The following is a 919,978-nucleotide window of genomic DNA, read 5'->3' on the forward strand; positions in this document are numbered from 1 at the left end:
AAAGGCCCAGCATCGCCTGACTTCGCTACGACCGTGGCCTGGATTCTTGGTCTCGTGCGTCGAACTCGGTGTCAGCGGTCCGTTCGGACCGATACCGGCAAACATGATCGAGTCGAGCAGCTTCGGATGGTTGTCCTTCACGCACAGCACGTAATGGGCGCCACGCTCGCGGATCGTGCGCGCGATCTTCGTCTGCGTGCCCATCGCGTCGATCGTCACCACGCAGCCCTCGAGCGCCAACTTGGCGAGCAATTCCGGGATCGCCGTGATCTCGTTGGATTTCTCGGCGGTCGCCGTCTGGCCCAACACAACACCCATACCGGCCACGAATGCGCTGACCAAGTGCAGCGGACTCGCCTGCGTCTTGGTCTTGCTGGCGGTTCGTCGGCTGGTCTTGCCATCGATTGCCACGACCGTGTCCTCGGCCAACGCGGGCACCACCATGCCAACCCAGCGCCGGAATGCAGATTCGAACTCATCGGGCGTGATCATGCCGAACACGCGACCGATCGTGTCATGGGACGGGATGCCATGCTCAAGCTTCATGAAGCCCCGCAGCCAGTCGATCTTGGCCTCGGCCCACAATTCGATGTCGACGAAGTCGTCCACGCCCGACAGCACCGCGCAAACCGCCACCGTGAGCAGTTCGGCAAGATCGTGGCGCTTGTGGCGCGCGCTGCGCGGATCGGAAATCGAGACGAACACCTGCGTCAGCGGCATGATGTTTCCTGCCTTCATGGGCGGCCCAAAAAGGTAGGAAACTACACAAATTATGCCGCTGTGAACAGGGGCTCGGTAAGGTCATGAAAGTTAACAATCTTTGGCATTCGCATATGCCAAGTCGGTGCGATTGCCCTGGGATGGAGGGGCCTTTCCCTGCTGACCGTTACGAAGTCGTCAGCTTCGACGAGAAGGGCGTGATCACCACATTCGCAAGGCACTGAACCGGGGGCAGACTCGGCGCTATCCCACACAGAGGTGCAAAGTGCCGGCCTGCCTGCCAGAGTGCCTTGCCCCCTCCTCGGCAGACCCACGAGCCAGACTGCTGCATCGCGCGTGAACACGGTTGGTGCAGGCGTTCTACATTCGCCGACAGGAGGAACCCATCGCCATCAACGGCGACGCGCGATCTTTGGCCGCCGGCATATGCTTTATGCCCATGCTCCGGACCTTTGCATTCTCGATGACAACTCAGGACGGCGTGGGCGGCGATGTGTCCGGGGGCCGGATGTGGGCAGCGCGCGCCCCAGATGGGCAGGATTGACCACCTCAATTTACGCTGTTAGAAACGATGCTTACGTTAATGAGGGGTCGTTATGCATGATGCTCTGTTGCCGATTGCGCAAGCTTACAAGGCCGATCCAGAATCGGTCTATAGCACTTGGTTCATCAGCAGCGAAGACCGGATCAAGGCGTTTCGCAGCATTCGCCGTGGTGTTGCAGCGGTCGTCGACGATATCAAGCATCAACGCTTCCCGAATGACTTCAAGGGATCGTCCTTGGAGTTCGTACTGGCGTGCATTTCAGAACAAAAACAGGTATTCGAAGGGGCCGCACATCCGTTCTACTGGAAGCCAAAATTGCGTATCCCCGACATCTACGAGAACGATCTCAACAAACAGGCATTTGGCGAGTTCCTCTATGCCTGTCTCGGAACTACCGATGTACGGGCGCTCGAAAGGGAGGTTCTGAAACTCGCCGTTAAGCGCATCAAAGGCTTGGGCCCAGCCGTCGCGAATATTCTGTACTTCCTGCATCCGACGCATTTCCCACCGTTCAACACGGCAATGCTGAACGGATTCAACGCGCTGTTTAGGACAAAGAAGAGACTCGGCTCGTGGGACAGCTATCTGGAAATGCGGGAGACAATCATCGTTGCCAACGCTGCACTGGGCATGCTCTCACGAGATCTGGGAGCATTCAGCGGCATGCTTTTCGAGATTGGCGTCGGACGGCTCGGAACGGCCGATGATGATTCGAGTGCCCTGACCATCGAACGTGAAAAAATCGAGCAGGTGCGTCGCAAGCGCCACGCCCAGGTCGAACAAGACATGGCGGAGGAGCGCCTGCATACGAAGGTCCAATATCAACTGATCGAACTGGGCCGCGCACTGGGCTATGACGTGCTGGTCGCCCGCAATGACCGCAGCGCCCTCTACAGCGGCCGCGCGCTGGGCTACAGTTGCCTGGAGTGTCTGCCAGACCTTGGGCTCCCACCAGAAGTGCACGCAACCGCAGAACTCATCGATGTCTTGTGGCTATACCCTGGCGAGCCGAGAATCGCGAGTGCCTTTGAAGTGGAGAAGAGTACGTCGATTTATTCGGGAATCCTACGCCTTGCCGACATGGCATTGTCGATTCCGGGCCGGCATGAGCATCTATATTTGGTTGCTCCGGCTGCACGCGAGAAGGAGATCGTCGTGCAACTCAAGCGCCCGATGTTCCAGCGTCACGAGGACTTCTCATTGAGTTATATCCTGTTCGAGGACCTTGACCAGCATTTCGAATCGCTGTGCAAGCTCGGCGAAGATCGGCGGATTCTCGAGCGCCTTGCGTGTCGCTGTGTCGCATGATGGATAATATTTGGAGGGACTTGCCGCTTGGCAGGAGCGCCCGTAGATTGAATTTCACAGCCACAACCACGCGGTTGACATTACCCCCGAACTTCTATTTCAGCAGCACCCGTTACGGTTTTTCGATGAACACGCTTCGATGACCGCTTCGCTTCAGGCACTTAAAGAGGCCGCCGGTCATTGTCCGCAGCGGCTCAACCGACTTCAAGCAAATCAACGCATCCCAGTGGCAATTCGCGGCTGACCACAGCGAGTGCCAGGTTGGCCTTCGCGACCAGCTCCAATGGCCTCAGGTTCTGGACATAGTACCCGTGCGTGATGCGGTCCATCCCGGCTCCAGCAAGCTTGGCTACAGTGCGCAGGCTGGCCGTGAGCGCTACGCTGTCGAGCCGGGCCCCGTGAAGAATAAGGTTACGCTGCCGGTAAAGCCGGTGAAACGACTCGCCGATCGCCTCCCGAATGGTCTGCAACTCGGGGCCGGGGTTGGCGAGCAGCTTCTTCAATCGAGCGGCAGCCGCTTGGTCCGTCACGCCGGGCATCTCCGGCATGCGTCCGTCGACGATCATCTTGGCCAGAATTCGAGAGCGCTCGCGATTGGTCTGTACTGCTGCAAGCTCCCGGCATTGGTCGGGATGCGTGCGCTGAACGCTATAGGACAATGCCGTAAGCTCAGCACGTGGAAAGGAGCAGGTGACTAACGTGGCGAGATTATCCGCGGCAGTCGCGCGGTCGTTTGGGTCCGCGAGCAAGCCCTCGATGGCACCCCAACCACCTGCAACCGCCGCCGGTGGAGAACTTCCCTCCAAGTGGGCCAGCAGTTCCAGTGCGGCGTCTACGCTCTGGCTCGCATCGGTGGAAAAAACGCGGTCCTCACGAAACAGTTCCTTCACGCCCACACCACGGGATGCCCCTTTCAAGGGTGCAGGCGTGGCGCTGCCTTTTACCCAGAGCATCGGAAAACAGTGCAGAGGCTCACCGGTGGCGATCAGGGCGCGAGCAGCGTAGCGATCAGACTCATTTCGTGCCGCCTGCGCCGCACCAAAGGCATCTCTGGCTTGCACCTTGAGTACCAACGCCACGGGGCAGCGCACCCCCGCCGTATCGAAGCCGTGATCCTTCAGCCACGTGGTGATGGCCGCACCCTGCAGCCACGAAGGGGGGGCACCATTGAGTAGTGCCGGGGTGGAAGTAAACGCCAGCAACACCTCAAACTCCCGTCGAGGGCTTGCCAACATCTCTGCCTGCAGGGCGTCGCAGAGCTGCGGCAGGGAGATGGGCTCCGGTGCCTTGAGCCGAGCCTTGATGAAGTCGTGTAGGTATTGACCGGCGAAGCCCGCATCCAGCAGGTATGCAGCAACACTGCGGGCGAAGTGTTCGACAGTGAACTTACCGGAAGCGACGGCCCTTCCCCATCGTGTCAGGTAGTCGGTCGAGACGCGAGCGGAGAGTTCCCGAATCCCGAAATGGGCCGCCCCATCGGCGCGCGGCACTTGCTGCACCTGCAGACGAAGAAACTGTTTCTCGGCTTCAGTAAAGGCAGGATGCACACCTACTCGCTTCTGAAGCGCGGACGCCATTCGTTTGATCGCAGCTTCGCTCAAATGCCCTTGCCGCATGGCCGCACAGGCCTCATACAGTTCTTCCATGGCCAACACGACGCCAATGCCCCACAGGGATCGGTACCAAGGCTTCTGCTCCGAGAGAAACTCCAGGAGTCTTACGGCAGCGGTTTTCTCGAGCGGATTGACAAATGTGAGCATGCGGCTTATTGTGCCTCATCTGCCAGCAAAACGATGGCTCACCGTCTACGCGGGGCGCGACCCAAGCGGAAGCGGCAGTTCAACTGCTTAATCCAAACGGCTCAAGCCCCCATTTCTTAAAGGCCCTGCAGCGCAGGGCCTTTTCCTTTGGTGGGCCCAGCATGGGCGCCCTCCTGCGGGGGCAAGGCCGGCCGTAAGTTGATCCCCAAGGGATGATGGCGAACTTCACCTGCTCGCCTGGTTAAATGCATAAGGCTTACAGCCTCATGTCCGCGTGCTGGGGTTGACTGCCGACAAGGCAGCTATCGTGGCGACAGGACGGCTGGGCAGTCTCGACTCCCTGGTCTCGCTGGAGCACCTCGCACAAACTTCGGGGGGCGCCCGGCAGCAAGTCAGCCGCCTGAAGGATCACTATCGCAACGGCTGGCTCGACGAAATCAAGGTTAAGGTCGGATTTTGGATGATTCCCTAGCCGGCAACACACTCACGAAAGTGAAGTCCTCTCCCCCTTCGGTCAGTTCCTGCGCACCCGCCTTTCTTGACATTATCCCGCGAACGTCCGCAGCCCCCAACTAGCCGACACTCCCCAATCGGCTTTGATTGACCGAGCGCGACCATCGCAGACATTGGATATCCTGGCTCGGTCGATCCAAAGCTGATGCTCGCGGATCTTGAACTCGGCCGCGGTGTCGTGCCTTGCTCAGAGGCTTTGAGACCGATGGGCGCGTAGTCGGTGTATCGACGTCGCTTATGCATCTGGCGAAAGAGAGGCCGCTAATCGCCCTTGTTTGAGTGTTCACCGTCGCCGTAAAGGCTGCAGCCCGTCGATCATTGCCACCCAGTCCTCGAACGCCTGCGATAGCGCGATGAAATCCTGCGCCGCTTGCGAAGCCTTGCGATCGCCCAGCAGATTTGCGTAAGCCTCGACGGCTCCGTGAAGACTGGCCGCCTCATCGGCTAACGACAGGATGGCGCGGCCGTCAGCTTTCTGCTTTGCCTTACGTGCCCGCTCGCCGCTGCCGACGTATCTTTCGATCGTTGACCACCAACCGATGCGCGTGGGGACATCGCCGTCAAATGCTCGGGTGAGGGCGTTGCCCAAGGGTTCAAGCCAGTCCGGATGCTTGCATGCCAGAACGCGGAGCGCTTGGTCGGCCGAGTGAGGGGGGCCAGACAATAGGCAACCGCGAACGACGGCGGCAATCTCGCGTGTGATCTCGACATCGGCGATGACGAAGTCGCCCCTAAATTGGAGAAGCCGCTCTTTGAGCTTGTTGCCGCGCGCCATGATGTCGCGGTAATCCTTGGGAGCGGCCGCCTGCGAAGTGGCCTGGAGCCCCCGCCGCTTGTTCGACTGGTCGGTGAATAAGTCGAAGAAGGCGTCCGCCTCACGACGACTGAAGGTGGCGAAGTGATTGTCGAGATCGACGCGCTTCAGTATGGGTCGGTCGGACGCCGTCTCGAAGAACGAGAGGATACGTAGCGCATCGCTACCCGCTGCCGCGTCGGGCAGGCGCGTGCCGCTGCGCGCGAAGTCGCTCGCGCGCTCCATCACCGGCTGCAAGTTCACCACGAACTTGCGCCGTTCACCACATGCCATGAGCGTCGCGAAGTCCCACGCGATCTCCGGGATGTCCATGACGGCCGCAGGCGAGAGGCCCATCCGGGAAAAGCGTTCGATCGGTTCGGCGAGCAGTTTGTCAGCCTTCGAGTCTCGTGTCGCCCAGCGCAACACGAAGCGAAGGGAGCGTAGCGTCGGTGGGTCCAGACGCGCAACGTCATCGAGCCTGACTTGCGCCAGCATCTCGATGGCGGCCTCGATCTCCTTGTTCCGCGCCGCTCGACCAGACCCCGCATCCCGCAGTCGACTCCATCGGCCCGTGCGATAGACCGCTTCTAGGCGAAGCCCGCGCGAATCCGACGACTCTTCCACGGTCGGATTGGTATCAAGCAGCCTCAGGAAAGCTTCGGCGCCGAGACGCCGCAGCAAGCTCGGGCCCGATGTCATCAGCAGCGAAGTGAGAATCGAGAAAGAGAAGGCAGCGAGCGTGGCAAAGGGAACGCTGCGGCCGAGCTTCGCCTTGAGGTAGCTCTGCGCGGGCTCCGACAGGTCATCGACCGCACTCGCCAAGGGACGCGCCATCGAGGGCGTCCACAGCGCGTCTACTTCCTCGAGTGAGGCACGTGCCCCGAGCAGCATGTGGTAGATAGTCTCCGCGCGTGCGGTTTCGTCCTGCTCAGCGCGCGCGCGGAACCTTTCCAGCGCGCGCTCGTTGGCAATATCGAACCTCCGCCTGTCCTTGCCGCGCATGAGCTCAAGCATCGCGCGCCGCACTTCCGGCCGATGCCTCAGTACGGAGCCTTGCCGTGTGACGAGCCATCGCTCGTTCTGGAGTCGGCGGAAGAGCTCGTACTCGGCGCCCTCCGCCAGCGGATTCTCATCATCGCAAAGGCCGCTGACCGGCGCCATGACTTCGCGAATGATTTCCGGTGTGATCGTGCGCACGACGAGCCCTGGTTCGGCGAGCTTTCGCACGTCCTTGTCGTTGATGTGCCCGATCATGCGCCGGGTCAGGATGCCGGTAATACGCAGCGCAACGAGCTCGGCGCCGTTATCGTCTTCACTTTGCGTGGCGGCGTCGATCTCCCGGTCAATGCCTTCGGTGAGGCTAGCCAGCAGTGACGCACGTTGCTCCGGCTTCCGCCCCTTCAACCAATTCGTAACGACGATGACGTCCAGCGGGCTGTTGCGCAGCGCAGGCGCGAGTGCCGCGATGTGCGCTGGCGTGAGATCCAGCGCTTCGGTCTTGCTGCGGCGGCGCAAGAGCTCACCTGTTTCTTTCAGTGACAGTTGCCTGAGATCGACGGGTTTCTGCGGCGTGTCGATATCCGCGAGGTCACCGCGTCCGGCGATCACCAGGCGCAAATTGCTCCACTCGCGCATCGCCGGCATGCGCAGCGCGTTGATCAGCGCGTTCACGCCTGCTACCGCCTCTTCGTCGTATTGCACGATCTCGTACGTATCGAAGACGATCAGCACAGGTGCTCTGCCACCGTTGACCTTCTCGACGATGGAACGCAGGCTTTCGCAGTAGCTGGAGAGCTCCGAGCCAGTGGCGGACTCTCGCTGGCGCCGGGTGAAGTTCCTGGCCTGGTTGTCGATGGTCTGACGAAGATCGCCTCGGAACCTGCTGAGGTCAGGCTCTGCCAAGGGCAAGCACAGGCCCAGCTGCACCGCAATCTCGATCAGGAGCTGCAGCGGCTGCCGGGGCGCCAGCGCCGCGCGGTCGAAGTCGAGATAGGCGAATGGCAGGTCGACGCCAGCGAACAGGGCATGGTCGAGCACGAACTTGCCAATCAGTGTCGACTTGCCCATGCCTCCGATGCCGCGCACGAGCAGCGGCTGATTGGCATCCGTGAAGGTGACCGTCGACCACAGCGAATCGAATGTCCGCGTCACGTAGTGCTTGAGCTCCTCCGGCTCGCGCAGCCCGACGTAGGCACGCAGCCGCTCGGTCTGCGCCCCGCGTCCTACGACGCGGTCCTCGCTGCCGTCCGGGCCGGCCTTTACCTTGCGGCCGACCAGCAGGCGGAACGGGTCCAGGATCCCGCGTTGAGCGAGAAGGCGCCGCACGTCGAGCGCGCGTGGAAGCTCCGCGAGGCCCGAGCCCTCCAGCCACTCCGCGACGGTGGCCAGCTGCTCCAGTTCCTCGAGCTCCATGAGGTCGAGGTCCAGGCGCTCGCCCGCGAGCACGCGGCGAAGCAGCGGGCCCTCGCGGTCGCGCGAGTCCGGCGTATCCACGGCCCCGCTGACTGGGGATAGCAGGTTGCTGATGCGCGCCTGCATGAGGATGTCGCGCCGCGCTTCCGGCCGCAATTGCCAGACCCGCTGCGATCCGGTGCTTAACACGTCGGAAACCGCGATGATCTCGGCGATCGACGATTTGTGGGCGTCGACGTCGGGCGTCAGGTCGGACGGCAGGAAACAGCCTCGCATCGCCGCGGCCACTGCCAGCGGCGTCACGGGCGGGGCTGCCTCCATCGTTTTGGGCTGCGTGTTCACCAAGGACGCGCTTTGTGCATCGATTGCGCTGATGAAGCCCTCGGTGTCGAAGCCGGCCTTGCGCAGCCTGGCGGTCACCTCCTCCACTGATGATTCAGGCTTGGCCGTCATGCTATGCCTGCCGTTTTGAAGAGCTTTCGCATGGCATCGATGATTGCCCCACCGAGGACGCGGATGCGTGTCGCCGGATCGCGGACGGCCGCCCCCTGCCTGAGCTCGACCAGGTCGTAAAAATCCTTGGCCACAGATTCGTCGAACTTGTCGGCTGCGCCTTCGCCCTCGAACGCGGTCTTGACGCATTCGATCCAGGCTTCGTCGTCGATTTCTTCCTGGGAAACGGTGTCGCGCCAGTACTCGATCGACCTCTCGCGCACGAAGTCCGGCACGTGGCCGATGACTAGCCACCGTAAGGACCGAAGACCCGGTCCCAGCGTCTGGTCGGTGTCGGTGATCGCCATCATACCTGCGAGCAACTCCTTCATCGCGCCTTCCGGCGGATATCGGTGAACGTTGTCGATCACGATCCAGAGCAGTTCGCGCAGCACGATCTTCTGCCCGGTGGCCGTCGCGGCCTCCCGCTCGTCCTCGCTGGCCGTCTCGGTGCGCGCCGTGCCGGCAGCCGCGGCCCGCTGCTCGAGCAGGTCGCCGAACCAATGCGGAAGGTCGTTCGCCCACCAGCGCGTACACTGCCGCTCGTCGTTCGGCCTAGGGGGCGCCGTGTCGAGCTTTGGCAGGTCGATGCCGATGCGCCGGCCGATCTCGCGCAGGAACGCATCGGGCGCCATCGAGCGCAGTTCCTTGGCCTCGAACTCGACGATGGAAACCGAGCGTCCTCGCGCCAATGCCTTCAACAACTCGGCGGAGAAGCTCTTTCCCGACTTGCCGACGGCCTTGACGTTCTCGGCGTCGTCCACAACGATCAGGCGTCGCTCGACGTCGGGCTGCATCAGGTCGAGGACCAGTTTCTTGAAGTCCCCGCGCCCGAGCACGGGGCGCGGCGCTGCAAGATCTGGCGACAGCGACCAGAGCTTGACGTCCGCGGGCGGCGGGTTGCGCGATGCGCTCGTCACGTCGGGTGGCAATGCGCTGATCACGTGGTCGATACGAACGCCCTGGTTGCACAGCTCGGTGTCGCCCTGGAAGTCCAGGGGCCTACCCGCGTTGTGAAAGGCGATGAGATCGAGGTTGCGGCCGAAGCAGGGTGAGCCGGACGAACCGTGATCGGCATTGGTGTCGTACCAGATACGCGTGGTGGTCGGGTCCTGTGCGCGAAACGTGTTCATCGCGAAGTTCTGCGGCAAGCCCTGCGGGTGCTGGAGTATCGTGATGAGTTCATCCCTCCTGAGCGACGGCACGGAGCCGTAGAGCTGCAGCCAGCCGCGCATCTTGCCGCCCCGTCGCGGGTCGGCCTTGATGCCGATGGGCGTGGCGAGGCGAATGACGGCGCAGTCCAGGTGCTTAGCGATGCTGGGTTCTCCGGCAAAGTCGTGCGTGCGCCCGTCCCGTCCGTCGGTGAAGCTCGACCACACGAGCCAGTCCGCGGCAGCGTCTACGACGGTGAATTCGGGCGGCGGCGCCTCGCGCACGAAGTTGCTGACGAGCGTCCGGTAGTCGAAGACGCAGCAAACATTCGGCGCGGAGCCCGCCTTCTGCTGGTCGCGCGTCTCGACGATGCCGCCCGTGACGACACCGGTCGGAATCTCGTCGATCAACCCGCGAACCACGTGCCGGGCGGTGAGCACGAGGTTGGGCGCGATGAGAAAACCTGTGCCGCGAATGCCCTTGTCGGCGAGTCCATCGTCGACCCAGATCGCGCAAACGCATGGCATGTTCGCCTTGAGCCACGTCGAGAAGTCCTCGGCATTGAAATAAGGCTTCACCTTGCTGTTGATCGTGTGCAGCTCGGCTTCGTTGACGTTGCCATCCGCATCCACGCCGACTGCGCCGTTCAGGATGTGTACCAGGTCGGAACTCGCACTGCTGCCCTGGTACAGCGCCGAGACGAACGCGTCGAGCTTGTCGCGATTGACGAGATCCGCAACCAGCGCCTCCCACAGCTTCAGCGAATCGTTGATGGCGTCCGGCGCGAGCTCTTCCACGTACCTGCGACGCCGCGCGGGCTCCATGTCCGACGGCAGCGTGGATTCGGCCGCGTCCATCACCGCGGTCCACGATGCATACCTGACGAGCAGCTTCGGAAACGCCTTGGGGGAAATGCTCGCAACCATTTTTGACGGGGTTAGATGCCCCACTCCTGCGCCAGATTCTTGACGATAACGGCATGCGCCTTGATCGCAGGGAAGAGCACGGCCTCATTACGCTCGCCGGGGTTTCCAAAGTAGTGAAGCCCCACGGCCAGGTAGCTGCCAAAGTCGATAACCGGGCTTCCGGACGAGCCGTTCGTTGTCGAGCAGTCGTGGGCGAGCGTGTTGCCCCCAAGGATCTGCCTGACCTTGCCAGGGCTCAGGCGCTTCGTTCCATCCAGGGGGCCGAACACGGTCGCCACGTTCGGATCGCTCTGGAGGTCGACGACAGGGTGCCCGACGGTGAACACGTTCGCCTTCTCCCAGACGGGCCGCTCGGCAAGGTCGATGTCGATCTTCGGGCGCCCTCCGAGCACAGACACGTCGTCGGCGATCCTGAACACGGCGATGTCCGGTACTTGCGAAGGCTCTACGTAGAGCACTTGCTCGATCGCGACCTCACTTGGGGGCTTGGTGGCATGCTCGAAGGAGAAATCCACGAAGCCTTTGACGTCCGACCGCAGCCTGTATCCCCTGCGCGAGTCATCAGCTGGTGCGTCCGGCTTCAGGCGCGCAAGCAGCACCCCGACGTGAGCGTTGGTGACAAGCGTGCGCGGTCCGATTAGCCATCCGGTACCGATAGGCTGGCGTTTGCCGTCGACCTCCAGCACGATGCAGCCGACCGCGCGACATACGGCCATCAATTTCGACTCGGCGGCCGTCGCCAGCCCTATCCACAAGCCGCTCGCCTCGAACGATGCCGTGTCGGGCAGGTTGTCCTCGACGAACCACGCGGGCCGGTCGGTCACGGAAATGACCGCCTCAAGGCCGGAAACCTCTTTGTCCGAGAGGTCGTCGACGTGCAACTCCGCGCGCGCGAGCTTGAGTGCAGTGTCGTGTCCGGCTTGCGCCAGTGCAACTGCTGTACCTGCCACGACGTCGGTCGCCATCTTCGGCGCCGCGGCGCCTATGCGTGCGGCCATGCGCGACGCGAGTTCGTCCGTGGACGGGAGTGCCGGCTGCGTTGCCGACTCGAGCGATGCTTCGCTGGCGCGTGCCAAGCACTTGGCAAAGTCCGCTGCTCGCTGCGCGCGCTCTTCGCGCGATTCCGGGTATCTGGCCTTCACTGCTCCTCCGTCCCTTTTGCGTCGAGGATCACTGCGTAGGTTGCATCCACTTCATCGCGCACTCTCACTTCCACGACTTGGCTCCCGCCATCGGGCAGGAAGAAGCGCAGCGACGTCTCACCTGGCGGCAGCCCAGCGCGCGCCGCGCCGTCCGGCCCGGTGACGTAGCCGATCTCCGGCATGGGCTCGGACGCGCGCTCAACGACGAACCGCGTTCCAGGAAGCTGCTCGCCGCTGGGGCCTCGCACAACGAGGGTGCACGCAAGTCGCGCCACGAACGGTCCGATGCCTCAGCTACCATCCGCCGCGAGCCATTCCTTGATCATCTGCACCATCTCCGGAATGAGCCGCGGTCCCGAATTCGCCCTGATCCCCCATGCGCCAGGCGTTCCTCCCACACCGTACGCATGAATGCCGATTGCAACCGGCTCGGCTTCCGGCGACGCTTGATGCCAGACGGGAGAACCGCTCTGTCCGCCATAGGTGTCGATGTCGTAGAAGACACGGTGCGCCGACGTTCGCAACACGCGATTGGCATGGAAGAACTGCTGCTCGCCGTCGCCACGGTCGCCGGGGTAGCCCGAGATGTTGAGCAATGCGCCTTCGAGATCCTGATCGGTCAGGGATGCGATCTTGAAATACCCTACCTCGTCACCGACCGGCTCGTCGAGGTGGATGCACCCGATGTCGTAGTCGGGGTCCGGCCGGCTCTGCCACACCGTGGTTGTCGAGAAGCGGGTTGCCGTTACCGTGCCATACGGTAATTTGGCGCCGTTGCGGCCCGGTGACACCTCGATGGATTCGATCCAGCCTCCGAAATCGCTTTCGCTGAACACGCAGTGGCCTGCGGTAAGCAGCGTCTTCGGGCCGATGAACCACCCGGTGCCGATGAATGACGAGGTCAATGGCAGCTTGGGCTTGAGACTGAGCGCCGCGATCATGCGCCAGGGCGGCTTGTCCGTGTCGCTGATTCGAACGCGTTCGTCAACTCCGATCACTGTTTCGGTGCCGGCGCGCATGAAGGGAGGGCGCATTCGCGAGCTGCTCTTGCCGATAACGATTAGATCGTCGGCGGCATTCGATTCGGAACTCGGCATACTGCCTTTGTGGCCGGTCGTCTCAGTCACGATGAATTTCGGTGCCGCTTCAGTCGGGGGCGGCGACGACGACCACTGGATCTGGGTTGACATAGGAGTGCTCCTTTGGTGAGGACAGCAGTTCGAGGCGTTTTCCTCGCAACCGCTTCAAACGTAACGATTCGCAGTTCACAGAACTATGCATCGGGAAGATGCCGACTTATTGAATGGGAACGGATGCGACTCGCGGAAGGCCACCATCATATAAACCTGATCTGTTCTGGAAAGAGCAGCGGTCCCGTGGGCACCCCGACACCTTCGCTCGACAGCGGATCAAAGGCGGCGAGAACGTCGAATGACAGCCCGGTTCGGGCTTCGATCATCGCGACCGGGACCTGGGTCGAGATGTTGAATTGCGGTGAGACAAAGTCGCCGAAGACGAACTCCGGAGGCTCTAGGTTGTTCTCCTGCGACATCTCATAGCCGGTGGCGCACAGCTCGCCGGTCTCGTCGTGCACGAAGGCGATCACCTTCCAGAACTTCACCGGGATCCGCACGCCGTACATTGTCGGATCGTTCTTCGTAAAGTAGGGCCCGGTGAACACTGAGATCTTCTGGTCGTCTTTACGCGCGTGCTGGAGGGCATAGTCCTCGAGCCCCAGCCAGATCGGCGCATTGAACGACTGCATCTGAGGCGTCACGTTGGTCACGTGCATCGAGTCGTCGGCACCGCGCTGAATCTCCGCGGCCGTGTCGCCCCAGGCCGGGTCCTCGCGACGGGTCATGTGCCCTCGGCTGAACTTGGGCGTGCTGCCGTAGCATTCCTTCATAATCTGCATCTCCTTCGGGATTCGCGGGTCGAAACGCCACGCGGCCCGTTTGCTCGACTTGGAACGCGCACCATTTATGTTGCAGGCACTGAAGAAGCACTGTCGGCGCTTTGCGTTCATGACGACCGAGAAGTGCTCGTAGGGGAGCACCGTCTTGCCGTTGCCCCACGTCAGAATTTCCGACTTGCCCTTGACCACCTTCGGGAGTTCGACGGCAAACTCGTTGCCGAGAAAAGAAGCGACGTAGCCCTTGCGATCCTCGTAGTCCTCGGGCCTGGCCGGCACCTCGATCTCGACCGGATCATCGATATCGTCTGCATCGTCCTGCCGCGCGGACACCGGGGGCGTGCGCGGTCGCGCCGACACGATTGCCATGGATTCGGCGCCGCCGATAGATACCGTCACCGTCAGCGGGATCGTGATGCTAGCGGCATGGGCGCGCGGCTCATTGTCGGGCGACGGAGTTGGCGCTGCTGTAATCGCCGCTGGAGCCGGACGGCGGGGCGGCCTGGGCGCCTCGCGCCCGCTCCCGAGCGAACCCGCGAGCAATGCATCCAGCCGCTCCTTGACGCGATCCGCTCGAACGGCGAAGTTGGTGCGCAGAAAGCTGCCGCTGAAGTGCAGCCCGAGCGCGTCGCCGCTCTTCAGGTCCACGACGACCGATCCCGAATTCCCACCGAGCGTCGTGCAGTTGTGCAGCACACGGTCCTGATCGACGTCGGTGATCGCGCCAGGCGCAAGGCGCTTCTTGTCAAAGACGTCGCCATAGATCCGCCTCATGAGGTCCGGCTCGGGGATACGGCTGTCGAACGCCGGGTAGCCGATGGTAGCGACACGAGGGTTCTTCGTCGGCGCCGACGCGGACAAAATTATCGGTTTGGCGACCGTGCCGGCGATCTGCTCCACCTCGAAGAAGGCGAGATCGAGCCCCGGACGCGACTCAATGTAGCTGATTCCTTTCACCTTGAACACATGCGTGTCGTCCCGCCCGATCTCCTGCAGTAGGTCGATCGAGGCGACGATGTCGCCGTCCGGTCCCGACTGCATGACGAAGCGGTCACCCTTGCCACGGGCAAACACTTCGGCGACATGGCGGTTAGTGACGAAATATCGCGGATGGACGAGCCAACCCGTTCCCACCCAGGAGAAGTCGGGATGTCCCGCCAACTCGATGCGCCCCACAGAGGGGATGACGCGTCCTAGGGCGCTCGCTGCGCCCTCAAGTCGCGATTTCCATAGCGGCACGTCCTGCGCGTCTTCGAACTCGAGCACTGCAGCGCATTTCTGGATGGCCAGGACCGGCCGTCTGCGACGCATGACGATTGATTCTCTTTCAATCGTCTGCTCGGGTGGGAGATTGACCTCGAACGCCTCGGTCGTGGCGCTTTCTGCATCCGCCATCTCCGGGTCGTCATCCAGCAAACTGGCATTGAATGCGCGCAGTTTCGAAGCTTGCTCGGGTGGTGTGGCCATGTCGTGTTCCCCCTTCTTGTGGACTTTCCCCTACACCGTCAGCTCTAAGTCGATGATCGCGCCCGGGGCGATCGTCTCCGGCCCCCAGACCCGACTCTCCACCGGTTGACCGTTCGCGTCGATTCCTCTCAGCTGCACTTGGCAGAGGCCGCCGGCCGGAACGGGATAACCTCCGGACGTCGGAAACCGGCTGGCGTCGCGGAGGAAGAGGCGGACGAACTTCGTGAGCCGAGTGCCGCCGGTGACGGTGCCGGCGATCGGCGATCGTGTCTCGGGAGCCGCCGGCGGAACGCCGATCAGCACATCCACCGGCCCTGTCGCTTGCTTGCGCAGCATCGTCACCGAGATCCAGCCTTCCGTCCGCGGCGGCTTAGGCGCGATATCCGCGTACGTGACAACCGAACGGAACCCCAGTGCCACAAAGATGTTGTTCACTGCGGCACTGCCACCGGCCATGATCAATGCCGTGATCAGGTAACCCTCGAAACCATGCTGAAACGGCGTCGCACGTGACGAGTAACAGTTCACCAAGTCGGTGACGATGTCCACGTCGAAGGACCAGACCAACAACAGTGCGAACACAGAACTGACCACTGTCTTGACGCCCCGGCCGTCGAAGTACACGAGAAATGGACGCCACCGAAAAAGTACCGCGAGCCCCGATTCCAGCAGCAGTGCCAACACGAACAACACGAATAGCAACTTGAACACCTGCTGATAGATGGCCCCGTCCCCTGGGATAACCGTGACCTCAACCGAATGTGACGTCGGATTGGTGAAGATAACCGACTCGGTGAAGGCCGCGTTGGTTTGGGGTGCGGTGTAGAGCAGCGTGAACTGCTTGGGCGTGGTCGCCGTTTCGGAGATGCTGGTCTTGCCACGCTTGGCATCGGTCGTGACCGCGATGGGAGCCGTCGATCCGGCCACCAATGCCGCCGACTGTCCCGCGCGGACCGTGTGTGCCTCCACCGGAGCCTGTGCCATTGCCGGTCGGGCAAGGGCGACAATGAATGCGGCGACAAGAATCACCAGTCGGCCAGGAAGGATCGTCATGTTCGGGTCCCTTCAATGCTACTTCCACCCCAAGAGCAGCACAGCACTCCCGCGGAGGAGTCAGGCTTCTCAGCCACGAACGGACAGCGCAGTTCTCGGGCAACTTTGGCTGCATCCTCAGCTTTCTGGATGTACGGTAGAACGGATGAGATGAAGCGAAGCTGCAAATCGCCACTGACTGCTCTTCGTCGATTGCACCGATAGCGCATAACAAATGCGAACCGTTTGCGGCACGTTCGTTACAACGCACGAACGACCGCTACGCGACGACTACTCCCAAAGGCAGGCACCGGCCCAGACTGAATACGAACCCCGGTTGGTAAGGGTAGATAGCGCGGGCGTTCGGCAGTGACGAACGGCTTAGTCAGCAGCTACCAAGCTTTATAAACATTGGCTTTTCGAACATCCACGGCGAGAACCGCGTATGGAATATCCTTGTAGGGGTAATTTCCTCCTGCGGCGTCATCCAAGTAGCGTGCTAGCGCTGCTTGATCGCCGGCAGGAACGGAATCGCCCGGAACCAAGTAGCCATAGCCAGCATGATACCGAGGTTTACTCGACATAATTTTGTTCAATTGGCCTGTTGGTACAAAAACGTAGAACCCTCGGTTCATGACGGGGAAGTCGACCAAATCTCCGGCCCCCAGCTTCAACTTTTCAAGCGCCGTTTTATTGAAAGCCCAACGCATTTCCTTTCCCTCAATGACCGCATCAGTATCGCCGTCTGCTCGAACTCTGTCGATTAACTGGTCAATGAACGCAACAGCAGGCAAGCCAATCGCGGGAAATCCGACCGTTGCGGTAAGCGCCAGTCCCTCTGGTGACTTGAACAGCGAAACGATTGATTTCCATACATTCTCAACAATCGAGAGCTTTCGATCTTGCAACACGTCAATCCTTAAATATCCCGCTCCACCAGGAAGTGATATGGCACGCCCCGCAAACGGTCTCGTTAAGTCGGCCTGAAGCTCTCCCGGTTTCAATGGTTTAGATTGCTCGCCATCCTTTGATTTTTTGTAGAGATCGAGACCTGCAGCGACAATCCAATGCAACGTATCCCTGCCTTCAAGAAATTTTCCATCTTGGCTAACTTGAATTCTGACTGTTCCACTTTGAACCCCAGTACCTGGAAGGTGTAGCGCTTCTAACTCAATTCGCATCTCCACATCTGGATTCTCCGAATCGCCTTCGATAGAAGGCTCGATCTTTTCACTTAGCGGAATCAAAAGTTGTTTGCTTTTCGGATCAAAATACAGGGCAAAAAACTGACGATCGTATGCGACACTTTCTCTAGAAATGCCGCCAACTGGAGTGGAAAGCCATTGTTCGTCTATGTAGTCGGATTCAATTTGTATTTCATGGTGTTCAGAGATTGATTGCTGCCCTCGAATAGTCGGCGCAGCGTGCACTTCACGCGAAGGCGCATCCTCTCGAATTGCTAGACCGTCAATTCGGTCGTTTCTACGAACAAAAGTCACTTTCATACGCCCTCCTTGAGATATATATTCTCAGCGAGAAAGTTGCGACAAGTTATATATTCAACAATGTAACACTCCGCAGCTTTCTGAGAAGTCACATATCTAACCATCCCCGCAATCCTCGAATTGCGGAATCGCAATCAGTTGAGCTTCTTGCGTGACCGAGAGGTTTAAGTTCCCCAAAGTGGACGATTGGTGGCTTGCTAACGACGTTTTTTGCACAACCTCAACACTCTAAGCGGCAATTGCCAGATCGGTGAAGCGGACGCTCAAGAACACTTCATTTCACCGGACACTGAAGGCAGACCGCTGGGAAGACAGGTTGGCCATTGCTATATTAGGCATAGACAGGTTGTCCAATATCCTTTCGAGAACGCAGTTCCGCCAGCATCTGCCTCTCCGTGAGATCCGACGCCCAGGTCGGCCGTAATTGAAAGTGGGGCTGATCAACAATGGTTTTCCACTTTCCGCCCCACTCAAGACCCAAATCCATTCCCAATGCGCCAACAGCTTTGTACTTCGGGGAATCTGGCAAGTACTTATTTCCCTCGAACACTCCAACATCAAATGCAATGCCAAAGTTGTGATTGGAATATCCCCCTCGAGCGTTCGTAACGACATCCCCAAGGGCAGTCCGTCCTTGCGCATACAGTGCATCTTGTTCCGAATAAGTTCTCAGTCCGCTGATGATCTTGATGGTAATGCCAACGGCCGACGCCTTCTGAACCAGTGCACGAGCGATTGGCTGTACCTCTGGCAAAAGTCTGGCGATTACCTTCTCGCTACGGCTATCCGTGGGCGCAATAGCCTCCGCTGGCTTCTGACCATTAATGTTCTTCTTGACGATGCGCTCATAGATCGCCCCCCAGGTCTGGGGACCAGCCTTACCGTCAACATCGACGCCGAGCTCTTGCTGAACTGCTGCGATCATTTCATCAATACGCATAGCTGTCTCCAGGATAGAGTGCGATGACTAATGACGCCGAATTCAGAAGCCTCCGCTCAGCCTGATTTTGAAGCGAGCAGCAAGTAACCGGCACCATTGCCGACCGATCTGGAGCACATCCTCAACGTCAGCTTATGTCGACCATTTGACCGACGGCCAACACCGCCGAGCGACCGGTTCCCGATCGCCTCTCCGCCATTCGTGCCCGTCCAATTTTCGCGGTTGCTCGTCTCATCTGGGCCGGTGCCAGCCCTTCCCTACTCTCACTTCAATGTCTGCAATACGTCGCAAACTTGACATTACCGCGCAAAGGTTCAGTGACAGACGCGGCTGCAGAAAACCTCATCGCGAATTTTCCGCCCTCTGCCGCCGCCACAGCGCTCTGCGAGGCCTCGGGAACCGCTCGCCAGGCCGCACAACCAATCGCTCACGAAACCCGATTCCTTCACCACGGTTCGGGTGGGCCTCGAAATCCATACGATCTGCAGCGATCCGTTCCAGTGACGCCGCTTCGCTGTAGCCCAGCATCCGGAACATTGCGACGTCAGCATCGACTAGCAACGGCAACGCATACCCGCGAGGATTGCAGATCACCCGCACGCCGTCGCTGTCGAAATCCATCCCGGCGTGCAAGTGTCCATGCACCCAGAGATTCACTCGATTGCGTAACCGGCGCAGGACTTCGCCGTGATCTGACGCGTACAAACCGATTCGGGTCACCGTTTCGCGACTACTCTGTCCGAATCGGGGCCACCGTCGTTCTAAGTAGCCGGGAGCGAGCCCGAACTGCAGCAGTGACGAGTACGTTGGCGAGTGATGTGTAACGACGACCGTTGGAAGCGCCGACCGTTTGCGTAGCATTCGTTGCAACCAGGCCATCGCGCTCACGTGCTCGGCCATGTATACGAAGCTACAGAATTGACGCGACCGCTCGACGTGCTCGGCACGGTCGGCGCAGCCCGTTTCATCGCAGATCTTGCGCAACCGATCGACGTTGTTGCTCGCGCGCAACCAGCGATCAATACGGATTTTGTCGTAATCGCGGATTCTCGCGCGGCCGGCAATCAGCTTATTCCCGCCTCCGAGATCCGCCCAAAGCGTACATCCAAGAAACCGCACGCCCTGGATCTCGACTGCATTCCGCTCGAGTACATGAACCTGCGTGCCAACAGCCAGGCGCCGGGCCTCATCGTGTGCCTCACCGTAGTCGGTATCCCAGTGCTCGTGGTTCCCGAGTACGTACACAACTGGCTTACCGACCGCCGCGAGCCACGGCACTGACACGGCCGGCGGCCCGATGTCACCGGCAGCAACCAGGATGTCGAACTCCAGATCGTCGGGAATCTTGTACAGCCCTGTCTCGAGGTGCAGGTCCGACAGGATGTGCAGCCGCGGCAACGAGGTCTGGATGGGTCGTGATCTCACGTTGACTTCACACTGAAATCAGATGGAAATCAGATGGAAATCTTCCTGATCTCACCCACGCCCCAAGGCGCAGGCGAAGAAGTGCAGCAGGCATTCCCCCAGCCAAAAGCTTTGCGTTAGTTGCTCGAAAAAGCAGCAACCGCTAGAACGCGCGTCGGTCTTGGTGTTTGGCTTGGTCCGCATCGGCTTATCCCCAGTTTTTGTGGATAGGTTACTGCCCGACAGGTACGCGCGGCGCACTGAACCGCGCCCGCAGGGCCGCCGCCTCGTCCTCCCCGAACCCTTCACGGCACAAGATTAGGTTTTGGCAGTCCGCAGGAAAGAGTCGCGGATCGTCATCCAACGCGACCCACGGCCGATCGAGCTGCCGAGTAGATTTCAGATGCTGCTGAATCTCAAGAAACCGCATAGGCTCAGGCTGGTAGTCAGCAGGGTACTGCCGCCGCACCGGCCGCTTGATTTCGGGCGTGCGACCGGTGATGCGAGCCTTCAGCGACTCCGGCACTTCCGCAGCCCATCGCTCCGGCGTAATCGAGCGCCACGACGACGACACCACGACGGCAACGTGAGGGAACTCCTCGAGCACCGCCAGCAGCCGCGGCCAGGACGAAAAGTAGGCGTTCTCCGCATCCAGCAAATCCGGAAGTGGAAAGCACGGATGCAATACGCAGTCGAAGTCGAGGAAGAGGATCACTACACTCTCGCAGAGAACACTTCTACAAGCCGGAAATACGCTTCCGCACGGCCTTCGTCGTCGCCACCGTGCCAGCAGAAGGCAAGGGTTTCGGTCTCAGTCACGTCGTCAATCAACACCATCGGCATCCCGTTGCGGCGGATGTCGATGTCGAGAACCTGCTCGAGTGCAGCGGCAAGCGGGCGAAAGCGCTCGGTCCGGATTTCCGGCAGATGGAACGCTGGCTCGGGACGCGGCTGGCCGGTTACGATCAAACCGTTGTCATCGAAAACACGAACGCCTTTCGACCCGATGACGTAGCTCGCATGAGTCGGCACCCGCGGTGGCGGATGCGGGATGCCACCGTGAGCCTCACATCGCACGTTCATCCAACCATTGCCGCTCAGGTAGCCTCGAGCGCCGCATTCTTCACACACCGACTCCGAGATCCGACCGGCGATCGAAACCAGGCCGGCGATGTACTCGTCGCCGCCGCTTGTGTAAAAGCGCAAGGCGCCGAACTTCTCCTTTACCTGGATTGCGGTCACGTCGAGGCCGGTGTCGTCAGCGTGGCGCTGGATCAGGCCGGACAGACAATCGATCAACTCGAACCAGCCATCACCGCAACCGCTGAAACCCCATTCTGCGGCTTCACGCACTCGGCAATCGCGGAAGAGCGCCAGATAGCGGTTGCGCAGCAGTTCGTCGAGTTCCTTTTTCATTTCGGCTCACCCGATATTATCCCAAGCCTGCAGCCGCCGCGGCTTTCGCAGCCGCATGTGCATAGCGCAGTGCTCGAGCGTCGTGCAGCGCGTGATGCCGCATCAGCGCGTACTGCGCGAAAAAGTACTCTTGGTCGGCCTGCATCTGAGGCGTCGGCGCGATCGGACAGCAGTAATCCGCAAACTGTGCCGGCCAGCCGCCGTTTTCCAACATCAGCTTCCGCAGCAGAGTCCAGTCGTAATCGCTGTCACAGGCAATGACGCCCTCCTCCGGCAGCTTCGTCGCCCACTCGCGAATGCGCGCTGCCGCCTGTGCGGGTTCCTCACCGTAGTGCGGTGAGTTCATCCGCGGCACCACGTCGGCCAGGACAAACTCGGAGGCGTACTTGTACCAATGCGCACCGTCGATTTCGCTGTAGAGCCAGTGGTACCCATCCTCAGCGACGAGCCCGATCGAGATCAGCCGCGGCTGCTCGAAAGCGGTGAACTCGGTGTCAACGTAGATCAGCATGATCAAACCTGTACGATTAGATTTTGCCGGAAGCCAGTTGCAAGCTCGCTGGGATAACCTTTCGGGTTCGCCAGAATCCGTGTCGAACCGATGTTGTAATCACAGGCCACATGCGTATGGCCATGGATCCACAGCGCCGGCTGATGCTCCTGGATCAGCGCTTCAAGGTTCGACGCATATGCGGCAGTAACCAGGTCGTCCCGGAAGCGCTGCGCGATCGACTGCATCGATGGAGCGTGATGCGTGACGACCACCGTCGGGCCGTCGTGTGGACGCGCGAGCTCGTGCGCGAGCCAATCGCGGGCGTATGCGTGGAGCCGCCGGGTGTCGGAGGGTGCCAGCAAGACTGCCGTCGGGCCGTCTTTCAGGATGACGATCTTGAAGTAATCAGTCATCTGACCTTCGGCCGCGTCCATCGCTTCGCTGCGCCGATCGGCGCCGAAGAGCTCGAAGTCGGTCCAGAGTGTCGTGCCGAGAAAGCGCACCCCGTCGATGACGGTCGAGGATTTCTCCAGGAAGAAGCTGCCATCGCGCTCAGCTTCCGCACCCAAGCCCTGCAACTGACGCACCGTCGCGGGCATGTTCCGGCCGTAGAACTCGTGGTTACCCGCGACATAGATCATCCAACGGCCCATCCAGCCCCGAAAGAGCTTGAATCCCTTGGTGCTGCTGTGCACGTCTCCGGCTAGCACGAGCACGTCGTAGTCGAGATCGGAAGGCATCCACCTTTCGCCGAATTCGAGATGAATATCGGAAGCGATGTAGAGCCTCATTCGCCCCCCCGCTCCGGTTTGCGTAAGTCGTCAGTCATGATTCGTCACTCAGTTTTTCGTTGCCGAAATCTGGCCTCCAGTCAATCTCTTGCAACGGCGGGGCATCAGGCGTGCACTGCGAAAGCAGTTGAGCGAGCGTCGGTAGCTCTCAACGCCGCCGAGCTTCGTCGTAGTCGCCGGCCCGAATGACGTTGCCGTCCTGATCGGCGATGCCGCAGAAGCCGACGCCAAAAGCCTGAAAGCCGAGCGCGGTCCTGTGTTGCTGATAGTCGAGGTTGTCGTGTTGATGACCGTGGAACGTCTTTTTTACGGCCATCGAGCGCGCGAGCTCGTCAATTACCGCGAACCCGTTCGGATGGCAACTCGGCGCCTCGTGCGTCACCAGGATGTCGGCCTGCTGTTTAGCCAGGCGCACGTAGTCGGAGTGGAAGATCGACGTGCGATGTTTTCGCGCTTTACCGCTCAAGGGAACGGAGGCTCGTAGCCGAGTTGGTTGCTGTCTCGTCAGCCACGCAATGTATTCGTCATGGCTTTCGTGTCGGATGTTGCCCCCGGTCGGATACCAGATGTCGCCGCGGAACACGCCGCCCAGACCGCCAACGCGCAGGCCGTCGATCACAGCGACGCGCCCATGTAGATTTCGATCGGCGAACTCGCTGTCAAACAGATTCCGGGAAGCCTGATCGCGATCCGCGTCGTGATTGCCCGGAATCCACCAAACTTCACTGAGATCATGAATCGGCGCGACAATCTCGTGCAGCGGCCGCGAGCAATCGAGATCGCCGAGAAAAATAATCGCAGCAGGCATGTCACGCCGCACAATCTCGATCACGTGATCGAAGTGCCCGTGTACGTCACCAATAAAATAGATCATCCTCAAGACTTCCTACTCTCTTGAACTTACCGCGAACCTCCTTCGCGCACTCGCGAACGTCCGCCTCCGCACACGGACTCAAGTCACTTATATCTCATTTCTCGCGCTCTCAACGTGAGCATCACTGGCCACGATTAGTAGCTTAGAGCGACATTTTCGGTGTGGCAACAAGAAATAACTAAAATGGTGCCATAGATATCTAATACACCATTTGCCGCTCAAATTTCTTAATTCAGGGCGAAGTCACACTAATCTTACATAAGTTATGTGTCGCGCCGGGAGCGAGTGAAGCTCGTCTTGTCGTTCAAATGAACTGAATTGCTGCATCCAGCATTTGCCGCGTTCACGAATGAATGGCCCACGGTTCCCTGGTGGAACCCTGTGGACGAGTTGTGAAAGAACTTCCGAAAGGCCCCCGCGGAAAGTTCGAGCACATCTCTAAACTGCATTCTGAACTCAAAGCGCACCCCTGAGCGCACATGCCCGGCGTTCCGACAACCCCCGCCTTCGGTGCTCCTGTTCTAGCAGGGTGATGCAAAAACGGACGATCCCGCGACCTGACCGGTGCTGGCATTGATGATCACGACGACTTCCGCGACAGAATTGGATTTTCAATCCACTTCGAATTGCCGAAGAGGTCGTTCGTGTTCGCCGCGAGGCCCCCTTCTGCGGCAGGGCTCACGCCGTCACCTCCGCGTCGGTCAATCTCGCGATTCTCAGAAGGTTGTAGGCCGCTCCCGGTATGAAGGCCGCCATCTGCGTTTTTGCCTGCCCTACAAATCGTGTCTTGCGCATTCCCCCAACCGTCTTCAATCAACCGAAGATTTCCTCCACGCGTTTTCGTTTTCGCTGGCTGATTCGATAGCCCTCGGTACTGGTCGTGCGGCTATCGAGACCCGGCGTCTTGCGATCGTCAATTCTCGCGATATGAGGGCGAATGCGATGTTCGCGCAAGTGCGCGACGAAATCCTTCACGTGATAGCCCTTGTCGGCACCCAGCGTCTTGGGATGGATGCGACGACGGCGGGCTCGCGTGAGCAGCGATCGGGCAGCGCGGTGTTCGGCCTGCGTCGATTCGGTCACGAGAATGTCAACGCACAACCCGTTGCGGTTCTCCATGAGCACATGCCCGCCGTAGCTGAGCTTGGCGGGCTGGCCGTTGCCCTTTCTCATGAGGCGGGAGTCTGGATCGGTCGTGCTCTGATGAGTGGCATTCGAGCGCTTTTCACCCTTGAAATAGGCCATCCCGGTGCCGTCTCCCCCGTCCTTGGGCGGCTCGCCATCCTTGCGCTTGAAACTCTTGAACGATGCCCAGGCCTCGATCAGCGTCCCCTCGACAGTGCAGTGATCGGACGACAGCAATTGCTGTCGCCGCGCAAGGCTCACCACCTCATCGAAGAAGCGGCGGGCAATATCGGTATCGACCAGGCGTTCGCGCAGGCGGCTGAAATTGGATTGGTCCAGTCCGGCGCTCTCGAGGTCCATGTCGAGGAACCAGCGAAAGAGAATGTTGTAGTCGAGCTGCTCGCAGAACTGTCGATCGGAGCGGACCGAATACAGCGCGATCAGCAATTGCCCCTTCAATAACCGCTCCGGTGCAATCGATGGCCGCCCGACCTTCGAATACTGCGCATCCAGCTCGCTCGAAATCGCGCCCAGCGCCCGATCGGCCAGCTGCTTGACCTTCCGCAGCGGATGATCGGCCGGAACCCGCGACTCCGGCGAGAAGTAGTGGAACATCGAAGATTGAGGATCGAGTTGGCCGCGCATCGTGTCAGGACAAGGGTTACGGAGACCAAACTATGACAAACCGCTCGCAGAATCGTTCACTGGGTTCTGCATCACCCTGCTAGCCGGCGAAGCCGCTCACCGCATCGGCGTTGATCGCCAAAGAACCATTTGCAACACGACGTAACAGGACCAAATGTACTAAATACACGATCAGTCTCGTTCAAATCGACGTTCGGTTTCCGAGCTTTCACCTCTCCCTTCCATGAAAATGTCTGATTCTCATCCCTATCCCCCCGATCGGCACCTTGTCGGGTAGGTGGTGACTGATCTATCTGATTTACGGTTTCGTGCGAAATCAACGATTTTATCGTACCCGATACTTCGGTCGCTCTATTTGAAAAAATCCGCTTCTGAGCCATGTTGAAGCGTGGCAAATGGAGATTGCCGCTTTCGATGCTCAGGTTGGCCGTTAGTGCAGGGTACGAAATCTCTGTCAGATCCTATGCGGAGGAATTGTGGCTAATACACCAAACTCGACGTCAAGCGGAAGACTTGGCACGAAATCGCGGAATAAACTCGTCGTATCGCATTCAATAATGAATGCTGCTCAGTCCAAAATCTATTACGCGTACAGTCCTAAGAGCGACCAAGACTACGTGCTCAGGGGTGATTTGCAGTGGGCACATTTTCTGTACGTCGAGTCTGATGTCTCGATCGCGCACGCCGACTATAAACCGTGCACGCATACAATTATCGTTGCTACCGCTCCATTCAAAACAAATTTCGATGCCCTTGTGACACTCAGAAACGGTCGAACGGAATATCGAGAAGTGCGGTCATCCATGTCGTTGCAGAAACTCAGTAACGCGGCCCGCCAGGAGTGGCGGGAAAAAGTCGAGGCAGCAGAGAGGGCCGATGTAAATTATCGACGATACACAGAGCTCGAAATCTTAGATCGGCCACAAAAAATTGCAAACTGGATGCGCATAATTGCTTGGTTGGCGGCGACGCGAGGACGCTCGCTGCACGCAGAGACCCTTGCTTTGGGCTCGATCATCCACGCGCGCGGAGGTGTAACCTTCGCCGAAATTCGAGCCCTCGGGGAGGGCGCTAGTCAAGCTACCTATATTGCGGCCGCATTCAGGGGAATACAAAACGGTATTTTTAAAGCTGATCTCGAGTACTCTGCTTTGACGGCGAATACCCTCGTTGAAGAAGGAAGTCAACATGAGTCGTAAGATTTGTCACTTCACTTATGGGACCCTACCCCCGGATTACGCGGACACCAGCCGCTGGCGGGCAGTTGACGAGGACGCGCTTCAAGATGACGAGCGAGGCCGTTTCGTACGCCTTCGAGAGGCGATTAAAGACTACATTAAGACGGGGAAGCTTAGTGCGATAAGTAAGGCCTCGGGTTACTCCGAGGACGAAATTATTAGGCAGCTAAACCGGTGCACCGAAGTCAGCTCGGACGGACAACTGGTCGGGTGGCAAGCGCTCATAAAATTTTTGCGTGTTGCACCCTACGTCCGCGAGGCTCCACTTCCGGCGGGTCCTGCCGGAGCGGTGACTGGTTTTTCCGGCGCCTTTTCAAAATTTCTCCTCGATCATTGTGAAATCACCACTAAACTTAATGAAGTAATCACAAAAAATGAAAGTGAAGACAAGATCAATGAGTCGAAAAAATCCATCCGGCAACTGACCAAGGATTTTGCTGGATGGTGCAAATCGGCTGGCGTCCGAGAGGATGAGTACCCGCTGAACTCAAAATCGCTAGCCAGAAAATCAATCGAGCGGTATGTGAGGGAAATGACGCGTACTCAGCGTTCTGCGTTAGAAGCAAGGTATGGCACGCGTGCCGCACATCGATTAAATGTAGCCACAGGAGAAGCGAGCTTCCCCCAAGCGCTGGCGCCCTACGACGTGGCTGGCTTTGACGCTCATGAAGAGCACTGCATCGCGTGTGTTGTGATCGATGGGCCCGCGGGTCCGCAGGCTATTGCAATTGAACGGCTCTGGATAGACTGTATTGTCGATTATCTCAGTCGCACGATTCTCGGTTACTGCGTGGGGATACGAACTGAGGTTTCGTCTGCAGTTATTGAAGAAGCATTTCGCTTTATAGAAACTCCGTGGGCGCCAAGGCCACTAAGCATTCCTGGAATGACATATATAGAAGGCGCGGGTTTTCCCTGCGGCGTTATCCCCGAACTACTAGGATGCTTTCCTGCGCTTCTGAAGTGCGACAATGCGCAAGCGCATTTGTCGAATCGAATTTCTGAGAAAGCCAGACGGCGCATGGGCTGCGTCATTACTTACGGTAAGCTCGGCGCATGGGAACACAATCATGCGGTGGAACGTGTCTTTAAGACCCTCGAAATCTACGGTTTTCAACGATTACCGTCATCTACAGGATCAAACTCACAAGATCCTCTGAGGCCGAAGAATCCCGCGGCGGAAGCCGTTAAGCACGTGATTAGATGGGAAGAACTCATTGATCTCACGGATGTAATTTTGGCGAATTATAACGCAACCCCGAATAGAGGCTTGGGTGGTCAGTCGCCTCTGCAGGTACTTCGCAACCATCTGACTCTAATCCCGAGTTTTCTTCCGCGACCGTTACCACCACCAACAATCGGGTGTCCCGAGTTCGGCATCGTCGTCGAAACGAAGTCGGTTCGTGGGAACGTGAAGGAAGGACGACGTCCATATATCCAAATCGACAAAGTTCACTATACGAGTCCAGTGCTTTCGTCCTCATTTGGACTTGTCGGTAGGTCGCTCCGTATTCACATCAGGGAGGAGGATATGCGCGTCGTACATGCCTACCTTGAGTCGGGCGTCGAGCTGGGGTCGTTACGGGCTCAAGGGGGATGGGGCCGAACACCGCACACACGAGAAATGCGGAAGCAAATAAACCTTCTCTGCGATTCAAAGGAGATCTGCTTAGGATCGGGTGATGACCCGGTCCAAAAGCTTCTGGAGTATTACGCGAGCAAGACGTACAAGGAAGGGCTCAAGCGACCTGCCGCTGTCTCTCGCTCGGGCACTAAGCTTGCAAACGCTTCAAACGTGTCTGGTCTTCCAATCCCCACCGTCAAGGAGCCTCGGCGTACTGAAACAGCGGATCTCGAGGGAAGTCCCGCTCGTCCACTTCCTTCAAGCATGAAGATCCCGGATTGGAAAACTTTGCATTAGGAGTGCCACATTATGACGAATGATCTATCTGTGACGGGGCCGGCGGGGGAGGAGAGGCTGCCGCTTCAGGAGTCCCCCTTCCTGCTGCGAAGCGGAGCTCGCGAAACAGCTTTCGAGAGACATCCGATCGTACTTGATCGTGCCAAGTTTCCAACATTATCGATCAGAAACGTATACAAAATCATTTCTCAAGCCGTCGTACACCGCGAATCAGGAGTTGCGTTTATTGCGGATTACCGGTTTGGGAAGACATATGCGATCGATGCCCTAATAAAGCAATTTCATAGCAACTTCAAAGTTGCAGTTTGCTCGGTGGTGGCCAAACACCACGATCGTAGTAGTGAAGTAAGCTTCTATACGGACCTCCTGTCAGACTGCGGACATACCGGAGCGACTATCGGTCGAACAGCAGTCGAACGTCGTGCCCGGTTACTTCGAATGTGGATCGCAGACGTACAAGATACCGGTAGCGACTGCCTTTTACTTTTCGTAGATGAGGCGCAGAGCTGGCATGAAGAGCAATGGACGTTTCTTCGCGACCTATCGAATGATTTGCAGCGTCCTCCGTACGAAATTCGCCTAATCACTGTCTCCTTCGCGCAACCGTTGTTCCGAGCGATTCGAGAAAGTCTATTAGGGGCGGAACGCATGGATCTTGTCGCTCGCTTCATGCTAAGAGTTAATCAATTTAAGGGAATTGGATCGATTGAAGATGCTACGGCATTATTTGAGATGTACGACGATCCGAATGTGTCAGAACACCCTGCGCGTAGCGGAATTAGTTACAGCAATTTCTTTCGTCCCAAAGAGTATTTTGAGGGGTGGCGCTTACAAAATGAGGCAGCCGACTGTTGGTCAGCGTTTGTTGCAGCAGCAGGCAAGAAAGGGGGGCAGCCAGAAGTTGGAATGCTATGGATGGCGAGCGCGGTCAGAAATTATCTTTACCTGCACTGGAATATGGAACATGGAGGAAAAATCCCGGACCAAAATATTTGGACCATGGCGGTTGCAGAGTCAGATTATATTTCATCCATAGCTTAACGCGGATCCTGTGTTCTTTGAGCCAGACGATTTCAAACGTCCCACTGATGTTCGCATTGTTGAACACTTTGTATGGCGTGCCCGGTGGTCCTATCCGTACGAGGGGCCTCTCACACTATTGTGGAAGATAGCGGAAGCGAATGTTCTTAATCCGACTCAACTCTGTCAGGCCCTGTGGGGAAAACGACTCGTTCTTAACGCTGTTCCTCGTGTACATGGACGAACTTTATTGGCGCCGGAGTGGATGACTTCAGCGACGGACAATTTAGGAGAAAGGATGCGCGCGCGGGGGCTGGACGTCGTTTCTAGTCGATGGGCGACGGTACTGGCATCCGATTCACACATTAGGTATTGTCGCTCGTGTCTCTCCGAGGGCTATCAGTCGATTTTCTGCCAGATAGACGGTTTGCTTGAGTGCCCGATTCACCGCGAACCTCTTTACTCTGTGTGTCACGCATGCGGCGCACCGACAGCGCGTTATGCTCTCACTTATTTATCCATGGCAGTCCCGTTCAAGTGCCCCCTGTGCCAGTCGTTTTACGGTGATCGGCCCTTTTCAATTCTTGCCGGAAACCATTCTTCACAAGACAACAGCTACTTTGAGCCGTACGCCGCGCTGTTTCGGTGGCTCTTACAAATCGGTTCGCCCCTGGTGTCGTGGCCCACTCTTCGTGACTGGCACTGGGGCGATGATCGTGCACTATTGCAAGGCGAGCGCAGCCGCGCAATATTTTGCATCCTTACTCGTTTACACCCCATTGAGGTAAAGGGCTCATTGGCAGTCGATCACTCTCGAATCGCGCTACACGTCCATCGCGTCCCCCCTGCGGAGGTTTCCGTAATTGCCTTGCCTAACTCCGATGACTCGGGTAACGAACGGGTACGGCGTACGCATCTTTTCCGTTCTTTGCGTCGGCATCTTATGAGGAGTCTGTTGCGCAGACATCGGAGATGCGTGGCTGGTGCGCTGGAGCGCTTAACGATTAATTGGGATTCATTGGAGATGTATCCCACCAGTGAAATCTGCCCGTTGGCATTTGGCTTTCTCCTTTGGCGACACCATTTTGAGGAGCCAGACTTGCTAAGGGAACCGCATCGCGGCCTTTGCCTCCGAACGTCAGTTCTTAACTGGCCAGGACAGACCGGCGTCACCACCAAGGCCTGGGGAAGCTTTGCTTCGATGTCCTTCGCGGCTTGTTTTCAAGTCGCGATTGAATGGGCTACGGAATCTGCGGCGTTGGCGGACTTGGACGAGAAGGCTAGAGAAGTGAGATTTCGAGAGCTAGTGGGTATGTTTCGGGTAAAACTCAGCCCACGCATTCTCGCGTGGCCATCTTTAGTCACCTGTATCCGTTTGGCCGACGAGGCATGCCGAGAGCAGGTACTTGCCGTTGTCCGCATGCATAGTCGGCCCGACGGCAACGAGAACTGCTGCGCTCAGTGGACCAGCTTAGGTTTTCTAGCGAAATGACGTGATTTCATGGTCCAAATCACTCCTCTGGAGCGCCTATGCGTCCCTACGGAACTTGACGGGCGCCAGGGCACGCACCGACTCCCGCGTGAGAAGTGCCTGCTTCGTGTCGATACGGACATTGAGGCCGTACTACTTTGGTTAAATCAGTACGAGGACACCCCGGCGCACCCGATCTATCGATGGGCAGTCGAGCGATTAATTAATTGGGCGCTCGTTTCGCGAAACACCTCATTGTCATCATTAAATGCCGACGATTTTGATGCATTCAGTGCCTTTCTATGCGATCCGTGCCCGGAGGAGTACTGGGTGTCTCCATTAGTAAGGTCCCGACGCCACGATGAGTGGCGTCCAGCGCACGGCCCCCTAACAGCTCAATCTCGCTTAAGCATGTTGCGGATATTGAAACGCATGTGCAACTGGCTAGGGGACATGGGCTACTGCAATGTGGGGCGCCGTCTCTCCCAGCTTACAAAAGGTGGAACAATCAACCCTGGGTCTTTGGCGTGTGGTGTGAGCTTGGTATCAACTACGCAGAAGATTTCTCTTGAAGACTGGCTGCTATTGCGCCGCGCATTGAATTGCCGGGAAGGGGATACCGGAGAATTGGGCGAGCGTCTGGCCGTCGAGTTGCTCTATTATGGGAACCTGACAATCAAGGAGATCAATGCATTAAGGATTGGTGATCTGCTCTGGGACGAACACCCACCCTGTCTTTTTATCCGCAAACGCCAAGAGCACATTTATCTCTTTCCGCCATTACTCGCGACGTTAAGGAGCCTGCCAGATCTCTGGATTAGAAATACCTTTCCTGAGCCTGGGTTCCAGGGGGCGACGATAACGTCGACGCCTGGTGAGCGAATGGTTGCGGTGAAGGATGTCACGAAATTAATAAATCGGGCGCTCATGGGTGCTGGCGAATATGCGGGCAGTTTGGGGCTGTCGGATGCAGCGGCGCGATTCGGCAGGATGAGCCCTCGGAATTTACGTCACGCCATCGTTTTCCACGCACAACAACTGCACGCGGAGACCGCCTTATGGCTGACAACCGGATCTCGGCAAGTGGCGGTGCCCGGGATTCTAGCGTACCTTCCGGCGCGAGCGCGCCTTAGCGAGGTAGAAGTATCACACGCTTTTGAGATGCTGAAACTGTGCTGGGAGGATGCCTTCTAGGACTCGGAGGGAAATCTCACGAAGTTCCCGGTCCGGAGGCACGGGGTTCTGCTGCCGAAGCGCACCCATGCGCAAGTCACGCGCAGCAATAGCAGTTAGCCCTTTTCTGATTCACCTACTAGATTTTGTCTCGGGCGCACCTTCGTACTCCGACATGGAATATTGCGTCCTCGAGTTTTAGGCGACCCCTTTACTCGGAGGATTAGTTCCCACCTTGTTTGACTCTAATTATTGCGTCCAAAAAATGGGAATAAAGTTTCCGAGTTCTGCGGCATAAATGGTGGATTTATCTATCCCCTTCGAGTTGACACTGCTAGGAATTTCTTGTCCAGTTGCTCATATACAGACCGTACATAGGGTGACCTTGTGGGAATCGTCAAGATCTCGGAGCAGATGCATGAAGCCCTGCGCCGGACGAGCGGCGCGCTCAGCCGCTCCATCAACAGCCAGGCCGAACATTGGCTGCGCGTCGGCATGCTCGCGGAGCTCAATCCGACGCTGCGCTACAGCGAAATCTGCCAGATTCTGATCCAGGAGGAAGAGGCGCACGGCGTACCCGAAGCGCCCTCTCCGCTGACGAACCTGAGCAAGGTGGCCTGATGGCAAAGAAGCAGCAGGTCCCGATCCGCTCGCAGGCTGAGATCGACATGTCCCGCCGCGCCGGCGCGCTGGCCGCCGACGTCCTTCGCATGATCGGAGAACACGTCCGGCCCGGCGTCACCACCGACGAACTCGACCGCATCTGCCACGACTACATCGTCAACGTGCAGCAGGCCATTCCGGCGAATATCGGCTATCACGGCTACCCGAAGACGATCTGCGCCTCCGCCAACCACGTCGTCTGCCACGGTATCCCGTCCGCCAAGCGCCTGACCAGCGGCGACATCCTCAACATCGACGTCGCCGTCATCAAGGACGGCTGGTTCGGCGACAGCAGCCGCATGTACTTCGTCGGCAAGCCCGGCGTCCTTGCCAGACGCCTCGTCCGGACCACCTACGAAGCCATGCGCGCCGGCATCCTCGCCGTCCGCCCCGGGGCCACGCTCGGCGACATCGGCCACGCCATTCAGACCGTCGCCCACCGCGAAGGCTTTACCGTCGTCCGCGAGTATTGCGGCCACGGCATCGGCGACGTGTACCACGACGAACCGCAAGTCCTTCACTACGGCCGCCCCGGCGCCGGCCTGACGCTCGAACCCGGCATGGTCTTCACGATCGAGCCCATGATCAACGCCGGCCGCCCCGAAACCCGCGAACTGGGCGATGGCTGGACGGTGGTCACCAAGGACCATTCGCTGTCGGCGCAGTGGGAGCACATGGTGGCGGTGACGGCGGACGGTTTCGAGATTCTTACCCCTTGGCCGGATGGGTATGGGGAATATCTGCCTATCGAGGCGGGAGCTCTTGTGCCGGCACAAGCCCTTTGAGTGAATGGTTCTGAACGAAAGCCGCTACTGAATTCGTGCGTCAGGGACGCTGGTCAAGCGACCTGATGGCGCCATGGATGGCTCGCTCGAAGATCGGCCGGTCGAGCTTCACGATCTGCGCCGTACCGTTCTTCAGTCGCACGGCCAGCGCTTCGGGCGTGATCGATATTGCGCAGGGCGAGGCGCTGTTGCTGAACAGGAAGAGCGTGCGGCTCCGGTTGATCCACGTTAGGCGCTCACGGCGAGTTTGTGCCGCCGTGGTGAAGTCCACCCAGTCGCCTCGCACCAACTGACGCACGCGGCGGAGGTCCGCACGATCCGGTGCGTTTCCCCCGTCGAGGCCGTCGCTGGCCGGAAGCGAGATGTCCTGGACGCGGACACCGATGTCCGTCGCGTGGCTGACCTGCAGGGTCGGTCCGGCGCTGCGCGGGCGCGCCCTCACGACCTTTGCCCCCTTCGCGGCGCCGGATTTTTTCGCCCGCATGGCGGCGAGTTGCAGGTCAAGCAGCGTGTCCAGAAAGGCCTTCCGCTCGGTGGGCGCCGAACCAATCTCGTCGAAACCGACGTTGATCTCACTCAGCAGTGCCGGCAGCGAAGCGGCCTGCCGCTGCTGGTCCCCCGCCAGATGCTTTGGCGTTACCGAACACAGCAAATCGGTGGCGACCTGAAGGGCCTCGGCGGTCGGCGCACCTTCCTCGCCGGCCTGCGAGATGCGGCTCTGCACGACGTCGCGCCAGTAGCTGCGGAGGAACTCCTCGATCTCCAACGGTGCCTCCGGCACCAGCACGCGGGCGATGCAGGCATCCGCCAACTTCTGGGCCCGTGCCTGGGCTTCGCGCTTGAGGCGCATGTCCTCCTCGCGGGCGAGCACCGCGTCGGCCAGCGCGCGGTTCTGCTGTTCGTCGCGTTCCTCGCACTCGGAGAGGAAGGCGTCCAGCTCGGCGTTGGCGGATTCGAACACCGCCATGTCGCCGTCGTAGGTACTCTGCACCTTGTCGACCAGCTCGGAGAGCTTTAGATAAAACGGGTCCTCGGCGTTAACAACCTTGCCCCAGCGCACGGCGACCACCGAAAGACTGTCGAGGAAGAGCCGCGCGGGGTGGCCGCGGTCGGCGAAGAAGCGCTGGTTGAGCATGGCGGCCTGCAGCACCGTCGTCTGCAGGCGGGCCACCAGCGCCTTGATGCCGTCCGAGACGTTGGGATCGCTGAAAATCAGGTCGAACAGCTTGACGACGATGTCGAGCGTCACGGACTCAAGCGGCTTCACGTCGCGCGCGGCCCCGCTGTCGCGCACCATGCGCACGACGTTGGTGTGTGTGCCGGGCGCTACCGCCAATGGCGCCGCCTGCAGAGTCTTCAGTGAGTTGAACAGCTCCTGGCTGGCAGTCCCCGACTTGGGCATCTCCCTGGCGCCCGTCTCCTTGGTACGCGCCTCGACCAGGCGGTCCAGGGCGCTGGCCACCCTGGTGGATTCCTCCGCCACCTCGTGGGCGTCAATCGGGATCGTGTCCCGGTAACTGCGCTTGAGCGACGGCAGGATGTCGGCCTCGATCATCGCCTCGTTGACCACCCGATAGAGTTGCGGCATCTCTATGGCCATCTGGTCGCCGATCAATTGCAGCAACAGGATGAGCGGGCCCGTGTCGGTCGTGACCTCGACGCAGGCCGCCTCGATGCAGGACCACAGCGCCGACACATTGAAGGTCTTGTCACCGGGCGGCACGGCCCTGCGCAGGACGAGGTAATTGATTCGCCGCTCCAGCGGCTTGGTCTCGTCGCGGCAGGCCAGGGTCACGCGATCGAGCACCTCGCGCATTGCCAGCTGGACGGATTCCTCCGCGGCGCTCAGCAGACGCAGGTTCTCCTGGTCGGCCAGGCCATAGCCCGACTTCGCAGCTTCCACGGCGCGCGCCGCGAGATTGGCCCGGAGGGATGCGGCCACCTTTTCCCAGTGTGTCGGAAGGGCCAGCTTGAGCGACGCGGCGGCTCTGCTCTCGGCGCGGTCGCGGCTGGTATTGCCGCGCGCGGTCGCCATCTGAGTCAGCGCGGGCCCCAGTTCCTCGAACAACTCGCAGAGGTCGTTTTCCATCTGCGAGCGGCAACCCGCCACGAGCTCACCGAGGGGTGCGGCAACTTTTTCGGTCATGTCCGGCCTGATCACGAGAATCGTTTGGCCCAATTATCACATTTGCACGTTGTCATGAAGCGACCGCGCGCAGATTCCGGCCTGAACGCCGCGGCGCCCTGCCTCGTTGTGCGAGCGGCCCCTCCTCCGAATTGACGATTCCCCGTTCAAAACAGCCACGGGATGAAACGGCGCGTGCCTCGCATGTAGTCGCTATAGGCCTGGCCGAAATAGGCGATGCATTCCTTTTCGTCGGCCAGCGCGGTCAGCAGTACGCAGGCGCTGCCGAACAGGGCGAGCGCAAAGGCCGGCCAACTGGCGGCGCGGAAGAACATGCCCCAGTCGAGGGCGAGCAGCGCGCTGTACATCGGGTGGCGGATCAGGCCGAAGACGCCGCCGGTAATGAGCTCGGTGGTTTTTTCCCAGCCGTAGAGCGAGCTGTCCTCGCGGCGGGCCGCATCGCGCTTACCCTGACGGCGCAGGGCGATGAAGCCGAAGACCAGCGGCAGCAGGCTCAGCTGCAGGAGGGTTTCGGAAATCAGCTGATCGCCGGTTGATTCCCGGTTGAGAACGGTCAGCGCGAGGATCGTCTCCCAGGCGAAGAAGCGGTAGAAGCCGTGGCTGCCGGGATTGCGCAGCGGCTTGCGCGAGAACCACAGCAGGCCTGCGGTGCCGGTGAGGATCAGCGGCAGATTGGCGATCGGCAGGTTCATGGGCTCTCCGGCGAAACGGCAAATCTTCGCGGTCTTACTGGCGCACGGCGCGGAAGACGAGGACTGCGTTGCTGCCGCCGAAGGCGAAGGAATTCGACAGTGCAGCGCGCGGCGCCACGCCTGAACGGGCGACGGTTAGGTGTTCGACGCCGGTACACGCGGGATCCAGATTGTCGGCAAGGTTTACGGTGGGCGGCAGGACGTCGTCGCGCAGCGCGAGCACGGAGGCGATCGCCTCGATGGCGCCGGCGGCACCGAGCAGGTGGCCGTGCATGGACTTGGTTGCGCTGACCGGCAGCGTCTTCGCGCGCTCGCCGAACACGGATTTCAGCGCCGCAATCTCCACTGGGTCGCCTTCGGCGGTGGCGGTGCCGTGGGCGTTGATGTAGTCGATGTCGTCGGCGGCCAGCCCGGCGTCGGCGAGCGCCGCCTGCAGGGCGCGGATCTGGCCGGCAGCTTCGGGACGCACGAGGTGGCTGTGGTCGCAGCTCGCGCCATAGCCGACGATCTCGCCGTGGATGGTCGCGCCGCGGGCGAGGGCGTGATCCCAATCCTCGAGGACCAGCGCGGCCCCGCCTTCGCCGAGCACCAGGCCGCGGCGGTCGGCGGCGAAGGGGCGGCAGGCAGCGGGCGAGGTTTGGGCGTCGCCGGGGGCCATGACGCGCAGGGCTTCCCAGGCGCGCGCGACGCCGTAGGCCTGCGGCACGTCGGAGCCGCCGGTAACCATGATCGTCGCCTCGCCCGAGCGGACGCGCCGGAAGGCTTCGCCGATCGCAACGGCCGAGGAGGCGCAGGCAACGGTGTGGCTGGTGCTGACGCCGCCCAAACCCAGCTGGATCGAGATGTGGGCGTTGGCGGCGTTGTTCATGCCGAGCAGCACCGAGAGCGGCGACAGGCGTTCGCGTCCCCGCTGCCACAGTTCGCGGTAGCCCTTTTCATAGGCGAGGGTGCCGCCGAGCGCGGTGCCCCAGGACACGCCCCACTCGTCGCGCGATTCGTCGCCGGAAGTGCGCGCGAGACCGGCGGAGTCCCATGCGTCGAAGGCGGCCGCCATGCCGAGCTGGGCGAAGCGATCCATCATCGCGGCCAGCGGTTTGCCGAGCGCGGCATCGGCATCGAAGGCCGGACACGCGACGAAGGGGATCGACAAGGGCCGCGGCTGGTCGTCGGTGAGCAGGTGGCGGATCGCCGATTCGCCGGCGCACAGCCGGGTGAAGAAATCCGCGAGATCGCCGCCGTAGGGGCTGACCAGCCCGAGGCCCGTAATCGCAACCCGACGCCGGACCATGACTCAGCTCGCGTTCGCGGCGGTGATCAGGCCATCCATGGCCGCCACCATGTCGCCCACGCTGTTCGGATTTTCGAGATCGTTCGGGACCTTGATCCCGAAGCGGTCCTCGAACGCGAACAACAGTTCGAGCATCATCAGCGAGTCGACGCCGAGGTCGACCAACTGCGCATCTGAAACAACCTTTTCGGAAGCAACGCCGAGGCGCTCGTCGAGAAATTCGCGAATAAGTGCAATTGAATTCATAGGGCGCGAATTTTATATGAAATCAAATGTTTCACCATAGATTCGTCGGCCATTTCCGGTGTTTTCGCCGATGTTTGATACTATCCGGCGGCCATGCCGACACTCCCCGCCCTGCCGCTGGTCGCGGCCCCTCGCCTCGCCTGGTTCCGCCAACTGGCTGCCCGTTTCGCCATTCTCTGGCCACTGAAAGCGGCGGGAACCATGATTTTCATGGTGCTATTCTTCTGGGGCTATTTCACGGTTCTCCGCCATCCGCTGACGGCGCCGACGATGATGCCCCGCCTCGTCGTCGATGAATGGATTCCCTTCACCGCCGCTGCGTTTCCGGTCTACGCAAGCTTGTGGGTGTATGTGTCGCTGCCGCCCGCCTTCATTGGCAGCCTGCGCCCCCTGCTGTGGTTCGGCGCGTGGATCTCGGCGCTGTGCCTGTTCTGCCTTAGCATTTACTGGCTGTTTCCGACCGCGGTGCCGGCGGCGGGCATCGACTGGTCGGCTTATCCGCAGCTGGCCGCGATCAAGAATGTGGACGCGGCCGGCAACGCCTGCCCGTCGCTGCATGTCGCTTCGTCGGTTTTCACGGCGCTGTGGCTCGAGCGCATCGCCCGGGCGGTAGGGGCGCCGGCGGCGCTGCGCTGGGGAAACGCCCTACTCTGCGCGGCAATTGTGTGGTCGACGATGGCCACCCGTCAGCATGTCGTGTTCGATGTCATCGCCGGCATCGTCGTCGGCCTGGCCTTCGCGCTGCCGTCCTTGCGGCATGTGGCGCGGCTGGCGCCGAAAGAGCTCTGAGAATACGGCCTCGCGCAACACTCCAGCGCGGCGTCATCGTGCTTCAGGTGATAGGGACCGGGTGATTCCCGAGCGGCTTCTGCCAGAACAGCGCACTGCCTGCGCGTATATCGAGCGTGTAATCGCGGAAACCGAACTTCGCATAAGCGGCCCGCGCCGCTTCATTCCCGCTGAGCACCTCCAGCGTGATCTTGCAGCATCCCCGGTCTCTGGCCGCGGCTTCCACCGCCTCCAGCAGATGCTGGCTCACACCACGTCCGCGGTACGCCGCGAGAACGACGAAATCGTGGATGTTGATCAGCGGCCTTGCGGCGAAGGTGGAAAACGCTTCGAAGCAATTCGCCAGCCCAATCGCGACGCCATCCGCGTAGGCGATCAGGCTGAAGGCATGCGGCAGGCGTGCGAGCTCGCGCACGACCCTTTCCTTTACCTCGGCCGGCAACGCCTCGCCGCCCCCCATCGGGTCGCGCGCATAGGCGTCGAGTAGCTCGATAATGGCATTTGCATGAACCGGGTCGTGATAATCGGCACGAATGACTTCGATGGACACGTGTATTTTCTCGGACGTTCATTTCGGGCGAAGCACAATCATACCGCGGCGGATTGCTCCTGCTCGCGGACCTGCGCTCCGGCGGCATCCGCATCACCGTTTTCGTATACGCACTGCAGCAAAACCGGGCAGAGTTACACCATGCAGAGAACGAACGGCAGGACCGGGTCAGCGGGCAACGGGTGTCGGCCATGCGGGAACCGGCCGGAAACCCACGGCCCGCCTGCCACAACCCTCGATGGATACAACCCACACTGTAAGCATGGACTTTTTTTGACTTTCGTCAAACATGAGTGAAATTTTTGTGCAACGCACATAGCCACGCCTGAGAAGTGGGTAATATGCCCCACAATTCATTCGCGTCATGCAAGAGGAGTAGCTCATGAAAAAATCGCTCGTCATCGCCTCCCTGCTCGCCCTGGGCACTGCAAGCCCCGTTGCACACGCCTACAAGGCGGGCGACTTCGTTGTCCGCGCAGGTGCGGCGCGGGTAGCCCCGGAAATGGGCGGGTCCGATGTCTCGTCCAGCGCCACCGGCAAGATCGCAGGATCCAATGCCACGGTGAGCGACGATACCCAACTCGGCCTGACGTTCGGTTACATGCTGACCGACCACGTCGGCGTCGAACTGCTCGCCGCCACTCCGTTCAAGCACAGCGTCAGCGTCAAGGGGTTGCCCGCAGGTCTCAACGGCAAGCTCGCCACCATCGAGCAACTGCCGCCGACCGTTACGCTGCAGTACTTCCCGATGGACTCCAGCTCGAAGTGGCAGCCGTACGTCGGCGCCGGCATCAACTACACGACCTTCTTCAATGAAGACCTGACCGACGGGCGCAAGGCCCAGGGCTTTTCCCATCTCGATCGTGAGGACTCCTGGGGTCTCGCCCTGCATGCCGGCATCGACTACATGCTGACCGACAGGGTCGTGCTGAACGCGGCCGTTTGGCGGATCGGTATCGACAGTCATGCCACGGCCCGGCACCCCGTGCTCGGAAAGGTCAAGGTCAGTGTCGAGATCGATCCGTGGGTCTACATGGTTGGCGTCGGTTACAAGTTCTGATCGGAACACCGCATCCGGCATGAGAAACGGCGACCCGCGGGTCGCCGTTTTCATTCTGCGCCACGGGATGCGACGGCCTTCTGCTGGCAAGCGCGCGGCGCGATCCGATCGGGGTATACTTATCGGTTTCCCAGAATTGCCCGGAGCATCGCCATGGAAGCCGAACGCCTCAACGCCCTCGCCCTGAAACTAGACGACCTGCAGGCCCGCGGTCGCGAACTTCGGAGGTATCTTTGACTACGATGAAAAGGCGTCGAAACTCGAAGAAGTAACCCGCGCGCTGGAAGACCCGGCCGTCTGGAACAATGCCGAGAAGGCTCAGGAACTCGGCAAGGAAAAACGTCAACTCGACGATATCGTCGTCAACCTGCGCGATATCGAGCAGTCGTCCACCGACCTCAAAGACCTGTTCGAACTCGCTCAGGCCGAGGACGACGAGGACACCCTGAGCGCCGTTGAAGGCGACCTCGCCCCGCTCGAAGCGAAGGTGCACGCGCTCGAATTCCGCCGGATGTTCTCGAATCCGATGGACCCGAATTCCTGCTTCATCGAAATCCAGGCCGGCGCCGGCGGTACCGAAGCCCAGGACTGGGCGGGCATGCTCGAGCGTATGTACCTGCGCTACTGCGAGCGCAAGGGTTTCGCGGTCGAGCTCATGGAAGAGTCCGAGGGCGAAGTCGCCGGCATCAAGGGCGCCACGATCAAGGTCAGCGGTGAATACGCCTACGGTTTCCTGCGCACCGAAACGGGCATCCACCGCCTCGTGCGCAAGAGTCCGTTCGACTCCAACGCGCGCCGCCACACCAGCTTCTCGTCGGTGTTCGTGTATCCGGAAGTCGACGACTCGATCGAGATCGACATCAATCCGGCCGACCTGCGCATCGACACTTATCGCGCGTCCGGCGCTGGCGGCCAGCACATCAACAAGACGGACTCCGCGGTACGCATCACGCACGAGCCCACCGGCGTCGTCGTGCAGTGCCAGAACGACCGCTCCCAGCACAAGAACAAGGCCGAAGCGATGTCCATGCTGAAGGCCCGCCTGTACGAACTGGAACTGCGCAAGCGCCAGACCGAACAGCAGAAACTGGAAGACTCCAAGAGCGACATCGGCTGGGGGCACCAGATCCGTTCCTACGTGCTCGACCAGTCGCGCATCAAGGACCTGCGCACCAACTACGAAGTCGGCAACACCCAGGCCGTGCTCGACGGCGACCTGGACGACTTCATCGCGGCGAGCCTCAAGCAGGGTGTGTAAGCGCCCTGCCCGTGCGCGCGCATGACGCCTGAGCTTGCCGATTTCCTCGCCCCCGGCGTTGCCGCGGACGACGTGCCCGACCTCGCGCCGCTCGCCGCGGCGCGACCGCTGATCGACGCCTTCATCACGCTGTTCCGCGGCTCCGAGGCGGAGGTCATGCTGCGCCTGCTGGTGCTGCGCGAAATCGGTCAGGAAGCGGAAGCGCCGCGCTGGTCGCCCGACGCCCTGCGCGCGCGCTTCACCTACCTCGACCCGGTGAAGCTCGAAACCGTCCTGAAGCGACTGCGCGACAACCAGCTCCTCGCCTACGCGGACGACGGCAATTACCACCTCTCTGACCTCGGCCGCAATGCCGTGGCGGCGATCGCCATGCTGCTGCGCTTCTCGGCCGAAGAGGACGCAGAACTGGGGTTCCTCACCGCCCAGCTCGCCGGCCTGCAGGCGGTCGGCAGCGTCACGCCCGAAGCGCTCGGCCACCTGCTCTCCAAACTCAACGACCTCACCTGGCACTTCGAGGAGGCGATCGCCTCCGGCTCGGAGTTCCAGATCCTCGGCGCACGCCGCCGCCTTTCCGCCAACGAGCGCTGGCTCGGGCGCGGCACCGAGATTCTCAAAGGCCTGCTGGCCGACCCCGAAGTCGACTTCGAAATCGCGCGCATCGCCCAGCGCATCGGTCTCGCCCAGTCCAGGCTCGCGCGGGCCGACGCGAGTTTCCAACGCGCACTCAACAAGATCGAGGCACAGCGCGTCACCCTGGGCGCATCGGGCATCTCCTCGTCCGACGTGGTGGCCTGGCTGCGCGGACTCGACGCCGCTGCCTTCGCGGCCTTCGCCGAAGGCGCGCTCCTCGTGGTGCCCGAGCTGCCGCTGCTCGCGGGCGGCCACGAGCTCATCGACCGCGCCGAAGGCGTGCTCTCCGACGAGGTCCGCGCCCGAGAGACCGACACCTCATTGCCGCCCCCGGACGCCGCCGCGGTGAACGCCGCGCCCGAGCAGGACGATCTCGCCCTCCTCGAACACTTTGCGCGGCGGCTGGACACCCTGCCCGACTCCGCCCCGCTGCACACCGTAGTGGCCGGCGGCGGCTTCGCGCCCGCCTCCTACCGCTTGTCGCTGCTGGCTCTGCTGGCCGACGGCGAGTCCGCGGGGCCCGCCGACGGGCCGGTAGGCGAATTCATGCGCCTTCCCGTGGATGTCCACTTCGGCGATACGCTCGTACCAGTCGGCGAAGACGAGATCGCTGCCATCTCCGACGGCCGGGTGATCCCCCGCTCGGAGGCCCCCGCAACGCCGGAATCCGCGAACGCGCGCCCCCTCATGGACGCCTGATGGAACACGAACTCAAGACCCTCACCGCGCGCCTGCTCGCCCACCGCTGGCTCCCGCGCAACGACCGGTTGGTGCGCCGCGCGCTGGTCGACGAGACCTTCCGCGTGGAACTCGACCACCGCCTCGCAGCCGTCGGCCTGCAGCTTCAGGACAACCCCTACGCCGGCCACGTTGCCGCCGTGCTCACCCCGGAGATGTTCGAGCCGGTGTTCGGCGCCCGGCGCGAATACGCGGCGAGCAACGTCGGGCTCACGCGCGACGAGATCGCGCTGCTCGTCGTCATCTGGTCGTTGATCATCCTGCCCAAGCGCGAGCGCCAGGTCACCCGGCGCGAACTGGCCGACGACGGGCAGGGCGACATGTTCGGCGCCGACAAGCCGGTCGTCCACGGCGAAGCGGTTTCCGGCGGACTCGCGGAAGCCTCGCTCATCGCCGACTTCGGTTCGCTGCTGGGCGGCAAGACCAAGGTCAAGAACTTCATGCTCGGCAAACTCGCGCGCCTGGGCTTCATCGAGCGGCGCAACGGCGTGCTGTACGAAGGGCCCCTGCTCGACGTCGCACTCGACTATCGCGTGCTCGCCGACCGCATCATCCACGGCACACTCGCCGACGTGCTGAAGAACGCAGGACACGCGGTCCCCGCAGCCAACGCGTTCGAGGCGGCCGAAGTCCTGCCCGACGTCGATGACCAAGAGGAAGACGTCTGATGTTCCACATCAAGCAACTGGAACTCGTCCACTGGGACTACTGGCGCCGGTTCACGCTGCCGCTGGACGCACAGATCATCACTATCGTCGGCCCCAACGGCTCGGGCAAGACGACGCTGCTCGACGCCCTACGCACCCTGTTCGCGCTGCGCTGTTCCGGCAAGCGCGACTTCCGCCGCTATGTGCGCCGCGCCGAACGCAGCTTTGCCTGGATTCGCGCCGTCGTCGCGAACAAGCCGGGCTCGTCCGGCCGCCGCCCGTTCTTCCCCTGCCTGCACGACGAAGTCACCCTCGCCTGCCGCATCCGCCGGGCCGGCGGCGAATGGACGCGCGACTACGCCATCATCGACGGCGACCAGCCCATCGAGTTGCTGGAGCAGACCGAAGACTGGATCGGCCTGCGCGACTACCAGAACCGGCTCGCCTGGGGCGGACTCACGCCTGCGATCGCCAAAGTGCTCGCGCTCGAGCAGGGCGACACCGACAAGCTGTGCGAATACTCCCCGCGCGCGCTGCTCGAACTCGTCTTCGACGTCTTCGGCGACAAGGAAGTGCTCGACAACTACCAGGCCGCACGCGAGGAACAGAAAAGCGCCGAGCGCGAACTCGCCGACCTCGGCCTGGACCTCGACCGCCTGCGCGCCCAGGCCGAGGGGCGGCGCCTCGAAGCAGACAACTACCTGCAGTGGAAGCAGCTCGCGGACGAAACGCACGCGCTCGAGGCCGAGATCGTCCCGCGCCTGGAGGCCGCAGAGCTCGCGCGCGACGTCGCTGCCGAGCGTGGCGAGCTTGCCCGTCAGCGTGGCGAATACGCGCTCAGGCAAACCGAGCGCCGCGCTGCCCGCCAGCGCCTGGATGCGGTGCAGGGCGAAAAGACGGAAGCGGAAAGCCGGCGCACCACGCTGCGCGCCGAACTCGACGCCGCCGGTGCGACCCACCTCACAGCGCACGACACGGTGCGCGATCTCGAAAAGCTCATTACCGAGCGCGACAACCTGCGTGCCCAACTCGCCGCCGAGCACGGCGCCGATGCCGTCGCGCTCGAGGCGCAGCATGAAGCGGCCGAAGCCGCGCTGCGCGAACTAAAGGCGCGCGAGCGCACCCTCGTCGCCGAATTCGAGGACAAAACCACCTCGCTGCGCAATGCCAAGAGCCGGTCCGGGCCGCCGTCCGACCCCGAGGTCGCCCGCTTCCGCGCCGTGCTGGACGCCGAAGGCATCGCCCACTGCGGCCTTGCCGAGATCGTCGAGGTCACCGACGCCACCTGGCAGGCTGCGCTCGAGGCGGTGCTGCGCCCCTACCGCCACGTCATCCTCCTCGAGCGCGAGTCCGACCGCCATGCCGCGTGGGCGCTCGGCGAGCGCGAACGGTTCCGCCACTTCGTGGTGCCGGAGCGCGAGGAGGCCCCACCCGCGGTCGCCCGCAGCCTCGCCGAGGTCGCGCGTTTCTCGGCGCCGGCCCCGCGCTGGCTGGCAGATCTGCTCAACCGCATCCGCCGCGTCGACAGCGTCGACGCCGCCCGCGACCTGCCGCGCGAGCTCGAATGGATCACGCGTGACGCCTACCATCGCGAGCGACGCGGCGCGCGCCACCTGGGTCGCCCCGCCGAATTCCATTTCGGCGAACTCGCCCGCCAGGCGCGCATCACTCAACTCGAAGACGACATCGCCGGGCTCGATCGCCAGCTCCAGCACCTGCGCCCCCGCGTCGCCAAGGCTGCAGACGAACTCACCACGCTGCGCCAGCGCCTGCTGGGCCTGCAATCCGCACAGCTGCTTGCCGCAAAGGCCGAAACCTACGCCGAGGCCGAAGCCGCCCTGCCCGCCGCCCGCGCCGCACTCACCGCGGCTATCGCACAGCGAGCCGACGCGCAGGGCGCTCTGGACGAACTCGGCGGCCGCATCAACGGAGTCGTCATCGAGATCGACCGGCGCAACCGCGAGCTGCGCGCCATCGACAGCCGCATCACCGAGCTCGAAACCGGCGCCGCACCGCGCCGCCACGCCCAGGCGCAGCGCATCCAGCGCCTGCGCTCCCTGCGTCGCGGCATGCCCGCGCACTGGCGCGACCCGGCCGAGATCGCGCTGCTCGCCGAACGCTACGAGAACGCCGCCGCCGCAAGGCGCGAGCGCGACCGCCTGCGCGCGCGCCTCGACGAAGGCGACTGGGTCCAGGACCCGACCGTCATCACCCTGTCGGAACGCCTCAAGGCGGACGTCGTCCAGCGCGAACGCGACTCCCAGGAGCGCCTGGGCTATTGCGCGACCGCCCGCCGAATCACTGAGGAGGCGCGCTCCGCCTACATCGCCAAGCTGCGTGCCACCGTGCGCCAGTACGGCAAGAACCTCAAGGCGCTCGGCGAACTCGCCGGCGTCGGCGTGGATTGCCCCGCCCCTGCGCTGGGCGACGACGACCTCTCGCTCGGCCAGGCCGGACTCGAAGTCCGCTTCGACTTCGACCGCAAGGGCGCCGTCGGCCTCAACGACGGCGAAGCCTCCGGCGGCCAACAGGTGATGAAGTCCCTGATCCTGCTGATCGCGCTGCTGATGGACGACGCGCGCCCCGGTGGCTTCGTCTTCATCGACGAACCCTTCGCCCACCTCGACGTCGCCAACATCGACCGCGTCGGCACCTTCCTGCGCGCCACGCGCGCCCAGTACCTGATTACCACGCCCGTGACCCACAACGCCAACGTCTTCGCCCCGGCGCAGCTCACGCTGGTTACGCGCAAGAAAAAACCCGGCGAGGACTGGGCGCCGACCATCGGCGTACTGGCGCGAGCACTCGCATGACCGTGGAAATGTTCGAGCACTTCTCCTGGCTCCCCTTCCTCGTCGCCATCACCGCGCTCACCATGTCGCCGGGCGTCGATTCCCTTCTGGTGATCCGCAATGCGGCCCGCGGCGGACTGCGCGACGGGCTGCTCACCAGCCTCGGCATCTGCCTTGGACTGTTCGCGCACGCCACCGTCTCGGCCCTCGGTCTGTCGGTCATCCTGCTCGGTTCGGCAACGCTGTTTGCCGCGATGAAGATTGCCGGTGCCGCCTATCTCGCCTGGCTGGGCATCCAGAGCCTGCGCTCTGCGTGGCACGCGCGCGGAATGCAGATTGCGGTGCAAAGCCGGCGGGCGGTGCCGGCAGCGACCTCGCTCCGCGAAGGCCTGCTGTCGAACGTGCTCAACCCCAAGCCCATCATCTTCTACATGGCCTTCCTGCCGCAGTTCATCGACCCGGCCCACTCGGCGCTGCCACAGTCGCTCGCGATGGCCGCGATGCATTTCGCGATCGCGACGATCTGGCAGGGCCTGCTCGCGCTCATGGTCGAACGCGCTCGCACCCTGCTCGCCCGCCCGCGCGTCAGCCGCATCCTCGATGGGATCACCGGAGTGTTGCTGCTCGGTTTCGGTGCGCGGCTCGCTGCGACCCAAACCTGAACGGAGCTTGATGCGACCGGCACAGCCGTACAGCTAATTCCCCGCAGTCCGGCCTTCGCAAACGTCGCGCGTCGCCCGACGATCAGGCGTCACCCTCGACCGGGTTCCTCCCGAGATGCCGGAACGGACCGCGAGAAGTAAAAAAGCCTGACGTTTTCAGGCGTCAGGCTTTCTAAAACTCACTCCCACTCTATTATTTCCTACTGACTGAAACCCTCGTGAAAGCTTGGGTTTGTTCTGCCTGCCATCGAGTTTACCGTCACATCGCAAGCGCTCACCCTGACATCAAGGCACGAACACTCAGCACCCTTGATCGACGCCGGGACTGCCGCGCTCGGGCATCCAACAGGAAAGATCAGATCCATGAGGCCAGGTCGGACGAGCGCGACATTTCATACCCATTACATGACGTTCCGCAGCTTCTTGATGCACCGCCCCGACGTGGTGCGCGTGCGCATCGCAGTTCAATCCAGTATCCCCAGCAGCCGCGCGCGATCGACGGCATGCCGGCGGTTCGCAGCGTTGAGCTTGGCCAGCAGGTTCCGCATGTGCCACTTGATCGTCTCGGGGCCAACGTCGAGGATGTTCGCGATTTCCTTGTTCGTGCGGCCATGGGCAAGCGCGGCGAGGATTTCCATTTCGCGCGCAGACAGCTGCGCGGGGCGCTGATTGCCGGTGGCGGTTCTCGGTGCAGCGGACTTGGGCACCCAGCCGACGCGGCAGCGCTCGGTGACGCGTTCGATGAAGGCGGGAGATACGCCGGCGGCGTCACCACAGCCCGAGCGGTCGAGTTCCGGCAGGACATCGAGTGCCGCCGGCCAGTCGTCCGCGAGCACACGCACGAGACCGAAGGATTCCGCGAGGCTCAGCGCTTCGGCGAGCAGACGCGGTCCCTCGTCGTCGTCGCGAAGGCTGCTTGCGCGCACGATGCGCAATGCGATCTGATCGCGCCCGCGCCGCAGCCGTGCCGCGATCTCGGCAGCCTGATCGAGCGCGGCGCCTGCGACGCTGTCGTCGTGTTCGAGCAAGGCGACGCGCGCCGCCGCGGTCTCGCGGATCAGCCGCAATTCCGCCTCGAGCCCGCGATCGTCACGCCCGGGGTCGGTGACGATCGCGTCCAGCCCATTCATCAGCATCCGGCACGACATGAGCCGGTTGCGGATCGCGTGCTGGCGGACCTGTTCGCCGAGGCTCGCGGCGACGAGGCGCGGCTGGCCGCGCAGTTCGCCGATCGCGGCCAGGCTGTTGAGCGCGTCGAAGGCTTTGCCTTCGCTGCCCTTCTGGCTCTCGTAGCGCGCGAGCGTCAGGTAGGCGAGGATCACCGCGTCCGGTAGCGCAGCCTGCTCGATCAGGTCGAGGCGATTCGCGAGCAGCGCGCGCGCTTCGTCCTCGGCGCCGAGCTCCCAGTTCGCCGCGGCGAGCCCCGCCGCGTGGATCGCGGCCGGCATCGAACGCCATCCCGTCGTGGTTTCGGCGCGTTCGAGCGCCGCACCGAAGACCGCCGCCGCTTCCTTCGCCTGACCTTCGATCAGGTAGCTCAGCCCGACTGCGAACGCGCCATAGATCGAATCGTAGAAACTGCGCGCCACGCGGCCGTGGCCGTCGGAGATCTGCTGGTAGTAGCGCGCGCGCTCGGGAAAACCGCTGTGGATCGCGATAAAGGAGAGCGTGTTGCAGTAAAGGGGACCGAGCGCGGGGTCGTAGGTGTCGATGCAGCCGCGCGCGCGCTGGTAGTCGTCGCAATGGATCGCCGCGGCCGAACGCACGATGTTCGCCTGCAGTACCACCTCCGGCGTCACCCCGGGCCGCGCGAGGATCACGTCGGTGAGCCGTTCCGCGTCCTGCGGCCGGTAGCACAGCGCGCACGCCCACGCTGCGGTGAGCTGGATGCCCTCGCGCCGCGCGATCTCCTCCGGCGGAAGGCGATCCAGCCACGCGAGCACCTCGACGATGCGTCCCTGCACACCGAGGTAGCGCACGCGTTTCTCGATCCAGTCCATCGCCTCGGCGCGCAGTCCGCCGAGGAAGGCGTGCTCGGCGGCGTGCTCGAGCATGCCGTGCGCGGCGAACCATTGGGCGGCCTTCGCATGCAGCGCGGTGCGCTCGCCGGCCGGCAGCTCCGCGGCGAGACTGGCGAGGTACTCGCGGAACAGCGGATGCATGCGATAGACGTCCCCCCCATCGACGGACGTCACCAACCCGGTCTGCTGCTCGAGCCGGGCGAGAATCTCCGCCGCGTCGATGCCGCCCCCGAGCGCCGCGCACAGCCCCGGGTGCAGGGTTTCGAGCAGGGACGCGCGGACGAGCATCGCGACCGCCCGTTCGTCCAGACTTTCGAGCACGAATTGCGAGAAATAGCGCGCCACGTCCCCGGTCGCGCCGGACAGGCTCGCCACCGTACCGGCGATGTCGCTGCGCCGGGCCATCGCCGAAGTCACGATCTGCAGCGCCATCGGCCAGCCTTCGGTGCGCTCGTGCAGGCGCGCGCAGGTCTCGATGTCGACCTCGTCGCCGAGCCGCCGGCGCAGGAAGGCGACCGTATCTTCGAGCCGCAACCGCAGGTCCTCAGTGACGAACTGGGTGTAGAGCCCGTGCGCGCGGAGTTCCTCGACCGGGAACGGCGGGTCGGTGCGCGAGCTGACGACGACGTGGAAGTTCGGCGGCGCGTTCGTCACAAGGTAGTAGATGAAGTCGATCGCGTCGCGGTCGGCGAGCTGGTGCAGGTCGTCGATCAGGAGCCAGGTCGGGCGGGCGAGCTCGTGCATCTGCACGAGCAGTTCGCTCGCGGCCCACAACTCCGCACCTGCCTGCCCCACCTGGTTGTATGCGCGGGTGGGCAATTCGAGCCCGAGCGCGGTGATCAACGACGCGATGACCGCGGGCGCGACCACCGACCTGTCGTCGCTGGCCTCGATCGTCAGCCACGCGACGGCGGCGCCGGGCGCGAGGAGTTCGCGGCGCAGTTGCACGAGCAGCGACGTCTTCCCGAAGCCCGCGAGCGAAGTCACGGCCACGAGCGGCTGCTCGACCGCCTCGCGCAGCCGCGCGATCAGCCGCGGCGGGGCCACCGCCTGGCGCGCGGAATGCGGCGGCATCGTCTTGAGGGCGAGACGATACGGGACGTCGGGAGCAGTCTTCTTCATAGGCCTTCGGGACGCTTCGGGGGCGGGTTCTAGCGGACGGCCGGAGTGCCGGCAGCCCTCGGCTCGTCGGCGCATACCGCCTCGCGTGCCCGGAATTGCTCGACTGCGAGCTTGAACTCCGCGATCGATTCGTCGCTCACCTTCGTGCCGCACTCGTAGCAGGTGTCGTTGATGCGGTCGAACCAGCGGCAGCCGCATTGCTCGCACGCGAGCTCGGGCGCGCCGGCGGGATTATGGAAGATCATCGGCAGGCTCCGAGGAAGGCGAGGCCGAGCGTATCGAGGAATTCCTCGTAGCCCGCGTCCTGAAGTTCGAATTTCGTGCGCAGCACGAAGAACATGATATGCCCCTGCCGGATCAGTCGTTTGATCAGCGACAAGGTGTCGCTGGCGAGGCTCGCGCGCATCGCTTCGAGCGCGGCGTCGTCGGCGACGAAGAGCAGATCGACGCGCGCTTCCTGGAAGCCCGAATAGCGCATGATGCCGGCCGACATGCCGTTGCCGTCGTTGGTCCATTTCAACATCGGCACCTCGCCCGCGGCTTCGACCAGTCCCGCGACGTGCTTGCCCGGCTGGATGCCCGAGCCGCTCCGCGGCACGAAGCCGACCGACGAGCCTTCGACCATGTCGGTGAAGAGCACGCTGTACCGGTCGAGCATGGCCTGCCAGGGCGCGAGGTCGCCGAAGGGGGCCTCGGCGCTGGCGATTTCATCGGCTTCCATTTCAATCTGCATGTTTGCCTCCGTCAGTTTCCCGCCGGATTCCATCGGCGGGCATGGAAAGGGATTCGGGCGCGATCTCCGGCACGGGCTGGCAGTAGCGCCCGAGACGGTGACGGATGTCGGCCGGGATCGGCACCGACTTCATCGTCTCGAGGTCCATCATGACGAGCGTCTGCCTGGCCCGCAGGCGCAACTCCTCCCCGACCCGTCCCTGCACGTCGAGACCGATCGAGCGTTCGCCGATGCGCGTGACGGTGAGCCCGAGCACCAATGTGTCGCCCAGCGTGCTCGGCCGCGTGAAGGTGCAGTCCATGCGCACCGTCGGAATTCCGAGCCGCCGCCTCATGATCATGTCCGCGAATGAGGTGCCGAGTCCGTCCGTCAGCCAGTCCTCGACAAGCCCGTTGAGGAGCACGAAGTACTGCGGATAGAACACGATCCCTGCCGGATCGCAATGCGCGAAGCGCACGAGCACCTCGCGCTCGAACATCGCCGGGCGCGCCGGAGCGGATGCCTTCGCTCCGACCTCGCCGACGAACGCGATCGCGTTGCTGAGGTCTGTCATCGTCGTGTCTCCTGTGCGCGTGGTCATGGGCTCAATGTATCCACGCGCCACCGCAGGCGCCCCCCCCACCCGGTATGGCTCAGCTCCTCACGGCGTCTTCGTGAAATCCGGCTTGCGCTTCTCCTGGAAGGCGCTGATGCCCTCGCGTGCCGCGGCCGTGCAGGCGCTGTCGCCCCAGGCCAGGTAGCCTATCTCCAGCGCCTCCTCGAACGTCGGCGCGGCGGCGGCAGCCTCCACGGCCCGCTCGAGGATGTCGATGACTTCGGCACTGAGCGGCTGACCGCTGGCGGCGACCGGGGCGATGGGGTCGAGCCGGGCGATCTGAACCGCCCCGTCGGGGATGCCCCCCACCTTGCCGTCCAGCGCCTTCACCCGAGCGACGGCCGCGTGGATGAGTTCCGGATAGTCGCGGGCGAGCCCGTCGACGACACCCAGCTCGAACGCCTTCGTCGCCTTGAGGCGCTCGGCACGGCGCAGCATGCCGTGGAACTCGGCCGACGCCTGCGGCCAGCGACGGTAGGGCACGACCATCGCGCCGATCCCGTGGACGATGCCAAGCGTGATTTCGGGCATCTGCATCCAGGCGCTCGCGAGCGCGACGATGCCGTGGCAGCGCATCGCCAGTTCGAAGCCGCCGCCCAGCGCCATGCCGTTGATCGCCGCGACGACCGGCTTCTTCATGCGGTCGAGGTGCACGAGCAGGCGCGAACAGTCGCGCGCGTACTGCGCGGAGGCCGGCGCATCGCCGAGCATGTTCACGAAGCGCCCGATGTCGCCGCCGGCGCAGAAGGCGCGATTGCCGTAGCCGACGAGGACGAAGCCGGCCACGGCCGGGTCGTGTTCGAAGCGCCGGATGACGGACAGGATCTCGTCGGTCAATTGGTCGTGGAGCGCGTTCAGGGCTTCGGGGCGGCGCAGCGTGATGACCTTGACGTCGCCGATGTCGTCGACGAGCACATGGCGCAGGAAGCCCTGGTAATCCCCGAGCGGCTTCCGGGCGGCGGGCATCCCGCGCCGTTCGGAGCAGAAGCGCGCGAGCATGCGGCCGGCGTCGGTGTCGCCCAGGTCGCGCATCAGCTCCAGCGGCCCCTTCCTGAACCCGAGCGCCTGACGGCAGCCGAAATCGAGGTCGGCCGGCTCGCCGATGTCGCGGTCGAGGATGTCCACCGTCTGCGAGAACAGCACGCCGAGCAGACGCTCACGCACCGTCGCCGCGGTGTCGTCCGCGACCTTGACGGGCTTGCCGGGGGGCACCGTCAGCCAGCGGTCGACCGAGCGGAACACCGGCGCCGGCTCGTAATGCTCGCCTTCGAGTTCGGCTTGCAGCGTGTTCGTCTCGGTGATGATCGGGTTGCCGTTGGCGAGGTTCAGCACGAAGAACGGCCCCGCATGCACGAACTCGCCCGCGACGCTGTCGATCTCGGCCGCGGTCGCGCGGTCGAGCAGCAGTCCGGATTCGTTGCACCAGTTGTCGAAGATGCGATCCAGCATGAAGCACGCGACGTCGTCGGTGACGAGCGGGACCTTGCCGGTCGTGCAGAAGGCCCAGCGCAGGTATTCGACGACGGCCGGGTCGGTGCGCGCCCAGCGAACGACCTCCACGACCGGGTTGCGCCAGGCCGGCGCGAAGAAGTGCGTGACGGTCGCGCGCTGGGGGTGTTTCAAGTCGGAAAAGATCTGCGCGGCCGGCAGCGAGCTCGTGTTCGACGTGATCAGCGTGTCCGCGCGGACCACCGCCTCGACGTCGGCGAAAATGCGGCGCTTCAACGCCAGGTTCTCGGTCGCCGCCTCGAGCACCCAGTCGGCCTCCGCGAGGTCGCGATAGTCGAGCGTGCCCACGACGCCAGTCGTGACGGCCGCGGCTTCAGCCTCGCTCATCTTCCCTTTCGCGACTGCTTTCGCCGCGTACTCGGCGAAGCGCTGCAAGGCACGGTCGAGCGCCGCCTGCGCGACGTCGACGAGGATCAGCTTCAAGTCCGGCAGCGCGCTTTTCAGGTAATAGCCGATATCCGGACCGATCGTGCCGGCACCGATTATCGCGACGGTGCGCGGCAGCGGACGCTGCGGCGTGGCGAGCAGAGGATTGGCGAAACGGGTGACCATCAGGGAGCCTCCTTCGGTAGTCTCAAGCGGCGAGCCGTCGGTGCGGCGCGCATCCTTATCGGTCGGCCATGCGGCACCGGCCGGCTAACTCCTCTGGGGCACCCGTTCAGGGCGATCGGCGCAGTCCTGCCGCCGTTTGTTTTTGTATGTATACAGTATCCAGTGCATTCAGAAAAAAAAGCAACCACTTCCGGCGCCGCATGGCACGGGGGCCGTGACACGATCGAAGGCTTCGTTCAGGAAGACGACGGAGATCTCGTCCCAGCGCCGGGCGATTCCACACCGCGGCGCAGCGTGTCCACCATGGCCGCGGCGATCTCGTCGGGCGAGCGCCGGCCCTCGCGGTACCAGACGTGAATCCAGTTGAGGGAACTCAGGAGCATCAGCCGCAGCAGGCTGCGATCGGCATGCGGTGCGAGCGGCAGCTCATCGATGAGCCCGCGGTAGACGTTCTCGTAGGCTTCGCGCATCGGCCGGATCTTTGCAAAGAGTTCCGGGCTGCCCGTCATCGCGAGGCTGTGGCCGGTGACGCGGTCGATGTAGGTGCCGCTGGTGATCGCCGCGATGTGGACCTGGCAAACGCGGGTGAGTCGCTCCCATGGATCGCTCGCACTGGCCAACGCCTCGGCGACGGCGACCATCAGGCGTCGGAAGCCTTCCCCGTGCACGGCGAGATAGAGCTCATCCTTCGACGCGAAATAGTGGTAGATCGACCCGGGCAAAAGACCGACCCGGCTGGCGATGTCACGAATGGAAGTGCTGTCGTAGCCCTGCTCCGCAAAGAGCGCCGCCGCCGCGTCGAGGATCACCTGACGGCGGTCGAGCGGCTCGCCGACCGTGGCGGCGTCACCGGCCACGAGTTGCGCGGCGACAGCTCCCCGCTCCAGCAATCCGCGCTGCATATCGGTAAGCGCCCCGACGCCCTCGCGGGACGACTGCGCGATCACCCGCAATCGCTTCACGGCGGTCTCGAGGTCGTGCTTCTGCCATATGTAACGCACCCCCGACGGGGAAATGGCAAACCCCTCGCGCCGCAGGCGCGCGGAGACCGCGGCCTGGCCCAGCCCGGGCTCCTCCCGCGCGAGCCGGAGGATCGCGGCCTCGACGTCCGGGCCGCGGCGCTCTTCTTCATGGCAGGCATCCAGGTTCATGCGCGTCACCCGATTGATTGGATATCCATCATAGCCAAGCCGTCGCCGTGGCGGCAAACTGCTGCAACGGCTTCCAGCGTCGCGGACTTCGATCGCCGGATCGGAGAATTCCCGGCGGAAGCTCGTTCCCCGCCGCTGATGCAAAGAACACTTTACACCCAAAAAAATACTGTATACAGTACACATCAAATCGAAGCCGCTGCAAACAACAAAACATCAAAGGCTCCAGAAAATGGTTTCCACGCTTCAGCCCGTCGAACGCCCCCTCGCCCTCGGTGAACGGGTCTATCACACCTTGCGCGATCACCTGCGTAACGGTCAGATCGTCGCCGGCCAGCCGCTGCAGGAAGTCCAGCTCGCCGAAAAGCTCGGCGTTTCGCGCACCCCCGTACGCGAAGCGCTGCGGCGCCTCGCGAGCGAAGGCTTGCTCGTCTCCGACAACCGCAGCTTCGTCGTGCCGTCGCTGACGCTGCAGGACGTCAACGACATCTACGAGATCCGCTTCCTCATCGAACCGGCCGCAATCCGCAGCATCGCGCCGCTGACGCGTTCGCCCGAGCTCCGCCGTGGCATCGAGGACGCGCTCGCGGCAATCGTACGTGCCCACAAGGCCGGCGACGCCGCAGCCTTCCGGGAAGCGACGATCTGCTTCCGTGCGGCATGGCTCGCCCTGGTGCCGAATCCGCGGCTCGTGCGAATCGTCGAACAGTACGCCGACCACATGCAGCGCATCCGCACGCTGACGCTGGATGATCCCGAGATCCGCACGATCGTGCTGCGCGGCCTGAATCGCATCTCGTCCGCGCTGGCCGCGGGTGACGGCGACACCGCTGCCATGGCCATGCTCGACCATCTGGTCGAGGCGAAGCGGGCGTTCATCGCCGCCGTCGGCCTCAACGAAGACGACCCGGCCTGACCCGGGCAGTCGCTCGCCGCATGACTAGAAGAATAAATTCCGGAGACCGCAGACGATGACCCGTTACACCGCAGAGATCCCGTACGGTGCGTACTGGAGCACGCCGTTCGCGCGCTGGCAGGGCAGCTTCGCGTCGCTGCACAGCGTTCGTTTTGCCGCACATGTGGCGAAGAACGAGCTTGCGAAACGGAACATCGACCCGCAGGCGATCGACTACGGCGTCCTGGGATTCTCCGTGCCGCAGCAGCACGCGTTCTACGGCCTGCCGTGGCTCACGGGACTGATCGGCGCGACCCGCGCGGGCGGGCCGACGATGATGCAGGCGTGCGCGACCGGCGTGCGCACGCTGCTCGCCGCGGCGCAGGAGATCGAGGCCGGCCTGTCCGAGGTGGCACTCGTGGTGAACTGCGACCGCACATCCAACGGCCCCCACCTCTATTACCCGAATCCGCGCGGCCCAGGCGGCACGGGTTCGTCCGAGGACTGGGTGCTCGACAACTTCGGCTGCGACCCGCTCGGCGGCCACTCCATGGTGCAGACGGCCGAGAACGTCGCCGCGAGGCATGGCGTCACGACCTCGCAGCAACACGAGCTCGTGCTGCGACGCGAGGCGCAATACGCCGACGCGCTGGAGGACGACTCCGCCTTCCTGCGCCGCTTCATGACCCTGCCCTTCGACGTGCCGAGCGCCGATTTCCGCAAGATCGCCGGCACGCTCGACGGCGACGAGGGCGTGTCCCACTCGACGGCCGACGGCCTCGCGAAGCTGAAGCCCGTCATGGAAGGTGGGACGGTGACGTTCGGCGGGCAGACGCATCCCGCGGACGGCAATGCGGCCATCGTCGTGACTACGCCCGAGCAGGCGAAGGCGCTGTCGAAGGATCCGGCGATCGCCGTGCGGCTTCGCGGCTTCGGCCTCGCCCGCACCGAGCTGGCCCACATGCCCGAAGCGATGATTCCGGCCGCACGGCGTGCGCTCGATCAGGCCGGACTCGACGTCGCCGACATGAGGGCGATCAAGACCCATAACCCGTTCGCGGTCAACGACATCGTCTTTGCGCGCGAGACCGGCGCAAAGCTCGATGCGATGAACAACTTCGGCTGCTCGCTCGTCTGGGGTCATCCGCAGGCACCCATGGGCACGCGCGCGATCATCGAATTGATCGAGGAACTCGCGCTGCGCGGGGGCGGCCTCGGCCTCTTCACCGGATGCGCCGCGGGCGACACGGCGATGGCGGTCGTCATCGAGGTCGGCGACCGGTAAGCGTTGCAAGCCCCGCGCCCTTTTCAAGGGATGCGCGGCGTACGGCAGTAAAGGATCACCGCCTCCCCGCCAACGGGAGACACGAGAGGCGCAAAAGCGCCCGGATGCAGCATCCCCAACCGGATTCAAACGAGTCAGTAGAGGCGCGCAAAGCGTCCGTGACCGAACCTGGAGGAGGAATGGGGATGGACTTGTCCGAATGGATCGTCCGTCAGGCCGGGCTCGCGCCCGACAAGACGGCGATCCGCTTTCCGGAGCGCGACCTGACGTACGCGGCGCTCGCCGCCGAGATCGATCGACTCGCGTCGGCGCTCCGCGTGTGTGGCGTGGAGCGCGGCGACTGCGTCGCGTTTCTCGCCTACAACCGTCCGGAAACGCTCGCGGCGCTGTTCGCCTGCGCTCGTCTGGGCGCGCTTTTCATGCCACTGAACTGGCGGCTCGCGGGCCCCGAGCACCGGCAATTGCTTGCCGACTGTCCGCCGAAGGTGCTGCTCGTGGAACCGCGCTTCGTCGGGCAGATCGACGCCTTCCGAGACGAGCTCGGCGCGGTGACGCTCGTGGCGTTCGGCGCCCCGCCGCAGGGCTGGATCGCCTTCGACGAGCTGATTGAGCGCGGCGGCGAGCCCGTGGCGGACGACCCGCGCGTCGGACCCGACACGCCACTGCTTATCTGCTACACGTCCGGCACCACCGGCAAGGCGAAAGGCGCGCTCCTGACCCAGGACGCGCTCGCGTGGAACGCCGCCAACAGCGCCGATCTGCACGGGCTCACGAGTGACGACCGCGTCCTGACGACGCTGCCGCTGTTCCACGTCGGCGGACTCAACAACCAGACGACCCCCGCCCTGTCGCGCGGCGCCACCGTCGTCCTGCACCCGCGATTCGACGTCGATGAGACCTTCGATGCGATCGAAGGCGAGCGCATCACGCTGACCGTCCTCGTACCGGCGCAGATCGAGGCGATGGTGGCGCATCCCCGCTGGCCGAGCGCGGATCTCTCCCGCCTGCGGATGATCACGACGGGCTCGACGGTGGTGCCCGACCGGCTCTTCCGCGCAGTGCACGAACGCGGCATCCCGCTCGTGCAGATCTATGGCTCGACCGAAACCAGCCCGATCGCGGCCTATGTGAAGGCTGCCGACGCCTACACGCACGCCGGTTCGGCGGGACGTCCGGCGCGCCACTGCAGCGTTCGCGTTTCGGGCGAAGGTGGGGCGGACGCGAAGACGGGCGTCAGCGGCGAGATTCTCGTGCGCGGGCCCAACGTGATGGCGGGCTACTGGAACAACCCGCAGGCGAGCTCCGAGGCGCTGCGGGACGGCTGGTTCCACACCGGCGACATGGGCCATTTCGATGCCGACGGCTGGCTGTGGGTGGACGGCCGCAAGAAGGAAATGATCATTTCCGGCGGCGAGAACATCTATCCCGCCGAGATCGAGAACCTCCTCATGGAGTCGCCCGACATCGCCGAAGTGGCCGTCGTGGGCCGCCCCGACGAGCGCTGGGGCGAATGCGTCGTGGCGGTCATCGTCACGCACGAAGGCGCGACCCTCGATGCGGACGGCGTGCTCGGGCTCCTCGACGGCCGCATCGCCCGCTACAAGTTGCCCAAGGAAGTGTTGTTCATCGACGAACTCCCGCGCACCGCGCTGGGCAAGGTCCGCAAGGACGAAGTGCGGCGTCTGGTCGCGCGCAAAACGTTCATGGAGCACATCTGATGACATTGAAAATCGGAATCGACGTCGGCGGCACCTTCACCGATTTCGTCGTTACCCGCGACGGTGCCGAACCGGCGATCTTCAAGACGCTGTCGACGCCATCCGACCCCTCGATCGCGGTCGTCAACGGGCTTGCCGAGATCGCCGCGAGCATGCATCCGCCGATGACGCTCGAAGCCTTCGCGCCAACCATCGACACGATCGTGCACGGCACGACGGTGACGACCAACGCGACCCTGACGGGCACCGGCGCGAAGAGCGGCCTGCTGACCACCGAAGGGGTGCGCGACGCGCTGGAGATGCGCCGCGGCGTGCGCGAGGAGCAATACAACAACCGCTACACCAACGTGAAGCCGCTGGTGCCGCGCTACCTGCGGGCGGGCATACCCGGGCGCGTCGACCGTGACGGCAACGAGGCGGCGGCGCTCGACCTCGACGCGGTGCGAAGCGCGATCGAACTCTTCCGCGCCGAAGGTGTGCAGGCGGTGTCGATCTGCTTCCTGAACTCGTTCGCAAACCCGGCACACGAGCAGGCCGCGGCCGACATGGTGCGCCGCGAGCTGCCTGGCGCGTATCTGTCGGTGTCGACGGATCTGTTGCCGTCGATCCGGTTCTACGAGCGCGTCAGCACGACGGCGCTGAACTCCTATGTCGGGCCGAAGCTGAACCATTACCTGGACCAGCTCGTCGGCCGCCTGAAGGGCATCGGCTTCGACGGGCTGCTGCTGATCATGCAGTCGAACGGCGGCGTGATCTCGCCGCAGCTCGCGCGCGAAAAGGCGGCGCTGACGCTGCTATCCGGCCCTGCGGGCGGCCCGGGCGCGGGCCTGCATTACGTGCGCATCCACGGCCAGAACAAGTGCATCGTCACGGACATGGGCGGCACGAGCTTCGAGGCGTCCGTCGCCGTCGATGCGCCGATGATCAAGAACGACGGCGAGATCGCGCGCCACAAGATCGCGCTGCCGATGCTCGACATCCACACCATCGGTGCCGGCGGCGGCTCGATCGGCTGGCTCGACGAAGGCGGCCTGCTGCGCATGGGGCCGCAAAGCGCGGGCGCCGATCCCGGCCCGGCGTGCTACGGCAAGGGCGGCCGGCTGCCCGCGACGACCGATGCGAACGTCGTGCTGGGTTATCTCGACCCGGCGTTCTTCGCCGGCGGCAAGATGAAGCTCGACGTGGCCGCCGCGCGCGCTGTGATCGACGAACACATCGCGCAGCCAATGGGGCTCAGCATCGAGGAGGCCGCGGCCGGCATGTACCGAGTCGCGTGCAACAACATGGCGCAGGGCGTGCGCGAGGTGACGATCAAGCGCGGCTTCGATCCGCGCGAGTTCCCCTTCATCCCCGCGGGCGGCGCCGGCCCGATCCATTCGTGCCTGATCTGCGAGGAGCTCGAGATCCCGCTGCAGGTCGTGCCGCGCGAATCCTCGGTGCTGTGCGCGTTCGGCATGCTGATGAGCGAGCTCAAGCACGATTTCGTGCGCACTTTCGTATCGCGGCTCGACGCGGCCGACTGGACGAAGCTCGCGGGCATCATCGCCGCGATGGCCGCCGACGGGGACCGCCAGCTCGACGAGGAGCGCATCCCCGAGGGACGCCGCCGTTTCGACGTCAAGCTCGACTGCCGCTACGTGAAGCAGTACCACGAGGTCTCCTTCGTCGTGCCGCAGGCCCTGATCGCCGCCGGCGACGCGCAAGGCATCGCGCGCGCCTTCCATGCCGAGCACAACCGCCTGTACGGCTACTCGCTGGAAGCGGAGAACACGCCGGTCGAGATCATCAACGTGCGCGTGCAGGCGATCGGCGTCACCGACAAGCCGGTCGCGCGGCACGAGTCCTGGGCGGGCGAGGACGCGGCGCACGCGCTCAAGGGCCGGCGCGCCGTGTACATCCCCGAGACGCGTAAATTCCGCGAAGTGCCGGTCTATGACGGCCACCGCATGCGACACGGCAACCGCATCGAGGGGCCGGCGATGATCGAGCAGGAGACGACGGCGATCTTCGTGTCGGCGTCCTTCGACTGCGTCGTCGATGCGCTCGGCTCGTTCGCGCTGTATCAGAAAGGCCGCGCCGACCTCGTGGCGTCGTGCATCAAGGACATGAAGGAGGCGCTGGTATGAGCAACGCGAAAATCGATCCCATCCTGCTGTCCGTGTACGCCCGGACCTTCCGCTCGATCACCGACGAGATGAGCATCTCGATGGAGCAGACGACGCGCTCGCCGATCCTGTGCGAGGCGAAGGACTACGTCACGGGCCTGTACGACGGCGACGGCAACATGCTCGAGCAGACCGAGAACCTGCCGATCCTCGCGTTCTCGCTCGCGCCGGTATGCAAGTACATCAAGGAGTACTTTGGCGACGAGATCTACCCGGGCGACGTGATCTTCCACAACGACGTGTTCAGCCTGGGCAACCAGAACAACGACGTCGCGGTGTTCAAGCCGGTGTTCTTCGAGGGCCAGCTCGTCGCCTGGACCGCGGTCAAGGGTCACCAGGCCGACATCGGCGGCAATGTCGCCGGCGGCTACAACCCGAACGCGGTCGAGGTGTGGCAGGAGGCGCTGCGCATCCCGCCGGTGAAGGTCGTCGAGAAAGGAAAGCTGCGCAAGGACGTGTGGAACCTGATCTTCGCCAACGTGCGCCTCGACATCGTGCAGCACGACATGAAGGCCGAGATGGGGGCGTGCACCGTCGGCGAGCGGCGCTTCCTCGAGCTGATCTCGAAGTACGGCGTGGCGAGCTACGACGCGCACAAGCAGGCGCTCTTCGACGCCACCCGCCGGATGATGGAAGCCGAGATCGCCAAGATCCCGAACGGCCGCTACTCGGGCGAAGGCAAGGTGTTCTACGACGGCCGCCACGTCGGCTCGCAATTCACGATCCGTGTCGATATCGAGGTGAAGGACAAGGCCATCCGATTCGACTACTCGCGCACCGATCCGCAGACCAACGGCTTCGTGAACGGCACCTTCACGTCGAGCGCATCGGCCACCATCCTGACCCTGCTGCAGATGGTGAACCCCGACATCCCGCACAACGAGGGCATGGTGCAGCCGATCGAGATCGTGATCCCGGAGGGCACGATCCTCAACGCGGCCTACCCGAAGGCGACGACCTTCGGCAACCACCTGTGCCCGCCCAACGCCGACGCCATCCAGCGCGCACTCGCCCCGGTGATGCCCGAGCGCGTGACCGCGGGCTGGAACAATCTGCTCGCGAGCCTCACCACCGGCATCGACCCGAAGACCAACGAGAAATACGTCGACATCGGCTTCATGGGCCTGAAGGGCGGCTCGGGCGCGATGCTGGGCACCGACGGCTACGACCACATCGGCATGATCGACGCGTCCGGCGGCGTGCTCGACCAGGACTACGAGATGTTCGAGCAGCAGACCCCGCATCGGCTCATCCGCCACGAGCTGCTCGCCGACTCGGCCGGCGCCGGCGAATGGCGCGGCGGGCTGGGCGTCGAGACGATCTTCGAGATCGGTTCCAACGACACGCAGCTCGTGACTTTCGGCGACGGCGACTTCGAGCCGGCGTTCGGACTCTTCGGCGGCGGCGATGGCGGCCTGAACTTCATCCGCCTGCACTATCCCGACGGGCAGACCGTCGTGCCGAAGAACAAGGACCTGATCACCGGCGTCCCGAAAGGCACGATCTATCACCAGGTCGCGAGCGGCGGCGGCGGCTACGGCGATCCGAAGCGGCGCGACCGCAAGCTCCTCGCGGAGGAGATCCGCAACGGCGTGATCTCCGAGCAGGCGGCGCGCGAGCTGTACGGGTTCGAGCCCGGGCAGGTGACCGGATGAACTTCGATCTCACCGACGAACAGCGCGCGATCCGGGACACCTTCGCGCGCTTCTGCGACGAGCGCATCGCGCCGCAAGCGGCCGCGCTCGACGAGGCGCGCGCGTTCCCGCGGGCGCTGTTCCGCGAGCTCGCCGAGCTCGGCTTCTTCGGCATGCGCTATCCCGAATCGGTCGGCGGCACCGGGCTCGCGCTCACCGAGTTCTGTCTCGCGCTGACCGAGGTCGCGCGCGGCTCGATGTCGCTCGCCGGCGCGGTCGCGATGCAGTCGCTGATGGGCACGAAGTTCCTGCAGCTCCTCGGCAACGCCGACATCGTCGAGCGCCTCTTCAAGCCGGCGCTTCGCGGCGACCGGATAGGCGCGATCTGCATGACCGAGCCGAACGCGGGCTCCGACCTCGAATCGATCGCGACCACCGCGACCCGGGTCGACGGCGGCTACGTCCTCAATGGTCAGAAGACCTGGATCACATCCGCCCCGGTCGCGGACTTCTTCACGGTCTTTGCGCGCGCGGGTGAAGAGAAGAAGCTGACGATCTTCCTCGTCGAGAAGGAGTTCAAGGGCCTCGTCGTCGGCCGCGAGATCCACAAGATGGGCGTGTGGGCGCTGCCGACCTCCGAAGTCGCCTTCAACGACTGCTTCGTGCCGGACAGCCACCGCCTGTCGAAAGAGGAAGGCGACGGCGAGGGGCACCTGAGGAAGACGCTCGCCGAGATCCGCATCATCACCGGCGCGATGGCGCTCGGCGTCGCGCGCGCGGCGCTCGACGAGGCGGTGCGCTACGCCGGCGAGCGCCAGCAGTTCGGCAAGCCGATCAACCGCTTCCAGGCGATCCAGCTGAAGCTCGCCGAGATGGCGACCGGGCTGGAGGCCGCCACCGCCCTCGTCCACCGCGCCGCGTGGCTGTGCGACGCAAAGCGTCCGCACCACAAGGAGGCCGCGATGGCGAAGCTCTTCGCGACCGAAACCGCCGCATCGATCTGCGACCAGGCCGCACGCGTGCTCGCGTCCTATGGCTACGCGATGGAGTACCCCGTGCAGCGCTACCTGCGTGACGTGCGCTTCACGCTGATCGGCGGCGGCACCAGCGAAATCCTCAAACTCGTCATTGCGAAGGAGGTGAGCGCATGAACGACACCGCACAACGCCGCATCCGCGTGCTGCTCGCGAAGCCCGGCCTCGACGGCCACGACCAGGGCGCGAAAGTCGTCGCCCGCGCGATGATGGACGCGGGCTTCGAGGTCATCTACACCGGCCTGCGGCAGACGCCCGAACAGGTGAGCCGCATCGCCCTCGACGAGGACGTCGACGTCATCGCGCTCTCGAGCATGGCGGGGTCCCACCTGCCCTTCTGCCGCAAGTTGAAGCCGCTGCTCGAAGCGAACGGCCTCGGCGACAAGCTGTGGATGATCGGCGGCAACCTGCCGGCGCAAGACCACGACGCATTGCGCGAGCTCGGCTTCAAGGGGATCTTCCCGACCGGCTCGAAGCTCGACGCGATCGCCGCATACATCCGTGAAAGCATCCGCGAGAGCATCCGGGAGAACGCCGCATGAACGACCGCGCCCAACCGACGCTGAAGCGCGTCACCAACGAATCCGGGCTCGAAGTCCAGCCGTTTTATACCGCGGCCGATGTCGCGGCGAGCGGCGGCGACGCGATGATCGGCCAGCCCGGCGAATTTCCCTTCACCCGCGGCATCCACCGCGAGATGTACCGCAAGCAGCCGTGGACGATGCGCCAGTACGCGGGCTTCGGCAATCCGGCCGACACCAACCAGCGCTTCAAGTACCTGATCGCGAACGGGCAGACGGGGCTCAACGTCGCCTTCGACCTGCCGACGCAGATCGGCCTCGACTCGGACGACCCGCTCGCCCAGGGCGAGATCGGCCGCGTCGGCATGTCGGTCGACACCCTGCGCGATTTCGAGATCGCATTCGACGGCATCGATCTCGACAAGATCACCGTGTCGATGACGATCAACGGTGCCGCGGCCATCGCGATCGCGATGTATCTCGCGATGGCCGAGAAGCGTGGCTACGATGTCAAGAAGCTGCGCGGCACCGCGCAGAACGACATCCTGAAGGAGTTCATCGGCCGCGGCACCTGGATCTTCCCGGTCGAGCCGTCGATCAAGCTCGTCGGCGACACGATCGAGTACTGCGCCGAGCACGCGCCCAAGTACAGCCCGGTGTCGGTGTGCGGCTACCACATCCGCGAATCGGGCGCGACGCCGGCGGAGGAAATGGCCTACGCCTTCTGCATCGCCCGCGCCTATGCCGACGAGGTGATCGCGCGGGGGCTCCACGTCGACGAGTTCGCCGGGCGGCTGTCGTACAACTTCAACATCTTCGGCAACCTCTTCGAGCAGGTCTGCAAGTTCCGCGCGGGGCGCAGCCTGTGGGCCAAGATCATGAAGGAGGAGTACAAGGCCGAAAAACCGGGCTCGATGTGGCTGCGCATGATCGCCGCGGGCGGCGGCGGCGGGCTGACCTTCGAGCAGCCCGAGCTCAACATCGTGCGCGGCGCCTACTACGCGCTGATCAGCGCGCTCTCGGGCACGCAGACGATGGCGCTGTGCTCGTACGACGAGGCCTACACCATCCCGACAGAGTATTCGGCCCGCATCTCGCTGCGCACCATGCAGATCCTCATCGCGGAGATGGGCCTCACCGAGACGGTCGATCCGCTCGGCGGCTCGTACTACGTCGAGACGATGACGAACCAGATGCGCGACAAGATGGAAGAGATCATCGCCGAGACCGACGCGCAGGGCGGCATCGTCAAGCTGGTGTCCGAAGGCGCGATCCAGGCGAAGGTCTCCGCGCAGGCGTACAAGATGCAGCGCGACATCGAGAGCGGCGCGTTTCCCAAGGTCGGCGTCAATTGCTACCGCAACGACCAGGAGGACGAGCACAAGGTCGATTTCCACCCCTACGACGAGGACGACGCGCGCGTGCAGATCGAGTCGCTGAATCGGGTGCGCGCCGAGCGCGACGCCGACCGCGTCGCCCACACGCTCGCGGGCGTCGGCGAGGCCGCGCGCGCGGGTGCCAACGTCATGCCGGCGATCGTCGAGGCGGTGAAGGCCTACGCGAGCGTCGGCGAGATCACGCAGGAACTGGTGAAAGTGTTCGGACGGTACCAGGAACCGATCCGCTTCTGAGGGACATTCAATGACCGCAATTGAAAGATACGCCGCGCCGCAGAGCCTCGACGAGGCGCTCGGCATCCTGCAGCAGGGCGAGGTGACCATCCTCGCAGGCGGCACCGACCTGATGCCGCAGACGAAAGCCGGCCGCATCGCGTTCAAGCCGACGCTGCTGAACATCGGCCGCGTCGCGGGACTGAAAGGGGTCAGCCTCGACGGCGCGTACCTGCGCATCGGGGCGCTCACCACGATCAGCGAGCTCCTCCGCGATCCGCTCGTCGTGCAGCACGCGCCGGTGCTCGCCGAGGCCTGCGATCAGTTCGCGAGCGACCAGATCCGCAACGCAGGCACGCTCGGGGGCAACATCAACAACGCTTCGCCCGCGGGCGACACGCTGGTGCCGCTGATCGTGCTCGACGCGGAGGTCGAGCTCGCGTCGAAGCCCAATGGCAGCGTCACCACGCGGCGCCTGCCGCTCGCCGAGTTCTTCACCGGCCCCGGCAGGACAAAGCGCGCCGCGAACGAGCTGCTCACCGCGGTGCGCATCCCACTGCCTCGGCCCGGCCACGTCGCGCGCTTCTACAAGTTCGGCACGCGCCCCGCGCTGGATATCTCGACGATCTCCATCGGCATCGCCGGCATCAAGCGCGACGGTGCGCTCACCGACATCCGCGTCGCCTTCGGCGCGGTTGCCCCGACGCCGGTCCGCGCGCCGCGCACCGAAGCCGCACTCGAAGGCCGTCCCCTCGACGCCGAGGCCATCGAAGCCGCCGCCGACGCCGCCCGCGACGAGGTGAACCCCATCGACGACGTGCGCGCCAGCGCGTGGTACCGCAAGGAACTGATCCACAACATGACCAGAAGGATGCTCGACCATGTTGCTCACGCATGACATCGAATTCACGCTGAACGGCGTCAAAAAAAGGCTCACCATCGACGTCACGATGAACGCGCTCGACTTGCTGCGAGACGTCGTCGGGCTGACCGGCACGAAATACGGCTGTGGCGAGGGCGAATGCGGCGCGTGCACGATTCGCGTCGACGGCGAGACGCGCAACTCCTGCCTGATGTTCGCCGTGGACTTCGACGGGCGCGACATCGTAACGATCGAGGGACTCGCCGCCGACCCCAAGGCCGATGCACTGCGCGAGTCCTTCGTCGAGCACGGCGCGGTCCAATGCGGCTTCTGCACGCCGGGCATGGTCATGCAGGCCTCCCACATCCTCGAGACGCATCCGGACGCCGATGCCGAGACGATCAAGCGCGGCCTCGAAGGGAACCTGTGCCGCTGCACCGGCTACAAGAAGATCGTCGACGCGGTCGAGTCCGCGTGCTGCGGCGCGAAGTGAGGGGCCCACGATGAACGTCGCAGAAAAACCCGTCATCACGGCCGAATCGCTGATCGGCCAGCGCATCCAGAAGAAGGACGCGCCCGAGAAGGCCGCCGGCAAGACGCGCTACATCCAGGACATGATCGTGCCGGGCATGCTGCACGCGAAGATCCTGCGTTCGGCCCGCGTGCACGCACGAATCAAGAGCATCGACACTTCCGCGGCGAAGGCCCTGCCCGGCGTGCATGTCGTCCTCACCGCGGCGGACGTGCCCGACCAGCAGCCGATCGGCGTCGCGCGCGACCACCTGCCGCTGAAGGGCGAGCGTGTCCGCAGCCTGCGCGACGAGATCGCCGCGGTGGCCGCCGACAGCGACGAGATCGCCGAAGCCGCGCTAAAGCTGATCCGCGTCGAATACGAGGACTTGCCGGTCATCGCGACGCCCGAGGACGCGATCAAGCCGGGCGCGCCGCTGATCCACCCCGCCCCGCTCGACGCCCACGGCCGCCCGAAGTCGCTGCCGCCCAAAACGCCGATCGCGTTCGCCGGCAAGCCCGACAACATCGCGATGCGCTTCGACTACACGCACGGCGACATCGCGCAGGCCGAGGCCGAGTCCGACGTCGTCGTCGAGGACAGCTTCCAGCTGCACTACGTGACGCACTGCTGCATGGGCGTGTCGGGTGTCATCGCCGAGTTCGACGCGTCGGGCAACCTGCTGATGTACTCCAACACGCAGGTGCCCTTCCTGCACAAGCGCGAGTTCGCCGAATACCTGAACATCGATCCGAGCCGCGTGCGCATCATCCAGCCGCCCATCGGCGGCGGCTTCGGCTCGAAGCTCGACATCTATCCGTTCGAGGTCATCTGCATCTTCCTCGCGCGCGCCGCGAAGCGCCCCGTGAAGATGGTTTTTACGCGCGAAGAAGAGTTTCTGGCCTCGCCGACGCGCCAGCCGGTGCTGCTGACGCTGCGTTCGGGCTGCAAGAAGGACGGCACGCTGACCTTCCGCCAGGTGCACACGCTGCACGACAACGGCGCCTACACGTCGTGGGGCGCGACGACGCCGTTCGTCATGATGCAGACCTTCTCGTCGCTGTACCGGGTGCCGGCCTGCGACTACCACACGACCGTCGTGTACACGAACAACCCCTACGCCGGCTCCTTCCGCGGCTACGGCAACCTGCAGGCGACCTTCGCGATCGAGCAGCACATGGACATGCTGGCCGAGAAGATCGGCATGGATGCGCTCGACTTCCGGCTGAAGAACGCGCAGGACGCGGGCGAAGTAACCGGCCAGGGCATGACGTTCAAGAGCTGCGGCTTCAAGGAATGCCTGACTACGGCGGCCGAGCGCAGCGATTACCGGAAGAAGCACGCCGACAATATCGCGAACCGCAACGCGCGCGGCCCGGTCAAGCGCGGCATCGGCATCGCGTCGATGCTGCACGTCGGCGGCGGCGCGAAAATCTATCCGTCGGACGGCTGCGGCACGATCCTGAAGCTCGACGATTTTGCGAACATCACCCTCATCACCGGCGCGTCCGAGATCGGCCAGGGCTCGGAAACGGTCCTGTCGCAGCTGGTCTGCGAGGAGCTGGGGCTGCCGATCTCGGCGGTCACCGTGGTCAATAACGACACCGCGATCACGCCGTGGGACGTCGGCGTGCATGCGAGCCGCACGACCTTCATCGCCGGCAACTCCGCAATCGGCGCGGCGCGCAAGGCGAAGGCGAAGATCCTGGCGGCGGCAGCGAAGAAGCACGGCTGCGACGAAGGTGCGCTCGACCTGCGCGGCGGTTTCGTCGTCGTCGCCGAGACCGGCGAGCCCGTGGTCGAGCTGGCGCGCCTGATGCGGAACCTGCACTTCTCCGACAAGGCCGAGCTCGTCATGACGACCTTCTACTACGAGCCGCCGAGCGTGCATCAGGACAAGGCCTTCAAGGGCGACGTGTCGGCCGCCTACGCGTGGGCCGCCCAGGTCGTCGAGGTCGAGGTCGATACCGACACCGGCATCGTGAAGATGACGAAAGTCACCGGCACGCACGACGTCGGCCGCGTGCTCAACCGCCTCGGCCTCGAAGGGCAGATCGAAGGCGGCGTCGTCATGGGCCAGGGCTACGCGCTGACCGAGAACCTGATCGTCGAGAACGGCGTCACGCGCAACCCGAACTTCCGCGACTACAAGCTCGTGACCGCGCCCGAGATCCCGGAGATGGACATCACCTTCGTCGAGTCGATGGACGGCGAAGGGCCGCAGGGCGCCAAGGGCGTCGGCGAGGCGCCGGCGATCTGCATCGCCGCGGCCGCCGCGAACGCGATCTACAACGCGACCGGCGTGAGGATGTTCGCCCTGCCCTTCACGCCGGAAGCGGTGTACCGGGCCTTACGCGGCGCGGCGCCGAAACCCCACTGGCCCGCGTGGAAACCGGAATGAAGCCGCGCACCGTACTCTCGATGGAGCAGGCGCTGTCGATGCCCTACGCGACGCTGCGCTTCGCGCAGCTCGGCTGGCGCGTGATCCGCCTCGAATCGACGCCATCGGGGGATGGCCTGCCCGGCGATCCCAACCGCTACATCGGCGGCAAGGTCGCCGACGACGACCGGCGCACCTACTTCATTGCGCCCAACGTCGGCAAGGAGGCGATCGCGCTCAACCTCAAGGAGCCCGACGGCCAGGCGCTGCTCAGGCGTCTGCTGGTCGAGCTCGACGTCGACGTGTTCTGCTGCAACACCGTGCCGCGCCGCTACAAACAGCTCGGCATCGACTACGACACGCTCGCCGCGGCGAAGCCGGACCTGATCTGGGCGGGGATTTCGGCGATGGGCCCGGACTACCCGGATGCCCCCGGCTACGATCCGGTGATCCAGGCGATGGCCGGCTACATGGAACTCACCGGTGCGGCCGACGGGCCGCCGACGCTCGCCGGCGTGCCGATCATCGACCTCAAGGCGGGCGACGAGGTCTATGCAAATGTGATGATGGCGCTGCTCGAGCGCGCCGAGAGCGGCAAGGGCACGCGCATCGACGTCTCCATGCTGCAGGCCGCCGCGTCGTGGCTCATCACGACGCTGCCGCTGCTCGATTTCGACTGCCAGCCGTCGGAGATCACGCGCTGCGGCAACGAGCACCGCAAGTTCATCCCGACGAACGTCTATCCGACGGCCGACGGATTCATCTACATGGCGATCGGCAGCGACGTGCAGTGGAAGCGCCTGTGCGAGATCGCGAAGTTCGCATCGATCGGCAACGCCGCGCGCACGACCAACGAAGGTCGCAATCGAGAGCGCGACACAATCCACCGTGACGTCGCGGCCGTCACGCAGCGTTATCCGACCGCCGAGATCGTCGCCGACTTCCGCGATGCGACGATCCCGCACGCGCCGATCCACGACATCCCGGCCGTGCGCGAGATGGAAGCCATCCGACGGCGATTGACGACCACGCGCATGCCCGGCGGCATGCTCGTGCATATGCAGCCGATGGCGGTCGACGTCGCCGCTACCCATGGCGGAGAGCTGCCGTTCGCGCCGCGCTACGGCCAGCACACCGATGCGGTGCTGCGCGAGGCCGGATGCAGCGAGGACGAAATCGCGCTGCTTCATGCGCGAGGAATCGTCGCCGGCTGAGCCCGGGCACCGCATCGTCATGCGGCGCCCCACGGGGAGGGGCGCCGCTCCCGACTCACGAACCCCGGAAACCATCGACGGCGAGAGGAGCGCGCGGACCCGATCCGCACGCGCGACAAGAGGTCCTTGTGGTGCACACCGTAGGAGACATCAGAACATGAAGATGCTTGGCATTCGATTGGCGCTGTCCGGACTCGTTCTGGCGGCGTCGTTGTCGGCGCACGCGCAGGTGAAGATCGGCGTCGTGTCCTCGGCGACCGGGCCGACCGCGCTGGTCGGCATTCCGCAAAAGAACACGGTGGCGCTGCTGCCGGCGAAGATCGGCGATCTCAGCGTCGAGTACATCGCGCTCGACGACGCGAGCGATCCCACCGCGTCGGTCACCGCCGTAAAGAAACTGATCTCGGAGCAGAACGTCGATGCGATCATCGGGCCCTCGGGCTCGCCCAACGCGATGGGCGTGATCCAGTTCATCGCCGACGCGGGCGTGCCGCTGCTCGCGCCGGTGGGCACCGCCGCCGTCGTGACCCCGATGGACGACAAGAAGAAGTGGGTGTTCAAGACCACCCAGAACGACGACATCATCGCGACGGCGCTGGTCGAGCACATGGTCAGGAAGGGCGTGAAGACGGTCGGCTTCATCGGCGTCGGCGACCCCTACGGCGAGAACTGGTACAAGGTGTTCTCGGCGCTCGCGGACAAGAACGGCATGAAGATCGTCGCCAACGAGCGCTTCCAGCGCCAGGATGCGTCGGTCACCGGCCAGAGCCTGAAGATCCTCGGCGCCGCGCCGGACGCGGTGCTCGTCGCCGCCGCCGGCGGCCCCGCCGTGCTGCCGCAGACCACGCTCGTCGAGCAGGGCTACAAGGGACAGATCTACCAGACGCACGGCGCCGCGCTGCCCGACTTCCTCAAGCTCGGCGGCAAGAAGGTCGAGGGCACGGTCCTCGCCGCGAGCCTGATGCTGGTGCTGCCCGAGATCGCCGACAACCACCCCTCGAAGAAGATCGCCGCCGACTACATCGCCGCCTACGAGAAGGCGCACGGCACGAAACCGGCGACCTTCGGCGCGAACGTCTTCGATGCCGGCCTGCTGCTGCAGCAGGCGATCCCGGCCGCGGCGAAGGTGGCCAAACCCGGCACAAAGGAGTTCCGCGCGGCGCTGCGCGACAGCCTCGAGCAGACCCGCGAGCTCGTCGGCACCCAGGGCATCTACAACATGAGCGCCACCGACCACAGCGGCTTCGACGAGCGTGGCCGCGTCCTCATCGCCGTCAGGGACGGCGGCTGGACGCTCGCAAAGTAAGCGGCCGACCCGGCCTCCCCCGCGAAGCCGCCCTACAAACGGGCCCGCGCCACGGAAGGACCGTGCGCGGGCCCGTCGTCGTCCAGCCCGTATAAACCTCCCGCTCCCGCAAGCGAACGCGTGCGCAGCAAGGATCATCCGTAGCGGAAGAAACTTTCGCCGCGACCGTCGCGTCCTTTGACGCCGGACAGAAACTCCGACCCGTATCGCCCCTAGACTGAAGCGGTTCAAACAATTTCACGGCCAACTAAATGTTCGCGACCGCGTCCCGATTGTTTCCGGCAGCGCTATGGGTGAGCGCGTTCCGCCCCTTCTTCCTGCTCGGCACGCTGTATGCGCCGCTCCTCATCGGCGCCTGGCTGGGGGCGGGGTTCGGATGGTGGAGCGGGCCGGTCGGCGACATGCCGGGCGCGCTGTGGCACGGCCACGAAATGATCTTTGGCTTCTCGTCCGCGATCATCCTCGGTATCGTGCTCACCGCGTTGCCCAGCTGGGCCGGCACCGAGGAAATCCACGGCGCCCGTCTCGCGCTCCTCGTCGCCGCCTGGCTCGCGGGCCGGCTCGCGTTCTGGGCGCTGCCGCTGTTGCCGGCCACCGTTGCGGCGGTGACCGACTGCCTGCTCTTTCCGCTGGTGTTCGCCACCGTCGCACCGCAATTGCTGCAGGTGAAGAACCGGTTGTACCTGCTGCTGCTGCCGGTTCTCGCGGCCTTCTTCGCGGCCAACCTCGCCTTTCATCTGGGCATCGGCGCGGGCAACCCCGCTTTCGCCACGATCGCCCTGCACGGCGGGGTCTATACGATCCTCACCCTGTACGTGCTCAAGGGGGGCGTGCTGACACCCGTCTTCACGGGAAACGCCCTGCGGGAGAAGGGGCGCGGGGAACAGGCACCGTTCCGGATATGGCTCGACGTCACCGCGGTGGGCCTCGTAGTCGCCCTCGCCGCGCTCGACCTCGCCGGCGCCCCGGCCCGCTGGGTCGGTCTCACCGCCCTCGCCTGCACGCTCGTCCATGCCTGGCGCGTCGGACGCTGGCAAGGCTGGCGCGTGGCCGACGTCCCCCTCCTCCTCGTCATGCATCTCGGCTTCGCCTGGCTGATCCTCGCCTTCGCACTCAAGGCGCTCGCAGGCCTAACCGGCCTCGTTTCGCACACGATGTGGCTGCACGCCTTCACGGTCGGAAGCCTCGGCATGATGATGCTCGGCCTGATGACCCGCGTGACCCTTCGCCACACCGGCCGTCCCCTGAAGCTGCCGGCCGCGATGCGCTTAGCCTGCGCCCTCGTGTTCACCGCGGCGATCGCGCGGCTCGCGCTGTCGATGCCCGACCTGCGCCCGGCCGCGATCACCGTCGCCGCGGTGCTTTGGGCGGCAGCTTTCGCGATCTACGTGTCCAGGTTCGGCCCGCTGCTCGCCGTGCCGAGCCTCCCGCGCAAAGCCGGTGTTCTTAACAAATAACGGCGAAAACTCGCAATCGGATTGAGTTGGGCGGAGCTGTGGTCCTTCTTATCTGCGCCAAACGATCGCGTTAGCCGCCAGCGAGTGCGATCGTCAGGGCTTCGAAGGGAATCATCACGCACCCATGCCGGCTACGATAGCCATGCACCGCCGCGAACAGAGCGATCTCGTCGGCCCCTTCGGGCATACCGGACACCTCCCCGGCGGCCAGCATCGCCGCCATGCGCGCGCGCAACCGTTCGACCTCGCCCGGCGTGCGGCCGAGAGCATGCAGGCCGAGCAGCGACGCCGATGCCCGACACAGGAGGCAACCCTTGACCTCGTGCGCGATCGCCGCGATGCGGCCGTCGACGAGTTCGACATCGATCCGCACGCGATCGCCGCACATGGGGCTGTCGCGAAGCGCCGAACCCGTCGGGGCGGTCAGGCGGCCGGCGCCGTGGGCGGCGTCGGCAAGTTCGCGGATGCCTTTGTTGTAGAGGACTTCGATCATCGGACTGGAGTCGCCATGCTTACGGTCGCGGCGTGGGCGGGAACTCGTGCAGAGTGGCCGGCCCCGTCGTTGTCGGGGTTCGCATCGTCGCCCTCGTCCGGTGCGCTGCGAATCAGGCCGCCGACGCCCATGCGCATGATGTCTTCGCGCGTCGGGGGGATGCCGGCCATCAGGCGCGGCAGCACGAGGTCGAGGCCGTTGCTCTTTCGGGAGCGGCCACAGCCGGGCAGGATCACGACCGGCACGGCGCCGATGCGTCCGAGCACGAGCATGTTGCCGGGCTCGACGGGCATGCCGAAATGCTCGATCGTGCCGCCGACCGCCGTCACGGCGGCGGGGGCGATGTCCTTGCGGTCCTTGGCGACGGTGGCGCCGCACACCATCACGAGTTCGCAACCGGCCGCGAGCGCCTGGTGCAGCATGGATTCGAGGGCGTCGCGGCGTGGGGCCGCGCAGCGCGAGCGCGAGCCGGCCGCCGAGGGCCTCGACCCGCTCGCGCGTGACCTTCGCGGTCGCCCCGAAAATCGAGTCTTTCATGCCGGGCAGTTCGGTCTGGATCAGCGCCGCGCGGCAGGGCTTCAATTCGGCGACGGCGATCGGCGGGGCGCCGGCGGCGATCGCGCGGCACCCATCGAGCAGGCGCCGCGGCACGGCGAACGGGATGATCTTCACGGTGGCGACGACCTGGCCGGGACGGACGACCGCATGCGGCGGCAGCGTCCCGATGGCGATGGCCTCGTCGAGCAGGTTCATCCGGTGGATGCCTTCGGCGTCGATGCGCAGCACGCCGGCTGCCAACGCGTGGAGGTTCCCGCGGCCGGCGCGCGGAGGGCGTGTCTCCATGTTCGCGCCGACGAGGAGCGCGGCCAGTTCGGCTGCGGCGACGTCCTCGGCGACGTCGTCCGGCCCCAGCCGGGCGCCGGCGACGGTCGAGAAACCCTCGTCGTCGAGCAGATCGAGGTCGCGCGCCGACAGCACGCGGCCCTTCTTCAGCGTCCGTCCGCCGAGCTTCAGCGTGTGGGCGAGCATCACGCCTTCGGCGGCGGTCAGGGGAAATTCGTCGAAGATCATCGGACACTCCTCCGGGCGCGTCGCGGCCCATTCAGGCGCGACGCTTCAGGCAGCAAGGCGGCTTCGGCGCTCAACAGCGCGGCTTCGCCGAGCAGGGTTCGAGCCGGTACGGGTCGAGCCGGAGTCGGGGCCAGCAGTCCCGCAACAGGTCGATCGCTCATCATTTCGTCCTCGTGATGAAGCCCATTTCCGGCGACGTCGATCATCGGCCGTGCCTCGCCTGGATCACCTCGGCGAGGATCGCGACCGCGATCTCGGCGGGCGCGCGGCCGCCCAGATCGAGGCCGACGGGCGCGCGGATGCGCGGAATCGCGTCGGCCAGTCCTGCCTCGGTGAGCCGTGCGACGCGCTTCGCGTGCGTGCGCGTGCTGCCGAGCGAGCCGATGTAGAAGGCGGGGCTCGTGAGCGCGATCGTCAGCGCCGGATCGTCGAGCTTGGGGTCGTGCGTCAGCGTGATGACAGCAGTCTGAGCGTCTAGCTTCAGGCGTTCGAGAGCCTCGTCCGGCCACTCCGTCGACACCTCGACGTTCGGCAGCCGTTCAGCCGTCGCGAACGCACGGCGCGGGTCGACGACCACGACGTCGAATCCGGCAATGGCCGCCATCGGCGCGAGCGCCTGGGTGATGTGCACCGCACCGACGATGATCATGCGCGGCGCGCCGACGTGGCAGCGCACGAAGAGCGCGGCCTCATTCGCCCCCTCATTTGCCCCCTCCCCCACGGCGAGCGCACCGCTGCGGTTCGCGGCGAGCCGCGCGCGCGTCTCGGCGAGCTGGGCGTCATCGAGGGGGAGCGCGCCTGCGACGGCGTCGTCGAAGACTAGCGCGTGCGCGCCGTCGCCGAGCCGGGTTACGACCACGACCGGGCGTTTTTCGCGCCGCGCGGCCAGGAGCGGAGCGAACAAATCGTCATCGACGCGCTCGACGAGCACCTGCACGCGACCGCCGCACGCCAGCCCCACTTCCCACGCCTGCTCGTCGCTGACGCCGAATTCCAGTAGCCGCGCCTTGCCGTCGGCGATCGAATCCTGCGCCTCGCCGATCACGGCGCCCTCGATGCAGCCGCCCGAGACCGAACCGACGAAGGCGCCGCCCTGCTCGACCGCGAGGTGGCTCCCATCGGGGCGCGGGGACGATCCCCAAGTGCGCACGACGGTCGCGAGCGCGACGCCGCGGCCCTCGGCGCGCCAGCGCTCGAGCTGGGCGAAGAGCTGGTCGTCCGTCGCCGGCGCGGACGGGGTGGGCGCCGGCGCGGCGCTGCGGGTTTTGAGGCGTCGAGCGACGCCCGCTACCTGCGCATGAGAATCGATGCGGTCCGCCAGCGCCGCCACGCCCTCGCCGCGCGTCGCCACCGTGGTCAGGACGGGCACCTCCCAGCCTTCGCCGCGCGCGCCGCCGCGCGCTTCGAGGTCGCGCACGGTGGCCGCGGCGACCGGCGAATCGGCCTTGTTCACGACGAGAATATCGGCGATCTCGAGCACGCCGGCCTTGATCGCCTGCACCTCGTCGCCGAGGCCTGGCGCGCATACGACAATGCGCGTGTCGGCCAGGCGTGCGACTTCGACTTCCGACTGGCCGACGCCGACGGTCTCGACGATGACGACGTCGAAGCCGGCTGCGTCGAAAAGGTCCACCGCCCGAGCGCTTGTCCGGGACAGCCCGCCGAGCTGGCCGCGCGACGACAGCGAGCGGATGAAGACGCGCTCGTCACTGCCGTGCGTGCCCATGCGTACCCGGTCGCCAAGCAAGGCGCCGCCGCTGACCGGACTCGAAGGATCGACGGCGACGACGGCGACACGCTTGCCACGTAGCACCAGTTCGCCGAGCAAGACGTTGATCAGGGTCGACTTGCCGACGCCTGGCGCCCCGGTGATGCCAACCACGTGCGCGCGGCCCATTCGGCCGGCGAGCGACGCGAGCAAGGCGTCGGCGCCGGGCAGATCATTCTCGATCGCAGTCAATGCGCGGGCGAGCGCCGGGCGCGAACCGGCCGCGATCTCGTCGGGGAGCGGGCTTGGCGGATGCATTGGACGCCTTCAATCAGTGGGAGATCCCATTATCTTGCGCAGTTGGGTGTTCGGGGAAGTTTCCGTGTATCAGATTCATTCCTGGGCAGCCTGCCGAGTCAATGGCGCGGAAACACCAGCCCGAAATCCTCGACGAAGTCCGCGAGGCCGGCGGCCTCCAGTCCGTCGAGCGACCTGAGCATGTAGGGATGGAGCCTGCCGCGTCGCACGAGCTGCGGCACCTCCGCGAGGCCCTGCTCCAACACCGCGGCCAGCGCATCCTGATCGGCGACGAGCAGCATCGCGACGTCGGCATCGAAATCTCCGCAGAAATCGCGCAGCGCGACGCTCGCTCCGTCCGGTGTTCCCCGCCACACGAGGACCCGGCCGCGGCGCGCGGAAAACGCGTCCTTCGTCAGCACGCCGACGGAGGCGTCCGCCGCGGCGAGCCCCTCGCGATCGAGCATCGCCTTCCATGCCGCGCAATCGAGCGCCGTTCCGGCCGTTTCCATCGCCTGCCCCTACGCCGGCAACATCGCGGTCACTTCGATCTCGACCTTCGCGCCGTGCTCGACGAAGCCGGCGACCTGCAAGGCCGTCATCGCCGGGAAATGCTTGCCGATCAGCTCGCGATAGACCGCGCCGATCTCGGGGAGCCGCGCGTTGTATTCCGCCGCGTCGCCGAGATACCAGTTCATGCGCACGATGTTCGACGGGCGCGCATCGGCCTGCGCGAGGATCGCGACGATGTTGGTCAGCGCCTGGCGGACCTGGCCGACGAGGTCGTCGGTCTGGAACTTCTCGTTCTCGTCCCAGCCGACCTGGCCCGCGACGAACACCATGCGGCCGCTCGTGGCGACGCCGTTCGAATAGCCTTTCGGGCGAACCCAGCCGGGCGGTTGCAGGAATTGCATCGGTAGTTCTCCTCGTGGGTAGGAAGGGACGACCGCCGTCTCGGGCGGCCGCCTTTTCCGTGAAACGCTCAGATCCGCACGCCCAGCCGGTAGCCCTCGTGGATCGACGCGTCGAGCCCGCGCGGTATGACCGCGTCGCCGGCGCCGTGCAGCTCGTCCACCATCCACTGGAACTCGTGGAAGAGGTCGTGGTTCGCCTTGCGCGGCCCGGACACGAGCACCGTGTCGGCCTCGACGAAAGTCTCCTCGCCCTTCGCGTTGCGGATCATCGCGCCCTCGTTGGTGACGCCGGCGAGCATCGACGACGTCAGCGTGCGGATCTCGAGCTCCTCGATCCACGCCGAGTGGCGCCACTTGAAGGACGGCATGACATCGCCGGCGATGCGCTTGTCCTCTTCGACGATGACCACCTCGTGGCCCTGCTTGCACAGCGACTCGGCGAGCGTGAGGCCGATCTTGCCCGCCCCGACCATGACGATGCGCTTGCCCGGCTTCGCCTTGCCGGTCGCGACATCGAGCGCATCGACCAACTTGTCGTGGCCCGGGATGTGACGGTACGCGTTCATGTCGGTGCGCGAGCCGGCGGCGACGATGCACACGTCGAACTGGTGCAGGATGCTGCGCATGAACTTGGCGTTGGCCTCGGTGTTGAAGCGCACGTCGATCTCCATCTTGCGCGCCATCGTCTCGTAGTACTTGATCACCGAGATCAGGTCGTCGGGCCGCGCGAGGTCGTTCGACGCGTAGCCGACGAGGCTGCCGCCGATACGGTCGCCCTTCTCGAACACGGTGACGTCGTGGCCGCGGCGCTTCGCGGTGATCGCGGCCTCCATGCCGGCGGGTCCGGCGCCGATGATCATGATCTTCTTCTTCACCGCGGCGGGCGTGACGTGGTACTCGGGCTCGACCTCGTGGCCGAGCGTGGGGTTCATCGCGCAGGTGTAGGGCAGGTCGCGGAAGAGCCGCGACAGGCAGTTCAGCGAGCCGATGCAGCGGCGCACCTCGTCGAGCCGGTCCTCGGCCGCCTTGTGCAGCAGCTCGGGGTCGGCGAGCATCGGGCGGCACACCTCCCAGTAGTCGAAGACGCCGTCGGCGATGCACTGGTTCGCCATGACGGGGTCGGGCAGGCGGTTGCCGAAGGTGATCAACGTGTTCGGGAAGAGCTTCTTCGCCTTCGCCGAGAGGTAGTTCCAGTGGCCGGGGGCGACGTCACGGCCGATCGACGATTCGGGCGCTTCCTGCCAGCCGACCGTCACGGAAATCATGTCGACGCCGCAGTCGACCGCCTGCTGCATCAGCTCGAAGCACTCGTCCTCGCTGTTGCCACCCCAGCGGTCCATCAGCTCGGCGCCGTTCAGGCGCACGACGAGCGGATGCTCCGGCGTGGCCTGCTTGATCGAGTCGATGAGTTCGCGCATGAAGCGGCCGCGGTTCTCGATCGAGCCGCCGTATTCGTCGGTGCGCTGGTTGGTGAAGCGCGAGTTGAAGTTCGCGAGCAGGTAGCCCATGAAGCTCGTCACTTCGGTGCCGTCGAAACCGGCGCGGATCGCGCGCTTGGCAGCGTCGGCGTGCTGCATGACGATCGCGCGGATCTGCTCCTTCGTCAGCTCGCGCGGCGGACGGAAGTGCGGCAGCGTCTGCGGCACCACCGACGGCTGGATGCAGTAGCCCAGGTCGATGCCGCCGTAGCGGCCGGCGTGCAGGATCTGCTGGATCGCGACGGCGCCGTTGTCGTGGATGTACTGCGCGATGGTCTCGAACTGCGGCAGGAACTTGTCGTCGAAGATCGCGACCTGGCGGAAGTAGGCCTTGCCCTCGCCGAGGGGATCCGGATAGGCGCCCTGGTTCGTGATGATGCCCGCGCCGGTGCCGGCGATGACTCGGGTGCGGGCGAGCTCCCGCGGCGTGATGTAGCCGTCGCGCGTGTTGTAGTTCGAGACGCAGCAGGCCCCGTACTTGACCATGTTCTTGGTCTCGTATTTGCCGATCTTGCCGGGTTTGAACAGGTGGGGGAGCTTGAGCTCGCCGGGTCGGGTCATTGTTGTCTCCTCGTCAATTCCGTGTGGCTGGAAGGTATTGGTGGATCGTCGTTCAGCCGTCGGCCCGTTTCAGGCCGGGACGGCGTTACGCGGCGCCTGCACGGGCGGCAGCGTCGCGATGAATTCGCGCAGGCTTTCGCCCCGCAATTCGCGGATGCACCCGAGCACGTCGCCAAGCGACGAGGCGCACACGCAGGAACAGGCAGCGGGAAAGGTGAAGCCGCTTCTTCCCGGGGTTTCCCCCTTCGCGGCGCCTTCCTCTTCCTGGAGTTCCTGAACCAATGCCATCACGTTTCCCAGTGCTGTCATGTTGTTCTCCTCGAACGAATCGGCCCGGATCCCCGGAACCGTTGTACGTGGAGTCAATGTATCGGGCCCCTCGCGGCGAATCCCCCCCCACCCGGTATGGGTCGAACGAGCCGAAGTGGGGAGTTGCGAAAAGCCTCGAAATGGCGCGCACGAACGCATTCCTCCCGCCTGTGCGGGTAACTCGTATTGCAGATTCAGGCCGTCACGTCCGCCGCAAGGAGCCCGCCGCGGGGCGGCGGCGGAAGGGCGGGGTCGGCTCAGGCCACGGCCCGCTCCCGCGTGCGCGACGGCGATTCGCCGAACCTCGCCTTGTAGGCGGTTCCGAAGTGGCCGAGATGGTGGAATCCCCAGCGCGTCGCGATGCAGGTCACGGTCTTGTCGGCCGAGCTCGGGTCGCGCAGTTCGTCATGCACGCGCTGCATCCGCACCGATTTCAGGTAGGCCATCGGGGTCGTGTTGCGGAACTCGCGAAAACCGGCGAACAGCGCGCTGGTGCTGACGTTGGCGTGTGCTGCCAGATCGCCGACGGTCAGTTCCCGGTCGGCATGGGCGTCGATGTATTCCTCTACGCGGCGCACGTGGCGTGGCGCGATCGACTGCGGCGGGCTCACGAGTTCGTCGCGATAGTTGTTCGGCTGGATCATCAGCAGCGTGGTGACGAGCAGATGCTCGATCTGCGCCGCGACGAGCGAGGACGCGAGCATCGGCGATTGATGCTCCAGTTCCGACACGAGGTAGGACACCAGCGCCTGCCAGCTCACGCCGCCCTGGCTGGACATCGTGAGGCCGAGACTGAATTCGAGCGGCTTGCGCAGGGGGTGGCCGAGGTGTTGCGCGCAGATGTTCTCGAGGAGCGTGCGATCGATCTTGACCATGATCTGGTCGCACTCGTCGTAGATCGTCTCCCACAGCGGCAGCGTGGGCGTGACGACCGATGCGAGGTCCGGCGTCGAGTGGATCGTTAGCCCGCCGCAGCGTACGTCGGCATGTCCCGACAAGGGCATCATCACGAGCAGGAAATCGTTCAGGCAGCCCGCGTCGATCGCCACCGTCGCACCGTAGCCGAGGCGGTTGATCGACACGCCGCGAATCGGCGCGTGCTGCATTCGCGTGTTGACGCGACTATCGCCGCCGGCGAACTTCAGGTCGTGCGGACAGAACACCCCCGCCACGCGGTTGCGGGCCTCGTCGAGGTCCCGCGTATTGAAAAGCGTGAAACGGGAGAGCACATCGCGCCCTCCCAGCGACGTCATCAACGCCTGGGTCATGTTGCTCCTCCTCCTCCGGTGTGTATTCCGTGCCTTGTTATTGCTGCGAGGCATCGGAATCGTGCGAACGCGTGCGGTCTGCGCCGTCGTACACGTCCTGTTCAGCGTCTATCGTCGAACCTCCTGTTGCTTCAGGTGAGGTGCCGCACCGACCAGGACCTCGGCGCGAGCTAGGGGAGTCGGTCAATGTATACAGTATTCTTGTATATCCTTCTGCATAGTAGGGCCTTCCACGGGGACCGTTACTGATCCAGGTCAACTGCCATCAAATCAGATTGATGTCCAACTACTTTTCGGCCCTCGCCCGGACGCATCGCGGCCAGTTCACGCAGCACCTGCGCCTGCTCGGCGACGTGCCGCTCGATGTGGGCAATCTGCGCGGCGTCGAGGTGCCGGAACTTGCCGAGCAGCTTCAGGTAGTCGATGACCGGCAGCGGGTCGTCGATGTCGCGCGAGAGCCTGAGCCCGTGCTCGCGGCGGTACTCCCACAGCACCGCGAAGTTCGTCTCCACGGCCTTGCGCGCGACGTCGATGTTGCTCGCCGACGGAAAGCGCCAGCCGGACGTGCAGGGGGAATACAGGTGCAGGTACGCGAAGCCGCGTTCTGACGCGTCGAGTGCCGCCTCGAGCTTTGCGTAGAAGTCCTCCATGAACGCGGTGGAGGCCGTAGCAACGTATTCGCAGCCGTGCCACATCATCAGCAGCGGGAGGTTCTTGGCGTCCTGGGCCTTGCCGCGGGCGCTCCCGCCGATGGGCGTCGTCGCCGTCCACGCGCCGTAAGTGGTGCTGCCCGAGCGCTGCGCGCCGGTGTTCATGTAGCCCTCGTTGTCCACGCAGACGAAGAGGATCTGTTCACCGCGCTCGGCCGCGCCCGACAGCGACTGGAAGCCGACGTCGCCCGCGCCGCCGTCGCCCGCCAGCGCGAGCGCGGTCACGTTGCGCCCCTTGCGCTTGTGCTGGCGGCGGATGCCGGTGAGCATCGACGCGGTGTTGGTGAGCAGCGGATGGAAGACCGGGACCTTGCAGCCGAGCATGCCGTTGTAGCCGACCGAGCCCATGCCCGGTATGCAGCCGGGCGGGGTCGCGAGGACGGTGTTCGGCCCGACGCGGCGCAGCGTGTGGCGCATGATGAGCTCGGTGTTGCAACCCTGGCAGCCGCCCAGGCCCGGCACGAACAGGTCCTCGAGCTCGCCCCAGCGGTTGAAGAGCTTCGCAGCCGTGACGTAGCGCAGCGCGCCGCGCGTGCAGGCCGCCACGCATTGCGGGGCGCCCGCGTGCTGGTCGCTGCACTGGTCGCATTTGACGATATGGCCTTCGTCCGGGCTGAACGCGATGCCGCCGAAGGTGCAGCCTGCGGTGCAGATCAGGCAGTTCACGCAGCGTTCGGCATCCCACGCGACGATGCCGTCATCGCCCTTCGCGAGCGCCGCCGCCGGACAGACCGACGCGCAGCGCGGGTCGCCGCACTGGCGGCACTGGGCGACGCCCCAGTGCCCCGCCTCCTCGTCGCGCACGATGCGGATCCGCGATTGCGCGGGGTTTCCGTCGGTCGATTTCGCGCTCGCGCAGGCGCTCATGCAGTCGCCGCAGCCGTCGCAGCGCGCGGCGTCGAAGGCGATGGTAGGGGTCGCGCTCATTGATTCATCTCCACAGTCCGGACATCAACGCACGCGCGGTGTCTTGCGGGTTTTCGAGCAGCGCATCGCGCCGCGTGCCGATTTCGACGCGGCGCAGGATCAGCTCCCACATGATCCCCGGGTCGAACAGCACGTCGACGCCGAAGATGCCCTGCAGCCGTCCGTCGCGCAGCACGAGCTTCAGGTAGCCCTCGGCGCCCTCCCCGTCGCGCACGAGCACCGCCCACTCCGGCCCGGCCTGCTCGGGGGCGTCGCGTCCGACCGACAGCGCGCGCCGGCCGAAGAAGCCGTAGGTGTTGAGCGATACGCCCCCGGGGTAGGGACGCAGGGCCGGATCGCCCGCCATGCTCATGCCGGCGGTGCGACCCTGCTCGACGGCGTCCGGCAGGATGCCGCCCGCGGGCGTGCCGTCGCCGAAGAAGCTGGGGGTCTGCACGACGTCGCCCGCCGCCCAGACGTTGGACGCGGCGGTGCGCATGAACGCGTCGACGACGATGCCGCGCTCGACCGCAACTGCGGAACCCGCGAGATACGAGACTTCCGGCCGCACCCCTGCGGCGACGAGCAGCAGATCGGCTTCACGCGCCTCGCCGCCGTCGAGCAGCACCACGCAGCCCTCGCCGCGCCGCGCCAGCTGTTCGACACGGCGGCCGGTCAGCACCTCGACGCCCTTGTCGCGGAACACCGCCTCGATGCGCGCCGCGGCCGCGCGGTCGAAGTAGCCGGGCAGCACCTGGCCGCGCATCTCGACGATCGTCACGCGGGCGCCCGCACGCACCAGATTCTCGGCCGCGTGCATGCCGACCAGCCCCGCGCCGAGGACGACCGCCCGGCCCGCCGAACGGCCCGCCTCACTTGCAACATCTCGCAGCGCGAGCGCGTCGGCTAGCGTGCGCAGCACGTGAAAGCGTACGTCCGACAAACCTTCGATCGGCGGGAGCGCCGGCGCGGCTCCGGTCGCGAGCAGCAGTTTGCCGTAGCCGATCTCGCGACCGTCGGCCAGACGCAGCCTTGAGCGGGCGGCGTCGAGCGCGGCGGCGGTCGCCTGCTGCCGGTAGTCGACGCGCTGCGCGTCGAACCAGTTGCGCTCGCGCAGCGCGATGCGGTCCTCGGCGCACTTGCCTGACACCACGTAGGGCAGCACCGTCGGCGACACCGGCAGGCGCGCCTCGCGCTCGAGCACCGCGATGCTGCCATCCGCATCGTGCGCGCGGATCGCCCGCAGCGCCTCGAGACCGGCGTGGCTCGCACCGAGCACGACGTAGTCGAACTGTTCCATTCATCGATCCTCGGCGTTGAGCCACACGGGGGTGCGCGGACAGGGGCCATCGAAGAGCTTCGCGGTTTCGGCAATCGCGCGCTCGAAATGCGTCTGGGTCAGATCCGCCCCGGCGAGGCCGCCGATCAGCGACAGGCACGGGATGCGGTGGCGGCAGTACTGCAGCGCGGCCAGCGTCTCCTGATGCACCGGGCCGCTGTTCCAGCCGTAGGACACGGCGCGGTCCACGACGCCGACCGCATGCACCTTGTCGAGCGCCGCGACCATCGCGTCGACCGGGAACGGCCGCAGCGTCTTGATGCGGATGAGGCCGACGCGCTCCCCGCGGTCGCGCGCGGCATCGACCGCATCCTTGGCCGCGCCCGCCATGCTGCCGATGGTGACGAGCGCATGGTCGGCGTCGTCGAGCCGGTATTCCTCGACCAGCGGCGCGTAGCGGCGACCGAAGCGCCGCGCCCATTCATCGTGCACTTCGACGATCACGCGCAAGGCGTTCTGCATGCCTTCGCAATGCCCGCGCCGGTAGCCGACGAAGAGCGCGGGCCCCGGCCCCGTGGCGCCGCCGGTGAGCGGATCGACGCCCATCGGCCGGTCGGGGTCGAGCGCCGCATGCCAATTCACGTCCGGCGTGCCGAGGAAGTCGTCGACCTCGCCCTGGTCCGGCAGCTCGATGCGGACGATGCCGTTCGAAAGGTAGTTGCCGTCGTGATTGACGTTGACGGGTAGCATCACCGAGCGGTCCTCGGCGATGCGGTAAGCCATGACGACGGTGTCGAGCACCTCCTGCACCGTCTCGCAGAAGAGCTGCACCCAGCCGACCTCGCGCACCGTCATCGCGTCCTGCTGGCCGCCCCACACGCACTGCGGCGTGATGCCGTCGCGGTTGACGATGGACATGACGATCGGCAGGCGCAGGTTGGGCGTGCGGAAGTAGGGCTCGAACATGAACGCCAGGCCCTGACCACAGCTCGCGGTGTAGGTACGCCCGCCAGCCAGCGCCGCGCCGTGCAGCACCGACAGCACGCTGTGCTCGCCCTCCGCCTCGACGAGCTCGGCATCTAGGACGCCGTCGGCGACGAACTGCGCGACGTACTCGGCGAGCGAGGACTGCGGCGTGATCGGGTACACCGCGACCATGTCCGGCCGCGACAGCACGACGCCCCACGCCGCCGCCTCGTTGCCGTCGCAGACGAGGACCTTCGGTTCCTTCTTCACGACGGCGGCATCGCAGGCGCGAGCGTTCCGGCCACTCGCGTCGGCGACCAGCGCAGTCATTTCGGCGACCTCGTTCATGTCATTTCCTCGTTCATTCCTCTTCGGGCACCATCGCGATCGCGCGCTGCGGGCATTCGCGCGCGCAGATGCCGCAGCCCTTGCAGGTGGCGAGGTTCATGTCGAACCAGCCGGCGCGCTCGACGACGCACTGCACGGGGCAGTACAGCCAGCACACCGCGCATTTCACGCACTTGCGGCGGTCGACGACCGGCCGCATCGAGCGCCAGTCGCCCGGCAGCATGCGGTTGTACTCGGTCGCGATCGGGCACAAGGTCCTGGGGATCGCGCTCGCGTCGAAGAGCGGCTGCGCCTGTTTCTTCATGCCGCCTCCCGCCGGGGAGTGGGATAGACGACGGTGCGCGCATAACCCAGCGCCAGCGCACGCCGGTTCTGCACCAGGCCACCGTCGCGGAAGCTCGTCTCTTCCAGCGCGCTCGCCAGCGCTTCGATCGACACCAGGCCGGTCGCGCGCGCGAACGCGGCGAGCATCACGGTATTGGTGATCGGGCGCCCGAAAACCTCGCGGGCGATGCCCACCGCGTCGCACACGGCAACCGTCGCGACCGACTCCGGCACCGCGATGTCCTGCGGCGCGAGGCTGCTCGCCTGCACCAGCGTGCCGCCGGCGCGCAGCCCGGCAAAGATGTCGACGACGCGCGGCAGGGACGAGTCGATGCAGACGACGCAGTCCGGCGCGTAGATGTTCGTCATCGCCCGCATCGGCGTGTCGGACGCGCGCAGGTAGGCCGCAACGGGCGCGCCCCGGCGCTCGAAGCCGAACTGCGGCACCGCGACGACGTGCTTGCCCTCCGCGACCAGCGCTTTCGCGAGTATTCCGGCGGCGAGCACCGTGCCTTGGCCGCCGCGTCCGTGCAATCGCACCTCGAACATGCGGCCTCCGTCACGCCGGGACGAGCGCGAGCACGCGCAGGGGGCTGCCGGAGCCGCCGACGAGCTTCAGCGGCGACGCGACGACGACGGCCCCGGTCGGCGGCAGGCGGTCGAGGTTCGCGAGGCTCGCGAGCCCGAACTTGCCGTTGCCCTGCATGATGTGATGCGTCCAGAACGGCGGATCGAAGCTGTGCGCCTGGCCCGCGTCGGTGCCCACCGTCTCGACGCCGACACCCAGCACGTCACGTTCGAGCGCAAGGAGTTCGGTCGCGCCGCGGTCGAAGCCCGGCGAATGCGGCCCGTCCTCGCGGCAGTTCAGGAATTCGGCGACGCCGACCCGCTTCGACCAGTCGCTACGCAGCAGCACCCACGACTTCGGCGGGATGCGCCCGTGCTTCGCCTCCCACGCGAGCACCCCGTCGCGCGTCAGCAGGTAGTCCGGATTCGTCGCGGCCTCGCGGCTGATGTCGATGACGCACGCGGGGCCGACGAAGCGCTCCGCCGGGATCGTGTCGAGCGTGTTGTCGGGCTGGTCCTTGCCGCTGACCCAGTGCACCGGCGCGTCGAAGTGCGTGCCGGTGTGCTCGCCCATGCGGATCGTGCGCCAGTACCACGCAGGCCCCTTGTCGTCGTACTGCGAGATCGTCTCGAAGCTCACGCCCGGCGAGTTCGCGAACGGCGGGGGCAGCGCCAGCACCGGGGTGTCGGGGCCGAGCGGCTGCGTCAGGTCGACGACCCCGATCGAGCCGCGGGCGAGCTCCGCGGCGAGCTGCGTCAGGATGTGGCCGTTGGATGTCATGTTTTCTCCTCAGTCGTCGATCGTGAAAGGGACCACGGGGGCGCGCGCCGCTGGAGCGGCCTCGCGCGCCGGAACGCAGTCCCGGATGCGTTGCGGATGCGTATAGACGGTCGCCGAGTCGCCGCGCACGAAACCGCACAGCGTGATGCCGACGCGTTCGGCGAGCGCGATCGCGAGCGAGGTCGGCGCGGACACCGCGGCAACGAGCTCGAAGCCGGCGCGCGCGGCCTTCGCGACCATCTCGTAGCTCAGGCGCGACGACAGCACGACGCCGCAGCCGGCGAGCGGCAGCTCGCGCAGCAGGCATTCGCCGACCACCTTGTCCAGCGCGTTGTGACGGCCGAGATCCTCGGCAACGGCGACGATGCCGGCCTGAGCCGAGAACACGGCGGCCGCGTGCGCCCCGCCGGTCGTGCGGAAGAGGCGTTGCCGGCGCTGCATGGCCGCCATCAGCGCGGCGAGCTCCGACGCCGCGAGGCGCAGCCGCGTTGTGACCGGGGCGAAGTCGTCGAAGCCATCCTCGATCGCGTCGCGTCCGCCGCATACGCCGCAGGAGCTGGCAACGATCACATCGCGCCGCTTCACCGTGACGCGCTCGGGCGCCTGGAGGCGCATCCGCACCACGTTGCGCCGATCGGGACAGACCGCCATCGTCGCGATATCGGCGAGGCTGTCGATGATTCCTTCCGAATAGGCGAAGCCTGCCGCGAGCGCGAGCCGCTCGGGCACCCTCTCGGACACCACCTCGTCGCCCAGCACGCCCTCGCCGGTGACGAAGCCGGCCGCCCCGTCTCTCTCGTCACCGTCGGCCGGCGTCCACATCAGCGTGTAGCGTCCGACGCCTTCGACGTCGATCGTCAGCGCGTCCTCTTCGATGATGCAGCAGGTCGCTTCGCCCTGCGCGCCCCCGGCGGACAGGCGCAGCGCAGGCACCGCTCGGCTGCCGCTCGCCGGCCACGGGCGGTCCATGCTGGTATGCATCGGGCGTCTCCGTCGCGACCGATCAGTGCCGAAACCGGTACGCGAGGCTCAGCGCGGGGTCGTAGCCCCCCGCCTTGAACATGAGCACGCGAAACGCGTAATAGCCGGTGAGTTCAAGGCCGGCGACCGCGAGCATCCACGCGAAGTCCGGCGGCGCGGCCAGCATCATCAGCGCGGAGACGACAAAGCCCGCGCCGATCACGAGCGGCACGAACCAGCGCGCGAAGCCGCCCTGCAGCAGCAGCGCGACCGATTGCCGCCCTGCTTCGGAGGCGTGGCGCGCGCCGTGCAGCAGGCTCAGCACCGTGACCAGCCCGTAGAGCATCAGCGCGATCGCGAGGACCTGAAGCAGCCGCACGGAGTCGGGACGGTTCGCGAGGAAGGGCTCGTCGGCGCCCAGCACCAGGGTCAGCAGCACGCCGTTCAACAGCGCGTAGGTCAGGCTCGCGAGCGGCATCAGCCCGCCGCTCCACAGCGTTATCGCCGATGAATGCGACATCGCGAAGCCCTGGTAGATCATGATGACGAAGCACGCCGCGAGCGCGACCGCGGCCACGAGCTGCGACACCCCGGCCGGCAGCAGGCCGGCACGCAGGTCGATGAGGTGCAGCGCGCCGGCAACCACGAACAGCACGATCGCCGCGAGTCCGCGACTCACCCACGAGGTGCGCACCTTCGTCAGCGCCCGCCAGCCGCGCAAGGGCTGCCCGAGGTGCAGGATGTGTCCGCCGGCCTTGCCGAACAGGACCATCACGAGGCCGGCGAACATGCCGAGCGCAAAATCGAAGAACTGCGCGACGAAATACAGTCCGGCGCCGGCCTCGCCGAAGAAGAACGCGGTGGCCATCTGCACGCCCCACGCCTTCTGCAGGCCGACGCCGACGCGGAAGCTGCCGTCCGCAATCCGGTTGCTCGCGATCATGTGCTTCCCCTTCAGTCGATGTAAAAGACGCGTGGGTTGGTGTGCTTTTCGGGCAGTGGCTGGCGCCCGCGGCGCTCCAGGATCAGCTGCCGCGGCCGGCTCGTCGGGTCGTCGAGGTCGCCGAAGATCCGCGCCTCGGTCGGACAGGTCGCGACGCAGGCGGGCATCTGGCCGGCGTCGACGCGTTCATGGCAGAACGTGCATTTGACGACGGTCCCGACCGTGAAGCGCCCGAAGCCCTGCTCCTCGAACGGCGTCAGCCGTCCGCCGCCGAACAGCCCCTCGTTCAGCATTTCCGGCTCCAGGCGCGTGCGCTGGTCGTACGGGCACGCGACGATGCAGGTCCCGCAACCGATGCATTTGTTGCGGTCGACCATGACGATGCCGTCGGGACGCGTGTAGGTCGCGCCCGTCGGACAGGCGCGCTCGCACGGTGCGTCCTCGCAGTGATTGCAGATCGTCGGCACATAGCTGCGCGTCACGTCGGGATACTCGCCGACCTCCTCCGACAGCGTCTTCGTGAAGAACACGCCGTCGGGCAGGCTGTTCTCCTGCTTGCAGGCGACCGCGCAGGCGTTGCAGCCGATGCAGCGGCGCAGATCGAAAACCATCCCCCACTTGGCCATCAGTGCGCCCTCCCCTTGCCGCCGTTCTGCCCGCTCAGCTGCCCACTCAGCTGCCCAAACACCGAGTTGCCCGCGGCGATCTCCCCGGGCACTGCGGCGAGCTTGGTCAGCCTGACTTTCGCGACCGTCTCCGGCTGTCCGCTGCACGCGTCGGTGTTCCGCAGGTTTGCCGGCAGCAGCTGGTTGAAGTTGCCGCCTCCGTGGCGCACGCCGGTGTTCTGCGTCACCACGCGCGACAGCGCGTTCGACACGCACACCGCATCGGGATGGACGCCCTCGGACAGCCCGAGCTTCGCGACGATCGAGCCGTACGGCGACTCGATGCGCACGATGTCGCCCTCGTCCAGCCTTCGGTCACGCGCCGTCTTCGGGTTCAGCAGCACCGCCGTATGCACCGGGTCCTTGAACACGATGTCGTTGATCCACGGGTTGCCGATGCTCTCGCCGAAGTTGATCTGGATGTCCTTGAAGGTGATCGCGTACAGGTCGAAGTCGGCCGGCTCCAGGTGCACCGGGTCGGGCACCGCCGTCGGCAGCGGCTGGTAGTCGCCCCACTCCCACTCGTGACGGAAGGGCACGTCGGCCGCCTCCATCTTCTGGCGCAGCGTGTCGCGTGCGCGCACGATGTCCTCCAGGTAGAAATGCAGCCGCAACCCGTCCCACGGCCGGTACCACTTCTCCGGCCGGCGCGGCGTCACCGCGTGGCCGTGCTCGACGTACCAGTCGAGATCCTTGCCGTTCCACAACTTGCCCTTGCGCTCGGCGATCTCGCGGTCGCTGTACTTGCGGTTCGGCTCGAGCAACAGCTCGGGCTTCTGTTGGAAGCCGTTGACGAAGTTGAGGATGCCGTTCCAGGTCTCGAGGACGCCGAGCCGCTCGGAGATCTCGTAGAAGATCTCCTCCTCGCTCTTCGTGTCGTACAGCGGCGGCGTCGCGGGCTGGCGCAGGCACATGCCTTCGTGGTGCGGCGGCTCGATCATCGTCATGTTCCATGACTCGAGCAGGTCGTGCGACGGCAGGATCACGTCGGCCCACTCGTTCGATTCGTTGGGCAGGATGTCGATCGCGACGATGAAGCGCATCGAGCGCAGCAGCGCGTACCACTGCGCGCGGTCGCCGGGCAGGTTCCACAACGGATTCGAGTGGCACATCAACAGCGTGTCGGGCCGGTAGTCGAGCCCGAACTTCTCGGCGTTCGCGAGCGTGTGCTGCGTCAGGTGCCCCGGATCGACGCCGATCGGGAAGAAGCCCATCAGGTGCGTCTCGTTCGGCGGCCAGGAGAACGGCACCTCGGGATGGAGCTGGTGCGGCATCGTCTGCAGCATGCCGTTCTCGCCGGCCTGGATCGTGCCGAAGCCGCCGCGGATGTCCTGCATCTGGTCGTCGAGCGTCACGCCGACGTGCCCTCCCGGCGTGTCGATCGCGCCGACGAGGAAATTCACCAGCTTGAACGCCTGGTTCGCCATCGCGCTGTACTTGTGGCCCTGCGCGCCGCGGTAGTAGTTGTACGCGGCGGGGCGCAAGGGCAGGATGCGCCCGTCGATCTCGATGAAGGAACCGATCTGGGCCGCCTTCGCGAACTCTCGTGCGATGCGCCGCGTGGTCGCCGCGGGCACCGTCGTCAGCGTCTCCATCTGCTCGGGCGAGCAGTCGGCGAGGACGTCTTTGAACTTCTGGAACGCCGGCCGGCAGGGGATGCCATCGACCGTGTACGTCCCTTCGAGCGCGAAGTCCTTGAGCTCGGGGTCGTCCCACAGGCGGGCACGATTGTCGACGGCGTCCCACACGTAGATCCTGCCTTCGCCGTTGCGCACGAAATACCCGTCCGGCCCGACGAGGTAGGGCGCGTTCGTATCCTTCTTCAGGAATTTCGCGTCGTAGAGCTTCTCGGCGACGAGCACGTGGGCGAGGCCCAGCGCGAACTGGCGATCCGTGGCCGGCCGGATCGGCACCCATTCGTTCGCCTTCGCGGCGCCGATCGACAGGCGCGGCTCGACGACGACGACGCGCATGTTGCGCTCCACGCGCGCCTTCGCGACGTGGTTCGCCTGTGCCGCCGTGTGCAGGTGCGACGAGAAGCCGTCGCCGCCGCCGTTGTTGATCCAGTAGTTGCAGTAATTGACGTCGTTCGCCGCGGCAAAGGCCGCGTGGATGAAGCCGTTCATCGGGTGGTAGCCGCCACCGCAGAAGTTGCCCACCGACGACAGGTAGTTCGCGTTGCCGAGCGCAGCGGGCCAGGCCCACAGGAAGAGCTTCTGGAAGTCGTTGATCGCCGGCATCAGCTTGCGCGGATCCTCGTCGAGCGTTTTCTTCAGCTCGCGGGCGACGAGATCCAGCGCCTCGTCCCAGCCGATCGGCTCCCACTTCGGATCGACGCCGGGCCCCTTCTGCGGATTCGTGCGCCGCAGCGGCGTCCCGAAGCGCGCGGGATCGTAGTGGCGCAGAATTGCCGCGTTGCCCTTCGGGCACAGCCGCCCGTTGTTGCTGGGGCTCGTGGGGTTACCCTCGATCTTGTTGATGACGCCGTCCTCAGTGACGTGGATCCGCGTCGTACAGGAGTGGATGCACATCTTGCAGCTCGAATTGAGCCACTTGCCCGGTTTCATCGAGTTCTGCACCGGCTGCGTGAGAGTCTCCATTACCGCTCCTCGGTGAATTGCGCGCCTGCTTCGAGCATTGAGATTACGGGGGGCGCCCCCCTCGAACTATCCCGCGATTACGACGCCTATCCGCGGACTGTCGATGTTTGTGCGGGACGCCCGGGAAGGCGGAACACAAGAAAAAGGGGCACCCCGGGGCGCCCCTGTGCCGGTCTTGCGTCGCGCCCTCAGCTGCCGCGCATGTACTGCACCGAGAACAGCTTCGTCGGGCTCATCTCCTGATCCAGATGCACCTTGAACTTGCCCGTCGTGCAGTGTTTCGCCTGCACGTCGATGATGCTGAAACCGTCGTTGATCGCCACCCCGCGGCCGGCGTTCTTCGGCAAATGGTTCTCCGAGTCGGTGTAGGCGACCACGAAGGTCTTCCACAGCTCGCCCTTGCGGTCGTAGATCTCGTTCAGGCTCAGCGCGAAGGTCTCGGCATCGACGTAATGCACGCGCTTGCTGATGACGTGGTCGGGATTGACCGGCACCGACTCGATGACGTAGGTCTTGCGCAGCTGCCACGTCACGTTCGGGAAGCAGTTGCCTTCGCCACCGAAGTCGATGAACTTGAAGTCGGGCTCCTTCGGCTCCTCGGCGAGCTTCTGCTTGTTGTGGGCGTAGAAGGGCACCAGCAGGTCGCGCGTGCCCTTGTATTCCCACTTCATGTCGCGCATGCGGCCGTTGTAGCCCTCGAAATCCTCGACCATCAGGTCGGAGCCGAGGAAGGGGTCGGTCACCTGGTTCGACGCGAGGCGGCGCACGCGGCGCTGGAAGCCGAGGTAGAGATACACCTCATCGAGCTTCGCGTCGTCGGAGAAGCGGCTGATCAGCAGCTGCGTGTCCTTCAGGTCCTGCGGCTCGTGCACCTTCAGGTAGCCCGAGCGCAGCAGCTGGGCCGGGTTCGGCTCGACCTCCGGGCGCGGCTCCTGATCGACGCGGTGCTTCCACTGGATGATGTGGTACTCCTGCTTCAGCGTGCGCTCGACCTTGGCGCTGGCCATGTTCTTGTATTCCATGTACCACGGCCAGATCGTGTAGCTGTCGCCGATGCGGTTGTTGTGCTGGAAGTTCCAGAACACCTTCTCGCCGGAGCGCGCGTCCTTCGCGTCGGGCTCCTGCGGGAAGGGCCGGCCGGCGACGTAGCCCACCAGATCGCCGACGTTGGGCCCCAGCGACACCTTGTTGAGGTTCTTGCGCGTCGCATCGATGTAGTTCTTGCTGATGCCGAACGAGTAGGTCTCGCCCACCGCGAGGGTGGTCTGCCCGCTCTTGATGAACTGCGCCATGCTCGGGATCAGCGCGCCCTTGGCGGCGTCGACGTTGTTCTTGTCGATGACCGTGCCGGGCTTGACGCCGGGAACCGTCGGCACGCCGCTCTTGTACGGGCCGAAGCTCTTGTCGACGTCGGCCTCGGTCGCGGCATGCGCCGCCCCGAAAACGCCGGCCGCCAGCAGCATCGATGTCATTGTCCTCATCTTCATTGTCTTCCTCCTCCGGATCAGAATTTGTACTGCATTACGAATTGCAGCTCGTCTTCTTCCTGCGCCATGCCGATCGGGCCGGACCGGAAGCGGCCGAGCGGCTCGAACCCGCCCAGGCCCAGCGACCCGTCGTTCGCCCCTTGCCCCGGCGAGGCGGAGAACGGATGGAAGGGGTTGCAGGTGCGGCAGTCGTCGAACTTGCGCGCGCCGCGGCCGACCTTGAGGTTGGCGCCGATCGTGAGCTTCAGGTTGTCGTTGACGAGCCAGTCGAGCGACGGCGCGATCGTGGTCGCCTCGCCGCGGAAGTCGTGCGCCATGATCACCTGCGGGCTCAGCCGGTCGTTCATGTAGAAGCCTTTCAGGAGCAGCGTGAAGATGTTGTTGTCCTTCCAGTCGGGCATGCCGACCTTGCCCAAGGGCCGGTCCTCCAGCTCGTGGTCGAGCAGGTGCTGGCCGAACAGCTGCGCCGAGATCAGGAAGGCGCGCGACTTGTTGAGGAAGGGGATGAAGGTCGGGCGATCCCAGCCGACCACGTAGCGGAACACGCGCGACTCCGAGAACAGGCGCTTGCGCAAGCCGTTCGGGAACTCCTCGCCCTCGGTCAGCGCGGCCTCGAGCCGGAACACCGACTTGATCGCATCCACCTGCAGGTCCATCGATCCGCCGATCAGGTTCACGCGCGGGAAATGCACGTCGAAGGCGATCAGGTAGGGGTAGGGATGCGGCTGCGGCTGCGTGTCGACTGCGCCCACGGGATCGAACGGATTGCGCGCCGGAATGCCGCCGCGCAGCGAAGGCAGCTGTGAGCGGTAGGTGAGCGCGTTGAGCGAGAAGCCGACGCCGCTCTTCTGGCCTTCGAGCTTGACGCCGAGCTGCGTGTTCGCCAGCGACCAGCTTGGCAGATGCGCCTTGCGGATGCCGATCTGGTTCGGGCCAAAGTCGGTCGCCGCCAGCCCCGGCATGCCGAGGTTGGCGAAGTTCGCGACCGTGCCGCCGTTGTCCCACAGGTTCTTCATGCCGCGCATGAAGCAGCCCGCATCGAGGATCACGTTCGGGCTGCCGCACTGGCCGATGTTGTGCGGGCGGAACTTGTCGAAGTTCCACACGAGGGCGAAGTTCAGGTCGTCGAAGGTCTCGGTGGCCCCCGCGCGGTACTCCGCCTGCATGATCCACATCGGGATGCGGATGTCCTGGAGCTCGTCGTAGATGTTGTTGCGCGAGTAGTCGACGGGGTTGATGACGTCGAGCACGCGGAAAAGGTCGGTGCGCCCCCACACCACCTGCTGCTTGCCGACCTTCATGAACACGCTCGAACCGTCGTCGAAGGGCACGGAGCCGGTGACGTAGGCCTCGCGGATGAAGTCCCAGCGGTCGTTGAACTCCGGCGACTCCAGTTCCTGCCGGCTCGCATCGAGATAATCCTTGATGCAGCCGCGCGAGTCCTTGTCGCACGGGCGCACCGGCACCGCGAACGCGACGCCGCCGTCGGTGCGGTGCAGGTGTTCGCCCAGCACGACCATCCCCTCGTTGGGGTTGTAGCGCGGCGCGGACGGGTCGGTCGAGTTGAAGCCGAAGGCGCCGCCGCCGGGCAGGCCCGCGAGCCCGCCCGTGAGCGGATTGGTCGGGCTCCCGAGGCCGTCGCCGTGCGCCACGCTCGGCCCCGGGATGCCCACGGTGTTCTCGAGCCGCACCGCGCCGCCGGCCTTGTTGCCGTAGTGGTCTTCGTTGAGGCGATAGACGCCGTCGAACGTGCCGCGCAGCTTCAGGTTCACGCCCACGTCGTCGAACGCGCCGCGCCGGCCGAGCTGGCGGTCGATGTCCACCTTCAGCGTATTGCGGAACTTCGACAGCCCCACGTCGCGGCGCGCGAAGGTCGCGTTCTCATAGACCACGTCGACCCGCGCCTCCTCGTTCGGAATGTCACCGGCCACGACCGTGCCCGTGTGGGCAACGCCCACGGCGAGCGTCAGCATTCCGGCCGCAAGCGGTGCGTTGCGGCGATCCTTCTTTGCGGATTTCCTCACCTTCGTCCTCCCCTCGTTGTTGTCGGTCGCCGCATCAGGCCGCCTGCAGCACACCGTCTTCGTCGAGCCGCGCCTTCGTGATGAAGACGGGCTTGAACATCACGACCCACGCCGGCATCAGCAGCATCGCGGCGAGCGCGTTGAGCACCAGCATCAGCGTCAGCAGCAGCGCGGAATCCGCCTGGAAGCGCAGATCGGACAGGAGGACCCACATGATCACGCCCGCGATCAGCGTCACCGCCGTGAACACCACCGCAAAGCCCGTCGTGCCCGCCGCGGTGCGCACCGCCTGGCCGAGGTCGCCGCAAGCGGCCATCTCCTCGCGGATGCGGTTCATGATGTAGATCGCGTAGTCGATGCCGACGCCGATTCCCACGGCGATGACCGGTACCGTATTGACGTTGATGCCGATGCCCATGGCGCCCATGTAGGCATAGGTCATGACCGTGGCGAACAGCATGGGTAGCACCATCAGCCAGCCGGCATGAAGGGAGCCGTAGGACAGGGTCACGAAGACGAACGCCAGCGCGATCACGAGCGGCACGATGAGGCGGTTGTCGTCGTCGACAGCATCGTTGATCGCCGCGTTGACCCCAATCGCGCCGCCGCCCAGACGCAGCTCGAAGCCGTCCAACGCGCCGAGCTGGGCGATGCCCTCCTCGGCCACATGCACCGCGCGCCGGATCGTGTCCGCCTGCTTGTCCTTGTAGTAGAAGACGAGGTTCGCATCGCGCTCGTCGGCATCGAGGAACTCGGCGAGCGCGCCCGGGATGGGGCTCGCCGCCATGTAGGCGAAGAGCAGTCCGCCGACCGCCGAAGCCGACTCGGGGATCTGGTTCCAGCGCGGGTCGGTGTTGTGGATGAGGCCGTTGACCGCGCGCACCAGCCCCGGCAGCGCCTTGGTGCCGCCGAGCGCCGGGTCGAGCAGCATGTAGTGCTGGAACTGCTCGATCGCGCGCAGCACCTCGGGCCGCTTCAGGCCGCCCTTCTCCTCGGTGCGCGCGACGATGTAGAGCTCCTCGGAGCCCGGAAAGCGCGCGTTGATCGCGCGCGACGACACGTTGTAGTCGTGGTCGGGATACAGCAGCGGCGAACCGGCCTCGGCCTCGCCGATCTTGACCCGTGCGGCGAGCCCGCCGCCGCCGACGAGCAGGAGCGCGGCGACTCCCAGCACCGCTGCCGCGGCGCGTCGGCCGGCCACGGCGCCGAACACCCGCTCGACCGCGGCATGCGCCCAGCCGCGGCGGTTCTCGGTATTGCGCGGCGCGGGCAGCAGCCACAGCAGCAAGGGCACGACCAACAGCACCGTGAAGAACACCGAGAACGCCCAGAATCCGGCGTAGTAACCGAGTTTCGTGTTGATCGGCGCCGCGCCGAGCGCCAGCACAGCGATGCCGATCGCATCGACCGCGATCGCGAGCGAGCCGGGTCGGAACAGGTCCTCGAACGACGCGCGGGCAGCCATCCGCCCGTCGCGGCTCGTCGCAAGCTCCGCGTAGTAGCGCTCGACGAGCTGAATGCTGTGCGACATCGCGCGCGCGGCGATCAGGAACGGGATCACGAGCGACAGCGGATCGAGGTTCCAGCCCATCTTCGACACGAAGCCCAGGCCCCAGATCGACGACAGCGCGATGCCCACGAGCGGCAGCGCGACGCCGTAGAAGCGGCGGAAATAGGCGACCAGCAGCCCGACCATCAGCAGCAGCGTGTACAGGAAGATCTGCAGGATCTGCGGCAGGTAGGTGTAGACCCAACCGATCAGCACCGGCTGACCGGTGGCGTGGATCCGCGTGCCGGCCGTCTGCTCGTTGGCGCGCGCCGCCTGCAGCTCGGCGAAGATCTTCTCGTAGTCGATCGCGCTGGCTTCGTTCATCTGCGCCTTGACCAGCGCCGCCTTGGCATCGGGCGACACGAGCAGGCCATAGATGCGCGGATTGGCGCGGACCTCGTTGCCGAGCGCCTCGAGCTCGTCGGCCGACAGCGCCGGGCGCTGCGGATCGAAATACGGCTGCGAGCGCATCTCGCCGTCCTCGGTCAGCCAGATCTTGCGCGCGGTGCGATGCGTGAGGCTGGAGACGAGGTTGTGATTCACCCCGGACAGGCTGTCGACGGCCTGCGTGACGCGGTGGATCCGTGCGAGCGTGTCGTTGGTGAAGATCGTGCCGTCCTCGACCTCGATGGCGACGACGATCTGGTTCGCGCCGCCGAAGGTGTCGCGGATCTCGTTGTGCAGGCGGATGAACGCGTGACCCTGCGGCAGCAGGTCGGCGAAGTCGGTGTGCATCTTCAGTGCCGGGATCTGCAGCGCGAAGTACGCGGTGACCGCGAGAATCGCCGCCAGCACGAGGCGCGGGAACGCGAAGATCTTCAGTTCGAGTTCGTGCAGCGCGTGGGTGAATTGGTGTCGCACGGCCTCTCCTTACTTCGGCGTGGCAGGGGTGGGGGAAACGATGTCGAGCGTGCCGGCGCCGCCGGCGACGAGGAGCCCGCGTCCGGCGAGCGGGATGGCGCTGCGCAGGTAGGGCGCGGCGCGTCCCTCCACCGGCCGCCACTGCCCGTCGTCGAGCGCGAGCACCAGCCCGTTGGCGCCGAGCGCGAACACGCGCTCTTCGTTGCGGACGAGGCCGTACATCGGGGCACCGGTGGGATTGGGCTGCTTCTGCCAGCTCGCGCCGCCATCGGTGGTGTGCAGGATCGTGCCGGCGAGCCCGCTGACCCAGCCGGTCTGCGTATCGGTGAAGAGCGCGCCGTACGGATAGAAGTCGTTCGGGATCGGGGCGCCCACCTGCCAGTTCGCACCGCCGTCCTGTGTCGTCAGGAAGCTGCCGAACTCGCCGGTGATGATCCCGTGCTGCGCATCGACGAACTGCACCGTCGCCAGCATCCGGTCCTCGCCGAGCGAGGCATCCCGCCACGTCGCACCCCGGTCCGCGCTGGACAGGATCGCGCTCTCGCTGCCGACGACCCACACCTGCCCGTTCGGATCGCAGGCGACCGCGAGCGGGGTGGCCTCGCTCGTGATTGGGCGTGCGCTCCAGCTGCTCGCCGCGGCGTCGGCGATCCACACGCGGCGGCCAAAATCGAGGGCGACGAAGGCCCCATCCGGGCACACCGCGACGCCGATCAGCGAGGCGGCGGCATCGACGACCTGGCGCCGCCAGCTCTTGCCGCCGTCGGCCGACGACACGACGACGCCGTTCGCGCCGACTGCGACGAGCACGTCCGGGTTCGCGGCGGTCGCCTGGAACTGGTCGGAACGCAAGACCGGCGCAGACTGCGTCTCGGCCGTTGCGGGGAGGTTGGCCGACGCGCTGCAGCCGAGCAGACCGGACTGCGCGAGCGCGAACGGCAAAATCAAGGTACGAATGCGGTCAATCCCAGTCATGAAGTCCCCTTGCGATCAGCAATGACGCCCCCTTCAAGGGGCAGCGAACTCTTGGGCTGGGGCTGGATGTCCCGACGCGCACGACAGCTGCAGGCCGGCGCATCTGCGACTCGGCCGATTCCGCTTCCGGCTCTGGGATCGGGGTCACCTCCCGACGTCGCGCGACATCGGAAAGGTAAGGATTTCGGGGTGGAGGCCGCTATCCGCGGAATGCCGCGCATATCCGCCGACTACGGATCGTTTCAAATGCCTACCGGGGCGGGCTTCCGGATGCCGCACAAACGGCACGGCCGCCCGAAGGCGGCCGTGCACAAGCGAACTGCAGGCGTTCAGCTGCGGCGCAGCGCCGTGTATTCCTGCACCCCCTTCTCCAGGATGCCCTTCAACACCTTCTCCGGCGTGATCGGCGCCTCGGTGAACTGGATGCCGGTCGCATGGAAGATCGCATTCGCAACCGCGCCGATCGGACTCACGAGCCCCGACTCGCCGACGCTCTTCGCGCCGAACGGGCCGACCGGATCGCCGTCCTCGACGAGGATCGTGGTGATCTTCGGCATATCCTCAGGGCCGAACATCTTGTAGTCGGTGAAGCTGTTGTTCTGCACCCGTCCGGCGGCGTCGTAGTCGATCTCCTCGCTCAACACGAACCCGAGGCCCTGCTGGATGCCGCCTTCGAGCTGCCCTTCGACCGCGGCCGGGTTGATCGCGCGGCCTATGTCGTGCGCATTGACGAGCTCGATGACGCGCACCTCGCCGGTCTCGGTGTCGACCTCGACCTCAGCGAAGGACGCGCCGAAGGGGGGCGAGTTGTGCGGCGCGAAGAAGCTCACGTAGCCCTGGATCTGGCCCGGCACCCCCTCCGCTTCGCCGGTCACGGGATCGACGAAGTGGTACACGCCGGCGCGCGTGATCGCCTCGGCCTCGATGCCGTGCGAAGGGTCCGCCCTGACGAAGATCCGCTTGTCGCGGATGTCGAGCTCGTCGGCGGAAACGCCGAGCTGCGGCGACGCGCGCTCGAAGAGCTGGCGCTTCACCTCCTCGCAAGCCTTCTTCACCGCCGCGCCGCCCACGTAGATCGTGCGGCTCGCGTGCGCGCCGATGTCGAAGCCGGAGACGTCCGACGTGCCGCCCGACAACTGCACATGCTCGTACGGGAAGCCCAGCGTCTCGGCCGCGATCTGCTTCAAGGCCGTGTGCGAGCCCTGCCCCATGTCCGAGCAGGCGAAGAGGACCTCGGCGGTCGCGTCCTCGTTGAGCTTCACCGTGCAGGCCGTGTGCTCCAGCAGCATCGGCATCGCCCCGCTGGTGTGGTTCATCACCGCGACGCCGACGCCGCGCCGGATCGTCCCTTCCTGCTTCGCGTACTTGCGGCGCTTCTCGGTCCAGCCGATCGCCGCGGCACCGCGGTCCAGACACTCGTCCAGCGCGCACGAGGGATAGGTGACGCCTGGACACCAGCCGTCGTCGCCCACACCCTTGTGCCATTTCTTGCGCCATTCGACCGGATCGGCGCCAAGCTCCGCGCACCCGCGGTCAATCAGCTGTTCGAGCACGAAGTTCGTCTGCGGATTGCCGTAGCCGCGGAAGGCGCCGGTCAGGCCCTGGTTGGTGAAGTAGGACTCGCCGCGGTAGCGCAGCGCCGGGAAGCGGTACATGCCGCCGAGCCATGCGCCAGCCGTGAAGGCGGTGCCGGAGGCATCGAGGTAGTAGGCGCCCTTGTAGTTCTCGAAGCGAGCGTCGCACGCGACTGGCGTGCCGTCGCGCTTGAAGCCGATCCTCATCCAGTACTTGCCGGGATGGCGGCTCGGCGAGATCACCCAGTCCTCCTCGCGCAAGGTCTGCAGCTTCACCGGGTGGCCCGGCACCGCCAGCGCCATCGCGCAGGCCTGCGGCTCCGAGATCATGCCCAGGCGCGTGCCAAACCCGCCGCCGATCACCGTCGGAACGATCTTGACGAGGTTCATCGGCAGGTCGAAGAGCTTCGAGAGCTTGCGCTGCACGAGCTTGGGCATCTGCGACGAGGTCCAGCACGTGAGCCGCCCGCCGCTGTCGACTTTCGCGACGTACGCGTGCGGCTCCATCTGGCATTGCTTCTGTTTCGGCACATAGAACGAGTCTTCGACGATGACGTCGGCCTCCCCCATCGCCCCCTCGACATCGCCGCCGCCCAGCGCGTTGTTCGGGAACATCGCCTCGGGCAGCTGGAACGCCAGGTTGCCCGGTTTTTCCGGCGTGAACTGCACCGCCCCAGGCGCCCGCGAAGCCTCGGCGGTCAGGTACACCGGCAGCGGCTCGTACTCGACGACGATCTTCGCCGCGGCGCGCTCGGCCGCCTCCTCGGAACGCGCGATGATCCCGCAGATCGCATCGCCCTGGTACTTCACGTGCTCGGTGAAGATCGGCTGGTCGTCGATGTCGCCGAGCATGTCGTGCATCGACTCGGACACCATCAGGTCCATCACCGAGGAGTTGTAGCGCTTCGGCGTCACGTCCTTCGGACCGATCACGCGCACGACCCCCGGCGAAGCCGCCGCCGCCGAAAGATCCAGCCGCTTCACGCGCGCGTGGGCATGTTCCCAGCAGCGCACCACCTTGCCGTACAGCATGCCCGGCAGCTGGATGTCGCCCGCGTACTGCGCCTGCCCGGTCGCCTTCTCGCGCACATCCACGCGCGGCGCGTTCGTGCCGACGATCGTTTGCTCGCTCATTGCACGACCTCCTTGCAGGGTTCGACCGCCGCCGCTCGGCCCGGCATCGTCTGCGCCGCCTTCTTCACCGCCTTCACGATCTTTTCGTAGCCGGTGCAGCGGCAGATGTTGCCCTCCAGCGCGTGGCGGATCTCGGCCTCGCTCGGGTCGGGGTTCTTCGCGAGCAGGCTCGCCGTCTTGAGGACCATGCCCGGCGTGCAATAGCCGCACTGGATCGCGGCTTCGTCGACGAAGGCCTGCTGGATGTGGTCGAGCCGGCCGAAGTCGGCCCGCCCTGCTGCCGTCGTGATGCGCTTGCCGTCCATCGTCGCGGCGAGGGTCAGGCAGGAATTGATGGCCTTGTCCTCGATCAGCACCGTGCAGGCCCCGCATTCGCCCGTGCCGCAGCCGTATTTCGTCTCCGTCATGCCGAGCTCGTCGCGCAGCACGTCGAGCAGGGTGCGGTTGACGGCGACGTTCAGCCTGTACTCCTCGCCGTTGATGTGGAGGGTGATGTCCCGGTTCTTCATTCTCGTCTCCTTGTATTTTTCTGCCGCGTCGCTCACGCGGCGCCGCATGCTTCCTGGATTGCGCGCCTCAGCAGCACACCCGACACCTGCCTGCGGTATTCCGCGGTGGAGCGCTTGTCGTCGATGGGGCTGATCTCCCCCGGTACCGACGCGGCGGCGCGTTGCAGCACCTCCGCCGTGAGCTCCCGGCCCTTCAGCAGCGCCTCGGTTTTGGTCAGCCGCAGCGGCGTGGGTGCGACGCAGCCCATGGCGAGGCGTGCATCGATGCACGTGTTGCCCGACATCTCGAGCCGGACCGCCACGTTGAGCTTGGCCAGATCCTCGCTCACACGCGTCATGCGCTTGAACGCGGAGCGCGAGCCGGCGGCGGGCGGCGGCAGGATCAGTTCGACGGCGAGTTCGTCGGGTTGGCGCGCGGTGACGCCGTACGACAGCCAGAAGTCGTCGATGTCGACCTCGCGGCTGCCGCCCGGCCCGTGCAGCACAAGGGCGCCCCCGAGCGCGTAGATTGCGCAGCTGCAGTCACCGGCAGGCGACGCACGCAGCAGGTTGCCCAGCACCGTGGCCGTATTGCGCACCTGTCCGGTCGCGAAGGTCCGCGCGGCATTCCAGAGGGCACGGTAATGCTGTTTCACCTCGGGCTGCACAAGCAGCTCGGCCACCGTCGCCTTCGCGCCGATGCGCAGGCCCTTTTCGGGGTCGAACAGCACGTAACCGAGACCGGGGACGTTCTCGAGGCTCATCACGAACTCGGGCAACTGGGCGGGCGACCGCGCGAACTTCATCGCGACCATGACGTCGGTTCCCCCGGCCATCACGGTGATCCGGTTGCGATGCGTCGACAGCAGCTCGACCGCCTCGGCGACGCTCTGCGGCAGCAACAGGTTAAAGTCCGGCAATATTCGACTGCTCATGGAGACACTCCTTCGCGAGAGGCAGGTGGGGTGGATCGGACGGCACGGGCGGCCCCGAACTCCCGTATTGATACGGCGAGGGCACGGAAGCGGCTATCCGCGAGCTGCGGCAGCTATCCCCATAGTTCGGAAACTTCACTTCGCGGCCGAATGCGAACCGCGCGCGCCGCCCATACCCCGTGGGGGGGACGCTGCAGGCGGTGGATGGCTATAGTCACCTCACGTTCCACCGCATCGACGCTGCGTCGATTCACACGAGGAGAAACGCCATGGCTTCCCGATATGATCCGATGGTCTCGCTGATGGATTCCGACGGTGAGGACACCGATGTGGCGGGCATTCCGTTTCCCGCCCCGCACTGCGCCGCGACGCCGGACTTCCCGGCCATGCCGGACGGCGATTCCTTCCTCGGCGAAGTGCTGGCGTTCATCCGCGACACCGCCGAGCGTGCGGGCGGCGGTGCGGCGGCGGACCGCGCCTGACACCCGGCGAGCGCCGCCTGGGTGACAATGACGGCAGGGACTGCACTCAGGAGAGGGAAGGAAGATGACGAAGGTCGCGATGGACAGCAGTGAGATCGCCTCCGGCACCATGCGGTGCGATCTCGCCCAGGCGCGCGCCGATTTCCCCATCCTGCGCACGCACGTGAACGGTCACCCCTTGGCCTACCTCGACAATGCGGCGACGACGCAGAAACCCGACGCGGTCATCGATGCCGAGGCGGATTTCTACCGCAATGCCAATGCCAACGTGCACCGCGGCGTGCATGCCCTGAGCCAGCGGGCCACGGACGCCTACGAGGCCGCGCGCCACAAGGTCCGGTCATTCATCAATGCGCATGCCGATGCCGAAATCATCTTCGCGCGCGGCACGACCGAGGCCATCAACCTCGTCGCGCAAGGCTTCGCGGAGCCGCGCCTGGCTGCCGGCGACGAAGTCATCGTCAGCGCGATGGAACACCATTCCAACATCGTGCCGTGGCAGATGGCGTGCCGCCGCACTGGCGCCGTGCTGCGCGTGGTGCCCGTCGACGATGCCGGCGAATTCGACCTCGACGCGTATGCCGAACTACTCAACGCGCGCACCCGCCTCGTGGCCGTGACCCACCTGTCGAACGCGCTGGGGACGATCACCCCGGTTCGCCGCATCATCGACCTCGCCCATGCGCGGGGCGTGCCGGTGCTGGTCGACGGCGCGCAGGCGGTCTCGCATCTGCCAATCGACGTGCGCGCGCTCGACTGCGACTTCTATGCGTTCTCCGCGCACAAGCTGTACGGCCCGACCGGCATCGGCGTGCTGTACGGCAAGACGGAGCACCTGCAGGCGATGACGCCGTGCCAGGGCGGCGGCGACATGATCCGTTCGGTGAGCTTTGACGCGACCGAGTACAACGAGCTTCCCTACCGGCTCGAAGCCGGCACGCCCCACATCGCGGGCGTCGTCGGACTGGGGGCCGCGCTCGACTACGTGAGCGCGATCGGCATCGACCGCATCGCCGCCCACGAAAGCGAACTGCTGCACTACGCGACGCGACAGGTGACCGGCATTCCAGGGTTGCGCATCGTCGGGACCGCTGCGGAAAAGGCGGGCATCCTGTCCTTCACCCTCGCCGGCATCCATCCTCACGACATCGGCACGATGCTCGACGATTGCGGGATCGCAATCCGCGCCGGCCACCACTGCGCAATGCCGCTGATGCAGCGCCTCGGCGTCGACGGCACCGCACGCGCATCCTTTGCGCTGTACAACACGCACGACGATGTGGACCGGCTCGTTGCGGGCATTCGGCGGGTCTGCGCCACGCTCCGCTCATGAGTTCGATACAGATCGCGTCTACACGTCATCTGGCAGGCCGTTGAAAAACGCATGTTGAAAGCGAAGTCCGCCCTCGTTTTTCGATCCACATCGCTGTCTGCAGCGCCGGCGCGGAGGCCGAAGCACTGCTGTGCCACGTACATCCGCAGCATCCGATCCAGTCCGATCGGCGGACGGCCGTGCCCTTCAGCCCTCGGGTAGAACGGTTCGAGCTCGGCCACCATCGCCGACCACGATGTCATCGCCTCGATCTCAGTAAGAAACCTGCCGCGCCGCGTCAGCTTCTACGTCCCAGCGAACTCGCGCTCCGAAAAGCTCGATTGCATGCTGGGCCGCGATGTCCGACAGGTTCACGAATTATCTCAAACGCATCGATCCCGCAGGGCGATGGCGTCCGAATAAATCAGCGGTCCCTTTGGTTTGAAGCAGCTAAACATCGCATGCTCACCGATTTACCGTCATCAGGCTCCCTTGAGCGGACCCCGTCCATCACCTCCTCTTCGGGCGCGGGATTCGACGCCGGAGACCGTAGCGGACCATCATGATTCGTCGTTGATCACCGGTCTGGTTTACCGTCAGATCGCCTCTGCTGGCAATTTCCCGAAAACCCTTGGCGGGCTTGGGATTGCGCCGCAGTTTACCGTCAAATATGTCATAGGTATTCTGACGGTAAACGAGCAACTCCCCAACAACTCGCGGCGTATACCGTCAAAAATACCGTCAGTTCGAGCCGGTTCGCCTCGACGATTGGCGGGGTCCAGAAAGCAAGAAGCCCCAGCGTTTGCCGGGGCTTCTGCTCGTTGATAATTCGTTCCGCATCATCAACGACAATCACGTAGCTACTTGATTCTTAAAACATTTTTTTGTAACCGTCACTCCCACTCAATCGTCGCCGGCGGCTTTCCCGAAATGTCGTACACGACGCGATTGATGCCGCGTACCTCGTTGATGATGCGATTCGACACCTTCCCCAGCAGGCTGTGCGGCAGCTCGGCCCAGTGTGCGGTCATGAAGTCCTGCGTCTGCACCGCGCGCAGCGCGACGACGTACTCGTAGGTCCGGCCGTCGCCCATCACGCCGACGCTCTTCACCGGCAGGAAGACCGCGAAGGCCTGGCTGGTCTTGTCGTACCAGTCGGCGGCGCGCAGCTCGTCGATGAAGATCGCGTCCGCACGGCGCAGAAGGTCGGCAAAGTCCTTCTTCACCTCGCCGAGGATGCGCACGCCGAGGCCCGGGCCGGGGAAAGGATGGCGATACACCATGTCGTGCGGCAGACCCAGTGCGATACCCAGTTCGCGCACTTCGTCCTTGAACAGCTCGCGCAGCGGCTCGAGCAGCTTCAGGTTCAGCGTATCGGGCAGCCCGCCGACGTTGTGGTGACTCTTGATCGTGTGCGCCTTGCCGGTCTTCGAGCCGGCGGACTCGATCACGTCGGGATAGATCGTCCCCTGCGCCAGCCACTTCGCGTTCGGCAGCTTTTTCGCCTCGGCCTGGAAGACCTCGACGAACTCACGGCCGATGATTTTGCGCTTCGCCTCCGGATCCGAGACGCCCTTGAGATGGCCCATGAACTGCTCGGTCGCATCCACATGGATCACCTTGACGCCGAGATTGCGCGAGAAGGTCTCCATCACTTGCTCGGCCTCGTTCAGGCGCAGCAGTCCGTTGTCGACGAACACGCAGGTCAGCTGCTCGCCGATCGCGCGATGCAGCAGTGCCGCGACCACCGAGGAATCGACACCGCCGGACAGACCGAGTATGACCTCCTCGTCGCCGACTTGGGCGCGCACCTTCTCGATCGCCTCGTTTACGTAGTCGGGCATGTTCCAGTCATGGCCGCAACCGCAGATCTCATGCACGAAACGGGCGATCATTTCCTTGCCCTTGATCGTGTGCGTGACCTCGGGATGGAACTGAACGGCATAGAACTTGCGCACTTCGTCGGCCATCGCTGCAACCGGGCAGGATTCGTTGCTCGCGATCACCTTGAAGCCCGGCGGCAGCTCGGTCACCTTGTCGCCGTGGCTCATCCATACGTCGAGAAGCCCATGCCCATCGTCGTTCGTGCGGTCCTGGATGCCACGGAAGAGCTCGGAGTGCCCGCGGGCGCGGATCTCGGCATAGCCGAACTCGCGCTTGCCGGAGCTCTCGACCTTGCCTCCGAGCTGCTGCGCCATCGTCTGCATGCCGTAGCAGATCCCAAGCACTGGGACACCGAGTTCGAAGACGGCCTGCGGCGCCTTCCACTCCTGTGCCTCGTAAACCGAATTCGGCCCGCCCGACAGGATGACGCCGGTGGGTGCGAACCCGCGCACGAAATCATCGGATACGTCGAAGGGATGAAGTTCGCAATACACCTGTTGCTCGCGCACGCGACGGGCGATGAGCTGGGTGACCTGGGAACCGAAATCGAGGATGAGGATTTTCTGGTGAGCCATGGCAACGGTCTCGGGCTACGAAAAAGGAAAGGCGGCCCGAGCGGGCCGCCTTCTGTGTCGGGATCGGATCAATCCACGTGGTAGTTGGGCGCTTCCTTGGTGATCTGTACGTCATGCACGTGCGATTCGCGCACGCCCGCCGAAGTGATTTCGACGAACTCCGCCTTGCGATGCATCTCGTCGATCGTCGCGCATCCGAGGTAACCCATGGAAGCACGCAGACCGCCCACGAGCTGGTGGATCACCGCCGTGACCGCCCCCTTGTACGGCACGCGACCCTCGATGCCTTCGGGAACGAGCTTGTCGGCATTGCCGTCCGATTCCTGGAAATAACGGTCCGCCGCGCCCTGCTGCATCGCACCGAGCGAGCCCATGCCGCGGTATGACTTGTACGAACGGCCCTGGTACAGCACCGTTTCGCCCGGGGCTTCTTCGGTGCCGGCAAACAGGCCGCCCAGCATCACGACGTTTGCGCCGGCTGCGATCGCCTTGGAAATGTCGCCCGAGAAACGGATGCCGCCGTCGGCGATCAGCGGGACGCCCGTGCCTGCGAGGGCCGTCGCGACGTTGTCGATCGCCGTCACCTGCGGCACACCGACGCCGGCGACAATGCGCGTCGTGCAGATCGAACCCGGCCCGATACCGACCTTCACGGCATCCGCACCGGCATCGACCAGCGCGCGCGCCGCCGCACCGGTGGCGATGTTCCCGCCGATCACTTCGACATGCGGGAAGTTCTTCTTCACCCAGCTCACGCGGTCGAGCACGCCTTGCGAGTGGCCGTGCGCCGTATCGACGACGACAACATCCACACCTGCCTCGACCAGCGCCTCGGCACGTTCTTCCGTGCCGGCACCCACGCCGAGTGCCGCACCGACGCGCAGCCGGCCCAAGTCGTCCTTGGCGGCCAGCGGATGCTCGGTGGACTTCATCATGTCCTTCACGGTGATCAGCCCGCGCAGCTCGCGTGCGTCGTTCAGCACCAGCACGCGCTCCAGGCGGTGCTTGTGCATCAGGCGGCGTGCTTCCTCGAGGCTGTCGCCTTCCTTGACCGTAACCAGACGATCGAACGGCGTCATGATCGCGGAAACCGGCTGATCGAGATTCGTCTCGAAGCGAACGTCACGGTTCGTCACGATACCGACGACACGCTTGCCCTCGACAACAGGCAGGCCCGAGAACTTGTGCAGGCGCGTCAGCGCCACCACCTCGCGGACGCTCATCGTCGGCGGAATGATGATCGGGTCCTTCAGGACGCCCGATTCGAAGCGCTTCACCTTTGCGACCATGCCCGCCTGCTGCTTGACGGGAAGGTTCTTGTGGATGATGCCGATGCCGCCTTCCTGCGCCAGCGCGATCGCCAGGCGGGATTCCGTCACCGTATCCATTGCGGCGGATACCAGCGGAATATTGAGGCGGATGTTGCGAGTCAGCTGTGCCCGCAGGCTGACATCGCGAGGGAGAACTGCTGAGTGGGCGGGGATGAGAAGGACGTCATCGAACGTCAGCGCCTTCTGAATCACTCGCATGGCTTCTATCCTTTCGGCCAAATCCGTATTATACAGATGCCGCGGAATCATGGTAAGCGGCGCTTTTCAATGGAGTCCGTCCGATGCGTCGCCTTAGCCTGCTCGTCCTGAGCCTGACCCTTGCACTGCCCGCTGCAGCACAGGTGTATCAATGGCGCGACGCGCAGGGACGGATCAACTATTCGGACTCGCCCCCTCCTGCCGGAGCGGCGAAGACCGTCAAGCCCGCGAGCCGGCCCAAGGCGCCGGTGGCCGATGACGTCGCACCGGATCAATCGGCCGAGGCGGCGTCGCAGAGCCCCGCGACCGACGCTGCTGCGGGCGAAACCGGCAAGCCGGCGGGGGAAAAGGCCGATCCGTCCAAGCCGAAGACGATGGCGGAGAAGGAAACCGAATTCCGCCAGCGCAAAGTGGCCGCCGCCGAGGCCGAAGCCAAGGCCGAAAAGGAACGCCAAAAGGCGGCCGAACTCGCACGCTACTGCGACCAGGCGCGCAGCCAGATCGCAGGACTGAAGAATAGCCGCCGAATCACGCGTTTCAACAGCGAAGGGCAGCGCGAACTGATGGACGATGCCGAACGCACGGCCGAGATCGATCGCACGCAGCGCAACATCGACCAGAACTGCAAGTAAGCGCCGCTGCCGGATTCATCCGGCGCAGGCGCACGGCCCTCATTCTTCGGCCGGACCGCCACCCTTCTTCATCACCTTGCCTTCCTCGGCACGCTTCTTCCGCACCGCCTTGGGATCGGCAATGAGCGGCCGGTAAATCTCCACCCGGTCGCGGTCGCGCAGCTCGGTATCGAGACGCGTCAGCTTGGCGAAAACCCCGACCTTGTTGCGGCCGTCGATCTCGATATCGGGGTGCTTCACGAGCACTCCGGACGCTTCGATCGCATCGCGCACCGTCGCACCTTCGGCCACCCGGACCTTGATCAGCTCCTGCTTCGACGGCAATGCGTAGGAGACTTCCACGTCGATGAATGCGGCCATTGTCATCCCTTCGGGTACACCTGCTGCGCGCGTTTGATGAACGATTCCACGAAAGTGTTCGCAATGTGGCTGAACACCGGACCGAGCACCTTTTCGAGCAGCTTGCTCGAAAACTGGTAATGCAGGTTGAACTCGACCTTGCACGCGGTATCGCCGAGGGCGGTGAATCGCCACAGGCCGTCGAGATGTGTGAAGGGGCCTTCGCGGAGGCCGATCTTCATCTCGCCCGGAAATACCTTCGCGTTCTCGGTCGTGAAATTCGCCTTGATGCCGTGATAGCTGATGTGCAGCGTCGCAACCGTCTTGTTATCCGTGCGCTCCTGCACTTCCGCTCCTCCGCACCACGGGAGGAATTGCGGATAGTCCTCGCAGCGGTCGACGAGCTCGAACATCTGCGTGGGGGTGAACTCGATCAGAACCTGCTTCCTGACTTCAGCCATGTGCGTGTGGGACCGGCGCTTTGCCGACCTGCTAAAATGCGCAATTCTACCGCAACGCACCGCCAACGACCGCTTCCCGCGGACCCGCCGCGAGGCACAGGATCCAGAACCCGCATGAGCATCATCGACAACCGCAAGGCGTACCACGACTACTTCATCGAGGAGAAGTACGAAGCCGGGCTCGTGCTCGAGGGCTGGGAGGTCAAGGCGATTCGGGCCGGCCGCGCGAACATCAAGGAAGCCTACGTGGTCATCCGCAACGCGGAAATCTTCATCCTCGGCATGCACATCACGGCCCTGGCCGCGGCTTCATCGCACATCCAGCCGGACCCCGTGCGCACGCGCAAGCTCCTTCTCCATGGCAACGAGATTTCCAAGCTCATCGGCAAGGTCGAACGCGCCGGCTATGCGCTCGTGCCGCTCGACCTTCACTACACCAAGGGCCGCATCAAGGCGCTGATCGGTCTCGCGAAAGGCAAGAAGCAGTACGACAAGCGCGAAGATGCGAAGGAGCGCGACTGGGAACGCGACAAGGCGCGCTTGATGAAGACCAAGGTCTGACGCGAACCTGCCCTACGAACTGCACGACAACATCGAGCACCCTGCACGGTTGCGCGCCCAGTCGGGGCGGCGCGCTGCGAAACGTTCGCGGCCGGGCTGCTCGTCGTACGGACGGCGCATCACGTCCAGCAGTTCGATCACGAGCGAATCGTCGCCCTGCTCCGCCGCGTCGATCGCCTCCTGCGCGAGGTAGTTGCGCAGCACGTAGCGCGGATTGACCGCGTTCATGCGTGCCCGTCGCAGATCTGATGGCGATCCGTCCGCGCGAACCCGCGCGGCATAGCGCCCCAGCCACTCTGCGAATGCCGCCTCATGCGCGTGGAACTTGTCTTCCGCATAGAAGGCCCCGCGCAGCGGCGCGAGTGACGGCGCCTCCACGTCGACGCGGGAGAGTTCGCGGAACAGGATCGTCATGTCGACCTCCGCTTCGGTCATGAGCTCGTGCAAGGCTTCGACGAGTTCATCGTCCTCTTCTCGCAGCTCTTCGAGGCCGAGCTTTGCGGCAAGCATGCCGCGGCTTTCGGCCTCGTACACGGCTGCATAGCGTGACAGGCCGTCCTGCAGCGGTTCGACGTCACCGAAGGCGGGAAACAGCGCGTTCGCCAGCTGGAGCAGGTTCCACTGCGCGATATGCGGCTGGTTGCCGAAGCGATAGCGGCGCCCCTGCGCGTCGGTCGTGTTCGGCGTCCATCCGGGATCGAAGTTGTCGATCCAGCCGTAGGGACCGTAGTCGATCGTCAGCCCGAGGATCGACATGTTGTCGGTGTTCATCACGCCATGCACGAACCCCACACGCATCCAGTGGGCGACGAGCCGTGCCGTGCGTTCGCACACCGCATGGAACCAAGCGACCCGCCGCGCCGACGTGTCGCCGGTGATCTCGGGAAAATCGCGCGCGATCGTGAAGTCGATCAGCCGTTCCAGGACGTCCTGGTCGCCGCGCGCGGTGAAGATCTCGAAGTTGCCGAAACGGATGAACGACGGGGCCACGCGGCACACGACCGCGCCCGGTTCCGCCCGTGGCCGCCCGTCGTAGAACATGTCGCGGACGACCGTCTCGCCCGTGGCGACGATGCTCAGGGCGCGCGTCGTCGGGACACCGAGGTGATGCATGGCCTCGCTGCACAGGAACTCGCGGATCGACGAACGCAGCACCGCGCGGCCGTCCGCCCGGCGCGAGTACGGCGTCGGTCCGGCTCCCTTCAGCTGGAGCTCCCATCGCTCGCCGCGCGGATTGATGGCTTCGCCGAGCGTGATCGCCCGTCCGTCGCCGAGTTGCCCCGCCCAGTTGCCGAACTGGTGCCCGCCATAGCATGCGGCGTAAGGCTCCATCCCGGCCAGCAGCGCATTGCCGCCAAAGACCTGCGCGAACTCCGGCGAGCGGACATCGGCCTCGTCGAAGCCGACCAGCCGTGCGACTTCGGGAGACCAGGCGATCAGGCGAGGGGCCGCGACCGGCTTCGGCATCACGCGCGAGTAGCAGGCGCCATGCACCTGGCGGACATGCGGAGACTCTTCCGGGTCGCCCGGCAGATCGCGCACGAAGCGGTTGTCGAAATTGAGGATTTTCATTATGTAGTGATGCTTGGGGTTGGGGGCTGCCCGTATGAGACGGCAGTGGCCGCGCTTGGTTCGCGGACGCCGTCCGCTGCGCTCAGGAGCGGCGCGGATCGAAGGCGTCGCGCACGACGTCGGCGAACAGGTTCGCCGACAGCACGAGCACGAACATGAAGGCGAAGGCGGCCATCAGCGACCACCACACCGCGGGCTCGCGTGCGAGTTCGGCTCGCGCCATATTGATCATCGTGCCGAAGCTGATCGTAGTCGGATCGACGCCGATGCCCACATAGGAAAGTACCGCCTCGGCCAGCACCAGACCGGAAAAGTCCATGACCAGCGCGATCAGCACGATGTGCATCACGTTGGGCAAGACATGACGCCGCAGGATGGCGGAGGTGCCTACCCCGAAGGCGCGGGCTGCCTGCACGTATTCCAGTTCGCGCAGCTTCAGCGTCTCGCCGCGCAGCAGACGGCACAGCCCGGTCCAGCTCGTTATGCCGAGGATCAGGCACAAGGCCAGGAGCCGCGCGTCGGCACGCTCGGCTGCGGTCGAGAACCACTGCGGATGGGTGTCGATCACCACCTGCATCATCAGCACCGCCGCGGCGATCAGCAGCACACCGGGAATGGCATTGAGGACCGTATAGACGTACTGGATCACGTCGTCGACCCAGCCTCCGAGATACCCCGCCATGATGCCCAGCGCGACAGCGAACGGCAGCATCACGAGCGTCGTCAGCGTCCCGATGATCAGCGCGGTGCGCACGCTCTTGAGCGACAGGTAAAGCACGTCCTGTCCGACCTTGTCGGTACCGAAGACGTGGTAGTACGGCGCAAGCTTGATCGCCAGAATCGTCACCACGAGCACGCAGGCGAAGGTGACGAGCGCAGCCCGCCACGCCAGATCCGTCTCGCCGCGCCACAGGGCGCGAGCGGCCTCCCCCATCCCTTTCCCGCGCCTGCGCGCCAGCATGACGACGAGGATTGCCGTGACGGCGATCCAGACTTCCATCGCGCCGGCAACGCCGGTCGCGATCCGTCGCGCGACATCGTCATCGCGCTCGTCGGTCGCCTCACCCAGGTGAGCCCCGGCCCACGCGAGCCGCGGGTAGATGCGCGCCTGCCCTCCCCCGGGAAGTTCGACCGTCTCGCGTGCATACAACTCCGTCGCGAAGGGCGCCGAATAGGTCTTCTCGACACGCGTACGCAGGGGGGCGAGCAGGACATCCAGTGCGCTCAGCACCTCGGACGAGTGGGCGACCGGCGCATTCTCCGCCGCGCCGTTGGCAACTGGCAGCAGCGGCCGGAAATGGAGGCTGTCGACGATGCCGATGGCGAGGAAAGCGAGCAGGATCACCGCCGAAGCCATGCCGCTGGCGCGGCCGCCCACCCTGCCCCAGGCGGCACGCAGCGGGGCCTCCCTGCGGACATGGACGACCGTTGCGACGCCGATCGCAAGCAGCAGGAAGAACAGCACATCGGTCCACAGCAGAACGGGCAGGAATCCCATCGCCTACTCCAGCCTCACGCGCGGATCGACCAGCGTATAGGAAATGTCGGTCAGGATCAGGCCGACGATGTATAGCACCGAACCGATGAACACCATCGCCCGCACGACGGCGAAGTCCTGCGCGTTGATGGCGTCGATCGTGTAACTGCCCAGGCCGGGGATGCCGAAGAACGACTCGACCAGCAGGCTGCCCATGAAAAGCAGCGGAATGACCACGACGACACCGGTCAGGATCGGGATCATCGCGTTCTTCAGCACGTGCCGGAACAGCACGACTCGCTCGGAGAGCCCCTTCGCGCGCGCGGTTCGCACGTAATCGCGCGAGATCTCCTCGAGGAAGATCGTCCGGTACCATCGCGCATTGGAACCCACCCCGGCGATCACGCTGATCACCACCGGCAGTACGAGGAAGCGCGACGCGTCGAGACCCGGCGCATAACCCGAAATCGGCACCAGCGCCCACAGCTTGGAGACCAGCCACTGCCCGCCGATGATGTAGAAGAGGCTCGAGATCGACATCATCGCCACGCACAGCACGACGCCCCAGAAATCCAGGTAGCTCGCACGGAAGAACACCAGGATCAGCGCGAACGTGACGGATGCGAACAGGCCCAGGACGAAGGTCGGCAACGCCAGGGCAAGCGAGGGTCCCATGCGGTCGCGCATCTCCTGCGCGATGTCGCGTCCGTCATCGGCGCGCCCGAACTCAAACGTGAACATCCGCAGGGACTTCTGGAAGAAGATCGTCTCCGTGACCTGTCCACTCCCCTGCGCACCGGCATTGAAGAACAGCGGCCGATCGTAACCGCGCTCGACCTTCCAGCGCTCGATCGCTTCGGGCGTCACTCGCTTCACGCCGAGCTGCATGCGCGCCATGTCGTCGGGCGAATTGACGACAAAGAACAGCCCGAAGGTCACGAGATTGACGCCGATCAGGATGGGCAGCGCATACAGCAACCGGCGCAGCACGTACGCGAACATCAGCGGCCGCCTCCCAATGCCGTCGCGCGCTCGCGCCGCCGGTAATGGATGAACGCCGGTGCAATCGCGGCCGCCGCGAGCGCACCCAGCAGTATCAGCGGCCACACGATCGGCCGATTCCATTGCGCCCGCGCGGCGTCGCGCCGCTCGATGTCGATGCGCTGGTACTTCAGCGTGTTGCGCACCATGCTCCCGGTCTTGCGATTGAGCACCCAGCCGTGTTGCAGCGAATACGCCTTCGGATGGAAGCCGAAAATCCACGGCGCGTCGTGCTGCAGGATCGCGACCATGCGATCGATGACCGCCTGCCGCTCGGGACCATCGGGCATGCTCTTCATCTTCTCGAACAGTCGGTCGTACTCCACGTTCACGTAGTTGGCCGCGTTCTGGCCCGAATCCTTCACCTTCGCCTGGGCGCCGTGCAGCAGGAAGAGCATGTTTTCCGGATCCGGATAGTCGGCATTCCAGCCGAAGAAGAACAATTGCGCGTTGCCCTCGCGGATCTTGTCCTGGAAGCGGTTGTAGTCGGTCGCGCGCACCACGAACTGCACCCCGAGCTCGCGGAATTGCTTAGCCAGCCAGTCGGAACGCGCCTTGTCGCCCAGGCCGCCGGGCGTCGTGTCGAGGTTGAGGATCAGGGGCTCCCCGGTCTTCGCATCGCGCCCGTCCGGGTACCCCGCCTCGGCCAGCAGGCGGCGCGCCACGTCCTTGCTGCGCCGCATGGCATGGCCGTCGCGCCATTCGTACACCACCGGATTGATCCCGGCCTCACCTTCACGCGCGCCGAATATGCCCGGCGGAATCGGATGCATCGCCGTCACCCCGCGCCCGTTCAGGAATATCGACACGAACTCGTCCATGTCCAGCGCGACCGAGATCGCTTGTCGCAGTTTGCGCGCCCGCGCCTGTCCCTCGGCACCGGCTCCGCCACCGACGACGCTGTCGAGCATGTTGAAGCCGAGGTAGAAGATGGACGGTGACACCGAGGTCAGTAGCTGGATCCCCCGATCGCGCATGTCATCCGAAAGTGACACCTCGCCCTGACTCGTCATCGACACAGCCTGATCGAAGTTGTCCGACGAAACGCCGGAAGCGTCGTAATAGCCCTGCAGGAACTTGTTCCAGTACGGAATGCCCTCGCGCTCGCGCGTGAACACTATCTTGTCGATAAAGGGCATCGTCTTGCCACAGTCAACAAGCAGGCCCGCCTCCCGATCGTCCGGCTCGCCTTCGCACGGGAAGCTCTCGCCGCGGAAATTGGGATTCCGCGCGAGCACCATGCGTGCATTCGGATTGTTCTCCGACAGCATGTACGGGCCCGTCCCGATCGGCCACCAGTCCAGCGTCAGGTTGCGCTCGACCATGCCCGGCTGGCTATAGAAGCGATCGGCCTCCGGCGGGACCGGAGCGAAAAATGGCATCGACAACCAATACAGAAACTGCGGATAAGCCCCCTTCAGCGTGATCCGATACGTGTAGCGATCAACGATCTCGATGCCCGGAACGGCATGACGTTCCAGATCAAGTGCGCCGGATGTCCGGGAAGCCTCCTCGGCAAGCACTTTCTGCAAATTCTTGAGGCCTGGCAGGTACTCGGCGATCAGCTCGAAAATCGGCGAGTGCAGTCGCGGATGCGCGAGCCGCTTGATCTGATGAACGAAATCACCGGCTTCCAGCTCGCGCGTGCCCGTTTCGGCAAAATCGGTAAGGCCGCGCACGTCCTCGAGGTCGGCCGCCGACAAGGCCGCATAGCGCAGCGTGCCGTCCGCCCGCCGGGCGAGCGCCGGGTGCGGCTGGTAAAGGATTCCCGGCCGGATGCGGATCTCATAGACGCTCTTCGCAACCTGCGACGCCGGGGCGCTGTCCGGCAGTTCGCGCCCTGCTTTGTCATAGCGCCGCACCACCGGCATTGCCGCCGCGCTGCCCGGAGCCAGCGTGTACGGCCGCTTCAGGTAGTGATACTGAAGCGGCGGCTCATAGATCTGGTACAGGAAGGTGGCCTCATCCTCGCTGTACGACTGCACCGGGTCTAGGTGCTTCGGGCGATCCGTGAATGCCGAGTACATGATATTGCGCCCCTGCTCCGACGCCGGGTAGGGGTCGTTCCACACCGGCCCGCAGGCAGCGAGGAAGGCGCAAAACACCAGCAGGAGCGGGAAACGGCGCAACATGGCAGCCGATTCTACCTGCAAGCCGGCACGCTTCGCGCCCCGAAGCGATATGATCGTGGTTGCGCACGTCGACCATCGGCGCCCATCGGCTATAATCCGCCGACCATCAAGACGGAGCATTACCGAAAATGGGCTTTCTCGCCGGAAAACGCATTCTGATCACCGGACTGCTCAGCAATCGCTCGATTTCGTACGGCATCGCCAAAGCCATGCACCGTGAAGGTGCGGAACTCGCCTTCACGTACCAGAACGAACGCTTCCAGGACCGCGTAGCCAAAATGGCTGCCGAATTCGATTCGGACCTCATCTTCGCGTGCGACGTGCAGAACGACGAGGAAATCACCTCGCTGTTCGACCAGTTGTCGCAGAAATGGGATGGCCTCGACGGCCTCGTCCATTCGATCGCCTTTGCCCCGGGTGACGCCCTGGAAGGCGACTTCCTCGAAGGCTTCTCACGCGAAGCGTTCCGTATCTCCCAGGAAATCAGTGCCGGCAGCTTCCCGCTGCTCGCCAAGGCAGCACGCCCGATGATGAAGGGCCGCAGGGGCGCGCTCCTGACGATGTCCTACCTCGGCGCCGTGCGCACGATGCCCAACTACAACATCATGGGCATGGCCAAGGCAAGCCTCGAGAGCGCGGTGCGCTATCTCGCCGTCTGCCTCGGTCCGGAAGGCACCCGTGTTAACGCGGTCTCCGCCGGCCCGATCAAGACGCTGGCGGCATCGGGCATCGGCAACTTCAGCAAGCTGCTGTCGTTCAACGAGCACAACGCCCCGCTACGTCGCAACGTCACCATCGAGGAAGTCGGCAACGCCGCGGCCTTCCTCTGTTCGGATCTCGCAAGCGGCGTCACCGGCGAGATCATGTACGTTGACGGCGGCTTCAACACCACCGCGCTCGGCAACTCGGAACAGCCCTGACGCCAAGCCTCACGGTGGGCCGTGCGTTGCGCGGCCGTTAGTCAAAACAAGAACGCCCGATGCTCATGCATCGGGCGTTCTTGTTTGTACCTGAGGCAAGGGCCGCGCTTCGGCGTGCCCTTGTGGATCGCTTACTGCTGTTGCGGCCTGACGGCAGCCGTATTGATGTTCACGGCGTAACGTCCGCGGAGCGACGTCAGGAAGGCGTTGAAATCGCGCTCCGCAACCAGACGCTGGTACTGCCCTTCCAGCGCCTTGAGACGTTGATCGTCCTTCGCGATTTCGATGCGATTCACGCTCTCGATGCGGTAGACCGAATATCCGCCCCCCTGCATCGGTGACCCGACATAGGCCGGCAGCTTCGCGCCCGGTGCGCCGAACACCGCAGAAATCGCGGCCTCCGGCAGTTCCGGCTTCGCCCGCTGCACGGTGCGCACCGCGCTCCACTCGCCCGACACCGATTCGCCCTTCTGCAGCGACACGAGTGCAGCCTCCCCGCGTTCGGCTGCGAGCTTCGCCGCCTGCTCCGTCTTGAGCAGCTGTTCGATAGCGCCCTTTACCTGCTCGAACGGCGTCCGTTGTGCAGCCTGATGCTCCACGACGCGGGCGGACACCAGCGTTCCACGCGACACTTCGACGGCCTCGACGTTACGCTGTTTCGTCACCGCCTCGTCCGAGAACAAGGCATTCAGCAGTTTCTCGTTCGTGTAGTCGCCCACCGCACCGCCAACCCGCTCGATCCAGTCGGTCGTGCGAATCTGGAGCTTCAGCGTGTCCGTCACCGGTTTCAGGCTGTCCGACTGCTCATACACGGTGTTCGAGAACACCTCGGCCTGCTCCGCGAATTTCTTGCTTGCTTCCAGACGCTTGAGTTCTTCGACGATCTCGCCCTTCACCTCATCGAACGGCCGGGCGTGAGCCGGCTTGATGTCGGTGACCTCGATGATGTGGAAACCGAAATCCGAACGCACGACTTCGCTGATCTGTCCCTTGCCGAGGCCGAACACGGCATCCTCGAACGGCTTCACCATCGCACCCCGGCCGAAGAATCCGAGGTCGCCCCCACGCGACGCCGAACCTGGATCTTGCGACTCCGCCGTAGCCAGTTCCGCGAACCGCTTCGGATCGGCGCGCAGCTGCTTCAGGATCCCGGCTGCCTTTTCGTTCGCCTTCGTCACTGCATCGGCAGACGCATCAGCCGCGGCGGAGATCAGGATATGCCGTGCACCGCGTTCTTCAGGCTGGCTGAAACGTTCCGCATTGGCTTCGTAGAACTTGCGGGCAGCCTCGTCCGACACGCTCACCTGACCGAGCACCGCATCCTGGTTGAAGACCACATACTCCGCACGCAACCGGGCCGGCCGCTCGAAACGAGCTCCGTTCGCATCGTAGTACTGCTTCGCCGCGTCGTCGGCCAGCTTCACCTCCCCGACAAACCGGTTCGCGGGAAACTGCAGTTCACTGATCTTCCGTTCCTCAAGCTGCGCCGTCAGAAAGCGCCTGATTGACTCACGCGAAGCGAACGCCGAATCGCCGACTGCCTGCGCCACCTGCTGCATCCGCAGGTCCTGCGCGAGACGAGACTCGAACATGGCGGGAGTCATCCCCTGAGCGCGCACCGCCGCCTCGTAACGCTCGATCGAAAAGCGCCCATCCTGCTGGAACGCATCCACTCCCGCGATCACCTGCTGCAACTGCTGCGGCGTCACGATGAGCCGACTGTCGGCCGCATGCAGCGCCAGCAGACGCTGGTTCACCAGGTTCTCCACCACCGAACGACGGATCGGCTCCGAATCGAGCAATGCCCGATCGACCTCGCCCCCCATCGACTCCCGCAGCCGGTCCTGCTGCTCGCGCAAGGCCTGATCGAACTCTGCGGTTGAAATCTTCGACTTGCCGACCGTGGCGACGTCCGTCCCGGCGGGCCCTTCCTGGAAATACGAATCCAGCCCGAAGAAAGCGAAGGGGACGATCAGCAGCGCAAGGATGATCTGCGCCACACGTTTGTTATTGCGAACTGATTCCAGCATCGTTGAGTTCCGTGAAATCCCTAGAGGATGGCAAGGCGGCCTGCGCCGCGGACATAGGCGTAGGATTATCGCATTGCACGGCACGCGAGGCCAAACGTCACGGGCACCCCTCGATCAAAGCCGCCACACGCGTAGTCCCGCTTCGCGAAGCACATTCGGGTTGAAACTGCTCTTTACATCGACGAACACGCCCGCCTTCACCACCTTGCGTTGAATATCCTCGAGCGCAAGTCCGACGATCTCGCGGTGCGCCACTGCCGCCACGATCGCATCCGCGCGCGGCAAGTCATCCCACGTCGAGAGCGTCACGCCGTACTCGTGCATCACCTCGTCGGCATCAGCCCAGGGATCGTACGCAAAGACCTCGACCCCATAGCTCTTCAGCTCGTTGATGACGTCCGCCACCTTCGAGTTGCGAATATCGGCGCAGTTTTCCTTGAACGTCAGGCCGAGAATATTCACCCTCGCGCCTTTGACGTAGCTCCCCGCCGCGATCATGTTCTTGACGGTCTGCTCGGCAATGTACTTGCCCATCCCGTCGTTGATGCGGCGTCCCGCCAGAATGACCTCCGGGTGGTAACCCAGCATCTCGGCCTTGTGCGTCAGATAGTACGGGTCCACCCCGATGCAGTGTCCCCCCACCAGCCCCGGGGAAAACCGCAGGAAATTCCACTTTGTTCCCGCAGCTTGCAGCACCTCGGAGGTATCAATGCCGACCTTCTCGAAAATGATCGCCAACTCGTTCATCAGCGCAATGTTGAGGTCGCGTTGCGTATTCTCGATGACCTTGCTCGCCTCCGCGGCCTTGATGCTCGACGTGCGATGCACTCCCGGCTCCACGATCATTTCGTAGAGCGCCGCCACCTTGCCGAGGGTCTCCGGCGTATCACCCGATACCACCTTCACGATTTTCGACAGCGTGTGCTCGCGATCACCCGGATTGATCCGCTCCGGTGAGTACCCGACGAAGAAATCTTCCTTCCACTTAAAGCCGGACTCGCGTTCGAGAACCGGCACACACACCTCTTCCGTCGCCCCCGGATAAACCGTCGATTCGTACACCACCACCGCGCCACGCTTCAGGTTCTGCCCCACCGTGCGACTTGCACCAACGAGCGGCCCGAAGTCCGGAATATGCGCGTTGTCCACCGGCGTCGGTACCGCAACGACAACGATATCAGCCTCCTGCAAACGCGCAGGGTCGGCGGTGTACTCCGCATATTTCGCAGCAGCCAACTCGGAATCTGGTAACTCCCGCGACGGGTCAATGCCCCGATTGCACGACTCCACCTTGGGAACCGAAATATCGAAACCGATCGTCCGAACGCGCTTTCCAAATTCGATGACAAGCGGAAGACCTACGTAACCGAGACCAATGACGGCGATGGTAGTCATATTGTTAGCTCAAAGAAATAAAAACTAGATCGAAAACTCTGCGCCTGATCTACCGCTCGTGGATAAATCCACGCAACGCAGTGAGCAGCTTCGCGGAGGCAATATCAGAAATAGGCACACCAGAATCACGAACCCCAAGCGCGCGCTCGATGGCCCCTGGCAATTCACGAGCATCCATTGCTACGAAAACTCCCGGCCGATTCTTCAGCCACTTGGCTGTAGCGACCTGATGGTCGTTTCGCGTTTCCTGAAGGCTACCCAAGCGCGGCATCAATACAATCGGCTTTGCCGCCTGTAGTGCAGTCAAAACCGAACCCATTCCAGCATGCGCAACGATCAGATTCGACGCTTCGACCAGCTCACTAAAACGAGCAGGAGCAACTGCTGCTTCGTACTTCATAAATCGGGGCTTCAATGACGTAATGCCAACTTGGGCCACAATTTCGACACTCACGGCTCGCGTTTCAGCCCATTCGTCCATCGCGCCAACCAAGCGATCGAATGGCATCTGCGAGCCAACCGTCACGAATATCAAAGCACGCCCCCTTCGTAACGCGGCCCTTCATTTTTCGCCAAGTGCTCCCACTGCGTAAGCCAAAGGTCTGCGAACCCCCTGACCCTTAGGCCGGAAAGGGACACCTGTTCCACATTTGCAATACTGTCCAGCCAGACCGTCTTCGCGCCGAGCCATTTCCCGATGCGAAGAGCCACCACTCCAGGAGCTGCCCCTGTTGAAATGACCACATCCGGTCGCTCTCGGACGACGATAAGACAAACCTGAAAAACCATCTTCAGAAGATCCCAGCGGCTCCACCGCGTTGCGTCAGTGATGGAGTAGAAACGCTCATTGGGGACCTGATCGCGGTAACTTTCCTGCACTGTGACGAAAGCCACGTCGCATCCAGCGAAAGCCTCGCGCAAGCGCATTAGCTGAACCCAGTGCCCGCCGCCGCTAGCGACGGCCAGAATCCTCTTTCGGCGACTTTCCATTTTTACCTAACCGGATTAAAGAAAACGCCTTGCGACCCCAAGCGTTCGTAAGTTTGCGAGTACTGCCGCATGACGACATCTATCGAATATCGCTCTTTGACAAAGTCATAAGCTCGCTGACGCAATCGTTGGCGCAGCGATGAATCCTTTCCGAGTTGAATCAATGCACGTGCAAGGGACATAGAATCACCGGCATCAATAAGGATTCCGGTCTCCCCATCGCAAACAACATCCGGCACGCCCCCGACAGGCGTAGTAATTACGGGAACCCCGTGCGCCATAGCCTCCAGTACACCGACCGGCAGTCCTTCAAAGTACGAAGGGAGGACAAAAATGCTTGCATTGCTCAGTAACGCATCCTTATGCGCACCGTCGACCCACCCAGGCAGAACAATGGCTGCGCTGACTCCGAGGCGCTCGGACTGCGTACGGATTTTGGCTTCACCTTCATCACCCGCGAGCACAAAGCGCATTCTCGGACACTCGCCAATAACAGCGGGCACCGCATCGACCAAGTCGAATACACCCTTCTTTTCCCGAAGTCGCCCCAGAAATAGAACATCAGTGAGGTTTGGGTCGTACGCCGGCAACGTGTCAGGCACTCGCACCGGGTTACCGATCACTTCAACGCGAATGCGTGAATCCATCGCCGCAATCCGGTCGCACCAACATGGTGTCAGACACACCACGGTCGCAGCCTCCCGAAGGGTCTTTCTCACCCACCATTTAGCTGTGCTGCCGCACTCCGCCTCGAAGAAAACCGGAAATTCCCCGCTGTGAATATGAAAAACATACGGCACTGAAAACAAACGCGACAACGCGCAGAGAATTGATTTGCGCCAGAAGCTTCCGCGCGACGCGCTGTGGGCATGAACCAGCCCGACACGCCCCCGCATCAACATCCACACCAGTTGCAGAGCAATGAGCGACATCACACGCACTTGTCTCACTAACCCGCCGCCCTCATACGACGCAAGGTATCTCACTCCGTACCGCGAAAAAAAACCGGCGTCGGCAAGGCTGCGGATCACCGAAGTCATACCACCAGGTGACTGCAAGCTGGTGCCAAGCATGACAACGCGTTTATTTGGCATATCTTGGGCTATTTACTGAACGAGAAATAGTCGGGAAGCTCATCGGGCACGTTGATGCGCACAACCTTCGCTGGAATGCCAACTGCAACACCGTAATCAGGCACATCGGCGAGCACCACCGCATTCGCACCAATCGACGCAAAGCGGCCAACTTTCACGGGGCCGAGAATCTTGGCGCCGGATCCGATCATTGCCCCTTCGCCTATTACAGGCACCTCCTGGCTCCCAGCACGGCCACCAATCGTCACCCCAGTGCCAACCACTGCTCGGGCCCCGATGATCGCGCGCCGATGAATCACGGTTCCGAGCCCCTGATAGCTCAGGAGCACCCCCGGCCCGATACATGAGGACGGTGGCAACACCACCGAGAACACCACGCGATTCACGATCTTCAAGATCTGCGGCAACAGCGGAATGCGCTTTAGATGCAACCACCGCGCAATTCGATAGATTCTGATTACCATAAGCACTTCCACCCTGTCCTTGCGGCGCGCAGTTCGTTCATCTTGGAAACACAAAAGCTTCGTTTAGCAACCACCAAACGGTACGCGATCGGCGCGGCGCGCCCCCCCACTGATACCACCCCCAAAGCGGCTGATGCGGACCTGCCTGATCCGGATGCAAAGTCGGCCCCTCGTACTCAAACCAAAGCTGACCGTTGATCCATGCGCGCAGATATCCCTTGCCCCCGAGATTCTCGGGGCGGTCATCGGCGAAGAAATCGATCCCAAGGACGTTGTACTGCCCACGCTTGACCGTATAGGGCGGAAGCGCCGGCCGATCGTAGCCGTCCTTTCCCCAGACGACCCGTTCACCCCAATGCTGAGAACTCGCACTCCTCGGAAAACTGATCACGCACCGCAACTGGTCCCCATACAAACTGAACGCGATAACGGGATTGCCATATTGATCCGGCTTGGGCCTACCCTTGAGCTGCCAGAGCAGCCCCTCTTCTCCCACCGCATCGAAGTCCCAACCGTCGTCAAATCTGAAGGCCATCAACCACGCATACTGACGGTAGGGTTCGATCGGATAGCCGGCAAGCTGCGTGCGCCATGAAGATGCGGTCTGCCGGTCGGTCGGACCCAAATCAACGCGAATGGCCTGCAGCGATTCAATCCGGTCATCAGGCAGTCTTGTGACTTGTGGCGGCAGCAAGTTCTCCCCGATACTCTTCCCTGAGATCACGATCCCATCGGCCATGATCGTGGCGATATCTGCAACACCGGTCAGGGGATTGATGATTCGCCGGTCGGCACTGAAGTTGAAGTCCGCGATGGCGTTGCCTCCGGCAATTAGGGCGCGATAAGGAACCCATCCTGCATTCCGGTATTCCTGTCGCAACCGTCGGATATCGTCTTGGCGCTCCAGCGCGGCACCGCTGGAGGCATTTACGAGCAATCCGCAGAGCAAGAGAATCTGCGCAAACCTCAAATCCCAACCTAGCTGCGCAAGCCCGAACCACGCCCGTGTCACGCGGCCGCTCCAGTACGCGGCGATCCCGATCGGAGCCATCTATCGACGATGCTCAATGTGCCTGCATCCGGCTGGCAAGCCATGCGGCACCCGCATCCGCCCGTTCACGCACTACAGCGATCCGGTCGGATAGCAGCTCGCGAATTGAATCCTCTTCTGTGACAAGAATCTCCAGCGACCGCTGCAGCGATTCGGCCGACAGCTCACTCGTGGGCAGCATGTACCGCTCATGCCCAAAAAGATCCCGATTGAGTCCTTTGGCTTTCACGCTGTAAGCAACCGAAATGACCGGCACGCCAGTCGACATTGCCGCAATCGTTGCGTGTGTCCGTGCGCCGATAAAATACTTGCACTTGGAGATCAGGTACTTGAGTTGCGGGGCATTCAAACCGGTTGGCGCAATCTGAACGCGCTCTCGTTCCGCGCCAAGTGTTTCGAAGATCTCCTGATGTGTTAGCTCGTCGCCACCGAGCGCCGATCCTGCCAGAGGAGCCACGTGGGGGATCAGCATGATCGAGAACGGATACTCGGCCAGTGCTTTGCGGATGAACGAGACGACTTCTCGCCGCAGGGCTCCGGGCCGCCCCGAGCGCGCCAGGATACGCTCGATCAGCGGGCTGACGTTGAGCCCAAGCACACCATGGGGATTCGCGAAAAGCGCACCGACATCGAATGCTTGCGGCGCCATGCAGAATGCCGAATCGGTAACAGGCAACACGGAATTGGCAAGCCCGAGTTTTTTCAGATAATCGACGCTTGCGGATTCGCGCACCGTGATCAGCGACAAGCGTTTCATGTGCTCGTACAACTGGCGCTCCACTCCCGGAAGCCTCGAAAACGGCCCTACGGATGCCCCCCATAGGACTGTGTGTTTGCCGAGCCGCATCGCTGCCTCGGCTTCACCGACGAAATGGAACAGCGATGCCAGATCGTAGTCGAGCGAGTAATTATCTCCACCGATCATGAGCAAGGCATCGCACCGCCACAGATTGCGCGCGAGGTGCACATCGGGGGTCAGGCGTAGCGCCGGCAACCGCGTCAACATTGGCACACGACGACAAATCCGATCCCAATGGGACCACCAAGCCGGCGGGACCGATGCCGACACGAACTCGACACCGTCATCCGCTGCATCCGGCCATTGCGCAGCATCGCGCGGGATGTCCAGAGACGGCACGAGCACGCGAACCGCGCCAAGGTGCTTGTTCAACAAAGCGACGGTGGAGCGCACCAGGGCCTCGCAACCGCGGTTTCCAAAGTTGTTTTGGCCTGACAGGTAGATGGTCTTCATGGTTTCCGGAAGCAGTTGTCGCGCTGTATGTGGCGCGGGCTCAGTCAGATCTCGAACAACACTTCGTTCAGCGAGCGGCGCGGACTTTGTGCCACACGGAACTCCTCGGGCAGATGCCCAACAGCAACAAGCATGATGACCTCTTCACCCATGCCCAATCCGGCTGCCTCCTTCAACCGGCGGTCCTGCTGCCGTTCCACGCTCCAATTCAAGCAACAGCTTCCAAGACCGAGAGAGTGCAGCGCATAGATCAGACTCATTGCGAACAAGCCACCATCAATCCACGACTGATAGCGCTCTCCGACCGTGTGAAAGCAGTCGATCCGTGCCGTCACGACGAGGATGACGCTCGCCTGCTCGCCAAACCCCCGGTTCCCGTTCTGGAGGCGCAGAAGCGCGGACTGCCGGTTCTTGTCGCGAACGGAATAAACGCGCGCCGCCTGCCGGTTACATACCGAAGGGCTTTTTTGCGCGAGGCGAACGGCCTCGGCAATGAGTTCCGGCGCAACCTCTGCCTCCGAAAAATTTCGGATGCTGTAACGGCTGTTGAAGAAGTGCTTCAGATCCTGCCGCGCGTGACCAAGAATGTCCTCGCGCCGCACCACCTCAGTGCCACCAACCGCGCAGTCAGGTACGCCGGAATGCCGGCCGCGCAGCACGGCAAGCCTTCGCGCAAAGCAGTCGTCCACGTGGCCATTTTCCTCGTTGAACGCCTGATACTCGACAAGGGAATTGACCGCCGCTGCCGTCGTGGCATCGCAGCCAAAACGATCCAGATAGTCCGAAACGTCGGAGAGGAGCGAGGCAACAGCATCGGCGCCAAAGCCCACCCGGGGCTGTCGCAAGGCCAGGCCCTTTTCAATGCGGTGGTAGGCCTTCAGAACCTTCGATTCCAACACCCCCCTCGTCGTCTGACCCAGGACACCCGAATGGCAACGATATATGTACCAGTCGGCAAGCAGCGCTCGGACGAGTCCTACCTCTGCCTTGGCTACCCGATATCGACCACGGAGCTTTGAATACACGGAAACTGGCAACCAGCGCTTCAAAACAAGTTCAATCGTCATGGGTTTCAGATTCAGAAAAAGATTAGCCGTGGAGGGACAAACCGGGCGATGACCGAACGCTCTTCGGCCTCCAGTGGCTTAAGCCACGCCATGAGCGCGAGAAACGCGAGCGCGAATCCTGCGCCTTGCACCACTTGCATCGTCGGCTGCTTCAGATAGGCTGCACCAACGGCCAGCGTGCCCCCCCACAGAACCACTTTCAGCAGGCCCTGCCATACGACAGGGAGGCGAAACCCGGAATAGCATAGGAGGAACCAGACCGCCGCGATCCAGATGAATTCGGCTGCGATCAGGCCCGCAATCACTCCCGTCAGACCAAACGCGTGCCCTAAGACATACGCCATTGGCAAACCGGCGCAGGCCAACACGGTAGCAATCAAATTGGCGTTGGGCCGCTCCAGCGTCACGGCAATCAGACTGAGCATGAGGTGGGCCGTCTGAAACCCCACCAGCACCATCATCAGCGACAACAAAGCCCCTGCCTCGGGGTACTTCCCGCCGCTGAGCAAGGCACCGGCATTGTCACCACCAACAACGAAGAAGACGAGCAGGAAAAGTATGCCCAGAAGATTGGATTTCAGCGCCAGGACGGCCACCATGGCCAGCTGTCCCAGGTCGCGAGTGGCAACGTAACGCGAGACCATCAGCGGCCTGATCCAGCCAATCAGCAACTGTGCGGGCAAGTAATTTCGGAGCATGTCCGTCAGCGACTGCGCGAATCCCAGCACTGCGGTGTATTCGAAGCCCAGCGTTTTCGCAACGAGCAGCTTGAGCACATTGGCGCCGTACACCTGCCCGAGTACCTGTACGCCATAGAAGCGCAACGCCACCGCCCACATGCCGGGCACATGGTAGCTCTCGTCGCCCCCTGCATCGCGCTTGCGAAGATAGGCGGCAAGCACGAGCGAACCGATCAACGCCGACACGGAACACACCGCCAGTTCGACGATCAGCATCTGACCAACATCGAGATCCTGACCATTGGCCAACAATAATGCTGCCGCCAATGCTTTTCCCGCATTTCGCAACACGGCAAGTGATTGGGACCACGCCTGCAGAAGAAGGGATCCAAACAGTTCGTCCAGATACCGGTAAAGAACACCGACGATCAGGAAAAGTGCGGCTCCCGCCCCGAGGAACGCCGCATCATCGAAGAGCCGTTGGTCAAGCAATGTTTCCCAGTAGGTCGAAACGATCCATCCCGTGATTACGCTCGCAGCAGTCGCCGACCAAACACGCAGGGCATAGACGCGCTTGACGAAACGAGCGAAGCAATCGCCCGACGCCTTGATCCGGAAATCCGGCACATAGCGCTGGGCAATTGCAGACAGGCCGAATCCGGTTGCCAGATAATAGATTTCGACAAAGGCAAGTACGGAGACGTAGATGCCATAATCGCCGATCGGCATCGCGCGGACGATCAGCAGCAGTCCGAGCACGCCGGTGACGGCGGCCGCGCCGCGGCCGACCACAAAATGCACCAGTGCAATGCGCGCCCGCTCGACGCTGTAGTGAGACCGGCCCATATGCTAGCTCGCCTCCATGCCTGCAGCGAACGGCTCTCGAAGGACCGTAGATTCCAACGGTAATAACGGATCATGGCGCGGATGGAATATCCCGCGCGCTATTGCGGCAATAACGTAATGCCAGTGATACAGTGACAAAGCAACATGCCTAAGGTCACGCTTTAACGCAAGCAGCCCCATGCACATGCTGAGGCCAGCGAGCAACCAGATACCTAGCAATTTCAGGCGCAATTCGTCCGAAGCAACAGCGGCAGCGATTACAACGATAAGCCAATAAGCTGCCGTCGCACAGGGACGTGCAAATAGATTTACAGCCTGCCAACGCCACGGTCGAAATAGCGCCCCACGAACGAAGACGCCGGACGCCATTGCGCGCCCCGACCGCCACTGGTGCGCGAGCAAAGTCCACGCATCGACATCGTGTCCCGTATGCTGCACCGCAGGCACGTCAATGCGCAGCAATCGCCATCCGGCGGCACGAAGACGCATGCCCAGTTCGGCCTCCTCATAGGCAAGCAGATTCCGATCAGCAGCATAGCCGCCAGCCTCGACGATTGCTCGACGCTTATACACCCCGCCGCCGTTCAGCCAGTTCGCAAATCCGGCACGCGAGGACAGACGGTTCTTCCTGCGAATCCGATCAATCCCATTGCGCAAACGAGTATCGGTCAGTATCCCCGCAACACCCGCCAACCGCGCATCACCTCTGAGCGCTGCGAGGGCAGACGGTAGGAACCCCTTTTCGATGGTCATATCCCCATCCACGAAGAAGATGTACGCTCCCTTCGCATGCTGATAGGACAGCTGCACGCCCGCGCCGCAGCCGCGGTCTGCAGGGTTGCGCATCCGCACGACCCGGACGGGATAGCGCGACGCAATGTCCACGGTGGCATCAGAGGACAGCGAATCAGCGACGATGATCTCGTACGTAACGCCGGCTTCGTTTCCAGCCTGAATCGCTGACTCGATGCATGCGCCAATTTTCTGCTCTTCGTTATAGGTCTTTATGGCGATAGTCAGCGTGACCTCATCGCCGCAACCAGTGCGCGAGTCAGCCATCCAGTTGCCCCATTTGCGTGGAAGGCAACTGCGCAGAAACGAACATTAGATAGCCCATCATCATTATCATGATGACTTGTGATTGTGGAATGTTTGCAAAGTCAGTGTTATAAAATATCTCCGCGCCATACATTGGCAGCATTGCAGCAAAGGCTGTACCTGTAGCGCGCTCCTCTACTGAAGCGGCTGGATTCCTGCATACCCGCAAGGCCATGCGGCCTGCCGCAACAAACATGAGGAGCACAATGGTTAATCCAATAATTCCGATTTCCCAGAGAAAAACCGTCGCACTACTTGCATCCAATCGATACATATAGCGAGCCGCCGTCTCCCCGACGACAGTCCCCCCTACCCGCGATGCCCCAATTCCGTGACCGAGTAACATTCGCAGCGGATCATCGAGACTGTGCTGGGCGCTCCAGAAAACAAGTGCCGAAGTCCTGGTCATATAGCCGTCACGCGTATTTACGCTGGATGTATCAGTCGCGCGACTGATCATCGTCTCGACGTAGCCGTCGATTGACTGCCCCGCACGCGTGCGGTCGCTGGAAAATTGGGTCATGTAACCCCACGTCAGCGCCAAGGAAAGCAGAAGCACGCCTGAAACCAGCACAAGGCCCTTGAACGGGCGTCGAATCAACTCAACGCGATAGAGCAAGATTATGCTTATCGGCAAAACGATCAGGGCTACTTTGACCTCTGACATGGCGATGGACGCAATTGCGCTCGACACGACAAGAAACATGAAGCGAAGGCGAATGATCCCGGAGCGCCAATAGGAAATCGAAAGAACGATTGCAAAGACAAGAAAAAACGCCATGGCGCCGCTGGCGCCACCACCATCCGGGTTTCCGCCAAATAGTCCAACTACTGCATCCCACGCCGAAGAGCCCCGACGCTCCGAAGCAACCACTAAGCGCTGATACAGCACCATCGGGAGCTGGAGTGGCGCAAGCCACAGCAGCGCAATCCACATGCGATGGAGATATTCTCGGGTGAGAAAGCCCAGAGCCGCAACAAAAAACAGCGACCACAGACATAGGTACTCCTTGACGCTGACAAGCACCTGAAGCATTGGCGATGCATTGACGGCTGTCGAAAAAACAATTGCCGAGACGTAGGCCATCATCAAGAGAAGAAAGCCATTGATACGGATTGGCCGTTTGTCATATTTAGAACCGGAGCCCAAGTTATCGGTAATTAGCCGCATACCAATAAGCACGCCAAGCCCGTATGGCAGCCAAAACGCCTTGTTGATCAGCAGTAAATATTGCAACTGACCAACCACAAGAAACGTTACAAACAGGATGCCCGCGACCAGCAGATTGACTGGCAAGAAAATAACAAGCACTCCGGCCATTCCAGCCGCAATAGCCGCGCCGAATATTGCCCCGTTGACCGCTATTCCATAGCCGGAGATACCTGCAATCACGAGTGCAGTAAACGAAAGCGCAACTGAAAATTGTTGCTTTGTAACTCGAATGCCGGAATCCCGGACTAATGCAAATGCACGCATACGCAACCTATTTAAGTCCAAAAAGTTGCGTGCGATGTTCGGGGCGTACCGCCGAAAGCAAATCTTCCGCAAATTGCACTTGAACATCGTAAGCATGTGCGGTGCCAGCATCAATTGAAGACAATCGAAGGAGCATTCCGTCAGGAATCTCCCCGCCAAATCCGTAACTCATTTCTACGAATTTCTTATGCATTCTGCTGGATATCACTCGGTCACCAACAGTGACCCAGTAGGTAACTGGTTCCCGGCGTGCCCCTAAACTCGTCTCAAGTCTTGTGACCGGAACGTCGCCCGAACTCGTCCTCAATACAGCAGTCTGCTTCGCGTGCAAAGAGAATCCCTGCGCTGGATAACAAACTTCCGGCTTGTGCACCTGCATCGAATCGCTTTGATTGCTGCCGTATGCGACAGAAAGCATGATGCGGTAGCCTTCGGAATTGACATAGGTACGCGACAGTGTCTTGCTGTAGATCTTGTCGATCGTTTGCTGCTGCTGTGGATCGACAATCTGGGGTGTACTGCGCAGTTCTTCCCGCCAATCGCCAAACGCCGTGGGGATCATCACTTCAGGATCAACGGAGGGTGTGGTGTCCGCGATTTTCTGCGTCGGCCGCAGACCATAGGCCCCGCCCGCCGCGAGCAGCATGAGGACTAACATTACCAGCGCACTGACGCGGCTTTTCATGCCTGAAGCGCTCCGGCCAGGGCAGATTGACGCCGCCCCGTGACGACGCGCTTTAGCAGTAAATCTACCGCCATGATGATCATCAACGCACTAGCAAACAGCATCATCCCCGCAAACCCGTGCATGAACCCCTGCCCCGCCGCGTCGCCGTAATAGAAGGTGATCAGCGTGAGAACCATCACGCGGATCACGTTCGCGGCGAATGAAATCGGAACGATCAGGATGGCTAGCAGGGCGTTGCGCAGTGCCGAGTCGGAATGGGTTAATTTGAGGTACAGCAGCCCCAAGGCCTCAAGCGTGAATAGCGTGTGCAGGCCGGCGCAGGCATCGGCGACGAGGAGCTTGTATTGCCCGATCTGGAGGATGACGCCGCTGCGGGCGATGGGGTAGCCGGCCCAGTAGAGAACGTTTTCCGCGACGTTCGACACTGCGAGCTTCATCGGCATGGTGACGGCGTCGACGACCGCGCCGGGCAGCGGGATCATGAAGACCATGAAGAACAGCGCGAACCATTGCGCCTTGACCGCTTGCGCTCCGCGCAGGATGAGCGCGACCGCAGCGAGCACCCAGGTGAGGGAGCCGATTTCGAAGATGAGAATGTCTTGCGAGCGGCCCAGGATGTACAGCAGCAAACCGAAAACGAGGATGGGCCAACCAGCGGCGGCGGTCGGCCGGTCGGCGCTTCGGCGGAGCATTTCGGGCCACTGGCGGTAGAGCAGCCAGAGCGAGACGCCAATCACGATGGGGCCGTGGGCCTGTTCCGCGGTGCTCCAGATACCCTTGAACAGGTCGATGAAGCTGGGAACGTAGAGGAAGGACAGCCCTGCGAGGACGATGAGCCAGGGCGCGAGCGGTTCGGCGGCGGGTGCCGGCGCGGAGGCCGCGAGCGTCGAGATTTGCGCCGGGGGACTCATGGGACGGCGGCCTCGTTCAACCGGCGTCGTTCAGCACGCTGCCCACAACCGTGATGCCGGCCTGATGCAGCTCACCCGCGAGATTGCGCAACGCGGCCGTGCGCGTGCTGTGCGGGCGCGCGACGAGCAGGGTGCCGCCCACGCGGGCGGCGAGGGTAAAGGTGTCGGCAGTACTGCCTGCGGCCGGCGTGTCTACGAGGATGACGTCGTATTCCTCGGCGTATTGCTTGAGTAGCGCCGCAAAGGCCGGGCGGGAGATCAGCTCCTGCGGGTTGGGTGGCGTGGCGCCCGCGGGGAGGACGGAGAGGTCGACCAGTGCGGGCACACGGCGCACGATCTCTGCACTGCCGCGGCCGGACAGCGCTGCCGAGAGGCCCATGCGGTTATCGACGCCGAAGAGCAGGTGCTGGCGCGGATTGCGCATATCTGCGTCGATGATGAGGGTCCGCTCGCCGAGCTGCGAAAACACGACCGCGAGATTCGCGACGAGCCAGGAGCGCCCTTCCTCGCGCCCGGGGCTGGCGATGGCGAGGCAACGGCGGCCGGCGGCCGGGTCGAACCAGCGCAGCATGAGCTGGCTGCGCACGGCGCGCAGCGCTTCGACCTGCGGATGGAAGGGGTTGTACGCGGCGACGACTTCGTCCGCGACTCCGCTCTCCCCACGCTGCAGGTATGGGTAGTCGAACTGGCGCGAGAGTGCGAACTGGATATCCTCTTCGGTGACGAGACCCAGCTTGCACGCGGCGTCGCCGAAGCGCAGGCCGCCGTCACGCTGCAGGCGGAGGATTTTCTCGGCGTCTTCGGCCTTGAGGCGACCGGCGTCGATGAGGATGGCGCCGATTGAGCGTTCGGCGTGGCCGAGGTTCTTGGAGCTGATGGGGGCGTTCATGTGAGTCTCACGCGCGAGCGGGGATTATGCCGAGCAGGGGTGCAGCTGCGCATTGCTCGATGTCTTCGGGACCACGCACGCGCTGGTCGACGAGCTCGAGCAGCAGCGCGGAGCCGAGGCCGAGGAGCGTGCCGAGGAAGACGGCTAGCGCGAGGTTGAGCGCAGTGCGCGGGCTCGAATGCTGTATGGGCGCCGTAGCCGGCGTCAGAACCGCGATGTTGGTCTGCTGGGTACGGCTTTCCAGGCTGGCCTGGGTCAGACGCTGGGCGACGAGATCGTAGGCACGTTGGGCCGATTCGACATCGCGTTGCAGGACCGCGATCTGGTCGCGCCTTTCGCGCAAGTCGAGGACGCGCTTCTTCTGCGCTTCGAGCGCTGCGCGAAGGTCCGACTCCCGCGCCACGTTTACACGCGTGGCCGTTCCCATCGAACTGGCAATACGTTGGGACTCGGAACCCACCCGCTCACGCAACGACCGGATTTCCGCTTCGATGCGGGCGTAGTCCGGGTGGTTTTTGCCGACGCGCGAACTGAGTTGTTCGCGTGCGGCCTCCTGACGCGCGAGTTCGGCCTTGAGTCCCTGGATCAAGCCGCTCTGGAGTACTTCGGGCAAGGTTTCCGCCGAACCCGATTGACTCTGGCGGGAACGGCTGTCCATGCGCTGGGCCTCGGCGACAACGAGTTGGCTGGAAATTTCCGCCAGTCGCGCATTTTCGACATCGAGTCGCCCGTCGGCCGGAACGATGCCGTGCTGCAGCTGGTAGTCGGAGAGACGCTTTTGCGCAGCCTCGACCTTTTCACGTAGCGGACCGCTCTGCTCGTCGAACCAGCGGGCGTACTGTCGCGCGGGCTCGACCTTCAGCTCGAGATTGATCTCGATATAGGCCTGAGCGAACGCATTAGCCACCGCCGCGGCAAAGTCGGGGGCGTTGCCGGTGAAGGCGATGGTGATGACATTGCTGTCGCGCGAAGGCCGCACTACGAGCTTCTTCTGCAGCAGGTCCGCGAGCCACACGCGCAGTTCGCCGCGGCCGTCTGTATCGGCCTGCCACTGCTCGCGCACCGAGGGAGCTTCGTCCATCTTGAGCAGTCCGACGACTCGCTCGGCAACGCGACTGGAATTGATGATATCGACCTGGGTGGCCATGTAACCGGCCAGCATCTGAACCGGCAGTGCGGCACCGACGATCGGGTCTGGCGATTTGACGTCGATCACGAGTGCCGTTTCAGCCGTGTACTGGCGCGGGATGATCAGGCTCACCAGCAGCGTGGTGGCGACGACCACGCCCAGCACGCTGGCGACAACGAGCCAGCGCGCGCGCAGGATCAGGAGAAACTGGTGGAAAGTCATTCGAGGGTCTTCCGCGGGGAATCAGGGCTTGCTTGCTGCCTGGTGATGAGGGATTTCAGAAGAGGCTTTCGCGAACGTAGATCACATCGTCGGGGCGAAGCAGATCTTCGAGTGCAGGCTCGACGATTTCGAGCAGTCCTTCCGCATCGCGCCGGTGGACCTGCAGGCCGCGCAGCGTTCCGCGCTGATTGATCCCTCCCCCGGTCGCGAGCGCTTGCATCACGCTCATGTTCCGCTCCAGGCGGAAGGCGCCGGGACGCTGGACCTCGCCGTAAATGTAGAACGTGGGAGCGCGGTGGACGTAGAGGATGTCCCCGCCGGCAACAGGAACGTCGTTTTCGCCGCCCTTTAGAAACAACGCCGGAATGTCGATTTCGCGGCGCATCGTCTTGCCGTCGCGAACGCCAGTCAGCACTACGGTGTCAGCGCCGGTGGGAGCAATTCCGCCGGCTGTGGCGAGGACATCGGAAAGGCGGAGATTCGCCGTTTCAAGCGGGTAACGCCCCGGACGACCAACCAGACCGATCACGGAGACCTGATTGCCGCGCATCTGCATGGCCAGGACGCTGACTTGCGGTTGCAGGACGAACCCGCCTTCACGCAACTGTCGTTCGATCTGACGCTCGACAGATCCGGCCGACCGACCACCGACCGCGACGCTCCCGAGCAGCGGAAAGCTGATCAGACCGCCTTCCGATACGCGTGCCTCGGTCGTGAGGTCAGGATTCTGGTAGACGGTGACGCGGATTACGTCGCCCGGCCCGAGCATATAGTCGCCCGACTGCGCCGGAACATTGCGGGCAATTTCGGCCATGGCGGGCGAAACGACACCCAATGCGAACAATAGTGACAGGACGAGGAGAATGATTGCCGTAAGCGACCGATGGCTCATGCGTGTTCCTGGGTACGAAAAGAAAGTGGCAAAGTTGCTGCACACGCGCTGGTGCGCATAGCGTCACCTGAGCCCGCCGACACCCTTGTCGAGTGTCGTGGGACTGAGTGCCTGCGTCGCGGGAGTGGTTGCGGGGCTCCCCGGCGTCGGGGCGGCTTCCTCCGTGCGAGAGTCCGCCGTGCGACCTTTCGGATCGAATTCGCCGACATATTCGATTGCAGCGCGCTGTCGCAAATCACGCAGGGCTTCACGTGCGACTTTTTCCCGCGTGCGATTGGTGAGGTAGCGCTCGATCAGGGGGGCAGCCGAGGCTTCGTCGATAGGCTGTTCGCGTGCCCCAATCAACTGGACGATTAAGAGGGAGCCTAGCGAGGACAGCACGCCGAGCTGCCCCTCCCGCATCGTGGCCAATCGCTTGAGGGCGTCGAGCGGCAGGTCTTCAGCCGGCCTTACGCCGGAATCGGACTTGAACGGGATCTGCTCGCGGCGCAGCCAGGCTGCAACTTCATCCAGAGTGACCGCCTTGTCCGCTTCCGTCCTGATATCGCCTTCGCGGCCGGCAGGAACCGATACGCGCAGTTCGCGCAGCGCGTATACGCGACGCTTGCTGAAGAGTTCGGGGTTTTCGAGGTAGAAGCGCTGAACTTCCGCCGTGCTCGGCGTCGGCGTCTGGGCGGTGAGTCGTTCCACGTATGCACGCGAAAGCACTTCCCTGCGCACTGCATCCACCGCCGCCATCACCGCAGGATCTCTGTCGATTTTCTGCTCTTCGGCTTGCGCAACCATCAGCTCCTGGTCGATAAGCCGCTCGAGCGCGAGGGCTCCCGCCTGCTTGACCTGATCGCCTGCAGCGTTACCGAGCCGTGCGAGTTCGGCGCTTAGCTGATGCACGGTTATTTCGTACGAACCGACCCGTGCAGCGACCTGCGACGCGGGCGGCGACTCGTTTCGTCCTCCGCATCCCGCAAGAGCCACAAGCGCGAATGAAAGCGCCAAAGAGCGTGCAAAGTGTTTCATCGTGTCGAAGCAATGGTCAGAAGCGCATCGGCGGCAGCGTGCCGCAGGAATCGGAATGTGTGCGGCGATCGGTCTTGCCCATTTCGGAAGCCGCGACAAAAGGACGTGCCGTACGACACCGAGTGCCGACGGCTTCCACAAAAACACACCTTCAGGAGAAATTTCTGAGCAGTGCAGAACCGAATCAACGCAGACGAAACGGTGTCATGTCCGCATGCGGGACGCGGTCAGCGTTTGCTACGCCGACCCGCCATCACAACCACCATGCCGAGACCGGCCAGGAGCATTGCGTAGACATCGGGCTCTGGAACGGGTGGGATGACATTGGGGTTTCCGCCCGCCGCGATCGCGACCGGAATCCCGCCGGCGCTGGTGGCAAGTCCGCTTACCGCCGAACCGATTTCTGCCCCGAAACTTCCCGGCGCCGACAAGCTCGACACGACGCCGCCGCCCTGCCCCGTGACGGTGGAGTAAATCACTGCACTGAAGGCAGCGTTTTCGTTACCCGAGTTACCGTTCGCATCGGCGAAGGCGCCTCCTGCCAGCATGAAACCCACTACGCCAACCACTGCCTGTCTCAGCTTCATCCGCAAATCTCTCTCCACAAACCCATCTACCGACAAGGACACGCTTCTGCTACGCACTGCTCTCGGTTCACGACGAGGCGCGGACATGCTGCATTGCGAAACAACATTTTACATATTTGTATGCAATATTGTATCGGCCTACGCAAAATAGATGCAGTGACACTGATCTAGATCAAACGGCGATCGGCCGTGTCGCCCGGGATGACGGAAACAGTCCCGGGCGACGTCCCGAATTTCGAACTACCGGACGGCAGCACGCCGCCGGGCAATGACGCCAACCATGCCCAGACCGGTGAGTAGCATCAGGTAGGCCTCCGGCTCGGGAACAGGCGCAACCGGTACGACGCCGAACGAGAGCTTGGCGGCCGAAACGTTCACGGATGCGAAATTGTCGGCACTTCCACCGTTGGCTGCGAGAAACATCGACAACCCCACGTTCGCCGACTGTGCAGCCAATCCAGTAACTTCCGGGCTTTCCCCTTCACCAAGGGTCCAGCTTCCGTAACCGATACCGTTGCCGGATGCTCCCGAGCTCCCCGAAAACGCCTCAATCCCGACGCTGTCATAGGGCGTGACGAAAAGGCTCGTTCCCACGGCCGTCTTCGCGCCCGCTCCCAGCAGTGCGTAGCTCCCGCCATCGACAAAGCCTACCGAGTCGAGCTGATACCCTGACCAGGCAGACACGGTCATGTTGAATGTTCCGACCAGGGTGCTCCATGCGTTCGTAATGGACGAAACGCCAAATGCCGTGGGATTGAAGGTGAGATTGTTTCCGACGAGAGTCGGTGCACCGAAAAGGCTTGAAACGGAATCGTCCCAGCTAACGCTAAAGCCCCCCCCGTTCAGACTGATCGTCGCAGCACTCGCACTTGCCGAGATTGCAGCGCTCGTCAGCGCCACGACGAGGGATTTCATTTTTACCGCCATGCAGATTGCCTCGCTTTGCCATGAACCGGATTGATAACCAGGCACCGCACACAGCCCGAATGCAGGAGGCGAGGACGCATCTCGTCGTCGATCGCCGACTCCAGCCAGTCATGCCGTCGGTGCTTCTATACTTGCGAATGGCATTTTGGCATGCAAAAAGCAATACCGCATCAGCCGTATGACATAGTTGGGGCGGTCAGAAGCGGAGCTTGGCGCTCAGGAATGCGCTTTCAGCCCCATAACCCGGAGCAGCCGCCGAGGCGAAGCGCCGCTCACTTCGCGCTCCTAACCGGAGTACGACGACGCGAACCGGGGTCCACTCGACGGCGACGCTCACGGCACGTGATTTGTCATCCCGGTCGGCCGCCGCTGAAGCAAACGGGTCCCCGCCATAGTCGCGCGTCAACCATTCAAGCTTTCCCCGTACCTGAATCTTGCTGCTCACAGCCCATGTGGGATCGACGGAAACCGCCCGGGTGATCACGAAATTGTCAGCAACGTCCTCGCGGGCGCCGATCTCACGCCGCACCGTAACCCCCAGTCCGATCTTTCCGCTTGGCGCCCAGTCATAGGTGAGGCGGCCGGTAAAACCGCTGAAGTTCTTTTCGCTTACGTGCGGGTACTCGCGCCACGTGTACCCGACGTTGCCGCTGACCCGACTGTGGCCACTGGCCATCCAGTTCGCCCGAAGCAGGAGATCGCGTTGCTCGTAGCCGGTCACGGTCGATTCGCTGCGCAAACGTCCGGGGTAGCGGCCAGTGGCGCCTCGCGCGACGAGTGCAAGCGTGCTGTCCGCCGGCGAGCGGTAATGCGCAAGCGCCTCGAATGCGTCCTCGACGTACTCGGATCCGGAGGACCGCGGCTCGTCATAACGACTGTCCGCGCGCACCCAGCCGATGCCCACCGCCCACCGAGGATCAAGCCGATAGCGCGCGTCCGCTGCATGCCGGCGGTAGGTATTGACGCTGCGCGTGGTCGTGCCACGGTCGGCAAAGCTGCGCAGGCTCTCCGATTGTTCGGTCGTGACGGTTCCGCTCCACTGCTTACCCAGCCCCCACATCCACGTCCCCCGGCCATTCTTCGCCGTGAAGTCCAGGTGGTTGAACTCGAGATAGTCGTTGCGACTGATACCGAGTTCGCCGACGAGTCGCTGCCTGCCGTAAGTGCGGTCGAAAGTCGCCGACAGCGCCGTCACGCTAAGGGTGTCTGAACGCTGCCTGACGCGACCGTCTATCACCGGGCGGGTATCGTCTGGCATGCGGAAGAGATTGTCGTCGCGCACAAGTTCTTGCGAGATGACAAGTCCGTGCGCATCGCTGTCGGCGGCCAGGACGGGCGGAACGAACAGGGCAACGAGGGCCATTGCGGCTGACGCCGGACCCACACGCCGTGCAGCGTCAGGGATTGTCATTGAATGCGAAAAGCATATTTCGATGATTTTTATGACATTTCTTATTTTTCGCATGCTCCCCGCCTGAATGACCTTTGCATCGCTTTACAGTATGCTGTTAGAAATTGTAAGGCGCACCTTTTACCATGTTTGCATCAAGCTACAAACACGGCACGCTGTGGCGGGGGTCATTTTCCGCAGTGCGTGCGATCGAGTCGTTACTCGATCCAGCGGCGGCCACTGCACTGCTCTTCGTCGTGGCTGCCGTGTTCGGCGAGCGCTTCGGTCCGGCGTACGTGATCGTGGGCCTGGTCTCCTTTTCGCTCATTTTTCCAGGTGATTTCCACCTTCACGACACGGCCCGCCGCATGCTGCGCAAGACGCTCACGTCGTGGCTCCTCATCTCGGTTGTATTGCTCGCCTTCGGCTTCACCAGCGGTTACGTTCATTATTTCCCGCGGGAGGTCGTGATCGCGTGGCTCGCCGGCCTGCCGTTCGTGTGGCTGATTACACGGTGCGCAGCACGCATGGTGCTGTCGCAGGTGATGGCGTCCACAAAACTTCAGCGCCGGGCCGTTGTTGTCGGATGCAACGAGACCGGGTTGCGCCTCGCACGCGAGCTCGAGCACGACCCGTTCAATGGCATTGCGTTCGCGGGGTTCTTTGATGACCGAGAACGCGAGCGGCTCGACGGGATCGGGGACAGCCCCATTCTGGGTACCATGAGCCAACTGGCCCAGTTCGCCAAGGAACATTCGGTCGACCACATTTATGTCGCCTTGCCGATGGCCAGCCAGCCAAGAATTCTCAAGCTCCTGGACGATCTGAAAGACACGACCGCATCGATCTACTTTGCCCCGGACATCTTCCTCACCGATCTCATCCAGGGACGCCTCGATCATGTGGGCGGAATGCCGGTCGTGGCGGTTTGCGAAACGCCATTTACGGGCTTCGACGGCATGGTGAAGCGGCTGTCAGATATCGCCCTGTCGGTGCTGATCCTGATCCTGATCGCGCCGGTGATGCTCGCAGTAGCTCTCGCGGTGAAGCTGTCGTCACCGGGGCCCGTAATATTCAGACAGCGTCGCTACGGGCTGGACGGCAAGGAGATCACCGTCTACAAATTCCGCTCCATGAGCACTTGCGACGATGGAGGCGACGTGCGCCAGGCCACTCGCGGTGACCAGCGGGTTACACCCGTGGGGGCGGTGTTGCGCCGGACTTCACTGGACGAACTACCTCAGTTCATCAACGTGCTGCAGGGGCGCATGAGCATCGTCGGGCCACGCCCGCATGCCGTCGCGCACAACGAAACCTACAGGCGTTTGATCAAGGGTTACATGGTGCGCCACAAGGTCAAGCCGGGTATTACCGGCTGGGCACAGGTGTGCGGCTACCGCGGAGAAACAGACACGATCGAAAAGATGGTGAAGCGGATCGAGTTCGACCTTCAGTACCTTCGAACGTGGTCGCTGTCGCTCGATCTGTGGATCATCGTAAAGACGGTGCTGCTGGTCGTCCGTGACCGCAACGCGTATTGAGACACTGTGTTTTTGGGGTGCTGCGGAAGGGGGGCTGCCCCTCCCGCAGGGATGCTCCGTGACCCGGTCAGGCCTTTGCGAAAGTCATGCGCCCTCCCTTGGTCCCGACCAGGATTTTGTCCTTCGCAGCAAACTGCCCTTCCAGGATCGCTCTGGCCAGCGGGTTCTCGATCTGCTCCTGAATGGCGCGTTTTAGCGGTCGGGCACCGAAAACCGGATCGAACCCGACCGTCGCCAGCTCCTCGAGAGCCCCGTCGGTGACCTCGAGTGCCATATCCAGCCGCGCCAGGCGCTTCTCGAGATACTGCAGCTGGATGCGCGCGATGCTCGCGATATGGCGTGCATCGAGGGCATGGAACACGACCACCTCGTCGATGCGATTGACGAACTCGGGCCTGAAGAATGTCTTGACCTCGGCCATGACGGCGAGCTTGATGACCTGATAGTCGTCGCCTGACATGTGCTGGATCATCTGGCTGCCGAGGTTGGAGGTCATCACGATCACGGTGTTCTTGAAATCGACGGTGCGTCCCTGCCCGTCGGTCATCCGCCCGTCGTCGAGCACTTGCAGCAGCACGTTGAAGACGTCGGGGTGGGCCTTCTCGACCTCATCGAAGAGGATGACGCTGTAAGGCTTGCGACGTACCTGCTCCGTCAGGTAGCCACCTTCCTCGTACCCCACGTAGCCCGGAGGCGCACCGATCAGGCGGGCGACCGAGTGTTTTTCCATGAATTCGCTCATGTCGATACGGACCAGATGCTCTTCCGAGTCGAACAGGAACTCGGCAAGCGTCTTGCAGAGTTCGGTCTTGCCGACGCCGGTGGGGCCGAGGAAGAGGAAGGAGCCGTAGGGACGGTTCTCGTCGGACAGGCCCGCACGCGAACGGCGGATCGCATCCGACACGAGCCGCACTGCTTCGTCCTGCCCAACCACGCGCGAATGCAGGCGTTTTTCCATCTGCAGCAGCTTCTCGCGCTCGCCCTGCATCATCTTGCTCACCGGGATGCCGGTTGCCCGCGACACGACCTCGGCGATCTCCTCGGCTCCGACCTGCGTCCTCAGCAGCTTGAACTTGCGTTCGCCACTGCCTGCCGTCTCGGCCGCCTTGAGCTGCGCCTCCAGTTGCGGAAGCGTGCCGTACTGCAGTTCGGCAAGCTTGTCGTACTGACCTTTGCGCTGCATCTCGGCCATCTGTGCGCGCAGTTTCTCGATCTCTTCCTTGATGTGCTGGCTGCCCTGGACGGTGGCCTTTTCCGCACGCCAAATCTCGTCGAGGCTGGCGTATTCGCGCTCAAGCTTTTCGATCTCGTCGCGGATGAGAAGGAGACGTTTCTGCGAGGCCTCGTCGGTTTCCCTCTTGACGGCCTCCTGCTCGATCTTGAGCTGGATGAGCCGGCGTTCGAGCTTGTCCATCGATTCCGGCTTCGAATCGATCTCCATCTTGATCCGCGCGGCAGCTTCGTCGATGAGGTCGATCGCCTTGTCGGGCAGGAAGCGGTCGGTGATGTAGCGATGGGACAGCTCTGCTGCCGCTACGATCGCCGGGTCGGTGATGTCGACGCCGTGATGGAGTTCGTACTTTTCCTGCAATCCGCGCAGGATTGCAATCGTGGATTCGACCGAGGGTTCGTTAACGAGCACTTTCTGGAAGCGACGCTCCAGGGCGGCATCCTTCTCGATGTACTTGCGGTACTCGTCGAGTGTCGTGGCGCCGATGCAATGCAACTCGCCGCGCGCGAGTGCCGGTTTCAGCATGTTGCCCGCATCGATGGCGCCCTCGGCCTTGCCGGCACCGACCATGGTGTGGAGTTCATCGATGAAAACGATGATGCGCCCCTCTTCCTGGGCGATCTCCTTGAGTACGGCCTTGAGGCGCTCTTCGAACTCGCCGCGGTACTTCGCTCCCGCGAGCAGTGCCGCCATGTCGAGCGACAGCACGCGCTTGCCCTTGAGCGTTTCGGGTACTTCGCCGTTGACGATGCGCTGCGCAAGACCTTCGACGATCGCGGTTTTGCCCACGCCCGGCTCGCCGATCAGGACCGGGTTGTTCTTCGTGCGCCGCTGCAGGATCTGGATCGCCCGCCGGATTTCGTCGTCGCGGCCGATGACGGGATCCAGCTTGCCGGCGCGGGCGCGGTCGGTAAGGTCGAGGCAGTATTTCTTCAGCGACTCGCGCTGCCCCTCGGCATCCTGACTACCCACGGACACACCGCCACGCACCGCCTCGATTGCGGCTTCGAGCGGCTTGCGCGAGAGTCCGTGCTCCTTGAGCAGGCGTCCGGTATCGCCCTTGTCCTCGGACAAGGCGAGCAGGAACATTTCGCTCGCGATGAACTGGTCGCCGCGCTTCTGCGCCTCACGGTCGGCGACATTCAGGAGATTGGAGAGGTCGCGGCCGATCTGCACCTCACCTCCGTGACCTTCGACCTTGGGCAAGCGCGTGAGGAGCTTGTCCAGTGCAGTCTTGAGCGGCGGGACGTTTACGCCCGCACGTTGGAGCAGCGAAACCGTTCCTCCATCTTCCTGGCCCAGCATCGCGAGGAGCAGATGGACCGGCTCGATGAACTGCTGGTCGCCGCCATTGGCGATGCTCTGTGCATCGGAAAGGGCCTGCTGGAATTTTGTGGTGAGCTTTTCGAAGCGCATGTGACCGTCCGTTATCCGATTGGGGTTGATCGAGATATGGGGCCTTCGCGTGGCAATTCAACCTTCAGACCGCCGGGATATGATCCATTATGGTCCGCCATCAGGCGCTTGTACCCGATTTCGGCACCAATGGACTTGCTGCGTTGCAGCATCCGTGATCAAATGCTTGGGATAAGCTTTCAATGGCACGGCGTCTCTTGTCTAACGTGCTATGTTGAAAGAATTCAGCAGAGGCAGCAGAGGCCTCGACAATTTTTCAGCGCTCGTGGAGGAAGAACATGGCGATCAAGCAGGAACAGTTCAACGAAATTCAGAAGAAGAACTTCGAAGCGGCGATGCGCCTCGCGCAGATGTCGATCGAGAACTCGCAGCGGATCATGGAGCTTCAGGTCGCGACCGCCAAGAGCCTCTTCGAAGAGGGCGTGCAGAACGCCAAGGCGCTCTCCTCCGCCAAGGATCCGAAGGAAGTTCTGGACCTGCGTTCGCACTACACGCAGAGCGCAACCGAGAAGATGCTCGCCTGCGCCCGCGAAATGGCCGAGCTGGCCAGCCGCACCCAGGCCGAGGTCGGCAAGCTGGTCGGCGAACAGCTGTCGACCGGCAGCAAGGACGTGTTCGAATCGATGCAGAAGATGTTCACGGGCATGCCGATCACCGACCAGAACGCCATGTCCGCGATCCAGAACGCCATGGACACGACGCGCGCGGCCTTCGAGCAGATGACCCGCGCCTCGACCGAGGCCTTCCAGCTCTTCAGCCAGCAAGGCAAGGGCAAGAAGTAATCCGCCCCTGAGCAAGCACAACGGCGCCCGCGGGCGCCGTTTTCATTTCGGGCTGCGGTTCGGGCTGCGGGAATGCCTAGCGGCTGCCCTGCTCCCAGCGCGCCGCTGCAGAGTCGTCGCTGTCACGGGCATCGACCCAGCGCGCCCCTTCAGGAGTCTCTTCGAGTTTCCAGAACGGCGCACGCGTCTTCAGGTAGTCCATGATGAATTCGCATGCCGCAAAGGCTTCCCCGCGGTGCGCACCGGCGACGCCGACGAACACGATCCGGTCGCCGGGTTCCAGCCGCCCGAATCGGTGGATCACCCTGACGCCATACAGCGACCAACGCGAGCGCGCCTGTTCGGCGATGTCCTCGAGGGACTTCTCCGTCATTCCCGGATAGTGCTCGAGCGTCATTGCGGCAACGTTCGAACCGCCGCTCACGTCGCGCACCAGGCCGAGAAAGGTCGCGACCGCACCAACCTCGTTGCGTCCGGCCGACAAGGCCGCGATCTCCGCCGCGACGTCGAAGTCTTCAGCCTGCACGCTTACCGTCATGATTCAGCCTCCGGTCACCGGGGGAAAGAAGGCGATCTCGTCGCCGGGCAACACGGGGTCGGCCGGCGCAGCCATGCGCTGGTTGCGCGCTGCGCGGACGTTTCGCCCCTCGCCGAGCGCGTTCCACTTCTCGCCACGATCGGCAAGGAAGGAACGCAGTTCGCCGACGGTCGACACCCCCGACGGAAGGACAAAGCTCTCCTCGGCGCACCCGAGTGCGTCCTTGAGTGAGGCAAAGTACAGGATCTTGACGGTCATGGTGTCAGCAAAGCAGTTGGCCGTAGGGCAGGAAACGGATCATCTCACCTTTTCGGATGGGAGTTTCGGCCGGGACATCGGCCAGCCCCTCGGCCCACACGATGGAAGACAGCGCTGCGGCGCCCTGGTTGCCGTGGATCTCTACTGCGCCCGAATCGTTGATGCGCGCGCGAAGGAATTCGCGCCGCCGGTCGGGTCTCGGCCAGTCGAAATCCGCACGTAGCGTCAGCGCTTTGGGAATCACCGACGCGGCACCCTGCGTTGCGAGGATGAAGGGACGAACCATCAGCAGGAACGTGACGAAACTGGACACCGGATTGCCGGGCAGGCCGATGAAGGCTGCGGTACCCACTTGACCGTAGGCGAGCGGCTTGCCCGGCTTCATCGCAATCTTCCACAGATCCAGCGAACCCTCGGCCTGTACCGCAGGCTTGACATGATCTTCCTCGCCGACCGATACGCCGCCGCTGGTCAGGATCAGGTCGTGACCTTCCGCCACCTCGCGCAGCACCGCACGCGTCGTATCCAGCCTGTCGGGAACGATGCCGAAATCGGTAACGGCGCAGCCCAGCTGTTCGAGAAGCACGCGCAGCTGAAAGCGGTTGGAATTATAGACCCCGCCCGGCGGCAGCGATTCGCCCGGCATCACGAGCTCGTCGCCGGTGGAAAAGAGCGCAACCCGCATCCGGCGTACGACGGCAAGCTGGGCGATGCCGACCGATGCGGCAAGTCCGATTTCCTGGGCGCGCATGCGGGTCGCCGCGGGCAGGACCACGTCACCAGTGGCAATTTCACTGCCGGCGGTGCGCATCGCCTCTCCGGCGCGGGGCGCATGGTTGATGATCACCTCGTCGCCGGCATGCTCGCACAGCTCCTGCATCACCACCGCGTCCGCTCCGGGCGGCACTGGTGCACCGGTAAAGATGCGCGCCGCCGTACCGGGCTGCAGCGTCGTCCCCACGCTGCCTGCGGGTATGCGCTGCGATACCGGCAGACGCGCTCCGGCAGCGACCACGTCGCGACTTCGCACTGCGTAGCCGTCCATCATCGATGTGTCGAGCGCGGGTACCGCGAACGGGGACCGCACGTCGGCCGCGAGCACGCGCCCGTGCGCCATGAGCGTGTCGACCATCTCCATTTCGCGGATCGGCCGGGCTTTCGCAAGCAGGCTCGAAAGCGCTTCGTCAAACGGCAGCATGTCAGGATTCATGACGGGACGAGTATTCGATGATGAAGCGGACGATTTCGTCCGGTTCGTTGAGTGGCAGGAGGGGCACGGGACAGTCCAGCGGGACGTCTGCAGCGACCGCGACAACGTGAGGATTCTCTTGCCACAGGGGCGGCTTGCCGTGAGCGGGGCGATGGACTTCGATCTTCGGCACCGGCGCGGCCTTGAAGCCCTCGATCAGGACGATGTCGCATGGCGACAAGACGCGCAGCTGATCTTCCAATGTAGGCTCCGGTGCGCCCCTCAGTTCGTGCATCAACACCCACCGGTCGTTGGACAGCATCAGCACCTGGCTCGCACCCGCTTCCCTGTGGCGGTAGGAGTCCTTGCCCGGTTTGTCGAGATCGAAACCGTGATGGGCGTGCTTGATCACCGACACGGCGAGTCCCCGGGCGTTGAAGCCGGGAATCAGCTTTTCGATCAGAGTCGTCTTGCCCGAGCCGGACCAGCCGGCGATACCGAATACGATCATCGTGTTGGCGTCTTCCATTGGCGGAAATGAAGAATAACTCAAGCGCCGGGTTGCGCGCACGGCAGGGCAACGACCGTTGCAAAACCACCCCCCGGCGTACGGAAGTTGGTCGTCTGCCCGCGGTACAGGCGCGCTGCCGCCAGTTGCACCGCACCTCGATAGGCATAGACCCGCAGGTCCATCTTGAGATCCGTGGCCACGCCTTCCACGGACAGGCGCCGGGCGCTCGGGGGAACGAGCTCCTGTGCGATGTAGTCGCCTGCAAGGATGCTCGCGAACACGCTGCGGGTAAGCTTGTCGCCACGGTAGGCTGCCCGACTGCCGAAGCCCGTCGCGGGCTTGAAGAACAGCTCGCGCCGGTGCTTCCACAATGAATCGGCATCCTCCATCCGCACGCGCACCGTGTGCGGGATTCCTGTCACGAGGGCGCTTCGCGTGGCTGCGTCGATGCCCAGTGACTGCAGGAAACCGTCGTCGCACAACAGCGCCAGATTGCCCTTGTCTGCATACAGCGCATGTGCGCGCGGGTGCGGCGTGATCACGGCAGCCTGCGCATGCCACGCATCCGCAAGGGCGGCCGAGGCGGGCTCGTCGAGGCTGAAGTCGGTGAGCCGGTTATACACGAGGTCCACTTCTTCACCGTCGAGCAGGAGTCGCCCCCCGACAAAGCGCAGAGCGGCCGGATCGCAGATCCACGCCTTCAGCCCGTGACGCTCGAACAGTCGCTGGAACAGCAGAAATTCGGGCAGGAGATATTGGCTCTGCGGATCGCGATCGACGATCGCAACGGTGCGCAGCGGTGCGTCGCCTCGGACGGCGCGCCACTCGGAAGCGAACATCTCCAGGAACGCGCGCTCCGGGTCATCTTCGCCCCGGGACGCCAACGGGGCAACTTCGGCGCAGCATGCGCGCTGCGCACGCGCGAGCGCGACGTTCAGCAATCCGCCGCCGGCATTGGTGTTGATTTCGATGAGCCGTGGGCCGTCCGCCCCGAGATGGAAGTCGAAGCCGAGAAACACTCCGCTCGCCGCGCAATCGATGCGCGCGCTTGCCGGTGCGCATTCCAGCACCGCGGACTGCCAGCCGGGCAAGTTGACGACGCGCTCCACCGCCTCGACGAGTGCAGCCGCCGTGCTGAGATGCCGCTCGGCGACGAACGCCACGGAATCAGCAAAAAGGTGGGGCCGGGTCGCATTGATCGTCGCTAGCAATGCACCATCGCGCGGATCGCGTTCGAGCTCGGCCTTCAAACGGGCATGATCGAGCGAAACGCACTGGCAGCCGCGATTCATGCGTTCGACGATGTCATCGCAGTCGCCCTCTGCGATCGCCTGGATGAGGGGATCTCTTGCCAGTGCCGATGTCGCAGTCATGGGTGTTCCCGGGTCGATAGCAAATCAGGTTCCGGCGGGGGGCGGGAGTTGCTCGAGGAAGGCGACGGCCTCCGTTTCGGCGCGGGTGCGCCGCATCGGCGGCAGGCTCCGCCAGACGATCTTGCCGTACTGCTTGTCGATCATCCGCGGATCGCAGATGCATAGCACGCCGAGGTCGCGCTCGCTGCGAATCAGGCGACCTGCCCCCTGCTTCATGCTGATCACTGCGCGCGGCAACTGGTAGTGCATGAACGGATTGTGCCCGCTCTTCTGGAGATGCTCCACCCGCGCAGCGAGCACGGGGTCGTCCGGCGGCGCGAAGGGAAGCTTGTCGATCACGACCACAGACAGGGCGTCGCCGGGCACATCGACGCCCTCCCAGAAGCTCTGGCTCGCCACAAGCACCGCGTTCCCCTGCCGTCGGAACCGGTCGAGCAGCTCGGAACGCGACCCTTCGCCCTGCAGCAACAGAGGCAATTTTTCTCCCGCGCGTCCGAGGCCGTCCGATATCAACCCGTGAATGCGCTTCATCGCGCGCAGGGACGTGCATAACACGAAGGTTCGCCCGCGCGCGGCGCGAATCAGGGGCAAGGCGACGCGCGCGACGGCCTCGGCGTATTCGGGGTGGTTCGGATCGGGCATCCCGGCCGGCGCATACAGCAGTGCCTGCTTCGCATAGTCGAAGGGGCTCCCCCATACGGCTGTCACCGGCGGCGGATCGATCCAGCTCAGCCCCATCTCGTTGCAGTAATGGGTGAAATTCTGTCCGACAGCCAGCGTGGCCGACGTGAAGATCCAAGCCCGGGGATGACTCTCCAGCTGCCGCCGAAAGACGCCCGAAACATGAAGTGGGGTCGCGTTGAGTGCAGCGGACTGCGGAAACACCTCAACCCAGCGGATGAATTCGCCCGCGTCAGGCGAGCGCCACCGGACAAGGCGCTCGCCGATCTCGGCCGTGCGCCGCAGGCAGTTCGCCAGCCCCTCGCTGCGTTCGGCCTGCGTTTCGAGCACTGCGGCGAATGCATCGATTTCGCCGTTCAGCGCGTCGAGGCTCGTGGCGAACTCCGGCAGCGCCGCGACCTGTGCCGCCGAGAGCCGTGCGGGCTCGCTTCCGAAGGCCAGCCGGAAATCACGCGCCGCCTTTTCGAGCGCGCGCGTGGCGTCGATGAGATCCCGGCAGTCACGCGCACCAGCGAGCGTTTCCGATCGCGTGTCGCGCGCGAGTTCGAGGATCTGGGCCGTCGACACGCTCTCGCCGAAGAACAGGCTGGCAGTCTCGGGAAGCTGATGGGCCTCGTCGAAAATCACCGCGTTGCAGGAAGGCAGCAGCTCCCCCATTCCTTCGTCGCGCAACATCACGTCAGCGAAGAAGAGGTGGTGATTAACGACCACCACGTCCGCATCCATCGCCGCGCGCCGGGCTGCCAGCACGAAACATTCCTTCACATTGGGGCATTCCTGCCCCAGGCAGTTGTCGCGTGTAGAGGTCGCGGCAAACCACGCGGGCGAATCCTCGCGCACTTCGCTGCATTCGGCCTTGTCACCGCTCTGGGTGATCTTGGCGAAGCGCGCGATCGCGCGCAAATCAGCGGCATCCTGTGCAGTGAGGAAACGCCCGTCGCGCGCATTGCGCTCGAGGTGATAGGGGCACACGTAGTTCGCGCGCCCCTTCAGCAGCGCGATCGTGACAGGCACCTTCAGGGCGGCGCGAATGGTCGGAAGGTCGCGATTGAACAACTGGTCCTGCAGCGTCTTCGTCCCGGTGGACAGGATGACCTTTCCACCAGAAAGCAACGCCGGGACAAGATAGGCAAAGGTCTTTCCCGTGCCGGTGCCGGCCTCAGCCACCAGGACACGGTTGTCCCGCAGTGCCTCCGCGATGTGGCGAGCCATCTCGAGCTGCTGCGGTCGAGGGCGAAACGACGGAATCGCCGACTCGAGGGGGCCGTCCGGCGAAAAGGCGGTTTCCAGATCGGTCATCGTTGATCCATGGCTCCCCGATTAGCCGGTCTTGCGCTCAATCTACGCGGTGGCCTTGTGCAAGGTACTCACGGCTACGCATTTCGATGAGCCGGCTTACCGTGCGGACGAATTCATGGGCGTTGTGCCCCTGCGTGTACAGTTCCGCAGCGTCGACCTCAGCGCTGGCGATCAGTTTCACCCGGTGGTCGTACAAAACGTCTACAAGCCAGGTGAAACGCCGCGCCTCCGAGGCGTTTCCCGCGTTCATTCGCGGAATTCCCGACAGGATCAGCGTGTGGTGTTCCCGCGCGATCTCGAGATAATCGTTCTGCGAGCGGGGCCCACCGCAGAGTGTTGCGAAGTCGAACCAGATCACGCCGGTAGCGTGACCGAGAACCGGCAGCCTGCGTTCGAACAAGTCGATCTCGCCTGCCGCCGGCTCGCTTGCCGCCAGACGATAGAAATCCTCGCGCATCTTGCGCTCTGCCGCAGAGTCTGCCGGCACGAGGTAGATTTCCATCTGCTCCAGGGTTCGCAGCCGGTAATCCGTGCCGTGATCGACCTCGAAAACGTCAAAGCGCCGCTTGATCATCTGGATCGTCGGCATGAAGTTGATGCGCTGCAATCCGTTCGGATACAGGCCATCCGGCGGATAATTCGAAGTCATCACGAAGATGACCCCCCGAGCGAACAGCGCATCGAGAAGGCGCCCAAGAATCATCGCATCGGCGATGTCCGACACATGAAATTCGTCGAAGCACAACAGCCGCGTTTCCTTCGCGACACGGTCCGCAACGCGTTGCAAGGGATCCGGCTCGTTGTTGAATTCCTTCAGGTCGTTCTGCACTTCCTGCATGAACGCATGGAAGTGCACCCGCCGCTTGCGCTGATATGGCACCGAATCGTAAAAGCAATCCATCAGGAAGCTTTTTCCGCGCCCCACCCCGCCCCAGAAATACACGCTGCGCGGCATCTCGGGCCGCGCGAAAAGCTTTCGCAGGGTGCTGCGCCGCGCCGCTTTGAATCCCACAAGATCCGAATAAAGCGTCTGCAATCGCTGTGCAGCGATGCGCTGTTCGGGATCCGACTTGTAACCACGAGCAGCGAGTTGGGCCTCGTAGGCCTCGAGCATCCCGTACTGCGGGACATTCAGGACGCGATGGGGCATGGAACCTGCCTGAAACGGTAATTCGAAAAAACGAGGGTGGTCCGGGATTATCCCGCACCACCCCGCGAGCGACCAGTCGGAAAACCGATCAGAAATGCAGCGGACGCTTGTCCACCGCGAGCGCCGCCTCGTGCACCACTTCCGACAGCGTCGGGTGAGCGTGGCAGATGCGCGCCAAGTCTTCCGACGCAGCGCCGAACTCCATCGCGACGACGGCTTCCGAGATCAGTTCGGAGGCATTGGCACCGATGATATGCACACCGAGGATACGGTCGGTCGAGGCGCAGGCCAACATCTTGACGAAGCCCGTGGGGTCGCCGGAGCCGAGCGCACGGCCGTTGGCCATGAACGGAATCTTTCCGGCCCGGTAAGCGACGCCTTCGGCCTTGAGTTGCTGCTCGGTCTTGCCGACCCAGGCGATTTCGGGAGACGTGTAGATCACGCCCGGAACCATGTCCAGGTTGCAGTGGCCGGCCTGCCCCGCGATGACTTCAGCCACCATGACGGCCTCTTCCATCGCCTTGTGCGCGAGCATCGGCCCGCGGACGACGTCGCCAACCGCGTAGACGTTCGGCAGGTTGCTCTTGCAGTGTCCGTCGACGACGATCTGGCCGCGTTCATTCACGTTCAAACCGACTGCAGCAGCGTTCAGACCATCGGTATTCGGAACGCGGCCAACGGACACGATCAGGCGATCGCAATCCAGCTTCGCTTCCTTGCCGTCCTTGTCGGTGTAGGCGATCGACACGCCCTTCTTGGTGACCTTCGTGTCGCCGATGGTCACGCCGGTCTGGATCTGGAGCCCCTGCTTCGCGAAGACTTTCAGCGCTTCCTTGGCCACATCCACGTCGGCGAAGCCCATGAAGTCCGGCAGCGCTTCGAGCACGGTGACTTCCGCGCCCAGGCGACGCCACACCGAACCCATCTCCAGGCCGATCACGCCGGCGCCGATGACGCCCAGCTTCTTCGGCACTGCATCGAAGTCGAGCGCACCGACGTTGTCGCAAACGATCTTGTTATCGACCGGAATGCCGGGCAGATGTCGGGGCTTGGAGCCCGTCGCGATGATGATGTGCTTGGCCTCGACCGTCTCGTTGCCGACCTTGACCACGTAACCGCCCGCACCGGCGCTTTCGAAGCTGCCGTGCCCGGCCAGGAAGGTCACCTTGTTCTTCTTGAACAGGCCCTTGATGCCTTGGGTGAGTTGGTCCACGACCTTGTTCTTGCGGCCGATCATCGTCAGCACGTCGATACTCACGCCACCGCTCACCTTGATGCCCTGGCCTTCGAAAGCGTGTTCCGCCTCTTCGAACAGGTGCGAGGTGTGTAGCAACGCCTTGGAAGGGATGCACCCGACGTTCAGGCAGGTACCGCCAAGACGCGGCTCGCCCTTCGGATCGGCGTACGGATTTGACTCGGCGCACGCCGTCTTGAAACCCAGTTGTGCGGCACGAATCGCCGCCACATACCCGCCCGGCCCGCCGCCGATGACGAGTACGTCGAATTGCTTGTCAGCCATCATTCACTCCGGAAAAAGGAAAAGCGTGGTGCCACGCCGGACGCACCGGTCCGACGGGGCACCACGCACTATGTCGATTACACGTCGAGGATCAGGCGGGCAGGATCTTCCAGCGCTTCCTTCATCGTCACGAGGCCGAGCACAGCTTCACGACCGTCGATGATGCGGTGGTCGTACGACATGGCCAGGTAGTTGATCGGACGGATGACAATCTGGCCGTTTTCGACCACCGGACGGTCCTTGGTCGCATGGATGCCAAGGATGGCCGACTGCGGCGGGTTGATGATCGGCGTCGACAGCATCGAACCGAACACGCCGCCGTTGGAAATGGAGAACGTGCCGCCGGAGAGCTCCTCGAGCGACAGCTTGCCGTCCTTCGCCTTCTGGCCGAACTCGGCGATCTTCTTCTCGATGTCGGCGATCGACATCTGATCAGCATCACGCAGGATGGGCACGACGAGGCCGCGCGGCGAACCGACCGCGATACCGATGTCGATGTAGCCGTGGTAGATGATGTCCGTGCCGTCAACCGACGCATTCAGGACGGGGAACTTCTTCAGGGCAGCAACCGCAGCCTTGACGAAGAAGCCCATGAAGCCGAGACGCACGCCGTGCGCCTTCTCGAACTTGTCGCCGTACTGCTTGCGCAGCGCCATGACCGGAGCCATGTTCACTTCGTTGAACGTCGTCAGGATCGCGTTTTCGTTCTTCGACTGGAGCAGGCGTTCGGCGATGCGCTGGCGCAGGCGGGTCATCGGCACGCGCTCTTCCGGACGATCGCCGGTCAGGGCGAGCGAGGCGGGCGCAGCGGCCGGAACTGCAGCGCGCGGCTGAGCCGCAACCGCATCTTCCTTCGTCACGCGCCCGCCGCGGCCGGAACCCGCGACGTCGGAGCTCGGGATGCCCTTCTCTTCGAGAATTTTGCGCGCAGCCGGGCTGGCCGAAGCCGCCGCAGCGGCTGACGGTGCCGCAGCGGCCGCCGTCGGGGCAGCAGCAGGAGCCGCCGCACCGGCGGCCGCCTTGGCTTCGGTGTCGATCTGGGCGATCAGTTCGCCCGACGTCACATTTTCGCCGTTCGCCTTGACGATCCTGACGAGCACGCCATCGGCCGGAGCCGGGGTCTCGAGGACCACCTTGTCCGTCTCGATGTCGATCAGGTTCTCATCGCGCGACACCGCGTCGCCTTCCTTCTTGTGCCAGGAAACCAGCGTGGCTTCCGAAACCGATTCCGACAGTTGCGGAACTTTCACTTCAATCAGCATGTAGTCTTCTCCCGAAGTTCGAACTTTTGCTTATTAGTTGGGCGATTGTTGCGTCGTGTCCTGGATGGGACCGAATGCGTTTTCCATGATGGCCTTCTGCTGCGCGTTGTGCTTGGCGTAGTAGCCCACCGCCGGCGAGGCCGACGCGGGACGGCTAACGAGCAGCAGTTTGCGCTTGGTGCCCAGCACGTTGACCAGGTGCTGGCGCGAGGCCAACCAGTACCACGCACCCTGATTGCGCGGCTCTTCCTGAACCCAGACGACTTCCTTGGCATTCGGGAACTGGTTGATCGCGGTAGCGAACGCGTCGGTGGGGAACGGGTAGATCTGTTCGATGCGGACAAGCGCCGTATCGATGATCTTGTTTTCGCGACGATGCGCGAGCAGCTCGTAGTAGACCTTGCCCTGGCACAGCACCACGCGCTTGACCTTCTTCGGATCGAGCTTCTCGACCTCGGGGATCACGGTCTGGAAACTGCCCGTGGCCAGTTCGTCGATCGTCGAGATCGCTTCCTTGTGACGCAGCAGCGACTTCGGCGTGACGATGATGAGCGGCTTGCGCAGCTTGCGCAGCATCTGGCGACGCAGCAGGTGGAAGACCTGGGCGGGCGTCGTCGGCACGCAGATCTGCCAGTTGTTCTCGGCGGCGAGACTCATGAAGCGCTCGGGGCGGCACGACGAGTGCTCGGGACCCTGCCCTTCATAGCCGTGCGGGAGCATCATCACGAGGCCGCTCAGGCGGCCCCACTTCGCTTCGCCGGAGCTGATGAACTGGTCGATTACGACCTGCGCACCGTTCACGAAGTCACCGAACTGGGCTTCCCAGACGACCAGTTCGTTCGGCTCGGTCGTCGAGTAGCCGTATTCGAACGCCAGCACCGCCTCTTCCGAGAGCACCGAATCATGGCACTGGAAGCGGGCCTGCCCATCCTGGATCTGATCCAGCGGCTTGTAGATGCCCTCGTCCCAGCGCTCGCGCTTCTGGTCGTGCAGCACGGCGTGACGATGGAAGAAGGTACCGCGACCGACGTCTTCACCAGAGAGCCGCACGGGGAAGCCCTGGGCCAGCAGACTGGCGTAAGCGAGGTTCTCGCCCATGCCCCAATCGAGCGCCTGTTCGCCGCGGGCCATTGCCGCACGGTCGTCGATGATCTTCTTCACGCGCGAGTGCAGCGTGAAGGTCTGCGGAATCGTCGCCAGACGCTCGCCAAGGCGTTTGATTTCGCTGACCGGGATCGCGGTGTCGCATTCGTCGCTGTACGCTTTCTTGAGGAACGGCGTCCAATCCACCGAGAACTGACGATTGTGGCCAGGCAGAACCGGATTCGACAGAAGTTCGCCGCGATCGAGATGCTCGCGATACTCGGCGATCATGCGCTCGGGTTCATCCGCCTGGCACGTTCCCTCGGTCACGAGGCGGTCAGCATACAGCTTGCGGGTGCCCACATGCTTCTGGATGGTGCGATACATCAGCGGCTGCGTCACCATCGGCTCGTCTTGCTCGTTGTGGCCGAGCTTGCGGAAGCAGATGATGTCGACGACCACGTCCTTCTTGAATTCCTGGCGGAATTCGACAGCCAGCTGAGTGGCAAACGCAACAGCTTCGGGATCGTCGCCATTCACGTGGAAGATCGGCGCTTCGACCATCTTGAAGATGTCCGTGCAATACAGCGAGCTGCGGTAGTCGCGCGGGTCCGAGGTTGTGAAGCCGATCTGGTTATTGACGACGATGTGAACGGTGCCGCCGGTGCCGTAGCCGCGGGTCTGCGAGAAGTTCAGCATTTCCTGGTTCACGCCCTGCCCCGCCACGGCAGCGTCACCATGGATCAGGACGGGAATGACCTGTCCCTTCGCCTCGTCCTGGCGACGAACCTGGCGGGCGTACACGGAACCTTCGACCACCGGATTGATGATCTCGAGGTGCGACGGGTTGAACGCCAGCGTGAGGTGCATCGGACCGCCCGACGTCATGACATCGCTGGAGAAACCCATGTGGTACTTCACGTCGCCCGCGGTCAGGTCGGCAGCAGCCTTGCCCTCGAATTCCGAGAACAGCATCGACGGCGACTTGCCTAGGGTATTCACGAGTACGTTCAGACGGCCGCGGTGTGCCATGCCGATGACGACTTCCTGCGCGCCAAGGGAACCGGCAACGTTGATGAGCTCATCCATCGCGACGATCGCCGACTCGCCGCCTTCCAGCGAGAAGCGCTTCTGGCCGACGTACTTCGTGTGCAGATAACGCTCGAGGGTTTCCGCTGCGGTCGTGCGCTCGAGGATGCGTTTCTTCTTCGCAGCATCGTAACGCGGAGTCGCGCGTACGCTCTCGAGGCGCGCCTGGATCCAGCGCTTCTGCGAAATGTCGGAGATGTACATGTATTCCGAGCCCACCGAACCGCAGTAGGTCTGGCGCACCGCTTCGAGAATCTCGCGCAGGGTGGCGTGGTCGGTCGAGAACCCGTGGAACGAACCCGTATTGAAGCTGCGGGACAGGTCCGCCTCGGTGAAGCCGTAGTACGACGGCTCGAGTTCGGCGATGTGAGGCCGCTCGGTCCGACGCAGCGGGTCGAGATTCGCCCAGCGGTTACCCAGGAAACGGTAGGCATTGATGAGCTGAAGCGTGCTCACCTGGCGCTTGTCGTCGCCTTCGGAGACAACGGTGCGCACCGGTCCGCGCTTGGCCATCTCGGCGAATGCCGCGATAACCGGGCCATGCGCCACGTCGCGCAACGCAGCGCCGCTCTGCGACTGAAGGTTGTCGAAATAGGCACGCCACGATTCCGGGACCGATGCCGGATCCGCGAGGTAATTCTCGTAAAGCTCCTCGATGAACGGCGCATTGCTGCCGAACAGGTGAGAAGTCGATCTTTGCTGAATGGTCATTGTTATGCCACCTGTAGTCTTATTGGATTGCTTGGGCTACTCGACGCTCCATACCCGGCGTCTCCGAACAAAAACGGGATGGCCGCGTCGAACGACCATCCCGCGGAGATCATTGCCGGGATTCTCTCCCGCCCTTGAACATCAGTTACGGACGCTGGGTCAGGTCCGGAACGTTGCGACGCGCAGCACCGATGTACAACTGGCGCGGGCGACCGATCTTGTACTCGGGATCAGTGATCATTTCTTCCCACTGGGTGATCCAGCCGACCGTACGAGCCAGCGCGAAGATGCACGTGAACATCGACGTCGGGATGCCCAGCGCCTTCTGGACGATGCCGGAGTAGAAGTCGACGTTCGGGTACAGCTTCTTCTCGACGAAGTACTCGTCTTCCAGCGCGATCCTCTCGAGTTCCTTCGCCAGCTTGAACAGACGGTCGTTCTCGAGACCCAGTTCGCCGAGGACGTCGGCGCAGACCTTGCCCATCAGCTTCGCACGCGGATCGAAATTCTTGTACACACGGTGACCGAAGCCCATCAGCTTGAAGCTGTCGTTCTTGTCCTTGGCGCGCTTGATGTACTCGCCGACGCGCGACACGTCGCCAATCTCTTCCAGCATGTTCAGGCAGGCTTCGTTCGCGCCGCCGTGTGCCGGGCCCCACAGGCAGGCAATACCTGCCGAGATGCAGGCGAACGGGTTTGCGCCCGACGAGCCGGCCAGACGGACCGTCGAGGTGGAGGCGTTCTGCTCGTGGTCGGCGTGCAACGTGAAGATGACGTCGAGCGCACGCACCAGCACCGGGTTCGGCTCGTACTTCTCGCACGGCGTACCGAACATCATGTGCATGAAGTTCGCCGTGTAGTCGAGATCGTTGCGCGGGTACATGAACGGCTGGCCCATGTTGTACTTGTAGGCCATCGCTACGATCGTCGGCAGCTTCGCGATCAGACGGTTGATCGAGATGTTGCGGTGGGCAGCATCCGAGAAATCCATCGCCTCGTGATAGAACGCCGACAGGGCGCCGACCACGCCGACCATGACCGCCATCGGGTGCGCGTCACGACGGAAGCCCGAATAGAACTTCGTCATCTGATCGTGCAGCATCGTGTGGTTCTTGATCGTCGTCTCGAACTCGCCCTTCTGCACGGAGTTCGGCAGCTCGCCGTTCTTCAGGAGATAGGCGACTTCGAGGAAGTTGCATTTCTCGGCCAGTTGCTCGATGGGATAACCCCGATACAGCAGCTCGCCCTTGTCACCATCGATGAAGGTAATCGTGGACTTGCAGCTCGCGGTCGACAGGAACCCGGAGTCGTAGGTGAAGAGACCGGTCTTGGCGCCCAGGGTGCGGATGTCGATGACATCGTTGCCGTGGGTGCCGGTCATCACCGGGAATTCGACGGTCTTGCCATCGACGGTAAGCGTTGCGGTGCGTTCAGTGCTCATAGGTCATCCCTTATGCGTGCCCGTATTAACTACTAGCTCCCTGTGACGACCGTCCTGCTGAGTCAACGCTGACTCAGCAGTCCGATCATCTCCTTCCAGCGGTCGACCTCGCAGGGACTGCTCCCGTTGACCATGGCCCACAGATCATGGTCCTCGCAAAGGAGCAGGTCATCGAGGTCCGCCAACTGACCGTCCGTAAGACGGTCGAAGTCCCTTTCCAGAAAGCGTGCGAAGACGAGGTCGAGCTCCAGGAGAGCTCTACGACATTGCCAGCGCACGCGTCCCCGGTTGATGCTCATACTGCCCGGCTGACCATCATGTCCTTGATCTTGCCGATCGCGCGCGTCGGATTCAGACTCTTGGGACACACGTCGACGCAGTTCATGATGCTGTGGCAACGGAACAGGCGGTACGGATCCTCGAGGTTATCGAGGCGCTCGGTCGTCGCCTCGTCGCGCGTGTCGGCGAGGAAGCGGTACGCCGCGAGCAGGCCCGCCGGTCCGACGAACTTGTCCGGGTTCCACCAGAACGACGGGCAGGACGTCGAGCAGCACGCGCACAGGATGCACTCGTACAGGCCGTTGAGCTCTTCCCGTTCTTCCGGCGACTGCAGGCGCTCGCGTTCGGGCGCCGGCGAATTGTTGACCAGATAGGGCTTGATCGAGTGGTACTGCTTGAAAAACTGGGTCATGTCCACGATCAGGTCGCGGATGACCGGCAGACCCGGCAGCGGACGCAGCACGATCGGTTGGGCCAGCTTGTCGATGTCCGTCAGGCACGCCAGCCCGTTCTTGCCGTTGATGTTCATCGCGTCCGACCCGCACACGCCTTCGCGGCACGAACGGCGGAACGACATCGAATCGTCCTTGGCCTTGAGACGCACGAGCGCATCGAGGAGCTTCTTGTCGGACTCTTCGAGTTCGACGCTGATGTCCTGCATGTAGGGCTTCTCGTCACGATCGGGATCGTAACGGTACATCTTGAAGTGAACAGTACGCTTGCTCATTTAATTATCTCTCCCGCGCTTAGTAGGTGCGCTTGGCGAGCGCGATCGGCTCGACGTCGTGCGACAGCGGCTTCATGGTGACCGGCTTGTAATCGAGGCGATTGCCTTCGCGGTACCACAGTGAGTGCTTGAGCCATTCATTGTCGTTGCGGCCGTTCGGGAATTCCGCCGTGTCCGGCGCGTCGTCGCGCACGTGTGCGCCGCGCGATTCCTTGCGGGCCTCGGCCGAAATCATCGTGGCTTTTGCAACTTCGATCAGGTTGTCGAGCTCCAGCGCCTCCATGCGCGCCGTGTTCCAGACCTTGGATTTGTCCTTGATCTCCGTACGCTTCGAGCGCTCAGCGACGTCCAGAATTGCGGTCACGCCTTCCTTGAGCAGATTGTCGAAGCGGAACACGCCGGCATGCTTCTGCATGGTGCGGCGCATTGCGTTTCCGACTTCGGCGACACTCTCGCCGCCGCTCTGGTTCTCGAGACGGGAAATCCGCGCCAGCGAAGCGCCCGCGGCATCGGCCGGCAGAGGCTTCAGCGACAGGTTGCCGCTCTGGATGTCGTCGACAACGGATTCGCCGGCGGACTTGCCGAACACGAGCAGGTCGAGCAGCGAATTGGTGCCGAGGCGGTTCGCACCATGCACCGAGGCGCATGCACATTCGCCGGCTGCGTAGAAGCCGACGACCGGGGAATTCGGCTCGCCGTCCTTCGGCACGACCACCTGACCCTTGTAGTTCGTCGGGATGCCGCCCATCTGGTAGTGGCAGGTCGGGACGACGGGGATCGGGGCCTTGATCGGATCGACGCCGGCAAACTGGATCGAGATCTCGCGGATGCCGGGCAGACGCTTCATGATCGTCTCGGGCGACAGGTGCGTGATGTCAAGCAGCACGTGATCCTTGTCCGGACCGCAACCACGGCCTTCATTGATTTCGGTGACCATCGAACGGGACACGACGTCGCGCGAAGCCAGATCCTTCAGGTTGGGTGCGTAGCGCTCCATGAAGCGCTCGCCGGCGGCATTACGCAGGATACCGCCTTCGCCACGCACGCCCTCGGTGATCAGCACTCCCGCGCCCGCAACGCCGGTCGGGTGGAATTGCCAGAATTCCATATCCTCGAGCGGGATGCCCGCACGAGCGGCCATACCGACGCCGTCACCGGTATTGATGAACGCGTTGGTCGAACTATGGAAAATACGCCCGGCGCCGCCGGTCGCGAAAATAGTCGCCTTCGCATGGAAGATCGACACTTCGCCGGTTTCGAGCTCGAGCGCGGTTACACCGACGACATCGCCGTCCTGGTCGCGAATCAGATCGAGCGCGATCCACTCGACGAAGAACTGGGTGTTCGCGCGAACGTTGCGCTGGTAAAGCGCGTGCAGCATCGCGTGACCAGTACGGTCCGCCGCTGCACAGGAACGCGACACGGGCGACTGGCCGTAGTTCTGCGAATGACCACCGAACGGACGTTGGTAGATCTTGCCGTTATCGGTGCGATCGAAGGGCATGCCGTAGTGTTCGAGTTCGACGACCACCTCGTTGGCCTTGCGGCACATGAATTCGATGGCATCCTGGTCGCCCAGCCAGTCCGACCCCTTGACGGTGTCGTACATGTGCCAGTGCCAGTTGTCTTCCGTCGAGTTGCCCAGCGATGCGGCAACGCCACCCTGGGCAGCGACGGTATGCGACCGGGTAGGAAAGACCTTGGTCAGCACGGCGGTCTTCAGACCAGCCTCGGAAAGTTGCAGGGCCGCACGCAGACCGGCACCGCCGGCGCCAACGATAACTGCGTCAAAAGTACGCTTAGCGACAGTCACGCTTACAGCCTCCAAAGAATCTGCGCTGCCCACCCGGCGTAGCCGACGAGCAGGAAAACCGTTACAAGATGCAGGGCCAGACGCACGCCGACCGGCTTGATGTAGTCCATGAAGATGTCACGCACCCCGATCCAGGCGTGATAGAAGAGCGCCAGGAAAAACAGGAACGCGAAGAACCGCACGATGCCGTTGCGGAACAGGCCGGACCACGTCTGGTAGGTCATCTCGGGCAGACCGAGCGCAGCCGCTGCGAACAGAACGGTGAAGATCACCATGAACAGCGCGGTTGCGCGCTGCGCAATCCAGTCGCGCAGGCCATAGTGAGCACCGACGACGATACGATTTACCATAGCTTCACCCCAATGATCACGGTCAGCGCAATGCTGACGACCAGCACGATGCGCGAGCTGTTACGGGCAGACTGGAGGTCGATGCCCTTGTGAAGATCGAGCAGAAGGAAGCGAATGCCCGCGCAGAAGTGATGCACGTAGGCCCAGAGCAAGCCCAGCAGGAGAATCTTGACGAGAGGATTGCCGACAACGCTCTTGTACGCTGCAAAGGACTCCGGCGAAGCGAGGCTGCGATCGAGCAGGTACAAGAGGAACGGCAGCATCAGGAACAGCCCCGCACCGCTAACCCGATGAAGAATGGAAACGATACCCGGCAACGGGAGCCGGATTTCGTGCAGGGCCAAGAATTTGGGCCGCTGCTTTCGCGCTATGGCTTCTGACATATTGTTTTACCCCTAGTTTGGCGACGGTTGCCCGACGCGGTTCTCCCAACTTGCAAAGCGCGAGAATTATATACGCGGAACGTAGTCATTCCGCCGCTCCGCGCGCTCAATTCAGTTCATTCAGATAGAAATGCTCGGCGGTGGAATATAGACCGCGCCGCCATTCAACCGGCTTATCGCCATAGGTGTACGTCACCCGCTCAACCGACAGAAGAGGCGTCCCCTCCTGCACGCGCAGCGTCTCGCTCGTCGAGCGGTCGGCCGCGACAGCGCGAATCCGCTCCTGCGCACGAATCATGCGCAACCCGAAGCGAGTTTCGAACAGGCTGTAGAGCGAACCGTTCCAGCTCTGCAGCACCTCGAGGGTCAAGCCCTGGAAAATCTCGCCAGGCAGATAGATCTCGTCGATCACCACGGGCTTTTGCGCAAACCTGAGCAGGCGCCGCACGATGATGATGGGTTCGCCCTGCTCGATGCCGAGCATGCGCGAAGCCTCTTGCCCCGCCTTGGCGCGCCAGCAGTCCATCGGCACGCTCTGGGGATGGGCGAGATCGCCATCCATCGGAACGAGACGCAGGAAACGGAACAGTGCGCGCGGATCGTTATGCGACGCGACGAAGGTGCCTTTGCCCTGCTTGCGCACGAGAAGGTTCTCGGCCGCCATCTCGTCGATGGCCTTGCGAACCGTCCCTTGGGAAACGCTGAATCGCGAGGCGAGCTCCTGCTCGCTCGGAATCACCTGCCCGGGACGCCATTCGCCCGACTCAAGAGCCTGAAGAATCAGGCTTTTGATCTGCCGGTAAAGCGGACTGAAGGTTGGGGATTCCTGTGCCATGGGCGCATTTCATCACAAAATTTTTGAAGCGTCCATTATCGGTCTAGTGTCTTATATAAGACAAGTGACATTCATTGACACGCACCACACTTGCTTCTACCATCTCCCCGCCCCGGAAACCGATTTCCGGTTGTCCAAAGTCGAACGCCGAGCTGCAATCGCGGGCGCAAGATCTAGAATCAAAACCGTCTTCTCTTCAATTCGCTTTAGAGGGAGTACTCAGATGAGCAAAGCCCCCATCCGTGTCGCCGTTACCGGCGCTGCCGGCCAGATCGGATACAGCCTGCTGTTCCGCATTGCCAGCGGCGAAATGCTGGGCAAAGATCAGCCCGTGATCCTGCAACTGCTCGATCTGCCGCAGGCCCAGAAGGCGGTCAAGGGCGTGATGATGGAGCTGGAAGACTGCGCCTTCCCGCTGCTCGCCGGCATGGTTGCGACCGACGATCCGAACGTCGCATTCAAGGATGCTGACTACTGCCTGCTCGTCGGTGCCCGTCCGCGCGGCCCCGGCATGGAACGCGCCGACCTCCTCACCGCGAACGGCGCAATCTTCACCGTTCAGGGTAAGGCGATTGCCGAGAACGCCAAGGAGACCGTCAAGGTTCTCGTCGTCGGCAACCCCTGCAACACCAATGCCTACATTGCCGCTGCCGCTGCCAAGAAGGTCGGCCGCACGAATCCGAACAACTACCACGGCATGCTGCGTCTGGACCATAACCGCGCTCTGTCGCAGCTTGCTGCCAAGACCGGCCGCACGGTGTCGAGCCTGCGGAAGCTGGTCGTGTGGGGCAACCACTCGCCCTCGATGTACGCGGACTATCGCTTCTGCACGTCGAACGGCGACTCCATCAAGGCGCTCGTCAATGACCACGCCTGGAACAACGACGTCTTCCTGCCGACGGTCGGCAAGCGCGGCGCCGCAATCATCGACGCGCGCGGCTTGTCGTCCGCTGCTTCGGCGGCGAACGCAGCGATCGACCACATGCGCGACTGGGCCCTCGGCTCGGACGACTGGGTGACGATGGGCGTTCCGTCCGATGGTTCCTACGGCATTCCGGCCGGCGTCGTGTTCGGCTTCCCCTGCGAGTGCAAGAACGGCGAATTCAAGATCATCCAGGGGCTCGAGATCGACGAGTACTCGCGCGAGAAGATCAACAAGACCCTCGCCGAGCTCGAAGACGAGCGCGCTGCTGTTGCCGACATGCTGAAGTAATCGGCCTGCGCCAGGCTTGAGCAAAAAGCCGCGGCAATGCGCCGCGGCTTTTTTTTGCCCGCGAGTTTCAGCAGAATCGCTCTCTCGACACGTATATGGACAAAGTCATGCAACACCCTGCCGACGTTCTTTTCGCGGGAGAGAAACCCTTCCCGGCCCTGCCCGCCGTCGATCACTATGCCGGCTCTGAGAAACTGATGCAAAAAGCCTTGCAGCTTCAGCAGGAGCTCGGGCCGATCTTCGACGTGACGTGTGACTGCGAGGACGGAGCGCATGCCGGAGCCGAGGCGGAACATGCGGCAATGGCGGCCGGATTGATTGTGTCGGCGGACAATCGTTTCGGACGGGTCGGGGCGCGCATTCACGACATCACCCACAGCCACTGGAAGCAGGATCTAGAAATTCTTGTCGGTCAGGCGGGTCGGCGCATCGCGTTCATCACATTGCCCAAAGTACGCTCCGCGACGGACGCTGCAGAGCAGATTCAGGTGTTGCGCGCGATCGAAAATGCGCACGGAATCGACCAGCCGATCCCCGTGCACGTATTGATCGAGACACATGGCGCGCTGCGCGAAGCATGGGATATCGCCGCGCTCGACAGCGTGGAGTCGCTCGATTTCGGTCTCATGGACTTCGTATCCGGTCACCATGGAGCGATCCCGGGCCACGCGATGACCAGTCCGGGCCAGTTTACGCACCCGCTGGTCGTCCGGGCGAAAGCGGAGATTGCAGCGGCGGCGCTCGGAAACGGTGTCGTCCCGTCTCACAACGTCACCACGGAACTCAAGGATCTCGATTACATCCGCCGGGACGCCGAGCGTGCGCGACGCGAGTTCGGCTATCTGCGCATGTGGAGCATCCACCCGAACCAGGTCCGACCCATCGTCGAGGCAATGCGCCCGGATTTTTCCGAAGTCGAGGCCGCCGTCGAGATTCTCGTCGGCGCCCAAGCCGTAGGTTGGGGACCGACCCAGCACTGTGGAAAGCTCCACGACCGGGCGTCGTATCGCTATTTCTGGGAGTTGCTGTCCCGGGCCAAGGCCACGGGGATGGCAATCGGCGACGAAGCCGAGCAGCGCTTCTTTCGCTGAGGGCGCACGCCGATCGTCCTGATCGACTCAGGAAGTCGACTGGCGTGCGACGATAATAGCCACGGCCGTACGGTGTACGTCACGTACGGCGACATGATCGTCATCGCCCGCAGGAGTCCGCAGACTGGACGGGTTGTTCCCCCGCCAAGTCGCGAGAAGTCAAGAAACCTCAGCGACCGCGAAACTGGCGACGGGGGGCGGCAGGGGCATCGCTCCGTTCTTCCTTGTGGCGGAAACTGATGCGGGCCTTCGTCAGGTCGTACGGTGACAACTCGACGCTTACCTTGTCGCCGGCGAGAATCCGAATGCGATGCTTACGCATTTTGCCCGATGCGTAAGCCTGCACTTCCACGCCATTCTCGAGCGTCACGCGGAAACGCGTATCGGGAAGCACTTCGTTCACAACGCCTTCCATTTCCAGCAGTTCTTCCTTCGCCATTTCAACTCCTCGAAAACAGGCAATATCCGGCTGCACGACGGTCCATCGTGAGAATTCCGGGCGCCAAGCCGCACCGTGATCGTCAACGGCGCAGCGACCTGTGCCCCTGTTACACACGACTGTGATCAGGAGACACCGGAACGATCCAGACAGACGGAAATATGCAAGGCCTGGACGGGGATGACGTTTCGCTGCGACGTCGGGAATGACCGGCACAACCGGCAGAGAATGAGCCGGAACGATGTTCCGCCCCCAACTTGATAGTGCATTATAGCGGAACGCATCACAGTGCCCCAAATCGCCCCTTTCCGGGGGCGAATGTGCGTTGTGCGGGCCCGGCTTTCTTTATAATGAAAAAATGACGGTTCCCGAAACCTTCCCCGAAAGTTGCACGGTGTTCTTTGCCGATCTGGCCGGCAGCACTCAGCTTTACGAGCGCGCAGGGGACGCCGTTGCCTACCGTCTTGTCGAGCAATGCCTGCAGGGAATGCGACAGGAAATTCAGGCCTGTGGCGGCAGAGTGGTCAAGAACACCGGGGACGGACTGCTCGCAGTTTTTTCCGATCCGAACGGAGCGCCGGAGGCGGCGATAAGGGTCCACAACGTCGTTCAGGACCTTCCGCGCGTGTCCGGGCAGAAATCGGCGGTTCGCGTCGCGTTCCACACCGGTACGGTGATAGTCAGCGAAGACGATGTCTTCGGTGATACCGTGAATGTCGCGGCCCGCTTGCTCGAACTCGCATCGCCGGGGCGTGCGATAACGTCGGAACAATGTGCTCACGAGCTGAAAACTGAATGGCGCAGCCTCCTGCATCCGCTTCAGAGCAGAAGTCTGCGGGGCGTGTCGCGTCTGACGGCGCCGTTCGAGCTCGTATGCGAATCAGTGGGCGACCTCACGGTAGTGCAGAGCGTGACGCTCGACGCAGAAGACTCCCCCGAATTGCGACTCAGCATCGGAGGCCGCTCGCTGATCCTGAACTCCCAAAGGCCGAGCGCCCGATTGGGTCGTGGAGCCTCCTCGGAGATTCGTGTCACGGACACGCGCGCATCCCGCGAACACGCCTACATCGAGCTGCGTGGCGACAAATTCGTCCTCGTCGACCGCAGCAGTAACGGCACCTTCGTCGCCATTGACGGAGAACGCGAGTTCGTCCTTTCGCACGAGGAAGTGGTCCTGAGAAAACGCGGTTGCATCGCACTGGGCCGGTCGTCATCGGAAAGCCACGACGTCATCGAATTCGCCAGTCTGTAAAAGTCGCGGCGCACGCTGATATGCCCCGCCTGGCACCACTCAGTGCTTGGCGCAGTCGGCACGGCAAGCCGCGCAATTGCTCCTGTCCACCCGTTTTCCGAGCGCCTGCTGGAGTGCGCAGACGGACCGCCTGCAGCACACCACCGCAGCCCCTTCCTTGCTGGCTGCTTCGCGGAAGCGCTGCATGACGTTGTGCCCAAGGAAATCGGTGAAGAGGATCACCATGCCGATACCTGCCGGCAAGGTGGCCGTGCGGCGCTGGTGCGCGGTCTCCCGACCGCTGACATGCCCCGCAATGCGAATGCCGAACTCCGACAAGACGTTCGGAATGTTGCCGAGGCGATCTGCTCCCACAATCAGTGCATCCATGTCATCCCTCAATCGGTATTGCGAATCGTTCGCAACAATACTGCCTGCAATGGGAACTATTTGCAAGTAAGAATTGTTCTCGATAGTATTGCGCCATCACCCCATGACAACGCAAGGGAACCACATGAACAAGACTCTGATCGCCTCCATCCTCGCCGGTTTTGGCGTCCTCGCCACCCAGGCCAGTGCAGCGGACGCCGAACTCAACTTGTACTCGGCGCGCCACTATCAAACCGACGAGGCCTTGTATTCGAGCTTCACGAAACAGACTGGCATCAAGATCAACAGGATCGAAGCTAAGGAAGATGAGCTGCTCGAGCGCATCCGCAACGAGGGTGCGAATAGTCCTGCCGACGTCTTTATCACCGTCGATGCATCGCGTCTGGCGAAGGCGGACGAACTCGGAATCTTCGCTCCGGTGAAGTCGAAGGTACTGGAAGAGCGCATCCCTGCGCATCTGCGCACCGAGAACTGGTACTCGTATTCGACGCGCGCCCGCGTGATTATTTACAACAAGGACTCGGTCAAGGCGGACGACGTGCAGACGTACGAGAGCCTCGCGGCCCCTGCCCTCAAGGGGAAGGTCTGCTCGCGCTCGGGTAGCCATCCGTACAACATTTCGCTCGGAGCAGCCCTGGTGAAGCACAACGGAGCCGAAGCGACGGAGACCTGGGCCAGGAACGTGGTCGCGAATTTCGCTCGCGCACCCAAAGGCGGTGACACCGACCAGATCAAGGCCGTGGCCGCAGGCGAGTGCGGCGTGACGATCGCCAACACCTATTACCTTGCGCGCCTGATGAACTCGGACAAGGCCGAGGACAAGGCCGTCGTAGCGAAGATCGGGACCGTCTGGCCGAACCAGAAGACGTGGGGCGCGCACATCAATGTTTCGGGCGCAGGCATGCTGAAAAATGCCCCGAACAAGGGGGCCGCGGTGAAATTCCTCGAGTACCTCGCATCCGACGAGGCGCAAGCGTACTTTGCCAACGGCAACAATGAGTGGCCGGTCGTGGCGAGCGTCAAGGTGAATAATCCCGCGCTCGATACGCTCGGCAAATTCAAGGCTGACAGCCTTCCTGTCGGCGAACTCGCCAACACCGCGGCCGAAGCGCAAAAGATCTACGACCGCGCTGGATTCCGTTGATCGGTTGGTCTGCGACGGCGTGACCGCTCCGTCGCAGACCGACTGCAGATCAGAGGGCAGGCAAGGAAAAGAACGACGCCTTCCGATCTACCCGGAAGGCGTCGTTCTTTCATGTAAGCCCGACAGCGACCTCGGGAAGAGCTCGCAACGGACAGCGCTCCTACTCGGACTGAGGAGTGGGCGTGGTGTTCGGCTTCGGCGACCGCTTGCGGAATTTACGCGCGGGTTTCTTCGCCGGCGCATCTTCGCCCGCCGGTGCCGGTGCTGGCACAGCGGCAGCGCTCTTGGGCTGGACTACCGGCTTTTGCTGCGGGGGCGCCTTGCCTTGTCCGCCAGGCTTTTGTTGGCGTCCACCCGGTCGCGGGCCACGGGAAGGCTTGGCCCCCAATCCGGTCGAGGGCGTCGGGCGCCTCAGGTTGGGGTCGGGCGCGCCTTCACGATTTCCGGGAGCGAGACTGATCTCGAGTTCGTTGAGCTCGTCCCATTCGGCGTCGGAGCGCTGATTGTCAGGAATCGCCAGCAGTTCCTGCAGGCGACGACGCGGAGAAGTCGATTGCGGTGCATTCATGGTCGAATTATCCCATCGTTCGGGCGTGCCCGCTCCTGTTCTTGCTCAAAAAGTCGTGTCTGCGGCGAATGCCAGGGATGCAAGTCCCTTGAAGCGAATTTTTCACTTCGGAAAACGACGGGACACGCGCTCAACGATCGATCCGCGCGCTGCCACGTCGGTCGCTCCGGCCCGCTTTGCCGCCTCGAACGCCTCGGGGTCGTATTGCGGACCGAAAACGATGATATCGACCTGGGGAAAGGTCGCGCGCAACTGTGTTATGTGATCACACGCATTACGCACCGCGAGATCCACCACGATGCAGTCGGGCGTTTCCGTGCCGCGCTTCTTGAGCATGGTTGCACCGGAAGCCTTCCACTTCGACTCGAGCCGCATGCGGTTCATCAGATCATCGCACCACAGTAATATTTTGATTGTCATCCCGCATCCTCAGTAGTATTTCCCATTCGAAGCGCAATTCAGACTTCCGTCTCCTCGACCGTGCGCCGGTTCCCGCGCGCGATCTGGCGCGAGATGATGAACATCGGCAACAGGCCGACCGCGACGATCGTCACGGCAGCCGTCGATGCCTCGGTCAGCCGTTCATCCGATGCGAGCGTGTGAGCCTGCGTCGCCAAGGTATCGAAATTGAACGGCCTCATCACGAGAGTTGCCGGCAATTCCTTCATTACGTCGACAAAGACGAGCAGGCCAGCGGTGAGCAGGCTGCTTCGCAGGATCGGGACATGGACGCGCTGCAGCGTAGCCCACTTCCCGACACCCAGGCTGCGGGATGCATCGTCCATGCTCGACGTGATCTTGCCCAGACTGGTTTCGACCGTATGCAGTGCGACGGAAAGAAAACGGCCCAAATAAGCATACACGAGCGCGGCGATTCCCCCGGTCAGTACGAGGCCCGGATTTAGGCCCGTTACGCCCTGCCACCAGGCCGCGAGCACGTGGTCGAGCCTCGTCACCGGAATCAGCACCCCGACCGCGATAACCGATCCCGGTACCGCATAACCGAGCCCGACGATGCGATTCAATACATGGGGCAGGCGCGTGCGTGCCAGCCGCGCGGCATAACCGAGCAGGATAGCCAGAAGCACGGCGAGCAGCGCCGTAACGAGGGCGAGCACGAAGCTGTTGCGTGCCAGTTGCACAAAGCGCCCGCCGAACTGTGCATCGCCCTCGACGAGTGCCATGCGTACCAGCAGGAAGGCGGGCAGCAGGAATCCGAGAACGAGCGGCAGCAGGCATGCGAGCGTGGCCACGAGGCCCAGCGCGCGCGACAGCCGGACCGGGGTCGGCACCGCCTGTTGGCGCGAGGTGTTGTTGAACCGAGCCCGTCCGCGGCTGGCGTGTTCGAGAACCAGCACCAGCACGACGAAGGCCAGCAGCATGGCGGAAAGCTGTGCTGCGGCGACGCGATCGCCGAGCGAGAACCAGGCACGGTAGATGCCGGTCGTGAAGGTCTGCACGCCGAAATAGGAGACCGTTCCGAAATCCGCCAGCGTTTCCATCAGAGCCAGGGCGGAACCGGCAATCACGGCAGGTCGGGCCAACGGGAGCGAGACCCGGAAAAAGCTGCCCCAGGGGCCGAGGCCCAGCGAGCGCCCTGCTTCGAGCATTCCGGATGCACGCTCGAGAAACGCGGTGCGTGCCAGAAGGTACACATACGGGTACAGGACGAACATGAACATCGCAACCGCCCCGCCCACCGTGCGGACGTCCGGGAACCAGTAGCCGCCCGCCTTCCATCCGAAGACCTCGCGCAGCCCGCTTTGCAGAGGGCCTACGAACTGGAGAAAATCGGTGTACACATAGGCCATCACGTAGGCCGGGACTGCGAGAGGCAGAACGAGTGCCCACTGGAAGAAGCGGCGCCCCGGAAACTCGGTCATGGTGGTCAGCCAGGCTGTCGCCACTCCTATGGTCGACACGCCCAGCCCGACACCGGCACACAGGATCAGCGTGTTGCCGATGAACTCCGGCAGAACGGTGGACGACAGGTGGCCCCAGGTTTCAGCTGTTCCCCCGACGAACACGTTCGAGAATACCGATATCACCGGCATTGCGATCAACACGGAGATCAGCAGCGACCCGGCCGTCAATGACGACCAGCGCTCGCGCCACCTTCCCAGCCTTTCCAAAAATCTCATTTCGCTCCCGACGGGATCATGCCGCGAGGTCCATTCCACGCGGCAGGCTGTCGAGAATTATAATTCATCCCATTTCGGTTACCGCGATGCAATAATGGCCATCGCACTTTTCAACGCTGTATCGGATTCTCCATGTCCCATCTCGAGCTCGCTGGCATCGATCTGGCGTACGGCGGCCATCAAGTCGTCCGCAAGCTTTCATTCCGTCTCGAACAGGGCAGCATCGGCTGTCTGCTGGGCCCGTCCGGCTGCGGCAAGACCACTGTCTTGCGCTGCATCGCGGGGTTCGAACCCGTCACGGTCGGGCAGATCCGGCTCGACGGCAAGGTGGTGAGCGGGAGCGACCTGCATGTTCCGCCCGAGAGCCGGCGTATCGGAATGGTGTTTCAGGACTACGCGCTGTTCCCCCATCTTTCGGTCTCCGAGAACGTCGGATTCGGCCTGCGTCAGCTCGACGCGCAGCAGCGTCGTGACCGCGTCGCCGAGTTGCTGCGGGTCGTGGGATTGGCCAGCCAGGGGCATAAGTATCCGCACGAGATGTCCGGAGGCCAGCAGCAGCGGGTCGCTCTCGCCCGCGCACTTGCGCCGCGCCCCAGCCTGCTCCTGCTCGACGAACCGTTCTCGAATCTCGATGTGGAACTGCGCGAACGCCTGTCCTTCGAGGTGCGCGACATCATCAAGGCGACGAACACAACGGCGATTCTGGTCACCCACGACCAGCACGAGGCCTTTGCGGTCGCCGACGAGATCGGGATCATGAACGAGGGGCGCATCCAGCAATGGGATACGCCGTACAACCTGTATCACCGCCCTGCCAATCGCTTCGTCGCCGATTTCGTTGGACAGGGGGTTTTTCTCCGGGGATTGGTGCTCAACGACCATCAGGTGAAGGTCGAGCTCGGCACGCTGAACAGCGCCATTCCTGTCGAATGCGGCATCGGTTGTGGCAACTGCGACCGCGACTGCACGGTGTCCGTGCTCCTGCGGCCGGACGACATCGTGCATGACGACATGAGCACCATGCAGGCCGAGGTCGTGCATAAGGCCTTCCGGGGAGCGGACATCCTGTACACGCTGAGGCTGGCAAGCGGGGCCAAGGTGTTGTCGCTGGTGCCGAGCCATCACAACCATGCAGTCGGTGAGCGGATCGGTATCCGGCTGGATGTCGATCACGTGGTGACCTTTCACGAGGGGTCGGAAGACGCGGTGCAGGAGCGGCCACTTATCGGGCCGTTCCGGACGCAGTAATCGAAGTGATGATTCCCTGGCTCACGGGCACTCCGCGGTTTCCCCCGGTCGAGTCGGCACTCGACGATCCGCCCGGCCTGCTCGCCGCGGGCGGCGGGCTTGACCCGGAGTGGCTGTTGGCCGCATACGGGCAGGGAATTTTTCCGTGGTACAGCGCGGGCGAGCCGATACTTTGGTGGAGTCCCGATCCCCGCCTGGTGCTGGTCCCGTCGAGGATGAAAATATCCCGCTCGCTGGGCCGGACCTTGCGCCAGCACCGCTTCGAGATCCGCTTCGATACCGCATTTTCCGAAGTCGTCGCCGCCTGCGCGGCACCCAGGGAGCCCGGTGCAGGCACGTGGATTACCGAGGAGATGCAGGCCGCCTACTGTCGCATGCACGAACTCGGCTATGCACACAGTGTCGAAGCGTGGGATGAGGGCTCGCTTGCGGGGGGGCTTTACGGCATCGGACTGGGAAGGGCATTCTTCGGGGAATCGATGTTCAGCCGCCGCACCGACGCATCGAAAGTCGCCTTGGCGCATCTGGCGCGCTACCTCGAGTCACGGAATTTCGCGGTGATCGATTGCCAGATGAAGACCGCACACCTGCTCTCGCTCGGCGCCTTTGAAATCCCTCGCGCCGACTTCCGCGCCGGCCTGGATGTCTGGACGCAGCAAGGGGACGGACCGGGACGCTGGCGCGAAGACGCCGGTCAGGGACTGTTCTGAACGTAGACTCGCAGACATGCAGAAGGACTACCCGTACGCACTCATCCAGTTCTACGCGACGGCGCCTTATGCATGCTCTTACCTTCCGGATCGGGTGGCACGTTCCCAGGTTGCGACGCCTGGGCATCTCATCGACACGGCGGTGTATAGCGAGCTCGTCCGTAATGGCTTCCGGCGCAGCGGCATGTTCACCTATCGCCCCTACTGCGATCATTGCCGCGCCTGCGTGCCGGTGCGGATTCCGGTGGCTGCCTTTGTTTCCGACCGCAGCCAGCGGCGAAGCTGGGCGCGGCACTGTACGCTTGAGGCGCGCGAGCAGGATCTCGCGTTTTCGGAAGAGCACTACGCGCTATACCAGCGTTATCAGGGTTCGCGACACGCGGGCGGGGGGATGGATCAGGACAACCGCGAGCAGTACGCGCACTTCCTGCTGCAGAGCCAGGTCGACACGCGCGTAGTCGAATTCCGCGAGCAGGGAGTCCTGCGCATGGTCAGTGTGATCGACCGCCTGAGCGACGGCTTGTCCAGCGTGTATACGTTCTTCGACCCGGACGACCCCAAGGCCAGTTACGGAACCTACGGCGTGCTGTGGCAGATCGAAGTGTGCCGCCGGCTGCACTTACCCTATCTCTACCTGGGATACTGGATCAAGGACAGCCGGAAGATGACCTACAAGATCCGCTTCCGCCCACTCGAAGGGCGCATCCGGGGTGAATGGCGTCCCCTCGATCCGCTGACGGATTCGGATTCGGAATAGCGACCGGGATGCATGCCGGCCGCAGGCAGCCGCCTTCTTCGGAAATCCGGGGGGCGAGGTCCCGCGCGAAACGGTAGAATTCGCGGATGCTATACGATATCGCCCGCCCCATCCTGTTCTCGCTCGACGCGGAAACCGCCCACGAATTTTCCCTTGCCACCCTCAATCTCGCCGGCCGCTTTCTTCCCGCAGGCAAACCGGCGACTGCCGATCCGGTCGAGGTCATGGGCCTCCGATTTCCCAATCGTATCGGCCTGGCCGCCGGACTGGACAAGAACGGAGAGGCGATAGACGGTCTCGCAAGGTTCGGCTTCGGTTTCGTCGAAATCGGCACGGTCACCCCGCGCCCGCAGCCGGGCAATCCCCGCCCGCGGCTGTTTCGCCTTCCCGAGGTACGCGGCATCATCAATCGCATGGGGTTCAACAACCATGGCGTCGACGCGCTGGTCGCGAACGTCGGAGCGGCCAAGTTCAAGGGCATTCTGGGAATCAATATCGGCAAGAATTTCGACACGCCGATCGAGAATGCAGCTGACGACTACCTGGCCTGCCTCGACAAGGTGTATGCATTGGCAAGCTATGTGACGGTCAACATTTCCTCCCCGAACACCAAGAACCTGCGTCAGTTGCAGGGCGAATCGGAACTGGACGACCTGCTCGGCCGACTCAAGGAGCGGCAGGCACGACTGGCGGACAAACACGGCCGTTACGTGCCGTTGACCCTCAAGATCGCCCCCGATCTGGAGCCGGCTCAGGTGATCAACATCGCCGACGCGTTGCGGCGCCATCGCATCGACGGCGTGATCGCGACGAACACGACGATCTCGCGCGAGAAGGTCCAGGGCGTGCGTTACGGCGAGCAGCAGGGCGGCCTGTCGGGGGCGCCGGTGTTCGAAGCCTCGACCACGGTCGTCGCCCAGCTTGCGCAGGCGCTCGCCGGCGAACTCCCGATCATCGCTGCCGGCGGCGTGCTCGACGGGCGTGGCGCGCGGGCCAAGCTCGAAGCCGGGGCACAATTGGTGCAGCTGTACAGTGGCCTGATTTATCGCGGACCGGCGCTCGTGCAGGAGTGTGTGCGGGCAACCGCCGATTTTGGCGCGGACCGCTGACGCCGCAGCGTGATGGCCCCCAAAGGCATATGCCTATAACCCGTTCAGGGTTGAGCGGGAAATAACGGCGGGACATAATCCCGCGGATACCAACCGGTTCTCGAACATGACCAGCTACATCTTCATCATCATCGGCGCTGTTCTGGTGAACAACGTCGTCTTCGTCCGGATTCTCGGACTGTGCCCGTTCATGGGCGTATCCAAGAAGCTGGAGACCGCGATAGGCATGGGCGCGGCGACGACGTTCGTGCTTACCCTGGCGTGCGGAACGAGCTACCTGATCGATCACTACCTGCTCGAACCGTTCGATCTCGCATTCATGCGCACGCTTGCGTTCATCGTCGTCATCGCAGCGATCGTGCAACTTACCGAGCTGGTCATCCAGAAGACCAGTCCGGTCCTTCACCAGGTTCTCGGCATCTATCTTCCGCTGATCACGACTAACTGCGCGGTGCTGGGCATTCCGCTGCTGAACGTCGGCCTCCGGCATAATCTGCTGGAGTCCCTTCTGTTCGGCTTCGGTTCGTCGATCGGCTTTACCCTGGCCCTGATACTGTTTGCGGGAATTCGCGAACGTCTCGACGGCGCTGACGTTCCCGTGCCGTTCCGTGGCACGGCCATCGCCATGGTCACGGCGGGATTCATGAGCTTGGCCTTCATGGGATTCGCCGGACTGGACCGTTTTCACTAGGACTTGTGGCCGAAATCCCATCCCTAACTGATCCGGCGCAAGCGGAGCTCCCCGGCAGCGGGCTGTTCTCCAGCGCCTCGAACCTGGCACTCATTCCATGTTGACCGCCCTCCTCATCATGACAGGCATCGCCATCGTGCTCGGCGCAGCACTGGGCTATGCGTCGATCCGCTTCAAGGTCGAAGGCGATCCGCTGGTCGAGAAAATCGACGCCATTCTTCCCCAGACGCAGTGCGGCCAGTGCGGTTACCCGGGCTGCAAGCCGTACGCGCAAGCCATCTCGAACGGGGAAGCCGACATCAACCAGTGCCCGCCGGGCGGGGAAGAGGGCATACGCAAACTGGCCGACCTGCTGGGCCGTGAGTTCAAGTCGCTCTCGGAAGAGCACGGCACCGAGAAACCGAAATCGGTCGCGCGCATCGACGAACAGGTGTGCATCGGATGCACCCTGTGCATTCAGGCCTGCCCCGTCGATGCGATCGTCGGCGCGGCGAAGCAGATGCACACGGTGGTGGCGCCGCTGTGCACCGGGTGCGAACTGTGCGTGGCGCCCTGCCCTGTCGACTGCATCTCGATGGTGCCTGTCGCGGAGACCGTTGAAACGTGGAAATGGAAATATCCGGTGCATGAACTGAGGTCTGCGGCATGATCACCCGCCTTTTCGGCTTCAAAGGCGGGGTCAAGCCCGAATCGCACAAGAACGAGTCGTCCGGCACGCCGATCCAGAAGGTGCCGATGCCGACGCGGCTGGTCATTCCACTGCGCCAGAGCATCCGCTCGACCGCGCGCTGCCTCGTCGAGCCGGGGCAGAAGGTGCTCAAGGGGGAGCACATCGGCGAAGGCGAAGGCGGCCTCGGGACGAGCGTGCACGCCTCCACGTCCGGAACCGTCGTGGAAATCGCGCCATACCCGATGGCGCACGCCTCGGGTCTCGAAACTTTGTCGGTCGTGATCGAGCCGGACGGGGAGGACCGCTGGATCGACCATACGCCGCTCGATTTGCGCACGGTGTCGCGCGAGGAGGCGCTCGCCTGGCTGCGCGGCTGCGGCATCGTCGGCATGGGCGGCGCGGGCTTTCCGACCCACGTGAAGCTCGGGGGCGGACGCGGAATCGACACGCTGGTTATCAACGGTGCGGAATGCGAACCCTGGATCACCTGCGACGACCGCCTGATGCGCGAGCGTGCGCCCGAGGTGCTGTCGGGAGCGATGATCCTGCGCGAGCTGATCGGCGCGAAGCAGGTGCTGCTAGGCATCGAGGACAACAAACCGGAGGCGATCGCCGCGATGCAGGTTGCGGCGAGCGGCCTGGGTGACGGCATCGCAGTGGTGCCGGTTCCCACGCTCTACCCGGCGGGCGGTGAGAAGCAACTCATCCGGGTTCTGACCGGCGTCGAGATTCCGCAGGGCAAGCTCGGCACGGATTTCGGCGTCCAGTGCTTCAACGTCGGTACCGCGCAGGCCGTGCACCGCGCAATCCGCTTCGGCGAGCCGCTCGTTTCCCGCGTTGTCACGCTGACCGGCAACGTCACGCGCCCGGGAAACTACGAAGTGCTGCTCGGCACCCAGGTTGAGGAGCTGCTCGAACTAGCCGGCCCGAAAGCAGACACTGATCGCTACATCATGGGTGGCCCGATGATGGGAACCGAGCTGCAGAGCCTCTCCGTTCCGGTGATCAAGGGCACGAACTGCGTCATCGCCGCCTCGCCTGCGCTCTTTCCGCCGCCGCCGCCCGAACTGCCATGCATCCGTTGCGGCGCCTGCGCGCGCGCTTGCCCGGCCGAGTTGCAGCCGTTCGAGTTGTACTGGTTTTCGCGTGCGAAGAATTTCGGCAAGGCGCAGGAGTACCACCTCTTCGACTGTATCGAGTGCGGCTCCTGCGCATTTGTGTGCCCTTCGCGCATTCCGCTGGTCGATTACTACCGCTTTGCCAAGGGCGAGATCTGGGCCCGCGAACGCGAACTGCGGGCTTCCGACCAGGCACGAGAGCGTTTCGAGTTCCGCAATTTCCGCCAGGAACGGGAAAAGGAGGAAAAGGCCGCCAAACTCGCGGCGAAGGCCGCTGAGACTCGGGCCAAGCTCGCCGAATCGGGCGAGGCTCCTGCAACTACCGCCGCGGCCGAAGACCCCAAGAAGGCCCTGATCGCCGCCGCGCTGGCGCGCGCCAAGCAACAGCAGACGGCGGTAGCGCCCCGGAATACCGACGACCTGAGCGCCGATGTGCAGGCGGAGATCGCCGATATCGACGACCGCCGCGAGAAGCTCAACCCGCAAGACGCCGACAAGGCGCCGTGACATGATCAATTCTCCGTATATCCGCAAACCGGCCAGCGTCCAGGGGGTGATGCTGGCGGTCCTCACCGCGCTGATTCCCGCGATCATCGTCTATGCGTCGCAAATCGCCGCGGTGGTGCTGGTCAACCTCGCAATCGCAACGATCGCGGCTCTGGCCGGTGAGGCGCTGGTGCTCAAGCTGCGCGGCAGGCCCCTCGCCCCCGCGCTGTCCGATCTGTCGGCCGTGGTCACCGCGTGGCTGCTGGCGCTGTGCTTCCCGCCCATCCTGCCCTGGTGGGCGACCGTGCTCGGCGTACTGATCGCTATCGTGGTGGTCAAGCATCTCTATGGCGGGCTTGGACAAAACCCGTTCAACCCCGCGATGGTTGCGTATTGCGCGATGATCGTTGCCTTCCCCTCCCTGATGTCGCAATGGCCCGGCGCCGGCCAGCTGGACTTCGCGACGCAGTTGGGACTGGTTTTTGGCGGCGCTCGCGAAATCGACGCGATTGCGAGCGCCACCGCGCTCGACACGATCAAGACCGGCCTCCGGACTGCGGGGGCGACGGTTCAATCCATCATGAGCCAAGGCGGAAACTTCGGTCTCGTGAGCGGACGTGGGTGGGAATGGCTGGCACCGGCGTATGCGCTCGGCGGCCTTTATCTGCTTGCACGGGGAATCATAACGTGGCACATGCCCGCTGCCTTCCTCGGCGCACTCGCGGCGATCTCGGCGGTATTCTGGCTTGCCGATCCCGCGCACTACGCGTCCCCGCTATTCCACCTCGCGAGCGGTGGCGCCATGCTGGGGGCGTTCTTTATCGTCACCGACCCGGTGTCGGGAGCGACCACGCCTCGCGGCAAGCTGATCTTTGCCGCCAGCGTCGCATTGCTGGCCTATATCATCCGCGTCTTCGGCTCCTTCCCCGAAGGCGTCGCCTTCGCGGTGCTTCTGCTGAACATCTGCGTGCCGTTGATCGACATGAATACGCAACCGCGGGTATTCGGGCACAAGGGAGACAAGGCACGATGAGCGCCCGTTACACTGCTGCACGAACTTCCGTGCGCACCGCCGGCATCATGGTGCTATTCACCGTGGTGTTCACCGCACTAATGGCGGCGACTTTCGAGCTCACCCGTCCCGCGATCGAGGCCTCTGCGCTGGAAGGGAAGATGCGCCTGATCAGGGAGGTGCTGCCGCCCTCCTCCTATGACAATGCTCTCCTGGACGACTCCGTCGTGCTCGGCCCGACCCCGGAGCTCGGCCTCGAACAGAGCGGGCACGCCTATCGCGCGCGCCTCGCCGGCCAGCCCGCCGCACTAGTGTTGGAGGTGGTGGCGCCCGACGGCTACGCAGGACGGATCCAGTTGGTGATCGCCGTCGGCGTCGACGGGCGCGTGAGCGGTGTCCGTGTCACGGGACACCGGGAAACTCCGGGCTTGGGCGACTATATCGATCCGAACAAGGACCGCAACAAGTCGCAACCGTGGATCGGACAGTTTACGGGCGTGTCGTTCCCGGACCTCGGGCCCGACAAATGGAAGGTCAAACGCGACGGCGGAACCTTCACCTACCGCAGCGGCGCGACGATCAGCGCTCGCGCAGTGACGAACGCGACCGCGCGGGCTGTCGACTACGCAATCCGCCAACGCGATGCGCTGTTCGCCGCGCAGCCAGGCGGAAGACTCTGACGGAGAACGCTCAATGAACCTGCAAAGCTTTCGCGAAGCGGCCTGGAACGGCCTGTGGCGCCAGAATACCGGTCTCGTGCAGTTGCTCGGCCTGTGCCCCATTCTCGCCGTGAGCACGAGCATCGTGAATGCGGCGAGCCTGGGATTGGCCACCGTGATGGTGATGGCGGTGTCGAACCTCGCCGTTGCGTCGCTGCGGAACTTCATTCCCTACGAGATCCGCATCCCGGTCTTCATCCTGATCATCGCGGCACTGACCACGGTTGTCGACCTCGCCTTCAATGCGTATTTCCACGATCTCTATCTGGTGCTGGGCATCTTCATCCCGCTGATCGTGACGAACTGCATCGTCCTTGCGCGCGTCGAGGCCTATGCGGCGAAGAACGATCCGGTTTCATCGACCGTGGACGGCATCATGATGGGCCTGGGCCTCGTCTGCCTCCTTTCCGTGCTCGGCGGACTGCGCGAACTGGCGGGCAACGGCACCTTGTTCTCCGGCATCGAGATGCTCTTCCCGGGGCTTTCGGCGATCTCCGTGTTCGGCCCCGATTATCCGGGCTTCCTGATCGGCATCCTCCCCCCTGGCGCCTTCTTCGCGCTCGCTTGCCTGATCGCGCTGTCAAACGTGATCCGCAGTCGCACCGCGAAAAGGAAGCCAGCAGCGCAGGAGCCTGTGGCATCGGCGACCGAGCAGCCTGCGTCCGCAGCCTGATTCTGGCGGCGGGCATGAAACGGGAGTCCATCCGCGAGTTCTTTCGTCGTCTCGCGGAGGCAAATCCGCAGCCGACAACCGAACTCGAATATGGATCGCCGTTCCAGCTGCTGGTGGCCGTGGTCCTGTCCGCCCAAGCGACCGACAAGGGCGTAAATCTTGCAACGCGAGGGCTGTTTGCGGCCGCGCCGACACCGGAGGCGATCATCACCCTGGGCGAGGAAGGCGTCGCCGCACATGTCCGCACCATCGGCCTGTATCGCAACAAGGCAAGGAACGTCGTCGCGCTGTCGCACCTGCTGCTCGAACGCCACGGCGGTGAGGTGCCGCGCGACCGCGTCGCGCTGGAGGCGCTGCCCGGCGTCGGGCGGAAGACTGCCAACGTGGTGTTGAACACGGTGTTCGGCGAGCCGGTGATGGCTGTCGATACGCACATCTTCCGCCTTGCGAACCGTACCGGGCTGGCGCCCGGCAAGGATGTCCTGGCCGTCGAGCATGCGCTGATGCGACGCGTGCCCAAGGACTACCTGCGGGACGCCCACCACTGGCTCATCCTGCACGGCCGCTACATATGCACCGCGCGCAAGCCCAAATGCGGCGGATGCCTCGTGCGCGACTTGTGCGATTACCGCGACAAGACCGCCTAACCCACCACCGACCGAGACTAAATGTTCAATCCATCCCGCGATCAGGTTCGTACCTTCTTCATCGACAGCTGGCGGAAATACCGCGCGAAGGAGGTGCTGACGCCGATCGAGCACATCGCCAACGACCTCGTGCTGCTACACCCGGAATACCACGCGCTGCTCGAGGATCCCGAAGCGGTCGCCAAGGAGTTTCCGCCCGAGGGAGGACAGCTCAATCCCTTCCTGCATCTCTCGCTGCATCTCGCGATCGAGGAACAGCTCTCTATCGACCAGCCCCCCGGGTTGCGCGCCGCGTTCGAGTCCTGCCAAGCGCGCCGCGGCGATCGCCACGCTGCCCTGCACGACGTCCTCGAGTGCCTTGGCGAGACGATGTTCGACGCGCAGAGAAACAACCGGCAGCCCGACGGCCAGGCTTATGTCAGCTGCGTGCTTCGCCGCGCAGGTTGATGCGGTGTAGACTGCGCTGACGCAGCCCCGCTCGCGGGCGCCACTGGCCCCTGCCCCGCCCCTCCAGCGCCGCGGGCGCGTTCCCGAGGAGTCCTGCCGGACATGGAAGCGCTACCCGAACTGTCGATCCTGCTCGTGGAGGATGATCCGCTCCAGGGCGAACGCATGGTGATGCTGCTGCAGAGCCTCGGGCAGCGGGTCCGGGTCGCCGAATCCGGCGAAATGGCGCTCGACCTGTTCGCTGCCGCGCCCTCGGACCTCGTGCTCATGGACGTCATGCTGCCGGGCATCGACGGTTTCGAAACGACGCGGCGGGTCAAGTCGATGTGCGACGGCCGCTGGGTGCCCGTGATCTACATGACCGCACTCGGCGGTTGCGCCAATCTCGTCGAGGGGCTTCACGCCGGCGGCGACGACTACCTCGTGAAGCCCGTGGAGTTCGAGATCCTCGAGGCGAAGCTGCGGTCGGCGATGCGCACCCTGGGGCTGTACCGCGACCTGGAAAGATCGCGCGACGAACTGGCCCGTACCAACGCCGCGCTGCGCGGGGCCAACCGTGAGCTGGAATGTTTCACATACGCGGTCGCGCACGATCTCAAGTCGCCGCTCCGCGCGATCAACGGCTATGGCAGCCTGCTCGCCTCGAGCGAAGCCACCCGGCTTTCCGAGGACGGGCGATCCTCTCTGGAAAGGATCCTGGAGGGCACCGAACGCATGGGCCTCCTGATCGACGATCTGCTCGAATACTCGCGTGTCGAACGCGCGCCGACGATCTTCGAGGAAATCGACGTGCGGGAACTGACGTCACAGCTGACCGCGGACTTCAACGAGGAAATCGGGCGCAACGGCGCCACGGTGGAGCTTGCGCCTTCCTGCTCTTCGATCCTGGCAGACCGCAGCGGCCTGACACATGCGTTGCGCAACCTGCTCGGCAACGCGCTCAAATTTTCGGCGGGGGTAGCCCATCCCCGCATCGTCATCGCCTGCACCAGCAAGGCGGACCGGTGCCACATCTCCGTGCGCGACAACGGCATCGGTTTCGACATGCACCACCACGATCGCATCTTCGACATCTTTCATCGGCTGCACCGCGACGACGAGTATCCCGGCACGGGTATCGGGCTGGCGATCGTGCGCAAGGCCGCCGCGCGCATGCAGGGACGGTGCTGGGCCGAAAGCAGTCCCGGACAGGGCGCAACCTTCCATCTCGAATGGCCGATACCGCCGAACTCCTGATGTCCTGAGTTGGTGGAGCCCATATAATCGGGGTTAGCCAACGAGAGGAACTCCCATGCGCTTCGAAGGATCACGCGATTACGTTGCCACCCCCGACCTGATGCTCGCGGTGAACGCGGCTATCAAGCTGCAGCGGCCGCTCCTGATCAAGGGCGAGCCCGGCACGGGCAAGACCATGCTGGCTGAAGAGGTGGCCGCAGCGTTGGGCCTGCCGCTGCTGCAGTGGCACATCAAGTCGACCACCAAGGCCCAGCAGGGCCTGTACGAATACGATGCCGTTTCGCGCCTGCGCGATTCGCAACTGGGCGATGACCGGGTCAAGGACATCGCCAACTATATCGTCAAGGGCGTGCTGTGGCAGGCTTTCGAGTCCGACACTCCGTGCGTCGTGCTGATCGACGAGGTCGACAAGGCGGACATCGAATTCCCCAACGACCTGCTGCGCGAACTCGACCGCATGGAATTTCACGTGTACGAGACGCGCAAGACGATCCAGGCGCGCCACCGGCCCATCGTCTTCATCACGTCGAACAATGAGAAGGAGCTGCCCGACGCCTTCCTGCGCCGTTGCTTCTTCCACTACATCCGCTTCCCGGACCGCGACACGATGCAGCGGATCGTGGACGTGCACTTCCCGGACTTGAAGAAGGATCTCCTGCGCGAAGCACTCGAGGTGTTCTTCGGGCTGCGCGACGTTCCGGGGCTGAAGAAGAAGCCGACGACCTCGGAGCTGATCGACTGGCTGAAGCTGCTGGTGGCAGAGGATATTCCTCCCGAAGCCTTGCGCGCACAGGACCAGCGCGTGGTCATCCCGCCCCTTGCCGGCGCGCTCCTGAAGAACGAGCAGGACCTCCATCTGTTCGAGCGGCTCGTATTCATGGCGCGCAACAACCGATGAGCGCCTGGTCTGCTGCGAAGCTCGAGCGGTTTTCCGACGCCGTATCGCCACGGAGCGCCGCATGCTCATAGACTTTTTCCTGCATCTCAAGGCGAACAAGCTGCCCGTGTCGACGCGGGAATTCCTCACGCTGCTGGAAGGTCTGCGCGACGGCGTGTGCGGCCATGCGATCGACGATTTCTACTTCTACGCCCGAACTTGCCTGGTCAAGGATGAGTCGCGTTACGACCGTTTCGACCAGGCTTTCGCCGCGTATTTCAAGGGCGTGACGGAAATCCCGGGCCTGGAGCAGGAGCTGCCGGAAGAGTGGCTGCGGGCGATGATGAAGAAGCACCTGTCGCCCGAGGAAAAGGCGCAGCTCGAGAAGCTCGGCTGGGACAAGCTGATGGATGAGTTCCGCAAGCGCCTCGATGAACAGAAAGGCCGCCATCAGGGCGGTTCGAAGTGGATCGGTACTGGCGGCAAATCGCCGTTCGGCAACAGCGGTTATCACCCCGAGGGAATCCGGGTCGGCGGCGAGTCCGCGGGCAATCGCACCGCGATCAAGGTCTGGGAGAAGCGCGAGTACCGCAACCTGGACGATTCGCTGGAACTCGGCACGCGCAACATCAAGGTTGCGCTGCGGCGGCTGAGGCGCTTCGCACGCGAGGGCGCTGCTGAGGAACTGGATCTCGACGGCACGATTGCAGCGACCGCCCGGAATGCCGGCTGGCTGGACCTGATGATGCGGCCGGAGCGCCACAATGCGGTGAAGGTGCTGCTGTTCCTGGATGTCGGCGGGTCGATGGACGACCACGTGAAGGCGTGCGAGGAGCTGTTCTCCGCCTGCCGGTCGGAGTTTAAGCACCTCGAACACTTCTATTTCCACAACTGCGTGTATGAGTCGGTGTGGCGCGACGGTCATCGCCGTCACGCAGAGCGGATCCCGGTCCACGACCTGCTCCATAAGTACGGCCCGGATTACAAGCTGATCTTCGTCGGCGACGCGACGATGAGCCCGTACGAGATACTGCACCAGCACGGATCGATCGAACACATGAACCAGGAACCCGGCGCTGACTGGCTGCGCCGCCTGCTCGACGCCTGGCCAGCCGCGGCGTGGCTCAATCCCGAACCGGAGCGGCTGTGGCCTTATCGGCAGTCGATCGAGATCATCAACGGCATCATGGCCCAGCGCATGTACCCGATGACGCTGGAAGGGCTCGAACGCGCGATGCGGCAGCTTTCGAAGAAGACCTGACCGCCCGATTGACGTCGCCGCGAATGCGCGACTTACTCGGTGAAGGGCAAGGGCTGCATGCCGAAGCCTTCGTCGAGGTCCTTGATCTGTTGCAGCAGACCGTCCAGTTCTTCCTGGAGGCGTGTCTGGGACGCGGCATCGAGCAGCCGCAGGGCCTCCGGCAGGACTCCGCGGGCGGGCGACGGCGCCCGCTCCAGCAAATCACGCCCGGCTGCCGTCAGTGACAGTCGCACGACTCGCTGGTCCGCGCTGTTGCGTGCTTTTGCGACGAAGCCGTTGGTCTCGAGCTTGTCGATCATGTTCGAGGCGGTCGACTGATGCAGGGCCATCCGTTTGGCGAGCTCGCCGACACGCAGGCCGGGCTCTTCGAGCAATTCCTGCATCGCCCAAAGTTGCGCACCGGTCACGCCACTCTGCTTTTCGATCCACTGGGAATGGCGCTGCGCCGTGCGGATCAGCACGCGGAATCGTTGCAGCACGGAGAGCGGCGACACCTGTGCCTGCTGCTTGCGGTCTGACGACTTGCTCACGGTTGAAGCCTCCCCCTTTGCCCAACGCCGGGAAACCCGGGAAAAAATACTCGTGTAGATGTTTTGGCGGACGGCTCCAGTCCGGATACCGTCTTTTCCGGATATCGTAGCGGAAACGCCGGTCATTCCCAACAAATCCGGACTATACGGACCAACGATCGCGACCGGCACTCGCGGCCGTTGGTCGATCGGACTCGATCGGAGGTAGGTTCTGTCTCCGCAGTCCGAGTCGAAAGGAAAGTGGCGTGAACGAAAAACCGCCCGCAATGCGGGCGGCTTCGGTGATGCCGGAGTGGCGAATCAGTTGCCGCTCATCGCCATCATCAGCTGGTTGATGCGCTTGACGAAGGTGGCAGGGTCGTCGAGCGTGCCGCCTTCCGCGAGCAGCGCCTGGTCGAAGAGCACCACGGCCCAGTCGTCGAACTGCTTCTCTTCGTACTTGAGGCGCATCACGGCCGGGTGGTTCGGGTTGATCTCGAGGATCGGCTTTGACACCGGCGCCTGTTGGCCGGCGGCCTTCAGGATGCGCGCGAGGTTCATCCCCATGTCGTGCTCGTCGGCGACGAGGCAGGCGGGAGAATCGGTGAGGCGGTGCGTGACACGCACTTCCTTGACGCGCTCGCCGAGGCTCGCCGCCATCTTCTCCAACAGTTCCTTGTACTCGTCGGCTGCCTTTTCGGCTTCCTTCTTCTCGGCCTCGTCTTCAAGACTGCCGAGGTCGAGACCGCCCTTCGCGACCGAGACGAGCGGCTTGCCGTCGAACTCGGTCAGGTTGCCGATGACCCACTCGTCGACGCGATCCGACAGCAGCAGCACTTCGATACCCTTCTTGCGGAAGATCTCGAGGTGCGGGCTGTTCTTGGCGGCGTTGAAGGTTTCCGCGGTGACGAAGTAGATCTTGTCCTGGCCTTCCTTCATGCGGCCGATGTAGTCGGCGAGCGAGACGGTCTCGTCCGGCGTGTCGTTATGCGTCGAGGCGAAACGCAGCAGGCCGGCGATCTTGTCCTTGTTGGCGTGGTCCTCGCCGACGCCTTCCTTCAGCACCTTGCCGAATTCCTTCCAGAAGGTTGCGTACTTCTCCTTCTCGGCGGCGTCTTCGCTGGTCGCGAGGTCTTCGAGCAGGCCCAGCACCTTTTTCGTGCAGCCGGCGCGGATCGTATCGATGTCCTTGCTTTCCTGCAGGATCTCGCGCGAGACGTTGAGCGGCAGGTCGCTCGAATCGACCACGCCGCGCACGAAGCGCAGGTAGGTCGGCATCAGCTTCTCGGCGTCGTCCATGATGAACACGCGCTTCACGTACAGCTTGATGCCGTGGCGCGCGTTGCGGTCCCACATGTCGAACGGCGCGTGCGCCGGGACGTACAGGAGTTGGGTGTATTCGTGGCGGCCTTCGACGCGGGCGTGGCTCCACGCGAGCGGCTCGTCGAAGTCGTGGCCAACGTGCTTGTAGAAGGCTTTGTACTCGTCGTCGGTGATGTCGCTCTTCGAACGGGTCCACAGCGCGTTGGCTTGGTTGACGGTCTCGTCCTCGTCGGTCGTGACCTGCTCGTTCTTGTCCTTGTCCCATTCTTCCTTCTTCATCAGGATGGGCTGGACGATGTGGTCGGAGTACTTGCGGATCAGGCTGCGCAGCTTCCAGCCGGCGAGCAGATCTTCCTGGTCGTCGCGCAGGTGGAGCGTGATCTCGGTGCCGCGTCCCGTCTTCTCGACGGGTTCCACGGAGTATTCACCGGCGGCGTCGCCGACCATCGAGCATTCCCACTTCACGCCTTCGCTCGCCGCCAGGCCCGCACGGCGGGTGACGACGGTGACCTTGTCGGCGACGATGAACGCGGAGTAGAAGCCGACGCCGAACTGGCCGATCAGGTGCGCGTCCTTTTTCTGGTCGCCGGTGAGCTGCGAGAAGAATTCCTTGGTGCCGGACTTGGCGATCGTGCCGAGGTGCGCGATCGCATCGTCACGGCTCATGCCGATGCCGTTATCGGCGACGGTCACGGTCTTCGCGTCCTTGTCGAACGAGATGCGGATCGCGAGCTCGCCCTCGCCTTCGAACAGCTCTGCCTTGTCGAGCGCCTCGAAGCGCAGCTTGTCGCAGGCGTCCGACGCGTTCGAAATCAGCTCGCGCAGGAAGATCTCGCGGTTTGAGTACAGCGAGTGGATCATCAGGTGAAGCAGCTGCTTCACCTCGGCCTGGAAATTGAGGGTCTGGGCGCCGGCGGCGGTGGTCATCGATTGAAACTCCATTTACACAGGAACGCGCCTGCAGATGGGGCGCGTTCCGGGAATTTCAAGCACCGCCCGCAACGATCATTGGTAGCGGATTTCGACGACCTCGATCTCGCGCGGCCCCGCCGGGCTCTGGAAGCGCACGACGTCGCCCTCGCGCGCCTTCATCAGGGCGCGTGCGAGTGGCGAGATCCAGCTAATGCGGCCGGAACTGGCATCGGCCTCGTCGACGCCGACGATCTGCCAGGTCTGCTCGCCCTCGCCCTCGCCGTCCGCGTCCTCGACGTCGAGCACGGTCACGGTCGCGCCGAAGAAGACCTGTTCCATGCCCTGCTGGCGCTCGGGGTCGACGACCTCGGCCGATTCGATGCGTTTGATCAGGAAGCGGATGCGGCGGTCGATCTCGCGCAGGCGCTTCTTGCCGTAGATGTAGTCGCCGTTCTCGGAGCGGTCGCCGTTCGATGCGGCCCAGGCGACCGTCTCGACGAGCTTCGGCCGCTCGATGCGCACGATCTGGTCGAGTTCGACGCGCAGCGCGTCGTAGCCGCGCCGCGTCATGTAGTTCTTGGTCCCGGGAGGCAGGCGTACCGATACGGGGACGTCGTCATCGTCGTCCTGGCCGTCGCCTTCCTTCGTAAAAGCCTTGTTCACCTTGCGAGCCCATCCTGTTGCTGGGGTTCCGTTACCTGTCCCATTACCCGTTTTGTCACCACATGCAACCACGTCCGCTGTCGCGCCGTCGGCGCTTCATGATAACGGACAAGTACGTCGGTCGCGCACGACGCGACTGCTCGCGGCTGCACGGATTGATTCAATCCGATAAACTGGCGCGCTTTCACAAACATCTTGCAATCGCGAGACGCTACCGCGGTCGGCCGCCCCCGGGCGACACTTCGGCAGTCTCGCGACCCGCGCGCGCATCGCCCTGCGAAACGCGCGTTGCCGCGACTTCAACGCATTTTTCGCCGATTCATGACCCAAGCCGCCACTCCCTCTTCCGCCGATCTCGACGCGCTGCGTCTCGAAGTAGCGGGCCTCGTCGTCGAAGCCCTCAACCTGGACACGGCACCCGAGTCCATCCCGGCCGACGATTCGCTGTTCGGCGAAGGCCTGGGCCTCGACTCGATCGACATCCTCGAGGTCGCGCTCGTCGTCTCGAAGCGTTACGGCTTCCAGTTGCGTGCCGACAACGAGGACAACGTCAAGATCTTCCGCTCCCTGCGCAGCCTCACCGAGTACGTCGCGGCCAACCGCACGAAATGAGGCCCGCAGTCGTCCGCGTCGGGCGCGGACTGGCGATTGCCGTCGCCGTGGTTGCTTGGGCAGTGGCTGCGCACTACACGAGTGCGCTCGTCGATGAATCGTCCTGGGGCGCGCTCCTCGCGATCGCGCCCTTCGCGTTGATCGCTGCGGCTTTCGCCTGGCAATCGACGCGCCGCGGCCTGATGCTCGCGCTGCTTGCCACCGCCACGCTGGTGCTCGCACTCGCGTGGCCGACGCTCGCGCGCAACGTCGGCTGGCTGTATTTCGTCCAGCATGTCGGAACCAATGCCCTGCTGGGGCTCGGTTTCGGACGCACGCTCGGCGCAGGGCGCGAGCCGATGTGCACGCGTATCGCACGCACGATGCACGGCACCGTCAGCCCGGCGCTCGCGCGCTACACACGGCAGGTGACGGCCGCATGGGCGGTGTTTTTCGCGGGAACCGTGGCGATTTCCTGTCTGCTGTTCGCGTTCGGCACGATCGAAGCGTGGTCGACCTTCGCCAACCTTTTGACCATGCCGCTCGTCGGACTGATGTTCCTCGCGGAGTATCTCGTGCGCCTCAGGCTGCTCCCGGAAGATCGCAGCAGTATCCTCGACGCCGTCCGCGCGTATCGGCGTACCTCGCCCACGGCAAGCCCGGTCAACGAGCGATGACGCACCCCGGCCCTGCGGCGCTGCCGCTCCTCACGCACGCGAAACCCGATGCTGTCGTCGCCTGGCGGCACGATGGCCCTGTGACAATCGAACGCTTCCTGAGCGACGTACGGTGCCTCGCATCCAGCCTGCCTGCCGGAGGACACGTCCTGAACGTGTGCGCGGATCGCTACCGCTTCACCGTCGGGCTGGCCGCGAGCTTGGTGCGCGGCAAGATCAGCCTGCTGCCTTCGACGCACACTCCCGAGACCGTCCGGCAATTGCTGGCGTTTGCGCCCGATGCGTTCTGCCTGACCGACAGCCCGGTCTGTGACATCGACCTGCCGCAACATCGCCTCCTTGAAAGCGCGGAGGCATCCCCTTCGCCGGACGGTTCCGCGGTGCCGATGATCGCCGCGGACCAGACCGTGGCCTACGTATTCACGTCCGGCTCGACGGGCGTTCCGATGCCGCACCCGAAGACCTGGGGCGCGCTCGTGCGCAACATCGCGGCCGAGGCGGACAGGCTCGGGGTGGTCGGCAAGCCTTTCACGCTGATCGGCACCGTCCCTCCGCAGCACATGTACGGATTCGAATCGACCGTGCTGCTGGCGCTGTTGTCGGGCGGGGCAATCTGGTCGGGGCGGCCGTTCTACCCGGCGGACATCGTCCGGGCGCTGGACGCCGTTCCCCGCCCGCGCGTTCTGGTTTCCACCCCGTTCCACCTGCGCACCCTGCTGGCCGCCGATGCCGGGGTGCCGCCGGCCGATCTCGTCGTGTCCGCGACCGCGCCGCTGTCGGGCAATCTCGCGGTGGCCGTCGAGGCGCAGCTGCAGTGCCCGCTGATCGAGATCTACGGCTGCACCGAGACGGGCCAGACGGCCACTCGGCGCACCGCCGAGACCGTGGAATGGCAGCTCATGCGCGGCCTCAGGCTCAGCGTCGAGGATGGGAAGGTGTGGGCGCACGGAGGCCATGTCGAGACGCCGACCATGCTTAGCGACATCATCGAACCCACCTCGGGCGACCGCTTCCTGCTGCACGGACGGTCGGCCGATCTCGTGAATATCGCGGGCAAGCGCAGCTCGCTCGGGTACCTGAACCATCAGCTGAATGCGATCCCGGGTGTCGTCGATGGCAGTTTTTTCATGCCGGACGACGAACAGAGCGACGGGGTAACGCGCCTGACGGCAGTCGTCGTGGCACCGGGCCTCGACCGCTCCACGCTGCTGGCGGCGCTGCGCGAGCGCATCGACCCGCTGTTTCTCCCCCGCCCGCTGATCTTCGCGAATGCCCTTCCGCGCAACGCGACGGGCAAGCTTCCGCGCGCGGCGCTGGAAGAGCTGCGGCGCACTCTGGGCGGTGGCGAATGATCCACGAATCGAGCGTCTGGATTCCCGCCGATCATCGGTCGTTTGCGGGGCATTTTCCGGGTCGCCCGATCCTGCCGGGCGTGGTGCTGCTGGGCCTCGCGACGCGCGCGCTCGGGGACGCCCTCGGGCGCAACGTGCCGCCGTGCGGCATCGCATCGGCCAAGTTCCTGCGCCCGGTCGGCCCCGGCACGGATCTGCGTATTCGCCTTGCCGAGGCGGGCATGAACTGGCGTTTCGACATCCTTGCCGGGGAAGACTGCGTCGCGACCGGCTCCCTGCGGGTCGATCCGGCGTGAACGACGCGTCGAGCGCGAAACCCCGGCGCGGCACGGCCGAATGGGCGAGCCGGCCGGAGCGCAGCAATTACGCGACGCTGCGGCTGATGACCTGGATCTCGCTGCGGCTCGGTCGCCGCGTGGGGCGTGCGGTGCTGGTGCTGATTTCGGCCTACTTCCTGCTCTTCGCGCCGACCGCCCGGAGAGCCTCGCGTGAGTGGCTCGGACATGCCTTGGGCCGGCGTCCTACGGCCAGCGAACAGTTCCGGCATGTATTCAGCTTCGCGAGCACGATTCACGACCGCATCTATCTGGTAAATGACCGCTTCGACCTGTTCGACATCCGCGTGCATGGCGGCGAACTCGTGCGGGCGGCGGTGGCCGGCGGTCAGGGCGTGTTCCTGATGGGCGCGCACCTCGGGAGCTTCGAGGTCATGCGCGCGATCGCTCGCCAGCAACCCGGCATGCGCGTCGCGATGGTCATGTACGAGGAAAACGCGCGCAAGATCAACGACACGCTCGCGGCGATCAATCCAGCCGCACGCGCGGACATCATTCCGCTGGGACATCTGGATTCGATGCTGCACTTGAAGGAGCGGCTCGACGACGGCTCGCTCGTGGGCGTGCTTGCGGACCGCAGCCTGGGCGACGATCCGTCGCAGCCGGTCGAATTCTTCGGCGAACCCGCGGATTTCCCGGTCGGCCCGTGGCGCATCGCAGCGATGCTGAAGCGCCCGGTGATCCTGATGGTGGGCCTGTATCGCGGGGGCAACCGCTACGACGTGCACTTCGAGGAGCTCGCCGATTTCTCAGCGGCGACGCGCGAAAACCGGGCACACCTGATTCACGCGGCAGTCGAATGCTACGCCGCACGCCTCGCCCACTATGCCGGGCTGGCGCCGTACAACTGGTTCAATTTTTTCGATTTCTGGCAGAGCGCGCGCCGCCGCGCCGCGCATTGACCGCCTCCTGGAGTATCCGTGTTCAAAGTTGCTTCCACGCGTCTGCTCGTTGCCGCCCTGCTCGCTGCGGCTTCCGTGCTGCACGGCCCGCAGGCCATCGCGGCTGAGGCCTGGACGGTCGCCCAGCTGATGCAGGCCCTGGGCAAGCACCGCAACGGCCAAGCGACGTTCTCGGAGCGGAAGTATCTGGCGGTCCTCGACCAGCCCGTCGAATCGTCGGGCGAATTGCGCTTCCAGGCACCGGACCGGCTGGAGAAGATCACCCTCAAGCCACGCCCCGAATCGCTGGTCCTCGAGGGCAACAACCTGAGCGTGACGCGCGGCAAGAAGCAGTTCAACGTTCGCCTGTCAGACTACGGCGAAGTCGCCGGTTTCATCGACAGCATCCGGGCGACGCTGGCCGGCGACCGCAATACGCTGGAGCGTACCTACGCGCTGCACCTCGCCGGCAACGCCGAACGCTGGACCCTGACCCTGCTGCCGCGCGACACGCGCATGGCTGAGGTTGTCACCCGCATCAACATCGCCGGAACGCGCGGGCTGCTGCGCGAAATCGAAATCCTTCAGGCGGACGGCGACCGCTCCGTGATGGAGATCGTGGCGATGGGGCAGGCGCGGTGACACGCCGTTTCGTGCCGGCCCTGCTGCTATGGCTGGCCTTCGTCGCGGCCTGCATCGCCGTCGTGAGCCAGACGCGTTTCACGGCCGACCTCTCGGCCTTCCTGCCCGAAGCGCCCACTGCAGAGCAGCGCGTGCTTGTCGAGCAGTTGCGCGATGGCATGGTGTCCCGACTGCTGCTGGTCGGCATCGAGGGCGGCGACGCGGCGCAGCGGGCACAACTCTCGCGCGATCTCGCCGGGAAGCTGCGCGCCGATGCGGCCTTCGGCATGGTCGCGAACGGCGAACCCGTCCATCGCGAGCGCGACCACGCCCTGTTGTTCACCCACCGCTATGTCCTGAGCCCGGCCGTGAGCGCGGAACGCTTCACGACAACGGGCCTGCGGCAAGCCATCGCGGAGTCGATCGATCTCCTCGCCTCCCCCCTCGGCATGCTCACGAAGACACTGCTGCCGCGCGACCCCACCGGCGAGTTGCTGCAATTGCTGGAACGACTCGACGGCGGGGCGCGCCCTGCAATGCAGGAGGGCGTATGGGCGTCGCGGGACGGCAGGCGCGCCTTGCTGCTCGCCCAGACGCGCGCCTCGGGTTCGGACCTTGACGGCCAGCAGGCGGCCATCGCCTCCCTGCGTAACGCGTTTGCGGGCGAGGCGTCGAAGCTGCCTTCCGGAGCGGATTTGAAGCTGCTGGTTTCGGGCGCCGCCGTGTTCGCGGTCGACTCGCGCGCCACCATCGAGAGCGAAGTGACGCGGCTCGCGCTGCTCTCGACCGCGATCATCGCTGCGCTCCTGCTGTTCATCTACCGTTCGCCGACGGCCCTCGTGCTCGGCCTTCTGCCGGTCGTATCCGGGGCGCTGGCCGGCATCGTGGCGGTCAGCCTCGGGTTCGGCGTCATGCATGGCGTTACCCTCGGCTTCGGCACCACCCTGATCGGAGAGGCGGTCGATTACGCGATCTACCTCTTCGTCCAGTCCGGCCCCGCGAGGGGGAACGAAGGGCGCAACGCCTTCTGGCCAACGATACGCCTCGGCGTGATGACCTCCATCTGCGGCTTCGGTGCGCTGATGTTCTCGGGGTTTCCGGGGCTGGCACAGCTCGGCCTGTATTCGATCGCGGGCTTGATCGTCGCCGCGCTCGTGACCCGTTACATTCTGCCGCAGCTCCTGCCGGTCGGCTTCGCGATCCGCGACGTGACCCCGCTCGGCCTGCGCCTGCAGTGCGTTGTGGTCGCCGCCGGCAGGCTGCGCTGGATCCTCGCCGGAGTGGCGGCGCTTTCCGGCGCGCTCGTGTTCGCACAGCACGACCGCGTCTGGAACCACGAACTCGGAGCCCTGAGCCCGGTCCCGGCCGAGGCTCAGGCCGTCGACGCCGCATTGCGCAGCGATCTCGGGGCGCCCGACCTCCGTTACATGATTGTCGTGCGCGCGGCCGATGCGGACAGCGCCCTGCAGCGCGCAGAATCGGTGTCCGCACAACTGCAGACGCTTGTGGACGCCGGGGAGATCGGCGGCTACGAGAGTCCGTCGCTGTACCTGCCTTCGCAGACTCGGCAACTCGAGCGCCGGGCTGCGCTGCCCGATCCGCGCGAACTGGGCGAACGACTCGCCACCGCAACCGCGGGCCTGCCCCTGCCGGCCGAGCGACTCGCGCCCTTTATCGACGACATCTCCACCGCGCGCGCGCGCGCGCCGCTGACGCGCGCAGACCTCGACGGAACCAGCTTCGCGATGGCCGTGGATTCGCTGCTCCTGCGGCAGGGCGAGCAGTGGACCGCGCTGCTGCCGCTGCGCGCACCTGCGGCCGGAGCGCCTGCGAAAGAGATCGACCCGGCGGCCGTCCGCCGCGCGCTCGACGGGGCTGCGGATGCCAGCCCCATGTTCATCGACATGAAGGGCGAGTCCGGACGGCTCTACGCGAGCTACCTGCGCGAAGCGATCATGCTGTCGCTCGCGGGGGTGGCCGCAATCGTCGCGCTCCTCGCCGTCGCCCTGCGCTCGCCGCGACGCGTCGTGCGCGTCCTGTTGCCGCTCGCGGCCGCCGTGCTGACGGTCGTCGCCGGCCTCATGCTCTCCGGCGTCGCGCTGACGATCCTGCACCTCGTCGGCCTGCTGCTGATCGTCGCCGTGGGCTCCAACTACGCCCTGTTCTTCGACGGCCCGGGCGGCAGCGGCGGCCCTCCGCCCGCGACCCTGGCGTCGATGCTGTTTGCGAATCTCACGACGGTCGCCGGTTTCGGCGTCCTCGCGTTTTCCTCGGTGCCCGTGCTGCAGGCAATCGGGGGCACGGTCGGTCCCGGCGCCCTCCTCGCCCTGGTCTTCGCGGCTGCCTTCGCCCGCACGTCTTCATGCCCCGTCCCTGGCACCCCGGCGCGCTGATCGGCTTTTCGGCCGCGCTTCACGCCGCCGCGGCGGCAGGCATCGCCCTGCGCCCCGAAGCCTGGCCGTGGGCAGCGGGGGCCGTCGCCGCCAACCACGGCCTGCTCACGGCGGCCGGCCTGCTGCCGCGCTGCGCGCTGCTCGGCACGAACTGGACCCGGCTACCGACGGCCGCGGCTGCGCAGAGCGAGATCGCGCTGACGATCGACGACGGCCCCGATCCGGAGGTTACGCCGCGCGTGCTCGATCTCCTCGATACCCATCGCGCCGGGGCAACCTTCTTCGTCATCGGCCGGCTCGTGCGCGAACATCCGGCGCTCGCCCGCGAGATCGTCGCCCGCGGCCACGCCGTCGAGAACCACAGTGAACACCACCTCAAGACCTTCTCGCTGCACGGCCCGCGCTGGCTCGCCCGCGAGATCGGTGCCGCGCAGGACACCATCGCGGAAGTCTGCGGGCGGACACCGCGCTTCTTCCGTGCCCCGGCAGGCCTGCGCAATCCGTTCCTGGAGCCGGTCCTCGCCCGGCTCGACCTGCAACTCGCGTCATGGACCCGCCGGGCGTATGACACCCGCAACGGCGACGCCGATGCGGTTGCGTCGCGGCTGCTCGGCGGCCGCGACGGGAAGTTGCGCAGCGGCGACATCCTGCTGCTGCACGACGGCAACGCCGCACGCACGGCGCACGGGCGGGCGGTGATCCTCGAAGCTCTCCCAATGGTGCTCGACGGATGTCGGGCTTCAGGCCTGATACCGGTCACCCTCGAGCACGCCATCCCGTAAGCACGGCACCCGCCTGTCGCCCCGGCCAATGGCCGGAGCACCACGGCAGCATGTGAAGGGCATCCCCCGATCATCCCGGATTGCGGGGGATACCCTTTCGCTGCGCTACATTTTTCCGGCCCCCCGAATTCACGAGAATCCGCCCGACGCCAGGCATGTAACAAAGCGTATCCATCCGGATCTGCCTGGTCAGCCTATCGGGGAGTTCAATGAAAACGGGAACACGATTCACGCGGCTTTTCGCAAGTCGCGGCGTCCGCCTCATGGCGGGCCTGCTGCTCATCCATCTCGGCTTCGGCCTCGCGCAGGCGGCGCTACCGCCGGCCAGCGCGGCAAACGCCCCGCTGATCCGCTTTGCCGAGGGCGCGGAATACATCGGCGAGGAGCGTTGCCTCGCGTGCCACACCGCAGAGAACGACAAGTTCTCGCATACCACTCACGCCAAGGCTTTTCGCCTCAATCCGAAGAACGATCTTGAGCGTCGCGGCTGTGAGGCCTGCCACGGGCCCGGTTCGCGCCACGCCAACGAAAACTACATGGACAAGTCGCTCATCGTCAGCTTTACGCGCGAATCGACGAAAGCCGGCGAGCAGCAGAAGGACAAGTCCCTGATCGTCGGCTTCACCCGCGAGGCGGCGAAACCCGGCGAGGCGGCCAACAACAACGGCCCCGACCAAGGCAACGCGGTATGTCTGCAGTGCCACGACGGCAACCAGCGCATCTTCTGGCGCTCGTCCACGCACCAGACCAACGGGCTGGCCTGCACGGACTGCCACAACCCGATGGCGAAGTTCTCGGCCACCGGCCTGCAAAAGGCCAACAGCATTTCCGAGACTTGCTACAGCTGTCATCAGCAGCAGCGCATGGAGTTCCGCAAGCGCTCGCACATGCCCCTGCCCGAAGGGAAGATGTCCTGCGTCGATTGCCACAACCCGCATGGCTCGCCGACGAAGCCCCTGCTCAAGGCGGATACGGTGAACCAGCTCTGCTACAGCTGCCACCAGGAGAAGCGCGGCCCCTTCGTCTGGGAACACGCCCCGGTACGCGAAAGCTGCCTCAACTGCCACAGCCCGCACGGCTCGAATCAGGAAAAGCTGCTGACGACCCCACGCCCCTTCCTGTGCCAGCAGTGCCACACGCACACCACGCACCAGAACAACCTCCTCACGCAGGCCAACACTGCCAGCGGCACGCTGCCCGACGAACGCGTGATCGGTCGCGGCTGCTCGACGTGCCATGCGCAGATCCATGGCTCGAACCACCCGGCTGGCGCACGGATGCATCGCTAACGAGACTGAGGAACAACGATCATGAAAAACAAGGAATTCGTTCTGCTCCCGATCGTCGCGATGCTCGCGATGATGGGTACCGGTCCCGCCCGCGCCGACTCCGCAGCCGGCGTCGACACCGTGCTCGGCAACGCGGCTGCCCCCGGTGGCGGCGACACCACGCGCTACACGGACCCGCAAGGGTTCTCCGCCGTGATGGGCGGCAAGGGCCCATCGCATACGCCGAGCGCGCAGCTCTACCAATACCCGCCGGTGTCACCCGCCTACATCGAAGGCAGCGGCGGCTGGCAGTACTCGGGCAACATCGAAGCCGGCTACACCGGAGGCAAGGCCGACTCGAAGGCCGGCGGCTTCCGCGAATACGCGGACTGGAAGAACGGAGCGCTGCTCAACAGCTTCAACGTCAGCGCAGAGAAGCCGGACGCTGCGCTCTATCTGCGACTGCGGGGCGGCGGCGTCGACCGGAAGGACCAGTATTACGGCTTCGAGGCCGGACGATACAACGGCATCAAGTTCTCGCTGTTTCTCAATGACACGCCACATGTCTTCTCGACCAATGCCAGACCGCTGTGGAACGGTGTCGGCACCGATAACCTGACCCTGCCCGCCGGCCTTGCTGCAGGCACCCACACGCAATCCGACCCGGCCAGTTACGCTGCACTGCAAGCGGCAGTGGCGAATGCCCGCGAAACGACGTTGAGCGTCGACCGGCAGAAGATCGGCCTGCGCATGGATGCGCCGATCAGCGAGCGGCTCAACGGCTTTTTCAGCTACACCAACGAACGGCGCGAAGGCGAGCGCCCCTTCGGTGGCGGTTTCCTCTTCGACTTCATCCGCCGTTCCGCGGCCAATCCGGTCGGCAGCAACGTCCTGGGGGCAGTAAACGAGACGGTCGAACCAATCGATTACACGACCCACGAGTTCCTCACGGGTCTGCGCTACGTCGGCGAGAAGGACCGCCTGAACCTCACCCTGTCGAGCTCGCTGTTTCGCAACGACAACAAATCCCTGACTTGGGAAAATCCCTTCTCGATCAACTTCGGCACCGCCGGCACGACAAACTCGACCAGTTGGGAAAAGGGCCGTTTCGCCCTCAGCCCGGATAACGAGGCCTACAACATCAAGGCCGACTACGCCCGCATGCTGCCGCTGAACGGACAGTTCAGCGCGACCGTCGCCTTCGGCAGCATGCGCCAGAACGACGATCTGCTTCCGCCGACCATCAACGACGGCGTCAACGCCGCCGGCGTGGCGACGACTTACGCCAGCGCAATCGCCGGCTACGACACGACAGGCGTGCTCAGCCGCCTGAAGGCCGACGCGAGGATCGACACCCGCCTCGCCGATCTCGGCCTATCGCTGCAGCCCGCGGACGACCTCACCGTACGCGCCAAACTGCGCTACTACGACGAGGACAACCGCACGCGCTACACCGCCATCGACCCGGCTACCGGCAAGATCGGCTATCCGGCGCTGGATTACGCCCTGCCGGGGGTATTCGGGGCGGGTTTCGGCTTCTACAACGGCACCAACAACATTCACTACATGAGCATTCCGACCAGCTACACGCGCTGGACGGGAGGACTTGGCGCCGACTACCGGCTCGGTCGCCAGAGCCAGCTTGGCGCAACGTGGGAAAGGGAGGAAACCGAGCGCCCGTACCGCGAGGTCAAGAACACCACCGAGGACCGGCTCAAGCTCACTTTCAACACCCGCGCCTTCGAACAGTCGATGCTGCGCGCGTCGTGGGAGATCGGCGACCGTCGCGGTAGCGAATACCGCTACGACATCTACGAACATTTCTACACCAGCTCGCGCGACGACTACACCGGCGCCGTGCCCATCCACACCCTCGCCGAACTGCGCAAGTTCGACATCGCCGATCGCCGCCAGAACATCGTCAACCTGCGCTGGAACTTCATGCTGCGCTCGGACATGGACGCGATGCTGTCCTTGCAGCACAAGCGGAGCGACTACCTGGACGCCGACTACGGCCGTACCGGCGACGAGAAACTCAGCACCGTGAATGCAGAATGGAACTACACGCCCGCACCGGGCAGCAGTTTCTTCACGTGGTACTCGTTCCAGACCGGCGAGATGAGCCAGCGCAACATCAACCAGGGAGTGAGTGGCACACGCGCCAGCTCCCATGCCGGCGCAGACAACATGTATCCGCTGGCCGGCGCGTGGAGCGCCAGCACCGACGACCTGAACCATGCGCTCGGTGCCGGCTTCGCGCACAACTTCGGCTGGGCCCGCCTGGAAAGCCGCTACAGCTACATGTGGTCGTCGAGCAAGCAGAAGTACGGCTACGGCAATGCACAGGCGGCGACGGTGGGCAGCGGCACCAACGAGACTCAGACCGCGGCGGTCGCGGGCGACGAGTTTGCCGACATGAAGTACCGCCTGCAGGTGCTCGAAACGAGCATCGTGCATGACCTGGACAAGAACAATTCGGTGCGACTGTTCCATCGCTGGGAGAAGCGCAACGTCGAGGATTGGCACTACACCGGCCTCGACGGCAACCAGCTGATCGGCCAGAAGCTGTACCTCGGCGCCACACCGGAGGACTACAACGTCAACGTGCTGGGCGTGTTCTGGCAGTACCGGATGTAGGTACCGGAGTTCGACGTACAGAGTGCCAGGCCCCGGCGTGTCGGGGCCTGGCGCATGAGTCCCGGTTTTTGCTTACATCACCGGATCAAAGGCCGGAAACTCGTCTTCGAACACTGCCACCAGAAAATCCAGCAAGGCCCGGATGCGCGCCGAATTGCGGCCCGCCGGGAGGAACACCGCGTGGGCCAGCGTGGGGATCGTCTCGTACTCGGGCAGGACACGCACGAGGCGGCCGGCACGCAGGTCTTCACCGACGATGAACGTCGGCTCGCAGATGATGCCCCGCCCCGCGAGCGCGGCGATGCGGTTCATGTCGCCGTTGTTGGAGCGGAACGTACCATGCACCGGCACGACGAACTCCTGCTCACCCCTGCGCAGCGTCCACCCGTTGCCGGACGTGAGATTCGTGTACAAGAGACAGCTGTGGCGCACCAGGTCGTCGGGCTTCTCCGGGACTCCTGCGCGCTCCAGATATTCCGGACTGGCGCACAGGGCAGTGCGGATTACCGCGAGGCGCCGCGCGACGTACATCCCCGAAACACTGCGCGTGATGCGGACCGCCAGATCGACACCCTCCTGGGCAAGATCGACGATCCGGTCGGAAAAGCGGACCTCCGTCTTGAGCGCTGGGTGGGATTCTACGAATCGGGAGAAATGCCGCGCGAGGAAGACGTTGCTGAACGAGTACGGTACGCTGATGCGCAGGCAGCCGCTGAGTGAGGCATTGTCCGCGGATACCGCGAGTTCCGTCGCTGCGATCTCGTCCAGATGCATGCAGCAGCGCTCGTAATACATCGTACCGGGCTCGGTCAGGCTGATCTTGCGCGTGCTGCGGTGAAGCAGCGAGACACCGAGCGCCTGCTCGAGGTCCGCGACGTGGCGCGACGCGGTGGTAGTCGAAATGCCGAGCTTGGCCGACGCGCGAGCGAACGAGCCGCAATCGATGACCGTGCGGAAGACGTTCATCGCGATCAGTTTGTCCATGATTCAGTCCGTATGCATTTCCAATCGGGTCGCCGCAGTCTAGTTTGGTGCCACGAACCGAACTAGCGCGCATCGGACGAAATACTGTTTCGCTAACCGAAACAATCGCGAGCCGATACGCTGCACGTGCAATCACGACCCGAACGCAGAGCAAGCACAGCCGACATCCCGCACTTTGCTAAAATAGCCCTCCTTCGTGCAATTGCGAGTCAAAGTGCATCCGCTGCTGATTTCCGCCTACACCGCGTCGTCCTGCCTCGGGCGCGGGCTGGAGCCGCTACTCGAAGCGCTGCTCGCCGGCCGGTCCGGGCTCAAGCCCTGCGCTTTCGAGACCGTCGCGCTGCAAACATGGATCGGCGAAGTAGAAGGCGCCGACGACGAACGACTCCCCGCGGCGCTGGCACGTTTCGACTGTCGCAACAACCGGCTTGCGCAACTCGGCCTGGTGCAGGACGGCTTCGCCGACGCGGTTCGCGCGGCGATGTCACGCTATGGAGCCCATCGCATCGGCGTGTTCCTCGGCACGAGCACCTCCGGCATCCTCGAGACCGAACTCGCCTACCGCCGGCGCACACCGGATACCGGAGCGCTTCCGGCCGACTTCAACTACGCCGGCACGCACAACACCTTCTCGCTGGCCGACTTCGTGCAGCACTGGTTCGGACTGACGGGGCCCGCCGTGGTCGTCTCGTCGGCCTGCTCGTCCAGCGCCAAGGTGTTCGCCTCCGCCGCACGCATGATCGCGAGCGGTCTGATCGACGCGGCCCTCGTTGGTGGCGTCGACTCGCTGTGCCTCACGACGCTGTATGGCTTCAATTCGCTGGAGCTCACGTCGTCGCAGGCCTGCCGTCCCTTCGATCGCGCCCGCGACGGCATCTCGATCGGCGAAGGGGCCGCCTTCGCTCTGGTAGAGCGGACGCCGGATTCACTTCCGCCGGACGCGATCCTCTTGCTCGGCTACGGCGAATCGAGCGACGCCTACCACATGTCCTCGCCGCACCCGGAGGGTCGCGGCGCCCGTCAGGCGATGGACGCCGCGCTGGCGCGCGCCGGCCTGGCGCCGCGCGACATCGACTACATCAACCTCCACGGCACGGCGACGCCGAGCAACGACGACGCCGAAGGCAAGGCCGTGACAGGGCTCTTCGGCGACGCGACGCCCTGCAGCTCTACGAAGGGCGCAACCGGTCACACCCTCGGCGCCGCCGGGGGCGTCGAGGCCGTGATCGCCGCGCTCGCGATCCGCGACGGCTTCATTCCGGCAGGAGCCGGCACCTCCGATCCCGAAGCGGGGCTCGATTATGTACTCGCCACGCGTCACCAGACGGTGCGACGCGTTCTCAGCAACTCCTTCGGATTCGGCGGCACGAATTGCAGCCTGATCCTCGGCTGCCCAGCATGAGTCCGACCATGACGAACCCGCCCGCGGCCTGGATCCGCAGCATCGGCCTGATCGGGCCCGGCATGTCCGACTGGCCGGCCTGCGCCGCGATCCTCCTCGGCAAGGCTGCGTGGAACCCGGAAAAGACCGTTCTCAACGCCCCCGATCAGCTGCCGCCGGCCGAACGCCGTCGTGCGGTGCGGGTGGTGAAGCTCGCCCTGGGTATCGGCTTGCAGGCGACGACTGCAGTCGGCGTGGATCCGTCCGGGTTCGCGACCGTCTTCTCGTCCTCCGGCGGCGACGGCGTCAATTGCCACCAGATCTGCGAAACCCTCGGATCGGACGACCGCCAGATCTCGCCGACGCGTTTTCACAACTCGGTGCATAACGCCGCCGCCGGTTACTGGGGCATCGCCACCGGCGCGACCGCCGCCTCGGCGGTGCTGTGCGCTTACGACGCCAGCTTCGGCGCGGGCCTCCTCGAAGCGCTCGCGCAGGTCCAGGTCGAGCGCGCGCCCTGCCTGCTGCTCGCCTACGACGCCGACTACCCAGAACCACTGCGGGCGGCGCGCCCGATTCCCGACGCCTTCGGCGTCGCACTGCTGCTGACGCCCGAGCGGGAAGCGGAAAGCTGCGGACGCCTCGCTGCAAGCCTGACCGACGCCCCCGCCGACACCCTCGCGGATTCCGCGCTCGACGCCCTGCGCTGCGCTATCCCCGCCGCGCGCAGCCTGCCCCTGCTGACCGCGATCGCCGAGCGCCGCGCGGGCCGCATCGTCCTCGACTATCTCGACCACGCCCGCCTCGCGGTCGATTACGCGGAATGAGCGCAGCATGACCATGCAGCCCGCCACGCTCGACCGCGATGCCATCGCCGCACGCATCCCGCACCAGGGCAACATGTGCCTGCTCTCCGGCGTCGACGCGTGGGACGCCGACGCGATCCGCTGCCGCGCGACGAGCCACCGCGACGCCGACAACCCGCTGCGCGACGATAGCGGCCTGCCGGCGACGAGCGCCATCGAGTACGCCGCACAGGCGATGGCCGTGCACGGCGCCCTGCTCGCAACGCCGGGCGAGCCCCCGCGCGCGGGTTTCCTCGCGAGCGTGCGCAGCGTCGAGATTGCGGTCGAACGGCTCGACACCGTCGCCGCCGATCTCGACATCCGTGCCGAACGCATCACCGGCAACGACAACCAGATCCTCTATTCCTTCACCGTCGCCGCGGACGGGCGAGTGCTCGTTTCCGGCCGCGCCGCGGTGATCCTCGATGCGGGCGCCCTCGGCGCCGGCCTCAGCGGGAGCCAATCTTGAAGCGCGCACTCGTCACCGGCGGAAGCGGCGGCATCGGCGCGGCAATCTGCCGCCGCCTTGCCCGCGACGGCCATCATGTGTTCATCCACGCCAACCGCAACGCCGACAAGGCCGAAGCGCTTGCCGCCGAAATCCGCAGCGCGGGCGGCAGCGCCGAGGCGATCGCATTCGACGTCACCGACGCCGCGGCCACCGCGGCCGCGCTCGAGGCGATCGGCGCCGACGCTCCGCTGCAAGTCCTCGTGAACAATGCCGGCATCCACGACGACGCAGTGTTCCCCGGCATGCGCGCCGACCAGTGGCAGCGCGTCATCGACGTGTCGCTGAACGGCTTCTTCAACGTCACCCAGCCGCTCACGATGCCGATGATCCGCACCCGCTGGGGGCGCATCATCACGATATCGTCGGTGGCGGCGATCACCGGCAACCGTGGCCAAACGAACTATGCGGCGGCGAAGGGCGCCCTGCACTCGGCAAGCAAGTCGCTCGCGCAGGAACTCGCGAGCCGGGGCGTCACGGTGAATGTCGTCGCCCCCGGCATCATCGACACCGCGATGAGCGAGGACGCCTTCGACGCGGAGGCGATCGCCCGCATCGTGCCGATGAAACGCGCCGGAAAGCCCGAAGAGGTCGCCGACCTGGTGGGCTTCCTTGCATCACCCCAGGCGGCCTACATCACCGGCCAGGTAATCTCGATCAATGGCGGGATGATCTGAGGCGTCGCCCCAGCAGCATCGGCAGACGCACGAGAAAGCCGCAGAACAGCCGCGTGTGCATCCACGTCAGCAGCAGGTTGTCGCGCGCGTAGTTGAAGTGCGACACCCCCCCTTCGTCGACGCGGAAGTACTTCACCGGCGCCGGCAGGTTCACGGGGCGCACGCCGAGCCAGGCCATGCGCACCACGGCCTCGGGATCGAAATCGAAGCGGCGCATCCAGCGGTGGCCATGCATCACCTTGGCGAGCGGAGCGATCGGGTAGACGCGGAAGCCGAACAGCGAATCGCCGATCCCCATCCACAGCGTCTCGAGGTTCGCCCACCAGTTCGACAACTTGCGCCCGCGTACACGCAGCGCCGGGGCGCTGGCGTCGAAGACCGGCAAGCCCAGCACCATCGTCTCCGGTTGCGCGGCAGACGCCGCCATGAAGTCCGGAATCAGTTCCGCAGGATGCTGGCCGTCAGAGTCCATCGTCAGCACGTGCGTGAAACCCTGCTTCGCCGCCTGCTCGATGCCGTGCAGCACCGCCGCCCCCTTGCCCGAGTTCTGCGGCAGCACGATCACGCGCAGCCCCGGGTCCTCCTCCGCCATGCGGCGCAGCCCGTCGGTGGACCCGTCCGTGCTGCCGTCGACGACGACCCAGACGGGCATCCACTCGTGGCGCGCGGCGCGCACCGTCTCGAACACCTTCGGCCCCGGGTTGTAGCTCGGGATCAGCACCAGGTGCGTGGCAGTGGGAGCCTCTACCGGACTGGGCAGCGGCGCGGATTTCGGACGGGTGACCGGGTGGGACGTCATGGCAGCATGAGAGATTGGGTTCAGATCGTAGACGACATTGTGCCACCGTCCCTTTCCGGCGGTTGCGGTAGAACGGCATCGTCGAGTTCGGCAACGAAATAGCGCTCGAGTTCAGCCATGAAAGGCTGCACGCTGGCAGGCGGATCGAAGCGCCGTCCGAGGCGCACGCGATACACGACCGGCATTTCCGGCTTGCGGAACAGGGGCCAGCCCTTGCACAGGTAGGGCGAATCCGTCTCGATGAAAATCGTCTGCACCGGCACCCTGGCGCGCCGCGAAATCAGTCCGATGCTGCTCATCAGCGGATTGACTGGCATGCGTGTCGTGCGCGTGCCCTCCGGAAATATGAGCAGGAAGCTGCCCGCAGAGAGGTCGCCGGTCGCGCTGCCCACCATGCGCACTGGCGAATCGTTGCGGATGTAGCGGGCGATCCGTGCGCCGGCTCCGAGGAAGAGGTTGTCCATGAGGCCCGCCTTCATGATGCAGGCGACGTCTGGCAGGCGCGAGATCACCATCACCGCGTCCAGCAGGCTCGGGTGGTTTGGCGCGAGGATCAGCGGTCCCTGCCCGCGCAGCTTGTCCAGCGCGGATAGGTCGAAACGGCACGCGCCGATGAGGACCAGGAAACGGATGTAGCCCTTGAAGCCCCGGTTGATGACGAAGCGCCCCAGCCGCCGTCCGACACGTGCCGGCAGCACCGGATACAGCAACATCGCGAGCGGCGTCCACAGCAGGCAGATCGTGCCGAGGTAGCCCAGCCCGAGGTAGAGCAACACGTATTCGTGCAGACGCCGCAGCAGGCCCGGCAGCGTCGGCCCGCCCCGCATCGGCCCACCTCTACTCATCGGCGTCGACCCGACGCGTGGATTCGCCCAGGACCCAGGTCACCGCGAAGCCCGCGGCGACATAATCCTTGCGCTTCACCAGCGGGCTGTCCTCGAACACCGCGCCGGCGAGGCTGTCGTAGCGCACGAAACCGCCGATCCACCAGCCCGGATAGCGCTTCCACAGCGCCGCCAGCACCTGCGTTCCGCCGTAGCCGCCGCGGGCGTCGTAGGCAGGGCGCAGCGGCGTCGCCTCGTTCGCCTCGACCGTGTAGAAATAGCGGTGCTGCCGCCGGTCGCCATACACCGGCCCCGCGACGAGGCCGAGCGTCCAGCCGTTCAGCCCGGCGGGATCGCGCCAGTCGAGGTTGAGCTGCGGCGTGAACTGCCAGCCTGTCGACTCGGGGCTGCCTTCCACCGTGAAGCCCGCACGCAGCGGCAGCCGCGTACGCAGTCGCAAGCGCTCGTCCGCCGAACGCCACAGCTGCACATCGAGCGATGGGCCGATCTCGACCGTCGGCTTCAAGTCGGGCATGCCCTCGCGCGCCTTCACGCGATCGCTGCTGACCGGCGGAGAAGCACCGAGACTGAGGTTCAGCTCGACGCGGTCGCTGTCGAAGAAGGTGCCACGAATCCCCTGCCGGTCCGCCTTCAGGAACTCGCCGCGATAAACGACATAAGGCACCGGGAGCACGAACAGTCGGTCCTCATCCGATCCGCGGTATGCGGGAAACTGCAGCACGGTGAGGCCCGCACCGAGTTCCCACAGCGGTTTCTCCGCGGCCGGTGCGGCGGCCGGAACAAACGCGGGCGCCAGCAGCACGGCAAGCACTCCGCGCCGCAGCAACCCGCTCTCCGCCCCTGCATCCGCCGCCCTCATCGGCCATCCTCCATCGCGTGCCCGCCCGAGGCCTCGATCTCCACCAGCAAGTCGTTGCGGCACACGTCGGCCTGCACGTACACGACCGGCACCGCATCGCCGACGTGCGCGCGGAAGCACGCCCGCACGGCGTCGAGATCGCCCGGATTGCGCACATAGACCTTGTAGGCAAGTTCCCTCGGATCGAGTCCGCCACCCGCCGGCGCGGTTCGCCGCGCCTCGGCAAGCACCGCCGCAATGTTGCGGAAGGACTCCGCCGTCTGCGCAACGACGTCGCCCGGATGCAAGGTCTCGTGTCCGACGATGCTCGCCGTGCCCGACACGAACAGCACCGGTGGCGTCTGCGACAGCGCCAGGCTTGCGCGTGCGAAGGTCGGACTGCGCGGGCCGTACTGCTCGGGGTAATGATACGCGCAGACCTGGCGCGGATTCTCGATGGCCAGCGGCGCTTCGCGCAGTGCGATGAAATACAGCGTAAACGGACCGTGCGCCGAACCGAGTGCACATGCAGCCGGCACCCGGCCGGTCGTACTGCGACCGCCGGCGCCGAACGCCTCCTGGCGCCCGGCGTTGAACTGCCAGTAGCGCTCGCTGCCGTCCGCCACGGCGTTGATTGCGGGGAAGTAGTTCCAGGCGCGGAAGAGCGCCGGATATCCGGCCTCGTCAAGCAGCGCGAACACCTCTTGGTACGCGGCCCCGGTGGCCCTCTGCAGTGCCGAAACGCCATCCATTCCTGCGGGCATGGCGTGCTCGTCGAGTTCGATGGCACCGAACAGCATTGTCTCCGTGCAGCGATAACGGACCCGTCCGTGCACGCCCGTCGTCACCGGCCGGCCTGCGCGCCAGACCTCGCACACGGCCTTCGGGCCCTCGAGCACGGGCGTCGCCACGCGGGCGAGCGGAACGCCGGACGGCACGAAGCCCGCTTCCCCGTCACCGAGGATCGCGACACCGAGCACCTCATCCCACCACTGCTCCGGACACTCCCGGACAGACGTCGTCGGCATGTATGCCAGCGACAAACCGCGAACCAGACTCATCAGCACATCAAGCTTTCCTGCACCCGGGCAAACGATTCCCGGAACGAACGACGGCAGTCGGAAGCCCCGTGCGAAGCGGTGCTCGCGCTGCCCGCGGGACAGGAGAGGATCGCAACCTGCGAAGAAGATCTTCCTGCACGGGGAGGACGGAGATTCCGGGGCATCCCGGAAACCTTGCAATTCTGCATATTTGCATTACAAAACATGCAGTTACAAAGTCATCGAGAGATGACAAGGGGCGAATCTTCACACACCGTCGGACAAGTTGCAAGGCGCCCCCGGAGCGCCTCGCCGCCCCCTTTCGCCACGCTCACAGCCCCGCACCGACCGCGTCTGCCCCGGCGGCGCCGAAGGCTGCACGGGCCCCCCGCCGCTGGACAGCGCGGCCGTCGTCTGAACGCTCAGAACCGCTCCACCCACGGACGCAGATCCAGCTCCTGCGTCCAGGCGCTGCGCGGCTGCCGGTACAGCTGGTAATAAGCCTCGGCGATCGCGTCCGGGTCGAGCAGCGCGTCGCCGTCGTGCGCGTCGGTATGCTCGACGACGCTCGATGGCCGGATCCGGCCGTCAATCAACACGTGCGCCACGTGGATGCCCTTGGGCTGCAGTTCGCGTGCCATGCTTTGCGCCAACGCACGCAGGCCGAACTTGCCGACCGCGAGGTTGTGGAACCCGGCGCTCCCGCGCAGGCTGGCGGTGGCTCCGGTGAACAGGATGGTCCCGCCGGGTCCGCCCTGTCCGACGCGCTCCAGCATCGCCCGCGCCGCCTCGCGCCCGACGAGGAATCCGCCCAGGCAGCCTACGCGCCAGCAGCGTTCGAACTCTTCCGCGCTGGTCTCCACGATGCCGCGCGCGACGAAAGCGCCCGCGTTGTACACCACGACATCCGGGCATGCGTAGTCGCTGCGTACCGCCCGGAACAGCGCCTGGACATCCTCTTCGCGCCCGGCATCGCAGCGGTAGGCATGGGCGCCGCGACCGATACCGGCGCATTCCACGCTGAGGTTCTCCAGCCGCTCGAGGTTGCGCGCTGCGAGCGCGACATTCATCTCTGCAGCGCCGAAACGGCGCGCGAGCGAGCGGCCGAGCCCCGGCCCGGCGCCGACGATCAGTGCAAGTTTTCGCTGTTCCATCGCTGTCTCCTCGAACCGGCGTCCGTCCGCCACGAATGGACACGCCATCGGTGACTTCACTTTAGATCACGCACGGCGCTCATGCCTCGCCCCACCCGCATGGATAAGGGCTCGCCGCAGACAACGACGGCCGTTGGCGAGTGGCCTGCTCCGGGGTTATCCTCGCCTGATGGGGCTCTACGGGGTCCCCACACGATGGCGAATGCGTACCGAGGCGATCCGAGATGACAGACGACGTGACCGACGAAAGCTGGCGACAGAATCTCGAGGGACGTTTCGACGACCGCCTCGGCCTCGTGCGCCCCCCGGACTGGTGGACCGCGCTTACGCCCGAGCGCTGCCCGGGGTGGACGGCGGACGGCACGCTCACCTCGCTGCCGCTGCCGAACCTCGCGACCTGCACGCGCGACGAAGTCCGCGCCTATTTCGACAACGGCTGGACGCTCACCGAGCTGCTGTTCTCCGGCCTGATCGGTGAAGAGGCCTTCTACCGCCCCCCGTATCACCGTCTGCGACATCCGATGGTGTTCTACTACTGCCACCCCCCGGCGCTCTACATCAACAAGCTGCGCGTGGCCGGACTGATTCCCGCGCCGCTCAATCCCTACTTCGAACGCATCTTCGAAACCGGCGTCGATGAGATGCGCTGGGACGATATGTCGAAGAACGCGATGCGCTGGCCAGCGTTCGACGAGGCCCACGCCTACCGCAGGTCGGTGTACGCGCTGGTTCGGCGCGTCATCGACGAGCATCCCGGCCTCGCCGACGGCCACCCGCCGATCACGCAGGACGATCCGCTGTGGGCGCTGTTCTTGGGCTTCGAACACGAGCGCATCCATCTCGAAACCTCGTCCGTGCTGATCCACGAGCTGCCACTGCGCCTCGTGCGCCGGCCTGCGGGATGGGCGCCCCTGCATCCCTCCGCGACGCGCCCTGCCGCCTTTCCGCCGGTTCCCGGACGTGACTATCCGGAAATGGAACTCCTGCCCGTCGGTGCCGCACGGCTGCAGCTCGGCAAACCCGCCGACTGGCCCTCCTACGGCTGGGACAACGAATACGGCAGCCGCAGCGTCGACGTGCAGCCTTTCCGCGCCGCCCGCGGCCTCGTGAGCAACGGCGAGTTCTGGCAGTTCGTCGCCGACGGCGGCTACCGCGAGCGCGAATGGTGGTCCGACACGGGCTGGTCCTGGCGCACCTACCGCAACATCAAGTGGCCGACGTTCTGGGTGCCCGACGGACCCGCCGGATCCCACCGCTTCCGCCTGCGCACGCTGTTCGAGGAAATCGACATGCGCTGGGACTGGCCTGCCGAGGTCAACTGGCACGAGGCGAGGGCCTACTGCGCGTGGTTGAGCGCCCGACAGGGACTGCCCTGCCGCCTGCCGAGCGAGGCCGAGCACAATGCCCTGCGCGACCCGGTCGGCACCGTCGCCGACGATCCGGTCATGGCCGCGAGTGGTGAGGGCCTGATGCACCAACGCGGCCTCAACCTCAACCTCGGCTGCGGCTCTCCGACCCCCGTCACGGGCGGCAGGCCGACCGCGAGAGGCTTCCACGACGTCTTCGGCAATGTGTGGCAATGGCTGGGCGACCAGTTCAATCCGCTGCCCGGCGCCGAGATTCACCCCTACTACGACGATTTCAGCAGTCCGTGCTACGACGGCGAGCACCAGATGATCCTCGGTGGCTCGTGGATCTCGACCGGCGACGAGGCGAGCGTGTGGTCGCGCTTCCATTTCCGCCCGCACTTCTTCCAGCATGCGGGATTCCGCATCGTGCAGGCCGCCCACGACGGCGGCGCCGTGCGTCTCGATGCTGCCGATGCGCCGGGCAGGGCCTACGAGAGCGCCGGGATCACCAACGAGTACCTGCTGCTGCACTACGGCAGCCCGCAAGAGCAGATGCCGCACGAATCGGGACCGCGCGAGGCCTGCCAGTTCCCGCTGCGCTCGGCACGCTGGCTGATCGACGGCGCACGCGAACTCGGCATCACGACAGGTCGGGCGCTCGACGTCGGCTGCGCGGTCGGCGGCGCGAGCTTCGAGCTCGCGCGCGTGTTCGGCGAAGTGCTCGGCATTGACCTGAGCCGCTCCTTCATCGACGCGGCCACCACGCTGCGGGAGAATGGCGCCCTCGACTACGCCTGCCGCGACGAAGGCGAGCTCGGCTACCCGCTGCAGGCGCGCGTCGATCCCGCCATCGAGCGCAGCCGCGTTGCCTTCCGCCAGGCCGACGCCTGCTCGCTGCCCGCCGAGCTCATGGACTACGATGCGGTGCTGCTCGCCAACCTGCTGTGCCGCCTCCCGAGTCCGAAGTCGCTGCTCGGGCGGCTCGGCGGGCCGCGCGGACTGGTGCGCACCGGCGGCGTCGTCGCCATCCTGTCGCCCTACACCTGGCTCGAACAGTTCACGCCGCGCGGCGCCTGGCTGGGCGGCTACATGGACGGCGAACGCGCCGTGCGCAGCGCCGACACCCTGAAGGCCCTGCTCGGCGCCGACGGCTTCGAACTCCGGCGTGAAGCCGAAATGCCCCTCGTAATCCGCGAGCACGCGCGCAAGTACCAGTACATCGTGACGCACGCGATGCTCTGGCAGCGCGTGCGCTGACTGCCACCAACAGACCCGACGGCCCTCCCAGACCATGAGCTTCCGATACCTGCAGAGCCTCTTCAATCCGCAGTCGATCGCAGTGATCGGCGCCAGCGCCCGGCCCCGGCGCATCGGCAGCGTGGTCATGCGCAACCTGCTGGCCGGCGGATTCGGCGGTGCGATCATGCCGGTCAACCCCAAGCGCGACGCCGTCGCCGGGGTGCTGACCTATCCGAACGTCGCAGCCCTGCCGCGCACCCCGGATCTCGCCATCATCTGCACCCCGCCCTCTGCCATCCCGGGCATCCTCGACCAGCTCGGCGAACGCGGCACGCGCGCGGCCATTGTCATGGCAAGCCAACTCGGCACCACGCTGGGAACGGACGGACGACCGCTCGACGTGGCGATCCTCGAGATCGCCCGCCGTCACGGGATCCGCATCCTCGGGGGCAGCACGCTCGGCGTGATGGTGCCGCAAGCGGGCCTGAACGCGACCTTCTCGCAGGTCGGCGGACTGTCGGGCAACATCGGCTTCGTCTCGCAGTCCGACGCCGTCGGCACGATGGTGCTCGACTGGGCGCAGCCGAAGAAGATCGGCTTCTCGCACTTCGTGTCGCTCGGCGAGGCGCTCGACATCGGCTTTGGCGAAGTGCTCGACTTCCTCGGCAGCGATCCCGGCACGCGCGCGATCCTGATGTACATCGAATCGATCCGCGAACGCCGCAGCTTCATGGCGGCCGCACGCGCCGCGGCCCGCAACAAGCCGGTGGTGGCGATCAAGGCCGGACGCGCGCAGCGCACCATGTCGGGCATCGGCGACCCCCTGTTCCTCGACAGCCCCGGCCTGATCGGCAGCGACGACGTGGCTGACGCCGTGCTGCGCCGCGCCGGCATCCTGCGCGTCGACCACCTCAACGAGCTGTTCGGTGCGGTCGAGACGGTCGTGCGCTCGCGCCCGATCCACGGCGACCGCCTCGTCGTCATCAGCAACGGCGGCGGCGCCGGCATCATGGCCGAGGACAGCCTGCATCTCGGCGGCTACGCACTGCCGGACCTCTACCCCAACACGCTCACACGCCTGCGCCGCCTGCTGCCGCCCGACTGGAACGGCCGCAATCCGATCGCGATCCGCGTCGACGCGCCGCCCAAGCGCTACGAAGATGTGCTGAAGATCCTGTGCGAGGAGCAGGACGGCGACGCGATCCTGGTGATCCACACGCCCAACGCCCTCACGCCCAGCATGGAGATCGCCGAAGCGGCGATCAAGACCATCCGCAGCGTCGGCGGCAACCTCCTCACGTGCTGGATCGGCGACGAGACCGCCGCAGCCGAACGCAAGCTCTTTGCGGATTCGGGCATCGCCACCTTCGATACGCCGGAAAACGCCACGCGCGCCTTCCTGCACATGGTCAATCACCGGAACATCCGCGAAGTGCTGATGCAGGCGCCGCCCTCCACTTCGGAGAACTTCCGTCCCGACATCGAGGGCGCGCGCACCGTGGTGCGCAAGGCCGTCGCCGAAGGCCGCACGCGCCTGACCGAACCCGAAGCCAAGCACATCCTGGCGGCGTACGAGATCCCGGTCGTACAGACCCATCTGGCGGCCACGCCGCAGGACGTCTCCGCAATTGCCACCGAGCTCGGCACGCCCGTCTCCGTCACGGTCATGTCACGTGATATCCGTCGCAAGTGGGAAGTGGGCGGCGTCGCGCTCGATCTTGAAACCCCGGAGGCCGCCGAATCAGCTGCCCAGGCGATGCTCGTGCGCGTTGCAGCTTCGCGCCCGGACGTCAGGATCAGCGGCTTCGCCGTTCAGCCGATGGAAACGCGCGCCCATGCCCGGCAACTGATCGTCGGCGTCGTCACGGACCCGCTGTTCGGGCCGATGATCGTCTTCGGCGAGGGCGGACGGGGACTGGAGGTATACCGCAACCTCGCCATCGGCCTGCCTCCGCTCAACCTGCCGCTTGCGCACGATCTCATCAACCGCAGCCGCGCCGCGGGGCTCCTCGACGCCTACCACAATCACCCGGCAGTCAATCGCGACGGCGTCGCCCAGATGCTGACGCGGATTTCGCAGCTGATCGTCGACATCCCCGAGATCGAGGAACTCGACATCAACCCGATGTTCGTCGATGAACAGGGGATTCTCGCGGTCGATGCGCACATCCAGATTTCGACGGCTCCGCCGAATCCCCAACGACTGTCGATCCGCCCCTACCCCGAAGACCTCGCCGAACCGGCCAAGCTGCGCGACGGGCGTCAGATCGTCCTGCGCCCCATCCGTCCCGAAGACGAAGCCACGCATTACGAATTCCTCTCGCGGGTGACACCGGAAGACATCCTGTTCCGTTTCTTCCACTACATCGGGACCTTGCCGCGCAGCGAAATGGCGCGGCTGACCCAGATCGACTACGACCGCGAAATGGCTTTCATCGCCAGCGGGCGGGACGGTTCCGACCGTCCGGAGACCCTGGGTGTGGTTCGTGCCGTGGCCGACCCCGACAACCACACGGCGGAATTTTCCATCCTCGTGCGCTCCGACATGAAGGGCCACGGCATCGGCTCGACGCTGCTGAAAAAGGTAATCCGCTACGGCCGCGAACGCGGTCTGCAGGTGCTGGCAGGCGAAGTCATGGCGGAAAACGAACCGATGCTGAAGCTGCTGAAGGTGTTCGGCTTCACCGTCAAGGCTTCGGAGGAGCCCGGAATCCTCGCCGTGCGCCTGATGCTGCAGGAGCAGCCCGTCAGGACGTGAGCGTCGAGAGCGCTCGCAGCCACTGGCCGAACTCCGCCGCGGGCATCGGCCGCGCGAACAGGTAGCCCTGCCCCTCGTCGCATCCTTCCTCGCGCAGGAAGCGGCGCTGCGCCTCCGTCTCGATGCCTTCGGCGATGACCTTGAACCCGAGACTGTGCCCCAGCGCGATGACTGCGCGGCTGATCGCGATATCGGACGGATCGTCCGGCAGATCGTTCACGAAGGCCCGGTCGAGCTTGATCGTGCCGATGGGCAGCCTCTTCAGGTAAGCCAGCGACGAATAGCCCGTGCCGAAATCGTCGATCGCGGTGGTGATCCCCAGCGCCATGATGTCGTTGAGGACACGGCGGCCGTGATCGGGGTTCTCCATGATCACGGTTTCGGTGATCTCGATTTCGAACACCGAGGGCGGCAGGTGCCAGCGCTCGATCACCGCACGCAGCGTTGCCACGATGTCGCTGCGATCGATCTGCGGCCCCGCCACGTTGACCCCGAGCCGCCCGATTTCCAGCCCCTCGTCGAGCCAGCGGCGCGCTGCCGCACCGACCTGCTCGAGCACCTGCTCGCCCAGCGGAATCACGAGACCGCTGCGCTCGGCAAGGGGAATGAAGTCGCCCGGCGGAATCAGCCCGCGCTCCGGGTCGCGCCAGCGCACGAGCGCCTCCGCCCCGAGGTAGGTGCCATCCTCGAGGCTGAACTGCGGCTGGAACCACACCTCAAACTCGTTGCGGTCGATGGCACGACGCAAAGCACTCTCGGTGTGCAGGCGCTTTTGCGCCTCGGCGGTCATGTTGCGCTGGTAAAAGCGGTAGGTGTTGCGACCCGCCCCCTTCGCCTCGTACATCGCGGCGTCGGCATTGCGGATCAGTTCGGTGACGTTCGGCCCGTCGTCGGGGAACACCGCTACGCCGATGCTGGTGGTCACCATGCCGGTACCGCCGGCCATCTCGAAGGGCACCTGGATCACGGCGAGGATGCGCCGGATGACCTCGATGGCATCGGTGCCGTCGCCCAGCTCCGACAGGATCACCGCGAACTCGTCGCCGCCGAGCCGCGCGACCGTGTCCTCGACCCGCACGCAGGTGCCGAGCCGGGCCGCGACGAGTTGGAGCAACTGGTCGCCAACCGGATGCCCGAGGCTATCGTTGATCGTCTTGAAACCATCCAGATCGAGCAGCAGCACCCCGACCCGATGGCCATAGCGCTGTGCGCGATCGAGCGCATGCTGCATGCGGTCGTGGAACAGCACGCGGTTGGGCAGCGAGGTCAGCGGATCGAAATGCGCCAGCCGCTCGAGATCGGCCTGCGTGCGCTTGATCGCCGAGATGTCCGAGAACACGCCGACAAAGTTGCGGATCTCCCCGCCCGCGCCGCGCACCGCGCTGATCGTGAGCCACTCCGGATACACCTCGCCGGACTTGCGCCGGTTCCAGATCTCGCCCTGCCACTCGCCCGCGGTCACGATGGACGTCCACAGCTGGCCGTAGAAATCCTCCTCCTGGCGGTCGGATTTGAGGATGCTCGGCGTGCGCCCCCTGACCTCGTCGGCCGAATACCCGGTGATTTCGGTGAATGCCGGGTTGGTGGCGATGATGTTCCCGCGCGGGTCGGTCACGACCACGCCGTCGGCCGTGGATTCGACGATCGTCGAAGCGAGCTGCAGCGCATCCTGCGAGCGCTTGCGCTCCGTCACACGCGCGAAGAGCAGGTTCGCCAGCCATGCGAGCAGGAGCGAATTCAGAACGGCGATGACGAAGTACTGGGACTCGAACGCTGCCATCCGCGGCCAGCCCTCCATCGGCGTCGCAGCCAGAACCCAGTAGCCGCCGGGCACGCCCAGGCGCGTCTTGACCGGTTCGTCCGCGAAAACGCCCGGATCGCCGCCGACCAGGTCGCCTTCCTCGCCGCGTCCGTCCTTGCCGCGGACAGCAATGCGCAGCGCCTGCGAGCCGGTGACCCCGCCGTCGGCCAGAATGGCCTCGATGTTGCCGGCGATGGACACGGTGCCCCAGTAACCGCTTCGACCGCTGATCCCATCCTCGCTCAGGAACACCGGCGCCCGGATGATCACTGCCCGCCCACCTTGCACCAGCGACACCGGACCGGACAGCATGGGCATTCCCGACTGCATCGCCTGAATCACGGTTGCCCACTGCTCCGGGATGCTGCGGTAGTCGAGACCTAGCGCCTTCTCATTCCCCTGCAGCGGATACAGGCGTGCGATCACGTTGTCGGGGGCATAGGCGATATTGCGGATCAGCCGCTGGTCGGCGATCGTCTGCTTCGCCATTGCATCGAACAGATGGGGAGGCAGATCGCCCTGATGCTGGATCAGGTGGACGATGCCGTCGCCGCCGATAATCGCCTGCTTGAGCACCCCGTCGAGTTGCGCCTGCACCGTGGCGAGTTCGGCGATCGTGCGGCTGCGCGCCTCGCTCAGCGCCCGCGCAGCGTCGAGCGAGCCGAGCACGAGGCCGACGGCTGTGCCGACAAGCAACACCGCCGCTGCCGCCAGCCACGAAAGCCAACGAAAGAAAGCGGGAACGAGGCGATTGGCTACGGTCGTGGGCAAGATGGCGGGGCGGAAAATGATGGCTGGATGACTGCCCGAAAGCCGGGAATGTTACACGCCTCTCCAGCGCCGCGCACCCACCTCGGGACGCCCTTACCCCCCTGGCGCCTTGCGGCGGGATTCGGGCGAGTCGCACGCCCTGCGGCCACTCCGGACAGACGGAGCAAGCACGGCTTGGGCCGCGTCCTAAACGGGGTTTGCATCGGCCTGAATACTGTATATAGTTTCAGCTCGAAAGGATCACGCCATGTCTGCCCGATTCATTTGCCCCCACTGCCACGCCTCGCTTAATCCGCACGCGATGGAACGCGCCTACAGCGATCTTGCGGAATATCGGATCTGTCCGGCCTGCGACGAAGCGGTGTTCTTCGCGCTGCGCGACGCGCCCCGCATTCCCCCGTGGCTGCTGCGCGCCACCCCGACAGACCGTAAAGTCGAGGCAGCCAGCGTTCAGCCCGTCGCGTCGGCAACCGGCACTCTGCCGGAATGCCGATGAAGGCGGCGAACGCGATGGAAGTTGCGGATCCTCTCGCCTATCTGGATCACCTCAACGAAGCACAGCGTGCGGCCGTCCTTTTCGGCACGCAGCCCGACTCCCCGGACCACGATCACCCGCTTCTGGTGATCGCCGGTGCGGGTTCGGGCAAGACCAGCACGCTCGCCCACCGCGTCGCGCACCTGCTCGCCAGCGGTGCCGACCCGGGCCGCATCCTGCTGCTGACCTTTTCGCGCCGCGCGGCCGACGAGATGAACCGCCGCGTCACGCGCATCGTCGCCCAGCAGGCAAAATCCCGTCCGCGACTCGCTGGCGCGTCCCTCGAATGGTCCGGAACGTTCCACGGCATCGGCGCCCGCCTGCTGCGCGAGTTCGCCGGCCGCATCGGGCTCGAACCGGGGTTCACGATCCATGACCGCGAGGACTCCGGCGACCTGATGAACCTGGCGCGGCACGAACTGGGGCTCTCAGCAAAGTCGAAGCGATTCCCGATGAAAGGGACCTGCCTCGCGATCTACTCTGCCGCGGTCAACACCCAGGCGCCGCTCGACGAGGTGCTGCAGCAGTCCTTCCCGTGGTGCAGCGAGTGGGAGGCCGACCTCAAACGCCTCTTTCTCGCCTACGTCGAGGCCAAGCAGGCGCAGCAGGTCCTCGACTACGACGACCTGCTGCTCTACTGGGCGCAGATGATCACCGACGCCGATCTCGCGACGGAAATCGGCACCCGCTTCTCCCACGTGCTCGTCGATGAGTACCAGGACACCAACCGCCTGCAAGCCACCATCCTGCTCGCGATGAAACCCGACGGACGCGGCCTTACCGTCGTCGGTGACGACGCGCAGGCCATCTACGCCTTCCGCGGCGCGACGGTGCGCAACATCCTCGACTTCCCTGCCCATTTCGACCCGCCGGCTCACCAGATCACGCTCGACCGCAACTACCGTTCGACCCTGCCCATCCTCGGCGCCGCGAACGCCGTCATCGCGCTCGCAAGCGAACGCTTCACCAAGGACTTGTGGACCGAGCGCGCCGGGGCGCAGAAACCGCGCCTGATCTCGGTACGGGACGATGCGGACCAGGCCGCCTGCGTCTTCGAATCGGTGCTCGCGCGCCGCGAGGAAGGCGTGCGCCTCAAGTCGCAGGCCGTGCTGTTCCGCGCGTCGCATCACAGCGCCCGCCTGGAGGTCGAGCTCACCCGCCGCAACCTTCCGTTCGTGAAATTCGGCGGGCTCAAGTTCCTCGAAGCGGCACACGTCAAGGACGTGCTCGCCGTGCTGCGCTGGGCCATCAATCCGCGCGACCGCGTGTCGGGTTTTCGCGCCATCCAGCTTCACGCCGGCATCGGCCCGAAAACGGCCGGGCGGGTGCTCGACAACATCGCCAGCGCCGCGCCCGGTTGCCTCCTGCTCGCGGAGCAGCCCGTCCCGGACGCGGCACGCGGCGCGTGGACCGCCTTCGCAGGACTGCTGGAATCGGTTGCTGCCTCCAACTGGCCTGCGAGCCTCGAGCCGATCTGCCAATGGTATGCGGGCGAGATGGCGCGCCTGTTCGACGACGCAACGACCCGCGCCGGCGACATCGAACAGCTCGCGCGGATCGCCGCGACCTACCCGAACCTCGAACGCTTCCTCACCGAACTCACGCTCGACCCACCCAGCGCGACGAGCGACGAAGCGGGCATCCCGCTGCTCGACGAGGACTACCTGATCCTGTCCACGATCCACTCGGCGAAGGGGCAGGAGTGGTCCGCGGTGACACTGTTGAACGCGGTCGACGGTTGCCTGCCGTCTGACCTCGCGACCGGCAGCAGCAGCGAGATCGAGGAGGAGCGCCGCCTGTTGTACGTCGCGATGACGCGCGCGAAGGATGCGCTCGACCTGATCGTGCCGCAGCGCTTCCATGTGTCGCAGCAACCCGGTCATGGCGACCGTCATGTGTACGCCAGCCGCACGCGTTTCATCCCGAACCGGATCCTGGAGAGCTTCGAGCAGACCTCGTGGCCGCCGCCCGCGGCCGCCCCCCGCCCAACGGCGGAATCGCGCCGCATCGCGTTCGATCTAGCCGAGAAGATGCGTTCGATGTGGAAGTGACGCGAGTTGTCCCCAGCGGATGTGGATAAGTCTGTGTGCGGGTGCTGGATGACGCTCACAAGTCCTTCACCCGACAGGAAATTCGATCCGTGCTGCATGAATGGGCAACCGCATCCGTGTATCGCGGGCACTCCCGGCTGGGCCTGCCCCGCGACAGACGGGCTGCCGAATGCGTTACTCTTGCCGTCTGCATGTGCGCGCCTGCGTCACCGACAGCGCCACGCCTCCTTTCCTTGTTCCACCGGGAACTGACATGACCCCCGAGAAGACCCCCGACACGAGCCGGCACCAAGCCGGAATCATGAAGGCCGTGCCAGCGCTGGCGCGCCACCTGTTCTTCGCCCTCGACTCGGTGACCGAGCTGCCCGACGCGCTGAACCGGATCGCGCCGCTCGCCGACGGCGATGCGACTGTCATCGGCCTCGGCGAGTCGCTCGTTCGCGCCGCGGGCGGGCATATGGACGGCCTTCGCCCTTTCCCGACGCTGAGCGGCAGCCCGGTCGACATCCCCTCGACCCAGCACGGCCTGTGGTGCTGGCTGCGCGGCGACGATCGCGGCGAATTGCTGCACCGCAGCCGCCGCATCGTGGCGGCCCTCGCACCGGCCCTGCGCCTCGTGGAGGCGACGGAAGCCTTCCGCTACGGCAAAGGGCTGGATCTGACGGGCTACGAGGACGGCACCGAGAACCCCGAGGGCGACGAGGCACTCGCCGTCGCCTTCACCTCGACCGGCACGGACTCGCTGCAGGGCGGAAGCTTCGCGGCGGTTCAGCACTGGCGGCACGATCTCGATCATTTCGATCGCCTGCCCGGGAACGAGCAGGATCACATCATGGGCCGGCGCAAGAGCGATAACGAGGAGCTGGAGGACGCGCCGGAATCCGCCCATGTCAAACGCACCGCGCAGGAGAGCTTCGACCCGGAAGCCTTCGTGCTGCGGCGCTCCATGCCGTGGTCGGACAGTGCGCAGTCCGGACTCGTGTTCCTGGCCTTTGGACATTCCGTCGACGCGTTCGAAGCACAACTGCGCCGCATGGCGGGGCTCGACGACGGCATCGTCGATGCGCTGTTCCGCTTCAGCCGGCCCGTGACAGGCGGCTATTACTGGTGCCCCCCGATGCGCGACGGCCGCATCGACCTCCGCATACCGGGCCGCTGATCACAGGGGCCCGGCCCTCTCGGCCATCCTAATCGGCTGCAGGAGCGGTTCCGAGCACCTGCAGCGCGTCGGTGATCTCTGCGACGCTGCCGGGACGCACGATGCGCGCGACTTCGGCGCCGTCGCGCAGGAACACCAGCGTCGGCCAAAGCTTGACCCGGAAGGATCGCCCTAGCGGCCGGCCAGGGCCGTCCTCGATCTTCAGGTGGCGGACCTGCGGATATGCAGCGAAGGCTTCCGCGATGAGCGGCTGCGCGCCTCGGCAGAACCCGCACCATCCGGTGCCGAATTCCAGCACCGTCGGCTCCTTCAGCGCGTCGATCTCCTTGCGCTCGGGTGCAACCGTCGAATACTCCGTGTTCGATCCCATCCGTGGCTCCAATCCCCGTTGCAGACTCCGTGACTCCGCTCACGCCGGGCGCCAGCGGCCGAAGGACATCGCTTTCCTGATTCGCGCGGTCGCGAGCGCGATCGCTGCGTCGCGCGGCAAGATCGACTGCGCGGACGCCGTCTCGATCACTGCACGCGTATTCTCGCGCACCTTCTCCGCAATCGTGGCGATCGCGGCGGCCTGACTCCCGCCCGCATACTCCACGGCCCCGCAGATGACCCCGCCTGCGTTCGCGATGAAGTCCGGCACGCACAGCACCCCTTTGCGGTGCAAATACTCCTCGGCCGCGCGCGTGAAGGGAATGTTCGCCCCCTGCAGCACGAGCCGCGTGCGCAGGCGCCCCACATTGTCCTGATGCACCACGTCGGGCCGTGCCGCGGGAATCCAGATGTCGCATTCGACGTCGATCACGGAATCGGGGCTGCCCTTCTGTCCGCCCGGATAATCGATCACGGAGCGGCCTTCTGCCTTGAGCACGTCCAGCGCGGCGAGGTCTATCCCGCGCGGATCCCATAGCGTGCCCGCCGAATCGGCGGCGCCGACGATGACCGCCCCCTTCTTGGCCAGGAAATGCGCGGAGTGCCGGCCGACCGCCCCGTAGCCCTGGATCACGACGCGCGCACCCGCCAGTTCGAAGCAGCAGGCGGCCGCCGCCACTTCGCCCGCATGGGCGACGCCCCAGCCCGTCGCGCCGATCTGGTCGAGGGGGATGCCGCCGAGCTCGCGCGGCAGACCCACCGCCCGGCCGATCTCGTCGCGCACCCAGGCCATGCAGGTTTCGTCGGTCCCCATGTCGGGACCAAAGATGTAGTCGCGAATGTCGCGCAGCGCGCACGCGAGCCCGCGGACGAGTCGTTCCTTGTCGGGGCGCGGCATCTTGGGGTCGCCGTAGAGTACGACCTTGCCGCCGCCGTGGCGCAGGCCCGCAGCGGCGTTCTTGTAGGTCATCCCGCGCGCGAGCCGGAAGCATTCCTCCGTGCTGACGTCCGGCGCCATGCGCACACCGCCGATCGCGGGCCCGATGGCGACGTTGTCGACCACCAGCACGGCCTTCAGGCCGATGCCCGGTTCACGGATATGGATGATCTTCGCCGGCCCGAGATCGTCGGCAAAATCGAACGCGTCGCTCATCGCACCATCCTCCCCCATGCCGGGCGAGCGCGGGCGATCAGGTATGGAAGCGACCCACCGCCCCCTGCAGTTCCCCTGCCAGCGCGCCCATGTTGCGGGCCGCCGCAGCCGTCTGACCGGCCGCCTCGCTGTTGCCTTGGGCCGTCTGCTTGATCGTCTCGATGCCCGAGAAGACGTCGGCGCTCACCCGCTCCTGTTCCTGCGTGGCCGCGGCGATGCTGTCCAGGCCGCTCCCGACGGCGACCACGGATTCGCTGGCCGCAGCAAGCACGCCATTCACCGTCATCATAGACTCGCGGCTGGTGGCGATGTGATCCATCGCGTCGGCGATCGCGCGCGTGACCTGCTCGGACTGTTTGCCGAGCGTGTGCGTAATGGTGTCGATCTCGTTGGCCGAAGAGGCCGACTTCTCGGCAAGCTTGCGCACCTCGTCGGCCACCACGGCAAAGCCGCGGCCCTGCTCGCCCGCCCGTGCGGCCTCGATAGCCGCGTTGAGCGCGAGCAGGTTGGTCTGTTCGGCCAGTTCCTTGACCTCGCTGGTGATGTGCGTGATCGCCTTCGTGCTCGACACGAACTCGCCGACCGAATCGGCGATGCCGCGCACGGTGGTCTCGACCATGCCGACACGCTCATCCAGTGTCGTGAGGCTGGCGTTGCCTTCGTCCGAGCGACGCAGACTCTCGCGCGACAACTGGCGCACTCCCTCGGCGCTGCGGGCGACCGTGGCGATGCTCGCGACCATCTGCTCGACGGCCTGCGCCGTGGTCGCGGAGGTGGCGCTCTGGCTCTTCGACGATGCGACGACCTGATCGGCGCGCACGACGAGTTCCGCAGCGGCGGTCGACACCTGGGCGGCCGACTCGCCGACGTGGCGCACCAGTCCCGCGATCTTCGCCATCATCTCGTTGAAGACCGCCGACGCAATACCGATCTCGTCGCTGCCGCGCACCTCCAGGCGGCGCGTGAGGTCGCCCTCGCCCGAAACGATCGCGCGCAGTCCAGCGACCATGCGCTCGAGGGGCCCGGTGACGGCGCCGCGGATGAAGGACCAGATGAACAGGAGCACAACCAGGCTCGCGACCAGCGCGACCCCCAGGGATTCGAAGCGCTTGGCGGTGATCGCCTTGTCCGTCTTGTCGAGCGAGATCTTGATCCCGATCGTGCCGATCGTGGCGTTCTCGGGCGCGTCGTGGCACTCGACGCAGTTCTTGCCGAGGTATTTGGTGACGTTCTTCGTCGGACGGATCGCGAGCAGGTAAGCGCCCTTGTCGTCCTCGCGGACCTCGACGTACGGTTCGCCCGTGCGCAGCACCTGCGCCTCGAGCTCGTTGGGCTTCAGGTCGTTGCGCGGTTTGCCCTCGTCCTTGGCGCTTTCGACGCCCTCGCGCGCGAGCTCGCCCGGGACGACGCGCAGTTCGCGGATCGCCGCGAGATGGCTGATCTGGTCGAGCAGCACATGCTTCTTGTGCATCGTCTCGGTGATCATCATCGCCGTCAGCCCCGCCAGCGCCGAGTCGTGCATGCTGAGCGAAAAATCGATTGCCTGTTCGACCGCGAGCTTGCGGCTGTTGTGGCTGTCCCAGAAGATCATCCCCGCCCACACGACGATCAGCAGGGCCCAGATCGACGCAGTCAGTCGAACCCAGATCTTGATATCGGAAGTCCGCAGCATTTCGTTCCACCTTCGCCCCGCGCAGGGGCGCAAAAATTCCGGGCCACGCCCGGGGACGAACCCCGATCGCTGTGCGATCCGCGGGATGGCGCGCATCGCAGACCCTACACTCCTCACGTATCGCATTCTATCTACATCGCCACAGCGCCACGTCATGAAGAGGCGGGGAAATACTCGTCATTTCGTCCTATTGGCGATCGGCTCAGCGCCAGGAAACTGCCGCGTGCGGCGACGGTCGACGGATTGACCATCTGTTCGCCGGCGGACACCCCGCGGCGTTGCATGGTCCAGTTCGGGCCGCAGCCAATCGCGGTGTCAGCGTGACGTCTTTCCTTCGATGCGGGGTATGGGCGCCCGACCGGTGGGGGCATGCATTAGACTGGAGCTGGACAGGGTCAAGAAAAAAGAGACGAACGAGGAGACTGGCCATGGCTATCGTTGCCCGGTTCGAAGTCGAATTCACCCGGTTTCTCGATGCGGAGGGCGAGGCGACGCAGGAACTGCCCGCCTTCACACTCGATGCAGCCAACCTGATTCCCCTTTACCGTGCGATGCAGCTCACGCGCGCCTTCGACACGAAGGCGATCGCGCTGCAGCGCACCGGCAAGATCGGCACCTTCGCATCGGCGCTCGGCCAGGAGGCGATCGGCGTCGGCGTCGCCGGCGCGATGCGCAAAGAGGACGTGCTGGTGCCGTCCTATCGCGACCACGCGGCACAGTTCGTGCGCGGCGTGACGATGACCGAGAGCCTGCTGTACTGGGGCGGCGACGAGCGCGGCAGCAATTTTTCCGTGCCGCGCGAGGACTTCCCGATCTGCGTGCCGATCGGCACCCAGGTGTGCCATGCCGCAGGCGTCGCGTACGCTTTCAAGCTGCGCAAGGAGGCGCGCATCGCGGCCTGTTTCCTTGGCGACGGCGCGACTTCCAAGGGCGATTTCTACGAAGCGCTGAACTTCGCGGCGGTGTGGCGGGCCCCGCTGGTGGTCGTGATCAACAACAACCAGTGGGCGATCTCGGTGCCGCGCGAGCACCAGACCACAACGCCGACGCTCGCACAGAAGGCCATCGCGGCGGGCATCGAGGGTGTGCAGGTCGACGGCAACGACGTGATCGCCGTGCATGACGCCGCGCGCAGGGCCATCGACAAGGCGCGCGCGGGCGGCGGGCCGAGCCTGATCGAGGCGATCAGCTACCGGCTGGGCGACCACACGACGGCCGATGACGCGACCCGCTACCGCGATCCCGACGTCGTGCAGCAGCAATGGGCGAACGAGCCGATCCGGCGGCTGCGCAACTACCTCGCGCGCATCGGGGCGTGGGATCAGGAGAAGGAAGAGCGCCTGCTCAAGGAGTGCACCGAGCAGATCAATGACGCGGTCGAGGCCTATCTCGCGATCCCGCCACCCACCACGACGGCGATGTTCGATTACCTGTACGCGACACTGCCGGCAGCACTGCAGGAGCAGCGCGAGGCGGCGCAATGGTTCGCGTCGCACGACGGAGGAAGCAGCCATGGCTGAGCTGAATCTGGTCGAGGCCATCAATCGCGCCCAGGCCTGGGAGATGGCGCACGATCCGTCGGTGGTCGTGCTGGGTGAGGACGTCGGCGTGAATGGCGGCGTGTTCCGCGCGACCGTCGGACTGCAGGAGCGCTTCGGCCCCGAGCGCGTGGTCGACACGCCGCTCGCCGAGACGGCGATCGTCGGCACCGCGATCGGCATGGCGGCGCAGGGCCTGAAACCCGTCGCGGAGATCCAGTTCTCGGGCTTCATCTACCCCGCAATGGATCACATCTGGAATCACGCCGGGCGCCTGCGCAACCGCACGCGCGGACGGCTGTCCTGCCCGCTGGTCGTGCGTGCGCCCTGCGGTGCGGGCATTCATGCGCCGGAACACCATTCGGAAAGCCCCGAGGCGCTGTTCGCCCATCTGCCGGGCGTGCGCGTCGTGATCCCCTCGTCCCCCTCGCGCGCCTACGGGCTGCTGCTCGCCGCGATCCGCGACCCGGACCCGGTGATCTTCCTCGAACCGACGCGGCTCTACCGCCTGTTCAAGCAGGAAGTGGCCGATGACGGCGAGGCGCTGCCCCTCGACGTGTGCTTCACGCTGCGCGCGGGCACCGACGTCACGCTGGTGAGCTGGGGCGCGATGCTGAACGAGACCCAGGCCGCGGCCGAGGCGCTCGCGCAGGAAGGCGTGATGGCCGAGGTGATCGACGTTGCGACGCTGAAGCCGCTCGACATGACGACGATCCTCGAATCGGTCGCCCGCACCGGCCGCTGCGTGATCGTGCATGAGGCGACGCGCACCGGCGGCTTCGGCGCGGAGATCGCGGCGAATCTCGCCGAGCACGGACTGTATTCGCTGCTGGCACCGGTGCAGCGGGTCACCGCATGGGACGTCGTGGTGCCGCTGTCGCGGCTCGAATACCAGTACATGCCGAGCGTCGAGCGCATCGTCGCGGCGGTCAGGAAAACGCTGGAGGGCGCATGAAGATCTTCAAACTGCCCGACCTGGGCGAGGGATTGCAGGAAGCCGAGATCGTCGAGTGGCACGTCAAGCCGGGCGACGAGGTGCAGGCCGACCAGCCGCTGCTGTCGGTCGAGACGGCGAAGGCCATCGTCGAGATTCCCGCTCCGTGGGCCGGGCGCATCGAGAAGCTGTTCGGTGCGGCGGGCCAGATCGTGCTGGTCGGCGCGCCGCTGATCGGTTTCGAAGGCGCCGCCGGGGATGCGGATGCAGGGACGGTGGTCGGTGAAGTGAAGGTCGGCACGCAGGTGCAGCAGGAGGCGCCGGCCGCGGTCGGCCGGCCTGCGGCGGCGATCAAGGCGACCCCGGCGGTGCGCGCGCAGGCACGGCAGTTGAACGTGGATCTGTCCATGGTCACTCCCTCGGGGCCGGACGGGCTCATCACGCTCGCCGACGTGCAGCGCGTCGCGAAGATCCTCGCCGAAGTGGGGCCGCCCGAGATCCTGCGCGGCGTGCGGCGCGCGATGGCGCAGAACATGGCGCTCGCGCAGAGCGAAGTCGCCGCCGCGACCGTGATCGACGACGCCGACATCCACGCCTGGCCGGCCGGCACGGACATCACGATCCGCCTGATCCGCGCGCTGGTCGCCGGCTGCAGGGCCGAGCCGGGGCTCAACGCCTGGTACGAGAGCCACACGATGGGCCGGCGCGTGCTGGCGAAGGTCGACGTCGGGATCGCCGTCGACCTCACCGACGGGCTCTTCGTGCCGGTGCTGCGCGACGTCGCGAACCGCGACCCGGCCGACGTGCGCGCGGGACTCGACCGCATGCGCGCGGACGTCGCGGCGCGCAAGATCCCCGCCGAGGAGATGCGCGGCAACACGATCACGCTGTCGAACTTCGGCATGATCGCGGGCAAGTACGCCGCGCCCATCGTCGTGCCGCCCACGGTCGCGATCCTCGGTGCGGGGCGCGTGCATGATGCGGTCGTCGCGTTCGACGGCAAGCCGGCGGTGCACCGCGTGCTGCCGCTGAGCCTCACCTTCGACCATCGCGTCGTGACGGGCGGCGAAGCGGGCCGCTTCCTCGCCGCGGTGATCGCGGACCTCGCTAAGCCGGCGTGAGGGAGCGGCCGCTCACCCACCCGGCCCGGTGCGCCCGACCGCGCTGAAGCGGAACGGGCGCGCGAGGGCTTCGAGTACTGCGGCATCCTGGGCGTACAGGTCGGGGTGGAAATAGGTGCGCCCGTCCTCGCCCACCTCGGCCGTGTGGTACAGGATCATCACCGGCACCCGTCGCCCGATCTGCACGTTGCGCGTCTCGCCCTTCGCGATCTCCGCCTCCAGCGCCTCCGCGCTCCACTGTCCGGGATCGTCGAGCAGCAGCACCGCAAGCTCCATCGGCCGCTCGAGCCGGATGCAGCCCGAGCTGTAGGCGCGTTCGCTGCGCTGGAACAACGTCTTCGCCGGGGTGTCGTGCAGATATACCGCGTACGGATTGGGTAGCATGAACTTGACGCGTCCGAGCGGGTTGTCCGGTCCCGCGGCCTGCACGATCTGATGCGGGAAGCCGCCTCTGCCGTAGCGCGCCCAGTCGACGTCGCGGTCATCGATCTCACGCCCAGCGTTGGTCACTACGTGCATGTCGTGTTCAGCGAGATAAGCGCGGTCGCGCGCCACCTTGGGCAGAACGTCCTCCTTCAGGATCGTCGGCGGAATCACCCACTCCGGATTCAAGACGAGGTACTGCATCTCGGCGCGGAAGGCCGGCGTCTTGCGATAGGGGCGGCCGACGACGACACGCGACTGCCACGCGAGTTTTCCGTCCAGGTGCAAGCGGGCATTGAAGCCGGCGATGTTCACGAGCAGGTAATCGCCCGCGACGTCCTGCGCGATCCAGCGCAAGCGTTCCAGATTCACGCGGATCTGGTCGATGCGACGTCCCACGTCGACCTGCAGCGCAGCGACCGTCTTGCGTCCGACGGCCCCGTCCGGCTCAAGTCCGTGGCGTGCCTGAAACGCGACCACCGCGTCGCGCAAGGCATCGTCGAAGAGTTCGCGGTCGGACGGCGGCGGCTGAAGATGGTCGCCGCTCCCCCTGAGACGCTCGCGCAGGGCCGGGACGCGCAGGTCGCGATCGCCGGGCCGCAGCGTCGGGCCGGCCGGAACCGAACTCCAGCCGCCCAGCACCTCCATCGCGCGATGCGCGAGCAGGGCCGCGCGTAGCTGACGATAGGCATCCAGGCGCGGCGCATAAAATTCGATTGCCGCTCCGAGCGATTCGGCACCAATCAGCGCTTCCAGCGCCTGCACCGGCTCGACCGCCCCTAGCGAACGCGAGAAATTCCAGCCTTCGTAAAGGTCGCGCGGGTCCACCTTGCCGAAACGCAGGTGATAGACGAGCCGCACCAGCGCCTCGGTGAACAGCAGGTCGCGGTCCGCGAGCCTGCCGGCGTCCCGCACACCGTCGTTCGCGTGGCTACGCAATAGATCGAACTGGTAATCGGCCGGATCGAGGCCGTGGCTCGCGCTGTCATCCACCGCCCGCAGCAGCGCGCGCCGCTGCTGCGGGCTGCTCCAGACGGGCGCGTAGTCGCGGCTCGCGTAGAAGTCGGGGATCAGGCGGCGCGCGGCGATCTCCCCGCCCCCCGGACGCAGGTCGCCGTTGGTGCGCAGCGTGATGACGCGTTCGCGCAGCGCGAGGCGCACGGCGTCGCCGTCAGCCTCGCCAAACAGGCCCGCAGTTGCACTCCCGCCGGCCACGCACAGGGCCAGCGCGATGAGTTGTAACACCCGCCCGATCAGCCGCCCAATCCGCGCCGCCCGGTTTACGATTGCGCCCTTGTCCGGTCGCCTCGTTTTCCGTATCTCCATGTCGACACACCTCCGCCATGCCGCCGCACATCGCCGGCTCCTGCTGAAAGGCTTCGCCGCCCTGCCCTTTGGCCTGACCTTCGGCAAGGCGCAGGCCAGCGTCGCCGATCTCGACTGCGAGCTGTGCTTCCGTCACACGCATACCGACGAAAGCCTGCGAGTCGTCTACCGCAGCGGCGGGACCTACCTGCCCTCGGCGCTGGAGCGCATCGACTGGCTGATGCGCGACTTCCGCACCGGGGATGTCGCCCGCATCGATCCGCGCCTGCTGGATATTCTCCATACATTGCGGACGGTTTGCGGTGGAGAAAGTTTCGAAATCATCTCGGCTTTCCGCGCGCCGACGACCAACGAAAAACTGCACAAGGCCGACGGCAAGGGCGTCGCGACGCGCAGCCTGCACATGGACGGCCGCGCGATCGACGTGCGCATGCCCGGCTTCGACACCGCCGCGCTGCGCGATGCCGCGTTGGCTCTGAAGGCTGGCGGCGTGGGCTATTACCCGGAATCGGACTTCGTTCACCTCGATACCGGGCGCGTGCGCCACTGGGGCGCCTAAGCCGACGCGAACTGCATCCGCCGCCGCGGCTGCGGCGCATGCATGATGTGGTCGAGCGGCAGCACGCTCGTCTGCTTCACCGTCTTCAGCGCGATGTTGGTCTTCAAGTGCGCGAGCCCCGGCAGCCGCATGATGCGCTTCATCATCACGTCGGAGAACGCCACCAGGTCCGGCGCGACGATGTGCATCACGTAGTCCGCGTCCCCGCTCACCGAGAAGCACGCCACCACCTCCGGCAGCGCCGCCACGGCGCGCTCGAAGGCGTCGCTGCGCGATTCGCCGTGCCGCTCCAGCGTGACCTGCGCGAAGGCGGAGACGTCCAGCCCGACCGCGGCGGGGTCCAGCAGCGCTGCGTAGGACGCGATGATCCCGCCCTGTTCCATGCGGCTGATGCGCCGGCTGATCTGCGACGCCGAGAGGTGGATTTCCTCGCCGAGCGCGCTGTTGGTGGCGTTGCCGCGGCGCTGCAACGCATCGAGAATCTGCAGGTCGAACTTATCGACGACGATCTGTTGCATCGTTTGGCATCCTCATACGCATTTCGTGCATTAACGACCGCATTATGCGCACATAACGAACGCAATGTGCGCGATGCGCGCGCAATAATGCTCTACAACAACGTATAGGAGGAGCAACCCATGAACCTGGTCGAATCCCTGCTGCACGCGCTCAAGGACCACGGCGCCCGAGAGATCTTCGGCATCCCCGGCGACTTCGCACTGCCTTACTTCCGCGTCATCGAAGAGTCGGAGATCCTGCCGCTGTACACGCTCTCGCACGAGCCGGGTGTCGGTTTCGCGGCCGACGCGACTGCGCGCATCCGCGGCGGCCTGGGCGTCGCCGCCGTCACCTACGGCGCGGGCGCGTTCAACATGGTCAATGCCGTTGCGGCGGCCTATGCGGAGAAGTCTCCGGTGGTGGTGCTGTCGGGCGGCCCCGGCAAGGGCGAGGCGAGTTCGGGGCTGCTGCTGCACCATCAGGCCAAGACGCTCGACTCGCAGCTGCAGATCTTCAAGGAGATCACCTGCGACCAGGTCAAGCTCGACGACGCCGCGCGCGCGCCGGCCGACATCGCCCGCGTGCTGGCGAGCTGCCTGCGCAACTCCGAGCCGGTCTACATCGAGATCCCGCGCGACATGGTGCGCGAGCCGTGCGCGCCGGTCGAGCGCGAGGCACCGCGCGCGATCGACCGCGACGCACTGGCAGCCTGTGTGGACGAAATCCTTGCCCGGCTCGACGTCGCGAAGAGCCCGGTGCTGATGGCGGGCGTCGAGGTGCGCCGCTTCGGCCTCGAGGAAAAGGTCGCCGACCTCTCGCGCCGCCTCGGCCTGCCGGTCGTCACCAGCTTCATGGGACGCGGCCTGCTCACCGACTGCGACGCGCCGCTGGTCGGCACCTACATGGGCGTCGCGGGACTGCCGGACGTCACGCAGCTCGTCGAAGGCTCGGACGGCCTCTTCCTGCTCGGCGAAATCATCTCGGACACGAACTTCGCCGTGTCCGAGACCCGCATCGACCTGCGCAAGACCATCCAGGCGCACAACGGCCAGGTCACGCTCGGCTACCACCTGTACGCGAACATCCCGCTCGCCGCACTCGTCGATGAGATGCTCGCACGCGTCAAGGGCAATGCCGACAAGGCCTTCCCGGTCGCACACCATCAGTACCCGAAGGGCCTGGTCGCCGACGGCGAGACGATCGCGCCGACGGACATCGCGAAGGCGGTGAACGACCTCTTCGCCGCACACGGCAAGCTGCCGATCGCATCCGACATCGGCGACTGCCTGTTCACCGCGATGGAGATCGAGCAGACGGCGCTCATCGCCCCCGGCTACTACGCCACGATGGGCTTCGGCGTGCCCGCCGGTCTCGGTCTGCAGGCGACCAGCGGCCAGCGCCCTCTGATCCTGGTCGGCGACGGCGCCTTCCAGATGACCGGCTGGGAACTCGGCAACTGCAAGCGCTACGGCTGGGATCCGATCGTGCTCTTGTTCAACAACGAGAGTTGGGAGATGCTGCGCACCTTCCAGCCGGAATCGGGCTTCAACGACCTCGGCCACTGGGGATTCGCGGAGATGGCCGCGGGCCTCGGCGGTGACGGCGTGCGCGTGTCAACGCGCGCCGAGCTGAAGGCCGCGCTCGACAAGGCGATCGCGACGCGCGGCCGCTTCCAGCTGATCGAGGTGGCGATCCCGCGCGGCGTGCTGTCGACGACGCTGTCGCGCTTCGTCGCCGGAGTGAAACGCATGAGCACGAAATAGCGCAGGAGAGCGATGACGGCCGGAACAGACACCCCCGCGGCATTCGCCGCCCGGCCGCTCTTCGAACCGATCGCGGCAATGCTCGCGCGCTTCGCTGCGCCCGAGCTTCCCGGCACCGCGCCGCTCGACGCGCTGCTGCGCGACGTCGCGACCGGCGCCACGAGCGGGGGCGGGCAACCGATCCGCTTCATCCTGCCGCCCGCGGACGCCCTCGCCTACGAGGAGCACATCTACGTGACCGGCGAGGTGCCCACGCGCGCGGACGACTGGCACGATTTCTTCAACGCGCTCGCGTGGTGCGTCTGGCCGCGCGCGAAGGCGGCCTGCAACATCCTCCATCGGCGCGAACGCGACGCGCGCACCGCGGCGGGAATTCCCGGCCGCGGGCCGCGGCGCGACGCACTGACCCAGTTCGACGAATGCGGCATCGTCGTCGTATCGAGCGATCCGGAGATCCCCGCCCTGCTCGCTGCCCATGCGTGGGAAGAGGCCTTCTGGACGCGGCGCGCGCGACTGATCGCCAGCACCCGCTTCCTCGTCTTCGGTCACGGCACGTGGGAACAGCTGCGCGAGCCCTTCTTCGGGCTGTGCGGCAAGGCGCTCTACCGCGTCGTCGATGGGTCGTGGCTGGACCTGCCCGCGACCGAACGACAGAGGGAGACCGACGCGTGGCTGGCCGAGCAACTGGTCGATGCCGGCCTGCTCAATACCCCGCGCGAGCTTGCACCGCTGCCGCTGCTCGGGATTCCGGACGTCACGCCGGAAAACGAGTCCGCTGCGTATTACCGCGACACCCGCCAGTTCCGCCCGGAGCGTGCACTGGCGAACCAGCGGCTAGCGGCGAGGTATGCTGACAATCGCATGCATGAATCGTAGGGCGGAAAAGCGAAGCGCCTTCCGCCGCATGTCAGCCGACGGAGCAATACATTCGGCGGATAACGCCTTCGGCTCATCCGCCCTACGAATTCCCCTTCACCGCTCATGTCCGACGACGATCGAATTTGTGCGCCGCCCGGGCGAGTGACTCGAACCTCGCCGCGGCGCTACGCGAAGCGCCGTAAAATGCACGCCCGACCGCAAGCATCCCAATGTCCATGTCCCGCTTCCAGTACGTCCTCTTCGACCTCGACGGCACCCTGATCGACTCCGCCCCCGCGATCCTCGCGAGCTACCGCCAGGCGTTCGCTGCCGCGGGACGCGCGCCGGCCGTGACGATAGACGAGTCCATCGTCGGGCCGCCGCTGATCGAGACGCTGCACATCCTCGCCGGGACGAAAGATCCGCAGGTCATCGACGAGCTCGCCGGCCACTTCAAGGCGAGCTACGACACGACGGGCTATCGGGAAACTGCGGCCTATGCGGGCGTCGGCGACATGCTCGAACGCCTCGCCACCAGCGGGCGCACGCTCGCGATCGCGACCAACAAGCGCCTGCATCCGACCCGCCTGATCCTGGATCACCTCGGCTGGAGCGGCTACTTCAAGACGGTGTATGCGCTGGATCTCTTCGAGCCGCGCCTGCCGAGCAAGGCGGCGATGATCGCGCGCCTGATGGCCGACCACGACATTCCCGAGCACGTGTCGGTGTACGTCGGCGACCGTAGCGAGGACGGGGAATCGGCCGACGCGAACCGCCTGCCCTTCTTCGCCGCGACCTGGGGCTACGGCAGCCTGGTGCCCGAGGAAATGGCCACCCACTGGCGGGCCTTTGCGAGCCCGGCGACGCTGACAGAGGCGCTGCTAGACGACTGAAACGACGGCGCCCGCTTCAGGGGCGCAGGTCGGCAGGAACGTCGATATCGGCGAGGATGCCCGGATCGTCGCAGTCGATGCGGCGCAACTGCTCCTTGTATGCGCCGATCACGCGCCGTGCGCCTTCGTCGCCCTGCAGCGCGAGCAATTCGTCCTTCAGCGGCGCTGCGAATCCGACCGGATGGCCGCGCTGCCCGTCGACGAACGGTGCGGCGAGCAGAGCGCCATTGGCGATCGCCGACGCGACCGCAGCCATCGTGCCCTGACGGATATAGGGCATGTCGCCCAGCGCGATGATCCAGCCGGCGGCACCGGACGTCGCACGAATCCCGCAGGCAAGCGTCGCCGCCATGCCCTGCTCGGCGTCGGGACACAGGACGCACGGAATTCCCGCCCCGTCGAAGTGCCCGCGCAGGAGTGCATCGTCCGGGCGCACCACCGCAAGTACGTCGCCCAGCGCATCCCGCAGGTTAACTGCGCTGCGCACCGCGACAGGCGTTCCGTCGGCGATCGGATGACACAGCTTGTTGCTGCCGAAGCGCGAGCCCTGCCCCGCTGCGAGCAGGATACCGACGATGCCGCGGGACGATGTCGGACGGTCTTCCATTTCCCCACCTCCACGCGAACACGATTGCCGGGCCACAGCTTACCTGATGCGTATTGCCCACGAGTGCTGCCTGCCCTGACGGTGTCCGGGCCGTAGGGCGGGAGGAGCCGGAGGCGTATCCCGCCATACGCACGCCGGACATGATGACACGCCGTTGTGGCGGGATGCGCTGCGCTCCTCCCGCCCTACGGGATCGTGCGCGTTCGCCCCTGCCTCAGCCCGGAATGCGCTCGATCACCAGCGCGATGCCGTGGCCGACGCCGATGCACAGGCTGACCACCGCGTAGCGGCCGTTGCGCCGCTCCAGCTCGCGCGCGGCCGACAGCGCGATGCGCGCACCCGACGCACCGAGCGGGTGGCCGATCGCGATCGCGCCGCCGTTGGGGTTCACGCGCGGATCGTCGAACGCCACACCCATCAGCTTCAGGCAGCTCAGCACCTGCGGCGCGAAGGCCTCGTTGATCTCGATGACGTCCATGTCCTTGAGCGTGAGCCCGGCGCGCGCGAGCGCCTTCGGGATCGCATAGGCGGGACCGACGCCCATGATGCGCGGCTCGACGCCCGCCACTGCACCCGCGAGGATGCGCGCCATCGGCTTCGCGCCGGCCTTCTCGCCCGCTGCCTTGCTGCCGATCAGTAGCGCCGCCGCACCGTCATTGATGCCGGAGGCGTTGCCGGCGGTGACAACGCCGTTCGGGAACAGGGACTTGAGCTTCGCCAGCGACTCGTAGGTCGACTCTGCGCGCGGATGCTCGTCATCGGCGACGACCAGCGGCGGGGTCTTGCGGCCGGTCGCCACCGAGATCGGCAGGATCTCCCCTGCGTAGAAGCCCGCTTCCTTCGCGGCCGCGTACTTCGCCTGCGACGCAGCAGCGAAGCGGTCCGAATCCTCACGCGAGATGCCGAATTCCGCGGCGACGTTGTCGCCCGTCTCCGGCATGCTGTCATTGCCGTACTGCTCGACGATCTTCGGGTTCGGGAAGCGCGCGCCGATGGTCGTGTCGAACACTTTGAAGTCGCGGCTGTAGGCCGATTCGGCCTTCGCGACGACGAAGGGCGCGCGGCTCATGCTCTCGACGCCGCCGGCGACGTACAGCTCGCCCTCGCCCGCGGTGATCGCACGCGCGGTGTCCAGCACCGCGGCCAAGCCGCTGCCGCACAGGCGGTTCACCGTCTGGCCGGCGATGTTGGTCGGCAGGCCCGCGAGCAGTGCCGCGTGGCGTGCGACGTTGCGCGAATCCTCGCCGGCCTGCGCGGCGCAGCCGAGGACCACGTCCTCGATGTCCGCTGCAGCGAACGGCGAGTGCGCGACGACTTCGCGGATCACGGTGGCGACGAGGTCGTCGGGACGGACCGGGGCGAGCGAGCCGGCGTGGCGGCCGATGGGGGAACGCAGACCGGCGTAGATGTAGGCGTCGAGCATGGAATCTCCTTTGGTAACGGGTATGGTTGTCAGTTGTCGGGCGTCAGCAGCGACACGCCCAGGCGCGCGCGGCGGGTGAGCCAGGGGCTCGGGCGATAGCGCGGATCGCGGTAGAACTCGTGCATGCCGTCGAGGATCGCGAGGATCGTCGAGGCACCCAGCGAATCGCCGAGCGCGAGCGGCCCCTTCGGATAGCCGAGGCCCAGGCGCACGGCCGAATCGATGTCTTCCGGCGTCGCGATGCGCTGCTGTGCGATGTCGCAGCCGATGTTGACGATCGCCGCGACGACGCGCTGCGCGACGAGGCCCGCGCTGTCGCGCACCACCGACACGGACTTGCCGCCGGCAGCGAGCGCCGCCCACGCAGCATCGCGCGATTCGGCTGCGGTCAGCGGCGTGGTCATCAGGGTCAGGTGCTTTTCAACGAACAGCGGATCGAGCGCCAGCGTGCGCTTCGGATCCAGCCCCTCGGCCAGCGCGCAGGTGGTCGCATCGGTGCCGACCGGCAGCACGATGCACACCGAACCCTCTGCGGGACGTTCGCCGCGGTCGAGCGCGACGCCCTGCGACTCCAGCGCCGCGACGACGCGCGCGTGCAGGTCGGCGTCACGCCGGCTCACCCACAGGGGCTGCGGCGCGACGGCCGGCACGGAGGGCATGGCGACCGGCTCGGCGCTGCCGTCCTTGTACACGTAGAAGCCCTGTCCGCTCTTGCGCCCGAGCAGCCCGCCGGCGAGCCGCTGGCGCGTGATCGGGGACGGGCGGTAGCGCGGCTCCTGGTAATACTGGTCGTAGATCGACTCCATGACCGGATGCGACACGTCCAGCCCGGTGAGGTCGAGCAGCTCGCACGGCCCCATGCGGAAGCCGACCGATTCCTTGAGGATTCGGTCCAGCGTCGCGAAGTCCGTGATGCCTTCGCCAAGCACGCGCAGCGACTCGGTGAGGTAGCCGCGTCCGGCGTGGTTGACGATGAAGCCCGGGGTGTCGGCGGCGCGCACCGGGGTGTGGCCCATGCGGCGAGCCAGCGCGGTCAGCGCATCGCCCGCCGCGCGGTCGCCACGCACGCCGTCGATGACCTCGACGACCTTCATCAGCGGCACGGGGCTGAAGAAGTGGAAGCCCACGACCCGCTCGGGGCGGCGGCAGCCGGCGGCGATCGAGGTCACCGACAGCGACGACGTGTTGGTCGCCAGCACGCAGCTGTCCGCCACCACCTCTTCGAGATCGCGGAACAGGGTGCGCTTGGCGTCGAGGTTCTCGACGATCGCCTCGACGACGACGTCGCAGCCGGCAAGCTCGGCGAGGCTCGCCGCCACCGTCATTCGCTCGGTCGCCGCGCGCGCGGCAGCGACGTCCATCTTGCCCTTCTCGGCGAGCTTGGCGAGCATGCCGCCCACCGCATCGCACGCTTCCGCGGCCGCACCCGCGCGGGTGTCGAAGAGCCGCACCGCCACGCCCGCCTGCACGGCGATCTGGGCGATCCCGCGGCCCATCAGGCCCGTGCCGACGACGCCCAGCGTCAGGTCATTACGCATTGCATCGAACATCTCTCAAACCCCCTCGAAACCGGCCGGACGCTTGTCGAAGAAGGCCTGCATGCCTTCCTTCTGGTCACGGCTCGCGAACAGCAACTGGAACGCCTTGCGCTCGAGCATCAGCGCCGCGTCGAGCGAGGCGTCCTGGCCGGCGAGCAGCACTTCCTTGATCTGGGTGATCGCGAGCGGCGGCAGCGCGGCGATCTGCGTCGCCAGCTCCATCGCGCGCGACTGCACCTCGGCGTCCGGCACGACCTCGCTCGCGAGGCCCATCTCGCCCGCCTCGCGCCCGCTCACCGGCTGCCCGCTCAGCACCATCTTCATCGCCTTGAACTTGCCCACCGCACGCGCCAGGCGCTGCGTGCCGCCGGCGCCGGGCATGATCCCGACCTTCACTTCCGGTTGGCAGAACGACGAACCCTCGCCCGCGACGATGATGTCGGCGTGCATGGCGAGCTCGCAGCCGCCGCCCCATGCGAAGCCATTCACCGCGGCGATTACCGGTTTCGGGCAGCTCGCGATCGCGCCCCACAGGCGATGGGTGTTGCGCAGCATGATCTCGATCGCGCCCGCCTCGGCCATTTCGCGCAGGTCGGCGCCAGCGGCAAAGTACTTGTCACCGCCTGTCAGGACGATGGCGCGCACTTCGGGGTCGCGGCCGAGCGCGGTGAAGTGCTCGGCCAGCTGCATGCGCACCTGCTGGTTCAGCGCGTTGCGGGCCTCGGGCCGGTTGAGCCGCACCACCGCGACCTGCGGATTCGGCCGTTCGACGACTACTGCATCCATCTCGCTCTCTCCTTGGGTCCGCACTGCGAACCGCTTTTCTGTCTAATTTGGAAAATGCACGATACTGCTTTTCCGCCGAGGGATAAACCCCTAGAATCGAATAAACGGGGCAATATAATGCCTTTCAGGCCTGACCCGGCGCGTAAGGCCGGGAAGATCGCACCGGGGCTGCCCCCCACCCCACGAGCCCGCTCTGCGGGCGAACAAGGAGCTTCGATGAGCACACCCCGAGTATTCGCGATCGACGGCGTCGTGCCGGTCGTCGACCCGACCGCCTACGTCCATCCCACTGCCGTACTGATCGGCGACGTGATCGTCGGCCCCGGCTGCTACGTCGGCCCCTGTGCCAGCCTGCGCGGCGACTTCGGCCGCCTGATCCTGCAGGCCGGCGTCAACGTGCAGGACACCTGCGTGATCCACAGCTTCCCCGAGCACGATACGGTGGTTGAAGAGAACGGCCACATCGGCCACGGCGCCGTGCTGCATTGCTGCACGATCAAGCGCAATGCGCTGGTCGGCATGAACGCCGTGGTGATGGACAACGCCGTGATCGGAGAGAACACCTTCGTCGCGGCGTGCAGCTTCGTGAAGGCGGGGATGGACGTGCCGGCCAACTCGCTGGTGGCCGGCGTGCCGGCCAAGGTCGTGCGCGCGCTCACCGAGCAGGAAATGGCGTGGAAGGTGCGCGGGACGGGCATCTACCAGAACCTTGCCGTGCGCTGCCTCGCGACGATGGAAGAGACCGACGCGCTGACGGCGGTCGAGTCGGGACGCAAGCGCATCGTGATGCCCGAGATCGTGCCGCTGAGCGAGCAAAAGAAGCGTAGCTGAGGAAAAAATCCGGCTCGACGCGAAGGCGTCGAGCCGGCCAGAACTCCGGCGAGTTTGGGAGAAGGGAGCAGGACGAACTGCACCGGAGGCGGGACGCTCAGCTCGAGCGCCCCACGGAAAAACCTCAGTGTTCTGCAACGGCCGCCTCGCCGTGCATGACAACGAATTCCGACAAGGGCGCGCGCTCGGTCACGAGCGCGTTCTCGGGTGCGTCGGGATCGCCGTAACCGAGCGCCATGCCGCACACAAGCTGCTCGTGCTCGCCGAAGCCGAGTACATCGGAAATGAGCCGGTGGTACGGCGTCCAGGCCGCCTGCGCGCAGGTGGAAAGACCGCGCGCCTCGGCTGCCAGCATCACGTTCTGCAGGAACATGCCGTAGTCGATCCAGCTGCCCTGCCCCAAGCGACGGTCAATGGTGAAGATCAAGCCGACCGGCGCATCGAAGAAGCGGAAGTTGCGCCGCGTCTGCACGCGCATCCGTTCGCGGTCGCTCTTCTCGATGCCGAGCCGGGCGTAGAGTCCCCAGCCGCTGCGGCGCCGCCTGCCCAGATACGGCTCGAAGAACTCGTTCGGGTAATAGGCATACTCCGGCGCATGGCTGTCGCTGCCCTCGTCGAAGGCGGCGCAGACGGCGTTCACCAAGGACTCGAGCTTCGCGCCGGCCACGACGTGCACCCGCCACGGCTGGATATTGTTGCCAGACGGCGCGCGCGCGGCGATCCGCAGCACATCCTCGATCGTGCCCGTATCGACGGTGACCGGCAGGAAGGCGCGTATCGAACGGCGACGCGAGATCAGCCAGTCGAGCGCTGCCTCGTCGCCGCCGAAGGACACGACGGGATCCTCACGCACGCGCGCGTTCATTCGCCTGCAGCCCGGATCATGTTGCGGGCGATCACGAGCTGCTGGATCTGGCTCGTGCCCTCGAAGATGCGGAACAGACGCACGTCGCGGTAGAAGCGCTCGATGCCGTATTCCGCAAGATAACCCGCGCCGCCGAAGATCTGCACGGCACGGTCGGCGACGCGGCAGCACATTTCCGAAGCGAAGAGCTTGGCGCACGCGGCTTCCGTGCCGACGTCCAGACCGTCGTCGCGACGGCGTGCGGCATCCAGCACCATGTTGCGCCCGGCATAGATCTCGGCCTTGCTGTCGGCCAGCATCGCCTGGATCAGCTGGAATTCGGCGATCTGCTTGCCGAACTGCTTGCGCTCGAGCGCATAGCGCAGCGCGTCGTCGAGCATGCGCTCGGCCACACCCACGCACACCGCGGCAATGTTGATGCGCCCCTTGTCGAGCACCTTCATCGCGGTCTTGAAACCGACTTCCTCGCGCCCGCCGATCAGGTTCGTTGCCGGCACGCGGCAGTCCTCGAAGATCACGTCGCAGATGTGCGCGCCCTTCTGGCCCATCTTCTTGTCGATGGGGCCGAGCGACAGGCCCGGCGTGCCCTGCTCGACGATGAAGGCCGAAATTCCATGCGCCCCTTTGGCGTCCGGATTCGTGCGCGCCATCACCGTGAAGATGCCGGCTTCGGGTGCGTTGGTGATGTAACGCTTCGTGCCGTTCAGCACGTAATGGTCACCGTCGCGGCGCGCGCTGGTGCGCAGGCTGCCGGCGTCGGAACCGCTGTCGGGTTCGGTGAGCGCGAAGGCGCCGATGATCTCGCCGGTCGCGAGCTTGGGCAGGTAATAGCTTTTCTGCTCGGGCGTGCCGTCGATGACGATACCCTGCGCGCCGATGCCGTTGTTGGTGGCGAAGAGGGAGCGGAAACACGGCGAGGTGCGACCGATCTCGAAGGTCGCGAGGACCTCCTCTTCCATCGTCAGCCCCATGCCGCCGAATTCCTCGGGAATCGACAGCCCGAACAGGCCGAGTTCCTTCATCTCGTCAACCAGCTCCGCGGGGATCTGGTCGGTCTCGGCGACGTGCGCCTCCTGCGGCACGAGGCGCTCGCGCACGAAGCGCGAAATCGTGTCGAGAAGAATGTTGAGTGTCTCCTGGTCGCGGATCATGTCGTGTTCCCTCTCCGGGTGTTGATGCAATGTTGTATAGGTGCCGATCGGGCGACGGTCGGACGTAGGGCGGGAGGAGCGCAGCGCATCCCGCCAACCGATCGTCGGGATGTCGCCACGCCGCTATGGCGGGATACGCTCACGCTTCTCCCGCCCTACGGCGGGCCGTGCAATACCGGCTTACTTCTGGTGCTTGCGGAACTCGGGCTTGCGCTTCTCGCGGAAGGCATTGCCGCCTTCGGCCGACTCGGCCGTCTCGTAGTAGAGCTTGAGCGCGTGCATCGCCAGGCCGCCCATGCCGCGGATCATTTCCGTATCGACGTTGAACGACTTCTTCGCCAGCGCGATTGCGGTCGGGCTCTTCTCGACGATCTCGTCGCACCACTTCTTCACTTCGGCGTCGAGCTGGTCGTGCGGCACGACGGCATTGACGAGGCCCATCGCGAGCGCTTCCTGCGCGTTGTAGCGGCGGCACAGGTACCAGATCTCGCGCGCCTTCTTCTCGCCGACCACACGCGCCAGCAGCGCGGTGCCGAAGCCGGGGTCGACCGAGCCGACGCGCGGACCGGCCTGGCCGAGTTGGGCCTTGTCGGAGGCGATCGCGAGGTCGCAGATCGTCACGAGCACGTTGCCGCCGCCGATCGCAAAGCCGTTCACGCGAGCGATCACGGGCTTGGAGATGTCGCGGATGGCGCTCTGCACTTCCTCGATCGGCAGGCCGATCACGCCGCGGCCACCGTAGCCGCCGTCCTGCGTACCCTGGTCACCGCCGGTGCAGAAGGCCTTGTCGCCGGCGCCGGTCAGGACGACCACGCCGATGCTGCGGTCGTAATCCGCATCCTTGAGCGCGTGGATCATCTCCTCGCAGGTCTGGGCGCGGAAGGCGTTGTACTGGGCGGGGCGGTTGATCGTAACGGTCGCGATGCCGTCCTGCTTGGTGTAGAGAATGTCCTGGTATTCCATGTTCTGCTCCTTGTCGTTGTCGTGAATTGGGTGCTTAACCGGCCATCGTCAGGCCGCCCGACACGCTGATCACCTGACCGGTGATGAACGCGGCGTCGTCGCTGGCGAGGAAGGTCACGGCACCAGCCAGGTCGCCCGGCTGGCCGAGACGGCCGAAGGGCACGGCGCGGGTGAAGGCGGTACGGAGCTTCTCGCCGCGCTCGCCTTCGCCGCAGATGTCATCCAGCAGCGGGGTGTCGGTCGGGCCGGGGCACACGACGTTGATGTTGATCTGCTGACGGGCGACTTCGCGGGCCAGCGTCTTCGAGAACGAGATCAGGCCGCCCTTGCAGAACGAGTACACCGCCTCGCCGGACGAGCCGACACGGCCGGCGTCGGACGCGACGTTGATGACACGGCCGCGGCCGCGCTCGCGCATGCCCTTGACGACCGCGTGATGCATGTACAGAGCGCCGTACAGGTTGATCGCCACGATCTTGTCCCACAGCGGCTTCTCGGTATCGAGGAAGTTGCCGACCTTGTCCCAGCCGGCGTTATTCACCAGCACGTCGATCGGGCCGAGTTCAGCTTCGGCGGCCGTTACGGCCGAGATCACCGAATCCTGGCTCGTCAGATCGACCGCATAGGCACGCGCCTTGCCGCCGGCGGACTGGATTTCCGCTACAACGGCTTCGGCCGCTTCGCGGTTGATGTCGAACACCGCGACGCTCGCACGCTCCTCGCCGAAGCGGCGGCAGATTGCGGAACCGATGCCACCGGCACCACCCGTCACGATCACGACCTTGCCTTCAAGACCTCTCATTTTGCTTCCTCCTGTTGGGTAACCATCAATCAGGCCCGTTGCGTTCGGGCCATGCTTTGCGCTTCAATGGGCGCCGTTCGAAACCAACCCGGCGCCCCGATGAAAGACCTTTCCGCTGCCAAGGACCTCGCCACAATGGAGATCAGCAACCGGCTGTTCTTCCGTTTCTTCCAGGCCACTAACACGCTGCACACCAAGGGCACGCAGGCCCTCGACGAATTCGGCGTGACGACGCAGCAGTGGTCCGTGCTCGGCGCCCTGTCCCGCCCGAAGGTCAAGGAAGGCATGGGCGTCGGCGAGCTGTCGCGCTTCCTCCTCGTCAGCCGCCAGAACCTGTCCGGCATCCTCACGCGCCTTGAGCGCGACGGCCTGATCGAGCGCGTCACCAGCACCGAAGACCGCCGCTCGCGCAAGGTGAGGCTCAGCGCAAAGGGCGAGGAACTGTGGGTCAAGCTCGCCGACCCCATCCACGCGTTCTACGACGAGGCGCTGAAGGGTTTCTCGTTCGACGACCGCCTGCAGTTCATCCATTACGTGAGCCTCTTGCAGCGAAACATGGCCAGGCTTTAGATCTCGTGCGCTGCGAGCTTTTGGCGGCCGATGATCATCTTCATGATGTTCGCGGTGCCGTCGCCGATCTGCAGACCCATCACGTCGCGATACCGCTGACCGAAGTCGTAGTCGCTCGCATAGCCGCCGTGGCCATGCGTCAGCAGGCACTGGTGAATGATTTCGCACGCCAGCTTGGGCGCCCACCATTTGCACATCGCGGCTTCCGCCGTGTGCTCGAGGCCCTGATCCTTCAGCCACAGCGTCTTCAGGCATAGCGCGCGGCATGCCTCGTACATCGTCTCCGCTTCGGCGAGCGGGAAAGTCACGCCCTGGAATTCGCCGATCTTCTTGCCGAAGGCCTCGCGTTCCTGCACGTAGCGCCAGGTCTCGTCGAGCGAGGCACGCACCACGCCCATGCACTGGATGCCGATGAGCGCGCGGCTGTAGTCGAAGCCCTGCATCACCTGAACGAAACCCTTGCCCTCGTCGCCGAGCATCATTTCGGCCGGCACACGCACGTCGTCGAAGAAGATCGAGCCGCGGCCCACCGGGCGGGTGCCGATGTCGTCGAAAGCCGTGCGGGTGATGCCCGGCAGATCCATCGGCACCAGGAAGGCGCTGATGCCGCGAGCACGATCGGCTTCGCTGCCGGTGCGGGCGAACACGACCGCCACATCCGCCTGCGTCGCCATCGAGATCGAGGTCTTCTCGCCGTTGAGCACCCACGCGTCACCGTCACGCGTCGCCTTCAGCTTCAGGCGCGCTGCGTCGGAGCCGGCGCTGGGTTCGGTCAGCGCGATCGCGATCGACTTCTTGCCGGCGATGACCTGGCCCAGCCACTCCTTGGCGATGTCCGGCTGCGCGTAGTTCGCGACGATCTGGCCGCACAGCGAGGTGAGCAGATTCACGTAGGAGACGTTGAAGTCGCCATACGAGATCTGCTCCAGCAGCAGGCCGCTGGTCAGGCAGTCGACCCCCATGCCGCCATGCTCCTCGGGCAGCTCCGGTCCGAGGAAGCCCAGCTCGCCCATTTCGCGGATCACTTCGCGCTCGATGCGTTCGGCCTTTTCGCGTGCTTTGTAGCCGGGAGCGAGACGCTCGCGGGAGAAACGGCTTGCGGTGTCGACGAGCGCTTGCTGCTCGGGACTGAGACTGAAATCCATCGCTGCTCCTCCTGTGTAGGTTGAGCGCATTCTAGGGAGCATCGAACTTATCTGTCAATACATTGCTATTTCTTTTTTTAACCGGCCAAAACTGGGTTCATCACCAACCAACACCAAAAAGGCCCGCCGCCCTTTCTGCACAGATTTTTACAGCGAACCACAAGCCAGCACAGCCAGCCACGCATACCCGCCGTTGCGACAATCTATTGACTTACTTCTGCAAAGATAATAGCTTTGCGTCGCCATCGGCGAAGGCCGGGGGCCAACATCAACGAGCGAGACGTGCCCAGGTAAACCGGGCGCAACAGGCATTGCCGAACCGCATTTCCACGCCGACGCGTCGCCGTCGTCGCTGCGACCGAAGCGCTGCCGTCTCGCAAGACGACATTCAGGGTTGTGCGGGCCACGCCCCCGCCACGAGAGGAGAGATAACGATGAATTTCGACCCGGTGCTGATCGCCGACCGCATGACTTCAATGAAGGCCGCGGGCCTGTGGCGCAACGAGACGATCGACGTGCATTTCCAGCGTGCGCTGGAGAACTGCCCCGACAAGCTGGCCGTAGTGGCATACCGCGACGGCCAAGCCGAAGCGGCCCGTCTCAGCTATCGCGAACTGGATCGACGCGTCGACCTGATCGCCCGCAATCTCGTCGCACTGGGCGTGGGCCGCAGCGACGTCGTCAGCTTCCAGCTGCCCAACCGCTGGGAATTCGTCGCGCTTTCCCTCGCCTGCGCCCGAATCGGTGCCGCTGCGAACCCCGTGATGCCGATCTTCCGTCAGCATGAACTCACCTACATGCTGAACTTCGCCGAGACCAAGGTCTTCATCGTGCCGAGCGTGTTCCGCAAGTTCGACCACGCGGCGATGGCACGCGAACTACAGCCCAAACTGCCCCATCTGAAGCAGGTCGTCGTCGTGGACGGCGACGGGGAAGACAGCTTCGACCGCGTGCTGATGCGCGACGACACGCCGCCCCTTGCCGGCCTTGGCCTCGGACCCGACGACGTGTCGCTCCTCATGTACACGTCTGGCACAACGGGCGAGCCCAAGGGCGTGATGCACACGTCCAACACGCTCTTCTCGAACCTGCATGCGTACATCGCGACGATGGAGCTGGGCTCCTCGGACGTCGTCCTCGGCGCTTCGCCGATGGCTCACCTCACCGGCTACGGCTACCTCGCGATGCTGCCGCTGATCCTGAACTCGACGACCGTGCTGCAGGAGATCTGGGATCCCGCGCGCGCACTCGAGATCGTCCGTGACGAGGGCGTGACCTTCAGCATGGCCTCGACCGCCTTCATCTCCGACCTGTGCGCGGCGGTCGAAGCGGGCGCCCCGGTCTCGCCGCAATTCACCAAGTTCAACTGCGCCGGTGCACCCATCCCGCCGGTCGTCGTCCAGCGCGCCTGGGAGCTGATGGGGCTGCGCGTGTGCTCGGCCTGGGGCATGACCGAATGCGGCGCCGTCACGATCACCGAACCCGTCCGTGCGCTTGAGAAGTCTGGCGTCTCGGACGGCCGCGCCCTTCCGGGCATCGAGGTCCGCATCATTGACGCGAACGGCGACGAGGTACGCACCGGCGAGACGGGGGAACTGCTGATCCGCGGCTCGTCGCTGTTCGCCGGGTATCTCAAGCGTCCCCAGCTAAACAGCGTCGACGCGAACGGCTGGTTCGACACCGGTGACCTCGCCTTCCAGGACGGCGAGGGCTACATCCGCATCAACGGCCGCAGCAAGGACATCGTGATCCGCGGCGGCGAGAACATCCCGGTCATCGAGATCGAGAACCTGCTCTACCGGCACCCGTCCATCACCACGGTTGCGGTCGTCGGCTACCCGGATCGCCGTCTGGGCGAGCGCGTGTGTGCCTTCGTCTCGCTGAAACCCGGGTGCACGCTGACTTTCGAGGACCTCACGGCCTATCTCGACAAGCAGCAGGTCGCCAAGCAGTACTACCCGGAGCGCCTCGAGATCGTCGAAGACCTGCCCCGCACGCCGGCCGGCAAGCTGCAGAAATTCAAGCTGCGCGAGACCGCCAAGTCCTTCGGCAACGACAAGTGATGGCGACGGGAGACGACACGATGATCTCGGTGATCCTCACTGAAACGCGCGGCAAGGTCGGCCTTATCCGCATCAACCGCCCGGAAGTCTTCAACGCGCTCAACGATGACGTGATGACCGGGATCGGCCAGGCGCTCGACCGCTTCGAAGCGGATCCCGCCATCGCTTGCGTCGTGGTGACGGGCTCCGAGAAGGCCTTCGCCGCCGGTGCGGACATCGCCGCGATGCGCACGATGGACTACATGGACGCGTACAAGTCCGACTTCATCACGCGCAACTGGGAGCGTCTCAAGACCTTCCGCAAGCCGACCATCGCCGCCGTCTCGGGCGTCGCGCTGGGCGGCGGATGCGAGCTCGCGATGATGTGCGACATCGTCTTCGCCGCTGAAAATGCCCGCTTCGGGCAGCCGGAGATCAAGATCGGCACGATCCCCGGTGCAGGCGGAACGCAGCGCCTGCCGCGCGCCGTGGGCAAGACCAAGGCGATGGACCTGTGCCTGACCGGTCGCCTGATGGACGCGCAGGAAGCGGAGCGCAGCGGCCTGGTCGCGCGCATCTACCCGCCCGAGAGCGTGCTCGACGAGGCGCTCGCAGCAGCCGCGAAGATCGCCGAGTTCTCGCTGCCCGTCCTCATGATGATGAAGGAAACGGTGAATCGTGCCTTCGAAGGCCCGCTCAACGAGGGCCTGCTGTTCGAGCGCCGCACGCTGCACGCGACCTTCGGGCTGGCGGACCAGAAGGAAGGGATGAGCGCCTTCGTCGACAAGCGGCCGCCCCGCTTCGCCGATCGCTGAGCCTGTCGTTACAACCTGCGGCTGCCGTTGGTTTCCAGCGGCAGCTGCAGGTCCGGCACCGCGGCGGCGCGGTTCATGCACGTGCGATAGCGCATATTTACCCGGTCCGCGAACCACCCAGTGGTGATCTTGCTCGTGATCTTCGGACTCTTCAGGCGGATCTGCGGCATCGCCTCGCGTGGCACCGTCCGCCCGGCCGCCTCATCGGCGAGCGCGAAGACGCGCTGATACAGTTTCGTCCGCCCGAAAGACTCCGCCTTCTCCTGACGCAGCGCGGCCTCGATCTCCACCTCGTTCAGACGCAGCCTGCGCGAAACCTTCAGCGCGGCCCGCTGCGTGGAACTAGCGACCTCGCTCGGACGACCATCTTCGTAGCGCAATAGGTCACCATCGGGCACCAAGGCCTGCCCCGCCAGTTTGCCCAAGGCCAGCTGGAAGGCCGCATTGCGGCTCGCGTAGTGCCCTGCGTTGAAATCCGCGAAGCGGTAGAGCGGACTGCGGTACGGCGCCGGGTAATCGAGAAGATGCGCGATGCCGAAATAGACGCCGCCGCGGCGCGAAAACACCGCCTCGCGCACCTTGCCGTTCGTCGCACCCGAGTAGGGTTTGTCGCGCGCATGCGTCTCAGCGAACGCGACACTCACCTGCATCGGACCGCCGGTACGCACCGGGTTGTATCCGCTCAACAACAGCTTGCCGCCGGGCACCTCGTCGATGATGTCGCCGTATAGGATGCTCATCTGGCGCTCGGTCTTCAGCGCGTTGATACGCTGGCGGTAAGTTTTCCCGTCGCGCGACGGCTGCGACAGCGCGGCATCCAGCGCCATCTTCGGAATCAGGTAGCGGTTGCGGCGTGTCTCGATCTCGCGCCATACGATGCGCGACAGGCCCGGCACCACCGGATCTGCCTGGAAGCTCGATTCCTGCTCGATGACCGCGATCGACGCGCAGAAGTTTTCTGCGCTTGGCGCGAGGCGCAGCGCCATGAAGGCCGCAACGATGTCCGCCGCCCACTCGTCGCGCTCACGCATCACACCGGGAGGAAGCAGCGCATATACAAACCTGCGAGCGTCCTGTTCCTGCACCCGCGGCGGGAATCCCGGCACGAATCGCCCGTCTGCCGGCGCCGGCGGCATTGCGCCCTGCGGCGGTGGCGCGGACGGGAGGGCGTCGGCCGTTCGCGTTTCAACCGGCGCGGGCGCCTGGACGGCTGGCGATGGGGGAACGGCCGCGCAGCCGCCGAGAACTGCGGCGAGGAAGGAAAGGACGGGAACGAGTCGGAGAATGTGCTGCGTATTCATCTGGCGATACATGAGGGAAACAGGCCGCGCCATTCGGCGGATTCCGGATGCGACGGCACGCAGGGACCGCCGGCTCTCGCCGGGGCGCTCCGCGCGGAGCGCAACAGTATCAGATTGCGCACCCCGGATTCGCGCGATTTTATTCGCCTCGCACCGGTCTCCGTGGGTTGCCCCCGGCATGCGGTGGTGGGGTCGAATCTGCGCGAGCGCATCGCTGCAGCCCCATCCCGCAGCGCTGCGGCCCGCATGGGTCTAACATATCGATCTGGCCGCAGGGCGCCATCTCGATCACGCGCGGCCCTCGGTTCCTACCAACCCAACGGAGAGATGCTCATGAGGATTGCAGTGATGGGAGCCGGCGCGGTCGGCTGCTACTACGGCGGCATGCTCGCGCGCGCCGGGCACGAGGTCGCCCTGGTCGGGCGCCCGGTGCATGTGGACGCGATGACACGCGACGGACTCCTCCTCGAGACGCGCGACTTCCGGGAGCACGTACCGGTACGGGCAAGCGCCAGCGCCTCGGCCGTCCACGGGGCGCAGCTCGTGCTGTGCTGCGTGAAATCGACCGACACCGCGAACGCGGCGACCGAAATGGCGCCGCACCTCGCCCCCGAGGCGATCGTGCTGAGCCTGCAGAACGGCGTCGACAACGCCGAACGGCTGCAGGCGCTGCTGGGCCGCGAGGTGGGCGCCGCGGTGGTCTACGTGGCGACCGAAATGGCAGGCCCCGGCCATGTCAAACACCACGGCCGCGGCGAACTCGTGATCGGCCCGTCCGACGCATCCGGGCGCCTGGTTGAGCTATTTGGTGACGCTGGCGTGCCGGTGCAGGTTTCGGACAATGTCGTCGGCGCGCTGTGGGCCAAGCTGATCCTTAACTGCGCGTACAACGCGCTGTCGGCAATCACGCAACTGCCATACGGCCGCCTCGTCGCCGGGGAAAGCATCGAGGACGTCATGCGCGACGTGGTGCAGGAATGCCTGGATCTCGCGTGGGCCGAACGCATCACGGTTCCGGGCGACAGCTGGGAAGCGGTGCAGAAGATCGCGAAGACGATGCCGACGCAGTTCTCATCCACGGCGCAGGATCTCGGGCGCGGCAAGCGCAGCGAGATCGACCACCTTAACGGTTACGTGCTGCGGAGAGGGCAGGCGCTGGGGGTCGCGACCCCGGTCAACCGCGTGCTGTACAGCGTTGTGAAGCTGCTCGAAGAGCGGAACGCCGATAAAGCCTCCGCCGGCTGACGAGCCCCCGGGGCCGCGCGATCACCGGCCCTTGCCGCCTCCGGCGGACGGACGCCGGCGGCCGTCATCCCTGCGCGCCTTGCCGCGACCCCTGCCCCCCGAATCCCGTCGCCGGCCGTGCTGACGCGCGAGCATCTCGTCGACCGTCTCCGACATACTGCGTGCGAGCGCGACGGCCACCTCCGCGTCGGGGTAATAGTCCGACAGGCGATAGCCCAGCCACGCGTACGCAGAGTACTTCTTGCAGGTATCCTCGGCCGCCTGCAGCGCGTAGCGCCCGGTACCCACCGGCTCGATCGTGAGGTGCGACGTGCGCTCCTTCGACAATGCACGCGCCCATTCCTGCCACGCCTGATTGAGCGATTCGACGCGCGTCGACACCGGCACGAGCGATAGCGTGAAGCGATGTTCCAGCGACAGCGGCAGCGCGTCCAGCCAGCGCGCGCGTTCGATCTGCTCGGTCATGTCGCCCGGCAGGAAAAAATCGTCGGTGAGGTCGATGTTGCGCGAGAAGAGTTCGAGCAGGCGCGCGAGCGAGCGCTCGCCGGTCGCAGCCGAAATGCTCTTCAGGTGGTGCAGCGAGGGCGTCACGTAAAAGCCCCGGCTCGACAACGGCTCGGCAGCGGTACGCATCAGGCGGCCGACGATACTGTGCGTATGGTCGTCGAAGCCGGCGACGAGGCCCGCCTCGTGCAGCCCGAAGCGCCCTGCCCGCCCGGCGATCTGGTGTGTGAGCCAGGGCGGCAGGATGTCCTCGGAGATACCGTCGAACTTCTTCGCGGTGGAGAACACGACCCGCGCCACCGGCAGGTTGAGCCCCATGCCGATCGCGTCGGTCGCGACGACGATGTCGGCCTCGCCGTCGCGGAAGCGCTGCGCCTGCGCGCGGCGCACCTCCGGCGAGAGGTTGCCGTAGATCGTCGCGACGCGGAATCCGGCCTCTGCGATGTTGGTGGCCCAGTTCAGCACGTCGCGGCGCGAGAATGCGATCACCGCGTCGCCGCGGCGCAGTTGCCCGATATTGCCCACCGCACGCGGCGCCATCTCCAGTGGCGACTTGCGTTCGAGCGTGCGCACCTCCAGCGCGCAGCCGAGACGCTCGGCGAGCGCTTCCACCGCCGGGCGCGCCGACAGCGCGCCGAGCAGGAACACCGTCTTCGCTGCGGCTCCGCACACCGCAGCGGTCCACGCGGAGCCGCGGTCGAGATCCTCGAGCATCTGGATCTCGTCAATCACCGCGACCTCGACCGGGCGCGAAGTGTCGAGCATCTCGATGGTGCTCGCGACGTGGGTCGCGCCGGGGGTGATGCGCCGCTCCTCGCCGGTCACGAGGCTCACCGCCACGCCGCGGTCGGCGAGGCGCTCGTAGTTTTCCAGCGCCAGCAGGCGCAGCGGCGCGAGATACACACCGCTCGCCGCCTGCGCCAGCGCCTCCATCGCCTGGTGCGTCTTGCCCGAATTCGTCGGCCCGAGGATCGCGACGAAGCGGCGCCGCATCATGAACGCCGTCTCGAAGGATTCCGGATAGCGCGCCAGCTTGACCGTATCGCGCGCAGCCTCGGCCAGCGTTTCCGTCCGGCGGCGCACGGCCGCCTCGGCGAGCCGGTCCTCGACGATGCGGAAGCGCCGGCTCGCCAGCTCTTTGCCGGTTTCCAGCGCACTCAGGAAGCGCGCGCCGTCCAGCCCTTCGGCCTGTGCTCGTTTCAGCACACCGGTGACGAAGGCGCGCACGTCGGCCTCGAACTCGGCCACCGATGCCATGTGCAGGCGTTCGCGCACCAGCCCGAGGTGCTTCTCCTCGGGCAGCTTGCGCCACTTCTGCACGCGCGCCAGCACACAGCGCTCCGGCACCAGCCGGTAGGGGTAGCGCCGTCCGCCGACCTCTACCGCGCCAGCCACCTCGATCGCGACCGCCCCCTCGTTGTGCACGAGGCGCGCGTTGAAGCTCTGCAGCCAGAGATGAAGTTCGCGCGCGACGTCGAGCAGCGCGTCGTCGCTCTCGGCATCGTCCTCCGCAGGCACGACGGCCTCCGGATCGGTGAAGAAGTTCTCTTCCAATTAATGCGTTCCGAACAACAAAACGTGGAGGGTCTCATGCATCGCCCACATAGGGATACCCCGTCGATCGATCACGCGCGAATCGGCACCCGCGTCCGGCAGGAAGGCATGAAAAGCCCATTCAAAAATCCCTGCACGAGATGAATCGCATCCAATTAATTCACTTTACGTGATCTTCTCTCAGCGCTAACCTGCCGCCGATACCGATCCAACCCCGCCGGAAGCCCCAAATGCCCTACGTAAACATCAAGATCACCCGCGAAGGCGCCACACCCGACCAGAAGGCCGAACTGATCAGCGGCGTCACACGCTTGCTGCAGGACGTCCTCGGCAAGAATCCCCAGACCACCGTCGTGGTCATCGACGAGGTCGACACGGACAACTGGGGAATCGGCGGCGAGACAGTGACCGTCCGCCGCAAGCGCGGGCAATAGGACACGGTCGCCTCGCCATGTGACGCGACCGCCCGGCGCAACGACTCAGCTGCGTTCGGGAAGCGGACGCATCACCAGACCGTAGCGTCCCCGCGTCACCGGCATCGCGAAATCGAAACGATCGACCAGCGCACACAACTCCAGGTCGGCCAACGGCAGCGCCGGGTCCGTGCCAGCGACGAAGCGCCGACCGAAGTCGGAGTCGCGCACGCGCCGCGCCAGCGCTTCGCGGTCGATCGATTCATCCTGAAGGCCGGCCGCGAGGTAATCCGCGCACGCGATGTCCTCGTCGCCATCGCGATCGATCCATTCGCCGGTCGTGATCAGCGCAACCCGTTTTGGTGCAACCGCACGCAGCGCACGCAAGGTCGCGCCGGCACACACGAGGCTCGCCGCAAACAGCCGCGGTGCGCTGCGAAAGCGCAGCAACGCCTGTACGCCCGCCGCCGTCGACAGGATCACCGGCCGTCCGGCGAGCTTCAGGTCGTGCACCCGCGAGGGCGAGTTCCCGAGGTCGAAACCGGGCATCGGGCGCCCACCGGGCAAGGCTCCGACCGTCAGCGCATCCGGCAACCGAGCGAGCAGCAGCTCGGCCTCGGCGGCCGTCCCGACCGGATGGATCTCCGATGCGCCCGCCGCGAAGGCGTACGCGGCCGTCGAAAAGGAACGGAGCACGTCGATCGCGACGACGGCATCGAAGTCGTGGGATTCCTGCACGAGGCGGTTCAGGGCGACGCGAAAGATCTGCATCGGCCGATCATACGACAAGGGGGCACAGCACGCGTATCGGGGCTGCGTACGTCCGGCTGCGCCGTCGTCCCTGCGGTCGCCTGGCATCAGCCACGATATGCTTGAATCACGCAGCGCCCTGAACGATTGCCTGCGCGGCTGTCCAACAGGCCCCCCCTACAACTGCAATCCGGCAGCCTCACGCATGAGCAAACTGACGATCCGCATCTCCGACGGCGCTGCCGACATTCCTCGCGAAGCGTGGACCGCCCTATGCGCTCCGGGACACCCCTTCCTGAACGGCGACTTCCTGCGCATCGTCGAGGAACACGGTGTCGCCGTGCCCGATGCCGGCTGGCAGCCCCTGCACCTCGTGGCGAGCGAAAACGGCAAGATCGTCGGCCTGCTCCCGCTCTACCTGAAGGGTCACTCGCACGGCGACTTCATCTATGACTGGAGCTGGAAAGCGGTGTGGGAGCGCTTCGGCCACCGCTATTACCCGCGCCTGGTGTCCGGCTTGCCCTACACGCCGGTTGCCGGGCCGCGACTCCTGATCGCGCCGGTGGCCAGCGACCGTGCAGCGGTGTGCGACGCGCTGATCACGGCCGCGCAGGGCATCGTCGCCGGCAACGGGTTTTCGACGTGGCACGTCGCGCTGGCCTCTGCCGCGGACATCGAGGCCGTCGCGGCGAGAGGTCTGCTCGTGAGCCACGACGTGCAATATCAATGGTTCGACCACGGATTCGGCGATTTCGACGGCTTCCTGCAATCCTTCGCGGCCGAAAAACGGCGGAAAGTGCGCGCCGAGCGGCGACGGGCCGCCGAATCGGGGCTACGCATCACCGTGCGGCACGGCAACGAAATCGGCAGGGACGAATGGCCCGCCCTGCACGCGATCTACAAGTCGACTTTCGACCGCTTCGGCAATTACGCCGCCTTCAGCCCGGAATGCTTCGCCGAACTCGCGACGACGCTGGGTGATCGCATGGTCGTCTTCACGGCCAGCGACGGCGACGAGACGGTCGCGCTGTCGCTGTGCTTTCGCAGCGACGACACTCTATTCGGCCGCTACTGGGGCGCACGACGCCAGGTCGACAGCCTGCACTTCGAACTGTGCTTCTATCGCGGCATCGACTACTGCCTGCGCCACGGCCTGACCCGCTTCGAACCGGGCGCCGGCGGCGAACACAAGATCGCCCGCGGCTTCACGCCGCAGATCGTCCGCTCGGCGCACTGGATCCCCGATCCGGAAATACGACGCGTGATCGCACCGCATCTCGAACGCCAGAAGCTGGGCATTGCCGCCTATCATGATGACGCAAGCAGTCATCTCCCGTTTCGCAAACCGGAAACTGGCGCCGCATGACACCGCTCGCCTTACTTGCAAGAACCGCAGCCATGACGATGGACAAACCCCACGCGCCGGCCACCGAACGCAACCGCGAGCCCATCCTCGCCGTGCTGCGGCGGCACTTCGCTGATCGCCAGCGCGTTCTCGAGATCGGCAGCGGAACCGGCCAGCACGCCATCCACTTCGCCGCTGCCCTGCCCCACCTGATCTGGCAGACGTCCGAGCGGCCGCAGTATCTGCCCGGAATCCGCCTGTGGCTGGGTGAAGCGCAGCTGCCCAACACGCCCGAACCCTTGGCACTGGACGTCAACGTGCCTCTCGCGCTGCCCCTGCGCTACGACGCGATATTCAGCGCCAACACCCTGCACATCATGAGCTGGCCCGAAGTCGAACGCCTCTTCGCCCTGCTCCCCGCCCTCATGACATCCGACGCGCTGTTCTGCTGCTACGGCCCCTTCAACTACGACGGCCGTTTCACCAGCGCGAGCAACGCGCAGTTCGACGCCGCCCTGAAGCAGGACGACCCGCGACGCGGCATCCGCGACATCGAGGCCGTCGATGCCTTGGCGCACTGCGCGGGATTGACCTTGATCGAAGATGCCGAAATGCCGGCCAACAACCGCTGCATTACCTGGCGGCGTCTCGCCGACGCTTGAGGAAGATCGACCGGCCCTCACGACATCGCCCGACCGCGAATAAGCCTATACTGAATTCGTATCGACGCTTTCGTCGGTGCTTGCAAGGAGCAAAATCATGGGCAAACAAAGGCAAGGCAATAAGGAAGAGAAGAAACAACCTCTCATGTCCGCGAAAGAAAAACGGGAAGCAAAGCACGCCAAGAAGCACGTCAACGATCATGTGCCACTGATTCCCCATTGATCGGACGTGCGGGCAAGGCTTGCGCGTATTTCGCCTCAGTCAATGCCTGCAATCTCGTCAGGAGTTCGGTCCGATGCAATACTTTGAATACCGGGTCCACGGCACCTGTCCGGAATCCGCCTGAGGCTGGATGAAGGGCGACCGCCCAACACACCCGACCCCGTCACACTGAACGTCAACGCGCCCCCGCGCGGCCCCTGCGCCATGACGTCGTCTTCAGCACGATCGCCCCGCACGTCTCATGAGCGGGCCCGAAGTCGAACGCTTCTTCGCCCTGCTCCGCGCCCCATCACGCCTGGGGCGCTGTTCTGCTGCTGAGGCCCCTGCAATTACGCCGGCCGCTTCACCAACGCGCGCAATGCGCAGTTCGATACGGCCCTGAGGCAGCACGAGCCGGGACGCGCTGCTGCGTCCGCTCGCGAACGACATCCCGCCGGCGCACCCGCGGTCACGACGCGTGCCGCCACGTCGGAACACTGGCGCGTCGATGATGCGGCAGATTCGAACGCATTCCGTCGATGCATCCGTACTGCAAGTCAAAATTTCACAACATCTTTCGCATACGACGTTGGCAAACACATTTGTCATTTCCAGTCACATTGCGTAACATCCGCCGACTTGCAGCACCTCCAACAGTGACTGAATCAACAAGATAAAAAGACACCAGACGGGGGCACCTCGGGGGGAGGTTCTGTGCCGCCTCGGGACAGAATCCGATCGCTGTCAGGGTCGGAATCCTGCGGCGCACTTGGCCTTACGCCATCCGTTGCGAGCGTCCGAAGGCCCATCCCCTGAGTCTGTCCCTTAGTCCCGGCTGATCGCCGGCGCATCCGGCTGTTGCGATCGGTCGGCCCCAGTCGCGCTCACACCATTGCATCACCAACCTTCGGAAAGGACTCGAAAGCATGGCCAGCAAGAACGGCACGATCGGTAACGACATCATCAACGGCACGAACGCAGCCGATACCGTGAAGGGGCTGCAAGGCAACGACACCCTGCAGGGCGGCGGCGGCAACGACGTCCTGTACGGCGACGATGTCAATTCCACCTACATCGGCAATGACTATCTCGACGGCGGCTCCGGCAACGACAAGCTCTACGGCGGCTACGGCGACGACACCCTGGTGGGGGGCACCGGCAGCGACTCGATGTACGGCGGGAATGGTAACGACACTTACTTCGTCGACTCGTCGACCGACCTGGTGTACGAGGCGACCACGGCAAACCAAGGAACCGACACGGTCATCAGCTCGGTCAGCTACAGTCTGGCAGGCAGCGTGGATCGGAAGTTCATCGAGAACCTCACCCTGACCGGCACGGCGACGAGCGGCACCGGAAACGACATCGCGAACATCCTCAAGGGGAATGACGTCGCGAATACCCTCAATGGCGGCCTCGGCAACGACACGCTGTATGGCGGGCTCGGCAACGACACGCTGCTCGGGGGCGGCGGCGACGACGTCCTGCAAGGCGAAAGCGGGAACGACAAGTTGGACGGCGGCGCCGGCACCGACACCGCCATCCTCACCGGGAATCGCTTCGACTACACGATCACTCAGACCGGCACGGGCGCCTACACCATCGTCAATACGGCCGGCGGCACTGACGGCACGGATACGCTGACGGGCGTCGAACGCCTGGTGTTCGCCGACGTCGCGATGAACCTGGGCACGAACAACCTCGCCGACGGCGAAGTCATCATCAGCGGCGAGGCCGCGCGCGGCAGCACCCTGACTGCTACCAACACCTTGTTCGACGCAGACGGCTTGGGCACCATCAGCTACCAGTGGAGCGCGGACGGCGCCGTCATCGACGGCGCGACGAGCGACACTTTCATCATCGGCCAGGCGCAGGTCGGCAAGGTCATCACGGTCACCGCCAGCTACACCGACGGTTTCGGGACGCTCGAGCAGATCTCGAGCGAAGGGACCGCCGCGGTCATCAACGTCAACAGCACTCCGACCGGCGTCGTCACCATCGACGGGCTGGCAGCGCAGAATCAGACGCTGACCGCCAACACCACCAGCCTGGCCGACGCTGACGGAGTCGGAACCCTGGGATACCAGTGGGAAGTATCGACTGACGGCGCATCGTGGACGACCGTAACCGGCGCGACCGGGTCGAGCCTCGCCCTCACCCCCGCCAATGTCGGCCAGTACTTCCGCGTCGCGGTCAGTTACACGGACGGCTTCGGCACGCAGGAGAGCGTGACGAGCGCGACATCCGAAATCGTCGCCAACCAACGCGGCGATGCCAACGACAACTACATCGTCGGCACGGCGGCAGCCGACCTCCTCGCCGGCGGCGCCGGCAACGACACAATCGACGGCTTGGCGAGCGCCGACACGATGCTGGGCGGCACTGGCAACGACACGTTCTACGTGGACAATGCCGGCGACAAAGTCATCGAGTTCGCGAACGAAGGAACCGACAAGGTGGTCACGACGCTCTCGAGCTACACGCTCGGCGACAACGTCGAGAATCTCGAGCACAACAGCTGGTACGGCTCGCTCAGCGCCGTGGGCAATGCGCTCGACAACCAGATCACGATCAACGGCCCGTACGGCTACAACGACACCCTCGACGGTGGCGCCGGTGCCGACACCATGGCCGGCATCTACGGCGATGACATCTACGTCGTCGACAACGCCGGCGACGTCGTCGTCGAAGTGGCCGGACAGGGCAACGACACCGTCGTCTCGAGCGTGAGCTACACGCTGGGGGACAACGTCGAGAACCTGACGCTCAAGGCCAGCGGCCTCACCGGCACCGGCAACGCCCTGAACAACACCTTCACGATCTTCGATGGCAGCAACCGCATTGTCGAAGCCGTCGAGGGCGGCATCGACACGGTCGTGACCGGCGTGAGCTACACGCTCGACGCCAACGTCGAAAACGCAGTGCTGACCGCGGGCGGCATCACCGTGACCGGCAACGCCGGCGACAATACCTATACGGTCAGCAACGCCGGCAACACCATCGTCGAGGCAGCGGGCGCCGGCATCGACAAGGTGGTCACGACGCTCTCGAGCTACACGCTCGGCGACAACGTCGAGAATCTCGAGCACAACAGCTGGTACGGCTCGCTCAGCGCCGTGGGCAATGCGCTCGACAACCAGATCACGATCAACGGCCCGTACGGCTACAACGACACCCTCGACGGTGGCGCCGGTGCCGACACCATGGCCGGCATCTACGGCGATGACATCTACGTCGTCGACAACGCCGGCGACGTCGTCGTCGAAGTGGCCGGACAGGGCAACGACACCGTCGTCTCGAGCGTGAGCTACACGCTGGGGGACAACGTCGAGAACCTGACGCTCAAGGCCAGCGGCCTCACCGGCACCGGCAACGCCCTGAACAACACCTTCACGATCTTCGATGGCAGCAACCGCATTGTCGAAGCCGTCGAGGGCGGCATCGACACGGTCGTGACCGGCGTGAGCTACACGCTCGACGCCAACGTCGAAAACGCAGTGCTGACCGCGGGCGGCATCACCGTGACCGGCAACGCCGGCGACAATACCTATACGGTCAGCAACGCCGGCAACACCATCGTCGAGGCAGCGGGCGCCGGCATCGACAAGGTGGTCACGACGCTCTCGAGCTACACGCTCGGCGACAACGTCGAGAATCTCGAGCACAACAGCTGGTACGGCTCGCTCAGCGCCGTGGGCAATGCGCTCGACAACCAGATCACGATCAACGGCCCGTACGGCTACAACGACACCCTCGACGGTGGCGCCGGTGCCGACACCATGGCCGGCATCTACGGCGATGACATCTACGTCGTCGACAACGCCGGCGACGTCGTCGTCGAAGTGGCCGGACAGGGCAACGACACCGTCGTCTCGAGCGTGAGCTACACCCTCGGCGCGAACGTCGAGAACCTGACCCTGTCGGGCTCTTCCAACCTCGCCGCCACCGGCAACGAGCTCGGCAACGTGATCAACGGCAACGCGGGCAGCAACCTGCTGATGGGCGCGGCCGGGGCGGACGTGTTCCGATTCGACGACGCGCTCAATGGGGTGAGCAACGTGGACACGCTCGGCGACTTCATGTCGGGCGCGGACAAGATCCAGTTGGCCACGTCGGTCTTCGGTTCGCTCTCCGGCGCGAACCTCGGGCAGTCGTTCATCACCATCGACGGCGTCAGCACGACGGGTGCTGCCGATGCGAACGACTTCCTGATCTACAACAGCAACACGGGAGGCCTGTATTACGACCAGGACGGCAGCGGCGCAGGCGCGATGGTGCAGTTCGCCACGCTGTCGGATACCGGATCGCTGGCAGCGTCGGACTTCCTCATCAGCTAATTGAAAGCGAGGCCACTCGGGGCCGATGGCCCCGAGTGGCCTCCTGATCATCATTAACCCAAGCGCGTCGGGGCAGCTTTCCGGCGCGCTTTTTTTTACTAATGGTACCGCCAGGCATTTATTGCGGGACGCCCGGTCGCCAACCGACAACGCAAACGCGGCGATTCAGCTCTTGCGACTGAACCGTTCCGAATACGCCACCACCACCCCAGACGCCACGATGATCGCCATCCCGATGAGCGAAAGCCGATCCGGGAAATCACCGAACACCAGCCACCCCAGCAGCGTGGCCCACGCCAGCTGGGCATAGGTGAAGGGACTTAATGTCGTCGCCGGCGCCGCGCGCAGCGCCATGATCATCAGCAGATGCCCGCCGGCGGCGAGCAATCCTAGGGAACCGATCAGCAGCCAGTCGCGCAGGTTCAGCGCGCCGGGGACCCAGTACTTGGGCACCAGCACGCACATGGTCGCGGCGCCGATGAGGGCGGTCAAGGAAAGCTGGGTCACGGAGCGGTCGACAGCGCTCAGCTTGCGCGTCAGCACCTGATAAACCGCGTAGCACACTGCCCCGAGCAGGACGTACACCACCCCGACGTTGAAGGCGCTACTGGACGGGCGGGCGATCAGCAGCACACCCGAGAAGCCGACGATGACCGGAATCCAGCGCCAGGCGGGCATCTTCTCGCCGAGGAAACTCACCGCCAGGATCATCACGAGGAAGGGCGTGACGAACACGAGCGCAGTGACTTCGGCGAGCGGCATGTGCTGGAAGGCAGCAATGACCGCTCCGGTCGTGCCGACGAGCGTGAACCCGCGCACAAGCTGCAGGCCAGGACGGGCGCTCTTGAAAAGACTCGTGCCGTAACGCGGGAGGAACACCACCAGCGTGATCAGGAATTGCGCGAAGTAACGTCCCCAGACGACGACCGCGACGGGATGGCGCGAGGCGAGCGTCTTGGAGACCGTGTCGAGCAGCGCGAAGAGCGCGAGCGCGCCCATCAGGTAGAGGATGCCGCGTATCGGATGGGCGGCGGCGGGGGCGTTCATGCGGGGTGGATCCTGTCGGGAGCCGCGGGGCGGATGGAAATCGCCGAACCGTGGGATGTTGTTATGGTTGCGGCCGGATTGTAACCGCGCGGAGCCAGCCGCCGTGTCCCTGCCGTCCCGCGCACGGATGTCCTCTGTGGGAGGGCTTCAGCCGCGAATGGGCCGCGATGGGTGTGATCCCGTCGACTCCCCGCCGCCGCGCTGATGGCCGCCACCAATAGTGCGTTCTTCTCGGTGAGCGCCGTGATCTGGATGTTGCAGCCGCAACTGGGCTGAGGCTCACGCGAACACATCCCACAGCAGCTTCACGCCCGAAAGCCCCAGCATCGCTGTCGCGAACACGAAGAATGCCCGCTCCGGGATGCGCTTCAGCGCCTTGAGGCCGATCCACACACCCACGGGAGCGATCGGCGCGAGCAGCAGCGACATTTTCAGCGATTCCCACGTGAACAGCCCCAGCGCCGCATAGGGCACGATCTTCACGGCGTTGACCACAGTGAAGTAGATCACCGTGGTCGCGACGAAGGTGTCCTTCGCGAGCCCGCGGTTCAGCAGATACACGAGCAGCGGCGGCGAACCGGCGTGCGCAATCGTGCTGGTGAAGCCCGACACAGCGCCCCAAAACAGCCCCGCGCCCTTCCCCGGCGGCCCCGAAAGCTTGAGCCGCGCGCGCAGCCCGAAGATCCGGTCGAGCGCGAACAGCACGGCGATCGCGCCGACGCAGCCCTTCACCGCCTTTTCCGGCATCCAGCCGAACACCACCGCCCCGACGAGCATGCCAAGCGCGGCGGCGGGCAGCAGCAGGCGGATTTCCTCGCTCGACCACCTGCGCCAGTACGCCCGGATCCCGATCCAGTCGATGAACACGAGTAATGGCAGCATCACCGCCGCGGCCTGGGCAGGCGTGATCCACAGCGCCATGAAAGGTACGGCCAGGCCACCAAAGGCGCCGCCAAGGCCGGACTTGGAGACGCCGGTGAGCAGCACGGCAAGACCGGCGACGATCCAGCCTGCGGTATCGAAATTCATCAGGGATCCGGGGAAATGCGCAAGCCGCATCCGACCGCACACAAGCTGGCCCGATGAGGCTCGAACTGGGGAGCGGGATTTTACGCCGCCGCCCCTCGACGCGGAACTTACTTTCCGGCGAGCGAACGCTGCAGTACGTTCAGCACATCCTCAAGCCCGAGCAGCATCACTGCAAGCTTGGCGACGACCGCACCGGCCCTTTTAATCGCCACGAACTTCGCGACGATCTCCTCCGCCGCGGGCGTTTTCTGGGAGTTATGCAAGGGCGCGATCAGCTTCGTGCCAGTCTCGCGGGCGCGTTCGGCCGCGGCAGTGCACAAATTCGCTGCCGAGCTCACGCAACTACTCGGCGGCACCTGGCCCGAAGTCCGGGGCCTGCCGAAGGCCCAGACGGCCTGACCGGCCGGAACCATCACTGCCGGGAGCGCTCATCCGCCCCGGCTCCCTTCCTCCGCCGGCGCCCCGGGCATCCCCCGGCACTCGCGGAAGATCCGCACCCGGCAATGCGCGCATACCTTCGGGTCGAGCGCGGGGACGATGCGCGCCAGGGCTTCGGCCTTGCTCGCGAAGATGTGCCCCCCGCCACGCAGGCTGTCGTGCAGCCCGCTGCGTCGCCACGCGTCGAGCACCCGCGGTCGCGGCCGGTGGAAGTACAGTCCGCCGCCCGCCTCCGCCCGCGTGCGGAACTCGCGCGCCCACAGCTGCTCGCCGGCGAGATCCACGAAATTCATGCTCTTGGCCATCACTAGCAGGTGCTTCTGCCCCGGATGGCGCTCGCGGAACTCCTTCAGCACATCCCCTACGTACTGCGCCGCCCCGAAGTACACGTCACCCTCCATGCGCACCAGCTTCAGCTGCGGGCACTCCGCCGCCTCGCCTGGGACGTCCTCGACGGGCGTGAAGCGCCGCTCCGGACCATGCGGCACCAATACCCGCATCACCGGCCGGGACGTGTGATGAAGGTAAAAGATCAGCGACAGCCCCACTCCGATGAGGATCGCGAACTCGATCGGGATGAGCAGCATCGCGACCCACGTCGCACCGAGGCAGACCGCCTCCTGCCGGCTGAAACCCGCGATCTCGACGATCTTCGGCACGTTGATCAGTGACCACGCGACATACAGGAGCAATGCCGCGATCGCCGACATCGGGATGCCGGCGAGCAGATCCGCCCCGGCAAGGACCAGAAGCAGCAGGAGGAGGCTCGAAAACACCGCCGCGAGGGGCGTCCGCGCACCAGCCTCGAGGTTCGGCAGCGAGCGGTTCAACGAGCCGCAGGAGAGGTAGGACGAAAAGAAGCTGCCGGCGATGTTCGACAGCCCCTGCCCGAAGAATTCGCGATTGACGTCGATATGCTGTCCCGAGCGTTCCGCGAGCGCCTTCGCAATCGAGATCGATTGCCCCAGCGCAACGATCGTCAGCGACAGCGCAATTCCCGACAGCTGCGCGAGCGTTGCCGGCGAAAGATCCGGCATGCTCAGGGGAGGAACCGCCGACGTCAGCGCACCGAGCCGCTCGATGCGCTGACCTGTCTGCACCTGCCAGCCCTCGCCGAGCGCATAGCCGGCCGCCAGGCCCAGCAGCATCGCCGGCCAGCGCCGACGGTAGCGGACGACGACCAGCGTCGTGGCGACGGTCACGAGCGCGACGAGCGGTTCCCCTGCGGCAAGCACGCCGCCCGATCGCGCCAGCTCCCACAGATCCAGCATCGCGCGGTAGCCGATCAGGCACGCCGCGCCCGACATGAAGCCGAGCAGCACCGACGGCGAAATGAAGTTGGCGAGTGAACCGAGGCGAAAACGGGCGATCAGGAACTGCATCACGCCGACCATGAAGGTGGCCGTCAGCACGAGCCGCAGATAGTCCGGCGAGCCCGGCAGCGCCAGCGGCGACAGCATCGCGAAGAGCGCGAGCGAGTTGGCGTTTGTGGGGCCGGACATCACGTGGCGGCTCGAACCGAACAGTGCCGCCACGATGCACGGAACGATCGCCGTATAGATTCCGTACTCGGGCGGCAGACCCGCTAGGCGCGCGAAGGCCACCCCTTGCGGCAGAACCAGCAGCGCACCGAGCAGCCCGGCGACCAAGTCCGCCCGCAAGCCGGCCGCAGTCAGCGTCAGCAACCAGTCACCGCCGCCGTGCGCGACCAGCGCCGGGAAAATCCGGCTCCGCAGCCTGTGCAAATCCTTTGCCCCTAGATTGTCCGTACGTCCGCGGCACGGTTCGCTTGACGACGACGCCCCCGGGCTGCGTCGCATTGCGGACAATTATCACCCCGCGCACGTGTCCGCCGCATCCGCCGCGAGAAGCCGGCTATCTTCCCCCGCCGACGAGGCATTCCATGACCGCGTGCCACCCCGCCTCGGCCCCGGCGCCTGCCTGCGCAAACGCGGCCTCCAGCTGGACCATCTGGGCGCCGGTGAGGCGTGCTTCCAGTGCCTCGCCCGCTGCGGTGAGCCGCAACTGACGGACGCGCCGGTCGTGCGCGGCGGTGTCCGTCGCGACCAGCCCCATCTCGACCAGTTGCCGCAATGGTGCATTCAGGGCCTGCTTGCTCACGCCCAGCACGCCCAGCAAGGCATTCACCGAAACGTGCGGATTGCGGCCGACGAAATACAGGATGCGGTGATGCACCCGTCCGAGGCCGCGCTCTTCGAGGATGCGATCCGGTGGCGCGGTGAAGGCGCGATAGCCGAAGTACAGCAGCTCGATCGCAGTGCGCAGCCTGGCTTCATCGGAAGCGGGCGCGGAGTGGTCGCAGGAGAAATTTTGGTCAACCATATTGACATGCTAGAAGGCGAACCATTACCTTGTCCATAGGTCAAGCTTGTTGACATTTCACCGGACGCCACGATGACCGCCCAGCTATCCGCCCTCCCCACATTTTCCACCCGCACCCGCGACCTGCACGCATCGCCGATCCGCGAAATCCTCGCCGTCGTCGATCGGCCGGGCATGATCTCGTTCGCTGGCGGCCTGCCCTCCGGCGACAGTTTTCCGCGGCTGTCCCTCGACACCATGCCGCAGAATGCGCTGCAGTACGGTCCCAGCGAGGGGGAGCGCCCGCTGCGCGAATGGATCGCCGCTGACTTGCGCACGCGGGGCCTGGAGTGCACGGCCGATCAGGTCCTGATCGTCTCCGGGTCGCAGCAGGGCATCGACCTCGTCGCGAAACTGTTCATCGATCCGCAGACCCCGGTTGCAGTGGAGTCCCCGACCTACCTCGCGGCCCTGCAGGTGTTCCGCTTCTTCGGCGCACGTCTGCTCGCCTACGACGCCGAGGCACCCGATACGGCATCCTTCGTGCAAGAGAAGCCCGCGTTCGCCTACGTCATCCCCACCTTCCAGAATCCGAGCGGACGCTGCCTCGACGCCGCGCAACGCGCCGCGCTGGCCGCCAGCCTCGACGAAGCGCGGATCCCCGTGTTCGAGGATGACCCCTACCGCGACCTCGCCTACGATCCCTGCGAACGCACGCCGCTGTGCGCCGGGCTGCGGCACACGCCATGGATCTACCAGGGCTCCTTTTCCAAGAGCCTCGCTCCCGGACTGAGGCTGGGCTACCTCGTCGCCTCGCCCGAACTGCTCCCATTCCTGACGCGCCTCAAGCAGGCTGCCGATCTGCACAGCAACCGTGTCAGCCAGTGGGTGGTGCTGCAGCAGCTCAACGATCCCGCGCGCCAAGCGCGCATCGACGCCCTCGTCGCGAGCTATCGCGTCCGCCGCGATGCGTTCGAACAGGCCCTCCGCCGACATTTCGGCGACATCGCCACGTGGCGCACGCCCCCCGGCGGCCTCTTCTTCTGGCTGACCCTGAAGCAGCAGATCGACACCCGCACGCTCCTGCCGAAGGCCATCGCAGCGAACGTCGCCTTCATGCCGGGCGAGCCCTTCCTGCCATACGAGGTCGAGGCCTGCGGCCAGCTGCGGCTCAATTTCAGCCATGCAACCGCGGAGCAGGCCGATGTCGGGCTGGAGCGGCTGGCGGCACTTGTGCGAAGCGCGTCCTGAAGCCCGTCGCGGCCGCTCCGGACCACCGGCCGCCGACGGTCCGTTCCACCCGCCCTGTGGCATGATGGAACGGACCATGACCACACCCGCCACCATCTACTACCACGCCGACTGCCTCGACGGCTTCGGCGCGGCCTACGCCGCCTGGCGCCGCCTGGGCGATGCCGCACGCTACCTGCCGGTGCACTACGGAAACGCCTGGCAGGTCGAAGACGTCGCCGGGCGCGACGTCTTCATCCTCGATTTCTCGTTTCCCCGCGCAGAACTCGAGCGCATGGCCGCGCGGGCCCGCTCGGTCTGCCTGATCGATCACCATGCCAGCGCCCACGCGGCGTGGGCGGAGCTGCTGCACGCCGACGAAGGGAGCAGCGGCGCACGCCATCACGATCCCGCCCGCAAGCTGACGGTGATCTTCGATCTCGAACGCTCCGGCGCCCGGCTCGCATGGGCACATTTCCACCCCGATACGGCCGTCCCAGCAGCGCTCGCACACATCGAAGACCAGGACATGTGGCGCTTCCGGCTCCCCGGCACGCGCCCCTTCTGCCGCGCACTGCGCATGCGCGACTTCGCCTTCCCGACCTGGGATCCGATCGTGCGCGCAAGCGAGGATGCGACGTCCCCCGCCCACCGTGCCCTGCTCGACGAAGGCGAAGCCGTCGACCGCTTCCTCGCCATCGAGGTCGATCGGCTCGCGGCAAGTGCGCTGGTGATGCCCGTGGGCTTGCAGTCCACCATCGCGCCGGGCGCCGCGGTCTCCCCGCACGACGAGCGGGTCGGCGGCCTGGCAATCAACGCCAGCGCCGTATTCGCGTCCGAACTAGGCGGACGGCTCGCCGAACGCTCGCGCACCTTCGGCCTCGTCTGGCAGCTCGCCGGCGACGGCTTCGTGAAGGCATCGCTACGCGGCTGCAACGTCGTGAACGTCGCGCGCATCGCCGAACATTACGGCGGCGGCGGTCACCCCAACGCCGCCGGCTTTCGCATGCCCTTGCGCGATTTCCTCGATCAGGTGCTCTCGACAATACCGGACAAGCCACTCTGAACACCTACGCCCGCCAAATTTGCCTATAATTGAAGCCAGATGGCACCAATGGAGTTCCCCATGAGTCCCCCTGTCGCGGCCCTTCCGCCCACCCCCTCGCTTTCGATCGAATCCGTGCTCGGCGGCCAGGGCGTGCTGCATGCAAGGCCGCGGACGGCGCTCGACTGGGTATCCGTCATCCGCCGCGGCATTTCCTCGGCCGCCGTCGATTCGGCGACGAAGACGCTGCACGTCACGCAGGCCGAACTTGCCGAAGCCTTGGGCATTCCGGAGCGGACCTTGGCGCGGCGCAAGAAGGAAGGCACCCTCAACAGCGAGGAATCCGCCAAGCTGGTACGCCTCGCGCGAGTCGCCGAGCGCGCCCAGGAGGTCTTCGAGGATCCGGACCTTGCCATGCACTGGCTGAAGTCGCCCAACACGGCCCTCGGCACTGCGGTGCCGCTGTCGCTCATGGACACGGATATCGGTGCCGAGAGCGTGCTGGACACCCTCGGCCGTATCGAGCACGGCGTATTCGCCTGATGCTCACGGTGTGGCGTCTGGTGACAGCGCGCTTTGCGGATTCGGCATTCTCGGGCGAAGGCGCGCGCTTGTACGGCGGACGCTGGAATCGCAAAGGCGTCCCGATGGTGTATACCGCTGCGACACAGTCCTTGGCCATGCTCGAAATGCTCGTGCAGGACGAACCCTTGCGCGCCCGCTACGTGGTCATTCCGGCAAGATTCCCGAGCGGCCTGCGCATCGACCGTATCGCCGTGGACGAGTTACCCGGCGACTGGCGCAGGCTCGCGGCGCGCGAACACCTGCAGGGTCTCGGCAGCGACTGGGCGAAGGGCAATTCCGCCGCCGTGCTCGCCGTTCCCAGTGCGGTGATCCCGTCGGAAACGAACTACCTCCTCAACCCCTTGCACCCGTCCTTTGCGAAAATCGCCATCGGCGACGCGCAGGAATTCGTCACGGACCTACGTCTCATTCGAAGTCCATAATTCCGAATCGTCCGCGACGGTCGATCCAGCTCCCACCCGAAGACGATTGCCGATCGCGGACGCTCGACAAACTACCCCGCCCCCGCACTACCTGCAATGTCCACCACACCCGAAGAAGACAAGACCGGCGATGCACTGAAGGCCCAGCGTTTCCAGATGCTGGAAGACATCGCCAGCGAGATGTCGCGCAAACTGGTCTTCCCGACCTGTTTCGACGTCACCATCCGCCTGCGCGAGCTGCTCGACGACCCGGATGCTCCGATCGAGAAGATCAGCACCGCCGTAAGTCTCGACCCCATGATCAGCAGCCGCCTGCTGAGCGTTGCCAACTCCGTGCTCAACCGCCGCGACGGCGCGCCGTGCAAGGATCTGCAATCCGCGATCATGCGCATCGGCACGAAGTCGGTACGTTCCCTCGCGCTCGGCATCGCGATGAAGCAACTTCTGCTGGCGAAGGACCTCACCGACTTTGACGGCATATCCCGACGGCTGTGGACGCATTCCGTGACCACCGCTGCCGCCTGTTCCGTTCTCGCGCGCAAGTTCGGTCGCGTAACCGCCGAGCAGGCGCTGTTCGCCGGCTTGGTGCATGACCTGGGCGCCAGCTACATGCTCTATCGCGCCTCGCAGTACGACGAATTGCGTCAACGGCCGGATACCGTCAAGCACCTTGTCTACCAGTGGCACGAGAGCATTGGCGAGTCGCTCCTCTTCGCCCTCGGCATCCCCGAAGAAATCGCCATCGCCACGCGCGACCACGATCACCCCCGCCCCATGCCCGAATATCCGCGCAACCTCACCGACATCGTCTACATCGGCAACGTCATGGCCGGCGGACATTTCGAGTGGATGAAAAAGGATTTCGACGCCGCCGCGCAGGCCCGCGCCGAGCTCGGCGAACCCTATCTACCCCTCATCGAAGACATGAAGGCGGCGACAGCGGAACTTCACGCCGCGCTCGACAGCTGACGTACCCCGCAACCGGGTGCAAACGGAAACTACGGAGAGGATTCCCGCACGGATTGCCTGTAAAATTCCACTCCGACGGAAGGCAGCCGGGGCGCTGCGCGTCGCCCCTGCGACGCCATGAACGATTCGCCTGTCCGGCTAACCATCCTGTACGGACACGGAGGCGCACATGGCGCTGGCATCACTCTCGACGCAGCAGATCATCGACCAGCTCGATTCGGGCTTCCACTGGGTCGGCAGCACCATCACCTACGCCTTCCCGGTCATCGCCGCCGACCTGTTCTGGACCGACGAAGGCAGCTCCTTCCGGCCGCTGGACGCAACCCAGCAGGCGTACGCCGAAGTGGCGCTCGCCTCGTGGGACGAACTGATCGCCCCGTCGTTCGCGGAAGTATCGGGCTCCGCGTCCGACGTCGAATTCGGACTCACCCTCAACGCCGACTACGCCCACGCCTACTTCCCGTCCTACGGAAGCGTCTGGTTCAGGTCCGGCGACGCCTCCCTGGCCGACCCCGAGGTCGGCAGCTATGGCTACCTGACCTATGTCCATGAGGTCGGCCACGCCCTGGGTCTGGACCACATGGGCGACTACAACGGCTACGCGCCCGAGCCGACGAGCTACCAGGACAGCACGGTCCTGTCCGTCATGTCCTACTTCGGTCCGTCCTACGGCTCATGGTCGGCCGGAACCGGCCAGGTCGCATGGGCCGACTGGGTCGGCTCCGACGGCCGGCTCTATCAGCCCCAAACCCCCATGCTCGACGACGTACTGGCGATCCAGAGCATATATGGCGCCGACCGTACGACCCGTCCCGGCGACACCACCTACGGCTTCGGCTCAAATGTCAGCGGCGCGATGGCGGAGATCCTCGATTTCGCGCGCAACGCCCATCCTGTCCTCATCCTCTACGACGCAGGCGGAAACGACACCCTCAACCTCAGCGGCTGGTCGTCGGGCAGCACAGTCGATATCGCGCCGGGAGCCTACAGCTCCTGCAACGACATGACCAACAACATCGCCGTCGCATACTCGACGGACATCGAGAACGTCGTCTGCGGCGACGGCTCCGATTCGATCAGCGGCAACACCCTCGCGAACCGTCTCGACGGCGGCGGCGGCAACGACACCATCTACGGCCAAAGCGGCGACGACGAGCTCCTCGGCGGTGGCGGCAACGACCACCTCGACGGCGGCACGGGTATCGACTGGGCCACCTTGGGCGCGGACCTCGGCAGCTACGCGATCATCTACGACGCCGCCACCGGAATCTTCACGTTCCAAAACCAGTCGACCGGGGTCGACACCATCACCGGCACCGAATACTTCCGCTTCGCCAATGACGTCACCCGAAGCGCCAACGAACTCATCGGCGGTCAGCGTGCTGCGCCCGTTGCCGGGATCACGGTCTCGGGCACCGGCCGCGCCAACGTCCTCACCGGTACCGACGCCGACGACCAGCTGTTCGGCCTCGGCGGCGCGGATTCGCTCGACGGCGGCTTCGGCCACGACCTGCTCGACGGCGGCCGGAGTGCCGACCGCCTCGCCGGCGGCAACGGCGACGACACCTATGTCGTCGACAACCGCAATGACATCGTGATCGAATCGAACGGCCTGCTCGGCGGCATCGACACGGTGCGCAGCACCGTCTCCTTTGCCCTCGGCGCCGACCTCGAACACCTCACCCTCACCGGCCGCGCGCGCGCGAACGGCGCCGGCAACGACGGCAACAACGTCATCGTCGGCAACGCCGGACTCAACACCCTCGACGGCCGCAGCGGCGACGACACCCTGATCGGCGCGGGGGGGCGCGACATCCTCAGCGGCGGCGCCGGCCACGACGTCTTCCGCTTCGACGCCATCTCCGATACCAGTGCGACTGCCCGTAAAGCCGACATGATCTCGGACTTCGCGATCGGCGAAGACCTCCTCGACCTGTCCCTCATCGACGCGAACCTCCTTACCGCGGAAAACGACGCCTTCGACGCCACCTTCGTCGCCGCCGGGTCGGCCTTCTATGCACCAGGCCAGCTCCAGTTCGCCGGCGGCATCCTGTACGGCAACGTCGACGCCGACGCGAAGCCCGAGTTCGCAATCAACGTCGGACAGCTCGCCCTCTCCCACGGCGACCTGGTGCTCTAGGCGACCCATCGCGGCAATCCCCCCGGTCGGCTGCACTGCAGCCGCCATCGCTTTACACACAATTACAACACGTGTGCGCTGAACGCTTGCCGCTGTACGCCGTCGCGTTACACTGCGCGCCTTGATGCCTTCCGAACGGAATATGCACATACCTACGGCCCTGCAACGCTGCCTGCTGATCTTGGCGCTTCCGCTGCTCGCCTCCACGGCGAGCCACGCAACCGAACCGAAAGCGGACAGCGGGGCCACCACGGTCGAGCTGTCGGCCGACGCCCGCCGCGCGGCACCCAACGACCTCGCCATCGCAACCCTTTATTTCGAGGCGGACGACCGCAATCCCGGCGCGCTCGCGCGCAAGGTCAACAGCGCCATTGCGGCGGCACTCGAACAGGCGCGCGCCCAGGCAACGGTGAAGGCGAAGTCTGCCGGCACGGCCACCTTTCCGGTCTATGGCAAGGAAGGCCGGCGCATCGAAAGCTGGCGCATGCGCTCCGACATCCAGCTCGAAAGCCGGGACCTCCCCGCCCTCACCGAACTCGTCGGCAAGCTCCAGGGAACGCTCGCACTTTCCGGCCTGACCCTGCAGCCCTCGCCCGAAACCCGCAAGAGCACCGCCGACCTCGCCGCCACCGACGCAATCCGCGCCTTTCAGGAGCGCGCCGGCGCCATCGCCGCCACGCTGAACAAGCCGTGGCGGATTCGCCATCTCTCCGTCGCCCACGGTGGCAGCCCCCGCCCCCCCTTCCCCGCGGCGCGCGCGGCGGCGGCATTCGCCGCAGAGGCCTCGCCCATGCCCGTCGAAGCCGGCGAGACCGAAATCATCGTCACCGTCAGCGGCACCATCGAACTGACGGACTAACGCGGCACACACCCGCCGCACGCTTCTATAAGACACTAAATGCGCCTCGATCGCCAACTGGCAGCCCTTTCCGCACTACTCATTGGCGCGGGTTCCCTCGCCGGCACCGCCTGGACCCGCGACGGTTCGCGGGTCGTCAGCTACACCTGCCCCGGTGGAGAGCAATTCACCGTCGAGTACTTCGAAGGCCACGTGCGCCTGCGCACGGGCGCCGGCATCTTCGCCCTCACGGGCGAGAAGTCGGCCAGCGGCGAAAAGTATTCCGACGGTTATACGGTACTCTCGGCCAGCGGAGACCAGGCCGTACTCGAAAGACCGGGACTGCCCGAAAGTCAGGCCTGCAGCGCCATCCGCAAGGCCTCGCTCTGACCCCGGGGCGGAAACGTCCGCGCGTTCGGCCCCGCTGGACACCCGACGACTATTTCCCTATCGTTTGGGGATAATGTGCAGGGGAGCTCCATGGTCGTCCGCAAGCTGCTTCATGCCCTGACGGCATCTGCGATCGCAGCCTTGGTCGCAGCCTGCGGCAGCGTCCCGGCCCCGCGGCCCGACGTCTCCTCCGCACCAACCGTCCCTTCCGGACGCGCAAGCGCCGACTATTTCGTCCTCGACGACCCCGAGCATTCGCGCGAGATGGTCATCTTCGCGCTGGGCCTGATCGACACCGGCTACCGCTTCGGCGGCCGCAATCCCGACGCGGGCCTCGACTGCAGCGGCATGGTTTCCTATGTCGTAGAGCAGATCTCCGGCCGCCGCCTGCCGCACAATGCCGCGCAGATTGCCGACCGAACGCGGCCGGTCAGCCTCGCGGTGCTCCAGCCGGGCGACCTCGTATTCTTCAACACGATGAACCGACCTTACTCCCACATGGGCATCTACATGGGCGAAGGCAAGTTCGTGCATGCGCCATCGAGCCGCGGTCGCGTGCGCGTCGAACGGCTCGACAGCCCCTATTTCCGATCCAGATTCGACGGCGCCAGGACGCTCCTGGCGGACAGTTGAACAAGGCGGCCCGGGCGCCCACAACCCGGGGCGGCGCTGCACCCGCCGACGCTGACAGGAAGCATCTCATCAAACCTTCGGCAGGAGCAGAACCATGCATACACGTAAGATCAACGAGGTCATCGCCGGCCGCCCCATCCTCACGGGTCCCGCCCACCTCACTGTCAGCGACGCCGCGCGCCTCATGGCCGAAGCCAAGGTCGGATCGATCATGGTCACCGAAGGCGGCAATCTCATCGGCATCTTTACCGAACGCGACGCCCTCGTCAGAGTGCTGGCCGCAGGTCTGGATCCTCAGACGACGCCGATCGCCCGCGTGATAACCTCGCGCGTGATGACCGCAACGCCCGAGATGCCGCTCGGCCACGCATTGCACCTGATGTTCGAAGGCGGGTTCCGCCACGTGCCCATCGTGGACAACGGTCGCCCCGTAGGAATGGTGTCGGCGCGTGATGCGCTCGGACCCGAGCTCGTGGAATTCGAGGGCGAGCTGCTGCAGCGGGAAGCGATCGCCGAAGTGCTCTGAGCAGGCCGCACGCCCCGGAGGGAGCCGCCGTCAGGGCTTCTGCCGGGGGGTGTGAACGAAGACTTCGCCGGGCTTGGTCAGCCCGAGCTCGAAGCGTGCGCGTTCCTCGATCGCTTCGTTGCCGGACTTCAAATCGCGCACTTCGGCCTCCAGGCCCGCGTTGCGCTGTTCCAGTGCGCGGTTCTTCTCGCGCTGCTCCTGCAGCTGACGGTCCACGTCCCATACCCGCAGCCAGCCGCCCTTGCCCAGCCAGAGCGGGTACTGCAGGAGTGCCACCAGCAGGACGAGGATGACCAGAGGCCAGCGCATAAGGATGAAAATCTGCTCGTAATCAAAAGAAGGCCGGCGAATTCATCGCCGGCCTTGTGCATCGAATCAATGCGGACGGCCCTCGCGGGCCGCCGCCGACCGCGGAACGCTTAGCGCACGCGCAGGTTGTAGAAGGCGCGACGGCCCGGGTAGCTGACGGTATCGCCGAGATCTTCCTCGATGCGCAGCAGCTGGTTGTACTTCGAGATACGGTCGGAACGCGACAGCGAGCCGGTCTTGATCTGCATCGCGTTGAGGCCGACCGCGATGTCCGCGATCGTCGAGTCCTCGGTCTCGCCCGAACGGTGCGAGATCACAGCAGTGTAGCCAGCGCGCTTAGCCATCTCGACTGCGGCGAAGGTTTCCGACAGCGTGCCGATCTGGTTGATCTTGATGAGGATCGAGTTGGCGATGCCCTGGTCGATGCCCTGCTCGAGGATCTTCGTGTTGGTCACGAACAGGTCGTCGCCGACGAGCTGGATCTTGCGGCCGAGCTTGTCGGTCAGCGTCTTCCAGCCGGCCCAGTCGTTCTCCGCCATGCCGTCCTCGATCGACACGATCGGGAAACGGTCGGCCAGCGTCGCGAGATAGTCGGCGAAGCCTTCCGAGCTCAGGGTCAGGCCTTCGCCCGCGAGGACGTACTTGCCGTCCTTGTAGAACTCCGACGCCGCGCAGTCGAGTGCCAGCACCACCTCGCGGCCCGGCTCGTAACCGGCGGCCGAGATCGCGTCCTGGATCATGTTAAGGGCTTCCTCGGTGCTGCCGACGTTCGGCGCGAAACCGCCCTCGTCGCCGACGGTCGTCGGGTAGCCCTTCTTGTCGGTGAGCTTCTTCAGGTGATGGAAGATCTCGGCGCCGCAACGCAGCGCCTCACGGAAGCTGGTCGCGCCGACGGGCATGATCATGCATTCCTGGATATCCAGGCTGTTGTTGGCATGCGCGCCGCCGTTGATGACGTTCATCATTGGCACCGGCATCGCCATCGGGCCCGAACCACCGAAGTAGCGGTAGAGCGGCAGGCCGGCCTCTTCGGCGGCAGCCTTCGCGACGGCCATCGACACGGCCAGCATCGCGTTGGCGCCGAGGCGCGACTTGTTCTCGGTGCCGTCGAGCTCGATCAGGGTCCGGTCGATGAAGGACTGTTCCTCGGCGTCGAGGCCGATGATCGATTCCGAGATCTCGGTGTTGACGTTCTCGACCGCACGCAGGACGCCCTTGCCCAGGTAGCGCGCGGCGTCGCCGTCACGCAGTTCGATGGCTTCGCGCGAACCGGTCGAGGCGCCCGACGGCACCGCCGCGCGGCCCATCACGCCGGATTCGAGCAGAACGTCCGCCTCGACGGTCGGGTTGCCGCGCGAATCCAGAATTTCGCGGGCAATGACATCAACGATTGCACTCATGGGTATTCCTGTCCTTCCAGGGGTCAAAAATGGGTTGATCGAAACGCAGGCAGCCGCTTCAGACGGCCAGTTCCATGAAGCCGTGGCGCTTCACCAAGCTGTCGATGTCCTTCAGCGTCGCCAGCAGCGCCTTCATCTTCGGCAGGGGCCACGCATTCGGGCCGTCCGACAGGGCCTTCGCCGGATCGGGATGAGTTTCCATGAACAATCCCGCCACGCCCACCGCCACGGCCGCGCGCGCCAGCACCGGCACGAACTCGCGCTGTCCGCCCGAGGCCGTGCCCTGCCCGCCCGGCAGCTGCACCGAATGGGTCGCATCGAACACGACCGGGCAGCCCGTTTCGCGCATGATCGCAAGGCTGCGCATGTCCGACACGAGATTGTTGTAACCGAACGATGCACCGCGTTCGCACACCATGATGGTGTCCGCACCGCCGTTGGCCTCGCGCGCCTTGTCGACGACGTTCTTCATGTCGCCGGGGGCCAGGAACTGCCCCTTCTTGATGTTCACCGGCTTGCCGCTGGCGGCGACCGCATGGATGAAGTCGGTCTGGCGGCACAGGAAGGCCGGGGTCTGCAGCACGTCGACGACGGCCGCCACGGCCGGGATTTCCTCGATCGCGTGCACGTCGGTCAGCACCGGCACGCCGAGCTGCTTGCGCACGTCGGCGAGGATCTCGAGCCCCTTCTCCATGCCCGTACCGCGGTAGGACTTGCCCGAACTGCGGTTGGCCTTGTCGTACGACGACTTGTAGATGAAGGGGATCGCCAGCTCGGCGCAGATCTCCTTCAGCGCGCCGGCCGTTTCGAAGGCCATGTCGCGCGACTCGATCACGCACGGCCCGGCAATCAGGAAGAACGGCTTGTCGAGGCCGACCTCGAATCCGCAGAGTTTCATCGCGACTCCCTCAGGCCGCCGCAGCGGCCGCCTTGCGCGCCAGCGCCGCCTTCACGTAGGCCGTGAATAGCGGATGTCCCTTGCGCGGGTTGGAAGTGAATTCCGGGTGGAACTGGCAGCCGACGAACCACGGATGCACGTCGGCCGGCAGTTCGATCATCTCGCACAGGTCGGTGCCCGGAGCGCGGCCGGAGACGACCAGACCCTTCTCTTCGAGTTGCGAGAGCAGCTTGTTGTTCACTTCGTAGCGGTGGCGGTGACGCTCGACGACGTCGGCGGAACCGTAGACCTCGCGCGCCAGCGAGCCGTCGGCAAGGTGGCACAGCTGGGCGCCGAGGCGCATCGTGCCGCCGAGATCGGAGCTTTCGCTGCGCTTTTCGACCTTGCCGGTGCGATCCTGCCATTCGGTGATCAGGCCGATCACCGGATACTGCGTATCGCGCTCGAACTCGGTCGAATGCGCACCGGCCATGCCGGCAACGTCGCGGGCAAACTCCACGACGGCGAGCTGCATGCCCAGGCAGATGCCCAGATAGGGAACCTTGTTCTCGCGTGCGTAGCGGATCGCGGCGATCTTGCCCTCGGTGCCGCGCTTGCCGAAGCCGCCCGGCACCAGGATGGCATCCATCTTTTCCAGCGCCTTGCAGCCGTCGCGCTCGATATCCTCGGAGTCGAGGTAGTGGATCGTCACCTTGCTCTCGGTGTGCATCCCGGCGTGGTTAAGCGCTTCGATGAGCGACTTGTAGGATTCGGTCAGGTCGACGTACTTGCCCACGAAGGCGACGTCAACGGTCTGCTTCGGGTTCTCGAGCGCATGGACGAGCTTTTCCCACACGCTCAGGTCTGCCGCGCGCGCGAGGATGTTGAGCTTGTGGCAGACGATTTCGTCGAGCATCTGGTCGTGCAGCTGCCCGGGGATCTTGTAGATCGAGTTCGCGTCGAGGCACTCGATGACCGCTTCGTGCATCACGTTGCAGAACAGCGCGATCTTGCGGCGCTCGTCGGCGGGGATCGAACGGTCGGCGCGGCACAGCAGAATGTCGGGCTGGATGCCGATCTCGCGCAGCTCCTTCACCGAATGCTGCGTCGGCTTGGTCTTCAGTTCGCCCGCGGTCGGGATGTACGGAACCAGCGTCAGGTGGATGAAGCAGGTGCCATTGCGGCCCTCCTCGAACCCCATCTGGCGGATCGCCTCGAGGAAGGGCAGCGACTCGATGTCGCCCACGGTGCCACCGACCTCGACGATCGCCACGTCGGCACCTTCGGCGCCGCGCTTGATGTACTGCTTGATCTCGTCGGTGATGTGCGGGATGACCTGCACCGTCTTGCCGAGATATTCGCCGCGGCGCTCCTTCTTGATCACCGCTTCGTAGATCTGGCCGGTGGTGAAGTTGTTGCGCTTGCTCATGCGGGCGCTGGTGAAGCGCTCGTAGTGGCCCAGATCGAGGTCGGTCTCGGCGCCGTCCTCGGTCACGAAGACCTCGCCGTGCTGGAACGGGCTCATCGTGCCCGGATCGACGTTGATGTAGGGATCCAGCTTGAGGTGGGTAACCTTGATGCCGCGGGATTCGAGAATGGCCCCCAGCGAGGCCGCTGCAATGCCTTTGCCCAAAGAGGACACGACACCGCCGGTAACGAAGACGTATTTGGTCATGGGAACGTTGCTGCGGGAAAGCGCGATCATAACCGAAGAGGCCCGCGGGCCGGAAGCGATGTGCGGCACCTGCCGATTTCCCCGGCCGAAAACGGTGTGGTCGTAAATGCCGTCACGAGCGCGAAACGCGAAGCGGCGCGGGCGAACGGGCGGCGCCTGATCCTGCTCGGAGCCTTCGGCCGCCACAGCTTCTGCGACCTGCTTCTCGCCCCTTATTGCGGTGCAGATCGCAGCGACAGGGAGATGATGCGACATGCCGCGCCAATGGCGCACGCCAGACGACGAGCCGCTGTTCCCCGAAACGATCAGCGGATGAAGTCGCGGTTCACTCCGCGGAAGAGCTCGGTACCGCCTCGGCGCAGCCACTCGAAGGCGACCATTTCCCGCGACACGATCTCGATGCCGTGACCGCGCATGCGCGCGAACGCCAGGTCCCGATCGCTCGATCGCCGCGAGCCGGCGGCGTCCGCCACCACAAAGACGTCGCGGCCGGCCCAGCGCAGCCCCAACGCGGTCTGCTGGACGCACACATGAGCCTCCGTTCCGCACACGACGACCTGCCGCCGGTCGTCGATGGCCGTGCCCCTGAGGCATCCGTCCGCCTCGGCCGAGAAATGCTCCTTGGTGACGAACTGCGCCCCGGCAGCGACGGCCGCAGCCTTCACTTCGGCGACAGTGCCCCCGATCTTGTCCGGGAAGTGCTCCGTGACGACCATCGGCACCCCCATGCGCGCGGCGACGCCGGCAAGCCAAACGCAGTTGCGCACGATAGCCTCGCCCTCGTCGATCGCCGGCGCGAGGCGCTCCTGCACGTCCACGATCAGCAGTACGGACTTCTCGCAGTTCATCAGCATCATCGGATCTCCCTATGAATTCGCAGCGTTCAGGTGGCCGGCCCGGCGCGATCGCGGAACCGTACCGGCGTATCGGGGGTCGCCCGCGCTTCGACGTTCCCGATCCGCTCCGGACAGGATGAGGACATGCGCGATCGCACAAAAATGTGTCATATTCGCCCCGGACTGTACCCGATCTGACGGGCGATGATGCGTCAGAGAGAAGCGCGCAGTCCTTCCGGCAGCGGCACCGACTTGTTCGTGCCCATGTCCATCCACACCACCTTGGACGCACCTTCCGCATAGAGCCGCTCGTCGCCCTCGACGAAGAGCTCATACCAGGTCATCGCGCTGCTCCTGCCGGGTTCGCCTGCATACATCTTCACGATCACGGTCGCCGGATAATTCACCGGCAGCAGGAAGGTGCAGCTGGCGTTGATCACGACCGGCCCCGTACCGCAATTTGGATCTACTCTGAATCCGAGCTGTTCGATCCATTCAATGCGCGCCTGCTCGCAATAGCGGAAATACACGGTGTTATTGACGTGCCCGTAGTAATCCATGTCGCCCCAGCGCACCGGGATGCGGGTGGTATGGACCAACTTTCGTTCCTGTTCCATTCAATCGATTCCTCTGGTTTGGCTCGACAAGACACTCTAACATACGGTACCGTATGTTCGATATGCACCGGTGCGACAGGTGACGTGCGCGTCCAAGGGCATGCATGTATTAAACTGCATCCCCGCGATGCACAAAACCAATATGCGCGTATTCAAATGGAGAACTGAATGGAACGCGAATCGATGGAATTCGACGTCCTGATCGTCGGCGGCGGCCCCGCGGGGTTGGCTGCGGCGATCAGGCTGAAGCAACTGGCGGCCGAAAAAGGCAGCGATATATCCGTCTGCCTGATCGAGAAGGCCGCCGAAATCGGCGCGCACATTCTCTCCGGAGCCGTGATGGACCCGCGCGCGCTGAACGAGCTGATCCCCGACTGGAAGGAACAGGGCGCGCCGCTGACCACCGAGGTCACTGAAGACCGCGTGATCTTCCTCAACGAAACGGGCGGGCGCAAGGTCCCCACCGGCCTTCTGCCGGACTGTTTCCTGAACCACGGCAACTACATCGTGCGCCTGGGCAACGTCGCCAAGTGGCTCGGCGAGCAGGCCGAAGCACTGGGCGTCGAGGTCTATCCGGGTTTTGCGGGGGCCGAGATCCTGTTCGACGAGACGGGCGCTGTGAAGGGTGTGGCGACCGGCGACATGGGCGTCACGCGCGAAGGCGAACAGGGCCCCGCCTACCAGCCGGGCATGGAACTGCACGCGAAATACACGCTGTTTGCCGAAGGCTGCCGCGGGCATCTGGGCAAGCAGCTCGAAACTAAGTTCAACCTCCGGAACGGCGTCGATCCGCAGACCTACGGCATCGGCCTGAAGGAGCTGTGGGAAGTCCCCGCCGAGCGTCATGAGCCGGGCGTGGTCGTGCACACCACCGGCTGGCCCCTGCCCTCCGACACCTACGGCGGCGGCTTCGTCTATCACCTCGAGGACAACCTCGTGGCGATCGGCTACGTCGTGGGCCTCAACTACACGAATCCGCACCTCTCGCCGTTCGAGGAGTTCCAGCGCTACAAGACGCATCCGGAGATCCGCAAGTACCTCGAAGGCGGCAAGCGTCTGGCCTACGGTGCGCGCGCGATCGCCGCCGGCGGCCTGCAGAGCCAGCCCAAGCTGGTGTTCCCGGGCGGCGCGCTCATCGGTGACGACGCGGGCTTCCTCAACGCCGCACGCATCAAGGGCAGCCACGCCGCGATCAAGAGCGGCATGCTGGCCGCGGACGCCGCGTTCGAAGCCCTCGCGGCAGAACGCCAGCGCGACGAGCTCTCGGCCTTCCCGGAAGCTTTCAAGAACAGCTGGCTGTTTGATGAGCTGCACAAGACGCGCAACTTCAAGCCCTACATGAAGAAGGGCCTGTGGATGGGGTCGCTCCTCTTCGGCTTCGACCAGAAGGTGCTCAAAGGCAAGGCGCCGTGGACGCTGCACAACAGCTCGGACCACGACAAGCTGAAGCTCGCGTCGGAGTGCCCGAAAATCGACTATCCGAAGCCCGACGGCGTGCTGACCTTCGACCGACTCTCCTCGGTGTTCCTGTCGAACACCAACCACGAGGAAGATCAGCCCTGTCACCTGCAGCTGAAGGATGCTTCGGTGCCGATCGCGGTGAACCTCGCGAAGTACGACGCGCCCGAGCAGCGCTACTGCCCGGCCGGCGTATACGAGATCGTCCGCGACGAATCGGGATCGAACCCCCGCCTGCAGATCAACGCGCAGAACTGCGTGCACTGCAAGACCTGCGACATCAAGGACCCGACGCAGAACATCAACTGGGTCGTGCCGCAGGGCGGTGAAGGACCGATCTACCAGGGGATGTAAGCCCCAACCGGCTGCCGACCGGCGGCTGGGCCTGCTACAGGCAAAGGGCGGCTTCGGCCGCCCTTTTCACTGTCCGGCCAGCGGATTCATGGGTTCGTCTGCAGACCGAGGGACGACCGCACCGTCGCCTCCGTGACAACGCCCGACAAGGCGGTCTTGCCGCCCTTCCCGTCGAAAAAGATCGTTCTCGGCAGCTCGCCGCGCCACTTCGGATCGAGCGCGTACCCGAGGGCTTCGGGGGATTCCGGCCCGTAGGCGAAGCGCTGCCCGGGCACGGCAAGCAGGTCCAGCGGTTCGGCCAATCCGGCAGACTGCGGCTCCACGGCCACCGTGACCAGCCTGAACCTGGGGTCGGTCTTGGCCATCTCGGCAAAGAGCTTGAGGTTCTTCTTGCAGTGGACACATTCCGAGGACCACAGGGCGACGATCGTCGGCACCGCGTGGCTCGACGGAGTGACGATCCGGGCGGCGGCGGACCGGTCCAGGGCCTGGAATTCAGTCGCGCCGCAGGCAGCGGCAACGCACCAGGACAAGCTCGCAACGATGCGTCGGATCTTCATTCCAGCCGGTACCCCTGCATGCCTTCGTTCTCCGTCCGCCAGAATGCGAACAGCGCGTCGCCGCGACGGATCACGCGCGGCTGGTCCGATGCGCCACCGGTGGCCGCTAGTGCCCGCGCACTGAAGGTCGCGCCGCCGTCTGCCGATACCTCGGCCTGCAGGCGCGTGCGCTCACCGTCGAATTCCTTCCAGACAATGGCGACGTGCCGCCCCGCGGTCGCGATGTCCGCATGCGCCGCCCGCTCGCCGCCCAACGCGCGCTGCCCGTCCACCCGACCGTCTTTCAAGCGCCCGTAGAAGACACGCCCTTCGCCATCCTTCTCGTTGAACCACACTGCGTGACGCGTGCCGTCAGGCGCGACGGCGAGCGAGGGGCCGTGGTGCGGGCAGGCGTCGATGCGCCAGCGGTCGAAGGTGGCGCGCGCAACCTGTCCGGGCGCCCCTTCCGCGCTCAGCTTGACCACCGCATGGTCGCGCTCGTTGGGTTCGAAGACATGGCGCCACATCAGCAGCGGGAGCCCATCCGTATCCCCGATGATCCCGATGCGACAGCATTCGCAGGAATGGTCGGCGATCTTCTGCTCGGTGCGAAAACTGCGCCCACCGTCCTCCGAGATGGCCGCGTAGATTGCCGCGCCGCGGTAATCGCGATTCGCCGCCTGCGCGAGTTCGAGGTCGCGCTTGTCGATCCACGCCAGCACGACCTTGCCGGCGCCGGTCACGGCGAGCGACTCGAAGCGATGGGTGATCTCCTGGCGGTCGCGATGCACCGTGACGGGCGCCGTGAAGTGGCGCCGGTCATCGGCACGTGCGAAGCGGATCTCGCCGGTGAAGCGCTTCGCCAAGGGCCGGGTCCATGACACCAGTGCCGCACCGTCGGCATCGAAGGCAAGCTTGGGTCGATTTTCGCCGTCGGCCGCGATCTGCTCCGGTTCCGCATTGACGACGACGGGCGCCTCCCAGTTGCGCCCATCGTCCGCACTGCGATGAAGGAGCACATGCTGGCCGTCCTTCGTCACGGCGTACAGCGCGCCGTCGGGTGCGAAGGCCGTGCTTGTTCCCAACTCCGGTCGCGCCGGCTTGGCGCCGGCCGTTCCGTGCATGTGCCGAGCCGGCTGAACTTCGGCCGCGCCGGCGTTCGCGATCACGAACGCCCCCAGCACAGCCATCATCGCCCGTCGCGTTGCGCTCAAGGGCATGGCAGCGCTCACCATTTCGCCTCCACACCTGCGATCACCGTACGCGGCAATCCCGGCGAATAGACCGGGGTGCTCCGAGTCGACAGCTGCGCGCTTTCGGCGTAGCGCTTGTCGGTCAGATTCTGGACGCTGCCGAATAGCGACCAGGTCGGGTTGAGCGCGTAATTCCCGCGCAGGTTGAAGAGGTTGTGGCCACCGTATTTCACCGTGTTCGCGTCGTCGAGCCAGTAGGATCCGATCCTCGACCACTCGAGCTGCGCCCGGATCGCGGCCGTCGGCGTCCAAGTTAAGCGGGTGTTGGACATGAAGCGCGGCGCGCTGGCCTGCTCGTTGCCACCGAAATCGTCTCTTTCCGTTTCCCAATTTTCAAATTCATGCCATGCATAAGACATCGCGACATCGAGCCTGACGGCGCGATGCAGCGGCACACCGAGCCCGAGTTCGACACCACGGTGACGCGTCTTGCCGGCATTGGTCGTGATCGTCTGCGTCGTTTCCGGATCACGCTGGCTCACGATGTCGTCGCGCTTCGTCAGGTCATAGGCGACCAGATCGTAGGACACGCCGGCAACCACGCCACGAATACCAAGCTCGAACTGTTCGGCGCGGATAGCCTCCAGTTCGACCGCGGACTGCGCGAGCGCCAGCGCCGATGCACGGCTCGTCGCCCTCGACGGACGGAAGAGCTGCGACTCCGACGGCGCGCGGAACCCCTGGTTGTATGAGGCGAACAGGTGGGTATCGCGATCGAGCGCATACGTCGCTCCGAACTTCGGCGTCACGCGACGGAAACTCACCGTGCTGTCAGCCGCTTGGCCGTAAAAGCTGGTTCCCGCCTGGACGGCCCCCGCGGCGAAGTCGTTGCGGAAGGCGTAGCGCATGTCGTCGTAACGCAGTCCTACGGTCAGGCGCAGCCTGTCGGTGGGCGAAATCTCGCCGTGCAGGTAGGGCGAGATGCCGCGATATTCGACGTCGTAATCGTAGATGCGCGGCCCCACGGTGTAGTCGATGAATTCCTGGCTCGCACCGCTTCCGCGCGTCGTCGCATTGATCCGGTTCTCGCGCCGCGATCCGGGGCTCATGTCGAGATCGACGCCCGCGATCAGGCGCGCACGCATGGGCGCGAAATCCTGGCGCCACTTCGCCATCAGGCCGTAGGACTGGTTCCGCGTCTCGGCAAGACTCGGGTCGAAGCGCAGCGCGAAGCTCGCCAGCAGGTCCATGCTGTTGTCGCGCACGTAGGGCGTGATCGACAGCAGCGAATCCGCGGTCTCGTGCTCGAAACTGCTCGACAGGCGCAGCGCGCTGACCTTGCGGAAGGCGATCGGCAGGTAGTTGCGCTTCGGGTCGTGCCTGTAGTCCTCGCGCACGAGGGGTGAATTGGCGCCCGTGTCCTGATCGATCTCGGAGAAGCCGAGGACGGTCTTCAGCGAAGTGCTGTCGCCGATGAAGTGGTCCCAGCGCAGCGTGCCGCTCTTGCGGTCGTAGGCGGTATCGTCGCGCCATCCGTCGGTCGCGGAGAGATTCAGGTCGGCGCGAAAACCGCCGTTTGCGTAACCCGAGCCGCCACTCAGCAGCGCGCGCCGCCAGCCGTGTTCGCCGATCTCGACGGAGCCCCCGAGCTCGGTCTTCGGCGGGGGCACGCGCGTCAGCACGTTAACGACGCCACCGATGGCATCCGAACCGTACAACGCCGAGGACGGGCCGCGGTTCACCTCGATGCCGCCCGCCTGCGGCACGTTGATCTCGTACAGCGCGTTGTGATTGAAGAAGCCCGGCGAACGGGACGGAATGCCGTCTTCGAGGAACAGGTACACCGGGCTCGTCGTGAAGGGCTGACGAATCGAGGTCGTGTGCCCCTCGCCGTTGGTCACCGCGACCGCAGCGCCCGGAATCTGGTTCATGACCTGGGCTGGATGGGCCGGCTTGTCTGCCGCAAGTGCCTCCGCCTTCACCGCTCCGACCGAAGCCGGCGTCTCGACCAGCCGTTCCTTTTCGCGCGTGCCGGTGACGGTCACCTGTTCGAGGATGGTTTCGGCCTCGGCCGCCGAAGCCCCGCCGATCGCGCAAGCGCAGGACAGCGCGACGAGGGCGCGGATTCGTTCAGCGCCCATGGCCGGCGCCTCCGATCGTGCCGAGCGGCCGCACCGCAGCCTTGACCTCGAGCGTCTCGCGCTTGCCGTCACGCCCTTCCACCGTCAGGGTCAGCGGCACGGTATCGCCGGGCTGCAGCGGCTGGCGCAGATCCAGCAGCATCACGTGATGCGCCCCGGGCTTGAGTTCAACGGTCTGGCCGGCGGGAAGCGTCACCCCTGCGACAGGGCGCATCTTCATGACGTCCTTCTCCATCGCCATTTCATGGATCTCGACGGTACCGGCGACCGGCGAGCCCGCCGCGACCAGCTTCGCATCTTGCGATGCAGTGAGCCGCATGAAGGCTCCGGTAACCTTCTGGTGCGGCACGGTCGCGCGCACCCACGGTTCCTCGACTTTGATGTCTGCCTGCGCGGGCAGCGAGAAGGCGATCACGGACAGGGCTGCTGCAATGTAATGCTTCATGTTTCCACTCCTGCATGGCTGGCGATCCGCCCGGCAACCGCGCGACAAACCGGCGCAGGCACGGACGAATGGGAATACGGCGAAGAACCCGGTATCGGGGTCGAAGCGCCGCAAACGTAGCTGATGAAGACCGGGATTCCGCCCCGTGGACGCCGCGCCTGTCCTCTACCGGTCAGGCGGATCGGGGCGACGGACGTTCAGGCGAGGAGTGGCGGTGCGCGCGGAGGCGACTTGATCCACGCAAACAGCGGGCGCGGGGAATGGAAGTACAGCCGGGGGAATTTGTCGCTGCCGACTTCCAGCGCAAAGGGCACCACGTACGGCGCCGGCAACGCCGGTGCCCCGCCATGCGTCGCGCAAAAGGCGCAGCGTTCCGCAGGAAAAAGGTCGGAATTGTCGCCCTTGCTGTCGCCGGTGGAATCGTCGACCGCGACCAGTTTGGTGCCGGCGACGGTACAGACCTCGACCCAGCGCGTTTCGGCGCCGGCGAGCCGCGACAGCGCATGGCTCATTGCCGGCATGACGGCACCGAGCAGGATCGCGAACAACGCGATCCATGCCGTCAGGGTGCGGGTCGAGCGCTTGAGATGCATGGGCGGATGGAGGCCTCGGGTCGCTGGCATTCTAGCGACGAGGCTCCCGTTTCCCTTGACTGCAGTCAAGCGGAGGAAAAAGTCGGCTGCCAACTGCTTCACGCTTCGGCAGCCCTTGGGTCGGACCTTTCGTCGGGCCGATCAGCCGAGCCAGCGCCGCGCGTTGCGGAACATCCTCATCCACGGCGAATCTTCTCCAAGCGCCGTGGGATGCCAGCTCATCTGTACGGTACGCGCGGTGCGTTCCGGGTGCGGCATCATGATCGTGAACCGGCCGTCCGCGGTCGTCACGCCGGCCAGACCGTCGGGCGAACCGTTCGGGTTGAACGGGTAGCTCGCGGCCGGCTTGCCGTGGTTGTCGACGTAGCGCACTGCGGTGATCACGCTGCCGCGATCGGCGTCCTCCGCGAACACCGCCCTGCCCTCGCCGTGGCTGACCACGATGGGCATGCGGCTGCCCGCCATGCCGGCGAAGAGGATGGAGGGGCTCTCGGGAATCTCCGCCATCACGAAGCGCGCCTCGAACTGCTCGCTGCGGTTGCGATGGAAGGTCGGCCAATGGTCGGCACCCGGGATGATGGCAGCGAGGTTCGCCATCATCTGGCAGCCGTTGCACACCCCCAGCGCGAAGGTGTCGCTGCGGCCGAAGAAGGCCTCGAACTGCTCGCGCAGCGCGGCGTTGAACAGGATCGACTTGGCCCAGCCCTGACCGGCGCCGAGCACGTCGCCGTAGGAGAAGCCGCCGCAGGCAGCCAGGCCGTGGAAGTCGGACAGGTGCCGGCGGCCCGCCTGCAGGTCGGACATGTGCACGTCGAACGGCGCGAAGCCCGCGCGTTCGAACGCGGCGGCCATCTCGGCCTGCGAGTTCACGCCCTGCTCGCGCAGGACCGCGATCTTCGGACGGGCACCCGTCGCAATCATCGGGGCGACGATGTCCTCCGCCGGGTCGAAGCTCGTGACGACGCTCAGGCCGGGATTGGATACATCCGCAAGGGCTTCGAACTCCTCGCGCGCGCAGTCTGCGTCGTCGCGCAGGCGGGCGATGCGATAACTCGTTTCCGACCACGTCTGCAGCAGTTCGGCGCGCGGCGCGCTGAACACCAGCTTGGCGTTGCGCCAGAATCGGAGCTCGTCGCGTTCGTTCGGCTCGCCGAGGAAGTGGTAGGTGAGCCCCGCGTCGCGCAGCGGCGTCGTGATGCGCGCGCGGTCCTCGCGACGGATCTGGATCACCGCGCCGAGCTCCTCGGCGAACAGGCCGCCGAACAGGCGGTCGTTCAAGCGGCCCTTGATCGTGTCCGGCTTCTTGTCCAGGCCGTCGACGTCGTTCATGTACTGGTCGTAGCACACCGTATCGAGCACGACCGAAAGGCCGCACTTCGACGCAAAGGCCATCTCGCACAGCGTCGCGAACAGGCCGCCGTCGCTGCGGTCATGGTAGGCGAGCAACAGGCCGTCGCGGCGGAACTGCTGGATCAGCGCGAAGAACTTCGCCAGCTGTGCCGCGTCGACGTCCGGCGCGTGTTCGCCGACGGAACCGAACACCTGGGCCAGCGCCGAGCCCCCGAGGCGGTTACGGTCGTTGCCGAGGTCGATGAGCATGAGCTCGGTGTCCACACCTTCCGGGAACTGCAGCTGCGGCGTGAGCGTACGGCGGATGTCCTCGACTGGCGCGAACGCGGTCACGATGAGCGACAGCGGAGCGACCACCTGGCGATCCTGCCCCGCGTCCTGCCACGCCGTCTTCATCGACAGCGAATCCTTGCCGACCGGGATCGAAAGCCCGGCCGCCTGGCAGAACTGCGACACAGCGCTGACGGTGTCGTACAGCTTCGCGTCCTCGCCGCGATGGCCCGCAGCCGCCATCCAGTTCGCGGACAGCTTCACCTTTCCAAGGTCGGCGATATCGGCCGCGGCAATGTTGGTGATTGATTCACCGACGGCCATCCGACCCGATGCACACGCATCCAGGCAGGCGACCGGGGTGCGCTCGCCCATCGCGAAGGCCTCACCCTTGTATCCGTGGAAGCTCATCGCCGTAACGGCCACGTCCGCGACCGGAATCTGCCACGGGCCGACCATCTGATCGCGCGCCGTCATGCCGCCAACCGAGCGGTCGCCGATCGTGATCAGGAAGTTCTTGCTCGCAACGGTCGGCAGGCGCAGCACACGCAGGCACGCCTCCTTCAGGTCGACGTCGGTGACGTCGAACGGCGGCACATGCACGGCACGGCGCGACACGTTGCGCGTCATCTTCGGCGGCTTGCCGAGCAGCACCTGCATTTCCATGTCGACCGGCTTGTTGTCGAAATGGCGATCGCTCACGGTGAGGTGGCCGTCCGCAGTCGCGGCGCCGAGCACCGCGAACGGGCAGCGCTCGCGTTCGCAGATGGCACGGAACTCGTCGAGGCTTTCCGGCGCGATCGCCAGGACATAACGCTCCTGCGACTCGTTGCTCCAGATCTCGCGCGGGCTCATGCCCGGCTCCTCGATGTGCACTTCGCGCAGCTCGAAGTGCGCGCCGAGACTGGCGGAGTCGGCCAACTCCGGCATCGCATTCGACAGGCCGCCCGCGCCGACGTCGTGAATCGCGAGGATCGGGTTCGCCTCGCCGCGCTGCCAGCACGCGTCGATGACTTCCTGGCAACGGCGTTCGATTTCCGGGTTGCCCCGCTGCACCGACGCGAAGTCGAGGTCGGCCGTATTGGTTCCGGTGGTCATGCTGGAGGCAGCACCGCCGCCCAGTCCGATCAGCATGCCCGGACCGCCGAGCTGGATTAGCAACGTTCCCGGCGCAAACTGCACCTTGTGCGACTGCTCCGCCTGGATGCTGCCGAGGCCGCCGGCGATCATGATCGGCTTGTGGTATCCGCGCACCTCGCTCTGCACTTCCTGCTCGAAGGCACGGAAGTAGCCCGCAAGGTTGGGACGTCCGAACTCGTTGTTGAACGCCGCGCCGCCGATCGGACCCTCAATCATGATGTCGAGCGCCGATGCGATGCGCTCGGGCTTGCCGTAGGGCGTTTCCCACGGCTGGACGAATTCGGGAATGTTCAGGTTCGACACCGAGAAGCCGGTGAGGCCGGCCTTGGGCCGGGAGCCGCGGCCCGTCGCCCCTTCGTCGCGGATCTCGCCGCCCGCACCGGTCGCAGCCCCCGCGAAGGGCGAAATCGCGGTCGGATGGTTGTGCGTTTCGACCTTTGCGAGGATGTGGGTCTCTTCCTCACGGAAGCGCCATTGCCCGTCCGCACCTGCATAGAAGCGGTCGATCACGGCGCCTTCGATGACCGACGCGTTGTCCGAATACGCCACGACGGTCCCTTCGGGATGCGCCTTGTGCGTCTCGCGGATCATGCCGAACAGGGTCTTGTCCATCGTGCGCGCGTCGATGACCCAGTCCGCGTTGAATATCTTGTGGCGGCAGTGTTCCGAGTTGGCCTGCGCGAACATCATCAGTTCAACGTCGGTCGGGTTGCGGCCCATGCGCGTGAAGTTGTCGACGAGATAGTCGATCTCGTCTTCCGACAACGCGAGCCCCAACTCGCCGTTCGCGGCGACGAGCGCGGAACGGCCGCCGCCAATGACGTCGACGGTCGTCAGCGGCTTGGGTTCGTAGTGATGGAACAGCGCTTCGGCCGCCTCGACGTTCTGCAATACCGATTCGGTCATGCGGTCGTGCAGCAGTGGGAGCACCGCGGCGAACTGCCGGTCATCGAGGCCGCCCCGCACGTCCAGCGAGTAGGCGATGCCGCGCTCGATGCGCACAACCTTGTCGAAACCGCACTGGCTGGCGATGTCGCTGGCCTTCGACGACCACGGCGAGATCGTGCCGAGCCGCGGCATGACCACGAGCGGCGTGCCTGCCGGCGCCTGCGGCGCAGCGGGCACCGCGCCCAGCAGATCCACCAGTCGCTCGAGTTCCACGGCGCTCAACGGCTCCTTGATCTCGATGAGGTACCAATGTTCGGCTGCAAGCCCCTTCAGTTTGGGCAGCGCGTCGGCAACGGTACGCGATAGCCGCTCCAGGCGGGAGGAAGAAAGCGCCGGAGCGCCGCGCAGCTTGAGAATTTCGGCCATTTGAGTCGGTGCGAAGGATCGGGAGGGACGCGAACGGAGTTCGTCGTGCGGGAAAAATGCGAAATTATACCCGACGGTCGCGCGCCCTCCCGCTGGTAGTTTCCCGCGCCTGCCGCCCGCGCAATGGACCGCGCGACACGGCACGGCAGACCCGTTCAGGGTTTGCACGCGCGGATCGGGTAGAATTGCGCGTTTTGTCCGACGCAGCCTGATGACCACAGCCCCCCTGTCTTCGCCCAGTCGCTCGCGCGAAAGCGCCTGCTGGATCGCGGTTCCCGCCGCAATCCTCGCGGCGTGTGCGCTGGCAACGCTGGCAAGCGGACGCAACACCGAATGGTTCCTGGGCTGGAATGCCGCCGCAGCGGCGGCGCCCGCGTTCCTGTGGGCGGGCCTGACAAACCTCGGCTCGACCTCGGGCGCATTCGCGATGCTCGCCGGCTTCCTCGCCTGGCACCCGAGATGGGCGGCATCCGCCCTGCTGGCAGTTCCCGTCGGCGCGCTCTACACGCACGGAGCCAAGGAATTCTTCGATGAAGCACGGCCCGCGGCCGTCCTCGGCCCGGAGCATTTCAACGTGATCGGGGAAGTCCTGCGCACGGGTTCCTTCCCGTCGGGCCACTCCACGACCGCCTTCGGCTTTGCCGCGGTGGCGGCACTTTGCGCCGTGCAATCGGGCCGGCGGTCGATCGCGGTCGCCGCGCTCACCATTGCCACCGCCGTTGCATTTTCGCGCGTGGCCGTGGGCGCGCACTGGCCGCTCGACATCTTCGCCGGCGCAGCCGGCGGCTGGCTCTGCGGCGCGTTCGGGGTGTGGTGGTCGTCGCGCTGGCGCTTCTGGGAAAAGCGCACCGGCTGGCGTGTGCTCGCCGTCCTGATGGCCGCCTTCTCGATCTCGGTCTTCTTCGAGGAGCTCGGCTATCCGGAAGGACGCTGGATCCAGTACGCGCTGAGCGTCTGGGGGCTGGGCGGCGTCGCGCTCGCACTCGCACGCGCCCCCCTGCCGCAGGGGATGCGCACATGAAGCGGCTGCTGGCGATTGCCGCGAGCCTGGCGCTACTCGCGTGGCTGGCATGGGACGGCCGCTGGCAAGGTCTCGCCGATGCGTTCCGGCGCCTGGACCCCATCGCCCTGATGCTCGCGATCGCCGGTTTTGCGACGAGCTATGTCCTGCGCGCCGGGCGCGTTTACGACGAATTCCGTCGCGACGCGCATGGCCGTTTCGGGGCCTGCCTGCGCATCGTCCTGATCCATAACGCGATGGTCAATGTCGTGCCGTTCCGCGGCGGCGAAGCGGCCTTCCCGGTCCTGCTCGGGCGCAACTTCGGCACGCCGCTGGCACGCGCCGTCGCGTCGCTGTTCTGGTTTCGCCTGCAGGATGCACTCGTCGTCGCCGTGCTTGCCGTTGCCGTCTGGCCGGGCCTCCCGCTGCCTCTGCGACTCGCCGGCATCTTCGGGCTCGTCGCCTTCGCGTGGTACCTGCCGCGCTGGGCGCGCGCACCGCACGCCTGGGCTGCACGCGGCGGCGCCGCGGCGAAGCTCGCCAAGTTGCGCGACGCCTTCGCCGACTCGACCCGCCACGCGCGCTTCGGCTGGGCATGGACGCTCGCGAACTGGTCCGTGAAGCTCGCCACCCAGGCCTGGCTCCTGTCGTCACTGCTCCCGGCCGGCGTCGCCGTCGGCGCGGCCGGCGCGCTCGGCGCGGAACTCGCCGCGATCCTCCCGGTCCAGGGTGTCGCGGGATTCGGCACCTATGAAGCGGGCGCGGCAGCGGCGATGCTGCCGCACGGCGTCCCGTTCGAAAACGGCCTTCAGGCCGCCCTCGCCCTTCACCTTTTCGTCATCGCCTGTGCGGTAGCATCCGGCGCCGTCGCGTGGCTCATGCCGGCGCCGCCCGTTGCATCCACAAGCCCAGATCACTCGCATCTTTCCGGAAAACACTGATCCGAATGAACAAGTCGCCCTTGCCGCCGGCCGAACCGCAGATTCCCGCGGACATGCCCGAACACACGCTTTCCGTCGTCGTGCCGATGTACAACGAGGCGGAAAACGTCGAGCCGCTTCTCGAACGTATCCACCTCGCGCTGGGCCCCTATCCCTATCCGTGGGAAGTGGTGCTCGTCGACGACGGCAGCTCCGATGCAACGCCCGCGGAGCTCGCCCGCTGCGCCGCCAAGTACGGTCCGCATGTGCGCATCGTCGAGCTGATGCGCAACTTCAAGCAGACCGCCGCGATGCAGGCAGGTCTGGATGCCGCCCGCGGCAGCGTCATCGTCACGATGGACGGCGACCTGCAGAACGACCCGATCGACATCCCGCGCATGGCCAACCGCCTGCTGACCGAGGATCTCGACCTTGTCGCAGGCTGGCGCAAGGACCGCCAGGACGGCCTGCTGCTGCGCAAGATCCCCTCGCGCATCGCAAACCGCCTGATCGCACGCATGACCGGCGTACACCTCAAGGACTATGGCTGCAGCCTCAAGGTCTTCCGCGCAAGCGCGATCAAGAGCGTGCGCCTGTACGGCGAAATGCACCGCTTCATCCCCGCCTGGCTTGCGACGGTGACGACGCCGCGCCGTATCGCCCAGGAGGTGGTGACGCACCATGCGCGCGTCTTCGGACAGTCGAAGTACGGCATCTCGCGCACTTTCCGCGTGGTTCTCGATCTCGTCTTCGTGTATTTCTTCATGCGTTACCGCACCCGCCCGGGACACTTCTTCGGCGGCATCGGCATCGGCCTCGGCGCGCTGGGTGGCCTCATCCTCAGCTACCTTGTCGCCCTGAAGGTCTTCCTCGGCGAAGACGTCGGCACCCGTCCGCTGCTCTTCGGCGGGTTCTTCCTCGTCATCGCAGGCGTACAGATGGTCACCTCCGGCGTGCTCGCCGAACTGCTGACGCGCGTGTATTACGAGTCGGGCAGCTCGCGCGCATATCTCGCACGACCGGGAAATGCGCTCGAAGACGCTGACGGATGGCACCGGAAAGGCGACCGATGAACGCTCCCGCGGCTTCCCTGCCCCGGCCGCGTGCGTCGCTGGCGCTCGCGATCTTCCTGCTCCCGCTCATGGCGTTTTTCCTGCGGCTGGGCGGGGCGCCGCTGTTCGACGTCGATGAAGGGGCGTTTTCCGAAGCGACGCGCGAGATGTTCGAGCGCGGCGACTTCCTGTCGACCTACCTCAACGGCGAAAACCGCTTCGACAAGCCGATCCTCGTGTATTGGCTGCAGGCACTCGGCTACCTCCTGTTCGGCCCCACCGAATGGGGTTTCCGCCTGCCCTCGGCCGTTGCCGGCGCCCTGTGGAGCTATGCGACCTGGCATTTCGCGCGCCAGCGCTTCGGCGCGAGTACGGCACTGGCCGCACTCGCGGTCGCATCGACCGCGCTGGGGCCCTTCGCCATTGCACGCGCAGCGACGGCCGACGCGCTGCTCAATTTGCTCCTCGCCCTGGCGCTGTTCGACGCCTGGCGACACCTGGAGTCCGGCCGGCGCGCACCCCTGCTGCGGAGTTTCGTGTGGATCGCTCTGGGCGCCCTCACCAAGGGGCCGATTGCGCTGATCGTGCCGGGTACCGTCAGCCTGCTGTACTGCGCCAGCCGCGGAGAATGGAAGCGCTGGGCGCGTGCCGTGTTCGACCCGGTCGGCCTCGCCATCCTCGCCGCCATCGTCGTGCCGTGGTACGCGGCAGCGCTGGCGATACACGGGCAGGCCTTCATCGACGGCTTCATCCTGAAACACAACGTCGAGCGTTTCACCGGCACGCTGGAAGGCCACGCCGGCAGCCTCTTCTACTACGTGATTGCCGTGCCGCTGCTGCTGCTGCCGTGGACCGGCCCCCTGCTTGCCGCCGTGCGCAACGTGCGCAGCGACCTCGACACCGGCGTGCGCCGCTTCCTGTGGATATGGGCGGGTTTCGTCGTCGTCTTCTTTTCGCTCTCGGGCACCAAGCTCCCGCACTACGTCCTGTACGGATCGACACCGCTGTTCCTGCTGATCGCCGTCCACCGCAACGAGCTGCGGCGGGCGCCCTTGCATCTGCTCGCCCCGACGCTGTTCCTGGCCCTGCTGCCCTTCCTGCCGCTGATCTTCGCCGCGCTCGCGGCGAGCGAGGCGGGCAACGCGTATTACCGCGCCCAACTCGCACTCGCACTACCCGAGGCTACGCCCGAGTACTATCTGGTCGCAATCGGCGGCCTGCTCGCATGGATCTGGCTGGCCTTGCGCTGGAACGCCGCAGCATGGATGAAGGTTGGCGCTGCCGCCGTCATTCAGGTCGTCGTCCTGGCTGGCGTGGTCGTTCCCTGGGCGGGCGCAGTATTGCAGGGACCCGTCAAGGAAGCGGGACTTCTGGCTCGCAAGACGGGCGAACCCGTCGTCGCATGGCGTTACTATGCTCCGAGTTTCAGTGTCTACCGGCAGGCCGTGACGCCCGACCGCGCCCCCGCGGCGGGCGAGCTCGCGATCACGCGCACCGACCGGGTTCCGGCGAGCGGCGTCGACATCTTGTACCGCAAGGGTGGCGTCGCACTCGTCCGCAAGCTACCCGACTGAGTGCCCCACTGAGACCCATGATCGACCCGGCATCGACGAAGGAAGCCCTGCATGCATCACTCTCGCCCGCGACTGCGGCACCCGGCGACATTACCCCTGCATGGCGGGAGCCGCTGCCGATGAACCGGCTGACAATCTGGATGACCGTCACAATGGCGGTTTGCGCGCTGGTGTTCACCGTATGGCCGGAGCTCGACCTCGCGGTGTCACGGGTGTTCTACGATCCCGCGCGCGGTTTTTCCGGCGACTACAATCCGCTGGTCCAGTCGCTCTATCGCGGCATCCCGCTGATGTCGAAGGCGACGATCATCGGCCTGTTCATCGCCCTGTTCGCCTACTCGATGCAGCGCGGGGCGACCGGCCAGAAACGTCGTACCCAGGTTGCCTACCTGATCGCCGCGCTGGTCCTGGGGCCCGGCCTCGTGATCGACGTCGCGCTCAAGGACTACTGGGGGCGCGCACGCCCCTACAAGGTGGCGGAATTCGGTGGCACCAAGACCTTCACGCCCGCAACGCGACCGTCCGACCAGTGCGAAAACAACTGCTCGTTCGTCAGCGGGCACGCCTCGGCCGGCTACTATCTCGTGAGTCTCGGCTTCCTTGGCGGGCTCGCGGCGCGCCGACGCTGGACCTTGATCGGCTTGGTCGTCGGAACCGTCTTCGGACTGGGCAGGGTCGCCCAGGGTGGGCATTTCCTGAGCGACATCCTGTTCAGCTTCTATGCGACGTGGTTCGCCGCATGGGCGGCGTGGATGATATTCGTGCGCCTGGGCTGGCTGCAGGACGACGCCTTGATCGTGGGCGCGGACCAGGCTGTGCCGCAGGGCGGTCGGCGCGACACCGCCGCCTGATCGCCTGCGGCGCCTAGCGCGCTGCCGATGCCGAAGTGGTCAGCTCGATGACGTTGGCGCCCGAGGCCCCATCGTCGAGTTTTTCCAGCTTGCCGTCGACGACCGCGCCGCATTCCATCTGCAGTTGGCGGTAGACGATATTGCCGGAAATCCGGGCATTCGATTGCAGCTCGAGGAAATGCTCGACTTCGAGGTCGCCGGTGATTACACCGTTGATCACGGCGTCATAGGCGCGCACGCGCCCGCTGATCGAGCCTTTCTCGCTGAGCACGAGGAGGCTGCGCTCACCGTCCTTGTTGATGACGTTCCCCTGGATCCGGCCGTCGACCCTCAGCCCGTCGGAGAAGATCACATCCCCGACGATTTCGAGATTGTCCGCCACCAGGCTCGAAAGCTTGGTCATTTCGATCGTGCGCTTACCTTTGCGTCCGAAGAACATCTGTCCTGCCTCCCGTTTGAATTCGCACGCCTGCGCGTGCGCAGCGGATCACTTCTCCGGCCTGCGCGCCCCGGCGGACTTCAGGAATGCCAGCTCGTCGCCCACCTGCTTGAGCTGTTCGTTGAGTGTTGCGACCTGACGCTCCAGCTCGCTGCGCGTCGCCAGTTCCACCTCCAGCTCGAGACGGATCTTGGCAATCTCCTTCCTGAGTTCGAGGTTTTCCGCACGCACATCGGAAAGATAGGACGCTGGCGCGAGATGATTCTCGAAGAAGCGCATTCCGGCCACCGCGAGCAACACTACCGCAAGCACAGTCCCAAGCACGAACGCCATGCGGCCGAAACCACGACTCGCCGGGCTCAGTGCGTATTCATTGCGCGTCAGGTCGTGATTCGGCGAACGCCGCGGCTCCCTCATCAGCGCCACTTAGAAGCGCGCCAGGTAGGCAGCGGGGTCGACCACCAGGCCGTCCTTGATGACTTCGAAATGCAGGTGCGAACCCGTCGAGCGCCCGGTCGATCCGACCTCCGCGATCTTCTGCCCCGGCATCACGATCTGCCCCGGGGCGACCAGCACCCTTGACGCGTGCGCGTAGCGCGTCACAAGACCGCCGCCGTGGTCGATTTCCACGGTCTTGCCATACTCCACGCGATGCCCCGCGTACACGACGCGCCCCCCGCCGCTGGCGACGATCGTCGTGCCGCGCGGAGCCGGGTAGTCCACGCCGCTGTGAAACGCGAGCCGGTTGCGGAACGGGTCCGACCGGTTGCCGAAATTCGAGTTCACCTCGACATCCGGAACCGGAGGGCGTCCGGGAAACGCCATCTGCGCGAGGCTGAACGAGGTCGCGACGTTGTCGAGATGGGCGAAGGTCTCGCTCACGCGGTCGATATCGCGTTCCATCCGCTCGAGTTCATCCGAAAGCTTGCCGGCATCATCCGTGTCCGACCTGAGCGGCGAGCGTGTCAGGGCCGTCACCGGATCGGCGATCCGGGGAGCGAACGCCGCGGTCGGATCGAGCAGTGGACCACCGGAAGACGCCGGCGGCGTCTTGGCGACACGCCCGGACTTGCTTTCGGCGTCGGCGCTGTCGTTGAGTCGAGCCTCGAAGTCCCGCAGGACGCCGATGCGATTCGCGAGCCCTTTCGCTTCCGCCTCGAGCTGCACCATCCGGCCCGCAAGTTCGCCGAAGCGACCGATCAGCAGACGTGCTTCAGGGCTCGCGGAAGTTTCCGCTCCACCTTCCGAAGATGCCGCGGCGGAATTCGCCGGCGACTTTAAAACGTACCCGAGGGCGAACCCGCCTCCAAGCGCAGCCAGCACAGCAATGCTGACGCCTGCCAGAAACGCACGTGCGCTGATCGTGCGCACTTTCGACTGCGTTAGCGTTCCGGCGGAAAGAATGACAAAAGCCATCCGTCTCCTCCAAGCAGAGACATTGACCAAGCACCGCACAATCGAGCCCGCGCGGTGGGCGAAAACGGATCCCGGCCAAATCCATTCGTACAAATTCAAAACGCCGGAACAAAGGCGGCGAATTCTATCACCGAATCAACACGATGCGTCAAGCGACGCGCTCGCAATGGCGCGCTCGATCAGCGCCGAAACGGCCCCAGCCCCCAACCATCAGGCTTTGCGGCGCACGGCGCCGCGAGTGAGACCCTCTGGCCCGCCCCCCTTCCAGGCACTATCATCACGCGAACGGCACAATACGGAACCGTACGTTCCTGCCGCGAAAAATCGAAAACCGAGGAGACCCGAATGACCGCTGCGAACGCCTATCCGACTCTGCTCCAGCCGCTCGACCTGGGGTTCTGCACACTCAAGAACCGCGTGCTGATGGGCTCGATGCACACCGGGCTGGAAGAATCCAGCAACGGTTTCCAGAAACTCGCCGCCTTCTACGCGGCGCGCGCGCGCGGCGGCGTCGGGCTGATCGTGACCGGAGGCATCTCGCCGAATTCCGAAGGCCTGGTCTTTCCCGGTGCGAGTGCCCTGACCAACGACGAGGAAGTTGCCGAGCATCGCCTCATCGCAGACGCCGTCCACGCCGAGGGCGGGCGCATCTGCATGCAGATCCTGCACACGGGCCGATACGCCTATCACCGCGGCTCGGTTGCGCCTTCGCCCCTGAAGGCGCCGATTTCGCCGGTGACACCGCGCGAGATGACCGACGAGGACATCGAGCGCACGATCGACGAATACGCCTGTTGCGCAGCGCTGGCGCAGCGCGCCGGCTACGACGGCGTCGAGGTGATGGGCTCGGAGGGTTACCTGATCAACGAGTTCACTGTCCTGCACACCAACCACCGCGTGGACCGCTGGGGCGGCAGCATGGAGAACCGCCACCGCTTCCCGGTCGAGATCGTGCGGCGCGTGCGCGAACGCGTGGGGGCCGAATTCATCATCATCTACCGCATCTCCATGCTCGATCTGATCGAAGGCGGCGCTCCGTGGCAGGAGATCGTCGCGCTCGCAAAGGCCATCGAGGCCGCCGGTGCGACGCTGATCAACACCGGCGTGGGCTGGCATGAGGCGCGCATCCCGACGATCGCGACGATGGTGCCGCGCGCGGCCTTCAGCTGGGTCACGCGCCGGATGAAGGGCGAGGTCGGAATTCCCCTGATCACCTCGAACCGCATCAACACACCGGAGATTGCCGAGCAGGTCCTCGCCCGCGGCGACGCCGACATGGTCTCGATGGCACGCCCCTTCCTCGCCGACCCGGATTTCGTCGTCAAGGCCGCCTCCGGACGCGGCGACGAGATCAACACCTGCATCGCGTGCAATCAGGCCTGCCTTGACCATATTTTCGAGGCCAAACCCTGCACCTGCCTGGTGAACCCGGTCGCGTGCCGCGAGACGGAACTCGTGATCTCCCCGGCGCAGGACAAGAAGCGCATCGCTGTCGTCGGTGCCGGGCCCGCGGGTATGGCCGCGGCAGCAACCGCGGCAGAGCGCGGTCACGCGGTGACGCTGTTCGAGGCCTCAGCCCAGATCGGGGGCCAGTTCAACCTCGCGAAGCGGATTCCCGGCAAGGAAGAATTTGCCGAGACGCTGCGCTACTTCGGCCGACGCCTGGAAAAGGCCGGAGTGGAGATCAGATTGAACCACCGCGTCACCACCGACGAACTCGCCGGACGCTTCGACACGGTGGTGCTTGCGACCGGAATCACGCCACGCACCCCGGACATCCCCGGCATCGATCACCCCAAGGTCGCGAGCTACATCGACGTGATCACAGGGCGCAAACCGGTCGGCCGGAAGGTGGCGGTGCTCGGCGCGGGCGGCATCGGCTTCGACGTCAGCGAACTGCTCACGCACGCGGATCTCGCCGCCGATCCGGTCGAACATTACCGCCGCGAATGGGGAATCGACAGCACCTACGCAGCACCCGGCGGCCTTTGCCCGCCAATGGAGGAAGCGCGCACGCGCGAACTGTGGCTGCTGCAGCGCAAGCCAAGCAAGGTCGGCGACGGCCTCGCGAAAACCACCGGTTGGATCCGGCGCACGCTGCTCGGACGGCGCGGCGTGAAGATGCTCGCTGGCGTCAGCTACGCGAAGATCGACGACGCCGGCCTGCACCTGCGGCTGGGCGACGAGGAAAAGCTCCTGCCCGTCGACACGGTCGTCGTGTGCACGGGTCAGGATCCGCTGCGCGACCTGCATGCGCCGCTGCAGGCTGCCGGAATGGACGTGCGGCTCATCGGCGGCGCGGACGTCGCAGCCGAGCTCGACGCCAAGCGTGCGATCGATCAGGGAACACGCATCGCCGCCGCCCTCTGACACACTCGCGACCTAAACAAAACGGCGGCCACGAGGCCGCCGTTTTCGTTCCGGTAGGGCGTGGTGTTACTTGCCCGCGTGCTCGGAGAGCTTGAGCCAGGTATCGACGACCGTATCGGGGTTGAGCGAGATCGTCTGGATGCCCTCGTCCATCAGCCATTCGGCAAAATCGGCGTGATCCGACGGCCCCTGGCCGCAGATACCGACGTACTTGCCGAGACGGTTGGCGGACTTGATCGCCATCGACAACAGCTGCTTGACGGCCGGATCGCGTTCGTCGAACGCATGGGCGACGAGACCCGAGTCGCGGTCGAGGCCCAGCGTGAGCTGGGTGAGGTCGTTCGAGCCGATCGAGAAGCCGTCGAAGTGCTCCAGGAAGGCATCGGCGAGCAGCGCGTTCGACGGGATCTCGCACATCATGATGAGCTTGAGATCGTTCGTGCCACGCTTCAGGCCGTTCGCGGCGAGGAGATCGACGACGCCCTTGGCCTCCTCGACGTTGCGCACGAACGGAATCATGATCTGCACGTTGGTCAGGCCCAGCTCGTTCCTCACCTTCTTCATCGCGACGCACTCGAGCTCGAAGCAGTCGCGGAAGCTGTGCGCGATGTAGCGCGAGGCGCCGCGGAAGCCCAGCATCGGGTTCTCTTCCTCCGGCTCGTAGATGTCGCCGCCGAGGAGCTTGCGGTACTCGTTCGACTTGAAGTCGGACATCCGCACGATGACGGGCTTCGGGTAGAAGGCCGCAGCGATCGTGGCTACGCCTTCGACCAGCTTCTCGATGAAGAACTGCTTCGGCGTCGCGTAGCCGCGCGAACGGCGCAGGATCTCGTCGCGCAGGCTGGCGGGCAGCTGGCCGAGTTCGAGGATCGCCTTCGGGTGGATGCCGATCATGTTATTGATCACGAACTCGAGGCGCGCAAGGCCCACGCCGCCGTTCGGGATCTGCGCGAACTCGAAGGCGAGTTCCGGATTGCCGACGTTCATCATGATCTTGACCGGGATGTCGGGCAGGTTGCCCATGTCCGTGGTGATCACTTCGTAGTCGAGCTTGCCGCGATAGACGTAGCCGGTGTCGCCTTCAGCGCACGACACGGTCACCGAATCGCCTTCGTTCAGCACGTCGGTCGCGTTGCCGCAGCCGACGATCGCCGGGATGCCCAGCTCACGCGCAATGATCGCGGCGTGGCAGGTGCGCCCGCCGCGGTTCGTCACGATCGCGCTGGCGCGCTTCATCACCGGCTCCCAGTTCGGGTCGGTCATGTCGGTGACGAGGATATCGCCAGCCTGCACGCGGCTCATCTCGGATGCGTCGGCGACGACGCGCACGGTCCCCGAGCCGATCTTCTGGCCGATCGCGCGTCCGTGCGTCAGCGCCTTGCCGTACTGCTTGAGGCGGTACTTCTCCATCACCAGGCCGTTGGACTGGCTCTTCACGGTCTCGGGACGCGCCTGCAGGATGTAGAGTTTGCCGTCCTGGCCGTCCTTGCCCCATTCGATGTCCATCGGGCGGCCGTAGTGGTTCTCGATCACGACGGCGTAGCGCGCGAGTTCGAGCACATCCTCGTTCGTCAGCGAGAACTTGACGCGGTCGGCTTCGGGCACATCGACGGTGCGCACCGACTTGCCGGCTTCCTTCTTGTCGGCGAAGACCATCTTGATCAGCTTGGAGCCGAGGTTGCGACGGATCACCGCGGGCTTGCCCAGTTCCAGGGTGGGCTTGTGCACGTAGAACTCGTCCGGGTTCACCGCGCCCTGCACGACGGTCTCACCGAGGCCATACGACGCCGTGATGAACACGACCTTGTCGAAGCCCGATTCGGTGTCGATCGTGAACATCACGCCCGAGGCACCGGTATCCGAACGCACCATGCGCTGCACGCCGGCCGACAGCGCGACGTCGGCATGGGCGAAGCCCTTGTGCACGCGGTAGGCAATGGCGCGGTCGTTGTACAGCGACGCGAACACTTCCTTCATCGCGTGCAGGATGTTTTCGTAGCCGTGGATGTTCAGGAAGGTTTCCTGCTGGCCGGCGAACGAAGCATCCGGGAGGTCCTCGGCGGTCGCCGACGAACGAACTGCGAAACTACCCTCGCCTTCGGCGGTCAGTGCGTTGTAGGCTGCCTGAATCGCTTCTTCCAGCTTGGCCGGGAAGGGGGTCTCGACAACCCACTGGCGGATCTGTGCGCCGGTCTTCGCCAGCTTTTCGACATCATCCACATCCAGCGCATCGAGGGCCGCGCGGATCTTCTCCGCAAGCCCCTGGTGGGCGAGGAACTCGCGGAACGCGTCCGCGGTGGTGGCAAAACCGCCAGGAACCCGCACACTCGAGGGCAACTGGCTGATCATCTCGCCGAGCGAGGCGTTCTTGCCACCGACCTGCTCTACGTCCGACATGCGCAGTTCAGTGAATGGGATGACATAACGGGACATGAATGGCCTTCCGGTTTCGTTGGGGAGAAAGCAAAATGTGATTTTAGCGAAATTTGCTGCTTTGCCGCACGGCAGGTTTTCCCCTATATCACGATCTTCGGCCACAGTCATGAGCGAAAACCCCACCCGGACCGTATTCTTCATCTCCGACGGCACTGGCATCACGGCCGAAACCCTGGGCCACAGCCTGCTCGCGCAGTTTCCGGATGCGAACCTGCGCCAGGTCCGCATACCGTTCGTGGACGATCTCGACAAGGCGCTCGACGCCGCCCGCCAGATCCGCGAGGCGCGCGCGGCCGACGGCGTGCGCCCGATCGTCTTCAGCACCCTGGTCAATCCGCAGCCCGAGAGCGGCTTGCTCGACGCCGATGCACTTTTCGTAGACCTGTTCGACCAGTTCATCGTGCCGCTCGAAGCCGAACTCGGCCAGCGCTCGACCCACACGGTCGGGCGCTTTCACGGCATTGCCGAGAGTCAGGACTACAAGGCGCGCATCGAGGCGATCAATTTCGCGATGGCGCACGACGACGGCATCTCGTCGGACGGCGAACTCGCGGACGCGGACGTGATCCTTGTCGGCGTATCGCGCTCGGGGAAGACGCCGACCAGCCTCTATCTGGCGATGCAGTTCGGCGTGAAGGCCGCGAACTACCCCCTCATCCCCGAGGACTTCGAGCGCAACAAGCTGCCCGGCGAACTGCACCGTTACCGCGGCAAGCTTTTCGGGCTCACGATCGCGGCGGAACGCCTGTCGCAGATCCGCCAGGAGCGCCGCCCGAACAGCCGTTACGCGGCGATCGAGAATTGCCGCTTCGAGATCGAGGCCGCGCAGAAGTTGATGCGCCGCGAGAACATCCCGTGGCTGGACTCGACGACGAAATCGATCGAGGAGATTTCGGCTACCATCCTCCAGGCCGTGAGGCTCAACAAGCCTGCGTATTGAGTTGCGCAGGCGCTGCAACATCCCCAAACAGGAATTTCCATGAAGAGACCCCGTCAAAAACGCCGCGGTGGTTTGGGCCGCGACGCCGAAAACCTGATCTGGCTCGCAACGGGCCTGGCCGAGTCCGGCAGCCGTGCCGAGGACCGTTACTGGGATCGGCTGCTGTGCGATAGCCTGGACCGCATCCTCGAGGAAAGCGGCGAGGACACCCTGAACGCCGCGCTCGACCATCTCTACGCCGCCGATGCGCGCGCGTACGACGAACTCGCGGACTACATCGAGTCGCGCGCGGAGAGCGCGTCCGGCGTATCCCAGGAGCACGACATCCTGCTCATCGCCGCGCCGGTGCTGGCGTGGTCGCGCTACCGCATTCCGTCGACCACCATTACCGCCGCGGTACTGGCGAACCTGCGGGTGCATCTGCAGGCGCACGTGCTCGCCGACAAGGTGAAACTGGCGTTGGCCGATTTCCTCTTCAGCCCCGACCAACTGCCCCAGGGTTACTGCGCGACCGCCGCCTTCGCTGCCGAGCTCGGGCGTGCCGCCGTCGCCGGGAAGGACCTGCGCATCGACACCGAAGGCATGCCCGAAACGGCGCAATTCCTGTCCGACACCCGCTATCTGCTCGCGGCAATCGCAGTGCCGAAAGGCGAAGCGCTATTCGCTTGGCAGCAAGCCGACCGCACGCGCGAACAATGCGTGGCGCAGTGGCGCATGCAGGGCGGCGCATGCCTGACCCCGCTACTGCCGGGCTGTGCAATGGAAGTCGTGCTGCCGGAAGCGTATTTTGCCGCCAGCCGCCAGGCCGACAAGGACAGCCGCCCGTACGCGATCCGCGCATCCGTGGCCTTCCTCGGCGCAGAACTGGATACGCCCGCAGCGAACGTCCGCGCGGTCATCGCGCCCTTCTACGACCGCGAACTCGAGGAATACCGCGTCGGACTGACGATGCACGGCAAGGAAGAGGTCGTTCATGGCGTCGTCTGGCCGCTGTTGGGAGCGGAAGATGAAACGACCGACTCGCATGCCGAGATCGAGGCCGTGCTGCGCGACTGCGGCGTCACCGAAATCGTGAACCTCGAGCACCGTTTTCCGCTCGAATACTGCGACGACTGCGGTGCACCGCTCTACCCTTCGCCGGAGGGCGAAATCGTGCACGCGGAGATGCCTGACGAGCACGGCGAGCAGGCACCCCGCCACCTGCACTGAAATTTGCGCGCGTGGTTCCGACGGAGGAGAAACAAATGAGCCACAAGATCGAAAAGACCGACGCCGAGTGGCGCGCGCAACTCTCACCGACGCAATACCAGGTGGCTCGCCAGAAAGGCACCGAGCGTGCCTTCACCGGCGAATACTGGAACTTCTGGGAGAACGGCGAGTACCGCTGCATCTGCTGCGGCGCCCCGCTGTTCGACTCCGAACACAAGTTCGACGCCGGCTGTGGCTGGCCCAGCTTCTGGACCGCGGCCACACCCGACAACGTCGACAAGGCCGAAGACCGCTCCCACCTCATGGATCGCACGGAGGTGCTGTGCCGGCAGTGTGGTGCCCATCTCGGACACGTGTTCGAGGACGGACCGGCCCCTACGGGGCTGCGCTACTGCATCAACTCCGCGTCCGTCCGCTTCGATCCCCAGCGCTCGTCAGGGGACGACGACTGACGCGATCAGGCGCGGTCGCCGTCGAGTGCCACCAGCACCGATGACGCGAAGTCGCGGCGATACAGCACCACGACGACCAGTGCGGTCAGAAACAGGAAGAGCCAGGGCTGGATGAACCAGGCGACCGCGGCCAGGCCGAAATAGTAGGCGCGGATGCCGCGATTGAACTCGTCGCCGGCCAGCGAGTTCACCATCGCGACGCGCTGCACCATGCGCTCGTGCCCTTCCCCGTCCGGATTCGTGGGACTTGCGCCGATCAGGATCGACAGCATGTTGAACTGGCGCAGCGACCACGTGAATTTGAAGTACGCGACGACGAAGACGGTCAGCAATAGCAAGAGCTTCAGCTCCCCCAGCTCTCTCGATGTCGCGCGCGCGAACGGCAGGTCGGCGGTGAAGCGCATCGCCTGATCGAGTGCCCCGAGGACGGCGAGCAGGCCGGCAATGATGTAGATCGTCGTGTTCGCGTAGAAGGACACGCTCTGCATGAGGTTTCCCACCAGAGCCGCATCGCTGACGCGCATCTCGCGTGCCAGCATCTCGCGTGCCCAGTCGAGCCGGAAGCGATGACTCACCCCCATCAACCCGCGCTGCGCCCATCGGCTGTTTTCCGAGAGCCAGCCATAGCCCGCCCAGGCCGCGAGGAACCAGCCGAGTGCAATCCAGTCGAGTGTCGAGATGGCGCTCATCGGATCCCCGCCCCCTGCAGCGCGCGCCTCATCGTTCCAGCAGGAAGTCGCGCACCAGCGCGATCTGGGCGCGGTCCATCAGCACCGGCGCGTGACCGACGCCGGCGATCTCGGCAAGGAGTGCGCGCGGCCCGGTTTCGCCCATCTGACGGAAGGTTTCGGGCGGGAGCAGATCGGATTCGGCCCCGCGAATTACGAGCGTCGAGCACTGGATCGCCTTGTACACGTCCCACAGATCGACATCGACCACGACAGGGGCCTCGCGGAAGACGTCGCCCAGCCCCGGGTCGTACACCATCGCGAAGCCGCCTTCGACGGGACGCACCGAATAACGCGTGAGATGCTGCCACTGTTCGTCGGTGAGCGGGCCGAAGGGTGCGCTGACCGCACGGATCCACGCCTCGGCTTCCGCCATGCTGGCGAACTTCGGCGCCTTACCGACGTATTCGCCGATGCGTCGCAGCGAAGTCGCCGTGATCACCGGACCGACGTCATTGAGCACGAGCCGCGAGATCGGCGTGTGCGGCCTGCTGGCGAGCAGCATGCCGATGATCCCGCCCATCGAGGTGCCGACCCAATGCACCGTGTCGGCATCGAGCCGCGCCAGCAGCGTGACCATATCCGCGACGTACACGGGAAAACCGTAGTCGGACTTCACTCCGAGCCAGTCGCTGCGCCCACGTCCAACCACGTCCGGGCAGACCACGCGGTAATCGTCTGCCAGTGCCTGGGCGAGGAAATCGAAGTCGCGGCCGTTGCGCGTGAGACCGTGCGCGCACACGAGCACCTTGCGGTTCGCCGGGTTGCCCCATTCCGTATAGGCCATGCGGTGAAACCCGTGCGGACCGATGCACTGCACCGACCGTTCGCGCACGCCGTGCCACGGCCGATCGACCCTAGCCTCGGCTGCGGGCGAGGGGTACGGTTCGGGTCGCAGCAGACGGCGGAGTGAGTCGAGCAGGCTCATCGAATCGAAATCTTGGAGAATGCGGCAGAGTGGCCAAGTGTAGCAGGACAACCGCCTAACGCCCGTACCAGTAACGGCGCGCCAGATCGCGCCAGGACGTGATTTCCACCCCGTGCGCGCCGGCATCGACGAGGATCGCGCCCTGCTCGTCGGTGCGCCAGTTCGCCGCCCCTCCCTCCGACCAGCGCTGCAGCACGGTCGGATGCGGGTGATGGAACTGGTTGAGGTAGCCCGCCGAGTGGATCGCCGCACGCGGCGCCACCCCGGCGACGAAGGCATCGCCGGACGACGACCGGCTCCCGTGATGCGGCACGACGACGACCGTACTCGCCAGGGACTCACCCGCCTGCGCGATCAGGCGCTGCTCGGCACCACGTTCTATGTCGCCCGCGAGCAGCACCGAACCACCGGGCGCAGCCACCCGCAGCACACAGGACGCATCATTGTCCGACGTCTTGCCGAGTTCCCTTTCGTCGGGATGCAGGATGCGGAACTCCACCCCATCCCAGGACCAGCTGTCGCCCGCGAGGCACGGGCGCGTTGCCCTCGGCGGCAGCGCGTCCGCGGGCGCAGGAACTGCGAAGTTCGCCATGACCTCGCTCACTTCGACACCGGCGAGCACGGACGCCATGCCGCCGGAATGATCGAGATCGTCGTGCGAGACGACGAGACGGTCGACGCGCCGGACACCGGCGGCGCCCAGATAAGGGACGAGCACCCGCAACCCCGCATCGCCGCCCTGGCGGTAAGCCGGCCCGGTATCGTAGATGAGTTCGTGGCGGGAAGTACGGACGTGCACGGCGGTTCCCTGCCCGACATCCAGCACGACCATGCGGAAAGCTCCGTACGCGGGCCGGTCGGGCACCCACGCGAGCATCGGCAGCATCGCCAGCGCCCCCGCCGCTCGCGCGGGCGTTCCGCGCGGCAGCATCATCCATGCGACACCGACCACCGCCGCAGCCGCCAGCACGCCCGGCGGCGCGGCCTGCGACCACATCGCAAAGGGCAAGGCCGACAACCACTCCAGAAACACCATGAGCACGCCGAAGAACCAATGCGCCAGTTCGAGCAGCCCAGTGAAGGGAAGGACGATGGCCAACAGCGTCAGCGGCGTGATCACGAAACTCACGAGCGGTATCGCCAGCGCATTGGCGAGAGGGGAAACCAGCGAGAAGCCGTTGAACAGGACGACCAGCCCCGGGATCATCGCCAGGGTGATGCCGAGTTGGCTCGCCACCGCCGCACGCCAGCCTTTCGCCGAGGCGACGCGCCCGCCGAGCAGGAACATCAGGATCGCGACCGCACCGAAGGACAGCCAGAACCCCGCCGCCAGTACCGCCCACGGATCGAACAGCAGCACGCACAGCAAGGCGAGCGCGAGCACGATGCCGCCGGATGGCGACCGCCCGCCGAGGAGCGCCAGCGCGACCACGGCGATCATGATCAGCGAGCGCTGCGTCGGGATGCCCATGCCAGCGAGAACCGCGTAGACCGCCGCCGCCGCAAGCCCGGTTGCAGCGGCGACCTTCATCGCCGGCACCCGCAACATCCGCCTCTGCGACCGGCGCCAAGCCTTTCCGGCCAGCCAACCCACGAGCAGCCCCACCATCGACACGTGGAGTCCGGAGATGCTGATGAGATGGCTGATGCCGGTGTTGCGGAAGACCGTCCATTGCTCGTCGGGAATGGCGCGCTGGTCGCCTACGGCCAGCGCGACGAGCACCCCGGCGTATTCGGCCCCCGGCAGCGCGGCCAGAAAGCGTGCGCGGATCGCGTCGCGCAAGCGATGCACGGACGTTGCCGGGCGCAGGACGAAATCATCGAGGCGAACCGGTGCGGGCGACGCGCGCACGCTGCCAGTGGCGCGAATGCCGCGCTCGAGCAGCGCCGCCTCATAATCGTAAAGTTCCGGATTCGCGAGGCCGTGGGGCCGCTTGAGCCGGACCGTGAACTGCCAGCGCTCGCCGGGTCGTAGCGACGGCACGGCGGAGGTGCCTCCTCCCCGTTCGGCCGCATACCACGACAGAAGCACGCGTTGCGGCACCGTGGCAGAGGCCCGCTCGACCTGGAATACGAATCGCACCCCCTGCCCGCCGGGCTCGGGCAACTCCGCGACGATGCCGGTCAGTTCGACGTCCCGCGCTTCGAGCGCCTTGGGGAGTTCGTCGGCGATCCGCCATGCGGCGCGCCAGGTCGACCACGCAAACCCGGCACTCAGCGCGATCACGAGGACCAGTGCGCGAAACATATTCGCGCGCACCACGCCCGACTTGTACCATTGAAACGCGAAGGCACCGGCGACGGTCAAACCGCTCGACAGAACGGCGAGCCATGCATGCGAGGGCAGCTGCGTCTGGTATTGCCCGCCCCAGACGCCCGCCGCGAACACGAATATTGCAATTTGCATATACCGGAATCATGCCCGCGGAGCAGGCTGCGGACAAGCGCGGGAGGCGGCGCCGACCGCTGCGACGCACGACAAGAACAGGACTTCGACCCCTACAGCCCGAATGCGCAAGACGATCAAGCGTTTCCTGCCGAATCACGAATCGGTGCACAGCAACCGCTGGCTGCGCCCGTTCGCCAACACCCTGCTCCACCCGCGCCTGTGGCATCTGAACCGCCACTCGGCGGCGGGGGCAATCGCGCTGGGCCTGTTCTGCGGGCTGATTCCCGGCCCATTCCAGGCACTCGCCGCTGCGGCCGGATGCGTGCTGTTTCGCGTCAATCTGCCGCTCGCGGTGGTGACTACGCTGTATTCGAACCCGCTCACCATCGTCCCGCTCTACGTGCTCGCGTACGGTCTGGGCAGTCGCGTGATGGGCATGAGCACCAACGGTTTCGTGAAGCCGCCGGACTTGGGCGACCTGCATTTCGCAGAATGGCTCGGCGAACTGACCGGCTGGATGGTCGGACTGGGGAAGCCGTTGGCGCTGGGGCTGATCCTGCTCGCGGCGTTTTTCTCACTGGCGGGTTACATCGGCGTCAAGGCAGCTTGGCGGCTATGGCTGATCCGTGCCTGGCATGGCCGCCGCGCGCGGCGCAACTGCGGATCCTGAGCGCGCGACTCGGGAGCGCAGCGCGCGCCGTTTCAGAGCAGGCGTCCGTCCTCGAGACGCAGGGTGCGCTGCGTGCGGCGTGCGAGCCCCTCGTCGTGCGTGACGATGACGAAGCTGGTCGCGTGCCGCTCGTTGAGACTCAGCATCAGGTCGAAGATCACTTCGGCGGTCTTGCGGTCGAGGTTGCCGGTCGGCTCGTCGGCCAGCACGCAGGCCGGCTGCGTCACCAGCGCACGCGCGATCGCGGCGCGCTGGCGCTCGCCCCCGGAGAGTTCGCCCGGTGCGTGGTCGAGGCGGTGGCCGAGCCCGACCTCCTTGAGCATGGCTTCCGCGCGTGCTTCTGCTTCGGTCCGGTCGAGACGCCGGATGTAGAGCGGCATGGCGACGTTCTCCAGGGCCGAGAACTCGGGCAGCAGGTGATGGAACTGGTACACGAAGCCCAGCCGTTCATTGCGTGCCTCGCCGCGCTCGGCATCCGACATGCGCGAGAACTCGCGCCCCATCAGCTCCACGGAGCCCGCGCCCGGCACGTCCAGGCCACCCAGCAAGTGCAGCAGGGTGCTCTTGCCCGAACCGGACACCCCCACGATGGAAAGCCGCTCGCCGCGCTTCACCTCGAGCGTCACGTCGTGCAGCACCTGCACTGCATCGGCGCCCTCACGGAAGCTCTTGGACAGGCCGCGGCAGGCCAGTACGGTATCGTTCATCGGCTCACTCATAGCGCAGCGCCTCGGCGGGATTCACGCGGCTCGCGCGCCAGCTCGGATACAGGGTCGCAACCAGGGTCAGGACGAAGGACACCGACACGATGGTGACGACGTCCGACTGCAGCACCTTCGACGGCAGCTCGCTGATGTAGTAGATCTCCTTGTTCCACAGCGTCGCGCCGGTGAGCGTCTCGAGCGCGGGGATGATCACGTCGAGATTGTTCGCCAGCAGCAGGCCGCCGATCACGCCGCCCGCAAGGCCCACGAGCCCGATGATCGCGCCCTGCAGCACGAAGATCGCCATGATCGAACCGGGGCTCGCACCCAGCGTGCGCAGGATCGCGATGTCCGCATACTTTTCCTGCACTGCCATCACCAGCGTCGAGACGATGTTGAAGGCCGCGACCGCGACGATCAGGAAGAGGATGATCGTCATCATCGTCTTCTCCAGCGCCACCGCCCGGAAGAAATTGGCGTGGCTGCGCGTCCAGTCGCTGACGGCGAGGTCGGATTCCATCGATCCGACCAGTTCCCGCGCCACGCGCGGTGCGGCGAAGAGGTCGTCGAGCTTGAGACGCACGCCGCTGACGCGCTCGCCCAACCGGTACAGCACCTGTGCGTCCTGCATGTGCACCAGCGCCAGTCCCGAATCGTATTCGTACATGCCGGCCTCGAAGATGCCGACCACTTCGAACTGCTTGACCCGCGGCAGCACCGCAGCCGGCGTCACGAGCCCCTGCGGCGCGATGAGGGTCACCTTGTCGCCGACCTGGACGCGCAGGGCGAAGGCCAGGTCGCGCCCCAGGACGATGCCGAAGCGGCCGGGTTGCAGCGCGTCGAAGCGGCCCGCGCGCATGTGGCGCGCGAAGTCCGCCACCTTCTCCTCGGCGTCCGGCAGCACGCCGCGCACGAGCGTGCCGCGTACCACCTGTTCGAAGGACAGCATGGCCTGTTCCTGGACATAGGGAGCCGCCGCCCGCACATCCGGATGCCGGCTCGCCGTGTCGGCCACCTGCTGCCACGACTCGAGTTCACCGCCGGGACCGGAGATCTGGATATGCGAGGCCACCCCCAGAATGCGCGTGCGCAACTCTTCCTGGAAGCCGTTCATCACGGACAGCACGACGATCAGCGCCGCGACACCCAGACCCGTGCCAAGCATCGACACGAGGGAGATGAAGGAAATGAAGCGATTGCGACCCTGGGCGCGTTTGCGCGACCGGGTGTAACGCAGTCCAACCAGTAATTCGTATCGCATTGCTTCGGGCGGAAACCGCCAGCATTTGTCGGGAAACCCGGCATTGTGCCCTTTGCGCCGCCGAATTGGGAGTTCGCGCGTCTCGCGACCTGCGTGCCTGCCCGGATCGGGCCGGCGCAAATGGACGTTCCGTACGGGTTTCCCCGAACAGGGAATACCCCCGTAGCTTGTCTGACAACTTCTTCGTATCGTTCGCTCCGCACCGGGAATTCGGTTCACGGTCCTTCAAACAACTAAAGGGGGCACACGACGTGGTCTGGCAACAGCTTTACGATCCATTCAACAACATCTGGCTATCCAGCGCAGTCGCGGCGATCCCCGTCGTCGTGATGCTCGTCGGCCTCGGTTTCCTACACATGAAAGCCCACGTCGCCGCAGCACTGGGCCTGGGCAGCGCACTCCTGATCGCGATCTTCGTGTTCGGGATGCCGGCCGCGATGGCAGGCAATGCCACGCTCTACGGCGCCATGTTCGGCCTGCTGCCGATCGGCTGGATCGTGCTCAACATCATCTTTCTGCATCAGCTCACGACCGAGAACGGTTCGTTCAAGGTGCTGCAGCAAAGCCTCACCGGCATCACCGATGACCGCCGCCTGCAACTGCTGCTGATCGCCTTCAGCTTCGGCGCGTTCTTCGAGGGCGCGGCCGGGTTCGGCACCCCCGTTGCCGTGACCGGCGCGATCCTGATCGGCCTGGGCTTCTCGCCGCTGGCCGCTTCCGGCCTCGCCCTCATCGCGAACACTGCTCCGGTGGCCTACGGCGCGCTCGGCACGCCGGTGATCGCACTGGCCGCCGTCACGGGCCTCGACCTCCACCAGCTTTCGTCGATGATCGGCCGTCAGCTGCCATTCTTCTCGGTGCTGGTGCCGTTCTGGCTGATCTGGGCGTTTGCCGGCTTCCGCGGCATGATCCAGATCTGGCCCGCGATCCTCGTGACCGGCGTGTCGTTCGCGATCCCGCAGTTCCTTGTGTCGAACTTCCACGGCCCGTGGCTGGTGGACGTCGTTGCTGCGATCGTCTCGATGGTCACCCTGATCCTCTTCCTGAAGGTGTGGAAGCCGAAGAAAGTGTGGACCTCGACCGCGCTGCAGGGCCGCAAGGACGACTCCGCAAGCCAGGTGGCTCCGGAACCCGTCAAGGCTGCCTCGAACGTGCGCCCGGATCGCCGCGCGGTGATCGCCGCGTGGATACCCTGGGTCGTTCTCACCGTCTTCGTGTTCATCTGGGGCGTCCCGGATTTCAAGAAGTGGCTGGACACGATCTCGGTCTTCAAGATCCCCTTCAGCGGCCTGCACCAGCTGATCGAGAAGGTTCCGCCGGTCGTGGCCGCTCCCCACAAGGAAACTGCGATCTACACCTTCAACTGGCTCTCGGCGACCGGTAGCGGAATTTTCCTCGCCGCGATCGTCTCGGGCCTGTTGATGAAGTTCAGCCTGGGGCAACTCTTCGGTGTCTACTGGCGCACCATCAAGCTCGTCAAGATGTCCCTGCTGACCATCGTGATCATGCTGGGCCTCGGCTACCTGACCCGCTACTCGGGCCTCGACGCAACGCTGGGCCTCGCCTTCGCGAACACCGGCGCGCTGTACCCGCTGTTCGGCACCCTGCTCGGCTGGCTGGGCGTCGCGCTGACCGGTTCGGACACCGCCGCGAACGTGCTGTTCGGCGGCCTGCAGAAGGTCACGGCGGAACAACTCGGGCTGAACCCGATCCTAATGGCGTCGGCGAACAGCTCAGGCGGCGTGATGGGCAAGATGATCGATGCCCAGTCGATCGTCGTGGCGAGTACCGCCACCCGCTGGTTCGGCCACGAAGGCGACATCCTGCGCTACGTGTTCTTCCACTCGATCGCGCTGGCCATCCTCGTCGGCCTGCTGGTGACCCTGCAGGCGTACGTGCCGCCCTTCACCCTGCTGGTGCCGACGCCTTAACGGCCGGAGGCTGCAGTGCAGCCGGCGCCCCCTCGCGGACGGCGCCGGCCCTGCGCGAAAACCAATCATCCCGTATTCATCGGAGCATCACATGTACAAGAGGATTCTGGTCGCGGTCGATGACAGCGCGACCTCCAATGCTGCCCTGGACGAGGCGATCACGCTCGCCAAGGCGCTCGGCGCAACCCTGCGCATCGTGCACGTCGCCGACGAGGCGCCCGTCCGCGCTGCGGTGGGGCTGGAGGCGATCCTGGACGTCGCCCAGGTCGAAGATGCCATGCGCAAGGCCGGCACGGCCCTGCTCGACGCAGCAGTGAAGAAGGCCGCAGATGCCGGCGTGCAGGCCGATTCGGCGCTGCTCGAAAGCGAAGACAAGATCGAACTCGCGCACAAGCGCGTCGCCGAATGGATCGTCGAAGGCGCGAACGCCTGGCAGGCGGACGTGATCGTCGCCGGAACGCATGGGCGCCGCGGGTTCGCGCGCTTGTTCGTCGGCAACGTGGCCGAGGATCTGGTTCGCCTCGCCACCACTTCGCTGGTGCTCGTGCGCGGAAAATAAGCCGGACCGGATGCCGCAAGGGCATCCGCGATTCCACCCATGGATGGGCGCCCCAGGGCCATCAGCGATGGTCCTGCGGCGCCCATATCATTTTCGGGGCCCCTCACCCGGGCAATAGCGAGGCACCGCACACAGCCGCCGGACTGCCCGTTAAATACAATTGGAATATTAGAATTCCATATGGATAATACCAGTCGCCCGACTTGGGCTGGAAAACTGGAGAGTCCGATGAATCAGTCTCGCCGCAACATGCTGAAAATGGGTGGCATGACCCTCGCATTGATTCCGATCGTTGCCTTGGCTGCGAAAAACGATGGCATTCGCACGTCGATGAAATACAAGGACACGCCCGAAGGCGACAAGAAATGCATCGACTGCAACCTGTTCGTTCCGGGTACGTCGGCGACCGCCCCGGGCGGCTGTAAGGTCTTCCCCAACGACACCGAGATCTCGCCGAACGGCTACTGCATCGCCTGGGCGAAGAAGGCGTAAGGAGTCACGCGCCACGATTCCGTCCGTGCCCGGCGTTCCACGCTCGGGGCGGGCGGGCCGGTATGCTAGACTCCGCCGCGGAATTTCACCCGGCGCCCCATGCAGATTCATCTTGTCGTCCCCGGCCTGATCTGGCCGGCGGTCTCCGCCCTCGGCCCCGCCTCGGGCCTCGAACTGACCTCGCTCGCGTGGCTGCTCGGCCAGGGAAGACGCCGCTTCGCAACCTTCGAACCGCTCGACAAGCAGCTCGCGCGACTCATGGGCTACCCCGACGATGCGGGAGCGCTTCCGCTCGCAGCCCTGCGCAGGCTCGGCGAACCCGCCCTGCCCGCCCCTGCCGCCGGCACGGACTGGCTGTGCGCGGACCCCGTCAGCCTCTCGTTCGCGCGCGAGCACCTGCTGCTCAGCGAATTTCCTGCCGACGAACTCCGGCCGGAGGACGTTGCGGCGCTCGTCGCGGCCCTCAACGACACCTTCGGCGACCTCGGAACCTTCGAGGCCGCCACGTCGAACCGCTGGTATCTGCGCCTGGCGGCCCCGGCCCGCGCGCGCTTCTTTCCCCTGCACGACGTGGTAGGTCGCCCGGTGCGCGATTTCCTTCCGGAAGGCGAGGACGCCCGCCTGTGGCAGCGCACGATGAACGAGTTGCAGGTCATGCTGCATAACCATCCAGTCAATCAGGCACGCGAGGCCGTCGGTCACAGGCCGGCGAACAGCCTCTGGCTGTGGGGGGCCGGCATGTCGCGCCCCGGGGCGCAGTCAGCCGCTCGCGCCATCCAGACCGCCGATCCGCTGATGCGCGGCTTCGCCCTCGCGGCCGGCAGCTCCGTCGCGACGCCCGATTGCGCCAAGGCCCTGGGCGGTGACGCGCTGGTCATGCTCGACGATCTGCTGTTGCCTGCGCTCCATCTCGACATCGACAGCTGGAGAGCCCGGCTCGCGAAGCTCGAACACACCTGGTTCGCGCCGCTCGCGGCGGCCCTGCGCGGCAAGCGCCTGCGGGCGCTGAAGATCACGGCGCCGGGCGACCGCGGAACGCTCGAACTCGAGGTCCGCGCCGCCGATGCATGGAAATTCTGGCGCAAGCCCCTTTCGCTGGACATGCTGCTTAAGTCGATCGCGCCTGCAGTCGCCTCCCCGCCGGGAAGCCCTGCCGACGCCAGCCCCCCTCACCACCCAGGCACACGATGACCCGAATCCAGCCGCGGGCGATTCCGCCCCGCTCCATGCAGCGCCTGATCGACGCCGGCACCCATCCGCTGCTCGCCCGCATCTATGCCGCGCGCGGCATCTCGCGGCGCGAGGAACTCGACTACTCGCTCAAGGCCCTGATTCCGCCCGCAGCCCTGAAGGGGGCGCACGAAGCCGCTACCCTGTTGGCCGATGCGATCGAAGCCGGCGCGCGCATGGTGATCGTCGCCGACTACGACTGCGACGGGGCAACGGCTTGCGCGGTGGGCGTGCGCGCCCTGCGGGCCTTCGGTGCGGACGTCGGCTACCTGGTGCCGAACCGCTTCGAGTACGGTTACGGGCTGACGCCCGCCATCGTCGAGCTGGCCGCGCACATGGAGCCCGACGTCCTGATCACCGTCGACAACGGCATCGCCAGCGTGGAGGGCGTTGCTGCGGCGCGCAGCTACGGCATGGCCACGGTGATCACCGATCACCACCTGCCGGGCGACACGCTGCCCGATGCCGACGTGATCGTGAATCCGAACCAGCCCGGCTGCGACTTCCCGAGCAAATCGCTCGCCGGCGTCGGCGTGATGTTCTACACCATGCTCGCGCTGCGGGCAGAACTGCGCGAGCGCGGCGCGTTTGCCGGACGCCAGGAGCCGAACCTCGGCGAACTGCTGGACCTCGTAGCCCTCGGCACGGTCGCCGACGTCGTGAAGCTGGACCACAACAACCGCATTCTCGTGTCGCAAGGCCTCGCGCGGATGCGCGCCGATCGCATGCATCCCGGTATCCGCGCGCTGTTCTCCGTCGCCGGCCGCGACGCTTTGCGCGCGAGCACCTTCGACATGGGGTTCGGGCTCGGCCCGCGCCTGAACGCCGCCGGCCGCCTGTCGGACATGAGCCTCGGCATCGAATGCCTGATCACCGACGACATGGGCCGGGCGCTCAACATCGCACAGGAACTCGACCGGCTGAACCGCGAACGGCGCGGCATCGAGCAGGACATGCAGGAAGGGGCGCTCGCGCACCTGGCGGATTTCGATCCCGGCAATTGCGCCACCGTCAGCCTGTTCGAGCCGGACTGGCACCAAGGCGTAATCGGGATCGTCGCCGGCCGGATCAAGGAAAGGCTGCACCGCCCGGTGATCGCCTTCGCCCGCGGCGACGAGGGGCAGCTGAAGGGCTCCGGCCGCTCGATCCCGAATCTGCATCTGCGCGACGCGCTCGATCTGGTGAGTAAGCAATGCCCCGATCTGATCCTGCGCTTCGGCGGACATTCGATGGCGGCAGGTCTGACGATCCTCGAGACCGACTATGACCGCTTCCAGCGCGTGTTCGAGGAAACCGTCCAGTCCCTCGTGGAACCCGCGGACCTGACCCGCACGCTGGACACCGACGGACCGCTCGAGACCGGCTACATGAGCCTGGAAGCCGCGCGGCTGCTCGAGCAGGACATCTGGGGCCAGGGCTTCCCGGCCCCGCTGTTCGACGACGTGTTCCGCGTCGACAACCAGCGCCTGCTCAAGGACAAGCACCTGAAGCTGCAGCTGTCGAAGAACAACGTGCGCTTCGACGGCATCCGCTTCAACTTTGCCGAAGGCGCGCCACAGCAGATCCGGGCGGCATTCCGCCTGGCGCCGAACGAATACAACGGCATCACGAGTCTGCAGCTGATGCTGGAGCACTTCGAAGCGGCCTGAGCCGCGCCCGCCGCGGCGGACGATCCCCGCCGGCTCACCGCAAGACGACTTCGACGACTGCAACCTGCCGGTCGAGGCGGCATATTGGGTCGCACTTGCGGAATCCTTCCTGCGCAGAGGTCTGCAAATCTCGGCTTGCGCTGTTCCGGCCGGGGCAACTCCGTCATAATGGAATTGTCCTTTTTCACGCCAACGGAGCTTTCCGGGCGACATTGTGCCGGCAACGCATTGTGATGAACGACACCAACGCGCCCTACCTCACCTACAAGCTCGACCTGATCAAGACCATCTCGATCAAGGCGGGCAACACGTACTACAAGAAGGCCTTCGGCCTCGGTGTCCGCGAGCTGCGCGTGCTGCGCCTCGTGCACGATCACCCCGGCATCACGGCGAAGGATCTCGGCAACATGCTGGTCCTCGACAAGACGCTGCTGTCGAAGAACATCGCCTCTCTCGAGGAGCGCGGCCTCATCACGCGCAGCCCCAACGTCAACGACAACCGTCAGCAGCACCTCGCGCTGACCGACGTCGGCATGCGGGTCTGGCGCGAGGGCGAACTGATCGGCCGGGGGCTCGAACGCGAGATGTTCGCGGATCTAAGCAGCGAGGACTGGAACCACCTTCACACGCTGTTGGACAGGGTGCTGGTTTCGCTCGACAAGTGGCAGGAGTCGCACCGCAAGTAGGGCCCTGCCCTTCCCTGCCGCCCGGCACGGCCACCCAACCTGCGGGCGGCATCATTGCCGCGGTGGAGTCCGCCGGATTTCCTCCACTGCCCACGCTGCAAGCTCGGAGGCGAGGCGCGTCGATGCCGCACCGAAGGCATTCACTACGGCCGGAACGTCGGCACCCGCTGCACGCGCTTCGGACTCGAAGGTGCGGCTGGCGAGGATGCGCCGCCCTTCGCGCTCGACCAGGCGGACATCGAGCCGCACGACAGCCTGCGGAACGTCTCCGCGGTATTCGCTCTGGAAGGCACGCAGGTCGCTGACGATTTCATAGTCCGCCTGCAGCCGGGCCTCGTCGCTGCTCAGCGCCGCGATCCGGCCGTCGGCCCGCAAGGCGTCGATCAGGCGGTCGCGCACCAGCACCGGCGCGGGCTCGCTCCAGCTTGCGCCGTGATACACGCTCACCTGGTTGTTCTTTGGCATGACCACGATGCGCTGCCCGGCGAGATGGACGCCGCTGGCAGGTTTGGCCACGCGCAGCGATACGGGAAACGGCGTGCCGGTGACTGTCGTGCGGTCGGGCGCTCCGGGGAGGAGGTAGGTGTCGACCGGCTCCGCCTTGGGCAGCACGGAACACGCGGCAAGGAGCAGCGTCGCGGCCAGCACGACCGCGCAGCGCGCCCCGGCCACACCACGCCAGGATTTCCGGCAAACGATGGTCATGGCTTGAACTCCTTCATCGATTCATTGCCCAGCAGGTAGTCCGTTGGCCGGGTTTCGAGCTGCCGGGCAATCGTTCGCACCGACACGAGCGTGTCCTGCAGTTCGGCGAGCGCCGGCCCGATCTCGGCCGCGCCGCGCACCCCGGTGGCAAGCTGCGCGCGGTTTTCGGCGAGCAGCGTGTCGACCTTCACCATCGCGCGTTCGAAGGCGGCCATGGCGTTCTCGGCGCTCTGCAGCGTCTGCACGCCGCGCTCGTCGACGAGCCGGCTGGTGGACTTCGCCAGCTTCGCGGCTTCGGCCAGGGTCGCGTTGGCCTGCTCGCTCGCACCGGCCAGTTCCTTCAGCGCGCGAGCGAGATCCTCACGCTGGGCCGCGATCGCGCCGGTGGCCTGCTCCAGGTTGTGCAGCATACGGCCGACGCTTTCGACGTTTTCCGCGGAGAAGAGCTCACGCGCCTGCAACAGCACCTGGTTCGCGTTGAGCATGGCATCCTCGCCGTCGGCCAGCAGCTTGCTGAGCGGCGACGGCGTCGCGACGATGACCGGAACCTGTCCCGCTTCGCCTTCGAGCGGCTTGCTCGCCGGATCGTCGCCACTGCTCAGACGGATGATCGAGATGCCGGTGATCCCGGCGGGGACGAGGCGCGCCCGGGTGTCGCTGCGCACCGGTGCCTCGGCGTCGACGCGCACCCGTGCGAACACGCGGCGCGGGTCCTGCGGATCGAGGCGCAGGCTCGACACGTCGCCGATCTTGATGCCGTTGAACTCGACCGTGCTGCCCTTGGAGAGGCCGGTGACCGCCTCCTGGAAGACGACGTCGTAGGTGCGGAACTGCTTGTCGCTGTCGGTCTTGCCGAGCCACAGCGCGAACATCAGCGCTGCCCCGACCACCAGCAGGGTGAAGAATCCGATCAGCACGTGATGGGCACGTGTTTCCATTCAGGCTTGTCCCCCGTGGGAAAGATTATGCGGCGCCCGCTGCGCAGGCGGGACGGCCTGCGCAGCGGCGCGTCCGCGCGGACCGTGGAAGTATTCGCGAATCCACGCGTCGTCGAAGTCCGCGACGACATCGAGACGGTCATTCACGAGAACGCGCTTCTGCGCGAGCACGGCCACCCGGTCGGTGATGGTGTAGATCGTGTCGAGGTCGTGCGTGACCATGAAGACAGTGAGGCCGAGCGCGTCGCGCAGGGTCAGGATCAGCTCGTCGAACGCGGCGGCGCCGATCGGGTCGAGCCCCGCGGTCGGTTCGTCGAGGAACAGGATGTCGGGGTCGAGCGCAAGCGCGCGCGCCAGGGCCGCGCGCTTGATCATCCCGCCGGAGAGGTCTGACGGGTACTTTTCGCCGGCGTTGGCCTGCAAGCCGGCGAGCGCGATTTTCAGCGCGGCAAGCCGCGCCGCCTCGGCGGCCTTGAGCCCGACGTGCTCGATGAGCGGCAGCGCGACGTTCTCGGCGACGGTCAGCGACGAGAACAGCGCCCCCTTCTGGAACAGCACGCCGAAGCGCCGCTCAATGGCCGCCCGCCGCGCCGCGGGCAGGCCGAGCAGATCCTCGCCGAACACGCTGACGCTGCCCGCCGCGGGCCGGTTGAGGCCGACGATGGTGCGCAGCAGGACGGACTTGCCGGTGCCCGAGCCGCCAACCACGCTCAGGATCTCGCCGCGGCGCACGTCGAGATCGAGGCCGTCGTGCACCACCTGCCGGCCGAACTGGTTGCGCACGCCGCGCACTTCGATGACGTTCGTCACCAGCCCATCTCCATGCAGAACAGCGCCGCCACCGCATCCACGACGATCACGATGAAGATGGACTGCACGACGGACGAAGTCGTGTGCTCGCCGACGGATTGCGCACTGCCCTCCACCCTGAAACCTTCCAGGCAGCCGATGACGGCGATCAGGAAGGCGAAGATCGGCGCCTTGACGATGCCGACGATGAAATGCCGCAGCCCGACGTGGCTTTCCAGCACCGACACGAACATCGTCGGCGAGATCTCGAGCGTCAGCGCACACACCAGCATGCCGCCGACGATGCCCGAAATCATCGCGACGAAGCTCAGCATCGGCAGGGCCAGCAGCAGCGCGGCCACGCGCGGCACGACGAGCAGCTCGATGGGATTCAGTCCGCCCACACGGATCGCGTCGATCTCCTCGTTCGCGCGCATCGAACCGATCTGGGCGGTGAAGGCGCTCGCCGTGCGGCCGGCGACGATGATCGCGGTGAGCATCGGCCCGAACTCGCGCAGGAAGGAGAATGCGACGAGGTCGACCGTGAAGATGCTGGCGCCGAAGCCGGTCAGCACCGTGGCGCCGAGAAAGGCGACCACCGCGCCGACGAGGAAGGTCAGCAGCGCGACGATGGGCACGGCGTCGAGGCCCGTGCGTTCGAGGTTCGCGACAAACGAGGTGATGCGCCAGCGCCGCGGCCGCAGCATCACACGGAACGACGTCTCCAGCGTGATGCCGATGAAGCCGGCGATGTCGATCACGTGACGCCAGAACGCGAGCATGCCGATGCCCGCGCGCTCCATGATGTCGCCGAAGGCATAACCCGCAGCGCGCGGCGCGGGTGCTGCGGCGTCGATCACGCCGGCCACGGCCTGCAGCAGCGCGCGGCGTTCGGGCGGCAGCGGACTCGCGTCCGAGGCCAGCGCCGCAAGGCGGTCCTTGCCCAGCAAGTCGTGCAGCAGGCTGACACCGGCGGTGTCGAGTGCGCCGACGGCGCCGAGGTCGACATCCACGGCATCGGCGATCCGGGACCGCTGACGCGCGACATCGGGTGCAAGCGCTGCGTAGTTCGCAATCGTCCAGTCGCCCCGCAGGCGCACCTGCCCGCCATCGATGTCGATGAATGCCGGTTCTGTCATCGGCCGTGCGTTCCTCCGCCCAAGTGCTCGCGAATCACGAATTTCACCATATTCAAGTACAGGGCCATACCATCCTAATCGAGCTTGCATGCGAAAGGCGCTTTCCGCGCGCACGGAGCGTCGCCAGGCGACCAGCGATGTGCGCACGGAACCTCGGCCCGCCGGCTTCCGTCCTTGCGGACAAATCCGGGAACGGCCGCTGTTCAATACGCCACAGTCGTCCCTGCAGCCCAGAGGTGTGCGGCCACCAGTGCACGCCACGGCGCATAGCGGGCGAGCCATTCCTTCGCCTCGGCTTCGCCCACCCTGCCCTCTGCTCCCAGCAGCGCCTGCATCCCCCGACGCACGGCGACGTCGCCGTGCAGCGAGCCGTCGAGCCAGCCGAAGCCCCGCAGCAGCACGTAATCGACGGTCCACGGCCCGACACCGCGCACCGCGAGCAGGCTGGAACGCATCTCGTCGATGGATGCCGTTTCGGCCCAGGCGTCGAGCGGCAGCGCCCCGGCGGCCACCTGCCGCGCCAGCGCCAGTAGCGTGCGCGCTTTCGCGGTCGAAAAGCCGGCGGCGCGGAGATCGTCCTCGGCGAAGAGCGCGAGCCGTGCTGCGTCGGGATAGCACAGCATCCCCGACGTGTGGCGGCTCCCGGCGGCTACGATCAGCCGTCGCCGCAGCGACACGGCGGCCGCGACGCTGATCTGTTGGCCGGTCACCGCCCAGCTCAGCGCCTCGAAGGGTGTTGTGGTAACCGGCACGCGCAGTCCCTTCTGCGCCGAGATCAGCGGGCCGATACCCGGATCGTCGCGGAAGCGTTCCTCGAATGCCTCGACCGCCTGCTCCAGTCCCAACATGCGCCGGACCATCGTCCCGAAACGGGGCTCGATGCCCCGCGCCGGCTCCGCGTCGAGCGCGATTTCAGCGGTCACCAGCCCCGGCGCGAAACGCACGCGCAGGCAGGCGGGGATCCCGTCCCACAACAGGCCCTTGCACAACGAATCCGTGGTGACACGTTCGGCCAGCTCGTGCGTGTCGCGCCGATGGAACGCGAGGATGTCACCTGCGCGGAATCCGGCAGGCAGGGCGATCGAGACGGCGGCCTGCCGCGTCATTGCGCCGCTTCGCGTGCGAGCAGCAGGCGCTTGCGTTCGATGCCCCAGCGATAGCCGGACAAGCCGCCGTCGCTGCGCACGATACGGTGGCACGGAATCGCCACCGCGAGCGGGTTCGCCGCGCAGGCGCCGGCGACCGCGCGCACCGCCGCGGGTGCGCCGATGCGCCGTGCGATCTCCGTATAGCTCGCGGTCGCGCCCGCGGGAATTTCCTGCAACGCCTGCCACACGCGCATCTGGAAAGCCGTGCCGCGCACGTCCAGCGGCAGGTCCAGGCCCAGTTTCGGCACCTCGACGAAGCCGACCACGGTCGCCACGACGCGCTCGTAATCCGCGTCGCCGCCAATCAGTTCGGCTCGCGGGAAGCGGTCCTGAAGGTCGTGCGCCAGCGCGTCGGGATCGTCGCCTATGAGGATTGCACAGACGCCGCGCCCGGTACTCGCGACGAGGATCGCGCCGAGCGAGCACTGGCCGACCGCAAAACGGATTTGCTGCCGCACGCCGCCGGAACGGTAGCTGCCGGCGGTCATGCCCAGCGTCCGGTCGGCATCCGCGTAGAAGCGCCCGCTCGACCCGTATCCCGCCGCGTAGAGGGCATCGGTCACCGTTGCGCCGCCGTCGAGCTTCGCCCGCATCCGCGCCGCCCGGCACGCCTTCGCATAGGCGCCGGGCGTGGTCCCGGTGACGGCCTTGAAGATGCGGTGCAGGTGAAAGGCGCTCATATTCGCGGACTGTGCCAGTTCCTCCAGGGTCGGCGGCGTCTCCGCCCGCTCGATCTGCCGGCACAAGGCGGCCACCGCTTCCGCATGCTGCTGCGCGAGTGTAGGCCCGTCCGGCGAGCAGCGCCGGCACGCGCGATATCCGGCGCGGACCGCGTCCTCGCCCGTCGCGAAGAACTCCACGTTCTCTGGCCGCGGCGTGCGTGCCGCGCACGATGGCCGGCAATACACGCCAGTGGTCCGCACCGCGTAGCAGAACGCCCCGTCAGCCGTCGCATCGCGCGCCTGCACCGCCGCCCAGCGCGGATCGGCCGCCGTCACGGCGGCACGTGCCTCGATTTGCCTCGACATCTTCATCGCCCTGTCAGAATCCGGTGAACCACACTGTAGGTATCCGTGACCCCGAACGCACTCCGGTCCTTGCTTTCGAATTCGACAACACGGAAATCACTTCCGCAGCGGCGTCAGCAGTCCGGACAGGCCGTTGTGATCGAGTTCGTGCATCAGGGCGAGCAGCTGCCCCAGCCTGCCCGGAGGAAAGCCTTCGCGGGCGAACCAGTTCAGGTAGTTCCCCGGCAAGTCGGCGATCAGCCGCCCTTTGTACTTGCCGAAAGGCATCGCGGTGGTCACGAGCGCTTCGAGGTGTTCGGGATTCATGCTTCATCCCCGCGCCGTTCCGCGATCGCCGCGAGAATCGCACCCAGCAGATGCCACACGCGGCCCACCGATGCGATCTCGACGCGCTCGCCCGGCGCGTGGGCGCCACGTATCGTCGGGCCGAAGGACACGATCTGCATGTCGGGGTACTTCGCCGCAATGAGCCCGCATTCGAGGCCGGCATGGATGACCTGCACGCGCGATTCGGCACCGTATTCGCGCCGATACACGTCGCGGCACAGCGCCAGCAGCGGCGAATCGGCCTTCGGCGCCCAGCCCGGGTAGTGCCCCGATGCCTCGGCCGCCGTTCCCGACAGGCCGAAGAGGCTGACGATCTCGTCGCCGAGCGCGCGGGCCGCCCCGTCGAGGAGCGACCGCACCATGAAGCTGCACGAGCCGCCGTCCGGCCCCAGCGCGACGATCCCGAGGTTGTTCGACGTCTCGACGACGCCTGGCACACTCAGGCTGCGGCGATGCACCCCATGCGGCGCCGCGTGCAGCGATGCGAGCCACACCGCCTGCTCCGGCGGGGACATCAGCGCTTCCACCGCCGTGACGGGCGCCGCCCGCAGGCTCACGCCCTCGTCCACGCCGTTCAACTCCTCGCGCAGCCGCACCTGCCAATCCGCGAGGACTAGACTCAATTCATCGCCGCATCCGGCCCGCAGCGCCACCCGTGCCCGCGCGTCGCGCGGCAGCGCATTGCGCGCCGAGCCGCCTTCGAGCGAGCCGAGGCGCAGATCGAATCGGCGCTCCAGATCGCGCAGCACGCGCACCAGCAGCTTGATCGCGTTGCCCCGCTCCTCGTGGATGTCCACGCCCGAATGGCCGCCCCGTAGGCCGTGCAGCTCGATGTGCCACTGTTGCGTCCCGGGCGGGGACGGCTCCGCCTGTCCCTCGCGCCGCACGTTCACATCCAGCCCGCCGGCGCAGCCGATGAAGAATTCGCCCCATTCCTCGGTGTCGAGGTTCAGCATCAGCCGCCCCTGCAGCGCATCGGCAGTGAGCCCCTGCGCGCCGCCCATGCCGGCTTCCTCGTCGACGGTCAGCAAGGCCTCGACCGGCCCGTGTACGAGCGAATCGTCTTCCAACACCGCGAGGATCAGCGCCACGCCGATGCCGTTGTCGGCTCCGAGCGTCGTCTCCTTGGCGGCGAGCCAGTCGCCGTCCCGCTCCACGCGGATGGCATCGCGGGAAAAGTCTTGCGCCGAACCGGCCGTTTTCTGGCACACCATGTCCAGATGCGCCTGCAGCACGACACCCGGCGCACCCTCGCAGCCCGGGCTTGCGGGTTTGCCGATCAGCAGGTTTCCGGCAGCATCGACCGATACAGTGAGTCCGCGCGCCAGTGCCCGGTCACGCAGCAGATCGCGCAGTGCGCCCTCTGCCTTGGACTGGCGCGGGATGCCGCACAGCGTAGAAAAATGCGCCCACACGGGGGCAGGTTCGAGGCCGGCGAAGACAGGCGAAACGGAATCGGACATGGCAGGGAGCGGAGAAAGACGGTCAAAGCAGTCGAGTGCGCAATGGTAAGCCACGCAGGCCGCAGGACACGCTCGGCAGCATATCCTTGCAGTCTGGATAGCGCCAAAAATTCCATCGCCATCCATCTTTCCGGAGGCCATACTTCAAATATGTGGCAACAGCATCGGCGCCCCGCCGGACGCGATGCGAACAGGGGAACGCTCATGAGTCAGGACTTCGAAAGCATTGAACGTGACGTGGGTGCTGCAATCGGCGGCGATCCCGCTGCGGTCGCCGAACGCGTGCGGACGATCACACTGGGGGCGCTGTCGCACGGCAAGCTGGACACCGACGCGCTCAAACAGGTCACCGACGCCGTGCTCAAGGGGGCACAACAAGGCATCGAGCGCCCCGATCGCGAACGCACCGAAGCCATCCGCGAGGCGGTGCGCGGGCTGGACGAGGCCCTTGCGACCGCCGCGCAAGCCACGCTGCTCGCCGTGAAGGAAGCGGTCGGACGCGGTAGCGAGTACTCGCGCCAGGAACTTCGCGGCACGCTCGACCAGCTGGGGGCCATGGAGTCGAACTTCCTGCGCACGCTGGCCGACGCGGGACGCGGCGCGACCGGCCTCGCGCGCTCCACGCTGCACGAACTCGCCGACCACGCCCGCAACAGCGGCACTGCGGTCGGCGGCCGCGTCGCCAATGCGGGAGCCGACCTCGCGCGTGCCGTCGCAGACCTCACACGCGAGCAGGTGCAAAGCGGTGCCCAGACCCTGCGCAACGAGGCGGGTCTGCTCGCAGCACTGGCCTCGGGGATGCTCAGGGGCATCGCCGACCGCCTGCACCCGACGGGTGGTTCCGATAACGACAAGGGCGGACCGCGCGATCCGCTGGCCTGATGCTGTGGAAAGCGATCGGCGCGGCGCGTGAGCTGACGCGCGCCCACGACATCGCCGCCGTCCTCATCCGCTACGGCTTCGGCGATCTCGTACGCCGCATAGGCCTTGCCGACACGCTGGAGCGCGCCGGCAAGGCCCTGCACTGGAACGAGCCCGAGGAGCTTGCCCGCCTCGAACCTCCGGCGCGCGTGCGCCGCGCCTTCGAAGAGCTCGGCCCGACCTTCATCAAACTCGGCCAGATCCTCGCCACGCGCGTCGACCTGTTTTCACCCGACTGGATCGCCGAGTTCGGCCGCCTGCAGGATTCGGCCCCGGCCGTTCCCTTCGAACAGGTACGCGAACAGCTCACCGAGGATCTCGGCGAAGCGCCCGAAACCGCGTTCGCCGAACTCGACACCCAGCCGCTCGCGGCGGCCTCGCTCGCGCAGGTATACCGAGCCCGGCTGCACGACGGACGCCCGGTGATCCTGAAAGTGCGCCGGCCCGGCATCCGGCCGACCATCGAGGCGGACCTACGGCTGCTCGCCCGCCTCGCCGAGATCATCGAAGCCGAAGCGCCGGACCTGCGCCGCTACCGCCCCTGCGAGGTCGTGCGCGAATTCACGCTGTCGCTGCGCCGCGAAATCGACTTCGCCGCCGAGTGCCGCTACGCCGAACGTGTCGCCTCGAGCTTCATCGGCCACCCCGAGATCGTCATCCCGCGCGTGCACTGGCAGTGGTGCGGCGAACGCCTGAACGTGCAGGACTTCATCGACGGCATCCCCGGCCGCGATCTGGCTGCCGTCGATGCGGCGGGGCTCGAACGCAAGCTCCTCGCCCGCCGCGGCGCATCGGCAGTGCTGAAGATGATGCTGGAAGACGGCTTCTTCCACGCCGACCCGCACCCCGGCAACGTCTTCTACCTGCACGGCAACCGCATCGCCTTCATCGACTTCGGCATGGTCGGCCGGCTTTCCGAATCGCGTCGCTACGAGCTCGCCGTCCTGCTCAACGGCCTCGTCTCGAACGACGCGGCCGCCGTCGCCGACGTGCTGCTCGAATGGCGGGACGCCGAAGCCCCGGAAACCGAGCCGGAACACCTGCGCCACGAGATCGACACCTTCGTAGACCAGTACAAGGGCGTTCCCCTCAAGCAGCTCGACATCAGTGCGATGTTGTCCGATCTCGTGATGATCCTGCGCGAACACGGCATTGCCCTACCGTCGGACCTCTCCTTGCTGATCAAGGCCTTCATCACGCTGGAAGGCATGGGCCGCCAGCTCGACCCGGACTTCGACATGGGCGCCGAAGCCGCCCCCTTCCTGCGGCGCGTGCTGCTCGCCCATCTCGCGCCTGCAGCGGTCGCCAAGCGCGGCTTGCGCACGCTCGCGCAGGCCGTGGATCTGGTTACCGGCCTTCCGCGCGACCTCAGCCAGCTTCTGCGCTCGGCCCGGCGCGGCAAACTTCAAGTGCAGGTCGACATCGTCTCGCTCAAGCGCCTCGGCGAGCAGCTCGACCGCGCCGCCACGCGCATGACGATCGGCATCGTCACCGCGGCGCTGATCATCGGCTCCGCCATCGTCATGACGGTCGTGCGCGAACCGGGCTTCGCCACGCTCGATACGCTGGGTCTGCTGGGCTTCTTCGGCGCCGTCGCGGGCGGAGTGGCGTTACTCCTGTCGATCTGGCGCGGCGGCCGCGGCGAATGATCGCCGGGCACCGCTGCCGGCGCACCTAAGGCCCGCGCCCCTCCCCGGCCTCTTCGAAAGTTCGCCCGTCGCGGATGCGGTACAGGCGCCGGAAGGTCGGGATGATCTTCTCGTCGTGCGTCACGACGATGATCGCCGTGCGGTACTGCTCCGCCATCCGGTTCAGGATGCGCACCACGTTCAGCGCGCGTTCGCTGTCGAGCGGTGCGGTCGGCTCGTCGGCAAGCACCACGGGCGGCCGATTAACCAGCGCCCGCGCAATCGCCACGCGCTGCTGCTCGCCGCCGGAAAGCTCGGACGGCGCAGCCTTCGCGCGGTGGCCGACGTCGAGCGCTTCGAGCAGTTCGACGGCCTGCCGACGCGCTTCCCGGTTCGATTTCCCGGCTAGCATCGGCAACAGGGCGACGTTGTCGGTCACATCGAGAAACGGAATCAGGTAAGGCGCCTGGAACACGAAACCGATATTGTCGCGCCGCAGGCCGCTCAGGTCGCGGATCTTCCAGCCGCCGTCGTAAGCGACACGCCCGCCCAGCGCCATGTATCCACCGGTCGGTTCGATCACCGCGCCGAGGCACTTCAACAGGGTGCTCTTGCCCGAACCGCTCGGACCGATCAGGCCGACCACTTCGCCGGGCGCGATCCGCATGTCCACGCCCTTCAGCGCATCGACCGCGGCATCCCCCTCACCGTAGCGCTTGCTCAACCCCCTGACCTCGATCGCCGGCACGTCCATGTCAGTACCGCCGAGCCGTCTCAAGGTACTGACACGCCCCCTTGGGGGGCAGCGAACGTAGCGAGCATGGGGGCTGTTTCATTCTAGCCCCCGATCGCCGTCGCCGGGTCAACCTTCAGCGCGACCCGGATCGCCAGCAGGCTCGCGATCGCACACACGACCATGGTTGCGACCAGTCCGCGCACCGCATCTCCCGGCAACAACAACACGTACTTGGGAAAATACGGCGCCCACAGCGTCGCGACAGTCTTGCCGATCACGAAACCGATCAGCCCGAGCCCCAGCGACTGCTGCAGGATCATCGCCGCGATCGTGCGGTTGCGCGTCCCGATCAGCTTCAGCACCGCCAACTCGCGGACCTTGCCCAAGGTCATCGTGTAGATGATGAAGGACACGATCGCGGCACTCACGATCGCGAGGATCACCAGGAAGGTCGCGATCTGCCGCGCCGAGGTCTCGATAAGCTTCGACACGAGGATCTCCTCCATCTGCGCCCGCGTGTACGCCTCCAGGTGCTTCCAGCGACGGATATTTTCGGCCACCTGCTCCGCTTCGTGGCCGCTCGCGACCCGGACCAGCACCGCATTCACGCTGCGGCTGGCCGTCTGCGACGCCAGGATCGCATCGAGCAGCCCCGGCACACCCGGACGGTTTAGCGCGGGGTTCGCCGCCGTGCGCGCGCGCTCATTGACGATCGCGTCGTTGTCCTTGAGGAACTGCGCCTCCTGCGCATCCTTCAACGGCAGGAACACCATCGGATCGCCGCTCGACGACACCATGCGCCGCGTGAGTCCCACCACCTCGTACTCGTGGCGCCGAATGCGCACCCGCTCGCCGAGCCGGAAACCCGTGCGCACATCCGCCACCACCTCGTAATGGCTGCGCGCGATGCGCCGGCCGGCCACCAGGAACGGCGGCTCGCCCGGACGTCCCGGCTCGGACCCCACCGCCATCACGCGCACATCGCGCTCACCCTGCCGGACCTGCATCGTCAGGTAAGTGACGTTCGATGCCTCGGCGACGCCCGGCATCCCGAGGATCGCGCGGTAGGCGTCGTCGCGCAGGTTCGAAGGCTCCGCGTACGGCCCCAACGTCTCCTGCTGCACGGCCCAGATATCCGCGCCGCTGCTGCGCAGGAGCACCTGCGCGTCATCCACCATGCCGCGGTAGATCCCCGCCATCGACAGCGTCACACCGATCAGCAGGCCCAACCCGACGCCGGTGAAGACATACTTCGCCCAGTGGTGAAGGATGTCGCGCCCGGCAAGGCTGATCATCGACCCGCCTCGGCCAGCGACTCGACAGGACTCACCCGGTCGCCCGCGCCGAGCTCGCGTTCGCTATGGACGACGATGCGATCGCCCGCGTGCAGCCCCTCCAGCACCACGACCCGCCCGTCGAGCGAAGTCTCCCCCGTGCGCACCGGCACAAAGTCCGCCCTCCCGTCCGCAACGGTCCAGACACCGCGCCGGCCAGCGTACTTATGCACCGCGGCGCCCGGTACGGCCAGCACGTCCCCACCACGGGTCGTCGCGATCGTCACCTCGGCCAACTCCCCGAAGGCGAAATCCTTCGGCGCTTCGTCGAACACCACCTGCACGATGCGCTCCTCGGTCACCGCGTCGCCGTTGAGCTCGACGCGCGCAACCCTGCCCGGCAAAGTGAGCCCCGGCCGCGAGCGCAGCAGGATGGAAGCCGTCTGTCCGGCACGCACGCCACCTGCGCGCCCTTGGTCGATCCGCGTCCGCACGCGCACACTCGCGGGATCGACCATGCGCAGCACGCTCTGCCCGGCGACCAGCGTCGTTCCCGGCTCCGCATCGCGCGCCGTCACGACGCCCGCAACCGGCGCAACGAGACGCACATTCGCCCGTTGCCGTTCCGCCGCTGCGCGTTCCGCCTCCAGCCGCTCCACATCCATTCGCGCCGCATCGAGCTGAGCGCGGGACGCCTGCAACTGTGCACCGGCCGAATCCGCCTCCTGCCGCTTCGCCTCGACCGCCGCATCGCTGAAGAAAGCCTGCTCGCCGAGCGACGCATAGCGCCGCGCGTTGCGCCCCGCGAGATCCTGACGCACCGCCGCATCGCGTACCTGCGCACGGGCCGCCGCCAGAGCATGAACGGCGCGTGCCGCAGCCGCCCGCGACGCCGACAAGCGCGCGTCCAGCTCCACCGGGTCCATCTCGGCGAGCAATTGCCCCGCACTCACCTCGCTGCCGACATCCACGTGCACCGCCAGGACGCGGCCCGGAACAGTCGGCCCGATCGCGTAACTCCTCTCCGCCTCCACCGTGCCGACCCCAAACACGGCGTTCTCGAACGCCCCGCGCTCCACCACCGCCGTCGTCACCCGCACCGGGGCCAACGGTCCGCTCCGCACCATCAACAGGACGAATCCCGCCAGCAGAACCAGCCCGAGCGCGGACAAACCGACCACACGCAAGACAGGCCGTTTCATTCCCGCCTCCCGATGACGCCGGACAGATAGACCTCGAACACGCCTTCGGCCGCCCCTTCCACGCCGCGCATGCTGCCCGCGAGCATCGACTGCATCACCAACCCCTGGATGGCCCCGATGAAAAGGGTCGCAGCGTGCTCGACGTTGAGCTCGCACCCAACCACCCCGCGCTCCTTGGTGCATTTCAGGACCTGCAACAAGGTCCCGCGGTAACTCCCGAGCAGCGCCCTGATGCGCTGTTTCACCGCACTGTCGCCTGGCTGCTGCAGTTCGTGGAAGATCAGGCGCGGAGCGCCCGGATGCGCGACGGCGAAACCGATGTGTGCTCGGAACATCGCACGGAGCTGTTCCAGCGGCTCACCACTCGAGATCGAAGCCTCGTCGATCACACCGAGCAGGTTCTCCTCGATCCATTCGGCGACGGCCAACCAGATCGCCTCCTTGGTCGGAAAATGGCGAAAGACTGCGCCCTGCGTCAGATTCATCGCGCTGGCGATGCGCGCGGTCGTGATGTCTGCCGGGCTGCTTTCGGCCGCCAAGTCGAGCACGGCCTGAACGATCTCGGCCTGCCTGAGTTCGGATGAACGCCGGATGCGCGGGGATTCCATCGTGACGCCCTGCCAGTAAGTAAGTAATTAATTACTAGCTTAGTATAAGCAAATCACGACGTACACCCATCAGATCCGCCTTATCACGCCGGCGTGGGGACCGCGGCGGATCCCCCGCCCTTGGCGGCAGACCTCACGCCTCGACCTCGCGAGCCTGTTCGATCGCTTCCTCGATCCGATCCACAGCAATCACCCGCATGCCGGCAATCGCCTGCTTGGGCGCATTGGCTTTCGGAATGATCGCGACCGTAAAGCCGAGCTTGGCCGCCTCTTTCAGGCGCTCCTGCCCGCGCGGTGCCGGGCGAATCTCGCCCGCCAGCCCCACCTCGCCGAACACCACCAGCTCGCGCGGCAGCGCCCGGCTGCGCAGCGAGGACACGATCGCCAGCAGCACGGCGAGGTCCGCCGCCGGTTCGGCGATCTTCACACCGCCCACCGCATTCACGAAGACATCCTGGTCGAAGCACACCACGCCCGCATGGCGATGCAGCACCGCCAGCAGCATCGCCAGCCGGTTCTGCTCCAGCCCCACCGACAGGCGGCGCGGATTCGGGCTGTGTGCGCCGTCGACCAGCGCCTGGATCTCCACCAGCAGCGGCCGCGTGCCCTCCTGCGTCACCAGCACGCAGCTGCCCGCCACCTGCTGGCTGTGCTGCGACAGAAAGATCGCCGACGGATTGCTCACGCCGCGCAGGCCACGCTCCGTCATCGCAAACACGCCCAGCTCATTGACCGCGCCGAAGCGGTTCTTGAACGCCCGCACGAGACGGAAGCTCGAATGCGTATCGCCCTCGAAATACAGCACCGTGTCGACGATGTGCTCCAACACGCGCGGCCCCGCCAGCGTGCCATCCTTGGTCACGTGGCCGACCATGATCAGGCACGTGCCGCTCTGCTTCGCGAAGCGCGTGAGCTGCGCCGCACATTCGCGCACCTGCGCCACCGAACCGGGCGCCGACTGTAGCGCCTCCGAATACACCGTCTGGATCGAGTCGATCACCGCGATGCGCGGCTTCGCCTCCTTCAGCGTCGCGAGGATGCGTTCGAGGTTGATCTCCGGCAACAACTTCAGTCCCGCCGGATCGAGCTGCAGGCGCTGCGCACGCAGCGCCACCTGCTCGCCCGACTCCTCGCCGCTCACGTAGATCGCCGCCTGCCGCGCCGCGAGCGCCGACAGCGCCTGCAGCAGCAGTGTCGACTTGCCGATACCCGGATCGCCGCCGATCAGCACCACGCCACCGGCGACCAGACCGCCGCCGAGCACGCGGTCGAACTCCTCGATCCCCGTCGGCGTCCGCGGCTCCTCGCGCGGTTCGAGTTCCGCGAGCGACTGCAGCCTGCCGGTCGTACCGGCCAGCGCCGCAAACCGGCTATTACCCGGCGCAGTGGCCTCAATCACCGTCTCGACCAGCGTGTTCCAGCCCTTGCACTGCGGACACTGGCCCTGCCAGCGCGGCACCTGTCCGCCGCACTCGCTGCAGACGAAGCTCGTCTTCGCCTTCGCCATCACGCGCTCACGTCATCGACCGCCATGCGCTTGAACTCGGCGACCGCATACTCCGCGAAAGTCGTGATCAGACGGGAACGGAACTTGTCGCGCGGCACGATCACCTCGAGCGGCGTGTACTGGCGCGGCTCCAGCGGAATTCCGACCAGGCGCCCATCGCGGATGTCGCGCTGGATCGCGGCGCGCGACGCGATCGCGAAACCCATCCCCTCGGCGGTCAGGTATTTCACCGTCGCGAGACTGCCCAGCTCCGCGCAGATCGTCAGCTCGTCGATGCCGATGCCCGCGGCAGCAAAGAAATCCTCGGCCAGCACGCGGATCGCGTTGCCCGGATCGCGCGTGATCAGCGGGTGGTCCTTCAACACCTTGGCGCTGAGACTCTTGTGCTTCGCCAGCGCATGTTCGGGTGAGCAGATCACGAACAGCTCGTCGCGCGTCGCGGTCATGCGCTCGATCGCCGGCTGCTCCGAAACGATCTCGATCAACCCGAGGTCGAGCTCGCGCGACGCGACGCGGTCCTCGGTCAGCTGCGAGTTGCCGACCACCACGCGCGGCACCACGCGCGGATACTTGCGCTTGAATCCTTCCAGCAGCTGCGGCAACCAGTAAGCCGCGATCGTCGTGCTGGTACCGATGTTGAGCGTGCCGCCGAGCTCGTCGGTCAGTTCCGACACCCGCGACTCCAGCTCGTCGGACAGATCGAGAATCCGGTCCGCATAGGCCAGCACCACCTCCCCGGCCGGCGTCAGGCCCACGCGCCCGTGCCCGCGCTCGAGCAGACGCGTGTTGAAGTGCTCCTCCAGCTGCTTGATCTGGAAGGTCACGGCAGGCTGCGTCATGAACAGATGTTCCGCAGCGCGCGTGAACGAACCGTATTTGGCCACGGCGCTGAATACTTGAAGTCTGCGATCAGCCACGGCTACTCCATAAATCTCGTTTATACACACCATTAAAGCACAGCTCATGCACTACGCGAAACGCCTGACAACTCACTGACAGCGCGGCATCCGCACAGCCGATGAGGCAAATCACAACAAACAGACACATGTCGTGATATAAACCGCGCTTCACCTTCAGACGGCCGTCTCCCACCCGATGCCGCTCGGCTTCTACATCATCATGGCGGCGCAGTTCTTCTCTGCGCTGGCCGACAATGCGCTGCTGATCATTGCCATCGCGCTGCTGCGCGAGATGTCCGCCCCGGCCACGTACGAACCACTGCTGAAGCTGTTCTTCACCGTTTCCTACGTCGCGCTGGCCGCCTTCGTCGGCGCCTTTGCCGACTCAATGCCCAAGTGGCGCGTGATGTTCATCAGCAACACCATCAAGATCGGCGGCTGCCTGATGCTGCTGCTCGGTGCCCACCCTCTCTTCGCCTATGCCGTCATCGGGCTCGGCGCCGCAGCCTACTCCCCGGCCAAGTACGGCATCCTCACCGAATACCTGCCCCACCGCCTGCTCGTCGTCGCCAACGGCTGGATCGAAGGCCTCACGGTCGGCGCCATCATCCTCGGCACCGTCATCGGCGGCGTGCTGATTCGTCCCGACGTCGGCAACTGGATCACCGGCCTGGGCCTGCCGCTCGTGAAGGGCGATGCACTGCACGCGACCATCGCGATCGTCGGGCTGCTCTACCTTGCCGCAGCCGCCTTCAACCTGCGCATCCCCGACACCGGCGTCGATCACAAGCCACTGAAGAACAATCCGGTGTACCTCGTCCACGACTTCGTGCACTGCATGAAGCTGCTGTGGCGCGACAAGCTCGGCCAGATATCCCTCGCCGTCACGACCCTGTTCTGGGGAGCTGGCGCCACGCTCCAGTTCATCGTGATCAAATGGGCCGAGCACAACCTCGGCTTCGACCTCTCCAAGGCCTCGATGATGCAGGGCGTCGTCGCCGTCGGAATCGCGCTCGGCGCCGTGATGGCCGCGCGCATGATCAGCCTGCGCCGCTCCGTCCGGGTCATCCCGCTGGGTATCGCCATGGGCCTCGTCGTGATGGTCATGGTCGTCGTCACGCAGCCCACGCTGGCGATGATCCTGATGGTCGTGGTCGGCTGTCTCGCCGGCTTCTTCGTCGTGCCGATGAACGCCCTGCTCCAGCATCGCGGCCACATCCTCATGGGCGCGGGCCATTCGATCGCCGTTCAGAACTTCAACGAGAACCTGTCGATCCTGATCATGACAGGCCTGTACGCCCTGCTGATCATGTCCGGCATGTCGATCAGCGTGGTGATCGTCATGTTCGGCCTGTTCGTCGCCGGCATGATGTACCTCGTACTGCGCAGGCACGACCGCAACCAGCGCGAATTCGATTCCGTCGCGCAGCTCGAAGACCACACGCACTGAACCGGCACACGGGCCGCCCTCGCGGCCCGCTTTGTGCCAGTCAGGCCTTTCCGGCCAACTCTTGCATCAGGCGGCGCGCAAAGCACAGATCCTCCCACGCCTTGGCCTTGTCGGCCTGGTTCCGCAGCAGATAGGCGGGATGATAGGTCACGACCACCGGCGTATCGCCGCGATGTAACACGCGGCCGCGCGAAGCGCCGATGCTGATCTCGGCATCCAGCAGAGCAAGGGCCGCGGGACGCCCCAGCGCGACCAGCACGCGCGGCCGCACCAGCTCGATTTGGCGCGCGAGATATGGATGGCAGGTCGCGATCTCGTCGGCCTGGGGCGTACGGTTGTGCGGCGGCCGGCATTTCACCGCATTCGCGATATAGACGTTCTCGCCCCGCTTCAGGCCGATCGCGGCGAGCATTGCATCGAGCAGCTTGCCCGCAGCACCGACGAAGGGCTCGCCGCGCTGATCCTCCTCGGAACCCGGCCCCTCGCCGACGAACATCCACTCCGCGCGCCGGTCACCGACACCCGGAACGGCCTGCCGACGCTTCTCGCACAGGCGGCATTCCTTGCAGTCGCGGATGTCAGCCTCCAGCTCGTCCCAATCCATCCGTGCGATACGGCCCGCCCTGGCCGGATCGCCACCGTCACGGCGGTTCGGCGCCGCAGCCGAAGCGACCTCCCCTGCAGCGCGCGGAATCAGTTCGCGGACAGGAACCGCCGCACGCACGGAACGCACTTCGGGCACCCGTTCCGGCTGCAGGGTCTGCGCGGGCGGGGCCGATGCAACGCCGCCCCGATCCGGCCCGCCCGCGACCGGCACCGACGCCGGCAACACATCGACAGCATCCGAACTCTCCTCGCCCCCCGCGCGCAAACGCCAGACGGGAGCGAGCCCCATCTCGCGCAGCACGGCATCGCGCCGCGCGTACCTCACAGCTCGCGCCTCATCACGATCGCATCCTCGCGCCGACCGTCGGGCCCCGGGTAATAGCCCTTCCTCCGCCCGATCGCAACAAAGCCGTGGCATTCGTACAGCGCAAGGGCCGCGGTGTTCGAGGGTCGCACCTCGAGAAAGAACTGCGTCGCCCCCACCCGCAGCGCCTCGGAAGACAGATACTCAAGCAGCTTCCCGCCGATTCCGCGACGCTGAACCGTCCGCGCGACGCTGATGTTGAGCAGGTGGGCCTCGTCGACCACCGTCAGCATCACGGCATAGGCGACCGGCTCCGGCCCGTTGCGCATCACCCAGCAGTTGTAGCCGGCACGCAGGGAATCCGTGAAATTGCCTTCGCTCCAGGGAAAGACATGCAGCTCGCGCTCGTTCTCGACCACCCACGGCAGATCCTCGTCCGTCATGGGGATGAAGCCGAATCCCGCGGTCACGCCCGCCCTCCGCGCGCCAGTCGCTCGGCGGTCGTCAGCGCCACCTTGTCGCGCACATACAGCGGCGCGGCGAGTTCGGCGGCGACCAGGGCCCCGCTGTCGACGAGGCGCACCGCCAGCCTTGCGACGTCCGCCGCGCGGGGTACCGCGTCCCGCACCTGGGGTCCCAGCCGATCCAGCACCTCATCCGGAATCCGATCGCCGTACACCGCGAACGCCGATCCGATGGCGGACCATCGGCCACCGGCAGGCAATACCAGCATCTCGGGCGGGCAGCACGTCGGCGGAGCGACCGCGACGGGAAGTCCGTGGGACAGACGGTAGGCCGCGGAATACACCTCGCCCATGCGCGCATCGGTTGCAACGAAGATCGCGTCCCCGCTGCCTTGCAGCGCCAGCGCCTCGAGACTGCATACCGGCGCGACCCCCAGGTCCGCACCCATCGCCAAACCCTGCGCCACGCCGCATGCGAGGCGCAACCCCGTAAAGGCCCCCGGACCGGCGCCGAACGCCACGGCATCGAGCGTCCTGAGCGCAACGCCCGCATCGGCGAGCAGGGACATCAGGGTGGGCAGCAGGCGCTCGGAATGATTCGAATGCCCTTCCAGGGTTCGTTCGACGGTCTCGCCGTCGAGCAGCAGGGCGACGCTCGCGTGTTCGCACGAGGTCTCGATCGAGAGGATTTTCATAAGCCGCCCATTTTACCGGCAGCGGCCCATATTCGCAGCGCCCGTGCCGCGATTGTGCGCGGCGGGAACTCGGGAGGATCCCGCTCAGCGCTCCGTCACGCTGCGGGGACGGTTCGCGTCGCGCATCGCCTGCCGCAAGTCCTGATAGAGCGCTTCACGCTGCTCGCGCGACAGACGGCGCGGCTCCTGCACAGCAGGACGGGGGGTCTCAGGGCCGCTCATGAGCGCACGGCGCAGCTCGGCCCGGCGCTTGTCCCGTGCGCTCGAATGCCCCGGCGAAGTCACACTTTCCTTCCCTTGGCGCGACGACGCGCTCTCGCGTGCGAACCCGGGTGCGGCAGCGAATGTCGACGCAAGCGCGAACAGTAACAGGACGATACCCGTCGCCCGACGTCGGGACCAGCTCCCCTGCAACCTGCCGTCGGCGGGGGAGCATGCCCTACAGGAAGTTGAACAGCTGTTTGCCATGATCGCTGCGGACGGAGTTGGTATTGCAAATTCGGACGATGAAACCATACCCTTGTATTGGTATTTACGGCGTTTCTGGACGAAGATTTAAAGACCAACGTGTAAGGGCGTGTTGCGTATTTCCCAAGCCCTTACGAAACGTTACCCGTTGCTGGCGAATCTTCGAATTCGGCGCTGGCACGCAAAAATGTAACCGGATAGGATTCGCACCATGAACACCAAGATCCGATATCGAGTATTGCTGGTCGACGACGACGCGCGCCTGCGCGATCTTTTGTCGCGCTACCTTCAGGAACAGGGCTTCACGGTCAAGGCCGTCGTGGACGCAGCGTCCATGGATCGCGCCCTGCACCGCGAGCATTACGACGTGATGGTGCTGGACCTGATGCTTCCCGGCGAAGACGGCCTTGCCATCTGCCGGCGCCTGCGGGCCGACCAGAACGCCATCCCCATCATCATGCTCACCGCCAAGGGTGACGACGTCGACCGTATCATCGGCCTCGAGATGGGCGCCGACGACTACCTTGCCAAGCCGTTCAACCCCCGCGAACTCGTTGCCCGCATCCACGCCGTGATGCGCCGGCAGCCTCCGACGCTGCCCGGCGCACCGACGATCGAAGACGAGGTCGTCAAGTTCGGCAACGTGCAGGTGAATCTCGGCGTACGTTCGCTCGTGCGCGACGGGGAGGAAATCTCCCTTACGACCGGCGAATTCTCGCTACTGAAGGTCCTGCTCCAGCATCCGCGCCAGCCGCTGTCGCGCGACAAGCTTATGGAGCTGGCACGAGGCCGCGAATACGGCGTCTTCGATCGCGCCATCGACGTGCAGGTGAGCCGCCTGCGCAAGCTCGTCGAAGACGACCCTGCCAAGCCACGCTACATCCAGACCGTGTGGGGCTTCGGATACGTGTTCGTGCCGGATGAATCGAAGTCTGCCAACGAAGCCTGAACCGCCGGCAGCAGACGTCGGGGAACCCTCGCCAAGTCCCGCGAGCCAGGAACCGCGCCTTGCGCAGTTCCTGCCGCGGACGCTCCTCTGGCAGACCTTCTTCCTCATCGCCCTGCTTCTGACGCTGGCGCTGGCAACCTGGTCGCAGATCTTCAGTCATTTCGAAGAGCCGGCCCGCGCCCGCAACCTGGCCCAGATGGTCGCCAGCGTCGTGAATCTCACACGCACGGCGCTCATCAACTCGGAAGTCGAGCGGCGCACGGAGTTGCTGATCGAGCTAGCCGCGCTGGAGGGAATGCGCATCTACCCGGCCGAGCCCAGCGACGAACTCGAACCGCTGCCCGACACACGCGGGATGCAGATGCTGACGCAGGAAGTCCGCCGGCAGCTCGGAACCCACACCCGCTTCGCTTCGCGCTGGAAGGCCCTCGATGGCTTCTGGGTGAGTTTCCGTCTCGACCCCGACGACGAACAGGATTTCTGGCTGATGCTCCCGTCCGAGCGTATCGAGCGGACCGGCGCCCTGGAATGGCTCGTCTGGGGAGGCGGCGCGCTCTTGGCGGCACTGTTCGGTGCCTACATGATCGTGTCCCGCATCGGCGTCCCGCTGCGCAACCTGGCCCGCTCGGCGCGCGTCGTCGGCAGCGGCCGCACGCCGCCGCACCTCCCCGAAAGCGGGCCGCTGGAGATCGCCACGGTTGCGCGGGCGTTCAACCAGATGGCCGGCGACCTCGCTCGCACCGACGCCGACCGCGCCTTGATTCTCGCCGGCGTGTCGCATGACCTGCGCACGCCCCTCGCGCGTCTGCGTCTCGGCATCGAGATGTCCGGCGCGCCCGACACCGACGTTCGCGCAATGGTCGCCGACGTCGAGGAAATGGACCGCATCATCGGCCAGTTCCTCGATTTCGGGCGCGGCGAACCGCAGGAGCCCCTGCAGCTCGAGGACCTCGCGGGCCTGCTCGCCGACATCGCGGAACCCTATCGCCTGCGTGGCATCAAGGTGCGCCTCGACACACCGGCAAGCCTCCCGGTGCCGGTGCGCACCCTCCCGCTGCGGCGCGCGGTCCGCAACCTGATGGACAACGCGGTGCGCTACGCTGGAGAAGAAAATCCCATCAGCCTCACCCTTTCGAGCCGCGGCGACGAAGCCCTGATCGAAGTCGCCGATCGCGGCCCCGGCATTCCCGAGGCCGACATGGAGCGCATGCGACATCCCTTCACGCGGCTCGAGACCGCACGCTCGAACACCAAGGGCGCCGGCCTCGGCCTCGCCATCGTCGAACGCATCGTTGCCTCGCATGATGGCCGACTCGAGTTGCGCACCCGCAACGGCGGTGGCCTGCGCGCAATCATCCATCTGCCCCTTGAAGGACCGAAGCGCGGCCGCGGTCGCCTGCTCGCTGGCGAAAGCGAGGCAGACGGCGAGTAGTACAAACCGATTGCCACGCCGGTTCGCTATAATCCCCGCGCATGAAGATTCTTTTCGACCTGCTTCCCGTCATCCTGTTCTTTGCCGCCTACAAGTTCGCCGGACACGACCCGGCAGCGGCGCACGACCTCGCCACCCGGGTCCTCGGCGAGGGCATCCAGGCCACCCAGGCTCCCATCCTCATTGCGACGGCGGTCGCGATCCTCGCAACGGCCGGCCAGATCGCCTGGGTATGGTTCAGGCACCGCAAGGTCGACACGATGCTGTGGGTCAGCCTCGCGATCATCGTCGTATTCGGCGGCGCGACCCTGTTCTTCCACAATCCCACCTTCATCAAGTGGAAGCCGACCGCACTCTACTGGCTCTTCGGCATCACGCTCGCCGGCTCGGAGTTGCTGTTCCACCGCAACCTGATCCGCAAGATGCTCGAAGCGCAGGTGCGCCTCCCCGAGCCGGTGTGGGGGCGCCTCAGCCATGCCTGGACCGCGTTCTTCATCGGCATGGGCGTTCTCAACCTGTACGTCGCCTACAACTTTTCCGAAGAAAACTGGGTCAATTTCAAGCTCTTCGGTGGCATGGGCCTGATGCTTCTGTTCGTACTGGCCCAGGGCCTCTACCTCTCCAAACACATTCAGGAGGAAACCAGCTGATGCTTTACGTGCTGACGGGCGAAGACGCCCCGGGCAAACTCGACGCCCGCATGGCCGTGCGCCCGGCGCACCTCGCGCGCCTCGAAGCGCTGCGTGACGAGGGGCGGCTCGTGGTAGCCGGCCCCATGCCTGCAATCGACTCGCCCGACCCCGGCCCGGCCGGCTTCTTCGGCAGCCTCGTGATCGCCGAATTCCCGTCCCAGACGGACGCCGAAGCCTGGCTCGCGAGCGACCCGTACGTCACCAACGGAGTCTTCGCGCGCACCAGCGTGCGCCCGTACAAGAAGGTCCTGCCGTGACGGTGATCGACGAGATCAGGGACCGACTCGCGCTCCTCAACCCCCTCTCGATCGAAATCGAGGACGACAGCGCCCTGCACGCCGGACATGCCGGCGCCAAGGGCGGCGGCGGACACTACCGCATGACGATGGTGTCGGACGCATTTATCGGCAAAAATACGGTTGCACGTCACCGACTCATATATGGAGCGCTGGGCGAACTGATGCGAACCCGCATCCATGCACTCGCCATTCGCGCCCTGACGGCCGAAGAGGCCAACACTCAACCCAACAGGAAGGAACTTTGATGATTCGCTTTCCCAGCCGTCTCGCTCTTTGTCTCATGGCCGGCCTGATCGGCCAAGCGGCCCATGCCGCAGGCCCTGCTGCCACGGTGAACGGCACCGCGATCTCCGCTGCGCGCGCCGACGTGATGTTCAACGAGCAGCGCGCCCAGGGCGCTCCCGACAACCCGCAGCTCCGCGACGCGGTGCGCGAGGAGCTGATCCGCCGCGAAGTCCTGGCTCAGGAAGCAGCCAAAAAGGGGCTCGACAAGAAGAGCGAAGTGCAGGCCCAGATGGACCTCGCCCGCCAGGCAGTGCTGCTGCGTGCCTACATTCAGGATTACGTGAAGACCAACCCAGTCACCGACGCCGACCTGAAGAAGGAATACGACAGCGTCAAGGGCAAGATGGGCTCGAAGGAATACAAGCCGCGTCACGTCCTGGTCGAGACCGAGGACGAGGCCAAGGCGATCATCGCCAAGCTGAAGGCCGGCGAGAAGTTCGACGCCCTCGCCAAGCAGTCGAAGGATCCGGGCTCCAAGGACAACGGCGGCGACCTCGGCTGGAGCAATCCGGGCATGTTCGTGAAGCCTTTCTCCGATGCGATGGTCAAGCTCGAGAAGGGCAAGTACAGCGACGCGCCCGTGAAGTCGGACTTCGGCTACCACGTGATCCAGCTCGACGACGTGCGCGACCTGAAGGCGCCCGACTTCGACGAAGTGAAGCCGCAGCTCGAGCAGCGTCTGCAGCAGCAAAAGATCGAGAAGCACATCATGGATCTGCGCGCCAAGGCGAAGGTCCAGTAAGCGTCCCGACCTGAAACACGAAGGGCCGCCCCGAGCGATCGGGGCGGCCCTTTGCATTCCGGGGCCCGACACGCGGAGGAGAGCTGCCGCCCCCTCCGCCGCGTCGTCAGAACTGTGCTTCGTCGAGCGCCAGCGCACCCGCGGCGCCATTCACGACCGAGTACGACAGCGCCTGCGCCTGCGACAGGATGTGGTCGGCGTAGAAGCGCGCGGTGACGATCTTGGTCTTGTAGAACTCGTCGGAGGAGCCTTCCGCGATGCGCATCGACGACACCAGCGCGGCACGCGCCATGAGCCAGCCGCCGGCCACGATGCCGAGAAGCTTGAGGAAGGGCACCGAGCCCACGGAGGCGGCCTTGATGTCCTTGCCGTAGGTCGCAAGAACGTACTCGACCGCCGCTTCGAGCGCGGCGATGCCCGATTCGAGGGATCTGCGGATCGCCACGAACGCCTCGTCGCCGGCGTGCTCGCCGAGCTGAGCGACCACGCCGCGCATTTCCGCGATCAGGGCCTTGATCGTGACGCCACCTTCGCGCGCGGTCTTCCGGCCGATGAGGTCGTTCGCCTGAATCGCGGTCGTGCCTTCGTAGATCGTCGTGATGCGCGAATCGCGCAGATGTTGCGCGGCGCCGGTTTCCTCGATGAAGCCCATGCCGCCATGCACCTGCACACCGGTCGAGGCGATGTCGATCGAGTTTTCCGTCGACCAGCCCTTGACGACCGGAATCATCAGGTCGACAAAAGCCTGATTTTCCGCACGCACCGCAGCGTCGGGATCCCGATGCGCAGCGTCGTTCGCGGCAGCCACGACGTAGGCCAGCGCACGGCTGGCTTCGGTCTGCGACTTCATCGACATCAGCATGCGGCGCACATCCGGGTGATGGATGATCGAGACCTTCGGGCCGCCGCGCACGCCCATCTCGGTCCCCTGGACGCGATCCTTGGCATAGGTCAGCGCGTGCTGATAGGCACGCTCTGACAGCGCAACGCCTTCCATGCCGACCGCGAAGCGTGCTTCGTTCATCATGATGAACATGTACTCGAGGCCGCGATTCTCCTCGCCGATGAGGGTGCCGATCGCGCCGCCGTGGTCGCCGAACGCGAGCACGCAGGTCGGGCTCGCGTGGATGCCCAGCTTGTGTTCGATCGACACGCAGTGGACGTCGTTGCGCTCACCCGGGGTACCGTCGGCGTTGAGCAGGAACTTGGGCACGACGAAGAGCGAGATGCCTTTCACGCCTTCCGGTGCGTCCGGCAGGCGGGCGAGCACGAGGTGGACGATGTTGTCCGTCATGTCGTGTTCGCCGTAGGTGATGAAGATCTTCTGGCCGAAGATCTTGTAGGTACCGTCAGGCTGCGGTTCCGCGCGGGTGCGCACGGCCGCGAGGTCCGAACCGGCCTGCGGTTCGGTCAGGTTCATGGTGCCGGTCCATTCGCCGCTCACCATCTTCGGCAGGTAGGCTGCCTTCTGTTCATCGGTGCCGCGCAGCGTGACCGCTTCGATCGCGCCATTGGTCAACATCGGGCACAGGGAGAAGGCCATGTTGGCCGATTTCCACATTTCCATCACTGCGGTCGCAACAAGCTTCGGCAGGCCCTGACCGCCGAATTCGGGTTCGCACGCGAGCGCGGTCCAGCCGGCTTCGGCAAACTGCTTGTAGGCTTCCTTCCAGCCCGGCGCGGTGCGGACGTTGCCGCTGTCCCACTTGGCACCTTCCTGGTCGCCAATCCGGTTCAGCGGGGCGAGGACGCCGCTGGCGAACTTGTTCGCCTCATCGAGGATCGCATCCACCAGATCCGCGGATACTTCCTCGCATCCGGGCAATTTCGCGACTTCGTCGAGGCCAGCCAGCTCGCGCATGACGAACTGCATGTCGCGGATCGGCGCAGTGTATTGACTCATGTGTTCTTCTCCCGAGACCTGCTTATTGTGAAACTGCGCCCGGGTGGGCGCAGTCCTTGTACAGCTTTTTTATATTTCTAGAGCATTCAGCCGACAGCTTTGGCCAGCTCCGGCACAACTTCGAACAGATCGCCGACGAGGCCGTAATCCGCCACCTGGAAAATCGGCGCTTCCGGATCCTTATTGATCGCGACGATCACCTTGGAATCCTTCATGCCCGCGAGGTGCTGGATCGCGCCCGAGATGCCGACCGCGATGTAGAGCTGCGGCGCGACGATCTTGCCGGTCTGGCCGACCTGGTAGTCGTTGGGCACGTAGCCCGCGTCGACCGCGGCGCGCGAAGCACCCAGCGCGGCGCCGAGGGCGTCGGCGAGCGGCTCGAGCAGCTTGTGGTAGTTCTCGCTGTTACCGAGGCCGCGACCACCCGAAACGATGATCTTCGCCGCACCGAGTTCGGGACGTGCGCTCTTGGTCAGTTCGCGGCCCTTGACGGTCGTCAGACCCAGATCGGCACCGGCAGCGACGGCTTCCACGGCAGCGGAGCCACCCTGGCCGGCGGCTTCGAAGGCGGTCGTACGCACGGTCATCACCTTCACGGCGTCGGCCGACTTCACGGTGGCCATCGCGTTGCCGGCATAGATCGGGCGCACGAAGGTGTCGGCCGACTCGATGCCGGTGACGTCGGAAATCTGCGCCACATCGAGCAACGCGGCGACGCGCGGGGCGACGTTCTTGCCGTTGGCGGTGCTGGGGGCGAGGATGTGGGTGTAGCCTGCAGCATTGGCGACAACCATCGCGGCGACGTTCTCGGCGGTCTGCGAGTCGTAGTGGGCGGCGTCCGCAACGCGCACCTTGGCGACGCCCGCGACCTTTGCCGCCTGCTCGGCCGCCGCGCCGCAGTTGGCGCCGGCGATCAGCACGTGGACCTCAGTTGCCAACTGAGTACCGAGCTTGGCCGCGGCCGAAACGGTGTTGAGGGTCGCGGCCTTCAGGCTCGCGTTGTCGTGTTCTGCAATAACCAGGATCGCCATGTTCAGATCACCTTCGCTTCGTTCTTGAGCTTGTCGACGAGTTGCGCGACGTCCGCAACGCGCACGCCGGCGCTGCGCTTGGGCGGCTCGGCCACTTTCAGCGTCGCCAGGCGCGGCGCGACATCGACACCGAGATCGGCCGGCTTGACGATGTCCAGCGGCTTCTTCTTCGCCTTCATGATGTTCGGCAGCGTCGCGTAACGCGGCTCATTGAGGCGCAGGTCGGTGGTGATGACCGCCGGCAGCTTGATCTCGAGGGTTTCGAGACCGCCGTCGATCTCGCGCGTCACGGTGGCAGCACCGTCGCCGAGCGCGACCTTCGACGCGAAGGTGGCCTGCGGCCAGCCCATCAGCGCGGCCAGCATCTGGCCGGTCTGGTTCGAGTCGTCGTCGATCGCCTGCTTGCCGCAGATCACGACCGTCGGCTGCTCCTTGTCGCATAACGCCTTCAGCAGCTTCGCCACGGCGAGCGGCTGCAGTTCGACGTCGCTCTCGACGAGGATACCGCGGTCGGCGCCGATCGCCATCGCGGCGCGGATCGTCTCCTGGCAGGCCGCGACACCGCAACTCACCGCCACGACCTCGGTCGCGATGCCGGCTTCCTTGAGCCGCACGGCTTCCTCGACGGCGATTTCGTCGAAGGGGTTCATGGACATCTTCACGTTCGCAATATCAACGCCCGTGCCGTCAGCCTTCACTCGCACCTTGACGTTGTAATCGACTACGCGTTTGACGGGTACCAGGATCTTCAATGCCGCGCTCCTTTGCGTGTTAGGTCGGTCGAAATTGTGGAAAGGGAATTATGTTACCGCCACCAAGCGAAAAATACGCCGTTGCGATGAACACTTGACCGCCGACCAAAAAAATCGTTCCATACGCATAGGTATGGAGTGCATACGGTACCGTATGGTCATCCTTTAGTCAATACTAGGTAGTATGGAAAACAAGCCTCTAAAACCGCGCGTCCAGCTAGACCGCAATGCATGGGTAAGCGCTGCCACCGAGGTCCTCGCCGAGGAGGGCATCGCCGGACTTCGCGTCGAAGTGCTCGCAAAGCGCCTGAAGGTCACGAAAGGCAGCTTCTACTGGCACTTCCAGGATCGTCGGGACTTGCTGCTGGCCGTCCTTCAGGTGTGGAAGGATGGGCGGATCCGCGACATCGTCAAACAGACGCGCGCCCAGCCCGGCGGGGAGCTGGAGCAGATTTACCACGTCATCGATATTTATAGCACGAGCCGCAGCCGGCGCGGCGCTGCAATCGAGCTCGCCGTACGCGACTGGGCGCGCCGCGACGCCGACGCCGCCGCGATCGTCGCCGAAGTCGACGACATCCGCCTGCGCTGCGCGCGCGAACTCTTCCTCGCGTGCGGCGTGCCGATGGAGGAGGCGTCGAGCCGCTGCATGCTGCTCTACGCCTACGTGTTCGGCATTTCGCTGATGATCTATGACAAGTTCGACAGCGACGTGGCACGCCTGAAGCGCGACATCGCCGACCTCATCGCGCAGTCCGCGAGCATGAAGCGCACGACCGCTGCGACCAGCAACTGAGGCGCCGGGACGGGATTGCACGGATCAGCCGGACGCGAGCGCCGGGAAGACGGTGCAGGCATTCCGCCCCGTCGCTTCAGCGATTTCGGCAGGGGACACGGCACGCAGCACGGCGAGCACTTCGGCAAAGCGGCGCAGATCGGCAGGTTCGTTGCGCCCTCCCTGCGCCCAGGCAGGCGGGATGTCGGGTGCGTCCGTTTCGAGCACGATCGAGTCCATCGGCAGGGTCGCCGCGAGGCTGCGGATGCGGCGCGAGCCGTCGAAAGTCATCGCCCCGCCGAAGCCCAGCCTGAAACCCATCGCGATGAAGGCGTCGGCCTGCTGACGACTGCCGTTGAAGGCGTGGGCGATGCCGCCGGGCACCTCGATGCGCCGCAGGTGCTTGAGGATGTCATCGACCGCGCGCCGGACGTGCAGGATGACGGGCAACCCGAAGCGACGGGCGAGCTTCAGTTGTTCGACGAAATACAGTTCCTGGGTGACGCGGTCGAAATCCGGCGCGAAGAAATCGAGGCCGATCTCGCCAACTGCGACCGCCTGTCCGTGCGCAAGGCGCTCCTGCAGAATGTCGAGATCCTCCTTGCAGGCACCCCCGACATACAGCGGATGGATGCCGAAGGCATGGACGATATCGGCATGGGCAGCTGACAGGGCTGCAACCCTGTCGAAATTGGCGACCTCGACTGCCGGCACGACGAAGCGGGCGACGCCCGCCGCACGCGCGGCCGCCATTACCGCGACACGATCGGCGTCGAACTCCGCGGCGTCGAGGTGGATGTGCGTATCGATGAGCATTGCATCGACGCCGGGCTCGCGGGCAGGCGCGGACGGCCCTGCCCCGGCACGCTCAGCGCCCGCGCCACTCCGGCTTGCGCTTGGCGATGAAGGCGTCGATGCCCTCGGCGGCATCCTCGCTCATCATGTTGCACGCCATCGTCTCGGCCGCCATCTGGTAGGCGGCTTCCATGCCCATCTCGAGCTGGCGGTAGAACATCTGCTTGCCCATGCGGATCGCGAGAGGGGATTTGGCGCAGATCGCGGCGGCGAGCTTCGCGATCTCGGCGTCGAGCTCTTCGACCGGCACGACGCGGTTCACGAGACCGCGGCGCTGCGCTTCCGCGGCGTCGATGAAGTCGCCGGTCACCAACATTTCGAACGCTTCCTTGCGCCCCATGTTGCGTGACAGGCCCACGCTGGGGGTCGCGCAGAAGAGGCCGACGTTGATGCCCGATACGGCGAAGCGCGCGACATCGGCGGCGACGGCGAGGTCGCACATCGACACCAGCTGGCAGCCCGCCGCGGTCGCGATGCCGTGGACACGGGCGATAACGGGCTGCGGCAGCTCGGTGAGCTTGACCATGAACTTGCCGCACAGGCGGAAGAGATCCTGCTGGAACTGCAGGGTGTGGTTGCCACGCATCTCCTTCAGGTCGTGCCCGGCACAGAAGGCCTTGCCCTCGCCCGCCAGCACGACCGCGCGCACGCTCGCGTCCTTTGCGATCGCGTCGGTCTCGGCGATCAGGGCTTCGAGCATCGCGCGCGAGAGGGAGTTGAACTGGCCGGGGCGGTTCAGGGTCAGGTACGCAATCCCGCCTTCGTCGCGGCGCAGTAGCAGCGGTGCGTTGTCGGATTGCTGAGGCAGTGCACTCATCGTCATCTCTCCCGTGATATTCGTATATGTAGTGAACAGTTGATTTTGCCCGAACCCGCGACGTAGCGGACGGTGAAACCCCGGCGAGGCGGCCTAGCGGCGGCACGCCCCCACAGCGGACTCTGCCATCCAGCCCGCGATTTCGGTCGTCAGCCTTTCGCCCGCCTTGCGGAACGCGGTGACGCCACCCTTCGCGTCGGCGCTGGACGCGGGCTCGCGCAACTCGAACATCCGCCGCGCGAGCGCATTTTCACCACGCGGCGGCAGCACTTCGGCACGCGCGACGATGACCGCCGTGCTGGCCGCGGGGGCTTCGAACGCCTGGGTGAATTCGTCCACTTCGAGGCGCAGCCGGCAGCCACCGCTGGTCGCCGACGGCGCCAACAGGGCCTGAAGCAGCCGCCGCTGCAGCATTTCGGACGGCGGCGCGGCCCACCGGCTTTCGGCAAACACCTGGCGTTGCGCCGGTTGGCGGTAGTCCAGCCGGTACTGCATCGCCGACGTCGCGAGCCAGGACGGCGCCCGGACTTCGATCTGTGTCGGCAGGACGGCAGGAGCCGGGGAAACGGCCCCTGCCAAGCCTAGATCATAGATGGCGGGGACGACTGGCCGTTGCGGCAGCCCGCTGCATGCGCCCAGCGCAAAGCCCGTGCAGAGCACGCCGAGGATCCTTGCCCCCCGCTTCCAGGCTCGAAGTGTCATGAGAGTTCCGTGGTGGTTCATCGGGCCGGGAGCGCCGCGGATGTGAATCCGCTCTCGCCGGGTCCGGGCTGCGCCGGCTGCCGCCCGAGCAACAGCATTTGCGGCGACGCGTCGACTTCCTCGACGAGATGCCCAATACGTTGCGAGGTTCCTTTCAGCTCCTCGAGCAGGGCATTGAGCTGCGGCAAGGTTTCGTCAGCCACTCGCTCGCCCGTCGCTGCGGTCGCGGCATCCACGCGTTCGGCGAGCCCCTGCAGTCTCGCCATCAGGACCTTGAGTTCGCCGATGGCGGGCCCGGCATCGACACTCGCACGCTCGAGGTTCTGCAGGGTATTCGAAAGCCGGGCGAGATTCTCCTGGTTGAGGACCGCGCGGATCGATGCCAGCGTCTTCGGCGCGTCAGCCAGCGTCCGGTCGGCTCCCGCCGCCGCGGACTCGAGCCGCTGCAGCGTGTTGCCGATCCGCCGGATGTTGTCGTCGGTAACCAGTTCACCGAGCTTGTCCGCCACCAGTCTGAGCCTGCGTGCGGCGTCGAGAGTCGTATCGGTGAGCTGTTCCATCGTCCCCGGCTCCATCTTGAGCCGCGGGGGTTCGTCGCCCTCCCCGACCAGCGGCTCCGGATTCTCGCCACGGTCGTTGAGCTGGACGTAGGCGAGCCCGGTGACCCCCTGGTACGCGAGACTGGCCCGCGTTCCCCGCGTCAGCGGAATGTCGCGGCGCAGGCGGATGTAGACGAGGATCTTGCGCGGATCCTCGGGGTCGAGCGTGATGTCCGCAACCTTTCCGGCGGCCATGCCGCGATAGCGCACCCGCGCCTCGAGGTTGAGGCCGGTGACGGTGCCGGCCGACTCCAGGATGTAGGTGCGCTGCGAGTCGCCATCGTCGGAGAACCACCACAGGGACGCGAGCAGCGCAGTGCCCAGGACGATGGCGAAGAGTCCCGCCGCGAGGGCATGGGCGCGATTTTCCATCAGCGCACGCCTCCGCTCCGGATGCCGGCCCGAAGGCCGAAGGGTTTGCGGAAGAAGCTGTCGACAAAGGGGTGATCCAGTTCCATCGTTTCCTCGAGCGAGACGCAGCTCACGATGCGTCGATCGGAGAGTATGGCGATTTTTGTCGCCAGCGCGGCGAGCGTGTCGACGTCGTGGGTCACGAGCACCACGGTCAGTCCGAGCTGGCGCTGCAGGCTGAGCACGAGTTCGACGAAGGCCGCGCTGCGGTCCGGGTCGAGCCCCGCCGTCGGTTCGTCGAGCAGCAGCAGTTCGGGCTCGAGCGCGAGTGCCCGCGCCAAGGCGACGCGCTTGACCATGCCGCCGGACAGTTCTGCCGGCATCCGCAGCGCGGTTGCGGGATCGAGTTCGACCAGCGAGAGTTTCAGGGCGACGAGGTTGGCGATTTCGGCGTCAGTTGCGAGGCGCAGTTCCCGCAGCGGAAAACCGATGTTGTCGGCGACGTTCATCGCAGAGAACAGCGCGCCGTGCTGGAACAGGACGCCGAAGCGGCGCCGCCGCGTGCGCTGTTCGCGGGCACTTCCTGAAAACAGCGGCGCACCGAACACCGACACCTCGCCCGCGGCCGGTCGCGTGAGTCCGATGATGTGGCGCAGCAGGGTCGTCTTGCCGCTGCCGGAACCGCCGACCAGCGCGACGACTTCGCCGCGATGCACGGTCAGGTCGAGTCCGTCATGCACGACCGTGGGGCCGAAACGCGTGACGATGCCGCGCAATTCGATCACCGGCTTCGCGTTCATCGCGGGATCCCGATCGAGCGCGTGGCGATCGCGAACAGCGCGTCGACCAGGATAACGACGGTGATCGACGAGACGACCGACGCCGTCGTGTTGGCCGACAGGCTTTCCGTATTGGGGCTGACCCGCAGGCCGAAATGACAGGCCACAAGGGCGATCATCAGCCCGAACACCGCCCCTTTGGCGAAGCCGATGACGAGGTTCGCAAGCGGCACGACCTGCGGCAGGCGTTCGACGAAGAAGGCCATGCCGAGATCGAGCTGCAGCCACGCCGACAACATGCCCCCGAGCAGTGCGACCGACGAGGTCCACAGCACCAGCAAAGGCATGGCGAGGGTCAGCGCGATGACCTTGGGCAGGATGAGGCGGATGGTGCGCGAAACGCCCATCGCCGCGAGGGCGTCGATTTCCTCGGTCACTCGCATCACGCCCAGCTGGGCAGTCATCGCGGAACCGGAGCGGCCGGCGACGAGCACCGACACCAGCACGGGCCCGAGCTCGCGGATGATGCCGAGGCCGAGGATGTTCACGATGAAGATGTCCGCACCGAACGCGCGCAGCTGCAGCGCCGAAAGATAGGACATGACGACGCCGATCAGGAAGCCGACGAGCGCGGCCACCGGCATCGCCTTGAACCCGGCCTTGTATACGTTGGCGGAGATCTCGCGCAGCGGCCATTCCGCCGGATGGCGCATGAGATAGGCGAGATCGAGGCACAACTGGCCCAGCAGGCGAGTAAAGTCCAGCGCGTGGTCGCGAAACGAGAGCAACGCGCTGCCGAGCACGATGACAGCATCTACGATGTTGAAGCGCGGCACCCGCGGCAGGGGCGACTCCGCGCTGGCGGCCACGCGGCCGATGATCGCGCGCAGGTCGTCCGGGATTTCGATGCATTCCGGCCAGCGCTTGCCCCACGCATGCCACATCAGCGCGGCGCCGAAGCTGTCGAGACGCGAGATGCCCGTCAAGGACCACGCAACGTCGTCGCGCCTGCCCGCAAGTTGCGCGCGGAAGATATGCAACCGGTAGGACAGCGCGCGCAGCGTCCAGTCGCCCTGCAGGCGGACCAGGCCGCGTGCGCCGGGCGCCTTCGCCGCATCGGTGGCGATCTCGGGGCTGCGCATTCCGTTCTCAGGCGGCGAGCGTGCGGCCTGTATGCGTGTGCAGGACGAGGCTGCGCCCGACAGAGAACCACTGCCGCTGTTCCTCGTCGATCGCCGCCGCCGTGAGCGGCAGCTGCTTGAGCCAGCCCTCCCGCGCCGTCACGATGAAACCGCGACCGTCGCGGCGGAGCTGGATCGGCGGAACGCCGCGGCCGTCGCGCGCGCGGTGAATGACGGCCGCCAGACGCAGGCAGACGATCAACGGCCAGTCGGGGCTGTCGGGGTCGAGCGCGGCAATGCGCTCGAGCTTGCCACGATGCGCGAGCACAAGGCGCGCAAGCCGCCCCTGGTCCATGCGCGAAAAGCCGGGCATGTCCGCGTTCGCGAGGATGTAGGCGCTGTGCTTGTGGTAGCTGGAGTGCGCGACCGATATGCCGATCTCGTGCAGCGACGCGGCCCAGCGCAGGAAGCGCAGGTCGGGATGCTGGCCGTCCCCATGCACGCTCTCGGGAACGAGTCCCGCGAAAAGATGCGCTGCGGTGTCCGCGACCTCGTCGGCCTGACGGCGGTCCACCCCGTAGCGCGCGACGAAGGCCGACACGGTGGCGTCGCGCAGGTCATGGTGGTGGTAGCGCCCGAGAAGGTCGTAGAGCACCCCCAGACGCAACGCACCTTCGGAGAACACCATGCGCTCGAGGCCGAATTCCTTGAACACCGCCGACATGATCGCAAAGCCGCCGAGCAGGACCGGCAAGCGGTCCCCCCTCAGTCCGGCGAGTTGCAGGCGGTCGAGGCTGCCGGCGCGCAGCAGGATGGCCTTCAGGCGCTCCAAGCCCTCACGCGTGACGCCGCCGTCGGACAGTCCGTTCTGCTCGAGGATCTCGACGAGTGCCTTGGCCGAACCACTCGACCCCACGGCCACTTCCCAGCCGACCTCGCGGTACGCGTGGGCGATCGCCTGCAGCTCGCGGCTGGCCGCCATCTCTGCGTCCTTCAACCCGCGCTTGTCGATCTTTCCGTCGGGGAAATACTGCAGGCTGTAGCTGACGCAGCCCATGTACAGCGATTCAAGCAGGATGGGCTCGAAGCTCTTGCCGATGATGAACTCGGTGGAGCCGCCGCCGATATCGACGACGAGCTGCTGGCGGTGCGGATCGGGCAGCGTGTGCGCAACGCCGACGTAGATGAGCCTCGCTTCCTCGCGACCGGCGATGACTTCGATCGGAACGCCCAGCGCGGCCTCCGCCTGCACCAGGAACTCGGGCGAGTTCTTCGCCACGCGCAGGGTGTTGGTCGCCACCGCGCGCACGGAATCGCCGTCGAAACCGCGCAAGCGCTCGTTGAAGCGCTGCAGCGCCGCGAGACCGCGCTGCTGGGCAGCCGCATCGAGAATCTTGTTGGGAGACAGTCCCGCCGCAAGGCGCACCGCTTCCTTGAGCCCGTCCAGCGGATAGATCTGGTCGTTGACGATCCTTCCGACCTGCAGCCGGAAACTGTTGGATCCGAGATCGATCGCGGCGATCAGCTCGTGCATCATGGATAGGGGGCTAAGCCGACGGCTACAGGGCAAGGGGGCATTCTATCACCGCACGCGAGCGTCGCCCGGCACAGGCGCTCGCGGCACGCTCACCCGGCGCGCAGCCGTTCATGCCGATCGCACCGCGTCATGATTCCGCAACATAAATGTCACATAATTGTGCGACCGATTCCGCGCACAAGATCCGCAACAATGCACAGTCCAACCCGTCAGCAGCATTTCCCCACCGACCACTTCATCAACCGCGAATTGTCGCTCCTGCAGTTCCAGCGCAGGGTGCTGGCGCAGGCGGCGGACAGGACGGTGCCGCTGCTCGAGCGCTTGCGCTTCCTGTGCATCGTGTCGAGTAACCTCGACGAGTTCTTCGAGATCCGCGTGTCGGGGATCAAGGAGCAGATCAGGCTGGGCAGTCGCACCCCGGGCACCGACGGCCTGCTGCCGAGCGAGTTGCTGGACCGCGTGAGCCACGAAGTCCATACGCTGATTGCCGAGCAGTATGCGCTGCTGAACAACGACATCCTGCCGGCGCTGGAAGCCCAGGGCATCGTGTTCCTACGCCGCAGCCTGTGGAGCGACGCGCAGGGCGCCTGGGTGCGCGACTATTTCATGCGCGAAGTGATGCCGGTGCTCACGCCCATCGGGCTCGACCAGGCGCACCCGTTCCCGCGCGTATTGAACAAGAGCCTGAATTTCGCCGTCGAGCTGGAAGGCCTCGACGCCTTCGGGCGCGACTCGGGCGCGGCGATCGTGCAGGCGCCGCGTGCGCTGCCCCGCGTGATCCGCCTCCCCTCCGAGATCTGTGAGCACGAATACAGCTTCGTGTTCCTGTCCTCGGTCCTGCACCGCCACGTCGGCGAGCTGTTTTCGGGCATGCACGTGCACGGCTGCTACCAGTTCCGCGTGACGCGCAACTCGGATCTCTTCGTCGACGAGGAAGAAGTAAAGGATCTGCGGGCCTCGCTGAAGGGCGAACTGCAGCAACGCCATTTCGGCGACGCGGTGCGCCTGGAGGTGGCCGACAACTGCTCGGAGGAAATGGCCGCCTTCCTCCTTCAGCATTTCCGCCTGACCCCGAACGAGTTGTACCGCACGCCGGGCATCGTCAACCTGGTGCGGCTGATGCAGGTGCCGGACTGGGTGGACCGTCCCGACCTGAACTACCCGCCCTTCCTGCCGCGCCTGCCGAAGGGGCTGGAGCAGCGTGTCGAGATTTTCGACGCGATCCGGCGTCAGGACATCCTGCTGCACCACCCGTTCCAGAGCTTCAGCCCGGTGATCGAACTGCTGCGGGCGGCGGCCGACGACCCGCAGGTGCTTGCGGTCAAGATGACGGTGTATCGCACGGGCACCGACTCGGTGCTGATGGACCATCTCGTGCGCGCGGCACAGAAGGGCAAGGAAGTGACGGTGGTGCTGGAACTGCGCGCCCGCTTCGACGAGGAGGCCAACATCACCTGGGCGAACAAGCTCGAGGAGGTGGGCGCCCATGTGGTGTACGGCGTGTTCGGCTACAAGACCCACGCGAAACTGCTGATGCTGGTGCGGCGCGAGGACAGCGGGCTGCGCCGTTACGTGCACATGGGCACCGGCAACTACCACCCGCGCACGACGCGTTTCTACACCGATTTCGGCCTCCTCACCTGCAACGAGGAGATCGGCCAGGACGTCGCCGAGGTCTTCAAGCAGCTGACCGGCCTGGGCCAGGCATCCACCCTCAGGCATCTCTGGCAGGCGCCGTTCTCGCTGCAGCGCAACGTGATCGCTGCGATCGAAGCGGAAGCGGCGATTGCACGCCAGGGCGGACGCGCGCAGATCATGGCGAAGATGAACGCGCTGCTCGAACCGGAAACGATCGAAGCGCTGTACGCAGCGTCGCAGGCCGGCGTGGAGATCGACCTCATCGTGCGCGGCCCGTGCGCCCTGCGCCCGGGCGTTCCCGGCCTGTCGGACAACATCCGCGTGCGCTCCATCATCGGACGCTTCCTCGAACACCATCGCATCTTCTACTTCCGTGCAGGCGGCGAGGACCACGTCTATCTGTCGAGCGCGGACTGGATGGACCGCAACTTCTTCGGCCGCATCGAGATTGCCTTCCCCGTGCTCGACCAGCGCCTCAAGCGCCGCGTCATCAAGGAAGGCCTGCGCGCCTATCTCGGCGACAACTGCCAGGCGTGGGAGATGCTGGAAGATGGCCGCTACCGGCACAAGACGCCGCGCGGCGTGCATCGCTCAGCACAGACCATCCTGCTGGCGGAACTCGCGAAAGGTCACTGAGATTAGGCAAGGGCGGCGCAGGCGCCCCGCTTCGCCGCCTGCGTCAGGTGTCGGCCGACGCTTCGGCGGTCCAGCGCGCCACCCATTCGTCGGCAGGCGCCGGGCGACCGAAGAGGTAGCCCTGATGCACGACCTGGCCGCGGCTATTGAGGAACTCGGCCTGCTCGGTCGTTTCCACCCCTTCAGCGACAACCTTCAGCTGCAAGTGACGCGCAACCGCCAGGATGGTCTCCACGAGGGCGGCATCGCTGGGGTCATGCGGCGCATCCTGCACGAAGGTCTTGTCGATCTTGAGTTCGTCGATGGGCAGGCGCTTAAGGTAGGCGAGCGAGGAGTAACCGGTACCGAAGTCGTCGATCGAAAAACGGACGCCAAGGGCCGACAGTTCGTTCATCTTGGCGACGACGTCGCTCACGTTGTCGATGATCAGCCCCTCGGTGATCTCGAGCGTGAGCCGTGCCGGCTGGGCTCCGGTCCTGTCGAGCACGTCCCGCACCCAGGCATTGAACTCGGGCTTGCGGAAATGCCGCGGACTGATATTCACCGACAGCGCGAGCGGAAGACCCGCCGTGGCCGCGGCCGCGATCAGCCGGCAGGCCTCGTTCATGACCCAGATGCCCAACTCGACGATGAGATCCGACTCTTCGGCGATGGGCACGAAGGCACCCGGAGGCACCAGTCCGCGCTGCGGGTGCTGCCAGCGCACCAGCGCTTCCGCACCGACCATGTCGCCGGCGGCGCTGAACTGCGGCTGGAGGAACAGGCGCAGCTCGCCGCGTGGAATGCCGGCACGCAATTCGCGCTCGATGCGGAAACTCTCCGCGGCCGTCTCGCCCATGCTGGCTTCGAAGAATGCCGGGTGGCTTCCTCCCCCCTGTTTGGCACGATGCAGCGCCGTCGTGGCGCGGCGCAGGATTTCGCTCGCCGTGTCGCTGTCTTCTTCGGGGAACAGCGTGATGCCGATGCTGCCCGTGATGCGTACCGTCTCCCCACCCAGTTCGAACGGGGTCTCCAGAGCCGACCGGATCTTGCGGGCGACCTGCAGCGCATGCCGGCTGGCGGCCTCGGCCGTGCGGTCGACCACAGGCAACATCAGGGCAAACTCGTCGCCGGCCATGCGCGCCACGGTGTCGCCTTCGCGCACGACATCGCGCAGTCTCGCCCCCACGGCCTTCAGGAGCACGTCGCCCAGGACGCTGCCGCGCGCGTCGTTGACGACCTTGAAACGGTCGATGTTGAACAGCAGCAGGGCCTCACGGTAGCCTTGGTGCTGGCGCGAGGCCAGCACCTGCGTGAGGCGGTCGATCAGCAGGCTGCGGTTCGGCAGCCCGGTGAGCTCATCGTAGAAGGCGAGATGATGGATGCGCTCGGCGGCCACCTTGCGTTCGGTGATGTCCTGCTGGATCGCGAGGTAATGGCTGACCGTGCCGTCGGACTCCCGCACCGGCGCGATGATCGAATATTCGATGATCTCGCTGCCATCGTGCCGCCGGTTCACGATCTCGCCCTGCCAGATCTCGCCGCGCTGCAGCGCCTGCCACATCTCGCCGAAAGTCTCGGTCGAAGTCTTGCCCGATTTGAAGATGCGCGGATTGCACCCGAGCACCTCGTCGCGGGTAAAACCCGTGATGCGCACCAGTGCGTCGTTCACGTATTCGATGTTTCCGTCCGGGTCGGTGATGAAGATGCACTCCGGACTCTGCTCGACGGCGAGCGAGAGCTTGCGCAACTCCTCGTCGGCGAGCTTGCGCGCGGTGACGTCCTGGACCGTGCCGATGGCCCCCAGAAGCTTTCCGTTCGAGTCGAAGCACAGGTCCGCCCGCTCCTGCATCCATGTGATTCCGCCATTGCGCAGGATGCGGTGCTCGACGTCGTAAGGCGCACCTTGCAGGGCGACCTGCCAGGCCCGATCCACCGCGGCGCGGTCGTCGGGATGGATGAACTGCAGGAAGTCATCGTAAGTGACGGGTGTCCCCGGCCGCACGCCGAACAGCCGGTAAGTCTCGTCCGACCACACGAGCGCATTGGTTCCTACGTCGAGGTTCCAGCTGCCTATCTGCGCTACAGACTGCGCCTGCGAAAGATTCGCCGCGAGGCGCTGGCTTTCCTGTTGCGCGCGGGCAAGGCGGCGGTTGATCCATCCGAGCCGCAAAGTCGCGAACGCGGCGAGCGCAAAACCGGCCAGCAGCAGCGCGACGGCATAGGGTTTCCAGCGCCGCCAGACGTCGAAGAGCGTAAACTCCGGCGCCCGGTCGAAGGGCGGTAGCCGCAGTTCGCGCAGGAGGTCGTCCACCGGCCGGTAATCGCCAGGAATCGTGAAGCCGGAAATTCGCAGCGCGTCGGCAATTGCGCCGTCGTGGGGCAAGGCGAGCAGGGCCGCAGTCACGCGCCGGGCGAGATCGTGGGGCACCTGCGGCATCGCGACCACCGGCCATTCCGGATACAGGCGCGTGCTGACCGGAAAGGGGAAACCGGGGTAACGCCGCACGCTGATGAGTTTGAGGCTTGCAGGGTCGAGTCGCCCCTGGCGCACGAGCGATTCGATCAGGCCGGAGCGGACGAAACCGACATCGGCACTGCCTTCCAGCACTGCATCGATGGCCTTGTTCTGCGGCTGTCCGGTTTCGATGAGGAGATGCTCACGCGGCGGACGGGCGCCGGCGCGCAGCAGCTCGGCCACCTGCATCTGGTAAGCACCGAATGCGGCACGCCCCGCGGTGGCGACACGGACGCGACCGATATCGGCAAAGGAATCGATGTCGGAGCGGTCGGCGCGGGTGAAGATGACGCCGCCGAAGGCGCTGACGGGCACTCCGTCTTCCTTGTTCACCAGCGTGACGAGCGGGGACGACAGATGGTGCTGGTAGGTCAGCTGCACATACAACGCGGGATTCACAAGCACGAAATCGATGTGCCCGTTAGCCAGCGCCGCGACGAGATCATCGAGATGATGCACGCGCAGCACGAAGCGCCCGCCCTCGACCGCGCCATTCAGGTATTCGACGAGCGGCTGCCAGCGCGCGCGGGTTTCCTCCAGCGGACTGAAGGACAGGACGGCGAACTCGACGGGATCGTGTGCGACGCCCCCGGCAGGAACCTCCTCCGCGTGGAGAGCGCCCGGCTGGAGCGATACGAGGCCAGCCGTCAGGACGACCCCGAGCCCGGCGCACAACTTCGCCACGCTTGCACGCAACCTGTCGGGGCGACACCAGTCCAGTGAATTCATGATCGGGCGCTCGGCTTCAGGACTTCGTTACGCTTCCTGCTCCTCAGGAACCGGACATTACTTGCGTTGCACGTCGATCACGTCGCGCACTTCGCGGATGAGCGCGATCGCACGCTGCACCTGCGCGACGCTGTTGACCTCCATCGTGAAGCGCATGAACGCCGTACCCTTCTTCGTTATCGTATTCACGGCGATGACGTTGAGTTTCTCGCGCGACAGCACCTCGGAAATGTCGCGCAGCAGCCCCTGCCGGTCGGCTGCCTGAACGGCGACATCCACCGGAAAGACCGAATCGCGACTGTTGAAGGCCTGCTCACCCCAATCCGCCTTGATGACCCGCTCCGGATGATCGCGCACCAGGCGCTGGAAGTCGGGACAATCGATGCGGTGGATCGACACCCCGCGGCCACGGGTGACGAAGCCTTCAATGGCATCCGGAGGGGCCGGCTTGCAGCAGCGGCCGAGCGAGGTCATCAGCTTGCCGACGCCGACGACCAGTACCTTGTCGTTGGAGTCGTTCTTGTGGCTCCGGCCGATGACGATCTCGGGTTCCGGAACGGCCGCTTCGGGCGCCTCACCCTCGCGCAGCGCCATCTGCACCGAGCGGGGCCCGACCTCGCCGCGCCCGGCGGCGAGGTACATCGATTCCGCATTCTTGAAACCCAGCCTGCCGGCAAGCTCGTCGATGTTCGCACGCGACTGGCGTTCGCGCTGCAGTTCGCGCGCGACGAAGCTGCGCCCGCGCGCCAGCAGCTCTTCCTCTTCCTGCTGGCTGAAGAACTGGCGGATCTTGTTGCGCGCGCGGCTGGTCGCGACGTAGTGCTGCGTCGGGTTAAGCCAGTCGCGGGAGGGACCGCCCTCCTTGGCGACGTTGATCTCGACGGTCTGCCCGTTCTCGAGCCGCGTGTTGAGCGTCACCAGGTGGCCGTCCACCTTGGCGCCGCGGCAGCGGTGGCCGAGGTCGGTGTGCAGGCGGTAGGCGAAATCGATCGGCGTGGCGCCGCGCGGCAAGTCAACGACCTTACCCTGGGGCGTGAGCACGTAGATTGCATCGTCGAGCGAGGCACGCTTGAACTTCTCGACCCAGTCGGCCGAGTCGGTCACTTCGTCGCGCCACGACAGCAGACTGCGCAGCAGCGCGATCTTTTCGTCGTAATCGCTGCCGTGGCTCTTGCTGCCTTCCTTGTAGCGCCAGTGCGCGGCAACACCGAGTTCCGCATGGCGGTGCATGTCGTGCGTGCGGATCTGGACTTCCAGCGCGCGGCCGTCTCCGGCAAACACCGCGGTGTGCAATGACTGGTAGTTGTTGCCCTTGGGGTTCGTGATGTAGTCGTCGAACTCCTGACCGATCGGCTGCCACAACTGGTTCACGATGCCGAGCACGGTGTAGCAGTCGCGCACGTTGTCGACGAGCACGCGCAGTGCGCGGATGTCGTAGACCTGCGAGAAATCGAGCCGCTTGGCGCGCATCTTGTTGTAGATGCTGTAAATGTGCTTCGGTCGCCCGTAGACCTCGGCCTTGACGCCGACCGCGGCGATTTCCTTCTGCAGCCGCTCGATCGAGGACTGGATGAATTCCTCGCGCTCGACGCGGCGCTCGTCGAGCATCTTGGCGATACGCTTGTAGGTTTCCGGTTCGAGGAAGCGGAAGGACAGGTCTTCCAGCTCCCACTTGAGCTGCCACACCCCGAGGCGGTTCGCGAGCGGCGCGTAGATGTCGAGGCTTTCGCGCGCGACGTCGGCGCGAACGTCGACCTTGTGTTCCGTGAAGTAGCGCAGCGTCTGCGTGCGCGACGCGAGCCGCAGCAGCACGACGCGGATGTCCTCTACCATCGCGAGCAGCATCTTGCGCAGGACTTCCGTCTGGGCGCGGATCTCGGGCGCGGTCGCCGTCGCGGTCATGCGCGTGAGCAGACGCAGTCCGTTGAGGCGGCACAGCCCATCGACGAGACGGGCGGCTGGCTGTCCGAACTTCTCGGCGATCTTGTCGGTGGCGCCGTCGATATAGTCCCCGACCGCAAACAGAATCGCAGCGATCCGCGTTTCGACATCGAGGCGCAGCGAGGCCACGATCAGCGCCATGCCGATCGCGTGGGTCCAGACGGATTCACCGGTGCCGAGAAAATGTCCTTCATAGACGCCCTCGGCAAGGGCAACGGCATCGACGATGGCCGCGCGCTCCTCCGTGCTCAGCCCTTCGGCGAGCAGGTCGATGGGGGCCGCGGACTCGGACTGGGAAATTGCATGCGTGACGGAAACCATGCGCGGATTATCCCATACGGTGCTCCCAACACGGCGCGGAGCACGCCACACCCGCGCGGTGTGAGATCATCTGCGGCCCGACGGATGCGCCACACGGACGAGCCACCACTCGCGGCAGGCGCGCACGCATAATGAAAAAAACCTTCGCCAACCCCTACCTCCTGCTCACCCTCACCGTGCTGTTCTGGTCCGGCAACATGATCGTCGGCCGTGGGCTGCACGGGGCGGTCCCGCCGCTGGCGCTGGCATTTTGGCGCTGGACGATCGCGCTCATGCTGATGCTCCCGTTCGCGCTGCCGCACCTGCGCAGCCAGTGGCCGCAACTGCGGGCGCGCTGGCCGACGGTCGTGTTCCTCGGCCTGGTCGGCGTCGGGGGCTACAACACCTTCGCCTACATCGCGCTCCAGTACACAACCGCAACGAGCGCGACGCTGCTCAACTCCTTCACGCCCATCGCGACGATCGTGCTGGCCTTCCTGTTCCTCGGCAAGCGCCTCGGGCGACTGGAGACGCTGGCGATCGTGCTGTCCTTCGCCGGCGTCATGACGATCGTAAGCCACGGCAGCATTGCGACCCTGCTCGGGCTGAGCCTGAACCGCGGCGACCTGTGGATGCTGCTCGCGGTCCTGACCTGGGGCATCTACACCGTCGGGCTGCAGCGGCGCCCCGCCGGGGTGGATCCGATGCTGCTGCTCGCCGCCTTCACGCTCGTCGGCCTGCTGCCGCTGATCCCCGCCTATCTGTGGGAAATCGACCAAGGACGGACAATTGCGATCAGCGCCGCATCGGTCGCCGGCATTCTCTACACGGGAATCTTCCCCGGCTTCCTCGGCTATGTGTTCTACAACGCCGCCGTGGCCGCCGTCGGCCCGAACCGCGGCGCGCAGTTCATCCATCTGATGCCCGTGTTCACGACCTTGCTGGCGGCGATCTTCCTCGGCGAACGGCCGCTGTGGTACCACTTCGCGGGGATCGTGCTGGTGTTTTCAGGCATCGTGCTGGCCACTCGCGGACCGGCGCGCTGACGCGATGATCGGCCTCCTGGAACGCTTCCGCCGCTGGCGCAGGGCGCGCCGCGTCGATGCGGTGTCGGTTTCCGACGAAACGTGGGCGCGCGCGGAAGCGCGACTGCCCTTCCTCGACTACCTCGAACCGCAGCACCGCCCGCGGCTGCGCGAACTGGCGCGCGCCTTCATCGCCGAGAAGCAGTTCTACGGCGCCCACGGCTTCGCGCTCACCGACGAGGTCATCGTCACGATCGCGCTGCAGGCTTGTCTGCCGGCGCTGCGCATCGGGCTGCACGCCTACCGCGGCTGGGTCGGCGTGATTGTGTACCCAGGAGATTTCGTCATTCCGCGCAAGATCATGGACGAGACCGGGATCGTGCATGAATACGACGACGAGGTGCTCGGCGAAGCGTGGGAAGGCGGTCCGGTGCTGGTGTCATGGCACGACGAAGAAGATGCGCCGGAAGGTGTGAACGTCGTGGTCCACGAGTTCGCCCACAAGTTGGACATGGAAAACGGCGAGGTCGACGGCCTGCCCCTGCTGCCCGCGGGGATGTCCCGCAAGGCCTGGGCGGAGGCCTTCTCGGCGGGCTACGAGCGCTTCTGCCGGCAGGTCGACGCGCATCAGGAGACGGCGCTCGACCCCTACGGTTCCGAAAGCCCGGGGGAGTTCTTCGCCGTCGCGTCCGAGACCTTCTTCGAAGCGCCCAGCCTGCTGCAGGAGGACTTCCCGGCAATCTACGAGCAGCTCCGGCAGTTCTACGGCGCCGATCCCGCTGCCGGCGAACGGCGCCTGTACGGCGAACCGCCGCGGGACGCCGACGTCGAATCGCCATGAGCGAACGCAAGCGGCTGCTCGTCGTGTATCACACCCAGTCCGGCAATACCGGCCGTCTGGCGGAGGCGGTCGTGCGCGGCGCGCGGCGCGTGGCCGAGACGGACACCGTCGTGAAGCGGGCCTTCGATGCGGGCGTCGACGACCTGCTCGGGTGCGACGCCCTGCTGCTCGGCACGCCCGAGAATTTCGGCTACATGTCGGGCGCCCTCAAGGACTTCTTCGACCGCACCTATTACCCCTGCGAGGGCAAGCTCACAGCCCTGCCCTACGCCGTGTTCGTCAGCGCCGGGAACGACGGGACGGGCGCGGTGCGCGAGATCGAGCGCATTGCCCGCGGCTACGGCTGGAAGGCGGTGGCGGACGCGCTGATCGTGCGCAAGCTCGTCAGCGACGACGCGCTCGTGCAATGCGAGGAGCTCGGCGAGGCGATCGCTAGCGGACTGGCGCTCGGGATCTTCTGAACGCCCGACCGGCCCGCACGGGCGCGAACAAGGCCCAGCGCCGATATTCCATATGGGTTTTACAGCGTATGTTCGGCACCCGAAAAATCCTGTGAATCCAGCTCCTGCGCGCCTTTCACGAATCGCTGCAAACTCCGCAGACGAAATTCGATTGCGATCCTTTGACAGCAGGTCTAAGCTGGAATTGCTGCGTTCGCAGGCGCAGCGTGCTGTCCGTTCGACTCAAATCCCGGAGGACGATTCATGGCGATTACCTGGATTCTGGTTGCCAATGCCAGCCTGGCCAAACTGTATGCGAACCTTGGTCCCAACAAGGGCCTGACGCTGGTTAAGGAGCTGATCCACCCCGAAAGTCGACAGAAAAATTCCGAACTCGTTACCGACCGCGCGGGCGCGTCGCCCTCGGCGGGCAACGCATCGGGTTCGAAGCAGGCGCAGACCCAGCCCAAGACTCACGAGGCCAAGATATTTGCGCAGGAGATCGCACAGGAGCTATACAAAGGACGAGCCACGAACGCATTCGGCCGGGCCATCGTCTTTGCGCCACCGGCATTCATGGGAATGCTCAACTCGGTGCTCGACACCCCGACCGCACAGCTGATCACGGATCGCTTCGAAAAGGACTACACCAAGGAACCCGAACCGGTGCTGCGCGAACGCCTAGCGTCCTGCCTGTTCGTCTGATTCCGACCGATTCTTCGAGCGTCTCTCATCAGGAGACGATGGGACCGTGAAGAGCGGTCCCGAAGAGCAGCGGGGCGCTTGGCGCCCCGCTTTTTTTCGTGCGCGCCGCGCCACGTCAGTGGCGCCAGTTGCCGCCGGTGAAGTGCACGCGTTGGGCATTCTCCATGTCCATCATCGTCATGAAGTCGCTGCGGCTCATCTGGATGATCTTCTCGTGATCGCCCGACTCGAAATAGATCTCGTCCTGATCGGCAATGCTCTCATCCACGATCATGCGCATGCCGTAGGCTGCCCCTAGCGGCGGCACCGCGCCGGCTTCGCAGTCACCGAACAGCTCCGACAGCTCGGACTCGCTCGCCAGCCGCAACTCGCGATGCATCACCCGGCTCAGGATGCCCAGTTGCACGTGCTGCGTCGACGGCAGCACGGCCATCAGGTAGCCGTGGTCGTCTTCGAGCACGACCGATTTCGCGAGGCTGCTCGCCGGAATGCGCGCAAGGTGCGCGGTATCCATGCTGCTGTGGGAATGGGGATGGCTCAGCACGTCGTAGCGCAGACCGTGCTCCATCATGAATTCGTGAACTCTCGACGGAATTGCCATGGCAGTTCTCCTGATCTTCAGGTGCGGGCGACTCTTGTACGCCGCCCTTGGCGATATTGGGATCCGGAAACCCTCCCTGCGGCGCCCCTGTACGTTCGCCGACCATTCATTTTAGGACGCCGGCGGCGAGCTTGCAGGGATGCAGCGCCCCCTGCCCGCGGACTCAGGCCTGCGCGCCGGCAGCACCTGGCCAGGATTCGAGCACGGTGTAGTGCGCCCCTTCGGGCTTGGGGTCGGACTCGACCAGCACGAATTCGCCCACCGGCCATTCGATCGGAGGATCGAGCGCCGTCGCGGAAAACTCACCACGTGCGTTGCGCAGCAGCGTGACGTGGGCGGCGAACTTGCGGTGTTCGACGGGGAAGCCGCCTTCGGCGAGCGCGGCGTTGAGCTGCGTCACGAGCGATTCCAGTTCCCCTGGCAATTCGCTCGCCCCCGCCCACACGATGTGGTTGTGGCGCCAGCCGGCGATGCGGTCGAGGCGGAGCGTGAACGGCGGGAACGCGACCTTGTGCGCCGCCGCGCGCAGCTCTTCGAGGCGCTCGCGCGGAATATCGCCGATAAATGCGAGCGTCAGGTGCAGGGTGTCGCGGCGCATGCGGCGACCACCGGTAAGTCCGTGTGCGCGCTCGCCCTCCTGGTGCAGCCTGCGCGCGATTGCCGGTGCCGGCCAGATGGCGAAGAACACCCGCACGCGCTGCCGTGCGCCGGGCGCAGGGTCAGGCGGCCGAGTCATCCTGCACGAGCAGGGCCACGACCTGGGAAGCGATGCCTTCGCCGCGACCGGTGAAGCCGAGCTTCTCGGTGGTCTTGCCCTTGATGTTCACCATCGCTTCCCCGATGCCGAGATCGGCCGCGATGTTCGCGACCATCGCCGGGGCATGCGGCAAGATCCGCGGCGCGCGGCAGATCACCGTGGCGTCGACATTGACGACCGCAAAACCAGCCTTGCGCACGGCGGCGTAGGCCTCGCGCAGCAGCACGCGGCTGTCCGCGCCGGCGTGCTGCGGGTCGGTATCGGGGAACAGGCGCCCGATGTCGCCCAGCCCCGCCGCACCGAGCAGCGCATCGGTCAGCGCGTGCAACAGCACGTCGGCGTCGGAATGGCCGAGCAGCCCACGCTCGTAAGGAATCGTGACGCCGCCTACGATCAGCGGGCGTCCCGGCACCAGGGCATGCACGTCGAAGCCCTGGCCGATGCGGAAGGGTACTTTCATGTCAGCGGGAATCCCTGTTCGTGAGGATCCACTCGGCCAGGTGCAGGTCGAGCGGATAGGTGACCTTCAGGTTGGTGGCGTCGCCCTCGATCAGCCGGGGACGCAGGCCGGCGGCTTCGATCGCGCTGGCCTCGTCGGTGACGTTGTTCGCGGCCTCCAGCGCACGGCGCAGCATCACGTAGCGGAACATCTGCGGTGTCTGCGCCTGCCACAGGCTGTCGCGCGGTACGGTCTCGAGCACGTGGCGGTGCGCGTCGGCACGCTTGAGCGTATCGGCGACGGGAACGGCCAGAATGCCGCCGACCTCGTCGTGGGCGAGATCGCGGATGAGCTTCTCGATGTGCCAGCGGGCGAGACAGGGGCGCGCCGCATCATGCACGAGCACCCAGTCCGATTGCTCCGCCTCGCGCACGATCGAGCGCAAGCCGCCCAGCACGCTGTCGGCGCGCGTGGCACCGCCGCAGAACAACGGCACCAGCTTGGGACCGAGGCCGGACCAGTCGTGGCGCTTCCACTCCGCATCGCCGACCGACAGCACGACGAAGACCTTGTCGATCTCCGGCGTTGCGCACAGCACTTCGAGCGAATGGCGGATGAGCGGCTTGCCGAGGAGCTCGAGATACTGCTTCGGCTGTGATGCGCCCATGCGGCTACCGCTGCCGGCGGCCGGAACGATCGCGAAATGGCGGGGATGAAAGTTCTGCATGGCGCGGATTCTAACCGTGCCGCGCCAGACCGGGCGAAACTCCGCCCACCGCGTGCGCACCGGCGACGATTGGAATAAAGTTGCAAACGGGAATGAAAGAACGAGGCCGCCCCGCGAAACCAGTACGGAACGTGCGAAAGGAGAGCCCGCAGTGCCCTTTGCAAAACCGGTCGATTTTTCCCAGATCGAGGCTTTCCTGATCGCGATCGGCATCGGTCTGCTGATCGGTTTCGAGCGCGAGCGCGTCGCGTCGGCGCGGGCCGGCGTCCGCACCTTCGGCATCGTGGGCCTGCTGGGCGCCCTGACGGGCATGCTCGGCGAACACCTCGCCTCCATCGCGCCGGTGGTCGTCGGCATGGCGATCATCGGCGCAATGATCATCGCCGCCTACCTGCGCCATCCGGACCCGGTCGATCCGGGGACCACCTCCGTGGCCGCCCTGCTCGTGTGCTACTGCCTGGGGGTCGCCGTATGGCTGGGCCATGCGATGGTGGCGGTGATCCTATCGGTCGCGACGACGATCCTGCTCTACTTCAAGACCGAACTGCGGGGCGTCGCGACGCGGCTGGAGGCAAAGGAATGGATCTCGATCTTCCAGTTCGCCGTCCTGTCGCTGGTCATCCTGCCCTTCCTCCCGAACGAAACCCTGGACCCGTACAACGCGATCAACCCGCGCCAGGTGTGGTGGATGGTGGTCCTGATCTCGGGCCTGAGCCTTGCGGGCTACGCGACGCTGCGCCTGGTGGGGGCGCGCTACGGTGCGGCGCTCGTCGGCATTGCCGGAGGGCTCGCATCGAGCACGGCCACGACGCTGATCTATGCACGCAATGCGCGCGAGGCGCCGCCCTCCGCCCCGGTGGCCGCGCTCGTGATCGTGCTCGCGAATCTGGTGATGATGGTCCGCGTCACCGTGATCGCCGCGCTGGTGGCGCCGGGCGTCGTGAAATCGCTGGCGATTGCGGTGGCCCCCGCCCTGCTCCTCGGCGCGCTCAGCCTGTTCTGGTACTGGCGGGAGCAGACGAGCGTCCAGGCCTTCATGCCCGAGACGCGCAACCCGACCGAACTGCGCGCCGCGCTCGGCTTCGGTGCGGTGTATGCCGTGGTGCTCTTCATCTCGGCCTGGCTCTCCGACATCGCCGGCAATCAGGGGATGTACGTTCTCGCGCTGGTGTCCGGCCTCACCGACCTGGATGCCATCGCACTGTCGAGCATGCGCCTCTTCAACCTTGGGAAGCTCGCGCTCGACGTCACGGTGATCGCCATCGGCCTGGCGATGATCGCGAATCTCGTGTTCAAGACCGGCATTGCCCTCGTCGTGGGCGGACGGCCGCTGGGCATGAAGATTCTCGGCGGCATGGGCGCGGTTGCGGCCGGCCTGGGCGGCGGGATCGCCTGGCTCGCAATGTTTCCGGGAAGCCTATAATTAGCAAAAGCTGAACCACGCGTTCGGCCCAGCCATCTCACCCGAAAGGAATTCCATGGCCACTGCCTCCATTCGCCCCGCTGCGGTCGCCGGCTACTTCTATCCCGACGATCCGCAGGTGCTGCAGGCCCAGATCGGTGAAATGCTGTCGACTGCCGTGCCGCTGGAAACGGTGTCCGCGCCGAAGGCGCTCATCGTGCCGCATGCAGGCTACGTCTACTCCGGTCCGGTTGCGGCCAGCGCCTACGCCGCGGCCGCCGGGCTGCGCGACGTGGTGCGGCGTGTGGTGCTGCTGGGGCCCGCCCACCGCGTGCCGGTGGCATCCTTCGCACTGCCCGCGGCGCAGGTGTTTTCGACGCCGCTCGGGCCCGTGCCCATCAGCCGCAAGGACTGGCTCGCGCTGCAGCAGCGTGCCGATGTCGTCGTCGACGATCGGCCGCACGCACTCGAGCATTGCCTGGAGGTTCAGCTTCCCTTCCTGCAGACCATCCTCGACGCCTTCGAACTCGTCCCGCTGCTGGTGGGCGGCGCCACCGGCGATCAGGTGGCGGATATCCTCGACGCGCTGTGGGGCGGGCCGGAAACGCTGATCGTCATCAGCTCGGACCTCTCGCACTATCAACCCTATGCGCAGGCCTGCTGCACCGACCGCAGCTCGGTCGACCAGATCCTCAAGCTGCGCACCGGTCTCGACCACGACCAAGCCTGCGGCGCGACACCGATCAACGGACTGCTGCGCGTCGCGGCGCGTCACGGCCTCGAACCCCATCTCCTCGATCTGCGCAATTCCGGCGACACGGCCGGGGACCGTGCGCGGGTCGTCGGCTACACCAGCATTGCCTTCTGCGAATCGTCTCGCCATGCCGCTTCCGCCCGACACTGAACTCGGCCACATCCTGCTTGCCCGCGCACGCCACGCGATCGCGCATGAACTCGGTGCCGAGAAGGATCCGCCGGCCGGCGATCCGCGGCTCGACGAGCGCGGTGCGACTTTCGTGACGATCAAGCGCCGGGGGGAATTGCGTGGCTGCATCGGCAGCGTCCGCCCGCAACGATCGCTCGGCGAAGATGTCGTAATCAATGCGGTGGGCGCCGCAACAAGGGATCCGCGATTTCCGCCCATGTCGCGTGATGAGCTCGACAAGGTCGACATCGAGGTGTCGTTGCTCTCGTCACCCGAGTTCGTCGAGTTCTCGGGCGAGGACGACCTGATCGGCAAGCTGCGTCCCGGCGTCGATGGACTGTTGCTGTTCTCCGGCTGTCGCAGCGCGACCTTCCTGCCGCAGGTATGGGAGCAGCTCCCGGAACCACGCATGTTTCTCGCTGCGCTCAAGCAGAAGGCCGGCCTCGTACCGGATCGCCCCGCACCGGACCTGATGGCGGCGACCTACACGGTGCGGAAGTGGAAGGAGCCGTGAAATGAACTACCCCGCGCGCTACTGGCATCATCTTGACGACGGTCGCATCCAGTGCGATCTGTGTCCGCGATACTGCCGGCTGCACGCGGACCAACGCGGAGCCTGCTTCGTGCGCATGCGCGAGGGCGATACGATCGTCCTCACCACCTATGGGCGGAGTTCGGGCTTCTGCATCGATCCGATCGAGAAGAAACCGCTCAACCACTTCTACCCCGGCACCAGCGTGTTCTCGTTCGGCACGGCAGGCTGCAACCTCGCGTGCAAGTTCTGCCAGAACTGGGACATCTCCAAGTCCCGCGATATGGATCGCCTGATGGACTCCGCTGCGCCGGAGGAGATCGCACGCACCGCCGCGGACAGGGGCTGCAGCAGCGTAGCGTTCACCTACAATGACCCGGTGATCTTCGCCGAATACGCGATCGACACGGCCAAGGCATGCCATGCGCTGGGCCTGAAGACCGTGGCGGTGACGGCCGGCTACATCACCGACATCGCGCGCCCCGAGTTCTACGCCCACATGGACGCCGCCAACGTCGACCTCAAGGCGTTCACGGACGAGTTCTACATCAAGGAATGCGGCGCGCACCTGCAGCCGGTGCTCGATACGCTCAAGTGGCTGGTGCACGAGAGCGACGTATGGGTCGAGATCACGACGCTGCTGATCCCGGGGCTCAACGACTCGGAGGACGAGGTCCGCGCGCTGTCGCAATGGGTCGCGAAGGAACTGGGCACCGAAGTTCCCCTGCACTTCACCGCCTTCCATCCCGACTTCAAGCTCACCGACCTTCCGCCGACGCCGCCGGCGACGCTGACACGCTCGCGCCGCATCGCGCTCGCGGAAGGGCTGAAGCATGTCTACACCGGCAACGTGCATGACCGCGAAGGCGGCATCACGCGTTGCACGCACTGCGGCACTGCGCTCATCGAACGCGACTGGTACGAAATCCTCGACTACGCGCTCGACGACACGGGCGCCTGCCGCAAGTGCGGCACGGCACTCGCCGGCCGCTTCGGCCATTTTTCCTCGCCCTTCGGTTCGCGCCGCATCCCGGTCGCCATCCATCGGCAGCCCGCCGTGCACGCGAAGCCCTGACCCGGAACCGCGCAATCGTGAAACTGCGAACGACAGACATCAGCATTCCCTTCGAGCACATCTGGCTCAGCGGCGAGCTCGTCCACGCGCCCGACGTGAGTGGCCTTGCCGTGGTGCTGCGGCCGGCCGGCAGCCCGTTCGCACAGTCGCGCGACCTGCGCGTGGCGCGCGAACTGCAGCGTGCCGGCTTCGCGACGCTGCTGATCAACCTGCTCACCGCCTATGAGGAAGCGCGCGACCCGGACGCCCGTTTCAACGTGCCGCAGATGGCGAACCGGGTCGTGGCCGTGCTCGACTGGGTCGGCCACCAGCCGCCGCTGGCCGGGCTCGGGGTGGGCCTGGTCTCCTCCGACACCTCAAGCGGCGCCGCGATCCGTGCCGGATGGAAGGCCGGCGACCGGCTCTCCGCAATCGTCTGCCGCGCCGGCCGGCCCGACCTCGCCGGCCTGACGCCGCTCAACACGCTTGCCGTTCCGCTGCGCATGGTAGTCGGCAGCGACGACCCGCAGGCCGGAATGATCCGCCAGGCCTGCGAACACCTGCGCTGCCCGCACGACTGGCACGTGCTCGCCGGCGCTTCGGACGAATTCCGCGAACCGGGCGTCATCGAACGCTTCGGCGAACTCGCGGCGGCCTGGCTGCGTGAGAAGCTGCCCGCGCCCGGCCCCGCCGAGCAACGCATCCACGACGGCACCGCCGCCGGACCGGCACCCGGAGGAACTGCGGACCAATCGCCGCCGGCGCATCCCCTATAATTCGTTCCTCGCCTGCCTCCTGCCCCTTTCCCCCACACGTCCGTTAGCGGCCCGGCCGCAACAGCCCGATGTCCCGACCGCTCGACACCCTGATTCCGCAACTCGCCTCCCTCGCCCTCCCGAAACCCGGAGCACGCCTCGACCTCCCCGCCCTCGCCGGCTCCGCCGATGCAGTCGCGGTCGCCCAGCTCGCGTCGCGCGGGCGCTGCCTCCTGCTGGTGACGGCCAACCCGCTCGACGCCCAGCGGCTGCAGGACGAAATCGCATGGATCGCGCCGGGTCTGCGCTCCCACCTGCTGCCGGACTGGGAAACGCTGCCGTACGAGAGCTTCTCTCCGCACCAGGACCTGATCTCCGAGCGCCTGTCGACCCTGTACGCGGTGAGCCGTGGCGAGGCCGACATCGTCCTCGTGCCGGCCTCGACGGCGCTGTATCGCATGGCACCGCCCGCCTTCCTCGCGGCCTACACCTTCTTCCTGAAGCAGGGCACGAAGCTCGACGTCGACCAGCTGCGCAACCAGATGGCGGTCGCCGGTTACACCCACGTCACGCAGGTCGTCAGCCCCGGGGAGTTCTCGGTGCGCGGCGGCCTCGTCGACCTCTATCCGATGGGCGCGGCCCTGCCCTTCCGCATCGACCTCTTCGACGACGAGGTCGAAAGCATCAAGACCTTCGATCCGGACACGCAGCGCACCGTCTATCCGGTGCCGGAAATCCGCATGCTGCCGGCGCGCGAGTTCCCGATGGACGAGAAGGGCCGCACGCACTTCCGCAGCCGCTTCCGCGAGACCTTCGAGGGCGATCCCTCGCGCGTGTCGCTGTACAAGGACGTATCGAACGGCATCGCCCCAGCGGGCATCGAGTACTTCCTGCCGCTGTTCTTCGACGACACCGCAACCCTGTTCGACTACCTGCCGGCCGACGCGGCGGTCGTGCTGCACCGTGACGTTCCGACCGCGATCGACGAGTTCTGGCGCGACACGCGCTCCCGTTACGACTTCCTCAAGGGCGACCGCACGCGCCCGGTACTGCCGCCGGAAGCGCTGTTTCTCGGTCAGGAATCCTTCTACGGCGCGCTGAAGGATCGCCCGCGCATCCACATCGCGGCACCGGATGCCGGCGCCGAAGCCGCCGCGGCGGCACAGCTCCCCGATCTGTCCGTGGAGCGCAAGGCGACCAATCCGCTGCATCGTTTCAAGGATTTCCTCGAAGGCGACTGGGCCAGGGCCGGTGGGCGGGTGCTGGTGCTCGCCGACGCGCCCGGCCGACGCGAGACGATGTCGGAATTCTTCGTCGAGTACGGACTGAAACCCGCCGCGAGTGCGGACTTCGCGGGCTTTCTCGCGTCCGCCGAGCCCCTCGCGCTGGGCGTCGGCCCGCTCGCGACCGGCTTCCTGCTGCCCGACGCGAAGATCGCGATTGTCACCGAATCCGAGCTGTACGCTGCGACGACGCGCACGCGCGCCCGCCGCGACACACGCAAGGCAGCGACGATGGAGGGCTGGCTGCGCGACCTCTCCGAGCTGAAACCGGGCGATCCGGTCGTGCACGAATCGCACGGCATCGGCCGCTACCTCGGCCTGATCCACATGGACCTCGGCGAGGGGCAGACCGAGTTCCTTGACCTGGAATACGCCAACGGCGACAAGCTCTACGTGCCGGTCGCCCAGCTGCATGTGATCACGCGTTACGCCGGCGCCGACCCCGAGGCCGTCGAACTGCACCGCCTCGGCTCCGGCCAGTGGGACAAGGCGAAGCGCAAGGCCGCCATGCAGGTGCGCGACACCGCCGCCGAACTGCTGGCCCTGTACGCTCAGCGCGCGGCCCGCCCCGGCCACCGCTTCGATTTCAAGCAGCACGACCTCGACGCGTTCGCCGAAGGCTTCGGCTTCGAGACCACGCCGGACCAGCAGGGCGCGATCGACGCCGTCGTCGCCGACATGAAATCCGGCCGGCCAATGGACCGCCTCGTGTGCGGCGACGTCGGTTTCGGCAAGACCGAGGTCGCGCTGCGCGCGGCCTTCATCGCGGTCGCCGACGGCAAGCAGGTCGTCGTCCTGACGCCGACCACGCTGTTGGCCGAGCAGCACTACCAGACCTTCGCCGACCGCTTCGCCGACTTCCCGATCCGCATCGCCGAACTGTCGCGCTTCAAGAGCGCCAAGGAGCAGGCCGAGGCCCTGAAGCAGCTCGCCGAAGGCAAGGTCGACATCATCATCGGCACGCATCGCCTGCTGCAGAAGGACGTCGTCTTCAAGCGCCTGGGCCTCGTCATCATCGACGAGGAACACCGCTTCGGCGTGCGCCAGAAGGAGTCGCTGAAGGCGCTGAGGAGCGAAATCGACATCCTGACCCTCACCGCGACGCCGATCCCGCGCACGCTGGGCCTCGCGCTCGAAGGCCTGCGCGAATTCTCGGTGATCGCCACCGCGCCGCAGAAGCGCCTCGCGATCAAGACCTTCGTGCAGCGCCACAGCAAGGGCATCGTGCGCGAGGCGGTGCTGCGCGAGTTCAAGCGCGGCGGCCAGGTGTATTTCCTGCACAACGAAGTCGATACGATCGAAAACGTGCGCAACGACCTCGCCGAACTGGTGCCCGAGGCACGCATCGTCGTCGGCCACGGCCAGCTACCGGAACGCGAGCTCGAACGCGTGATGCGCGACTTCACATCGCAACGCGCGAACCTGCTGCTGTGCACGACCATCATCGAGACTGGCATCAACATCCCGACCGCCAACACCATCATCATCAACCGCGCCGACCGCTTCGGCCTCGCCCAGCTGCACCAGCTGCGCGGTCGCGTCGGCCGCAGCCACCATCAGGCCTACGCCTACCTGCTGACGGACGCCCATGCAAAGCCGACGCCACTGGCGCAGAAACGCCTTGAGGCGATCACGGCGATGGAGGAGCTGGGTTCCGGCTTCTACCTCGCGATGCACGACCTGGAGATCCGCGGCGCAGGCGAGGTGCTCGGCGAAAACCAGTCCGGCGAGATCCAGCAGGTCGGCTTCAGCCTGTACACCGAGATGCTCAAGCGCGCCGTCCGCGACCTGCAGGCGGGCAAGGAGCCCGACCTCAGCCAGCCGCTGGAAGTCGTCTCCGAGATCAACCTGCACACGCCCGCCCTGCTGCCCAATGACTACTGCCCCGACGTGCAGGAGCGTCTGACGCTCTACAAGCGCCTCGCGAACTGCGACGCGGACGACGAACTGCGCAGCCTGCAGGAAGAGCTGATCGACCGCTTCGGCGAGCTGCCGCCGCAGACCCAGGCCCTGATCGAATCGCACCGCCTGCGCCTGCTCGTGAAGCCCTACGGCGTCGCCAAGCTCGACGCCAGCGATGCGCAGATCAGCGTCCAGTTCGGCCCCAACCCGCCGATCGATCCGGTCAAGGTCATCATGCTGATCCAGAAGGACCGCAACACGAAGATGTCCGGCCCCGACCGGCTGATCCGCAAGGCCAGCCTGCCCAATCTGAAACAGCGCGTGCAGGGCGTCAGGGAGTTGCTCGACGCAGTCATGGCCTGACGGACCCGCCGCGCCGCCACGCCACGTCAGCGCTACGGCGGCACGGTCCGAGGCCCTATCGCGTCCGCCCAAGACCGTTCCGATCCTCTAACGAAACCGGCCCGTTGTTTGCGTGACAACGTGGCCCGTCCTCAAACTGATCGGAATCGACACATGACTCGACTGTTTCCCGACCGGGGGCAGCCTTCGACGGCAAGCACGGCTGGTACTGGCGTAACCGCTCGGGTGCCGAGGTCACCGTGACGCTGAAGACCAGTGGAGACTACGGGCAGATCGAGCGCGTGCTGTAAGTCCAGCGCTCCCCCTCTCCATTCGGGGGATGGGGGTAGCCGAAGCTCGCAGATTTGCAAATCTGCAACGTGCGCTACTTTATTGTAGAGTACGTTGCATGACTCATTGGCTTTTCCTTGTCATCAGCCTTGCGACGGAGAACGCCAGCGCCCGGATGCGGGCATGGCGTGCGCTCAAGGGTTCCGGCGCAGCGGTATTGCGCGACGGCGTCTACCTGATGCCCGATCGAGACGCTTGTCACGCCACGCTCGAGCGGGTCGCTACCGATGTCCGTGCCGAGAGCGGCACGGCCTACGTGCTGCGCGCGCAGGAGCCGGACAATGCGTCTTTTGCCACGTTGTTTGACCGAAGCGAGGATTACGCGACGCTCCTCGCGGACGCGGCCAATGTGCGCACCGCGCTTACAGGCGAGACCGCGCCCGATGCGCTCAAGCAAGCCCGCAAACTGCGCAAGTCGTTCGCCAATCTGGCCGAAATCGACTTCTTCCCCGGTGCGGCGCGGCAGCAGGCCGACGCCGCACTGGAGGATCTCGAACTGACCGTCGCCCGGGCGCTCGCCCCCGGTGAACCGCACGCGGTTGCAGGGGCCATTCGTCGCCTGCAAGTCGCCGACTATCAGGGCCGAACGTGGGCCACCCGCCGTCGCCCCTGGGTCGATCGGCTGGCCTGTGCGTGGCTGATCCGACGCTTCGTTGATCCGCAAGCCCGTCTGCTGTGGCTGGCATCGCCCGCCGATTGCCCGCACGCCGCGCTCGGCTTCGACTTCGACGGAGCGACGTTCAGCCATATCGGTGCTCGCGTCACATTCGAAGTGCTGTTGTCGAGTTTCCGCCTCGAGCAGGCCGCACTCCAGCGGCTGGGCGCGCTTGTGCACTATCTCGATGTCGGCGGCGTGCAGCCGCCGGAGGCAAGCGGCGTCGAGTGTGTGCTCGCCGGCCTGCGCGAGGCAATTACCGATGACGATCAGCTTGTGGCCGCAGCGAGCGGCGTGTTCGACGGTCTGCTGGCCGCCTTCGAAAAGGACCTTCGTCCCAAATGAACGCCAACGCCCCCCCCTCGACAGAAAATGCGGCGCGCGCCGACTTCCCCGTTACCTTCTGGCAAGCCTTTCGCCTCTGGTTGAAACTCGGCTTCATCGGCTTCGGCGGACCCGCCGGACAGATCGCGATCATGCACCGCGAATTGGTCGAAGAACGCCGCTGGATCAGCGAGCGGCGCTTTCTGCATGCACTCAACTACTGCATGCTGCTTCCCGGTCCGGAGGCACAGCAGCTCGCGACCTACATGGGCTGGCTCATGCACCGGACCTGGGGCGGCATCGCCGCGGGCGTCCTGTTCGTGTTGCCGTCGCTGTTCTTCCTGATCGCGCTGTCGTGGATCTACATTGCATTCGGCGACATGCCGCTCGTGGCCGGGCTGTTTTACGGCATCAAGCCTGCCGTCACGGCGGTCGTCGTGCAGGCCGTGCATCGCATCGGCTCGCGGGCACTCAGGAACGGGCTGATGTGGGCGATTGCCGCCGCGGCGTTTGTCGCGATCTTCGCGATGAACGTGCCGTTTCCGGCCATCGTCGCAGTGGCCGCGCTGACCGGTTACGTCGGGGGGCGCGTCGCCCCGGACAAATTCAAGGTCGGCGGCGGGCATCGCGCGGCCGATAAGTCCTATGGCCCGGCGCTGATCGATGACGATACACCGACGCCCGAGCACGCGCTGTTCCGCTGGTCCGGTCTGCTGCGCGTTGCCGCGGCGGGGGTCGTGCTGTGGTCGATTCCAATGGCACTTCTCCTCGGCCTTTACGGCTGGGAGCACACCCTGACGCAGATGGGCTGGTTCTTCACGAAGGCCGCGTTGCTGACCTTCGGCGGCGCCTATGCGGTATTGCCGTACATCTATCAGGGCGCGGTCGGGCATTACGGCTGGCTCACCCCCACACAGATGATCGACGGGCTGGCGCTCGGTGAGGCCAACCCGGGACCGCTGATCATGGTGGTTGCCTTCGTCGGCTTCGTCGGGGCGTATGTGCAGGCGCTGTTCGGCCCCGACATGCTGTTTGTCGCCGGCGCCGTCGCAGCCGCGCTGGTGACCTGGTTCACCTTCCTGCCGTCCTTCATTTTCATTCTCGCCGGGGGACCGTTCGTCGAGTCGACGCACGGGAATCTCCGATTCACCGCGCCGCTGACTGCGATCACGGCGGCGGTAGTTGGTGTGATCCTGAACCTGGCCGTGTTCTTCGCCTACCACGTCCTCTGGCCGGACGGACTAGGCGGGCGATTCGATTGGGTGTCGGCACTGATCGCCGCCGGCGCAGCGGTGGCCCTGTTCCGCTACAAGCGCAACGTCATTCACGTCATTGCGGCGTGCGCGGTGCTAGGCTTGATCGTGAAGACCTTGATCCTGTGAAATGAGGCGCGTGGCTGGCCGCCGAAACTGTAAGGGGCATAAGTCTGCCGATGAGATCTACCGGTTATCGAAACGATGCATAGCGCCGTCGTCTATGCGCTGCTGGCTGCAGCCCTGTTCGGCGCAAGCACGCCATTCGCCAAGTTGCTGGTCGGCGAGTTTCCGCCCATCTTGCTTGCGGGCCTGCTTTATTTGGGCAGCGGAACCGGCCTCCTGCTTATCCGCCTCGTCCGGGATAGGGGCTGGAAGCCCTCCGGCCTTGCCTCCTCGGAATGGCCCTGGCTCTTGGGTGCCATCCTCTTTGGCGGCGTGCTTGGTCCGGTGGCCCTGCTGTTTGGTCTGACCTCGACGAGCGGTTCGGCCGCTTCCCTGCTGCTGAATCTGGAAGCAGTGCTCACCGCGGTTATCGCCTGGGTCGTGTTCACGGAAAACGCCGACCGCCGCATTGTGCTGGGCATGCTCGCCATCGTTGCAGGAGGCGTCGTACTGTCGTGGCCGACTGGAGATGGAGGCATGACCGGTTGGATTGGCCCCCTCGCGATTGCGGGTGCCTGCCTGTGCTGGGCGATCGACAACAATCTGACCCGCAAGGTCTCGGCTTCGGATGCCTTGTTCATTGCGGGAAGCAAAGGGATGATTGCCGGCGCGGTGAACACTTCGCTGGCGCTGTCGCTTGGGGCCGCGGTGCCGGACGCGGCCATCGGGTTTGCGACGATGGGCGTCGGGCTCCTTGGTTATGGCGTCAGCCTCGTAATGTTTGTGCTGGCCCTGCGGGGGCTCGGCACCGCGCGGACGGGGGCCTACTTTTCCACTGCGCCATTCATTGGCGCCGCGGTGGCGCTGGTCTTTCTCGGTGAATCGACTTATCCGGCGTTCTGGTTGGCGGCCGGCCTGATGGGCTGCGGGGTGTGGCTGCACCTGACGGAACACCACGAACACGAACACGCGCACGAACCACTCGAGCACAGCCATCGTCATGTGCATGACGAACACCACCAGCATGACCACGATTTCGAGTGGAAAAGCAGCGAACCGCATGAACATTGGCACCGTCACACGGCCATGAGCCACAAGCACCCGCATTTCCCCGATATTCATCACCGACACGCGCATTGACGTGTCGCTGGCGGTGGCTGTTCCACATTGGGGCCATTTCCCGCCCGCCCCAGCCGAGTCCCCAAAACGAGCTCGATCATGCAAGAATAGGAATCGTTTACGAAATAACGGGTGCGCCGTTCCGGCGTTCGCCCGACGACTGGAATCACATCGATGAAGCACCCTCTCTTCGAGTGCCTTGGCGACAAGTATCCGATCCATCTCGAAGAAAAATTCGACCGCATCCTCACGCGCATCGAGTTCCTGTGGGACACGCCCGAGATCCACGACTACTTCAGCGATCTCCTCATCGACAAGCGCGGCGGCCGGCAGGGTTTCCCACCCCTGGTACTGGCGGACATCATCACGCTGCGCGAATTTCGCGAACTGGAGACCTTCCGCCAGGCCGAGCGGCGCGAACATGCGGTCCGCGAACTCGCGGACCGCGGCATCACGGTCGACCGCGAGGCATTCCTCGCCGCGTTGCGCGCCGGCAATCGTGAACTCGTCGATCTCTTCGTGCGTGCCCGATTCAGCATCCACGGCATCGACGTCGACGGCACGCCGCCGCTGCTCTTCGCGCTGAAGAGCGGCTTCACCGTGATCGCCAGCATCCTAGTGAACGCCGGCGCGGACGTGAACGCGCGCGACCGCCTGGGCCTCACCCCCCTCCTCGTCGCCTGCGGCAAACCGACCGAGGGCTACCGCAGCATTGCCGAGGCGCTCATCATCCGCGGCGCGCAGGTCAACGTGCGCGATCCGCTGGGCAACACGCCACTCCTGCTGTCGCTGTCGGGCGGAGTCGCGGACATCGCCCGGCTGCTGGTCGAACACGGGGCGGACGTCCTTACAAGCACCCGCAAAGGCGAAAGCGCACTCGCGCTCGCGAGCAGGCTCGACACCGCGGAAGGCAAGCACGTCGCCGAACTGATCCGCGACAAGGGCGCCACACGCTGATCCTCCGCCCGGTCGCGCCGCGAAAACAGCAGGAGGGAACAATGAAACCCAGACTCACAGTCCTGACCCTCGCAGTGGACGACCTCGAACGCGCCGTGCACTTCTACCGCGACGGGCTCGGCCTTCCGACGCAAGGCATCATCGGTGCCGAGTTCGAACACGGTGCCGTCGCGTTCTTCGACCTCCAGCACGGCCTCAAGCTGGCGCTCTGGCCACGGAACAGTCTCGCGCACGATACGGGATTGGCACGCGGCACACCCTCCTCGACGGAGTGCTCACTGGGGCACAACGTTGCGTCGAAGCAGGATGTCGATGCTGTCATGGAGCAGGCCCGGCAGGCCGGCGCGCGCATCGTCAAGCCGGCCGGCGATACCTTCTGGGGCGGTTACGCCGGCTATTTCGCCGATCCGGACGGCCACCTGTGGGAAGTGGTGTGGAATCCCCAGTTCGATCTCGCCGATTAGCAGCCGATTCCGCTATCTTGGTGCCCATGACCTGGGCACCGATTCGATGAACGACTATCTGGGCCTGCTCGCGGGCGTCGTTGCCGCGGGCATCGGCGGAGAGCTTTTCGTCCGCGGAGCCGTGGGCCTCGCGCACTGGGCGCGCATCTCGCCCGGCATCATCGGTGCGACCGTGGCGGCGTTTGCCACGTCCAGCCCGGAACTGTCGGTGTCGGTGAACTCGGCGCTCGACGGAACACCCGAGATCGCGCTCGGCGACGCACTGGGTAGCAACGTCGTGAACGTCGCGCTGGTACTCGCGCTGGCGCTGGTGATCGCCGGCATCCAGAGTCCCCGCGACAGCATCAAGCGCGACTTTCCCGTCGCGCTGCTCGTCCCCGTGATCACCGGCGTGCTATTTCTCGACGGCGTACTGTCTCGGGTCGACGGCGTGCTGCTGCTGGCGCTCTTTGCCGCCTGGCTGACTGCGGCCGTGGTGGAAGCGCGACGCCAGCGCAGCGCGGCCGAGGCGGTGCTGGGCACCCCGCGTGTCGGGGCGGCGCTCGCATTCGGCGTCGTCGGCCTGGGATTCCTGGTCCTGGCGGGGAATTTCATCGTGGTCGCCGCGAAAGGCATCGCGGCCACCTATGGCATCGACGAATTCATCATCGGGGCGACACTGGTCGCCATCGGCACGTCCACGCCGGAACTCGCGACCACCGTCATCGCCAAACTGCGCGGCCACGATGAAGTGAGCCTGGGCACGATTCTAGGCAGCAACATCTTCAACGGACTGCTCATCGTCGCGGTCGCGGCGATCATTCACCCGATCCATGCCGACTGGCGCGAGGTCGCCGTCGCGCTCGTCTGCGGCCTGATCGCCCTCGGCGTCATATGGCCGCCCCGCAACGGCTTCATCAGCCGGCGACGGGGCGTCGTGCTGCTCGCGCTGTACGCGGTATATATCGTCGCCATCGCTCAGGGGGCGACAAGCTATTAAGGCCGCAAATCGAATACAAGCGTTCGCCCTGAGCTTGTCTTCGTGAGTACCAGGCGCCAATGAGCAGGTTCCTTCCCCTTCAAGGGGAAGGACAGGATGGGGATGGGTTGCTTCCCGGCGCGTTGGCGTCCACCCATCCCCACCCCAACCCTCCCCTGCGCGGCGATCAGAACAGGAAGGGCTGCTTTCCGGCGGGTGCCGCCGCCTCGGCGGCAAACACCTTCGCCTGCCGCGGCTTGATCCACACCGTCTTGCCGACCGGCAGATCGAGGCTCGCCGCGCGCTCGCGCGTCAGCTCGACTTCGATCGTCTCGCCGTCATGCTCGAGTTCGACGCGCACCAGCGGCCCGATGCGATGCACATGGCGCACGCCCGCCGTCATGCCGCCGGCCAGAGGCGCCACGTCGAGCTCGATGTCGTGCGGGCGCACGAAGGCGATCGACCCCGCCGTACGCGCATCCCCTTCCCGCTCGACTTCCGCCCAACTGCCATGCAGGCGGCTGTGGAACACGTTCACGTTGCCGAGGAACTGGTAAACGAAGGGCGACGCGGGGCTGGAGTAGACCTCGTCGGGCGAACCGATCTGCTCGATGTGACCGCGGTTCATCACGACGACGCGGTCTGCGACTTCCAGCGCCTCTTCCTGGTCGTGCGTCACGAACACCGAGGAGATGTGCATCTCGTCGTGCAGGCGGCGCAGCCAGCGGCGCAGCTCCTTGCGCACCTTGGTGTCGAGCGCGCCGAAGGGCTCGTCGAGCAGCAGCACCTTGGGTTCGACCGCCAGCGCACGGGCGAGCGCGATGCGCTGGCGCTGGCCGCCGGAGAGCTGTGACGGGTAGCGTTGCGCGAGCCAGTCCAGCTGCACCAGCTTGAGCAGGCCCATCACGCGCTCGCGGATCTCGGCCTCGCTCGGGCGATCCTTGCGCGGGCGTACGCGCAGCCCGAAGGCGACGTTCTCGAACACCGACATGTGGCGGAACAGCGCGTAGTGCTGGAACACGAAGCCGACCTGGCGCTCGCGCGCATGCACGTGCGTCGCCTCCTCGCCGCCGAACAGCACCGAGCCGGAATCCGGCGTCTCCATCCCCGCGATGATGCGCAGCAGCGTCGTCTTGCCGCAGCCCGAGGGCCCCAGCAGCGCGACCAGTTCGCCGGTCGGGATGTCGAGGGAAAGGTCGTCGAGCGCGACGAAGTTGCCGAAGCGCTTGCTGATGTTGCGGATTTCGATGCTCATGGGCGTTCCGTGGCCACGGTCGGGGGCAGTTCGGTTTTCTCGGGCGGCAGATCGGCGGTCAGCATTTCGGTTTCCTTGCGCATGCGCCACTCGACAATGGTCTTCGCGACCAGCGTCACGAGGCCGAGGAAGGCGAGCACGGTCGCCGCGGCGAAAGCGCCGATCTGGTTGTATTCGTTGTAGAGGATCTCGACGTGCAGCGGCAGCGTGTTGGTCTCGCCGCGGATGTGGCCGGAGACGACGCTGACGGCACCGAACTCGCCCATCGCGCGCGCATTCGCGAGGATCACGCCGTACATCAGGCCCCATTTGATGTTCGGCACCGTCACGCGCCAGAACATCTGCCAGCCCGAGGCGCCGAGCGAGATCGCTGCCTCTTCCTCGTCGCGCCCCTGCGCCTGCATCAACGGGATCAGTTCGCGCGCGACGAAGGGGAAGGTCACGAACAGCGTCGCGAGCACCATGCCCGGCAGCGCGAAGATGATCTTGATGTCGTTCGCGACGAGCCAGGAGCCGAAGAAGCCTTGCGCGCCGAACAGGATGATGAAGATCAGGCCGGCGACGACCGGCGACACCGCGAACGGCAAGTCGATCAGGGTCGTGAGCAGGCTCTTGCCGCGGAACTCGAACTTCGCGATCGCCCACGCGGCAGCGACGCCGAAGGCGATGTTGAAGGGCAGCACGAACGCGGCGATGGTCAGCGTCAGCAGCATCGCCGACCGCGCCTCGGAATCCTTCAGCGCCTCCCAGTAGGCCTGCGCGCCGTGCGCGAAGGCTTCCCAGAACACCGCGATCAGCGGCAGGACGAGGAACAGGAACAGGAAGCCGAGGGCGACGCCCGTGAGCAGCAGGCGGACCCAGCGCGGCTCCGCGGTGGCACGGCGTACAGTCATGGCCGCGCCTCCACCAGCGCGCCAGGCGCGAGCGCCTCGGCCGGTTCGGCATCGCTGCCCTTCGCGTGACGGTTGGCCGCCCACCACTGCAGCAGGTTGATCACCAGCAGCATCGCGAACGAGATCACCAGCATCACGACCGCAAGCGCCGTCGCGCCGATCAGGTCGTACTGCTCGAGCTTGGAGATGATCAGCAAGGGCGTGATCTCGGAGATCAGCGGCATGTTGCCGGCGATGAAGATCACCGAACCGAACTCGCCGATCGCGCGCGAGAACGCGAGCGTGAAGCCCGTGAGCCAGGCCGGGAAGATGCCCGGCAGCAGCACCCGCACGAAAGTCTGCCAGCGCGTCGCGCCGAGTGAAGCGGCGGCCTCCTCGACCTCCGCCTCGATGTCCTCGATCACGGGTTGCAGCGTACGGACGACGAAGGGCAGCGTCACGAAGATCAGCGCGACGACGATGCCCAGCGGCGTGAAGGCGACCTTGATGCCGAACTTGGCGAGGAACTGTCCGACCCAGCCGTTCTCCGCGTACAGCGTGGCGAGCGTGATGCCGGCCACTGCGGTCGGCAGCGCGAAGGGCAGATCGACGAGCGCATCGACGAAGCGCTTGCCGGGAAACGGGTAGCGCACCAGCACCCATGCGACGATCAGCCCGAACACGGCATTCACGATCGCCGCGAAGAGCGATGCGCCGAAGGTGACCCGGTACGAGGCCAGCGCACGCTCCGTGGTCGCGATGTCCCAGAAAGCGGCCCACGTCAGCTTGCCGGTCATGAGGATCATGCCGCCGAGCGGGATCAGCACCAGCAGGGTCAGGTAGGTCAGCGTATAGCCCAGCCCCAGGCGGAAGCCGGGCAAGACGCCATCCCGTTTGGCGGGAGCGGGAAACATGTCGAAAGGAGAACCGTCTGTCGTGGAAATCGAAATGCGAAGCGGCCCGCGAGGGGCCGCTTCGCGCGAAAAGCCCGGAATTTTACTTCTGAACGTAGATCTGGTCGAAGCTGCCGCCGTCCTTGAAGTGCGCGGATGCTGCCTTGCTCCAACCGCCGAACACCTCATCTACGGTAAAGGTCTTGATCGGCGGGAACTGCGCCGCATGCTTCTTCAGCACTTCGGCATCACGCGGGCGCAGGTAGTTCGCCGCGGCGTTCTCCTGCCCTTCCTTCGACCACAGATATTCGAGGTAGGCCTGCGCGACCTTGCGCGTGCCCTTCTTGTCGACGACCTTGTCGACGATCGCGACCGGGAATTCGGCGAGGATGGACAGGCTGGGGTAGACCACCTCGAACTCACCGCGCCCGAACTCCTTCGCGATCAGCTCGGCCTCGGACTCGAAAGTGACCAGCACGTCGCCCATCTTGCGCTGCATGAAGGTGGTCGTCGCATCCCGGCCGCCCGAGCCGAACAGCGGCGCGTTCTTGAGCAACTGGCCGACGAAGTCCTGCGCGCTCTTGTCGCTGCCGCCGGGCTGCTTCAGCGCGTACCCCCAAGCGGCGAGATACGAATAACGGCCGTTACCGGTGTTCTTCGGATGCGGGATGATGAGCTGGATGCCCGGCTTGGCGATGTCGTTCCAGTCCTTGATCGCCTTCGGGTTGCCCTTGCGCACGATGAACACCATCGTCGAGGTGTAGGGCGAGGCGTTGTCGGGGAATTTCTTCGGATAATCCTTCGCGACGAGGCCCTTCTCGGCGAGGAAATCGACGTCGGTGGCCTGGTTCATCGTCACGACGTCGGCCTCGAGGCCGTCCGCCACCGCGCGCGCCTGCTTGGACGAACCGCCGTGCGACTGGCGCAACTCGACGGTTTCGCCGGTTTTCTCCTTCCAGTGCTTCTGGAACAGGGGATTGAAATCCTTGTAGACATCGCGCGCCACGTCGTAGGAGACGTTGAGCAGATTGGACTGGGCAAATGCTCCGCTTGCGAACGCGAGTCCGGCTGCGAGCAACAGGCTGGTCAGTTTTTTCATGCGGAATCCGATAGCGGGCGATAAACAGGAGAGGCCTTGACGATAGCCGATGGTCGGATGCGTGACAACGCATAAAACCTTATTTCAATATAACAAGATCCACTATGAAGCCGACACCCAACCGCGCAGTTTCACCATAAGCGCGCCTGGCGCAAGGCATCGTGCAGCGCCCGGCTGCCCGGTCACGCACGCGGTGGAAACGGAACCAAAGGCGCCCTTATGACTCGGATATAATCCGCGCCTTTCCGCCGGAAGATTCCGATCCGGCGAAGCACTGCCGCGCGGCGGCCCCTCGTTCTCCCGCTTCCAGGACACCTGATGAGACAGAAAGCCCCGGCCTACGTCATCGGCCACATCACGATCAAGGATCCCGCCAAATGGGACCAATACCGCTCCCGCGTGCCCGGCACGCTGGAGGGCTGGGGCGGAGAACTGGTGTTGCGCGGCAAGCGCGTAACCGTGCTGGGCGGCGAGCATGCGCACACGGACACCGTGGTGCTGCGCTTTCCCGACATCGATTCGCTCAACGGCTGGTTCAACTCGCCCGTCTATCAGGCCCTGATCCCGCTGCGCGAACAGGCCGCTGACGTCGTCCTGATCTCGTATGAAAGCTGAACCCGTCGCAGCCTCCCCGGCCGGCTGGACGCCGCTGTTCGGGGCGTGGCTCATCGCTGCCTCGTCCCTGCTCGGCGCACTCTTCCTCGGCGAAGTCATGGAACTGCCGCCCTGCGTGCTGTGCTGGTGGCAGCGGATCGCGATGTTCCCGCTCGTGCTGATCCTGCCCGCAGGAATGTTTCCCCTCGATCGCAGCGTGATCCGCTACGCGCTGCCGCTGACGCTAGCCGGGTGGCTGGTCGCGGTTTTCCACGTGCTGCTCGTCGCGGGCGTGATTCCCGAGCGCATCCAGCCGTGCTCGCGCGGCGTCTCGTGCAAGGAGATCCAGATCGAATGGTTCGGTTTCCTGACCATTCCGATGCTGTCGCTGTTCGCCTTCACGCTGATCGCCGGATTGCTCCTTTTTGCCCACCACAGGATGTCCAGATGAACCAGAAGTACATTTTCGGAATCGCCGTCGCGCTGATGGTCGGGGTATTCGCCACCGCGACGCTCGTCCATGATTCGGACAAGGGCGCCCGCCGCGACGAGGTCGCCGAACAGAACCGCTCCGTCCTCGTGCGCGAACATTCGCCGACCCTGGGCGAAGCCGAAGCGCGCGTGCACATCGTCGAATTCCTCGATCCGGCCTGCGAGACCTGCCGCGATTTCTACCCGTACGTGAAGCAGCTGATGGCCGCCTCGCCCGGGCGCATTCGCGTCAGCGTGCGCTACGCGCCGTTCCACGACGGCTCGGAGCAGGTCGTGAAGCTGCTGGCCGCGGCGAAGCTCCAGGGCAAGTTTTGGGAAACGCTCGAAGCGCTGTTCGCGGCGCAGCCGAACTGGGCCTCGCACCACAACCCGCAGCCCGACATGGTGTGGAACTTCATCAACGGCATCGGCCTGGACATTGCAAAACTGAAAGCAGACATGGCCAACCCGGCAATCGACGCGATCGTCAGGCAGGATCTGGCCGACGCGCGGGCGCTCAACGTGACGAAGACGCCGGAATTCTTCGTCAATGGTCGTCCGATGCCCAGCTTCGGCTACGAGCAGCTCAAACAGCTCGTCGCCGAAGAGTTGAATAGCCAGTACTGAGTATTACATCCGCGGGGCCACGGCCGTAGCCCGCAGAAAAAACTTCGGCCCTGCCGGATGGCAGGGCCGAACGTGGTGCCGAATCCAAACAGTGCGGCCTTTCGGGGCCGCACTGGCGGCGGATGCTTACTGGCGGATGCCTTCGATCGACAGCGCGATCTCGACCGTATCGCCGACGACACGCGGTAGGCCATAGGTCATGCCGAAGTCGCTACGCTTGACCGTGGTGGTGCTTTCGAATCCGGCACGCGTGTCGCCGCGCGGCCCCTTCCCCGCACCCGTCAGCTTCAGGTCGAAATCGACCGGCTTGGTGACGCCACGGATCGTCAGGTTGCCCGACAGAACGCCTTCGCCGCGGGCGTTCCAGCGCACGCGCGTCGACTCGAAGGTCATGGTCGGGAACTGGGCAACATCGAAGAAATCGGGGCTCTTAAGGTGATCTTCGAGCTTCTGGTGCTTGGTATTGACGCTGGACACCGTCACCGTCGCGCTGACGGCGCTCTCGGTCGGCTTCTGCCCGATCACGAAGGTACCCTTGATGTCGTCGAAGCGCCCCATGAAGCGGCTCACGCCGAGGTGCGAAATGAAGAAATAGACGTGCGAGTGAGCCACGTCGATCACGTAATCCCCGGCGACGAGATCGTCCGCAGCGGGCTTGGCGGCGGCGGTACGTGCGGCCGCCTTGGTCGCGACGGCGCCTGAAGCCGACTGCTGCGCGTGAGCAGGCAGCGCCAGGGCGGTTCCCAGGGTCAGGGCGAGGAGCAGCGGGCGGAGAGCGATACGCATGGGAGTTCCTTGTCTCAAGAATTACCGGATAAAACGGAGTTGTGCGGTGGGGCGTCGGTTCTCAGCGGGAACGCGCCTTGAGTCGGACGATCATGGCTTCCATCGTCACGCGCATGCGTTCGAGCGATGCGGCAAGCCGCTCGAAGTCCTTGACGCCGCCGGCCTCGAACTTCTTGCCAAGGTCACCCAGACTCATCTTGTCGGCCGATTCGATCAGCGAGTCGAGCGGCCGGGTAATCGACGCGGGGATGGTCGCCAGCAGCGCACCGGCGAGCAGCAGGCCGGCCACGGCAAAGCCGATGTTCACATAGTCGACCACCTCGAAGTTGCTGCGGATGCGCTGATAGGCCTGAGCCGATTCTTCGGCGCGCGCGCGCGCCAACTTCGTTGCGCCCTCGATCAGGACGGCGTTGAAGCGATCGACCACCGGACGCAGCTCCTCGTTGGCACGCACTGCCTTGTTGTAGGCCCGCGAACCGCCTCCCGTTTCGCCTTCGTCGAGCATCGAAACGTCGTAGCTGAAGCCTTCGACGATGCGGGCGAATTCCTTCTGGTAGTCGTCCAGCGCGCCCTTCCATTGCGTGAACGCGGAGCTGTCGGCGGGCAGGTAGATGCCTTTGCTGTTGGCGACCATCGCTTCGAGCTGACCGAGGATGCGCGCGTGCGTGGCATTCCAGTCCTTGAGCACGGCGTTGCGGCCATCGACGTTGCCGACGTAGATCAGGTATTCCTTTTCCTGGCGCCGCAGCTGCTGCGCCGAGGCGAGGAGATCGGTGACCTCCGTCGCCGCGATGAAGTTCCGGTTCACGGCCGTGTCCACGAGGCCCTGCGTGCGCGAACCGTAGAAGAAGCTGGCAGCACCCTGCACGAGGATGAACGCGAGCAGCACGGAGAAACCGAGGATCAGCTTGTTTCGGATGGTCATGGCGGTCAGGAGTTTGGAGTTGAGAGGAGTCCGGCGACCAATTCCTGGATGATCGCTTCGCGATCGAGGGTTTCGGGGAGCTCGCGCTGCAGCCGGGCAAGGAAGGTCATAAGCTGACGGGGTGGCAGCTCGCCGTCCTCGAATCCGAGATCGAACAGGACATCATCGACGATGATTTCGCCCAAGACGCCGATTTCTCGTGCCAGACGCTCGACGGTAAACTGCTTCCAGGACGGATTTGCGGACATCGGATTTTTCGCCGTATGTCGATGACAGCGGCAAACTGCCGCATCGACTGTGGAACTTGTAAGTGGATATTACCGGGATACTGCGGAATGCATCAACCATAAACACGGGCGTCCGGCCATAAAATCTTTCACGCTCCGGATGAATTTCTTTCCAAACCTAGCATTCCCGCACCGTCCGCAACGCTGACGCAAAAATGTAACAACGGAGCGGTAGCCTCCGCGGCCTCTGTCCCACTCCTCGGTCGCCCCGGATGCCCCTGCTGCACACCTTATTTCGCGGCAAATACCGCGTGCTCGTGTATACCGTCGCCGCCTTCTTCGTCGTGAGCGTCGGTGTCTATACGCTCAACTTCATACAGCTGCAGAACGTCGAGCGCGACGCAAAGAGCATCAACGAGGGCGGCAAGCTGCGCGGTTACTCGCAGCAGATTGCCAAGGCAGTGCTCACTCTAGCGCATGAATCGGCGGCGGACGAACCGTTACAGACGAGCCAGGCGCAGATCTCGGAGGCCTACCAGGCCTTCGACCTGGCGCTCGCCGAGGTGCAGGCGTTCGCGGCGGCCTCGCAGGACGGCCCCGCGCTCGAACTTGCGGACAAGCTCGATCGGCAGTGGCAGCCCCTGCGGGATGCGGCGATCACCCTGCTCGCCTCCGCCACGCCGGACCGCTCCGCAATCGAGGCTGCGGTCACGCTGAGCAACACGCGCAACGTGCGCCTGTTGCAGCTCGCCGACGACCTGACGCGCGAACAGGAACGCCTGGCGGGGGATCGTGCGCGCGCTATGCGGGTGCTGCAGTCCGGTGCGATCGCCGTCGCACTGCTGATGTTCGTCTTCATCGTGGTGCACGTCGCGCGCCGCCTGAACCGGAGCGACAGCGAAGCCGAGCAGGCGCGGCGCGAGACGACGGACATCCTGCGCACGGTGCGCGAAGGCCTGTTCCTGATCGACCGCAACGGCACGATCGGCACGCAGCGCTCGGAACACCTCGCCAGGGTGTTCCCCCGTCCGCTCGCGCCGGGCGACAACTTCCTCGTCACGCTGACCGCCCTCGTGACGCCGGACACGATGGATTCCGCCCGGCAGTACATCGGGCTGCTGCTTAACGAACGTGTGAAGCCCGCGCTGCTGGCCGACCTCAATCCGCTGCAGCGGGTGCAGCTCGCGCAACCCGGCGGGTCGCGCCCGAAATATCTCAGCTTCAGCTTCCAGCCCGTGCGCGGCGGCGCGCGGACCGGCATTACGGGGATGCTGGTCGCGGTGGCCGACGTGAGCCAGGAGGTCAGGCTCGAACGCGAACTCGCGGATGCCGAAGAACGTGCCCGCAGCGAGGTCGCCCTGTTGCTCGACGTGCTCGACAAGGATCCGGCGGACGTGCGCCGCTTCCTCGTCGACGCCCGGGCGAAACTCGACGGCCTGAACGCCGCCCTGCGCGACGTCACGCCGGACGCGCGTGCCTACCTGGCGACGGTGACGAAGGTGTTCCGCGAGGTGCACTCGATCAAGGGCGAAGCGGCGGCGCTCGCGATCGGCGCGGTCGCTGCACAGGCCCATCGCTTCGAAGACGAACTGGGCGCACTGCGCCAGCGCCGGACGCTGACAGGGGACGACCTCATCCCGGTGGCCACCGGGATCGGCCGCATGCTGCAGGAGCTGGCGAAAATCGACGCCGTGATCTCGCGCCTGACGGCCTTCGCGCCGCCTGCTGCCGACGCCGGCCCGCAGGGCAGTGAGATGCCGCCCGGCGAGGACGGCGTCCTCCAGTCGTTGCAGCGGATCCAGCGGCTCGCGCTGGCGGTGGCCGCCGACCTCGACAAGAAGCTGCGCGTGGAAACCTCGCTCCCCCACGTCGGCGCGATTCCCGAGCCGGTGCACCGCCTGCTGCGCGAAGGGCTGCCCCAACTGGTCCGCAACGCGGTCGTGCATGGCATCGAAGCTGCGGCGGAACGGCGACACGCGGGCAAGCACGAGGAAGGCCGCCTGCGCATCGAACTGGCACGTTCGGCCGACGGCGGCCTCGAACTCACCGTCGCCGACGACGGCCGCGGCATCGACGTGCACGCCCTGCGCCGCCGACTGACGGAAGACGGACACCGGCCCGCCGAACAGGTCGCCGCGATGAGCGACCGCGACGTGGTCGCGACGCTCTTCGAACCGGGCGTATCCACCGCCGCCGCGGTCAGCGAGCACGCCGGCCGCGGCATGGGCCTCGACGTCGTCGGGGCGCTGGCGCGCGAGACCGGCGCCCGCTTGAGGCTCGCGTCCGCCCCGCGCGCCTATACGCGCTTCACCCTGCAATGGAGTCCCGCATGAAGGCAAGACTTCTGATCGTCGACGACTCGATGGTCATCCGCAACCTGATCGCACGCCAGATGCTCGACGAGCGGCTGCCGGCGATCGACCTGGTCGGCCTTGCCGGCGACGGCGAACAGGCGCTGGCCATCGCGATGTCGAGGAAGCCCGACTTCATCACGATGGACCTGACCATGCCCAACATGGACGGCGAGGCCTGCATCGAACGGCTCGCCGAGGTACTGCCGGGCGCCCGCATCATGGTGGTATCGGCCCTGAGCGACAAGGCCACGGCGCTGCGCGCCATCAGCAAGGGCGCCCACGGCTTCCTGCACAAGCCCTTTTCCGAAGAACAACTGGTTGCCGCCCTGCTGGAGCTGATGAGTTGAATTACCGCGCGTTGAACCACGAAGACATCGAAGTCTTTTCCGAAGCGATCTCGGCCTTCTTCCTCAACATGACGCACGAACCGGCCGTCGTGCGCACCGCCTACCTGCTCGACGGCACGGCTTCGCCGCTGTGGGGCGATTTCAACGGGGTGATCGACGTGTCCGGGGGTTTCCGCGGAAGCATCACCTTCTCGGCAGCGCACGGCATGCTGTCGCAGGTGCTGCAGGCGATCGGCGAACGCGAGCATTCGGAGGATCGCTGCCTCGACGTCGTCGGCGAGATCGCCAACATGATGTCGGGCCGCGCACGACGCCATTTCGGCGAAGAACTGACGATCTCGCCGCCTTCCGCCCGCCTGCGCACGATGCCGCCGGCCGCCGCACGCGCCACGGGCGTGCCCTTCGCGATCCCGTTGCGCTGGCGCGCGCACGAGGCGAACCTGGTCGTGCACCTCGACATCCGCCGCTGAAGCGGAAGGACTACGGAACCGCAGCCGGCCTTGCCGGCGTGCACTCCCCCGCCCCATTTCCCGCCACATTCCCCGCCCCACTCACCGGCCATTACGCATAACATGCGCGCTTCCGGTTCGGCGTGCGGGAAGCGCGTCCCGCGCGGCCGGCCAACCCCGAGCACGAGATTGAGTCCCATGAGCCACCATTCAGCAAGATTCCCCGTCGTCGACGCCCAGGTTTCGCCCACCGGGCGCATGGAGGTGTTGTCGCGCACCGAAGCCGCCCGCCTCTCCAGCCAGGGCCAGGGCGGACTGAAGGACACCTTCCGCAATTGCGCCCTCGCGGTGCTCAATTGCGGCAACCCGCTCGACGACGGCAAGGAGCTCCTCGCGCGCTACCCCGACTTCGACATCGAGATCATCCAGCGCTCGCGCGGCATCAAGCTGGACATCCGCAACGCGCCGGCGAGCGCCTTCGTCGACGGCCAAATGATCCGCGGCATCCAGGAACACCTGTTCGCCGTGCTGCGCGACGTGGTGTATGCGAACGGCGACACCGGCGGGGCCGGCGGCGCGGCCCTTGGGCGATTCGACCTCGGCAGCTCGGAAGGCATCACCGATGCCGTGTTCCACATCCTGCGCAACGCCGGGATCGTGCAGCCGGTGATCCAGCCCAGCGTCGCGGTGTGCTGGGGCGGGCACTCGATCAGCCGCGCGGAGTACGACTACACCAAGCGCGTCGGCTACGAGATGGGTCTGCGCGGGCTGGACATCTGCACCGGCTGCGGCCCGGGTGCGATGAAGGGTCCGATGAAGGGCGCGGCGATCGGACATGCCAAGCAGCGCATCGGCAAGCCGCGCTATCTGGGCTTCACCGAGCCGGGGATCATCGCCGCCGAGTCGCCCAATCCCATCGTCAATGACCTGGTGATCCTGCCCGACGTCGAAAAGCGCCTGGAGGCCTTCGTCCGCGCGGGCCACGGCTTCGTGGTGTTCCCCGGCGGCGTCGGCACCGCCGAGGAGATCCTCTACGTGCTGGGCATCCTGCTGCATCCGGCCAATGCCGCGCAGCCTTTCCCGCTGGTTTTCACCGGGCCTAAGAGCGCCGAGGACTACTTCCGCCGCATCGACAGCTTCATCGGCGAGACGCTCGGCGACGAGGCGCGCAGCCGTTACCGCATCATCATCGACGACCCGGCCGCGGTCGCGCGCGAGATCCACGGCGGCATCATGAGGGTGCGGGCCTTCCGCAAGGAACAGCGCGACGCCTATTACTTCAACTGGCTGCTGCGCATCGAAAACGAGTTCCAGCAGCCCTTCCGGCCGACGCACGCGAACATGCGGCGGCTCAAGCTCCACCGCGGCGAGCCGAAGCACCTGCTCGCGGCCGATCTGCGGCGCGCGTTCTCCGGCGTGGTTGCAGGCAACGTCAAGAACGAGGGCATCCGCGAGATCGAGCAGCACGGTCCGTTCGAGATCCACGGCGATCCCGAGATCATGGGGCCAATGGACGCGCTGCTCGCCTCCTTCGTCGCGCAGGGGCGGATGAAACTGCCCGGGACGACCTACAACCCGTGTTATCGCGTCGTACCCCGCGCACGCGCGGCGGCGCCCTCCGCCTGAGCGGGCGACGCGCGGCCCGCGGCGGCGGGCATGTTGCGTGAATGCCATGATCGCCCGGCGGCATATGCTGCCGGGGAACACGTCTGGAAATATGTCCGTAACGTTTGATGGGTACAATTCCCCAAAAAACAAAACCAGACATATTCAAACCACCGACGATCATGAAAAGCCACACCAAAGAAAACTTCCTTCCGGCCGATCCGGGCTTCCACCGCGAGCGCGACGACGGCCTCTACGATCCCGTCCGCTTCGTCTTTGTAAACGACCGCATGCGCGAGCACATCCTGATCGAGCGCCGCGCGATTCTGGACGCGCTGCCGCCGTTCAACCGCGTGCGCCAGGAGAAGATCTTCAGCAAGTACGATCCGGACGAACGTCATCGCAGCTTCCAGAACATCCTGCGGATGTACGGCCGCCCGGCGAACGCATAGCGAAAGGCGTCGTCCGGCACGCGCCGGACAGTGCAACGAAAAACGCGGCTTGATGCCGCGTTTTTCGTTTGTAGCGCGGGCGTCGGCGACGCCCGCATGTACCCAGCCTCAGACGCCGATGCGGCCGCCGTCCGTGCGCGTGATGACGATGGTCGCCGAGCGCGGACGCGACAGCCCGCCGTCCGGCCAGTGGCTGCCGAAGGTGCCCGTGGCGAAGTCGGGACGGGTGTCTTCGCCCGGATGCTGGATGTTCACGAACAGCGCCTTGCCGTCCGGCGTTTCCGCGACCCCGGTGATCTCGCACTCCTTCGGGCCGACGAGGAAGCGCCGCAGGTTTTCCTCGCCGGGCGGCTTGCCGACGTAGGTATCGACCGCGCGCGTGCTCGTGCCGTCGCTGCTCACGATGGTCCGCGGACCGCCGTCGCCGACCTCGCCCGGCACCGCTGCGAGCAGCATGCAGTTCGTGACGTCGGCGTAGGCGCCGTCGTCGGTCTCGATCCACAGCACGCCGGTCGCCTGGCTGAACCAGAGACCGTCGGGGCTGGAGAAATCGTTGGCATCGGTCAGACCCGAGACGTTCACGTTCGCCGCGTCCGCGGTCGCACGCGCGCCGAACAGGAACACGTCCCACTTGAACGAGGTTGCGGCAACGTCGCCGCCGGCTTCGGCGAAGCGGATGATGTGGCCGTTGGGGTTGCCGCGCTGGTCCTGGCCCGTGGTTTTGCGATCGTTGTAGAAGCGCGGGTTGGCGGCGTCGAGGCGGGAAAGCGGACGGCTCGCGGCATTGGTGTTGGTGAGGGCCATGTAGACCTCGCCGTTGCGCGGATTCACGGCGCCCCATTCGGGGCGGTCCATCTTCGTCGCGCCGGCTGCGTCCGCCGCGAGGCGCGCATGCACGATGACGTCGGCCTGGTCGGCGAACGCATAGGCGGGGTTCGCAGGCGACACGTTGCCGACGCCGAAGCTCAGCTCGACCCAGCGGCCGGTGCCGTCGGCATCGAAGCGTGCGACGTAGAGCTTGCCGTCGTCGAGGTACTTGTCGCCGGCCGCCATGCCGCCGTTGGCGTCGTCCGGGTGCCACACGGCATTCGAGACGTACTTGTAGATGTACTCGTTGCGCGAGTCGCAGCCCATGTACCACACCAGCGGGTGGCCGACGCGAACGGGGCCGAGCCACGCGCCTTCGTGCGCGAAGCGGCCCAGCGCGGTGCGCTTCTTCGGCGTCGCGTGCGGGTCGAACGGGTCGATCTCGACGACCCAGCCGTAGGTGTTGGGCGCGTTGCGGTAGTCGTCGCTGCCGTCGGTCGAGCTGCCGAGTTTCATCGCGTTCCAGCGGCCGTAGAGGTCGTCCGGCGTATCGGGGGTGACGGTCGCCCACAGTTCGCGCCCGTTGCCGGCCACGCCGTAGCGGGCGAGAGCCGCCAGTTCCCTGGCGCTGCGCTTGGGGTTGTCGATCGCGGTGATGCGGCGGAAATACCCGGCCCAGTTTTCCTCGCACGTGAGATAGGTGCCCCACGGCGTGCTGCCGCTGGCACAGTTGTTGACGGTGCCGCGCGTGCGGCTGCCGTCCTGCGAGTACTTCGTGACCATGTAGGGGGTCTTGCCGGCCGGGCCGGACAGCTCCATTTCGGTCAGGGTGTGAACGCGGCGGTTGAAGTGCGAGTCGCGCTGATAGCGCCATTCGCCGCCTGCGCGCGCGGTCTCGACCACGCTCACGCCGTGCACGTAGAACTCGCGCAGTACCTCTTCCGCCACCGTGCGCACACCACCGACCACCGTAGCGCCGTTCGGATGCAGGAAGGCGGGGGTGATCGCCTCGTGGTTCAGGCACAGCAGGCCACGGTCGGACTCGTTCTTGTGGTGCTTGCCGTTGGGGCCGAGGCCGAAGTAGTGCATGCCGTCGTGATGGTCGCCGGCGCGCAGCGCGAAGCTCTCGGCCGGGTCGGTGCCGTCGTTCAGGTATTCGCCCACGCTGCCGTCGATCGGGTCGCCCAGGCGGTAGAGGACCGTGTAGCGATAGCCGTCCGGCACCGCCACCGCGTCGGCGAGGCTCTTCGCCACGGGGTTGAAGGCGAGTTTCGGCAGCTTGCGGCCAGGAGCGGCAGCGCCCTGTGCGGACGCAGCCGCAAAGGCCGGCGACACGCCGCCGGCCATCGCCAGCGTGGCGGCGCCCATGCCGCCGCCAAGGAGCTGGCGCCGTGACAGACGCGCCTGCAGGATGGTGTCGAAGCTCGGATTAGCCGAGGTATTGGTGGATTCGTCGTCGCTATCGGGGCGCAGGAATTGCAGATCGTTCATTGGGAGTTCCTCTGTGGGATTACGCGATGCCGCTTGCGTGCACGCACGGTAATCCGCACAGGTTAAGAACTCATGACAGGGCAATCGCGACGAATCCGGCGACGCGGCGGGCACCGCAAGGCGGCGTCAATCCGCCGCGGAGACTTCGACCAGGCGCTGGGTTGATCCGATCGCCACCCGGCTCAACCGGGCTCGTCCGGAAACACCGTCCGGTATAGGCATTCGGTCGCGAAAGCGGCGACGGGCAGCGTGACCATCAGTAGCAGCGGCACGATGATCGACACGATGATCGTGCTGCCGAGCACGAGGCTCCATATCAGGTTCGCCGGTAGGCTGCGAAAGATCGCACGAACGCTCGCACTGACGGCGACGACCAGGCTGGCGCGCCGCTCGATGAGCAGGGGAACGGCATAGGCGGTGATGCTGAACGCGATCAGCGCGAATAGTCCGCCCGCAACGATTGCCCCCAGGTGGAAGCGCAGGAGCTCTGCCGACAGGGGAAACAGCATCTTCCAGCCGGTGTAGCTGCGCCCCACCATGAAGCTGTAGAGGATGCCGGCGTCGGTCATCCAGATCACGAAGAGAAACAGGCAGACGAGCACGAGGCCCCAGAGCGAGGGGGGCGATCGCAGGAAGCCCCCGCCGACATCCCGCCACGTCGGTTTGCGGCCGTCGCGCCGCGCCGCCGACATGGCGAAGAAGCCCGCCAGCAAGGCCGGCGCCACGATCAGGAAACCGCCCACCAGCGGCAATGCCATCGGCGCCAGTCCGACAGTGGCGAGCAGGGTGATGAGCCCCACGCCGAACACGGCGAAACCTCCGGCATACAGCAGCGAAAGGGGCGCGGTGTCGGCGAAGACGTGCAGCCCGGAGGCTACGGCTGCGATGACCTGTGCGGGGCGGATTTGCTTCGGCTCGGGGCGATTGGCATTCATCGACATGGGGCACCTCGAAGAAGAACGCACGTTCCATCCTAGCCCGAATCCGCCAGAAGCCGCCATGTTGCCCGGCAGCGCGGGCGGTCGGTTGCCCGAGATTGCGGTGTCCGACCGGGACGCAGCCCCCCGGCCCTTCCCCCGCCCGATTACATCGCCTGAACGGATCTGTTCCGTTTGTCCGCGTACATCGCGGCGTCGGCGTGCTGCAGGATCCGCTCGACTTCCTGCCCGTGTTCGGGATAGACCGCGATGCCGATGCTTGCCTGTGTGCGCAGGACGCACGTGTCGAGGTCGATCGGGTGACTCACGGCTTCGCGGATCTTGTCCGCGACGTTGCGGGCATCCTCGGGCGTGTGCACGTCCTCGAGCAGCACGACGAATTCGTCGCCGCCGAGGCGGGCCACCGTGTCGGTCGCGCGCACGCATCGCTGCAGCCGGCGCGCAACCTCCTGCAGCAGCAGATCGCCGTTTGCGTGTCCCAGCGAGTCATTGACCTGTTTGAAATCGTCGAGGTCGATGTACAGCAGCGCCATGCGGGACTGATTGCGGACGCATCGGGCGACGACCGACTGAATGCGGTCGTTGAACAGGCGCCGGTTCGGTAGTCCGGTCAGCTCGTCATGGCGGGCCGCGCGCAGCAGGTCGGCCTTGAGCTGGGCGCGGTCGATGGCGATCGCGACCTGCTCGGAGACGAAATGCAGTAGCTCCTTGTCCTTGTCCGAGTAATGGATCCCCGGATCGTTTTTCAGCACCAGGGCACCGATCGTCTCGTGCTGCGCGATCAGCGGCATGGCGAGCCAGGATCCGTTTTCTCCGGACGGCGCTGCGTCACCGGACAGCGCTGCACCGCGCAAGTGCAGCGGACGGCCGCCGCAGATCGCCTGGGCGCAGAAGTCGCATGCGACAGGTTCGTGCAGGGCCATCGGATTGCCGTGGCAGTCCCGCTGGTAGGAGAAGCTGAGCTTCCTGGTCCGCCGGTCACAGGTCGCAAGGGCAAGGCCCGCCACCGGCACCAGGCTCGCGATGATGCGGTGGATCTCGCGCAACAGGACGTCGAGATCCTCGGCTTCGTGTGCCGCTTCCGAGATCGCGTAGGTGGCACGCTGAATGGCCTCGGCGTGCTTGAGTTCGGTGACGTCGCGCGCGACGCCTATGCGCAGCCGATCCCTTTCGGACCAGCGCGCCGACCACATGAGGTGGACGTGACTCCCGTCCTTGTGGACATAGCGGTTCTCGAAACCGATCCGCGAGCGTCCCGCGATGACTTCACCGGCCTCTTCGGCGCTCCGCACCCGATCTTCGGGGACGAGAAACTCGAAAAGCTCCCGGCCGATCAATTCCTGCTGCGTGTAACCGAGCATGCGTTCGCAGGCGGCGCTGACGTGGACGATGCGTCCGCCAGCGTCGACGAGAAAGACAGCGTCGAGCAGCAGATCGACAAAACTGGGCAGGCGGTCGTCGTGGGCAGTCGTAACCATTTGAATAGATTACTAGCATTCCGGCGGGCCGTGACAGGTCACCTGACACGAATCCTCGACCGGACTACCTGCGTTTCTTCTCGCGTTCGCCGCGGACGGCGTTCTTGCGTGGCGTGCTGTTGCGTCCGGGATTGCGGCTGCTGTCGGCCTGATCGAGCCACAGCAGGGCGTCGACGTAGGACATGAACTGCCTGAGGTATTCGGGGGAGATGTCGCGCATTTGCCCGAGTGCCTGCAGCACGAGGTGATGCGAGTTGAGCGGGCCGGCGTTTTCGGGGGCCTGGGCGAAGGCGTCAGAGAGCTGCCGGTCGAGGCTGAGGCGGGACCAGGTGCTGCGGAAATAGCTCAGGGACTTGAGTTCCGGCTGCGCGGGGAAAGCTGCCCCGCCGCCGTGGTCGCCGTAGCCGGAGCTGCCGGCCGCCCCCTCGGGCGCGTGGCGGCCGATGTGGGCGAGCAGGCCGCTCAGGGGAGATTGGCCGCCCTGCCCCGCCAGCCGCGCGAGCAGGCGCTGCAGGCCGGCGAGGTCGCCGGCTTCCCGGTACTGCAGCAAGGTGTCGACGGATTCGGGGAAGCGCGTGATCCCGTGGGCGAGCGCATCGCCCGCCGTGCGCCCGGCGGCATCGAGACGCTCGCGGCAGTCGGACACGGCTTTCGCCAGCCGGCGTTCGAGCACGCCTCGGACCGCGTCGCCGCGGGCTGCCGCGCGGCGCGCGAGAGCCTCGATGAAGCGGAAACCTACCGGATCGCAGCGCTCGGCGTTCTGCGCGCGCAGGGCTTCGATCCGTGCCGCGGTATCGGCGCCGGTCGGGCCCGCGTCAGCCATTGCCCCCCGCGCCCGCCTTGCCCGACTTCGGAACCGGCGCCATCTCGACGCGCCGGTTGCGCGAGCGTCCTTCCGCGTCGGCGTTGGACGCCACCGGCTGCTCCTGGCCGAAGGCGGCGGCGAACACCGACGAGGACGGGACGCCTTCTTCGACCAGCGCCCGCGTCACGGTCAGCGCCCGCTGCGCGGAAAGTTCGAGGTTGTCGGCGAATTTCCGGTTGCTGTCGCGCACCGGCCGGTCGTCCGTGAAACCGCTCACCATCAGCATTTCGCCGTTGACGGAAAGAAAGGCGGCCAGCGGCGGCGCGAGGCTCTTCAGCAGCTGGCGGCCATCCGGCTGCAGCTCGTCCGAATTGAGCGCGAACAGCACGCTGCCGCTGATGCCGATGCGGCCGTCGTTGAGGGTGACGCGCCCCGCGGCGAGCGGCACGGCGAGGGCCTTTTCCAGCGCCTCGCGCCGCTGCTCCTCGATGCGGCGCTTCTGCACTTCCGCTTCCAGGCTGGTCACCAGATCGAGCTGTACGCCGAGGACGCCGACGAGGATCAGCACGAAGGCTCCCAGCAGGCCCGACATCAGATCGCCGAATACCGCCCAGACCGGTGTCGAGTGATCGATGGCGCCGTCGAACTCGTCCATCGTCACACCTCGCCGGCGAGCGCTGCCTGCCGGCCGGGCAGCTGCTGCAGGTCTTCGACGATCTGCCGTTGCGACATGATCGACAAGTCGATGATCTCGCGCGCCTGCGCGACGTAGTAGGCGAGCTGCTCGTCGCTGCGCGTCAGGGACTTTTCGAGCGCACCTTCGATGCGCGCAAGCGTCGCCATCATCCGGTCGTTGGACTCGGCGAAGAGCTGCACGGCGAAACCAAAGGCCTCGCTCAGGCTGGCCACCTCGGCGGCGCCGCCGGTGATCTCGCCCGCCACGCCGGCGATCCGCGCCGATTCCGTCTCGATGCTGGCGGAGAACCGCGTCCCCGCACGCTCCAGCAGTTCGGTCGCCGAGGCCACCAGCGAGTCGATCGCCGAACGCTGCTCGGTCGAGGCGTGATTGATCGCGGACAGCAGCGTCCCCAGCGTTTCCATGATGCGGCTGCGCTCCTCGAGGAGCCCGTTGTCGCGCGCGATGCTGGCGGAGAGTTCCTGTCGCAGCTGGCCGATGACCTCGGCCGCGGCGCGCGGCGCTTCGGCTGCCGTGTGCATGAGGCGGGCCACTTCGTCGATGGTGCCGCTGGCCTGTGCCTGTGCCGAGGCGGCGATCTCGTGCGCCGTCTCGCCCAGGGTCCTGCAGATCTGCTCCTGCCGCGCGAGGGTCTGCGCGCCGGCTTCGTGCCATTCCAGCTGCAGCGAGGCTGCCATCGACTCCAGCGTCCGGGTGTGCGCGGCGAGCCGCGCCTCGTCCGTCGCGGCCTGCTGCGCCTGCTGGGCAGCCGTCGTTTCGCCGATCGTGGCGAGCAGCGTGGCGGAGCGCTGCGCGAAGGTCTCGGCGAAGGCGTCGAGCGATTTGTGCAGTTCCGCGCCGAGGTGTTCGCTCGTGCGCTCGTGGCTCGCGAGCGCTGCTGTCCAGGTATCGGCCACGGCGGTGACCGCCCCGCCGAAACGGTCGGCGACGCCGTCGAGCTGCCGTTCCACAGTGTCGGCGAGGCGCGTATGCAGCGCGGTCGTCTCCTGCGCCAGCCCGGTCGTCGTGGCGGCGAGATCCGCGCGCAGGCCTGCGTGCGCCTCTTCCACGGAAGTCAGCAGCGCACCCGAGCGCCGTTCGAAGGTTTCGGCAAAGGCGCCCAGCGCATCCTGCGTCTGCCGGCTGAGGTGCTCGCTGGTGCGCTCGTGCGTCGCGAGCGCCGCGCTCCAGGTCTCCGCGACCCGGGTGACGCTGCTGTCGAAGCGCGCTGCGATGCCGTCGAGCTGGGTCTGCACCGCGTCGGCCACGTGCGCCTGCAGCGCGCTCGTCTCGCGGGCGATGCCTTCCATCGTCGCAGCGACCACGGGCCGGATCGTTTCGCCGGCGAGCCGGGCGCTTTCGGTCAGGCTGAGCTTGAGGGAGTTGTCCACCGAGGCGGCCAGTTGCGCGTACGTCTCGCGCGCGTCGCCGTGGAAGCGTTCCTGCCCGGACACGAGGCGCTCATTCAGTTCCCTGCCCTGCCGGTCCATCTGCTCCATCATCGCCTGCAGCTTGTCGACCAGTTCGGGCAACACCCGCGCCTGCAGCTGCAGCGCCTTAAAGGTTTCCTGGCGCTGATGCGCGAGCGAGAAGCCGCGCAGCGAGGTGCCGATCCGGGTGTCGAGCACTTGCGCGACCTGCATGCGCTCGCGCCGGCAGACGGCCGAGATCAGGCCCAGCATCGCGGACGCCGCCACGCCTGCCACGGAGGTGCCGAACGCGACCCCCAGGCCGCGCACCGGGGCCGCGAGCGAAGCGCGGATCGCCTCCAGGTTGGTGGTGCTTTCCAGCGCGATGACGGCGCCATTGAGCGTCACGACCATGCCGAGGAAGGTGCCGAGCATGCCCAGCAGCACCAGCAGGCCGACGAGGTAGGGCGTCATCGCCGGGCCGGGCAGCCCGGCGCGCTCGCCTTCGATGCGCAGGCGCACCGGGTTCTGCACGGACGGCGGCAGCTGACGCAGCCATTCGCCCGGGTGCGACAGATCCTCGGGGACCCCGTCCAGCGCGCGCGCCAGGGCAGCCGTGGTGCGGTGGAAACGCAGCAATTCCACCGCGCCCGTCACATAGACCGCGCCGATGATCGCCGTCATGGCCAGCGCCAGCGCGCTGGAGCCGACATATCCGGCGCCGACCCAGAACACGGCGACCAGGCCTACGAGGAAGGCCGCCATACAGATGGTTCTATTCATTGCTTCCTTGTCATCTCGTCGTCGAGAGCTGCGATCAGCCCTGCGATCGGCTGCAGCCGAAGATCCAGCTCCGCCAGCAGCACGGACTGCAGCTCCCGGCAGAACTCCGCCAGCCACCCGCCCGGCTGCATCCACCGGACCACATCATCCGCCGTCTGCGTTTCGGCCAGCGTCGCGCAGTGCGCGTCGTAGCGTTGCTCGAAACGCCGGCCGAGGAATGCCGGCACGCTCGCCAGCAAGTCGCGCTCCCGCGCGGCCAGTGCCTGATCCATCACCGCGTCGAGCGCGGCGAGCCGCCCGAGGGAGGCCGCCCGCCCCTGCAGCGCCGCGCGTACCGTCCCCCGCAGCGGGCCGATGCGCACTGCCATGTCCCGCTGGTGCGCGAGATAGTAGCGATGGTAGGGCGCGAAGTCGGCCGCCTTTTCCACTGGCGTCTGCGGGTCGGGAGTCGGCAGTTCGATCCGCGCCGGGCCGGGCCTGAACACACCGTCGTTCGTGATCGACTCCGTCAGCGCGTCGCGCGCGCGCGCCATCGCCTGCCGCAGCGCCGCCGCGTCCTGCGACACCGCGGTAGCGGCAGCCGCCGCGCCGCCCGAGTTCCCGGCATTGAGCGCGGAATACAGCGTGAGCGCGTCCGCGAAGCCGAGCCATTGGCCGAGCCGGTCGGCAAAGGACTGCTTCGACGCCGGCACGTCGGCGGCCGTCAGCCCGCCGAGCGCGCGGACCAGCCCGGAACCGTTGATATGCGTACGCGACAAGCCTTGCGCCATCCGAAAAACCGACGCCCGAGGGGCGGAAAAATGCGCAAGGCTACTACAAAGCGGGGGGCAGGTCAGCGTTGCCCGACCGGTTTGCGACATGCGCGTCGGGATGGTCGCGGATGGCGCCAAGGACTTGCGCGCCGACGCGGGCGAGCCGCTTTTCCCTGCGGGGGCGGCTCTCCGGGCGGGATGCAGGCCGGGCCTTCATGGCCGGGCGCCCGGTGGCACGACGCACGGATCGAACATGCTGAACAATTGTTTCAATTCGGCGGTTTCTCCGCCGATTTCCGCATGTATCCGTTAATGCTAAGCAATGCAGGCTGCGGTGTATATGCAAAGCAGAAATTCTTGGTTTTTCCTTCGCGCTCCGATTCTTAGCATCTGCCATGTATTCAACGCAGACCGCGCAAGAGGAAAATCCATGAAACGCCGTTCGATCATTGCCGGCCTCGGCCTCCTGCTCCTGTTCGGGAGCGCACAAGCGGAAACCATCCGCGTCGCCATCGGCACGCAGGATCCGACCATCAACACCGCCACCGGCGGCCTGATCATCCGCGAGCTGAAGTTGCTGGAAAAGTACCTGCCCAAAGAGGGCAAGTACAAGGATGCGCAGTGGGACATCCAGTGGAAGAGCTTCACCTCCGGCCCTCCGCTGACCAACGAACAGGTCGCGGGCAAGCTCGACATCGGCTCGATGGCGGACTTCCCCGCCGTGCTGAACTACGCCGCCCACCTCAAGGCCGGCAAGAAGACGCTGTTCATCACGGCGCTGTCGGGCAGCACCACGGGCAGCGGCAACGGCATCGTCGTCCCGGCGAACTCGCCGGTGCATAGTCTCGCGGATCTCAAGGGCAAGCAGATCTCGGTGCCCTTCGGTTCGACCGCCCACAATCTGCTGCTGCGGGCGATCACCGCGCAAGGTTGGGATCCGGAAAAGGACGTCAATCTCGTGTCGCAGGCGCCGGACGTGGGCGGCAGCGCGCTGCAGGCCAACAAGATCGACGCGCACGCCGACTTCGTGCCCTTTGCCGAGCTGCTTCCATACCGCGGTTTCGCACGCAAGATCTACGACGGTGCTCAGGCGAAGAACCCGACCTTCCATGGCACGCTCGTCGATGCGGAGTACGCGGCGAAGTATCCGGAGGTCGTCGTCGCCTACCTGCGCGCTTCCATCGAGGCCGACCAGCTGGTCGCCGCCGAGCCGGAAAAATTCAGCGAGCTGATCGAGAAGATCACCGGCATCGAGGCCGAGGTGAACTACCTGTTCCACGGCCCCCTGGGCATCCAGACCCGCGACCAGACGTGGAAGCCCGAGTACCGGGCGGCGACGAAGACCGCCGCGGCGACGCTGAAGCTGCTCAAGCGCACCGACACCGATCTCGACATCGACGCGTTCATCGACGACCGCTTCATCCGCGCCGCCTACCAGCAGGCCGGGCTCGACTACGAGGCGAGGCTCAAGGACTACGGCAGGTCGCCGCTGAAGGCCAAGGACGCCAAGACCGGCGAGACCATCTCCGATCCGCAGCAGGTGGCCCAGGTGTGGATCGCCGGCGAGCCGCAGGTGCGGCACTACGCCTCGCCGCGCAACGCGCTGGAGGCGGCCAAGGCGGCGGAGGCCGCGGGCAAGAAAGTGCGCGTGCTGTATGCCCACGATCGCAACACCGGCATCAAGATCTTGGCCAACCAGGCATGGTTTGCCCGTGACACCAAGGGCAGCCTGTCGGCCTTCCTGCTGAAGGAGGACGCCGAGGCCTGGAGCAAGGCCAAGGGCGGCACCGTGCTCGACTATGCTGCCGCTTCGGCCGGCGTCGCGTCCGCGGCCGTCGCCTCGGCGAAGTGAGCGATCCGGCCATGTCCGCCAGCGCCATCGCACTTTCACCTGCAGCGGCATCAGCGACGGCACCTGCCACGCCGGAAATCTCCGCCGGGGGTTTCCTAGCGGGCTGGTGGGCGGGCTTGCGCCTCGATCGGATTGCGCTGCGCGTGCTGGCCCTGATCCTGTGCGTCGCCTTCTGGCAGGCAGCCTCGGTGCATCACCTCGACCTCGGCGTCGTCACCTTCCGCTTCGTGCCGGCACCGACCGAGGTCGCGGCCGCCGCCTGGGGCCTGTTCCAGTCGCCCAAGCTGTTCGCCCATGTCACCAACAGCCTGATCCGCGTCTTCGCCGGCTTCGGCGTGGCCGCGCTGCTGGGGATCGCGCTGGGCCTCGTCATAGGACGCTCGCGCTGGCTGGAGGACACGCTGTTGCCGCCGCTCGAGGTGATGCGGCCGATTCCGGGCGTGGCGTGGATTCCGCTCGCGATCCTGATGTTTCCGTCGTCGGAGCTGAGCATGGTCTTCATCACCTTCATGGGCGCGCTGTTTCCGGTGCTGCTCAACACCATCCACGGCGTCGAGGCCATCGACCGGCGCCTGGTCGCGTCGTCGCGCAGCCTGGGCGCCGGGCGCTGGTCGGTGTTCGCCGAAGTGGTGCTGCCGGGCGCGCTGCCCAGCATCGTCACCGGCCTTGCTATCGGCATGGGCACGTCGTGGTTCTGCCTGGTCACGGCGGAGATGATCGCCGGCCAGTACGGCATCGGCTACTACACCTGGGAGTCCTACACCTTGCAGAACTATGCGGACATCGTCGTCGGCATGCTGTTCATCGGCGCCTTCGGCATGGCCAGCAGCGGCCTGATCAAGCTGCTCGGGCGGCTGCTGATGCCGTGGTACCGCATCCAGGAGCGCCACGCATGAGCACCGCCGTTTCCACGCCGAAGGCCGGGCGCATCGAACTGGACGACATCGCCATCCACCTGCCCGGCAAGGTGCGCTTCGAGGCCGTGCGCAACATCACGACGACGATCGCCGGCGGCGAGTTCGTCAGCATCATCGGGCCGTCCGGCTGCGGCAAATCCACGCTGCTCAACGCGGTGGCCGGTTACCTGCAGCCGAGCAGCGGACACCTGCGCGTCGATGGCGAAGCGGTGTCGGGTCCGGGCTCGGATCGCGGCATGGTGTTCCAGCACCATTCGCTGCTGCCATGGCGCACGGCGCTGGACAACGTCGCCTTCGGCCTGAAGATGAGCGGCGTCGGCCGGCGCGAACGCCGCGAGCGGGCGGAGGAATTCCTGCAACTGGTGGGCCTCAGGGGGTTCTCCGATCGCTATCCGGCACAGCTCTCGGGCGGCATGCAGCAGCGGGTGGAAATTGCGCGCGTGCTGATAAACAACCCGCGCGTGGTGCTGATGGACGAGCCCTTCGGCGCGCTCGACGCGCAAACGCGCGAGCGCATGCAGCAGCTGCTGCTGGACATCTGGGGCCGCCTGCAGCCGACGGTGCTGTTCGTCACCCACGACATCGACGAAGCGCTGGTGCTTTCGGACCGCGTGCTGGTGATGACGCACCGGCCGGGGCGAATACGCGAGGAGATCGCCGTCGATCTGCCGCGCCGGCGCCCCGAGGACATCACCGTGTCGCCGGAATTCATCGCCCTGAAGAAGCGCTGTCTCGCGCTCGTGCAGGACGAAGTTCGCCGTTCGCTCGTCGGCGGCCTCGAGGCCCCGCGCATCGAGCTTCCGGTCGAAGCCTAAAAGCCGCCTCACTCTGCTTGGCGCCGATTGGCGCCGCATTTCGAACATCCAAGGAAGAAGCACCATGAGCACAAAAGAACTCACCGTCGACATCCTCGTCATCGGCGGCGGCACGGCCGGCCCCATCGCGGCGATCAAGGCGAAAGCGAAGGCGCCGCACCTGAAGGTGCTGCTGCTGGACAAGGCCAACGTCAAGCGCGCCGGCGCGATCGCCGAGGGCATGGACAGCGTGAACAACGCCGTCATCCCCGGCCACGCGACGCCCGAGCAGTACGTCAAGGAGATCACCATCGCCAACGACGGCATCGTGAACCAGGCGGCGATCAATGCCTACGCCGTGCGCAGTCACGACATGATCCGCGAGCTCGACTCCTGGGGCGTGAAGTTCGAAAAGGACGAGACGGGCGACTACGCGGTCAAGAAGGTGCATCACCTGGGCGCCTACGTGCTGCCCATGCCCGAGGGCTACAACGTCAAGAAGGTGATCTTCAAGCAGTTGCGCAAGCAGGGCGTGGCGGTCAGCAACCGGCTGACCACGACGCGCCTGCTGGTCGGCAGCGATGGCCGCATCGCGGGCGCGATGGCGCTCGATTCGCGCAGCGGCGAGTTCGTCGTCATCCGCGCCAAGGCGGTGGTGCTGTGTACCGGCGCCGCCGGCCGCCTGGGCCTGCCTTCCTCCGGCTACCTGTTCGGCACCTACGAGAACCCGACCAACGCCGGCGACGGCTACAGCATGGCCTATCACGCCGGGGCCGAACTGTCGGGCCTCGAATGCTTCCAGATCAATCCGCTGATCAAGGACTACAACGGCCCCGCCTGCGCTTACGTCACCGGCCCCTTCGGCGGCTACACCGTCAATGCCAAGGGCGAGCGCTTCATCAAGAGCGATTACTGGAGCGGCCAGATGATGCTGGAGTTCTGGCGCGAACTCGAAGGCGGCAACGGCCCGGTGTTCCTCAAGCTCGACCACCTCGCCGACGAGACGGTGACGAAGATCGAGAACGTCCTGCACATCACCGAGCGCCCGACGCGCGGCCTGTTCCACGAGGGACGCGGCACGGACTACCGCACAGACCTGGTGGAGATGCATATCTCGGAGATCGGCCTGTGCGGCGGGCACAGCGCCTCCGGCGTGTGGGTAGACGAACATGCGCGCACGACGGTGCCCGGCCTATATGCCGCCGGCGACCTGTGCAACGTGGCGCACAACTACATGCTGGGCGCGATGGTCTTCGGCCAGATCGCGGGCGAGGACGCGGTGGACTTCATCGCCGACAAGGAACTGGCGGAGATCGACGCAGCCGCCGTCGCGGCGGAGCGGGAACGCATCTTCGCCCCGCTGCTGCGCGAGGAAGGCATTCCGCCGACGCAGATCGAATACAAGCTGCGCCGCATGGTGAACGACTACCTGCAGCCGCCGAAAGTCACGCGCAAGATGCTGATCGGACTGCAGCGCTTCGCCGAGATCCGCGCCGACCTCGAGCACATCAAGGCGAACAATCCCCACGAGCTGATGCGCGCGATGGAGGTGCATGCGATCCTCGACTGCGCCGAGTTGGCCGCTGCCGCTTCGCTCTACCGCACCGAGAGCCGCTGGGGTCTGTACCACTATCGCACCGACTACCCGGAGCGCAACGACGCCGAGTGGTTCCACTTCGTCGAGGTCAGGAAGGGCGCCGACGGCCGGCCGGAATGCTTCAAGCGCCCGGTGCCGCCTTATCTCTACCCCATCGACGCCGACGAGCGCGATGCCTACGACCAGCTGCGGGTCGACGACCCCGTGGCCGCCTGAGGAAGACCCCATGCCTACCATCGAAAACCGCGCCGTCGCCTCCGTCATCGTCGACCCGGACAAGTGCATCGCCGACAAGGGCTGCCGCGTCTGTATCGACGTCTGCCCCACCGACATCCTCGTGCTCGATCCGGCGCAGGGCAAGGTCCGCATGGCCTATGACGAGTGCTGGTACTGCCTGCCGTGCGAACACGATTGCCCGACCAAGGCGATCCGGGTTGAAATCCCCTACCTGCTGCGCTGATGCCCTATGAGTGACTACGATCCCGAAATCGCCGCCGTCCTGCCGCGCCTGACGGACGGCGACCCTGCCGTGCGGCACATCGCCCTGCGCGACATCGCCGACTTTGCCGACGACTACCCGGAACTGTTCAGCCGCGCGGCCCGCGACGCCGACGCCGGCGTGCGTCTCGAAGCCGCCCTCGCCCTGGAAGGCGCGACCGACGACGACGCGATCGATGCGCTGGTTGCGCTGCTCGGGGACGCCAACGGCGAGGTCGTCGCCGCGGCAAGCACGGCCCTCGCCGAAATCCTCGACCCGACCGCCGCGCCGGCATTGCTGCGCAACCTGCCCCGGGTGCAGGGCGAGGCCCGCGCCGCGGTGCTCGCCGGCCTGCGCCAGCTGCGCCATCCCGCCGCGCTGGCGCCGGCCCTGACGGCGCTCGACGACGCCCTGCCCGCCGTACGCCGTGCGGCCGTCGGCGTGCTGGCTTATCTGAAGAACGACACCGCGCTGCCGGCGCTCGAGCGGCGCATCATCGAAGATGACGACCCGGCGGTGCGCAAGGCCGCGGTCGCCGCCCTCACCTTCGCGCCGGTGGGCAGTCCCCTGCCTTCGCTGCTGCGCGCGCTGAAGGACACCGACTGGCAGGTGCGACACGAAGCCGCGATCACCCTCGGACGGATACGCCCACCCGACGCCACCGATTCCTTGATCGCCGCACTCGCGGACTCGTCCTGGGAAGTGCGGCAGAAATCGGCCGCAGCACTCGGCGCCTATCGCGTGGCGCAGGCGATCCCCGCCCTCGGCGAGGCGCTCGACCACCCGATCAGCAACGTGCGCAAGGAAGCGGCCAGTGCCCTCGGTGCCATCGGCCATGCCGCGGCGATTCCGGCTCTGGAGCGGGCGACGGCGGACCCGGACGTCGAGGTGCGCAAGATCGCCGGACGTGCCCTCGCCCAACTGACCGCGAAGGCATGAACCGCGCGACGCCCCTGCCCCGCCGCTTCGGTGACGCCCTGCGCGACAACCGGCCGGCGATTGCCGTGGTGCAGTGGGCGTTCGTCGTGCTCTACCTCGTGCTGCTGATCGCACCGGCGCTGGTATCGGCGGATGACGCGAATGCCGACGTCCTGCACAGCCTGGGCCGCTTCGCCGAGGCGCTGTTCTGGGGCGTGTGGTGGCCGGGCGTGATCCTGTCGGTAATGCTGATCGGCCAGTTCTGGTGCGGCCTGCTGTGCCCCGACGGCACGCTGACCGAATTCGCCAGCCGCCACGGCAGGGGCGGCAAGATTCCCGGCTGGCTGCGCTGGCCGTCGCTGCCGCTCGCAGCCTTCGCCGTCATCAGCGTGTTCGAGTACGCGTTGCAGGCGCACGATACGCCGCGCGGCACCCTGCTCGCGATCGGCACGATGACCGCTCTGGCGCTCGCCTGCGGGGTTTTCGTCGGTCGTGGCAAGCGCGTCTGGTGTCGCTACGCCTGCCCGGTGGGCGGCATCTTCTCGCTGCTCGCCCGCTGTGCCGTGCTGCACTTCCGGGTGGACCGCTCGGCGTGGGATGCCGCGCCGCGGCCGATCCCGAAGCCCGTGGACTGCCCCGCGCTGCTCGACATCCGGCGTCTCCGCAGCAACGAGAAGTGCAACATGTGCGCCCGCTGCAGCGGCCACCGCAACGCCGTGGCCATGGCCTGGCGCGCGCCGGGCGAGGAGATCGCGGCGCTGCGCGAGGACGAGGCGCGGCCGTGGGAAGCGGCAGGCATCGTCTTCGTCCTCATCGGCCTGCTCTACGGCGCCCTGCACTGGCAGCACAGCCCCTGGCACCACGCACTGCTCGCCTGCGGCCTTCCCGCGATGCCCGCCGCGGTCGCCGCCGTCCTGCTGCCCGCACTCGTGCTCGGCTGCGGCACGGCCCTGCTGCTGGCCGTCGCCAGCGGCGGCCGGCGCCTCACCGCGACCCGCCTGGCCTACGCGCTGATTCCCCTCGGCGGTTTCGGACTGTTCCTCGGCGCCATGGAACATGCGCTGCACATCCTGCACGGCGAGGGCTTTGCCGTCGCCCCGCTGCTGCCCTGGCTGCGGGCCGCCGTGCTGCTGCCGGCCACGCTGTGGTCAGCCCGTGCCGGCTGCGTGATTCTCGGCAACGGCACTGCCGCACGGACGGGCTTCATTGCGGGAAGCGCCGTGCTCGCCCTCGCGTGGCAGTTCGCCCCCCACTCCTTCGCCGCCTGAAGAGCGCCAGCACACGCGGGCTCAGCGCGCCCGCGGTGCATATAGATAGCAGAAAGTCATATTTCCCAAGCTCCCGGCGCACAACCATACTGGACTCGTATGCTGCACCGCACGAACGGATCCTCAGTCCGATCGTGACGGCAAGGTTCGGCAGACGGCATACCCGCACTCAATTCAACACGCACCCGGAGCCAGTCAAATGACCTACAGCAACAAATACCTCGGCACCCTCGCCAAACACTCGCTGGACGGCGCACACGCCATTGCGAATTCGACCTTTACCGCTGTGGAGCAGGCTGCCGCACTGAACCTGCAAACCGCTCGCAGCACGCTCGAACACGGACTCTCGCGCGTCGGGGCCCTGTCCGAGGCGAAGGAACCGCAGGAAGTCTGGGCGCTGGGCGGCGCGATCTCCCAGCCCGGCATCGAGCAGGCCATTGCATGGTCGCGCGGACTGTACGACATCGTCTCCCGTACGCAGCACGAAATCGGCCAGCGGGGCGAGACGCTGATCAGCGACTTCACCAAGTCGCTCACCGAACTGCTCGACGACGTTGCGAAGAACGCGCCCAGCGGTTCGGAGCCGGGCATCGCGGCGGTGAAATCGGCCCTCTCTGTCACCCGATCCACCCTCGACAACATCAGCCACACGAGCCGCAAGGTCGCCGAACTTGCAGACGCCAACGTCGCTGCAGCCGGCGCGGCGATCAAGAGCGCCTCGTCGAAGCAATCCTCGCACGCCGCGAGCAAGGCCGCCTGAGGCGATCCGTCCTCAACCGGTTACACTAGGCCCGCTGCGCCGCGTCCTGCAGCACCAGATCCGCCGCCCGTTCGGCGATCATGATCGTCGGTGCGTTCGTGTTGCCGGACACCAGCAGCGGCATCACCGACGCATCGACCACCCGCAGGCCGTCGAGCCCATGCACGCGCAGGCGGGCATCGACGACCGCGTCGCCGCCCGTCCCCATCGCGCAGGTTCCCACGGGGTGATACAGCGTCTTGCCGGTCTCGCGCGCAAACGCGAGCCAGTCGTCGTCGCTCGCGACATGCCGTCCCGGCAGTAGTTCGCGGCGCACATAGGGCGCGATGGCGGCCTGCTCCCCGATCGTGCGCGCCTGTCGCAAGCCTGCCAGCAGCGTCTGCCGATCGCGTTCCGCGCTCAGATAGCCCGGACGGATCTTCGGCGGCGCCAGCGCATCGGCATTGTCGATGAAGATCTCGCCCCGGCTCTCGGGGCGCAACTGGCACACCCCGCAGGTCAGACCGGGCTCGCGCTCGGTCTTGCCGGTCGCGAAATCGAAGGTCGCCGGCATGACATGAAGCTGGATGTCGGGCCGGCCGACCGGAGTCCCTGTGCTCAGGAACGCGTTGACGTGGGCAGCGCTCGTCGCCAGCAGGCCGCGACGCCGCCAGCCGTAGTGCGCGATTTCGCGCAGCAGACGCCAGCCGCGCGTCGCCTCGTTGATCGTCTCCACACCCCCGACCCGGTAAGTCAGGCTCACCATGTAATGATCCTGCAGATTCGCGCCGACCCCCGGCAAATGCGCGACGACCGGGATGCCCAGTTCCTGCAGGCGCGTGCCGCTGCCGACGCCCGACCGTTGCAGCAGGGCCGGCGACTGCACCGCCCCGGCACTCAGGATCACTTCGCGCGCCGCCTTCAGTACGATGTCGCGTCCGCCGACCCGCAGGCGGACACCCGTCGCGCGGCGGCCTTCAAACAGCACGTGGGTCACCTGCGCGTTCGTCACCACGCGCAGGTTGCTGCGCTTGAGTGCCGGACGCAGATAGGCATTCGCGGTGCTGCTGCGGATCCCTTTGCGCACCGTCATCTGGAAATAGCCCACCCCCTCCTGCAAGTCGCCGTTGAAATCTTCGCGCAGCGGCAGGCCGGACGCACGCGCCGCCGCGATGTAGGCCTCCGCCAGCGGATGACGCACGGACACGTCGCTCACCCCGAGCGGCCCGCCCACGCCGTGGAACGCGTCGGCGCCGCGCACCTGGTCCTCCGAGCGGCGGAAATACGGCAGCACGTCGGACCAACCCCAGCCCGGATTGCCGAGATCGCGCCAGGCGTCGTAATCCTGTGGCTGACCGCGAACGTAGAGCAGGCCGTTGATGGCCGAGGAGCCACCCAGCACCTTGCCGCGCGGCCAGAGGATGGCCCGGTTGCCGCTGGAGGGTTCCGGCTCGCTGTGGAACAACCAGTTGCCGCGCGGATGGGCGCGATTCCACACGTAGCCGACGGGGATGTGGAAGGACGGATGACGGCCGGCCCCGCCCGCCTCGATCAGGGCGACCCGATGGCGGCCGTCGGCGCTCAGCCGGTTCGCGAGCACGCAGCCCGCACTGCCGCCACCGACGATGATGTAGTCGTGATCGGACATGGGATCGCCGCCTCAGGCCGGGTTCTTGGACTTGAAGTCCGCGATGAGCGTCTGCCAGAAGGGATCGCTGGGATTCTCGCGCGCCAGTCCGGTGAGTGCCCGTTCATACAGCCCGAGGTCCACGGCGCCATCCACGCTGCGCCCCTTGCCTTCGAGGAAGCCGCTGTCCTCCATCACCGTCCAGAACTGGCGCAGCCCTTTCAGGTACGGGTCGCTGCTGTTGTCCTTGTAGGGATCGTAGAAATCCTTCTCCAGCACGTCGCGGTCGATGCGCACGTACTTGGCGAGGATGTCGATCGTCTCCTTGCGGTGCTCCACGGCGTACTTCTCGGCGCGCAGGATGGCCCGCAGGAAAATGCTTTCGATATTCATTCGTCGGCCGACCTGCGCCATCCGACCGGCAGCAGCGAATATGCAATCCATGTTTTCTTATTTCCCCGTTTGCGCCGCCATCCATAAAGTCGGGGTTCATCCCGCATCCATTGTGAATTGGCAAACATGTCGCGCAACAAACTCATCTCGCTGTCGGAGGCGGTCCGCCGCTACACCTGGGACGGCATGCAATACGCCAGCGGCGCCGCCCTGCCGGTAGGCTCGGACGCCATCGTTTTCGGCCGCGAACTGCTGCGCCAGAAACGGCGCAATCTGCATTCGATCTTTCACTGCAACACCCAGCAGCTCAACCTGCTTGCCGCCGCCGGCGCAACGACGCACGCCGAATGCGGCTTCACCGGATTGGAGGTCTTCGGCTTTGCCAACGGCCTGCGCCGAGCCGTGGAGAGCGGCGATCTCGCGCTCGAAGACTATTCCAACCTCGCGATGGCGCTGCGCCTCCTCGGCGGTGCCCTGCGCCTGCCCTTCGTACCCGCGACGGTGAATATCGGTTCCGACCTGCAGCACCGCAGCGCCTTCGCGCCCGACGAATATCCCGCAGCGGACAAGATCCCCGCCGTCACCGATCCCTTCTCCGGCCGCACCGTCGGCGCCCTCCGGCCGCTCGAACCGGACCTCGCCGCGATTCACGTCACCCTCGCCGATCCCGCGGGCAACGCGATCATGCTCGGCACCGAGTGGAGCCGCTACGAGCTGTCGCGCGCCGCAAAGCGCGTCGTGCTGATCGCCGATGCGATCGTCGACGACGCCTGCATCCGCCAGTATCCGAACCTCGTGCGCATCCCGGACATCATCGTCGAAGCCGTCGTCTACTGGCCCTTCGGCGCCTGGCCGCAGGGCTCGCCGGGGATGTACGACGTCGACGAAGAACACATGAAGGCGATGAACACCGCCCTCGCGACCGTCGCAGGGACGGAGGCCTACATCGAGTCCTTCGTCGAGCCCTACGCCGACATCGACGCCTACCTCGACCTGATCGGGCGCGACAAGATCGCGGCCCTCTCGCAGACCTCGACCGGGTTCCTGCTCGACCCCTATCGCCAATGGATCAAGCCGCACGCCGAAGTGCTGTCCCTGATCGCCGAAAGCACGCTGGAGACCACGCAATGAGCGTCGCACAAACCCTGCCCTGCACGCGCCAGGAGATGATGGCCATCGCGACGGGGCGCGAGATCCGCGACGGCGAACTCGCGATCTTCGGCGTCGGCCTGTCGATGCTTGCCGGCTACTTCGCGCAGGCCCATCACGCGCCCAACGTCAGGGCCATGACCGAAGGCGGGATCTACGGCGCCGAACCGGTGGGCGGCCTGCCGTGGGGAATCGAGTGCAACCGCATCTCGAGCAATGCCACGAGCTTCACCAGCTGCCTCGACGCGCTCGGCTGCCTCGTCGCCTCCGGGCGCTGCGACGTCGGGATCATCGGCGCCGCGCAGGTCGACCGCTTCGGCAACGTCAACACCACCGGGATCTGGGACGGCGAGGACGGACATATCGGCGACAGCTACCGCCTGCCGAAGACGCGGCTGACCGGCGCAGGCGGCGCCAACGACATCGCCTGCGGCGCGAAGCGCTACGTGATCATGCTCAACCACGAACCCAAGCGCTTCGTGAACAAGGTCAGCTACGTCACCTCGCCCGGCTACCTCGACGGCGGCGACGCGCGCGACCGCCACGGCTTCGTCGGCGGCGGGCCGGCCGCGATCATCACCACGCTGGGCATCCTGCGTCCGGATCCGGTCACGCGCGAGTTCCGGCTGGACGCCTGGTTCCCCTTCTCCGGGGTCGACGAGATCCTCGGGAATACCGGATGGGACCTGAAGGTCTCGCCGGACGCGCACGTCGTGCCCGAACCGACCCCATCCGAACTCGCCGCCCTGCGCCGCGTCGATGCAACCGGGATGCTGCGCCGATCCTGACGCGGGCAACGCGGCAGCACAACCTGCCGGTTCAATCCTTCAATACTTCGGAGTCCTACCCACCATGGAACTGAAACTCGGCTACCAGGCCCTGCTGGCGGAAGCGAACGCCCTGGTCGAAGCCATCCCGCGCGACGAGGCCGCCCGCCTCCTCGACGACCCGGACGTGCTGTTCGTCGATATTCGCGACGTGCGCGAACTGCAGCGCGACGGGATGATCCCCGGCGCCCTCCACGCCCCGCGCGGCATGCTGGAATTCTGGGTCGATCCCGACAGCCCGTACCACAAGGAAGTGTTCGCCTCTGGCCGGCGCTTCATCCTGTATTGCGCCAGCGCCTGGCGCTCGGCCCTCGCCACCGCGCAGCTCGCGCGCATGGGCCTGCCGCGCGTGAGTCACCTCGAAGATGGGTTTTCGGCGTGGAAGAAGGCGCAGCTTCCGGTGGCATTTCCGCAGGGGAAATGAGCTGTTCCTGACGATTGCGGTCGAAAAGTCGATCGCTTCACGAAAAAGCGCCCGGCTTGCCGCGTCTGGCCGACGGCCCCTTGCATGCCCGCGCGACGTAGCCTATACGTACCTCTTGCACTACCCGCCTGCTTTGGCCTGATCGCAAGGCTCCCCGACCCACAACGCGGCGCGCACGCACGACAAGGACCCATGGATAAACTCAAGCTTACCTACTTCGACTTTTCCGGCGGACGGGCGGAGCCTGCGCGGCTGGCCCTGCACATCGGCGGAATTCCGTTCGAGGACAATCGTTTCGCGCCTGGCGATTTTCCAGAGGTCCGCAAGACCGCTCCGCTGAACCAGGTGCCGACTCTTCACATCAATGACGTGCAGGTCACCCAAAGCGACGCGATTACGCGCTATGCCGGGAAACTTGCCGGGCTTTACCCCGAAGACGACCTTCAGGCGCTGTACTGCGATGAAGTGATGGGCGCGCTGGAAGACATCAACACAAAGCTCGGGGCGACCTTTGGAATGACCGGGGATGTGCTGAAAAACGCCCGCGAGGCCCTGGTAGCGGATGCGTTGCCACGTTATTTGCGATGGCTGCAGAACCAGCTCGAAGACCACGGTGGCGAGTTTTTTGCGGACCATCGCCTGACCGTGGCCGACCTCAAGGCCTTCGTCATCCTACGCTGGCTTGGCTCCGGCAAGCTGGACCACATTCCAGCCGACCTGATCGAGACCGTGACGCCAAAACTCGTGGCCTTCATGGACCGGATCGCCGGGATGCCTGCCATCGCGCATTATTACGAGACGCACGGGTCGTAGTGATGTAAGCGACCGGGGAACGCATCTTGACGGAGCGCAAGCGCCATGAGGGGATTTCCTCGTACTTCCACCAGCACGGCTACACCCGCATTCCGGACGGTCATCTGCCGCCTCCGGGCGAGTGCCGTGTCTGGTATCCGGACAGGCCGGCAGGTATGGCAGGTGATATATCTATTTAATTCAATAATTTTCGCGCGATATATATTGCTGCGTTTGACTGTGCTGCGACTGAAATGATGATCAATTTAAAGCTTATTTGGGCCTTGCTATGAATGGTGAGATAAATTATGAAAACAACCCCTTGCATGGTGTTAGTTTAAAAAAGTTGTTAACTGAAATCGTTGATCACTATGGCTTTGAAATTTTATTTGCCTATTTAAACATCAATTGTTTTAATAGCAATCCAAGTATAGAGTCCAGTGAAAAATTCCTTAGAAAGACGGATTGGGCGCGTGAGAAAGTTGAAGCGTTTTATTTATATCAATTTATGAATTTACCTCGCGCGTCGGCCGATCAATTTGAATTACCCCCCAGAGATCGCGTTATTCCACAGGGTCAAACGCCGGGCAAGCCGGCTGAATTGAGTCTGGAAGACGCTGAGCGGTTACGCGAAAAGCGCGCCAAAAAAACGGCTATGCGAGGCCCGGATGCAGGCCGCCGTGCCAACTCGGATAAGAGTATGTCAAATTATTCAAGGGCCTCCATTTATCGTACTTCCGATCCAATGGAGAAGTATAAAAAATAAATCTGCTTTCAGAATATTCAAAGGCAAGGCGTCGAAGGTTTTTTAGAATTATTTTGTACCATTCAAAATGGATCATGGGGTCGCTCCAAATACGCACCGACCTACCACAAGAAGATCGGAGGCATCAGCGACTGCGCGATGCAGGCGCTGCTCGCGCAAGACTGGCCCGGCAACGTGCGCGAACTGGAAAACCTCATCGAACGCGGCGTGCTGCTCGCGCAACCGGGGGGTCAGATTGAACTGCAGCATTTGTTCGCGGCCGGTCCCCCGACCCGCAGAACGACGTCGAGATCGGACGGGAGAACGGCAATCTGACCCACACGGCGCGCCTTCTCGGCATCATGCGACGCCAGCTTACGTATCGGTTGAAGCAGGACGCGAACGCCACCGAATAGGCCATTCTCGCAGACCGTGGGCTGCCGTTCCTTTGGCGGTCGGCAGTTCGGCCGTAGCCGTCATTGGCGAAAGGAGATTCTAGTGGCTGGAATCGCGCGCTTACCGGTCGGCGGCCACAAACCCCGGCCCCAAAGCATTTTCTTAGATACACGAATCGTCCCTTTTGACTAACGCCATCGTAAGGAGTAAAGGCCCCTAAGCAGCGCAGAGGAAGAGCTTCGTCATGTGAAAGCTTCGTCGGCCGCTTACTAGCAATCGATATTGAATGACGGCACAATTTACATGCTATGCATGCAAGACTGAAGCTTACCTAAGTTGGTTTTACACTTGCACACCTTGTTCTTCCAGCGAAAGATAATCTTTGGACAGACCGACGCATGAGAAAAGAGCATCAAGATAAACTGCTTTACGGCGTAAGACATTGGAACCAGTGGCGCAATGGCCATCATTGGTTTACCTCCATCGATCTGTCGCAAGTAATCGTCCGAACTGATATTCCCGGCATCGACTTGAGAGACGCCAATTTGGCTGGCGCCAATTTTCGCGGCATTTCTCTAAATAACGCCGATCTCAGGGACGCATGCCTGGAAGGCGCAAACTTTGAGGGGGCGTGTCTTGTCGGTTGTGATCTAAGGGGGGCCTTATTAGATGGTGCAAATTTCAAAAAAGCAGACTTGCAAGGAGCTCGGCTCGGCCTTCCGGATTTATTGGATACAACACTAAAACGTGCAGACCGCTATTCGTCGCCTCGAACCCAAAATACCTGCCTAAGAAAAGCCAACTTTGCGGGCGCAAACCTGCAAGCTATAACAGCAGAGAAAATTCTTGCAGAGATGAGTAATTTTGCAGGAGCTGAATTTCAGCAACGCCGATTTAACATCGGCGAATTTTCGCGGCGCAAACCTAAATGGAGCGAATTGCGTTGAGAGCAACCTTCAAGGGGCTATATTGGATCATGCAACGCTGGTCAAGACGGATTTGTCACGTGCCAATATTTCTAATTGCTCAGTATATGGAATCTCGGCTTGGGATATCGTAGTTGTGGAGGCTAATCAAGACAACCTCGCCATTACGCCTCGCGGGAGCGATCCAATAGTAACTGACAATATTGAGCTTGCACAATTCATGTACCTATTGCTCAACAACAAGAAGGTACGTGGCGTCATTGACACCATTAGCACGAAGCTAGTATTGATATTGGGAAGGTTCACGGAAGAGCGTATGTCCATTCTTAATGAATTGCGGACATATATTAGATCGACCGGGTGCATACCGGTGTTGTGCGATTTTGAGAAGCCCGGCAACCGCGATCTGACTGAAACCATCGTAACGCTAGCTCATCTTTCTAGAGCTGTAATCGCAGACCTAACAGAAGCGAGAGCCGTGGCTCACGAGCTTTCCGCAACGATTCCTAATTTGCCATCTGTCCGATTCCAGCCGATCTGTGCGTCTTCTGACATCGAGTACGCAATGTTCGAGCACTTTCGAAAATATCAGTGGGTATTACCTACCCTCTGCTACGATTCGTTGTCACAATTAAAAGCACAACTCGCGGAATCCGGTCTGTTCGTTCAATTCAATGCGAAAAGCGTCACGTCATAGACAGCATGAGACGAGTTTTTACGCTGATCGGTCCCGAGATTTATAAGAAGCGGCAGGTTAATGTTGCGAGTTCGTAGAGGAATTGATCACTACCTGCTCTCGGTAGCTGCATGCCTCGGGTCGGAATCGAATCAATCAGGCCATTAACCCTACCCTGGCGGCGCCGTTACTAAGCCTTGGCCGATGTCTGTTTCGTTACTGTTGTCGGCGAACACGTCCTTACGTGCATGTGCCAGCAATCTCGCCGTCACATTCTTGGCGTTTGGTCTCGCGCCGGAGCGACGCAGGAATTCCCACCAGAGTGCTGCGACGCCCGCGACATGCGGACAGGCCATGCTGGTCCCACTAATGGTATGCAGTCCGCCGCCCAGCCATGCCGACGTGATGTCCACGCCCGGACCGGCGATGTTTGCGAGGCTATTGGAAAAATCCGCTACAGCGTACCGCTCGGCGGCGCGACCTACAGCTGCCACGGAGATTACATCATCGGCCGCAGCAGGCAGAGAAGCAGCAATCCGGTATTCGCGGTTCACTGAGCGCCGACTCTCATTGCCGGCGGCAGCGACAATCAGCGGGGAGATGCCAAATGCAGCCTGCGCTTTAACAACGCCCATGATCGCATCGAACATGCGTAGGTTCCCGCGGTATGCCTCCAGCGCATTCGACGTAGCGAGGTCAATCGGCCAGCCATCCCGAGTCAATCCAGCCACCATTCCGGGAAAATCGAAGCCCAGTGACATGGAGATGATGTCAGCGCGCTCCTGCATTGCCCAAGTTAGTGCGTTGAAAATCATATCGGACTGACCTGATCCATCGTCTCCGAGAACCTTGCCAATCAGTGCTCGATCCACACCGCGAGCAACGCCGATGCGCTTCCCCACGTCCCGTCCAAAAATGGTCCCAGCACAATGCGTCCCATGGCCTTGTCGGTCTCCATCGCCATGACCGCTGAAATCCTTTTCGACCAAGGTGACACCGTTGAATGCGGGATGAGCGCGATCAATACCGGTATCTAGTACGGCTACCGTTACCCCTGCGCCCGAGCACCGGCTTTGGTCAGCTCTGACAGCTTCGACGCCCCAGTTCGCGTCCGAATGCCCCGGGATGGGGGCCTCGCAAGATAGGGGGGCAATCAAGCGAATCGGCATCACGGGCGCAACGAGTTCCACCCGGGGATCGGCGAGCAATTCGGCGATGGCTTGATCCGGGATCCTTTCGGTGGATAAGGCGGGTATCGCCATGTGCGCGGCAACTAATGTGTCCGAGCCACGGCCTCGCGTTTGGTGCGCCGAGTTTCGTTGAAGGATGATGTAGGGTTTGATGGCCGACTCCTAAGTAGTGAATTCGTAGGCAGTACGCTGTCAGAGGCGCTTCAGTTCCGCAAGCTTGCGGTAATGTGCACCAAGCGCGGTGAGCCTGCAGCCTTTTGAATGGATCGCCGCGTAGTACATGTGCTCGGAGTCCACCGGCACCACCAGACCGTGTCTGTTGCAATTTTGAAGTTCTTTAAAGATTCGAACGTTACTTTCATTGACTGGAACAGTCTTGAACTCGTCTGGCACATTTTCGCGGTCCGGTTCGAACGACGGGTCAAGTGGAAATATATGCGCTTGGTCGGGAAAGTACGACGGAAGTCGGCGAAGTACATCGAATGGAATCTTGGGTTCGACTTGGCGAAGCGTCACAAAACTCTGAACGTTTGCCTTGTAAATCGGGCGCTGTTCCCAAGCGCCGAGCGTCTGGTCGACATGAGAATAGAGTGAGGCCGGTGTGATATTGCCGCGTATGTCCGCGCAGCCACCTTGAAGTCCGTCGAGCAGAATGTCGGTAAAGAGTCCATGGCGCTGGCCGTCTTCAGCCGCCCCGTCGCGGTGACTTGCAGTTAGGATGGTGACGCCCACGCCAATTGCCGACGGGCTGCCGGCAGGCAATCCTGCAACTTCTCCTGCATAGCCGGAATGACAGCAATCTAGGATGACGATACTCGACCGAATCTTTGGGTGCGCACTATTTGCGAGTCCAAGGATTTCAGACAGGGACATCCCCCAAGCACCACGACGACCATCGCTACCGACGATGTAACCAGCATCCGTCTCGGGATTTAGAATCCCGTGTCCGGCGAAATAAAGTAGCACGGTCTCGGCCTCGCCACCTCTGAACAGTTCGGAAACCGCTTGTTGAACAGCCGCATTTCCGACGTCGTCATCATTGCTGGTTAGCGTCCGAACGGAGAAGTTCGGTGAACCGTCCCCATTAGTTTGAAGCAGCTGTGAAACAGCAATGGCATCGTTAACGCATCCGCGCAAAGGACTGTTTGAATAGTCATCGATCCCGATGACGAGCGCTCGCTTCATCAGCGACCTCCACCGACTAGATTCTTGAGATTTTCCCAAGTCCACTTATACAGCTTGTCGGCGTCCTTGGCTGCCCTAGGCTTCTTGCACGTCTTTTCTGCATAGCCCTTGAGCAGAAAGTACGAGACGCCTTCTTCTTGCGCGATCTTAAGCTCTGCGCTTACGCCAGTAGCCGTGTCAGTGTGCTCTCCGCAGATGACACAGACAACGTCAACAGCCTTGATACGCGTCCGGGCCTTGGCTTTCCAGTTGTCGTCGATGTGTTCCTTGATCGACCAATCGGCGAGTTCGAAGGGGCTGCCTTCATTCTTTGCTTGACCGACAAGGAACGTCTTGAGCGTTTCGTCGTAATCGTAGTCGAAACTGATAAAAACCCGTATCTTGGCCATTAAGCGTTCCTTTTTCGATGATTTAAGACCTGCTTATTTTTATTTGATCAAGATATCGGATCGATATCTTCAGCGGTCATAAGCGTCGTGGTAAGCCCACGAATGGCTAATAAATAGGTTATAGGAGTTCGCCACGGCGCCACGCAGAAATTTCCGTTTTTCGTTCGCGCCTGCGGAATTTCGTGAAATCGGAATTTATCCGATTAGCGCGCTATATGCCGTTGGCGATGTATGTTGCAAGAAATGAAATGTTACCGCAAGAGGACGGCGGTGGAAATCACAACATCGCATTTGGCTAACCCTTTTAGACCATGAGCGATTAACTAACGGGTAGCGGGTCCGCCGCTTGTCGTAGTGGTTCGCTATACGCGAGGCCTGCGGCCCCTATCGGTAGGGACCGGATATAGGGAGAACTGCGAAGCAATATTCAAGGCCGGCTTGCGGCCTCCAACTGCTGACGCATACATTGCGGTCGTAGTTGGCACAGCTTTGCCGACGGCCGGTCAGGCCGAGGACTTGCCGGTCGTCAGCCCAACGGTGCTACATGATTGCCCGGGGGTGCGAGCGACGGCACAATGCCGTCGGTATTATCCGACCATCCTTTATTTCCGCACTCCCTGTTGAGCCCCTGAAGGATCCGATGCAGTTGGTACACTCTCGGCGATTCATTTCCGCCTTCCTTGCGGCCTGCTGCGGCCTGTTGGCCGCGGCGGCGGGCTTCGCTCTCGTCCGCGCCGGAGGTTCATTGCCGGCGCCGGTGAGCGGCTTCGCCTGGCTGATGGTGATACTGATGGTCGTGGGACTGCTGATCGGGCTGCGAGATACCTGGCGACCGCCGCTCATGTATCGCGCCGACGAGCGCGGCGTAACGATCTTCTACCAGGCCGACCGGCGCCGTTTCGCGGGACCGGGCGTTTTCCTGCCGTGGGACTCGGTGACGAAACTGACCTTGGAAAAGCGTATTTGCAGGGGCCACACCGCAAGGAAAGTGAATATCTGGGTGGTGGTCTGCGCCCTGGACCGCGAGGCGCCGTTCCCGGTCGCGCAGCATAGTTCGGCATGTGAAGACGAGGACCATCTGGTGTGCCTCGATGCCGTGTCGGGGACTCCCTCCGGTGAAGAGATGCTCGCGCGACTGCGAAATTTGTGGGCGCGCGGCAAGCGCCGAAGAAGGGGCGCGAAGTCTCCATGACGAACGAACGGAAAGTCCCACGCTGGCTTCCGCTGTTCTTCGTGGTGATCGGCGTCTACGTGGTGCTCCTGTCGCTCGGCGTCATCCCGGATCTTCCCCATTCGAAGAAACAGGGGCTTTTCGCGACGCCGCATCACTGGCAGATCACCAGTTTCGGTGTCGCCTTCCTTTGCGCCGGCGTCTCGGCGGCCTTCCCGGACCGGCGTCATTGGCTGCTGTTCCTCAATCACACGGTTCTTCTCGTTGCCTTCCTGGCGCCGACGACCTGGGTGCTGTTCTTCTCCGGCGCCGTTAGCCGGCCGATGCAGATTTTCGGCGGCATCCCGCTCGTCATCGGCGGACTGCTGGGTCTGTGGCGGTTTGCACGGTTCAACTCACGCGTGGATCAGATCACCCGGAAGCCGTGCGTGCCGTCGCGGGCGAGCTGCGCGACGAGGCCGAATTCCCAGTCGAGATAGCCCTGCATCGCCTCGCGGGGGTTGTCGGGGCCCTCGTAGGGGCGGCGATAACGGTCGATCGGCGGCGATGCGAGCCGGGTCTCGCCCGATTCCAGCGGCAGTGCCGCCGCTGACCATGCGCGGTTGCCACCGTCGAGCAGCCACACGCCCGCATCGACAAGGGCGTCCAGCTCCGGCGCCGCAAAGCTCGCAAGCAGGCCGTCGTCGCACGTGAGGATGTAATGCTGGTGACGCGGGAGTGCCTGCAGCGCATCGGCGAGCTGTGAGCGCAGGACGAAGTACGCGCCGGGTATGTGGCCCTGGCGGTACTGGGCGCTGGGGCTGAAGTCGAGCACGGCAACGTCCTCACCCGCGACCTGCCAGCGGGCGAGCGTTTCGGGCAGGATGCGGCGGATGCGCGGCAGGGACGGTAGCGGCGCACGCCACGCGCCCTGCTCACGAAAATCGACCGCGGGGACGTCGTCGATGACGTGGACGTCCCAGCCCATTTGCGCGAGCCACGAGGCGGTCATGTTGGCGCGTACCCGGTCGTTGTCGACCAGCACGATGCGCGCGCCGCGCACCGGGGCCACCATTTCCGTCTCCTGCACGAGCTGGCCGCCCGCCACCGGACGGAATCCCGGCAGATGGCCGGACTCGTATTCCTCGGGCGTGCGCACGTCGAAGAAATAGGTGCTGCGGCCCTGCTGCGAGCGCCAGCGATCGACGTCGGCGAGCGTGGCACGCTGCACGCCGGCGCGTTCGGCGAGCGCACGGGCTGCCTGTGCGGCGCGCGCGCGGTTGGCCTCGGAGACTTCGCTGAAACGACGCTCCTGCCCGCGTTCGAGGGCCAGCCCCGCAAGGGTCCAGCCGATCGTGCCGTTGCGCAGCGCCGCGACGGGGTTGGGGATGCCCGCGTTCACGAGCGACTGCGTGCCGATGATGCTGCGCGTGCGTCCGGCGCAATTGACGATTACCTGCGTCGCCGGATCCGGTGCGAGTTCGGCGATGCGCAGCACCAGCTCCGCGCCCGGCACGCTGGTCGCGGTCGGGATGCTCATGGTGTGGTATTCGTCGAAGCGCCGCGCGTCGACGATGACGATGTCGGCATTGCGGTCGAGCAGCGCCCTGACCTCCTCCGCCGCGAGCGACGGCGTGTGCCGTTCGGCCTCGACGAGCTCACCGAAGGCCTTGCTCGGCACGTTCACGTCACGGAACAGCTCGCCACCCGCTTCCCGCCAGCCGGCCACTCCACCCGCAAGCACGGTCACGTCGGTGTAGCCGAGGGCGGCGAGGCGCGCGGCGGCGGTTTCGGCGAGACCTTCGCCGTCATCGAGCACCACGATGGGCACGTCTCGCCGCGGGAGTTTCGCGTATGCATCGAGTTCGATGCGCCCGAGCGGGAAGTTCGCCGCGAACAGAGGATGGGCCTGTGCGTGCGGGTCTTCTTCGCGCACGTCGAGCAGCGCGATTTCGCGGTGTTCGAGCAGGGCGGCGCGAACATCGGCGTAGGTGCGTGTTGCGATCTTTCCGGGCATCGGATCAGCTCCAGAGGTTGGGACCGACGTCGCTGGCGTAGCCGGAGACGAGGGGTTTCGCGAAGCCGGTCTGCGGGTCGAACACGTCGCGCGCGCTCGTCCTCATTCGATGCGCGCCCCCGATTCGGCGATGACCTTGGCCCATTTCGCGCTGTCCTCGCGGATCACGCGCGCAAACTCGCCCGGCGTGCTGGTCTCGACGTCGAGGCCCTGCTCGGCCAGCCGCGCCCGCGTCGCCGGCAGGCTGGCGATACGCGCGAACTCGGCGTGCAGGCGCTCAACCACCGGCTTGGGTGTCGCGGCCGGAACGACGATGCCGAACCACGACGCCACCTCGAAGCCCTTCAGCCCCGCTTCGGCGGCGGTCGGCACGTCGGGCAGCACGGGCGAGCGCTTCGCGCTGCTGATCGCGAGGCCCTTGACCTTGCCGGCCTTGACCTGCGGCGCGAGGACGGCGAGCGTGTCGAAGGCGAGATTGACCTCGCCGCCGAGCAGCGCGGTGACCGCGGGCGCACTGCCCTTGTAAGGCACGTGCAGCAGATCGACGCCGGTGAGACTCTTGAAGAGTTCCCCCGAGAGGTGGCACAGGGTGCCGTTGCCGCATGACGAGTAGCTGATCTTGCCCGGCTGCGCCTTCGCGGTGCCGACGAGTTCCTGCAGGGAATTGGCGCTGACCGTGCCGTTCGCGGCGACGACGTAGGGCACGGACGCGACGATCGCGACCGGCGCGAAGTCCTTGACCGGGTCGTAGCGCAGGTCCTTGGCGAGAGTCGGCAGGATCGTCAGCTGTCCGGCCGGGGCCAGCGACAGGGTGTAGCCGTCGGGAGCCGACTTCGCCGCGGCTTCCGCCGCGATGGCGGTGCCGGCACCCGGCTTGTTCTCGACGACAACGGGCTGGCCGAGCGCTGTCGACAGCTGTTCCGCATAGAAGCGGCCGACGATGTCGGATGCGCCTCCGGGCGGGAACGCGACGATGAGCTTCAGCGGCTTGCTGGGATAGACGTCGGCATGCGCGCCGATCGACAGCAGCGAGACGACGCCGGCTGCGACGACACGGACGAGTCCGGCGCGGATATTGGTTTTCTTGTGTGCAGGCATGGATGGCTCCAAGGGATATGAATCGGGATCAGTCGAAACGGATGGCGGCCTCGCGCACGACGCGGCCGTACTTGGCGTGGTCGTTGCGGATCAGCTCGGCGAACTTCTCGGGGCTGGATGAGCGCGCCTCCAGCCCCTGGGCCGCGAGCTTTTTGCGCACGGAGGGCTGGGCGGCGGCGCGCGCAATCTCCGAACTGAGGCGGGCGACGATCTCGGGCGGGGTGGCGGCGGGGACCGCGAGGCCAAACCAGGAGGTGACTTCGAAATCCGGGTAGCCGGCTTCGGCGACGGTCGGCACCTCGGGCAGCAGGGGCGAACGCTCGCGCGACGCGATCGCGAGCCCGCGCAGCTTGCCGCCGCGGATCTGCGGGGCGAGCACCGTCAGCGTGTCGACTGCGAGGTTCACTTCGCCGCCGAGCACCGCCGTGACCGCGGGGGCGCTGCCCTTGAACGGCACGTGCAAGATGTCGGCGCCCGTTGCGAGCCCGAACGATGCGCCGGCAAGATGGGTGATCGTGCCGCTGCCGCTCGACGAATAGGACAGCTTGCCCGGCTGTGCTTTCGCCTGCGTCACGAGCTCCGTGAGGTTTTTCGCCCGCACGGAATCGTTCGCCGCGATGACGAGGCCGGTAAAGGCCAGCGTCGACACCGGAGCGAAGCTGCGCAAGGGGTCGAACTTGAGGTTCTTCGCGATGTGCGGCAGCACCGTCAGCTGCCCGGTCGGCACCAGCGACAAGGTATGGCCGTCGGCCGGGCCATTGGCCACCGCTTCGGCGGCGATCGCGGTTCCGGCGCCCGGCTTGTTCTCGACGACGACCGCCTGCTTGAGCGATTCACCGAGCGCGTCGGCATAGATGCGGGCCACCGAGTCGGCGGCGCCCCCCGGCGGGTAGGGCACGATCAGCCTCAGCGGGCGCGCGGGCCAGGTCTCGGCATGTGCCGCGAAGGGCGCACTGAGGGCGGCCAGGGCGGTCAGCGCGAGGAACGGGATGAAACGTCGTCGCGACAGCGCGCGCGGGGATTGTGATGGATTCATTCTCTCTTTCCTATGTCGGGGGATGGCTTTCAGCGCCCGGCGAACTGCGGCGCGCGCTTTTCGATGAAGGCTGCGATGCCCTCGTGGTAGTCCTCGGCGCTGTTCACCGCCTCGACGCGCGCGCGGGCGATCGCCGCCGCTTCCGAAGGCCCCTTCGGCAGCACCTGCCCGACGTAGTCCTTCAGCATTCCGACCACCAGCGGCGCATTGGCGGCGATCTGCTGCGCCAGTTCGCGCGCGACGTCAAGCTGCTGGCCGAGCGGCACGACGCGATTCACGAGGCCCGCCTCGTAAGCGCGCTGCGCTGAAATCGAACCGCCAACGAGCAGCAGCTCCATCGCGACCTTGTGCGGGATGCGGGCGGCGAGCGAACTGATCAGGCCGCCGCTGTAGCCGACCTTCGCTTCCGGGTAGGACAGCACGGTGTTGTCGGCAGCGACCGCGAGGTCCGCCATCTGCACCAGCACCAACCCGCCGCCGACCACGAGCCCGGCGGTGACGGCGATCACGGGCTTCGTCACCGGCACACCGACGCCGGGCACCGCGCGCCAGAAATCGTGCGGGATGTCGCGCAGGTCGGCGCCGGCGGTGAAGGCGCGTTCGCCGGTACCGGTGAGGATCGCGACGCGGTCGTCGCTCGCGTTGAAGCGGTGCCACGCGGCGTTGAGCTCGCGCACCACGTCGTGGTTGATGATGTTGTACTTGTCCGCGCGATCGATGGCGATTTCGGCAATGCCGTTGCGCGAGGTATACGTGACTGAGGACATGGGCTCCTTCCTGTGCTTGAGGTTCGTTTCAGTTCGTCGTGGTGGCCGCGTCTAACGGCGCCACTGCCGCACGCAGGTCGCGGGCGATCAGCCGTGCGCGCTCGTTGTCGGCGCGCAGGCGTGCCAGTTCGTCGGCCGGCAGGCGGGCGGCGTTGGCGTAATCGAGTTTCCATACGGCATCGGTCGCCCATCGCAGCGGCGACTGCACGGTGGTGCGCGCCGCGGGCGCCGCTTCCAGCAGGCGCAGCGCGAGTTCCAGCGTGTAGTCCTGGGACGCCACGTCGTCGGGGCGGCCCGCGGCGTTGCCGAGCGGAAAGTCGCTGAACAGGAAGCGCGGCACGCCTGCGTACTCGACGATGTCCTTGGCGCAGCCGAGCACGACGGTGCCGATGCCGGCCGCCTCGAGCTCGCGGGCCACCAGGCTCAGGGTCTGGTGGCAGACGGGGCAGTTGGCTACCAGCAGCGCCGCATCGACGCCATCTTCGCGGCAACGGGCGACGATTTCGGGCGCATCCACGTCGAGCGTGCGGCGCTGGCTGCGGTTGGTCGGCGCGCCGTGAAAGCGCGCTGCCACGGCCCCGACCCGACCCCGCGCCACCGCCCGGCGCAGCGCCGGCAGCGGGAACCAGCAGGCGCTATCGGCCATCGACGCGTGCTTGCGGTCGATACCGACGTGGGCGATGCGCAAGTCGTGGTCGACCGCGCTGTCGCCCGAATACACCTCGTAGAACTTCGCGGCCGCGTTGTAGGGCGCACCCGGCCCCTGCGGCCCCTTGTCGGGCTGGTACGGCGCCGCCGTCGTGACGATGGTCAGCCGGCTCGCCGACAGCGGTTTCGCGAGCGGCGCGAACGGCACCTCGGCGAAGTGTGCCCACACGTAGGGGTTGTCGTAACCCAGCGCGAGGTAATAGTCCCGCGTGCGCTCCATGTAAGCGATCGGCCGGTCGTGCGCCGGTGCGAATCCAAGGATCGCGGATTCGTCGATGTCGGCGCCCGCCATCACGCCCCCTTCCCCACGATCTCGATCAGCTTCGTCTTCGCACCACTGCGCGGGAAGCTGCCGAAGGGCACGATCTCGACCTGCGGGCGGAAAGTGAGCAACTCACGGATGCGCTGCTCGATGCGTGCGCCGAGCGCCGGCCAGTCTGCGGTCGGGGTGTCGGCCGCGGCCTCGATGGCGAGGCGCAGCGGCGGTTCGACGCGCGGGGGCGGTGCGTCGAGGCGGATGCGCAGCTCGCCCGAGACCTGCGGACGGAACTGGCCGACCACGTTCTGGATCGCCGCCGGATACACCTTCACGCCCTTGATCGCGAGCATGTCGTCGACCCGGCCGATGATCTCCATGCGCGTGCCGAAATGGCCGCAGCCCGGGCACTCGCCGACGTGGAGGCGCAGGATGTCGCCGGTCGCATTGCGGAACGCGGGCGCCGCTTCGTACTCGAGCGCGGTGTGGACCGCCTCCCCGACCGCGCCGTCCTTCAGCTCGAGCGGCGCCTTCGTGGCCGGATCGACGAGGTCGTAGCGGAAGCAGTAGTCCTCGGCGAGGTAGTGCATCCCGTGCGAATGCTCGCTGTCGCAGGTAATCGTGCCGTTGTGCCAGGCGCCGCCGGTCGCATCGAAAACCTGCGCGCCGAAGTGCTCGCGCACGCGCTGACGGAAGGTCGGCAGGCTCGCACCGGGTTCGCCGGAGCAGTAGATGATTTCGATGCCGAGTGCGCCGACCGGCTTGCCGATCTCCTGCGGTGCCCGCTCGATCAACTGGTTCACCATCGACGGCGTCGCGAACAGCACGCGCGGACGTGTCAGTTCGATGTAGCGCAGGATCTTCGGCACCCCACCCTCCGCCCCGACCGCCACCGGCCGCGCCCCGTAAGCTTCGAGCGCCTGCACGTAGGTGATGCCGGCAAGCCACAGCGACAGCCCGAACGCATGGAAGGTGGTGTCGCCCGGACGAATGCCGGCGGCGCGGAACATGCGGCCGAGCACCTTGTAGGTGATGTCGAGATCCTTGCGCGAGAACACGTAGAAGGTCGGCGTGCCGGTGGTGCCGGAGGTCGCGGCGAGATGGATCGCGTTCTCGGGGGCGGTCGTCAGGTGCAGCCCGAGCGGATGCCCGTAGCGCTGAAGGGAGGCATCCTGCGAGTCGCGATGGCGCGCCTTGTCGAGGAAGGCCGGCAGGCGGCGGAAGTCGTCGAGCGTGCGGATCGCCTCGGGCGAATCGATGCCGGCCTCGAGGAAACGCTGGCGGTAGTAGTCCTCGTTGCCCCACACGTAGCGGATCTGACGCTTGAGCTTGTCGAAGCGGCGGGTATTGAGGACGGCGAGGTATTCGGCGGGGTCGCGTGTGGGCACGTCGAAGTCGTGGAGCGCGGCATTGGCACGCGGCGGATGGATGGTCATGACGGATCGGCTCCGGAATGGAAACGGGATGGGGAAATGCGTGTTTGCGGCGAGGAACGGTGGCGTCAGCCTTCGGCGAACGCGACCTCGCGGGTCGCGCGCAGGCGCGGCAGGGCCATGACGACGATGAGGCCGAGGGCCAGGAGCAGCAGCGCCAGGCTCAGCGGACGCGTCACGAACACCGTCGGATCGCCGCGCGACAGCAGCATCGCCCGGCGCAGGTTCTCCTCCAGCATCGGCCCGAGCACGAAGCCCAGCAGCAGCGGCGCGGGCTCGCAGCGCAGCTTGATGAAGAGGTAGCCGAGCAGGCCGAAGGCGACGGTCAACAGCACGTCGAACATCTGGTTGTTCACGCTGTACACGCCGATGCAGCAGAACAGCAGGATCGCCGGATACAGCATCCGATACGGCACCGCGAGCAGCTTCACCCATACGCCGATCAGCGGCAGGTTCAACAGCAGCAGCATCGCGTTGCCCACCCACATGCTGACGATGACGCCCCAGAAGAGCTCGGGCCGCTCGCTCATCACCTGAGGGCCGGGCACGATACCGTGGATCATCATCGCGCCGATCATCAGCGCCATCACCGCATTCGCAGGCAGGCCCATGACCAGCAGCGGGATGAAGGAGGTCTGCGCGCCGGCGTTGTTCGCCGACTCCGGCCCGGCGACGCCTTCGATGGCGCCCTTGCCGAAGCGCGACGGATCCTTCGCCAGTCGCTTCTCGACCATGTAGGACGCGAACGAGCCCAGCATCGCGCCGCCGCCCGGCAGCACGCCGAGCAGCGAACCGAGCGCGGAGCCGCGCAGCACCGGCTTCCATGAGCGGCGGTAATCCTCGCGCGACGGCAGGATGCGCCCTACCCGCAGCGCCGCCACGTCGCGCCGTTCGTCGCGTTCGAGGTTCGCGATGATCTCGCCGATGCCGAAGATGCCCATCGAGATCACGACGAAGCTGATGCCGTCGGCAAGCTGCGGCAGGCCGAAGGTAAAACGCTCCTCGCCCGAATTCACGTCGACACCGACGAGACCCAGCAGCAGCCCCGCGAGCGTCATCGCCACCGCCTTGAGGATGTCGCCTTGCGCCAGCACTACCGCGGCGACGAGGCCGAGCACCATCAGCGCGAAGTATTCCGCCGGCCCGAATTTCAGCGCGAAGGCGGCGAGCGGGGTCGCGGCCACGGCGACGACCAGCGTCGCGACGGTGCCGGCGAAGAAGGAGCCGATCGCCGCGATGCCGAGCGCGGCGCCCGCGCGGCCCTGCTTCGCCATCGCATGGCCATCGAGGCAGGTGACTACCGACGACGACTCGCCTGGCATGTTCACGAGGATGGCCGCCGTCGAGCCGCCGTACTGCGCGCCGTAATAGATGCCGGACAACATGATCAGCGCGGACGTCGGCGGCAGGCCGTAGGTCACCGGCAGCAGCATCGCGATCGTCGCGACCGGCCCGAGCCCCGGCAGCACGCCGATCAGCGTGCCAAGCGTCACGCCGGCGAAGCAGTACAGCAGGTTCGTCCAGGTGAAGGCGGCGTCGACACCGATCGCAAGATGAGACAGCAGTTCCATCACAGCACCACTCAGGCAGGGCCGACCGGCAGGGGCACGCCCAGGCCGTAGGCGAACACCGCCACGCCGAAGGCCGACAGCACGGCGCTCAGCCCCAGCAGTTCGCCGAAGCGCACTTCGCGATGCGCGTGGCCGCTCACCAGCGTCAGCGCCACCGTCGCGAGCACGAGGCCCAGTTGCTGCACGACGAGTGCGAACACGATGACGCCCGCCCCGACCAGCACCGCCGGCCGCAACGCGAAGCCGTCGTCCTGGGCCGGCTCGTCATCCGTCACGTGCACGCTGCGAATCAGGACGATCGCACCGAGCACCGCGAGCACGGCACCCAGCAGCAGGGGGAAATAACCGGCCCCCATGCGCATCGCCGACCCCAGCGGATACCCGGATGCGGTATGGCTTCCGGCCAATCCGAGAAGAATGAACAGAAGGCCTGCGAACGAATCCCGACGATTGAGAATCCTGATTTTCATGGCGATCCCGGGTGAATCCTGGCAATGACGATGAAGCCAAGTTAACACCCGTAATCGAAGCCACAAATCTCGATTTCTGCATTGCAAATCATGACGGAACAAAAACTGAAACCCGCGTCAGATCAGGAAAGCAGCCGCTCCATCACTCCCACTCGAGAGCCACACAATTTGATTCGCATGCGATGAAGTCAATATCGCGCGAACTGCAATCAATAATTTCTGCATAACAAATCGGGTTTTCTTGTTTCTGTTCGCCAAGTCGGATGAATAGAGTTTTGGCATTGACGCGCCGATCGTCGAGCGACCTTCGACGATCGATTACCAATACTCAGGAGCCAATCCGATGACCGCTGCAGAAAACCCCGACAAGCCGAATAGAGCCGCACCCGATCCCGCCGATCCTCTCATCGCTGCCGCCGTCGTCGGAGCGGCGTTCTGATGCGGCTCAGTGCACTCGAACAGGCGATGCTCGCGGGCGAACACGGCGAAGCCGTCGCCGAGGCCATCGCCTACCAGATCCGCGTCGGCGAATTCTTCGGCGCAGAAGACTTCGTCCCGATCACCAACGCCCACATGATGGGCGACATCGAGGTCATGGGCGACAGCGGCCTCGCGCACCTCGGCTGCTTCCGCAGCAAGGGCGCGCGCTGCCGCGTGCCGGTGACCACCAACGCGCGCTGTGCCGACTTCGCCCATGCCGCGCGACTCGGGCAAGACGAAGAGGAAATAGCCAAGGAAAGGCGCCTGATCGCGCACCTGCAGGCGATGAACGTCGTCACCACTGATACCTGCATCAACTACCAGACGGTATATCAACCCCACCTCGGCGAGCACGTCGCATGGGGCGACACCGGCACCGTGATCTACGCCAATTCGGTGTTCGGCGCGCGCACGAACTTCGAGAGCGGCCCCGCGGCGCTTGCCGCCGGCATCACCGGCCGCACGCCGCGCTACGGCTTCCACCTCGACTGCCATCGCCGCGGCACCTTCCGCATCGTGGTCGACACCGATCTCGACGACCTCGCCGACTGGGGCGCGCTGGGCAAGCTGGCGGGCGAGTTCCGCCAGGACTACTACGCCGTCCCGGTCTTCGAAGGCCTGCGGCGCACGCCGACGGCGGACGAACTGAAGCATCTCGGCTGCGCGCTCGCGAGCTACGGATCGATGGGCATGTACCACATCGTCGGCGTCACGCCCGAAGCGCCTGACCTTGCAACGGCCTTTGGCGGCACGCCGCCGGAGCCCGCCCTGCGCATCGGCCGTGCCGAACTCGACCGCGTGTATGGCGGCTACGACGTGTCGGACCCGCACGCGACGCTGGTGGTCTTCTCCGGTCCGCAGCTCTCGCTCTTCGAACTGAAGGCGCTCGCGGAGCGCTTCGCGGGCCAGCGCGTACATCCCGGCTGCCAGGTGTTCGTCACCACCGGCCGCGGTCCGGCTCGCGACGCCGAGGCACTCGGCTACCTCGCGACGCTGCGCGAGGCCGGCGTCACGATCCTGGAAGGGGTGTGCTTCTACATCCTGCAGAACCTCTCTGAGATGCGCAGGCGCAACGGCTGGCACAACCTGATTTCAAACTCGGCCAAGCTCGTGAACATCATCGGTGCGCATCGCTTCAACACCATCCTGCGGCGCACCGACGAGTGCGTCGCCGCGGCGCTCACCGGACGTGTGACGGGCGCGCAATCGTGAGCGAGCGACAGCACATCGCCAGCCTGCGTGTCGCACGCGCGGTCGGAGAGCCGGTCGAGGGCCTGGCGCTCGTCTCCACCGAAGGCTTCTCGCCGCGCTACGACCTCGACCGCTGGACCGGCCTGATCACGAAACCGGGCCACAAGCTCGAAGGCCGCAGCATCGTCGACCGCATCTGCTTCTTCCCTACCGCCAAGGGCGGCATCGCCGCCGGCTGGGCCTTCCCCGACATTGCGGCCAAGAAGCTCGCGCCGCGCGCGCTGGTGTTCGGCGTCACCAACCCCGTCATGGTGCAAGGCGCCGCGTTTGCCGGCATCACGCTCACCGAAGGCTGGGAACCGGATGCCCTCGCGCTCGTGCGCAACGACGACCTCGTGCGCATCGACCCGGCCGAACGCCTGATCCACATCTATCGCTGAATTCCATGGAGCCCACCATGAGCCCCTCGCTGCACTTCCTCCGCCGCCTCCTGCCGGTCGCTGCCGCACTCCTCACGGCCGCCGTCCCCACGAGCGTTCCCGCCGCCGACACGCCCTACCCCGCGCAGCCGATCAAGCTCGTCGTGCCCTTCCCGCCGGGCGGTCCGACGGACATCGTCGCGCGCCCCTTCGCCGAGGCGCTAACGCGCAGCCTCGGCAAGCCGGTGGTGATCGAGAACCGCGGCGGCGCGGGGGGCAACGTCGGTGCCGACAACGTCGCGAAAGCGAATCCGGACGGCTACACGCTGCTCCTCGGCACGGTCGGGACGGCCGCAATCAACCCCGCGCTCTACGCCCGGCTCAGCTACGACCCGCGCAAGGATCTCGCGCCCGTCGCCATCCTGGCCGCCGCGCCGGTCGCGCTCGTCGCGCATCCGTCCGTCCCCGCCAACACCGTGGCTGAACTGCTCGCACTCGCCGACCGCCAATCGCTGCGCTTCGGCACTGCCGGCAACGGCACACCGGGCCACCTGACCGGCGAGATGTTCAAGCAGGCGAGCGCCGCCCCGCTCACCCACGTCCCCTACAAGGGCAGCGCCGCAGCGCTGCAGGATCTGCTCGGCGGCCACATCGAACTGGCGTTCGATCCGCTCCAGTCGGTGTTGCCGCACGTCCGCGCCGGCAAGCTCAAGGTCATCGCGGTCAGCTCGGCCGAAGCGTCGCCCGTGCTGCCGCAGGTCCCGACCTTCGCGCAGGCCGGCGTGAAGGTCGAAAGTACCGCCTGGTGGGGCCTGTTCGCCCCCGCCGGCACGCCGCGTCCGATCGTCGATCGGCTCGCCGCCGAACTGCAGGGAGCGGAACAGAGCGGCGACGTGCGCCAGCTCGAGAGCATCGGTCTCACCCTCAGGCAGATCGCCCAGCCCGCCGCCCTCGACACCTTCCTTACCGCCGAAAGCACCAAATGGGCGAAGGCCGTCAGGGACTCGGGCGCGAAGGTCGACTGACGCGAAGCAGCACATTTTCCCGCCGGTCGCGGCATGGTCCTGCCAATTCCCGGACCTCCGCACCTGGTGGCCGGCCGATCGAACACCCTGCCACTGCGGCTATGCCCGCAGCATCCCCACCCTACGCCGCCGGATCGAGACGCCGACGCTGTCTGCGGCGTCGAAGATTGCCGGCTTGCTGACGCTGATCGCAACCGACGAGAGCTCGAAGCCCGCGAGCAGCGCGTCGGCGACGTTCTGCGCGAAGGCTTCCAGGAGCACCGCGCGGTTCACCTGCGCGAGCCGGCGCACGGCCGCGAGCACCTGGCCGTAGTCGACCGCGTCGCGCAGGTCATCGCTGGCGCAGCAGCGCGCGTGCTGCAAGCCCAGTTCGAGGTCGATTACGAGCGGCTGGGGCGCGTGGCGTTCGTGCTCGTACACGCCGATCAACGCCTCGACGCGGACGCCGCGCAGGAAGATCGTGTCCTCGCAAGTCTCCGCGGGCGCCGCGGCCGGGACGGCGAGGCCCGGCCGCGCGGGCGCCGGCGCTTCGATGCGGTCGAGCCTCATCGCCTTCACCTCGCCTCGGTCGCCAGCTCGCGTGCGGCATCGCGGGCGGCCGGACGGGCCGCCTCGCCCGCCGCGACGAAGACGCCGAATTCCTCCGCCGCATCGAGGATCCAGCTATAGAGGTAGTCGGCGAAGCTGCGCCGGATGACGAGTTCCCAGCGCGCCTCGCCGACACGCCGGATCACCGCCGAGCTCTTCGCAAACACGCTCGTGACCCCCTTGCCGACCGGGAAGTTGCGCGGATGCACGTCGTAGGGCGTGCATTTCATCAGCAGCTCGCGCACGCAGGGGCCGCTGAGTTCCAGCACCGTCTGCCCGCCGCTGGTGTTCATCACCGCGTAGTGGCCGCTCAACTCCGCGCGCAGCGCCGCCTCGGCAGCGAACTCCTGCCCCGACGGCACGATGATCAGCCACTCGTCGGGGGACATCCACTGGATGCTGAGGCCGCGCGCCTCGTCGAGGGAGATCGGCCCCAGTTCGAGCGGCAGCGCCAGACCGAGCGCCCGCTCGACACCGTTGCGGAACGCTTCATCACCGGCGTTGCCGCGCAGCACGAGGTGGCCGAGGAAGGCCTTCTCGCACACGACCACCCTCGCCTCCTGCTGCGAGGCGGCCTGCGCGACGTGCGCGCGGGTCATCGCCAACGGGGATTCCGACTTCACCGCGACGCGCGGATTCAGTTCCATTTGGGCGAACTCAGGTGCGAACTCAGACATGATGACGTGCTCCTTCCGCATCGTAGAAGACCGGGCTCACGACCTCGGCCGCATGCACCCGGCCGTCGGCCATCGGCAGATAAACGGTTTGACCCATGCGCTGGCTGCCGCCCTTGAGGACGGCGAGCGCGAACGAATGACCCAGCGTGGGGCTGAAGTAGCTCGAGGTGACGTGCCCGACCATCGGCATGGGGATGCGGATTTCCTTGTCGAGCACGATCTGCGCGCCTTCGTCGAGCACGAGCTTCGAGTCGATCGGCTTGAGGCCGACGAGCTGCTTGCGGTCTTCGCGTTTCGTGTCGGGGCGCGTGAGCGCGCGTCGGCCGATCCACGAGAACGGCTTCTTGTAGCCGACGCACCACTGCATGCCCAGGTCCTCCGGTGTCACCGAGCCGTCGGTTTCCTGGCCGACGATGATGAAGCCCTTCTCGGCGCGCAGCACGTGCATGGTTTCGGTGCCGTAGGGCGTCAATCCATACTTCTCGCCCTTCTCGAACAGCGCCTTCCACACGTGCATCGCATGGTTCGCCTGCACGTTGATCTCGTACGACAGCTCGCCGGTGAAGGAGATGCGATAGACGCGGGCCGGAACGCCGGCGACCGTGCCTTCGCGCATGTCCATGAACTTGAAGTTCTCGCCCGAGAGGTCGATGTCGTCGGTGAGCTCCGCGAGGAGCTTGCGCGCGTTCGGTCCGTTGATCGCCATCGCCGCCCAATGGTCGGTCACGGAGTTGAAATACACCTCCAGCTCCGGCCACTCGGTCTGGTGCCACAGCTCCATCCAGTCGAGCACCGCCGCGGCGCCACCGGTCGTGGTGGTCATGTGGAAGTGGTTCTCGGCGAGGCAGGCGGTGACGCCGTCGTCCATCACCATGCCGTCGTCCTTGCACATGAGGCCGTAGCGTGCCTTGCCGACGTCGAGCTTGGTCCAGGCGTTGGTGTAGATGCGGTTGAGGAACTCGCGGGCGTCCTTGCCCTGGATCTCGATCTTGCCCAGCGTCGAGGCGTCGAGGATGCCGACGCCTTCGCGCACGGCGCGGCATTCGCGCTGCACCGCCTCGTGCATGGTCTCGTTGCCGCGCGGGAAGTACCACGGGCGCATCCACTGGCCCACTTCCTCGAACTTCGCGCCGTGCTCGACGTGCCACGCATGCAGCGCGGTGTAGCGACGGGGATCGAAGAACTCGCGGCAGTGGCGGCCGGCGATCGCGCCGAAGGTGATCGGCGTGTAGTTCGGGCGAAAGACCGTGGTGCCGGTCTGCGGGATCGTCTGCTTCAGGCAGCGCGCCGCGATGGCCATGCCGTTGATGTTGCCGAGCTTGCCCTGGTCGGTGCCGAAGCCCATGCCGGTGTAGCGCTTGACGTGCTCGATCGACTCGAAGCCTTCGCGCGTGGCAAGCTCGATGCCGGCGGCGGTGACGTCGTTCTGCGGGTCGACGAACTGCTTGGGCGCGCGCATCGCGGGTTTGACGTGCGGCACCTGGTAGAGCGCCACCGCCTTGCCTTCGCGCAGCTTGGCGACCTTGGGCAGCGCGGGCGCCTCGGCCTTGAAGCCGGTGCGCTGCGCGGCCGCGGCACCCGCGGCGGCACCGTCGGCCAGGGCGTCAGGAAGCGCGCCCTTGCCATGCACGCCGCCCACCGGGGTCATGCCGGGCACCTTGCCGGGCACGAAGCCGAGGATGTCGTCGCGCCACTCGGGGCGCGCGCCGGTGTGCGCCGCGAGATGCACGACCGGGCTGTAGCCGCCGGAGGTGGCGATGGTGTCGCAGGCGAGCGTCTCGACACGGCCCGCGACGCGGAAGCCGCCGATGTCGATGCGGGCGACCAACGCACCGCTGACACGCTTCTTGCCCTGCGCCTCGATCACCGCGGAGCCGGGGATGATGCGGATGTTGCGCGCACGCGCCTCATTGACGAGGTCGCCCTCGGGATGCTCGCGCGCATCGACGATCGCGACCACCTCGCGGCCGGCATCGATCCAGTCGAGCGCGGCGCGGTAGGCGTGGTCGTTCGAGGTCGATAGCACCAGGCGGCGGCCCGGCGCGACCGCGTAGCGGCGGATGTAGGTCGACACGGCGCCCGCGACGAGACTGCCCGGCACGTCGTTGTTCGAGAACACCAGCGGACGCTCGTGCGTGCCGGTCGCGAGGATGACTTCGCCGGCGCGCACGCGGTGCAGGCGCGCACGCACCTGGCGGCGGCCGTTGATGCTGGGCGCGAGGTCGGCGAGATGCTCGGTGCGACGCTCGTGCAGCGTCACGAAGTTGTGGTCGTGGTAGCCGTTGGCGGTGGTGCGCGGCAGCACCAGCACTTCGGGCAGGGTCGCCAGTTCGGCGAGCACGGCAGCCGCCCAGGCCGAGGCCGGCCGGCCGTCGATGAGTTCGCGCGAATCGAGCAGCGATCCGCCCATCTCCTCCTGCTCGTCGCACAGGATCACGCGTGCGCCGGAACGCGCCGCCGCCAGCGCCGCGGCGAGACCCGCCGGGCCCGCGCCGATCACCAGCACGTCGCAGTGGCGGTTGATGTGGTCGTAGAGGTCGGGGTCCTTCTCCTTCGGCACGCGCCCGAGACCCGCCGCCTTGCGGATGTACTTCTCGTACTTCGGCCACATCGACGCCGGCGACATGAAGGTCTTGTAGTAGAAGCCCGGCGGCATAAAGCGACCACCGATGCCGCCGATCACGCCCATCAGGTCGCGGTCGACATTGGGCCAGCCATTGGTGCTCGCGGCGACGAGCCCGCCGTAGAGCGCCTGCTGCGTTGCACGCACGTTGGGCACCTGGCCGGCTTCGGTCGCGCCAAGCTGCACGATCGCATTCGGCTCCTCGGCGCCGGCGGCGACGATGCCGCGCGGCCGCGAATACTTGAAGCTGCGGTTGACGACATCGACGCCGTTGGCGAGCAAGGCGGACGCGAGCGTGTCGCCGGCGAAGCCCTGGTAGTCGACGCCGTTGAAGGTGAAGCGCAGCGGGCGGCTGCGGTCGATGCGGCCCCCGGTTCCCAGTCGATTGCTCTGGCTCATTTTGACGCCCCCTTGTCTGCGGACTGGCCGGCGACCATGGATGGCTTCTGGCCGACCTTGTAGGTTTCGAGGATCTGGTAGCTCACGGTGTCGCGCGTGGCGTTGAAGAACTTGCGGCAGCCGGCGGCGTGGTACCACAGCTCGTGGTGCAGGCCGCGCGGGTTCTTGCGGAAGAAGAGGTAGTTGCCCCAGTCCTCGTCACTGGTCGATTCGGGCGCCACGGGGCGCGCGATGTGCGCCTCGCCCTTCGGGCGGAACTCTTCCTCTTCGCGGTATTCCGCGCAGTGCGGGCAGTAGATGTGCAGCATGATGTGCAGCTCCTGTCAGTGCGCGACGCCCGCGGCGCCGTGCTCGTCGATGAGTTTTCCGGAGATGAAGCGGTCGATCGAGAACGGCGCGGCGAGCGGGTGCGGCTTGCCGGCGGCGAGGGTCGCCGCGAACACGTTGCCCGAGCCCGGGGTCGCCTTGAAGCCGCCGGTGCCCCAACCGCAGTTGAAGAACAGGCCGCCGACCGGCGTCGCGGAGATGATCGGGCACGCGTCCGGGCAGGTATCGACGATGCCGCCCCACTGCCGGTTCATGCGCACGCGCGAGAACATCGGGAAGAGCTCGACGATGGCCTGCAGCGTGTGCTCGATGGTCGAGTAGCTGCCGCGCTGGCCGTAGCCGTTGTAGCCGTCGATGCCCGCGCCGATGACGAGGTCGCCCTTGTCGGACTGGCTCACGTAGCCGTGCACCTTGTTCGACATCACGACGGTGTCGAGGATGGGTTTCATCGGCTCGGACACCAGCGCCTGCAGCGGGTGCGATTCGATCGGCAGCTGGAAGCCGGCCATCTTCGCGAGCACGCCGGAGTTGCCGGCGGTGACCACGCCCACCGTGTCGGCGGCGATGAAGCCACGGTTGGTCTCGACGCCCAGCACCTTGTTGCCGCTCTTACGGATGCCGGTGACTTCGGTCTGCTGCAGCATGTCGACGCCCAGCGCATCGGCGCCGCGCGCGAAGCCCCAGGCCACCGCGTCGTGACGCGCGACGCCGCCGCGCGGCTGCCACGAGGCGCCCATGATCGGGTAGCGCGTGTTCTTCGAGCAGTCCATGATCGGCACGATCTCCTGGATCTGCTTCACATCCAGCACCTCGCCGTCGATGCCGTTGAGACGGTTGGCGTTCACACGCCGATGGATGTCGCGCATGTCCTGCAGCGTGTGCCCCAGGTTCATGACGCCGCGCTGGGAGTACATCACGTTGTAGTTCAGATCCTGCGACAGGCCTTCCCACAGCTTCATCGCGTGCTCGTACAGCCACGCGGCCTCGTCCCACAGGTAGTTCGAGCGCACGATGGTGGTGTTGCGCGCGGTGTTGCCCCCGCCCAGCCAGCCCTTCTCGACCACCGCGACGTTGGTGATGCCGTGTTCCTTGGCGAGGTAGTACGCGGTGGCGAGCCCGTGGCCGCCGCCGCCGACGACGATGATGTCGTACTTCTTTTTGGGCGTCGGGTTGCGCCACGCCCGCTGCCAGTTCTCGTGGTAGGTGAGCGCGTGCTTGACGAGCCCGAATCCTGAGTAATGTTGCATGACTCTGTTCTCCTGATCTTCAGCACTCGATGACATTCACGGCCAGCCCGCCGCGCGAGGTTTCCTTGTACTTGTCCTTCATGTCGCGCCCGGTGTCGCGCATGGTCTTGATCACCTTGTCGAGCGACACGAAGTGCTTGCCGTCGCCACGCAATGCCATGCGTGCGGCGTTGATCGCCTTGATCGAGCCCATCGCGTTGCGCTCGATGCACGGCACCTGCACCAGCCCGCCGACGGGGTCGCAGGTGAGCCCGAGGTTGTGCTCCATGCCGATCTCGGCGGCGTTCTCGACCTGCTCCGGCGTGCCGCCCATGACTTCGGTAAGCGCCCCGGCCGCCATCGAGCAGGCGACGCCGACTTCGCCCTGGCAGCCGACTTCGGCACCGGAGATGGAAGCGTTTTCCTTGAAGAGGATGCCGATCGCCGCGGCCGTGAGCAGGAAGCGCACGACGCCGTCCTCGGTCGCGCCGGGGATGAAGCGGTAGTAGTAATGCAGCACCGCGGGGATGATCCCGGCCGCGCCGTTGGTCGGCGCGGTGACGATGCGCCCGCCCGCCGCGTTCTCCTCGTTCACCGCCAGCGCGTAGAGGTTCACCCAGTCCATCGTCGTGAGCGGATCGCGCAGGCTGGCTTCGGGGGTGCCCGAAAGCTTGCGGTGCATCTCGGCGGCGCGGCGCTTCACCTTCATGCCACCGGGCAACGTCCCTTCGATCTCGCAGCCGCGCCGCACGCAGGCCTGCATCACCTTCCAGATGTGCAGCAAGCCGTTCCTCGTCTCGGCTTCGCTGCGCCAGGCCTTCTCGTTCTCCAGCATCAGCTGGCTGATCGAGAGCTCGTTCACCGCGCACTGGGTGAGCAGCTGGTCGGCGCTGTGGAAGGGATACGGCAACTCGGTGCGGTCCTCGACGATGCGGTCGGCGCCGGCGGCTGCCTCATTCACGACGAAGCCGCCGCCGACCGAGTAATAGACCCGGCTCACGAGCTCGACATCGCCCTCGCCGTAGGCCGTCAAGCGCATGCCGTTGGGGTGGTAGGGCAGCGTCTGGCGGCGCAGGAAGACGAGGTCGGTCTTCTCGCAATATGCAACCGGATGCAGCCCCATCACGGACAGGCGCTTGGCCTCGCGGATGCGCACGAGGCGCGCCTCGACCGTATCGGGGTCGATGAGATCCGGGGCCTCTCCTTCCAGCCCCAGCAGCACGGCCGTGTCGCTGCCGTGGCCCTTGCCCGTCGCGCCGAGCGAGCCGTAGAGCTCGGCCTTCACCCGCCGCACGCGCGCCAGCAGCCCGTCGTCCTTGAGGCCGGACGCGAAAGTCAGGGCGGCACGCATGGGTCCCACGGTGTGGGAACTGGACGGGCCGATGCCGACCTTGAACATCTCGAATACGCTGATCGCCATGGCGTGTCGCTCCTGTGGCGTCTCAGCGGCTGGCCGGATAGACCGGGAAGCGCGCGCACAAGGCCTTCGCCTTCTCGCGCACCGCGGCGATCACGGTCTGGTCGTCGATGTGATCGAGCACGTCGCAGATCCAGTTCGTGAGCTCCTTCGCTTCGGCCTCCTTGAAGCCGCGCGTGGTGATCGCCGGCGTGCCGATACGGATGCCGCTGGTGACGAAGGGCGATTGCGGATCGTTGGGCACCGCATTCTTGTTCACCGTGATGTTCGCCGCGCCCAGCGCCGCATCGGCTTGCTTGCCGGTGAGGCCCTTGTCGACCAGATCGACGAGGAAGAGGTGATCATCCGTGCCGCCGGAGACGATCTTGTAGCCGCGCTCGATGAACACGCCGGCCATCGCCCGCGCGTTCTTGACCACCTGCTGCTGGTAGGCGCGGAACTCGGGCTGCAGCGCCTCCTTGAGCGCGACGGCCTTGGCGGCGATGACGTGCATCAGCGGGCCGCCCTGGATGCCGGGGAAGACGACCGAGTTGAGCTTCTTCTCCAGCTCCGGATTGGAGCGCGCGAGGATCAGGCCGCCGCGCGGGCCGCGCAGGGTCTTGTGGGTGGTCGTCGTGACGACATCGGCGAAGGGGATGGGGTTGGGATACACGCCCGCGGCCACCAGTCCCGCGACGTGGGCCATATCGACAAAGAGCTTTGCCCCGACCTTGTCCGCGATCTCGCGGAAGCGCTTCCAGTCGACCACGCGCGAGTAGGCGGAGAAGCCCGCGACGATCATCTTCGGCTTGTGCTCGAGGGCAAGCGCCTCGACCTGGGCGTAGTCGATCTCGCCGGTCGCCTCGTCGAGGCCGTACTGCACCGCGTTGTAGATCTTGCCGGAGAAGTTCACCTTCGCGCCGTGGGTCAGGTGGCCGCCGTGCGCGAGGCTCATGCCCAGCACCGTGTCGTGCGGTTCGAGCAGCGCCATATACACCGCCGCGTTCGCCTGCGAGCCCGAGTGCGGCTGCACATTCACGTAATCCGCGCCGAAGAGCAGTTTCGCGCGATCGATTGCCAGCTGCTCCACCACATCCACATGCTCGCAGCCCCCGTAGTAGCGCTTCGCGGGGTAGCCCTCGGCGTACTTGTTGGTGAGCACGCTGCCCTGCGCCTCCAGCACGCGCGGGCTGGTGTAGTTCTCGGATGCGATCAGCTCGATGTGCGACTCCTGGCGCTCGAACTCGGCATCCATCGCCGCTTTCAGCTCGTCGTCGAAATCGGCGATGCGGTCGGTCATTGCGAACATGGGCATTTGTCTCCTCGGGTTGGGACTGTCGTCGCCGACAGCGGCCGCAACGGATGGCGGCTTCATGGGAGGAGATGTTAGGAAGTTCCCCCGCCGCACTTTTGCCTGTATCCGTCACGCGTTTGCTTGATACGGACCGACGGGGCGACGTGGTCCAGGGCATGGCGACCGGAAAAGGCGGAATTACACGCGCAGGACGGACGAAATTTCATTTTCATTGCCTTCGCACGCTTTCCATGCCAAATCCATAGGCACGAGAACGTTAACGGCCCCATTAACACTTCTACCGCCTCCATTCACAAAAGAAAGCACTGGGTTAACACCCGATCCCTATCATTCGGTCATGATTTCTTTGTCGACTCCAACTACCCTGCAAACACATGGCCCCGGGAACTGGGCGGCGACAGGACAGCAGGCAGCCATTTCAATGACGAGTAAATGCGAAATGACGGACCTGCTCTTCGGGCACATCTACGGAGATCAAGACGTGAACAATCGATCAAGTGGCAGTTCCTCCCCGCCCGGCACGGATGCTCCCGCACGAAAGAGCGAGTGGCCCGCGTTCCTGCTGCTGGCTTTCGTCGGCCTGCCGCTCGCCATGACGCTGGTGATCGCCGCGTATGGCTTCGTGGTGTGGTTCCTTCAGATCTTGTTCTTCGGCCCGCCGTCCTGATTCGTCGGCACGCGGCACGCCACCCTCACGGCGCGCCTGACACTGGATCGGACAATAAGCAGGAGCGATGGAATGAAAAGACTAATCGGGCGCATCAAGGATCTGTTCCTCAAGCCCTCCGTCAGGATCGGACTTGGGGTACTCGTCACCGGGGGGTTCATAGCCGGCGCGGGGTCGTGGCACGGGTTCAACACCGCGATGGAAGCGACCAACAAGGAAGAGTTCTGCATCGGTTGTCACACGATGCATGACAACCTGCTGCCTGAACTGCAAAAGACGGTGCACTGGAACAACCGCAGCGGTGTCCGCGCACGTTGCCCGGACTGCCACGTGCCGCACAACTTCACCGACAAGATCGCGCGCAAGATGCAGGCGAGCCGGGAGGTGTGGGGACATCTCGTCGGCACCATCGGCACCCGCGAGAAATTCAAAGAGCACCGCATCGTGCTGGCTCAGCGCGAATGGGCGCGTTTTGCCGCAAACGGCTCGAAGGAATGTCGCGCCTGCCACGACTACAAGGACATGGACTTTGACAAGATGCGGCCGACCTCCCAGGTCGCAATGCGCAACGCGGCCACGCGCAATCAGAGTTGCGTCGATTGTCACAAGGGCATCGCGCACCAGTTGCCCGAGATGAAGGGCGCACGCAATCCGGCTTTCGACACCCTGGTATCTTCGGCAGCCGGCCAGAGCATAGATGCCGGCAAATCCTATTACCTGGTCGTCCCGCAGGACCTGTATGCCGACGACATTCTGAGCAAGCGTATCGGCTCGATCGAGGTCGCCACGCAGGTCAAGGTGCTTGAAACCAAGGGCGAGGCGCAGCGCGTCGAATTGGCCCTGTGGCGCAAGAACAAAGGCTACGGCCGGGTCTGGTATGGCCAATTCGGCCTCAACATCACCAGTGCGATTCTCGACAAGGAAGTCGCGAAGGATGCGGATCTGGTCAAGGTGCTCGACACGCGGGAAGACCCGCTGACCGGCCTGGAATGGCAGCAGGTCACAGCGACCGCGTGGATGCGCAAGGGCAGCGTGCTCGACAGCGTCGAACCGATCTGGACGATCGCCCGCGCCAGCTACAGCACCAGCTGCAGCGTCTGCCACCGCCAGCCCGAGGAAGCACACTTCGACACCAACACCTGGCCGGGACTGTTCGGCGGCATGGTCGGCTTCACGAACATGGATGACGACACGGCTCGCGTGGTCCTCAAGTACCTGCAAACGCATTCTTCCGACTTCAGCAAGACGCAGCACGGTGGCGGATCGCCGGAAAGTTCGCTGCAGACGGCTCGTCCCTGATCAGGAGTGAACAACATGAATTACTCTAGGCGAGGTTTCCTCAAGGCGATGGCAGCGATGACAGGCGGCGCGCTCGTGGCGCCGGGCCTGCTCACCGCCGGCTCCGCCCTTGCAGCCGGCAACGGGGCAAGCGTCAGTGACGACATCACCACGTGGAAGATCACCGGTTCGCACTTCGGCGCGATCCGCGCCAAAGTGGTCGGCGACCGCGTGGTGGAGATCCGCCCCTTCGAGCACGACAAGCACCCGACGGAGATGATCCAGGGCATTACCGGCCTGATCTACAGCTCGTCCCGCGTCCGCTACCCGATGGTACGACTCGACTGGTACCGCAAGCGCCACCTCAGCGATACCAGCCAGCGCGGCGACAACCGGTTCGTGCGCGTGAGCTGGGATGAGGCGCTAGACCTTTTCTACGAAGAACTCGAACGCATCCAGAAGGATCACGGTCCGTGGGCCCTGCACACCGCCGGTGTGGGCTGGCGTTCGGTCGGGCAAGTCCATAGCTGCGGCAACCACATGGTGCGGGGCATCGGCATGCACGGGCGCAGTGTGGGCACGGCAGGCGACTATTCGACCGGCGCCGGCCAGACCATCCTGCCTTACGTGCTCGGTTCAACCGAGGTGTATTCCCAGGGAACATCGTGGGATGTGATCCTGCGCGAAAGCAAGCTGATCGTCTTCTGGGCCAACGACCCGATCAAAAACCTGCAGGTGGGGTGGAACACCGAGACCCACGAGGCCTACGCGTATTACGAGCAGCTCAAGCAGAAGATCGCCGACAAATCCGTGCAGGTCATCTGCATCGACCCGGTCAAGAGCAAGACGCTGAATTACCTGGGCGCCGAGCACCAGTACGTCAACCCCATGACCGACGTACCGCTGATGCTGGCAATTGCCCATACGCTGGTGAAGGAAGGCCTCCATGACAAGGCCTTCCTCGACACCTATACCCTCGGCTTCGACCGTTTCCTGCCGTATCTGGAAGGCAAGACCGAGGACCGGATCGAGAAGTCGCCGGAATGGGCGGAAAAAATCTGCGGCGTGCCGGCGAAGCGCATCCGCGAGCTTGCCCGCCTGATGGCGAAGCACCGTACGCAACTCATCTTCGGGTGGGCCGTCCAGCGCCAGCAGCACGGCGAGCAACCCTACTGGATGGCCGCCGTGCTGGCAGCAATGCTGGGCCAGATCGGCCTTCCCGGCGGCGGGGTCAGCTACGCGCACCACTACAGCTCGGTCGGGGTGTCCTCGTCCGGCGCCGCCATGCCGGGAGCATTTCCACTCAACGTCGACCCGGGCCGCAAGCCCAAGCACGACAACACCGACTTCAAGGGCTACAGCTCGGTGCTGCCGATTGCGCGTGTCATCGACGCCTTGCTCGAACCGGGGAAGGAAATCGACTTCAACGGCGGCAAGGTCAAGCTGCCGCCCTACAAGATGGCGATCTTCTCCGGCTGCAACCAGTGGCACCGCCAGCAGCAGCGCAACCGCATGAAGGAAGCCTGGCGCAAGCTTGAGACCGTGGTCGCGATCGACTACAACTGGACCGCCACCTGCCGCTTCGCCGACATCGTGCTGCCGGCCTGCACCCCCTACGAGCGCAACGACATCGACGGCTACGGCTCCTACAGCAATCGCGGCGTGATCGCGATGCAAAAGCTCATCGACCCGCTGTTCCACTCCCGTACGGATTTCGACATCTTCCGCGGGCTCACCCGTCGCTTCAACCGCGATGCCGAGTACACGCGCGGCATGGACGAAATGCAGTGGGTGGAAAAGCTCTACGAGGACTGCCGCAAGGAGAACGGCCGCAAGGACATCGCGATGCCGCCGTTCGCCGAGTTCTGGAAGAAGGGCTACGTGCTCTTTCCGGAAGGCAAACCCTGGGTTCGCCACGCGGACTTCCGCGACGACGCCGAGGTGAATGCGCTCGGCACCCCCTCGGGTTTCATCGAGATCTTCAGCCGCAAGATCGAGCGCTACGGTTACGCGGACTGCAAGGGACACCCGGTATGGATGGAAAAGACCGAGCGCTCGCATGGCGGCCCGCGCTCCGACCGCTTCCCGCTGTGGCTGCAATCGGTGCATCCGGACAAGCGCCTGCATTCCCAGTTGTGCGAGTCCGAACCCCTACGCAGCACGTATGCCATCCAGGGCCGCGAGCCGGTATTCATCGGCCCGCAGGACGCCGCGGCACGTGGCATCAAGCACGGCGACCTGGTGCGCGTATTCAACGACCGCGGCCAGTTGCTGGCGGGGGCACACGTTTCCGACAACTTCCCCCCGGGCGTCGTGCGCATCCAGGAGGGCGCGTGGTACGGCCCCACCGGACCGGAAATCGGCGCGCTCGATACCTACGGCGACCCGAACACGCTGACGCTCGACATCGGTAGTTCCAGCCTCGCCCAGGCCACCAGCGCGAACACGTGCCTCGTGCAGATCGAGAAGTTCGTGGGAACCCCACCTCGGGTAACCGCTTTCGGCGGACCGATCGAGGTCGATCTCGACGGTCGGGAGGTCAAGTCCTCATGACCGCCCCCCAACAACCGAAAATCACTCCGGCTGAGTGGGCGCTCACGAGTTCCCAGCGCCGCCGCCTGTACGGATGGTTCTCCGCGCTTTACGCGGAAGAGGTTCCTGAAACCATGTTCAAGCGCTACTTCGCGGAGGGCCCCTTCGAGCCCTTCGTGGGGCTGACGGAGCTGGGGCTGGCGGACGAAGTCGGCCGATTGGACGCGGCAGTGAAATCTCTTCGCGATATCACGCTGGCGCGCCTCGAACTGGCCGCGGATTTCGCACAACTCTTCCTGCTCGACGCGCGGGCCGGGGCGCTGCCCTATGCTTCGGCCTACGAGGGCGAAGGTTCCACTGCTACGTTCTACAGCGCCACGGAAACAAGGATGCGGGAGTTTCTCGCATCCCGCGCGCTGGCAATCCAGCCGGACTTCCGCGAACCTGCGGACCACCTTGCCGTCCTGCTGGCGGTCCTGGCGCATTTCGCAGAGCAACAATCCGGTGCGCAGGATATGGGAGCGGCCGCGCGCGATCAGGCTGCCCTCCTTCGCGCCGGCCTGCTCGACTGGTTACCCCGGTTCACTGAACGCTGCCAAGAGGTCAAGCCGCGCTTCGATTTCTACCCTGCCCTGGCAACTCTGGTCCTGGCCTTCGCGCGCGCCGACCTTCTCTTCCTCGACGACATCGCCGAAGATGCCCCTTCAATCACCTGCGCGTCAGCACCTGCCGGCGAAAGCGCAGCGTAATCAGCGCCCCCATCGTCAACAGCGCCACGGCAAGCGCCTGCCGGCGGACTCACACGGTGGTGTCGTCGAGGCCATCGCCACCGGATTGCGGTGCTCGGCCAAACGCCTGTGAACAGGTCGCGCAACCGCTAACCGGGTGATGTCGCGCCCCACCCCATTCGGACAGTCTCTGGATCCGGTCGCTCATCGTAAGGACACGCTTCTGTCTTCCCACCGGTCCGCGTGCTAGAAATGATTAGTGACGTGTGTCGTTTGCATCATGACCATAATCCTTGGAGGGGAATATGAGCCGACACCAATCAGGACTCGCCGTAGGCATCATGCGCGGGCTGGCCGCCACAGCCGTGCTGGTCGCTCCAATGTCCACCTCCGCCGATTCGGAGCAAGCACGCAGCCAGGTGTGGGACATCGCGCGCGGCGGGCAACTCTACGACGACTGGGGCAAGGTACTTGGCAAGGAACTGCCGGACACGACGCATCCGGCCTATCCCGCCAGCGGAAAGCAGAAGGGCTCGGCGACCTGGCGCTGCAAGGAGTGCCACGGCTGGGACTACAAGGGCGCGGACGGCGCCTACGGCAAGGGCTCCCACCACACCGGCATCAAGGGCCTGCGCGGGATGGTCGGCGCCGATCCGAAGGCGATCCTCAAGATCATCAGCGATGACAATCACCGCTATACGGAGGCGATGATCGGCCGCGGCGAGATGGAGAAAATTGCGCTCTTCGTGAGCCTCGGGCAGATCGACATGGACCAGCACATCGATCGGGCGACGCGAAAGTCGCGCGGCGAACCGGGCCGCGGCGCGCCGACCTACCAGACCATCTGCGCGGTGTGCCACGGCTTCGATGGCAAGACGCTGAACTTCCGGACGCCCGAGGATCCGGAGTACGTCGGCACCATCGCGCGCGAGAATCCGTGGGAGTTCATGCACAAGGCCCGCTTCGGCCAGCCCGGCATCCCGATGATCTCGCTGATCACGCTGCCCGACACGACGCTCGCCGATCTGCTTGCGGTGGCGCAGACCCTGCCGGAGAAGTAGGCACTGCACGCTTCACCACCTCCGTATCGCGTATCTCGGGCGGCAATCACATGACCAGGTCGGCGAGCGCGCGCTGTTCGATGCCCTGCCCTGCGCGCGTCGCTTGCCGGCCCGCGACGGGCGCTGGTCCGGCAGCGACGCGATTCCCGCTCAGCTTCTCGCGTCGATGAAATCCTCGCCCGAGTGTGCGCGCGTTGCGAGGATCGCGACCAGCGACACGGCCGCGGCGGCGACCAGGTACCAGGCCGGCGCGAACGGGTTGCCGGTGTTCTTGATCAGCCACGTGCAGATGAACGGGGCGGTGCCGCCGAAAAGCGTGTTCGCAAGGTTGAAGCTCAACGCGAAACCGCTGTAGCGCACCGAGGTCGGGAAGCTCTCGGCGAGGAAGCACGCGAGGGTGCCGTCGTTCATCGCGAGCAAGAGCCCGAACATGATCTGGATAGCCAGCATCATCTCGAAGCTGGCACCCGGCAGCGCCTCGAACAGCGTGACGCTCATGGCCATGAAACTCACCGACGCGAAGACCAGCATCGTCTTGCGCCCGAACATGTCGGAGAGCTTGCCCATCAGGAAGATGAACCCGATGTAGGCCATCAGCGAGATCGTTGCTGCCCGGAAGGACGCCGCCTCGCTCAGTCCCTGCTCCGTGCTCAGATAGGTCGGCATGTAGGACAGCAGCACGTAGAAACCGACCGCGTTCAGGCTGGAAACGCCGAGCGCGACGAGCACCGTCCGGCGGTAGCGGGTGAGCAACAGTCCGATCGGCGCGGCCTCCTTGTGCGCATGCTTCGATTCCATCGCGCGGAACGCCGGCGTGTCCTCGAGGTTGGTGCGGATCCAGCGGCCGATCAGGCCGAAGGGCGCGGCGAGCAGGAAGGGCAAGCGCCAGCCCCACGAGTGCATGTCCTCGGTCGTCAGCACCGTATGCATCCATGCAACGAGCAGCGAGCCGAACAGCAGCCCGGCCGCCGTGCTGGCCGGGACCAGGCTGGTGTACAAACCGCGCTTCTTTGGCGGCGCGTACTCCGCGATGAAGGCCGACGCGCCGGCGTATTCACCCGAGGCCGAAAACCCCTGCACCAGGCGGACGAGCAGCAGGAGAATCGGGGCCCAGATGCCGACCATCTCGTAACTGGGCAGGAAGGCGATCAGGAAGGTCGATCCGGACATGATCAGGATCGACAGCGAGAGCGCATCGCGACGACCGATGCGATCGCCGATGTGGCCCCAGATCACCCCGCCGATCGGGCGCACGAAGAACGAAATCGCGAACACGGCGAAGGTCGACATCAATGCCGTCGCGCGGTCCTCGCTCGGAAAGAACACCGCCGCGATGATGGTGGCGAGATAGCCATAGGCCGCGTAGTCGAACCATTCGACGAAATTGCCGATGAAGCTTCCGGCGGCGGCGCGACGTACGAGGCGCTGTTCGCTATCCACGGCGAACCCGCTCAGTACGGCTTGTTGTGTATTCATTTTGTCTCCACGAAACCAGGTGTGAATCCGTCCGACGCGCACGGCAAGCCACGGCGGGCCCGAAAGGCACGGGCGCGCGGAAGGTTGAATCCGGGTGATCAGGCAGCGTCGGCCCTGCCGCGGTTGTGCGGCACGGAAAGCGGGTCGTCAGCGACCTCTTGGGAATCGACGCGAAGGGGACTCTAGGACGAGACCCTGCGGCTTTTTTTCATGAACGTGTCTCCGGTGTGATCGCCGCCCTCTTGCGGGGCAGTCATTTGTTTTGGCGGCCTGCCGCGGGCGCGGCAGGCCGGTTTCCGTCGACTTAACGACGGATGATGTTGTGCTCCGGCCCGTACTTGAAGCCGGTAATGTTGTCGGCGCCGTTCTCGGTCACGACGAGGATGTCGTGCTCGCGATAACCGCCCGCGCCAGGCATGCCTTGCGGCAGCATGATCATCGGCTCGATCGATACGACCATGTTCGGCTCGAGCACCGTCTCGATGTCCTCGCGGAATTCGAGACCCGCCTCGCGGCCATAGTAGTGCGACAGCACGCCGAAGGAGTGGCCGTAGCCGAAGGTGCGGTACTGCAGCAGGCCGTGCTCGGCGAAAATTTCGTTCAACTGCGCGGCGACGTCGCAGCAGCGAACGCCCGGCTTCACGAGCTTGAGGCCGGCCTCATGCACCTTGACGTTCACTTCCCACGCCTTGAGCGATGCGTCGTCACAATGATCGTAGAACATCGTGCGCTCGAGCGCCGTGTAGTAACCGGAGATCATCGAGAAGCAGTTCAGCGACAGGATGTCGCCCTTCTGCACCTTGCGGGTCGTCACCGGGTTGTGCGCGCCATCGGTGTTGATGCCGGACTGGAACCAGGTCCAGGTGTCCATCAGCTCCGAGTCAGGGAAGCGCTTGGCGATCTCGCGCACCATCGCCTGCGTCGAGGCGAGTGCGACTTCATGCTCGGGCACGCCTTCATGCACCGCCGCCGCGAGCGCCGCACCGCCGACGTCGCACACCTGCGCGCCGTGGCGAATCAGCGCGATTTCCTCGGCCGACTTGACCATGCGCATGCGCATCGTCGGCGCGCCGATGTCGGTCAGCGCGACCGCCGGCAACGCCGCCTTCAGCTTCTCCAGGCGATCGACCGGGATGTGGTCGTACTCGACGCCGACGCGACCCTTGTTGGGGATCTCCTGCTGGATCGCGCGGAAGTAGTTGTCGCGGCGCCAGTCGGTGTAGACGACGTTGTAATCGCCCACGGTGCGACGCCACGGCTGGCCGCCGTCGATGTTGGCGCTGATCGAAACGACCTTCTCCTGCGTCACGACGAGGCCGTAGGGGCGACCGAAGGAGCAGTACAGGAAGTCGCTGTAGTAGTTGATGTTGTGCATCGACGTGAATAGCACCGCGTCGATGTCGTTGGCCGCCATGTAGGCGCGCAGCTTCGCCTGACGGTTGTGGAACTCCTGCTCGGAGAAGGTGTGCTTCACCTTTTCGCCGTTCTCGATACGCAGCAGGTCCTTCATCTCCTTGATCGACTGAATGCCGGTAACCATATTCGTCATGTCCATCCGCTCCTGTTTGTTGTGGGGTGTTCGGGAAACCATCGCCGCCGCCTGGAACTTCGCGCATCGGCAACGTGAGTCCATGCTAAAGAAGGGGTGGGGCCGGCAATTTCCGCACTTCGACGCTCGCTTGCGTGAAAACGACGACGGCGAAAATGCGCACGGAACGCGGCCCGCAGCGCTCAGGCGGCGCCACCGAAAAAGTGCGCCGCAGCGGCCGGCCACGACGCCACGACCGAGTCGCCCGGCTGCATGCCGAGGCAGTCGTAGGTCCTCTCGGGCAGAATGACCTTGAGGTCGTCGTCGATGCCGGGCACCTCCAGGAACAGCGTCACCATGTTGCCGATGAACTTGTGGCTCAGGAAACGCGCACGCACGTGGTTCTCGTGCCGTGGCTCGTCGCCGATCGCGATCTGGTCGGCATTGACGTAGAAATCCGCCGGCGCGCCGTGCGAACCCGCAAAATTGCCGCGCGACACGCTCATCGCGCCGGTGGCCGTGTTCAGCCGCACCGCCTGCTCCCCGACTTCCGCGACGCTGCCGCGCAGGATCGTCACGTTGCCAATGAACTCTGCGACGAAACGGTTCGCCGGGTGGCGGTAGATCGCCTGCGGTGAGCCGATCTGCTCCACCTTGCCACGACTCATGATGACGACGCGGTCTGCCATCGAGAAGGCTTCGGTCTGGCTGTGCGTGACATACACGAAGGTGATCCCCAGTTCGCGCTGCAGGGAGCGCAGCAAGGCCTGCATGCGCACGCTGAGGTGGGCGTCGAGCGCGCTCAGCGGCTCGTCGAGCAGCAGCACCTTGGGTTCCGTGACGAGCGCCCGCGCCAGCGCGACCCGCTGGCGCTGACCACCCGAGAGCTGCATCACGTTGCGGCTCGCGAATTCCCCGAGTTCGAGCTTGTGCAGCCACGCCAGCGAGCGCCGGTCGCGCTCGACCTTCGCGACGCCGCGCATCTTCAGGCCGAAGCCGACGTTGTCGAGCACGCTCAGGAAGGGGAAGAGCGCGAGGCTCTGCCACACCAGCGGCAAGTCCCGGCCCCATGCCGGCAGGCCGTTCTGCGAGCGGCCTTCGAGGCGGATTTCTCCGTCGCTCGGCTCCTCCAGCCCCGCCAGCATGCGCAGCATGGTCGTCTTGCCGCAGCCGCTCGAGCCCATGATCGCGAGGAACTCGCCCTGCCCGATGCTGAACGAGGTCTCGGTCACCGCTGTGTAGTCGCCGAACCTCTTCGATACGCGATCGATCTCTACCAGTGCTTCAGTCATGATCACTCTCACAAAGACAAACCGTTGTTGGAGACCAGCGCGCCTGCTGCCGGCTGGGCGGGGCTATCGGCGGCGGCGCGTTTCGCCTTGCCCATTCCGGAAAACGCCATTCCGATTGCGACCAGGAAGATCGAGGAGGTGAATACCGCTGTGCCGATCGCGTTGATCACCGGACTGACCTGCCCTTGCAGGAACACCAGCACGCGCACCGGAACGGTCTCGTTCAGGCCCGACACGAACCACGCGACGGCGAACTCGTCGAACGACACCGCGGCGGTGATCAGGAAGGCCGCGACCAGGCTCTGCTTGCAGAACGGGAGCACGACGTACCACAGGGTCTGCGCAGGCGAAGCCCGCAGGTTCCACGAGGCCTCCTCCAGCGCGCTGTCCATCTGCGCCAGACGCAGCCGGATCATCGCCATCGCGAAGGGCAGCGCGATCACGACATGGCTGATCAGCACGGCCCACACCTCGCCGGCGAGGCTGATGCGCGAGAGGTAGGACAGCATCCCCAGGCCCATGATGACCGCGGGGATCGTCGGCGGCAGCAGCATCAGCAGGCTGAACAGCGACTTGCCGCGGAAATCGAAGCGGAAGTCGCAGTAGGCCGCGCAGAAGCCGAGGATCGTCGACAGCAGCGCCACCGGGATCGACACCATCACGCTGCGCTGGAAGGCCTCGATGACCAGCGGATCGGTGAAGGTGCCGCCGTACCATTCCGTCGTGAATCCCTTCAGCGGCAAGGACGGGAAGCGATCCGCGTTGAACGAGAACACGAGGCTGGCGGCGATCGGCGCCAGGATGAAAAGGAAGGTGTAGCCCGTGTAGGCCCACCCGAACCAACGGCCGAGTCTCAGCATCATTTGCGCCTCCCGTAGGCGAGCCGCACCGCCGCGAGGGAGGTGACGACCAGGGTGAGGATCATCACGATCGCGACCACCGCCGCCCGCGGCCACTGCTGGCCGGACTTGGTGGTGTCGATGATCAGGTTGCTCAGCGTCGGCGGAGCGCCCCCGCCGAGATAGGTCGGCGCGACGAAATCGCCGAAGGCGAGGATGAACGCGAAGAGCGCTCCCACGACCAGCGAGGGTTTCGCCAGCGGCATGATCACCTCGAACAGCGTCCGCACCGGCCCGGCGCGCAGGTTATGCGCGGCCTCGATCAGATTGCGGTCGATCTGCGCCAGCCCCATCGTCTGCACCAGCGTCACGAGCGGCAGCGCCAGCGTCACGTAACCGACGAGCGAACCGAAGTCGGAATTGAGCATCGGCAGCCCGTCCAGGCCCACGAGCGACAGCAGCGCATTGACGATGCCGTTGTCGGACAGGAAGGCCTGCCACGAGTACACGCGCACGAGATAGCTGGTGAAGAACGGCACCACCAGGAACATCAGCGCGAGCTTGCGCGTGCGCTCCGACACTGTGAAAGCCAGGCTGCAGGCGGCGGGAAAGGAACAGCAGGTCGTGACGACCGCCGCCCCCAGGGCCAAGGCCCAGGTATGGCCGTAGGCCGACCAGAACGAACTGCGGCTCAGCATGAAGTCCCAGTTCTTGAGGGTCATGTCCGGTTCCAGCCGGAAATTGACGACACTCCAGAACGAGATGACAAAAAGGAAAAGCAGCGGCAGCAGGAAGAAGGTCAACTGCCACAGCAGGGGTGGCAGCAGCAGCGGCCACCGCCGACGGCTGGTATTGGACGACATGGTGATGGCTCCGGAATGCCGCCGGACGGGCACGAGGCCCGCCCGGCGTGGCGGGAAGGCTCAGGCTCTTTCCTTGTACTCGGACCAGAAGTCGTTCCAGTCCTCGATACTTTGCTGCACGGGCAGCTGGCGGAAGACGATCTTCCCGGAGCGGATGTCGTCCATGACGCTGTGCCCCGTCAGCACCATGCCCTGGCGGCGCGCCTCGGCCGGGTCACTCTGCCCCAGCAGCTCCCAGCCCTTGCGGTTCGGAATCAGCGCCGGATACGCGGCCATCTTCGCGGACTTCACCTGCCCTTGCGCGGAGGTGATGTACTGGATGAAGGCGTTGGCGAGATCGCGGTTGCGGGAGCCCTTGCCGATCGACAACGACTCCGTCCATTGCAGGCCGCCCTCATCGGGAACGACCGAACTCACCTTGGCCCCGGAGCGCGCCAGCGTACCGGTGATCCAGTCGCCGATGCCGCACACCAGCTGGAGCTGCCCGTTCTTCAGGCCGCTGAAGGTGCCGCCGTAGTCGAAGAAGCCGGCGACCTGCGGACGCAGCGACTTCATCACGCTCTTCAGCTTGGCGAACTGATCACCTTCCAGCTTGTAGGGCGCCTTGTGGCCGGCGTACAGGCTGAGCTCTCCCATGTTGGGCAGATACCAGTCGAAATGCCCCACCTTGCCCTTGTAGGCCGGGTCCCAGTACACCTTGAACGAGCGCGCCTTGCTCTCCGGCACCGCATCCGTGTTGTACGCGACGCCGAGGAAGCCGAAGCGGACCATCACCGCATACAGGTCGTTGCCGTCCCAATGCCCGGGGAACTTCTGGAACTCGGGGAAATAGTCGTCGAACGCGTAGTCCTTCGCGTCGAGGCGCTCGAGATACCCGGCCTTGCGCAGCTGCGGCACGTACTCCGCATCGGACAGAACCAGATCATAGGTGCCGGCCGGCGACTGCGAGATCAGCGCCAGCATGTTGTCGCCGCCCGTGTAGTACTTCGGCTTCACCTTGCAGTTGTGTTTCGCCTCGAACTCCGCGACGACGTCCGGCTCGGCGTGCCCGTACCACGCCAGCATCGTCAGCGTGCGCGGCTGGCCGCCCGACGACTGCGCCCAGCTGTTTGCGGACGTCAGCGCAAGCGGCAGCGCACTCCCCGCGGCCAGGGCGGTGCTGCCCTGAAGAAAACGACGGCGGAACGGAGACTGCAGGTTCTTGTCTTCCTCTTTCATTTCGATCTCCTTTGGCACGAACGGATCGGCAGGCCGCGGCTGCTGAGGCAGCTCTCGTGACCAGACGACGAATCTTCGGAAAACATTGGCGGTCGGCCGCGAACCTGAATGCGGTGGCGGCCGATAGCGGTCAGCGGGAAATCAGAAGTTCCAGCGCACCAGCAGCGTCGGCGTGGTGCGCGAGTAGGTGCCGCCGCCCTCGCCTGCAGTCTTGCTGTAGGTCGCGTATTCGTGGCGGTAGCCAACGTCGAAATGCTTGTTGAGTTTCAGCCACAGGTCGGGCTGAACGAAGACGGTGTTGTCGCGCTGCTTGTTGTTGAAATTCACGAGCAACAGCGGCGACCACGTGAACTTGAGCCCTGCGACCTCGAACGGCAGCATCGCGAAGGTGCGCCAGAACAGCGTGTGGATATCCTTTCCGCCGTCGCCGGTAAACCTCGCGCTGCGTGCGTAGAGGTCCGTTTCGAAGAAACTGAAACCCGGCACTTTCAGGTCGAAGGCAATGCCGAAATTGTTCGCACGGAAGTTCGCATAGGAGCCCCGTTCGAGGCGCGCTGCGAGATTCACATCCGAAATGAATCCGAACGAGAGATTCGCGCCGGTGATCTTGGAGAGGCTCAGGCGCGGATTCCACACGCCGAAGTACTGGTCCTTGGTCTGCTCGCCGAAGGAGCCTGCACCAAATCCGAAAAAGCTGCCGACTTCCTTGCCGTGATAGGTATCGAAGAAGAAATAGTTGTCGCCGTATTCATGCACGCCGAAATGTTCGAGGCGCACGGTCGTCAATTTCTTGTCGGCGGTGCCGGTACCGAAAACGGGGTCGAATTTCGATTCCGTCGTATATCCGACGGTCACGTTGGTGTTCTGCCAGCTTTCCGTCGCGAAGGCGCTCTTCCCTGCAGCCATCCCCAGCGCAACGCAGCAGCCCGCAATAAAGGCGGTCCCGGATTTCCGTCCAATGCTCTTCATTCGCTTTCCTTTGGTGTGATTTCATTGTTTTGATTTCCGTGGCACGACTGCTCTTGCAGTTCTCGATGGCCATCCGGAATTTTTTTGGCCCGACACGCGAATCGATCTGCGCACATCCCTCCTCATCAAACGAGAGTCGCCCGGCGCCTGCGGCGCACCCTGCCCGATCCGAATTATTTGTTGCTGTAATTTTCTGGATCCGGTGGAGGCAAGTATGGAAATGCGCAGCCCCGACGCATTTCCTGATATCGACAAGCCTTGTCGTGCTGACGACATCGGACTAATTGTCGAAAAGGCGCACACCAAATCGATTCAGCGACTCGTCGGTGAATCAGCGAAAGAAGAGAGAAATTGCATCGGACGTAAACGGCAATCGGCCCTGTCTGCGTCGTCGCATGACGCAGACAGGGCCGATTTCAATTCAGCGGCAACGCCGGGGCGCGCGCCGCGGCGGGATTACTCGAAGGCGGACATCAATTCCGTGCTGATGCCGTCGACGCAAACCTTCAGCAAGGTTTCTCCATGCTGCGCACTGGCGCGTTTCGCGGACGACAGACAACCCGAAGCGGGCGTCCATTCGGGTTTGATCGGGAAGTAGTCATAGGGCGGGAATTGCGCCGGCGCGTGGTCGCAGACCTTTTCCATATCCACGAGCTGCGGATGCAGATGAAGCATCAGCGAGGTTTCCAGCACGCCGCCGTGCTCGACCGCCCAGCCGGGAAACTCGCCCTGATAGATCGCGTCGATCGCGTCCTGGGTCACGAAATCCCAATACGACAGGACCACCGTGGAAAAATCGCGGATGCCGTCCCAGCGCAATTCCCGTTGCGCCAGATCGACCCCTTCGACGATGAAGGCGGAATTCTCGTAATGCCCATTGACCAGCACGGTGCGGCGCACGCCATGCCGTGCGAGTTCCTTGAGCACGTCGCGGATCGTGCACGTCACCGTCATGCCGTCGAGACTGGTCGTCCCCGGCATGTGATTGCCGCCCCCGCTCTTCTGCTGCGACTTGTAGCCGTAGGCGATGGGCGGGGCGACGAGCCCGCCGATACGATCGGCGACCCGCTCCGAGATGGCCGTGGGCAGCAGCACGTCGGGGTTCATCGACATGTGGGGGCCGTGCTGTTCGAGCGCGCCGACCGGGATCAAGACCGGAGTCCGGCCGTCGCGGACCCGGGCATCGTATTCCGGCCAGGCGAGCTCGGAAATGTGGACACTCTTCATTCATTCGTCTCCTTGTGCCGGCCCGACCACCTGCCCTGCCGGCAATCGTGTGTCGGGCCGTATCTGTCAATCAATCCCGCTCAGGCGCGCTTCATTACCCGCGACTGCGCCGGGACGCCCTTCACGGCGACCAGCAGCAGATAGGTCACCGCGGTGATCGCAATGGCGGGCAGCGAGGCCGTCGTCACGATGGCGATTTCCTTGAACCCGTAGTGCAGCAGATAGAACACCGCCAGTCCGGCGATCATTGCCACCCACCCGCAGATGTTCCAGTCACCCAGGGCACTCAGCGTACGCCCGAGACGGTCCTCGCCGGCAAAGAGATCCTCGTCGCGCACGCGCGCCCGCCGCACCACGAAATAATCGAGTACGACGAGGGTCCACAAGGGGATGAAGACGCCACCCACGATCCCGAGGAAGAACTCGAAGTAGTGGATGAAGCTGTCGAACACCAGCGGCAGGAAGCACATCACCAGCTGCAGGATCGCGATGAAGTACAGGAATTTGCGCGGATTCGACGTGCGGGCGGCGCCGACCAGCCCCATGCCTGCGCCGTAAAGAACCGTGACGTTGGTGCTCACCGTGGCGAAGAAGACCACGAGGAAGGCCACCATGCCCAGACCGAGCGAAGCGATGGTCGAGCTCGGGTCTGCGTTGTTCGGATCGAAGACGCCCGTTTCGAGGACGACGCCGATGACGCCGATCGCGCCGACGAGCATGAACCACCCCTGCCCCAGGTTCACGCCGATCCAACTGCCGACGGTGGCCGAGGTGGAACTCTTCGAGAAACGCGAGAAGTCGCAAATCTGCGCCCAGCCCCAGCAGAAACCGAACGCCAGATCGATGTAGAACGCCGGCGAATGCTGGGCCGCGGGCAGGGTGAAGTTGGCGATCTTGTCGTAGTCCCAATGCTCGAGCACGACCTTCGTTTCCCAGATGCCGAGAACGAGCAGCAGCACGACGGCGAGCCATTCCAGGTACTTGATCGCACTGTGGCCGATGCACACGATGATGCCCTGCAGCAACGCCGTGACGAGGATGCCGGCGACCAGCGGCCAGGTGGAACCCGGCGAACCATAGGCAGGCCAGTCGAACATCGCGTGAAACACGTGCGTCAGCGAGATCGCGGCGATGAAGGTGTTGATGCTGGGCCAGCCGATCAGCCCGAGGAATTCGCCGATGCCCATGAAGCGCGCGCCCTTGACCCCGAGCGCGGGAATGGTCGACGTCACCGTGGACGCGCCGTGCTTCCACCCGATCCAGGCCACCATCGCCCACGGGATCATCATCAGCGGCAGGTACACGGCGCTGTACCACCACACGAACGACATCCCGAGCGCGGCCGCCATGCCGCCGAACACCCACGATCCCGTGTTGACCCCGGATCCGAACCACGTGAATACCGTGTCGACGAACCCGTATTCCCGCTTGTCGTGCGGGATTCTTGCCGTACCGTACTCCATCGTACTGCCTCCTTTGTGTGGCCTTGCTGCCTTGTATTTGTTTTAGCGCTTCGCCCCCGAAGGGGCGCTGCGGTGATGCCGGGAGTCTTTGTGAACCCGCTCCCTGGTCATCCTGCACGGCTGGCTTGGTTCGTCACGCAAGACTGCGTTCGGTACCGCCGCCAGGCCGGCTGTATTTAACCCTATCCTAGTGATGGGCGTCCCGCTTCGATATCCAGCTGACGACAATCTGTTTCGTGAAAACGACGAAAAAAAGCCTCCGACCGAAATCGGCCGGAGGCGTGCAACCCGGTCGCGGAACGACCGTGGGAGAGGGAGAAGGACGCCGACGCGACTCAGGCCGGCTTGGCCGACCCTGCCGCGTCTGCAGTGTGACGCCTGCGCTCGGCGCTCGGCGAGATGCCGAAACCGGCGTGGTAGCGATGCGAGAAATGCGCGAAGGACACGAATCCGCAAGCCATCACGATGTCGGCGATAGGGCGGTTGGTGCGCGTGAGGAGCTGGCGCGCGCGTTCGAGGCGGATCTGCAGGTAATACTGGCGCGGCGTGCAATTCAACGTCTCGCGGAACAGGCGCTCGAGCTGGCGCGCCGAGAACTGCATGTGCGCCGCCAGCTCCTCCATCGACAGCGGCTCCTCGATGTTGCACTCCATCAGCTTGATCGCCTCGACGAGCTTGGGATGCGAAGCATTGGAGACGTCGCGCAGCGAGGTCTTCTGCTTTTCGTCCGGGCCGCGGCACTCGTAGATCAGCAGCTCGGCCACCGCCTTCGCCACCTTGCGCCCTCCTCCGCCGAGGCCGATCAGGTGGATCATCATCTCCACCGGCGCAATGCCGCCGCTGCACGAGCAACGGTTGCGGTCGACCTCATAGAGCTTGTTCGACACCACGAGACGCGGGAAACGGTCGAGCAGCGCGTCCATGTCCTCCCAATGGATCGTGCTGCGATGTCCGTCGAGCAGCCCCGCGCAGGCGAGGAAATAACTGCCCGTATCCACCCCGCCAATGGCGACGCCGCGGCCCGCGAGCGTGCGCAGCCAGCGCTGGATCGGCTCGGTACCGGTGATCGGCAGCGGATTGGGGCCAACGACGAAGACGCCGTCGAGGTCGGTCGCATCGGCCGCTGCATAGTCGGGCTGGACGCAGATACCGGCGCTCGAACGCACCGGCTCGCCGTCCATCGTGATCGTCACGAACTCATACAGCTTCCTGCGCGCCACCATGTTCGCAAGGCGCAGGGGATCGACCGCCGCACCGAAGCCGATCAGCGTGAAGTCGGGAACAAGGAGAAAGCCGAAGCGGATCGGCGCGTCGCCGCCTCGTCCGGCCCAGTGGCCCGGCCCGTGGCCGGGAGTTGCGTTGCTCATCGAGATACCCTGAAAGTCGTAGTTTCCATTCGAAGTCTATACGCACCGCCGGCGCCATCAAGACGCCGAGCAATGGAATCGACACGATCAGGGCAGGACGACCGTACGGGTACCATTCAGGAAGACGCGACGCTCGACGTGATACAGCACGGCTCGCGCGAGCGCCTGGCATTCCATGTCACGACCGACCGAGAGCAACTGCTCGGCGCTGTGCGCGTGCGTCACGCGGTCGACGACCTGCTCGATGATCGGCCCCTCGTCGAGGTCGCCGGTCACATAGTGGGCCGTGGCGCCGATCAGCTTCACGCCGCGCGCATGCGCCTGATGATAGGGCTTCGCCCCCTTGAATCCGGGCAGGAAGGAATGATGGATGTTGATCGCACGGCCGGCGAGACGCCGGCACAGGTCGTCGGTCAGGACCTGCATGTAGCGCGCCAGCACCACCAACTCGGCACCCGTCTCCTCGACGATCCTCATCAGCTTCGCTTCCTGCTGCGGCTTGGTCTCGGCGGTCACCGGCAGGTGGTGGAACGGCAGGCCGTCGGCCGCGGCGAGAAATTCGAGGTCAGGGTGATTCGACACGATGCCGACGATGTCGATGGGCAGCTCCCCGATGCGCCAGCGATATAGCAGGTCGCGCAGGCAGTGATCGAGCTTCGACACCATGATCAGGACCTTGGGCCGCTCGCACAGCGCGTGCATCGCCCAGTCCATGCCGAAACGCGCGGCCAGCGGCGCGAACTCGTGACGCAAGGTCGCGACGTCGATCGCGACGTCGCCCTCGCTCTCGCGGCTGAAGACGCAGCGCACGAAGAAGCGGTCGCTGAGGTCGTCGTCGAAGCACGAAAACTCGTTGATGTAGCAGCCCTGACCGTCAAGGAAGGCGGAAATCGCGGCAACCTGGCCTGCGGCGCTGGGGCAGGCAACGGTCAGCGTCCAGCGCTTTTGTTGTGTGTTGTGCATGTCTCTCCTCCTGTTATGCGGACTCAAGTTACGTGAGTCGCCTGGAGGGCACTTGTCTGCACACGACAACAGATTTTCGATTTTAGCCGTCGCACGCGGGGTGCTCTTCGAAGACAATACGAGCTTTGCCGTCGTCGCCCGGATGGCTTCGCATCCCGCCGACGGCGCATCACCGCATCGAATGCCGCGGACCAGACCCGGCCGGCTGATCTCCCCAGCCTGACGACACATGACGAAGGACGATCGATAAGTCGTCGACAGAATCAGACAAGTTATTGAATGAAAAAAGAAACATTACCCAAGCCGCTGAACGATGACGAGTTTGCCGGCCATACTCCGATGATGGTCCAATACCTCCGGATCAAGCAGCAGCACCCCGACACGCTGCTCTTCTACCGGATGGGCGACTTCTACGAGCTGTTCTTCGAGGATGCCGAGAAGGCCGCCCGGCTGCTCGACATCACACTGACGACGCGCGGACAGTCCGCGGGACAACCGATCAAGATGGCCGGCGTCCCCTTCCACGCGGTCGAGCAATACCTCGCGCGGCTGGTGAAACTCGGCGAATCGGTCGTCATCGCAGAGCAGGTCGGCGATCCGGGAACGACCAAGGGCCCCATGGAGCGCGCGGTCAGCCGCATCGTCACGCCCGGAACGCTCACCGACGCGGCTCTCCTCGACGACCGCTCCGATTCACTCCTGCTCGCCGCGAACCTGCACCGCGGCGTCCTCGGCCTCGCCTGGCTGAACCTCGCGAACGGCGACCTGCGCGTGATGGAATGTCCCGCCGAACACTTGCAGGCCCAATTCGAACGCCTGCGTCCGGCCGAGGTGCTGGTGCCCGACGGCCTCGCGCTGCCGCTGGTCGAGACGCTGTCGCCGGTGTTGCGCCGCCTTGCCGACTGGCAATTCGAAGGCGAAACCGGCGAACGGCTGCTCACCAACCACTTCGGCACGCGCGACCTGACCGGCTTCGGCGTCGAAGGCATGCCGGTCGCCCTGGGCGCCGCCGCCGCCCTTTTCGACTACGCGCGCAGCACGCAGCGCCAGAGTCTCGAACATGTCACCGGCCTCAAGGTCGAGCGCGAATCGGAATACCTCCGCCTCGACGCCGCGACGCGCCGCAACCTCGAACTCACCGAGACGCTGCGCGGCGAGCCCTCGCCCACCCTGATGTCGCTGCTGGACTCCTGCGTCACCAGCATGGGCTCGCGCTGGCTGCGCCACACCCTGCATCACCCGCTGCGCGACCGTCATCACGCCGCCGCGCGCCACGGCGCCGTCAGCGAGCTGATCGGCAACGACAGCGGCGACGCGCGCATGCTCGCGAACGCCCGCCAGGCGCTGCGCGGCGTCGCGGACGTCGACCGCATCACCGCGCGCATCGCGCTGCGCAGCGCCCGCCCGCGCGACCTCGCCGCGCTGCGCGACAGCCTCGCACGCCTGCCCGAGCTGCACGACGCGCTCGACCGTCCGCAATCCGCCCTGCTCGCCCAACTCGTGGGCGCCCTCGGCGTACCGGAAGCCGCCCTCGATCTCCTCGTGCGCGCGGTCACCCCCGAACCCGCCGCGGCAGTGCGCGACGGCGGCGTGATCGCTGCCGGCTTCGATGCCGAGCTCGACGAGCTGCGCGGCATCCAGACCAACTGCGGCGAATTCCTGATGGCGCTCGAGGCGCGCGAGCGCGAACGCAGCGGCATCGCGAACCTGAAGGTCGAGTTCAACAAGGTGCATGGCTTCTACATCGAAGTCAGCCACGCGAACGCCGCCAAGGTGCCCGACGACTACCGCCGCCGCCAGACGCTGAAGAACGCCGAACGCTACATCACCCCGGAGCTGAAAGCCTTCGAGGACAAGGCGCTGTCCGCGCAGGAGCGCGCGCTCGGCCGCGAGAAGATGCTCTACGAGGCCCTGCTCGAAGACCTCGCCGCCCACATCCCGACGCTGCAGCACATCGCCCGCGCGCTCGCCTGCCTCGACGGCCTTGGCGCATTCGGCGAGGCGGCCGTGCGCTACGGCTACGTCCGCCCGACGTTCTCCGACCAGCCCGGCATGGACATCGTCGGCGGCCGCCACCCGGTGGTCGAACGTCAGGTCGAGAACTTCATCGCCAACGACTGCAGCCTCGCGCCCACGCGCCGCATGCTGATGATCACCGGCCCGAACATGGGCGGTAAATCGACCTTCATGCGCCAGGTCGCGCTCATCGCGCTGCTCGCCCACGTCGGCGCCTTCGTGCCCGCGCAGGCTGCGCGCATCGGCCCGCTCGACGCGATCTTCACGCGCATCGGCGCCTCGGACGACCTCGCGTCCGGCCGTTCGACCTTCATGGTCGAGATGACCGAGGCCTCGGCGATCCTGCACGGCGCCACCGACCAGAGCCTCGTGCTGATGGACGAGATCGGCCGCGGCACCTCGACCTTCGACGGCCTCGCGCTGGCCTTCGCCATCGCCCGCCACCTGCTCGACAAGAACCGCTGCCTCACGCTCTTCTCCACCCATTACTTCGAGCTCACGCGCCTGAACGCAGACTACCCGGAATGCGCCAACGTGCACCTCGACGCGGTCGAGCACGCGCACCGCATCGTCTTCCTGCACGCTGTCGAGGAAGGCCCCGCGAGCCAGAGCTACGGAATCGAAGTCGCGGCGCTCGCCGGCATTCCCGGCTCCGTGATCCGCGACGCCAAACGCCGTTTGCGCGCGCTGGAAAACCGCGAAGTGGGCGCCGGCCCGCAGGCCGACCTGTTCGCCGCGCTGCCCGAAGCGGAAGACGAACCCCTGTCGCACCCGGCGCTCACCGCCCTGTCCGAGATCGATCCCGACAGCCTCAGCCCGCGCGAGGCGCTCGAACACCTCTATGCGCTGAAGCGGATGACCGCATGAGCACGCCGATCGACATCAGCGAAGACGGCGGCGTCCGCTACCTGCATTTCGGTTCCGAGTGGGTCCAGGGCGCGATGCGCATTCGCCGCCCCAACGCGCTCGAACTCGCCTACACACGGGAGATGATGGCGGGGCTGTTGCTGCGCGAGGCCGAAGAGTGGCCCCGGACCGCGCTCGTAATCGGCCTCGGCGCCGCATCGCTGACGCGCTTCCTGCACCATCATTGCCCGCAGACGCGCACCCAGGTCATCGAGATCGAACCGCGCGTCGTCGCCGCAGCGCGCCAGTTCTTCAAGCTCCCGGACGAGGACGAACGACTCGCGATCCACGTCGGCGACGGCGTGCGCTTCGTGATGGAGACCGAGCGCAAATTCGACCTGATCCTCGTCGACGGCTTCGATCGCAACGCCCGCGCAGGTGCGCTGGATACCGCGCCGTTCTATGCGGCTGCACGAACCCGATTATCGGAACAGGGCTTGATGTCGGTGAATCTCTTCGGCCGCTCGCGCGGCTTCCGCGCCAGCGTCGAGCGCATCGTCACGGCCTTCGACGACCGCGCGATCGCCTTTCCGTCGTGCGACAGCGGCAACGTCGTCGCCTTCGGCGCGGAGGGCGACGGGATCGACATTCCGGTGACAGAACTGCGCGACCGCGCCCGTACGCTGAAGGAAAAGACCGGCCTGGACCTCGGCCCCACCGTCACCCGGCTGGAGCAGGCCGGCAGCCTGCCAGGGGGCAGGCTGATCCTGTAGCTCGTAGGGCGGATGAGCCGTAGGCCGATGTTGCCAACTGCGCCGCCGGATGCGCCTCACCACCCACCGACATGCGGCGGAAGGCGCTTCGCTTTTCCGCCCTACGGGTTCTACGAATTCCTCGCTACCGTTCAGGCGACCGGCGCTTCCTCGGCCGGCACCGGCGGAGTCCACAGGCAGGGGCCCTTGTTGGCCTTGCTGATGTCCTGCAGCACGCGATCGTGCTCGGCCAGTTCGTCGGCCGAGGGGCGCAGCACGCGCAACAGCGGCCGCTCGATCGGGCTGCCGCTGGCGTCGAGGCCGCCCATCGCCGGCTCGTCGTCGAGCAGCATCATCAGGCTTTCCTGCCCGCGGGTCATCGCCAGATACACGTCCGCGAGCAGTTCCGCGTCGAGCAGCGCGCCGTGCAGGGTACGCGCGGCGTTGTCGATCTCGAAGCGGTCGCACAGCGCATCGAGCGAGGCCTTCTTGCCCGGATTCAGCTCCTTGGCCATCTTGAGCGTGTCGATCACGCCCGTGCACAGCGCCCCGAGCTTCGGATGCCCCAGCAGCGACAGTTCGTTGTCGAGGAAGCCGACGTCGAAGCTCGCGTTGTGGATCACGAGTTCCGAGTCGCGGACGAAATTCATGAAATCGCCCACGACGTCGCGGAATTTCGGCTTGTCGGCGAGGAAGTCCTCGGTGATGCCGTGAACCGCGATCGCTTCGGCGTCGATCCCCCGTTCCGGGTTGATATAGACGTGAAAATGCTGCCCGGTCAGGTTGCGATTGAGCAGTTCCACGCAACCGATCTCGATCACGCGGTCGCCGTTGCGCCAGTCGAGGCCGGTCGTTTCCGTATCCAGGACAATCTGTCTCAAGGGTTCATCCCCGGTAGTTCGTTCGCGCCCTTGCGGGCCGGTTCATCAGATCGCGGCGACGGAGCTGCCGCGCGCACGCACGGCATCGACACCGCGGCGCGCGAGTTCGTCCGCGCGCTCGTTCTCCGCGTGCCCCGCGTGACCGCGTACCCAGATCCACGCGACCTTGTGGCGGCTCGCCGCCTCGTCCAGCGCGCGCCACAGGTCCTCGTTCTTCACCGGCTCGCGCGAGGCGGTCTTCCACCCACGCTTCTTCCAGCCGTGGATCCACTCGGAAATGCCTTTCTGCACGTACTGGCTGTCGGTATGCACGCGCGCCGCGACCGGGCGCTTGAGCGTCTCCAGCGCGCGAATCACCGCGAGCAGTTCCATGCGGTTGTTGGTCGTCTGCGGCTCCCCGCCCCAGATTTCCTTCTCGTGCGGGCCGCTGCGCAGGATCGCGCCCCAGCCGCCGGGTCCCGGGTTGCCGCTGCAGGCCCCGTCGGTAAATATCTCGACTTCTTCCATCTATTCCACTTTCTGTACGCCGCCCGTCACCTGCCGCCCGCGCTGGGCCACCGGTGCAAGACGCTTTGCCGCGGCGCGCGCATCGCGCCAGTTCGGCGTTATCAGGCGCATTCCCTGCACCCGCTTGATGCCCTGGATGATGTAGGCACCGCCACAGATCGGCCACCAGCGGTCGCCCGCCTTGTCCATGAAGCCCCAGCGCTCCAGCCATTTCGTGCTCGCGAACGCCGGCGCGTAGCAGCCGAAGCTGCCCGCCTGCGTCTCGAAACCCAGCAGCGCCAGCCAGTCCTTCGTACGCCGCACCGACAGGTATTGCCCGCGCCACGGATAGGCCCCCGAACGCCGCGCCACCAGCCGCCGCAATCCCCACAGGCTGAAGGGATTGAATCCGGCGATGATCACGCTGCCCTCGGGCACCAGCACCCGCTCGACCTCACGCAGCACCTGGTGCGGATTGCGCGAGAACTCCAGCACGTGCGGCAACAGCACGAGATCGATACTCGCCGACGCGAACGGCAGCGCGCCGCCCTCCGCAACGACTGCGATGTCGCCGGAGCGCGCGCAGTGGAAACGGAACGGGATGCGGTTGCCGCGCAGGAAGTCGTATTCCGGCAATCCGATCTGCACGGCGTTGTAGCCGAAAATGTCGGCTACCATGAGATCGAACTTGGCCTTTTCCCAGCGCAGCAGATAGTTTCCCTGCGGGGTTTCAAGCCAGTCCGACAGACTGAGGATGGACATGGACGATCAGCACTCAAAAATCCGCAGCGCCGACATTATCCCTCTTCCGGCCTTCCGCGATAACTATATCTGGTTGCTTCGCCGCGGCCCCTGGGCGGCGGTCGTCGACCCCGGCGACGCCTCCGTCGTCGAAGCGGCCCTGCAGGAACACGGCTTGCGGCTCGTGGCGATCCTGCTGACCCACCACCACGACGACCACATCGGCGGCGTCGCCGAACTCGCCGCGCGCCATCAACCCGCCGTATTCGGCCCCGCCGGAGAGAACATTCCCGGCCTCACGCGCCGTGTCGGCGAAGGCGACGAGGTCGTCCTTCACGCGCTGGACCTCCGGCTCACCGTGTTCGCGATCCCGGGCCATACGACCACGCATATCGCCTACCACACGCCCGGCATCCTGTTCGCGGGCGACACGCTGTTCAGCGCGGGCTGCGGCCGCCTCTTCGGCGGCACGGCCGCGCAACTGCATGGATCGCTGCAACGTCTGGCACAGCTGCCGGGCGACACCGCGGTCTACTGCGCCCACGAATATACGCTGGCCAACCTCGCCTTCGCCCGCGCGGCCGAACCGGTCAACCCGGCGCGCGATGCCTGGCTCGCCGAATGCGAGGCCCTGCGCGCCGTCGGCCGCCCGACCGTGCCCACCAGCATCGAGCGCGAACGCAGCATCAATCCCTTCCTGCGCACCGATTCGCCAGGGCTGATCGACACGGTCACGGCACACAGCGGTCAGCGTCCGGCGAATTCCGCCGAATGCTTCGCTGCCCTGCGCCGCTGGAAGGACGTGTTCTGACCGACGTTACTGAACCACAGCGAGCGCGGGTGCCGCGGCAAGGTGCCAGCGGTTGCGTCCGTCGCGCTTGGCGCGGTACAGCGCTTCGTCGGCACGTGCGAGCAGGGTCGCGAAGCCGCCGTCGTCGCTGCGCTCGGGTTTCGTCACCGCGATACCGACACTCACCGTGACGACCCGCGCCGCCGTCGAGTGGCGGTGCGTGATCGCCAGCGCCTCGACCGCCCTGCGCATCGACTCGGCGACGATCGCGGCGCCCTGTGCGTCGGTGTCCGGCAGCACGACGGCGAATTCCTCGCCCCCGTAACGCGCCACCAGATCGATCGGCCGCCGGGTGTTGCCGGCCAGTGCGCGCGCGACCGCCTTCAGGCACTCGTCGCCCACCTGGTGGCCGTACGCGTCGTTGAACTGCTTGAAGCAGTCGACGTCGACCACCATCAGCGAAATCGGCGCTCCACTGCGCGCGCTGCGCCGCCATTCGCGCGAGAGCGTCACATCGAAGGTGCGGCGGTTAGCGATCCCCGTCAGCCCGTCGAAGGCCGACAGGCGCGTCAGCTCGCGATTCGCCTCGTCCAGCTTGCGCGTGAGCGCCACGAGCGAGGCACGCATGTGGGCGATGCGCTGCATGGCGCGCACCTTCGCCTTGAGCACCGCCTCGGAAACCGGCTTGACGAGATAGTCATCGCCGCCCACGGCGATGCCGCGTTCGATGTCCTCGTCACGCGTCCGCGCCGAAAGGAAGATGATCGGCGTCCATTCGCCGTCCGACTCGAGCTGGCGTATGCGCCGTGCAACCTCGAAGCCATCCATCCCGGGCATCACGACGTCGAGCATGATGAGATCGGGGCGTGACTGCCGGAAAGCATCGATGCCGGCCTCACCGTCGCGCCGGTGCACGGTTTCGAGCCCCATCCCGCCCAGCATCCGGCAGATCAGGGCGGCACTCGTCACGGTGTCTTCTATTACGAGAACCTTCATGCCTGTCGATATTCCAGCGGAACGATAAAACCTTGTTATCGTATCAACTAAGTTCCGATATGTCGCTAGAAGCAGCGCCCCCGCACAACATCGGCCGGACCCGGCCGGAGTTTCCCCCCCTTCGCCGGCACCATTCCTGAGCCGCCGGTCGTCGCCCGCGACTTCCGGTTTGACGCACCTTCGCCCCTGCCATAGAGTCCACCCTCTTTTTGTCTAACGAGGCGCCGGATTCATGGCGATTCCTCTCCTGAGAATTTTCCTGCTGGTCATCGTGCTGGCTGGGGCAGCGTCCTCCGCGACTGCAGAGGATGCCCCGGCCCCCGATACCCATGCGCCCGCCGATGCCGCGCCGGTCGAGGCCACCACGCGCTCGCTCGGGAGCTTGCGTCCGCCGTCCGCCGCACGGGCGTCGGAAGGCCTCGCCGCGTCCCCCGGCCAGGTGCTCGAACTGCGCGACCCCGTCCCCCGCGTGCTCACGCTGGACCTCACGCGCGACGCGAACGACATCTGGGACCGCATCCGGCGTGGCTTCGGCATGCCCGACCTCGACACGGATGTCGTCGCCGAACAGCAGCTTTTCTACCTCAACCGGCCCGGCTACCTGAAAAAGGTGTTCGAGCGCGGCGGACGTTACCTCTATCACATCGTCGACGAGCTCGAACGCCGCGGCATGCCGACGGAGCTCGCCCTGCTGCCGATGGTCGAGAGCAGCTACAACCCCATGGCCTATTCGCGCGCGCGCGCCTCGGGCCTGTGGCAGTTCATCCCCTCGACGGGGCGCAACTACAACCTCACCCAGGACAAGTGGGTGGACGAGCGGCGCGACGTCATCGCCTCGACCAATGCCGCGCTGGACTACCTGCAGACCATCTACGACATGCACGGCGACTGGCATCTCGCGCTCGCCTCCTACAACTGGGGCGAAGGTGCCGTCGGGCGGGCCGTCCAGCGCAATCTCGCCGGAGGCCTGCCGGCGGAATACAGCCAGCTGCGAATGCCCGAGGAAACCCGCAACTACGTCCCGAAGCTGCAGGCGCTGAAGAACATCGTCGCGCAGCCCGAGCTCTTCCATTTCGAACTGCCCTACGTCCCCAACACGCGGCACTTCGTCACCGTGACAGCGCCCGCCGGCATCGACCTCGCGACCGCCGCACGCCTCGCCGAAATGCCGCTCGACGAGTTCCTCGCGCTCAACCCCTCGTACAACCGCCCCGCCATCGCACAGGCCAACTCGCTGGTGGTCCCGGTCGACCGCGCCGAACGCTTCCGCGCGCGTCTCGCCGAGCATGAGAGCAGCGGGAAGCAGTGGCGTACCTACGAGATGCGGCGCGGCGACACCCTCGCGTCGGTCGCACGCGATTTCGGCCTGTCGCTGAACGAACTGCACCAGCTCAACGGCCTGGATGCCCGCAGCCGGGTCAGCCCCGGCTACACCCTGCTCGTGCCCGACGGCATCGAGCCCGACGGTGCCATCGCCGCGTCCCGGATGATCCCGCGCAACGCGGCGCTCGACACGAGCACGATTCCGTCCCCGTCGGCATCGATGGCGGACAAGAAGGGCGGACGCAAGGGCGCTCAGGCGAAGAACGGCGGAAAATCGCGTGCAGGCAAAGCGTCCGCCGGCAGCCGGAACCGCACGGCCGGGAAGGCTTCGTCAGGAAGCGCGAAAGCTCCCACGAAATCGGGCGCCAAGGCGGCGCCGAAATCATCCGGCAAGTCGGCCAAACCCGCGCAGAAGAACCAGAAACGCTGACGGCGGTGAACCGCCTCAGGCGGGCCAGTGGCAGCGCACGCTGCGCCCGCCGCGCAGCTCGGTGACTGCGGGGTACTGCGCGCGGCAGATGTCGGTCGCCCGCTCGCAGCGCGGGTGGAAATGGCAGCCCGCAGGCGGCGCCAGCGGCGACGGCAGGTCGCCGGCCACCACCGGGCGTGCGGCACCGGGCGTGCCGCCTGCATGCGCCGCAGTTTCGCGCTCGATGTCCGGAACCGCCGCGAGCAGCGCGCGGGTGTAGGGATGTGCGGGTGACCCGAGCACACTCCCCACCGGCCCCTGCTCGACGATGCGCCCCAGGTACATCACCGCGACTTCGTCGGCGAGCCAGCTCACCACGCCGATGTTGTGCGTGATGAAGAGGTAGGCGAGATCGAACTCCGCCTGCAGCTCGCGCATCAGGTTGAGGATCTGCGCCTGCACCGACACGTCCAGCGCGCTCGTCGGCTCGTCGCACACGATCAATTTCGGCCGTACCGCGAGCGCGCGGGCGATCGCGATGCGCTGGCGCTGGCCACCGGAGAATTCGTGCGGATAGCGCAGCTTCATTTCCGGCGTGAGTCCCACGCGCGCAAGCAGCGCGTCGATGCGCCCGGCACGCTTCAGCGGATCCGGCTCGACGCCCAGCGCGAGCATGCCCTCCTCGATGATCTCGCCGACGCGCATGCGCGGATTCAGCGACGCGAAGGGATCCTGGAACACCATCTGGAAGTCGCGCCGCAGCGCGCGCAAGGCCGGCCGGGACAGGCCCGCGAGCAGCGTGCCGTCGAGGTACACCTCGCCGCCCGTCGGCGTCACGAGCTGCAGGATCGCCTTGCCGGCGGTCGTCTTGCCGCAGCCTGACTCGCCCACCAGCGCCAGCGTGCGGCCCGGCGCAAGCGCGAGGCTCACGCCATCGACGGCGCGCACGCGCGCCACCTCGCGTCGCAGGAGGCCCTTGCGCACCGGGAAATGCACCTGCAGGTCGCGCACGTCGAGCAGCGGCACCGTCCTTGTGCCTGCGCGCGCGTCCGCCGCGACGGCCACGGGCGCCGCAGCGGCGGCAGCCGTGCGCCCATCGACGTAACCTTCCGCGCAATTTTCCGCGTACAGATGGCAACGCACCGCCTGCGCCCCCACGGCCTGCCACGCCGGGGCCTCGTGATGACACCGGTCGAACACATCGGGGCAGCGCCCGGCGAAGCGGCAGCCGGTGAAGGCCTGATCGAGCGGGGGCACATGTCCGCCCAGCGCCGCCAACGGACGGCCACGCTGGGCGTCGGTCGGGAGCGCGGCGAAGAGCTTGCGGGAATACGGGTGCAGCGGCTCGCGGAAGAAGTCCTCGCGCGCGCCGGTCTCGACCAGCTCGCCCGCGTACATCACGCCGATGCGCTGCGCCATGCGCGCGACGACGCCCAGGTCGTGGGTGATCAGCAGCATGCCCATGCCGCGCTCGGCCTGCAGGCGTGCAAGCAGATCGAGCACCTGGGCCTGGATCGTCACGTCGAGCGCGGTCGTCGGCTCGTCGGCAATCAGCAGTTCGGGCTCGCCCGCGAGCGCCATCGCGATCATCACGCGCTGCTTCATCCCGCCGGAGAACTGGAAGGGATAATCGTCCAGCCGGCGCCCGGCGTCCGGAATGCCCACCGCGTCGAGGAGGCGCTGTGCCTCGGCACGCGCCACCACGCCGCGCAGGCCGCGATGGCGCGCAAGAACCTCGCCGATCTGCGTCATCACGGTCATCACCGGGTTGAGGCTGGTCGAGGGCTCCTGGAAGATCATCGCGATCCGGCCGCCACGCACCTCGCGCATGCCCGCCTCGCTGCGCGCGAGCAGCTCGTCGCCGGCAAAGCGCACCTCGCCGCCGACGATGCGTCCGGCGTCCGGCAGCAGGCGCAGCAGGGCCAGCGCCGTCATCGACTTGCCGCAGCCCGATTCGCCCAGCAGCGCGAAAGTCTCCCCCGCCGCGATCGAGAACCCGACGCCGTCGACCGGACGCACGGGCCGTGCGGCGGCACCGATCTGCACGCGCAGATCCCTCACGTCCAGAAGCGGAGCGTCGAGCGGTCGATCCTGCTGCGCGACCTGCGGTCGGTCGGTTCCGGCGAGTACGGTCATCGGACGTGGATATCTGCGGAAGTGGATGGAAAAAGGGCCGCTTGCGCGGCCCTCTGGCGATGCTGCGACTGGTCGACCGATCAGTGGTGGTGGCCGCCCGCGCCGTGCACGTGGCCGTGCGAGAGTTCCTCGGCGGTCGCCGGACGCACTTCCGCGATGGTCACGTCGAACACCAGCGCCGTGCCGGCCAGCGGGTGATTGCCGTCGACGACGACCTTGCCGTCGGCGATGTCGGTGATGCGGTAGATCATTTCCTCCTCGCCGTCGTCGGTGACGCGCTCGAAGGACATGCCGACCTCGATGTTCTCGGGGAACTGGCTGAGATCCTCGACCAGCACGAGCTCCTCGTCGTACTCGCCGAAGGCATCTTCGGGCTGCAGCTTGATCGTCAGCTGTTCGCCGACCTTCTTGCCGTGCAGCGCCTCCTCGACGGCAGGGAAGATGCCATCGTAGCCGCCGTGCAGGTAGACCAGCGGCTGCTGACCATCATCGATCATGTTGCCGTCCGGGTCGACGACGGTGTACTTAAGCGTTACGACGCTGTTCTTGACGATTTCCATTAGCTTTCTCTGTTTCCAGTTTCCTGACCAGTTCGAAGACCCCCGCCGCATGGCCGCGGGGTGTAACGTCGCGGAGTGCGTGGCGGACGATGCCTTCCTTGTCGATCACGAAGGTCGTCCGTGCCACACCCATCTTCTTCACACCATCGACTTCCCTGGGCTGCCAGACATCGTAGAGCCGGCACACCTCGGTCTCGACGTCGGAAAGCAGACGTATCGACAGGCCGTGCTGGTCGCGGAATTCGGCGTGAGTCAGGCAATCGTCGGGACTGACGCCGACAATGATGCAGCCGTAGCGGGCGAAGTCGTCTTCATGATCGGAGAAGTCGGCCGCCTGCAGGGTGCATCCCGGCGTGTTGTCACGAGGGTAAAAGTAGAGGACCACATGGTGCCTGCCGCGTTCTGCGGCGAGGTCGAAATCCTCCATGTCCGCATCCGGCAGCGAAAACGTTGGCGCGATATCACCGATCTGCAACATGTGATCTCCCTGACGTCGTTGGATTCTAGCCGAGACACGAGGCGAACTCTACCCGCGTCTCCCCCGCTTGCGCTACACCGATTTAATGCTTGCGGATCAGCGGAAGCTGTTTAAAATTACAGTTACTCCGGAGAATCCCATGAGCAGCCGCGACCATAACCTGACCGCCCGCCAGGGCGAAATCCTCGACTTCATCCGCCAGACGCTCGAATCCGAGGGGCGCCCGCCCACGCGCGCCGAAGTGTGCACGGCGTTCGGCTTCCGCTCGCCGAACGCGGCCGAAAGCCATCTGCGCGCGCTCGCAGCGAAGGGCGCGATCCTGCTCGAGGAAGGGCGGGCGCGCGGCATCCGCCTTGCCCAGGGGCTCGGCCTGCCGCTGATCGGCCGGGTCGCGGCCGGCAGCCCGATCCTCGCGGTCGAGCACATCGAGTCGCGCCACCAGATCGACCCGGCCCTGTTCTCGCCGCGCGCCGACTACCTGCTGCGCGTACGCGGCATGAGCATGCGCGACGCGGGCATCCTCGACGGCGACCTGCTCGCCGTGCACCGCAGCCAGGAGGCGCGTTCCGGACAGGTCGTGGTCGCCCGCGTCGAGGACGAGGTGACCGTAAAAACCTTCACCAGCAAGGGCCCTATCGTCAGCCTGCTGCCGGCCAACCCCGATTTCGAGCCCATCGTCGTCGACACCCGCAGCACCCCCCTGACGATCGAGGGGATCGCCGTCGGCCTGGTGCGCAACGGTTCGCTGTGAAGCCTTCCGCCGTGATCCCCCTTTACGCCTCCCGCCCCCGATGTCCGCCCTCGCCCAGACTGCCCTCGCCGCCCTGCCGCCCGGCCTCGTGTGGCAGGCCGACCGGCTCGCGCAGTCGACCGAAGCGGGCATCGCAACCGGCTTTGCGGCGCTCGACGCCCAGCTGCCGGGGGCGGCTGGCCCCGTAATGCGCTGATCGAGCTGCTGTCCGACAGCCCCGGCATCGGCGAGATCGGACTGCTGCTGCCCGTCCTGCACGCGCTCCCGGCCGACCGCTGGATCGTCTGGGTCGCCCCGCCCCACCTGCCCTACGCCCCTGCCCTCGCCGCGGCGGGTGTGCCGCTCGAGCGCTTCCTGCTGCTCGAACCCGACGGCCACGCCGAAACCCTGTGGGCGGTCCGGCAGGCGCTGGCCTCGGGCGGCAGCAGCGCCGTGCTCGCCTGGCTGGCGCGCGCGGACACCGCCGCGTTGCGACGCCTGCAACTCGCCGCCGAAAGCTCCGCGACGCCGCTGTTCCTGTTCCGCCCCGCATCCGCCGCACGGCAACCGTCCCCCGCGGTCCTGCGCCTGCGACTGGCGGCGCGCGACGGCGAGCTCGCGGTGGACATCCTCAAGCGACGCGGCCCCGGCCTCGCCGCCCCGCTGCGCCTGTCGCTCCCTCAACGTCCCGGCCTGCGCCGCACCCCCGCCCTCAACGATGCTCTGGTTCGCCCTGATCCTGTCCGATCTGCCGCTGCAGGTATTCACGCGCGGCGTGGATGAGCCGGGCGAACTCGCGGTCGTCGAACACAGCCCCGGTGCGCGCGTGACGGCGGCGACACCGGCTGCGCTGGCGCGCGGCGTCGAGCCCGGCCAGAACGTGGCCGGCGCACTCGCCGTCGCCCCGTCACTGCAGCTGCGCGAACGCGACCCGGCGCTCGAGGCCGCGACGCTGGCGGAGTTCGCGGCGTGGGCCGCGCAATTCACGCCCTGCGTCAGCATCGACCCGCCCGATGTGCTGGTGCTGGAAACGAGCGGCAGCCTGCGCCTTTTCGGCGGCGTCACCGGGCTGGTGCGGCGCATCCGTTCGGAGCTCGTTCCGCTCGGCCTGGACGCCGCCATCGCCGCCGCCCCGACCCCGCTCGCGGCACGCTGGCTCGCCCGTACGCACCCGGGCCGGCAGATCCGGGCCGCCGCCGAATGGTGGCGCAAGCTGGACGACCTGCCCGTCGAACTGCTCGGCGACGGCGCCGAAGTGTCCCGTGCCACGCTCGACCTGCTGCACGGCATCGGCGCCCGCCGCATCGGCGACGTCGCCCGCCTGCCGCGCGACGGGCTGGCCCGCCGCCAAGCCTCCGTCGTGCTCGACACGCTCGCGCGGGCCCGCGGCAAACGCCCCGATCCGCGGCTGTGGTTCCTGCCGCCGGAGCGCTTCGAAGCGCGCCTGGTCCTGCCCGCGAGCATGCTGCACACCGAGCCGCTGCTGTTCGCCGCGGGAAGGCTGTTTTCCGGGCTTTCCGCCTGGCTTGCGGCCCGCCATGCCGCGCTCGACCGCTGCCGCCTGCACCTGGAGCACGAGGACCGCCCCGACACCGTGCTCGAGATCGTCACCGGCACACCGGGGCGCGACGACGGGCGGCTGCTGATGCTCGCCCGCGAGCACCTGGCCGCGCTGGAACTGCCCGCACCGGTCGAGGCGCTGCGCCTTTTCGCCGACAACCCGGTCGTCACCCCCGGGCGCACGCAGGATCTGTTCGGCGATCCCGACAGCGCACGCGACGCCGCCGCCCTGCTGCTCGACCGCCTGCGCGCCCGGTTGGGGCGCGAGGCGGTACGCACCGTGCATCCGGTTTCCGAGCACCGCCCCGAGCGCGCCTGGCGCCTCGCGGCCCCCGGACGCCCTGCCCCCCGCAACACCCCGCCGGCCGCCGGCCCCCGCCCCTTGTGGCTGATGAACGAACCGCGCGCGCTCGAATCGATCCGCTCGCTGACACTGTTGAACGGGCCGGAGCGCATCGAGTCGGGGTGGTGGGACGGGGCCGACACGCGCCGCGACTACTACATCGCCCGCGCCCCCGATGCGGCGCTGTGGTGGGTGTTCGAGCAGCTCGATCCGCCCGGCGGCTGGTATGTGCATGGATTTTTTGGCTAAACTCGCTTCCCCGCACCCGGCACCCGCCGGGCTCCTCCCCCCGGCCCGAACCCCATTCCTTGAGCGCCCCCGCCTCGTCGTCCGCCTTGTCATCCGCCTCCTCGTCCGTCATTGCCCGCCAGCTGCTCCACCATGCGTGGCCGGTGCTGGTCGCGCAGATCCTGTCGATGAGCATGATGATCGCCGACACCGTGATCGTCGGGCGCTACGGCACCGTCGACCTCGCCGCGGTCGCGGTCGGCAGCGGCGTGTACATTTCGATCGTGATGCTGGTGGTGGGCGTGCTGCAGGCGGTCGCACCGACCGTCGCGCATCATTTCGGCGCCGGCCGCACGGAGCGGATCGGGCCCGCGCTGCAGCAGGGTTTCTGGCTCGCGCTGATGCTCGCCGTGCCCGGCATCGCGCTGATGGTCTTCCCCGGCTTCCTGCTGGAGCTGAGCAGCGTCCCCCCCGACGTCGACGCGAAAACCCGCCAATACCTCCTCGCGACGGCCGCGGGCCTGCCCGCCGTGCTGCTGTACCGCACCTTCTATGCCTTCAACAACGCGGTCGGCAAACCGCGCGTGCTGATGGCGATCAGCTTCGTCGTCACCGCAACCCACGTCCCGCTCGCATGGGCGCTGGTGTACGGCCACCTGTGGCTGCCACCGCTGGGCGTGCTCGGCTGCGGCGTCTCGACGGCGATCGTGAACTGGCTCGCCTTCGCCTGCGGCGCCACCTATCTCGCCCGCAATCCCGGCTACCGGCCGTATCACCTCTTCTCGCACTGGCGCGGGCCGCAGGCCGCGGAAATCCTCGGCTTGCTACGCCTGGGCGTGCCGATGGGCCTGTCGACCTTCATCGAGGTGTCCTCCTTCACGCTGATCGCGCTCTTCGCCGCCCGCCTGGGCGCCGAGTCCGTCGCCGGCCACCGCGTCGTCGCGAACATCGCCGCGCTGATCTACATGCTGCCGCTGGCAATGTCGATCGCCGTGCTGGTCCAGGTCGGCCAGGCCGCCGGCGCGCGCGACTGGGCCCGCGCGCGCATGACGATACGGGTGGGCATGATCGTCACCGCAGGACTCGCGTCGCTCATCGGCATCGCGCTATGGATGGCGCGCGAGCCGCTCATCGCCCTGTTCTCGGAAGACGTCGCCGTGCGTGCGGTCGGCCTGATGCTGCTGATCTACGTCTGCCTCTACCAGCTGTTCGACTCGGTGCAGACCGTCGCCGCACACGCCCTGCGCGGCTACAAGGTGACCTTCGTGCCGATGCTGATGCACGCGGTGTGCTTCTGGGGGGTGGGCCTCGCCGGCGGCTACTGGGCGAGCTTCCACGCGCCCTGGCGCACCGCGGGCCCGCACGTCGCGGGCTTCTGGGAGGCGGGCGTGATGTCGACGACGGTTGCCGCGGTGCTGTTCGGCTGGCTGCTGCGCGCCGTGATGCGGCGCCAGCAAGAGGGAGTTGCCTGAGGTCTGCCTGAGGTCCGCGCCGGCGGACGCTCAGCTTCCCAGCCAGCCCTCGCGCAGGGTGCGCATCGGCGCCGACACCCGCTTGCCGCTCGCGAGCTTCACCGTGTCGGCCGGCGGAGCCGCGAGTTCGGCGGTAAACGTCATCAGCTCGTCGCGACGGAAGGCGTGGATCGTCACCTGCTCGCCCGGCCGGCGGCGCGCGAGCTGCCCGTCGAGCGAGGCGGCCGTCACCTTGAGCCCATCGACGGCGACGAGCACGTCCCCCGCCGAAAGCCCGCATTGCTGTCCAGGGCCGTCGTCGAACACGTTCGCGAGCTTCGCCTCGCCATTGCCGCCCGCAAGCTTCACGCCCAGCGCCCCACCCTTGGCCGCAGCCTCGGTACGGAATTCGATCCCGAACGGACGGAGGAACTCGTCCAGCGGCAGGTCTTCGGTACCCTCGACCGCGTCCTTCAGCCAGCGCGACAGACGCCGCCCCGCGCCCTTGAGGCCCGCTTCCGCGACCTCGCCGACCAGCGCGAACAGCCCGTCCTCCGCGACCCCTTCACCGGTCAGGCCGTGCCGCTGCCACAACAGGCGCATGACGTCGTCCAGACTCTTGCGTCCCGCACTCGCAGCGCGCAGTTGGAGGTCGAGCGCGAGCGCGATCAGGGCACCTTTCGCGTAATAGCTGACGATTGAGTTCGGCGCGTTCTCGTCCTGCCGGTAGTACTTGATCCACGCATCGAAGGACGATTCGGCGACGCTCTGCTTCAGGCGGCCGCTGCCGCGCAGCACGTTGGACATCGTCTTCCCGAGCAGCGCGAGGTAGTCCTCCACGCCGATCACGCCCGAGCGCACCAGCGCGAGGTCGTCGTAGTAGGACGTGAAGCCCTCGAACGCCCACAGCAGGCGCGTGTAGTTCTCGGCGGCAAGGTCATAGGGCGCGAACGCCGCCGGCTTGATGCGCTTGACGTTCCATGTGTGGAAGTACTCGTGGCTGCACAAGCCGAGGAAGGTCCGGTAGCCGTCGGTCTGCTCGCGCATGCCCGCGTACGGCAGGTCGTTGCGGCTCGTCAGCAGCGCCGTCGAGGCGCGGTGTTCGAGGCCGCCGTAACCGTCACCGACCACCATCGTGAGGAAGAGATAGCGATCCACCGGGGCGGGCGTGCCGAACAGTTCGATCTGCCACGTGCAGAGGCGCGACAGATCGGCGCACAGGCGTTCGAGGTCGCAGTCGTGGCGCCCCGTGAGGACGACGTCGTGGGGCACGCCGGCCGCCTCGAAGCGCGCGTGCGTGAAGCAGCCCATCTCGACCGGGTGATCGACCAGTTCGTCGTAGTTTTCCGCGCGGTACAGGCCGAAACCCATCGCCGGGGCCGCGAGCGGATCCCCTGCCGGACGCCGCAGCGTCGTCGCAACCTTCCACGTCTGCAGCGCCGGGCCGCCGGGTGGCAGGATATCGACATAGCAGGGCTCGTCGGTCTTGCCCTCCACGGCGAGGAACACGCTCGTGCCGTTAAAGAAGCCGTGCGTGGCATCAAGATGGGCGGCGCGCACCGAAAGATCCCACGCGTACACCTCGTAGATCAGCGTCAGTGCCCGCCCGGCATCGACCGGCGCCGCGCGCCAGCTGTGCTTGTCGAGCTTTTCCACCGCAACCGGCCGTCCGTTGCACTCCGCGCGCAGCGTGACGATGTTGCGCGCGAACTCGCGGATCATGTAGCTGCCGGGGATCCACGCGGGAAGGCGAAACACCTGCCCGGCCGGATCGGGGGCGGCGACGGTGCAGCTGACTTCGAAGACGTGGGCCTCCGGACGCGCGGGGGCGATGGAGTACGACACGCGGGGCTGGTGGGGCATCGGCAATTCCGCAGAACGAAGCAAACCGTCGATTCTAGCTGCTGCAGACCGCATCGGACGACCGACAAGTACGTTGTGTCGATGCCTCATTTTTGCGCAGACGCAACATTTCCTTTCGCGTCAGCCCTCTGCGACACATCCCCACAAGTTGTCCACAGGACTGCCCACGCCCGATGGGGATAAGGGGGGACTTTCCCACCGCGCGCGTTGCGCAAATGCCTCATTTTTGTGCATACGCAACATTTCCTTGTGCGTCAGTGCCCTGCAGCACATCCCCACAAGTTGTCCACAGGACTGCTCACGTCGCGTGGGGATAAACCCATCAGCCCCGGAAAAGCACCGCGCCGGCATCAATTCGGAGTCGCGCAAGCCTGATCGGTGAGCGGCCCGTTCGCGGGAGGCGTCTGCGCGGCAGCAAGGAAGCGTCCGATCTCGGCGAGCGTCGCATCCATCGCCTCGTTCAGGCACGCCACCGCGCCACGAGGGTCCGGACCATCCCGCGAGGCCATCTCGGCCGCACCGGCCGCACTCGCGAGGCGCAACAGGCCCATCGCACCCGCCGCACCGCGCAACTTGTGCGCGGCGCTCGCAGCGGCCGCTGCATCCCCGCTCTGCAGGAAAGTGCCGACCCTGACGGGCTCCTCGCCGTACGTATCGACGAAACGCTGCAGGTAGGTCGCATAGGTCGCCGCGTCACGCCACAGCCTGAGCCCGAGCGCGACGTCGAGCAGAACTTCGCCCGCATGGGCCGCAGCGGAAACGGACACGACCGGCACCGCAGGCGATTTCCGCTTCGCCGCGTAAGCCTGCAATGCGGATATCAGGTCCACGGCCGCGAACGGCTTGGACACGAAACCGCTCATCCCTGCCTGCAGGGCGGCCTCATGCTGGTCGTGGAAGGCACCGGCGGACACCGCGATCACGGGCAGCGCCTGCAGGGCTTCCGATGCACGAATGCGGCGCGTCGCTTCGTAGCCGTCCATGACCGGCATCTGCACGTCCATCAGCACCGCATCGAAGTCCGCGGGCTGTCGCTCGAGCAGCGCAAGGGCCGCCTCGCCATGCTCCGCCTGCGCAACCTGTGCGCCCTCGCCCTCGAGAATCCCCTGGGCGACGTCACGGTTGATGTCGCTGTCGTCCACGACGAGCACCCTGTATCCGGCAAGACGGCCCGATTGCGTCGGGGATGGTGCGCGGACCGCGCCGCCGCGCCTGCCCGCGACCAGTTCCGCCACCGCTTCGAGCAAGGTCGTGCCCGTCACTGGCTTGGTCAGGACGCGGTCGGCGAAGCGGCTGTCCGGATGTCTGTGCAGCGCTTCCCGTTCGGCCGCCGTCACCATCACGATGACCGGCTGCGCTTCGCTGCCGCACATGACGCGCATGGCTGCGGCCGTCGCCAGTCCGTCCATGCCCGGCATGCGCCAGTCGAGCAGCACGATGTCGAACGGCTGTCCGGCGTCCAGGTGCGCCCGCACAGCGTCGATCGCCGCCACGCCCGAATCGGCCAGTTCGGCCGTCCACCCCAGCGCCATCACGATCGCCCCCAGGGTCTCGCGCGCCAGCGGATGGTCATCGACGATCAGCACCCGCTGCGGGCGAAGGGTAGGCGGTGGCGGCGCGGGCGGCTCGGCAATCGCAAACGGCAGCTCGAAGAAGAACTCGCTGCCCTGTCCGGGTTCGCTGCGCAGCCCGAGCTGCCCGCCCATCAGTCCGACGAGCTGCCGGCTGATCGCCAGACCGAGGCCGGTTCCGCCGAAGCGCCGGCTCGTCGAGGTATCCGCCTGGCTGAAGGGGGAAAAGATCTCCTCCTGTTTCTCGGGCGGGATGCCGATCCCGGTATCCGACACGGTGAACCGCAGGCGCAGGCAATCGCCGTCGCGGCCCGCCAGCGCGACACGCAGCACCACCTCGCCCTGCTCCGTAAACTTGATGGCATTGCTCGCGAGGTTGGTCAGCACCTGCCGCAAGCGCAGCGCGTCGCCCATGAGGAAATCCGTGCCGGGTGGCGGCGGAAAGACCGCGACCTCCACCGGCTTGCCCTCGCACGCGTACGCCATCGTGCTCGCCAGCTCGTCGAGCACCTCTGCGAGGCGGAAGGGCTGATCCTCGATGTCGAGCCGATGGGCCTCGATCTTCGAGAAGTCCAGGATGTCGTTGAGGATGCCCAGCAGCGACCGGCCCGCCCGCTGGATCTTGCGTGCCAGCTCGCGCGCGGCGGGGGACAGTTCGGCCCTTTCGAGCAGGTATGCCAAACCGAGCACCGCATTCATCGGGGTACGGATCTCGTGGCTCATGTTCGCGAGGAACTCGCTCTTGGCGCGACTCCCCGCCTGGGCGAGTTCCGACTGGCGCGTGAGTTCCACGTTCAGCTCTTCCAGGCGGATCTGCGCTTCCTTCAGTTCGCTCACGTCCGAAACCACCGCATACACGCCGCGCACGCGCACGCCATCGTGGTCGGGAACCAGATGCCACCACAGATGCGTCACGCCCCCCGGCCGATTACCGGCCGAGCTCGCCTGGAACTTCTGCGGCTGCCCTGCGAGCGCCGCCTCGATATATGGCCGACTCGTCTCGTACAGGGCAGGTTCGAATACGAAATCGATCGGCGCATTGCCCACCGAAACGGCGGGTTTGCCGAGGAATTCCAGCAGCGCGCGGTTCGCGAAACGGCATCGCAGGCGATCGTCCCAGTACGCGATCATCGTCGGAATGTTTTCGGTAACCGCGCTCAGGAAACGCTCGCTTTGCCGCAGGGCCTCCTCGTTCTGCCGCTGCTCGGTCACATCCAGCGTGACGCTCACCACCCGCAGTGTTTCGCCCGTTACGCTCCGCTGCGCCCGCCCGAGCGAGCGGACGACGCGCTCGGCACCATCCGCTCGCACGATGCGGAAGCTGGCGTCGAAGTTTCCACCTTTCAGGGCGCGATCGAAAGCCGCGCCGACTGCCGCACGATCGTTCGCGGCCACGTGCGACAGCCAGTCCTCCGCCCGCCCCGGGAAATCGTCTGCGGATAGACCGTAGATGTCGCAGAGACGATCATCCCAGCTCAGGCGTCCGTCCTCACACCGGTATTCCGCCACCCCCATCCCCGCAGCCTCGGTTGCGAGCTGCAGCCTCTCGGCGATGCGCTGCTGGCGCGCGCCCTGCTCCACGAGCGCTGCGTGGCGAGCTTCCTCGGCGCTGGCACCGATGCGACGCTGCACGTTCTGCAGATAGATGTAGGCAAGGCTCGCGAGCAGCGCGGACAGCGCAAGGATGCCCGCTGCGAACCAGCGCGGATCGGACAGGTTCAGCACCTTGTGGAAGGGCGCCAACGCCTTGACCTCGACGAACCATTCACGGCCATACAGCTCCACCGGCAGCTGCCGCACCAGCCCCGCCGCAGCCTCCTGATCGCTCCCCGGCGATGCGTAGAAGCGGAAGGGCTGCTCGGCGTAGGCAGCGTCGTAGATCGACACCGCGAATTCACCGCCGCGAAAATCAAAGTCCGCCAGCACCTCGTCGATGATCAACGGCGTATAGACCCACCCCAGTAACGAATTCCAGCGCTCTTCGGGCGTCACAGGCTGATAGCCGCCGCGATAAACGGGCAGGAGCAGCAGGAAACCACGCTCCGGCTTGCCCGTTGCCTGCACCAGCGTGAGCGGCGAGGTCAGCACGGGCCGCCCGGTACGAACCGCGGCCAACGCGGCCATGCGGCGGTTCAGTTCGGATGCAATGTCGAGCCCGATCGATTCGCGGTTGTTCGCCTCCGGCTCGACATGCAGGATGACGAAGCGCTCACCCACATGCGGCGCAAGCTGCTTGACCCGGAAATCCGATCTGCCGTCGCGGCGCGCGGCGGCGACGAACTCCGCCTCGTCGGCAGGATCCACGCGGCGAATGAAACCGAAGCCGCGCGCACCCGGGAATTCCCTGTCGGCCTCGCGCGACTGCGTGTATTGCAGGAAGCGCTTGCGCGGAATCGATTCGCTGCCGGCACCGATGATCGCGCCGCGCGCGCCCCTCAAGCCGTACTCGAAGGTCTGGAAGCGCGCGACCAGCGCGCTGGTGGTCCGGCTGGCAAGCGCGTCGAACCGGGCGTTCGCAGTCTGCCGGTTCGTCTCGGCCGTCTGAAGGGCAACACCCAGGGCAACGGCAAATCCGATCAGGATGACCGTCAGGGGAAACACCAGGGTTCGCTTGCTCATCCGCTTACGGCTCCGTCCCTGCACTGCGCTGATCGGCGAGACCGATTCACCGGCATGGTAGGCGAAAAAAATGACGTTCGCGACCGGACCGCATTCCAGACAGGACAGGAGTCACACTGGCGCGTGCAATCGTCATCCGCATCCGGCCCGGACAGCACGTCACGGCATGCAGACGGGCAATCCGGCGCATGCGGTTTATACTGTATTTATGTACAGCCATTCAACCATTCCCGCCGCGCCCGGCGAAGCGGGATACGCAGAACTCCACTGCCTGAGCAATTTCAGCTTCCAGCGCGGCGCCTCGCACCCCGAGGAACTCGTCGCACACGCGGCCGCGCTGGGCTACACCGCGCTGGCCATCACCGACGAATGCTCGCTCGCCGGCGTCGTGCGCGCACACCAGGAGATCCGGCGCCAGGGGCTGCCGCTGCACTTCATCATCGGCACCGAAATCCGCCTCGCCGACGGACCCCGCGTCGCCCTGCTCGCCACCGACCGCACCGCCTACGGCCGGCTCTCGCGCCTCATCAGCCGCGGCCGGCGTGCCGCCGACAAGGGCGAATATCGCCTGAACCGCGCCGATCTCGAAGGCGGCCTGCCGGGCTGCCTCGCCCTGCTCGTGCCGCCCGAGGGCACGCCCGACCATGCCGCCCTCGTCGCGGACGGCCGCTGGCTCGACGGGCGCTTTCCCGACTCGGCCTGGCTCGCCGTCGAACTCGCCTGCGGACCCGACGATGCCGGACGGCTCGCGATCCTGCTGGCGGTCGCCCGTGAAGCCGGCCTCCGTCCGGTGGCGGCCACGGGCGCGCTGATGCACGAGGCCGCACGACGGCCGCTTGCCGACGTGCTCGCCGCGATCCGTCTCCATTCCACCGTCGCCGAAACCGGCTCCCGGCTCGCGGCGAACGCCGAACGCCGCCTGCACGAGCGCAGCACCCTCGCCCGCCGCTACCCGCCGGAACTGCTCGCCGAAACGCTGCGCGTCGCCGCGCGCTGCCGATTCCGGCTCGACGAACTGCGCTACGAATACCCCGCCGAGCTGGTCCCGGACGGCGAAACCCCGTCGGGCTGGCTGCGCCGCCTGGTCGAGGACGGCCTGCGCTGGCGTTATCGCCCGGACGGCGACGCCCCCCCGCGGGTACGCAAACAGATCGAATACGAACTCGTGCTGATCTCCGAACTCGGCTTCGAAGCCTATTTCCTCACCGTACACGACATCGTGCGCTTTGCCCGCAGCCGCGGAATCCTGTGCCAGGGACGCGGCTCGGCGGCCAACTCGGTCGTGTGCTGGGCGCTCGGGATCACCGAAGTCGATCCCCGGCTCGGCATCATGCTGGTCGAGCGCTTCATCTCGAAGGAGCGCAACGAACCGCCCGACATCGACGTCGATTTCGAGCACGACCGGCGCGAGGAGGTCATCCAGTACCTGTACTCCAAGTACGGCCGCGAACGGGCCGCGCTCGCGGCCACCGTCATCCGCTACCGCGCGCGCAGCGCCCTGCGCGACGTCGGCCGCGCCCTCGGCTTCCCGCTGGCGCAGATCGAGCGGCTCACGCGCGACCACTTCTGGTTCGACGGCCGCCATATCCTGCCCGAACGCCTGCGCGATGCCGGCCTCGACCCCGACAGCCCGACGGTCCGGCGGCTCGCCGCCCTCACCGAAGAACTGATCGGCTTTCCACGCCACCTTTCGCAGCATGTTGGCGGCTTCGTCATCGCCCGCGGCCGCCTCGACGAACTGGTGCCGATCGAAAACGCCGCGATGCCCGAACGCACCGTGATCCAGTGGGACAAGGACGATCTCGACACCCTCGGACTGCTCAAGGTGGACGTCCTCGCCCTCGGCATGCTCTCGGCCCTGCGCCGCGGCCTCGCGCTGATGTCCGCATGGCACGGGCGGGAGTTCACCCTCGCCGACATCCCGCGTGAAGTCGATGCCGTGTACGACATGCTGTCCGCGGCCGACTCCGTCGGCGTCTTCCAGGTCGAATCGCGCGCCCAGATGACCATGCTGCCGCGCCTCAGGCCCCGCCGCTTCTACGATCTCGTCGTCGAAGTCGCGATCGTGCGCCCCGGGCCGATCCAGGGCGGCATGGTCCATCCCTACCTCGAAGCGCGCGCCCGTCAGGAGCGCGGCGAGGAAATCCACTACCCACGCCCGGAACGCCGCGATCCCGGCGCACCGCAGGACGACGGCGTGCGCCACGTGCTCGAACGCACGCTGGGCATACCGATCTTCCAGGAACAGGTCATGCAACTCGCCGTGGTCGCGGCCGGCTTCACCCCCGGCGATGCCGACCAGCTACGCCGCGCGATGGGCGCCTGGCGCCGCCAGGGCGAGCTCGAGCGCTACCGCGCGCAACTGCTTGCCGGCATGGCCGATCGCGGCTACCGGGCGGAGTTCGCCGAGCGCCTGTGCAACCAGATCGAAGGTTTCGGCAGCTACGGCTTTCCCGAATCGCACGCCGCGAGCTTCGCCCTGCTGGTGTATTTCTCCGCCTGGATCAAGCGCTTCGAACCCGCCGTATTCCTCTGCGCGCTGCTCAACAGCCAGCCGATGGGGTTTTATTCCCCTTCACAGCTGATCCAGGACGCCCGCCGGCACGGTGTGACGATACGCGGGACCGACGTGCGCGCCAGCGACTGGGACTGCACGCTCGAGCCCGAGGACGGCACGAACCTGCCCGCGGCGCGCCTGGGGCTGCGCATGATCAAGGGGTTCAACGCCGACGCCGCGGCACGGATCGCCGCGGCACGCAGCATGCATCCCTTCGCCGATGTGGACGATCTCGCGCTGCGCGCCGCGCTCGATGCCCGCGAACTCAGGCTGCTCGCCACGGCCGGCGCGCTGACGGGGCTCGCCGGCCATCGCCGCCAGGCGCTCTGGCAGGCAGCTGGCGGCCAGCCGGAGGAAGGCGTGCTGCATGGCGCGCCGGTGCTGGAGAGCGCCGCGGAAATCGCACCACCCAGCGAAGCGCAGGAACTGGTTGCCGACTATGCCCGGCTGGGCTTCACGCTCGGCCGTCATCCCCTCGCGCTGCTGCGCGAGCGCCTCAGCGCGATGCGCTTCCTCACCGCCGCGGAAATCTCCGCCTGCCCCGACCGCAAGCTCGCCCGGGCCGCCGGTATCGTGACCTGCCGCCAGCGGCCGGGCACCGCGAAGGGAACGCTGTTCATGACCATCGAGGACGAAACGGGGCTCGCCAACGTGATCGTCCGGCCCGAACTCATCGAACGCCAGCGCCGGGAACTGCTCGGCGCGCGCCTGCTGGGGGTGTTCGGTCAGATCAGCCGCCAGGGCGATGTCACGCACCTGCTGGCGAGCCGCGTCGTCGACCATTCCGCGATGCTCGGCGCGCTCGACGCGCAAAGCCGCGACTTCCACTGAAGGCTGCGCACGATGCCGCGCACCGCCATACTCACTGCACGTCGCCTGGCGGCTCCTTGAGCAAGCAGTCCGTGACCGCCACCACGCAGTTGCGCCCCAAGCTCTTCGCCCGGTAAAGCGCCGCATCCGCCGCCGCCAGCAACTGCTCCAGCTCGTCGCCGGGTTCGAAAGCCGCGAATCCGATACTCACCGTGACACCGACGGGCGTGCCGTCCGCCCCCGCGATTTCGATGGCCGCGATCCGCTGCCGCAAACGGTCCGCAAGTTCGCGAGCCCCCTCCGGCAGCGTCCCCGGCAGCACGATCACGAACTCCTCGCCGCCATAGCGCCCGACGATGTCGATCTCGCGCACGCTCCCGGAACAGGTTTCCGCCACCATCCTGATCGCCTGATCGCCCACGGCATGTCCGTGCTCGTCGTTGATTGTCTTGAAATAATCGATGTCCACCATCAGCAGCGCCAAGGGTTGGCCGAATCGCTCGGCCCGCAGCCTCTCCTGCTCGGCACGCTCGATCAGATAGCGGCGATTCGCGATACCCGTCAGCGCGTCGACCTGCGCAAGCTGGCGCAGATCCTCCTCGCGACCCTTGCGTTCGGTGATGTCCTCGCGCACCGCGACGAAATGCGACACCCGGCCGAAGCGGTCCCGCAGCGGCGAGATCGCCATGTTCTCCCAGTATTCGTCGCCGCTCTTCCTGCGGTTGCACACCTCGCCCCGCCATACGCAACCGGACAGGATCGTCTGCCACAGGTCGGCATAGACCTCGCTGCGCGTATGCCCGGCACCGAACATCGCCGGACTGCGTCCGAGGATCTCGCTGCGCGAATACCCCGAAGTCTTCAGGAAGGCCTCGTTCACGTATTCGATCCGGCCGCGATTGTTGGTGATCATGATCGCGGCGGGTGCGTGATCGACTGCCGCCTTGTAGGTTTCCAGCGCGTACTCGCTGACCGGGATCTCCACATGGCTGAAATCCGGGATCTCGCGAGAGGAAAAGTCGACCGGCGGAGGGAAGACCCTTCCCGGCTCACCGGAGCCGATGCGCGGCGGCGCGCCGGCCGTGCGCAACAGGGGCCATACTGCCCACGCGACGACTACCGCGAGCAACACAATGGATAAACCGAAAAAAGGAACAAAGATGTTCCCTCCCGCCTCGGCATCGCCGAAACCGTCGGCAGCGAACACTCCGTCGAGCATCCAGAGCCCTACCGCCGTGAGCAACACGAATGCAACCACCAGGAAGATCGTCAATGACTTGCGGGGGAAAGCCATCAGCCCTTGAAATCCGGTAAACGAGGAGAATCCGTGCGCATACCGCAATGATAGTAGATACGCCGGCAGCAATGCCAAATAAATTATTTCCTGACATCGACCGGGGACATTGACCCGCGCCCGCGCCAAATGTGGGGCAACAACCGCCATCTGCGACCGGAAGCGCCGTTGCGCTAACATGCCCCTCCCCCTCCGCCGCTTCCCGAGTTCAGCCGCAACCCTCGCAACGATGATCGACTCCGCACACGAATTCGCCCTGTTCGACGACAACCAGCACGGCCACGGCGACCTTCTGCTGTCCGAGCCGGAGGAGACCATCCGCTGCGTGAGCACAGGAGAGCTCGACAACGCCTTCGACGCCATCGAGCGTGCTCGCCGTCGCGGGAAATGGGTGGCGATTGCTGCCCCCTACGAACTGGGGCATGCGCTCGAGCCCCGCCTGCGCGAGTTGTTGCGCGACGACGGCACCCCGCTGCTGAGGGCATGGGTGTATGGCCGGGCAGAACGGCTTTCCCCGGCCGAAACCGACGGGCGCATCGCCGCAGCGCTGGCCCGGCGCGACGAGCACGCGCGGCTTGGCGGCGTAATGGACCTCCACCGCGATATCGCGGAGGAAGACTACTGCCGCACCATCCAGCGCATCCGCGACTACATCGCCGCTGGCGACTGCTACCAGGTGAACTTCACCTTCGCGCTGCGCGGACGGCTCTACGGCTCGCCGCTGGCCCTTTACCGCGCCTTGCGCGCGGCGCAGCCGGTAAGGCACGGAGCACTGCTCTGCCACGCCGACGGCGCGATGCTGTCGCGCTCGCCCGAGCTGTTCGTGGAACGCCGCGGCGATCGCCTGAGCTGCCGTCCGATGAAGGGCACCGCGGCGCGGGACAGCGATCCCGCAGCACTCGCGTCGTCGGAGAAGAATCGCGCCGAGAACATCATGATCGTGGACCTGATCCGCAACGACCTGGGCCGTCTCGCGCCCAGCGGCGGCGTGAGGGTCGAGCGGCTGTGCGAGATCGAACCCTATCCAAGCGTGTGGCAGATGACTTCGACGGTCGTCGCCGAACCCGTCGCGGCGAGCCTCGCGGAGGTGTTCCGCGCGCTGTTTCCCTGCGGCTCGGTCACCGGCGCCCCGAAGATCCGGGCCATGCAGATCATCCACGAACTCGAGACCGCGCCACGCGGCATCTATTGCGGAGCCCTGGGATGGATCGCGCCCGATGGCGACTTCCGCTTCAGCGTGCCCATCCGCACGCTGGAGATCGGGCGTGACGGTCATACCCGGCTTGGTCTGGGCAGCGGCATCGTTGCCGATTCGGAGCCGGCCGCCGAATGGGCCGAGTCGCTGCTCAAGGGTCGCTTCCTGACCGATCTCAGGCCGTCATTCGGCCTCATCGAAACGCTACGCTGCGAACCGGGTGCGGCCGAGCCCTATCCGCTGCTGACGCGCCACTTCGGGCGACTCGCCCGATCCGCCGCCGCATTCGGCTTCGCGCTGGACGTCGACGCGATCCGGCGCGCGCTGATCGACAAGGCGAAGGAGTTGAGCGGTCCGCAGCGCGTGCGTGTCGAACTTGCTGCCGACGGCAGTTTCGCGCTATCGGCGGGCGCCCTCGAAGACGGCGCGGCGACGACACCGACCGTCGTCGTTTCGCAGCGCATGATATCGAGCAGGGATCCCCTGCTGCAGCACAAGACGACCGCGCGCGAACTCTACGATGCGGAACTGCGCAGTGCGATGGCGCGGGGGCACTTCGACGCGCTGTTCTTCAACGAGCGCGAGGAACTCGCGGAAGGCGCCCGCACCAATGTGTATCTGGACCTCGGCGAAGACTGCCTGCTCACCCCGCCGCTGCATTGCGGCGTGCTGGACGGGGTGTATCGGCGCAAGCTGCTTGATGAGGGGAAGGCACGCGAGCAATGCCTGACCCGGGCGGACCTGTCACGCGCCCGGGCAATCCTGTTGTCGAATGCGGCCCGCGGCCTGTTTCGCGTCGAGCTGGCGAACGCGCCTTAATGGGTGGCGCAGCGCCGGTTTGCGCAGTTGCACGGCAGAAGCCGCTGCGCATCGTCGGTACACATGCAGTGGTGATTCCCCGTGCCGACGGCGGGCATGCTGGTCGGCTCGCCCGGCTCGAAGTCCTCGATGCGCATCAGCTTGAGAAAGTGCAGTGCTGCGCTCAGGCCGTGGAATACCGTCAGTTCGCCCGAGCCGGCGCACAGCCAGCGCCCGTCCATTGAAATCGCATAGCAGGTGCCGTCGCGCGGTCCGACCGCGTGCACCCGGATCTTGCATCGCTCCCGACGCCAGTCGGGGGCCACCGCGAGCTCCAGCCAGGTTGCGACCTTGCCTTGAATCGCCGTTACAGCGTCCATAAGATTCTCCCTCCTTTTTTCCCTTATACCGCCGGATCATTGCAACCCGGTGAAATCGTTATATTTTTTACAACACCTTATATTAGCAATATCCAAGATAGGCATTCAACCAGGGAGTTGCAAGATATTCATACAGACTTACCCGTTTCGGGCATGGTCATAAGCATTCCAGAAATCGTTCTTCTTCAACCTCGATACGCTGGCTATACTTTTTGTCCGCAGCTGAACCTCGCCAACCATCCGGGATGAACGCATGAAACTCGAAACGCTTGCCGTACACGGCGGTTACTCGCCCGATCCGACCACCAAGGCGGTGGCGGTACCGATCTACCAGACGACATCCTACGCATTCGACGACACGCAGCACGGCGCCGACCTGTTCGACCTGAAGGTGCAGGGCAACATCTACACCCGCATCATGAATCCGACCCAGGACGTGCTGGAAAAGCGCGTCGCGGCGATGGAGGGTGGCATTGCGGCGCTGGCGATGGCCTCGGGCATGGCGGCAATCACCGCGTCGATCCAGACGATCGCCGAGGCCGGCGACAACATCGTCACCTCAAGCACCCTGTACGGCGGCACCTACAACCTGTTCGCGCACACGCTGCCGCAGTACGGCATCGAGGTGCGCTTTGCCGACTACCGCGATCCCGACGCCTTCGAGCGCCTGATCGACGCCCGCACCAAGGCGGTGTTTTGCGAGTCGGTCGGCAACCCGCTCGGCAACATCACCGACTTCGAGAAGCTCGCCGAAGTCGCGCACCGCCACGGCGTGCCGGTGATCGTCGACAACACCGTGCCCTCACCTTACCTGTGCCGTCCGTTCGAGCACGGCGCGGACATCGTCGTGCATGCGCTGACCAAATACCTGGGCGGCCACGGAAACTCGATCGGCGGCATCATCGTGGATTCGGGCAAGTTCCCCTGGGCAGAGCACAAGGAGCGCTTCAAGCGTCTGAACGAGCCCGACGTGTCGTACCACGGCGTCATCTACACCGAGGCGCTGGGGCCGGCGGCCTACATCGCGCGTGCGCGCGTGGTGCCGCTGCGCAACATGGGCGCGGCGATCTCGCCGTTCAACGCCTTCCTGATCCTGCAGGGGATCGAGACGCTGGCGCTGCGCATGGACCGCATCTGCGAGAACGCCGTGAAGATCGCACGCCATCTCACCAATCACCCGAAGGTGAGCTGGGTGAATTACGCGGGTCTGGAGGAGCACAAGGACTACCCGCTGGTGCAGCGCTACATGGGCGGCCGCGCTTCGGGCATCCTGAACTTCGGCGTCAAGGGCGGTCGCGAGGGCGGCGGTCGTTTCCAGGACGCGCTGAAGCTCGTGACGCGCCTCGTGAACATCGGCGACTGCAAGTCGCTCGCCTGCCACCCGGCGTCGACGACGCACCGCCAGCTCTCCCCCGAGGAGCTCGTGCGCGCCGGCGTGACCGAAGACATGATCCGTCTGTCGGTCGGCATCGAGCACGTCGACGACCTGATCGCGGATCTGGATCAGGCACTCGCCGCAGCCTGATCGACGAAACGGGCGAGCGCGATGTCGCGCTCGCTCAACCCGCCCGCGTCGTGCGTCGACAGGGTGATATCGACGCGGTTATAGACGTTGAACCATTCCGGGTGATGGTCCATCTTTTCCGCCTTCAGCGCGACGCGCGCCATGAAGGCGAAGGCGGCGTTGAAGTCCTTGAAGCGAATGCTGCGCGTGATCGCATCGCGTCCGGGCACAAGCACCCAGTCGGGCAGCGTCGCGAGCGCGGCGGCACGTTGGTCGTCACCAAGTTTCGGAATCATGATCGTCTCCGGTTGATGAACACGCACGGGTGCCGCAGCCCCGTCACTTCAGCGAGAACATCGCGCGCCGCGCGGCGCCCTCCTCACCCGCCTTGTCGCCGTCCGGCGCCTCGACCTTCGGGCTGAGCAGGAAGACCCGCTCGGCGGCAACCTTGCCGCCCTCGAGCAGCTTGTCCTTGACGACCTGACCGCGCTGCAGCGCGAGCTGACGCAGAGCCTCGTCGTCCACTTTGGTGTTGGCGAGGATAAGCGCTTCCATTTCCTCCACCGGCAGGTCCTTGAGCAGGCCGATCGCGTTACGCGGACGCTTGAAGTCGGCGTCGCGATAGACCTTCCTGAGCCAGGTTGCGTACTCCTCCTGCGTCAGCGTCAGCTCGTCGAGCGACGGCGCCTCCTCGCCCTTGCGCACCATTTCCTTGAGCTTCGCCGCCTTGACGCTACGCTCCATCTGCACGCGGCGGACGCCATCCGGATCGGTGGCGGGGTCGGCGTAGGCGGTGATTTCCATCTTCAGGGCCGGTCGGTCGGCCAGGGCGCGCGCGAGCGTCGCGACCTTCTCGGTGGTTGCCGTGTCGAGGCTGGCGCGACCGGGCGCGAATTCGATGTAGGACAGCTCCTCGCCGCCGCCGAACATCGAGCCGAGCAGCGCGAACGGTGCCGTCAGCGCTTTGCCGATCAGGTTGATGATGGCCTTGAAGACGATGCCGGCGACGCTGAATTCGGGGTCGTCGAGCGAACCGCCAATGGGCATGTTGAGGTCGATTTCGCCGCGGCCGTTCTTCAACAGCGACACCGCGAGCTGCACCGGCAGGTCCAGCGCCGTGGGACTGTCGACCTTGTCGCCGAAGGTGAGCTGATCGAGGAACACACGGTTGGTCGCGGTGAGCTTGCGATCCTCGATCTTGTAATGCAGATCGGCCGACAGCTTGCCCTTCTGGATGCCGTAGCCGACGTACCGGCCGGAATACGCGGAGATGGCGGTGAGTTCGAAATCCTTCACCGACGCGGTGATGTCGAGATAGCGGTCCTGCCGGAAGGGGTTGAGCTGGCCGGCGACGGTGACGGGAGCGGCATTGTCGACCTTGCCGCGCAGGTCGAGCTTGGCGATGGTCGACGGGTCCGACGACAGCCCGACGAGCTCGCCCTCCATGCCGGTGAGATTGGCATCGTAGTTCGGGCGGATGAAGCGGTCGCTGAACTCGATATTGCCCTGCTTGATCGCGATCTTGCCGATGGAAATCGGCGGAGGCGGCTCGCTGGGCGGCGCGACCGTCGCTTCGGCCTTTCCGGATGCTGCCGGCCCCTGAGCGGGCGGCGCTTCGCCTGCTGCCGGCGCGGTGGCGGATTGCCCGCCTTCGGGCGTGTCGCGATGACGGATCTCGCGCAGGTTGAGCCGGCCCTTTTCGTCGAGGATCAGGCGGGTGTAGAAGTCGTTCAGGGAGATCTCGTTGACGGCGACTGCGAGCGGCGCGAGGCGGAAGTCGATGCCGGTGACGGCGAGTTTCTTCCATCGCAGGAAATCCGCTGCATGCGCCTTGTCGATGGACGCGAAGTTGTCGACACCGACATCGCCGCGGAAGCTCGCCTTGAGGCTGCCGTCCCGCGCAGGCTCGAAGGCCAGCTTGCCGCGCGTGCTGAGGTTGCCGCGCGAGATGGCGATATTGAGCTGTTCGACGACGTAGGGCTGCAGTGGGAGGAGGTCGACGGCCTTCAGGTCGAGGCTGAGGTCGCCCTTGAGCGGTTCCATGCCGACGACGCCCTTCACACCCACGCTACCGCGCTTATTGACGCGCGCCGCGAGGTCGAGTTTCATCGTCGAGCCCTTCACCGTGCTGATGCCTTCCGCGCCGAGCTTGATCGCATCGGCGAGCAGCACGATGGGCGAGCCCTGGGTGCGGTCCTCGAAGCGCGCCGACCAGTCGTCGAGCGCGAGCTTGTTCACGGTCACGGCCCAAGGCTTGGCCGCCCCGTCGTCGGCGGACTGCGGTTTGCCGCCCTTCGGCGGCTTCGCAATCTTGGCAGGCTTTGCCGCGGCTGCGGCGTTGTCCGGCTTCTGCTCGCCGACGAGGCCGAGGACGTCGAGCTTGCCCTGTTTGTCCCTGACCGCAGCGAAGGCGGCACCGCTCGATTCGACGCTGCCGACGCTCACCGCGCGGTCGGCCGGCACGACCTTGACGTCGTTGACGGCGAAACGCGCGAGCTTCGCGACGGGCTGCTTCTGCCCCTTGAGCGCGAGTTCAAATTCGCGCAGCACGAACGCTTCGGCAAGCAGGTCGATGTGCGGCTCGTCGCCGGCCATCGTCACTTTGTATTGCACGGTCGCGTCGGCGCGGCCGCCACGGACGTCGCCACCCGGAAGCTGCGCGGCGTAGTACGGCAGGTAGCGCGAGATGAGGAAGTTCTCGGCGGCGACGCGCCCCTCCACCTCGAGCGGGCTGAGACGCACGCGGTCGCGGTGGCTGCTCTTTTCGCCGGCATCGGTGGCGAAGTCGAGCGCGAGTTCCGCAACGGCGTCCGGCGCGGTGCTGACGTTGCGAGCCTCGAACTGCAGGTCCTTGATCTCGGTGCGGAAAGGCTCACCGCCGCTATCCGGCCCGCCCGCGGCGCGGTCTTCGACGCGGATGGTCGCGCCGATGATCTTCGCGTTGTCGAGGGTGAACAGCAGCGGCTCGGGAGCAGCCGGTGCTGCCGCAGGGGGCGCGGGAGGTGTTGCGTTCGGCGGATTGCCCGCCACCTGACCGGCGCCCGCCGCAGGAGCGGGTGCGGCGGGCTTGTCCGCTGACGGCGGCGGCAGGATCTCCTGGAAATTCAGGCGTCCGTTGGCCAGGCGCACGACGTTCACGGTTGGCTGCCCGATTTCGAGGCGGTCGAAATGGAACTTGCGTGCGAGGGGCTGCACGTCGACGAGGCCGAGCGAAAGCGTGGGGATGCCGAGCAGCGGGGCGCCATTCGCGTCCTGCAGCGTGATCGAGGCGAAATCGACCGAACCTTTCAGCACAACCTTCGGCGTTTCGTCGGCGGCCTGCGAAAAGGCGAGCTCGAGATCGGTCGATACGCGACCTTCGGGCAGGCGGATTGCCGACTTGAAAGGCAGGTAGGCGGTGTAAGGCGTGAAGTCGAAGCCGTCGAGCTTGAGCTCGAGGATGGTGTCGCGGTCGTTCGCGAACGGCCGGGTGCGTCCGACGAGCTGCAGCGGACGCCCGTTGATGTGCGCAGAGACGACCGGCTCGATGAAGAGCTCGATCTTGACCGGCAGATTGGAGACGAAGGGCATGCCGATGGTGAGGTCGGTGATCTCGTTCTTGACCCCGACCAGCCGGTCCTCGACGTACACCGCACCATCGACGAGCTGGATGTTGTTGAGCGAGAACAGCGCCGGCTTGTCGTCCTCCGATTTCGGACGCGCGGCAAGCCGCTCCTGCACGTCGCTCCAGCTGTGGCGGGTTTCGTCGAGACGCACGAAATTGACGCGCGGCGCCTCGAGGCGTATCTCGCGCAGCACGGGTGCACCGCGGAAGATCGACTCGCCTTCGAGGTTCGCATACAGCGAGCGGAACGAGAACGCGCCGGGCTGCCCGTCTGCCTCGGCGATGTCGAGACCCGTTGCGGTGACGGTCAGCGCGAACGGGTTGATGTCGATGTCCTGGATGGTGATCTGGCGCCCAAGCGCGTCGGATGCGATCTTCTGCCCGAAATGGCGCACCAGCGGCGGTGCCGCCAGGAAGCCGAGCACGGCGATCGCGAGGACAGTGCCAACCGCCCACTTCGCCAGACGCTTCAGCCGGGCGGGATCGAATCGCGAACTGCGAGCCTGTGCCTCAACGGACATTCACTGCCTCCAAGAAAATTCCATATGACCGGGCCAGCCGTTCGGCCCATGACATCAATCTAGCAGGCTGCTGCACGGGTGTGAATCACGGCCGCGCCATTCCTCGATCTTGAGCCGCTTGGTTGTTGCCGGCATGGCAAAAAATGTTTCCGGATTTCATCGGCATCGCATTGGTCGCACCGGCGGCCGAACCGGCTCACCGCGGCGAATTGATTGGATACACGAACGGTTTGACACGCATCAAGGATCACCCTGCTGGAATTGGGAGAATTCATCCACCCACACAGGAGACCCGCAACCATGAGCCAGATCACTTCCCTGATGACCGACGACCACCGCCACTGCGACGAGTCCTTTGCCCGGGCCGAAACGGCCGTGGCCAAGGGCAAGTGGGACGAGGCGAGCGCGGCCCTGACGCAGTTCGCGAGCGAGCTGGAGGGGCATTTCGATGCCGAGGAATCCCTCCTGTTCCCGAAGTTCGAGGCCGCCACCGGGATGACCGAAGGCCCGACGAAGGTGATGCGCGGCGAGCATGCGGAGATGCGCAGCGCGCTCACCCGCATGCGCGACGCACTCACCAACAAGGACAAGGACGATTACGCCGGCGAGGCGGAGACGCTGCTGATCCTGATGCAGCAACACAACATGAAGGAAGAGAATATCCTTTATCCCATGTGCGACTCGCACCTGTCCGGCACGGACGTCGCGAACGGGTTGAGCGAGCGCCTGCACGCGAGGGCCTGATGAAGAAAACTGTAGACGCGCGCGGTCTGGAACCACCGCAGCCTTTCGAACTGGTGATGGATGCACTGGCGGATCTGCCGAAAGGCGAGAGCCTGTTGCTGCTGCTCGACCGCATGCCCCATCCGCTGTTCCGCATCCTGGACCGCGACGGCTACAAGCACGAAAGCCGCATCCGCGACGACGGCGTCGTCGAGATCGACATCCTGAATCCATGATTCCTGACGGACAGACCCTCAGCTACGACGCGGCGCCGGCCTTCTCGACGCCGCTGCGTTTCTTCATCACCGCCCCGCTCTTCGGCGCCGCGGCCGGAGCGGCCCTGCTGGCCGCGCCGGAACTGCTGGATTCGCGGTGGACGCCCGGTGCGCTGGCAGTGACGCACCTGGTGGCCGTCGGGTTCATGTTGACGGTGATGCTGGGGGCGCTGTTCCAGGTCTTGCCAGTGGTCGCGGGGGCGGTGATTCCGCGCTCGGGACCGGTCGCGACGGTCGTCCATCTGGCGATGACGATCGGCGCGCTGTGTCTGGCGTGGGGGCTGGGCAGCGGCTCGCATGCGTTTCTGATGCCGGCAACGGTATTGATCGGGGGAGGACTAGCGCTCTTCGTCGTAGCGGCCTTCCTCGGGCTGCGGCGGGTTCCCGTTGCGCAGGCGACGCCGCGCGACCTGCGCATCGCGCTGCTCGGCTTCTCGGTTGCCGTCGCGCTGGGTATCACACTGGCGCTGGCGCTCGGCGGCCGACTCGATCTGCCGCTGCTGACGGTGCTGAAGCTGCATATCGGCTGGGCCCTGCTGGGCGGGGCCGGCGTCCTGCTCGCGGCGGCGAGCTGGGTCGTCGTGCCGATGTTCCAGATCACGCCGAACTACCCGACGGCCCTCACGCGCTTCTGGGCGATGGGGACGGGTGCGGTACTGCTGGTGTGGAGCGCGGCCGTGTATGGCGAACTGGGCTCCGCGGAATTCGCGCTGTCGGCCGTGCTCGCGGCGCTATGCGCGCTGTTCGCGGTGCACACGCTGAAGCTGCAGCGGCAATCGCGGCGCTCGGTGCCGGACATGACGACGCGGGCCTTCCAGATCGGGATGGGGAGTTTCATCGCGGGACTCGCCTGCGTGCTCGTCGCACAGCAGTCGGAACACCAGGCCTGGCCCCTTCTCGCCGGGATACTGATCCTGCACGGTGGCTTTGTAAGTGTGATCGTCGGCATGCTGTACAAGATCATCCCGTTCCTGGCGTGGCTGCACCTCACCCAGGATGTCGGCAAGGCGCCGAACATGAAGAAGCTGCAACCGGACGCGCCGATTCGGCGTCATCTGGCCCTGCACGCCGTCGCGCTCGCAGTCCTGCTGGTGGCGGCGTCCGTCGGCAATGCGTGGCTGATCCGGCTCGCCGGACTGCTCGTCGTCGCCGAGTTCGCCTTCCTCTTCGCGAACATCGTCAAGGTGCTCGGCAACTATCGCCGGGCGCACGCGGGCTGAGCTTTGCTCCCTCCCCTTCAAGGGGCGGGTTGGGGTGGGGATGGGTTAATCAGCCGTCGCAGAAACCCATCCCCCTCCTAGCCTCCCCCTTGAAGGGGGAGGAACAAGGTGCCCCAGCGGACTACATAGATTTATTTTGATTGCCACGGACTAGTTCCGAAGAACTAGTCCCGCCGACGCGCGACTAGTACTTCAACCCCTGCTTTCGGCGAATGTTCGCCGGCAGTTGCGGGGCATAACCTTGCTTCCAGCATGGAGCGCAGTGCGCTCCGCCCTGGAGGATGAGGAAGATGGCCTCGCAACGCCGCAAGCAGTTCTCCGTTTTGGTGATGAGCACGACCGCATTCACGATGTGTTTTGCGGCATGGATGCTCTTCGCCGTGATCGGGATTCCGATCAAGGCCCAGCTGGGCCTGAATGAAACCCAGTTCGGCCTGCTCGCGGCGACGCCCGTGCTGACCGGCGCGCTGGTGCGCCTGCCGCTGGGCATGCTGACCGACAAGCTGGGCGGCCGCTTGGTGTTCTTCGCGCTGATGGTGGCGACGGTCGTGCCGATCTGGCTGATCAGCCAGGCGACGGCGTACTGGCATTTCCTGCTCGCGGGGCTCTTCGTCGGCCTCGCAGGCGGCTCGTTCTCGGTCGGCATCGCCTACTGCGCGCGCTGGTTCGAGCGCAAGAACCAGGGCTTCGCGATGGGCGTGTTCGGCGCCGGCAACTCGGGCGCGGCGGTGACCAAGCTGGTCGCGCCGGTGCTGGTGGTGGCCTTTGGCTGGGAATTCGTTCCCAAGGTTTTCGCGGTGGCGATGCTGGCGATCGCCATCGCGTTCTGGCTGTTCACCTACGAAGACCCCGAGCACCGCGTGTCGTCGAACGTGAAGTTCGCCGACCAGCTGCGCGTGCTGAAGAATCCGCGCGTGTGGAAGTACTGCCAGTACTACTCGATCGTCTTCGGCGGCTACGTGGCGCTGGCGCTGTGGATGACCAAGTACTACGTCACCGAGTTCGGCCTGGGCCTCGAGACGGCGGCCCTGCTCGCGGCCTGTTTCTCGCTGCCGGGCGGCGTGCTGCGTGCGGTGGGCGGCTGGTTCTCGGACCGCTTCGGCGCGCACAAGGTGACCTGGTGGGTGATGTGGGTGTCGTGGGTGTGCCTGTTCCTGCTGTCCTATCCGCACACCGAATTCACGGTGATGACCGTGGCCGGCCCGAAGACCTTCGCGATCCACCACAACGTCTGGTTCTTCACGGCGCTGATGTTCACCGTCGGCGTCGCCTGGGCCTTCGGCAAGGCCTCGGTGTTCAAGTACATCTCGGACGAATTCCCGCACGAGATCGGGGCGGTGTCCGGGATCGTCGGCCTCGTCGGCGGCCTCGGCGGCTTCCTGCTGCCGATCATGTTCGGCGCCCTGCTCGACCTGACCGGCGTGCGCTCCAGCGCCTTCATGCTGCTCTACGGCGTGACCTGGGTGTCGCTGATCTGGATGTACTGGACCGAGGTGCGGCGCACCGACGTGATGCACGGCGGCGCGGCGGCTACCGCGAAGTGATTCCGATAACGACACGAAATCCTGAAACAGGAGGAACCATGGCCACTGAAAAACTCCGCCCGATACCGCCGGTCCCGGGCCCCGTTCCCGCCGGCGTGGGCGCAGGCGACCGGGCACGCGGCGTCGATATCGCCGACTGGCGTCCCGAGGACGAGACCTTCTGGGCGCGCGAAGGCAAGCGCGTCGCCAACCGCAACCTGTGGATCTCCATCCCCAGCCTGCTGTGCGGCTTCGCCGTGTGGCTGATGTGGGGAATCATCACGGTGCAAATGGCGAACGCGGGCTTCCCGTTCACGCCTGACCAGCTGTTCTCGATCGCCGCGATCTCGGGCCTCTCGGGTGCCACGCTGCGCATCCCGGCGTCCTTCTTCATCCGCATCTGCGGGGGGCGCAACACGGTGTGGCTGACCACCGCGCTGCTGATGATTCCGGCCATCGGCACCGGCCTCGCGCTGCAGGACAAGGGCACGCCGCTGTGGGTGTTCCAGCTGATGGCGCTGCTGTCGGGCATCGGCGGCGGCAACTTCGCCTGTTCGATGGCAAACATCAGCACCTTCTTCCCGAAGCGCCTGCAGGGCACGGCGCTCGGCCTGAACGCGGGCCTGGGCAACTTCGGCGTCACGACCTCGCAGTTGCTGATTCCGGCCGTGATGACGCTGGGGCTGTTCGGCGCGCTGGGCGGCGATGCGATACCGCTGACGAAGGATTCCGCGACGCTGATCGGCAAGATCGCGGCGGGCACCCCGACCTACGTGCAGAACGCGGGCTTCATCTGGTTGCTGCTGCTGGTGCCGCTCGCCGTGATCGGCTGGTTCGGCCTCAACAACCTGCGCACCGTGTCGCCCAATATCGGTTCCACCGGCGCGGCGATGGGCAAGGTGCTGACGCTCTACGCCGTGGCGCTGGTGGTGTCGGGCATCGGTCTCTATCTCTACCTGCCGGCGCCGAGCGGCCTCGGCCTGCTGTCGGGCAACGGCATGTGGGCGGTGCCGCCGCTGGTGACGATCGGCACGCTGTTCGGGATGAAGGCGATCGCGACGAGTGACGTGAAAGCGAATCTCGACAAGCAGTTCGCGATCTTCCGCAACAAGCACACATGGTCGATGACGGCGCTGTACCTCGTGACCTTCGGCTCCTTCATCGGCTTCTCGATGGCGCTGCCGCTGTCGATCACGGTGATCTTCGGCAACACGCACGTGTTCGATCCGGCGACCAGCGCCTGGGTGCATGCGAAGAACCCCAACGCGCCCTCGGCGCTGATGTTCGCGTGGATCGGTCCCTTCGTCGGCGCGCTGATCCGCCCGGTCGGCGGCTGGATCTCCGACAAGCTCGGCGGCTCGATCGTCACGCAGTGGATCTCCTTCGTGCTCGTCGCCACCTCCGCGGTGACCGGCTACGTGATGCACCTCGCCTACCAGTCGGCGACGCCGGAGCAGTACTTCCTGGTGTTCATGCTGCTCTTCATCGTGCTGTTCGCCGCCTCCGGCATCGGCAACGGCTCGACCTTCCGCACCGTGGGCTTCGTCTTCGACCAGGACCAGCGCGGCCCGGTGCTGGGCTGGACCTCGGCGATCGGCGGCTATGGCTCGTTCATCGCCCCGGTCGTCATCGGCCAGCAGATCAAGGCCGGCACGCCCGAAAACGCCATGTACGGCTTCGCGGTGTTCTACGGGCTGTGCGTGCTCATCAACTGGTGGTTCTACCTGCGCAAGAACGCATACATCCGCAACCCCTAACCCCATCCCTTCCAGAAAAACGACCGAAACGCAAAGCAGGATTCACAGGAGCAAGCAATGAGTCATTTTCTCGACCGCCTGAAATTCTTCGACAAGGTGAAGGACACCTTCGCCGGCGGCCACGGCATCGTCACCAACGAGGACCGTAGCTGGGAAGACGCCTACCGCAACCGCTGGCGCCACGACAAGGTCGTGCGCTCGACGCACGGCGTCAATTGCACGGGCGGCTGTTCGTGGAAGATCTTCGTCAAGAACGGCCTGGTGTCGTTCGAGATGCAGCAGACCGACTATCCGCGCACCCGCGAGGACCTGCCGAACCATGAACCGCGCGGCTGCCAGCGCGGCGCGTCGTTCTCGTGGTACCTGTACTCGCCGCACCGCATCAAGCACCCGATGATCCGCGGGCGCCTGCTCGAGCTGTACCGCGCCGAGCGCAAGACCGGCAAGGATCCGGTCGAGGCGTGGGCGGCGATCCAGGCCGACAGCACCAAGCGCGACAAGTACGTGACGGTGCGCGGCCTCGGCGGCTTCGTGCGCACGGACTGGCAGGAAGTGAACGAGATCATCGCCGCGGCGAACATCTACACGATCAAGAAGTGGGGTCCGGACCGCATCTACGGCTTCTCGCCGATCCCGGCGATGTCGATGATCTCGTACGCGGCCGGCGCGCGCTACCTGTCCCTGATTGGCGCGGCCTGCGGTTCCTTCTACGACTGGTACTGCGACCTGCCCGCGGCGAGCCCGCAGACCTGGGGCGAGCAGACCGACGTGCCGGAGGCGGCCGACTGGTACAACTCGACCTACCTCATCATCACCGGCGCGAACCTGCCGATGACGCGCACGCCGGATGCGCACTTCGCGACCGAAGTCCGCTACAAGGGCGCGAAGATCGTGTCGATGGCGCCGGACTACGCGGAATACGTGAAGTTCGCCGACCTGTGGATGCCGGTCAAGCAGGGCACGGACGCGGCGGCCTTCCTCGCGATGGGCCACGTGGCGCTGAAGGAATACTTCATCGACCGTCAGGAGCCCTACTTCCAGGAGTACGCGCGCAAGTACACCGACCTGCCGATGCAGGTGATCCTGCGTTCGCACGACGGCGCCTTCGTGCCCGACCGCAATCTGCGCGCATCGGACTTCGACGACCTGCTGGGCGAGACGAACAACCCCGACTGGAAGACCATCGTCGTCGACGCACGCACGAACGCCTACGTCGCCCCGAACGGCTCGGTGGGATTCCGCTGGGGCGAGGAGGGCAAGTGGAACCTGCTGCCGAAGAACGCCGCGAACCAGGAGGAGATCGAGGCCGAACTGTCGTGCATCGACCGGCGCGACGACGTCGCATCGGTCGGCTTCCCGCACTTCCAGCCGGGCGAGCCGGGCCTGCTGTACCGCAACGTGCCGGTGAGGAAGCTGACGCTGGCCTCCGGCGAGACCGTCTTCGTCACCTCGGTGTTCGACCTGCAGGTCGCGCAATACGGCATCGACCGTGGTCTCGGCGGCGAGAACGTCGCCAAGTCCTATGACGACGCCAGCGTCGCCTACACCCCGGCGTGGGCGGCCAAGGTCACCGGCGTGAAGGCCGCCGACATCGAGCGCACCGGCCGCGAGTTCGCCGACAACGCGTCGAAGACGCGCGGCAAGTCGATGATCATCATGGGCGCGGCGATCAACCACTGGTACCACAACGACATGCAGTACCGGTCGATCATGAACCTGCTGCACATGTGCGGCTGCGTCGGCCAGAGCGGCGGCGGCTGGGCGCACTACGTGGGCCAGGAAAAGCTGCGTCCGCAAGCCGGCTGGGCGCCGATCGCGTTCGCGACCGACTGGCAGCGCCCGCCGCGCCACCAGAATTCGACCTCGTACTGGTACTTCCACACCGACCAGTGGCGCTACGAGACCATCGACGCCGACGAACTGCTGCAGCCGGCCGCGAAGGGCAAGTACAAGGGCTACAAGCTCGCCGACTACAACGTCGCCGCGACGCGCATGGGCTGGCTGCCGTCGGCGCCGCACTTCAACCGCAACCCGCTGGAACTGGTCGCCGAGGCCGAGAAGGCCGGCGCGACCGATGAAGCCGGCATCGCGAAGTACATCGTCGACGAGCTGAAGTCGGGCAAGCTCGACGTCGCCTTCGCCGACCCGGACGCCGAGGAGAACTGGCCGCGCAACCTGTTCGTGTGGCGCGCGAACCTGATCGGCACGTCCGCCAAGGGTCACGAGTACTTCCTCAAGCACCTGCTGGGCGCGCAGAACGGCGTGCTGCAGGAAGGCGGCGACGGCCGCGGCACGAAGGAAGTGAAGTGGCACGAGGAAGCGCCCGTCGGCAAGCTGGATCTGATGGTGGACATCAACTTCCGCCTGAACTCGACCGGCGCCTACTCCGACATCATCCTGCCGACGGCGACGTGGTACGAGAAGAACGACCTCAACACCACCGACATGCACCCCTTCATCCACCCGCTGTCGGAAGCCGTGACGCCGGGCTGGGAATCGAAGTCGGACTGGCAGATCTTCCGCACGATCGCGAAGACCTTCTCGGATCTCGCCGAGAAGCATCTCGGCGTCGCCAAGGACGTCGTCGCGCTGCCGATGCAGCACGACTCGCCGTTCGAGCTCGCGCAGCCGCTCGGCCAGGTGCGCGACTGGAAGAAGGGCGAGTGCGAGCCGGTGCCGGGCAAGACCATGCCGCTGCTGAAGGTCGTCGAGCGCAACTTCGCCGACACCTACAAGAAGTACATCGCGCTCGGCCCGCTGATGACCAAGCTCGGCAACAACGTCAAGGGCCTGGACTGGAACACCGAGCAGGAGTACGACGAGCTCAAGAAGTGCAACTACACGGTGCAGATCCCCGGCGTCTCCTTCGGCATGCCCTCACTGGAAGAGGACATCTCGGTGTGCGACGCGGTGATGCGCATGGCGCCCGAGACCAACGGTGAAGTCGCGCACAAGTCGTGGTCGGCCCTGTCGAAGAAGACCGGCATCGACCACCACCACCTGTACGCCGGCCGTCACGAGGACAAGATCACCTTCCGCGACATCCAGGCCCAGCCGCGCAAGATCATCACCGCGCCCACCTGGTCCGGGATCGAGTCGGAGACGGTGAGCTACACCGCGGGCTACACCAACATCCACGAGCACATCCCGTTCCGCACGCTCACGGGCCGGGCCCACTTCTACCAGGATCACGAGTGGTTCCTCGACTTCGGCGAGGGTTTCTGCGCCTACCGTCCGCCGATCGACATGAAGGCACAGAACCTGATCCCGGACTCGGTACGCAGGAAGCCGCACCTGACGCTGTCGTGGATCACGCCGCACTCCAAGTGGGGCATCCACTCCAGCTACCAGGACAACCTGCGCATGCTGTCGCTGTTCCGTGGCGGCCCCTACGTGTGGGTGTCCGAGGACGATGCGAAAGAGATCGGCCTCAAGGACAACGACTGGATCGAGGCGATCAACGCCAACGGCGCGACGATGGCCCGCGCGGTGGTGTCGCAGCGTGTGCCGCGCGGCGTCGCGCTGATGTACCACGCCCAGGAGAAGACGGTGAACGTCCCGGGCTCGCCTTCCACGGGCAAGCGCGGCGGCATCCTGAACTCCGTGACGCGCGTGATCGTGAAGCCGACGAACATGGTCGGCGGCTATGCGCAGCTCGCGTACAGCTTCAACTACTACGGCACGGTGGGTTGCCAGCGTGACGAGATGGTGGTGCTGCACAAGATCGAGGATCAGGACATCGACTGGCTGGAGCGGCCACTGACGGCCGAGCGCGAGCAGCAGAGGAATCCAGTGGGTATTGGAGCGAAGTAAGGGATCGCTCTCCCTCCCCTTCAAGGGGAGGGCCGGGGTGGGGATGGGTGGACTCCGAAGCGCCAATTGGAAACCCATCCCCATCCTGTCCTTCCCCTTGAAGGGGAAGGGACCTGCTAACAAATGCCATCTCTTCCTCTACGGAAGGGGAATCGAGATTTAGGAGAAACACATGAAAATCCGCGCGCAATTCGCGATGGTGTTCAACCTCGACAAATGCATCGGTTGCCACACCTGCTCGGTGACCTGCAAGAACGTCTGGTCGAACCGCAAGGGCATCGAGTACGCCTGGTTCAACAACGTCGAGTCCAAACCCGGCGTCGGCTATCCGAAGAACTGGGAAAACCAGGAGAAGTGGAAAGGCGGCTGGGAAAAGGTCAACGGCAAGCTGGAGCTGAAGGCCGGCGGCAAGCTGAAGAAGATCGTGCAGATCTTCGCCAACCCCAACATGCCCGAAATCGACGACTACTACGAGCCCTTCACCTACGACTACGCCCGCCTGCACAACGCGCCGCTGTCGGAAGCCGCGCCGACCGCGCGTCCGGTGTCGCAGATCACCGGCGAGAAGATGGACAAGATCACCTGGGGCCCGAACTGGGAGGACGACCTCGCCGGCGAATTCGCCGCGCGCTCGCAGGACCCCAACTTCGCGAACATGCAGAAGGAGATGTACAAGCAGTTCGAGAACACCTTCCACCTCTACCTGCCGCGCATCTGCAACCACTGCATCAACCCCGCCTGCGTCGCCTCCTGCCCGTCGGGCGCGATGTACAAGCGCGAGGAAGACGGCATCGTGCTCGCCGACCAGGACCGCTGCCGCGGCTGGCGCATGTGCATCTCGGGCTGCCCGTACAAGAAGGTGTTCTTCAACTGGGAGTCGTCCAAGGCCGAGAAGTGCATCGGCTGCTACCCGCGCGTCGAATCCGGCCTGCCGACCGTCTGTTCCGAGTCCTGCGTCGGCCGCATCCGCTACAACGGCATCATTCTCTATGACGCCGACAAGCTGCTGGACGCTGCCTCGACCGACAACGAGCAGGACCTCTACAAGGCCCATCTGGACCTCTTCGTCGATCCCTACGACCCCGCGATCATCGCCCAGGCGCTGAAGGACGGCGTGCCGCAGAGCTGGATCGACGCCGCGCAGAAGTCGCCGATCTACAAGATGGCCGTCGAGTGGAAGATCGCCTTCCCGCTGCACCCCGAGTTCCGCACCCTGCCGATGATCTGGTACGTGCCGCCGCTCTCCCCGGTGCAGTCGCAGATCGACCAGAAGAAGCTGCCGACCGAATCCGACGGCGTGATCCCGAAGGCCGAAGCGATGCGCCTGCCGGTGCAGTACCTCGCGAACCTGCTCACCGCGGGCAAGACCGAGTACATCACCAGCGCGCTCAACCGCCTGCTCGCGATGCGCTCGTACATGCGCTCGATCCATGTCGAGGGCACGCCGGACCTCGGACCGCTCAACCGCGCCGGCATCACCGAGCAGATCGCCAAGGACATGTACCGCTACCTCGCGATTGCCAACTACGAGGACCGCTTCGTCGTGCCGACCGCGCACGAAGAGATCCGCCTCGACGACTACCACGGCTTCCAGGGCCAGAACGGCTTCACCTTCGGCGCGGACAACTCCAAGGGCTACGGCACCTTCGCCCTCTTCCCCGAGCGCCGCACGGAATCGGCCGAACCCCGCGAACCGGCCCCCCTCGCCGGCCCGCGCGATTGAAGGAGAACACGATGAAAATCTTCCGTTTGTTGTCCGCCCTGCTCGACTACCCGAGCGACGGCTTCCTCGACGCCCTGCGCGAACTTGCCGCCAAGGACCCGTACGCCTTCGTCGAGTCGCTCGACGAGGAAGTCGCCCTCAGCGCCGAGGAATACCGCAGCGTCGCCGACTTCATCACGATGCTGCTCGCGTCGGATCCGCTCGAACTGCAGGGCGCCTACGTGCAGTGCTTCGACCTCACCGCCGAGCACAGCCTGCACCTGACGCACCACATCTTCGGCGAAGAGAAGACGCGCGGCCCCGCGCTGATCGACCTCGGCGAGTTCTACCGCAGCTACGGCCTGCAGGCCGACGAGAAGGAACTGCCGGACTACCTGCCGGTGATGCTGGAGTTCTGCTCGACGCTGAGCATCGGCGAAGCCTGGATCTTCCTCGGCGACGTCGCGAAGGTGCTCAAAGTGCTCGCCGACAACCTGGAAAAGTCCGCCAGCCCGTACGCGCCGCTGGTCCGGATCGTGGAAAAACAGGGCAGCCTGACGCGCCTGGCTGCCTGAGGAGACGACATGAACGCAATCAACTTCTTCTTCGGGGTCTATCCCTACATCGCGCTGTCTGTGTTCGTGATCGGCAGCTGGATCCGCTACGACAACGAGCAGTACACGTGGAAGACCGACTCGTCGCAGCTGCTATCGAAGAGCAACATGTGGATCGCGAGCAACCTGTTCCACGTCGGCATCCTGTCGATTTTCGCCGGCCACTTCGCCGGTCTCGTGCTGCCGCATGCGCTGTGGATCGGGCTGGGCGTGTCCGACCTGCAGCACCAGTGGATCGCGATCGTCGCCGGCAGCGTGTTCGGCACCATGTGCCTGATCGGCGGCGCCATCCTGTGGCTGCGCCGCATGTTCAACCCGCGCGTGCGCGCCGCCGGTCGCCGCATGGATGCCTTCATCCTGGGCTGGCTGATGCTGACGCTGGTTGCGGGCCTGTCGACGCTGCCGGTGTCGATCGGCCATGCGAACCACGGCGACCCCGGCGTGATGCTGGCGCTGTCGGGCTGGGTGCAGAGCGTACTGACGCTGCAACCGAAACCCGAGCTGCTCGCCGCCGTGGAGCCGGTGTTCCGCTTCCACATGGTACTGGGGATGACGGTGTTCCTGCTGTTTCCCTTCACGCGTCTCGTGCACATTCTCACTGCGCCGCTGAGCTACGTCGGCCGCGCCTACCAGATCGTGCGATCGAAGCGGCGCGTCAAGGCCACCGCATCGGCCTGAGACCATCCCGGGGGCGGCAGCCCCCGGCTTGCGGGGTGTCGGCAGGCGACGTAGTCTGCACGCCACCCTGCTTCATCGAGCGTTCATGCTCCCTCTCGGCAACAGTCTCAGCACCAAGATCACCGGCATCCTGCTGGTGTTCTTCCTCGTCGCCCTGACAGCGATCGGCATCACGCTGTTCATGTCCTGGCAGCTCGAGGGGGCCGCCGCGGCCATCAACGACGCCGGCAGCCTGCGCATGCGCACGCACCGCATCGGCCACCTTCTCGCTCATGCCCCGCAGGCGTCGCCCCCCGAGGCGACGCGCATTCGGGAAGCGCTCAGGACGGAACTGGACGAGTTCGACCACGTCTTTGCCGAGCTGCGCCGCGGAAACCCGCAGCGCCCCCTGTTCGTCCCCCGCGACAACGACATTCCCGCAGACATGCAGCGGATGGCGGACTTCTGGTCCGCGCAGGTTCGACCGATACTGGATGGCCTGCTCGCCACATCGAATGAGGCCGGCATCCCCACGGATCCCCCCGCGTTCGACGACACGATCCGGACGTTCGTGGCCGGCATCAACGACGTCGTGCTCAAGATGGAACAGAGCTATGCGCGCAACACCGACATCCTGCGCGCGTCGCAGGTGTCCCTGATCGCACTGGCCGTGATCGGCACCCTGTTCCTGATCCGCTTCTTCTTCGTGCTCGTGATCCGCCCCGTCTCGGAACTGCAGACCGGCATCAAGCGGATGGAGCAGGAGGATTTCAGCGCCCGCGTCCCGGTCCTCGCCAAGGACGAATTCGGCGAGCTGTCCGACGGTTTCAACCGCATGGCCGTCCACTTGCAGGGCCTGTACGGAACGCTCGAAGAGCGCGTCGACGTCAAGACGCGCAGCCTCGAGGAGAAGAACCGCCAGCTCGAGATCCTTTACGACATGGCCGCCTTCCTGCGCCAGCCGCAGGACGTGGACGCCCTGTGCCGCGGCTTCCTGCAGCGCGTACAGAAGATGTTTGGTGCGGCGGCGAGCTCCGCCCGGCTGCTCGACAGGGATTCGCTCCAACTGTGCATGACCGTGCATGCCGGACTGGACGATGAATTCATCGACCGCGAGGCGACGCTCGAATGCGGCGAATGCGTGTGCGGGCAGGCGGCGCGCGGCGGCACCTCCCTCATGTGGGAACCGGACTTGCCCGATCCCCCCCCGGACCTCGGCGCTTGCCGCCGCGCCGGCTTCAAACTCGTTTCCGCCACACCGATCGGCGCAAACCAGCAGACATTGGGCATCTACAACCTGTATTTCCGCGAGGCCCGCCTCCTCGGCGATTCCGACCGCCAGCTCCTCGAGACGCTGGGCCAACAGCTCGGCATCGCGATCGAGAACCAGCGCCTGCACGCGAGCGACCGCGAGCTCGCCGTATCGGAGGAACGCAACCTCCTCGCACGCGAATTGCACGATTCGATCGCGCAGGGGCTCGCCTTCATGAACCTGCAAGTACAGATGCTCGATGACGCCCTGCGGCACAGCGACCTGCGTCAGGCGCAGAGCACGCTCGCCATGCTGCGCCAGGGCGTTCAGGAGAGCTACGACGACGTGCGCGAGCTGCTGGTGCATTTCCGTACGCGCGTCGCGAAGCAGGATCTCGGCGGCGCGATCGGCGCCGCACTCCGCCGGCTCGCCGACCAGAGCGGGATTGCGACGGAGCTGGAACTCGAAGGCGGCGGTGCCCCGCTCGACGCAGAGGTCGAGACGCAGGCGCTGTACATCCTGCAGGAAGCCCTTTCCAACGTGCGCAAGCACGCCCAGGCCAAGTCCGTGCACGTCGCCCTGCGCCGCGGGGTACATGGGCTGACGCTCGTCGTGCGCGACGACGGCGTGGGCTTCGACGAAGGCGCCCGCACCGCCCGCGAAACGGAAAACCACATCGGCCTGCAGGTCATGCGCGAGCGTGCGCTACGCATCGGCGGAAAATTCTTGCTCAGCTCCACGCCCGGCCGCGGCACGGAAGTGCGCCTCGAGCTCCCCCGAATCAACCAGGAATCGAACTGATGCCCGCCCCGATCCGAGTGCTCCTCGTCGACGACCACGCCCTCTTCCGCAGCGGCATCAAGTCCCTGCTGCAACGCCACCCGGAGTTCGAAATCGTCGGCGAGGCGGGCGATGGCATGGAAGGCGTCAAGCGCGCTGCGCAACTGCGGCCCGACGTCGTGCTGCTCGACCTGCACATGCCCGGCCTCTCCGGCCGCGACGCCGCCGCGATGATGGCAGAGGAAGCGCCGGAGTCGCACGTGCTGATGCTGACCGTGTCGGAAGACGCCGAGGACCTCATCGAAACCCTGCGCGCCGGCGCCTGCGGCTACCTGCTGAAGAACATCGAGGCCGAGACGCTCACGGCCGCGATCACGAAGGCGGCGGCCGGCGAGTCGGTGATCTCGCCGCAGATGATGGGCAAGCTCGTGCAGGGCGTGCGCGGCGCCCCGCCCAAGGTCAGCACCGAAGCGGCGGCGCCGGCCGTGGTCGCTTCCGAACTCAACAAGCTCTCGCCGCGCGAGCGGGAAACCCTCGTACTCGTCGCGCGCGGCCAGAGCAACAAGGAAATCGCGCGCACGCTGGATCTCGCCGAGAGCACGGTCAAGATCCACGTCCAGAACGTCCTGCGCAAGCTCGGCCTGACGAGCCGCGTCCAGGCGGCCGTGTTTGCGGTGGAACAGGGAATCGTGCAGGATCCCCGGATCTGAAGGGCGGCCGACGGAGGCCCGCTTGACCCCACCGACCCGCAGCGGCGTCTTCAGCCGCATGGTCCTGCCATTCGCGCTGGTGCCGCCGCTCATGATCCCGCTGGCGATGCACGACCACGCCGCCGTCTATCGCCTCGACCCCGCGGGCGCAAACTGGGAATGGATCGCGCTGCTGGTGTTCGTCGCCGAACTGGTCTCGGTGACGGTTGTCGCCGGCATGCTGCGGCTGACGACGCCCGCCGACGCCATGCGCCCCACCCGCGCGCGCGCCCTCGCGATCGCCGCTCGCGCCGCGGCGCCGCTGTGGGCCTCCGCCGTGGTGCTCGCCGTGCCCAGCCTCGGCGCCCTCGTCGTTGCCCACCTCCTCGCCCACGCGGTCGCGCTGCGCAGGCTCTACCTCGACATCCGCGACGAATTGCGGCTGGACAATGAGATCCAGGCGCTGCACGTCACCTACATGGCCTACAGCGTCGCCGCAGTACTGTGGGCGCCGATCTTCGTCATGATCTTCGTCTCGCTGTCGCCCGCCTGAGCACCAGCCGCTCGGCACGTGCTGCCGACATACCCGCCACGCGTTTTTCCTTATCCAAGATCAAGGAGTCCGCGCGCTTGGGTACATAGAGTTACGTTACCGCCCACTTCGGGCTGCGCTGCATGGGTGTACCGTCATCTCGGCCCTCCCGCAACGGCAGAACACAGGCAGATCACTCGACGCTTGAACAACGGAGCCCATTACATGAGCCAGGACCAGAACAAGGATCACAACCTCGACGGCCAGCCCGACCCGAGCCGCCGCAAGTTCCTCAACACCGCAGCCTTCGCCGGTCTCGCCGGCGCCGGCCTGTCGGTCGGACTTTCGGCCTGCAAGCAGGAACAGGCACCCGCTCCGGCCGCGCCGGCAGCTCCCGCTGCGCCCGCGGCTGCACCGGTGGCCCACGCCGCCCCGGCCGGCATCCACCTGAAACCCGGCGAGCTCGATACCTATTACGGGCTGTGGAGCGGCGGTCACACCGGCGACTTCCGAGTGCTGGGTCTTCCCTCGGGCCGCGAAATCCACCGCGTCCCCTGCTTCGTACCTGACGCCCTGACCGGCTGGGGCATCACGAACGAATCGAAGAAGATCATGGGCACCAAGCCCGACGGCAGCCTGCGCTACACCGTCGCCGACACGCACCACACCCACGCCTCATACAAGGACGGCAACTACGACGGCCGCTACGCGTGGATCAACGACAAGATCAACAGCCGTCTGGCCCGTATCCGCCTCGACTACTTCATCTGCGACAAGATCACCGAACTGCCGAACGTCCAGGGCTTCCATGGCATCTTCCCGGACAAGCGCGACCCGGTCGATCCCGCGATCAACTACACGACGCGCGTGTTCTGCGGCTCTGAATTCCAGATCCCCCTGCCGAACGCCGGCAAGGACGTGAACGACCCGTCGAAGTACCGCTCGATGTTCTCCTGCGTCGATGCCGAAACGATGGAAGTACGCTGGCAGGTGCTGATCGACGGCAACTGCGACCTCGCCGCCACGTCCTTCGACGGCAAGCTCGCTGCGACCAACCAGTACAACACCGAAAGCGGCGTGCTCTACCCCGAGATGATGTCGGCCGAGCGTGACGCGTGCCTGTTCTTCAACGTCGCCCGCATCGAACAGGCGGTGAAGGACGGCAAGTTCAAGACCTATGGCGACTCCAAGGTGCCGGTGGTCGACGGTACGCGCGAATCCAACAAGGATCCGAAGACCGCCTTGACCTGCACCGTCTCGGTGCCGAAGAACCCGCACGGCGTGAACGCCAGCCCGGACGGCAAGTACTTCATCTGCTCCGGCAAGCTCTCGCCCACCGCAACGGTCATCGAACTCGCCAAGGTGCTGGAGTGGTTCGAAGGCAATCTCGAGAGCGCGGACAAGGCCATCGTCGCCGAAGTCGAGATCGGCCTCGGCCCCCTGCACACCGCCTTCGACGGCCGCGGCAACGCCTACACGACGCTGTTCCTCGACAGCCAGGTCGTGAAGTGGAACGTCGACAAGGCGATCAAGTTCTCCGCCGGCGACAACAGCCAGCAGTATGTCGTCGACCGCCTCGACGTGCAGTACCAGCCGGGCCACATCAACGCCTCGCAGTCGGAAACCACGGCTGCCGACGGCAAGTGGCTGTGCGTCGGCTGCAAGTTCTCGAAGGACCGCTACCTGCCGGTCGGCCCGCTGCACCCGGAAAACGAGCAGCTCGTCGACATCTCGGGCGAGAAGATGGTCCTGGTGGCAGACCACCCGGTCCGCCCCGAGCCGCACGACTTCATCATCATGAAGCGCGAGCTGATCAATCCGAAGCAGATCTACAACATCGACGAATTCCCGCTCGCGATCAAGGATCCGAAGGACTCCGGCGTGTTCCGCGACGGCAAGAAGGTCACGGTGAAGATGTATTCGATGGCCCCTGCGTTCAGCCTCACCGAGTTCAAGCTCAAGGTGGGCGACGAGGTCACGCTCATCCTCACCAACCTCGACAAGGTGGAGGACCTGACGCACGGCTTCGCGATCCCGAAGTACAACGTCAACTTCATCGTGAACCCGCAGGAAACCGCTTCGGTCACCTTCAAGGCCGACAAGCCGGGCGTGTTCTGGTGCTACTGCACGCACTTCTGCCACGCGCTGCACCTGGAGATGCGCAGCCGCATGATCGTCGAGGCCTGACCGGTCCTCGACAAGGACTGCGCCGGAACCGGGACGGTTTCGGCGCGGTTATCCCGCCCCTGCAAAGGGGCAACGATGGGTGATATTCGAGGGGCCGTGCGCCCCTCCTTTTTTTCATTTTGCGTGCGGCGCAGCAGATGCGTTTGCACCAATTGATCGGAAACAATTACGTCACGAGGTTTGGTTCGTAGACTGTGCCCAGTCCCGCCGAATCGGAAAGTGTCATGAACATCCTGGCTGCACTCCGCAATATCCTGTTGTCCGTCGTGCTGTCGTCGACCGCATCGCTCGCGCTCGCCGATACCTACGAGGCGAAGCTGCCCGACGAGATCAACACCGCCCCCGAGTTGTGCAAGTACGCCCCGTGCGCCGAGGTCCTGCCCGGCGCCACGTCCTTTTCGGAGCGCAAGGGCCAGCCCCGCTACGTCGAGGGCTATGCGGAGGAAGCCGGCAAGAAGAAGCTCGTCGGCTACGTGATGCTCTCCACCGACATCACCGACACCCCAGCCTATTCCGGCAAACCGGTGATCACGCTGATCGGCATGGACACCGGCGGCCGTTTCGTCGGCGTAAAGATCCTGAAGCACTCCGAGCCCATCCTGCTGCTGGGCATCCCCGAGTCGGCGCTGATCCGCTTCAACCAGCAATACCTCGGCCAGTTCGTCGGCAACAACATCGAGATCGGCCAGTCCCGCCCCGAGGAGAACATCATCGGGCTCGACGCGATCTCGGGCGCGACCGTGACGGTCATCGCCCAGAACCAGGTGATGATGACCTCCGGCACGGCGGTCGCCCGTCAGGTCGGCATCCTAAAGCCCACGATTCGCGAGCAGGCGAAATTCCGCGAGACCGGGGCGAAACCCGACTGGGCAGCCCTGGTGAAGGAAGGCGCCGTCCGGCGCCTCGTCGTAGCACCCGAACAGGTTGGCCTCGAACGCGGCGGGGAGCCCTTCATCGAGCTGTGGTTCGGCTACCTTAATCACCCCGACCTCGGCCGCGCCATCCTCGGCGAGGGTGCCTGGCGCAACCTGATGGCGCGCCTGCATGAAGGCGAACACGCCCTCTTCGTGATCCGCAGCGGCGGGAAAGAGTCCTTCAAGGGCTCGGGCTTCGTGCGTGGCGGCATCTACGACCGCGTACAGGTGCGCCAGGGCGCGGATTCCTTCACGTTCCGCGACCTCGACGCCGTCAACCTCTATGGCATCGAGGCTGCCGGCGTGCCTGCCTACAGCGAATCTTCGATTTTCTTCATCCGCTCAAAGGCCTTCTCGGGCGCCTATCCGTGGAAGTTCGTGTTCCTGGGCAACCGCGTTGATCGCGCCACCGGCACGCGCAGTTTTGCGAACTTCGACGTCGAGTACTGGCTCCCGGATCAGTACCTGGAAGGCGGTCGTCCGGAAGTCGTGAAACCCGACGCACCGTGGGTGCGGGTGTGGAAGACGCGCGCGGTCGAGATCGCGCTCTTCGCCGCGCTGCTGGTTTCCGTCGCCACGGTTTACGCCTTCCGCGAAAAGCTCACGCGCCGCGCGACGCGCAAGAACAAGTGGCCCGTGAACGCCTTCAAGTACAGCGCCTGGGTCATCAGCATCGGCTTCGTCGGCTTCGGCATGCTCGCCCAGCCCTCCATCACGCAGGTGCTGACGTGGTTCCACGCCCTGCTGTTCCAGTGGAAGTGGGAGCTGTTCCTGTCCGACCCCTTCATCTTCCTGTTCTGGATCTTCATCATCGTCACGGTGTTCGTCTGGGGACGGGGACTGTTCTGCGGCTGGCTGTGCCCGTTCGGCTCGCTGTCGGAGCTGCTGTACAAGGTCGGCGGCGCCGTCGGCCTCAAGCGCTTCCAGTTCCAGCTGCCGCGCCGCTGGCACGACCGACTGAAGTGGGTCAAGTACGGCGTGTTCTTCGGGCTGCTGGCCGTGTCGATGTTCTCCCTGGGTCTGGCCGAGAAGCTTGCCGAGGTCGAACCGTTCAAGACCACCTTCCTCGTCGGCCTGTTCAACCGCAGCTGGCCCTACACGCTGTTCGCCGCCGGCCTGCTGGGCCTGTCGATCTTCACCGAACGCCCGTTCTGCAAGTACCTGTGTCCGCTCGGCGCGTCGCTCGCGATGCCTTCGACCTTCCGCTGGTTCGGCCTCAAGCGCAAGCAGGAATGCAACAGCTGCAAGGCCTGCGCGGTCGGCTGCGGCTCGCAGGCGATCGACGAGGACGGCCGCATCGACCACCGCGAGTGCCTGCATTGCCTCGACTGCATGGTCCTGTATACCGACGATCACGCCTGCCCGCCGCTCGCGCAGGAACGCAAGCGCCGCACCAAGGCCGGCCTGCCGATCACGCCGATCGGTGCCGACGGCTACTACATCCCGATCAAGCTGGTGCCCGCCCGCGCGGACGCCGCGGCGAAGAACTGATTTCGGAGCAGAAAGACATGGTCAATCCGACGATGCCGACCGATCCCGCCAACCCGCCCTATGCGCAGACGACGAGCCTCGTGCGCCTCGTTGCGGCAGAAGCGTGGGACCATTTGTGGCCGTGGAGCCATCACGGCTTCCAGCGCCAACGCGCCCTGCAGGCCGCCGGCATGGCCCTGGGCCTCGCGGCCACCGTCGCGTGGGTGCTGGCGGCGATGGGCCAGATGCAGGCCGGCGCCCTGATCGGCTGGTGGTTCGGCTGGAGCGTGTTCGAGGTCATCGTGCGTCTCGGCTCCAAACCCTACGTCAAGGACGGCCCGTGGTGGGGTCGCCGCTACCGCGTCGCGAACACGATGGACATGGTGTGCTACGTCGGCTTCAAGAACCTGCTGATCGGCGCAACGCTCTTCATCGCATTGAAATCGCTGGGCTTCCTTATCGTCCAGGGGTGACATGCCGGTATTCGAGGCAGGGCGCACACTGACGTTCCGGCACGCCTTTCTGGCCGTGGCGGCGCTGCTGTGCGCGTTGCCGAGCCTCGCCGCGACGCTGAACGTCGCTCCGGGCGAATCGATCCAGGCCGCCATCGAGCGCGCCGCCCCGGGGGACGTCATCGAGGTGGCGCGCGGCAAATACACGGAAAACCTGCTGATCGCAAAGCCGCTCACGCTGCGCGGACTCGAGCGCCCCACGCTCAGCGGCGGCCTGAAGGACGACACGATCCGCGTCACCGCCCCCGACGTCGTCATCGAGGGCCTGATCGTGCGCGACTCCGGCGACAGTCTCCTCAGGCAGAACGCCGGCATCTACCTGTGGCCCGGCGCGCACCGCGCGGTCGTGCGCAATTGTGAGCTCACCTACAACCTCTTCGGCCTGTGGATCGAGAAGGCCAAAGACGTCCGCATCGAACACAACATCATCACCGGCAAGCGCGAGTACCGCTCGTCGCAGCGCGGCAACGGCATCCAGCTGTACAACACCACCGGCGCCCGAATCATCGGCAACCACATCAGCTTCGTGCGCGACGCCCTCTACGTCGACGTCTCGCATGATGCCGTGTTCCGCGGCAACCGCCTGCACCATGCCCGCTACGGCACCCACTACATGAACTCCTACCGCAATGTGTGGGAAGACAACGACGTCTACATGAACCGTGGCGGACTCGCGCTGATGGAAGTGCGCGACCAGCTGGTGCGCAACAACCGCGTGTGGGCGAACTCCGACCACGGCATCATGCTGCGCACGATCCAGGACGCCATCGTCGAGAACAACGTGATCGCCGGCAACAACCGCGGCTTCTTCATCTATGACGCGGAGTACAACACGCTGCGCGGCAACCTCGTCGTCGACAACGTTGTCGGCACCCACCTCTGGGCCGGCTCCAAGAACAACAAAGTCGAGAACAACGACTTCATCGCCAACCGCGAACAGGTCCGCTACGTCGGCGCCAAGGACGAATTGTGGGGCGTCAAGGACGGCAACCACTGGAGCAACTATCTTGGCTGGGACCGAAACGGCGACGCCGTCGGAGACGTGCCCTACCAAGCCAACGATCTCGTCGACCGGCTGTCCTGGCAACACCCGATGCTGAAACTGCTGCTCGCGAGTCCGGCAATACAGACGCTGCGCCTCGTCGGCCAGCAGTTCCCGCTCCTGCGCGCGCCCAGCGTGGTCGACCCGAAACCGCGCATGCAGGCGAAGAACGAAAACTGGAGAGAATGGCTTGGCAGATACTTCCCAGGCTCCCGCTGAACGCACCGCACCGGTGATCGCGGTGCGCGGCGCGACCAAACATTACGGCGCCGTGCGCGCCGTCGATGGCGTCGACCTCGAGGTCGCGCCGGGTGAGCTGTTCGGCCTCATCGGGCACAACGGCGCCGGCAAGAGCACCCTGTTCAAGATGATGCTGGGCCTGATCCCGGCAACCGCCGGCGACATCCGCATCGACGGCTCGCCCGTCACCGGCAGCGGCTTCCGCGCAGTGCGCCGCAAGATCGGCTACCTGCCCGAGAACGTCGTCCTCTACGACAACCTCACCGGCCTCGAGACGCTCGAATTCTTCGCCCGCCTCAAGGGTGCCTCGGCAAGCGAGTGCAGCCCCGCGCTCGAACGCGTCGGCCTCTCCAGCGCCGCACGCCGGCGCGTGCGCGAATACTCCAAGGGCATGCGCCAGCGCCTCGGCTTCGCGCAGGCGCTGCTCGGCCGCCCGCGCATCCTGTTCCTCGACGAGCCCACCACCGGTCTCGACCCCGAGGCGATCCGCGAGTTCTACGTGATCCTGCGCGTCCTCAAGGCCGACGGCGTGACGATGATCCTCACCTCGCACATCCTCGCCGAGATCCAGGAGCGCGTCGATCGGCTCGCGATCATGGCCGCCGGCAAGATCCAGGCCGTCGGCACCGTGCAGGATCTGCGCGAGCAGATGGATCTGCCGCTGTGGTTCCGCGTTCGCCTCGCGCACGAGGACTTCCATCACGTCCGCGCGGTACTCGGCGGCCTGCCGGTCCTCGCGATCGAAGCGCGCGAGGACCACGTCGCGGTCGAATGCCGGCGCGAATCGAAGATGGTCGTGATGCAGGCGCTCGCCTCGCTCGGCGACAAGGTGCTCGACCTGCACGTGCACGAACCCTCGCTCGAAGACGTGTTCTTCGGCTTCTCCGACTAAGGGCGACGCACATGGAAATCCGCCAGATCGCCACCCTCGCCGGCAAGGAATTCTGGGACCGCATCCGCAACCGCTGGGTGCTCGCGGTGGCCCTCGTGTTCACCGTCTTCGCGCTGGTGATCGCCTACTTCGGCGGCGCGCAGCAGGGCACGGTGGGCTTCCGCTCGATCGAATTCACGATCGCCAGCCTCGTCTCGCTGGTCATCTACCTCGTCCCCCTGATCGCGCTCGTGCTCGGCTTCGACGCCATCGTCGGCGAGCGCGAACGCGGCTCGCTCGACCTGCTGCTGTCGATGCCGATCACGCGCTTCGAACTGCTGCTCGGCAAGTACCTCGGCCTCGCCGCGGCGCTCGCGTTTTCGACCATCGCCGGCTTTGGCCTCGTCGCGGTCGTGCTCTCCGCACAGCTCGACCTCGTCGCGCTGATGCACTTCGTCGGCTTCATGATCAGTTCGGTGCTGCTGGGCCTCGCCTTCCTCAGCCTCGCGGTGATGGTGTCGGTGTTCGCCAGTGACCGCACGCGCGCCTCCGGCATGGCCATCGCGTTGTGGTTCTTCTTCGTGCTGGTGTTCGACCTGCTGCTGCTCGGCGGCCTGGTCGTCACCGGCGGCAAGTACGGCGGCGAGATTTTCCCCTACCTGCTGCTCCTCAACCCCGCCGACGTCTTCCGCATCCTCAACATCTTCACCCTCGACGACGTCCGCACGCTATACGGACTCGCCACCGTATTCCCTCGCGCGCTGGCCGAACCCTGGCTCCTCGGCCTCGTGATGGCCGCGTGGATCGCAGCCCCCCTGGGCGTTGCCGCATGGAGATTCCGTAAATGATGTCCCCCATCCTTCCCTTCCGAACGACCCTGCTGGCGGCCCTTGCGGCCGGCCTCCTCGCCGCCTGCGGGCCGAGCGGCAGCGACGGCGGCAACAAGCTCGCCGCGGTCGAGATCGACCAGAGCACCGCCTGCTCCCTCGACGGCATGCTGCTCGCCGACTACCCCGGCCCGAAGGCGCAGATCTTCTACGCCGACCGCCCCGAGCCCGAGTTCTTCTGCGACACGGTCGAAATGTTCGGCATCTACCTGAAACCCGAGCAAATTCGCCCGGTGAAGGCGATCTTCGTGCAGGACATGGGCAAGGCCGAGTGGGACCAGCCACGCGGCGCGTGGATCGACGCGAAGACAGCCTGGTACGTCATCGGCAGCTCACGCCACGGCTCGATGGGACCGACGATCGGCTCCTTCGCGCAGCAGGCGGATGCCCAGAAATTCGCCCAGACACACGGCGGCAAGGTCCTCGCCTTCGACGCGATCACCCCCGACATGGCGGTGCTCGACGGCGGAGCCCTCCACGACAGCAAGATGTGAGCGACAACCATGGCCAACTTCTTCCAGAACGTAGAACCGACCGACGCCGAACAGCTCGAGCAGCTGTCGCGCCTGGTCTTCGAACTGCGCGAGAACCGCGACGCGATCCTCAAGGCGAACGGTGCGTCCGACGAGATCGAACTGCTGGAGCAGATCTACACCGGAACGGTCGCCGAACATCCCTCCTATGAGCATTACCTGAGTGCCCGCATCCTCGCCGACACGCGCGAGACCGTGCGCGCGATGCTGACCGATTGCCTGAAGGAGGCAAGAAGGACATGAGCCTGCACATCGAACTCGCCGACCACATCGACCGCAGCTTCGGCACCCGCCTGCCGCACCCGGTCGAGCACAAGCAGGACGCCCTCCTTGTGCGCCTCGAAAACGGCGTGACCTTGACGGTGCGCTACGCCGCCAACGACGCCTACTCGCTACGATGGAATTTCGGCGACGCCGAACTAGGCATCGACACCGCACCGCTGCACCGCGAGTTGGCGACCTTTCCCAACCACCTGCACGATCTCGACGGACAGGTGCGTCCCGACCCGCTCACCCACCCCGACGACACGCCGGCTGACAATGTGTCGCGCGTGATCGAGGCGCTGCTGGTCGATCCCACCCTGGGTCTGTAGCCCACCCGCACAAGGGGCGCAGCCGCGCCCTGGCCCACCCCGGGGCCGATGGCGTCAGTTCGACTTCGCAAGCAGGCAGTCGACGACGCCGCTCACCTCCTCGTCCTTCCGCGCCGCCCTCCCCCGCGGCCGCCGCATCGCTGTCGAGCTGGCGAAACCACTTACCGGATCCCGGAGGCACCTCGACAGCCGCACAGAATAGTCGTGCGCTATCTATAACATCATGACATTCAATTTTTACAATCCTGCGCCGCTGCGTAACATTCACTCAACGCAACATCAACGACGCAAGGAGAGAAACGATGGCCAGCCCCTTCCACAACCCCGAATCGCTCACGATCAAGAACCTCGAATCCGCCTTCGCCGGCGAATCGATGGCGCACATCAAGTACCGCTACTTCGCCAAGCTGTGCCGCGAAATGGGCGACGAAGAAACCGCGAAGGCCTTCGAGGCGACCGCCGACCAGGAAGTGATGCACGCCTTCGGCCACCTCGACCTGCTCTTCCCGAAGGACAAGATGACCCCGGCGCGCGCCTTGCAATTCGCGATCGAGGGGGAAACATACGAATACACCGAGATGTACCCGAACTTCCGCCACGTCGCGGTTGCCGAAGGCAACGAGGCCGCAGTGAAGGAAATCGACGAACAGATCACCGAATCGAAGGAACACGCCGAACAGTTCAAGGCCCTGCTGGAGAAGGCCGCCAAGCGCTTCGCCGCGCTGGCCAAGGTGGAAGAGCGCCACGCCAACCACTACAAGCAGGTCCTGGACCGGATTTCGGGCTGACCCGGCCCGGCAGCATCCCCCGACAACTCGCAAAGAACGGAAAGAACATCATGAAGACCTATCAGTGCATCGTGTGCGGTTTCATCTACGACGAAGTGGCCGGCCTCCCCGACGAAGGCATCCCCCCGGGCACGCGCTGGGAAGACATCCCCGCCGACTGGGCCTGTCCGGACTGCGGCGTCGCCAAGGCCGACTTCGAGATGGTCGCGATCTGACCCACCCCGAGACCGCGCTGCGGTCTACGCATGAAGCCCCCTCAAGCCTGCCCCGCCCCGATCCACCCCCGACCCCAATGTCGTACGGGGCGGAGGCAGGCCCCTCCCGCGATCCGCGCTCGCAAACAACCACAATATCCAGGATGAGATCGCCTTCATGACCCACCCCATCGTCATCGCCGGCAGCGGCCTCGCCGGATACAACCTCGCGCGCGAATTCCGCAAGCTCGACCGCGACACCCCCCTGATGATCCTGAGCCGCGACGCCGCCGGCTTCTACTCCAAGCCGATGATGTCGAACGCGCTGTCGGCCAACAGGACGGCCGAAAGCCTGGTCATGAAATCCGCCGACAAGATGGCCGGCGAAGTCCTGGCGACGATCCGTCCGCAGGTCGAGATCGCGTCCATCGAGCCAGAAAACCGCATCGCGGTGCTGACGAGCGGCGAACGCATCGCCTACCGCGACCTCGTCCTCGCCATCGGTGCGGATCCCATCCGCCTGCCCATCGCCGGCGACGGGGCGGCCGACATCCTCTCCGTGAACGACCTCGACGACTTCGCCCGCTTCGCCGCGCGGCTCGACGGTGCGACGCGCGTCGTCGTGCTCGGTGCGGGGCTCATCGGCTGCGAATTCGCCAACGACATGCTCGCCCGCGGCATCGCCCCGACCGTCATCGACATCGCCGCCTGGCCGTTGGGTCGCCTGCTGCCCGAAGCCGCGGCCACGTGGTTCCGCCAGCAGCTGGAAGCGGCCGGCGTCGGCTTCCGCATGAAGGTCTCGGCCACCACCGTCGAACGCAATGGCAACGCCTACCGCGTCACGCTCGACGACGGCAGCGTCCTCGATACCGATCTTGTGCTCTCCGCGGTCGGCCTGCGTCCGCGCACCGCGCTCGCCAGTACCGCCGGCTTGACGGTGAATCGCGGCATCCGCGTCGACCGACAACTCGCCACATCCGACGCACACATCCACGCACTCGGCGACTGCGCCGAAGTCGAAGGCCTGGTGCTGCCCTTCGTGATGCCCATCATGCACCAGGCCCGCGCGCTGGCCGCGACATTGGCCGGCAAGCCGACGCCGGTCGCCTACCCCGCGATGCCCGTGGTCGTGAAGACGCCCGCGTGCCCGACCGTCGTCTGCCCGCCGGCCGCGAATGCCGAAGGCGGCTGGCACATCCTGCCCGCACCGGACGGCGAGGGGGGCCTCGAAGCGCAGTTCCTCGCGGCCGATGGCACCCTGCTCGGCTTCGCCCTGCTCGGCGCCGCAACCGCGCGCAAACAGGCACTCACGACACAGGCCCCCGCCGCACTTGGCTGACACGGCGGGCGCGCTCCCCCACCCCGGACCCTCCGTGCTTCGGGTTACAATCCTCTTCTTTGCTGCACTGCGGAGCGCGCCATGCCTGTCGCCAACACCGAAAACCTAAACATCGTCGCCCTCGATCACATGCCCTCGCCCGAGGAGATCAAGGCGCGCGTCCCGTTGACCGAAAAAGCCGCCGAGACGGTGCTGGCTGGTCGCCGGGCGCTCAACAAGATCCTCGACCGCAAGGACAACCGGATCTTCGTCGTCGTCGGCCCGTGCTCGATCCACGACCCCGTCGCCGGCGTCGATTACGCCCGCCGCCTGAAGGCGCTGGCCGACGAAGTCTCCGACACCATGCTGCTCGTGATGCGCGTGTATTTCGAGAAACCGCGCACCTCCACCGGCTGGAAGGGCTACATCAACGATCCGTACATGGACGACTCCTTCCGCATCGACGAAGGCATGGCGAAGGCACGCCGTTTCCTCATGGACGTGAACGAAATCGGACTGCCCGCCGGCACCGAGGCGCTCGACCCCATCGCCCCGCAGTACTACGGCGACCTCATCTCGTGGACCGCGATCGGCGCCCGCACCTCGGAGTCGCAGACCCACCGCGAGATGTCCTCCGGCCTGTCGACTCCGGTCGGCTTCAAGAACGCCACGGACGGCGACCTCGACGTCGCGATCAACGCCATCGTCTCCGCCTCGCACCCGCACAGCTTCCTCGGCATCAACGGCCAGGGCCAGTCGGCGATTCTGCGCACGCGTGGCAACCGCTACGGCCACGTCGTGCTGCGCGGCGGCGCCGGCCGCCCGAACTACGACACCGTGTCGATCTCGCTCGCCGAACAAGCGCTCGCGAAGGCCAAGCTGCCGCAGAACATCGTGGTCGACTGCTCGCACGCCAACTCGTGGAAGAAGCCGGACCTGCAGCCGCTGGTCATGAAGGACGTCATCCACCAGATCCGCGAAGGCAACCAGTCGGTCGTCGGCCTGATGATCGAGAGCTTCATCGAGCCGGGCAACCAGCCGATTCCGGCCGACCTGTCGCAGCTCAAGTACGGCTGCTCGGTCACCGACGCCTGCGTCAGCTGGGACGACACCGCCGATATGATCCGTAAGTCGCATGCAGTCCTGAGCGAGGCACTGCAACGCCGGAGCCGCGCCGAATGAATCTAGTCGTGCAGGGCGAGGACGTCGATTCGGTCGCCCTGAAAACCGTTGCCAAGCTCACCGGCGCCAGCGCCATCGAACAGATCACCCCGCAGGCCTTCCGCCTCGTCGGCGCGCATGAAAACGGCGAGATCGACGCGGTGTGCGGCACCGCCGCGCTCGACTGGACCTGGGTCGCCCCCGGGCGCCGGCTCGCCGATTTCGGCCTCTTCGTCACCGACATGGACTCGACGCTGATCAACATCGAGTGCATCGACGAGATCGCCGACATGCAGGGTCTCAAGGCCGAAGTGGCGGCGATCACCGAGGCCGCGATGCGCGGCGAGATCGATTTCACCGAATCGCTCACCCGCCGCGTCAGTCTGCTCGCCGGCCTGCCGGAATCGGCGCTGACGGAAGTGTACGAACAGCGCCTGCAGCTCAACCCTGGCGCCGAACGGCTGATGCGCGGCCTCAAATCGGCCGGCATCCATACCGTGCTGGTGTCGGGCGGCTTCACCTACTTCACCGAACGCCTGAAAGCCCGCCTCGGCTTCGACGAAGCCCACGCCAACCAGCTCGAAGTCGTCGACGGCAAACTGACGGGGCGCGTCAGCGGCTCCGTCGTGGATGGCGCCGCCAAAGCCGCCCATCTGCGCGCCGCCCGCGAACGCCTCGGCCTGCGCCCGGATCAGGTCATCGCCGCCGGCGACGGCGCGAACGACCTACCCATGCTCACCGAAGCCGGCTTCGGCGTCGCCTTCCGTGCGAAGCCGGTGCTGCGCCAGATTGCCGACTGCCGCCTCGACCACGTCGGTCTCGACGGCCTGCTGAACCTCTTCGCATAGCAGGCAAGCAACGTAGGGCGGGAGGAGCGCAGCGCATCCCGCCGCATGGCCTTTGAATCCGTTCAATTAGCCGCAGCGATGAGACCTTCGCGCCGCCCATGCGGCGGATAACGCCGCTACGCGGCTCATCCGCCCTACCGACTTCACGCACTTTCCAGGTGCGCGAGGATCGCATTCAGCATCGCCGCGCCCAGCCGCTTGCTGCGCGCACTGCTCCAGCCCGCGTGCCCATCGGGCATGTTCGCGTTGTCCTTGAACGGCATCTCCAGCGTCAGCGACACGCAGCCGAAGCGGTGCGCCACCCATTTGCTCGCCAGCGTCAGCAACTCCTCGCCGAAACGCCCCGGCTTGTAGCCGTGCTCGGTCTGGAAGTCCGGACTCGCCGCCGAAAGCGCCGCGACCAGGCGGGCCTGCCGCGCTGCCGCCTCGGCCGTAAAGCCCGGCACCTCCTCCGCGGTCGAGAAGAACACGTAAGGCAGCGACTCGTCGCCGTGGATGTCCAGGAACAGCTCGCAGCCTGTCGCCTCCATCGCATTCCGCACATGGAAGACCTCCGGGCTCGCCTGCTCGTCGGGCGTGCGCCATTCGCGGTTCAGGTTGCGCCCCGCCGCGTTCGTGCGCAGGTTGCCGTGAATCGCCCCGTCCGGATTCATGTTCGGCACGATGTAGAGCACGGCCCGCTCGCGGATGCGGCGCGCAACCGGGTCTGCCGCATCCAGCAGGCGCTCGAGCAGGCCTTCGATGAACCACTCGGCCATCGTCTCGCCCGGATGCTGGCGCGCGAGGATCCACACCGGCCGGTGTGCCGGCCCCTCCCGCCCGACTACGATGCGGTCGAGTCCGCGCCCTTCGACCGTCGATCCGACGCTATCCACATGCGCAAAGGGCGAGGTCTCCGCCCACCCGACGAGGTCGAGGTGACGCTCGTAGGAATACGGTTCGAAATACGCGTAATAGATGCTGTCGTGCTCGGGCGTGTGTTCGACGATCAGCTGGCCGTCCTCATAGCGTGTCGCCCCGACGCGGAACCAGTTGCGCCGGTCGTAGGACGCGACGCAGCGGTACTCCGGCCATCCGTCCGGGTACGCCGCCTCCGCAGCATTCTCGAACACCATGCGCAGGCTACGCCCCACCGCCCCCTGCACGCGGAAGTGGAACCACTGGCGAAATTCCGCCGCATTGTCCGCACGCAAGCGCAGGCGGATGTCCTCCGGGTTGTCGAGACTCAGGACCTCGATCGCACCCGAGTCGAAACCATGGCTGATCTTCATATCCGCCCCCTCACTCGACGCGCCGGCGGAATACCAGCGTGTCCTTGTCGGACGCATCGGGCGCGAACGCGTATCCGTCCAGATCGAACCCCTTCAGCCCCTCGACGTCCTCGACGCCATTGCGGATCGCGTAGCGGCACATCAGACCGCGCGCGCGCTTCGCGTAGAAGCTGATGATCTTGTAGCGCCCGTTCTTCCAGTCCTCGAACACCGGCGTCACGACCGGCGCCGTCAACTTTGCCGGCACCACCGACTTGAAGTATTCCTCGGAGGCCAGATTGACCAGCACCGGCACCGCACCCGCCTCGAGTTCCTGCGCGAGCAAGCCGTTGAGCGCCACGGTCAGCTTGTCGCCCCAGAAGGCGTAAAGATTCTTCCCGCGCGGATTCGCCAGTCGCGTCCCCATCTCCAGGCGATACGCCTGCATCAGGTCCAGCGGCCGCAGCAGGCCGTACAGGCCCGACAGGATGCGCAGATGCGCCTGCGCCCATTCGAGCTCCGCCGGCGACAGGGTCTGCGCGTCCAGACCTTCATATACGTCGCCGTTGAACGCCAGCACCGCTTGCTTCGCGTTCGCGAGCGAGAACGGCGACGCCCAGGTCTCGTAACGCGCCACGTTCAGCGTCGCCAGCTGGTCGGAAATATCCATCAGCGCAGAAACCTCGGCGGGCGACTTCTCGCGCATCACCGCGATCAGTTCGGCCGCATCGTCGAGGTAGTCGGGCTGCGTATGCACATCGGTCACCGGCGGCGTTTCGTAGTCGAGCGCCTTGGCCGGGGAAATAACGAAAATCATGGGGATCGGTTCTTCGGGTTGGGGACGCCGCATGTTAGCAAATCGCGCCGTCGGCGCCCTGCTTGGCTTCCCTCCCGGGTTTGACAGGAACCCCCGCTTGCGCGACATTTATCGGTTGCACCCCGCCGGAACCCTTGATGCACGCCCCCTCCGACCGCTCCCTGCTCGACCGATCCCTCAAGTCCGTCTGGCACCCCTGCACGCAGATGAAGCAACACGAGCATCTGCCGCTGGTGCCCATCGTGCGCGCCGAGGGCCCGTGGCTGATCGACGCGGACGGGCGGCGCCTGCTCGATGGCATCAGCTCCTGGTGGGTGAACCTGTTCGGCCACTGCAACCCGCGCATCAACGCCGCACTGCGCGACCAGCTCGAGCGTCTCGAACACGTGATGCTCGCCGGCTTCACGCACGAACCGGTCGTCCAGCTCTCCGAGCGCCTCGCCGCCCTCACCGGCCACCGCCTCGGTCACGCCTTCTATGCCTCCGACGGCGCCTCCGCGACCGAAATCGCGCTGAAGATGAGCGCCCACTACTGGCGCAACCTCGGACGCCCGGAAAAATCGCGCTTCGTCAGCCTTGCCGGCAGCTACCACGGCGAGACCGTCGGCGCGCTCGCCGTTACCGACGTCGCGATCTTCCGCGATGCCTATGCCCCGCTCGTGCGCCCCGGCAGCATCGTGCCGACCCCGGATGCCCGCCTCGCCGAACCCGGCGAATCGGCGGCCGACGTCGCGCGTCGCGCCGCGGCAGCGCTCGAAGCGCACCTCGCCGAACACCACGCCGAAACTGCCGCGCTGATCGTCGAACCGCTGGTGCAGGGCGCCTCCGGCATGGTCATGTACGACCCCGAATACCTGCGCCTCGCCCGCGCGCTGTGCGACCGCTACGAAGTGCACCTCGTCGCCGACGAGATCGCGGTCGGCTGCGGGCGCACCGGCACCTTCTTCGCGTGCGAACAGGCCGGCATCTGGCCCGACTTCATCTGCCTGTCGAAGGGCATCTCCGGCGGCTACCTGCCGTTGTCGCTGGTGCTCACGACCGACACGATCTACGCCGCCTTCTACGACGACGCGACGACGCGCGGCTTCCTGCACTCGCACTCCTACACCGGCAACCCGCTCGCCTGCCGCGCGGCCCTCGCGACGCTCGACATCTTCGAGCAGGACGGCGTCCTCGCCGCCAACCGCGGCCTCGCCCAACGCCTCGGCGACGCCGTCCGCGCCCGCTTCGGCGACCACCCCGCGGTCAGCCACCTGCGCCAGCGCGGCATGATCCTCGCGTTCGACGTCGCGTGCGAACGCCCCGACTTCTCGCGCCGCTTCTTCTCCGCGGCGCTCGAACACGGCGTGCTCCTGCGCCCGATCGGCAACACCGTGTACTTCATGCCCCCCTACGTGCTCGACGACGGCCACGTCGCCCACCTCGTCGCCGGCGCCGCCGCGGCGCTCGCCGCAGCGCTCGCCTGACCGTTCATGCTGCTCGATTCACTGCAGGCCGACCTGGCCGAACTCGACGCCCAATCCCTGCGCCGCGTGCGCCGCAGCCTCGACACGCCCTGCGGCCCGCACGCACGCGTCGACGGCCGCGACATGCTCGCCTTCTGCAGCAACGACTACCTCGGCCTCGCCGCCGAGCCCGAGCTCGCCGCAGCGCTCAAGGCCGGCGCCGACCGCTGGGGCAGCGGCTCGGGCGCCTCGCATCTGGTCAGCGGCCACTACACCGTGCATGACGAACTCGAACGCCGGCTCGCCGCCTTCGTCGGCTGCGAACGCGCGCTCTACCTGTCGACCGGCTTCATGGCCAATTCCGGCGTGATCCCCGCCCTCGTCGGCCGCGGCGACGCGATCTTCGCCGACCGACTCAACCACGCCTCCCTCGTCGACGGTGCCCTGCTGTCGCGCGCCGACCTGCACCGCTACCCGCACGCCGACCTCGCCGCACTCGAACGCGCGCTGGCCGCGAGCACCGCGAAGCGCAAACTGATCGTCACCGACTCGGTATTCAGCATGGACGGCGACGTCGCCCCGCTCGCCGAACTGCTCGCGCTGGCCGACCGCTTCGACGCGTGGCTGATGGTCGACGACGCCCACGGCTTCGGCGTACTCGGCCCGGACGGCCGCGGCGCCCTACGCGAAGCCGGCCTCGCGTCGTGGCGCCTCGTCTACATCGGCACGCTGGGCAAAGCCGCCGGCGTCTCCGGCGCCTTCATCGCCGGTCACGCCGACGTCGTCGAATGGCTGATGCAGAAGGCCCGCACCTACATCTTCACGACCGGCGCCCCACCCGCCCTCGCAACGGCCCTGCTGAAAAGCCTCGATCTCATCGAGCATGGCGCCGATCGCCGCCGCCACCTCGCCGCCCTGATCGAGCAGCTCCATGCAGAACTGAAACTGCTGCGCTGGCAGCTGATGCCCTCGCGCACCCCGATCCAGCCGGTCGTGATCGGCGACAACGCCGAGACGGTCGCCGCCGCGCGCGCCCTGTGGGACGCCGGCCTGTGGGTCCCGGCGATCCGCCCGCCCACGGTCCCGCAAGGCAGCGCCCGCCTGCGCATCTCGCTGACGGCCGCGCACACCCATCAGGACGTCGAGCGCCTCGTCACTGCACTGATGCAGCTGGAGCGCGCCGCTTGAGCGCCCTGCCGCTGGTCCTGCTGCACGGCTGGGGCCTCGATCCGCGCGTCTGGTCCGGCCTGCGCGAAGCCCTGCCTGCAGGCGTTACCACCCTCGCCCCGGCGCTGCCCGCCCACGGCGACGCGCTCCCGCCCCCCTCCGCCGATCTCGCGGCGTGGAGCGACGCGCTGCTTCCCGCCCTGCCCGAACGCGCCGTGCTGTGCGGCTGGTCGCTCGGCAGCCTGATCGCACTCGACCTTGCCCGGCGCCATCCCGAACGGGTGGACCCGCCTGATCCTCATCGGTGCCACACCCTGCTTCGTCGCCCGCGACGGCGACACACCGTGGCCCTACGGACTCGACGCAGCGACAGTCGCCGCCTTCAACGCAAGCTTCGCAACGGATCCTGCTGGCACGCAGAAGAAGTTCATCGCCCTGCAGTCGCTCGGCGACGCACGCCGGCGCGCCGTCGCGGCAGACCTCGCCGCGGCCCTCGCCGATGCCGGGCCTGCCCACGCGCCGGGCCTCTCCTGCGGGCTGGAGCTCCTCGCGAACACCGACCTCCGCGCCTGCGTGCCGGAGATCCTCCAGCCCACGCAGCTGATCCACGGCGCGGGCGACGCGCTGATGCCACTCGCCGCAGCGCAGTGGCTCGCGCGCCAACTCCCGAACGCCCGGCTCACGCGCTTCGACGACTGCGGCCACGCGCCCTTCCTGTCCCGTCCGCTGGAATGCGCCTCGCTCATCGCGGAAAGTCTCGATGACTGAGCGCCGCCGTCACAAACAGGAGGTGCGCCGGGCCTTCGACAGCGCCGCGGACAGCTACGACCGTGCCGCCGCCGTCCAGCGCGAAGTCTGTCATCGCCTGGCGGCCCTCGCGGCGGCAACGCCCCCATCCGGATCCGTTTCCCGCGTCCTCGACGCCGGCTGCGGCACCGGCTTCGGGCTGGATCTGATTGCGCGAGCCCATCCGGCCGCGCACGTCGTCGCGCTCGATTTCGCGCCGGCCATGCTTGCGCGCCTGCGCCAGAACAGCCCCGCCGCCGCGGTCTCGCCGCTGTGCGCCGACCTCGAAGCCCTGCCGCTGGCAGCCGATAGCGTGGATGCAGTCTGGTCCAGCCTCGCGCTGCAATGGTGCGACCCGGCCATCGCGCTCGCTGAGATCGCCCGTAGCCTACGCCCCGGCGGCGTCGCCTGGATCGCGACCCTCGGCCCCGCGACCCTGTGGGAACTGCGCGACGCCTTCGCACGCGTCGACGAAGCAAGCCACGTGATCCGCTTCCACCCCCCAGCCGAATGGATCGCTGCCGCCCGGAAGGCGGGCCTCTCGCCCGTCGCCCAAGACCTGAATCCTGCCTACGCGCTCGGCTCCGACCTGCGCGGCCTGCTGCGCGACATCAAGGCCATCGGCGCGCACAGCGTCGGCGAACAACGGCGCCGCAAGCCCCTCGGACGCGCCGCATGGCGCACGCTGGAAGCCGCCTACGAGCCGCACCGCCGGCCCGACGGACTGCTGCCCGCGACCTACGACCTCATCCTGCTCGCTCTCAAGAAATCGGAGAAAAGTCATGACTGAGCGCCGCGCCTGGTTCCTCACCGGCACCGACACCGAGATCGGCAAGACCTTCGTCACCTGCGCCCTGCTCCATGCCGCGCGCGCCGCCGGCCACAGCGCGGTGGGGATGAAGCCCATTGCCGCCGGCGCCGACCTCATCAATGGCGAGCGCGTCAATGAAGACGCCGCGCGGATCCGCGCCGCCGGCAGCTTCGATCCCGGCCTGCGCCTACTGAACCCGTACTGCCTCGCGAGCCCGATCGCCCCCCACATTGCCGCCGCCGAGGAAGGCATCCGCATCGAACCCGCACGCATCCTGCGCGCCTTCGAGGAACTCGCCGTACGCGCCGACGTGGTCATCGTCGAAGGCGTCGGCGGCTTCCGCGTCCCGCTCGACGAGCGCTACGACACCGCAGACCTCGCCGTGGACTTCGCGCTGCCCGTGATCCTCGTCGTCGGCATGCGCCTGGGCTGCATCAATCACGCGCTCCTCACGGTCGAGGCGCTCGCGGCGCGCGGCCTGCACCTCGCCGGCTGGATCGCGAACCGCGTCGATCCCGCGATGCTGCGTTTCGATGAAAACCTCGCGGCCCTGCTGGCAAGGATTCCGGCCCCCTTGCTGGGAGTCGTCCCGCACGTCCCGGACGGCAATCCGGCGAGCGCCGCCGACGCGCTGCGCTTGCCGGACTGACTAGTCGAACCCGGCTAGCCTGTTGCGCCAGCGCGCCGTTGGCGCACCTGCTCGAACAGACAGATTGCCGCGGCCGCCCCGACATTGAGCGACTCGACGGCGCCCGGCATCGGAATCACCACCAGCCCGCTCGCCAGCCCAGCAACCTCGGCCGACAGCCCCTGCCCTTCCGCCCCAAACAGCCACGCCACCGGTCCCCGCAGGTCGCAGTCATACAGCGGCCGCGCCCCCGCACCGAGGCCCGTTGCGAGGATCTGCCCCGGATAGCCGCGCAGCACCTCGACGACCTGCACGTGCTCATGAATCCGCAGGCAGAAATGTCCGCCCATCCCCGCGCGCAGCACCCGCGGCGACCACGCCTGCGCACATCCGGGCGTGAGCAGGACCTCTTTCAGCCCCGCAGCCGCAGCTGTGCGCAGAATAGTCCCGAGATTTCCCGCATCCTGCACGCCATCCAGCACAAGTAGGGAATCGCACATCCCCTTCGGCTTCGGCGACGGAGGGATATCGATCAGCGCCAGGACGCCCGACGGAGTATCGACCGGGCTCACGTGGGCGAACAACGGATCGGTCAGCTGCAGCACCGGCAGCGCACCGCAGCGCTCGACGATCCCCTGGATCTCCGGCCGCTCCAGCCCCTGCGCGCTCACCACGATCTCGCGCAACGGCCAACCCGCGTCCAGCGCCGCCCGCACGAGGTGCGCCCCATCAAGCAAGGTCAGCCCGCTACTGCGCCGCTCGCGCGATGAGGTCGCGAGCGCATGGAGACGCTTCACGCTGTGATTGTCGCGGGAAGTAATCGCTTTCAAGCCAGCCTCAGACGCCCAGCCCCAACGTCGCGATCGCGACCGTCACGGCGCCGAGCACGATGTTGAAGCCGACACGCTGCCGGATCTGGTTCAGCGCCACTGCGCCCGCCGCCCATTCCTCGCGCGCCACGGCAGCCCGCAGGCGCCGCCACGGCCCGAACCAGATCGACAGGAACACGGCAATCATCACCAGGCCGGTCAGCATCATCAGGTGCCACGCGCGCGGCGCGTTACCGAAGCCGACCTCGACCAGTCGGCCGATGCCGGTCACCGGGAGCAAAACGACCGCCCCCCACACCATCGGAAAGAAGCGCTCGAACACCCCCACCCACAGGGGCAGGCGCTGCGATGGCGGAAGTGCCGTCGCCGCCGGACGCAGGCACAGGTAAGCGAAGGCCATGCCGCCCACCCACACGATCACGCTTGCCAGATGAAGGAAGAGCACCAGATGCCGGAGTGTCACAGCAGCGTCCCCGCAGGCCAGAGTTCGGGATTGTCGATCAGGGCACGCACCGGGCCGAAACTGCGCCGATAGCAGTCGATCACCCCGTGCCGGCGCAAGGCGGCGAGGTGTGCCGCGGTCGGATAGCCCTTGTGCGCGGCGAAGCCATACTGCGGGAAAGCCGCATCCAGTTCCAGCATCTGCGCGTCGCGCACGGTCTTGGCGAGGATGGATGCCGCGGCGATCGCCGGCACCGTCGCGTCCCCCTTCACGACCGCCTCGCACGGAACGTCCAGCTTCGGGCAGCGGTTGCCGTCCACGCGCACGAGATCGGGCAACCGCCCCAGCGCAACGACTGCCCGCTGCATCGCCAGCATCGTCGCATGCAGGATGTTCAGCCGGTCGATCTCCTCGACCGTCGCCTCCGCGACGGCCCAGGCCAGCGCCCGCTCGCGGATCAGCGGCGCGAGCCGATCGCGCGCACGTTCGCTGAGCTTCTTCGAGTCGTTGAGCCCTTCGATCGGCCGCGCCGGATCGAGGATCACCGCCGCGGCCACCACCGAACCGGCGAGCGGCCCGCGCCCGGCCTCGTCGACGCCGCAGATCAGGCCGGTTGCCGGGATGGATTCCATTCGGGCGTCCTGTTGAGGTAAGGAAGGATCGCCGCCGCCGCCTTCTCCGCGGTGTCCTGACGGAGTTGCCGGTGCAGCGCGTCAAAGCGTTGCGCGAGCTGCGCACAGCCGTCGGGGTCGCTGAGCCAGCGGTCGAGCGCGTCGGCAAGCGCCGCTGGCGTCGCCTCGTCCTGCAACAGCTCGGGCACCACGGTCTCGTTGCACAGGATGTTCGGCAGACCCACCCACGGCAGATACGCCATGCGTTTCATCAACCGGTACTGCCACTTGCCGATGCGGTAGCTGATCACCATCGGCCGCTTCAGCAGCGCCGCTTCCAGGCTCGCCGTGCCGCTCGCGACGAGCACCACGTCCGCCGCAGTCATCGCCTCCACGGCATGCCCGAACAGCATGCGGATCGGCAGCTCATCGGCCTGAGCGGTGCACAGCGCCTCGGCGAACAGCTGGCGCGTCTCCCGCGTCGCCAGCGGCACAACGAAGGACACCCCGGGGTGGCGTTCGAGCAGGACCTTGGCCGTTTCGATATAGGTCGGCGCCAGATTGCGCACCTCTGACTGCCGGCTTCCCGGCAGCAAGGCAACCACCCGCCCCTCGGTCGGTAGTCCGAGCAGCTCGCGCGCGCGCTCACGGTCGGGATGCAGCGGAAACGTGTCCGCCAGGGGATGACCGACATAGGTAACCGGGATTCCCGCCTGCTCGTACAGCGCCGGCTCGAACGGGAAAAGGCACAGCATGTGAGACACCGATCGCGCGATGCCCTTGATTCGCCCGCCACGCCAGGCCCATATCGACGGACTGACGAAATGGATCGCCGGCATGCCCGCACCGCGGATCTTGCGCTCCAGCCAGAGGTTGAAGTCGGGCGCATCGACACCGATGAAGGCGTCGGGCCGCTCGGCCTTCACCTGCTTGAGCAGCGTCCTGCGTATCCCGGACAGCTCGCGATAGCGCTTCAGCGCATCGACGTAGCCATGCACCGCGAGCAGCTCGCACGGCCAGCGCACATCGAAGCCTTCGGCCTGCATCTTCGGCCCGCCGATGCCGAAGAATTCCGCATCGGGGATCTTGTGCCGGATCGCCCGGATCAGGTGACTCGCGAGCAGGTCTCCCGAGGCCTCGCCCGCCACCATCGCAATGCGGATTGCCATGGCATCAGCGGACGATACCGCGCTCCGACGAAGCGATGAAGTCGGCGAAGGGCGCAACCTCCGCATGTTCGGCAGCGATCTCGCCGACGCGCGCGCGCGCCTCGTCGAGGCTCAGGCCCGCGCGGTACAGCGCACGGTACGCGCGCTTGATCGCCGCGATGCCGTCCGCCGAATAACCGCGCCGACGCAGTCCTTCGCTGTTGATGCCATGCGGTTTGGCCGGGTTGCCCGCTACGGTCACGTAGGGCGGCAGGTCTTGCAGCAGCACGGTGCCGACACCGCAAAAGCTGTGCGCACCCACGCGCACGAACTGATGCACGCCCGTAAAGCCACCCAGGATCGCCCAGTCGCCGACATGCACGTGCCCCGCGAGCGTCGCATTGTTCGCGAAGATCGTGTGGTCGCCGACGTGGCAGTCATGCGCAACGTGGACGTAGGCCATGATCCAGTTGTCGCTGCCGATCCTCGTGACGCCCGCATCCTGGCTGGTGCCGACGTTGAACGAACAGAACTCGCGAATCGTGTTGCGATCGCCGATCTCGAGCAGCGTGGGCTCCTCGTCGTACTTCTTGTCCTGCGGCGCGGCCCCGATCGAGCAGAACTGGAAGATCTCGTTGTCGCGACCGATCTTCGTGCGGCCCTCGACCACGACGTGCGGACCGATGCGCGTGTTGTCGCCGATCTCGACGTGCTCGCCGATGATCGAGTACGGGCCGATCGAAACGTTCTCCCCGAGCTTCGCACCGGAGTGGACAATGGCGCTCGCGTGAATCATGACAGGGTCTTGAGGGCGCACATCAGTTCGGCTTCGGCCGCGATCTCGCCGGCCACGCGCGCGACCCCCTTGTACTTGTAGATGTTGCGCTTGCTCTGGGTGATCGCGACGTCGAACTGAAGCTGGTCGCCCGGCACGACGGGGCGCTTGAAGCGCACGTTGTCGATGCCCGCGAAATACACCACCGAATTCTCGTCCGGCTTGATGCCCATCGTCTTGAACGACAGCAGCGCCGCTGCCTGCGCCATCGCCTCGACGATCAGCACGCCCGGCATCACCGGATGGTGCGGGAAGTGCCCCGGGAAGAAGGGCTCGTTCATCGTGACGTTCTTCAGCGCCAGGATGCGCTTGCCTTCCTCGAGCTCCAGCACCCGATCCACGAGCAGGAACGGGTAGCGATGCGGCAGGTATTGGAGAATTTCGTTGATGTCCATGGAGCTCACTCAGGCTTGTGTTCGTCGAGGCGTTGTTCGAGGGCGCGTATTCTATCCACGAGCGCGTCGAGATGGCGCAGATGCGCGAAGTTTTTGACCCAGTCGGCGTGACCCTGCACCGGGAGATTGGCGGTATACACGCCAGGCTTCATGATCGACTTCGTGACCAGCGTGCCCGCAGACACGACCACATCGTCGGCGATGCTCAGGTGGCCGATGATCCCCGCCTGACCGCCGATCATGCAGCGCGCGCCGATCGTCGTGCTGCCCGCGACGCCTACGCAACCGGCGATCGCGGTGTAGTCGCCAACGCGCACGTTGTGGCCGATCTGGATCTGGTTGTCGAGCTTCACGCCCTTGCCGATCACGGTGTCGTCGAGCGCGCCGCGGTCTATCGTCGTGTTCGCGCCGATCTCCACGTCGTCACCAACCACGACGCGTCCGACCTGCGGGATCTTGATCCAGCTGCCGTCGCGCTCACGCGCGAAACCGAAGCCGTCGGAGCCGATCACCGCACCCGAATGCACGATGCAGTCCGCGCCAAGCACGCAGCCCGCATAAATGGAGACATTGGCGTGCAGCCGCGTGCGCGCTCCGATGGCTGCGCCCCGCGCGACGCGGCAGCCCGGGCCGATCACGACGCCTTCGCCCAGCGTCACGCCGGCCTCGATCGACGCACCGGGCCCGACCGACACCGAATGCGGGACCGGACTTGCGACGCTCGCCGTCGGATGCACGCCCGGCGCAAATGCCTCGGGCGGATTGAACAGCTGTGCGACGCGCGCGAAATAGGCATACGGATCATGCGTGACGATCAGCGGGCGGTCACTGAGCGCCCGCGCCGCAGGAGCGACGATGACGGCAGAGGCCCTGCAGTCGCGCAAGCGCGACTGGTATTTAGGATTCGCGAGGAAAGCGAGATCGCCCTCACCCGCCTGATCCAGCGTCGCCACACGCCGCACGACCGTGGCCGGATCCCCTACCAGTTCGCCGCCCAGACGGGCGACCAGTTCTTCCAGCCTGAACATGTGGCGCGATACCCGCCTTATTTCGTGTCGGCGAGGGCCTTGATCACCTTCTCGGTGACGTCGATCCGCGGGCTGGCGTAAACGGCTTCCTGCAGGATCACGTCGAACTTCTCGGCTTCGGCGATCTGCTTCACGGCGCGGTTGGCACGATCGAGGACCGATGCGAGCTCCTCGTTGCGGCGCTGGTTGAGATCCTCGCGGAACTCGCGCTGCTTGCGCTGGAAGTCACGGTTCAGGTCGTTGAAGTTGCGCTCCTTGGTGCGACGGTCGGCTTCCGCCATCGTGACACCATTGCGCTCGAGGTCCTCCTGCGTCGTCTGCAGTTCCTTGCCGAGACGCTGGATCTCCTGGTCGCGCTTCTCGAACTCCTTCTCCAGGCGCTGTTGCGCGCGCACGGCCGGCGCTGCCTCGCGCATCACGCGATCCGAATTCACGAATCCGATCTTCGATTCGGCGGATGCCGCCGGAGCCGCAATACTCAGAACCGACGCGGCGAGAACGGACAATGTCGTTGCTTTCACTTATCTCTCCAACAGATATCAGGGTGGCCCTGTCGATCAGAAGACCGAGCCAAGCTGGAACTGGAACTTCTGCAGGTCGTCGTCCTTTTCCTTCTTGAGCGGGATGCCGAGACTGAACTTCAGCGGACCGATCGGCGAACTCCACGAGAAGGCCAGACCGGTACTGTAGCGCAGGTCGCCGAATTTCGCCTTGTCGCCCGACGCCCACACGGTACCCGCGTCGATGAAGGCCGACATGCGGAACGAACGGTCCATACCCGAACCCGGCAGCGGGAAATAGAATTCGGCGTTGGCAATCAGGCGACGATTCCCGCCGAGGGGGTCTCCAGTAGCCGAGCGCCGCACAGTGCCGTCGGAATTCCTGATAACTTCATCATCCTTCGGACCAATGGAAGACTGCTCGAAGCCGCGAACGGAGCCGATACCCCCGGCATAGAAGTTCTTGTAGAACGGCAGCGTCTCGCCGCCGTAGCCCTTGGCCCAGCCGAGATCGGTGTTGAGCATCAGCGCGTAGTCGCGGCCGAACGGGAACCACTGCTGGTACTGGTAGTTGAGCTTGGTGTATTTCAGCTCGCCCGGCGGCACGGCGACTTCGCCGAACACGCGCTGGAAGTTGCCCTTGCGCGGATAGATCACGCTATCGCGCGTGTCGCGCGCCCACCCGGCCGACGCGAGCAGGCTATTGACAGTGACGTTGCCGATGCCGTCATCATTGCTGCAACCCTGCTCCTTGCAGAAGTTGATGTACTGGACGGGGCTCTCGTCAAAAGTCGTGATCCGGGTGCGATCGACCGCAAGACCGAAGTTGATCGAATCGTCCTCGCCGATCGGATAGCCGACGCGCATGCCGGCACCGGTCGACACGGTCTTGTAGGGCGCCACGGACAGCGTGTTCGACGGGTCGTAGGTCCGGTGGTAGAGATCCCAACCCAGGCTCACGCCGTCGATCGTGTAGTACGGATCGGTAAAGGACAGCGCGTAGGTACGGCTCGACTTGCTCGTATTGAGCGCGAGCGTCAGCGCGTTGCCCGAACCGAACAGGTTCTGCTGCGAAACCGACGCCGACAGAACCACCTTCTCCGAACTCGAGAAGCCGGCACCCAGCGAGAGGTTGCCGGTCGCGCGTTCCTTGACGTTGAAGTTCACATCGACCTGGTCCGTCGTGCCCGTCACGGCAGGCGTCTCGACGTTGACTTCCTCGAAGTGCCCCAGGCGATCGACGCGCGTGCGCGAGCGGTTGATCTGTGCGGCGTCGTACCATGCGCCTTCCATCTGGCGCATCTCGCGGCGGATGACCTCGTCGCGCGTCTTCGTGTTGCCGCCGACGTTGATGCGGCGCACATACACGCGACGACCGGGATCGACGAAGATCGTGAACGCGACCTCGCGCCTCTCCTTGTCGACTTCCGGCGCGGCATTCACGTTCGCGAAGGCATAGCCTTCATTGCCCAGCCGGTCGGCCACGGCCTTGGTCGTCTCGGTCAGCTTCTCGCGCGAGAAGATCTCGCCCGGCTTGATCGCGACGAGCTTCTTGTACTCTTCCTCGGGCAGCACCAGATCGCCGGCGAAGCGCACGGCAGAAACCGAATAACGCTCACCCTCGGTGATGCTCAGGGTGATGTAGATGTCCTTCTTGTCCGGCGTGATCGAGACCTGCGTGGAGTCGATGTTGAAATCGAGATAACCGCGGTTCAGGTAGTACGAGCGCAGCGTTTCGAGGTCTGCCGAGAGCTTCTGGCGCGAATACTGGTCGTTCTTCGTATACCAGGTCAGCCAGCCCGGCGTCGTGAGCTGGAAGAGGTCCCGCAGCTCCGACTCCTTGAACGCCCTGTTGCCGACGATGCTGATCTGGCGGATCTTCGCGACATCGCCCTCATCGACCTTGAAATTGATGCCGACCCGATTGCGCTCGAGCGGCGTCACGGTCGTCTCGATCACCGCGGCGTACTTGCCGCGGCTCAGGTATTGCCGCTTGAGTTCCTGTTCGGCACGCTCCAGCAACGCGCGGTCGAAGATCCGCGACTCCGCCAGGCCAACGTCCTTCAGACCCTTCTTGAGCGCATCCTTGTCGAACTCCTTCACACCGACGAAGTCGATCTGCGCGATCGCGGGACGCTCCTCGACGAGCACCACCAGGACGTTGTCCTCGGCTTCGATGCGCACGTCCTTGAAGAAACCCGTGGCGAACAGGCCCCGAATGGCCTCTGCCGCCTGCGCCTCGGTGAATGTTTCGCCCACGCGGACCGGCAGGTAATTGAAGACGGTGCCGGCCTCGGTACGCTGGATGCCTTCGACGCGGATGTCCTTGACGACGAACGGTTCAAATGCAAACACCGGGGCAGCGGCAAAAAGGGCCGCTACGAGCCCGGACAGGAGCTTCAGTTTCATCGGGGAGTCAACCGGAAATGAGACGGGTTATGTCGTTGTAGAAGGCAAACGCCATCAGCATCGCAAGCGCGACCAGACCGATCTGCTGACCGATCTCCATGATGCGCTCGGGGATGGGACCGCCCTTGATAATCTCTATCACATAATACAGTAAATGCCCCCCATCCAGCACCGGGATGGGCAGCAGGTTCAGCACGCCCAGGCTGATGCTGATGAGCGCGATGAACTTCAGGTAATGGTCGAGACCGAGCTTTGCCGACTGCCCGGCGTAATCGGCGATCGTGACGGGTCCCGACAGGTTCTTCCACGAAATCTCGCCGGTGATCATGCGCCCGATCATCTTGAGACTCAGCACGCTGGTCTCCCAGGTCTGCGTGAGCGCCTTGCCAAGCGCGTCGACCGGACCGTAGCGGACGACGGCAAACAGGGCCTCCCTGCTTGCGCCGGCGTCCGCCACCGCCACGCCGATCTTGCCGATCTGGGTGCCGCGATCATCGACGGCATCCGGTACCAGCTTCAGCTCGATGCGCTGCTCGCCGCGCTGCACGACGGCAGCAATCGGCTGCCCCGGACGCTGGCGCACGCGCTCGACCAGTTCGCTCCACGATGCGAGCTTCGCCCCGTCGATCTCGACGAAGCGGTCCCCAGGCAGCAAACCGCTGCGCGCCCCCGCCCCGCCTTCGATGACCTTTCCGACGACCGGCGCGATCAGCGGACGCCAGGCGCGCAGCCCCATGTTCGCGATCAGATCCTGCTCGCCGTCCTCGATTTTCACCGTGGAGAGATCGAGCGAACGATAGGTCTCAACGCCTTCCGCGGTGCGGACGTGGAGCGAAACCGGGGCCGAATCAAGCGCATGGCGCAACAGCACCCAGCGCAGTTCGGGCCAGCTCCGCACGGCCTCGTCATTCACCGCCAGCACCAGATCGCGCTCGCGGATCCCGGCGACGGCAGCCGGCGTAGCCGGGCCGGTCACCGCGAGCTGCGGCTTGAGTTCCTCGGTTCCGGTCGCGAAGAGGCCCCAATAAAGCACCACGGCGAGCAGGAAATTCGCGAGGGGACCGGCCGCGACGATCGCGAAACGCTTCCCCACCTTCTGCCGATTGAAGGCGCGATGCAGCTCCTCGGGTGCGACCTCCCCTTCGCGCTCGTCAAGCATCTTCACGTAGCCGCCGAGTGGAAAGAGTGCAAGCGCCCACACCGTGCGATCGGCACCGGCGGTCCAGCTCAGCAGCGGACGCCCGAAGCCGATGGAAAAGCGCAGGACCTTGACGCCGCACCAGCGGGCAACGAGGTAATGGCCCAGCTCATGGACAAGGATCAGGAGCCCGAGGGCCAGAATGAAGGGGATCAGGTATTCGAAAAGATTCATCGGCTCGTGCCGCGGGCGAGGATAACGGTGCACGCGATGTCACGCGCCCTCGCATCCGCATCGATAATTGCATCGAGCGAGTCGACCGACAAGCCGTGCGCGCGTTCCAATGTCGCTGAAATTACATCCGCAATCCCGCGGAAACCGAGACGCCCGTCGAGGAAGGCCGCCACAGCCTCCTCGTTCGCCGCATTGAGGACCGCGGCTGCAGCGCCACCCTCGCGCAGCGCCTGATAGGCCAGCGCCAGGCAGGGGAAACGCTCGAAGTCGGGGCGCTCGAATGTCAGGCGCGCGATCTCGAACAGGTCGAGCGAGCGCACCCCCGCGTCGATGCGATCGGGGTAAGCCATGGCGTGCGCGATGGGCGTGCGCATGTCGGGGTTGCCGAGCTGAGCAAGGACGGAGCCGTCGGCGTACTCGACCATCGAGTGGATCACGCTCTGCGGATGGACGACGACCTCGATGCGTTCCGCCGGCAGACCGAACAGCCAGTGCGCCTCGATGACTTCGAGCCCCTTGTTCATCATCGTCGCCGAATCGACGGAGATCTTCCGCCCCATGACCCAGTTCGGATGTGCACACGCCTCGTCCGGCGTGACGTTGGCGAGGCTTTCGGCCGAACGCTCGCGGAACGGACCACCCGACGCGGTGAGCAGGATTCGCCGGATCCCGCGTTCGTCCGCGTTGCGACGGAAGTCGTGCGGCAGAGCCTGGAACACCGCGTTGTGCTCACTGTCGATCGGCAGAAGCTGCGCCCCGCTGTCCGCGACCGCCTCCATGAACAGCGCGCCGGAAAGAACCAGCGCCTCCTTGTTCGCGAGGAGCACGCGCTTGCCGGCTCGCGCAGCGGCCAGCGTCGGAGCAAGGCCCGCGGCGCCGACGATCGCGGCCATGACCGCATCCGCCTCTTCGTGGCATGCAACGTCGATCAGCGCGCCAGCGCCGTCGAGCACGCAGGTCTTCACCCCCGCGCCCTGCAGCCGTTCGCGCAGACGCGCTGCGGCGGCGGGATTCACCATCACCGCGAAGCGCGGCGAAAACCGCACGCAGAGTTCGACCATCCGGTCGACGCTGTCTTGCGCCGTGAGCGCGAAGGCTTCGAAACGGTCGGGGTGGCGGGCGATGACGTCGAGCGTGCTCATGCCGATCGAGCCCGTGGCCCCGAGCACCGTCACACGTTGAATTGTCGTATCAGGCATCGATCAGATTGCGAGCCAGAGGGACACGAGGCCCACCAGCGGGAGGGTTGAGGTGAGGCTGTCGATGCGGTCGAGGATACCGCCGTGCCCAGGCAACAAGGTGCCGCTATCCTTCAGGCCGGCCTGCCGCTTGAGGAGCGACTCGAACAGGTCACCCAGGATGCTCACGGCAGTGAATCCGGCCAGCAGCGGAATCAGCACAACGACGAGCGGAGAGCGCGCGAATTCCAGCGAGGAGCCCAGCGCCAGCAGCACACCGAAGATCACGACCCCTACGAGGGCGCCGCCAGCCCCCTCCCAGGTCTTTCCCGGGCTGATTTCGGGCGCAAGCTTCCGCCGCCCGAATGCGCGACCGGTGAAGTAGGCCGAAATATCCGCTACCGACACAGCCGCAATGACCGCAAGGAGCAGAAGCGGACTGACCGACCTCAGGTGGGCCATCGCGAGCGCAGGGGGAAGCAGGACGATCAGGCCGACGAGCACCGTGCTCGCACTTCCCTGCAGCCGCCATTTCCGCTTCAGCCAGAACGGCACCACGGCAAGCCAGAATGCCGCGCTGAGGGCATAGAACCCGACAAACCCGACCGGCGGCTGCCGCGCATCGCCCGCGAGTCCCGAAACGACCCCCAGCAGCAGGCATGCGGCCCCCATCAGCACCGCGTACACCGCACGCTGAACGCCGGCAAATCGGCCCAGCCCGCCCCACTCCCACGCCGCCCCGCCGCAGATCAGGCTGGCGAACGCCAGCCACCCGAGGGACGGCAGGAAGAAAAGCGCGCCAAGCAGGACGCCCAGCAGCACAAATGCGGTAATGACCCGGGTCTTAAGCATGATCCGCCGAATCCCGGCTCGCCTCTTCCTGTTTCGCGGATTTTTCGGATTCGCACAGCTGCTCGCTGGTACGGCCGAACCTGCGTTCGCGCGACCTGTAAGACGCAATCGCCAGCTCGAGCGCCTTCTCGTCGAAATCAGGCCAGAGCGTGTCGGTGAAGTAGAGCTCGGAATAGGCGAGCTGCCACAGCAGGAAATTGCTGATCCGCTGCTCGCCTCCGGTACGGATGAACAGGTCCGGCTCGGGACCGTAGTTGAGCGACAGCTCCGCGTTCAGATCGTCTTCGGTGAATCCCGAACGGCGCTCGGGATTCGTCGCGAGCATGCGCTCGACGGCCTGCAGGATGTCCCAGCGCCCACCGTAGTTGGCGGCGATCGTGAGCGTGAGCCGGCCGTTGCGCGCAGTCAGCTCCTCAGCGCGACGGATCATGTCGACGAGCGCGGGCTCGAATCGGGACAGATCGCCGATCACGCGAAAGCGGATGCCATTTTCATGCAGGCGATCGATTTCCTTCTGCAGCGAGCGCATGAAGAGCTGCATCAGGAACGAGACTTCGTCGGCAGGACGGCGCCAGTTCTCGGAACTGAAGGCGAACAGCGTCAGGTGGGACACGCCCTTCGCCATGCAGGCCCGGATCACAGCGCGGACCGATTCGACGCCCTTGCCGTGACCGGCCACGCGCGGCATGAAGCGCTTGCGCGCCCAGCGCCCGTTGCCGTCCATGATGATGGCGATGTGCTGCGGAACGCCGGAGACCTCCGGGATTTCGCGCGTGGAGCTGGTAAAAGGTTTACGCGCCATCATGCGTCTCCCGCGTTGTATCCCGCCGCCAGATCCGATCCTGAACGGATCAGATCTGCATCAGTTCCTGCTCTTTTTGTGCGAGCAGCTTATCGATCTCGGCGATGTGCTTGTCGGTGAGCTTCTGGATGTCGTCCTGGGTGCGACGTTCGTCGTCTTCCGAGATCGTCTTGTCCTTGACCGCATCCTTGAGCTGCTGGTTGCCGTCGCGACGCAGGTTGCGCACGGCCACCTTGGCGTTCTCGCCTTCGTGGCGCACGACCTTCGTCAGGTCGCGACGGCGCTCTTCCGTCAGGGCCGGCATCGGCACCCGCAGCATTTCGCCCATGTTGGCCGGATTGAGGCCCAGGTCGCTGTCGCGGATCGCTCTCTCGATCTTCCCCAGCATGGGTTTTTCCCATGCCTGGACGCCGATCGTGCGTGCGTCGATCAGGGTGATGTTGGCGACCTGGTTGATCGGAACCGGGCTGCCATAGTATTCGACCATCACATGATCGAGCAGACCGGTATGGGCGCGACCGGTGCGCACCTTGCTCAGGTCGGCCTTCAGCACCTCGATCGACTTCTGCATCTTCTGCTCGGTCGATTTCTTGAGTTCGGCAATCATTCTCGAATCCTCAGGAATGAACCAGCGTGCCTTCGTCTTCGCCCATCACGACGCGCTTGAGCGCGCCCGGCTTGAAGATCGAGAACACGTTGATCGGCAGTTTCTGGTCGCGGCACAGCGCGAACGCGGTAGTGTCCATCACGGCGAGATTGCGACCGATCGCCTCGTCGAAGCTGATGCGGTGGTAGCGCATGGCCAGCGGATCCTTGTGCGGATCGGCGGTATATACGCCATCGACCTTGGTCGCCTTCAGCACGATCTGCGCGGCCATTTCCGACCCGCGCAGCGCGGCGGCCGTATCGGTCGTGAAGAACGGGTTGCCGGTACCGGCCGCAAAAATGACGACGCGACCTTCCTCCATGTGGCGGATGGCGCGCCCGCGGATATATGGCTCGACGACCTGGTCGATGCGCAACGCCGACTGCACGCGCGCCTCGACGCCGGCGCGGCGGAATGCGTCGGCCAGCGCCATCGCATTCATCACCGTTGCGAGCATGCCCATGTAGTCCGCGGTGGCGCGATCCATGCCGGACGCAGCGCCTTTCATTCCGCGGAAGATGTTGCCGCCGCCGATCACCACGCCAACCTGCACGCCGAGGTGCGTCACCTCGGCGATCTCGGCGACGATGCGGCTGACCACCTCTTCGTTGATGCCGTACGCGTCGTCACCCATCAGGGCTTCGCCGGACAGTTTCAACATGATGCGCTTGTAGGCGGCGACACTCATCATGGACCTCTTACTTCTTGGCTGCAGCAGCCTGGGCGGCGACTTCGGCGGCGAAGTCGGTCACCTTCTTCTCGATGCCCTCACCCACGACGTAGAGCGTGAAGCTCGCGATCGAGGCATTGCGCGACTTGAGCAGCGCTTCGACGGTGAGTTTGTCGTCCTTGACGAAGGGCTGGCCGAGCAGCGTGACTTCCTTCATGAACTTCTGCACCGAACCTTCGACGCGCTTGGCGAGGATGTCTTCGGGGATCGCCTTGCCGGACTTGGCGGCGTCTTCGGCAGCCTTCTCGCGCGCAACGCGGCGCTCGGACTCGATCAGCTCGACCGCAACGCCCGAAGCGTCGAGGGCCTTCGGCTTCGACGCGGCGATGTGCATGGCCAGATCCTTCGCCAGCTGCTCGTCGCCACCGACGAGGTCGATCAGCACACCGATCTTGGAACCGCCGTGGATGTACGACGCCAGACGACCCTTGGCCTCGACGCGCACGAAACGGCGCAGCGTCATGTTCTCGCCGATCTTGCCCACCAGACCGGAACGCACGGAATCCACCGTACCGTCAGCCAGCGGCAGTGCCGACAGCGCAGCGACGTCGGCCGGATTGCGCTCGGCAACCAGGGCGGCACAATCGGCGGCCAGCTTCAGGAACTCGTCGTTCTTGGCAACGAAGTCGGTTTCCGAGTTGATCTCGAGGATGCTGCCGAGCTTGCCGTCGGCGCTGATATCGATCGCAACGACGCCTTCGGCGGCAACGCGCGACGCAGCCTTGGTCGCCTTGCTGCCGAGCTTCACGCGCAGAATCTCTTCGGCCTTGCCCATGTCGCCGGCGGCCTCGGTCAGAGCTTTCTTGCATTCCATCATGGGCGCGTCGGTCTTCTCGCGCAGTTCCTTGACCATGCTTGCGGTGATTTCCGCCATGCTAACTCCTCAAATTCGTATGCATATCGGCCCTGCGTACAGGGCCGAGGAAACTCAGGCCTGCTCGCCCGACGACGATTCGTCGACTTCGACGAATTCGTCCGAACCGGCAGCGACGATGTCCTGCAGGGCCTGGCTGCGGCCTTCCAGCACGGCGTCGGCGACACCGCGGGCATAGAGGCGGATCGCGCGCGACGAGTCGTCGTTACCCGGGATCACGTAGTTGATGCCTTCGGGCGAGTGGTTGGTATCGACCACTGCGACAACGGGAATGCCGAGCTTCTTGGCTTCGGTGATGGCGATCTTGTGGTAGCCGACGTCGATGACGAACAGCGCGTCCGGCAGGCCGCCCATGTCCTTGATGCCGCCGATCGACTTTTGCAGCTTTTCCATTTCGCGCGAGGCCATCAGCGCTTCCTTCTTGGACAGACGCTCGATCGAGCCGTCCTCGACCATCACTTCCATGTCTTTCAGGCGCTTGATCGACTGCTTGACGGTCTTGAAGTTGGTGAGCATGCCGCCGAGCCAGCGCTCGTCAACGAAGGGCATGCCGGCGCGACCAGCTTCCTCGGCGATGATCTCGCGAGCCTGGCGCTTGGTGCCGACCAACATGATGGTGCCGCGATTGGCGGACAGCTTGCGCACGAAGTCCATCGCTTCGTTGTACTTGACCATCGTCTTTTCGAGGTTGACGATGTGGATCTTGTTGCGCTGGCCGAAGATGTAGGGGGCCATGCGCGGATTCCAGAAGCGGGTCTGGTGACCAAAGTGGATGCCGGCTTCCAGCATCTGACGCATCGTGACGGACATTTGTACTACTCCGAACTATAAGGGTTGAGCCTCCGCCCGACATGGTCATTCCAGGATGACCCGAACCGTCCCAAGCACATGGCTTTTCGACGGACCCTCACGGCATTCTGCCGGGCGTGTGGATTTTGCCTGCCACCATTGGCAGACAAGCCCAAGATGATAGCAGGTTCGCCCTGCCCCACTCAAGAACGTGATGCCCGCAGGCGTGGGGAGGCATGGCCGCTGCGCATCCGATTTGCCGCGGCTTCCGCCATGCGCTAGCCTTTCTCATTTACGCGCCAACCCCTGCAAAAATGAGCATCACCATAAAAACACCCGACGAAATCGAGAAAATGCGCGTTGCCGGCCGTCTCGCGGCCGAAGTGCTCGACTACATCGAACCCTTCGTCAAGCCGGGAGTCACCACGGGCGAACTCGACCGGCTGTGCCATGACTACATGGTCAACGTGCAGCAGGCGATTCCCGCACCGTTGAACTACGCACCGCCCGGATACGCGCCCTACCCCAGATCCATCTGCACGTCGATCAATCACCAGGTGTGCCACGGCATCCCCGGCGAAAAGGCGCTGAAGAAGGGTGACATCGTCAACCTCGACATCACCGTGATCAAGGACGGCTACCACGGCGACACGAGCAGGATGTTCATCGTCGGCGGGGACGGATCCATTCTCGCAAAACGCCTGTGCCAGGTGACGCTGGAATGCCTGTGGCTGGGCATCTCGGTCGTGAAGCCCGGAGCCCGGCTCGGCGATATCGGGCAGATCATCCAGAAACACGCGGAAGGCAACGGCTTCTCGGTCGTCCGCGAATTCTGCGGTCACGGCATCGGCGCCAAGTTCCACGAGGAGCCGCAGGTCCTGCACTACGGCAAGGCGGGCACGGGGCCGGAGCTGCAGGTCGGCATGACCTTCACGATCGAGCCGATGATCAACGCCGGCAAGGCTGCGATCTCGGAACTTCCCGACGGCTGGACCATTGTCACCAAGGACCGGAGCCTGTCCGCGCAGTGGGAACACACAGTGCTCGTCACGGAAACCGGCGTCGAAGTGCTGACGGTGTCACCGGGCTGCCCTCCCGCCCCCGCGATTGCCGCCCCATCGATCGGGTAAAAGCAAACCACCGGAGGCAGCCATGAGCGCCATGTCGATCGATGACTTCCAGGCGGCGCTCGCGCATGCCCGCGAACACCTGTCGAACGGAACTGCGTGCATACGTGCCGCCTACGAGGCCCATCCGGCGACATCGACCGTTCTCAAGGGGCGCGCCCAGCTGGTCGACGAGGCGATCCTCCACCTGTGGCGGGCGTGCGCCATGCCCGGCGAGGTCGCGTTGCTTGCTGTGGGCGGCTACGGACGCGGAGAACTTTTTCCGCATTCGGACGTGGACTTGCTGGTGCTGCTGCCGGCTGCGGCCGACGGCCCGCTGCAGGCGCGCATCAGCACGCTGATCGGAGCGCTGTGGGACGTCGGCCTCGAGATCGGGCAGAGTGTGCGCACCCTCGACGAGTGCCTCGAAGCGGCCGAGGAAGACATCACCGTCCAGACCAATCTGCTGGAAGCCAGGCTGCTCGACGGCAACGCGGACCTGTTCGAGGAGTTCGTGCAACGCTACCGGGCTCAGCTCGACGTGCGCACGTTCTACAAGGCAAAGCAGCTCGAACAGGAGAACCGCTACGCGCGCTTCAACGACACCCCGTTCGCGCTCGAACCGAACTGCAAGGAGAGCCCGGGCGGGCTGCGCGACCTGCAGATGCTGGGTTGGATCGCACGCGCAGCGGGGCTCGGGCGAAGCTGGCGCGACCTCGCGCGGCGGCGCCTGATCACCGGCGCGGAGGCGAGCGAACTGCGCAGCATCGAGCGCTTCCTGCAGCACGTGCGCATCCGCCTGCACTATCTGACGGGGCGCGCGGAGGATCGCCTGCTGTTCGATCATCAGGAGAAGCTGGCGCGCGCGTTCGGCATCGAGGCGACCGCGGCCAAGCGCGCCTCCGAAGTGTTCATGCAGCGGTACTACGTGAACGCGAAAAAGATCACGCAGACCAACACCATCCTGCTGCAGAACTACGGCGCCGAGATCTTTCCCAACCGGGGCGGCGCCGCCTTCGTGATCAACGAGCGCTTCCAGGCGGTTCGCGAACTGCTCGACATCCGCGACGAGGACACTTTCGAGCGGCACCCCAAGGCGCTCCTCGAATGCTTCCTGCTGCTGCAGCAACGCTCGGAGCTGAAGGGCATGACGGCGCGGACGCTGCGCGCGCTGTGGCTGAACCGCACCCGCATCAACGCGGCGTTCCGCGCCGATCCGGCCAACCGCGCGCTGTTCCTGGATCTGCTGAAGCAGAAGCGCGGCATCGTGCACGAGTTCCGGCGGATGAATCAGTACGGCATCCTGAGCCACTACCTGCCCGCATGGCGACGCATCGTCGGCCAGATGCAACACGACCTGTTCCACGTCTACACGGTGGACCAGCATATCCTGATGGTCCTGCGCAACATGCGCCGCTTCACGATGGGCGAGCACGCGCACGAATACCCGCTGATGACCCGGCTGATCCTGGGATTCGAGCGCCACTGGCTGCTGTACATCGCCGCCCTGTTCCACGACATCGCGAAGGGGCGCGGTGGGGACCACTCCAAGCTAGGCATGGGCGACGCCCGCGAATTCTGCGAGCACCACGACTTGCCGCCGGAAGACGCGGAGCTCGTGGTGTGGCTGGTCGCACACCACCTCACGATGTCGCAGGTCGCACAGAAGGAGGACACGACGGATCCAGAGGTCATCCGCCGCTTCGCCGACACGGTGCAGACCGAACGGCGCCTGACCGCCCTCTACCTGCTGACCCATGCGGACATTCGCGGCACGAGCCCGAAGGTCTGGAACGGCTGGAAGGGCAAGCTGCTCGAAGACCTGTTCTTCGCCACCCAGCGCCTGCTGCGCGGTGCCACGCCGCAGCAGGCGCTGGGACTCGACGACCGCCAGGAGGACGCCCGCGAGCTGCTGCGCTACCACGGCCTGCGCCCGGGCATCGAGGAAGCGCTATGGACGCAGCTCGACGCGGTCTACTTCATGCGCCATTCCGCGGAAGAGATCGCATGGCACACGCGCATCCTCTATTTCCGTCCGCAGAGCGAAGAGCCGGTGATCAAGGCCCGGGTACTCGACGGCGACGAGGGTGTGCAGGTGATGGTGTTCACCCCGGACCAGAAAGACCTGTTCGTGCGCATGACCGGCTTCTTCGGCCGGCTGGGCTTCTCGATCCTGGACGCCAAGGTGCACACGACGCGTCATGGCTACGCGCTCGACAGCTTCATCCTGCAGGATCCGGGGAATACCGCGCACTATCGCGACGTCATCCAGCTGATCGAACACGAACTGACCGAAAAGCTGAAACATCCCGGCGCTGCGGACCGCCCGACGCAAGGCAGGCTTTCGCGCCAGATGAGGCACTTCCCGATCACCCCGCAGATCAGCATCCAGCCGGACGAGCCGGGCAAGCACTTCATCCTTTCCCTTGTCGCAGCCGACCGCCCCGGCCTGCTGTTCTCGGTCGCCGAGGTACTCGCGCGTCACGAGATCCGCCTGCACACGGCGAAGATTGCAACGCTGGGGGAACGCGTCGAGGATACCTTCCTGATCAGCGGAGGACGCCTCGCGCTCGACGGCCAGATCCTGCAGGTGGAACGCGAGCTGCTCGAACGCCTGCAGGTCTAGCCGCCCTTTTCAGACGTTCAACGCCGCAACAACCCTCCACACAGGCACAGGCGCGGGGCGTCAGTGCCCCTTGCCCTGCAGGCGATCCATCAAGGCATAGAGAACGCCGGACACCAGGAACGTCATGTGGATCCCTACCATCCACGCGAGGTGACGGTCCGTCACGTTGTCGACGTTCAGGAAGGCCTTCAGCAACTCGATACCCGAAATTGCCACGATCGAGCCGATCAGCTTGATCTTCTGGTCGGAGAAACCGATATGCCCCATCCATTCGGGGCGGTCGGTATGCGAGTGCAGATCCTCCATCTTCGACACGAAGTTCTCGTAGCCGCTGAACATGATGATGATGAGCAGGCTCATGATCAGTGCAATGTCGACCAGCGACAGCACCCCGATGATCATCTCCGACCCGGTGGCGCTCATGATGTGGCTGAAGAGGAACCAGACCTCCTTGCCGAACTTCACGAGAAGCACAATCAGCGCAAGGATCAGCCCGAAGTAGACGGGCGCCATCAGCCAGCGACTGGCGAAGAGCAAGTGTTCGAAGGCCGACTCGGTTTTTTTCATTTCTTGGGCGGGATGCATTCAATGGAGCAGGGAGGGGAAAATTCTAGCAGTTGTCGCACGCGTCCCCGGCTTCAGCCTCGGCCGGCCAGACGCCCGCGCAGCACGCTCCCCGCCATGGTCAGGATGAAGGCAAGGAGGGCGAGCGCATTGACCAGCCCACCCGCCAGCAGCAGGGGCGCCGCGTCACCGCCCACGAGAACTCCCGCAATCCTCGCCGCAAGCGAGACGTGAAGCAGCGCGAGCGGCAGATAGAAGACCGGATGATAGGGAATCCGGACCCGCGCGATGGCCGGGAAGATGATCGGGGCATGGCCGAACACCATCGCGAACACGAAACCGAGCGCGATCGCATGCAAGGCGGCATCGCGCAGCAGATGGCCGGGCGCGAAGCCGCCCGCGAGTCCGATTGCAGCCCCCACGGCCAGCCACGCGTAGCCGGACAGCAGGCAGAGTGCGATGTAGCGCACAAGCGCGCGTTGCCGCGCGTTGTGCCGTGCAATGTCGTAGCGCAGCAGCCACAGCGACAGTGCGAAAAGGCCAGCCGCGAACAACACGAGCCCGAAGGGCGAAAACCAGGCCGCCACGGCGCCGCCGAGCGTGGTCGCGACGGCGACGCGGAAGAGTGGTGCTGCCTCGCGCCGCGCAGGCAGAAAGCGGGTGAGTTCGAGCCTCTCGCCAGCGATCGTGACCACAAGAAATGAGAGCCACCACGGAATCGCTGGCTGGATCATGCCGCTCGCGACCCAGGCAAGGTTCCCTGCAAGCCAGCACCCTGCCCCGACAGCCAGGGTCCGCGTAAACAGGGCCGACTGCCGGCGCACGACCGCGATCGCACCACCGACGAGCACCAATGAGGCGAGGACGAACAGCAGTTGCGCCCACGGCAGGGGCATGCCGGCGAGCAATGCGATACCCCCGAGCCCCGAGGCCAGAGGCCCCGCATAGGCGATGGGGTGTCCGAGCGCTACGGCACGCTCGAGTCCAATCACCGTCCCGAAGAATGCGCAGACCATCAGGGCGGCATGCCACCCGGCCAGCGACGCTGCGAGAGCGGGGACGTCTGCGCCCAGGCGCGCCAGGCCGGCGCCGACACCGGCCACCAGCGACAGCATCCCCAGCACCAGCAACAGCACGCGCGGCACAAGCCGCGGATCAGAACTCACGATACCCCACCTCCGTATTCCCTGCCCCGTCGAGCTCGCGGCACGTTCTCACCAGCCGAAATGACCGCGTGCATCCTTGTTCATCATTTCGGGGGTCCACGGCGGTTCCCACACCAGATTGACCACCACGCCGATCTCGGGCGGCAGCGCCGCGTCGAGCGCGGCGTCGATGTCGCTCATGATCATGTCACCCATGGGGCAGGCCGGCGAGGTCATCGTCATGCGGATGGAGACCTGCTCGGGTGTGATGTCGATACCGTATATCAGTCCGAGATCGACGATATTGACGCCCACCTCGGGATCGATCACCTGCCGCAGCACTGCCTTGACGGATTCCACATCGGGCATTGCAGGCATCGCGAACCTCCTCGACCGTCGTATTGGAAGTGCGATTATGACCGTGAAGCCCCGGAAAATTCCAACCCGAGCGGTTCGACTCTCAGCACCGGCCAGTAAAAAGCGGGCGCCGGGTTACCTGCCGTTTGCCTCAGGCAGCAGGCGATCGAACTCCCTCTTGACCACCGCATAACACTCACAGGCCCTCGCCTCCAGCCCCGGCCGGTCGAGGATGGTGATGTGGCCACGCCGGTATTCGATCACGCCGGCCTTTTGCAGCTTGCCGGCGGCCTCTGTGACCCCTTCGCGGCGCACGCCTAGCATGTTGGCGATCAGCTCCTGGGTCATGATCAGTTCGTTCACCAGCAAACGGTCGAGACTGAGCAGCAGCCAGCGGCAGAGTTGCTGGTCCAGCGAGTGATGACGGTTGCACACCGCCGTCTGCGCCATTTGGGTGAGCAGCGCCTGGGCATAGCGCAGCAGCAGGTTATGCAATGCGCCGGAACGGCGCCCCCCGACCCGATCGAATTCATCTTTCAGAGCCTGGCTCGTCAGCCGGTAGGCGTGCCCTGCGCTTTGCACGACGGCCCGGCTTGGCGTCGTTTCACCGCCCATGAACAAGGAGATACCGACGACACCTTCGTTGCCGACCATGGCGATCTCGACCGTCGCTCCATCTTCCATGACGTACAGCAGGGACACGATCGAATCGGTGGGGAAATAAACGTGATACATCTGGATCCCGGATTCGTACAGCACGTCGCCGAGCGCCAGCGGGATCAGCTCCAGCTGTGGAGCGAGGCGCGCGTAGTCGTCGGCCGGGAGCGCTGCGAGAAGGTGATTCTGGCGCGGGTCATGAGAGTCAGCCATACACAATCCTCCACTCGCCAAATAACCGTTTTCGTTATAGGACCTTTGCTCCCGATATGCGCGACAGCGAACAGACGCAGCAAGGGATTCGGCGCAATTCTTGTCCGCCCACGGCAGAAAGTGAGGAACGGCAATGCACCTCGAGCGAGCAAAGACCAGCATCGCCCGGATGGCGATGGGCGCGCGCCGCATCTCGATCTCACGTATCGCGTCATTGTCGAGCCGGCGGCGCACAAGCAGTTACGCACTGCAGCGCGCGGTGCAGCACGCGAAATGATCGCATGGAGAGGATGATGAGGCGTTATCTGAAATACATTCTTGCAGTCCCGTCATTGGCAGCCCTGGCGCTGGCAGGTCAGACGATCGCCATCTCGGACGACGTCGCGCAGTCAGGCAAAAAGCTCGACCAGCAGATCGACCGACAAGCGCAGCAGACATTGGCCGAAGGAAGGGAGACCTTCCGCTTCGATACCTTCGGCGATGAGGCCTTCTGGGGCGATACGCTGAAGCTGCACGAAGCGATCAAGGGCGCCGCGCTTGGTGGCGTCGGCCCGGGCGTGAGCCCGAAGACTGCGCTCGCCGTGGGGCTGAAGGTCGATGTCGATGCCTTGCCGGGGAAGCTCGTGGACGACCTGAAGGCCGGGCGTGTGAATCTTGACGATCCGGCGGTGACTGTCGAGTTGCTGCGCCTGAATGCGGTAATCGGCGTGACCGGGTTCTTTGACGGAGGGCGCGACCTGCGCTCCATCGGTATCCAATGCGCGCTCTGCCACACCGCGGTGGACAACTCGCTCGCTCCGGGGATCGGTCATCGGCTGGACGGCTGGGCGAACCGCGACCTCAATGTCGGCGCGATCATCAATCTGTCGCCGGACCTGAGCGCCGTGGCCGCGCTGCTCCAGGTCGACGAGGCGACCGTGCGCCAGGTGGTCACAGCCTGGGGACCGGGGAAGTTCGACGCCGAGCTGTTCCTGGACGGCAAGGGCTTCCGACCCGACGGCAAAACGGCCGCAACGCTGATCCCACCGGTGTTCGGACTGGCCGGCGTCAACCTCCACACCTGGACCGGATGGGGCTCGGTGCCGCACTGGAATGCCTTCGTCGCCAATCTGGAGATGCATGGCAAGGGCACGTTCTTCGATCCGCGCCTGAACGACCCGGTGCAGTTTCCCGTTGCAGCCCGCGCGGGCTTTGGCAATGTGCGCAGCAACCCCGACCTGATCAGCCCGAAACTGCCGGCGCTGCATTTCTACCAGCTCGCGATTCCCGCCCCCGCCGCACCGGCAGGCAGTTTCGATGCCGCCGCCGCGGCGCGCGGGAAGCAGATTTTCGAGAACAAGGCAGGCTGCGCGAACTGCCACGTCCCCCCGACGTATACCGAGCCGGGTTGGAACATGCATACGCCGGCCGAAATCGGTATCGACGATTTCCAGGCGAGCCGGGCGCCGGACAGGCGCTACCGCACCGCACCGCTGAAGGGACTGTGGACCCACACGACCGGCGGCTTCTACCACGACGGGCGCTTCGCGACTCTGGGGGCAGTGGTCGACCACTATGACGCCCACCTCGTATTAGGCCTGTCCGGACAGGAGAAGAGCGAATTGGTGGAGTACCTGAAGTCGCTTTAGTCTGCGCCGCAACGAACGCTCGCCACATGGGCCGGGGGTGGCTAATCGTCTTTCCGCCTCCCCTGGCGCCTCGCTTTGTGCCGCGCATAGTGAGTCATCAGGGGCGTCACGGATACGCCGTGAAACACGATGGAGACGGCCACCACGGTGAGCGTGAGGGCGATGATTTCCTCCGCCAGGGGGCGCGGCAGGCCATGGTTGATTGCGTACATCAGGTAGTAGATCGAACCGATACCGCGGATGCCGAACCAGGAAATCAGGATGCGCTGATCGCGTGACACGGGCGCGCCGAGCAATCCAAGCCACACCGACACGGGACGCACGACCAGGAACAGGAGCAGGACAAACCAACTGGCGCTGGCGGGGAGGTAGGTGTAGGAGAGCATCGCGCCGACCACCAGAACGACCGCCACCTCCGCGATCCGCTCCAGTTGTTCGTTGAAGCCCTGCACCGCCTGCATCATGTAGGCGCCGGCATAGTCCGCATGGGTGGCAAGCGCTTCCTCGGCCACCCTGTCCTGGAGACCTGTTTCCAGGGGGACGGAATCAGAGATTCGCCTGGGCTGTTCGCTCACTCGCTGCAGAGCGAGGCCCGCGGCAAACACGGCCAGGAAACCCGACGTGTAGCTGAGCACCGCAATCCCGTAGGCCAGCGAGATGAGTCCCAGCGCGAGGAATTCGTCGAAACCGACCGACTCCTTGTGCCGGCTGCGCAGATAGACCACCAGTCGCCCGATCAACGCGCCCAGCCCGCCTCCGATCAGCGGACCACCGACCATTGCCCACAGCACATCGACGGCGAGCCAGCGCCAGCCGCCAGTGCCGAGGTCGTGAAGACCGAGCAGGCCGAGACCCAGCATCACGAAGGGAAAGGCGGCGCCATCGTTCAAGCCCCCCTCGCCCGTCAGGCTGAAACGCAAGCGGTCGCGATCGCCCGCCTCGAGCACCTGCACGTCGGAGGCCAGCACCGGGTCGGTAGGCGCGAGGATCGCCCCGAGCAGGACCGCTGCGCCGAGCGAAAGGCCGAGCCCCAGCACGCCGATCGCTGCGATGAGCGCCACCGTAATGGTCATCGAAACGATCGCGAGACGCACAGGCAAACGCCAGCCTTTGTCCGACAAGGGAAGGCCGAGCTTGAGACCGACGGCGAACAAGGAGATGAGTACCGCCAGTTCGGTCACTCGTTCCAGGATGACAGCGTAGGTCAGCGGATCGGGCGACAGGAGCGCCCATCCGGCGGGGCCGAGCCCGAAACCGGCGGCCAGGTAGAGCATGGCGGTGCTCAGGGGGAGCCGCTTGAGCGACGTGCCCGACAGGGCCATCGTGGTCAGCAGCACGCCGATGATGAGCGCCCAGATTGCGAAGGACATGGGGGAAAGATACGCGAGTTGCCCGGCCTCCTTCGTACGTTGCCGCACATTGGACAGGTCATCCGGCCGCGAAACGGCTTCCCGGTGTCCGAGCCGGCAAATACGGCCCCAAGCACGGTATGAGCGCGACCGTACAGAGAGAATCGTGGCGGAGGGGGAAGATCAGCATGAAGATCGACGGGTTGACCCGAACCGGCCACGCAGTGAAATTTGCAGTCACGTGCACGGCGAAAGGGGGAGGCAGAACGTCGGCAATCTGGTGAGCATCAGGACTCGGGTGGGGTCGCTCATCGTAACGATCGCGGGGGCCAGCCCGGCTGGCGCGCGACCCTAATTCAAAACGGGCAGGAGATTAATCATGAAGACGATCAATGAATTCGGATCGGTGCTCGGCGTCGTTGCGGCGCTGACGCTTGGTGCATGCGCGACCCCCTACAGTGAACCCTATGGGGCCAGCCCCGGAGTGAGCAACCGGGAAGAGGCCTACTCCGGCTACGGCGTGGTGTCGGCGATTGAACGCATGAGCCCCGACAACACGGGCCGTGCCGGGGGCATCGGTCTGGGCGCAATCGCCGGCGCCGTCGTCGGGGGTGTGGTCGGCAACCAGGTGGGGTCCGGAAGCGGCAACACGGCGGCAACCGTCCTCGGCGCCGCGGGCGGTGCGTATGTCGGCCACGAGCTGGAAAAACGCCAACAGGTGCAGCGGGACGATGCGTACAAGGTCACGATCAGCATGGATGACGGGTCGTATCAATCGATGATCCTGGACAGCAGCACCAACACCAACTTCCGCGTCGGCGACCGGGTGCGGATCAGGAATGGCGTGCTGCAGCGGTACTGATCGCGGCATGGGGGCCCTGAACAAGAAATGCCCTGCGGTGCAGGGCATTTCTCCGTTGGTGTATCAGTTGCGCCGCTCGTCCCTGCGCCTTTGTTCTTCGCGCCGTTCCTCTTCCAGCTTCTGTTCTTCACTGTCCGTATTCTTGTCTCGCCCCCTGCCCGCGGCAGGCCTGGGCTCCTGACCACGTGGCTCGGCTTGCCTCGCGTCGGGCGCAGGCTCGGGCTTCGCCCGTTGTGCGGGTTGTTGTGCGGCGGGCGGAGGGGGCGGGGGAACGACGGCTCTCTCGCGTTCGCGCTGAGCACCATTCCCGCGCTGTTCCGATCTGTCGCGGGGCTCGCGCGACTGCACTGCGGGTCGCTCGGGCGCTGCTCGCTGCGGGGCCACCTCCTCGGGCGGCGCTACACGTCGGGCTGGCGCCGGGGCCGGCGTCACCGCTTGTTCGCGCTGTTCCCGCTGTTCCCGCTGTTCCCGTGGCACCCTCTCGTCACGCTGTTCGGACTTTCCGCGTGGTTCCCGTGCTTGTGCAGCCGGCTCGGCCGGCACTGCGGGCACCGCCGGCGTCGCGCTGGTCGCGGGAGTGGCCGGTGTCGCTGGCACGGGTGGCGTCGCACGCGGCGGAGCACGCTCTGGCTCGGCGGGACGTTGCGGTGAGGCGGGCCGCGGGGCGGCGGTTTGTCCGCGCTGCTCGGCGTTTCCGCGCTGCTCCATTCTGCCGCTGCTCATCGTCACCGCGCTGATCCGCCCTGCCACGTGGTTCGCGCGACTGCACTGCGGGTGCGGCTGGCGTTGCTTGCGGCGGCGTGATCTGGGGCTGCGTCGCGCGTTGCGGCGGTTCCGCCTGCGGTGCTACGGGTTCGTCACGTTGAACCGCCCTCTCCCGCTGTTCGGACCTTTCACCGACATCGGTCGCCTTGGCACGGGCCGCTGCCTGCGGCGGACGCGAACGCGGCATCCCGTCCTGCTTCCGGGTAATGACTTTGACGGCGGGGGCCGGCGCGGTCGCTGCGGACCGCAATTCCTTGCGCACGGACTCATCGAGCGGTCTGCCCGGCTCGGCGCTCAGTCGCTGCTGTTGTGCCACGAATCCGACAGGCGCCGGCGGCGGGGCAGTCCGCGCGACGACACGCCGTTCGAGTGCACGCGAAGGCGGCTTGCCCCCTTGGGCAGCAGCGCCGCGCAAGCTTTTTTCGGTCGGCGCAAGCGGCGCAACAAGCGCCAGCGGTGCACTGCCGATCGTTTCCCGCGATACCCGCAGTGCCTCCCTGGATACCGGCTGCGACTGCACGAACGCGGTCGTCGGCACGGCGACAACCGCCCCCTCGACGCTCCGGTTCATGTAGACCACATTGGTCACATTCGAATTGTTGTAGTAATTGTTGATGACCGTGTTATTGACGATGGTATTGCTGCGATTGATATTCTCGAAATAGTCGCGGCTGACCCGATATGCAGGTCGATAGATCTCCCGCGGCCCCAGCGGGAACCAGGCGACCGCTCCGACAAGGCCGCTCGATATCGTGAGCTGGAAGTTGCCACCGCCGACGAACACGACCAGCGCCGGGGCGTAGTAGGCCCTGCTACGCACGGGACCGGGCACCCAACCCCACGTTCCGCCGACATGGGCCCAGCGGCCGTAGTGCGATACGGCGAAACCCCACGGCGCGTCATCCACCCAGGTCCAGCCCCACGGGTCGATCCACGCCCAATGCCCGTCCCGATACGGCGCCCAGCCGGTGGCCACGCGATCCGGGTACCACACATTGCCGTAGGTCGCGTCGGCGCGCCAACTGCCGTGATCATCGAGATCCTGGTAACCGACCACATCTTGCGAGACATAGCGGGCGGAACGCGAGTCGTCGTAGCGGCGGTCACGGCTGTTCGACCAGCGGTCGAAGTCGTCCGGGCGCGGCGTATCGACATACTCGTACTCGCGCAGGTTGGTACCGGTGAATCGATAGGCTTGCCGCGAATCGATGACGTAGGCGGCTTCGTCGCCGTACGCCTCGCCCTGCCCCCTGCGTACATAGATCGTGGTCACATCGTCGTCGGCGTCCACCTCGATCCGGTAAGCACCCGGTTCGCGCAAGGTAAAGGCCAGATTCGGCGTATCGACCTCGAAAACCTGGTTTGGCGCGATACGACGGACGCGCACGTTCAATGCGCCCTGGGTCAATTGCAGCTGGGTGATGCGGTCATCGAGATTCAGGACGGAGACGCTGGTACCGGCGTGCATGCGAACCAGGGCTCCGCCCGTTTCGAGCTCGGCGCGCGCACCGTCATCGACCCAGAGGCGATCCCCGGTGGTCAGGGGGCGATTGCCCGTGGCCTGAACCCATTCGCTATCGCCCGCGGGCGACATACTTACCGAACCGGTAGTGTAGGCAAGCCGCGCGACGCGCGACGACGGGTCCGCGCCGGCCCAGCCGCTGAAGGCCAGCATTGCGACGCCAGCCAGGAAGGCGACTATCCGTAATCGGAGAGATTGCGTTTTCATGGTGATTCCTTAAGCGGGAATGCGCCGTCAGGATTGACAGAACCCCGCCGACGTCATCACCGACGCTCCGTCAAGAAGACGTAAAAAAAGCATACGAAGCGCGGAGCGCACCGTCTGTTCGGTAGCGCACCAAAACCGTCCACCACTCGTGACGTGAAGCGGCGCCATCGTGGAATTGATCGGTTCCATCGCGCATCGCTTACGAGCGAGGGCAAACGCACTCGCTATGTATGCTCCCGAACAGACCGTGGTCCTGTCTTGGGTGACATTGACACTGATTACGTTGTTGCCCGGCGCACCCATGTGCGAGCGCGGACAAGGCGAGGATCAATTACAGGAGACATCAATGACCAGGATATTGAAAACTGCGCTGGCAGTGGCCGGCGTGCTTATGGCCACGCAAGCGGCCGCACAGGTCACCTTTTACGAACGTGAACGCTTCAGGGGCAGTTCGTTCACCACGACGGAAAGGGTGCGCAACTTCGAGCGCCGTGGCTTCAACGACCGGGCCTCGTCGGTCGTGGTCGCGCGCGACCGGTGGGAGGTTTGCGAGGACGCCGGCTTCAGAGGCCAGTGCGTCGTCCTGCGTCGCGGCAGGTATCCGTCGCTGGCCGCCATGGGCTTGAACGACAGCATTTCATCGGCGCGGATGGTGGACAGGAATGCGCGCATCGATGAGGACCGTTACACGCCGGACCCCAACGCGAACCGCAATGACCGTGACGACGCACAGGTCACCTTCTACGAACGTGAAGGCTTCCAGGGCCGGTCCTTCAGCACCGAGCAACAGATCGGCAACTTCGAGCGCAATGGTTTCAATGACCGCTCCTCGTCGGTCATCGTTACCAGCGGCCGCTGGGAAGTGTGCGAGGACGTCCGCTTCAGCGGCCGCTGCGTCGTCCTGCGTCCGGGCAGGTATCCGTCCCTGGCGGCGATGGGCCTGGACAACAGCGTGTCATCCGTGCGAACGGTAAGCCGCGACGCGCGCATCGATGACCATCGGTATGCGCCGGCGCCCGTCGTCTCCCACGATTACCGCCGGCGCAATGACGAACGCCTGTACGAAGCGGAGGTAACGGCCGTGCGCGCGGTGGTTGGACCACCCGAGCAACGCTGCTGGGTCGAGCGCGAAGCGGTCGATCAGGACCGCAGCAATGCCAACGTTCCCGGCGCCATTGCCGGCGCCGTCATTGGCGGCATCCTCGGCCACCAGATCGGCGACGGACGCGGCAGGGATCTCGCTACAGCCGGTGGTGCCGTCGCGGGAGCCGTAGTGGGCGCCAACGTCGGACGTAACGACGGCGGACAGCAGGCGTACGCCCAGGATGTGCGGCGGTGCGAGAACGTACCCAGCCAGGCCCGACCCGAATACTGGGATGTGACCTATGCCTTCAGGGGACAGGCGTATCGCGTACAGATGACCGCGCCCCCCGGACGCAGCGTGACCGTCAACGAGCGCGGCGAGCCGCGCGAGTGAGCGTTCGACGCAGCGGACCCGAGCGAGGCGGCCCAGTCGGGCCGCTTTGCCTAGGGTGCACGACCTTGGGCCACCTATGTGCGACAGCAGACAGACGGTAACGGGCGATCTGCATAACCTCAAGTCATCGGAGCCAGCAGCATGCAGTGTCAACACCGCGGCAATGTCCAGTGGTTGAAAGCAGCGCGGTCCTGGCAAAGAGAAGGGTGTGCAAGGCATCGCACACCAATGCATCACTCCCAAGCTCACCAGATGAAGGAACGAAAATGAACACACTCAGCATTAACGTGATCGCGATTGCGCTCGGACTGGCGTTCAGCGGCGCTTCGATGGCCGAAGGCATGTCAAAAACCGATTACCAGGCCGGCAAGGACAAGATCACGGCCCAGTACAAGAGCGACAAGGCTGCTTGCGACTCGATGTCCGGCAACAAGAAGGATATCTGCGTGGAAGAGGCCAAGGGCAAGGAAAAGGTCGCCAAGGCGGAACTCGAGGCGAGCTACAAGCCGAGCCGGGAAACCCGCTACGACGTGAGCGTCGCCAAGGCCGAGGCCGCCTATGCAGTAGCGAAGGAACGCTGCGATGACATGGCCGGCAACACGAAGGATGTGTGCGTGAAGGAAGCGAAGGCTGCCGAAGTCGCCGCCAAGGCCGACGCCAAGGCGCAGATGAAGACCTCGGACGCCAACGCCGAGGCGGCCAAGAAGACCTCGGAGGCCAATGCTACGGCCGACGAGAAATCCGCCGCGGCACGAAGCAAGGCGAGCGAACAGGCTACCGATGCCCGCAAGGACGCCACCGAGGACAAGCGTGAGGCCGAGTACAAGGTGGCAAAGGAAAAGTGCGATGCATTAGCGGGTGGCGCCAAGGATGACTGCCTGATGAAAGCGAAAACGCAGTTCGGCAAGTAACTGGTCGCACTCGACGATGTACGAAGCACAGGAAACACAATGTTGGGAAAGAGGTAGTTCCATGAAAACGATTCAGAAATTCGCGCTCAGTGCAGTTGCCGCGGCAGCAATGCTCGGTCTGGGCGGTTGTGCCGGCATGTCGGCACAGGACAAGAACACCGCCATCGGCGCCGGAGTCGGTGCCATCGGTGGCTCGGTTCTTACAGGTGGCAGCGCGGTCGGAACGGTCGGCGGTGCTGCAGTCGGCGGCGTCATCGGCCACGAAGTCGGCAAATGACGATCGACGCGCGTAGCGGCAGCCCTGCCCGGCTGGCGCCGCGCGGTCGCCTTTCACCCTGATCCCGCAGGGGGCGTGACCAAGATGGTCTCGCTCGCTGCCGGGCAAGTGGCCCACCAGGAGGTACGAATGATGAAACACGCAAGAAAGCTCGGCACAGCCTTGGTCATGGCTACGTTGCTTGCAGCGCTTCCCGGCTGTCAGAAGGAAGCAGGGCCGGCAGAGCGGGCTGGCAAGGAAGTCGACAAGGCGGCCGAGAAGGTTGGAGAGTCGATCGAAAAGGCCGGCGACAGCATCCAGGACGCCGCAAAGGGCGACAAGAAGTAGCCGTCGCGCCGCTCGCGCCAGATTCTCGACTTTTCATCGTCTGCGAATTGGCGCGGCACTCGGCGCGGCACTCGGCGCGGCACTCGGCGCGGCACTCGGATCGTTACGCGCAGATCGCTATGCGCACCACCGTACAGACCGTCTCGAGTCACATCTCTAACCTGATTAATGACGATCCGCGGATGCCGGATGCACCGCTTGGGTATCGTCAATCACCCCAATAACAGGAGTGCACCATGAACAAGGATCAAGTCAAAGGTCGCATCGAAGAAGCGAAAGGAAAAATGAAAGAAGTGGCCGGCAAAGTGAGCGGCGACAAGAAGCTGGAGCAGGAAGGCAAGATTCAGAATATCAGCGGCAAAGTCCAGGCGGGGATTGGCGATCTCAAGGAAAACATCAAGGACGCCATCTGAATCGAATGAGCACTGCCCCTGATTGGCCAGCCAGACAGACACGGCCAGACAATCGCATGGGGCAATCGGTATTTGCTGAACATTTTCGACAGGAGCATCAAATGACGTATACATCTATCGATCCCACTAGTCCCGCACCGAAGCTGCTGAGTGCCACCTCCCTCATGAGCGATGACGTTTACAATCAAAATGAAGAAAAACTCGGCAGCATCAAGGACATGATGCTGAATATTCACAGCGGCACGGTGTCTTACGCCGTATTGTCCTTCGGGGGCTTCCTCGGTATGGGCGAAAAGCTGTTTGCGGTGCCGTGGAGTGCAATGACACTCGACACGGTAAACAAACGCTTCGTGCTCAACGTGGCCTCGGATCGCCTCGAGAATGCACCGGGATTCGATAAGGATCACTGGCCCGACATGGCTGATGCCACGTGGGCGCAGAGCATCCACACGTATTACGGGACTCAGGCGGATTCCACAAAATCGACTTTCCCGCCTGCGTAGCTGAGTTGCAGTTGCCCCCACAACCGCGCCAGCCCTTGCCGTGGATGAGGCCCTCACTACGGTGAGGGCCGCTTGGCAATTGCCAAGTGAAACACCAGGAGAATTCATGACCTACTGCGTAGGCGTCATGCTCGACAGCGGACTGATCTTTGCGTCGGACTCGCGCACGCACGCCGGGGTCGACAATTTTGCGAGCTTCTGCAAGATGAGCCTCTTCGAACGCGCAGGAGACCGGGTCATCGTTCTCCTGAGTTCCGGAAACCTGGCCGGGACGCAGGCCGTCATCAGCCTGCTGAAGCAACGCGGCGCGAAGGATTGCACACCCAACCTGTGGAGTGCGGAGTCCATGTTCGACGCCGCCCTGCTGGTGTCGGACGCCATGCGGGACGTCGATCGCCGCGATGGACAGCATCTGGCGGACAGCGATGTCGGCTTCAACGCCTCGTTCATACTCGGCGGCCAGATCACGGGCGAGCCGCCACGCCTTTTCCGGATCTATGCGGAGGGGAACTTCATCGAGGCAGGCCAGGAGACACCGTATCTTCAGACGGGTGAAACCAAGTACGGCAAACCGATCATAGACTGGGTGATTACCCGCTCGACCTCCCTGAACGACGCGGCGAAATGCGTTCTCGTTTCGTTCGATTCAACGATGCGCAGCAATTTGTCCGTCGGCATGCCGATCGATCTGCTGTGCTACAAACGGGACAGTTTCGAGGTGGGCATGCAGCGCCGCTTCGACGTGGGGAATGCGTATTTCGCCGACCTTGGCCGGCAATGGAGTGAAGGCACCCGTGAAGTCTTCCGCCAGCTCCCCAGCCTGGACTGGGCGGTCCCCTGAGCATGATGCCGGAAACCGCGGGGCGGAACGGAAGTGCGGCGGACCGTGGCTGTCAGGCAAGCGATCGTCTGGTCATTACCTGCGAACACGGTGGCAACCGGATTCCCGCGCAATACCACGATCTGTTCCGCACCCGGCAGGCGGCGCTGGACTCCCACTGGGGCTTCGACCCGGGCGCGCTCACCATGGCAAGAGTGCTGGCAAGGACATTTGCTGCGCCGCTGGTGGCCTCCACCGTAAGCCGTCTGCTGGTTGATCTGAATCGATCGCCGAGCAATCCGCGACTGCATTCCGATGTGATCCGCAAAGCGCCGGCCGAGGTGCGAGGGCATGTCCTGGAGTGCTATTACCAGCCATTTCGCGTGCAAGCCGAGCACCTTGTCGGCCAGGCGATCGCCGACCGCGGCCGGGTGATCCACATCTCGTCCCACAGCTTTACGCCCGAGCTGGACGGCAAGGTACGAACGGCCGATATCGGGCTGCTCTACGACCCGGCCCGAGCGGGCGAAGTGGAGCTGTGTGCGCGCTGGAAGGCATCCCTCGAAGCGTGTGCGCCCGAATTCACCGTCCGGCGCAATTACCCGTATGCAGGCAAGGGCGACGGCCTGACCGCCTGGTTTCGCAAACGCCTTCCTCCTGACACCTACGTGGGGATCGAGCTGGAGCTGAACCAGAAGCATGTCGCCCCAGCGGCCCGACAGTGGGCCGCCTTGCGCCGGGCGGTCGTCGAATCGCTGCGGGCTGCGCTCGCAAGCCGCCGCGCGAGCCTGTCTGCGTAGCCGTCCGATCCGGAAACCGACCCGTGCAAGCGACCACCGCTGCCGCAGGAGACCCAGATGAAAATCCGCATTGGTTACGAACTGATCTACGACTGCCCGCAACCGACGCCGATGATCCTGACCTTGAGCGTGCATTACTCGCGCGTGTCCGACTTCATCATCCCCGACTACCTGATCGCCGACCCGCCCGTCCCACTCACCGCCTACCGTGACAGCTTCGGCAACTGGTGCTCGCGCATCGTCGCCCCCAAGGGCCAGCTCCGGCTGACCACCGATGCGCTCGTCAGGGACACGGGACTGCCGGATGTGGTCGTCCCGCAGGCGCGGCAGACGCCGGTGGAAGAACTGCCCGACGAGACGCTGTTGTTCCTGCTGGGGAGCCGGTATTGCGAGACCGACCGCCTGTCGGAGACCGCCTGGGAACTGTTCCACAAGGCACCGACCGGATGGGCGCGCGTCCAGGCGATCTGCGACCATGTGCATCGGCATATCACATTCGGCTATGAGCACGCACGCTCGAGCAAGACCGCCTGGGAAGCGTTCCACGAGCGCACCGGCGTATGCCGCGACTACGCGCACCTGGCCATCGCGTTCTGTCGCTGCATGAATATCCCCGCCCGTTACTGCACCGGCTACCTCGGCGACATCGGCATGCCGCCGCCCTACGGCCCGATGGATTTCGCCGGCTGGTTCGAGGCCTATCTCGACGGCCACTGGCACACCTTCGACGCGCGCAACAACATGCCGCGCATCGGACGCGTATTGATCGCCCGCGGCCGCGACGCCGCCGACGTCGCCATCAGCAACAGCTTCGGCCCGAACACCCTGAAAAGTTTCCAGGTCCGGACCGACGAGGTGATCGAGGAGTGAAGCACTGCTGCCAAGCGCTACCGCGGCGCCCCCGGACTTCCACACATCCTGCCGAAGACCCGCGCTGAACCGAAGACAAGAAAAGGAGGCACCATCATGTTGATCACCTTCAAGTCCGCCGCCAGCGGCGATGTCATGATGTTCGAGGAAAACGGCAAGGAGCTGCTGAGCGTGCTGGGCAAGGATCCGGACGCGGACAAGGGCATCGTCACCGTCGAACAGTTGCCCCGCGCGATCGCCGCCCTCCGGGCCGCGGTCGAGGCTGACAGGTCTACGAACCGGGAGCAGCCCGACGCCGACGAGGATGGCGACCGCCAGCCCGATGACAGTATTCAGCTCGCCCAACGGGCGCTTCCGCTCCTTGAGCTGCTGGAGCGCTCCCTGGTGGATAAGGTGCCGGTCACCTGGGGCGTTTGATCCCGCGTGGACGGAATGCCCGTCCACGGCAGGATTACCCAAAGGGTGTCACAGCATGCCGCACACGCCGTAACCGCCATCGGTCACGAACTTCGTGTGCGCCAGCGTACCGACTGCGCCTGATCACGCGCATAACCTTGATCCTGCATCGGCAGCATCGATGCATGCCCGGCTGGTCATTCCGCCAGTCGGCCCCCAATCGCAAGGAGTTGATATGAACTGGGATATCGTCGAAGGCAACTGGAAACAGTTCAAGGGCAAAGTGAAAGCGCAGTGGGGAAAACTCACCGACGATCACCTCGACGTGATTGCCGGCAAGCGCGACCAATTGGCGGGCAAGATCCAGGAAGCCTACGGCATCACGAAGGACGAAGCCGAAGAGCAGATCAAACGCTTCGAAGAGAGCAACAAGGACTAAGGTCCGACGGCTGCTCGCTGCCCCGCCACGGTGCGCTCCGCGCACCTCATTGAAAGGACTCCAATCATGACAAGCTATAAACATTTCATCCTGCCGGCGGTGCTGGTCGGGAACGCTGCGGTCGCACCCGTGTTCGCCAAGTTCATGGCCGACCGTCTTCGCCACACACGCAAGAGCCGCCAGAAGGCTGTCCTGGCCGACTGGGAGGACGAAGGTGGAAGTGTGGTGGCGCCCGTGGTCTCTACACCATGAACGTGACGACGGCGGATGACGACTCGAAGGGCGCCGTCATCGATCAAAAGCCTGGTCGGGGTGCGGTGTCGCCATTGCGCTTCGCGCGGGATCGGGATGTGACGGCGATGAGCGCGCCCTCCACAATCGACACACATCACCCGGACGACCTTTACCGCTCGGCACACCGACACGCATGCCCGCGCTGCAAGGGCTCTGTTTACCGCGTCCCGCGACGGTTCGTGGACCTGCTCCTGAGCACCTTGATGCCGGTCCACCGCTACCGTTGCGATGAGATGGGCTGTACTTGGGAAGGCAATCTGCGCACGACGCCGCGTTCCCTGCCGGACCAGGCTCGTGGCGAACCGCACGACGGAGGAAACGGCGCAAGTGCGCCGTCGACCTGAAATGAATGAATCGAGGACCACAGTACTGCTCGTCGAGGACGACCCCGCCGATGCCAAACTGATCCAGGACGCGCTCGCCGGCACGGGCGGGCATGCGTTTCGTGTCGAATGGGTCACACGACTGTCCGACGCGCTCGAACGACTCGGCCGGGACAGCATCGAGGTGATCCTGCTCGACCTGACGCTGCCCGACGGCCAGGGTATCGACGCGTTCGATCGGGTGCACCAGGCCGCACCGAATGCCTTGATCCTGGTCCTGAGCGGATCGACGGATGAAGAAGCCCCTCGCCTCGCCCTGCAGCGCGGTGCCTACGACTATCTCGCCAAAGGCCATATCGACGCCCACTGGCTGCCGCGTGCGCTACGTTACGTGACCGACCGCAAGTCGACGGAGTTGGCGATGCGGGCCGCGGAAGAAGCCTTGTTCGAGGAAAAGGAACGTGCCCAAGTCACGCTCAACTCCATCGGTGACGCCGTGCTGACGACTGATCTCCTGGGGAACGTGACCTATCTGAATCTGGTGGCGGAGACGATGACCGGCTGGTCTCGCAATGACGCGTTGGGCCGGCCCCTTTCAGAGGTGTTCAGGATCATCGACGGCACGACACGCCAGGCTGCTGCGAGCCCGGCGTATCGCGCCATCGAAGAGGACAAGACGGTAGGACTGGCCACGGACTGCGTGCTGGTCCGCCGCGACGGCTTCGAGTCCGCGATTGAAGACTCCTCCGCGCCGATCCACGACCGCCACGGCCACGTAACGGGTGCGGTGATCGTGTTCCACGACGTCAGTGAAGCGCGGGCCATGGCGAAGAAGATGTCCCATCAGGCCCATCATGACTTCCTCACGGGCTTGCCCAATCGAATGCTGCTGACCGAACGGCTCTCGCAGGCGATCGGTCAGGCCCATCGACACCACAAGCAGGTCGCGCTGCTGTTCCTGGACCTGGATTATTTCAAGCACATCAACGACTCGCTCGGGCATGCGATCGGCGACGAACTGCTACAGTCGGTCGCGGGTCGCCTGGTCGCGTGTGTGCGCGCCACCGATACGGTATGCCGCCAGGGCGGTGACGAGTTCGTGATCCTGCTGAGCGAAATCGAGTCCCCACAGGATGCCGCGCACGTCGCGGACAAAGTGCTGGCCGCACTCACAGCGCCGCAGCAAATCGGTGGGCATGAACTTCATGTCACCCTGAGCATCGGCATCAGCGTCTATCCCGAGGACGGCACCACTACGGAAACCTTGACGCAGAGCGCGGATACCGCGATGTATCACGCGAAGGCGAACGGCCGTAACAACTTCCAGTTTTTCAAGGCCGAGATGAACATCCGCGCGGTGCGCCGGCAGTTCGTCGAAGGCAGCCTGCGCCGCGCGCTGAAGGAGGATGAGTTCCTGCTGCATTACCAGCCGCAGATAGATCTTGCCTCGGGAGCGATGACCGGTGCCGAGGCGCTGATACGCTGGCAGGACCCGGATCTCGGGCTCATCTACCCGGCCGATTTCGTGCCGATCGCGGAAGAATGCGGCCTCATCGTGCCGATCGGCCGATGGGTGCTGCGCGAAGCCTGCAGGCAAGCCCGCGCCTGGCTGGATTCGGGCCTGATCGCCGTGCCCGTGGCAGTCAATATCTCCGCGCTGGAATTACGCCACGACGGCTTTCTCGCCGGCGTTGCACTGATCCTGAAGGAAACCGGCCTGCCGGCGCGTTATCTCGAACTCGAATTGACGGAAAGCATCATCATGGACGATGCCGACTCGTCGGCAGCGGCGCTCTGCGCCCTCCGGAACATGGGAGTGCAGCTCGCGATCGACGACTTCGGTACCGGCTACTCAAGCCTGAGCTATCTGAAGCGCCTGCCGTTCAATACCTTGAAGATCGACCAGTCTTTCGTGCGAGACATCGCCACCAATGCAGACGGCGCAACCATTGTCGCGGCGGTGATCGGAATGGGCAAAAACCTCAATCAGCGGGTCATCGCCGAAGGCGTTGAAACGCATGCCCAACTCGCGTTTCTGCGGACCCAGCGATGCGAAGTGGGACAAGGGTATCAGTTTAGTCACCCCCTGCCCGCAGAAGCTTTCGAGCTGTTGCTCGTGTCCGGAAATCATGTGCTGGTACCACGGCAGCTGTGCTGAGTCGCTGCGCGCCAGCTCGCCGCGCAGGCTGATCAAGGCGCAGTTTTCGGTTTTTTCGAGTCCGACAAAGTCCTGGCGTCCCGCACCAGCTGGGCGCAATCGCTGTCCTGTCCCGGGCCGGCGTCGATCAGCGGAATGAGGGCGAGCAAGGGGTTCACCATGCCGAGCAATGTTGCGCCGAGCGCGCGTGCCGCGACGCGCCCCTTGTCGACGCCGGCTTCGGGCCTGGCGAAGCTGCCGCGCACGTGGATCGGGCTGCGCAAGGCCACGGGGCTGGTGTCCTTGGTTCTCTGATTGAGCGTCAGATCGAGCTTCTCCTCCCCCAGATCGATGCTACCTGTGCCGATGATGGTGGTGATCTCAGTGTCGAAGATCAGCGCCCGGCTGTTCATGACCCCTTCCTTGACGTCGAAGTCGGCCACCGCACACCGCAGTTTGACGAGCTCGTCGCCCCTCACCTGCAGTTCGAGTATCTCCCACAGATGCAGGCCGATTTGCTCCATCATCAGCCTGCTGATCTCACCCCCGGCGACGACCAGGCCCAGCGTGCCGTTGGAACTCGCAAGCATGCGCCTGACCGAGTCGCCGTTGCCCTTGAGGTCGAATTCGCCGTTGATCTGGCCGATGCTGGCCTTGGTCAGCTTGACCGTCGGAAACAGCTTCGCGATCAGGATCTTGCGCGCCTTCACCTTGGCGTGCGCCGCGATCGGGTCCTTGCGCCCATCGAGCGTGATCACGGTGTTGAGTTGGCCGCCGGCGATGCCGAAGTCGAGCGGATCGAGCCGCAGGACCGAATCGCGCAAGCTCAGATGGGTCACGAGGTCTTCCAGGGGCAGCTCCTCGGCGCGGCGGATCGTTTTCGCCTTGAGCGTCACCTCGGCGTCGACGGTATCCCAGCGCTCGGTCTTGAAAAGCATATCCGGCAACACGCGTGCTCGCGCAGGCGTAGGCGCGGTCGTCTCGGAAGGCGCCGGCGCGGCCTCCCGGGCTGCCTCCAGGCGACCGGGCCTGGCGCCGATCAAGGGGCCCAGATCGGCGAGATCGAGCACCTTGGAAACCACATCTGCTTCCAACGCCGGGCGTTTGCCGCCCGTGATCACCTGCACTGTGCCGGCAATGTCGCTCGCCCCGATGCGGCCGGAGAATTTCTCGTAGCGCCACGTTTGCCCGCTGCGCACGATATGCCCGGACGTCGCGTAGGCGCCCGTTTCCGGAACGGCGATGCCGAGCAGGGGATAAAGCTGCGCCATGTTCTGCCCGCTCACGGCGAGTTGCATGTCCACCGCGGAAAACTTCAGCAGGCTGGTAATGGTCCCCTCGCCCTTCACGACGGTACGGCCCACGCTGAGTTCGCCCTTGAGCGGATACGGCGTGCGCTCGTCGCGCAGTCCAAGCACCGGCCCGCCGCTGCCGCTCGCCTTGAGCGGCAGACCCTTGAACTGCCCTTGGGCGGAAAAGCGCAGTCCGCCCTCCGACGGCCCAGCGTCCGACGTCGATAGCTCCGCCCGGATACTGGTCTTTTGCGCGGCATCGTCATAGCCGAGCGTTCCTTCATCGAGCATCAGGCGGTCGATCTGGATGCTCGCCCCTTCGTCCCGCTGCTCAAGGTCGAGCAGCCAGTTCTTCCGCCCCTCGGTCCCCTGTTCGAGATGGATGACGGGACGCCTGAGGCGGACTTCGGGAAGCACGATGTTTCGCAGCATGAGTTGCGGCAGATCGATCGAGACTTCGAAGGCCTCGGCGGCGACCATCTGCTTTTCCTTGGCCCAGGCCGGGTTTGCGAATGTCACCGTACCGGCATGCAGACGCGGGTGCGGCCAGCCGAAGTCGATGACGAGATCGCCGCCGATCACCAGTTCGCGGCCCGTCTTCTCCAGCGCCGCGCGCTCGATCGATCCGCGCAACCAGTTCCAGCCGAAAATCGCGAAAAACAGAACCACCAGCGCGATCAGCGCAAGCGCGACTCCGGCGATCCACTTGAGAGAAGAACGTAGCGTCATGGCGTTGTGCGAGGCGATGCAGGCATCTTCTCCGGAATACGAAGCTTGGATGCCGGCAATTATCGGCCTCCGACAGGTAGTTCTCCGTTCGACAGCGCACGTACGGACAATTCCCGGCAGTTGCTAATTTATCCGACCAGCAGATCGTGCTCCGCGATGCGCGGCATATGTGCGCTGTCGAACAAACGCGGCAAAATGTTTCAACTATCCTCGGATGCATCAAGTATCGAGTGCATCCATGCAATCCATGTCGGCGGCCCCCGCCGCCATCGCCCATTCGTCGTCGCAGGAACTCGTGCTTTCGGGCGCCTGGACCGCACGCGGGATCGGCGCAATCGCACCGGAAATCGACGCGATATCCGCCCCCGCCGGCCAGGAACTGCTCGTCGACGGTGCGCGGATCGAGGCGCTCGATACCGCAGGCGCCTGGGTCCTGCAAAAGCTCCTGCAGCGACTGCGCGGCGACGGCAACGCCTTGCGGCTGCATGGCCTGCGCCCGGAATTCGCCCGGCTGCTCGAGGCGATCGAGCAGCAGATGGCCGATCAGGCACACCCCCTCGCCGCGCCTGCCCTTGCGACCCCATCGGGGCTTGAAAGTGTGGGCCGGAGCACGCAAGCCGCCCTCGAACAGGGCTTTGCGCTGCTGAGTTTCGTCGGCGAATGTGCGCTCGCGCTCGGCGGATGCATCGCGCACCCGGCGCGAATCCGCTGGCGGCCGATCCTGTACAACATCCGCAGCGCCGGATTCGACGCCCTGCCGATCGTCGGGCTGCTGTCCTTCCTGCTCGGCGTCGTTGTCGCCTATCAGGGCGCCGACCAGCTCCGGCAGTACGGCGCCAACATCTTCGTCGCCGACCTCGTCGGCCTGTCCATGCTGCGCGAGTTCGCGCCCCTGATCACCGCCATCATCGTCGCCGGGCGCTCCGGCTCCGCCTACGCGGCGCAGATCGGCACGATGGCGGTGACCGAGGAGATCGACGCCATGCGCACGCTCGGCATCGCGCCGCTGGATCTGCTGGTGCTGCCGAAGATTCTCGCGCTCCTGATCGCGCTGCCACTGCTGACCGTGTTCGCCGACGTGCTCGGCGTAGTCGGCGGCATGATCATGGCGCGCGCGCAACTGGGTGTGGGCTACGGCGATTTTCTCGATCGCCTCGTCAAGGCCGTCAGCGTCACGGCCTATCTCATCGGTATCTGCAAGGCGCCGGTATTCGCGGCCATCATCGCCGTGGTGGGCTGCTTCCAGGGCTTTCGCACCCACGGCGGCGCCGACAGCGTCGGCCGCCAGACGACGCGCGCAGTGGTGCAGTCGATCTTCCTCGTGATCGTTGCCGACGCCCTGTTCTCGGTCGCCTTCAGTGCGCTGGACCTCTGACATGCCAAACCCGACGCCTTCCAACGAAGCGGTCATCGAGATCAGCAAGCTGTCGACGAGCTTCGGCGACCACGTCGTGCATTCCGGCATCGACCTCGAAGTGCGCCGCGGCGAGATCTTCGCGGTGATCGGCGGCAGCGGCTCCGGCAAGTCGACCTTGCTGCGCGAGATGATCCTGCTGCATCGGCCCGACACGGGCTCGATCCGGGTCCTCGGCGTCGATCTGCAGGCGCTCGATGGTGGCGATGCGAACGGTGAAACCCTTGCGCTGCGCCAGCGCTGGGGCGTGATGTTCCAGCATGGCGGCCTGTTCGGATCGCTGACGGTGCAGGAAAACGTCGGCTTGCCACTGCGCGAGCACACCGGCCTGGATGACGCCCTGATCGACGAGATCGCGGCCGCGAAGCTCGCCATGACCGGGCTCGAACCAAAGGTCGGCGCGCAATATCCCTCCGAACTCAGCGGCGGCATGATGAAGCGCGCGTCACTCGCCCGCGCGCTGGCGCTCGACCCGGAGTTGCTGTTTCTCGACGAACCGACCGCCGGCCTCGACCCCGAAAGCGCCGGCGAGGTCGACCAGCTCGTGCGCAAGCTGCGCGAGCTGTTCGGCCTGACCATCGTGATGATCACGCACGATCTCGACCTCTTGTGGCAGCTCGCCGATCGCGTCGCCGTACTCGCCGAAGGCACGGTGCAAGGCGTCGGTTCGATGTCCGAGCTCGCGCAGATGGACAACCCCGCCATCCGGAAATTCTTCGACGGCCCGCGCGGGAGAGCGGCGCACGAGCAGGACAGGCAGCAGGCCGACGTGCACACCAGCGGGGAAACCGGATAGCCATCATGGAAAACAAAGTCAATTATGCGGTCGTCGGCGGGTTCGTCCTCGTCCTCGGCGCCGTGCTGGTGGCGGGCATACTGTGGCTCGCCTCGGGCGGCGCGTTCCAGAAGAAATACGACCTCTATCTGGCGATCATGGACGAATCGGTCGCCGGCCTCAATCTGAACGCGCCGGTCAAATACAACGGCGTCGATGTCGGCAAGGTGCGGCAGATTCAGCTCGACCCGACCAACCCGGAACGGGTGAACTTGCTGTTCGCCATCGAGCGTGGCACGCCCATCAAGGAGGACACCGTCGCGGTGCTCAAGACGCAGGGCCTGACGGGCATTGCCTACGTCGAACTCAGCGGTGGCACGCAGGATGCGCCCCTCCTTCGCGCCTCCGCGGGCAGTCCCTACCCGGTGATCCGCACCAAGCCCTCGCTCGCCGCGCGACTGGAGAATGTGCTCACGAGCGTGCTGGCGAAGCTGGACAGCACCTCGACCAGCATCAACGCCATTCTCAGTGACGAAAACCGTGCGGCATTCACCAGTGCGCTCAACGACATCGCCGCCGTCGCGCGCACGATCGCCGCGCGCAAGGAGGAACTCGACGCGGGCATCACCCACGCGGCCCGCACGTTCGAGAACAGTTCGCGTGCCAGCGCGCAGGCCGGTCCGGTGATCGATCGCATCGGGCGCAGCGCCGCGGCGATCGAGAAGATGGGCCACGAGGTCGCCCGGACGAGTGTCAGCGCCGGGAAGACCGTCGACTCGGCCGGGGCCGACCTGAAGCGCCTGGGCGAGGAAACACTGCCTGAACTGGAGCGGCTGCTCGGGGAACTCAGTGTCCTGTCGACTTCGCTGCGGCGCCTCACCGAGCAAACCGAACGCAACCCCGCCGGGCTCCTGTTCGGACGCAGGCCGGTGCCGGACGGGCCGGGAGAGTCGGAAACCGGAAACCCCTCAGGACAACAACGGCCATGATGAATCCATTGCTCGCACGATTTTCCGGGCTATGCGCCACGGGCTTGCTGCTGACGCTCGCCGCCGGTTGCGGCACACTGCGCCAGACGGCGACGCCGCAGCCCGCTTTTTATTCGCTCGACGACGCACGGGTGGAGGCCCGGGCGGCAACGCGTCATCCGGCGACCTTGTCGACCCGAGGCCCCACGCTGATCGTCAATCCACCGCATGCGGTATCGGGTTACGACAGCCAGCGCATCATCTACGTGCGCGAGGCCCACAAACTCGAATATTTTGCGCGCAACGAATGGGTCGATACGCCGGCGCGCATGGTCGCGCCGCTCATCGTCGCTGCGGTGGAAACCAGCGGGGCATTCCGCGCGGTCGTGCTGACGCCGAGTTCCGCGACCGGCGATCTGCGCCTCGACACCGAGATCACCCGCTTGCACCACGATTTCACCAGCCAGCCGAGTCGCGTGCGTTTCACGCTGCGCGCCTATCTCGTCGATAACCGGTCGCGCCGGATTCTGGGGTCACGCGAATTCGATGAAAGCGTTGATGCCGCAAACGAGTCGCCCTACGGCGGCGTCGTTGCGGCCAACCGCGCAGTGCAAACCGTGCTCGGGCAGCTCGCGGAGTTCTGCGCCGACACGGCAGCGAACTGGCACCCACCCGGTGCCGAAGCCCCGAAGCTGACGGAGGAAGGCCTGCCGGGGCGATGACACCGCCCGCGGCAGGCCGAAAAAAAATTACGCGGACTTCCGGGCCGAGCGGGCGCTCGTGCGGGATGCATCGGCGGACGTCTGCAGCGCCTGCGTCGCCACCGTCATGGTGGATTCGGCGACCTCGCGCGAAGTGTTGATGATGTTTTCGCAGGCGGCGCCGGCGTTGCTCAACGTCGACTTCAATATGTCGGCAATCCCCGCCGTCTTGAGGGGCGATCCCTGGAACACGTTATCGACTTGCGCAACCAGCGCCTGCGTGACTTCGGCCGCACGCTGCGCGCTCACGGTGGCGATTTCGGCTTGCGTCTTCACGCAGAGCTCATTCACGTTGCGGAAGTACTCGCTCGCACGCTCGAAACCCTGCATGTACACGCTCATCCGCTCTTGCACGTCGTGCGCCGAGGGAGTGGCGCCGGCTGTGATGAAGGTACGGACGAAGTCACCGTTGAGCGCCAGCATTTGCTGGGTCGCGTTCAGCGAGACGTCGAAGATGGCCTTGAAGACTTCACCGTTGTCGCTGGCAGCCTCGGTAACTTTCTGCAGATAGCTGATCGAGTTCATGTAACAGTTTCCTCTTGAATAAGACGTTCGGATTGCGTGCAGCGAAGCCACCGACTCGAACCTTCGGGTCGGTAGCGGGGTGTTATTCGGGTAGTGAAGCGTCGCCGGTCATCGGCAGGCACCATGGCGCCGCGCGCCCGGACCGTTCAGCACGTGACAGACAGATGTAAATGGGATGCACTCGTCGACACGCCAACGGAACGTGTCCGTACCGGATGGCGACGCGCCTTGCGCTGCATGTTCCGGGCCTGACTCGGCTCCAGGAAAGCGACGGGTTGGATGGCTGTATCCAGGTCACGCAGCCCCAGGGCGCACGCGCTGGTAGCTATGAAGCGCGCGAGGACCGGGTTGTCGAAAGGCCCGAACGCACGCAGGTTGCCGGCGTCGACGGCTTTCCGGCCGTGCTTCGTGCGTATCCTCGGCATCACGAAGTAATAGCCGAGACTCGTACGTTCACAAGCGCCATCCCGGTAGTCACAGGTTGGCGGCGATCCCGAGTCACCTTCTGTCATCTTTCTGATGATCTCGCTGCGCACAGCATGCACGTTTGTCTCCTCCACACGCAGGCATGAGGGGCGGTCGATATTCTTGGCATCGACTCAACCCGGGCGACGGCATCCCTGCCACGTCGCCGATATTCGATCTATCGTTTGTTCAGTTGCGCACGCCAGTCCCGAGGTGGCTTGCTTCAAGCAATCTGTGATAGTGAGGAATTGAATTCATTCTTGAAGTCGCGGTTAACTCAACGCAGCTGTCTACGGCGGACCACGGGAAACGCATTGCAATTCAAGGAATGCATTATTCCATCTCCGCCGCCGGCATTCTGTCAGCCGCCCACCCGATCGACGTCGGAATTCGGCCCATGCGATGTAGGTGTTTTCCTACATGCGTCGCTGCGAAAATGGTGTAGATATCGGCTTCGGGCTGTTCCGCGGGATTTCCTGGAGCGCCCCAGGTCTGCAGGGCGGATGAGGCACCGGGGGGGGGGAGACATGCGGTTTGAAGGGAATGGCATATGAGCGCGTTGCAGGACGACGGAGTGCAATCGGTCCGCCAGGCCGGGACGCAGCCTGACGGCACATCCGCCGCAGAGGCGCCACACCCCATGCCGGACGAACTCCTGCACGAACTCAGGGTTCATCAGGTCGATCTGGAGAGGCAGAACGCGGCATTACGCAACGTCCAGCTTTCGCTCGAGGATGCGCGGGATCGCTACGTCGATCTGTTCGAGTTCGCGCCGGTGGGCTATCTGACCCTGACCCGCCAAGGGACGATCGACGAAATCAATCTGACCGCAACAAAGCTGCTCGGGGCCGAACGCAAGCAGATCCTGGGCCGTCGCTTCGCGCACTTCGTGCAGCCCGAGGACCGTGACCGCTGGCATGTCTATCTTGTTGACGTGGCCAGGCATTCCGACAGCCGGGATTGCGAACTGCGCCTTTTGCGCGGAGAAACAACCCCCTTTCATGGCCGGGTGAACGGCATCGGGGTGACCTCGACCGCTGGCGGGGTCGCGGTGCGCATCACCTTGACGGATATTTCCGAACAGAAGCGCATGGAGGCGCTGAACGAGAGCGAGTTGCGCCTGCGCATGGCCATGCAGGCGATGTCGGGGGGGATCTACGACTGGGATCGGCGCACCGGCTCGCTCTACTGGAGCAGCGATCTCCCGCAGGTCTGCGGCATCGCTTCGGGGGACTTCGGGCCTGACCGTCGCTGGTGGCGGCAGCGCGTGCATCCGGAGGACCTGCGCCGGATCCGGCCGGCGATCGTGAGCGCGCTGAAAACGCGCACGAACCAGTTTCAGGTCGAATACCGCATCCGCCATGAGGATGGTCACTGGGGGTATGTCGCGGATCGTGGCCAGATCGTGCGCGACGCCGCCGGCCGCGTCGTACGGCTGGTGGGCGCCATGACCGATGTCACGGCACGCAAGCATGCCGAGGCCGCCCTGCTGCGCTTGAACGACATGCTGGAGGAGAAGGTTGTCGAGCGCACGGCCGAGGTCGAAGCCCGCTCGCAGGCGCTTGCCGAAGCCGAGCGCTTCGCGCGCGCGACGATCGACTCGCTGTCGTCCAGCCTATGCGTGCTCGACGAGCACGGGCGGATCATCGCCACGAACAGGACGTGGCGCGAACGGACGATTGACGCCGGTGATTGCGAGACTCGGCCCGGCGGATGTCCGGACTGCCTCGCAATCCCTTTCCGAATGCCCTGCTGGTCCTCCGAAACAGCCACCGGTGTACACCATGCGATCCAGGCTCTGCTGGCGGGAAAACGCCAGACCTTTTCGCTCGAATACGAATGCCGCGCACCCGCGACCACGCGCTGGTTCGAAATGCATGTCACGCGTTTTCCCGGCGATGGTCCGGTGCGGCTGGTGGTGACGCACGATGAGATCAGCGAGCGCAAGCGTGCGGCGGAAGACCAGAAAAGGACCGCCGAGCGCATCAAGCAACTGGGCTTGCACCTGGAAACGCTGCGGGAACAGCAGAGCGCGATGATCGCGCGTGAATTGCACGATGAACTCGGCGCAACGCTGACGATGCTCAAACTCGGCCTCGCGATCGCCGCGGAAGAGGTGGCGAGCCCCGAACCGCTGCGCACGAAGCTCGCTGGCCTGCTCGAGCAGGCGGACGCAGCCTTGCGCGTGGTCAAACGCGTTTCCAGCAGCCTGCGCCCGGCGACGCTGGACACGCTGGGCCTCATTGCGACGATCAGGTGGTACGTCACGCAGTTCTCGCGCAACACGGGCATCGCCACGGTGCTTCGCTTACCGGAATACGTGCGTCTGTCGCAGCTCGGCAATACCGCGGTGTTTCGCATCATTCAGGAAGGACTGACCAACGTGGCAAAGCACTCGGGCGCGAGCAAGGTGACGATCAACGTCCGCAAGCATGATGGCGAATTGATCGTGAAACTGGTCGACAACGGCTCGGGTATCGCGGAAAGCGACCTCCAGCGCCCGGACTCCTTCGGCCTCATGGGCATGCGCGAACGTGCCGAGCACCTGGGGGGGACGCTTTCAATAGGACGCCGACCGGATAAGGGGACACAGCTCATGCTGCGGATTCCCCTCGACAGCTAAGGGAAAGCGATGAAACAGGTCAACCTGCTGATTGCAGACGATCATGCGGTCGTTCGCAGCGGCCTGAGGCAGTTTCTTGCCTCCACCGAGGATCTCAAGGTCGCCGCGGAGGCTGCCACGGGCGAGGAGGTGCTCGCGCTCGTGCGCCAAGGGGTGTGCGACGTCGTGTTGCTGGATATCAGCCTGCCGGACCTGGACGGGCTGGAAGTGCTCAAGCGGGTGAAGCGGGAGTGGCCGGATCTGCCGGTCCTGATCTTCAGCATGTACTCCGAAGACGAGTTCGCCGTCCCCGCACTGAATGCCGGTGCGTCGGGATATCTGAACAAGGACAGCCCGCCGGGCCAGATCCTGACCGCGATTCGCGCGGTCGCCACGGGCGCCCGTTACGTGAGTCCCGCCCTGGCGGAGAAGCTCCTTGCCGGCACGGTGAGCCGGGGCAAGCGGCTTCCCCACGAAGCCCTCTCCGCGCGCGAGATGGAGGTGCTGCTGCTCTTGAGCAAGGGCATTCCACTCACGAAGATCGGCGAGACGCTGCATGTGAGCGTCAAGACCGTCAGTACCTACCGCTCCCGCGTGCTCGAAAAGCTCGCGATGCAGTCCAATGCCGAGGTCACCCGTTACGTCATGGAGCACAAGCTCGGTTAATGAGTATGGAATGATGGCTTATCCGGTTGGAGTAAGATTCCGGTTCGGTCATGCCGCGCGGTGCGGATAGGAAACCTGGTGCCAAACAGCAAGGTAGCTGAACCGTCCGATAGCGGGACTCCCGTGATTGCCGCCACGACGGGCGCCCTCCCCGACCTGCGTGCAGATGGATTGCGCCCCGGGGATTTTTCCATCGTCGGCATGGGCGCTTCTGCAGGCGGCCTGGAAGCCTTCGAGCAGTTCTTCCGGCGAATGCCTGCGGACAGTGGCATGGCCTTCGTGCTGGTTCAGCATCTCGATCCGGACCACGCCAGCCTGCTCACGGAAATCCTGCAACGCGCCACCACCATGCCGGTGGTCGAAGCCACGGATCACCTGATCGTGGCCCCCGACCGCGTGCACGTCATACCGCCCAACCGCGACATGGCGATCTTTCACGGTACGCTGCAGCTGAGCGTTCCGGATCAGCCGCGCGGCCTGCGCATGCCCATCGACGCCTTTCTGCGTTCCCTCGCCGAAGACCGCGGCGAGAAGGCGGTCGGCATCATCCTGTCCGGTACGGGCACCGACGGCACCCAGGGGCTGCGTGCCATCCTGGGTGCCGGCGGCATCTCGCTGGTGCAGGATCCTGCCGGCGCCCGATACGACGGTATGCCTGCCAGTGCGATCCGCGCGGGCTACGCGACCGCCGTGCTGGCCGCAGATGCCATGCCGCACGCGCTGCTGGCAGGCATCCGCCGCACTGCCCGGCGTCGGGAAGATCGTCTGGCGCCGGCGGCCGTGGGCGCCATGAGCCGCATCCTGATGCGGTTGCGCACCGCGACCGGCCATGACTTCTCGCACTACAAGAAGAGCACCATCGGCCGCCGCATCGAGCGGCGCATGGCGCAGCACGACATCGAGGACATCGACGTCTATGCCCGCTACGTCAAGGAAAATCCCGCCGAGATACAAACGCTGTTCAAGGAACTGCTGATCAACGTCACCAGCTTCTTTCGCGACGCCGAGGCCTTTGTCACCCTGAAGCGCGAGATCCTGCCGCTCTTGCTGCGTGACAAACCGGAGGCCTATGTGCTGCGCATCTGGGTGGCAGGGTGCGCCACCGGCGAAGAGGCCTATTCGATCGCGATCCTGCTGCGCGAGTTGATGGACGAGCGCGAGCAGGCATTCACGGTTCAAATCTATGCGACGGATCTTGATGAAGATGCCATCAGCGCTGCACGGACGGGCGTGTACCCGCCGAATATCGTCCAGGACGTGCAGCCTGACCGGCTGCACCGCTTTTTTCTCAAGGACGATGCGGGGTATCGCGTAAGGAAGGAAATTCGCGAAATGGTGGTGTTCGCCGTCCAGAACGTCATCAAGGATCCACCCTTCACCCGACTCGACCTGCTGTGTTGTCGCAACCTGATGATCTACCTGGAGCCGGAACTGCAAAACCGCCTCATCCCGGCGTTCCACTACGCGCTCAAACCAGGCGGAATACTGTTTCTCTCGCCCTCGGAAAGCATCGGCAACCACACCGGACTGTTCACGGCGCAAGACCGCAAATGGAAGTTCTATCGTGCGACCCACTCCGTCGCCTCTGCCCGCACGGTGCTGGCCAATGGCTTGTCCCGGGCCGCGGATAGAAGAGGCAAAGCGCCCGAGGAAGTCATGAAAAGAGCCAAGGAAACCAACTTCGACGAACTGACCCGACGCGTGTTGCTTCAATCCTACGCGCCGGCTTCGGTCCTCACGGACCTGAAGGGCAACATCCTCTATGTTCACGGCGACACCGGGAACTTCCTGCGCCCTGCCCCCGGCCAGGCCACGCTCAATGTGGTCGAGATGGCGCGCGAGCCACTGCCGCCTGAACTGCGTGCGGCAATCCTCCACGCCACCAGCCGGGGGGGGGGGGGAGCCACCTTGGGCCGCGAAGTCGCGGTCACCACCAATGGCAAGGTACAGACGGTGAGTTTCAGTCTGCGCCCCGTGCAGGACACGGACACCGGCGAGACCGTGCTGGTGATCAGTTTCGAGGAAATGTCGGGCGCCGCACCCGGCACACGGAAGCGCAGCAAACGCGAGTCGACGTCGCTCACGAACGAGAGGATCGAGGCCCTCGAACGTGAACTGGCCTACACGCGGGAGAGCCTGCAGGCCACCATCGAGGAACAGCAGGCGTCCAACGAGGAGATGCAGTCCACCAATGAGGAACTCCAGTCGAGCAACGAAGAACTGGAGACATCCAGGGAGGAACTGCAGTCGGTCAATGAAGAGCTGGTGACGGTGAATGCAGAGCTGCACGCCAAGATCCAGCAGCTGACGGGCATGCAGAACGACATGAAGAACCTGCTCGACAACGTGAACGTCGGCACGATCTTCCTGGATGAGCAATTGCTCATCCGCCGCTTTACGCGTGAGGCGGCGCGAGTCTATCGCCTGATCGGCTCGGATGTGGGGCGGCCGCTGGGTGACATCAAGTCCGAACTGGAAGGTGACGACCTGCTCGCACGCGCACAGACCGTCCTCGACAGCCTGATCCCCTATGAGTGCGAGCTTCGCACGGATAGGGGCGCCTGGTATCTGGCGCGCATCATGCCCTATCGGACGGTGGACAACGTCATCGAGGGGGTAGTGCTGACCTTCACGGACATCAGCAGGCGCGTCGAAACGGAGGCGGCGGTGCAGACGGCGCGGGATCTGGCCGAAGGCATCGTCGATACGGTGCGCGAACCGCTGCTGGTGCTGGACGGGGATTTGAAAATCGTCTCCGCCAGCCGTTCGTTCTACCGGAACTTCCGCGTCACGCCGAAAGACACCCTGGGCCGCCCGCTCTACGACGTCGGCGACGGCCAGTGGGACATCCCCAAACTACGGGAACTGCTGGAAACGATTTTGCCGCGCGACCGCAGTTTTGAAGATTATGTGGTCGAACACGTGTTCCCCACCATCGGGCGACGCAGGATATCGCTCAATGCCCGCCGCATAGCGGGCAGAAGCGGGGACACGCAGCTGATCCTGCTGGCGATGCAGGACGATGGGCAAGAGCGCGGGCAGTAGCGCTCAAGTGTCCGAATCCTGATCGTGCGCCTGCGAAAAAAGGGAACACTACGCCACCGTGGGTGGCGCAGTCCGACGGACTGCTAGCGCAGTTTGTAAGTCGCCCTGCACGTTTCGTGCAGGTAGGCCAGCACGTCATGCTCATCCGCGTCATTGAGCTGCATGCGGGCATCGGGCCCCAGGTCTTCGGACCAAAGATGCCTGACGTCGGCCTGATACTGAAACGGCACTACCTGCTGGATGAATCGCGACACCGCCGCCTCGTCAAAGCCCGAGCTGCGGAAATTTTCCCAGACGCTGATCGCATCCTTCTTGCGCAGCGCCGGACAGGGCTCCAGGCCGGTCGCGACCATCAACAGGACGGTGCACATCACATCCGGGTGTTCGCCCTTGCCGCCGGTGATTTTCCGCCAGGTGTCTTCGGTCTCTTTGTCGTGGTGCGTCAGCTCGTCGAGACCGCAGGTGTTGAAGAAAAAATATCCCGTCAGCGGCCCGACCTCCTCCTTCGGAACGAAATCCGCGGCGGGGTGCAGCTTGAGCGTCGGCAAGAGCCTGCCGAGGAAGTTCTCACGCGCATCATCCAGGATGCCCCGGATCGGGGCCGGAGCCTCTTCGATCCATTCGTCCAGAGCGGGGAAGTCACGCTTCTTTTTCTTGCAGGCCAATGCATGAAGTTCCATGAACTGGCCGGTGGAAAACAGTTTCGTGGGCTTCTTCTCGACGAAGAGCACCAGCAAGGCGCTGTTGATGACCGCCTCGCAGGACTCGTTCATCTGCAGGTCCTTGCGCGACACGCCCAGCTTGCCGGCCAGCCAGTAGCTCAGTTCGTGCTGCGCCAGGATGCTCTCGCGCCGACGCATTTCCTCCCGATACCGGGCATGCGTCATCGGCTCGTCGAGCGTCCATAAGGACAACATCTGCTTCTCGATCTGACTAACGGCGGCGGGCGGTTCCAGAATCAGGTCTTCCGGTAGCTTCAGCAAGGCACGCAACGCGTCGGCCCCGGCCTTCGACAGGGCAAGGAGCGTTTTCTGGCGCAGCTGGTCGGCGGCCGCCGCAAGCTTTCCGCCGGATGCCGACTCGAGCGCCAGGCTGACCAGGGTCACCAGGCGAGTGCGCGCTGCTTCGAGCTCAGGGCGAAGGTTGGCGGTACCGAAGAAGCCGGCCAGCTGAACGATCCCTTTCGCGCCCTCGCGTCCGATGGCAGCCAGGCGCTCATCGTCGATCACACGCTGGTTCACGGCATAACAGAGCACCTGCTCGAAATACGGGCGGGCATCGACGGTTGCGACAGTGGTATTTCGGGACATCGTGTGTGGCGCGCGAAGCGCAGCGACTTCGCGCTTCCCTATCAAATGGCGGACTCTTCTTCGTCTTCCTGAATCTTCGGCACCCCCGGCTCGCCGGTTTCGACCGGCGGCGGCACATGCGCGGCTTCCATTTCGCGACGCATGCGATCCTGGACTTCGATGATCAGCAGTTCGAAGCTGTCCTGGAATTCGTGGCGAAGCACCCACGCCGTTTCCATCCAGTCGCCGTCAGCCACTTCGGAGCGCGACATGCTCGGACGTGCCAGTTCCATCGAGTCACCGGCTTCGAGCCCTTGCTCCATCTCGTCGAACTGCTCCGCATCGAAGGAGTGCGTCCGTTTGGGCGCCATGGCCTTCTCGAGATCGAAGTCGTCTTCGAAGCGCCCGTGGAAGGCGAAGTTCTGCAGCAGATCGTAGTAGTCGGTGAAGTAGTCCGCCAGCAGACGGATGCCTTCATCGCGTTCGGTCAGGCATTCAAGGATCTCGACGCAGGCGCCTGCCCCCCGGTGCATGACGGCATTCATGGTGTTGCGCAGGCGCGGCACGTACTTCTCGAGCGGCTCGCCATACTTGCGTTCGAGCAGGATCGCGTCGACAAACTGTTCGGGACTGACGACCAGGTTGACCACGGACTCCTTACTGGAGTCGAACTCGCGCATGATGGCCAGCAGATCCTTCGGCTCCATTTCGTCGAGGATGTTCACCAGCGCCTGGTCGCCCTGCGTTTCGGCGATGGCGACCAGTTGCGATTCCGCCTCGGCGATTTCGCCGGCGAGGATCAGGGCTTGGGTCTGGATGACGGCAGGATGGGTCATGGACTTGGTGCTTAACGGTCAGGGGTATCGAAACCTTGTTCGGTCATCCAGCTTTCGCCGGCTTCGCCAAGGTCTTCCGTATCGTCTTCATTTTCTTCATCGGCCTGGGATGCGGCGTCAGGCCTGCGGATGTCTTCGGTCAGCATCCACTCGAGCACGGCCGTGGAGGTCAGGAAAGCATCGCCATCCGCAGCCCCCAGGCACATCTCGATAAGCGGACGCGCCCACGGCTGGATGTCCAGGGTTCTTTCCATCTCCGCCCAGCGCGGAAAACGACCGAGCCCCGGGGTGCTGTTGGCCGCCCGATCGAGAATCTTGCGGTCGTTGAACGCATACGCCCCATGCAGCGCGGGCGCGACCATTTCCGGCGCCTCCTCGATCATGGGCATCAGATCCTCGAAGCACTGACGCTTTTCCTGCAGACGTTTGTTGAGGACGTTCTTGTTTTCCGAATCGGTGCGCAAGTCATCCAGCTCACTATTGTAACGCTCGGAAAGATCTTCAAAATAAAACGACGTCATGTAATCACTTTTTCAATGTACGCATTCCACAGCGAGGTCGCTTCCTGCAGTGGATCGTCGATCAGGTTGCGACGGCGCAGCGCATCGTATTCGCCGCGCTTCGCAACGTCCCCCAGCAATTCGTAAGCCGTCTGGGCTTCCCGAAAACGGGCCGAAGCGTCGGCCGAGGGGTTTCTGTCGGGGTGGTAAAGACGGGCCGCCTTGCGGTAGGCCGATTTGATGTCATCAAGAGATGCGACTGGCGAAACACCTAGAACTTCGTACGGGTCTCTCATTTCAGTCATTATGAATAAACGGGGCTTATCTTCACTAGTATAACAAGGAACTATTAGCCCCTTCGCAAAGAGTCGGCTCGGCCGAGCCGCGTCGCCCATGCCACGAGCATGCCTGCATCCCGATCACGACACGCTGGCGTCCCACCAGGGGAAGTTAGCCGCCCGCGCAAAGCAGGAAGCCTAAACGGACTACGCCACCCGTGGGTGGCGTAGTCCGACGGAACGCCAGGGGGATCTCAACGCGCGGGAGCCGGAGGCGGAACGACGATCACGGTGTCGCCACCGGTCTTGCCGCGCTCACCTTGGGCTCCGGTATCTCCGGTGGAACCGGTTGCGCCAGTGCCCCCGGTTGATCCTTGTGCTCCGGTGTAACCGGTCGATCCGGTATCCCCGGTAGACCCCGTAGATCCGGTAGCCCCCATCTGTCCGGTCATTCCAGTGGCGCCAGGAGCACCTGCGGGGCCGGCGGGCCCCGGAACGGGCGCTGGAGCCGGGGCCGGAGCAGGCGTAACAACCGTCGACTTTTCACACGCGCTCAAGGCTAGCCCCATCACAACCGCTGAAAAAATTATCGCATATTTCATCTGAATTCCTCTTGAGTGTTGGTCTACAACCGCTCTCTTGGGGAGATTCGCGGTCAGCTGGACGTGCGATTTGAAAATACGCGATTTCCGCGCCCCGCTCCGTTCGCTGGCGAACACAACCCCACGTGTGGGCCTCCCGGCACCGCCACGTACGGTTCGGTTCCGGCACAAGGACCGTCCGAATCCGTGAATCGTGGGGTCTGACTCTGGCAACGGTGATGTTGTGTGCGGAACCGTACAGAGCCGCCGCCGTTTTCGGCGTAAATATCATTTGCCGGACGGCAACATTCTCATCAACGGGGCGCAAGTCCAGGGATCGACGCACAATGAAAGCCCTACTCATTACCGGAGTCGCACTCATTGTCATGGGCGCAGCCGTTCTGGGCTACGACCATTACAGCTACACGACGACCGAGAACATTCTCCAGATCGGGCCGATCACGGCGACCGCCGAACGCACGCATACGGTCGCGATACCGCCGCTCGTCGGCTGGTTGCTCATCGGTGGCGGCGCGTGCGTGATCGCTTTCGCCGTACTGTCGAAAAAATGACTGAAAGGGAAAGGTGCCTGTATGACCATCAACCTGGGTCTTGCTCCGCTGGTCGCGCTGATCGCCGGGATTCTCATCCTCGTCGTACCGCGGCTGCTGAACTATATCGTCGCCATTTATCTGATCCTCATCGGACTGATCGGGCTCTTCGGGGGCGGCAACTTCAACCTTCGCTGAAGTCCGCCGCTCCTCAGCGCTCGCGGCCAATTGTCCGCATCAAACCCGGATCCGGCCCAGGCGCCCCTGCTGGCCGTTTTATGGGAAGGTCTGGCGATGGCCGGAGCGCAAAAGTGTTTCGCCGCTGAAACACCTCGATTCTCTCGCACGAATGGTGTCCAACCCATTATGAATCAATGGTTTGATGCCTACCTCCCGGACGGCAACGGGGTTCGGTCGGGGTTTGCCTGTACAGAGTCAGTACAGAGTTACCGTCACACGATCACCCGAAATGCATCATCAAGATTGCCATATCGCTTTTAATCAATAAGTTGCGAACAGGAAACGCATGCGGCACGGGTCTTGCGCATTCGGAGCCACCGGGCTTGGCATGGTGCCGGCTTTGGCTCTCGAAGGGGAATTGCGATGAGGAAGACTCTGATTTCAGCCGCGATCGGGCTGGCCTTTAGTGTCGCCGGACAGGTGTGGGCCAATCCCGTGAATACCGTAAGCGATGTCACGGACACCAATACGCAAACCGCCACAGCAACCGCGACACAGGCGGGCGACACCAGCCCGCAGGCGAATGAGTTCTCGACGGCGACGCAGGACAACTCGACGAGCAGTACCGACAATTCGAACCAAGGCAACAACAGCTCCACCAACAGTGCCGACAGTTCAAACCAGGGTAACGATAATTCGACGAGCAGTACCGACAATTCGAACCAGGGCAACAACAGTTCCACGAACAGCGCCGACAGTTCGAATCAGGGCAACAACAACTCCACGAACAGCGCCGACAGCTCGAACCAGGGCAATAACAGCTCCACCAACAGTGCCGACAGCTCGAATCAAGGCAACGACAATTCGACACACACCAACACCAGCAGCGCCGATGGCGACAACCGCGACAACGACGGCACGGCGGCGGCTGAGGGCCTCGGCAGCACGGCGGCCAACAATGGTTCGAGCTCGACGGCCAATTTCAATAACGCGTTCAACACGACGCACGTAATGGCCCTGTCGACACTGACCGGTACTGTCAGCGGTGTGTCGGTGAGCGGTCTTGGCAACGTCGCGATGAACCATGGCAATGCGAACGGCGGAGCCGGTGCGGCCGGAGGGGCTGGCAGCGGCGGCGACGCGACGGGCGGCGCGGCTGCGGGTACGGGTGGTGCCGGTGGTGCGGCATCCGGCGCGCGGGGTGGCGCAGGCAGCAATGGCGGCGACGGTTCAGTGGGCACTGCGTCGACCGGCGAGGCAAACGGCGCAACCGGCGCAACCGGCGGCAATGCGGGTCCGGCGCGAGCCAATGGTGGTGACGGCAGCGGATCGGTTGGCGATACGACGGCCAGCAACGGTTCGTCCGGCGGGACGGCTACGGTTACGCCGTCCGTTGATCCGGGTACCGCGACGGCAACCGGTGGGGCCGGTACCGCGGGCGACTCGACGGCGGGCGCCAGCAGCAGCACGGCAACGGGCGGGAATGGCGGCACGGCCAGCAATACCGCCGGAGCCGGCGGGAACGGCGGTACGGCGACCAGCGGCAATGCCTCGACCGGTAGCGCGACAGGCGGCAATGGCGGCAGTGGCGGCAACGGCGGCACCAACACCGCAGGTACCGGCGGCGACGGCGGCACGAACACCGGCGGAATGGCGACGGGCGGCACCGGCACGGGTGGCGAGGGCGGCATGGGCGGAGCCGGCGGCACCGCGACGGTCGATGCGGGGACCTTCAACATGTTCAATACCATCAACAGCAGTTTCACCAACGGCGCCGGCATCATCGTCAATGCCCAGAACAGCGGCATCGGTGCACTCGTGCAGCAAAGCGTGAATGTGCAGGCAAACCTGACAGTCAGGTAATTCGCACGTGCAGAGCCGGGGGAACCGAACCTTCCCCCGGTTTCATTGGCAGTCGAGGAGTCAAGCCATGAAACAGGTACTGCACTTGCTCGCCCTGGGCATCGCGCTGGCCCTCATGTACGGCACGATCGTGCCTGCGCGGGCCGATGACTTGGTGATGCTGGGTGATGCGGAGGAGCTCGCGGTGCAGGGGCCGACATCAAGGCTGCTGGCTGCGCCGGTACTTGATGAGGCGGAGCTTTCCGGTCTACGGGGCGGCGCCGATACGCATAGCAGCGAAATACGCGCGATCGGCGCGGTGAGTGAAATTTCGGTTTCGGATGCTGCAACCGGGCACAACCTCATTACCGGCGGTGCGCTTGCCGGTGCGAGCGGGGTGCCGATGTTCATCCAGAACAGCGGAAACGGGGTCCTGATCCAGAACGCGGTGATCCTGAACGTCGAAGTGAATTGACGAGGCGGCGATGAACGTCCGCGCGTGGTTCTCCGTCCTCATGTTGCCCTGCTGCCTGCTCGAGCCCGCCCTCGCAGATTCGTCAAGGATACTGGGCCCCGCGGGGAACAGTTACGCGGTACCGGTGACGAGCCTCAAGGGCGCGCGCTTTGTCTCGACGCTTCGCCAGCAATATGATTTCAGTTGCGGTTCGGCCGCGGTCGCGACCTTGCTGACGCATCATTACGACCTGAAAGTCGACGAAGTCGAGGTCTTCAAATACATGTTCGAACGCGGAGACCAGGCGAAGATTCAGCGCGAGGGCTTTTCCATGCTCGACATGAAGCTCTTTCTCGACGGCAAGGGCTTCCGCGCCGAAGGTGTGCGCGTATCGCTCGACCAACTGGCCGAGGCCGGTGTGCCGGCGATCGCGCTGGTCAAGGAGAACGGATATTCGCATTTTGTCGTCGTGAAGGGCGTGCGGCCGAACGGGGTGGTTATCGGCGACCCTGCCTTGGGCACGCGTGTGCTTCGCCGCCACGACTTCGAGAAGTTCTGGACAAACGGCATCCTGCTCGTGATCAACAACAGGGTCGATCTCGCGCACTTCAATCGCGAGCGGGACTGGCAGGTACGACCGGCAGCGCCACTCGGCAGCGGGGTTCGGGGGGCGAACAGCATGGACGTTCAGATGCTCCGTCCCGGTCCGATGGACCATTGAGAGAACGACCATGATCGCGTTGCGGCCGGGACGAGTTGCCAGACTGATCGCCTGCGCCGCAGTGGCGGCAGGAGTTCCTCGGCTCGCCATGCCGGTTCAGCAGGACGCACTCCAATCCGGGCGCTTCGAACAAGTGGCCGAACAGGTTCCGCAGCCTGCAGCGGCGTTGCAACACCCGGGATTGATCCCGGCACCGCAGGGTGCGGATCGGATCGAGCGCGCATCACCCGGCGCGCGAGCCCCCGATCAGGCCGCATCCGGTGGCCTAGCCGGGATCAATTCCCCGGGTGCAGGAGATTCGCTCCTGTTTCCCAGCGTGACCGTGCTCGATGACGAGGTGATGGATGGCCTGAGGGGGGGATTCGAGACACCCGGCGGCCTGATGCTGTCCTTCGGCATCGAGCGTCTCGTTTATATCAACGGCGAGTTGCTGAGCACGACCAGCCTGAACGTTGCGGATCTCGGCACGCTGGTCGGCGGAAGCGCGGAAGCCGCGAAGGCGCTGACGGTGGGCAGCACTGTCGGCCTGATCCAGAACGGGCCGAACAACACCTTCGATGCGAGCATGATCTCGTCCGGTGCCTTCGCGACGGTGATCCAGAACACCCTGAACGACCAGACGATACTGTCCGTCACGACCATCAACGCCACGGTGAACAGCATGGACATGCTGCAGGCCAACCGTATCGGCGACTCGCTCAGAAGCACGGTTAACAGCGCGCTTTTCAGATAGGCCTGCTCCGGACATTCCGGCAGCCCGCCCGAGGGCAAGCTGCCGAAGGCCTTGCCTCAGAGCTGGAGCGGCATGCGCAGGGTCAACTGGAGGTCGGGCGCGTCCTCGGTGAGCCCTGCGCCGATCGTCAGATTTAGCGTATTGCCCGAATTGAGCCGGTAGGAGTAGCCGAGCAGCAAGGTTCCCAATTGCGCGCGGATCGAAGTCGTCGGCCGCCGCCCGCCTACCCTGACCTTGCCTACGGACAGGTGATCGTAGCCGATGCTGAACGACGATCGGTCGTTCAGCGCGAGGCCCATGCCGAAGTTGAAGCCAACCGCCCCGCCCGGCTCCACTTTCCCCAGATCGAGATCCCCGTCGTTGGTCTTCTGCTTGACGTTGTCGCGCGCAAAGCTGTGCTGATAGCTCACGCCGCCAAAAAACACCACCGGGTCGGACGGCAGGAGCACGGTGAGTCCTGGCTGGACCGTATAGAAGCCGGACCCGGTCGGCATCTCGGTCTGCAGGCCGGTGCCGGTGGTGCCGCGCAGCGTGCGGTCGACCTTGACCTCGAAGGGGTCCTTGCCGGTGCGCGTCTTGAACCGCAGCGAGGCGATGTAGTACGGATCCTCCGCGCCCCCATCGTTGAGCTGATAGCGGCCGGTGAATTCGATGTCTCCAAGGCCGTGGCCATCAACGTCGAACGAGGTATCGGCGGCGGCGCCGGCGCCGACCGGCCGGCTGACGCTGGTATCGGTTCGGTATACATAGGGAATCTTGGCTTCGAGCTCGAAGCGGTTGGTGATGCCGCGGCGCACGGTCAGTGCGCCGATGAAGGTGTCGCTCTTCACCTCGCGCACGTCGATCAGGCCGATCACGATCGCCGGGATAATCGTGTATCCGACCAGCGCGACGCGATTGCTGGATGAGTGGGCGTACTGCAGCGAAGGTTCGACCAACCACTTGCCCGGCGGCGTCAGGACACCGGGTTGCTCGAAGATCGGTGCGACTGCGGGCGGCCTGTTTTCCTTGGGGCGTTCGGGCGCCTGCCCGACCGGTTTCGGCGCCTGCGCCAACTGCTGTGGGGGACGCGGTGCGGAAACCGGATCGGGCGGCGTCGCTGATGGCGCGGCTACCGCGCCCGCCGATACCGTTCCGCGCCCCCTGACCTCGCCGATATCGCGGGTGCGCTGCATGCCGTCGATCAGCATCTGCTGCTGCGCAAGATCACGTTTGAGCGCTTCGATCTGACGGGTCTGCTCATCGATTCTCTCCTTGAGGGCGGCCATCGATGCCTTGAAGCTACCCTCATCGGCATGGGCGGCGGAACCGCAGGTGGCGATCACAAGGCCGGCAAGACTGCATCCCAGCATCCGTCCTTGGCGATGTGCCAGTGCTTTCATGATTCCCCCACATTTCTCGTACTCGACCAAGGCCAGGCTCCGGCCCGCTACGGCTACAGGACAATCTTCAGGCGATCGATCATGCGGTACAGCGTGACGCGCGAAACGCCCAGATGGCGTGCCACTGCCGACACATTGTTCTGGTACCTGCTCAAGCTGCTCTCGATGACTTCCCTTTCCACCGTCGAGCGGACTTCATCCAGTGTCTGACTGGTTGCATCGAGGTCCGACGTGGGAAGACCCAGATCCGCAACACTGATCAGCTTGCTTTCCGACATGACCATCGCGTGCTGCACGCGGTTGATCAGTTCGCGAACGTTCCCCGGCCACGGGTAGCCGCACATCGCGTGGAACGCTTCCGAACTGAAGCCCTTTACCTGGGGACTTTTCTGATGCTGGTTGGCCTTGAAGATGGCGGTTGCCAGCAGCGCAATATCCTGTTCGCGCTCGCGCAGCGGTGGCACGCTGAGATGCAGCACGTTGAGCCGGTAGAAGAGATCCTCGCGGAACTGTCCTTCGGCGACTGCGCGGCTCAGATCCCTGTGGGTCGCCGCGATCACCCGCACGTTCACCCGCACCCGCTCGGTCGAGCCGACCCGCACGATGGTCTTTTCCTGCACAAAGCGCAGCAGGTTCGCCTGCAGATCAAGCGGCAGGTCGCCGATTTCATCAAGGAACAGCACCCCCTCGTTGGCCGCCTCGACGTTGCCGATCTTGCGCTGGTGGGCGCCGGTGAAGGCACCGCGCTCATGCCCGAAAAGCTCGGATTGAATGAGATTGGGCGCGATCGCGCCACAATTCATCGCGATGAACGGCCCGTTGGCGCGCTCCGAGTGATGATGGATGGCACGTGCAACCAGTTCCTTGCCAGTGCCTGACTCGCCGCCGATCAGCACCGGCGCATCCACCGTCACGATCTTGTCGAGCTGGCGGTATAGCTGGAGCATTTTCGGGCTGCGTCCGGTCATCCCGTACCGCCCGATGTCATCATCCTGTTCAACGAAGCTCTTGCAGATCAACGCTTTGCCGTGAGCGTGGCCCAAGGTCATGATCAAACGATCGCGGTCCAGCGGCAAGGTGTGGAAATCATGAAAACTGCGCAATGCCATTGGCGCCAGAGTCTGGTTGTGCAGCAGCTCGCGGCCCAAAATTGCGATCCATTCGATGTCGTGCCTGGCGACCAGGGACTCCAGCGCGCGGGCCGACCACGATTGCGGTGTGGTAAAGGCCACCAGGCCGACCAGCGGGTGACTTCCTGCCAAGACCCTGTTTGCGGCCTCAACGGTCGAAACGACCTCGAAATCCCAATCGGGGAGGTCCAGATCATTCAATCCGGAGCGGACCGTGCCGTTGCTGTCGAGTAATACGCCCTTCCGTTTTTCCATCACCAACCTCGAAGTCCGGGCCGTACCTGCGCATTCCGGGCATCGGAGACCGTGGCGCACGCCCTGCCTCCTGCTCGGGTACGTCCCGCATGCCAGCTCGGGTTCCCGGACTGCAACCACTGATTGGGTTCGCCAAGGAAATGCCTGGCCAACCCATTTGCATCAGTCCGCTTTTCGCCCGAGCATTTTTACGCACGAAGAGGACGCATGAATGATGCCAATCGTCAGGTGTATTCGTATTGATGTGTCTCTGGATGTAACGTTATGCGCCTGGCATACGTACGCACTTTCTGACAATGCATATGTATTTTTCAAACGACATCAACATAGACTGCATTCTCGAAAACTCTTGAGTACCCTTGTCATCGGAGTCACGTTTATCGCTTTCGATGCAACTTGGTGACGGAAAAGTCAGCCATGAAGTACCGGGAGGCGTGTAGGAAATCGCCGCATGTGACGATTATTGGACGACATGAGCGCATGGAGGCGAAGGTTTGGGTCAATTGGCCCATTCGCAGCAAAGCGTGCCACCGGCTGAACGCGGATGTTCGTGTGCATCGCGTGGAACTCCTAAATCGACCTCAAGCGCTTCCCATCGCGCGCCCGGATAATGCTGTTCGCATTCTTTTCAGCTGGATGATCTAAGCCGCGTTGAAGACTCAACCGCACATGTCAAATTATTCGACACTCGCCTTCCGGCCACGCATCACACTGCGAGTCGCGCAAAATCCCCAGCGGGGGTCGTGCCTGGGGCGGAAAAGGTGACGAGGTGTGTCATGGGCATTTTGCGCGAGCGCGCCGATCAGAGGCAGAATTAGCAACAAGCGTCGAGAAGCCCGGACGGACCCAAGGAGCACGCGTGGACGACTATCGCAAGGCCTTCGTAATTGTCGTGGCGACGCTCTTCGCCCTCGCCCTTTACTGGATGCTCGCTCCCTTCTGGGGCGCCCTTGCGTGGGGCATTTGCCTCGCCTATCTGCTGGCACCGGTGCATCGCAGACTGACCCGCAAGCTCAAGGGACGCGCTGACCTCTCTGCCGGGATCATCACCGTGCTTGTTCCCGTCATCCTTGCAGGCCCGCTGGTCAGCCTTGGCATCGCATTCGCAAATCAGGTGACGGAGCTGATCACCCGTCTCCAGGCGGAGGAATTGCGGTTCGATATCCATCTGCTCGCGCAACTGGAGCAATACCCGATCATCGGAAGTCTGGTCGAATGGCTGCGCCAGAACATCACTGCGACCACCGAACAGCTCCAACGCTGGCTGGCGAGCGGCACCCAGATGCTGCTGAAGTCGCTGGCAGCGACGGGCGGAAATTTTGTTCTCAGTGCCCTGGGTACGGTCGTGCACTTTTTCATGATGCTGTTCCTGCTCTTCTTCCTGCTGCGCGACGGCCCGAAGCTGCTTGCCCGCGTCGTGCGCCTGGTCCCGATGGAAGCGCAGCGCAAGGGAGAGTTGCTCCATTTGATCGGCGACACGACACGCGCCGTCGTCTACGGCACCGGGCTGACGGCTCTTGCCCAAGGGGCACTGGTGGGCATCGGCTTCGCGATGGCGGGCTTGCCTTCTGCGGTCGTGTTCGGTGTGCTGGCCGCGGTTCTTGCGCTGCTGCCGATCGGCGGTGCTGCAGTCGTCTGGGTGCCGGGGGTCCTTGTCCTGGCCGCCAACGCCGATTGGGGCTGGGCGATCTTCATGTTGATCTGGGGGCTGGTCGTGTCGGTTTCCGACAACCTGCTGCGGCCATTGCTGATTTCGAGCCAGGCACCGGTGTCGATGCTCGCGGTTTTCGTCGGCGTCATCGGCGGCATCTCGGCCTTTGGCCTCATCGGCCTCATTATCGGCCCGGTACTGCTCACGGTCCTTGTCGCCCTCCTGCGCTTCCTCGCCGATCACTTGTCGGACCAGGCGTGAGCGCCGGCGCAGAATTGAAAAAGCCCCGACTCGCGGGGCTTCTTCCTTACCTACTTACGATTGCCTGAGGGCTTACGCAGCCTTCTTCGGGTGAGACGTCACCGGGGCCATCATTTTCGTCGTCGCTTCGCCGACCGCTTTGGCGTTGGCTTCGAACATGCTGTTTGTGTCCTTCACAAATTTGGAGAACATGTCGAACCCCGCATTCGAGCCGGCTTTGGCGCTCGCGTCGAAGCCGAGTGTCGCGAAGTACGAAGTCACGAGTTGGGCGATCTGTTGCTGCGAATCGGCGGCAATCTCCTGCACGCTGCGAAAGTAGGCCGCGCAGTGCTCGGTTGCCGGGGTGTTGATAGCGGTCTGCAGGTTCTTGAGGTCGCTGACATCCTTGGCCTGCAGCAGACTGTTCGACGCAGCGAAGGTGTCTTCCAGTGCGACGCGAGCCACATTCAGGTTCAGGGCAGCCAGTCGCTCGACGCCGGAAAAGGCGACCTGCGACAGCGCCATCAAAGCGTTGGTATAGGTCTTGGCAGCGCGGATTTGTTCGGGTGTGGTGGTTTGCATTATGTCTTTCCTTGTGGGAATTGCCGCGTAAAGTGGTCTGGAATGAAATCAGCGCCAGATTGCTCGCTGTCTTCGGGTACCAGTTTTTATGTTGCGACGCAGCACGCACTTACAGTGTGGCCCCATTGGGCTGAGAGTCAAGCCTTATATTTCGAGCCGGCAATGCGGGGCGAAATCGCCGATCTATAGTTAATGGAGAGCCGTATTTGGGAGGGGTTGGATATGCTCCGGAAATTGATGCTCATCGTCCCGTTCATGCTCTACGGGCATCTCGCTGATGCCGGCGAAACCATGCGCGACGCGTCCCGCGGCGAGTTGTTGTACGCGACGCATTGCGAGGCCTGCCACAACCGTGATGTCCATTGGCGGGACAAGCGGGTCGTCACCGACTGGACAAGCCTCAGGCTGGAAGTGCGCCGCTGGCAGGATGTCGCCGGGGCGGGCTGGGGCAACGAGGACATCGAGGAGGTTGCGCGCTACCTGAATGCGCTGCTCTACCGCTTCCCCGCCCGGGACTGAGCGGGGACCTTGCAACGCCAATCGATTCAGGAGCTGTGAGCGTGGAATTCAGGGATTACTACCAGATCCTCGGTGTGGCGAAGACTGCGACCGCCGATGAGGTTAAGAAGGCCTACCGCAGGTTGGCGCGCAAATATCATCCGGATGTCAGCAAGGAGCCGGAGGCGGACAAGCACATGAAGGAGGTCAACGAGGCCAACGCCGTGCTTTCCGATCCGGAAAAGCGCGCGGCCTACGACCAGCTGGGCAGCCGTTATCGCGCCGGTCAGGAGTTTCAGCCGCCACCGGATTGGGACGCGGGATTCGAGTTTTCGGGGCGCGGTCCGTCGCCCGCGGACGATGCGGACTTCAGCGACTTTTTCGCCAACCTGTTCGGCCACACGGGCCGCGCCCGGCACGGCACCGACGATTTCCGGATGCGCGGCCAGGACCGCCACGCCAAGATACTGATCGATCTGGCCGACACCTATCACGGGGCAACCCGGACGATCGCCCTGCATGTTCCCCAGGCGGATGAACACGGCCGCGTCGGGGTCAGGGAGCACACCCTGCACGTGCAGATTCCCAAAGGCGTGAAGGAAGGCCAGCATATCCGCCTGAGCGGCCAGGGCAGCCCCGGTCTGGGCGGCAGCCCGGCGGGCGACCTGTTTCTGGAAGTGCAATTCACGCCCGACGCACGCTATCGCATCGAGGGGCGGGATGTCTTTCAGACGCTCCCGGTGACGCCGTGGGAAGCCGCGCTGGGGGCGTCCATCGAAGCTCCCACGCCCTCGGGTCCGGTGCAGGTGAAAGTGCCGGGGGGCTCGCAAAGCGGCCGCAAACTGCGCCTGAAAGGACGCGGGATACCGGGAACGCCGCCGGGCGATCTGTATCTGGTGCTGGACGTCGTGCTGCCGCCTGCAGACAGCGACAAGGCCCGCGAGATCTATGCAACCATGGCGCGGGAACTGGACTTCGATCCCCGTGGATAAGTGAGGGAGTGAGCCGTGACGCAAAATGAGGTCGTGACGGGCGTCCTGGTGGACGAAGTCACCCTGACCCTGGAAGAGGCGGCGCAAGCCTGCGGGGTCGAGCCGCAGTGGATTGTCGAGCGGGTCGAGGCCGGATTTCTCGGCGACGGTTCAGTACAGATGACGTACTGGCGCTTCGCCAGCCACGACCTGACGCGGGCTCGGCGCATGCGGCAGCTCGAATCCGCCTTCGATGCCGTGCCGGAATTGGCCGCCCTGGTGGTCGATTTGCAGGAGGAAGTCGCGCGTTTGAGGCGACGGATCGGGGCCACCTGATTCCTCGATGCCGGCCACTAGCCGGCGCCCTTGGCGAACTGTTTGGCCATGAAGGTCCAGATCATGCGTGACGCGTCCGGGCCTTTCGGGTCACTGTAGCGCTGTCCCGCGGCGCCGCCACTCCACGCATGGCCAAGCCCGGTGACCTCGCACAGGGTCGCGATCAGTTGGCCGCGCGTTCGGTAGTCGGTAATCGTTGCGGCGTAGCGCGTGCCGCGCTGCACGGTGCGCGGCGTGCCCGCCTTTGCACCCGCCCGGGCGGCCCACAGCCGTGCCGCCTCGGCGCCATTGCCGGGCGCGACGACGTAATCGGCGGTGCCATGGATGACCAGTAGCGCTGGCGACCGTGTTCCGGCAGCGATTGGCGCGAGTGCGGTGCCTGCGACCCGGCGCCCGCGCATGGCCCGCAAGGCGGTGGCCGATGAATGCGCGACGCCCGTTCCGACACCCGAATGCATCGCGATCGCCCGAAAACGCTGCGGGTGACGGACCGCCATCAGCGCGGCCATCCCCGCACCCGCTGATAGCCCGGCCAGCGCGATGCGCTCCGGGTCGACCGCTTGCAGCAGGCAAACCTGATCTATCGCCGCGTCGATGGCGCCTGCCTCGGCCTGCGCCCGGCCGGAGCGCGTGTCATACCAATTCCAGCAACCTTGCGCATTCGAAAGGCGGTCCTGCTCGGGGTACAGCACGAAGAAGCGTTCGCGCGCGGCGATCCGGTTCATCTTGCTGCTGGTGGCCAGGGCTTCCGCGCCCTGCCAGCAGCCGTGCAGCATCACCACGAGCGGCAGGCGCTCTTCGCGCCGCACGCCGGGAGGCTTGTAGAGCCAGTAACGCCGGGCGCCCGCGGTGCCGATGGCGAGCCCCGCGCTCCAGTCGCCGACGATTTGCGCGCTGCGCTTTTCCGCGACACGCTTCGCCGGCGCGCGTTTTTTCGCCGCTGCGGGTTTGCGCGCGGGCTTTGCCTTCAGCGCCTGGGTGATCGCCTTCGAACCGGCGCGAATCGCCGTCCGCGTCATCGCCGTCAGTGCCCGCTGGAAGGATCGACTCAAGAGGGCATTTCGCCTGCGTCGTGCCATGCCTTCAGCGCTCGATCATCAATGTAGCAACAGCAGCGGCGCCTGCCTGGCCGTTATTTCGCATGCACGCGCACCTCGACCAGGTGTTCCTGCCGGTCATCGACCAGCGGAATCGCCTTGTCGGGGCGCTCGACACCGTCCACCGTCACGCTCGTCACGCCGCTTTCACGGTCGTCGCCGACACGCATTTGCGCGACGGCGATGTGATAGACGGTATCCCGATAGCGGTAGTGGATCTTGTACGCGTGCCAGTCCGCGGGCAGGCAGGGTGCGAGATGCAGGATGTCGCCCGCCAGCCTCAGGCCCAGCAGCGACTCCACGATCAGCCGGTACATCCACCCCGCCGAGCCGGTGTACCAGCTCCAGCCGCCGCGGCCGATGTGCGGCGCGAGCGCGTAGACGTCGGCCGCGACCACGTAGGGTTCGGTCTTGTAGGTGGCGACGCCCTGCGCCGATAGCGCGTGATTGACCGGGTTGATCAGGGTCAGCAGCTCCCAGGCGCGCGCGCCGTCACCCAGCGCGGCAAACGCCATGGCCGCCCAGATCGCGCCGTGGGTGTACTGCCCGCCGTTCTCGCGCACGCCCGGCACGTAGCCGCGGATGTAGCCGGGGTCTAGGTTCGACTTGTCGAAGGGCGGATCGAGTAGCTGCACGAGCGCGTAGTCGCGGCGCACGAGGTGTTCGTCGACCGCCTTCATGGCCCTGCGCGAGCGCTCCTCGTCGCCGGCCCCGGACAGCACCGACCAGCTCTGCGAGATCGAATCGATGCGGCATTCGACGTTGCCCGCGGAGCCGAGCGGCGTGCCATCGTCGAACCAGGCGCGGCGGTACCATTGGCCGTCCCAGGCGTGCTGCTCGATGTTCCGGCGCAGCTGCGCGCCCTCCTCCACGCACTGCTCGGCGAAGGGCGCATCACCGTGCGCCCTCGCCACCACGACGAACTGCCTGAGCACTTCGCACAGGAAGAAGCCCAGCCAGACGCTCTCGCCCTTGCCCTTGATCCCCACCAGATTCATGCCGTCGTTCCAGTCGCCGGCACCGATCAGCGGGAGACCGCGTTCGCCGAAGCGCAGACCGTGGCGGATGGCTCGCACGCAGTGCTGGTACAGGCTGTCCACGTCGACCGAGCGGCCGGGCAGATCGTAGTAGGAGTCATCTTCCGGATTGACCGGGCGGCCTTCGAGGAAGTGCACGGCCTCATCCAGCACCGCGACGTCGCCGGTGCCCGTTACGTAGCGGCACACCGCCAGCGGCAGCCACAGGTAGTCGTCCGAACAACGCGTGCGCACCCCCCGGCCTGCCGGCGGATGCCACCAGTGCTGGACGTCGCCCTCCCGGAACTGACGGCTCGCGCATAGCAACAGGTGCGCGCGCACCAGCGCAGGCTCGGCGTGGATCAGCGCCATCACATCCTGCAACTGGTCGCGGAAACCGAAGGCGCCACCCGACTGGTAATAGCCGCTGCGGGCCCAGATGCGACACGCCAGCGTCTGGTACACCAACCAGCCGTTGGTCAGCACATTCACGGACGGATCGGGCGTTTCCACCTGCACCGCGCCGAGCGTGTGCGTCCAGTGCTGCTGCACCGCTTCCAGCGCACCGCGCGCGGCCAGGCTGCCGCGGAAGCGCTGCACGAGCTTGCCGGCATCTTCGACGTTGCGCCCTGCGCCGAGGCGGAAGACGATGTCGCGCTCCTGCCCGTCGCCCAGCTCGAAATTCACCTGGATCGCACCGCACGGGTCGAGGGCGGCGCCCACCTTGCCGGACAGGCGCGAACGGCTCATCGCCGCCGGATTGCGCAGGGTGCCGTTGCGCCCGAGGAATTCCGTGCGGTCGCCGCTCAGGTTGCGCGTGGGGTCATCCACGTCGAAGAAGGCCACCCGATCGGCAAACTCCATGCTGTAAGGGTTGCGCGCGTACAGCGCACCGCTGCGGGGGTCGATCTCGGTGCTGACATGCATGGCCGACTTCGCACCGAGATCTCCCAGCACCCACTCGACGTAGCCGGTCACCGAGAGCCGGCGCGGACGCCCCGATTCGTTTCGGACTTTCAACACCGAGAACTTGACCGCGGCATCCAGCGCCACAAACACCCGCAGTTCCGACCAGATGCCCGCGAATCGCGTTTCGAAGACGCTGTAGCCGAATCCGTGCCGGACGACGTAGGACGCATCGGCACGGGCAGGCAGCGGTGTGGGCGACCAGAACTGGCCGCTCTCTTCGTCGCGCAGGTACAGGGCTTCACCGCCCAGGTCGCTCACCGGGTCGTTGTGCCAGGGTGTGACGCGGTATTCGTGCGCGTTCTCGCTCCACGTGTAGGCGGCGCCGCTCTCCGAGACGATCGTCCCGAAGTGGGGGTTTGCGAGGACGTTCACCCACGGCGCCGGCGTCACCTCACCGGGCGCGAGCGCCATGACGTACTCACGCCCGTCGGGCGTGAATCCGCCGAGCCCGTTGAACAGGATCAGATCGCGGCGCGGCGGCTCGGCGACGGCCGACCCTTCGGTGCGTTGCGCGCGACTCGGCACAAAACGCGGTGGCCGTGGTTCCGCAAGGGGGCGACGGTCGAGTTGTTCCACCAGCGTACCGCGGCCGTCGGTGATGATGGCGCGCGCCACCGACTGCAGCAGGATGCGGTCTTCGCCCGACATCTGCTCCGCCGGCCGCACGAAGATGCCCCCCGGCCGGTCGATCACGCTCGCCTCGGTTCCGGAGGCAATCAGCCCCATGATCTGTTCCTGCAGGCGTTGCCGGTAACCGGAGTGCTCCTCGTTCCAGATCACCAGGTCCACCGCGAGTCCCTTGAGCCGCCAATAGGCGTGGGCCTGCACGAGTTGGCGGACGAGATCGATATTGGCCGAATCCCCGATCTGCAGCAGCACGATCGGCAGGTCGCCGGAGATGGCGTAACCCCATAGCCCTGACTGCCCGCGGCGATTCTTGATGAGCACCGCCGGATCGGCGCGCAGGGAGGCGTTGGCATGGATGACCGAGCTGGCCAGACGTGCATGCAGTTGCGAGTCGGCCTCGCTGGCATTGAGCTGGCGCAGCACCACCTGGCTGTGGGTCCAGGTCAGGTCGAAGACGCGGTCCGCAAGGTGCCGGTCGAAGTATTTCTGGATCAGGCTCACGGCCGCGTCGCGGGTGTCACTGATGCCCGACACGATGTCGATCGTGACGGACTGCTCCGGATCGAGGGCGATGCGATGACGGATGGCGACGATCGGATCCAGCACCGAACCGTCGGTGCCCGAGAGCGGGCCAGGGTCGCTCATCGCCAGCGGATCGACGGCGCTTCTCGTACGGCCGATGAAACGCAGGCGATCGGTCTCGTAGGACGCTTCGCCGACGTCCGCACCATGCACCGCCATCAGGTGCAGCATCCACGGCGCCTGTTCGCCCGCGGAGCGGGGCCGGCGCGTGCACAGGATCGCGCAACGCTCGCGCAGGATCTCTGTCTGCACGAAAAGATTGCTGAAGGCCGGATGCAGCGCATCCGCAGCCGGCGGCGCAATCACGACCTCTGCATAGCTCGTAACCTCGATCTCCCGGCGCAGGCCCGATCGATTGGTGATACGGATCCGGCGCAGCTCGATATCGTCCTCGGGCGACACGACGATCTCGGTGTAGGTCTCGAAATCGCCATCGCCGCCATCAACCGCGTCGCGGCGGCGAAACTCGGCGCGTCCTTCGGAGAAGATGGCCTCGTACGTCGTGGGGCGCTTGAGCGTCGGCTGATAGGCGGCCGACCAGAACTCACCGCCTGCCCCGCCGGTCACTTCGCGGACATAGCAGAACGTTCCGCGGTTGTCGCAGGTACCGTCTTCACGCCAGCGCGTGACGGCGAGATCCTTCCAGCGGCTGTAGCCACCCCCCGCGTTCGTAACCATCACGTGGTAACGGCCGTTCGACAGCAGCTGCACCTCGGGTATCGGCGTATGCGGGGTGTTGAACACCCGGATCTGTGTTTCCGCCGTGACCGACGTCGCGCGCACTTCCGAGAGTTGCGCCGTATGCGCAAACAAGGCCGTGGCCTTCGGGATGCGCTCCTGCAGCAGCAGCATGATCGCCTGGAACAGACGGTCCGACTCGAAGCGGCGCTGCATCGGGCGGTCGAGCAGCAGATAGGCCAGCGCCAGCAGGCTCATGCCCTGGTGGTGGGCCATGAATGAGCGCACCACCACGTGCGATTGCCCGCGACGCTGGCGTGCCGGCGTGTAGTCGATCGCCTCGAAGAAGCCGAACTTGCCGAGGAAGCCCGCGGCCGCGAGTCGCTGCAGGTTCAGGCACGCCTCTTCGGGCGCCACCATAAGCGCGAGCACCGAGGCATAGGGCGCGATCACCAGATCGTCGGCCAACCCGCGCTTGAGTCCCAGCCCCGGCACGCCGAAGGCGCGGTACTGGTAATTGAGGTGCATGTCGACGGTGTTGTAGCCGGATTCCGAGATGCCCCACGGCACACCGCGCTGGGCTCCGTACTCGATCTGCCGCGCCACCGCCGCCTTGCAGGTCTGGTCGAGCAGCGTATTGTCGTAGTTCGGCATCACCAGCAGCGGCATGAGGTACTCGAACATCGATCCGCTCCACGACAGCAGCACCGGCTCGCCACCGGTGGCGGTGAGCAGGCGTCCGAGCGTGAACCAGCTTTCCTGCGGCAACTGCCCCTGGGCAATGGCCACGAAACTGCACAAGCGCGCTTCGGAGGCCAGCAGGTCGTAGTAACTCGCATCCAGCCGGCGCTCCTGGACGTTGTAGCCGATGGTCAGCAGGTGCCGCGTCTTGTCGAACAGGAAGTCATAGTCCATCTGCGCCAGTTCGCCGCATTGCAGCGCCAGGCGCTCGATGGCCGCCATCCTGTCCTGGGCAGGGCTGCTCCCTGCCGTCGCCAGCGCGCGCAGGGTCGGGATTCCGCTCAGGTCGACACATTCGGCGACACCTTCGGGGACACGTTCGGCGACTTGCGCCTCCAAGCCATCCGATGCGGCCGGCAGCGCCAGCCACGGCGCGAGGAAGCCCAGTTCATCCAGCGCGTCCTGGCATTGCCGGGCAAGCGCCTGCGCCCACCCTTGCGCATCCGCGCCCTTCGCGGCGCGCTCGGGCGCCGAGCCATCCCCGGCATCGAGGCTGACGACAACCTGCGCGGCGAGTTCGCTGGCGCCGGTCGCGAGCCGCATCAGGGTCGAATGCGCCGCTGCGAGGGTATCCGGGGGGGAGGCGGAAACGGCTTCCAGTGCGCTCCTGAACTCCGCCAACGGGCCCGCAGCCGCCTTGTCCGTCGTATCGGCGACCTCCGCGAAAACCCTGAGCGTGTCGCTCAGGCCGTCGAACAGTTGCCCTGCCAGGATCCTTTCATCGGCCAACGCGAGCAGACCGGCACGCAAGGTCAGCAGGTGGCCGGCGAGGTTGCCGCTGTCCACGGTCGACACATACAGCGGCGGCAAAGGTTGCAGCGTCTGCGTGTCGTACCAGTTGTAGAAATGCCCGCGGTGCCGCTCCAGCGCGTCCATCGTGCGCAGGGTATTGGTCGTGCGCTCGATGAACCGTCCGGCGGTGATGTAGCCGAAGTCGTACGCGGACAGATTCGCCAGCAAGGCCATCCCGATATTCGTCGGCGACGTGCGATGCGCGATCGCGGCAACGCGATACTCCTGATAATTGTCAGGCGGCAACCAGTGGTCGTCCGCGCCGACGAAGGTGTCGAAGAACGCCCAGGTGCGGCGCGCCAGCGCACGCAGGAAGAAGGACTGGTCGACCGTCAGGGCCGCGGTGCGGCGCGCCAGCGGGCGACTGATCCACCACGCGATGCCGGGCGACGCGAACCACAACAGCAGGATCGGCCCCGCCACCACCAGCACCATCGGCGCCGCAACCACCAGCCAGGCCGCCGTCACCGCGGCAAGTACGGGGCCCGCCCACATCGACCGCCAGCACGCGGCAGCCTCGCTGCGGCGACGCTCGGCCAACTCGCGATCGACTTCGCTCGACGGTTTCCATTCGAGCAGCCGTCTGCGCCCGACGAGCATCCGCCAGGCCGTGCGCACGATCGCATCGAGGCTGAAAAACGCCTCATACGGCAGGCAGGCCAGCTCGAACCCCATCTGCATCAAGCGCCGTGCTGCCGAGTTTGCAACCGCTGCGAGGTGCTGGCGCAACAGCACCTCATCCGGCTTGCGCAGCAGATCGAGGATGGCGGCGCACACGGAGGGAATCAGCAGGACGCCGATCACCGCCAGCGTCCACAACCACGCCGGCGCCAGGAGCGTCCATCCGCACAGCAACAGCAGCGTCAGCGCCGCCGGGACGAGACTGCGGCGCAAGTTGTCGACCAGCTTCCACTGCGACAGCATCGACAGCGGGTTCGGCCGGCGGCAGCGATCCTCCCCCGGGACGCGCCGCAGCAACCATCCCGCTAGCTGCCAGTCGCCCCGGATCCAGCGATGACGGCGGCTCACGTCCGCGCTGTAGCGGGCGGGATAGTCCTCGTACACCTGCACGTCGCTCAACAGCCCGGCGCGCGCATAACAGCCTTCGAGAAGGTCGTGACTGAGGATGCGATTTTCCGGAAAGCACCCGTCGAGCGCCTGCTCGAACGCATCGACGTCGTAGATCCCCTTGCCGATGAACGAGCCTTCGCCGAACACGTCCTGATAGACGTCCGACACCGCGCGCGTGTACGGGTCGATGCCCGGTTCCCCGCCGTACAGGCGCGCATAGCGCGAACGGTTCGTCCCCGGCAGGCTGACCGACACGCGCGGCTGCAGGATCGCATAGCCTTCGCACACGCGACATTTGTCCTTGTCGTAGCGTGCGCGATTCAGCGGGTGCGCCAGGGCGGCGACCAGCTGCCTCGCCGTATCGCGCGGCAATTGCGTATCGGTGTCCAGGGTGATGACGTACCTCACGCCGGACAGGATCGCCGTATCCCCGACGACGAGCGAGAAGTGGTCCCCGGCGTCATCGCGCACGCGCCCCCGCAGCAGTGCGTTCAGGTCCGCGAGCTTGCCGCGCTTGCGCTCATGTCCCATCCACACCCGTTCCTGCGGGTTCCAGCGCCGCGGGCGGTGGAAGAGGAAGAAAATGTCGCCCCGGATCCAGCCCTCGCCGCTGCCGTACTTCTCGTTCAGCTCTTCAATCCGCGTCCGCGCCAACGCCATCAGCGGGCCGTCCTCGGGGAGCGATTCCTGCTGCGCGTCCAGAAAATCGGTCAGCAGACCGAAGTGCAGGCTTGCATCGCGATTGGCCAGAAACCGGACTTCCAGCGCCTCGACCAGATCCTCGACGTTTTGCGCACTGGTGAGCATGGTCGGGACCACCACCAGCGTGCGCGATTGCGCCGGAATCCCGTCCGAGAAGTCCATCCTGGGCAGCGGATGCGGCGCCACCAGCAGCGTTGCCAGCCAGTTCACCAGCGCCACGGCCAACTGGCTCACCGCCAGCAACGCGACGAAGGCAATCGGCAGCAGCGCCCAGACGGAGGTGCCGGCGCCGAGCGCCTGCGTCAGCAGCCACCCGGTAAGGATCAAGGTGATCAGCGCGATCGCGCCCAGATACGTGACCAGCGGAATCCGGCCTGCCTTCCGGCGCAAGGCCTCGGCGCTGGAATGACGGACTTCCGCCGCCTGCTCGAGCGCGGGCAGGCCCCGGTCGATGAGGTAGTAACCGACGTGCCCTGCCCGATCAACGCCCCCGCCGCCGAGATCGACCGCCGCGCCGGCGCGCGCCAGTTCGACCGCCTTGCGGGCCACTTCGCCCTCGGTCAGGCGGCCCTTTCGCGCGATGGCTTCCGTTGCATGGCGGTAACGGTCGCGGGTGGCAAAATCCATGCGAGCGTAGACGTTGGCCGGGTCCTGCAGCAATGCCTGCTCGACGACGCTCATGCTTTCGACGAAGTCGCGCCAGTCCATCGCGCCCAGAACGCGGAGACTGCCGATGCTGTTGCTGATGGACACCTGATCGGCGGCCTGTTGCTGGTTCTCCGACTGCACCATCTGCTCGATGGTCAGGCCCGACTCGGAGAGGCGCTGCTCGATCCAGGTCAGCGGCAGGGCCAGTGCAGGCCCCCGCCCCTGCAGGCGGCGCGCGAGTTCGGCGACAAACGCGCTGACCATCGGCGGGTCCGAACGCGCCATATCCGCAATCACCAGGATCAGGCTCTTCGGATCATTCTCGGCGGTCTCGGTCATCTGGTCCGCCCACGAATCGGCCTGCTCCCGCTCAGCCCACCCGGCGGCGATACGCACCCCGACGCGACGCAGATTCTCGATCAATGCCAGCCGCAGCATGATCGGTACCGCCCACAATTCACCCAGCTTGAGGGCCGTCACGCTCTGGTAGGCGGCGACGAAGCGGCTGAGACTTTCGGTATCCACGCGACCGTCGCCATGCGCCACCGCCTCCAGCGCAATGTCATAGACCCGCGGCCGTCCGGCGGACTCCCCCGCTGCGCCCTCATCCAGGCGCGGCAGCTCGCGACTGTAGCCTTTGGGCAGGTGCCGCTTGGCCGTGCTGATCTGCTCTTCGATGAGATAAAAATTGTCGAGCAGCCAGTCCCCGGCCGGCGTAATGCGGCGGTTCTCCGTCACCGCAACGGTCAGCAGCCTGCACACGCCGACCAGGGCGCTCTCATTTGCCGCCAATCGCCCCAGAAGCTGGTCCGGGCCTCGCTCCGGGGCCAATCGGTGCGCCGCCGCGAGCGCCTTGCCATGCTGCTCCATCTGATCGGCGCTGAACAATTCCGATCGCAGCGGCGGCTCCTCGTCGGGCGAGGTCCGTGGCCAGCCGCCGGCGCGAAGCTGCGTCTCCAACTGCTGCAAATATGCGATGAGCTTCGTGCCGGCTTTCAATTCAGGGGCCTTTTTCCAGAAGATGAAACCTCAACAAGGGCAGCGCATCACGCGCGCGGAACCGCCTACTCTCCAAGCAACTCCGCCACCGACTCGAGTTCCTCCACATGCTGCGTCACCACCTTCGCGATGACGGTGATCGGAATGCTCAGCAACAAGCCCCAGACCCCCCACAGCCATGCCCAGAACAGCAGCGAGACGAATACGGCGGCCGTGTTCATCTTGGCGATCCGGCCAGTCATCCAGGTGGTGACGAAGGTGCCGACGAAGGTCGCGATCGCCACTGTCGCCCCCGCGACCAGCAAGGCCGTCGACAGGACGTCGAACTGCATGAAGGCCGCCATGCCGATGCCGACAGCCGCCACGGCCGGACCGAAGTACGGGATGATGTGCAGCAGCCCTGCCGCCACGGCCCAGGCACCGGCGTTATCGAGCCCCACCCAGCGCAACGCGATCCAGGTGAGCACGCCCACCAGCACATTGGTCGCCAGCAACATGAACATGTAGCGCTGGATCGATTCGTTGATGTCGTCGAGGATGTGTACGGTGATCTTCTTGCTCGAGATCGAGGGACCCGTAAGGCGCACCAGCTTCCTCTTGTAGGTATCGCCGGAAAGCAGCAGGAAGAAGGTCAGGAACAGCACCATGGCTGCCTGGCCGATCATCCCCACGGCCCCCATGGAGCCCACCAAAAGGAAGTTGCCGAGCTTGAAGCCGGGTGAATCGACGACGACGCGCGTCGCCGGCTGCCGCGGCGTGGTGCCCATGCCTGCAGCCTGGCTCGTGACCTTCTCGATCTCGCTCGCCGCGGTCTGCACCTTCTGCATCGTGCTCGCCTCGCCTTTGCGCAGACTGTTGAGGCCGGCCGACAATTTGCTGACCGCGTCGGGCACCTGATCGAGGATCGTCTGCATCTGCCCGCGCAAGGAGAATGTCCCCAGGCCGAGCGCACACACGACCCCCACCATCACCACGACGGAACCCGCCACGCGCGGAACCCTGATCCGCTCAAGCCACACCACGAGCGGGTTCAGCGTGTAGGCGAACAGAATCCCGAGCAGCATCGAGATGAAGAAGCCCTGCGCCCACTCCAACGCGAACACCACCGCCACGGTGGCGAGGATGCCCAGCGCCAGGCCTCGCGCATCCGTTCCCATATCGACCGTGGGCGCGGTCGCATCGTCGGCAACCGCAGCCGGGACAATGACCGACTCCGTAGCGACCGACTCCGCGACATCGTTTCCTGCGCCGGCCCGGGGTTCCGGCTTCACGGGCGCTGCAGCCGGAATGTCGCCGGAGTGTGTCATCGTCCTCGCACCTCAGCGTACGGCTCGCGCTTGAGCGCGAAGCGTTACGGGGAATTCACAAGAGGTGTCGTGCCATTCGTTCAGCAGTTTCGTCGCGAAAAAACTCCGATGAACAGCAGCAAACCGTCGCGCGCCACTCCCGAACCCAGGGTCCGACAGTGGCGCGCGCCGGTCAGTCCTCACTTGAGCCGCAGGTCGTTCTTGACCGATTTCACGCCGCCCACGCCGCGTGCCACCTGGGCCGCCTTGGCGATGTCGCCCTGCTCGGCCACAAAGCCGCTCAGTTGCACGACGCCCTTGAATGTCTCGACGTTGATTTCTGCAACTTTCAGCGAGGGCTCCTTGAGGATCGCCGCCTTCACCTTCGTCGTGATGACACTGTCGTCGATGTACTCAGCGGTCCCCTCCTGCTTCGGGCTGGATGAACAACCCACTGCCGTCACCAACGTAAGGGCCAGGAAAAATGCGGAAATATATTTGCCGAACTGTTTCATGATTAATTCTCCAGAGATGCATAAGAAAGGACTTCTTGCTTCTTGCTTCTTGCTTCCGACGCCCTGCCGACACGCTGTTACCTGAAACGACTACCTCGACCAGCCCATGAATCAACGGCGGCTCATCAGGATTCCGACGATGATTCCCGCCGCCGCGGCAAGTCCGAGGACTTTCCAGGGGTTCTCGACTACATACTCATGAGTGGCGTCTGCGGAACGCTTGGCCTTTTCCGCAACCGCATGTCGCGAACTGTCGAGTCTGGATTTCGCCTCGACGAGCTTGCCTTCGATCTTCGTGCGAACCGCCGCGAATTCCTCTGCGGTGGAACTGGCGACCTCCTTCAGCAGGCCGTCGGCATCGGCGCCTACGCTTTTCAGATCCCTCACCAGTTTGTCCTTCATCTCTTCGACATTGCCATGGCCGTGGGTCAGATCGTTCATCGTCATTTCTCCCGAAGTGAATGGAATGAATGGGCGGGACGACAGTCGCGGCCGGACTTGCCACCGCAGCATCGCCATCGACGAGGAACCGATTTGCCGCGCTCGCTTTTGACATTTACACGCATGTCCTTGCAGGCGGATGGCCATACCTCCAAGCCCAGGCGCTCCTCTCGCATGCATCCTGTTCCTCACCGGGAATGCCGTCTGTGCGTTGGCGTACAGACGGGCGCAATCCAGTGAGTAGGATTGCAGTCAAGCATGTGGCGATAACTGCCGGAATCGCCGGCTGGTGCGTGCGCGCCGAGAAGAGCGGCATTGGCGCGCTTCGGGAGTTTTCCCGAACGCTGCGCTGCTCCGGCTCACTGTCGGGAGAAATGAAATGTCAATCGGAACAATTCTGCTGATCATTCTGGTGTTGATGCTGATCGGCGCGATTCCAGCCTGGCCGCATAGCCGGGGTTGGGGATACGGTCCCAGCGGTGGTCTCGGGCTGGTAGTGTTGATCCTGCTCATCCTGCTGCTGTTGGGCAAGATATAGCGCGCGTTGTGCCGTCCGGACGTGAAGGCGCTCAGGCAGACCATGTGGTGTACAGCTCAGGTCGCAGTTCAGGCCTGTGATGTTCGCCGCGTGGGCTTCAATTAACGGGGAGCAACGAAAATGCTGTATTACGCCGCGGTGTTCCTGATCATCGCACTGATCGCTGGGCTGCTCGGCTTTACCGGCATCGCTGCCGGTGCCGTCGAGATCGCCAAGATCCTGTTCTTCATTTTCCTCATCCTCTTTATCGTCTCGCTTGTGATGGGATTCAGAGGTCGAAAGTGACCGTCCTACCGCGATGGCCCCACCACGGAGATCAGACGATCGCGTGCGACTGCGTGCGGATCGTTTGTTCGCGCAACTTCACCATTCATTCAGAGAGCCGGCCATGAGAAATCCCCTGTCAGCGCCCGCCAATCCGGCAGCCCGGCACCCTGCCCGCCTGTCCATGCTGAGCGGGCTGCCGGCCTTGGTGGTGGCCCTCGCGATAGCCCTGCAATGTGCCCCGCTGTCGGCCCAGGACGGCGATGCGGCGGCGCGAATCAACGCCACCAGCGCCCCGCAGGCGGAAGTTCCCTGGATGAGCGGCGGTATCGGCGATGAAGCACGCGAAGAAATGCGCAAGTCGGCGTCGGCTTACAACGTGCATATCGTGTTCAGCGCCCGTAATGGCGACTACCTCGCCACCATTCCCGTCACCGTGACCCGGCGCAACGGCCAGAAAATCTATTCCGGCTCCAGCGAAGGCCCCCTGCTTTACCTCAAGCTGCCGCCCGGGTCCTACCAGCTTGCGGCCGAAATTGACGGCGTGTGGCAAAACAGGCGTATCGAGGCCGGCACATCCGGACGCGCCACAAAGGTGATGTTCGTCTCCAGAGGCGAGTGACTCGGAAGCCCGCCTTGGGGAGCCAGCCTTCGCCAGCTCAGGCCGCCATTCCGACATCTCCCCGCGCAGCGCGCAGCTTGACGTCAAGGTCACGCAGCGCCGTGCGCAATCCTTCTTCGATCACCGGGTGATAGAGCGGCATCTCGAGCATCTGCGCAACCTTCATCCCGTTCTGCAGCGCCCAGGCAAGCAGGTGTGCCAGATGCTCGGCCGCGGGGGCCAGCATTTCCGCGCCCAGGAAACGGCCGCTCGCGACCTCGCCATAGAGGTTCAATAGGCCCTTGTTCCTGAGCAGGATGCGCGAACGGCCCTGATCTTCGAAACTCACCTGTCCGGTGGCAAAGGTCCCCGGTTTCAGCGCACGCAGGCCGCCCCCCACGATGCCGATCTGCGGATCGGTGAACACCACGCCGATGCGCGCGCGGCGCAGTCCTGGCTGCACCGCGCTGCCAAGCGCGAGCCGTGCGGCATTCTGGCCGGAAATACGCCCCTCGTCGGTCGCCTCGTGCAGCAGCGGGATGAAATTGCCCGCATCGCCCGCAATGAAGATCGGGCTTGCCCCGTCTGCGCTCACCGTCCGGGTGGTGAATGGATCGAACACCGGTACGCCTTTCGCGTCGAGTGCCAGCGTGGTCTTGTCGAGCCCGATGTCCGTCACATTGGGCGTACGACCGGTCGCCGCCAGAACATAATCGAAATACTCCATCAGCTCGGCGCCAGTCGACCCCGCGCGTCGAATGGCGACACGATCGCCATAACGGTGCATGTCGGCGATGTGCGCATCGGGCGCCAGCGTGAATTCCTCGTTGAGGGTCGCGCAGGCGTATGCGCGGATCTCCGGATCGCTGATCGGGCCGACGCGGCCACCACGACCGAGCACCGCAACACGCACGCCCAGCCTGTGCAAAGCCTGCCCCAGTTCCAGCCCGACGATCCCCGGGCCGATCACGGCCACGGCCTTGGGCAGATCGTACCAGTCGAACACGTCATCGCTGGTGATCAGGCAGTCGCCCAGGGACTCGAACGAATCCGGATACACGGCACGCGAACCCGTTGCGATAACGATGGCCTTGCTCGTGACCCGGGTATGGTCGGCGACCACGAGCGTATGGTCGTCGACGAAACACGCCTGCCCGCGAATGCGCTCTGCATCGGGAATGTCCTCGACGTCGCGCAGCACGAAGCCGACAAAGCGGTCGCGCTCGCGTCTCACCCGGTCCATCACCGCGTGGCCATCGATGCGGATACCGCCGTTGGCATGGACGCCAAACCCCGCGGCCCGCCCGACTGCGTGGGCGGCCTCGGCGGCGGCGATCAGGAGCTTGCTCGGCATGCAACCGACGCGTGCGCAGGTGGTGCCATATTCGCCGCCTTCGATGATCACGGCGGCAGCCCCGGCCTTCCTGGCAGCATGGAATGCGGCAAGACCTGCGGTGCCGGCACCGACCACTGCAACATCAACTTGCACGGTCTTCATGTCTCATCCTCGTTTCGCCACCGTGAGGATGAGACTAGCTCCACATCACCATCGAGTCAGTGCGGAAGCCCTCATAGCGGACTTCGAACCGGATCAGATTCCGCTGACGAACGCCTCGAAGGCTTCGACGGGCATGGGACGACCGAACAGATGCCCCTGATAGGCATCGCACCTCTGCCTATCGAGAAACGCCCGTTGCGCCTCGGTTTCCACCCCTTCGGCGATGATGTTCAGGCCGAGGCTCCGCGCCATCGTGATGATGGCCGTGACAATGGCCGCGTCAGCGCCATTATCCGGAAGGTTGAGGACAAACGACTTGTCGATCTTGAGCTGATCGAGCGACAGGCGCGTGAGGCAGGAAAAGGATGAAAACCCGGTGCCGAAATCATCGAGCGAAAAATGGATACCCAATTGCTTGAGCGTCGAGATTTTCCGGATCGTATCGGGGACGTCGTCCAGCACCATGCTTTCGGTCAGTTCGAACGTCAAGCGCTGCGGATTCGCATGGCTGGACTCGAGCACATTGCGCACCTGATCGACGAATTCGGGCTGGCGGAACTGGCGCGCACTGACGTTGACCCCCAGCATCAGTCCGCGGGTGCGCTCGCCATGGGACCATGCAGCGAGCTGTGCGCAGGCCGTCTCGAGCACCCAGCGGCCAATCGGCAGAATGATCGACGTCTGCTCCGAGATCGGGATGAACTCCTCGGGTGCGATCAATCCGTGTCTCGGGTGCTGCCAGCGCAGCAAGGCTTCGGCGCCGATGAGCCGTTGCGAGCAGTCGAACTGCGGCTGGTAATGCAGCATGAACTCGCCGCGTTTGATCGCGTGGCGCAATTCGTTCTCGAGCGTGCTGCGCCGGTCGAGCGCCGCCTGCATCGACGGGTCGTAGAAGCGCACCGTGTTGCGGCCCGCCGTCTTGGCCTGATAGAGCGCGAGGTCGGCATGTTTCAGCAGATCCTCGACGGTATCGTGCGCGCTCATCAGGCGCACGCCGATACTGGTCGTGCAGTGGAATTCGGCGCCGCCGAGCTCGAACGGTTGTGCGATGGTCTCGGTCAGCTTCTCGCCGACCTGTTGGGCCAGCAGGGCGGCCTCCTCCGCTTCCGCACTCAAGCCTTCCAGAATCATGATGAACTCGTCGCCACCGAGGCGTGCCACCGTGTCGCCTTCACGCAAGCCGGCGCGCACGCGCTGCGCCACCTCGACCAGCAAGAGATCGCCGACGTCGTGGCCACGGGTGTCGTTGAGCGTCTTGAAGTTGTCCAGATCCAGAAACAGGATCGCGCCATACAGACCATTGCGGGAGCTCGCAGCCAGCGCATGCCCCAGCCGGTCCTGCAGCAGGCGCCGGTTGGGAAGGTGGGTGAGCGGATCGAAAAAGGCCAGGCGGTGGATCTCCGCCGCCGCCTGGCTCTTCTCGGTGGTATCGGAAAATGCGCCGACGTATTGGGAGACGCAGCCTTCGGGCGTCGTAACGGCGGAGATGGTCAGCCATGCGACGTAGAGTTGTCCGTTCTTGCGTCGATTCCAGACTTCGCCCTGCCAGTAGCGCGTCGCCTTGAGCGTCTGCCACATGTTCCGGTAGAACGCCTTGTCGTGGCGTCCCGAGCGCAGCAAAGCCGGCGTCTTCCCCACTGCCTCGGCCGCGCTGTAGCCGCTCAGCTCCGTAAAGGCGCGGTTGACCCGGATGATGACGCCATTGGCGTCGGTAACGATCATCCCCTCCTGCGACTCGAATGCAATGGCGGCGATGCGTCGATCTTCCTCGGCTTGGCGGCGCTCGGTGATGTCGGTAAACGCGATGCGCATCACCGGTGTCCGCCCCGCCATATCCATCACCACGCACTGCAACTGGGCCGGAAAAAGCGAGCCGTCGCTCCGCCGCAGCCGCAGTTCGCAATTCAGCGTCACGTTGGTCTGGCCCTTCCACGCGGCGGCGATGTGCCGCCGCCAATCGTCCTGAGCTTCCGGGGCAATGAACTGGTCGAACCTGCGCTGATTCAGTTTTGATCGCGGTACACGCATGAGCGCCGCCGCGACGAGATTGGCTTCGGTGATGACCTCATCCCGGGACAGCGTGAGATAGCCCATCGGGGCGAAATCGAAGAGATTCGCATAGCGATCGCGCGACTCCTCCGCCTCGATGCGGGCCTGGCGCAACGCCTCGTTCTGCATCTCCAGTTCGATCTGATGCACCTGGAGTTCGTGCAGCAGCGCATCGTCCGATCGTTGCGGCACCGCCCGGGCACTGCCGAGTTGCGCCTCGGCGGCTATCCGCAGAGGATCTTTGCTACCCGCGCTCTTGCCCATCGTCCCTGATCCTCACGTACACATTTCGGCTTTCCGCATCCTCAGCAAAGCCCCGAGGCCGTTGGCGGGAGCGTCAATACCGACGATGCAAATCTTCCGGGGTGGAGGCACCCTTGTCGGTGAGTCAGAGGGGGATGCCGAGGCGGCCGTTGCAACCCGGACGCCCGGAACGTTCTTCCTGTTACCTTGCTGCGTGCTACAGGGTCTCCCTGAGTGTACCGGACTGCATACCCGCAACTGGTATGCTACTCCAATCCCGGCTCGGTCCTCGTCACGCCTGACGTTAATCCAATTGGAATCACCCAGATCGGGCAATGCGAGCTGCCGCTTTACCCAAAAAAGGTTTTCCGGGATGGCCGCTATAGGCGGGACTGCTCCACAGCGACTTTACGCCGCAGCAGCCCCGCCGCTCTGTTCGACAGCGCACAGATCAATGCATGGCCTACACTTAGGCTGTGCTGCGGGTCGTGCCCCTGCCTGCTGGCAGACGTGTCGTGGCCAGCACTGCTGCGCTTTTGCCTGTCCAGAGGATTCCGGAGGACGGTTCGATGCCGAAATCGATCGCCCCGCTGATTAGTGTATTGGGTGTGCTGATTCTGGCGCTCGCCAGTTGCATGAGCCTGCCTACCATCGTGCCCGACCTCGCCCCGCGCCGCGGCCCTGCGGTGCAACTGCAAGGCGCACGCGGTCCGCTGTCGGCCGAGCAGAGCAAGGCCATCCTCGACCGGCTCGCGAGCGGCGGCCGCGACACCGACATCTTCGCCCGTCACCTGGCACTCGAAGAGGCCATCGTCGGCAGTCCCCTGACGACCGGCAACCAGGTGCTGCTCCTCCAGGACGGCCCCGCCACCTACCGGGCAATGCTGTCGGCCATCCAGGGCGCCCGCGACCACATCAATATGGAGACCTACATCCTCGACGACGACGAGGTCGGCCAGCACTTCGCGCAGGCGCTGATCGACAAGCAGCAGCAAGGCGTCCAGGTCAATCTCATCCGTGACAGCGTAGGCACCATCGGCACGCCGGCGGCTTTCTTCCAGCGGCTGAGCGACAGCGGAATCCGCGTACTCGAATTCAATCCCCTCAACCCGCTGGTGACCCGCAAGGAATGGGAGCTGAACCAGCGCGACCACCGCAAGCTGCTGATCGTCGACGGACGCACCGCATTCCTGGGCGGCATCAACATCAGCAGCGTCTACTCCGGCAGCTCCACTGGCAAGCGTTCGCGCCCCCGCCCCGACGGCAGCGTGGCGTGGCGCGATACCGACCTGCAGCTGCAGGGACCGGTGGTTGCCGAGTTCCAGAAGCTGTTCCTCGCGACGTGGGAAGCGCAGAAGGGCGACCCGCTGACCGGGAAAGACTATTTCCCGCGCCTCGAGAACGCCGGCCGGCAGGTGGTGCGCGCGATCGGCAGCTCGCCCGACGAACCCTACAGCCTGATCTACGCCACGCTGCTTTCGGCCATCGGCAGCGCCGAGACCAGCGTGCACCTGACCAACGCGTATTTCGTCCCCGACCCGCAGCTGCTCGCCGCACTCGAAGCCGCGGCCGGACGCGGCGTCGATGTGAAGCTGATCCTGCCCAGCCAGACCGACTCGTGGCTGGTGTTCCATGCCGGGCGCCGCTACTACGGGCAGCTACTGCGAGCCGGGGTCAAGATCTACGAGCGGCGCGGGGCGATCCTGCATTCCAAGACCGCGCTGATCGACGGCGTGTGGTCCACGGTGGGATCGACCAACCTCGACTGGCGCAGCTTCCTGCACAACTACGAGTTGAACGCGGTTGTGTTGGGCGCGGAGTTTGGCAGCCAGGTGCAGGCGATGTTCAAGAAGGACCTGGCGGAGTCCGACGCGATCGTGCTGGAGGCATGGGAGCGCCGCGCGCTACACCTGCGCCTGCAGGAATGGTTTGCACGGGTTTGGGAGTACTGGCTCTGAGCCGGGCGTCTCCAGACATCCCGCCAGGTCCGGTGCGATCACGCCCCCTGTACGCGCGTTTTTCCTGCACCACCCGCCACCGCTGCGCGCAGCTCCGCTTCCAGACGCTTGGCGACGCTGATGTCGAGGAAGGTGATGACGACGCCCTCGATCACGTTGTCCATGGTGCGATACGGCATGATGCGCACGGTAAACCAGCGGCCGTCGCGCGTGGCGATCTGCTTTTCCGAGAACATCAGGGTGCGCAGAACCTCGCGGGCGTCGTCTTCCAGTGCGGGGTAGTCCAGATCGGTCACGAGGTCCGACAACGGTCGCCCGGCATCGGCGGCAATCAGCTTGATGACGCGCGTCGCAAGCGGGGTGAAGCGCCGCACATGGAGCCGGTTGTCGAGGAAGACGGTGGCGATTTCCGTGCTGTTGAGCAGGTTCTGCATGTCGTTGTTGGCGCTCGACAAGTCATCGACTTTCGATTGCAGCTCGATGTTCACCGTCTGCAGCTCCTCATTCAGCGACTGCATCTCCTCCTTCGACGTGGTGAGCTCCTCGTTGGTCGACTGCAGCTCCTCGTTGGTCGATTGCAATTCCTCGTTGGCCGACTTGAGTTCTTCCTGCGAGGTCTGCATCTCCTCGCGCAGGGAGCGGACTTCGTCGCGCGCCTGCTGCAGCTCGCGCTCCAGTTCGGTCTGCCGCGCACTGCGTGATGTCCCACGACCGCCCTTTTGGGTTTCGGGCAGCGGCGGCAGTTCCGCAAACACGATCATCACCATGCCGCGCAGCGGCTCCGGCTCCTCGATCATCTGCACGACAAGGCCAACCCTGCGCGTTATTGCGTCGTCGCTCACGCGTATGTCGGTGCGCTCGACGCGGCCGCGATTGCGCGTGACCTGGTACAGCGCGCTGCCGATTTCCGCGCGCAGCCCCTCGCGTGCCATCGCGTAAATGTTCCAGTTGGCCTTGCCGGCGGCCGGCTCCAGGTAGCGTCCGGTGCGGCCGTTGATGTAGACGATGTCGCCGCGGTCATTGACCAGCACCGCCGCCGGTGCGAACTGCCGCAACAGCAATTGGTCTGCAAGGCCTTGCAGGTTGACGGGCGGTGGCGACACCCTGGCCTCGCCCTCCCAGACGGGAAGACTACGGCCACGTGCAGGGAAGTCGATGTCGACGGCCTGCGCCGGAATGTCGATGCGGCGAAAGATACGCGCCTTGGCGTCGATCGGGGCGAACAGGTCGGTCGCCGGTCCAAGCGCCTCGGAGTTGCCCAGGAACAGCACGCCGCCGGGCGTGAGGCTGTAATGGAACAGCGGCAGCAGCTTCCTTTGCAGCTCGGCGCTGAAGTAGATCAGCAGGTTGCGGCAGAGCAGCAGATCGAGCTTGGTGAAGGGCGGGTCCTGGATCAGGTTCTGCGGCGCGAACACGACCATCTCGCGGATTTCCTTGCTGACCTGATAGCCGTCGTCGGTGGCGACAAAGAAACGCGCCAGCCGCTCGGGCGAAACGTCGGTGACGATGTTGGCCGGATAACGTCCCTGACGCGCCCGGTCGATCGCGTCGGTGTCGAGATCCGTGGCGAAGATATGCAGTGAAAAACGGCTGGCAGGTTTGAACTTCTCCATCGACTCCTTGAAGACGATCGCCAGCGAGTAGGCCTCTTCGCCGGTCGAACAGCCGGGCACCCAGGCACGCAGTACACGGCTCGCGGATCCGCGCGCGAACAATGGCGGCAATGCCTCATCGCGCAGGCTGTCCCAGGCTGCGGGGTCGCGGAAGAAGCTGGTCACGCCGATCAGGAATTCCCTGAACAGCAGTTCGAGCTCCTGCGGATTCTCCTGCAGGAAGCGCACGTAGGTGGCGATGCGGTCGATCTGGTGAATGCCCATGCGCCGCTCGATGCGGCGGTAAAGCGTGGACTTCTTGTAGAGCGAGAAGTCCTGGCCGTTATGCGCGCGCAGGAGAATCAGCACCTTCTCCAGCCCGCTTTGCAGCTGGCTATCGACGACGGGTTCGGCGGTGGCAGCGCGCGCGGCGTGCCGGAGGCTGGCGAGGATGCGTGCGGGCAGTTCGGCGGCGGGGGCGACGATGTCGACCACGCCGGCATCGATCGCGCTGCGCGGCATCGCGGAAAAGGCCGCCGAGGCCGGATCCTGCGCCAGGGCGAGACCGGCGTTTTCCTTGATGGCGCGCATGCCGGCGCTGCCATCCGAACCCATGCCGGAGAGGATCACGCCGACCGCCAGCTGGTGACGGTCCTCCGCCAGCGATTTCAGGAAGAAGTCGATGGGCAGGCGCAAGCCGCGCGGCGCGGCAGGCTCGAACAGGTAGAGCGCACCGCGCAGCATCGACATGTCGCGGTTCGGCGGGATCACATAGACGTGGTCCGGTTTGACCTTGAGGCGATTCCTGGCCTGCACTACCGGCATCGCCGTGGCGCGCTGCAGCAAGTCGGGCATCATCCCCTTGTGGGTCGGATCGAGGTGCTGAACGATGACGTAGGCCATGCCGCTGCCTGCCGGCACCTTGGCCAGGAACTGCTCCAGCGCCTCGAGACCGCCGGCCGAGGCGCCGATGCCGACGACCGGAAACGCTTCGCCGCCGGCCGCCTTCGGCGACGCGGTGTACGCGGAGGGATCGGATTCCTGCTTGGCCATGACCACACTTCCTTTTAGCACCGGTCAACGCCCGGCCACGATGCCTCGACGGCACTACCCTGCCGGAACACCCGCAGGTGTTGCAAATTCGGCGGCCGACACTGTAACAGTCTTCCCCGACGTGCCGTAACGAAGGTCGCCCGGCGCGCTAATGCTGATCACCGCCGGACCCTGCGTCTGTACGGCACCGTACCGACACGGCCGGCCCGGGCGACCAGACTTTTCCATATCTTCCGGACGCGCGGGCGCATCTGCACCGCGCCGACGGATCGAGGAGATGGATCCCATGAAAAAGAACAAGATGAACCTGCTCATGCTGCCGGGGCTGCTCAATGACGCGAGCCTGTTCGAGCATCAGGCGGAGGCACTGGCGGATCTGGTCGGCATCACGATCGCCGACCTGACCGGCTCGGACTCGATCACCACGCTTGCCGCGGACGCCCTGGCGCAAGCCCCTGCGGGGCCCTTCATGCTCGCCGGGATGTCGATGGGGGGGTATGTCGCGTTCGAGATCATGCGCCAGGCGGGGGAACGCGTGCAGGCGCTGGTACTCCTGAGCACGAGTGCACGCCCCGATACGACGGACGCCACCAAGGCCCGTGAGGAACTCATCGCACTCGCCGAAACCGACTTCCCCGCGGTCATCGAAAAGCTGCTGGCACGCATGGCGCATCCCGACCATGCGAATACACCCGAGGTCGGTGGCGTTTTCCAGTCGATGGCGAACGGCCTGGGACGCGACGTGTTCGTGCGCCAGCAGCGCGCCATCATCGGACGCGCGGATAGCCGCCCTACCCTCGCCAGCATCCGCTGCCCGACGCTCGTGATGTGCGGGCGGGATGATCAGGTCACGCCGCCGGAAGTCCACGAAGAGCTTGTCGCCGGGATTGCCGAGGCGCAGCTCGTGATCATCGAGGAATGCGGCCATCTCTTGCCGCTGGAGCAGCCGGACCAGGCTACCGCGATCCTGCACGACTGGCTGTCGGAACTCCTCGGCTCACCACGTTCGAACCCGAACTGACCCCGCTGACTGGACGATAAGCATCGACGAGCATTGTCGGAACCGGCTCAAACCGCCGCCCCGAACAACGACCCCACGCCCGCGGTAATCGCCATCGCGAGCGCACCCCAGAAGGTGACCCGCCACGCGCCCGTTAGCATGGCCGCCCCGCCCACCCGTGCCGCAACGCCGCCCAACAGGGCGAGGAACGCGAGCGAGGTTCCCGAAACCCACGGGATCAGCGCCTGCGCTGGCGCCACGGCCGCTACCACGAGCGGCAGCGCCGCACCGACCGCGAAGCTCGCGGCCGACGACAGCGCGGCCTGGACCGGCCGGGCGCTCAGTTCTGCGGAGATTCCGAGTTCGTCGCGCGCATGGGCTCCGAGGGCGTCGCGCGCCATCAGCTGCTCGGCAACCTGTTGCGCAAGACCCGGCTCGACTCCCCGGGCGACATAGATCGCCGCCAGCTCGCGGTGTTCCGCGACCGGGTGCATTTCGATTTCGGTGCGCTCGCGCAACAGGTCGGCCTTTTCGGTGTCGGCCTGCGATTGGACGGAGACGTATTCCCCTGCGGCCATCGACATCGCGCCGGGCACCAGCCCGGCAACGCCAGCAACCAGGGCTTCCCCCTGCGCCGCACCGGCAGCCGCGACGCCGATCACGAGACTGGCGGTCGAAACGATGCCGTCGTTGGCGCCGAGTACGGCAGCACGCATCCAGCCGATACGGTCGGTGCGGTGGCGTTCGGCGTGACGTCGGGCAAACTTCACGTTGGGCAGTCCATGTAGGTCAATCCGGACGACACGATCGCCGCACAGGCAGCATCAAGCCCGGGGCAAATCCTCGAGCCGCGTTCGCCACGACGGATCACGCTCTTGCAGGACCTTTTCGGCCAACCTTTCGGCGGTGACGTCAATCACCACCATGCGGCATTCACGACCGGTTTCGTCTGCGACGGCCTCGATCCTGACGATCGCTTCGGGACGCTGGCTGCTGGCCATCAGGACGACCTCGCATTTCTTCTTGCATTTTGCGTCAAGCACCTCGTCGAAGAAGCAGGTGAAAATCGGCAGGAATTCCGGCTTGAGCGACGCGGCAAAGCGATACCGTCCATGTTGTGAGCGCTTGATACCGAGCAAGATGGCACCCGCGAGATTCACATCGAGAATGACCCCGAGCGCGTCCAGCGTAAAGTAGCCGACCGGTGCAAAGTCATACACATCGGCGTACCGCCTGCGCAACGAATCCGCTTCGTCATACGCCTCGCGAAGTTCCTCGTTATGCAGTTCCAGTTCGATCTCGTGCACCCGCAGTTCGTGCAGCAAGCGCTCGGCGTCCCAAGGCGTGGTCGGCACGCTGGGTTGCGTTTGCCTTAATCGGGCCTCGGCACGCTTGCGCAGGGTTGCCGGATTCGGCCGCACGCGATACTTGGTCAGGTTGGCCGGCATCAAACCGAACAGACGGTCGTATTCCGACTTCACCACGGCGTAGCATTCGCACGCCCGCGCTTCCAGCCCTGCACGATCGGTCAGCTTGATATGCCCGCGGTGGTAATGAATCAGTCCGGCCGCCTGCAGCTTTCCGGCGGCCTCGGTAACGGCTTCGCGGCGCACCCCCAGCATGCGGGCAATCAGTTCCTGGGTCACATCGAGCTGATTGCCCGGCAGCAGGTCAAAGCTGAGGAGCAGCCAGCGACACAGCCGCTGGTCCACCGCGTGGTGTCGATTGCACACGACGCTCTGCGCCATCTGCGTCATCAAGGCCTGGGCGTACGAGAGCGACAGGCGCTGCAGACTGGCACCCTGGTCGATCTCCCAGCGCATCACTTCCGCCCGCAGGCGATAGGCACTGCCACCGTTCTGAACCGTCACCGTGTGCATCGTGGTTTCGCCACCCAGCACCAGCGGAATGCCGACCAGGCCATCATTGCCGGTCATCGCCAGTTCGGTCGATGAGCCATCCCGGGTCGAAAAGGTCATCGAGACGATGCATGTCGTCGGGAAATAGACGAACGCCAGTTGGTCACCCGACTCGTAGAGCACCTCGCCAGGCGTAAAGGTGACGAGGTCCAGGTCGTCGACCAGCCGGGCGTACTCCTTCACGGGCAAGGCCGCCAGAACACGGTTCTGCCTCGGATTGTGCATCACCGAATGCGGCATTGCGCCTTCCTCATGCCGTCAGCCCGCGGTTCAATGGCGGCGACACCCGAGTTCGCCAACCGGGCCGCAACACGCGCAGCGGAGGCTATGCACGACGTGGCGCGTGAGCAGTCGCATGGCTACACACCACGTCCGCTGATCAGCCGGATCAATACAACCACGATCGCAATCACCAGCAGGATGTGGATGAAGCCGCCCAGGGTGGTCGAGCTCACCAGGCCGAGCAGCCACAGGACCAGCAGCACGACTGCAATGGTATAGAGCATGGAATCCTCCTCGCTTGTCAGGCCGGATCCACGCCATCGCGCATCATCCGGGACCGCGCCGGCGGCTCGCGATCCGCCAGGATCGCGGACGCGCCGCCCGCCATGTCGCTATCAATATTCGATTTGATCGGGGGCGTCTGTCTGGCAGCGCACACAAGGGTCCCTGACATCCACGCGGAGGACCAAGACCGGGCGTGACACGACCGACATAGGGGGAGTATGCGCTCGCCCTGTCGGGGAGGCGCTGGACCGCATACCGTGACGGAGGACCAACGGCAGCGCGTTAGTGATTTCTTCGGCGTCTCCCTGACCGTGTTCTCCCGGAGTGACTAACCTACAGGGAGATCACAGCAGTCCACCACGCGCACCACCACTCGAGAACGCGAAGATTCTTGGTCAGTCTCGTCGCGGGTTGGGTTGCCACTCGTTGGGAGCAGCACATGAACTCGTTCAACAAGCGAACCGCGGCACGGATTGCGGTCGTCAGCGCGCTGCTCGCCGCGCTGGCCAGTCCTGTCGCGTGGTTCGTCACGTATAAACGTGCCGAGGATGGAACGGTATGGCTTGCAATCGACGAGTCACGCCGTCTTCTGCATCATTTCGGCGCTATTGACCTCACCGGCCTGGATGCAGGGGACAACGCCCGCAAGGCGGCGGATGTCCTTGCAGGGGGACTCTTCGACATTGCTGAAATCTACGATCAGGAGGGAGTCAAGCTCGCACACGCAATGACCGAAGAGGGCAAGGTGGTTGAGGAACAACTCCCCTCGCACGCTCGTCCCACTTACCGTGCCGGCTTTCACGAGAGCTTCAAACTTGAAGACAAGCGTTGGGCGTTGCGGGTTTTTGTGCCACTGCGAGGGGCCGCCGACGCGGATCGGATCACTGGATACTTCGAAGGTGTCCGCGTCGTCCCCCCGTGGCAGCGCGAGCAGTTGCGTGCGGACGCGCTCAGCGCTGCCCTGATGGTCGGGCTCGCCGCGGTGCTGTGCGGCAGCGCAATCTATCCCGTCGTCGTGCGCCTGTCCGCCGACAATGAGCGCAAGGCCCGCGAAATCCTCGATTCGCACCTCTCGATGATGGAAGCGCTCGGGCGTGCCGTCGCGATGCGGGATTCCGACACCGGGGCCCACAATTTCCGGGTTGCCTGGATTGCTGCGCGCATCGGCGAACGCCTCGACCTGGCCGGCAGGGCGATGCAGTCCCTGATCGTCGGCAGTTTTCTGCACGACGTCGGCAAGATCAGCATTCCCGATGCGATTCTGCTCAAACCGGGCAAGCTCGACGCCGAAGAGAGCAAGATCATGCACACGCACGTGGCGCATGGCGAGGAGATTGTTTCCGGCATCGGATGGCTGGAGGACGCGAATGCGATCGTCGCGGCCCATCATGAAAAGTGGGACGGCTCGGGTTACCCGCGCAAACTGTCGGGTGACGAAATCCCGCTTTCCGCCCGCATATTCTCCGTGGCGGACGTCTTCGATGCGCTCAGCTCAAAACGCCCCTACAAAGAGCCGATGAGCTTCGAGGCAACGATGTCGATCCTGGAGGCGGACACCGGAAGCCATTTCGACCCGCGCGTGATGACTGCCTTCCGCCCCATTGCCCGCGAGGTATTCAATTGCCTTGGCCGGTGTAACGAGGAGGATGTCCGGCGCCTGCTCGAAGAGCGGGTTCGCTTTCATTTCGGCGTTTAATGCCTGAAGCGAGAAGAACCAAGCGCCCTCCGGAATTGCGACTGCGTTCTTTCGATTGGCAATCTTGTCCCGTGCGCAGGGTCCGCACGGCGCTCAGCGTCAGGCCGGCGACGGCAAGCAATCTCAGCTCGCGCGCCGTTCAGAATCGATTCACATCTGCGTACGCACAATGTGTTGTGTTCCATGCGATCGCGGCAGGCAAGGAAGCAATCTTGACTTGGCCTGACGCTTGCCTCGGGCGGAGTAGGCCATCGTCCGAGCTGATTGCTCCCATCGCTGGACATCCCCCACCCGCCGGAGAACGCGCATGATTCCCGCACTGACTGCATTGATCGCCATTGTTGCCGGCACCTGGGGCTGGGGCCTTGTCGTGAACGGTGCGGGTCCGGGATCACTGCCGTGGGTCGTCTACGACCAGGGGCTCTACCTGAGCGGCCTGCTCGCGATTGCATTGATGTCGCTCGCGATGGTGATGGCGGCGCGACCGCTCTGGGCCGAGCGCCTGCTCGGGGGCATGGACCGCACCTACCGACTGCACAAGTGGGCGGGCATTCTGGCCGCCGGCTTCGCAGCATTGCATTGGCTGCTCGAGATGGCCGATGACGTGATCGAGACACTGTACGGTGAAGCCGGCCGCGCGGGTGACGAGGACGTCTCAGGCGTGCTGGATACGCTCCGGGATGCCGGGGAGGAACTCGGCGAGTTCGCCATCTACCTCGTCCTCGCGATGATCGTCCTGGCGCTGTGGAAGCGCTTTCCGTACAAATTCTGGCGCCACATTCACCGCGCGATGCCGGTCCTGTACCTGATGCTCGCCTTTCATGCCGCCGTGCTGGCGCCGACGACTTACTGGAGCGAGCCGACCGGGTTGCTGCTTGCAATGGCGTTGGCCGCCGGCACGCTCGCCGCCGTCTGGTCCCTGACCGGGCGCATTGGCCGCGGCCGGCAAGCCCGGGGTATCGTGACCGCAGTGGCCTCGCCGGCGGCGAACGTGACCGAAGTGGTTTGTCGCCTCGACGGGAACTGGCGCGGACACCAGGCGGGGCAGTTCGCGTTCGTGACCTTCAATCGGTTGGAGGGCGCGCATCCATTCACGATTGCCAGCGCGGACCAGGGAGACCGCAGCGTGGGGTTCCAGATCAAGGCGCTCGGCGACTACACTCGTGAGCTTTCGCGCCGCATCGCTGTCGGCCAACCCGTCACCGTCGAAGGCCCATACGGACGCTTCGAACTGGCGCGTCAGGACCGCAAGGCGAGGCAAATCTGGGTCGCTGGCGGAATCGGCATCACGCCCTTCCTCGCCTGGCTCGACGCGCTTCGGGGAAATCCCTCCGCAGCGCCGGTTGCCGACCTGCACTACTGCACCCGCGCCGGCGCGGACGACCCGTTCGTGGGCCGACTGGAAACGCTATGCCAAGACCTGCCGTCTGTCACGCTGCATGTTCATGACACCGCTCGAGATGGCGCCCTGAGCGCCGAAAGGCTGGCGAGCTTGCATGACCGCAGTCAGCGGGTGGAGGTGTGGTTCTGCGGCCCGCGTGCCTTTGCAGAGCAGCTGCGAAGCGGTTTTGCACGGGCCTGGCTCGGCCGCTTCCGCTTCCATCAGGAAGCCTTCGACATGCGGTGAAGAATGCGCGAAGCGCTCGCCGAACGCGGGCTGCTTCGCGCTTTGATCCGGGCGAAGTGATGCTGCGGACGCCCGGATTCAACCGCGGCGAGCCGCCTCGATCGCAGCGATATCGATTTTTGTCATCCCCATCATCGCCTCGAACGCCCGCTTGGCCGCCGCCCGATCAGGATCGGTGATCGCGTCCATCAGCGCGCGAGGGGTGATCTGCCAGGACAGCCCCCACTTGTCCCTGCACCAGCCGCATGCGCTTTCCTCGCCGCCATTTCCGACGATCGCGCTCCACAGACGGTCGGTTTCGGCCTGGTCATCGGTCGCGACCTGGAACGAGAAAGCCTCGCTGTGTTTGAACTCCGGGCCTCCGTTCAGCCCGAGACAAGGGATCCCCATCACGGTGAACTCGACCGTCAAGACATCGCCCTGCTTGCCCGCCGGATAGTCGCCGGGGGCACGATGGACAGCGCCCACCGCGCTGTCCGGGAAGGTCTCGGCGTAGAACTTCGCTGCGTCCAGCGCGGTGCCGTCGTACCACAGGCAAATCGTGTTCTTGCTGGCCATCTTCGCTCTCCTGAGGCACCTGATAGGTGCACAGACACCGCGCAGACGACAGGTTCCGCCGCAGCCAAAAAACCTGCTGGCGAACGCCTCCGCGCAGAAGCGAAGCCTTTCCACCGTTCTAGTATCGTCGGCGGCTGCAGGCAATGCCCACGATCCCTATCCCAACGAGCCAGCCACTTTGCCCTTCGCCGCGACTTCAGCCACGCACCCCCGATCCGGGCAGCCTAGCCACGCTCCACTTCCACCCGCGGCGCCCGAAAGCCTTCAACAAATTCCTCGATCTGCTCGGCTGCGATGGGCTTGCTGAAAAAATACCCTTGAATCCTCTGGCACCCGATGCTCCCCAGAAAATTGAGCTGACCCTCCGTCTCTACCCCTTCGGCCACCACCTGCAGGCCGAGCTTTCGCGCCAGCAGCATCGTCATTTCGCAGATCGCTGCGTCGTTCTCGTCTGTCTCGAGATCCGTCACGAATGAGCGATCGATCTTGATAATGTCGATGGGAAAGAGCTTCAGATAGGCGAGCGATGAGTAGCCGGTACCGAAATCGTCGAGGACCACCTTGACGCCTAGATCGGTCAGCGCATTCAGCATCACGATGTTCTGCTGCGGATTCCGCATCGCCATCGATTCGGTGATCTCCAGATGAATGCAACTGGCAGGCACTCCGGCACGCTCCACGGCTTGCTTGACCAGGTCCGGCAAGTCCTTTTCCTGGAATTGGACCGCGCTCAAGTTCACCGACATCTTTAGCTCGTTCAGTCCCGCGTCGTGCCAGCGCTTGAGCTGCTGGCAGGCTTCTTCGAGGATCCATTTCCCGAGCGGCAGAATCAGTCGGGTTTCTTCGGCTAGAGGTATGAAGTCGCCCGGGAGAATGATTCCTCGCTCCGGATGACGCCAGCGCACCAGGGCTTCGACGCCGACGAGCTGGCCGCTGTCGAGCTCGATCTGCGGCTGGTAATGCAGGACGAACTGTCCTTCGGTCAGCGCGACCTCCAGCGCCTTCTCCGCCCTTACACGCTCAGCGACGGCCGTCCGCATCTCCTCGGTGTAGAACTGAAAATTGCACCGGCCGGCCGCCTTGGCGCGGTACATCGCGATATCGGCATTCCTGACGAGCTCGTTGATTTCCATCGCATCGTCGGGATAGAAGCAGATGCCGATGCTCGGCGAGGTGCGCAACTCATGGTCGACGATCGGATAAGGCGCGGCGACCTGATCGATGATCTTGCCGGCGACCTCGGCCGCATCCGACATGTCTTCGATCGTGCTCAGGACGACGACGAATTCATCCCCGCCCAGCCGGGCGACGATATCGCTGTGCCGCACGGCGTGCTCGAGGCGTTTTCCGACCTCGATCAGCAGTCGATCGCCGACGTGGTGGCCGAGCGTGTCGTTGATCGACTTGAAGCCGTCGAGGTCGATCAGCATGACGGCCATCGCCTTGCCGCATCGCTGAGCCATGGCGATGCTCTGCTCCATGCGCTCGTAAAGGCTGCTGCGGTTGGGCAGGCCGGTCAGTCCGTCGTGGTGGGCGAGAAAACGGATCCGGTCCTCGGCCCGTTTACGCTCGGTGATGTCGCGCGCGATCCCGATGACGCCGGCCGGCGCCCCATCCGCGCCGGGCAATGGCGCCTTTACGGTCTCCAGCAGGATCGCCGGCCTGCCGTCGGCCGCCGGAACCAGCTCCTCGTTGCGGCGCGGTTCGCCGGCGGCGATGGCTTCCCTATCCTTGCCGCGGAAAAATTCGGCCAGTTCGGCCGGGAAGAAGTCGTCGTCGCGGCGACCGACGACATTACCGACGGTACTGCCTACCAGGCGCTCGAACGCCCTGTTGCAGGACAGGTACACGCCGTTCGTATCCTTGAGCCAGACCGGGTCGGGCAAGGCATTGATGAGCGCTTCCATGCGCCCCTGGCTTTCTTGCAGTCGCAGATTGGTCAGCGACAGATGCGACAGGTAGGCAGCCAGGTTGACGACCAGGCCCATCACGCTGCGCACCTTTTCGCGGCTGAAGCGCGGGATGCCGGCGATGGCCGCCAGATACGCGGTCTTGTCGTAGTTGAAACGCTCGGCCTGGGACGCAAAGAAACTTTCGTCGACGACGTCGTCTTCGTAGAAGAATTGGCCGCAGTACAGATTGCCCAGGTGCTGCTCACCGACGAATACGGGCGTAACGACGTCCCATAATCCGTTCTTGCACTTGTAATCGACGAACTCGCCCTTTCGCAGATGGCTGGCGAGAAAGAGGTCGCTCTCGGTGCAATTGACGCCCGAACCCGAAACCGCGCGATGGAAGGCCGTGCAGGCCGTTTGCCAGCCGGCGCTCTGCAGGATGTTGCCGTCGAGGTCGAGCAACGCCGTGGCGATGCCGACCAGATCGGACAGCCCGTCGAGAAACGTACGCAGCGATTCGACGTCGATCAGCGCGGCGACGTCGACTTGCGACACCGGATTCCGAGGCCGTGTCTGAACCGAATCGGCCGTGAATTCGTTCCGTGGTACCGCCTTGTGCCATTGCACAGGTACGGCCTCAGGTGGCGCTAATCTGCCCATGATCTTCCTGCCTCTTGTCCGGATAGGATGCGCGGTCACTGGCGGCGCCGTCGGGCGATTGCGAAGATAACAGTATAGGACTTTCCGCCGGGCCCCATTCCTGATCCGCAGCTTGACAGGACGCCTCCCTCGCCTACACTACCATCCATACAGATGGTAAGGAGATGGTGATGAGCGTCCACGAGTTGCGCCAGAAAGCCGGTGAGGTTAGCGAAAAGATCACGATCAACCTCGGTGTCGTCGACCTCGGGCAGATCGATCTGTTGGTGCAGGAAGGGTTCTATTCCAACCGCACCGACCTGATCCGTACGGCAATCCGCAATCAGTTGACCACCCACGCAGAGGTGGTCAGGGAAACGGTGGCGCGCAAGACATTTGTCCTCGGGCTCCAGCGCTACACGCGCGCCGATCTCGAGGCCCTGCAAGCGGCCGGGCAGAAACTGCAGATCCAGGTGCTGGGCCTGGCCACCATCGCAACCGACGTGTCTCCCGAACTTGCCCTCGCCACGATCGATTCGATCGTCGTGCTGGGGGCCTTTCATGCCAGCGCCGCGGTCAAGGCCGCCTTGGCTGATCGCATCCATTGACCCACAGCGTGTCACGCGCGGCCCCGGTCGATCCCGATCGAGCGCCAGCGCACAGGAGAGATTCCGTAATGAACGCACCGATGAATTCCGCAATGCTGGAGGCGCTGCGTCTGACTCGCGCCGGGCAGTTGTTCGAGGCGACCACGCTCATCCAGCGCGCCCTCCACGGCGGGCACGGGAACGAGCCCGCCAGCAGATCGACCTCGAACGAGACGGTGATCGACGGTGACGTCGTCCTGATGGACGCGGAGCCCGCCCCCCATCGCGCTGAACGCAGGCCGCGCGCCGCCGAGGCGACGGACGCCGACTTCATCATCGTCGACGTCCAGCCCGATCCCGCCCCGCAGTCGCAGCACGCGCCGCAGGGTGGCCCGGTCTGGTCACGATTCGACGCCGCCAGGCTGCGTGAGCACCTGCAATCCCTGCAGGGATCACTCCGGCAGCCGATGGCGAAGGGCGTGCCGCAACCCTTGCCCGAAGGCGCGCAGTTCGTCACCGCGTCCTATTCCAATCCTGCCGGGGCGCGCAGCTACAAGCTGTATGTGCCGAGCGCTTATCGCGGCCAGCCGCTGCCGCTCGTCGTGATGCTGCACGGCTGCACGCAGGACCCCGACGATTTCGCCGCCGGCACGAAAATGAACGAGCTCGCCGAAAAGCAGCAGTTCCTCGTTCTCTACCCGGCCCAGAACTCGGGCGCGAACGGGTCGAAATGCTGGAACTGGTTCAAGGCAAGCGACCAGCAGCGCGACCAGGGCGAGCCTTCGATCATCGCCGGCATGACACGTCAGGTAAGCGGCACCCATGCGGTCGATGCGCGCCGCATCTACGTCGCCGGACTTTCGGCGGGCGGCGCGATGGCGATGACGATGGCGGTCCGCTACCCGGAGCTTTACGCGGCAGTCGGGATCCATTCCGGGTTACCGCACGCCGTGGCGCGCGATCTCCCGTCCGCGCTGGCGGCCATGCAACAAGGCCGTGCCTCGTCACCAGGTGGCGCAGCCCAGGCGATTTCCGGTGCGCCCCCGGTGGCGGCGATCGTGTTTCACGGCGACCGTGACACCACGGTCCATCCGGGCAACGGCGACGGGGTGATCGCGCAGTGCATGCCGCCCAGCGCGGCGCAGCGAGCGAAAGCCGCGCCCGACGCGCGCGTCACGGTGGAACACGGACAGGTGCCGCAGGGGCATGCGTATACCCGCACCCTCTATCATCAGTTCGACGGCCCATCTATCGCCGAACATTGGCTGATTCACGGTGCCGGCCATGCCTGGTCCGGCGGCAGTGCGCGCGGCTCTTATACGGATCCCAAAGGGCCGGACGCGGCCGAGCACATGTTGCGCTTCTTCCTCGAACACCCGCTGGCTGAAACGGCTGGCTGACGAGTTGCCCCTGCCCTGCCCACGGGCGAACCCTGCCAGGGCAGCGAAGTGACGCCAGACGCATGCCGGAGCTCTACCCCTCCGGGAACTCAGCGCCCACGATGCAATCGGAGATATGCCACCGCACTCTCGGAAAGCGATGACCTCTAACCTCATTCGACTATTCACGGCCGCCATCGCTCTGGCGGCACCCGGTTTCGACGACGGGGCAGCCGCCCGCGAAATCCCCACCGCGACGGCCGCCTCCGCCTGTCTCGCGCCTGCCGCCTGGAACAGCCTTGACGGGGAGCGGCCGCGCGTCACGGGCGCTTTGCCGCTGCTGACGGAAATGGCGAAGCGCGACGTTGTGCTGCTCGGGGAGCTCCACGACGAGCACGACCATCACCGCTGGCAGTTGCAGGCGCTCGCCGCGCTCCATGTCCAGCGGCCGAACATGGTGATGGGATTCGAGATGTTCCCGCGCCGCGTACAGCCGGCGCTGGACCGTTGGGTAGCCGGGGAGCTCACGGTGAAGGAGTTTCTGGAGCAGTCCCAGTGGGGCAAGGTCTGGAACCTGCCGGCGGAGTTGTATCTGCCGCTGTTCGAGTTCGCCCGCATCAACCGCATCCGCATGGTCGCGCTGAACGTCGACCAGCAGCTCACCCGCACCATCGCCGATAAGGGCTGGGAGGCGATCACGGCGGCAGAGCGGGAAGGCGTGGGCCGCCCCGCGGCACCGGCCGAAGACTATCGCGACGTTCTGTTCCAGGTGTATCGCGAACACCCGGCCCGGAAGGGCAAGGCGGATGACAAGCCGGCGCGCAGCGATGCGGCATTCGCCCACTTCGTCGAGGCGCAGACCACCTGGGACCGGGCGATGGCCGAGGCCCTGGCGCGGCCACTGTCCGCGGGACCGGCGGGGGAAAAGCCCTTGGTGGTGGGCGTCATGGGCAGCGGCCATATCCGCTACGGCCATGGCGTGCCCCATCAGTTGCGCGACCTCGGCGTGACCCGCATCGGCACCCTGCTCCCCGTGCCGGCGGACTTCAACTGCGAGGATGTTCGTACCGGCTTGGCGGACGCCGTGTTCGCGCTGCCGAGGTACGCGGCGGCCACGCCGGAGCCCCCGCGGCTCGGTGTGCGGCTGGATGAGGACGGCGGCACCGTAAGCATCGCCAGCGTCACCGTCGGAAGCCTGGCCGACAAGACAGGCCTGAAGAACGGCGACCGTCTGCTGGAAGTGGCGGGGCAGCCCGCGAAGCAGCTGCGGGCGGTGATCGCGTCGGTGCGCGCGCAGCCGCCGGGAACCTGGCTGCCGATGCGCGTGAAGCGCGGCGACGAGACGCTCGATCTCGTCGTCAAATTCCCCCCCGCGCCGTGAGGACGGGTTCCCTGGCGCGGGTGGGGTCAGCCCTCGCGTCTGTCCTGCTCGCTGCCCTGCTCCCTGTCCTGTTCCTTTTCCCCTCCGCGGCGCGGGCGGCGACCCGGACCCTGGATCTCGCGATCGAGCTCGATCCCGCCACGCGCCGTCTCGCAGTGCAGGCCGACCTGTCCCCAGCCTCCCGCGATTTCCGTTTCGAGCTGCATGAGGCGCTGGAAGTGACCACTGCCACGGCGGGCGGCAAGCCCGTGGCAGTCCGCCCGGCGGGACGCCACGGTTTCATCCGCACCTGGCAAGTGGCACTGCCTCCCGCCGCCGAGCGGCTGCATCTCGAATATGCCGGCACCCTGCCCGCCCTGGACCGCACGCTCGATCATCGCGACGTGGTCCAAGGGCTGTCGCCGGTGGCCTCGGCGGAAGGGAGCTTCCTGCCCTCGGGCGGCGGGTGGTATCCGCGGCCGGCGGCGCTGTTCGCATACAACGTGACACTGACCGTACCGGGGAACCAGCGGGCGCTGGTGGCCGGGCGGCTGAAGTCCGAAGAACTTCCTGGCGACGGGTCGGACCGCTACCGGGCTCGCTTCGAATTCGCGCAGCCCGCCGACGGCATCGACCTCATGGCGGGCCCCTGGGTCGTCCGCGAGAAGGTGATGCCGCGAGCCTCAGCGGAGCCGGTGCGCCTGCGCACCTACTTCTTCCCGGATCTGGACGCCATCCCCGGCCTTGCCGAGGGCTATCTGGACGACAGCCAGCGCTACCTCGAACGCTACGGCGAGGAGATCGGGACCTATCCCTTCACCGAGTTCTCGGTGGTGGCGAGCCCGCTGCCGACCGGGTTCGGCATGCCGACGCTGACCTACCTCGGCGCCGACGTGCTGAAGCTGCCGTTCATCCGCGCGACCTCGCTCGGCCACGAGGTGCTGCACAACTGGTGGGGGAACGGCGTCTACGTCGATTATGCTCACGGCAACTGGTCGGAGGGGCTGACCACCTTCATGGCGGACTACGCCTACAAGGCATCGGAGTCCGCCGAGGCGGCCGGCGCGATGCGGCTGGGATGGCTGCGCGATTTCGCCGCCGTACCCGCGGGTGACCACCAGTCGCTGGCCGATTTCCGCTCCCGCACCCACGGCGCTGCTGCCGCGGTGGGCTACGGCAAGGCGGCGATGCTGTTTGTGATGCTCCGCGACACCATCGGCGCGGAGGCCTTCCGGAGCGGCATCCGTGCATTCTGGCAGTCGCAGAAGTTCCGCACCGCCTCATGGAGCGACCTGCAGGCGGCCTTCGAGCGCGCCTCGGGTCGGTCTCTGGATGCCTTCTTCAAGCAGTGGATCAACCGTGCTGGCGGCCCGGCGGTCAGGATCACCGCAGCCGATGTACGCCACACGGCGGCGAGCGCGCGACTGACACTCGCGGTGGAGCAGAACGCGCCGGCCTATGCCCTGCACCTTCCCGTGCAGCTTGTCTTTCCCGACCGCGCGGAGATGCGCTGGATCGACGTCGACAGGGAACGGCAGGCGGTCACGCTAGATGTAGGGGCGATGCCCACAGGCGTGCGTCTGGACCCCGAGCTGCAGGTCTGGCGCCTGCTCGGGCAGGAACAGTTGCCGCCCATCCTGCGGCAGTGGGTCATTGCCCGGAGTCCTTATCTGGCACACGCCTCCGCGGCGGCGGACGTGCGTGAGGCGAGCGTCGCGCTGGCCCAGCGCCTGTTCGAAGTTAGCCCACACGCAATCGCGCCGGGCGAGATGACCAAGGGAAGCGGGCCGGTGCTGCTGGCCGGTCTGCACGCGGACGTGGATGCTGCGCTGGAACGCGCGGGCCTGCCGCCCCGGCCCGAGCGCCTGGCCGGTCGCGGCAGCGCCCAGGTGTGGACCGTCGCGGCTCCGGCCGGCGCACCGGTGGCGGTCGTCTCGGCTCGGGACGCGGAATCGCTGCGGGCGTTGCTGCGCCCTCTGCCTCACTACGGCGCGCAGAGTTGGCTGGTGTTCGAGGGCGCGCGGCTTGTCGAGCGCGGCGTATGGCCCGCCCCCGCCCCACTCATCCCGGTACGCGGCCCGCCGTGACGCTGTTCATTCCCCGACTGCTGCAATCGCCAGCGTCGGCCCTTCCGCCGTCGCTGGCGCTGCAGTTCACGAGAGCGGTTTCGACAAGCGCCTCGCGCTAGCCGACGGTATAGCCGCCATCGACCACAATCTCTTGTCCGTAAATGTTTTTGGCGGCGTCAGAGGCCAGAAAAACGGACGTCTCGGCAATGTCTTCCGGTTGGCCGAAGGCACCCGGCAAGAGCCGCGAAGTGATCTTTTCGGCAACCGCACCGAGTACGTCAGGCGGCAGCCCGACCGTTCCCCAGAGCGGTGTCCCGATCGGCCCCGGCGCGATCGAATTGACCCTGATGCCTTGTGGCGCGAGCTCTGCGGCCAGGGTCTGGGACAGGGATTTCAGCGCCGCCTTGCTCGCACTGTAAATAGCCAGGCCGGGGAAGCCGACCTGGGTAAGGAAAGTGGTGATGAACTGAATCGATCCGCCCTTGCGGATATGGGGGATGAACAGGCGGGCGGTTTCCGCGGCCGCAAAGAAATTGACCGAAAACTGCGTATTGAAGGCTTCGGCGGTGCTGGCCTCGAACGAGACGACTCGCGCGATTCCTGCATTCGGAATGACGATATCCACGGCGCCAAATGCCTGGACGGCTTCGTCAACGAGGCGCTTCAGGTCTTCGGATCTGGTCACGTCGCCAGCCACGACTTTGACCTGCCCGGGATAGGCCGCTTCCAGTTCCTGCAAGGCAGCACGATTGCGGGCGAACGCGACGACCTTGGCACCTTCTCCGGCAAATTTCTCGACAATCGACTTCCCGATTCCGCTACTGGCGCCAGTGACCACGGCAACCTTGCCATCCAGCTTCTTCACCATGCTTTGCTCCCAAGATCGTCCCGGGGCCCGGGAATATGGACAAGAATGGTGGAGACGCAAACTATTCTCATTGATTGCCATCAAGAAGAAAGGCGCCGACACGGTGGAGTGATGTGGTCCTGCAGGTTAAGGGAATCAACAACCCGGAGCGATTCAGTCGCAAACTTGCCTTCTTTGCGGCCGCGGCTCGCATTCTCTCCAATCCGCAGACCTCATCGAGCGCTGCATCTTCCGGAGAACGTCCTATGCCCAACACCCGAAACCCAAACGCCGTTCGTATGGAGTTCGCTCCCGGCTCCTTGGTTCAAAACAACTTGTCGGGCGCGGCCTTCACCGGCGACTGGCTCTGGGTGGCAGGCGACGAAGCCTGTGGCCTGGACCGCCTGCGCCGGCTCGACGCGGTAGGCCGCGAGGCCTTGCGTTTTGGCGAAGCCCGCGACTTCCCGCTGGCCGACCTGCTGGACCTGCCCGGTGCGGCCGACGAAGAGGCCGACCTGGAAGGCATGGCGGTGGCCGATGGTTACCTGTGGGTGGTCGGTTCGCATGGCCTCAAGCGCAAGAACGCCAAGCCGGACCGGGACCACGCCGACAACGCCAAGCGGCTGGGGAAGGTGGCGCTCGACAGTAACCGCCGCCTGCTGGCGTGTCTGCCCATCGAAGCCGACGCCCAGGGCGAGCCCTGCCTGGTGCGCAAGGCTCAGGACGGCCGGCGGGCATTGCGGCTGAAGGGCGATTCGCAGGCGAACGTGCTCACCCGCGCGCTAGCCGACGACCCTCACTTCGGCCCCTACATGGCGATCCCGGGCAAGGACAACGGCTTCGACATCGAAGGCCTGGCGGTGGACGGACGCCGGCTGCTGCTCGGCCTGCGCGGCCCGGTGCTGCGCGGCTGGTCGGCGCTGCTCGAGATCGCGGTCGAGGCGCGCGGCGATCAACTGCACCTGGCACCGCTGGACGACAGCGGCACGCTGCTGCGCAAGCACTTCCTGCAGCTCGACGGCCTGGGCGTCCGCGACCTGCACTTCTCTGGCGATGATCTCTATATCCTCGCCGGTCCGACGATGGTGCTCAACGGCGATATCCGTGTTTTCAAGTGGCCGCTCGCCAGACCCACGATGAAAGCCAACCGGGAACCGGTGCGTTTCGAAACGGCGCTGACGGAGTCGGTTTCGCTGCCCCACGGGCGCGGCACGAACCGCGCCGAGGCGATCTGTGACCTGCCGCCCGCGATCGCCGGTGGCAAGCCCAGCTGGCTGGTGCTCTACGACGCGCCTGGCGCCGATCGCCGGGACGGCGAGCACGTTGTCTTCGGCGATCTGTTGCGGCATGAATGAGGGTTCGCAGCCTGAGTCGTCGGGGGCCGACAGCGCGCAGCGCTCCGCGATGTCGATCCCGCGCCTCGATCCTGCGTCGCCCCTGCTGTTCGTGATCAACGACGCTGCGGGAGCCCTCGACGTTGATGCCAAGCGTGCCTGATCCAATCGGCCCTCGCGGCGCCTCATCGAACAGTCTTCATGGCGACACCTCTTGGTCGAGTTGGTTAGCCAGATTGTTGGCCCCTTTTTTAGGACAGCGTTTCCGCCCCCCGCTTGATCGACCGACTCTTCAGTGACGAGATAGATGCCGGCCCGGTAAAGCATCCTTCACCGAGCCGGCGCAAACCGATGAAGATCAGAACGGAGAGCGACACATCGTCATCGGAGGGGAAATGTGGGCCGCAACGAGCCCGTTTGGATTCAGCGCAGGGCGCTCGCCAACTCCGGCACGACCTCGAACAGGTCGCCGATCAGGCCGTAATCCGCCACCTGGAAGATCGGTGCTTCCGGATCCTTGTTGATCGCGACGATCACCTTGGAATCCTTCATGCCCGCGAGGTGCTGGATCGCGCCCGAGATGCCGACCGCGATGTAGAGCTGCGGCGCGACGATCTTGCCGGTCTGCCCGACCTGGTAGTCGTTGGGCACGTAGCCCGCGTCGACCGCGGCGCGCGAAGCACCCAGCGCGGCGCCGAGGGCGTCGGCGAGCGGCTCGAGCAGCTTGTGGTAGTTCTCGCTGTTACCGAGGCCGCGACCACCCGAAACGATGATCTTCGCCGCACCGAGTTCGGGACGTGCGCTCTTGGTCAGTTCGCGGCCCTTGACGGTCGTCAGACCCAGATCGGCACCGGCAGCGACGGCTTCCACGGCAGCGGAGCCACCCTGGCCGGCGGCTTCGAAGGCGGTCGTACGCACGGTCATCACCTTCACGGCGTCGGCCGACTTCACGGTGGCCATCGCGTTGCCGGCATAGATCGGGCGCACGAAGGTGTCGGCCGACTCGATGCCGGTGACGTCGGAAATCTGCGCCACATCGAGCAACGCGGCGACGCGCGGGGCGACGTTCTTGCCGTTGGCGGTGCTGGGGGCGAGGATGTGGGTGTAGCCTGCAGCATTGGCGACAACCATCGCGGCGACGTTCTCGGCGGTCTGCGAGTCGTAGTGGGCGGCGTCCGCAACGCGCACCTTGGCGACGCCCGCGACCTTTGCCGCCTGCTCGGCCGCCGCGCCGCAGTTGGCGCCGGCGATCAGCACGTGGACCTCAGTTGCCAACTGAGTACCGAGCTTGGCCGCGGCCGAAACGGTGTTGAGGGTCGCGGCCTTCAGGCTCGCGTTGTCGTGTTCTGCAATAACCAGGATCGCCATGTTCAGATCACCTTCGCTTCGTTCTTGAGCTTGTCGACGAGTTGCGCGACGTCCGCAACGCGCACGCCGGCGCTGCGCTTGGGCGGCTCGGCCACTTTCAGCGTCGCCAGGCGCGGCGCGACATCGACACCGAGATCGGCCGGCTTGACGATGTCCAGCGGCTTCTTCTTCGCCTTCATGATGTTCGGCAGCGTCGCGTAACGCGGCTCATTGAGGCGCAGGTCGGTGGTGATGACCGCCGGCAGCTTGATCTCGAGGGTTTCGAGACCGCCGTCGATCTCGCGCGTCACGGTGGCAGCACCGTCGCCGAGCGCGACCTTCGACGCGAAGGTGGCCTGCGGCCAGCCCATCAGCGCGGCCAGCATCTGGCCGGTCTGGTTCGAGTCGTCGTCGATCGCCTGCTTGCCGCAGATCACGACCGTCGGCTGTTCCTTGTCGCACAGTGCCTTCAGCAGCTTCGCCACGGCGAGCGGCTGCAGCTCGGTGTCGCTCAGTTCACCACACTCGACGAGGATGCCGCGGTCGGCGCCGATCGCCATCGCGGCGCGGATCGTCTCCTGGCAGGCCGCGACACCGCAGCTCACCGCCACGACCTCGGTCGCGATGCCGGCTTCCTTCAGCCGCACGGCTTCCTCGACGGCGATCTCGTCGAAGGGGTTCATGGACATTTTCACGTTCGCGATATCGACGCCCGTGCCGTCCGCCTTCACTCGCACCTTGACGTTGTAATCGACTACGCGTTTGACGGGTACCAGGATCTTCACAAATAATCCTCCGGAAGTTCTCACAGTTCAGTTGGCAGTCCGAAAATCCTGGTTCGCAGTGGAGCCGCCAAGGCCGATCGGCGCAGGCGCAAGACTGACGATCTTTTCGAACAAGGCCGCATACTCGTCCTCGACCCCGCGCCAGGGGTTGTGGTTGGTCAGAAAGGCGGCATCGATGACTGCCCAGTCGTCCGCAAGCAACCGCTCCTGCGCCAGGGGAAGCAATTCGCGCTCTTCTTTCAGGATGTGTTGCCACTGAAAGTCGACATACTCATTCACCCTTTGGTGGAAGGCGTCGAGTCCTGCCTTTTCGGCATTGCGATAATGAATCAGCGCCCGCTCCAGCTCGGCGGTCAATTTCGGGCCACGCGCGTGCTGCTGCATCAATTCGTCAATAAGCGGCCCGGCATCCGGGGCGCGCAGACGCAGCCGGGCGAACAGGTATTCGTCTTCCTTGTGATGATGTACCTGCTCCGGAACCTCGGTGACATATTCGATCATCGCCGCAAGGAGTCCGAAGTCGGCCGTGTAGCGGCCTGCGGCGATACCGTCCACAAATTCACGCAGCGCCGTCAGAACGGCCTCGAAGGCCCGATGCTCGTTCAGAATCAGATCAATCGAAGTCTTTTTCATGGCATTCCTCGTTTGCAATCGCATCCGCAGCCGGGGCTGCGGACATCGGGGCTTTCAATGGGTCGTCAGTCCGCGAGCAGTTCGGCAGCATCGAGCGCGAAATAGGTCAGGATCCCGTTCGCCCCGGCGCGCTTGAAGGCCAGCAGGCTTTCGAGCATGACCGCCTGTTCGTCCAGCCATCCGTTACGGGCGGCGGCCTTGAGCATCGCGTACTCGCCGCTCACCTGATAGACATATAGGGGAACACGACACTCGTCCTTCACGCGCCGCACGATGTCCAGATAGGGCATTCCCGGCTTCACCATCACCATGTCCGCGCCTTCGGCGAGATCCAGCATGACCTCGCGCAACGCCTCGTCGCTATTTGCCGGATCGATCTGGTAGGTCGCCTTGTTGCCTTTGCCGAGGTTCGCAGCCGACCCCACCGCATCCCGGAACGGGCCATAGAAGGCCGAGGCGAACTTGGCCGAGTAGGCCATGATCCGGGTATGGATCTGGTTCGCGCCGTCAAGCTCGGCGCGGATTCTCGCCACCCTGCCGTCCATCATGTCCGACGGCGCGACGATGTCCGCACCGGCTAGCGCATGGCTCAGTGCCTGTTTCGCCAGCACCTCGAGCGTTTCGTCATTGAGGACATATTGTCTCGGGTCGGACGGCTCGATCAGCCCATCCTGGCCATGGCTGGTGTACGGATCGAGTGCGACGTCCGTGATCACACCGAGTTCGGGAAACGCCTGCTTGATTGCCCGCACCGCGCGCTGCACGAGGCCTTCCGGGTTGTAGGCTTCTTCGCCCCGGGGTGATTTCAGTGCAGGGTCGATCACCGGAAACAGCGCGAGCGCCGGCACACCCAGTGTCACGGCACGCTCGGCGGTTTTGAGCAAGCCATCAATGCTTTGCCGCTCGACCCCCGGCATCGACACGATCGGTTCGCGGCGCTGCTGCCCGTCGAGCACGAACACCGGGTAGATGAGGTCATCCGCACATAGTCTGGATTCGCGCATCATGCGCCGGGAAAAGGCGTCCCTACGCATGCGGCGCATCCGCACGCGGGGAAAACCGGTTTGATTGGCCATGAGTATCTCCTGCCTCAGGTCATCAGCCAGCCGCCAGCGACATCGATCACCTGGCCGGTGACGAAGCTCGCCTGGGGGGACGTAAGGTAGCAACACACGTCCGCAACTTCCGACGGTTCGCCGAGGCGACGCAGCGGAGTGATCTCGACGACACCGCGATTTGCGGCGTCCGACACGGTGCGCACCATCGGGGTCGCAATCCTGCCGGGCGCCAGCGCATTGACCGTGATGCCATGCGGTCCGAGTTCGCCGGCCAGATGCCGCGTAAAGCCGATCAGCGCGGCCTTGGTGGTGCTGTAGTGCGCGGCGACGATGTCGCCGAGGTACGCCTTGCCGGCGACCGAGGACATCGAGACGATGCGGCCATAACCGCGCTCGATCATTCCCGCCGTCAGCAGGCGGGAGAAATTGAAGGCGCCATGCAGGTTCACGCCCACGACCTGGCGCCATTCGGTGGGATCCATACGATGGATCGGCATCGGCTGACCATCGTGCTTGGGAGAGATGCCGGCGTTGTTGACGAGGATATCAACCGGCCCCAACGCTGCCTCGACCGATGCACAGGCGCGTTCGCACGCTGCAAAATCGGATACGTCGGCGGCCACAAAATGCACTTTGTGCCCACGATCCGCGAGCTCCGCAACGTAACGCTCACCGACTTCCGCATTGAAATCGACGATTGCCACGGCCGCGCCTTCATCAAGGTAGCGCTCGACAATGGCGGCGCCGATGCCCCCCCCTCCACCGGTTACCAGTACGGTCCTGTCAGCGTGTCTCATTGGGGTGTTCCTTTACTGAAAGCATGATTTTTCCGATATGCCGGCTGCTCTCCATCAGCGCATGCGCGGCTCCCGCATTCTCCAGCGGGAAAACGGAATGAATGACCGGCAGGCACCTGCCCTGCTCGATCAGCGGCCATACCGTGGCTTCAAGCCGGCGTGCGATATCCGCTTTCTGGTCGTCGCTGCGTGCCCGGAGCGTCGAACCGGTCAGCGTCAGGCGCCGCAACATGATGGGTGTCGCATCGAAATCGAAATGACTGCCCTCGAGGAACGCAATCTGGAGCAGGCACCCCTCCAGCGCGAGACAGCGGAGATTCCTTTCCACGTAGGGGGCGCCGACCATGTCGAGGACGACATCGACGCCGCGGCCGGAGGTTTCACGCGCGATGACCTCGGCGAAATCCTCGCTGCGGTAATTGATCGCCCGCGTCGCGCCTGCCGCGACGCAGGCCTGCAGTTTTTCCCCGCTCCCGGCGGTGGCATACACCGTTGCACCGAAGGCATTCCCCAGCTGGATCGCCGTCAGGCCGATGCCGCTCGATCCGCCATGGACCAGCAAGGACATGCCCGCAGCCAGACCGGCGCGGTCGAACACGTTCGCCCACACGGTGAAGTAGTTTTCGGGCAGCGCCGCGGCCTGCAACATCGTCACGCCCGCCGGAATCGGCAGGCAGTGGCGCGCATCGGTGACACAGAATTCGGCGTAGCCGCCGCCCGGCGTGAGCGCACATACGGCATCGCCCGGCTTCCACCGTGTGACGCCCTCGCCGACGGCGACGATGACTCCCGACACCTCGAGCCCAAGCCACGGTGACGCGCCGGTCGGCGGCGGATACGATCCGGATCGCTGCAACACGTCGGGGCGATTGACGCCGGCGTAATGCACCTCGATCAACACCTGGCCAGCAGCCGGTGACGGACACACATCATCGACGACGCGGAGCACGTCCGCAGCGCCGCCCGAACCATGATCGATTCGTTTCAAGGCAACATCTCCTGAATTGATTGGGCAAGCGACGCCGGCAGGAACGCCGGCGGCCCGGGATCGCTTACATGCCGAGGTAGGCTCGTCTGACGTGGTCGCTGTCGAGCAACTCCTGACCGGTGCCACTCAGCGAGATTTCTCCGTTCTCGAGAACGTAGCCGCGGTCGGCGAGCTTCAGCGTGTGGAACACGTTCTGTTCGACGATCAACACGGTGATGCCCTGCGCCGTGATCTTCTCGATGATCTCGAACATCATCTCGACCAGCAGCGGCGACAGGCCCAGCGACGGTTCGTCGAAGATCAACAGTTTTGGGGAAGCCATCATGCCGCGCGCGATGGCAACCATCTGCTGCTCGCCCCCCGACAAGGAGCCGGCGTGTTGCGCCAGGCGTTCGGCAACGCGCGGAAACATCTCGAGCACTTCATCGAACCGCTTTGCGACCGTCGAGCGGGCTGCCTTCTTGTAGGCGCCCATCAGCAGGTTGTCCTTGACCGTCAGGAACGGGAACAGTTGCCGGCCTTCGGGGATCATCGTCAGCCCCCGCTCGACGATCTCGTTGGCGGGGCGGTTCGCGATGTCGCCACCATCGAAGGTGATGCTGCCGCTTTGTGCCCGCACGACGCCGCACAGCGTCTTCAGCGTCGTGCTCTTGCCCGCACCATTCACGCCGACGATGGTGACGACCTCGCCTCGATTCACTTCGAACGAGATGCCGCGAAGCACTTCGCTCTTGCCGTAGCCGGCCCTCAGATCATGCACTTTGAGCACTTTGATACCCCTTGCCGTCTTGCACCCGGATGGCGTCGGTCTTCGTCGCCCGATGCTGCCGTTCGCTACCGCCCGTCCCGGGCTTTGCGCTTTCATAGCCCTTGCCGAGATACGCCTGGATGACTTCGGTATTGGTCACGACCTCTTGCGGACTGCCGCTCGTCAGCACCTGGCCGGTATGGATCACCAGGATGCGATCGGACAATGCCATCGTCGCCTGCATCAGGTGCTCGATGAGGAGCACCGACACCCCCGCGTCGCGAATCCTGCGCACCATCGCGATGGCCTTCTCGACGTCGGACGGATTAAGCCCGGCCATGACTTCGTCAAGGAGCAGCACCTTCGGCCGGGTCGCGAGCGCCCGTGCCACCTCGAGGCGCTTCAGGCCGCCGACGGTCATGCTCTTCGCTTCGGTACCGAGCAACGCGCTCAGGTCCGTCAGATCGGCCACCTCGCGAGCAACCTGCTCGGCCTCGGCACGGCTCTTTGTGTGCATGAAGGCGCCGAGCATGATGTTCTCCAGCACGCTGAGGCCGGAGAACGGCTGCGCGATCTGGAACGTGCGGCCCACTCCTGCTCGGGCAAACGCATTCGGTGAGGCCGGACTAATCCAACCGCCGCCATCGCCAGCAATCGTCACCGAACCGCTGTCGGGCCGGATGAAACCTGACAGCTGATTGAACACCGTCGTTTTGCCCGCACCGTTGGGCCCGATGACGCCGAGGATTTCGCCCGAATGCAGCGTCAGCGACACGTCGTCGGTCGCCTTCAGTCCGCCGAAATTCTTCTTGAGATGTTCGGCCTTCAGGATCGGCTCGCCCTGCGGCGGACGCGCAACGTGGTGCTGCAGCGACGTCACTTTAGGCTCGGTGATCGTCCCCAACTGAGGCAGGCGGTCGACGAGTTCCCGGACACGGTTGCCGAACTGGCCGACGATACCTCTCGGCATGGTCAGCACGACCACCACCAGGATGACGCCATAAATGAAGCCGTGCGTCCCGCTACCGAGGCTGCTCAACCAACCGCGCGCCAGTTCCGCGACCGGCAGCACCAGCACGGTCCCGGCCAGCGGGCCCGCCACGCTGCCAAGTCCGCCAATCAGCGCGAACATTGCAACCTGGATGGAGAGTTCCAGCGAAAAGGCGGCCGACGGTTCGATGAAGGTGAGATACATCGCGTGGAAACTGCCCACCATGCTGGTGAGGATTGCGGAGATCACGGCGGCGATGATCTTCACCCGTGTCGTATTGACGCCCACGGCTTGGGCTGCATCCTCGCGCTCGCGCACGGCAACGAGGTAGAAGCCGAGGCGCGACTGGCGCACATACCATGCAACCCACAATGTGGCGAGCAGGAAGCCGAACGCGATCAGCAGGTAGGGCAGCTTCTCGCGAAAGATCATCCACGGCAGGCCGATGTTCAGCGGCACGCTGAGTCCCGCCGAGCCGCCGGTCCAGTTGCCTTGGTGGACCACCAGCAGCTTGACCACCTCGAGCATCGCAATCGTCACCAGTGCGAAGAACGGTCCGCGCAGCCGGAGGGTCGGATAGCTGATGGCAACAGCAAGCACGGCCGACACGGCAGCGCCCATGAACATGCCGATCCACGGCGTCACGCCGAAATTGATGGTCATCAGCACGGCCGTGTAGCTGCCTACGCCGTAAAACACGGCATGGCCCAGCGACATCTGTCCGGCATAGCCGCCGACCAGGTTCCATGCCGTCGCCAGCGCGCCGTAGACGCAGATCAGGACGAACAGGTGATAGACGAACGGGGAGTTGAACGCGAGCGGCACGAGCACCAGCAACGACAACACCAGCAGGCTCACGTACGTTCGTGGGTGACGCAGATTCGGAATCATTGTGCGCACTCCTGTTATTCCGATCCGCGCCCCAGGCCAAGCAGGCCGGTCGGGCGAACCACGAGAATGAGGATGAAGATGACGAAATAGACGACCTCTTTCAGGTCGGGGGAGATGTAGTAACCCGCAAGGCTGTCGACCAGTCCGATCAGCAGCGCACCGATCAGCGCGCCGTAAAGGCTCCCCATGCCGCCGAGCACGACGACGACGAATGCCGTCAGCGTGAAATAGCTGCCAACGGTCGGGAACACCGGGTACTGCGTCGACAACAGGGCCGCGGCGAGCCCAACGCATGCGGCCCCGAGGCCGAATGCGTAGACGTACATCCGGTCGACATTCACGCCCATCAGGCTGGCTGCATAGCGGTGCTGCGACACGGCGCGGAAGGCCCGCCCGACGTAGGTGCGCTGCAGGAACACGTGCAGGCCGCCCACCAGTGCGATGGACATCAGGAAGGTCACCAGCTGGCCGCTGACGATACTCAGCTCTCCCAACTGAAAACTCTCCGCACCGAACCCCGGCGAGATCTGCCTGACGTCCGCACCGAAGATCAGCAGACCCAGATTAAGCAGGGCCGTCGAGACGCCAACGGTCGCAAAGATCTGAATGTGCGGATCCGCCTTGAGCAGCGGCTGAATGACGAAACGCTGAATCGCCGCGCCGGTCACGAACAGCATCAGGGCAACCGGAATTGCGGAAACATACGGATGCCACCCGAGTTGCTGCGAGGCCAGGAACACCGCGTACATCCCGATCATCAACAGCTCGCCGTGCGCAAAATTGACGACACGTACCACGCCGAAAATCAGGGTCAGGCCGATGCTGATGATCGCGTAGGCGCCACCGAGCAACAGGCCGTTTACGATCAATTGAAGGAAGATATCCATTTCGGCTCCTTGTCCCGACGTATCGACCGGAAGCCCGTCGATACGTCGAAACCTGGGTTTATCCGGTCAGCGTCCGACCACCGGCTCGCTGACAGCCACTTCCTTCGGGAATACCGTGACCAGCTTGCCGTTCTGCCACTGCATCAGGTTGGCCTTGGCCTGGCGATTCTGTCCGTCCTCGCCGAACTCGAACCCCCAGCCGCTTGCCGTTGAGCCAGCGGGTTTCTTGTAGGCCATGACGGCCCCGCGGATCTTGTCCTTGTCGGTCGAGCCTGCGGTAGCCAGCACATCCAGGAAGGCCTTCGCGCCAACGTAGTTCGTCAGGCTATGGCCCGAGCGCGGCGCGGCGCCGTAGCGCTTGGTGTACAAGGCGACGAAACTCTTCAGTCCGGGCGCCCCTTCCTCACGCGTTTCATACTGCGTGAAGTCGACGTTGAACGCACCGTTGAGGGTTTCGCCCAAGGCGGTCGCGGTATCCGCCATCGAGTAGCCGCCACCGGCGCCGATCATGGCCTTCGGCTTGAAGCCGGCCGCCTTGGCCTGATTGAAGAACAGGATCGTGTCGTTCTGGTAGGAGGTCTGCATGACAACGTCGGCCTTCGCCCCCTTCAAGCGCAGGATCAGGGAAGACAGATCGACGGTCTTCGCCGAATACGGCAGGATCTCGACGACGTTCAGCCCGTCGCGCGCCGCCTTCTCCTTCTGGAATCCGGAAATGGTCGTGCCGTAGAGGCTGTCCTCATGGATGATCGCGATCTTCAGCGATTTCGGATCGACCTTCAGGGCGGGCGCAATGACGTGCGTCACCGCATCCACCATCCCCTCCGCGAAGTTCTTCGCGGTCGGGTTGCTGCGGAACACGTACTTGTAACCGCGTCCGGTCACGGAGTCGGAGACCGCACCGAGTTCAAAGTAGGGCACGCCGGCGAGTTCGGTGACCTGTGTGGCGGCAAAAGCGAGCGCCGAAGAATAGCTGCCGAAGATCGCCGCGACGCCTTCGACCGAAGTCAGCCGGCGCGCCTCCCCGACCGCCTGGTTCGCATCCACGGCATCCGCCTTCACCAGCGCGATCTTCTGCCCGTTGATGCCGCCTGCGGCGTTACGCTCCTCGACCGCCAGTTCAAGACCGCGGTAGCTCTCATTGCCGAGGAGCGCCAGGCCGCCACTGAACGGGTATAACGCGCCGACCTTGAGATCGGCGGCAGCAACCGAACCGGCCGCAATCAGCGACATGCCGAACCCGGCACACAGCGACAGACACTTCCGTGCAAATGTTCTCATCAACGTCTCCTCCTTAAGATTTCCCGATGTTCGCGGCACTCAATAATTGAAGCGCTTTATAGTGTGAACTTGCATGTGCTTCAACGTATGAAGAGATTAGCACACCTTTTTTTGAAGCGCTTCATTTTTTTAATTTGATGCCTGGAACGAATTTTCCGGGATATCATCACAGCGTAGATGAAGGCATCTTCGCGGCAAAGTAACAGCCGTTACTTAGCCACGGTGGACCTCCACAAAACCAGCTGAACAAGGCAATGCCAAAACAGACCAGACCCGCCACCCTAGAAGATGTTGCACGTCTCGCAGGCGTATCGTTGGGCAGTGCGTCGCGCGCGCTGTCGATACCTGAAGCAGTGAAGGCGAAGACGCTGACCAAGGTCATGACCGCCGTGTCGCAGCTTGGCTACGTGCGGAATGGCGCCGCCAGGGCCCTCGCATCGCGCAAAACGCACACGATTGCTGCGATCTATCCGACGCTGAAGAATCCGATGTACGCCAACTCGGTCGACTCGCTGCAGCAGACCTTGTCCAGCGTGGGCTACCAACTGGTAATCGGCAGCCATGAATACAGCGTCGAGCGCGAGATCAATGTGGTGCGAGCCATTGTCGAGAACAGCATCGACGGCATCATCCTGGTCGGTGCGGACCACGATGAAGAAGTGTTCCGGCTGATCCGCCAACGCAATCTCCCCTACGTCCTGACGTGGTCGGTCGATGAGAGCGACTATCAGCACAAGGTCGGCTTCTCGAATCACGTTGCCGCGTACGAGATGGCGAAACGCGTCCTCGCGAAAGGCCACACGCGCATCGCGCTGTGTGGCGGGCCGACCATCCACAACGAGCGCGCCCGCGCTCGAATCGCGGGCGCACTCGCGGCGATCCGCGAAGCAGGACTGGAGGTGCCACCCCATTGGATCATCGAAGCCCCGTTCTCGCTCGAAGGCGGGAGTGAGGTAATTGCCAAGCTGTGGCAGATGGCTGACCGGCCAACGGCGCTGATGTGCGGCACCGACCTGCACGCCATTGGCGCACTTCACGAATGCAGGCTGCGGGGCATCGAGGTTCCGCAAACCCTGTCCGTGACCGGCTTCGACGACATCGAATTCGCCCGCATCGCGACGCCTCCCCTCACGACGGTGCGCGTCCCGATCACCGAGATCGGGGTGCACACTGCCTACAAGATCGTCGCGCTGATCGAGGATCGGCCGCTGGGTGACGAACCCCTGCTGTTAACGCAGATCGTCGAGCGCGAGAGCCTCGCCGCACCTCCCCCGCTACAGTAACGCGGCGAGGGTGCGGCCAGGTGCGGCGCGCGAGTCAGCCGCGGCCGGCATCCTCCAGAATCAGGTCCGCCGCCTTCTCCGCCACCATCATCACGGCCGCCTGGGTGTTCCCGGATACCATTTTGGGCATCACCGAGGCATCGACGACGCGTAGTCCGGCGAGCCCGCGCACACGGAGCCGCAGGTCGACCACTGCGTCGTCGTCCTCTCCCATGCGGCAGGTGCCGATCGGGTGATAGATCGTCTGGCCGTTCGCACGCGCAAACTCGAGCCAGTCGGCATCGGTGACGACGTCGCTGCCGGGACTCATCTCATGCTCGATGTACTTTCGCAGCGCCGGCTGACCGACGATCCGTCGTGCGATCTGCATGCCGCGCACCATGCACTGCTGGTCGAGCTCGGACGCGAGGAAGTTCGGGCGGATCACCGGGCCAGCGTGAGGGTCGGCCGAGCGGGCGTGAATGCTGCCGACGGACTCAGGGCGCAATTGGGTCACGCCGATCGTCATGCCGGGCGCCCGGTCGAGGATCCGTTCCGCCGCGTTGGCGTAACTCGCATGCACGAAGAAGTACTGCACGTCGGGCGTCGGCAGCTCGGGCCGAGTCCGCACGAAACCGTGCACGAGGCCGGTCCCCAGCGTCAGGATGCCCGTACGGCGTGTGAAATACTCGGCCACCGCCAGCGCAAGGCGCCATCCGCGCGCCATCTCGTTCAGCGTCACGGTATTCCTGACGCGCCAGTTCATTCGCGTCGCGAAATGGTCGATGTAGTTCTCGCCAACGCCAGCGAGCGGGTGCAGCACCGGAATCCCCAGTGATTGCAGCAACGCAGGCCTGCCGATACCGGAGAGTTCGAGAATTTGCGGCGTCTGCACCGCACCGGCAGCCATGATCACCTCGACCTTCGCCTGCGCCGTGACTTCCCGCTCACCCACACGATAGGTCACACCGACACAACGCCGACCGTCAAGATTCAAGCGAAGCACATGGGCATTGGTCACGATGCACAGATTGCCACGCCGGCGTGCCGGCTTCAGGTAGCCATCGACGACACTCCAGCGACGGCCACGGTGCTGGGCGACCTGATAGTAGCCAAAACCGTCCTGCCGGCCGGCGTTGTAATCCTCATTCAGGGCATGCCCGTCTTCACGCGCAGCCTGCAGGAAGGCATCGGCGATCGGAAAGCGCTCATCCACGCGTGACAGATTCATCGGGCCGTCATGGCCTCGCCGCTCGTCGCCGTCCTGGTAGCTTTCGAGCTTCCTGAAATACGGCTCGACGTCACGCGCTCCCCACCCACGGGCCCCGGCTTGCTCCCATGCATCATAGTCCTCGGGCTGACCACGGGCGTAGATCATCCCGTTGATCAGGGTCGATCCGCCGAGGCCCTTGCCACGTGGCACGGCGATCTTGCGGCGCAGCGTGTTGTCCTCGGGTTCGGTCTCGAAACACCAGTTGAATTTGCGATTGGTCAGCAGCTTGCTGAAGCCGGCCGGGATGGGAATCCACATGCTGCGTGCCTCGCCACCGGCTTCGAGCATCAAGACGCGGAAGCGCCCCGATGCGGTCAAACGGTTGGCCAGAATGCAGCCGGCAGTCCCGCCGCCGACGATGATGTAGTCAAATTGGTCCATGGCATCATCACCCGGTGACAATTGTTTGAGGAAGCACCTTGCCCGGATTCATCAACCCGGCCGGGTCGAGGGCAAGCTTGATGCGCCGGGCCAGCTCGAGCTCCGGAGCCGACCGACAGCGGTGTAACTCATCGACCCGGTACTGGCCGATTCCGTGTTCGGCTGAGATGCTTCCGCCATGGGCGACGACAAGGTCATGGACGAGGCAATTCAGGGCCTGACTGTCGGCGTCAGGCGGAATGATCACGTTGTAGTGGATATTGCCGTCACCGGCGTGGCCGAATGCGTTGATGCGCGCCTGCGGAAACGCTTTCATCACGGCCTCGTCGGCAACTCGCAGAAAGGCCGGAATGAGGGCGATCGGAACCGACACGTCGTGCTTGATCGAACGCCCCTCGCGCGCTTCCGCCTCGGTGATCGATTCGCGAAGGTGCCATAGCTCACGCTCTTGTTTTTCGGACTCGGCGATCACTCCGTCGCTCGCCGCGCCTCGCTCAAGCACGTCAGCCAACATCTCCTCCACTGCATCTCGGAGCGACGGCAGCGAGGAACTGGCCTCCAGCAACACATACCACGGGGCCGGGGCCAGGGGCGTCGTCAGTCCGACGTGGCGTGCAACGAGCTCGAGTGCGGGACCTGACATCAGCTCGAACGCATTCAGCGTCTCGCCGATCGCCTGACGTGCCAGACGCAGGACCGCCAGCGCATCGTCCGCGGACGGCACGGCCAGCAGCGCCGTCACCCGCTGCCGCGACTTCGGCGCAAGCTGCAGCACCGCCGCGGTAATGATGCCCAGCGTGCCTTCGGTACCAATGAACAGCTGCTTCCAGTCGTACCCCGCATTGTCCTTGCGCAACTGTCGCAAGCCGCTGACGATCGAGCCGTCGGCCGTCACCACCTCCAGCCCGAGCACCCGCCCGCGCGCCATGCCATAGCGCAACACATTGGTGCCCCCGGCATTGGTCGACAGGATGCCGCCGACGCGTGCCGAACCCTCGGCCGCAAGGGTAATCGGTAACAGCAGACCCGCGTCGGCAGCCGCCTCCTGGGCGACCTGCAGGATGCAACCGGCTTCGACTTCCATCGTCTCGCCGATGACGTCAAGGCTGCGAATCGCCGACATGCGTGACAGTGACAGGATCACCTGCTCACCGCTGGCGTCAGGCGTCGCCCCGCCCGAAAGACCGGTGTTACCGCCATGCGGAACGATCGGCACACCGGCCGCCACGCACAGTCGCACCACCGCCGCAACCTCCGCCGTGCAGCGCGGCAACACCGCACACCGTGCCCTGCCCTTGAACATGCCTCGCCAATCAGTGCAGAACGGCGCCAGATCGGCCTCGTCGGTGATGACGCCACGCTCGCCGACGATGCGGCGCAATGCTTCAATCGAGAAGTCTTCCATCATGCCCCCACCGCCTCGGCTATCCCCATGAATGCAGCCATCAGCTCGATCTGGCACGCGAGCATTGGCGCACCGTAGTGAATGCGGCAGCCCTGCCGTTTGGCGGCCAGCAGCAATGGCGTGTCGGCCGGCTGCATGATGATTTCCGCGACGATCTGATTCGCTTCCAGGCGTTGCGCGTCGCACGGCAACGCATCCCCCGGGCGCAGCCCCAGCGAGGTTCCATTGACGACGATGTCATGACCTGACGGATCGTCCGTCCCGACGGCAAGGGGCAGGAGCGGGTAGGCCGCAGCGAGACGGTCGACGAGGTCGATGGCCTTTGCAGTCGTGCGGTTGGCGACGGTCAGCCGTGCCACACCGGCCTTCGCCAGCGCAAACGCGATCGCGTTGGCCGCCCCGCCGGCGCCGGCGAGATACGCGCTGCGTCCCTCGGGGTCGATTCCCTCCCGCCGCAACCCGGCGATGAAGCCTTCACCGTCGAGCATTTCGCCAATCAGGTGACCGTCCGGACTTCTCCGTACCACGTTGACCGCGCCAATTCGCGCCGCAGCCGGTGACACCTCGTCGCACAGCGCCACCATCGCGGTCTTGTGCGGCACGGTCACAACGAAGCCGTCCAGGTTGTTCATGCCCCGCAGGCCGGCCACCACCGACGCAAGCTCCCCGGCGGTAACATGAATCGGCACCATCACGCTATCGACCCCGCGCGCCTGCAGCAGACGGTTGATCCCCTGAGGGGTTTTCACGTGATGGATCGGGTCGGCAAGAATGGCGCAGATTCGCGTCGTTCCAGTAATCTCGTTCATGGATTCACGCCAGCGTGTAGGTTGTTTTCACCGAGGTATAGAACTCGCGTGCGTAACTGCCCTGCTCACGCGGCCCGTAGCTCGAACCTTTGCGACCGCCAAACGGGGCGTGGTAGTCGACGCCGGCCGTGGGCAAATTCACCATCACCATCCCCGCCGTCGATCGCCGCTTGAAATCCGTCGCATGCTTCAACGAGGTCGTGCAGATGCCCGATGACAGGCCAAACACGGTGTCGTTGGCGACCGCCACGGCTTCTTCATAATCCTTGACACGGATGACGCTCGCGACGGGGCCGAACACCTCCTCGCGGTTGATGCGCATCGAATTCTCCGTATCGGTGATCAGCGCCGGCGCCAGGTAATGGCCAGCGGTCGCGCGCTGCAGCAGATCGCCGCCGAACACCACTCTCCCACCGTCAGACCGTGCGCTCTCGATGTAGGACAGATCCTGATCGAGCTGATCCTGCGAGACGACCGGCCCAATGTCGGTGCCGGGCTTCAAGGCGTCATCAATCTTGAGCGCCGACAGCTTCTCGACCATCGCAGCGATGAAGCGGTCGTGGATGCCGTCCTCGACGATCAAGCGACTCGAACCCGTGCAGCGCTGACCGGTCGAGTAAAACGAGCCGTTGATCGCGACCGACACCGCCACATCGAGGTCGGCATCGTCGAGGATGACCAGCGGATTCTTTCCGCCCATCTCGAGTTGCACTTTCGCTCCCCGCTCCATGCAGTCCAACCCGATACGTCGCCCCGTGCCTGTCGACCCGGTAAAGGTCACGGCGCGAACCTTTGGCGACTTCACCATCGCGTTCCCGACTTGGGAGCCGGCTCCCATCACCAGGTTGAACACACCGGGAGGTAGATTGCCTGCACGCGCGATGATCTCGGCCAGCGCCCACGCGCTGCCAGGCACCAGATCGGCGGGTTTAAACACCACCGAGTTGCCATAAGCCAGGGCCGGCGCGATCTTCCATGCCGGGATCGCAATGGGGAAGTTCCACGGCGTAATGATGCCGATGACACCTTCCGGCTCACGGTGGACGTCCACGTCCACCCCCGCGCGGATTGCCGGCAAGCGCTCCCCGCCGAGGCGCAGTGCCTCGCCCGAGAAGAACTTGAACACTCGACCCGCACGCGTCACTTCTCCGATGCCCTCGGGCAAAGTTTTTCCTTCCTCGCGCGACAGCAGTCGGCCAAGCTCCTCGCGCCGCGCCAGCAACTCCGTGCCGATACGGTCCATCGCATCGGCACGCTCTTCCGCAGTGCTGCGCTGCCACGTTTGCTGCGCGTCGAATGCCGCATCGATCGCATGCCGCGCCTGCGCCTCGTCTGCCCGCGCGTATTCACCAACCAAGTCGTCCAGATTCGAGGGATTGATGTTGCGGTTGATCGCAACACCCTCCACCCATTCGCCGCCGATAAAGTTCTTGAACACCGACCTCTCCTTTCGTCGATCCTGTGAATCACATGGCTCTCCGGAGGCTCCAGCATTCAAGCCCAAGCCTTCAGCCACTCACTTTTGTAGCGCTTCCAAAACAACGATGATCAGAATTTATATAAGTACCAAGACAATGTAAACCGTTTTTTGAAGCGCTTCATTTTTGTAATGTCGGCTCAATGCGATTCAACGTCCCAGTCGTGTCATCACGTCGACCGCTACCGCCGATGCGCCACCTGCTGGAATCGAGGAGTCTGCTGCTCAGGTACGGCGCGCTCGTTGACGCCGCGCTGATCGCCACACCGCCCTCGACCGAGAACTGCGAGGGCAAGCGTTACGTGATGGTGACGCAAAGCACGAAGGGCGCCACCTGGGCTCGCGCATGGGAAGCCGCGATGCGTATGCCCGTGGCGATCAGGACGTCGTGGAAGACCCCGTGCTCGGACCGCACGAGATCGCCTTCATCGAAGCGCGCGACAGCTTCTACCTGGGGACGGTGAGCGAAACCGGATGGCCTTACGTCCAGCATCGCGGCGGGCCGACGGGTTTCCTCAAGGTGCTCGACCCGCGCACGATCGGGTTCGCCGACTTCAGCGGGAACCGGCAGTACGTCTCGGCGGGCAATCTGGCCGGCGACAATCGTGTCAGTCTGTTCCTGATGGACTATCCGCACCAGACGCGCCTGAAGATCCTGGGGCGGGCGCGGGTCGTCGACGAGGATAGCGAACCGGAATTGCTCGCACGCCTCGACAACCCGCATTACCGCGCACACGTCGAGCGCGGGATCGTGATCCGCAGTCGCACGAGCCGTCCGACATAGTGCTGCAACTTCTCCACTTCGATCTCCTCGAACAAGGCGACCGCGCTGTCCGTTCCCACTCGCTCGGGCTGGGGCCGCGGTCATCGCTCCTACCGATTTGTCGTTTGCCGGCCACGCACCCTTACAGCGCACCTCATGCAAAACACCGAGAAAGGCACGCCCACCGAAATCGTCCTCGTCGGGGGCGGGCACAGCCATGTCGAGGTGATCCGCCGCTTCGGACTGCGGCCCTTGCCGGCGGCGCGGCTCACGGTAATCTGCACGGATGCGCAAACGCCCTACTCCGGCATGCTTCCAGGCTATGTCGCGGGCCACTACGAAGCCGATGACATTCATATCGACCTGCCCCGCCTCGCCGACTGGGCAGGTGTCCGTTTCGTGCAGGACGAGGTCGTGGGCATCGACCGCCAAGCGCGCACCGTGCGCTGTGCGTCCGGGCTGGAAATGCGCTACGACTATCTCTCGCTCAACATCGGCTCCGCCCCGCGCATGGGTGACGTGGCAGCGGCCGATTCGCCGGCCGTGCCAGTGAAGCCGATCCGCAACTTTCGCAGGCGCTGGCTGGACTTGTTGCAGCGCGTATGCACGCACCGCGAGCCGAGCACGACGATCGCGGTGGTCGGCGCCGGTGCGGGCGGGGTCGAGCTGCTGCTGGCGATGCAGCACCGCCTGCGCAGGGAGATTCGCGCGAGCGGCCGTCAGCCCGATCAGCTGCGCTTCCACCTGTTCACCAGCAGCGCGCAGATCCTGCCGACGCACGCTGCGCGCGTCCGTGAGCGCTTCATGAGCGCGCTCGCCGAGCGCGGCGTCATGCTCCACCTCGGGGTCAAAGTCGGCCACGTACGCGGCGGGCACATCGAAACCCGCAATGGCGTGAGCGTCGATGCGGACGAGATCGTGTGGGTGACCCAGGCCGGGGGCGCGCCCTGGCTGCGCGATACCGGTCTGGCGCTCGATCCGGATGGCTTCGTCCAGGTCGATGACAACTTGCGCACCGTCTCCGACGAACGCATCTTCGCGGCTGGCGACGTTGCGAGCCTGGTAAGCCGGCCGCTCGCGAAGGCCGGCGTGTTCGCCGTCCGCCAGGGCCCGATCCTGGCGGAGAACCTGCGGCGTGCGGCCCTCGGTCAAGCGCTCCTGCGCTATCGCCCGCAGCGCCGCTGGCTGGCACTGATCACGACCGGGGAACGTTACGCGGTGGCCTCATGGGGGCCGCTCGGCGTCGCCGGCCACTGGGTGTGGCGGTGGAAGGACGCCATCGACCGGCGCTTCATGGCGCGGTATCGGGAATTGCCGGCACGGCGGGCGAGCGCCTGAGAATACATCCGTTCGCGCCGAGCCCGTCGCTTCAGGCCATCGCGGATGCCTCTCAGCAGCATGCGCCCCCCGCACCCGCCATGGTTTCCCGGTCGAAGGGGATCTGGCTGCCACAGCCTTCGAACAGCCCATAGTGCCGCTCGACGCTGCCGATGAAGTCGAAATGCTCGCGGAAACGCGACTCGGCGAGCATGCGCCAACTGTTGCCGCACACGGGAAAGACGCGCCCGGCCTCGATGTCGTGGTGCTTGTCGAGGCGGAAGCGCTGCGCCATCGTCGGCACCGTGCCGCGATAGATCACCGCTTGCCCGTAGTCCTCGCACTGCGGTTCGAGCCCGTCGAGCTTGAACAGGCGGTAAGTGGCCGAGTGGAAGCCGATGCCGGCCGCCCGCTCGGCGAGCGCGGGATCGGTGATCGCAATTGGCCGGTCCTCGACCAGACGCGGATCGCCGAAGCCATGGCGCTTGGCGAGCGCGATGAAGTCGCCCCAGTAGAGGGCGCCGCCGAGGCATTCGCCGTAGAGCAGCGGATCATTGCGCACCTGCGCCGGCACGCGGCGGTCGGCGTAGATGTCCGAGAAGTAGAACTCGCCGCCGGGTTTCAGCAGGCGGAACACTTCCCTCAGCACCGCGTCCTTGTCCGGCGAGAGATTCACGACGCAGTTCGAGACCACCACGTCGAAGCTCGCCTCGGGCAGCCCCAGTTCGTCGAGTTGTTCGATGTAGCCGAGCTTGAAATCCACGTTGTCGCGCGCATGTCCGAAGGCTTCGCGATGATGGTCCCGGTGCCGCAGGGCGACTTCCAACTGCGCCTCGGTCATGTCCACGCCCACGACCTGCCCGTTCTCGCCGACCAGTTGCGACAGCACATACACATCCCGCCCCGTACCGCAGCCGAAATCCAGCACACGGCAGCCGTCGAGCAGCGGCGGACATACCAGCCCGCAGCCGTAGTAGCGCGACAGCACCTCGGGGTGCACGCGAGCGAGCAGCGGCTTGAGCCACGCCGGCATCTGGCTCGCGTCGCAGCACGCCGTGGTACGCAAGTCTTCGCTCGATTGCAGTGCCTTGCCGTAATAGTCCTTCACGATGTCATGCATGACGCATCACTCCGAAGTGTCGAAATCGTTCGGATCCTGCAGGGTGGCCGTCAGGCCGCGCACTTCGCCGCTTCGGTTTCGCCGTCCGCGAGCGCGCCGCCGCAGCTCGACCCCTGCCCTGCCGTGCAGCCATAGCAATGGTCCGCGACGCGAATCGCACTGCCGGCCAGCATCGCAGCGGCCGCGTCACGGATGTGGAGCTGCGGGAGGGCCTCGCTCGCGATCGGCATGTCGAGCTGCTGGTTGAAGTCGCAGTCGTAGAGATAGCCCTGCCAGTCGACGCTGACGAGGCTGCGGCACATCACCGCCGCGAGGTTGTCGTCACGGTGCGCCTCGCGCAGCGTGTGCATGTAATCGTGGAACTGACCCTTCGAGACCAGCATGCTGCCGAAGCGCTTGATCGGCATGTTCGCGAGCGTGAAGAGCTGGTTGAAGCGGATGCCGAACTCGGCGCCGAGGTGCTCGCGATAGGCGCCCTCCAGCCTCGTCTGCGGCGGCGGCAGCACCGGCCCCTGCGGGTTATAGACGAGGTTCAACAGCAGTCCGCTGCCGACGGAGCCGTAACCCAGCGCGTTGAGCTTTTGCAGGCCGCGGATACTCGCGCCGAAAACGCCCTTTCCGCGCTGCCGGTCGACGTTGTCCTCGAGATAGCACGGCAGCGAAGCGGCGATCTCCACCCCCATCTCGGCGAGGAAGCGCGCCAGATCCTCGTAACCCGGCTCTTCGAGGATGGTCAGGTTGCAGCGGTCGATCACCCGCAGGCCGCGTGCACGCGCCGCCTTCACCAGCCGCGGGAAGTTCGCGTTCATCTCGGGCGCGCCGCCCGTCAGATCGAGCGTCCGCACTGCCGGGCTCGCGTCGAGGAAGTCGATCACCGCATTGGCCGTCTCTTTGGTCATCTCCTCGCTACGATTCGGCCCGGCATTCACGTGGCAATGCACGCAGCTCTGGTTGCAGCGGTAACCGAGATTCACCTGCAGCGTCTCGATCGTCCCGCGCCGGATGCGCGGGAAGTCGGTGGCGGCGAGCAGCGGAAAGGTGGGGTGCATTCGAGGTGCTCCTGACGCAGTCGTTCTGTCGTTAATGGTGAATAGTCGGCTTGGTGGGTCGATCCTTACAACCGCAAGTATCGATTTTTTGTCGGGACAAGCGTGGCGAGGCAAAACGAGACGAAGAAACAGCAGATGCCGTTCGCCCTGAGCCGACAATGAAATCCCTTCGACAGGACCTGTTCTCCAACGTCCGCAACGACCTGCTGGCTGGCCTCGTCGTCGCGCTGGCGCTGATTCCGGAGGCCATCGCCTTCTCCATCATCGCCGGCGTCGGTCCGAAAGTGGGCCGCGAGGGCGGACGTGCCGCCGATGTGCCTTCGGTGCCGAAGAGTGAGCCGGCGACGGCGGGAACGCTCCCGCTTGTAAGGATTCGAGGTCGTACCGCGACCAAGCAGAGGGAGCACATGCTGCATCCCGAATAACGGACCGCCGCCGTTCCAATCATCAGACAGAGAGGCTTACCCGATGAAAATGCTATCCCGCAAGACCGTTTCCCTCGGACTGGCTGCCTTGGCTTCCGCCGCGCTGGCACTCCCGGTTGCCGCAGCAAACCCTTGTGCGGCGAGTCCATGCGCCGCGAAGACGATGAACCCTTGTGCAGCCAAGAACCCCTGCGCAACGAATCCCTGCGCAACAAACCCCTGCGCAACAAACCCCTGCGCGGCAAGGTAATCGGCCATGGCGATCGGGAACGGGGGCGCTCGGGGGTTGCTCGTTGGATTCACGCTCGCGTTGACCGCCTGCGGTCCCGATCTCCGCTCGCCTCCCGTTCCGTCGCCAGCCGATCATGAATCGTTTCTGGATCGGCACTGGCAACGCCCCCTCGCCCCCCAGGGAAGCGCGCCCGCTGCCTTCAGCCCGCAAGAGGCCTCACTCGACCCGGCCGCTTGCGGCCAGTGCCACCCGCAGCAGTTCGCCGACTGGCAGACCACCTTGCACAGCAAGGCGATGGGCCAGGGTCTCGTCGGCCAGTTGCAGGAGATGGACGCGGACGCCGTCGAGGAACATCAAGCCTGTCTGCGCTGCCACGCCCCGCTCGCCGAGCAGGCCGCCGACCTGCAGCAAAGTCTTTCCGGCGCCTCCGATACGCCCTCTGCGCGGCCTGACGGCGCTGCCTTCACGCACGGCCTCAGCTGCGCCGGCTGTCATGTGCGCGAGCACCGTCGCCTGGGTCCGCCGCGGCGCGACGGCAGCGCTCCGGCGGCGGGCGACACCCTGCCCCACGGCGGCTGGCAGGTTGCCCCGGCCTTTACGGACTCGCGCTTTTGCGCCACCTGCCACCAGTTCGAGTCCGACGGCTACAGCCTCAATGGCAAGCTGCTCGAGAACACCTACGAGGAATGGCGGGCAAGCCGCCACGGCCGCGACAACCAGACCTGCCAGTCCTGCCACATGCCCGACCGGCGCCACCTTTGGCGCGGCATCCACGACCCGGAAATGGTGAGATCGGGCCTGACGATCGAATTTTCGCAGCCCGCCACCGACACCAGACACGTGCGGGCCGAACTCACGATCACCAGCCACGGCATCGGCCACGCCTTCCCGACCTACATCACGCCGCAAGTGATCGTCGACATCGGCCAGGCCGGTCCGGATGGTGCTTTCCTGCCGCAGACGGTGGAACGCCATCTGATCGCCCGCGACGTGAGCCTGGACCTTACCGAGGAACGCTCCGACACCCGCATCCTGCCCGACGAAATGCGCCGCTACGTGTACGAACAGCCGATTGCAGCCGGCGCGGCCGAGCTCGTCGCCCGCATCCGCGTCGAGCCCGACGCCTTCTACGCCGAGTTCTACCGCGCGACGCTGCGCGATGCGGGCTACACCAAGGGGCGTGCGGCGATCCGCGAGGCCCTGCGGCAGGCCGAACGCTCCGGCTACGTGCTGTACGAGTCGCGCCGGAATCTGATCGCTGCGGACCTGCCCAGCCGATGAAAGGGGTAGAGGATGGTCGCCAAGCCGTCTACCACCAGTCGGCTCCCCCGCTGCCGACCAGTTCCAGCACGAAATCGTGCAGGCGCACGAGGTCTCGCACGTCGTCGGTTCCCAAGCAGCGGCATCGGTGCGAGTGCGAGCGCCACCATGAGCACGAACCAAGATCCGCCGGTATTTTCGAGCCCGCTCTACATCATTAGTCGCCGCGCCGGGTTCGCCCTTACTGCGCCCGCCCCGCCCGATAAAAATTCCTGCCGGCCGTGTAAGGAAGCTGCTCCCTGCTACGACGAACACGCATGACCTGTCGCTCACCGGATGGGTCGTGGGGCAAAAAACACCAACTTCACACGGAGGGACATCCCATGAAACACGCTTTGAAGAGTCGTACCGTCACCACGATGATTTCTGCCGGACTGCTGAGCGCCACGCTGGGCATGCCGCTCGCGGCCTTCGCACAGGCCAACCCCTGCGCAGCGGGCACGCACACTTCGCGTGCCGCCAACCCCTGCGCCGCGAACCCGTGTGCGGCGAAGAACCCGTGCGCGGCCAAAAATCCCTGCGCAGCCAAGGCCATCCAGCGGCCCACCGGCTACAAGCCCTACAAGGGCGATCGTGCGGAGCTCGTGGCAGCTGGCAAGAAGCTCTTCTCCGATGCCAGCCTGTCGACAAACAACTCCTCATGCGCCACCTGCCACACCGGCTACGCCGCCTACAAGCAGAGCTTCGCGCAACCCTTCCCGCACAAGGTCGAGATGGCTGACGGCATGTACGGGATGAAGCAGATTCACCTCGATGAAATGGTGCAACTCTGCCTCGTCACGCCCATGGCCGGAAAACCCCTGAACTGGCAGTCCAGGGAGCTTGCGGCGCTGGTCGCCTATATGGAAGAGGAGCAGAAGGGCTTCAAGGCCAATCTCGCGAAGAACCCTTGCGCGGCAAAGAACCCGTGCGCGGCCCGGAACCCCTGCGCCGCGAAGAATCCATGCGCCGCAAAGAATCCATGCGCGGCGAAGTGAGCACGGCCGACACCGCCGGGAACCCGACCGCCCCCTTCCCTGACGAAGGGGCGGTCGAACTTCTGACCGCCCCGGACCTTGCCGACTACCTGCCCAAACTCGAGAACCTCGACCGCGAGACCCGCCGCGCGCTGTTGCAGGCCGGACGGGAGGTGCTCGAGTGCCGCCGCGTCCTGAGCAAGGTCGGGCTCAACGTGGTCGGCGAGGTGCTGCGCGACCAGGGCGAGTTCGTCGAGATGGAGCACTATCCGCGCGACGATGTGTTCGACGCGGAGACCCACGCGCAGTACTACTACCACGCCCATCGCGGCGAGCTCGAACATGGGCATTTCCACACCTTCCTGCGCGCCGCAGGCATGCCCGACGGCGTCTGCCCCCTGCCCTTTGCGCGCGCCACCGAAGCATGGTCGGCCGGCAATGAGGCGATCAGCCATCTCATCGCGATCTCGATGGATGCTTGGGGCGAACCCATCGGGCTGTTTGCGTGCAACCGCTGGGTCACCGGCGAGACCTGGTACCCGGCCGAAGACGTGATCGGCATGCTGGACCGCTTCGTGATCGACCACGCCTGGCCGTCGTGGCCGACCAACCGCTGGATCAGCGCGATGCTGCGCCTCTATCGTCCATGGATCGAGGGGCTGCTATGGCATCGCGATGCGGTGATTGCCGCCCACCCCAACGCACGTCCGGACGACGACGTCTTCGAGAACCGTACGCTCGAAATAACCGGCCTTCTTCCGATTTCCGTCGATCGCCTCCTCGCAGCTCTCGCGGAATCCATCTGAAACTCCGCGCACGCGTAAGGTTTCGCGCCCCCGAAGCGACGAATCCGGGAGGAGGCCACAAAATGAACTTCAGGCATATGATCGGCAGGTGGATCAACCCTCTCCTGCAGCCCGGTTCTGGCGCGCACGGCCACGAGTTGCTCGCGAGTCTGCTGGTGATGGCTTGGAAAAAATAGGCGGGACGAGGAGCGAGCAATGACGAACGGAAGTGCTGAAGCGACCAGGATCCTGTGGGACGACCCGTCGATCGTGGCAATCCGGCGTGACATGCTGCGCTTTGCCCAACTGCAGCTGCGCGATGCGGGTGCCGCCGAGGACATGGTCCAGGAAGCACTGATCGCAGCCATGGACAGCGCCAAGAGCTTTGCCGGGCGGTCGGCCTTCAAGACCTGGATGTTCGGCATCCTGCGCCACAAGATCGTCGACCACCTCCGCGCCTCCTCGCGCGAAATCTGCGGCACGGATCTGGTCGCACAGGCCGATCCGCAGGCGGAGCTGAAGAATTTCGACGCGCTCTTCGACCAGCGCGGATTCTGGAACCCCGACGATCGCCCCGCCACCTGGACCGATCCCGACGCTTCCTTCTCGCAAAAGCAATTCTGGGAGATCTTCGATGCCTGCCTCGATCACCTGCCGGACCAGATTGCGCGCGTGTACATGATGCGGGAGTTCCTCGACTTCGAGACAGCGGAAATCTGCCAGCAGCTGGGCATCACCAACGGCAACTGCTGGGTCATCCTGCACCGCGCACGCCTGGGGCTGCGCGAGTGCCTCGAAAATAACTGGTTCCAAGGGGAGGCAATCCAATGCTGAACTGCAAGGAGGTCACCCGCCTCATGTCGGAAGGGTACGAACGGAAGCTCACGCTCGGCGAGCGGCTTTCACTGAAGATGCACACGATGATGTGCATCGGCTGCACCAATTACGGCAAGCACATGGACTTTCTCCGCAAGGCGGCCAGGAGACTGCGCGAGGGAGGCGCTGGCGGCGAACGCTAAACCCCGCGGCGCTCTCGCGGAGCTGCACGAGGGGATTCCCGCTGAACCCTGTCGGACATAGACAGCGGACGATCACACTTGGCAGCGCCGACCCGACCAGGGCGATCTGCTAGACCCTGATCTCGCACGCGCGCCAGCCTGGTGCTGAGCGCCACCGGCGCCGCGCTCGCAGCCGGTCGCTGGTTTGTCCGCATTGATCTGCGTGCCGGCGTAACGATTGCCGCCGTCGCAGGCGGATTGCTGATGGGCTACGGTGCACGCATCGGCTTCGGCTGCACCATCGGTGCTCTCCTTTCGGGGATCGCCTCCACCAGCCTGCACGGCTGGCTGTGGTTCGCGGCGGTGCTCCCCGGCATCTGGATCGGCACGAGGCGTCGTCGGGGTTTGGGCCTTTGAGGCCACGGCGAAGGTGTAAGGAATCGAGGATCTCCCGCGACCAAGTCAGGAGGGGCAATTGCGCCAGCTACGCCACATGGGTCTATACAAGATGAAAACGAACCGACTTCTCCTGCTCGCTGCGATTGCCCTGACAACACTGATGTTCTTTGCCTTCGATCTCGACCGCTACCTCAGCCTCGAGTTCTTCAAGGCACAGCAGACCGCCATCGAGGTGTGGCGCGATGCGCGCCCCCTCGCCGCTGCGGCGGCTTTCTTTGTCATCTACGTCGCAGTCACCGGCCTGTCCCTGCCCGGCGCGGCGATCATGACGCTCGCCGGCGGCGCAATCTTCGGGCTGTGGGCAGGATTGCTGATCGTCTCCTTCGCCTCGACGCTGGGCGCCACCCTCGCCTTCCTCGCTTCGCGCTTCATCCTGCGCGATACGGTGCAGGCGCGCTTTGGCGAACGGCTGCGCGCGATCAACGCGGGGATCGAGAAGGAAGGCGCCCTATACCTATTCACACTGCGCCTGGTGCCGGTGTTTCCGTTCTTCGTCATCAACCTGGTGATGGGGCTCACGCCGATCCGCACCTGGACGTTCTATTGGGTGAGCCAGGTGGGCATGCTCGCCGGCACCGTCGTATATGTGAACGCCGGCACCCAGCTCGCACAGATCGACTCGCTGTCGGGCATCCTCTCGCCCGCCCTGCTCGCCTCCTTCGCACTCCTCGGCGTATTCCCGCTGATCGCGAAGAAGCTCGTCGAGATGGTGAAGGCGCGGAAAATCTACGCCGGCTGGAAGAAGCCGGCCCACTTCGACCGCAATCTGGTGGTCATCGGTGCCGGCGCGGCCGGGCTGGTGAGCAGCTACATCGCCGCCGCAGTGAAGGCGAAGGTGACCCTGGTCGAAAAACACAAGCTGGGCGGCGACTGCCTGAATACCGGCTGTGTGCCGTCGAAGGCGCTGATCCGCTCGGCGAAGCTGCTGTCGCACATGCGGCGCTCGCAGGAATTCGGCATTCGCTCCGCCCGCGCGGAGTTCGACTTCGCCGACGTGATGGAACGCGTGCATTCGATCATCAAGACCGTCGAGCCGCACGATTCGATCGAGCGCTACACCGGGCTTGGCGTCGAGGTGATCGAGGGCCGGGCGAAGATCGTCTCGCCCTGGGAAGTGGAAATCGCACGTAACGACGGCGGGCACGAGACGCTCACCACGCGCAGCATCATCATCGCGGCCGGCGCCCGCCCCCACGTGCCGCCGATTCCCGGCATCGAGGACGTCGGCTACTACACCTCGGACACGATCTGGACCCTGCGCGCCCTGCCCCGCCGCCTGCTCGTGCTCGGCGGCGGTCCGATCGGTTCCGAACTGACGCAGACCTTTGCCCGCTTCGGTGCGGCGGTGACCCTGATCGTGAAGGGCGAGCGGATCATGCCGCGCGAGGATGCGGAGGTCTCCGAGATGGTGATGGCACGCTTCCGCGCCGAAGGCATCGACCTGCGCACCGGCCACGACACCCGGCGTTTCGTCGTCGAGAATGGCGAGAAGATCCTGATTGCCGGACACAATGGGCAGGACGTCCGCATCCCCTTCGACGTGCTGCTGGTTGCCGTCGGGCGGTCCGCGCAATTGAAGGGCTACGGCCTGGAGGAACTGGGCATTCCGACCGGACGCACGATCGAGGTCAATGAATACCTGCAGACGAGCTTTCCGAACATCTACGCCGCAGGCGATGTCGCCGGTCCGTATCAATTCACCCACACCGCCGCCCATCAGGCCTGGTATGCGTCGGTGAATGCGCTGTTCGCACCGTTCAAGAAATTCCGGGCCGACTATTCGGCGGTGCCGTGGGCGACCTTCGTCGACCCGGAAGTGGCACGCGTGGGTCTCAACGAGCAGGAAGCCCGGGCGCGCAACATCCCCTTCGAACTCACCCGCTTCGACATCGCGGATCTCGACCGCGCCATCGCCGACGGCGAGGCGCATGGCTTCGTCAAGGTGCTCACCGTGCCCGGCAAGGACAAGATCCTCGGCGTCACGATCGTCGGCGAGCACGCCGGCGACCTGATCGCCGAATACGTGATGGCGATGCGCCACGGACTAGGGCTCAACAAGATCCTCGGCACCATCCACATCTACCCGACGCTCGCGGAAGCGAACAAGTACGCGGCCGGCGAATGGAAACGCGCCCATGCGCCGCAAAAACTGCTCGAATGGGTCGGGCGATTCCACGACTGGCGCCGTTCGGCAAGGGGCGCCGCGCGGCCCGTTTGCGATACCGGACGTATCGCCCGAACCGAATCGACGGCCTATAAGGAAACCGGGGCTTGCGGCGACCAATGAGGTAACGCCCTACCGTGAGCAAGGTGGTAAAAGCATGAGAATTTCGATCGTTGTACCCGTGCTGGACGAGGCGCCAAACATTGCTGCGCTGGTTCGACAGCTTGGCCCGCTCGTGCGCGAGCGCGTCGACGTACTGCTCGTCGACGGCGGCAGCACCGATGGCACCCCCGCCCTGGCCGAGCGCGCGGGTTTTCGGGTCATCCGCAGCGAGCGCGGGCGCGCACGCCAGATGAACGCCGGCGCGGCACTCGCCGCAGGCGACGCCCTGCTCTTCCTCCATGCGGACACGCAGCTGCCGCCCGACGCGCTGCGATGCGTCGAGGCCTGCCTGATCGCGGGCCACGAGTGGGGCCGCTTCGACGTCCGCATCGCGGGCCGCCCCGCCATGCTGAAAGTGGTCGCCGCCCTGATGAACTGGCGCTCGCGCCTGACCGGTATCGCCACCGGCGATCAGGCCATGTTCATGACACGCGCTGCCTACGCCGCGGTCGGCGGCTATCCCGATCAGCCGCTGATGGAAGACGTCGAGATGTCCCGCCAGCTGCGCGCGCGATCCCGCCCGGCCTGTATCGGAAGCAAGGTCACGACCTCGGGCCGGCGCTGGGAGACACGCGGCGTATGGCGCACGATCTTCCTGATGTGGCGCCTGCGCTGGGCCTACTGGCGCGGACGTCCCGCGAGCGAACTGGCGCAGGCCTACCGATGAAGCCGGCACGCGTCGTCATCATTGCGAAAGCGCCGATCGCCGGATTCGCGAAGACGCGCCTGACACCCGCGCTGGGCGCCGAGGGCGCGGCACGGCTCGCACGACGAATGTTGGAACACACCGTGCGCACAGCCCTCGAGGCCCGCGTGGGGGCCGTCGAACTGTGCGTCACGCCCTCGCCAGACAACCCTATCTGGAAAACCCTGGATCTGCCCGACGGCCTCGAATGGAGCGAGCAGGGCGACGGCGATCTCGGTGCCCGCATGGCACGAGCCACTGAGCGGACGACCGCCGCCGGCGAAGCAGCGCTATTGATCGGCACCGATTGCCCCGGCCTCACTGCCCTTCACCTGCGCATGGCGGCCGAAGCACTCGTGGACCACGATGCGGCAATCGTTCCGACCGTCGATGGCGGATACGCCCTGCTGGCCCTGAGACGCTTTCATCCCTGCCTGTTCACCCACATGCCCTGGAGCACCGACGCCGTCGCATTCGAAACCCTGTGTCGCATCGGGCGGCTCGGCTGGAACGTGAAGTCGGCACAGCCGCTGCACGACATCGACGAACCCGAAGACCTCGCGTGGTTGCCCGCCGGATGGCACGACGATGCAGGCCCGCCCGCCGAATCCGTCCTACCTACCCCATCGCATATTTCGGGGCCTTCCGCCGCGCATACACCCCCCGTCACCGTCCCGCGCGGCCTTAGGGATGCGACACGCGGATGAGGCGACTCCCGTTCGCCCTTCTCGGCGCCGCCATCCTCGCGCTCGCCCCGACGGCCTGGGGTGCTCCCTCACCCGTTTGGGTGGGTCGCTTCGGTAGCGACTCGGATGCCCTGCCGGAACCGTGGCGCGTGGTCCGCCTCAACAACAGTGTGCCCGCGACCCGGTACCGGCTCGTGTACTGGGACGGCATCAACGCAATCGAAGCCCATGCGGACCGCAGCATGGCCCTGCTCGCGAGGCCCGTCGACGTCGACCTGAGGCGCACCCCGACCCTGTGCTGGCACTGGCGCGTCGAGGGCATCGTGACGTCGGCCGACATGACGACCAAGCGCGGCGACGACTACGCGGCTCGCGTGTACGTCGCCTTCCGTCTGCCCCCCGATGAACTGAGTCTGGCCACCCGGGCGAAGCTCAGCCTCGCCCGCAGCCTTTACGGGTCGGACGTTCCCGACGCCGCGATCAGCTATGTCTGGGACAACCGCCACCCGGTCGGTACGCGTCGCCCCAATGCCTACACCGAGCGCACGCTGATGGTCGTCCAGCGCACCGGCGATCGGCACGTGCGCACCTGGGTCCCCGAGCGGGTAAACGTGTTGAAGGACGCGCGAGAAGCCTTCGGGACGGACCGAGTCGAACTGGAACTGCTCGCCATCGCAGCCGACACCGACAACACCGGGGAACAGGTGCGCTCGGGTTTTGCAGACATCCACTTCGTCGGAGAGAACGAGAATTGCCGCATCGCTTCGGATCCCCGGGAAATGGGCACGCCGCCTGAATAGAAGCTGGAAGCGCAAGAACTGCCGCACGTGAACAGAACGAAGTGCGGCGGCAACCGCAAGGCGCCGCCGCACGAGTGCGGTCAACGACGTTGCGCGGTTTCAGGCTCATCCGCACGAATTCGTGCTTGTAGGGCGACTCGCCCACCTTGGTCACGACGCCGCGTCCGAGCTTGTAGCGGTAGTTGTTGGTCATCGGATCGGGCACCGATGATCTAAATCCGTGATTCGATTCGTTCCTGCCAGGGCCAAGCCAGAGTCCCGAGCGAGCGGGCTTCAGGAGTGCGACGTCAGGGCCATCGACGCCTGCCATGCAATCGACGGTGCGACCGCGCGGTTTCTCTCCCCTGCCTTGTCGTGATTTGCGCGCCGTCGCATCCCTCCATCGGCAGGTTCGCATCGCGATGCTCATACCGGCGCATAGGACAACGGATTGTTCGGTCCGCGGATCTTGCACATTTGAGGATACGAACGTTGTCCGCCGGGTGATGCGGCATATGCCTTAGGCGTATTCAAGGAGACAAACCGCGCAGAACGCGTGGCGACTGGAATTGCACCGTTGCGCCCCCTATCCGGGGAATACGCATCCAGTGCTCAACACAACCGAACAAAGCACTTGCGTGACTTTCTGCAATATGCCTTTGGCTTACCTAAGAATCGTAAGTCCTTGAATATATAAGGTGCCATACCGGGATAGAACCGGTGACAGCTGGAGCCACACTCACCGACGCTTTTCTTTTAAATCAGTACGTTAAGTTAATTTCTGATCTACAAAATCCCGCCAACTACCCCCTTGAAAGCCGCATCAGTGCTAAAGCCTTAGCCGTTTTGTAGAACGGTTTCGATTGATGACAATGCCCTCAATTTTTCCGCCAATCAATGCTAATTTCCCTTGCGCAAGGCCAGACTGTTCATCGCAAATGCGAAGCCTACGGTGCGTCTCCACGTTAGCCGGCGGGATCGACAGCCGTGATGCCCGCTGCGGCGCCGGCTCTTCTCCCACCTGCTCGTTCGACAGGCGCGCGCGCAAACAACCGGACCGAGTGATTGACTGGCCCTGTACCGAATCGCACTCATCACTGCATGACTCAGCCAACTCAGCGACACTCATCCGGGGCACGAGCGGAACGGCGGCAGCCCGTCTCTGCCACTGCTCCCACGCTTGACATTATTCCCCGAACGTCTCGAATCGACTGTCTTTGTCTTCCATTGAGGAATCTCGCCTTCACGCTGTGCCTGTACTCCGGCCAGATGTGCACGATGACGCAGGCGATCGTCGTGCCGGCCGACGGGATAGCCACCGACCAGGGGCACAAGAGCTACGACGAGTTGTGCGCCGATCTGACCGCATCGATCGACAAGTTCCTCGCCGACCAGGCGGTCGCGACCGCCGTGCTGGGTGCGATCCAGTCGCCCGACACCCTCGCCCGCATCGCGGAGGCGCCCGAGCACGGCCCCGTCATGCTCGCATCGAAGAAGATCGCCCACGCCGAGCTCCCCGGCGCCGAAGTGCGTTCGCCGGTGCTGCTCGCGTGCGACGCTGCCGACGAGAAGAGCTACATGGAAGAGCGCTTCGGCCCGATCGCCTTCGTCGCCAACCGCTTCCGCGTCGTGCAGCGCCGCTACCACGTCGAGTGAGCGGCCCCGGCGATCGAATCCCCTCCTGACCTCCCCTTCAAGGGGGAGGAACAAGGGGCCGGCAGCTCACTCTGGGACTCCCGGCGTGCCCCCCGCGCTGCGCGGACGCGCCTTCAGGATCGCGCTGGGCTCCCCGCGCAACACCTTGATCAATTCGGCGCGCGCCCGTTCCCGCTCGAGCCCCTGAGTAACAAGCGCCGCGATCAGTTCGCCGAAGCGCGCCCGGCGCCGCAGTCCCACCTCGCTGGTATCGCGGCGGTCGCGGAAGCAGTCCATCAGGGTCGAGCCGCACACGCAGTTGCGGAACAGCTCGACGATCACCTGTCCGTCGTCGTCCACCGCCTGCTTGAGTCCGCTGCGGCCGCTGCCCACCCGCTGCGTCTGCGCAATGTAGTCATCGGCGTCGCGATAACTGCGGCCGCAAGCAGCGCAGCGCTTGGGGAACGCACTGGCGGCAATCTCCCTCAAGCCGGCATAAAGCCCCGCATCGATACCGAATTCCTGCCCGTCCGGAACCGTGTCCGCCATGACCTGTGCCCTGAAGGCACGCACCCTTCCCGCGCGTGCCTTATCCGTGTCTATTCTCGGATTATATGCGCGCCTCATCGGCGCATACGCGCGCAAACGCATCACGTATCGTGCTGCGCAGCTCCTCATCGTCCCACGGCTTGAGCAAGAACTTGCTGACTGCCCCGCTATTGATCGCGCGTGTTATCGCATCGACGTTTGCGTACCCCGATAGCACCATGCGCACCGTCCTGGGGTGCAGGTCCTTCACGCGCATGAGAAACTCGCTGCCGTTCATGCCCGGCATCCGCTCGTCGGACAGCAAGACGTGCACCCGATGCCTGGCCAGGATCTCGAGCCCCTCCTGGGCCGATCCCGCGGTCAGGATGCGGTAGCCATCGCCGCGCAGCAGGCGTTTGAGCGCGTTCAGGACGTTCGGCTCGTCGTCGACCAGCAGCAGGGTCGGCTCCGGCGCGTCCACGGCGGCCTCCGCGCGGTTCATGCGCACCCCGCCGCGCAGCATGACAGCGATCGCCTCGCCGTCCACCGGCCGGCTGAAGTAGTAACCCTGGATCTCGTCGCACCCGCGTCGCCGCAGATATTCCATCTGGAATTCGTTCTCGACCCCCTCCGCGATCACCTTGAGCCGCAGGCTGTGCGCCAGCTGGATCGTCGCGACGCAGATCGCGGCGTCGCCGGGGTCGGTCGTCACGTCGTTCACAAAGGCGCGGTCGATCTTCAGGTAGTCGAGGGGAAAGCGCTTGAGGCAGGCAAGACTCGAATAGCCGGTGCCGAAATCGTCGAGCGCGAGCGACACGCCAAGCGTCTTCAGTTTCTGCATCGTGGCCACCGCGTCGTCGACGTCGACCATCGCCGTGCTCTCGGTGATCTCGAGTTCGAGCCGCGACGCGTCCAGCTTCTCTGCAGCCAGCGACTCGGCAATCATGCGATCGAGCTGGCCCGAATGGAACTGACGGGCCGAGAGGTTGATCGCCACCGGCGGGACCGCGAGCCCGCCGTCGAGCCAGCCCCGGATCTGGCGGCATGCGGCCCGGAGCACCCATTCGCCGATGGGGACAATCAGGCCGGTCTCCTCGGCGAGCGGAATGAACTCCATCGGCGGCACCAGTCCGAGTTCCGGATGCTGCCAGCGCAGCAGCGCCTCCATGCCGACGATGCCGCCGTCGTGCAGGCTCACGCGCGGCTGGTAGTGCAGCACGAACTCGCCGCGCTCGAGCGCACCGCGCAGCGCGTGCTCGAGCGCCTGCCGCTGCAGGACCGCCGCATTCATGGCCGGCGTATCGAAGCAGTACTGGTTGCCGCCCGTGCTACGTGCCTCGAGCCGCGCGATGTTGGCATGCTGTAGCAAGACGTCCGGACTGTCGCCGTCGCCCGGATAGATGCACACGCCCACGCTTGCCGTCACGGCGATCTCATGACCCTCGACGGCGATGGGCGTGGCAATGTCGTCGAGAATCCGACGCACGATCAGCGCCGCGGCGTCGACGCTGGCCAGATCGCCCAGCACCACGACAAAGTCGTCCATGCCGACGCGCGCGACGGTGTCTCCCTCGCGGACCAATGCCGTGAGGCGGGCGGCGACGTGCTTCAGGATGCCGTCGCCCACCGCGTGCCCGAACGAACCGACGATGCCGCCGAAGCGGTCGATATCAATTGAAAGCACGCCCACTGCACGCTGATGGCGACTGGCATTCACCAGCGCCTGGGCGAGACGGTCGTCGAGCAGGTTGCGGTTTGCGACCCCCGTGACGGTGTCGAAATTGGCATGTCGCTCCAGCTCCGCCTGGTAGCGGAGCCGGTCCGTCACGTCATACTGGATGCCGACGAAATGGGTGCAGCGCCCGGTGTCGTCGCACACGGGCGCAATGTGGAGATCCGCCCAATAGATCCGCCCGTCCTTGCAGTGGTTTCGGAAGATCGCGTGCCCCTGGCGCCGTTCGCGAACCGCCACCCGGATCTCGGCGAGGCCGGGCTGGTCGTGATCATTTCCGTGCAGGAAGCGCGGATTGCGCCCCACGGCTTCATCCGCGTGGTAACCGGTGATGCGTTCGAACGCGGGGTTCACATACACAATGGGGAGGTCGGACAACTGGCAGTCGACGATCGTGACCGAGTTCACGCTCGCCTCGATCGCCCTTTCGCGCAGCCGCAGGGCCTCGAGCACGCCGAGACGGTCGGTGACGTCCCGCGAGATGCCGACCACGCCAACCACCTCGTCGCGCTCGTCGCGGATCGGCGCGCGCGTCGTCGAAAACCAGCGCCATTCCCCCGTACCGGGCAGGCGGACGCGGACGCACTGCTCGGATGACGGTTCGCCGCTGCACAGCACGCGCTCGTGCTCGGCCGGATCCCACAGCCCGCCCGGCTCCGCGTCGGGGAGCAGCTCCGCGACGGTGCGGCCGGTGAGCGCCTCCGGCGCATCGCAGCCGAGCAGCTGCGCATACCGCCGGTTGGCGCGGATAACGCGCTGCCTGCCATCCTGATAGGAGACCAGATCGGTGGTGTTGTCCATGAACTCGCGCAGCAGGCGCTGCTCGGCGAGCAGCTCGCGCTGCAGGCGGTAATGCGCATGCGCCGACTGCACCATCAGGCGCAACTGGTCCTGGTTCCACGGCTTGGTGATGTAGCCGAAGATGCGCCCCTGGTTCACCGCCCGCACCACCGCATCCAGATCGGCATAGCCGGTGACCATGATGGCCGCCGCGCGCGACAACTCCCTCGCGCGCGCGAGCAGTTCATCACCGCACATTCCCGGCATGCGCTGGTCCGACAGCAGCACCGACAGGTCCGGCAAGGTGGGAATGAGGGCGATTGCCGCTTCGGCGGACGGCGCGGTGTGCACGGTGCATTCGTCCTCGAGCATATCGACCATCGCCGCCAGGATCTGCGGCTCGTCGTCCACGGCCAGCACCACGGGCCGCTCGCTGACGTGCGCGAAGGACGCCTCCGGCGTCGTCGTTCGCCGGCCTCCGGGGGGTGTCGTATCGGTCATGTTTGCGCTCCCGTGTTCGTCGCCGCGGTGGGCACCGTCTGCCGCAGCGGCAGACGGACGACCATGCGCGTCCCGACGCCTTCCTCGCTGAACGCCTCGAGCGTTCCGCCGTGCTGGCGCACGATGCCGAAGGAAATCGACAGCCCCAGCCCGGTTCCTTCGCCGACTGCCTTGGTCGTGAAGAAGGGCTCGAAGATCCGTTCGCGAACCGCGTCCGGCATGCCCTTGCCATTGTCGGCGATCTCGATGTGCATCGTCGCTTCGTCCTGCATGGTGGTGAGGGTGATTTCCCCGTCGCGCGCGGCGGCGTCGATCGCATCGACCGCATTGGCGAGCAGGTTCATCACGACCTGGTTGAACGGTCCCGGATAGCAGTCCAGGCTGCACTGCGCCCCGAAACGCCGCGTCACGCGGATGCGGTCCCGCAGCCGGTGCTGCAGCAGCGTCAGCACCGACTCGATCGCCTCCTCGACGTCGATCGTGCGGATCTCGCCCGCGTCCAGCCGCGAGAAGGTGCGCAGCTTGACCACCAGGTCGCGGATGCGCTCGAGCCCCCCCGCCATGTCGGCGAGACGCTCGCCCGCCTTGTCCAGCAGGCGCGCGCGCTCGGGCGTCAGATGCGGCCGCGCCTCCTCCTCGACCTGGACGAGTGCCCGCGACACCGTCGCGTGGTGATTCAGCACGAAGGCCAGCGGGTTGTTGATCTCGTGCGCCACCCCGGCCACCAGTTCGCCGAGCGACGCCATCTTCGCCGCTTGCACGAGGCGCGACTGCGTCTCGCGCAGTTCGGCATAGGCCGCTTCGAGGGTGCGGTTCGAGTCCTCCAGCTCGCGGTTCGCTGTGAGCAGCCGGTCCTGCATGTTGCGCAGCAGGCGGTTCTGGTACACCGCGCTTTCGTACGTCGACACGAGCAGGCCGACCAGCTGGCGCGCATCGCGCGGCGTCACCGGGTGCACGTCGTCGCCGATGCGCAGCTGCATCGGGCCGTGTCCGCCGTCGCCGGGCGCGGCCTGCGGCGCTTCGATCTGTGACCGCAGGCTCGCGAGCAGCAGGGCTTCGTCGAAGGGCTTGGTGACATAGCAGTCGGCGCCCGCGTTCAGGCCGCGGATGACATCGCCGGTGTCGGCCAGCGAAGTCAGCAGGATCACCGGGACATCGGCGAGGCCCGCCTCGCCGTGCAGGCGCCGGCACAGCTCGTACCCGTCCATCACCGGCATGTTGACGTCGCTCACGACGGCCGCGGGGCGGCGCAGGCGAGCCAGCGCCAGCGCCGCCGCACCGTCACCGGCCAGCAGCACCTCGTAGCCGGCACCTGCGACGATGCGTCGCAGCATTTCCGCCTGCACCGGGCTGTCCTCGACGATCAGCACCGGGCCGGGCGCTACGGGAGCGTTGCGTATCATCGTGCGGGCCCTCCTCCGCTTGCCCCCGGCTGCGACGGCGATTCGCCGCTCGCCAGCCTCACCAGTGCCGGGGCGATCTGCCCGAGCGGCAGCACCAGCCTGGCCGCACCGTTCGCGATCGCCGCGCCGGGCATGCCGAAGACCACGCTCGTCTCCTCGTCCTGGGCGATCGTCGCGCCGCCCGCGGCAGCGATCTCCGCGAGCCCGGCCGCACCGTCGCGCCCCATGCCCGTCAGCACCACACCGACGGCGTCGCGTCCATGCATGCGCGCGAGCGACGCGAGCGCGAGGTCCGCCGACGGGCGATGCAGCTGGCCGCGCAGTTCCGGCGAGCAGCGCAGGCGTCCGTGCGCGTCGAGCTCCAGGTGCATGCCGTCGGGCGCAAAATACACTGTCCCCGGCAAGGGCAGGTGGCCATCCTGCGCGATGCACACTGAAATCGGCGCCGAGCGCGCCAGCCACTGGACCAGCCCTTCCATGAAACCCTCGGCGATGTGCTGAATGCACAGCACGGGCAGCGGGAAATCGCGCGGCAGGTCGCGCAGGACGGTTTCGATCGCCTGCGGCCCACCGGTCGAGGCGGCAATTCCGACGATGCGCGGCCGCAGGCCGAAGCGCCCCCCCGCAAGCTGCGGCAGCGCGGCGGGGACGACCGCGGCATGGCGGCGACGGCGGCGCAGGGCGACGACACCCGCCGCCACCTTGATTTTGCTCACCAGCTCGCCGGCCAGACCGGCGGACACTTCGCAAAGACCGCCGCGCGGCTTTGCGACGATGTCCACCGCGCCGGCATCGAGCATCTCGAAGATCGTATCCGCATGCTCGCGCTGAACCGCGATGCTGAGCACGAGGATGGGCACGGGATGGAGTGCCATCACCTCGCGGGTGAACTCGAGCCCGCCCATCCCCGGCATGTGCAGGTCGGTACACACGACGTCGGGCAGGAGCCGCGGAATCAACGCCAGTGCCTCGGCGCCGTCGCGAGCGGTGCCGCATACGCTGATCGCCGGCTCGTGTTCGAGCATGCGCCGGACGATCTCGAGCGCGAGCGGCGAATCGTCGACCAGGAGCACGCGGATCGGCTGCCGCGGCGACGCGCCTTTCATGGCCGGGACCTCCGTGCGGGGCTCAGATCAGACGCTCGAGGCATTCGATGAGCTCCCTCTGGTCGAAACCGGGTTTCGTGATGTAAGCGTTCGCGCCGGCCTCCAGCCCCCGCATGCGATCTTCATCCGACGCCAGCGAGGTGACAAGGATGACGGGCAGGTGGGCGTGGCGGACTTCGCAGCGGATGCGCCGGGCAAGTTCGAGGCCGTCGACGTTGGGCATGTTGACGTCGGTGACCACCGCATCGAATTCGCCGCGCGCGAGCTTGCGCAGCGCATCGAGGCCATCGACCGCGGTGACGACCTCGTAGCCCGCTGCTTCCAGGATGCGGCTTTCCTGCGTGCGCGTGGTGATGCTGTCCTCGGCCAGCAGCACCCGGTTCCGCCGTTGCGTGACCGGAGCGGGCGCAGCCGTGCCCGCGGACCGTCGCCGGATCGCGGCGAACAGATCCGGCGGATCGAGCACGAAGCAGATTTCCCCGCTGTCGAGGATCGTTGCGCCGGCAACGTTGCGTACCCGCTCGAGCAGGCTCCCGGGTGCCTTGAGCACGACTTCCTGCTCGTCGACCAGCGCCTCGACCGATACCGCGAAACACCCCGCCGCCACCTCCAGGATCACGGCCATGCGGCCGCTCGCGCCTTCGTCCGCCGCGGCCGGCGCCGCGGGCCGTTCCAGCAGATCGGCGAGCGCCACCAGCGGCACCGGCCGGTCGTCGAACAGGATGGCGTCGCGCCCGTCGAGCAGCAGGATGTCGTCAGCCGCGAGCCGGCGCGACCCCCGCACATGCTCGACCGGCAGGCCGTAAGGGCAGCGGTCGGCCTCGACGATCAGGATGCGTGCCGTGACCAGCGTCACCGGCAGGCGCAGCGTGAGCGCCAGGCCGCGCCCCGGCACTGAATCGAGCGCGAGCGAGCCCTTCATGCGTTCGACCGCCTCGCGCACGACATCCAGCCCGATGCCGCGCCCCGAGACGTCGGTCACCTGCCGCGTCGTCGTCAGGCCCGCACGCAGCACCAGCGCACGCTGCTGCACCGGCGTCAATGCGGCGAGGGTCGCAGCGCTTTCCAGCCCGCACTCCAGGGCCGCCTGCAGGATCGCCGCCTCGTCGAGGCCGCGTCCATCGTCGTCCACAACGATCTCGATGGCGCTTTCGGTCCGCCGTGCCCGCAGGCCGATGCGGCCGACGGCCGCCTTTCCCGCGCGCGCGCGCTCGTCCGCCGGCTCGATGCCGTGGTCGACCGCATTGCGCAGCAGGTGCATCAGCGGATCGCGGATTTGCTCGAGGATGCGGCGGTCGGCGGAGACGTCCTCCCCTTCGATCACCAGCTCGACCGGCTTGCCCTGGGTACGCGCGAGCTCCTGCACCATGCGCGGAAACTGGCGGAAGATGTTCGCCAGCGGCAGCAGGCGGATTGCGCGGATGCCTTCGCCGAGCTCGCCGCTGACGCGCTGCAGCTGCGCATAATCGTCGTCCATTGCGGCGCGCAGGCGCGCCAGCATCGCCTCGACCGGCGCCAGCCGCTCGAGCAGCGCGCGCGCGCCCGGCGCGGCGGAACCCGACCCGTTCGCGACCGCCCGCCGCAACTCCTCGCACCGCTCGACGATCGCGTCGACGTCCGCGAGCCTGCGGACCATGCGCGCGCACCCGGTCGCCAGCTCGCCAGATGCGTTCAGCAGGGCATCGAGTCGGCGAGCGTCGACACGCACTGCGTCGAGCGCGGGCGATCGGGCGGGCGGGCGGGGCGACACCGGTGCCGCCCCCCCCGGCGCGGTGCCCAGGCCCGTACCCGCCGAGGCGACCAGCGCATCGCCCACCGCCACGCGGATGTCGCCCAGCTGCCGCAGCATTTCCTGGACGTGTTCGGGGCCGCGCGCCTCGACATCACGGCGCGCGGCGTTGAGCATGTCCTCGAGACTGTGCGCGAGCAGTTCGACCGCGTGCAGACCGAGCATGTGCGCCGCGCCCTTCAGGCTGTGGGCATCGCGGAACAGCGCCTCGACGGCCGCGTCCTCGCCGGCGTCGCGCTCCAGCCGCAGCAGCCCGTCGTCGAGCCGCTGCAGGTAGTCGCTGCTCTCCTGCCTGAACAGATCCTGCAGGCGTTCGTCTGCAATCATGCCGCAGCGCTCCGCGTCGTCGCCACCGTCACACCATCGCCTTCAGCCCGTGCGCGACCTGCTTCAGGTTCTCGATACCCGCCTTCGTCTGCTCGGTACCCGCCGCCATCTGGCGCGACCCCGCGGCGAGGCTCAGCATCGCGTCGGTCACCTGACTCAGGGCCGCAGCCTGCTGCTTGCTGTTGAGCATCACCTGCTGCGCATTTTCCGAAACGTTGTTGGCCGCACCGGCGATCGCATCGAAGGCCTCGGCAACGCGGGCGGCCGTCGCCATCACCTCGTCGGCGCTGCGCGAACCGTCTTCGGTGACCATCACCGCGCTGTTGGTCGCGTTCTGGATCTCGGTGACCAGTGCGTCGGCGCGCTCGGCGGATTTCTTGCTCTGCACCGCGAGCTTGCGGATCTCGCTGGCGACCACGGCAAAACCCTTGCCCTGCTCGCCGGCGCGCGCCGCTTCCACGGCCGCGTTGAGCGCCAGCATGTTCGTCTCGCTCGCAAGTTCGCCGACCAGCTTGGCGATGCCGCCGATCTGTCCCGCCTGTTCCGACAAGCTGAGAATGCGATGAGCCAGCGAGTCGATCTTCTCCTTCATGCCCGCCGTGCTCTGCGCAGCCTCGCCCGCCGCACGGGTGCCGTGGCGGGCGAGTTCGAGCGCCTGCAGCGCGGCCGCCGCAGACGATTCGGCCTGGCTCGCCGACTGGCGCGCCGACATCCCCAGCTCCTCCACCGTCGCCGACACCTCGCTGACCGCCGCGACCTGTTGCGTGACCGTGCGTTCATGCTCGTCCACCGTCGCCGCCATCTCGGTCGACGCGGTGCTCACGTGCGCCACCGATTCGCTGATCGTGCGCGTGCTGCGCCCCGCCAGCGCGCGGCCGATGCCGATCGCCAGCAGGATCGCGGCCACCGTCGCGCCCAGCGTCACCGAGACCAGGCTGGTCGAGGCACTCGCCCGCTCGGCGTCCCGCTGCGCCAGTATTTCGAGTTCGTGCGCCTCGATCTGGTCGATCAGGGCATCGACGCGGACGCTGAGGTCGGTGAGATTCGACTGGCGGAAGAACTGCACCGCCTTCGCAGAGCTGCCGGCGTCGACCAGTTCGCGGTACCGGCTGCCGGTGCTCGTCATCTCGTCGACGGTCTTCAGCAGCCGGGCCAGGACCTCGCGCTGCTCGCCGTTCGTCAGGAACTTCGCCAGCGAATCGAGGCTTTCCGTCGCGCGTGCCATGTTCTGCGTCGCGGCCTCTAGCGCATTGCGGTCATGGGCGATCAGATAGCCGCGCATGTCGCGCTGGTACTGCGCCAGCCCCACGTGGGCCTCCTTCGCGAGCGCGACGGCACGGCCCGCCGCGACGGCGTCCGCAGACAGTGCCTGCAGACGCTGCGTCTGCAAATACACGGCAAACGCGACACCGACCATCAGGAGCAGCGGCACCACATAGCCCGCCAGGATGCGTTGCCGCAGATTCAGTGTTCCGATCATGGTTTTCCCCTTGCGTCTGGAGCCGCGTTGCGGGGCTCCGGTCTGTCCCGGTCAGGCTCGGCGGCGACGTGCAGCACGCGCGACGCAAGCATGGCCTCGATGTCGATGATGCTGAAAATCCGTCCGTCGGCCCGCATGGGGCCGCGGCAAAACGGCAGGTCGTTGTCGCCGGGCGCGGGCACGGCGGAACCGCTCGCACCGGTCGCGACGACGTCATGCACCTCGCTGACCGCCAGCCCGACCGTCAGATCGCCAGCCTGCACGACGACGACCTCGGCGAGCGGCAGCCTCGCCGGCAGACCGAGTACCGGCCGCAGGTCCACCACGGTCAGGATGTCGCAGCGCAGGTTCATGCTGCCGAGGATGTGCGCCGGACAACACGGCACCGGCCGGACGCCGCTCAGGTGCACGAACTCGCGCACCACCCGCGCCGGAATGCCGAAGAACCCGCCATCGAGGCCGACCAGCGCGAACGACGCACTGCCCGCCGCGACGGGCGCCTCCTGCGGACGGGCCATCCTGCCGGCACGCGCGCGGAAGGTCTCGGCCACGCCATCCGGGCACGCCGTGCCGCCCGCTGCGGCGCCGGCGGGCGGCGAAACCGGCGGCGCCGCGCCGGCTGCGGCATCGGCGAGCAGCGCGCGGGCGTCGAGCACCATCGCGAGGTCCACACCGCTCATCGCGACACCGGACACCAGCGACGCCGCGTTGCCCAACAGGCGGTGATGATCGCGCACGTCCTCGATGTCGCCGGACGCGATCGTCGCCGCGTCCAGCACCTCGCCGGCGAGAATGCCGAAGCGTTCGCCATCGACGGTCAGCACGATCACCGCATCGCCGACTCCCAGGTCCGACCGCTCCCGGCCGAAACACGGCGCCAGGTCGATCACGGAAATCACGTGCCCGCGCAGGTTGAACGCACCGATCACGCACGGCAACGCCTCGGCCACCGGCGACAGCTCGGGCAGCCAGACGACCTCCTGCACCAGCGCGGCATCCAGCGCATAGCGCACGCCGCGGTGCAGGAACAGGAGGTGCAGATCAGCCATGCGAGCCCCCCTCCGCTGCGCCGCGGGCCGTAGCATCCCCCGCCCTGAGGCTCTGCAACAGCGTGCCCGCCGTGATATGCGGCGGCACGGGCAGCAGCGTCTCCGACGGCATCTTTTCCAACTCGCGCAGCGCCTGCGCACGCATCTGCCGGGCGCGCCGTGCATCGCCCGTGCGTACGCACAGATCGGCCAGCTCCAGGTGTGCAACGACGAAACCGGGATCGAGATAAAGCACCTTGCGCAACAGCGTCCGCGCCTCGTCGATCGCGCCGCGTTCCTCGGCCAACTGTGCGAGCAGGAAATACGGGCGCGGATCGAGGGGCGCAACGGCAATCACCCGCTCGCATGCCGCCCGCGCCGCCTGTGCCGCACCGCGGTCGGCGTCGCGCCAGGCCCGGGCGAGCACCTCGTCCGGCCCGGCCTCCGGCCCAGCATCGGGCCTGGGCGCGGAGCCGCGCTGCCGCGGGGGCTGGCCGCCCGCGGAGGTTGCCGCCGGTGCCGTCCGTGGCAGGACGGAGGGCGCGGAGGCCGGAACGGCCGGCGCCGGACGCACGGCAGACGCAGTTGCCGGCCTGCGGTACAGCGCCGCGTCGGGCCAGGCCAGGGCCTCCAGTCCGGGCGGGGTGCAGCCCAGCAACTCGCCGTGCCCCGGAACGAAGTAACCGCCGTCCGACAAGGCGGCCACCAGTTTTCCGGCAATGTGCGTCACGGCCGGCGGCGTCAGATAGATGAACACGTTGCGGCACAGGATCAGGTCGAACCCGCCGGCGTCGGCGCCCCCTCCACCGGTTTCGTCCTGTAGCAGGTCACGCCGCTCGAAGTCGACCATCGCCCGCAAACGCTCGTCGATCTGCCATTCGCGGCCGCATTTGCGGAAATAGCGCGCCGTGCGCGCCTCATCCAGCACGCGGAAGGACCATTGGCCGTAGGTGCCGTCGCCGGCACGGGCGATCGCATCGCCATTGATGTCGGTTCCGAGGATCCGCACATCCCAGCCGGCGAGCGCCGGCGACATCTCGTCGATCAGCATCGCCAGGGTATAGGCCTCCTCCCCGCTCGCGCAGCCCGCACTCCAGAGCCGCAGCGATCGCTGCACCGAACGGCGCTCGACGAGTTCGGGCAGGATGCGGGCCGCAAGCAGCCCGAACAGGCCCTGGTCGCGGAAAAAGTAGGTTTCGCCGGTGGAGAAGTGCTCCATCAGCAGTTCGCGCTCGTGCCGGCCCGGCGCGCCGCCCGCGGCGATCAGATCCGCATAGTCGTTGGCGGACGGCAGCCCCAGCTCGCGCAGCCGCGGCCGCAGCCAGCCGCACAGCTTCGCCTCGTCGCCCGCGCGCCGACGCAGGCCGATCGCATCGAGGATGCGCTGGCACGGATCGCCTGCCGCGCCCCCGGATGACTCCGCCCCCTGGCCCGCCACGGACTCCCCGATGTTTAAAACATCATGCCCGCTCATACCGATGAACTTCCCGCAGCTCAGGACAAATGCATTGTAACAGCAGGTTACAAAAGCCGACGGAGATTTCCGGGAGGCATGGCTTCATGCTGCGACCGCGATCATCTGCAGTTCGAAACGCTCGAACGCATCGCGCACCGCCTCCAGCAGCTCGCGGTCGTCCCACGGCTTGTGCAGGAAGCGGAAGACCGCGCCGCGGTTGATCGCGCTGGTGATCGTGCCGACATCGGCGTAGCCCGACAGGATCATGCGCACGGCCTGCGGATAAAGGGACCGCACCTTGTCGAGAAACTGGACGCCATCCATCCCCGGCATGCGCAGATCCGAGATCACGACACCGACCGAATGCCGCGACAGCAGCTCCAACGCCTCCACGGCACTGCCGGCAAACAGCAGCGTATAACCCTCCCGTCGCAGGATGCGGCGCAATGCCGACTGGATCGACGGTTCGTCATCAACCAACAGCAGGGTGCGTGCGGGAAGGTCCTTCTGCACCGGCAGCGCCAAGCCCTGCCCGCCGGCAAGCAGGTCCGCGAACGCGGCGGGCATGATCGGCGGCGAGAAATGGTAGCCCTGCAATTCGTCACAGCCGCGGCCGCGCAGGTACAGCAGCTGCCCTTCGGTCTCGACTCCCTCGGCGGTCACGCGCAGGTTGAGGCTGTGAGCCAGCGAGATGACGGATACCGCGATCGCCGCATCGCTCGCATTGGTCGTCAGGTCGGTGATGAAGGCGCGATCGATCTTCAGGTAATCGATCGGGAAGCGCTTGAGCGTGCTGAGCGAAGAATAGCCGGTACCGAAATCGTCGATCGCCAGCCTGACGCCGATGGCCTTCAATCGCCGCATCGTCGCGATCGCCCGTTCCGGATCGCGCATCAGGGTGCTTTCGGTGATCTCCAGCATCAGTGCCCCGGCGTCGAGGCGGTAGCGCGACAACAGGGCCGACACGTCCGCGACCAGGTCGTCGCGCAGGAACTGCAGCGGCGACACATTGACCGCCACATGCGGGCACACAACACCGGCATCGAGCCACTCGCGCATCTGCGCGCAAGCGGATTCGAGTACCCAGCGCCCGATCGGCAGGATCAGCCCGCTCTCCTCGGCAACCGGGATGAACTCGCCCGGCGGGACCATTCCCAGTTCCGCATGCCGCCAGCGGCACAAGGCTTCGCAGCCGCTCACCTCGCCGGTCAGCAGATCGGCCTTGGGCTGGTACTCCAGATACAGCTCCTGCCGCTCGACGGCCCGCCGCAACTCGAGTTCGACACGCAGCCTCGGCGCCGCACGGACGTTCATGTTCGCATCGTAGAAGCAGAAGGTGTCACGCCCGGTCTCCTTGGCACGGTACATCGCCACGCCGGCGTTGCGCAGCAGCGCGTCCGCGTCCTGTCCGGTGCCGCCGCTCTCGGCCACACCGATGCTGGCGGTCAGGCGCAGTTCCTCGCCGCCGACCGCGATCGGCTGCCGCACCACTTCCAGCAAGCGGTTGGCCAGCGACACCACGGCCTGCAGGCCCGGCAACTGATCGGCGATCAGCACGAACTCGTCGCTCGCGACCCGCGCAACGGTGCTGCACGCTTGCGCGGCAGCGGCGAGGCGGCCGGCGATGTCCGCGATCGTCGCATCGGCGGCCCCGCGACCGAAACTGTCATGCACGACCTTGAAGCGGTCCAGGTCCAGCCACAGGACGAAGCAGCGATCATCGCGCGCCGGACGGGAGAGCACCTGCTGCAGCCGGTCGGCCAGCAGGTTGCGGTTCGGCAGGCCGGTCAGCGTATCGTGGTTCGCCTGGTGGGCGAGCTGCTCCTCGTGGCGATGCCGCTCCGTGACATCGCGGAATTCGACCACTGCATGGTCGGCGTCCCGCCCCCCGCCTGCAACCAAGGTCACGCCGGCATCGAGCCAGACCACGTCTCCCGCCGCACGCGTCAGGCGCAACGCGACCTCGCCTTCGCGTTCGGCCGCGAGCAGCCCCTCCAGCAGCTCCCAACCGCCCGCATCGAACCCCCGCCGCCCGAGGCCGGGCAGGGCGGCCGCGAGGAGTTCCCCCGGCGTGATCGCCAGCAATGCGAGCAGCGCGGGATTCGCACTGACGATGCCGGCCGGGCGGCCATAGCGGTAGATCATCACGCCGTTGCGGCTGGCGTCGATGGCACGGTCGCGCAGGCGCACCTCCTCCGCGGCCGTTTGCAGTCGCGTCATCGCGCGCTCGATGCGCTCCGCCATGTCGTCCAGCGTCCTCGCGAAGTCCCCGAGTTCGCCGCCCTCCGGCGGCAGGGTGCAGCGGGCGTGCAGATCCCCGGCGCCGAGCCGCCGAGCCGTTTCCGCGAGGTCGCGCACCCGCCGCAACACCAGATGCTGCGCCGCCGCCCAGCCGAGAATCGTCATCAACGCCGCCACCCCGACCAGCAGCAGGACGTTGTGCCGCACCACCGTCGCCGCGGCGGTCTGCGCCGTGGCCGCGGGAATGCCCACGCGCACGTACAGGTCGCCATACGTACTGAGCACCGGCACGATCGCCGATACGCGCGATACCTGATCGAGCCACGCCGATTCGATCACGACTTCGCGGGCATCGACGATCGCCGCCTTGAACTCCTCCAGCTCCGGAATCGTGCGCCCCGCCAGCCCTTCCGGATCGGGCAGGCGGGCGAGGATCGCGCCCTGGCTGTCGAGAATCGTCACCACCGAACCGTCGGGCAGCGACAACTCGCGCAGCAGCGCTTCGAATGCCATGGGCTCCGCCGCGAGCCCGGCGACCGCGGTGATGTCGCCGTGTTCGTCGAACACCGGATGGGCGAACACGACGATCGGCAGTCCGTTCCTGCGGCTGATGTTGAAGTCGCCGATCGCAAAGTCGCGGCGCTCGACGGCGCGGCGGAAATAGGCGCGATCGGACACGTCGACCTCTCCACGGTAGGATTTCGCGCTGCACAGCATCCTGCCGTCGCGGCCGGCGACGAAGAGATCGGAATAGAGTTCGCCCAGCGTCGCCACCCGTGCCAGCCAGCGGCCGCAATCGCGCGTGGAGTGCAGTCGCCGGATCTCCGGTGCGTCGGCAAGCCCCTGCAAGGCCTCGTGGGCATGCTTGATCATGTCCCGCTGCCGCGCGGCCAGCTGACGCGCCGTGGACAGCGCGAGCCGCTCCGAAGCGCCCATGGCCTCCCGCCGCTGATCGACCCCCGTATCGATGATGATTGCGAGGAACGGAAGGACGGCGACGAGAACCAGCAGCAGCAGGCGGACGTGCATCCTGGCAAGCCACTTGCGAATCATGTTGCTCTCATTCTTTTTGTCGTGGCCAACCGCTGCACAGCGCAGCCCTCCCCGGGCCGGGCTCCCGAACCCGGCGCACGCCTGGACGGGCGCACCGAGACCAAAGGCCGGCGTTCATGAACCCGAACAACCGCGTAGCATCAATCCGATCATGCAACGGCCACTCTCACTTCGACGCCACGGCCTCGACCGGTAAATGTCGCGGCAGAACCACTCGAAACACGGACCCTTTTCCGAGTTCGCTCTTGACCTCGATGCATCCATGGTGTCGGCTAACGATTCCGTAGGACAAGGACAGGCCGAGTCCGGTCCCCTTGCCGACCTCCTTGGTCGTGAAGAACGGCTCGAAAATACGGCTCAGATGGTCCGGCCGAATCCCCCTTCCCGTATCTTCGACTTCGACCCAGACCACATTCTCGTCATATCCGGTACGCAGCGTGATGCGCCCGTGATCCTCGATCGCGTGGGCCGCATTTACCAACAGGTTCATGAGTACCTGATTGAGCTGTGACGGGAAACATTCGATCGCGGGAGGATTCCCGTACTCTTTGACGACATCGGCCTTGTATTTGATCTCGTTCCATACGACGTTGAGTGTGCTCTCGAGACCCGCTTCCAGATTCGCCAGTTCGCGCTCGGCCTTGCCGACGTGAGAGAAATCCTTCAGATCCTGGACAATGCGTTTGACACGCTGCAAACCGTCAAGCGATTCCGTCAACAGGTCGCCGATGTCCTCACGCAAGTATGCGGCGTCGATTTCCTTTTTCACGCGCGCAATTGCTTCCGACTGCTCCGCCGTCAGTGAACCTTCGATGCCCTCGTACGCGGATAGCAAACGCAACATATCTTCGGCATAGCGCTGCAGAGTCCCCAGGTTGGAATTCACGAAACCGACGGGATTGTTGATCTCATGCGCGACCCCTGCCGCAAGTTGACCAATCGACGCCATTTTTTCCGACTGGAGCAACTGGTTTTGGGCTTCCTCGAGTTTCCGAATCAAGGTCTGCTGATGCTGTTTCTCGGCCTGCAACGTGGCATTGGCCTTCTCAAGCTCGGCCGTACGTTCGCGAACCCGATCTTCGAGGCGGTCCCGTGACTCCCGCAGAGCTTCCTCCGCGCGCGTACGTTCGGTGATATCGCTGTACCCGAATACCCGACCGACGATTCGTTCGCCAATGTACTGGGGACGGGACTTGCACTCGAATACACGACCATCGGTCAATCGATGCAGATCTTCCGTCTCGGCACTATCCACGGTGGCACGCAAGCGTGCGCGACAGAGGTCGCCTTCCATGACGCGTCCGGCGATAAACTCCAGGATCGCCGTGTCGTTGCGCTCGAGCAGCAATTCGTCGGGAATCCCCCACATGCTGCTGAAGAGTCGATTCATGTTGGTGATATTGCCCTGCCAGTCGATCACGAGAATGCCGTCAGCTGTCGACTCGAGGGTTGCCCGCAGTTGGGACAGCGTCTGTTCGAGCGTGTCCTCGACCTGGCGTTCGTGCCTCGTGTCACGCGCCAAAACAAGGATGAGAGGAGCATTGTCATGCGCGACAACCCGGACCGATTTCACCACGGACAACATCGATCCGTCTGCACATCGATACAGCCCTTCCTGCCCTTCGATCTCCTGATACTGCCCGTTGTGCACGTCCTCCCAATAGAAGACGTCCTGTAATGAGCTTTCGATGTCCGTAATGGTCATCGCGACCAACTCCGCTCGCGGATAACCGAGAGTCGGGATCACAAGCTGATTGGCCATGACGATGCGCAGGGACCCCGGATCGACCAGCAGCATCATCTCTGAGCTGTGATCCAACATCAGATCGGAAAGGCTACTCATCGGGCCACCGTCTCCTGTCCGGATTTTCCTGCATCGAAATAGTAGCTGACGCGCTTGCGCGGGCTCAGGTAGTTATATATCTCGACCGGAACTTGAGCAGGACGGATCGCCTTCGCGATATTCAGGTCCTGCTCCCTTGCCAAATCGACCAGGATCGCCTCTTCCTTCGGAATATTTTCGTCATATATGACAATTATCGGCTTCATCGGTTTGGCAGTATTTACCGTCGCTACCATTGCAATCAGGCCGTTCGAGAGTTGCACGATCGTTCCGGGAGGATAGACCCCGAGGCAACGGATAAATGCCTGAAGCATGCGCGGATCGAACTTGCTGCGCAGTTTCGCAAACATCGTCGAAAGTGCATCATGCGGCGTCAGCGCGTTCGCGACATCCACCGGGTTGCAGAGCTCGTCATAATAGTTGGCAACTGAGACGATGCGCGGCATGACGCCGATCGCATCCCCTTTGAGGCCGGCCGGATAGCCGGTGCCGTCAAACAGCTCATGGTGGTCCCGGATGATCTCGAGCACGGGCGCGGACAGCTGCAGGCGATGGCCGATTTCCACACCGAACCGACAGTGCATCTGGTAAAGATTGCGCTCCGCCTGAGTCATCGGTTCGGTCTTCAGCAGGATCTTGTCCGGAACTTCCTTGCGTCCGATGTCGTGAAGCAGCGCGCCCATGCCTAGCGCCCCGAAGACCTCCTGGGGCACCCCGAGATCACGGGCGATCATCAGTGACAGCATCGCCACGTTCAGCGAGTGAAAATACAGCTCCTCGCCGCCTGTGCGATCGCCCATCACGTGGATTGCCAGATCAGGCGCACATAGAATCGAATCGGCGATCTGGGTCACCAAGTGCGTTGCCTGCTGCACCGTTTCCTTGGGATTCGAGTACAGATTCCTTTCAATGTCGCGAATCGCCCTTGCGGCATTCACGAAAGCGTTCTCCACGCGCGCGGCAGCCTCACGCTGCGTCCGAATCCGCTCCACGAGCGCTCGTTTGGCAGCGAGCGCCGGCTGGATTTCCGGGCTCGATTCCGGCGGCGCGGATATCGTCCCCGGGCCGATTGCCTCCGCCTCGGGGGCGGTGTCCGACGCCACCGCTGGCGCGACAGGCGCAGGCTGTTGCCCCGCTGCCATATCGCTCAGCGCCGGATTGTAGCGTACCGTCGTCAGCCCAAGGCTCCGGATATCCCTGATCTGATCCTCGGATTTGATCTTGAACTGACTGAACGCGAAGGGATGTTGAAACCAGCTGAGATCGAGCACGACATAGAGTCCGATCCGCAACTGATCCATCGTGACGGTGTTATTTTCCGGCATTAGAGATCCAGCATCGATACGTTTTCACCGCCGAATGATCGGGAACGGGTATAACGCTGGCGACCCGAAGCTTCACTCGACGCTGTTCCAGGATGACTCGAGCCCGTGCAGACAGTCGGTGCCCACCAACCCATACGCGACCGATGGCCCGGGCACACGGGGCGGGCGTCGATCATTTTGCATAACAAGGGTCCACATTATCATCCTGCCCGGCGATCGCCGTCGACGCAAGACGGCGCCCGCCCAAGCGACAGCAAGCGCGCCGCGAAGATTCTGGAGAAGAAGGCCGGTTGCATCGGCGCCCTGCCTGCAACAATTGCTGGCAACGCAGTGCCCGTGAATTAAAATACGCGGCTCTTTTCACCCCGATGGACCCGACATGCCCCGAGGGCTCAGCATCCGCCGCTACCTCGCGCTCCACGTGCTGCTCACCGGCTGCGTGATGCTCGCCCTGTCGCTGGTGTTCGTCTTTTCGCAGCAGCACACCGATCGCGCCGAACAGCGGATCTTCGACCATGAGCTCGCGCCGGGCGCCATGCTGCGCGACATCGAGCGACGCCTGCTGTCCGTGCACGCGCAATTGCAGGGGGTGCTTCTCGACACCACCGCCCCCAACGATTTACGCAAACTCCTGGCCGAGGAGGGCGCGCTGATTCGCTCCGGCTGGAAAACGTTCAAGCGTGGCCACCTGAACTGGGTGCGAGGCACGGAAGAAGCACAGCTGATCGCGGATCTCGACAACCGACTGCCCGCGCTGTGGGATTTTTTCGAACGGGCCGAAGCGGCCTGCGAAAACAATGATCGCAACGAACTGGAGCGGCTGTTCCGCTTCGACTGGTCCGGGCTGCAGCCGACGCTGTCCGGCAATCTGAGCGCGCTCGCGACGCTGCAGGAGCGCCATATCGAGCTGGCGCGCCAGGAGCTGCGCATGTCGCGACAACACTCGATAGTGCTGATCGGCTCGCTGCTCGCCATCGGCATGCTGCTCCTCGGCGGCTTCGCGATCGGACTGTTGCGCTACGTCATGCGCCGCATCGCCATGATTGAGAGCGCGCTCGACCAGGTGGCCGCCGGAACGGGGGCCGTCGCGATACCGCATCGTCCGGGCGAAACCGAGATGTCGCGGATCGCGGACGCGATCAGACGCACCGCCGCTCATCTCGGCGAAAGCCATGAGTCGATCACCATCCTGCTGCGGCGCCAGCAGACCATCCTGGAATCGCTCGCCGAGGGGCTCTACGGCGTCGATGCCGACGGGCACATCATGTTCATCAACCCTGCGGCCCTCTCGATGCTCGGATACGCCGAGCACGAGGTGCTGGGTCTGCCCTCGCATGCGCTGTTTCACCACCACCACGCGGACGGCCGGCCGTATGCACTGGCGGACTGCCCGATAGCCGCATCGCGCCATACCGGCCGGATCAGCAGGCGCGTCGGCGAGGTCTTCTTCCGCAAGGACGGGAGCAGTTTCCCGGTCGAGTTCACCAGTGCGCCGATGCGCGACGCGGACGAACCTCCCGGCTGCGTCGTGGTGTTCCACGACATCACCGAACGTCTCGAACAGGACCACCTGCTGCGCGACACCATCGCCGAACTGCAGGAAACGAACGTGCGTCTGGGCGAGACCCAGGGACAGCTGCTGCAGGCCGAGAAGCTTGCCGGCCTGGGGCAGCTCGCGGCCGGCGTCGCGCACGAGATCAACAACCCGATCGCCTTCATCCAGTCCGACATCGGGGCTTTCGAGAAATACCTGCAGGACATCTTCACGCTGATCGACGGCTACGAAGCCCTGATCCACCGCCAATCCGACACCGGCCTGCGCGGCGCGGCGACGCGGCTGCACGCTGATGCGGATCTCGATTTCATGCGCGACGACCTGCACACGCTGATTGCCGAGAGCCGCGACGGGCTGCGGCGGATTGCCCGCATCGTTGCCGACCTGAAGGACTTCTCGCGCGTCGACGACGACCAGGAGCTGGCCGAGGCCGACCTCGTGCAGGGACTGGAGAGCACCCTCAACGTCATGCATGCGACGATCGCCGAAAAGGCCGATGTCGTGCGCGACTACGCCCCGCTGCCGGCAGTGCGCTGCCAGGCCGGGCAGATCCATCAGGTGTTCGTCAACCTGCTGCTCAACGCGGTCCATGCGATCGAGCAACACGGCACGATCACCGTGAGCGCGCGCCATTGCGGCGATCAGGTGTGCATCGAGGTCCGGGACACGGGACGCGGCATGGAGGCGCACGAGCGGCAGCGCATGTTCGACCCCTTCTTCACGACGAAACCGGTCGGACAGGGCATCGGCCTCGGTCTGTCGGTCAGCTACAGCATCGTTCGCCGGCACGACGGCCGCTTCGAGGTCGATAGCGCCCCGGGACGCGGCACCGCGGTGCGGGTGTGGCTGCCGGTCAAGGGCCCGGCGGGCGTCAACGCATGAACATCGCCGTGCCGCTCACGTCGGACGCCGGCCATACAGGTCGCGCCATTCGCGCAGCGCGCCGCGGACCTCGTCCTTGAGCAGTTCGTCATCCCAGGGCTTGCTGAGGAAGCGGTAGATCGCCCCGCGGTTGATCGCATCGGTCACCGCCGAAATTTCGGAATAACCCGACAGCACCATGCGCACCGTCCTGGGATACAGGACCTTGACCCGCGACAGGAACTCCGTGCCACTCATTCCCGGCATGCGCTGGTCGGAAACGATCACCTGCACGGGATGTTTCGCCAGCATCGAGAGCCCCTCCTCCGCGCTGCCCGCGACGAGGATTTCGTACCCCTCGCGGCGCAGCGTGCGGCGCAACGCCGAGAGAATGCTCGACTCGTCGTCGACGAGCAGTATGGTCTCCCGCGCGTCCTGCGCGAGGGGTGCCGAAAGGTCGAGCCGCGCACCCTCGCGCAGCATGCGCGCGATCTCGTCGGCGGGAACCGCTGGCGAAAAGCGGAACCCTTGCACCTCGTCGCAATCGCTGCGCCGCAGAAACTGCAGCTGCTCCTCGGTCTCGACCCCTTCGGCGATCACCACCTTGCCGAGCTTCTGCGACATCGCGACGGTCGCCTGGACGATGGCGGCATTGGCCGGATTGGTGACGATGTCGCGGATGAAGGACTGGTCGATCTTGACGACGTCGATCGGAAAACGCGACAGGTAGGCGAGCGACGAGTAGCCGGTACCGAAATCGTCGAGCGACAGGCGCACGCCGAGCTCCTTCAGCTGCGCCGTGACGCGGATCGCCGCCGTCATGTCCTGCATCATCGCGCCCTCGGTGATCTCGATCTCGAGACAACGGGGATCGGCGGCATATGCTGCCAGCGCATCGGCGACCGTATCGCGCAGCGCGCGCTGCCGGAACTGGCGTGCCGAAAAGTTGACCGCCATCCTGATCGGAGGCAGCCCCTCCTCGCGCCAGGCCTGCATCTGGCGACAGGCTTCGCGCAGCACCCAGGAGTCGATGGCGACGATGCTGCCGCACTCCTCCGCCAGGGGAATGAAAGCTCCTGGCAACAGCATGCCCTGCTGGGGGTGGTTCCAGCGGACCAGCGCCTCGACGCCGACGATGTGGCCGGAGTGCAGGCTCAGCTGCGGCTGGAAATGCAGCACCAGTTCGCCGCGTTCCACCACGAGCTGAAGCTCCTCGCGTAGGCGGCGCCGCTCGCCGTTGCGCTCGGCCATGTCGGCATCGAAGCGGCACGACCGGTTGCCGCCATGTGCCTTGGCATCGTGCGTCGCACTGCGCGCGCAACCGAGCAGTTCGTCGGCGGAACCCGCATCGGCAGGGTAGAACGCCATTCCCACCGAGGCGGTGAGCTCCACCGGACCGCCGGCAATGGTGAACGGCCTGGCGACCGTCGCCAGCAGGCGGTCGGCAATGTCGCGGCTCTCCGGTTCGGAGCCCGGGGCCGCCTTCCCGAGCAACACGGCGAAATTGTCGCCGCTCAGGCGTGCGACCAGATCGACGTGTCGCAGCGCATCCCGCACGCGTGCGCCGACCTCGGCGAGCAGGCGATCGGACTGGTCTGCGCCGAAGCGGTTGTTGATCGCACCGAAGCCGTCGAGATCGAGGTTCAGCAGCACCACCTCCTGCCCGGCTCGCCGCGCCAGCTCGATCTCCGCCGACACCGCGCGCATGAACGCCGCGCGATTGGCAAGCCCGGTCAGCTGGTCGAAGGTAGACAGGTACTCGATGTGCTGCTCATAGCGCTGCCGCTCGTGGAGATCCTCGCTGATGGAGACGTAGTAGCGCACCGCCCCCGCGGCGTCGCGGATCGCCGAGATCGTCCGCGCCTCGAGGTACAGCTCGCCGTTCTTGCGCAGATTGACGAACTCGCCGTGCCAGATCTGGTCGGCGTCGAGCGCCTTGCTGAGGTCGCGATAGACTTCGGCGGGCGTCTGTCCGGACTTCAGGATGTCTGGCTTCCGGCCGATCAGCTCCTCGACCGTGTACCCCGAGATCTGCGCCGCAGCCGGATTGGCGAACAGGATGACCTCGTCCGGGTCGGTGACGATGATGCCGCGCCGCCATTGTGTGACCAGGGAGCGGAACAGGTCCTCGTCGGGGTGGCGCGAAGTCGAGGCACTCATGTTCCGGCAGGCTGCTGTTCCGCGTCATTCGCGTGCAGCGGCAGCACGATGCGAAAACGCGTGCCCTCGCCCGGCTGGCTGAACACTTCGAGCACACCCTTGTGCCGCTTCACGATGTCGGACGAGATCGACAGTCCGAGACCGGTCCCCTTGCCCGCCGGCTTGGTCGTGAAGAAGGGTTCGAAGATACGCGCCTGCACTTCGGACGACATGCCCTTGCCGGTGTCGATGATTTCGATCCACACCTGCTCTTCGCTGGCGCCGCTGCGCAGCGTGATCGTTCCCGACGTATCGATCGCCTGCGCGGCATTGACCAGCAGATTCATGAAGACTTGGTTGATCTGTGCCGGAATACAGCGCACCTTGGGCAGTTCGCCGAACTCGCGCACGATCTGCGCCTTGTACTTGATCTCGTTCCACACCACGTTGAGGGTGCTCTCGAGACCGCGGTTGAGGTCGGTCTCCTGCCATTCGCCCGCATCGGAACGCGAGAAATCCTTGAGGTCGTTGACGATGTGCTTGACGCGCGTCAGTCCGTCGGCCGACTCCCGCAGCAGGTCGGGAATGTCCTCGCGCAGGTAGTCGACCTCGGCCGCGCCGCGCGCTTGCGCGATCGCGGCGCGCGCCGGATGCTCGGGCGGCAGCACCTGCTCGAGCTGCTCGTATGCGGCGAGCAGGGCGAACAGGCGGTCCACGTAGGACGCGAGCGAGCCGAGGTTCGAGCCCACGAAGCCGACCGGATTGTTGATCTCGTGCGCGACGCCGGCGGCGAGCTGGCCGATGGCGGCCATCTTCTCGGATTGCAGCAGCTGGCTCTGAGTCCGTTCCACGCGCGCAACCAGCTCGGCCATCAGCTGGCGTTCGCGCTCCAGTTCGCGCGTCAATTCCTCAATCCGCGCCTCGAATCCGCCGATCAGACGCCCGAGGCGCTCGTCGACTTCCGTGTTGCCCGTCATCAGGGCCTGCATCTCAAACGCCTCTGCCATCCCGGAGGCTCCTGTCGCTGAAGTTGTACGAATCATTCCGGTTCCGGACCGAGAACGCGCAGGGTCTCCTCGAGCGAGGTCTCGCCGAGCGCAATTTTCTTCCGCGCATCGTCCCACAGCGACTCGTGCCCGTTTGCGCGCACGTGGGCCGTAATCTCGCGGATGCTGGCACTGCGGGTGATCAGGTCGCGCATATTCTCGTCCGGCAACAGGATCTCGTACAGCCCGAGCCGCCCGTGATAGCCGCTGCCACCACACTGGACGCAGCCCTCGCCCACGAACGCCGTCTGCAGCGAGTCGAAACGCGGTCCGAGGCGCGCAGCGAGCGTCCGGTCGACCTCGACCTGGCGCCGGCACTGGCGACAGATTCGGCGCACCAGACGCTGAGCGATCACGCCTTCGAGGGCGCTGGCGACGATGAAGGGCTTGAGGCCGAGATCGAGCAGCCGTGCGATCGTTGCAAGCGCGGAGTTCGTATGCAGAGTCGATAGTACCTGATGCCCTGTCAATGCGGTATGGAACGCAACCTCGGCCGTTTCGTAATCCCGGATTTCGCCGATCAGCACGACATCGGGATCCTGGCGCAGGATGGAACGCAACACGACCGGGAAGGTGAGGCCGATCTTCTCGCGCACCAGCACCTGTCCGGCGTTATCGAGGTAGTACTCGACCGGGTCCTCGATAGTGATGTAATTCTTGGTCGGCGATGCGTTCGCCTGCAGCAGCGAATACAGCGTCGTGGTCTTGCCGCTGCCGGTGGGGCCGGTCGCCAGCAGCAGCCCCTGCGGCTTGTCGACCATCACCCGTACCTTGGCCAGGCCGGCCTCGCCGAAACCGAGGCCGGCGAGGCTCAGGACCTGGGAGTTGCGGTCGAGGATGCGCATCACGACCTTCTCGCCGTTGATCGTCGGCAGCGTCGAGATGCGCAGGTCGACGATGCGCAGCGGCGACTTGACGGTGATGCGCCCGTCCTGGGGGCGGCGGCGCTCGGAGATGTCGAGTTCGGCCATGATCTTCAGCCGCGACACGAGCGGGCTGTGCAGCGCGTGCGGAATCTGGATCTTGTCCTGCAGCACGCCGTCGATGCGCAAGCGCACGACGACGTTCTTGGTCTTGGGCTGGATGTGGATGTCGGAGGCGCCCAGACGGATCGCCTCGAGCAGGATCGCATTGACGAGCCGGATCGCGGGCGGCTCGTTGGTCGAGGCAAGCAACTCGTCGAGCGGCACGGCCTCGTCGTCGTCGATGACGATCTCGATGCCCTCGTAGGGATCGACGATGCCGACCATGGTCTCGAGGTCGCGGACGTCGACGCCGTCGTCGTCGCCGTAGACCTCGGCGATCTTCGCCTGGATCGCCGCCAAGTCCGCCATCACGACTTTCAGGTCGAGGCCGGCGGTGAAGCGGATGTCGTCGATCAGGCCGGCGTCCATCGGATCGGCCACCGCCAGCATCAGGCGCCGCCCCTCGAGCTTGAGCGGCATGATCAACTGCTTGCGGCAGAAGCTGCGCGGAATCAGCTCCGCGACGGCCCGATCGACACGGAATTCGCCGAGCGACACCTCTTCGACCAGCAGTTCCTCGCGCAGGATCTTGCGCAGCGTCTTCTCCGCCACCCAGCCGCGGTCGAGCAGCAGGCGGATCAGCGGTTCCTTCTGGATACCCTGCTGGCGGGTGAGCTCCTGCCACTGCGCGCTGGTGATCAGCCCCTTCTTGTGCAGCATCGTGCCGAGCTGGCTACGGTTGGACACCGCCATGCGCGACAGCGCCGAGATCTCCTTGGTCTTCTTCGCGTTCTCGAGGCTCAGCGCGCGGTTCTTCTGCACCAAGTCGAATTGCTCGAGCGCGAGCGATACGGTGACGCGCAGGTCGTCGTCGTTCCACGGCTTGAGGATGAACTTGTACACCGCGCCATCGTTGATCGCGCCCATCACCGCGCCGGTGTCGGCATGACCGGTGAGCATGATGCGGATGGTCTCCGGGTACAGGCTCTTGACCTGCTTGAGCAGGTCGGCGCCGTTCATGCCCGGCATCATGTAGTCGCTGATGATGACCTGCACCGGCGCCTCCTTGAGCCGCGCTAGCGCCTCGGCACCGCTGCCGGCAGTCAGGATCTCGTACGCCTCGGCGCGGAAGATGCGGGTCAGTGCCTTCAGGATCGAAGGTTCGTCGTCGACGAACAGGATGCGGTAGCGCGGCCGCTCCGCGGCGGCCGTCCCAGCCGGCGCGGCGGCGTCTTTCTGACCGGTGAAGAAGGCGGCGTAATTGCTCATTGAGGTCCTAGAGCGGCAGCTCCACCGTGACCCGCGCCCCGCCTTCCGGGCGCGTCGCGGCGGTGATCGTTCCGCCATGCGTGAGCACGATGTCGCGCGCGACGGTCAGCCCCAGCCCGGTGCCGCCACCGACGCCGCGCGTCGTGTAGAAGGGGTCGAAGATGTAGGGCAGCACCTCGTCGGGAATGCCCGGCCCGGTGTCGTCGATCTGCACGACTACGTGCGAGCCGGTCGCCAGGGAGCGCAGCGTCACGGTGCCGCTCTCTCCCACCGCCTGCAACGCGTTCTGCAGAATGTTGAGAAACGCCTGGTTGAGGTGCCCGGACAGGCACATCAGCGGCGGCAGCGGCGACAGCTCGCTCGTGAGCGTCACCCCCGACGGCTTCTGCCCAGCGATCACCGCGAACAGCGACTCCAGCTGGCCGTTGATGTCGGCGAGCTGCACGTCGGGCTGATCAACGCTCGAGAACCCCTTCAGGTCCTTGACGATGCGCGCGATGCGCGCAACGCCCTGCTGCGAGTCGGCGAGCAGCTCGGCGAAATCCTCCAGCACGAAGTCGAGGTCCGCGGCCTTCCATTTCTCCGCGGGTACCATGTCGTGCAGCTCGGCGAACTGGGCGACGTAGCGTTCCGCCGTCGACAGGTTGCTGTTGACGAAGCCGAGCGGATTGTTGATCTCGTGCGCGACACCCGCCGCGAGCTGGCCGATGGATGCCAGGCGTTCGGCCTGGTAGAGCTGGCGCTGACGCTCGTCGATGATCTTGACCTGCTCCTTGACCTTCGCATCGAGGATCTCCGCGAGTTCGCGGTATTTCGCCTCCGACGCCCTCAACGCCTCGTTCTGCTGCTGCAGTTTGGCGTAGTCGGCACGCACCGCCTCGAGGTGCAGGTCGGACACCATGCGAAAGCGCGCTCGCGACAGGAGCCCCCAGCGCACGACGCGTGCGGCCCCCTTCAGCGCGACCGCGTCGCAGGCGCAGGCGAGGAAGCCGACCGGCTCGAGCTCGAGCGTCAGCGGCGCCTGCACGCTCCCCACGGTCGGGGCGTTGCCGACGAAAACGGTTCCCGCGGCGTCCAGCACCGCAACGGGCTGACCGAGCACCGCAGCGAGCTGGGTGCAGATCTCGTCGGCATCGCGCGGCGTGATCAGCTCGCCGAGCACGAACTCGCGATCGAATCCCGGCTCCACGCTCATGCTGCGCCTCCCAGGGCGGCAGCGACGAAGGTTTCCTCGGTCAGGCCGTGGGTGCTGTCGAGTTCGAGCTCCTGCGCGTAGCCCTGCCACACGCCGCGCAACAGGGTCGCGAAGGTCTGCAGTACGCCGTCGCCGCGAAGCGCCGTGGCGAACACGAGCGGCCACGGCGCCCCCGCATAACGCTCGCGCACCTCGTCCTCGCTCAGGATCGCCGGCAGGTCGCGCTTGTTGAACTGCACCACCAGCGGCAGGCGATCGATATCGAGTCCCACGCGACCGAGGTTCTCGACCAGATTCTGAAAGGATTCGCCATTATTGATCGACTCGGTACGCTGCGAGTCGGCGACGAACACGACGCCGTCGGCGCGCGACAGCACCGCCTTGCGCGTGCCGTCGTGCGCCACCTGACCCGGCACAGTGAACAGCCGGAAGCGGATCGTCAGACCCGACGGCGCGCGAAAGCCGAGCGGCAGGAGGTCGAAGAACAGCGTGCGATCATGCTGCGTCTCGAGCGTCATCAGCTCGCCTTTCATCTCGGCGCCGACCAGATCGTGCAGCTGCATCAGGTTGGTGGTCTTACCGCCCTGGGCCGGACCGTAATACACGAGCTTGAAGGTGAGGCGCCCGGCTTCGCGGTCGAGTTCTGGCATCAGGAAAACCCCTTGCCCGGGTCGTCGAGCAGGGATTCGTCGAGTAGCACCGAGCCATCTTCGCCCCAGATGACGTGCGTGATGCCCGGCTCTTCGGACTCAAGGCGCCGGCGCTCGAGTTCGGCCGCGGACAGCGTCCCCATCGCAACGCGCGCCTGATCGGCAAGGCGCTGGTTCTCGAGGGTCAAGTCGCGCAGTGCCAGCGCCTGCCCGATCGCTGAGACCAGTTCGTAGTCGTTCCACGGCTTGGACATGAAACGGCTGATGCCGGCCTCGTTGATCGCACCGATCAGGCCGTTGAGATCGGCATAGCCGGACAGGATGATCCGCGCGGCGTCAGGCTGGATCTCGCGAAAGGCCTTCAGGAAGCTGACACCGTCCATGCCCGGCATGCGGTAATCGGAGAGCACGAGGTCGTAGGCCGTGTGGCGCGCCTTCTCGAGCGCCTCGGTGGCAATACTGAAGGTGTCCACGCTCAGCGAGCATACGCGCTCGCCGACCACGCATGGCGTCAGGGAAAGCACTCGCCGCAAGGACTTCAGGATTGATTCCTCGTCATCGACGATCAGGATTCGGCTCATTGGTCATCCTCGCTATGATTGCGCTGAAGCACAGACTGGCCGTGCGACAACGCGTTCTTCATCTGCTTCATTTATCGCCCCGCACATGCAGCATCAGGGCAATGCCCTCGCGGCGCGCGTAATTCTGGATCTGACGCACGAGCGACTCGTCGAGGACGTAATCGGCGGCGAGCAGCAGCGCGCCGTCGCGCCCGACCAGATCACGCGCGAGCACCATGCCGGACTGCAGATCCGCCGCCGCCACAGCGACATCGCGCGACGGCGGCTCCTGCGCGATGCCGCCGAGCAGTTCGACAAAGGCATCGACGACCTGCGGGTCGTAGCGCTTGCCGCGGGAACGGACCAGCATCGCCAGCGCCTCGTCCCGGTTCAGTAGCTTGTCCGCCAGCGTGCCGATCTGCAAGCCGTCGTAGTCGTTGACGACGCTGAGGATGCGCGCTCCGAGCGGAATCGCAAGCCCCTGCATGCCGTCGGGAAAACCCTGGCCGTCGAAGCGCTCGTGGTGCGCGCGGATGAGGTGTGCAGCACCTTTCAGTTCCTCGAGCGGCATCAGCGCCGATTCACCGGCCAGCGCGTGCTTGCGGTACAACCCCATCTCCTCGCCGTTCATCCTGACGACCGGTTTCGCGAGCATCGCATCCGAGAAACCGATTTTACCGATGTCATGCAGCAGGCCGGCAAGGAAGATGTCCTGCTGACTCTTGGCATCCACGCCGAGGTGCGCGGCGAGCTTGCGCGCCTGGTCCGCGACCCGTCTCGCGTGACCCGCCACGCCGCCGCTGCGCAGTTCCATCAGGCCCGAGAAGGTCTTGATCGAGACCAGGAAGTTCTGCTTCTGCCGCTCGTTCGCCACCTTGAGCGAGGCGTTGGCCTGCTCGAGTTCGCGCGTCCGCTCCTGCACCTTCTGCTCGAGCCCGGAATTCAGCTCCTTCAACTCGGCGTTCTGCGCCTGCGTGAGGGCCTGCAGCCGCTCGTTTTCGCTTTGCAGGCGGCGCCGCTCCAGCGCATCGCGCAGGATCAGCATGAGGTCGTTGTCATCCCACGGCTTGGAGATGTAGCGGTAGATCTGGCCACGGTTGATCGCGTCGATCGTTGAGCCGATGTCGGCATAGCCGGTCAGCAACAGCCGGATGATCCCGGGCCAGCGGTTTCGTACGTGTTCGAGAAACTGCGCGCCGTCCATCTCCGGCATGCGCATGTCCGAGATGACGACGTCGACGTGCTCCCGTTCCAGCACTTCGAGACCTGCCTTTCCGCTTTCGGCAAGATGGATCGTATAGCCCGAAGGCCGCAGCAGACGACGCAGCGACGACAAAATGCTCGCCTCGTCATCCACCAGCAAAATGCTCGGCGCCGTACCCGACATGTCGGTCATTCCGTTTGATCTCGCTATTCTGCCGCGGTATGCCGTCGGCAGAGGGGTTGCTGTCGCGCGCTGATTATATCCTGCCGCAATTCAACGAAATTGTGCCAATCGATAGACGCGAGGGCGGTCGTATGACCAACTGCGTCAGACGGTCACGTTGGTTGAACAGCCGACCATCGAGGCAAGTTTCGTCGGAATTCCTTCGCGCGTGAGGGACCTGCCCGATCCGCGGCGCGGCTCGTGCTCATGGAAGGCAAGCGGGTGAAGGCTGCGCATTGACGAGCTAGTCGGTCAGCAAGGCCGTGCGCCGCTTCCGGGAGACGCACGCCCTACTCTACGCGACTCATCAACCGCAGGTTGAGGAATCCGAACGCGAAGCTTGAACAGCCGCAGGGGCAGCATGTTGGCGCGCGATGAAAACTACCCGGTTTTAGAGGGGTGTGCGTGCTGAAAATTACCCAGGGTGATTATCAAGAGCCTGCGCCTGTGCGGCATGGCCGACGCGTGGGCTGAACTGACTGCCCAAGGGGAGGCGACCGTGCAGAGTTCGCGATGGCTTCTCGAACATCTGCTGCGGGCCGAGGACGCCGACCGGCACGTGCGCTCGATCGCCTACCAGCTGTACGCGGCAAAGTTCCCGGTGCACCGCGACCTGACCGGCTTCGACTTCGAACAGTCGAAGGTTGATCGCGAACTGATCCACGAACTGGCCACCCTGTCCTTCACCGAAGCGGCCCACAACGCCGTGGTCATCGGCGGAACGGGTACCGGGAAATCGCACCTGGCGACGGTGCTGGGGGTCAGCGGCATCACCGGTCACGCCAAGCGGGTGCGCTTCTACTCCACCGTGAACCTCGTGAATCTGCTTGAGCAGGTGAAGGCCGCGGGCAAGGCCGGGAGGCTTGCCTTCTCCTTGCTGCGCATGGATTTGGTTATCCTCGACGAGCTCGGATATTTGCCCTTCAGCCAGTCGGGCGGGGCCTTGCTCTTCCACCTGCTCTCGAAGCTCTAAGAGCACACCGACGTCATGATCACGACCAACCGGACCTTTGGCGAATGGGCGACCGTGTTCGGCGACGCGACGATGACCACGGCGCTGCTCGACCGGATCACGCACCACTGTCATATCGTCGAGACCGGCAACGAGTCCTACCGCTTCGATCAAAGCTCGGCCGACGCGCAGTCGCGCATCCGGGCGCGCGATCAGAGCAAGCGTGGCAGGATCGCCGAGACGGAGGATGAACCCTTCTGAGCGGCCGCCGCGCAGAGGGAACCCGCGGCTCTTCCAGAAACCGAGCATCGAAACCGGGAACCGATCCGTCGGACTACAATGAAGGGTAGTTACTCCAATGACGGGTTGCTAAAGTCTCTGGGTAAAATTCAACGCGCACGGCGGGTAATTTTGGATGCGCGCCGACACTTCGGCGGCGCCGTAGATGACCTGATTGAGCCGACGCGTGCGGAGCGACTCGACCGGATTCAGGCCACGGGGACAGCGAGCCGCCATCGCGCCCCTTTTCTTCCATCACGGCCTTCGATAAACCATGCCCTAAGCATATTGGCGCTGGTGGATTTTGAGAAAAACGCTGGACTTTTGAAAAAACGGCACCCCGAAGGGTTCCGTAAGTTCTTGAATATATGGGGCGACATACCGGGATCGAACCGGTGACAACTGGAGCCACAATCACCGGCTGTTTTGTTTTAAATCAGTATGTTAAGTCGTTTTCCGATCTACAAAACCGTGCCAACTACCCCCTTGAAAGCCGCATCAGTGCTAAAGCCTTAGCCGTTTTGTAGAACGGTATTGCCGACCCCTGCGGGATGCACAATCGCCCGACTTTAACCGTCTTCCGTTGGTAACCTGTATTTAACGGCCACGTGGGACTTCGACTTGAATCGCACGACTTACTGTCTCCGCCGTCCTCGGGTCCTCTGCCTTACTTGAGTTCGATCTCGACGAAGGACAACTCAAAATCATTGATGTTGATGACGTTGTGCGCCACTCCGGTGAGCTTTGCGTACGACGTACCTACCGTCAACTCAACATCTCTGATTCCATATGGTTCCACCAACCTGATCTTGCCTGTAGTCAGTGGTACGACGACATAGTCATGTCCATGGACGTGATCACCCGTGTCTGCCCCGGGGGGAAAGGTCCACTTGGTAACGACTACTCGTTCATTCTCGACTTGAAGCGTTGGAATGGCCCTCATGGCTGTCTGGTCTCTCTTGACGAAATTGGTGCCGGATTGTTGGAAGTGCTTGCGATTGAAGCTGCGGTAAATCTAATTTAGCTATCGTAGATCTTGTCCTCGGCCCCATCGTCCGAGAGTCAGCAGCGTCCCGCCCCATTCCGATCGACGGGCGCACATCTGTGACCTTCACTTTTTCAACACGTCATGCTCCCTGAACCTGGCCGGTTTTTCACGGCTCAACCGCACGCAAGAAATTCCTCGGCGTGAGCAGTTCGAGGATGGAGGCGAGCCGATTACATTCCAGTACCGCCGTCAGGGTCTGCGCATCAAGAACCTTGAAACGTTTGTCGCTGAATTCGAGATACGGTCGCCCATCGGGACTGTTGACGAGAACTACGGAGGGAACTCGGCGAATGCATTGGTGCAGAAAAGATACGTTCTCCTGAATATCGGCGTAGGCGTCGGGCGGATGGACCTCGGTGCGTGAATGGGCGTGAATGTTGATTTTCTGGTAACGCTCGATATTCACCATTCCTTCCAGATCGTAGATTTCCATCCTGTCGCGGTTCCCGGCAGCGATCAGCTTCGGGAAGGTTCCCTTCGGCACCCGGTTGTCCATGAAGTAGTAGCGGTAGTCAACATCGCTACAGCCGAGCCATCGGAACAGGATTTTCGGCATTCCCCGGTATGCTTCGACACAGTGAGCGAGGAAATCCTCCACGGCCTTGTAGCGCCCGCGTTCAAGTGCGCGCAGCCAGCCGCGCTCCACCGTCTCTTCGGGAGGAGTCACGAGGAAATACATGTGGATGGTCGACACGTACCGCGTATAAGTGTCCCGAAGGATCCGGCTGACTTCATCGCTCGAAAAGCTGTCGAATCGAAATCGGTCGACCAGCAGGTGCGGAATGGCCTGCGCGCGATTCGCCTTGTCACGGATGTAACGATCGAGCTTGCCGTCGATCACCATTACCTCGCGGCTCGTGAGGTAACCTGCATACTTATATGCGTCGCCGAGAGATTCGAAGTCGAGCAGCAGGCGGCGCCACACGTCGGGGCTGATGGTTGCGTAGCCATCCGGCTCGATTCCGCAGTCGGTCATCAAGCGCTTGATCATCGGTCGGATCGAACTCTTGCCTGCGGCCGAAGCGCCCTTGAGGCTGATCAACACCGGTTGCGCGCGGTTGCAGACACGCTGATAGCCTTCCTGCTCGACTGCGACGTCAATCCACTCCTTAATCGCCTCACCGATCATCCGGCTGCCGAAGTGGTTGCACACATAGCGCGTGACGAGTTCGGCGAGCATCTGTAGATCCGACCCCAGGATCCCGCGTGCGGCCAGGATGGCTCCAAGAACCCGATACAGCCCCTTGAAGATCGCACGCTCGCAAGGATCGCTTGCAGCCAGTCCGTCGGACTTGAATCCGGAAACCACCGAATGTTCGCGCTCGCCCGGAATCTTGTCAGGAGACCGAATTGACCTGCACCGCGCCAGAAGGCGCGACGGAAAAGTGCGCACGGCGGATGGCGCCGCCACCGGACCGAGACGGGCTGCCAGTATCGCGCGAACCCGATGGGTCACGCGCTCGCGCAGATCCAAGTGCATGCGCTCGACCTCCCCCATTCGGGGAAGGACATGATGCGAAAGGATCCTGTCGGCGATTCGGCGAAAGTTCTGCCCAAACACCTCCTCGGATTCACCTTCCGACACCACGATGTCCGCGGTCACGCGCACGATAACTTCATGCAGCGCCAGTCGCGCCGGCCGGAACATGACGAGTTCCTCCATCGGCATGCCCGTCATGCGTGCAAAATCTTCGACCAGTTCCGCAGAAGGAAAGACGTTCTCGGGGCGATGGATGGTCTCGAGCAAACGGAACGCCGTCGGAGTCCTGCTCAACACGCCCGGACTCCAGGCGGACTGTTCGACGACAAGGTGTGAAGGAGCGGTCGTCGTAAAGTCGGGGCGCCGGTTCATCGAGAAGTCCCCGGGCTCCGACGGCCGGATTCGGGCGCACCATCGGCCGCGAGGCTGGCGAAGCTGTTCTTTGCCCCGCGAAGCCCAAGCCAAGTCAATGCGGCGATGAATGGTATTGCAGCGCCCAGTACGATATTGACGTCGAAGTCGAGCCCCAGCCCGAGTCCGTGCAAGGCTTTCAAGGGATAGGCGGCAAGACCGATGACGTAATAGGTCAAGACCCACACAGACAGGCCTTCCACCATTTCCTGCAGGCGAACCTGTAGCTCACCATTCTTGGCGGTACGAGCAAGCAGCGCGCGATTGAGTTCCTGATGTCGGGCTTCCTGACGCGCCCGCAACAAGGCGGCTGCACGTTCAATTCGCACGGCAAGGTTCTCCTGTCTGCGCTCGACCGCGCGGCAGGTCGCCATCGCAGGCGTTAGCCGTCTCAGGATGAAATCGCCAATATATTCCGCGCCCTGTTGGCGCGGCGCAGGGAGTTCGGCCAGGCGCACATCGACAAGCTCGTAATAGGCGCGCGACGCGGAAAAGCGATACTGGCTAACGGCGATCAGACGCTCGAGATCGGCAGCGAGCTTTTCGAGCCTTGCGAGCAATCGATCCTCGCCCTGTACAGGATCGCCGAGTGCGACCACGAGCTCGCGCAGATCGATGCCGATCCTGTCGAGCTCCGGGACCTGGGCATGAGCAATCGGCAGCGACAACAGCGCAAGAGCGAGATACGTATCAATCTCCACGAGACGTTGAACGACACGCCCAATCTGTTCCGGCCCCATCCGTGCCGTCCAAATGCGGTACCTGACGAAGCCGGGCTTGCAGCCATCTCCGTATTGCAGGCGCATGTCCGTTTCGACCCACCCACCCGCATCTTCCAGCCCTGCACCGATGCATACTTCCCCTCCGGAGGCAGGCGCACTCGGAGCACGACAGTCGCCCCCAGTAAGTATCAACGAGGATGCAGTCAATAGAATGCCGTCGAGATCCTCTAGCCAATCGCTGGCCGCCGGTTCCCGGAGGCTCCCGGAACCTGCCATGCTGGGGAGGTCGGGCGTGGTAATCACCGTATACCGAGCGAACTCGGTATGAAGCGACCAGTGCAGCGAGATAGAAGGGGTATGCTCAGCGTAACAGCGCGTGCCAGCGGATGGGGCGGAAAGCCCAAAGCGCTGTGTAAGCCGGCGAAGATTGCGGAGCTGCTGTCCCGTGTCGCTATCAAAGAAGACAGTTACCGAAAAGACTTCGGCTGGAGATGCGATGTCAATAAATGGGCGAGCATGAAGTTCGTCACAGGTGGACTTCTGTATCGCGAGAGTCAAGTCGAGTGGCATGCGAGGACCATTCGTTCAAAAAAACGCCCTGGAGTCCGTTTGGAAACCAGAGCGGAGGAAAGTCGGCTGACGATGAGGAGAGAACCGGGAGAATTTCGCCAGCCGACGGGAGAGATGTCTAAGAACCTGCTCAGATAGCGATGGCCCTTAAGTCCTGTCCGCAGGCAACAGCTGCCATGATCCCCGGCTCTGGTTGTTCGACGTAAGCTTCGACGACTGTTGCGAATCTCGTCGCTCGCTGCTCCATCTCGAGCATTCGCGCTAATGCGTCGAACGGATGCTGCAGCAACGCGCGACCAACGAAATCGCGGAGTGCGACACTCACCTCTTCACGCACGCCAGCAAGCACCCGACCTTCGAGCGCGTCTTGCGTACGCACTTGGTTAAGGCGGGCTAGAAGGCGCGTAACGCCGAGACGCTCGTCTGCCGCAAATAAATACCGGCATACGAAATCGAAATCGACCTTTGTTGCTTCAGAAATTCGGGCAATGTCGAGCGCCGTCGCAAGTCGAGGCAGTGCCACGACGTGACTGCGTATGTCTCGACACGCATCGAACCCGCCGAATTGATATGCATGGTCGGGTTGTGCCGTCTCATCGAGCAAGTCCCGGAAGCGCTTGACCGTGGGCAGGAAGCGTCCGACTGTCTCTGAAACGCTGATCGGCGACTTGACATTGCGCAGCAGCCAGCATGTCATTTCCTCCACTGCATCCCGCGTCTGTGCGAGGACTTCGATCCGCGTTGCGGCATCCGCCGGTCCACCTGCGCCCGCCATCGCGTCCCAAATGTCGTTTGCTCCACTCAAGTCGCGAGCCACCGCATAGGCACGGGCGACGTCGGCGTCCGACGCGCCTGTACGATCCTGTATTTCGTTGACAACCCCGCTACCGATACGGTTGACCATGCTGTTGACGACCACTGTGGCGATGATCTCGCGCCGCAAGGGATGAGCAAGGATTTCCTCGCGGAATCGCTCCTGCATAGCGAGCGGGAAGTAGCGCAGCAGGTCGGCTTCGAACAATGGATCGTCCGGAAGATCCGATTTGATGATTTCGGCATACAGTGAAATCTTGGTGTGAGCCAGCAGGACAGCCAGTTCCGGCCGGCACAGCCCTACTCCGCGCGCAGCCCGCTCGGACAAAGTCTCCTCGTCGGGCAGGCCGGCCACCGCGCGGTTGAGCTGTCCTTCACGCTCGAACCGGCGGATGAGGCGCACGTGTCGCGCGAGTGTCTGCGGCGCCCGCGCGACTGCCAGCGACAGGGCGAGGGCCTGCATCCGATTGTCGGCAAGGACGAGCGCGGCCACATCGTCCGTCATATCCCTCAACAACACGTTCCGCGCGGCGCGGTCGAGTCTGCCTGTCGCCTCGACTCGATTGAGGAGGATCTTGATGTTCACCTCGTGGTCGGAGCAGTTCACTCCGCCGGCATTGTCAATGGCATCGGTATTGATTCGTCCGCCGGCAAGGGCATATTCAGTCCGGCCTGCTTGCGTGAAGCCCAGGTTTGCGCCTTCGCCGACCACTCGGCACCGCAGTTCGCAGCCATCAACCCGAACAGCGTCATTGGCACGATCGCCTGCGCTTTCCTGTGACTCCCTGCTGCCCTTGACATAGGTCCCGATACCACCCAACCAGAGCAGATCGACCTCGGCCCGCAGGATCGCGTGGATCAGATCCTCCGGCGCAATCTCGCACGTTTCCAGCCCGAGCCGTGCTCGCACCGCCTCGCTGACGGTAATGGAGCGGGCGCTGCGGGAAAAAACACCGCCTCCTGCCGAGAGGGCCTGGGCGCTGTAATCCATCCACGACGACCCGCGCAAGCCGAACAGGCGCTTGCGTTCGACGTAGCTGACCAGGGGATCCGGATCGGGATCGACGAAGATGTGCCGGTGATCAAACGCTGCAAGCAATTTGATACGATCCGACAAGAGCATGCCGTTGCCGAAAACGTCTCCCGACATATCGCCGACCCCAGCGACCGTGACGTCCCCGGATTCGAGGTCGATACCCAGTTCATCGAAGTGACGTCGCACCGACTCCCAGGCGCCACGAGCTGTGATTCCCATGGCCTTGTGGTCATAGCCGGCGGACCCGCCCGAGGCGAACGCGTCTCCCAGCCAGAAACCGCGGCGAACGGCCTCCTCGTTGGCGATGTCGGAGAATGTCGCGGTTCCCTTGTCCGCCGCGACGACGAGGTAGGGATCGTCCGCATCGTGGCGAACCACGTCCGCAGGCGGAACGATTACGCCGTCGGCCAGGTTGTCGGTCAGATCGAGCAAAGCGCCGATGAACTTCCGGTAGCAGGTGATCGCCTCGTCCCGCACCGCTTCGGGGGCGAGGAGAGCCTGTCTGCGCACGACAAAACCTCCCTTGGAGCCTTCCGGGACGATGACGACGTTCTTGACCATCTGCGCTTTGAGGAGGCCCAGGATTTCAGTGCGAAAGTCCTGGGCACGATCTGACCAGCGCAGACCACCACGCGCCACACGTCCCCCGCGCAGGTGTATTCCCTCCATGCGCGCGCCCGACACGAAGATTTCGAACATCGGTCGCGGCAAAGGCAGACCGTCGAGCTGCGACGATGCGATCTTCAGCGCAAGACAGGGAAGGTTGCGGCCGTCCTTGTCTTTTCGGAAGTAGCTCACGCGCATGGTCGCTTTCATCACCGCCGCCAGTCGGCGCAATACCCTCGTGTCGTCGTTTGTCAGGGCTGTCGCGGCACGCTCGTCGAGCGCGGCCTCCGCCCGCGCCATCGCGGCGTCCCGTCCTTCACTGCGCAGCGGATCGAAGCGAACATGAAAATAATCGACCAGCGCGCGCGCCTGTTCAGGATTGTTCGCGAGACACTCGGCGATGCGGGCGGGGCCGATCGGATAGCCGGTCTGGTGCAGGTACCGCGCATACGTGCGCAGCATCCCGGCCTCCTGACGAAGTAGATCGGTGCGAACGACCAGGCGGCTGAAGCCGTCGACCTCATCCTCGCCGCTCCATGCAGCCTGCAGGGCGTCCTCGACCGCGGCGGCGCAAGAAGCGACGGCGATTAACTGGCCAGCGGTATCGTCAAGCACGAAGTCCCGTATCCGCATCTGGCCTTTGGGACCCGCTATCGAGGTGCGGATATCGGCAATCGCCAGACCGAAACCGTCCAGCAGGGACAGCAGGCGCGCGAGCGGCGCTGAGTCCTTGTGCGATAGCAGGCGGATCGCTACCTCACCGTCCCCGGCGGGAGTAGTCACACGAAAAACCGGAGCAGCGTCGGCAACCATATCGGCGAGCCCCGGATCAATGTCCGTGGGAGGGAACTGAATTCTCGGCACAACCACGATCGACTCCAGCCCGGTTTGAACGTCCGTTTCAGACATGGTTTTCCCCGCTTGTCAGGTTCCGGGTCATGCGCCCGTGTAAGCCGTCTTCACCACAGTGAAGAACTCCGCCGCGTACCGCCCCTGCTCGCGCGGCCCGAAGCTCGACGCCTTGCGGCCGCCGAAGGGCACGTGATAATCGACGCCCGCGGTCGGAACGTTGACCATGACCATCCCAGCCTCGACGTTGCGCTTGAAATGAGTGGCGTGCTTTAGCGACGTCGTGCAGATACCTGCGGACAGACCAAACTCCGTGTCGTTGGCCAGAGCCAGCGCGTGCTCGTAGTTGTCGGCCGGTATTACGCAGGCCACAGGGCCGAAAATTTCCTCGCGCGCGATACGCATTTCGGGGGAAGCGTCCGCAAACAGCGCGGGAGCAAGGTAGTGGCCGCTTGTGCGCCGTGAAAGGCGCTCTCCGCCACACACGAGGCGAGCCCCCTCGGCGCGTCCGATGTCGATGTACTCGAGATCCTGAGCGAGTTGTGACTCATCGACCACGGGCCCGATGTCGGTTCCCGGTTCGAGCGCATGATCCACTCTCAGGGCTGCGAGGCCGTTGTGCACCGACTCGACGAAGGCCGGGTAGATGCCCTTTTCGACGATGAAGCGGCTGCTCGCAGTGCAGCGCTGCCCCGTCGAGTAGTAGCCCCCTTGGATCGCGCAAAAGCTTGCCTGCGCGAGGTCGGCGTCGTTCAGCACGACCAGGGGGTTCTTTCCCCCCATTTCAAGTTGCATGCGGGCAAAACGCTGTCCGGCTGCGCTCATGACGCGAGCGCCGGTCGAGGTCGAGCCGGTGAAGGTGATGCCGTCGATGCGGCGATCGTCCAGCAGAGTCTGTCCAACCTGACTGCCGGGCCCCATGACAAGGTTGAACACGCCAGCAGGCAGACCCGCGCGGCTGATGATCTCCGCCAGCGCCCACGCAGAGCCCGGTACGAGATCGGCAGGCTTGAACACCACGCAGTTTCCATAGGCGAGCGCAGGCGCGATCTTCCATGCAGGAATTGCGATAGGGAAATTCCACGGCGTAATGATGCCGATTACGCCCAGCGCTTCCCGCGTGATTTCGACATCCACGCCCGGGCGGACGGAGGGCAAGCGCTCCCCGCCACAGCGCAGCGCCTCACCCGCAAAGAACTTGAAGATCTGCCCGGCTCGCGCAGCCTCGGCGATCGCTTCCGGAAGGGTCTTGCCTTCCTCGCGCGAGAGCAGCCTGCCGAGTTCGTCCTTCCGCGCAAGCAGTTCGCTGCCAATGCGGTCGAGCGCATCGGCGCGCACCTGGGGGGTTGACCGGCTCCATCCGCTGAAGGCCGCCCGCGCCGAGCCGATCGCGGCTTCAGCTAGCCTTCGGTCGGCCTGGGCGTAATCCCCGACAACATCCGTCGTATCCGATGGATTGACATTGGCGCGAGCGGCAACGCCGTCACACCATTCACCCGCAATATAGAGCTGTTTCATTTCTCGTCCTCAGGTCACGCACCGCGTCACCAGCAATCCGTACCGAACCTCGTCGACTTCCGTCACGATCCCCGCGCCAGCCGTCGCATCAGAGCGCTGCTGCCTCCCCTGCCTCAAGTCACTGGCGGCCGGGCTGCCGCAACCGGTTTTGCTCAACCCGGACTGGTCGCATTCGTTTTCACTCTCGTCTTGCGGCACGTCGCTGCCTTCAACGCCCCACATGGCTCGGGCCTCCTTCAATTACCGTTCTGACGCTCGCTCAGCACCGCTTCAATGATTGCGATACCCTCATCGAGCACGGCATCGGATATCGTCAGCGGGACCATCACGCGAATGACGTTGCCGTAGCTGCCGCAAGTCAGGAGCAATAGCCCGCGATTGAACGCCTCGGCCTTCAGACGGTTCGCGACGTCGGCAGCGGGCGCACCAGTGGCAGGATCGATCAGCTCGATAGCCGTCATCGCCCCCAGGCCGCGCACGTCACCGATGCACTTGCAGTCCTTCGCCATGCGCTTGAAACCCGCGCGCAGCCGCTCGCCGATGGCTGCGCTGCGCTCGCACAGCCGCTCCTTCTCTACGACGTCGAGCACAGCCAGTGCAGCGGCACATGCCATCGGATGCCCGGCGTAGGTGCTGCCGAGGCCTCCCGGCGCAACGGCGTCCATTACCTCGGCACGTCCGACGACGGCGGAAATCGGCATACCGCCCCCCAGCCCCTTCGCAAGCGTCGTCAGATCGGGCACGACCCCGAAGTGCTCCATCGCGAAGAGCTTGCCCGTGCGCGCGATACCGGTCTGGATTTCGTCCGCGACCATGAGGATGCCGTGCGTGTCGCACAGGGCACGCAAGCGCTGGAAGAATTCGGCGCTTCCGGGGATGTATCCGCCTTCGCCCTGTACCGGCTCGACAAAGATGGCGCCGACTCGGGCGGGGTCGATATCGTTCTTGAAGAGCTTTTCGATGCCTTCGATGGCGTCATCGACGGTCACGCCGTGATAGGGCGACGGATAGGGCGCGTGGTAGACCTCCCCAGCCATGGGCCCGAATCCCGCCTTGTAGGGCACCACCTTGCCGGTCAGCGCGAGTGCAAACATAGTCCGCCCATGGAATGCGCCGTTGAACGCAATGACGCCCGGGCGGCCGGTATAGGCGCGCACGATCTTCACTGCGTTCTCGATCGCTTCGGCACCGGTGCTCATGAACATCGCCTTCTTGGGTGCGTCGCCGGGCGCGTGCTTCACCAGTCGTTCGGCGAGTTCGACATAGGACTCGTACGCAGCGACCTGGAAACAGGTGTGGGAATGCTTCTCCAGCTGCGCTGAAACCGCCTCGACGACCCGCGGATGGTTGTGGCCGGTGTTGACCACCGCGATGCCGGAGCAAAAATCAATGTAGCGCTTGCCTTCGACATCCCACAATTCGGCGTTCTGGGCGCGGGCAGCAAAGACGGGATGGGCGTTGCCAATGCCGCGCGCTACGGCCGCGGTACGGCGGGTCATCAATGAAGCGTTCGTCGTGGTCGGGTTGCTCATGGTTCTCGTCCTCTGTCTGATTGATCACGTGTAGCGTCAATTTACGAAGCCCGCACCCATACAGCCAGACACATCGCCGACTGATTCGGGCGTCACTGTATTGCCCTGTCAGGCAATACAGTGACGGGCATAATGCGCGCGGCCGCCGCGATCCCGCCCAAGCGGAACCGCGGCGGCCGCTCTGATGAAGAGATTGGGTATCCGGCTGCCGGGAAGGCGGGTGGGCGTCTCCGCGCGGAGACGCCCATGGCCACTCAGGGCGAGATCGCGTCGGCTTTGCGCCCCACTGCGCGCAGCGGCACGAGGATCAGCAACAGGGTGACGGCAACGATTCCGACATTCACCCAACTGCTGAGCTCATAGCCTCCGCGCACGATCAGTGCGCCCGATACGGCGGGTCCGAAGGCGACTCCCGCGACGAGAAAACCTCCCGACGCGGCGACGATGCGCCCTTGCGTATCGAGTTCGGCCGCCAGTGCCGTCAGGTAGGACAGCGCATAGAAGTAGGTACCCGAAATGAACAGCACGCCAACTGAATAGGGAACCACGGTCTTCGACGACTGCAGGATCGTGAATGTCACGATGCCGGTGAGGACAATGCCGAGCAGTACCGGAAGACGCAATCCGTAACGCGAGCCGACCAAGGACGCGACCAACGGTCCGATGATGCCGATCACCGCCTGAACCGAAAAAAGCGTTCCGAGATCGTCAGGACCATAGCCGAGGCCGTTCCCGATGCGTTCCGCGAATGCCCACATCATCGTGTCGCGCAGTGCGAATGCGAACATCGCAAACAGCATGAAGATGCCCGAAGTCGAAAGGATCCCTCGATGGGCATGCGGATGCTCGACCGTCGAATGCACCTGACTAGTACCTTGGGGCAGGCGGAAGATGAACAAGGCCATCACCAGCATGCAGGCGGCAAGCGCGCCATACACACCCTTGTAGCTCCAGAGGTCACTCACTCGGGCGAAGCCGGTCATCGTCACGACCATCAGCACCACGAACAGCATCGACATCTGGGCGGCGAGCTTTTCCGGGTTCTCGGCATTCGCAACGGTTGCATTGCCCGCAGCCAGCGCCAGACCACAGCCGAAGCCGACGGCAGCCCGAATGACCAGCAAGATTTCATAAGACGACTGCATCGCCGAAAGACCATTGCCGATAATCGCCAGCGCAGCCCCCGCCAGCGCCAGATTGCGACGTGGCAAACGGCCGATAAACGGGGCCGCAAGCAGCGAGGCGACAGTGACCCCAAGAAACTCCACTGTGCCAAGGAAGCCGGCTTGGGCTTCGTCGAGCCCCAGACCGTTCATCGTTGCGCCGATCATGAACGGCAACACCAGCATGGCCAGCAGGCCGACGCCATACGCGGACGCGGACGCCGACAATAACAACCCCCAGTCGTCGGGACGGGCATCGAGGAAGAATTGCGTGATGCGGCCGGGTGCCTGCATCGCATTGGCTTCCGAATTCATGAGACTCGCTCCTGTCAATTCGCTCGCCGCCTGTCCGGAAACAGGCGGCGCGGCGACGGTCTTCAGTCGAGCTTGAGCTCGCCCTTCGCGTTGGAATAGCCCTTGAGCTGACGCTCCCCCTCGACGGTGAAGGTTTCCTTCGACACAATCTTGCCGGAGGCTTTGGCCCACTTGCCGGTACCGCCCTGAACCTTGAGCGTAAATCCGTCAACCGCGGTTTCCATTGCCGCCAGGAGCTTGTCTCCGTTGCGGTCCTTCAATTCGCAACGGCCCGACCCCGTGGTAGTGGTTTCACCATTGCTGCCCTTGGTCGCCGTCTCCATGCCGACGCAGGTGGTCAGCAGGTACAAGTCGTCGCGCTTGGCCGCGACGAGCTTGTAGCTCCCCTCGAACTGGAACACGGTCGTCGAGGCTTGCGGCGTTTCCATCATCGCTGGCGAAAAATCCGCCACCCAGCCGCCGGTCATCGTTACCGGCTCGGCCTGCACTGCACCCGCGCATGCAGCCATCATGGCGACGGCGATCAGTTTGTAGTTTTTCATTGTGCTCCTCCTTTATGCGGACAGATTTAAGCGAGATTGAGCCAGACCGACTTGGTCTGGGTGTGCGCAAGCACCGTCTCAAAGCACTTGTCACGTCCCTGGCCCGACTGCTTGTACCCGCCCCACGGTTGCGTCATGTCTCCGTGGTCATAACAGTTGATCCACACGATCCCCGCCTCGACGTCACGAGCGGCGCGGTGGGCAAGGCTCACATCGCGTGTCCAGATCGAAGCTGCGAGGCCATAGATGCTGTCGTTGGCAATGGTGAGCGCCTCTTCCACCGTCTTGAAGGGCACGGCAGCCGCAACCGGTCCGAAGATTTCCTCGCGCGCAATGCGCATTTGCGGCGTCACCCCACTGAAGAGCGTAGGCGAGACATAGTTGCCGGCTTCCAGGCCCGACGGCCGCCCTCCCCCCATCTCCACGCGCGCCCCCTCGTCACGACCTACGTCGATATACCCGAGCACGCGCGCCTGCTGCTCGGGCGTGACCAGGGGACCCATCGTCGTCGCAGGATCGAGCGGATCACCGGGCTGGTAGCGCGCGGCCTCGGCGACAAACTTGGTGACGAACTGGTCGTACAACGACTCGTGCACCAACAGGCGCGAACCGGCGCTGCACACTTCGCCCTGGTTCGTGAAAATGCCCGTCACCGCGTATCCCACCGCCGCGTCGAGGTCGGCATCGGCCATCACGATCTGCGGGCTCTTGCCGCCGCATTCGGTGGTCACTTTTTTCATGTTCGACTGGCCCGAGTAGACCATCATCAGCTTGCCGACTTCGGTCGAACCGGTGAAGCCGATCTTGTCCACTTCCATGTGCAGCGCAAGCGCGCGGCCGGCGTCTTCACCGTAACCATTGACGACGTTGAACACGCCATCCGGCACACCGGCTTCGGCCAGAAGGCGTGCCAGCAGCAGCGCGCTCATCGGGCTCTGCTCGGCGGGCTTGAGGATGACCGAATTTCCCGCCGCCAGCGCCGGCGCGACCTTCCACGCCGCCATCATCGTCGGGTAATTCCAAGGGGTGACGCACGCGACCACACCGAGCGGTTCGCGCACGATCATGTGTAGTGCATTGCGGTCCGTATTGGTTACCGCCCCCTCGATCTTGTCGATGGTCTCGCCGAAATACTGGAAGGTCAGCGCGGAAAACGGAATATCGCCGCCGACCAGCTCGGAAACGGGCTTGCCCATATCGAGGCAATCGAGCAGCGCGAACTCCTCGGCATGCGCTTCGATCAGCCGTGCCGCCCGGTACATAACGTCCATGCGCTCGCGCGGTGCCATTCGCGACCACGTGCCAGCGCGGAAGGCCCGTCGTGCTGCCTGCACCGCCCGGTCGATGTCCGCCGCCGTCCCGCGTGCCATTTCGGCGATCGGCTGACCGGTTGCCGGGTTGTAGGTCGTGAAACGGTCACCGCCCTGCGCATCGACGAAGGCACCGTCGATGAACAAGCGGGTTTCGGGTTTGTACAGCCTCGCCTTCTCATGCCAATAAGCTGCGGTGGAGCTGTCTTGTACGCTTGCATTCATGCCGTTGATCCTCCGGAAATCGGTTTGCTGCCCCGTCTTGGCATGCCGGCACCATCGCCGGCACACCCCTTGTTTATTGCTGCGTGCGGCCCAGCACGCCTTGCGCCGAAAACAACACCGGCCGCGCCCCGCGGCCGGGCGCGACAGCCGTCATCGATGCCTGGTCGGCACGGTTGGTGATTGAGAAGCTGCGTCCATCGTCGTGGCTCTCCAGCACCGCCCCGTTCACCCCGACTGCGACAACGCCGCCGTCGGGCATCTGAACCATGTGGGTGAGCGAACTGGCGGTTCCGACTGGCACGACCTGCCAGCTGGAGCCATGGTCGGCGCTGCGATACACCTTGCCCTGCAGCCCTGCGACAAGCAGGGTTCCACTTGTCAGTGCGGTGCCCGTCCACAAACTGCCCTTGCCCCCTGTCTCAACCTGACTCCAGTGCGCCCCGCCGTCTCCCGAGTACAACAAGCCGCCACGTTCAGCCGCAATCCACAGTTCGCCCGACGCACCCGGAAAGATCTGGAACAAGTTGCGATCGGAGCGCCGCTGCCCTTCTGGCGGCGCCGGAGGTTGCACGACCTCCCAGTGCTCTCCGCCGTCGTCCGTGCGCAGGATCAGTGACCACAGGCCGGCCGCGACGCCATTGCGCGCATCACTGAACCATACGGAGAACAGGGGCTGGTCGACGCTGGTGTCGTCGCGCTGCAGACTCCAGGTTTCACCTCCGTCTGTCGTGCGCAGGATCACGCCCCAATGGCCAACGGCCCAGCCGTTGCGCTCATCTGCAAAGCTCACGGAAGTAAGCGTCACTCGTGTCGGTACGGACCTGGCTTGGCGAAAGGACGCGCCACCGTCGTCGGAAAGAAGCACCGCGCCGCGGTCACCAACAGCCACGAGACGTTGTCCAGCATGGGCCACGCCAAGCAGGCCGGCTGCCATCGGGCGCTCCAGTCGCGCCGCAGGACGGTGAATCAGTTCGGACGGCGCTGCCTCGGCCAGGCCGGCCAAGGTCACGCCGGAACACAGCACCAGCGCCCACAGTGTTCCGCTCAATCTTAATTGCATAAAAAACTCCGCGTCAGTGCTGAAGGATCCCGGGTACACGCACCGGCGCGCGACGTGGGAACACACGTTCGAGGACCACAGCGAACGCCGGCAGGGCAGTCATCGCCATCACCAGGTTCACCATGAACATGAAGGCCAGCAACTTGCCCATGTCAGCCTGGAACTTGAGTTCCGAGAAGGCCCAGGTGGCGACGCCGATTGCCAGCGTGATGGCAGTGAAGATCGTTGCCATCCCCACTTCCAGGATCGAAAATTCGAGCGCCCGACCGATGTCGTGACCATTGGCGAGGTGCATCTGCAGGCGGTTGTAGATGTAGAAGGCGTAATCGACGCCAATTCCGACTGCCAGCACCATCACCGGGAGCGTCGCCACTGTCAGACCGATCTCGAATTCCTTCATGAACCAGTAGCCGATGAAGGTCGCGACCGTCAGCGGCAGGCAACATGCCACCACCGCGCGCAGGTCGCGGTACGCCAGCAGCACCAGCACAGCGATCGCCGCATACACGTACAGCATCATCGGCAGTTCGCTGCGCTCCACCTCGTCGTTGATCGCCGCGAGCACGCCGGCATTGCCCGACGCAAGACGAACATTGACGCCTTCGATCACATTGGCCTCTCTGAACGTCTTCACCGCATCGATCACGCGGTGGATCGTGGTGGCCTTGTGGTCGGTGAGGTACAGATGCACGGCAGTCATGCTGCAGTCGGTGTTGACGTAACCGCGGTTGCGCGCAATTTCGGTCGCTAGCGCGGCATAGTTGCCGCCGTCGATGGGCACCACCGCCATCTTGGGATTGCCTTCGTTGTATCCCTGGTTGTATGTGCGCAGTTCCCGGGCAAAGCTCTTGACGGCCTGCACTCCCGGCACGTTCTCGACTGCGGCGACAAAATCGTCCTGGTACTTGCCGGCGGCAACGTCTTCACAGGAATTGGCTGCGGCCTCAAACACAACCGTGAGCCAGTCGAGGCCCATGTCGTAGGATTCGGCAATTGACACCGCGTCGCGGTTGAAACGCGACTCGGGCCGCAGTTCGGGCGCCCCCGGCAGAACCGAGCCCACCACGCGGTCATGGCTCTGCCAGACGGACACGCCGAAGATCGCAGCCGTCAACACCGTCACCATCACCGCATTGCGAGGCCGTGCGACGCGCGCCAGTCCGCGGAGCCACTGCGAACGCCGCTCGCGCTTGAGCATTGCCTTGTCGGCATACTCGCGGCTGAAATTGAGGAAGGACGCCGCCACGGGCAACATCACTAAATTGGTAACGATCTTGTAGCCGACGCCGATCGACGAAATGATCGCCAATTCCTTGACCATCGGAATCGGGATCAGGAGCAGCGTGATGAACGATACGAAGGCCGTAACCAGCGCGAGCGTGCCGGGGATCAGCAGGCCCGTGAAGCTCGCCCGCGCAGCTTCTAGCGTGCTTTTGCCGTGCGCGATCTCGCGCACGATGAAATTGATCTGCTGCACTCCGTGCGATACGCCGATCGCGAAGACAAGGAAAGGCACCAGCACGGCCAGCGGATCGAGGCCATAGCCCATCAATTTGAGCGTACCGAACTGCCAGATCAGCGAGGCGATCGAGCAGGCGACCGGCAAAATCGTCAGCCGCAGGGAATGGCAGTACCAATAAACGGCCACCGTCGTCAGCAGCAGCGCCACGACACAGAATTCCAGAACCGCCGCAGCGCCGTCCGCGATGTCGCCGATCTGCTTCGCGAAGCCGATGATCTGGACTTCGAAGTCGCCGTCCTCGAAGGGCGCGCGAATTTTTTCCTCGAGGAGCTGGTTGTAAGCCACGTAATCGAGGTGTTTGCCGTCGGCGTCCACTTCGCCGATCTCGGCGGTGATCATCGCGCTGGTCTGGTCGCGCGACACGAGCGTGCCGATATATCCACCCTGCGCGGTCACACGTCGCACGGCATCGATGATTTCGCCATCCAGGGCTTCCACGGTAACGGTTCCCGGAATCACCGGCTGCGCGCGGAAACCTTCTTCCGTGATCTCGTTGACGAAACTGTTCGGCGTCCACAGAGACTGCACGCCCATGCGATCGACACCCGGCAGGAAGATCACGGCCTGGGTTATCTCGTACAGGCGGGCCAAGGCCTCCCGATTCCAGATATGGCGATTTCTGGCCTTGACCACGACTGTCAGGCGATTTGCGCCGAACAACTGGTCACGATATTCCGTGAAGGTCTTCACGTATTCATGGCCAGCGGGCATCTGTTTCTCGAAGCCCGCCTCCATCCGCAACTGCACGCCGAACCACGCCATCACGGCCGTGATTACCGCCAGTGCAGCGAGCACCGGCACCCGATGCCTGAAGACGACACCCTCAAGCCACCCCACAAAGCCAGCCACGATCCTGTCCCCTACCGAAATTGCCGTGCTGCCGCCAGCCGTCCGCTGCAGAGATCCGGAGTTGCTGGATCTCTGCAGAGAGGCGATCACTTACTCAGAAGTTACGAGAAAGGAAGGCACCGAAAAAATCTCGATCCTTGTAGTACTGGCGTGCCGGATCGCTCTTCCCCCCGAAATACGTGGCGAAGTTCAGACCCGCCTGCCAATTCCCTGCGTTCTGTGTCAAGAGGACGTAGAAGTTGGCCGCCTTGGCGTCCTCCAAGTAGGGCACCGAGAAGTTCGGCGTGTCGCCTTGCACCGCATGCACGAAAGTCACCCCGGGAATTACCTGCCAGCCCGGAATAACAGAGCTGTCGTAATTCAGATTCGCATCTACGATGTAACCCCATGAGGTTTCCGTTCCGCCGCCTTTGGCGATCGGTGCGTCGGGATTGCTGCGATCGAGGAAAATAAAGTATCCCGCCGCAGGTACCTGATCGACCAGAACGCCGTCGATGTTGCGATGCACGCGCTTGTTGGCTTTGACGCCGGGGTATTGTGCGACCACACCTTCGATTGAGATGAAGCCAGTATCCGCACCGAAAAGGTCGAGAACCGTCCCGTGATCGCCGGGCGTGAGCTGCAGCAGCCCGGTGAGGTGCATCTGGTACTTCTCGTTTTCCTCGTACTGCGGGCAATTTCTGACCGCTGCCAGATTCGTGTTCGCATCAAGCGCACCGCCCGCGTTGTAGCAGGCCGACAGTGAAACTGCGTCACGAGGCCGATAGGACAACTCCCCCCCAATCGCCCAATTACCCAACGGGAAGTTGGTACTCACGCCGTATAGTTCTCGCTTCTTGAGAAACTCCCAGCGATAGGTGCTGCCGTTAACCAGATTGAGAACCGGCGTCTTGTCATGGTACTGGAGGTAATACGCCCCTAAGTCGAGCGACGTGCCCTCGGGTTTCCAGTGCATCGAAACGCCATACTGCCCGCTGTTACCCGGCTTGATGTCACGACCGACCGTGGCGGGGAAGTCACCATTTGCCGTAATGGCGGCGTCGCCCTGGGCGGAGGAGTAGCTGCGCCGTCCTAGCAAGGAAGCCTGGTCGCGTCCGGTGACGTTGAAGTTCGAGCCATTGAAAGAGACGGATTCCCGGCCTTCGCCGTAATAGTCAGCCACGGACCAATAACCGCCCACGGGCGCATAGAGCGTCTTATTCCAACGGAATTGGTAATAGGCCTCGAAGTTGAGGCCTTTTCCGAGCGAAGAAGCAATGCTCAGCATGGGTGCCGGCAGCACGGCTTCCTTCAACTGGGTGCCCGGGACCAGCAAGCGCTGAAAATCGAGCGCATTGGTCGCATTGATGCCGCCAATCGCGAAGAGACTCTCGCCCCAGTTGATGACCTGGTTACCCAGGCGAACGCGTGCATCCTGTCCGCCAATACTGAACTCCTTGCTCACCCACAGGTCAAGGAGCCGTGCATTATCAACAATCTGCCGCTTCGCCGAGTTCGACAACTCGGTTCGCTCGGTGTCATCGGCCTTGAAATCGTGCATCCAGGTGCCGCGCGCCATGAATTTCCAGCCGTCTGGCATCTTCAGCAGCAGCTCGTGAGTCCCCTTCAGATAGGCGGTGAAGAAATCCCCTTTCCTGTAATTGAGGTTCCCGTTATCGCCGGCCGACCACTGTGCGGTATTGGCTCGCGCGCCACACGACGTTGTCGGATCGCCCACGAGCGAGCAGGACGGATCCTGCGCGCGGACCCCGAGACCGGTCGTAAAAGTGGAATCCAGCGCCCCCTGAATGTCCCCCGCCTCGAATCGGAAAGCATGGGCCGACTGGGTTCCGGCCGCCAACAGCGCCACCGCGGCACTCACCAGCACACTGCACGTCTTGCGTTGAAATTTCATATTTTGTCTCCCTCGTCAAACCCGTCCGACACCTTTGCGTGCGTCATCCATCCGGCGCGGTACATTCCGCGCCGGATGCAATCCCGCCCGTTCAGCGATCGCTGACCGCGCGGAGGTTTTCCGCGGTATAGAAGCTGTCCTTGAAGTAGGGCAGATCGCCCGGATCGGCGTAGAAGCGCAGATCCTTCCCGCCGTTGGTGACGTTCGAATCGGTCACGTAACGACCGCTGGCGAAGTCGTGCAGGAAGTACATCGCCGTATTGCTGCAGGCGCCCAGCTCCCACACCGGATATACGCTGGACTCCTTGTGCCGCCACAACTGGTTCTTGCTGTCGTAGTCCTCGCCAGCCACCATCAGCCAGGTGTCCTCGTCGAAATAGAACACCTTCTTCGGAGAGCTGTGCCGCACGCCCTGTTTCACGGTGGCTTCAACGACCCATACGCGGTGCAGCTCGTAGCGCCGTGCATCGTTGTCGATGTACGGCTGCTCCAGCCCCTGCTGTTTCACGCCCGCGTCGATACTCTTGAAGTTGTTGTACTGGACGTACATCTCCTTCTTGCCGATCAGCTTCCAGTCGAAACGGTCGGGGTTGCCGTAGAACAGGAAGATCGAGTCGTTCGGGAATTGGTTCTCGAAACCGATGATCGGTGTGTCATAGGCATAGTTGGGCAGGCGACGCACACGCCGCTGACCGGTGAAGTAATAGAAGGACTCCGCGTCCTTGTTCATGAAATAGCTCTGCACCAGCGACTGGCCGGCGAGCGCGACCGGCTCCTGGAACGCGTAGTAGAACCCCTGCTGGACATAGTTCACGTCCTTCGGCGACGTCGTACCCTTCTTGGCCCACGGGAAATAGGTCGCCTGGTTGTAGCGCGTCGAAACCCCTTCGGTGGTCCCCGGCCGCGGCGACACCGTCGCGAGCGCGTTGTCCCACACGATTCCGACGCCCTGATACCTCATCAGGTAGTTCCAGACCACCTCGACGCCGCTCTTGGGCACAGGGAAAGGCACGCCCGGCAGCGCCGCATCTTCCAGCGACCACCCGTCGGCGGCGATCTTTGAGCGGGTTGCCCCGCTCTTCGTATTGCTGAGCACGAAATCCGGGTAGGAACATTCTCGGTGCGACGGGAAGACGTGCATCTCGTAGCCCTTAAGCTGCTTGAGCATCGCCAGCTGTCCAGGGCTCAACTTGTCGGAGTGTTTGTCCGCGTTGGTGGCGTTGATCGTCAGCGTCGATTTCTCGTCCTTGTGGTTCCAGACGTCGCCACGATTCTTGCCGAACTTCCACTCCCCCTGAGGCTTCGCCGTGGCCCCCGACCAGGCCGGAATCGAACCGTCCTTGCTGGCCTCCTTCGCGGCGCCGACAGGCGTCAGCTCGCCGCCCAGCCTTGCGGCTTCGGATTCCGTTGCGCCCGCCCAAGCCAGCGAACTCGCCGTGACTGCGAGTGCCGTGGATAGCGTTAGAGTCAATTTCCTCACCTTGAAACCTCCTTTGAATGTGTTTGCCTTGAGGAACCCCTGTCGGTCCGCTTGCGGCTCGCCCTCTATTCGGGGTCGTTGTTATCGTGCTTTCCCTTCAGCAAGTCCGATGCCACGACAGATAAGACACTGATTTGCTTATAATTCTTTCTTATCAGCGAGCCGCCTTGCGCGCCTTTGCTGCACGTTTGCAGCGGTGTATGCGGAAAGCCGCTGCATCGGCGCAGCATCGTGCAGTGCAGCAAACGTCGATCCACGTCCCAGGCGGGCGGACGCGCTAGCAACAACGGGGAAGACGCCGCACTACGGAAAGATCCACGGTTCTGATGGACCGGCACGGGAATTGCGTATTAGCATCGAGTACCGATGGATTTCACGACACCATGCTGCAGCTCCAACATGATTCGGCCGTACCGCTGGTCACCCAAATCACCAGCGGTTTTCGCCGTCTGATCGCCGACCGCAAACTCGCCGAGGGCATGAAGGCGCCTTCGATTCGCCAGTTCGCACGCCAACACCAGGTCAGCCCTTCCACAGTGGTCGAAGCCTATGACCGCCTGGTCGCGGAAGGACTATTGGTGGCGCGACAGAACAGCGGATTCTTCGTACGCAGCAGCCTGCGCGGCACCAAAGCCGGGACGCCGCGCGACGAGACCTTGCGCAACGTCCGATTTGACGGGCGCTGGCTGGTTAAACGGATCTGGGAAGGTGAATCGACCGGCATCAAGGCCGGCTGCGGATGGCTGCCGGAAGACTGGCTGGACGGAGAAGCGCTCCGCCGCAACCTTCGCCAGATTGCATCCAAACCCAGCAAGCACCTCGCCAGCTACGGCTTGCCGAAAGGCCTGGAGGCGCTGCGCTGGAGCATCAGCGACTGGCTGGGCGAACACGAAATCTGCGCTGCCCCGGAATCCATCCTGCTCACCAGTGGCGCCAATCACGCGCTGGCACTGGTGGCGCGTTGCCTGGTCCGGCCCGGCGACATCGTGCTGGTCGACGACCCCGGCTACAGCGTTCTCAGCTCGCATCTGCGGGATTGCGGCGCGCGCATCATGGGCGTGCCCTGGGGACCTCAGGGCCCCGACGTGGAGCGCCTCGAAGCACTGATGCTGACGCACAAGCCACGTACTTTCTTCACCAATCCACGCTTGCAGAATCCAACCGGTGCGTCCTTTTCGCTACAGGTCGCACACCGCGTGTTGCAGCTTGCCGACCGCCACGACCTGATCATCGTCGAGGACGACGTTTCCAGCGAGCTCGACGTGTTGCAGCGGCGCAGCCTTGCCAGCCTCGATCAGCTGCACCGCGTCATCTACGTCGGCAGTTTCTCGAAGAGCATCTCGCCCGCGCTGCGCGTCGGCTTCGTCGCCGGCGACGTCGGACTAGTGGAGGAACTCACTGCAATCAAGATGGCGTCCGGACTGTCGTCATCGGAACTGACCGAACGCTTAACGCTGGAAATCCTCACCGAAGGACGCTACCGCAAACATCTGAAGGGCCTGCGCGAACGCCTCGGCGAGGCGCTGGCGCACACCTGCCACAAACTCGCCGAAGTGGGCCTCGAGCCGCTGTTGACGCCCAGTGCAGGAATGTTCGTTTGGGCTCGCCATCCCCGGATCCAAGATGCCGGAGTGCTCAGCGCGCGCGCTGCCGAGAACGGCATCATGCTCGCGCCGGGTCATCTCTTTACGCACGAGCCGGGCCCGTCGCCGTGGCTGCGATTCAACGCAGCCTTCTGCGACGACCCACGCTTGTACGATTTCCTAGCGACTGTATGAGCAGTCCGCCTACCTCACCACCAGCACGGGACACGGCGCATCGCCCAGGATCGCACTGCTAACGGAGCCGAATACGAGGCGCTGGGCCAGTCCGAGGCCGCGACAGCCGGTCATGATGAGGTCAGCCTTCACTTCGCGCGCGACCGCAATCACCGCTTCAGCCGGTTGACCGACCTCGATGCGTGCCTGTATGTCGATCCCGCGCGCGGCCATGCTGGCCGCAACCTCGCAGGTCATTGCCCGTGCACGCGCAAACTGCTCGGGGTCGGCATCCACGGCGTCGCCATTAGCATCCAGTGCGGGGCCGTCCACCACGGACACGAGCATTACAGAGAGGCCGTTCCGATCGAACCAGTCCAGCGCCTCAAATGTCTTGCACGCTTGATCCGAGCCGTCGAAGGCAATCACGATTCTGGTCATTCTTCCTTCATTCCATGGTTGTCGTTGGAGGATGGCGTCAGGCTCGGCCTCATTGAAGCCGGCGCTCGAGTGCGTCCGCAAAGGCAAGCGAATCCATCACCACCCCAAGGCTTGCGACTTTGAAGATCGGAGCGTGCGGGTCGGTATTGACCGCAATGATCGTCTCGACGTGCTTCATCCCGTGCAGATGTTGCACCGCGCCTGAAATACCGCACGCGATATAAAGCTTGCAGTTGCCGGCGACCTTGCCGGTGAGACCGACCTGATGGGCCTTGGGCAACCACCCGGAGTCCGCCACCGGACGCGAGCATCCCAGCGTTGCACCAATGAGGTCGGCCAGACCCGCGAAACGCGGCACGTTGTTCTCGTCCTGAATGCCGCGCCCGATCGAAAAGATGAAGTCGGCCTTACCGATGTCGACGCCGGAAGCGGGCGGCTCGATGTATTCGAGGTGGCTGTATCCGGGCGTTGGAACTGCGGCGGCGAACGGCTTTACCGTGGCAGAACCGATATCGGACGACGGCTTCCAGGTCTGGCCGCGCAAGGTGAGCACTACTACCGGCTTGTCCGGAAATCGCAGGCTGACGTTCACCTTGTTGTTGAAGCCGCTGCGCACTGCGTAGATCCCCTGCTCATCCACACCGAAGCCGAACACGTCGGACGCAAATCCGCTACCCAGCCCCACGGCAAGCGCCGGCGCCAGCGCCATGCCGTCGGCCGAGTGTCCCAGCACGATTAGAGTCGGCTGTATCTCGGCAGCGACCTCCATGACGACCTCCTCGTACAACATCGCATCGAACTCGCCGCCCCCGGCTGTCACGGTGATGATGTCGTCCACCCCCGGCTGGTTCAAGCCGTCGGCATGGCGTGCGGGATCGTCGGCGATCACTACCACTCGCACTGGCCCACCGATCGCTGCGCGCGCCTCCAATGCTGCCGCAACAGCCTCTCGGCTGATATCGGCGAGCATGCCGCGCCTGTGTTCCGCTACCACCAGAATCCCGCTCATGCGTTCGCTCCCATCTTGTCGCGGACGATCTGCAGCACCTGGGCAGCCACCTCGTCCGGCGTTCCGTTCAACATCGTTGCACGCGTCTCCGGCGGCTCGGCCAGACGCTCCACCCAAGCCGCCGCCCACGTGGCATCCGTGCCAGCCGCCACCTCGGCGACCGGCTTCGATTTCGCCTGCTTCTGCATCCGCATCGTCGCGTAACGCGGCGTGTTGGCCCCGGTCTGCATGGTCAACAGAGCGGGTAGCGCCAGACTGAAGCGATGGCGCAGACCGCCCTCCAACTCGCGCGTGACGGTCATGCGCTCGCCACCGTCCCATTCGGTCGCCACCACCACCGCTGCACGCGGCCAGCCAAGCAGACGGGCGAGAGCGACGCCGGTGGCGCCATTGGCCATATCGCTCGATTGCACGCCGCCGATGACGAGGGTGGGCTGCTCCTTCAGGGCGACGCCTGCAAGCAGCCGTGCCACGGCAATCGGATCCGCACCGACCAGCGAGTCGTCCCACACGCGCACACCACGATGCGCGCCTTTCGCCAGCGCCTTGCGCAGCGTCTCTTCGGCTTCCGCCGGCCCCACCGTGACCACCACGACTTCGCCACGGCCGGCTTTTTCGACCAGTTGCAGCGCCTCTTCCAACGCCACGTCATCGAATTCGTTCAGCTGGTATTCGAAAAATTCGCTGTCGATGCTGCGTCCGTCGGAAGTGAAGCGGAACTCGTCACCCAGCTTTCCGACATGTTTCACAGTCACGAGGATGCGCGGTCCCTCGCAGGGAGGCACCTCGTAGCCAGGCAAGTCCACCGGCAACACCGGGCGAATTTGCCATGCAGGACCAGAACTCGCGGACGCAGGTGCGGCGGGGAGCGCAGCGACGACCGGCCCGTCAGTTATCGCGGGCACCGCCGCCTCTGCAATCACGGGCAGCACCGCCACGGCCGGCCCCGCCTGCATCGCCACCGGGCGCGCCGCGAGGATCGCGTCGAGTCGCGCGCCGACCACCTGCGCCACACGATCGGCGACGGCGAAGGTCAGGCGCTCGGCGAAGTCCGGCAGGTCGGCGAGCTTGAGGGATTCGAGTTCGATCGCGCGGGCAACGAGTTCGGCAATGTCCTCGACTACGAAATCCTTTTCGTGGCCTGCAGTCTTGCGTGCATCTTCAAACATGGTGAGATCCTTCGGACAACAGGTAACAAACACATCAATTCCGCCCAATCCCGCAGCCTCATGCACGCGCGACTCGGACGGCTTGCGGGTGCCGGGCTTGTCGGGGATCCAGATACGGCCGCCGCCGGCGCCGCAGCAGAAGGAGTTGTCACGGTTGCGAGGCATTTCCACCAGTTCGCAGCCGATCAACTCCAGCACCCGGCGTGGCGCGTCGTAGCGCTTGTTCAGCCGGCCCAGATGGCAGGGATCGTGGAAGGTGACGCGCAGACCGAGCGGATGCTTCACCTTCAGCAGGCCCGCCTCGAGCAGCTCGCACAGCACCTCCGTGTAGTGACTCACCGGCGCCGTGGGGCCGAACTCCGGGTATTCGTTCTTCAGCGTGTTGAAGCTGTGCGGATCGGTCGTCACGATCCGCCTGAACGGCTGGGCCGCCCCCATCTGTCCGAGGTTGTGTTCGACCAGCGACTCAAACAAGCCTTCTTCGCCGACTCGCCGCACGTCGTTGCCGGCCGTCCGTTCTCCTTCGTGCAACAACGCGAAATCCTGCTTCGCGGCACGCAGAAGACGGGCGAACGTCCGGCTCACCCGCTGGTTGCGGGGATCGAACGACGCATAGTCGCCGACGAACCACAACAGCTCTGCTGTCTCCTTGCGAATGTCCTTGACCGGAAAATCCAACTCCCGAGTCCACGCAGCCCGTTTGCGCCCGTTTTCGCCGAAGCTGTTGCCGGTGTTGGCGATCGTGTCCAACGTGGTCTTGAGCAGCGGGTCGAGCTCGCCGCGCTCGACCAGCTGGCGACGCATCTGCACGATCTTCACCGGGTGCTCGACCCCCACCGGACAGATTTCCTGGCATGCGCCGCAGGTTCGGCAGGACCACAGCGTTTCCGGATCGATCACTCCACTTCCGGTCACCGAGCCGATCAGGTCGACACCGGCCTGCGGCTTGCCCTGCGCCACATCGTTATGCACGCGCAGATCGAGGATCAGATCGCGGGGACTCAAGGGATAACCTGAAGCGCGCGCCGGGCAGGCGTCATGACAACGACCGCATTTTGTGCAGGCATCGAGGTCGAGCATGTCCTTCCAGCTCAGATCCGCGACACTCGCCACGCCAACCGCAACAGCGTCTTCGGCCTGACGCGGCAGCCGGCGCAGCGCCAGCGGATCCCGCGCGGCGAGCGAACCCAGCACCGCCAGGATGTGGCGCGCCTTCCACCACGGCAGCGCGACGATGAAGGCCAACGCGGCGAAACCGTGCAGCCACCAGTTGACCGCCCGCAACGCCGCGATGCCGCCCTGGGACAGCGTGGCACCAAACAGGCCGCCAAGCGCCGCCCCGACCGGCTCCCAGGCTCCCCATGCGGGACGCTCCATCGCGTGGCGCACGCCTTCCTGCACGAAGCCTGATAGCGCAATCGCGAGCAGCGCGATCAGGAACACCCAATCCTCCACCTTCCAGCGCTTGGCGGCCGGACGCAATTCGGTCTCGCCGCGATACGCACGCAGATAGTCGAGTTTGGGCAGCGCAAAGGCAACGCGGCGCACCATCATCAAGAGCAGACCGGCGACCAGCGCAAGGCCGGCGAGATCGAGCGTCAATCCGAACAACAGGAAGAAATTGCCCTTCCAGAAGGTGACGCCGAATAGAGGCTCAAGGATGTCGTATTCAAGCGTGATCGTCGCAGTGCCGACGAACAGCAGCGCAAAACCGAAAAAGATCGCCGTATGCGCGAATCCGGCATAGCGGTCGCGACGTCGCAGGCCGCGGTGCGTGGCAAGGTCCGCCACCATGCGGCACACTCCCGCCACGAGATCCAGCGGCGCCGGAAGCGACCGTCCACGCCGGTATTTGACGATATAGCGGGCAATGCCCAGCACGAAGGCGGCGATCGCGACGAAGCCGATAACGTAGAAAATCAGCTTGCCGGACGCACCTAGCCCCCAGAACAACTCACGTGTTTCCATGGTCTCGAAGCCGTCTGACGATGGTGAAACGGAGCCGGGCGCGCAACTCCGCACACCCGGCAGGAGACGGGCGGATGCCTCGTGGCACCCGCCCTCGCGGACTCAGTCGACCTCGACCTTGACGCGCTTGTCGCCCAGCTTCGGCACCGTTTCGCTGCCCCACAGCTGGCGCTCGCGGATCCACGGCAGCGGATAGGCGGGATGCGCGCTTTCGAACTCGCGCGCCAGACGGTGGCCGTCCCACATCGCCTGATTCACCTGCGCCGGGGCCTTGCAATCGCCGATGCGATAGATGTCCTGGATCTCGTTTTCCGCCCACTCGGCCTTACGTGCCTTGAGCTCGTTCCACAGCGCATTGTCCGAATAGCGCGACGTCACGAGGATCACCGCATCGACATCGACGGTGAAATCGCCGCCGTTGTCCCGGCGCGGGATCCCTCCGGACTCGGGGCCGAGCAGATCGGGACCGTGCTTGTACAAGTAGGTCAGGGTGACCTTACCCGGCTCGATCTTGCTCACCCAGTGGTTGCGCCAAGTCTTGATGTCCTTCTCGAACAGCATGCGCTTGTTGTTGGGCGCCTCGAGCGTGAACACGCCGTATTCGGCAACCTCGGACGCATCGCAGACGTAGGTCACTTCCTTGCCCTGATCCGCCATCATCTCGGCCAGCGTGATCCCGAGGAAATGCCCCTCGCCGTCGAGCACCAGCACGCGCTTGCCCGGCACTGGCTTGCCCTGCACGATCTGATACGGCGTCAGCACGTGCGGCAGGCTGTCGTCCGCCCCGGGAATCGGCCCGCAACCTGGCCCGATGCCGTTACCCCACCAGTGCGAGCCGGTCGCAATGACAACTTTGTCCGCGCCGTATTCGAGCACATCGTCGGCGCTCATCTTGCCGACCCCCAGATGCACCTCGACGTTCTTCATCTTCGAAAGCTGGATCTGGCGATAAGTGACCACGCGTCCCCACTCGTTCAGGCGCGGCAGCTTCGCCACATGCTTCCAGTGCCCGCCCAACTCGGCCTCGGCCTCGCGCAGGTGCACCTCGTATCCACGCTCGCCGAGCACGCGCGCGCATTCCATGCCTGCAGGCCCCCCACCGACAATCAGCACGGAGCACGGCTTCGTGGTCTTGCTGAATTTCTCGGGATGCCAGCCGCGACGATACTCCTCACCCATCGTCTGGTTCTGCGTGCACATGATCTGGCCAACCTGATTGAACTTCGACACGCAGATGTTGCAGCCAATGCACTCCCGGATGTCCTCCAGCCGTCCTTCCTCGATCTTCTTCGGCAGGAAGGGGTCGGCGATCGACGGCCGCGCCGCGCCGATCAGGTCCACGACACCGCTCTTGATCATGCCGATCATGTCGTCCGGGCTGGTGAAGCGCCCATTACCGACGACCGGGATATCCGGACCCAGGATCGACTTGCCCTGCTTGATGAACGGCGTCATCCAGCCTGATTTGCGGAAGCGCGATGCGCCGGCGTCCTCGCCCCACTCGGCGTAGTCCCCGATCTTCAGCGAAACGAGATCGACCACCCCTTCCTTGCGGAACAGTTCCAGCAAGCGCACCCCGTCCTCATGCGCCTCGACACCCTCGGGCCCGTGCAGGGTGTCCATCTCGAAGCGCGTCGTAATCGCGCAGCGGGCGCCGAGGCCGTTCTTCAGCGCATGCATCAACTCGATGAAGAAGCGCGCGCGGTTCTCGAAGCTGCCGCCGTACTTGTCGGTGCGCTTGTTGAAGCGGGGCTCGAGGAACTGGATCGGCACCGTGTCATCGCCGGCCGACACCTCCAGCAGATCGAAGCCCGCCTGTTCAGCCCGCTTGCCCGCCTCGACGTACATGTTGATCACGGCCCTGATGTCCGACTCGTCCATCTCGTAGCCGTACACCGAACGCGTCGCGAACATCGGCGACACCCATTGGCTGGGCGAGCGCCCGGGTTCGCGCGATTCCAGTGAGGGTGCGTTGCCGCCGCTGTACCACAGCTGGATGCCGGCCAGCGAGCCGTGACTGTGCGCGACATCGCACATGTAGCCGAGGTTGCGCACGTCCCCGTCATCCCAGATGCGTGCCGAGGTGTACGGATATTCATCCGCCTCCGGATGAATCGAACAATACTCGGTGAACACGACGCCCCACCCGCCTTCCGCCTTGGTGCCGCGCAGATGCGCCTGCGCCCCCGGACGCTCGGAGCCGGGCCCCGCGCAATGCGAGGTCTGGAAGAAGCGGTTGCGTGACACCTTCGGTCCGATGCGAATCGGGTCGAAAAGGATGTCGTATTTCGGATCGCGGGCCATCTGGAAATCTCCTCTCGGTATTTGAACGTCGGGCGGAACCTCTTCCGCCTTGCCGCTTACCTAGAGACAACTACCGTGCCAGCTTTCTCAACACCTTGTTTGATATGAAATTTTTATTCAGCGATCAGCCGAACTCCAATTCGCGCGACCGGTATTGCTGCACGTTCACCCACACGCGATGCAAATCTGCAGCATCAATATTCGGTTCTCATGGACGAACGCCGGCATGCCATGCCGTTGAGGCCTGACAGCTTATCCAGTCTTCTTTGGAATACGGCTCAGCGGCTCTTTCGTACGATGGTAGCGATGTCGACGCCCAGTTCCTCGGCAGCCTTGCGCTTGCTGCCCGTGCGCCGCACGGCATCCTCGATCACACGTTGTTCGAACTGCCGAACCGCATTCTTCAGCGAAGCCCCGGCGAGCCCGTTGCTCGGGGCGGCTGAAGGCGTAATGGACGGTTCAGTCGCGGCAGTCTCCTGCTGTACGCTGCCTTCGCCAAAAGGCAAATCTTTCTTGTGCGCGACCACGTCGCACAGCACCGCAAGATTTTCGACCAGATTTTGAAGCTCCCGGATGTTGCCAGGATAGTCGTGCCCCAGAATGTGCCTTCGGCACTCGGGGTCGATGCGCAAGGCCGGGCTGCGGCGCTGGTTGATGCGCTCGAGAAAATTGTCGAGTAGCGGGCCGATGATCTCCCGGCGCTCGCGCAGCGGCGCCAACTTCAGCGGCACCACGCACAGACGGTAGTAGAGATCACGCCTGAAGGTACCGTCCTTGACCATCTCGGCAAGGTCCCGATTGGTGGCGGCGATCACTTGAATGCGCAGCTTGCGCAACTGCGTCGCCCCCACCCGCTGCAGCCCGCCTCCTTCCAGCACCTGCAGGATCTTCGCCTGTGACTGTAGCGGGATTTCGCCCACCTCGTCGAGGAACAGCGTACCTCCGTCGGCAACCTCGATCAGACCCTTCTTGCCCTTCGATGTTGCGCCGGTAAAGGCACCGCGTTCGTAGCCGAACATCTCGGATTCGAAGAGGCTTTCCGGGATGCTGCCGCAGTTAACATGCACGAAGGGACGACCTTCCAAGCCGGACTGACGATGCAGCATGCGTGCGAGTTCCGTCTTGCCCACTCCCGACTCTCCCAGGATGAGCAATCGACTACCAAGTGCGATGGCACGCTTGCCACATTCGAGCAAGGACGTCAGGTGCGTTCCCAGGACCAGGTCGCCGCTACCGCTCCCGGCGCCGCGTGACAGGTCTCCGCCGCCCCCCGTCTGTGTCAGAAACGACGCCGCTCGCCGCCCCTCGCCGTTCAGCACTTCAGCCAACTGTTCCAGGCTGCGCAGAATGACGACGTAACAGTTCAGGTCGCCCTCCCAGGTATGCACGGGCCGCGTCTGTAGCAGATATTCCCTGCCATCTGCATCCTCGACCACCTCCTGGAGCTTCTTCCCGCGATCGAATCCCTCGATGAGCCGGGTGCAGTCGATCCGCGATGCCTTCACGAAGTCGCGCAGCGGCCTGCCGACCATCGCGCCACGACTGATCTCGTTGAGGCTCTCGGCGGCCACATTCATGTGCTGCACCAGGCCGATCCGGTCTACGAGGGTAATCGCATCCGGCAGCAGATCGACTAACGGATGCCACCGGTCGTCGGCCAGCAGGCGCTCGACGTCAATATCCCCCGCCTGCTCCAACGGGCCGGCGGAGCTGTTCGCCCATTTCATCCGTCGACCTTAGGCGGCCGCTTCCGTGGCCGTTTCTGTACTCCAGCCGGCGCCTGCATCGGCTCGCCCGCAAGCGCCTCGCGCAGCGACAGCACGAAGTACTTCGAATCGTCGGCCGCGATCGGAGCGAGGTGAATGTCGCAGACCACACCATCTCCGCTGCGCCGCTTGACCTTGGCACACCAACGCTGCACGTCGCGCCCGTACCAGCGGCGTCCATTTGGCAAAGGCTGGTCTAGATCGATCACTTCTCCCGCGTTCCGGCCCAGAATCATGTCTGCCGGCCAATCAAGCAAGGCTTCCAGTGCAGGATTGACCGCAAGCACCGTACGGTGATGATCGATCACCAGCACTGCATCAGGCAACGCAGCCAACACCTTGCTGACCTTGCGCTCCTGCGACTCCAGGTGCGACTTCGACACACGCTCGTCAGTTACATCACGCTGGATGCCCCACATCCGGTGGAGTCGCCCTTCCATGACATCGGCGCGCACGCTGGTTTCGGCGTACATCACGGAACCGTCATGGCGTAATTCCACTGTTGGCACTGCATCGATGTTGAAATTCGCCTCGATCAGCATGCTGACGAAGGCCTCGTTCGCGGTGCTGCGCCGAAAATACGCTGACACCGGCATCTGGGTCATATCGAGACCTGGAGGCAAGTTATACATGCGTGCCATTGCCTCATTGCAGATACCCCAGTGACATGGGTTCTCGAACACTTGGCGAACGATTTCGGCTTCATTCACGGTGAGGTCGACGGGTTCGTCAAAGACCATGCACCACATGGCCTCGGCAGAATCCCGCACGAAACGGCGCAGCAGCGCCAATTCGCTTTCGAGATCACCGACCAAGCCGCATTCTCCGTGCTTGCTCATACCCTCAAGTATCAATATCCGCCCCGTCGGGTCCAGTTCGGAAAGCTCCGGCACCATCGTGCACGACTTGTGCCTCTTCGCCTTTCGAACCGGAATGGGCGCGAACCGCATCGGCCCCCTCCGCCCGGTCCGGTCGCTCATGAAGTGCTCCAGCGTCGCGGCCGTGCCTGCATCGACCAGATCTCGCAGGCCCATCTGCTTCAGGACTGCAGTCGTGCAACCCAGCGCCCTGCTCACTGCATCGTTCGCAATCAAAATCGAGCCATCCTCGCGAAATGCCAGGAACGGCGCGCCTCTCGCTTCGAGACGGCTTTCATCAAGACTCATCAGCTTCGGTCCTCCGTGCCAGATGCACGGCGCGCATTCCGCGCCACGTCCGAAGCGACAAGCAATTCCCTTACCAAGCCCAAACCGATTCAATCAATGCGCATCAGTGACGCCATAAACCGGGGCTTTTACCATTTACGGCACACTCGGAACGACTTCGACGATGATGCAGAATTGCACATGCGATGCAAATCTGCAAGGCAGCCATCGAGGTCCCCTCCCGCCTCCCGTTATCGCTTCGCCGTCATCACTCTGAACGGACCGGCAACAACTGCGCCAGTCTTTCGGAAGGTCGGCACGACGATAAGGCCGTCGCGGAGAAAGTCGGGACTCGCCCCTCGGTTGTACAGGCTGCCGCCACCTGCTTGATCGCCTTCCACTTCACGAAGTGCTAAAAACGCACATATCACTTCGAATATTGCGTTTGCACCCCTTATTTTTGTTTCCTAGCATGCATTCGACTCACAACAAAGATCCGACGCACCAGCCTCGGAAAGGAATCACGATGAATTTGAATGAGACAAGATGCGGCGCTACTGATACGGCGCTTCTTCACTGGCACTTCGGCTGTACCAGTAAGAAACGCGCCTTCCGCACGACTGTGGACGTGCCCCATTTCAAGAACTGAGGGCGACTTCCATGGCAAACGCTCTTTCGCACATCCGCGTCCTGGACCTGTCGCGCATACTCGCCGGCCCGTGGTGCAGTCAGATCCTCGCCGACCTCGGCGCCGACGTGATCAAGGTCGAGCGCCCCGGAGCAGGCGACGACACCCGTGGCTGGGGGCCGCCGTGGCTGAAGGACGAGCACGGCGCCGAGACAGACGTCGCCGCGTACTACCTGTGCGCCAACCGCAACAAGCGCTCGATCACGATCGACATCACGCGCCCTGAGGGCCAGGCGCTTGTGAGACAGCTCGCAGCCGAGTGCGACGTCGTGATCGAGAACTTCAAGGTCGGCGGACTCAAGCAGTACGAACTCGATTACGACGCGCTCAAAGCGGTCAATCCCCGCCTCGTATATTGCTCTGTGACGGGCTTCGGCCAGGACGGCCCCTACGCGCCCCGCGCGGGTTACGACTTCCTGATCCAGGGGCTGGGCGGCCTGATGAGCATCACCGGCCGCCCCGACGGCGAGGAAGGCGGCGGCCCGATGAAGGCCGGCGTGGCACTGACCGACATCCTTACCGGACTGTACGCGTCGAACGCAATCCTCGCCGCCTTGGCGTGGCGCGAGCGCAGCGGCGAAGGCCAGTACATCGACCTCGCGCTGCTCGACGTGCAGGTGGCCTGCCTCGCGAACCAGGCGGCGAACTACCTGGCGACCGGCCGCTCCCCGGGACGGCTCGGCAACGCGCACCCGAACATCGTGCCTTACCAGGACTTCCCCACGGCCGACGGATATATGATCCTGGCCATCGGCAATGACGGACAGTTCACCCGCTTCTGCACCGAAGCCGGCCGCGCGGAACTGGCAGCAGATTCGCGTTTTGCGACCAACGCCGAACGGGTGCGCAACCGCGCCACCCTGATCCCGCAACTGAAGGAGCTCACGGTGCGGCGCACGACCGCCGAGTGGATCGCCGCACTGGAGTCCCTCGCCGTGCCCTGTGGCCCGATCAATACGCTCGCGGACGTCTTTGCCGATCCTCAGGTGCAGGCCCGCGGCCTGAAAGTGACGACTCCCCACCCTGTCGCCGGCACGGTGCCCCTCGTCGCGAACCCGATGAAGCTGTCGGCGACGCCGCCTGATTACCGCCTGCCACCGCCGATGCTGGGCGAGCATACAGACGAGGTTCTTGCGAAAACGCTGGGCTTAAAGGACGCCGAGATCGAACGGCTCCGGTCAAACGGCGTGGTCTGATAGACGAGCATTTTTTGGAGACCTGACTTGAAAGTTCTTGTACCCGTCAAACGCGTAGTCGATTACAACGTCAAGGTGCGAGTGAAGGCGGACGGCACGGGCGTTGATATCGCGAACGTAAAAATGTCCATGAACCCCTTCGACGAAATCGCCGTCGAGGAAGCCGTGCGGCTGAAGGAAGCCGGCATCGCGACCGAGGTCGTGGCGGTGAGCTGCGGTGTCGCGGCCTGCCAGGAAACGATCCGCGCGGCGATGGCGATCGGCGCCGACCGCGGCGTCCTCGTCGAATCCGACGCCGAGCTGCAGCCGCTCGCCGTGGCGAAGCTGCTGAAGGCACTGTGCGACAAGGAGCAGCCGACGGTCGTGATCTGCGGCAAGCAGGCGATCGACGACGACTCGAACCAGACCGGCCAGATGCTGGCCGCGCTGATGGGCTGGCCGCAGGCCACCTTCGCGTCGAAGGTCGCGCTCGGCGACGGTGCTGCCACCGTGACGCGCGAGATCGACGGCGGTCTCGAAACCCTCGAGATCAAGCTGCCGGCGGTCATCACCACCGACCTGCGCCTCAATGAGCCGCGTTACGCGACGCTGCCGAACATCATGAAGGCGAAGAAGAAGCCGCTGGACATCGTCAAGCCGGCCGATCTCGGTGTCGATGTCGCGCCGCGCCTGGCGACGCTGAAAGTGGCCGAGCCGCCCAAGCGCAGCGCCGGCGTGCGCGTTGCGGACGTCGCGCAACTCGTCGACAAGCTCAAGAACGAAGCGAAGGTGATCTGAACATGGCGATCCTGGTTATTGCAGAACACGACAACGCGAGCCTGAAGGCCGCGACCCTCAACACCGTTTCGGCCGCGGCCAAGCTCGGTACTCAGTTGGCAACTGAGGTCCACGTGCTGATCGCCGGCGCCAACTGCGGCGCGGCGGCCGAGCAGGCGGCAAAGGTCGCGGGCGTCGCCAAGGTGCGCGTGGCCGATGCCGCCCACTACGACTCGCAGACCGCCGAGAACGTCGCCGCGCTGGTTGTCGCCAATGCTGCAGGCTACACCCACATCCTCGCCCCCAGCACCGCCAACGGCAAGAACGTCGCCCCGCGCGTCGCCGCGCTGCTCGACGTCGCGCAGATCTCCGACATCGTCGCCGTGGAATCGGCCGACACCTTCGTGCGCCCGATCTACGCGGGCAACGCGCTGGCCACCGTGAAGTCGGCCGACGCCGTGAAGGTGATGACCGTGCGTACGACCGCCTTCGAAGCCGCCGGCCAGGGTGGCTCCGCTGCCGTGGAAGCCGTCGCTGCCGGTGCCGATCTGGGTCTGACGACCGTCAAGGGCCGCGAACTGACCAAGAGCGCACGTCCCGAACTCGGTGCGGCGAAGATCATCGTTTCGGGTGGTCGCGGCCTCGGTAACAGCGAGAACTACCACAAGCTGCTCGAGCCGCTCGCCGACGCCCTCGGCGCGGCACTGGGTGCTTCGCGCGCCGCGGTCGACGCGGGCTACGTGCCCAACGACTACCAGGTCGGCCAGACCGGCAAGATCGTCGCGCCGCAGCTCTACATCGCGGTCGGCATCTCGGGCGCGATCCAGCACCTGGCCGGCATGAAGGATTCCAAGGTGATCGTCGCGATCAACAAGGATCCGGAAGCACCGATCTCCCAGGTGGCGGATTACGGCCTGGTGGGCGACCTGTTCGAGGTCGTTCCGCAACTGGTAGCCGCCGTTTCGTAAGCAACCATCCAACGCCTCTCCCCTCCGACGAACCATTCTTCCAATACGAGTCAAGGGATCGTCGGATTTTTTCGGTTCGGAGAGAAATGCTCTCCGAACCGAACCCTTTTTGGCGAAATTGCCATAGCGGCACCCCACGCCAGGTGACGGGTGCCCGCGGAGATTCGAGCGAGTCGGGGAATCTCAGAACGGCATCCAGACTTGCGCAAGCAATGCCCGTGTTTCAGGCACATTGCGACCATCGACGGTCCGCGAGATTCCGAACGACCAAGTCGTTGCGTCCTTGTGCGTGACCATGATGCCGGCCCCGACGTTCCAGACGTGGGAGCTGTTGTCCTCGTTGCGCAGATAATCGGTGGACAGGTAGGGCGTCACGCGCATGTTCGACTGCGTGACGTTCTTGAAGTCGTAGCCGAGACGCCCGTTGAGGTGGTACTCGTCCTTCGGCTTCGAAATCGAGCTCCATTGCGGGTCGGCGGTGTGATAGCCGACGACGGCCTCGATGTTCCAGTTGTTGACGTTGAGGTCATAGAAGCCGCGCAAGTAGTAGTCCCACAGGTGGCTGTCGAGCTTCGAGCTGATCGAGAAGGGCGTGCCGATCAGGATATCGAAGCCGATCGTGCTGTCCGGGGTCGGTTTGGTCCAGCCGGTGAAGGCCGGGATCACGCTACCGACGCCGGAGAGATCGAAGCCGTTCGAGTCCTTGATCCTCAACTCGTAGGTGTTGAGCGAGAACGCGAAGGCCCAGCTCGAGGCCGGATCGAACTTGAAGAAGTGCGGCAGGATCGTGAAGCCGAAGATCGTGTCGGTGTCGACGCCGGTATCGACACGCTTGCCGCTGTCGTCGTAGGCCTTGCTCGTCGAGTTGTAGAGCAGCGTCTGGCCGGGGAAGTTGAAAGGTTGGTCGAACTGCGTCGGCAGGTCCCAGTAGTGAGGCCGGTAATGGTGGCCGAGGACGACCTGCGCCTGGGCCGCGCCAGCGGCGCTGATGGTCAGAGCGGCGACTGCCGCGACCTTCACCGCCGAGTGCTTCGAATGCTTGGTGTTCTTCATGTTCTCCTCCTTGAGCGGATGTGATGCGGGCCTTTGCGGCCCTTTTTGGGAAAGAAAGGGGTCCTGTCCCACTGGCCGGAGCGAGTGGAGCGTGGAATGCGATGTTCGAAAGGGGGGACGGCGCTAGGCAGAGACCGCGCTCAGCGCCCGCCGGCGTTGCGAAGCCGGCCGGCGCTGAGCACGACGATTGGTCGACGGTGCAAGCCGATGGAATACGTCGATGCGCCCTCCAATGTCGTGGCCATACTGACGAGGGATCTTGCGAGCTCGCATGAAGGCGTGCGCGACCTGTTATGAGGACCGGTCGTCACACGCCGTGGCGCGATAACGGCTCGCCCTGTCAGCTGGCTACCGAGTGTGCCAATCCACTTCTCGCACGGCTATTGAGCGCGTACAGCAAAGCGCCGACAGCTGCGGTTGCTGGCGCGGACCATGCCGCAACCGGCGCCGACGCTTGAAGCATGAGGATTCCGACCCCCGACGAAACCAGCCACGCTGCCAGGGCGAAGTTCACGGACAGGGGTGCCCGGCCGAGCTGATCGGCCAAGGTCGTCGGAGTATCGCGGGAGTCACGCATCGAGTAGATATGAACCAGCGCGATCGCCACCCAGGCGACGACAAAGGTTCCCTGGTACGCCAGCGCCTGCAGGATGAAGTGGAACACGTTCTGCAGCATCAGGAAGTAGACGATCACGCCCACGACGACCGCCCACACCATTCGGTGCAGATAGATGCCGAATGCCGACTGAAAGAAGGCCTCCATATTGACCGACGAAAGATAGAAGTTGGCCGTGTTGATGCGCGTCTGGCTGACCCACACGAAAGCGAGGCCGGCCAACCCCATCAGCTTCAGCAAGCCGAGCACGGCCGATACTTCGCTGATGCCTCCTTCGAGGGGAATCGTGCCGGCGATGAAGATGCCTACGACTGCGTTGAGCATGAACGTGAAGACATAGAACACGATGCCGAAGTTGACCTTCGCGTGGTACTCCGTGTCCTCGCGACGTCCGAGACGTGAGAAGTCCCACGTGTACATCATCAGGATCCACACGCCCATGAAGTAGGTGAAGCACTGCCACCAGCCGTCCTCCGGCGCACCGGAGGCAGGCCCGAGCTTCAGCCAGGCATCGCTGTATCCGTATTCCGCCAATGTCATCCCGACTGCCAGCACGATCCCGATCAGGTAGAACGGCAACAGGATTCCATTGAACTTGTCGATAAAGTGCTGCACGCTGCCGAACACCAGCGGCACGCTGTAGCAGACGACGATCAGGTACGCCCACTTCAGCTCCACGCCGGGCCAATAGGCATTGATGGCGACCGCGATCACCGAGCCCTCGAACACCGCGTAGTAGATTGCCGTCGCGCAGAAGATCAGCGTTGCCAGCCGCGCACCGACCTTGCCGAATACGAGCTGGGAGAATTGCGCGACCGAGAGGCCCGTACGAATGGAAAATCTCGTGATCGCGGCGTTGATGATCGCGAATACCACGGCCGACAGCGCGAGTCCGATTAGGACGTTCCTGGTTCCCAGCGTGAGGGCCAGCGTCGCGGGCACCATCAGCCAGAACATCGCGCTGCAGAGGGCCCACCAGGCCATCGTCAACCCGGCTTTGCCCATTCGCTCGTTGTACGGAACAGGTACCGCCGCAAAGTCTTCGTGGTCCTCGTTCGGACTCAATTCGATCTTGGTCGTCACAGTTGTCTCCTTTAGTGTGATTGGAACGACAGCCGGCATCTGGATGGCCGTCGTTCTTTCCCGCCGGACGTGCCGGGAATCGCGTGATGAACGCGGGCACGCCACCGGTTGTTTGCTTCGCCCCATCAAAATCGCGGGCAAAAGCGTCCCTGTGGCGGCCCGAGCCGCGCGTCCCAGCTACTTCGTGCGTGTCTCTTTAGGTGTTTTTGTCCGCGCTGCGCTATGGCACGCGGCTGGTTCAGGCGGCTACTGCTTCTTCCACCGCCGCAGGGCCTGAGCTCGCTTCGGCGATCTGCTTGTCCTCGAGCACGTACACCCCGCTCGCGTCGAGCGAAGCGACCCAACCGGGCTCGATGACGATCGACGTGGTGACCTCCTCGATCACCCCCGGGCCCTGAATCCGCATCCCCGGCTCGATCCCTTCGCCGTCATACACGGGCGCGAGCATAGTGCGGACGTCTGTGCCGTGGCCGAACACCATGTTCCGCTGCTCCTTCACCGGTGCAGCGGAGGGCGCCCGCTGCGGCACCGCGCTCGCCGTCTTCAGCGGCGGCACCACCCCCGACACGGTCGTCTCGATGTTGACGATCTCGACGACGCCGTCGGGCTCGCAGTAGGTGAAAAGCTCCTGATGCCGCTGGTCGAAGCGGCGGCGGATGTCCTTGAAACTCTCGGCATTGACCGACATCGTGGCGATATCGACCGGGCACTCATGCACCTGGCCGAGATAGCGCATATCGATCGAACGCTCGATGCGGATATCCTTGGTCTCGAAGCCTTCGGCCTGCAGCGCGCCGATCGCCTCGCGTTCGAGGTCGTGGAAGCGCTGGTCGATGCGTTCCCAGTCCGCATGCGGCCCGACGCGCATCGGGCAAGCCGACATTTTTGTGTACTTCACGTTCGACAGGATCTGGCCGAAGGCGCACAGCCCGGACGCGAGCTTGGGCACCAGCACCTTTTTGACGCCGATCTCGCGTGCGAGTGACGCGATGTGCAGCGCCGTCGCCCCACCTGCACCAACCAGCACGAAGTCGCGCGGATCGTAGCCCCGCTCCACCGACACGCGGCGGATGCCATTTACCATGTTGTTATTGACGATGTTGAAAATGCCGTGCGCCGCGTGCTCGACCGATATGCCGAGCGGCTTGGCGATCTTCTCCTCAATCGCACGCCGCGCCGCCGCACCGTCGATCTTCACACGCCCGCCGAGCAGGTAGGACGGGTTGAGATACCCGAGCACGACGTTCGCGTCCGTCACCGTCGGCAACTCCCCGCCGCGCATGTAGCACACCGGCCCCGGATTCGCGCCCGCGCTCTGCGGCCCGACGTTGAGCAGCCCCATCGCGTCGATCCACGCGATCGAACCGCCGCCCGCCCCCAGCGTTTCGACCTGGATCATCGGCGTGCCGATGCGGTAGCGCAGGAAGTCGATGTTCTTGCTGAGGTTGGTCTTGCCGTCCTTCGTCAGCGTAATGTCGAAGGAGGTGCCGCCCATGTCGACGGTGATGATGTTCTCGATGCCCAAGGGGCCCGCGACGTGCATCCCGGCCGTCGGCGCCGATGCGGGCCCGGAGTTGATCGCATTGACCGCCCTCGAGACCATCACGTCGCGCGCCGCCATGCCGCCGTTCGACTGGTAGTAGCGGATCGGCGCCGTCACGCCGAGGCCGACGAAGAAGTCGTCGATACGGCGCACGTAGCGTTCCAGCACCGGCCCGAGGTAGGCATTCACGACCGCCGTCGAAGTCCTCGTGTACTCGCGCATTTGCGGGAACACCTCGACGCCGACCGACACATACACGTCCGGCAGCATCTCGCGCACGATCTCGGCTGCGCGGCGCTCATGCACATCGTTCGCGACCGACCATAGGAATGACAGTGCCACCGCCTCGACGCCCTCGGCACGGAAGCGCTCGCAGGCCGCGCGCACGTCGTCCTCGTTCAGAGTCGTCTGTACCGTGCCATCCGACAGCACGCGCTCGCGCACCCCATGCCGCAGGCAACGCGGCACGAGCATCGTCGCCGGCGGGTACTTCGCGTCGTAGCGATAGCCCTCCTCCTTGTGGCCGAGGCGGATCTCGATCGAATCCTCGTGGCCCGCGGTGCAGATCAGGCCGGTCTTGACGCCCTTCAGCTGGATCAGCGCATTCAGCCCGACCGTCGTGCCGTTCACCAGCAGGTCGGCATTGTTGAGGATCTCGGCGACCGGCAGGCCCAAGGCCTCGGAAATCTGCTGCAACCCGTCGGCGATCGCCTTCGTGCCGTCGTCCGGTGTCGAAGTGGCCTTGAAGAGCCGCACCTGGCCCTGCTCATCGGCCAGCACGAAATCGGTAAAAGTGCCTCCGGCGTCGATGCCCAGGCGGAAACGCTTGCTCATTGCTGTTCTCCTCTTCGTTCTTGTCAGATCGCCGCCGCGCGCAAGCGCTTCGTCTCGTCAGCCATCACGCTGAAATCCTCCGGCGACACCGCCACGCCGTAGTCCTTGCGCGCCCCATCGAAGGACACGAAACCGTTGCGCACGTCGGATGCGACCTGCTCGGGGTCGCGCTCGAAGGCATTGCCCCAGCCGCCCCCGCCCGGATTGATCGCGGAGACGCGCTGGCCATCCTGTATCTTCAGCACGACGTTCTTGCGCAGCGTGTCGGTGACCTTCTCGCCGACCTTCAGGTCGATGCGTGCGAGCTTGCTGTCGAGCACACGGTTGTGCGCCCCGTTCGCCCCCAGCGACGCGTACTTGCGCCCCTCGCCGAAGCTCACGACCGTCATCTCGTGGCCGATCGGTTCGACTTCCCACTCGGTCGCGCAGCCCCCCCGGTACTTGCCCGCGCCGCCGCTGTCCTGCACCAGCCCGTAGCGGTGGATCACGATCGGGTAGGAGTATTCGAGGATCTCGATGTCGCCCGAGGTCAGCGCCCCGAAGCAACACTGCGGACCGCAAGCGTGCCAGCCGTCCATGTGCGCCGTCGCCCCCGCGCCGGAGATCAGCGACGCGAGCACCATCGTCACGTACTCCTCGTTGTTGCGCGCATCGAAGCCGGCGATGTTGATGCCACTGGCGTGGCCCCACGACCCCACTGCGCGCTCGGGCGCCGCCTTCTCCAGCGCGAGCCGCACCGCGTCGGAAAGCGTCTCCATCGGCGTCGTCGTGCTGTTCACATGCGGCGCCGGCTCCACCGCATTGCACAGCGTCCCCTTCGGGCCCAGATCGACGGTAATGCAGCGATACAGGCCCTCGTTGTATGGCGGATCGACCTGCGTGAACATCATCAGGCCCAGATACACGCCCGAAATCGAGTTACCCTCGTAGGAGTTGATGAAGTACGGGATCTGCGGAGGGCTCGAAATCGCGATCGCGCACTCGTCACCCTTGATCGTCACCGCGGCCGAGATCGTGATGTCGCCGAAACCGTGGCCCGCATCCTCCAGCACCGCGCTCGCGGAGTAGGTACCGTCCGGAATCGCGCCGATGATCTCGCGCATGTGGCGGTCCGCCATGTCCATCAGCTCGTCGATGCAGTCGCGCACCGTCTGCACGCCGTACTTGTCGAGCAGCGCGATCAGGTTGCGCTCGCCGACCGTCACCGCGCCCAACTGCGCGCGCAGGTCGCCTTCCTGGTCGCGGCGGGAACGCACGTTGGCGAGATAGAAATTGACGACGTCCTTGCGCTGGCGGCCTTTCTCCCAGAACTTCACCGGCGGGATGCGCAGTCCTTCGGCGTAGATCTCCTTCGCGTCCGGGTTGTAGCCGGCCGGCACCGGGCCACCGATGTCGGTGACGTGGCCCTTGCACACCGTCCAGAACACCAGCTCGCCCCGGTAGAACACCGGCTTGTACATGCAGCAGTCGAGGATGTGGCTTCCCATGCTGCCCGGATCGTTGTGGTAGATGACATCGCCTTCGTGGATGTCATCCCCGAAGTAGGCGGCGACGAATTTCATCGCCGGGATCAGGCTGCCCAGGTGGATCGGGATGTCCTGCCCCTGCAGGATCATCTCCGGTCGGTGATTGAAGATCGCGTTACTGTAGTCGTGCGCCACGTTGAAGACGCTCGAACGCGCCGTCTTCTCGAGCGTCAGCGTCATCTCGCGCTGCGTCGTCTCCAGCGCGCCGCGAACGACGGCCAGGGTGATCGGATTTACCTTTCTTGTCATTGCCTCTTCTCCATACCCTCTGACGGGATTGAGTTGTCGTGAGTGAAGAGTACGGCGAGGGCAAACCTGCTTACAGATACACCACAGCGTCCTCACCGCCGGGGTGTACTCCACGTACGGCCAGTACAGTCGCCGCACTGCAAGCAGTGCACCCGGTCCCTCTCTTGGACGCCGCAGTGGGCGGCCGGATCAGGCGGCGAAAACATAGGCCCGCACCCCCGCCGCCACGAACTCGACGGCAAGCGCCGCCAGCACGAGCCCCATTAGCCGCGTCATGATGTTGAGTCCGGTACGCCCCGCGAGCCGGCTGATCGGCGCGGCCAGGCCGAAGGCCACCCACACGCCGACCGCGATCAGGAGGCCGGCCATCAGCAACATCAGGATCCCACCGACGCTGTGCGCTTGGTCCGCATAGATGATCACCGTGCTGACCGTGCCGGGACCGGTCAGCAGCGGGATCGTCAGCGGCACGACGGCGATGTTTGCCCGCTCGCTCGCCTCGTCGCGTTCCTCGGGCGTCGCCCGGCTCGGTGCCGGCTGCGCGTTGAACATCGACACGGCGACGAGGAAGAGCAGCACGCCGCCACCGACCTGCAGCGATGGAATCGTGATGCCGAAACCGGCGAGCATGTACTGGCCGCCGAGGGCCGATATCGCGATCACGATGAAAGTCGCGAGCGCTGCGGTCCGGATGGTCTGGCGACGCGCCGCCTCGGATTGATCCTCGGTCAGACTGATGAATGCCGGGATCGCGCCGAACGGGTTGATCAGTGCGGCAAGGGTGATGCAGATTTTTGCGAATTCCATCGACGACTCTCCTTCACGAAGACGATGAACGAGTCGCGCCGACGCGGTTCCCTCGCCTACGTCGAGCGCTCATCCGTGAGCCGGTAAACCCCGCTGCGCTCGAGCACCGCCTGCCAGCCTGCTTCGAGCAGAATGGTCGTCGTGGGCTCCTCGATCAGCGCCGGACCCGCAATGACGACACCGCAGCGCATCCGCTCGCCGTCGTATATCGGCACCTCGCAGGGCACGATGTCGTCGCCCTGGCCGAGCCAGACCTGGCGCCACGTCTTTACCGGATCTGCCCCTCCGGCCGCATCGTCGTGCCTCCATACCGGGAGATCCGGAAAAACGCCATACACCGTGCTTTCGATATTCACGATCTCGACAGCACTATCGGGTTCGCAAAACGTGAACAGGCGTTGGTGAATCTCGTCGAATCGTTGCCGCAACAGCGCGGCCGACTCCGGGTGCAGACGACCACTGCCCGCCGCCACCGTGCATTCCTGGATCTGGCCGACGTAGCGCATGTCGATCGAACGTTCGATGCGGATTGCGTCGTCCGCGAACCCCTCGCTGCGCAGCACTCGGACCCCTTCCGCCTCGATGTCCTGGAACAGCCACTCCAGCCTCAGAAAATCCGTGTGCTCGTCGAGGCGTCCCGGACACGCCGCCATATAGCTGTACTTGACGTCGGATAGCACCTGCCCGAATGCGCACAACCCCGACGCGACCTTCGGCACCAGCACCTGGCGGATACCGATCTCGGACGCGAGTGCGGTGATGTGTGCGCCCGTCGCGCCGCCTGCGGCAACCAGCGAGAACTCCCGGGGATCGTAGCCACGCTCGACCGACACCCGCCGGATACCCGCGACCATGTTGGTATTGACGACCCGTACCACTCCGTACGCTGCCTTCTCGACCGACACGCCCAGCGGCTCGGCAATGTGGCGAGCGAGCGCCACCCTTGCGGCCCCGGCGTCTATCGGCAGCCGCCCGCCGAGCAGCGCCTCGGGATTCAGGTAACCGAGCACCACGTTCGCGTCGGTCACGGTCGGCCGCTCGCCTCCGCGCCGGTAGCAGGCGGGCCCGGGATTCACACCGGCACTCTGCGGACCGACCGACAGCATCCCGTAGCGATCGACGGCCGCGATCGATCCGCCTCCCGCGCCGAGCATTTCCACCTGGACGACCGGGATCCCCAGCCGATAGCGCAGGAAATCGACGTTCTTGGCGATGTTCGCCAGCCCCGCGCGACACAGCGTGACATCGAATGAAGTACCGCCCATGTCGACGGTGATGATGTCATCGACCCCGAGCGGACGCGCGACAAAGGTCCCGGCACGCGGCGCGGCGGCGGGCCCGGAGTTCACCGCATATACGGCCCGTCGTGTGAACTCCGTCGGCGAAGCCATGCCTCCGTTCGACTGGAAATAGCGCAGACGCGAGGCACCGTCATAGGCGCTGAAGAAATCCCCCACTTCGCGCACGTAATGCGCCACCGACGGTCCCAGATAGGCATTCAGCACGGCCGTTGACGTGCGCGTGTATTCACGAATCTGCGGGAGGACGTCGGCGCCGGTCGTCACATACACATCGGGCAGCAGTTCACGAACGATCTCGGCGGCGCGCTGCTCGTGTGCCGCGTTCACACAGGACCACACGAAGGAGATGGCAACCGCCTCGACGCCGGCATCCCGGAAGAAGGCACAAGCCTCCGCCACGTCGTTCTCGTTCAGCGGCATCAGCACCGAGCCGTCAGACGTGATCCTCTCCCGCACCGGGCGGCGCAGATAGCGCTCGACCAGCATCCGTGGAGGGGGATAGTTCGGATTGTAGCGGTAGCCCTCCTCCTTCTGGCCGAGACGGATTTCCAGCGAATCCTCGTGGCCGGCCGTCGCCAGCAGGCCCACCTTCGCGCCCGAATGCTGGATCAGCGCGTTGAGTGCGATGGTCGTGCCGTTGACGCACAGCACCGTCGCGTCGATCAGCGCGTGCGCAGCAAGCCCGAGTTCCTGCTCGATCTCGCGGAATCCCGCGGCGAGCGCCCGCTTCGGGTCGTCGGGGGTCGATTCGACCTTGAACAACCACGTGCGCCCGCCATTGTCGGCGAGCACGAAGTCGGTGAACGTACCGCCGGTATCGATGCCCAGACGGTAGGTCTTAGCCATGTTGCAACTCCTCGATGGCGGATCGCACGAAGTCTCCCTCACTCATTGCGCGCTCATCATCGACAGGTATTCGAAAAGCCGCTCGTTGTCACAGTACGCGACGTTGAAGCGGATCCATGGCGAGCCGTCTGCGCCAGTGCAGAAGCCGGCGAGCGGCGCCATCAGGATGCCGCGCAAGTTCGCCTCGTTGCACAGGGGCTCCGGGTCGTCGAGACCCGGAAAGCGCGCGAGCACGAACATGCCGGCACGCGGCCGATGGAAGAGCTCCAGCCCGGCCGCTTCGAGCCGCTCGCAGGTCTGCGCCTGCGCGATCGCCAGGCGCTCGCGCAGCGCGCGCAGGTGCTTGCGATACCGACCATCGAGCAGCACCTCGTGCGCAAGTCGTTCCGAGAGTTCCGAGCTCGTCAGGCCTGCGGCGATCTTGTGCAGCGTCAAGTCCTCGATGATGTCGGGGTGGGCTGCGATGTAGCCGACACGCAGGCTCGGCGCGACGGTCTTCGAAAAACCGTTGACGTAGATCACGCGGTTCAACTGGTCCATTCCGGCAAGACAGCGGCTGGAAAAAGGATCGAGCTCGGCGTAAATGTCGTCCTCCACGATTAGGAAGTCGTAGCGTTCCGCGAGCTGCAGCACGCGGTGCGAGGTCGGCATGTCGTAAGACACCCCGGTCGGGTTCTGCAACCGCGGGTTGATGAAGAAGACGCGCGGCTTGTGCTCCGCCGCCAGCGCATCCAGCACCTCGATGTCCGGCCCGTGCGCTCCCATCGGCACACCGACCACCTTCGCTCCCTGCAACCGCAGCGTGACATTCAGTGTTCCGAAACCCGGCTCCTCGACGAACACCGTCTGCCCCTCTCCGATCAGATACTTTGCCAACAGCGACAACGCATGCATCGCGCCGGTTGTCATCAATATCTGCTCGGGGTTCGCATAGATCTCCTTCTCGCGCAACCAGTCGGCTATCTTCCAGCGCAAGCTCGGAAAACCCTTGGGATGCCCATAACCCACAATTTGTGCCGTTGGACGGCCCGCAACGGCACGCAAACTTTTCTTCAATGCCTCTTCGTCGAACCAATCCTCGGGGAGCCAGCCACTGCCTGCGTTGATCGATGCGTTGCCTGTGACCCAGCCCTTGTGCACCGACCACAATGTCTCCATCCCGAGCGGCGGTCGCCCTCCATCAACGACTGCCGACAGGCGCCCGGATCCCACCTCGCGAATGAAGAAACCCATATTCTGGCGAGCCACCAGGCAGCCGTCCGCCACAAGGCGGTCGTAGGCTTCGACCACTGTCGACATGCTGACTCGATTGGTCTCGGCAAACTGCCGGATGGACGGAATCTTCATTCCGGAGCGCAACTTGCCTGCCTCGATCAGTGCGCGATAGCCCTCAACAATCTGAACCACCAAGGGTTTGGGGACTTTCGGATCGACAACGAACATGCGGGCTCTCAGATGAATTGCCGGAAGTTCGGCTACGCGGACTCAAGGTTAGCTTGGACCAAGGCAGCAGGTTGCACAACGAGCAAATTGAAGAACAGATCGCAGCACTGTACTGCTACACGAAGCAGTACAGTGCTGCGGCGCCAGGCTGGCGCGCAGCACAACCGCCGCTGTCATGCTCGTGCTGAAGAAGCCCCTGCCGGCGATCTGTGCCGGCATTGTTGCAGCTCCGCCTTCAAGCGAATCTGCACTTGCAATGGAGGACTGCGGAATTCGCGTTCGCAAACCAGGAATCCTGGCGCTCGGGTAGACACAGCGGTTGGGGACGACACGCTTTCCCCCCGAATGAGAGATCTTCTTTGCGGTCGCGGCGCTCGGTGAGAGGTTTTGTGGAGATTTCGCCACCTGGCGGGCGCGGTCGGCCGCGGTGATGTTTGCAGACCCACGAATCCAGTGCGGAACCCTTTAAAAACAAGCGGGCCCGCTCATCGGCGGGCCCGGTTTTGTAGATCGTTCTACAACCATTTTGGATACTGCGATTCGCTAACTGTTTGATTCGCTGGGGCGACATACCGGGATCGAACCGGTGACAACTGGAGCCACAAGACCGGGGCCAAGCACGTAAAATCAAACACTTACATCACATTTTTTTCAAAACAACGTCTCCCCACACCCAGCAACGGCGCGGAACTACGGCGGACTTTTGAAAGTTCTTTGGGCGCAACTTGACTGATTCCAGCGGCCCAATCCAACGTCCGTCACCACCGGGCGTTACGCAGTGATCACCCCTCCTGCCGCTCACGGCTTCCCGCTGAATGCCTTCTCGTCGGCTGAGCGCGTCGAGTTGACGATCAACGATGGCCGGCCGATCTGGCAGCGTTAGCCGTGCGGACCAAGCCCGCGCAACCGGACCGAAACCCGCAGGAACGGCTCTACGGCAGCCCAGGGTTTGGTGCCTCGCCTCGGGTGATCCGGCGGTTCACTCCTCGTCCCAATAGGGTTCTGAACCGATATGCTCGAGCAGGAAGTCTATGAATGTACGGACCTTGGCCGGCAGGTGCCGGGTCGGCAAATAGAGGGCGTATACATGGCGTTCGACGGGGATGTACTCGGACAGCGCGGCACATAGGCGGCCGGCCTGCAGATCTCTTCCGATGATGAAGGTCGGCAGCAACGCAAGCCCGAGCCCCCCGAGTACGGCCTGGGACAGCGCCTCGTCATCATTGATGCGCAGGCGGCCGGCCACGGGCACCGCGATCTCGCCCTCCGGTCCGGTGAAGCGCCAGAGGCCCTGCTCGCCGGAGTGCGTGTAGTCCAGACAGTTGTGGCGGGATAAATCCTGCGGGATGCGTGGCAGGCCGTGCCGCGCAAAGTACTCCGGCGTCGCACAGAGCTTGCGCCGTACCGGGGCGAGCTGACGTGCGACAACGGACAGCGGCAGTTCGCTCGCCACGCGCACGATGACGTCATATCCTTCTTCAGCGAGATCTATGCTGCGGTCGGATATGGTCATATCGACGTCCAGATCAGGGTATCGACCGAGGAAGTCCGCAAGGGCTGGCGCAACATGCAGCGTCCCGAAGGCTACCGACGCGGCGACGCGAAGGGTGCCGCGCGGCTGTGCATGTAGGCTGCTCGCCACTTGCTCGGCCTGCACCATCTCCTCAACGATACGGTTGCAGTGCTCGACAAGGACGGCTCCGACCTCGGTGACGCTCAGATGACGAGTGCTGCGGTGGAGCAAACGCACGCCGAGCGAATGTTCGAGCTTCGCCACCGCCTTACTCACCGCCGAGCGTGACGTGCCGAGGCGGAGGGCCGCCGCGGAGAAGCTTCCGCTCGCCACTACGTGTGCGTAGATCGCCATCAAATTCAGATCTTGCATGTCTGAATTGTATCCGCCCAGTGCGGATTCCGACCCAACGTGACCGCTGATTCCGAGAAGGGTGTGACCGGTGATTCCGAGATAGTGACCGCGGACTCCGATTTGATCGGGCCTGCGGAAAGGGAATCAGAGGGTCGCTCGAGCGGCGCCCTCCCACCAGCCGCTCATGAGACTTCGGGGCGGTATGCTCGCCTGCACCTTCGCGCAGCTTTCCCAGGCATCCTTGGGAACGCTCAGGCCGGCGAAGATACCGTAACCGCTGCCGGCGCAGATTTCCCCGCCGGCAAGGATGCTTTCTCCTGCCTGGATCGCACCATCGGCGAGAATCGTCGCGCCCGCGCGGATTCCCCAGCCAGCCTCGAGATGTCGGCCGCAGCGAATGGAGGCTCCCGCTTCGATGCCGTGCCCTGCCCGGATGTGTTCATCTCCGGCAATGTCGCACCCAGCGCGCAGGTTCTTGGCGCACGATATCGTTCCGTGCACGACGAGGTCCCCGCCGGTGCCCGCATTCCCCGCAAGATCGAGCGCGCCGCGGCAATACAGGTCCCGACCCACCCGAAGGTCGCCGCCGCAGGCGATGTCTCCGCCGGCATCGACACCCCAGCTTGCGCGCATGTCGCCGCCCACCCCGACACGGCCGTCGGCACGAAGATGTCCGGCGACACGAAGGTCGCCTCCGACATCAATTTCCCGCCCGACACGGATGCTCCCTCCCACCCGGAGCGAGTGCCCGACACGCAGTACGTCGCCCACGTCAATATTGCCGCGCACCTCTATCGTGCCTGGATACACCAGGGCGTTGGCATCGATGCTGTCGACGACCAGCACCGCATCCGTCGGACCGAACTGGTCCATCAGCCAGCACGCGTCAGCCGCACGATTGTCGGCCACCAGCGCGTCGAGCAGTTCCTGGTAGTTTCCACCGCCCCCATAGTGGCGCAGGAACCAACGGAAGCCATTGGCACAGGGGCTCTTGGCGCGAACGAAATCTCGGGTCAGATCCATGCATTAATTCCTTGTCCGCACGGCATCGGGTATGCCGGCAGGTTCCTCCGGTGGGGCTGGCGGTACGATGGGTTTCCGGCAGCGGCATGCGAGCACCTACTCCGCATGGCAGGCCATCGTTTCGCGCGAATACTCCCGCAATGGCTTGCAGTGACTTAGCCTCAGGGTCGCACGCGCCGATCCACGTGAAAGGCGCCGAAGCGATTGCGGGTATCCGACATTCATTGCTCAGTCGTTCGAGACCATCGCAAACTGAGTTTATCGGGGCGGTCTCGCATCGCTACTTGACCAGCGTGATCGGGATGACCGTGCGGTACAGCACGCTCCACGAAATCGAGCCGGCCGTGAGACCCGCGAACCAGCCGAGACCGTGCGAGGCCATGACAATGCGGTCGCAGTCGATGCTCGTTGCAAGCTCGAGAATCTTGTCCACGGGGTCTCCCTGTGCGACATGGACCTCATAGTTGGCTCGGGCTGCATCGAGTGTGCGCAGCGCGGCATCACTAGCCTGAAGCGCCCGCTCACGGTCGCCGGAGCGAATGTCCGCATCCCTTGCTGTCGGTCGGCCGAGGAACGGTCCGTCATCGGCCCTGTGCACATTGAGCAGATGAATTCGCGGCCCATCAGTCAGCTTGCCCGTATATTCGAGTGCGTGATGCAGCGCCCGCAGAGACCCAGCTGAACCGTCACAGACGACCAGCAGGTCACCCGTGCCCGCGGCGAATTGCCTCGCACGGTGTCGCGATTTGACCAAGGTCACCGCAATGTCCGTGTTCTCCAGCACGTCCAGCGCGACCGAACCGAGCAGTGCGCACGCCACGCTGCCGGCGCCATCCGCGCCCATGACGATTTCCGTGATGCGCTGCCGGCGGGCGTAGGCGAGGATCACCTCGGCGGGATTGCCCGCCGTGAGCTGCAGGTGATAGCGCCCGTCTGCCTCGCCGAGACTCCGGCGCGCATCCTCCGTTTCGGCGAGTCCGGCGTCCATCAGCGTATCGTCGTCACTCGTGTTGCCGATAATGGTCTGCACATTCAACACGTGGAGGGCCGATCCAGCCGAGCGGCCGGCCATGCTGGCGGCGACGCGCAGGGCCGCCAACGAGGCGGGAGAACCGTCGACCGGAGCAAGGACGCGATAGACCGGAAGGCGGCGCGTCTTTCCCCCGACTTGCGCCGCAAGGCCAACCACGCGCCCGAACTGATCGCGTTCGACCATTTCCCAGTTCATGAAATCGGTTGTCACTTCCATATCGCCGCCTATCGACTGAAACGGGGTTCCTTCACGCTGTTGCTCGATCGATTCCGGCAATACGACAGCCCTATGACCGGCCGAAGCGGCCCGATCGTCGGCAGGGCTGCGCATTCCATGCCTGAGGGAATCCTATGCCACTCGCAATGGGCCGATAAGCCACCGGCGAGGCATCAGCTTGTATCCCTACAAGACACAATTGCGGCACCCTGGCTCGCTGGATGAGCATTTGGAGCGCCTCATTGTAGAGCGGACGACAACAGCGACGTTCCGCGGCGCCGGCTTATCCCGCTGGCTCCCAACGCCTACCATAGGAGTGGCCCGATGACGGGTTGCGGCCCCCCGCCGAAGACGACGCGAGGGCAAAGGAGGCGACATGACAACGAAATCGGCTGACATCGCGCGCGGGGCATCCATCGATACCGCACACGAGACAATGCAGCAACTTCGCGTCGAGCCTGATGCGGCAACCCGTCGCGGCGAGGCGCGCGGGTTACTCCTGGAAGGCCCACGCGGACCGGGTCCTGACCGGAACAGCGAGCCCGACTCCACGGACAAGCCGGCGGCGCTCCTGCGCCGGCCGCCCGGGGTGTGGGTAAAGCAGCCGATGACGGCCTGATCCGATGACGACGGCTACGGACTGAAGGAGAACGTCGATGAGAGAGCAGAATCGGGATTGCACCCCAGAGGACGACAGTCGCCTTGTGCTGGTCGCCGTGAGGCCGAGTGCGCGCTTTCACCGGCTCGGGGGCATTGGCAGCCTGATGGTGCTTTACCCGGGCCGCGATCCGCGCGCCCTCGTCCCAAGGCCGCCACCCGAAAGGAGCACGACACCGGAGGGCGTCCCGGCCGACGCGGCTTGACGCGGTGGTGTCGGCACCATTGGGGTCGCTAGTCCTGGCTGACGATCTCGTCGACGAGCCCTCATACGCCTCCCCTACCTCGGTCAGCATTTGGCGACGTGTGCGTCGTTGCGGCAGACGCACGCCCAGCCTGGCTTCGACACGACTGACCAATTTGCTCACCTGCGATTTCGAGCCTCAGGCGCTTCGCCGCGTCGGAAAAGCTTTTCGCCTTGTGCATCTGGACGAACACGACGTGTGTCATTGACGTCGTACGCGCGGCCTCCTAACTGTTTCCGTATTGGAAACAATACTGTGCCCACCGAACGGCTAATCAAGCCTCGGCTCGGCCCATATCATGGTGTCACCATCGGCGGAAGGCGCCGCTACGTCCCCTGGAGTCAAGAGAAATGATGCAAGAGACTAACATCATCGTTAGCGAGGTCGATTTTGTGCGCTTGATGGCGATTCAACCGTCACCACCCCTGCGTGCAGAACTCGAACGGGCAATTGTAATTCCCGTGGAATCAATCCAGACGAACGTCGTCACGATGAACGCGCGGGTTCACTATCGTGATGAGAGAACCGGCCTCGATCGTGAAGTGCAAATCGTGTTCCCGGACGAGGCCGACATTGCGCTGGGGAAGGTGTCCATCCTGGCGCCGGTCGGCGCAGCCCTGATCGGCCTGAGCGTGGGTCAGGCGATCGACTGGGACTTTCCCGACGGCACCGAGCGCCGCCTGACGGTCATCGCCGTCGATCAGTCCGGCAACGCCAGCCCTGCGGGTGCAGATCACCGGCATTGAAGGTCGCTCACGATGGTGCCCGGGTGCGGTCACGTACCGGCGGCGCCGGCCTGCCGTCATTAGCCGACAGGCGTTCCCACCAAACAGGATAGCGTCGCCGGGCACACTGGGCCTTCGCCGCGCGTCCTCCGGTTGATGGTATGCCTGGCCAGCCTGTGGCGACGCAGGCCAACCCGGCGCGCCCCGTTCCCGCACGTGCTTTGATCTGCGGGCGAGGACTGCTCACACGGAGACGAGCACGTCGCACTGGGATTCGGCCAGGACATGCTTGGTGACGCTGCCGAGGAATAATTCGTCGAGCATGCTTTCGCCGTGTTTGCCCATCACGATCAAGTCGCAGTCCGCTTCCTGCTCCTGCTCGATGATGTGCGTTGACGGAAGGCCCTGCTGCACGACAAGCCGTGCCTCGTAGGGCGGCAATCCGGCTTGCGCGCTCAAGGCATTCAGATTCTGAATCGCTTCCTGCCGGGCTAGCGTGCGATAGCCCCTGATCACTTCTTCCTCTACACCGGCGTAACGCAGATGGCCCTCGAACGGCACGTCGAATGCATGCAGCAAGACGATTTCTGCCCGTGGCGCGACAAGCCGCGCATTGCTGATTGCGCGCAGCGACGAAGGCGAGAAATCCACCGGCACGAGCACCGTTCGATACGGTTCATGCGCAGCCTGCTTGACCACCAGCATCGGACATTTCGCCCGACTGAGCATCCGTTCCGCAGTTGAGCCCAGCAGGATATGCCGCAGGAAGCTCTCGCCGCGAGCACCACAAACGATCAGGCCCGCTGCCGACACATCCACGGCCTTGTCCAGTTCTGCAAGCAAGGAGCCAAACGCAACATGAGCACCGGCGGACACGGCGTAGTGGTTTTGGAGAATGACGACAAGATCATGCAACTTTTCCCGTGCGCTCTTGAGCACCTGCTGTCTCAACTCGTCCGTCGAGTTGCCCATGAGGTGGCGAAGCTTGTCCAGCGGTGCAAGATCTGCCACATGCAACACGTCCAACGGAGCCCCCGTTTCCCGACTCACGAGGGCTGCACGCTCGACGGCATGGCGAGCCGGTGCGGAGAGGTCGGTAGCGGCAAGCAGGCGGTTCAGTTTCAACATGGTCATTTCCTATCCATTCGAATGCTGTTCGCGTCAGCACGGCAGCATCGACCCGGGCCGGGCACCTATCCTGGGTGGTTGGGAGGTCTATGCATGCTTCGGTATAATATTGCTACAAAAGTTCTCAGCTTTCACGACTATCCCCGGCAAGCAGGCAGAGCGGGGGAATGCTTGGAGGCTACGCATCGATGAGCGACCGCCACATGGATCATGCCCGCCCCCCAAGCTGGCATGCGCTGTCCAAGGACGACGTGGGACAGGTCCTGCAAACCGGGCCGGAGGGCCTGACGGAGGATGAAGCACGCCGTCGACTCGTGCAATACGGCTCGAATCTACTCGCTCCGCCGGCGCGGCGCGGCCCCCTCCTGCGGCTGGTCATGCAGTTTCACAACATCCTGCTGTACGTGATGCTCGGCGCAGCGGCCATCACGGCGGTGCTCGGTCATTGGGTCGATACCGGGGTGTTGCTCGCCGCGGTGGTGATCAACGCGATCATCGGCTTCATCCAGGAGGGCAAGGCAGAGGCCGCGCTCGACGCGATCCGCGCGATGTTGTCTCCGCATGCGACGGTGATACGTGGCGGCCATCGACGCGAACTCGACGCTGCCGATCTCGTCCCCGGCGACTGGGTGACACTGACCTCTGGCGACCGCATTCCGGCGGACCTGCGGCTGGTTTCCGCACGGGAATTGCGGATCGAGGAAGCCGCGCTGACGGGCGAATCCTTGCCTATCGAAAAGGGGACGGATGAAGTTAATGCCGACGCCCCGCTCGGCGATCGGTACGGCATGGCCTATTCGGGCACCTTTGTGGTCTACGGTCAGGCGACCGGCATCGTCGTGGCCACAGGCGGCGCGACGGAACTGGGCCGGATCAATCAGATGCTCGCCGACATCCAGAGGATGTCGACGCCGCTGCTGCGCCAGATCGACCATTTCGGCCGCGTGCTGGCATTGGCCATCATCGGCGTGTCGGCGGCGACCTTCGTGCTCGGCACGCTGTGGCGTGATCACGCGCCTGCCGAAATGTTCATGATGGTCGTCGCGCTCGCGGCCTCGGCGATTCCTGAGGGCTTGCCGGCGATCATGACCGTGACCCTCGCGCTGGGGGTGCAGCGCATGGCCCGGCGCAACGCCATCATTCGCCGCCTTCCGGCAGTGGAAACGCTGGGCGCGGTGACGGTGATCTGCTCCGACAAGACCGGCACGCTGACGCGCAACGAGATGACTGTGCAACGCTTGGTGTGTGCGGGCCACGTGTTTGACGTCGGCGGCGTCGGTTGCGCCCCGGTGGGGGATTTCAGCATCGACGGCCGCATCGTCGATGTCGCCCACTACCCCGCGCTGTCGATGGCGATCCGCGCAGGTGTGCTGTGCAACGACGCACGCCTGCGCGAAGACGATGACGTGTGGCGGGTGGAAGGCGATCCGACCGAAGGCGCACTGCTCGTGGCCGGACGCAAGGCGGGATTTTCGCAGCATGCCGGGGATACGGCTTGGCCGCGGATCGACTCCATCCCGTTCGAATCGCAGCATCGCTTCATGGCGACCTGGCATCGCGATCCGGACGGAGACTTCTGGCTCTTCGTCAAGGGGGCGCCCGAGCGCATTCTCGACATGTGCGAATGGCAGCTGAACCATGACGGCGAGCGGTCGCTGGATGTCGACTACTGGCGCCGGATGGCGACCGACACGGCAGCACAGGGTTTGCGGCTCCTCGCTGTCGCGTGCAAGCGCGGCGCACCGACCACCGGCAGCCTGGAACCTGCCGACGTAGAGCAGGGATTCATGCTGCTCGCATTGATCGGCATCATCGACCCCCCTCGCGAGGAAGCCATCGAGGCGGTAAGCGAGTGCCACCACGCGGGCATCCGCGTCAAGATGATCACGGGCGATCACGGCGAGACGGCGCGTGCCATCGGCGCCCAACTGGCCATTGGCGTCGGAAAGCCGTTCGTCACCGGAGCGGAAGTTGCGATGATGGATGACGCCGCGTTACGTCGGGTGGCGATGGAGGTCGACGTGTTCGCGCGGGCCAACCCGGAACACAAACTGCGTCTGGTGCAAGCCTTGCAGGAAGACGGCCAGGTGGTCGCAATGACCGGCGACGGGGTGAATGATGCTCCGGCACTGAAACGGGCCGACGTCGGGGTGGCGATGGGCCTCAAAGGCACCGAGGCGGCCAAGGAGGCGTCCGACATGGTGCTCGCCGATGACAACTTCGCCACGATCGCGACGGCGGTTCGGGAAGGCCGTGCGGTTTATGACAACTTGAAGAAATTCATCCTGTTCATGCTGCCCACCAACGGCGGCGAAGCGCTCGTCGTGATTGCGGCCATCCTGTTCGAGCTGGCGCTGCCGCTGACACCGGCACAGGTGTTGTGGATCAACATGGTCACCTCCTCGACGCTGGGGCTGGCGCTCGCCTTCGAGCCGGCCGAGGACGACATCATGAAACGCCGCCCGCGGCCACCGCGCCAGGCGCTGTTGTCCGGCTTCTTCATCTGGCGGGTGTTGATGGTCTCCGTGCTGATGATGACCGGCGCGCTGGGGCTTTTCCTGACGGAGCTGGCCGTCGGCACGAGTCTGGAAACAGCGCGCACGATGGCGGTTAACGCGGTCGTCATGGCCGAAATGTTCTACCTGATCAACAGCCGCTACATCTTCGCGCCCGTCACGAACCGGGGAGGACTGACCGGCAATCGTTACGTCATCTTCGCCATCGCCGCATGCATTCCCTTGCAGATCGCCTATACGCATGCGGGATTCATGCATGGCATTTTCGATTCGACCGATCTCACGCTATTGGAATGGGGCAAGGTAACAGCGGCCGGCCTGCTGGTGTTTGCCGTCGCTGAACTGGAGAAATTCGTCATCCGCCGTACCGGTCTCGCCGCCCGTCTGAGTGACGCGTGAGCGGGCATCAACCCAAGGAGAACTGAAGTGACGCATGCAAGCGCGATTCATCCCCCGGACCGCCCGCCCGCGCGTCTGCTGCTGGCGACTGACCTCGGCGCACGCTGTGACCGTGCGCTGGATCGGACTGGCCAGCTGGCCAGCGAGTGGCAGGCCGAGGTCATTGCCTTGAACGTCCTCGATCCGTCGGTGTGTGCGGATCAGACGCTCGCGTGGATAAGCGGAGCCACTGACGAACAATTGATGAACGTTGCCCAACGGCAGCTTGTCCGCGACCTCACCGGGATGAAGATGCCGGTACAGGTCCGAATTGTGCGCGGACAGGAGCCCGAAACAGCTATCCGGGATGTAGTCAGCGCCACCAGCGTCGACCTCGTCGTCACCGCAGTCGCCCGTCAGGAGACCTTTGGGCGCGCCCTGCTGGGCTCGACCAACGAGCGCCTGGCCCGCTCTCTGGGGCAACCCTTGCTGGTCGTGCATGGTCGGACGCACGGCCCTTACCGGCGGATCGTGGTGGCAACGGACTTTTCCGAAGCGTCCCGCCACGCCCTGCTCACGGCGGTTGCGTTCTTTCCCGGTCGTGATTTGACGCTATATCACGCTTACTCTCCTCCCATGTCCGGCCTGAACATGACTCTGTCGAATGCAGGAATTGCCCCGCAGATCGCGCACGCGGAGTGTGAGGCCTTCATTCACGGAACTCGCCTTCCCGCGGGCATCCTCATGCATCCTGTAGTCGAATGCGGCACGATCACGACGACGCTGGCGCCTTACGTACGCGAAAATGACGTCGATCTCGTGGTGTTGAGCGGTCATGGCCACACCGGCATCATGAGCTTGCTCCTGGGCAGCACAGCCGAGAGGTTGCTCGAGTGCCTGCCCTGCGACACGCTGCTGGTGCCGTCACATCGCTCCACCGTGTAGATTGAGCCGGTCCTGCACACAATGCGGATGGAGGACCGGTAGCGCCCCCCCCCCGCCGCCCCGCGCAAACTGGCTGCCACGACGCCCTGACCATACCTGATGCTGCTTGCTTCACTAATCCTTGTCCCGTTCGCCGGCAGTCTGCTGGCGGCACTGATGCCGGAGAATGCCCGTAACCGTGAGGCTTGGTTGGCGTTCGCCGTCACGGCCTGCGGGCTGCTCGTTGCCGGCCTGCTCTACCCGGCCGTTTCAGCCGGCAAGGTGCTGCGCGAGGAGTTCGCCTGGCTGCCCTCGCACGGGCTCAATCTCATGCTGCGCGTGGATGGTCTGGCCTGGGTATTCACCATGCTGGTCCTCAGCATTGGCCTGCTTGTGGTGTTGTACGCGCGCTACTACATGTCGCCGAAAGACCCGGTACCGCGCTTCTTCTCCTTTCTGCTGGCCTTCATGGGGTCGATGCTGGGCGTGGTTCTGTCGGGCAACCTGGTGCAACTGGTGGTGTTCTGGGAGCTCACCAGCCTGACCTCGTTCCTGCTGATTGGCTACTGGCATCACCGCGCCGACGCTAGGCGCGGCGCGCGGATGGCGTTGACGGTGACGGCCACAGGAGGACTGTGCCTGCTTGCCGGCGTGCTCGTGCTCGGTCACATCGTCGGCAGCTACGATCTGGACGAAGTGCTGGCTGCGGGGGAGCGCATTCGTGCGCACGAGCTATACCGGGTGGCGCTGGTGTTGATTGCGCTGGGGGCGCTGACCAAGAGCGCCCAGTTCCCGTTCCACTTCTGGTTGCCGCATGCGATGGCCGCCCCGACGCCCGTGTCGTCCTATCTTCACTCGGCGACGATGGTGAAGGCGGGCGTCTTCCTGCTCGTGCGGCTGTGGCCGGCGCTAGCCGGAACGGCGGAATGGAACTGGATCATCGGCGGCGCCGGGGTGTGCACGCTGCTGATCGGCGCTTTCATCGCGATTTTCCAGCACGATCTCAAGGGCCTGCTCGCCTATTCGACAATCAGCCACCTCGGGCTGATCACGGTGCTGATCGGCATTGGCACGCCCCTAGCGATCGTCGCGGCGATCTTCCACATCCTCAATCACGCCACCTTCAAGGCTTCGCTGTTCATGACGGCCGGCATCATCGACCACGAAACCGGGACCCGCGATCTGCGCGTCCTGCGCGGACTGCGTCATCAGCTGCCGGTCACCACGGCCTTGGCCATCGTCTCCAGCGCCGCCATGGCGGGGGTGCCCCTGCTGAACGGCTTCCTGTCCAAGGAGATGTTCTTCGCGGAAACGGCTCTGGTGGGCGGCGACGAGCACTGGTGGATGTCCATCGCTGCCGTGGGGATGGGCATGTTCAGCGTCGCCTATTCGCTGCGCTTCATCTCGATTTTCTTCGGCACGCCCACGGTCGCATTCCCGCGCGAACCACACGAGCCGCCGCGCTCGATGCGGTTCCCAGTGGAACTGCTGGTAGTCGTGTGCCTGATGGTCGGTATCATGCCAAACGTGAGTATCGGGCCCATCCTCCATCTGGCCGTCACCGCGACATTGGGTGCGAGTACGCCCGAATACGACCTCGCCCCCTGGCACGGGCTCAACCTGCCTCTGCTGATGAGTGTGATTGCCCTTAGCGGCGGCGTAGTGCTCTACGTCGTGCTGCGCCGCTACTTCAATCTGCGGCAGCGCGAACAGGTTCCGCTCATCTACCGCTTCAACGGGGCTCAAGCCTACGAAAGCTCGATGATGTTCCTGACACGCTCGGCACAATGGCTGCTGCACCACCTGGGCACCGCACGCCTGCAACCGCAATTGCTGATGATGATGTTGGCGATGCTGGTGATTCCCCCGCTGCTCGTCGGCACGCCGCGAGTGTGGACCGAGATTCCGCTGCACGAACCCGACCCGCTGTTCGCGGCCATCTGGGTCATCGGCTGCGCCTGTGCGCTGGCGGGGGCGTGGATGGCGAAATATCACCGGCTGGCAGCCCTGATCCTCATCGGCGGAACGGGCATCGTGACTGCGGCCACGTTCTTGTGGCTCTCAGCGCCCGATCTGGCGCTGACGCAACTGATGGTGGAGACGGTCACGACCGTGCTGATCCTGCTCGGGCTGCGCTGGCTGCCGCCGCGCATCGAACCCAAAGTGCTCCATCTCACGATTCCGCGCAGCGTCTGGATGCGGCGCTCGCGCGACATGGTCGTAGCGGTCGTGGGCGGCCTCGTCATGGCGCTGCTGACTTACGCGGTACTGGTGCATCCCGCCCCCGCGACGATTGCCGATTTCTTCCTCTTGCGCGCTTTGAGCGAAGGCGGCGGGAGCAACGTCGTGAACGTGCTGCTGGTTGATTTCCGCAGTTTCGATACGTTGGGCGAAATCACGGTGCTATCGGTCGTCGCGCTCACGGTGTACGCGCTGCTGCGACGCTTCCGCCCCGCAGCGGACAGCGCCAGCGTGCCCGCGCAGCAAAGGAACACGGCCGATCCAGCAAGCAGGCAGGCTCCAGCCGAACAGGCCAACCGCGGATACCTCCTGGTAGCTGGAATCTACTTGCGCATGCTGTTGCCGTTCATCGGGGTGATCGCGGCCTACTTCTTTATGCGCGGACACAACCTGCCGGGTGGCGGCTTCGTTGCGGGCCTGATCTTCGCAGTGGCCATTCTCGTGCAATACATGCTGGCCGGTACGGTGTGGGTGGAGAGCCACCTTCAATTGCGGCCGCACCGCTGGCTGGGGTTCGGTCTGCTGCTGGCGTGTGCAACGGGCCTGGGCGCATGGGCGTTCGGCCATCCATTCCTCACGACCCATACGGCGCATGTCGATTGGCCGCTGCTGGGCGAACTGCACCTACCCAGCGCCTTCGTGTTCGATCTAGGCGTGTTCGCCGTCGTGGTCGGCACGACGATGCTGATGCTGGTCGCGCTGGCTCACCAGTCGTTGCGCGCGCGCCGTTTGCCGGGCGATGGTGCGCAGGACGACGGGATCGCGGACGGGAGGGACATCTGATGGAAATCGTGTTCGCCATCGCCGTGGGCGTGACCTTCGGTTCCGGCATCTGGCTGATCCTGCGCCCGCGGACGTTCCAGCTCATCACCGGTCTGCTGCTGATGTCCTATGCGGTCAATCTGTTCATTTTCGGCATGGGTCGCCTGTGGGTGGATCGGCCGCCGATCACGCCAAACGCTTCTATCGACCCCTTGCAGTATGCCGACCCGCTGCCGCAAGGGCTGGTGCTGACGGCGATCGTGATCGGCTTTGCGACCACCGCACTGTACCTGGTGATGATGATCGGGGCACGCGGCCTCACCGGCAGTGACCACGTCGATGGCGAGGAACCCCGCGAATGAGCCCGATGTCGTGGTGGGACCATCTGATCGTGTTACCCGTCCTGCTGCCCTTGGTCGCAGGGGCGCTGCTGATCCCGGTCAATCAGAAGCATCATCAGCTCAAGTTCGGCTGCACCGCCGTGGTCAGCATACTGTTGTGGGTGATGGCGGTGGCGCTGTTGCTGCTGGTCGATGGCGAGCACTGGCCGAAGGGGATTGGCGTCTATCTGGCCGCCAACTGGGCAGCCCCGTTCGGGATCGCGCTGATGGTCGACCGACTCGCCGCGCTGATGCTGGTGCTGACGGCGACCATCGCCCTCGCCGTGCTGGTCTTCTCCGCCCAGCGTTGGGGCCGGGTCGGCGTGCATTTCCACTCTTTGTTCCTCTTCCTGCTGATGGGGCTCAACGGCGCCTTCCTGACCAACGACCTGTTTAACCTGTTCGTTTTCTTCGAGGTCATGCTCGCCGCCTCGTACGGACTGGTGCTGCACGGCTACAACCTGAACCGCATCCGGGCCGGCATGCAATACATCGCCGTCAACCTGATCGCTTCCTTCATGTTCCTGATCGGTGTGGCGCTGATCTACGCTGCAACGGGCACGCTCAACATCGCCGACCTCGCCACCCGGGTAACGATGCTCCGGCCGGAGGATTCCTATCTGCTGGGCATCGGCGCGAGCGTGCTGGCCCTGGCCTTCCTGACCAAGGGGGCGATGTGGCCGCTCGGCTTCTGGCTACCAAGCACCTACGCGTCGGCGTGTCCGCCGGTTGCGGCGATACTGGTGGTGATGACCAAGGTCGGCGTGTATGCGGTGCTGCGGGTGTGGCTGGCCGTGTTTGGCGATTCGGCCGGCGCGCTCGCCGGTTTCGGCTTGATAGCGCTCACCGTCGGCGGCATGGCCACACTCGTGTTCGGCACCATCGGCATGCTCGCCAGTCAGGACGGCGCGCGCATGGCCGGGTACGGCGCGATCATCTCCTCGGGCACGCTGTTGGCCGTGATCGGGCAGGCCGGCGGCGCCGTGCTCGCGGCGGGGCTGTATTACCTGGTGGGTGCGACGCTGGCGATGTCCGCCTTCATGCTCCTGCTCGAACTCACCGAGCGCATACGCCCGCCGGGCGCCTCCCTGCTGGCCGTGACGATGGAGGCGTTTGCGATCGACGACAAACCGGAGGATCCGGTGGGCGTCGTCATTCCCGGCACCCTTGCAATCCTAGGCCTGAGCTTCGTGGGATGTGCGCTGGTCATCAGCGGCATGCCGCCGCTCTCGGGCTTCGTTGCCAAGTTCAGCCTGTTTCATGCACTGCTCGACTCCTCACCGCCCGGATCAGGCGGCGTGACGCCAACGACCTGGCTGCTGATCGCGCTGATCGTGCTCGCAGGCCTGGCGTCGATCATCGCGCTGATGCGGCTCGGTGTGCGGACGTTCTGGGCCTCGGCGGCCGTAACTCCGCCCAGTCTGCTCGCGTCCGAGGTGGCGCCCGTGACGACCCTGGTCGTGCTGTGTGTGGTTCTCACGATTCATGCCGACACGGCGTTCGACTATCTGAACCGGACCGTGGATGGCCTCAAGCGCGTCGGCGATTACAGCGAACGCGTGCTGGGCCAGTCTCCGGTCACTCGCGCGGCGGCCGCGGGGGGATCACGATGAGACGCTGGTTCCCGTCGCCGATGCTGTCGATCGGACTGCTGCTGATGTGGCTGATGCTGAACCAGAGCCTCGCACTGGCGCACTGGCTGCTGGGCGGGGTGCTGGCGATCGTGGCCCCCGTTCTGGCGCGCCCCCTGCAGCCGCACGGCTATGCGCGCATCGCGCGGCCGCTGGCCCTGTTCCGCCTACTGTGGATGTCGGCGATCGAGATCGTGCGCTCGTGCTTCAACGTCAGCCAGATCATCCTCTTCCGCAGGGCGGACGGCGTAAATTCGCAGTTCATCCGGATACCGCTCGACCTGCACAGCCCACACGGTCTGGCCCTGTTGTCCTGCCTGATCAACATGACGCCGGGCACGGTGTGGGTCGATCTGCTGCCCGACCGTCACGAACTGCTGTTGCACGTCTTCGACCTGCACGACGAGCGCTGGTGGGTCGAGACCATCAAGACGCGCTACGAGCGGCCGATCATCGAAGTGTTCGAAGCGCCCGCAGCCCCCGGCCAAGGAGGAAAAGCGTGACCGTTGGCACCCTGCTGTCCCTGGCAATCGGCTTTGCGCTCGTCTGCGTCGTGCTGGCCATGATGTCGTGCACCCTGCGTCTGATCATCGGGCCGTCGGCGCAGGATCGCGTGCTCGCACTCGATACGCTGTGGATGTGCACGATGCTGCTCGCACTGATGCTCGGCATCCGCTACGGCAGCCAGATCTATTTCGAGGCCGCCCTGGTGATCGCCCTGCTCGGCTTCGTCTCGACCATCGCGCTGGCCAAGTTCCTGATGCGCGGCGAGGTGATCGAATGAACGCCATCGATACACTGCCGTGGTGGGCTGCCGTGACGGTCGCGTTCCTGCTCGTACTCGGCGGCCTGATCACCCTCCTCGGCACCGTGGGATTGCTCCGGCTCCAGACTTTTTACCAACGCATTCACGGGCCCGCGATCACGATCACGCTGGGGACCGGCTGCATCCTGATCGCATCGATGGTGTATTTCACCGTAATCCAATCCCGACCGGTGATCCACGAGATCCTGATCGGCGCATTCGTACTGATGACCGCGCCGGTCGTCTCCATGCTGATCATGCGCGCTGCGATATACCGTGCCCCGCGCACCGGCGGTGCCGCGCTGGCGGTGCGCGACACCACCGTGGCGCAAGGAGCTGGCGACGATCAGGATGGGTGAGAGCCGGACCACCACTGCCTTCAAGCCCATTAGGCTTTTGCACACTTTTCAGCACACTACCTTGGCCCGATAGAGTCCCCAGCCACAAAAGTTGTCGTTCGAGCAGCGAGCAGCCAAGACGACTGTCGTGCCCCGCCGCGCATTCACGCCGCCCTTCCGACGGGCTGTCCAGTCAAGCCAGACCTGGTTTCTCACCGACTGTAACCTTTCCCCCGCGGTTCCCATCCAATGGGCAACAACAGGAGACAGTCATGAGCATATCCGGCGAAGCAGCAGAAGACCGCGTGCCGGTTTCAGACGCTGCGCTTGCACACAGCATCGTGATCGGCGAGGCGGGGGCCTTCGAACGGTTGATGCGCCAACACAATCGTCGCCTGTTCAGGGTTGCACGGAGCATCCTGCGAGACGATGCCGAGGCCGAGGATGCCCTGCAGGAAGGCTACATCAAGGCCCATCGCGCGATGGCCGGCTTCCGCGGCGATGCGCGTCTATCGACCTGGTTGACGAGGATCATCGTCAACCAGGCCCTCGAGCGCAGGCAGCGGTTCCACAACGCGTCCGACGCGCAAGCCGAGGGCGAAGCTGTCATCGAAATCGGCGTTGAGGGCGTACCGGAAACGCCCGAGACCCTGGCGATGCGCAATGACCTGCGGCGCCTTATCGAGCACTCGATCGACGATTTGCCCGAGGCATACCGCAGCGTCTTCATCCTGCGTGCCGTGGAGGGCTTGAGCGTCGAAGAGACCGCCGCCTCGCTGGGAATATCCGAAGCGAATACCAAGGTCCGCCTGTTGCGCGCCAGGGCCAGCCTGCGCGAGTCCCTGGGGCTGCGCCTCGGTCCGCTGCTGGAGAACGTCTTCGCGTTCGACGGCCAGCGCTGCGACCGCATCGTGTCGCAAGTTTGCGCCCGCCTTGGGCTTCCGCCTGCAGCCGCTTCTGGTCCCGGCGCGCTGCTTTCACCCACCACCCCGAGGAGTTCATCATGATTGTCCGCATCAATCCCTTTTCCGCACTCCAAGACCTAGGCCGGCGCCGCTTCCTGGCCGGCACGGGCGCGACGCTGTCCGCCGCGGCGGTCGCCCTAATGGCAGGACGTCCGGCGCTGGCCGCCGGTCAGGGCAGCAAGCATGACGATCTGGAGACCGACGTGCGCATTCTCAACACCGCGCTCGGCGCCGAACTGGAGGCCATCGCTGCCTATGCAGTGGGCGCCGGCAGCGGCCTGCTGCAGAAACCCGTGCTGGATCTGGCGGTGCAGTTCCAGGGGCACCACAAGGAGCATGCCGCGGTGCTCGCGAAGACGATCCGCAAACTGGGCGGCACGCCGGTTGAAGCGCGCGAGCATTACCAGTTTCCCACCGACGGGCTCAAGACCCAGAATGATGTGCTGGGCTTCGCGGCCGGGCTCGAGCGCGGCGCGGTGAGCGCCTACCTGGGCGCAGTACCGCTGTTCCGCGGACGCGAGCTGGCGAGCGCTGCGGCCAGCATCCTGGGCGACGAGGCCATGCACTGGGCCATCCTGCGCCAAGCGCTGGGCCAGGACCCGGTGCCCACGGCCTTTATGTCATGAAACATCGCGCCGCCACCGCCGTGCTGGTGCTGGCGGCATTGGTCTCGCTGCCCGCCGGCGCCATCGTGCCGGGCGATCCGGTCCGCGGCGAGGCCATCTACGCCCGCTGCCAGGCCTGCCACGCACTCGGCTACGACCGTACCGGGCCGAAACATTGCGGCCTGTTCGGACGCCGTGCCGGCGGCGTGCCGGGCTTCCGCTATTCGCCGGCCATGGCACAAGCCGATGTCGTCTGGGACGCGAATACGCTGGACCGTTTTCTCGCCAACCCGACCGGCATGATACCGGGCACGGCCATGGGCTATGCAGGCATTGCCGATCGGCAGGAACGGGCGGACCTGATCGCGTGGCTGCGACAGGCAAGCGCGTCGCCCATCGAATGTCCGCCGTGAGGCATATATGAAACTCCAGATCGTCTCGGACCTTCACCTCGGGCTAGCACCCTGTGAGCTTCCTGACACCGGCGCGGAGTTGTTGATCCTGGCGGGAGATATCCACCGTCCGCGAGAAGCGCTCCAGTGGGCCAGGGCGCTGGGGAGACCGGCTATCTATGTGCCGGGCAACCACGAGTATTACGGCTCAAGCATCGCCGCGACGAACCGACTGCTACGCGAACTCAGTCGCGACAGCATGGTGACGGTGCTCGACTGTGCCGAAAAGCGCATCGGCAATGTGCGCATTCTCGGCGCAGCACTGTGGACGGATTTCCGTATTGCAGGAGACGAGGCGGCCCGCGAGCAGGCGATGAACGACGCTACTCGCTTCAGCCGCGATTTCAGCCGTATCACCATAGACGAAGGCCAGAAAGAGCTCTTCACGCCGCATCACTGCGCGGCCCTTTTCGAACGGCACGCACGTTGGCTCGAAGCGCGGCTCGCGCAACCGTTCGAAGGTATCACCGTGGTGGTGACCCATTTTGCTCCGTCGCCTGAGAGCATCGCGCCGCGCTTCGCCGGGTCGCCGCTCAATGCGTGCTTCGTCTCCGACCTCGAAGCGCTGGTCGCGGGCAGCGGCGCGGTGCTGTGGATACACGGCCACACCCACGACAGCTTCGACTACCGGCTTGGCGGCACGCGCGTTCTGGCCAATCCACGCGGCTATGTGCTCGATGGCACGCCTGAAAACCGGGATTTCGAGCCCGCTTTGACGGTACAGGTGGGCTGAACTCCAAGGGCGACGAAGTCGTCCGAAACTTCTACCGGAGAACGATCATGCTGCAACGCATCGCACACATCCGCATCAAAAAGCCTCTCACGCTTTTCGCCGCCCTCTCGGTTGTCATGATTGCAGTGGCTCTATCCAGCCTCCCGGCGGTTTCGGCCGGACAGCCGGGGGGAAACAAGCACTCCGGACAGTTCATCTTCCGTTTCGACACCTTTGGCGACGAGGCCCTATGGACCGACACGCTGCGCCTCCACGAGATCATCCAGTCGTCCGTCAGCCCGCGAACCGCTCTTTCGGTTGGTCTGAAGGTGGATGCGACGGCCCTTCCGCCGAATTTCCTGACCAAGAACAACCTCGACGATCCGGCAACCACCGTCGAGTTGATCCGGCGCAACGCCGTGGTCGGTCTCGTGGGAAAGGTCGAGGATGGGCGACTCACGTCGCTCGGCACCACCTGCGCAATCTGCCACTCGACGGTAAACAATTCGGTCGCCCCGGGTATCGGGGAGCGGCTCGACGGCTGGCCGAATCTCGACCTCAATCCAGGGGCGATCATCGCACTTTCGCCCGCACTCACCGAGTCGCAGAAAGCGGCATACAACTCGTGGGGGCCCGGCCGCTACGACCCGCGCTTCAATATCGACGGCATCAACCGCCCGGTCGTCATTCCGCCGGTATATGGGCTGCGGGACGTGCCTTTTGAGACCTTCACCGGCGACGGGAAGATTTCCTATTGGAACAATTATGTCGCGGTCACGCAGATGGGTGGGCACGGAAGTTTTTCCGACCCCCGTCTGGGCATCAACATCGTTCAGACCCCGGACCTCGTAGCGCCGAAACTGCCAGCTCTCCGCGCCTACCAGCTGAGTCTTCCGGTCCCGCCGCCGCCGGCGGACGCGGTGAACCAGACGGCGGCCCAACGAGGTCAGGCCCTATTCGACGGGGCCGCCCGCTGCGGCACGTGCCACATCTCGCCCACCTACACTGATGTGCAAAACGGCCCGAACGCCGACACCCCCTTACTGCATGAGCCGGCGGCGACGGGAATGGAGCCTGTCTACGCGCAGCGCAGCGCCACGCAGAAGTACCGGACGACCCCCTTGCGAGGCCTTTGGCAGCATCCGCCGTATTTTCACGACGGTAGCGCGGCGACCCTGCTAGACGTCGTCAATCACTACGATGCCCACTTCGCCCTGGGTTTGAGCCCCGCGGAAAAATTCGATCTCGTGGAATTCCTCAAGTCGCTATAAGCCGCGAATGCCGGCCGGAGGCCTCCGATGATATGACATGAGAGTTCTTGGGGCACCGAGTTGCGCCCCTACTTGACCATGAGCCCGGGCGGGGACGTCTGGGCCGACGGACGCAGCCTCATTCCAGGCAGCACACCCGCTCGGCCGGTTCCTTGCAACCGCAACCGGCCTGGTTCGCGATCTGGCGGTGGATCGTCCTGAAGCGCTCCTGGACGCTGTCGCCGAAGATCGGATCGGCGGCGAAGTGGATTGCGGAATTGACGAGGAACCAGTCAGTCTCCGCCAACAACTCGGCGAGGCGCGGGAATATCTCGCGCTCCTCGATGTTCATGTGATCTTTCAGGAAGGCAACGTATTTTCGGACATCGGCTTCGAGCGTCGCACGCGACATCATCGCTCCGGCGGCGGCTGCGTTGAGGTCCGCAGCAAGGATTACGCCGCTCTCCGAAATCTGCCGATGCTGGCCAGCGAGTTCCGAGACAACGCTTTCCATCGTCGGATCGCGGGCAAGCAATTGCCGGAATGCGACGTCCTCGCGCGGATGATGGAAGCGGTCGGGATACTGCGTCATGTAGTACACGATGTCCGACATGAGCTCGTAATCCGGCTGCTCGCCGTGGACGAAGAGTTCCGTCTGGGATTGGAGCAGATCGAGCAGCTTGTGGTAATTGGCGTGCTCGGCTTGCCATTTCTGCGTGTGTCCGGACATGACGATCTCCAGCGTTCGTTAGGGGCGATACCGACATCCCGCATGCCGCGGCTGCCGGCACCGGTCTGTTCTGCGCGACTTCATCCTAGGGAGTCCCCCAGGCGCCGGAAATGACTTTTGTCATTCAGGGGCCGGCGCGCGTGGCCTAAATTTCTCTCGCACTGCGGACCGAACCGCACACCCGAAGAGAGATGAGCCATGACATACGTAGTCACCGAAGCCTGCATCAAGTGCAAACACACCGATTGCGTCGATGTCTGTCCCGTCGACGCCTTCCGCGAAGGCCCCAATTTCCTCGTGATCGACCCACGGGAATGCATCGACTGCACGCTTTGCGTGGCCGAGTGCCCCGTCGACGCGATCTTCTCCGAGGACGACGTGCCGGCTGACCAACGACAATTCATCCCGCTCAACGAGGAACTGGCAAAGGTGTGGATACCTATCGTCGAGGTCAAGCCGGCTCCATCGGATGCCGGGCTGTGGTCGACGGTGAAGAACAAGCTCAAGCTGCTCGAACGCTGACCGCGACCGTCGTCGCGCAGCCACCCGGCTCAGGTGTCGACGATCCGCTGCAGCATGTCCGCGCGCACAATCTCGATCCCGCCGGGCCGTGCAGCAAGCCAGCCGGCCTTCTGCCACCGGCTCAGGATGCGGATCACGGTCTCGACCCGCGCGCTCACGAGCTGGCTGATTTCATCGCGGCCGAGGTGCACGTCGACGACGACCGTACCCGCATCGGTCGGCCGGCCAAATCGCTCGATCAGGTAACGCATCAGCGCTGCGAGCCGGCGCGGCACCGAACCGGCGCTGACGATGTCGATCTTCGCGCGCAGCGCGGCGGTGTGTCGCAGCAAGGCGCGGTTCACCGCCAGCGCGACGGCGACGGAGTTTTTCAGGGATTCACACAGCGCGTCTGCGCGGATGGACAGGACGTCGGCCATTCCACCGATCGCGATGGCATCCGCCGGGAAGACCTCATGTTCGAGCGCTGCGGCAAGCCCGATCGCCTCGCCCGGCCGGAACAGGCCGACGACAATGCCTTCGCCGGTCGGCGTCATCTGCCGGATCTGGACGATGCCCGATTCGATCACCGCAAAGTGACTTGCGCGCTCGCCGGCAAACCACAGCGCTTCCCCGGGATCCAGGCGGCGAAGTCGCGCGCCCCGAGTCAGGCGGGCGAGATCGCCGGAGTCCAGTCTCGAGAACAGTTCGTGCGCGCCGAGCCGCCTGGCCGGCGCGTCGGCAACAACGCTCCACCGCCCTTCGACCGAAGGGCTGGCCGGATGCAACATCGACAATGGAGGCGAATGACCCATGATGTTCCCGTGGCGACTTGGCAGGCGCACCCGCTACGAAGACTCACGCACGAGCGCGAGCCGGATGCGTTCGATCGCATGCGACGGACTCAGCCCCTTGGGGCAGACTTCAGTGCAGTTCATGATCGAACGGCAGCGGTACAGGCGATATACGTCGTCCAGGTAGGCGAGCCGCTCCGCAGTCGCCGTGTCGCGGGAGTCGGAGATGAAGCGGTACGCCTGCAGCAGGCCCGCCGGACCGATGAACTTGTCGGGATTCCACCAGAAGGACGGACAGAAAGCACTGCAGCACGCGCACAGGATGCATTCGTACAGCCCGTTCAACTTTTCGCGCTCCGCGGGCGACTGCAGGCGTTCGCGCTCGGGAGGGACCTCGTTATTGATGAGGTAGGGCTTGATCGAGTGGTAATGCGCGAAGAACTGCGTCATGTCGACGATGAGGTCGCGGATCACGGGAAAACCCGGCAACGGCCGCAGCACGACCGGCTCCTTCAGGCCCGGCAGCGACGTGAGGCACGCCAGTCCGTTACGACCGTTGATGTTCATCGCATCCGATCCGCACACGCCTTCACGACAGGAACGGCGGAATGAGAGGCTGTCGTCCATCGTCTTGAGCCGCATCAGCACGTCGAGCAGCTTCTTGTCGCCCGCCTCGGGCGCGACGTCGTAATCCTGCATACGCGGCTTCGCGTCGGTTTCGGGGTTGAAGCGGTAGATGCTGACTCGCAATGTTCTCTCCTCCGCCACTCTTAAGCACCGCGGGCAAAGTGCGCCGCCATCGTCAGCACGACGCGAATGAAGATCGCAAACAGGATCACCGCGATCAGCGCAAGCAAGGGCAGCCGCAGCGTCGGCGCGTGGATGTAGTCGAGGACGATGTCACGCACGCCGATCCATCCGTGCAGGCACAGCGCGGCGAAGAACACGACGATCAGCACTGCGCCATGCGTGCTCGTCGCCAGCGCGTGCCAGCTTTCATAGCTGCGCGACGGCCCCGTCAGCAGCGTCGCAGCCCCCAGCGCAAGCAGGATCAGCAGCATCAGCGCCGTCACGCGCTGCAGTACCCAGGCCCGTTGCCCGAGAAAGAGCCTCACGACAACCACCTCACCGCGGCCGCAAATGCAATGATCCCCGCCGCGAGGATCGCAGCCCAGGCGCTGGTGCGTGCCTGTGAGAGACGGCTCCCGACACCGATATCCATCAACAGGTGGCGCACACCGGCGAGTACGTGATGTGCGGCGGCCCAAACGAGAATGACAAGGAGCAGTGCCCGCCAGGGCTCAGATACCAGGTCGCGCAGAGCGTCGAACTCCGACTCGCTGCGAAGCGAGCGGTCGAGCGCGAACGCGAGAAGCGGCAGGCTCACCACGAGCAGTACGCCCGCAACCCGGTGTCCGATCGACGCGATCGCACCGATTGGAAAGCGGATCTGCGACAGATTCAGAAATTTCGGCGCACTAGCCGAGCGTGCTCGCATGCTGGCCTCCCAAGCCGATTCAATGCCCCGACGACAAGTATCTCCGTGGCGATCCGGATCACCTCATAGACCCTACCCCGTCGCGGTGCGCCTCGATGCCGCCGCGCCGGCTCGCAGGACACGGCAGACCTGCGCAGGGATGAACGCCATCCGCTTCAATATAGCGGGAGCCGCAAAAGAATCAACTCCAATGCATCTTTAATTCCAACCCCGGAATCGCCGGGCGCTTCGCAGCGGGCGATGGCTTCGAACTAGGATGCATTCATCGATTTCGGTTCATGGAGACCCGACTCAAGGACGGGCAGTCGCCGGCCAATGACACTCGTACCGCTGAGTGCATAGTTTCAGAATCTTCACCACACATACGAGATAGGAGTTTGACATTGCCGCCCTAATCCACCGATCCTCGATGATCGTCATCGATCTCCGATAATCGCCGCCGCCATGAGTCCCAGCGCCACCAGGGAAACGCCCCTTCGTTGTCGAACTACCAGATGGTTTACCTCCCTGCGTGAGAAGTGCTATATCAGCCCGAGTTCGCGGCAGTGGTACTTTAGGCGACAACCGCCCAGCCGCCGCGATCAGGCTCAGGGATAAGAGAACATGACGCTAACAAAAGCAGAAATCGTGCAAGTCGTCGTCGACAACGTCGGACTGAACAAGCGGGAAGCGTCGGAGATGGTCGAGGCTTTTTTCGAAGAAATCAGCACTTCGCTCGAAGCTGGTGAGGACGTCAAGCTGTCGGGCTTCGGCGGATTTCAACTGCGCGAGAAACCCGAGCGTCCGGGCCGCAACCCGAAGACCGGTGAGACGGCGCGGGTAACCGCGCGCCGCGTCGTGACTTTTCACCCGAGCCAGAAACTCAAACTGAAGGTCAGTGAATTTGCAGGCAAGCGTCAGGAGCCGCGCCAGGCCGACAAATCAGTCGGGGGGTCTTACGAAGTTCAGCGCTGGCGAATAACAGAGCCGGTCTGAGCGGCCGGATCGGGCGGTGGCAGGCCGGCCAACCCGGGGCTTCGTCGCACGCCCCATTCGGCCACCTTCGGTCAGATGACTACGCGTCCTCTACCCTGTCGTGATTCCAGCGCCGCTGAGTCTCTGCGTCGGCATATGCGCTTTGCGAATTCAGACCGACCATTAGCAACACCGCTCAGTCGGTCCGGTGATCTTACAAAGTTTGCAGGATTTGAACGTTGGCCACCGGGTGATGCCTCGTATGCTTCCGAGCTACCCTAAGAAACAAACTGCGCCAAACAGGTGGCGCCTGCCTCCCCAACCACTCTGAGCTTTCCTGCAGCGCTGCGGGACTGGAATTCCACCGGTGCATGCCCATATCCAGGCAGTTACAGCCCAGTGCTCAACACAGCTAAAACAAGCACTTACGAGGCATTTCGTAAATTTCGTAATATGCTCAACGCATTGCCACAACTCGTAAGTGCTTGAATTTATGGGGCGACATACCGGGATCGAACCGGTGACAACTGGAGCCACAAGACTGGTTACTAATACGTAAAATCAAACACTTGCGTCACTTTATTTTCAAAACAACGTCTTCCCACTCCCCGCAACGGCGCGGAACTACGGCGGACTTTTGAAAGTTCTTTGGGTGCAATCCGACCTTTCCAGCGTCCTAATCAAACGCCCGTCACCACGGTCACGGCGGCTGGATCACTGCCACGCACCGGGGGAGCAATGACAGGTCGAGCAACGGCGGTGCGAGTATGACCCGTGATTCCGCACGAATCAGATCGGCCTTCTCCGGAGAGCCCAATCATCGGGAGCGCTCTCGGCCGGGTCGAAGTCGAGTTCGACTTCGACCCCGTTCGGATCCGTGAAGAAGACCTGCCACGTGCGCAGTTCGCCCGGCGCGCGAATGATGCGGTAGCTGACGCCGGCCGCATCCAGGCGATTCAGCGTGCGCACTAGTCCCTCAGCGCGAAATGCCATGTGGTCGAGAACGCCCCGACGCGGCTCGGGCATTTCTTTGACACTGATGACGTGCAGCACGGCTTGCTGCGATATGTAGAGCCAGCAGCCGGAGACGGGAAAAGGCGGACGCGGCCCTTCCTCCATCTCGAGCAGTTCCGTGTAGAAGCGACGCGTCACATCGAGGCGATCGGTAACGATCGTGAAGTGGTCCATTCGCGTGATCATGAATTGCTCCGACGGAGGTTGAATTCTGTAAGGCGGCAGGACGCCGTGGTTTGCAGCGGGTGAGCGCTCTTACATGAGCCCGCTGTAGCTTCCACCGTCCACCTGCAAGTTCTGTCCCGATATGTAGGAAGCCTGCATTGAACACAGAAACGCACATGCGGCGGCGAACTCCTCGGGGCGGCCGAATCTGCCTGCAGCGACGGGCTTGAGCATGTCATGCCGGGCCTCCTCGAAGCTGCACCCGGCTCTCGTCGCCTGCTGTTCGATCAAGTAGCGCAGCCGGTCGGTTTCGATCCGCTCCGGCAGCAGGTTATTGATCGTGACGTTGTCGCGCGCGACGGCTCGCGATAGTGCCTTGGAGAAGGCCGTCAATCCTGCGCGCGCGGCAGTCGAGAGCCCGAGCGGGAGCTGCGGCGATTTCACCATCGCGGAGGTGATATTGACGATGCGCCCGAACTTGCGCTTCCGCATTCCCCCCACGACGGCCTGGATGAGGAGTATCCCGGACAGCATGTTGGCTTCGATGGCGCCCAGCCACGCTGCGTGATCCCAATCCTCGATCCTGCCGGGTGCGGGCCCGCCGTTGTTGGTGACGAGGATGTCCGGTTCATCGCATGCGGCGAGCAGAAGCTGCCGCCCTCGCTCGGTATCGAGGTCCGCAGCAACGGTGACGGGCCTCACTCCGGTCTCCCGCGCGATCTCGTCTGCCGCCAAGGTCAGGCGCCCCTCGTCACGTCCGTTGAGGAAGACCGTACAGCCTTCCCGCGCCAACTCCAAGGCACAGGCTCTTCCAAGGCCGCGTGAGGACGCGCACACGATCGCCCGACGTCCATTGATTCCGAAATCCATTCAGCTCTCCTGCCACGTCTTGAATTTGCCTCACAGGGACGGCCTTGATCCACTTTTTTGCAAAAGTGTTCAACTTCACCAAAGCCGCGCAAGCCTGCGGATGTCGCGCGTAGGCGAGGCACCATCGGCCATTTTTGTTGACATAGATCAAATCGCACCATGAACAACGGTAGGATACTGCGCTTAAATTATACATCTTTTGTGTTTATGTTCAGTTTTTAAGCGCAGACGAACGGACGACCTTCAAGGAGGAGGAACACATGGACAGAAAATCAAACCCGAAACTCTCGGACGGCACACTGCTTTCCGACCTGATCAACCTCGAAACCCGCGAAGTCAAGATGCGGGCGCTTTCCGATCCCGAACTGTTCGAGCTCGAGATGGAGCGCATCTTCGCCAAGACCTGGGTATTCCTGGGGCACGAAACCGAAATCCCGAACAAGGGCGATTTCGTCGTCCGCGACATGGGATCGGATTCCGTGCTGATGGCACGCGGGGCGGACGGCGAGGTGTACGTCTCCCTCAACGTCTGCCCCCATCGGGGCATGAAGATCTCGACCCATGACGTGGGTAACACGATGACTCACGTCTGTATCTACCACGGCTGGGCATTCAAGCCGAACGGCGACTTTATCGGCGCGCCGGTCGAGAAGGAATGTATGCACGGGAAGATGATGACCAAGCAGGAACTCGGCCTGAAGAAGGCGCGCGTCGCGATCTATGGCGGCTTGGTCTTCGCGACGTGGAACGTCGAGGGCCCTAGCTTCGAGGACTTCCTCGGCGACGCGAAATGGTATTTCGACACGCTCTGGTGCCGCACAGACAAGGGCATGGAAGTGCTGGGTCCCCCGCAGCGTTTCACGATCCGTGCGAACTGGAAGACTGCCTGCGAGCAGTCGGCGTCGGACGGATTCCATGTTCTGACCCTGCACCGCTGGCTATCGGAAGTCGGCCCCTATCGCAAGCCGGGCAGCGAAGGTGGCGGCGGCGACCTGACACCGGAGATGTACGGCACCGAGGTCTACACCGCGCACGCACATACCATGCGATGCATCGAGCTGGACCGCAAGATCCGACGCCTGACGGGGAAGGACCCGAGCGAGTTGTCGATCAAGGAGAAACTCGAGGCGCTGCCCCCGCCGGGCATCACGCCCGAGATGCTGCCGGAAGTGCTCCGTCGCTTCAGCGATGACCAGCTGCGCGTCATGGCCTGGCGTCCGCCCCAGGTGGGCAACTTCTTTCCCAACGGGCTGTTCGAGTTCGTCTACATCCCCTCGCCCGATGGCGTGATCGGGGTCATGGCGCTGCACGCCTATGTCCCGAAGGGGCCGGACAAGCTGGAATTCGTGAACTGGATCCTGGCCGAGAAGGACACTCCGCCGGAACTCAAGGCCAAGATGCTGCGCCTCGGCGTCCAACTCCTGGGCACCTCGGGGATGGTCGAGCAGGACGATTCGGACACCTGGCCGCACCAGACGCTCGCGGCGAAGGGTGCCGTGAGCAAGCACATCACGATGAAGTATCAGTCGATGTACGAGAACAACAGGCTCGAAGGCTGGCCGGGCCCTGGCGATGTCGGTGACGGCTTCACGAAGGACGACACCCAGTGGCGCTGGTGGGAATACTGGTACGAACTGATGACTGCCGAGAACTGATCACAGCGCGACTACTTACCCCTATTTCAGGAGACCTCCATGCTTCAGCAACTGCTCGAACCGACTCCGCTGCCGCCCTCGATCAAGGCGAACCGTATTCCCTCCGGCAGCGATACCTACAACGAGGTGCTCGACTTCCTTTATGACGAAGCCGAAATGCTCGACAACCTGCGCCTCGGCGAATGGGCGGAGCTGCTCACCAAGGACCTCGAATACAACGCGCCCCTGCGCCATACCCGTTCGACGTCCCAGTTCGACCAGACCTATTCGCGCAACGTCCAGCACCTACACGAGAATTACGGCTCGATGCTCATGCGGGTCAAGCGCATTACCGACACCAAGAGCGCCTGGGGCGAGGATCCTCCATCGCGCATCAAGCGTCTGGTCACGAACGTACGCGTCTACCGAATCGACGACAGCGATGACCTGAAGGTCGAGAGCTATCTGCTCCTTACACGCAGCCGTTTCGATTTCGACTACTTCGACCTGATCCCCTGCGTCCGCCACGACGTTCTGCGCCGCGAGGATGGCGCGCTGAAACTCGCTCGCCGCGAGATCCTGCTCGACCAGGTCGTCATCGGCACCCCCAACCTGGGCGTGATCCTTTAGACGCGTAACGGCGACCACTACCACAAACATACCGTCTGCATGCCGCTCGGCCACGTGCGCGGCATGCGAAGGCGGAATCGGAGACAACACGCGATGAAACTTGAAGATCTCATCCTCGTCAGCATCGACGACCACGCCATCGAACCCCCGAACGCCTTCGCGCGACACATGCCGGCCCGCTTCAAGGGGCGCGAGCCTCACATCGAGAAGCATAAGGGTCGTGACGTGTGGGTTTTCGAAGGACGGGCAACGGGCTACATGGGCCTCAACTCGGTCGTCGGTCGCCCCAAGGAAGAGTACGGCATGGAGCCGCTCGGTTACGAACACATGAGGCGCGGCACTTGGGACGTCCAGGCGCGCGTCGACGACATGAACGCCAATGGCGTGCTCGGCTCGCTGTGTTTCCCGACCTTCCCCGGCTTCGCGGGGCAGCGCTTCCAGCAGTACGACGACGCGCGCGACGTATCGCTCGCCGCCATCCAGGCCTACAACGACTGGCACCTGCACGACTGGTGCAACGCCGCCCCGGGTCGCTTCATCCCGATGGCGCTGATTCCCTGGTGGGATCCGCAGGCGGCCGCCGCCGAAATCAAGCGCATGGCGAAGGACGGGGTGCATGCGATCTCCTTCTCCGACAACCCCGCCCTACATGGCTTCCCGTCGATCCACGATTCGTACTGGGACCCGGTGTGGAAGGCCTGCGCGGACAACGCGGTGGTCATCAACTGCCACATCGGCACCGGCGTCAAGGCCGAGCACGCCTCCGACCTGTCGCCGATCGACGCGTGGATCACTTCGATGCCGATCTCGATCGCGAACTCGGCGGCCGACTGGATCTGGGCTCCGATGTGGAGGAAGTTCCCGAAGCTGAAGATGGCGCTTTCCGAGGGCGGCATCGGTTGGATTCCCTACCTCCTCGAGCGCGCGGATTTCACCCACCGGCATCACAAGGCCTGGACGAATGCCAGCTTCGGCGGCAAGAAGCCGAGCGACATCTTCAAGGAGCACATCATCACGTGTTTCATCGAGGACGACTTCGGGCTGCAGAACCTGAAGCACATCGGTGAAGACATGGTTGGCTGGGAATGCGACTACCCGCATTCCGATTGCACCTGGCCGAATTCTCCGGAAGTGGTGTGGGAGAGCTTCAGGCACCTCCCCGACGAGACCATCGCCAAGGTCACTCACCGGAACGTGATGCGCGAATACAGCTACGACCCGTTCGCGATCCTCGGCCGCGAGAACTGCACCGTCGGCGCGCTGCGCGCGCAGGCTCGCGCCAAGGGCATCGACACCTCGCCCACGCAAGGCATGGGGGGCGCGGCACCGAAGCGGGAAGCCGGCAAACCGGTCACTTCGGGCGACATCAACGCCATGTTCAAACAGGCGGACGCCGAAACCGCACTCTGATCCGGGGGTGCTTCACGGCGCCCGCAGCACGAGAGGAAGACATCCCGCGCTATCCCCGATAGCGCGGCGGGCGCCCTCACGCCCGACGATGGAACCGATAACGGGAGATATCCATGAGCGAACAATACGACATCGTGGTCGCCGGTGGCGGTCACAACGGTCTGGTGGCCGCGTGCTACCTGGCGAAGGCGGGACTGAAGGTATGCGTCGTCGAGAAAAACGACAAGGTCGGCGGGGGCGTCATGACGCGCGAGCTGACGGCGCCGGGCTTCAAGCATGACGTCTGCTCGGTCGCACATACCCTGCTGCAGGCCAACCCATTGCTGCGCAACGACGAACTGCAGCTGAAATCGAAGTTCGGGCTGAAGTACATCAACCCCGACAAGATGACTGCGATCTTCTACGACGACGGGACCACGCTCGAGTTCTACACCGATCTCGAACAGACTGCCCAAGCGATCGCAAAATTCTCGCAGAAGGATGCGGAAGCCTACCGGCGCTTCAACAAGGAGGTGTTCCAGAACCTCGACATGATGGTGATGGGCATGTTCCATGCGCCCCCGAACGCGGGCGCCCAAGCCGTGATGATGGAGCAGAGCGTGGTCGGGCAATCGCTGATGCGAACCCAGTCGATGAGCGCATGGGACTTCATCTGCGAATGGTTCGAGCACCCCAAGGTGCGCATCGCGTTGGCCCGCTATGCCTCGGAAGCCATGATGAACCCGTTCAACAACGGCACGGGATTCGGCTTCTACATCATTCTGCCCTTCATGCACCGCTACGGTGTCGGCATTCCAGTCGGCGGCTCGGGTGCCTTCGCGGACAAGCTGCGGGAGTGCTTCGAATCGCATGGCGGCGCGGTACGCGTCAATGCGCCCGTCAAGCAGATGCGCATGGATGGCAGCAAGGTGACGGGCGTCGTGCTCGAATCGGGCGAGGAGATCGTCGCGAAGAAAGGCGTCATTTCGACGATGCACGTGCAACAGGTGTTCCCGCACATGGTGCCGGGCGCGAATCTGCCGGAAGGATTCGAGCCGCGGATTCGGGGGCTGAAACGCAACAGCTTCCAGCCCTTCAACCTGCACCTCGCGCTGCACGAGGCGCCGCAGTACAAGGTCGGTCCGGCGGTGGACGATTTCTTCTGGGTCGAGCGTTCGCACTCCGACTGGGAGGAGTTCGCACGCGCCTTCTCCGATCTCGAATACGGCATCCCGCGCCGCGACTTCGTCGCCCACGTGATGCAGGACGTCTATGACAAGACGCGGGCACCCGAGGGCAAGCGCGTGCTCAACATGTACGCTTTCTGCCCCTACAACGTGAAGGGCGGCCCGCAGCGTTGGGACGAGATCGGCAAGGAGATCGCTTACGGATTCCTCGACGACCTGCGCAAGCTCACGACCAATATGAGCGACGACAACATCATCGGTTTCTCGTGGTTCACCCCGCTCGATATCGAGCGCCACAACAACGCGATGATCGGTGCGGACATCCTGCACTTCGGCTCGTACAACTGGCAGATCGCGGGCAACCGCCCTGCCCCGGGCTACGGGCAGTACAAGTCGCCGGTGGCGGGTCTGTACATGGCGGGCGCCTCCACCCATCCGGGGGGCGGGGTCACCGCAGCGTCCGGACGCAATGCGGCGCAGGTGGTGCTGGAAGACTTGGGCATGGATTTCGACGACCTCATCGAAAACTGACCCGTGGAACGCCGCGACCGCGTCGCGCGGTTGCGGTCACATCCAACGTGATGGAGAGCGGCAGCCGTGAAGATGTTCAGCAAGGAAGGCGTGGAGATGGTCGAAGTGAAGTCCATCCAGCGAAAGGACGACACGCTGGTCATGAAGGGCAAGGTCATGGGCTCGATGGCCACCACCATCCTGATCCGCCCCGAAGACTGCTGGCAGGCGCTCCAGCTGCTCGGGTGGCGGACGCTACTGCGGATGCCGCTGATCCTGTTCAGGGGTTACCGCCAGGCCGCAAGATCAAGCTGATTCGCCGTCGCGCGCAGATAGCGCAGCCGGTGAAGGAGTAGCCCCTCATTGATGGGCCTCGGAGAAGCTGGACAGGCGGCCCGCCACGACCACCCCGAGGACGCCGCACAGGGCAAGAGCAGCGGCTCCCAGCGCGAGAGACAACAGCGAATGCCACATCAGTGGCGCCAGCACCGCGGCAATCCAGGCGTTGAATCCCGTCTGGATGAACAGCTGAACCGATGAGCCGGTGCCGCGGCGCTCCGGTACACAATCCAGGCCGCGCACCGTGATCGTTGGAATCATCACCGACATGCCCAGATTGAAGAACAGGAGATACGCCACATACCACGCCGTGCCGCCGGGTTCGACGAGGCACACGGCGAGATTCCAGAGCGTGGCGGCAGCCATGATCGCGAAGCCGGCCTTTAGCGTGGCGGCCGTGGACCAGCGCTGCGCAAGGCGGCCCGCAAGCGCGGAGCCCAACATCAGACCCACCGTCGCGGGTCCGAACATCCACAGGAAATCGGTCTCGCCCAGGCCAAGGTGCTCCATCAGGAACACCGGCGTAGACAGGACGTAAAGGAAGAAGCCGCCAAACATGCAGGCATACGCCAGTGCCCAGCTCATGAAGCGCGCGTTTCCGAGCACGGACGCGTAACCGCGAAGCACACCCGCCGGATTGAAGGGGTGACGCTGCGAGGCGGGCAGGGTCTCCGGTAATCCGAAAAACACGGCCACGAGCAGGCTGGTGGCAAGCAGGCACAGGAACACGAAAACGGACCGCCAGCCCATCGCGACCTGCAACCAGCCGCCCACCAAAGGAGCGACGGCGGGTGCGATCGAGAACATCAACACCACCTGCGACATCATGCGCTGCGCACGCGGCCCTTCATGCAGATCCCGGACGACGGCGCGACCGATCACGATCCCGGCACCCGCCGAGAAGCCCTGGAGTGCCCGCAGAACCCACAACTGCTCCACTTGCGTCGCAAGCGCGCATCCGAGCGACGCCAATGCATAGACGACCAGACCGGCCAGCACCACGCGGCGGCGCCCGAAGGAATCCGAGATCGTGCCATGCCACAGGGCCATGAAGGCAAAGGCGGCGAAGTAGATCGCCACTGTCTGCTGCAACGCGACTCGATCCGTGCCGAGCACCACCGCCATTTCCCCGAAGGATGGCAGGTAGGTGTTGATCGAAAACGGGCCGAGCATCGCCAAGCCCGCGAGGATCACGGTCGTGCCGAGTTGCCCTGTACCGGGACGGGGTCCGGATTGCAGAAATCAGCCCCGCATGCCGAGCACTGCCGAAATGTCGGCACTCGGGTCGGCATCGGCGCCGTAGCCGAAGTCCCCGCGCTGCTGCCTCTCGGCGAGACGCATCATCAGCAATCGGTAGCGATTGCCGGGGCCGTCGAAACGCGAGCTTAGGTCGCGGCGCTCGGTGGACTCGAAATAGCGCGCGTTCTGAGGGCGCAGCACCGAGTTGTCCTGTGGCTGGATCACGTAGGAGATGCGCGGCATCAGCCAGCGAAACGGTGCCGGCGCGTGGACAGTGTAGTTCGTCTGGTCAACACGAGAACGGTGCTTGCCGACAGGCACAAAGGGCTGCACGTTCGGAATCGGATAGCCCGGGGTAAAGTTCGGGTAAGAGATGCACACGTTGTTGCGCAGATGGACATGCAGAACTGCGCGCAGATCCTGGTACTGGGCGCGTACGCCTCCGATCCAGCGCATCACCGGTGCCACCGACTTGCGGGTGACGTTGCGGATGCGAGTCACCGTCTCGGAGGTCGAATGGACCTCGACGACATCGTTCTCGGACTGGCCGTCACCGATCGCATTGGCATGCAGAAAGTCGGCATGTGTCAGATCGATGAGGTTCTCGACGGACAGCGGCGAGGCCGCATCGAAGCGCACCGCGCGCTGCGTGTAGCGGGGGATCCCCTGACCATCGGGGGGCAGGAAGGGGATGCTCGGGATCAGTTCCTCGTGCGCGTTATCGGGGTTTCCGTACCACGCCCAGATATACCCGTAGCGCTCGACAGCCGGATAGAAACCGGAGCCGTTCGTGAAGGCACTTGCGCCGGCGCGCATCGCGTCAAGGCGGTCGGGGCGAAACTCGGCCGCATATAACCTCACGCCGTCGCGCCATAGATATACGTCCTGCGCATGGACGATACGGCGTACCGCCCGCTCACCGATGTCCGCACTGTAGGCGACGGGAAACCAGGTGTCGCGCAGATCGAGATTGATCGGTACCCAGTCGCGCTTGGAGGTCGCCTCCGCTTCGCGCCCTGCCGCATCCATCATCGGGACTTCGCTCATACTGCGCACCTCTCCTGCACGGTCACCACGCGCCCGGCCGGCGTCCTCGTATCGGTCTTCGCCAATCTGCGATCTCGTGACGGTGCGACTTCGAGTGCCGCCACGGCTGCGCCGTCGATTTGGGGGAAGATTGCGAACGGAGCACGTCCGATCGCCCGCGCGATTCGCCACCGCCACGACAGCGGCGCTGGCGTGGCATGAAGAAAACCGCGCCAGACCAGACTGGTGGTACCCCGCCTGTTCTCGCTGGCAGCGATGAAGATCGTGACGAGCGGATCTTCTTCGGCGCTGAGGAGTTCCACGCGAATGTCGCCGCCCCTTACCGGTACGCGAGTACGTACCCACAGCGAATGGTCTCGCACGAAGGCCGGCCCATTTCCCTTGCCCTTCCACACCGCGCCTCGATCGAGGACAAGATGCTCGCCGTCGCGGCGCGGATCGCCGAGGAAGAAATCGGTGATGTGCACGCCGGGGAAGGAAAGCAGGCATTCCGGGCCGTCGAGCATCACGTCGAGATATTGCTCGAACGCGATATTGGCCACTGTTGAACCGGTCTGTTCGCGACCTGCCGCGCGATACGACGCGCCCGGCAATACGGCGGCGGGAGTTCCCGCCCCCCGCCAGACGTGGATGAAGCCGTTCGCCTCGGCCGCCGGAAAGGCGCGCGCCGCATAACGCGCCGGCACCCGCTCATCGCGACGCAGGTTGGGAATGTCATTGCACAGGCCCGTCGCGCCGTCGAAGGTCCAGCCGTGGTAGGGGCACTGCAGACCACCAGGTTTCACGGGTCCGGGCGACAGCGGCACACGCCGGTGCGGACACCGGTCCTCCAGCGCGAACACTACGCCCCTCCCGTCGCGAAACACGGCGAGTTGCTCGCCTTCGCAGGTCACCGCGAGCGCCTTGTCACCTTGCACCGCCTCGGACAGCGCGACCGCCCACCATCGTCCCATGCCCAGCCTCCCCTGCCCCTTGCCGGTCAGCCCCTGATCCGCGCGGTGATCTTCGCGTGCGGTCCGGCAATCTGCGACGCCCAGGCTTCGGCAGCCTGATCCAGCGTATAGTCGGCGTAGTCGACCTGGATATTCTCTGTGCGTGCGATGCGCAACAGGCGCTCCCAGATCGCGCGGCGATCGGCCGGCGGGCGCTGCCCCGTACCCACGCATGACAGCGTGCGGAAAAGCAGATCGGCGATATCGAGATTGATCTGACGCCCTGCACCCGTGCCGATCGTCACGATGCGTGCGCCCCAGCGGGTCGCCTTGAGGGCGTTGAGCATCGGTTGCCCGCACACCAGATCGAGCACGACGTCGAAACCGTCGCCCGCCGCGTCCTTCAACGCCGCGACATCGTTCTCGCTACCGAGGGCTACGACTTCGTCGGCAATCCCGCGCGTCTTCAGGCGCTGCAGGGTCTCGGCGGAGCGTGCGGCCGCGACGACCCTGCCCGCGCCGAGATAGCGGGCGAGTTGCAGCGCCACCTGCCCGAGCGTGCCGGTCGCACCGAGGACCAGAACCTGCTCACCCCGCTGGATGTTGGCCTGCTCGAGCGGCACCAGTGCGCCGGTGGCAGCGATGCCCATCGTGATCGCGGTCTTGTCGTCGACCTCGTCGGGCACGTCCCAGACCTCATCGGTCGGCACCAGCGTACGCTCGGCCCACGCCCCGAAGGGCATCACCGAGCGCTCGCCGAAATACACGCGGCGGCCGTCCGGTGCCCTGCCCACGCCTTCGCCGCGGATCACGCACGGGTATTGCACGCCCAGCCGGTACGCGCCGAGTACGTCCCAGCCCCCGAGCCCTGCCGTGTCCATGTCGATGAGGACGGCGCCTTCCTGTGGCGCCGGTTCCGGAAACTCCTGCACGACCGGAGCGGCACCCCGCTCGCTGATGACAGCTGCTTTCATGGACGACCCCTTACATACTCTTCGCGCCGGTCTGCGCGAAGAGAGCCTTCATCGCGACAAGCGAGGGCGTGTGGCATGAGAAACCGCCATCGGCGACCAGCGTCGTGCCGGTTACGAAGGACGACTCGTCGGACGCGAGGAAGGCCACCACGTCGGCGATCTGACGCGGGGTGCCGACATCGGGCGTGAGGTGGTTGTCGCGGATGATCTGGATCACGGCCGGCGGCATGCTCCCATGGGCATTCTCTGCTGGCGCGAGTCCGATCTGCAGCGCGTTGGAGCGGATGCCCTCCTTGCCGTACTGGGTCGCAATCGACTTGCTGAGCATCATCAGCGCCGCCTTCGAGGCGGCGTAGGCCGACAGCGACAGGTCGCCTTGGGCGCCGAGTCCGGAGGTCGCGAAGATCAGGGAGCCTTTCTTCTGCTTGAGCATCTCGCGAATCGCATACTTGGCACACAGCATCGCACCGCGCAGATTCACCGCCATCGCGCAATCCCACGCCTCGACGTCCATGTTGGCAACGTCGCGGTCGCGCTGGCGTTGCTCGACGCTTAGGATCGCCGCATTGCTGTACAGGACGTCCACTCGCCCGAAGCGGTTCACCACCGCCGCGACCATCGCCGCGACGTCCGCCTCGGACGAGACGTCTGCCCGCACTGCAATCGCGTGCCCACCGCCCGACTCGATCTCGGCGGCAACCTTGCGTGCGCCGTCGAGGTCGATGTCCGTGATTGCCACACTCGCACCGTGCATCGCCAGCACGCGGGCCGATTCGGCGCCGAGGCCGCCGGCCGCACCGGTCACGATCGCGACACGGCCATCCAGTTTTCGCTCGCTCATCTGTCTGTCTCCTGATTCTTGTCTGCGCGGAGCGCGTCGCTTAGCGACCGGTGAAGCGCGGTTCGCGCTTTTCGCGAAAGGCGGTCGCCGCCTCCCTCGCGTCGTCGCTGGGTTTGAGCAGTGCAAAAAGATCCAGCTCGAGGTCCAGGCCCTTCTTGAGGTCGACGTCCAGTGCGGCACGCGCAGCGCGCTTCACGCACAGCGTCGCCGCCGGCGCGCGCGAGGCGATGCGCATCGCGAACGCGCGCACCTCTTCCACCAGCTTGTCCGGCGCGCTCGCCACCCGGGTGACCAGGCCGATCGCCTTCGCTTCATCGGCGCTCAGGCGGTCACCGGTGAGCAGCAGGTCCATCGCCCGGCCCGGACCGACCACGCGCGGCAACCGCTGGGTCCCTCCCCCGCCGGGAATCAGGCCCAGGGCAGTCTCAGGCAGACTGAAAACCGCATCGGGCGTGGCAAAGCGGATGTCGCAAGCGAGCGCGAGCTCCATGCCCCCTCCCATGCAATAGCCATGAATGGCCGCAATCGTGGGTTTCTCCGCGGCATCGAACGCCTCGACCCAGCGCGCGCCCTGCATGCGCCGGCGCACTTCGATCGAGGTCTCCGGGCCACGCAGTTCCTTGATGTCGGCGCCCGCGCAGAAACCCCGCGGGCCATCCCCGCGAATGACGATCACGTGGATCGCCGGGTCTGCCTCGAGATCCTGCAGAGCCTGCGGAACGCCGGTGCGAATGTCGTCGTTGATCGCATTGATCTGGGCCGGGCGGGTCAGCACGACCCAGCCGATACTGCCCTGACGCTCCACGGCCACGGCGTCGTTGAGCGGGACCGCCATCGACTCGGCGCCCGCATTCTTGACCGCAAGGTCGGATGCCATGTCAGACCTCCTCGAACTCGATGAGCTGCCCGCGCATCTCGCTCGGATCGATCCGGATCATCGCGCCGCCGCCGACGGCTTCGGACTCCTCGATCCATTGGAAACGGGTCCCGCGCGCGCGCAAGTCCTCGGCCTTGGCCTTGAGGCCGCTCACCGCGATGCGAATGTAGTAAAGCCCCGGCCCCCAGTTGTTCAGGTACAGGCCCGCGTCGCTGTTCCAGCGGCTGGGCTGGATCACGTCAAGGCTGGCGCTGTTGGCCACGGTAAAGGGCATCGTCGCGCGGCGGTATCCCTCGCGATGCAGCGCTTCGACTTCGCCGCTCGGCTCCCAGTCGAGATTCGTCGAACAGCAGCGCAGCGTCTCGTCCAGATCGCGGACAAGGAATCCGCGCGCACTGACGCGCACCATGTCGCCCGGCTTCGGGTCGCGCGGCTGCATGGGTTCCGCGGCGAATGTCTCGGACGGCATCTGCAGCGGTTCGGTCGGCATCACCTCGATGCACAGGCCGCCATCCACCACCGGGGTGTAACGCGGCCGCTCTGGCGTCGCGCCGAGCCACAACCGGTCGAACGGCATGTCCGGCGTGCGCTGGGCCATCCGGAACGGCAACCCACGCCGCATCAGCTTGTCGACAAAGGCGTCGAATTTCGGCCCTTGCAGCGCGAGCACGACCGAGTGCGTGAGCATCGGACGATGGCGTCCCTGGTAGTCCTTCAGGCTTTCGAGGAACTCGTGGAACATCGGGTCGCCGGGGTTCTCGCGATCCAGATGCCATTGCGGCTCGAGCCGGGTCGGAGACACCGCCAGCGACTTGTGCACGCGCAGGAAATGCGCGACGTAGGGATGATCGTCGAACGCCTGACGCCAGTTTGGATGGCCATGCACGCCGAGCTTGTTCACCAGCCGCGCAGCCATGTCGTCGGGATCAGGCAGCATCATGTCGGCACTCAGCAAGAGGTCGAACATCGTCTTGTCTCCAGTTGTGGTCTGTCTTGTCCGACAGTCGCCCGCCCGGGCGATGTCGGCTTTCTTGAATTTCTTGAGGAATCAGGCCGCCGCGCGCAAAAGGGTTCCGCGTGCGCCGCTCGGTTCGCGCGGGTTGAGCATGAAATGCGACAGCGCCGGGATCAGGATCAGGGCACCGAGCATGTTCCACAGGAACATGAACGTCAGCAGGATCCCCATGTCGGCCTGGAACTTGATCGGCGACCATGCCCAGGTGATCACGCCGGCAGCCATCGTGAGTCCCACCAACGCGACCACCTTGCCGGTGAAATCGAGCGACTTGCGATAGGCATCGCGCAAGCTTCCCCCGCGGCGCTGGACGGCAATCTGCACGCTCAGCAGATAAAGCGCGTAGTCGACACCGACACCGACGCCGACCGCGATGACCGGCAGGGTCGCGACCTTGAGTCCGATACCGAGCCAGACCATCAGCGCCTTGCAGAGGATCGTGGTGATGACGAGCGGGATCAGTGCGACGATCGTCGCGCGAACGCTGCGGAACGTGATCAGGCACAGCAGCGCCGTTGCACCATAGACCGCGAGATACATTGTGACGATGCTCTTCTGTACCTCGATGTTGGTCGCCGCCTCGATACCAGCGCTGCCCGCAGCCAGCAGGAACTGCACCGGCTCCTTTGCATCGGGCGCGGTATTGTTGGCAGCCGCGTACGCTTCCGCAGTCTGCAGGATGCGTCCCACGGTATCCGCCTTGTGGTCCTTCAGGTAGGCGACCAGGGGCGACACGGAGCAACTCTGGTTCGTGATGTCCGGCGTCGCGATCACGGCTGCCGACACGGAGCCGTCGGTGATCGACTGGTTACGGCTGATCGTGAGCCACTTGCCACTGCCCTCGAACATCGCCGAGGTCACGAAACGCACCGTTTCGGCCAGTGAGGTCGTCGTCTGGACCGCCGGATCCTGCCGCAGCAGTTGTGCCAGCCCGTCCATCTTCTGCAGGCTCGAATACAGACGACAGCCCTCGTCGCCGGTCTTCATGATGACCACGAACTGGTCGCTGGAGAGCCCGTAGTGTTCCGTGATGTATGCGTTGTCGCGGTTGTAGCGCGACTCGGGCCGAAGTTCGGGCGCCCCGGCATCCAGATCTCCGATGCGAAGGTCCTGCATGACGATTGCAGAGACGACGGTCACGACCGCGGCAATGGCGATGACCGGAATCGCCCACCTCCGCTCGGTGAGTTGGTCCAAACCGTGCCAGATCCGCCCCGGCAACGAACGCCGCCCGCCCGCCTTCATGTCGTCCGCCGTGGCATGCCGGATGGCCGATTCGCTCACGCCGAGATAGGAGAGTGCGACCGGGATGAGGAAAAGCTTCGTGAAGATCAGGACCGAAACGCCGACGCTGGTTGTCAGGGCCAGATCGCGGATAACCGGGATGTCGATGATGATCAGTACAGCAAAGCCGACGATGTTCGCCAGCAGTGCCGTGAGACCGGCCATGAACAGGCGCCGGAAGGTGTAGCGTGACGCGACGTACTTGTGGGTGCCGCGGCCAATATCCTGGATGATGCCGTTCATCTTCTGCGCGCCGTGCGACAGCCCGATGGCGAAGATCAGGAAAGGCACCAGGATCGAATACGGATCGAGCTCATACCCGAGCAACTGCATCAGCCCGAGCAGCCACACCACGCCGATCACGGCGACCGTCACAAGAAGCATCGTGCTGCGCACGCAGCGGGTGTAGAGATAGACGAAGAACGCGGCAATGACGACTGACACCGCGAAGAACATCATCACCTCGCGCAGGCCCGCGATCAGATCGCCGACGATCTTCGCGAAACCGACGATGTGGATGCCGACCTTGTCACTCTCGTAGGTGCGGATCTTCGCTTCGAGGGCGTCCGCAAACTCGCCGTAATTCAGCGCTTCACCGGTTTTCGGATGGATCTCCAGCAGCGGCGCCACGATCATGCTCGACTTCATATCGTTCGCGACGAGTCTGCCGACGATGCCCGCCTTGCCGATGTTCTCGCGCAGTTTCGCGATCTCGTTTGCGCTACCGTCGAAGCTCGCGGGCATGACCGCACCGCCGGTGATGCCGTCTTCGGTCACCTCCCGCCAGCGGACGATCGGCATCCAGATCGACTTCATCCACGAACGATCGACGCCGGGAATCAGGTAAAGGTCATCATTGACTTTCTTCAGCACGTCGAGGTACCCGGGGTCGAAGACGTCCCCCGACTTGTTCTCCACGACGACCCTGATCGTGTTGCCCAGGCCCGGCAACTCGCTTTTGTTATCCAGGTAATTCTTGATGTACGGGCTGCCGAGCGGAATCATCCGCTCGAAATTCGCATTGACCTCGATGCGCGTCGCGGCGAAGCCGAGTACGAGAGTCGCCACAAGGCATGCCAGGAGCACGACGATGCGATTGTTGAAGATGATGCGCTCGAGCACGCTACCGGAACCGAGATCGAAGTCCTTCAGGTCCCGAATCACCGGCATCACTCTTTGTTCGCTGTGGCCTGCCATGCTGTGTCTCGCAAATTTCAGTATCGGAAGAGGCCGTTACCGGAGGGGCAAACGGATCAGATCAACGCCATTGACCCGGGCGAGCAGGAGCTCTTCCGGGCCGGCCATCGCGGCGGCGAATACCTCGCCGCCGCGTGGCACCTCGAGCGCCGTCACGCTCGCCCCATCGTCATTACTCAGCAGGACCTGACCGGTTTGGGTCACGAACACCAGCCGTCCCGCGCCGCGGTCCAATGCGGCAACAAGGCTCGCATCGCTGCCCATGGCGAGAGACGACCAGCTCGCCGCCCCATCGCGGCTGATATAGGCATTGCCGCGCAACCCGTAGGCGATCAGCTTCGCGTGCCCTGCCGTGATGCCGAAATACGTACCCTTGTAGGGCGTTTCGACGGTCTCGAACCGGCCCGCGTCCCGATCCAGGCGACGCACCAGACCTTGCTCTCCGGCAAGAAACACCCCACCGTCGGGCGTCGGCTCGATCGCATACAGGTGCATGCGACGCCCGTTGTCCGCGCGTTCGATCCAGGGCTCCCATGTGGCGCCGCCATCCGTCGTATGCAGCAGCAGACCGAAAGCGCCGGCCAGAAAACCCTCGCCACGCTCATTTACGTTGATGTCAAAAAACGGATAGGCCAGCACGCCCGGCGTCGCGGACTGCTCGGCCGCCATCTCGACGTCCCGCAACACGCGTCCCGCCTCTTCATTGCCCGCATTGGCCAAAGCGCCGTAGTGTTTGGAGAGCAGCTCGAAGAGCGCATGACCGTCCATCACCCGGGACCAGGTTTCCCCGCCGTTATCCGAACGCAGGACGACTGCATCGTGTCCGAGTGCCCATGTGGTGCTGCCCGCCCCGAAACGCACCGTCGTCAAGTCTGCGCTCACCGGCACGACGAGCTGGGACCAGTTCCGACCGGCATCGCGTGACAGCAGAATGATCCCGCGCGGCCCGACGGCCAGGGCGCGTCCATCCTTGCTTGCGATACCTGACATGGCACCCCGCAAGGACTGGGGAGAGATCACCGCCGGGACGGCCAATACGTCGCGCACGGCGGAACCTGTGGCGAGCGCCACGCCTGCCGCGCCGAGAACCGCTGCCGCAAGGGTCAGACGCAGACGCCGGCCCGGGACCACGGAACGGGAGATCGAACGGGTAACGCGATTCAAGAGACAACTCCTTGTCGATGCGATCTCCCCGCCCACAACAAGCACCGGGCGGGGGGATCTATCTGGAGTGAGCCGGAACCGGAAGGGGCAACACGGCAAGCCGCACTGCCCGCTTCCACATGAGGGCTGACGATCAGCGCGCGGTTTCCTGCGCGACGATTGCCTCGGGGTTGAGTTCGCGGTTGGCCATCGGCGCCTTCAGGACGCCATAACCGCCCACCAGGCCGTCGTTCACCAGCGCGTACATGCCCTTGTTGAAGTCATACACCACGTTCTTCACGGTGTAGGGCGCCTGGACGTCGTACAGCTGAACCATCGAGTTGAAGATCGAGCGATACAACTGGCCGCTCTGGTCGAACGCGTCGTACAGGCCTGCGCCGTAAGTGTCCTCGTCCAAGTAGTACATGCGCTTGGCGTACACATGGCGGACGCCCGGCTTCAGCGTCGCTTCCACGACCCAGACGCGGTGAAGCTCCCAACGCCAGCAGGCCGGATTCGGGTGCTTGTCCATGAACTGCTCTTCGACGCCGCAACCGAAATAAAGCTTGTAGGCGTTATAGGGGATGTACATCTCCTTCTTGCCGACCAGCTTGAATTCGAAACGGTCCATCTGTCCCGAGAATACGAAGAGCTCGTCGAACAGCGTGACGCCGCCCATGCTCGCGACCGGTGTGTCGTAGGCGAACTCCGGGGCAAGCTTGATGCGGCGCTGACCCGGCGTGTAGCTCCACGCGCGGCGTGGCTTCTCGGTCGGATCGAGGAAGTCCGAGAGGCCGGTCGCCTCGCCGGCCTTCCGGATCGGCGCCTGCGTTACCGAGTAGGTGCGCCAGTAGAGCTTTGCGTCGCGGCCGTCCAGGTCGTCATGGTAGTAGGGCGTCTCTTCCATCGTTTTCTGCTGCGCCGCCATGACCACCTTGCCGTTGGAGTCCACGACCCACGAGCGCGACGACTTGGTGGTCGTATCGGCCTTGTAGCGAAGCTGCTGATTCCACATCACCTCGTAGCCGGTCTTGGGAATCGGGAACGGCAGACCACCCCGACATGCATCCTCGACGGAGAGCCCGTTCTTGGCGGTATTGCACGTCGTCGCATTGCGCACCGTGTTGTTCAGGATCTTGGCGGGATAAGACGCCGTACGGTGCGACGGATAGATATCCATATAGAAGCTCGGGTACTTCTTCAAGAGCTCCTTCTGCCCTTCCGACAGCTTGTCTGCGTGCTGCTGATAGTTCTTGCCGTCAATCCGGAGCAAGGGCTTCTCGTCCTTGAACGGATCGGCCCAGAAACCGCTGTCGGGCTTGAAGTCGGCCGGAGCCTTGGTCAGCCCCCCGGTGTATTCCGGGATCGTCCCTTCCTTGTTGCCCGCCTGGATCGCGCCGTACTTGGTTAGCGTCGCACCGAGCTGTTTCGCGTCTTCTGCTGTAACCGCCGCCATCGCTTGGCTCGAGAGGACCGCCGCGGCGGCCCATACGAAATTGCGCATCTTCATGTCTCTCGTCTCCTGTTTGCGGCCTGTCAGAAAGCCGTCTTGAACGTGAAGGACAGCCAGCCACGGTCGATCACACCAACCGAGGAGTTGCTGTGGGCCGCACCGCCGGTAATTCGTTCCTCACCGCGAACGACGCCCTTGCGCACTGGCAGGGTGCGGTCGGAGTAGTTGAGGGCGAATTCGTACTTGGACGCATAGGTCCAGGTAGTACCGATCGACCAACGCAGCTCACCCTCTGTGCCGCCACCTGAAGAGGGTGCGTTTCCGGAAAGCCCGTAGTTGATGCTGACCGGCACCGCCAGGTCCCATGACGGAAAGATGTTGAGATATTGCGGCGAGAACCTGAAGGCGAGCTGCAGGGCATCGACGGTCGAACAGCCGTCGCGCTTGGTGCCGGTCCCCGGGCGTCCGATTGCCGAATTGACGCAACTTGCCGCACCGACCTTGCGATACAGCTGCTCGTTCTCGGTCACGCGATCGAGTCGGTTGTATGCGATCTCGGCGATCAATGTCCCGGTATCCCACATCGGCGTCTGCGGTAACAGATAAACGCCATTCACCACCGCATGCCAGGTGTCGCCGCGCGCGCCCGAGTCGAGCGTATGCGACGCCGGCGTATTCAAAGGCCCGTTCTTGCGGTACGACAACTCGGTACCCACGCTTACGCCACCGATCACACGCGAGAAGCTCACACTGTATTGCTCGATATCCTCGGGATACAGGAAGCGTGCCTTGCGGGGCAATACGGCGGGACCGAGGCGAACGAAGTCCGAGAGCTGCACACCGAGTTCCGGCGCGTAGTCGTCGAACTTGCGGTAGTAGGCACCGAAGGTCGACTCGATCGCCTCGGCATTCCAGCGCGCACCGACGCCCCAATTGCCGCGCTTGCTCGGTTCCTTCGCGTCGATGATCGAGGCCTTGAGCTGGCCGATCCCGAAGGAAAGGTTATCGGACGACGGCGCGGTGTCAGCACCCATCAGGTAAGTGCCGGCGTGCGGTACGCGGGTCGGTTCCCAGTCGTAGAAATACTGCCCGACGACGGTCACGCTGTCCGTGAGCTGGGCACTTGCATGCACCTGCCCGATCGGGAGGAAAACTTCCTTGGTCTCGATGCCGGGGTTGGTTACGGCCTTCACGCCGTCGACCGGGGACTGTCCGTAAGAGATTGCATGCGCACCGATCAGCAGGCCTTCACCCCACACGTTGGTCTGGCGACCGACCTTCAGGTTGAGCGGCACCTTGCCGAGATCGAGGTTGGTCCAGACGAAGGCGTCGAGGATTTCGCCCGAGGGACCATTCACGTAGCGCTTGACCGTGCCGTTGTACTTGTCATTGCGATAGGCGGTGGCAGTGCCGGTCGGCGCAGTCACCGAATGATCGTCGTAGGCATGGTCGTACCACGCCGCACCGGTCACACGAGCGCCGAATTTGCCGCGATAGCTCACGTCGAATTCGGAGAGCAGGTCGAGACGGTTGGTCACGATGTCGCCTCGATCGAACTTGCTGTCGCCCTCGTCGTAGACCGGATTGCGCATCAGCTTCTTGTCCTGATCCTCGACGCGCACGCCCGCCGTATATCGGATCGTGTTATCCCAACGCATCTTGACGTCCGGGTTGCCGGTTTCGACCTCGAACGCCGACGCCCCCCCCACCCATGCAAGTGCAAGCGCGGCAGTGACGCCTCGCAGCGCGAACCGGGTACGGACAGACCTGCTGCCATTATTCATGAATTTGTCTCCTCTGGTTATATCGATGACCGTGACGCCCTGACCTTGTCTTTTCACGCCTCATTGGTGGGCGAATCCGGCCTGTTTTCAGATCGATCGCTGTGTCCCGGTACGGCGGGTTTTCACACAACTGAATTGTAGCGGGTAATTTCTTATAATTCTACAGTCGGATTTAACTTCTATGATTAGAATTCAAGCCCGCACAACCCGCCTGCTCATTAATTCAATTGCCATAGTAAAAACACACACCGATCCGGGTCGGCACCGACGAATCAGACTGTCGCCGAGCCCTCATTGCGCCGCTTCACGGCTTCGGTGAAATCGCGCTTGAGTGTCGGGTAGTACGCGATCTGGCCCTGCAGCCCGCCGGCGATATCGATCGAGGCCGCGCTGATGAAGCTGGCGTAGTCGCTGGCGAGGAACAGCGCCATGCCTGCCACGTCTTCGGGCTTGCCGAAACGCCCGATCGGCACCACCTTGAGGACCATCTCGTTGAACTCCTCACGGGAGACTCCGGGGCCGACCTCCCTGAAATGGCGCTCCCACTGGCCGGTGTCGATCCAACCCATGTTCAGCGAGTTGACGAGGATGTTTTCCTTGGCGAGCGACATCCCGAGGGACTTGGAGAGCGCGAGGCAGGACGCACGATTGATGACCGACGGGATGCCGTCGGGCGTCGGGATCGCACCGGCCAGCGCGTTGATCTCGATGATGCGACCCCAGCGCTGCCGGCGCATGTACGGCACCACCGCCTGCACGAAGCGGAAGTGCCCCATCTGGAGAATGTTGGCGTGCTCGAGAATCGCCTCGGGGGTGAGCGTGTCCAGATTCCCCCCCCGCCCCTGGCCGGCATTGTTAACGAGGACATCGACCCCGCCCCAGCTCTCGGCGACCTCATCCACGAAGGCCTTCACACCCGGCGTGTCGGTCACGTCCACCGCGCGCGCGATAACCGCCTGGGCCTGCTGCGCAAGCTCCCTGCCCGTCTCTTCGACCGCTTCGGGAGTGCGTGCGCAGATCGCAACGCGCGCCCCTTCGGCGGCGAAGGCGCGGGCGATCGCACGCCCGATGCCCCGTGAGGCGCCGGTTACGATTACGCGCCGGTCGCTAAGGTCGATGTTCATGTCGTCTCTCCTGTCGTTTGCCTGCCGCGGCGCCCGCTTACATGCGCTCGATGATCGTCGCGGTGCCCATGCCGCCCGCGCAGCAGATCGCCTGCAAGCCGTAGCGCGCGTCACGTCGTTCCAGTTCGTGCAGCAGCGAGGTCATGATGCGCGAGCCGCTTCCGCCGAGCGGATGCCCGAGGGCGATCGCTCCGCCATTGACGTTGAGCCGCTCGTGCGACACACCGAGCTCCTTCATCCACACCATCGGCACCGGCGCGAACGCCTCGTTGATCTCGAACAGATCGATGTCCTCGACATTCAGCCCGGCCTGGGCGAGCACCTTCCGGGTTGCGGCAATCGGCCCGGTCAGCATCAGCGTCGGGTCGGAGCCGACCGTGGTGAAAGCGCGGATGCGTGCCCGGGGCTTTACGCCGAGCCGGTCGACCGCCTCTGCGGACATCAGCAGCAGCAGCGCTGCACCGTCGGAGATCTGCGACGAATTTCCGGCGGTCATCTTGCCGTTGTCGCGAAAACTGGTCTTCAACGTGGCAAGCTTCTCGGCACTGGTGCCGGGGCGAATCGTTTCGTCCGCGGCGAAGACTTCCGGTGCGGGCTCGACGTAGTCTCGGTCCTTGAGCGCGGCGACAGGCACCGGCTCGATCTCCTTGCGGAAATATCCCGCTTCGGCCGCGGCTGCGGCGCGGCGGTGACTCTCCACCGCGAAGGCGTCGAGCTGGGCGCGAGTCAATTCCCATTTGTCCGCGACCCGCTCGGCCGCCTCGCCCTGGCTGGTCAGCTCATAGCGCTCGGAAGCCAGCCAGCCGAAGGGCTCGCCGTAGATTTCGCGGTTGCCGCCCATGCGCACGCGGCTCATGTTCTCGGCACCGCCCGCCACGACGACCTGCGCCGATCCGGCGGCGATCAGTCCTGCGGCGACGTGTACCGCGGCCTCGCCGGAGCCGCACTTGCGGTCGATCGTGAGGCCGGGAATCGCATCCGGCCAGCCGGCCCCCAGCAGGGAGGTGCGCGCGATGTTCGCGGATTGTTCGCCGACCTGGGTGACGCAGCCGAAGATGACGTCATCCACCTCGGCCGCCGAGATGCCCGCGCGCTCGACCACGGCGTTGAGGACGTGGGCGCCGAGGTGATCCGCGCGTACGCCGGCCAGACTCCCCCGGTACTTGCCGACCGGCGTGCGGACGGCCTCGACTATGAAGACGTCGCTCATAGGTTGCTCGCCTTCAGGCCCGAGCCCGGAACGCGCTGGCCAGTCTCGTCATACTTGTATACTCCGTGCCCGGTCTTGCGCCCGTAGCGGCCGGCCGCCACCATCTTGATGATCAGCGGGCAGGGACGGAACTTCTCGCCGAGCGTCGAATGGAGGTAGCGCAGCACCGACAGGCGCGTATCCCAGCCGGTCAGGTCACCCAGCTCCAGCGGCCCCATCGGGTGGTTGAAACCCATCCGCAGCGCGGTGTCGATGTCCTCTGCGCTGGCGGTGCCTTCCTGCAGCATCCACATCGCTTCGTTCCCCAGCATCGCGGACATGCGGCTAGTGGTCAGGCCGGGGGACTCATTCACCAGGATCGAGGTCTTGCCGATCGCATCGCACCATTCGCGGCTGGTCGCGACGGTGGCTTCGTCGGTCGCGATACCGAGCACCAGCTCGACGAGCTTCATCTTGTGCACCGGGTTGAAGAAGTGCATGCCGATGACGCGCTCGGGACATGGCACCGACGCGGCAATCTCGGTGACGCTGAGCGCCGATGTGTTGGTCGCGATCACCGCGTTCGCGGCCAGCACGGGAACCGCCTCGCCCAGCACCGCCTTCTTGACCGCGAGATTCTCCGAGACGGTCTCGACCAGAAGGTGAGCCCCCTCGGCAGCCTGTTTCAACACGGTATTCGTGGAAAGACGTGCCTTGGCGGCGTCCGCCACATCCACGGCGAGCTTCCCGAGCTTCACGCCACCATCCAGGATGCCGTGAATGCTCTTCTCCGCCTTGGCGAGTGCCTCGGCGCTGGTATCCACCAGTTGCGTCGCGAAACCGCTGCTCGCGAACGCATGCGCGATTCCGGTACCCATCAGGCCGGCACCGACCACCACAACCTTGTGATTCTTGTCGAGCATTTGTCTTGCCTCCTTGCTCAGACGCCGGGTTTGGGCCCGACGACGTTCGTGATCGTCCCGACCCCCTCGATTCCGGCTTCGACGACGTCGCCGGGATTGAGGAATCGGCCCGTACCCTGACCCACGCCGGCCGGCGATCCGGTAAACAGGATGTCGCCGGGCGCGAAACTGGAACGCTCTTCGACGAACTTCACCAGCTGCGCGACGTTCCACGTCATCTCGCCGGTATTGCCGTCCTGGCGCGTCTCGCCGTTCACCTTCAGGGTCAGGCGCAGCTTCGGGCTCCCCTCCGGGAACTCGTCGCGCGTCACGATCCACGGACCCACTCCCGTGCTGCGGTCCTGGCTTTTCGCCGCGAAGAGATCCATGCCGATGCCGGCCGGACCGCTGCGCTGCAGGTCGCGCGCCGATACATCGTTGCCCACGGCATAGCCGAGAACGCTGGCGAGCGGGTCTTCCGGGTCGACCGGCACATCCCCCACGATGACGACGAGTTCGACCTCGTGATCGAGTTCGTTCGTCAGCGGCGGATAGCGGATCGGATCATTGGCACCGATCAGGGCGCCGTAGGCTTTGAGGAACGCGATCGGCTGCGGGGGAGACTTCAGGCCGAAGTCGTCGGCCAAATGCTTCGCGTAGTTCGCGCCCGCGACGACGACCCGATTGACCGGCTCGATCGGCGGCAGCAGCCCTACCGAATCGAGCGGCCGGGCGTCGCCGTCGGGCGTCAGCAGCGAATGTGCTGCTCCGCCCTGCCCCGCGGCAATCGCGCGGGTCAGCGCAGGTCCCCAATCCGCGAAGCTGCCGACGATCGGGGTGACCGTGCGGGCTTCGGCATTGACGACGGCCCAGAATGGCGCGCCGCCATCGCTGCAGCGCGCGAGCTTCATGCCGCCACCTCGGCCTTTGCGACGGCGCCCACTTTCGCGGGGTCGAGGTGGAGCAGTTCGCAGGCATTCTTCCAGCGGATCTTCTGCAGATCCTCCTCCGAAAGGCGCAGGCCTTCGGTGAGGTCGTGACGCACCGCATCACTGCCTCCGAAGTTCGAACCGTAGAGGATGCGGTCGGCGCCGATGACGTCGATCAGCGCCTGACGCATCGGCAGTTCGTGCAGTTCCACGTCGAACCAGAAGTTGCGCATGTACTCCAGTACAGGCTTCTTGTTGTGGTACGTGTCGAGGTTGGGGTTGGTTTGCGCCAGTCGGCCGAGCTGATAAGGCACATAGCCGCCGCCGTGCGTGATATAGACCTTGAGCTTGGGGAAGCGGTCGAACACTCCGCCGTTCACCAGGTACCAGAAGGCCTTCGTCTCGTCGTAGTTCATGCCGACGATGGCCGTGGTTTCGTAGCGGTCGGTGTTGGCCTTCTTGCCCCACGTCACCGACTGGTTATAGCCATGCACGAACATCGGCAGGTCGAGGTCGCACAGGGCCTCCCACACCGGATCCATCTCAGGCGAATCGAACTCCAGGCCGCCGAAATTCGAACCACCCGCACCCAGACCCTTTGCGCCCAGTTGCGTGCACGCGCGGCGAATTTCCTTGGCCGCCTCTTTCGGATCCTGCAGGGGCGCCTGCGCCCAGAACATCAGCCGGTCGGATGCCGCCGAGCAGTATTCGGCGAGCACGTCGTTGACCTTGCGCGAGAACGGGATCGCGTAGTCGAGCTCCGTCCAGTACATGTAGCAATGCGAAGGCACCGAGACGACCTGGGCGTTCTGGCCGGCTGCATCCATCCCCGCCAGGCGGGTCTTGGGGTCGCGCCAGCGGCTCATGTAGTCCTGCACGTTCAGGGCATTGCCCTCGGCCTTCGCTTTGCGCAAGGCGGCTTTTCGCTCGGGCGCGCCGAGTGTGAGGATCCAGTCGCCGACGCGAAGCTTGATGTCGCCGTCGGGCTGCGATTCGAAAGCCGGCCCCCAATAGGGGTGCTGGTCGTAGTAATCCGGATGGGGGGCGTGGGCGTGAAGGTCGATGAGCATGTGGTGTCTCCCAGTGCAGGTTGGTGGAACCTGCCGAGTGCCGCAATCGCGGACGGGAGCATCGATGCGCCGGACGGACCTCGCCTGACTATCGGGGATTTGTCTCCTGCCTGCGACACTCGACCGGTGTCTTTGCAACGATGAGATTCATCATGCCAAACATAAACAGATTTTGCAAATCTGTTTATGTTTTTTCTTTTTCGCGGCGTCGAGAGCCCGTGGAACGTGTCGGCGCAGCCACCTCGACAGCCTCATCGCCCTTGGTGGCAGGAAAACCGATCAGCGAGCGCACGAGACGCTCGATGCGCGCAGTGCCTTCGTTTACGCGCTCATTGGGGACGAGCTGTTCGCTCAATACGTAGCGGATCAGCATTTCGCACACGAGCTCGCGATCGATGCTGATGCCGAGACGCCCATCCCACGCGTCGAACACGGCCCTGAGGACGTCCTGCAAGCGCACGCGCGCGTCGTTGAAGACGCGGCGAAAAAAGCCCATCGCATAATCGGGCGCCACCACCAGCAGACGCCGCGCCTGTCCGTGCGCCGCGTAGTGCTCCAGGTAACCGATCAGGGCACGAAATTTCTCGTCGGGGTCGTCGTAAGGGGCGGTCACTTCCTGCATCGCCCGGTGAAAACCCTCGCGTTTGTGGCGCGAAAACGCATCGAGCAGATCGTCCTGCGACGAGAAATAGCGGTAGAACGTGCCCCGCGAGACACCTGCGTCGTCGCACACGTCGATAATGGAAATGCGCTCGGCACCTCCCTTGAGGATGATCCTTTCCGTCGATGCCAGAATTCGTGCAATGGTCGCGTCCGAGCGGCGATTGCGCCGAGCGGACTCCATTACCGGTCCGTCTTCAGCGACTGTCTCGGCTTCGTCGTTCATGCGTGTGCCTTGGGAATGGACGGACCGCGGGGCGAACCGCAGGGCCCGTCAGAAATTCGATTCAGTATTCGCGCACCGGCACATCCGCCGGACGCGAGTTGTAGCCGGGCAAGTGCAGCCCGCCATCGACATGCAGCATTTCGCCGGTGACATAGCGGGACATGTCCGATGCAAGAAAGACCACTACGGGGCCGATGTCGAGTTCCGGATCGCCACACCGGCCGAGGGGGCGCATCGCGGCAGAGCGTTCGGCGAAACCGGGGTTCTCCGCGGCCAGCTTGTGGAAGGTCGCGCCCATCGCGGTCGGGGCGACGGCATTCACTGTGATGTTGAAGCGCCCCCATTCCGCCGCAGCACTGCGCGTGAGGCCGACGATGCCGCCCTTCGCCGTGTTGTAGTCGGCATGCAGCCACGCGCCGATCTCGACGTCGATCGAGTAGAAATTGACGATCTTCCCGCCCCCGCGCGCCCGCATGTGCGGCAGCGATGCCTGCATCGCCCACCACGACGCCTTGATCGTCGAGGTCAGCGTCTGCTCGAGCATTTCGTCCGTCTTGTCTTCGAGGCGCACGTTCGGCGTCGGCACGAAGGCGTTGTTCACGAGGATGTCCAGCCCGCCGAAATGGGCCACTGCCGCCTCGATCGCGCCCGTCACGGACGCCTTCTGCATCACGTCGGTACGCACGAACAGCGCCCGCCCGCCCAGCTCCTCGATCTCGCGCGCCACCAGGGCTCCAGTCTCTTCGTTGATCTCCGCGATCACCACGGCAGCCCCCTCGCGCGCGAAGCTGTGTGCCACGCCGCGGCCGATGCCGCCGCCGGCCCCGGTAATCAACGCAACCTTGTCCTTCAGCAAGCCCATTTTCGTCTCCTGTCGTTATTGCACACTATTTTTGTTATTGTACACTTTAAGAAGAAAGAAACACTCCCCAACGGAAGCCATTGCAATGCCCTCCTTTTGCCGACGGATCCAGCTTGAAGGCCGCCAGACCAGCGATGAGGGCGAAGTCCGTGCCGTCCTCGAAGACGACTTTCACCACTTCCGCGTCGCGCTGCGTCATCGCCTCGGCCGCGTGATCGAAATCTCCGCCGAGGCTCCGCGACATCCGTTCACCGAGTGCCCGAATGCCGCCGCACCGCTGAACGCACTACGCGGCATGCAACTGGACCCCATCGCCAGCGCAGTAACCCGCCATACCGACGCCAGCCTGCAATGCACGCATATGTTCGACCTCGCCGGCCTCGCGATCGCCGCAGCGGCGCGCGGCATCTCCCATCGCCGCTTCGACATCGAAGTTCCCCGTCATGTCGACGGCCGTTCGCACGCCCGTCTGGTCCGTGACGACGGCTTGCGGCTCGACTGGGAAGTGCAGGACCGTACGATCGTGTCCCCCTCGCCCTATGCCGGCGTCGACATGAGCCAGGGCATGGCGCGCTGGGCGCTGAGCAGTCTCGCGCCCGACGAGGCGGAAGCGGCCCTCGTGCTGCGCCGCTGTGCGCTGATCGCCCTCGGACGTCTGCGGGACATCGACAAGGACTTGCACGCCCGCCCGAGCGGCCGTTGCTTCGTGCAGCAACCCGAACGCGCGCCCCAGGCGATTCGCATCGTGGGCTCGACCTGGGACTTCACCGCACATCCGGAACGCCTTTGCCGCGACGACCAGTCCTGGCTCCACTCTTTCGCGGAGTAAGCACGCTGCAGATTTCGGCGCGACCGACATGCGGCGGATGCCGACATGCGATCGCGCCGAGTAGCACACCGGACGATCAGGGCCGGTTGGCCGCTTCCCAGGCTTTCAGATCGAAATCGGGGGCAGCGGCGGTAGCGGGCGTCAACGCCGGGGGGCGTGCGAGGATCTTGCGTGCGAACACGTGGTCGCCGGGGCGGTTGCAGGACTCGACCGCGATCAGCTCCTCCCCGCGGAAGCACAGCACCGAGAGCTGTTGCGCGGCGGCATCGCCCAGCGTCACGTAGTTGTCAGCCCCGATCGACAGACCGGCGATCTGCAGCTTGAGATTGCCCTGGTCGGTCCAGAACCAGGGCAGCGCTGTGTAGGGTGCGGGTTTGCCCACGAGGCGGGCCGCGATGAGCTTGCCTTGGTCGACGGCGTTCTGCACGGACTCCAGGCGCGTGAGATTTTCGCCGTTTTGCACGCACGGGAAGGCGGCGACGTCACCCAGCGCGGAGATGTGGGGGTCCGAAGTGAGGAGACTGGAGTTGACGCGAATCCCGTTATCGATGTCGAGTCCGGCCTCGAGCGCGAGCTGCACGTTGGGAATCACGCCGATGCCGAAGACGACCAACTCGGCAGGCAGACGTCGTCCATCCGATGTCGTCACGGCACTCACCTTGCCGTCCTCGCCTTCCAGCTCCGCCAGACCGGTACGGAAGTTGAACTTCACGCCCCAGCCTTCGTGTGCGGCACGGAAGAGCTCCGACATCTGCGGGGACACTGCCCGTGCCATCGGGCGGTCGCCGAGTTCAAGCACTTCGACCGCAGCTCCTTCGGCCGCCGCCACCGCAGCGAACTCCAGACCGATGAAGCCGGCACCGATCACGACGACGTTCCTGGCCTGCTTCACCAGCGGCGACAGGAAATCGGCATCCGCCTTGGTCTTGATGCCGAAGATACCGCCCAGCGTCGAACCCGGCACGTTGAGCGGCCGATTGTGGGCGCCGGTCGCGAGCACCAGATGGCCGAAGTCGAGCGCACTCCCCGAGTCGAGCATGACACGACGGTTCTGCCGATCGATCGCCGCTACCCGATCATGGACGAGCTCGATGCGCTGATCCGCGTAAAAGGTCTCCGGCCGGAAGAGCATCGCAGTGGCGTTGATCTTGCCGAGAAGGTAGGCCTTCGACAGGGGCGGTCGCTGGTAAGGCAGACCGGGCTCGTCGTTCACGAGCACGATGCGGCCCCCGAACCCTTCCTGGCGCAGCGAAATCGCCACTTGCACGCCCCCGTGCCCCGCCCCCACGATCACCACTGAATCGAGCGACATCTTCCCGTCTCCTTATCGTTTTTCAGATCGCCGTCTTCAGAACTGCGCAGCCGGCAGCCGCAGCGTGAGGCCGTCCATGTCCGCTCCGACGACCAGCTGGCACGTAAGCCGACTGGTAGGCTGGCGCTCGACGACGTTCTCCAGCATGTCGTATTCGGTACCTTCGGCGGGCGCAAAACGCCCCGCCCAGGCGTCGTCGACGTAGGCATGGCAGCTGGCGCAGGCGCAGGCGCCGCCACAGTCACCGGGAATGCCGGGAACGCCGGCAAAGGTCGCGGCCTGCATGGCCGACTGGCCGACGTCGGCGTGCACTTCGTGCCGGGTGCCGTTGTGTTCGATGAAAGTGATCGTGGGCATTTGTTGGCTCCGATGAGAGGGATGAAATCAGGCCCGCTGCACTTCGGCGTGCAGGGCAAACTGGGGACTGCGCCCGAGCGTCAGCAGCAATGACGCGCCGAGCAGGGTGGCCACGGTGCAATAGACGAGCATGGCAAAGTAGGTACCGGTGACACTCAGCATCGCAGCAAACATCAGCGGCGCGGCTGCCGACGCGACCGTGATGAGCCCCTGATGCACGCCGAACAACCGGCCGTAGTCCTTGAGGCCGAAGTAGCGTGCGATGAGGAAGGCCGCGATGTCGAATTCGGCGCCCGCGCCAAGTCCGACCAGCGCCGCTGCAAGACTCATGACGGCCGGATCGGTGGTTCCCGACAGGAAGATCAGACAACCCACCCCGGGCAGGGAAAGGCTCAAGGCTGCCACGCCGGGCGGCCACAGCCGGTCGAGCAGGTAGCCGACCACCAGGCGACCGCAAATCAGCGCAATGCCGAAGTAACCGAAGACAAGGGTCGCATCCGCCGCCGACAGCCCTTTGTCTCGCAACATCGGCACGGTACTGGTGACGAGGCCCACCACCGCCGACACGACCAGCGACAACGCCACGTTACAGATCCAGAATCGCGGCAGGAGCATTCCTTCCTGGAAGCTGACGCCGCTCCGCACCAGCGGCGGACCGTCGTCTGCCTTCGTGCCGCTTACCGGACGTTCGCCAGGCAGGCGGAACCACCATAGGGTCAGCGGCAGTCCCACCAGCACATTGAGCAGCGCCAGGATTACGAAGGCGGCCCGCCAGTCCCAGTTCTCGACCCCCCAGTCCAGTAGCCTCGGTACCAGCGCGGCGGTGATACCGGTGCCCGAAAGCCCGATCGCGAGCGCCAGTCCGCGGTTGCGGTGGAACCAGAGATTGAGGAGTTGCGTCCAGGTGACCGCCAGCGCACCCATGCCGATGATCGGGAGCAGGAAAAATGCTGCGTAGAGCGACCAGATCGAGCCGCCAATCTGCGTCGTCGCCAGATAGCCGAGCGCCATCAGCAGCAGCGAAATCACTGTCACGCGCTTCATGCCGAAACGCAGGTTGAGCCAGCCGACGAGTTGCAGGCCGAGCACGGCGCCGCCGAACAGAAAGGTGATTGCTGCTTGCAGCGAACCACGGTCCCAACCGAAAGCCTGCTCGAGGGGGATCACCAGGACGCCGAAGCCATACAGCAATGCGGCGTTGATGCTGATCGCCACCCCGATCACCGACAGAACAACGACCTGCCAGCCCTGCCTGAACTCGGTCAGATCGATCGCCGCGTGATTTCCGTTTGATGCCATTTTTCTACTCCGCTCCCCGTCCTGGCTCTCGTACCAGCCTCGTGCCGAAGGACAGAACGGGCACCGTCCGATCCGTAACCGGACCGGCGGCGCCCGGGTTGCCTAGAGGAAGATCGCAAGGTTCGGCGTGCCCAGCACCGCCTGGTCGAGAATGACTTCGCGACGCACGAGCTTGAATCCCTCGCCATCGACGCGCAGCAGATCGTTGCGCTCGCCGCTGATGACATCCATATCGGGAAAGTCGAATCGGCTGCGTGTCAGCAGCAGATAGCTCACGACCGCGAATTCGTCGGGCCTGTCGGTAGCGAATACCTGCACGTTGCTCACCATGCGGCGGGTGCGTGACGGGGGATCCTCGGCCCACGCGCTACGTGTCTCGGTGAGCCGCATGATGCGCCCCATGATCGAGCGGTAGTTGTCGTGGTAGTGCTGCACCGTGCGGATAACCGACTGGGCCTGCTGGGACATCGGGCGGGTCTGTCGCAGAGGCACGGTGTAGACCAGGTCGGGCGCAAGCGTCGCGCCCCACTCCTTGAGACGGATCGTGTCGAGCAGGGTCGCTTCCTGGTAGAGGAAGCCGACGATGCGGTTATAGATTTCGGCCCCGACCGGGATCGGGTTTCCGATGACGGGGGCGTTCTCGGCAACTTGTTGTGCGGCGCTCATGTGTCGCTCCTTCGAAGGTGTTGGGTCGGACCGGACGGCTCAGGCCTTGGCGTTCATCAGTTCGTTCCAGTACAGCCACCAGTGCCACTGGGTGTCGTCCTTGGTGAACCCTTCGTTGACGATGCCCGGCCCGGGCCAGCCGGCGGGGGCGCCGGTCTCGTACACCGCCTGGTACTTGAGGGTCGAGCGACGCCCGCGCGCGCCCTTGGCGGCGAGGGTCATGTGGGGCCAGGTATCGGAATCGTCCTGCTCGACCATGCCCGAGGTGCCGAACAACTGGATGCTCTGCATCAGCATCCTGTCCTTGAGCTCCTGCGGGGCATCCTTCTCAGCGAGCACCCAGTTCACGAACTCGAGTTGATCCGGCCCCTTCGGCACGTAGGCGTGCAGCAGCGTGAGGCCGAGCACGGAGCCGTCGGCCTGCGGGATGTACACGAACGCGAACAGCACGTTGGGGAAAATCCCGCCCACCTGCGGCGGCATCGACACCATCACTTCGAGCTGCTCTTCGCTCAGGTGCTTCCTGAGCTGAGGCAACATTTCACGCGTCATCCCCGGCGGCGGCAGTGCTTCGAGTTTCTGCTCCACCGTCAGCTCCGCCGGATCGAGGCCGGAGAGCTTCTTGATCTTGCGTCCGAGGTCGATGCAGCGCAGCGCATGGCCATGCGGCGAGCTCACCTCCACGCCGTACATCTCGGGCGACAGGTCCGCGCTGCCGCCGTCGCCACTCTTGGAGTAGTTGCCGACCTCACCGAGCCAGCGGTGCAGGGTCAGCGTGTGGTAGCCGTCGGCGGCCGACTGTTCGCCCGCGGCTTTCCAGTTCGCGCGCACGATGAAACGCTGCGGCGGGCCGAGCACTTCGAGCCCCTTGTCGCTGCGCTCGAACAGGGTGTCGAAGTACCATTTCGCATCACCAAGGAATTCTTCGAACGACGGTCCCTCCAGGTCCCAGGTCGCGAAAATGATGCCGCCGTAGAGCGTCACCCGTGCCTGCGGCAGGCCCAGGTCCTCCTTCGGCATCATTTTGCCGTGCATGCACTCCTTCTCGACAGGCGCTCCGATGAACTCGCCGCTCGGCTTGAACGCCCACCCGTGGTAGATGCACTTGTGAATCTGGGTATTGCCCGCGTCGACCGTCGAGATGCGCATGCCGCGGTGGGGACACACGTTGAGCGAGACGTGTATGTTCCCGTCCTTCGCTCGGGCGACGATGACCGAGTCCGACCCCATGTCGCGCACGACGAAGTCGCCGGAGTTGGGCACTTCGGATTCGTGCCCGAGCAGCAGCCAGGTCTTGCCGAAGACGCGATCCATCTCCAACTGATAGATCTCCGGATCCGACAGGGCCCGCATCTGGACTTCCCGCGTCGGGACGCGAACCAGATCGGACAGCGGCGTGCCGTCCGCCAACGTGTAGCTTGCCTTGGTCAACATTGTCATCTCCTGTGGAGTGAAGCCGTCCGTAAGGACGACCCTCGTTCGATGGGCCTGACGGCCACTTCTTGTGGGTTGTTCAATTGCTCGGGCACCGGTGTTCGGCACCCTGTACGTCGGCAGCCGTTGCCCACCGGCTGACGTCCTTATTGCGAAGGCCTGCGTCTTCCCGTCACGGCTTCGTCACGCGCGTGCGCAACGTGCCGATCGCCTCGATCTCGAGTTCGACCACGTCACCCGGTTTGAGATAGCGCAGCTGCTCGAGTCCGCAGCCGTTGCCGACCGTGCCCGAGCCCAGCACTTCGCCCGGATAGAGCGTTTCCGAGCGGGAGATGTGCGCGATCACGTCCGCGAAGGTCCAGCGCATGTCTCGGGTAGTGCCACGCCCCCATTCCTCACCATTCACGCGCGCGATCATCTGCAGGTCGTAAGGATCGGGCACCTCGTCCGCAGTGACGAGGCAAGGCCCCATCACGTTACCGGTATCGAAGTCCTTGCTCTTCGCCGGGCCGAGCATGCCGGGCATCTCGAGGGCCTGCGCATCGCGGGCGCTCATGTCGTTGAAGATCGTGTAGCCAACGATGTAATCGCGCGCCTTGTCGCGCGGCACGTCCTTCCCCTTGCGGCCGATGTAGCACGCCAGCTCGAGTTCGAAGTCCATCGCCTTGCTGTACGCCGGCCACACGACGTCGTCGTCGGGACCGATCACCGCGAAGCGATTGCACTTGTAATAGATCGGCTGGCGATTGAAGGTCTCGATGACGCGTTCGTCGGCGCGCGTGTTCATCTGCCGCAGCGCCTCCTCGGGGTCGGGCAAGTGCGCCACGCGGGCGCGCCGCGCTGCGGCGAAGCTCTGTCGCAGGTGTAGCTCGAAACAGGAGCAGTCGCGCATCTGCGGCGGCGGCTGGATGGGGGCGCACAGTTTCACGCCCTCACGCGCGATGACCGCCGCCGACGGAGCTTTCCGCACCAGGACGCGCGCCGCTGCAAGTGCCTCCTCACCGGCCTCGACCAAACCGAGCACGCTCGCGAAGATGGGGGACCCATGGCCGTTTACGACTTCGCAAGCCGTGGCGAGGTCGACGATCGCCGAATCCGATTCGATCAGCGCGCCGGCACGCTGAAAGCCGTGAGAGTCACGATATGTGACGAGTCGCATCTATTGTCTCCTGTCGGGGACTCGTCCCGCTCGATGCGGGCGAATCCTCTTTTCTTCGAGTTCTGCCCCTCCCCACGGGAGAGGCGCTGGCGGTTGCTACACCCGGCCGCTCACCGGCACGCAGGCTCCGGTGACGGCTGAGGCGTCATCCGAGAGCAGGAAGGCGATTACCGCGGCGAGTTTGTCCGGCGCCACCCAGCGGCTGGCATCGGCGTCCGGCATGTCGGCGCGGTTGGTGGGGGTATCGATGATGCTCGGCAGCACCGCATTCACGGTGACGCCACGGTCCTTGAGCTCTTCGGCAAGTGATTCGGTCAACCGCGCGACGCCGGACTTCGATGCGGCGTACGCCGCCATCCCCATTCCGGCCTTCTGCGCGGCCAAGGCGCCGACGTTCACGATGCGCCCCGCCCCACGCGCCAGCAGATGCGGCAGAGCCGCCCGGCAACTCGCTACGGCGGTACGCACGTTCATCGTGTACAAGCGATCCCAGGTCTCGAGCGCTCCGCCTTCGATCGGCTCCCACGCGAAGCCACCGGCCACATTCACCACGCCGTCGATGCCACCAGCAGCCACACGCACGCGCGCATAGGCTGCCGCGCAGGCCGCTTCGTCGCTCAGGTCGACCTCGCCGAGCACAACCGCGACGCCTGCAGGCAGGCCGCCAGCGGGCGCCGCCGCACGGTCCACAAGCGTGACGTGCGCACCGTCTTCCACGAGGCGCTGCGCGACCGCGCGACCGAGCGCGCCGAATCCACCGGTTACGACGATACTTCTGGCTTCGAGTCGAGTACTCATGGGATCAGAGTTCCTTGTATGGCCTCCGCGTCGTTGCACGCTGGCAGGCAGGTTCTTGCGACAAACTTTAGACAGATTTTGCACTTCTGTCTATATGTGCATGTAGAATCCCGCTTGACCGATCGTCAAATCGTCGAGAGCGCGCAGAACATGACCCGAAAACTTCCCCTCCTTACCGAGGACAACACCCCGTTCTGGCAGGGCGGCGCGCAGGGGCGCCTGCTCATACATCATTGCGCGGACTGCACGCGCCTCTTTCATCCGCCCGCCCCGATCTGCCCGCACTGCGGCAGTTTCGAGGTGGCACCCCGGGCGGTCTCGGGCAAAGGCAAGGTCCTGAGCTACACGATCAATCACCAGGCATGGCGCCCCGACCTCATCGAGCCGTATGTCGTGGCGATCGTCGAACTCGCGGAACAGGCCGGCCTGCGCTTCGTCACGAATATCGTGGGACTTCCCGCCGAGGCGGTGCATATCGACATGCCCGTCAGGGTGCGCTTCGAGCAGCACGAGGACGTGTGGCTCCCCCTCTTCGAGAAGGACGCATGATGTTCGACCGAATCTTTGAGAAGGACGTCGCCATCACCGGTGTCGGCCAGTCCGCGGTGGGACGCCCGGTTGCACGATCGGGCATGCGACTCACGCTGGACGCTTGCCTCGAAGCGATCGCCGACGCGGGACTCAAGCGCGCGGACATCGACGGCGTGGCGTGTTGGCCGGGCGACAACAACAATGGCGATGCCTTCTCGCCCGTCGGCCCCAACGCGCTGATCGGCACCCTCGGCCTCCAGGTCAACTGGTACGGAGGGGGCTACGAAGGCCCCGGACCGCTCGCAGGCATCATCAACGGCGCGATGGCGATCGCATCCGGCCTGTGCCGCCACGTGCTGGTCTTCCGCACCATCACGGAGGCGAGCCGCCGCAAGGTCGACAAGAATGCCAGCGCCCTGACGAACAAGACGATCGGACGCGACAGCAGCTTCTTCTGGCAGTGGTACACGCCATTCAATGTGCTCTCCGCGATCAACCTCATGGCGCTCTACACCCAGCGCCACTTTCACGAATACGGCACGACGCCCGAACAACTCGCCCAGATCGCCCTCACCTGTCGCACCAACGCCGCGCTGAACCCCAAGGCGATCTACCGGACGCCGCTCTCGCTCGATGACTACTTCGCCTCGCGCATGATCTCGACTCCCCTGCGCATGCTCGACTGCGACGTCCATTGCGACGCCTCGACCGCGATCATCCTTTCGCGTGCCGACGTCGCCAAGGACGGGCCGAATCCACCAATCCGCCTCGAAGCGATCGGTGCCGCCCTGCACCAGCCCTGGTCGTGGGACCAGATCGACCTCACCGCGACTGCCGCGCGCGATGTCGGCGAAATGATGTGGGCGCGCACCGATCTCAAGCCCAAGGACGTCGGCTCAGCCCAGCTCTACGATGGATTCTCGATCCTCACGATGATCTGGCTCGAAGCGCTCGGGCTATGCCCGCGCGGCGAAAGCGGCCGCTTCGTCGAAGGTGGCCACCGCATCGCCCGCGACGGCCAGTTGCCGATCAATACCAACGGCGGCCAGCTCTCCGGTGGACGCACGCACGGTCTGGGCTACGTTCATGAAGCCTGCTCGCAGCTGTGGGGACGCGCGGGCGAACGACAGATCGCGCCCCATCACGTTTCAGTGGTTGCGGCAGGCGGTGGACCGCTGGGCGGCAGTGTGTTGCTGGTCCGTGACTGAGCCCGGCCACGGTCGCAGGCAGATTCCTTCACAATCAGATTTACTGTCCAGTTTTCGACTATTCGGAGGGGAGCATGGCGATAAGAACACTCGTGATGGGACTGTTCGTTCTTGCGAGCACCTGGCTGCCGCCGGCAAGCGCGGCCGAAGCGGTTTCGGGTAGCCCGGTGTCAGCACCGGATTCCGCCACGCGCGCGCAGGCATTGCTGGAGAAGGCCACCGCCCGACTTCGTGCCGTCGGCGACCGGGCACTGGCGGAATTCGGCCGGCAGGGCGACTTCATCGACCGTGAGCTCTATGTGTACGTGCTCGACATGGACGGCACCATGCTGACGAGCGGGGGCTCGTCCACGACCCTGGTCGGCCGCAAGGTTTCCGAGATGCGCGACGCCAGCGGAAAGGCTTTCTTCGCGGAGATGCTGAACAAGGCGCGTGCCGATGGCCGCGGCGAAGTGGAGTACCGCTGGGTCAACTGGACCGACAACACTGTTCAGCGCAAGCATGCGTTCTTCGAGAAGGTCGGCGAACGAGTGGTCGCGGTCGGTTACTACATCAGCCGCTCGTCCCCGGACCAGGCGCAGGCCTTCCTGGAACAGGCCGTTGCGGCGATGAAGGCCGCGCCCGCCAGCGCAATTGCCGAATTCAACCGCATCGAAGGCCGCTTCGTGCGGGACGATCTCTACGTGTTCGTAATCGACCGGAAATCGGGACGCTTCGTCGCCCACGGCACGATGCCGCGCCTGGTCGGCTCCGACGGCCGGGACCTGTACGACCAGGCCGGCACGCCCATCGTTCGCAAGATGCTCGAGCAGACCGCGAACCGACCGCGAGGCGAACTCGACTACCTGTGGAAAAACCCGGTCACGAAAAGAACAGAGGAAAAGCACACGCTGTTCGAAGTCGTCGGCGACCACATCGTCGCGGTGGGCTACTTCAAACCCTGAGGGCCATTTCCCCTTGTCCTAAGCGCGCCCGGCTGTCGCCTTTTCGTCGTCGCCGTAGTATTCTGCGGACAGAATTTAATTCTAATACGCAAACACAAAACCGTTTTGCGTGCAGATTCTCCGGCTCACGGATGGACACCCTTCCTAAGGCGCCTCGCCTAGGGCGCACGCGAGGAAGACGTCTCCCGCTTGCCGACCGGGACGCCTGCACGACGGACGGAGGAGACAAGGGATGGACACGACACAAGAGGATGAAACCGAGGGCCGGTCTTCAAGCGGGGTCACCGTCAAGCCTGTCGTCAATGCGGTGCGGATCCTGCGCTTTCTGACGGAGACCGACACCCCGGAGCGCGCGGCGGACATCGCCCGGCAGTTGTCGATCAACCCCAGTACCTGCTTCAACATCCTGCGCACACTGGCCGCCGAGGACATGGTTGCTTTCGATCCCGCGTCGAAGACCTATTCGCCCGGCCTGGGGCTCGCCAAACTCGTAGGACACCTCGTAACACAAGGCCAGCGGCTCGATATCGCGCGCCCACTCCTGCAACAATTCGCCGCCCGCTTCCATGTCACGGTCACCCTGTGGCGCCAGATGGGATACGACCGCATCGTGCTGGTGAGTTCCGAGGCAAGCCCGAGCGATCTGCGCATCGACATGGCGATCGGTCAGCGCCTGCCCATCTTCATGGGCGCCAGCGGCAGACTGTTCGCGGCGGAGGTGGATCTCGACCCGACCGCGATGCGCGCCGCATTCGACAAGATCCGCTGGGCCCGACCGCTGGAGTTCGACGAGTACTGCCAGCAGGTGCAGTTCGCCAGGGAACACCAGTGGGCGATCGATGACGGCTACTTTTCCGCCGGCATCATGGCTATCGCGGCCCCCGTGCGCGATCGCGCCGGTGCCATTGCCTTTGCCGTATCGGCGGTGATGTTCCGGGGCCAGTACATCGGGGCCGACGCGGACAAGCTCGGGGGCGAGGTGCGCAAACTCGCGGACAAGCTGTCGAACCTGTTGTTTTGAGGGTCGTCGCGAGGGCTGCCGGCGGTCATTGAACAACCCTTTTTGCGGCCCCGCGACACGCCCCGCAAAAATAGTGACACTTTTTCGTTTTCTGTGCATAATCATCTCGCAGGCCTCGATGGCCCCGAGCAGATGAGGAGACACGCCATGAGCGAACAGAACGAAAAACTTCACAAGGTTATTGTCGATCGCAGCCGCTGCTGCGGTTACGGATTGTGCGCGGCCCTGTGCCCCGACGTGTACAAGCTGGACGGCGACGGCATCGTCTATCTCGACAGCGAGTTCGTCCCCGCCGGCCAGGAAGAGGCCGCGATCGAGGGGGCTGCCGCCTGCCCCGCCGAGGCGATCCGTGTCGAAGCACCGGGCGCCTGAGCTCTTCGCCGGACTGGTAGCGCGAAAAGCGCTGGAACCGCCCACTTCGCGGAGATCCGAATGAATCGTCTTGAAGGAAAAGTAGCGCTGATCACCGGCACCGGCGGCGGTCAGGGTCGTGTCGCAGCCTTGCGCTTCGCGCGCGAGGGCGCCGTGGTGGTGGGTTGCGATACGGATGCCGCGGCCCACGCCGAAACGCGCCGGCTGGTCGAGGCCGAAGGATTCGAGTTGCACGGCTCCGCCCCGGTGGACCTCGGCGACCACGAACAGGCCCGCACCTGGGTCGAGTCCGCGGCGGAACAGTTCGGGCGCATCGACGTTCTCTACAACAACGCATCGGCCGCGCGTTTCGGACCGGTGGCGGAATTTTCGATCGTTGACTGGCACTACACGATCCGGAACGAGATCGACCTTATCTTCTACACGACCAAATACGCGTGGAAGCACCTTGCCGTGCGCGGTGGCGTGATCATCAACATCGCCTCGACCGCCGCCTGGGGCGGCTCAAAGGTTGCAGGCATCAGCGCCCACTGCGCCGCCAAGGGTGCGGTCGTCTCCTTTACCCGCCAGCTGGCGGTCGAAGGGGCGCCGGTCGGCATACGCGCGGTCAGCATCAGTCCGGGCTTCGTGAAGACCCCCGGCACCGCGGCCTTCGTCGAGAACCCCGTCACCCGCCGGGCGCTACTCGATGGCGTGCTGCAGAATCGGCCGGGGGAACCCGAGGAAGTCGTGTCGCTGGCCCTGTACGTGGCCTCGGACGAAGCCGCCTTCATGACCGGTTCGGACCTCGTCATCGACGGGGGGCTGCTCGCAATCTGAGCACGAGCCCGAAAGTTCGTAACCCAACAGTGAGCGAACGGACGTCGTGCCCCTGCGGCACAGTCCGAAGTCTGCGCAAAGCGCGGTGCAAATCGCGGGCGCAGGTCGCTCAAAACAGGAGGAAGACAGCATGGACATCATCGGTATCGGCTACCTGGGGTTCGAATCGGCGAACCTCGATGCCTGGCGCGAATATGGCCCGAAGGTCATGGGCTTTCAGATCGGGACATCCCCGACTGCGGATCCGGACACCCTCTACTTCAAGCTCGATGACCGTCGTCATCGGCTCGCATTCCATCCGGGCAAGATCGACCGCCTCGCTTACATCGGCTGGGAAGCCAAGGGCAAGCTGGAGTTTCACGCCGCCGTCGAGCGCTTCCGCAGCCATGGTGTCGAGGTCAGCTTCGGCGATCCGGAACTGTGCGACAAACGCGGCGTGAAGGAGCTGATCCGTTTCCGTGACCCGGTCGGATACCAGCACGAGCTGTTCTATGCCCAGAAATGGAGCCCGCGCTCCTTCGTGCCGGGCCGTCCGCACGGCGGATTCGTCTGCGGCGAACGGGGCGTGGGCCACATCGTCGTGATCACGCCCGAATACACGCCCGAACTCGAACACTTCCTCACCGGCATCATGGGCATGCACTGGTACGGCTCGGGCGCCGGCAAGGGCAAGACGGGGTTCTTCCGCTCCAGGCTCAACGACAAGACGAGCCACGACATCGCTTACGGTTTCGGCCCGGGCAAGGCCGGCGTGCAGCACATCGGCCTCTTCGTGCGCTCGGTTCGCGACGTCGGCGAAACCTACGATCTGGTCAGAAAGAACGGGCTGCAGATGATGATGACGCTGGGACAGCATTCGCAGGACCCGCACATGTCCTTCTATCACTTCACGCCGTCCGGCTTCGCGATCGAATGCATCACCGAACTCGAACCCTGGCACGATGACGGCTTCGAACTCAATCCGGAGCAGCTCTCTACCTGGGGTCATGAGATCGTCGGACCCATCCTCGGCCCCAGCGTGCGCACACCGGAGGAGGTCTTCGACTCCGAGGTTCTCCACGCGAAGGGCTGAGTGACCGCTAGCGCACCAGCCGAACCGGGTTCCGCACTGCGCGCGCCGGTTGCGGCGCCGGCCGCTACCGCGCACCCTATCGACATCATCTGAATGCAGCCACCGGAGCACGCGATGTACAGCCATATCCTCGTTCCGACCGACGGTACCCATCTCGCCAGCCAGACGATCTCTCAGGCCGTCCAGTTCGCCCGCAGCGTGGGGGCGCGCATCACGTTCTTCTATGCCGATCCGGATGCCGGCGCCTCTCTGACCGACGACGGTGCGCTGATCCACCTTCTCGACCCCGGCCTGTATCAGGACGACTTCGGCGGGCGCGCCCGCGAGATCCTCGCCAAGGCCGAGGTGTCGGCGCGCGCGGGCGACATCGACTGCGAGTGCGTGACCCGGCGGAGCAACCGGCCGCACGAGGCCATTCTCGCCGCCGCGAAGGAACTGGGCTGCGACCTGATCTTCATGGCATCGCACGGGCCGCGCAGCATTGGCGGCGTCATGCTCGCCTCGGAAACGCTCAAGGTGCTAGCTGGTAGCCGCATCCCGGTACTCGTGTCGTCGGTCGAAAAGAATGACCCGAACCCGGCGATGACGAAGGTCTGCGCGATCATCAAGGACGAGCACCGCTCGATCGCGGTAGTGTCCTACGGCATGCGGATGCTCGCTGGCGGACTGCGCGACGGCAAACCTGCGGATATCGGCCTGCTCGACGGCATGCTCACCTACCTCGACGAGTTCCCGGCCAAACTGCACCATCCAAAGGAAGATGCCTACCTCTTCGCGGCACTCAGGAGGCGCACGACGTCGCTCGACCAGGTCATCGACGATCTGCAACAGGAGCATCTGGATGGCGACCGACAACTTGCTGCCCTGCGCGCGGCCGTCGCCCACTATCAGGCGTCCCCCGACCCCGACGCAGAAACGCTCGCAAGCGCCATCGACGCCTTCGCCCTCGGGCAGCTCAGGCATATCGCACTCGAGGAGCGGGCGATCATCCCGGGCGCCTGCGACCACCTCGCGGAACAGGACTGGAAGGAGATCGTGGCGGCCTTCGGACCGAACGGCGACGCGCGCTTCAACCATCGCGAACGCGAGACCTACCGACGCCTGTATTCGCGAATTGCCAACCTGCACCAGACGCTGCCCCGCATGAGCACGCCCGGCCAGTCATGACGCCGCCGGTGCCCCGCCCGTGAGTGTCGAGCGCAATGCCACGGGTGCGTGGGCACCTCTCCTCCATCGGCCGTTTCGCGCGCTGTGGATCGCGGCGATCGCGGTCAACCTGTCGATGTGGATGCAGAACATCGGCGCCGCCTGGATGATGACCGAACTGCGGCCCGATTCGCCGCTCATGGTGTCCTTGGTCCAGACGGCGATGGCGCTGCCGGCCTTTCTGCTCGGGCTCCCGAGCGGCGTGATCGCCGATCTGGTCAACCGCAGGCGCCTCCTTCTGATCACCCAGACCTGTTCCCTCGCATGCGCCTGCCTGCTCGCAGCCACGGCCCTGGCTGGCGGCATCGGCGCCTGGCTGCTCCTCGGCCTCACCTTCGCGCTCGGGTGCAGCAACGCGTTCGGCATGGCGGCGTGGATTGCCGCCAACATCGACAGCGCGCCGAAGGGGCAGATACCGGCAGCGATCGCCCTGTCCACGGTCACGCCCAACATCGCGCGCGTCGTGGGACCGGCCGCCGCGGGGGCACTGATCGCATTCGCGGGCGTCCCGACGCTGTTCGTCGTGGTCGCGGTCGGTTTCTTGATCTCACTGGGGCTGCTGCGCGCCCTGCCCGACACGGATCTGCGGCCCGGCCTGCCGCCCGAGCGGCTGTGGAGCGGCATCCGCAGCGGCGTACGTTACATGCAGCATTCCGCGCAGCTGCGGCTCGCGCTGCGACTGGTCTTCGCTTTCGTGACCGCAGGCAGCGCGATCTGGGCATTGCTGCCACTCGTCGCCCGTGACCAGCTCGGGCTCGCTGCAGGCGGGTTCAGCCTGCTCCTCGGCAGTCTCGGCGCGGGCGCAGTTATCGCGGCATTACAGGTCACCCGACTGTATCGTCGTTTCTCCGTGCGCCGCATCGTGACCGGCGGCGGCCTGTTGTTCATGGCCGTCACGGCGCTGATTCCGGTGGTACACAATCTCTTTGTCATGAGTGCACTGCTCTTCGTCGGAGGAATGGCGTGGATGGCTGTCAATACCACCACCGGGACCGTGATCCAGACCTCCGCCGCAGCCTGGGTACGTGCTCGCGTTGCGTCGGTATACCTGCTCGTCATCATGGGGGCGATGGCAGCGGGCGGCGTATTGTGGGGCGCGATCGCCGAACGCATGGGCGTCGGGGCAAGCCTGTGGATTGCTGCCGGATCGATTGCGGCCGGGCTGATGCTGACCGGACGAGCTCGCATGCAAATGGGATCGGAGTCCGATTTCAGCGTCGCCGACACGCAGGAAACGGGGCCCGCTGCCAGCCCGGCCGACCATGAGCAGGGACCGGTTGCGGTCGAAATCACTTACCACGTGCCGGCCGAGCGGCATGAGGAGTTCGTGCGCGCGGCCCACGAACTCGGCATCTCACGCCGACGAAACGGGGCGATCGCCTGGCGCCTCTATAGGGATCTCGAACACACGGATTGTCTTGCCGAACGCTTCCTGGTGGACTCGTGGCTCGACTACCTGCGCCAGCGCGACCGTGTCACTCGGCAGGACCGCGACATCGAGCGCCGCCTGGAGGCCCTCACCACGGACGGGAACTCGCGCACACGCCGCTTCATTGCGGAAGCGTGACGCCTGAAAGCGGTCGCAAGGACCTTCCGCAGCGTTCCGGCGCGGCCGGGGACGCATTGACGTCCCCTCTACACTTAGCGGTGCATCAACAACATGCCGACGAACTCGTTCATCGGCATGTGCGCATAGAGATGTGACACCGCATACGCGTGACTCTCCATCGTCCCATCGCACGATGGAGCTGAAGCACACGCCTGGGTGACACCTGGGGGGTGCAGCGAAACGAAGGAACCGTCGGTAGCGGTCAGCAACGCCGCCGCGACGGCGCTGATGCCGAGTGTTCTGAGAGCCATGATGTCTCCTCCTGTCGAAGGTGCGCCTCTATCGGGCGATTTTTGTATTTGCACACTATATGTGCTTGTGTTCAAGATTAGACAATACCCTGAACGAGCGCAAGGATTTTTTGCCGTATCCCTGGCGTGGTTGAATAAAAAAAACCCACCGGTTTGCGACCGATGGGCGAAGGGATCTTCGGCAGGGATTGCAGCGGGAGAGGAATAGCTGCCACCGAAGAATCCAACGGGAACGGGTTGGCATCACGGCCAGCGAATCGGCATGACCTGCAGATCAAAGGCTCGCTGTCAGTTCGGGAACCGCGGCGAACAGATCCGCTACAAGGCCGTAGTCCGCAACCTGAAAGATCGGCGCCTCGGGGTCCTTGTTGATCGCGACGATCAGCCTGGAATCCTTCATGCCCGCCAGATGCTGGATGGCGCCGGAGATGCCGATCGCGATGTAGACCTGGGGCGCGACGATCTTGCCGGTCTGGCCGACCTGGAAGTCGTTGGGGACGAAGCCCGCGTCGACCGCGGCGCGGCTCGCTCCGAGCGCGGCGCCTAGCTTGTCCGCGAGCGGCTCGAGCAGGGTGCGGTAGTTCTCGCCGTTACCCAGCCCCCGGCCACCGGAGACGATGATCTTGGCGGCACCGAGTTCGGGGCGCTCACTCTTCGTGAGTTCGCGGCCGACGACACGGGTCAGGCCCAGGTCCTTCGCGGCGGGCACGACCTCGATCGGCGCGGAGCCGCCGAGCGGCGCGGCGTCGAACGCCGCGGTGCGCACGGTCACGACCTTCACGCGGTCGGTGCTCTTGACGGTCGCTAGCGCATTGCCGGCGTAGATCGGTCGCACGAAGGTGTCGGCCGATTCGACCGCGACAATGTCGGAGATCTGCGCGACGTCGAGCAGTGCGGCGACGCGCGGCAGCATGTTCTTCCCGGCGCTGGTTGCCGCGGCGAAGACGTGACTGTAGTCGGCGGCGAGCGCACGCACGAGCTCGGCAACGTTCTCGGCGGTCTGTGCTTCGTACTGGGCCGCGTCGCATACCAACACCTTCGCGACGGCGCTGATGGCGGCGGCGGCTTGGGCGGCGGTGGAGCAGCCGCTGCCCGCGACCAGGACGTGGATGTCCGCTCCGACCGCCTGCGCGGCGGTCACGGCGTTGAGAGTCGCGGTCTTGATCGACTGGTTGTCGTGTTCCGCAATGACGAGGACGGCCATCAGATCACCTTTGCTTCGTTCTTCAGTTTATCGACCAGCGTCGCGACATCCGGAACCAGCACGCCGGCACTGCGCCTGGACGGCTCGGCCACTTTCAGGATCGCCAGACGCGGAGCCACATCGACTCGCAGATCCGTGGGCTTCACGGTCTCGAGCGGCTTCTTTTTCGCCTTCATGATGTTGGGCAGCGTCGCGTAGCGCGGCTCGTTGAGGCGCAAATCCGTGGTGACGACCGCGGGCAGCGTCATCTCGAGGGTTTCGAGGCCGCCGTCGATCTCGCGCGTGACCGTGGCAAGGTTCCCGTCCACTGACAGCTTCGATGCAAAGGTGGCCTGCGGCCAGCCCATCAGGGCTGCGAGCATCTGGCCGGTCTGGTTCGCGTCGTCGTCGATCGCCTGCTTGCCGCAGATCACCAGCTGCGGGGCTTCCGTGTCGCACAGGGCCTTCAGGAGTTTGGCGACGGCGAGCGGCTGCAGCTCGGCGTCGTTCAGTTCACCACAATCGACGAGGATGCCGCGGTCGGCCCCGATTGCCATCGCCGCACGCAGGGTTTCGGAGCACACCGCCGCGCCGCAGCTCACCGCCACCACTTCGGTCGCGATGCCGGCTTCCTTCAGCCGCACAGCCTCTTCCACCGCGATCTCGTCGAAGGGGTTCATGGCCATCTTCACGTTGGCGAGGTCCATGCCCGAACCGTCCGCTTTCACGCGGGCCTTCACGTTGTAGTCAAGCACGCGCTTGACGGGTACCAGGATCTTCATGAGTCTCCTTGTTGTCGATTGCTGGTTGATTCGCGCCGTACGACCATCAAGGGCGCGAGCGCCTCGATGTTGTTGTCCGGCGCACTTCAGGCTGCCCGTTCCGACCGGCCAGCCTCGAACCGGGCCTGCAGCTCTTCGCGACGCTTGGTCGCGCCGGCCATGCTGCGTTCCTTGACGTGGCCATAGCCACGAATCTGTTCCGGGACGCGCGCAAGCTCGATCGCGACATCCAGCCGGTCTCGCGACAGGCCGTCGCAGATGCGGTCGATGAAGACGAAATAGTCCTTCACCAGTTCGCGCTCCTGGCGCCGCTCCGCGCTCCTGCCAAAGGGGTCCAGGGCGGTGCCACGCAGGCCCTTGAAGCGGGAGAGCAGGCGGAAGGTACGCATCATCCACGGACCGTAGGCGCGCTTCTGGGGCAGGCCGTCAACGCCACGCTTCGCGAACAGGGGTGGCGCGAGGTGGAAGTTGAGCCGGTAATCCCGGCCGAGCTCGCCCTCGAACTGTTCGCGCAACTGGGCGAGGAATTCGGGCGCGCTGTGCAACCGCGCCACCTCGTACTCGTCCTTGTACGCCATGAGCTTCGCGAGGTTGCGCGCGACAGCCTCGGTCAGGGCGAGTCGGCCTTGTCCGACCACCGCTCGCTCGGCCTCTCGCACCCGCGCCACGGCCTTTCGGTATCGCTCGCCATAGGCGGCATTCTGATAATCGGTGAGCAGCCTGACGCGGCGTTCGATCAGCCGGTCCAGCGACTCCGGCATAGCCAGCACCACCGCCTCACCCCGCCCCGAAGCGTCGGCCACCGGCAGTTTTCCCGCGTCGTGTGCCGCAAGCCGTCCCCACTCGAACGCCTGCCGGTTCTTTTCGACCGAGACGCCATTCAGCTCGATCGCGCGCAGCAGTGCCGCCTTGCCGACCGGAATCCAGCCTTTCTGCCACGCGAACCCCAGCACGAGCGGATTGGCGTAGATCGTGTCGCCGAGCAGCCGCAGTGCAAGCGCGTTCGCGTCGATGAATTCACAGGCATCGCCCACACTGGCGCGGATGTCGCCCTCGGCCGCCGCCCCCGGAAACTTCCAGTCGGGATTCGACAGGAACTCCGCCGCCGGGGTCTGCGCGCTATTGACCACCGCTCGCGTGCGTCCCTGACGAACCTTGGAGAGCGCTTCGGCCGAAGCCGAGACGATCTCGTCGCAGCCGATCAGCACGTCGGCCTCGCCGGTAGCGATCCGGGTGGCGTGAATGGCCGCCGGGGTCGCCGCGATCTGCACGTGGCTCAACACCGCCCCGCCCTTCTGCGCGAGCCCGGTCATGTCGAGCACGGTGACGCCCTTTTGTTCCAGATGAGCCGCCATGCCCAACAGCGCACCGATCGTGACCACCCCGGTTCCGCCGACCCCCGTCACGACGATACCGCAGGGTTTGTCCAGCCCGGGCAGTGCGGGTTCAGGCAGCGCCTCCGCGGCAGTCACCGGCGCCGACTCGCGCGCTGCGGGCTTGCGCAATTGCGCGCCCTCGGCGGTCACGAAGCTCGGGCAAAAACCCTTCAGGCAGGAGAAATCCTTGTTGCAGCCGCTCTGATTGATCTTGCGCTTGGTGCCTAGCGGCGTTTCCAGTGGCTCCACCGACAGGCAGTTGGAGACCACGGAGCAGTCGCCACAACCCTCGCAGACTGCCGGGTTGATGAATGCGCGGCGGGCCGGATCAGGGTAATCGCCGCGCTTGCGGCGGCGGCGCTTCTCGGTGGCGCAGGTCTGATCGTAGATCAGGACCGACACCCCCGAACTCTCGCGCAGCTCGAGCTGCAACGCGTCAAGCTCATCCCGATGGTGCACCGTCACCGCATCCGGCAGACCGGCGCGCATCGCGTACTTCTCCGGCTCGTCGCTCACGATCAGGACCCGGCTAGCACCTTCGGCGCTCACCTGCTGCGCGATCTGCGGCACCGTCAGCACCCCGTCGACCGGCTGCCCCCCCGTCATCGCGACCGCGTCGTTGTAGAGGATCTTGTAAGTGAGGGTCGCCTTGGCGGCGATCGCCGCGCGGATGGCGAGCAGGCCCGAATGGAAATAGGTGCCGTCACCGAGGTTCACGAAGACGTGCTTGTCGCCCGAGAAGTGCATCTGGCCGAGCCAGCTCACGCCCTCCCCGCCCATCTGCGTGAAAGTCTCGGTGCGCCGGTCCATCCACATCGCCATGTAGTGACAACCGATGCCGGCGAGCGCGCGCGAGCCTTCCGGCACGCGGGTGGACGTGTTGTGCGGACAGCCCGAACAGAACCAGGGCTTGCGCTCGACGGTCACGCGAGGCCGCGCCGCTTCGCGCTCCTTCCCCTCGATGACATCGATACGCGCGAACACGCGGGCGCGAAGGTCCTCGGGCAGCCCCACCCGCTCCAGTCGCGCCGCGATGGCCTTGGCGATGATCGCCGGCGACAGCTCGTAGCGCGCCGGAAGCAGCCATTGCCCACGCGGCACCGACCACTCGCCCCCCGAGTTGTCGCGCTCGTCGAACTTGCCGTAGACGCGCGGGCGGACGTCGTCGCGCCAGTTGTACAGTTCTTCCTTGAGGGCGTACTCGAGAATCTGGCGCTTCTCCTCGACCACCAGGATTTCTTCCAGTCCGGTCGCAAACGCGCGCGCATCGTGGGCGTCGAGCGGCCACACGCAGCCCACCTTGAACAGGCGGATACCGATGCGTCGGCAGGCGTCGTCGTCCAGACCCAGGTCCGCCAGCGCCTGACGCACGTCGAGATAGGCTTTGCCTGCCGCCATGATCCCGAAGCGCGCGTCGGGCGAATCGATCACGATACGGTTGAGCTTGTTCGCGCGGACGTATTCGAGCGCCGCATACCACTTGTAATCGAGCATGCGCGCTTCCTGCGCGAGCGGCGTATCCGGCCAGCGGATATTGAGCCCGCCGTCAGGCATTGCGAAGCCATCCGGAATGACGATCTGCAGGCGGTCCGGGTCGATCTCGACCGATGCGGTCGACTCGACGACATCGGTGACGCACTTCATCGACACCCACAATCCCGAGTAGCGGCTCATCGCCCAGCCATGCAGGCCGAAGTCGAGATATTCCTGCACGTTCGCCGGGTACAGCACCGGAATGCCACAGGCGATCAACAGGTGCTCCGATTGATGCGCGACCGACGACGACTTCGCCGCATGGTCATCGCCGGCGAGCATCAGCACGCCGCCATGGGGCGAGGTCCCTGCGGCGTTCGCGTGCTTCAGCACGTCGGCCGAGCGGTCCACGCCCGGCCCCTTGCCGTACCACATCCCGAATACCCCGTCGCGTTGGGCGTTGGGGTAGAGATTCACCTGCTGCGTGCCCCAGACGGCGGTCGCGGCGAGGTCTTCGTTGAGGCCGGGCTGAAAGACTACGTCATGGGAGGCAAGATGCTTTTTCGCCTTCCACAGCGCCATGTCCAGCCCACCCAGCGGCGAGCCGCGATAGCCCGAAATGTAGCCGCCGGTGTTCAGCCCGGCGCGCCGGTCGCGCTCCTTCTGCAGCATGGGCAGGCGCGCCAAGGCCTGCGTACCGCTCAGGTAGATGCGTCCGGACTCCTGGGTGTACTTGTCCTCCAGCGTGACCGAAAGCAGTGCATCTCTCGCCTCGGCAGACAACGGTGAGTTCATCATCCCCTCCAGACCCTCTATTTATATCGACACATAGTACGAATCTGTCTATGTATCGTAAAATCACCAATACTGAGTTCTGGTATTAGGAAAACGGATGCCGGTCGACAACAACGTCACCCTGCGCCAGCTGCGCTACTTCATCGCCGCCGCGGAGACCGGCCAGTTCTCGATGGCCGCCACACGCGCCCACGTCTCGCAATCGGCCATCACCAATGCGGTGCTGCTCCTGGAAGAATCGCTGGGCGTACGCCTGTTCGACCGCAAGCCGCACGGCGTCGGCCTCACCGCGGAGGGGCACGGCTTCTATCGACGCACGCGCGACATCCTCGACTCGCTCGAAGACGCCCTGCGCGAACCGCGCTTCCAGGCCCACCACCTGAAAGGCGCGATCCGCATCGGTGCTTCCTACACCGTGCTCGGATATTTCCTGCCCCCGCTACTCGCCCGCTTTCGCGCGAATTATCCGGACGTCGAACTGGACCTCAACGACATGAACCGCGAAGCGATCGAAGCCGGGGTCGCGGCCGGCGACATCGAGCTGGGCGTGGTGATCCTGTCCAACGTCGTCGAGCGCGAACGCTTCGGCCACCACGTGCTGCTGCGCTCCCGCCGCCAGCTATGGACTTCGGCCGCCCACCCGCTCCTGCAGAAAGACAACGCGGCCCTCGCCGACGTCGCTGCCTATCCCTACATCCAGGTCACCGTCGATGAAGGCGAACTGTCGACGCAGCGTTATTGGGCAGCCAAGGGCATTCAGCCCGACATCGCGTTTCGCACCGGTTCGGTCGAAGCGCTGCGCGGGCTCGTCGCGCACGGCTTCGGCGTCACTATCCTGTCGGACATGGTGTACCGGCCGTGGTCGCTGGAAGGCAAGAAGATCGAGGCCCGCCCCATCCTCGATGTGGTACCCGACATGGAAGTCGGGCTGATCTGGAGGCACGACGGCGCGCTGGAACGACCCGCCGACGCGTTCAGGCAGTTCCTGATACAGGCTTGCGGGAGCTGAGCGGCGCGGCGGTCACGGGCACGTCAGACGGGATGGTCTAGCGGCGAAGGTCGGACGACAAGTACTCGGCCTGGAACGGACGCTCAAGGCAAGCCGACGAACTGGCAGGAATGCGATTCACTCCTGCCATTTCCGCATGTGCTCAGTCCGTCCTCCCGGAGCCCGCTGCGACTCGCACGACTTCTACCGATTGTCGAAACGACATAACATACACCAACTTGATTGCGGCACTTTGCGCATTGCGCCAGTCCTTGAGCCCCTCGAATACCTCGACCATCGCCGCCACCTTGTGTGCTTCCATCGCCCGCCCAAAAAGCAAGGAAACTACACAAAACAGGCGCGAGTGAACAGGGGAGTGCGCAAGAGCATGATCGTCAACGGCTTTCTCTAGGGCTCATGCTATGTGCGAGCTGCGGCGGCCCTGGCGGCGGCGCAGACTGACAGCGTATCCCTCCATTGCCTTGACATGTTCGGGCACAGCGCTGTCACGGGTCTTGGCTGCGACATGCGGCGGGATGTCGCGCAGCTCGACCTGTTCAAGGAAATCTGCGACGTCGTAACCGCGATCGGCGGCCACGGTAGGCGTGTATCCACCCCCGCGTTCTACACTGCGCTTGAGCATTGTGAGCGCCGCTTCTCACTCGGCCGTGCCGGTCGCCTGCGTCGTGTGCACATCGACGACCGGACCGTTGCGGCTCTCACCGAGGGCGTGCGTGGTGGCTCAGCCAAGCCACGCCGGGTGTCTTGGTTGCCAGCAACGCCATGGGATCCGTGCGCGAAACATGGGGCTTGTTCGAGCGCTTCTTGCCCCGAAAATCGACTTCCGGGCTTCGTCCCTAATCCGGCCCCGGCGGCTCATCGAAACCATCCCGCGCAGCCATATTCTTGCCCGAGTCCCAAGCACGCAGCAGCGAGCCGTCCACGCTGAAGTGCTCGTCGGACACCAAATCGGCCCACTCCGTGAGGGCCAGGACGCCATCGAAGAAGCGCCGCATGATGTTCTCCTTGAGCAGGCGGTCTCGATTGGCGCTAAACGTCGAGTGGTCCCACATCGGTTCGTCCATGCTCAGCCCGACGAACCAGCGATACATCATGTTGAAGTCGATGTGTTCGATCAGCGCGCGCTCCGAATCGTCGCATCCGCCGATGCCGCAACGGGGCGGCCGGCATACAAAGGCACATCGACTATTTCCAATGGAGCACACATGGCTGGCCCCCTGCATGGCATTCGCGTCGTCGAGATGGCCGGACTGGGCCCCGGGCCCTTCTGTGGAATGATGCTGGCGGACATGGGCGCCGACGTCATCTGCATCGAACGCAAACCCTCGGCCGCCCAAAGCGACTTCGACAAGCTGAAGCGGACCGTGACCGACCGGGGGCGCCGTTCGGTCGCGCTGGACATGAAGAAGGAAGGCGCCGCCGGGCTGGTACTGCGCCTGGTGGAAACCGCCGACGTCCTGATCGAGGGCTTTCGTCCCGGCGTGATGGAGCGCCTCGGCTTGGGACCCGACATCTGCCTGGCGCGCAACCCCCGCCTGGTCTATGGCCGCATGACGGGCTGGGGCCAGCAGGGGCCGCTGTCCCACACCGCCGGGCACGACATCAACTACATCGCGATCAGCGGCGCCCTGGGCGCCATGGGTTATGCCGATCGCCCCCCGACGCCGCCCCTGCATCTGGTCGGCGACATGGGCGGCGGCGGCATGATGCTCGCGTTCGGCATCGTCTGCGCCCTGCTCGAAGCGAAAACCTCGGGCCAGGGACAGGTGATCGATGCCGCCATCTCGGACGGCACCGCCAGCCTTGCCAGCATGTATTACGGCATGCGCGCCAGGGAGCAGTGGAGCAGGCAACGGGCCGACAATCTGCTGGACGGAGGCGCGCACTTCTACGGCTGTTACGAATGCGCCGACGGTCGCCATATCGCCATCGGCGCGATCGAGCCCCAGTTCTATCGCCTGCTGCTCGAATTGTGCCAAATCGATGATCCGGCCTTTGCCGACCAATGGAACAAGCAAGCCTGGCCGGAATTGCGGGAAAAGCTGTGCCGGATATTCCTACGCCGCAGCCAGGATGAATGGCGCGCCCTGCTGGAGGGAACGGATGCCTGCTTCGCCCCCGTGCTCGACTTCGACCAGGCCCTGGCGCATCCGCACCACCGCGCGCGCAATACCTTCATCGACATCGACGGCATCGCCCAGCCGGCGCCCGCCCCCCGTTTCAGCCGCACGCCCGGCAGCGCGGGCCGCCTGCCGGAAAGCGCCGGACAGCACACCCGGGAAGTTCTGGCCGAGGCGGGTTTCTCTCCCGCCGAACTGGCCGACCTTGCCGCCGCAGGGATCATCTGAAGCGAATTCAACGATGAGGAGGAAGCATGGCTAACAACATGGAAACAGCAACAGGAACACGCGGCCGCCTGCAGGACAAGGTCGCCGTCATCACCGGCGGCGCCAGCGGCATAGGGCGCGCTTCGGCGCTGTTCTTCCTCGACCAGGGCGCCCAGGTCGTCATCGCCGACCTCAACCCCGTCACCGCCGAGGAGACGCTGGCTTTGGCCGCGCAAAAGGGACACGCCAAATCGATTCGTTTCCTGCGTACCGACGTTTCCCGCGAGGAAGACATCGAAGCGGCGGTTGCCTTGGCCCTGGACGATTTCGGCCGGCTCGACTGTTTTTTCAGCAATGCGGGCGCGGGCGGAACCATGGCCCCTGTCACCGAAACGCCGATCGAGGATTGGGACCGAACCATTGCCCTGCTGCTGCGCTCGGTCTTCCTCGGCATCAAGCACGCCGGCAATGCCATGAAACGCCAAGGCTGCGGCGGCTCGATCATCAACACATCATCCACCGCCGGGCTGAACGCCGGCAGCGGGCCGGCCGCCTATTCCGCAGCGAAGGCAGGGGTCGTCAACCTGACTCAAAGCGCCGCCGTCGAACTCGCCCCGGCCCGCATCCGGGTCAACAACATCGCACCGGGAGGAATCTTTACGCCCCTGATCCGCGGCGCAAAAAACGAGCAGGAAATGCTCGCCTTCATGAAAGGCCGCCTGCCCTGGCCCTCGGTCGGCCTGCCCGAGGACATCGCTCATGCCGCAGTGTTCCTGGCGAGCGACGAATCGCGCTTTTGCACCGGAACGACCCTGCTCATCGACGGCGGCCTGCTGGCGTGGGGACCCGGCCTGTTCCCCTTCGGCGGCATCTACAGCGAGGACCGCAGTTTCAGCGCCGGCAACATCGGCCAGGGCTGAATACCCGGCGGCGCCGGAGGGGAGGAATATCAGCGGATCCACCCCTGGCGCCGGGCCATGTTCACCGCCTGGGTCCGGTTGCCGGCGCCGAGCTTGGCGTTGATCTTGCGCAGGTGCGATCTGACCGTGCTCTCGGTGACGAACAGTTTTTCGGCGATGGCGTTGTTCGACAGGCCGAAGGACACGAACTCCAGGATGTTCAATTCACGCGCCGAAAGCGAGGCTGCGGCATCGACCACCTCGTCCTCGCTGCCCGCGGGTTCCAGCCTGCATCCGGCCCGCTGCAGAATCCGATCGATGAACAAAGCTAGTTCGTCGCCCTGCTCCTTGCCTTCCACCTGCCGGGCCAGGCGCAGTTCGCGCAGCAGTTCGACGATGGGGGCGCCCTCTTCCAGGAAGGTGCGAACCAGGCCCTCGTTGCACGCCGTCTCCGTGCATTCCTGGATCATCCGCATCGCCAGCCGAACCTGGCCGGACATGTGCAGCGCCTTGGCCAGCAGAATCTTCAGCTTCAGCACGCGGCGGTTCCGGGAATGGTTCTGGGCCGAGCGGATCTCGGCCTTGATCGCATCGATGATTTCCGCATCGCCGCCGCCATGCACGAACAGGCGGAAGCGACACAGTTCCGTGGTTTCCAGATCGTTGGCCGGCATGATCATGCCGCGCAGGCTGGCCCACGCCGCCGGGTATTCGGCACGTTCGCATTGATTCCTGGCGTCTGCCAGGTCGCCTCTGAGCAAGGCCATCCTGGCCCTTTCCAGTTGGGCGGACGCGATCACGCGCGGCAAGTTGTTGTGCCGACCAAAGTATTCCAGTTCGCTCAGATAGTGGTAGCAGTGGTCGAGATCGCCGCGGTCGTGGGCGATGCGGGCGTAAATGACGTGGCTGATGATCAGTTGATCGGGCAGGACGTACTCCCGCACGATCGGAAGATAGAGCGCCAGCAACTGCTCCGCCTCGTCCAGCTCGTCGATGTCGTACAGGGCCTCTGCGAGATAGACCGCCGCGATCGAGCGCCCGACGCTGCGGCTGCCGAAAGCAACTTCGGCCTCGCCCAGCGCCACGCGGAAATGCGCGATGGCCTCCCGCACCCGGCCTTGTGCCAGGCTCACCAGCCCCTGCAGGCACATCGTGTATACGATGGGGAAGGTCGTGCTCCGGCTTTCGCCCTCCGGATTCGAACGGGTCAGCAGTTCGATCGCGTCGGCATAGCGATTGGCGGCAACCCGCCACGTCGCCAGCGTCGTGGTGAGGATGGCATAGCAAAAGCTGTCCCGGTGGACAACCGCGTGGACCGCCTCCTCCGCCAGCCAGAAACCTTCCTCGTGGCGATCCAGAATCGCCAGGATATAGGGTCTCAGGGCATCGATTTCATTGGACAAGCCCTCGCTGGCCGGGAGCACAGCCTTGTCGCCTTCAAGCGCATCCAGGCGCCGCAGCGCCTCGGCGCCTCGCCGGGTGAAGGTCAGCGCCCAGATATGGGCAAGGCGCAAACGCGGCTTGAGCCGCAGCGACTCGGTCGGCAAGGCGTCGAGCCAGCGCGCCAATAGCCGGAAGCGGCCTTCGAAAAGCAGGCTGTTGCTGCGGGACGCGATGAGCGACAGGACATATTCGGTCATCCCCGAAGCCAGCGCGTGCTCGATCGCCGGAATGGGCCGCCCTTCCGCTTCGTACCACTTGGCGGCGGTCAGGTGGAGGGCGGAAATTTCCTGGGGATAGAGCCGCTCCAGTTGGCCGCGCAGGAAAGCGCCAAAAAGACCGTGATAGCGGTAGAGGTTCCGCTCGCCGCCATCCAGGGTCGTGACGCAAACGTTGGAATGTGCCAGGCGGATCAAGACCTGATCGCTGTCGTCACGGCCGCACACGGCGTCGCACAGGGATTTGTTGAGTTCGCCGAGAATGCTGCTCTTGAGCAGAAAACTCTGCATGTCTTCCGGTTGATTGGAAAGAACAGCCTCGGCCAGGTATTCGGCCACGGCCGAATTCGACCCCGAAAACGTGGCGATGAAGGATTCCGGGTTTTGCCGGTTTTCCAGCGCCATCGAGGCCAGCCACAGCACCGCGGGCCAGCCTTCCGTATCGCCGTAGAGCTTGGCGACGCCTTCTGCCGAGAGCTTCAAGCCTCTCTGGGTACGCAGGAAGAATTCGGTTTCCTCGCGGGAGAAGCGCAGCCACATCTGGTCCACTTCCACCAGTTGCCCTTGGGCGCGCAGGCGGCCGAGTTGCAGGTTGGGCGTCTCGCGCGACGCGATCGCCAATTGCCCGCCGGGCGGCAGGCGACTGATGATGACCCGAAGCAGGTCGTCGATGGAGCGATTGGATACCGATTCGAATTCGTCGATGAAGAGCGTGAACGGATGTTCGCAATCGGCCACGCTATCGACCAGCTTCAGCGCCAACTGATCGACCCCGGGCGTCACGCCGGTCGAAACCTGGTGCTCGTCATGGCTGCCCGCCGGCCGCAACACCTGATCGAAGACTGCGATGAGGTGGGTTAGGAAACGACGGAAATCGTCGTCGAGGGAATCCAGGGTCAGCCAAGCCACCCGCCGGCCGTCGGCCTGCAGGTGATCGAGGTATTGGCGCATCGCGGTGGTCTTGCCGAAACCGGCGGGCGCCCGGAACAGGATCAGCCGGGTATCGGCGGAGCGCGCCACCAATTCGGCGATCTTGCGTCTCGCGACCGGTCGATAGGCCGCCGATGGCGCGGCCAGTTTCGCCCGCCGGACGATGCCGGGCAATTGCACCGGCGATTCATTTGAATCGATTTCTGAATTATTTGACATATTTTATCTCGTCCTCCAATTCCTTGAACTGCTGCTGTCTTGCTGTCTATCTCCTCGACTATCAGGGCTCGATGCATGATATTTATATTTAAAGTATCCGAGCCGGTGACTGATTGAGCAATCTCTTCCGAATTCCGCAGACCCGCGAATACTGCCCTGATGCAGCCATCCAGGCGCCGGTTTCGCAAGGCATCAGCTTGCCGCAGCCTGAGGAATCGTTGCCGCATAATGATGCGGAAACAGTCTGCGCATCTCTGCTTCAATCCAATTTCTGGCAACCAAATTGATTTCGTTGGCATCCATGTCCCCGGGCGCGATGGCGGGGCCGATGCTGACGATGATTTCACCGGGCGTCTTCAGCCAGGTGTCACGCCGCCAGAATTCGCCGGCATTGTGCGCGACCGGGACCACGGGTACCTGCGCCTGTTGCGCGAGCCTGGCGCCGCCCGGCTGGTAGCGGCGCGTCGCCCCGAGCTCGACCCGCGTCCCCTCGGGAAAAACCACGACCCAGAAGCCTTCGGCAAGACGCGCCCGCCCCTGCTCGACGACCTGGGTCAGCGCGTCCTTGGCAGCGCCCCGATCGATCGCGATGCCGGAGGTCAAGGCAAGCCCCCAGCCAAAGAAGGGCACTTTCAGCAACTCACGCTTGAATACGAAACATAGCGGCGGAAATATCACCTGCAGCGCCATCGTTTCCCACGCCGATTGATGCTTGGACAGGATCACGGCCGGTTCGGCGGGAATGTTCTCGCGTCCGATCACCCGATAGCGGATGCCCAGCAGATGCCACGCGAACCAGATCACCAGCGGCGCCCAGCTGACGACGATGCGACGGCGCACGGAGGACGGCAACGGAAGGGCAAGTACGCCCAGGATCGCACAGGGCGGCGTGACGATCACAAGGAACATCGCAAACAACAGGGAACGCAAGGCAAGCATGATTCTCCTCACTAGGCGGCGGAATCGGCAACGACCGTTGCAGGACCGGATGGATGGGAACTTACCGAGATGCTCCCACAAGTACCGCTGAAACAAACTGTCCGATCCGACGATGCCCGCCCGCTTCTTTCTGCTCACACTAGGTGCCAATCAGCAATCGGGAAGCATGATTCCCGGGCAGCCTGCCCATCGATCATGGCACTCCGCAATCTTGGAAGACCTTCAGATGACACAGGAACTCAATTTTTCCGGCAAGACGGTACTGGTAGTGGGGGGATCTAGCGGGATCGGCAACGCCATCGCCCAGGCGTTCCGGGCCCGAGGGGCAAGCGTCCATGTCTGGGGCACGCGGGCCGATGCCGGCGCCTATGGTGATTCCCCGGACTCGGATCTGGCCGGGCTGCACTATGCGCAGGTGGACCTGTCCTCTCCCGCCAGCATCCGGCACTACCAGCCGGCTTTCGACCGGCTCGACGTGCTGGTCCTGAGCCAGGGCATCGTGCTCTACGACCGGGCCGAATTCCAGCCCGAGAGTTTCCGAAAGGTGGTCGAAGTGAACCTGAACAGCCTGATGGACTGTTGCGATCGTTTCCACGACATGCTCCAGGCCAGCGCCGGCTCGGTCATCGTCATCAGTTCTTCGTCCGCCTTCCACTCCACCCGCGGCAACCCGGCCTACGGCGCCTCCAAGACCGGCGCCATGGGTCTGACCCGCAACCTCGCCGACGCCTGGGCACCCGAGGGCATCCGGGTCAACGGCATCGCTCCCGGCATGGTGCCCACCAAGATGACCAAGGTCACCACCGATCATCCCAAGCGCGTCGCCGCGATGTGTTCGCAGATCCCCCTGGGCCGCCTGGGCAGCACGGAGGAAGTGGCCGGCGTCGCCCTGTTCTTGGCATCGCCCCTCGCCTCGTACGTGATCGGCCAGACCATCCCGGTGGATGGCGGCCTCACGCTGCGCTGACCGGGAGAGCGGAATGGCGCGCGAAGCTTGGCAGGAACTCGTCGATGTCGATCGACTCGCTGCGTGGATGGACAGCCGGGGCCTGGCGCAAGGAGCGATTGCCGATGCTCGGCCCCTGACCGGCGGCACCCAGAATCTGCTGCTGCGCTTCCGGCGCGGCGACCGGCAATTCGTCCTGCGCCGTCCTCCTCAGCACCCGCGCATGGACGGCACGGCAACGATGCAGCGGGAAGCCCGGGTGCTGGGCGCCCTGGCCGGCACCCGGGTCCCCCATGCGCGCCTGATCGCCGGCTGTGACGACAAGACGATCCTCGGTGCCGGGTTTTACCTGATGGAACCAGTGGAAGGTTTCACCCCCACCGGGCCATTGCCTGCCCCCTTCGTCGAGCATGCCGGCTACCGGCAACAGATCGGGCTGGCCATGGCAGAAGCGATCGCCGAACTCGCCGCGGTCGACTACGTTGCCGTGGGCCTCGCCGATTTCGGCAAGATCGAAGGCTACCTCGAACGACAGGTGGGCCGCTGGCGGTCCCAACTCGAAGGCTATCGCGACTATCCAGGCTGGCCCGGCCCGGCCGGCATCCCGGGGACCGAATCCGTGGGACTCTGGCTGGAAGCGAACAAGCCGGCTACTTTCCAGCCTGGCATCGTGCATGGCGACTATCACCTGGCCAACGTCATGTTCCAGCACGAGCGTCCGGAACTGGCGGCAATCGTGGACTGGGAACTGGCCACCATCGGCGATCCGCTGATCGATCTGGGCTGGCTGATCGCCACCTGGCCCGACGCGGGCGGCGCCAGCATCGTCCCCAAGCTCGAAGCCTCGCCCTGGGACCACTTTGTCCACGCCGACGAACTGATCGAGCGCTATGCGCAGACCAGCCGGCGAGACCTGTCCGACCTGCGCTGGTACACGGTACTCGCCTGCTACAAGCTCGGCATATTGCTCGAAGGCAGCTACGCCCGCGCCTGCGCCGGCAAGGCGCCCATGGATGTCGGCCTGTCGCTGCATGCCGCCACGCTCCGCCTGTTCGAACGCGCCCAGAACTGGATGGAGAGCCGTTAGATGGTTGGCCGCCTGACGCCGTTTACCACCTGTGACGCGGACGATCTATGAAGGCGCTCTGTTACGCGGGTCCACGAACCATTCACTATGAAACGGTTTCGGATGCCAGGCTGGAAGACGACGACGACATCGTGGTGCGCATGGAAGCGTGCGGCATCTGCGGCAGCGATCTGCATATCTACCACGGCCAACCGTTTCCCGGAAACGAAACCCCTTGCTTCAGCGTCGGCCACGAAGCCATCGGCGAAGTCATGGAGGCCGGCAAAGGGGTGCGCCGTTTCAGACCGGGCGACCGGGTTATGCTCTCGGCGTCGGTCGGATGCGGCGCCTGCCGGAACTGCCTCGCCGGGCACGTTCAGGCCTGTACCAGCGGACCGATGCGGATCTACGGCATCGGGCGCGGCTTGGCAGGTTGCCAGGCCGAGGCCATCCGGGTGCCGGCCGCGGACTGCAATGCAGCCCCCATGCCCGAAGGCATCAGCGTCGACCAGGCCATCATGCTGACCGACAACCTCCCCACCGCGTGGCTCGGGTGCATCAATGCCAATATCCACCCGGGCGATACGGTTGCAGTCGTCGGTCTCGGGTCGATCGGTCTGATGGCGGTGGAAAGTGCCTTTGTGTTCGGCGCCAGCCGCGTTTTCGCCATCGACCCCATCGCCGAACGACGCCAGATCGCGGCAAGCCTGGGCGCTATTCCACTGGAACCGACCACCGCGCTTGCCGAAATCCAGGAAGCCACCAGCGGCCAGATGGCGCATAGCGCCATCGAGGCCGTCGGTCTCGATGCGACGATAAAACTGGCGATTGGCCTGGTAGCAAAGTGCGGCACCGTTTCCGTGGTCGGTGCGGGTATCTCCGCCATCAGCGAATTCCCGTTCCGCGAGCTTCTGATCCGCAATCTCGACTTCCGTGCTGGCCTGTGTTCCGCACAAGAGCACTGGGAATCGCTGGTTCCTCTCATCCAGCAGGGACGGCTGCACCCTGAACGTTTCGTTACCCACGCCTTCGCCTTGAACCAGGGCGAAGAAGCCTACCGGATATTCGATGCACGCCTCGACGGTGCGTTGAAGATCGTCATGACGCCGTAGGTTCGTCCTGCGGATCCCAATCACAACGAGGAGTCTCCATGGAATTCGATTTCAGTCCCAAGTCAAAAGAACTGCAACAGCGCCTGTTGCGCTTTTTCGACGAACACATCCTCCCCAACGAACATCGTTTCGCGGAGGAGGTGGAAGCCAACCGGCGCGCCGGCAACGCCTGGCTACCGACCGCCATCGTCGAGGAACTCAAGGAGAAGGCGAAAGCCGCGGGCCTGTGGAACCTGTTCCTGCCGCATTCCGCTCGGGCGCCCGAAGGCCTGTCCAACCTGGACTATGCCCCGCTGTGTGAAATCATGGGCAAGGTGCACTGGGCGCCCGAGGTGTTCAACTGCTCGGCGCCGGACACCGGCAACATGGAAACCCTCGAACTCTACGGCACCGAAGCCCAGAAGGACGCCTGGCTCGACCCCCTGCTGCGCGGCGAAATCCGCTCCAGCTTCGTGATGACCGAACCGGACGTGGCCAGTTCAGACGCTACCAATGTGCAAACCCGGATCGAGCGCGACGGCGACCACTACGTCATCAACGGCAGCAAGTCCTGGATTTCCGGCGCCGGCGACCCGCGCACGAAGATCTACATCGTCATGGGCAAGACCGATCCGACTGCCGCCCGGCACCTGCAGCAATCGATGATCCTGGTCCCGGCCGATACCCCCGGAATCACGGTGACCCGCCCACTGCGCGTGCTCGGTTACGACCATGCGCCCTCCGGCCACATGGCCGTGGAACTGGTCAACGTCCGCGTGCCGATCGACAATCTGCTGCTCGGCGAAGGTCGCGGCTTCGAAATCGCCCAAGGGCGCCTGGGGCCGGGGCGCATCCATCACTGCATGCGCTGCATCGGTGTCGCCGAGCGCGCCCTGGAACTCATGGTGCGCCGAGCCAAGAACCGGGTGGCGTTCGGCCGTCCCCTTTCCGAGCAGGGTGTCTGGCGCGAGCGCATCGCCGAGGCCCGCATCATGATCGAACAGGCCCGCCTGTTGGTGTTCAAAACCGCGTACATGATGGACACCGTCGGTAACAAGCAGGCACGTGGCGAAATCGCCATGATCAAGGTGCTGGCACCCAACGTCTCCAGCCGGATCGTCGATTGGGCTATCCAGATGTACGGCGCCAGCGGCCTGTGCGACGACACGCCCCTGGCCGAAATGTACGCCCTGCAGCGCGCGATCCGTTTCACCGACGGGCCGGATGAGGTGCATCGCAACGCCATTGCCAAGCTGGAGCTCGCGCGCTACGACACATAGAGCAGTCCAGGTCGTGCCCCGACATCCGAAACAGTCTTGAGTCTAGCTTGGCATATGGGCACTTCTGGAGGTTCTGGTGACTTATCGCTTCGATACCATAACCGGCACGCTTGATCGTGGCGTCTTGTTCGCCACGATCGGCAATCCGCCCTGCAACGTAATGTCGGTACAGATGATGTCCGACCTGACCGAATTGGGCCAAAGGATCTCCGCAGATGACAGCGTTCGTGTGCTGGTGCTACAGAGCCAGGACCCGGAATTTTTCATCGCACATTTCGATACCCCCGTCGTCATTCAGAAATCCATCGAGGGGTTGCCCAAACGCGCCAGGGAGTTAAGTCCGCTGCAGGCCATGTGCGCAATGCTTAGGGACAATCCGAAACCCAGCTTGGTGAAAATTGGAGGCCGCGCTGGCGGCGGAGGCAGCGAACTGGCGTCATCCTGTGACATGCGATTCGGCGTGCGCGGCAAAACAGTGATCAACCAGATGGAGGTGCCGCTTGGCCTTCTGCCTGGCGCCTCTGGATCGCAGAACCTGCCTCGACTCATGGGCCGCGGGCGAGCGCTTGAGGTCATTCTCGGCGGTAACGATCTCGATGCCGAAACGGCAGAACGATGGGGTTATCTCAACCGCATCTTCGACACCGTTAACGAAATGGACAGCTTCGTCGACGCCCTTGCGTTCCGTATCGCGAAATGGCCACCCCATGCCGTGGCACTGGCAAAGGAGTCGGTGGGCAACATCGATCTTCCATGGCGGCAGGGATTGTTGGAGGAGCAGTTGCTCGCCGCGCACGCCGTACGCGATCCTGCAACGAAACGACTGCTCCGCAAATTCATGGAGCTCGGTGCGCATACCCGTGATGGCGAGGCGCGCATGGGGACACTGCTCCTCAAAGTCGCAGAGGCGCTGGCTGCCGAGTCAGGAACGAAAAATAAGGGCGATATCCCCTGACCAGCAACAGGTGATTACCGCCAGACCGTATTCATCATAAGTCGTTGGAATTCCAGGCGCGGTTCTAGTACCGAGAGCAGCCAAAACACTAAATAGAGGCATTCCCATGGGAATAAAAGAAGAATCTCACAGGGCATGGCTTCAGCTGGCCTTCAGTTGCCTGCTGGTGGCGACCATGGGGACGACGACCCTGCTATCCTTCTTCACCTTGCCGGTGTCCACGGCATTGGGCGTTCCGCGGGCGGCCTTCACCCTCTATACAAGCATCATGTCCCTGATGGTCATCGTGTCCATGCCCTTCTGGGGCAGGATGCTGCCCAGGATTGGCATCAGGGCCATGGTCGCCATCTCCGGCGCGGGCGCGGGCCTTTCCTACTTGGCAATGTCCCAATTCACCGCCCTGTGGCAATTCTATATTGCCGGCATCGTCGTCGGATTCACATTGCCAGCCTGCTCGTTCCTGCCCGCCTCGGTCATCGTCACCAACTGGTTCGAGAAGCGCCGGGGCACGGCGATGGGCATTGCGATGGCCTTTACCGGTGTCTATGCCGCCCTCGCCAGCACCTTCCTTCCCGGCATGATCATGAAAACTGGCTGGCAGGCTGCCTATCTGTTCCTCGGGATCGTGGTACTGGTGCTGACGATTCCGATTGCACCGTTCCTGCGCGATCATCCGTCGAAGATGGGTTTGCAGCCCTATGGCGCCAGGAAGGAAACGGGCGCGCCGGGGCCGTTCGCCGCACCTTCGGGCGTATCCGCCGCCGTGGCGTACAGATCCGGCGCATTCTGGTTGGTATGCGCCGGACTGTTCTTCGGCCACGCCTCCATCATAGGATTCATCCAGCATGCCCCGGCTCATTTGACGAGCAAGGGCATCAGCCCGGTCGAGGCCGGGACCTTCATGAGTCTGTGCATGCTTTCCCTGATCGGCGCCAAGGTGATCCTGGGCTGGCTGAATGATCGTATCGGAACCGTCGGTTCGAATCTCGTTTGCCTGTCCTTCGGCGCCCTTGCGCTCTTCCTGTTTACCCGGATGGGCGGGCAGGCGGTCATCTCCGGCATCGGCGCGGCCTTGTTCGTTGCCTATGCCTTCGGCTACGCCTACAACAGTATCTTTCCGCCGCTGCTGATATCGAGGATGTTCGGCGCAACGAAGGACTTCGCGTCCATATACGGCGTTGCCTATGCCCTGGCCTGCGTCGGCGTCGCCGTGGGCCCGCCGCTGTTCGGGACTTCCTACGATCTGACGGGCTCCTACGACACCATGCTGCTCATCAGCATCGGCCTGGTCGCCCTCTCCGCAGCCATGTCCATCCTGGCCATCAGAATGAGCGCCCAAATTCCCAGGGCGGCGTAGGTCGGACGGACAAGCGAGCATCCATTCGACAATCCGGCATGACCCCTTTTCATTGCCGATTGAAATTCTGTCGTTTCGGACGATGGCCCGCCGCCATCCGGCGGTAATGATTCAAGGGTCGAGCTTCAGGCTCGCACAACATCGATTCCGCAAGCAAGGCATTGGAGTTTCCGCATGGCAGACACTAGGCAAAGGCTGGCTGACACCGTCGCGGTCGTTACTGGGTCAGCACGAGGAATCGGCCGCTCGATCGCCGAACGACTCGCCGGTGAGGGGGCCCGCGTCGCCTGCCTCGACGTCAGCCCTGCCCGCCTCGAAGCGGCAGTCGCGGAAATGCGCACCGACGGCTTGGACGTCCACCCCTACGTGGTCGATGTCGCCCGGCGCAGCGAGGTGCACGAGGTGTTCCAGCGCATCGAAGCCGATTTCGGCGGACCGGTGGCGACGCTCGTCAACAATGCCGTCTGGGCGCGCTACCAGGCGATCGACGCGATCGACGAAGAAACTCTGGAGCAGATGCTGGCCGTGGGCCTGAAAGGCATCGTCTGGGCGACCCAGGCCGCGACCGCGCAGATGAAGCGGCGCGGCGCCGGCACGGTGATCAACCTCAGTTCCGCGGCCGCCGTAATGGGGCTCCGGGATTCCGTCGCCTACTGCGCCGTCAAGGCGGCGATAACGGGGCTGACGCGCGCCGCGGCGCTCGATCTCGGCCCCCACGGCATCCGCGTCAACGCCATCGCACCCGGCATGATCGCTACACCGGCCTCGCTGGGCAAGTTCGACCAGCCCACCCTCCAGGCACGCGAGCGCAACGTGCCCATCGGCCGCTTCGGCGAGGCCGGAGAAATCGCCGCAGTGGTGGCCTTCCTCGCCTCGGCGGACAGCAGCTACATCAACGGCGCCCTGCTCATGGCCGATGGCGGCCTGACCATTGCGGGGACCTAAATCCGGATCTTCATCGGCAAAGGAGGGCAATCCCGTGCAAAGGTTACAGGGCAAGCGCGCGATCATCACCGGCGCGGGCAGCGGCATCGGACGGGCCAGCGCGCTGCGCTTCGCGCAGGAAGGCGCCCAGGTGCTGGTCACGGGCCGCACCGCGGCCAAGGTCGAGGAAACCGCCGAACTGGTCCGCGCCGCCGGCGGCAGCGCCATCGCGATGGCGGCGGACGCGGCAGTCGAGAACGACGTCGAGGCCATGATCTCCCGCTGCATCGCCGAACTCGGCGGCCTGGAGGTGTTTTTCGCCAACGCGGCGACCTGGGTCGGCAACGTCTCGCTGTTCGAGCAGACGGTCGCCCAGTGGCAGGAGGTGCTGCGGGTCAATCTCATCGGCGCCTTTCTCGCCACCAGGTACGCCGGCCGCCATATGCGGGCGCAGGGCAGCGGGTCCATCATCTTCACCTCGTCGGTCGCATCCCTGCGCGCCAATGCCGGGGATGCGGCCTATAGCGCCAGCAAGGCCGCCGTCAACTCCCTGGCGCAAGTGGCCGCCAACGAGCTGTCTGGCAGCGGCGTGCGGGTCAATGCCATTCTGCCGGGACTCATCGAGACGGAAGGCACCAGGGCGCTGTTCGACGCAGCCAAGGCACGCGGCGCCGCCTCCCGGCTCGGCCAGGTCAATTCGCTCAAGCGCCCCGGACAGCCCGGGGAAATCGCCGCCATGGCGGCATTCCTCGCCAGCGAGGATGCGTCCTACGTCAACGGCCAGGCCATCGCGGTCGATGGTGGGGTATCGAGCACCCATCCGTTCGGCCGCCTGAGTTGAGGTCGTGCCACCCCCTCGAGAATAATGAAGGAGCCATCCCGTGGATCTGGAACTGCCGAAAAAACTGACCGACTACCTCGCCGAGTTGGATGACTTCATCGAGCGCGAGATCAAGCCGCTGGAAAATGAAGACGACAACAACCGCTTCTTCGACCACCGTCGCGAGAACGCGCGGACCGATTGGGAAAATGGCGGGCAGCACGCCAAGGAATGGAGGGCGTTGTTGGCCGAAGTGGTACGGCGTGCCGATGCGGCGGGCCATTACCGCTACGCCTTGCCCTCGGCCTATGGCGGCCGGGATGGAAGCAACCTGGATATGGCGGTGATCCGCGAGCACCTGAACGCCAGAGGCCTGGGCCTGCACAACGACGCCGCCACCGAGCACGCCATCGTTTCCGTGCAGGTACTCACCGCCCAATTGCTGATCGAGTTCGGCAGCGAAGCGCAGAAACGGAAATACCTGCCATCGCTCCTTGACGGTTCCGCGGCGATGGCCATGGCGATCACCGAGCCCTGTCACGGGTCGGACGCCACCCACATGGCAACCATCGCCCGGCGCGAAGGCGAGCACTGGATCATCAATGGCATCAAGACCTGGAACTCGGGCGCCAATTGGGCGGACAGCAATATGGTGTTCGCCCGCACCAGCGGCAAGGCCGGTGATGCGCACGGCATCACCGCCTTCCTGGTGCCGCTCAAGCCCCAGCCACCACAGGGGCATGTGGTGGAGGAACTGTTGTGGACCTTCGTCATGCCCACCGACCACGCCACCGTCAGCCTCACCGAGGTCAGGGTTCACAACGACGACATCGTCGGACGCGAAGGCGAGGGTCTGGCGATCGCGCAGCGCTTCTTCAACGAAAACCGCATCCGCCAGGCTGCAGCGAGCCTCGGCGCGGCGCAATACTGCGTCGACCAGTCGGTCGATTACGCCAAACAGCGGGCGCCCTTCGGCAAGCCGCTGGCGACCAACCAGGGCATCCAGTTTCCCCTGGTCGAATTGCAGACCCAGTGCGAAATGGTCCGTGCCCTGCTGTACAAGACCGCCTGGCTGATGGACAAGTACGGTGCGGCATCGCAAAGCGACAAGGTTTCGATGCTCAACTTCTGGGCCAACCGACTGTGTTGCGAGGCGGCCGACCGGGCCATGCAGGTCCACGGCGGCCTGGGCTATTCCCGGCACAAGCCCTTCGAACACATCTACCGCCACCATCGCCGCTACCGCATCACCGAAGGCACCGAGGAAATCCAGATGCGCCGTGTTGCCGGCTATATGTTCGGCTTCATGAAGTTGGGGAGCGAAGCATGAGCGGGCCACTGGCAGGGGTGAAGGTCGTCGAGATCGTTGGCCTGGGGGCAGCGCCATTCTGCGCCATGATGCTGGCCGACATGGGTGCGGAAGTGATCCGCATCGACCGGCCGGGCGGTGGCGAGATCATGAAGTTGGTCGAACCGCGTTTCGACGTCATGGCCCGCGGGCGACGCTCGGTGGCTATCGACCTGAAGAAGCCGGGGGCCGCCGAAGCCGTGCTCGACCTGGTGGCGCAAGCCGATATTCTGCTGGAAGGCTTCCGTCCCGGTGTGATGGAGCGCATGGGGCTGGGCCCGGATATCTGCCTCGCGCGCAACCCCAGACTGGTCTACGGGCGCATGACCGGCTGGGGCCAGGACGGCCCGCTGGCGCAAGCCGCCGGCCACGACATCAATTACATCGCCCTGAGCGGCGTGCTGCACGCCATCGGCAAGCCGGACGAACCGCCCTTGCCGCCGATGAACCTTATCGGCGACTTTGGTGGCGGCGGCATGCTGCTGGCCTTCGGCATCCTCTGTGCCCTGCATGAAGCGGGAAAATCCGGCCACGGCCAGGTGGTCGACGCGGCCATGGCCGAAGGTTCGGCGCTGCTCGCCGCGATGAACTGGGGCTTCAAGGCCGCCGGGCTGTGGCGCAACGAGCGCGGCAGCAACGTCAATGACGGCGGCGCCCACTATTACAGCGCCTACGCTTGCGCCGACGGCCGCTGCATCTCGATCGCCGCTGCCGAACCGCAGTTCTACACCCTGCTGCGCCAGAAGCTGGGGCTGGACGACCCCGTGTTCGACGCGCAGAACGACCATCGACGCTGGCCGGAACTCAAGGCTCGGCTCGCCGGAATCTTCAAGACCAGGACGCGTGCTGAATGGTGCGCCCTGCTGGAAGGAAGCGATGTCTGCTTCGCCCCGGTACTTGACTGGAACGAAGCGCCGGAACATCCGCACAACCGCGCACGCGGCATGTTCATTGACATCAACGGCGTCACCCAGCCGGCGCCGGCGCCGCGCTTCAGCCGCACTCAGCCACCCGCGCCCCGGCCCCCTTCCGCACCCGGCGCCGATACCGCAACTGCCTTGCGCGACTGGGGCTTCGATCCCGGCCGGATCGACGCGCTGTGCGCCAGCGGGGTGCTGCCGCCGCACACCTGAACCCGAACAGCCATCTCCCCCGACAACAGGAAGCCCCATGACCATGTTCATCGACAAGGGCCGGGAAGCGGCACAGGACTGGGACGCCGTTGCCCACTATCTCGCAGGACAAGGCATGACCCTCGACCGTGAGCGGGAGATCCGCCAGTTCGCCTCCGGCATCGCCAATCTGAACTACCTCGTCTCGCTCGACGGCAAGCCGGCGGTGTTCCGCCGTCCGCCCGACAACGACGCGCCCCCCGGCGCCTACGACTTCGCCCGCCAGTACAAGATTCTCTCCCGGCTGGGCAAATGCCTGCCGACCACGCCGCGGGGGCTAGCGTATTGCGACGACACCCGAGTGATCGGCGTGCCCTTTCTGATCAGCGAATTCCGCAAAGGCATCGCCATCGGCCGCGAATTGCCGGAGCAACTCGCCGCGGTGGACCACATTGGCGGCAGGCTCAGTGCGCTGATCGTCGCCGCCCTGGCGCAGCTGCACCGAATTTCCCCCGTCGAGGCCGGGCTCGCCGACTTGGGCAAGGCCGAAGGCTTCATCGCCCGGCAGATCCACGGCTGGCACAAACGCGCCTCACGGGTCATGTCGGGCGAGCCGATGCGCAAGGTCGACCTGCTCCGCGACTGGCTGGCCGCCCATCAGCCGGCCGAACGGCCAGGAACCTTGGTACACCTGGATTTCAAGCTGGACAACGTGCTGGTCGACCCGGAGACCCTGACCGTGCAAGGCATCGTCGACTGGGAGATGGCGACCATCGGCGACCCCTGCTACGACGTGATGCTGATGCTCAGCCTCTGGGGCGAACCGGCGGACGGGCCGGTCTATGCGCAGCAGTGGTGCATGCCCTGCACCGCCTCCGGCTGGTGGACCCGGCGCCAGACGCTGGAGGTCTATCAACGGCAAACCGGCATTCATCTCTCCGAGGCGGACGTGAAGTTCTACTGGCTGCTCGCGATGTTCCGCAACGTCGGCGCACTAGCCCAGTTGATCGCCCTCTACCAGCGGGAGGCCATGCCCAATGCCAGCACCATCGATATGCCCGCTGTTCTCGCCTCCACCCTCGACCATGCCCTTGCCCTGACCGCCAGGCCGCTCGACTGGTAGCGGGCATACCGCCCGACACCAGGCAGCCCCGGCACCGACGACACGACCCGATGACGTAGAAATACTGGAATGAAAAAGAACGCCTCCCTCTCCGTGCTGGAAACACTTTCGTTCGACGAAGTTCTCTTCAGGCGGAGGTCGGTACGCGGCTACCTTGCCGACGAAGTGCCCGCTGACGTCCTTCGGGACGTCTTCGGGCTTGCTCAGCGGGCACCGTCCAACTGCAACGTGCAGCCGTGGATCGTGCACGTCGTGTCGGGCGATGCGCGGCACGACCTGCGGGACAAACTGCTCGCGGCCGCGCGCTGCCCCGAAAAGATGAATCCGGACTGGCCCGTCGATATCAGGTTCAAAGGCGTTTTCCGCGAACGTCAGTTCGATGCCGCAGCCCAGCTCTACGGCGCCTTGGGCGTGGAAAGGCAAGACATGGCGGGCCGCAACGACGCCTATCTGCGCAATTTCGCCTTCTTTGACGCACCGCACGTGGCCTTCATCTTCATGCCGCTGCCGTTCGACGTCCGCCAGGCATCGGATTGCGGCATGTACGCCCAGACGCTCATGCTGGCAATGGTCTCGCGCGGGATCGATTCCTGCGCGCAGGGTGCCCTGACCCTGCATCCCGACGTGGTGCGCGAACACCTCGGCATCCCGTCGGCGCATCGGCTGCTGCTGGGCATTTCCTTTGGCTACGAAGACCCCGGCGCGAAGGCCAATGCCGCCCGCGTGGGCCGGGGCGCGCTGTCCCAGGCCGTCCAGTTTCACCGGTGACTTGCCGGGCTCCATAGCATGGCGCTGGACCATTGATTCCTTATGAACGAACACTCGCGAGGGGACCCTCTCGACATACGACAAGAAAAATAGAGAGCATCATCTGCCCGGCTGCCTGTATTTGGCGCTGACCCTGCGCTGGCCTTGGCCAAAAGCACGGCAAGTCGCCAGGACGACATCCAGGACATGCGAACGCTGACCAGCTCGGTGACGGCGAACGTGCTGATCTATTACAACATCAACGGCACTCCCTACGACATCAGCAATGGCGAAGCCTACAGAAACGACATGGCGCATCTGCAATGGCTGGCCAGGCAGTTGGCCACGGCGGCATCATCGAGCAGGTGCAGAATCTGAATGCCGCCATCGCCGAAGCGCCTTCTCTTGATCGGCGATCTCGGCGCCAACTTCGACTTCCTGCGCGTCACGGTGGTCCTTGACCCAGCGGCGCAAGAGGTTGGCGTTCAGTCCATTGGCCAGCGCCACTGCCGCAATCGAGATGCCCGGCTGCAGGCACGCTGCAATGACTTGCTGTTTGAATTCTTCCGCGTGCCGACGACGACCCTGGCGCTTGGGCGCCCACCAATTTAGCGTACATGTGTCCACCTAAGTTACGTGGACACGATCCTCGCCGCCTCAGCGGCTCTCAGCAATGTGGTCGGGTTGGACGCTTACGGACGAGCCCGGTCCCTGAGCGCCGTTCGGGCCGCACAGAAAATATCTTTTTTGGGTTGATCCCGGTTTGACACCTTACTGGGCGACCGAGCGCCTGAGCGCCCGTTGCAACGCTGCCAAGACGGCAGCCGAGGTGCGATGGCGGCGTTTTGCGGCGTTTTTGTGCCGCCGTCGGGCAAGGCGGTGCTTCGGCTTGCGGGCACCGATTTCCCTGAACCGCTGACGGGGTGGTTCGCTTACACGGTCAGCGTGCCCCCGGCGCGACACTTGGCACGGGGTTCGCCCCCCAATCCTCTCAACTTAGCGCTTCGTCATGAAATTCAGATGCTGCTTCCCGGCGCTTGATTCCGATGCGATAATGCCCACGTAACCAATTGTTTAATTTAGGCTTTTCCATGACGGCCTAAATATGCTGATATCGTATGTGGGCTGACCAACTCCCTGAATTCTCAGGACCTTCTGGAGGCCAACCGACTCGCGCCCCAGTTCTTCACCCGCTGCCGCGCGCTGCCTTTCGCCACCGTGCTCGCGTTCCTGCTCTGTGGCGTACGCGGTGCCGTGCAGGCCGAGCTCGACAGCTTTTTCGCCTTGCTCGCTGCGAAGCGCACCCGACTGCTGCGCGTGGTCACCGCACAAGCCTTCTCCAAGGCGCGTCACCAGATTCGCGCCGATGTCTTCGAGCGCGTCAATCACGCGCTGCTCGCGCTCGTAGGCGAAGAGATCGGCTTCGCCCGCTGGTGCGGCCTGCGCCTGGTCGCCGCCGACGCCTCGCACGTACGCCTCACGCTGTTCGATCCCTAGCGCCGCGTGCGCTACATCAAGGAGGCCGTGGCCTTCGGCCTGTTCCTGCCCGGCCTCGAACTGTTCGAGCACTTCACCCTCTACGAGCCGGTGTGCGACGAGCGCCAGATGCTTGTCGAGCATCTCGATGCGCTGGCCGCGGGCGATCTGCTGCTGCTCGATCGCGGCTACTCGAGCGCGTGGCTGGTGGCGCTGCTCATCGACCGCGACATCCCGTTCTGCATGCGCTGCGACGTCGAGGACAACGGCTTCGGGGCGGTGCGCCGCTTCATGCGGTCCGGCCAGCGCGAGGCGTTCGTCACCTTGCCTGCGCCCAGCGCGCGCGACGCGGCCGACTACGAGTGTCCGCGCACCGCGCCGCGCGTGCGCCTGGTCCGCCAGGTCACGCCGCAGGGCAAGGTGCGCGTGCTGATGACTTCGCTCTTCGACACCGAGCGCTTTCCCCCCGAGGCCTTCGCCCAGCTCTACCATCAGTCAGCGCTGGCGTATCGAGGAGGCATTCAAACGTCTCAAGCATCGCCTCCACCTCGAGCACACCAGCGGTTTGTCCTGGCTTGCCGCCCGGCAGGACTTCGGCGCCAAGGCTGTGTGCGACAACCTCGCCGCACTGGCCGCATGGTGCGCCGCCGAGCGCCACCTGGAGCCCGACACCGCCTGGCGCATCAACCGCACCCTGGCCTTCAACGTCCTGCGCCGCATCCTGCCGCGCGCACTCGTCACCGCCACCCTGGGCGCCCGCATCGTCGCCGAGGTGCTCGCCCAGATCGCACTCAACGTCCGGAAATTCGTTCCCGAACGCCATCGACCTCGAGCCCCGCGCGACAAGCCGCACAAGTTCCATGCTTACAAACCCGCGGTATGATCAATGCCTAAGTTGAGAGGATTGCCGCCGTAACGGGTCTCCCGCGCTGCACGGTCTATCCTCCACAACATGCCACCCCTGATACCCCGGGAGTCAATGCCCGCTACTTCCGTTCTTCCAGCGCTCATCCAACGGCCTTCCCCTTCAGACCACAGGGTCGGCTCCTCCATTCGTGTTACGAGGCTACGTCTAGGTTCACTTGCGTTGCGGCCTGCTGCTTTGCCCTTGGGAAACTTACGACCTCCGATTACTCGGACGCCGCTTCCCGGTGCTAGAAAGGCGTACGGACAACTCCTTTCACGGGACTTTAACCCGCTGGATATACCGCCGATCACAGCGAACGGCCTGTCCACAATCGAGCCACCTCAGCACCGCCGGCGGCAACGCGGCCGACGACTTCATGCTCCGGGAAGTAGGGACAGGGTGCGTGTTTGAGAGCAAGGGACATATGGATTTGGCCTCCTTATGCCTTTGCCAAAGGCGGGTTCGATCTAGGTGGGCGACTGGGCGCCTCCGGCGATGTCGGATACTTGTGACCGGCTAGGATGCATACCAGAGACCTTACCGAGTTGCGCAGCTCCACGACGGCTGCCTCATCGAGCCCTAATTGACGAGAGAGTGTTTCCGGGACGGTCTTCGCGACATCGCGCAAATCATGTCCATGGGGCGTCAGCGCGACGAGCACCCGCCGCTCGTCCTCGGGATCGCGACGTCGACTGATGAACCCGCCTTGCTCCATGCGCTTGAGCAATGGTGTCAAGGTGCCATTCTCCAGATGCAGGCACTCACCAAGGTCGCCAACGCTGACCGGCGATCGTTCCCACAGCACCAACATGACCAGATACTGCGAATAGGTTAGGCCAAGCGGTTCCAACACAGGTCGATAGACTCGCGTCAACAAGTTGGTTGCAGCATAAAGCGGGAAACAAAGCTGACGATCCAGTCGCAGCGGGTTGTCTTCTGGTGTGGGCCGTGCGGATTTCATGATTGAGTGCGAGACCTTAGCTGAAAAGTACCCTAGCGATTTTATCGCTAACCAATTGAAGTGTAATGACAAAGCTCCGCCTGCGGAAGGTCTGCACGGGTCATTTCTCGCTGTGATACCCCTGCGAATACGTTTGTATGAAGGCACTGACCGATATAGCCGCTCAAGCACACCAGTGATCAGATGGGTTTACTGACCATGGCATAGGCGGAAAGCACGAGGGCTGCAATCTGAATCAATAGTGCGACTCTTCGCTTCCTGGCCTCATGTGCTGCGTCGAAAGTTTTTTTCGAAATGTTGGCAGCGATGCCGTGAACCACAAATGCCGCCAGCCCAATATAAGGAAATAGCATGGCGTGCCATGGCCCTACGGCTGTCACCGCCAAGCCGGTCAATCCTGCCAGCCCGGAAACTATTCGGTGAGCGATGTACGTCACCTTCGCTTGGCCGCCCAAGCCGCCAGAGGTTCTACGACTCCCATTCCAGGCCAGAACTGTCCAGACACCTGTCAGGAATATCGACAAGGCAGCGGTCAAAAGATGGCTATGCTTTAAGGCTAGATACATATGGGTCCCCTATGGTCAACAGCATCCTTCTTCGATAAGACAATTCGATTCGGCAACGCACGTGTAGCGTAAGCGTCCGCCCGAGACCGTCTTGACGCTCAGACCTTGATTTTGTGGAGGCGCAGATCGACCGCCGCGATGTCGAAGGCGGCCGGATCGAACGGTGCGCCGTACCATTCGAGCATGTCGTGGTGTTCAGGATGGTCCGGATCGGCCATTGCCGCGACGAAGTCGGCGTAGCCGGGTGCGCCGCCGACATCCTCAGGCGGGGTGGCGTTGGCGCCGCCAAGGCAGAGCGCCGTATCGAAGAGCGAGTCGGGTGGTAGGCGGCGTTCGACCTTGATGCGATGCTCCCAGTCGTCACCGAAGTCGTAGACGTAGCGGAAGGATTTGGCGCCGCCGAGCGCGGTCGCGAGCCGCACGCGTTGTTCGTTGCGAACGGGCTCGAAGTCGTAATCGGGATCGGGGACGCCATAGCGCTCGCCGGTGATCTCGAACTCGTGCAGATGGCAGTCGTGCCAGCCCATCACGGCCTGGATGACCTGATGCAGCTTCGGCAGCGTGATGGTTTCCGGGACCGCCACCCGACGCCAGATGGCCGGCTTGATCCTGGCTAGCTCGATCCGCAGTTGCAGCAGATGCGGCGCGGGTCGCGCCTTGGGAAGTCGTACAACAGTGCCCATGGTCAGGCGGCCTTGCGCAGGGGGTCGGATTGGTCGCGGCCCAGATTCCAGGGCAGCAAGTCTTCGATCCGGTTGATCGGATGCTCGGCGATGCGTGCCAGCACGTCGCGTAGATACGCTTCCGGGTCGAGATCGTTGAGTTTGGCGGTGCCGATCAGGCTGTAGAGGGTCGCCGCGCGATTGCCTCCGGCATCCGAACCGCCGAAGAGGAAATTCTTTCTTCCCAAGGCCACCGCGCGCAGGGCGCGTTCGGCGGCATTGTTGTCGATTTCGATGCGACCGTCGTCTGCGTAGCGGACGAGCGCCTGCCAGTGGTTCAGGCCGTACTGGATCGCCTCGCTGATGCCGGACTTGCGCGACACGCGCCGGCTCTGCGCTTCCAACCAAGCCCGCAAATCCTCCAGTAATGGACGCGCCTGGGCCTGCCGCACCACGCGGCGGATCGGCGGGAGTTCGCCGCGGACGCTCGCTTCGATCGCGTAGAGTTGACCGATCCGCGCGAGCGCCTCGGCAGCGATCGGCGAAGCCTGTGCCCGGTGCACATCGAAGAACTTGCGTCTCAGATGGGCCCAGCAAGCGGCTTCCTGCACCTGCCCAGTCGCATAAATCGCATTGAAACCCGCATAGGCGTCGGCCTGCAGGATGCCGCAGAAGGCGCGAAGATGGCGCTGCGGGTGCTCGCCCTTGCGATTGGGCGAGTACGCGAACCACACCGCCGGAGGGTCATTGCTACCCGCCGGGCGATCGTCGCGTACGTAAGTCCATAACCGGGCAGTCTTGGTCCGTCCTTCGCCGGGCGCGAGCACCGGCAGCGGGGTGTCGTCGGCATGGACCTTGTCGGCGGCGAGCACGTAGCGGCGCAGCGCCTCGACCAAGGGCGCGAGCAGTTGTGCCGATTGCCCGACCCAGTCGGCGAGCGTCGAGCGGTCGAGCTCGATGCCCGAGCGAGCATAGATGGCGCTCTGCCGATACAACGGCAGGTGGTCACAGAACTTGCCCACCAGCACATGCGCGAGCAAGGCCGGCCCGGGCAGTCCGCGTTCGATCGGCCGCGCGGGTGCAGTCGCCTGCACGATGCACTCGCAACGCGAGCAGGCGAGCTTCGGGCGCACGTGCCGGATGACCTTGAAGTGGGCCGGCACGTACTCGAGCATCTCCGAGACGTCCTCGCCGAGCTTCACGAAGGTGCTGCCGCAGTCGGGGCAGTCGCCTTCGGCGGGCGCATGCTCGACCGTCTCACGCGGCAGGTGATCGGGCAAGGGTTTGCGGGCGGGGCGTTTCGGTGACGACGCTGTGCCGGCGGTCGTGTCCGGCGAGACGTCTGCAGCGGCTTCGCGCCGGGCAGTCTCGATGCCCTCAAGGGCGAGTTCGAGCTGGGCGAGCGTGCCGTCTAATTGTTCCGAGCGGCGACCGAACTGCATCCGGCGCAGCTTGGCAATGATGAAGTTCAGGCGCGCGATCTCGGCCTGCTGGGCCGTCACCAGGGCCTTGAGCACAGCCTGGTCATCGGGAAGGGGCGTCGTCGCGTGCATGACGTGAGTCTACGCGATGCCGTGGCGTGTGAACAGCCTCCGGGGGGCGGCATGCTCCGATCTTCAGGCCGCGCAGTCGGGCTGCCAGGTCCGCTCGGGCCGACGCCAGTCGATGCCTTCGAGCAGCATCGACAGCTGCGCTGCGGTCAGATGCACCGCCCCCGCGGTCGCCTGCGGCCAGATGAAGCGCCCCCGTTCGAGGCGCTTCGCGAACAGGCACAGCCCGTCGCCGCTCCACCACAGCAGTTTCACGAGATCGCCCCGCCGCCCGCGGAAGATGAAGACGTGCCCGGAGAACGGGTTCTCAGTGAGCGCCCCTTGCACGATCGCCGCCAGACCGTCCATGCCGCGACGCATGTCGGTCACGCCGGCCACAAGCCAGATGCGCGTGCCTGCCGGCAAGCCAATCATGCCCGCTCGGCCAGACAGTCGAGGACCGTACGCAGTGCGTCGCGACTGACCTCGCCGAGCACCCGCACGGTCGCGCCGCCGATAACGATCTCGAGCGCGGCTGCCGGCTTGACGCTCTTCGACGCCAACTGCAGGCCGACTGTCGGCGACACGGTCATCACCGGCAGCAGTTTCGGCGCTTCACCCACACGCGGCCGAGGGGCCGCGTGATGCGCCGGGCCCGGCTCGCCGAACCACCCGGCACGGTAGTGACGACGCCATTTGAACAGCAGGTTCGCGTTGATGCCGTGTTCGAGGGCGAGCTTAGCCACCGAGACCCCCGGCTCGCAGGCGAGCGCGGCAAGGTGGCGTTTGAAGTCGATCGGGTAGTTCGGCCGCCCCTTGCGGGTCACCCGGGTGATGCTATTCGTGGCCAAAGTGGTCCCCACCAGAAATTTGGTGGGCACCACTCTGGGCGATCCCTGTCACCAACGAAAGACGGTGATGGGCGGACGCTTACCGTGTAGCGCTTACCGAATCGACTGATCGCGTTCGATCATGAATGTATTCAATGTGCACCTATTTGGGGCCTTCGACTCCGGCAGTCGATATTTTCTTCAATACTTCGCCAAGATCCTGAAGTGCCTTTTTGTCGGTTTCGTTCAGTTGATTGGGTGGAGAACACCGGGGATCGCTGAGCTGGAGTGCCCTAATCATCGCTTCTGTCAGGGGGATAGTCTGGCAGCCGTGGTTTTTTCGCAAACGAGATCCCATTGCGGTTTGGCTCGCACGTGGCACGCAAAACAATTTCCACCAAAGCGGTTGACCACATCCGTATAGCCACGTTTTCGGATCTTTGTGCCATTGGCATCAACGTCTAGTTCAAAAAATTCCCAGTCGTGTGTCTGTGGGTTTGTGCCCTTTGGCTGCTTAACCATGGCTTCGCCCGGAATTAACTGAACCACCGAACCCGGCGGATATTTGCCACCTTTATTGGATTTGGCGACAGCAACGGTTTCGCTCAGTGTCCCGGGCAGACTGGCGACGTAAAATCCACGCACCGGTGTCAGTTTTGTGATGCACTGGAAAGAGCTGTCGCCTACAGGGATGGATTCATTCTTGGACTTGTCGGCAAATGCGGGGACGACCAGTACAGTTGAAAGGCAAGACCCAATAGACCCAATAAGAGCTCTCTTTGATTGAACATCATAATTTCCTTTGCAGAGAGAGGTAAGCAATGGCGCCATTCACCTCGATCTTGGCGAACAGCATCCGAAAGCCGCAGGGGCGATGCGCATGCGTCGACGCCATCGACGACCCAGCACCAGCAGTTCGTTAGGCCTCTGGCACTACTGTTCTGTTATCAGCGTGTATGCACTGACAGCACAACGTCGATATTTCCCTTCGTCGCGTTCGAGTACGGGCAGATCTTGTGCGCCTCGGCGACGATTTCCTCGGCATTGGCCTGGTCGACGCCAGCGATGGTCACATCCAGCGCGACGGTCAGGCCGAAGCCGCCACTACCGTTCGGGGCCATGCCCACAGTGGCGACTACCTCAATGTCGTTGTCCCGGACCTTCGTCTCTTTGTTGCGCGTGCCGTGGATGACGGCATTGCCGAAGCAGGCCGCGTAACCCGCCGCGAACAGTTGCTCGGGATTCGTCGCACCGCCTTTGCCCCCAAGCCCAGAAGGCAAGGCTAGTTGCAGGTTCAGCAGACCATCGTCGCTGAGCACAGTGCCGTTGCGGCCTCCGACGGCGGTGACCTTGGTGGAATACAGCACACTCATAATGTTCTCTCCTAAAAGTTGGTTAAGTCCAGAATGTACGCTAGCGATTATATCGCTAGCTAACATAAATGCAATGGCAAGGCTTAGCCATTCAGATCGACATCCCCCGTTGACGGCCAACCTCCCACGACACCCCGCTACCGCGCACCGTCGCGGCGATCTGCTGACCCAACCGCTGCTCGATTACCGGCTTCCACGGTACTAGGCTGAACCCCATGCCGTCATCAAGCATCGCGTAGCGCCCGCTGGCAAACATCATGCTGCGCCGGTAGATACCGCTCACGCGCTGCCCCTCGGACACCGGCCGATGCTCAAGGCCAGTTTCCGCCGCGATGTCCTGCCTAACCTTTACCAGCTCGCGCCCGCGTAGCGTGGCCAATAGATTGCGCGCCAGAATCACGCGGTGGCCGCGCCGCTCGGCTAGCCCTTGCTCGGTCAGAAAATCGGCGCGCTGTTGCAGTGCGTCCTTGGCCTCGCTGCCAAAGCCCAGGTCGCCCAGCCCCTTGCCGCCGCCGATCAACTGCTGATCCAGCCAGGTCGCGCCGATTACGCGGGTCTGCCGCTCGATGGGCAGGTGCGATTTCAGCTCCACTGCGACGCCGCCGCTCAGGCGCTGGACGTCGTATTGGCGGCCTCGCTCGGCCAGGTCGCTGGGCACACGCCAGACGCCCTCGGCGATGCGCTCCACGATGTCGGCGCGACGCAGGGCCTCCAGCCGGCGCACGTGCGCCGCCACCACCTCGCGCGGGTCACGGTCGGGCGTGGCCTGGCCTTGGGCGAGCGCAAGGTGATGGTCGGTGCGATAGATGCCGTCGGCAGCCAGCGCGGCGATGTTCCGGTCGGCAGCGCGCAGGTCGGCCGAGCCTTTCAGCTCCACCACAGCGCCGGTCGGGTATTGCTCCAGTTCCGATCGCGGCGGTAGCGCAACGTAGTGCGCCTTGCCATCGGTCCCGTCGATGACCAGATAGCCTTTGTCATGCAGCTCGTCGGCCACGCCCTTGCCGACCACTCGGCCGACGATGGCGCGGCCTTCCTCGCCGGGCTGGAACACGACCATCTCGCGCTGTTTGCCGCTCATGGAACGTTGCATGGTGCGGATGATGTCGCCGCGCTCGCCCATGGCCCGCAGGGTCGGCTCGGCCTCGGCAAGGATGGCCCAGACACCGGGCTGCTGCTCGGTCGCCAAGCCCATGCGCCGCAAACGCTGCAGACGGCCGATCAGCATCTGCCGCTGGCGTTGCAGCCGGGGTGAGGCCAGCGTCTCCGGCAGGACCAGGCCGTCCACTGCTTCGCGCTGCAAGGTGCGTTCCAATCCCGTCCACCGCTCCTGATCGACTTCGCGTTGCATGGCGCGCTGGATCTCCAACTCGGTGCGCGGCCCCAGCCATTCAGTTGCCAGTTCGGCGGCTCGGCGGCGCATCCCCTCGGCGATGTAGTCGCGGGAGATGATGAGGTCTTTGCCGGTGTCGTCCTTGCCGCGCAGGACGACGTGCGTGTGTGTGGAGCTGTCCCCGTTTGATGGACGCCATCAAGGGCACTGCGGACGCGCTTTCCAGTTGCCGAAAGGGTTGAAAATGAAGTCGTCGATATTGCTTGCAAAGGCTTCGGTCAATTCCATATGGAAGCCGAGCCTTGGCATCAGATCAACGATCCGCTGCGGAGCGAGATGTTCCGGCAGGTTCTCGCGACCGACCAGTTTGCCGAAATCGAGGGAGAAACTGCGCAGATCCTGCACATCCTGTCGCGCCAGCGCCGCCACGGTCGCGGGCATGTCGCGCACCAGCCAGGTGATGTTGTGAATGGCGCGGCCTCGGCGCGCCAGCAATTGCGCCCAGGGGGAGTCCTCTGTCTTCGGGCGGCAGTATTGAAGAACCACATTGCCCAGATTCACATGGACGATATCGAGGGAACCCAGGCTACTGAGAAATTGAGCGAAGCTGCTCTCGACCTTCCCGGAGCCGAACAACCGCTGCAACAGCGCGCAGGGATCGTCCAGATCATCGACGGCGAGTTCGACATGCAAAAGGGGGGACAAATTACCGAACAGCGCATCGCCCGGCGGCTCATCGTCGCCCGCAACCTTCGAACTGCCGCTGGCGCCCTCGATCAGCTCGATGTTGAAGCCGAGACGCTCCATCGTCGCAAACACACAGACCGGCGCCTCGACTGGACCTGTGGCGGCCTGCAACACAATGTCCGAGCGTTCGAGGATGGCGATGCCCTCCTGCGCAAGTTCAGTCACCGCGGACGCCAGGTCCTCGACGAAAAACGCCAAGCCATCAACCTGCGGCCCCTGATCCTTGAGTTGCCGATGAAGTCGTGTGCCCGCCGGCCCCGGCTGGATGAACTGCAGCCGGACGTCACCGAGCCCCGCATGCAATATCCGCGTCGCACTCTCCTGTTGCAAAGATGAAGATACCCGTTTCAACACCGGGGCGTCGAAAACATCGCCGAGCAAGCGCACCGCGGCATCGGCGTCATCCACAATGGCTCTGATATGGCTCAGGGCCGAGAGTCGTACCGACATGTACCCTCCTTTTTCAATCCAGGCCAGCCCGGTGTTCGCCTACCCTGTCGTAGCGTAACGGGGCTGGCGTTTTTCGATGAACGCCATCATGGCTTCGCGGAAATCCTCGCCATGGGCGCACAGGGTCTGGTTGCGGTCTTCCATGGCGATCACCGCTTCCAGGCTCTGGCCGTCGATGGCGTGGCCCAGCGCCTCCTTGGTCAGGCGCAGACCGAGCGGCGAAGCCCTCAACATGTCTTCTATCAGGGCATTGGCTTCCCCATCGAGTTGTTCCGACTCGACCACACGGCTAACCAGCCCCAGTTCGTAAGCGCGCTGCGCATCGATGAAGCGCCCGGTCAGCATGTATTCTGCGGCAACCGAGCTGCCCACCATGCGCGGCAGGAAATAGCTGAGCCCCATGTCGCAGGCGCTGAAGCCGATGCGGATAAACGCAGCGTTCATGCGCAGGCTGGGTGTGGCGATACGCACATCCGTCGCCAGGGCCAGGGCGAATCCACCGCCGCAAGCTGGCCCGTTGAGCAGGCCGATGATCGGTTGCGGGCAGCGGCGCATGGCGATGGCGATGTCGCGGTAGCGGCGGGTCGCCGCCAAGCCCTCCGACACCGAAAGGGTGCCGGCCTGCTCGCCATGCTCGGTCAGATCGAGCCCGGCACAGAAGGCCCGGCCCGCGCCACGCATGACCACGACGCGAATATCCTCGCGGGTGTACAGGCCGATGAACAAGGATCCCAGTTCATCGACCAGTTCGAGGTTCAGTGCATTCAGTACCTGTGGCCGGTTCAGCGTGACCCAGAGTACCGGCCCCCGCTGCTCCAAATCGAGACAGTTGTAGTTCATATCTGTCAGCCTCCATAGCCGGTTTGCTGCTCAAATCGTGCGCCTGGCCTTGTCGGCGGCATTGCGTTCGTCGATCAACTGGCGGGTGCGGCGCCAATCCTCGTCGGTCAAGCTGGTCAGCTTGGCGAAGTTGCCGCCGGTCGCCGGATACAGCCCGCCGTCGATCACGATGGTTTCGCCATTGATGTAGTCGGAGCCCGGCGCCATCAGGTAGACCGCCAGATTCGCCAGTTCGGACATCTGCCCGACGCGCCGCATGGGCACATCGTCGCCGGGTTTGGCCGCCCCGGTGGGATCGAGCCTGGCGGCGGCGCTCTCGGTGGGGAAAACGCCCGGCGCGATGGCGTTGATGCGTATGCCGCGGCCGCCCCATTCGACCGCCAGGGATTGCGTCATCGCATTCAGGCCGGCCTTCGACATGGCGGACGGAACCGTGAACGCCGAACCGTTCCAGACCCAGGTGACCACCATGGACAGGACATTGCCGCGCCGTCCCGCCGCCAGCCAGCGTTTGCCGCATTCCAGCGTGACGTAGAAGGAACCGTGGAAGACGATATTGGCGATCGCGTCGAAGGCCCGCGGAGACAAATCCTCGGTGCGGCTGACGAAGTTCCCGGCGGCGTTGTTGATCAGGCCAGTCAACGGTCCGCCGCCGTCCCAGATGCTGTCGAGCATGGCGGCGATGGCCTCGGGCTGGCGAATGTCGCAGGCCAGGCCCACCACCTTGCCGCCATGCTGCGCCATCAGTTCGGCAGCGGTCTGTTCGACCACGGCGCCACGACGTCCGCAGAGGTAGACCTCGCTGCCCAGCAGCAGAAAGGCTTCGGCCATCACCCGCCCCAGCCCCGTCCCGCCACCGGTGACCAGGATGCGTTGCCCGCGCATCAGCCCCGGTTTGAACATCAAGTCGTCAAGCAACATCGCTACTTCCTTTCATCGCCTGGATCAACGCACGAAGACGGGCGCACGCTTCTCGAAGAACGCCTTCACGCCCTCCCTGAAGGCGGGTGCGTCCAGCAGTTCGCGCTGCCGGTCACGTTCGTAGCCGAGCTGGGCCCCCAGGCCCTGGCCGTCAGCCGCGTCCAGTGCGCGACGCGCTTCGAGGGCTCTATGCGGCGGCGCCTGGGCCAGCCGTCCTGCAATATTCCTCGCCTCACCCATCAGCTCAGCGTCGTCTACACAGGCCCAGACCAATCCCCACTCCTGTGCTTTCTCGGCTGGCAATCGGTCGCCCAGCAGCAGCAGGCCAAGACTGCGCGCCCGCCCGACCTGGCGCGGCAGGAACCAAGTGGCGCCCATGTCCGGCACAATGCCCAGACGCGGCAGAAACGGCGTAAGGAAATAGGCCGAGCGCGCGGCAATCACGATGTCCGCCGCCAGCGCCAGCGCCAATCCCCCGCCCGCGGCGACGCCATTCACGGCGGCTACCACCGGTAGAGGAAACTGCTGCAATGCCAGAATGAGCGGATTGGCGACCGCGTCCATGGTCGCCGCGGCACGCTCGCCGAGGGACATGCCATCGACATCGACTGCATCCATTTTCCCGAGATCGGCGCCGGAGCAGAACGCCTGCCCCGCTCCGGTGAGAATCAATGCCCGCACCTCATCGTGCGCGCGCAGCCGATCCAGCGCCTCGACCATTTCCCGCAGGGTCGCCTCCGACAGGCTGTTCCGGCTGCCGGGGTGGTTCAGCGTCAGCGTTGCGACATGACCGGAAACATCCACATTGATCGTCGCAAAGCTCATGGCTGCGCCTCCTCAGGATGGCGATCAGGATTCGAGGGGGTGAGCGCGTTCAGCAGCTCCGACACGTCCCCGACCTGGTCGAGATCCGTGCACAGCTCGACGAGCCTGTTCAGCTTCGCCTCCGTCAGCGGCACCGCGGCATAGGCCGCGCATTTCGATAGCTTGCGGCCCAGGTCGTCCCAGCTCATCGGATTCCTGGTGTGGCCGAGCACATAGGGCGTGCGCTGCCGGAACACCTGCCCGTCCTGCAGCGTGATCTCGACGGTGAAGCCCTCGAACTGCTCCTTGATCCCGGGATCGAACTCGACGGCGATCTTCTGCATCAGGGCCCGCTTGTCTGGCCGATTGACTTCCTCGATCGTGAAATCGCCGAGGAAAACGTCGCCACCGATGATCGCCGTCGCCACCGTGTAAGGCGTGCTGTACAGCGCCTCGCCCACGGTTTTCGGGTTCCATTTCGCTTCCCGAGGCTCGACGGTCATCCGCGCCCCTTCGCTGCCGATGCACAGGACGCTGGCGATGTCCCGGTAATCGAGCCGGTTGAGCCGCATGACCTCGATGGCGCCGGCGATGAACGAATGGGTGAACTTGCAGGCCGAATAGGGCTTCATCGACAAGCCTTCGGCATAGATCCAGCGCTTACCGAGATCTTCGGTCAGGACTTCCGGACGGACGTCGCTCCAGCCGATATGCCGGAACGAGCCGCCGGGCACGCCGAGGAAAATCCCCTTCGGCCCGGTCACGCCCTTGCGCGACAGCAGCGCCGCCTTGATCGCGGTCTCGCCAGCAAAGGAATGCTGGACCCGCGCCATCTGCGTGCCCTCGGCGTACTTCTGCATTTCCGACATGCCGTGATTCGAATAGGCGATCCCCAGGGCATTCCAGGTTTCCTCGACGCTCAGGCCGAGCAGCCGCGATACCGAGGCCGTGGCGCAGAGAGGGCCCATGTACTCGCCCGGCACGCCAAAAGAAGCATGAGCAGTGCCGTTCATTGCCGTATTGACCCGGACGCTCAATTCACCGCCGGTAATATAGGCGGTGAGAAATTCCCGGCCAGTGACCGGCTTGCCGGCGATGCCCAGCGCGGCCAGCATGGCGGGGACGTTCCATTCGGTGACGTGGCCGCCGGTTTCATGCACGTCGCCCATGTCGATGCCACGGGCCATGACGCCGTTGGCGAACGCCGCCAGCGGCGCCGGCACCCGCTGGCCATGGACGAGGATCGGGCTTTGCGGCGCGCCGCTCCACTCCACCACCTGACGCACGATCTGTGGGCTGACTTCCCAGTTGGAGCCGGCGATGGTGACGGCCAGGGTGTCGAGAATGGCCCTTTTCGCCAGTTCGACCACCGCCGTGGGGATATCCTCGAATGCCGTGGTGACCACCATCTCGGCCAGCTTACCGGCGGGGTCCTGTTCAGGCCTGATCGGTTCGAATGCGTTCATCGGCTTCTCTCCATAGCTGTGTTTGCAGCGGGCCGGCGGCACCCGCGACTAGCGGGGTTGTCGCGGGGAGGCGACGCTGACCATCATTTTTCCGCGATTGCGCCCTTCGAGCAGATCGATCAAGGCCTGGGGCGCGTTCTCCAACCCATCCACGGTCTGCACCGGTGCTTTCAATTTGCCGCTGCGAAGCAGTTCCAGGAATCCGGACTCCACGTTCGGGCGCCGATGCAGATGGTCGAAAACGACGAAACCCTGCATCCGGATGCGCTTGGCCACCAACACGCCAGGAACGCCGCGGGGTCCTTCACCCCAATCGTCCTGGTTGTACTGGGAAACCGAGCCGCAACAGGCCACGCGGCCGTGGGCATTCATGCGGGCAAGCACCGCAGCGAGGATCTCGCCACCGGTGTTGTCGAAATAGACGTCGATGCCTTCGGGGCACGCCGCCTGCAACTGCCCGTCCAGATCGCCCGATTTGTAATCGACGGCCGCGTCCGCGCCCAACTCCTCGACCAGCCACTGGCCCTTGGCGGCACCGCCAGCGATCGCCACGACACGGCAGCCGGCCAGCTTCGCCAGTTGCACGGCGACGCAGCCGGTCGCTCCTCCGGCGCCGGACACCACCACGGTCTCGCCGGGCCGCGGCCTTGCCACCTCAAACAGGCCCACATGCGCCGCGAAGCCGGTCAGGTTCAGTACCCCCACCAGCCATTCAAGTGGTATCCCGGCCTGCCGCCGGCGAACCGCCCCGGGCGCGACAACGGCATAATCCTGCCAGCCGAAGTCACCATCCACGATGTCGCCGGGCGTGAAGCCCTCGCTGCGCGATTCCACTACCTCGGCGAGCCCGTAGGAAGCCATCACCTCGCCCGGCTGCAAGCGCGGCCGGTAGGTATCGGTCATCATCCAGGCACGTTGCCCCGGCGACACCGAAGCAACCAGTACGCGCACCAGAAGCTGGCCGGCCCCGGCTGTGGGTAGCGCAACCTCCCGCATTTCGAAATGTTCGACGCCCACGGCATCTTGCGGGCGCTGCTTGTAGATCCACTGCCGATTGACGCCGGTCGGAGCCATCTCAACCTACCCGCACCATCATCTTGCCCCGGTTCTTTCCGTGGAGCAGGTCGATCAGGGCCTGGGGCGCGTTCTCGAGTCCTTCGACGACATCCATCGGCGTCTTGAGCTGACCGCTGCGGATCCAGTTCGCCAGGACTTTCTCGGCTGCCTTGCGCTGCTTGTAGAAATCCATCACCAGGAAGCCTTCCATGCGGATGCGCTTGGCCACCAGCACGCCCGGCACGCCGCGCGGACCGCCGCCCCATTCCGCCTGGTTGTACTGCGACACCGCGCCGCAACAGGCAACGCGGCCATGGGTATTCATCAGCGCCAGCGCCATCTCGAGGATTTCGCCGCCGGTATTGTCGAAGTACACGTCCACTCCGTTCGGACACGCCGCCTTCAAGGCCTCGTACAAATTGCCGGCCTTGTAGTCGACGGCAGCATCGACACCCAGCTCTTCCTCGAGCCAGCGGCACTTCTCGGCGCCGCCGGCGATGCCGACCACGCGGCAGCCGGCGAGCCGGGCGATCTGCACCGCGATGCAGCCCACCGCACCGGCCGCGCCGGAAACCACGACGGTTTCCCCCGGCCGCGGATCGCCCACATCGAGCAGGCCGAAGAACGCGGTGAGACCGGTGATGCCGAGAACACCAACCAGGTGCTCCAGCGTCTGATCCTTATCCCGCCGCCGGACGCTTTCCGGCGTGACGACAGCAAAATCCTGCCAGCCCAGGTCGCCGTCCACCAGATCGCCGGGGGCCAGCCCGGGGGTATTGGATTCCACGACCTCGCCGATGCCGAAAGCCGCCATGACCTCGCCGGGCTGCAATTGCGGCCGGTAGGTCCGGGTCATCATCCAGGCGCGCTGCGCCGGATCGACCGACAGCGCGCGCAGGCGGACCAAGGCCTGACCAGGGCCGAGAGTCGGGATTGCCGCCTCGCGCCACTGGAAGTGTTCAAGTCCGACAGCCCCGCTCGGGCGCTGCGCGTAAATCCATTGGCGATTGATTTCTGTTGTTGGCATCTGATGCGTCCTTGATCGTGCGGGCGTTCATGGCCCACGTGTTCAACCCGACAGGCCTTCCGCCTTGCCGATGATTTCCTTCATGATCTCGTTGGTGCCACCGAAGATCCGCATGATCCGCGCATCCGCCCAGGCGCGGGCGATCGGGAATTCGGTCATGTAGCCGTAGCCGCCGAAGAGTTGCAGGCACTGGTCCATGACCCGCCCCTGCAGATCCGTGCACCACCATTTCGCCATCGCCGCCTGCTCCGCGGTCAGTTCGTGTTTCAGGTGGAGGCCGGTGCATCGATCGATGAAGACCTGGGCAATCTCGACTTCCGTCCGGATGCCCGCAAGCACCTGGCGCGAGTGCTGGAAGGTACCAATGGGCTTGCCGAAGGCGACGCGCTCCTTGACGTAGGCAAGCGTCCACTCCAGCGCGGCCCGGGAGGCGGCTACGGCCGAATTGGCAATACTGAGGCGTTCCTGGGGCAGGTTCGTCATCATGTGCACGAAGCCCTGGTTTTCCGTGCCGATCAGGTTGCTTCTCGGTACCCGCACATCGTTAAAGAACAACTCGGCGGTATCTTGGGAATGCTGGCCCAGCTTTTCCAGATTGCGGCCGCGCTCGAAGCCCGCCATGCCGCGTTCGATGACGAGCAGGCTGATGCCGCCATGACGATTCGAAACGTCGGTCTTGACCGCAGTCAGCACCAGGTCGGCGTTGATGCCATTGGTGATGAAGGTCTTCGAACCGTTCACCACGTAGGCATCGCCGTCGAGACGCGCCGTCGTGCGCAGGGCCGCCAGATCGGAGCCGCCGCTGGGCTCGGTCATGGCAATCGCAGTGACGAGCTTGCCGGCGACCATGCCGGGGAACCAGCGCCGCTTTTGCTCCTCATTGGTGTAATCCAGGAAGTAAGGCAGGGCGACGTCATTCACCAGGGCAATGCCCGAGGCCAGGGAGGTCATCCCAAGGGCGAGGCATTCCTCGGTGAGCACGATGCTGAAGCGGAAATCGGCCAAGCCCTGGCCACCATACGCTTCCGGAACCGCCATGCACAGATAGCCTGCCTCGCCCAAGGCTTCGAACAGGGCATGGGGGATGATGCCGTCGCGCTCCCACTGTTCATAATGCGGCTGGACTTCCTTGACAAGAAAACGGCGAAAACCATTACGAACCGCCTCGTGGTCCTCGTCGAAAAGCTCACGTTTGAAGCGGTTGTTGTTTTCCCTAGCCATTCAGTCTCTCCCTTCGCCGGCGTACATCGCATCGATCTCGTCTGCATACTGCTTCAAGATGGCCCGACGCCGCAGCTTCATGGTCGCCGTCACCGCCTCGGATCCCGGCAACCATTCGCCACCGACGATATGGAACTTCTTGATCTGCTCGACACGAGCCAATTGCTCGTTGGCCCGCGCCACTTCGGCCTCGACCTCGACCAGCACTTCCGGGTTGCGGCACAGGGCGTCGATGTCCAGCCCGCCCAAGCCATGCTCCGCGGCCCAGGCGCTCAGATAGGCGGAATCGAGGGTGAGCAGGGCAGCGTTGTAGTTGCGGCCATCCCCCACAACGATGGCTTGGGAAATGAAGTTGCCCGCACCGGTCAGCGCCCCTTCGATATTCGACGGCGACATGTTCTTGCCGAACGAATTGATGATGATGTCCTTCTTGCGATCAACGATGCGGAAATAGCCGTCGGCGTCCATGGTCCCGATGTCGCCGGTGTGCAGCCAGCCGTCGGCATCCGTGATCGCGGCGGTGGCCTCCGGTTGCTTGCGGTAGCCGCGCATGATCCCTGCGTGGCGGATAAGGATTTCGCCGTCGTCGGCGAGTTTGACCTCGACCCCTGGCTGCGCCTTGCCCACCGTACCGATGCGAACCTTGCCCTTCGGGCTGCGCGTACCGAGCGCCGCCGACTCGGTCATGCCGTAGGCCTCATCCAGGGGCAGGCCGATGGCATGGAAGAACTCGACCAGGGCAATCGGCGCCATGGCACCGCCGGAACCGACGAACAGCCCTTCCGCATCGAGGCCCAGGGCCTTCCTCACCGGGCCGAAGAAGCGGGCGTCGTCTGCCGCGACGGCTTCGGCCAAGGCCGTCGGCACCGGCTTCTCCGCCTGCTCCAAGCGCACCTTCTCGAGCGATCGCTGCAGCGCCTCATGCACCGCCTGGCGGGCGTCCTCGGGCAGCGCGGCCCACTGCTTTTCGATGCCGAGCTTGATTTTTTCCCACAGCCGCGGCGGCGAAAAGAAGATATGGGGATGAACCTGCTTGACCGCCGCCATGATGTTCATCGGGTCGTCGCAGAAGGTGATCGTGCAACCGTTGAGCAGGGGCAGGTAGTGTCCGGCCACCCGTTCGGTGGTATGGGCGGTCGGCAGCCAGGACAGGATTCTTTGTCCGGGGAAGAAGCGCAGCCAGTGCTCGACGATGGTGGCGAAGGCGATCACGCTGGAGTGAGGCAGTTCGACGCCCTTGGCCGGCCCGGTGGTGCCCGAAGTATAGACGATGGTCGCCAGATCGTCGGGGCGCACCGCCGCGACCGATGCTTCGAAATCGAATCCCTCGGCACCGCCTTTTTCCACATCGGACCAGTCGATGATTCCCGCGCCGCCGCCGCCTTCGAGCAGGACGACGGTGGCGAGCGTCGGCCAGTCTTTCTGAGCGCCCCGGATCTGATTGAGGAAAGCCCGCTCGCAGAGAACGATCCGGGCGTCCGAATTGTCCAGCAAGGGCACGATCTGCGCTGCCGGCAAGGTGGCATAGAGCGAGAAAGGTGTCGCGCCCAAAGCCATGATGGCCAGATCGGCGAACAGGAACTCCGGCCGGTTCTTCAACATCAGTGCCACCGTATCGCCATGGCGAACACCAATACGACTCAAGCCCGCGGCCAATGCTTCGACACGCTCACGAACCTGACGCCAGGTCAGACGCGTCTTCCCGTCCAGGCTGTCGACGGCGATCAGGTCGCCGTACTGCTCGACGGTACGAAGGAAGCCCTTGATGACCGTATCCGGGTGTCGGGGTGGGATGGAGGCAGCCGCCGTCTTATGCAGATCGGGGGAATGTTCCATGACGTCTCCTTTAATTATCGTTTGCCTTTCGGCAGGCATGAACAATCAGGCGCCCGTCATTATGGCGCCGTCGCGGCCGGCACTTCTTCAAGTCCCGGCCGCCATCGATTCGCTCAAAGCTCTTCAGCCTGCCGACGGCCCCTTACACCGATACTCGGTTGCGGTAGTTGCCGAAGGCGGGGGCGCGTTTCTCGGCGAATGCAACCACGCCCTCCTTGGCTTCGGCCGTGTCGCCGAAATTGATCAGGCCGGTCGACGCGAGGCTGCCCGTGGCGACGAAGTGCTCGGTGTCGGTATTCAGCGATTGCTTGAGGAAGCGCAACGTGGTGGGCGACATGACGAGCATCTCGTCCGCCCACTTGCGCACCTCCGCCTTCAGTTGCGCCGCGGGTACGACGGCATTGACCAGACCCCAGCGCTCCGCAGTGGCGGCGTCGTATTGCCGGCACATGAACCAGATTTCCCGGGCCCGCTTCTCGCCGACGATGCGAGCCAGCAGCCCAGTGCCCCAGCCCGCGTCGAAGGATCCAACGCGCGGCCCGTTCTGGCCGAAGCGCGCATGGTCAGCGGCGATGGAGATATCGCACAGCACGTGCAGCACGTGGCCGCCGCCGATGGCCAAGCCGTTAACCGCGGCGATCACCGGCTTGGGAATGTCGCGGATGACGCGCTGCAGGGCCAGGATTTCGAACAGCCCGCTCTCCGACTTGCCGTAGCTGCCGGTTTCAGCCCGTTCCTTCTGATCGCCGCCGGCACAGAAGGCACGATCACCGGCACCGGTGAGGCAGACGACGCCGACTTCGGGATCGGCCCAGGCGCGCTTGAAGGATTTGACCAGTTCATCCACCGTTTCGGCGCGGAAGGCGTTCATGCGCTTTTCGCGGTTGATGGTGATGGTGGCCAGACCGTTGTCGACTTCATAGGTGATGTCTTTGAGTTCCATGGTATTTCCTCTTTCATTAGACAGATTGAACGCCGTCCGGCAGGGGCAGGACGGATTGATGAGAAAGATGCTCAGTGCAATGCCAGTACCTCGGCCATCCGTTCCCGATAACTGCGCGGCGAACCGAACAATTCGAGATTGAGCTTGGCCCGCTTGTAGAACAGCTGCAGGTCGTGCTCCCAGGTGTAGCCAATGGCCCCGTGCAGCAACAACGCCCGATCCGCCGTGCGCACGGCGGCTTCAGTGGCGAACGCCTTGGCGATCCAGGCATGGAGCACGCCGTCAGCCTGCCCTTCCTGCAAGGCCCAGGCGGCGTAATAGACGCCGGAGTGGGCGGCTTCGATGTCGACCAAGGCCTCGGCGGCGGCATGCTTGACCGCCTGAAAGGAAGCAACCGGTACGCCGAACTGGACCCGCTGGCCGACGTACTCCACGGTCAGGTCGAGCATGCGCCGGGCCAGCCCCAGAGACTCGGCGGCGACCAGCAGCGCGATGACCGCGTTGGCTTCCCGCGCGCCTTCGCCGCTCAGGCTGCCGATGCGGATGCCTTTCGCCTGCTGCAGGCGTACGTCACCGAAGCGGCGAGTGCGATCGATCATCCGGCGGGGCTTGATATCGACGCCCGATTTCACATCCGGCAGGAGCCAGAGGTCCAGGCCATCGCCGGTGGGTAGCGGAAGCAAGAGATGGCTGGCCCCAGGCGCTTCCAGCACCATCGGAATCACACCCGACAGACGATCGCCGGCCACCTGCACCTGGAGCGCCCCCTGGTCGGCCGGCCGGCCGGCGGGAACGCACAGGGCCCCGCCCCCCCCGCCATCGAGCACTTCGCGCAGAAACTCGGCGCCCCCAGGAAGCCGTGCGGCAAAACCAAGTACCCCGCCGGCACCGGCCAGCAGAACGCCGCTGGGCGCAACGGCCCGCCCCAGTTCCTCGAACATCAGGGCCTGCTCGACCCGGCCGCCGCCCTGGCCGCCAAGCTCCTCGGCAACGCCGATACCCATCCAGGCATTGCGGACCGCGAATGCGTCGAAAGGCGACAAGTCCGCCGCATCGACCCAGCGTCGAATCTTGTCCAGCCCCGCTTCACGCTGCATGGCGACGCGGATCGCGTCGCGCAGCATTTCCTGTTCTTCGTTGAAAGCGAATCGCATCACATGCTCCATTCAGTCGCGCGGCATGCCGAGGACACGTTCGGCCAGGATGTTGCGCTGGATGAAGGTGGTACCGCCGGCAATGCTGGTGCCCCGGGCCTGGTAGGCCAGGCGCAGCCATTTGGCCCGGGCCGGATCCGTATCGGCCGGTTCTTCCTGCCCTTCGATGCCGATCACCGAAAGCGCGAAATCGCAGATTTCCTCCACCAGCGGCGTCGTGAACAGCTTGGCGGTGGACGCCTCGGGGCCGGGCGCCCCGCCCTCGGCGAGGGTGCTCAAGATGCGTTTTCCGGTGAGGCGCTGCAGGGTCATCCGCGTATAGAGCTCGGCCAGGCGTTGCCGCACGAAGGCATCCCGGCCCAGCGGCAGGCCGTCAGCACCCCGGGCGTCCCGCACCAGCGCGATCAACTCGTCGAGCAGGCGCAGCGTATTGACCCGCCCGGTGGCGATCGCCGCGCGCTCGTAGCCCAGCGTGGACATGGCAACCTTCCAGCCGCCGCCCAACTGACCGACCAGCAGATCTCCCGGCACATGGGCGCCGTCGAGAAACACTTCGTTGAACTCGGCGCCGCCCAGCATCTGGCGCAGCGGGCGCACGTCAACGCCAGGCTGGCGCATGGGCAGGATGAAAAAGCTGATGCCGCGATGACGCTCCCCTTCGCCGGTGCGTGCCAGGAGGATGGCGTATTCGGCCACCTGGGCGGCGCTGGTCCACACCTTTTGGCCTTCGATACGCCAGCCTTCGCCATCACGCGTCGCACGGGTGGTGAGGGCCGCCAGATCGGAACCAGCCCCCGGCTCGGAGAAGAGCTGACACCAGAGATCTTCTCCGGTCAGGATGCGATCGAGAAAACGCGTCTTCTGGGCGGCAGTGCCGTGTTCGATCAAGGTCGGTCCGGCAAAGCCGGCGCCGATCACGTCGAGCCGGTCGGGCGCGCCGGCCCGATCGCACTCTTCGTAGAAGATGGCTTGCTGCAACACGCTCGCGCCGCGACCGCCATATTCGCGCGGCCAGGCCAGTCCCGCATAGCCGGCCTCATACAGGCGGCGCTGCCAGGGGCGCCACCATTCGACCCGCTCCTCGAGTTTGTCCGGCGCCGGCCCCAGGCGCGGCACCTCACTCTCCAGCCAGGCCCGCACCGTCTCGCGGAAAGCGGCGTCCTCCGCAGCGTCACGGAAATCCATGCTTCAGCATCCTTTCCAGATTGGCGTGCGCTTTTCGGCAAAAGCCCGGGCGCCTTCGCGTGCGTCTTCGGTTTCAAGAGCTGGCAGGCCCAGTCGATCCTGCAACTCCCAACCGCCTTCTTCGTCCAGATCCTGGGCGCCGCGCACAATCGCCTTGGATGCCTTGACCGCCAGCGGCGCGTTGCGCGCCACTCGGCGCGCCAGGGCCAGCGCCTGTTCCAGGGCCTCGCCGGGCTCGCACAGTTCATTCACCAGACCGATCTCATAGGCGCGCTCGGCGCTGATGTAATCGCCGGTAATGGCCAAGTACATCGCCACCTGGTAGGGAATCCGCTTGGGCAGCCGGATCAACCCGCCCGCCGCCGCCACCAAGCCACGCTTGGGTTCCGGCACACCCAGCTTGGCGCCGCGCGCCGCCACGATCAGGTCGCAGGACAGGGCGATTTCCAGCCCGCCGGCGACCGCGAAGCCCTCGATCGCCGCGATCAGCGGCTTTTCCGGCGGCTTGCGCGTCACCCCGGCAAAGCCCCGCTCCGTTGCCGGCACGTCACCGCGCAGATAGGCCTTGAGATCCATACCCGCACAGAAGGCGTCGCGGCTACCGGTGATGACTCCGATACGCAGCGCCGGATCGGCATCAAGTTCGTCCATGGCGGCGGAAACGCCGCGCGCCAGCGCCTCGTTTACTGCGTTGCTATCCGCCGCGCGGTTTAAGCGGACGATCAGCACTCCATCGTCGCGCGTCACGCAAACCGGTGCCTCGTCAAGTACGGGAGCATTCATGTTGAGCATTTCCTTTCGGTAAGATCGGGGGCTGGATGAGTTCTGATTACCTGCCTTGAAATCATTCTGCGGTAGCGCTCAGGCTCTGCAATCGTCCAAAAAGACATACTTTCCTGGGTAACGGGATCCGCTTATTTGGCACCGGTAAAGGAATCAGGCCAGTGCACGCGGGCGATTTCGCCATCACTGCGAAAGGCGTGGCAGCTATTGATCAGCGTTTTCGGATCGCCGACCCGGATCGGCGTCGCGTCACCGCGCGCCGCGTTGCGAATCTGCGCCGCCCACAAGGTCTGCATCGCCGTCGTCGCCAAGGGACCAAGCAGATCGGTCAGATGGGTGCAGCCCAGTCGTCCGCCAAACAGCCTTTTGACCGCGGCAGAAAAACCGGCGGCGATACGCAGGCCAAGCAACTGCCGGTAGGTATCGGAGATGTCCCGGCATTCCGGCGACGGTCCGTGGGCCGTCAGCGGCTCGACCTCGCGGATGATCGAATCCCGATCCACCGTGATGCGCAATCCCATCTGGTGCAAAGGCTCGTTGGCCGCGAGGCGCCCCCCCAAGGGCAGGGGCAATTCAAAGCTGCGGGTGTCAAGCAACTGCGCCTCGATATCCCACAGGCCATCCTCGCGCTCGTAACCTTCGCAAAGAATGCGGCGGCGATGCAGCAGCGCCCTCTTCACCGGCGGACTGAAATCCATCTCTTCTCCCATCCTGCGTCGCTCGCCCGACCCCGCCGGTATCAATAGGATTTCGGCAAACCCAGCGCCCGCTCGGCGATGTGGCACAACACCAGCTCGTGGCTGACCGGACCGATCAGGCCCATGATCGCCTCGCGGTAATAACGCTCGACGTGGAACTCCTTGGCGTAACCGAAACCGCCGTGGGTCCGCACCGCACGAGCCGCGGACTCGAAGTAGGCGTCGCCGCCCAGATACTTCGCCATGTTGGCTTCGAGGCCGCAGGGCTTGCCCTGGTCGTACAGGGTCGCCGCCTTGAACATCATGGTCTCCGCCGCCTGCAGGCGAACCCAGCAATCCGCCAGCGGATGCTGGATACCCTGGTTCATGCCGATCGGCCGGCCGAACACGATGCGTTCCTTGGCGTACTTGGCGGCCTTGTCGATCACCGCCTGGCCGGCGCCGATATTGGTCCCGGCGATCAACACCCGCTCTGGGTTCAGGCCGTGCAGCAAGTACTCGAAGCCCTTCCCCTCCTCGCCGATGCGGTCCTCGATGGGAATTTCCAGACCGTCGATGAAAAGCTCGTTGGAATCGACGGCGTTGCGGCCCATCTTGGGAATTTCCCGCACCGTGATCTTGCTGCGATCCATGTCGGTGTAAAACAGGGTCAAACCATCGGTCGGACGCGGAGAATCCTCGAATTTGGTCGTCCGGGTCACCAGCAGGATCTTGTTGGCGATCTGGGCCGTCGAAATCCATACCTTGGAGCCGTTGACCACGTAGCGGTCGCCCTTGCGCTCGGCGAAGGTCTTGATGTGGGTCGTGTCGAGGCCGACGTTAGGCTCGGTGACGCCGAAGCAGGTGCGGTCCTTGCCCTCGATCAGTGGCGGCAGGAAACGCGCCTTTTGCTCGGGCGTGCCGAACACCACCACCGGATGCGGCCCGAACATGTTGATGTGCACCGCCGACGAGGCGTTGGCGCCAAGCCGCGAGATGCGCTTGATGATGATCGCCGCCTCGGTGATGCCCAGGCCCGCCCCGCCGTATTCCTGGGGCATGGTCACGCCCATCCAGCCGGCCTTGACCAGGTCGTCTACAAACTCCTGCGGAAAACGCTTTTCGTTTTCTGCGCGCAGCCAGTAATTGTCATCGTAGACATCGCAGATTTCGCCGATGGCCGCTTCGATTGCCCGCTGTTCTTCATTCAACGAAAAATCCATTTCGTACTCCTCGATAAGTGGTCTTGTTATTCCAGCAGCGCCGCCGGCACCCGCACCGGCATGTCCAGCAGCATCTGAGCGAAAGCCTTGCCCAACGGATCGCTGCGCGGCGACGCCATGCCGCCGCCGGCCAGCGCGCCCTGCAGCAGGAAGTTGAAGGCGCCGACGCCCGGCACGTCGAAGCGGCTCACCGCCCCTTCGACGAAGTGGCCAAAGTATTCGCGCACCCGCTCCGCGGTGAGTTCCGCGCGCAGCACCCCTATCCATTTCGGATCGCGGGCGATGACGCCGATATTCACGCTGTTGCCCTTGTCGCCGCTGCGCCCGTGGGCGATGCGCAACAGCGGCACTTCCAACGTGGCCACGTCATCCATCGATGGCACAGGCTCGGTGTAGGTTGTGGCGACATGCGCCGTCGTCGTTTCCTGCAACTCGGCGGGAAGCTGGATCGACCAGTGTTCGCCGGCTACCGTTGCGCTTACCTTGAATTCCGTTTTCGGCGCCAGGAAGGAGAACAACTTGACGATGGGCGACGGGCGCGGACGGCCACCGCCGATGCTGGTCATGCCCGGCGCCCAGGAAACTGCACCGGGGGCGATTTCGGCGGCGAACAGTTCCAGTGCGTCGCGATTCGCATGCTCGACCACCAGCCGCAGCACCACCTCGCGGCTGACGGCAATCCGGGAGTGGGGACCGAAAGCGGCTTCGGTGCCGATCACTTCCGAATACACCAGGCGGTAGTCGCCCATCCCGCGCGCTTCGAACATGCGCCGCGTGCGCGCCAGGATGGCTTCCGCCACCCGCTGCGCCTTGCGCTCCGCGCGCCCGCCGATCAGGGTGATGTTGGCGACGCAGCGCCAGCCGTCGGCGTAGGTCGCGGAGACCTTGTAGCAGGGGCCGGGCGCGTAGCCGCGCGCGCCCTCCACCAGTACCCGGTCCGGGCCGTCGCCGTTCATGCGCACGGCCGTGAAATCGCAAATGACATCGGGCAGCAGATAGGCCGCCGGGTCGCCGATCTCGTAGACCATCTGCTCGGCGACGGTGGCCGGCGTGACCAGGCCGCCGGTGCCGGCCGGCTTGGTGACCACGAAGCTGCCGTCGGACCGGCATTCGACGATCGGATAGCCGATGTTGTCCCAGCCCTCCACCGTCTCCCAGTCGGTAAACAACCCGCCGGTGGCCTGCGGGCCGCATTCGATCAAATGCCCGGCCAGGCTGCCGGCGGCGAGCAGGTCGTAGTCCCGCGCCGACCAGCCGAACTCGTGCATCAATGCCGCCAACGGCAGGGCACTATCCACGCAGCGGCCGGTGATCACCACCTGGGCACCGTGCTTCAGGGCCTCGACGATAGGCAAGGCCCCCAGGTAGGCGTTGGCGCTCATCACCTTGGCCGGCAGCGGCTGCCCCGAGTGGAGGTCCCGGACATCCTCGGCGCGGAAATCGTCGACTCTGGAGAGCACATCGTCGCCCTCGACCACTGCGATTCGCAGCGCCAGGCCCTCGGCTTCCGCCAGCCGCTGCAGGGCCTCGGCACAGGCGCGCGGATTGACGCCGCCCGCGTTGCTCAGCACCTTGATGCCGCCGGCCACCACCTCGCGCAACACGCTGCGCATGGCGACATCGACAAAATCCCGAGCATACCCTGCCGCCGGATCCTGCGCCCGCGCACGGGACAGGATCGACATGGTGAGTTCGGCCAGATAGTCGAACGTCAGATAGTCAAGCTTGCCGCTTCTTACCAACTGAGGCGCAGCCTCCGCGCTGTCGCCCCAAAAACCCGAGGCGCCGCCGATGCGCACGATGCGATCCGTCATTGATCCAATCTCCGTGAAATCCAGTTAGGCGCGACCGTCGTCAGCGCAGCAAGGCACAACCGTTGTCCAGAACCTTCACCCCCCGTTCCTTGCTCCTGGCGCGAAACGACAAGGTCTGCCCGTCGCGCCAGCTTTCGAAGACCAGCGTTTCTCCCGGATAGACGGGCGCCGAGAAGCGGGCGCGGACACTCGCGATGCGCGTGGCGTCGTAGTCGCACCAGGTCTTGAGCAGGGCATGGACCGCCAGGCCGTAGCTGCACAGTCCGTGGAGGATGGGACGCTCGAAGCCGGCCCGGCGGGCCAGTTCGGGGTCGGCATGGAGCGGGTTGGTGTCGCCGTTCAGGCGGTACAGCAATGCAGCCTGGGGCAGCGTCGCCAGCTCGGTCGTGCGCTGGGGTTCGCCCTCCGGCACGGCGTGCGCCGGACCGGCTTCACCGTGGGACGCACCGTTGCCACCGTCGCCGCGGCACATCAGGGTCGCGTTCAGCACCGCCAGGGGCTCACCGGTCGCGTCGTCGACGATGTGGCGCTCGGTGCGCAGCAGCGTTCCCTTGTCGCGCCCCTTGTCCAGGATCGCGACGACGCGCTCCCGCGCCCGCACGGTGGCCGCCGTCGGCAGGGGACGCAGCAGCTCCAGCGCCTGTTCCCCATAGACGATCTTGCGGAAGTCGATGCCCGCAGCGGGATCGGTTACGTAGGGGCCGGGATGTCCCAGCACCACGGCCATGCTAGGCACGACCATCAGGTCCTTTTCGTATACATAGCGCAATTGGCCGGCATCGGTCGGATCGCCGCCAAAACCCACGCTGAGGGCGTACAGCAGGGTATCCCGCACCGTATAGGTCTGGACCACATCCCGGAACGGCCATGCGAGCAGACGATCGACGTTCATTCCGAATCCCCTTGCCGCTCAGGCGCTCATGAATCCGCCGCCATCGGCGGAGATCACCTGGCCGGTGATGTAGGACGAAGCCTGGGACAGGAAGAAGCAGATCGGTTGGGCGGCTTCCTCGACGGACGACCAGCGCCCCATCGGGATGCGTGCCAGCAGACCCTCGCGGAATTTTTCTCCGCGCACCGTTTCCGTCATCGCCGTTTCGACCACCCCGAAGCAGATGGCGTTGGAACGGATGTCGTGCTTGGCCCACTCGCGGGCGGCGCTCATGGTGATCCCGAACATTCCCGACTTGGCGGCGCTGTAGTTGATCTGCCCGATCGTCCCCATGCGCCCCGCATCGGAAGATATGTTAACTATGGAACGCCGCGCCGACTGGCCGGCCTTGATCTGCGCCAGGGCGGCGCGACCGAAAGCCTGGACGCAGTAATAGCTGCCAGTGAGATTGACGTCGACGACCTGCCGCCATTGCTCGTCGGTCATTTTCTCGATCATCGCCGGACGGATGATGCCCGCACTGTTGACCAGCCCGTGCAAGGTGCCGAAACGCGCCGCAGCGCGGTCGAAGGCGTCATTGACGAAACCACCGTCAGCGACACTGCCGGCGCAGGTCATCACCCGCTCGGCCGCGTAGTCGCGGGCAGCCGTCCGCAGGAGTTCGTCCTGCAGGTCGATCAGCACGAGGGAGGCGCCCAGCCCGTAGGCCAGGTCCGCGACCGCCTTGCCGATACCCTGGGCGGCACCGGTGACGACGATGGTTTGACCTTCCAGGCTCATTGGATTAATCATGATCGTTCCTGAATGTTGGGTTGCACGGATCGAAGCACATCACCCCCTCGCCAGCTTGGGCGGCGTAGACAGATGGAATCCGTCATAGACGGGCGAGGTGGTTTTCCTCGCCGGCAGGGTGTAATTGGGCGTGGCCATGGCGAAGGCACCGTCGATGCAGATCGTCGCGCCGGAAATGTAGGCGGCGCCCTCGGACAGCAGGAAGACGATGGCTGCCGACACTTCGGCCTCGGTCCCCGTACGCCCCAGCGGCACGTCGTTCTTGAAGCGCAGCAGCCGCTCCTGGATGGCCGGCGGATAGCTATCGACGCCGGACGAGAACACCAGACCCGGCGCAACCGCGTTGACGCGCACGTTGGCGGCACCCCACTCCAGCGCGGCGGTCATGGTGAAATTGACCATTCCGGCCCGGGCCGCGCCGGAATGGGCCATCTCGGGCATGCCGTTCCACATGTCGGCAGCCATATTCACGATCGCGCCGCCATGCTCCTGCATCCACTGCAGATAGCATTCCCGGGCCATCAGGAAGCCGCCAGTGAGGTTGGCGCTGATGACCGCCTCCCAGCCATTTTTCGAGATGCGTTCCAACGGCGTCGCATATTGGCCGCCAGCGTTGTTGACCAGGTGGTCGATACGGCCGAAGCGCTTGATCACGCCGGCGACGAGTTCGCGCACACCCTCCTCGTCGCGGATGTCGCAGGCATAAATCTCGGCATCCGCCCCGCCATCCAACAGTTCGCCGCGGACTTTCTGAAGCTTCTCGGCATCGCGTCCGACAATGGCGACCCTCGCGCCCAAGGACGCCAGTTCATGGGCCGTGCAACGGCCGATGCCGCTGCCGCCGCCGGTGACGATGGCCACCTGCCCGGCAAACAGGCCGGGACGGAAAACCGAACGATATGAATTTGTACTCATCTCTTCCTCCATAATCTGCTTGACGCTGGCATCCGACTGGATGAACCGGTCCGAGATACGACCTGCAACAAGACCTTCGACCCGAGACCATGTTGCCGACAAGTTGCAAGGAACCCGTCGTCGAAAGCGACAATCTTCAACGACCTGTTCATGCACCGCGCCAGACCGGCGGACGCTTTTCCATGAAGGCGGTCACGCCCTCCTTCACGTCATCCGTGCCCTGAGCCAGCGTCAGGTAGTGCTGCAACAGGACGAGCGCACTCTCCAGGGACAGATCCTGGGTTTCGAAAAGGGCCCGCTTGCCCAGCTTGAGCATCAAGGGAGATTTGGCGGCCAGCCGTTGCGACCAGTCGGTCACCGTTTCGGCGAAGCGATCAGCGGCGACCACCCGGTTAACGATGCCGAGTTCCAGCGCCTCCTCGGCGGTCAATTGATCGCCGAGGAAAACCAGCTCCGACACCCGCTTGCGCGGGATGTTGCGCAGCATCAGCGTGGAAATCATGAACGGGAAGACGCCCACGTTGATCTCCGGGGTGCCGACGCGGATGCCTTCCTTGGCGAGCACCAGATCGCAGGCCATCGCCAGCCCCATACCTCCGGCCAGGGCATGGCCGCTCAAGGCGCACAGGATCGGCACCTTGAGCTTCATCATCGCTTCGATGACGCCGGGGAAGCGGCCGTTGCGGGCGTGCTTGTCGAGGAGGCTTTCCTCGGCGGCGAAGCCCTTGAGATTGCCGCCGGCGGAAAAGACCTTGTCATGGGTCGAGGCGAGCACGACGCAGCGCGCCGCCGGCTCGTTCTCGACCCGCGCCAGCGCCGCGAGGAGACCATCGACCAGTTCGTCGTCGATGGCGTTGCGCGACGCCGGCCGGTTGAGCGAAACGGTCACCACCCCGTGGCTGTCCAGGGCGTACAGGACCGCATCGGCGTCAGCCGGGGAAACATGTTGTCCGAGCATCGATGGCCTCCTTCGGCGCTCAGGCCATCGTCAGCCCGCCACTGACGGACAGCGTCTGCCCCGTCACGTAGCCGGCCCGTTCGGAAGCCAGGTAGACCACCGCGGCGGCGATGTCCTCCGGCTCGCCGAGGCGGCCGAGGGGCACGGACTTGACCATGGATTCGAGCAGCTTGGCGTTGGTCGGGTCCACCACCGACTCGAACCCCGGCGTCCGGGTCGGGCCGGGGCACACCGAATTGGCGGTCACGCCCTTGCGCGCCACTTCCCGCGCCAGCGTCTTGGTGAAGGAAATGATCGCGCCCTTGGCGCCGGAATAGACGGCCTCGAAGGAAGATCCCACCCGGGCGGCATCCGAACTGATGCTGATGATCCGCCCCCACTTGCGCTCCAGCATGCCGGGCAGGACCGCATGGATCAGGCGCAAGGTCCCGAGGTAGTTGATATCGACCACTTTCTGCCAAAACGCCTCGTCGGTGGCGGTAAAGGGCTTCAGCTCATCCCAGCCGGCGTTGTTCACCAGCACGTCGACCGCCCCCAGTTCATCCACGGCCCGCTTCAGCGCGGCCTGCACCGACGCCGAATCGGCCACATCGAGCGGCACGAACAAGGCCTTGCCGCCGCCCTTGCGGATCAACTCGACCGTTTCGTTGCCTTCGGGCTCGCGCAGGTCGCCCACCGCGACGGCATGGCCGCTTTCCGCCAGGGCAATTGCAATCGCGCGGCCGATGCCCCGCCCGGATCCACTTACAAACGCTACTTTTTGAGTCATTTCGGTTTTTCCTTTGGTTGATGACATGAGAACCACACCGACGCCAGATTAGGGAGTCGGCGAGTATTTGGAATCGTCCGAAACGACAGAGACGTGCGGCGACGTGTCTATGCCGTCGCCGGAAGGGATATTTCGCGCAAGCGTTCGCAAATGTCGGATCGGACGATGCGCACAAACGAAACGAAAAGGGACACTGCAAGCCAACGAAAACCAGGCAAGACGAGGATAGACAAACGATGTCCACGACCCGAGCATTCGGCATCACCGGTTTTGGCGGCTATATTCCGCGTTTGCGCATGCAACGCGCGGCGATTGCCGCGGCCCACCAATGGATGGCCCCCGGCCTGCGCTCCCAGGCCAAGGGTCGACGGGCCTTTTGCAGTTGGGATGAAGACAGCATCACGCTGGCGGTCGAAGCGGCCCGCGACGCACTGGCGAACCGCCCGCGCGAGGCGATCGCCTCGCTCACCCTGGCTTCGACGACGCTGCCCTTCGCCGACCTGCAGAACAGCACCATCGTGGCCGGCGCCCTGGGGCTGGCGCCGTCGGTGCGCACCCTCGACGTGGGGCACTCGCAGCGCGCCGCCACCAGCGGACTGATCGCCGCCCTGCGCCAGTGCGACGCACCGGCGTTGTTCATCGCGAGCGATCGTCCGCGCGGCAAGCCGGCCAGCAGCCAGGAGATCGGTTTCGGTGCCGGCGCCGCCGCGTTTACGCTCGGCAGTGACGAAGTCATCGCCACCCTGCTCGCCTCCACCAGCCGCACGGCATTGTTCGTCGACCACTTCCGCAGCGAGGGCGCCCGCTACGACTATTACTGGGAAGAGCGCTGGGTCCGCGACGAGGGCTATATGAAGCTGGCCGTCGAGGCGGTAAGGGCCGCGTTGCAGCAAGCCGGGGTTGCGGCGGCCGCTGTCGATCATTTCATCCTGGCGGCGCCGTTCAAGGGCGTCGCTGCGGCGGTCATCAAGAAACTCGGCATCGTTCCGGAAGCGGAGAGCGACAGCCTCGAAACCGACTGCGGCTACAGCGGCGCAGCCCACGGCCTGCTCATGCTCGCCCATGCGCTGGAGCGGGCCAAACCCGGCCAGACCCTGGTTCTGGTCGGCTTCGGCCAGGGTGTCGACGTGCTGGTGCTACGCACCACCGAAGCCCTTGCGTCGTTCGCACCGCGCCGCGGCGTCGGCGGCGCCTTGGCCGACGGACAGAACCACGACGCCTACCTGCGCCTCGCCTCCTATGAAAATGCAATCGAGCTGGAATGGGGCATGCGTGGCGAGAAATCGATCAAGACCGCGCTCACCGAGCAATATCGCTCCGGCGATCAGCTCTCCGGCTTCGTCGCCGGACGCTGCAGCGCTTGCGGCACCATCCAGTTTCCACAATTGCCTTACTGCGTGACCCCCGGCTGCAACGCGCCGCGTGCGAACTTCGATCCGCATCCGCTGTTCGACGAGCCCGCCCAGGTCCTCACCCACACCGGCGACTGGCTCAGCTATCACCCGGCACCACCGCTGTACGTCGGTTTCGTGCAGTTCGAACAGGGCGCGCGCCTGCTCATGGAAATGGTCGATGTCGGCGCTGCCGGTCTGGAAGTGGGCACACCGCTGCGCATGGTGTTCCGCGTCAAGGATATCGACAAGACACGCGGCTATCCGCGCTATTTCTGGAAGGCCACGCCACTTCAGGCTTGAGGAGAGATCATTTCATGGCAACGGGAATCAAGGACAAGGTCGCCATCATCGGCATGGGCTGCTCGAAATTCGGCGAACGCTGGGACGTCGGCCCCTCCGAATTGCTGGCGGAAGCCTTCGAGGAAGCCCTGCTCGATGCGGGCATCGAACGTAAACAGATCGAGGCGGCCTGGTACGGCTCCTGCTCCGATCCGATCAGCGTCGGCAACTCGGCCATCCCCGCCTCGATGGCGCTGCGGCTGGACGGCATTCCGGTGAGCCACATGGAAAACATGTGCGCCACCGGCAGCGAGGTGCTGCGCGCCGCCGCCTATGCGGTGGCCAGCGGCGCGGTGGATTTCGCCCTGGCGATCGGCGCGGAGAAGCTCAAGGACACCGGCTACGGCGGCCTGCCTTTCGTCTACAAGGGAACCTTCAACGACCTGTGGCTTCCCCTGGGCTCGACGCCGGCCGGCTTTGCCCAACTGGCCGCCGGCTACCGGGCCAAGCACGGCACCAGCAAGGAAGATCTGAAGCGGGCGATGGCCCACGTTTCATGGAAAAGCCATCAGAACGGAATGCTCAGTCCGAAGGCCCATCTGCGCAAGGCGGTCAGCATGGAGCAGATCCTCGGCGCCCCCATGATCGCAGACCCGCTCGGCCTCTACGACTGCTGCGGGGTCAGCGACGGCGCCGCGGCAGCGATTGTCACCACCCCCGAAATCGCCCGCGCCCTGGGGCGCAAGGACATGGTCACGATCAAGTCCATCCAGTTGGCGATCGGTTCCGGCGTCGAGTCGGGCACCTCCCAGTGGGACGGCAGCTATGTGCGCACCACCCGGGCGGCGGCGCAAAAAGCCTACGCGGAAGCCGGCATCAAGGACCCTCGCTCGGAACTGAGCCTGATGGAAGTGCACGACTGCTTCTCGATCACCGAACTGTCGACGATGGAGGATCTGTTCGTGTCTCCCGACGGCGGCGCGGTGCACGACATCCTCGACGGCTTTTTCGACCGGGATGGCGGCCTGCCCTGCCAGGTGGACGGCGGGCTCAAGTGCTTCGGCCACCCGATCGCCGCCTCCGGCCTGCGCATGGCCTATGAAATCTACAACCAGTTGCAGGGACGGGCCGGCGAGCGGCAGTTGAGCAATCCGAGCATCGGCCTGACCCACAACCTGGGCGGCGTACCCTATCTCGGCATCGCCGCGATTTCCATTCTCGGCCTGCACGGCGGCAAATGAACCACGCCCTCTCCGCCGATCGCCTGGCCGACATTCTGGCGCCCGGCGCATCCGTGTATGTGCCGGGCGGGATCGCGGTACCCGTCGCTTTTCTCGCCGACTTGCAGAACCGGCCGGAGCGCAGCCGCGATCTGCACATCCTGACCAGCATCGCGCCCGGCATCGACATCCCCTTCGACGTCGATAGACTCCATCCCAGTGCCGTCGTCAGCGGCCTGTTCATGCAGCCGGCGTTGCGCGAGGCGCAACGCGCCGGGCGTTATCGCCTGCTGCCCATGAGCTACGGCGGTTTCGTGCGCCACCTGCAGGACAACGCGAACTTCGACCTGAGCGTGTTCCAGGTCACCCCCCCGGATGCGGCCGGCAATTGCTCCCTCGGACCGTCCGTGGAATTCCTGCCGCTGGCCGTGCGCCAGAGCCGCCAGTTGCTGGCCTTGATCAATCCGCGCCTGCCGCGCATCCCGGGCGCCGCCGCCTTACCTTACGATCGCTTCGATTACGTCTGCGAGATCGACTCGGCGCTGCCCGAGTACCGCACCGACACCGACGAGCCGACCCGCGCCATCGCCCGCCACATCGCGGCGCTGGTGGAGGATGGCAGCACCTTGCAGATGGGACTGGGCAAGGTGCCCACCGCACTGGCCGGCGCCTTGCGCAATCATCGGCGCCTGCGGCTGTTTTCCGGCATGCTCTCCGACGGCATGCGGGAACTCGCCGAGGCCGGAGCGCTGGACCTCGACTTCGCCCATACCGCCTGCGTCGTCGCCGGCAGCCGCGACCTCTACGCCTGGGCCACCGGGTTCGCGCCGCTACGCGTACTCGGCTGCGAAGTGACCCACGATGCACGCACCCTGCTCGCCCAGCACCGCTTCGTCGCGGTCAATTCGGCCCTCGAAGTGGATCTGTTCGGCCAATGCAACCTGGAACACGCCGAAGGCCAGGCGGTCAGCGGTGCCGGCGGCGCCCCGGACTTCGCCCGGGCGGCCCGTCTCGCAGCCAAAGGCAGCAGCATCGTCGCCCTCAACGCCACCTACAAGCGCGGCGCCGCTTCGCGCATCGTGCCCTGCCTGGGGGACCTGTCCATTTCATCGCTGTCCCGCATCGACGTCGACCTGGTGGTCACCGAATTCGGTGTCGCCGATCTGCGCGGCGCCAGCGTCCACCAAAGAGCGCAGGCCCTGATCGGCATCGCCGCGCCGACCTTCCGCGCCACCCTGCAAGAAGCCTGGGATGCCTTCGCGCAGCGTCTCTGAATCGTCGCTTCCGACGGTGAAAGTCTACGGCCCACCGCCCTAAATTGTCGTTTGTCCCGGCCCAAGGTCCGACCCCAACAAGGAGAATCGTTGTGTTTCAGGGAAACAGCATCAAGTTGCAACGGATCGAGGAAGGCTTCGTCGAACTCTGCTTTGACCGGAACGAAGACGCCATCAACAAGTTCGACGAGCGCACCCTCGACGAACTGGCGCAAGCCGTCGCATCGATCGCCGCCGACGGCACGATCACCGGCGTCCTCATCACCAGCGCCAAGAACGTATTCGTGGTCGGCGCCGATATCAACGAATTCGCCGCGGCCTTTCGCCTCTCGGAGACCGACCTGGCGGCGCGCAACCTGAAACTCAATCGGGGCTTCATCGGCCTGGAGGATCTCGCCGTTCCCAGCGTGGCGGCGATCAACGGCATCGCCCTGGGCGGCGGCATGGAACTGACCCTGGCGGCGGCACTGCGGGCAATCTCGGCCGACGCCCTGATCGGCCTGCCGGAAGTCAAGCTGGGCCTGATTCCCGGCCTGGGCGGAACGTTGCGCACGCCACGCATCGCCGGCGCCGATGTCGCGCTGGACCTGATCACCGGCGGCAAGCCGCTCACCGCGCCGGCAGCGCAGGCCGCGGGCCTGGTCGATGCGGTCTGCACTGCGCCGGAACTGCGCGCGACCGCCCTCGGGCTGCTGCGCCAGGCCCGCGACGGCGCCATCGACTGGCGCCAGCGCCAGGCCCGCAAGCGCCTCCTGCCAGCCGATGAAGCGGCCCGGCAACAGGCGGCATTGCAAGCCCGCCGGGGGGACATCGCCGCACGCAGTCCGAAACACCAGCCGGCGGCCCTGGTCGCCCTCGACCTGATGGCGCGGGCGGCGGCACAACCCCGCGATGCCGCGCTGGCCCTGGAAGCCGAAAGTTTCGCCCAAGTGGCGAAAACCCAGGCTGCGGACGCCCTGATCCAGACTTTTCACAATGAACAGGCGCTCAAGAAGCTGTTCCGCCAGCACGGCCGCGACGGCCGCCCTGTCAAGCAGGCAGCGGTGCTCGGCGCCGGCATCATGGGCGGCGGCATTGCCTTCACCAGTGCCCTGCGCGGCATCCCGACCCGCCTGAAAGACCTCGCGCCGGCCCAACTCGATCTCGGCATGGCCGAGGTGGACCGGCAGTTGGCGCGGCAGATCAAGGGCAGCCGGCTCGACCCGGCCCGGGCCAAGACCGTGCGCGACAGTCTCGTCCCGCAGTTGGACGACGCCGGCTTCGATGGCGTGGACATCGTGATCGAAGCCATCGTCGAGCGCCTCGAGACCAAACGCGAAGTGCTGGCGGCCCTGGAACCCCGGCTGCGTGGCGACGCCATCATCGCCAGCAACACCTCGAGCCTGCTGATCGATGACATCGCCCAGGCCCTGGCCCGCCCCGAGAACCTGGTCGGCATGCATTTCTTCAATCCGGTGCCTGCCATGGCCTTGGTCGAAGTCGTACAGGGCAGCCGGACCCGTGCCGAGACAGTATCCACGGCCGTGGCCTATGCCGTCGCGATGGGCAAGACGCCGATCGTGGTCAAGGATTGTCCGGGCTTCCTGGTCAACCGGATACTGACCCCCTACGTCATCGCCTTTCTGCAACTGCTGGCCGAAGGGGCCGATTTCGCCCAGGTGGACCGGGTGATGGAAGCTTTCGGCTGGCCGATGGGACCGGCTTGGCTGCAGGATGTGATCGGCATGGACACCGGCGCCCACGTCTGGCAGGTGATCAGCGCCGGCTATCCGCAGCGCATGGCCCTGCCGGAGCATGACGCGGTGCGCCTGATGGTGGCGCACAAGCGCTATGGCCAGAAGAACGGCGCTGGCTTCTACCGCTACGACGCGGACGCCGCCGGCAAACCGCGCAAATCCGTAAGCGATGAAACCTATGCGCTGCTGGCGACGATCCAGCCCACCACTCCCCGCGCCTTCTCCGACACCGAAATCGTCGAACGCTTGATGCTGCCGATGATCGTCGAGGCCGCCCACGCCCTGGCCGACGGCGTGGTGGCAAGCGCCGCCGAACTGGACATGGCCCTGCTGCTCGGCCTCGGCTTTCCGGCCTACCTCGGCGGCCCGTTGAAATACGCGGACTGGCTCGGCCTCGACCATGTGGTTCGCCAGTGCGATCACTACGCGACGCTCGGCCGCCACTATGAATCCACCGGGCAGATGCGCGCACTGGCCGCCGCCCGGCAGAAATTCCATCCCGCCTGACGCCCGTGGCGGATCAGGCCCCCACCCGAAAGGATTTCCCATGAAACTCGATTCCACTCTATCGGCCGTCGTCACCGGCGGCGCCTCCGGACTCGGCGCCGCCGTGGCCCGCCGGCTCGCCGCACAAGGCGTCAAAGTCGCGTTGTTCGATCTCAACGAGACCCTCGGCGAAGCCTTGGCACGGGAAATCGGCGGCCTCTTCTGCACGGTCAACGTCACCGACGAGGCACAAGTCGATACCGCCTTCGCCAAAGCCCGCGCAGCCCACGGGCAGGAACGCATCCTGGTCAACTGCGCCGGCATCGGTGGTGCGGCGAAGACCGCCAGTCGGGACAAGGCCAGTGGCGAGACCCGGCACTTTCCGCTGGATCTCTTCGAACGGGTTATCCAGGTCAACCTGATCGGCGCTTTCCGCTGCATCGCCAAGGCGTCCGCCGGCATGCTCACGTTGCCCCCGCTCGAGGACGGCGAGCGCGGCGTCATCGTCAACACCTCCTCGGTCGCGGCCCAGGACGGGCAGATCGGCCAGGCCGCCTATGCAGCCTCGAAGGCCGCCATCGTCGGCATCACCCTGCCGGTCGCGCGCGACCTGATGAACGACGGCATTCGCATCAATACCATCATGCCGGGGATTTTCGACACCCCGCTGCTACAAGGCACCCCCGACAACGTGAGGGAGGCCCTGGCCGCTTCGGTCCCCTTCCCCAAACGCTTCGGCCGCCCCGACGAATTCGCCGCGGTCGCCGAGACCATGATCACCACCACCTACTTCAACGGCGAATCCGTTCGTCTCGACGGTGCGATCCGCATGTCGCCCCGCTGAATCGGCGTTTCGCTCTTTTTCGATTGACCACTCACTGGAGAAACACACATGGCTGAAGCATATATCGTCGCCGCGGTACGCACCGCCGGCGGCCGCAGGGGAGGACGCCTGTCCGGCTGGCACCCGGTCGAACTGGCGGCAACGGTTCTCGACGCCCTGCTCGACCGCAGCGGGATCGACCCGGCCGCGGTCGAGGACGTCATCATGGGCTGCGTGCAGCAGGCCGGCGAGCAATCCAACAACATCGGCCGCAATGCGGTGCTCGCCTCGCGCCTGCCGGAATCCGTGCCCGGCACCACGCTGGACCGGCAGTGCGGCTCGTCGCAGCAGGCCCTGCACTTCGCCGCGCAGGCGGTGATGTCCGGCACCATGGACGTGGTGATCGCGGCGGGCGTGGAAGCGATGAGCCGGGTGCCGATGTTCGTGCCGCAGAAACTTGCGCTGGAGAACGGCCTCGGCGAATACATGAGCCCGGAAATCCGCCGGCGCTATCCCGAGGGCGATTTCAGCCAGTTCATCGGCGCGGAACTCATCGCCCGCAAGCACGGATTCTCCCGCGACGACCTGGAACGCTTCGCCTACGCAACCACCCAGAAGGCAATCGACGCCACCCGCGCGGGGCGCTTCGCCGACGAAATCCTGCCCGTCGAGGTGCGCCTCGCCGACGGCACGCGGCCCGGCGAGCAGCATACTGTCGACGAAGGCATCCGCTTCGACGCGACGCTGGAAAGCATCCACGCCGTCAAGCTGCTGACCGAGGGCGGCAGCATCTCCGCGGCGACCGCCAGCCAGGTCTGCGACGGCGCCAGCGGCGTCATGGTGGTCAGCGAACGCGCCCTCAAGACCCTCGGCCTGACGCCCCTGGCCCGGGTGCACCACATGAGCGTACTGGGCGGCGATCCGTGGATCATGCTCGAAGCCCCGCTGGCGGCCACGGAAGCAGCACTGCGCAAGGCCGGCATGAAGATCGGCGACATCGACCTGTACGAAGTCAACGAAGCCTTCGCGCCGGTGCCGCTGGCTTGGTTGAAAGCCATCGGGGCCGATCCCGAGCGCCTGAACATAAATGGCGGAGCGATCGCCCTGGGCCATCCCCTCGGGGCTTCCGGCACCAAGCTGATGACCACCCTGATCAACGCCCTCAAGCAGCGCGGCAAGCGTTACGGTCTGCAGACGATGTGCGAAGGTGGCGGCATGGCCAACGTCACCATCATCGAACGCTGCTGACGGCATACTGGAGGAAACCCACGGTGGAACTCGAATATGTCTTCAGCTACAGCGCTTCGGTTATCGACCTCCAGCACGTGGGCGGTCCTTTCGGCAAGCGCCGGATTGCGCGCTGTGGCGCTGGGATGATCAACGGCCCTAAGCTCAACGGCGAAGTGCTGGAAGGCGCGCATGACTGGATACTCGACGGCCCCGACGGCTGGGGCCGGATCGACGTGCGCGCGCAATTTCGCACCCACGACGGATGCGTGATCTATGCCCAGTATCTCGGTGTCCTCGAGTATAACGAGAAGTACTCGGCTGCGATTCGCGAAGGCGGCGAGACTGCCTTCGAGGATATATATTTTCGCAGCACACCGCGCTTCGAAACCGACGACCCCCGCTATATCTGGCTGACGCAATCGGTATTTGTCGGACGTGGTCGAATCCTCCCTGGATACGCCGTTTGCTGGGAGATCTACCGAGTGACTTGAGGCGCCGCGCCAGTAAGCCGCCCTTGGGCGGCCTACTGCTTCATCCTCAGAGGGGGGGATTCGTCGACCATCGCGGCATAACGGACTGGCATGACGTAATCGTAGAACTCGCTCATCACACCGCAATACCTGGAGCAAATCCGTAAGCCGCTGTAAATTGGGGGCTCGCGAGCACCATTCTACAGCTGCTACAAGACCAACCGGATCGCCTCAAGCTTCGGGAGCCAGGCCTGAACGGCTCCCGCTTCGTCCTCACGAGTCTCAGAGCGTGAACTCCTCGACCAGTTGCACCAGATTCCCGTCATGATCATGGAACAGGAACGACTTAAGCCGCCCGCCGCCCACCGCCCAAACGTAGCCGGTCTGTGTTTCGTAACCCGCTGCACGGATGGTCTGAAACCATTCATCGATGTTACTCACGCGCAAGGCCAGTTCCCTGATACCGGTATGGTCATAGCCTAGATACTCCCTCGGGGTCTGGCGCACCCGAGGGTTCTCGGGCTGCTGCAATTCAAGCTTGGCTCCCGTGGGGGAAGTCAGCATGACCATGCGCGACCGCGCGCCACTAACGTGAAAGATATCGTCCAGTGTGTCTTGGGAAAAGAGAGCCTCATCCTTGTCGGGAATGACCGTATCGATGTACGGCGAAAAGCCCAAGATATCCCGGTACAGCCCCAGCGCCTGGTCCATGTCACTGACCACCAAGCACATATGATGGAAATCCATCGCGCAATCTCCTCTGCAACGTCGAACCTGACGCAAGACCCTTTCTTCAGCCGCCAGCACGCTGCACTGGCGACCCTTCACGCACTGCTGCCGGCAGCAACAGGCTCAGTACCGCGGGAATAATCAGGATGGCGCCCACCATGTTCCACAGGAACATGATCGCCAGTAACAGTCCCATGTCGGCTTGGAACTTGATGTCGGAAAACAACCACGTCGCCACGCCCAGCGCCAGCGTCACGGCGGTCACCGCGATGGCTGCGCCGGTGGTCTTGAGGGTTTCGCCATAGGCGTCTTTGAGACTCATCCCCATCCTGAGGTAGTTCTCGAGTCGGTTATAAAGATAGATACCGTAGTCGACGCCGATACCCACGCCCAGCACGATCACTGGCAGCGTCGCCACTTTGACCCCGAGCCCGAGTTTGGCCATGATCGCCTCGCAAAGGATCGAGGTAATGAGAAGCGGCAGAATGAGTGCCGTAGTCACCTTCCACGACTTGAACTCCCACCACACCAGCAGTGCGACGACGCCGTACACCAGGAACAACATCAGGCGCTCCGCCCGCTTGACCACAATATTGGTGACCGCCTCGATGCCAGCGTTGCCGGCGGCAAGAAGAAACTCGGCATGTTCGGTGTTGTTCGCCGCGGCGAACGCCTCCGCGGCGGCCACCACCCGCGTCAAGGTATCAGCCTTGTGATCCTCCAGGAACAGCAGGATCGACAGCATCGAGCAGTCGTACTTGTAGAAGTCCTGCCGCGTCATCTTCAGCGTGCCACTGGAGATGTATTCGTCTCGTGACAACCCGTACCATTTCAAGTTACCCCCCTGGAGCGCAGCGTTCAGGCCCTTCATCTCAGTGACCAGCGACTGTATGCCGACCACCCCTTCGACCTCGCCCATGACTGCCTGGAAGCGGTCCACCGCCGAGGTCACCGGGTAGGTGCCACAGGTGTCAGGCCGGGTCTTGACCATGACCACGAAGACGTCGGCGCTGTTCGCGTAGTTCGCACTGAGGAAGGCGACGTCCCGGTTGTAGCGGGAGTCCGCCCGCAGTTCCGGTGCGCCAGGATCGAGATCGCCGATGCGCAGGTCGCGCGCCATATACAGCGATGCAGCAAGAATCGCCAAGCCGGTCAGCACGACACCCAGCGCCCAGCGCCGCTCGGTTAGCCGCGACAGGAAATCTCCGGTCCCGCGCCGCACCAGGGACTTGTTTTTCTCGCCTACCTTGAGCGCGCGGTGCTGCAACCCCCGCTCCGAGATCCCGGTATAGGACATGATCACCGGCAGCAGGAAGATCTTGGTGAAGATGATGACCAGTACCCCAACGCAGGCGCTGATTGCCAGTTCCCGGATAACGCCGATGTCGATCACCAGCAGGGTCGAGAAACCGACCACGTTGCACAGCAGGGCGACTGAACCGGGCACGAACAGCAGACGGAAGGTCGCCTTCGACGCATCGACGCTGGATAGCCCCCCCAAGCGCTCCGCCACCATCGTGTTGATATTCTGGATCGCGTGGCTAACTCCGATCGCGAAGGTCAGGAAAGGCACCAGGGTCGAATAGGGATCGAGCGCGTACCCCATCAGGCGCACGATCCCCAGTTGCCACACCACCGCCAGGCTGCAGCAGAAGATCACCGACGCGGTGCTGCGCCAGCAGCGCGAGTAAAAGTACAGCAGGCCAACCGTGAGCACGAAGGTGACGGCGAAAAACAAGGCCATGCTGCGCACGCCCTCGATCAGGTCGCCCATGATCTTGGCGAAGCCGGTAATGTGGATGCGCACACCCTCGACGGCATACTTGTCGCGCACCAGTTGTTCCAGGCGTTCCGAGAGCAGCCCGTAGTCGAGCGACTCGCCGGTCTGGGGGTCTTTTTCGAGCAGTGGCACCAGGATCACGGTGGAACGATGATCGTTGGCCACAAGGCTGCCGACGGTGCCCGAGCGGGACACGTTGCGCCTGATCTGGTCGACGTGGCCAGGCGTCCCGTCGAAATCGTCTGGTACCACCAGGCCGCCGACGATGCCGTCCACGGTCACTTCGCGCCAGAACACATTGGGCGTCCACAAGGACTTCATGTTGCCGCGGTCGACACCGGGAATGTAGAACACCTCGTCGTTGATCTTCTTCAGAGTGAGGAGGAAGTTCTTGTCGTAGATGTCGCCCCCGGTATTCTCGACGACAATGCGCAGCACATTGCCCATCTTGCGCAGATCGTCCTCGTACACGAGGTAGTTTTCGATGTATGGATGGCTGGCCGGGATCATTTTCTGGAAGCTTGCCTCCAGCCCGATCTTCGACGCATGCCAGCCAAGGAATATCGACGCAACACAGAAAACCGCCAATACCCATATCCTGCGGTGAAACAGCAGATGCTCGGCGTAGTCCGCGATCGTGCGCGCACCGTGGTGCGCCTCCAGATCGACATCGGACAGCGGCGTGACTTCCAGCGGAGTCGATTCCTTGCGTTCGTGAGGACTCAGGTCTGTCATTTCACTTCCCGTTCGTGGAAACTAGGTGGATGCCGCCCATGCCTGCCAACACAAGCGATCCGTCGGGGAGCGAGACCCCAGCGGCGATCCTTTTCTGCACGCCCGCCCCCCCATCCGAGCCCGCCGGCACGAACGGTTTGCCGTCGCTGCCACCGCGAAAAACTTGTCCGCCGGCAGTCAGCAGCCGGACGGAGCCGTCGGCGGCGACGAAGCCGTCCACAATGTTCGTCTTCACCCCGACATCGACCTGGCTCCAACGCGAACCCCCGTCCCGCGACAGAAGGATGCGCCCGCCGAAACCGTAGGCCAGGAAAACCTCACTGCCGTCCGCGTCGCGTAAGGCCAGCATTCCGTACAACTGCCCGTCGTAGCCGGTTTCGTGCCGCTGCCAGGTCTGCCCGCCATCGGCCGACAAATGGATGCGCCCGCCTTCACCAACGATTGCGATCTTCCCTGAAGGAGTCGGTACGATAGCGTTGTAATGGAGGGCTTCGGGGTTATCGAGCCGATCGCCGATGTAGCGCCAGTTGGCCCCACCATCCTCGGTGTGGAACAACTGACCGAAGGCGCCGGCGACGAAACCCTGCTTCGCATCCTTGAACCATATGCCGAACAGCGGACGGGAGGGCCCGAAGCGGGCCCCGGCCTCGGCATCCGCCAGCGCATCCTCGGCCCGGTCGAGTTCGTCCTGCGCGGCCTGCGTCGCATCCGCCGTCTGGCTGCGCTCCCGCGCCTGCCTGACGCGACGCTCGGCGGCGGCGACGATTTGTTCATTGGCCGCATTACCGTCGAACAACCGGACCCAGTTCAGCCCACCGTCCTTTGTGCCGAGGATCACTCCGTCATGGCCAACCGCCCATCCGGCTGCTGCATCGACAAAGAAGGTCGCCGTCAGATTCACCGACACGGGCACCGCAGCCTGCTGCCAGGACCGGCCGCGGTCGTCCGACAGGATAATCGTGCCCTGCTCGCCAACGGCCACCAAGCGTCCGTCGCTCAACGTCGCGACATCGAGCATCAGTCTGGCAGCGGCCTTGACCGACTGGCGCGCCACCAGTTGCAGGGGGTCGACGAAACCGGTGCTGGCCGTCGCAAAGGCGCTGGCGGCGAGCGCCAGCACGACGGCCGCCGCGCCGATGCGTTTCGAATGCTCCATAGGAAATAACATTTGCACCACCTCTTGTTATCGAGGAGGCAAGCGGACAACGGCATCCACCTACCCCCTGTGATCGTTTCCGGTATCTCCTGTGAGGCACAGCGCCCGGCCGCGGCTTGGGTTCAACGCGCCAGACGCTTCATGTTGTCGGGCGTAAAGTATTCGGGTCTGTAGCTCTTGCCGAAAACCGCAGGCCGCTCCTCGTTGGTCAAGGCGTAGATTGCGTAGCGCCCTGCCTGAAAGTCGTAACTCACGTCACCAGCCATGAAGGTGCACTGGCAATCGTAGGCATAAACTGCGAACACTTCGTGTGCACGCCACAATTCGCCGCGGCCGTCGTAGTTATCCACATGGGCCACCTGGAAGCTGTCCTCATCCACGAGGACTGTCCGCTTGCTGTAGATGTGGCGGGCGCCTGGCTTCAGCGTGGCTTCCAGGACATAGACTCGATGCATCTCGTAGCGAACCAAGTCCTGGTTGACGGTCTGCGCACCGGCGATGTCGGTGTATTTCAGGCTCTTGTCCGTCATCCTGAAGTTGTTGTATGGGATGATCATTTCGCGCTTGCCCACCAGTTTCCACTCGAAGCGTTCCGGCGATCCGTTCAATCCATCGAAATCGTCCTGGGTCATCAACCCGTCGGAACCGGTCAAGGGACTGTCGTTGCCGATTTGCGGCGCGCGCAGCACGCGGCGGCTTCCAGGGTTGTACGCCCATGCCCGGCGGGACTCGATGCTCTGATCGATGGGTTCGTGCACCAGCACCAGTTCCCCGGCGATGCTCGACGGCGCCGTGTACGTGATCATGCCGTAGTAATTGAGGTTCTCCGGGGGATTGTCGATGTTGCTGGAGAACAGGATTTCCTCTTTCCGCTTCGACGGAGTGAAGCGGCCGTTACCCTGCACCGGAAATCCGGTACTGACCCGGTCGTAAGTGCCGCCCCGCCAACGCATCACCATGTTGTGGTAGACCTCGTAGGCTGACTGGGGAAACGGGAAAGGCACGACGGACTTCCGGGTGCCGGTGAAACCGTTGCCATCGGCGCTCAGTTTGGCATTCGGCGCTTCCTTTGCAATCGCCTCGTACTGCTCCTTCGGCAGGGCATGCGTGCGATGGCTGGGATAGACGTTGATCTTGTAGTTCGGGAATCGCTTCAGCAGTTGGATATGGCCCGAGGTCAATTGCGCTTCGTACTGCTGGTAGTTGGCCGCGGTGATGGTATAGAGCGGCTTTTCATCGGCAAACGGGGATACGTAGCCATTCTTCGGATCGAATCCGGCGGGCGCCTTCTGGATGCCGCCATCCCAAGCGGGAATGGTCCCAGCCTGGTTACCGCCTTTGGGCGCCCCCCAAGGCGTCAGATCCTTGCCGAGGCGGGAGAAATCGCCCGCAGCGGCGGCACTTCCGCTGGCCAGACCGGCGATCAGAAAAAATTCACACAACGTCGTCAGTTTCAGGAATTTCATGGTGTCCTCGAATTGAGTGTTTGACGAATACCCTGGATTCCGCCGGCCACGGCAGCGGCCGTGCCAAAACGATCCAGTGTTTGCGCAGTACACGGCGCAGACCCATTGCGGCCTCGCGCCGACCCACGACGCTATTAGAGGGTCATGCCGATCACAAGGGAGACAAAGTCGCGGTCGCGGAAGGAGTCGTACTTGGTATCGCGGGCATAGGTCGTGTAGCTGAAGTCGGCGTAATATTTTTTCAGATACTCAGCCCGCACCCCCAGGCCAAGCGTCTTGCGTCCTTCCAGGAAGATGTTGTCGGCCGAGTATCCGCGCACGTCGTGAGCGAAGAACACGCGCGGGGTCAGGTTGACGCCGCCGACATTGTTGTATTGCAGGGAAGCCAGCAGCCGATAACCCCAGGCATTGGTCGTTGCAAAGCCGTCCGCGTCACAGCCGGCATCTTGGGAAGATGAACCGTTGGACACGCAGTTGCGGCTTACCCCGTTGACCGACCATGGTGCAATGCCGTATTCGAAGCCCCGGCCATAGCGGGTGGATGTCAGCGGATTGCCGATTCCGGCCCAGTGCTGGTAGGCGACCTCGCCCATCAGGGACAGGCTGTCGGCGCCGGCGACATTGGCAAACGACTTGATCGTGGACACCTGGATCTGCGTCTTGTCCTTTCGATCGTAGCCACGGAACACCGCGCCGGCCGGGATGCTGGCGAAAGGCCCCTTGGTCTGCGCCAGAACGCCGCCCTTCTGGATACCGTAGCCGCCGACCAGGTCGGCACCGTTGATCTGAACAGGGAAATCCTTGGTATGGCTGAGTTCGCCGAACACGGACCACCCACCGATTTCGGTCGCAGCACTGAGCCCGAAGACCTTGATGTCGTTGGCGCTCCAGTCCCAGAAACCCTGTACACCTAACCGAGCCCCCGATAGCGGCCCGCCTGCAGTGGACGGTGCGTTGCGGATGCTGATGCGCGGCGCAGTCGTCGTGTAATTGACAAAGTAACCGCCGATGTCGACGTCCCCGACGAGTTTCTTGACGGCGATGCCATACGAACCGGAATCCCGCGGATATTCGTTCTTGCCGGTCATCTTGCCGAGATTGGCCGCCAAGGCCAATCGATCAGGGGTGGCAGGGGTGAGGTTCACGAACCCGAACTCCGAGTCCCGGCAATTGAGGCCGTCGCTCGCGCTCCAGTAGGTACCGCAGCCTTCCAGCACGCTTCGCTGCGTCTTCAGCTTGTAGAAGGCCTCGACGTTCAAGCCGTCGATGCCCAAGCTGGCCGAGATCTGTGGCGTCGGCAGAATGATTTCCTTCACCTGGGCACCTGGCCGCCGCGCGGCAGCCACGTCGACCGGGTTGTACTGGTTGATGCCGCCACCGATGAACAGGGTTTCGCCCCAGTTCACCGCGTGACTGCCCAGCTTGACCCCCAAGGAGGAACTATCGGACGGTGTGAAGCTGCCGAAGGCGTACCAGTCGAGCATTTCGATGCCACTGAACCGTGACAGGCGGTCGGTGAAATGGCTGTCTTCCAGAGGTCTGCCAGCAGCATAGTCGTTGGCGACGCTGCCGTGGGGAACGCCGCGGTCTTTCTGCGCATAGTCATACCACCCCTTGGCCCGCAGGAAAACGCCGAAGCCGTCCTTTTCCAGTTGGAGTTCGCCGATCACCTTGGCGATCGTCGAATAATTGTCTCCCCGTTTGCGGTAATTCAGGTTGCCGTCGTCGGTAGACTGAGAGGGCATCGAACCACCATTCTGCTTGCCGATGAGCGACGAGTCGGCGTTTCGCGTGCGCCACGACGACGCCAGTGACATATCCAGCCCCCAGCGCCCCGAAACACCATTATCGAGTTCGAACGCATCGGCCTGCGCCACGCCGGACGCACATGCGATCCCCACGGCGACACCGTACGGCACGACACGGCAACAACCACTGATAACTTTCCCGGTGCCACTTAAGCCACTATTCAGCAACATCACACTCCTCCTCGTGGTTCGAGCCGAAGGCCCGTTCTTGCGCACAGCCCATGAATCGGCCGCATCCAACAGGTTTGACGCCGCGCTGGAGGAGCCTGAAAGGGGCATTGTTGTTTTACTGCCAGGCTGAACAGTATGGAAACCCCGGCCCGCCCGCATCGTCCAAAACGACACTTCCCGGAATGATGCGGCGCACCACCCGGGAGGCCTTCAACCGGAGCACTTTCGCTCCCCGCGGCAATCCCGCACTGCGCCGGGATCGACGAGTAGCGAGCGCCGCAATTGCCGTTTGCGCGCTGCGTCCAGGCCCGCAACCGCCGCAAGATAGTCGTCCACCGAACCGAAATCGCGCACGAGTTGGTCGATAGCCGCATCCAGGAACTCACCCCGGACATCGCCCAGCACGGCGGCGGCATTGGCTGCCCGGGCGGGAACCTCTTCACCGAAGGCGCGCCGTAGTTCGGCCTGCATGAAACCCGTCCGGGCGAACCCTTGCGCACTCTTCAGATAGTCGTCCCGAATGGCTGCCATCGGCACCCCCAGTGCCCACAGCAGCATCGCGCAAACGAACCCGGTGCGATCCTTGCCCGCCACGCAATGAATGAGCACCCCACCCGCACCGTGGGAAAGGTAGTGCTCGAACAAGGCCGGGAATACGCCGGCGAGCACCCGAGGCATCTTTTTGTATGCATCGACCAACATCCGGTGCGCAGCGGCGCCATCGAAATCGGGTTCGATCAGCCGCCGGGCCCAACCAACAGGCTTCGCCACCTTCAACTCGGCGCTGTCTTCGATCACTACCGAACGAATTGCGCCGGAAGCGGAAAAGATGCTGCTCCTCTCAGCACGCTCGGCAGCACTGCGCAGATCGAAAACGACATCCACGCAGAGCACCGGCGATCCCTCCAAACCACCCCGCTCCACCTGCGAAATCAAACCGGATCGAAACAGCCGCCCATGGCGGACGACACGACCATCCGCAGCTTCAATTCCGCCCATGTCGCGGCAATTGGGTAGATCCTTGTGTATCGCCATAAAGCCCTCGACCTGCTTTTTCCCTTAGCCGCGTCTCGGAAACCACCTCTGTTCGGCAGCAAAGTGCCGTTGCGGCGGTCTTGCTCATCGCGTTAGCGGACAGCCTAGCGAAGCAAGCCGAGCAGCCCATCGTCGTAACCGACAACAAGCGACCCCCGCGCCTCGGGTCGACGGATACCGCGGGGCTGCGGTGAGCTTCCTGAACACGAGGGCGCGAGCGCATTCTCCTTTGGCGACGCCAGCCTGGCCCCTTCAACAACCAAAGCAGACAGCCGCCCTTCTGCGGCAGGCGATCGCGGCTTCAATTCGATCTCACAGCCGCGGCTTTACCTCCCGCCCTCAAAAATCGTCGCTTCCGATGACGACAGGCGATGCGCTCGGGCCTACAGTGACAACGGTGACGGAGCAGTGCGATGCACGCAGACGTGACACGTAAAGTACAGAGAACTGCAGATCAGCGCCCGACCAGCGCGTTCCGCGGCTTTGGGCAGTCCCCGGAAAACTATCTTGTTCATGAGAGTGAAAGAAATCTTGATGGAGCGCGAATCGATGGAGTTTGACGTCCTGATCGTCGGCGGCGGCCCTGCGGGCCTGACTGCGGCGATCCGGCTCAAACAGCAGGCCGAGGCCAGGGGCCAGGACATCTCGGTGTGCCTGATCGAGAAGGGGGCCGAGATCGGCGCCCACATCCTGTCCGGTGCGGTAATGGACCCGCGCGCGCTCACCGAGCTATTCCCCGACTGGAAGGAACGCGGTGCCCCGCTCGACACCGCGGTCACCGAAGACCGCGTGATCTTCCTCAACGAAACCGGCGGGCGCACGATTCCCAACGGTCTGTTGCCGGACTGCTTTCTCAATCAAGGCAACTACATCGTGCGCCTGGGCAACGTTGCCAAGTGGCTCGGCGAACAGGCCGAGGCGCTGGGCGTCGAGATCTATCCCGGCTTTGCCGGTGCCGAGATCCTGTACGACGAGGCGGGTGCGGTGAAGGGCGTGGCCACCGGTGACATGGGCCTGACCCGCGAGGGCGAGCCCGGTCCCCATCATCAATTGGGCATGGAGCTGCACGCCAAGTACACGCTGTTTGCCGAAGGCTGTCGCGGCCACCTGGGCAAGATGCTCGAAGAAAAGTACCACTTGCGCGACGGCGTCGATCCGCAGACCTACGGCCTCGGCCTCAAGGAGCTGTGGGAAGTGCCGGCCGCCAACCATACCCTCGGACTGGTGGTGCACACCGCCGGCTGGCCGCTGCCTTCCGACACCTATGGCGGAGGCTTCGTCTATCACCTCGAAGACAACTTGATCTCGGTTGGCTACGTGGTGGGCCTGAACTACACCAACCCGCATCTGTCGCCGTTTGAAGAGTTTCAGCGCTACAAGACCCACCCCGAGATCCGCAAATTCCTCGAGGGCGGCAAACGCCTGGCCTACGGCGCGCGGGCGATCGCCGCCGGCGGTCTGCAGAGCCAGCCGAAGCTGGTGTTCCCGGGCGGGGCGCTGATCGGCGACGATGCGGGCTTTCTCAACGCGGCCCGGATCAAGGGCAGCCACGCGGCGATCAAGTCCGGCATGCTCGCGGCCGATGCCGCGCGCGAAGCCCTTGCGGCCAACCGCCAGCGCGACGCACTGACCGCCTTCCCGGCTGCATTCGAGGCTTCCTGGCTGCACGCGGAGCTGCACAAGACGCGCAACTTCAAACCCTACATGAAGCACGGGCTGTGGATGGGCTCGCTGCTGTTCGGCATCGACCAGAAAGTGTTCGGCGGCAAGGCGCCGTGGACCCTGCACAACACCGCCGACCACGACAAGCTCAGGCCCGCCGCCGAATGCGCGAAGATCGACTACCCCAAGTCCGACGGCAAGCTCAGCTTCGACCGGCTCTCGTCGGTGTTCCTGTCCAACACCAACCACGAGGAAGAGCAGCCCTGTCACCTGCGGCTCAAGGACGCCTCGGTGCCGATCGCGGTGAATCTCGCGCTCTACGACGCGCCCGAGCAGCGCTACTGCCCGGCCGGCGTGTACGAGATCGTGCGCGAGGGTGACAGCGGCGCGCCGCGCCTGCAGATCAACGCGCAGAACTGCGTCCACTGCAAGACCTGCGACATCAAGGATCCGACCCAGAACATCAACTGGGTGGTGCCTCTGGGGGGCGAGGGGCCAATTTACCAGGGGATGTAATACTTCCCCATCGTTTTCCGGGGTGTCGCAGTTCACGCATGGGGGGGTTCCTCCCTCTCCTCTTCCCCTTATTGCGCGACTCCCTTTTTTTTTGGCTATGTCACCGCTAAGTGTGGAAATGTGCCGATGGCGGTGATCAGATCAGTTGAGTTCGAACGCATGTTAAAACTGTTGGGGCAGTTGTCACCCCGTCAGCGAAGCAAGGTCGTTGAAGTCTTGAGGCGACCGCATGCTGACTTCGCAGACGGTACGCAAGGCAGCCAAGAACACCGCGGTACACCGCAACACCAGTTTCCGTTGGCGTCACCGCTTCTTGGCCTGGATTAAGAACGACCGACCCTCACATTTGCATGGCATCACCGAAACGGACGAGGCCTACTTTCTCGAGTCACAGAAATGGGCCCGGAAACCGCCTCGACCGCCCCGCAAGCGCGGCGGACCCGCAACCAAACGAGGACTGTCGAACGAACAGGTGTGTGTCCTTGTCGCGCGAGACCGGACCGGCCAAACGCTGGACTTCGTGACAGGGAAAGGGCCCGTCAGCAAAGCGCAACTGCGTCAATGCCTGCCGCCGGTCCTCGATGCGGACGTGTTGCTGGTCAGCGATGCCGATGCAAGCTACCGATACTTCGCCAAAGAAGCCGGTATCAGCCATGAATCCGTCAATTTGTCAGCTGGCATGCGTGTCAAAGGCGCGTTCCACGTGCAGAACGTCAATGCCTACCACAGCCGACTACGCCAATGGATTGAGCGCTTCCACGGCGTTGCTACCCCCTACTTGCCCAACTATCTCGGATGACGGCACGCCCTCGACGCTCACCGCCTTCCCACGCCCCAAGCAATGCTGCTCGCCGCCATCGGCACATTTCCACACTTAGCGGTGACATAGCCATTTGAAATTGCGGCCGTGCGCGGTGCTGCAGCCAACTTCACCGACCTAACCCGGCTGCCATAGCCACCGCAGCGCGCCTACCTACCCGACCTTCACGTCGTCGCCGCGCGCTTTAGCACCAGCGGCACGCCCCCCGTGCTGCGCTTGACCATCCATTGCGCCAGCGCCGAATCCATGTAGGTCGCATGGCCCGGGAACCACTCCTCGAGCGCGACCGCGAGGCGGCGCCCGACCTCGATGTTGCCCCCCGCGACCATCTGCTGCACTTCGCGCACCGACGCCATGACCTTCTCGTGTTCCTCGATGTGGCAGTCCCGCGCCGGGAAGTTTCCCGCGGACATCCAGGCGGCTTCCTCCGCGAAGTGGTGCTCGGCGTGGGCGGCGAAACGGTCGAGCAGCGCCGGAAAGACTTCTTCTCCGACGACCTGCATGGCGTGAACGAGCTCGACAAACTCGTGGTGGATGTCGTCCATCGGCCCATAGCCGAGGAGGAATTCGTCGCTCCAGGAGGTCGCCTGCTCGCTCATTTCCGGTCTCCGTTCAGGTATTCGGCAGGCCGCGCGGGCCGCCCATGCCGATCATCGCGAGGAATTCGCGGCGCGTCGAGGCGTCTTCGCGAAACGCGCCGACCATCCGACTGGTGACGAGGCCTGCGCCGGGCTTGTGCACCCCGCGCGTGGTCATGCACTGGTGGGACGCCTCGATGACAACCGCGACGCCCTTGGGTTGCAGCACGGAGTGCAGCGTGTCGGCGATCTGCACCGTCATTTTCTCCTGGATCTGCAGGCGTTTTGCGTAGATCTCGACCAGCCGCGCGAGCTTGGAGATGCCGACCACGCGGTGGTTCGGCAGGTAACCGATGTGCGCCTTGCCGATGATGGGCGCCATGTGGTGCTCGCAGTGGCTTTCGAAGCGGATGTCGTTCATGACGATCATCTCGTCGTAGCCCTCGACCTCGGAGAAGGTGCGAGCCAGGATTTCGGCCGGGTCCTGAGAATAGCCGGCGAAGAATTCTTCGTAGGCGCGCACGACCCGCGAGGGCGTATCGACGAGCCCCTCGCGGCCCGGTTCGTCGCCGGCCCAGCGGATAAGGGTGCGTACGGCGTCTTCCGCCGCCTCGCGCGATACGCCACCGCGCAGGTCCGCGTCACCGGCGTCGTCGGTTTGCCCTTCTTTCATGCTGCGTTCTCCCGTTTGTCCTGCGGCGTGCGGGGGCGCCCGTGACGCCGGGCGTCCCCACAGAAGAAAGAGCGGGACCGTGTTGCCGAGGTCCCGTAAACCGGCAGCGCACCGCGCACCGTCGGAGGAGAAGACATAATCTGCGTCACGCCCGCGCGGTCTGGTCTGCTCAGAGCGAGCGGGCGATGATTTCCTTCATGATCTCGGACGTGCCACCGTAGATACGCGCGACGCGTGCATCGACCCAAGCACGGCTGATCTTGTACTCGCTCATGAAGCCGTAGCCGCCGTGCAGCTGCAGAAGTTCGTCGAGCACCTTGCCCTGCATCTCGGAGCCGACCAGCTTGCACATCGCGCCGACCTCGGGCGAGAGTTCGCCGCGCATGGCCTTGCCCAGGCAGTCGTCCACAAACACCCTCAGCATGGTCGCCTGCGCCTTGCATTCGGCGAGCTTGAACTTGGTGTTCTGGAAATCGAAGACCGTCTTGCCGAACACCTTGCGCTCGCGCACGTACTCGAGCGTGTCGTCGATCAGCGCCTCGATGGAGGCGGCAGCGCGAATGCCGATGATGGTGCGTTCCCACGCGAGCTGGTGCGTGAGATAGCCGAAGCCCTTGTTCTCGTCGCCGAGGCGATTCTCGACCGGGACACGGACGTCGTCGAAGAAGAGTTCCGAGGTGTCCTGGCCCTTCAGTCCGATCTTTTCAAGCAATCGGCCCTTGGAGAATCCGGGGCGATCGGCCTCGACGCAGATTAGCGTGAGCTCCTTCGCATTCGGGTCGAGCTTGGTCGCGGTGACCATCAGGTCCGCGTTGCCACCGTTGGTGATGAAGGTCTTCTGGCCGTTGATGACGTATTCGTCGCCGTCGCGCCGTGCGCTGGTGCGCATCGAGCGCAGGTCGGAACCGATGCCGGGTTCGCTCATCGCGATGACACCGATGATCTCGCCCGCAACCATCCGCGGCAGCCACTTCTTCTTCTGCGCCTCGCTGCCGTAGGCAACGATGTAAGGGGCGACGATCTCGGAGTGGGTCGTGAAGCCGATCGCGGTGGCATTGACCCGCGCCAACTCCTCGATCATCACCGCCGAGTGGCCGAAATCGCCGCCCGCACCGCCGTATTCCTCCGGCACCGTCGAGCACAGCAGGCCGACCTCGCCCGCCTTGCGCCAGACCGACTTCGGGACGATCCCGACCGTCTCCCACTCGTGCAGGTGGGGGACGATCTCGTTCTCGATGAAGCGCCGCGCCATCTCGCGGAACATTTCATGATCTTCACGGAATACGGTCCGCATCCTTGTACCTCCGCCTGTTCTCGTGCAGTTTCCCGGCTCAGCGGCCGGTGAATTTCGGTTCGCGCTTCTCGACGAAGGCCGCGACCGCTTCCATGTGATCTTCGGTGTGATGGGCAAGCGCCTGGTAGGCCGCCGACATCTCCAGCAGCGAATCGAGACGCATGTGCTGGCCTTCACGCAGCAGGCGCTTGGTGAGGCGCAGGCCGTGGGCCGGATTTGCCGCCATACGCCGCGCAATGCCCAGCGCCGCGGTCTCGAGCTCGGCAGCGGGTACCACCTCGGTCACCAGGCCCCACGCGAGCGCGGTCTGGGCGTCGATCGTGTCGCCGGTAAACGCCATCAGGCTGGCCCTGGGCATACCGACGATGCGCGGCAGCAGCCACGCACCGCCATCACCCGGCACGATGCCGAGCTTCACGAAGCTTTCCGCGAACTTCGCGGTGTCGGCGGCGATGCGCACGTCGCACATGCACGCCAGGTCCAGGCCCGCGCCGATCGCCGGTCCGTTCATCGCCGCGATGACGGGCACGTCCAGGTCGTAAAGGCATAGCGGGATGCGCTGGATGCCGTTGCGGTAGCTCTCGCGCACCTCGTAGGGCGACCCGGCAAAGATGCCGCCGCGTTCGCGCATGTCCTTGACGTTGCCGCCGGCACAGAAAGCCGGTCCGTTGCCGGTGAGTACGACGACCTTGATCGAGCGGTCCGTACGGACGTTGGCGCACAGGTCGACGAACTCCTGCATCTGTGACGGGTCTGAGAGCGCGTTGCGCGTCTCCGGGCTGTCCATGCGGACGGTGAGGATAGCGTCCTCGCGTTCGAGGATCAGAAAGGGTTTCATGCTGCAGTCTCCTCGAATCCGGCGAGCACGCCGGCGGTAACCAATGGCCACAATGCCTGGGAGCCGGCGCCGCACAGCGCGCGACCGAGTTGCTGCGACCAGTCGGTGAGCGAGCCGAACTCGCTGCGCCACGACCACAGCCTGCGGGTCGTCAGGTGCAGGGCGTGTTCGTGGGTGAAGCCGATCGCGCCATGCACGGCGTGGGCGACACCGGCCCCGATCCCCGCGGCCTCGGAGGCGCAGATCTTGGCCGCCATCACCGGCAGGCGTGCGAGCCGATCGTCCGACTCGGCGAAGGCCGCTTCGGCGGACATCACGGAGGCCGCCGCATGTTCGGCGAGGACTGCAATCTGGTGCTGGATCGCCTGGAAACTGCCGATCGGCTTGCCGAACTGCACGCGCTCACCGGCATACGTGGTGGCCATCGCCAACACGGTTTCGAGCGCTCCCGCGATCTGCGCGGCACGCATCATTGCGCCGCCAAGCTTGAGCACGTCGGCCGACAGTGCCGTCGGCAAAGCCGCGCTTGCGAGCGGCACCACCGCTTCGAATTTGAGCGTGTCGCGCGGTTCGGCAGCCGTATTCACGGTACGGACCACGGTCGCCGCCTCGGTCGGCAGGAGCACCACCGCGGGCGCCGCGCCCGCTGTGACGGCCACCACGTGGCGGACGTGGCGCCCCCACGGCACATCGACAGCGGCCCCGGTGACACGGCCGTTTTCAAGGCGCAGTGTGCCACGCGCGGCAACACTCAGTGTTCCCGACACGGCGGCCAGTCCACTCGCACCCAGCAACCAGTTGGCGAGCATCGCTTCGGGCAGCGGCAGCGGGAGATTGAAGCGGCCGGCCAGACGCAGCACACCGCACACATCCGCCCACGCGGCCCCGGCACCGCCGAGCGACTCCGGCACCAGCGCCAGCGTGAAACCGGACGCTTCGACCGCCGTCCACAGCTCCGTCGGCCATTCGCCGCCCTCGCAAGCCAACACTGCATCGGCGGTGACGAGGTCCGAGAACAGGCGCTCGACAGAGGAATCGAATAGGTCTCTCATGATCAACGCAGCCCCAATCCGCGCGCGATGATGCCGCGGAGAATCTCCCGCGTGCCGCCGCGCAGTGAAAACGATGGCGCCATCTGGGTCAGATAGGCCAGCACCTGGGCGTGGTCGCTGCCGCCCTGAACGGTTGGCGGAAGCTCGCACAACAGCTGCGCGACTTCCGGAATCTCTTGCTCGAAAACCGCACCGAGATCCTTTACGACCGAGGCCTCCCACGCCGGGTTGTTGCCCGCCGCAAGTTGGGCCGTCACCGCCAACGACATGTTGCGCAGCGTCACCAGTCGCGCGGCGAAGCGGCCGATCTCCTTGGACTGCAGGGCATCCGGACTACGGCCCACCGCGTCGATGAGCGTGTGGAGCAACGCGATCGAGCTGAGGAAGCGCTCGGGACCGCTGCGCTCGAAGGCGAGTTCGGCGGTGACCTGCCCCCAGCCCTGCCCTTCGGTACCGATGAGGGCGTCGGCATCGAGTACGAGTTCGTCGAAGAAGACCTCGTTGAAATGCTCGGCGCCCGTCAGGTCCTTGATCGGCCGGATGGTGATACCTGGCAGACTGAGGTCGATGATGAACTGCGAGAGTCCTTCCTGGCGCTTGCTGTTCTCGCCGGTGCGTACCAGCGCGATCATGTAGTGCGAGCGGTGGGCGTTGGTGGTCCACACCTTCTGCCCATTCACCACCCACTTGTCCCCTTCACGGCGTGCGCGCGTCTTGATCGAAGCGAGGTCGGAGCCCGAATTGGGCTCGCTCATGCCGATGCAGAAAAACTGTTCGCCGCGGCAGATTGCCGGCAGGTGGCGTTCTTTCTGCGCATCGGTGCCGTAGTGCAGGATCTGCGGGCCGCTCTGGCGATCGGCGAACCAGTGCGCAGACACCGGCGCGCCGGCGGCGAGCAGCTCCTCGATCACGACGTAGCGCGCGAAGGGACTCGCCTCGCCGCCACCATGGCGCTTGGGCAGGGCCATGCCGACCCAGCCCTTCGCTCCCAGGCGACGGCTGAATTCGGCGTCGAATCCCATCCAGGAATCCGCCCGGCGGACCGCCGGGTAGTCCTTCAGGGCTTCGGCGAGGAAGGCGCGCACTTCCACACGAAGTGCTTCGGCCTCCGGCGGAATGCGACTGTACTTGAACTGGTCTATGGACATGGCGCGTTCGATAGTGGGCCGTCGGCTTGAGCAACGGCGTGGATGACCCGGGTCGCGTCGCCCGCGAACGGCACGGACGACCGTCGGCCGGCGGACACGCCCCGCGTGCCCGCCAACCGCACTGCAACCGGACTCAGAGCGCGGTCTGCGCGTCTGCCGAGGCGAACATCTTGTTGATGTCGCCCGACGTCACCGGTTTGCTGGGATCGCGTTGCGGAGCTGCGCCGCCGAGGCCCAGCGCCGGCTCGATGCTGACATGCGTCGCCTGCGCGCGCAGCGCACCGACGGTGCAGTTCTCGCGCCCCAGGATGGCGAACGGGTCGTAAGAGAATTCGCGCATCGCGTTGAGGTGGCTGATCTTGTTGATGATCTCGTCGGGCAGGTTCTTCGCCTGCTGCCAGAACACGTCCGCGGAGTTCGGCCAGGTGCAGTCCGAGTGCGGGTAGTCGCACTCCCACGTGACCATATCGACGTTGATCGAATCGAGGTTCCTGAGCCCGAACGCATCCTCGATGAAGCAGGTGATGAAGTGCTCGTTGAAGATGTCGCTGGGCTTCTTGCCGCCGAAGTTCGAGTTCGTCCAGGCGTGGTGGTGGTTGTGCGTGAAGTCGGCGCGCTCCAGCAGATACGGGATCCAGCCGATGCCGCCTTCCGACAGGGCCATGCGCAGCTTGGGGTACTTCTTCCACATCGGTGCCCAGATCCAGTCCGCCGCCGAGTTGGAGATCGAGATCGGCATGGAAGTGATCCACGCGTCGATCGGCGATTCATCCGAGGCGTGAGCCGCCTTCACGCCGGTGCCGATGTGGCAGCAGATCACGACATTGTTCTCTTCGCACGCCTTCCACAGGGGATCCCAGTGCGGGTTGTGGATCGACGGGTAGCCATGCACGGTCGGGTTGTCGGACAGCGTGATGGCATGCACACCCTGATCGGCCATGCGCTTCACCTCGGCCGCGGCCGCCTGCATGTCCCACCATGGCACCATCATCAAGGGGATGAAGCGACCCGGGGCGGCGTTGCACCAGTCATGCAGGTGCCAGTCGTTGTAGGCCTGGATGGCTGCAAGGCTGACGTTCTTGTCCGGCATGACCTGGAAGCGCTGGCCGGCGAAACCGGGGAAGGTCGGGAAACACAGCGAGCCGAGCACGCCGTTCGCATTCATGTCGTCGACCCGCGCCTGGATGTCCCAGGTACCACGGCGCATCTGTTCGTAGGAGAGCGGCTCCATGCCGTACTCCTCCTTCGGACGCCCGACCACCGAGTTCAGCCCCATGTAGCCCGTTGCCTGCTCCTCGAACACCCAGATGTCGCGGCCGTTGCGGTTCTCAACGCGCGGTTGGCGGCCCTTGTACTTGGCGGGCATGTGGCGGTCGAAGGCGCCACGCGGTTCGATCGCATGGTCATCGACGCTGACAAGGATGAGATCTTCGAGCTTCATGTGTGTGTCCCCTGTTGGAGTGGCGTCCGCGGTGGGCGCGAACCGGTTATGAGCCTCTATCTTAGAGCAAGAATTTCGTTTTGTTAAACACTTTTTTGTTTTGTGTTCATGTTTAACGAAATTTCCAGTTCGGCCACTGGCTCAGCCGGTCCGCGCGCCACCTCAATCCCAGATGACCGGGACGGAGTGAGGGCCACGAAGCTGTGCGCCCGTAATCCGCGGCTTCGGCTGATCCGGGTCGAGGCGGATGTTGGGGAACAGGTCGAGAATGGCGTTCAGCGCCACCTGGAGCTCGGTCTTGGCGATGAACTGTCCGATGCACATGTGAGGGCCGAAGCCGAAGCCGAATGAAGGCTTGAGCTTGCGATCGATGTCGAACTCTTCGCTGTTCTCGAACGCTTCCTCGTCGCGGTTGGCGGAGGAAACGATGCACTGGACCATGGCACCCTTCGGGATCCGGACGCCGCCGAGTTCGAGGTCCTGTGCCGCCTGACGCACCTTGAAGGTCGCCACGGGCTCGAACCGAATCGCCTCGTCAATGGCCTTGCCGACCAGACTGCGATCCTTGCGGACCCTGTCGAGCACGTCCGGACGCTCGAGCAGCAACACCATCAGCGAGCCGAAGGTTCGCGTCGTGGTCTCACCGGCGGCCGGGAGCAGCGAACGCACGAAGGTCGTGATCTCGTGGTCATCGAGCTTGCGCCCTTCGTATTCGGCACGGATCAGGCGGCTGATGAGGTCGTTTCCTTCGGCGCCGCGTTGGCGCACGGCGACGACGGCTTCCTTCACCGCGTCGTAGAGCGCCTGAGCGGCTTCCATTGCAGCCTTGCGCGCAATCGCGGCCTTTTCGGCGTCCACCTGCGGGCCGGCAAGGATCGCCAGCGCCCACGCCGCGTACTGTTCGACCTTCTCGGGTTCGTCGTCGGGAAAGCCGATCAGCGCGTAGATCAGTCGAATCGGGAAGTGGAGGCCGAAGTCCATCAGATCTGCCTTCTTCTTCGGCACCAGCGGCAACAGGTACTCGTTGCGCACGATCGGATCCATCTTGCTGTCGCGCCACGTGTTGACCACGTCGGGCATGAAGATGGGCTGCAGCAGGCCGCGTGCCTTCTTGTGCGCCTCGCCGTCCATGCCGGTAAGGATCAGGCCGTCGAAGAAGGCTCCCAGCCCTTCGGCGATGAAGCCGCTGGTGTAGTTTGCGGCATCGCGCAGGACGGTCATCACGTCCTTGTATTTGAACACCGTGTAGGTCGGGCGGTTCGGATCCAGCCCTGCGATGTTCGGCACCCCGAGCTTGCCCATGAAGTTCTCGGCAATGATCGGCGAGTTCTTCCGCATCTCGCGGTAGATCGCATGCAGATCGACATCCTCACCGCGGTAGTTGTCGGCCACTCCGGCGAACGCGCTCTCCAGCGTAACGTCCTTGACACTGCTCATTTCATCTTCCTCCGTTGGCGCACCGCCCGGTTGTGATGGAACACGCTGTGCCGGCCATGTGCAATGGCCTCGACACGGTGCCTTCACGCCGGATAAGGCGGCGCTGTTTATGAACACTTTTGCGCATAGTGCTCCCTTTAATGCGTACTGCCAAGTGTTCAAGGAGGGACCGGACAGGCCGGAAGACACCTGCCCTGCCTGGGCGGGAATGCTGACGTGCCGCGCGTTAGTGCAGCCGACAGTGCAACGGGTCCCGCTCCTGCATCACGGAATCATGAGTCCACCGTCGACGGCCAGCGTCTGGCCGGTGATGAAGCGGGCCCCGTCGCTCATCATGAACACCACGAAAGGCGTCATGTCGCGATCGGGGTCGCCGAGCTTGCCGCCGAGCGGGATCAACCCGGCCATCATCGCGTCGTGCGCCCGCAGGGCATCCGCGTCCATTCGTGCGCGGTGGGCGTCGTACATGGGCGTCCACATGCCCGGCGCAGCGGCATTCACGCTGATGCCGTGTCGCCCCCACTCCTTCGCCACCGTTCGGGTCCAGCCGAGGACCGCCGCCTTGGCCGCCGAATAGTGGGCACATCCGGGCAGCCCCATGACCCCAGCCGCGGAGCCGAAGTTGAGGATGCGACCGCCCTTCTCCCGCAGATGCGGAAAGACGGCCTGGTTAGTGTTCAGGGTGCCGCGCGCATTGACGTCGAATATGAGGTCCCAGTCGGCGTCGACGATCGCTTCGGCCGGCGCCGCGCGCTCGACCCCAGCGATGTTCACCAGTCCGTCGAGGCCACCCAGCCAGGCGACGGCCTGCGCGACGACCCTATCGACTTCGGCACGCTCGCGAATGTCGCAGTGGAAATACCTCGCCTCGCCCGAGGCTCCCACATTGGCGCGCGCCACTTCCGCGCTGCCAGCCTCGTCATTCACATCCAGCGCCGCCAGCCGCGCACCGGCCGCCACCAGTCCGCGCAGTGCACTCGCACCGATGCCCCCTGCGGTGCCGGTCACGATGAGGCGTTTTCCGCTCAGCTGCATGTCCTCTCCTCCTGTTGTGGATGTTCCTCGCGGCGCGCGGGAGCCCCGTCGTCCGCCTCGATCCGCCGGGCCTGCAGGCCCCCGAGACCGAGCGCCGCGGCCATCACCCAGAACAGCACGGCCGCGCCGGCACTCGCCCCGATGGCGCCAAAAAGGAGGGGCATCGCGGTCATCGAGGTGTGCACCGTCATCGAGCGGAAAGCCAGCGCCTCGCCGTGCCGCTCGCGTGGCGTGACCTGATGCAGCGTCGCGAGAATCGTCGGTTGGATCGCGCCCAGCGCAAGGCCGAGGGTCGCGGCGCACAGCGCCATGGCCCATGCACTCTGGAGCAGTGGATACAGCACGAACACCAGACACGTGATGGAAAGCGCCCCCGCAAGCAAATGGCGTCGTGGCAGGCGTTCGGCCACAAACGGGATCAGGACGCGCACCGACATCGACGCGACCGCATAAGCCGCCAGCACCGCCCCCAGCGCCGATGCGCTGAAGCCGCGTTCGACCCCGAGAATCGGCAACGCGAAGCCATGCACATCCCAACTGGCCGACACCAGCCAATTGACGAGGAGCAGGCGCCGGAACGACGGCAGGCGGAGCAGGCCCCACGCGGACGGCTGCTTGCGGTCCAATGCGGAGACCGGCGCCCGGCTTTCATGCGGGACCGCCTGGGCGATCACCAGGGTCGCGAACGGAAGCAGCGCGAGCGCGGCGAACGCCGCCGAAAAACCGAGATGATCGATCAGCACGCCGGCCATCATCGGCCCGAAGAGTCCCGCCACGGCCGGAGCAAGCGCGATCCAGCTGAACACGCGAAGCCGGTCCGCCTCGTCCCGCGCGAATCGGCTGGCCGTGCGCTGAATCGCGATCATGCCGAAGCCCGAGCCCGCGCCGCACAACGCAGCGGCCGCACACAGGGCAATGAGATGGGGCACCGAAGCTGCGAGCAGCGCACCCGCGAGCGACAGGCCGGCCGCAATGCGCACCGGCAGATGGTAGCCGTGCCGATCAGCAAGCCGTCCGGCCGGGATCGCGAAGATCGCGGGAAAGAGCGCGAACATCGTCATCACGAGCCCCACGGCCCACTCGGAATGCCCCAGCCGCAGGACGCTCAGCGGCGCCGCCAGGCGAGCCCCCTGCACGCAGGCATGCAGTCCGACCTGGCATGCGACCAGCGCCACCAGGGCGCTGCGCATGGATGCAGGGGAAACCCCGTGCCCATTCACGCCCGCACCTCGATCCCCGCGATCGCCGCTTCGAGCAGGCGCACCGCGGACGCATGATGCTGCGCGCCGGTTTCCGCCGGAGCCTTGCCTGCGCAGGATCGCGCATGGCTGGCCTCGAGCATGATGCCGAGCTTGAAGCGTGCCATCGCGACGTACCAATTGATCGCCGACAGATCGCGCCCGCTGCCATGGCGATAGTGTTCGACGAGTTCGGCGGTCGAGGGAAGACCGTCGGCGGGCGCGATGCGGATGGTGCCGGCGCCCCGCCCGTCGCGGTCGGGCCAGGTCGCGACGAGCCAGCCGAGATCAAGCAGCGGATCCCCCAGCGTCGCTAGCTCCCAGTCGATGATCGCTGCAAGCGCGGGCCGGTCATGCCGGAACATCACGTTACCAAAGTGATAATCGCCGTGCATCAACCCCGGAACGTTGGCCGCTGGCACGTGCGCTTCGAGCCAGTCGGCCACCTCGCGCACGCCAGGCAGCGCCTGCGGCCCCGGCCAACCGGGCTGCTCCGCGCAGCGCTCGAGATGCGTGAGCCAGCGCGGCACTTGCCGCTCAAGAAACCCTTCCGGCCGCCCGAAGTCCGCCAGTCCGACCGCGCCGGGCGCGACCTCGCCCAGGCGCAGCAAGGCATCGACCATCGACAGCCCCATCGCATGGCGCCACGCCGGGTCGGTGACATAGGCCCCCCGGAGCGGCGTCGGCGTCGCTGTGAACCCATCCACCGGAGCCATCAGGTAGAACGGCGCACCGAGCACCGACGCATCCGTGCAGGCAGCAATCAGGCGCGGGTGTGGTACCGCCGTGCCGGCAAGTGCTCCGAGCAGCCGCGCCTCACGGAGAAAGGTCGCGTGGATCTCGGGCTTTGCGCCCGGCGGCGGGCAGCGCAGGACATAGTCGGCGCCGTCGCGAAAAAAGCGCAGCAGGATGTTCTGCGTGCCCCCGGTGAGCGGCGTGACCGAGTCGATCGCCCCACTACCCAGCCCCTGCGCATCCATCCATTCGGCGAGTCGTCCGAGATCGACCTCCGCCGCCCACCCGTGAGCGCTCATCCCAGCACCGCGCTGAACTTCGCCCGTGCAGCGGCCTCGGCCGTCGGCCGGTGATAGTCGGGGAACAAGTCCTCGCAACCGGTGTACTCGCGCAGCAACTGTTTGGCGACGGTGATCTTGTGCACCTCGGTCGGACCGTCTGCGAGCCCCATCTGGTAGGCGCGCACGATCAGGCCGACGAAGGGCATCTCGGACGACACCCCTATCGATCCATGCACCTGCAATGCACTCGACGCGATGTCGTGCAGCACCTTGGGCATCGTCGCCTTCACCGCGGCGATGTCCTTGCGCACCTTCATGTAGTCCTGGTACTTGTCGATGCGCCAGGCAGTGCGCATGACCAGCAGGCGGAACTGCTCGAGCTGGATCCACGCATCGGCGATCCTCTCCTGCACCATCTGCTTGTCCGCGAGCAGCGCGCCCTGGGTGCTGCGCGACAAGGCCCGCTCGCACAGCGCGTCGAGTGCCTTCTGCGACTGGCCGATGACGCGCATCGCGTGGTGCACGCGCCCCCCGCCAAGGCGCACCTGCGCGACGACGAAGGCCTCGCCGGGCGCGCCGAGCATGTTCTCCGCCGACACCCGCACCCGGTCGAAATTCAGGTAGCCATGAGTCGCCTCGGGATCGTCAGGGACGCCGACGTTACGGACGATCTCGATTCCCGGCGTGTCGGCAGGCACGATGAACATGCTCATGCCTTTGTAGGGCGACACGGTCGGGTCGGTGATCGCCATGACGATGTAGAACGCGGCATAGCGAGCGTTCGACGCGAACCACTTCTGCCCCGAAATCAGCCAATCGTTGCCATCCTGTTCGGCTCGCGTCGTGAACACTTTCGGATCGGCGCCCCCCTGCGGCTCGGTCATCGCAAAACAGGACACGATGCGGTTGTCGAGAAGCGGCTCGAGGTAGCGCGCCTTCTGTTCGGGCGTGCCGTAGTGCGCGAGGATCTCGCAGTTTCCCGAATCGGGCGCGTGCGCGCCGAACACGATGGGCGCGAACAGCGCGCGACCGAGGATCTCGTTCATCAACGCCAGCTTGACCTGGCCATAGCCCGCCCCGCCAAGTTCCGGTCCGAGGTGGCAAGCCCACAGATTCCTGGCCTTCACCTCGCGCTGCAGCGGGCGGACCAGCGCCTCGAAGCGCGGATCGTGGATATTCCAGGGGCTGCCGAGGACATGCTCGAGCGGCTCGACCTCCTCGCGCACAAAGCGGTCGATCCAGTCGAGTTCCTGCTGGAATTCCGGGTCGGTCTCAAAATCCCATGCCATCTTCGATCTCCATCAGGCGAGCAGCAGGCCGCCATCGACCAGCAGGGTCTGGCCGAGCATGTAGGACGCCAGCGGCGAAGCGAGGAAGAGCGCCGCACCGGCCATCTCTTCCGGCGTGCCGAGGCGGCCGAGGGGAATATTCTTGAGCGATGCCTCCAGGCGCTTGGGGTGATCCGTCGTGATGCGGGTAAGCTTGGTCGCGACGAGTCCGGGGGCGATGCCGTTTACGCGGATGCCGTCGCGTGCCCACGCTTCGCCCAGCGTGCGGGTAAGGCCGTAGGCCCCCGTCTTGGAAGCGTTGTAGGCCGGGGTGCCGACCGTGGAATGGAAGGCCGCGGCCGAACTCACGATGATCATCGATCCGCGGCTCTCGGCGAGCATGTCGTGGAACTTGTCGCCGCAGGCCATGAGGCTCACGAGGTTCACGTTCACGACCTCCCGAAAGGCCGGCACCTTGAACTCCTCGCGGTTGTAGCGCACCGTGCCTTGCGCGCAGATCAGCACGTCGAGCCGCTCGAACGGCACCGGCGCGCTCGCCACCGCATCGGCGTCGGCCACATCCACTTGCACATACGCGAGTCCCTCGAGGTTCGAGTCGGACGAATCGGCGTAATCGGCGACGGTCGGTCGCGTGCCCCAGACATGGACGCTCGCCCCGCGCCGACGGAAGGCCTGCGCCATGCCGTTGCCGATCCCGCTCGATCCTCCCACCACGAGTACCGTCTTGCCGCTGAAGTCCAGTTCGTTCACGTGTTCGTTTCTCCTTCGTCCATGCGTCAGGGATTGGTCACGGCCGCGGCGACCATGCTTTGAATCTGCCCTTCGTCGAGCCCGACCGATCGCCACACCCTGTGGCTGTGCTCGCCCAGCGCCGGCGGTGCCCGGTCAAGGGCGAGGGGCAGGTCGCAAAAGTTCCAGTACGCGCCGACCTGTTCGAGGTGCCCATACACCGCGTGCGGATAGGCGGCGTGCAGCCCCGCCCGTCGGCAGCCGTCGTCGTCGAGAAAGCTCAGACCGGGGTTTTCGAGCGCGGGCTCGCAAGGCACCCCCGCCGAGGTCAGACACTCGCAGGCCGTCTCGCGGCTGAACGCCGCAAACCAGGCCTCGCGATCGTTCCCGGCCAAGGCGGCGAGCGCCCGCGCTTCCTCCGGCCGCAGCGCGGCGACAGCCAGCCAGCCGTCCGCGCAGCGATACAGACGGTGATCCGGCGACACGCCGGTCTGCGCCGCGTCGAGGTGATCGATCGGGGACAGACTGCCGTCGGCGCGCATCACGGCCTCGCCCACGGTCAGTAGCGTCGCGCCGAGGAGCGATGCCGCCACCGCCTGTCCGTCGCCCGTTATCTGGCGCTGAAAATGCGCGAGCAGGAGTGCGAACACTGACGACAGCGCGGCGAAGTAGTCCCCGACGCCGAAGCGCAACCACATCGGCGGCCTCCCCTCGCCGCCGCATTCCACTTCCCAGCCGCAGGCCGCCTGCATCAGCTGATCGAACCCGGGCCAGTCCTTGCGCGGTCCCAGCGGACCGTAGGAGCTGATGTGGCAATACACGAGCGCCGGATTGATCGCCTTCAGCGTTTCGTAGTCGATACCCAGCTTGTGCGCGGCCGGCAGGCGGACGTTGTGATGAACCACGTCGGCCCAGCGCACCAGCGCCGCGAGTGCCGGTTGTGCGGTCGGATCCCCGAGCTTGAGCGTCGCACCGAGCTTGCCACGCTGCGTGCCGGCGAAGATCCGTTCCAGACGGCGCATCGCATCGCCACCGGGGGGTTCCACCTTGATGACTTCGGCGCCGAGGTCGGCGAGGAGCTGCGTCGCGAAGGGCCCAGCAAGGTAGGCGCCCAGGTCGAGCACCCTGAGGCCAGTGAGGGGTGCGCTCCCCGACTGCCCCTTCGGCACGCCGTCGAATGCTTGCGCGCGCGGGACGCTCCAAGCCGGGTCCGATTCAAGCGGCAGCAACCCGCCGCGCAGGCGCGGGGGAGGGTCGGTGGTGTACGCCGGCCCGGGTTCGAACACGTGACCGAGGACGGGATCGTCCACCATCACGACAAATCCGTTGGCACGCGCCTGTTCGTCGCGGTATATCTCACCGAAAGGGGCCGCAACCTGTGCGGCCACGTCGTGCTGCCAGAAGTGTTCGACCCATTCCTGCGCAGGGCGCGTGGCAATGATTGCCCTATTCGCGCCGAAGTTTGGCGCAACGTGGCTGGGTGGATATTTCGCGTTCTCGGCCGCGACCGCCTCGGGCCCCATCGCTGCGAGCGCCTCTGCCATCCAAGGCGCCTTGTCCGGCGAGTAGTGCACATGGATCCAGCGCCCGTCGAAGCATCGGTGCAGCGGAATAGGCGTCGTCTTGTCGAGCCCTTTCGCGAATACCGGTGTCGGCGTCTCGGCGCGTGACCAGTGCATGCTCATCGGTGCGAGCGCGGCCTGGGCGAGGCTGGTGTGAGCCGCCCCGCCGCGCCCGTCGCGTCGACGTGCGATCAAACGCGCCATCACCCCGATGACGCAGAACCAGGCGGCGAGCCAACTCGCGAATGGCATGCGGACGAAGATCGGGCCCGGCCGATGACCAGGCTGCTCGTCGAGCAGACCCAAGCGCGCGAGCACGAGCGATTCCCGCGGCAAGGCTTCGGCGAGTGGATGCCGGGATGGCCAGCCGGTGATTGCCGACACAACAAGCTGCGGGCATGCTGCAGCAAGCGCGTCTTCCGCCAGCCCCAACGCTGCCGCACGGCTGGGTATGATGTCGTGGATCAACACGTCGGCGTCGGCCAGCAAGGCATGCAGACGCCTGCGCCCATCATCGCGATCCAGGTCGAGCTCGACCCGACGCTTTCCCCTGTT

At 64.9% G+C, this 919,978-nt stretch carries 802 protein-coding genes and 9 pseudogenes (2 of these 811 only partly in view); 352 read left to right on the forward strand and 459 right to left on the reverse strand.

Translation table 11 applies throughout. The features are described 5' to 3' along the window. A protein-coding gene (locus tag AzCIB_RS08575; protein WP_083446821.1) for an ISAs1 family transposase crosses the window boundary here: on the reverse strand, positions 1-738 show its 5' portion. It extends 393 nt beyond the left edge of the window; 738 of the gene's 1,131 nt are visible here — the first part of the coding sequence; the start codon lies at positions 736-738; the stop codon falls past the left edge of the window. Between the two features lie 578 nt (positions 739-1,316). Between AzCIB_RS08575 and AzCIB_RS08585 the strand changes: the two genes are divergently transcribed. Beyond that, entirely contained in the window at positions 1,317-2,573 is a 1,257-nt protein-coding gene (locus AzCIB_RS08585; protein WP_050415507.1) for a type II restriction enzyme NmeDI-related protein, read from the forward strand. Positions 2,574-2,767: 194 nt separating this feature from the next. Here the strand turns inward: AzCIB_RS08585 and AzCIB_RS08590 are convergent, their stop codons facing one another. Further along, positions 2,768-4,333 (reverse strand): hypothetical protein, encoded by a 1,566-nt coding sequence (locus AzCIB_RS08590; RefSeq protein WP_050415508.1) that lies wholly within the window; start codon positions 4,331-4,333, stop codon positions 2,768-2,770. Between the two features lie 283 nt (positions 4,334-4,616). Between AzCIB_RS08590 and AzCIB_RS08595 the strand changes: the two genes are divergently transcribed. Next, entirely contained in the window at positions 4,617-4,805 is a 189-nt protein-coding gene (locus AzCIB_RS08595; protein ID WP_157058461.1) for a hypothetical protein, read from the forward strand. Positions 4,806-5,129: 324 nt separating this feature from the next. Here the strand turns inward: AzCIB_RS08595 and AzCIB_RS08600 are convergent, their stop codons facing one another. The 16 genes and pseudogenes from AzCIB_RS08600 to AzCIB_RS08670 form a co-directional block, all read right to left on the reverse strand. After that, on the reverse strand, positions 5,130-8,507 hold the full coding sequence (locus AzCIB_RS08600) for an iron-sulfur cluster assembly scaffold protein (RefSeq protein WP_157058462.1): 3,378 nt from the start codon (positions 8,505-8,507) through the stop codon (positions 5,130-5,132). Then, the gene (locus AzCIB_RS08605; protein WP_050415511.1) at positions 8,504-10,624 is read right to left on the reverse strand and encodes a trypsin-like serine peptidase; all 2,121 of its coding nucleotides are present in this window, start codon (positions 10,622-10,624) and stop codon (positions 8,504-8,506) included. The genes AzCIB_RS08600 and AzCIB_RS08605 overlap by 4 nt, the downstream gene beginning before the upstream one ends. 11 nt (positions 10,625-10,635) lie before the next feature. After that, positions 10,636-11,766, reverse strand: a complete 1,131-nt coding sequence (locus tag AzCIB_RS08610) for a trypsin-like serine peptidase (RefSeq protein WP_050415512.1) — start codon at positions 11,764-11,766, stop codon at positions 10,636-10,638. After that, the gene (locus AzCIB_RS08615) at positions 11,763-11,948 is read right to left on the reverse strand and encodes a hypothetical protein (RefSeq protein WP_050415513.1); all 186 of its coding nucleotides are present in this window, start codon (positions 11,946-11,948) and stop codon (positions 11,763-11,765) included. The genes AzCIB_RS08610 and AzCIB_RS08615 overlap by 4 nt, the downstream gene beginning before the upstream one ends. Positions 11,949-12,056: 108 nt before the next feature. Continuing rightward, a complete protein-coding gene (locus AzCIB_RS08620; RefSeq protein ID WP_050415514.1) occupies positions 12,057-12,956 on the reverse strand; it encodes a trypsin-like serine peptidase in 900 nt (299 codons plus the stop codon). Between the two features lie 146 nt (positions 12,957-13,102). After that, the gene (locus tag AzCIB_RS08625; RefSeq protein ID WP_050415515.1) at positions 13,103-15,145 is read right to left on the reverse strand and encodes a DNA/RNA non-specific endonuclease; all 2,043 of its coding nucleotides are present in this window, start codon (positions 15,143-15,145) and stop codon (positions 13,103-13,105) included. A 30-nt stretch (positions 15,146-15,175) separates the two neighbouring features. After that, a complete protein-coding gene (locus tag AzCIB_RS08630) occupies positions 15,176-16,198 on the reverse strand; it encodes a hypothetical protein (RefSeq protein WP_050415516.1) in 1,023 nt (340 codons plus the stop codon). Between the two features lie 371 nt (positions 16,199-16,569). Further along, positions 16,570-17,682: a hypothetical protein gene (locus AzCIB_RS24165; RefSeq protein ID WP_157058463.1), complete on the reverse strand. Its 1,113-nt coding sequence runs from the start codon at positions 17,680-17,682 to the stop codon at positions 16,570-16,572. A gap of 331 nt (positions 17,683-18,013) precedes the next feature. Further along, the gene (locus tag AzCIB_RS08635) at positions 18,014-18,622 is read right to left on the reverse strand and encodes a M15 family metallopeptidase (protein ID WP_050415517.1); all 609 of its coding nucleotides are present in this window, start codon (positions 18,620-18,622) and stop codon (positions 18,014-18,016) included. Positions 18,623-18,964: 342 nt separating this feature from the next. Next, on the reverse strand, positions 18,965-20,020 hold the full coding sequence (locus tag AzCIB_RS08640; RefSeq protein WP_050415518.1) for a metallophosphoesterase: 1,056 nt from the start codon (positions 20,018-20,020) through the stop codon (positions 18,965-18,967). Between the two features lie 238 nt (positions 20,021-20,258). Next, entirely contained in the window at positions 20,259-20,741 is a 483-nt protein-coding gene (locus AzCIB_RS08645; RefSeq protein WP_050415519.1) for an HAD domain-containing protein, read from the reverse strand. Then, positions 20,741-21,442 carry a hypothetical protein gene (locus tag AzCIB_RS08650; protein WP_050415520.1) on the reverse strand — a complete coding sequence of 234 codons (702 nt, stop codon included), beginning with the start codon at positions 21,440-21,442 and terminating at the stop codon, positions 20,741-20,743. Before AzCIB_RS08650 ends, AzCIB_RS08645 begins: the two co-directional genes overlap by 1 nt. A gap of 16 nt (positions 21,443-21,458) precedes the next feature. Next, positions 21,459-21,953 (reverse strand): 3'-5' exonuclease family protein, encoded by a 495-nt coding sequence (locus tag AzCIB_RS08655; RefSeq protein WP_050415521.1) that lies wholly within the window; start codon positions 21,951-21,953, stop codon positions 21,459-21,461. Between the two features lie 2 nt (positions 21,954-21,955). Further along, positions 21,956-22,726: a metallophosphoesterase gene (locus AzCIB_RS08660; RefSeq protein WP_050415522.1), complete on the reverse strand. Its 771-nt coding sequence runs from the start codon at positions 22,724-22,726 to the stop codon at positions 21,956-21,958. Between the two features lie 148 nt (positions 22,727-22,874). Continuing rightward, positions 22,875-23,600: a metallophosphoesterase family protein gene (locus AzCIB_RS08665; protein ID WP_050415523.1), complete on the reverse strand. Its 726-nt coding sequence runs from the start codon at positions 23,598-23,600 to the stop codon at positions 22,875-22,877. 678 nt (positions 23,601-24,278) lie between these two features. After that, a pseudogene (locus AzCIB_RS08670) lies at positions 24,279-25,370 on the reverse strand (IS5 family transposase). A 557-nt stretch (positions 25,371-25,927) separates the two neighbouring features. Between AzCIB_RS08670 and AzCIB_RS24170 the strand changes: the two are divergent. From AzCIB_RS24170 to map (AzCIB_RS08685), 6 genes are all read left to right on the forward strand, one after another. After that, the gene (locus AzCIB_RS24170) at positions 25,928-26,569 is read left to right on the forward strand and encodes a hypothetical protein (protein ID WP_157058464.1); all 642 of its coding nucleotides are present in this window, start codon (positions 25,928-25,930) and stop codon (positions 26,567-26,569) included. After that, positions 26,559-28,529, forward strand: coding sequence for a hypothetical protein (locus AzCIB_RS24175; protein ID WP_157058465.1), 1,971 nt, complete (start codon positions 26,559-26,561; stop codon positions 28,527-28,529). Before AzCIB_RS24170 ends, AzCIB_RS24175 begins: the two co-directional genes overlap by 11 nt. A gap of 12 nt (positions 28,530-28,541) precedes the next feature. Next, entirely contained in the window at positions 28,542-29,570 is a 1,029-nt protein-coding gene (locus AzCIB_RS24180; protein ID WP_157058466.1) for an ATP-binding protein, read from the forward strand. A 1,903-nt stretch (positions 29,571-31,473) separates the two neighbouring features. Continuing rightward, entirely contained in the window at positions 31,474-32,214 is a 741-nt protein-coding gene (locus AzCIB_RS08675) for a site-specific integrase (protein ID WP_157058467.1), read from the forward strand. Between the two features lie 366 nt (positions 32,215-32,580). Continuing rightward, positions 32,581-32,814 carry a ParD-like family protein gene (locus AzCIB_RS08680; RefSeq protein WP_050415525.1) on the forward strand — a complete coding sequence of 78 codons (234 nt, stop codon included), beginning with the start codon at positions 32,581-32,583 and terminating at the stop codon, positions 32,812-32,814. Further along, on the forward strand, positions 32,814-33,641 hold the full coding sequence (gene map, locus AzCIB_RS08685) for a type I methionyl aminopeptidase (RefSeq protein ID WP_050415526.1): 828 nt from the start codon (positions 32,814-32,816) through the stop codon (positions 33,639-33,641). The genes AzCIB_RS08680 and map (AzCIB_RS08685) overlap by 1 nt, the downstream gene beginning before the upstream one ends. Before the next feature lie 40 nt (positions 33,642-33,681). Here the strand turns inward: map (AzCIB_RS08685) and AzCIB_RS08690 are convergent, their stop codons facing one another. The 4 genes from AzCIB_RS08690 to AzCIB_RS08705 form a co-directional block, all read right to left on the reverse strand. Next, positions 33,682-35,787, reverse strand: coding sequence for a DUF1631 family protein (locus tag AzCIB_RS08690; protein ID WP_050415527.1), 2,106 nt, complete (start codon positions 35,785-35,787; stop codon positions 33,682-33,684). A gap of 146 nt (positions 35,788-35,933) precedes the next feature. Further along, on the reverse strand, positions 35,934-36,479 hold the full coding sequence (locus AzCIB_RS08695; RefSeq protein ID WP_050415528.1) for a methyltransferase family protein: 546 nt from the start codon (positions 36,477-36,479) through the stop codon (positions 35,934-35,936). Between the two features lie 34 nt (positions 36,480-36,513). Continuing rightward, positions 36,514-37,767, reverse strand: coding sequence for a beta-ketoacyl-[acyl-carrier-protein] synthase family protein (locus AzCIB_RS08700; protein WP_050415529.1), 1,254 nt, complete (start codon positions 37,765-37,767; stop codon positions 36,514-36,516). 3 nt (positions 37,768-37,770) lie between these two features. Further along, a complete protein-coding gene (locus tag AzCIB_RS08705) occupies positions 37,771-38,013 on the reverse strand; it encodes an acyl carrier protein (RefSeq protein ID WP_050415530.1) in 243 nt (80 codons plus the stop codon). A 93-nt stretch (positions 38,014-38,106) separates the two neighbouring features. Between AzCIB_RS08705 and AzCIB_RS08710 the strand changes: the two genes are divergently transcribed. Further along, a complete protein-coding gene (locus AzCIB_RS08710; protein WP_050415531.1) occupies positions 38,107-38,802 on the forward strand; it encodes a phosphatase PAP2 family protein in 696 nt (231 codons plus the stop codon). 43 nt (positions 38,803-38,845) lie between these two features. Here AzCIB_RS08710 and AzCIB_RS08715 read toward each other — a convergent pair whose 3' ends face one another. Further along, complete coding sequence (locus tag AzCIB_RS08715; protein WP_050415532.1) at positions 38,846-39,352, reverse strand: GNAT family N-acetyltransferase; 507 nt, start codon at positions 39,350-39,352, stop codon at positions 38,846-38,848. A 382-nt stretch (positions 39,353-39,734) separates the two neighbouring features. Here AzCIB_RS08715 and AzCIB_RS08720 point away from each other — a divergent pair, with 382 nt between their 5' ends. From AzCIB_RS08720 to AzCIB_RS08750, 6 genes are all read left to right on the forward strand, one after another. Next, the gene (locus AzCIB_RS08720) at positions 39,735-40,412 is read left to right on the forward strand and encodes an OmpW/AlkL family protein (protein ID WP_050415533.1); all 678 of its coding nucleotides are present in this window, start codon (positions 39,735-39,737) and stop codon (positions 40,410-40,412) included. A 153-nt stretch (positions 40,413-40,565) separates the two neighbouring features. Continuing rightward, positions 40,566-41,670, forward strand: a protein-coding gene (gene prfB / locus AzCIB_RS08730; RefSeq protein ID WP_157058468.1) for a peptide chain release factor 2 whose coding sequence is annotated in 2 segments (ribosomal slippage) — positions 40,566-40,646 and positions 40,648-41,670 — 1,104 coding nt in all. Because the reading frame shifts where the segments join, the coding sequence is not laid out codon by codon here. Positions 41,671-41,691: 21 nt separating this feature from the next. Then, positions 41,692-42,999, forward strand: coding sequence for a hypothetical protein (locus tag AzCIB_RS08735; protein WP_050415535.1), 1,308 nt, complete (start codon positions 41,692-41,694; stop codon positions 42,997-42,999). Then, a complete protein-coding gene (locus tag AzCIB_RS08740; RefSeq protein ID WP_050415536.1) occupies positions 42,999-43,706 on the forward strand; it encodes a hypothetical protein in 708 nt (235 codons plus the stop codon). Before AzCIB_RS08735 ends, AzCIB_RS08740 begins: the two co-directional genes overlap by 1 nt. Further along, on the forward strand, positions 43,706-46,498 hold the full coding sequence (locus AzCIB_RS08745; RefSeq protein WP_050415537.1) for an AAA family ATPase: 2,793 nt from the start codon (positions 43,706-43,708) through the stop codon (positions 46,496-46,498). Before AzCIB_RS08740 ends, AzCIB_RS08745 begins: the two co-directional genes overlap by 1 nt. Beyond that, positions 46,495-47,139: a LysE family translocator gene (locus AzCIB_RS08750; protein ID WP_232299397.1), complete on the forward strand. Its 645-nt coding sequence runs from the start codon at positions 46,495-46,497 to the stop codon at positions 47,137-47,139. Before AzCIB_RS08745 ends, AzCIB_RS08750 begins: the two co-directional genes overlap by 4 nt. A gap of 464 nt (positions 47,140-47,603) precedes the next feature. Here the strand turns inward: AzCIB_RS08750 and AzCIB_RS08755 are convergent, their stop codons facing one another. From AzCIB_RS08755 to AzCIB_RS08780, 6 genes are all read right to left on the reverse strand, one after another. Next, positions 47,604-50,282 carry a winged helix-turn-helix domain-containing protein gene (locus tag AzCIB_RS08755; RefSeq protein ID WP_050415538.1) on the reverse strand — a complete coding sequence of 893 codons (2,679 nt, stop codon included), beginning with the start codon at positions 50,280-50,282 and terminating at the stop codon, positions 47,604-47,606. 29 nt (positions 50,283-50,311) lie between these two features. After that, positions 50,312-50,527, reverse strand: coding sequence for a hypothetical protein (locus AzCIB_RS08760; protein WP_050415539.1), 216 nt, complete (start codon positions 50,525-50,527; stop codon positions 50,312-50,314). Next, entirely contained in the window at positions 50,524-51,015 is a 492-nt protein-coding gene (locus AzCIB_RS08765) for a hypothetical protein (RefSeq protein ID WP_050415540.1), read from the reverse strand. The genes AzCIB_RS08760 and AzCIB_RS08765 overlap by 4 nt, the downstream gene beginning before the upstream one ends. Next, entirely contained in the window at positions 51,005-51,568 is a 564-nt protein-coding gene (locus AzCIB_RS08770; protein WP_232299398.1) for an acyl-CoA thioesterase, read from the reverse strand. The genes AzCIB_RS08765 and AzCIB_RS08770 overlap by 11 nt, the downstream gene beginning before the upstream one ends. 87 nt (positions 51,569-51,655) lie before the next feature. Next, on the reverse strand, positions 51,656-53,671 hold the full coding sequence (locus AzCIB_RS08775; protein WP_050415541.1) for a 3-hydroxyacyl-CoA dehydrogenase/enoyl-CoA hydratase family protein: 2,016 nt from the start codon (positions 53,669-53,671) through the stop codon (positions 51,656-51,658). A 236-nt stretch (positions 53,672-53,907) separates the two neighbouring features. After that, on the reverse strand, positions 53,908-54,822 hold the full coding sequence (locus AzCIB_RS08780) for a TetR/AcrR family transcriptional regulator (RefSeq protein WP_050415542.1): 915 nt from the start codon (positions 54,820-54,822) through the stop codon (positions 53,908-53,910). A 232-nt stretch (positions 54,823-55,054) separates the two neighbouring features. On the opposite strand from AzCIB_RS08780, the gene AzCIB_RS08785 reads away from it, so the two are divergent. The 14 genes from AzCIB_RS08785 to AzCIB_RS08850 all read left to right on the forward strand — a co-directional run bounded on the left by AzCIB_RS08785 (position 55,055) and on the right by AzCIB_RS08850 (position 73,414). Beyond that, a complete protein-coding gene (locus tag AzCIB_RS08785; RefSeq protein WP_050415543.1) occupies positions 55,055-55,738 on the forward strand; it encodes a GntR family transcriptional regulator in 684 nt (227 codons plus the stop codon). Positions 55,739-55,793: 55 nt separating this feature from the next. After that, positions 55,794-57,002 (forward strand): thiolase family protein, encoded by a 1,209-nt coding sequence (locus AzCIB_RS08790; protein ID WP_050415544.1) that lies wholly within the window; start codon positions 55,794-55,796, stop codon positions 57,000-57,002. 185 nt (positions 57,003-57,187) lie between these two features. Further along, entirely contained in the window at positions 57,188-58,720 is a 1,533-nt protein-coding gene (locus AzCIB_RS08795; RefSeq protein ID WP_050415545.1) for an acyl-CoA synthetase, read from the forward strand. Next, complete coding sequence (locus AzCIB_RS08800) at positions 58,720-60,846, forward strand: hydantoinase/oxoprolinase family protein (protein ID WP_050415546.1); 2,127 nt, start codon at positions 58,720-58,722, stop codon at positions 60,844-60,846. The genes AzCIB_RS08795 and AzCIB_RS08800 overlap by 1 nt, the downstream gene beginning before the upstream one ends. Next, on the forward strand, positions 60,843-62,540 hold the full coding sequence (locus tag AzCIB_RS08805; RefSeq protein ID WP_050415547.1) for a hydantoinase B/oxoprolinase family protein: 1,698 nt from the start codon (positions 60,843-60,845) through the stop codon (positions 62,538-62,540). Before AzCIB_RS08800 ends, AzCIB_RS08805 begins: the two co-directional genes overlap by 4 nt. Beyond that, complete coding sequence (iaaF, locus tag AzCIB_RS08810; RefSeq protein WP_050415548.1) at positions 62,537-63,670, forward strand: benzylmalonyl-CoA dehydrogenase; 1,134 nt, start codon at positions 62,537-62,539, stop codon at positions 63,668-63,670. The genes AzCIB_RS08805 and iaaF overlap by 4 nt, the downstream gene beginning before the upstream one ends. Continuing rightward, positions 63,667-64,095: a cobalamin B12-binding domain-containing protein gene (locus tag AzCIB_RS08815; protein WP_050415549.1), complete on the forward strand. Its 429-nt coding sequence runs from the start codon at positions 63,667-63,669 to the stop codon at positions 64,093-64,095. The genes iaaF and AzCIB_RS08815 overlap by 4 nt, the downstream gene beginning before the upstream one ends. After that, positions 64,092-65,705, forward strand: coding sequence for an acyl-CoA mutase large subunit family protein (locus tag AzCIB_RS08820; RefSeq protein WP_050415550.1), 1,614 nt, complete (start codon positions 64,092-64,094; stop codon positions 65,703-65,705). The genes AzCIB_RS08815 and AzCIB_RS08820 overlap by 4 nt, the downstream gene beginning before the upstream one ends. Before the next feature lie 10 nt (positions 65,706-65,715). After that, positions 65,716-66,582, forward strand: coding sequence for an FAD binding domain-containing protein (locus AzCIB_RS08825; protein ID WP_050415551.1), 867 nt, complete (start codon positions 65,716-65,718; stop codon positions 66,580-66,582). Next, a complete protein-coding gene (locus AzCIB_RS08830; RefSeq protein ID WP_050415552.1) occupies positions 66,566-67,039 on the forward strand; it encodes a (2Fe-2S)-binding protein in 474 nt (157 codons plus the stop codon). Before AzCIB_RS08825 ends, AzCIB_RS08830 begins: the two co-directional genes overlap by 17 nt. A gap of 10 nt (positions 67,040-67,049) precedes the next feature. Next, positions 67,050-69,458 carry a xanthine dehydrogenase family protein molybdopterin-binding subunit gene (locus AzCIB_RS08835; RefSeq protein ID WP_050415553.1) on the forward strand — a complete coding sequence of 803 codons (2,409 nt, stop codon included), beginning with the start codon at positions 67,050-67,052 and terminating at the stop codon, positions 69,456-69,458. Continuing rightward, positions 69,455-70,651 carry a phenylsuccinyl-CoA transferase gene (gene iaaL / locus AzCIB_RS08840; RefSeq protein ID WP_050415554.1) on the forward strand — a complete coding sequence of 399 codons (1,197 nt, stop codon included), beginning with the start codon at positions 69,455-69,457 and terminating at the stop codon, positions 70,649-70,651. The genes AzCIB_RS08835 and iaaL overlap by 4 nt, the downstream gene beginning before the upstream one ends. A 157-nt stretch (positions 70,652-70,808) precedes the next feature. Then, a complete protein-coding gene (locus tag AzCIB_RS08845) occupies positions 70,809-71,957 on the forward strand; it encodes an ABC transporter substrate-binding protein (protein WP_198149648.1) in 1,149 nt (382 codons plus the stop codon). A gap of 251 nt (positions 71,958-72,208) precedes the next feature. Continuing rightward, positions 72,209-73,414 carry an NnrS family protein gene (locus AzCIB_RS08850; RefSeq protein ID WP_050415555.1) on the forward strand — a complete coding sequence of 402 codons (1,206 nt, stop codon included), beginning with the start codon at positions 72,209-72,211 and terminating at the stop codon, positions 73,412-73,414. Positions 73,415-73,484: 70 nt separating this feature from the next. Here the strand turns inward: AzCIB_RS08850 and AzCIB_RS08855 are convergent, their stop codons facing one another. Together AzCIB_RS08855 and AzCIB_RS08860 are read right to left on the reverse strand one after the other, a co-directional pair. Further along, on the reverse strand, positions 73,485-73,907 hold the full coding sequence (locus AzCIB_RS08855) for an iron-sulfur cluster assembly scaffold protein (protein WP_050415556.1): 423 nt from the start codon (positions 73,905-73,907) through the stop codon (positions 73,485-73,487). Continuing rightward, the gene (locus AzCIB_RS08860) at positions 73,904-74,329 is read right to left on the reverse strand and encodes a molybdopterin-binding domain-containing protein (RefSeq protein ID WP_050415557.1); all 426 of its coding nucleotides are present in this window, start codon (positions 74,327-74,329) and stop codon (positions 73,904-73,906) included. Before AzCIB_RS08860 ends, AzCIB_RS08855 begins: the two co-directional genes overlap by 4 nt. Between AzCIB_RS08860 and AzCIB_RS08865 the strand changes: the two genes are divergently transcribed. Continuing rightward, positions 74,328-75,155, forward strand: coding sequence for a hypothetical protein (locus AzCIB_RS08865; RefSeq protein ID WP_050415558.1), 828 nt, complete (start codon positions 74,328-74,330; stop codon positions 75,153-75,155). The two genes, AzCIB_RS08860 and AzCIB_RS08865, sit on opposite strands and share 2 nt — an antisense overlap. 25 nt (positions 75,156-75,180) lie before the next feature. On the opposite strand, the gene meaB is transcribed toward AzCIB_RS08865, so the two are convergent. The 23 genes from meaB to AzCIB_RS08980 all read right to left on the reverse strand — a co-directional run bounded on the left by meaB (position 75,181) and on the right by AzCIB_RS08980 (position 103,589). After that, a complete protein-coding gene (gene meaB / locus AzCIB_RS24430; RefSeq protein ID WP_198149649.1) occupies positions 75,181-77,004 on the reverse strand; it encodes a methylmalonyl Co-A mutase-associated GTPase MeaB in 1,824 nt (607 codons plus the stop codon). A 98-nt stretch (positions 77,005-77,102) separates the two neighbouring features. Beyond that, positions 77,103-77,495 (reverse strand): hypothetical protein, encoded by a 393-nt coding sequence (locus AzCIB_RS08875; protein WP_050415559.1) that lies wholly within the window; start codon positions 77,493-77,495, stop codon positions 77,103-77,105. A gap of 9 nt (positions 77,496-77,504) precedes the next feature. Continuing rightward, positions 77,505-77,897 (reverse strand): RidA family protein, encoded by a 393-nt coding sequence (locus AzCIB_RS08880; protein WP_050415560.1) that lies wholly within the window; start codon positions 77,895-77,897, stop codon positions 77,505-77,507. 68 nt (positions 77,898-77,965) lie between these two features. Next, positions 77,966-79,936 (reverse strand): NAD(P)/FAD-dependent oxidoreductase, encoded by a 1,971-nt coding sequence (locus AzCIB_RS08885; RefSeq protein ID WP_050415561.1) that lies wholly within the window; start codon positions 79,934-79,936, stop codon positions 77,966-77,968. A gap of 69 nt (positions 79,937-80,005) precedes the next feature. Then, entirely contained in the window at positions 80,006-80,245 is a 240-nt protein-coding gene (locus AzCIB_RS08890) for a hypothetical protein (protein WP_050415562.1), read from the reverse strand. 257 nt (positions 80,246-80,502) lie between these two features. Continuing rightward, positions 80,503-81,513 (reverse strand): AraC family transcriptional regulator, encoded by a 1,011-nt coding sequence (locus tag AzCIB_RS08895; protein ID WP_050415563.1) that lies wholly within the window; start codon positions 81,511-81,513, stop codon positions 80,503-80,505. A gap of 242 nt (positions 81,514-81,755) precedes the next feature. Further along, positions 81,756-83,150, reverse strand: coding sequence for an NADH-dependent phenylglyoxylate dehydrogenase subunit beta (gene padI / locus AzCIB_RS08900; protein ID WP_050415564.1), 1,395 nt, complete (start codon positions 83,148-83,150; stop codon positions 81,756-81,758). Positions 83,151-83,154: 4 nt separating this feature from the next. Continuing rightward, positions 83,155-84,429, reverse strand: a complete 1,275-nt coding sequence (gene padH / locus AzCIB_RS08905; protein WP_050415565.1) for an NADH-dependent phenylglyoxylate dehydrogenase subunit epsilon — start codon at positions 84,427-84,429, stop codon at positions 83,155-83,157. Beyond that, complete coding sequence (gene padG, locus AzCIB_RS08910) at positions 84,430-85,722, reverse strand: NADH-dependent phenylglyoxylate dehydrogenase subunit alpha (protein WP_232299399.1); 1,293 nt, start codon at positions 85,720-85,722, stop codon at positions 84,430-84,432. It lies immediately after the preceding gene. Between the two features lie 13 nt (positions 85,723-85,735). Further along, positions 85,736-86,026, reverse strand: a complete 291-nt coding sequence (gene padF, locus AzCIB_RS08915) for an NADH-dependent phenylglyoxylate dehydrogenase subunit delta (protein ID WP_050415566.1) — start codon at positions 86,024-86,026, stop codon at positions 85,736-85,738. Then, positions 86,023-86,595, reverse strand: coding sequence for an NADH-dependent phenylglyoxylate dehydrogenase subunit gamma (gene padE / locus AzCIB_RS08920; RefSeq protein WP_050415567.1), 573 nt, complete (start codon positions 86,593-86,595; stop codon positions 86,023-86,025). Before padE ends, padF begins: the two co-directional genes overlap by 4 nt. A gap of 10 nt (positions 86,596-86,605) precedes the next feature. Then, positions 86,606-87,394: a cyclase family protein gene (locus AzCIB_RS08925; protein WP_050415568.1), complete on the reverse strand. Its 789-nt coding sequence runs from the start codon at positions 87,392-87,394 to the stop codon at positions 86,606-86,608. A gap of 9 nt (positions 87,395-87,403) precedes the next feature. After that, entirely contained in the window at positions 87,404-88,375 is a 972-nt protein-coding gene (fdhD, locus tag AzCIB_RS08930; protein WP_050415569.1) for a formate dehydrogenase accessory sulfurtransferase FdhD, read from the reverse strand. A 22-nt stretch (positions 88,376-88,397) separates the two neighbouring features. Next, entirely contained in the window at positions 88,398-89,297 is a 900-nt protein-coding gene (locus tag AzCIB_RS08935) for a DmsC/YnfH family molybdoenzyme membrane anchor subunit (RefSeq protein WP_050415570.1), read from the reverse strand. Between the two features lie 11 nt (positions 89,298-89,308). Then, positions 89,309-89,923 (reverse strand): 4Fe-4S dicluster domain-containing protein, encoded by a 615-nt coding sequence (locus tag AzCIB_RS08940; RefSeq protein ID WP_050415571.1) that lies wholly within the window; start codon positions 89,921-89,923, stop codon positions 89,309-89,311. After that, the gene (locus AzCIB_RS08945; protein ID WP_050415572.1) at positions 89,923-92,562 is read right to left on the reverse strand and encodes a molybdopterin-dependent oxidoreductase; all 2,640 of its coding nucleotides are present in this window, start codon (positions 92,560-92,562) and stop codon (positions 89,923-89,925) included. Before AzCIB_RS08945 ends, AzCIB_RS08940 begins: the two co-directional genes overlap by 1 nt. Before the next feature lie 188 nt (positions 92,563-92,750). Then, positions 92,751-94,049 (reverse strand): DUF1329 domain-containing protein, encoded by a 1,299-nt coding sequence (locus tag AzCIB_RS08950; protein ID WP_050415573.1) that lies wholly within the window; start codon positions 94,047-94,049, stop codon positions 92,751-92,753. Between the two features lie 17 nt (positions 94,050-94,066). Beyond that, complete coding sequence (locus AzCIB_RS08955; protein ID WP_232299400.1) at positions 94,067-96,073, reverse strand: DUF1302 family protein; 2,007 nt, start codon at positions 96,071-96,073, stop codon at positions 94,067-94,069. Positions 96,074-96,107: 34 nt separating this feature from the next. Beyond that, on the reverse strand, positions 96,108-98,483 hold the full coding sequence (locus AzCIB_RS08960) for an efflux RND transporter permease subunit (RefSeq protein WP_050415575.1): 2,376 nt from the start codon (positions 98,481-98,483) through the stop codon (positions 96,108-96,110). A 9-nt stretch (positions 98,484-98,492) separates the two neighbouring features. Next, on the reverse strand, positions 98,493-99,458 hold the full coding sequence (locus AzCIB_RS08965; protein ID WP_050415576.1) for a WD40/YVTN/BNR-like repeat-containing protein: 966 nt from the start codon (positions 99,456-99,458) through the stop codon (positions 98,493-98,495). Between the two features lie 329 nt (positions 99,459-99,787). Further along, the gene (locus AzCIB_RS08970) at positions 99,788-102,166 is read right to left on the reverse strand and encodes a xanthine dehydrogenase family protein molybdopterin-binding subunit (protein ID WP_050415577.1); all 2,379 of its coding nucleotides are present in this window, start codon (positions 102,164-102,166) and stop codon (positions 99,788-99,790) included. Then, positions 102,163-102,675, reverse strand: coding sequence for a (2Fe-2S)-binding protein (locus AzCIB_RS08975; protein ID WP_050418298.1), 513 nt, complete (start codon positions 102,673-102,675; stop codon positions 102,163-102,165). Before AzCIB_RS08975 ends, AzCIB_RS08970 begins: the two co-directional genes overlap by 4 nt. Positions 102,676-102,707: 32 nt before the next feature. Next, positions 102,708-103,589, reverse strand: coding sequence for an FAD binding domain-containing protein (locus AzCIB_RS08980; protein ID WP_050415578.1), 882 nt, complete (start codon positions 103,587-103,589; stop codon positions 102,708-102,710). 269 nt (positions 103,590-103,858) lie between these two features. Here AzCIB_RS08980 and AzCIB_RS08985 point away from each other — a divergent pair, with 269 nt between their 5' ends. Further along, positions 103,859-104,071 carry a hypothetical protein gene (locus AzCIB_RS08985; RefSeq protein WP_157058469.1) on the forward strand — a complete coding sequence of 71 codons (213 nt, stop codon included), beginning with the start codon at positions 103,859-103,861 and terminating at the stop codon, positions 104,069-104,071. 64 nt (positions 104,072-104,135) lie between these two features. Then, positions 104,136-105,404, forward strand: coding sequence for a cysteine desulfurase (locus AzCIB_RS08990; protein WP_083446938.1), 1,269 nt, complete (start codon positions 104,136-104,138; stop codon positions 105,402-105,404). Positions 105,405-105,517: 113 nt separating this feature from the next. Here the strand turns inward: AzCIB_RS08990 and AzCIB_RS24435 are convergent. The 3 genes and pseudogenes from AzCIB_RS24435 to guaB all read right to left on the reverse strand — a co-directional run. Next, positions 105,518-105,685 (reverse strand): annotated as a pseudogene (locus AzCIB_RS24435) (transposase); the annotation flags it as partial. Positions 105,686-106,276: 591 nt separating this feature from the next. Further along, a complete protein-coding gene (guaA, locus tag AzCIB_RS08995) occupies positions 106,277-107,842 on the reverse strand; it encodes a glutamine-hydrolyzing GMP synthase (protein WP_050415580.1) in 1,566 nt (521 codons plus the stop codon). A gap of 68 nt (positions 107,843-107,910) precedes the next feature. Then, the gene (guaB, locus tag AzCIB_RS09000; RefSeq protein ID WP_050415581.1) at positions 107,911-109,371 is read right to left on the reverse strand and encodes an IMP dehydrogenase; all 1,461 of its coding nucleotides are present in this window, start codon (positions 109,369-109,371) and stop codon (positions 107,911-107,913) included. Between the two features lie 83 nt (positions 109,372-109,454). On the opposite strand from guaB, the gene AzCIB_RS09005 reads away from it, so the two are divergent. Then, positions 109,455-110,003 (forward strand): DUF4124 domain-containing protein, encoded by a 549-nt coding sequence (locus AzCIB_RS09005; protein ID WP_050415582.1) that lies wholly within the window; start codon positions 109,455-109,457, stop codon positions 110,001-110,003. A 39-nt stretch (positions 110,004-110,042) separates the two neighbouring features. Here the strand turns inward: AzCIB_RS09005 and AzCIB_RS09010 are convergent, their stop codons facing one another. Both AzCIB_RS09010 and AzCIB_RS09015 read right to left on the reverse strand, forming a co-directional pair. Further along, complete coding sequence (locus tag AzCIB_RS09010; RefSeq protein WP_050415583.1) at positions 110,043-110,363, reverse strand: RnfH family protein; 321 nt, start codon at positions 110,361-110,363, stop codon at positions 110,043-110,045. Positions 110,364-110,365: 2 nt separating this feature from the next. Next, the gene (locus AzCIB_RS09015) at positions 110,366-110,803 is read right to left on the reverse strand and encodes a type II toxin-antitoxin system RatA family toxin (RefSeq protein WP_050415584.1); all 438 of its coding nucleotides are present in this window, start codon (positions 110,801-110,803) and stop codon (positions 110,366-110,368) included. Between the two features lie 114 nt (positions 110,804-110,917). On the opposite strand from AzCIB_RS09015, the gene smpB reads away from it, so the two are divergent. Further along, positions 110,918-111,364, forward strand: a complete 447-nt coding sequence (gene smpB, locus AzCIB_RS09020; protein ID WP_050415585.1) for an SsrA-binding protein SmpB — start codon at positions 110,918-110,920, stop codon at positions 111,362-111,364. Positions 111,365-111,376: 12 nt separating this feature from the next. Here smpB and AzCIB_RS09025 read toward each other — a convergent pair whose 3' ends face one another. From AzCIB_RS09025 to AzCIB_RS09040, 4 genes are all read right to left on the reverse strand, one after another. Next, complete coding sequence (locus AzCIB_RS09025; protein ID WP_050415586.1) at positions 111,377-112,936, reverse strand: protein adenylyltransferase SelO; 1,560 nt, start codon at positions 112,934-112,936, stop codon at positions 111,377-111,379. A gap of 82 nt (positions 112,937-113,018) precedes the next feature. Next, positions 113,019-114,434 (reverse strand): ABC transporter permease, encoded by a 1,416-nt coding sequence (locus AzCIB_RS09030; RefSeq protein WP_050415587.1) that lies wholly within the window; start codon positions 114,432-114,434, stop codon positions 113,019-113,021. A 3-nt stretch (positions 114,435-114,437) separates the two neighbouring features. Further along, positions 114,438-115,415 (reverse strand): ABC transporter permease, encoded by a 978-nt coding sequence (locus tag AzCIB_RS09035; protein WP_050415588.1) that lies wholly within the window; start codon positions 115,413-115,415, stop codon positions 114,438-114,440. Next, a complete protein-coding gene (locus AzCIB_RS09040) occupies positions 115,415-117,586 on the reverse strand; it encodes an ABC transporter substrate-binding protein (protein ID WP_050415589.1) in 2,172 nt (723 codons plus the stop codon). Before AzCIB_RS09040 ends, AzCIB_RS09035 begins: the two co-directional genes overlap by 1 nt. Before the next feature lie 128 nt (positions 117,587-117,714). Here AzCIB_RS09040 and AzCIB_RS09045 point away from each other — a divergent pair, with 128 nt between their 5' ends. Further along, positions 117,715-118,506 (forward strand): enoyl-ACP reductase FabI, encoded by a 792-nt coding sequence (locus tag AzCIB_RS09045; protein WP_050415590.1) that lies wholly within the window; start codon positions 117,715-117,717, stop codon positions 118,504-118,506. Positions 118,507-118,637: 131 nt separating this feature from the next. On the opposite strand, the gene AzCIB_RS09050 is transcribed toward AzCIB_RS09045, so the two are convergent. From AzCIB_RS09050 to epsL, 21 genes are all read right to left on the reverse strand, one after another. Continuing rightward, on the reverse strand, positions 118,638-120,536 hold the full coding sequence (locus AzCIB_RS09050; RefSeq protein WP_050415591.1) for a SurA N-terminal domain-containing protein: 1,899 nt from the start codon (positions 120,534-120,536) through the stop codon (positions 118,638-118,640). A gap of 114 nt (positions 120,537-120,650) precedes the next feature. Beyond that, positions 120,651-121,931, reverse strand: a complete 1,281-nt coding sequence (locus AzCIB_RS09055; RefSeq protein ID WP_050415592.1) for a nucleotide sugar dehydrogenase — start codon at positions 121,929-121,931, stop codon at positions 120,651-120,653. Positions 121,932-121,980: 49 nt separating this feature from the next. Further along, positions 121,981-122,457, reverse strand: coding sequence for a glycosyltransferase (locus AzCIB_RS23730; protein WP_232299432.1), 477 nt, complete (start codon positions 122,455-122,457; stop codon positions 121,981-121,983). Between the two features lie 5 nt (positions 122,458-122,462). Further along, positions 122,463-122,825: a glycosyltransferase family protein gene (locus AzCIB_RS09060; RefSeq protein ID WP_198149650.1), complete on the reverse strand. Its 363-nt coding sequence runs from the start codon at positions 122,823-122,825 to the stop codon at positions 122,463-122,465. 98 nt (positions 122,826-122,923) lie between these two features. Then, positions 122,924-123,994, reverse strand: a complete 1,071-nt coding sequence (locus AzCIB_RS09065) for a glycosyltransferase family 4 protein (protein ID WP_050415594.1) — start codon at positions 123,992-123,994, stop codon at positions 122,924-122,926. A gap of 29 nt (positions 123,995-124,023) precedes the next feature. Next, complete coding sequence (locus tag AzCIB_RS09070) at positions 124,024-124,479, reverse strand: serine O-acetyltransferase (RefSeq protein WP_050415595.1); 456 nt, start codon at positions 124,477-124,479, stop codon at positions 124,024-124,026. Positions 124,480-124,516: 37 nt separating this feature from the next. Then, positions 124,517-125,530: a heparin lyase I family protein gene (locus AzCIB_RS09075; RefSeq protein WP_050415596.1), complete on the reverse strand. Its 1,014-nt coding sequence runs from the start codon at positions 125,528-125,530 to the stop codon at positions 124,517-124,519. Positions 125,531-125,543: 13 nt separating this feature from the next. Next, the gene (locus AzCIB_RS09080) at positions 125,544-126,782 is read right to left on the reverse strand and encodes a polysaccharide pyruvyl transferase family protein (RefSeq protein WP_050415597.1); all 1,239 of its coding nucleotides are present in this window, start codon (positions 126,780-126,782) and stop codon (positions 125,544-125,546) included. Positions 126,783-126,826: 44 nt separating this feature from the next. Beyond that, positions 126,827-127,678 (reverse strand): nitroreductase family protein, encoded by an 852-nt coding sequence (locus tag AzCIB_RS23735; RefSeq protein ID WP_198149651.1) that lies wholly within the window; start codon positions 127,676-127,678, stop codon positions 126,827-126,829. A gap of 182 nt (positions 127,679-127,860) precedes the next feature. Further along, positions 127,861-129,375 carry a lipopolysaccharide biosynthesis protein gene (locus AzCIB_RS09090; RefSeq protein ID WP_050415598.1) on the reverse strand — a complete coding sequence of 505 codons (1,515 nt, stop codon included), beginning with the start codon at positions 129,373-129,375 and terminating at the stop codon, positions 127,861-127,863. A gap of 3 nt (positions 129,376-129,378) precedes the next feature. After that, positions 129,379-130,434 carry a glycosyltransferase family 2 protein gene (locus tag AzCIB_RS09095; protein WP_050415599.1) on the reverse strand — a complete coding sequence of 352 codons (1,056 nt, stop codon included), beginning with the start codon at positions 130,432-130,434 and terminating at the stop codon, positions 129,379-129,381. Further along, positions 130,427-131,950, reverse strand: a complete 1,524-nt coding sequence (locus tag AzCIB_RS09100) for a hypothetical protein (RefSeq protein WP_157058471.1) — start codon at positions 131,948-131,950, stop codon at positions 130,427-130,429. Before AzCIB_RS09100 ends, AzCIB_RS09095 begins: the two co-directional genes overlap by 8 nt. Positions 131,951-131,957: 7 nt before the next feature. Beyond that, positions 131,958-132,635 carry an exosortase-associated protein EpsI, B-type gene (gene epsI, locus AzCIB_RS09105; RefSeq protein ID WP_050415601.1) on the reverse strand — a complete coding sequence of 226 codons (678 nt, stop codon included), beginning with the start codon at positions 132,633-132,635 and terminating at the stop codon, positions 131,958-131,960. Beyond that, entirely contained in the window at positions 132,632-133,549 is a 918-nt protein-coding gene (xrtB, locus tag AzCIB_RS09110; protein WP_050415602.1) for an exosortase B, read from the reverse strand. Before xrtB ends, epsI begins: the two co-directional genes overlap by 4 nt. A 16-nt stretch (positions 133,550-133,565) precedes the next feature. Then, positions 133,566-134,438, reverse strand: a complete 873-nt coding sequence (gene epsG, locus AzCIB_RS09115) for a chain length determinant protein tyrosine kinase EpsG (protein ID WP_050415603.1) — start codon at positions 134,436-134,438, stop codon at positions 133,566-133,568. A gap of 7 nt (positions 134,439-134,445) precedes the next feature. After that, on the reverse strand, positions 134,446-135,789 hold the full coding sequence (gene epsF / locus AzCIB_RS09120) for a chain length determinant protein EpsF (protein ID WP_050415604.1): 1,344 nt from the start codon (positions 135,787-135,789) through the stop codon (positions 134,446-134,448). A gap of 55 nt (positions 135,790-135,844) precedes the next feature. Further along, on the reverse strand, positions 135,845-136,681 hold the full coding sequence (gene epsE / locus AzCIB_RS09125) for a polysaccharide export protein EpsE (RefSeq protein WP_050415605.1): 837 nt from the start codon (positions 136,679-136,681) through the stop codon (positions 135,845-135,847). 63 nt (positions 136,682-136,744) lie between these two features. Then, positions 136,745-137,698 (reverse strand): EpsD family peptidyl-prolyl cis-trans isomerase, encoded by a 954-nt coding sequence (locus tag AzCIB_RS09130; protein ID WP_083446941.1) that lies wholly within the window; start codon positions 137,696-137,698, stop codon positions 136,745-136,747. Between the two features lie 227 nt (positions 137,699-137,925). Beyond that, on the reverse strand, positions 137,926-138,285 hold the full coding sequence (locus AzCIB_RS09135) for a PEP-CTERM sorting domain-containing protein (RefSeq protein ID WP_050415607.1): 360 nt from the start codon (positions 138,283-138,285) through the stop codon (positions 137,926-137,928). A 240-nt stretch (positions 138,286-138,525) separates the two neighbouring features. Beyond that, positions 138,526-139,200, reverse strand: coding sequence for a PEP-CTERM sorting domain-containing protein (locus tag AzCIB_RS09140; RefSeq protein ID WP_198149653.1), 675 nt, complete (start codon positions 139,198-139,200; stop codon positions 138,526-138,528). Between the two features lie 208 nt (positions 139,201-139,408). Continuing rightward, positions 139,409-140,575 carry an XrtB/PEP-CTERM-associated polysaccharide biosynthesis outer membrane protein EpsL gene (epsL, locus tag AzCIB_RS09145; protein WP_050415609.1) on the reverse strand — a complete coding sequence of 389 codons (1,167 nt, stop codon included), beginning with the start codon at positions 140,573-140,575 and terminating at the stop codon, positions 139,409-139,411. Between the two features lie 173 nt (positions 140,576-140,748). Between epsL and AzCIB_RS09150 the strand changes: the two genes are divergently transcribed. Continuing rightward, positions 140,749-142,143, forward strand: a complete 1,395-nt coding sequence (locus AzCIB_RS09150) for an undecaprenyl-phosphate glucose phosphotransferase (protein ID WP_050415610.1) — start codon at positions 140,749-140,751, stop codon at positions 142,141-142,143. 67 nt (positions 142,144-142,210) lie between these two features. Here the strand turns inward: AzCIB_RS09150 and clpB are convergent, their stop codons facing one another. Beyond that, positions 142,211-144,790 (reverse strand): ATP-dependent chaperone ClpB, encoded by a 2,580-nt coding sequence (clpB, locus tag AzCIB_RS09155; protein WP_050415611.1) that lies wholly within the window; start codon positions 144,788-144,790, stop codon positions 142,211-142,213. Between the two features lie 278 nt (positions 144,791-145,068). Here clpB and AzCIB_RS09160 point away from each other — a divergent pair, with 278 nt between their 5' ends. After that, positions 145,069-145,572, forward strand: coding sequence for a phasin family protein (locus AzCIB_RS09160; protein WP_050415612.1), 504 nt, complete (start codon positions 145,069-145,071; stop codon positions 145,570-145,572). A 76-nt stretch (positions 145,573-145,648) separates the two neighbouring features. Here the strand turns inward: AzCIB_RS09160 and moaE are convergent, their stop codons facing one another. The 17 genes from moaE to AzCIB_RS09245 form a co-directional block, all read right to left on the reverse strand. Then, the gene (moaE, locus tag AzCIB_RS09165) at positions 145,649-146,110 is read right to left on the reverse strand and encodes a molybdopterin synthase catalytic subunit MoaE (protein ID WP_050415613.1); all 462 of its coding nucleotides are present in this window, start codon (positions 146,108-146,110) and stop codon (positions 145,649-145,651) included. Positions 146,111-146,113: 3 nt separating this feature from the next. Next, positions 146,114-146,368: a molybdopterin converting factor subunit 1 gene (gene moaD / locus AzCIB_RS09170; RefSeq protein WP_050415614.1), complete on the reverse strand. Its 255-nt coding sequence runs from the start codon at positions 146,366-146,368 to the stop codon at positions 146,114-146,116. Between the two features lie 4 nt (positions 146,369-146,372). Then, entirely contained in the window at positions 146,373-147,578 is a 1,206-nt protein-coding gene (locus tag AzCIB_RS09175; RefSeq protein ID WP_050415615.1) for a molybdopterin molybdotransferase MoeA, read from the reverse strand. Beyond that, a complete protein-coding gene (gene mobB / locus AzCIB_RS09180; protein WP_157058588.1) occupies positions 147,568-148,068 on the reverse strand; it encodes a molybdopterin-guanine dinucleotide biosynthesis protein B in 501 nt (166 codons plus the stop codon). The genes AzCIB_RS09175 and mobB overlap by 11 nt, the downstream gene beginning before the upstream one ends. Before the next feature lie 38 nt (positions 148,069-148,106). Further along, entirely contained in the window at positions 148,107-149,441 is a 1,335-nt protein-coding gene (locus AzCIB_RS09185; protein ID WP_050415617.1) for a hypothetical protein, read from the reverse strand. A gap of 24 nt (positions 149,442-149,465) precedes the next feature. Beyond that, complete coding sequence (yoaA, locus tag AzCIB_RS09190; RefSeq protein WP_050415618.1) at positions 149,466-151,421, reverse strand: DNA repair helicase YoaA; 1,956 nt, start codon at positions 151,419-151,421, stop codon at positions 149,466-149,468. Positions 151,422-151,458: 37 nt separating this feature from the next. After that, complete coding sequence (zapE, locus tag AzCIB_RS09195; RefSeq protein WP_050415619.1) at positions 151,459-152,571, reverse strand: cell division protein ZapE; 1,113 nt, start codon at positions 152,569-152,571, stop codon at positions 151,459-151,461. Between the two features lie 88 nt (positions 152,572-152,659). Beyond that, complete coding sequence (gene lpdA / locus AzCIB_RS09200; RefSeq protein WP_050415620.1) at positions 152,660-154,090, reverse strand: dihydrolipoyl dehydrogenase; 1,431 nt, start codon at positions 154,088-154,090, stop codon at positions 152,660-152,662. Between the two features lie 77 nt (positions 154,091-154,167). Beyond that, positions 154,168-155,352, reverse strand: coding sequence for a 2-oxoglutarate dehydrogenase complex dihydrolipoyllysine-residue succinyltransferase (odhB, locus tag AzCIB_RS09205; protein WP_050415621.1), 1,185 nt, complete (start codon positions 155,350-155,352; stop codon positions 154,168-154,170). A gap of 33 nt (positions 155,353-155,385) precedes the next feature. Then, positions 155,386-158,235 carry a 2-oxoglutarate dehydrogenase E1 component gene (locus tag AzCIB_RS09210; protein ID WP_050415622.1) on the reverse strand — a complete coding sequence of 950 codons (2,850 nt, stop codon included), beginning with the start codon at positions 158,233-158,235 and terminating at the stop codon, positions 155,386-155,388. 145 nt (positions 158,236-158,380) lie between these two features. Then, the gene (gene gltA, locus AzCIB_RS09215) at positions 158,381-159,676 is read right to left on the reverse strand and encodes a citrate synthase (protein ID WP_050415623.1); all 1,296 of its coding nucleotides are present in this window, start codon (positions 159,674-159,676) and stop codon (positions 158,381-158,383) included. A gap of 62 nt (positions 159,677-159,738) precedes the next feature. Further along, positions 159,739-159,975 carry a succinate dehydrogenase assembly factor 2 gene (locus tag AzCIB_RS09220; RefSeq protein ID WP_050415624.1) on the reverse strand — a complete coding sequence of 79 codons (237 nt, stop codon included), beginning with the start codon at positions 159,973-159,975 and terminating at the stop codon, positions 159,739-159,741. After that, on the reverse strand, positions 159,972-160,682 hold the full coding sequence (locus tag AzCIB_RS09225; protein WP_050415625.1) for a succinate dehydrogenase iron-sulfur subunit: 711 nt from the start codon (positions 160,680-160,682) through the stop codon (positions 159,972-159,974). The genes AzCIB_RS09220 and AzCIB_RS09225 overlap by 4 nt, the downstream gene beginning before the upstream one ends. 19 nt (positions 160,683-160,701) lie before the next feature. Then, entirely contained in the window at positions 160,702-162,495 is a 1,794-nt protein-coding gene (gene sdhA / locus AzCIB_RS09230) for a succinate dehydrogenase flavoprotein subunit (protein ID WP_050415626.1), read from the reverse strand. Between the two features lie 2 nt (positions 162,496-162,497). After that, positions 162,498-162,845 carry a succinate dehydrogenase, hydrophobic membrane anchor protein gene (sdhD, locus tag AzCIB_RS09235; RefSeq protein WP_050415627.1) on the reverse strand — a complete coding sequence of 116 codons (348 nt, stop codon included), beginning with the start codon at positions 162,843-162,845 and terminating at the stop codon, positions 162,498-162,500. Then, positions 162,839-163,228, reverse strand: coding sequence for a succinate dehydrogenase, cytochrome b556 subunit (gene sdhC / locus AzCIB_RS09240; RefSeq protein ID WP_050415628.1), 390 nt, complete (start codon positions 163,226-163,228; stop codon positions 162,839-162,841). The genes sdhD (AzCIB_RS09235) and sdhC (AzCIB_RS09240) overlap by 7 nt, the downstream gene beginning before the upstream one ends. A 106-nt stretch (positions 163,229-163,334) precedes the next feature. Continuing rightward, positions 163,335-164,063 (reverse strand): GntR family transcriptional regulator, encoded by a 729-nt coding sequence (locus AzCIB_RS09245; RefSeq protein WP_050415629.1) that lies wholly within the window; start codon positions 164,061-164,063, stop codon positions 163,335-163,337. A 223-nt stretch (positions 164,064-164,286) separates the two neighbouring features. Here AzCIB_RS09245 and AzCIB_RS09250 point away from each other — a divergent pair, with 223 nt between their 5' ends. Both AzCIB_RS09250 and AzCIB_RS09255 read left to right on the forward strand, forming a co-directional pair. Beyond that, complete coding sequence (locus tag AzCIB_RS09250) at positions 164,287-165,276, forward strand: malate dehydrogenase (protein ID WP_050415630.1); 990 nt, start codon at positions 164,287-164,289, stop codon at positions 165,274-165,276. 95 nt (positions 165,277-165,371) lie between these two features. Then, the gene (locus tag AzCIB_RS09255; protein WP_157058474.1) at positions 165,372-166,367 is read left to right on the forward strand and encodes an HpcH/HpaI aldolase/citrate lyase family protein; all 996 of its coding nucleotides are present in this window, start codon (positions 165,372-165,374) and stop codon (positions 166,365-166,367) included. Between the two features lie 169 nt (positions 166,368-166,536). Here AzCIB_RS09255 and infA read toward each other — a convergent pair whose 3' ends face one another. Continuing rightward, positions 166,537-166,806 (reverse strand): translation initiation factor IF-1, encoded by a 270-nt coding sequence (infA, locus tag AzCIB_RS09260; RefSeq protein ID WP_050415631.1) that lies wholly within the window; start codon positions 166,804-166,806, stop codon positions 166,537-166,539. 358 nt (positions 166,807-167,164) lie between these two features. On the opposite strand from infA, the gene AzCIB_RS09265 reads away from it, so the two are divergent. Then, a complete protein-coding gene (locus tag AzCIB_RS09265; RefSeq protein ID WP_050415632.1) occupies positions 167,165-168,058 on the forward strand; it encodes an adenylate/guanylate cyclase domain-containing protein in 894 nt (297 codons plus the stop codon). A gap of 39 nt (positions 168,059-168,097) precedes the next feature. On the opposite strand, the gene AzCIB_RS09270 is transcribed toward AzCIB_RS09265, so the two are convergent. Beyond that, complete coding sequence (locus tag AzCIB_RS09270) at positions 168,098-168,427, reverse strand: DUF2325 domain-containing protein (RefSeq protein WP_050415633.1); 330 nt, start codon at positions 168,425-168,427, stop codon at positions 168,098-168,100. A gap of 124 nt (positions 168,428-168,551) precedes the next feature. Here AzCIB_RS09270 and AzCIB_RS09275 point away from each other — a divergent pair, with 124 nt between their 5' ends. Next, positions 168,552-169,571 carry a Fe(3+) ABC transporter substrate-binding protein gene (locus AzCIB_RS09275; RefSeq protein ID WP_050415634.1) on the forward strand — a complete coding sequence of 340 codons (1,020 nt, stop codon included), beginning with the start codon at positions 168,552-168,554 and terminating at the stop codon, positions 169,569-169,571. Positions 169,572-169,731: 160 nt separating this feature from the next. Here the strand turns inward: AzCIB_RS09275 and AzCIB_RS23740 are convergent, their stop codons facing one another. The 3 genes from AzCIB_RS23740 to AzCIB_RS09285 form a co-directional block, all read right to left on the reverse strand. Continuing rightward, positions 169,732-170,139, reverse strand: a complete 408-nt coding sequence (locus tag AzCIB_RS23740) for a hypothetical protein (protein WP_083446942.1) — start codon at positions 170,137-170,139, stop codon at positions 169,732-169,734. Between the two features lie 102 nt (positions 170,140-170,241). Next, complete coding sequence (locus AzCIB_RS09280) at positions 170,242-170,523, reverse strand: response regulator (RefSeq protein WP_050418302.1); 282 nt, start codon at positions 170,521-170,523, stop codon at positions 170,242-170,244. Between the two features lie 74 nt (positions 170,524-170,597). Continuing rightward, positions 170,598-172,280 (reverse strand): ABC transporter permease, encoded by a 1,683-nt coding sequence (locus AzCIB_RS09285; RefSeq protein WP_050415635.1) that lies wholly within the window; start codon positions 172,278-172,280, stop codon positions 170,598-170,600. Between the two features lie 132 nt (positions 172,281-172,412). Here AzCIB_RS09285 and AzCIB_RS09290 point away from each other — a divergent pair, with 132 nt between their 5' ends. The 15 genes from AzCIB_RS09290 (at position 172,413) to AzCIB_RS09360 (ending at position 185,941) form a co-directional block, all read left to right on the forward strand. Beyond that, positions 172,413-173,528 carry an ABC transporter ATP-binding protein gene (locus tag AzCIB_RS09290; protein ID WP_050415636.1) on the forward strand — a complete coding sequence of 372 codons (1,116 nt, stop codon included), beginning with the start codon at positions 172,413-172,415 and terminating at the stop codon, positions 173,526-173,528. A gap of 8 nt (positions 173,529-173,536) precedes the next feature. Next, on the forward strand, positions 173,537-174,238 hold the full coding sequence (aat, locus tag AzCIB_RS09295; RefSeq protein WP_050415637.1) for a leucyl/phenylalanyl-tRNA--protein transferase: 702 nt from the start codon (positions 173,537-173,539) through the stop codon (positions 174,236-174,238). 16 nt (positions 174,239-174,254) lie between these two features. Next, positions 174,255-174,995: an arginyltransferase gene (locus AzCIB_RS09300; protein WP_050415638.1), complete on the forward strand. Its 741-nt coding sequence runs from the start codon at positions 174,255-174,257 to the stop codon at positions 174,993-174,995. 86 nt (positions 174,996-175,081) lie between these two features. After that, positions 175,082-176,104: a quinone-dependent dihydroorotate dehydrogenase gene (locus tag AzCIB_RS09305; RefSeq protein WP_050415639.1), complete on the forward strand. Its 1,023-nt coding sequence runs from the start codon at positions 175,082-175,084 to the stop codon at positions 176,102-176,104. Positions 176,105-176,210: 106 nt separating this feature from the next. Further along, on the forward strand, positions 176,211-176,795 hold the full coding sequence (gene rsxA / locus AzCIB_RS09310) for an electron transport complex subunit RsxA (protein ID WP_050415640.1): 585 nt from the start codon (positions 176,211-176,213) through the stop codon (positions 176,793-176,795). Positions 176,796-176,892: 97 nt separating this feature from the next. Then, positions 176,893-177,444 (forward strand): electron transport complex subunit RsxB, encoded by a 552-nt coding sequence (gene rsxB / locus AzCIB_RS09315; RefSeq protein ID WP_050415641.1) that lies wholly within the window; start codon positions 176,893-176,895, stop codon positions 177,442-177,444. Further along, the gene (rsxC, locus tag AzCIB_RS09320) at positions 177,441-179,090 is read left to right on the forward strand and encodes an electron transport complex subunit RsxC (RefSeq protein ID WP_050415642.1); all 1,650 of its coding nucleotides are present in this window, start codon (positions 177,441-177,443) and stop codon (positions 179,088-179,090) included. The genes rsxB and rsxC overlap by 4 nt, the downstream gene beginning before the upstream one ends. A gap of 1 nt (position 179,091) precedes the next feature. Next, complete coding sequence (locus AzCIB_RS09325) at positions 179,092-180,102, forward strand: RnfABCDGE type electron transport complex subunit D (protein WP_050415643.1); 1,011 nt, start codon at positions 179,092-179,094, stop codon at positions 180,100-180,102. Continuing rightward, positions 180,099-180,761, forward strand: a complete 663-nt coding sequence (locus AzCIB_RS09330; protein WP_050415644.1) for an RnfABCDGE type electron transport complex subunit G — start codon at positions 180,099-180,101, stop codon at positions 180,759-180,761. Before AzCIB_RS09325 ends, AzCIB_RS09330 begins: the two co-directional genes overlap by 4 nt. A gap of 13 nt (positions 180,762-180,774) precedes the next feature. Next, entirely contained in the window at positions 180,775-181,473 is a 699-nt protein-coding gene (locus tag AzCIB_RS09335) for an electron transport complex subunit E (protein ID WP_050415645.1), read from the forward strand. A gap of 14 nt (positions 181,474-181,487) precedes the next feature. After that, positions 181,488-182,120 carry an endonuclease III gene (gene nth / locus AzCIB_RS09340; protein WP_050415646.1) on the forward strand — a complete coding sequence of 211 codons (633 nt, stop codon included), beginning with the start codon at positions 181,488-181,490 and terminating at the stop codon, positions 182,118-182,120. A 21-nt stretch (positions 182,121-182,141) separates the two neighbouring features. Continuing rightward, on the forward strand, positions 182,142-182,567 hold the full coding sequence (locus AzCIB_RS09345) for a DUF1841 family protein (protein WP_050415647.1): 426 nt from the start codon (positions 182,142-182,144) through the stop codon (positions 182,565-182,567). A 102-nt stretch (positions 182,568-182,669) separates the two neighbouring features. Further along, on the forward strand, positions 182,670-183,803 hold the full coding sequence (locus AzCIB_RS09350) for a sensor histidine kinase (protein ID WP_050415648.1): 1,134 nt from the start codon (positions 182,670-182,672) through the stop codon (positions 183,801-183,803). Between the two features lie 55 nt (positions 183,804-183,858). Then, on the forward strand, positions 183,859-184,701 hold the full coding sequence (locus AzCIB_RS09355) for an AAA family ATPase (RefSeq protein WP_050415649.1): 843 nt from the start codon (positions 183,859-183,861) through the stop codon (positions 184,699-184,701). Positions 184,702-184,762: 61 nt separating this feature from the next. Then, entirely contained in the window at positions 184,763-185,941 is a 1,179-nt protein-coding gene (locus tag AzCIB_RS09360; protein ID WP_050415650.1) for a vWA domain-containing protein, read from the forward strand. Positions 185,942-185,973: 32 nt separating this feature from the next. On the opposite strand, the gene AzCIB_RS09365 is transcribed toward AzCIB_RS09360, so the two are convergent. From AzCIB_RS09365 to greB, 3 genes are all read right to left on the reverse strand, one after another. Next, positions 185,974-186,471 carry a MarR family winged helix-turn-helix transcriptional regulator gene (locus AzCIB_RS09365; RefSeq protein ID WP_232299401.1) on the reverse strand — a complete coding sequence of 166 codons (498 nt, stop codon included), beginning with the start codon at positions 186,469-186,471 and terminating at the stop codon, positions 185,974-185,976. A gap of 300 nt (positions 186,472-186,771) precedes the next feature. Continuing rightward, positions 186,772-188,700, reverse strand: a complete 1,929-nt coding sequence (htpG, locus tag AzCIB_RS09370; protein WP_050415651.1) for a molecular chaperone HtpG — start codon at positions 188,698-188,700, stop codon at positions 186,772-186,774. Between the two features lie 78 nt (positions 188,701-188,778). Next, on the reverse strand, positions 188,779-189,348 hold the full coding sequence (greB, locus tag AzCIB_RS09375) for a transcription elongation factor GreB (protein ID WP_050415652.1): 570 nt from the start codon (positions 189,346-189,348) through the stop codon (positions 188,779-188,781). A 321-nt stretch (positions 189,349-189,669) separates the two neighbouring features. Between greB and AzCIB_RS09380 the strand changes: the two genes are divergently transcribed. The 10 genes from AzCIB_RS09380 to AzCIB_RS09425 all read left to right on the forward strand — a co-directional run bounded on the left by AzCIB_RS09380 (position 189,670) and on the right by AzCIB_RS09425 (position 200,885). After that, the gene (locus AzCIB_RS09380; protein WP_050415653.1) at positions 189,670-189,960 is read left to right on the forward strand and encodes a phosphopantetheine-binding protein; all 291 of its coding nucleotides are present in this window, start codon (positions 189,670-189,672) and stop codon (positions 189,958-189,960) included. Beyond that, positions 189,957-190,616, forward strand: a complete 660-nt coding sequence (locus AzCIB_RS09385; RefSeq protein ID WP_050415654.1) for a COG4648 family protein — start codon at positions 189,957-189,959, stop codon at positions 190,614-190,616. Before AzCIB_RS09380 ends, AzCIB_RS09385 begins: the two co-directional genes overlap by 4 nt. Next, positions 190,613-191,968 carry an AMP-binding protein gene (locus tag AzCIB_RS09390; protein WP_050415655.1) on the forward strand — a complete coding sequence of 452 codons (1,356 nt, stop codon included), beginning with the start codon at positions 190,613-190,615 and terminating at the stop codon, positions 191,966-191,968. The genes AzCIB_RS09385 and AzCIB_RS09390 overlap by 4 nt, the downstream gene beginning before the upstream one ends. Continuing rightward, positions 191,965-192,264, forward strand: a complete 300-nt coding sequence (locus AzCIB_RS09395) for an ApeI family dehydratase (RefSeq protein ID WP_050415656.1) — start codon at positions 191,965-191,967, stop codon at positions 192,262-192,264. Before AzCIB_RS09390 ends, AzCIB_RS09395 begins: the two co-directional genes overlap by 4 nt. Further along, complete coding sequence (locus tag AzCIB_RS09400; protein ID WP_050415657.1) at positions 192,261-193,205, forward strand: lysophospholipid acyltransferase family protein; 945 nt, start codon at positions 192,261-192,263, stop codon at positions 193,203-193,205. The genes AzCIB_RS09395 and AzCIB_RS09400 overlap by 4 nt, the downstream gene beginning before the upstream one ends. 18 nt (positions 193,206-193,223) lie before the next feature. Next, entirely contained in the window at positions 193,224-193,826 is a 603-nt protein-coding gene (locus AzCIB_RS09405) for an outer membrane lipoprotein carrier protein LolA (protein ID WP_050415658.1), read from the forward strand. After that, positions 193,823-196,198, forward strand: a complete 2,376-nt coding sequence (locus AzCIB_RS09410; RefSeq protein WP_050415659.1) for an MMPL family transporter — start codon at positions 193,823-193,825, stop codon at positions 196,196-196,198. The genes AzCIB_RS09405 and AzCIB_RS09410 overlap by 4 nt, the downstream gene beginning before the upstream one ends. Then, positions 196,168-196,980 (forward strand): polysaccharide deacetylase family protein, encoded by an 813-nt coding sequence (locus AzCIB_RS09415; RefSeq protein ID WP_050415660.1) that lies wholly within the window; start codon positions 196,168-196,170, stop codon positions 196,978-196,980. Before AzCIB_RS09410 ends, AzCIB_RS09415 begins: the two co-directional genes overlap by 31 nt. A gap of 263 nt (positions 196,981-197,243) precedes the next feature. Next, positions 197,244-198,269: a DmsE family decaheme c-type cytochrome gene (locus AzCIB_RS09420; RefSeq protein ID WP_232299402.1), complete on the forward strand. Its 1,026-nt coding sequence runs from the start codon at positions 197,244-197,246 to the stop codon at positions 198,267-198,269. 21 nt (positions 198,270-198,290) lie between these two features. Continuing rightward, on the forward strand, positions 198,291-200,885 hold the full coding sequence (locus AzCIB_RS09425; protein ID WP_050415662.1) for an MtrB/PioB family decaheme-associated outer membrane protein: 2,595 nt from the start codon (positions 198,291-198,293) through the stop codon (positions 200,883-200,885). Positions 200,886-200,957: 72 nt separating this feature from the next. Here AzCIB_RS09425 and AzCIB_RS09430 read toward each other — a convergent pair whose 3' ends face one another. Continuing rightward, complete coding sequence (locus AzCIB_RS09430) at positions 200,958-201,869, reverse strand: LysR family transcriptional regulator (protein WP_050415663.1); 912 nt, start codon at positions 201,867-201,869, stop codon at positions 200,958-200,960. Between the two features lie 214 nt (positions 201,870-202,083). On the opposite strand from AzCIB_RS09430, the gene AzCIB_RS09435 reads away from it, so the two are divergent. The 4 genes from AzCIB_RS09435 to fabG are packed head-to-tail and all read left to right on the forward strand — an operon-like array spanning position 202,084 to position 205,280. Then, on the forward strand, positions 202,084-203,271 hold the full coding sequence (locus AzCIB_RS09435; protein ID WP_050415664.1) for a beta-ketoacyl-[acyl-carrier-protein] synthase family protein: 1,188 nt from the start codon (positions 202,084-202,086) through the stop codon (positions 203,269-203,271). An 8-nt stretch (positions 203,272-203,279) separates the two neighbouring features. Further along, entirely contained in the window at positions 203,280-204,077 is a 798-nt protein-coding gene (locus AzCIB_RS09440) for a beta-ketoacyl synthase chain length factor (RefSeq protein WP_050415665.1), read from the forward strand. A gap of 7 nt (positions 204,078-204,084) precedes the next feature. After that, the gene (locus AzCIB_RS09445; RefSeq protein WP_083446943.1) at positions 204,085-204,564 is read left to right on the forward strand and encodes a hotdog family protein; all 480 of its coding nucleotides are present in this window, start codon (positions 204,085-204,087) and stop codon (positions 204,562-204,564) included. Further along, on the forward strand, positions 204,561-205,280 hold the full coding sequence (gene fabG / locus AzCIB_RS09450; protein WP_050415666.1) for a 3-oxoacyl-ACP reductase FabG: 720 nt from the start codon (positions 204,561-204,563) through the stop codon (positions 205,278-205,280). The genes AzCIB_RS09445 and fabG overlap by 4 nt, the downstream gene beginning before the upstream one ends. On the opposite strand, the gene AzCIB_RS09455 is transcribed toward fabG, so the two are convergent. The 5 genes from AzCIB_RS09455 to AzCIB_RS09475 form a co-directional block, all read right to left on the reverse strand. Then, the gene (locus tag AzCIB_RS09455; protein ID WP_050415667.1) at positions 205,261-206,079 is read right to left on the reverse strand and encodes a glycosyltransferase family 2 protein; all 819 of its coding nucleotides are present in this window, start codon (positions 206,077-206,079) and stop codon (positions 205,261-205,263) included. The two genes, fabG and AzCIB_RS09455, sit on opposite strands and share 20 nt — an antisense overlap. A gap of 20 nt (positions 206,080-206,099) precedes the next feature. Next, entirely contained in the window at positions 206,100-206,924 is an 825-nt protein-coding gene (locus tag AzCIB_RS09460) for a lysophospholipid acyltransferase family protein (protein ID WP_198149654.1), read from the reverse strand. Continuing rightward, entirely contained in the window at positions 206,917-207,783 is an 867-nt protein-coding gene (locus AzCIB_RS09465; protein WP_050415669.1) for a MipA/OmpV family protein, read from the reverse strand. Before AzCIB_RS09465 ends, AzCIB_RS09460 begins: the two co-directional genes overlap by 8 nt. Next, a complete protein-coding gene (locus AzCIB_RS09470) occupies positions 207,780-208,823 on the reverse strand; it encodes a chorismate transformation FkbO/Hyg5 family protein (protein WP_232299403.1) in 1,044 nt (347 codons plus the stop codon). The genes AzCIB_RS09465 and AzCIB_RS09470 overlap by 4 nt, the downstream gene beginning before the upstream one ends. A 401-nt stretch (positions 208,824-209,224) precedes the next feature. Continuing rightward, positions 209,225-209,956, reverse strand: a complete 732-nt coding sequence (locus AzCIB_RS09475) for an SDR family NAD(P)-dependent oxidoreductase (RefSeq protein WP_050415670.1) — start codon at positions 209,954-209,956, stop codon at positions 209,225-209,227. A 224-nt stretch (positions 209,957-210,180) separates the two neighbouring features. Between AzCIB_RS09475 and ovoA the strand changes: the two genes are divergently transcribed. Then, positions 210,181-212,562: a 5-histidylcysteine sulfoxide synthase gene (gene ovoA, locus AzCIB_RS09480; protein ID WP_083446944.1), complete on the forward strand. Its 2,382-nt coding sequence runs from the start codon at positions 210,181-210,183 to the stop codon at positions 212,560-212,562. A 34-nt stretch (positions 212,563-212,596) separates the two neighbouring features. Beyond that, positions 212,597-215,302, forward strand: a complete 2,706-nt coding sequence (locus AzCIB_RS09485) for a bifunctional acetate--CoA ligase family protein/GNAT family N-acetyltransferase (protein ID WP_050415671.1) — start codon at positions 212,597-212,599, stop codon at positions 215,300-215,302. Here AzCIB_RS09485 and AzCIB_RS09490 read toward each other — a convergent pair. Then, positions 215,292-217,874, reverse strand: coding sequence for a bifunctional diguanylate cyclase/phosphodiesterase (locus AzCIB_RS09490; RefSeq protein WP_157058475.1), 2,583 nt, complete (start codon positions 217,872-217,874; stop codon positions 215,292-215,294). The two genes, AzCIB_RS09485 and AzCIB_RS09490, sit on opposite strands and share 11 nt — an antisense overlap. 247 nt (positions 217,875-218,121) lie before the next feature. On the opposite strand from AzCIB_RS09490, the gene AzCIB_RS09495 reads away from it, so the two are divergent. The 3 genes from AzCIB_RS09495 to AzCIB_RS09505 all read left to right on the forward strand — a co-directional run bounded on the left by AzCIB_RS09495 (position 218,122) and on the right by AzCIB_RS09505 (position 221,619). Then, positions 218,122-218,370, forward strand: coding sequence for a hypothetical protein (locus AzCIB_RS09495; protein ID WP_157058476.1), 249 nt, complete (start codon positions 218,122-218,124; stop codon positions 218,368-218,370). After that, entirely contained in the window at positions 218,367-220,460 is a 2,094-nt protein-coding gene (locus AzCIB_RS09500) for an ATP-dependent helicase (RefSeq protein WP_050415674.1), read from the forward strand. Before AzCIB_RS09495 ends, AzCIB_RS09500 begins: the two co-directional genes overlap by 4 nt. A 253-nt stretch (positions 220,461-220,713) precedes the next feature. Continuing rightward, positions 220,714-221,619: a Dyp-type peroxidase gene (locus AzCIB_RS09505; protein ID WP_050415675.1), complete on the forward strand. Its 906-nt coding sequence runs from the start codon at positions 220,714-220,716 to the stop codon at positions 221,617-221,619. A gap of 28 nt (positions 221,620-221,647) precedes the next feature. Here the strand turns inward: AzCIB_RS09505 and AzCIB_RS09510 are convergent, their stop codons facing one another. From AzCIB_RS09510 to AzCIB_RS09520, 3 genes are read right to left on the reverse strand one after another with little or no spacing between them, the layout of a single operon-like run. Next, positions 221,648-221,989: a thioredoxin family protein gene (locus AzCIB_RS09510; RefSeq protein ID WP_050415676.1), complete on the reverse strand. Its 342-nt coding sequence runs from the start codon at positions 221,987-221,989 to the stop codon at positions 221,648-221,650. A 39-nt stretch (positions 221,990-222,028) separates the two neighbouring features. Continuing rightward, complete coding sequence (locus AzCIB_RS09515; RefSeq protein WP_050415677.1) at positions 222,029-223,141, reverse strand: Glu/Leu/Phe/Val family dehydrogenase; 1,113 nt, start codon at positions 223,139-223,141, stop codon at positions 222,029-222,031. A 37-nt stretch (positions 223,142-223,178) separates the two neighbouring features. Continuing rightward, the gene (locus tag AzCIB_RS09520; RefSeq protein WP_050415678.1) at positions 223,179-224,813 is read right to left on the reverse strand and encodes a methyl-accepting chemotaxis protein; all 1,635 of its coding nucleotides are present in this window, start codon (positions 224,811-224,813) and stop codon (positions 223,179-223,181) included. Between the two features lie 428 nt (positions 224,814-225,241). Between AzCIB_RS09520 and pdhA the strand changes: the two genes are divergently transcribed. Genes pdhA through AzCIB_RS09535 form a run of 3 tightly spaced genes read left to right on the forward strand, consistent with a single transcriptional unit; the run spans position 225,242 to position 228,406 of the window. Next, the gene (pdhA, locus tag AzCIB_RS09525) at positions 225,242-226,333 is read left to right on the forward strand and encodes a pyruvate dehydrogenase (acetyl-transferring) E1 component subunit alpha (protein ID WP_050415679.1); all 1,092 of its coding nucleotides are present in this window, start codon (positions 225,242-225,244) and stop codon (positions 226,331-226,333) included. After that, complete coding sequence (locus AzCIB_RS09530; RefSeq protein WP_050415680.1) at positions 226,326-227,306, forward strand: alpha-ketoacid dehydrogenase subunit beta; 981 nt, start codon at positions 226,326-226,328, stop codon at positions 227,304-227,306. Before pdhA ends, AzCIB_RS09530 begins: the two co-directional genes overlap by 8 nt. Further along, a complete protein-coding gene (locus AzCIB_RS09535; protein ID WP_050415681.1) occupies positions 227,303-228,406 on the forward strand; it encodes a dihydrolipoamide acetyltransferase family protein in 1,104 nt (367 codons plus the stop codon). Before AzCIB_RS09530 ends, AzCIB_RS09535 begins: the two co-directional genes overlap by 4 nt. A 12-nt stretch (positions 228,407-228,418) precedes the next feature. Here the strand turns inward: AzCIB_RS09535 and AzCIB_RS09540 are convergent, their stop codons facing one another. Beyond that, positions 228,419-230,155 (reverse strand): L,D-transpeptidase family protein, encoded by a 1,737-nt coding sequence (locus AzCIB_RS09540; RefSeq protein ID WP_083446945.1) that lies wholly within the window; start codon positions 230,153-230,155, stop codon positions 228,419-228,421. On the opposite strand from AzCIB_RS09540, the gene AzCIB_RS09545 reads away from it, so the two are divergent. Further along, a complete protein-coding gene (locus tag AzCIB_RS09545; protein ID WP_050418308.1) occupies positions 230,154-230,714 on the forward strand; it encodes a YcbK family protein in 561 nt (186 codons plus the stop codon). The genes AzCIB_RS09540 and AzCIB_RS09545 overlap by 2 nt on opposite strands. On the opposite strand, the gene AzCIB_RS09550 is transcribed toward AzCIB_RS09545, so the two are convergent. After that, positions 230,711-231,232, reverse strand: a complete 522-nt coding sequence (locus AzCIB_RS09550; protein ID WP_050415682.1) for an Lrp/AsnC family transcriptional regulator — start codon at positions 231,230-231,232, stop codon at positions 230,711-230,713. The genes AzCIB_RS09545 and AzCIB_RS09550 overlap by 4 nt on opposite strands. 120 nt (positions 231,233-231,352) lie before the next feature. On the opposite strand from AzCIB_RS09550, the gene ipdC reads away from it, so the two are divergent. The 3 genes from ipdC (at position 231,353) to AzCIB_RS09565 (ending at position 234,726) form a co-directional block, all read left to right on the forward strand. Then, the gene (gene ipdC / locus AzCIB_RS09555; RefSeq protein ID WP_050415683.1) at positions 231,353-232,975 is read left to right on the forward strand and encodes an indolepyruvate/phenylpyruvate decarboxylase; all 1,623 of its coding nucleotides are present in this window, start codon (positions 231,353-231,355) and stop codon (positions 232,973-232,975) included. Positions 232,976-232,987: 12 nt separating this feature from the next. Then, a complete protein-coding gene (locus AzCIB_RS09560) occupies positions 232,988-233,851 on the forward strand; it encodes a DUF3025 domain-containing protein (RefSeq protein WP_050415684.1) in 864 nt (287 codons plus the stop codon). Positions 233,852-234,069: 218 nt separating this feature from the next. Next, a complete protein-coding gene (locus AzCIB_RS09565) occupies positions 234,070-234,726 on the forward strand; it encodes an HAD family hydrolase (protein WP_050418309.1) in 657 nt (218 codons plus the stop codon). Positions 234,727-234,742: 16 nt separating this feature from the next. On the opposite strand, the gene AzCIB_RS09570 is transcribed toward AzCIB_RS09565, so the two are convergent. The 4 genes from AzCIB_RS09570 to AzCIB_RS09585 form a co-directional block, all read right to left on the reverse strand. Further along, entirely contained in the window at positions 234,743-235,333 is a 591-nt protein-coding gene (locus AzCIB_RS09570; RefSeq protein WP_050415685.1) for a nucleotidyltransferase family protein, read from the reverse strand. Between the two features lie 214 nt (positions 235,334-235,547). Next, a complete protein-coding gene (locus tag AzCIB_RS09575; RefSeq protein WP_050415686.1) occupies positions 235,548-236,756 on the reverse strand; it encodes a 3-oxoadipyl-CoA thiolase in 1,209 nt (402 codons plus the stop codon). Positions 236,757-236,785: 29 nt separating this feature from the next. Then, positions 236,786-238,306 carry a 3-hydroxyacyl-CoA dehydrogenase gene (locus AzCIB_RS09580; RefSeq protein ID WP_050415687.1) on the reverse strand — a complete coding sequence of 507 codons (1,521 nt, stop codon included), beginning with the start codon at positions 238,304-238,306 and terminating at the stop codon, positions 236,786-236,788. 3 nt (positions 238,307-238,309) lie between these two features. Beyond that, positions 238,310-239,080 carry an enoyl-CoA hydratase gene (locus AzCIB_RS09585; RefSeq protein WP_050415688.1) on the reverse strand — a complete coding sequence of 257 codons (771 nt, stop codon included), beginning with the start codon at positions 239,078-239,080 and terminating at the stop codon, positions 238,310-238,312. A 216-nt stretch (positions 239,081-239,296) separates the two neighbouring features. On the opposite strand from AzCIB_RS09585, the gene AzCIB_RS09590 reads away from it, so the two are divergent. Then, positions 239,297-239,911 (forward strand): transferase hexapeptide repeat family protein, encoded by a 615-nt coding sequence (locus tag AzCIB_RS09590; RefSeq protein ID WP_050415689.1) that lies wholly within the window; start codon positions 239,297-239,299, stop codon positions 239,909-239,911. 124 nt (positions 239,912-240,035) lie between these two features. Here the strand turns inward: AzCIB_RS09590 and AzCIB_RS09595 are convergent, their stop codons facing one another. The 4 genes from AzCIB_RS09595 to badH form a co-directional block, all read right to left on the reverse strand. After that, a complete protein-coding gene (locus tag AzCIB_RS09595; RefSeq protein WP_050415690.1) occupies positions 240,036-240,776 on the reverse strand; it encodes a nitroreductase in 741 nt (246 codons plus the stop codon). Then, positions 240,773-241,927 carry an acyl-CoA dehydrogenase family protein gene (locus AzCIB_RS09600; protein WP_050415691.1) on the reverse strand — a complete coding sequence of 385 codons (1,155 nt, stop codon included), beginning with the start codon at positions 241,925-241,927 and terminating at the stop codon, positions 240,773-240,775. The genes AzCIB_RS09595 and AzCIB_RS09600 overlap by 4 nt, the downstream gene beginning before the upstream one ends. A 180-nt stretch (positions 241,928-242,107) precedes the next feature. After that, positions 242,108-242,890, reverse strand: coding sequence for a 2-ketocyclohexanecarboxyl-CoA hydrolase (badI, locus tag AzCIB_RS09605; protein ID WP_050415692.1), 783 nt, complete (start codon positions 242,888-242,890; stop codon positions 242,108-242,110). Positions 242,891-242,924: 34 nt separating this feature from the next. Continuing rightward, entirely contained in the window at positions 242,925-243,692 is a 768-nt protein-coding gene (gene badH, locus AzCIB_RS09610; protein ID WP_050415693.1) for a 2-hydroxycyclohexanecarboxyl-CoA dehydrogenase, read from the reverse strand. Positions 243,693-243,791: 99 nt separating this feature from the next. Between badH and AzCIB_RS09615 the strand changes: the two genes are divergently transcribed. Beyond that, the gene (locus AzCIB_RS09615) at positions 243,792-244,262 is read left to right on the forward strand and encodes a MarR family winged helix-turn-helix transcriptional regulator (RefSeq protein ID WP_050415694.1); all 471 of its coding nucleotides are present in this window, start codon (positions 243,792-243,794) and stop codon (positions 244,260-244,262) included. Here AzCIB_RS09615 and aliB read toward each other — a convergent pair. Further along, entirely contained in the window at positions 244,259-245,407 is a 1,149-nt protein-coding gene (gene aliB / locus AzCIB_RS09620; protein WP_050415695.1) for a cyclohexanecarboxyl-CoA dehydrogenase, read from the reverse strand. The two genes, AzCIB_RS09615 and aliB, sit on opposite strands and share 4 nt — an antisense overlap. A gap of 434 nt (positions 245,408-245,841) precedes the next feature. Here aliB and aliA point away from each other — a divergent pair, with 434 nt between their 5' ends. Both aliA and AzCIB_RS09630 read left to right on the forward strand, forming a co-directional pair. Continuing rightward, positions 245,842-247,470, forward strand: coding sequence for a cyclohexanecarboxylate-CoA ligase (gene aliA, locus AzCIB_RS09625; protein WP_050415696.1), 1,629 nt, complete (start codon positions 245,842-245,844; stop codon positions 247,468-247,470). Continuing rightward, on the forward strand, positions 247,470-248,264 hold the full coding sequence (locus AzCIB_RS09630; protein WP_157058477.1) for an enoyl-CoA hydratase: 795 nt from the start codon (positions 247,470-247,472) through the stop codon (positions 248,262-248,264). Before aliA ends, AzCIB_RS09630 begins: the two co-directional genes overlap by 1 nt. Positions 248,265-248,272: 8 nt before the next feature. On the opposite strand, the gene AzCIB_RS09635 is transcribed toward AzCIB_RS09630, so the two are convergent. Continuing rightward, on the reverse strand, positions 248,273-249,295 hold the full coding sequence (locus tag AzCIB_RS09635) for a DUF1615 domain-containing protein (protein ID WP_232299404.1): 1,023 nt from the start codon (positions 249,293-249,295) through the stop codon (positions 248,273-248,275). A 603-nt stretch (positions 249,296-249,898) separates the two neighbouring features. Between AzCIB_RS09635 and AzCIB_RS09640 the strand changes: the two genes are divergently transcribed. After that, positions 249,899-250,810 (forward strand): ketopantoate reductase family protein, encoded by a 912-nt coding sequence (locus AzCIB_RS09640; RefSeq protein WP_050415698.1) that lies wholly within the window; start codon positions 249,899-249,901, stop codon positions 250,808-250,810. Between the two features lie 21 nt (positions 250,811-250,831). Here AzCIB_RS09640 and AzCIB_RS09645 read toward each other — a convergent pair whose 3' ends face one another. Next, positions 250,832-252,868: a helicase-related protein gene (locus AzCIB_RS09645; protein ID WP_083446947.1), complete on the reverse strand. Its 2,037-nt coding sequence runs from the start codon at positions 252,866-252,868 to the stop codon at positions 250,832-250,834. Between the two features lie 230 nt (positions 252,869-253,098). On the opposite strand from AzCIB_RS09645, the gene AzCIB_RS09650 reads away from it, so the two are divergent. Then, positions 253,099-253,302, forward strand: a complete 204-nt coding sequence (locus AzCIB_RS09650; RefSeq protein WP_050415699.1) for a tautomerase family protein — start codon at positions 253,099-253,101, stop codon at positions 253,300-253,302. 45 nt (positions 253,303-253,347) lie between these two features. On the opposite strand, the gene AzCIB_RS09655 is transcribed toward AzCIB_RS09650, so the two are convergent. Then, positions 253,348-254,052: a 2-phosphosulfolactate phosphatase gene (locus tag AzCIB_RS09655; RefSeq protein WP_050415700.1), complete on the reverse strand. Its 705-nt coding sequence runs from the start codon at positions 254,050-254,052 to the stop codon at positions 253,348-253,350. 184 nt (positions 254,053-254,236) lie between these two features. Here AzCIB_RS09655 and AzCIB_RS09660 point away from each other — a divergent pair, with 184 nt between their 5' ends. The 4 genes from AzCIB_RS09660 (at position 254,237) to AzCIB_RS09670 (ending at position 260,577) form a co-directional block, all read left to right on the forward strand. Beyond that, complete coding sequence (locus AzCIB_RS09660; RefSeq protein WP_050415701.1) at positions 254,237-255,397, forward strand: GNAT family N-acetyltransferase; 1,161 nt, start codon at positions 254,237-254,239, stop codon at positions 255,395-255,397. A gap of 38 nt (positions 255,398-255,435) precedes the next feature. Further along, positions 255,436-256,038 carry a DUF938 domain-containing protein gene (locus AzCIB_RS09665; protein ID WP_050418312.1) on the forward strand — a complete coding sequence of 201 codons (603 nt, stop codon included), beginning with the start codon at positions 255,436-255,438 and terminating at the stop codon, positions 256,036-256,038. Positions 256,039-256,135: 97 nt separating this feature from the next. Next, on the forward strand, positions 256,136-256,261 hold the full coding sequence (locus AzCIB_RS24875) for a hypothetical protein (RefSeq protein ID WP_286130925.1): 126 nt from the start codon (positions 256,136-256,138) through the stop codon (positions 256,259-256,261). A gap of 905 nt (positions 256,262-257,166) precedes the next feature. Next, on the forward strand, positions 257,167-260,577 hold the full coding sequence (locus AzCIB_RS09670) for a beta strand repeat-containing protein (protein WP_050415702.1): 3,411 nt from the start codon (positions 257,167-257,169) through the stop codon (positions 260,575-260,577). A 165-nt stretch (positions 260,578-260,742) separates the two neighbouring features. On the opposite strand, the gene AzCIB_RS09675 is transcribed toward AzCIB_RS09670, so the two are convergent. The 5 genes from AzCIB_RS09675 to AzCIB_RS09695 form a co-directional block, all read right to left on the reverse strand. Then, positions 260,743-261,624 carry a DMT family transporter gene (locus AzCIB_RS09675; RefSeq protein ID WP_050415703.1) on the reverse strand — a complete coding sequence of 294 codons (882 nt, stop codon included), beginning with the start codon at positions 261,622-261,624 and terminating at the stop codon, positions 260,743-260,745. Positions 261,625-261,903: 279 nt separating this feature from the next. Then, positions 261,904-262,653 carry a sulfite exporter TauE/SafE family protein gene (locus tag AzCIB_RS09680; RefSeq protein ID WP_050415704.1) on the reverse strand — a complete coding sequence of 250 codons (750 nt, stop codon included), beginning with the start codon at positions 262,651-262,653 and terminating at the stop codon, positions 261,904-261,906. A 107-nt stretch (positions 262,654-262,760) separates the two neighbouring features. Further along, on the reverse strand, positions 262,761-262,991 hold the full coding sequence (locus AzCIB_RS09685) for a type I 3-dehydroquinate dehydratase (RefSeq protein ID WP_050415705.1): 231 nt from the start codon (positions 262,989-262,991) through the stop codon (positions 262,761-262,763). Between the two features lie 90 nt (positions 262,992-263,081). Next, the gene (locus AzCIB_RS09690; protein WP_198149655.1) at positions 263,082-264,836 is read right to left on the reverse strand and encodes a SulP family inorganic anion transporter; all 1,755 of its coding nucleotides are present in this window, start codon (positions 264,834-264,836) and stop codon (positions 263,082-263,084) included. A gap of 130 nt (positions 264,837-264,966) precedes the next feature. After that, the gene (locus AzCIB_RS09695) at positions 264,967-265,434 is read right to left on the reverse strand and encodes a MarR family winged helix-turn-helix transcriptional regulator (protein WP_050415706.1); all 468 of its coding nucleotides are present in this window, start codon (positions 265,432-265,434) and stop codon (positions 264,967-264,969) included. 72 nt (positions 265,435-265,506) lie between these two features. Here AzCIB_RS09695 and AzCIB_RS09700 point away from each other — a divergent pair, with 72 nt between their 5' ends. The 10 genes from AzCIB_RS09700 to AzCIB_RS09745 all read left to right on the forward strand — a co-directional run bounded on the left by AzCIB_RS09700 (position 265,507) and on the right by AzCIB_RS09745 (position 274,191). Beyond that, positions 265,507-266,664 carry an aminotransferase-like domain-containing protein gene (locus AzCIB_RS09700; protein WP_083446950.1) on the forward strand — a complete coding sequence of 386 codons (1,158 nt, stop codon included), beginning with the start codon at positions 265,507-265,509 and terminating at the stop codon, positions 266,662-266,664. Positions 266,665-266,740: 76 nt separating this feature from the next. Next, a complete protein-coding gene (locus AzCIB_RS09705) occupies positions 266,741-267,709 on the forward strand; it encodes a DHHA1 domain-containing protein (protein ID WP_050415707.1) in 969 nt (322 codons plus the stop codon). A 60-nt stretch (positions 267,710-267,769) separates the two neighbouring features. Further along, the gene (locus AzCIB_RS09710) at positions 267,770-268,231 is read left to right on the forward strand and encodes an Xre family toxin-antitoxin system antitoxin (protein WP_050415708.1); all 462 of its coding nucleotides are present in this window, start codon (positions 267,770-267,772) and stop codon (positions 268,229-268,231) included. Then, complete coding sequence (locus tag AzCIB_RS09715; RefSeq protein WP_050415709.1) at positions 268,231-268,695, forward strand: RES family NAD+ phosphorylase; 465 nt, start codon at positions 268,231-268,233, stop codon at positions 268,693-268,695. Before AzCIB_RS09710 ends, AzCIB_RS09715 begins: the two co-directional genes overlap by 1 nt. Before the next feature lie 96 nt (positions 268,696-268,791). Then, entirely contained in the window at positions 268,792-269,664 is an 873-nt protein-coding gene (locus AzCIB_RS09720) for an HDOD domain-containing protein (protein WP_050415710.1), read from the forward strand. A 169-nt stretch (positions 269,665-269,833) separates the two neighbouring features. Continuing rightward, on the forward strand, positions 269,834-271,804 hold the full coding sequence (locus tag AzCIB_RS09725; protein WP_050415711.1) for a M10 family metallopeptidase: 1,971 nt from the start codon (positions 269,834-269,836) through the stop codon (positions 271,802-271,804). A gap of 142 nt (positions 271,805-271,946) precedes the next feature. Next, entirely contained in the window at positions 271,947-272,663 is a 717-nt protein-coding gene (locus tag AzCIB_RS09730) for an SIMPL domain-containing protein (protein WP_050415712.1), read from the forward strand. A 39-nt stretch (positions 272,664-272,702) separates the two neighbouring features. Then, entirely contained in the window at positions 272,703-273,032 is a 330-nt protein-coding gene (locus tag AzCIB_RS09735; RefSeq protein ID WP_050415713.1) for an MliC family protein, read from the forward strand. A gap of 90 nt (positions 273,033-273,122) precedes the next feature. Next, complete coding sequence (locus tag AzCIB_RS09740; protein ID WP_050415714.1) at positions 273,123-273,665, forward strand: C40 family peptidase; 543 nt, start codon at positions 273,123-273,125, stop codon at positions 273,663-273,665. Between the two features lie 94 nt (positions 273,666-273,759). Continuing rightward, positions 273,760-274,191 carry a CBS domain-containing protein gene (locus AzCIB_RS09745; protein WP_050415715.1) on the forward strand — a complete coding sequence of 144 codons (432 nt, stop codon included), beginning with the start codon at positions 273,760-273,762 and terminating at the stop codon, positions 274,189-274,191. Positions 274,192-274,221: 30 nt separating this feature from the next. Here the strand turns inward: AzCIB_RS09745 and ftsB are convergent, their stop codons facing one another. The 6 genes from ftsB to AzCIB_RS09775 form a co-directional block, all read right to left on the reverse strand. Next, positions 274,222-274,500: a cell division protein FtsB gene (gene ftsB, locus AzCIB_RS09750; RefSeq protein WP_050415716.1), complete on the reverse strand. Its 279-nt coding sequence runs from the start codon at positions 274,498-274,500 to the stop codon at positions 274,222-274,224. 110 nt (positions 274,501-274,610) lie between these two features. Beyond that, entirely contained in the window at positions 274,611-275,900 is a 1,290-nt protein-coding gene (gene eno, locus AzCIB_RS09755) for a phosphopyruvate hydratase (RefSeq protein WP_050415717.1), read from the reverse strand. A 58-nt stretch (positions 275,901-275,958) separates the two neighbouring features. Further along, a complete protein-coding gene (kdsA, locus tag AzCIB_RS09760) occupies positions 275,959-276,798 on the reverse strand; it encodes a 3-deoxy-8-phosphooctulonate synthase (RefSeq protein ID WP_050415718.1) in 840 nt (279 codons plus the stop codon). A gap of 10 nt (positions 276,799-276,808) precedes the next feature. Continuing rightward, positions 276,809-278,452 carry a CTP synthase gene (gene pyrG, locus AzCIB_RS09765; protein WP_050418315.1) on the reverse strand — a complete coding sequence of 548 codons (1,644 nt, stop codon included), beginning with the start codon at positions 278,450-278,452 and terminating at the stop codon, positions 276,809-276,811. A gap of 305 nt (positions 278,453-278,757) precedes the next feature. Then, positions 278,758-279,306, reverse strand: coding sequence for an isochorismatase family protein (locus tag AzCIB_RS09770; protein ID WP_050418316.1), 549 nt, complete (start codon positions 279,304-279,306; stop codon positions 278,758-278,760). A 194-nt stretch (positions 279,307-279,500) separates the two neighbouring features. Next, positions 279,501-279,905: an acyl-CoA thioesterase gene (locus AzCIB_RS09775; RefSeq protein WP_050415719.1), complete on the reverse strand. Its 405-nt coding sequence runs from the start codon at positions 279,903-279,905 to the stop codon at positions 279,501-279,503. Between the two features lie 168 nt (positions 279,906-280,073). Between AzCIB_RS09775 and AzCIB_RS09780 the strand changes: the two genes are divergently transcribed. Next, positions 280,074-281,717, forward strand: a complete 1,644-nt coding sequence (locus AzCIB_RS09780) for an electron transfer flavoprotein-ubiquinone oxidoreductase (RefSeq protein WP_050415720.1) — start codon at positions 280,074-280,076, stop codon at positions 281,715-281,717. Between the two features lie 86 nt (positions 281,718-281,803). Here AzCIB_RS09780 and AzCIB_RS09785 read toward each other — a convergent pair whose 3' ends face one another. From AzCIB_RS09785 to purL, 6 genes are all read right to left on the reverse strand, one after another. After that, positions 281,804-282,277, reverse strand: a complete 474-nt coding sequence (locus tag AzCIB_RS09785) for a thioredoxin domain-containing protein (RefSeq protein WP_050415721.1) — start codon at positions 282,275-282,277, stop codon at positions 281,804-281,806. After that, the gene (locus tag AzCIB_RS09790; protein WP_232299405.1) at positions 282,274-283,491 is read right to left on the reverse strand and encodes an exo-alpha-sialidase; all 1,218 of its coding nucleotides are present in this window, start codon (positions 283,489-283,491) and stop codon (positions 282,274-282,276) included. Before AzCIB_RS09790 ends, AzCIB_RS09785 begins: the two co-directional genes overlap by 4 nt. After that, positions 283,485-285,590 carry a TonB-dependent receptor gene (locus AzCIB_RS09795; RefSeq protein ID WP_050415723.1) on the reverse strand — a complete coding sequence of 702 codons (2,106 nt, stop codon included), beginning with the start codon at positions 285,588-285,590 and terminating at the stop codon, positions 283,485-283,487. The genes AzCIB_RS09790 and AzCIB_RS09795 overlap by 7 nt, the downstream gene beginning before the upstream one ends. Beyond that, positions 285,580-286,035 carry a copper chaperone PCu(A)C gene (locus tag AzCIB_RS09800; RefSeq protein ID WP_050415724.1) on the reverse strand — a complete coding sequence of 152 codons (456 nt, stop codon included), beginning with the start codon at positions 286,033-286,035 and terminating at the stop codon, positions 285,580-285,582. The genes AzCIB_RS09795 and AzCIB_RS09800 overlap by 11 nt, the downstream gene beginning before the upstream one ends. A gap of 197 nt (positions 286,036-286,232) precedes the next feature. Beyond that, positions 286,233-286,628, reverse strand: a complete 396-nt coding sequence (locus AzCIB_RS09805; protein WP_050415725.1) for a DUF2946 domain-containing protein — start codon at positions 286,626-286,628, stop codon at positions 286,233-286,235. A 141-nt stretch (positions 286,629-286,769) separates the two neighbouring features. Beyond that, a complete protein-coding gene (gene purL, locus AzCIB_RS09810) occupies positions 286,770-290,702 on the reverse strand; it encodes a phosphoribosylformylglycinamidine synthase (protein WP_050415726.1) in 3,933 nt (1,310 codons plus the stop codon). 211 nt (positions 290,703-290,913) lie between these two features. Here purL and AzCIB_RS09815 point away from each other — a divergent pair, with 211 nt between their 5' ends. From AzCIB_RS09815 to AzCIB_RS09835, 5 genes are all read left to right on the forward strand, one after another. Further along, positions 290,914-291,723 (forward strand): phosphatase PAP2 family protein, encoded by an 810-nt coding sequence (locus AzCIB_RS09815; protein ID WP_050415727.1) that lies wholly within the window; start codon positions 290,914-290,916, stop codon positions 291,721-291,723. Further along, positions 291,720-292,643, forward strand: a complete 924-nt coding sequence (locus tag AzCIB_RS09820) for a lysylphosphatidylglycerol synthase transmembrane domain-containing protein (protein ID WP_050415728.1) — start codon at positions 291,720-291,722, stop codon at positions 292,641-292,643. Before AzCIB_RS09815 ends, AzCIB_RS09820 begins: the two co-directional genes overlap by 4 nt. Positions 292,644-292,648: 5 nt before the next feature. Further along, positions 292,649-293,695 carry a glycosyltransferase family 2 protein gene (locus tag AzCIB_RS09825; protein WP_050415729.1) on the forward strand — a complete coding sequence of 349 codons (1,047 nt, stop codon included), beginning with the start codon at positions 292,649-292,651 and terminating at the stop codon, positions 293,693-293,695. Continuing rightward, positions 293,692-295,248 (forward strand): ArnT family glycosyltransferase, encoded by a 1,557-nt coding sequence (locus AzCIB_RS09830; protein ID WP_050415730.1) that lies wholly within the window; start codon positions 293,692-293,694, stop codon positions 295,246-295,248. The genes AzCIB_RS09825 and AzCIB_RS09830 overlap by 4 nt, the downstream gene beginning before the upstream one ends. 119 nt (positions 295,249-295,367) lie before the next feature. Then, a complete protein-coding gene (locus tag AzCIB_RS09835; protein WP_050418317.1) occupies positions 295,368-296,099 on the forward strand; it encodes a phosphatase PAP2 family protein in 732 nt (243 codons plus the stop codon). A 13-nt stretch (positions 296,100-296,112) separates the two neighbouring features. On the opposite strand, the gene AzCIB_RS09840 is transcribed toward AzCIB_RS09835, so the two are convergent. The 3 genes from AzCIB_RS09840 to AzCIB_RS09850 are packed head-to-tail and all read right to left on the reverse strand — an operon-like array spanning position 296,113 to position 297,954. Beyond that, complete coding sequence (locus AzCIB_RS09840; protein WP_050415731.1) at positions 296,113-296,538, reverse strand: bactofilin family protein; 426 nt, start codon at positions 296,536-296,538, stop codon at positions 296,113-296,115. A 48-nt stretch (positions 296,539-296,586) separates the two neighbouring features. Next, positions 296,587-296,964, reverse strand: coding sequence for a hypothetical protein (locus tag AzCIB_RS09845; RefSeq protein WP_050415732.1), 378 nt, complete (start codon positions 296,962-296,964; stop codon positions 296,587-296,589). Next, positions 296,965-297,954, reverse strand: coding sequence for a M23 family metallopeptidase (locus AzCIB_RS09850; RefSeq protein ID WP_050415733.1), 990 nt, complete (start codon positions 297,952-297,954; stop codon positions 296,965-296,967). A 345-nt stretch (positions 297,955-298,299) separates the two neighbouring features. Here AzCIB_RS09850 and AzCIB_RS09855 point away from each other — a divergent pair, with 345 nt between their 5' ends. Further along, the gene (locus tag AzCIB_RS09855) at positions 298,300-300,324 is read left to right on the forward strand and encodes an NADPH-dependent 2,4-dienoyl-CoA reductase (protein WP_050415734.1); all 2,025 of its coding nucleotides are present in this window, start codon (positions 298,300-298,302) and stop codon (positions 300,322-300,324) included. 66 nt (positions 300,325-300,390) lie between these two features. Here the strand turns inward: AzCIB_RS09855 and ppsA are convergent, their stop codons facing one another. Next, positions 300,391-302,757: a phosphoenolpyruvate synthase gene (gene ppsA, locus AzCIB_RS09860; RefSeq protein ID WP_050415735.1), complete on the reverse strand. Its 2,367-nt coding sequence runs from the start codon at positions 302,755-302,757 to the stop codon at positions 300,391-300,393. Positions 302,758-302,866: 109 nt separating this feature from the next. On the opposite strand from ppsA, the gene ppsR reads away from it, so the two are divergent. Genes ppsR through msrB form a run of 3 tightly spaced genes read left to right on the forward strand, consistent with a single transcriptional unit; the run spans position 302,867 to position 305,361 of the window. Beyond that, positions 302,867-303,700 carry a posphoenolpyruvate synthetase regulatory kinase/phosphorylase PpsR gene (gene ppsR, locus AzCIB_RS09865; protein WP_050415736.1) on the forward strand — a complete coding sequence of 278 codons (834 nt, stop codon included), beginning with the start codon at positions 302,867-302,869 and terminating at the stop codon, positions 303,698-303,700. Between the two features lie 39 nt (positions 303,701-303,739). Further along, a complete protein-coding gene (locus tag AzCIB_RS09870) occupies positions 303,740-304,909 on the forward strand; it encodes a DUF2863 family protein (RefSeq protein WP_050415737.1) in 1,170 nt (389 codons plus the stop codon). A 35-nt stretch (positions 304,910-304,944) separates the two neighbouring features. After that, the gene (msrB, locus tag AzCIB_RS09875; RefSeq protein ID WP_050415738.1) at positions 304,945-305,361 is read left to right on the forward strand and encodes a peptide-methionine (R)-S-oxide reductase MsrB; all 417 of its coding nucleotides are present in this window, start codon (positions 304,945-304,947) and stop codon (positions 305,359-305,361) included. A gap of 5 nt (positions 305,362-305,366) precedes the next feature. Here msrB and AzCIB_RS09880 read toward each other — a convergent pair whose 3' ends face one another. From AzCIB_RS09880 to AzCIB_RS09890, 3 genes are read right to left on the reverse strand one after another with little or no spacing between them, the layout of a single operon-like run. Continuing rightward, positions 305,367-306,050 (reverse strand): DUF599 domain-containing protein, encoded by a 684-nt coding sequence (locus AzCIB_RS09880; protein WP_050415739.1) that lies wholly within the window; start codon positions 306,048-306,050, stop codon positions 305,367-305,369. A gap of 28 nt (positions 306,051-306,078) precedes the next feature. Then, positions 306,079-307,017: an alpha/beta fold hydrolase gene (locus AzCIB_RS09885; protein ID WP_050415740.1), complete on the reverse strand. Its 939-nt coding sequence runs from the start codon at positions 307,015-307,017 to the stop codon at positions 306,079-306,081. Between the two features lie 55 nt (positions 307,018-307,072). After that, positions 307,073-309,424, reverse strand: a complete 2,352-nt coding sequence (locus AzCIB_RS09890) for a DNA internalization-related competence protein ComEC/Rec2 (RefSeq protein ID WP_050415741.1) — start codon at positions 309,422-309,424, stop codon at positions 307,073-307,075. Between the two features lie 103 nt (positions 309,425-309,527). Between AzCIB_RS09890 and AzCIB_RS09895 the strand changes: the two genes are divergently transcribed. Continuing rightward, positions 309,528-310,076, forward strand: coding sequence for a DUF2062 domain-containing protein (locus AzCIB_RS09895; protein WP_050415742.1), 549 nt, complete (start codon positions 309,528-309,530; stop codon positions 310,074-310,076). Positions 310,077-310,108: 32 nt separating this feature from the next. Here the strand turns inward: AzCIB_RS09895 and lolD are convergent, their stop codons facing one another. Next, a complete protein-coding gene (gene lolD, locus AzCIB_RS09900) occupies positions 310,109-310,795 on the reverse strand; it encodes a lipoprotein-releasing ABC transporter ATP-binding protein LolD (RefSeq protein ID WP_157058478.1) in 687 nt (228 codons plus the stop codon). After that, positions 310,788-312,041 carry a lipoprotein-releasing ABC transporter permease subunit gene (locus AzCIB_RS09905; RefSeq protein ID WP_050415744.1) on the reverse strand — a complete coding sequence of 418 codons (1,254 nt, stop codon included), beginning with the start codon at positions 312,039-312,041 and terminating at the stop codon, positions 310,788-310,790. The genes lolD and AzCIB_RS09905 overlap by 8 nt, the downstream gene beginning before the upstream one ends. Positions 312,042-312,292: 251 nt before the next feature. Between AzCIB_RS09905 and AzCIB_RS09910 the strand changes: the two genes are divergently transcribed. From AzCIB_RS09910 to AzCIB_RS09935, 6 genes are all read left to right on the forward strand, one after another. Beyond that, entirely contained in the window at positions 312,293-313,972 is a 1,680-nt protein-coding gene (locus tag AzCIB_RS09910) for an L-lactate permease (protein WP_050415745.1), read from the forward strand. Between the two features lie 91 nt (positions 313,973-314,063). After that, positions 314,064-314,531, forward strand: coding sequence for a universal stress protein (locus AzCIB_RS09915; RefSeq protein ID WP_050415746.1), 468 nt, complete (start codon positions 314,064-314,066; stop codon positions 314,529-314,531). Positions 314,532-314,759: 228 nt separating this feature from the next. Beyond that, on the forward strand, positions 314,760-315,023 hold the full coding sequence (locus AzCIB_RS09920; protein ID WP_050415747.1) for a high-potential iron-sulfur protein: 264 nt from the start codon (positions 314,760-314,762) through the stop codon (positions 315,021-315,023). Between the two features lie 99 nt (positions 315,024-315,122). After that, positions 315,123-316,214, forward strand: a complete 1,092-nt coding sequence (locus tag AzCIB_RS09925; protein ID WP_050415748.1) for a hypothetical protein — start codon at positions 315,123-315,125, stop codon at positions 316,212-316,214. Further along, positions 316,211-317,902 (forward strand): single-stranded-DNA-specific exonuclease RecJ, encoded by a 1,692-nt coding sequence (recJ, locus tag AzCIB_RS09930; protein ID WP_050415749.1) that lies wholly within the window; start codon positions 316,211-316,213, stop codon positions 317,900-317,902. Before AzCIB_RS09925 ends, recJ begins: the two co-directional genes overlap by 4 nt. Positions 317,903-318,135: 233 nt before the next feature. Next, a complete protein-coding gene (locus AzCIB_RS09935; protein WP_050415750.1) occupies positions 318,136-318,588 on the forward strand; it encodes a MarR family winged helix-turn-helix transcriptional regulator in 453 nt (150 codons plus the stop codon). Between the two features lie 51 nt (positions 318,589-318,639). Here the strand turns inward: AzCIB_RS09935 and AzCIB_RS09940 are convergent, their stop codons facing one another. The 8 genes from AzCIB_RS09940 to AzCIB_RS09975 form a co-directional block, all read right to left on the reverse strand. Next, positions 318,640-319,293 carry an ABC-type transport auxiliary lipoprotein family protein gene (locus AzCIB_RS09940; protein ID WP_050415751.1) on the reverse strand — a complete coding sequence of 218 codons (654 nt, stop codon included), beginning with the start codon at positions 319,291-319,293 and terminating at the stop codon, positions 318,640-318,642. Beyond that, entirely contained in the window at positions 319,290-320,231 is a 942-nt protein-coding gene (locus AzCIB_RS09945) for an MlaD family protein (RefSeq protein WP_050415752.1), read from the reverse strand. The genes AzCIB_RS09940 and AzCIB_RS09945 overlap by 4 nt, the downstream gene beginning before the upstream one ends. Then, positions 320,232-321,041: an ABC transporter ATP-binding protein gene (locus AzCIB_RS09950; RefSeq protein ID WP_083446952.1), complete on the reverse strand. Its 810-nt coding sequence runs from the start codon at positions 321,039-321,041 to the stop codon at positions 320,232-320,234. Then, a complete protein-coding gene (locus AzCIB_RS09955) occupies positions 321,038-322,159 on the reverse strand; it encodes an ABC transporter permease (protein WP_050415753.1) in 1,122 nt (373 codons plus the stop codon). The genes AzCIB_RS09950 and AzCIB_RS09955 overlap by 4 nt, the downstream gene beginning before the upstream one ends. 203 nt (positions 322,160-322,362) lie before the next feature. After that, a complete protein-coding gene (locus AzCIB_RS09960; RefSeq protein WP_050415754.1) occupies positions 322,363-323,265 on the reverse strand; it encodes a DNA-3-methyladenine glycosylase family protein in 903 nt (300 codons plus the stop codon). Further along, complete coding sequence (ada, locus tag AzCIB_RS09965; RefSeq protein WP_050418319.1) at positions 323,262-324,335, reverse strand: bifunctional DNA-binding transcriptional regulator/O6-methylguanine-DNA methyltransferase Ada; 1,074 nt, start codon at positions 324,333-324,335, stop codon at positions 323,262-323,264. Before ada ends, AzCIB_RS09960 begins: the two co-directional genes overlap by 4 nt. Before the next feature lie 96 nt (positions 324,336-324,431). Then, positions 324,432-324,641 (reverse strand): DUF3820 family protein, encoded by a 210-nt coding sequence (locus AzCIB_RS09970; RefSeq protein ID WP_050415755.1) that lies wholly within the window; start codon positions 324,639-324,641, stop codon positions 324,432-324,434. Then, positions 324,638-326,125, reverse strand: a complete 1,488-nt coding sequence (locus AzCIB_RS09975; RefSeq protein ID WP_050415756.1) for an aminoacyl-histidine dipeptidase — start codon at positions 326,123-326,125, stop codon at positions 324,638-324,640. Before AzCIB_RS09975 ends, AzCIB_RS09970 begins: the two co-directional genes overlap by 4 nt. A gap of 204 nt (positions 326,126-326,329) precedes the next feature. Between AzCIB_RS09975 and AzCIB_RS09980 the strand changes: the two genes are divergently transcribed. Further along, positions 326,330-327,007: a DUF6781 family protein gene (locus tag AzCIB_RS09980; protein ID WP_050415757.1), complete on the forward strand. Its 678-nt coding sequence runs from the start codon at positions 326,330-326,332 to the stop codon at positions 327,005-327,007. Continuing rightward, a complete protein-coding gene (locus tag AzCIB_RS09985; protein ID WP_050415758.1) occupies positions 327,007-328,695 on the forward strand; it encodes an ABC1 kinase family protein in 1,689 nt (562 codons plus the stop codon). Before AzCIB_RS09980 ends, AzCIB_RS09985 begins: the two co-directional genes overlap by 1 nt. A 25-nt stretch (positions 328,696-328,720) precedes the next feature. On the opposite strand, the gene AzCIB_RS09990 is transcribed toward AzCIB_RS09985, so the two are convergent. The 6 genes from AzCIB_RS09990 to AzCIB_RS10015 all read right to left on the reverse strand — a co-directional run bounded on the left by AzCIB_RS09990 (position 328,721) and on the right by AzCIB_RS10015 (position 334,918). After that, a complete protein-coding gene (locus AzCIB_RS09990; protein ID WP_050415759.1) occupies positions 328,721-329,428 on the reverse strand; it encodes an ABC transporter ATP-binding protein in 708 nt (235 codons plus the stop codon). 83 nt (positions 329,429-329,511) lie between these two features. After that, positions 329,512-330,705, reverse strand: coding sequence for an ABC transporter permease (locus tag AzCIB_RS09995; protein WP_050415760.1), 1,194 nt, complete (start codon positions 330,703-330,705; stop codon positions 329,512-329,514). Then, positions 330,702-331,886: an efflux RND transporter periplasmic adaptor subunit gene (locus AzCIB_RS10000; protein ID WP_050415761.1), complete on the reverse strand. Its 1,185-nt coding sequence runs from the start codon at positions 331,884-331,886 to the stop codon at positions 330,702-330,704. The genes AzCIB_RS09995 and AzCIB_RS10000 overlap by 4 nt, the downstream gene beginning before the upstream one ends. After that, the gene (locus AzCIB_RS10005) at positions 331,883-332,494 is read right to left on the reverse strand and encodes a TetR/AcrR family transcriptional regulator (RefSeq protein ID WP_050415762.1); all 612 of its coding nucleotides are present in this window, start codon (positions 332,492-332,494) and stop codon (positions 331,883-331,885) included. Before AzCIB_RS10005 ends, AzCIB_RS10000 begins: the two co-directional genes overlap by 4 nt. Positions 332,495-332,627: 133 nt before the next feature. Continuing rightward, complete coding sequence (gene radA / locus AzCIB_RS10010) at positions 332,628-334,001, reverse strand: DNA repair protein RadA (protein WP_050415763.1); 1,374 nt, start codon at positions 333,999-334,001, stop codon at positions 332,628-332,630. Next, positions 334,001-334,918, reverse strand: a complete 918-nt coding sequence (locus AzCIB_RS10015; protein ID WP_198149656.1) for a LysR substrate-binding domain-containing protein — start codon at positions 334,916-334,918, stop codon at positions 334,001-334,003. Before AzCIB_RS10015 ends, radA begins: the two co-directional genes overlap by 1 nt. A 178-nt stretch (positions 334,919-335,096) precedes the next feature. Here AzCIB_RS10015 and lplT point away from each other — a divergent pair, with 178 nt between their 5' ends. Continuing rightward, on the forward strand, positions 335,097-336,350 hold the full coding sequence (gene lplT, locus AzCIB_RS10020) for a lysophospholipid transporter LplT (protein WP_050415764.1): 1,254 nt from the start codon (positions 335,097-335,099) through the stop codon (positions 336,348-336,350). Between the two features lie 40 nt (positions 336,351-336,390). Here lplT and AzCIB_RS10025 read toward each other — a convergent pair whose 3' ends face one another. From AzCIB_RS10025 to AzCIB_RS10040, 4 genes are all read right to left on the reverse strand, one after another. After that, on the reverse strand, positions 336,391-337,245 hold the full coding sequence (locus AzCIB_RS10025; protein WP_050418321.1) for a uracil-DNA glycosylase: 855 nt from the start codon (positions 337,243-337,245) through the stop codon (positions 336,391-336,393). A gap of 32 nt (positions 337,246-337,277) precedes the next feature. Continuing rightward, a complete protein-coding gene (gene rimI / locus AzCIB_RS10030) occupies positions 337,278-337,730 on the reverse strand; it encodes a ribosomal protein S18-alanine N-acetyltransferase (RefSeq protein WP_232299406.1) in 453 nt (150 codons plus the stop codon). Beyond that, on the reverse strand, positions 337,727-338,419 hold the full coding sequence (gene tsaB, locus AzCIB_RS10035) for a tRNA (adenosine(37)-N6)-threonylcarbamoyltransferase complex dimerization subunit type 1 TsaB (protein WP_050415765.1): 693 nt from the start codon (positions 338,417-338,419) through the stop codon (positions 337,727-337,729). Before tsaB ends, rimI begins: the two co-directional genes overlap by 4 nt. An 84-nt stretch (positions 338,420-338,503) precedes the next feature. Next, positions 338,504-338,641 (reverse strand): hypothetical protein, encoded by a 138-nt coding sequence (locus tag AzCIB_RS10040; protein WP_157058479.1) that lies wholly within the window; start codon positions 338,639-338,641, stop codon positions 338,504-338,506. A gap of 457 nt (positions 338,642-339,098) precedes the next feature. Between AzCIB_RS10040 and ompR the strand changes: the two genes are divergently transcribed. From ompR to AzCIB_RS10070, 6 genes are read left to right on the forward strand one after another with little or no spacing between them, the layout of a single operon-like run. Next, positions 339,099-339,836: an osmolarity response regulator transcription factor OmpR gene (ompR, locus tag AzCIB_RS10045; RefSeq protein ID WP_050415767.1), complete on the forward strand. Its 738-nt coding sequence runs from the start codon at positions 339,099-339,101 to the stop codon at positions 339,834-339,836. Further along, positions 339,808-341,268, forward strand: coding sequence for a sensor histidine kinase family protein (locus AzCIB_RS10050; RefSeq protein ID WP_286130928.1), 1,461 nt, complete (start codon positions 339,808-339,810; stop codon positions 341,266-341,268). The genes ompR and AzCIB_RS10050 overlap by 29 nt, the downstream gene beginning before the upstream one ends. A gap of 41 nt (positions 341,269-341,309) precedes the next feature. Beyond that, complete coding sequence (locus AzCIB_RS10055; RefSeq protein ID WP_050415768.1) at positions 341,310-341,918, forward strand: septation protein A; 609 nt, start codon at positions 341,310-341,312, stop codon at positions 341,916-341,918. Next, complete coding sequence (locus tag AzCIB_RS10060; protein ID WP_050415769.1) at positions 341,918-342,217, forward strand: YciI family protein; 300 nt, start codon at positions 341,918-341,920, stop codon at positions 342,215-342,217. The genes AzCIB_RS10055 and AzCIB_RS10060 overlap by 1 nt, the downstream gene beginning before the upstream one ends. Then, on the forward strand, positions 342,214-342,504 hold the full coding sequence (locus AzCIB_RS10065; RefSeq protein ID WP_050415770.1) for a BolA family protein: 291 nt from the start codon (positions 342,214-342,216) through the stop codon (positions 342,502-342,504). Before AzCIB_RS10060 ends, AzCIB_RS10065 begins: the two co-directional genes overlap by 4 nt. Then, positions 342,504-343,286 carry a peptidylprolyl isomerase gene (locus tag AzCIB_RS10070; RefSeq protein WP_050415771.1) on the forward strand — a complete coding sequence of 261 codons (783 nt, stop codon included), beginning with the start codon at positions 342,504-342,506 and terminating at the stop codon, positions 343,284-343,286. The genes AzCIB_RS10065 and AzCIB_RS10070 overlap by 1 nt, the downstream gene beginning before the upstream one ends. 106 nt (positions 343,287-343,392) lie before the next feature. On the opposite strand, the gene AzCIB_RS10075 is transcribed toward AzCIB_RS10070, so the two are convergent. The 3 genes from AzCIB_RS10075 to AzCIB_RS10085 all read right to left on the reverse strand — a co-directional run bounded on the left by AzCIB_RS10075 (position 343,393) and on the right by AzCIB_RS10085 (position 346,972). Further along, the gene (locus AzCIB_RS10075) at positions 343,393-345,189 is read right to left on the reverse strand and encodes an acyl-CoA dehydrogenase (protein WP_050415772.1); all 1,797 of its coding nucleotides are present in this window, start codon (positions 345,187-345,189) and stop codon (positions 343,393-343,395) included. An 86-nt stretch (positions 345,190-345,275) separates the two neighbouring features. Continuing rightward, entirely contained in the window at positions 345,276-346,220 is a 945-nt protein-coding gene (locus AzCIB_RS10080) for an electron transfer flavoprotein subunit alpha/FixB family protein (protein ID WP_050415773.1), read from the reverse strand. 2 nt (positions 346,221-346,222) lie between these two features. After that, positions 346,223-346,972, reverse strand: coding sequence for an electron transfer flavoprotein subunit beta/FixA family protein (locus AzCIB_RS10085; protein ID WP_050415774.1), 750 nt, complete (start codon positions 346,970-346,972; stop codon positions 346,223-346,225). A 184-nt stretch (positions 346,973-347,156) separates the two neighbouring features. Here AzCIB_RS10085 and AzCIB_RS10090 point away from each other — a divergent pair, with 184 nt between their 5' ends. After that, positions 347,157-347,768: a TetR/AcrR family transcriptional regulator gene (locus AzCIB_RS10090; RefSeq protein WP_050415775.1), complete on the forward strand. Its 612-nt coding sequence runs from the start codon at positions 347,157-347,159 to the stop codon at positions 347,766-347,768. A gap of 24 nt (positions 347,769-347,792) precedes the next feature. Here the strand turns inward: AzCIB_RS10090 and AzCIB_RS10095 are convergent, their stop codons facing one another. From AzCIB_RS10095 to ppx, 7 genes are all read right to left on the reverse strand, one after another. Beyond that, the gene (locus AzCIB_RS10095; protein WP_050415776.1) at positions 347,793-348,563 is read right to left on the reverse strand and encodes a TatD family hydrolase; all 771 of its coding nucleotides are present in this window, start codon (positions 348,561-348,563) and stop codon (positions 347,793-347,795) included. Between the two features lie 52 nt (positions 348,564-348,615). After that, entirely contained in the window at positions 348,616-349,419 is an 804-nt protein-coding gene (locus tag AzCIB_RS10100) for an enoyl-CoA hydratase (protein ID WP_050418324.1), read from the reverse strand. Between the two features lie 93 nt (positions 349,420-349,512). Continuing rightward, positions 349,513-350,121, reverse strand: coding sequence for an ABC-type transport auxiliary lipoprotein family protein (locus tag AzCIB_RS23745; RefSeq protein WP_198149657.1), 609 nt, complete (start codon positions 350,119-350,121; stop codon positions 349,513-349,515). A 17-nt stretch (positions 350,122-350,138) separates the two neighbouring features. After that, complete coding sequence (locus AzCIB_RS10110; RefSeq protein WP_050415778.1) at positions 350,139-351,092, reverse strand: MlaD family protein; 954 nt, start codon at positions 351,090-351,092, stop codon at positions 350,139-350,141. Then, positions 351,092-351,871: an ABC transporter ATP-binding protein gene (locus AzCIB_RS10115; RefSeq protein ID WP_050415779.1), complete on the reverse strand. Its 780-nt coding sequence runs from the start codon at positions 351,869-351,871 to the stop codon at positions 351,092-351,094. The genes AzCIB_RS10110 and AzCIB_RS10115 overlap by 1 nt, the downstream gene beginning before the upstream one ends. Beyond that, positions 351,868-352,992, reverse strand: a complete 1,125-nt coding sequence (locus tag AzCIB_RS10120) for an MlaE family ABC transporter permease (RefSeq protein WP_050415780.1) — start codon at positions 352,990-352,992, stop codon at positions 351,868-351,870. The genes AzCIB_RS10115 and AzCIB_RS10120 overlap by 4 nt, the downstream gene beginning before the upstream one ends. 7 nt (positions 352,993-352,999) lie before the next feature. Continuing rightward, positions 353,000-354,508 (reverse strand): exopolyphosphatase, encoded by a 1,509-nt coding sequence (ppx, locus tag AzCIB_RS10125; RefSeq protein WP_050415781.1) that lies wholly within the window; start codon positions 354,506-354,508, stop codon positions 353,000-353,002. 192 nt (positions 354,509-354,700) lie between these two features. Here ppx and ppk1 point away from each other — a divergent pair, with 192 nt between their 5' ends. Continuing rightward, on the forward strand, positions 354,701-356,782 hold the full coding sequence (gene ppk1, locus AzCIB_RS10130; protein WP_050415782.1) for a polyphosphate kinase 1: 2,082 nt from the start codon (positions 354,701-354,703) through the stop codon (positions 356,780-356,782). Positions 356,783-356,825: 43 nt separating this feature from the next. Here ppk1 and AzCIB_RS10135 read toward each other — a convergent pair whose 3' ends face one another. Together AzCIB_RS10135 and AzCIB_RS10140 are read right to left on the reverse strand one after the other, a co-directional pair. Further along, entirely contained in the window at positions 356,826-360,008 is a 3,183-nt protein-coding gene (locus AzCIB_RS10135) for an EAL domain-containing protein (protein WP_083446956.1), read from the reverse strand. Between the two features lie 57 nt (positions 360,009-360,065). Next, positions 360,066-362,270: a RelA/SpoT family protein gene (locus AzCIB_RS10140; protein ID WP_050415784.1), complete on the reverse strand. Its 2,205-nt coding sequence runs from the start codon at positions 362,268-362,270 to the stop codon at positions 360,066-360,068. A gap of 131 nt (positions 362,271-362,401) precedes the next feature. Here AzCIB_RS10140 and AzCIB_RS10145 point away from each other — a divergent pair, with 131 nt between their 5' ends. The 4 genes from AzCIB_RS10145 to AzCIB_RS10160 all read left to right on the forward strand — a co-directional run bounded on the left by AzCIB_RS10145 (position 362,402) and on the right by AzCIB_RS10160 (position 365,260). Then, positions 362,402-363,295 (forward strand): DMT family transporter, encoded by an 894-nt coding sequence (locus AzCIB_RS10145; protein WP_050415785.1) that lies wholly within the window; start codon positions 362,402-362,404, stop codon positions 363,293-363,295. A gap of 4 nt (positions 363,296-363,299) precedes the next feature. Beyond that, positions 363,300-364,115: a M90 family metallopeptidase gene (locus tag AzCIB_RS10150; RefSeq protein ID WP_050415787.1), complete on the forward strand. Its 816-nt coding sequence runs from the start codon at positions 363,300-363,302 to the stop codon at positions 364,113-364,115. Further along, positions 364,112-364,576 (forward strand): flavodoxin family protein, encoded by a 465-nt coding sequence (locus AzCIB_RS10155; protein ID WP_050415788.1) that lies wholly within the window; start codon positions 364,112-364,114, stop codon positions 364,574-364,576. The genes AzCIB_RS10150 and AzCIB_RS10155 overlap by 4 nt, the downstream gene beginning before the upstream one ends. A gap of 243 nt (positions 364,577-364,819) precedes the next feature. Continuing rightward, on the forward strand, positions 364,820-365,260 hold the full coding sequence (locus tag AzCIB_RS10160) for a host attachment protein (protein ID WP_050415789.1): 441 nt from the start codon (positions 364,820-364,822) through the stop codon (positions 365,258-365,260). Between the two features lie 115 nt (positions 365,261-365,375). Here AzCIB_RS10160 and AzCIB_RS10165 read toward each other — a convergent pair whose 3' ends face one another. The 4 genes from AzCIB_RS10165 to ispD all read right to left on the reverse strand — a co-directional run bounded on the left by AzCIB_RS10165 (position 365,376) and on the right by ispD (position 367,784). Further along, positions 365,376-365,861 (reverse strand): aminoacyl-tRNA deacylase, encoded by a 486-nt coding sequence (locus AzCIB_RS10165; protein ID WP_050415790.1) that lies wholly within the window; start codon positions 365,859-365,861, stop codon positions 365,376-365,378. A gap of 163 nt (positions 365,862-366,024) precedes the next feature. Continuing rightward, positions 366,025-366,597 carry an RNA 2',3'-cyclic phosphodiesterase gene (gene thpR, locus AzCIB_RS10170; protein WP_050415791.1) on the reverse strand — a complete coding sequence of 191 codons (573 nt, stop codon included), beginning with the start codon at positions 366,595-366,597 and terminating at the stop codon, positions 366,025-366,027. After that, a complete protein-coding gene (gene ispF, locus AzCIB_RS10175) occupies positions 366,581-367,078 on the reverse strand; it encodes a 2-C-methyl-D-erythritol 2,4-cyclodiphosphate synthase (RefSeq protein WP_050415792.1) in 498 nt (165 codons plus the stop codon). The genes thpR and ispF overlap by 17 nt, the downstream gene beginning before the upstream one ends. A gap of 1 nt (position 367,079) precedes the next feature. Further along, positions 367,080-367,784: a 2-C-methyl-D-erythritol 4-phosphate cytidylyltransferase gene (gene ispD / locus AzCIB_RS10180; RefSeq protein WP_198149658.1), complete on the reverse strand. Its 705-nt coding sequence runs from the start codon at positions 367,782-367,784 to the stop codon at positions 367,080-367,082. Positions 367,785-367,935: 151 nt separating this feature from the next. Here ispD and AzCIB_RS10185 point away from each other — a divergent pair, with 151 nt between their 5' ends. The 12 genes from AzCIB_RS10185 to AzCIB_RS10240 all read left to right on the forward strand — a co-directional run bounded on the left by AzCIB_RS10185 (position 367,936) and on the right by AzCIB_RS10240 (position 382,186). Further along, entirely contained in the window at positions 367,936-369,207 is a 1,272-nt protein-coding gene (locus AzCIB_RS10185; protein WP_050415793.1) for an MgtC/SapB family protein, read from the forward strand. A 55-nt stretch (positions 369,208-369,262) separates the two neighbouring features. Further along, positions 369,263-370,090 (forward strand): AmmeMemoRadiSam system protein B, encoded by an 828-nt coding sequence (gene amrB / locus AzCIB_RS10190; RefSeq protein ID WP_050415794.1) that lies wholly within the window; start codon positions 369,263-369,265, stop codon positions 370,088-370,090. Further along, complete coding sequence (gene amrA / locus AzCIB_RS10195) at positions 370,068-370,625, forward strand: AmmeMemoRadiSam system protein A (RefSeq protein ID WP_050415795.1); 558 nt, start codon at positions 370,068-370,070, stop codon at positions 370,623-370,625. Before amrB ends, amrA begins: the two co-directional genes overlap by 23 nt. Position 370,626: 1 nt before the next feature. After that, positions 370,627-371,718 (forward strand): AmmeMemoRadiSam system radical SAM enzyme, encoded by a 1,092-nt coding sequence (gene amrS / locus AzCIB_RS10200; protein WP_050415796.1) that lies wholly within the window; start codon positions 370,627-370,629, stop codon positions 371,716-371,718. Positions 371,719-371,735: 17 nt separating this feature from the next. Further along, complete coding sequence (locus AzCIB_RS10205; RefSeq protein WP_232299407.1) at positions 371,736-372,473, forward strand: dienelactone hydrolase family protein; 738 nt, start codon at positions 371,736-371,738, stop codon at positions 372,471-372,473. A 68-nt stretch (positions 372,474-372,541) separates the two neighbouring features. After that, positions 372,542-376,000, forward strand: coding sequence for a transcription-repair coupling factor (gene mfd, locus AzCIB_RS10210; RefSeq protein WP_050415797.1), 3,459 nt, complete (start codon positions 372,542-372,544; stop codon positions 375,998-376,000). A 388-nt stretch (positions 376,001-376,388) separates the two neighbouring features. Then, on the forward strand, positions 376,389-377,330 hold the full coding sequence (locus tag AzCIB_RS10215) for a chromate resistance protein ChrB domain-containing protein (protein ID WP_050415798.1): 942 nt from the start codon (positions 376,389-376,391) through the stop codon (positions 377,328-377,330). Continuing rightward, complete coding sequence (gene chrA, locus AzCIB_RS10220) at positions 377,327-378,691, forward strand: chromate efflux transporter (RefSeq protein ID WP_050415799.1); 1,365 nt, start codon at positions 377,327-377,329, stop codon at positions 378,689-378,691. Before AzCIB_RS10215 ends, chrA begins: the two co-directional genes overlap by 4 nt. A gap of 75 nt (positions 378,692-378,766) precedes the next feature. Further along, positions 378,767-379,807, forward strand: a complete 1,041-nt coding sequence (locus tag AzCIB_RS10225) for a DMT family transporter (protein WP_050415800.1) — start codon at positions 378,767-378,769, stop codon at positions 379,805-379,807. A gap of 153 nt (positions 379,808-379,960) precedes the next feature. Continuing rightward, positions 379,961-380,743 (forward strand): ankyrin repeat domain-containing protein, encoded by a 783-nt coding sequence (locus AzCIB_RS10230; protein WP_050415801.1) that lies wholly within the window; start codon positions 379,961-379,963, stop codon positions 380,741-380,743. 41 nt (positions 380,744-380,784) lie between these two features. Beyond that, complete coding sequence (locus tag AzCIB_RS10235; protein WP_050415802.1) at positions 380,785-381,207, forward strand: VOC family protein; 423 nt, start codon at positions 380,785-380,787, stop codon at positions 381,205-381,207. A gap of 46 nt (positions 381,208-381,253) precedes the next feature. Continuing rightward, positions 381,254-382,186 carry a calcium/sodium antiporter gene (locus AzCIB_RS10240; RefSeq protein WP_050415803.1) on the forward strand — a complete coding sequence of 311 codons (933 nt, stop codon included), beginning with the start codon at positions 381,254-381,256 and terminating at the stop codon, positions 382,184-382,186. Positions 382,187-382,352: 166 nt separating this feature from the next. Here AzCIB_RS10240 and AzCIB_RS10245 read toward each other — a convergent pair whose 3' ends face one another. The 4 genes from AzCIB_RS10245 to AzCIB_RS10260 form a co-directional block, all read right to left on the reverse strand. Continuing rightward, positions 382,353-383,420: a sulfate/molybdate ABC transporter ATP-binding protein gene (locus tag AzCIB_RS10245; protein ID WP_050415804.1), complete on the reverse strand. Its 1,068-nt coding sequence runs from the start codon at positions 383,418-383,420 to the stop codon at positions 382,353-382,355. Then, positions 383,417-384,313, reverse strand: coding sequence for a sulfate ABC transporter permease subunit CysW (gene cysW, locus AzCIB_RS10250; protein WP_050415805.1), 897 nt, complete (start codon positions 384,311-384,313; stop codon positions 383,417-383,419). The genes AzCIB_RS10245 and cysW overlap by 4 nt, the downstream gene beginning before the upstream one ends. Further along, a complete protein-coding gene (cysT, locus tag AzCIB_RS10255; RefSeq protein ID WP_050415806.1) occupies positions 384,310-385,206 on the reverse strand; it encodes a sulfate ABC transporter permease subunit CysT in 897 nt (298 codons plus the stop codon). Before cysT ends, cysW begins: the two co-directional genes overlap by 4 nt. Positions 385,207-385,288: 82 nt before the next feature. Continuing rightward, positions 385,289-386,284, reverse strand: a complete 996-nt coding sequence (locus AzCIB_RS10260) for a sulfate ABC transporter substrate-binding protein (protein ID WP_050415807.1) — start codon at positions 386,282-386,284, stop codon at positions 385,289-385,291. Between the two features lie 318 nt (positions 386,285-386,602). Here AzCIB_RS10260 and AzCIB_RS10265 point away from each other — a divergent pair, with 318 nt between their 5' ends. Genes AzCIB_RS10265 through AzCIB_RS10275 form a run of 3 tightly spaced genes read left to right on the forward strand, consistent with a single transcriptional unit; the run spans position 386,603 to position 387,976 of the window. Beyond that, positions 386,603-386,899: a DUF1330 domain-containing protein gene (locus tag AzCIB_RS10265; RefSeq protein WP_018989945.1), complete on the forward strand. Its 297-nt coding sequence runs from the start codon at positions 386,603-386,605 to the stop codon at positions 386,897-386,899. After that, entirely contained in the window at positions 386,889-387,329 is a 441-nt protein-coding gene (locus AzCIB_RS10270) for a disulfide bond formation protein B (RefSeq protein WP_050415808.1), read from the forward strand. Before AzCIB_RS10265 ends, AzCIB_RS10270 begins: the two co-directional genes overlap by 11 nt. Next, the gene (locus AzCIB_RS10275; RefSeq protein WP_050415809.1) at positions 387,326-387,976 is read left to right on the forward strand and encodes a DsbA family protein; all 651 of its coding nucleotides are present in this window, start codon (positions 387,326-387,328) and stop codon (positions 387,974-387,976) included. The genes AzCIB_RS10270 and AzCIB_RS10275 overlap by 4 nt, the downstream gene beginning before the upstream one ends. Positions 387,977-388,102: 126 nt before the next feature. On the opposite strand, the gene AzCIB_RS10280 is transcribed toward AzCIB_RS10275, so the two are convergent. From AzCIB_RS10280 to AzCIB_RS10290, 3 genes are all read right to left on the reverse strand, one after another. Further along, positions 388,103-388,762 (reverse strand): YceI family protein, encoded by a 660-nt coding sequence (locus AzCIB_RS10280; RefSeq protein WP_050415810.1) that lies wholly within the window; start codon positions 388,760-388,762, stop codon positions 388,103-388,105. Between the two features lie 61 nt (positions 388,763-388,823). Next, the gene (locus AzCIB_RS10285; protein ID WP_050415811.1) at positions 388,824-389,687 is read right to left on the reverse strand and encodes an MCP four helix bundle domain-containing protein; all 864 of its coding nucleotides are present in this window, start codon (positions 389,685-389,687) and stop codon (positions 388,824-388,826) included. A 5-nt stretch (positions 389,688-389,692) separates the two neighbouring features. Next, complete coding sequence (locus AzCIB_RS10290) at positions 389,693-389,935, reverse strand: DUF8082 domain-containing protein (protein ID WP_050415812.1); 243 nt, start codon at positions 389,933-389,935, stop codon at positions 389,693-389,695. Positions 389,936-390,186: 251 nt separating this feature from the next. Here AzCIB_RS10290 and AzCIB_RS10295 point away from each other — a divergent pair, with 251 nt between their 5' ends. From AzCIB_RS10295 to AzCIB_RS10315, 5 genes are all read left to right on the forward strand, one after another. Continuing rightward, positions 390,187-392,247 (forward strand): ATP-binding protein, encoded by a 2,061-nt coding sequence (locus AzCIB_RS10295; protein ID WP_050415813.1) that lies wholly within the window; start codon positions 390,187-390,189, stop codon positions 392,245-392,247. Continuing rightward, the gene (locus tag AzCIB_RS10300) at positions 392,244-392,615 is read left to right on the forward strand and encodes a response regulator transcription factor (protein WP_050415814.1); all 372 of its coding nucleotides are present in this window, start codon (positions 392,244-392,246) and stop codon (positions 392,613-392,615) included. Before AzCIB_RS10295 ends, AzCIB_RS10300 begins: the two co-directional genes overlap by 4 nt. Further along, positions 392,612-393,085 (forward strand): chemotaxis protein CheX, encoded by a 474-nt coding sequence (locus tag AzCIB_RS10305; RefSeq protein ID WP_050415815.1) that lies wholly within the window; start codon positions 392,612-392,614, stop codon positions 393,083-393,085. The genes AzCIB_RS10300 and AzCIB_RS10305 overlap by 4 nt, the downstream gene beginning before the upstream one ends. A 177-nt stretch (positions 393,086-393,262) precedes the next feature. After that, positions 393,263-394,690, forward strand: coding sequence for a nucleotide 5'-monophosphate nucleosidase PpnN (gene ppnN, locus AzCIB_RS10310; RefSeq protein WP_050415816.1), 1,428 nt, complete (start codon positions 393,263-393,265; stop codon positions 394,688-394,690). A gap of 161 nt (positions 394,691-394,851) precedes the next feature. Continuing rightward, the gene (locus tag AzCIB_RS10315; protein ID WP_050415817.1) at positions 394,852-395,121 is read left to right on the forward strand and encodes a hypothetical protein; all 270 of its coding nucleotides are present in this window, start codon (positions 394,852-394,854) and stop codon (positions 395,119-395,121) included. Positions 395,122-395,229: 108 nt separating this feature from the next. Here the strand turns inward: AzCIB_RS10315 and AzCIB_RS10320 are convergent, their stop codons facing one another. The 7 genes from AzCIB_RS10320 to AzCIB_RS10350 all read right to left on the reverse strand — a co-directional run bounded on the left by AzCIB_RS10320 (position 395,230) and on the right by AzCIB_RS10350 (position 404,278). Then, positions 395,230-397,419, reverse strand: a complete 2,190-nt coding sequence (locus AzCIB_RS10320; RefSeq protein WP_050415818.1) for a PhoX family protein — start codon at positions 397,417-397,419, stop codon at positions 395,230-395,232. Between the two features lie 182 nt (positions 397,420-397,601). Then, positions 397,602-398,354 carry a DUF2189 domain-containing protein gene (locus AzCIB_RS10325; RefSeq protein WP_050418328.1) on the reverse strand — a complete coding sequence of 251 codons (753 nt, stop codon included), beginning with the start codon at positions 398,352-398,354 and terminating at the stop codon, positions 397,602-397,604. Between the two features lie 149 nt (positions 398,355-398,503). Then, positions 398,504-399,835, reverse strand: coding sequence for a GGDEF domain-containing protein (locus AzCIB_RS10330; protein WP_050415819.1), 1,332 nt, complete (start codon positions 399,833-399,835; stop codon positions 398,504-398,506). A gap of 64 nt (positions 399,836-399,899) precedes the next feature. Further along, entirely contained in the window at positions 399,900-400,658 is a 759-nt protein-coding gene (locus AzCIB_RS10335) for a DUF2894 domain-containing protein (RefSeq protein ID WP_050415820.1), read from the reverse strand. Continuing rightward, positions 400,651-401,295: an OmpA family protein gene (locus AzCIB_RS10340; RefSeq protein WP_050415821.1), complete on the reverse strand. Its 645-nt coding sequence runs from the start codon at positions 401,293-401,295 to the stop codon at positions 400,651-400,653. Before AzCIB_RS10340 ends, AzCIB_RS10335 begins: the two co-directional genes overlap by 8 nt. Positions 401,296-401,297: 2 nt before the next feature. Beyond that, on the reverse strand, positions 401,298-403,508 hold the full coding sequence (locus AzCIB_RS10345; RefSeq protein WP_050415822.1) for a DUF802 domain-containing protein: 2,211 nt from the start codon (positions 403,506-403,508) through the stop codon (positions 401,298-401,300). Continuing rightward, on the reverse strand, positions 403,505-404,278 hold the full coding sequence (locus tag AzCIB_RS10350; RefSeq protein ID WP_050415823.1) for a DUF3348 domain-containing protein: 774 nt from the start codon (positions 404,276-404,278) through the stop codon (positions 403,505-403,507). Before AzCIB_RS10350 ends, AzCIB_RS10345 begins: the two co-directional genes overlap by 4 nt. A gap of 412 nt (positions 404,279-404,690) precedes the next feature. Here AzCIB_RS10350 and AzCIB_RS10355 point away from each other — a divergent pair, with 412 nt between their 5' ends. The 8 genes from AzCIB_RS10355 (at position 404,691) to AzCIB_RS10390 (ending at position 412,844) form a co-directional block, all read left to right on the forward strand. Then, complete coding sequence (locus AzCIB_RS10355; protein WP_050415824.1) at positions 404,691-406,112, forward strand: ABC transporter substrate-binding protein; 1,422 nt, start codon at positions 404,691-404,693, stop codon at positions 406,110-406,112. Between the two features lie 11 nt (positions 406,113-406,123). Beyond that, on the forward strand, positions 406,124-407,008 hold the full coding sequence (locus AzCIB_RS10360; RefSeq protein WP_198149659.1) for an ABC transporter permease: 885 nt from the start codon (positions 406,124-406,126) through the stop codon (positions 407,006-407,008). Continuing rightward, positions 407,005-407,844, forward strand: a complete 840-nt coding sequence (locus AzCIB_RS10365; RefSeq protein ID WP_050415825.1) for an ABC transporter ATP-binding protein — start codon at positions 407,005-407,007, stop codon at positions 407,842-407,844. Before AzCIB_RS10360 ends, AzCIB_RS10365 begins: the two co-directional genes overlap by 4 nt. Positions 407,845-407,908: 64 nt before the next feature. After that, positions 407,909-409,636 carry a fumarate reductase/succinate dehydrogenase flavoprotein subunit gene (locus AzCIB_RS10370; protein WP_050415826.1) on the forward strand — a complete coding sequence of 576 codons (1,728 nt, stop codon included), beginning with the start codon at positions 407,909-407,911 and terminating at the stop codon, positions 409,634-409,636. Between the two features lie 10 nt (positions 409,637-409,646). After that, positions 409,647-409,880 carry a 4Fe-4S dicluster domain-containing protein gene (locus AzCIB_RS10375; protein ID WP_050415827.1) on the forward strand — a complete coding sequence of 78 codons (234 nt, stop codon included), beginning with the start codon at positions 409,647-409,649 and terminating at the stop codon, positions 409,878-409,880. Positions 409,881-409,886: 6 nt separating this feature from the next. Next, the gene (locus AzCIB_RS10380) at positions 409,887-410,837 is read left to right on the forward strand and encodes a HEAT repeat domain-containing protein (RefSeq protein ID WP_050415828.1); all 951 of its coding nucleotides are present in this window, start codon (positions 409,887-409,889) and stop codon (positions 410,835-410,837) included. Next, on the forward strand, positions 410,834-412,084 hold the full coding sequence (locus tag AzCIB_RS10385; protein ID WP_050415829.1) for a 4Fe-4S binding protein: 1,251 nt from the start codon (positions 410,834-410,836) through the stop codon (positions 412,082-412,084). The genes AzCIB_RS10380 and AzCIB_RS10385 overlap by 4 nt, the downstream gene beginning before the upstream one ends. Before the next feature lie 199 nt (positions 412,085-412,283). Then, positions 412,284-412,844: a phasin family protein gene (locus AzCIB_RS10390; protein WP_050415830.1), complete on the forward strand. Its 561-nt coding sequence runs from the start codon at positions 412,284-412,286 to the stop codon at positions 412,842-412,844. A 25-nt stretch (positions 412,845-412,869) separates the two neighbouring features. On the opposite strand, the gene AzCIB_RS10395 is transcribed toward AzCIB_RS10390, so the two are convergent. Together AzCIB_RS10395 and AzCIB_RS10400 are read right to left on the reverse strand one after the other, a co-directional pair. Then, positions 412,870-414,471 carry a GMC family oxidoreductase gene (locus AzCIB_RS10395; protein ID WP_050415831.1) on the reverse strand — a complete coding sequence of 534 codons (1,602 nt, stop codon included), beginning with the start codon at positions 414,469-414,471 and terminating at the stop codon, positions 412,870-412,872. 12 nt (positions 414,472-414,483) lie between these two features. Continuing rightward, on the reverse strand, positions 414,484-414,843 hold the full coding sequence (locus tag AzCIB_RS10400) for a substrate-binding domain-containing protein (protein WP_157058480.1): 360 nt from the start codon (positions 414,841-414,843) through the stop codon (positions 414,484-414,486). Positions 414,844-414,969: 126 nt separating this feature from the next. On the opposite strand from AzCIB_RS10400, the gene AzCIB_RS10405 reads away from it, so the two are divergent. From AzCIB_RS10405 to AzCIB_RS23765, 8 genes and pseudogenes are all read left to right on the forward strand, one after another. Next, complete coding sequence (locus tag AzCIB_RS10405) at positions 414,970-415,974, forward strand: CoA transferase subunit A (protein WP_050415833.1); 1,005 nt, start codon at positions 414,970-414,972, stop codon at positions 415,972-415,974. After that, positions 415,971-416,780 carry a CoA-transferase subunit beta gene (locus AzCIB_RS10410; protein WP_050415834.1) on the forward strand — a complete coding sequence of 270 codons (810 nt, stop codon included), beginning with the start codon at positions 415,971-415,973 and terminating at the stop codon, positions 416,778-416,780. The genes AzCIB_RS10405 and AzCIB_RS10410 overlap by 4 nt, the downstream gene beginning before the upstream one ends. A gap of 64 nt (positions 416,781-416,844) precedes the next feature. Continuing rightward, positions 416,845-417,243 (forward strand): rhodanese-like domain-containing protein, encoded by a 399-nt coding sequence (locus AzCIB_RS10415; protein ID WP_050415835.1) that lies wholly within the window; start codon positions 416,845-416,847, stop codon positions 417,241-417,243. Positions 417,244-417,435: 192 nt separating this feature from the next. Continuing rightward, a complete protein-coding gene (locus tag AzCIB_RS10420; protein ID WP_050415836.1) occupies positions 417,436-418,056 on the forward strand; it encodes a glutathione S-transferase in 621 nt (206 codons plus the stop codon). 268 nt (positions 418,057-418,324) lie between these two features. Then, complete coding sequence (locus tag AzCIB_RS25075; protein WP_083446957.1) at positions 418,325-418,801, forward strand: VF530 family DNA-binding protein; 477 nt, start codon at positions 418,325-418,327, stop codon at positions 418,799-418,801. 108 nt (positions 418,802-418,909) lie between these two features. Next, positions 418,910-419,196: pseudogene (locus AzCIB_RS25080) on the forward strand (AAA-type ATPase lid domain-containing protein); the annotation flags it as partial. A 378-nt stretch (positions 419,197-419,574) separates the two neighbouring features. Continuing rightward, positions 419,575-420,123: a pentapeptide repeat-containing protein gene (locus tag AzCIB_RS23760; protein WP_083446958.1), complete on the forward strand. Its 549-nt coding sequence runs from the start codon at positions 419,575-419,577 to the stop codon at positions 420,121-420,123. Continuing rightward, complete coding sequence (locus AzCIB_RS23765) at positions 420,041-420,799, forward strand: pentapeptide repeat-containing protein (protein ID WP_353611545.1); 759 nt, start codon at positions 420,041-420,043, stop codon at positions 420,797-420,799. Before AzCIB_RS23760 ends, AzCIB_RS23765 begins: the two co-directional genes overlap by 83 nt. 149 nt (positions 420,800-420,948) lie before the next feature. Here the strand turns inward: AzCIB_RS23765 and AzCIB_RS10425 are convergent, their stop codons facing one another. From AzCIB_RS10425 to AzCIB_RS10435, 3 genes are all read right to left on the reverse strand, one after another. Continuing rightward, on the reverse strand, positions 420,949-422,040 hold the full coding sequence (locus AzCIB_RS10425; protein WP_083446960.1) for a S8 family peptidase: 1,092 nt from the start codon (positions 422,038-422,040) through the stop codon (positions 420,949-420,951). A 120-nt stretch (positions 422,041-422,160) separates the two neighbouring features. Beyond that, positions 422,161-423,153, reverse strand: a complete 993-nt coding sequence (locus AzCIB_RS10430; protein ID WP_050415838.1) for a caspase family protein — start codon at positions 423,151-423,153, stop codon at positions 422,161-422,163. Further along, complete coding sequence (locus AzCIB_RS10435; RefSeq protein WP_050415839.1) at positions 423,153-423,542, reverse strand: TIR domain-containing protein; 390 nt, start codon at positions 423,540-423,542, stop codon at positions 423,153-423,155. Before AzCIB_RS10435 ends, AzCIB_RS10430 begins: the two co-directional genes overlap by 1 nt. A 640-nt stretch (positions 423,543-424,182) precedes the next feature. Between AzCIB_RS10435 and AzCIB_RS10440 the strand changes: the two genes are divergently transcribed. Continuing rightward, positions 424,183-424,734 carry a hypothetical protein gene (locus tag AzCIB_RS10440; protein WP_050415840.1) on the forward strand — a complete coding sequence of 184 codons (552 nt, stop codon included), beginning with the start codon at positions 424,183-424,185 and terminating at the stop codon, positions 424,732-424,734. Beyond that, on the forward strand, positions 424,731-425,192 hold the full coding sequence (locus AzCIB_RS10445; protein WP_050415841.1) for a hypothetical protein: 462 nt from the start codon (positions 424,731-424,733) through the stop codon (positions 425,190-425,192). The genes AzCIB_RS10440 and AzCIB_RS10445 overlap by 4 nt, the downstream gene beginning before the upstream one ends. On the opposite strand, the gene AzCIB_RS10450 is transcribed toward AzCIB_RS10445, so the two are convergent. The 8 genes from AzCIB_RS10450 to AzCIB_RS10485 all read right to left on the reverse strand — a co-directional run bounded on the left by AzCIB_RS10450 (position 425,120) and on the right by AzCIB_RS10485 (position 434,048). After that, positions 425,120-426,709 (reverse strand): rhodanese-related sulfurtransferase, encoded by a 1,590-nt coding sequence (locus AzCIB_RS10450; protein WP_050415842.1) that lies wholly within the window; start codon positions 426,707-426,709, stop codon positions 425,120-425,122. The two genes, AzCIB_RS10445 and AzCIB_RS10450, sit on opposite strands and share 73 nt — an antisense overlap. 102 nt (positions 426,710-426,811) lie before the next feature. Next, the gene (locus AzCIB_RS10455) at positions 426,812-427,807 is read right to left on the reverse strand and encodes a Bug family tripartite tricarboxylate transporter substrate binding protein (RefSeq protein WP_050415843.1); all 996 of its coding nucleotides are present in this window, start codon (positions 427,805-427,807) and stop codon (positions 426,812-426,814) included. A 28-nt stretch (positions 427,808-427,835) separates the two neighbouring features. Further along, positions 427,836-428,843: a Bug family tripartite tricarboxylate transporter substrate binding protein gene (locus tag AzCIB_RS10460; protein WP_050415844.1), complete on the reverse strand. Its 1,008-nt coding sequence runs from the start codon at positions 428,841-428,843 to the stop codon at positions 427,836-427,838. Between the two features lie 29 nt (positions 428,844-428,872). Then, positions 428,873-429,610 (reverse strand): enoyl-CoA hydratase/isomerase family protein, encoded by a 738-nt coding sequence (locus AzCIB_RS10465; protein WP_050415845.1) that lies wholly within the window; start codon positions 429,608-429,610, stop codon positions 428,873-428,875. Between the two features lie 28 nt (positions 429,611-429,638). After that, positions 429,639-430,610, reverse strand: coding sequence for a glycine/sarcosine/betaine reductase selenoprotein B family protein (locus AzCIB_RS10470; protein ID WP_050415846.1), 972 nt, complete (start codon positions 430,608-430,610; stop codon positions 429,639-429,641). After that, positions 430,610-432,010, reverse strand: a complete 1,401-nt coding sequence (locus tag AzCIB_RS10475; RefSeq protein ID WP_050415847.1) for a phenylacetate--CoA ligase family protein — start codon at positions 432,008-432,010, stop codon at positions 430,610-430,612. Before AzCIB_RS10475 ends, AzCIB_RS10470 begins: the two co-directional genes overlap by 1 nt. A gap of 65 nt (positions 432,011-432,075) precedes the next feature. Further along, positions 432,076-433,578: a tripartite tricarboxylate transporter permease gene (locus AzCIB_RS10480; RefSeq protein WP_050415848.1), complete on the reverse strand. Its 1,503-nt coding sequence runs from the start codon at positions 433,576-433,578 to the stop codon at positions 432,076-432,078. An 11-nt stretch (positions 433,579-433,589) separates the two neighbouring features. After that, positions 433,590-434,048, reverse strand: a complete 459-nt coding sequence (locus AzCIB_RS10485) for a tripartite tricarboxylate transporter TctB family protein (RefSeq protein ID WP_050415849.1) — start codon at positions 434,046-434,048, stop codon at positions 433,590-433,592. Positions 434,049-434,486: 438 nt separating this feature from the next. Here AzCIB_RS10485 and AzCIB_RS10490 point away from each other — a divergent pair, with 438 nt between their 5' ends. The 3 genes from AzCIB_RS10490 to AzCIB_RS10500 are packed head-to-tail and all read left to right on the forward strand — an operon-like array spanning position 434,487 to position 437,163. Further along, positions 434,487-435,740, forward strand: coding sequence for an aconitase X (locus AzCIB_RS10490; RefSeq protein ID WP_050415850.1), 1,254 nt, complete (start codon positions 434,487-434,489; stop codon positions 435,738-435,740). After that, the gene (locus tag AzCIB_RS10495) at positions 435,737-436,159 is read left to right on the forward strand and encodes an aconitase X swivel domain-containing protein (protein ID WP_198149661.1); all 423 of its coding nucleotides are present in this window, start codon (positions 435,737-435,739) and stop codon (positions 436,157-436,159) included. Before AzCIB_RS10490 ends, AzCIB_RS10495 begins: the two co-directional genes overlap by 4 nt. A 17-nt stretch (positions 436,160-436,176) precedes the next feature. Further along, entirely contained in the window at positions 436,177-437,163 is a 987-nt protein-coding gene (locus tag AzCIB_RS10500) for a Bug family tripartite tricarboxylate transporter substrate binding protein (protein ID WP_050415851.1), read from the forward strand. A gap of 99 nt (positions 437,164-437,262) precedes the next feature. Here the strand turns inward: AzCIB_RS10500 and folB are convergent, their stop codons facing one another. From folB to glyA, 7 genes are read right to left on the reverse strand one after another with little or no spacing between them, the layout of a single operon-like run. Next, positions 437,263-437,712 carry a dihydroneopterin aldolase gene (gene folB / locus AzCIB_RS10505; protein WP_050418331.1) on the reverse strand — a complete coding sequence of 150 codons (450 nt, stop codon included), beginning with the start codon at positions 437,710-437,712 and terminating at the stop codon, positions 437,263-437,265. A 5-nt stretch (positions 437,713-437,717) separates the two neighbouring features. Further along, entirely contained in the window at positions 437,718-438,428 is a 711-nt protein-coding gene (locus AzCIB_RS10510) for a sarcosine oxidase subunit gamma (protein WP_232299409.1), read from the reverse strand. Beyond that, positions 438,421-441,450, reverse strand: coding sequence for a sarcosine oxidase subunit alpha family protein (locus tag AzCIB_RS10515; RefSeq protein WP_050415853.1), 3,030 nt, complete (start codon positions 441,448-441,450; stop codon positions 438,421-438,423). Before AzCIB_RS10515 ends, AzCIB_RS10510 begins: the two co-directional genes overlap by 8 nt. Beyond that, positions 441,447-441,758, reverse strand: coding sequence for a sarcosine oxidase subunit delta (locus AzCIB_RS10520; RefSeq protein WP_050415854.1), 312 nt, complete (start codon positions 441,756-441,758; stop codon positions 441,447-441,449). The genes AzCIB_RS10515 and AzCIB_RS10520 overlap by 4 nt, the downstream gene beginning before the upstream one ends. 15 nt (positions 441,759-441,773) lie before the next feature. Then, positions 441,774-443,024: a sarcosine oxidase subunit beta family protein gene (locus tag AzCIB_RS10525; protein ID WP_050415855.1), complete on the reverse strand. Its 1,251-nt coding sequence runs from the start codon at positions 443,022-443,024 to the stop codon at positions 441,774-441,776. A 19-nt stretch (positions 443,025-443,043) separates the two neighbouring features. Then, a complete protein-coding gene (locus AzCIB_RS10530; protein ID WP_050415856.1) occupies positions 443,044-444,423 on the reverse strand; it encodes an L-serine ammonia-lyase in 1,380 nt (459 codons plus the stop codon). Between the two features lie 22 nt (positions 444,424-444,445). Beyond that, positions 444,446-445,708 (reverse strand): serine hydroxymethyltransferase, encoded by a 1,263-nt coding sequence (gene glyA / locus AzCIB_RS10535; RefSeq protein ID WP_050415857.1) that lies wholly within the window; start codon positions 445,706-445,708, stop codon positions 444,446-444,448. A gap of 445 nt (positions 445,709-446,153) precedes the next feature. Between glyA and AzCIB_RS10540 the strand changes: the two genes are divergently transcribed. From AzCIB_RS10540 to AzCIB_RS10560, 5 genes are all read left to right on the forward strand, one after another. Continuing rightward, the gene (locus tag AzCIB_RS10540) at positions 446,154-446,381 is read left to right on the forward strand and encodes a periplasmic nitrate reductase, NapE protein (RefSeq protein WP_232299410.1); all 228 of its coding nucleotides are present in this window, start codon (positions 446,154-446,156) and stop codon (positions 446,379-446,381) included. A 72-nt stretch (positions 446,382-446,453) separates the two neighbouring features. Beyond that, entirely contained in the window at positions 446,454-447,680 is a 1,227-nt protein-coding gene (gene torC, locus AzCIB_RS10545; RefSeq protein ID WP_050415858.1) for a pentaheme c-type cytochrome TorC, read from the forward strand. Between the two features lie 15 nt (positions 447,681-447,695). Next, complete coding sequence (torA, locus tag AzCIB_RS10550) at positions 447,696-450,212, forward strand: trimethylamine-N-oxide reductase TorA (protein ID WP_050415859.1); 2,517 nt, start codon at positions 447,696-447,698, stop codon at positions 450,210-450,212. Next, a complete protein-coding gene (torD, locus tag AzCIB_RS10555; protein ID WP_050415860.1) occupies positions 450,209-450,940 on the forward strand; it encodes a molecular chaperone TorD in 732 nt (243 codons plus the stop codon). Before torA ends, torD begins: the two co-directional genes overlap by 4 nt. A gap of 284 nt (positions 450,941-451,224) precedes the next feature. Beyond that, positions 451,225-451,980, forward strand: coding sequence for a c-type cytochrome (locus AzCIB_RS10560; RefSeq protein WP_157058481.1), 756 nt, complete (start codon positions 451,225-451,227; stop codon positions 451,978-451,980). A 150-nt stretch (positions 451,981-452,130) separates the two neighbouring features. Here AzCIB_RS10560 and AzCIB_RS10565 read toward each other — a convergent pair whose 3' ends face one another. The 11 genes from AzCIB_RS10565 to purU form a co-directional block, all read right to left on the reverse strand. Then, positions 452,131-453,456 carry an MFS transporter gene (locus tag AzCIB_RS10565; protein ID WP_050415862.1) on the reverse strand — a complete coding sequence of 442 codons (1,326 nt, stop codon included), beginning with the start codon at positions 453,454-453,456 and terminating at the stop codon, positions 452,131-452,133. Between the two features lie 304 nt (positions 453,457-453,760). Further along, positions 453,761-455,005 carry a M24 family metallopeptidase gene (locus AzCIB_RS10570; RefSeq protein WP_232299411.1) on the reverse strand — a complete coding sequence of 415 codons (1,245 nt, stop codon included), beginning with the start codon at positions 455,003-455,005 and terminating at the stop codon, positions 453,761-453,763. 182 nt (positions 455,006-455,187) lie between these two features. Then, positions 455,188-456,276 (reverse strand): ABC transporter ATP-binding protein, encoded by a 1,089-nt coding sequence (locus AzCIB_RS10575; RefSeq protein ID WP_050415863.1) that lies wholly within the window; start codon positions 456,274-456,276, stop codon positions 455,188-455,190. 8 nt (positions 456,277-456,284) lie between these two features. Beyond that, a complete protein-coding gene (locus AzCIB_RS10580) occupies positions 456,285-457,139 on the reverse strand; it encodes an ABC transporter permease (RefSeq protein ID WP_050415864.1) in 855 nt (284 codons plus the stop codon). Beyond that, complete coding sequence (locus AzCIB_RS10585) at positions 457,136-457,978, reverse strand: ABC transporter permease (protein ID WP_050415865.1); 843 nt, start codon at positions 457,976-457,978, stop codon at positions 457,136-457,138. The genes AzCIB_RS10580 and AzCIB_RS10585 overlap by 4 nt, the downstream gene beginning before the upstream one ends. Before the next feature lie 60 nt (positions 457,979-458,038). Next, positions 458,039-459,196: a polyamine ABC transporter substrate-binding protein gene (locus AzCIB_RS10590; protein ID WP_050415866.1), complete on the reverse strand. Its 1,158-nt coding sequence runs from the start codon at positions 459,194-459,196 to the stop codon at positions 458,039-458,041. Positions 459,197-459,337: 141 nt separating this feature from the next. Beyond that, positions 459,338-460,165 (reverse strand): hypothetical protein, encoded by an 828-nt coding sequence (locus AzCIB_RS10595; RefSeq protein WP_232299412.1) that lies wholly within the window; start codon positions 460,163-460,165, stop codon positions 459,338-459,340. Between the two features lie 456 nt (positions 460,166-460,621). Next, positions 460,622-461,392, reverse strand: a complete 771-nt coding sequence (locus AzCIB_RS10600; RefSeq protein ID WP_050415867.1) for a creatininase — start codon at positions 461,390-461,392, stop codon at positions 460,622-460,624. Positions 461,393-461,472: 80 nt separating this feature from the next. Next, positions 461,473-462,855: a purine-cytosine permease family protein gene (locus tag AzCIB_RS10605; protein ID WP_050415868.1), complete on the reverse strand. Its 1,383-nt coding sequence runs from the start codon at positions 462,853-462,855 to the stop codon at positions 461,473-461,475. Positions 462,856-463,190: 335 nt separating this feature from the next. After that, positions 463,191-464,222 carry a GlxA family transcriptional regulator gene (locus tag AzCIB_RS10610; protein WP_050415869.1) on the reverse strand — a complete coding sequence of 344 codons (1,032 nt, stop codon included), beginning with the start codon at positions 464,220-464,222 and terminating at the stop codon, positions 463,191-463,193. A gap of 87 nt (positions 464,223-464,309) precedes the next feature. Next, positions 464,310-465,185, reverse strand: coding sequence for a formyltetrahydrofolate deformylase (purU, locus tag AzCIB_RS10615; RefSeq protein ID WP_050415870.1), 876 nt, complete (start codon positions 465,183-465,185; stop codon positions 464,310-464,312). A gap of 279 nt (positions 465,186-465,464) precedes the next feature. Between purU and mutS the strand changes: the two genes are divergently transcribed. Further along, complete coding sequence (gene mutS / locus AzCIB_RS10620; RefSeq protein WP_050415871.1) at positions 465,465-468,068, forward strand: DNA mismatch repair protein MutS; 2,604 nt, start codon at positions 465,465-465,467, stop codon at positions 468,066-468,068. Next, positions 468,065-468,820: a fused MFS/spermidine synthase gene (locus AzCIB_RS10625; protein ID WP_050415872.1), complete on the forward strand. Its 756-nt coding sequence runs from the start codon at positions 468,065-468,067 to the stop codon at positions 468,818-468,820. Before mutS ends, AzCIB_RS10625 begins: the two co-directional genes overlap by 4 nt. Positions 468,821-468,951: 131 nt before the next feature. Here AzCIB_RS10625 and dnaQ read toward each other — a convergent pair whose 3' ends face one another. From dnaQ to AzCIB_RS10640, 3 genes are read right to left on the reverse strand one after another with little or no spacing between them, the layout of a single operon-like run. Next, on the reverse strand, positions 468,952-469,680 hold the full coding sequence (gene dnaQ, locus AzCIB_RS10630) for a DNA polymerase III subunit epsilon (protein ID WP_050415873.1): 729 nt from the start codon (positions 469,678-469,680) through the stop codon (positions 468,952-468,954). A 45-nt stretch (positions 469,681-469,725) separates the two neighbouring features. Beyond that, positions 469,726-470,187 (reverse strand): ribonuclease HI, encoded by a 462-nt coding sequence (gene rnhA, locus AzCIB_RS10635; protein WP_050415874.1) that lies wholly within the window; start codon positions 470,185-470,187, stop codon positions 469,726-469,728. After that, a complete protein-coding gene (locus tag AzCIB_RS10640; RefSeq protein WP_050415875.1) occupies positions 470,188-470,928 on the reverse strand; it encodes a class I SAM-dependent methyltransferase in 741 nt (246 codons plus the stop codon). Between AzCIB_RS10640 and gloB the strand changes: the two genes are divergently transcribed. Next, positions 470,927-471,718, forward strand: coding sequence for a hydroxyacylglutathione hydrolase (gloB, locus tag AzCIB_RS10645; RefSeq protein ID WP_050415876.1), 792 nt, complete (start codon positions 470,927-470,929; stop codon positions 471,716-471,718). The two genes, AzCIB_RS10640 and gloB, sit on opposite strands and share 2 nt — an antisense overlap. A 6-nt stretch (positions 471,719-471,724) precedes the next feature. Here the strand turns inward: gloB and AzCIB_RS10650 are convergent, their stop codons facing one another. Further along, positions 471,725-472,693: a diguanylate cyclase domain-containing protein gene (locus tag AzCIB_RS10650; protein ID WP_050415877.1), complete on the reverse strand. Its 969-nt coding sequence runs from the start codon at positions 472,691-472,693 to the stop codon at positions 471,725-471,727. A gap of 232 nt (positions 472,694-472,925) precedes the next feature. Here AzCIB_RS10650 and AzCIB_RS10655 point away from each other — a divergent pair, with 232 nt between their 5' ends. Then, a complete protein-coding gene (locus AzCIB_RS10655; protein ID WP_050415878.1) occupies positions 472,926-474,446 on the forward strand; it encodes a transglycosylase SLT domain-containing protein in 1,521 nt (506 codons plus the stop codon). A 15-nt stretch (positions 474,447-474,461) separates the two neighbouring features. Here the strand turns inward: AzCIB_RS10655 and AzCIB_RS10660 are convergent, their stop codons facing one another. From AzCIB_RS10660 to AzCIB_RS10670, 3 genes are all read right to left on the reverse strand, one after another. Further along, positions 474,462-476,561 (reverse strand): ABC transporter ATP-binding protein, encoded by a 2,100-nt coding sequence (locus tag AzCIB_RS10660; protein ID WP_050415879.1) that lies wholly within the window; start codon positions 476,559-476,561, stop codon positions 474,462-474,464. 80 nt (positions 476,562-476,641) lie between these two features. After that, positions 476,642-477,121: an FKBP-type peptidyl-prolyl cis-trans isomerase gene (locus AzCIB_RS10665; protein ID WP_050415880.1), complete on the reverse strand. Its 480-nt coding sequence runs from the start codon at positions 477,119-477,121 to the stop codon at positions 476,642-476,644. Beyond that, positions 477,087-477,599 carry a peroxiredoxin gene (locus tag AzCIB_RS10670; protein WP_050415881.1) on the reverse strand — a complete coding sequence of 171 codons (513 nt, stop codon included), beginning with the start codon at positions 477,597-477,599 and terminating at the stop codon, positions 477,087-477,089. The genes AzCIB_RS10665 and AzCIB_RS10670 overlap by 35 nt, the downstream gene beginning before the upstream one ends. Positions 477,600-477,738: 139 nt before the next feature. Between AzCIB_RS10670 and lexA the strand changes: the two genes are divergently transcribed. The 4 genes from lexA to AzCIB_RS10690 all read left to right on the forward strand — a co-directional run bounded on the left by lexA (position 477,739) and on the right by AzCIB_RS10690 (position 481,932). Further along, positions 477,739-478,350: a transcriptional repressor LexA gene (lexA, locus tag AzCIB_RS10675; RefSeq protein WP_050415882.1), complete on the forward strand. Its 612-nt coding sequence runs from the start codon at positions 477,739-477,741 to the stop codon at positions 478,348-478,350. 90 nt (positions 478,351-478,440) lie between these two features. Further along, positions 478,441-479,112 (forward strand): translesion DNA synthesis-associated protein ImuA, encoded by a 672-nt coding sequence (imuA, locus tag AzCIB_RS10680; RefSeq protein ID WP_232299413.1) that lies wholly within the window; start codon positions 478,441-478,443, stop codon positions 479,110-479,112. Continuing rightward, on the forward strand, positions 479,048-480,481 hold the full coding sequence (locus AzCIB_RS10685; RefSeq protein WP_198149663.1) for a Y-family DNA polymerase: 1,434 nt from the start codon (positions 479,048-479,050) through the stop codon (positions 480,479-480,481). Before imuA ends, AzCIB_RS10685 begins: the two co-directional genes overlap by 65 nt. A gap of 59 nt (positions 480,482-480,540) precedes the next feature. Further along, the gene (locus AzCIB_RS10690; RefSeq protein ID WP_050415883.1) at positions 480,541-481,932 is read left to right on the forward strand and encodes an MATE family efflux transporter; all 1,392 of its coding nucleotides are present in this window, start codon (positions 480,541-480,543) and stop codon (positions 481,930-481,932) included. Between the two features lie 30 nt (positions 481,933-481,962). Here AzCIB_RS10690 and AzCIB_RS10695 read toward each other — a convergent pair whose 3' ends face one another. Further along, a complete protein-coding gene (locus tag AzCIB_RS10695; protein ID WP_050415884.1) occupies positions 481,963-483,774 on the reverse strand; it encodes a M61 family metallopeptidase in 1,812 nt (603 codons plus the stop codon). A 350-nt stretch (positions 483,775-484,124) separates the two neighbouring features. Next, positions 484,125-487,964, reverse strand: a complete 3,840-nt coding sequence (locus AzCIB_RS10700; RefSeq protein ID WP_050415885.1) for a CHASE domain-containing protein — start codon at positions 487,962-487,964, stop codon at positions 484,125-484,127. 208 nt (positions 487,965-488,172) lie between these two features. Here AzCIB_RS10700 and AzCIB_RS10705 point away from each other — a divergent pair, with 208 nt between their 5' ends. Next, positions 488,173-491,352 carry an error-prone DNA polymerase gene (locus AzCIB_RS10705; protein WP_050418336.1) on the forward strand — a complete coding sequence of 1,060 codons (3,180 nt, stop codon included), beginning with the start codon at positions 488,173-488,175 and terminating at the stop codon, positions 491,350-491,352. A gap of 31 nt (positions 491,353-491,383) precedes the next feature. Here AzCIB_RS10705 and AzCIB_RS10710 read toward each other — a convergent pair whose 3' ends face one another. Then, positions 491,384-492,805 carry a sensor domain-containing diguanylate cyclase gene (locus tag AzCIB_RS10710; protein ID WP_232299414.1) on the reverse strand — a complete coding sequence of 474 codons (1,422 nt, stop codon included), beginning with the start codon at positions 492,803-492,805 and terminating at the stop codon, positions 491,384-491,386. On the opposite strand from AzCIB_RS10710, the gene pabB reads away from it, so the two are divergent. Then, positions 492,804-494,639 (forward strand): aminodeoxychorismate synthase component I, encoded by a 1,836-nt coding sequence (pabB, locus tag AzCIB_RS10715; RefSeq protein ID WP_232299415.1) that lies wholly within the window; start codon positions 492,804-492,806, stop codon positions 494,637-494,639. The genes AzCIB_RS10710 and pabB overlap by 2 nt on opposite strands. On the opposite strand, the gene AzCIB_RS10720 is transcribed toward pabB, so the two are convergent. Then, positions 494,636-494,998: a hypothetical protein gene (locus AzCIB_RS10720; RefSeq protein WP_050415888.1), complete on the reverse strand. Its 363-nt coding sequence runs from the start codon at positions 494,996-494,998 to the stop codon at positions 494,636-494,638. The genes pabB and AzCIB_RS10720 overlap by 4 nt on opposite strands. 253 nt (positions 494,999-495,251) lie before the next feature. Here AzCIB_RS10720 and AzCIB_RS10725 point away from each other — a divergent pair, with 253 nt between their 5' ends. Further along, complete coding sequence (locus tag AzCIB_RS10725; protein ID WP_050415889.1) at positions 495,252-496,523, forward strand: bifunctional O-acetylhomoserine aminocarboxypropyltransferase/cysteine synthase; 1,272 nt, start codon at positions 495,252-495,254, stop codon at positions 496,521-496,523. On the opposite strand, the gene AzCIB_RS10730 is transcribed toward AzCIB_RS10725, so the two are convergent. After that, on the reverse strand, positions 496,502-496,798 hold the full coding sequence (locus tag AzCIB_RS10730; RefSeq protein WP_050415890.1) for a 4a-hydroxytetrahydrobiopterin dehydratase: 297 nt from the start codon (positions 496,796-496,798) through the stop codon (positions 496,502-496,504). The genes AzCIB_RS10725 and AzCIB_RS10730 overlap by 22 nt on opposite strands. Positions 496,799-496,841: 43 nt before the next feature. Further along, positions 496,842-500,627, reverse strand: a complete 3,786-nt coding sequence (locus tag AzCIB_RS10735; RefSeq protein ID WP_050415891.1) for a DUF748 domain-containing protein — start codon at positions 500,625-500,627, stop codon at positions 496,842-496,844. 300 nt (positions 500,628-500,927) lie between these two features. Here AzCIB_RS10735 and AzCIB_RS10740 point away from each other — a divergent pair, with 300 nt between their 5' ends. The 26 genes from AzCIB_RS10740 (at position 500,928) to serB (ending at position 529,722) form a co-directional block, all read left to right on the forward strand. Next, positions 500,928-501,371: a hemerythrin domain-containing protein gene (locus AzCIB_RS10740; protein ID WP_050415892.1), complete on the forward strand. Its 444-nt coding sequence runs from the start codon at positions 500,928-500,930 to the stop codon at positions 501,369-501,371. Continuing rightward, on the forward strand, positions 501,371-501,586 hold the full coding sequence (locus tag AzCIB_RS10745) for a DUF2249 domain-containing protein (protein ID WP_050415893.1): 216 nt from the start codon (positions 501,371-501,373) through the stop codon (positions 501,584-501,586). Before AzCIB_RS10740 ends, AzCIB_RS10745 begins: the two co-directional genes overlap by 1 nt. Next, entirely contained in the window at positions 501,583-502,845 is a 1,263-nt protein-coding gene (locus AzCIB_RS10750) for a GumC domain-containing protein (protein ID WP_050415894.1), read from the forward strand. The genes AzCIB_RS10745 and AzCIB_RS10750 overlap by 4 nt, the downstream gene beginning before the upstream one ends. A 290-nt stretch (positions 502,846-503,135) precedes the next feature. Beyond that, positions 503,136-504,389 (forward strand): MFS transporter, encoded by a 1,254-nt coding sequence (locus AzCIB_RS10755; RefSeq protein ID WP_050415895.1) that lies wholly within the window; start codon positions 503,136-503,138, stop codon positions 504,387-504,389. A gap of 38 nt (positions 504,390-504,427) precedes the next feature. Further along, positions 504,428-506,125: an MFS transporter gene (locus AzCIB_RS10760; protein WP_198149664.1), complete on the forward strand. Its 1,698-nt coding sequence runs from the start codon at positions 504,428-504,430 to the stop codon at positions 506,123-506,125. Between the two features lie 57 nt (positions 506,126-506,182). Next, positions 506,183-509,938 carry a nitrate reductase subunit alpha gene (locus AzCIB_RS10765; protein WP_050415896.1) on the forward strand — a complete coding sequence of 1,252 codons (3,756 nt, stop codon included), beginning with the start codon at positions 506,183-506,185 and terminating at the stop codon, positions 509,936-509,938. Positions 509,939-510,110: 172 nt separating this feature from the next. Then, the gene (gene narH / locus AzCIB_RS10770; protein WP_050415897.1) at positions 510,111-511,661 is read left to right on the forward strand and encodes a nitrate reductase subunit beta; all 1,551 of its coding nucleotides are present in this window, start codon (positions 510,111-510,113) and stop codon (positions 511,659-511,661) included. Positions 511,662-511,672: 11 nt separating this feature from the next. Then, positions 511,673-512,215, forward strand: a complete 543-nt coding sequence (gene narJ, locus AzCIB_RS10775) for a nitrate reductase molybdenum cofactor assembly chaperone (RefSeq protein WP_050415898.1) — start codon at positions 511,673-511,675, stop codon at positions 512,213-512,215. Positions 512,216-512,224: 9 nt separating this feature from the next. Further along, complete coding sequence (gene narI / locus AzCIB_RS10780; RefSeq protein WP_050415899.1) at positions 512,225-512,932, forward strand: respiratory nitrate reductase subunit gamma; 708 nt, start codon at positions 512,225-512,227, stop codon at positions 512,930-512,932. Positions 512,933-513,017: 85 nt separating this feature from the next. Continuing rightward, positions 513,018-514,964 (forward strand): type IV pili methyl-accepting chemotaxis transducer N-terminal domain-containing protein, encoded by a 1,947-nt coding sequence (locus tag AzCIB_RS10785; RefSeq protein WP_050415900.1) that lies wholly within the window; start codon positions 513,018-513,020, stop codon positions 514,962-514,964. Next, positions 514,964-515,653 (forward strand): response regulator, encoded by a 690-nt coding sequence (locus AzCIB_RS10790; protein ID WP_050415901.1) that lies wholly within the window; start codon positions 514,964-514,966, stop codon positions 515,651-515,653. The genes AzCIB_RS10785 and AzCIB_RS10790 overlap by 1 nt, the downstream gene beginning before the upstream one ends. A 22-nt stretch (positions 515,654-515,675) precedes the next feature. Continuing rightward, positions 515,676-516,185, forward strand: a complete 510-nt coding sequence (locus AzCIB_RS10795; RefSeq protein WP_050415902.1) for a hypothetical protein — start codon at positions 515,676-515,678, stop codon at positions 516,183-516,185. Between the two features lie 204 nt (positions 516,186-516,389). Continuing rightward, entirely contained in the window at positions 516,390-518,351 is a 1,962-nt protein-coding gene (nosZ, locus tag AzCIB_RS10800; RefSeq protein ID WP_050415903.1) for a TAT-dependent nitrous-oxide reductase, read from the forward strand. 224 nt (positions 518,352-518,575) lie between these two features. After that, positions 518,576-520,756 (forward strand): NosR/NirI family protein, encoded by a 2,181-nt coding sequence (locus AzCIB_RS10805; RefSeq protein ID WP_050415904.1) that lies wholly within the window; start codon positions 518,576-518,578, stop codon positions 520,754-520,756. 17 nt (positions 520,757-520,773) lie between these two features. Beyond that, positions 520,774-521,208, forward strand: coding sequence for a hypothetical protein (locus AzCIB_RS10810; RefSeq protein WP_050415905.1), 435 nt, complete (start codon positions 520,774-520,776; stop codon positions 521,206-521,208). Between the two features lies 1 nt (position 521,209). After that, a complete protein-coding gene (locus AzCIB_RS10815; RefSeq protein ID WP_083446962.1) occupies positions 521,210-522,508 on the forward strand; it encodes a nitrous oxide reductase family maturation protein NosD in 1,299 nt (432 codons plus the stop codon). Next, entirely contained in the window at positions 522,480-523,421 is a 942-nt protein-coding gene (locus AzCIB_RS10820) for an ABC transporter ATP-binding protein (RefSeq protein ID WP_050415906.1), read from the forward strand. Before AzCIB_RS10815 ends, AzCIB_RS10820 begins: the two co-directional genes overlap by 29 nt. Before the next feature lie 11 nt (positions 523,422-523,432). Next, positions 523,433-524,248 (forward strand): ABC transporter permease, encoded by an 816-nt coding sequence (locus AzCIB_RS10825; protein ID WP_050415907.1) that lies wholly within the window; start codon positions 523,433-523,435, stop codon positions 524,246-524,248. After that, positions 524,245-524,781 carry a nitrous oxide reductase accessory protein NosL gene (locus AzCIB_RS10830; RefSeq protein WP_050415908.1) on the forward strand — a complete coding sequence of 179 codons (537 nt, stop codon included), beginning with the start codon at positions 524,245-524,247 and terminating at the stop codon, positions 524,779-524,781. Before AzCIB_RS10825 ends, AzCIB_RS10830 begins: the two co-directional genes overlap by 4 nt. 9 nt (positions 524,782-524,790) lie before the next feature. Continuing rightward, the gene (locus AzCIB_RS10835; protein ID WP_050415909.1) at positions 524,791-525,063 is read left to right on the forward strand and encodes an MJ0235 family protein; all 273 of its coding nucleotides are present in this window, start codon (positions 524,791-524,793) and stop codon (positions 525,061-525,063) included. After that, positions 525,060-525,413 carry a toxin-antitoxin system TumE family protein gene (locus tag AzCIB_RS10840; RefSeq protein WP_050415910.1) on the forward strand — a complete coding sequence of 118 codons (354 nt, stop codon included), beginning with the start codon at positions 525,060-525,062 and terminating at the stop codon, positions 525,411-525,413. Before AzCIB_RS10835 ends, AzCIB_RS10840 begins: the two co-directional genes overlap by 4 nt. Positions 525,414-525,715: 302 nt before the next feature. Beyond that, the gene (locus AzCIB_RS10845; RefSeq protein ID WP_050415911.1) at positions 525,716-526,201 is read left to right on the forward strand and encodes a rubrerythrin family protein; all 486 of its coding nucleotides are present in this window, start codon (positions 525,716-525,718) and stop codon (positions 526,199-526,201) included. Between the two features lie 50 nt (positions 526,202-526,251). Further along, the gene (locus AzCIB_RS10850) at positions 526,252-526,416 is read left to right on the forward strand and encodes a rubredoxin (RefSeq protein WP_157058482.1); all 165 of its coding nucleotides are present in this window, start codon (positions 526,252-526,254) and stop codon (positions 526,414-526,416) included. Positions 526,417-526,573: 157 nt separating this feature from the next. Then, on the forward strand, positions 526,574-527,734 hold the full coding sequence (locus tag AzCIB_RS10855) for an NAD(P)/FAD-dependent oxidoreductase (protein WP_050415912.1): 1,161 nt from the start codon (positions 526,574-526,576) through the stop codon (positions 527,732-527,734). Between the two features lie 81 nt (positions 527,735-527,815). Next, positions 527,816-528,895, forward strand: a complete 1,080-nt coding sequence (locus tag AzCIB_RS10860) for a 3-deoxy-7-phosphoheptulonate synthase (RefSeq protein ID WP_050415913.1) — start codon at positions 527,816-527,818, stop codon at positions 528,893-528,895. Then, positions 528,892-529,722 carry a phosphoserine phosphatase SerB gene (serB, locus tag AzCIB_RS10865; protein WP_050415914.1) on the forward strand — a complete coding sequence of 277 codons (831 nt, stop codon included), beginning with the start codon at positions 528,892-528,894 and terminating at the stop codon, positions 529,720-529,722. Before AzCIB_RS10860 ends, serB begins: the two co-directional genes overlap by 4 nt. 143 nt (positions 529,723-529,865) lie before the next feature. On the opposite strand, the gene AzCIB_RS10870 is transcribed toward serB, so the two are convergent. Together AzCIB_RS10870 and yaaA are read right to left on the reverse strand one after the other, a co-directional pair. After that, positions 529,866-530,993, reverse strand: coding sequence for a M14 family metallopeptidase (locus AzCIB_RS10870; RefSeq protein WP_050415915.1), 1,128 nt, complete (start codon positions 530,991-530,993; stop codon positions 529,866-529,868). 10 nt (positions 530,994-531,003) lie between these two features. Continuing rightward, complete coding sequence (yaaA, locus tag AzCIB_RS10875) at positions 531,004-531,789, reverse strand: peroxide stress protein YaaA (protein ID WP_050415916.1); 786 nt, start codon at positions 531,787-531,789, stop codon at positions 531,004-531,006. A 137-nt stretch (positions 531,790-531,926) separates the two neighbouring features. On the opposite strand from yaaA, the gene bioA reads away from it, so the two are divergent. From bioA to bioD, 6 genes and pseudogenes are all read left to right on the forward strand, one after another. Next, a complete protein-coding gene (gene bioA, locus AzCIB_RS10880) occupies positions 531,927-533,255 on the forward strand; it encodes an adenosylmethionine--8-amino-7-oxononanoate transaminase (RefSeq protein WP_050415917.1) in 1,329 nt (442 codons plus the stop codon). Positions 533,256-533,261: 6 nt separating this feature from the next. Then, positions 533,262-534,422: an 8-amino-7-oxononanoate synthase gene (bioF, locus tag AzCIB_RS10885; RefSeq protein ID WP_050415918.1), complete on the forward strand. Its 1,161-nt coding sequence runs from the start codon at positions 533,262-533,264 to the stop codon at positions 534,420-534,422. Continuing rightward, positions 534,419-534,628: pseudogene (locus AzCIB_RS24990) on the forward strand (alpha/beta fold hydrolase); the annotation flags it as partial. The gene bioF and the pseudogene AzCIB_RS24990, both read left to right, overlap by 4 nt. A 31-nt stretch (positions 534,629-534,659) precedes the next feature. After that, positions 534,660-535,169, forward strand: coding sequence for an alpha/beta fold hydrolase (locus AzCIB_RS10890; RefSeq protein WP_353611546.1), 510 nt, complete (start codon positions 534,660-534,662; stop codon positions 535,167-535,169). After that, positions 535,162-535,977: a malonyl-ACP O-methyltransferase BioC gene (bioC, locus tag AzCIB_RS10895; protein ID WP_050415919.1), complete on the forward strand. Its 816-nt coding sequence runs from the start codon at positions 535,162-535,164 to the stop codon at positions 535,975-535,977. Before AzCIB_RS10890 ends, bioC begins: the two co-directional genes overlap by 8 nt. Beyond that, positions 535,970-536,647, forward strand: a complete 678-nt coding sequence (gene bioD, locus AzCIB_RS10900; RefSeq protein WP_050415920.1) for a dethiobiotin synthase — start codon at positions 535,970-535,972, stop codon at positions 536,645-536,647. Before bioC ends, bioD begins: the two co-directional genes overlap by 8 nt. 14 nt (positions 536,648-536,661) lie before the next feature. Here bioD and AzCIB_RS10905 read toward each other — a convergent pair whose 3' ends face one another. Genes AzCIB_RS10905 through rpsB form a run of 17 tightly spaced genes read right to left on the reverse strand, consistent with a single transcriptional unit; the run spans position 536,662 to position 552,088 of the window. Next, entirely contained in the window at positions 536,662-537,456 is a 795-nt protein-coding gene (locus AzCIB_RS10905) for a TrmH family RNA methyltransferase (protein ID WP_050415921.1), read from the reverse strand. A 7-nt stretch (positions 537,457-537,463) separates the two neighbouring features. Then, positions 537,464-537,919 carry a CopD family protein gene (locus AzCIB_RS10910; RefSeq protein ID WP_050415922.1) on the reverse strand — a complete coding sequence of 152 codons (456 nt, stop codon included), beginning with the start codon at positions 537,917-537,919 and terminating at the stop codon, positions 537,464-537,466. Further along, complete coding sequence (rnhB, locus tag AzCIB_RS10915) at positions 537,916-538,530, reverse strand: ribonuclease HII (protein ID WP_050415923.1); 615 nt, start codon at positions 538,528-538,530, stop codon at positions 537,916-537,918. The genes AzCIB_RS10910 and rnhB overlap by 4 nt, the downstream gene beginning before the upstream one ends. Further along, positions 538,503-539,678, reverse strand: coding sequence for a lipid-A-disaccharide synthase (gene lpxB, locus AzCIB_RS10920; protein ID WP_050415924.1), 1,176 nt, complete (start codon positions 539,676-539,678; stop codon positions 538,503-538,505). Before lpxB ends, rnhB begins: the two co-directional genes overlap by 28 nt. Before the next feature lie 4 nt (positions 539,679-539,682). Continuing rightward, positions 539,683-540,453, reverse strand: coding sequence for an acyl-ACP--UDP-N-acetylglucosamine O-acyltransferase (gene lpxA, locus AzCIB_RS10925; RefSeq protein WP_050415925.1), 771 nt, complete (start codon positions 540,451-540,453; stop codon positions 539,683-539,685). Further along, positions 540,450-540,887, reverse strand: a complete 438-nt coding sequence (gene fabZ / locus AzCIB_RS10930) for a 3-hydroxyacyl-ACP dehydratase FabZ (RefSeq protein ID WP_050415926.1) — start codon at positions 540,885-540,887, stop codon at positions 540,450-540,452. The genes lpxA and fabZ overlap by 4 nt, the downstream gene beginning before the upstream one ends. Before the next feature lie 5 nt (positions 540,888-540,892). After that, positions 540,893-541,915 carry a UDP-3-O-(3-hydroxymyristoyl)glucosamine N-acyltransferase gene (gene lpxD, locus AzCIB_RS10935; protein WP_050415927.1) on the reverse strand — a complete coding sequence of 341 codons (1,023 nt, stop codon included), beginning with the start codon at positions 541,913-541,915 and terminating at the stop codon, positions 540,893-540,895. A gap of 17 nt (positions 541,916-541,932) precedes the next feature. After that, positions 541,933-542,436, reverse strand: coding sequence for an OmpH/Skp family outer membrane protein (locus AzCIB_RS10940; protein WP_050415928.1), 504 nt, complete (start codon positions 542,434-542,436; stop codon positions 541,933-541,935). Positions 542,437-542,472: 36 nt separating this feature from the next. After that, entirely contained in the window at positions 542,473-544,824 is a 2,352-nt protein-coding gene (gene bamA / locus AzCIB_RS10945) for an outer membrane protein assembly factor BamA (protein ID WP_050415929.1), read from the reverse strand. Between the two features lie 7 nt (positions 544,825-544,831). Continuing rightward, positions 544,832-546,196 (reverse strand): RIP metalloprotease RseP, encoded by a 1,365-nt coding sequence (rseP, locus tag AzCIB_RS10950; protein WP_050415930.1) that lies wholly within the window; start codon positions 546,194-546,196, stop codon positions 544,832-544,834. Then, positions 546,193-547,395 carry a 1-deoxy-D-xylulose-5-phosphate reductoisomerase gene (ispC, locus tag AzCIB_RS10955; RefSeq protein WP_050415931.1) on the reverse strand — a complete coding sequence of 401 codons (1,203 nt, stop codon included), beginning with the start codon at positions 547,393-547,395 and terminating at the stop codon, positions 546,193-546,195. The genes rseP and ispC overlap by 4 nt, the downstream gene beginning before the upstream one ends. 3 nt (positions 547,396-547,398) lie before the next feature. Continuing rightward, on the reverse strand, positions 547,399-548,226 hold the full coding sequence (locus AzCIB_RS10960; protein ID WP_050415932.1) for a phosphatidate cytidylyltransferase: 828 nt from the start codon (positions 548,224-548,226) through the stop codon (positions 547,399-547,401). Next, the gene (uppS, locus tag AzCIB_RS10965) at positions 548,219-549,028 is read right to left on the reverse strand and encodes a polyprenyl diphosphate synthase (RefSeq protein ID WP_050415933.1); all 810 of its coding nucleotides are present in this window, start codon (positions 549,026-549,028) and stop codon (positions 548,219-548,221) included. The genes AzCIB_RS10960 and uppS overlap by 8 nt, the downstream gene beginning before the upstream one ends. Positions 549,029-549,077: 49 nt before the next feature. After that, complete coding sequence (gene frr / locus AzCIB_RS10970) at positions 549,078-549,635, reverse strand: ribosome recycling factor (protein WP_050415934.1); 558 nt, start codon at positions 549,633-549,635, stop codon at positions 549,078-549,080. Positions 549,636-549,645: 10 nt separating this feature from the next. Continuing rightward, the gene (pyrH, locus tag AzCIB_RS10975; RefSeq protein ID WP_050418340.1) at positions 549,646-550,362 is read right to left on the reverse strand and encodes a UMP kinase; all 717 of its coding nucleotides are present in this window, start codon (positions 550,360-550,362) and stop codon (positions 549,646-549,648) included. Between the two features lie 10 nt (positions 550,363-550,372). Continuing rightward, complete coding sequence (gene tsf, locus AzCIB_RS10980; RefSeq protein WP_050415935.1) at positions 550,373-551,278, reverse strand: translation elongation factor Ts; 906 nt, start codon at positions 551,276-551,278, stop codon at positions 550,373-550,375. A 54-nt stretch (positions 551,279-551,332) separates the two neighbouring features. Then, positions 551,333-552,088: a 30S ribosomal protein S2 gene (gene rpsB / locus AzCIB_RS10985; protein ID WP_050415936.1), complete on the reverse strand. Its 756-nt coding sequence runs from the start codon at positions 552,086-552,088 to the stop codon at positions 551,333-551,335. Positions 552,089-552,381: 293 nt separating this feature from the next. Here rpsB and map (AzCIB_RS10990) point away from each other — a divergent pair, with 293 nt between their 5' ends. Continuing rightward, positions 552,382-553,197, forward strand: coding sequence for a type I methionyl aminopeptidase (gene map, locus AzCIB_RS10990; RefSeq protein WP_050418341.1), 816 nt, complete (start codon positions 552,382-552,384; stop codon positions 553,195-553,197). Between the two features lie 22 nt (positions 553,198-553,219). Further along, entirely contained in the window at positions 553,220-555,799 is a 2,580-nt protein-coding gene (locus AzCIB_RS10995) for a [protein-PII] uridylyltransferase (RefSeq protein WP_050415937.1), read from the forward strand. 60 nt (positions 555,800-555,859) lie between these two features. On the opposite strand, the gene AzCIB_RS11000 is transcribed toward AzCIB_RS10995, so the two are convergent. From AzCIB_RS11000 to AzCIB_RS11015, 4 genes are all read right to left on the reverse strand, one after another. Further along, positions 555,860-556,366, reverse strand: coding sequence for a TIGR00645 family protein (locus AzCIB_RS11000; protein WP_050415938.1), 507 nt, complete (start codon positions 556,364-556,366; stop codon positions 555,860-555,862). A gap of 71 nt (positions 556,367-556,437) precedes the next feature. Further along, entirely contained in the window at positions 556,438-557,529 is a 1,092-nt protein-coding gene (locus AzCIB_RS11005; RefSeq protein ID WP_050415939.1) for a DUF8744 domain-containing protein, read from the reverse strand. 48 nt (positions 557,530-557,577) lie between these two features. Beyond that, the gene (locus tag AzCIB_RS11010) at positions 557,578-557,886 is read right to left on the reverse strand and encodes a metal-sulfur cluster assembly factor (RefSeq protein ID WP_050415940.1); all 309 of its coding nucleotides are present in this window, start codon (positions 557,884-557,886) and stop codon (positions 557,578-557,580) included. 114 nt (positions 557,887-558,000) lie between these two features. Then, a complete protein-coding gene (locus tag AzCIB_RS11015; RefSeq protein ID WP_050415941.1) occupies positions 558,001-558,735 on the reverse strand; it encodes a Crp/Fnr family transcriptional regulator in 735 nt (244 codons plus the stop codon). Between the two features lie 133 nt (positions 558,736-558,868). Between AzCIB_RS11015 and AzCIB_RS24190 the strand changes: the two genes are divergently transcribed. Both AzCIB_RS24190 and AzCIB_RS11020 read left to right on the forward strand, forming a co-directional pair. After that, entirely contained in the window at positions 558,869-559,012 is a 144-nt protein-coding gene (locus AzCIB_RS24190; protein WP_157058483.1) for a hypothetical protein, read from the forward strand. A 16-nt stretch (positions 559,013-559,028) separates the two neighbouring features. Continuing rightward, a complete protein-coding gene (locus tag AzCIB_RS11020) occupies positions 559,029-560,363 on the forward strand; it encodes a hypothetical protein (RefSeq protein WP_232299416.1) in 1,335 nt (444 codons plus the stop codon). 41 nt (positions 560,364-560,404) lie between these two features. On the opposite strand, the gene AzCIB_RS11025 is transcribed toward AzCIB_RS11020, so the two are convergent. Then, the gene (locus AzCIB_RS11025) at positions 560,405-561,733 is read right to left on the reverse strand and encodes a cation:proton antiporter (protein ID WP_050415943.1); all 1,329 of its coding nucleotides are present in this window, start codon (positions 561,731-561,733) and stop codon (positions 560,405-560,407) included. 358 nt (positions 561,734-562,091) lie between these two features. On the opposite strand from AzCIB_RS11025, the gene AzCIB_RS11030 reads away from it, so the two are divergent. After that, positions 562,092-562,574, forward strand: a complete 483-nt coding sequence (locus AzCIB_RS11030) for a glycine zipper 2TM domain-containing protein (RefSeq protein ID WP_050415944.1) — start codon at positions 562,092-562,094, stop codon at positions 562,572-562,574. A 484-nt stretch (positions 562,575-563,058) separates the two neighbouring features. On the opposite strand, the gene AzCIB_RS11035 is transcribed toward AzCIB_RS11030, so the two are convergent. Next, positions 563,059-565,068, reverse strand: a complete 2,010-nt coding sequence (locus AzCIB_RS11035; protein ID WP_232299417.1) for a DUF6600 domain-containing protein — start codon at positions 565,066-565,068, stop codon at positions 563,059-563,061. Between the two features lie 346 nt (positions 565,069-565,414). On the opposite strand from AzCIB_RS11035, the gene AzCIB_RS24885 reads away from it, so the two are divergent. The 14 genes from AzCIB_RS24885 (at position 565,415) to AzCIB_RS11105 (ending at position 575,076) form a co-directional block, all read left to right on the forward strand. After that, positions 565,415-566,545, forward strand: a complete 1,131-nt coding sequence (locus AzCIB_RS24885; RefSeq protein ID WP_050415945.1) for a beta/gamma crystallin-related protein — start codon at positions 565,415-565,417, stop codon at positions 566,543-566,545. Between the two features lie 266 nt (positions 566,546-566,811). Further along, complete coding sequence (locus AzCIB_RS11045) at positions 566,812-567,456, forward strand: prolipoprotein diacylglyceryl transferase (protein ID WP_050415946.1); 645 nt, start codon at positions 566,812-566,814, stop codon at positions 567,454-567,456. Positions 567,457-567,517: 61 nt separating this feature from the next. Beyond that, a complete protein-coding gene (locus AzCIB_RS11050; RefSeq protein WP_050415947.1) occupies positions 567,518-567,733 on the forward strand; it encodes a YMGG-like glycine zipper-containing protein in 216 nt (71 codons plus the stop codon). Positions 567,734-567,862: 129 nt separating this feature from the next. Beyond that, positions 567,863-568,060, forward strand: coding sequence for a hypothetical protein (locus tag AzCIB_RS11055; RefSeq protein ID WP_050415948.1), 198 nt, complete (start codon positions 567,863-567,865; stop codon positions 568,058-568,060). A gap of 236 nt (positions 568,061-568,296) precedes the next feature. After that, a complete protein-coding gene (locus AzCIB_RS11060) occupies positions 568,297-568,473 on the forward strand; it encodes a CsbD family protein (protein ID WP_050415949.1) in 177 nt (58 codons plus the stop codon). Positions 568,474-568,574: 101 nt separating this feature from the next. Then, a complete protein-coding gene (locus tag AzCIB_RS11065) occupies positions 568,575-568,976 on the forward strand; it encodes a PRC-barrel domain-containing protein (RefSeq protein ID WP_050415950.1) in 402 nt (133 codons plus the stop codon). Between the two features lie 127 nt (positions 568,977-569,103). Next, positions 569,104-569,817 carry a proteasome-type protease gene (locus AzCIB_RS11070; RefSeq protein WP_083447145.1) on the forward strand — a complete coding sequence of 238 codons (714 nt, stop codon included), beginning with the start codon at positions 569,104-569,106 and terminating at the stop codon, positions 569,815-569,817. A 2-nt stretch (positions 569,818-569,819) separates the two neighbouring features. Continuing rightward, on the forward strand, positions 569,820-570,596 hold the full coding sequence (locus AzCIB_RS11075) for an N-formylglutamate amidohydrolase (protein ID WP_083446965.1): 777 nt from the start codon (positions 569,820-569,822) through the stop codon (positions 570,594-570,596). A gap of 57 nt (positions 570,597-570,653) precedes the next feature. Further along, entirely contained in the window at positions 570,654-571,466 is an 813-nt protein-coding gene (locus tag AzCIB_RS11080) for a transglutaminase-like domain-containing protein (protein ID WP_050415952.1), read from the forward strand. A gap of 96 nt (positions 571,467-571,562) precedes the next feature. Next, positions 571,563-571,883 carry a DUF1840 domain-containing protein gene (locus tag AzCIB_RS11085; RefSeq protein ID WP_050415953.1) on the forward strand — a complete coding sequence of 107 codons (321 nt, stop codon included), beginning with the start codon at positions 571,563-571,565 and terminating at the stop codon, positions 571,881-571,883. 214 nt (positions 571,884-572,097) lie between these two features. Beyond that, positions 572,098-572,301, forward strand: a complete 204-nt coding sequence (locus AzCIB_RS11090; RefSeq protein WP_050415954.1) for a CsbD family protein — start codon at positions 572,098-572,100, stop codon at positions 572,299-572,301. A 66-nt stretch (positions 572,302-572,367) separates the two neighbouring features. After that, complete coding sequence (locus AzCIB_RS11095) at positions 572,368-572,553, forward strand: hypothetical protein (RefSeq protein ID WP_050415955.1); 186 nt, start codon at positions 572,368-572,370, stop codon at positions 572,551-572,553. Beyond that, entirely contained in the window at positions 572,550-572,939 is a 390-nt protein-coding gene (locus AzCIB_RS11100; protein ID WP_050415956.1) for a hypothetical protein, read from the forward strand. The genes AzCIB_RS11095 and AzCIB_RS11100 overlap by 4 nt, the downstream gene beginning before the upstream one ends. Further along, positions 572,890-575,076 (forward strand): putative bifunctional diguanylate cyclase/phosphodiesterase, encoded by a 2,187-nt coding sequence (locus AzCIB_RS11105; RefSeq protein WP_232299418.1) that lies wholly within the window; start codon positions 572,890-572,892, stop codon positions 575,074-575,076. The genes AzCIB_RS11100 and AzCIB_RS11105 overlap by 50 nt, the downstream gene beginning before the upstream one ends. A gap of 32 nt (positions 575,077-575,108) precedes the next feature. Here the strand turns inward: AzCIB_RS11105 and AzCIB_RS11110 are convergent, their stop codons facing one another. Further along, a complete protein-coding gene (locus AzCIB_RS11110) occupies positions 575,109-577,076 on the reverse strand; it encodes an AsmA family protein (RefSeq protein ID WP_050415958.1) in 1,968 nt (655 codons plus the stop codon). A gap of 238 nt (positions 577,077-577,314) precedes the next feature. Between AzCIB_RS11110 and AzCIB_RS11115 the strand changes: the two genes are divergently transcribed. The 4 genes from AzCIB_RS11115 to AzCIB_RS11130 are packed head-to-tail and all read left to right on the forward strand — an operon-like array spanning position 577,315 to position 580,955. Beyond that, positions 577,315-578,451 carry an MlaE family lipid ABC transporter permease subunit gene (locus AzCIB_RS11115; protein WP_050415959.1) on the forward strand — a complete coding sequence of 379 codons (1,137 nt, stop codon included), beginning with the start codon at positions 577,315-577,317 and terminating at the stop codon, positions 578,449-578,451. 1 nt (position 578,452) lies between these two features. Beyond that, positions 578,453-579,286 carry an ABC transporter ATP-binding protein gene (locus AzCIB_RS11120; protein ID WP_050415960.1) on the forward strand — a complete coding sequence of 278 codons (834 nt, stop codon included), beginning with the start codon at positions 578,453-578,455 and terminating at the stop codon, positions 579,284-579,286. 5 nt (positions 579,287-579,291) lie between these two features. After that, on the forward strand, positions 579,292-580,254 hold the full coding sequence (locus AzCIB_RS11125; protein ID WP_050415961.1) for an MlaD family protein: 963 nt from the start codon (positions 579,292-579,294) through the stop codon (positions 580,252-580,254). Then, positions 580,251-580,955 carry an ABC-type transport auxiliary lipoprotein family protein gene (locus tag AzCIB_RS11130; RefSeq protein WP_050415962.1) on the forward strand — a complete coding sequence of 235 codons (705 nt, stop codon included), beginning with the start codon at positions 580,251-580,253 and terminating at the stop codon, positions 580,953-580,955. Before AzCIB_RS11125 ends, AzCIB_RS11130 begins: the two co-directional genes overlap by 4 nt. Positions 580,956-580,982: 27 nt before the next feature. On the opposite strand, the gene phaP is transcribed toward AzCIB_RS11130, so the two are convergent. Beyond that, on the reverse strand, positions 580,983-581,519 hold the full coding sequence (gene phaP / locus AzCIB_RS11135) for a TIGR01841 family phasin (protein WP_050415963.1): 537 nt from the start codon (positions 581,517-581,519) through the stop codon (positions 580,983-580,985). Positions 581,520-581,665: 146 nt separating this feature from the next. Next, positions 581,666-582,064, reverse strand: coding sequence for a hypothetical protein (locus tag AzCIB_RS11140; protein WP_050415964.1), 399 nt, complete (start codon positions 582,062-582,064; stop codon positions 581,666-581,668). Between the two features lie 470 nt (positions 582,065-582,534). On the opposite strand from AzCIB_RS11140, the gene AzCIB_RS11145 reads away from it, so the two are divergent. From AzCIB_RS11145 to AzCIB_RS11155, 3 genes are all read left to right on the forward strand, one after another. Beyond that, positions 582,535-584,607, forward strand: a complete 2,073-nt coding sequence (locus AzCIB_RS11145) for a PAS domain S-box protein (protein WP_083446966.1) — start codon at positions 582,535-582,537, stop codon at positions 584,605-584,607. A gap of 9 nt (positions 584,608-584,616) precedes the next feature. Then, complete coding sequence (locus AzCIB_RS11150) at positions 584,617-585,252, forward strand: response regulator (protein WP_050415966.1); 636 nt, start codon at positions 584,617-584,619, stop codon at positions 585,250-585,252. Between the two features lie 78 nt (positions 585,253-585,330). Further along, entirely contained in the window at positions 585,331-588,297 is a 2,967-nt protein-coding gene (locus AzCIB_RS11155) for a chemotaxis protein CheB (RefSeq protein WP_198149665.1), read from the forward strand. A gap of 83 nt (positions 588,298-588,380) precedes the next feature. Here AzCIB_RS11155 and AzCIB_RS11160 read toward each other — a convergent pair whose 3' ends face one another. Genes AzCIB_RS11160 through AzCIB_RS11175 form a run of 4 tightly spaced genes read right to left on the reverse strand, consistent with a single transcriptional unit; the run spans position 588,381 to position 591,227 of the window. Continuing rightward, positions 588,381-589,652 carry a hypothetical protein gene (locus tag AzCIB_RS11160; protein WP_157058484.1) on the reverse strand — a complete coding sequence of 424 codons (1,272 nt, stop codon included), beginning with the start codon at positions 589,650-589,652 and terminating at the stop codon, positions 588,381-588,383. Further along, complete coding sequence (locus AzCIB_RS11165) at positions 589,649-590,422, reverse strand: hypothetical protein (protein WP_050415969.1); 774 nt, start codon at positions 590,420-590,422, stop codon at positions 589,649-589,651. Before AzCIB_RS11165 ends, AzCIB_RS11160 begins: the two co-directional genes overlap by 4 nt. Before the next feature lie 11 nt (positions 590,423-590,433). Beyond that, complete coding sequence (locus tag AzCIB_RS11170; RefSeq protein ID WP_050415970.1) at positions 590,434-590,943, reverse strand: hypothetical protein; 510 nt, start codon at positions 590,941-590,943, stop codon at positions 590,434-590,436. Continuing rightward, on the reverse strand, positions 590,940-591,227 hold the full coding sequence (locus AzCIB_RS11175) for a DnaJ domain-containing protein (RefSeq protein WP_232299419.1): 288 nt from the start codon (positions 591,225-591,227) through the stop codon (positions 590,940-590,942). Before AzCIB_RS11175 ends, AzCIB_RS11170 begins: the two co-directional genes overlap by 4 nt. Positions 591,228-592,128: 901 nt before the next feature. Here AzCIB_RS11175 and AzCIB_RS11180 point away from each other — a divergent pair. The 6 genes from AzCIB_RS11180 to AzCIB_RS24195 all read left to right on the forward strand — a co-directional run bounded on the left by AzCIB_RS11180 (position 592,129) and on the right by AzCIB_RS24195 (position 596,262). Continuing rightward, positions 592,129-592,353 carry a hypothetical protein gene (locus tag AzCIB_RS11180; RefSeq protein ID WP_050415971.1) on the forward strand — a complete coding sequence of 75 codons (225 nt, stop codon included), beginning with the start codon at positions 592,129-592,131 and terminating at the stop codon, positions 592,351-592,353. Positions 592,354-592,374: 21 nt separating this feature from the next. After that, positions 592,375-592,530 (forward strand): DUF3096 domain-containing protein, encoded by a 156-nt coding sequence (locus AzCIB_RS23775; protein ID WP_083446967.1) that lies wholly within the window; start codon positions 592,375-592,377, stop codon positions 592,528-592,530. 405 nt (positions 592,531-592,935) lie between these two features. Next, positions 592,936-594,375 (forward strand): hypothetical protein, encoded by a 1,440-nt coding sequence (locus AzCIB_RS11185; RefSeq protein WP_050415972.1) that lies wholly within the window; start codon positions 592,936-592,938, stop codon positions 594,373-594,375. A 67-nt stretch (positions 594,376-594,442) separates the two neighbouring features. Continuing rightward, positions 594,443-594,829 carry a hypothetical protein gene (locus AzCIB_RS11190; protein WP_050415973.1) on the forward strand — a complete coding sequence of 129 codons (387 nt, stop codon included), beginning with the start codon at positions 594,443-594,445 and terminating at the stop codon, positions 594,827-594,829. 10 nt (positions 594,830-594,839) lie between these two features. After that, a complete protein-coding gene (locus AzCIB_RS11195) occupies positions 594,840-595,529 on the forward strand; it encodes a C39 family peptidase (RefSeq protein ID WP_050415974.1) in 690 nt (229 codons plus the stop codon). A 10-nt stretch (positions 595,530-595,539) separates the two neighbouring features. Next, the gene (locus AzCIB_RS24195; RefSeq protein ID WP_157058485.1) at positions 595,540-596,262 is read left to right on the forward strand and encodes a hypothetical protein; all 723 of its coding nucleotides are present in this window, start codon (positions 595,540-595,542) and stop codon (positions 596,260-596,262) included. A gap of 56 nt (positions 596,263-596,318) precedes the next feature. Here the strand turns inward: AzCIB_RS24195 and AzCIB_RS11205 are convergent, their stop codons facing one another. Continuing rightward, positions 596,319-597,674 carry an acetate kinase gene (locus tag AzCIB_RS11205; protein ID WP_232299420.1) on the reverse strand — a complete coding sequence of 452 codons (1,356 nt, stop codon included), beginning with the start codon at positions 597,672-597,674 and terminating at the stop codon, positions 596,319-596,321. A gap of 23 nt (positions 597,675-597,697) precedes the next feature. Further along, positions 597,698-599,029, reverse strand: coding sequence for a sigma-54 dependent transcriptional regulator (locus tag AzCIB_RS11210; protein ID WP_050415977.1), 1,332 nt, complete (start codon positions 599,027-599,029; stop codon positions 597,698-597,700). Between the two features lie 859 nt (positions 599,030-599,888). Here AzCIB_RS11210 and AzCIB_RS11215 point away from each other — a divergent pair. After that, positions 599,889-600,941: an AI-2E family transporter gene (locus AzCIB_RS11215; protein ID WP_050415978.1), complete on the forward strand. Its 1,053-nt coding sequence runs from the start codon at positions 599,889-599,891 to the stop codon at positions 600,939-600,941. Positions 600,942-601,013: 72 nt separating this feature from the next. Here the strand turns inward: AzCIB_RS11215 and AzCIB_RS11220 are convergent, their stop codons facing one another. Then, positions 601,014-601,502, reverse strand: a complete 489-nt coding sequence (locus AzCIB_RS11220; RefSeq protein WP_050415979.1) for a phasin family protein — start codon at positions 601,500-601,502, stop codon at positions 601,014-601,016. Between the two features lie 222 nt (positions 601,503-601,724). Between AzCIB_RS11220 and AzCIB_RS11225 the strand changes: the two genes are divergently transcribed. The 3 genes from AzCIB_RS11225 to AzCIB_RS11235 are packed head-to-tail and all read left to right on the forward strand — an operon-like array spanning position 601,725 to position 603,307. Further along, on the forward strand, positions 601,725-602,021 hold the full coding sequence (locus AzCIB_RS11225) for a hypothetical protein (RefSeq protein WP_050418344.1): 297 nt from the start codon (positions 601,725-601,727) through the stop codon (positions 602,019-602,021). A 41-nt stretch (positions 602,022-602,062) separates the two neighbouring features. Continuing rightward, positions 602,063-602,992: a DnaJ C-terminal domain-containing protein gene (locus tag AzCIB_RS11230; RefSeq protein WP_050415980.1), complete on the forward strand. Its 930-nt coding sequence runs from the start codon at positions 602,063-602,065 to the stop codon at positions 602,990-602,992. 15 nt (positions 602,993-603,007) lie between these two features. After that, the gene (locus AzCIB_RS11235; protein ID WP_050415981.1) at positions 603,008-603,307 is read left to right on the forward strand and encodes a chaperone modulator CbpM; all 300 of its coding nucleotides are present in this window, start codon (positions 603,008-603,010) and stop codon (positions 603,305-603,307) included. A 17-nt stretch (positions 603,308-603,324) separates the two neighbouring features. Here AzCIB_RS11235 and AzCIB_RS11240 read toward each other — a convergent pair whose 3' ends face one another. The 5 genes from AzCIB_RS11240 to AzCIB_RS23780 all read right to left on the reverse strand — a co-directional run bounded on the left by AzCIB_RS11240 (position 603,325) and on the right by AzCIB_RS23780 (position 615,471). Further along, positions 603,325-604,386 (reverse strand): extracellular catalytic domain type 1 short-chain-length polyhydroxyalkanoate depolymerase, encoded by a 1,062-nt coding sequence (locus AzCIB_RS11240; protein WP_050415982.1) that lies wholly within the window; start codon positions 604,384-604,386, stop codon positions 603,325-603,327. Positions 604,387-604,439: 53 nt separating this feature from the next. Continuing rightward, positions 604,440-613,229 carry a glycoside hydrolase family 94 protein gene (locus tag AzCIB_RS11245; protein WP_083446968.1) on the reverse strand — a complete coding sequence of 2,930 codons (8,790 nt, stop codon included), beginning with the start codon at positions 613,227-613,229 and terminating at the stop codon, positions 604,440-604,442. A 65-nt stretch (positions 613,230-613,294) separates the two neighbouring features. Further along, positions 613,295-614,536 (reverse strand): AI-2E family transporter, encoded by a 1,242-nt coding sequence (locus AzCIB_RS11250; protein ID WP_083446969.1) that lies wholly within the window; start codon positions 614,534-614,536, stop codon positions 613,295-613,297. Positions 614,537-614,715: 179 nt separating this feature from the next. Continuing rightward, positions 614,716-615,030, reverse strand: a complete 315-nt coding sequence (locus AzCIB_RS11255) for a BON domain-containing protein (protein WP_050415983.1) — start codon at positions 615,028-615,030, stop codon at positions 614,716-614,718. 111 nt (positions 615,031-615,141) lie between these two features. Next, positions 615,142-615,471, reverse strand: coding sequence for an ElaB/YgaM/YqjD family protein (locus tag AzCIB_RS23780; protein ID WP_050415984.1), 330 nt, complete (start codon positions 615,469-615,471; stop codon positions 615,142-615,144). 379 nt (positions 615,472-615,850) lie between these two features. Between AzCIB_RS23780 and AzCIB_RS23785 the strand changes: the two genes are divergently transcribed. The 3 genes from AzCIB_RS23785 (at position 615,851) to AzCIB_RS11265 (ending at position 616,895) form a co-directional block, all read left to right on the forward strand. Next, on the forward strand, positions 615,851-616,009 hold the full coding sequence (locus tag AzCIB_RS23785) for a DUF3309 family protein (RefSeq protein WP_076602889.1): 159 nt from the start codon (positions 615,851-615,853) through the stop codon (positions 616,007-616,009). Between the two features lie 120 nt (positions 616,010-616,129). Next, on the forward strand, positions 616,130-616,294 hold the full coding sequence (locus AzCIB_RS23790; protein ID WP_083446971.1) for a DUF1328 domain-containing protein: 165 nt from the start codon (positions 616,130-616,132) through the stop codon (positions 616,292-616,294). Between the two features lie 103 nt (positions 616,295-616,397). Then, complete coding sequence (locus tag AzCIB_RS11265; RefSeq protein ID WP_157058486.1) at positions 616,398-616,895, forward strand: hypothetical protein; 498 nt, start codon at positions 616,398-616,400, stop codon at positions 616,893-616,895. A 37-nt stretch (positions 616,896-616,932) separates the two neighbouring features. Here AzCIB_RS11265 and AzCIB_RS11270 read toward each other — a convergent pair whose 3' ends face one another. Both AzCIB_RS11270 and AzCIB_RS11275 read right to left on the reverse strand, forming a co-directional pair. After that, positions 616,933-618,372, reverse strand: a complete 1,440-nt coding sequence (locus AzCIB_RS11270; protein WP_050415986.1) for a dihydrolipoyl dehydrogenase — start codon at positions 618,370-618,372, stop codon at positions 616,933-616,935. Between the two features lie 93 nt (positions 618,373-618,465). Continuing rightward, the gene (locus AzCIB_RS11275) at positions 618,466-620,685 is read right to left on the reverse strand and encodes a putative bifunctional diguanylate cyclase/phosphodiesterase (RefSeq protein ID WP_050415987.1); all 2,220 of its coding nucleotides are present in this window, start codon (positions 620,683-620,685) and stop codon (positions 618,466-618,468) included. A 548-nt stretch (positions 620,686-621,233) separates the two neighbouring features. Between AzCIB_RS11275 and cls the strand changes: the two genes are divergently transcribed. Continuing rightward, positions 621,234-622,622 (forward strand): cardiolipin synthase, encoded by a 1,389-nt coding sequence (gene cls, locus AzCIB_RS11280; protein ID WP_050415988.1) that lies wholly within the window; start codon positions 621,234-621,236, stop codon positions 622,620-622,622. A 38-nt stretch (positions 622,623-622,660) separates the two neighbouring features. On the opposite strand, the gene AzCIB_RS11285 is transcribed toward cls, so the two are convergent. Then, a complete protein-coding gene (locus AzCIB_RS11285; protein WP_050415989.1) occupies positions 622,661-625,267 on the reverse strand; it encodes a chemotaxis protein CheB in 2,607 nt (868 codons plus the stop codon). A 286-nt stretch (positions 625,268-625,553) separates the two neighbouring features. Here AzCIB_RS11285 and AzCIB_RS11290 point away from each other — a divergent pair, with 286 nt between their 5' ends. After that, positions 625,554-626,288 (forward strand): alpha/beta fold hydrolase, encoded by a 735-nt coding sequence (locus AzCIB_RS11290; protein WP_198149667.1) that lies wholly within the window; start codon positions 625,554-625,556, stop codon positions 626,286-626,288. Positions 626,289-626,335: 47 nt separating this feature from the next. Here the strand turns inward: AzCIB_RS11290 and AzCIB_RS11295 are convergent, their stop codons facing one another. The 3 genes from AzCIB_RS11295 to AzCIB_RS24200 form a co-directional block, all read right to left on the reverse strand. Further along, positions 626,336-627,037: a VIT1/CCC1 transporter family protein gene (locus AzCIB_RS11295; protein WP_050415991.1), complete on the reverse strand. Its 702-nt coding sequence runs from the start codon at positions 627,035-627,037 to the stop codon at positions 626,336-626,338. A gap of 54 nt (positions 627,038-627,091) precedes the next feature. Beyond that, positions 627,092-628,426: a helix-turn-helix domain-containing protein gene (locus tag AzCIB_RS23795; protein ID WP_083446972.1), complete on the reverse strand. Its 1,335-nt coding sequence runs from the start codon at positions 628,424-628,426 to the stop codon at positions 627,092-627,094. Between the two features lie 119 nt (positions 628,427-628,545). After that, entirely contained in the window at positions 628,546-628,692 is a 147-nt protein-coding gene (locus AzCIB_RS24200) for a lmo0937 family membrane protein (RefSeq protein WP_157058487.1), read from the reverse strand. A 440-nt stretch (positions 628,693-629,132) separates the two neighbouring features. On the opposite strand from AzCIB_RS24200, the gene AzCIB_RS11305 reads away from it, so the two are divergent. Together AzCIB_RS11305 and AzCIB_RS11310 are read left to right on the forward strand one after the other, a co-directional pair. Then, entirely contained in the window at positions 629,133-630,389 is a 1,257-nt protein-coding gene (locus AzCIB_RS11305) for an HD-GYP domain-containing protein (RefSeq protein WP_050415992.1), read from the forward strand. Positions 630,390-630,696: 307 nt separating this feature from the next. Beyond that, on the forward strand, positions 630,697-632,016 hold the full coding sequence (locus AzCIB_RS11310; protein WP_050415993.1) for a ferredoxin reductase family protein: 1,320 nt from the start codon (positions 630,697-630,699) through the stop codon (positions 632,014-632,016). Positions 632,017-632,094: 78 nt separating this feature from the next. Here AzCIB_RS11310 and AzCIB_RS11315 read toward each other — a convergent pair whose 3' ends face one another. Further along, positions 632,095-632,574 (reverse strand): VOC family protein, encoded by a 480-nt coding sequence (locus tag AzCIB_RS11315; RefSeq protein ID WP_050415994.1) that lies wholly within the window; start codon positions 632,572-632,574, stop codon positions 632,095-632,097. Positions 632,575-632,798: 224 nt separating this feature from the next. Continuing rightward, positions 632,799-635,024, reverse strand: a complete 2,226-nt coding sequence (locus AzCIB_RS11320; RefSeq protein WP_050415995.1) for an EAL domain-containing protein — start codon at positions 635,022-635,024, stop codon at positions 632,799-632,801. Positions 635,025-635,299: 275 nt separating this feature from the next. On the opposite strand from AzCIB_RS11320, the gene AzCIB_RS11325 reads away from it, so the two are divergent. The 4 genes from AzCIB_RS11325 (at position 635,300) to AzCIB_RS11340 (ending at position 640,521) form a co-directional block, all read left to right on the forward strand. Next, positions 635,300-635,716: a ribbon-helix-helix domain-containing protein gene (locus AzCIB_RS11325; protein WP_050415996.1), complete on the forward strand. Its 417-nt coding sequence runs from the start codon at positions 635,300-635,302 to the stop codon at positions 635,714-635,716. Positions 635,717-635,784: 68 nt separating this feature from the next. Next, complete coding sequence (locus AzCIB_RS11330) at positions 635,785-637,095, forward strand: extracellular catalytic domain type 1 short-chain-length polyhydroxyalkanoate depolymerase (RefSeq protein ID WP_050415997.1); 1,311 nt, start codon at positions 635,785-635,787, stop codon at positions 637,093-637,095. 139 nt (positions 637,096-637,234) lie between these two features. Beyond that, positions 637,235-638,455, forward strand: coding sequence for a ChaN family lipoprotein (locus AzCIB_RS11335; RefSeq protein WP_050415998.1), 1,221 nt, complete (start codon positions 637,235-637,237; stop codon positions 638,453-638,455). A gap of 44 nt (positions 638,456-638,499) precedes the next feature. Continuing rightward, the gene (locus AzCIB_RS11340) at positions 638,500-640,521 is read left to right on the forward strand and encodes a M1 family metallopeptidase (RefSeq protein ID WP_050418347.1); all 2,022 of its coding nucleotides are present in this window, start codon (positions 638,500-638,502) and stop codon (positions 640,519-640,521) included. Positions 640,522-640,618: 97 nt separating this feature from the next. Here AzCIB_RS11340 and AzCIB_RS11345 read toward each other — a convergent pair whose 3' ends face one another. Then, on the reverse strand, positions 640,619-641,371 hold the full coding sequence (locus AzCIB_RS11345; RefSeq protein ID WP_050415999.1) for an SDR family NAD(P)-dependent oxidoreductase: 753 nt from the start codon (positions 641,369-641,371) through the stop codon (positions 640,619-640,621). A 245-nt stretch (positions 641,372-641,616) separates the two neighbouring features. On the opposite strand from AzCIB_RS11345, the gene AzCIB_RS11350 reads away from it, so the two are divergent. Both AzCIB_RS11350 and AzCIB_RS24205 read left to right on the forward strand, forming a co-directional pair. Beyond that, on the forward strand, positions 641,617-642,705 hold the full coding sequence (locus AzCIB_RS11350) for a DUF3616 domain-containing protein (protein ID WP_050416000.1): 1,089 nt from the start codon (positions 641,617-641,619) through the stop codon (positions 642,703-642,705). Next, positions 642,698-642,847, forward strand: coding sequence for a hypothetical protein (locus tag AzCIB_RS24205; protein WP_198149669.1), 150 nt, complete (start codon positions 642,698-642,700; stop codon positions 642,845-642,847). Before AzCIB_RS11350 ends, AzCIB_RS24205 begins: the two co-directional genes overlap by 8 nt. 260 nt (positions 642,848-643,107) lie before the next feature. Here the strand turns inward: AzCIB_RS24205 and AzCIB_RS11355 are convergent, their stop codons facing one another. The 10 genes from AzCIB_RS11355 to AzCIB_RS11400 form a co-directional block, all read right to left on the reverse strand. Continuing rightward, positions 643,108-644,052, reverse strand: a complete 945-nt coding sequence (locus AzCIB_RS11355) for an electron transfer flavoprotein subunit alpha/FixB family protein (protein WP_050416001.1) — start codon at positions 644,050-644,052, stop codon at positions 643,108-643,110. Positions 644,053-644,054: 2 nt separating this feature from the next. After that, on the reverse strand, positions 644,055-644,816 hold the full coding sequence (locus tag AzCIB_RS11360) for an electron transfer flavoprotein subunit beta/FixA family protein (protein ID WP_050416002.1): 762 nt from the start codon (positions 644,814-644,816) through the stop codon (positions 644,055-644,057). A 27-nt stretch (positions 644,817-644,843) separates the two neighbouring features. Beyond that, positions 644,844-645,449, reverse strand: coding sequence for a hemerythrin domain-containing protein (locus tag AzCIB_RS11365; RefSeq protein WP_050416003.1), 606 nt, complete (start codon positions 645,447-645,449; stop codon positions 644,844-644,846). A gap of 65 nt (positions 645,450-645,514) precedes the next feature. Next, positions 645,515-646,525: a porphobilinogen synthase gene (gene hemB / locus AzCIB_RS11370; RefSeq protein WP_050416004.1), complete on the reverse strand. Its 1,011-nt coding sequence runs from the start codon at positions 646,523-646,525 to the stop codon at positions 645,515-645,517. Positions 646,526-646,539: 14 nt separating this feature from the next. Then, positions 646,540-647,304, reverse strand: a complete 765-nt coding sequence (locus AzCIB_RS11375) for an SDR family oxidoreductase (RefSeq protein WP_050416005.1) — start codon at positions 647,302-647,304, stop codon at positions 646,540-646,542. Continuing rightward, positions 647,291-648,292, reverse strand: a complete 1,002-nt coding sequence (locus AzCIB_RS11380; protein ID WP_050416006.1) for an NAD(P)H-quinone oxidoreductase — start codon at positions 648,290-648,292, stop codon at positions 647,291-647,293. The genes AzCIB_RS11375 and AzCIB_RS11380 overlap by 14 nt, the downstream gene beginning before the upstream one ends. A gap of 64 nt (positions 648,293-648,356) precedes the next feature. Further along, positions 648,357-649,061: an ABC transporter ATP-binding protein gene (locus AzCIB_RS11385; protein ID WP_050416007.1), complete on the reverse strand. Its 705-nt coding sequence runs from the start codon at positions 649,059-649,061 to the stop codon at positions 648,357-648,359. Further along, a complete protein-coding gene (locus tag AzCIB_RS11390; RefSeq protein ID WP_083446974.1) occupies positions 649,045-650,922 on the reverse strand; it encodes a branched-chain amino acid ABC transporter ATP-binding protein/permease in 1,878 nt (625 codons plus the stop codon). The genes AzCIB_RS11385 and AzCIB_RS11390 overlap by 17 nt, the downstream gene beginning before the upstream one ends. A 14-nt stretch (positions 650,923-650,936) precedes the next feature. After that, positions 650,937-651,809 (reverse strand): branched-chain amino acid ABC transporter permease, encoded by an 873-nt coding sequence (locus AzCIB_RS11395; protein ID WP_050416008.1) that lies wholly within the window; start codon positions 651,807-651,809, stop codon positions 650,937-650,939. Between the two features lie 66 nt (positions 651,810-651,875). After that, positions 651,876-653,090, reverse strand: a complete 1,215-nt coding sequence (locus AzCIB_RS11400) for an ABC transporter substrate-binding protein (RefSeq protein ID WP_050416009.1) — start codon at positions 653,088-653,090, stop codon at positions 651,876-651,878. A 254-nt stretch (positions 653,091-653,344) separates the two neighbouring features. Between AzCIB_RS11400 and AzCIB_RS11405 the strand changes: the two genes are divergently transcribed. Further along, positions 653,345-654,373, forward strand: a complete 1,029-nt coding sequence (locus AzCIB_RS11405) for a LacI family DNA-binding transcriptional regulator (protein WP_050416010.1) — start codon at positions 653,345-653,347, stop codon at positions 654,371-654,373. Positions 654,374-654,407: 34 nt separating this feature from the next. Here AzCIB_RS11405 and AzCIB_RS11410 read toward each other — a convergent pair whose 3' ends face one another. From AzCIB_RS11410 to AzCIB_RS11425, 4 genes are read right to left on the reverse strand one after another with little or no spacing between them, the layout of a single operon-like run. After that, the gene (locus tag AzCIB_RS11410; protein WP_050416011.1) at positions 654,408-656,006 is read right to left on the reverse strand and encodes a GMC family oxidoreductase; all 1,599 of its coding nucleotides are present in this window, start codon (positions 656,004-656,006) and stop codon (positions 654,408-654,410) included. Between the two features lie 7 nt (positions 656,007-656,013). Further along, positions 656,014-657,414: an FAD-binding oxidoreductase gene (locus AzCIB_RS11415; protein WP_050416012.1), complete on the reverse strand. Its 1,401-nt coding sequence runs from the start codon at positions 657,412-657,414 to the stop codon at positions 656,014-656,016. Next, a complete protein-coding gene (locus AzCIB_RS11420) occupies positions 657,411-658,220 on the reverse strand; it encodes a shikimate dehydrogenase family protein (RefSeq protein WP_050416013.1) in 810 nt (269 codons plus the stop codon). The genes AzCIB_RS11415 and AzCIB_RS11420 overlap by 4 nt, the downstream gene beginning before the upstream one ends. A 4-nt stretch (positions 658,221-658,224) precedes the next feature. Then, positions 658,225-659,736, reverse strand: a complete 1,512-nt coding sequence (locus tag AzCIB_RS11425; protein WP_232299421.1) for an aldehyde dehydrogenase family protein — start codon at positions 659,734-659,736, stop codon at positions 658,225-658,227. A gap of 307 nt (positions 659,737-660,043) precedes the next feature. On the opposite strand from AzCIB_RS11425, the gene AzCIB_RS11430 reads away from it, so the two are divergent. Further along, on the forward strand, positions 660,044-660,481 hold the full coding sequence (locus AzCIB_RS11430) for a pyridoxamine 5'-phosphate oxidase family protein (RefSeq protein WP_050416015.1): 438 nt from the start codon (positions 660,044-660,046) through the stop codon (positions 660,479-660,481). Positions 660,482-660,616: 135 nt separating this feature from the next. Beyond that, a complete protein-coding gene (locus tag AzCIB_RS11435) occupies positions 660,617-661,798 on the forward strand; it encodes an FAD-dependent oxidoreductase (RefSeq protein ID WP_050416016.1) in 1,182 nt (393 codons plus the stop codon). A gap of 52 nt (positions 661,799-661,850) precedes the next feature. Here the strand turns inward: AzCIB_RS11435 and AzCIB_RS11440 are convergent, their stop codons facing one another. Together AzCIB_RS11440 and arsS are read right to left on the reverse strand one after the other, a co-directional pair. Continuing rightward, complete coding sequence (locus tag AzCIB_RS11440) at positions 661,851-662,897, reverse strand: methyltransferase domain-containing protein (protein WP_050416017.1); 1,047 nt, start codon at positions 662,895-662,897, stop codon at positions 661,851-661,853. Between the two features lie 50 nt (positions 662,898-662,947). After that, positions 662,948-663,946 (reverse strand): arsenosugar biosynthesis radical SAM (seleno)protein ArsS, encoded by a 999-nt coding sequence (gene arsS, locus AzCIB_RS11445; protein ID WP_050416018.1) that lies wholly within the window; start codon positions 663,944-663,946, stop codon positions 662,948-662,950. A 158-nt stretch (positions 663,947-664,104) separates the two neighbouring features. Between arsS and AzCIB_RS24210 the strand changes: the two are divergent. Further along, a pseudogene (locus tag AzCIB_RS24210) lies at positions 664,105-664,236 on the forward strand (SulP family inorganic anion transporter); the annotation flags it as partial. 171 nt (positions 664,237-664,407) lie between these two features. On the opposite strand, the gene AzCIB_RS24215 reads toward AzCIB_RS24210, so the two are convergent. Next, a complete protein-coding gene (locus AzCIB_RS24215; RefSeq protein WP_050416020.1) occupies positions 664,408-664,629 on the reverse strand; it encodes a hypothetical protein in 222 nt (73 codons plus the stop codon). Here AzCIB_RS24215 and AzCIB_RS23805 point away from each other — a divergent pair. The 11 genes and pseudogenes from AzCIB_RS23805 to AzCIB_RS11515 all read left to right on the forward strand — a co-directional run. Then, entirely contained in the window at positions 664,628-665,884 is a 1,257-nt protein-coding gene (locus tag AzCIB_RS23805; RefSeq protein ID WP_083446976.1) for a multiheme c-type cytochrome, read from the forward strand. The genes AzCIB_RS24215 and AzCIB_RS23805 overlap by 2 nt on opposite strands. A 362-nt stretch (positions 665,885-666,246) precedes the next feature. Then, entirely contained in the window at positions 666,247-666,900 is a 654-nt protein-coding gene (locus AzCIB_RS11470; RefSeq protein WP_050416023.1) for a cytochrome c peroxidase, read from the forward strand. Continuing rightward, positions 666,867-667,685 (forward strand): DUF6969 family protein, encoded by an 819-nt coding sequence (locus AzCIB_RS11475; protein ID WP_198149672.1) that lies wholly within the window; start codon positions 666,867-666,869, stop codon positions 667,683-667,685. Before AzCIB_RS11470 ends, AzCIB_RS11475 begins: the two co-directional genes overlap by 34 nt. A gap of 195 nt (positions 667,686-667,880) precedes the next feature. Further along, positions 667,881-668,498: a sigma-70 family RNA polymerase sigma factor gene (locus AzCIB_RS11480; RefSeq protein ID WP_050416024.1), complete on the forward strand. Its 618-nt coding sequence runs from the start codon at positions 667,881-667,883 to the stop codon at positions 668,496-668,498. Further along, on the forward strand, positions 668,492-668,683 hold the full coding sequence (locus AzCIB_RS11485; protein WP_050416025.1) for an anti-sigma factor family protein: 192 nt from the start codon (positions 668,492-668,494) through the stop codon (positions 668,681-668,683). The genes AzCIB_RS11480 and AzCIB_RS11485 overlap by 7 nt, the downstream gene beginning before the upstream one ends. Before the next feature lie 141 nt (positions 668,684-668,824). Further along, positions 668,825-669,079: a YeeE/YedE thiosulfate transporter family protein gene (locus AzCIB_RS11490; RefSeq protein ID WP_050416026.1), complete on the forward strand. Its 255-nt coding sequence runs from the start codon at positions 668,825-668,827 to the stop codon at positions 669,077-669,079. A gap of 91 nt (positions 669,080-669,170) precedes the next feature. Next, positions 669,171-671,408: a dihydrolipoyl dehydrogenase family protein gene (locus AzCIB_RS11495; protein WP_083447146.1), complete on the forward strand. Its 2,238-nt coding sequence runs from the start codon at positions 669,171-669,173 to the stop codon at positions 671,406-671,408. 34 nt (positions 671,409-671,442) lie between these two features. Further along, complete coding sequence (locus tag AzCIB_RS11500) at positions 671,443-672,114, forward strand: TIGR04283 family arsenosugar biosynthesis glycosyltransferase (protein WP_050416027.1); 672 nt, start codon at positions 671,443-671,445, stop codon at positions 672,112-672,114. Beyond that, entirely contained in the window at positions 672,111-672,839 is a 729-nt protein-coding gene (locus AzCIB_RS11505; protein ID WP_083446978.1) for a TIGR04282 family arsenosugar biosynthesis glycosyltransferase, read from the forward strand. Before AzCIB_RS11500 ends, AzCIB_RS11505 begins: the two co-directional genes overlap by 4 nt. Then, positions 672,836-673,618: a DUF3047 domain-containing protein gene (locus AzCIB_RS11510; protein ID WP_050416028.1), complete on the forward strand. Its 783-nt coding sequence runs from the start codon at positions 672,836-672,838 to the stop codon at positions 673,616-673,618. The genes AzCIB_RS11505 and AzCIB_RS11510 overlap by 4 nt, the downstream gene beginning before the upstream one ends. 1,206 nt (positions 673,619-674,824) lie before the next feature. Next, positions 674,825-675,208 (forward strand): annotated as a pseudogene (locus tag AzCIB_RS11515) (phenylacetic acid degradation protein PaaN); the annotation flags it as partial. Positions 675,209-675,319: 111 nt separating this feature from the next. On the opposite strand, the gene AzCIB_RS11520 reads toward AzCIB_RS11515, so the two are convergent. The 11 genes from AzCIB_RS11520 to AzCIB_RS11570 all read right to left on the reverse strand — a co-directional run bounded on the left by AzCIB_RS11520 (position 675,320) and on the right by AzCIB_RS11570 (position 693,824). Further along, the gene (locus AzCIB_RS11520; RefSeq protein ID WP_050416030.1) at positions 675,320-675,781 is read right to left on the reverse strand and encodes a hypothetical protein; all 462 of its coding nucleotides are present in this window, start codon (positions 675,779-675,781) and stop codon (positions 675,320-675,322) included. A gap of 61 nt (positions 675,782-675,842) precedes the next feature. Next, positions 675,843-678,773 (reverse strand): EAL domain-containing protein, encoded by a 2,931-nt coding sequence (locus AzCIB_RS11525; protein WP_050416031.1) that lies wholly within the window; start codon positions 678,771-678,773, stop codon positions 675,843-675,845. After that, a complete protein-coding gene (locus AzCIB_RS11530; protein WP_050416032.1) occupies positions 678,770-680,176 on the reverse strand; it encodes a hybrid sensor histidine kinase/response regulator in 1,407 nt (468 codons plus the stop codon). The genes AzCIB_RS11525 and AzCIB_RS11530 overlap by 4 nt, the downstream gene beginning before the upstream one ends. Then, positions 680,173-681,282, reverse strand: coding sequence for a chemotaxis-specific protein-glutamate methyltransferase CheB (cheB, locus tag AzCIB_RS11535; RefSeq protein ID WP_050416033.1), 1,110 nt, complete (start codon positions 681,280-681,282; stop codon positions 680,173-680,175). The genes AzCIB_RS11530 and cheB overlap by 4 nt, the downstream gene beginning before the upstream one ends. Positions 681,283-681,304: 22 nt before the next feature. Further along, positions 681,305-683,398 (reverse strand): hybrid sensor histidine kinase/response regulator, encoded by a 2,094-nt coding sequence (locus tag AzCIB_RS11540; protein WP_050416034.1) that lies wholly within the window; start codon positions 683,396-683,398, stop codon positions 681,305-681,307. Positions 683,399-683,426: 28 nt separating this feature from the next. Next, positions 683,427-684,878, reverse strand: a complete 1,452-nt coding sequence (locus tag AzCIB_RS11545) for a methyl-accepting chemotaxis protein (protein ID WP_050416035.1) — start codon at positions 684,876-684,878, stop codon at positions 683,427-683,429. Then, the gene (locus AzCIB_RS11550; RefSeq protein WP_050416036.1) at positions 684,875-685,927 is read right to left on the reverse strand and encodes a chemotaxis protein CheW; all 1,053 of its coding nucleotides are present in this window, start codon (positions 685,925-685,927) and stop codon (positions 684,875-684,877) included. Before AzCIB_RS11550 ends, AzCIB_RS11545 begins: the two co-directional genes overlap by 4 nt. After that, positions 685,920-687,380, reverse strand: coding sequence for a CheR family methyltransferase (locus AzCIB_RS11555; RefSeq protein WP_083446980.1), 1,461 nt, complete (start codon positions 687,378-687,380; stop codon positions 685,920-685,922). The genes AzCIB_RS11550 and AzCIB_RS11555 overlap by 8 nt, the downstream gene beginning before the upstream one ends. Before the next feature lie 84 nt (positions 687,381-687,464). Beyond that, positions 687,465-690,656, reverse strand: coding sequence for an EAL domain-containing protein (locus AzCIB_RS11560; RefSeq protein WP_050416038.1), 3,192 nt, complete (start codon positions 690,654-690,656; stop codon positions 687,465-687,467). Between the two features lie 166 nt (positions 690,657-690,822). Next, positions 690,823-692,499, reverse strand: a complete 1,677-nt coding sequence (locus tag AzCIB_RS11565; RefSeq protein ID WP_050416039.1) for a PAS domain-containing sensor histidine kinase — start codon at positions 692,497-692,499, stop codon at positions 690,823-690,825. Beyond that, complete coding sequence (locus AzCIB_RS11570) at positions 692,496-693,824, reverse strand: cyclic di-GMP phosphodiesterase (RefSeq protein WP_050416040.1); 1,329 nt, start codon at positions 693,822-693,824, stop codon at positions 692,496-692,498. Before AzCIB_RS11570 ends, AzCIB_RS11565 begins: the two co-directional genes overlap by 4 nt. A gap of 379 nt (positions 693,825-694,203) precedes the next feature. Here AzCIB_RS11570 and AzCIB_RS11575 point away from each other — a divergent pair, with 379 nt between their 5' ends. Continuing rightward, positions 694,204-696,261 (forward strand): two-component system sensor histidine kinase NtrB, encoded by a 2,058-nt coding sequence (locus AzCIB_RS11575; protein WP_050416041.1) that lies wholly within the window; start codon positions 694,204-694,206, stop codon positions 696,259-696,261. A gap of 15 nt (positions 696,262-696,276) precedes the next feature. On the opposite strand, the gene AzCIB_RS11580 is transcribed toward AzCIB_RS11575, so the two are convergent. The 7 genes from AzCIB_RS11580 to nosR form a co-directional block, all read right to left on the reverse strand. Continuing rightward, a complete protein-coding gene (locus AzCIB_RS11580) occupies positions 696,277-698,400 on the reverse strand; it encodes an EAL domain-containing protein (protein WP_050416042.1) in 2,124 nt (707 codons plus the stop codon). Then, positions 698,397-699,386 (reverse strand): ATP-binding protein, encoded by a 990-nt coding sequence (locus AzCIB_RS11585; protein ID WP_232299422.1) that lies wholly within the window; start codon positions 699,384-699,386, stop codon positions 698,397-698,399. The genes AzCIB_RS11580 and AzCIB_RS11585 overlap by 4 nt, the downstream gene beginning before the upstream one ends. 32 nt (positions 699,387-699,418) lie before the next feature. Beyond that, positions 699,419-701,659 carry an ATPase, T2SS/T4P/T4SS family gene (locus AzCIB_RS11590; protein ID WP_050416043.1) on the reverse strand — a complete coding sequence of 747 codons (2,241 nt, stop codon included), beginning with the start codon at positions 701,657-701,659 and terminating at the stop codon, positions 699,419-699,421. Between the two features lie 7 nt (positions 701,660-701,666). Continuing rightward, a complete protein-coding gene (locus AzCIB_RS11595; protein WP_050416044.1) occupies positions 701,667-702,854 on the reverse strand; it encodes a sensor histidine kinase in 1,188 nt (395 codons plus the stop codon). Continuing rightward, the gene (locus AzCIB_RS11600) at positions 702,851-703,504 is read right to left on the reverse strand and encodes a GTP-binding protein (RefSeq protein ID WP_050416045.1); all 654 of its coding nucleotides are present in this window, start codon (positions 703,502-703,504) and stop codon (positions 702,851-702,853) included. Before AzCIB_RS11600 ends, AzCIB_RS11595 begins: the two co-directional genes overlap by 4 nt. Next, a complete protein-coding gene (locus tag AzCIB_RS11605; protein WP_050416046.1) occupies positions 703,504-704,085 on the reverse strand; it encodes a response regulator in 582 nt (193 codons plus the stop codon). The genes AzCIB_RS11600 and AzCIB_RS11605 overlap by 1 nt, the downstream gene beginning before the upstream one ends. A 67-nt stretch (positions 704,086-704,152) precedes the next feature. After that, complete coding sequence (gene nosR, locus AzCIB_RS11610) at positions 704,153-705,460, reverse strand: response regulator c-di-GMP phosphodiesterase, NosR family (RefSeq protein WP_050416047.1); 1,308 nt, start codon at positions 705,458-705,460, stop codon at positions 704,153-704,155. A gap of 454 nt (positions 705,461-705,914) precedes the next feature. Here nosR and istB point away from each other — a divergent pair. Then, positions 705,915-706,703 (forward strand): annotated as a pseudogene (gene istB / locus AzCIB_RS11615) (IS21-like element helper ATPase IstB). Positions 706,704-707,388: 685 nt separating this feature from the next. Here the strand turns inward: istB and AzCIB_RS25085 are convergent. Continuing rightward, positions 707,389-707,490, reverse strand: coding sequence for a cupin domain-containing protein (locus AzCIB_RS25085; protein ID WP_502685637.1), 102 nt, complete (start codon positions 707,488-707,490; stop codon positions 707,389-707,391). A gap of 72 nt (positions 707,491-707,562) precedes the next feature. On the opposite strand from AzCIB_RS25085, the gene AzCIB_RS24680 reads away from it, so the two are divergent. Continuing rightward, on the forward strand, positions 707,563-707,745 hold the full coding sequence (locus tag AzCIB_RS24680; RefSeq protein WP_232299203.1) for a hypothetical protein: 183 nt from the start codon (positions 707,563-707,565) through the stop codon (positions 707,743-707,745). Between the two features lie 130 nt (positions 707,746-707,875). On the opposite strand, the gene AzCIB_RS11625 is transcribed toward AzCIB_RS24680, so the two are convergent. From AzCIB_RS11625 to AzCIB_RS11685, 13 genes are all read right to left on the reverse strand, one after another. After that, positions 707,876-709,621 carry a DEAD/DEAH box helicase family protein gene (locus tag AzCIB_RS11625; protein ID WP_157058488.1) on the reverse strand — a complete coding sequence of 582 codons (1,746 nt, stop codon included), beginning with the start codon at positions 709,619-709,621 and terminating at the stop codon, positions 707,876-707,878. After that, the gene (locus AzCIB_RS23810) at positions 709,618-710,952 is read right to left on the reverse strand and encodes a DUF3422 domain-containing protein (RefSeq protein WP_083446981.1); all 1,335 of its coding nucleotides are present in this window, start codon (positions 710,950-710,952) and stop codon (positions 709,618-709,620) included. Before AzCIB_RS23810 ends, AzCIB_RS11625 begins: the two co-directional genes overlap by 4 nt. Positions 710,953-711,082: 130 nt before the next feature. Next, positions 711,083-714,316: an NAD-glutamate dehydrogenase domain-containing protein gene (locus AzCIB_RS11635; RefSeq protein WP_050416051.1), complete on the reverse strand. Its 3,234-nt coding sequence runs from the start codon at positions 714,314-714,316 to the stop codon at positions 711,083-711,085. A gap of 27 nt (positions 714,317-714,343) precedes the next feature. Further along, complete coding sequence (locus AzCIB_RS11640) at positions 714,344-715,774, reverse strand: aldehyde dehydrogenase family protein (protein WP_050416052.1); 1,431 nt, start codon at positions 715,772-715,774, stop codon at positions 714,344-714,346. 9 nt (positions 715,775-715,783) lie between these two features. Beyond that, a complete protein-coding gene (locus AzCIB_RS11645) occupies positions 715,784-715,996 on the reverse strand; it encodes a hypothetical protein (RefSeq protein WP_050416053.1) in 213 nt (70 codons plus the stop codon). 14 nt (positions 715,997-716,010) lie between these two features. Then, positions 716,011-717,306, reverse strand: coding sequence for a 4-aminobutyrate--2-oxoglutarate transaminase (gene gabT, locus AzCIB_RS11650; RefSeq protein ID WP_050416054.1), 1,296 nt, complete (start codon positions 717,304-717,306; stop codon positions 716,011-716,013). A gap of 254 nt (positions 717,307-717,560) precedes the next feature. Beyond that, complete coding sequence (locus AzCIB_RS11655) at positions 717,561-718,784, reverse strand: MFS transporter (protein ID WP_083446982.1); 1,224 nt, start codon at positions 718,782-718,784, stop codon at positions 717,561-717,563. A gap of 62 nt (positions 718,785-718,846) precedes the next feature. Further along, complete coding sequence (locus AzCIB_RS11660; RefSeq protein WP_050416055.1) at positions 718,847-719,326, reverse strand: hypothetical protein; 480 nt, start codon at positions 719,324-719,326, stop codon at positions 718,847-718,849. 26 nt (positions 719,327-719,352) lie between these two features. Further along, entirely contained in the window at positions 719,353-720,927 is a 1,575-nt protein-coding gene (locus AzCIB_RS11665; RefSeq protein WP_232299204.1) for an aldehyde dehydrogenase, read from the reverse strand. A gap of 7 nt (positions 720,928-720,934) precedes the next feature. Continuing rightward, positions 720,935-721,921: a WD40/YVTN/BNR-like repeat-containing protein gene (locus tag AzCIB_RS11670; protein WP_050416057.1), complete on the reverse strand. Its 987-nt coding sequence runs from the start codon at positions 721,919-721,921 to the stop codon at positions 720,935-720,937. Positions 721,922-721,934: 13 nt separating this feature from the next. Next, the gene (locus tag AzCIB_RS11675; RefSeq protein WP_232299205.1) at positions 721,935-724,292 is read right to left on the reverse strand and encodes an efflux RND transporter permease subunit; all 2,358 of its coding nucleotides are present in this window, start codon (positions 724,290-724,292) and stop codon (positions 721,935-721,937) included. 94 nt (positions 724,293-724,386) lie between these two features. Then, the gene (locus AzCIB_RS11680; RefSeq protein ID WP_083446983.1) at positions 724,387-726,186 is read right to left on the reverse strand and encodes a DUF1302 domain-containing protein; all 1,800 of its coding nucleotides are present in this window, start codon (positions 726,184-726,186) and stop codon (positions 724,387-724,389) included. 91 nt (positions 726,187-726,277) lie between these two features. Then, a complete protein-coding gene (locus AzCIB_RS11685; RefSeq protein ID WP_198149522.1) occupies positions 726,278-727,666 on the reverse strand; it encodes a DUF1329 domain-containing protein in 1,389 nt (462 codons plus the stop codon). Between the two features lie 383 nt (positions 727,667-728,049). Here AzCIB_RS11685 and AzCIB_RS11690 point away from each other — a divergent pair, with 383 nt between their 5' ends. Beyond that, positions 728,050-729,444, forward strand: coding sequence for an aminotransferase-like domain-containing protein (locus AzCIB_RS11690; protein ID WP_050416059.1), 1,395 nt, complete (start codon positions 728,050-728,052; stop codon positions 729,442-729,444). A gap of 9 nt (positions 729,445-729,453) precedes the next feature. Here AzCIB_RS11690 and AzCIB_RS11695 read toward each other — a convergent pair whose 3' ends face one another. The 6 genes from AzCIB_RS11695 to AzCIB_RS11720 form a co-directional block, all read right to left on the reverse strand. Continuing rightward, positions 729,454-729,864 (reverse strand): universal stress protein, encoded by a 411-nt coding sequence (locus AzCIB_RS11695; protein ID WP_050416060.1) that lies wholly within the window; start codon positions 729,862-729,864, stop codon positions 729,454-729,456. A 49-nt stretch (positions 729,865-729,913) separates the two neighbouring features. Then, positions 729,914-730,873 carry an electron transfer flavoprotein subunit alpha/FixB family protein gene (locus tag AzCIB_RS11700; RefSeq protein WP_050416061.1) on the reverse strand — a complete coding sequence of 320 codons (960 nt, stop codon included), beginning with the start codon at positions 730,871-730,873 and terminating at the stop codon, positions 729,914-729,916. Beyond that, positions 730,870-734,010 carry a heterodisulfide reductase-related iron-sulfur binding cluster gene (locus AzCIB_RS11705; protein WP_050416062.1) on the reverse strand — a complete coding sequence of 1,047 codons (3,141 nt, stop codon included), beginning with the start codon at positions 734,008-734,010 and terminating at the stop codon, positions 730,870-730,872. The genes AzCIB_RS11700 and AzCIB_RS11705 overlap by 4 nt, the downstream gene beginning before the upstream one ends. A 102-nt stretch (positions 734,011-734,112) precedes the next feature. After that, complete coding sequence (locus AzCIB_RS11710) at positions 734,113-736,314, reverse strand: oxidoreductase (RefSeq protein WP_050416063.1); 2,202 nt, start codon at positions 736,312-736,314, stop codon at positions 734,113-734,115. Between the two features lie 278 nt (positions 736,315-736,592). Beyond that, a complete protein-coding gene (locus AzCIB_RS11715; protein WP_050416064.1) occupies positions 736,593-738,041 on the reverse strand; it encodes a sigma-54 interaction domain-containing protein in 1,449 nt (482 codons plus the stop codon). Then, positions 738,038-739,246 carry a PAS domain-containing protein gene (locus AzCIB_RS11720; RefSeq protein ID WP_050416065.1) on the reverse strand — a complete coding sequence of 403 codons (1,209 nt, stop codon included), beginning with the start codon at positions 739,244-739,246 and terminating at the stop codon, positions 738,038-738,040. Before AzCIB_RS11720 ends, AzCIB_RS11715 begins: the two co-directional genes overlap by 4 nt. Positions 739,247-739,885: 639 nt before the next feature. On the opposite strand from AzCIB_RS11720, the gene AzCIB_RS11730 reads away from it, so the two are divergent. The 3 genes from AzCIB_RS11730 to AzCIB_RS11740 are packed head-to-tail and all read left to right on the forward strand — an operon-like array spanning position 739,886 to position 742,833. Next, positions 739,886-741,109, forward strand: coding sequence for a CaiB/BaiF CoA transferase family protein (locus AzCIB_RS11730; protein ID WP_050416067.1), 1,224 nt, complete (start codon positions 739,886-739,888; stop codon positions 741,107-741,109). A gap of 27 nt (positions 741,110-741,136) precedes the next feature. Next, a complete protein-coding gene (locus tag AzCIB_RS11735; protein WP_050416068.1) occupies positions 741,137-741,886 on the forward strand; it encodes an electron transfer flavoprotein subunit beta/FixA family protein in 750 nt (249 codons plus the stop codon). 2 nt (positions 741,887-741,888) lie between these two features. Next, positions 741,889-742,833, forward strand: a complete 945-nt coding sequence (locus AzCIB_RS11740) for an electron transfer flavoprotein subunit alpha/FixB family protein (protein WP_050416069.1) — start codon at positions 741,889-741,891, stop codon at positions 742,831-742,833. A gap of 183 nt (positions 742,834-743,016) precedes the next feature. Here AzCIB_RS11740 and AzCIB_RS11745 read toward each other — a convergent pair whose 3' ends face one another. The 10 genes from AzCIB_RS11745 to AzCIB_RS11790 form a co-directional block, all read right to left on the reverse strand. Continuing rightward, the gene (locus AzCIB_RS11745) at positions 743,017-743,886 is read right to left on the reverse strand and encodes a transporter (RefSeq protein ID WP_050416070.1); all 870 of its coding nucleotides are present in this window, start codon (positions 743,884-743,886) and stop codon (positions 743,017-743,019) included. Between the two features lie 340 nt (positions 743,887-744,226). After that, complete coding sequence (locus tag AzCIB_RS11750) at positions 744,227-745,585, reverse strand: purine-cytosine permease family protein (protein WP_083446984.1); 1,359 nt, start codon at positions 745,583-745,585, stop codon at positions 744,227-744,229. A gap of 238 nt (positions 745,586-745,823) precedes the next feature. Continuing rightward, a complete protein-coding gene (gene capA, locus AzCIB_RS11755) occupies positions 745,824-747,962 on the reverse strand; it encodes a caprolactamase subunit alpha (protein WP_050416071.1) in 2,139 nt (712 codons plus the stop codon). 23 nt (positions 747,963-747,985) lie between these two features. Next, positions 747,986-749,737 carry a caprolactamase subunit beta gene (gene capB / locus AzCIB_RS11760; protein WP_050416072.1) on the reverse strand — a complete coding sequence of 584 codons (1,752 nt, stop codon included), beginning with the start codon at positions 749,735-749,737 and terminating at the stop codon, positions 747,986-747,988. A 189-nt stretch (positions 749,738-749,926) separates the two neighbouring features. Then, positions 749,927-750,544, reverse strand: coding sequence for a MarC family protein (locus AzCIB_RS11765; protein WP_050416073.1), 618 nt, complete (start codon positions 750,542-750,544; stop codon positions 749,927-749,929). 56 nt (positions 750,545-750,600) lie between these two features. Then, complete coding sequence (gene capA / locus AzCIB_RS11770; protein WP_050416074.1) at positions 750,601-752,691, reverse strand: caprolactamase subunit alpha; 2,091 nt, start codon at positions 752,689-752,691, stop codon at positions 750,601-750,603. Positions 752,692-752,733: 42 nt separating this feature from the next. Then, positions 752,734-754,134: an aminotransferase-like domain-containing protein gene (locus tag AzCIB_RS11775; protein WP_050416075.1), complete on the reverse strand. Its 1,401-nt coding sequence runs from the start codon at positions 754,132-754,134 to the stop codon at positions 752,734-752,736. Between the two features lie 979 nt (positions 754,135-755,113). After that, positions 755,114-756,001: a LysR family transcriptional regulator gene (locus AzCIB_RS11780; protein WP_232299206.1), complete on the reverse strand. Its 888-nt coding sequence runs from the start codon at positions 755,999-756,001 to the stop codon at positions 755,114-755,116. A 144-nt stretch (positions 756,002-756,145) separates the two neighbouring features. After that, positions 756,146-757,024 carry a hypothetical protein gene (locus AzCIB_RS11785; protein WP_050416077.1) on the reverse strand — a complete coding sequence of 293 codons (879 nt, stop codon included), beginning with the start codon at positions 757,022-757,024 and terminating at the stop codon, positions 756,146-756,148. A gap of 280 nt (positions 757,025-757,304) precedes the next feature. Then, positions 757,305-758,387 (reverse strand): universal stress protein, encoded by a 1,083-nt coding sequence (locus AzCIB_RS11790; protein ID WP_083446985.1) that lies wholly within the window; start codon positions 758,385-758,387, stop codon positions 757,305-757,307. 262 nt (positions 758,388-758,649) lie between these two features. Between AzCIB_RS11790 and AzCIB_RS11795 the strand changes: the two genes are divergently transcribed. Together AzCIB_RS11795 and rnk are read left to right on the forward strand one after the other, a co-directional pair. Further along, positions 758,650-758,892, forward strand: coding sequence for a hypothetical protein (locus AzCIB_RS11795; protein ID WP_050416079.1), 243 nt, complete (start codon positions 758,650-758,652; stop codon positions 758,890-758,892). Positions 758,893-759,528: 636 nt separating this feature from the next. Then, entirely contained in the window at positions 759,529-759,921 is a 393-nt protein-coding gene (rnk, locus tag AzCIB_RS11805) for a nucleoside diphosphate kinase regulator (protein ID WP_232299207.1), read from the forward strand. Positions 759,922-760,143: 222 nt separating this feature from the next. Here the strand turns inward: rnk and AzCIB_RS11810 are convergent, their stop codons facing one another. Further along, positions 760,144-761,028: a universal stress protein gene (locus AzCIB_RS11810; protein WP_050416082.1), complete on the reverse strand. Its 885-nt coding sequence runs from the start codon at positions 761,026-761,028 to the stop codon at positions 760,144-760,146. 188 nt (positions 761,029-761,216) lie between these two features. On the opposite strand from AzCIB_RS11810, the gene AzCIB_RS11815 reads away from it, so the two are divergent. From AzCIB_RS11815 to AzCIB_RS11875, 13 genes are all read left to right on the forward strand, one after another. Further along, positions 761,217-763,943: a cation-transporting P-type ATPase gene (locus AzCIB_RS11815; protein ID WP_050416083.1), complete on the forward strand. Its 2,727-nt coding sequence runs from the start codon at positions 761,217-761,219 to the stop codon at positions 763,941-763,943. A 27-nt stretch (positions 763,944-763,970) separates the two neighbouring features. Then, positions 763,971-764,867: a universal stress protein gene (locus tag AzCIB_RS11820; RefSeq protein WP_018991740.1), complete on the forward strand. Its 897-nt coding sequence runs from the start codon at positions 763,971-763,973 to the stop codon at positions 764,865-764,867. Between the two features lie 99 nt (positions 764,868-764,966). Further along, positions 764,967-767,870 carry a monovalent cation/H+ antiporter subunit A gene (locus AzCIB_RS11825; RefSeq protein WP_050416084.1) on the forward strand — a complete coding sequence of 968 codons (2,904 nt, stop codon included), beginning with the start codon at positions 764,967-764,969 and terminating at the stop codon, positions 767,868-767,870. Next, positions 767,870-768,211 carry a Na+/H+ antiporter subunit C gene (locus AzCIB_RS11830; protein ID WP_050416085.1) on the forward strand — a complete coding sequence of 114 codons (342 nt, stop codon included), beginning with the start codon at positions 767,870-767,872 and terminating at the stop codon, positions 768,209-768,211. The genes AzCIB_RS11825 and AzCIB_RS11830 overlap by 1 nt, the downstream gene beginning before the upstream one ends. Continuing rightward, a complete protein-coding gene (locus tag AzCIB_RS11835) occupies positions 768,208-769,842 on the forward strand; it encodes a monovalent cation/H+ antiporter subunit D (RefSeq protein ID WP_050416086.1) in 1,635 nt (544 codons plus the stop codon). Before AzCIB_RS11830 ends, AzCIB_RS11835 begins: the two co-directional genes overlap by 4 nt. Then, entirely contained in the window at positions 769,839-770,363 is a 525-nt protein-coding gene (locus AzCIB_RS11840) for a Na+/H+ antiporter subunit E (protein WP_050416087.1), read from the forward strand. Before AzCIB_RS11835 ends, AzCIB_RS11840 begins: the two co-directional genes overlap by 4 nt. Further along, entirely contained in the window at positions 770,360-770,644 is a 285-nt protein-coding gene (locus AzCIB_RS11845) for a K+/H+ antiporter subunit F (protein ID WP_050416088.1), read from the forward strand. The genes AzCIB_RS11840 and AzCIB_RS11845 overlap by 4 nt, the downstream gene beginning before the upstream one ends. Next, positions 770,641-771,024 (forward strand): monovalent cation/H(+) antiporter subunit G, encoded by a 384-nt coding sequence (gene mnhG, locus AzCIB_RS11850; RefSeq protein WP_050416089.1) that lies wholly within the window; start codon positions 770,641-770,643, stop codon positions 771,022-771,024. The genes AzCIB_RS11845 and mnhG overlap by 4 nt, the downstream gene beginning before the upstream one ends. Before the next feature lie 251 nt (positions 771,025-771,275). After that, positions 771,276-772,010 carry an RNA polymerase sigma factor gene (locus tag AzCIB_RS11855; protein ID WP_050416090.1) on the forward strand — a complete coding sequence of 245 codons (735 nt, stop codon included), beginning with the start codon at positions 771,276-771,278 and terminating at the stop codon, positions 772,008-772,010. Beyond that, complete coding sequence (locus tag AzCIB_RS11860; protein ID WP_018991732.1) at positions 772,007-772,594, forward strand: ferritin-like domain-containing protein; 588 nt, start codon at positions 772,007-772,009, stop codon at positions 772,592-772,594. Before AzCIB_RS11855 ends, AzCIB_RS11860 begins: the two co-directional genes overlap by 4 nt. Beyond that, the gene (locus tag AzCIB_RS11865) at positions 772,591-772,986 is read left to right on the forward strand and encodes a c-type cytochrome (protein WP_018991731.1); all 396 of its coding nucleotides are present in this window, start codon (positions 772,591-772,593) and stop codon (positions 772,984-772,986) included. The genes AzCIB_RS11860 and AzCIB_RS11865 overlap by 4 nt, the downstream gene beginning before the upstream one ends. A 7-nt stretch (positions 772,987-772,993) precedes the next feature. Continuing rightward, positions 772,994-773,758: a metallophosphoesterase family protein gene (locus AzCIB_RS11870; RefSeq protein ID WP_026296183.1), complete on the forward strand. Its 765-nt coding sequence runs from the start codon at positions 772,994-772,996 to the stop codon at positions 773,756-773,758. A gap of 47 nt (positions 773,759-773,805) precedes the next feature. Then, positions 773,806-775,008, forward strand: coding sequence for a hypothetical protein (locus AzCIB_RS11875; protein WP_018991729.1), 1,203 nt, complete (start codon positions 773,806-773,808; stop codon positions 775,006-775,008). Positions 775,009-775,126: 118 nt separating this feature from the next. Here the strand turns inward: AzCIB_RS11875 and AzCIB_RS11880 are convergent, their stop codons facing one another. Next, positions 775,127-775,717 (reverse strand): hemerythrin domain-containing protein, encoded by a 591-nt coding sequence (locus tag AzCIB_RS11880; RefSeq protein ID WP_050416091.1) that lies wholly within the window; start codon positions 775,715-775,717, stop codon positions 775,127-775,129. A gap of 198 nt (positions 775,718-775,915) precedes the next feature. On the opposite strand from AzCIB_RS11880, the gene fdxA reads away from it, so the two are divergent. Beyond that, positions 775,916-776,239, forward strand: a complete 324-nt coding sequence (gene fdxA, locus AzCIB_RS11885) for a ferredoxin FdxA (RefSeq protein ID WP_050416092.1) — start codon at positions 775,916-775,918, stop codon at positions 776,237-776,239. Between the two features lie 29 nt (positions 776,240-776,268). Here the strand turns inward: fdxA and AzCIB_RS11890 are convergent, their stop codons facing one another. Genes AzCIB_RS11890 through sdhC (AzCIB_RS11905) form a run of 4 tightly spaced genes read right to left on the reverse strand, consistent with a single transcriptional unit; the run spans position 776,269 to position 778,510 of the window. After that, positions 776,269-777,009 (reverse strand): Crp/Fnr family transcriptional regulator, encoded by a 741-nt coding sequence (locus AzCIB_RS11890; RefSeq protein ID WP_232299208.1) that lies wholly within the window; start codon positions 777,007-777,009, stop codon positions 776,269-776,271. A 57-nt stretch (positions 777,010-777,066) separates the two neighbouring features. Further along, positions 777,067-777,762 carry a succinate dehydrogenase iron-sulfur subunit gene (locus AzCIB_RS11895; RefSeq protein WP_083446986.1) on the reverse strand — a complete coding sequence of 232 codons (696 nt, stop codon included), beginning with the start codon at positions 777,760-777,762 and terminating at the stop codon, positions 777,067-777,069. Between the two features lie 20 nt (positions 777,763-777,782). Continuing rightward, positions 777,783-778,127, reverse strand: a complete 345-nt coding sequence (sdhD, locus tag AzCIB_RS11900) for a succinate dehydrogenase, hydrophobic membrane anchor protein (protein WP_050416093.1) — start codon at positions 778,125-778,127, stop codon at positions 777,783-777,785. Continuing rightward, a complete protein-coding gene (gene sdhC / locus AzCIB_RS11905) occupies positions 778,124-778,510 on the reverse strand; it encodes a succinate dehydrogenase, cytochrome b556 subunit (RefSeq protein WP_050416094.1) in 387 nt (128 codons plus the stop codon). Before sdhC (AzCIB_RS11905) ends, sdhD (AzCIB_RS11900) begins: the two co-directional genes overlap by 4 nt. A gap of 603 nt (positions 778,511-779,113) precedes the next feature. On the opposite strand from sdhC (AzCIB_RS11905), the pseudogene AzCIB_RS11910 reads away from it, so the two are divergent. Then, a pseudogene (locus AzCIB_RS11910) lies at positions 779,114-779,416 on the forward strand (integration host factor subunit alpha); the annotation flags it as partial. An 837-nt stretch (positions 779,417-780,253) separates the two neighbouring features. On the opposite strand, the gene AzCIB_RS11915 reads toward AzCIB_RS11910, so the two are convergent. Continuing rightward, positions 780,254-780,652 (reverse strand): VOC family protein, encoded by a 399-nt coding sequence (locus AzCIB_RS11915; RefSeq protein ID WP_232299209.1) that lies wholly within the window; start codon positions 780,650-780,652, stop codon positions 780,254-780,256. 81 nt (positions 780,653-780,733) lie between these two features. Continuing rightward, entirely contained in the window at positions 780,734-781,513 is a 780-nt protein-coding gene (locus AzCIB_RS11920) for an SDR family oxidoreductase (protein WP_050416096.1), read from the reverse strand. 260 nt (positions 781,514-781,773) lie between these two features. Here AzCIB_RS11920 and AzCIB_RS11925 point away from each other — a divergent pair, with 260 nt between their 5' ends. The 5 genes from AzCIB_RS11925 to AzCIB_RS11945 all read left to right on the forward strand — a co-directional run bounded on the left by AzCIB_RS11925 (position 781,774) and on the right by AzCIB_RS11945 (position 787,178). After that, positions 781,774-783,168: an aromatic ring-hydroxylating dioxygenase subunit alpha gene (locus AzCIB_RS11925; RefSeq protein ID WP_050416097.1), complete on the forward strand. Its 1,395-nt coding sequence runs from the start codon at positions 781,774-781,776 to the stop codon at positions 783,166-783,168. Between the two features lie 39 nt (positions 783,169-783,207). Then, positions 783,208-783,777 carry an aromatic-ring-hydroxylating dioxygenase subunit beta gene (locus tag AzCIB_RS11930; RefSeq protein WP_050416098.1) on the forward strand — a complete coding sequence of 190 codons (570 nt, stop codon included), beginning with the start codon at positions 783,208-783,210 and terminating at the stop codon, positions 783,775-783,777. Between the two features lie 93 nt (positions 783,778-783,870). Then, a complete protein-coding gene (locus tag AzCIB_RS11935; RefSeq protein ID WP_050416099.1) occupies positions 783,871-785,187 on the forward strand; it encodes an amidohydrolase family protein in 1,317 nt (438 codons plus the stop codon). 113 nt (positions 785,188-785,300) lie between these two features. Continuing rightward, the gene (locus tag AzCIB_RS11940; RefSeq protein ID WP_050416100.1) at positions 785,301-786,884 is read left to right on the forward strand and encodes a phytoene desaturase family protein; all 1,584 of its coding nucleotides are present in this window, start codon (positions 785,301-785,303) and stop codon (positions 786,882-786,884) included. A 72-nt stretch (positions 786,885-786,956) separates the two neighbouring features. Continuing rightward, positions 786,957-787,178, forward strand: a complete 222-nt coding sequence (locus AzCIB_RS11945) for a hypothetical protein (protein WP_211168871.1) — start codon at positions 786,957-786,959, stop codon at positions 787,176-787,178. A 45-nt stretch (positions 787,179-787,223) separates the two neighbouring features. On the opposite strand, the gene AzCIB_RS11950 is transcribed toward AzCIB_RS11945, so the two are convergent. From AzCIB_RS11950 to AzCIB_RS12035, 18 genes are all read right to left on the reverse strand, one after another. Further along, entirely contained in the window at positions 787,224-788,396 is a 1,173-nt protein-coding gene (locus AzCIB_RS11950; RefSeq protein WP_083446988.1) for a multidrug effflux MFS transporter, read from the reverse strand. 48 nt (positions 788,397-788,444) lie between these two features. Further along, on the reverse strand, positions 788,445-789,488 hold the full coding sequence (locus AzCIB_RS11955; protein ID WP_050416101.1) for an aromatic ring-hydroxylating oxygenase subunit alpha: 1,044 nt from the start codon (positions 789,486-789,488) through the stop codon (positions 788,445-788,447). After that, complete coding sequence (locus AzCIB_RS11960; RefSeq protein WP_050416102.1) at positions 789,485-790,441, reverse strand: Rieske 2Fe-2S domain-containing protein; 957 nt, start codon at positions 790,439-790,441, stop codon at positions 789,485-789,487. The genes AzCIB_RS11955 and AzCIB_RS11960 overlap by 4 nt, the downstream gene beginning before the upstream one ends. A gap of 26 nt (positions 790,442-790,467) precedes the next feature. Continuing rightward, on the reverse strand, positions 790,468-791,394 hold the full coding sequence (locus tag AzCIB_RS11965; RefSeq protein ID WP_050416103.1) for a quinone oxidoreductase family protein: 927 nt from the start codon (positions 791,392-791,394) through the stop codon (positions 790,468-790,470). 10 nt (positions 791,395-791,404) lie between these two features. Next, positions 791,405-792,235 carry an SDR family NAD(P)-dependent oxidoreductase gene (locus tag AzCIB_RS11970; RefSeq protein ID WP_050416104.1) on the reverse strand — a complete coding sequence of 277 codons (831 nt, stop codon included), beginning with the start codon at positions 792,233-792,235 and terminating at the stop codon, positions 791,405-791,407. 40 nt (positions 792,236-792,275) lie between these two features. Beyond that, the gene (locus AzCIB_RS11975; RefSeq protein ID WP_050416105.1) at positions 792,276-793,112 is read right to left on the reverse strand and encodes an enoyl-CoA hydratase/isomerase family protein; all 837 of its coding nucleotides are present in this window, start codon (positions 793,110-793,112) and stop codon (positions 792,276-792,278) included. A gap of 1 nt (position 793,113) precedes the next feature. Continuing rightward, complete coding sequence (locus AzCIB_RS11980) at positions 793,114-794,079, reverse strand: VOC family protein (protein WP_050416106.1); 966 nt, start codon at positions 794,077-794,079, stop codon at positions 793,114-793,116. An 81-nt stretch (positions 794,080-794,160) separates the two neighbouring features. Further along, positions 794,161-796,608, reverse strand: coding sequence for an efflux RND transporter permease subunit (locus tag AzCIB_RS11985; protein WP_050416107.1), 2,448 nt, complete (start codon positions 796,606-796,608; stop codon positions 794,161-794,163). A gap of 36 nt (positions 796,609-796,644) precedes the next feature. Then, the gene (locus AzCIB_RS11990; RefSeq protein ID WP_050416108.1) at positions 796,645-797,772 is read right to left on the reverse strand and encodes a WD40/YVTN/BNR-like repeat-containing protein; all 1,128 of its coding nucleotides are present in this window, start codon (positions 797,770-797,772) and stop codon (positions 796,645-796,647) included. A gap of 133 nt (positions 797,773-797,905) precedes the next feature. After that, positions 797,906-799,261: a DUF1329 domain-containing protein gene (locus AzCIB_RS11995; RefSeq protein ID WP_050416109.1), complete on the reverse strand. Its 1,356-nt coding sequence runs from the start codon at positions 799,259-799,261 to the stop codon at positions 797,906-797,908. Between the two features lie 26 nt (positions 799,262-799,287). Beyond that, positions 799,288-800,988 carry a DUF1302 domain-containing protein gene (locus tag AzCIB_RS12000; protein WP_050416110.1) on the reverse strand — a complete coding sequence of 567 codons (1,701 nt, stop codon included), beginning with the start codon at positions 800,986-800,988 and terminating at the stop codon, positions 799,288-799,290. A gap of 272 nt (positions 800,989-801,260) precedes the next feature. After that, positions 801,261-802,112 (reverse strand): SDR family oxidoreductase, encoded by an 852-nt coding sequence (locus AzCIB_RS12005; protein WP_018990626.1) that lies wholly within the window; start codon positions 802,110-802,112, stop codon positions 801,261-801,263. Positions 802,113-802,149: 37 nt separating this feature from the next. Then, the gene (locus AzCIB_RS12010; RefSeq protein ID WP_050416111.1) at positions 802,150-803,322 is read right to left on the reverse strand and encodes a thiolase family protein; all 1,173 of its coding nucleotides are present in this window, start codon (positions 803,320-803,322) and stop codon (positions 802,150-802,152) included. Beyond that, positions 803,319-804,224 carry a 3-hydroxyacyl-CoA dehydrogenase gene (locus AzCIB_RS12015; RefSeq protein ID WP_050416112.1) on the reverse strand — a complete coding sequence of 302 codons (906 nt, stop codon included), beginning with the start codon at positions 804,222-804,224 and terminating at the stop codon, positions 803,319-803,321. The genes AzCIB_RS12010 and AzCIB_RS12015 overlap by 4 nt, the downstream gene beginning before the upstream one ends. Before the next feature lie 17 nt (positions 804,225-804,241). Next, positions 804,242-805,114 carry a fumarylacetoacetate hydrolase family protein gene (locus AzCIB_RS12020; protein WP_050416113.1) on the reverse strand — a complete coding sequence of 291 codons (873 nt, stop codon included), beginning with the start codon at positions 805,112-805,114 and terminating at the stop codon, positions 804,242-804,244. Further along, on the reverse strand, positions 805,111-806,202 hold the full coding sequence (locus AzCIB_RS12025; protein ID WP_050416114.1) for an amidohydrolase family protein: 1,092 nt from the start codon (positions 806,200-806,202) through the stop codon (positions 805,111-805,113). Before AzCIB_RS12025 ends, AzCIB_RS12020 begins: the two co-directional genes overlap by 4 nt. Positions 806,203-806,386: 184 nt before the next feature. After that, a complete protein-coding gene (locus AzCIB_RS12030; protein ID WP_050416115.1) occupies positions 806,387-807,088 on the reverse strand; it encodes a TetR/AcrR family transcriptional regulator in 702 nt (233 codons plus the stop codon). A gap of 61 nt (positions 807,089-807,149) precedes the next feature. Then, positions 807,150-807,950, reverse strand: coding sequence for an SDR family NAD(P)-dependent oxidoreductase (locus AzCIB_RS12035; RefSeq protein WP_026296017.1), 801 nt, complete (start codon positions 807,948-807,950; stop codon positions 807,150-807,152). An 85-nt stretch (positions 807,951-808,035) separates the two neighbouring features. Here AzCIB_RS12035 and AzCIB_RS12040 point away from each other — a divergent pair, with 85 nt between their 5' ends. After that, the gene (locus AzCIB_RS12040; RefSeq protein WP_050416116.1) at positions 808,036-808,779 is read left to right on the forward strand and encodes a DUF2889 domain-containing protein; all 744 of its coding nucleotides are present in this window, start codon (positions 808,036-808,038) and stop codon (positions 808,777-808,779) included. A 76-nt stretch (positions 808,780-808,855) separates the two neighbouring features. On the opposite strand, the gene AzCIB_RS12045 is transcribed toward AzCIB_RS12040, so the two are convergent. The 7 genes from AzCIB_RS12045 to AzCIB_RS12075 all read right to left on the reverse strand — a co-directional run bounded on the left by AzCIB_RS12045 (position 808,856) and on the right by AzCIB_RS12075 (position 815,804). Further along, positions 808,856-810,091 (reverse strand): NAD(P)/FAD-dependent oxidoreductase, encoded by a 1,236-nt coding sequence (locus AzCIB_RS12045; RefSeq protein WP_050416117.1) that lies wholly within the window; start codon positions 810,089-810,091, stop codon positions 808,856-808,858. 36 nt (positions 810,092-810,127) lie between these two features. Further along, positions 810,128-810,448, reverse strand: coding sequence for a 2Fe-2S iron-sulfur cluster-binding protein (locus AzCIB_RS12050; RefSeq protein ID WP_018990617.1), 321 nt, complete (start codon positions 810,446-810,448; stop codon positions 810,128-810,130). A gap of 27 nt (positions 810,449-810,475) precedes the next feature. Continuing rightward, complete coding sequence (locus AzCIB_RS12055; protein ID WP_050416118.1) at positions 810,476-811,747, reverse strand: MFS transporter; 1,272 nt, start codon at positions 811,745-811,747, stop codon at positions 810,476-810,478. 102 nt (positions 811,748-811,849) lie between these two features. Continuing rightward, positions 811,850-812,413, reverse strand: a complete 564-nt coding sequence (locus tag AzCIB_RS12060) for a 3-phenylpropionate/cinnamic acid dioxygenase subunit beta (protein ID WP_050416119.1) — start codon at positions 812,411-812,413, stop codon at positions 811,850-811,852. A gap of 39 nt (positions 812,414-812,452) precedes the next feature. After that, a complete protein-coding gene (locus AzCIB_RS12065) occupies positions 812,453-813,847 on the reverse strand; it encodes an aromatic ring-hydroxylating dioxygenase subunit alpha (protein ID WP_050416120.1) in 1,395 nt (464 codons plus the stop codon). A gap of 172 nt (positions 813,848-814,019) precedes the next feature. Further along, positions 814,020-815,006, reverse strand: coding sequence for a fumarylacetoacetate hydrolase family protein (locus tag AzCIB_RS12070; protein ID WP_050416121.1), 987 nt, complete (start codon positions 815,004-815,006; stop codon positions 814,020-814,022). A gap of 96 nt (positions 815,007-815,102) precedes the next feature. After that, positions 815,103-815,804: an SDR family NAD(P)-dependent oxidoreductase gene (locus AzCIB_RS12075; RefSeq protein WP_018990612.1), complete on the reverse strand. Its 702-nt coding sequence runs from the start codon at positions 815,802-815,804 to the stop codon at positions 815,103-815,105. 114 nt (positions 815,805-815,918) lie between these two features. Between AzCIB_RS12075 and AzCIB_RS12080 the strand changes: the two genes are divergently transcribed. From AzCIB_RS12080 to AzCIB_RS12120, 9 genes are all read left to right on the forward strand, one after another. Further along, positions 815,919-816,353 (forward strand): Zn-ribbon domain-containing OB-fold protein, encoded by a 435-nt coding sequence (locus AzCIB_RS12080; RefSeq protein ID WP_018990611.1) that lies wholly within the window; start codon positions 815,919-815,921, stop codon positions 816,351-816,353. After that, entirely contained in the window at positions 816,350-817,543 is a 1,194-nt protein-coding gene (locus tag AzCIB_RS12085; protein ID WP_018990610.1) for a thiolase family protein, read from the forward strand. Before AzCIB_RS12080 ends, AzCIB_RS12085 begins: the two co-directional genes overlap by 4 nt. Before the next feature lie 74 nt (positions 817,544-817,617). After that, a complete protein-coding gene (locus AzCIB_RS12090) occupies positions 817,618-818,487 on the forward strand; it encodes a cache domain-containing protein (protein WP_232299211.1) in 870 nt (289 codons plus the stop codon). A 232-nt stretch (positions 818,488-818,719) separates the two neighbouring features. Next, positions 818,720-819,508, forward strand: a complete 789-nt coding sequence (locus tag AzCIB_RS12095) for an IclR family transcriptional regulator (RefSeq protein WP_050416123.1) — start codon at positions 818,720-818,722, stop codon at positions 819,506-819,508. Positions 819,509-819,655: 147 nt separating this feature from the next. After that, on the forward strand, positions 819,656-819,880 hold the full coding sequence (locus AzCIB_RS12100; RefSeq protein WP_018990607.1) for a ferredoxin: 225 nt from the start codon (positions 819,656-819,658) through the stop codon (positions 819,878-819,880). Positions 819,881-819,940: 60 nt separating this feature from the next. Further along, positions 819,941-820,699, forward strand: coding sequence for an SDR family NAD(P)-dependent oxidoreductase (locus AzCIB_RS12105; RefSeq protein WP_050416124.1), 759 nt, complete (start codon positions 819,941-819,943; stop codon positions 820,697-820,699). A gap of 130 nt (positions 820,700-820,829) precedes the next feature. Next, entirely contained in the window at positions 820,830-821,771 is a 942-nt protein-coding gene (locus AzCIB_RS12110) for a VOC family protein (protein WP_050416125.1), read from the forward strand. 114 nt (positions 821,772-821,885) lie between these two features. Continuing rightward, positions 821,886-822,938, forward strand: a complete 1,053-nt coding sequence (locus tag AzCIB_RS12115) for a universal stress protein (protein ID WP_050416126.1) — start codon at positions 821,886-821,888, stop codon at positions 822,936-822,938. A 19-nt stretch (positions 822,939-822,957) separates the two neighbouring features. After that, complete coding sequence (locus AzCIB_RS12120) at positions 822,958-824,544, forward strand: MFS transporter (RefSeq protein WP_050416127.1); 1,587 nt, start codon at positions 822,958-822,960, stop codon at positions 824,542-824,544. A gap of 74 nt (positions 824,545-824,618) precedes the next feature. Here AzCIB_RS12120 and AzCIB_RS12125 read toward each other — a convergent pair whose 3' ends face one another. The 4 genes from AzCIB_RS12125 to AzCIB_RS12140 all read right to left on the reverse strand — a co-directional run bounded on the left by AzCIB_RS12125 (position 824,619) and on the right by AzCIB_RS12140 (position 830,446). Then, positions 824,619-824,837, reverse strand: coding sequence for a hypothetical protein (locus AzCIB_RS12125; protein WP_050416128.1), 219 nt, complete (start codon positions 824,835-824,837; stop codon positions 824,619-824,621). A 274-nt stretch (positions 824,838-825,111) separates the two neighbouring features. After that, on the reverse strand, positions 825,112-826,041 hold the full coding sequence (locus tag AzCIB_RS12130) for an electron transfer flavoprotein subunit alpha/FixB family protein (protein WP_050416129.1): 930 nt from the start codon (positions 826,039-826,041) through the stop codon (positions 825,112-825,114). Then, positions 826,041-826,802: an electron transfer flavoprotein subunit beta/FixA family protein gene (locus AzCIB_RS12135; RefSeq protein WP_050416130.1), complete on the reverse strand. Its 762-nt coding sequence runs from the start codon at positions 826,800-826,802 to the stop codon at positions 826,041-826,043. Before AzCIB_RS12135 ends, AzCIB_RS12130 begins: the two co-directional genes overlap by 1 nt. 86 nt (positions 826,803-826,888) lie before the next feature. Next, complete coding sequence (locus AzCIB_RS12140; protein WP_050416131.1) at positions 826,889-830,446, reverse strand: indolepyruvate ferredoxin oxidoreductase family protein; 3,558 nt, start codon at positions 830,444-830,446, stop codon at positions 826,889-826,891. A gap of 97 nt (positions 830,447-830,543) precedes the next feature. Here AzCIB_RS12140 and AzCIB_RS12145 point away from each other — a divergent pair, with 97 nt between their 5' ends. Continuing rightward, entirely contained in the window at positions 830,544-831,455 is a 912-nt protein-coding gene (locus AzCIB_RS12145) for a LysR family transcriptional regulator (protein WP_018990595.1), read from the forward strand. Positions 831,456-831,849: 394 nt separating this feature from the next. Here the strand turns inward: AzCIB_RS12145 and AzCIB_RS12150 are convergent, their stop codons facing one another. Together AzCIB_RS12150 and AzCIB_RS12155 are read right to left on the reverse strand one after the other, a co-directional pair. After that, positions 831,850-832,032, reverse strand: a complete 183-nt coding sequence (locus AzCIB_RS12150) for a hypothetical protein (protein WP_050416132.1) — start codon at positions 832,030-832,032, stop codon at positions 831,850-831,852. A gap of 259 nt (positions 832,033-832,291) precedes the next feature. Beyond that, positions 832,292-832,678 carry a transposase gene (locus tag AzCIB_RS12155; RefSeq protein WP_083447149.1) on the reverse strand — a complete coding sequence of 129 codons (387 nt, stop codon included), beginning with the start codon at positions 832,676-832,678 and terminating at the stop codon, positions 832,292-832,294. On the opposite strand from AzCIB_RS12155, the gene AzCIB_RS12160 reads away from it, so the two are divergent. Further along, complete coding sequence (locus tag AzCIB_RS12160; protein WP_050416134.1) at positions 832,661-833,803, forward strand: CaiB/BaiF CoA transferase family protein; 1,143 nt, start codon at positions 832,661-832,663, stop codon at positions 833,801-833,803. The two genes, AzCIB_RS12155 and AzCIB_RS12160, sit on opposite strands and share 18 nt — an antisense overlap. Positions 833,804-833,829: 26 nt before the next feature. Next, the gene (locus AzCIB_RS12165; RefSeq protein WP_198149524.1) at positions 833,830-834,702 is read left to right on the forward strand and encodes an SDR family NAD(P)-dependent oxidoreductase; all 873 of its coding nucleotides are present in this window, start codon (positions 833,830-833,832) and stop codon (positions 834,700-834,702) included. A gap of 29 nt (positions 834,703-834,731) precedes the next feature. On the opposite strand, the gene AzCIB_RS12170 is transcribed toward AzCIB_RS12165, so the two are convergent. Further along, positions 834,732-837,488: a winged helix-turn-helix domain-containing protein gene (locus AzCIB_RS12170; protein ID WP_050416136.1), complete on the reverse strand. Its 2,757-nt coding sequence runs from the start codon at positions 837,486-837,488 to the stop codon at positions 834,732-834,734. A gap of 192 nt (positions 837,489-837,680) precedes the next feature. Further along, the gene (locus AzCIB_RS12175; protein WP_050416137.1) at positions 837,681-838,427 is read right to left on the reverse strand and encodes a lysophospholipid acyltransferase family protein; all 747 of its coding nucleotides are present in this window, start codon (positions 838,425-838,427) and stop codon (positions 837,681-837,683) included. Between the two features lie 226 nt (positions 838,428-838,653). On the opposite strand from AzCIB_RS12175, the gene AzCIB_RS12180 reads away from it, so the two are divergent. From AzCIB_RS12180 to AzCIB_RS12240, 13 genes are all read left to right on the forward strand, one after another. Next, a complete protein-coding gene (locus tag AzCIB_RS12180; protein ID WP_050416138.1) occupies positions 838,654-839,394 on the forward strand; it encodes an SDR family NAD(P)-dependent oxidoreductase in 741 nt (246 codons plus the stop codon). 13 nt (positions 839,395-839,407) lie between these two features. After that, positions 839,408-840,460, forward strand: a complete 1,053-nt coding sequence (locus tag AzCIB_RS12185) for a phosphotransferase family protein (RefSeq protein ID WP_050416139.1) — start codon at positions 839,408-839,410, stop codon at positions 840,458-840,460. A gap of 47 nt (positions 840,461-840,507) precedes the next feature. Next, the gene (locus AzCIB_RS12190; protein WP_050416140.1) at positions 840,508-841,551 is read left to right on the forward strand and encodes an alcohol dehydrogenase catalytic domain-containing protein; all 1,044 of its coding nucleotides are present in this window, start codon (positions 840,508-840,510) and stop codon (positions 841,549-841,551) included. 38 nt (positions 841,552-841,589) lie between these two features. Then, entirely contained in the window at positions 841,590-842,810 is a 1,221-nt protein-coding gene (locus tag AzCIB_RS12195) for an acyl-CoA dehydrogenase family protein (RefSeq protein ID WP_050416141.1), read from the forward strand. Between the two features lie 76 nt (positions 842,811-842,886). Continuing rightward, a complete protein-coding gene (locus AzCIB_RS12200) occupies positions 842,887-843,765 on the forward strand; it encodes an enoyl-CoA hydratase/isomerase family protein (protein WP_050416142.1) in 879 nt (292 codons plus the stop codon). A 106-nt stretch (positions 843,766-843,871) separates the two neighbouring features. Continuing rightward, complete coding sequence (locus AzCIB_RS12205; protein ID WP_083446991.1) at positions 843,872-845,122, forward strand: MFS transporter; 1,251 nt, start codon at positions 843,872-843,874, stop codon at positions 845,120-845,122. 174 nt (positions 845,123-845,296) lie between these two features. Next, the gene (locus AzCIB_RS12210) at positions 845,297-846,067 is read left to right on the forward strand and encodes an SDR family NAD(P)-dependent oxidoreductase (RefSeq protein ID WP_083446992.1); all 771 of its coding nucleotides are present in this window, start codon (positions 845,297-845,299) and stop codon (positions 846,065-846,067) included. A gap of 34 nt (positions 846,068-846,101) precedes the next feature. Continuing rightward, positions 846,102-846,887: an SDR family NAD(P)-dependent oxidoreductase gene (locus AzCIB_RS12215; RefSeq protein WP_050416145.1), complete on the forward strand. Its 786-nt coding sequence runs from the start codon at positions 846,102-846,104 to the stop codon at positions 846,885-846,887. A gap of 40 nt (positions 846,888-846,927) precedes the next feature. Beyond that, on the forward strand, positions 846,928-848,196 hold the full coding sequence (locus AzCIB_RS12220; RefSeq protein ID WP_050416146.1) for an acyl-CoA dehydrogenase family protein: 1,269 nt from the start codon (positions 846,928-846,930) through the stop codon (positions 848,194-848,196). Next, entirely contained in the window at positions 848,193-849,347 is a 1,155-nt protein-coding gene (locus AzCIB_RS12225; RefSeq protein WP_050416147.1) for a CaiB/BaiF CoA transferase family protein, read from the forward strand. The genes AzCIB_RS12220 and AzCIB_RS12225 overlap by 4 nt, the downstream gene beginning before the upstream one ends. A 37-nt stretch (positions 849,348-849,384) precedes the next feature. Next, positions 849,385-850,449, forward strand: a complete 1,065-nt coding sequence (locus tag AzCIB_RS12230; protein ID WP_050416148.1) for a phosphotransferase family protein — start codon at positions 849,385-849,387, stop codon at positions 850,447-850,449. 69 nt (positions 850,450-850,518) lie between these two features. After that, a complete protein-coding gene (locus AzCIB_RS12235; protein ID WP_050416149.1) occupies positions 850,519-851,217 on the forward strand; it encodes a nitroreductase in 699 nt (232 codons plus the stop codon). A 186-nt stretch (positions 851,218-851,403) separates the two neighbouring features. Beyond that, a complete protein-coding gene (locus AzCIB_RS12240) occupies positions 851,404-851,574 on the forward strand; it encodes a hypothetical protein (protein WP_157058489.1) in 171 nt (56 codons plus the stop codon). On the opposite strand, the gene AzCIB_RS24890 is transcribed toward AzCIB_RS12240, so the two are convergent. Together AzCIB_RS24890 and AzCIB_RS24225 are read right to left on the reverse strand one after the other, a co-directional pair. Then, positions 851,551-851,823, reverse strand: coding sequence for a transposase (locus AzCIB_RS24890; RefSeq protein ID WP_083446993.1), 273 nt, complete (start codon positions 851,821-851,823; stop codon positions 851,551-851,553). The two genes, AzCIB_RS12240 and AzCIB_RS24890, sit on opposite strands and share 24 nt — an antisense overlap. Positions 851,824-852,270: 447 nt before the next feature. After that, positions 852,271-853,164, reverse strand: coding sequence for a hypothetical protein (locus AzCIB_RS24225; protein WP_050416152.1), 894 nt, complete (start codon positions 853,162-853,164; stop codon positions 852,271-852,273). On the opposite strand from AzCIB_RS24225, the gene AzCIB_RS24230 reads away from it, so the two are divergent. Then, positions 853,163-853,555, forward strand: a complete 393-nt coding sequence (locus AzCIB_RS24230; RefSeq protein WP_198149704.1) for a transposase — start codon at positions 853,163-853,165, stop codon at positions 853,553-853,555. The genes AzCIB_RS24225 and AzCIB_RS24230 overlap by 2 nt on opposite strands. Before the next feature lie 463 nt (positions 853,556-854,018). On the opposite strand, the gene AzCIB_RS23825 is transcribed toward AzCIB_RS24230, so the two are convergent. The 30 genes from AzCIB_RS23825 to AzCIB_RS12395 all read right to left on the reverse strand — a co-directional run bounded on the left by AzCIB_RS23825 (position 854,019) and on the right by AzCIB_RS12395 (position 883,330). Then, positions 854,019-854,540, reverse strand: coding sequence for a MarR family winged helix-turn-helix transcriptional regulator (locus AzCIB_RS23825; protein WP_083446994.1), 522 nt, complete (start codon positions 854,538-854,540; stop codon positions 854,019-854,021). Positions 854,541-854,719: 179 nt separating this feature from the next. Beyond that, on the reverse strand, positions 854,720-855,106 hold the full coding sequence (locus tag AzCIB_RS24690) for a hypothetical protein (RefSeq protein ID WP_157058490.1): 387 nt from the start codon (positions 855,104-855,106) through the stop codon (positions 854,720-854,722). 98 nt (positions 855,107-855,204) lie between these two features. Further along, positions 855,205-855,789 (reverse strand): plasmid pRiA4b ORF-3 family protein, encoded by a 585-nt coding sequence (locus AzCIB_RS12265; RefSeq protein ID WP_050415270.1) that lies wholly within the window; start codon positions 855,787-855,789, stop codon positions 855,205-855,207. A 2-nt stretch (positions 855,790-855,791) separates the two neighbouring features. Then, positions 855,792-857,321, reverse strand: coding sequence for an IS66 family transposase (tnpC, locus tag AzCIB_RS12270; RefSeq protein WP_050415269.1), 1,530 nt, complete (start codon positions 857,319-857,321; stop codon positions 855,792-855,794). 63 nt (positions 857,322-857,384) lie between these two features. Beyond that, on the reverse strand, positions 857,385-857,732 hold the full coding sequence (gene tnpB / locus AzCIB_RS12275) for an IS66 family insertion sequence element accessory protein TnpB (RefSeq protein ID WP_050415268.1): 348 nt from the start codon (positions 857,730-857,732) through the stop codon (positions 857,385-857,387). Then, entirely contained in the window at positions 857,729-858,148 is a 420-nt protein-coding gene (gene tnpA, locus AzCIB_RS12280; RefSeq protein WP_083446906.1) for an IS66-like element accessory protein TnpA, read from the reverse strand. Before tnpA ends, tnpB begins: the two co-directional genes overlap by 4 nt. A gap of 288 nt (positions 858,149-858,436) precedes the next feature. Continuing rightward, the gene (locus AzCIB_RS24240; RefSeq protein WP_157058491.1) at positions 858,437-858,958 is read right to left on the reverse strand and encodes a hypothetical protein; all 522 of its coding nucleotides are present in this window, start codon (positions 858,956-858,958) and stop codon (positions 858,437-858,439) included. Positions 858,959-859,074: 116 nt separating this feature from the next. Beyond that, on the reverse strand, positions 859,075-859,500 hold the full coding sequence (locus tag AzCIB_RS12285; protein WP_050416155.1) for an organic hydroperoxide resistance protein: 426 nt from the start codon (positions 859,498-859,500) through the stop codon (positions 859,075-859,077). A 91-nt stretch (positions 859,501-859,591) separates the two neighbouring features. Then, complete coding sequence (locus AzCIB_RS12290) at positions 859,592-860,920, reverse strand: DUF3363 domain-containing protein (RefSeq protein ID WP_198149526.1); 1,329 nt, start codon at positions 860,918-860,920, stop codon at positions 859,592-859,594. Between the two features lie 108 nt (positions 860,921-861,028). Continuing rightward, entirely contained in the window at positions 861,029-862,027 is a 999-nt protein-coding gene (locus AzCIB_RS12295; protein ID WP_083446995.1) for a VOC family protein, read from the reverse strand. Positions 862,028-862,066: 39 nt separating this feature from the next. Next, complete coding sequence (locus AzCIB_RS12300) at positions 862,067-862,867, reverse strand: enoyl-CoA hydratase/isomerase family protein (RefSeq protein ID WP_050416157.1); 801 nt, start codon at positions 862,865-862,867, stop codon at positions 862,067-862,069. A 30-nt stretch (positions 862,868-862,897) separates the two neighbouring features. Then, positions 862,898-863,788 carry an SDR family oxidoreductase gene (locus AzCIB_RS12305; protein WP_050416158.1) on the reverse strand — a complete coding sequence of 297 codons (891 nt, stop codon included), beginning with the start codon at positions 863,786-863,788 and terminating at the stop codon, positions 862,898-862,900. Positions 863,789-863,812: 24 nt separating this feature from the next. Further along, complete coding sequence (locus tag AzCIB_RS12310; RefSeq protein ID WP_050416159.1) at positions 863,813-864,613, reverse strand: enoyl-CoA hydratase-related protein; 801 nt, start codon at positions 864,611-864,613, stop codon at positions 863,813-863,815. Beyond that, positions 864,610-866,058, reverse strand: coding sequence for an MmgE/PrpD family protein (locus AzCIB_RS12315; protein ID WP_050416160.1), 1,449 nt, complete (start codon positions 866,056-866,058; stop codon positions 864,610-864,612). The genes AzCIB_RS12310 and AzCIB_RS12315 overlap by 4 nt, the downstream gene beginning before the upstream one ends. Positions 866,059-866,106: 48 nt before the next feature. Beyond that, complete coding sequence (locus AzCIB_RS12320) at positions 866,107-867,132, reverse strand: NADP-dependent oxidoreductase (RefSeq protein ID WP_050416162.1); 1,026 nt, start codon at positions 867,130-867,132, stop codon at positions 866,107-866,109. A gap of 1 nt (position 867,133) precedes the next feature. Next, a complete protein-coding gene (locus AzCIB_RS12325) occupies positions 867,134-868,141 on the reverse strand; it encodes an NADP-dependent oxidoreductase (protein ID WP_050416163.1) in 1,008 nt (335 codons plus the stop codon). 42 nt (positions 868,142-868,183) lie between these two features. After that, positions 868,184-869,362 carry an acyl-CoA dehydrogenase family protein gene (locus tag AzCIB_RS12330; protein ID WP_050416164.1) on the reverse strand — a complete coding sequence of 393 codons (1,179 nt, stop codon included), beginning with the start codon at positions 869,360-869,362 and terminating at the stop codon, positions 868,184-868,186. Beyond that, a complete protein-coding gene (locus tag AzCIB_RS12335) occupies positions 869,363-871,198 on the reverse strand; it encodes an AMP-dependent synthetase/ligase (RefSeq protein WP_050416165.1) in 1,836 nt (611 codons plus the stop codon). It lies immediately after the preceding gene. A 142-nt stretch (positions 871,199-871,340) separates the two neighbouring features. Then, positions 871,341-872,141, reverse strand: a complete 801-nt coding sequence (locus AzCIB_RS12340; RefSeq protein ID WP_050416166.1) for an enoyl-CoA hydratase-related protein — start codon at positions 872,139-872,141, stop codon at positions 871,341-871,343. Between the two features lie 71 nt (positions 872,142-872,212). Beyond that, positions 872,213-873,295, reverse strand: coding sequence for an acyl-CoA dehydrogenase family protein (locus AzCIB_RS12345; RefSeq protein WP_050418357.1), 1,083 nt, complete (start codon positions 873,293-873,295; stop codon positions 872,213-872,215). A gap of 12 nt (positions 873,296-873,307) precedes the next feature. Further along, entirely contained in the window at positions 873,308-874,480 is a 1,173-nt protein-coding gene (locus AzCIB_RS12350) for an acyl-CoA dehydrogenase family protein (protein WP_050416167.1), read from the reverse strand. Positions 874,481-874,483: 3 nt separating this feature from the next. Continuing rightward, positions 874,484-875,263, reverse strand: a complete 780-nt coding sequence (locus tag AzCIB_RS12355) for a crotonase/enoyl-CoA hydratase family protein (RefSeq protein ID WP_050418358.1) — start codon at positions 875,261-875,263, stop codon at positions 874,484-874,486. Positions 875,264-875,394: 131 nt separating this feature from the next. Beyond that, entirely contained in the window at positions 875,395-875,961 is a 567-nt protein-coding gene (locus AzCIB_RS12360; RefSeq protein WP_050416168.1) for a DUF2889 domain-containing protein, read from the reverse strand. A 41-nt stretch (positions 875,962-876,002) separates the two neighbouring features. Continuing rightward, entirely contained in the window at positions 876,003-877,163 is a 1,161-nt protein-coding gene (locus AzCIB_RS12365) for an acyl-CoA dehydrogenase family protein (protein WP_050416169.1), read from the reverse strand. 26 nt (positions 877,164-877,189) lie between these two features. After that, positions 877,190-878,977 (reverse strand): acyclic terpene utilization AtuA family protein, encoded by a 1,788-nt coding sequence (locus AzCIB_RS12370; protein ID WP_050416170.1) that lies wholly within the window; start codon positions 878,975-878,977, stop codon positions 877,190-877,192. Positions 878,978-879,017: 40 nt separating this feature from the next. Then, a complete protein-coding gene (locus AzCIB_RS12375; protein WP_050416171.1) occupies positions 879,018-879,869 on the reverse strand; it encodes a MaoC/PaaZ C-terminal domain-containing protein in 852 nt (283 codons plus the stop codon). Positions 879,870-879,887: 18 nt separating this feature from the next. Next, complete coding sequence (locus AzCIB_RS12380) at positions 879,888-880,661, reverse strand: SDR family NAD(P)-dependent oxidoreductase (protein ID WP_050416172.1); 774 nt, start codon at positions 880,659-880,661, stop codon at positions 879,888-879,890. Between the two features lie 39 nt (positions 880,662-880,700). Continuing rightward, positions 880,701-881,588, reverse strand: coding sequence for an SDR family oxidoreductase (locus tag AzCIB_RS12385; RefSeq protein WP_232299213.1), 888 nt, complete (start codon positions 881,586-881,588; stop codon positions 880,701-880,703). 136 nt (positions 881,589-881,724) lie between these two features. Beyond that, positions 881,725-882,534 carry an enoyl-CoA hydratase/isomerase family protein gene (locus tag AzCIB_RS12390; RefSeq protein ID WP_050416173.1) on the reverse strand — a complete coding sequence of 270 codons (810 nt, stop codon included), beginning with the start codon at positions 882,532-882,534 and terminating at the stop codon, positions 881,725-881,727. 19 nt (positions 882,535-882,553) lie between these two features. Further along, positions 882,554-883,330 carry an SDR family NAD(P)-dependent oxidoreductase gene (locus tag AzCIB_RS12395; protein ID WP_232299214.1) on the reverse strand — a complete coding sequence of 259 codons (777 nt, stop codon included), beginning with the start codon at positions 883,328-883,330 and terminating at the stop codon, positions 882,554-882,556. A gap of 209 nt (positions 883,331-883,539) precedes the next feature. Between AzCIB_RS12395 and AzCIB_RS12400 the strand changes: the two genes are divergently transcribed. From AzCIB_RS12400 to AzCIB_RS12430, 7 genes are all read left to right on the forward strand, one after another. Beyond that, positions 883,540-884,997 carry a 3-oxoacyl-[acyl-carrier-protein] synthase III C-terminal domain-containing protein gene (locus AzCIB_RS12400; protein ID WP_050416175.1) on the forward strand — a complete coding sequence of 486 codons (1,458 nt, stop codon included), beginning with the start codon at positions 883,540-883,542 and terminating at the stop codon, positions 884,995-884,997. A 14-nt stretch (positions 884,998-885,011) separates the two neighbouring features. Then, positions 885,012-886,217 (forward strand): acetyl-CoA acetyltransferase, encoded by a 1,206-nt coding sequence (locus AzCIB_RS12405; RefSeq protein WP_050416176.1) that lies wholly within the window; start codon positions 885,012-885,014, stop codon positions 886,215-886,217. Continuing rightward, positions 886,214-887,470 carry an acetyl-CoA hydrolase/transferase family protein gene (locus tag AzCIB_RS12410; RefSeq protein ID WP_050416177.1) on the forward strand — a complete coding sequence of 419 codons (1,257 nt, stop codon included), beginning with the start codon at positions 886,214-886,216 and terminating at the stop codon, positions 887,468-887,470. The genes AzCIB_RS12405 and AzCIB_RS12410 overlap by 4 nt, the downstream gene beginning before the upstream one ends. A 92-nt stretch (positions 887,471-887,562) precedes the next feature. Continuing rightward, positions 887,563-889,713, forward strand: coding sequence for a fatty acid oxidation complex subunit alpha FadB (fadB, locus tag AzCIB_RS12415; protein WP_050416178.1), 2,151 nt, complete (start codon positions 887,563-887,565; stop codon positions 889,711-889,713). A gap of 40 nt (positions 889,714-889,753) precedes the next feature. Continuing rightward, complete coding sequence (locus AzCIB_RS12420; RefSeq protein WP_050416179.1) at positions 889,754-890,536, forward strand: SDR family NAD(P)-dependent oxidoreductase; 783 nt, start codon at positions 889,754-889,756, stop codon at positions 890,534-890,536. A 48-nt stretch (positions 890,537-890,584) separates the two neighbouring features. Beyond that, positions 890,585-891,763: an acetyl-CoA C-acetyltransferase gene (locus AzCIB_RS12425; RefSeq protein ID WP_050416180.1), complete on the forward strand. Its 1,179-nt coding sequence runs from the start codon at positions 890,585-890,587 to the stop codon at positions 891,761-891,763. Between the two features lie 23 nt (positions 891,764-891,786). After that, entirely contained in the window at positions 891,787-892,236 is a 450-nt protein-coding gene (locus tag AzCIB_RS12430) for a DUF3237 domain-containing protein (RefSeq protein WP_050416181.1), read from the forward strand. A gap of 261 nt (positions 892,237-892,497) precedes the next feature. On the opposite strand, the gene AzCIB_RS12435 is transcribed toward AzCIB_RS12430, so the two are convergent. From AzCIB_RS12435 to AzCIB_RS12460, 6 genes are all read right to left on the reverse strand, one after another. Beyond that, positions 892,498-892,962 carry a VOC family protein gene (locus AzCIB_RS12435; protein ID WP_050416182.1) on the reverse strand — a complete coding sequence of 155 codons (465 nt, stop codon included), beginning with the start codon at positions 892,960-892,962 and terminating at the stop codon, positions 892,498-892,500. A gap of 46 nt (positions 892,963-893,008) precedes the next feature. Continuing rightward, positions 893,009-895,459, reverse strand: a complete 2,451-nt coding sequence (locus AzCIB_RS12440; RefSeq protein WP_083447000.1) for an efflux RND transporter permease subunit — start codon at positions 895,457-895,459, stop codon at positions 893,009-893,011. 1 nt (position 895,460) lies between these two features. Next, positions 895,461-896,627, reverse strand: coding sequence for a WD40/YVTN/BNR-like repeat-containing protein (locus AzCIB_RS12445; protein ID WP_083447001.1), 1,167 nt, complete (start codon positions 896,625-896,627; stop codon positions 895,461-895,463). Positions 896,628-896,737: 110 nt separating this feature from the next. After that, a complete protein-coding gene (locus AzCIB_RS12450; RefSeq protein ID WP_050416184.1) occupies positions 896,738-898,081 on the reverse strand; it encodes a DUF1329 domain-containing protein in 1,344 nt (447 codons plus the stop codon). Between the two features lie 134 nt (positions 898,082-898,215). Next, on the reverse strand, positions 898,216-900,060 hold the full coding sequence (locus AzCIB_RS12455; protein ID WP_198149527.1) for a DUF1302 domain-containing protein: 1,845 nt from the start codon (positions 900,058-900,060) through the stop codon (positions 898,216-898,218). Between the two features lie 210 nt (positions 900,061-900,270). Continuing rightward, positions 900,271-901,095 (reverse strand): tyrosine-protein phosphatase, encoded by an 825-nt coding sequence (locus AzCIB_RS12460; RefSeq protein WP_050416186.1) that lies wholly within the window; start codon positions 901,093-901,095, stop codon positions 900,271-900,273. 534 nt (positions 901,096-901,629) lie between these two features. Here AzCIB_RS12460 and AzCIB_RS12465 point away from each other — a divergent pair. Then, positions 901,630-903,273, forward strand: coding sequence for an electron transfer flavoprotein-ubiquinone oxidoreductase (locus tag AzCIB_RS12465; protein ID WP_050416187.1), 1,644 nt, complete (start codon positions 901,630-901,632; stop codon positions 903,271-903,273). 223 nt (positions 903,274-903,496) lie between these two features. Next, positions 903,497-904,162: pseudogene (locus AzCIB_RS12470) on the forward strand (IS1595 family transposase); the annotation flags it as partial. A gap of 95 nt (positions 904,163-904,257) precedes the next feature. On the opposite strand, the gene AzCIB_RS12475 reads toward AzCIB_RS12470, so the two are convergent. From AzCIB_RS12475 to AzCIB_RS12540, 14 genes are all read right to left on the reverse strand, one after another. Further along, positions 904,258-904,692 carry a hemerythrin domain-containing protein gene (locus AzCIB_RS12475; RefSeq protein WP_050416189.1) on the reverse strand — a complete coding sequence of 145 codons (435 nt, stop codon included), beginning with the start codon at positions 904,690-904,692 and terminating at the stop codon, positions 904,258-904,260. Between the two features lie 13 nt (positions 904,693-904,705). Next, positions 904,706-905,344 (reverse strand): GTP cyclohydrolase I FolE, encoded by a 639-nt coding sequence (folE, locus tag AzCIB_RS12480; protein WP_050416190.1) that lies wholly within the window; start codon positions 905,342-905,344, stop codon positions 904,706-904,708. 169 nt (positions 905,345-905,513) lie between these two features. Beyond that, on the reverse strand, positions 905,514-906,638 hold the full coding sequence (locus AzCIB_RS12485; protein ID WP_050416191.1) for an acyl-CoA dehydrogenase family protein: 1,125 nt from the start codon (positions 906,636-906,638) through the stop codon (positions 905,514-905,516). Between the two features lie 37 nt (positions 906,639-906,675). Then, complete coding sequence (locus AzCIB_RS12490) at positions 906,676-907,476, reverse strand: crotonase/enoyl-CoA hydratase family protein (protein ID WP_050416192.1); 801 nt, start codon at positions 907,474-907,476, stop codon at positions 906,676-906,678. Continuing rightward, the gene (locus AzCIB_RS12495) at positions 907,473-908,528 is read right to left on the reverse strand and encodes an acyl-CoA dehydrogenase family protein (protein ID WP_050416193.1); all 1,056 of its coding nucleotides are present in this window, start codon (positions 908,526-908,528) and stop codon (positions 907,473-907,475) included. The genes AzCIB_RS12490 and AzCIB_RS12495 overlap by 4 nt, the downstream gene beginning before the upstream one ends. Positions 908,529-908,530: 2 nt before the next feature. Further along, positions 908,531-909,676, reverse strand: a complete 1,146-nt coding sequence (locus AzCIB_RS12500) for an acyl-CoA dehydrogenase family protein (RefSeq protein ID WP_050416194.1) — start codon at positions 909,674-909,676, stop codon at positions 908,531-908,533. 133 nt (positions 909,677-909,809) lie between these two features. Then, entirely contained in the window at positions 909,810-911,117 is a 1,308-nt protein-coding gene (locus AzCIB_RS12505; protein WP_018990586.1) for an amidohydrolase family protein, read from the reverse strand. A 162-nt stretch (positions 911,118-911,279) separates the two neighbouring features. After that, entirely contained in the window at positions 911,280-912,554 is a 1,275-nt protein-coding gene (locus AzCIB_RS12510; RefSeq protein WP_018990585.1) for a cytochrome P450, read from the reverse strand. A 264-nt stretch (positions 912,555-912,818) separates the two neighbouring features. Further along, positions 912,819-913,589, reverse strand: a complete 771-nt coding sequence (locus tag AzCIB_RS12515) for an SDR family NAD(P)-dependent oxidoreductase (protein ID WP_050416195.1) — start codon at positions 913,587-913,589, stop codon at positions 912,819-912,821. Continuing rightward, positions 913,580-914,764, reverse strand: coding sequence for an MFS transporter (locus AzCIB_RS12520; RefSeq protein ID WP_232299215.1), 1,185 nt, complete (start codon positions 914,762-914,764; stop codon positions 913,580-913,582). The genes AzCIB_RS12515 and AzCIB_RS12520 overlap by 10 nt, the downstream gene beginning before the upstream one ends. 41 nt (positions 914,765-914,805) lie before the next feature. Continuing rightward, positions 914,806-915,861 carry a phosphotransferase family protein gene (locus AzCIB_RS12525; protein WP_050416197.1) on the reverse strand — a complete coding sequence of 352 codons (1,056 nt, stop codon included), beginning with the start codon at positions 915,859-915,861 and terminating at the stop codon, positions 914,806-914,808. Further along, positions 915,858-917,132 (reverse strand): acyl-CoA dehydrogenase family protein, encoded by a 1,275-nt coding sequence (locus AzCIB_RS12530; protein ID WP_018990581.1) that lies wholly within the window; start codon positions 917,130-917,132, stop codon positions 915,858-915,860. The genes AzCIB_RS12525 and AzCIB_RS12530 overlap by 4 nt, the downstream gene beginning before the upstream one ends. A 12-nt stretch (positions 917,133-917,144) precedes the next feature. Continuing rightward, positions 917,145-917,882: an SDR family NAD(P)-dependent oxidoreductase gene (locus AzCIB_RS12535; protein WP_050416198.1), complete on the reverse strand. Its 738-nt coding sequence runs from the start codon at positions 917,880-917,882 to the stop codon at positions 917,145-917,147. 26 nt (positions 917,883-917,908) lie between these two features. After that, positions 917,909-919,978, reverse strand: partial view of a CoA transferase gene (locus AzCIB_RS12540; protein WP_050416199.1) — the 3' portion only. It continues 162 nt past the right edge of the window; the window shows 2,070 of its 2,232 coding nt (coding positions 163-2,232); its start codon lies beyond the right edge, outside the window — the gene reads right to left on this strand; its stop codon occupies positions 917,909-917,911.

The sequence above is a fragment of the Azoarcus sp. CIB genome (assembly GCF_001190925.1).
Classification (GTDB): Bacteria; Pseudomonadota; Gammaproteobacteria; order Burkholderiales; family Rhodocyclaceae; genus Aromatoleum.

Excerpts from the sequence above, each read along its gene's own strand:
- AzCIB_RS08750 (WP_232299397.1), top strand. The coding sequence starts at position 46,495 with ATGACCGTGGAAATGTTCGAGCACTTCTCCTGGCTCCCCTTCCTCGTC.
- AzCIB_RS24195 (WP_157058485.1), top strand. The coding sequence starts at position 595,540 with ATGATCGCGTTGCGGCCGGGACGAGTTGCCAGACTGATCGCCTGCGCC.
- ispF (WP_050415792.1), bottom strand. The coding sequence starts at position 367,078 with ATGAAAGTACCCTTCCGCATCGGCCAGGGCTTCGACGTGCATGCCCTG.
- AzCIB_RS11865 (WP_018991731.1), top strand. The coding sequence starts at position 772,591 with ATGAAACATCGCGCCGCCACCGCCGTGCTGGTGCTGGCGGCATTGGTC.
- AzCIB_RS24190 (WP_157058483.1), top strand. The coding sequence starts at position 558,869 with ATGCACCTCGAGCGAGCAAAGACCAGCATCGCCCGGATGGCGATGGGC.
- meaB (WP_198149649.1), bottom strand. The coding sequence starts at position 77,004 with ATGCATCCGCCAAGCCCGCTCCCCGACGAGATCGCGGCCGGTTCGCGC.
- cls (WP_050415988.1), top strand. The coding sequence starts at position 621,234 with ATGCCGAAATCGATCGCCCCGCTGATTAGTGTATTGGGTGTGCTGATT.
- AzCIB_RS12020 (WP_050416113.1), bottom strand. The coding sequence starts at position 805,114 with ATGAAGCTCGCGCGCTGCAGCGATGGCGGCGCGCCATTCTGGGCCGTC.
- AzCIB_RS11495 (WP_083447146.1), top strand. The coding sequence starts at position 669,171 with ATGAAAACGAACCGACTTCTCCTGCTCGCTGCGATTGCCCTGACAACA.
- chrA (WP_050415799.1), top strand. The coding sequence starts at position 377,327 with ATGAACGCCAACGCCCCCCCCTCGACAGAAAATGCGGCGCGCGCCGAC.
- AzCIB_RS10450 (WP_050415842.1), bottom strand. The coding sequence starts at position 426,709 with ATGCCCGGAAAGATCGCAACACGCACCTACGCCGATGTTCGCGCCGCC.
- AzCIB_RS11505 (WP_083446978.1), top strand. The coding sequence starts at position 672,111 with ATGAAGCCGGCACGCGTCGTCATCATTGCGAAAGCGCCGATCGCCGGA.
- AzCIB_RS09010 (WP_050415583.1), bottom strand. The coding sequence starts at position 110,363 with ATGGCCGCATTCATCGACGTGGAAGTCTCCTACGCATTGCCGTCGAAG.
- badH (WP_050415693.1), bottom strand. The coding sequence starts at position 243,692 with ATGAGAGGTCTTGAAGGCAAGGTCGTGATCGTGACGGGTGGTGCCGGT.
- AzCIB_RS09245 (WP_050415629.1), bottom strand. The coding sequence starts at position 164,063 with ATGGCACAGGAATCCCCAACCTTCAGTCCGCTTTACCGGCAGATCAAA.
- AzCIB_RS09640 (WP_050415698.1), top strand. The coding sequence starts at position 249,899 with ATGAGGATTGCAGTGATGGGAGCCGGCGCGGTCGGCTGCTACTACGGC.
- AzCIB_RS11920 (WP_050416096.1), bottom strand. The coding sequence starts at position 781,513 with ATGGATTTCGGAATCAATGGACGTCGGGCGATCGTGTGCGCGTCCTCA.
- AzCIB_RS10410 (WP_050415834.1), top strand. The coding sequence starts at position 415,971 with ATGAGCGTCGCACAAACCCTGCCCTGCACGCGCCAGGAGATGATGGCC.
- narJ (WP_050415898.1), top strand. The coding sequence starts at position 511,673 with ATGAAAATCTTCCGTTTGTTGTCCGCCCTGCTCGACTACCCGAGCGAC.
- AzCIB_RS09500 (WP_050415674.1), top strand. The coding sequence starts at position 218,367 with ATGAAGGCGGCGAACGCGATGGAAGTTGCGGATCCTCTCGCCTATCTG.
- AzCIB_RS11195 (WP_050415974.1), top strand. The coding sequence starts at position 594,840 with ATGAACGTCCGCGCGTGGTTCTCCGTCCTCATGTTGCCCTGCTGCCTG.
- AzCIB_RS12435 (WP_050416182.1), bottom strand. The coding sequence starts at position 892,962 with ATGGATTTCCATCATATGTGCTTGGTGGTCAGTGACATGGACCAGGCG.
- AzCIB_RS10695 (WP_050415884.1), bottom strand. The coding sequence starts at position 483,774 with ATGCCCCACCAGCCCCGCGTGTCGTACTCCATCGCCCCCGCGCGTCCG.
- AzCIB_RS12205 (WP_083446991.1), top strand. The coding sequence starts at position 843,872 with ATGGGAATAAAAGAAGAATCTCACAGGGCATGGCTTCAGCTGGCCTTC.
- AzCIB_RS11500 (WP_050416027.1), top strand. The coding sequence starts at position 671,443 with ATGAGAATTTCGATCGTTGTACCCGTGCTGGACGAGGCGCCAAACATT.
- AzCIB_RS11265 (WP_157058486.1), top strand. The coding sequence starts at position 616,398 with ATGAGAAATCCCCTGTCAGCGCCCGCCAATCCGGCAGCCCGGCACCCT.
- AzCIB_RS23745 (WP_198149657.1), bottom strand. The coding sequence starts at position 350,121 with ATGACACTTCGAGCCTGGAAGCGGGGGGCAAGGATCCTCGGCGTGCTC.
- AzCIB_RS08890 (WP_050415562.1), bottom strand. The coding sequence starts at position 80,245 with ATGACAGCACTGGGAAACGTGATGGCATTGGTTCAGGAACTCCAGGAA.
- AzCIB_RS12370 (WP_050416170.1), bottom strand. The coding sequence starts at position 878,977 with ATGACGGATCGCATCGTGCGCATCGGCGGCGCCTCGGGTTTTTGGGGC.
- AzCIB_RS12185 (WP_050416139.1), top strand. The coding sequence starts at position 839,408 with ATGGCGCGCGAAGCTTGGCAGGAACTCGTCGATGTCGATCGACTCGCT.
- AzCIB_RS11890 (WP_232299208.1), bottom strand. The coding sequence starts at position 777,009 with ATGTTGCATCCGGCCAGCCCTTCGGTCGAAGGGCGGTGGAGCGTTGTT.
- AzCIB_RS11585 (WP_232299422.1), bottom strand. The coding sequence starts at position 699,386 with ATGGCAGAGGCGTTTGAGATGCAGGCCCTGATGACGGGCAACACGGAA.
- kdsA (WP_050415718.1), bottom strand. The coding sequence starts at position 276,798 with ATGAAACTCTGCGGATTCGAGGTCGGCCTCGACAAGCCGTTCTTCCTG.
- AzCIB_RS11965 (WP_050416103.1), bottom strand. The coding sequence starts at position 791,394 with ATGAAAGCAGCTGTCATCAGCGAGCGGGGTGCCGCTCCGGTCGTGCAG.
- AzCIB_RS11150 (WP_050415966.1), top strand. The coding sequence starts at position 584,617 with ATGAAACAGGTCAACCTGCTGATTGCAGACGATCATGCGGTCGTTCGC.
- AzCIB_RS11605 (WP_050416046.1), bottom strand. The coding sequence starts at position 704,085 with ATGAGCCGAATCCTGATCGTCGATGACGAGGAATCAATCCTGAAGTCC.
- AzCIB_RS08740 (WP_050415536.1), top strand. The coding sequence starts at position 42,999 with ATGGAACACGAACTCAAGACCCTCACCGCGCGCCTGCTCGCCCACCGC.
- AzCIB_RS10755 (WP_050415895.1), top strand. The coding sequence starts at position 503,136 with ATGGCCTCGCAACGCCGCAAGCAGTTCTCCGTTTTGGTGATGAGCACG.
- lpxB (WP_050415924.1), bottom strand. The coding sequence starts at position 539,678 with ATGGCAATCCGCATTGCGATGGTGGCGGGCGAGGCCTCGGGAGACCTG.
- AzCIB_RS08965 (WP_050415576.1), bottom strand. The coding sequence starts at position 99,458 with ATGACTGGGATTGACCGCATTCGTACCTTGATTTTGCCGTTCGCGCTC.
- AzCIB_RS10595 (WP_232299412.1), bottom strand. The coding sequence starts at position 460,165 with ATGAAGAGCATTGGACGGAAATCCGGGACCGCCTTTATTGCGGGCTGC.
- AzCIB_RS09515 (WP_050415677.1), bottom strand. The coding sequence starts at position 223,141 with ATGAGCGACGCGTTCGATTTTGCCGACGATCTCGGGCCGGCGAAGATC.
- AzCIB_RS09990 (WP_050415759.1), bottom strand. The coding sequence starts at position 329,428 with ATGGACGTGCCGGCGATCGAGGTCAGGGGGTTGAGCAAGCGCTACGGT.
- AzCIB_RS08625 (WP_050415515.1), bottom strand. The coding sequence starts at position 15,145 with ATGGCCACACCACCCGAGCAAGCTTCGAAACTGCGCGCATTCAATGCC.
- tnpB (WP_050415268.1), bottom strand. The coding sequence starts at position 857,732 with ATGATTGGCTTGCCGGCAGGCACGCGCATCTGGCTTGTGGCCGGCGTG.
- AzCIB_RS12345 (WP_050418357.1), bottom strand. The coding sequence starts at position 873,295 with ATGCGATTCGCTTTCAACGAAGAACAGGAAATGCTGCGCGACGCGATC.
- AzCIB_RS09290 (WP_050415636.1), top strand. The coding sequence starts at position 172,413 with ATGTCCCATCTCGAGCTCGCTGGCATCGATCTGGCGTACGGCGGCCAT.
- fabZ (WP_050415926.1), bottom strand. The coding sequence starts at position 540,887 with ATGGACATCAACGAAATTCTCCAATACCTGCCGCATCGCTACCCGTTC.
- AzCIB_RS09050 (WP_050415591.1), bottom strand. The coding sequence starts at position 120,536 with ATGCTGGAATCAGTTCGCAATAACAAACGTGTGGCGCAGATCATCCTT.
- AzCIB_RS11310 (WP_050415993.1), top strand. The coding sequence starts at position 630,697 with ATGATTCCCGCACTGACTGCATTGATCGCCATTGTTGCCGGCACCTGG.
- AzCIB_RS10960 (WP_050415932.1), bottom strand. The coding sequence starts at position 548,226 with ATGCTTAAGACCCGGGTCATTACCGCATTTGTGCTGCTGGGCGTCCTG.
- narH (WP_050415897.1), top strand. The coding sequence starts at position 510,111 with ATGAAAATCCGCGCGCAATTCGCGATGGTGTTCAACCTCGACAAATGC.
- AzCIB_RS10850 (WP_157058482.1), top strand. The coding sequence starts at position 526,252 with ATGAAGACCTATCAGTGCATCGTGTGCGGTTTCATCTACGACGAAGTG.
- AzCIB_RS08690 (WP_050415527.1), bottom strand. The coding sequence starts at position 35,787 with ATGACCGAAAAAGTTGCCGCACCCCTCGGTGAGCTCGTGGCGGGTTGC.
- AzCIB_RS08600 (WP_157058462.1), bottom strand. The coding sequence starts at position 8,507 with ATGACGGCCAAGCCTGAATCATCAGTGGAGGAGGTGACCGCCAGGCTG.
- zapE (WP_050415619.1), bottom strand. The coding sequence starts at position 152,571 with ATGCCCCATCGCGTCCTGAATGTCCCGCAGTACGGGATGCTCGAGGCC.
- AzCIB_RS11390 (WP_083446974.1), bottom strand. The coding sequence starts at position 650,922 with ATGATTCCGAATCTGCGTCACCCACGAACGTACGTGAGCCTGCTGGTG.
- AzCIB_RS09385 (WP_050415654.1), top strand. The coding sequence starts at position 189,957 with ATGAGGCCCGCAGTCGTCCGCGTCGGGCGCGGACTGGCGATTGCCGTC.
- infA (WP_050415631.1), bottom strand. The coding sequence starts at position 166,806 with ATGGCGAAGGAAGAACTGCTGGAAATGGAAGGCGTTGTGAACGAAGTG.
- AzCIB_RS09275 (WP_050415634.1), top strand. The coding sequence starts at position 168,552 with ATGAACAAGACTCTGATCGCCTCCATCCTCGCCGGTTTTGGCGTCCTC.
- AzCIB_RS12170 (WP_050416136.1), bottom strand. The coding sequence starts at position 837,488 with ATGTCAAATAATTCAGAAATCGATTCAAATGAATCGCCGGTGCAATTG.
- moaD (WP_050415614.1), bottom strand. The coding sequence starts at position 146,368 with ATGACCGTCAAGATCCTGTACTTTGCCTCACTCAAGGACGCACTCGGG.
- AzCIB_RS09065 (WP_050415594.1), bottom strand. The coding sequence starts at position 123,994 with ATGCTTGGCACCAGCTTGCAGTCACCTGGTGGTATGACTTCGGTGATC.
- AzCIB_RS10315 (WP_050415817.1), top strand. The coding sequence starts at position 394,852 with ATGAAAAGCCACACCAAAGAAAACTTCCTTCCGGCCGATCCGGGCTTC.
- frr (WP_050415934.1), bottom strand. The coding sequence starts at position 549,635 with ATGATTGCCGAACTCAAGAAATCGACCGAGCAGAAGATGCAGAAGTCG.
- AzCIB_RS10510 (WP_232299409.1), bottom strand. The coding sequence starts at position 438,428 with ATGTCTGAGTTCGCACCTGAGTTCGCCCAAATGGAACTGAATCCGCGC.
- AzCIB_RS10440 (WP_050415840.1), top strand. The coding sequence starts at position 424,183 with ATGCAGTTGGTACACTCTCGGCGATTCATTTCCGCCTTCCTTGCGGCC.
- AzCIB_RS12405 (WP_050416176.1), top strand. The coding sequence starts at position 885,012 with ATGGCAACGGGAATCAAGGACAAGGTCGCCATCATCGGCATGGGCTGC.
- AzCIB_RS11185 (WP_050415972.1), top strand. The coding sequence starts at position 592,936 with ATGAGGAAGACTCTGATTTCAGCCGCGATCGGGCTGGCCTTTAGTGTC.
- padF (WP_050415566.1), bottom strand. The coding sequence starts at position 86,026 with ATGAAGAAACAGGCGCAGCCGCTCTTCGACGCGAGCGCGATCCCCAGG.
- AzCIB_RS24885 (WP_050415945.1), top strand. The coding sequence starts at position 565,415 with ATGACCAGGATATTGAAAACTGCGCTGGCAGTGGCCGGCGTGCTTATG.
- AzCIB_RS11240 (WP_050415982.1), bottom strand. The coding sequence starts at position 604,386 with ATGGCACGACGCAGGCGAAATGCCCTCTTGAGTCGATCCTTCCAGCGG.
- AzCIB_RS10335 (WP_050415820.1), bottom strand. The coding sequence starts at position 400,658 with ATGGCTGACGCGGGCCCGACCGGCGCCGATACCGCGGCACGGATCGAA.
- AzCIB_RS11010 (WP_050415940.1), bottom strand. The coding sequence starts at position 557,886 with ATGCCTGCAATGCCCGATGTGGAATCCGTCAAGGCAGTGCTGCGGCAG.
- xrtB (WP_050415602.1), bottom strand. The coding sequence starts at position 133,549 with ATGAGTCCCCCGGCGCAAATCTCGACGCTCGCGGCCTCCGCGCCGGCA.
- AzCIB_RS24200 (WP_157058487.1), bottom strand. The coding sequence starts at position 628,692 with ATGCTCTATACCATTGCAGTCGTGCTGCTGGTCCTGTGGCTGCTCGGC.
- AzCIB_RS11680 (WP_083446983.1), bottom strand. The coding sequence starts at position 726,186 with ATGAAATTTCAACGCAAGACGTGCAGTGTGCTGGTGAGTGCCGCGGTG.
- AzCIB_RS23810 (WP_083446981.1), bottom strand. The coding sequence starts at position 710,952 with ATGCCACTCGACTTGACTCTCGCGATACAGAAGTCCACCTGTGACGAA.
- amrB (WP_050415794.1), top strand. The coding sequence starts at position 369,263 with ATGGCCACTGCCTCCATTCGCCCCGCTGCGGTCGCCGGCTACTTCTAT.
- AzCIB_RS11410 (WP_050416011.1), bottom strand. The coding sequence starts at position 656,006 with ATGGACCAATTTGACTACATCATCGTCGGCGGCGGGACTGCCGGCTGC.
- AzCIB_RS10765 (WP_050415896.1), top strand. The coding sequence starts at position 506,183 with ATGAGTCATTTTCTCGACCGCCTGAAATTCTTCGACAAGGTGAAGGAC.
- AzCIB_RS11355 (WP_050416001.1), bottom strand. The coding sequence starts at position 644,052 with ATGGCGATCCTGGTTATTGCAGAACACGACAACGCGAGCCTGAAGGCC.
- bioD (WP_050415920.1), top strand. The coding sequence starts at position 535,970 with ATGACTGAGCGCCGCGCCTGGTTCCTCACCGGCACCGACACCGAGATC.
- AzCIB_RS11080 (WP_050415952.1), top strand. The coding sequence starts at position 570,654 with ATGAAAATCCGCATTGGTTACGAACTGATCTACGACTGCCCGCAACCG.
- AzCIB_RS09070 (WP_050415595.1), bottom strand. The coding sequence starts at position 124,479 with ATGGTAATCAGAATCTATCGAATTGCGCGGTGGTTGCATCTAAAGCGC.
- AzCIB_RS09035 (WP_050415588.1), bottom strand. The coding sequence starts at position 115,415 with ATGTTCGCGTACGTGCTGCGCCGGTTGCTGTATGCGCTGCCCATCCTG.
- AzCIB_RS12360 (WP_050416168.1), bottom strand. The coding sequence starts at position 875,961 with ATGGATTTCAGTCCGCCGGTGAAGAGGGCGCTGCTGCATCGCCGCCGC.
- AzCIB_RS10380 (WP_050415828.1), top strand. The coding sequence starts at position 409,887 with ATGAGTGACTACGATCCCGAAATCGCCGCCGTCCTGCCGCGCCTGACG.
- guaA (WP_050415580.1), bottom strand. The coding sequence starts at position 107,842 with ATGGCTCACCAGAAAATCCTCATCCTCGATTTCGGTTCCCAGGTCACC.
- AzCIB_RS11165 (WP_050415969.1), bottom strand. The coding sequence starts at position 590,422 with ATGACCCATCCTGCCGTCATCCAGACCCAAGCCCTGATCCTCGCCGGC.
- AzCIB_RS09855 (WP_050415734.1), top strand. The coding sequence starts at position 298,300 with ATGACCGCTGCGAACGCCTATCCGACTCTGCTCCAGCCGCTCGACCTG.
- AzCIB_RS08885 (WP_050415561.1), bottom strand. The coding sequence starts at position 79,936 with ATGACCCGACCCGGCGAGCTCAAGCTCCCCCACCTGTTCAAACCCGGC.
- AzCIB_RS11765 (WP_050416073.1), bottom strand. The coding sequence starts at position 750,544 with ATGGAATTCGCAAAAATCTGCATCACCCTTGCCGCACTGATCAACCCG.
- AzCIB_RS11350 (WP_050416000.1), top strand. The coding sequence starts at position 641,617 with ATGCCCAACACCCGAAACCCAAACGCCGTTCGTATGGAGTTCGCTCCC.
- AzCIB_RS09725 (WP_050415711.1), top strand. The coding sequence starts at position 269,834 with ATGGCGCTGGCATCACTCTCGACGCAGCAGATCATCGACCAGCTCGAT.
- AzCIB_RS12335 (WP_050416165.1), bottom strand. The coding sequence starts at position 871,198 with ATGGAACATTCCCCCGATCTGCATAAGACGGCGGCTGCCTCCATCCCA.
- AzCIB_RS09985 (WP_050415758.1), top strand. The coding sequence starts at position 327,007 with ATGCTGTGGAAAGCGATCGGCGCGGCGCGTGAGCTGACGCGCGCCCAC.
- AzCIB_RS08775 (WP_050415541.1), bottom strand. The coding sequence starts at position 53,671 with ATGGTCACCCGTTTCGCCAATCCTCTGCTCGCCACGCCGCAGCGTCCG.
- AzCIB_RS09850 (WP_050415733.1), bottom strand. The coding sequence starts at position 297,954 with ATGGCTTTTGTCATTCTTTCCGCCGGAACGCTAACGCAGTCGAAAGTG.
- AzCIB_RS09805 (WP_050415725.1), bottom strand. The coding sequence starts at position 286,628 with ATGCATCTCAAGCGCTCGACCCGCACCCTGACGGCATGGATCGCGTTG.
- bioF (WP_050415918.1), top strand. The coding sequence starts at position 533,262 with ATGCTGCTCGATTCACTGCAGGCCGACCTGGCCGAACTCGACGCCCAA.
- AzCIB_RS09675 (WP_050415703.1), bottom strand. The coding sequence starts at position 261,624 with ATGAACGCCCCCGCCGCCGCCCATCCGATACGCGGCATCCTCTACCTG.
- AzCIB_RS08825 (WP_050415551.1), top strand. The coding sequence starts at position 65,716 with ATGACCGCAATTGAAAGATACGCCGCGCCGCAGAGCCTCGACGAGGCG.
- AzCIB_RS12010 (WP_050416111.1), bottom strand. The coding sequence starts at position 803,322 with ATGAGCGACGTCTTCATAGTCGAGGCCGTCCGCACGCCGGTCGGCAAG.
- AzCIB_RS10425 (WP_083446960.1), bottom strand. The coding sequence starts at position 422,040 with ATGGCGATACCCGCCTTATCCACCGAAAGGATCCCGGATCAAGCCATC.
- torC (WP_050415858.1), top strand. The coding sequence starts at position 446,454 with ATGAAAAGACTAATCGGGCGCATCAAGGATCTGTTCCTCAAGCCCTCC.
- sdhC (WP_050415628.1), bottom strand. The coding sequence starts at position 163,228 with ATGTCAGAAGCCATAGCGCGAAAGCAGCGGCCCAAATTCTTGGCCCTG.
- AzCIB_RS11275 (WP_050415987.1), bottom strand. The coding sequence starts at position 620,685 with ATGGGCAAGAGCGCGGGTAGCAAAGATCCTCTGCGGATAGCCGCCGAG.
- AzCIB_RS12015 (WP_050416112.1), bottom strand. The coding sequence starts at position 804,224 with ATGCTCGACAAGAATCACAAGGTTGTGGTGGTCGGTGCCGGCCTGATG.
- AzCIB_RS11710 (WP_050416063.1), bottom strand. The coding sequence starts at position 736,314 with ATGGCCCGCGATCCGAAATACGACATCCTTTTCGACCCGATTCGCATC.
- AzCIB_RS09885 (WP_050415740.1), bottom strand. The coding sequence starts at position 307,017 with ATGAGCCTGCTCGACTCACTCCGCCGTCTGCTGCGACCCGAACCGTAC.
- AzCIB_RS11020 (WP_232299416.1), top strand. The coding sequence starts at position 559,029 with ATGAGGCGTTATCTGAAATACATTCTTGCAGTCCCGTCATTGGCAGCC.
- AzCIB_RS10350 (WP_050415823.1), bottom strand. The coding sequence starts at position 404,278 with ATGGCGCAAGGCTTGTCGCGTACGCATATCAACGGTTCCGGGCTGGTC.
- AzCIB_RS10845 (WP_050415911.1), top strand. The coding sequence starts at position 525,716 with ATGGCCAGCCCCTTCCACAACCCCGAATCGCTCACGATCAAGAACCTC.
- AzCIB_RS11530 (WP_050416032.1), bottom strand. The coding sequence starts at position 680,176 with ATGATACGCAACGCTCCCGTAGCGCCCGGCCCGGTGCTGATCGTCGAG.
- AzCIB_RS12315 (WP_050416160.1), bottom strand. The coding sequence starts at position 866,058 with ATGAACGCATTCGAACCGATCAGGCCTGAACAGGACCCCGCCGGTAAG.
- aliB (WP_050415695.1), bottom strand. The coding sequence starts at position 245,407 with ATGGATTTCAGTCTCAGTCCCGAGCAGCAAGCGCTCGTCGACACCGCA.
- AzCIB_RS08950 (WP_050415573.1), bottom strand. The coding sequence starts at position 94,049 with ATGAAGATGAGGACAATGACATCGATGCTGCTGGCGGCCGGCGTTTTC.
- ovoA (WP_083446944.1), top strand. The coding sequence starts at position 210,181 with ATGACAGACGACGTGACCGACGAAAGCTGGCGACAGAATCTCGAGGGA.
- AzCIB_RS09735 (WP_050415713.1), top strand. The coding sequence starts at position 272,703 with ATGCGCCTCGATCGCCAACTGGCAGCCCTTTCCGCACTACTCATTGGC.
- amrS (WP_050415796.1), top strand. The coding sequence starts at position 370,627 with ATGAACTACCCCGCGCGCTACTGGCATCATCTTGACGACGGTCGCATC.
- AzCIB_RS09415 (WP_050415660.1), top strand. The coding sequence starts at position 196,168 with ATGCCCCGTCCCTGGCACCCCGGCGCGCTGATCGGCTTTTCGGCCGCG.
- htpG (WP_050415651.1), bottom strand. The coding sequence starts at position 188,700 with ATGACCACCGCCGCCGGCGCCCAGACCCTCAATTTCCAGGCCGAGGTG.
- AzCIB_RS09130 (WP_083446941.1), bottom strand. The coding sequence starts at position 137,698 with ATGAAACACTTTGCACGCTCTTTGGCGCTTTCATTCGCGCTTGTGGCT.
- AzCIB_RS09780 (WP_050415720.1), top strand. The coding sequence starts at position 280,074 with ATGGAACGCGAATCGATGGAATTCGACGTCCTGATCGTCGGCGGCGGC.
- AzCIB_RS09380 (WP_050415653.1), top strand. The coding sequence starts at position 189,670 with ATGACCCAAGCCGCCACTCCCTCTTCCGCCGATCTCGACGCGCTGCGT.
- AzCIB_RS11540 (WP_050416034.1), bottom strand. The coding sequence starts at position 683,398 with ATGATTGCAGACGAACGCCTGCAGGATCTGTTCAGGCAGGAGAGCAGC.
- AzCIB_RS09445 (WP_083446943.1), top strand. The coding sequence starts at position 204,085 with ATGACCATGCAGCCCGCCACGCTCGACCGCGATGCCATCGCCGCACGC.
- sdhC (WP_050416094.1), bottom strand. The coding sequence starts at position 778,510 with ATGCGAGCACGCTCGGCTAGTGCGCCGAAATTTCTGAATCTGTCGCAG.
- AzCIB_RS09665 (WP_050418312.1), top strand. The coding sequence starts at position 255,436 with ATGGACAAACCCCACGCGCCGGCCACCGAACGCAACCGCGAGCCCATC.
- AzCIB_RS10855 (WP_050415912.1), top strand. The coding sequence starts at position 526,574 with ATGACCCACCCCATCGTCATCGCCGGCAGCGGCCTCGCCGGATACAAC.
- AzCIB_RS09895 (WP_050415742.1), top strand. The coding sequence starts at position 309,528 with ATGCGCAAGACGATCAAGCGTTTCCTGCCGAATCACGAATCGGTGCAC.
- AzCIB_RS12230 (WP_050416148.1), top strand. The coding sequence starts at position 849,385 with ATGACCATGTTCATCGACAAGGGCCGGGAAGCGGCACAGGACTGGGAC.
- folB (WP_050418331.1), bottom strand. The coding sequence starts at position 437,712 with ATGAGGCTCGACCGCATCGAAGCGCCGGCGCCCGCGCGGCCGGGCCTC.
- tsf (WP_050415935.1), bottom strand. The coding sequence starts at position 551,278 with ATGGCGGAAATCACCGCAAGCATGGTCAAGGAACTGCGCGAGAAGACC.
- AzCIB_RS10685 (WP_198149663.1), top strand. The coding sequence starts at position 479,048 with ATGCTCTGGTTCGCCCTGATCCTGTCCGATCTGCCGCTGCAGGTATTC.
- AzCIB_RS08845 (WP_198149648.1), top strand. The coding sequence starts at position 70,809 with ATGAAGATGCTTGGCATTCGATTGGCGCTGTCCGGACTCGTTCTGGCG.
- AzCIB_RS09360 (WP_050415650.1), top strand. The coding sequence starts at position 184,763 with ATGCTCATAGACTTTTTCCTGCATCTCAAGGCGAACAAGCTGCCCGTG.
- AzCIB_RS12525 (WP_050416197.1), bottom strand. The coding sequence starts at position 915,861 with ATGAGCGCTCACGGGTGGGCGGCGGAGGTCGATCTCGGACGACTCGCC.
- AzCIB_RS08790 (WP_050415544.1), top strand. The coding sequence starts at position 55,794 with ATGACCCGTTACACCGCAGAGATCCCGTACGGTGCGTACTGGAGCACG.
- AzCIB_RS09820 (WP_050415728.1), top strand. The coding sequence starts at position 291,720 with ATGAAGCGGCTGCTGGCGATTGCCGCGAGCCTGGCGCTACTCGCGTGG.
- AzCIB_RS11035 (WP_232299417.1), bottom strand. The coding sequence starts at position 565,068 with ATGAAAACGCAATCTCTCCGATTACGGATAGTCGCCTTCCTGGCTGGC.
- AzCIB_RS10405 (WP_050415833.1), top strand. The coding sequence starts at position 414,970 with ATGTCGCGCAACAAACTCATCTCGCTGTCGGAGGCGGTCCGCCGCTAC.
- AzCIB_RS09590 (WP_050415689.1), top strand. The coding sequence starts at position 239,297 with ATGAGCACACCCCGAGTATTCGCGATCGACGGCGTCGTGCCGGTCGTC.
- AzCIB_RS08855 (WP_050415556.1), bottom strand. The coding sequence starts at position 73,907 with ATGATCGAAGTCCTCTACAACAAAGGCATCCGCGAACTTGCCGACGCC.
- AzCIB_RS09960 (WP_050415754.1), bottom strand. The coding sequence starts at position 323,265 with ATGACGCGGCAGGCCGCCGTCTCGATCGCCCTGCCTGCCGGATTCCGC.
- AzCIB_RS10665 (WP_050415880.1), bottom strand. The coding sequence starts at position 477,121 with ATGGAAATCGTCAAGAACAGCGTCGTAACGCTTAAGTACACCGTCGTC.
- AzCIB_RS09485 (WP_050415671.1), top strand. The coding sequence starts at position 212,597 with ATGAGCTTCCGATACCTGCAGAGCCTCTTCAATCCGCAGTCGATCGCA.
- AzCIB_RS08770 (WP_232299398.1), bottom strand. The coding sequence starts at position 51,568 with ATGACAGACCTCAGCAACGCGATCGCGTTCGTCGGCGAGGTCGGAGCG.
- AzCIB_RS12100 (WP_018990607.1), top strand. The coding sequence starts at position 819,656 with ATGAGCGAACAGAACGAAAAACTTCACAAGGTTATTGTCGATCGCAGC.
- AzCIB_RS08585 (WP_050415507.1), top strand. The coding sequence starts at position 1,317 with ATGCATGATGCTCTGTTGCCGATTGCGCAAGCTTACAAGGCCGATCCA.
- ppnN (WP_050415816.1), top strand. The coding sequence starts at position 393,263 with ATGAGCCACCATTCAGCAAGATTCCCCGTCGTCGACGCCCAGGTTTCG.
- AzCIB_RS11045 (WP_050415946.1), top strand. The coding sequence starts at position 566,812 with ATGAACACACTCAGCATTAACGTGATCGCGATTGCGCTCGGACTGGCG.
- AzCIB_RS10385 (WP_050415829.1), top strand. The coding sequence starts at position 410,834 with ATGAACCGCGCGACGCCCCTGCCCCGCCGCTTCGGTGACGCCCTGCGC.
- epsG (WP_050415603.1), bottom strand. The coding sequence starts at position 134,438 with ATGAACGCCCCCATCAGCTCCAAGAACCTCGGCCACGCCGAACGCTCA.
- AzCIB_RS08745 (WP_050415537.1), top strand. The coding sequence starts at position 43,706 with ATGTTCCACATCAAGCAACTGGAACTCGTCCACTGGGACTACTGGCGC.
- AzCIB_RS10235 (WP_050415802.1), top strand. The coding sequence starts at position 380,785 with ATGAAACCCAGACTCACAGTCCTGACCCTCGCAGTGGACGACCTCGAA.
- mutS (WP_050415871.1), top strand. The coding sequence starts at position 465,465 with ATGAAAAAAGAAACATTACCCAAGCCGCTGAACGATGACGAGTTTGCC.
- ppsR (WP_050415736.1), top strand. The coding sequence starts at position 302,867 with ATGAGCGAAAACCCCACCCGGACCGTATTCTTCATCTCCGACGGCACT.
- AzCIB_RS11070 (WP_083447145.1), top strand. The coding sequence starts at position 569,104 with ATGCTCGACAGCGGACTGATCTTTGCGTCGGACTCGCGCACGCACGCC.
- AzCIB_RS09955 (WP_050415753.1), bottom strand. The coding sequence starts at position 322,159 with ATGACAGAACCGGCATTCATCGACATCGATGGCGGGCAGGTGCGCCTG.
- AzCIB_RS09440 (WP_050415665.1), top strand. The coding sequence starts at position 203,280 with ATGACGAACCCGCCCGCGGCCTGGATCCGCAGCATCGGCCTGATCGGG.
- AzCIB_RS10110 (WP_050415778.1), bottom strand. The coding sequence starts at position 351,092 with ATGGAAAATCGCGCCCATGCCCTCGCGGCGGGACTCTTCGCCATCGTC.
- AzCIB_RS09635 (WP_232299404.1), bottom strand. The coding sequence starts at position 249,295 with ATGCGTGAGCGCGACGAGTGGGCGGCGGACATCGTTGCGGCCTTCATG.
- AzCIB_RS09655 (WP_050415700.1), bottom strand. The coding sequence starts at position 254,052 with ATGCAGATCTTTCGCGTCGCCCTGAACCGCCTCGTGCAGGAATCCCAC.
- hemB (WP_050416004.1), bottom strand. The coding sequence starts at position 646,525 with ATGGCCAATCAAACCGGTTTTCCCCGCGTGCGGATGCGCCGCATGCGT.
- AzCIB_RS12235 (WP_050416149.1), top strand. The coding sequence starts at position 850,519 with ATGAAAAAGAACGCCTCCCTCTCCGTGCTGGAAACACTTTCGTTCGAC.
- AzCIB_RS10870 (WP_050415915.1), bottom strand. The coding sequence starts at position 530,993 with ATGAAGATCAGCCATGGTTTCGACTCGGGTGCGATCGAGGTCCTGAGT.
- AzCIB_RS24170 (WP_157058464.1), top strand. The coding sequence starts at position 25,928 with ATGAATGCTGCTCAGTCCAAAATCTATTACGCGTACAGTCCTAAGAGC.
- AzCIB_RS10340 (WP_050415821.1), bottom strand. The coding sequence starts at position 401,295 with ATGGACGAGTTCGACGGCGCCATCGATCACTCGACACCGGTCTGGGCG.
- AzCIB_RS10360 (WP_198149659.1), top strand. The coding sequence starts at position 406,124 with ATGTCCGCCAGCGCCATCGCACTTTCACCTGCAGCGGCATCAGCGACG.
- AzCIB_RS11305 (WP_050415992.1), top strand. The coding sequence starts at position 629,133 with ATGAACTCGTTCAACAAGCGAACCGCGGCACGGATTGCGGTCGTCAGC.
- AzCIB_RS12070 (WP_050416121.1), bottom strand. The coding sequence starts at position 815,006 with ATGCGACTCGTCACATATCGTGACTCTCACGGCTTTCAGCGTGCCGGC.
- AzCIB_RS11815 (WP_050416083.1), top strand. The coding sequence starts at position 761,217 with ATGAGCGACCGCCACATGGATCATGCCCGCCCCCCAAGCTGGCATGCG.
- AzCIB_RS12030 (WP_050416115.1), bottom strand. The coding sequence starts at position 807,088 with ATGAACGACGAAGCCGAGACAGTCGCTGAAGACGGACCGGTAATGGAG.
- AzCIB_RS09160 (WP_050415612.1), top strand. The coding sequence starts at position 145,069 with ATGGCGATCAAGCAGGAACAGTTCAACGAAATTCAGAAGAAGAACTTC.
- AzCIB_RS09270 (WP_050415633.1), bottom strand. The coding sequence starts at position 168,427 with ATGGATGCACTGATTGTGGGAGCAGATCGCCTCGGCAACATTCCGAAC.
- AzCIB_RS12285 (WP_050416155.1), bottom strand. The coding sequence starts at position 859,500 with ATGAGTGTGCTGTATTCCACCAAGGTCACCGCCGTCGGAGGCCGCAAC.
- AzCIB_RS10160 (WP_050415789.1), top strand. The coding sequence starts at position 364,820 with ATGGCGATTACCTGGATTCTGGTTGCCAATGCCAGCCTGGCCAAACTG.
- AzCIB_RS11520 (WP_050416030.1), bottom strand. The coding sequence starts at position 675,781 with ATGGCGGACACGGTTCCGGACGGGCAGGAATTCGGTATCGATGCGGGG.
- AzCIB_RS11825 (WP_050416084.1), top strand. The coding sequence starts at position 764,967 with ATGCTGCTTGCTTCACTAATCCTTGTCCCGTTCGCCGGCAGTCTGCTG.
- AzCIB_RS12085 (WP_018990610.1), top strand. The coding sequence starts at position 816,350 with ATGATGTTCGACCGAATCTTTGAGAAGGACGTCGCCATCACCGGTGTC.
- AzCIB_RS11855 (WP_050416090.1), top strand. The coding sequence starts at position 771,276 with ATGAGCATATCCGGCGAAGCAGCAGAAGACCGCGTGCCGGTTTCAGAC.
- AzCIB_RS23785 (WP_076602889.1), top strand. The coding sequence starts at position 615,851 with ATGTCAATCGGAACAATTCTGCTGATCATTCTGGTGTTGATGCTGATC.
- tsaB (WP_050415765.1), bottom strand. The coding sequence starts at position 338,419 with ATGAAAATCCTCTCGATCGAGACCTCGTGCGAACACGCGAGCGTCGCC.
- AzCIB_RS09945 (WP_050415752.1), bottom strand. The coding sequence starts at position 320,231 with ATGGAAACACGTGCCCATCACGTGCTGATCGGATTCTTCACCCTGCTG.
- AzCIB_RS09455 (WP_050415667.1), bottom strand. The coding sequence starts at position 206,079 with ATGACGTCCCACCCGGTCACCCGTCCGAAATCCGCGCCGCTGCCCAGT.
- AzCIB_RS11210 (WP_050415977.1), bottom strand. The coding sequence starts at position 599,029 with ATGGAAAAACGGAAGGGCGTATTACTCGACAGCAACGGCACGGTCCGC.
- AzCIB_RS09300 (WP_050415638.1), top strand. The coding sequence starts at position 174,255 with ATGCAGAAGGACTACCCGTACGCACTCATCCAGTTCTACGCGACGGCG.
- ppsA (WP_050415735.1), bottom strand. The coding sequence starts at position 302,757 with ATGTCCCGTTATGTCATCCCATTCACTGAACTGCGCATGTCGGACGTA.
- padH (WP_050415565.1), bottom strand. The coding sequence starts at position 84,429 with ATGGAACAGTTCGACTACGTCGTGCTCGGTGCGAGCCACGCCGGTCTC.
- AzCIB_RS11995 (WP_050416109.1), bottom strand. The coding sequence starts at position 799,261 with ATGAAGATGCGCAATTTCGTATGGGCCGCCGCGGCGGTCCTCTCGAGC.
- rsxC (WP_050415642.1), top strand. The coding sequence starts at position 177,441 with ATGATCACCCGCCTTTTCGGCTTCAAAGGCGGGGTCAAGCCCGAATCG.
- AzCIB_RS12475 (WP_050416189.1), bottom strand. The coding sequence starts at position 904,692 with ATGAGCGAGCAGGCGACCTCCTGGAGCGACGAATTCCTCCTCGGCTAT.
- AzCIB_RS09475 (WP_050415670.1), bottom strand. The coding sequence starts at position 209,956 with ATGGAACAGCGAAAACTTGCACTGATCGTCGGCGCCGGGCCGGGGCTC.
- AzCIB_RS10060 (WP_050415769.1), top strand. The coding sequence starts at position 341,918 with ATGCTTTACGTGCTGACGGGCGAAGACGCCCCGGGCAAACTCGACGCC.
- AzCIB_RS11560 (WP_050416038.1), bottom strand. The coding sequence starts at position 690,656 with ATGATTCGCAAGTGGCTTGCCAGGATGCACGTCCGCCTGCTGCTGCTG.
- AzCIB_RS10090 (WP_050415775.1), top strand. The coding sequence starts at position 347,157 with ATGGAAAACAAGCCTCTAAAACCGCGCGTCCAGCTAGACCGCAATGCA.
- AzCIB_RS09615 (WP_050415694.1), top strand. The coding sequence starts at position 243,792 with ATGAAAGACCTTTCCGCTGCCAAGGACCTCGCCACAATGGAGATCAGC.
- AzCIB_RS09770 (WP_050418316.1), bottom strand. The coding sequence starts at position 279,306 with ATGCTGATGAACTGCGAGAAGTCCGTACTGCTGATCGTGGACGTGCAG.
- AzCIB_RS09255 (WP_157058474.1), top strand. The coding sequence starts at position 165,372 with ATGGACAAAGTCATGCAACACCCTGCCGACGTTCTTTTCGCGGGAGAG.
- AzCIB_RS11485 (WP_050416025.1), top strand. The coding sequence starts at position 668,492 with ATGCTGAACTGCAAGGAGGTCACCCGCCTCATGTCGGAAGGGTACGAA.
- AzCIB_RS09880 (WP_050415739.1), bottom strand. The coding sequence starts at position 306,050 with ATGAGCGCCATCTCGACACTCGACTGGATTGCACTCGGCTGGTTCCTC.
- yoaA (WP_050415618.1), bottom strand. The coding sequence starts at position 151,421 with ATGACCGATCTGGAAACCGCCTTTTCGCCGGACGGCCCCCTCGAGTCG.
- AzCIB_RS09570 (WP_050415685.1), bottom strand. The coding sequence starts at position 235,333 with ATGGAAGACCGTCCGACATCGTCCCGCGGCATCGTCGGTATCCTGCTC.
- AzCIB_RS08980 (WP_050415578.1), bottom strand. The coding sequence starts at position 103,589 with ATGAGCAGTCGAATATTGCCGGACTTTAACCTGTTGCTGCCGCAGAGC.
- AzCIB_RS08590 (WP_050415508.1), bottom strand. The coding sequence starts at position 4,333 with ATGCTCACATTTGTCAATCCGCTCGAGAAAACCGCTGCCGTAAGACTC.
- map (WP_050418341.1), top strand. The coding sequence starts at position 552,382 with ATGAGCATCACCATAAAAACACCCGACGAAATCGAGAAAATGCGCGTT.
- AzCIB_RS12195 (WP_050416141.1), top strand. The coding sequence starts at position 841,590 with ATGGAATTCGATTTCAGTCCCAAGTCAAAAGAACTGCAACAGCGCCTG.
- AzCIB_RS09700 (WP_083446950.1), top strand. The coding sequence starts at position 265,507 with ATGACCGCCCAGCTATCCGCCCTCCCCACATTTTCCACCCGCACCCGC.
- epsF (WP_050415604.1), bottom strand. The coding sequence starts at position 135,789 with ATGACTTTCCACCAGTTTCTCCTGATCCTGCGCGCGCGCTGGCTCGTT.
- AzCIB_RS11270 (WP_050415986.1), bottom strand. The coding sequence starts at position 618,372 with ATGAAGACCGTGCAAGTTGATGTTGCAGTGGTCGGTGCCGGCACCGCA.
- capA (WP_050416074.1), bottom strand. The coding sequence starts at position 752,691 with ATGGCTAAGACCTACCGTCTGGGCATCGATACCGGCGGTACGTTCACC.
- AzCIB_RS10515 (WP_050415853.1), bottom strand. The coding sequence starts at position 441,450 with ATGAGCCAGAGCAATCGACTGGGAACCGGGGGCCGCATCGACCGCAGC.
- AzCIB_RS09835 (WP_050418317.1), top strand. The coding sequence starts at position 295,368 with ATGAACCGGCTGACAATCTGGATGACCGTCACAATGGCGGTTTGCGCG.
- AzCIB_RS08815 (WP_050415549.1), top strand. The coding sequence starts at position 63,667 with ATGAACGACACCGCACAACGCCGCATCCGCGTGCTGCTCGCGAAGCCC.
- AzCIB_RS11645 (WP_050416053.1), bottom strand. The coding sequence starts at position 715,996 with ATGTGGGGCGTTGAAGGCAGCGACGTGCCGCAAGACGAGAGTGAAAAC.
- AzCIB_RS08695 (WP_050415528.1), bottom strand. The coding sequence starts at position 36,479 with ATGAACCTGCCGATCGCCAATCTGCCGCTGATCCTCACCGGCACCGCA.
- gabT (WP_050416054.1), bottom strand. The coding sequence starts at position 717,306 with ATGAGCAACCCGACCACGACGAACGCTTCATTGATGACCCGCCGTACC.
- AzCIB_RS10490 (WP_050415850.1), top strand. The coding sequence starts at position 434,487 with ATGCGGCTCAGTGCACTCGAACAGGCGATGCTCGCGGGCGAACACGGC.
- AzCIB_RS12355 (WP_050418358.1), bottom strand. The coding sequence starts at position 875,263 with ATGAATGCTCCCGTACTTGACGAGGCACCGGTTTGCGTGACGCGCGAC.
- AzCIB_RS08720 (WP_050415533.1), top strand. The coding sequence starts at position 39,735 with ATGAAAAAATCGCTCGTCATCGCCTCCCTGCTCGCCCTGGGCACTGCA.
- recJ (WP_050415749.1), top strand. The coding sequence starts at position 316,211 with ATGACCCGAATCCAGCCGCGGGCGATTCCGCCCCGCTCCATGCAGCGC.
- AzCIB_RS09790 (WP_232299405.1), bottom strand. The coding sequence starts at position 283,491 with ATGGTGAGCGCTGCCATGCCCTTGAGCGCAACGCGACGGGCGATGATG.
- AzCIB_RS08615 (WP_050415513.1), bottom strand. The coding sequence starts at position 11,948 with ATGCCGGAGATCGGCTACGTCACCGGGCCGGACGGCGCGGCGCGCGCT.
- lpxD (WP_050415927.1), bottom strand. The coding sequence starts at position 541,915 with ATGTTCAGGCTGGAAGAACTGGTCGCCCGTCTGGGCGGCGAACTGGTA.
- AzCIB_RS12040 (WP_050416116.1), top strand. The coding sequence starts at position 808,036 with ATGCCCTCCTTTTGCCGACGGATCCAGCTTGAAGGCCGCCAGACCAGC.
- AzCIB_RS09175 (WP_050415615.1), bottom strand. The coding sequence starts at position 147,578 with ATGAATCCTGACATGCTGCCGTTTGACGAAGCGCTTTCGAGCCTGCTT.
- AzCIB_RS11600 (WP_050416045.1), bottom strand. The coding sequence starts at position 703,504 with ATGCCAGAACTCGACCGCGAAGCCGGGCGCCTCACCTTCAAGCTCGTG.
- AzCIB_RS10720 (WP_050415888.1), bottom strand. The coding sequence starts at position 494,998 with ATGGACGCTGTAACGGCGATTCAAGGCAAGGTCGCAACCTGGCTGGAG.
- AzCIB_RS11315 (WP_050415994.1), bottom strand. The coding sequence starts at position 632,574 with ATGGCCAGCAAGAACACGATTTGCCTGTGGTACGACGGCACCGCGCTG.
- AzCIB_RS11085 (WP_050415953.1), top strand. The coding sequence starts at position 571,563 with ATGTTGATCACCTTCAAGTCCGCCGCCAGCGGCGATGTCATGATGTTC.
- AzCIB_RS10725 (WP_050415889.1), top strand. The coding sequence starts at position 495,252 with ATGAAACTCGAAACGCTTGCCGTACACGGCGGTTACTCGCCCGATCCG.
- AzCIB_RS09890 (WP_050415741.1), bottom strand. The coding sequence starts at position 309,424 with ATGCAAATTGCAATATTCGTGTTCGCGGCGGGCGTCTGGGGCGGGCAA.
- AzCIB_RS09325 (WP_050415643.1), top strand. The coding sequence starts at position 179,092 with ATGATCAATTCTCCGTATATCCGCAAACCGGCCAGCGTCCAGGGGGTG.
- AzCIB_RS08835 (WP_050415553.1), top strand. The coding sequence starts at position 67,050 with ATGAACGTCGCAGAAAAACCCGTCATCACGGCCGAATCGCTGATCGGC.
- AzCIB_RS12365 (WP_050416169.1), bottom strand. The coding sequence starts at position 877,163 with ATGGATTTTTCGTTGAATGAAGAACAGCGGGCAATCGAAGCGGCCATC.
- AzCIB_RS10100 (WP_050418324.1), bottom strand. The coding sequence starts at position 349,419 with ATGAGTGCACTGCCTCAGCAATCCGACAACGCACCGCTGCTACTGCGC.
- AzCIB_RS08940 (WP_050415571.1), bottom strand. The coding sequence starts at position 89,923 with ATGGCCAAGTGGGGGATGGTTTTCGATCTGCGCCGCTGCATCGGCTGC.
- AzCIB_RS10455 (WP_050415843.1), bottom strand. The coding sequence starts at position 427,807 with ATGCCTGCACACAAGAAAACCAATATCCGCGCCGGACTCGTCCGTGTC.
- AzCIB_RS09350 (WP_050415648.1), top strand. The coding sequence starts at position 182,670 with ATGGAAGCGCTACCCGAACTGTCGATCCTGCTCGTGGAGGATGATCCG.
- AzCIB_RS08605 (WP_050415511.1), bottom strand. The coding sequence starts at position 10,624 with ATGGTTGCGAGCATTTCCCCCAAGGCGTTTCCGAAGCTGCTCGTCAGG.
- radA (WP_050415763.1), bottom strand. The coding sequence starts at position 334,001 with ATGGCGAAGGCGAAGACGAGCTTCGTCTGCAGCGAGTGCGGCGGACAG.
- AzCIB_RS11930 (WP_050416098.1), top strand. The coding sequence starts at position 783,208 with ATGCTTCAGCAACTGCTCGAACCGACTCCGCTGCCGCCCTCGATCAAG.
- AzCIB_RS10465 (WP_050415845.1), bottom strand. The coding sequence starts at position 429,610 with ATGTCCTCAGTCACGTATACCTCGCGCAACGGCATTGCCGAAATCGCC.
- AzCIB_RS12425 (WP_050416180.1), top strand. The coding sequence starts at position 890,585 with ATGGCTGAAGCATATATCGTCGCCGCGGTACGCACCGCCGGCGGCCGC.
- cysW (WP_050415805.1), bottom strand. The coding sequence starts at position 384,313 with ATGACTGTACGCCGTGCCACCGCGGAGCCGCGCTGGGTCCGCCTGCTG.
- AzCIB_RS10470 (WP_050415846.1), bottom strand. The coding sequence starts at position 430,610 with ATGGCGGGCGCCGACATCGACGAATCCGCGATCCTTGGATTCGCACCG.
- AzCIB_RS10055 (WP_050415768.1), top strand. The coding sequence starts at position 341,310 with ATGAAGATTCTTTTCGACCTGCTTCCCGTCATCCTGTTCTTTGCCGCC.
- AzCIB_RS12465 (WP_050416187.1), top strand. The coding sequence starts at position 901,630 with ATGGAGCGCGAATCGATGGAGTTTGACGTCCTGATCGTCGGCGGCGGC.
- AzCIB_RS10390 (WP_050415830.1), top strand. The coding sequence starts at position 412,284 with ATGACCTACAGCAACAAATACCTCGGCACCCTCGCCAAACACTCGCTG.
- AzCIB_RS09210 (WP_050415622.1), bottom strand. The coding sequence starts at position 158,235 with ATGACCATTCAGCAAAGATCGACTTCTCACCTGTTCGGCAGCAATGCG.
- AzCIB_RS11915 (WP_232299209.1), bottom strand. The coding sequence starts at position 780,652 with ATGGACCACTTCACGATCGTTACCGATCGCCTCGATGTGACGCGTCGC.
- AzCIB_RS12180 (WP_050416138.1), top strand. The coding sequence starts at position 838,654 with ATGACACAGGAACTCAATTTTTCCGGCAAGACGGTACTGGTAGTGGGG.
- AzCIB_RS11705 (WP_050416062.1), bottom strand. The coding sequence starts at position 734,010 with ATGGAAACACGTGAGTTGTTCTGGGGGCTAGGTGCGTCCGGCAAGCTG.
- AzCIB_RS24225 (WP_050416152.1), bottom strand. The coding sequence starts at position 853,164 with ATGGTAGAGCTGGGCGAAGGCCTCGGGGGGAAAGCGCTCGGTGTCGAA.
- AzCIB_RS11475 (WP_198149672.1), top strand. The coding sequence starts at position 666,867 with ATGCGCCGCAAAGAATCCATGCGCGGCGAAGTGAGCACGGCCGACACC.
- AzCIB_RS12090 (WP_232299211.1), top strand. The coding sequence starts at position 817,618 with ATGGCGATAAGAACACTCGTGATGGGACTGTTCGTTCTTGCGAGCACC.
- AzCIB_RS09680 (WP_050415704.1), bottom strand. The coding sequence starts at position 262,653 with ATGAATTTCGATACCGCAGGCTGGATCGTCGCCGGTCTTGCCGTGCTG.
- AzCIB_RS11330 (WP_050415997.1), top strand. The coding sequence starts at position 635,785 with ATGAACGCACCGATGAATTCCGCAATGCTGGAGGCGCTGCGTCTGACT.
- AzCIB_RS08675 (WP_157058467.1), top strand. The coding sequence starts at position 31,474 with ATGGGCTACTGCAATGTGGGGCGCCGTCTCTCCCAGCTTACAAAAGGT.
- AzCIB_RS12295 (WP_083446995.1), bottom strand. The coding sequence starts at position 862,027 with ATGTCGGTACGACTCTCGGCCCTGAGCCATATCAGAGCCATTGTGGAT.
- AzCIB_RS23825 (WP_083446994.1), bottom strand. The coding sequence starts at position 854,540 with ATGAAATCCGCACGGCCCACACCAGAAGACAACCCGCTGCGACTGGAT.
- rnk (WP_232299207.1), top strand. The coding sequence starts at position 759,529 with ATGCAAGAGACTAACATCATCGTTAGCGAGGTCGATTTTGTGCGCTTG.
- cheB (WP_050416033.1), bottom strand. The coding sequence starts at position 681,282 with ATGAAAGGCGCGTCGCCGCGGCAGCCGATCCGCGTGCTCCTGGTCGAC.
- AzCIB_RS08895 (WP_050415563.1), bottom strand. The coding sequence starts at position 81,513 with ATGACCCAGGCGTTGATGACGTCGCTGGGAGGGCGCGATGTGCTCTCC.
- AzCIB_RS12495 (WP_050416193.1), bottom strand. The coding sequence starts at position 908,528 with ATGAGAGACCTATTCGATTCCTCTGTCGAGCGCCTGTTCTCGGACCTC.
- AzCIB_RS09420 (WP_232299402.1), top strand. The coding sequence starts at position 197,244 with ATGGCGGGCCTGCTGCTCATCCATCTCGGCTTCGGCCTCGCGCAGGCG.
- AzCIB_RS10070 (WP_050415771.1), top strand. The coding sequence starts at position 342,504 with ATGATTCGCTTTCCCAGCCGTCTCGCTCTTTGTCTCATGGCCGGCCTG.
- AzCIB_RS23805 (WP_083446976.1), top strand. The coding sequence starts at position 664,628 with ATGGCGATCGGGAACGGGGGCGCTCGGGGGTTGCTCGTTGGATTCACG.
- AzCIB_RS12095 (WP_050416123.1), top strand. The coding sequence starts at position 818,720 with ATGGACACGACACAAGAGGATGAAACCGAGGGCCGGTCTTCAAGCGGG.
- AzCIB_RS11980 (WP_050416106.1), bottom strand. The coding sequence starts at position 794,079 with ATGTTCGACCTCTTGCTGAGTGCCGACATGATGCTGCCTGATCCCGAC.
- AzCIB_RS11190 (WP_050415973.1), top strand. The coding sequence starts at position 594,443 with ATGAAACAGGTACTGCACTTGCTCGCCCTGGGCATCGCGCTGGCCCTC.
- AzCIB_RS10530 (WP_050415856.1), bottom strand. The coding sequence starts at position 444,423 with ATGGCGATCAGCGTATTCGAGATGTTCAAGGTCGGCATCGGCCCGTCC.
- cysT (WP_050415806.1), bottom strand. The coding sequence starts at position 385,206 with ATGTTTCCCGCTCCCGCCAAACGGGATGGCGTCTTGCCCGGCTTCCGC.
- AzCIB_RS12130 (WP_050416129.1), bottom strand. The coding sequence starts at position 826,041 with ATGGCCGTCCTCGTCATTGCGGAACACGACAACCAGTCGATCAAGACC.
- AzCIB_RS12455 (WP_198149527.1), bottom strand. The coding sequence starts at position 900,060 with ATGTTGCTGAATAGTGGCTTAAGTGGCACCGGGAAAGTTATCAGTGGT.
- AzCIB_RS11480 (WP_050416024.1), top strand. The coding sequence starts at position 667,881 with ATGACGAACGGAAGTGCTGAAGCGACCAGGATCCTGTGGGACGACCCG.
- AzCIB_RS11435 (WP_050416016.1), top strand. The coding sequence starts at position 660,617 with ATGCAAAACACCGAGAAAGGCACGCCCACCGAAATCGTCCTCGTCGGG.
- AzCIB_RS11640 (WP_050416052.1), bottom strand. The coding sequence starts at position 715,774 with ATGAAACAGCTCTATATTGCGGGTGAATGGTGTGACGGCGTTGCCGCT.
- AzCIB_RS11625 (WP_157058488.1), bottom strand. The coding sequence starts at position 709,621 with ATGAACCGGCGCCCCGACTTTACGACGACCGCTCCTTCACACCTTGTC.
- thpR (WP_050415791.1), bottom strand. The coding sequence starts at position 366,597 with ATGACTCGGCCGCCTGACCCTGCGCCCGGCGCACGGCAGCGCGTGCGG.
- AzCIB_RS24165 (WP_157058463.1), bottom strand. The coding sequence starts at position 17,682 with ATGAAAGTGACTTTTGTTCGTAGAAACGACCGAATTGACGGTCTAGCA.
- AzCIB_RS25075 (WP_083446957.1), top strand. The coding sequence starts at position 418,325 with ATGAATGGTGAGATAAATTATGAAAACAACCCCTTGCATGGTGTTAGT.
- AzCIB_RS09005 (WP_050415582.1), top strand. The coding sequence starts at position 109,455 with ATGCGTCGCCTTAGCCTGCTCGTCCTGAGCCTGACCCTTGCACTGCCC.
- AzCIB_RS11860 (WP_018991732.1), top strand. The coding sequence starts at position 772,007 with ATGATTGTCCGCATCAATCCCTTTTCCGCACTCCAAGACCTAGGCCGG.
- AzCIB_RS11795 (WP_050416079.1), top strand. The coding sequence starts at position 758,650 with ATGACAACGAAATCGGCTGACATCGCGCGCGGGGCATCCATCGATACC.
- AzCIB_RS09040 (WP_050415589.1), bottom strand. The coding sequence starts at position 117,586 with ATGTTGCGCCGTTTCCCGCTCCTGCTGGTGTTTTGCGCCTTCCTCGCT.
- AzCIB_RS10325 (WP_050418328.1), bottom strand. The coding sequence starts at position 398,354 with ATGAATGCCAATCGCCCCGAGCCGAAGCAAATCCGCCCCGCACAGGTC.
- AzCIB_RS10600 (WP_050415867.1), bottom strand. The coding sequence starts at position 461,392 with ATGAAGAGTGTCCACATTTCCGAGCTCGCCTGGCCGGAATACGATGCC.
- capB (WP_050416072.1), bottom strand. The coding sequence starts at position 749,737 with ATGACAAGAAAGGTAAATCCGATCACCCTGGCCGTCGTTCGCGGCGCG.
- AzCIB_RS08630 (WP_050415516.1), bottom strand. The coding sequence starts at position 16,198 with ATGACGATCCTTCCTGGCCGACTGGTGATTCTTGTCGCCGCATTCATT.
- padG (WP_232299399.1), bottom strand. The coding sequence starts at position 85,722 with ATGAACGAGGTCGCCGAAATGACTGCGCTGGTCGCCGACGCGAGTGGC.
- AzCIB_RS11220 (WP_050415979.1), bottom strand. The coding sequence starts at position 601,502 with ATGCAAACCACCACACCCGAACAAATCCGCGCTGCCAAGACCTATACC.
- AzCIB_RS10260 (WP_050415807.1), bottom strand. The coding sequence starts at position 386,284 with ATGAAAAAACTGACCAGCCTGTTGCTCGCAGCCGGACTCGCGTTCGCA.
- AzCIB_RS11375 (WP_050416005.1), bottom strand. The coding sequence starts at position 647,304 with ATGAGACACGCTGACAGGACCGTACTGGTAACCGGTGGAGGGGGGGGC.
- AzCIB_RS24240 (WP_157058491.1), bottom strand. The coding sequence starts at position 858,958 with ATGGCGCCATTGCTTACCTCTCTCTGCAAAGGAAATTATGATGTTCAA.
- AzCIB_RS09650 (WP_050415699.1), top strand. The coding sequence starts at position 253,099 with ATGCCCTACGTAAACATCAAGATCACCCGCGAAGGCGCCACACCCGAC.
- AzCIB_RS10300 (WP_050415814.1), top strand. The coding sequence starts at position 392,244 with ATGAAGGCAAGACTTCTGATCGTCGACGACTCGATGGTCATCCGCAAC.
- AzCIB_RS09280 (WP_050418302.1), bottom strand. The coding sequence starts at position 170,523 with ATGAACCGCATGCGGCTCGAGTCGAAGTGGAAGGCTTCCGGTGCAACC.
- AzCIB_RS09995 (WP_050415760.1), bottom strand. The coding sequence starts at position 330,705 with ATGATCAGCCTTGCCGGGCGCGACATCCTTCACCACTGGGCGAAGTAT.
- AzCIB_RS08925 (WP_050415568.1), bottom strand. The coding sequence starts at position 87,394 with ATGACATCCAACGGCCACATCCTGACGCAGCTCGCCGCGGAGCTCGCC.
- ispC (WP_050415931.1), bottom strand. The coding sequence starts at position 547,395 with ATGCCTGATACGACAATTCAACGTGTGACGGTGCTCGGGGCCACGGGC.
- AzCIB_RS09745 (WP_050415715.1), top strand. The coding sequence starts at position 273,760 with ATGCATACACGTAAGATCAACGAGGTCATCGCCGGCCGCCCCATCCTC.
- AzCIB_RS11405 (WP_050416010.1), top strand. The coding sequence starts at position 653,345 with ATGCCAAAACAGACCAGACCCGCCACCCTAGAAGATGTTGCACGTCTC.
- purU (WP_050415870.1), bottom strand. The coding sequence starts at position 465,185 with ATGCACAACACACAACAAAAGCGCTGGACGCTGACCGTTGCCTGCCCC.
- AzCIB_RS12000 (WP_050416110.1), bottom strand. The coding sequence starts at position 800,988 with ATGAATAATGGCAGCAGGTCTGTCCGTACCCGGTTCGCGCTGCGAGGC.
- AzCIB_RS12490 (WP_050416192.1), bottom strand. The coding sequence starts at position 907,476 with ATGAAACCCTTTCTGATCCTCGAACGCGAGGACGCTATCCTCACCGTC.
- iaaF (WP_050415548.1), top strand. The coding sequence starts at position 62,537 with ATGAACTTCGATCTCACCGACGAACAGCGCGCGATCCGGGACACCTTC.
- AzCIB_RS23775 (WP_083446967.1), top strand. The coding sequence starts at position 592,375 with ATGACCATCAACCTGGGTCTTGCTCCGCTGGTCGCGCTGATCGCCGGG.
- AzCIB_RS09970 (WP_050415755.1), bottom strand. The coding sequence starts at position 324,641 with ATGAATCCCGAACACCTCGAAGCGCTCGTGACCACCGCGATGCCTTTC.
- aat (WP_050415637.1), top strand. The coding sequence starts at position 173,537 with ATGATTCCCTGGCTCACGGGCACTCCGCGGTTTCCCCCGGTCGAGTCG.
- AzCIB_RS11420 (WP_050416013.1), bottom strand. The coding sequence starts at position 658,220 with ATGAACGAGATTACTGGAACGACGCGAATCTGCGCCATTCTTGCCGAC.
- AzCIB_RS10270 (WP_050415808.1), top strand. The coding sequence starts at position 386,889 with ATGAAAGCTGAACCCGTCGCAGCCTCCCCGGCCGGCTGGACGCCGCTG.
- AzCIB_RS09460 (WP_198149654.1), bottom strand. The coding sequence starts at position 206,924 with ATGAGTAGAGGTGGGCCGATGCGGGGCGGGCCGACGCTGCCGGGCCTG.
- AzCIB_RS23780 (WP_050415984.1), bottom strand. The coding sequence starts at position 615,471 with ATGAACGATCTGACCCACGGCCATGGCAATGTCGAAGAGATGAAGGAC.
- AzCIB_RS10810 (WP_050415905.1), top strand. The coding sequence starts at position 520,774 with ATGGTCAATCCGACGATGCCGACCGATCCCGCCAACCCGCCCTATGCG.
- AzCIB_RS11715 (WP_050416064.1), bottom strand. The coding sequence starts at position 738,041 with ATGAAATGGGCGAACAGCTCCGCCGGCCCGTTGGAGCAGGCGGGGGAT.
- AzCIB_RS09840 (WP_050415731.1), bottom strand. The coding sequence starts at position 296,538 with ATGTTCTTCGGACGCAAAGGTAAGCGCACGATCGAAATGACCAAGCTT.
- AzCIB_RS11635 (WP_050416051.1), bottom strand. The coding sequence starts at position 714,316 with ATGTCTGAAACGGACGTTCAAACCGGGCTGGAGTCGATCGTGGTTGTG.
- tnpC (WP_050415269.1), bottom strand. The coding sequence starts at position 857,321 with ATGCACGCGACGACGCCCCTTCCCGATGACCAGGCTGTGCTCAAGGCC.
- AzCIB_RS10435 (WP_050415839.1), bottom strand. The coding sequence starts at position 423,542 with ATGGCCAAGATACGGGTTTTTATCAGTTTCGACTACGATTACGACGAA.
- AzCIB_RS11000 (WP_050415938.1), bottom strand. The coding sequence starts at position 556,366 with ATGAAAAAAACCGAGTCGGCCTTCGAACACTTGCTCTTCGCCAGTCGC.
- AzCIB_RS11510 (WP_050416028.1), top strand. The coding sequence starts at position 672,836 with ATGAGGCGACTCCCGTTCGCCCTTCTCGGCGCCGCCATCCTCGCGCTC.
- AzCIB_RS09265 (WP_050415632.1), top strand. The coding sequence starts at position 167,165 with ATGACGGTTCCCGAAACCTTCCCCGAAAGTTGCACGGTGTTCTTTGCC.
- AzCIB_RS23795 (WP_083446972.1), bottom strand. The coding sequence starts at position 628,426 with ATGCCGCATTCGGTGATGCACAATCCGAGGCAGAACCGTGTTCTGGCG.
- narI (WP_050415899.1), top strand. The coding sequence starts at position 512,225 with ATGAACGCAATCAACTTCTTCTTCGGGGTCTATCCCTACATCGCGCTG.
- AzCIB_RS10790 (WP_050415901.1), top strand. The coding sequence starts at position 514,964 with ATGCCCGCCCCGATCCGAGTGCTCCTCGTCGACGACCACGCCCTCTTC.
- AzCIB_RS08710 (WP_050415531.1), top strand. The coding sequence starts at position 38,107 with ATGCCGACACTCCCCGCCCTGCCGCTGGTCGCGGCCCCTCGCCTCGCC.
- pabB (WP_232299415.1), top strand. The coding sequence starts at position 492,804 with ATGCCCCTCCCCCTCCGCCGCTTCCCGAGTTCAGCCGCAACCCTCGCA.
- AzCIB_RS11110 (WP_050415958.1), bottom strand. The coding sequence starts at position 577,076 with ATGACGCTACGTTCTTCTCTCAAGTGGATCGCCGGAGTCGCGCTTGCG.
- AzCIB_RS08660 (WP_050415522.1), bottom strand. The coding sequence starts at position 22,726 with ATGAGGCTCTACATCGCTTCCGATATTCATCTCGAATTCGGCGAAAGG.
- AzCIB_RS10750 (WP_050415894.1), top strand. The coding sequence starts at position 501,583 with ATGATTCCTGACGGACAGACCCTCAGCTACGACGCGGCGCCGGCCTTC.
- AzCIB_RS11870 (WP_026296183.1), top strand. The coding sequence starts at position 772,994 with ATGAAACTCCAGATCGTCTCGGACCTTCACCTCGGGCTAGCACCCTGT.
- AzCIB_RS09330 (WP_050415644.1), top strand. The coding sequence starts at position 180,099 with ATGAGCGCCCGTTACACTGCTGCACGAACTTCCGTGCGCACCGCCGGC.
- mobB (WP_157058588.1), bottom strand. The coding sequence starts at position 148,068 with ATGATCGTATTCGGTATCGCCGGCTGGTCCGGCTCGGGCAAGACGACT.
- AzCIB_RS11550 (WP_050416036.1), bottom strand. The coding sequence starts at position 685,927 with ATGGCTGATCTGCACCTCCTGTTCCTGCACCGCGGCGTGCGCTATGCG.
- AzCIB_RS11660 (WP_050416055.1), bottom strand. The coding sequence starts at position 719,326 with ATGAAAAACTACAAACTGATCGCCGTCGCCATGATGGCTGCATGCGCG.
- AzCIB_RS10625 (WP_050415872.1), top strand. The coding sequence starts at position 468,065 with ATGAGCACGCCGATCGACATCAGCGAAGACGGCGGCGTCCGCTACCTG.
- AzCIB_RS09250 (WP_050415630.1), top strand. The coding sequence starts at position 164,287 with ATGAGCAAAGCCCCCATCCGTGTCGCCGTTACCGGCGCTGCCGGCCAG.
- AzCIB_RS12035 (WP_026296017.1), bottom strand. The coding sequence starts at position 807,950 with ATGGGCTTGCTGAAGGACAAGGTTGCGTTGATTACCGGGGCCGGCGGC.
- AzCIB_RS12225 (WP_050416147.1), top strand. The coding sequence starts at position 848,193 with ATGAGCGGGCCACTGGCAGGGGTGAAGGTCGTCGAGATCGTTGGCCTG.
- AzCIB_RS11835 (WP_050416086.1), top strand. The coding sequence starts at position 768,208 with ATGAGCCCGATGTCGTGGTGGGACCATCTGATCGTGTTACCCGTCCTG.
- AzCIB_RS10860 (WP_050415913.1), top strand. The coding sequence starts at position 527,816 with ATGCCTGTCGCCAACACCGAAAACCTAAACATCGTCGCCCTCGATCAC.
- AzCIB_RS11095 (WP_050415955.1), top strand. The coding sequence starts at position 572,368 with ATGACAAGCTATAAACATTTCATCCTGCCGGCGGTGCTGGTCGGGAAC.
- AzCIB_RS09285 (WP_050415635.1), bottom strand. The coding sequence starts at position 172,280 with ATGAGATTTTTGGAAAGGCTGGGAAGGTGGCGCGAGCGCTGGTCGTCA.
- AzCIB_RS11780 (WP_232299206.1), bottom strand. The coding sequence starts at position 756,001 with ATGGCGATCTACGCACACGTAGTGGCGAGCGGAAGCTTCTCCGCGGCG.
- moaE (WP_050415613.1), bottom strand. The coding sequence starts at position 146,110 with ATGACGGTAAGCGTGCAGGCTGAAGACTTCGACGTCGCGGCGGAGATC.
- AzCIB_RS09560 (WP_050415684.1), top strand. The coding sequence starts at position 232,988 with ATGACGGCCGGAACAGACACCCCCGCGGCATTCGCCGCCCGGCCGCTC.
- AzCIB_RS11880 (WP_050416091.1), bottom strand. The coding sequence starts at position 775,717 with ATGTCCGGACACACGCAGAAATGGCAAGCCGAGCACGCCAATTACCAC.
- smpB (WP_050415585.1), top strand. The coding sequence starts at position 110,918 with ATGAGCATCATCGACAACCGCAAGGCGTACCACGACTACTTCATCGAG.
- AzCIB_RS11395 (WP_050416008.1), bottom strand. The coding sequence starts at position 651,809 with ATGGATATCTTCCTTCAATTGATCGTAAACGGCCTGTTGCTCGGTGGC.
- AzCIB_RS12500 (WP_050416194.1), bottom strand. The coding sequence starts at position 909,676 with ATGTCCATAGACCAGTTCAAGTACAGTCGCATTCCGCCGGAGGCCGAA.
- iaaL (WP_050415554.1), top strand. The coding sequence starts at position 69,455 with ATGAAGCCGCGCACCGTACTCTCGATGGAGCAGGCGCTGTCGATGCCC.
- clpB (WP_050415611.1), bottom strand. The coding sequence starts at position 144,790 with ATGCGCTTCGAAAAGCTCACCACAAAATTCCAGCAGGCCCTTTCCGAT.
- AzCIB_RS09220 (WP_050415624.1), bottom strand. The coding sequence starts at position 159,975 with ATGAGCATCAACCGGGGACGCGTGCGCTGGCAATGTCGTAGAGCTCTC.
- fdhD (WP_050415569.1), bottom strand. The coding sequence starts at position 88,375 with ATGCATACCAGCATGGACCGCCCGTGGCCGGCGAGCGGCAGCCGAGCG.
- msrB (WP_050415738.1), top strand. The coding sequence starts at position 304,945 with ATGAGCCACAAGATCGAAAAGACCGACGCCGAGTGGCGCGCGCAACTC.
- AzCIB_RS09055 (WP_050415592.1), bottom strand. The coding sequence starts at position 121,931 with ATGACTACCATCGCCGTCATTGGTCTCGGTTACGTAGGTCTTCCGCTT.
- AzCIB_RS12305 (WP_050416158.1), bottom strand. The coding sequence starts at position 863,788 with ATGTTGCTTGACGACTTGATGTTCAAACCGGGGCTGATGCGCGGGCAA.
- AzCIB_RS10485 (WP_050415849.1), bottom strand. The coding sequence starts at position 434,048 with ATGAAAATCAGGATTCTCAATCGTCGGGATTCGTTCGCAGGCCTTCTG.
- AzCIB_RS09905 (WP_050415744.1), bottom strand. The coding sequence starts at position 312,041 with ATGCGATACGAATTACTGGTTGGACTGCGTTACACCCGGTCGCGCAAA.
- AzCIB_RS11575 (WP_050416041.1), top strand. The coding sequence starts at position 694,204 with ATGCCCCGAGGGCTCAGCATCCGCCGCTACCTCGCGCTCCACGTGCTG.
- gltA (WP_050415623.1), bottom strand. The coding sequence starts at position 159,676 with ATGAGCACTGAACGCACCGCAACGCTTACCGTCGATGGCAAGACCGTC.
- AzCIB_RS12460 (WP_050416186.1), bottom strand. The coding sequence starts at position 901,095 with ATGGCGATACACAAGGATCTACCCAATTGCCGCGACATGGGCGGAATT.
- AzCIB_RS23760 (WP_083446958.1), top strand. The coding sequence starts at position 419,575 with ATGAGAAAAGAGCATCAAGATAAACTGCTTTACGGCGTAAGACATTGG.
- AzCIB_RS11745 (WP_050416070.1), bottom strand. The coding sequence starts at position 743,886 with ATGAAGAACACCAAGCATTCGAAGCACTCGGCGGTGAAGGTCGCGGCA.
- AzCIB_RS11030 (WP_050415944.1), top strand. The coding sequence starts at position 562,092 with ATGAAGACGATCAATGAATTCGGATCGGTGCTCGGCGTCGTTGCGGCG.
- AzCIB_RS08650 (WP_050415520.1), bottom strand. The coding sequence starts at position 21,442 with ATGAAAAAGGAACTCGACGAACTGCTGCGCAACCGCTATCTGGCGCTC.
- AzCIB_RS08795 (WP_050415545.1), top strand. The coding sequence starts at position 57,188 with ATGGACTTGTCCGAATGGATCGTCCGTCAGGCCGGGCTCGCGCCCGAC.
- AzCIB_RS09080 (WP_050415597.1), bottom strand. The coding sequence starts at position 126,782 with ATGAAGACCATCTACCTGTCAGGCCAAAACAACTTTGGAAACCGCGGT.
- AzCIB_RS10285 (WP_050415811.1), bottom strand. The coding sequence starts at position 389,687 with ATGACCATCCGAAACAAGCTGATCCTCGGTTTCTCCGTGCTGCTCGCG.
- AzCIB_RS11720 (WP_050416065.1), bottom strand. The coding sequence starts at position 739,246 with ATGAGTCTTGATGAAAGCCGTCTCGAAGCGAGAGGCGCGCCGTTCCTG.
- AzCIB_RS12420 (WP_050416179.1), top strand. The coding sequence starts at position 889,754 with ATGAAACTCGATTCCACTCTATCGGCCGTCGTCACCGGCGGCGCCTCC.
- AzCIB_RS09740 (WP_050415714.1), top strand. The coding sequence starts at position 273,123 with ATGGTCGTCCGCAAGCTGCTTCATGCCCTGACGGCATCTGCGATCGCA.
- AzCIB_RS09545 (WP_050418308.1), top strand. The coding sequence starts at position 230,154 with ATGTCGACACACCTCCGCCATGCCGCCGCACATCGCCGGCTCCTGCTG.
- AzCIB_RS09015 (WP_050415584.1), bottom strand. The coding sequence starts at position 110,803 with ATGGCTGAAGTCAGGAAGCAGGTTCTGATCGAGTTCACCCCCACGCAG.
- AzCIB_RS09550 (WP_050415682.1), bottom strand. The coding sequence starts at position 231,232 with ATGCAACAGATCGTCGTCGATAAGTTCGACCTGCAGATTCTCGATGCG.
- AzCIB_RS09800 (WP_050415724.1), bottom strand. The coding sequence starts at position 286,035 with ATGAAGCATTACATTGCAGCAGCCCTGTCCGTGATCGCCTTCTCGCTG.
- AzCIB_RS10500 (WP_050415851.1), top strand. The coding sequence starts at position 436,177 with ATGAGCCCCTCGCTGCACTTCCTCCGCCGCCTCCTGCCGGTCGCTGCC.
- AzCIB_RS12350 (WP_050416167.1), bottom strand. The coding sequence starts at position 874,480 with ATGGATTTCCGTGACGCTGCGGAGGACGCCGCTTTCCGCGAGACGGTG.
- AzCIB_RS09505 (WP_050415675.1), top strand. The coding sequence starts at position 220,714 with ATGACCCCCGAGAAGACCCCCGACACGAGCCGGCACCAAGCCGGAATC.
- AzCIB_RS11400 (WP_050416009.1), bottom strand. The coding sequence starts at position 653,090 with ATGAGAACATTTGCACGGAAGTGTCTGTCGCTGTGTGCCGGGTTCGGC.
- glyA (WP_050415857.1), bottom strand. The coding sequence starts at position 445,708 with ATGTTCGCAATGACCGACCGCATCGCCGATTTCGACGACGAGCTGAAA.
- AzCIB_RS08620 (WP_050415514.1), bottom strand. The coding sequence starts at position 12,956 with ATGTCAACCCAGATCCAGTGGTCGTCGTCGCCGCCCCCGACTGAAGCG.
- AzCIB_RS11785 (WP_050416077.1), bottom strand. The coding sequence starts at position 757,024 with ATGGATCTGACCCGAGATTTCGTTCGCGCCAAGAGCCCCTGTGCCAAT.
- AzCIB_RS12325 (WP_050416163.1), bottom strand. The coding sequence starts at position 868,141 with ATGCCAACAACAGAAATCAATCGCCAATGGATTTACGCGCAGCGCCCG.
- AzCIB_RS24690 (WP_157058490.1), bottom strand. The coding sequence starts at position 855,106 with ATGTATCTAGCCTTAAAGCATAGCCATCTTTTGACCGCTGCCTTGTCG.
- torD (WP_050415860.1), top strand. The coding sequence starts at position 450,209 with ATGACCGCCCCCCAACAACCGAAAATCACTCCGGCTGAGTGGGCGCTC.
- AzCIB_RS09150 (WP_050415610.1), top strand. The coding sequence starts at position 140,749 with ATGTTTGCATCAAGCTACAAACACGGCACGCTGTGGCGGGGGTCATTT.
- AzCIB_RS11810 (WP_050416082.1), bottom strand. The coding sequence starts at position 761,028 with ATGTTGAAACTGAACCGCCTGCTTGCCGCTACCGACCTCTCCGCACCG.
- AzCIB_RS10480 (WP_050415848.1), bottom strand. The coding sequence starts at position 433,578 with ATGGAACTGCTGTCTCATCTTGCGATCGGTGTCGACGCCGCCTTCACC.
- AzCIB_RS10825 (WP_050415907.1), top strand. The coding sequence starts at position 523,433 with ATGGAAATCCGCCAGATCGCCACCCTCGCCGGCAAGGAATTCTGGGAC.
- AzCIB_RS11050 (WP_050415947.1), top strand. The coding sequence starts at position 567,518 with ATGAAAACGATTCAGAAATTCGCGCTCAGTGCAGTTGCCGCGGCAGCA.
- AzCIB_RS12190 (WP_050416140.1), top strand. The coding sequence starts at position 840,508 with ATGAAGGCGCTCTGTTACGCGGGTCCACGAACCATTCACTATGAAACG.
- AzCIB_RS11290 (WP_198149667.1), top strand. The coding sequence starts at position 625,554 with ATGAAAAAGAACAAGATGAACCTGCTCATGCTGCCGGGGCTGCTCAAT.
- arsS (WP_050416018.1), bottom strand. The coding sequence starts at position 663,946 with ATGCACCCCACCTTTCCGCTGCTCGCCGCCACCGACTTCCCGCGCATC.
- ftsB (WP_050415716.1), bottom strand. The coding sequence starts at position 274,500 with ATGCGCTGGCCTCTGGTCATCCTCGTCCTGCTGGTGGCACTCCTGCAG.
- mfd (WP_050415797.1), top strand. The coding sequence starts at position 372,542 with ATGTCCCGACCGCTCGACACCCTGATTCCGCAACTCGCCTCCCTCGCC.
- AzCIB_RS09710 (WP_050415708.1), top strand. The coding sequence starts at position 267,770 with ATGAGTCCCCCTGTCGCGGCCCTTCCGCCCACCCCCTCGCTTTCGATC.
- rnhB (WP_050415923.1), bottom strand. The coding sequence starts at position 538,530 with ATGGAATCCATCCCGGCAACCGGCCTGATCTGCGGCGTCGACGAGGCC.
- AzCIB_RS09925 (WP_050415748.1), top strand. The coding sequence starts at position 315,123 with ATGCAGATTCATCTTGTCGTCCCCGGCCTGATCTGGCCGGCGGTCTCC.
- AzCIB_RS10025 (WP_050418321.1), bottom strand. The coding sequence starts at position 337,245 with ATGGGGCTCGCTCCCGTCTGGCGTTTGCGCGCGGGGGGCGAGGAGAGT.
- AzCIB_RS09915 (WP_050415746.1), top strand. The coding sequence starts at position 314,064 with ATGTACAAGAGGATTCTGGTCGCGGTCGATGACAGCGCGACCTCCAAT.
- AzCIB_RS09695 (WP_050415706.1), bottom strand. The coding sequence starts at position 265,434 with ATGGTTGACCAAAATTTCTCCTGCGACCACTCCGCGCCCGCTTCCGAT.
- AzCIB_RS11090 (WP_050415954.1), top strand. The coding sequence starts at position 572,098 with ATGAACTGGGATATCGTCGAAGGCAACTGGAAACAGTTCAAGGGCAAA.
- AzCIB_RS09535 (WP_050415681.1), top strand. The coding sequence starts at position 227,303 with ATGAAGATCTTCAAACTGCCCGACCTGGGCGAGGGATTGCAGGAAGCC.
- AzCIB_RS09595 (WP_050415690.1), bottom strand. The coding sequence starts at position 240,776 with ATGAACGCGCGCGTGCGTGAGGATCCCGTCGTGTCCTTCGGCGGCGAC.
- AzCIB_RS10760 (WP_198149664.1), top strand. The coding sequence starts at position 504,428 with ATGGCCACTGAAAAACTCCGCCCGATACCGCCGGTCCCGGGCCCCGTT.
- AzCIB_RS08875 (WP_050415559.1), bottom strand. The coding sequence starts at position 77,495 with ATGGAAACGGCCGGAACGGCGCTCGATTGCGCGGCATGGAAGGCGATG.
- AzCIB_RS09565 (WP_050418309.1), top strand. The coding sequence starts at position 234,070 with ATGTCCCGCTTCCAGTACGTCCTCTTCGACCTCGACGGCACCCTGATC.
- AzCIB_RS09090 (WP_050415598.1), bottom strand. The coding sequence starts at position 129,375 with ATGGGCCGGTCTCACTACAGCGTCGAGCGGGCGCGCATTGCACTGGTG.
- AzCIB_RS10525 (WP_050415855.1), bottom strand. The coding sequence starts at position 443,024 with ATGCAACATTACTCAGGATTCGGGCTCGTCAAGCACGCGCTCACCTAC.
- capA (WP_050416071.1), bottom strand. The coding sequence starts at position 747,962 with ATGAGCAAGCGTTTCCGCCTGGGCATCGACGCCGGAGGCACTTTTACC.
- AzCIB_RS12265 (WP_050415270.1), bottom strand. The coding sequence starts at position 855,789 with ATGGGCACTGTTGTACGACTTCCCAAGGCGCGACCCGCGCCGCATCTG.
- AzCIB_RS08880 (WP_050415560.1), bottom strand. The coding sequence starts at position 77,897 with ATGCAATTCCTGCAACCGCCCGGCTGGGTTCGCCCGAAAGGCTATTCG.
- AzCIB_RS12165 (WP_198149524.1), top strand. The coding sequence starts at position 833,830 with ATGGCTAACAACATGGAAACAGCAACAGGAACACGCGGCCGCCTGCAG.
- AzCIB_RS11580 (WP_050416042.1), bottom strand. The coding sequence starts at position 698,400 with ATGAGTGCCTCGACTTCGCGCCACCCCGACGAGGACCTGTTCCGCTCC.
- AzCIB_RS12155 (WP_083447149.1), bottom strand. The coding sequence starts at position 832,678 with ATGCAGGGGGCCAGCCATGTGTGCTCCATTGGAAATAGTCGATGTGCC.
- AzCIB_RS10605 (WP_050415868.1), bottom strand. The coding sequence starts at position 462,855 with ATGGAGTACGGTACGGCAAGAATCCCGCACGACAAGCGGGAATACGGG.
- nosZ (WP_050415903.1), top strand. The coding sequence starts at position 516,390 with ATGAGCCAGGACCAGAACAAGGATCACAACCTCGACGGCCAGCCCGAC.
- AzCIB_RS10400 (WP_157058480.1), bottom strand. The coding sequence starts at position 414,843 with ATGAATATCGAAAGCATTTTCCTGCGGGCCATCCTGCGCGCCGAGAAG.
- AzCIB_RS10165 (WP_050415790.1), bottom strand. The coding sequence starts at position 365,861 with ATGGCAATTCCGTCGAGAGTTCACGAATTCATGATGGAGCACGGTCTG.
- AzCIB_RS09140 (WP_198149653.1), bottom strand. The coding sequence starts at position 139,200 with ATGAAATCCCTCGTCGTGGCGCTGACGAGCGCTGCAATCTCGGCAAGT.
- AzCIB_RS11595 (WP_050416044.1), bottom strand. The coding sequence starts at position 702,854 with ATGAGCGTGGAGCCGGGATTCGATCGCGAGTTCGTGCTCGGCGAGCTG.
- AzCIB_RS11175 (WP_232299419.1), bottom strand. The coding sequence starts at position 591,227 with ATGACTGAAATGAGAGACCCGTACGAAGTTCTAGGTGTTTCGCCAGTC.
- AzCIB_RS11565 (WP_050416039.1), bottom strand. The coding sequence starts at position 692,499 with ATGAGTAGCCTTTCCGATCTGATGTTGGATCACAGCTCAGAGATGATG.
- AzCIB_RS09785 (WP_050415721.1), bottom strand. The coding sequence starts at position 282,277 with ATGAAGATCCGACGCATCGTTGCGAGCTTGTCCTGGTGCGTTGCCGCT.
- AzCIB_RS12065 (WP_050416120.1), bottom strand. The coding sequence starts at position 813,847 with ATGTTGACCAAGGCAAGCTACACGTTGGCGGACGGCACGCCGCTGTCC.
- AzCIB_RS11100 (WP_050415956.1), top strand. The coding sequence starts at position 572,550 with ATGAACGTGACGACGGCGGATGACGACTCGAAGGGCGCCGTCATCGAT.
- AzCIB_RS12025 (WP_050416114.1), bottom strand. The coding sequence starts at position 806,202 with ATGCTCATCGACCTTCACGCCCACGCCCCCCATCCGGATTACTACGAC.
- AzCIB_RS11695 (WP_050416060.1), bottom strand. The coding sequence starts at position 729,864 with ATGACCAGAATCGTGATTGCCTTCGACGGCTCGGATCAAGCGTGCAAG.
- AzCIB_RS24875 (WP_286130925.1), top strand. The coding sequence starts at position 256,136 with ATGGGCAAACAAAGGCAAGGCAATAAGGAAGAGAAGAAACAACCTCTC.
- AzCIB_RS10230 (WP_050415801.1), top strand. The coding sequence starts at position 379,961 with ATGAAGCACCCTCTCTTCGAGTGCCTTGGCGACAAGTATCCGATCCAT.
- eno (WP_050415717.1), bottom strand. The coding sequence starts at position 275,900 with ATGAGTGCAATCGTTGATGTCATTGCCCGCGAAATTCTGGATTCGCGC.
- AzCIB_RS10295 (WP_050415813.1), top strand. The coding sequence starts at position 390,187 with ATGCCCCTGCTGCACACCTTATTTCGCGGCAAATACCGCGTGCTCGTG.
- AzCIB_RS11545 (WP_050416035.1), bottom strand. The coding sequence starts at position 684,878 with ATGATCGGAACACTGAATCTGCGGCAACGCATCCTGGCGGGCTATGTG.
- AzCIB_RS11935 (WP_050416099.1), top strand. The coding sequence starts at position 783,871 with ATGAAACTTGAAGATCTCATCCTCGTCAGCATCGACGACCACGCCATC.
- AzCIB_RS09585 (WP_050415688.1), bottom strand. The coding sequence starts at position 239,080 with ATGGATGCAGTAGTCGTCGAACGGCCGAATCCGCAGGTCGCGGTGGTG.
- AzCIB_RS10365 (WP_050415825.1), top strand. The coding sequence starts at position 407,005 with ATGAGCACCGCCGTTTCCACGCCGAAGGCCGGGCGCATCGAACTGGAC.
- AzCIB_RS11955 (WP_050416101.1), bottom strand. The coding sequence starts at position 789,488 with ATGAGCGAAGTCCCGATGATGGATGCGGCAGGGCGCGAAGCGGAGGCG.
- AzCIB_RS12320 (WP_050416162.1), bottom strand. The coding sequence starts at position 867,132 with ATGGCTCCGACCGGCGTCAATCGGCAGTGGATCTACAAGCAGCGCCCG.
- serB (WP_050415914.1), top strand. The coding sequence starts at position 528,892 with ATGAATCTAGTCGTGCAGGGCGAGGACGTCGATTCGGTCGCCCTGAAA.
- AzCIB_RS10660 (WP_050415879.1), bottom strand. The coding sequence starts at position 476,561 with ATGACCGTACTCGCCGGAACCGACCGACCGCAGGTCGCGCAGCAGGAT.
- AzCIB_RS10135 (WP_083446956.1), bottom strand. The coding sequence starts at position 360,008 with ATGAATTCACTGGACTGGTGTCGCCCCGACAGGTTGCGTGCAAGCGTG.
- AzCIB_RS09425 (WP_050415662.1), top strand. The coding sequence starts at position 198,291 with ATGAAAAACAAGGAATTCGTTCTGCTCCCGATCGTCGCGATGCTCGCG.
- rpsB (WP_050415936.1), bottom strand. The coding sequence starts at position 552,088 with ATGTCCGTCACGATGCGTCAGATGCTGGAAGCCGGCATCCACTTTGGT.
- AzCIB_RS11145 (WP_083446966.1), top strand. The coding sequence starts at position 582,535 with ATGAGCGCGTTGCAGGACGACGGAGTGCAATCGGTCCGCCAGGCCGGG.
- AzCIB_RS12240 (WP_157058489.1), top strand. The coding sequence starts at position 851,404 with ATGCGAACGCTGACCAGCTCGGTGACGGCGAACGTGCTGATCTATTAC.
- AzCIB_RS08945 (WP_050415572.1), bottom strand. The coding sequence starts at position 92,562 with ATGGAGACTCTCACGCAGCCGGTGCAGAACTCGATGAAACCGGGCAAG.
- AzCIB_RS10290 (WP_050415812.1), bottom strand. The coding sequence starts at position 389,935 with ATGTCCGCAAATCCGTCCTGGAAGCAGTTTACCGTCGAGCGTCTGGCA.
- AzCIB_RS10460 (WP_050415844.1), bottom strand. The coding sequence starts at position 428,843 with ATGAATCCATCACAATCCCCGCGCGCGCTGTCGCGACGACGTTTCATC.
- AzCIB_RS09135 (WP_050415607.1), bottom strand. The coding sequence starts at position 138,285 with ATGAAGCTGAGACAGGCAGTGGTTGGCGTAGTGGGTTTCATGCTGGCA.
- AzCIB_RS10415 (WP_050415835.1), top strand. The coding sequence starts at position 416,845 with ATGGAACTGAAACTCGGCTACCAGGCCCTGCTGGCGGAAGCGAACGCC.
- AzCIB_RS09825 (WP_050415729.1), top strand. The coding sequence starts at position 292,649 with ATGAACAAGTCGCCCTTGCCGCCGGCCGAACCGCAGATTCCCGCGGAC.
- yaaA (WP_050415916.1), bottom strand. The coding sequence starts at position 531,789 with ATGATTTTCGTTATTTCCCCGGCCAAGGCGCTCGACTACGAAACGCCG.
- AzCIB_RS12530 (WP_018990581.1), bottom strand. The coding sequence starts at position 917,132 with ATGGCATGGGATTTTGAGACCGACCCGGAATTCCAGCAGGAACTCGAC.
- AzCIB_RS09345 (WP_050415647.1), top strand. The coding sequence starts at position 182,142 with ATGTTCAATCCATCCCGCGATCAGGTTCGTACCTTCTTCATCGACAGC.
- AzCIB_RS11130 (WP_050415962.1), top strand. The coding sequence starts at position 580,251 with ATGATGAATCCATTGCTCGCACGATTTTCCGGGCTATGCGCCACGGGC.
- AzCIB_RS08635 (WP_050415517.1), bottom strand. The coding sequence starts at position 18,622 with ATGCGTATTGATGAAATGATCGCAGCAGTTCAGCAAGAGCTCGGCGTC.
- AzCIB_RS08935 (WP_050415570.1), bottom strand. The coding sequence starts at position 89,297 with ATGATCGCGAGCAACCGGATTGCGGACGGCAGCTTCCGCGTCGGCGTC.
- AzCIB_RS11430 (WP_050416015.1), top strand. The coding sequence starts at position 660,044 with ATGGGAAGCCGCGATGCGTATGCCCGTGGCGATCAGGACGTCGTGGAA.
- AzCIB_RS08800 (WP_050415546.1), top strand. The coding sequence starts at position 58,720 with ATGACATTGAAAATCGGAATCGACGTCGGCGGCACCTTCACCGATTTC.
- AzCIB_RS08655 (WP_050415521.1), bottom strand. The coding sequence starts at position 21,953 with ATGCTGATCTACGTTGACACCGAGTTCACCGCTTTCGAGCAGCCGCGG.
- AzCIB_RS12135 (WP_050416130.1), bottom strand. The coding sequence starts at position 826,802 with ATGAAGATCCTGGTACCCGTCAAGCGCGTGCTTGACTACAACGTGAAG.
- AzCIB_RS11960 (WP_050416102.1), bottom strand. The coding sequence starts at position 790,441 with ATGGGACGATGGTGGGCGGTCGCGCTGTCCGAGGCGGTGCAAGGTGAC.
- AzCIB_RS11525 (WP_050416031.1), bottom strand. The coding sequence starts at position 678,773 with ATGACCGATACGACACCCCCCGGAGGCCGGCGAACGACGACGCCGGAG.
- AzCIB_RS10245 (WP_050415804.1), bottom strand. The coding sequence starts at position 383,420 with ATGAGCATCGAAATCCGCAACATCAGCAAGCGCTTCGGCAACTTCGTC.
- purL (WP_050415726.1), bottom strand. The coding sequence starts at position 290,702 with ATGGCCGAAATTCTCAAGCTGCGCGGCGCTCCGGCGCTTTCTTCCTCC.
- AzCIB_RS10705 (WP_050418336.1), top strand. The coding sequence starts at position 488,173 with ATGTACAGCCATTCAACCATTCCCGCCGCGCCCGGCGAAGCGGGATAC.
- AzCIB_RS11285 (WP_050415989.1), bottom strand. The coding sequence starts at position 625,267 with ATGGCCAAGCAGGAATCCGATCCCTCCGCGTACACCGCGTCGCCGAAG.
- AzCIB_RS24175 (WP_157058465.1), top strand. The coding sequence starts at position 26,559 with ATGAGTCGTAAGATTTGTCACTTCACTTATGGGACCCTACCCCCGGAT.
- AzCIB_RS09355 (WP_050415649.1), top strand. The coding sequence starts at position 183,859 with ATGCGCTTCGAAGGATCACGCGATTACGTTGCCACCCCCGACCTGATG.
- padE (WP_050415567.1), bottom strand. The coding sequence starts at position 86,595 with ATGTTCGAGGTGCGATTGCACGGACGCGGCGGCCAAGGCACGGTGCTC.
- AzCIB_RS12485 (WP_050416191.1), bottom strand. The coding sequence starts at position 906,638 with ATGCGGACCGTATTCCGTGAAGATCATGAAATGTTCCGCGAGATGGCG.
- ada (WP_050418319.1), bottom strand. The coding sequence starts at position 324,335 with ATGTCGAGGCAAATCGAGGCACGTGCCGCCGTGACGGCGGCCGATCCG.
- epsE (WP_050415605.1), bottom strand. The coding sequence starts at position 136,681 with ATGAGCCATCGGTCGCTTACGGCAATCATTCTCCTCGTCCTGTCACTA.
- AzCIB_RS09580 (WP_050415687.1), bottom strand. The coding sequence starts at position 238,306 with ATGTTCGATGCAATGCGTAATGACCTGACGCTGGGCGTCGTCGGCACG.
- AzCIB_RS10040 (WP_157058479.1), bottom strand. The coding sequence starts at position 338,641 with ATGAGCGGCCCTGAGACCCCCCGTCCTGCTGTGCAGGAGCCGCGCCGT.
- fdxA (WP_050416092.1), top strand. The coding sequence starts at position 775,916 with ATGACATACGTAGTCACCGAAGCCTGCATCAAGTGCAAACACACCGAT.
- AzCIB_RS11065 (WP_050415950.1), top strand. The coding sequence starts at position 568,575 with ATGACGTATACATCTATCGATCCCACTAGTCCCGCACCGAAGCTGCTG.
- AzCIB_RS10225 (WP_050415800.1), top strand. The coding sequence starts at position 378,767 with ATGCATAGCGCCGTCGTCTATGCGCTGCTGGCTGCAGCCCTGTTCGGC.
- AzCIB_RS09600 (WP_050415691.1), bottom strand. The coding sequence starts at position 241,927 with ATGATCCGCGACCAGGAGACACTCAACATTCTTCTCGACACGATTTCG.
- gloB (WP_050415876.1), top strand. The coding sequence starts at position 470,927 with ATGGACGATCAGCACTCAAAAATCCGCAGCGCCGACATTATCCCTCTT.
- AzCIB_RS12385 (WP_232299213.1), bottom strand. The coding sequence starts at position 881,588 with ATGGAGGAAGAGATGAGTACAAATTCATATCGTTCGGTTTTCCGTCCC.
- AzCIB_RS09185 (WP_050415617.1), bottom strand. The coding sequence starts at position 149,441 with ATGACTGCGACATCGGCACTGGCAAGAGATCCCCTCATCCAGGCGATC.
- AzCIB_RS12055 (WP_050416118.1), bottom strand. The coding sequence starts at position 811,747 with ATGGCATCAAACGGAAATCACGCGGCGATCGATCTGACCGAGTTCAGG.
- AzCIB_RS11180 (WP_050415971.1), top strand. The coding sequence starts at position 592,129 with ATGAAAGCCCTACTCATTACCGGAGTCGCACTCATTGTCATGGGCGCA.
- AzCIB_RS10050 (WP_286130928.1), top strand. The coding sequence starts at position 339,808 with ATGAATCGAAGTCTGCCAACGAAGCCTGAACCGCCGGCAGCAGACGTC.
- AzCIB_RS11170 (WP_050415970.1), bottom strand. The coding sequence starts at position 590,943 with ATGACGTCGTTTTATTTTGAAGATCTTTCCGAGCGTTACAATAGTGAG.
- AzCIB_RS09100 (WP_157058471.1), bottom strand. The coding sequence starts at position 131,950 with ATGCGTGCATTTGCATTAGTCCGGGATTCCGGCATTCGAGTTACAAAG.
- AzCIB_RS09670 (WP_050415702.1), top strand. The coding sequence starts at position 257,167 with ATGGCCAGCAAGAACGGCACGATCGGTAACGACATCATCAACGGCACG.
- AzCIB_RS10670 (WP_050415881.1), bottom strand. The coding sequence starts at position 477,599 with ATGTTGCAGATCGGTGATATCGCGCCAACGTTTTCGCTGCCGGATGCG.
- AzCIB_RS10830 (WP_050415908.1), top strand. The coding sequence starts at position 524,245 with ATGATGTCCCCCATCCTTCCCTTCCGAACGACCCTGCTGGCGGCCCTT.
- AzCIB_RS24180 (WP_157058466.1), top strand. The coding sequence starts at position 28,542 with ATGACGAATGATCTATCTGTGACGGGGCCGGCGGGGGAGGAGAGGCTG.
- phaP (WP_050415963.1), bottom strand. The coding sequence starts at position 581,519 with ATGAACTCGATCAGCTATCTGCAGAAAGTTACCGAGGCTGCCAGCGAC.
- AzCIB_RS12145 (WP_018990595.1), top strand. The coding sequence starts at position 830,544 with ATGCCGGTCGACAACAACGTCACCCTGCGCCAGCTGCGCTACTTCATC.
- AzCIB_RS10575 (WP_050415863.1), bottom strand. The coding sequence starts at position 456,276 with ATGACTGAAGCACTGGTAGAGATCGATCGCGTATCGAAGAGGTTCGGC.
- AzCIB_RS08820 (WP_050415550.1), top strand. The coding sequence starts at position 64,092 with ATGAACGACCGCGCCCAACCGACGCTGAAGCGCGTCACCAACGAATCC.
- AzCIB_RS10655 (WP_050415878.1), top strand. The coding sequence starts at position 472,926 with ATGGCGATTCCTCTCCTGAGAATTTTCCTGCTGGTCATCGTGCTGGCT.
- AzCIB_RS09715 (WP_050415709.1), top strand. The coding sequence starts at position 268,231 with ATGCTCACGGTGTGGCGTCTGGTGACAGCGCGCTTTGCGGATTCGGCA.
- AzCIB_RS09030 (WP_050415587.1), bottom strand. The coding sequence starts at position 114,434 with ATGGGATTCCTGCCCGTTCTGCTGTGGACCGATGTGCTGTTCTTCCTG.
- AzCIB_RS09305 (WP_050415639.1), top strand. The coding sequence starts at position 175,082 with ATGCTATACGATATCGCCCGCCCCATCCTGTTCTCGCTCGACGCGGAA.
- AzCIB_RS11325 (WP_050415996.1), top strand. The coding sequence starts at position 635,300 with ATGAGCGTCCACGAGTTGCGCCAGAAAGCCGGTGAGGTTAGCGAAAAG.
- AzCIB_RS09470 (WP_232299403.1), bottom strand. The coding sequence starts at position 208,823 with ATGAGTCTGGTTCGCGGTTTGTCGCTGGCATACATGCCGACGACGTCT.
- AzCIB_RS11570 (WP_050416040.1), bottom strand. The coding sequence starts at position 693,824 with ATGCCGGAAAATAACACCGTCACGATGGATCAGTTGCGGATCGGACTC.
- AzCIB_RS23790 (WP_083446971.1), top strand. The coding sequence starts at position 616,130 with ATGCTGTATTACGCCGCGGTGTTCCTGATCATCGCACTGATCGCTGGG.
- AzCIB_RS10430 (WP_050415838.1), bottom strand. The coding sequence starts at position 423,153 with ATGAAGCGAGCGCTCGTCATCGGGATCGATGACTATTCAAACAGTCCT.
- AzCIB_RS11120 (WP_050415960.1), top strand. The coding sequence starts at position 578,453 with ATGCCAAACCCGACGCCTTCCAACGAAGCGGTCATCGAGATCAGCAAG.
- AzCIB_RS09390 (WP_050415655.1), top strand. The coding sequence starts at position 190,613 with ATGACGCACCCCGGCCCTGCGGCGCTGCCGCTCCTCACGCACGCGAAA.
- AzCIB_RS09045 (WP_050415590.1), top strand. The coding sequence starts at position 117,715 with ATGGGCTTTCTCGCCGGAAAACGCATTCTGATCACCGGACTGCTCAGC.
- AzCIB_RS10420 (WP_050415836.1), top strand. The coding sequence starts at position 417,436 with ATGGATAAACTCAAGCTTACCTACTTCGACTTTTCCGGCGGACGGGCG.
- AzCIB_RS09795 (WP_050415723.1), bottom strand. The coding sequence starts at position 285,590 with ATGGGCGCTGAACGAATCCGCGCCCTCGTCGCGCTGTCCTGCGCTTGC.
- AzCIB_RS10095 (WP_050415776.1), bottom strand. The coding sequence starts at position 348,563 with ATGCTCATCGATACGCACATCCACCTCGACGCCGCGGAGTTCGACGCC.
- aliA (WP_050415696.1), top strand. The coding sequence starts at position 245,842 with ATGAATTTCGACCCGGTGCTGATCGCCGACCGCATGACTTCAATGAAG.
- AzCIB_RS12060 (WP_050416119.1), bottom strand. The coding sequence starts at position 812,413 with ATGAGCGCCGCACAACAAGTTGCCGAGAACGCCCCCGTCATCGGAAAC.
- AzCIB_RS09940 (WP_050415751.1), bottom strand. The coding sequence starts at position 319,293 with ATGACCATCGTTTGCCGGAAATCCTGGCGTGGTGTGGCCGGGGCGCGC.
- AzCIB_RS09025 (WP_050415586.1), bottom strand. The coding sequence starts at position 112,936 with ATGAAAATCCTCAATTTCGACAACCGCTTCGTGCGCGATCTGCCGGGC.
- AzCIB_RS10995 (WP_050415937.1), top strand. The coding sequence starts at position 553,220 with ATGAGCGCCATGTCGATCGATGACTTCCAGGCGGCGCTCGCGCATGCC.
- AzCIB_RS11830 (WP_050416085.1), top strand. The coding sequence starts at position 767,870 with ATGGAAATCGTGTTCGCCATCGCCGTGGGCGTGACCTTCGGTTCCGGC.
- AzCIB_RS09495 (WP_157058476.1), top strand. The coding sequence starts at position 218,122 with ATGTCTGCCCGATTCATTTGCCCCCACTGCCACGCCTCGCTTAATCCG.
- AzCIB_RS12310 (WP_050416159.1), bottom strand. The coding sequence starts at position 864,613 with ATGAGCTTTGCGACGATCAATGTGGATGTTTCCGGTCATGTCGCAACG.
- AzCIB_RS11125 (WP_050415961.1), top strand. The coding sequence starts at position 579,292 with ATGGAAAACAAAGTCAATTATGCGGTCGTCGGCGGGTTCGTCCTCGTC.
- amrA (WP_050415795.1), top strand. The coding sequence starts at position 370,068 with ATGCCGCTTCCGCCCGACACTGAACTCGGCCACATCCTGCTTGCCCGC.
- AzCIB_RS09730 (WP_050415712.1), top strand. The coding sequence starts at position 271,947 with ATGCACATACCTACGGCCCTGCAACGCTGCCTGCTGATCTTGGCGCTT.
- AzCIB_RS10355 (WP_050415824.1), top strand. The coding sequence starts at position 404,691 with ATGAAACGCCGTTCGATCATTGCCGGCCTCGGCCTCCTGCTCCTGTTC.
- AzCIB_RS08755 (WP_050415538.1), bottom strand. The coding sequence starts at position 50,282 with ATGAAGAAGACTGCTCCCGACGTCCCGTATCGTCTCGCCCTCAAGACG.
- rsxA (WP_050415640.1), top strand. The coding sequence starts at position 176,211 with ATGACCAGCTACATCTTCATCATCATCGGCGCTGTTCTGGTGAACAAC.
- AzCIB_RS10155 (WP_050415788.1), top strand. The coding sequence starts at position 364,112 with ATGAGCGAACGCAAGCGGCTGCTCGTCGTGTATCACACCCAGTCCGGC.
- AzCIB_RS10320 (WP_050415818.1), bottom strand. The coding sequence starts at position 397,419 with ATGAACGATCTGCAATTCCTGCGCCCCGATAGCGACGACGAATCCACC.
- AzCIB_RS09225 (WP_050415625.1), bottom strand. The coding sequence starts at position 160,682 with ATGAGCAAGCGTACTGTTCACTTCAAGATGTACCGTTACGATCCCGAT.
- AzCIB_RS09660 (WP_050415701.1), top strand. The coding sequence starts at position 254,237 with ATGAGCAAACTGACGATCCGCATCTCCGACGGCGCTGCCGACATTCCT.
- AzCIB_RS11590 (WP_050416043.1), bottom strand. The coding sequence starts at position 701,659 with ATGAGCAATTACGCCGCCTTCTTCACCGGTCAGAAAGACGCCGCCGCG.
- AzCIB_RS10710 (WP_232299414.1), bottom strand. The coding sequence starts at position 492,805 with ATGTTAGCGCAACGGCGCTTCCGGTCGCAGATGGCGGTTGTTGCCCCA.
- AzCIB_RS09935 (WP_050415750.1), top strand. The coding sequence starts at position 318,136 with ATGAACGACACCAACGCGCCCTACCTCACCTACAAGCTCGACCTGATC.
- AzCIB_RS12505 (WP_018990586.1), bottom strand. The coding sequence starts at position 911,117 with ATGAAGCTCGAAGATCTCATCCTTGTCAGCGTCGATGACCATGCGATC.
- AzCIB_RS09575 (WP_050415686.1), bottom strand. The coding sequence starts at position 236,756 with ATGCTCGACGCCTACATCTACGCCGGTCTGCGTTCCCCCATCGGCCGC.
- AzCIB_RS11025 (WP_050415943.1), bottom strand. The coding sequence starts at position 561,733 with ATGTCCTTCGCAATCTGGGCGCTCATCATCGGCGTGCTGCTGACCACG.
- AzCIB_RS10740 (WP_050415892.1), top strand. The coding sequence starts at position 500,928 with ATGAGCCAGATCACTTCCCTGATGACCGACGACCACCGCCACTGCGAC.
- AzCIB_RS09430 (WP_050415663.1), bottom strand. The coding sequence starts at position 201,869 with ATGGACAAACTGATCGCGATGAACGTCTTCCGCACGGTCATCGATTGC.
- AzCIB_RS11940 (WP_050416100.1), top strand. The coding sequence starts at position 785,301 with ATGAGCGAACAATACGACATCGTGGTCGCCGGTGGCGGTCACAACGGT.
- AzCIB_RS10115 (WP_050415779.1), bottom strand. The coding sequence starts at position 351,871 with ATGAACGCGAAGCCGGTGATCGAATTGCGCGGCATCGTCACGCGTTTC.
- AzCIB_RS09920 (WP_050415747.1), top strand. The coding sequence starts at position 314,760 with ATGAATCAGTCTCGCCGCAACATGCTGAAAATGGGTGGCATGACCCTC.
- uppS (WP_050415933.1), bottom strand. The coding sequence starts at position 549,028 with ATGGCGCGTAAACCTTTTACCAGCTCCACGCGCGAAATCCCGGAGGTC.
- AzCIB_RS11975 (WP_050416105.1), bottom strand. The coding sequence starts at position 793,112 with ATGGCATCCGACCTTGCGGTCAAGAATGCGGGCGCCGAGTCGATGGCG.
- AzCIB_RS09095 (WP_050415599.1), bottom strand. The coding sequence starts at position 130,434 with ATGGCTGACTCGCGCACTGGTTGCGGCGATGAGGTCACGCTGACTATC.
- AzCIB_RS08805 (WP_050415547.1), top strand. The coding sequence starts at position 60,843 with ATGAGCAACGCGAAAATCGATCCCATCCTGCTGTCCGTGTACGCCCGG.
- AzCIB_RS11740 (WP_050416069.1), top strand. The coding sequence starts at position 741,889 with ATGGCGATCCTGGTTATTGCAGAACACGACAACGCGAGCCTGAAGGCC.
- nth (WP_050415646.1), top strand. The coding sequence starts at position 181,488 with ATGAAACGGGAGTCCATCCGCGAGTTCTTTCGTCGTCTCGCGGAGGCA.
- guaB (WP_050415581.1), bottom strand. The coding sequence starts at position 109,371 with ATGCGAGTGATTCAGAAGGCGCTGACGTTCGATGACGTCCTTCTCATC.
- AzCIB_RS11700 (WP_050416061.1), bottom strand. The coding sequence starts at position 730,873 with ATGAGCGGGATTCTGGTGGTAGCGGAACACAGGCGCGGCATGCTCGCC.
- AzCIB_RS10730 (WP_050415890.1), bottom strand. The coding sequence starts at position 496,798 with ATGATTCCGAAACTTGGTGACGACCAACGTGCCGCCGCGCTCGCGACG.
- ispD (WP_198149658.1), bottom strand. The coding sequence starts at position 367,784 with ATGCAGAACTTTCATCCCCGCCATTTCGCGATCGTTCCGGCCGCCGGC.
- AzCIB_RS11690 (WP_050416059.1), top strand. The coding sequence starts at position 728,050 with ATGCTGCAGCTCCAACATGATTCGGCCGTACCGCTGGTCACCCAAATC.
- AzCIB_RS08705 (WP_050415530.1), bottom strand. The coding sequence starts at position 38,013 with ATGAATTCAATTGCACTTATTCGCGAATTTCTCGACGAGCGCCTCGGC.
- AzCIB_RS10275 (WP_050415809.1), top strand. The coding sequence starts at position 387,326 with ATGAACCAGAAGTACATTTTCGGAATCGCCGTCGCGCTGATGGTCGGG.
- padI (WP_050415564.1), bottom strand. The coding sequence starts at position 83,150 with ATGAGCGCGACCCCTACCATCGCCTTCGACGCCGCGCGCTGCGACGGC.
- rsxB (WP_050415641.1), top strand. The coding sequence starts at position 176,893 with ATGTTGACCGCCCTCCTCATCATGACAGGCATCGCCATCGTGCTCGGC.
- AzCIB_RS10375 (WP_050415827.1), top strand. The coding sequence starts at position 409,647 with ATGCCTACCATCGAAAACCGCGCCGTCGCCTCCGTCATCGTCGACCCG.
- AzCIB_RS10265 (WP_018989945.1), top strand. The coding sequence starts at position 386,603 with ATGAGACAGAAAGCCCCGGCCTACGTCATCGGCCACATCACGATCAAG.
- AzCIB_RS09335 (WP_050415645.1), top strand. The coding sequence starts at position 180,775 with ATGAACCTGCAAAGCTTTCGCGAAGCGGCCTGGAACGGCCTGTGGCGC.
- AzCIB_RS08860 (WP_050415557.1), bottom strand. The coding sequence starts at position 74,329 with ATGCTGCACCAGGCGCTCGCGGCCGGTTGCGAACTCGTGATGGTGTGC.
- rnhA (WP_050415874.1), bottom strand. The coding sequence starts at position 470,187 with ATGGAAGAAGTCGAGATATTTACCGACGGGGCCTGCAGCGGCAACCCG.
- AzCIB_RS08830 (WP_050415552.1), top strand. The coding sequence starts at position 66,566 with ATGTTGCTCACGCATGACATCGAATTCACGCTGAACGGCGTCAAAAAA.
- AzCIB_RS23740 (WP_083446942.1), bottom strand. The coding sequence starts at position 170,139 with ATGAATGCACCGCAATCGACTTCTCCGCGTCGTCGCCTGCAGGAACTG.
- AzCIB_RS10330 (WP_050415819.1), bottom strand. The coding sequence starts at position 399,835 with ATGGTTACGACTGCCCACGACGACCGCCTGCCCAGTTTTGTCGATCTG.
- lpdA (WP_050415620.1), bottom strand. The coding sequence starts at position 154,090 with ATGGCTGACAAGCAATTCGACGTACTCGTCATCGGCGGCGGGCCGGGC.
- lpxA (WP_050415925.1), bottom strand. The coding sequence starts at position 540,453 with ATGATTCACGCGAGCGCCATTGTCCACTCCGGTGCGAAGCTCGGGGAG.
- AzCIB_RS11440 (WP_050416017.1), bottom strand. The coding sequence starts at position 662,897 with ATGCATGACATCGTGAAGGACTATTACGGCAAGGCACTGCAATCGAGC.
- AzCIB_RS10580 (WP_050415864.1), bottom strand. The coding sequence starts at position 457,139 with ATGATGCTGAGACTCGGCCGTTGGTTCGGGTGGGCCTACACGGGCTAC.
- AzCIB_RS10745 (WP_050415893.1), top strand. The coding sequence starts at position 501,371 with ATGAAGAAAACTGTAGACGCGCGCGGTCTGGAACCACCGCAGCCTTTC.
- lplT (WP_050415764.1), top strand. The coding sequence starts at position 335,097 with ATGCCGCTCGGCTTCTACATCATCATGGCGGCGCAGTTCTTCTCTGCG.
- AzCIB_RS08990 (WP_083446938.1), top strand. The coding sequence starts at position 104,136 with ATGACGAAGGTCGCGATGGACAGCAGTGAGATCGCCTCCGGCACCATG.
- bamA (WP_050415929.1), bottom strand. The coding sequence starts at position 544,824 with ATGAAACTGAAGCTCCTGTCCGGGCTCGTAGCGGCCCTTTTTGCCGCT.
- AzCIB_RS12110 (WP_050416125.1), top strand. The coding sequence starts at position 820,830 with ATGGACATCATCGGTATCGGCTACCTGGGGTTCGAATCGGCGAACCTC.
- AzCIB_RS10735 (WP_050415891.1), bottom strand. The coding sequence starts at position 500,627 with ATGTCCGTTGAGGCACAGGCTCGCAGTTCGCGATTCGATCCCGCCCGG.
- AzCIB_RS08735 (WP_050415535.1), top strand. The coding sequence starts at position 41,692 with ATGACGCCTGAGCTTGCCGATTTCCTCGCCCCCGGCGTTGCCGCGGAC.
- AzCIB_RS12440 (WP_083447000.1), bottom strand. The coding sequence starts at position 895,459 with ATGACAGACCTGAGTCCTCACGAACGCAAGGAATCGACTCCGCTGGAA.
- epsI (WP_050415601.1), bottom strand. The coding sequence starts at position 132,635 with ATGAAAAGCCGCGTCAGTGCGCTGGTAATGTTAGTCCTCATGCTGCTC.
- AzCIB_RS10640 (WP_050415875.1), bottom strand. The coding sequence starts at position 470,928 with ATGTCCATCCTCAGTCTGTCGGACTGGCTTGAAACCCCGCAGGGAAAC.
- AzCIB_RS12340 (WP_050416166.1), bottom strand. The coding sequence starts at position 872,141 with ATGGAACTCAAAGACATCACCTATGAAGTCGACAACGGTCTGGCCACC.
- AzCIB_RS12375 (WP_050416171.1), bottom strand. The coding sequence starts at position 879,869 with ATGAACGTCGATCGTCTGCTCGCATGGCCGTTCCGGGATGTGGTCCAG.
- AzCIB_RS12390 (WP_050416173.1), bottom strand. The coding sequence starts at position 882,534 with ATGCTCGGACAACATGTTTCCCCGGCTGACGCCGATGCGGTCCTGTAC.
- AzCIB_RS09075 (WP_050415596.1), bottom strand. The coding sequence starts at position 125,530 with ATGGCTCCGATCGGGATCGCCGCGTACTGGAGCGGCCGCGTGACACGG.
- AzCIB_RS12050 (WP_018990617.1), bottom strand. The coding sequence starts at position 810,448 with ATGCCCACGATCACTTTCATCGAACACAACGGCACCCGGCACGAAGTG.
- ppk1 (WP_050415782.1), top strand. The coding sequence starts at position 354,701 with ATGCACAGTCCAACCCGTCAGCAGCATTTCCCCACCGACCACTTCATC.
- AzCIB_RS11775 (WP_050416075.1), bottom strand. The coding sequence starts at position 754,134 with ATGTTCGTTGTCGATCCGAAAGTCCCCAAACCCTTGGTGGTTCAGATT.
- AzCIB_RS10585 (WP_050415865.1), bottom strand. The coding sequence starts at position 457,978 with ATGTCGTCCAATACCAGCCGTCGGCGGTGGCCGCTGCTGCTGCCACCC.
- AzCIB_RS11060 (WP_050415949.1), top strand. The coding sequence starts at position 568,297 with ATGAACAAGGATCAAGTCAAAGGTCGCATCGAAGAAGCGAAAGGAAAA.
- bioA (WP_050415917.1), top strand. The coding sequence starts at position 531,927 with ATGCACGCCCCCTCCGACCGCTCCCTGCTCGACCGATCCCTCAAGTCC.
- AzCIB_RS09775 (WP_050415719.1), bottom strand. The coding sequence starts at position 279,905 with ATGGAACAGGAACGAAAGTTGGTCCATACCACCCGCATCCCGGTGCGC.
- AzCIB_RS12290 (WP_198149526.1), bottom strand. The coding sequence starts at position 860,920 with ATGCGCCGCCGAGCCGCCGAACTGGCAACTGAATGGCTGGGGCCGCGC.
- AzCIB_RS11365 (WP_050416003.1), bottom strand. The coding sequence starts at position 645,449 with ATGAAAAAGACTTCGATTGATCTGATTCTGAACGAGCATCGGGCCTTC.
- AzCIB_RS12045 (WP_050416117.1), bottom strand. The coding sequence starts at position 810,091 with ATGTCGCTCGATTCAGTGGTGATCGTGGGGGCGGGGCACGGGGGCGTG.
- map (WP_050415526.1), top strand. The coding sequence starts at position 32,814 with ATGGCAAAGAAGCAGCAGGTCCCGATCCGCTCGCAGGCTGAGATCGAC.
- AzCIB_RS11555 (WP_083446980.1), bottom strand. The coding sequence starts at position 687,380 with ATGAGCGGGCATGATGTTTTAAACATCGGGGAGTCCGTGGCGGGCCAG.
- AzCIB_RS09630 (WP_157058477.1), top strand. The coding sequence starts at position 247,470 with ATGGCGACGGGAGACGACACGATGATCTCGGTGATCCTCACTGAAACG.
- AzCIB_RS11255 (WP_050415983.1), bottom strand. The coding sequence starts at position 615,030 with ATGAAACAGTTCGGCAAATATATTTCCGCATTTTTCCTGGCCCTTACG.
- AzCIB_RS09830 (WP_050415730.1), top strand. The coding sequence starts at position 293,692 with ATGAACGCTCCCGCGGCTTCCCTGCCCCGGCCGCGTGCGTCGCTGGCG.
- AzCIB_RS11470 (WP_050416023.1), top strand. The coding sequence starts at position 666,247 with ATGAAACACGCTTTGAAGAGTCGTACCGTCACCACGATGATTTCTGCC.
- AzCIB_RS10145 (WP_050415785.1), top strand. The coding sequence starts at position 362,402 with ATGAAAAAAACCTTCGCCAACCCCTACCTCCTGCTCACCCTCACCGTG.
- pdhA (WP_050415679.1), top strand. The coding sequence starts at position 225,242 with ATGGCTATCGTTGCCCGGTTCGAAGTCGAATTCACCCGGTTTCTCGAT.
- AzCIB_RS12410 (WP_050416177.1), top strand. The coding sequence starts at position 886,214 with ATGAACCACGCCCTCTCCGCCGATCGCCTGGCCGACATTCTGGCGCCC.
- AzCIB_RS11840 (WP_050416087.1), top strand. The coding sequence starts at position 769,839 with ATGAGACGCTGGTTCCCGTCGCCGATGCTGTCGATCGGACTGCTGCTG.
- AzCIB_RS11415 (WP_050416012.1), bottom strand. The coding sequence starts at position 657,414 with ATGATGGAAGACTTCTCGATTGAAGCATTGCGCCGCATCGTCGGCGAG.
- AzCIB_RS11015 (WP_050415941.1), bottom strand. The coding sequence starts at position 558,735 with ATGGCTGACTCTCATGACCCGCGCCAGAATCACCTTCTCGCAGCGCTC.
- AzCIB_RS08850 (WP_050415555.1), top strand. The coding sequence starts at position 72,209 with ATGTTCGCGACCGCGTCCCGATTGTTTCCGGCAGCGCTATGGGTGAGC.
- AzCIB_RS12445 (WP_083447001.1), bottom strand. The coding sequence starts at position 896,627 with ATGTTATTTCCTATGGAGCATTCGAAACGCATCGGCGCGGCGGCCGTC.
- AzCIB_RS09395 (WP_050415656.1), top strand. The coding sequence starts at position 191,965 with ATGATCCACGAATCGAGCGTCTGGATTCCCGCCGATCATCGGTCGTTT.
- AzCIB_RS12450 (WP_050416184.1), bottom strand. The coding sequence starts at position 898,081 with ATGAAATTCCTGAAACTGACGACGTTGTGTGAATTTTTTCTGATCGCC.
- AzCIB_RS11730 (WP_050416067.1), top strand. The coding sequence starts at position 739,886 with ATGGCAAACGCTCTTTCGCACATCCGCGTCCTGGACCTGTCGCGCATA.
- AzCIB_RS09530 (WP_050415680.1), top strand. The coding sequence starts at position 226,326 with ATGGCTGAGCTGAATCTGGTCGAGGCCATCAATCGCGCCCAGGCCTGG.
- AzCIB_RS12210 (WP_083446992.1), top strand. The coding sequence starts at position 845,297 with ATGGCAGACACTAGGCAAAGGCTGGCTGACACCGTCGCGGTCGTTACT.
- AzCIB_RS12300 (WP_050416157.1), bottom strand. The coding sequence starts at position 862,867 with ATGAACTACAACTGTCTCGATTTGGAGCAGCGGGGGCCGGTACTCTGG.
- AzCIB_RS10080 (WP_050415773.1), bottom strand. The coding sequence starts at position 346,220 with ATGGCGATCCTGGTTATTGCAGAACACGACAACGCGAGCCTGAAGGCC.
- AzCIB_RS08865 (WP_050415558.1), top strand. The coding sequence starts at position 74,328 with ATGGATTCGAGGGCGTCGCGGCGTGGGGCCGCGCAGCGCGAGCGCGAG.
- pyrG (WP_050418315.1), bottom strand. The coding sequence starts at position 278,452 with ATGACCAAATACGTCTTCGTTACCGGCGGTGTCGTGTCCTCTTTGGGC.
- AzCIB_RS11250 (WP_083446969.1), bottom strand. The coding sequence starts at position 614,536 with ATGACACACTCCGGCGACATTCCGGCTGCAGCGCCCGTGAAGCCGGAA.
- AzCIB_RS10240 (WP_050415803.1), top strand. The coding sequence starts at position 381,254 with ATGAACGACTATCTGGGCCTGCTCGCGGGCGTCGTTGCCGCGGGCATC.
- AzCIB_RS10000 (WP_050415761.1), bottom strand. The coding sequence starts at position 331,886 with ATGAAACGGCCTGTCTTGCGTGTGGTCGGTTTGTCCGCGCTCGGGCTG.
- AzCIB_RS11055 (WP_050415948.1), top strand. The coding sequence starts at position 567,863 with ATGATGAAACACGCAAGAAAGCTCGGCACAGCCTTGGTCATGGCTACG.
- ppx (WP_050415781.1), bottom strand. The coding sequence starts at position 354,508 with ATGATGCACGAGCTGATCGCCGCGATCGATCTCGGATCCAACAGTTTC.
- epsL (WP_050415609.1), bottom strand. The coding sequence starts at position 140,575 with ATGGCCCTCGTTGCCCTGTTCGTTCCGCCCGTCCTGGCCGCCGACAGC.
- AzCIB_RS11075 (WP_083446965.1), top strand. The coding sequence starts at position 569,820 with ATGATGCCGGAAACCGCGGGGCGGAACGGAAGTGCGGCGGACCGTGGC.
- AzCIB_RS09520 (WP_050415678.1), bottom strand. The coding sequence starts at position 224,813 with ATGCTGCGGACTTCCGATATCAAGATCTGGGTTCGACTGACTGCGTCG.
- AzCIB_RS10345 (WP_050415822.1), bottom strand. The coding sequence starts at position 403,508 with ATGAATAGAACCATCTGTATGGCGGCCTTCCTCGTAGGCCTGGTCGCC.
- AzCIB_RS11985 (WP_050416107.1), bottom strand. The coding sequence starts at position 796,608 with ATGGCAGGCCACAGCGAACAAAGAGTGATGCCGGTGATTCGGGACCTG.
- sdhD (WP_050415627.1), bottom strand. The coding sequence starts at position 162,845 with ATGGTAAATCGTATCGTCGTCGGTGCTCACTATGGCCTGCGCGACTGG.
- AzCIB_RS12380 (WP_050416172.1), bottom strand. The coding sequence starts at position 880,661 with ATGATTAATCCAATGAGCCTGGAAGGTCAAACCATCGTCGTCACCGGT.
- AzCIB_RS09465 (WP_050415669.1), bottom strand. The coding sequence starts at position 207,783 with ATGAGGGCGGCGGATGCAGGGGCGGAGAGCGGGTTGCTGCGGCGCGGA.
- AzCIB_RS12510 (WP_018990585.1), bottom strand. The coding sequence starts at position 912,554 with ATGAGCAGTGTCAAGGACGTTACGCTGGAGAGCGCGTTCGCCGGAGTG.
- AzCIB_RS12115 (WP_050416126.1), top strand. The coding sequence starts at position 821,886 with ATGTACAGCCATATCCTCGTTCCGACCGACGGTACCCATCTCGCCAGC.
- AzCIB_RS12395 (WP_232299214.1), bottom strand. The coding sequence starts at position 883,330 with ATGTCATCAACCAAAGGAAAAACCGAAATGACTCAAAAAGTAGCGTTT.
- AzCIB_RS24205 (WP_198149669.1), top strand. The coding sequence starts at position 642,698 with ATGAATGAGGGTTCGCAGCCTGAGTCGTCGGGGGCCGACAGCGCGCAG.
- AzCIB_RS09975 (WP_050415756.1), bottom strand. The coding sequence starts at position 326,125 with ATGTCCGATTCCGTTTCGCCTGTCTTCGCCGGCCTCGAACCTGCCCCC.
- lolD (WP_157058478.1), bottom strand. The coding sequence starts at position 310,795 with ATGAGTGAGCCGATGAACGATACCGTACTGGCCTGCCGCGGCCTGTCC.
- AzCIB_RS09705 (WP_050415707.1), top strand. The coding sequence starts at position 266,741 with ATGACCACACCCGCCACCATCTACTACCACGCCGACTGCCTCGACGGC.
- bioC (WP_050415919.1), top strand. The coding sequence starts at position 535,162 with ATGACTGAGCGCCGCCGTCACAAACAGGAGGTGCGCCGGGCCTTCGAC.
- AzCIB_RS12105 (WP_050416124.1), top strand. The coding sequence starts at position 819,941 with ATGAATCGTCTTGAAGGAAAAGTAGCGCTGATCACCGGCACCGGCGGC.
- AzCIB_RS10700 (WP_050415885.1), bottom strand. The coding sequence starts at position 487,964 with ATGAGCAAGCGAACCCTGGTGTTTCCCCTGACGGTCATCCTGATCGGA.
- AzCIB_RS11115 (WP_050415959.1), top strand. The coding sequence starts at position 577,315 with ATGCAATCCATGTCGGCGGCCCCCGCCGCCATCGCCCATTCGTCGTCG.
- AzCIB_RS08665 (WP_050415523.1), bottom strand. The coding sequence starts at position 23,600 with ATGATCTATTTTATTGGTGACGTACACGGGCACTTCGATCACGTGATC.
- AzCIB_RS11225 (WP_050418344.1), top strand. The coding sequence starts at position 601,725 with ATGCTCCGGAAATTGATGCTCATCGTCCCGTTCATGCTCTACGGGCAT.
- AzCIB_RS12160 (WP_050416134.1), top strand. The coding sequence starts at position 832,661 with ATGGCTGGCCCCCTGCATGGCATTCGCGTCGTCGAGATGGCCGGACTG.
- AzCIB_RS11670 (WP_050416057.1), bottom strand. The coding sequence starts at position 721,921 with ATGCAATTAAGATTGAGCGGAACACTGTGGGCGCTGGTGCTGTGTTCC.
- AzCIB_RS09540 (WP_083446945.1), bottom strand. The coding sequence starts at position 230,155 with ATGGAGATACGGAAAACGAGGCGACCGGACAAGGGCGCAATCGTAAAC.
- AzCIB_RS12005 (WP_018990626.1), bottom strand. The coding sequence starts at position 802,112 with ATGAACATCGACCTTAGCGACCGGCGCGTAATCGTAACCGGCGCCTCA.
- rseP (WP_050415930.1), bottom strand. The coding sequence starts at position 546,196 with ATGAATCTTTTCGAATACCTGATCCCCTTCATTCTGGCCCTCGGGCTC.
- AzCIB_RS10610 (WP_050415869.1), bottom strand. The coding sequence starts at position 464,222 with ATGAGCAACGCAACTCCCGGCCACGGGCCGGGCCACTGGGCCGGACGA.
- AzCIB_RS10650 (WP_050415877.1), bottom strand. The coding sequence starts at position 472,693 with ATGAAGGTTCTCGTAATAGAAGACACCGTGACGAGTGCCGCCCTGATC.
- AzCIB_RS10835 (WP_050415909.1), top strand. The coding sequence starts at position 524,791 with ATGGCCAACTTCTTCCAGAACGTAGAACCGACCGACGCCGAACAGCTC.
- AzCIB_RS08765 (WP_050415540.1), bottom strand. The coding sequence starts at position 51,015 with ATGCAGATTGAAATGGAAGCCGATGAAATCGCCAGCGCCGAGGCCCCC.
- AzCIB_RS10805 (WP_050415904.1), top strand. The coding sequence starts at position 518,576 with ATGAACATCCTGGCTGCACTCCGCAATATCCTGTTGTCCGTCGTGCTG.
- AzCIB_RS10785 (WP_050415900.1), top strand. The coding sequence starts at position 513,018 with ATGCTCCCTCTCGGCAACAGTCTCAGCACCAAGATCACCGGCATCCTG.
- AzCIB_RS09870 (WP_050415737.1), top strand. The coding sequence starts at position 303,740 with ATGAAGAGACCCCGTCAAAAACGCCGCGGTGGTTTGGGCCGCGACGCC.
- AzCIB_RS24215 (WP_050416020.1), bottom strand. The coding sequence starts at position 664,629 with ATGGCCGATTACCTTGCCGCGCAGGGGTTTGTTGCGCAGGGGTTTGTT.
- AzCIB_RS09720 (WP_050415710.1), top strand. The coding sequence starts at position 268,792 with ATGTCCACCACACCCGAAGAAGACAAGACCGGCGATGCACTGAAGGCC.
- AzCIB_RS09980 (WP_050415757.1), top strand. The coding sequence starts at position 326,330 with ATGAGTCAGGACTTCGAAAGCATTGAACGTGACGTGGGTGCTGCAATC.
- AzCIB_RS10815 (WP_083446962.1), top strand. The coding sequence starts at position 521,210 with ATGCCGGTATTCGAGGCAGGGCGCACACTGACGTTCCGGCACGCCTTT.
- AzCIB_RS10395 (WP_050415831.1), bottom strand. The coding sequence starts at position 414,471 with ATGTCCGATCACGACTACATCATCGTCGGTGGCGGCAGTGCGGGCTGC.
- ipdC (WP_050415683.1), top strand. The coding sequence starts at position 231,353 with ATGAACCTGGTCGAATCCCTGCTGCACGCGCTCAAGGACCACGGCGCC.
- AzCIB_RS12400 (WP_050416175.1), top strand. The coding sequence starts at position 883,540 with ATGTCCACGACCCGAGCATTCGGCATCACCGGTTTTGGCGGCTATATT.
- AzCIB_RS11925 (WP_050416097.1), top strand. The coding sequence starts at position 781,774 with ATGGACAGAAAATCAAACCCGAAACTCTCGGACGGCACACTGCTTTCC.
- AzCIB_RS10445 (WP_050415841.1), top strand. The coding sequence starts at position 424,731 with ATGACGAACGAACGGAAAGTCCCACGCTGGCTTCCGCTGTTCTTCGTG.
- AzCIB_RS10475 (WP_050415847.1), bottom strand. The coding sequence starts at position 432,010 with ATGACCATCCATCCGCCGCGTGCCAATGCCGCGCTCCACGACTTCGAC.
- AzCIB_RS10540 (WP_232299410.1), top strand. The coding sequence starts at position 446,154 with ATGACGGACCTGCTCTTCGGGCACATCTACGGAGATCAAGACGTGAAC.
- AzCIB_RS10140 (WP_050415784.1), bottom strand. The coding sequence starts at position 362,270 with ATGGTTTCCGTCACGCATGCAATTTCCCAGTCCGAGTCCGCGGCCCCC.
- AzCIB_RS11970 (WP_050416104.1), bottom strand. The coding sequence starts at position 792,235 with ATGAGCGAGCGAAAACTGGATGGCCGTGTCGCGATCGTGACCGGTGCG.
- AzCIB_RS10840 (WP_050415910.1), top strand. The coding sequence starts at position 525,060 with ATGAGCCTGCACATCGAACTCGCCGACCACATCGACCGCAGCTTCGGC.
- AzCIB_RS12330 (WP_050416164.1), bottom strand. The coding sequence starts at position 869,362 with ATGGCTAGGGAAAACAACAACCGCTTCAAACGTGAGCTTTTCGACGAG.
- AzCIB_RS09510 (WP_050415676.1), bottom strand. The coding sequence starts at position 221,989 with ATGGGATCGAACACGGAGTATTCGACGGTTGCACCCGAGCGCAAGGAG.
- ompR (WP_050415767.1), top strand. The coding sequence starts at position 339,099 with ATGAACACCAAGATCCGATATCGAGTATTGCTGGTCGACGACGACGCG.
- AzCIB_RS08970 (WP_050415577.1), bottom strand. The coding sequence starts at position 102,166 with ATGAGCGAGCAAACGATCGTCGGCACGAACGCGCCGCGCGTGGATGTG.
- AzCIB_RS24680 (WP_232299203.1), top strand. The coding sequence starts at position 707,563 with ATGTCCATGGACGTGATCACCCGTGTCTGCCCCGGGGGGAAAGGTCCA.
- AzCIB_RS10570 (WP_232299411.1), bottom strand. The coding sequence starts at position 455,005 with ATGACGAATATGGTTACCGGCATTCAGTCGATCAAGGAGATGAAGGAC.
- odhB (WP_050415621.1), bottom strand. The coding sequence starts at position 155,352 with ATGCTGATTGAAGTGAAAGTTCCGCAACTGTCGGAATCGGTTTCGGAA.
- AzCIB_RS08985 (WP_157058469.1), top strand. The coding sequence starts at position 103,859 with ATGGCTTCCCGATATGATCCGATGGTCTCGCTGATGGATTCCGACGGT.
- AzCIB_RS11875 (WP_018991729.1), top strand. The coding sequence starts at position 773,806 with ATGCTGCAACGCATCGCACACATCCGCATCAAAAAGCCTCTCACGCTT.
- lexA (WP_050415882.1), top strand. The coding sequence starts at position 477,739 with ATGAGCAGCCGCGACCATAACCTGACCGCCCGCCAGGGCGAAATCCTC.
- AzCIB_RS09815 (WP_050415727.1), top strand. The coding sequence starts at position 290,914 with ATGACCACAGCCCCCCTGTCTTCGCCCAGTCGCTCGCGCGAAAGCGCC.
- AzCIB_RS11790 (WP_083446985.1), bottom strand. The coding sequence starts at position 758,387 with ATGCGCAGCCCTGCCGACGATCGGGCCGCTTCGGCCGGTCATAGGGCT.
- AzCIB_RS08785 (WP_050415543.1), top strand. The coding sequence starts at position 55,055 with ATGGTTTCCACGCTTCAGCCCGTCGAACGCCCCCTCGCCCTCGGTGAA.
- AzCIB_RS10075 (WP_050415772.1), bottom strand. The coding sequence starts at position 345,189 with ATGAGTCAATACACTGCGCCGATCCGCGACATGCAGTTCGTCATGCGC.
- AzCIB_RS10560 (WP_157058481.1), top strand. The coding sequence starts at position 451,225 with ATGAGCCGACACCAATCAGGACTCGCCGTAGGCATCATGCGCGGGCTG.
- AzCIB_RS10565 (WP_050415862.1), bottom strand. The coding sequence starts at position 453,456 with ATGAATACACAACAAGCCGTACTGAGCGGGTTCGCCGTGGATAGCGAA.
- AzCIB_RS12175 (WP_050416137.1), bottom strand. The coding sequence starts at position 838,427 with ATGCTTGCCTTGCGTTCCCTGTTGTTTGCGATGTTCCTTGTGATCGTC.
- nosR (WP_050416047.1), bottom strand. The coding sequence starts at position 705,460 with ATGACCGACATGTCGGGTACGGCGCCGAGCATTTTGCTGGTGGATGAC.
- AzCIB_RS11345 (WP_050415999.1), bottom strand. The coding sequence starts at position 641,371 with ATGGTGAAGAAGCTGGATGGCAAGGTTGCCGTGGTCACTGGCGCCAGT.
- AzCIB_RS10215 (WP_050415798.1), top strand. The coding sequence starts at position 376,389 with ATGACTCATTGGCTTTTCCTTGTCATCAGCCTTGCGACGGAGAACGCC.
- AzCIB_RS08780 (WP_050415542.1), bottom strand. The coding sequence starts at position 54,822 with ATGAACCTGGATGCCTGCCATGAAGAAGAGCGCCGCGGCCCGGACGTC.
- pyrH (WP_050418340.1), bottom strand. The coding sequence starts at position 550,362 with ATGAGTGTCGCCGCCTACAAGCGCATCATGTTGAAACTGTCCGGCGAA.
- AzCIB_RS10280 (WP_050415810.1), bottom strand. The coding sequence starts at position 388,762 with ATGCGTATCGCTCTCCGCCCGCTGCTCCTCGCCCTGACCCTGGGAACC.
- AzCIB_RS08760 (WP_050415539.1), bottom strand. The coding sequence starts at position 50,527 with ATGATCTTCCATAATCCCGCCGGCGCGCCCGAGCTCGCGTGCGAGCAA.
- mnhG (WP_050416089.1), top strand. The coding sequence starts at position 770,641 with ATGAACGCCATCGATACACTGCCGTGGTGGGCTGCCGTGACGGTCGCG.
- AzCIB_RS08700 (WP_050415529.1), bottom strand. The coding sequence starts at position 37,767 with ATGGTCCGGCGTCGGGTTGCGATTACGGGCCTCGGGCTGGTCAGCCCC.
- AzCIB_RS08975 (WP_050418298.1), bottom strand. The coding sequence starts at position 102,675 with ATGAAGAACCGGGACATCACCCTCCACATCAACGGCGAGGAGTACAGG.
- AzCIB_RS10520 (WP_050415854.1), bottom strand. The coding sequence starts at position 441,758 with ATGCTGCACATCTACTGCCCGCACTGCGCGGAATACCGCGAAGAGGAA.
- AzCIB_RS12125 (WP_050416128.1), bottom strand. The coding sequence starts at position 824,837 with ATGGCTCTCAGAACACTCGGCATCAGCGCCGTCGCGGCGGCGTTGCTG.
- AzCIB_RS10150 (WP_050415787.1), top strand. The coding sequence starts at position 363,300 with ATGATCGGCCTCCTGGAACGCTTCCGCCGCTGGCGCAGGGCGCGCCGC.
- AzCIB_RS10120 (WP_050415780.1), bottom strand. The coding sequence starts at position 352,992 with ATGCGCAGCCCCGAGATCGCCACCGATGCGGCGAAGGCGCCCGGCGCA.
- AzCIB_RS12515 (WP_050416195.1), bottom strand. The coding sequence starts at position 913,589 with ATGCAGCTGAGCGGAAAACGCCTCATCGTGACCGGCACCGCAGGGGGC.
- AzCIB_RS10590 (WP_050415866.1), bottom strand. The coding sequence starts at position 459,196 with ATGAAAGAGGAAGACAAGAACCTGCAGTCTCCGTTCCGCCGTCGTTTT.
- AzCIB_RS11335 (WP_050415998.1), top strand. The coding sequence starts at position 637,235 with ATGACCTCTAACCTCATTCGACTATTCACGGCCGCCATCGCTCTGGCG.
- AzCIB_RS11945 (WP_211168871.1), top strand. The coding sequence starts at position 786,957 with ATGTTCAGCAAGGAAGGCGTGGAGATGGTCGAAGTGAAGTCCATCCAG.
- badI (WP_050415692.1), bottom strand. The coding sequence starts at position 242,890 with ATGGAATACCAGGACATTCTCTACACCAAGCAGGACGGCATCGCGACC.
- AzCIB_RS10370 (WP_050415826.1), top strand. The coding sequence starts at position 407,909 with ATGAGCACAAAAGAACTCACCGTCGACATCCTCGTCATCGGCGGCGGC.
- AzCIB_RS12075 (WP_018990612.1), bottom strand. The coding sequence starts at position 815,804 with ATGAGTACTCGACTCGAAGCCAGAAGTATCGTCGTAACCGGTGGATTC.
- AzCIB_RS12140 (WP_050416131.1), bottom strand. The coding sequence starts at position 830,446 with ATGAACTCACCGTTGTCTGCCGAGGCGAGAGATGCACTGCTTTCGGTC.
- AzCIB_RS11655 (WP_083446982.1), bottom strand. The coding sequence starts at position 718,784 with ATGAATTCGGAAGCCAATGCGATGCAGGCACCCGGCCGCATCACGCAA.
- torA (WP_050415859.1), top strand. The coding sequence starts at position 447,696 with ATGAATTACTCTAGGCGAGGTTTCCTCAAGGCGATGGCAGCGATGACA.
- folE (WP_050416190.1), bottom strand. The coding sequence starts at position 905,344 with ATGAAAGAAGGGCAAACCGACGACGCCGGTGACGCGGACCTGCGCGGT.
- AzCIB_RS10005 (WP_050415762.1), bottom strand. The coding sequence starts at position 332,494 with ATGGAATCCCCGCGCATCCGGCGTTCATCCGAACTCAGGCAGGCCGAG.